At 62.5% G+C, this 902310-nt stretch carries 850 protein-coding genes, 4 tRNA genes, 54 pseudogenes and 2 riboswitches (2 of these 910 cut by a window edge); of the genes and pseudogenes, 451 read left to right on the forward strand and 457 right to left on the reverse strand.

Features of this window, described 5'->3' with window-relative positions:
* The 4 genes in view from Q5701_RS15870 to Q5701_RS15885 are tightly spaced (at most 58 nt apart) and all read left to right on the forward strand, a layout consistent with a single transcriptional unit that may run on beyond the window.
* Positions 1 to 1484, forward strand: partial view of an ABC transporter substrate-binding protein gene (locus Q5701_RS15870; protein ID WP_306751974.1) — the 3' portion only. Its footprint begins 130 nt before the window's first position; only the last 1484 of its 1614 coding nucleotides appear in the window; its start codon lies beyond the left edge, outside the window; the stop codon is at positions 1482 to 1484.
* A 58-nt stretch (positions 1485 to 1542) separates the two neighbouring features.
* Positions 1543 to 2502, forward strand: a complete 960-nt coding sequence (locus Q5701_RS15875; RefSeq protein WP_306751976.1) for an ABC transporter permease — start codon at positions 1543 to 1545, stop codon at positions 2500 to 2502.
* A complete protein-coding gene (locus Q5701_RS15880) occupies positions 2502 to 3350 on the forward strand; it encodes an ABC transporter permease (protein ID WP_306751977.1) in 849 nt (282 codons plus the stop codon). The genes Q5701_RS15875 and Q5701_RS15880 overlap by 1 nt, the downstream gene beginning before the upstream one ends.
* Positions 3347 to 5005, forward strand: coding sequence for an ABC transporter ATP-binding protein (locus Q5701_RS15885; RefSeq protein WP_306751979.1), 1659 nt, complete (start codon positions 3347 to 3349; stop codon positions 5003 to 5005). Before Q5701_RS15880 ends, Q5701_RS15885 begins: the two co-directional genes overlap by 4 nt.
* A 23-nt stretch (positions 5006 to 5028) precedes the next feature.
* On the opposite strand, the gene Q5701_RS15890 is transcribed toward Q5701_RS15885, so the two are convergent.
* Complete coding sequence (locus Q5701_RS15890) at positions 5029 to 5523, reverse strand: Lrp/AsnC family transcriptional regulator (RefSeq protein WP_306751981.1); 495 nt, start codon at positions 5521 to 5523, stop codon at positions 5029 to 5031.
* 155 nt (positions 5524 to 5678) lie between these two features.
* On the opposite strand from Q5701_RS15890, the gene Q5701_RS15895 reads away from it, so the two are divergent.
* On the forward strand, positions 5679 to 7004 hold the full coding sequence (locus Q5701_RS15895; RefSeq protein ID WP_306751983.1) for an NAD(P)/FAD-dependent oxidoreductase: 1326 nt from the start codon (positions 5679 to 5681) through the stop codon (positions 7002 to 7004).
* A 2-nt stretch (positions 7005 to 7006) separates the two neighbouring features.
* Here Q5701_RS15895 and Q5701_RS15900 read toward each other — a convergent pair whose 3' ends face one another.
* On the reverse strand, positions 7007 to 8101 hold the full coding sequence (locus Q5701_RS15900) for an NAD(P)/FAD-dependent oxidoreductase (protein ID WP_306751985.1): 1095 nt from the start codon (positions 8099 to 8101) through the stop codon (positions 7007 to 7009).
* Positions 8102 to 8200: 99 nt separating this feature from the next.
* On the opposite strand from Q5701_RS15900, the gene Q5701_RS15905 reads away from it, so the two are divergent.
* The 8 genes from Q5701_RS15905 to Q5701_RS15940 all read left to right on the forward strand — a co-directional run bounded on the left by Q5701_RS15905 (position 8201) and on the right by Q5701_RS15940 (position 18890).
* Complete coding sequence (locus Q5701_RS15905) at positions 8201 to 9082, forward strand: LysR family transcriptional regulator (protein ID WP_306751986.1); 882 nt, start codon at positions 8201 to 8203, stop codon at positions 9080 to 9082.
* 75 nt (positions 9083 to 9157) lie between these two features.
* On the forward strand, positions 9158 to 11191 hold the full coding sequence (locus tag Q5701_RS15910) for a hydantoinase/oxoprolinase family protein (RefSeq protein WP_306751987.1): 2034 nt from the start codon (positions 9158 to 9160) through the stop codon (positions 11189 to 11191).
* Positions 11192 to 11195: 4 nt separating this feature from the next.
* Entirely contained in the window at positions 11196 to 13163 is a 1968-nt protein-coding gene (locus tag Q5701_RS15915) for a hydantoinase B/oxoprolinase family protein (protein WP_306751988.1), read from the forward strand.
* Complete coding sequence (locus Q5701_RS15920) at positions 13160 to 13459, forward strand: (2Fe-2S)-binding protein (protein ID WP_306751989.1); 300 nt, start codon at positions 13160 to 13162, stop codon at positions 13457 to 13459. The genes Q5701_RS15915 and Q5701_RS15920 overlap by 4 nt, the downstream gene beginning before the upstream one ends.
* On the forward strand, positions 13456 to 14781 hold the full coding sequence (locus Q5701_RS15925; RefSeq protein WP_306751990.1) for an NAD(P)/FAD-dependent oxidoreductase: 1326 nt from the start codon (positions 13456 to 13458) through the stop codon (positions 14779 to 14781). The genes Q5701_RS15920 and Q5701_RS15925 overlap by 4 nt, the downstream gene beginning before the upstream one ends.
* A gap of 115 nt (positions 14782 to 14896) precedes the next feature.
* Positions 14897 to 16360: an aldehyde dehydrogenase family protein gene (locus Q5701_RS15930; protein ID WP_306751991.1), complete on the forward strand. Its 1464-nt coding sequence runs from the start codon at positions 14897 to 14899 to the stop codon at positions 16358 to 16360.
* A gap of 11 nt (positions 16361 to 16371) precedes the next feature.
* Positions 16372 to 17418, forward strand: coding sequence for a tartrate dehydrogenase (locus Q5701_RS15935; RefSeq protein ID WP_306751993.1), 1047 nt, complete (start codon positions 16372 to 16374; stop codon positions 17416 to 17418).
* Between the two features lie 2 nt (positions 17419 to 17420).
* A complete protein-coding gene (locus Q5701_RS15940) occupies positions 17421 to 18890 on the forward strand; it encodes an NAD-dependent succinate-semialdehyde dehydrogenase (RefSeq protein WP_373568560.1) in 1470 nt (489 codons plus the stop codon).
* 9 nt (positions 18891 to 18899) lie between these two features.
* Here the strand turns inward: Q5701_RS15940 and Q5701_RS15945 are convergent, their stop codons facing one another.
* Positions 18900 to 20864 (reverse strand): NADH:flavin oxidoreductase, encoded by a 1965-nt coding sequence (locus tag Q5701_RS15945; protein WP_306751995.1) that lies wholly within the window; start codon positions 20862 to 20864, stop codon positions 18900 to 18902.
* Between the two features lie 97 nt (positions 20865 to 20961).
* On the opposite strand from Q5701_RS15945, the gene Q5701_RS15950 reads away from it, so the two are divergent.
* Positions 20962 to 21906 carry a LysR substrate-binding domain-containing protein gene (locus Q5701_RS15950; protein WP_306751997.1) on the forward strand — a complete coding sequence of 315 codons (945 nt, stop codon included), beginning with the start codon at positions 20962 to 20964 and terminating at the stop codon, positions 21904 to 21906.
* A gap of 358 nt (positions 21907 to 22264) precedes the next feature.
* On the opposite strand, the gene Q5701_RS15955 is transcribed toward Q5701_RS15950, so the two are convergent.
* On the reverse strand, positions 22265 to 22507 hold the full coding sequence (locus tag Q5701_RS15955; protein ID WP_373568561.1) for a DUF1127 domain-containing protein: 243 nt from the start codon (positions 22505 to 22507) through the stop codon (positions 22265 to 22267).
* A gap of 219 nt (positions 22508 to 22726) precedes the next feature.
* On the opposite strand from Q5701_RS15955, the pseudogene Q5701_RS15960 reads away from it, so the two are divergent.
* From Q5701_RS15960 to Q5701_RS15970, 3 genes and pseudogenes are all read left to right on the forward strand, one after another.
* Positions 22727 to 23029 (forward strand): annotated as a pseudogene (locus tag Q5701_RS15960) (DUF475 domain-containing protein); the annotation flags it as partial.
* Positions 23030 to 23160: 131 nt separating this feature from the next.
* Complete coding sequence (locus Q5701_RS15965; RefSeq protein ID WP_306751998.1) at positions 23161 to 23511, forward strand: dihydrodipicolinate synthase family protein; 351 nt, start codon at positions 23161 to 23163, stop codon at positions 23509 to 23511.
* Positions 23484 to 24125 (forward strand): dihydrodipicolinate synthase family protein, encoded by a 642-nt coding sequence (locus Q5701_RS15970; RefSeq protein ID WP_306751999.1) that lies wholly within the window; start codon positions 23484 to 23486, stop codon positions 24123 to 24125. Before Q5701_RS15965 ends, Q5701_RS15970 begins: the two co-directional genes overlap by 28 nt.
* A 117-nt stretch (positions 24126 to 24242) precedes the next feature.
* On the opposite strand, the gene Q5701_RS15975 is transcribed toward Q5701_RS15970, so the two are convergent.
* Positions 24243 to 24857 carry a TetR/AcrR family transcriptional regulator gene (locus Q5701_RS15975; RefSeq protein ID WP_306752001.1) on the reverse strand — a complete coding sequence of 205 codons (615 nt, stop codon included), beginning with the start codon at positions 24855 to 24857 and terminating at the stop codon, positions 24243 to 24245.
* Positions 24858 to 24912: 55 nt separating this feature from the next.
* Between Q5701_RS15975 and Q5701_RS15980 the strand changes: the two genes are divergently transcribed.
* Positions 24913 to 25380, forward strand: coding sequence for a cupin domain-containing protein (locus Q5701_RS15980; RefSeq protein ID WP_306752002.1), 468 nt, complete (start codon positions 24913 to 24915; stop codon positions 25378 to 25380).
* A gap of 230 nt (positions 25381 to 25610) precedes the next feature.
* Here Q5701_RS15980 and Q5701_RS15985 read toward each other — a convergent pair whose 3' ends face one another.
* Genes Q5701_RS15985 through Q5701_RS15995 form a run of 3 tightly spaced genes read right to left on the reverse strand, consistent with a single transcriptional unit; the run spans position 25611 to position 27395 of the window.
* Positions 25611 to 26183, reverse strand: a complete 573-nt coding sequence (locus Q5701_RS15985; RefSeq protein WP_306752004.1) for an SAM-dependent methyltransferase — start codon at positions 26181 to 26183, stop codon at positions 25611 to 25613.
* Complete coding sequence (locus Q5701_RS15990) at positions 26173 to 26832, reverse strand: PIG-L deacetylase family protein (protein ID WP_306752005.1); 660 nt, start codon at positions 26830 to 26832, stop codon at positions 26173 to 26175. Before Q5701_RS15990 ends, Q5701_RS15985 begins: the two co-directional genes overlap by 11 nt.
* Positions 26829 to 27395: an acyl-CoA dehydrogenase family protein gene (locus Q5701_RS15995; protein WP_306752006.1), complete on the reverse strand. Its 567-nt coding sequence runs from the start codon at positions 27393 to 27395 to the stop codon at positions 26829 to 26831. The genes Q5701_RS15990 and Q5701_RS15995 overlap by 4 nt, the downstream gene beginning before the upstream one ends.
* 81 nt (positions 27396 to 27476) lie before the next feature.
* Here Q5701_RS15995 and Q5701_RS16000 point away from each other — a divergent pair, with 81 nt between their 5' ends.
* Positions 27477 to 27662, forward strand: coding sequence for a hypothetical protein (locus Q5701_RS16000; RefSeq protein ID WP_306752007.1), 186 nt, complete (start codon positions 27477 to 27479; stop codon positions 27660 to 27662).
* A gap of 170 nt (positions 27663 to 27832) precedes the next feature.
* Here Q5701_RS16000 and Q5701_RS16005 read toward each other — a convergent pair whose 3' ends face one another.
* The gene (locus Q5701_RS16005) at positions 27833 to 28087 is read right to left on the reverse strand and encodes a hypothetical protein (RefSeq protein ID WP_306752008.1); all 255 of its coding nucleotides are present in this window, start codon (positions 28085 to 28087) and stop codon (positions 27833 to 27835) included.
* Between the two features lie 154 nt (positions 28088 to 28241).
* Positions 28242 to 28982 carry a glycosyltransferase family 2 protein gene (locus Q5701_RS16010; protein WP_306755431.1) on the reverse strand — a complete coding sequence of 247 codons (741 nt, stop codon included), beginning with the start codon at positions 28980 to 28982 and terminating at the stop codon, positions 28242 to 28244.
* Positions 28983 to 29230: 248 nt separating this feature from the next.
* Between Q5701_RS16010 and Q5701_RS22915 the strand changes: the two are divergent.
* The 21 genes and pseudogenes from Q5701_RS22915 to rpmD all read left to right on the forward strand — a co-directional run.
* Positions 29231 to 29323: pseudogene (locus Q5701_RS22915) on the forward strand (EF-Tu C-terminal domain-related protein); the annotation flags it as partial.
* Between the two features lie 277 nt (positions 29324 to 29600).
* Positions 29601 to 29909, forward strand: coding sequence for a 30S ribosomal protein S10 (gene rpsJ, locus Q5701_RS16020; protein ID WP_089386317.1), 309 nt, complete (start codon positions 29601 to 29603; stop codon positions 29907 to 29909).
* Positions 29910 to 29919: 10 nt separating this feature from the next.
* Positions 29920 to 30813, forward strand: a complete 894-nt coding sequence (rplC, locus tag Q5701_RS16025; RefSeq protein WP_234855829.1) for a 50S ribosomal protein L3 — start codon at positions 29920 to 29922, stop codon at positions 30811 to 30813.
* A complete protein-coding gene (gene rplD, locus Q5701_RS16030) occupies positions 30813 to 31433 on the forward strand; it encodes a 50S ribosomal protein L4 (RefSeq protein WP_306752009.1) in 621 nt (206 codons plus the stop codon). Before rplC ends, rplD begins: the two co-directional genes overlap by 1 nt.
* Positions 31430 to 31726 (forward strand): 50S ribosomal protein L23, encoded by a 297-nt coding sequence (locus Q5701_RS16035; protein WP_234853842.1) that lies wholly within the window; start codon positions 31430 to 31432, stop codon positions 31724 to 31726. Before rplD ends, Q5701_RS16035 begins: the two co-directional genes overlap by 4 nt.
* Before the next feature lie 94 nt (positions 31727 to 31820).
* Complete coding sequence (rplB, locus tag Q5701_RS16040) at positions 31821 to 32660, forward strand: 50S ribosomal protein L2 (protein WP_234853841.1); 840 nt, start codon at positions 31821 to 31823, stop codon at positions 32658 to 32660.
* A 3-nt stretch (positions 32661 to 32663) separates the two neighbouring features.
* Complete coding sequence (gene rpsS, locus Q5701_RS16045) at positions 32664 to 32942, forward strand: 30S ribosomal protein S19 (RefSeq protein ID WP_126155998.1); 279 nt, start codon at positions 32664 to 32666, stop codon at positions 32940 to 32942.
* A gap of 5 nt (positions 32943 to 32947) precedes the next feature.
* Positions 32948 to 33328: a 50S ribosomal protein L22 gene (gene rplV, locus Q5701_RS16050; protein ID WP_154763378.1), complete on the forward strand. Its 381-nt coding sequence runs from the start codon at positions 32948 to 32950 to the stop codon at positions 33326 to 33328.
* Positions 33328 to 34044: a 30S ribosomal protein S3 gene (gene rpsC / locus Q5701_RS16055; protein WP_306752012.1), complete on the forward strand. Its 717-nt coding sequence runs from the start codon at positions 33328 to 33330 to the stop codon at positions 34042 to 34044. The genes rplV and rpsC overlap by 1 nt, the downstream gene beginning before the upstream one ends.
* An 11-nt stretch (positions 34045 to 34055) precedes the next feature.
* The gene (rplP, locus tag Q5701_RS16060; protein ID WP_126156001.1) at positions 34056 to 34469 is read left to right on the forward strand and encodes a 50S ribosomal protein L16; all 414 of its coding nucleotides are present in this window, start codon (positions 34056 to 34058) and stop codon (positions 34467 to 34469) included.
* A 192-nt stretch (positions 34470 to 34661) separates the two neighbouring features.
* The gene (gene rpmC / locus Q5701_RS16065) at positions 34662 to 34868 is read left to right on the forward strand and encodes a 50S ribosomal protein L29 (RefSeq protein ID WP_234853840.1); all 207 of its coding nucleotides are present in this window, start codon (positions 34662 to 34664) and stop codon (positions 34866 to 34868) included.
* Between the two features lie 12 nt (positions 34869 to 34880).
* Positions 34881 to 35126 carry a 30S ribosomal protein S17 gene (gene rpsQ, locus Q5701_RS16070; RefSeq protein WP_234853839.1) on the forward strand — a complete coding sequence of 82 codons (246 nt, stop codon included), beginning with the start codon at positions 34881 to 34883 and terminating at the stop codon, positions 35124 to 35126.
* A gap of 76 nt (positions 35127 to 35202) precedes the next feature.
* Positions 35203 to 35571: a 50S ribosomal protein L14 gene (gene rplN / locus Q5701_RS16075; protein WP_010400243.1), complete on the forward strand. Its 369-nt coding sequence runs from the start codon at positions 35203 to 35205 to the stop codon at positions 35569 to 35571.
* Positions 35571 to 35876, forward strand: a complete 306-nt coding sequence (gene rplX / locus Q5701_RS16080; RefSeq protein ID WP_306752029.1) for a 50S ribosomal protein L24 — start codon at positions 35571 to 35573, stop codon at positions 35874 to 35876. The genes rplN and rplX overlap by 1 nt, the downstream gene beginning before the upstream one ends.
* Positions 35876 to 36436, forward strand: coding sequence for a 50S ribosomal protein L5 (gene rplE / locus Q5701_RS16085; protein ID WP_306752030.1), 561 nt, complete (start codon positions 35876 to 35878; stop codon positions 36434 to 36436). Before rplX ends, rplE begins: the two co-directional genes overlap by 1 nt.
* A 17-nt stretch (positions 36437 to 36453) precedes the next feature.
* A complete protein-coding gene (rpsN, locus tag Q5701_RS16090; protein ID WP_234853836.1) occupies positions 36454 to 36759 on the forward strand; it encodes a 30S ribosomal protein S14 in 306 nt (101 codons plus the stop codon).
* A 9-nt stretch (positions 36760 to 36768) separates the two neighbouring features.
* Entirely contained in the window at positions 36769 to 37167 is a 399-nt protein-coding gene (rpsH, locus tag Q5701_RS16095) for a 30S ribosomal protein S8 (RefSeq protein ID WP_234853835.1), read from the forward strand.
* A 10-nt stretch (positions 37168 to 37177) separates the two neighbouring features.
* Positions 37178 to 37711 carry a 50S ribosomal protein L6 gene (gene rplF / locus Q5701_RS16100; protein ID WP_234855828.1) on the forward strand — a complete coding sequence of 178 codons (534 nt, stop codon included), beginning with the start codon at positions 37178 to 37180 and terminating at the stop codon, positions 37709 to 37711.
* Positions 37712 to 37723: 12 nt separating this feature from the next.
* Positions 37724 to 38083 (forward strand): 50S ribosomal protein L18, encoded by a 360-nt coding sequence (gene rplR, locus Q5701_RS16105; protein ID WP_234853834.1) that lies wholly within the window; start codon positions 37724 to 37726, stop codon positions 38081 to 38083.
* A 111-nt stretch (positions 38084 to 38194) separates the two neighbouring features.
* Positions 38195 to 38776, forward strand: coding sequence for a 30S ribosomal protein S5 (gene rpsE, locus Q5701_RS16110; protein ID WP_234853833.1), 582 nt, complete (start codon positions 38195 to 38197; stop codon positions 38774 to 38776).
* A 12-nt stretch (positions 38777 to 38788) separates the two neighbouring features.
* Positions 38789 to 38974 (forward strand): 50S ribosomal protein L30, encoded by a 186-nt coding sequence (gene rpmD, locus Q5701_RS16115; RefSeq protein WP_103173018.1) that lies wholly within the window; start codon positions 38789 to 38791, stop codon positions 38972 to 38974.
* 66 nt (positions 38975 to 39040) lie between these two features.
* Here the strand turns inward: rpmD and Q5701_RS16120 are convergent, their stop codons facing one another.
* Positions 39041 to 39724 carry a VPLPA-CTERM sorting domain-containing protein gene (locus tag Q5701_RS16120; RefSeq protein ID WP_306752031.1) on the reverse strand — a complete coding sequence of 228 codons (684 nt, stop codon included), beginning with the start codon at positions 39722 to 39724 and terminating at the stop codon, positions 39041 to 39043.
* Positions 39725 to 39922: 198 nt separating this feature from the next.
* Here Q5701_RS16120 and Q5701_RS16125 point away from each other — a divergent pair, with 198 nt between their 5' ends.
* Positions 39923 to 40651 (forward strand): hypothetical protein, encoded by a 729-nt coding sequence (locus tag Q5701_RS16125; protein ID WP_306752032.1) that lies wholly within the window; start codon positions 39923 to 39925, stop codon positions 40649 to 40651.
* Positions 40652 to 40653: 2 nt separating this feature from the next.
* Here the strand turns inward: Q5701_RS16125 and Q5701_RS16130 are convergent, their stop codons facing one another.
* Positions 40654 to 41262 carry a hypothetical protein gene (locus Q5701_RS16130; protein WP_306752033.1) on the reverse strand — a complete coding sequence of 203 codons (609 nt, stop codon included), beginning with the start codon at positions 41260 to 41262 and terminating at the stop codon, positions 40654 to 40656.
* A 214-nt stretch (positions 41263 to 41476) separates the two neighbouring features.
* Between Q5701_RS16130 and rplO the strand changes: the two genes are divergently transcribed.
* The 7 genes from rplO to rplQ all read left to right on the forward strand — a co-directional run bounded on the left by rplO (position 41477) and on the right by rplQ (position 46739).
* Positions 41477 to 41953, forward strand: a complete 477-nt coding sequence (gene rplO / locus Q5701_RS16135) for a 50S ribosomal protein L15 (RefSeq protein ID WP_306752034.1) — start codon at positions 41477 to 41479, stop codon at positions 41951 to 41953.
* Between the two features lie 109 nt (positions 41954 to 42062).
* A complete protein-coding gene (gene secY / locus Q5701_RS16140) occupies positions 42063 to 43433 on the forward strand; it encodes a preprotein translocase subunit SecY (protein WP_234853828.1) in 1371 nt (456 codons plus the stop codon).
* A gap of 35 nt (positions 43434 to 43468) precedes the next feature.
* Positions 43469 to 44140, forward strand: a complete 672-nt coding sequence (locus Q5701_RS16145; protein ID WP_234853827.1) for an adenylate kinase — start codon at positions 43469 to 43471, stop codon at positions 44138 to 44140.
* Positions 44141 to 44293: 153 nt separating this feature from the next.
* A complete protein-coding gene (rpsM, locus tag Q5701_RS16150; RefSeq protein WP_234853826.1) occupies positions 44294 to 44662 on the forward strand; it encodes a 30S ribosomal protein S13 in 369 nt (122 codons plus the stop codon).
* Between the two features lie 12 nt (positions 44663 to 44674).
* Entirely contained in the window at positions 44675 to 45064 is a 390-nt protein-coding gene (rpsK, locus tag Q5701_RS16155) for a 30S ribosomal protein S11 (RefSeq protein WP_234853825.1), read from the forward strand.
* A gap of 118 nt (positions 45065 to 45182) precedes the next feature.
* A complete protein-coding gene (locus Q5701_RS16160) occupies positions 45183 to 46199 on the forward strand; it encodes a DNA-directed RNA polymerase subunit alpha (protein WP_306752035.1) in 1017 nt (338 codons plus the stop codon).
* A 120-nt stretch (positions 46200 to 46319) separates the two neighbouring features.
* On the forward strand, positions 46320 to 46739 hold the full coding sequence (gene rplQ, locus Q5701_RS16165; RefSeq protein WP_234853823.1) for a 50S ribosomal protein L17: 420 nt from the start codon (positions 46320 to 46322) through the stop codon (positions 46737 to 46739).
* Between the two features lie 24 nt (positions 46740 to 46763).
* Here rplQ and Q5701_RS16170 read toward each other — a convergent pair whose 3' ends face one another.
* Positions 46764 to 46958: a hypothetical protein gene (locus Q5701_RS16170; RefSeq protein WP_234853822.1), complete on the reverse strand. Its 195-nt coding sequence runs from the start codon at positions 46956 to 46958 to the stop codon at positions 46764 to 46766.
* A gap of 97 nt (positions 46959 to 47055) precedes the next feature.
* Between Q5701_RS16170 and Q5701_RS16175 the strand changes: the two genes are divergently transcribed.
* The 10 genes from Q5701_RS16175 (at position 47056) to Q5701_RS16220 (ending at position 56666) form a co-directional block, all read left to right on the forward strand.
* Positions 47056 to 47667: a helix-turn-helix transcriptional regulator gene (locus Q5701_RS16175; RefSeq protein WP_234853821.1), complete on the forward strand. Its 612-nt coding sequence runs from the start codon at positions 47056 to 47058 to the stop codon at positions 47665 to 47667.
* 63 nt (positions 47668 to 47730) lie between these two features.
* Positions 47731 to 48321: an acyl-homoserine-lactone synthase gene (locus Q5701_RS16180; RefSeq protein ID WP_234853820.1), complete on the forward strand. Its 591-nt coding sequence runs from the start codon at positions 47731 to 47733 to the stop codon at positions 48319 to 48321.
* 47 nt (positions 48322 to 48368) lie between these two features.
* Complete coding sequence (locus Q5701_RS16185) at positions 48369 to 49685, forward strand: replication-associated recombination protein A (RefSeq protein ID WP_306752036.1); 1317 nt, start codon at positions 48369 to 48371, stop codon at positions 49683 to 49685.
* Positions 49686 to 49716: 31 nt separating this feature from the next.
* Positions 49717 to 50082, forward strand: a complete 366-nt coding sequence (locus Q5701_RS16190) for a fluoride efflux transporter FluC (protein ID WP_306752037.1) — start codon at positions 49717 to 49719, stop codon at positions 50080 to 50082.
* On the forward strand, positions 50079 to 51140 hold the full coding sequence (locus tag Q5701_RS16195; RefSeq protein WP_306752038.1) for an RluA family pseudouridine synthase: 1062 nt from the start codon (positions 50079 to 50081) through the stop codon (positions 51138 to 51140). Before Q5701_RS16190 ends, Q5701_RS16195 begins: the two co-directional genes overlap by 4 nt.
* A 10-nt stretch (positions 51141 to 51150) precedes the next feature.
* A complete protein-coding gene (locus Q5701_RS16200; RefSeq protein WP_306752039.1) occupies positions 51151 to 51864 on the forward strand; it encodes an ATP12 family chaperone protein in 714 nt (237 codons plus the stop codon).
* A 162-nt stretch (positions 51865 to 52026) separates the two neighbouring features.
* Positions 52027 to 53043: an amino acid ABC transporter substrate-binding protein gene (locus tag Q5701_RS16205; RefSeq protein WP_234853815.1), complete on the forward strand. Its 1017-nt coding sequence runs from the start codon at positions 52027 to 52029 to the stop codon at positions 53041 to 53043.
* 111 nt (positions 53044 to 53154) lie between these two features.
* Positions 53155 to 54411, forward strand: coding sequence for an amino acid ABC transporter permease (locus tag Q5701_RS16210; RefSeq protein WP_306752040.1), 1257 nt, complete (start codon positions 53155 to 53157; stop codon positions 54409 to 54411).
* A 1-nt stretch (position 54412) separates the two neighbouring features.
* Positions 54413 to 55867: an amino acid ABC transporter permease gene (locus Q5701_RS16215; RefSeq protein ID WP_306752041.1), complete on the forward strand. Its 1455-nt coding sequence runs from the start codon at positions 54413 to 54415 to the stop codon at positions 55865 to 55867.
* Positions 55868 to 55877: 10 nt separating this feature from the next.
* The gene (locus Q5701_RS16220; protein ID WP_306752042.1) at positions 55878 to 56666 is read left to right on the forward strand and encodes an amino acid ABC transporter ATP-binding protein; all 789 of its coding nucleotides are present in this window, start codon (positions 55878 to 55880) and stop codon (positions 56664 to 56666) included.
* Between the two features lie 67 nt (positions 56667 to 56733).
* Here the strand turns inward: Q5701_RS16220 and Q5701_RS16225 are convergent, their stop codons facing one another.
* The 9 genes from Q5701_RS16225 to rpmH form a co-directional block, all read right to left on the reverse strand.
* On the reverse strand, positions 56734 to 57252 hold the full coding sequence (locus tag Q5701_RS16225) for a SixA phosphatase family protein (RefSeq protein WP_306752043.1): 519 nt from the start codon (positions 57250 to 57252) through the stop codon (positions 56734 to 56736).
* A gap of 75 nt (positions 57253 to 57327) precedes the next feature.
* The gene (gene argB / locus Q5701_RS16230; protein WP_234855826.1) at positions 57328 to 58227 is read right to left on the reverse strand and encodes an acetylglutamate kinase; all 900 of its coding nucleotides are present in this window, start codon (positions 58225 to 58227) and stop codon (positions 57328 to 57330) included.
* A gap of 60 nt (positions 58228 to 58287) precedes the next feature.
* A complete protein-coding gene (gene yihA, locus Q5701_RS16235) occupies positions 58288 to 58938 on the reverse strand; it encodes a ribosome biogenesis GTP-binding protein YihA/YsxC (RefSeq protein WP_306752044.1) in 651 nt (216 codons plus the stop codon).
* Positions 58935 to 59696 (reverse strand): MOSC domain-containing protein, encoded by a 762-nt coding sequence (locus Q5701_RS16240; protein WP_306752045.1) that lies wholly within the window; start codon positions 59694 to 59696, stop codon positions 58935 to 58937. Before Q5701_RS16240 ends, yihA begins: the two co-directional genes overlap by 4 nt.
* Positions 59693 to 61522: a membrane protein insertase YidC gene (yidC, locus tag Q5701_RS16245; protein ID WP_306752046.1), complete on the reverse strand. Its 1830-nt coding sequence runs from the start codon at positions 61520 to 61522 to the stop codon at positions 59693 to 59695. Before yidC ends, Q5701_RS16240 begins: the two co-directional genes overlap by 4 nt.
* Before the next feature lie 103 nt (positions 61523 to 61625).
* On the reverse strand, positions 61626 to 62501 hold the full coding sequence (gene ttcA, locus Q5701_RS16250; RefSeq protein WP_306752047.1) for a tRNA 2-thiocytidine(32) synthetase TtcA: 876 nt from the start codon (positions 62499 to 62501) through the stop codon (positions 61626 to 61628).
* Complete coding sequence (yidD, locus tag Q5701_RS16255) at positions 62485 to 62748, reverse strand: membrane protein insertion efficiency factor YidD (RefSeq protein ID WP_234853807.1); 264 nt, start codon at positions 62746 to 62748, stop codon at positions 62485 to 62487. Before yidD ends, ttcA begins: the two co-directional genes overlap by 17 nt.
* Positions 62745 to 63146, reverse strand: coding sequence for a ribonuclease P protein component (gene rnpA, locus Q5701_RS16260; RefSeq protein WP_373568562.1), 402 nt, complete (start codon positions 63144 to 63146; stop codon positions 62745 to 62747). Before rnpA ends, yidD begins: the two co-directional genes overlap by 4 nt.
* Positions 63147 to 63190: 44 nt before the next feature.
* Positions 63191 to 63325: a 50S ribosomal protein L34 gene (gene rpmH, locus Q5701_RS16265; RefSeq protein WP_126156037.1), complete on the reverse strand. Its 135-nt coding sequence runs from the start codon at positions 63323 to 63325 to the stop codon at positions 63191 to 63193.
* 261 nt (positions 63326 to 63586) lie between these two features.
* Between rpmH and Q5701_RS16270 the strand changes: the two genes are divergently transcribed.
* Together Q5701_RS16270 and Q5701_RS16275 are read left to right on the forward strand one after the other, a co-directional pair.
* Positions 63587 to 65008 carry a sensor histidine kinase gene (locus Q5701_RS16270; RefSeq protein ID WP_306752048.1) on the forward strand — a complete coding sequence of 474 codons (1422 nt, stop codon included), beginning with the start codon at positions 63587 to 63589 and terminating at the stop codon, positions 65006 to 65008.
* A gap of 77 nt (positions 65009 to 65085) precedes the next feature.
* A tRNA-Arg gene (locus tag Q5701_RS16275) sits at positions 65086 to 65162 on the forward strand.
* 320 nt (positions 65163 to 65482) lie between these two features.
* Here Q5701_RS16275 and Q5701_RS16280 read toward each other — a convergent pair.
* From Q5701_RS16280 to Q5701_RS16310, 7 genes and pseudogenes are all read right to left on the reverse strand, one after another.
* On the reverse strand, positions 65483 to 65725 hold the full coding sequence (locus tag Q5701_RS16280) for a hypothetical protein (RefSeq protein WP_306752049.1): 243 nt from the start codon (positions 65723 to 65725) through the stop codon (positions 65483 to 65485).
* A gap of 417 nt (positions 65726 to 66142) precedes the next feature.
* The gene (locus tag Q5701_RS16285; protein ID WP_306752050.1) at positions 66143 to 66778 is read right to left on the reverse strand and encodes a hypothetical protein; all 636 of its coding nucleotides are present in this window, start codon (positions 66776 to 66778) and stop codon (positions 66143 to 66145) included.
* Positions 66779 to 67052: 274 nt separating this feature from the next.
* Positions 67053 to 67807 (reverse strand): annotated as a pseudogene (istA, locus tag Q5701_RS16290) (IS21 family transposase); the annotation flags it as partial.
* Between the two features lie 87 nt (positions 67808 to 67894).
* On the reverse strand, positions 67895 to 68083 hold the full coding sequence (locus Q5701_RS16295; RefSeq protein ID WP_306752051.1) for a hypothetical protein: 189 nt from the start codon (positions 68081 to 68083) through the stop codon (positions 67895 to 67897).
* Between the two features lie 74 nt (positions 68084 to 68157).
* Positions 68158 to 68373 (reverse strand): hypothetical protein, encoded by a 216-nt coding sequence (locus Q5701_RS16300; RefSeq protein ID WP_306752052.1) that lies wholly within the window; start codon positions 68371 to 68373, stop codon positions 68158 to 68160.
* 186 nt (positions 68374 to 68559) lie between these two features.
* A complete protein-coding gene (locus Q5701_RS16305; protein ID WP_306752053.1) occupies positions 68560 to 69342 on the reverse strand; it encodes an aspartate/glutamate racemase family protein in 783 nt (260 codons plus the stop codon).
* Positions 69239 to 69640 carry an aspartate/glutamate racemase family protein gene (locus Q5701_RS16310; RefSeq protein WP_306752054.1) on the reverse strand — a complete coding sequence of 134 codons (402 nt, stop codon included), beginning with the start codon at positions 69638 to 69640 and terminating at the stop codon, positions 69239 to 69241. The genes Q5701_RS16305 and Q5701_RS16310 overlap by 104 nt, the downstream gene beginning before the upstream one ends.
* Positions 69641 to 69779: 139 nt before the next feature.
* Here Q5701_RS16310 and Q5701_RS22920 point away from each other — a divergent pair, with 139 nt between their 5' ends.
* Entirely contained in the window at positions 69780 to 70106 is a 327-nt protein-coding gene (locus tag Q5701_RS22920) for a GntR family transcriptional regulator (RefSeq protein WP_373568665.1), read from the forward strand.
* A gap of 87 nt (positions 70107 to 70193) precedes the next feature.
* Positions 70194 to 71282, forward strand: a complete 1089-nt coding sequence (locus Q5701_RS16315) for an AbrB family transcriptional regulator (protein ID WP_306752055.1) — start codon at positions 70194 to 70196, stop codon at positions 71280 to 71282.
* 189 nt (positions 71283 to 71471) lie between these two features.
* Here the strand turns inward: Q5701_RS16315 and argC are convergent, their stop codons facing one another.
* On the reverse strand, positions 71472 to 72449 hold the full coding sequence (argC, locus tag Q5701_RS16320; RefSeq protein WP_306752056.1) for an N-acetyl-gamma-glutamyl-phosphate reductase: 978 nt from the start codon (positions 72447 to 72449) through the stop codon (positions 71472 to 71474).
* Positions 72450 to 72904: 455 nt separating this feature from the next.
* On the opposite strand from argC, the gene Q5701_RS16325 reads away from it, so the two are divergent.
* On the forward strand, positions 72905 to 73984 hold the full coding sequence (locus Q5701_RS16325) for a DUF2332 domain-containing protein (protein WP_306752057.1): 1080 nt from the start codon (positions 72905 to 72907) through the stop codon (positions 73982 to 73984).
* 289 nt (positions 73985 to 74273) lie between these two features.
* On the opposite strand, the gene Q5701_RS16330 is transcribed toward Q5701_RS16325, so the two are convergent.
* From Q5701_RS16330 to Q5701_RS16350, 5 genes are all read right to left on the reverse strand, one after another.
* The gene (locus tag Q5701_RS16330) at positions 74274 to 75596 is read right to left on the reverse strand and encodes a DUF5996 family protein (RefSeq protein ID WP_306752058.1); all 1323 of its coding nucleotides are present in this window, start codon (positions 75594 to 75596) and stop codon (positions 74274 to 74276) included.
* Positions 75571 to 75918 carry an L-alanine exporter AlaE gene (alaE, locus tag Q5701_RS16335; protein ID WP_306752059.1) on the reverse strand — a complete coding sequence of 116 codons (348 nt, stop codon included), beginning with the start codon at positions 75916 to 75918 and terminating at the stop codon, positions 75571 to 75573. The genes Q5701_RS16330 and alaE (Q5701_RS16335) overlap by 26 nt, the downstream gene beginning before the upstream one ends.
* Positions 75919 to 75924: 6 nt before the next feature.
* Positions 75925 to 76041 (reverse strand): L-alanine exporter AlaE, encoded by a 117-nt coding sequence (alaE, locus tag Q5701_RS16340; protein WP_306752060.1) that lies wholly within the window; start codon positions 76039 to 76041, stop codon positions 75925 to 75927.
* Between the two features lie 14 nt (positions 76042 to 76055).
* The gene (locus Q5701_RS16345) at positions 76056 to 76991 is read right to left on the reverse strand and encodes a pirin family protein (RefSeq protein WP_306752061.1); all 936 of its coding nucleotides are present in this window, start codon (positions 76989 to 76991) and stop codon (positions 76056 to 76058) included.
* A 99-nt stretch (positions 76992 to 77090) separates the two neighbouring features.
* Positions 77091 to 77981, reverse strand: a complete 891-nt coding sequence (locus Q5701_RS16350; RefSeq protein WP_306752062.1) for a LysR family transcriptional regulator — start codon at positions 77979 to 77981, stop codon at positions 77091 to 77093.
* A 135-nt stretch (positions 77982 to 78116) separates the two neighbouring features.
* On the opposite strand from Q5701_RS16350, the gene Q5701_RS16355 reads away from it, so the two are divergent.
* Together Q5701_RS16355 and Q5701_RS16360 are read left to right on the forward strand one after the other, a co-directional pair.
* On the forward strand, positions 78117 to 78770 hold the full coding sequence (locus tag Q5701_RS16355) for a hydrolase (protein WP_306752063.1): 654 nt from the start codon (positions 78117 to 78119) through the stop codon (positions 78768 to 78770).
* A 267-nt stretch (positions 78771 to 79037) separates the two neighbouring features.
* Positions 79038 to 79280 (forward strand): hypothetical protein, encoded by a 243-nt coding sequence (locus Q5701_RS16360; RefSeq protein WP_306752064.1) that lies wholly within the window; start codon positions 79038 to 79040, stop codon positions 79278 to 79280.
* Positions 79281 to 79289: 9 nt separating this feature from the next.
* Here Q5701_RS16360 and Q5701_RS16365 read toward each other — a convergent pair whose 3' ends face one another.
* The 5 genes from Q5701_RS16365 to Q5701_RS16385 all read right to left on the reverse strand — a co-directional run bounded on the left by Q5701_RS16365 (position 79290) and on the right by Q5701_RS16385 (position 83595).
* A complete protein-coding gene (locus tag Q5701_RS16365) occupies positions 79290 to 79625 on the reverse strand; it encodes a transposase (RefSeq protein ID WP_306752065.1) in 336 nt (111 codons plus the stop codon).
* A gap of 182 nt (positions 79626 to 79807) precedes the next feature.
* Positions 79808 to 80812: a DctP family TRAP transporter solute-binding subunit gene (locus Q5701_RS16370; protein WP_306752066.1), complete on the reverse strand. Its 1005-nt coding sequence runs from the start codon at positions 80810 to 80812 to the stop codon at positions 79808 to 79810.
* Positions 80809 to 81765 (reverse strand): amidohydrolase family protein, encoded by a 957-nt coding sequence (locus Q5701_RS16375; RefSeq protein WP_306752067.1) that lies wholly within the window; start codon positions 81763 to 81765, stop codon positions 80809 to 80811. The genes Q5701_RS16370 and Q5701_RS16375 overlap by 4 nt, the downstream gene beginning before the upstream one ends.
* A gap of 10 nt (positions 81766 to 81775) precedes the next feature.
* Positions 81776 to 83059 (reverse strand): TRAP transporter large permease subunit, encoded by a 1284-nt coding sequence (locus Q5701_RS16380; RefSeq protein ID WP_306752068.1) that lies wholly within the window; start codon positions 83057 to 83059, stop codon positions 81776 to 81778.
* Positions 83056 to 83595: a TRAP transporter small permease gene (locus Q5701_RS16385; protein WP_306752069.1), complete on the reverse strand. Its 540-nt coding sequence runs from the start codon at positions 83593 to 83595 to the stop codon at positions 83056 to 83058. Before Q5701_RS16385 ends, Q5701_RS16380 begins: the two co-directional genes overlap by 4 nt.
* 84 nt (positions 83596 to 83679) lie before the next feature.
* On the opposite strand from Q5701_RS16385, the gene Q5701_RS16390 reads away from it, so the two are divergent.
* Positions 83680 to 84636, forward strand: a complete 957-nt coding sequence (locus tag Q5701_RS16390; RefSeq protein WP_306752070.1) for a LysR family transcriptional regulator — start codon at positions 83680 to 83682, stop codon at positions 84634 to 84636.
* 257 nt (positions 84637 to 84893) lie between these two features.
* A pseudogene (locus tag Q5701_RS22925) lies at positions 84894 to 85058 on the forward strand (ATP-binding protein); the annotation flags it as partial.
* Between the two features lie 110 nt (positions 85059 to 85168).
* Here the strand turns inward: Q5701_RS22925 and Q5701_RS16395 are convergent.
* Positions 85169 to 88705, reverse strand: coding sequence for a PAS domain-containing protein (locus Q5701_RS16395; RefSeq protein ID WP_306752071.1), 3537 nt, complete (start codon positions 88703 to 88705; stop codon positions 85169 to 85171).
* 993 nt (positions 88706 to 89698) lie between these two features.
* On the opposite strand from Q5701_RS16395, the gene Q5701_RS16400 reads away from it, so the two are divergent.
* From Q5701_RS16400 to Q5701_RS16415, 4 genes are all read left to right on the forward strand, one after another.
* Positions 89699 to 90055, forward strand: a complete 357-nt coding sequence (locus Q5701_RS16400) for a hypothetical protein (protein ID WP_306752072.1) — start codon at positions 89699 to 89701, stop codon at positions 90053 to 90055.
* A gap of 148 nt (positions 90056 to 90203) precedes the next feature.
* Positions 90204 to 90725: a YcnI family copper-binding membrane protein gene (locus Q5701_RS16405; RefSeq protein ID WP_306752073.1), complete on the forward strand. Its 522-nt coding sequence runs from the start codon at positions 90204 to 90206 to the stop codon at positions 90723 to 90725.
* A gap of 57 nt (positions 90726 to 90782) precedes the next feature.
* Positions 90783 to 92327, forward strand: coding sequence for a copper resistance CopC/CopD family protein (locus Q5701_RS16410; RefSeq protein WP_306752074.1), 1545 nt, complete (start codon positions 90783 to 90785; stop codon positions 92325 to 92327).
* A 343-nt stretch (positions 92328 to 92670) separates the two neighbouring features.
* Positions 92671 to 93066, forward strand: a complete 396-nt coding sequence (locus Q5701_RS16415; RefSeq protein ID WP_306752075.1) for a VOC family protein — start codon at positions 92671 to 92673, stop codon at positions 93064 to 93066.
* Between the two features lie 466 nt (positions 93067 to 93532).
* On the opposite strand, the gene Q5701_RS16420 is transcribed toward Q5701_RS16415, so the two are convergent.
* Entirely contained in the window at positions 93533 to 93694 is a 162-nt protein-coding gene (locus Q5701_RS16420) for a hypothetical protein (protein WP_306752076.1), read from the reverse strand.
* A gap of 404 nt (positions 93695 to 94098) precedes the next feature.
* Here Q5701_RS16420 and Q5701_RS16425 point away from each other — a divergent pair, with 404 nt between their 5' ends.
* From Q5701_RS16425 to Q5701_RS16445, 5 genes are all read left to right on the forward strand, one after another.
* Complete coding sequence (locus tag Q5701_RS16425; protein ID WP_306752077.1) at positions 94099 to 94923, forward strand: cytochrome c oxidase subunit II; 825 nt, start codon at positions 94099 to 94101, stop codon at positions 94921 to 94923.
* A 69-nt stretch (positions 94924 to 94992) separates the two neighbouring features.
* Positions 94993 to 96759, forward strand: a complete 1767-nt coding sequence (locus tag Q5701_RS16430; protein ID WP_306752078.1) for a cbb3-type cytochrome c oxidase subunit I — start codon at positions 94993 to 94995, stop codon at positions 96757 to 96759.
* On the forward strand, positions 96756 to 97439 hold the full coding sequence (locus Q5701_RS16435; RefSeq protein ID WP_306752079.1) for a cytochrome c oxidase subunit 3 family protein: 684 nt from the start codon (positions 96756 to 96758) through the stop codon (positions 97437 to 97439). Before Q5701_RS16430 ends, Q5701_RS16435 begins: the two co-directional genes overlap by 4 nt.
* Positions 97440 to 97448: 9 nt before the next feature.
* Complete coding sequence (locus Q5701_RS16440; protein WP_306752080.1) at positions 97449 to 98156, forward strand: cytochrome c oxidase subunit 3; 708 nt, start codon at positions 97449 to 97451, stop codon at positions 98154 to 98156.
* A gap of 10 nt (positions 98157 to 98166) precedes the next feature.
* Positions 98167 to 98517 carry a cytochrome C oxidase subunit IV family protein gene (locus Q5701_RS16445; RefSeq protein ID WP_306752081.1) on the forward strand — a complete coding sequence of 117 codons (351 nt, stop codon included), beginning with the start codon at positions 98167 to 98169 and terminating at the stop codon, positions 98515 to 98517.
* Positions 98518 to 98673: 156 nt separating this feature from the next.
* Here the strand turns inward: Q5701_RS16445 and Q5701_RS16450 are convergent, their stop codons facing one another.
* From Q5701_RS16450 to Q5701_RS16460, 3 genes are all read right to left on the reverse strand, one after another.
* A complete protein-coding gene (locus Q5701_RS16450) occupies positions 98674 to 99546 on the reverse strand; it encodes a DUF2189 domain-containing protein (RefSeq protein ID WP_306752082.1) in 873 nt (290 codons plus the stop codon).
* Between the two features lie 476 nt (positions 99547 to 100022).
* On the reverse strand, positions 100023 to 100799 hold the full coding sequence (locus tag Q5701_RS16455; RefSeq protein ID WP_306752083.1) for an SDR family oxidoreductase: 777 nt from the start codon (positions 100797 to 100799) through the stop codon (positions 100023 to 100025).
* Positions 100799 to 101119, reverse strand: a complete 321-nt coding sequence (locus Q5701_RS16460) for a nuclear transport factor 2 family protein (RefSeq protein ID WP_306752084.1) — start codon at positions 101117 to 101119, stop codon at positions 100799 to 100801. The genes Q5701_RS16455 and Q5701_RS16460 overlap by 1 nt, the downstream gene beginning before the upstream one ends.
* A gap of 102 nt (positions 101120 to 101221) precedes the next feature.
* Here Q5701_RS16460 and Q5701_RS16465 point away from each other — a divergent pair, with 102 nt between their 5' ends.
* The gene (locus Q5701_RS16465; RefSeq protein WP_306752085.1) at positions 101222 to 102127 is read left to right on the forward strand and encodes a LysR substrate-binding domain-containing protein; all 906 of its coding nucleotides are present in this window, start codon (positions 101222 to 101224) and stop codon (positions 102125 to 102127) included.
* A 298-nt stretch (positions 102128 to 102425) separates the two neighbouring features.
* Here Q5701_RS16465 and Q5701_RS16470 read toward each other — a convergent pair whose 3' ends face one another.
* Positions 102426 to 102662, reverse strand: coding sequence for a hypothetical protein (locus tag Q5701_RS16470; protein ID WP_306752086.1), 237 nt, complete (start codon positions 102660 to 102662; stop codon positions 102426 to 102428).
* A 443-nt stretch (positions 102663 to 103105) separates the two neighbouring features.
* On the opposite strand from Q5701_RS16470, the gene Q5701_RS16475 reads away from it, so the two are divergent.
* The 11 genes from Q5701_RS16475 (at position 103106) to Q5701_RS16525 (ending at position 112370) form a co-directional block, all read left to right on the forward strand.
* Entirely contained in the window at positions 103106 to 105238 is a 2133-nt protein-coding gene (locus Q5701_RS16475) for a ParB/RepB/Spo0J family partition protein (RefSeq protein WP_306752087.1), read from the forward strand.
* Positions 105239 to 105343: 105 nt separating this feature from the next.
* Complete coding sequence (locus Q5701_RS16480; protein ID WP_306752088.1) at positions 105344 to 105610, forward strand: DUF6117 family protein; 267 nt, start codon at positions 105344 to 105346, stop codon at positions 105608 to 105610.
* A 318-nt stretch (positions 105611 to 105928) separates the two neighbouring features.
* Positions 105929 to 106213: a hypothetical protein gene (locus tag Q5701_RS16485; RefSeq protein ID WP_306755517.1), complete on the forward strand. Its 285-nt coding sequence runs from the start codon at positions 105929 to 105931 to the stop codon at positions 106211 to 106213.
* Positions 106165 to 106536, forward strand: coding sequence for an HK97-gp10 family putative phage morphogenesis protein (locus Q5701_RS16490; RefSeq protein WP_306755433.1), 372 nt, complete (start codon positions 106165 to 106167; stop codon positions 106534 to 106536). The genes Q5701_RS16485 and Q5701_RS16490 overlap by 49 nt, the downstream gene beginning before the upstream one ends.
* Entirely contained in the window at positions 106533 to 106952 is a 420-nt protein-coding gene (locus tag Q5701_RS16495) for a DUF3168 domain-containing protein (protein WP_306752089.1), read from the forward strand. The genes Q5701_RS16490 and Q5701_RS16495 overlap by 4 nt, the downstream gene beginning before the upstream one ends.
* Entirely contained in the window at positions 106949 to 107269 is a 321-nt protein-coding gene (locus Q5701_RS16500; RefSeq protein WP_306752090.1) for a phage head closure protein, read from the forward strand. Before Q5701_RS16495 ends, Q5701_RS16500 begins: the two co-directional genes overlap by 4 nt.
* Entirely contained in the window at positions 107266 to 107646 is a 381-nt protein-coding gene (locus tag Q5701_RS16505; RefSeq protein ID WP_306752091.1) for a phage terminase small subunit P27 family, read from the forward strand. The genes Q5701_RS16500 and Q5701_RS16505 overlap by 4 nt, the downstream gene beginning before the upstream one ends.
* A complete protein-coding gene (locus tag Q5701_RS16510; RefSeq protein ID WP_306752092.1) occupies positions 107639 to 109234 on the forward strand; it encodes a terminase large subunit in 1596 nt (531 codons plus the stop codon). The genes Q5701_RS16505 and Q5701_RS16510 overlap by 8 nt, the downstream gene beginning before the upstream one ends.
* Positions 109235 to 109243: 9 nt before the next feature.
* Positions 109244 to 111493, forward strand: coding sequence for a tape measure protein (locus Q5701_RS16515; RefSeq protein ID WP_306752093.1), 2250 nt, complete (start codon positions 109244 to 109246; stop codon positions 111491 to 111493).
* Positions 111493 to 111849, forward strand: a complete 357-nt coding sequence (locus Q5701_RS16520; protein WP_306752094.1) for a phage tail assembly chaperone — start codon at positions 111493 to 111495, stop codon at positions 111847 to 111849. Before Q5701_RS16515 ends, Q5701_RS16520 begins: the two co-directional genes overlap by 1 nt.
* Entirely contained in the window at positions 111846 to 112370 is a 525-nt protein-coding gene (locus Q5701_RS16525) for a hypothetical protein (RefSeq protein WP_306752095.1), read from the forward strand. Before Q5701_RS16520 ends, Q5701_RS16525 begins: the two co-directional genes overlap by 4 nt.
* Before the next feature lie 1086 nt (positions 112371 to 113456).
* Here Q5701_RS16525 and Q5701_RS16530 read toward each other — a convergent pair.
* Entirely contained in the window at positions 113457 to 113894 is a 438-nt protein-coding gene (locus tag Q5701_RS16530) for a hypothetical protein (protein ID WP_306752096.1), read from the reverse strand.
* Between the two features lie 272 nt (positions 113895 to 114166).
* Here Q5701_RS16530 and Q5701_RS16535 point away from each other — a divergent pair, with 272 nt between their 5' ends.
* Positions 114167 to 114565 carry a hypothetical protein gene (locus Q5701_RS16535; protein ID WP_306752097.1) on the forward strand — a complete coding sequence of 133 codons (399 nt, stop codon included), beginning with the start codon at positions 114167 to 114169 and terminating at the stop codon, positions 114563 to 114565.
* Between the two features lie 139 nt (positions 114566 to 114704).
* On the opposite strand, the gene Q5701_RS16540 is transcribed toward Q5701_RS16535, so the two are convergent.
* From Q5701_RS16540 to Q5701_RS16660, 25 genes and pseudogenes are all read right to left on the reverse strand, one after another.
* Positions 114705 to 114792: transfer RNA gene (locus tag Q5701_RS16540), tRNA-Ser, on the reverse strand.
* 55 nt (positions 114793 to 114847) lie between these two features.
* The gene (gene trmB, locus Q5701_RS16545) at positions 114848 to 115564 is read right to left on the reverse strand and encodes a tRNA (guanine(46)-N(7))-methyltransferase TrmB (RefSeq protein ID WP_306752098.1); all 717 of its coding nucleotides are present in this window, start codon (positions 115562 to 115564) and stop codon (positions 114848 to 114850) included.
* 51 nt (positions 115565 to 115615) lie between these two features.
* Positions 115616 to 117292: a ribonuclease J gene (locus Q5701_RS16550; protein WP_306752099.1), complete on the reverse strand. Its 1677-nt coding sequence runs from the start codon at positions 117290 to 117292 to the stop codon at positions 115616 to 115618.
* Positions 117285 to 118064, reverse strand: coding sequence for a type III pantothenate kinase (locus tag Q5701_RS16555; protein WP_306752100.1), 780 nt, complete (start codon positions 118062 to 118064; stop codon positions 117285 to 117287). Before Q5701_RS16555 ends, Q5701_RS16550 begins: the two co-directional genes overlap by 8 nt.
* Before the next feature lies 1 nt (position 118065).
* Positions 118066 to 118830 carry a biotin--[acetyl-CoA-carboxylase] ligase gene (locus tag Q5701_RS16560; protein WP_306752101.1) on the reverse strand — a complete coding sequence of 255 codons (765 nt, stop codon included), beginning with the start codon at positions 118828 to 118830 and terminating at the stop codon, positions 118066 to 118068.
* 1 nt (position 118831) lies between these two features.
* Entirely contained in the window at positions 118832 to 120331 is a 1500-nt protein-coding gene (gene nuoN / locus Q5701_RS16565; protein ID WP_306752102.1) for an NADH-quinone oxidoreductase subunit NuoN, read from the reverse strand.
* A 10-nt stretch (positions 120332 to 120341) separates the two neighbouring features.
* Positions 120342 to 121995: pseudogene (locus Q5701_RS16570) on the reverse strand (NADH-quinone oxidoreductase subunit M).
* A gap of 1 nt (position 121996) precedes the next feature.
* Positions 121997 to 124225, reverse strand: a complete 2229-nt coding sequence (nuoL, locus tag Q5701_RS16575) for an NADH-quinone oxidoreductase subunit L (RefSeq protein ID WP_306752103.1) — start codon at positions 124223 to 124225, stop codon at positions 121997 to 121999.
* Between the two features lie 6 nt (positions 124226 to 124231).
* On the reverse strand, positions 124232 to 124537 hold the full coding sequence (nuoK, locus tag Q5701_RS16580) for an NADH-quinone oxidoreductase subunit NuoK (protein WP_234855444.1): 306 nt from the start codon (positions 124535 to 124537) through the stop codon (positions 124232 to 124234).
* 62 nt (positions 124538 to 124599) lie between these two features.
* Positions 124600 to 125202 carry an NADH-quinone oxidoreductase subunit J gene (locus Q5701_RS16585; protein WP_234855443.1) on the reverse strand — a complete coding sequence of 201 codons (603 nt, stop codon included), beginning with the start codon at positions 125200 to 125202 and terminating at the stop codon, positions 124600 to 124602.
* Positions 125199 to 125612: a carboxymuconolactone decarboxylase family protein gene (locus Q5701_RS16590; protein ID WP_234855442.1), complete on the reverse strand. Its 414-nt coding sequence runs from the start codon at positions 125610 to 125612 to the stop codon at positions 125199 to 125201. The genes Q5701_RS16585 and Q5701_RS16590 overlap by 4 nt, the downstream gene beginning before the upstream one ends.
* Positions 125609 to 126100: an NADH-quinone oxidoreductase subunit NuoI gene (nuoI, locus tag Q5701_RS16595; RefSeq protein ID WP_234855441.1), complete on the reverse strand. Its 492-nt coding sequence runs from the start codon at positions 126098 to 126100 to the stop codon at positions 125609 to 125611. Before nuoI ends, Q5701_RS16590 begins: the two co-directional genes overlap by 4 nt.
* On the reverse strand, positions 126100 to 126285 hold the full coding sequence (locus Q5701_RS16600) for a hypothetical protein (RefSeq protein ID WP_306752104.1): 186 nt from the start codon (positions 126283 to 126285) through the stop codon (positions 126100 to 126102). The genes nuoI and Q5701_RS16600 overlap by 1 nt, the downstream gene beginning before the upstream one ends.
* Positions 126286 to 126288: 3 nt before the next feature.
* Complete coding sequence (gene nuoH / locus Q5701_RS16605) at positions 126289 to 127320, reverse strand: NADH-quinone oxidoreductase subunit NuoH (RefSeq protein WP_234855439.1); 1032 nt, start codon at positions 127318 to 127320, stop codon at positions 126289 to 126291.
* A gap of 19 nt (positions 127321 to 127339) precedes the next feature.
* Complete coding sequence (locus Q5701_RS16610) at positions 127340 to 128077, reverse strand: YNQ4 family lipoprotein (protein ID WP_306752105.1); 738 nt, start codon at positions 128075 to 128077, stop codon at positions 127340 to 127342.
* A gap of 35 nt (positions 128078 to 128112) precedes the next feature.
* Positions 128113 to 130134, reverse strand: coding sequence for an NADH-quinone oxidoreductase subunit NuoG (gene nuoG, locus Q5701_RS16615; RefSeq protein ID WP_306752106.1), 2022 nt, complete (start codon positions 130132 to 130134; stop codon positions 128113 to 128115).
* Between the two features lie 12 nt (positions 130135 to 130146).
* Positions 130147 to 130578 (reverse strand): DUF5333 domain-containing protein, encoded by a 432-nt coding sequence (locus tag Q5701_RS16620; protein WP_234855436.1) that lies wholly within the window; start codon positions 130576 to 130578, stop codon positions 130147 to 130149.
* Positions 130575 to 131870: an NADH-quinone oxidoreductase subunit NuoF gene (nuoF, locus tag Q5701_RS16625; protein WP_234855435.1), complete on the reverse strand. Its 1296-nt coding sequence runs from the start codon at positions 131868 to 131870 to the stop codon at positions 130575 to 130577. The genes Q5701_RS16620 and nuoF overlap by 4 nt, the downstream gene beginning before the upstream one ends.
* Before the next feature lie 27 nt (positions 131871 to 131897).
* The gene (locus tag Q5701_RS16630; RefSeq protein WP_306752107.1) at positions 131898 to 132113 is read right to left on the reverse strand and encodes a DUF5337 domain-containing protein; all 216 of its coding nucleotides are present in this window, start codon (positions 132111 to 132113) and stop codon (positions 131898 to 131900) included.
* A gap of 16 nt (positions 132114 to 132129) precedes the next feature.
* Positions 132130 to 133047 (reverse strand): NADH-quinone oxidoreductase subunit NuoE, encoded by a 918-nt coding sequence (nuoE, locus tag Q5701_RS16635; RefSeq protein ID WP_306752108.1) that lies wholly within the window; start codon positions 133045 to 133047, stop codon positions 132130 to 132132.
* Positions 133047 to 134285, reverse strand: a complete 1239-nt coding sequence (locus tag Q5701_RS16640) for an NADH-quinone oxidoreductase subunit D (RefSeq protein ID WP_234855432.1) — start codon at positions 134283 to 134285, stop codon at positions 133047 to 133049. The genes nuoE and Q5701_RS16640 overlap by 1 nt, the downstream gene beginning before the upstream one ends.
* Complete coding sequence (locus Q5701_RS16645; RefSeq protein ID WP_306752109.1) at positions 134285 to 134908, reverse strand: NADH-quinone oxidoreductase subunit C; 624 nt, start codon at positions 134906 to 134908, stop codon at positions 134285 to 134287. The genes Q5701_RS16640 and Q5701_RS16645 overlap by 1 nt, the downstream gene beginning before the upstream one ends.
* Positions 134909 to 134912: 4 nt before the next feature.
* Positions 134913 to 135446: a NuoB/complex I 20 kDa subunit family protein gene (locus Q5701_RS16650; protein WP_234855430.1), complete on the reverse strand. Its 534-nt coding sequence runs from the start codon at positions 135444 to 135446 to the stop codon at positions 134913 to 134915.
* Positions 135437 to 135802, reverse strand: coding sequence for an NADH-quinone oxidoreductase subunit A (locus tag Q5701_RS16655; protein WP_234855429.1), 366 nt, complete (start codon positions 135800 to 135802; stop codon positions 135437 to 135439). The genes Q5701_RS16650 and Q5701_RS16655 overlap by 10 nt, the downstream gene beginning before the upstream one ends.
* Positions 135803 to 136143: 341 nt before the next feature.
* Positions 136144 to 136608: a hypothetical protein gene (locus Q5701_RS16660; protein WP_306752110.1), complete on the reverse strand. Its 465-nt coding sequence runs from the start codon at positions 136606 to 136608 to the stop codon at positions 136144 to 136146.
* Positions 136609 to 136807: 199 nt separating this feature from the next.
* On the opposite strand from Q5701_RS16660, the gene lipA reads away from it, so the two are divergent.
* Positions 136808 to 137764 (forward strand): lipoyl synthase, encoded by a 957-nt coding sequence (lipA, locus tag Q5701_RS16665; RefSeq protein WP_306755434.1) that lies wholly within the window; start codon positions 136808 to 136810, stop codon positions 137762 to 137764.
* Between the two features lie 46 nt (positions 137765 to 137810).
* Positions 137811 to 137894: transfer RNA gene (locus Q5701_RS16670), tRNA-Leu, on the forward strand.
* 51 nt (positions 137895 to 137945) lie between these two features.
* On the opposite strand, the gene Q5701_RS16675 is transcribed toward Q5701_RS16670, so the two are convergent.
* The gene (locus tag Q5701_RS16675; protein ID WP_306752111.1) at positions 137946 to 138692 is read right to left on the reverse strand and encodes a TerC family protein; all 747 of its coding nucleotides are present in this window, start codon (positions 138690 to 138692) and stop codon (positions 137946 to 137948) included.
* A 173-nt stretch (positions 138693 to 138865) separates the two neighbouring features.
* Here Q5701_RS16675 and Q5701_RS16680 point away from each other — a divergent pair, with 173 nt between their 5' ends.
* Entirely contained in the window at positions 138866 to 139414 is a 549-nt protein-coding gene (locus Q5701_RS16680; protein WP_306752112.1) for a peroxiredoxin, read from the forward strand.
* Positions 139415 to 139463: 49 nt separating this feature from the next.
* Here the strand turns inward: Q5701_RS16680 and Q5701_RS16685 are convergent, their stop codons facing one another.
* Positions 139464 to 140369 carry a hydrogen peroxide-inducible genes activator gene (locus tag Q5701_RS16685; protein ID WP_306752113.1) on the reverse strand — a complete coding sequence of 302 codons (906 nt, stop codon included), beginning with the start codon at positions 140367 to 140369 and terminating at the stop codon, positions 139464 to 139466.
* A 91-nt stretch (positions 140370 to 140460) separates the two neighbouring features.
* Here Q5701_RS16685 and Q5701_RS16690 point away from each other — a divergent pair, with 91 nt between their 5' ends.
* Positions 140461 to 141945 (forward strand): catalase, encoded by a 1485-nt coding sequence (locus Q5701_RS16690; RefSeq protein ID WP_306752114.1) that lies wholly within the window; start codon positions 140461 to 140463, stop codon positions 141943 to 141945.
* A gap of 70 nt (positions 141946 to 142015) precedes the next feature.
* Here Q5701_RS16690 and Q5701_RS16695 read toward each other — a convergent pair whose 3' ends face one another.
* The 8 genes from Q5701_RS16695 to Q5701_RS16730 form a co-directional block, all read right to left on the reverse strand.
* The gene (locus Q5701_RS16695; RefSeq protein ID WP_306752115.1) at positions 142016 to 143167 is read right to left on the reverse strand and encodes a DUF6456 domain-containing protein; all 1152 of its coding nucleotides are present in this window, start codon (positions 143165 to 143167) and stop codon (positions 142016 to 142018) included.
* A gap of 406 nt (positions 143168 to 143573) precedes the next feature.
* Complete coding sequence (locus Q5701_RS16700) at positions 143574 to 143756, reverse strand: YdcH family protein (RefSeq protein WP_306752116.1); 183 nt, start codon at positions 143754 to 143756, stop codon at positions 143574 to 143576.
* A 342-nt stretch (positions 143757 to 144098) separates the two neighbouring features.
* A complete protein-coding gene (locus tag Q5701_RS16705; protein WP_306752117.1) occupies positions 144099 to 146690 on the reverse strand; it encodes a hypothetical protein in 2592 nt (863 codons plus the stop codon).
* Between the two features lie 131 nt (positions 146691 to 146821).
* Positions 146822 to 148081: an ATP-grasp domain-containing protein gene (locus Q5701_RS16710; protein ID WP_306752118.1), complete on the reverse strand. Its 1260-nt coding sequence runs from the start codon at positions 148079 to 148081 to the stop codon at positions 146822 to 146824.
* A 92-nt stretch (positions 148082 to 148173) separates the two neighbouring features.
* On the reverse strand, positions 148174 to 149679 hold the full coding sequence (locus Q5701_RS16715; protein ID WP_306752119.1) for a tripartite tricarboxylate transporter permease: 1506 nt from the start codon (positions 149677 to 149679) through the stop codon (positions 148174 to 148176).
* 1 nt (position 149680) lies between these two features.
* A complete protein-coding gene (locus Q5701_RS16720; RefSeq protein WP_306752120.1) occupies positions 149681 to 150241 on the reverse strand; it encodes a tripartite tricarboxylate transporter TctB family protein in 561 nt (186 codons plus the stop codon).
* A gap of 3 nt (positions 150242 to 150244) precedes the next feature.
* The gene (locus Q5701_RS16725; protein WP_306752121.1) at positions 150245 to 151216 is read right to left on the reverse strand and encodes a Bug family tripartite tricarboxylate transporter substrate binding protein; all 972 of its coding nucleotides are present in this window, start codon (positions 151214 to 151216) and stop codon (positions 150245 to 150247) included.
* A gap of 59 nt (positions 151217 to 151275) precedes the next feature.
* Positions 151276 to 152349, reverse strand: coding sequence for a 4-oxalomesaconate tautomerase (locus tag Q5701_RS16730; protein ID WP_306752122.1), 1074 nt, complete (start codon positions 152347 to 152349; stop codon positions 151276 to 151278).
* A 99-nt stretch (positions 152350 to 152448) separates the two neighbouring features.
* Between Q5701_RS16730 and Q5701_RS16735 the strand changes: the two genes are divergently transcribed.
* Both Q5701_RS16735 and Q5701_RS16740 read left to right on the forward strand, forming a co-directional pair.
* Positions 152449 to 153363 carry a LysR family transcriptional regulator gene (locus tag Q5701_RS16735; protein ID WP_306752123.1) on the forward strand — a complete coding sequence of 305 codons (915 nt, stop codon included), beginning with the start codon at positions 152449 to 152451 and terminating at the stop codon, positions 153361 to 153363.
* A 372-nt stretch (positions 153364 to 153735) separates the two neighbouring features.
* Positions 153736 to 153918, forward strand: a complete 183-nt coding sequence (locus tag Q5701_RS16740) for a hypothetical protein (RefSeq protein WP_306752124.1) — start codon at positions 153736 to 153738, stop codon at positions 153916 to 153918.
* A gap of 247 nt (positions 153919 to 154165) precedes the next feature.
* Here the strand turns inward: Q5701_RS16740 and Q5701_RS16745 are convergent, their stop codons facing one another.
* The gene (locus Q5701_RS16745; RefSeq protein WP_306752125.1) at positions 154166 to 154951 is read right to left on the reverse strand and encodes a pyrroline-5-carboxylate reductase family protein; all 786 of its coding nucleotides are present in this window, start codon (positions 154949 to 154951) and stop codon (positions 154166 to 154168) included.
* Positions 154952 to 155204: 253 nt separating this feature from the next.
* On the opposite strand from Q5701_RS16745, the pseudogene Q5701_RS16750 reads away from it, so the two are divergent.
* Together Q5701_RS16750 and Q5701_RS16755 are read left to right on the forward strand one after the other, a co-directional pair.
* A pseudogene (locus tag Q5701_RS16750) lies at positions 155205 to 155898 on the forward strand (IS6 family transposase).
* Positions 155899 to 156282: 384 nt separating this feature from the next.
* Positions 156283 to 156465: a YdcH family protein gene (locus Q5701_RS16755; RefSeq protein WP_306752126.1), complete on the forward strand. Its 183-nt coding sequence runs from the start codon at positions 156283 to 156285 to the stop codon at positions 156463 to 156465.
* Between the two features lie 208 nt (positions 156466 to 156673).
* Here Q5701_RS16755 and Q5701_RS16760 read toward each other — a convergent pair whose 3' ends face one another.
* Positions 156674 to 156946 carry a hypothetical protein gene (locus Q5701_RS16760; RefSeq protein ID WP_306752127.1) on the reverse strand — a complete coding sequence of 91 codons (273 nt, stop codon included), beginning with the start codon at positions 156944 to 156946 and terminating at the stop codon, positions 156674 to 156676.
* Positions 156947 to 157426: 480 nt separating this feature from the next.
* On the opposite strand from Q5701_RS16760, the gene Q5701_RS16765 reads away from it, so the two are divergent.
* Positions 157427 to 157717, forward strand: coding sequence for a hypothetical protein (locus Q5701_RS16765; protein ID WP_306752128.1), 291 nt, complete (start codon positions 157427 to 157429; stop codon positions 157715 to 157717).
* A 206-nt stretch (positions 157718 to 157923) separates the two neighbouring features.
* Here the strand turns inward: Q5701_RS16765 and Q5701_RS23145 are convergent, their stop codons facing one another.
* Both Q5701_RS23145 and Q5701_RS16770 read right to left on the reverse strand, forming a co-directional pair.
* Positions 157924 to 158040 carry a CsbD family protein gene (locus Q5701_RS23145; RefSeq protein ID WP_507185101.1) on the reverse strand — a complete coding sequence of 39 codons (117 nt, stop codon included), beginning with the start codon at positions 158038 to 158040 and terminating at the stop codon, positions 157924 to 157926.
* A gap of 169 nt (positions 158041 to 158209) precedes the next feature.
* Positions 158210 to 158620, reverse strand: a complete 411-nt coding sequence (locus tag Q5701_RS16770) for a response regulator (protein WP_306752129.1) — start codon at positions 158618 to 158620, stop codon at positions 158210 to 158212.
* Between the two features lie 117 nt (positions 158621 to 158737).
* Here Q5701_RS16770 and Q5701_RS22930 point away from each other — a divergent pair, with 117 nt between their 5' ends.
* Entirely contained in the window at positions 158738 to 159136 is a 399-nt protein-coding gene (locus Q5701_RS22930; protein ID WP_373568563.1) for a BLUF domain-containing protein, read from the forward strand.
* Between the two features lie 139 nt (positions 159137 to 159275).
* On the forward strand, positions 159276 to 160745 hold the full coding sequence (locus Q5701_RS16780; RefSeq protein WP_306752131.1) for a PAS domain-containing protein: 1470 nt from the start codon (positions 159276 to 159278) through the stop codon (positions 160743 to 160745).
* A 78-nt stretch (positions 160746 to 160823) separates the two neighbouring features.
* Here the strand turns inward: Q5701_RS16780 and Q5701_RS16785 are convergent.
* The 4 genes and pseudogenes from Q5701_RS16785 to Q5701_RS16800 form a co-directional block, all read right to left on the reverse strand.
* A pseudogene (locus tag Q5701_RS16785) lies at positions 160824 to 161140 on the reverse strand (IS5/IS1182 family transposase); the annotation flags it as partial.
* A 214-nt stretch (positions 161141 to 161354) separates the two neighbouring features.
* Positions 161355 to 161762: a nucleoside diphosphate kinase regulator gene (gene rnk, locus Q5701_RS16790; RefSeq protein WP_306752132.1), complete on the reverse strand. Its 408-nt coding sequence runs from the start codon at positions 161760 to 161762 to the stop codon at positions 161355 to 161357.
* Between the two features lie 40 nt (positions 161763 to 161802).
* Complete coding sequence (locus Q5701_RS16795; protein WP_306752133.1) at positions 161803 to 162315, reverse strand: GreA/GreB family elongation factor; 513 nt, start codon at positions 162313 to 162315, stop codon at positions 161803 to 161805.
* A gap of 248 nt (positions 162316 to 162563) precedes the next feature.
* Positions 162564 to 162776, reverse strand: coding sequence for a hypothetical protein (locus Q5701_RS16800; RefSeq protein ID WP_306752134.1), 213 nt, complete (start codon positions 162774 to 162776; stop codon positions 162564 to 162566).
* A 283-nt stretch (positions 162777 to 163059) separates the two neighbouring features.
* Between Q5701_RS16800 and Q5701_RS16805 the strand changes: the two genes are divergently transcribed.
* The 3 genes from Q5701_RS16805 to Q5701_RS22935 all read left to right on the forward strand — a co-directional run bounded on the left by Q5701_RS16805 (position 163060) and on the right by Q5701_RS22935 (position 164148).
* Positions 163060 to 163209, forward strand: coding sequence for a hypothetical protein (locus Q5701_RS16805; protein ID WP_306752135.1), 150 nt, complete (start codon positions 163060 to 163062; stop codon positions 163207 to 163209).
* 7 nt (positions 163210 to 163216) lie between these two features.
* The gene (locus tag Q5701_RS16810) at positions 163217 to 163396 is read left to right on the forward strand and encodes a hypothetical protein (RefSeq protein ID WP_306752136.1); all 180 of its coding nucleotides are present in this window, start codon (positions 163217 to 163219) and stop codon (positions 163394 to 163396) included.
* A gap of 410 nt (positions 163397 to 163806) precedes the next feature.
* Entirely contained in the window at positions 163807 to 164148 is a 342-nt protein-coding gene (locus Q5701_RS22935; RefSeq protein ID WP_373568564.1) for a DUF1127 domain-containing protein, read from the forward strand.
* A 266-nt stretch (positions 164149 to 164414) separates the two neighbouring features.
* Here the strand turns inward: Q5701_RS22935 and Q5701_RS16815 are convergent, their stop codons facing one another.
* The 11 genes from Q5701_RS16815 to Q5701_RS16860 form a co-directional block, all read right to left on the reverse strand.
* Positions 164415 to 165161 (reverse strand): pseudouridine synthase, encoded by a 747-nt coding sequence (locus tag Q5701_RS16815; RefSeq protein ID WP_306752137.1) that lies wholly within the window; start codon positions 165159 to 165161, stop codon positions 164415 to 164417.
* 5 nt (positions 165162 to 165166) lie between these two features.
* Positions 165167 to 166363: a winged helix-turn-helix domain-containing protein gene (locus Q5701_RS16820; protein WP_306752138.1), complete on the reverse strand. Its 1197-nt coding sequence runs from the start codon at positions 166361 to 166363 to the stop codon at positions 165167 to 165169.
* 565 nt (positions 166364 to 166928) lie between these two features.
* Entirely contained in the window at positions 166929 to 167228 is a 300-nt protein-coding gene (locus Q5701_RS22940; RefSeq protein WP_373568565.1) for a transposase, read from the reverse strand.
* A gap of 87 nt (positions 167229 to 167315) precedes the next feature.
* Positions 167316 to 168056, reverse strand: coding sequence for a transcriptional regulator NanR (nanR, locus tag Q5701_RS16825; protein ID WP_306752139.1), 741 nt, complete (start codon positions 168054 to 168056; stop codon positions 167316 to 167318).
* A 28-nt stretch (positions 168057 to 168084) separates the two neighbouring features.
* Positions 168085 to 169818 (reverse strand): D-apionate lactonase family protein, encoded by a 1734-nt coding sequence (locus tag Q5701_RS16830; protein ID WP_306752140.1) that lies wholly within the window; start codon positions 169816 to 169818, stop codon positions 168085 to 168087.
* Positions 169809 to 170831, reverse strand: coding sequence for a Gfo/Idh/MocA family protein (locus tag Q5701_RS16835; protein WP_306752141.1), 1023 nt, complete (start codon positions 170829 to 170831; stop codon positions 169809 to 169811). Before Q5701_RS16835 ends, Q5701_RS16830 begins: the two co-directional genes overlap by 10 nt.
* Before the next feature lies 1 nt (position 170832).
* Positions 170833 to 171891 carry an ABC transporter permease gene (locus tag Q5701_RS16840; RefSeq protein ID WP_306752142.1) on the reverse strand — a complete coding sequence of 353 codons (1059 nt, stop codon included), beginning with the start codon at positions 171889 to 171891 and terminating at the stop codon, positions 170833 to 170835.
* A complete protein-coding gene (locus Q5701_RS16845) occupies positions 171888 to 173426 on the reverse strand; it encodes a sugar ABC transporter ATP-binding protein (protein ID WP_306752143.1) in 1539 nt (512 codons plus the stop codon). The genes Q5701_RS16840 and Q5701_RS16845 overlap by 4 nt, the downstream gene beginning before the upstream one ends.
* Positions 173423 to 174052, reverse strand: a complete 630-nt coding sequence (locus tag Q5701_RS16850) for a DUF2291 family protein (protein WP_306752144.1) — start codon at positions 174050 to 174052, stop codon at positions 173423 to 173425. Before Q5701_RS16850 ends, Q5701_RS16845 begins: the two co-directional genes overlap by 4 nt.
* Positions 174053 to 174131: 79 nt before the next feature.
* Entirely contained in the window at positions 174132 to 175073 is a 942-nt protein-coding gene (locus Q5701_RS16855; RefSeq protein ID WP_306752145.1) for a D-ribose ABC transporter substrate-binding protein, read from the reverse strand.
* Between the two features lie 115 nt (positions 175074 to 175188).
* Entirely contained in the window at positions 175189 to 176019 is an 831-nt protein-coding gene (locus Q5701_RS16860; RefSeq protein ID WP_306752146.1) for a phosphogluconate dehydrogenase C-terminal domain-containing protein, read from the reverse strand.
* Positions 176020 to 176106: 87 nt separating this feature from the next.
* On the opposite strand from Q5701_RS16860, the gene Q5701_RS16865 reads away from it, so the two are divergent.
* Positions 176107 to 177462, forward strand: a complete 1356-nt coding sequence (locus Q5701_RS16865; RefSeq protein ID WP_306752147.1) for a four-carbon acid sugar kinase family protein — start codon at positions 176107 to 176109, stop codon at positions 177460 to 177462.
* Positions 177459 to 178715: a 3-oxo-isoapionate-4-phosphate decarboxylase OiaX gene (gene oiaX / locus Q5701_RS16870; protein ID WP_306752148.1), complete on the forward strand. Its 1257-nt coding sequence runs from the start codon at positions 177459 to 177461 to the stop codon at positions 178713 to 178715. The genes Q5701_RS16865 and oiaX overlap by 4 nt, the downstream gene beginning before the upstream one ends.
* A gap of 249 nt (positions 178716 to 178964) precedes the next feature.
* Here oiaX and Q5701_RS16875 read toward each other — a convergent pair whose 3' ends face one another.
* Positions 178965 to 179651 (reverse strand): substrate binding domain-containing protein, encoded by a 687-nt coding sequence (locus Q5701_RS16875; RefSeq protein WP_306752149.1) that lies wholly within the window; start codon positions 179649 to 179651, stop codon positions 178965 to 178967.
* Positions 179652 to 179657: 6 nt separating this feature from the next.
* Here Q5701_RS16875 and Q5701_RS16880 point away from each other — a divergent pair.
* Both Q5701_RS16880 and Q5701_RS16885 read left to right on the forward strand, forming a co-directional pair.
* Positions 179658 to 180224: pseudogene (locus Q5701_RS16880) on the forward strand (thiolase family protein); the annotation flags it as partial.
* Between the two features lie 414 nt (positions 180225 to 180638).
* Positions 180639 to 180733 (forward strand): annotated as a pseudogene (locus tag Q5701_RS16885) (transposase); the annotation flags it as partial.
* 487 nt (positions 180734 to 181220) lie between these two features.
* Here the strand turns inward: Q5701_RS16885 and Q5701_RS16890 are convergent.
* Entirely contained in the window at positions 181221 to 181424 is a 204-nt protein-coding gene (locus tag Q5701_RS16890) for a hypothetical protein (protein ID WP_306752150.1), read from the reverse strand.
* Positions 181425 to 182364: 940 nt separating this feature from the next.
* Here Q5701_RS16890 and Q5701_RS16895 point away from each other — a divergent pair.
* Positions 182365 to 182799 carry a hypothetical protein gene (locus Q5701_RS16895; RefSeq protein ID WP_306752151.1) on the forward strand — a complete coding sequence of 145 codons (435 nt, stop codon included), beginning with the start codon at positions 182365 to 182367 and terminating at the stop codon, positions 182797 to 182799.
* A 243-nt stretch (positions 182800 to 183042) separates the two neighbouring features.
* A complete protein-coding gene (locus tag Q5701_RS16900) occupies positions 183043 to 183678 on the forward strand; it encodes a hypothetical protein (protein ID WP_306752152.1) in 636 nt (211 codons plus the stop codon).
* Positions 183679 to 184006: 328 nt separating this feature from the next.
* On the opposite strand, the gene Q5701_RS16905 is transcribed toward Q5701_RS16900, so the two are convergent.
* Complete coding sequence (locus Q5701_RS16905; RefSeq protein ID WP_306752153.1) at positions 184007 to 184129, reverse strand: hypothetical protein; 123 nt, start codon at positions 184127 to 184129, stop codon at positions 184007 to 184009.
* A 129-nt stretch (positions 184130 to 184258) separates the two neighbouring features.
* Between Q5701_RS16905 and Q5701_RS16910 the strand changes: the two genes are divergently transcribed.
* Together Q5701_RS16910 and Q5701_RS16915 are read left to right on the forward strand one after the other, a co-directional pair.
* Positions 184259 to 184429 carry a hypothetical protein gene (locus Q5701_RS16910; protein ID WP_306752154.1) on the forward strand — a complete coding sequence of 57 codons (171 nt, stop codon included), beginning with the start codon at positions 184259 to 184261 and terminating at the stop codon, positions 184427 to 184429.
* 278 nt (positions 184430 to 184707) lie between these two features.
* Positions 184708 to 185037: a hypothetical protein gene (locus Q5701_RS16915; RefSeq protein WP_306752155.1), complete on the forward strand. Its 330-nt coding sequence runs from the start codon at positions 184708 to 184710 to the stop codon at positions 185035 to 185037.
* Between the two features lie 215 nt (positions 185038 to 185252).
* On the opposite strand, the gene Q5701_RS16920 is transcribed toward Q5701_RS16915, so the two are convergent.
* Positions 185253 to 185825 (reverse strand): cupin domain-containing protein, encoded by a 573-nt coding sequence (locus Q5701_RS16920; protein ID WP_306752156.1) that lies wholly within the window; start codon positions 185823 to 185825, stop codon positions 185253 to 185255.
* Positions 185826 to 186000: 175 nt separating this feature from the next.
* Here Q5701_RS16920 and tpa point away from each other — a divergent pair, with 175 nt between their 5' ends.
* Both tpa and Q5701_RS16930 read left to right on the forward strand, forming a co-directional pair.
* Positions 186001 to 187380, forward strand: coding sequence for a hypotaurine--pyruvate aminotransferase Tpa (gene tpa / locus Q5701_RS16925; protein ID WP_306752157.1), 1380 nt, complete (start codon positions 186001 to 186003; stop codon positions 187378 to 187380).
* A gap of 41 nt (positions 187381 to 187421) precedes the next feature.
* A complete protein-coding gene (locus Q5701_RS16930) occupies positions 187422 to 187574 on the forward strand; it encodes a hypothetical protein (protein WP_306752158.1) in 153 nt (50 codons plus the stop codon).
* Between the two features lie 23 nt (positions 187575 to 187597).
* Here the strand turns inward: Q5701_RS16930 and Q5701_RS16935 are convergent, their stop codons facing one another.
* From Q5701_RS16935 to Q5701_RS16985, 11 genes are all read right to left on the reverse strand, one after another.
* Positions 187598 to 188548 carry a 2-hydroxyacid dehydrogenase gene (locus Q5701_RS16935; protein WP_306752159.1) on the reverse strand — a complete coding sequence of 317 codons (951 nt, stop codon included), beginning with the start codon at positions 188546 to 188548 and terminating at the stop codon, positions 187598 to 187600.
* A complete protein-coding gene (locus Q5701_RS16940; RefSeq protein WP_306752160.1) occupies positions 188532 to 188897 on the reverse strand; it encodes a cupin domain-containing protein in 366 nt (121 codons plus the stop codon). The genes Q5701_RS16935 and Q5701_RS16940 overlap by 17 nt, the downstream gene beginning before the upstream one ends.
* A gap of 9 nt (positions 188898 to 188906) precedes the next feature.
* Entirely contained in the window at positions 188907 to 190355 is a 1449-nt protein-coding gene (locus Q5701_RS16945) for an NAD-dependent succinate-semialdehyde dehydrogenase (protein WP_306752161.1), read from the reverse strand.
* Positions 190352 to 191389, reverse strand: a complete 1038-nt coding sequence (locus Q5701_RS16950) for a tartrate dehydrogenase (protein WP_306752162.1) — start codon at positions 191387 to 191389, stop codon at positions 190352 to 190354. Before Q5701_RS16950 ends, Q5701_RS16945 begins: the two co-directional genes overlap by 4 nt.
* A complete protein-coding gene (locus Q5701_RS16955) occupies positions 191374 to 193083 on the reverse strand; it encodes a GMC family oxidoreductase (RefSeq protein ID WP_306752163.1) in 1710 nt (569 codons plus the stop codon). Before Q5701_RS16955 ends, Q5701_RS16950 begins: the two co-directional genes overlap by 16 nt.
* On the reverse strand, positions 193080 to 193865 hold the full coding sequence (locus tag Q5701_RS16960; protein WP_306752164.1) for an ABC transporter permease: 786 nt from the start codon (positions 193863 to 193865) through the stop codon (positions 193080 to 193082). Before Q5701_RS16960 ends, Q5701_RS16955 begins: the two co-directional genes overlap by 4 nt.
* Before the next feature lie 3 nt (positions 193866 to 193868).
* A complete protein-coding gene (locus tag Q5701_RS16965; protein ID WP_306752165.1) occupies positions 193869 to 194729 on the reverse strand; it encodes an ABC transporter permease in 861 nt (286 codons plus the stop codon).
* Between the two features lie 61 nt (positions 194730 to 194790).
* Positions 194791 to 195825 carry an ABC transporter substrate-binding protein gene (locus tag Q5701_RS16970; RefSeq protein WP_306752166.1) on the reverse strand — a complete coding sequence of 345 codons (1035 nt, stop codon included), beginning with the start codon at positions 195823 to 195825 and terminating at the stop codon, positions 194791 to 194793.
* A gap of 37 nt (positions 195826 to 195862) precedes the next feature.
* The gene (locus Q5701_RS16975; RefSeq protein ID WP_306752167.1) at positions 195863 to 197164 is read right to left on the reverse strand and encodes an NAD(P)/FAD-dependent oxidoreductase; all 1302 of its coding nucleotides are present in this window, start codon (positions 197162 to 197164) and stop codon (positions 195863 to 195865) included.
* The gene (locus tag Q5701_RS16980; RefSeq protein WP_306752168.1) at positions 197164 to 197895 is read right to left on the reverse strand and encodes an HAD-IA family hydrolase; all 732 of its coding nucleotides are present in this window, start codon (positions 197893 to 197895) and stop codon (positions 197164 to 197166) included. Before Q5701_RS16980 ends, Q5701_RS16975 begins: the two co-directional genes overlap by 1 nt.
* 35 nt (positions 197896 to 197930) lie before the next feature.
* Positions 197931 to 199022, reverse strand: a complete 1092-nt coding sequence (locus tag Q5701_RS16985; protein WP_306752169.1) for an ABC transporter ATP-binding protein — start codon at positions 199020 to 199022, stop codon at positions 197931 to 197933.
* 230 nt (positions 199023 to 199252) lie between these two features.
* Between Q5701_RS16985 and Q5701_RS16990 the strand changes: the two genes are divergently transcribed.
* Together Q5701_RS16990 and Q5701_RS16995 are read left to right on the forward strand one after the other, a co-directional pair.
* Positions 199253 to 200143, forward strand: coding sequence for a LysR family transcriptional regulator (locus tag Q5701_RS16990; protein WP_306752170.1), 891 nt, complete (start codon positions 199253 to 199255; stop codon positions 200141 to 200143).
* Between the two features lie 176 nt (positions 200144 to 200319).
* Positions 200320 to 200601, forward strand: a complete 282-nt coding sequence (locus Q5701_RS16995) for a GNAT family N-acetyltransferase (protein WP_306752171.1) — start codon at positions 200320 to 200322, stop codon at positions 200599 to 200601.
* Positions 200602 to 200862: 261 nt separating this feature from the next.
* Here Q5701_RS16995 and Q5701_RS17000 read toward each other — a convergent pair whose 3' ends face one another.
* The 6 genes from Q5701_RS17000 to Q5701_RS17025 all read right to left on the reverse strand — a co-directional run bounded on the left by Q5701_RS17000 (position 200863) and on the right by Q5701_RS17025 (position 207405).
* Complete coding sequence (locus tag Q5701_RS17000; RefSeq protein ID WP_306752172.1) at positions 200863 to 201627, reverse strand: SDR family NAD(P)-dependent oxidoreductase; 765 nt, start codon at positions 201625 to 201627, stop codon at positions 200863 to 200865.
* A gap of 61 nt (positions 201628 to 201688) precedes the next feature.
* Complete coding sequence (locus Q5701_RS17005) at positions 201689 to 202687, reverse strand: transketolase family protein (protein ID WP_306752173.1); 999 nt, start codon at positions 202685 to 202687, stop codon at positions 201689 to 201691.
* Positions 202684 to 203529 carry a transketolase gene (locus Q5701_RS17010; protein ID WP_306752174.1) on the reverse strand — a complete coding sequence of 282 codons (846 nt, stop codon included), beginning with the start codon at positions 203527 to 203529 and terminating at the stop codon, positions 202684 to 202686. Before Q5701_RS17010 ends, Q5701_RS17005 begins: the two co-directional genes overlap by 4 nt.
* Positions 203526 to 204422, reverse strand: a complete 897-nt coding sequence (locus Q5701_RS17015; RefSeq protein WP_306752175.1) for an SDR family NAD(P)-dependent oxidoreductase — start codon at positions 204420 to 204422, stop codon at positions 203526 to 203528. Before Q5701_RS17015 ends, Q5701_RS17010 begins: the two co-directional genes overlap by 4 nt.
* Positions 204422 to 206362, reverse strand: a complete 1941-nt coding sequence (locus Q5701_RS17020) for a TRAP transporter large permease (protein ID WP_306752176.1) — start codon at positions 206360 to 206362, stop codon at positions 204422 to 204424. Before Q5701_RS17020 ends, Q5701_RS17015 begins: the two co-directional genes overlap by 1 nt.
* 26 nt (positions 206363 to 206388) lie before the next feature.
* The gene (locus Q5701_RS17025; protein ID WP_306752177.1) at positions 206389 to 207405 is read right to left on the reverse strand and encodes a TRAP transporter substrate-binding protein; all 1017 of its coding nucleotides are present in this window, start codon (positions 207403 to 207405) and stop codon (positions 206389 to 206391) included.
* 367 nt (positions 207406 to 207772) lie between these two features.
* Between Q5701_RS17025 and Q5701_RS17030 the strand changes: the two genes are divergently transcribed.
* From Q5701_RS17030 to Q5701_RS17045, 4 genes and pseudogenes are all read left to right on the forward strand, one after another.
* Complete coding sequence (locus Q5701_RS17030) at positions 207773 to 208648, forward strand: IclR family transcriptional regulator (RefSeq protein WP_306752178.1); 876 nt, start codon at positions 207773 to 207775, stop codon at positions 208646 to 208648.
* A 38-nt stretch (positions 208649 to 208686) separates the two neighbouring features.
* Entirely contained in the window at positions 208687 to 209586 is a 900-nt protein-coding gene (locus tag Q5701_RS17035; protein WP_306752179.1) for a PCC domain-containing protein, read from the forward strand.
* Positions 209587 to 209603: 17 nt separating this feature from the next.
* The gene (locus Q5701_RS17040; RefSeq protein WP_306752180.1) at positions 209604 to 211898 is read left to right on the forward strand and encodes a molybdopterin guanine dinucleotide-containing S/N-oxide reductase; all 2295 of its coding nucleotides are present in this window, start codon (positions 209604 to 209606) and stop codon (positions 211896 to 211898) included.
* A 475-nt stretch (positions 211899 to 212373) separates the two neighbouring features.
* Positions 212374 to 213042, forward strand: a pseudogene (locus Q5701_RS17045) (ISNCY family transposase); the annotation flags it as partial.
* Positions 213043 to 213740: 698 nt separating this feature from the next.
* Here Q5701_RS17045 and Q5701_RS17050 read toward each other — a convergent pair.
* From Q5701_RS17050 to Q5701_RS17065, 4 genes are read right to left on the reverse strand one after another with little or no spacing between them, the layout of a single operon-like run.
* Positions 213741 to 214220: a VOC family protein gene (locus tag Q5701_RS17050; RefSeq protein WP_306752181.1), complete on the reverse strand. Its 480-nt coding sequence runs from the start codon at positions 214218 to 214220 to the stop codon at positions 213741 to 213743.
* Between the two features lie 57 nt (positions 214221 to 214277).
* Positions 214278 to 214895 carry a class I SAM-dependent methyltransferase gene (locus Q5701_RS17055; protein ID WP_306752182.1) on the reverse strand — a complete coding sequence of 206 codons (618 nt, stop codon included), beginning with the start codon at positions 214893 to 214895 and terminating at the stop codon, positions 214278 to 214280.
* The gene (locus tag Q5701_RS17060) at positions 214896 to 215648 is read right to left on the reverse strand and encodes a CDP-alcohol phosphatidyltransferase family protein (RefSeq protein ID WP_306752183.1); all 753 of its coding nucleotides are present in this window, start codon (positions 215646 to 215648) and stop codon (positions 214896 to 214898) included. It lies immediately after the preceding gene.
* 2 nt (positions 215649 to 215650) lie between these two features.
* A complete protein-coding gene (locus Q5701_RS17065; protein ID WP_306752184.1) occupies positions 215651 to 216343 on the reverse strand; it encodes a phosphatidylserine decarboxylase in 693 nt (230 codons plus the stop codon).
* A gap of 455 nt (positions 216344 to 216798) precedes the next feature.
* On the opposite strand from Q5701_RS17065, the gene Q5701_RS17070 reads away from it, so the two are divergent.
* Positions 216799 to 217206, forward strand: a complete 408-nt coding sequence (locus Q5701_RS17070; protein ID WP_306752185.1) for a cupin domain-containing protein — start codon at positions 216799 to 216801, stop codon at positions 217204 to 217206.
* A 41-nt stretch (positions 217207 to 217247) separates the two neighbouring features.
* On the opposite strand, the pseudogene nadC (Q5701_RS17075) reads toward Q5701_RS17070, so the two are convergent.
* The 3 genes and pseudogenes from nadC (Q5701_RS17075) to Q5701_RS17085 form a co-directional block, all read right to left on the reverse strand.
* A pseudogene (gene nadC, locus Q5701_RS17075) lies at positions 217248 to 218106 on the reverse strand (carboxylating nicotinate-nucleotide diphosphorylase).
* Positions 218107 to 218301: 195 nt separating this feature from the next.
* A pseudogene (locus Q5701_RS17080) lies at positions 218302 to 218664 on the reverse strand (helix-hairpin-helix domain-containing protein); the annotation flags it as partial.
* Entirely contained in the window at positions 218661 to 218951 is a 291-nt protein-coding gene (locus tag Q5701_RS17085; protein WP_306752186.1) for a YrrC family ATP-dependent DNA helicase, read from the reverse strand. The gene Q5701_RS17085 and the pseudogene Q5701_RS17080, both read right to left, overlap by 4 nt.
* A gap of 357 nt (positions 218952 to 219308) precedes the next feature.
* Between Q5701_RS17085 and Q5701_RS17090 the strand changes: the two genes are divergently transcribed.
* Complete coding sequence (locus Q5701_RS17090) at positions 219309 to 219479, forward strand: YjiS-like domain-containing protein (protein ID WP_306752187.1); 171 nt, start codon at positions 219309 to 219311, stop codon at positions 219477 to 219479.
* Between the two features lie 386 nt (positions 219480 to 219865).
* Here the strand turns inward: Q5701_RS17090 and Q5701_RS17095 are convergent, their stop codons facing one another.
* The 9 genes from Q5701_RS17095 to Q5701_RS17135 form a co-directional block, all read right to left on the reverse strand.
* Positions 219866 to 220432 (reverse strand): HipA domain-containing protein, encoded by a 567-nt coding sequence (locus Q5701_RS17095; RefSeq protein WP_306752188.1) that lies wholly within the window; start codon positions 220430 to 220432, stop codon positions 219866 to 219868.
* Complete coding sequence (locus Q5701_RS17100; RefSeq protein ID WP_306752189.1) at positions 220321 to 221112, reverse strand: HipA N-terminal domain-containing protein; 792 nt, start codon at positions 221110 to 221112, stop codon at positions 220321 to 220323. The genes Q5701_RS17095 and Q5701_RS17100 overlap by 112 nt, the downstream gene beginning before the upstream one ends.
* A gap of 6 nt (positions 221113 to 221118) precedes the next feature.
* Positions 221119 to 221391, reverse strand: coding sequence for a helix-turn-helix domain-containing protein (locus Q5701_RS17105; protein ID WP_306752190.1), 273 nt, complete (start codon positions 221389 to 221391; stop codon positions 221119 to 221121).
* A 475-nt stretch (positions 221392 to 221866) separates the two neighbouring features.
* The gene (locus Q5701_RS17110) at positions 221867 to 222562 is read right to left on the reverse strand and encodes an ABC transporter ATP-binding protein (RefSeq protein ID WP_306752191.1); all 696 of its coding nucleotides are present in this window, start codon (positions 222560 to 222562) and stop codon (positions 221867 to 221869) included.
* Positions 222562 to 223314 (reverse strand): ABC transporter ATP-binding protein, encoded by a 753-nt coding sequence (locus Q5701_RS17115; protein ID WP_306752192.1) that lies wholly within the window; start codon positions 223312 to 223314, stop codon positions 222562 to 222564. The genes Q5701_RS17110 and Q5701_RS17115 overlap by 1 nt, the downstream gene beginning before the upstream one ends.
* A complete protein-coding gene (locus tag Q5701_RS17120) occupies positions 223311 to 224291 on the reverse strand; it encodes a branched-chain amino acid ABC transporter permease (RefSeq protein ID WP_306752193.1) in 981 nt (326 codons plus the stop codon). Before Q5701_RS17120 ends, Q5701_RS17115 begins: the two co-directional genes overlap by 4 nt.
* A gap of 5 nt (positions 224292 to 224296) precedes the next feature.
* Complete coding sequence (locus Q5701_RS17125; RefSeq protein ID WP_306752194.1) at positions 224297 to 225220, reverse strand: branched-chain amino acid ABC transporter permease; 924 nt, start codon at positions 225218 to 225220, stop codon at positions 224297 to 224299.
* 79 nt (positions 225221 to 225299) lie between these two features.
* Positions 225300 to 226445 (reverse strand): ABC transporter substrate-binding protein, encoded by a 1146-nt coding sequence (locus Q5701_RS17130; RefSeq protein ID WP_306752195.1) that lies wholly within the window; start codon positions 226443 to 226445, stop codon positions 225300 to 225302.
* 208 nt (positions 226446 to 226653) lie between these two features.
* Positions 226654 to 227622, reverse strand: coding sequence for an AraC family transcriptional regulator (locus Q5701_RS17135; protein WP_306752196.1), 969 nt, complete (start codon positions 227620 to 227622; stop codon positions 226654 to 226656).
* A gap of 231 nt (positions 227623 to 227853) precedes the next feature.
* Between Q5701_RS17135 and Q5701_RS17140 the strand changes: the two genes are divergently transcribed.
* The 3 genes from Q5701_RS17140 to Q5701_RS17150 are packed head-to-tail and all read left to right on the forward strand — an operon-like array spanning position 227854 to position 230760.
* A complete protein-coding gene (locus tag Q5701_RS17140; protein WP_306752197.1) occupies positions 227854 to 229086 on the forward strand; it encodes a flavin-dependent oxidoreductase in 1233 nt (410 codons plus the stop codon).
* A gap of 26 nt (positions 229087 to 229112) precedes the next feature.
* Entirely contained in the window at positions 229113 to 229562 is a 450-nt protein-coding gene (locus tag Q5701_RS17145; protein ID WP_306752198.1) for a cupin domain-containing protein, read from the forward strand.
* Between the two features lie 28 nt (positions 229563 to 229590).
* Entirely contained in the window at positions 229591 to 230760 is a 1170-nt protein-coding gene (locus Q5701_RS17150; protein ID WP_306752199.1) for an ABC transporter substrate-binding protein, read from the forward strand.
* Between the two features lie 91 nt (positions 230761 to 230851).
* Here the strand turns inward: Q5701_RS17150 and Q5701_RS17155 are convergent, their stop codons facing one another.
* The 11 genes from Q5701_RS17155 to Q5701_RS17205 all read right to left on the reverse strand — a co-directional run bounded on the left by Q5701_RS17155 (position 230852) and on the right by Q5701_RS17205 (position 241612).
* Positions 230852 to 231238, reverse strand: a complete 387-nt coding sequence (locus tag Q5701_RS17155) for a MarR family winged helix-turn-helix transcriptional regulator (protein ID WP_306752200.1) — start codon at positions 231236 to 231238, stop codon at positions 230852 to 230854.
* A 441-nt stretch (positions 231239 to 231679) separates the two neighbouring features.
* Complete coding sequence (gene kynA / locus Q5701_RS17160) at positions 231680 to 232510, reverse strand: tryptophan 2,3-dioxygenase (protein WP_306752201.1); 831 nt, start codon at positions 232508 to 232510, stop codon at positions 231680 to 231682.
* 331 nt (positions 232511 to 232841) lie between these two features.
* Positions 232842 to 233642: a hormone-sensitive lipase gene (locus tag Q5701_RS17165; protein WP_306752202.1), complete on the reverse strand. Its 801-nt coding sequence runs from the start codon at positions 233640 to 233642 to the stop codon at positions 232842 to 232844.
* Positions 233642 to 235291, reverse strand: coding sequence for an AMP-binding protein (locus Q5701_RS17170; protein ID WP_306752203.1), 1650 nt, complete (start codon positions 235289 to 235291; stop codon positions 233642 to 233644). Before Q5701_RS17170 ends, Q5701_RS17165 begins: the two co-directional genes overlap by 1 nt.
* A gap of 65 nt (positions 235292 to 235356) precedes the next feature.
* Positions 235357 to 235755 carry a RidA family protein gene (locus tag Q5701_RS17175; protein ID WP_306752204.1) on the reverse strand — a complete coding sequence of 133 codons (399 nt, stop codon included), beginning with the start codon at positions 235753 to 235755 and terminating at the stop codon, positions 235357 to 235359.
* Positions 235745 to 236164, reverse strand: coding sequence for an acyl-CoA thioesterase (locus tag Q5701_RS17180; protein ID WP_306752205.1), 420 nt, complete (start codon positions 236162 to 236164; stop codon positions 235745 to 235747). Before Q5701_RS17180 ends, Q5701_RS17175 begins: the two co-directional genes overlap by 11 nt.
* Positions 236161 to 237297 (reverse strand): acyl-CoA dehydrogenase family protein, encoded by a 1137-nt coding sequence (locus Q5701_RS17185; RefSeq protein ID WP_306752206.1) that lies wholly within the window; start codon positions 237295 to 237297, stop codon positions 236161 to 236163. Before Q5701_RS17185 ends, Q5701_RS17180 begins: the two co-directional genes overlap by 4 nt.
* Positions 237298 to 237340: 43 nt before the next feature.
* A complete protein-coding gene (locus Q5701_RS17190; protein WP_306752207.1) occupies positions 237341 to 238168 on the reverse strand; it encodes an enoyl-CoA hydratase family protein in 828 nt (275 codons plus the stop codon).
* Complete coding sequence (locus tag Q5701_RS17195; protein WP_306752208.1) at positions 238165 to 238596, reverse strand: MarR family winged helix-turn-helix transcriptional regulator; 432 nt, start codon at positions 238594 to 238596, stop codon at positions 238165 to 238167. The genes Q5701_RS17190 and Q5701_RS17195 overlap by 4 nt, the downstream gene beginning before the upstream one ends.
* Positions 238593 to 239330, reverse strand: coding sequence for an SDR family NAD(P)-dependent oxidoreductase (locus Q5701_RS17200; protein ID WP_306752209.1), 738 nt, complete (start codon positions 239328 to 239330; stop codon positions 238593 to 238595). The genes Q5701_RS17195 and Q5701_RS17200 overlap by 4 nt, the downstream gene beginning before the upstream one ends.
* The gene (locus Q5701_RS17205; protein ID WP_306752210.1) at positions 239327 to 241612 is read right to left on the reverse strand and encodes a bifunctional salicylyl-CoA 5-hydroxylase/oxidoreductase; all 2286 of its coding nucleotides are present in this window, start codon (positions 241610 to 241612) and stop codon (positions 239327 to 239329) included. Before Q5701_RS17205 ends, Q5701_RS17200 begins: the two co-directional genes overlap by 4 nt.
* 245 nt (positions 241613 to 241857) lie before the next feature.
* On the opposite strand from Q5701_RS17205, the gene Q5701_RS17210 reads away from it, so the two are divergent.
* The 3 genes from Q5701_RS17210 (at position 241858) to Q5701_RS17220 (ending at position 243989) form a co-directional block, all read left to right on the forward strand.
* Positions 241858 to 242976: a 3-hydroxyacyl-CoA dehydrogenase gene (locus Q5701_RS17210; protein ID WP_306752211.1), complete on the forward strand. Its 1119-nt coding sequence runs from the start codon at positions 241858 to 241860 to the stop codon at positions 242974 to 242976.
* Between the two features lie 75 nt (positions 242977 to 243051).
* Positions 243052 to 243498: a hypothetical protein gene (locus Q5701_RS17215; RefSeq protein WP_306752212.1), complete on the forward strand. Its 447-nt coding sequence runs from the start codon at positions 243052 to 243054 to the stop codon at positions 243496 to 243498.
* A 251-nt stretch (positions 243499 to 243749) separates the two neighbouring features.
* Entirely contained in the window at positions 243750 to 243989 is a 240-nt protein-coding gene (locus Q5701_RS17220) for a hypothetical protein (protein ID WP_306752213.1), read from the forward strand.
* 110 nt (positions 243990 to 244099) lie between these two features.
* On the opposite strand, the pseudogene Q5701_RS17225 reads toward Q5701_RS17220, so the two are convergent.
* The 4 genes and pseudogenes from Q5701_RS17225 to Q5701_RS17240 form a co-directional block, all read right to left on the reverse strand.
* Positions 244100 to 244348, reverse strand: a pseudogene (locus Q5701_RS17225) (transposase); the annotation flags it as partial.
* A gap of 142 nt (positions 244349 to 244490) precedes the next feature.
* Complete coding sequence (locus Q5701_RS17230) at positions 244491 to 246767, reverse strand: putative bifunctional diguanylate cyclase/phosphodiesterase (RefSeq protein ID WP_306752214.1); 2277 nt, start codon at positions 246765 to 246767, stop codon at positions 244491 to 244493.
* Entirely contained in the window at positions 246767 to 247168 is a 402-nt protein-coding gene (locus Q5701_RS17235) for an SET domain-containing protein-lysine N-methyltransferase (RefSeq protein WP_306752215.1), read from the reverse strand. Before Q5701_RS17235 ends, Q5701_RS17230 begins: the two co-directional genes overlap by 1 nt.
* 7 nt (positions 247169 to 247175) lie before the next feature.
* A complete protein-coding gene (locus tag Q5701_RS17240) occupies positions 247176 to 247493 on the reverse strand; it encodes a hypothetical protein (RefSeq protein WP_306752216.1) in 318 nt (105 codons plus the stop codon).
* 547 nt (positions 247494 to 248040) lie between these two features.
* On the opposite strand from Q5701_RS17240, the gene Q5701_RS17245 reads away from it, so the two are divergent.
* The gene (locus Q5701_RS17245; RefSeq protein WP_306752217.1) at positions 248041 to 248289 is read left to right on the forward strand and encodes a hypothetical protein; all 249 of its coding nucleotides are present in this window, start codon (positions 248041 to 248043) and stop codon (positions 248287 to 248289) included.
* A gap of 313 nt (positions 248290 to 248602) precedes the next feature.
* On the opposite strand, the gene Q5701_RS17250 is transcribed toward Q5701_RS17245, so the two are convergent.
* From Q5701_RS17250 to Q5701_RS17260, 3 genes and pseudogenes are all read right to left on the reverse strand, one after another.
* Positions 248603 to 249040 carry a hypothetical protein gene (locus Q5701_RS17250; RefSeq protein ID WP_306752218.1) on the reverse strand — a complete coding sequence of 146 codons (438 nt, stop codon included), beginning with the start codon at positions 249038 to 249040 and terminating at the stop codon, positions 248603 to 248605.
* Between the two features lie 190 nt (positions 249041 to 249230).
* A pseudogene (locus Q5701_RS17255) lies at positions 249231 to 250275 on the reverse strand (IS5 family transposase).
* A gap of 2 nt (positions 250276 to 250277) precedes the next feature.
* The gene (locus Q5701_RS17260; protein WP_306752219.1) at positions 250278 to 250898 is read right to left on the reverse strand and encodes a glycosyltransferase family 9 protein; all 621 of its coding nucleotides are present in this window, start codon (positions 250896 to 250898) and stop codon (positions 250278 to 250280) included.
* An 86-nt stretch (positions 250899 to 250984) separates the two neighbouring features.
* Between Q5701_RS17260 and Q5701_RS17265 the strand changes: the two genes are divergently transcribed.
* Positions 250985 to 251842: a Coenzyme F420 hydrogenase/dehydrogenase, beta subunit C-terminal domain gene (locus tag Q5701_RS17265; protein WP_306752220.1), complete on the forward strand. Its 858-nt coding sequence runs from the start codon at positions 250985 to 250987 to the stop codon at positions 251840 to 251842.
* A 243-nt stretch (positions 251843 to 252085) separates the two neighbouring features.
* On the opposite strand, the gene Q5701_RS17270 is transcribed toward Q5701_RS17265, so the two are convergent.
* Complete coding sequence (locus tag Q5701_RS17270) at positions 252086 to 252304, reverse strand: BrnA antitoxin family protein (RefSeq protein ID WP_306752221.1); 219 nt, start codon at positions 252302 to 252304, stop codon at positions 252086 to 252088.
* A gap of 111 nt (positions 252305 to 252415) precedes the next feature.
* Between Q5701_RS17270 and Q5701_RS17275 the strand changes: the two genes are divergently transcribed.
* Positions 252416 to 252598 (forward strand): CsbD family protein, encoded by a 183-nt coding sequence (locus tag Q5701_RS17275; protein ID WP_306752222.1) that lies wholly within the window; start codon positions 252416 to 252418, stop codon positions 252596 to 252598.
* An 84-nt stretch (positions 252599 to 252682) separates the two neighbouring features.
* On the opposite strand, the gene Q5701_RS17280 is transcribed toward Q5701_RS17275, so the two are convergent.
* The 3 genes from Q5701_RS17280 to Q5701_RS17290 all read right to left on the reverse strand — a co-directional run bounded on the left by Q5701_RS17280 (position 252683) and on the right by Q5701_RS17290 (position 254788).
* The gene (locus Q5701_RS17280) at positions 252683 to 253327 is read right to left on the reverse strand and encodes a VPLPA-CTERM sorting domain-containing protein (RefSeq protein WP_306752223.1); all 645 of its coding nucleotides are present in this window, start codon (positions 253325 to 253327) and stop codon (positions 252683 to 252685) included.
* 149 nt (positions 253328 to 253476) lie between these two features.
* On the reverse strand, positions 253477 to 253749 hold the full coding sequence (locus Q5701_RS17285; RefSeq protein WP_306752224.1) for a hypothetical protein: 273 nt from the start codon (positions 253747 to 253749) through the stop codon (positions 253477 to 253479).
* A 295-nt stretch (positions 253750 to 254044) separates the two neighbouring features.
* Positions 254045 to 254788, reverse strand: a complete 744-nt coding sequence (locus Q5701_RS17290; protein ID WP_507185108.1) for a WHG domain-containing protein — start codon at positions 254786 to 254788, stop codon at positions 254045 to 254047.
* Between the two features lie 101 nt (positions 254789 to 254889).
* On the opposite strand from Q5701_RS17290, the pseudogene Q5701_RS17295 reads away from it, so the two are divergent.
* Positions 254890 to 255191, forward strand: a pseudogene (locus Q5701_RS17295) (transposase); the annotation flags it as partial.
* Positions 255192 to 255242: 51 nt separating this feature from the next.
* Here Q5701_RS17295 and Q5701_RS17300 read toward each other — a convergent pair.
* Positions 255243 to 256091: an outer membrane protein gene (locus Q5701_RS17300; protein WP_306752226.1), complete on the reverse strand. Its 849-nt coding sequence runs from the start codon at positions 256089 to 256091 to the stop codon at positions 255243 to 255245.
* 193 nt (positions 256092 to 256284) lie between these two features.
* Here Q5701_RS17300 and Q5701_RS17305 point away from each other — a divergent pair, with 193 nt between their 5' ends.
* From Q5701_RS17305 to Q5701_RS17315, 3 genes are all read left to right on the forward strand, one after another.
* Positions 256285 to 256518 (forward strand): hypothetical protein, encoded by a 234-nt coding sequence (locus tag Q5701_RS17305; RefSeq protein ID WP_306752227.1) that lies wholly within the window; start codon positions 256285 to 256287, stop codon positions 256516 to 256518.
* 83 nt (positions 256519 to 256601) lie between these two features.
* Positions 256602 to 256862, forward strand: a complete 261-nt coding sequence (locus Q5701_RS17310) for an antitoxin (protein WP_306752228.1) — start codon at positions 256602 to 256604, stop codon at positions 256860 to 256862.
* On the forward strand, positions 256859 to 257266 hold the full coding sequence (locus Q5701_RS17315; RefSeq protein WP_306752229.1) for a type II toxin-antitoxin system VapC family toxin: 408 nt from the start codon (positions 256859 to 256861) through the stop codon (positions 257264 to 257266). Before Q5701_RS17310 ends, Q5701_RS17315 begins: the two co-directional genes overlap by 4 nt.
* 483 nt (positions 257267 to 257749) lie before the next feature.
* Here the strand turns inward: Q5701_RS17315 and Q5701_RS17320 are convergent, their stop codons facing one another.
* From Q5701_RS17320 to Q5701_RS17335, 4 genes are all read right to left on the reverse strand, one after another.
* Positions 257750 to 258526, reverse strand: coding sequence for a MetQ/NlpA family ABC transporter substrate-binding protein (locus tag Q5701_RS17320; RefSeq protein ID WP_306752230.1), 777 nt, complete (start codon positions 258524 to 258526; stop codon positions 257750 to 257752).
* Positions 258527 to 258559: 33 nt separating this feature from the next.
* A complete protein-coding gene (locus Q5701_RS17325; RefSeq protein ID WP_306752231.1) occupies positions 258560 to 259234 on the reverse strand; it encodes a methionine ABC transporter permease in 675 nt (224 codons plus the stop codon).
* Entirely contained in the window at positions 259224 to 260285 is a 1062-nt protein-coding gene (locus Q5701_RS17330; RefSeq protein WP_306752232.1) for a methionine ABC transporter ATP-binding protein, read from the reverse strand. Before Q5701_RS17330 ends, Q5701_RS17325 begins: the two co-directional genes overlap by 11 nt.
* Positions 260286 to 260419: 134 nt before the next feature.
* Positions 260420 to 260653, reverse strand: a complete 234-nt coding sequence (locus tag Q5701_RS17335; RefSeq protein ID WP_306752233.1) for a hypothetical protein — start codon at positions 260651 to 260653, stop codon at positions 260420 to 260422.
* Positions 260654 to 261073: 420 nt separating this feature from the next.
* Between Q5701_RS17335 and Q5701_RS17340 the strand changes: the two genes are divergently transcribed.
* From Q5701_RS17340 to Q5701_RS17355, 4 genes are all read left to right on the forward strand, one after another.
* Positions 261074 to 261304 (forward strand): hypothetical protein, encoded by a 231-nt coding sequence (locus Q5701_RS17340; RefSeq protein WP_306752234.1) that lies wholly within the window; start codon positions 261074 to 261076, stop codon positions 261302 to 261304.
* A 277-nt stretch (positions 261305 to 261581) separates the two neighbouring features.
* Positions 261582 to 261749, forward strand: coding sequence for a hypothetical protein (locus tag Q5701_RS17345; protein WP_306752235.1), 168 nt, complete (start codon positions 261582 to 261584; stop codon positions 261747 to 261749).
* Between the two features lie 54 nt (positions 261750 to 261803).
* On the forward strand, positions 261804 to 262049 hold the full coding sequence (locus Q5701_RS17350) for a type II toxin-antitoxin system Phd/YefM family antitoxin (RefSeq protein WP_306752236.1): 246 nt from the start codon (positions 261804 to 261806) through the stop codon (positions 262047 to 262049).
* A complete protein-coding gene (locus Q5701_RS17355; protein ID WP_306752237.1) occupies positions 262050 to 262454 on the forward strand; it encodes a type II toxin-antitoxin system VapC family toxin in 405 nt (134 codons plus the stop codon).
* A gap of 4 nt (positions 262455 to 262458) precedes the next feature.
* Here the strand turns inward: Q5701_RS17355 and Q5701_RS17360 are convergent, their stop codons facing one another.
* The 4 genes from Q5701_RS17360 to Q5701_RS17375 form a co-directional block, all read right to left on the reverse strand.
* Positions 262459 to 263790, reverse strand: a complete 1332-nt coding sequence (locus Q5701_RS17360) for a TonB-dependent receptor (RefSeq protein ID WP_306752238.1) — start codon at positions 263788 to 263790, stop codon at positions 262459 to 262461.
* 5 nt (positions 263791 to 263795) lie between these two features.
* The gene (locus Q5701_RS17365; protein ID WP_306752239.1) at positions 263796 to 264407 is read right to left on the reverse strand and encodes a polysaccharide biosynthesis/export family protein; all 612 of its coding nucleotides are present in this window, start codon (positions 264405 to 264407) and stop codon (positions 263796 to 263798) included.
* A gap of 171 nt (positions 264408 to 264578) precedes the next feature.
* Positions 264579 to 267134: a tetratricopeptide repeat protein gene (locus Q5701_RS17370; RefSeq protein WP_306752240.1), complete on the reverse strand. Its 2556-nt coding sequence runs from the start codon at positions 267132 to 267134 to the stop codon at positions 264579 to 264581.
* Positions 267135 to 267204: 70 nt separating this feature from the next.
* On the reverse strand, positions 267205 to 267876 hold the full coding sequence (locus Q5701_RS17375; protein ID WP_306752241.1) for a sugar transferase: 672 nt from the start codon (positions 267874 to 267876) through the stop codon (positions 267205 to 267207).
* Between the two features lie 443 nt (positions 267877 to 268319).
* Here Q5701_RS17375 and Q5701_RS17380 point away from each other — a divergent pair, with 443 nt between their 5' ends.
* The 4 genes from Q5701_RS17380 (at position 268320) to Q5701_RS17395 (ending at position 272660) form a co-directional block, all read left to right on the forward strand.
* Entirely contained in the window at positions 268320 to 269249 is a 930-nt protein-coding gene (locus Q5701_RS17380; RefSeq protein ID WP_306752242.1) for an ExeA family protein, read from the forward strand.
* Complete coding sequence (locus Q5701_RS17385) at positions 269246 to 270766, forward strand: GumC family protein (RefSeq protein ID WP_306752243.1); 1521 nt, start codon at positions 269246 to 269248, stop codon at positions 270764 to 270766. The genes Q5701_RS17380 and Q5701_RS17385 overlap by 4 nt, the downstream gene beginning before the upstream one ends.
* 23 nt (positions 270767 to 270789) lie before the next feature.
* Positions 270790 to 271665: a CpsD/CapB family tyrosine-protein kinase gene (locus Q5701_RS17390; protein ID WP_306752244.1), complete on the forward strand. Its 876-nt coding sequence runs from the start codon at positions 270790 to 270792 to the stop codon at positions 271663 to 271665.
* Positions 271666 to 271997: 332 nt separating this feature from the next.
* Positions 271998 to 272660, forward strand: coding sequence for an alpha/beta hydrolase (locus Q5701_RS17395; RefSeq protein ID WP_306752245.1), 663 nt, complete (start codon positions 271998 to 272000; stop codon positions 272658 to 272660).
* A 109-nt stretch (positions 272661 to 272769) separates the two neighbouring features.
* On the opposite strand, the gene Q5701_RS17400 is transcribed toward Q5701_RS17395, so the two are convergent.
* Positions 272770 to 273450, reverse strand: coding sequence for a DnaA N-terminal domain-containing protein (locus Q5701_RS17400; protein WP_306752246.1), 681 nt, complete (start codon positions 273448 to 273450; stop codon positions 272770 to 272772).
* Positions 273451 to 273883: 433 nt separating this feature from the next.
* Here Q5701_RS17400 and Q5701_RS17405 point away from each other — a divergent pair, with 433 nt between their 5' ends.
* Both Q5701_RS17405 and Q5701_RS17410 read left to right on the forward strand, forming a co-directional pair.
* The gene (locus tag Q5701_RS17405; RefSeq protein ID WP_306752247.1) at positions 273884 to 275188 is read left to right on the forward strand and encodes an AAA family ATPase; all 1305 of its coding nucleotides are present in this window, start codon (positions 273884 to 273886) and stop codon (positions 275186 to 275188) included.
* Positions 275185 to 276288: a ParB/RepB/Spo0J family partition protein gene (locus Q5701_RS17410; RefSeq protein ID WP_306752248.1), complete on the forward strand. Its 1104-nt coding sequence runs from the start codon at positions 275185 to 275187 to the stop codon at positions 276286 to 276288. Before Q5701_RS17405 ends, Q5701_RS17410 begins: the two co-directional genes overlap by 4 nt.
* Before the next feature lie 330 nt (positions 276289 to 276618).
* On the opposite strand, the gene Q5701_RS17415 is transcribed toward Q5701_RS17410, so the two are convergent.
* The 4 genes from Q5701_RS17415 to Q5701_RS17430 all read right to left on the reverse strand — a co-directional run bounded on the left by Q5701_RS17415 (position 276619) and on the right by Q5701_RS17430 (position 280303).
* Entirely contained in the window at positions 276619 to 277503 is an 885-nt protein-coding gene (locus tag Q5701_RS17415; RefSeq protein WP_306752249.1) for a recombinase family protein, read from the reverse strand.
* 484 nt (positions 277504 to 277987) lie between these two features.
* Positions 277988 to 278428: an IS66 family transposase gene (locus tag Q5701_RS17420; protein ID WP_306752250.1), complete on the reverse strand. Its 441-nt coding sequence runs from the start codon at positions 278426 to 278428 to the stop codon at positions 277988 to 277990.
* Between the two features lie 75 nt (positions 278429 to 278503).
* The gene (locus Q5701_RS17425; protein WP_306752251.1) at positions 278504 to 279232 is read right to left on the reverse strand and encodes a phosphatase PAP2 family protein; all 729 of its coding nucleotides are present in this window, start codon (positions 279230 to 279232) and stop codon (positions 278504 to 278506) included.
* 678 nt (positions 279233 to 279910) lie between these two features.
* A complete protein-coding gene (locus Q5701_RS17430) occupies positions 279911 to 280303 on the reverse strand; it encodes a sugar transferase (protein WP_306755435.1) in 393 nt (130 codons plus the stop codon).
* Between the two features lie 171 nt (positions 280304 to 280474).
* Between Q5701_RS17430 and Q5701_RS17435 the strand changes: the two genes are divergently transcribed.
* Entirely contained in the window at positions 280475 to 280852 is a 378-nt protein-coding gene (locus Q5701_RS17435; RefSeq protein ID WP_306752252.1) for a hypothetical protein, read from the forward strand.
* Positions 280853 to 281084: 232 nt separating this feature from the next.
* Here Q5701_RS17435 and Q5701_RS17440 read toward each other — a convergent pair whose 3' ends face one another.
* Together Q5701_RS17440 and Q5701_RS17445 are read right to left on the reverse strand one after the other, a co-directional pair.
* Positions 281085 to 282749: a hypothetical protein gene (locus Q5701_RS17440; RefSeq protein ID WP_306752253.1), complete on the reverse strand. Its 1665-nt coding sequence runs from the start codon at positions 282747 to 282749 to the stop codon at positions 281085 to 281087.
* Positions 282750 to 283153: 404 nt separating this feature from the next.
* Complete coding sequence (locus Q5701_RS17445) at positions 283154 to 284545, reverse strand: hypothetical protein (RefSeq protein WP_306752254.1); 1392 nt, start codon at positions 284543 to 284545, stop codon at positions 283154 to 283156.
* A 289-nt stretch (positions 284546 to 284834) separates the two neighbouring features.
* Here Q5701_RS17445 and Q5701_RS17450 point away from each other — a divergent pair, with 289 nt between their 5' ends.
* The 13 genes and pseudogenes from Q5701_RS17450 to Q5701_RS17510 form a co-directional block, all read left to right on the forward strand.
* A complete protein-coding gene (locus Q5701_RS17450; RefSeq protein ID WP_306752255.1) occupies positions 284835 to 285836 on the forward strand; it encodes a C4-dicarboxylate TRAP transporter substrate-binding protein in 1002 nt (333 codons plus the stop codon).
* Between the two features lie 136 nt (positions 285837 to 285972).
* Positions 285973 to 286485, forward strand: coding sequence for a TRAP transporter small permease (locus Q5701_RS17455; RefSeq protein ID WP_306752256.1), 513 nt, complete (start codon positions 285973 to 285975; stop codon positions 286483 to 286485).
* A 1-nt stretch (position 286486) separates the two neighbouring features.
* Positions 286487 to 287824 (forward strand): TRAP transporter large permease, encoded by a 1338-nt coding sequence (locus Q5701_RS17460; RefSeq protein ID WP_306752257.1) that lies wholly within the window; start codon positions 286487 to 286489, stop codon positions 287822 to 287824.
* A 6-nt stretch (positions 287825 to 287830) separates the two neighbouring features.
* Positions 287831 to 288631, forward strand: coding sequence for an IclR family transcriptional regulator (locus Q5701_RS17465; RefSeq protein ID WP_167623854.1), 801 nt, complete (start codon positions 287831 to 287833; stop codon positions 288629 to 288631).
* Positions 288632 to 288633: 2 nt separating this feature from the next.
* Positions 288634 to 290748 (forward strand): 3-hydroxyacyl-CoA dehydrogenase NAD-binding domain-containing protein, encoded by a 2115-nt coding sequence (locus tag Q5701_RS17470; RefSeq protein ID WP_373568666.1) that lies wholly within the window; start codon positions 288634 to 288636, stop codon positions 290746 to 290748.
* Positions 290745 to 291920, forward strand: coding sequence for an acetyl-CoA C-acyltransferase (locus Q5701_RS17475; protein ID WP_306752259.1), 1176 nt, complete (start codon positions 290745 to 290747; stop codon positions 291918 to 291920). Before Q5701_RS17470 ends, Q5701_RS17475 begins: the two co-directional genes overlap by 4 nt.
* A gap of 11 nt (positions 291921 to 291931) precedes the next feature.
* Positions 291932 to 293128: an acyl-CoA dehydrogenase family protein gene (locus Q5701_RS17480; RefSeq protein ID WP_306752260.1), complete on the forward strand. Its 1197-nt coding sequence runs from the start codon at positions 291932 to 291934 to the stop codon at positions 293126 to 293128.
* Positions 293129 to 293141: 13 nt separating this feature from the next.
* The gene (locus Q5701_RS17485; RefSeq protein WP_167623850.1) at positions 293142 to 294140 is read left to right on the forward strand and encodes an acyl-CoA dehydrogenase family protein; all 999 of its coding nucleotides are present in this window, start codon (positions 293142 to 293144) and stop codon (positions 294138 to 294140) included.
* The gene (locus Q5701_RS17490; RefSeq protein WP_306752261.1) at positions 294137 to 294559 is read left to right on the forward strand and encodes a PaaI family thioesterase; all 423 of its coding nucleotides are present in this window, start codon (positions 294137 to 294139) and stop codon (positions 294557 to 294559) included. Before Q5701_RS17485 ends, Q5701_RS17490 begins: the two co-directional genes overlap by 4 nt.
* The gene (locus Q5701_RS17495; protein ID WP_306752262.1) at positions 294559 to 295395 is read left to right on the forward strand and encodes an oxepin-CoA hydrolase, alternative type; all 837 of its coding nucleotides are present in this window, start codon (positions 294559 to 294561) and stop codon (positions 295393 to 295395) included. Before Q5701_RS17490 ends, Q5701_RS17495 begins: the two co-directional genes overlap by 1 nt.
* Positions 295392 to 296915, forward strand: a complete 1524-nt coding sequence (locus tag Q5701_RS17500) for a class I adenylate-forming enzyme family protein (RefSeq protein ID WP_306752263.1) — start codon at positions 295392 to 295394, stop codon at positions 296913 to 296915. The genes Q5701_RS17495 and Q5701_RS17500 overlap by 4 nt, the downstream gene beginning before the upstream one ends.
* Positions 296912 to 297787, forward strand: a pseudogene (locus tag Q5701_RS17505) (NAD(P)/FAD-dependent oxidoreductase); the annotation flags it as partial. The gene Q5701_RS17500 and the pseudogene Q5701_RS17505, both read left to right, overlap by 4 nt.
* Positions 297788 to 297816: 29 nt before the next feature.
* Positions 297817 to 298701 (forward strand): annotated as a pseudogene (locus tag Q5701_RS17510) (electron transfer flavoprotein-ubiquinone oxidoreductase); the annotation flags it as partial.
* Positions 298702 to 298719: 18 nt separating this feature from the next.
* On the opposite strand, the pseudogene Q5701_RS17515 reads toward Q5701_RS17510, so the two are convergent.
* From Q5701_RS17515 to Q5701_RS17550, 8 genes and pseudogenes are all read right to left on the reverse strand, one after another.
* Positions 298720 to 298962 (reverse strand): annotated as a pseudogene (locus Q5701_RS17515) (transposase); the annotation flags it as partial.
* A 230-nt stretch (positions 298963 to 299192) separates the two neighbouring features.
* Positions 299193 to 301475, reverse strand: coding sequence for a glycosyltransferase (locus Q5701_RS17520; protein ID WP_306752264.1), 2283 nt, complete (start codon positions 301473 to 301475; stop codon positions 299193 to 299195).
* Between the two features lie 95 nt (positions 301476 to 301570).
* Entirely contained in the window at positions 301571 to 302332 is a 762-nt protein-coding gene (locus Q5701_RS17525; RefSeq protein ID WP_306752265.1) for a hypothetical protein, read from the reverse strand.
* Between the two features lie 226 nt (positions 302333 to 302558).
* Positions 302559 to 303573 (reverse strand): annotated as a pseudogene (locus Q5701_RS17530) (IS5 family transposase).
* Between the two features lie 244 nt (positions 303574 to 303817).
* Entirely contained in the window at positions 303818 to 306211 is a 2394-nt protein-coding gene (locus Q5701_RS17535; protein WP_306752266.1) for a D-glucuronyl C5-epimerase family protein, read from the reverse strand.
* A gap of 639 nt (positions 306212 to 306850) precedes the next feature.
* A pseudogene (locus Q5701_RS17540) lies at positions 306851 to 307694 on the reverse strand (IS3 family transposase); the annotation flags it as partial.
* A 254-nt stretch (positions 307695 to 307948) separates the two neighbouring features.
* Positions 307949 to 308088, reverse strand: a pseudogene (locus tag Q5701_RS17545) (IS5/IS1182 family transposase); the annotation flags it as partial.
* 101 nt (positions 308089 to 308189) lie between these two features.
* Entirely contained in the window at positions 308190 to 308663 is a 474-nt protein-coding gene (locus Q5701_RS17550) for a hypothetical protein (protein WP_306752267.1), read from the reverse strand.
* Positions 308664 to 308932: 269 nt separating this feature from the next.
* Between Q5701_RS17550 and Q5701_RS17555 the strand changes: the two genes are divergently transcribed.
* The 5 genes from Q5701_RS17555 (at position 308933) to glf (ending at position 314598) form a co-directional block, all read left to right on the forward strand.
* Complete coding sequence (locus Q5701_RS17555; protein ID WP_306752268.1) at positions 308933 to 309475, forward strand: hypothetical protein; 543 nt, start codon at positions 308933 to 308935, stop codon at positions 309473 to 309475.
* Positions 309476 to 309481: 6 nt separating this feature from the next.
* On the forward strand, positions 309482 to 310465 hold the full coding sequence (locus tag Q5701_RS17560; RefSeq protein ID WP_306752269.1) for a glycosyltransferase family 2 protein: 984 nt from the start codon (positions 309482 to 309484) through the stop codon (positions 310463 to 310465).
* Between the two features lie 2 nt (positions 310466 to 310467).
* Entirely contained in the window at positions 310468 to 311610 is a 1143-nt protein-coding gene (locus Q5701_RS17565; protein ID WP_306752270.1) for a glycosyltransferase family 2 protein, read from the forward strand.
* A 77-nt stretch (positions 311611 to 311687) separates the two neighbouring features.
* Positions 311688 to 313289 (forward strand): glycosyltransferase family 4 protein, encoded by a 1602-nt coding sequence (locus Q5701_RS17570; RefSeq protein ID WP_306752271.1) that lies wholly within the window; start codon positions 311688 to 311690, stop codon positions 313287 to 313289.
* A 163-nt stretch (positions 313290 to 313452) separates the two neighbouring features.
* Positions 313453 to 314598, forward strand: a complete 1146-nt coding sequence (gene glf, locus Q5701_RS17575; protein ID WP_306752272.1) for a UDP-galactopyranose mutase — start codon at positions 313453 to 313455, stop codon at positions 314596 to 314598.
* 42 nt (positions 314599 to 314640) lie between these two features.
* On the opposite strand, the gene Q5701_RS17580 is transcribed toward glf, so the two are convergent.
* From Q5701_RS17580 to Q5701_RS17600, 5 genes are all read right to left on the reverse strand, one after another.
* Positions 314641 to 316629: a polysaccharide pyruvyl transferase family protein gene (locus Q5701_RS17580; protein WP_306755436.1), complete on the reverse strand. Its 1989-nt coding sequence runs from the start codon at positions 316627 to 316629 to the stop codon at positions 314641 to 314643.
* 50 nt (positions 316630 to 316679) lie between these two features.
* Entirely contained in the window at positions 316680 to 317465 is a 786-nt protein-coding gene (locus Q5701_RS17585) for a sulfotransferase family 2 domain-containing protein (RefSeq protein WP_306752273.1), read from the reverse strand.
* Positions 317466 to 317546: 81 nt separating this feature from the next.
* Positions 317547 to 318452, reverse strand: coding sequence for a glycosyltransferase family 2 protein (locus Q5701_RS17590; protein ID WP_306752274.1), 906 nt, complete (start codon positions 318450 to 318452; stop codon positions 317547 to 317549).
* Between the two features lie 4 nt (positions 318453 to 318456).
* Positions 318457 to 320088, reverse strand: a complete 1632-nt coding sequence (locus tag Q5701_RS17595) for a glycosyltransferase (RefSeq protein ID WP_306752275.1) — start codon at positions 320086 to 320088, stop codon at positions 318457 to 318459.
* 161 nt (positions 320089 to 320249) lie between these two features.
* On the reverse strand, positions 320250 to 321107 hold the full coding sequence (locus Q5701_RS17600; protein WP_306752276.1) for an ABC transporter permease: 858 nt from the start codon (positions 321105 to 321107) through the stop codon (positions 320250 to 320252).
* Between the two features lie 120 nt (positions 321108 to 321227).
* Between Q5701_RS17600 and Q5701_RS17605 the strand changes: the two genes are divergently transcribed.
* Genes Q5701_RS17605 through Q5701_RS17615 form a run of 3 tightly spaced genes read left to right on the forward strand, consistent with a single transcriptional unit; the run spans position 321228 to position 323856 of the window.
* The gene (locus tag Q5701_RS17605) at positions 321228 to 322553 is read left to right on the forward strand and encodes a KpsE/RkpR family capsule polysaccharide export protein (RefSeq protein ID WP_306752277.1); all 1326 of its coding nucleotides are present in this window, start codon (positions 321228 to 321230) and stop codon (positions 322551 to 322553) included.
* Positions 322550 to 323224 carry an ABC transporter ATP-binding protein gene (locus tag Q5701_RS17610; protein WP_306752278.1) on the forward strand — a complete coding sequence of 225 codons (675 nt, stop codon included), beginning with the start codon at positions 322550 to 322552 and terminating at the stop codon, positions 323222 to 323224. The genes Q5701_RS17605 and Q5701_RS17610 overlap by 4 nt, the downstream gene beginning before the upstream one ends.
* Positions 323225 to 323235: 11 nt before the next feature.
* Positions 323236 to 323856, forward strand: coding sequence for a P-loop NTPase family protein (locus Q5701_RS17615; RefSeq protein ID WP_306752279.1), 621 nt, complete (start codon positions 323236 to 323238; stop codon positions 323854 to 323856).
* 430 nt (positions 323857 to 324286) lie between these two features.
* On the opposite strand, the gene Q5701_RS17620 is transcribed toward Q5701_RS17615, so the two are convergent.
* Positions 324287 to 324592 (reverse strand): nitronate monooxygenase, encoded by a 306-nt coding sequence (locus Q5701_RS17620; protein ID WP_306752280.1) that lies wholly within the window; start codon positions 324590 to 324592, stop codon positions 324287 to 324289.
* Positions 324593 to 324763: 171 nt separating this feature from the next.
* Between Q5701_RS17620 and Q5701_RS17625 the strand changes: the two genes are divergently transcribed.
* From Q5701_RS17625 to Q5701_RS17645, 5 genes are all read left to right on the forward strand, one after another.
* Positions 324764 to 325183, forward strand: a complete 420-nt coding sequence (locus Q5701_RS17625) for a hypothetical protein (protein ID WP_306752281.1) — start codon at positions 324764 to 324766, stop codon at positions 325181 to 325183.
* A complete protein-coding gene (locus tag Q5701_RS17630) occupies positions 325180 to 325722 on the forward strand; it encodes a cupredoxin domain-containing protein (protein ID WP_306752282.1) in 543 nt (180 codons plus the stop codon). The genes Q5701_RS17625 and Q5701_RS17630 overlap by 4 nt, the downstream gene beginning before the upstream one ends.
* Positions 325719 to 326450 (forward strand): RNA polymerase sigma factor, encoded by a 732-nt coding sequence (locus Q5701_RS17635; protein ID WP_306752283.1) that lies wholly within the window; start codon positions 325719 to 325721, stop codon positions 326448 to 326450. The genes Q5701_RS17630 and Q5701_RS17635 overlap by 4 nt, the downstream gene beginning before the upstream one ends.
* 209 nt (positions 326451 to 326659) lie before the next feature.
* Positions 326660 to 326839, forward strand: coding sequence for a hypothetical protein (locus tag Q5701_RS17640; RefSeq protein ID WP_306752284.1), 180 nt, complete (start codon positions 326660 to 326662; stop codon positions 326837 to 326839).
* Positions 326840 to 327057: 218 nt separating this feature from the next.
* Positions 327058 to 327657 (forward strand): DUF488 domain-containing protein, encoded by a 600-nt coding sequence (locus tag Q5701_RS17645; protein ID WP_306752285.1) that lies wholly within the window; start codon positions 327058 to 327060, stop codon positions 327655 to 327657.
* A 391-nt stretch (positions 327658 to 328048) separates the two neighbouring features.
* Here the strand turns inward: Q5701_RS17645 and Q5701_RS17650 are convergent, their stop codons facing one another.
* On the reverse strand, positions 328049 to 330661 hold the full coding sequence (locus tag Q5701_RS17650; RefSeq protein WP_306752286.1) for an AMP-binding protein: 2613 nt from the start codon (positions 330659 to 330661) through the stop codon (positions 328049 to 328051).
* A 335-nt stretch (positions 330662 to 330996) separates the two neighbouring features.
* Between Q5701_RS17650 and Q5701_RS17655 the strand changes: the two genes are divergently transcribed.
* The 4 genes from Q5701_RS17655 (at position 330997) to Q5701_RS22945 (ending at position 333862) form a co-directional block, all read left to right on the forward strand.
* Complete coding sequence (locus Q5701_RS17655; RefSeq protein ID WP_306752287.1) at positions 330997 to 332241, forward strand: FAD-dependent oxidoreductase; 1245 nt, start codon at positions 330997 to 330999, stop codon at positions 332239 to 332241.
* Between the two features lie 84 nt (positions 332242 to 332325).
* Complete coding sequence (locus Q5701_RS17660) at positions 332326 to 332949, forward strand: glutathione S-transferase family protein (RefSeq protein WP_306752288.1); 624 nt, start codon at positions 332326 to 332328, stop codon at positions 332947 to 332949.
* 32 nt (positions 332950 to 332981) lie between these two features.
* Entirely contained in the window at positions 332982 to 333527 is a 546-nt protein-coding gene (locus Q5701_RS17665) for a DUF5996 family protein (RefSeq protein ID WP_306755437.1), read from the forward strand.
* Positions 333528 to 333574: 47 nt separating this feature from the next.
* A complete protein-coding gene (locus Q5701_RS22945; RefSeq protein WP_373568667.1) occupies positions 333575 to 333862 on the forward strand; it encodes an ATP-binding protein in 288 nt (95 codons plus the stop codon).
* 307 nt (positions 333863 to 334169) lie between these two features.
* On the opposite strand, the gene Q5701_RS17675 is transcribed toward Q5701_RS22945, so the two are convergent.
* The 6 genes and pseudogenes from Q5701_RS17675 to Q5701_RS17700 all read right to left on the reverse strand — a co-directional run.
* The gene (locus Q5701_RS17675; protein WP_306752290.1) at positions 334170 to 342359 is read right to left on the reverse strand and encodes a glycoside hydrolase family 94 protein; all 8190 of its coding nucleotides are present in this window, start codon (positions 342357 to 342359) and stop codon (positions 334170 to 334172) included.
* A gap of 412 nt (positions 342360 to 342771) precedes the next feature.
* Entirely contained in the window at positions 342772 to 343212 is a 441-nt protein-coding gene (locus Q5701_RS17680) for an alpha/beta fold hydrolase (RefSeq protein ID WP_306752291.1), read from the reverse strand.
* Positions 343172 to 343510 (reverse strand): IS110 family transposase, encoded by a 339-nt coding sequence (locus Q5701_RS17685; protein ID WP_306752292.1) that lies wholly within the window; start codon positions 343508 to 343510, stop codon positions 343172 to 343174. Before Q5701_RS17685 ends, Q5701_RS17680 begins: the two co-directional genes overlap by 41 nt.
* 184 nt (positions 343511 to 343694) lie before the next feature.
* Positions 343695 to 344714 carry an IS110 family RNA-guided transposase gene (locus Q5701_RS17690; protein WP_306752293.1) on the reverse strand — a complete coding sequence of 340 codons (1020 nt, stop codon included), beginning with the start codon at positions 344712 to 344714 and terminating at the stop codon, positions 343695 to 343697.
* 185 nt (positions 344715 to 344899) lie between these two features.
* Positions 344900 to 345657, reverse strand: a protein-coding gene (locus tag Q5701_RS17695; protein WP_306752294.1) for an IS5 family transposase whose coding sequence is annotated in 2 segments (ribosomal slippage) — positions 344900 to 345321 and positions 345321 to 345657 — 759 coding nt in all. Because the reading frame shifts where the segments join, the coding sequence is not laid out codon by codon here.
* 74 nt (positions 345658 to 345731) lie between these two features.
* Positions 345732 to 345854 (reverse strand): annotated as a pseudogene (locus Q5701_RS17700) (transposase); the annotation flags it as partial.
* Between the two features lie 22 nt (positions 345855 to 345876).
* On the opposite strand from Q5701_RS17700, the gene Q5701_RS17705 reads away from it, so the two are divergent.
* Together Q5701_RS17705 and Q5701_RS17710 are read left to right on the forward strand one after the other, a co-directional pair.
* Positions 345877 to 346605 (forward strand): alpha/beta fold hydrolase, encoded by a 729-nt coding sequence (locus tag Q5701_RS17705; protein ID WP_306752295.1) that lies wholly within the window; start codon positions 345877 to 345879, stop codon positions 346603 to 346605.
* A 209-nt stretch (positions 346606 to 346814) separates the two neighbouring features.
* Entirely contained in the window at positions 346815 to 348314 is a 1500-nt protein-coding gene (locus tag Q5701_RS17710; RefSeq protein ID WP_306752296.1) for an FAD-dependent oxidoreductase, read from the forward strand.
* A 102-nt stretch (positions 348315 to 348416) separates the two neighbouring features.
* Here Q5701_RS17710 and Q5701_RS17715 read toward each other — a convergent pair whose 3' ends face one another.
* Both Q5701_RS17715 and Q5701_RS17720 read right to left on the reverse strand, forming a co-directional pair.
* Positions 348417 to 348992 (reverse strand): efflux RND transporter permease subunit, encoded by a 576-nt coding sequence (locus Q5701_RS17715; protein ID WP_306752297.1) that lies wholly within the window; start codon positions 348990 to 348992, stop codon positions 348417 to 348419.
* The gene (locus tag Q5701_RS17720; protein ID WP_306752298.1) at positions 348956 to 349714 is read right to left on the reverse strand and encodes an efflux RND transporter permease subunit; all 759 of its coding nucleotides are present in this window, start codon (positions 349712 to 349714) and stop codon (positions 348956 to 348958) included. Before Q5701_RS17720 ends, Q5701_RS17715 begins: the two co-directional genes overlap by 37 nt.
* 63 nt (positions 349715 to 349777) lie before the next feature.
* On the opposite strand from Q5701_RS17720, the gene Q5701_RS17725 reads away from it, so the two are divergent.
* The 3 genes and pseudogenes from Q5701_RS17725 to Q5701_RS17735 all read left to right on the forward strand — a co-directional run.
* A complete protein-coding gene (locus Q5701_RS17725) occupies positions 349778 to 350233 on the forward strand; it encodes a c-type cytochrome (protein WP_306752299.1) in 456 nt (151 codons plus the stop codon).
* Between the two features lie 308 nt (positions 350234 to 350541).
* On the forward strand, positions 350542 to 351309 hold the full coding sequence (locus Q5701_RS17730; protein ID WP_306752300.1) for a DsbA family protein: 768 nt from the start codon (positions 350542 to 350544) through the stop codon (positions 351307 to 351309).
* A 49-nt stretch (positions 351310 to 351358) separates the two neighbouring features.
* Positions 351359 to 351598 (forward strand): annotated as a pseudogene (locus Q5701_RS17735) (transposase); the annotation flags it as partial.
* 229 nt (positions 351599 to 351827) lie between these two features.
* Here Q5701_RS17735 and Q5701_RS17740 read toward each other — a convergent pair.
* From Q5701_RS17740 to Q5701_RS17765, 5 genes are all read right to left on the reverse strand, one after another.
* A complete protein-coding gene (locus Q5701_RS17740) occupies positions 351828 to 353672 on the reverse strand; it encodes a potassium transporter Kup (RefSeq protein WP_306752301.1) in 1845 nt (614 codons plus the stop codon).
* 367 nt (positions 353673 to 354039) lie between these two features.
* The gene (locus tag Q5701_RS17745; protein WP_306752302.1) at positions 354040 to 354738 is read right to left on the reverse strand and encodes a response regulator; all 699 of its coding nucleotides are present in this window, start codon (positions 354736 to 354738) and stop codon (positions 354040 to 354042) included.
* Positions 354731 to 356389, reverse strand: coding sequence for a DUF4118 domain-containing protein (locus Q5701_RS17750; RefSeq protein ID WP_306752303.1), 1659 nt, complete (start codon positions 356387 to 356389; stop codon positions 354731 to 354733). Before Q5701_RS17750 ends, Q5701_RS17745 begins: the two co-directional genes overlap by 8 nt.
* 296 nt (positions 356390 to 356685) lie before the next feature.
* Entirely contained in the window at positions 356686 to 357066 is a 381-nt protein-coding gene (locus tag Q5701_RS17755) for a hypothetical protein (protein ID WP_306752304.1), read from the reverse strand.
* Positions 357067 to 357440: 374 nt separating this feature from the next.
* The gene (locus tag Q5701_RS17765; RefSeq protein ID WP_306752305.1) at positions 357441 to 358292 is read right to left on the reverse strand and encodes a glycosyltransferase family 25 protein; all 852 of its coding nucleotides are present in this window, start codon (positions 358290 to 358292) and stop codon (positions 357441 to 357443) included.
* Between the two features lie 630 nt (positions 358293 to 358922).
* Between Q5701_RS17765 and Q5701_RS17770 the strand changes: the two genes are divergently transcribed.
* The gene (locus Q5701_RS17770; protein WP_306752306.1) at positions 358923 to 359759 is read left to right on the forward strand and encodes a TIGR02587 family membrane protein; all 837 of its coding nucleotides are present in this window, start codon (positions 358923 to 358925) and stop codon (positions 359757 to 359759) included.
* Positions 359760 to 359768: 9 nt separating this feature from the next.
* Positions 359769 to 360191, forward strand: coding sequence for a TIGR02588 family protein (locus Q5701_RS17775; RefSeq protein WP_306752307.1), 423 nt, complete (start codon positions 359769 to 359771; stop codon positions 360189 to 360191).
* A 345-nt stretch (positions 360192 to 360536) separates the two neighbouring features.
* Here Q5701_RS17775 and Q5701_RS17780 read toward each other — a convergent pair whose 3' ends face one another.
* From Q5701_RS17780 to Q5701_RS17790, 3 genes are all read right to left on the reverse strand, one after another.
* A complete protein-coding gene (locus tag Q5701_RS17780) occupies positions 360537 to 361049 on the reverse strand; it encodes a hypothetical protein (protein WP_306752308.1) in 513 nt (170 codons plus the stop codon).
* Positions 361050 to 361178: 129 nt separating this feature from the next.
* Entirely contained in the window at positions 361179 to 362507 is a 1329-nt protein-coding gene (locus Q5701_RS17785) for an ATP-binding protein (protein WP_306752309.1), read from the reverse strand.
* Positions 362504 to 363163 carry a response regulator transcription factor gene (locus Q5701_RS17790; RefSeq protein ID WP_306752310.1) on the reverse strand — a complete coding sequence of 220 codons (660 nt, stop codon included), beginning with the start codon at positions 363161 to 363163 and terminating at the stop codon, positions 362504 to 362506. The genes Q5701_RS17785 and Q5701_RS17790 overlap by 4 nt, the downstream gene beginning before the upstream one ends.
* A 149-nt stretch (positions 363164 to 363312) precedes the next feature.
* Here Q5701_RS17790 and Q5701_RS17795 point away from each other — a divergent pair, with 149 nt between their 5' ends.
* The 8 genes from Q5701_RS17795 (at position 363313) to Q5701_RS17830 (ending at position 370620) form a co-directional block, all read left to right on the forward strand.
* A complete protein-coding gene (locus tag Q5701_RS17795) occupies positions 363313 to 363627 on the forward strand; it encodes a PepSY domain-containing protein (RefSeq protein ID WP_306752311.1) in 315 nt (104 codons plus the stop codon).
* Positions 363628 to 363775: 148 nt separating this feature from the next.
* Positions 363776 to 364120: a hypothetical protein gene (locus Q5701_RS17800; RefSeq protein ID WP_306752312.1), complete on the forward strand. Its 345-nt coding sequence runs from the start codon at positions 363776 to 363778 to the stop codon at positions 364118 to 364120.
* Positions 364121 to 364173: 53 nt separating this feature from the next.
* Positions 364174 to 364641 carry a DUF2271 domain-containing protein gene (locus tag Q5701_RS17805; protein ID WP_306752313.1) on the forward strand — a complete coding sequence of 156 codons (468 nt, stop codon included), beginning with the start codon at positions 364174 to 364176 and terminating at the stop codon, positions 364639 to 364641.
* Between the two features lie 12 nt (positions 364642 to 364653).
* Positions 364654 to 366861, forward strand: coding sequence for a PepSY domain-containing protein (locus Q5701_RS17810; protein ID WP_306752314.1), 2208 nt, complete (start codon positions 364654 to 364656; stop codon positions 366859 to 366861).
* Positions 366842 to 367816, forward strand: a complete 975-nt coding sequence (locus Q5701_RS17815) for an FAD:protein FMN transferase (protein ID WP_306752315.1) — start codon at positions 366842 to 366844, stop codon at positions 367814 to 367816. The genes Q5701_RS17810 and Q5701_RS17815 overlap by 20 nt, the downstream gene beginning before the upstream one ends.
* Complete coding sequence (locus tag Q5701_RS17820) at positions 367813 to 369702, forward strand: heavy metal translocating P-type ATPase (RefSeq protein ID WP_306752316.1); 1890 nt, start codon at positions 367813 to 367815, stop codon at positions 369700 to 369702. The genes Q5701_RS17815 and Q5701_RS17820 overlap by 4 nt, the downstream gene beginning before the upstream one ends.
* Positions 369699 to 370400, forward strand: a complete 702-nt coding sequence (locus tag Q5701_RS17825) for a VIT1/CCC1 transporter family protein (protein WP_306752317.1) — start codon at positions 369699 to 369701, stop codon at positions 370398 to 370400. The genes Q5701_RS17820 and Q5701_RS17825 overlap by 4 nt, the downstream gene beginning before the upstream one ends.
* Positions 370401 to 370500: 100 nt before the next feature.
* Positions 370501 to 370620, forward strand: coding sequence for a lipid-A-disaccharide synthase N-terminal domain-containing protein (locus Q5701_RS17830; RefSeq protein ID WP_306752318.1), 120 nt, complete (start codon positions 370501 to 370503; stop codon positions 370618 to 370620).
* A 143-nt stretch (positions 370621 to 370763) separates the two neighbouring features.
* On the opposite strand, the gene Q5701_RS17835 is transcribed toward Q5701_RS17830, so the two are convergent.
* A complete protein-coding gene (locus Q5701_RS17835) occupies positions 370764 to 371015 on the reverse strand; it encodes a hypothetical protein (protein ID WP_306752319.1) in 252 nt (83 codons plus the stop codon).
* Positions 371016 to 371039: 24 nt separating this feature from the next.
* The gene (locus Q5701_RS17840) at positions 371040 to 371525 is read right to left on the reverse strand and encodes a ribonuclease toxin HepT-like protein (protein WP_306752320.1); all 486 of its coding nucleotides are present in this window, start codon (positions 371523 to 371525) and stop codon (positions 371040 to 371042) included.
* A 104-nt stretch (positions 371526 to 371629) separates the two neighbouring features.
* Between Q5701_RS17840 and Q5701_RS17845 the strand changes: the two genes are divergently transcribed.
* From Q5701_RS17845 to Q5701_RS17945, 20 genes are all read left to right on the forward strand, one after another.
* Entirely contained in the window at positions 371630 to 372124 is a 495-nt protein-coding gene (locus Q5701_RS17845) for a hypothetical protein (protein WP_306752321.1), read from the forward strand.
* A 58-nt stretch (positions 372125 to 372182) separates the two neighbouring features.
* A complete protein-coding gene (locus tag Q5701_RS17850; protein ID WP_306752322.1) occupies positions 372183 to 372365 on the forward strand; it encodes a hypothetical protein in 183 nt (60 codons plus the stop codon).
* A gap of 578 nt (positions 372366 to 372943) precedes the next feature.
* Positions 372944 to 373780: a TIGR02587 family membrane protein gene (locus tag Q5701_RS17855; protein WP_306752323.1), complete on the forward strand. Its 837-nt coding sequence runs from the start codon at positions 372944 to 372946 to the stop codon at positions 373778 to 373780.
* 11 nt (positions 373781 to 373791) lie between these two features.
* Positions 373792 to 374214 carry a TIGR02588 family protein gene (locus tag Q5701_RS17860; protein ID WP_306752324.1) on the forward strand — a complete coding sequence of 141 codons (423 nt, stop codon included), beginning with the start codon at positions 373792 to 373794 and terminating at the stop codon, positions 374212 to 374214.
* A 508-nt stretch (positions 374215 to 374722) separates the two neighbouring features.
* Positions 374723 to 376825: an ornithine decarboxylase gene (locus Q5701_RS17865; RefSeq protein ID WP_306752325.1), complete on the forward strand. Its 2103-nt coding sequence runs from the start codon at positions 374723 to 374725 to the stop codon at positions 376823 to 376825.
* 26 nt (positions 376826 to 376851) lie between these two features.
* Positions 376852 to 378516, forward strand: a complete 1665-nt coding sequence (gene aspT, locus Q5701_RS17870) for an aspartate-alanine antiporter (RefSeq protein WP_306752326.1) — start codon at positions 376852 to 376854, stop codon at positions 378514 to 378516.
* Entirely contained in the window at positions 378473 to 378691 is a 219-nt protein-coding gene (locus tag Q5701_RS17875; RefSeq protein ID WP_507185102.1) for an aspartate-alanine antiporter-like transporter, read from the forward strand. Before aspT (Q5701_RS17870) ends, Q5701_RS17875 begins: the two co-directional genes overlap by 44 nt.
* A gap of 368 nt (positions 378692 to 379059) precedes the next feature.
* The gene (aspT, locus tag Q5701_RS17880; RefSeq protein ID WP_306752328.1) at positions 379060 to 380751 is read left to right on the forward strand and encodes an aspartate-alanine antiporter; all 1692 of its coding nucleotides are present in this window, start codon (positions 379060 to 379062) and stop codon (positions 380749 to 380751) included.
* Positions 380752 to 380804: 53 nt separating this feature from the next.
* The gene (gene cax, locus Q5701_RS17885) at positions 380805 to 381896 is read left to right on the forward strand and encodes a calcium/proton exchanger (RefSeq protein WP_306752329.1); all 1092 of its coding nucleotides are present in this window, start codon (positions 380805 to 380807) and stop codon (positions 381894 to 381896) included.
* 200 nt (positions 381897 to 382096) lie between these two features.
* On the forward strand, positions 382097 to 382471 hold the full coding sequence (locus Q5701_RS17890) for a potassium channel family protein (protein ID WP_306752330.1): 375 nt from the start codon (positions 382097 to 382099) through the stop codon (positions 382469 to 382471).
* A 42-nt stretch (positions 382472 to 382513) separates the two neighbouring features.
* Positions 382514 to 384172, forward strand: a complete 1659-nt coding sequence (locus Q5701_RS17895) for a bifunctional aspartate transaminase/aspartate 4-decarboxylase (protein WP_306752331.1) — start codon at positions 382514 to 382516, stop codon at positions 384170 to 384172.
* Positions 384169 to 385791 carry a DUF3300 domain-containing protein gene (locus Q5701_RS17900; RefSeq protein WP_306752332.1) on the forward strand — a complete coding sequence of 541 codons (1623 nt, stop codon included), beginning with the start codon at positions 384169 to 384171 and terminating at the stop codon, positions 385789 to 385791. The genes Q5701_RS17895 and Q5701_RS17900 overlap by 4 nt, the downstream gene beginning before the upstream one ends.
* 1 nt (position 385792) lies before the next feature.
* On the forward strand, positions 385793 to 386704 hold the full coding sequence (locus Q5701_RS17905) for a DUF2950 domain-containing protein (protein ID WP_306752333.1): 912 nt from the start codon (positions 385793 to 385795) through the stop codon (positions 386702 to 386704).
* A gap of 613 nt (positions 386705 to 387317) precedes the next feature.
* Positions 387318 to 387614, forward strand: coding sequence for a hypothetical protein (locus Q5701_RS17910; RefSeq protein WP_306752334.1), 297 nt, complete (start codon positions 387318 to 387320; stop codon positions 387612 to 387614).
* Between the two features lie 615 nt (positions 387615 to 388229).
* Complete coding sequence (locus Q5701_RS17920; RefSeq protein WP_306752335.1) at positions 388230 to 390491, forward strand: Orn/Lys/Arg family decarboxylase; 2262 nt, start codon at positions 388230 to 388232, stop codon at positions 390489 to 390491.
* Positions 390488 to 392845: an ornithine decarboxylase gene (gene speC / locus Q5701_RS17925; RefSeq protein ID WP_306752336.1), complete on the forward strand. Its 2358-nt coding sequence runs from the start codon at positions 390488 to 390490 to the stop codon at positions 392843 to 392845. Before Q5701_RS17920 ends, speC begins: the two co-directional genes overlap by 4 nt.
* A gap of 16 nt (positions 392846 to 392861) precedes the next feature.
* Positions 392862 to 394196 carry a putrescine-ornithine antiporter gene (gene potE, locus Q5701_RS17930; protein WP_306752337.1) on the forward strand — a complete coding sequence of 445 codons (1335 nt, stop codon included), beginning with the start codon at positions 392862 to 392864 and terminating at the stop codon, positions 394194 to 394196.
* The gene (locus Q5701_RS17935; protein ID WP_306752338.1) at positions 394193 to 395167 is read left to right on the forward strand and encodes an amino acid ABC transporter substrate-binding protein; all 975 of its coding nucleotides are present in this window, start codon (positions 394193 to 394195) and stop codon (positions 395165 to 395167) included. Before potE ends, Q5701_RS17935 begins: the two co-directional genes overlap by 4 nt.
* A gap of 258 nt (positions 395168 to 395425) precedes the next feature.
* Complete coding sequence (locus Q5701_RS17940) at positions 395426 to 396157, forward strand: TorF family putative porin (RefSeq protein ID WP_306752339.1); 732 nt, start codon at positions 395426 to 395428, stop codon at positions 396155 to 396157.
* A 550-nt stretch (positions 396158 to 396707) separates the two neighbouring features.
* Positions 396708 to 397220 (forward strand): DUF2721 domain-containing protein, encoded by a 513-nt coding sequence (locus Q5701_RS17945; RefSeq protein WP_306752340.1) that lies wholly within the window; start codon positions 396708 to 396710, stop codon positions 397218 to 397220.
* A gap of 478 nt (positions 397221 to 397698) precedes the next feature.
* Here the strand turns inward: Q5701_RS17945 and Q5701_RS17950 are convergent, their stop codons facing one another.
* The 5 genes from Q5701_RS17950 to Q5701_RS17970 form a co-directional block, all read right to left on the reverse strand.
* Complete coding sequence (locus Q5701_RS17950) at positions 397699 to 397884, reverse strand: hypothetical protein (protein WP_306752341.1); 186 nt, start codon at positions 397882 to 397884, stop codon at positions 397699 to 397701.
* A gap of 521 nt (positions 397885 to 398405) precedes the next feature.
* A complete protein-coding gene (gene msrQ, locus Q5701_RS17955) occupies positions 398406 to 399029 on the reverse strand; it encodes a protein-methionine-sulfoxide reductase heme-binding subunit MsrQ (protein ID WP_306752342.1) in 624 nt (207 codons plus the stop codon).
* Positions 399029 to 399925 carry a protein-methionine-sulfoxide reductase catalytic subunit MsrP gene (gene msrP, locus Q5701_RS17960; protein ID WP_306752343.1) on the reverse strand — a complete coding sequence of 299 codons (897 nt, stop codon included), beginning with the start codon at positions 399923 to 399925 and terminating at the stop codon, positions 399029 to 399031. The genes msrQ and msrP overlap by 1 nt, the downstream gene beginning before the upstream one ends.
* A gap of 88 nt (positions 399926 to 400013) precedes the next feature.
* Complete coding sequence (gene recQ, locus Q5701_RS17965; RefSeq protein WP_306752344.1) at positions 400014 to 402044, reverse strand: DNA helicase RecQ; 2031 nt, start codon at positions 402042 to 402044, stop codon at positions 400014 to 400016.
* A complete protein-coding gene (locus Q5701_RS17970) occupies positions 402044 to 402337 on the reverse strand; it encodes a YggT family protein (protein ID WP_234855709.1) in 294 nt (97 codons plus the stop codon). Before Q5701_RS17970 ends, recQ begins: the two co-directional genes overlap by 1 nt.
* A gap of 140 nt (positions 402338 to 402477) precedes the next feature.
* Here Q5701_RS17970 and Q5701_RS17975 point away from each other — a divergent pair, with 140 nt between their 5' ends.
* The 6 genes from Q5701_RS17975 (at position 402478) to Q5701_RS18000 (ending at position 408086) form a co-directional block, all read left to right on the forward strand.
* Positions 402478 to 403038, forward strand: coding sequence for an acyl-CoA thioesterase (locus Q5701_RS17975; protein WP_234854689.1), 561 nt, complete (start codon positions 402478 to 402480; stop codon positions 403036 to 403038).
* 15 nt (positions 403039 to 403053) lie between these two features.
* Positions 403054 to 404454 carry an MFS transporter gene (locus tag Q5701_RS17980; protein WP_306752345.1) on the forward strand — a complete coding sequence of 467 codons (1401 nt, stop codon included), beginning with the start codon at positions 403054 to 403056 and terminating at the stop codon, positions 404452 to 404454.
* Positions 404451 to 405314, forward strand: coding sequence for a penicillin-insensitive murein endopeptidase (mepA, locus tag Q5701_RS17985; protein ID WP_306752346.1), 864 nt, complete (start codon positions 404451 to 404453; stop codon positions 405312 to 405314). Before Q5701_RS17980 ends, mepA begins: the two co-directional genes overlap by 4 nt.
* Positions 405287 to 406180 carry an esterase-like activity of phytase family protein gene (locus tag Q5701_RS17990; RefSeq protein WP_306752347.1) on the forward strand — a complete coding sequence of 298 codons (894 nt, stop codon included), beginning with the start codon at positions 405287 to 405289 and terminating at the stop codon, positions 406178 to 406180. The genes mepA and Q5701_RS17990 overlap by 28 nt, the downstream gene beginning before the upstream one ends.
* Positions 406181 to 406269: 89 nt before the next feature.
* Positions 406270 to 406872 (forward strand): queuosine precursor transporter, encoded by a 603-nt coding sequence (locus Q5701_RS17995; RefSeq protein ID WP_306752348.1) that lies wholly within the window; start codon positions 406270 to 406272, stop codon positions 406870 to 406872.
* 311 nt (positions 406873 to 407183) lie between these two features.
* Entirely contained in the window at positions 407184 to 408086 is a 903-nt protein-coding gene (locus tag Q5701_RS18000; RefSeq protein ID WP_306752349.1) for a DMT family transporter, read from the forward strand.
* Between the two features lie 3 nt (positions 408087 to 408089).
* Here the strand turns inward: Q5701_RS18000 and Q5701_RS18005 are convergent, their stop codons facing one another.
* On the reverse strand, positions 408090 to 409268 hold the full coding sequence (locus Q5701_RS18005; protein WP_306752350.1) for an acetyl-CoA C-acyltransferase family protein: 1179 nt from the start codon (positions 409266 to 409268) through the stop codon (positions 408090 to 408092).
* A gap of 121 nt (positions 409269 to 409389) precedes the next feature.
* Here Q5701_RS18005 and Q5701_RS18010 point away from each other — a divergent pair, with 121 nt between their 5' ends.
* The 4 genes from Q5701_RS18010 (at position 409390) to Q5701_RS18025 (ending at position 412350) form a co-directional block, all read left to right on the forward strand.
* Positions 409390 to 409749, forward strand: a complete 360-nt coding sequence (locus tag Q5701_RS18010; RefSeq protein ID WP_306752351.1) for a winged helix-turn-helix domain-containing protein — start codon at positions 409390 to 409392, stop codon at positions 409747 to 409749.
* Positions 409746 to 411221: a glycerol kinase GlpK gene (gene glpK / locus Q5701_RS18015; RefSeq protein WP_306752352.1), complete on the forward strand. Its 1476-nt coding sequence runs from the start codon at positions 409746 to 409748 to the stop codon at positions 411219 to 411221. The genes Q5701_RS18010 and glpK overlap by 4 nt, the downstream gene beginning before the upstream one ends.
* 70 nt (positions 411222 to 411291) lie before the next feature.
* A complete protein-coding gene (locus tag Q5701_RS18020; protein ID WP_306752353.1) occupies positions 411292 to 411876 on the forward strand; it encodes a transglycosylase SLT domain-containing protein in 585 nt (194 codons plus the stop codon).
* 60 nt (positions 411877 to 411936) lie between these two features.
* On the forward strand, positions 411937 to 412350 hold the full coding sequence (locus Q5701_RS18025) for a PaaI family thioesterase (protein ID WP_306752354.1): 414 nt from the start codon (positions 411937 to 411939) through the stop codon (positions 412348 to 412350).
* 6 nt (positions 412351 to 412356) lie between these two features.
* Here Q5701_RS18025 and Q5701_RS18030 read toward each other — a convergent pair whose 3' ends face one another.
* From Q5701_RS18030 to Q5701_RS18055, 6 genes are all read right to left on the reverse strand, one after another.
* Positions 412357 to 412575 (reverse strand): hypothetical protein, encoded by a 219-nt coding sequence (locus tag Q5701_RS18030; protein WP_306752355.1) that lies wholly within the window; start codon positions 412573 to 412575, stop codon positions 412357 to 412359.
* Positions 412576 to 412643: 68 nt separating this feature from the next.
* On the reverse strand, positions 412644 to 413867 hold the full coding sequence (locus Q5701_RS18035) for a BaiN/RdsA family NAD(P)/FAD-dependent oxidoreductase (protein ID WP_306752356.1): 1224 nt from the start codon (positions 413865 to 413867) through the stop codon (positions 412644 to 412646).
* Positions 413864 to 414892 carry a DNA polymerase III subunit delta gene (gene holA, locus Q5701_RS18040; RefSeq protein WP_306752357.1) on the reverse strand — a complete coding sequence of 343 codons (1029 nt, stop codon included), beginning with the start codon at positions 414890 to 414892 and terminating at the stop codon, positions 413864 to 413866. Before holA ends, Q5701_RS18035 begins: the two co-directional genes overlap by 4 nt.
* Positions 414893 to 414899: 7 nt before the next feature.
* Entirely contained in the window at positions 414900 to 415388 is a 489-nt protein-coding gene (gene lptE / locus Q5701_RS18045; protein ID WP_306752358.1) for an LPS assembly lipoprotein LptE, read from the reverse strand.
* Complete coding sequence (leuS, locus tag Q5701_RS18050; RefSeq protein WP_306752359.1) at positions 415375 to 417912, reverse strand: leucine--tRNA ligase; 2538 nt, start codon at positions 417910 to 417912, stop codon at positions 415375 to 415377. The genes lptE and leuS overlap by 14 nt, the downstream gene beginning before the upstream one ends.
* 78 nt (positions 417913 to 417990) lie before the next feature.
* Positions 417991 to 418464 carry a DUF3576 domain-containing protein gene (locus Q5701_RS18055; RefSeq protein WP_188714612.1) on the reverse strand — a complete coding sequence of 158 codons (474 nt, stop codon included), beginning with the start codon at positions 418462 to 418464 and terminating at the stop codon, positions 417991 to 417993.
* 255 nt (positions 418465 to 418719) lie between these two features.
* Between Q5701_RS18055 and Q5701_RS18060 the strand changes: the two genes are divergently transcribed.
* Together Q5701_RS18060 and Q5701_RS18065 are read left to right on the forward strand one after the other, a co-directional pair.
* Positions 418720 to 419778, forward strand: coding sequence for a porin (locus Q5701_RS18060; RefSeq protein WP_306752360.1), 1059 nt, complete (start codon positions 418720 to 418722; stop codon positions 419776 to 419778).
* A gap of 69 nt (positions 419779 to 419847) precedes the next feature.
* The gene (locus Q5701_RS18065; RefSeq protein ID WP_306752361.1) at positions 419848 to 420501 is read left to right on the forward strand and encodes a YggS family pyridoxal phosphate-dependent enzyme; all 654 of its coding nucleotides are present in this window, start codon (positions 419848 to 419850) and stop codon (positions 420499 to 420501) included.
* A gap of 1106 nt (positions 420502 to 421607) precedes the next feature.
* Here the strand turns inward: Q5701_RS18065 and Q5701_RS18070 are convergent.
* Entirely contained in the window at positions 421608 to 422423 is an 816-nt protein-coding gene (locus Q5701_RS18070) for a cyclase family protein (protein WP_306752362.1), read from the reverse strand.
* Positions 422424 to 422738: 315 nt separating this feature from the next.
* On the opposite strand from Q5701_RS18070, the gene Q5701_RS18075 reads away from it, so the two are divergent.
* Positions 422739 to 423863, forward strand: a complete 1125-nt coding sequence (locus Q5701_RS18075) for a Gfo/Idh/MocA family protein (RefSeq protein WP_306752363.1) — start codon at positions 422739 to 422741, stop codon at positions 423861 to 423863.
* 74 nt (positions 423864 to 423937) lie between these two features.
* A complete protein-coding gene (locus Q5701_RS18080) occupies positions 423938 to 424402 on the forward strand; it encodes a hypothetical protein (RefSeq protein WP_306752364.1) in 465 nt (154 codons plus the stop codon).
* A 288-nt stretch (positions 424403 to 424690) separates the two neighbouring features.
* On the opposite strand, the gene Q5701_RS18085 is transcribed toward Q5701_RS18080, so the two are convergent.
* Positions 424691 to 425179, reverse strand: coding sequence for a metallophosphoesterase family protein (locus Q5701_RS18085; protein ID WP_306752365.1), 489 nt, complete (start codon positions 425177 to 425179; stop codon positions 424691 to 424693).
* 38 nt (positions 425180 to 425217) lie between these two features.
* Positions 425218 to 425970 carry a type I methionyl aminopeptidase gene (gene map, locus Q5701_RS18090; RefSeq protein WP_306752366.1) on the reverse strand — a complete coding sequence of 251 codons (753 nt, stop codon included), beginning with the start codon at positions 425968 to 425970 and terminating at the stop codon, positions 425218 to 425220.
* 344 nt (positions 425971 to 426314) lie between these two features.
* Here map and Q5701_RS18095 point away from each other — a divergent pair.
* The 4 genes and pseudogenes from Q5701_RS18095 to Q5701_RS18110 all read left to right on the forward strand — a co-directional run.
* Positions 426315 to 427460 (forward strand): annotated as a pseudogene (locus Q5701_RS18095) (M24 family metallopeptidase); the annotation flags it as partial.
* 153 nt (positions 427461 to 427613) lie between these two features.
* A pseudogene (locus Q5701_RS18100) lies at positions 427614 to 428150 on the forward strand (ABC transporter permease); the annotation flags it as partial.
* Positions 428147 to 428962: an ABC transporter permease gene (locus Q5701_RS18105; RefSeq protein ID WP_306752367.1), complete on the forward strand. Its 816-nt coding sequence runs from the start codon at positions 428147 to 428149 to the stop codon at positions 428960 to 428962. The pseudogene Q5701_RS18100 and the gene Q5701_RS18105, both read left to right, overlap by 4 nt.
* On the forward strand, positions 428959 to 430050 hold the full coding sequence (locus Q5701_RS18110; RefSeq protein ID WP_373568566.1) for an ABC transporter ATP-binding protein: 1092 nt from the start codon (positions 428959 to 428961) through the stop codon (positions 430048 to 430050). Before Q5701_RS18105 ends, Q5701_RS18110 begins: the two co-directional genes overlap by 4 nt.
* An 818-nt stretch (positions 430051 to 430868) precedes the next feature.
* On the opposite strand, the gene Q5701_RS18115 is transcribed toward Q5701_RS18110, so the two are convergent.
* From Q5701_RS18115 to Q5701_RS18135, 5 genes are read right to left on the reverse strand one after another with little or no spacing between them, the layout of a single operon-like run.
* Positions 430869 to 431456 carry a DJ-1/PfpI family protein gene (locus Q5701_RS18115; RefSeq protein WP_306752369.1) on the reverse strand — a complete coding sequence of 196 codons (588 nt, stop codon included), beginning with the start codon at positions 431454 to 431456 and terminating at the stop codon, positions 430869 to 430871.
* A 57-nt stretch (positions 431457 to 431513) separates the two neighbouring features.
* Positions 431514 to 432476, reverse strand: coding sequence for a substrate-binding domain-containing protein (locus tag Q5701_RS18120; protein ID WP_306752370.1), 963 nt, complete (start codon positions 432474 to 432476; stop codon positions 431514 to 431516).
* 43 nt (positions 432477 to 432519) lie between these two features.
* Entirely contained in the window at positions 432520 to 433503 is a 984-nt protein-coding gene (locus Q5701_RS18125; protein WP_306752371.1) for an ABC transporter permease, read from the reverse strand.
* A gap of 30 nt (positions 433504 to 433533) precedes the next feature.
* A complete protein-coding gene (locus tag Q5701_RS18130; RefSeq protein WP_306752372.1) occupies positions 433534 to 435096 on the reverse strand; it encodes a sugar ABC transporter ATP-binding protein in 1563 nt (520 codons plus the stop codon).
* On the reverse strand, positions 435093 to 435743 hold the full coding sequence (locus Q5701_RS18135) for a GntR family transcriptional regulator (RefSeq protein WP_306752373.1): 651 nt from the start codon (positions 435741 to 435743) through the stop codon (positions 435093 to 435095). The genes Q5701_RS18130 and Q5701_RS18135 overlap by 4 nt, the downstream gene beginning before the upstream one ends.
* A 221-nt stretch (positions 435744 to 435964) precedes the next feature.
* On the opposite strand from Q5701_RS18135, the gene Q5701_RS18140 reads away from it, so the two are divergent.
* The 3 genes from Q5701_RS18140 to Q5701_RS18150 are packed head-to-tail and all read left to right on the forward strand — an operon-like array spanning position 435965 to position 439492.
* Positions 435965 to 437164, forward strand: coding sequence for an iron-containing alcohol dehydrogenase (locus Q5701_RS18140; RefSeq protein ID WP_306752374.1), 1200 nt, complete (start codon positions 435965 to 435967; stop codon positions 437162 to 437164).
* Positions 437165 to 437181: 17 nt separating this feature from the next.
* Positions 437182 to 438648 (forward strand): NAD-dependent succinate-semialdehyde dehydrogenase, encoded by a 1467-nt coding sequence (locus Q5701_RS18145; RefSeq protein ID WP_306752375.1) that lies wholly within the window; start codon positions 437182 to 437184, stop codon positions 438646 to 438648.
* A gap of 10 nt (positions 438649 to 438658) precedes the next feature.
* On the forward strand, positions 438659 to 439492 hold the full coding sequence (locus tag Q5701_RS18150) for an alpha/beta hydrolase (RefSeq protein ID WP_306752376.1): 834 nt from the start codon (positions 438659 to 438661) through the stop codon (positions 439490 to 439492).
* Positions 439493 to 439582: 90 nt separating this feature from the next.
* Here the strand turns inward: Q5701_RS18150 and Q5701_RS18155 are convergent, their stop codons facing one another.
* From Q5701_RS18155 to Q5701_RS18185, 6 genes are all read right to left on the reverse strand, one after another.
* A complete protein-coding gene (locus Q5701_RS18155) occupies positions 439583 to 439831 on the reverse strand; it encodes a hypothetical protein (protein WP_306752377.1) in 249 nt (82 codons plus the stop codon).
* Between the two features lie 284 nt (positions 439832 to 440115).
* The gene (locus Q5701_RS18160) at positions 440116 to 441597 is read right to left on the reverse strand and encodes a sensor histidine kinase (protein WP_306752378.1); all 1482 of its coding nucleotides are present in this window, start codon (positions 441595 to 441597) and stop codon (positions 440116 to 440118) included.
* The gene (locus tag Q5701_RS18165; RefSeq protein ID WP_306752379.1) at positions 441594 to 443108 is read right to left on the reverse strand and encodes an ATPase domain-containing protein; all 1515 of its coding nucleotides are present in this window, start codon (positions 443106 to 443108) and stop codon (positions 441594 to 441596) included. The genes Q5701_RS18160 and Q5701_RS18165 overlap by 4 nt, the downstream gene beginning before the upstream one ends.
* A 1070-nt stretch (positions 443109 to 444178) precedes the next feature.
* On the reverse strand, positions 444179 to 445300 hold the full coding sequence (locus Q5701_RS18175; protein ID WP_306755439.1) for a cadherin-like domain-containing protein: 1122 nt from the start codon (positions 445298 to 445300) through the stop codon (positions 444179 to 444181).
* A gap of 493 nt (positions 445301 to 445793) precedes the next feature.
* Complete coding sequence (locus tag Q5701_RS18180) at positions 445794 to 446930, reverse strand: helix-turn-helix transcriptional regulator (RefSeq protein WP_306752380.1); 1137 nt, start codon at positions 446928 to 446930, stop codon at positions 445794 to 445796.
* A gap of 298 nt (positions 446931 to 447228) precedes the next feature.
* On the reverse strand, positions 447229 to 447414 hold the full coding sequence (locus Q5701_RS18185; RefSeq protein ID WP_306752381.1) for a hypothetical protein: 186 nt from the start codon (positions 447412 to 447414) through the stop codon (positions 447229 to 447231).
* Between the two features lie 216 nt (positions 447415 to 447630).
* Between Q5701_RS18185 and Q5701_RS18190 the strand changes: the two genes are divergently transcribed.
* Positions 447631 to 448041: a type I-C CRISPR-associated protein Cas8c/Csd1 gene (locus Q5701_RS18190; protein ID WP_306752382.1), complete on the forward strand. Its 411-nt coding sequence runs from the start codon at positions 447631 to 447633 to the stop codon at positions 448039 to 448041.
* A 301-nt stretch (positions 448042 to 448342) separates the two neighbouring features.
* Here the strand turns inward: Q5701_RS18190 and Q5701_RS18195 are convergent, their stop codons facing one another.
* Genes Q5701_RS18195 through Q5701_RS18205 form a run of 3 tightly spaced genes read right to left on the reverse strand, consistent with a single transcriptional unit; the run spans position 448343 to position 453924 of the window.
* A complete protein-coding gene (locus Q5701_RS18195) occupies positions 448343 to 451693 on the reverse strand; it encodes an error-prone DNA polymerase (RefSeq protein WP_306752383.1) in 3351 nt (1116 codons plus the stop codon).
* A gap of 28 nt (positions 451694 to 451721) precedes the next feature.
* Positions 451722 to 453248 carry a Y-family DNA polymerase gene (locus tag Q5701_RS18200; RefSeq protein WP_306752384.1) on the reverse strand — a complete coding sequence of 509 codons (1527 nt, stop codon included), beginning with the start codon at positions 453246 to 453248 and terminating at the stop codon, positions 451722 to 451724.
* A complete protein-coding gene (locus Q5701_RS18205; RefSeq protein WP_306752385.1) occupies positions 453181 to 453924 on the reverse strand; it encodes an ImuA family protein in 744 nt (247 codons plus the stop codon). The genes Q5701_RS18200 and Q5701_RS18205 overlap by 68 nt, the downstream gene beginning before the upstream one ends.
* 826 nt (positions 453925 to 454750) lie before the next feature.
* Between Q5701_RS18205 and Q5701_RS18210 the strand changes: the two genes are divergently transcribed.
* Together Q5701_RS18210 and Q5701_RS18215 are read left to right on the forward strand one after the other, a co-directional pair.
* Complete coding sequence (locus Q5701_RS18210; protein WP_306752386.1) at positions 454751 to 455203, forward strand: type II toxin-antitoxin system CcdA family antitoxin; 453 nt, start codon at positions 454751 to 454753, stop codon at positions 455201 to 455203.
* Positions 455204 to 455330: 127 nt separating this feature from the next.
* On the forward strand, positions 455331 to 455597 hold the full coding sequence (locus Q5701_RS18215; protein WP_373568567.1) for a transposase: 267 nt from the start codon (positions 455331 to 455333) through the stop codon (positions 455595 to 455597).
* 35 nt (positions 455598 to 455632) lie between these two features.
* On the opposite strand, the gene Q5701_RS18220 is transcribed toward Q5701_RS18215, so the two are convergent.
* Positions 455633 to 457009, reverse strand: a complete 1377-nt coding sequence (locus Q5701_RS18220) for a hypothetical protein (RefSeq protein WP_306752387.1) — start codon at positions 457007 to 457009, stop codon at positions 455633 to 455635.
* Between the two features lie 1035 nt (positions 457010 to 458044).
* On the opposite strand from Q5701_RS18220, the gene Q5701_RS18225 reads away from it, so the two are divergent.
* From Q5701_RS18225 to Q5701_RS18250, 6 genes are all read left to right on the forward strand, one after another.
* Positions 458045 to 458269, forward strand: a complete 225-nt coding sequence (locus Q5701_RS18225) for a helix-turn-helix domain-containing protein (RefSeq protein WP_306752388.1) — start codon at positions 458045 to 458047, stop codon at positions 458267 to 458269.
* The gene (locus Q5701_RS18230) at positions 458266 to 460377 is read left to right on the forward strand and encodes a site-specific integrase (RefSeq protein ID WP_306752389.1); all 2112 of its coding nucleotides are present in this window, start codon (positions 458266 to 458268) and stop codon (positions 460375 to 460377) included. The genes Q5701_RS18225 and Q5701_RS18230 overlap by 4 nt, the downstream gene beginning before the upstream one ends.
* On the forward strand, positions 460374 to 461693 hold the full coding sequence (locus Q5701_RS18235; RefSeq protein WP_306752390.1) for a site-specific integrase: 1320 nt from the start codon (positions 460374 to 460376) through the stop codon (positions 461691 to 461693). The genes Q5701_RS18230 and Q5701_RS18235 overlap by 4 nt, the downstream gene beginning before the upstream one ends.
* A gap of 341 nt (positions 461694 to 462034) precedes the next feature.
* Complete coding sequence (locus Q5701_RS18240) at positions 462035 to 462439, forward strand: hypothetical protein (RefSeq protein ID WP_306752391.1); 405 nt, start codon at positions 462035 to 462037, stop codon at positions 462437 to 462439.
* Entirely contained in the window at positions 462436 to 462849 is a 414-nt protein-coding gene (locus Q5701_RS18245) for a hypothetical protein (RefSeq protein WP_306752392.1), read from the forward strand. Before Q5701_RS18240 ends, Q5701_RS18245 begins: the two co-directional genes overlap by 4 nt.
* A gap of 212 nt (positions 462850 to 463061) precedes the next feature.
* Positions 463062 to 463310 carry a DNA-binding protein gene (locus Q5701_RS18250; protein WP_306752393.1) on the forward strand — a complete coding sequence of 83 codons (249 nt, stop codon included), beginning with the start codon at positions 463062 to 463064 and terminating at the stop codon, positions 463308 to 463310.
* 13 nt (positions 463311 to 463323) lie between these two features.
* Here the strand turns inward: Q5701_RS18250 and tnpC (Q5701_RS18255) are convergent, their stop codons facing one another.
* The 3 genes from tnpC (Q5701_RS18255) to Q5701_RS18265 form a co-directional block, all read right to left on the reverse strand.
* On the reverse strand, positions 463324 to 464793 hold the full coding sequence (tnpC, locus tag Q5701_RS18255; protein WP_306752394.1) for an IS66 family transposase: 1470 nt from the start codon (positions 464791 to 464793) through the stop codon (positions 463324 to 463326).
* A gap of 124 nt (positions 464794 to 464917) precedes the next feature.
* Positions 464918 to 465265 carry an IS66 family insertion sequence element accessory protein TnpB gene (gene tnpB / locus Q5701_RS18260; protein WP_306752395.1) on the reverse strand — a complete coding sequence of 116 codons (348 nt, stop codon included), beginning with the start codon at positions 465263 to 465265 and terminating at the stop codon, positions 464918 to 464920.
* Positions 465262 to 465669, reverse strand: a complete 408-nt coding sequence (locus tag Q5701_RS18265) for a transposase (protein WP_306752396.1) — start codon at positions 465667 to 465669, stop codon at positions 465262 to 465264. Before Q5701_RS18265 ends, tnpB (Q5701_RS18260) begins: the two co-directional genes overlap by 4 nt.
* Before the next feature lie 29 nt (positions 465670 to 465698).
* Here Q5701_RS18265 and Q5701_RS18270 point away from each other — a divergent pair, with 29 nt between their 5' ends.
* On the forward strand, positions 465699 to 466157 hold the full coding sequence (locus Q5701_RS18270) for a hypothetical protein (protein WP_306752397.1): 459 nt from the start codon (positions 465699 to 465701) through the stop codon (positions 466155 to 466157).
* A gap of 435 nt (positions 466158 to 466592) precedes the next feature.
* Here Q5701_RS18270 and Q5701_RS18275 read toward each other — a convergent pair whose 3' ends face one another.
* The 12 genes and pseudogenes from Q5701_RS18275 to Q5701_RS18330 form a co-directional block, all read right to left on the reverse strand.
* A complete protein-coding gene (locus Q5701_RS18275; RefSeq protein WP_306752398.1) occupies positions 466593 to 468779 on the reverse strand; it encodes a tetratricopeptide repeat protein in 2187 nt (728 codons plus the stop codon).
* A 62-nt stretch (positions 468780 to 468841) separates the two neighbouring features.
* Positions 468842 to 470167, reverse strand: coding sequence for a trypsin-like serine protease (locus tag Q5701_RS18280; protein ID WP_306752399.1), 1326 nt, complete (start codon positions 470165 to 470167; stop codon positions 468842 to 468844).
* On the reverse strand, positions 470157 to 471857 hold the full coding sequence (locus tag Q5701_RS18285; RefSeq protein ID WP_306752400.1) for a M12 family metallopeptidase: 1701 nt from the start codon (positions 471855 to 471857) through the stop codon (positions 470157 to 470159). Before Q5701_RS18285 ends, Q5701_RS18280 begins: the two co-directional genes overlap by 11 nt.
* A gap of 2 nt (positions 471858 to 471859) precedes the next feature.
* Positions 471860 to 474364 (reverse strand): S8/S53 family peptidase, encoded by a 2505-nt coding sequence (locus tag Q5701_RS18290; protein ID WP_306752401.1) that lies wholly within the window; start codon positions 474362 to 474364, stop codon positions 471860 to 471862.
* A 415-nt stretch (positions 474365 to 474779) separates the two neighbouring features.
* Positions 474780 to 476537 carry a caspase family protein gene (locus Q5701_RS18295; RefSeq protein ID WP_306752402.1) on the reverse strand — a complete coding sequence of 586 codons (1758 nt, stop codon included), beginning with the start codon at positions 476535 to 476537 and terminating at the stop codon, positions 474780 to 474782.
* Positions 476538 to 476571: 34 nt separating this feature from the next.
* Positions 476572 to 478086, reverse strand: coding sequence for a caspase family protein (locus Q5701_RS18300; RefSeq protein ID WP_306752403.1), 1515 nt, complete (start codon positions 478084 to 478086; stop codon positions 476572 to 476574).
* Positions 478087 to 478108: 22 nt separating this feature from the next.
* On the reverse strand, positions 478109 to 479707 hold the full coding sequence (locus tag Q5701_RS18305) for a trypsin-like serine protease (protein ID WP_306752404.1): 1599 nt from the start codon (positions 479705 to 479707) through the stop codon (positions 478109 to 478111).
* A 2-nt stretch (positions 479708 to 479709) separates the two neighbouring features.
* A complete protein-coding gene (locus Q5701_RS18310) occupies positions 479710 to 481743 on the reverse strand; it encodes a M23 family metallopeptidase (RefSeq protein WP_306752405.1) in 2034 nt (677 codons plus the stop codon).
* A 28-nt stretch (positions 481744 to 481771) separates the two neighbouring features.
* Complete coding sequence (locus tag Q5701_RS18315; RefSeq protein ID WP_306752406.1) at positions 481772 to 482509, reverse strand: hypothetical protein; 738 nt, start codon at positions 482507 to 482509, stop codon at positions 481772 to 481774.
* 243 nt (positions 482510 to 482752) lie between these two features.
* Positions 482753 to 483562, reverse strand: a complete 810-nt coding sequence (locus Q5701_RS18320; RefSeq protein WP_306752407.1) for a hypothetical protein — start codon at positions 483560 to 483562, stop codon at positions 482753 to 482755.
* 279 nt (positions 483563 to 483841) lie between these two features.
* Positions 483842 to 484822 (reverse strand): hypothetical protein, encoded by a 981-nt coding sequence (locus tag Q5701_RS18325; protein WP_306752408.1) that lies wholly within the window; start codon positions 484820 to 484822, stop codon positions 483842 to 483844.
* A gap of 369 nt (positions 484823 to 485191) precedes the next feature.
* Positions 485192 to 486084, reverse strand: a pseudogene (locus Q5701_RS18330) (IS256 family transposase); the annotation flags it as partial.
* 404 nt (positions 486085 to 486488) lie between these two features.
* On the opposite strand from Q5701_RS18330, the gene Q5701_RS18335 reads away from it, so the two are divergent.
* Both Q5701_RS18335 and Q5701_RS18340 read left to right on the forward strand, forming a co-directional pair.
* Positions 486489 to 487163 (forward strand): 3'-5' exonuclease, encoded by a 675-nt coding sequence (locus tag Q5701_RS18335; RefSeq protein WP_306755440.1) that lies wholly within the window; start codon positions 486489 to 486491, stop codon positions 487161 to 487163.
* 50 nt (positions 487164 to 487213) lie between these two features.
* Positions 487214 to 488038: a DUF429 domain-containing protein gene (locus tag Q5701_RS18340; protein WP_306752409.1), complete on the forward strand. Its 825-nt coding sequence runs from the start codon at positions 487214 to 487216 to the stop codon at positions 488036 to 488038.
* A 424-nt stretch (positions 488039 to 488462) separates the two neighbouring features.
* On the opposite strand, the gene Q5701_RS18345 is transcribed toward Q5701_RS18340, so the two are convergent.
* The 9 genes from Q5701_RS18345 to secE all read right to left on the reverse strand — a co-directional run bounded on the left by Q5701_RS18345 (position 488463) and on the right by secE (position 501640).
* Positions 488463 to 489401, reverse strand: coding sequence for a DMT family transporter (locus tag Q5701_RS18345; protein WP_306752410.1), 939 nt, complete (start codon positions 489399 to 489401; stop codon positions 488463 to 488465).
* A gap of 199 nt (positions 489402 to 489600) precedes the next feature.
* Positions 489601 to 493833 (reverse strand): DNA-directed RNA polymerase subunit beta', encoded by a 4233-nt coding sequence (rpoC, locus tag Q5701_RS18350; protein ID WP_306752411.1) that lies wholly within the window; start codon positions 493831 to 493833, stop codon positions 489601 to 489603.
* A 91-nt stretch (positions 493834 to 493924) separates the two neighbouring features.
* Positions 493925 to 498070: a DNA-directed RNA polymerase subunit beta gene (rpoB, locus tag Q5701_RS18355; protein WP_306752412.1), complete on the reverse strand. Its 4146-nt coding sequence runs from the start codon at positions 498068 to 498070 to the stop codon at positions 493925 to 493927.
* A gap of 229 nt (positions 498071 to 498299) precedes the next feature.
* Positions 498300 to 498674: a 50S ribosomal protein L7/L12 gene (gene rplL, locus Q5701_RS18360; protein ID WP_306752413.1), complete on the reverse strand. Its 375-nt coding sequence runs from the start codon at positions 498672 to 498674 to the stop codon at positions 498300 to 498302.
* Positions 498675 to 498739: 65 nt separating this feature from the next.
* Positions 498740 to 499255 (reverse strand): 50S ribosomal protein L10, encoded by a 516-nt coding sequence (gene rplJ / locus Q5701_RS18365; protein ID WP_234853851.1) that lies wholly within the window; start codon positions 499253 to 499255, stop codon positions 498740 to 498742.
* Positions 499256 to 499471: 216 nt separating this feature from the next.
* Positions 499472 to 500170 (reverse strand): 50S ribosomal protein L1, encoded by a 699-nt coding sequence (gene rplA, locus Q5701_RS18370; protein ID WP_234853852.1) that lies wholly within the window; start codon positions 500168 to 500170, stop codon positions 499472 to 499474.
* Positions 500171 to 500173: 3 nt separating this feature from the next.
* Positions 500174 to 500626: a 50S ribosomal protein L11 gene (rplK, locus tag Q5701_RS18375; protein ID WP_234853853.1), complete on the reverse strand. Its 453-nt coding sequence runs from the start codon at positions 500624 to 500626 to the stop codon at positions 500174 to 500176.
* Positions 500627 to 500701: 75 nt separating this feature from the next.
* Positions 500702 to 501238 (reverse strand): transcription termination/antitermination protein NusG, encoded by a 537-nt coding sequence (gene nusG / locus Q5701_RS18380; RefSeq protein WP_234853854.1) that lies wholly within the window; start codon positions 501236 to 501238, stop codon positions 500702 to 500704.
* Positions 501239 to 501412: 174 nt separating this feature from the next.
* Positions 501413 to 501640: a preprotein translocase subunit SecE gene (gene secE, locus Q5701_RS18385; protein ID WP_234853855.1), complete on the reverse strand. Its 228-nt coding sequence runs from the start codon at positions 501638 to 501640 to the stop codon at positions 501413 to 501415.
* Positions 501641 to 501975: 335 nt separating this feature from the next.
* Here secE and Q5701_RS18390 point away from each other — a divergent pair, with 335 nt between their 5' ends.
* Positions 501976 to 503118 carry an HPP family protein gene (locus Q5701_RS18390; RefSeq protein WP_306752414.1) on the forward strand — a complete coding sequence of 381 codons (1143 nt, stop codon included), beginning with the start codon at positions 501976 to 501978 and terminating at the stop codon, positions 503116 to 503118.
* A gap of 12 nt (positions 503119 to 503130) precedes the next feature.
* Here the strand turns inward: Q5701_RS18390 and Q5701_RS18395 are convergent.
* Both Q5701_RS18395 and Q5701_RS18400 read right to left on the reverse strand, forming a co-directional pair.
* Positions 503131 to 503206 (reverse strand) — tRNA-Trp (locus Q5701_RS18395).
* 55 nt (positions 503207 to 503261) lie between these two features.
* Positions 503262 to 505115 carry an ABC transporter ATP-binding protein gene (locus tag Q5701_RS18400; RefSeq protein WP_306752415.1) on the reverse strand — a complete coding sequence of 618 codons (1854 nt, stop codon included), beginning with the start codon at positions 505113 to 505115 and terminating at the stop codon, positions 503262 to 503264.
* A gap of 149 nt (positions 505116 to 505264) precedes the next feature.
* Between Q5701_RS18400 and Q5701_RS18405 the strand changes: the two genes are divergently transcribed.
* A complete protein-coding gene (locus Q5701_RS18405; protein ID WP_234853858.1) occupies positions 505265 to 505768 on the forward strand; it encodes a ferritin-like domain-containing protein in 504 nt (167 codons plus the stop codon).
* Positions 505769 to 505807: 39 nt separating this feature from the next.
* Here Q5701_RS18405 and Q5701_RS18410 read toward each other — a convergent pair whose 3' ends face one another.
* The 7 genes and pseudogenes from Q5701_RS18410 to Q5701_RS18440 form a co-directional block, all read right to left on the reverse strand.
* A complete protein-coding gene (locus Q5701_RS18410) occupies positions 505808 to 506221 on the reverse strand; it encodes a GFA family protein (RefSeq protein WP_306752416.1) in 414 nt (137 codons plus the stop codon).
* Positions 506222 to 506301: 80 nt separating this feature from the next.
* The gene (locus Q5701_RS18415; RefSeq protein WP_306752417.1) at positions 506302 to 507876 is read right to left on the reverse strand and encodes a GMC family oxidoreductase; all 1575 of its coding nucleotides are present in this window, start codon (positions 507874 to 507876) and stop codon (positions 506302 to 506304) included.
* A 13-nt stretch (positions 507877 to 507889) separates the two neighbouring features.
* Positions 507890 to 508411 carry a gluconate 2-dehydrogenase subunit 3 family protein gene (locus Q5701_RS18420; RefSeq protein ID WP_306752418.1) on the reverse strand — a complete coding sequence of 174 codons (522 nt, stop codon included), beginning with the start codon at positions 508409 to 508411 and terminating at the stop codon, positions 507890 to 507892.
* A gap of 56 nt (positions 508412 to 508467) precedes the next feature.
* On the reverse strand, positions 508468 to 508863 hold the full coding sequence (locus Q5701_RS18425; protein WP_306752419.1) for a VOC family protein: 396 nt from the start codon (positions 508861 to 508863) through the stop codon (positions 508468 to 508470).
* Positions 508864 to 508945: 82 nt separating this feature from the next.
* A complete protein-coding gene (locus Q5701_RS18430) occupies positions 508946 to 509236 on the reverse strand; it encodes a ribbon-helix-helix domain-containing protein (RefSeq protein ID WP_234853863.1) in 291 nt (96 codons plus the stop codon).
* 156 nt (positions 509237 to 509392) lie between these two features.
* Positions 509393 to 509485 (reverse strand): annotated as a pseudogene (locus Q5701_RS23150) (EF-Tu C-terminal domain-related protein); the annotation flags it as partial.
* Positions 509486 to 509688: 203 nt separating this feature from the next.
* A pseudogene (locus tag Q5701_RS18440) lies at positions 509689 to 509796 on the reverse strand (hypothetical protein); the annotation flags it as partial.
* A 405-nt stretch (positions 509797 to 510201) separates the two neighbouring features.
* Between Q5701_RS18440 and Q5701_RS18445 the strand changes: the two are divergent.
* Complete coding sequence (locus Q5701_RS18445; protein ID WP_306752420.1) at positions 510202 to 510642, forward strand: GNAT family N-acetyltransferase; 441 nt, start codon at positions 510202 to 510204, stop codon at positions 510640 to 510642.
* A gap of 440 nt (positions 510643 to 511082) precedes the next feature.
* Here the strand turns inward: Q5701_RS18445 and nadC (Q5701_RS18450) are convergent, their stop codons facing one another.
* From nadC (Q5701_RS18450) to nadA, 3 genes are read right to left on the reverse strand one after another with little or no spacing between them, the layout of a single operon-like run.
* On the reverse strand, positions 511083 to 511928 hold the full coding sequence (gene nadC / locus Q5701_RS18450; RefSeq protein ID WP_306752421.1) for a carboxylating nicotinate-nucleotide diphosphorylase: 846 nt from the start codon (positions 511926 to 511928) through the stop codon (positions 511083 to 511085).
* The gene (locus tag Q5701_RS18455; RefSeq protein WP_306752422.1) at positions 511925 to 513436 is read right to left on the reverse strand and encodes an L-aspartate oxidase; all 1512 of its coding nucleotides are present in this window, start codon (positions 513434 to 513436) and stop codon (positions 511925 to 511927) included. Before Q5701_RS18455 ends, nadC (Q5701_RS18450) begins: the two co-directional genes overlap by 4 nt.
* Before the next feature lie 4 nt (positions 513437 to 513440).
* Positions 513441 to 514493, reverse strand: coding sequence for a quinolinate synthase NadA (gene nadA, locus Q5701_RS18460; RefSeq protein ID WP_306752423.1), 1053 nt, complete (start codon positions 514491 to 514493; stop codon positions 513441 to 513443).
* Positions 514494 to 514789: 296 nt separating this feature from the next.
* Here nadA and Q5701_RS18465 point away from each other — a divergent pair, with 296 nt between their 5' ends.
* Positions 514790 to 515254 (forward strand): DUF2934 domain-containing protein, encoded by a 465-nt coding sequence (locus tag Q5701_RS18465; protein ID WP_306752424.1) that lies wholly within the window; start codon positions 514790 to 514792, stop codon positions 515252 to 515254.
* Between the two features lie 197 nt (positions 515255 to 515451).
* A complete protein-coding gene (locus tag Q5701_RS18470; RefSeq protein WP_306752425.1) occupies positions 515452 to 515658 on the forward strand; it encodes a cold-shock protein in 207 nt (68 codons plus the stop codon).
* Between the two features lie 174 nt (positions 515659 to 515832).
* Here the strand turns inward: Q5701_RS18470 and Q5701_RS18475 are convergent, their stop codons facing one another.
* Positions 515833 to 516444, reverse strand: coding sequence for a BRCT domain-containing protein (locus tag Q5701_RS18475; protein ID WP_306752426.1), 612 nt, complete (start codon positions 516442 to 516444; stop codon positions 515833 to 515835).
* On the reverse strand, positions 516437 to 516709 hold the full coding sequence (locus Q5701_RS18480) for a hypothetical protein (RefSeq protein WP_306752427.1): 273 nt from the start codon (positions 516707 to 516709) through the stop codon (positions 516437 to 516439). The genes Q5701_RS18475 and Q5701_RS18480 overlap by 8 nt, the downstream gene beginning before the upstream one ends.
* A gap of 873 nt (positions 516710 to 517582) precedes the next feature.
* On the opposite strand from Q5701_RS18480, the gene Q5701_RS18485 reads away from it, so the two are divergent.
* Positions 517583 to 522565: a RecQ family ATP-dependent DNA helicase gene (locus tag Q5701_RS18485; RefSeq protein ID WP_306752428.1), complete on the forward strand. Its 4983-nt coding sequence runs from the start codon at positions 517583 to 517585 to the stop codon at positions 522563 to 522565.
* A 482-nt stretch (positions 522566 to 523047) separates the two neighbouring features.
* On the opposite strand, the gene Q5701_RS18490 is transcribed toward Q5701_RS18485, so the two are convergent.
* The 9 genes from Q5701_RS18490 to gspL form a co-directional block, all read right to left on the reverse strand.
* Positions 523048 to 523428, reverse strand: coding sequence for a helix-turn-helix domain-containing protein (locus Q5701_RS18490; RefSeq protein ID WP_306752429.1), 381 nt, complete (start codon positions 523426 to 523428; stop codon positions 523048 to 523050).
* Positions 523429 to 523747: 319 nt separating this feature from the next.
* The gene (locus tag Q5701_RS18495) at positions 523748 to 524620 is read right to left on the reverse strand and encodes a DNA-methyltransferase (RefSeq protein ID WP_306752430.1); all 873 of its coding nucleotides are present in this window, start codon (positions 524618 to 524620) and stop codon (positions 523748 to 523750) included.
* 886 nt (positions 524621 to 525506) lie between these two features.
* Complete coding sequence (locus Q5701_RS18500) at positions 525507 to 526322, reverse strand: metallophosphoesterase (RefSeq protein ID WP_306752431.1); 816 nt, start codon at positions 526320 to 526322, stop codon at positions 525507 to 525509.
* A gap of 176 nt (positions 526323 to 526498) precedes the next feature.
* Positions 526499 to 527122, reverse strand: coding sequence for a DUF6634 family protein (locus tag Q5701_RS18505; protein WP_306752432.1), 624 nt, complete (start codon positions 527120 to 527122; stop codon positions 526499 to 526501).
* Between the two features lie 94 nt (positions 527123 to 527216).
* Positions 527217 to 529205, reverse strand: a complete 1989-nt coding sequence (locus Q5701_RS18510; protein WP_306752433.1) for an AAA family ATPase — start codon at positions 529203 to 529205, stop codon at positions 527217 to 527219.
* Positions 529206 to 529624: 419 nt separating this feature from the next.
* Positions 529625 to 530113, reverse strand: a complete 489-nt coding sequence (locus Q5701_RS18515) for a hypothetical protein (RefSeq protein ID WP_306752434.1) — start codon at positions 530111 to 530113, stop codon at positions 529625 to 529627.
* 54 nt (positions 530114 to 530167) lie between these two features.
* Positions 530168 to 530482 (reverse strand): hypothetical protein, encoded by a 315-nt coding sequence (locus Q5701_RS18520; RefSeq protein ID WP_306752435.1) that lies wholly within the window; start codon positions 530480 to 530482, stop codon positions 530168 to 530170.
* Positions 530483 to 530502: 20 nt separating this feature from the next.
* Entirely contained in the window at positions 530503 to 530973 is a 471-nt protein-coding gene (locus tag Q5701_RS18525) for a type II secretion system protein M (RefSeq protein WP_306752436.1), read from the reverse strand.
* The gene (gene gspL / locus Q5701_RS18530) at positions 530970 to 532022 is read right to left on the reverse strand and encodes a type II secretion system protein GspL (RefSeq protein ID WP_306752437.1); all 1053 of its coding nucleotides are present in this window, start codon (positions 532020 to 532022) and stop codon (positions 530970 to 530972) included. The genes Q5701_RS18525 and gspL overlap by 4 nt, the downstream gene beginning before the upstream one ends.
* A gap of 173 nt (positions 532023 to 532195) precedes the next feature.
* On the opposite strand from gspL, the gene gspG reads away from it, so the two are divergent.
* The 5 genes from gspG to gspD are packed head-to-tail and all read left to right on the forward strand — an operon-like array spanning position 532196 to position 536637.
* Positions 532196 to 532717: a type II secretion system major pseudopilin GspG gene (gene gspG, locus Q5701_RS18535; protein ID WP_306752438.1), complete on the forward strand. Its 522-nt coding sequence runs from the start codon at positions 532196 to 532198 to the stop codon at positions 532715 to 532717.
* 20 nt (positions 532718 to 532737) lie between these two features.
* Positions 532738 to 533208, forward strand: a complete 471-nt coding sequence (locus Q5701_RS18540) for a prepilin-type N-terminal cleavage/methylation domain-containing protein (RefSeq protein WP_306752439.1) — start codon at positions 532738 to 532740, stop codon at positions 533206 to 533208.
* Positions 533205 to 533567: a type II secretion system minor pseudopilin GspI gene (gene gspI, locus Q5701_RS18545; protein WP_306752440.1), complete on the forward strand. Its 363-nt coding sequence runs from the start codon at positions 533205 to 533207 to the stop codon at positions 533565 to 533567. The genes Q5701_RS18540 and gspI overlap by 4 nt, the downstream gene beginning before the upstream one ends.
* Positions 533564 to 534439: a type II secretion system protein N gene (locus tag Q5701_RS18550; RefSeq protein ID WP_306752441.1), complete on the forward strand. Its 876-nt coding sequence runs from the start codon at positions 533564 to 533566 to the stop codon at positions 534437 to 534439. The genes gspI and Q5701_RS18550 overlap by 4 nt, the downstream gene beginning before the upstream one ends.
* A 29-nt stretch (positions 534440 to 534468) precedes the next feature.
* The gene (gene gspD / locus Q5701_RS18555) at positions 534469 to 536637 is read left to right on the forward strand and encodes a type II secretion system secretin GspD (protein WP_306752442.1); all 2169 of its coding nucleotides are present in this window, start codon (positions 534469 to 534471) and stop codon (positions 536635 to 536637) included.
* A gap of 195 nt (positions 536638 to 536832) precedes the next feature.
* Here gspD and treS (Q5701_RS18560) read toward each other — a convergent pair whose 3' ends face one another.
* The 6 genes from treS (Q5701_RS18560) to Q5701_RS18585 form a co-directional block, all read right to left on the reverse strand.
* Positions 536833 to 539265 carry a maltose alpha-D-glucosyltransferase gene (gene treS, locus Q5701_RS18560; protein ID WP_306752443.1) on the reverse strand — a complete coding sequence of 811 codons (2433 nt, stop codon included), beginning with the start codon at positions 539263 to 539265 and terminating at the stop codon, positions 536833 to 536835.
* Positions 539266 to 539373: 108 nt separating this feature from the next.
* The gene (locus Q5701_RS18565) at positions 539374 to 539991 is read right to left on the reverse strand and encodes a hypothetical protein (protein ID WP_306752444.1); all 618 of its coding nucleotides are present in this window, start codon (positions 539989 to 539991) and stop codon (positions 539374 to 539376) included.
* A 224-nt stretch (positions 539992 to 540215) separates the two neighbouring features.
* Positions 540216 to 541604: an efflux transporter outer membrane subunit gene (locus Q5701_RS18570; protein ID WP_306752446.1), complete on the reverse strand. Its 1389-nt coding sequence runs from the start codon at positions 541602 to 541604 to the stop codon at positions 540216 to 540218.
* Positions 541605 to 541695: 91 nt separating this feature from the next.
* The gene (locus tag Q5701_RS18575; protein WP_306752447.1) at positions 541696 to 544806 is read right to left on the reverse strand and encodes a multidrug efflux RND transporter permease subunit; all 3111 of its coding nucleotides are present in this window, start codon (positions 544804 to 544806) and stop codon (positions 541696 to 541698) included.
* Positions 544807 to 544815: 9 nt separating this feature from the next.
* Positions 544816 to 546000: an efflux RND transporter periplasmic adaptor subunit gene (locus tag Q5701_RS18580; RefSeq protein ID WP_306752448.1), complete on the reverse strand. Its 1185-nt coding sequence runs from the start codon at positions 545998 to 546000 to the stop codon at positions 544816 to 544818.
* Positions 546001 to 546023: 23 nt separating this feature from the next.
* Positions 546024 to 546611 (reverse strand): TetR/AcrR family transcriptional regulator, encoded by a 588-nt coding sequence (locus Q5701_RS18585; protein ID WP_306752449.1) that lies wholly within the window; start codon positions 546609 to 546611, stop codon positions 546024 to 546026.
* 342 nt (positions 546612 to 546953) lie between these two features.
* Here Q5701_RS18585 and Q5701_RS18590 point away from each other — a divergent pair, with 342 nt between their 5' ends.
* From Q5701_RS18590 to Q5701_RS18605, 4 genes are all read left to right on the forward strand, one after another.
* Positions 546954 to 547382, forward strand: a complete 429-nt coding sequence (locus tag Q5701_RS18590; protein ID WP_306752450.1) for a MarR family winged helix-turn-helix transcriptional regulator — start codon at positions 546954 to 546956, stop codon at positions 547380 to 547382.
* Between the two features lie 50 nt (positions 547383 to 547432).
* Positions 547433 to 549013, forward strand: a complete 1581-nt coding sequence (locus tag Q5701_RS18595) for an MFS transporter (RefSeq protein WP_306752451.1) — start codon at positions 547433 to 547435, stop codon at positions 549011 to 549013.
* A complete protein-coding gene (locus Q5701_RS18600; RefSeq protein WP_306752452.1) occupies positions 549010 to 550053 on the forward strand; it encodes an HlyD family secretion protein in 1044 nt (347 codons plus the stop codon). The genes Q5701_RS18595 and Q5701_RS18600 overlap by 4 nt, the downstream gene beginning before the upstream one ends.
* A 469-nt stretch (positions 550054 to 550522) precedes the next feature.
* Positions 550523 to 550732: a hypothetical protein gene (locus tag Q5701_RS18605; RefSeq protein ID WP_306752453.1), complete on the forward strand. Its 210-nt coding sequence runs from the start codon at positions 550523 to 550525 to the stop codon at positions 550730 to 550732.
* Positions 550733 to 550822: 90 nt separating this feature from the next.
* Here the strand turns inward: Q5701_RS18605 and Q5701_RS18610 are convergent, their stop codons facing one another.
* Positions 550823 to 551605 carry a hydroxypyruvate isomerase family protein gene (locus Q5701_RS18610; RefSeq protein ID WP_306752454.1) on the reverse strand — a complete coding sequence of 261 codons (783 nt, stop codon included), beginning with the start codon at positions 551603 to 551605 and terminating at the stop codon, positions 550823 to 550825.
* Between the two features lie 365 nt (positions 551606 to 551970).
* On the opposite strand from Q5701_RS18610, the pseudogene Q5701_RS22950 reads away from it, so the two are divergent.
* A pseudogene (locus Q5701_RS22950) lies at positions 551971 to 552063 on the forward strand (IS6 family transposase); the annotation flags it as partial.
* Between the two features lie 24 nt (positions 552064 to 552087).
* On the opposite strand, the gene Q5701_RS18620 reads toward Q5701_RS22950, so the two are convergent.
* Complete coding sequence (locus Q5701_RS18620; protein ID WP_306752455.1) at positions 552088 to 552780, reverse strand: GntR family transcriptional regulator; 693 nt, start codon at positions 552778 to 552780, stop codon at positions 552088 to 552090.
* A gap of 203 nt (positions 552781 to 552983) precedes the next feature.
* Here Q5701_RS18620 and Q5701_RS18625 point away from each other — a divergent pair, with 203 nt between their 5' ends.
* The 10 genes from Q5701_RS18625 to choX all read left to right on the forward strand — a co-directional run bounded on the left by Q5701_RS18625 (position 552984) and on the right by choX (position 564761).
* Complete coding sequence (locus Q5701_RS18625; protein WP_306752456.1) at positions 552984 to 553922, forward strand: sugar phosphate isomerase/epimerase family protein; 939 nt, start codon at positions 552984 to 552986, stop codon at positions 553920 to 553922.
* Positions 553919 to 555622 carry a dihydroxyacetone kinase family protein gene (locus Q5701_RS18630; protein ID WP_306752457.1) on the forward strand — a complete coding sequence of 568 codons (1704 nt, stop codon included), beginning with the start codon at positions 553919 to 553921 and terminating at the stop codon, positions 555620 to 555622. The genes Q5701_RS18625 and Q5701_RS18630 overlap by 4 nt, the downstream gene beginning before the upstream one ends.
* A gap of 142 nt (positions 555623 to 555764) precedes the next feature.
* Positions 555765 to 556814, forward strand: coding sequence for a 4-hydroxythreonine-4-phosphate dehydrogenase PdxA (locus tag Q5701_RS18635; protein WP_306752458.1), 1050 nt, complete (start codon positions 555765 to 555767; stop codon positions 556812 to 556814).
* 54 nt (positions 556815 to 556868) lie between these two features.
* Positions 556869 to 557861, forward strand: a complete 993-nt coding sequence (locus tag Q5701_RS18640) for a tripartite tricarboxylate transporter substrate binding protein (protein ID WP_306752459.1) — start codon at positions 556869 to 556871, stop codon at positions 557859 to 557861.
* Between the two features lie 69 nt (positions 557862 to 557930).
* Complete coding sequence (locus Q5701_RS18645; RefSeq protein WP_306752460.1) at positions 557931 to 558443, forward strand: tripartite tricarboxylate transporter TctB family protein; 513 nt, start codon at positions 557931 to 557933, stop codon at positions 558441 to 558443.
* Between the two features lie 12 nt (positions 558444 to 558455).
* Positions 558456 to 559961, forward strand: coding sequence for a tripartite tricarboxylate transporter permease (locus tag Q5701_RS18650; protein ID WP_306752461.1), 1506 nt, complete (start codon positions 558456 to 558458; stop codon positions 559959 to 559961).
* A 10-nt stretch (positions 559962 to 559971) separates the two neighbouring features.
* A complete protein-coding gene (locus Q5701_RS18655) occupies positions 559972 to 561354 on the forward strand; it encodes a Gfo/Idh/MocA family oxidoreductase (RefSeq protein ID WP_306752462.1) in 1383 nt (460 codons plus the stop codon).
* A gap of 1 nt (position 561355) precedes the next feature.
* Positions 561356 to 562594: a 3-oxo-tetronate kinase gene (otnK, locus tag Q5701_RS18660; protein ID WP_306752463.1), complete on the forward strand. Its 1239-nt coding sequence runs from the start codon at positions 561356 to 561358 to the stop codon at positions 562592 to 562594.
* Positions 562591 to 563238: a 3-oxo-tetronate 4-phosphate decarboxylase gene (otnC, locus tag Q5701_RS18665; protein WP_306752464.1), complete on the forward strand. Its 648-nt coding sequence runs from the start codon at positions 562591 to 562593 to the stop codon at positions 563236 to 563238. The genes otnK and otnC overlap by 4 nt, the downstream gene beginning before the upstream one ends.
* A 587-nt stretch (positions 563239 to 563825) precedes the next feature.
* Entirely contained in the window at positions 563826 to 564761 is a 936-nt protein-coding gene (choX, locus tag Q5701_RS18670) for a choline ABC transporter substrate-binding protein (protein ID WP_306752465.1), read from the forward strand.
* Here the strand turns inward: choX and Q5701_RS18675 are convergent.
* From Q5701_RS18675 to bcoG, 3 genes are read right to left on the reverse strand one after another with little or no spacing between them, the layout of a single operon-like run.
* Positions 564750 to 565730 (reverse strand): GlxA family transcriptional regulator, encoded by a 981-nt coding sequence (locus Q5701_RS18675; protein WP_306752466.1) that lies wholly within the window; start codon positions 565728 to 565730, stop codon positions 564750 to 564752. The genes choX and Q5701_RS18675 overlap by 12 nt on opposite strands.
* A 27-nt stretch (positions 565731 to 565757) precedes the next feature.
* The gene (locus tag Q5701_RS18680) at positions 565758 to 567188 is read right to left on the reverse strand and encodes a carnitine 3-dehydrogenase (protein WP_306752467.1); all 1431 of its coding nucleotides are present in this window, start codon (positions 567186 to 567188) and stop codon (positions 565758 to 565760) included.
* Entirely contained in the window at positions 567185 to 568108 is a 924-nt protein-coding gene (bcoG, locus tag Q5701_RS18685) for a 3-dehydrocarnitine:acetyl-CoA trimethylamine transferase BcoG (RefSeq protein ID WP_306752468.1), read from the reverse strand. The genes Q5701_RS18680 and bcoG overlap by 4 nt, the downstream gene beginning before the upstream one ends.
* Before the next feature lie 98 nt (positions 568109 to 568206).
* On the opposite strand from bcoG, the gene Q5701_RS18690 reads away from it, so the two are divergent.
* The 8 genes and pseudogenes from Q5701_RS18690 (at position 568207) to Q5701_RS18725 (ending at position 573262) form a co-directional block, all read left to right on the forward strand.
* Positions 568207 to 569133 (forward strand): GlxA family transcriptional regulator, encoded by a 927-nt coding sequence (locus Q5701_RS18690; RefSeq protein WP_306752469.1) that lies wholly within the window; start codon positions 568207 to 568209, stop codon positions 569131 to 569133.
* A 437-nt stretch (positions 569134 to 569570) separates the two neighbouring features.
* Entirely contained in the window at positions 569571 to 569822 is a 252-nt protein-coding gene (locus Q5701_RS18695; protein WP_306752470.1) for a sigma factor, read from the forward strand.
* A complete protein-coding gene (locus Q5701_RS18700; RefSeq protein ID WP_306755441.1) occupies positions 569762 to 570100 on the forward strand; it encodes a sigma-70 family RNA polymerase sigma factor in 339 nt (112 codons plus the stop codon). Before Q5701_RS18695 ends, Q5701_RS18700 begins: the two co-directional genes overlap by 61 nt.
* The gene (locus Q5701_RS18705; protein ID WP_306752471.1) at positions 570087 to 570227 is read left to right on the forward strand and encodes a hypothetical protein; all 141 of its coding nucleotides are present in this window, start codon (positions 570087 to 570089) and stop codon (positions 570225 to 570227) included. The genes Q5701_RS18700 and Q5701_RS18705 overlap by 14 nt, the downstream gene beginning before the upstream one ends.
* A 49-nt stretch (positions 570228 to 570276) precedes the next feature.
* Positions 570277 to 571161, forward strand: a pseudogene (locus tag Q5701_RS18710) (IS3 family transposase); the annotation flags it as partial.
* A 41-nt stretch (positions 571162 to 571202) separates the two neighbouring features.
* Positions 571203 to 571768 (forward strand): annotated as a pseudogene (locus Q5701_RS18715) (IS5 family transposase); the annotation flags it as partial.
* Between the two features lie 307 nt (positions 571769 to 572075).
* A complete protein-coding gene (locus Q5701_RS18720) occupies positions 572076 to 572738 on the forward strand; it encodes a fatty acid desaturase (RefSeq protein ID WP_306752472.1) in 663 nt (220 codons plus the stop codon).
* Entirely contained in the window at positions 572735 to 573262 is a 528-nt protein-coding gene (locus Q5701_RS18725; protein ID WP_306752473.1) for a sterol desaturase family protein, read from the forward strand. The genes Q5701_RS18720 and Q5701_RS18725 overlap by 4 nt, the downstream gene beginning before the upstream one ends.
* 35 nt (positions 573263 to 573297) lie before the next feature.
* On the opposite strand, the gene Q5701_RS18730 is transcribed toward Q5701_RS18725, so the two are convergent.
* Positions 573298 to 575676: an AI-2E family transporter gene (locus tag Q5701_RS18730; protein WP_306752474.1), complete on the reverse strand. Its 2379-nt coding sequence runs from the start codon at positions 575674 to 575676 to the stop codon at positions 573298 to 573300.
* A gap of 390 nt (positions 575677 to 576066) precedes the next feature.
* Between Q5701_RS18730 and Q5701_RS18735 the strand changes: the two genes are divergently transcribed.
* The 4 genes from Q5701_RS18735 (at position 576067) to Q5701_RS18750 (ending at position 578713) form a co-directional block, all read left to right on the forward strand.
* Positions 576067 to 576198, forward strand: coding sequence for a transposase (locus Q5701_RS18735; protein WP_306752475.1), 132 nt, complete (start codon positions 576067 to 576069; stop codon positions 576196 to 576198).
* 205 nt (positions 576199 to 576403) lie between these two features.
* Entirely contained in the window at positions 576404 to 576631 is a 228-nt protein-coding gene (locus Q5701_RS18740) for an IS3 family transposase (protein WP_306752476.1), read from the forward strand.
* A gap of 330 nt (positions 576632 to 576961) precedes the next feature.
* Positions 576962 to 578335: a PQQ-dependent sugar dehydrogenase gene (locus tag Q5701_RS18745; protein ID WP_373568568.1), complete on the forward strand. Its 1374-nt coding sequence runs from the start codon at positions 576962 to 576964 to the stop codon at positions 578333 to 578335.
* A 51-nt stretch (positions 578336 to 578386) separates the two neighbouring features.
* Positions 578387 to 578713 carry a c-type cytochrome gene (locus tag Q5701_RS18750; protein ID WP_306752477.1) on the forward strand — a complete coding sequence of 109 codons (327 nt, stop codon included), beginning with the start codon at positions 578387 to 578389 and terminating at the stop codon, positions 578711 to 578713.
* Here the strand turns inward: Q5701_RS18750 and Q5701_RS18755 are convergent.
* Positions 578685 to 579272 carry an NAD(P)-dependent oxidoreductase gene (locus tag Q5701_RS18755; protein ID WP_306752479.1) on the reverse strand — a complete coding sequence of 196 codons (588 nt, stop codon included), beginning with the start codon at positions 579270 to 579272 and terminating at the stop codon, positions 578685 to 578687. The two genes, Q5701_RS18750 and Q5701_RS18755, sit on opposite strands and share 29 nt — an antisense overlap.
* 33 nt (positions 579273 to 579305) lie before the next feature.
* Positions 579306 to 579596 (reverse strand): Rossmann-fold NAD(P)-binding domain-containing protein, encoded by a 291-nt coding sequence (locus Q5701_RS18760; protein WP_306752480.1) that lies wholly within the window; start codon positions 579594 to 579596, stop codon positions 579306 to 579308.
* 227 nt (positions 579597 to 579823) lie between these two features.
* Here Q5701_RS18760 and Q5701_RS18765 point away from each other — a divergent pair, with 227 nt between their 5' ends.
* The 5 genes from Q5701_RS18765 to Q5701_RS18785 all read left to right on the forward strand — a co-directional run bounded on the left by Q5701_RS18765 (position 579824) and on the right by Q5701_RS18785 (position 584592).
* Entirely contained in the window at positions 579824 to 580960 is a 1137-nt protein-coding gene (locus tag Q5701_RS18765; RefSeq protein ID WP_306752481.1) for a TRAP transporter substrate-binding protein, read from the forward strand.
* Positions 580961 to 581024: 64 nt separating this feature from the next.
* The gene (locus Q5701_RS18770) at positions 581025 to 581609 is read left to right on the forward strand and encodes a TRAP transporter small permease subunit (protein WP_306752482.1); all 585 of its coding nucleotides are present in this window, start codon (positions 581025 to 581027) and stop codon (positions 581607 to 581609) included.
* Between the two features lie 44 nt (positions 581610 to 581653).
* Entirely contained in the window at positions 581654 to 583078 is a 1425-nt protein-coding gene (locus Q5701_RS18775; RefSeq protein ID WP_306752483.1) for a TRAP transporter large permease, read from the forward strand.
* Positions 583062 to 584420 (forward strand): amidase, encoded by a 1359-nt coding sequence (locus Q5701_RS18780; RefSeq protein ID WP_306752484.1) that lies wholly within the window; start codon positions 583062 to 583064, stop codon positions 584418 to 584420. The genes Q5701_RS18775 and Q5701_RS18780 overlap by 17 nt, the downstream gene beginning before the upstream one ends.
* 4 nt (positions 584421 to 584424) lie before the next feature.
* The gene (locus Q5701_RS18785) at positions 584425 to 584592 is read left to right on the forward strand and encodes a hypothetical protein (protein WP_306752485.1); all 168 of its coding nucleotides are present in this window, start codon (positions 584425 to 584427) and stop codon (positions 584590 to 584592) included.
* A gap of 268 nt (positions 584593 to 584860) precedes the next feature.
* Here Q5701_RS18785 and Q5701_RS18790 read toward each other — a convergent pair whose 3' ends face one another.
* The 3 genes from Q5701_RS18790 to Q5701_RS18800 all read right to left on the reverse strand — a co-directional run bounded on the left by Q5701_RS18790 (position 584861) and on the right by Q5701_RS18800 (position 586919).
* The gene (locus Q5701_RS18790; RefSeq protein WP_306752486.1) at positions 584861 to 585736 is read right to left on the reverse strand and encodes an NAD(P)H-hydrate dehydratase; all 876 of its coding nucleotides are present in this window, start codon (positions 585734 to 585736) and stop codon (positions 584861 to 584863) included.
* Positions 585733 to 586497 (reverse strand): histidine phosphatase family protein, encoded by a 765-nt coding sequence (locus tag Q5701_RS18795; RefSeq protein WP_306752487.1) that lies wholly within the window; start codon positions 586495 to 586497, stop codon positions 585733 to 585735. The genes Q5701_RS18790 and Q5701_RS18795 overlap by 4 nt, the downstream gene beginning before the upstream one ends.
* Positions 586498 to 586757: 260 nt before the next feature.
* Complete coding sequence (locus Q5701_RS18800) at positions 586758 to 586919, reverse strand: hypothetical protein (RefSeq protein ID WP_306752488.1); 162 nt, start codon at positions 586917 to 586919, stop codon at positions 586758 to 586760.
* Between the two features lie 556 nt (positions 586920 to 587475).
* On the opposite strand from Q5701_RS18800, the gene Q5701_RS22955 reads away from it, so the two are divergent.
* The 6 genes from Q5701_RS22955 to Q5701_RS18825 all read left to right on the forward strand — a co-directional run bounded on the left by Q5701_RS22955 (position 587476) and on the right by Q5701_RS18825 (position 592498).
* The gene (locus tag Q5701_RS22955) at positions 587476 to 587877 is read left to right on the forward strand and encodes a hypothetical protein (protein ID WP_373568569.1); all 402 of its coding nucleotides are present in this window, start codon (positions 587476 to 587478) and stop codon (positions 587875 to 587877) included.
* Positions 587838 to 588641, forward strand: coding sequence for an MYG1 family protein (locus Q5701_RS18805; RefSeq protein ID WP_373568668.1), 804 nt, complete (start codon positions 587838 to 587840; stop codon positions 588639 to 588641). The genes Q5701_RS22955 and Q5701_RS18805 overlap by 40 nt, the downstream gene beginning before the upstream one ends.
* Positions 588642 to 589165: 524 nt before the next feature.
* A riboswitch (TPP riboswitch) is annotated at positions 589166 to 589273 on the forward strand.
* Positions 589264 to 589875, forward strand: a complete 612-nt coding sequence (locus tag Q5701_RS18810) for a YkoF family thiamine/hydroxymethylpyrimidine-binding protein (RefSeq protein WP_306752489.1) — start codon at positions 589264 to 589266, stop codon at positions 589873 to 589875. Its footprint overlaps the riboswitch before it by 10 nt.
* 16 nt (positions 589876 to 589891) lie before the next feature.
* Entirely contained in the window at positions 589892 to 590644 is a 753-nt protein-coding gene (locus Q5701_RS18815) for an ABC transporter permease (protein WP_306752490.1), read from the forward strand.
* Positions 590637 to 591377, forward strand: coding sequence for an ABC transporter ATP-binding protein (locus tag Q5701_RS18820; RefSeq protein WP_306752491.1), 741 nt, complete (start codon positions 590637 to 590639; stop codon positions 591375 to 591377). The genes Q5701_RS18815 and Q5701_RS18820 overlap by 8 nt, the downstream gene beginning before the upstream one ends.
* Entirely contained in the window at positions 591374 to 592498 is a 1125-nt protein-coding gene (locus Q5701_RS18825; RefSeq protein ID WP_306752492.1) for an ABC transporter substrate-binding protein, read from the forward strand. Before Q5701_RS18820 ends, Q5701_RS18825 begins: the two co-directional genes overlap by 4 nt.
* Positions 592499 to 593062: 564 nt before the next feature.
* Here the strand turns inward: Q5701_RS18825 and Q5701_RS18830 are convergent.
* The 6 genes from Q5701_RS18830 to Q5701_RS18855 form a co-directional block, all read right to left on the reverse strand.
* Complete coding sequence (locus Q5701_RS18830) at positions 593063 to 593599, reverse strand: CAP domain-containing protein (protein WP_306752493.1); 537 nt, start codon at positions 593597 to 593599, stop codon at positions 593063 to 593065.
* A gap of 887 nt (positions 593600 to 594486) precedes the next feature.
* The gene (locus Q5701_RS18835; protein ID WP_306752494.1) at positions 594487 to 594867 is read right to left on the reverse strand and encodes a DUF6481 family protein; all 381 of its coding nucleotides are present in this window, start codon (positions 594865 to 594867) and stop codon (positions 594487 to 594489) included.
* A 33-nt stretch (positions 594868 to 594900) separates the two neighbouring features.
* Positions 594901 to 595089: a hypothetical protein gene (locus Q5701_RS18840; protein ID WP_306752495.1), complete on the reverse strand. Its 189-nt coding sequence runs from the start codon at positions 595087 to 595089 to the stop codon at positions 594901 to 594903.
* A 116-nt stretch (positions 595090 to 595205) separates the two neighbouring features.
* Positions 595206 to 595415, reverse strand: coding sequence for a cold-shock protein (locus tag Q5701_RS18845; RefSeq protein ID WP_234855649.1), 210 nt, complete (start codon positions 595413 to 595415; stop codon positions 595206 to 595208).
* 249 nt (positions 595416 to 595664) lie between these two features.
* Entirely contained in the window at positions 595665 to 597128 is a 1464-nt protein-coding gene (locus Q5701_RS18850) for an FAD/NAD(P)-binding protein (protein WP_306752496.1), read from the reverse strand.
* A gap of 14 nt (positions 597129 to 597142) precedes the next feature.
* Positions 597143 to 597430, reverse strand: coding sequence for a hypothetical protein (locus tag Q5701_RS18855; RefSeq protein ID WP_306752497.1), 288 nt, complete (start codon positions 597428 to 597430; stop codon positions 597143 to 597145).
* A gap of 361 nt (positions 597431 to 597791) precedes the next feature.
* Here Q5701_RS18855 and msuE point away from each other — a divergent pair, with 361 nt between their 5' ends.
* The 5 genes from msuE to Q5701_RS18880 all read left to right on the forward strand — a co-directional run bounded on the left by msuE (position 597792) and on the right by Q5701_RS18880 (position 602390).
* Complete coding sequence (gene msuE / locus Q5701_RS18860) at positions 597792 to 598346, forward strand: FMN reductase (protein WP_306752498.1); 555 nt, start codon at positions 597792 to 597794, stop codon at positions 598344 to 598346.
* Positions 598347 to 598424: 78 nt separating this feature from the next.
* A complete protein-coding gene (locus tag Q5701_RS18865) occupies positions 598425 to 599777 on the forward strand; it encodes an LLM class flavin-dependent oxidoreductase (RefSeq protein ID WP_306752499.1) in 1353 nt (450 codons plus the stop codon).
* A 5-nt stretch (positions 599778 to 599782) separates the two neighbouring features.
* Positions 599783 to 600616 carry an ABC transporter permease gene (locus Q5701_RS18870; RefSeq protein ID WP_306752500.1) on the forward strand — a complete coding sequence of 278 codons (834 nt, stop codon included), beginning with the start codon at positions 599783 to 599785 and terminating at the stop codon, positions 600614 to 600616.
* Between the two features lie 26 nt (positions 600617 to 600642).
* Entirely contained in the window at positions 600643 to 601620 is a 978-nt protein-coding gene (locus Q5701_RS18875) for an ABC transporter substrate-binding protein (protein ID WP_306752501.1), read from the forward strand.
* A complete protein-coding gene (locus Q5701_RS18880; RefSeq protein WP_306752502.1) occupies positions 601620 to 602390 on the forward strand; it encodes an ABC transporter ATP-binding protein in 771 nt (256 codons plus the stop codon). The genes Q5701_RS18875 and Q5701_RS18880 overlap by 1 nt, the downstream gene beginning before the upstream one ends.
* Positions 602391 to 602611: 221 nt before the next feature.
* Here the strand turns inward: Q5701_RS18880 and Q5701_RS18885 are convergent, their stop codons facing one another.
* A complete protein-coding gene (locus Q5701_RS18885) occupies positions 602612 to 603355 on the reverse strand; it encodes a hypothetical protein (protein ID WP_306752503.1) in 744 nt (247 codons plus the stop codon).
* A 981-nt stretch (positions 603356 to 604336) separates the two neighbouring features.
* Between Q5701_RS18885 and Q5701_RS18890 the strand changes: the two are divergent.
* Positions 604337 to 604960: pseudogene (locus tag Q5701_RS18890) on the forward strand (calcium-binding protein); the annotation flags it as partial.
* 183 nt (positions 604961 to 605143) lie between these two features.
* Here Q5701_RS18890 and Q5701_RS22960 read toward each other — a convergent pair.
* From Q5701_RS22960 to Q5701_RS18895, 3 genes and pseudogenes are all read right to left on the reverse strand, one after another.
* Positions 605144 to 605470: pseudogene (locus tag Q5701_RS22960) on the reverse strand (IS1634 family transposase N-terminal domain-related protein); the annotation flags it as partial.
* The gene (locus tag Q5701_RS23155) at positions 605418 to 605600 is read right to left on the reverse strand and encodes an IS1634 family transposase N-terminal domain-related protein (protein WP_507185103.1); all 183 of its coding nucleotides are present in this window, start codon (positions 605598 to 605600) and stop codon (positions 605418 to 605420) included. The pseudogene Q5701_RS22960 and the gene Q5701_RS23155, both read right to left, overlap by 53 nt.
* A gap of 252 nt (positions 605601 to 605852) precedes the next feature.
* Positions 605853 to 606854, reverse strand: coding sequence for a sensor histidine kinase (locus tag Q5701_RS18895; protein ID WP_306752504.1), 1002 nt, complete (start codon positions 606852 to 606854; stop codon positions 605853 to 605855).
* A gap of 157 nt (positions 606855 to 607011) precedes the next feature.
* On the opposite strand from Q5701_RS18895, the gene Q5701_RS18900 reads away from it, so the two are divergent.
* Together Q5701_RS18900 and Q5701_RS18905 are read left to right on the forward strand one after the other, a co-directional pair.
* Positions 607012 to 608010: a sensor histidine kinase gene (locus Q5701_RS18900; protein WP_306752505.1), complete on the forward strand. Its 999-nt coding sequence runs from the start codon at positions 607012 to 607014 to the stop codon at positions 608008 to 608010.
* Between the two features lie 8 nt (positions 608011 to 608018).
* Positions 608019 to 608405 (forward strand): response regulator, encoded by a 387-nt coding sequence (locus tag Q5701_RS18905; RefSeq protein WP_306752506.1) that lies wholly within the window; start codon positions 608019 to 608021, stop codon positions 608403 to 608405.
* A 39-nt stretch (positions 608406 to 608444) separates the two neighbouring features.
* Here Q5701_RS18905 and Q5701_RS18910 read toward each other — a convergent pair whose 3' ends face one another.
* Complete coding sequence (locus Q5701_RS18910; RefSeq protein ID WP_306752508.1) at positions 608445 to 608693, reverse strand: hypothetical protein; 249 nt, start codon at positions 608691 to 608693, stop codon at positions 608445 to 608447.
* A 548-nt stretch (positions 608694 to 609241) separates the two neighbouring features.
* On the opposite strand from Q5701_RS18910, the gene Q5701_RS18915 reads away from it, so the two are divergent.
* The 4 genes from Q5701_RS18915 to Q5701_RS18930 all read left to right on the forward strand — a co-directional run bounded on the left by Q5701_RS18915 (position 609242) and on the right by Q5701_RS18930 (position 613018).
* A complete protein-coding gene (locus Q5701_RS18915; protein ID WP_306752509.1) occupies positions 609242 to 609505 on the forward strand; it encodes a hypothetical protein in 264 nt (87 codons plus the stop codon).
* A 55-nt stretch (positions 609506 to 609560) separates the two neighbouring features.
* The gene (locus Q5701_RS18920; RefSeq protein ID WP_306752511.1) at positions 609561 to 610628 is read left to right on the forward strand and encodes a polyamine ABC transporter substrate-binding protein; all 1068 of its coding nucleotides are present in this window, start codon (positions 609561 to 609563) and stop codon (positions 610626 to 610628) included.
* Between the two features lie 92 nt (positions 610629 to 610720).
* Positions 610721 to 611959: an NAD(P)/FAD-dependent oxidoreductase gene (locus tag Q5701_RS18925; RefSeq protein ID WP_306752512.1), complete on the forward strand. Its 1239-nt coding sequence runs from the start codon at positions 610721 to 610723 to the stop codon at positions 611957 to 611959.
* 789 nt (positions 611960 to 612748) lie between these two features.
* Positions 612749 to 613018 carry a DUF2171 domain-containing protein gene (locus Q5701_RS18930; RefSeq protein ID WP_306752513.1) on the forward strand — a complete coding sequence of 90 codons (270 nt, stop codon included), beginning with the start codon at positions 612749 to 612751 and terminating at the stop codon, positions 613016 to 613018.
* 58 nt (positions 613019 to 613076) lie between these two features.
* Here the strand turns inward: Q5701_RS18930 and Q5701_RS18935 are convergent, their stop codons facing one another.
* Both Q5701_RS18935 and Q5701_RS18940 read right to left on the reverse strand, forming a co-directional pair.
* A complete protein-coding gene (locus tag Q5701_RS18935) occupies positions 613077 to 613769 on the reverse strand; it encodes a type 1 glutamine amidotransferase domain-containing protein (protein ID WP_306752514.1) in 693 nt (230 codons plus the stop codon).
* An 85-nt stretch (positions 613770 to 613854) separates the two neighbouring features.
* Entirely contained in the window at positions 613855 to 614046 is a 192-nt protein-coding gene (locus tag Q5701_RS18940; RefSeq protein ID WP_306752515.1) for a hypothetical protein, read from the reverse strand.
* A gap of 123 nt (positions 614047 to 614169) precedes the next feature.
* On the opposite strand from Q5701_RS18940, the gene Q5701_RS18945 reads away from it, so the two are divergent.
* Positions 614170 to 615210 carry a hypothetical protein gene (locus Q5701_RS18945; protein WP_306752516.1) on the forward strand — a complete coding sequence of 347 codons (1041 nt, stop codon included), beginning with the start codon at positions 614170 to 614172 and terminating at the stop codon, positions 615208 to 615210.
* Positions 615211 to 615745: 535 nt separating this feature from the next.
* On the opposite strand, the gene Q5701_RS18950 is transcribed toward Q5701_RS18945, so the two are convergent.
* A complete protein-coding gene (locus Q5701_RS18950) occupies positions 615746 to 616591 on the reverse strand; it encodes a VOC family protein (RefSeq protein WP_306752517.1) in 846 nt (281 codons plus the stop codon).
* 11 nt (positions 616592 to 616602) lie between these two features.
* On the reverse strand, positions 616603 to 617013 hold the full coding sequence (locus Q5701_RS18955; RefSeq protein ID WP_306752518.1) for a response regulator: 411 nt from the start codon (positions 617011 to 617013) through the stop codon (positions 616603 to 616605).
* Positions 617014 to 617120: 107 nt separating this feature from the next.
* Between Q5701_RS18955 and Q5701_RS18960 the strand changes: the two genes are divergently transcribed.
* Positions 617121 to 617525, forward strand: coding sequence for a BLUF domain-containing protein (locus tag Q5701_RS18960; protein ID WP_306755443.1), 405 nt, complete (start codon positions 617121 to 617123; stop codon positions 617523 to 617525).
* Between the two features lie 124 nt (positions 617526 to 617649).
* Here Q5701_RS18960 and Q5701_RS18965 read toward each other — a convergent pair whose 3' ends face one another.
* From Q5701_RS18965 to Q5701_RS18995, 7 genes and pseudogenes are all read right to left on the reverse strand, one after another.
* Positions 617650 to 619236, reverse strand: coding sequence for an FAD/NAD(P)-binding protein (locus Q5701_RS18965; RefSeq protein WP_306752519.1), 1587 nt, complete (start codon positions 619234 to 619236; stop codon positions 617650 to 617652).
* Between the two features lie 254 nt (positions 619237 to 619490).
* Complete coding sequence (locus Q5701_RS18970) at positions 619491 to 619790, reverse strand: CcdB family protein (RefSeq protein ID WP_306752520.1); 300 nt, start codon at positions 619788 to 619790, stop codon at positions 619491 to 619493.
* A complete protein-coding gene (locus Q5701_RS18975; protein ID WP_306752521.1) occupies positions 619790 to 619969 on the reverse strand; it encodes a type II toxin-antitoxin system CcdA family antitoxin in 180 nt (59 codons plus the stop codon). Before Q5701_RS18975 ends, Q5701_RS18970 begins: the two co-directional genes overlap by 1 nt.
* A 256-nt stretch (positions 619970 to 620225) precedes the next feature.
* Positions 620226 to 620789 (reverse strand): alpha/beta fold hydrolase, encoded by a 564-nt coding sequence (locus tag Q5701_RS18980; RefSeq protein WP_306752522.1) that lies wholly within the window; start codon positions 620787 to 620789, stop codon positions 620226 to 620228.
* Positions 620790 to 620829: 40 nt separating this feature from the next.
* Positions 620830 to 621261 (reverse strand): alpha/beta fold hydrolase, encoded by a 432-nt coding sequence (locus tag Q5701_RS18985; RefSeq protein ID WP_306752523.1) that lies wholly within the window; start codon positions 621259 to 621261, stop codon positions 620830 to 620832.
* Between the two features lie 574 nt (positions 621262 to 621835).
* Positions 621836 to 622207 carry a hypothetical protein gene (locus tag Q5701_RS18990; RefSeq protein WP_306752524.1) on the reverse strand — a complete coding sequence of 124 codons (372 nt, stop codon included), beginning with the start codon at positions 622205 to 622207 and terminating at the stop codon, positions 621836 to 621838.
* A 136-nt stretch (positions 622208 to 622343) separates the two neighbouring features.
* Positions 622344 to 623208: pseudogene (locus Q5701_RS18995) on the reverse strand (IS256 family transposase); the annotation flags it as partial.
* Between the two features lie 909 nt (positions 623209 to 624117).
* Between Q5701_RS18995 and Q5701_RS19005 the strand changes: the two are divergent.
* Positions 624118 to 625656, forward strand: coding sequence for an acetolactate synthase large subunit (locus Q5701_RS19005; protein WP_306752525.1), 1539 nt, complete (start codon positions 624118 to 624120; stop codon positions 625654 to 625656).
* A 105-nt stretch (positions 625657 to 625761) separates the two neighbouring features.
* Positions 625762 to 626796, forward strand: a complete 1035-nt coding sequence (locus tag Q5701_RS19010; RefSeq protein ID WP_306752526.1) for a histone deacetylase family protein — start codon at positions 625762 to 625764, stop codon at positions 626794 to 626796.
* A 14-nt stretch (positions 626797 to 626810) separates the two neighbouring features.
* On the opposite strand, the gene Q5701_RS19015 is transcribed toward Q5701_RS19010, so the two are convergent.
* Positions 626811 to 628187 carry an aspartate aminotransferase family protein gene (locus Q5701_RS19015; RefSeq protein ID WP_306752527.1) on the reverse strand — a complete coding sequence of 459 codons (1377 nt, stop codon included), beginning with the start codon at positions 628185 to 628187 and terminating at the stop codon, positions 626811 to 626813.
* 428 nt (positions 628188 to 628615) lie between these two features.
* On the opposite strand from Q5701_RS19015, the gene Q5701_RS19020 reads away from it, so the two are divergent.
* Positions 628616 to 629587: a DmpA family aminopeptidase gene (locus Q5701_RS19020; RefSeq protein WP_306755444.1), complete on the forward strand. Its 972-nt coding sequence runs from the start codon at positions 628616 to 628618 to the stop codon at positions 629585 to 629587.
* A gap of 178 nt (positions 629588 to 629765) precedes the next feature.
* Positions 629766 to 631391, forward strand: a complete 1626-nt coding sequence (locus tag Q5701_RS19025; protein ID WP_306752528.1) for an amidohydrolase — start codon at positions 629766 to 629768, stop codon at positions 631389 to 631391.
* Between the two features lie 40 nt (positions 631392 to 631431).
* Here the strand turns inward: Q5701_RS19025 and Q5701_RS19030 are convergent.
* Positions 631432 to 632312 (reverse strand): annotated as a pseudogene (locus Q5701_RS19030) (M55 family metallopeptidase).
* A 43-nt stretch (positions 632313 to 632355) separates the two neighbouring features.
* On the opposite strand from Q5701_RS19030, the gene Q5701_RS19035 reads away from it, so the two are divergent.
* From Q5701_RS19035 to Q5701_RS19060, 6 genes are all read left to right on the forward strand, one after another.
* Positions 632356 to 633984 carry an amidohydrolase gene (locus Q5701_RS19035; RefSeq protein ID WP_306752530.1) on the forward strand — a complete coding sequence of 543 codons (1629 nt, stop codon included), beginning with the start codon at positions 632356 to 632358 and terminating at the stop codon, positions 633982 to 633984.
* A gap of 32 nt (positions 633985 to 634016) precedes the next feature.
* The gene (locus Q5701_RS19040) at positions 634017 to 635624 is read left to right on the forward strand and encodes an ABC transporter substrate-binding protein (protein WP_306752531.1); all 1608 of its coding nucleotides are present in this window, start codon (positions 634017 to 634019) and stop codon (positions 635622 to 635624) included.
* 66 nt (positions 635625 to 635690) lie between these two features.
* Entirely contained in the window at positions 635691 to 636626 is a 936-nt protein-coding gene (locus Q5701_RS19045) for an ABC transporter permease (RefSeq protein WP_306752532.1), read from the forward strand.
* 9 nt (positions 636627 to 636635) lie between these two features.
* Complete coding sequence (locus Q5701_RS19050; RefSeq protein WP_306752533.1) at positions 636636 to 637460, forward strand: ABC transporter permease; 825 nt, start codon at positions 636636 to 636638, stop codon at positions 637458 to 637460.
* Entirely contained in the window at positions 637457 to 638359 is a 903-nt protein-coding gene (locus tag Q5701_RS19055; RefSeq protein WP_306752534.1) for an ABC transporter ATP-binding protein, read from the forward strand. The genes Q5701_RS19050 and Q5701_RS19055 overlap by 4 nt, the downstream gene beginning before the upstream one ends.
* Complete coding sequence (locus Q5701_RS19060; RefSeq protein ID WP_306752535.1) at positions 638356 to 639342, forward strand: ATP-binding cassette domain-containing protein; 987 nt, start codon at positions 638356 to 638358, stop codon at positions 639340 to 639342. Before Q5701_RS19055 ends, Q5701_RS19060 begins: the two co-directional genes overlap by 4 nt.
* Positions 639343 to 639356: 14 nt before the next feature.
* Here the strand turns inward: Q5701_RS19060 and Q5701_RS19065 are convergent.
* Positions 639357 to 639461 (reverse strand): annotated as a pseudogene (locus Q5701_RS19065) (IS110 family transposase); the annotation flags it as partial.
* A 48-nt stretch (positions 639462 to 639509) separates the two neighbouring features.
* On the opposite strand from Q5701_RS19065, the gene Q5701_RS19070 reads away from it, so the two are divergent.
* The 9 genes from Q5701_RS19070 (at position 639510) to Q5701_RS19110 (ending at position 648371) form a co-directional block, all read left to right on the forward strand.
* A complete protein-coding gene (locus Q5701_RS19070) occupies positions 639510 to 640511 on the forward strand; it encodes a transporter substrate-binding protein (RefSeq protein WP_306752536.1) in 1002 nt (333 codons plus the stop codon).
* Positions 640508 to 641134 carry an ANTAR domain-containing response regulator gene (locus Q5701_RS19075; protein ID WP_306752537.1) on the forward strand — a complete coding sequence of 209 codons (627 nt, stop codon included), beginning with the start codon at positions 640508 to 640510 and terminating at the stop codon, positions 641132 to 641134. The genes Q5701_RS19070 and Q5701_RS19075 overlap by 4 nt, the downstream gene beginning before the upstream one ends.
* Before the next feature lie 32 nt (positions 641135 to 641166).
* The gene (locus tag Q5701_RS19080; RefSeq protein WP_306752538.1) at positions 641167 to 642402 is read left to right on the forward strand and encodes an urea ABC transporter substrate-binding protein; all 1236 of its coding nucleotides are present in this window, start codon (positions 641167 to 641169) and stop codon (positions 642400 to 642402) included.
* 61 nt (positions 642403 to 642463) lie between these two features.
* The gene (locus Q5701_RS19085) at positions 642464 to 643336 is read left to right on the forward strand and encodes an ABC transporter permease subunit (RefSeq protein ID WP_306752539.1); all 873 of its coding nucleotides are present in this window, start codon (positions 642464 to 642466) and stop codon (positions 643334 to 643336) included.
* A gap of 2 nt (positions 643337 to 643338) precedes the next feature.
* Entirely contained in the window at positions 643339 to 644406 is a 1068-nt protein-coding gene (locus Q5701_RS19090) for an ABC transporter permease subunit (protein ID WP_306752540.1), read from the forward strand.
* Entirely contained in the window at positions 644406 to 645122 is a 717-nt protein-coding gene (locus tag Q5701_RS19095; RefSeq protein WP_306752541.1) for an ABC transporter ATP-binding protein, read from the forward strand. The genes Q5701_RS19090 and Q5701_RS19095 overlap by 1 nt, the downstream gene beginning before the upstream one ends.
* Complete coding sequence (locus tag Q5701_RS19100) at positions 645115 to 645825, forward strand: ABC transporter ATP-binding protein (protein WP_306752542.1); 711 nt, start codon at positions 645115 to 645117, stop codon at positions 645823 to 645825. Before Q5701_RS19095 ends, Q5701_RS19100 begins: the two co-directional genes overlap by 8 nt.
* Before the next feature lie 24 nt (positions 645826 to 645849).
* A complete protein-coding gene (locus Q5701_RS19105) occupies positions 645850 to 646848 on the forward strand; it encodes an acetamidase/formamidase family protein (RefSeq protein WP_306752543.1) in 999 nt (332 codons plus the stop codon).
* A gap of 5 nt (positions 646849 to 646853) precedes the next feature.
* Entirely contained in the window at positions 646854 to 648371 is a 1518-nt protein-coding gene (locus Q5701_RS19110; RefSeq protein WP_306755445.1) for an amidase family protein, read from the forward strand.
* 514 nt (positions 648372 to 648885) lie between these two features.
* Here Q5701_RS19110 and Q5701_RS19115 read toward each other — a convergent pair.
* The 6 genes from Q5701_RS19115 to Q5701_RS19140 form a co-directional block, all read right to left on the reverse strand.
* Positions 648886 to 649500: an MSMEG_1061 family FMN-dependent PPOX-type flavoprotein gene (locus Q5701_RS19115; protein WP_306752544.1), complete on the reverse strand. Its 615-nt coding sequence runs from the start codon at positions 649498 to 649500 to the stop codon at positions 648886 to 648888.
* Between the two features lie 51 nt (positions 649501 to 649551).
* Positions 649552 to 650721 (reverse strand): ABC transporter substrate-binding protein, encoded by a 1170-nt coding sequence (locus tag Q5701_RS19120; protein WP_306752545.1) that lies wholly within the window; start codon positions 650719 to 650721, stop codon positions 649552 to 649554.
* 88 nt (positions 650722 to 650809) lie between these two features.
* Positions 650810 to 651787: a branched-chain amino acid ABC transporter permease gene (locus tag Q5701_RS19125; RefSeq protein ID WP_306752546.1), complete on the reverse strand. Its 978-nt coding sequence runs from the start codon at positions 651785 to 651787 to the stop codon at positions 650810 to 650812.
* A 3-nt stretch (positions 651788 to 651790) separates the two neighbouring features.
* Positions 651791 to 652666, reverse strand: a complete 876-nt coding sequence (locus tag Q5701_RS19130) for a branched-chain amino acid ABC transporter permease (protein ID WP_306752547.1) — start codon at positions 652664 to 652666, stop codon at positions 651791 to 651793.
* Positions 652663 to 653373 (reverse strand): ABC transporter ATP-binding protein, encoded by a 711-nt coding sequence (locus Q5701_RS19135; RefSeq protein WP_306752548.1) that lies wholly within the window; start codon positions 653371 to 653373, stop codon positions 652663 to 652665. Before Q5701_RS19135 ends, Q5701_RS19130 begins: the two co-directional genes overlap by 4 nt.
* On the reverse strand, positions 653366 to 654097 hold the full coding sequence (locus tag Q5701_RS19140; RefSeq protein WP_306752549.1) for an ABC transporter ATP-binding protein: 732 nt from the start codon (positions 654095 to 654097) through the stop codon (positions 653366 to 653368). The genes Q5701_RS19135 and Q5701_RS19140 overlap by 8 nt, the downstream gene beginning before the upstream one ends.
* Positions 654098 to 654224: 127 nt before the next feature.
* Here Q5701_RS19140 and Q5701_RS19145 point away from each other — a divergent pair, with 127 nt between their 5' ends.
* Positions 654225 to 655271, forward strand: a complete 1047-nt coding sequence (locus tag Q5701_RS19145) for a histone deacetylase family protein (RefSeq protein WP_306752550.1) — start codon at positions 654225 to 654227, stop codon at positions 655269 to 655271.
* A gap of 376 nt (positions 655272 to 655647) precedes the next feature.
* Here the strand turns inward: Q5701_RS19145 and Q5701_RS19150 are convergent, their stop codons facing one another.
* Complete coding sequence (locus tag Q5701_RS19150; protein WP_306752551.1) at positions 655648 to 655836, reverse strand: hypothetical protein; 189 nt, start codon at positions 655834 to 655836, stop codon at positions 655648 to 655650.
* 481 nt (positions 655837 to 656317) lie between these two features.
* On the opposite strand from Q5701_RS19150, the gene Q5701_RS19155 reads away from it, so the two are divergent.
* Positions 656318 to 656485 (forward strand): hypothetical protein, encoded by a 168-nt coding sequence (locus Q5701_RS19155; RefSeq protein ID WP_306752552.1) that lies wholly within the window; start codon positions 656318 to 656320, stop codon positions 656483 to 656485.
* A gap of 139 nt (positions 656486 to 656624) precedes the next feature.
* Here the strand turns inward: Q5701_RS19155 and glgB are convergent, their stop codons facing one another.
* The 10 genes from glgB to Q5701_RS19205 all read right to left on the reverse strand — a co-directional run bounded on the left by glgB (position 656625) and on the right by Q5701_RS19205 (position 671940).
* Complete coding sequence (gene glgB, locus Q5701_RS19160) at positions 656625 to 658787, reverse strand: 1,4-alpha-glucan branching protein GlgB (protein ID WP_306752553.1); 2163 nt, start codon at positions 658785 to 658787, stop codon at positions 656625 to 656627.
* On the reverse strand, positions 658784 to 662062 hold the full coding sequence (gene treS / locus Q5701_RS19165; RefSeq protein ID WP_306752554.1) for a maltose alpha-D-glucosyltransferase: 3279 nt from the start codon (positions 662060 to 662062) through the stop codon (positions 658784 to 658786). Before treS (Q5701_RS19165) ends, glgB begins: the two co-directional genes overlap by 4 nt.
* Entirely contained in the window at positions 662062 to 664128 is a 2067-nt protein-coding gene (locus Q5701_RS19170; protein WP_306752555.1) for an alpha-1,4-glucan--maltose-1-phosphate maltosyltransferase, read from the reverse strand. Before Q5701_RS19170 ends, treS (Q5701_RS19165) begins: the two co-directional genes overlap by 1 nt.
* A gap of 399 nt (positions 664129 to 664527) precedes the next feature.
* On the reverse strand, positions 664528 to 664848 hold the full coding sequence (locus Q5701_RS19175; RefSeq protein ID WP_306752556.1) for a DUF2934 domain-containing protein: 321 nt from the start codon (positions 664846 to 664848) through the stop codon (positions 664528 to 664530).
* A gap of 180 nt (positions 664849 to 665028) precedes the next feature.
* The gene (locus Q5701_RS19180) at positions 665029 to 666189 is read right to left on the reverse strand and encodes an iron-containing alcohol dehydrogenase (protein WP_306752557.1); all 1161 of its coding nucleotides are present in this window, start codon (positions 666187 to 666189) and stop codon (positions 665029 to 665031) included.
* 1 nt (position 666190) lies between these two features.
* Positions 666191 to 667573, reverse strand: coding sequence for an aldehyde dehydrogenase family protein (locus tag Q5701_RS19185; RefSeq protein WP_306752558.1), 1383 nt, complete (start codon positions 667571 to 667573; stop codon positions 666191 to 666193).
* An 11-nt stretch (positions 667574 to 667584) separates the two neighbouring features.
* On the reverse strand, positions 667585 to 668946 hold the full coding sequence (locus tag Q5701_RS19190; protein ID WP_306752559.1) for a glutamine synthetase family protein: 1362 nt from the start codon (positions 668944 to 668946) through the stop codon (positions 667585 to 667587).
* Positions 668947 to 669002: 56 nt separating this feature from the next.
* A complete protein-coding gene (locus Q5701_RS19195; protein WP_306752560.1) occupies positions 669003 to 670043 on the reverse strand; it encodes a TRAP transporter substrate-binding protein in 1041 nt (346 codons plus the stop codon).
* 47 nt (positions 670044 to 670090) lie between these two features.
* Positions 670091 to 671419 carry a TRAP transporter large permease gene (locus Q5701_RS19200; protein WP_306752561.1) on the reverse strand — a complete coding sequence of 443 codons (1329 nt, stop codon included), beginning with the start codon at positions 671417 to 671419 and terminating at the stop codon, positions 670091 to 670093.
* Complete coding sequence (locus Q5701_RS19205; RefSeq protein WP_306755446.1) at positions 671419 to 671940, reverse strand: TRAP transporter small permease subunit; 522 nt, start codon at positions 671938 to 671940, stop codon at positions 671419 to 671421. Before Q5701_RS19205 ends, Q5701_RS19200 begins: the two co-directional genes overlap by 1 nt.
* A gap of 173 nt (positions 671941 to 672113) precedes the next feature.
* On the opposite strand from Q5701_RS19205, the gene Q5701_RS19210 reads away from it, so the two are divergent.
* Entirely contained in the window at positions 672114 to 672968 is an 855-nt protein-coding gene (locus tag Q5701_RS19210; protein WP_306752562.1) for a MurR/RpiR family transcriptional regulator, read from the forward strand.
* Between the two features lie 253 nt (positions 672969 to 673221).
* Positions 673222 to 673758, forward strand: a complete 537-nt coding sequence (locus Q5701_RS19215; RefSeq protein WP_306752563.1) for a DUF4186 domain-containing protein — start codon at positions 673222 to 673224, stop codon at positions 673756 to 673758.
* A 47-nt stretch (positions 673759 to 673805) separates the two neighbouring features.
* On the opposite strand, the gene Q5701_RS19220 is transcribed toward Q5701_RS19215, so the two are convergent.
* Genes Q5701_RS19220 through Q5701_RS19235 form a run of 4 tightly spaced genes read right to left on the reverse strand, consistent with a single transcriptional unit; the run spans position 673806 to position 678019 of the window.
* Complete coding sequence (locus Q5701_RS19220; RefSeq protein ID WP_306752564.1) at positions 673806 to 675080, reverse strand: TRAP transporter large permease; 1275 nt, start codon at positions 675078 to 675080, stop codon at positions 673806 to 673808.
* 10 nt (positions 675081 to 675090) lie between these two features.
* Complete coding sequence (locus tag Q5701_RS19225; protein WP_306752565.1) at positions 675091 to 675600, reverse strand: TRAP transporter small permease; 510 nt, start codon at positions 675598 to 675600, stop codon at positions 675091 to 675093.
* A gap of 21 nt (positions 675601 to 675621) precedes the next feature.
* Positions 675622 to 676614 (reverse strand): DctP family TRAP transporter solute-binding subunit, encoded by a 993-nt coding sequence (locus Q5701_RS19230; RefSeq protein ID WP_306752566.1) that lies wholly within the window; start codon positions 676612 to 676614, stop codon positions 675622 to 675624.
* A gap of 40 nt (positions 676615 to 676654) precedes the next feature.
* Positions 676655 to 678019: an amidase gene (locus Q5701_RS19235; protein ID WP_306752567.1), complete on the reverse strand. Its 1365-nt coding sequence runs from the start codon at positions 678017 to 678019 to the stop codon at positions 676655 to 676657.
* 281 nt (positions 678020 to 678300) lie between these two features.
* Between Q5701_RS19235 and Q5701_RS19240 the strand changes: the two genes are divergently transcribed.
* Positions 678301 to 678786, forward strand: coding sequence for a RidA family protein (locus tag Q5701_RS19240; protein ID WP_306752568.1), 486 nt, complete (start codon positions 678301 to 678303; stop codon positions 678784 to 678786).
* On the opposite strand, the gene Q5701_RS19245 is transcribed toward Q5701_RS19240, so the two are convergent.
* Positions 678777 to 679718, reverse strand: coding sequence for a LysR family transcriptional regulator (locus Q5701_RS19245; protein ID WP_306752570.1), 942 nt, complete (start codon positions 679716 to 679718; stop codon positions 678777 to 678779). The two genes, Q5701_RS19240 and Q5701_RS19245, sit on opposite strands and share 10 nt — an antisense overlap.
* Before the next feature lie 271 nt (positions 679719 to 679989).
* On the opposite strand from Q5701_RS19245, the pseudogene Q5701_RS19250 reads away from it, so the two are divergent.
* Positions 679990 to 680206, forward strand: a pseudogene (locus tag Q5701_RS19250) (pirin family protein); the annotation flags it as partial.
* A gap of 12 nt (positions 680207 to 680218) precedes the next feature.
* Here the strand turns inward: Q5701_RS19250 and Q5701_RS19255 are convergent.
* The gene (locus Q5701_RS19255; protein WP_306752571.1) at positions 680219 to 681115 is read right to left on the reverse strand and encodes a bestrophin family protein; all 897 of its coding nucleotides are present in this window, start codon (positions 681113 to 681115) and stop codon (positions 680219 to 680221) included.
* 689 nt (positions 681116 to 681804) lie between these two features.
* Positions 681805 to 681911, forward strand: a riboswitch (TPP riboswitch).
* A 70-nt stretch (positions 681912 to 681981) separates the two neighbouring features.
* Here Q5701_RS19255 and thiD point away from each other — a divergent pair.
* The 9 genes from thiD to Q5701_RS19300 are packed head-to-tail and all read left to right on the forward strand — an operon-like array spanning position 681982 to position 688521.
* A complete protein-coding gene (gene thiD / locus Q5701_RS19260; RefSeq protein WP_306752572.1) occupies positions 681982 to 682800 on the forward strand; it encodes a bifunctional hydroxymethylpyrimidine kinase/phosphomethylpyrimidine kinase in 819 nt (272 codons plus the stop codon).
* Positions 682797 to 683744: an FAD-dependent oxidoreductase gene (locus Q5701_RS19265; RefSeq protein ID WP_306752574.1), complete on the forward strand. Its 948-nt coding sequence runs from the start codon at positions 682797 to 682799 to the stop codon at positions 683742 to 683744. The genes thiD and Q5701_RS19265 overlap by 4 nt, the downstream gene beginning before the upstream one ends.
* On the forward strand, positions 683728 to 683922 hold the full coding sequence (gene thiS / locus Q5701_RS19270; RefSeq protein ID WP_306752575.1) for a sulfur carrier protein ThiS: 195 nt from the start codon (positions 683728 to 683730) through the stop codon (positions 683920 to 683922). The genes Q5701_RS19265 and thiS overlap by 17 nt, the downstream gene beginning before the upstream one ends.
* A gap of 2 nt (positions 683923 to 683924) precedes the next feature.
* A complete protein-coding gene (locus Q5701_RS19275; protein WP_306752576.1) occupies positions 683925 to 684686 on the forward strand; it encodes a thiazole synthase in 762 nt (253 codons plus the stop codon).
* Positions 684683 to 685279, forward strand: coding sequence for a thiamine phosphate synthase (locus tag Q5701_RS19280; RefSeq protein WP_306752577.1), 597 nt, complete (start codon positions 684683 to 684685; stop codon positions 685277 to 685279). Before Q5701_RS19275 ends, Q5701_RS19280 begins: the two co-directional genes overlap by 4 nt.
* A complete protein-coding gene (locus Q5701_RS19285) occupies positions 685276 to 686220 on the forward strand; it encodes a HesA/MoeB/ThiF family protein (RefSeq protein WP_306752578.1) in 945 nt (314 codons plus the stop codon). The genes Q5701_RS19280 and Q5701_RS19285 overlap by 4 nt, the downstream gene beginning before the upstream one ends.
* Positions 686217 to 687143 carry an ABC transporter substrate-binding protein gene (locus tag Q5701_RS19290; protein WP_306752579.1) on the forward strand — a complete coding sequence of 309 codons (927 nt, stop codon included), beginning with the start codon at positions 686217 to 686219 and terminating at the stop codon, positions 687141 to 687143. The genes Q5701_RS19285 and Q5701_RS19290 overlap by 4 nt, the downstream gene beginning before the upstream one ends.
* Complete coding sequence (locus tag Q5701_RS19295; RefSeq protein ID WP_306752580.1) at positions 687140 to 687802, forward strand: TenA family protein; 663 nt, start codon at positions 687140 to 687142, stop codon at positions 687800 to 687802. The genes Q5701_RS19290 and Q5701_RS19295 overlap by 4 nt, the downstream gene beginning before the upstream one ends.
* Positions 687799 to 688521 (forward strand): ABC transporter permease, encoded by a 723-nt coding sequence (locus Q5701_RS19300; RefSeq protein WP_306752581.1) that lies wholly within the window; start codon positions 687799 to 687801, stop codon positions 688519 to 688521. The genes Q5701_RS19295 and Q5701_RS19300 overlap by 4 nt, the downstream gene beginning before the upstream one ends.
* Before the next feature lie 286 nt (positions 688522 to 688807).
* Here the strand turns inward: Q5701_RS19300 and Q5701_RS19305 are convergent, their stop codons facing one another.
* Entirely contained in the window at positions 688808 to 689050 is a 243-nt protein-coding gene (locus tag Q5701_RS19305; protein ID WP_306752582.1) for a hypothetical protein, read from the reverse strand.
* Positions 689051 to 689300: 250 nt separating this feature from the next.
* Positions 689301 to 691490: a ParB/RepB/Spo0J family partition protein gene (locus tag Q5701_RS19310; RefSeq protein WP_306752583.1), complete on the reverse strand. Its 2190-nt coding sequence runs from the start codon at positions 691488 to 691490 to the stop codon at positions 689301 to 689303.
* Between the two features lie 360 nt (positions 691491 to 691850).
* On the opposite strand from Q5701_RS19310, the gene Q5701_RS19315 reads away from it, so the two are divergent.
* Positions 691851 to 692495: a hypothetical protein gene (locus Q5701_RS19315; protein WP_306752584.1), complete on the forward strand. Its 645-nt coding sequence runs from the start codon at positions 691851 to 691853 to the stop codon at positions 692493 to 692495.
* Positions 692495 to 692938 carry a hypothetical protein gene (locus Q5701_RS19320; RefSeq protein WP_306752585.1) on the forward strand — a complete coding sequence of 148 codons (444 nt, stop codon included), beginning with the start codon at positions 692495 to 692497 and terminating at the stop codon, positions 692936 to 692938. Before Q5701_RS19315 ends, Q5701_RS19320 begins: the two co-directional genes overlap by 1 nt.
* 154 nt (positions 692939 to 693092) lie before the next feature.
* On the opposite strand, the gene Q5701_RS19325 is transcribed toward Q5701_RS19320, so the two are convergent.
* The 5 genes from Q5701_RS19325 to Q5701_RS19345 form a co-directional block, all read right to left on the reverse strand.
* Positions 693093 to 693398, reverse strand: coding sequence for a zincin-like metallopeptidase domain-containing protein (locus Q5701_RS19325; RefSeq protein WP_306752586.1), 306 nt, complete (start codon positions 693396 to 693398; stop codon positions 693093 to 693095).
* A 183-nt stretch (positions 693399 to 693581) separates the two neighbouring features.
* Positions 693582 to 695744, reverse strand: a complete 2163-nt coding sequence (locus Q5701_RS19330) for an integrase (protein ID WP_306752588.1) — start codon at positions 695742 to 695744, stop codon at positions 693582 to 693584.
* On the reverse strand, positions 695741 to 697528 hold the full coding sequence (locus Q5701_RS19335) for a hypothetical protein (protein ID WP_306752589.1): 1788 nt from the start codon (positions 697526 to 697528) through the stop codon (positions 695741 to 695743). The genes Q5701_RS19330 and Q5701_RS19335 overlap by 4 nt, the downstream gene beginning before the upstream one ends.
* A complete protein-coding gene (locus Q5701_RS19340; RefSeq protein WP_306752590.1) occupies positions 697525 to 698874 on the reverse strand; it encodes a tyrosine-type recombinase/integrase in 1350 nt (449 codons plus the stop codon). The genes Q5701_RS19335 and Q5701_RS19340 overlap by 4 nt, the downstream gene beginning before the upstream one ends.
* A gap of 156 nt (positions 698875 to 699030) precedes the next feature.
* The gene (locus Q5701_RS19345) at positions 699031 to 699873 is read right to left on the reverse strand and encodes an ArdC family protein (protein ID WP_306752591.1); all 843 of its coding nucleotides are present in this window, start codon (positions 699871 to 699873) and stop codon (positions 699031 to 699033) included.
* Between the two features lie 855 nt (positions 699874 to 700728).
* Here Q5701_RS19345 and Q5701_RS19350 point away from each other — a divergent pair.
* A complete protein-coding gene (locus Q5701_RS19350) occupies positions 700729 to 701031 on the forward strand; it encodes a hypothetical protein (protein WP_306752592.1) in 303 nt (100 codons plus the stop codon).
* Positions 701031 to 703769, forward strand: coding sequence for a M64 family metallopeptidase (locus Q5701_RS19355; RefSeq protein ID WP_306752593.1), 2739 nt, complete (start codon positions 701031 to 701033; stop codon positions 703767 to 703769). Before Q5701_RS19350 ends, Q5701_RS19355 begins: the two co-directional genes overlap by 1 nt.
* Positions 703770 to 704047: 278 nt before the next feature.
* Here the strand turns inward: Q5701_RS19355 and Q5701_RS19360 are convergent.
* Together Q5701_RS19360 and Q5701_RS19365 are read right to left on the reverse strand one after the other, a co-directional pair.
* Positions 704048 to 704155 (reverse strand): annotated as a pseudogene (locus Q5701_RS19360) (IS5/IS1182 family transposase); the annotation flags it as partial.
* Between the two features lie 201 nt (positions 704156 to 704356).
* Positions 704357 to 705655 (reverse strand): ATP-binding protein, encoded by a 1299-nt coding sequence (locus Q5701_RS19365; RefSeq protein WP_306752594.1) that lies wholly within the window; start codon positions 705653 to 705655, stop codon positions 704357 to 704359.
* Here Q5701_RS19365 and Q5701_RS19370 point away from each other — a divergent pair.
* Positions 705652 to 705849 (forward strand): annotated as a pseudogene (locus tag Q5701_RS19370) (transposase domain-containing protein); the annotation flags it as partial. The gene Q5701_RS19365 and the pseudogene Q5701_RS19370 overlap by 4 nt on opposite strands.
* A gap of 21 nt (positions 705850 to 705870) precedes the next feature.
* On the opposite strand, the gene Q5701_RS19375 reads toward Q5701_RS19370, so the two are convergent.
* The 5 genes from Q5701_RS19375 to Q5701_RS19395 form a co-directional block, all read right to left on the reverse strand.
* Positions 705871 to 706104 (reverse strand): DUF6429 family protein, encoded by a 234-nt coding sequence (locus tag Q5701_RS19375; protein WP_306752595.1) that lies wholly within the window; start codon positions 706102 to 706104, stop codon positions 705871 to 705873.
* A 129-nt stretch (positions 706105 to 706233) separates the two neighbouring features.
* Positions 706234 to 706710 carry a nucleoside deaminase gene (locus Q5701_RS19380; RefSeq protein WP_306752596.1) on the reverse strand — a complete coding sequence of 159 codons (477 nt, stop codon included), beginning with the start codon at positions 706708 to 706710 and terminating at the stop codon, positions 706234 to 706236.
* 1011 nt (positions 706711 to 707721) lie between these two features.
* Positions 707722 to 708984 carry a glycerate kinase type-2 family protein gene (locus Q5701_RS19385; RefSeq protein WP_306752597.1) on the reverse strand — a complete coding sequence of 421 codons (1263 nt, stop codon included), beginning with the start codon at positions 708982 to 708984 and terminating at the stop codon, positions 707722 to 707724.
* Complete coding sequence (locus Q5701_RS19390) at positions 708981 to 709955, reverse strand: HpcH/HpaI aldolase/citrate lyase family protein (RefSeq protein WP_306752598.1); 975 nt, start codon at positions 709953 to 709955, stop codon at positions 708981 to 708983. Before Q5701_RS19390 ends, Q5701_RS19385 begins: the two co-directional genes overlap by 4 nt.
* Before the next feature lie 126 nt (positions 709956 to 710081).
* Entirely contained in the window at positions 710082 to 710711 is a 630-nt protein-coding gene (locus tag Q5701_RS19395; RefSeq protein ID WP_306752599.1) for a response regulator transcription factor, read from the reverse strand.
* Between the two features lie 178 nt (positions 710712 to 710889).
* On the opposite strand from Q5701_RS19395, the gene Q5701_RS19400 reads away from it, so the two are divergent.
* The 7 genes and pseudogenes from Q5701_RS19400 to Q5701_RS19430 form a co-directional block, all read left to right on the forward strand.
* Entirely contained in the window at positions 710890 to 712137 is a 1248-nt protein-coding gene (locus Q5701_RS19400) for a pyridoxal-phosphate-dependent aminotransferase family protein (RefSeq protein WP_306752600.1), read from the forward strand.
* 24 nt (positions 712138 to 712161) lie between these two features.
* Positions 712162 to 713358, forward strand: coding sequence for a malate--CoA ligase subunit beta (locus tag Q5701_RS19405; protein WP_306752601.1), 1197 nt, complete (start codon positions 712162 to 712164; stop codon positions 713356 to 713358).
* Positions 713358 to 714239 carry a succinate--CoA ligase subunit alpha gene (gene sucD / locus Q5701_RS19410; RefSeq protein WP_306752602.1) on the forward strand — a complete coding sequence of 294 codons (882 nt, stop codon included), beginning with the start codon at positions 713358 to 713360 and terminating at the stop codon, positions 714237 to 714239. Before Q5701_RS19405 ends, sucD begins: the two co-directional genes overlap by 1 nt.
* A gap of 13 nt (positions 714240 to 714252) precedes the next feature.
* Positions 714253 to 715224: a 2-hydroxyacid dehydrogenase gene (locus Q5701_RS19415; RefSeq protein ID WP_306752603.1), complete on the forward strand. Its 972-nt coding sequence runs from the start codon at positions 714253 to 714255 to the stop codon at positions 715222 to 715224.
* Positions 715224 to 717887 (forward strand): phosphoenolpyruvate carboxylase, encoded by a 2664-nt coding sequence (locus tag Q5701_RS19420; RefSeq protein ID WP_306752604.1) that lies wholly within the window; start codon positions 715224 to 715226, stop codon positions 717885 to 717887. The genes Q5701_RS19415 and Q5701_RS19420 overlap by 1 nt, the downstream gene beginning before the upstream one ends.
* A gap of 18 nt (positions 717888 to 717905) precedes the next feature.
* The gene (gene glyA / locus Q5701_RS19425) at positions 717906 to 719207 is read left to right on the forward strand and encodes a serine hydroxymethyltransferase (protein WP_306752605.1); all 1302 of its coding nucleotides are present in this window, start codon (positions 717906 to 717908) and stop codon (positions 719205 to 719207) included.
* 149 nt (positions 719208 to 719356) lie between these two features.
* Positions 719357 to 719491: pseudogene (locus tag Q5701_RS19430) on the forward strand (IS110-like element ISMex17 family transposase); the annotation flags it as partial.
* 45 nt (positions 719492 to 719536) lie between these two features.
* Here Q5701_RS19430 and Q5701_RS19435 read toward each other — a convergent pair.
* Positions 719537 to 719779 (reverse strand): annotated as a pseudogene (locus Q5701_RS19435) (transposase); the annotation flags it as partial.
* On the opposite strand from Q5701_RS19435, the gene Q5701_RS19440 reads away from it, so the two are divergent.
* Positions 719778 to 720308: a hypothetical protein gene (locus Q5701_RS19440; protein WP_306752606.1), complete on the forward strand. Its 531-nt coding sequence runs from the start codon at positions 719778 to 719780 to the stop codon at positions 720306 to 720308. The pseudogene Q5701_RS19435 and the gene Q5701_RS19440 overlap by 2 nt on opposite strands.
* A gap of 22 nt (positions 720309 to 720330) precedes the next feature.
* Here Q5701_RS19440 and Q5701_RS19445 read toward each other — a convergent pair whose 3' ends face one another.
* Both Q5701_RS19445 and Q5701_RS19450 read right to left on the reverse strand, forming a co-directional pair.
* Positions 720331 to 720669: a hypothetical protein gene (locus Q5701_RS19445; protein WP_306752607.1), complete on the reverse strand. Its 339-nt coding sequence runs from the start codon at positions 720667 to 720669 to the stop codon at positions 720331 to 720333.
* 573 nt (positions 720670 to 721242) lie between these two features.
* The gene (locus Q5701_RS19450; RefSeq protein WP_306752608.1) at positions 721243 to 721977 is read right to left on the reverse strand and encodes an N-formylglutamate amidohydrolase; all 735 of its coding nucleotides are present in this window, start codon (positions 721975 to 721977) and stop codon (positions 721243 to 721245) included.
* Positions 721978 to 722091: 114 nt separating this feature from the next.
* Between Q5701_RS19450 and pyk the strand changes: the two genes are divergently transcribed.
* The 5 genes from pyk (at position 722092) to pheS (ending at position 725824) form a co-directional block, all read left to right on the forward strand.
* Positions 722092 to 723537 (forward strand): pyruvate kinase, encoded by a 1446-nt coding sequence (gene pyk, locus Q5701_RS19455; protein WP_306752609.1) that lies wholly within the window; start codon positions 722092 to 722094, stop codon positions 723535 to 723537.
* Between the two features lie 35 nt (positions 723538 to 723572).
* Complete coding sequence (locus Q5701_RS19460; protein WP_306752610.1) at positions 723573 to 723800, forward strand: hypothetical protein; 228 nt, start codon at positions 723573 to 723575, stop codon at positions 723798 to 723800.
* Positions 723801 to 723909: 109 nt separating this feature from the next.
* A complete protein-coding gene (rpmI, locus tag Q5701_RS19465; protein WP_234855700.1) occupies positions 723910 to 724110 on the forward strand; it encodes a 50S ribosomal protein L35 in 201 nt (66 codons plus the stop codon).
* 17 nt (positions 724111 to 724127) lie between these two features.
* Positions 724128 to 724487, forward strand: coding sequence for a 50S ribosomal protein L20 (gene rplT, locus Q5701_RS19470; RefSeq protein ID WP_234855701.1), 360 nt, complete (start codon positions 724128 to 724130; stop codon positions 724485 to 724487).
* Positions 724488 to 724741: 254 nt separating this feature from the next.
* Positions 724742 to 725824: a phenylalanine--tRNA ligase subunit alpha gene (gene pheS / locus Q5701_RS19475; protein WP_306752611.1), complete on the forward strand. Its 1083-nt coding sequence runs from the start codon at positions 724742 to 724744 to the stop codon at positions 725822 to 725824.
* Between the two features lie 314 nt (positions 725825 to 726138).
* Here pheS and Q5701_RS19480 read toward each other — a convergent pair whose 3' ends face one another.
* Positions 726139 to 726630 carry a hypothetical protein gene (locus Q5701_RS19480; RefSeq protein ID WP_306752612.1) on the reverse strand — a complete coding sequence of 164 codons (492 nt, stop codon included), beginning with the start codon at positions 726628 to 726630 and terminating at the stop codon, positions 726139 to 726141.
* 110 nt (positions 726631 to 726740) lie between these two features.
* Here Q5701_RS19480 and Q5701_RS19485 point away from each other — a divergent pair, with 110 nt between their 5' ends.
* Positions 726741 to 727151, forward strand: coding sequence for a SufE family protein (locus Q5701_RS19485; protein ID WP_306752613.1), 411 nt, complete (start codon positions 726741 to 726743; stop codon positions 727149 to 727151).
* Here Q5701_RS19485 and mnmA read toward each other — a convergent pair.
* A complete protein-coding gene (gene mnmA / locus Q5701_RS19490) occupies positions 727123 to 728289 on the reverse strand; it encodes a tRNA 2-thiouridine(34) synthase MnmA (RefSeq protein ID WP_373568570.1) in 1167 nt (388 codons plus the stop codon). The two genes, Q5701_RS19485 and mnmA, sit on opposite strands and share 29 nt — an antisense overlap.
* 145 nt (positions 728290 to 728434) lie before the next feature.
* Here mnmA and sciP point away from each other — a divergent pair, with 145 nt between their 5' ends.
* The 4 genes from sciP (at position 728435) to recG (ending at position 733885) form a co-directional block, all read left to right on the forward strand.
* The gene (gene sciP, locus Q5701_RS19495; protein WP_306752614.1) at positions 728435 to 728710 is read left to right on the forward strand and encodes a CtrA inhibitor SciP; all 276 of its coding nucleotides are present in this window, start codon (positions 728435 to 728437) and stop codon (positions 728708 to 728710) included.
* A gap of 95 nt (positions 728711 to 728805) precedes the next feature.
* Positions 728806 to 729513, forward strand: a complete 708-nt coding sequence (ctrA, locus tag Q5701_RS19500) for a response regulator transcription factor CtrA (protein ID WP_234855707.1) — start codon at positions 728806 to 728808, stop codon at positions 729511 to 729513.
* A 92-nt stretch (positions 729514 to 729605) separates the two neighbouring features.
* Positions 729606 to 731792, forward strand: coding sequence for an NAD-dependent DNA ligase LigA (gene ligA, locus Q5701_RS19505; protein ID WP_306752615.1), 2187 nt, complete (start codon positions 729606 to 729608; stop codon positions 731790 to 731792).
* Positions 731789 to 733885: an ATP-dependent DNA helicase RecG gene (recG, locus tag Q5701_RS19510; RefSeq protein WP_306752616.1), complete on the forward strand. Its 2097-nt coding sequence runs from the start codon at positions 731789 to 731791 to the stop codon at positions 733883 to 733885. The genes ligA and recG overlap by 4 nt, the downstream gene beginning before the upstream one ends.
* 58 nt (positions 733886 to 733943) lie before the next feature.
* Here recG and Q5701_RS19515 read toward each other — a convergent pair whose 3' ends face one another.
* Positions 733944 to 734180, reverse strand: coding sequence for a DUF1127 domain-containing protein (locus Q5701_RS19515; RefSeq protein WP_306752617.1), 237 nt, complete (start codon positions 734178 to 734180; stop codon positions 733944 to 733946).
* A gap of 462 nt (positions 734181 to 734642) precedes the next feature.
* On the opposite strand from Q5701_RS19515, the gene Q5701_RS19520 reads away from it, so the two are divergent.
* The 9 genes from Q5701_RS19520 (at position 734643) to murD (ending at position 745458) form a co-directional block, all read left to right on the forward strand.
* Entirely contained in the window at positions 734643 to 735737 is a 1095-nt protein-coding gene (locus tag Q5701_RS19520; protein WP_306752618.1) for an Mrp/NBP35 family ATP-binding protein, read from the forward strand.
* Between the two features lie 614 nt (positions 735738 to 736351).
* Positions 736352 to 736864 (forward strand): division/cell wall cluster transcriptional repressor MraZ, encoded by a 513-nt coding sequence (locus tag Q5701_RS19525; RefSeq protein ID WP_256445647.1) that lies wholly within the window; start codon positions 736352 to 736354, stop codon positions 736862 to 736864.
* Positions 736865 to 736867: 3 nt separating this feature from the next.
* Positions 736868 to 737833, forward strand: a complete 966-nt coding sequence (gene rsmH / locus Q5701_RS19530) for a 16S rRNA (cytosine(1402)-N(4))-methyltransferase RsmH (RefSeq protein ID WP_306752619.1) — start codon at positions 736868 to 736870, stop codon at positions 737831 to 737833.
* Positions 737833 to 738183 (forward strand): cell division protein FtsL, encoded by a 351-nt coding sequence (ftsL, locus tag Q5701_RS19535; RefSeq protein WP_306752620.1) that lies wholly within the window; start codon positions 737833 to 737835, stop codon positions 738181 to 738183. Before rsmH ends, ftsL begins: the two co-directional genes overlap by 1 nt.
* A 5-nt stretch (positions 738184 to 738188) precedes the next feature.
* Complete coding sequence (locus Q5701_RS19540; RefSeq protein WP_306752621.1) at positions 738189 to 740018, forward strand: peptidoglycan D,D-transpeptidase FtsI family protein; 1830 nt, start codon at positions 738189 to 738191, stop codon at positions 740016 to 740018.
* Entirely contained in the window at positions 740015 to 741514 is a 1500-nt protein-coding gene (locus Q5701_RS19545; protein WP_306752622.1) for a UDP-N-acetylmuramoyl-L-alanyl-D-glutamate--2,6-diaminopimelate ligase, read from the forward strand. The genes Q5701_RS19540 and Q5701_RS19545 overlap by 4 nt, the downstream gene beginning before the upstream one ends.
* On the forward strand, positions 741511 to 742881 hold the full coding sequence (locus tag Q5701_RS19550; RefSeq protein ID WP_306752623.1) for a UDP-N-acetylmuramoyl-tripeptide--D-alanyl-D-alanine ligase: 1371 nt from the start codon (positions 741511 to 741513) through the stop codon (positions 742879 to 742881). Before Q5701_RS19545 ends, Q5701_RS19550 begins: the two co-directional genes overlap by 4 nt.
* 16 nt (positions 742882 to 742897) lie before the next feature.
* Positions 742898 to 743980 (forward strand): phospho-N-acetylmuramoyl-pentapeptide-transferase, encoded by a 1083-nt coding sequence (gene mraY, locus Q5701_RS19555; protein WP_306752624.1) that lies wholly within the window; start codon positions 742898 to 742900, stop codon positions 743978 to 743980.
* 74 nt (positions 743981 to 744054) lie between these two features.
* A complete protein-coding gene (murD, locus tag Q5701_RS19560; protein ID WP_306752625.1) occupies positions 744055 to 745458 on the forward strand; it encodes a UDP-N-acetylmuramoyl-L-alanine--D-glutamate ligase in 1404 nt (467 codons plus the stop codon).
* Between the two features lie 83 nt (positions 745459 to 745541).
* On the opposite strand, the gene Q5701_RS19565 is transcribed toward murD, so the two are convergent.
* Entirely contained in the window at positions 745542 to 746327 is a 786-nt protein-coding gene (locus Q5701_RS19565) for an enoyl-CoA hydratase (RefSeq protein WP_306752626.1), read from the reverse strand.
* A gap of 57 nt (positions 746328 to 746384) precedes the next feature.
* Between Q5701_RS19565 and Q5701_RS19570 the strand changes: the two genes are divergently transcribed.
* The 3 genes from Q5701_RS19570 (at position 746385) to rpsI (ending at position 747917) form a co-directional block, all read left to right on the forward strand.
* Complete coding sequence (locus Q5701_RS19570; protein ID WP_306752627.1) at positions 746385 to 746810, forward strand: PaaI family thioesterase; 426 nt, start codon at positions 746385 to 746387, stop codon at positions 746808 to 746810.
* Between the two features lie 148 nt (positions 746811 to 746958).
* Positions 746959 to 747423: a 50S ribosomal protein L13 gene (gene rplM / locus Q5701_RS19575; protein WP_234855142.1), complete on the forward strand. Its 465-nt coding sequence runs from the start codon at positions 746959 to 746961 to the stop codon at positions 747421 to 747423.
* A gap of 2 nt (positions 747424 to 747425) precedes the next feature.
* Positions 747426 to 747917, forward strand: a complete 492-nt coding sequence (rpsI, locus tag Q5701_RS19580) for a 30S ribosomal protein S9 (RefSeq protein WP_306752628.1) — start codon at positions 747426 to 747428, stop codon at positions 747915 to 747917.
* A gap of 12 nt (positions 747918 to 747929) precedes the next feature.
* On the opposite strand, the gene Q5701_RS19585 is transcribed toward rpsI, so the two are convergent.
* On the reverse strand, positions 747930 to 748271 hold the full coding sequence (locus Q5701_RS19585) for a hypothetical protein (protein ID WP_306752629.1): 342 nt from the start codon (positions 748269 to 748271) through the stop codon (positions 747930 to 747932).
* An 844-nt stretch (positions 748272 to 749115) separates the two neighbouring features.
* Here Q5701_RS19585 and Q5701_RS19595 point away from each other — a divergent pair.
* The 3 pseudogenes from Q5701_RS19595 to Q5701_RS19605 form a co-directional block, all read left to right on the forward strand.
* A pseudogene (locus tag Q5701_RS19595) lies at positions 749116 to 750455 on the forward strand (IS3 family transposase).
* 31 nt (positions 750456 to 750486) lie between these two features.
* Positions 750487 to 751319 (forward strand): annotated as a pseudogene (locus Q5701_RS19600) (transposase family protein); the annotation flags it as partial.
* 97 nt (positions 751320 to 751416) lie between these two features.
* Positions 751417 to 751874: pseudogene (locus Q5701_RS19605) on the forward strand (ATP-binding protein); the annotation flags it as partial.
* Here Q5701_RS19605 and Q5701_RS19610 read toward each other — a convergent pair.
* From Q5701_RS19610 to Q5701_RS19635, 6 genes are all read right to left on the reverse strand, one after another.
* Positions 751836 to 752741, reverse strand: coding sequence for a DMT family transporter (locus tag Q5701_RS19610; protein WP_306752630.1), 906 nt, complete (start codon positions 752739 to 752741; stop codon positions 751836 to 751838). The pseudogene Q5701_RS19605 and the gene Q5701_RS19610 overlap by 39 nt on opposite strands.
* 245 nt (positions 752742 to 752986) lie before the next feature.
* The gene (gene dld / locus Q5701_RS19615; RefSeq protein ID WP_306752631.1) at positions 752987 to 754807 is read right to left on the reverse strand and encodes a D-lactate dehydrogenase; all 1821 of its coding nucleotides are present in this window, start codon (positions 754805 to 754807) and stop codon (positions 752987 to 752989) included.
* Entirely contained in the window at positions 754752 to 755390 is a 639-nt protein-coding gene (locus Q5701_RS19620; protein ID WP_306752632.1) for a LutC/YkgG family protein, read from the reverse strand. The genes dld and Q5701_RS19620 overlap by 56 nt, the downstream gene beginning before the upstream one ends.
* On the reverse strand, positions 755387 to 756808 hold the full coding sequence (locus Q5701_RS19625) for a lactate utilization protein B (RefSeq protein WP_306752633.1): 1422 nt from the start codon (positions 756806 to 756808) through the stop codon (positions 755387 to 755389). The genes Q5701_RS19620 and Q5701_RS19625 overlap by 4 nt, the downstream gene beginning before the upstream one ends.
* A gap of 2 nt (positions 756809 to 756810) precedes the next feature.
* A complete protein-coding gene (locus Q5701_RS19630) occupies positions 756811 to 757578 on the reverse strand; it encodes a (Fe-S)-binding protein (protein WP_306752634.1) in 768 nt (255 codons plus the stop codon).
* A 5-nt stretch (positions 757579 to 757583) separates the two neighbouring features.
* Positions 757584 to 759353, reverse strand: coding sequence for an L-lactate permease (locus Q5701_RS19635; RefSeq protein ID WP_306752635.1), 1770 nt, complete (start codon positions 759351 to 759353; stop codon positions 757584 to 757586).
* A 537-nt stretch (positions 759354 to 759890) separates the two neighbouring features.
* Between Q5701_RS19635 and Q5701_RS19640 the strand changes: the two genes are divergently transcribed.
* Positions 759891 to 760664, forward strand: a complete 774-nt coding sequence (locus Q5701_RS19640) for a FadR/GntR family transcriptional regulator (protein WP_306752636.1) — start codon at positions 759891 to 759893, stop codon at positions 760662 to 760664.
* Positions 760665 to 760679: 15 nt separating this feature from the next.
* Here Q5701_RS19640 and Q5701_RS19645 read toward each other — a convergent pair whose 3' ends face one another.
* Complete coding sequence (locus Q5701_RS19645) at positions 760680 to 761504, reverse strand: HAD-IIA family hydrolase (protein WP_306752637.1); 825 nt, start codon at positions 761502 to 761504, stop codon at positions 760680 to 760682.
* 112 nt (positions 761505 to 761616) lie between these two features.
* Positions 761617 to 762081 (reverse strand): ferredoxin reductase domain-containing protein, encoded by a 465-nt coding sequence (locus Q5701_RS19650; RefSeq protein ID WP_306752638.1) that lies wholly within the window; start codon positions 762079 to 762081, stop codon positions 761617 to 761619.
* On the opposite strand from Q5701_RS19650, the gene Q5701_RS19655 reads away from it, so the two are divergent.
* The gene (locus Q5701_RS19655) at positions 762055 to 762405 is read left to right on the forward strand and encodes a hypothetical protein (RefSeq protein ID WP_306752639.1); all 351 of its coding nucleotides are present in this window, start codon (positions 762055 to 762057) and stop codon (positions 762403 to 762405) included. The two genes, Q5701_RS19650 and Q5701_RS19655, sit on opposite strands and share 27 nt — an antisense overlap.
* 348 nt (positions 762406 to 762753) lie before the next feature.
* Positions 762754 to 763274 (forward strand): annotated as a pseudogene (locus Q5701_RS22965) (recombinase family protein).
* A gap of 1565 nt (positions 763275 to 764839) precedes the next feature.
* On the opposite strand, the gene Q5701_RS19670 reads toward Q5701_RS22965, so the two are convergent.
* Complete coding sequence (locus Q5701_RS19670) at positions 764840 to 765862, reverse strand: replication initiation protein (protein WP_306752642.1); 1023 nt, start codon at positions 765860 to 765862, stop codon at positions 764840 to 764842.
* A gap of 654 nt (positions 765863 to 766516) precedes the next feature.
* On the opposite strand from Q5701_RS19670, the gene Q5701_RS19675 reads away from it, so the two are divergent.
* Together Q5701_RS19675 and Q5701_RS19680 are read left to right on the forward strand one after the other, a co-directional pair.
* Positions 766517 to 767650, forward strand: a complete 1134-nt coding sequence (locus Q5701_RS19675) for an AAA family ATPase (RefSeq protein ID WP_306752643.1) — start codon at positions 766517 to 766519, stop codon at positions 767648 to 767650.
* Positions 767647 to 768597: a ParB/RepB/Spo0J family partition protein gene (locus tag Q5701_RS19680; protein WP_306752644.1), complete on the forward strand. Its 951-nt coding sequence runs from the start codon at positions 767647 to 767649 to the stop codon at positions 768595 to 768597. The genes Q5701_RS19675 and Q5701_RS19680 overlap by 4 nt, the downstream gene beginning before the upstream one ends.
* Positions 768598 to 769326: 729 nt before the next feature.
* Here the strand turns inward: Q5701_RS19680 and Q5701_RS19685 are convergent.
* Positions 769327 to 769941 carry an MFS transporter gene (locus Q5701_RS19685; RefSeq protein ID WP_306752645.1) on the reverse strand — a complete coding sequence of 205 codons (615 nt, stop codon included), beginning with the start codon at positions 769939 to 769941 and terminating at the stop codon, positions 769327 to 769329.
* A 56-nt stretch (positions 769942 to 769997) separates the two neighbouring features.
* Positions 769998 to 770675 carry an MFS transporter gene (locus Q5701_RS19690; protein ID WP_373568571.1) on the reverse strand — a complete coding sequence of 226 codons (678 nt, stop codon included), beginning with the start codon at positions 770673 to 770675 and terminating at the stop codon, positions 769998 to 770000.
* 67 nt (positions 770676 to 770742) lie between these two features.
* Between Q5701_RS19690 and Q5701_RS19695 the strand changes: the two genes are divergently transcribed.
* Positions 770743 to 771198 carry a helix-turn-helix domain-containing protein gene (locus Q5701_RS19695; RefSeq protein WP_306752646.1) on the forward strand — a complete coding sequence of 152 codons (456 nt, stop codon included), beginning with the start codon at positions 770743 to 770745 and terminating at the stop codon, positions 771196 to 771198.
* A 229-nt stretch (positions 771199 to 771427) separates the two neighbouring features.
* On the opposite strand, the gene Q5701_RS19700 is transcribed toward Q5701_RS19695, so the two are convergent.
* The 6 genes from Q5701_RS19700 to Q5701_RS19725 all read right to left on the reverse strand — a co-directional run bounded on the left by Q5701_RS19700 (position 771428) and on the right by Q5701_RS19725 (position 777988).
* A complete protein-coding gene (locus Q5701_RS19700; protein ID WP_306752647.1) occupies positions 771428 to 772990 on the reverse strand; it encodes a serine hydrolase in 1563 nt (520 codons plus the stop codon).
* A 145-nt stretch (positions 772991 to 773135) separates the two neighbouring features.
* Positions 773136 to 774089 carry a ligand-gated ion channel gene (locus tag Q5701_RS19705; RefSeq protein ID WP_306752648.1) on the reverse strand — a complete coding sequence of 318 codons (954 nt, stop codon included), beginning with the start codon at positions 774087 to 774089 and terminating at the stop codon, positions 773136 to 773138.
* Between the two features lie 1351 nt (positions 774090 to 775440).
* Positions 775441 to 776112 (reverse strand): arsenical resistance protein ArsH, encoded by a 672-nt coding sequence (gene arsH / locus Q5701_RS19710; RefSeq protein ID WP_306752649.1) that lies wholly within the window; start codon positions 776110 to 776112, stop codon positions 775441 to 775443.
* Positions 776109 to 777185 (reverse strand): ACR3 family arsenite efflux transporter, encoded by a 1077-nt coding sequence (arsB, locus tag Q5701_RS19715; protein ID WP_306752650.1) that lies wholly within the window; start codon positions 777183 to 777185, stop codon positions 776109 to 776111. Before arsB ends, arsH begins: the two co-directional genes overlap by 4 nt.
* 15 nt (positions 777186 to 777200) lie before the next feature.
* Entirely contained in the window at positions 777201 to 777626 is a 426-nt protein-coding gene (gene arsC / locus Q5701_RS19720) for an arsenate reductase (glutaredoxin) (RefSeq protein WP_306752651.1), read from the reverse strand.
* Between the two features lie 2 nt (positions 777627 to 777628).
* A complete protein-coding gene (locus Q5701_RS19725) occupies positions 777629 to 777988 on the reverse strand; it encodes an ArsR/SmtB family transcription factor (RefSeq protein WP_306752652.1) in 360 nt (119 codons plus the stop codon).
* A 332-nt stretch (positions 777989 to 778320) separates the two neighbouring features.
* Between Q5701_RS19725 and Q5701_RS19730 the strand changes: the two genes are divergently transcribed.
* Positions 778321 to 779529 (forward strand): pyridoxal phosphate-dependent aminotransferase, encoded by a 1209-nt coding sequence (locus Q5701_RS19730; protein ID WP_306752653.1) that lies wholly within the window; start codon positions 778321 to 778323, stop codon positions 779527 to 779529.
* Positions 779526 to 779960, forward strand: a complete 435-nt coding sequence (locus Q5701_RS19735; RefSeq protein WP_306752654.1) for a RidA family protein — start codon at positions 779526 to 779528, stop codon at positions 779958 to 779960. Before Q5701_RS19730 ends, Q5701_RS19735 begins: the two co-directional genes overlap by 4 nt.
* Before the next feature lie 746 nt (positions 779961 to 780706).
* Here the strand turns inward: Q5701_RS19735 and Q5701_RS19740 are convergent.
* Positions 780707 to 781600: an NAD-dependent epimerase/dehydratase family protein gene (locus Q5701_RS19740; protein ID WP_306752655.1), complete on the reverse strand. Its 894-nt coding sequence runs from the start codon at positions 781598 to 781600 to the stop codon at positions 780707 to 780709.
* Positions 781601 to 781873: 273 nt separating this feature from the next.
* On the opposite strand from Q5701_RS19740, the gene Q5701_RS19745 reads away from it, so the two are divergent.
* Positions 781874 to 782764, forward strand: a complete 891-nt coding sequence (locus tag Q5701_RS19745; protein WP_306752656.1) for an NAD(P)-dependent oxidoreductase — start codon at positions 781874 to 781876, stop codon at positions 782762 to 782764.
* A gap of 352 nt (positions 782765 to 783116) precedes the next feature.
* On the opposite strand, the gene Q5701_RS19750 is transcribed toward Q5701_RS19745, so the two are convergent.
* Together Q5701_RS19750 and Q5701_RS19755 are read right to left on the reverse strand one after the other, a co-directional pair.
* Complete coding sequence (locus Q5701_RS19750; protein WP_306752657.1) at positions 783117 to 784223, reverse strand: NADH:flavin oxidoreductase/NADH oxidase; 1107 nt, start codon at positions 784221 to 784223, stop codon at positions 783117 to 783119.
* Between the two features lie 31 nt (positions 784224 to 784254).
* Positions 784255 to 785319 (reverse strand): SDR family oxidoreductase, encoded by a 1065-nt coding sequence (locus Q5701_RS19755; RefSeq protein ID WP_306752658.1) that lies wholly within the window; start codon positions 785317 to 785319, stop codon positions 784255 to 784257.
* Positions 785320 to 785416: 97 nt separating this feature from the next.
* Between Q5701_RS19755 and Q5701_RS19760 the strand changes: the two genes are divergently transcribed.
* The 5 genes from Q5701_RS19760 (at position 785417) to Q5701_RS19780 (ending at position 788490) form a co-directional block, all read left to right on the forward strand.
* The gene (locus tag Q5701_RS19760; RefSeq protein ID WP_306752659.1) at positions 785417 to 785587 is read left to right on the forward strand and encodes a hypothetical protein; all 171 of its coding nucleotides are present in this window, start codon (positions 785417 to 785419) and stop codon (positions 785585 to 785587) included.
* The gene (locus tag Q5701_RS19765; RefSeq protein ID WP_306752660.1) at positions 785581 to 785790 is read left to right on the forward strand and encodes a winged helix-turn-helix transcriptional regulator; all 210 of its coding nucleotides are present in this window, start codon (positions 785581 to 785583) and stop codon (positions 785788 to 785790) included. Before Q5701_RS19760 ends, Q5701_RS19765 begins: the two co-directional genes overlap by 7 nt.
* A 70-nt stretch (positions 785791 to 785860) precedes the next feature.
* Entirely contained in the window at positions 785861 to 786703 is an 843-nt protein-coding gene (locus Q5701_RS19770; RefSeq protein ID WP_306752661.1) for a PhzF family phenazine biosynthesis protein, read from the forward strand.
* A gap of 159 nt (positions 786704 to 786862) precedes the next feature.
* Complete coding sequence (locus Q5701_RS19775; RefSeq protein ID WP_306752662.1) at positions 786863 to 787822, forward strand: aldo/keto reductase; 960 nt, start codon at positions 786863 to 786865, stop codon at positions 787820 to 787822.
* 446 nt (positions 787823 to 788268) lie between these two features.
* On the forward strand, positions 788269 to 788490 hold the full coding sequence (locus Q5701_RS19780) for a hypothetical protein (protein WP_306752663.1): 222 nt from the start codon (positions 788269 to 788271) through the stop codon (positions 788488 to 788490).
* A gap of 566 nt (positions 788491 to 789056) precedes the next feature.
* On the opposite strand, the gene Q5701_RS19785 is transcribed toward Q5701_RS19780, so the two are convergent.
* Both Q5701_RS19785 and Q5701_RS19790 read right to left on the reverse strand, forming a co-directional pair.
* Positions 789057 to 790286 carry an extracellular catalytic domain type 1 short-chain-length polyhydroxyalkanoate depolymerase gene (locus Q5701_RS19785; protein WP_306752664.1) on the reverse strand — a complete coding sequence of 410 codons (1230 nt, stop codon included), beginning with the start codon at positions 790284 to 790286 and terminating at the stop codon, positions 789057 to 789059.
* Positions 790287 to 790315: 29 nt separating this feature from the next.
* Entirely contained in the window at positions 790316 to 790735 is a 420-nt protein-coding gene (locus Q5701_RS19790) for a ribbon-helix-helix domain-containing protein (protein WP_306752665.1), read from the reverse strand.
* A gap of 294 nt (positions 790736 to 791029) precedes the next feature.
* On the opposite strand from Q5701_RS19790, the gene Q5701_RS19795 reads away from it, so the two are divergent.
* Positions 791030 to 792073: an alpha/beta fold hydrolase gene (locus Q5701_RS19795; RefSeq protein WP_306752666.1), complete on the forward strand. Its 1044-nt coding sequence runs from the start codon at positions 791030 to 791032 to the stop codon at positions 792071 to 792073.
* 484 nt (positions 792074 to 792557) lie between these two features.
* Positions 792558 to 792950 (forward strand): Phasin, encoded by a 393-nt coding sequence (locus tag Q5701_RS19800; protein WP_306752667.1) that lies wholly within the window; start codon positions 792558 to 792560, stop codon positions 792948 to 792950.
* Between the two features lie 169 nt (positions 792951 to 793119).
* Here Q5701_RS19800 and Q5701_RS19805 read toward each other — a convergent pair whose 3' ends face one another.
* Together Q5701_RS19805 and Q5701_RS19810 are read right to left on the reverse strand one after the other, a co-directional pair.
* Entirely contained in the window at positions 793120 to 793410 is a 291-nt protein-coding gene (locus Q5701_RS19805; RefSeq protein WP_306752668.1) for a hypothetical protein, read from the reverse strand.
* Between the two features lie 164 nt (positions 793411 to 793574).
* Complete coding sequence (locus Q5701_RS19810) at positions 793575 to 794240, reverse strand: ImuA family protein (RefSeq protein WP_306752669.1); 666 nt, start codon at positions 794238 to 794240, stop codon at positions 793575 to 793577.
* Positions 794241 to 794454: 214 nt separating this feature from the next.
* Here Q5701_RS19810 and Q5701_RS19815 point away from each other — a divergent pair, with 214 nt between their 5' ends.
* Entirely contained in the window at positions 794455 to 795618 is a 1164-nt protein-coding gene (locus Q5701_RS19815) for an OmpP1/FadL family transporter (RefSeq protein ID WP_306752670.1), read from the forward strand.
* A gap of 229 nt (positions 795619 to 795847) precedes the next feature.
* On the opposite strand, the gene Q5701_RS19820 is transcribed toward Q5701_RS19815, so the two are convergent.
* The 3 genes from Q5701_RS19820 to Q5701_RS19830 all read right to left on the reverse strand — a co-directional run bounded on the left by Q5701_RS19820 (position 795848) and on the right by Q5701_RS19830 (position 798001).
* Positions 795848 to 796066, reverse strand: a complete 219-nt coding sequence (locus tag Q5701_RS19820) for a DUF3072 domain-containing protein (RefSeq protein ID WP_306752671.1) — start codon at positions 796064 to 796066, stop codon at positions 795848 to 795850.
* Between the two features lie 510 nt (positions 796067 to 796576).
* Positions 796577 to 796801 carry a DUF1127 domain-containing protein gene (locus tag Q5701_RS19825; RefSeq protein WP_306752672.1) on the reverse strand — a complete coding sequence of 75 codons (225 nt, stop codon included), beginning with the start codon at positions 796799 to 796801 and terminating at the stop codon, positions 796577 to 796579.
* A 720-nt stretch (positions 796802 to 797521) separates the two neighbouring features.
* Entirely contained in the window at positions 797522 to 798001 is a 480-nt protein-coding gene (locus tag Q5701_RS19830; protein WP_306752673.1) for a VOC family protein, read from the reverse strand.
* A gap of 323 nt (positions 798002 to 798324) precedes the next feature.
* Between Q5701_RS19830 and recD2 the strand changes: the two are divergent.
* Both recD2 and Q5701_RS19840 read left to right on the forward strand, forming a co-directional pair.
* Positions 798325 to 799728, forward strand: a pseudogene (gene recD2, locus Q5701_RS19835) (SF1B family DNA helicase RecD2); the annotation flags it as partial.
* A 73-nt stretch (positions 799729 to 799801) separates the two neighbouring features.
* Positions 799802 to 800980: an AAA family ATPase gene (locus tag Q5701_RS19840; RefSeq protein WP_306755448.1), complete on the forward strand. Its 1179-nt coding sequence runs from the start codon at positions 799802 to 799804 to the stop codon at positions 800978 to 800980.
* On the opposite strand, the pseudogene Q5701_RS19845 reads toward Q5701_RS19840, so the two are convergent.
* From Q5701_RS19845 to Q5701_RS19855, 3 genes and pseudogenes are all read right to left on the reverse strand, one after another.
* Positions 800939 to 801076, reverse strand: a pseudogene (locus tag Q5701_RS19845) (DUF3618 domain-containing protein); the annotation flags it as partial. The gene Q5701_RS19840 and the pseudogene Q5701_RS19845 sit on opposite strands and share 42 nt — an antisense overlap.
* A complete protein-coding gene (locus Q5701_RS19850) occupies positions 801066 to 801509 on the reverse strand; it encodes a phage holin family protein (protein ID WP_306752674.1) in 444 nt (147 codons plus the stop codon). The gene Q5701_RS19850 and the pseudogene Q5701_RS19845, both read right to left, overlap by 11 nt.
* Entirely contained in the window at positions 801490 to 802422 is a 933-nt protein-coding gene (locus tag Q5701_RS19855) for a hypothetical protein (RefSeq protein ID WP_306752675.1), read from the reverse strand. The genes Q5701_RS19850 and Q5701_RS19855 overlap by 20 nt, the downstream gene beginning before the upstream one ends.
* A gap of 509 nt (positions 802423 to 802931) precedes the next feature.
* Here Q5701_RS19855 and Q5701_RS19860 point away from each other — a divergent pair.
* Positions 802932 to 803690, forward strand: coding sequence for a Crp/Fnr family transcriptional regulator (locus Q5701_RS19860; protein WP_373568572.1), 759 nt, complete (start codon positions 802932 to 802934; stop codon positions 803688 to 803690).
* A gap of 222 nt (positions 803691 to 803912) precedes the next feature.
* On the opposite strand, the gene Q5701_RS19865 is transcribed toward Q5701_RS19860, so the two are convergent.
* Together Q5701_RS19865 and Q5701_RS19870 are read right to left on the reverse strand one after the other, a co-directional pair.
* Positions 803913 to 804197, reverse strand: a complete 285-nt coding sequence (locus tag Q5701_RS19865; RefSeq protein WP_306752676.1) for a DUF6522 family protein — start codon at positions 804195 to 804197, stop codon at positions 803913 to 803915.
* Between the two features lie 16 nt (positions 804198 to 804213).
* Positions 804214 to 805680, reverse strand: coding sequence for a globin domain-containing protein (locus Q5701_RS19870; protein WP_306752677.1), 1467 nt, complete (start codon positions 805678 to 805680; stop codon positions 804214 to 804216).
* A gap of 93 nt (positions 805681 to 805773) precedes the next feature.
* Between Q5701_RS19870 and Q5701_RS19875 the strand changes: the two genes are divergently transcribed.
* Positions 805774 to 806124, forward strand: a complete 351-nt coding sequence (locus Q5701_RS19875) for a hypothetical protein (protein WP_306752678.1) — start codon at positions 805774 to 805776, stop codon at positions 806122 to 806124.
* 140 nt (positions 806125 to 806264) lie between these two features.
* Here the strand turns inward: Q5701_RS19875 and Q5701_RS19880 are convergent, their stop codons facing one another.
* Positions 806265 to 806729, reverse strand: a complete 465-nt coding sequence (locus Q5701_RS19880; protein ID WP_373568573.1) for a M20/M25/M40 family metallo-hydrolase — start codon at positions 806727 to 806729, stop codon at positions 806265 to 806267.
* A gap of 755 nt (positions 806730 to 807484) precedes the next feature.
* Here Q5701_RS19880 and Q5701_RS19885 point away from each other — a divergent pair.
* Together Q5701_RS19885 and Q5701_RS19890 are read left to right on the forward strand one after the other, a co-directional pair.
* On the forward strand, positions 807485 to 808552 hold the full coding sequence (locus Q5701_RS19885; RefSeq protein WP_306752680.1) for a M20/M25/M40 family metallo-hydrolase: 1068 nt from the start codon (positions 807485 to 807487) through the stop codon (positions 808550 to 808552).
* Positions 808553 to 809041: 489 nt separating this feature from the next.
* A pseudogene (locus Q5701_RS19890) lies at positions 809042 to 809767 on the forward strand (transposase family protein); the annotation flags it as partial.
* A gap of 435 nt (positions 809768 to 810202) precedes the next feature.
* On the opposite strand, the gene Q5701_RS19895 reads toward Q5701_RS19890, so the two are convergent.
* Positions 810203 to 811759: a Hint domain-containing protein gene (locus Q5701_RS19895; protein WP_306752681.1), complete on the reverse strand. Its 1557-nt coding sequence runs from the start codon at positions 811757 to 811759 to the stop codon at positions 810203 to 810205.
* 571 nt (positions 811760 to 812330) lie between these two features.
* Positions 812331 to 813074, reverse strand: a complete 744-nt coding sequence (locus tag Q5701_RS19900) for an ImuA family protein (RefSeq protein WP_306752682.1) — start codon at positions 813072 to 813074, stop codon at positions 812331 to 812333.
* Positions 813075 to 813199: 125 nt separating this feature from the next.
* Here Q5701_RS19900 and Q5701_RS19905 point away from each other — a divergent pair, with 125 nt between their 5' ends.
* Genes Q5701_RS19905 through Q5701_RS19915 form a run of 3 tightly spaced genes read left to right on the forward strand, consistent with a single transcriptional unit; the run spans position 813200 to position 815130 of the window.
* Positions 813200 to 813928, forward strand: a complete 729-nt coding sequence (locus tag Q5701_RS19905; protein WP_306752683.1) for an SOS response-associated peptidase — start codon at positions 813200 to 813202, stop codon at positions 813926 to 813928.
* Between the two features lie 17 nt (positions 813929 to 813945).
* Positions 813946 to 814722, forward strand: coding sequence for an exodeoxyribonuclease III (locus tag Q5701_RS19910; protein ID WP_306752684.1), 777 nt, complete (start codon positions 813946 to 813948; stop codon positions 814720 to 814722).
* 12 nt (positions 814723 to 814734) lie between these two features.
* The gene (locus Q5701_RS19915) at positions 814735 to 815130 is read left to right on the forward strand and encodes an H-NS histone family protein (protein ID WP_306752685.1); all 396 of its coding nucleotides are present in this window, start codon (positions 814735 to 814737) and stop codon (positions 815128 to 815130) included.
* A gap of 64 nt (positions 815131 to 815194) precedes the next feature.
* Here Q5701_RS19915 and Q5701_RS19920 read toward each other — a convergent pair whose 3' ends face one another.
* The 12 genes from Q5701_RS19920 to Q5701_RS19975 are packed head-to-tail and all read right to left on the reverse strand — an operon-like array spanning position 815195 to position 823183.
* Entirely contained in the window at positions 815195 to 816208 is a 1014-nt protein-coding gene (locus Q5701_RS19920) for a TrbL/VirB6 family protein (RefSeq protein ID WP_306752686.1), read from the reverse strand.
* Positions 816208 to 816825: a hypothetical protein gene (locus tag Q5701_RS19925; protein WP_306752687.1), complete on the reverse strand. Its 618-nt coding sequence runs from the start codon at positions 816823 to 816825 to the stop codon at positions 816208 to 816210. Before Q5701_RS19925 ends, Q5701_RS19920 begins: the two co-directional genes overlap by 1 nt.
* Complete coding sequence (locus tag Q5701_RS19930) at positions 816822 to 817796, reverse strand: ATPase, T2SS/T4P/T4SS family (RefSeq protein ID WP_306752688.1); 975 nt, start codon at positions 817794 to 817796, stop codon at positions 816822 to 816824. Before Q5701_RS19930 ends, Q5701_RS19925 begins: the two co-directional genes overlap by 4 nt.
* Positions 817796 to 818905 carry a TraB/TrbI/VirB10 family type IV secretion system protein gene (locus Q5701_RS19935; protein ID WP_306752689.1) on the reverse strand — a complete coding sequence of 370 codons (1110 nt, stop codon included), beginning with the start codon at positions 818903 to 818905 and terminating at the stop codon, positions 817796 to 817798. Before Q5701_RS19935 ends, Q5701_RS19930 begins: the two co-directional genes overlap by 1 nt.
* 12 nt (positions 818906 to 818917) lie before the next feature.
* Positions 818918 to 819244, reverse strand: coding sequence for a hypothetical protein (locus Q5701_RS19940; protein ID WP_306752690.1), 327 nt, complete (start codon positions 819242 to 819244; stop codon positions 818918 to 818920).
* Positions 819241 to 819954, reverse strand: a complete 714-nt coding sequence (locus Q5701_RS19945; protein ID WP_306752691.1) for a TrbG/VirB9 family P-type conjugative transfer protein — start codon at positions 819952 to 819954, stop codon at positions 819241 to 819243. Before Q5701_RS19945 ends, Q5701_RS19940 begins: the two co-directional genes overlap by 4 nt.
* Positions 819951 to 820619, reverse strand: coding sequence for a VirB8 family type IV secretion system protein (locus Q5701_RS19950; protein ID WP_306752692.1), 669 nt, complete (start codon positions 820617 to 820619; stop codon positions 819951 to 819953). Before Q5701_RS19950 ends, Q5701_RS19945 begins: the two co-directional genes overlap by 4 nt.
* A 7-nt stretch (positions 820620 to 820626) precedes the next feature.
* On the reverse strand, positions 820627 to 821433 hold the full coding sequence (locus Q5701_RS19955) for a type IV secretion system protein (protein WP_306752694.1): 807 nt from the start codon (positions 821431 to 821433) through the stop codon (positions 820627 to 820629).
* Positions 821434 to 821441: 8 nt separating this feature from the next.
* Positions 821442 to 822323 (reverse strand): lytic transglycosylase domain-containing protein, encoded by an 882-nt coding sequence (locus Q5701_RS19960; protein WP_306752695.1) that lies wholly within the window; start codon positions 822321 to 822323, stop codon positions 821442 to 821444.
* Positions 822274 to 822708 (reverse strand): hypothetical protein, encoded by a 435-nt coding sequence (locus tag Q5701_RS19965; protein WP_306752696.1) that lies wholly within the window; start codon positions 822706 to 822708, stop codon positions 822274 to 822276. The genes Q5701_RS19960 and Q5701_RS19965 overlap by 50 nt, the downstream gene beginning before the upstream one ends.
* A gap of 2 nt (positions 822709 to 822710) precedes the next feature.
* The gene (locus Q5701_RS19970) at positions 822711 to 822854 is read right to left on the reverse strand and encodes a hypothetical protein (RefSeq protein ID WP_306752697.1); all 144 of its coding nucleotides are present in this window, start codon (positions 822852 to 822854) and stop codon (positions 822711 to 822713) included.
* Positions 822851 to 823183: a hypothetical protein gene (locus tag Q5701_RS19975; protein WP_306752698.1), complete on the reverse strand. Its 333-nt coding sequence runs from the start codon at positions 823181 to 823183 to the stop codon at positions 822851 to 822853. Before Q5701_RS19975 ends, Q5701_RS19970 begins: the two co-directional genes overlap by 4 nt.
* Positions 823184 to 823435: 252 nt before the next feature.
* Between Q5701_RS19975 and Q5701_RS19980 the strand changes: the two genes are divergently transcribed.
* The 4 genes from Q5701_RS19980 to Q5701_RS19995 are packed head-to-tail and all read left to right on the forward strand — an operon-like array spanning position 823436 to position 827494.
* Positions 823436 to 824776, forward strand: coding sequence for a sugar ABC transporter ATP-binding protein (locus tag Q5701_RS19980; RefSeq protein WP_306755450.1), 1341 nt, complete (start codon positions 823436 to 823438; stop codon positions 824774 to 824776).
* On the forward strand, positions 824776 to 825741 hold the full coding sequence (locus Q5701_RS19985; protein ID WP_306752699.1) for an ABC transporter permease: 966 nt from the start codon (positions 824776 to 824778) through the stop codon (positions 825739 to 825741). The genes Q5701_RS19980 and Q5701_RS19985 overlap by 1 nt, the downstream gene beginning before the upstream one ends.
* Positions 825738 to 826601: a MurR/RpiR family transcriptional regulator gene (locus tag Q5701_RS19990; RefSeq protein ID WP_306752700.1), complete on the forward strand. Its 864-nt coding sequence runs from the start codon at positions 825738 to 825740 to the stop codon at positions 826599 to 826601. The genes Q5701_RS19985 and Q5701_RS19990 overlap by 4 nt, the downstream gene beginning before the upstream one ends.
* 23 nt (positions 826602 to 826624) lie before the next feature.
* Positions 826625 to 827494, forward strand: a complete 870-nt coding sequence (locus Q5701_RS19995; RefSeq protein WP_306752701.1) for a ribokinase — start codon at positions 826625 to 826627, stop codon at positions 827492 to 827494.
* Between the two features lie 238 nt (positions 827495 to 827732).
* On the opposite strand, the gene Q5701_RS20000 is transcribed toward Q5701_RS19995, so the two are convergent.
* Positions 827733 to 827882 (reverse strand): type II 3-dehydroquinate dehydratase, encoded by a 150-nt coding sequence (locus Q5701_RS20000; protein ID WP_306755451.1) that lies wholly within the window; start codon positions 827880 to 827882, stop codon positions 827733 to 827735.
* Between the two features lie 225 nt (positions 827883 to 828107).
* Here Q5701_RS20000 and Q5701_RS20005 point away from each other — a divergent pair, with 225 nt between their 5' ends.
* The gene (locus Q5701_RS20005) at positions 828108 to 828338 is read left to right on the forward strand and encodes a hypothetical protein (protein WP_306752702.1); all 231 of its coding nucleotides are present in this window, start codon (positions 828108 to 828110) and stop codon (positions 828336 to 828338) included.
* Positions 828339 to 828513: 175 nt separating this feature from the next.
* Here Q5701_RS20005 and Q5701_RS20010 read toward each other — a convergent pair whose 3' ends face one another.
* Positions 828514 to 829248: an IclR family transcriptional regulator gene (locus tag Q5701_RS20010; RefSeq protein WP_306752704.1), complete on the reverse strand. Its 735-nt coding sequence runs from the start codon at positions 829246 to 829248 to the stop codon at positions 828514 to 828516.
* On the opposite strand from Q5701_RS20010, the gene soxC reads away from it, so the two are divergent.
* Positions 829247 to 830722: a sulfite dehydrogenase gene (gene soxC / locus Q5701_RS20015; RefSeq protein WP_306752706.1), complete on the forward strand. Its 1476-nt coding sequence runs from the start codon at positions 829247 to 829249 to the stop codon at positions 830720 to 830722. The genes Q5701_RS20010 and soxC overlap by 2 nt on opposite strands.
* Positions 830709 to 831386, forward strand: a complete 678-nt coding sequence (locus tag Q5701_RS20020; RefSeq protein ID WP_306752707.1) for a c-type cytochrome — start codon at positions 830709 to 830711, stop codon at positions 831384 to 831386. Before soxC ends, Q5701_RS20020 begins: the two co-directional genes overlap by 14 nt.
* A 329-nt stretch (positions 831387 to 831715) precedes the next feature.
* Here the strand turns inward: Q5701_RS20020 and Q5701_RS20025 are convergent, their stop codons facing one another.
* The 5 genes and pseudogenes from Q5701_RS20025 to tnpB (Q5701_RS20045) all read right to left on the reverse strand — a co-directional run bounded on the left by Q5701_RS20025 (position 831716) and on the right by tnpB (Q5701_RS20045) (position 834796).
* The gene (locus Q5701_RS20025) at positions 831716 to 832426 is read right to left on the reverse strand and encodes a hypothetical protein (RefSeq protein WP_373568574.1); all 711 of its coding nucleotides are present in this window, start codon (positions 832424 to 832426) and stop codon (positions 831716 to 831718) included.
* Between the two features lie 33 nt (positions 832427 to 832459).
* Positions 832460 to 832663 (reverse strand): hypothetical protein, encoded by a 204-nt coding sequence (locus Q5701_RS20030; protein ID WP_306752708.1) that lies wholly within the window; start codon positions 832661 to 832663, stop codon positions 832460 to 832462.
* A gap of 26 nt (positions 832664 to 832689) precedes the next feature.
* Positions 832690 to 832920 (reverse strand): annotated as a pseudogene (locus Q5701_RS23105) (transposase domain-containing protein); the annotation flags it as partial.
* A 14-nt stretch (positions 832921 to 832934) separates the two neighbouring features.
* A pseudogene (gene tnpC / locus Q5701_RS20040) lies at positions 832935 to 834176 on the reverse strand (IS66 family transposase); the annotation flags it as partial.
* 278 nt (positions 834177 to 834454) lie between these two features.
* The gene (tnpB, locus tag Q5701_RS20045; RefSeq protein WP_306752711.1) at positions 834455 to 834796 is read right to left on the reverse strand and encodes an IS66 family insertion sequence element accessory protein TnpB; all 342 of its coding nucleotides are present in this window, start codon (positions 834794 to 834796) and stop codon (positions 834455 to 834457) included.
* Here tnpB (Q5701_RS20045) and Q5701_RS20050 point away from each other — a divergent pair.
* A pseudogene (locus Q5701_RS20050) lies at positions 834753 to 834872 on the forward strand (formate--tetrahydrofolate ligase); the annotation flags it as partial. The gene tnpB (Q5701_RS20045) and the pseudogene Q5701_RS20050 sit on opposite strands and share 44 nt — an antisense overlap.
* Here Q5701_RS20050 and Q5701_RS20055 read toward each other — a convergent pair.
* On the reverse strand, positions 834869 to 835708 hold the full coding sequence (locus tag Q5701_RS20055) for a hypothetical protein (RefSeq protein ID WP_306752712.1): 840 nt from the start codon (positions 835706 to 835708) through the stop codon (positions 834869 to 834871). The pseudogene Q5701_RS20050 and the gene Q5701_RS20055 overlap by 4 nt on opposite strands.
* Before the next feature lie 421 nt (positions 835709 to 836129).
* On the opposite strand from Q5701_RS20055, the gene Q5701_RS20060 reads away from it, so the two are divergent.
* From Q5701_RS20060 to ggt, 17 genes are all read left to right on the forward strand, one after another.
* Positions 836130 to 837350 (forward strand): tyrosine-type recombinase/integrase, encoded by a 1221-nt coding sequence (locus tag Q5701_RS20060; protein ID WP_306752713.1) that lies wholly within the window; start codon positions 836130 to 836132, stop codon positions 837348 to 837350.
* A gap of 568 nt (positions 837351 to 837918) precedes the next feature.
* On the forward strand, positions 837919 to 838101 hold the full coding sequence (locus tag Q5701_RS20065; protein WP_306755452.1) for a helix-turn-helix transcriptional regulator: 183 nt from the start codon (positions 837919 to 837921) through the stop codon (positions 838099 to 838101).
* A 9-nt stretch (positions 838102 to 838110) separates the two neighbouring features.
* Positions 838111 to 838323: a hypothetical protein gene (locus tag Q5701_RS20070; RefSeq protein WP_306752714.1), complete on the forward strand. Its 213-nt coding sequence runs from the start codon at positions 838111 to 838113 to the stop codon at positions 838321 to 838323.
* Positions 838324 to 838546: 223 nt separating this feature from the next.
* Positions 838547 to 838906: a hypothetical protein gene (locus Q5701_RS20075; RefSeq protein WP_306752715.1), complete on the forward strand. Its 360-nt coding sequence runs from the start codon at positions 838547 to 838549 to the stop codon at positions 838904 to 838906.
* Between the two features lie 44 nt (positions 838907 to 838950).
* On the forward strand, positions 838951 to 840024 hold the full coding sequence (locus Q5701_RS20080; RefSeq protein WP_306755453.1) for an AAA family ATPase: 1074 nt from the start codon (positions 838951 to 838953) through the stop codon (positions 840022 to 840024).
* Positions 840025 to 840183: 159 nt separating this feature from the next.
* Positions 840184 to 840579, forward strand: a complete 396-nt coding sequence (locus Q5701_RS20085) for a hypothetical protein (protein ID WP_306752716.1) — start codon at positions 840184 to 840186, stop codon at positions 840577 to 840579.
* A gap of 17 nt (positions 840580 to 840596) precedes the next feature.
* Positions 840597 to 840836: a DNA-binding protein gene (locus tag Q5701_RS20090; protein ID WP_306752717.1), complete on the forward strand. Its 240-nt coding sequence runs from the start codon at positions 840597 to 840599 to the stop codon at positions 840834 to 840836.
* Between the two features lie 66 nt (positions 840837 to 840902).
* A complete protein-coding gene (locus tag Q5701_RS20095; protein WP_306752718.1) occupies positions 840903 to 842102 on the forward strand; it encodes a phage portal protein in 1200 nt (399 codons plus the stop codon).
* The gene (locus Q5701_RS20100; protein WP_306752719.1) at positions 842089 to 842478 is read left to right on the forward strand and encodes a hypothetical protein; all 390 of its coding nucleotides are present in this window, start codon (positions 842089 to 842091) and stop codon (positions 842476 to 842478) included. The genes Q5701_RS20095 and Q5701_RS20100 overlap by 14 nt, the downstream gene beginning before the upstream one ends.
* Complete coding sequence (locus Q5701_RS20105) at positions 842475 to 844010, forward strand: phage major capsid protein (protein ID WP_306752720.1); 1536 nt, start codon at positions 842475 to 842477, stop codon at positions 844008 to 844010. The genes Q5701_RS20100 and Q5701_RS20105 overlap by 4 nt, the downstream gene beginning before the upstream one ends.
* A 12-nt stretch (positions 844011 to 844022) precedes the next feature.
* Positions 844023 to 844403 carry a hypothetical protein gene (locus Q5701_RS20110; RefSeq protein ID WP_306752721.1) on the forward strand — a complete coding sequence of 127 codons (381 nt, stop codon included), beginning with the start codon at positions 844023 to 844025 and terminating at the stop codon, positions 844401 to 844403.
* Positions 844404 to 844444: 41 nt separating this feature from the next.
* On the forward strand, positions 844445 to 844774 hold the full coding sequence (locus tag Q5701_RS20115; protein ID WP_306752722.1) for an HNH endonuclease signature motif containing protein: 330 nt from the start codon (positions 844445 to 844447) through the stop codon (positions 844772 to 844774).
* On the forward strand, positions 844771 to 845250 hold the full coding sequence (locus Q5701_RS20120; protein ID WP_306752723.1) for a hypothetical protein: 480 nt from the start codon (positions 844771 to 844773) through the stop codon (positions 845248 to 845250). The genes Q5701_RS20115 and Q5701_RS20120 overlap by 4 nt, the downstream gene beginning before the upstream one ends.
* Positions 845250 to 845690: a hypothetical protein gene (locus tag Q5701_RS20125; RefSeq protein ID WP_306752724.1), complete on the forward strand. Its 441-nt coding sequence runs from the start codon at positions 845250 to 845252 to the stop codon at positions 845688 to 845690. Before Q5701_RS20120 ends, Q5701_RS20125 begins: the two co-directional genes overlap by 1 nt.
* 2 nt (positions 845691 to 845692) lie before the next feature.
* A complete protein-coding gene (locus Q5701_RS20130) occupies positions 845693 to 846004 on the forward strand; it encodes a head-tail connector protein (protein ID WP_306752725.1) in 312 nt (103 codons plus the stop codon).
* Between the two features lie 6 nt (positions 846005 to 846010).
* Positions 846011 to 846727, forward strand: a complete 717-nt coding sequence (locus Q5701_RS20135; RefSeq protein WP_373568575.1) for a DDE-type integrase/transposase/recombinase — start codon at positions 846011 to 846013, stop codon at positions 846725 to 846727.
* A gap of 586 nt (positions 846728 to 847313) precedes the next feature.
* The gene (ggt, locus tag Q5701_RS20140) at positions 847314 to 849116 is read left to right on the forward strand and encodes a gamma-glutamyltransferase (protein ID WP_306752726.1); all 1803 of its coding nucleotides are present in this window, start codon (positions 847314 to 847316) and stop codon (positions 849114 to 849116) included.
* Positions 849117 to 849132: 16 nt separating this feature from the next.
* On the opposite strand, the gene Q5701_RS20145 is transcribed toward ggt, so the two are convergent.
* Both Q5701_RS20145 and Q5701_RS20150 read right to left on the reverse strand, forming a co-directional pair.
* Entirely contained in the window at positions 849133 to 849987 is an 855-nt protein-coding gene (locus tag Q5701_RS20145) for an SDR family oxidoreductase (protein ID WP_306752727.1), read from the reverse strand.
* 289 nt (positions 849988 to 850276) lie between these two features.
* Positions 850277 to 850831 carry a PRC-barrel domain-containing protein gene (locus Q5701_RS20150; RefSeq protein ID WP_306752728.1) on the reverse strand — a complete coding sequence of 185 codons (555 nt, stop codon included), beginning with the start codon at positions 850829 to 850831 and terminating at the stop codon, positions 850277 to 850279.
* A 209-nt stretch (positions 850832 to 851040) separates the two neighbouring features.
* Between Q5701_RS20150 and Q5701_RS20155 the strand changes: the two genes are divergently transcribed.
* From Q5701_RS20155 to Q5701_RS20165, 3 genes are read left to right on the forward strand one after another with little or no spacing between them, the layout of a single operon-like run.
* Positions 851041 to 852396: a hypothetical protein gene (locus tag Q5701_RS20155; RefSeq protein WP_306752729.1), complete on the forward strand. Its 1356-nt coding sequence runs from the start codon at positions 851041 to 851043 to the stop codon at positions 852394 to 852396.
* On the forward strand, positions 852368 to 852886 hold the full coding sequence (locus Q5701_RS20160; protein ID WP_306752730.1) for a DUF2249 domain-containing protein: 519 nt from the start codon (positions 852368 to 852370) through the stop codon (positions 852884 to 852886). Before Q5701_RS20155 ends, Q5701_RS20160 begins: the two co-directional genes overlap by 29 nt.
* A gap of 11 nt (positions 852887 to 852897) precedes the next feature.
* Positions 852898 to 853179, forward strand: coding sequence for a metal-sulfur cluster assembly factor (locus Q5701_RS20165; RefSeq protein ID WP_306752731.1), 282 nt, complete (start codon positions 852898 to 852900; stop codon positions 853177 to 853179).
* A gap of 13 nt (positions 853180 to 853192) precedes the next feature.
* Here Q5701_RS20165 and Q5701_RS20170 read toward each other — a convergent pair whose 3' ends face one another.
* Complete coding sequence (locus tag Q5701_RS20170) at positions 853193 to 854407, reverse strand: NnrS family protein (protein WP_306752733.1); 1215 nt, start codon at positions 854405 to 854407, stop codon at positions 853193 to 853195.
* Between the two features lie 199 nt (positions 854408 to 854606).
* On the opposite strand from Q5701_RS20170, the gene nirK reads away from it, so the two are divergent.
* The 3 genes from nirK (at position 854607) to Q5701_RS20185 (ending at position 857403) form a co-directional block, all read left to right on the forward strand.
* Positions 854607 to 855740, forward strand: coding sequence for a copper-containing nitrite reductase (gene nirK / locus Q5701_RS20175; RefSeq protein ID WP_306752734.1), 1134 nt, complete (start codon positions 854607 to 854609; stop codon positions 855738 to 855740).
* 72 nt (positions 855741 to 855812) lie between these two features.
* Positions 855813 to 856625: an SUMF1/EgtB/PvdO family nonheme iron enzyme gene (locus Q5701_RS20180; protein ID WP_306752735.1), complete on the forward strand. Its 813-nt coding sequence runs from the start codon at positions 855813 to 855815 to the stop codon at positions 856623 to 856625.
* 85 nt (positions 856626 to 856710) lie between these two features.
* Positions 856711 to 857403: a Crp/Fnr family transcriptional regulator gene (locus tag Q5701_RS20185; RefSeq protein ID WP_234854704.1), complete on the forward strand. Its 693-nt coding sequence runs from the start codon at positions 856711 to 856713 to the stop codon at positions 857401 to 857403.
* 14 nt (positions 857404 to 857417) lie between these two features.
* On the opposite strand, the pseudogene Q5701_RS20190 reads toward Q5701_RS20185, so the two are convergent.
* The 3 genes and pseudogenes from Q5701_RS20190 to Q5701_RS20200 form a co-directional block, all read right to left on the reverse strand.
* Positions 857418 to 857540: pseudogene (locus Q5701_RS20190) on the reverse strand (IS110 family transposase); the annotation flags it as partial.
* A gap of 46 nt (positions 857541 to 857586) precedes the next feature.
* A pseudogene (locus Q5701_RS20195) lies at positions 857587 to 858024 on the reverse strand (L,D-transpeptidase family protein); the annotation flags it as partial.
* Between the two features lie 100 nt (positions 858025 to 858124).
* Positions 858125 to 858754 carry a DsbA family protein gene (locus Q5701_RS20200; protein WP_306752736.1) on the reverse strand — a complete coding sequence of 210 codons (630 nt, stop codon included), beginning with the start codon at positions 858752 to 858754 and terminating at the stop codon, positions 858125 to 858127.
* A 158-nt stretch (positions 858755 to 858912) separates the two neighbouring features.
* Here Q5701_RS20200 and Q5701_RS20205 point away from each other — a divergent pair, with 158 nt between their 5' ends.
* The 8 genes from Q5701_RS20205 (at position 858913) to wecC (ending at position 868321) form a co-directional block, all read left to right on the forward strand.
* Positions 858913 to 859158 (forward strand): type II toxin-antitoxin system Phd/YefM family antitoxin, encoded by a 246-nt coding sequence (locus Q5701_RS20205; RefSeq protein ID WP_306752737.1) that lies wholly within the window; start codon positions 858913 to 858915, stop codon positions 859156 to 859158.
* Positions 859155 to 859541 carry a type II toxin-antitoxin system VapC family toxin gene (locus Q5701_RS20210; protein ID WP_306752738.1) on the forward strand — a complete coding sequence of 129 codons (387 nt, stop codon included), beginning with the start codon at positions 859155 to 859157 and terminating at the stop codon, positions 859539 to 859541. Before Q5701_RS20205 ends, Q5701_RS20210 begins: the two co-directional genes overlap by 4 nt.
* Before the next feature lie 103 nt (positions 859542 to 859644).
* Positions 859645 to 860769, forward strand: coding sequence for an efflux RND transporter periplasmic adaptor subunit (locus Q5701_RS20215; RefSeq protein WP_306752739.1), 1125 nt, complete (start codon positions 859645 to 859647; stop codon positions 860767 to 860769).
* A complete protein-coding gene (locus tag Q5701_RS20220; RefSeq protein ID WP_306752740.1) occupies positions 860766 to 863849 on the forward strand; it encodes an efflux RND transporter permease subunit in 3084 nt (1027 codons plus the stop codon). Before Q5701_RS20215 ends, Q5701_RS20220 begins: the two co-directional genes overlap by 4 nt.
* A gap of 167 nt (positions 863850 to 864016) precedes the next feature.
* Entirely contained in the window at positions 864017 to 864946 is a 930-nt protein-coding gene (locus tag Q5701_RS20225) for a Fic family protein (protein WP_306752741.1), read from the forward strand.
* A gap of 427 nt (positions 864947 to 865373) precedes the next feature.
* Positions 865374 to 865511: a hypothetical protein gene (locus Q5701_RS20230; RefSeq protein ID WP_306752742.1), complete on the forward strand. Its 138-nt coding sequence runs from the start codon at positions 865374 to 865376 to the stop codon at positions 865509 to 865511.
* Between the two features lie 372 nt (positions 865512 to 865883).
* The gene (wecB, locus tag Q5701_RS20235) at positions 865884 to 867029 is read left to right on the forward strand and encodes a non-hydrolyzing UDP-N-acetylglucosamine 2-epimerase (protein ID WP_373568576.1); all 1146 of its coding nucleotides are present in this window, start codon (positions 865884 to 865886) and stop codon (positions 867027 to 867029) included.
* The gene (gene wecC, locus Q5701_RS20240; protein WP_306752743.1) at positions 867026 to 868321 is read left to right on the forward strand and encodes a UDP-N-acetyl-D-mannosamine dehydrogenase; all 1296 of its coding nucleotides are present in this window, start codon (positions 867026 to 867028) and stop codon (positions 868319 to 868321) included. The genes wecB and wecC overlap by 4 nt, the downstream gene beginning before the upstream one ends.
* Before the next feature lie 718 nt (positions 868322 to 869039).
* Here wecC and Q5701_RS20245 read toward each other — a convergent pair.
* The 5 genes from Q5701_RS20245 to repA form a co-directional block, all read right to left on the reverse strand.
* A complete protein-coding gene (locus Q5701_RS20245) occupies positions 869040 to 869393 on the reverse strand; it encodes a hypothetical protein (RefSeq protein WP_306752744.1) in 354 nt (117 codons plus the stop codon).
* 207 nt (positions 869394 to 869600) lie between these two features.
* Complete coding sequence (locus tag Q5701_RS20250; protein WP_306752745.1) at positions 869601 to 869738, reverse strand: hypothetical protein; 138 nt, start codon at positions 869736 to 869738, stop codon at positions 869601 to 869603.
* Positions 869739 to 872057: 2319 nt separating this feature from the next.
* On the reverse strand, positions 872058 to 873305 hold the full coding sequence (gene repC, locus Q5701_RS20255; protein ID WP_306752746.1) for a plasmid replication protein RepC: 1248 nt from the start codon (positions 873303 to 873305) through the stop codon (positions 872058 to 872060).
* A 249-nt stretch (positions 873306 to 873554) separates the two neighbouring features.
* Positions 873555 to 874565, reverse strand: coding sequence for a plasmid partitioning protein RepB (gene repB / locus Q5701_RS20260; protein ID WP_306752747.1), 1011 nt, complete (start codon positions 874563 to 874565; stop codon positions 873555 to 873557).
* The gene (gene repA / locus Q5701_RS20265) at positions 874565 to 875794 is read right to left on the reverse strand and encodes a plasmid partitioning protein RepA (protein ID WP_373568577.1); all 1230 of its coding nucleotides are present in this window, start codon (positions 875792 to 875794) and stop codon (positions 874565 to 874567) included. Before repA ends, repB begins: the two co-directional genes overlap by 1 nt.
* Positions 875795 to 876828: 1034 nt before the next feature.
* Here repA and Q5701_RS20270 point away from each other — a divergent pair.
* Positions 876829 to 877715: pseudogene (locus tag Q5701_RS20270) on the forward strand (tyrosine-type recombinase/integrase).
* A 12-nt stretch (positions 877716 to 877727) separates the two neighbouring features.
* Entirely contained in the window at positions 877728 to 878921 is a 1194-nt protein-coding gene (locus Q5701_RS20275) for an IS91 family transposase (protein WP_306752748.1), read from the forward strand.
* 630 nt (positions 878922 to 879551) lie between these two features.
* On the opposite strand, the gene Q5701_RS20280 is transcribed toward Q5701_RS20275, so the two are convergent.
* A complete protein-coding gene (locus Q5701_RS20280) occupies positions 879552 to 880046 on the reverse strand; it encodes a M10 family metallopeptidase C-terminal domain-containing protein (RefSeq protein WP_306752749.1) in 495 nt (164 codons plus the stop codon).
* A 165-nt stretch (positions 880047 to 880211) separates the two neighbouring features.
* Between Q5701_RS20280 and Q5701_RS20285 the strand changes: the two genes are divergently transcribed.
* Positions 880212 to 880937, forward strand: a complete 726-nt coding sequence (locus tag Q5701_RS20285; protein WP_306752750.1) for a transposase — start codon at positions 880212 to 880214, stop codon at positions 880935 to 880937.
* Between the two features lie 194 nt (positions 880938 to 881131).
* On the opposite strand, the gene Q5701_RS20290 is transcribed toward Q5701_RS20285, so the two are convergent.
* The 4 genes from Q5701_RS20290 to Q5701_RS20305 form a co-directional block, all read right to left on the reverse strand.
* Positions 881132 to 882631 (reverse strand): NCS1 family transporter, encoded by a 1500-nt coding sequence (locus Q5701_RS20290; protein WP_306752751.1) that lies wholly within the window; start codon positions 882629 to 882631, stop codon positions 881132 to 881134.
* Positions 882632 to 882739: 108 nt separating this feature from the next.
* A complete protein-coding gene (locus Q5701_RS20295) occupies positions 882740 to 884521 on the reverse strand; it encodes a hydantoinase B/oxoprolinase family protein (RefSeq protein ID WP_306752752.1) in 1782 nt (593 codons plus the stop codon).
* Between the two features lies 1 nt (position 884522).
* The gene (locus Q5701_RS20300) at positions 884523 to 886598 is read right to left on the reverse strand and encodes a hydantoinase/oxoprolinase family protein (RefSeq protein ID WP_306752753.1); all 2076 of its coding nucleotides are present in this window, start codon (positions 886596 to 886598) and stop codon (positions 884523 to 884525) included.
* A gap of 88 nt (positions 886599 to 886686) precedes the next feature.
* Complete coding sequence (locus Q5701_RS20305; protein WP_306752754.1) at positions 886687 to 887409, reverse strand: isochorismatase family protein; 723 nt, start codon at positions 887407 to 887409, stop codon at positions 886687 to 886689.
* A gap of 185 nt (positions 887410 to 887594) precedes the next feature.
* Here Q5701_RS20305 and Q5701_RS20310 point away from each other — a divergent pair, with 185 nt between their 5' ends.
* The 3 genes from Q5701_RS20310 to Q5701_RS20320 all read left to right on the forward strand — a co-directional run bounded on the left by Q5701_RS20310 (position 887595) and on the right by Q5701_RS20320 (position 889874).
* On the forward strand, positions 887595 to 888491 hold the full coding sequence (locus Q5701_RS20310) for a LysR family transcriptional regulator (protein ID WP_306752755.1): 897 nt from the start codon (positions 887595 to 887597) through the stop codon (positions 888489 to 888491).
* A 125-nt stretch (positions 888492 to 888616) separates the two neighbouring features.
* A complete protein-coding gene (locus tag Q5701_RS20315; RefSeq protein ID WP_306752756.1) occupies positions 888617 to 888850 on the forward strand; it encodes a TOBE domain-containing protein in 234 nt (77 codons plus the stop codon).
* 22 nt (positions 888851 to 888872) lie between these two features.
* Positions 888873 to 889874: a dipeptidase gene (locus Q5701_RS20320; protein ID WP_306752757.1), complete on the forward strand. Its 1002-nt coding sequence runs from the start codon at positions 888873 to 888875 to the stop codon at positions 889872 to 889874.
* Positions 889875 to 890053: 179 nt separating this feature from the next.
* Here Q5701_RS20320 and panB read toward each other — a convergent pair whose 3' ends face one another.
* Entirely contained in the window at positions 890054 to 890848 is a 795-nt protein-coding gene (panB, locus tag Q5701_RS20325) for a 3-methyl-2-oxobutanoate hydroxymethyltransferase (RefSeq protein WP_306752758.1), read from the reverse strand.
* Positions 890849 to 891070: 222 nt separating this feature from the next.
* Here panB and Q5701_RS20330 point away from each other — a divergent pair, with 222 nt between their 5' ends.
* Positions 891071 to 891421, forward strand: coding sequence for a hypothetical protein (locus tag Q5701_RS20330; protein WP_306752759.1), 351 nt, complete (start codon positions 891071 to 891073; stop codon positions 891419 to 891421).
* Positions 891422 to 891435: 14 nt separating this feature from the next.
* A complete protein-coding gene (locus Q5701_RS20335; protein WP_306752760.1) occupies positions 891436 to 893274 on the forward strand; it encodes a type IV secretory system conjugative DNA transfer family protein in 1839 nt (612 codons plus the stop codon).
* A 160-nt stretch (positions 893275 to 893434) separates the two neighbouring features.
* On the opposite strand, the gene Q5701_RS20340 is transcribed toward Q5701_RS20335, so the two are convergent.
* The 12 genes from Q5701_RS20340 to proX all read right to left on the reverse strand — a co-directional run.
* On the reverse strand, positions 893435 to 893734 hold the full coding sequence (locus Q5701_RS20340) for a type II toxin-antitoxin system RelE/ParE family toxin (RefSeq protein ID WP_306752761.1): 300 nt from the start codon (positions 893732 to 893734) through the stop codon (positions 893435 to 893437).
* Positions 893731 to 893988, reverse strand: coding sequence for a type II toxin-antitoxin system ParD family antitoxin (locus tag Q5701_RS20345; protein WP_306752762.1), 258 nt, complete (start codon positions 893986 to 893988; stop codon positions 893731 to 893733). Before Q5701_RS20345 ends, Q5701_RS20340 begins: the two co-directional genes overlap by 4 nt.
* A 206-nt stretch (positions 893989 to 894194) precedes the next feature.
* Entirely contained in the window at positions 894195 to 895127 is a 933-nt protein-coding gene (locus Q5701_RS20350; RefSeq protein ID WP_444875282.1) for an ATPase, T2SS/T4P/T4SS family, read from the reverse strand.
* Positions 895128 to 895198: 71 nt separating this feature from the next.
* Positions 895199 to 895648 carry a TraB/TrbI/VirB10 family type IV secretion system protein gene (locus tag Q5701_RS20355; protein ID WP_373568578.1) on the reverse strand — a complete coding sequence of 150 codons (450 nt, stop codon included), beginning with the start codon at positions 895646 to 895648 and terminating at the stop codon, positions 895199 to 895201.
* Between the two features lie 10 nt (positions 895649 to 895658).
* Positions 895659 to 896693, reverse strand: coding sequence for a TrbI/VirB10 family protein (locus Q5701_RS20360; RefSeq protein ID WP_306752764.1), 1035 nt, complete (start codon positions 896691 to 896693; stop codon positions 895659 to 895661).
* Entirely contained in the window at positions 896693 to 897424 is a 732-nt protein-coding gene (locus tag Q5701_RS20365) for a TrbG/VirB9 family P-type conjugative transfer protein (RefSeq protein ID WP_306752765.1), read from the reverse strand. Before Q5701_RS20365 ends, Q5701_RS20360 begins: the two co-directional genes overlap by 1 nt.
* Complete coding sequence (locus Q5701_RS20370) at positions 897421 to 898083, reverse strand: VirB8 family type IV secretion system protein (protein WP_306752766.1); 663 nt, start codon at positions 898081 to 898083, stop codon at positions 897421 to 897423. The genes Q5701_RS20365 and Q5701_RS20370 overlap by 4 nt, the downstream gene beginning before the upstream one ends.
* Before the next feature lie 53 nt (positions 898084 to 898136).
* Positions 898137 to 899168: a TrbL/VirB6 family protein gene (locus Q5701_RS20375; RefSeq protein WP_306752767.1), complete on the reverse strand. Its 1032-nt coding sequence runs from the start codon at positions 899166 to 899168 to the stop codon at positions 898137 to 898139.
* A complete protein-coding gene (locus tag Q5701_RS20380; RefSeq protein WP_306752768.1) occupies positions 899168 to 899704 on the reverse strand; it encodes a hypothetical protein in 537 nt (178 codons plus the stop codon). The genes Q5701_RS20375 and Q5701_RS20380 overlap by 1 nt, the downstream gene beginning before the upstream one ends.
* Before the next feature lie 2 nt (positions 899705 to 899706).
* Complete coding sequence (locus Q5701_RS20385; RefSeq protein WP_306752769.1) at positions 899707 to 900498, reverse strand: type IV secretion system protein; 792 nt, start codon at positions 900496 to 900498, stop codon at positions 899707 to 899709.
* Positions 900495 to 901496: a lytic transglycosylase domain-containing protein gene (locus tag Q5701_RS20390; RefSeq protein WP_306752770.1), complete on the reverse strand. Its 1002-nt coding sequence runs from the start codon at positions 901494 to 901496 to the stop codon at positions 900495 to 900497. The genes Q5701_RS20385 and Q5701_RS20390 overlap by 4 nt, the downstream gene beginning before the upstream one ends.
* A 488-nt stretch (positions 901497 to 901984) precedes the next feature.
* Positions 901985 to 902310, reverse strand: the 3' portion of a protein-coding gene (gene proX, locus Q5701_RS20395) for a glycine betaine/L-proline ABC transporter substrate-binding protein ProX (RefSeq protein ID WP_306752771.1). 700 nt of this gene lie beyond the right edge of the window; the window shows 326 of its 1026 coding nt (coding positions 701-1026); its start codon lies beyond the right edge, outside the window; its stop codon occupies positions 901985 to 901987.

Below are 902310 nucleotides of genomic sequence, written 5' to 3' on the forward strand. Positions count from 1 at the left end.
GCGGATCACTCCTGCTGCGCGCGGGGCAAGCAGCGGCGCAGACCCCTGTCACCGGCGGGCACCTGAAGGCCGCAGGCTGGTCGGCATCGACCGCTGACACGCTGGATCCTGCCAAGGCGTCGCTGTCCACCGACTATAGCCGCTGCTGCGCTTTCTACAACCGACTGACCTTCCTGGACGATGGCAGCGAAGTGAAGATGGAATTGGCGGAGGCGATCGAAACGAGCGACGGAAAAACTTGGCAGATCACCTTGAAGCCTGATGTGGCATTCCACGATGGCAAAACGCTCACCGCCTCAGACGTAGTTTGGTCGCTGAAACGCCACCTCGATCCCGCCGTGGGTTCCAAGGCCGCCGCCATTGCCGAACAGATGGCAGAAATCACCGCCGTGGACGACCGGACCGTCAGCATTGTGCTGGCGGCGGCCAATGCTGACCTGCCCACGATCTTGTCGCTCCACCACTTCATGATCCTAGCCGAAGGCACCAGCGACTTCTCCAAAGCCAACGGTACCGGTGCCTTCATTTGCGAAACCTTCGAGCCGGGGGTCCGGTCTATCGGTACGCGGAACCCGAACTACTTCAAGGGTATGGGGCCTTACCTGGACAGCTTCGAATACTTTGCCATCTCAGACAACAACGCGCGCGTCAACGCGGTGCTGTCGGGCGATATCCATCTCGCCGCGGCGATCAACCCGCGTTCGATGCGCATGGTCGAAGGACAGGATCACATCACGACCTCAATCTCGACTGCCGGCAACTATACCAACCTGAACATTCGATTGGACATGGATCCGGGCAACAAGGCAGGCTTCATCGAGGGCATGAAATACCTGACAAATCGTGAGGCGATCGTGAATGGCGTGCTGCGCGGCTTGGGAGAGATCGCGAACGATCAACCGGTGTCGCCGATGGATCGCTATCATAACCCGAACCTCAAGGCACGCGAGTATGACCCCGAACGCGCCAAGGCTTTGTTCGAAAAGGCAGGTGTCCTGGGCCAGGCGATCCCGATCATCACTTCGGATGCGGCGAACTCGGCTATCGACTATGCCATGGTTGTCCAGCAAGCAGGGGCTGAGGCGGGAATGCCCTTCAAGATCGAACGTGTGCCTTCGGACGGCTACTGGTCGAACTATTGGCTGAAGGCGCCGACTCATTTCGGCAACATCAACCCGCGACCCACGCCGGACATCCTGTTCTCGCTCCTCTACGCCTCGGATGCGCCGTGGAACGAAAGCCAGTACAAGTCCGAGAAGTTCGACGGAATGCTGGTCGAGGCGCGGGGGCTTCTGGACGAGGAAAAGCGCAAGGCGATCTATTGGGAAATGCAGGAAATGATCGCCAACGAGGCAGGCACGATCATTCCCGCCTATATTTCGAACGTCGATGCGCATTCGTCGAAGATGAAGGGAATGCGTCCCAATCCCCTTGGCGGCCAGATGGGCTATGCTTTCGCAGAATATGTCTGGCTGGAGGCCTGACGACGCCACGGCCCTGCGCAGGCACGCGCGGGGCCCAGTCCCTTGATGGAGGTGCGCCATGCTGCGTTCCGCAACCACATGGATCATGGTCGGCCAGCGGCTTGGCATCGCGCTGATCACACTGCTGATCGTGTCCTTCGCAGTGTTCTTCGCGACTGAACTGCTGCCTGGCGACGTGGCCGAGGTTTTGCTGGGCCAGGCCGCCACGCCTGAGGCTGTGGCCGGACTGCGCACCGCCATGGGACTGGACGAACCGGCGATCTGGCGGTTCCTGTCCTGGCTGGGTGGACTGATGAGCGGCGACCTGGGCATGTCTTATGTCAACAAGATGGCCGTGACGGACCTTTTGTCGGGACGGCTGATGAACACGCTGCGCCTGGCGGGGATCGTCACTCTGGTCTGCGTGCCGGTCGCGCTGACCCTGGGGATTGCCGCCGCCATGTGGCGCGGTTCCTGGCTGGACCGGCTGGTATCCATCGTGACCATCTCGGTCATTTCAGTGCCCGAATTCATGGTGGCGACGCTGGCCGTGCTGATCTTCGCCGTCTGGCTGGACTGGCTGCCCGCGCTGAGCTTCGGCGTCAATGTGGACTCTTTCAGTGCCATGCTGCGCGCTTATGCGATGCCGGTCATCTCACTGTCCTTTGTTGTCTCGGCCCAGATGATCCGCATGACGCGGGCCGCGGTGATCGAGACGATCAACACGCCTTATGTCGAAATGGCCCTGCTGAAGGGAGCATCGCGCACCCGCATGGTGCTGCGCCACGCCCTGCCCAACGCCCTGGGTCCGATCGCCAACGCGGTGGCGCTGTCGCTGTCCTATCTGGTTGGTGGTGTGATCATCGTGGAAACGGTGTTCAACTATCCGGGCGTGGCCAAGCTGATGGTCGATGCGGTGTCCACCCGCGACCTGCCCCTGATCCAAAGCTGCGCGATGATCTTCTGCATCAGCTACCTGCTGTTGATCACGCTGGCTGACATGATCGCCATTCTCTCCAATCCGAGGTTGCGCCGTTGATGTCCCTTGCCCTGCGCCTTCCGACCCCGGCCCGGCTGGGATATTCCTTCAACTGGGTCGGCCGCCTGGGCTTGGCGGTGATCCTGTTCTGGGCCGTGATCGCGATCATCGGTCCCTGGATTGCTCCCTATCCGCCGGGAGAGATGGTGGATTGGGATTACTTTGGCCCGATGAGCCGGCAGTTCTGGCTGGGCAGCGATTACCTGGGCCGCGACATCCTGTCCCGCATCATCATGGGCGCGCGCTATACCGTAGGCATCGCGCTTGCCGCCGTAATCCTGGCCTGTGCGGGGGGCGTGCTGCTGGGCATGATCGCTGCGGTGATCGGCGGCTGGTTCGACACGCTTCTGTCGCGGTTCCTGGACGCCTTCAACGGGATCCCGCACCTGCTGTTCGGGCTGGTCGTGGTGGCCGCCGTTGGCTCCTCGATCCCGGTGCTGATCCTGACGCTGGCGGCGATGTACCTGCCGGGCTCCTACCGCTTCGCCCGCGCCCTGGCGGTCAACGTCAACACCATGGATTTCGTCACGGTGGCCCGCGCCCGGGGCGAGGGCTTCGGCCACATCATCCTGCGCGAGATTTTCCCGAACATCCTTGGCCCCGTGCTGGCCGACTTGGGTCTGCGCTTCGTCTTCATCGTGCTGGTCTTGTCAGGCCTGTCCTTCCTGGGCTTAGGGGTGCAGCCGCCCTATGCCGACTGGGGCGCACTTGTGCGCGAGAACATCGAGGGCCTTAGCCTGGGTGCGCCTGCGGTGATCTTTCCGTCGGTCGCCATCGCCTCGCTGACCATCTCGGTGAACCTCTTCATCGACAACCTGCCCACCCGCATCCGCGACAGGAGCGAATGATGAGCCAGCCGCTAGTTTCCGTGCGCGACCTGACCATCGGCGCCAAGACCGATTCCGGCCGCGAGGTCGCCATCATCAAGGGCGTCAGCTTTGACATCGCGCCGGGTGAGATCCTGGCCCTGATCGGCGAAAGCGGATCGGGCAAGACCACCATCGCCCTGTCGCTGATGGGCCATACGCGGCCCGGCTGCGCGATCCACGGCGGAACCATTCGCGTGGGGGCGCGCGACGTGACCGCCATGTCTGAGCGCCAACGCGCCGACATGCGCGGGACCGAGGTGTCCTATATCCCTCAATCGGCCGCCGCCGCCTTCAACCCGGCCAAGCGCATCATGGATCAGGTGGTGGAAATCAGCGCCATCCACAAGCTGATGCCGCGCGAGGAGGCGGAGGCCAAGGCCCGCCAGTTGTTCCGCGCACTCGCCTTGCCCGATCCCGACACCATCGGCAGCCGCTATCCGCACCAGGTATCCGGCGGGCAGTTGCAGCGCCTGTCGGCGGCCATGGCATTGATCGGCGGCCCGCATCTAGTGATCTTCGACGAACCTACGACCGCGCTGGACGTGACCACCCAGATCGAGGTTTTGCGCGCCTTCAAGTCGGTCATGGACAAAGGCAGGATGGCGGGCGTCTATGTCAGCCACGACCTGGCCGTGGTGGCCCAGATCGCCGACCGCATCATCGTGCTGAAGAACGGCGTCGTGCAGGAGGAAGGCCCGACCGAGCAGATCCTGACTGCGCCCGCCCATCCCTATACACGGCAGCTTCTGGACGCCTTCGAGCCGGTGCCGCATGTCCCCCAGGCCCAGGCTGGGACACGAGAGCCAGTCCTTCAGGTGCAAAACCTGTGCGCGGGCTATGGGGTGATCCACAACGGTGTGCCTGCGGCGAAGATCCTGGAGGATGTCAGCTTCCGGCTGGAACGCGGTCGCAACCTGGGCGTGATCGGGGAGTCGGGGTCGGGCAAGTCCACCCTGGCCCGCGCCATTGCCGGTATCCTGCCCGCTTATCGCGGCAACGTGCTTCTGGATGGGAAGGAGCTGGCGCCTTCACTAGCGGATCGCAGCAAGGACGAGTTGCGCCGCGCTCAGATTGTCTTCCAGCTGGCCGATACGGCGCTGAACCCCGCCCAGTCGATCGAGTCGATCCTGGCGCGCCCGCTGACTTTCTATCACGGCATGTCGGGCGCGGCGCGCACGGCGCGGGTGATCAAGCTTTTGGACATGGTGCGGCTGCCTGCCCACCTGCGCCACCGCCTGCCCTCCGAATTGTCAGGCGGGCAGAAGCAGCGGGTGAACCTGGCGCGCGCCTTGGCGGCCGAACCCGACCTGATCCTCTGCGACGAGATCACCTCGGCTCTGGATACAGTGGTTGCAGCGGCTATTCTGGATCTGCTCAAGGAATTGCAACGCGAATTGAACCTGTCCTACATGTTCATCAGCCACGACCTGTCCACGGTTGAGGCGATCTGCGACGAGGTTCTGGTCATGCTGAAGGGCCGGGTGGTTGAGGCGCTGCCCGCCGCGCGGATGTCATTGGACGCCACGCACCCCTATTCTCGGCTTCTGATCGGCTCGATCCCCAAGCTGGACACCGGCTGGTTGAAGGGGTTGGAACAGGATCCGCAATTACTGGCGCAGTTCGCTGGACGGTAGGGTGGGGTTTTACACCATCCCAGTCACGCCTTGTCTGCAAACAACCGGGTTAGCGGGATCTGACTTTTCACGAAGGGCGTCTTGATCACTACGAAGCTGAAATACTTGTCCACGCCCAAATCGCGGTCGATCAGCGCCTCGATGATGTTCTGGTAGTCCATGATGCCCGAGGTCACGAATTTCGCCAGGTAATCGTATCCCCCCGACACCAGGTGGCACTCAATGCAGCTGTCAATCCGTTCCAACGCTTCCTGGAAGCGTGCGAAATCGGGCGGGCGGTGGTTCTTCAACGTGAATTCGGTGAAGACCGTCAACGTCTCGCCCAGCTTTGCTACGTTGATCTGCGCGGCATAGCCGGTGATATATCCCGCCTGTTGCAGCTTCTTCACGCGCATCAGGCAGGGGGACGGGGACAGCGCCACGAGGTCGGCTAACTCGACATTGGTGATCCGGCCGTTCTTCTGCAGTTCAGCCAGGATCTTGACGTCGATGCGGTCCAGCTTCAGCGGCGGGTTCATGCGGTCTTCCTTCGGTAGGCGGCTTCCTTTTGCGGCAAATCCGGACGTCTGCCAAGCGGCGGCAAAATGGCAGGATCTGCCGTCCGCCTATGGCCCTGCGGCAGATAGGACTGGCGACTGCCCGCTAGGCTGGGGCACGACGACCGGAGAACGCCATGCCCGCCCCCCTTCTGCATATCCAGACCGCATCCGACCTGCCCGCCCAAGCCGATTGCGTGGTGATCGGCGGCGGCATCGCCGGGGTCTCCGCCGCCTACTGGCTGGCGCAGGCCGGACAAAGGGTGGTGCTGCTGGAAAAAGGGCGCGTGGGGGCGGAACAATCCAGCCGCAACTGGGGCTGGTGCCGCCAGCAGAACCGAGACGCGCGCGAACTGCCGCTGGCCACGCGCAGCCTGGAGCTGTGGGACCAGATGACCGCTGACCTTGGCCCCGGCCTGGGCTTCCGCCGTTGCGGGCTGTTGTATTTGACCGACAGTTCGGCGGAACTGGACGGCTGGGCCGCCTGGGGGCGTTTCGCGCGGGCTGAAGGCATCGACACACGGATCCTTTCCGCCGCCGAGGCCGCAGAACGGGGCCGCGCCACCGGCAAATCCTGGCTGGGCGGGGTCTGGTCGCCGACCGACGGCATTGCCGATCCGGCGAGCGCCGCGCCTGTGATCGCGCAAGGCATCGTCAAGCACGGCGGCCATGTGATCCAGTCCTGCGCCGCACGCGGGCTGGAATTGGAAGACGGCCGCGTGGCAGGCGTCGTGACGGAACGCGGCACGATCCGCACCGGCACGGTGGTCATGGCGGGCGGGGCCTGGGCAGGTAGCTTCCTGCATCAGCTGGGGATCACCTTCCCGCAGGCTTCGGTCCGCAGTTCGATCCTGTCGGTAAAGCCCGGCGCCGAAGGGCTGCCCGACGCTTTGCACACCGCCTCGGTATCCGCTACTCGTCGGGCCGATGGGGGCTATACGCTGGCCATCTCGGGGCGCGCGAATGTCGATCTGACCCCGTCGATGGTCCGGGGAAGCCGTCATTTTGTTCCGATGTTCGCCAAACGCTGGCGTGCGCTGCGGCCCGGTGGCTCGCAGGCCTGGCGTGCCGGGTTCGAGACGCGCAAACATTGGGCTCTCGACCACGAGACGCCGATGGAGCGGATGCGGATCCTTGACCCCCGGCCCTCGAAGGCGCTTGTGGATGAAACCCTGGCGCGTGCGCGACGCCTGCTGCCGGTGCTGCAAGGCATCCCAGTGCAGGCGTCCTGGGCAGGCTTCATCGACAGCACACCAGACGGGGTGCCCGTGATCGATGCCGATTGCGGCGTGCCGGGCCTGGTGCTGGCGGCGGGACTTTCCGGCCACGGCTTCGGGATTGGGCCAGGTGTGGGGCATCTTGTGGCCGACATGGTCTTGGGACGGACGCCCATCACTGATACCAAGCAATATCGCCTCGACCGTTTCAAAGGCAGCCAATGGGGCAAGGTCGCCAAGTTCTAGCCTCATGCGGCGAAACGCGTGATGCTGAAATCTTGCAGCGGCGTCTCGCAACGCCCGGTGGCGACCAGTTCCGCCATCGCGTCGCCCACGCCGGGACCAAGCTGGAAGCCGTGGCCGCAAAAGCCGAAGGCGTGGAACAGGCCAGGGGTGGTGCGCGATGCGCCCATGACCGGCAACCCGTCGCGGACATAGCCCTCGGCTCCCGACCACTGGCGGATTATCGCGACATGGCGCAGCGCAGGCACCAATTGAACCACCGCACACACTTGTGCGGGCAGGCGGGCAGGATCGGCATGGGCGCGTCCGTCGGGGCCAACCGCCACACGGTCCACCGCGCCGCCAAAGACCACGTTGCCGCGTTCGACCTGCCGCAGGTAGGCACCGTGATCCGCGGACCAGACACCCACCACCGGCAGGATGCGATGTGGCAGGGGCTCGGTCACGGCCATCTGCGGGCCGCGCACCTCGATTGGCACGGACTCCCCAAATTGCGCGGCCAGCGTTGCGCCGTTATAACCCGCGCAGTTGACCAGTTGGTCGGCATGGAACGTCCCGCGAGACGTCTCGACCGTGAAGCCCGGCTCGACCGACAGGACCTGCGCCTGGTCGACCACTACCGCGCCGGCGCGCGCGGCCGCATCAGCGAAGGCGGGCGCGATCAGCCGGGGATTAGCCGAGCCATCCTGCGGCGAGAAGGACGCGCCGATGGCATCGGGACCAAGACCTGGAAAGCGTTGCTGGATCTGGCTCGGGCCAAGCTCCTCAAGGTCTAGCCCCAAGGGGTGAGCATCCTCGGCAAAGCGGCGCATCAAGGCCAGGCCAGTTTCGTCAAAGATCAGCCGGAGGTGGCCCGTCGCGCGGAATTCCACATCGCGGTCCAGCAGCGACTCCAGCCGGTTCCATAATGCCAGCGAACGATGCGCCAGCGGCAGTTGAGGCAGGTAACGCCCGCTGCGACGGATATTGCCGAAGGATGCGACGGTGGCCCCTGCGCCGATGGAGCCTGTGTCGATCAGGGTCGTGGCAACGCCTCGGCGCGCCAGGAAGAACGTCGTGGCGCTACCCATCAATCCGCCGCCCAGAACGATCACAGACATTAGCCGCCCCTAAAAACCTTGTTCAAGGGAACGCCGGGGGGCATGAAGGGTCAAGGACGGGTTCTTGGGTGAACCATAAGCCTAACCTATGGGGTTGGAATGCGGGCAAGGCAGCTTGAGGTTTTCGTGGCGGTCATGCGCGCGGGCACGATCACTGCGGCTGCCCGGATGCTGAACATCTCGCAGCCCGCGCTCAGCCAGGTTCTGCTGCATGCTGAGGATGAACTGGGCTTTCCCCTGTTCACCCGCGAAAAGGGCCGCCTGCATCCTACGCCCGAGGCGCTGGAACTGCTGCCCGATGCTGAACGACTGTTCGGCGGGCTGGAAGGACTGCGCCGCAAAACCGCCGATCTGCGCCAAGGGCGGGCCGGGCTGGTGCGCATCGCGGCCTCGCCACCCCCGGCCATGTCGTTCCTGCCCGGCGTGCTGGCCGTCTATCGCAAAGCCTATCCCGATATCCTAGTGCGTGCCCATGTCGCCCCCGTCGCATCCTTGATCACCATGCTACGCACAGGCGATGCCATGCTGGCCCTTGCCCTAGACGATACCATGCCCCCCGATATTGAAGTCGAGCCGTTAGGGAGCACCTGCTTCACCTGTCTTTTGCCGCCGAACCACCCCTTTGCGGACCGTGAAGGGCTGAGACTTGCCGATTTGCAGGACCAGGCCCTGATCTCCTATCGCACGGCCACCCGCCCCCATCAGGAACTGTCCCAAGTGGCCCGTGCCCAAGGCTTGCGGTTCGAACCGGTCCTTGAAATCGACATGTCGATCACCGCCGTGGGCTTTGTGCAGGCGGGGCTGGGGATCGCGGTCGTTGATTCCCTGCTGCCTTGGGCGCAGTTTTTGGGCATCCGCCAATGCCCGCTGTTGGATGATGTGGCCTTGCCCTTGTCTCTACTGACGCTGAAGGGTCGCACGCTGTCGCGTGCGGAGACCCTGATGCGGGACACAATCCGAAAGCATAAGCCCTCCTTATAACCCGCGCCGCATTGCGTCTTGGACGCGGGCGGCCGCTTCTGGTTCCATCGTCCCGACCAATGAAGCGAGGGCAGCATGGACGGGACCGTCACGGACTGGAAGATCGGCGTCGATATCGGCGGCACCTTCATGGATTTCTGCGCGCTGGATGCGGTATCGGGTCGCGTCGCATCGCTGAAGGTGCTGACCACGCCCGACGATCCCGGCGCCGAACTGTTGGAAGGTCTGCGCCTGCTGGCCGAACGCGAGGGGTTGGACCCGACCACGGTCAGCCGCTTTGTCCACGGCACCACCGTCGGCATCAACACTATCATCCAGCGCAAAGGGGCAAAGCTGGCGCTGATCACCAATGCGGGCTTCGAGGACGTGATCGAACTCGCCCGCCTGCGGATGCCCGAGATGTATTCGCTATTCTGCCACCGCCCAGATCCGCTGGTTTCGCGCGACATGGTCTTCGGCATTCCCGCCCGGATGCGCGCCGATGGTCGGCAGACGGTTGCGCCGGATGATGCGGCCATCGCCGATGCCGTGGCCGCCGCGAAAGCCGCGGGCGCCGACGGCGTGATCGTCGCGCTGCTGCATTCCTGGCGCGACGGTTCGCAAGAAGCCATCGTCAAGGCGCGGATCGAAGCCCTTGCACCCGACCTGTTCGTCTTCGCGTCCTCCGAAGTCTGGCCGGTGATCCGCGAATACGAACGCACCTCCACCGCGATCCTGAACGGCTATGTCCATCCGCGCGTCGCAGGCTATCTGACGGCCTTGGAATCGCGGCTGGCCGGGCAGGGGGTTCCGGCCCGCGCCATGCTGACAAAATCGAACGGCGGGCTGATGACCGCCGTCGAGGGGCGGCGCGACTGCGTGTCGATGCTGCTGTCGGGCACGGCATCAGGCGTGATCGGCGCAAGCTGGCTTGCACGCCAAGCGGGCGAGGACCGGATCCTTACGCTGGACATCGGCGGCACCTCGGCCGATTTTGCGCTGATCGTGGACGGGCAGGTGCAGTTCGGTTCCGACGAGCTGATCGGAGAGTTTCCGCTGCATATCCCGTCCGTGTCCGTCAGTTCCATCGGCATGGGCGGCGGGTCGATTGCCAGCGTGGACGCGCAAGGGGTGTTGCGCGTGGGGCCGGAATCGGCGGGGTCGAACCCCGGTCCGGCCTGCTATGGGCGCGGGGGTGCGCGGGCCACGGTGACGGACGCGATGGCCGTCTGCGGCTGGCTGGGTCACAGCCAGATGGCCTATGGCCAGTTGCAAATGGACGTGGCGCTGGCCCGCCAGGCAGTCGGCGCCCTGGCCGCCCAGCTTGGCCGCATGCCCGAGGAGACGGCGCAGGCGATCCTGGACATCGCCATCTCCGAGATGTTCGTCGAGGTGGAAAAGCTGTCCTCCCGCGCAGGCGTCGATCTGCGGGACTTCGCTCTGATGCCCTTTGGCGGCGGCGGGCCGATGCTGGGGGGGTTCCTCGCGCGCGAACTGGGCATGAGCCGGGTCATCGCGCCGCGTCGTCCGGGCGTGGTGTCGGCGCTTGGTGGGCTGGTGTCCGATCTGCGCGGCGATTTCATCCGCACGGTCTTTGCCGATCTGGGCACGGATTTGACCGCGCCGTTCCGGGCACTGACTGATGACGGGCGCGCCTGGCTGGCAGCCCAAGGTCACCTTGGGGCCGCCGACCTGCGCCTGTCGGCCGACATGCGCTATGCCGGGCAAAGTTATGAAATCGAGGTCGATCTGGACCCCGCCTGGCTGACTGACCCGGCCCGCATTGCCCAGGCCTTTCACGCCACGCATCTGCGCATCTACGACTTCGACGACCCCGAAGGCCGGATCGAGATCGTGAACCTACGCCTGTCGGCCATCGGCGCAGGACCGAAGCCGGAATTCCCCGTGGAAACCGGCGATCCCGCCCCAGCGCGGCCTGCGCGCCATGTGCCGGTGCATCTGGGAGCCTGGCGGGACGTGGCCCTCTATGACCGCGCGGACCTGACCGGCGGCGCGACCTTCCACGGTCCCGCCATTGTGGCACAAGAGGACACCACCTTCGCCATCCCGGATGGCGCCACCGCCCGTGTGGACGACCACCTGAACATCCACCTGAGCTTTGCGGAGTAAACCCATGTTCGACAAGATGACTCTGCAGGTCTTGGCCAACCACGCCCGTGCCGCGGCCGAGAACATGGCCCATACGCTCCACCGCACGGCCCATTCCGCCTTTGTCAAGGAAACGCAGGACTTTACCGTCATGCTGATGGACCGGACGGGCGACACCTTCGCCGTGCCGATGGACCTGGGCGCGACCTGGTATCCGGGCCTGACCTATGGCCGGGCCATCGCCATGGTTGACGATTACCGCCCCGGCGACGTGGCTTTCACCAACGATCCCTATTCCGGCCATGTCGCGACCCATGCGCCCGACACCCACCTGTGGAAACCCGTCTTCGCGGAGGGCGAAATCGTCGCCTGGACCGGCGGGCATATCCACAACACCGACATGGGCGGGGCGGTGCCCGCGTCCCTGTCCCGGTCGCTGACCGAGATCCACCAGGAAGGCATCCGCTTTCCGCCGATGAAGCTGGTCAACGAAGGCGTCTTCGACGACCAGATCCTGCGGATCATGCAGACCAACGTGCGCAAGCCCGCGCTGAACATCGGCGACATCAAGGCCCTTGTCGGCGCGCTGAACACTGGCGAGCGCAAGGTGCAAGGGATGATCGCACGCTTCGGCAAGCAGGGCTTTGTGCAAGGCGTCGCCGCGCTGAAGGACCAGGCCGAGGCGCAGGCGCGCGACATCCTTCGCGCGATTCCCGATGGCGACTATCGTTTCGCCGATTACGCCGACGAGGACAGCGACCAGGCCAATCCCTGCCGGTTGAACCTGACCCTGAGGATTCGGGGCGACAGCGCGGTGCTGGATTTCACCGGATCGGACCCGCAGCTTGGCAGTTCGCTGAACGTGCCCTCAGGCGGGGATCCGCGCCATACCATCCTGCTGGTGGGGGTCTATTATGTGCTTTACACGCTGAACCCCCGCATCCTGCTGAATACCGGGCTGACGCGGCCCTTCACCTGCATCGCGCCGGAAGGCACGGTCCTGAACCCGGTGGCGCCCGCCGCCGTGGGGATGCGGTCGCTGACCTGCGCGCGGCTGCGGTCCGTGATCTTCGGAGCCTTCAGCCAGGCCATTCCTGACCAGATGCCCGCAGCACCGGCAGGCAACAACTGCATCATTAACGTGATGACACGGGACGAACGCACGCAAAAGACCGTCATCGCCGCCGTGAACCCGGTGGTCGGCGGCGGCGGCGGGATGCCTTGGCGTGACGGCACCAACGGGTCGGGGGCGGATGCAGCCTATCTGAAAAACACCCCCATCGAAATCACCGAGACCGAGGTGCCGGTGGAATTCGTCCGATACGGCCTGGCGCAGGACAGCGGCGGGGCGGGGCGCTGGCGCGGCGGGCTTGCGACCGAAATGGCCTTCCGCGTCTTCGCCCCGGATTCGCGCATCACCGCGCGCAACCGTGACCGCAGCTTTTTCCGTCCCTGGGGGATCCTGGGCGGCAAGGCGGCGGGCTTGGCCGAGATGGTCGTGAACCCCGGCACGCCCGAGGAACGGCGCACTGGGTCCGCCGACACTGCGATCCTTGGTCCCGGCGACGTGCTGATGGTCCGTTCCGCCGGTGGTGGCGGGCGCGGCAATCCCATGGACCGCGAGATCTGGCGGGTCGAACAGGACGTGGCGCGGGGCTATGTCTCGGCGGATGCGGCGCGGCGCGATTATGGCGTGGTGGTGGGCGACCCGCAGGCTACGGCGGCGCTGCGGGCACAGGCTGTGGCGCACAAGGGGCATTTCCATTTCGGTCCCGAACGTGACGGGTATGAGGTGCGCTGGACAGCCGCCGCCTATGACGCGCTGACGGCGATCCTGGCAAGCCTGCCGATCCACTGGCGCTTCTTCGCCAAGACCGAAATCTTCCGCCGCATGGACGGCAATGGCCCCGAGGCCGTTCGCCGTGCCTTCGATGCCGTCTGCGCGCGCTTTCCCGACCTGCCGCGCCGCGCCTTCGACCAGGCCGCGGAATGATGGGGCGACTGGTCCGTCTGGCGGAAACAGTCCGTCCGCCCGTGCCTTTTCGTTTCGACGGGCAGGACATGACGGGCCTTGCGGGCGATACGGTGCTGACCGCGATCCTGACAGGCGCGGGATCGCTGCGCCCGTCCGAGTTCGGGCCGGAACGGCGCGCGGGCTTTTGCCTGATGGGCGCCTGCCAGGACTGCTGGATCTGGGCCGAGGACGGATCGCGCCTGCGCGCCTGTTCGACCCCGCTGACGGCGGGGATGCGGCTGCTGTCCACCGCGCCCGAGGGGTGGCCCGCATGACGCGCGTGCTGGTCGTGGGGGCAGGGCCTGCCGGGATCCGCGCGGCGGAACGGCTGGTCCGGTCGGGGTTGCGGCCCATCGTGGTGGACGAAGGCGCGCGGGCGGGCGGCCAGATCTATCGGCGTCCGCCCGAGGGGTTCACTCGCCCGCCGGAAAAGCTCTATGGCTCCGAGGCTGGGAAAGCGCGGACGCTGCACGCGCTGTTCGACGGCATGGAGGCGGCGGGGCAGGTGGATTACCGCCCGCAATCCTCGGTTCATGCGATCCGCGACGGGGTGGCGCATGTCGGCGCGACACGGATCCCCTATGACCGGATGATCCTGGCTGTCGGGGCAACCGATCGGCTGGTCCCGGTTGAGGGCTGGCAGCGCGCGGGCGTCTTTTCCCTGGGTGCAGCCCAGATCGCGCTAAAGGCGCAAGGCGTGGCGCTTGGGCGGCGGATCGTGCTGGCGGGATCGGGGCCGCTGCTAACGCTGGTCGCCACGCAGCTTCTGGCGGCAGGCGCGGGGGTGGCGGCGGTGCTGGACACCGCAACTCTGACCCAGCAGGCGCAGGGCGGCACTGGCATGGCGCTGGCGCGTCCGGCGGTGACGGGGCGTGGGCTGGCAATGAGGGCGCGGCTCGGGCGGCTTTACCACGCGGGCGTCCGGCTGGACCGGATCGCCGAGGATGCGGTGCACTGGCGCGATGCCAAGGGCCGGGCGCAGGTCACGTCTTGTGATGCAGTTGCGCTTGGGTGGCACCTGCGGGCGGAAACGCAGCTGGCCGATCTGGCCGGGGCGCGCTTCGAATGGTCCGACATCTGGGCTCAATGGCTGCCGGCCGCGGATGAGATGGGCCGGGCGGGGCCGGACCTTTACCTTGCGGGCGACGGCCTGCGCATCCTGGGGGCAGATGGCGCCGAGGTGGCGGGCGCGCTTGCCGCCAATGCCTGCCTCAACGACATCGGGATCGCCACGCCCGACACGCCCGCGCTTCTCCGCCGCGCCCGCCGGTTGCAGCGCTTTGCCACGGCCATGGCACGGGCCTTTCCCTGGCCTTCGGACCAGCTTGATGCGCTGCCCGATGCCGCCGTTCTGTGCCGCTGCGAGGGCATCACCGTGGGCCAGATGCGCGAAGCCGCAGCCTTTGGCGGACCCGAGGCCAACCGCGTGAAATCGATGGGCCGCATCGGAATGGGGCGCTGCCAGGGCCGCTATTGCCAGCTTGCCGCCACCGATCTGATTGCCCGCTATGCCGGCCTTGCCCCGCAGGCCGTAGGCCGGTTGCGCGGCCAGCCTCCGGTGCGCCCGGTCCCCATCAGCGCGCTGCTGGACGACTGACGGCATAATCTTTCGCACGTGCGCGCCGCACGGCGATTTCTGCCGCCCGCCGCCGGCCTTCGGCACCTTACGCTTTGCACCGCGGGCCACGCTTGCCCCATCAGCCGAGGATGCCATGACCCTTGCCTTCGACCCCCTGTCCCTGATCCTGCCCAGCGGCCATTTTATCGACGGCGCCTATGTCGAGGGCGAGGCGCGGCTTGAGGTCCGCGCGCCATCGAACGGCCACGTGATCGGCGTGATCCCCGTGGCCGATGCGGCGATAGTGGACCGGGCGGTGACGGCGGCGCGCCGGGCGCTGAAAACCTCGGGGTGGGCGGGCCTTCACCCGCGCGACCGGCTTCATGCGCTGCACGCATGGGCCGACCTGATCGAGGCTGAGGCCGCGACACTCGCGCGGCTCGAGGCGATCTGTTCGTCCCGCCCCGTTGCGCTGGCGGCGACTGGCGACGTGGCTGTCACGGCGGAACAGATCCGCTTCTTCGCCGAGTTCGCCGACAAGGAGGGGGGCGATCTGGTGCCCACCGGCGCGGGCAGCTTTGGCTTCATCGCCGCCGAGCCTTACGGCGTGGTGGGCGCCATCGCGCCCTGGAACTTCCCGATCTCGATGGCGGGATGGAAGCTGGCCCCGGCTTTGGCCGCAGGCAATGCCGTGGTCTTGAAGCCGTCGGAGATGACGCCCTACTCGACGCTCTACATGGCCGAACTGGCGGTCAGGGCAGGGATCCCGGCGGGGCTGGTCAACATCGTACTGGGCGACGGGCCGGTCACCGGGGCAGCGATCACCGGCCATCTCGGCATCGACAAGATCAGCTTCACCGGATCGACCCGCGCGGGCGCGGCGATCATGGAAAACATCGCGCGCACTGGCATCAAGCCGATGACGCTGGAACTGGGCGGCAAAAGCCCGATGCTGGTCTTCGACGATGCCCACATCGACCTGACCGCTGACTGCCTGGAACGCGGCATCTTGCCCAATGCGGGCCAATTCTGCGTCGCCGGATCGCGCATGATCGTGCAGCGCGGCATTGCTGAGGCCTTGGCCGAACGGCTGGCCGACCGCTTTGCCAAGCCGCGTCCCGCGGCCACTTGGAGGGAGCAGCCCGGTTTCTCGCCCATCATATCGGAACCGCAACTGCGGCGCATCGACGGGATCGTGCAGGCGGCGCGGGCGCAAGGAGGCGAGATCCTTTGTGGCGGCAACCGCTTCGACCACGAAGGGAGCTTCTACCAGCCGACCCTGATCGGCGGAGTCACCGCAGACAACCCCGCTGTGACCGAGGAGATCTTCGGCCCCGTCGCTACCTTCCAAGTCTTCGACAGCGAGGACGAAGGCATGGCTCTCGCCAGCCACCCGTCCTACGGTCTTTGCGCCGGGCTGTTTACCCGCGACCTGTCCCGCGCGCTGCGCCTGACCCGGCAACTTGAGGCCGGGACTGTCTGGGTCAACCGCTATGGTCGGTCGCGCGACCATATCCTGCCGACCGGGGGCTGGAAGGCGTCGGGTCTTGGCAAGGACTTGGGACGCGAGGCATTTGCCGCGAACCGACGTACGAAATCGGTGCTGATCGACATCTGAAGGAGAAGACCATGACCGCCCACAAGATCGCGCTGATCCCCGGCGACGGCATCGGCGTCGATGTGACCGAGGCCACCATGCAGGTGCTGGACGCCGCCGCCGCCCGCTTCGGCTTCACGCTGGAACCGACCCGCTTCGACTGGTCCTGCGAGACCTATCTCGCCACTGGCCGGATGATGCCCGCGGACGGGATCGACCAGTTGCGCCCCTTCGATGCGATCTATCTGGGCGCGGTCGGCTGGCCCGCCACGGTGCCGGACAGCGTGTCGCTGCATGGACTGCTGCTGCCGATCCGCAAGGCCTTCGACCAGTACGCCAATATCCGCCCGCATCGGCTGCTGCCCGGCGTAGAAGGTCCGCTGAAGGCGCAAGGCTTCGACATCCTCTGCATCCGGGAAAACACCGAGGGCGAATATTCCGGCGCCGGTGGCCGCGTCCACCAGGGCCGCGACAACGAGGTTGCTGTGGAAACCGCGATTTTCACCCGCAAGGGGGTCGAGCGCATCATCCGCTTCGGGTTCGAGCAAGCGCGAGCGCGACGCGGGCATCTCACCTCGGTCACGAAATCCAATGCGCAGAAATACTCGATGGTCTTCTGGGACGAGGTGACGCGAGAACTGGCCGCCGAATATCCCGATGTGACCGTCAGCCACATGCATATTGACGCAATGGCCGCCAAGATGGTGATGGCCCCGCAGGATCTGGACGTGGTCGTGGCGTCCAACCTGTTCGGCGATATCCTGACCGACTTGGGTGCGGCGATCCAGGGGGGCCTGGGCTTTGCGGCCTCGGCCAATATCTGCCCCGACCGAAGCGGCCCGTCGATGTTCGAACCCGTCCACGGATCGGCCCCCGACATCGCAGGCAGGAACATCGCCAACCCGATCGCCGCGATCTGGTCGGGCGCGATGATGCTGGAACATCTGGGCGAAAAGTCCGCTGCCGATGCGGTGCTGGCCGCCCTCGAAGCGGCCACCAGAAAAGGTATCGGCATCTGCCCTGGCTCCCACGGGACGGATGCCATCACGGCGGCCGTCCTTGCCGCACTGGAGGAATGACCATGAATCATATGACCGCACAGTCCGACATCCGCACCATGTTGAAGGATCCCGACCTGTTTCGGCAGGCGGCGCTGATCGACAGCCAGTGGATCCATCGCCCCGACATCGAGGTGACGAACCCCGCAACCGGCCGCGCCATGGGCACCATGCCCGACTGCACGGCCGAGGAAACCGCGCAAGCCATCATCGCCGCCGAACGCGAGATGGTGGCTTGGCGCAAGCGCACCCATGCGGAACGCGCAGACCTGCTGATGGCCTGGTATCAGTTGATGCTGGATCATGCGGACGATCTGGCCCAAATCCTGACGGCCGAACAGGGCAAGCCCCTGGCCGAGGCACGAGGCGAGGTCGTCTATGGCGCGTCCTTCCTTCGCTGGTTCGCCGAGGAAGCGCGGCGGATCAACGGCAAGATCATCCCCTCGCCCGTGCCGGGCAAGAAGGTCTTTGCCATGAAGGAACCCGTAGGCGTTTGTGCGATTATCACGCCCTGGAACTTCCCCATCGCAATGATCACCCGCAAGGTAGCGCCGGGCTTGGCGGCGGGCTGCACGATGGTCGTGAAGCCGTCGGACTTCACGCCTTATTCCGCATTGGCACTTGGCGTTCTGGCGGAACGCGCGGGGATCCCGGCGGGCGTCATCAACATCCTGACCGGCCGGCCCGAGATCATCGGTGCCACGCTGACCGCCAGCCCAGTGGTGCGCAAGCTGTCCTTTACCGGGTCCACCCGCGTTGGCGCCCTGCTGGCAGAGCAATGCGCGCCGACTTTGAAGCGCATGTCCCTGGAACTAGGCGGCAACGCGCCCTTCATCGTCTTCGACGACGCCGACCTGGACGCGGCGGTCGAGGGCGCGATGTTGTCCAAGTTCCGCAATGGCGGGCAGACCTGCGTTTGCGCGAACCGCATCCTGGTGCAATCGGGCATCCACGACGACTTTGTGGCAGCGTTGGCCGCGCGCGTCGATGCGCTGCGCGTGGGTCCGGGCACGGCAGAGGGCACGACGATCGGCCCGATGATCAACGGTGCCGCCATCGCCAAGATCCGCGCCCATTTGGACGACGCATTATCCAAGGGTGCAACCCGCGCCACGGCGGCGCGCGACCTACCGGATGCCTATGCTGACCCGGTGGTGCTGGTCGGTGCCACGACAGACATGCAGCTTGCTTCCGAGGAAACTTTCGGTCCCGTCGCCCCAATCTTCCGCTTCGAGACCGAGGAGCAGGCCTTGGCTATCGCCAACGGCACGCCCTTCGGCCTTGCCGCCTATTTCTTCACCCGCGACATCTCGCGCGCGTTCCGCATGGGAGAGGCCTTGGAGTTTGGTCTGATCGGCCTGAATACCGGCGCGGTCAGCCATGCGGAAACCCCCTTCGGAGGCGTCAAGACATCCGGTCTGGGACGCGAGGGGGCGCAGGAAGGAATCGAGGAATATCTGGAAACCAAGGCGTTCCATTTCGGCGGGCTGTAAGGCCTGCCGTCACAGCGTCAAACACAGTCGATAGGCATCCAGGATTGAGGCGTGCAGGTCGCGGCTTGCGACCGCATCTCCGATCCGGTGCAGGACGAAACCATCGGCTGGGTTGCGCAACTCGGTGAACAACTCGTCCAACGGCAGCGTGCCGTGTTCCACCACCACCTGCGCGGTGTCCAGACTGCGTTCCGCCCCGGTCATCTCGTTGCGCAAGATCGCCCGCAACCCGTTGCCCTGCCGCTCCACCCGAACTAGACCGTGATCGGTCAGGGTGGCGATGCCCGCCTCGTAAAACCGTTTGCGAAAGCTGCTGGCGTCCTGGTAGGGCATCTCGACCGCGGGTACCGCATCGGGGGTGGCGAATGTCACCGTCCGGCCTTGCGCCAGCTTCAGCGCGCAGGATGCCGCCGCCTGCCGCCCAGTGCCGTCATAGACCAGGATCTCGCCCTGCGGCGGAACTTCTCCGCCCAGAAGATCCCAGGTGCTATGGCAAAGCTCAGAACCGTCCAGCCAGTCCAGGTCAGGAATGCCACCCGTGGCGATGATGACGATGTCGGGGGCCTCGGCTAGGATGTCTGCGGGTTCGGCCCAAGTGTTCAGGCGGACCTCGACCCCCAGCCGGTCCAGTTCCGCTTGCCGCCATTCGGTGACGCCCAGCAGGTCCCGCCGCCCCGGAGCCTGGGCGGCAATCAGGATTTGCCCGCCAAGGCGTGGGGCGGCCTCGATGAGGGTAACGCGGTGACCGCGCTCGGCCAGGACGCGCGCGGCCTCCATCCCCGCTGGGCCGCCGCCCACCACAATGGCGCTTCGCCGCGTCAGGGCAGGGGGAATGGCATGGCCCAGCGTGGTTTCGCGCGTGGTGGCGGGGTTATGGACGCAATGAGCCTTGCGATACAGGCAATAGGACGCGCCGACGCAGGGACGGATGCGGTCTTCTTGCCCTGCGGCGATCTTATTCACCAGATGAGGATCGGCAATATGAGCGCGCGTCATGCCGACCAAATCCGCGATCCCCTCGCGCAGCACATGCCGGGCTGTCGCCACGTCGCGGATGCCGCCTGCGTGCAGGACGGGCAGCGACACCGCCTGCCGGAACGCCTTGATATGCGCCAGATAAGGGGCGGAGGGCTGGAACATGCCGGGCATGTTGTCCTCGGTCAGCAGCAGGTCGCTATCCATTCGGCCATAGATGCAGTCGAACAGGTCCACATGACCTTCGGATTGCAGCATTTGCGCGATTTCAAGTGCCTCGTCGGCGTTCAGCCCGTCCGTGCCGCCTTCGTCAACGACATAGCGGATGCCCACCACGAAATCGTCGCCTACGGCCTGCCGGATCGCCGCGTGTGCCATCAGTACGAAGCGCGCGCGATTTGCCACTGACCCGCCAAAGCCATCTGTGCGCCGGTTGGTGCGCGGCGATAGGAACTGGCCAATCAGGTGCCCGCCCGTCAGTGTCTGGATCCCGTCCAGCCCCGCCTGCTGGCAGCGTCGGGCGGCGGCGGCAAAATCGGCGATCACCCGGTCGATATCGTCGCGGTCCATTTCTTTTGGAAAGCTGCGGGTCCGGGTTTCGCGCACCCGTGATGGCGCAATGGCGGGCAACCAAGCCCCGCCAAGCGCCGTCGCCCGCCGCCCCAGATGCGAGATCTGGCACATGATCGCCGCGTTATGGACATGGATCCGGGCCGCCATCGCCGCCAGATGCGGAATGACCGCGTCAGTAGCCAGGTTCAGCTGCCCCCCGCCCCAGCTGGAATCCCTCGACACCATCGCGGATCCGCCGATCATCGTCAGTGCGACCCCGCCCTTGGCCTTTTCTTCGTGATAGGCCTGATAGCGTTCCCCCGGCATCCCACCATCATCCAGCATCGAAGCATGGCTGGTGCTGACGATCCGGTTCTTCAGAACCAGCCCTTTCAGCCGGAACGGATCGAGCAACGGGTCGGCGATGCGGGACGCGGGAGCGGTCATCTGCATAAAAATAGTCCTGGCGATTTCCGCCAAACCTGCCTTGGCGCGGGGCATCCGGGAAGCTTGATAATTCGAATTGGGGGTATACGCTGGCGGCATGACCCCGCCGCTTCGCCTTGCTGCACCCCGCACCCTGTTCGTCTTCGAGGCCGCCGCCCGTACTGGCAGCTTTTCGGCGGCGGCGCGCGAGTTCAACGTGACGCAACCCTCGGTCAGCCGCGCCATCGCGCAGCTCGAAGCAGAACTGGGCCTGCGCCTGTTCGACCGCGTCCCAACTGGCACTGCACTGACAATGGACGGGCAGCGCATCTTTGACGCCGTCTCTCAAGGCTTCACCGGCATCGCTGCGGCCGTTGCTGATACACAGGAACAACTTGCCCGCACACGCGTGACACTGTCCTTCTCAAGCTCCTTTGCGACCCACTGGCTGCTTCCCCGGCTACGAAGCTTCAACACGGCTTTTCCGGGGATGGAGTTGCGCTTGGATCTGGCCCAGGGAATGCTGGGCGATCCGCCTGCCCATGCCGATATCGCCACCCGGATCGTGCGCGACGATGACCCGCGCTATCACATCTGGCCCTTCGCGCCCGAGGTTATTATGCCCGTTTGCAGCCCCGGCTATCTAATGGAACGGGGACCGTTGATGGATGATCCATCGTGCCATGTCTTCTTGAACCTTGATGACGAGCACGAGGTTCATTGGCAAAGGTTTCTCGACCGACGCTTCATCAGGCCGGGGCAGTGGCATAGCTTTTCTGATTACTCCGTGATCTTGCAGGCGGCCGAGCGGGGGGAGGGGATTGCCCTTGGCTGGGTCAGCGTTGTATCGCGCGCGCTACGCGAGGGAACAATGGTCGCGGCATCGGACAAGGTACTGCAGACGGGCCGCTATCATTCGCTCATCGCACCCAGATTGAAGCCTTTGTCTCCGTTGATCCCGCGGATCTGCAATTGGCTGACCGAGCAGATGGCGGAGGATCTGGCAGCGATCGGACTGTGCGCTGTCAGGACATCGCCGGCTTCGTTCGCCACGCAGAAGTGAACCAAAGCCACGATCATGATGACTGGCGACCCTATGCCAATGCGGCTGTCCGGCCTTCCACGATCAGGTGCGGCAGACCTTTCGAATACGGCTCGATGCGCGCCTCGACGTCGCAGACCTGTCGAAGCAGTGCCGGGATGATGACCTGGCGGTCGGACCGGCGACGATGATCGATATCTACCTGCGCTCGACAATGGGCGAGACCGATCTTCCTGCCATGCCGGTTCCGGTGGATTACGTCCTGAGCCGACGTAAGGAGGGTAGGGCCTTAGCTCGATGCTAAAGAGACCAGCACAAGAAAAACCCCCTCTGCATCTGCATGGGGGTTTGTTCGTCTAAAGACCGGGATGGCTTTGGCTCAGCAGCCGCGCGCAATTCGCCCAATGTCGCCACGAGCAAGGCCAATGTCGTTAAGTTCGCGATCGGACAGGTTGTTAAGTTCGCGACGGGTCAGGCGGGCATCGTTCCACGCGGACAGCATCGAGAAGAGGTTCGCAACAACATTGCCAACTCCACCGACAGCAGCACTGCGGTTCATTTCCATCGTCGACATGTTCATCACCTGTTTCAAAAGTGCCCGACCACTGGGCAATCGCTTCATGAACCAAGATATAGATTGTGCATTTGCAGAAACGTAGCCGTAAGATTGGCAAAGCCGCTATGCCTGAAATGCAAGTCAACACTTACATGGCTGCAGGAATCATCCAGGTTGCCAAGTGCTGCATTGCAGCACCCCGACCTTCATTTGGACTTTTTAGGGATGATGAGGCGATAGCGACATAGAAGCTATACGCTTCATCGATCTCACCCTTGCATCTACGGCGTGATCGGCGCCTTTGCACTGACCCAGAACCTATTCATCATCGCCATCGGGCTGCGCATCGGGGCCATGTATGTGCGGTCCATGACCATCATGCTGGTCGAGAAAGGCACGCTGGCCCAGTATCGCTATCTGGAACACGGCGCCTCCTATGCCATCATTGCACTGTCGGTGATCATGTTCCTGCAATCCTTTATCCATATCCCCGAGGTCATCACCGGCCTAGGCGGCGCGGCGCTGATCGGCGTCTCCCTGTGGTCGTCGATCCGCTGGAACAAAAGGTCCGCCCAGGCAGGCGAGTGAAAGGAAACCGGCCGCGAAGCAAACCGCGGCCGAGGTCTGTTGGGCCCAACCAAGGACTGTGACGAACCACCTTCCTTTATCTAACAAGTGAAGAAACGAAGGTTCGCCAATGCTGCCTTCAAGGAGAGAAAATGAACACGCAACCAAAGGCTGTCACTGAACAGGGATTCAACATCCACACCAAGGGCGTTTATCCAATTGCCGCCACACCGTTTCATCTTGATCTGTCAGTGGATTGGGAAAGCCTGGACCGGCTGACCGATTTCTACGAGGCGTCTGGCGCCACCGGCATTACCATCCTGGGCATCCTGGGCGTCCTGGGCGAAGCAGGCAAGCTTGCTCCCGAGGAAAGCCGGGAAATTGCGGGTCGCGTCATTCGTCGAACCAGACTGCCCATTGTGGTGGGGTTTCCAACCCCAGCTTTACGGCAATGGAGCGACTGGCGAAGGAGTCGATGGATCTCGGTGCGGCCGGCGTCATGATTGCAGGTCATGCCGGCCTTCGCTCGGATGAACAGATTGCCGCCCATTTCCGCAACGCAGTCGAGGCAATCGGGCCTGATACTCCCTGGGCCTTGCGGGACTATCCCCTGACCTTGTCGGTGGTTCTCTCGGTGCCGATGATTGCGCGCATTATGAACGAGCATCCATCCTGCGTGATGTTGAAGGCCGAGGATTGGCCACAACTTGAGAAGCTATCCACCATCCGGGCTTGGCAGAACGACGGGAAAATGCCTGCTTTCTCAATCCTGACGGCGAATGGTGGGCTGTTCCTCGATTTCGAGCCGGAGCGCGGTTCGGATGGGGCCATGACGGGATATGCATTCCCCGATGCTTTGGTCGAGATGGATGCGCTTCATCGCCGGGGCGAACGCGATGCCGCACATGATCTCTTCGACGCGCATCTCCCAATGATCCGCATGGAGCAGCAGGCAGGGATAGGTTTAGCAGTGCGCAAATACCTGCTGATGCAGCGTAGTGCGATTGCTTGCGATATTCAGCGAAAGCCGGGCACCGTCCTGACACCACAGGGACGATTGGAAATCGACTATCTCCTTGAACGGCTCGCCCGGAAAGATGCCCGGGCGCGGATGTAACCTGTCCCGTATTCAGCCCTATGAAAAAACTAAGGGTAGAACGGCTTCGCAAGTTCTTCGGCTATTCCATAACACCCTATACATCCGCGGCATCCCACGGCTTCACTGGGTGGCCTCCTACGGCAGCATCCGATCGCAGATAGCTTCGGCTGTTTCTGCCACAACCTTGCGCGCCTCCTCTGCGGATAGGCTTGCCACGTCGAAGAGCGCGATCATGGCCTCTGCGCCTGTTGCCATGCCGAGTGCGGCGGCAAGGGAGCGTGCCTGTTCGGGACGGATGTCTGTCTCGCTCTCCAGGGCACGCATGAAGGCCTGAATGCGGCGGGCGCCACGACGCGGGGTTCTGCCGCCCTGCGACTGCGCGCTCGCCTGAAGGTTCAGGCCAAGATAGATGCGGAAAGCCATCTCGTTCGCCACCGCCAGGTCGAAGAAGTAAAGGCTGATGGCAACCAGCCGGTCACGCAGGGTGGCAGCGTCTCCGACGATCTCCTTATAGGGTGCCGCCTTCAGGTGCAGTCCCGCCTCGGCGGCCAGAAGCGCGGGATCCGAGAAGTAGCGGTAGGCAGAGGCCTTCGAGATGCCCGCCTCGCGCGCGGCCGCCATGACCGTCAGGGCCTCGCCGCGCGTCAGGAGCGTGCGTGCCGCGTCCAGCAAGGCCGTCCGTGTTCTGTTCTTCTGATCTTCCCGCTGCGCCACGGCCACCTCACGAGACAAATGTCTTGCTAGAATCATCGTCTATTTATAAGACGCCTGTCTCATAATTGGCAACCAACAGAAGGACCAGGCCATGACCGCTTCCCGAACCTACGACGCAATGGGCATCCTCTTCAGGTTTCATGCTTTTCCAGCCGAGACGATGGGCAAGTTCTGCCTGGTCGAGGCCATGGTGCCGCCTGGCCTGGGCGCGCCGCCCAACCACCACGCGGGCGAGACCGAGGCCTTCTACGTGCTGGACGGCGAGATCGCGTTCACGCTTGCGGGTGAAACGCAACAGGTCCCGAGGGGCGGCTTTGTCTCCGTCCCAGACGGGGCCGTGCATTCCTTCCAGGCTGTCGGCTCCGAGCCTGCGCGCCTCCTGATCATCAATGCGCCGGGCTACATGCACGAGGCGTTCTTCACCCGGACCGGCCACCCGGTTGCTGATGCCACCATCGCCTCGCAACCCCAGGACGGGCCGCCGGACGTTGCTCGGATCCTCTCCGTTGCCGCCGATGTCGGCATGGTCATCGTGCCGCCAACAGATGCGGTGCAGTGAGAGATTTGTAGGGAGGAAGAGGGGCAGGGGCCTTGGCCCTTAGAGGCGCGCGAACTGCGGGAGAGCAATCAAGAATGAACCGGCATCGGATAAAAGCCACACCATCATAACCGATGGTGAGACTGCAATGTGTCGCCGGTTTCCTTGTCCGGGCCAGGACCTTGATGGCGACCGGCTTGTTCCGGCGTTTTGAAGCATGAAGTCCAAGGTCTTCTGCTTCCGCGTAGAAGTCAGTCAAAAGCGCGACCAGCTGGTGCCAGGACATCGATCCGAAAGGTTGAGAAACAATCCGTCCGCTCCGTGACAAGCCCATTTGCAAGCAGGTCAACAGCTTCCGTGCCCGTGAGCGTCTCGTCCGTAGGGCCCGTCCAGTTCACCGCGATGATGGGGCCTGCTGCGCTCTCGTTCAGCCACTGGCTCAGGGACGCGATTTCCTTTGGTGTCATGAAGTACAGCACCTCCGACAGCAGGACGAGGTCAGGCCGCATCTTTGGCAGGTCTCCGGGCGCGCTGCCTTCCAAGACCTCCACCTGCGCAAACTCGCCAAGACTATGGCGAGCCGCACCGGCTGCGGCGGGAATGCACTCCATTGCGGTCAGGCGCCGGCAGCGGGGCGCAAGACGGCGGGCCAGTTCGCCATTGCCGCAGCCGATCTCGAGGGCGTTCTCAAATGGACCAGGCCCAATTGCCGCCAGGGTGGCTTCGTACTTGGCTGCCTCATAAGGACTGGCGCGATGGTTCCAGGGATCCTCGCTTGCCGCATATAGCCCGGCTAAGTGAGCGAGGGTTTCGCTACGCGGCAATGATGATCTCCGGGTGCATGAGGAAGTGCTCCTGCCGCCAGGCTTCCATGACAAAGCCTTCGGGGTCATCATCGATCAAGGGCGTCATCTGGCTGCGATGGCAGGCCAATGCCCGCCTCTTCGCGTCACGCGCGGCACTTGACGCCATGATTGGTCTTGCCCGGGCTGTGAGGTTCGTGAAGCGGCCCCAGATCGGATAGTAGGCAAGCACGACGTCCGGCCTGGCCATCTTTTGTGCAAGCTGCGCCACGCTTTGATGATCGACATGCGGATCACCCTCCCACGTCGCCAGCAGCAGCGCATCCTGCGGGATCAGAGGGGAGATGTCCGCATCCCTCTGCACCTGACAGTCTCGATGGCCCAGCCAGTGCATCGCTGCTCCCAGGATCGCAACGGCGGCCTCAAGCTCACGTCGGCGCTCTTCGGCAAGCCGTTCAGCGGGCCATTTTGTGGATTTTGGGTGCGACCGGCTGCCGTCGGTGACGCAGATCACGCTGCAGGACGCCCCTTGGGCTGCTGCATCAACCAAGAGGGCTCCACAGCCCAATGTCTCGTCATCAGGATGGGGGGCAAGCACGACCAGGGATCGGCCTCCAAGCAGTTCGTCCACGGTGATGGGATCACCAAGGTGCTGGAGAAAGTCGTTCATCCGATCCATCTTTCGCGCAGAAAAGGCGTTTCGAGGATGCGCGCCATGGCACCCAGGGCCAGGCCATCGGGATTGGCCTGGCGGATATAGAAGCTGAGGTCACGGCGAATGCGATCGGCGGGATGGGCTGTCGCAAAGGATGCTGCACCAAGGGCCTGATCCATGGCGTTCATCAGCGCAACTGCTGCCTCGGCGGTCAAGAGCCGTGCCAGGATCGAGGCCTCTGCATCCTCAGGGGAGGCATCGGACCGTTCAACGGCAAGCGCAGCCTGCCAAAGCCACAATCGTACTGTCTCACAGGCCGTCACCATGCCGCGCAGGCGCATGGCCTGCAGGGGCGCCGCCTGCTGCTGGCGACGCTCCAGGTGTTCAGTCGTGATCGCTGTCAGAGCCCGCATTGCGCCAAGCTGCACGGCAGCATAGCGCCACACACCGCCCTGGAAGTGCGGCTCGATCAAATAGTCTCCGGGCCCGCCAATCCAGACAGCCTCGGCCGCGGAAAGCCCGTCCAGATTGCAGCGCCCCGAGGCGGTCGCCTGCATTCCCGACACTTGCCATTCCATGGGAAAGAGCCGCCCTTCCAATTGAGCGCGGCTGAAGAGCAGAAGTTGCAGCTGGTCTTCTGCCTTTGCGGTGACAATGACATGATCAAGCACATCCGCACCGCTGGCAAAAAGCTTCTGTCCTCGAAGTATTCCGTCATCGATCCTGACCGGGTCAGGGCCGTCGGCGCCCCAGATGCCAAGCAAGCCGCTTGGTCTCTCGCCGGAGCCATAAAGGTCGAGCAGCTTGATTGCGTTCACATGGCCTTCAAAGATCCTGCCGGCTGACAGGTTCGCCCTTCCCAGGGCCACCAAGGCATCGAACAGCTCGCCCGTGGAAAGACGGGCATCCAGCAGTCCCCCCTGTCTCAGCGCGGCGGCCAGGGCTCGGCCCGAGGGGCCATCGTTTCCGTCACACGGTGCCTCTGTGACAAGCCGCGCTGCACGTCCAATATCGGTCATGCCGCCTGCTCCTGGTGCAGCAACAGCTGCGGGCGAACCGTCTCGTTGACCAACCCTTCCAGAGCTGGCAGTCCCGCCTCCAGGTCGGAGGCCCGCAGCCGGGGGCCAACAGGATGGGCACGGCTGGGGAAGGGCAGGATGCACCCGCCAAATGCTCGATCCCACAGATCAGCCAGAAGATGCACCGGCAGCATCGACTGATCTGCCAGGGGATCCTCGTCCTGCATGCGATGACGCAGGGCTTCCGCCATGCCGCCTTCTGCGCGGCCGTGGAGTCTGCCTGAAACGGTAGCCTTCATCTCCTCAGCGTAACGAACAGTCAGGCCATGCACCTCGGCACGATGCACCAGGGCACGGTCCTCGCTGGAGCGAACCCAGGGCAAGCCACCAATCGCTTGATAGCAATCAGCGCGGATCGCCAGGGAGGCTCCTGACTCGATATAGTGCGGCTGTTGGGCTCCCTGCCGCGCCGTCAGAACGTCGATGGCATTGCACCTCGGCACGATGCACCAGGGCACGGTCCTCGCTGGAGCGAACCCAGGGCAAGCCACCAATCGCTTGATAGCAATCAGCGCGGATCGCCAGGGAGGCTCCTGACTCGATATAGTGCGGCTGTTGGGCTCCCTGCCGCGCCGTCAGAACGTCGATGGCATGACGCAGCTCGTGCTGGAGGTTGGCATAGGCCGCCTCCGCCGCTGTTACCCGTCGTCCGGTGGATGTGGCAAGAACATGACGGCAGTCCGCATCGATCCTGCCGCACACCACGTCAGCACCAGAATGGGCGGCGCTGAGTGCCGCGGCGATCCAGTGGGGGTCAGGCGCTGCATCTCCGTCCGTGGTCAGGATCAGGGCACCTGCACGTGTGGCGAGGTCCATCGCCTTACGCCGCGCAATTCCGGCATGGGCATCCGCAAACTCGATCTCGTGCAACTCCAGACGAAGCGAAGGATGGACAAAAGACCGGACGATCTCACTGCTGTGATCGGTGCAGTTGTTGGCAAGGAGGACAACCGTCACGCCAAGAGGGGATCGTATCGCTGACGCGGCCAAGGCGCGCAACAGCTGTGGCAATCGCTTGGCTTCGTTTCTGACAGGAACTGCAACAATGATCTGCGTGAGGGCAGGGCGATCATCGGCTGCAATCATGCTCAAGACTGATCCATCCCTGATTGGCCCTTATGATCCCCAGCCAAACTTCGGAACACTTTCGAAGTTCCGCAGGCGCGGACGCGGTTTTGCCTCCGCCTGATCCAATCCCTCCTCGCGTGCAGGCATTCTGAGAAGGTCTCGTGGCAAAGGAAAAGGAAGAAGGGGCGCCATGGCGCCCCTCCTGCTTTACGCGGCCATCTGCCGTTCCCGGAAGCGGAGGCGACGGCAGGCTGCAATGAACCCACGCGCCGATCGCGATGGAGGAAAAGCTGCGCTTCGCCATCCGCGAAGGCGGCCGCACCGTCGGGGCCGGCGTGGTCTCCAAGATCATCAAGTGATCTGACGGCGCGACAACGTCCCGCCGCACTCGCCAAACACCACAGGCCGCCTCCGAAAGGAGGCGGCCTTTCGGTTGGGGGGCAATCGGACTTGACGCCAAGGCTCTCCACGCGCTATAGGCGCGCATCGCAGTCGAGTCCGTTCGTCGAAGATTCGCTTGCCTTGCGCCTGGCCGCCTGATTACGGGCGGCCTTGCAGTTTTTATACGGTCCGATGCTGGCGCCGCGTGGTGCGTTGTCAGCCTCTCGACTGGAACTCCCCGTCAGAGGGATGACTATGCAAAGTCAGAATATCCGCATCCGGCTGAAGGCGTTCGATTATCGTGTGCTGGAAGCCAGCACCCAGGAAATCGTTAACACCGCCAAGCGCACCGGCGCGACCGTTCGCGGCCCGATTCCGCTGCCGAACAAGATCGAGAAATTCACCGTCCTGCGCGGCCCGCACATCGACAAGAAGTCGCGCGACCAGTGGGAGATCCGCACCCACAAGCGCCTGCTGGACATCGTCGATCCGACCCCGCAGACCGTGGACGCCCTGATGAAGCTCGACCTCGCCGCCGGCGTGGATGTCGAGATCAAGGTGTAAGGAGGGGATGATGCTGCGTACTGGTATTATCGCCAAGAAACTGGGCATGACCCGGTTGTTCCTGGAAGACGGCCGTCAGGTTCCGGTGACCGTTCTGCAACTCGACAGCCTTCAGGTCGTCGATCAGCGCACCGCCGCCCGCGATGGTTATACTGCCGTCCAGTTGGGCGCCGGCGTTGCGAAAGCAAAGCGCACGACCGCTGCGATGCGCGGTCATTTCGCCAAGGCATCGGTCGCGCCCAAGCGCAAGATCGCGGAATTCCGCGTGGCCGAGGAAAACCTGATCAACGTGGGCGAGGAAATCACCGCTGACCATTATTTCGCAGGTCAGTATGTGGACATCGCCGGCACCTCGATCGGCAAGGGCTTTGCGGGCGCCATGAAGCGCCACAACTTCGGTGGTCTGCGCGCCTCGCATGGTGTGTCGGTCAGCCACCGCTCGCACGGGTCCACCGGCCAGTGCCAGGATCCCGGCAAGGTGTTCAAGGGCAAGAAGATGGCAGGCCACATGGGTGCCGTCCGCGTCACCACCCAGAACCTGCAGGTCGTGCGCACCGATGCCGACCGCGGCCTGATCATGGTCAAAGGCTCGGTTCCCGGATCCAAGGGTGGCTGGGTCACCGTCAAGGACGCCGTGAAGAAGGCGACGCCCGACAACGTGATCTATCCCGCCGCGCTGAAGTCCGCCGCCGAAGAAGCCAGGCGCCTGGCCGAGGCCGCTGCCGCTGAAGCCGCTGCAGCCGAGGAAGCCGCGCGCGAAGCCGCTGCCGCCGAAGCTGCCGCTGCCGAGGAAGCCGCGCTGGCCGAAGCGCAGGAGGCGATCGCTGCCGACAAGGAAGCCGCCGATCCGAACGCCGACAAGGCTGCTGACGGTGCCTCTGATGCGCCCGAAGGAGACAAGTGATGAAACTCGATGTGATCAAGCTGGACACCGGCAAGGCCGGTGAAATCGAGCTGGCGGACGAGATCTTCGGGCTGGAGCCGCGCGGCGACATCCTGCAACGGGTCGTTCGCTGGCAGCACGCCAAGGCGCAGGCCGGCACCCACTCGGTGCTGGGCAAGTCCGACGTCAGCTATTCGACCAAGAAGATCTATCGCCAGAAAGGCACCGGCGGCGCACGCCACGGTTCCCGCAAGGCGCCGACCTTCCGTCACGGCGGCGTCTACAAGGGCCCGACCCCGCGTTCGCACGCCTTCGATCTGCCGAAGAAGGTGCGTGCCCTGGGTCTGCGCCATGCCCTGTCCGCCAAGGCAACCGCAGGTGAACTGGTGATCATCGAGGATCTGAACCTCGCCGATGCCAAGACCTCTGCCGTCGCCAAGGCCGTCAAGGAAAACGGCTGGAAGCGCGTGCTGGTGATCGACGGGACCGAGGTCAACGAAGGCTTCGCCCGCGCCGCCCGCAACGTCGAGGGCGTGGACATCCTGCCGTCGATGGGCGCCAACGTGTATGACATCCTCAAGCGCGACACCCTGGTGATCACGCGGTCGGGTGTCGAAGCTCTGGAGGCTCGTTTGAAATGAGCGCGAAAGCTGAACATTACGATGTGATCGTCAAGCCGATCATCACCGAAAAAGCCACCATGACGTCGGAAAACAACGGCGTGGTCTTTCAGGTGTCCAAGGATTCCTCGAAGCCGCAGATCAAGCAGGCGGTCGAGGCCCTGTTCGGCGTCAAGGTGAAGGCGGTCAACACCACCATCACCAAAGGCAAGCAGAAGCGCTTCCGGGGCATCCTGGGCCGGCGCAGCGACGTGAAGAAGGCCTATGTGACCCTGGAAGCAGGAAGCACTATCGACGTGTCCACCGGACTCTGATAGCAGGCACGAATCTGCGGCCCTGGGAAACCGGGGCCGCTGATCTTTTGACGACAACGGACCACCCTGGTCCAAAGCAACGGAAGACAGAAAGATGGCATTGAAGTCGTATAAACCGACGACGCCTGGCCAGCGCGGGCTGGTTCTGATCGACCGTTCGGAGCTTTGGAAAGGTCGCCCGGTCAAGGCCCTCACCGAAGGCCTGACCAAGAACGGCGGTCGGAACAACACCGGACGGATCACCATGCGCCGCAAGGGCGGCGGGGCAAAGCGCCTGTATCGCATCGTCGATTTCAAGCGCACCAAATTCGACATGGCCGCCGTGGTGGAACGGATCGAATACGATCCCAACCGCACCGCCTTTATCGCCCTGATCGGCTATGAGGACGGCCAGCGCGCCTATATCCTGGCGCCGCAGCGCCTGGCCGTGGGCGACAAGGTGATCGCCGGCGCCAAGGTCGACGTGAAGCCGGGCAACGCCATGCCCTTCAGCGGGATGCCGATCGGCACGATCGTCCATAACGTCGAGCTGAAGCCCGGCAAGGGCGGCCAGATCGCGCGTTCGGCGGGCACCTATGCCCAGTTCGTGGGCCGCGACGGCGGCTATGCCCAGATTCGCCTGTCGTCGGGCGAATTGCGCCTGGTCCGCCAGGAATGCATGGCGACCATTGGCGCGGTGTCGAATGCCGACCATTCGAACCAGAACCTGGGCAAGGCTGGCCGCAACCGCCACAAGGGCATCCGTCCCAGCGTTCGCGGTGTTGCGATGAACCCGATCGACCACCCGCATGGTGGTGGTGAGGGCCGGACTTCGGGTGGCCGCACGCCGGTCACGCCCTGGGGCAAGGACACCAAGGGCAAGAAGACCCGCAGCAACAAGGCGACCGACAAGTATATCTTGCGTTCGCGTCACGCGAAGAAGAAGGGGCGCTGACCTATGGCACGTTCTATCTGGAAAGGCCCCTTTGTTGACGCCTATGTGCTCAAGAAGGCGGAAAAGGCCCGCGACTCGGGGAAATCCGATGTCATCAAGATCTGGTCGCGTCGCTCGACCATCCTGCCGCAATTCGTCGGCCTGACCTTTGGCGTCTACAACGGGCAGAAGCACATCCCCGTTGCCGTGACCGAGGAAATGATCGGCCAGAAATTCGGTGAATATTCGCCCACGCGGACCTATTACGGCCACGCGGCGGACAAGAAAGCCAAAAGGAAGTAATCGTCATGGGTAAGGAAAACAATCCGCGCCGCGTGGCGGAGAACGAGGCGTTCGCCAAGACCAAGATGCTTCGCACCTCGCCGCAGAAGCTGAACCTGGTCGCGCAACTGATCCGCGGCAAGAAGGTGGACAAGGCCCTGGCCGACCTAACCTTCTCGCACAAGCGGATCGCGGGCGACGTGAAGAAATGCCTGCAATCGGCAATCGCGAACGCCGAGAACAACCATGGGCTGGACGTGGACAACCTGGTTGTCGCCGAAGCCTGGGTCGGCAAGAACCTGGTGATGAAGCGTGGCCGTCCGCGGGCGCGTGGCCGTTATGGCAAGATCATGAAGCCGTTTTCGGAAATCACCATCAAGGTGCGCCAAGTCGAGGAGCAAGCGTAATGGGTCAGAAGGTCAATCCGATCGGTATGCGCCTCCAGGTCAACCGCACCTGGGACAGCCGCTGGTACGCCGACGACAAGGACTATGGCAATCTGCTGCTTGAAGACCTGAAGATCCGGGACTTCATCAAGACCGAAGCCAAGCAGGCCGGCATCAGCCGCGTGATCATCGAACGTCCGCACCGCAAGTGCCGCGTGACGATCCATGCCGCGCGTCCGGGCGTGATCATCGGCAAAAAAGGCGCCGATATCGAAGTGCTGCGCAACAAGCTGGCGAACTTCACCAAATCCGAAGTTCACCTGAACATCGTCGAAGTCCGCAAGCCGGAAGTCGATGCCGCCCTTGTCGCGGAATCCATCGCGCAGCAGCTGGAGCGTCGGGTTTCGTTCCGCCGCGCCATGAAGCGCGCGGTTCAGAACGCGATGCGCATGGGTGCCCTGGGCATTCGCGTGAACGTGTCGGGCCGTCTTGGCGGCGCCGAGATCGCGCGGACCGAGTGGTATCGCGAAGGCCGCGTGCCCCTGCACACCCTGCGCGCCGACATCGACTATGCCCTGGCCGAAGCCTCGACCCCTTACGGGATCATCGGGGTGAAGACCTGGATCTTCAAAGGCGAGATCATGGAGCATGACCCCCAAGCCCGCGACCGCAAGGCCGCCGAGGCCCAGGAAGGTCCCGCCCCCCGTGGTCCGCGCCGTGACCGCGACGCGCGCTAAGGAGACATGAGATGCTGCAACCGAAACGGACCAAGTTCCGCAAACAGCACAAGGGCCGGATCCATGGCGAAGCCAAGGGCGGTTTCGCCCTGAACTTCGGATCCTTCGCGCTGAAGGCCACCGAGCCCGAGCGTGTGACCGCCCGCCAGATCGAAGCGGCCCGCCGCGCGATCACCCGCCACATGAAGCGTCAGGGCCGGGTCTGGATCCGGATTTTCCCGGACGTTCCGGTCTCGTCTAAGCCGACGGAAGTGCGGATGGGTAAGGGCAAGGGCTCGGTCGACTTCTGGGCCGCCCGCGTCCATCCCGGCCGCATCATGTTCGAGATCGACGGCGTGTCCGACGAGATTGCCCGTGAAGCCCTGCGTCTTGGCGCCAACAAGCTGCCGGTTCTGACCCGCATCGTGGCGCGCGAAGACTGGTAAGGGGTGGGGTGAAACCCCGCCTTCTGGAATAGACCCCGCCGGGCAGCCGGCGGGGTTTGCCATTTCCCCGGAAAAGGCTTGCATGGAACGGGCTCTGCCTGTATGGGCAGGCCTTCATCACGAAACTCCACCGGGAATCAGGGTGGCCCTGCGATGCAGGGGCTCTCCGGTGATGTTGAAAGGAAGAGGCGCATGAAAGCGCAGGAACTGAAATCGAAGACGCCCGACGAGCTGAAAGACCAGCTGGTTGCGCTGAAGAAAGAGGCCTTCAACCTCCGCTTTCAGCAGGCCACCGGCCAGTTGGAAGGCACCGCCCGGATGCGTTCGGTGCGCCGCGACGTGGCGCGCGTGAAGACCATCCTGAACCAGAAAGCGGCGGAAGCCGCGGCCTCGATCTAAGGAGACCGGCCCATGCCCAAACGCATCCTGCAAGGCCGCGTCACCAGCGACAAGAACGAACAAACCGTTACTGTCCTGGTCGAGCGCCGCTTCAAGCACCCCGTGCTGCACAAGATCGTTCGTTCGTCCAAGAAATACCGGGCGCATGACGCATTGAACCAGTTCAAGGTGGGCGACGAGGTTCGCATCGTCGAATGCGCCCCCATCTCGAAGACGAAACGCTGGACTGTCCTGACGGACGAAGCGGTTTCCGCGTAAGTCCATCATCACAGATCAGAAATGATCGAAACCCTGGGGCCGCAAGACGCGGTCCCCAAAGGTCGGGAGAAACCAAATGATCCAGATGCAGACCAATCTGGATGTTGCTGACAACTCCGGCGCTCGCCGGGTTCAGTGCATCAAGGTCCTGGGTGGTTCGCACCGTCGCTATGCGTCGGTGGGCGACATCATTGTCGTGTCCGTCAAGGAAGCCATCCCGCGGGGCCGGGTGAAGAAGGGCGACGTCCGCAAGGCCGTTGTCGTTCGCACCGCGAAGGAAGTGAAGCGCGAAGACGGAACCTCGATCCGTTTCGACCGCAATGCCGCCGTCATCCTGAACAACCAGGGCGAACCGGTCGGCACCCGTATCTTCGGGCCGGTCGTTCGTGAATTGCGCGCGAAGAACTTCATGAAGATCATCTCGCTTGCGCCGGAGGTGCTGTAATGGCTGCCAAGCTGAAAAAGGGCGACAAGGTCGTCGTGCTGGCCGGCAAGGACAAGGGCAAGCAGGGCGAAATCACCGCCGTCATGCCCAAGGTCAACAAGGCCATCGTTGATGGCGTGAACATCGCGATCCGCCATACCCGCCAGACCCAGACGACCCAGGGCGGCCGCATCCCGATGGCGGTGCCGATCGACCTGTCGAACCTGGCGCTGATGGATGCCAATGGCAAGGCGACCCGCGTCGGCTTCCGCATGGAAGGCGACAAGAAGGTCCGTTTCGCCAAGACTACGGGAGACGTGATCTGATGCTGGACACAAGCAAATACACGCCGCGCCTCAAGTCCGTTTACCGCGAAACGATCCGTTCCGCGATGAAGGAAGAGTTCGGCTACAAGAACGACCTGCAGATCCCGCGCCTGGACAAGATCGTCCTGAACATGGGCATCGGCGAGGCCGTGAAGGACACCAAGAAGGTCAAGCAAGGCGCTGAGGAATTGTCGCTGATCGCCGGCCAGAAGGCCGTCATCACCAAGGCGAAGACCTCGATCGCGGGCTTCCGCCTGCGCGAGGATATGCCCCTGGGTGCGAAGGTCACGCTGCGCGGCGACCGGATGTACGAATTCCTGGACCGGCTGATCAACGTGGCCCTGCCGCGCGTCCGCGACTTTCGCGGCGTGAAGGGCACCTCGTTCGACGGCCGCGGCAACTATGCCATGGGCCTCAAGGAACACATCGTGTTCCCGGAAATCAACTTCGACAAGGTCGACGAAGTTCTGGGAATGGACATCATCATCTGCACCACGGCGCCGACCGACGCCGAAGCGAAAGCGCTGTTGAAGCATTTCAACATGCCCTTCAACAGCTGATCGCGGAGGTAAGAGATATGGCAAAGAAATCCATGGTCGAGCGCGAGAAAAAGCGCGAGCGTCTGGTTGCGAAGTTCGCCACCAAGCGCGCCTCCCTCAAGGAGGTCATCAACAACCAGTCCCTGCCGATGGAAGAACGGTTCAAGGCAAGCCTCAAGCTGGCCGAACTGCCGCGCAATTCGTCGGAAACGCGTCTGCACAACCGGTGCCAACTGACCGGGCGTCCGCACGCGTATTACCGCAAATTGAAACTGTCGCGGATCATGCTGCGCGAGCTTGGCTCGCAAGGTCAGATCCCCGGTCTTGTCAAGTCCAGCTGGTAAGGGGGCATTATGTCGATGAACGATCCTCTCGGCGATATGCTGACCCGCATCCGCAATGCGCAGATGCGTGGCAAATCGACCGTGCGCACCCCGGCCTCCAAGCTGCGCGCTTGGGTTCTGGACGTGCTGAAAGCCGAAGGTTACATCCGCGGCTATGACGAACTGACCACCGATGCCGGCCATAAAGAGCTGGAAATCGGTCTCAAGTACCACGACGGCACCCCGGTCATCCGGGAACTGTCGCGTGTTTCGAAGCCCGGCCGCCGCGTTTATGCGGGTGCCCGGGAAATCCCGCAGGTCCGTCAGGGTTTGGGCGTCTCCATCGTCTCGACCCCCAAGGGCGTCATGTCGGATGCAGCGGCTCGCAACGCCAATGTTGGCGGCGAAGTCCTCTGCACCGTGTTCTGAGGAGGGCGCAATGTCTCGGATTGGTAAAAAGCCGGTCGCGCTGCCCAAGGGCGTGACGGCCGAGATCAAGGGTCAGACCATCGAGGTGAAGGGTCCGAAAGGCACCCGCAGCTTCACGGCGACCGATGATGTGGATCTGGTGCTGGACGAAGGTTCCGTCGCGGTCAAGCCGCGCGGAACGTCGAAGCGCGCTCGCCAGCAGTGGGGCTTGTCCCGCTCGATGATCCAGAACCTGACCGTCGGCGTGTCGGAAGGCTTCAAGAAAGAGCTGGAAATCCAGGGCGTGGGTTACCGCGCCTCGATGCAGGGCAAGACCCTGAAACTGGCTTTGGGTTATTCGCACGACGTGAACTTCGAAACGCCGGAAGGCGTGACGATCACGGCGCCGAAGCAGACCGAAATCGTTGTGGAAGGCATCGACCAGCAGCTTGTTGGTCAGGTGGCCGCGAACATCCGCGAATGGCGCAAGCCCGAGCCCTACAAGGGCAAAGGCATCCGCTACAAGGGCGAGTTCATCTTCCGCAAGGAAGGCAAGAAGAAGTAAGGGGCGCATGAAATGGCACTGAAAAAGCAAGAGCTGTTCCAGAAGCGCCGCCTGCGCGTGCGGAACAAGTTGCGGGCGATGTCGAACGGCCGTCCGCGGCTGTCGGTTCACCGGTCGTCGAAGAACATCTCGGTTCAGGTCATCGACGACCTGAACGGCGTGACCCTGGCTGCGGCCAGCACGCTTGAGAAGGACTTCGGCCTGGTCGGCAAGAACAATGTCGAGGCTGCCGCCAAGATCGGCGCCGCGATTGCCGAGCGTGCGAAAGCCGCCGGCATCGAGGAAGTCGTTTTCGACCGTGGCGGCTTCATCTTCCACGGCAAGGTGAAGGCCTTGGCCGACGCCGCCCGCGAAGGCGGCCTGAAGTTCTGATCATGCGGGCGGCGTCTTCGCCGCCCCGATGATCCGGGGGCGCCTTCCGGGGCGCCCACCTGGATTGACATCAACGGCGCGGATCGTGCGCCAGAATGCAAGGAATGCCATATGGCAGAACGTGACAACCGCCGGGGCGGCCGCCGCGAAGAACGCGAGGAAAACCCGGAATTTCAGGATCGTCTGGTCGCGATCAACCGCGTGTCGAAAACCGTCAAGGGCGGCAAGCGCTTTGGTTTCGCAGCCCTCGTCGTCGTCGGTGACCAGCGTGGCCGTGTCGGATTCGGCAAGGGCAAGGCGAAAGAAGTGCCCGAGGCGATCCGCAAGGCGACGGAACAGGCGAAACGCGGCTTGGTTCGCGTGCCGCTGCGCGATGGCCGCACCCTGCACCATGACATCGAAGGCCGCCACGGCGCGGGCAAGGTGATCATGCGCACCGCCGTTCCGGGCACCGGCATCATCGCCGGCGGTCCGATGCGCGCTGTGTTCGAGATGCTGGGCGTCCAGGACGTCGTTGCCAAGTCGCAGGGGTCGCAAAACCCCTACAACATGATCCGCGCGACGCTGGACGGCCTGAAAAAGGAAGCCAGCCCCCGTTCGGTCGCGCAGCGTCGCGGCAAGAAGGTGGCCGACATCCTGCCGCAGGACAACAAGCCTGCCGCCGAAGCCCCCGCCGAAACCGTTGAAGCGTAAGGAGACAGGCGAATGGCAACTATCGTCGTCAAGCAGATCGGTTCACCGATCCGTCGCCCCGCCATTCAGCGCGAAACGCTGAAAGGTCTGGGTCTGAACAAGATGAACCGCACCCGCGAACTGGAGGATACCCCCTCGATCCGCGGCATGGTCGCCAAGATCCCGCATCTGGTGACGATCATCGAAGAAAAAGCCTGATCCACAAGGATTGCTGAACGAAAACGCCCCGGAATGATCCGGGGCGTTTTTGTTTGCCATGCTTGCTCAGGCGCGGCGCGAGCGCCGCCGTAAAGCGGCAAGTCCGGCTGCGCCCGCTGCAAGCAGCAGACCCGAGGCGGGCAGGGGCACCGGGGCAGGGCTGATGTCGCCTGTCACCTCGACACTGTATCCGGCCAAACCGCCATGATCCTCGCGCAGGATTTGCAGATAGTTCAGTCCGGCGCCCAGATCGCCTAATGACAGCGTGAATTCCCCCGGCACTACGCCGCCCGGACGCAGATGGCCGCCCAGGAAGTTTCCGTTCAGCCAGACGAACAAGCCATTGTCCACGCCAAACGAGGCCAGGACATTGCTCAGACCGCCCGCGCCCCCGTCCAGTTCATAGATGATCGCCGTTTCGCTGTTGACCGACCAGCTTGCGGGAATGGCTACCGGCGAGGCGGACCAGCTGCCGCCCGGTGATGCCGGGGTCGTCAACCATGATCCGAGGGCAGACGACGCCGCCGACAGGTCGGGTTCATTGCCAGCCGGGATGTCCAGCGAGGGATCGCCCTGAGAAATGTTCGCCCCCGGGAACATAAAGCTGCCGTCGAACGGATTGCTGCCGTCCAGAACCGTGCCGATGCCGTCATTATAGTAACCGGCCGTTGTGCCGTCGATCAGGGTTGCGGCTTGGCCCGCCGTGGCGAATGCAGTGCAGGCAAGCGCCGCAAGGACGTATTGCTTCATGGGAAACCTCCAGACCAGTGACGGGGCAAGGATAACACGATGCCGTTATCAGCGCGGTGAAATCGGGCTGTTCTTTTAGGCAGGTGCGCCCCGGGGTGTGACCGGGGAAACACGCGCAACGCACGCGTTTCAAACGGGAATCGTCACAACGCAAAGTTGTATCTAATCTGCGGTCAGGTTTTCGCCCTGGAGCGTTCCATGTCCCTTTGCCCGTGTCTTGTTCCTGTCCTGTCTGCCTGGGCCATGCTGGGGGCGCTGTCCTTTCCGGCTCAGGCCGGTCCCTGGCCCCGCGACGCGGGGCATTCCTTTATCGCCCTGACGGGAGAATACGACCGCGCAGGCAATTCCCATGCTGGATTCTATGCTGAATACGGGCTTGTGCGCCGCTGGACCTTGGGACTGGAGATCAGTCATACTGACGTCGGAGAGACAAGTGCGATGGTCTGGTACCAGAAATCCCTGGATGACGGTGAGGGGCCGAATAAGTTGTCCTATTCCATGGGCTTCGGTGCCCTCCGACGGGACGGGCAACTGACGCCGCTGAGCCAAGTGGCCCTGATGTGGGGACGGGGTTTTTCCGGTCTCTGGGACGGCGGCTGGCTGACCGCCGAGGCCCGGGTGAAAGTCGCGGGCAAGACCGAGGAGGTCACAGTCCGGGAGGGGTTGACCCAGGTCCAGTATGCCTATCTGACGCCGGAAGTCGTCAGCAAGCTGGATCTGACCATCGGCATCCGCCCGGCGCCGTCCTGGGCCTTGGTGAACCAGTTGCGCCTTGAATCGCGCAAGGACAGCGACTTTTCGACCAAGATCGCCAGTTCCGTCGTTTATGACCTGACCGGACCTGCGCGGCTGGAAATCGGTCTTGTTGCGCCGCTGACCGGGCCCAGTGAGCCGGCGATCAAGATCGGCACCTGGCTGGAGTTCTGATCCTATTCCCGGCAGGCATAGACCGCCCCGCCGACCGCGACCACCGAAACGGCGGCGCCCGCCACGATGGCAGGGGAGGCTGCCATTGCCGCCGCCGCCCCGCCGATGGAGGACAGGGCGCCCGAGATATAGCCCTGCGATCCGCTGAGGATCACCGCCCCCGAACCGTCGGGCAGGGCGCGGGCGCCGTTGACCGCACCGCGTGCCGCCGCCCCGGTGATGGCGACAGCGGCGTTCCGGGTCTGGTTCACCCGCTGGCAGACCGAGTTCGCGGGTTTTTCGCAGCGGCCATAGGCGTCGCGGCGGCCCAGGTCGTATCCGATGATCGAGTCGCTGGCCTTGTCGTGACGCAGGCAAAAGGGGCCGCGTTCCTCGTCCGTCAGGTCTGGCGTCAGGCTGCGCAGGACGACATAGCTGGGGCAGGTATCGCGGCCCCAGGAGGTGAACAGGATCTCGCGCCGGCTGAAATGGTCACGCAATCCCGGCTCGTCCCGGTCATAGGCCAGCGGCACGTCCTGGGCGTTGATGCGGGCGGTGCAAAAGGTCGGCTGGGCCTGTGCTGCAAGAGGCGCGGCAAGCAGGGCGGCAAGGACAAGGGCAATGCGGGTCATGGGGAAAGGTCCAGAGGCTGATCCTGCCCTGATAAGCCGGGGAACGGCGACGGCAACTCACATCCGCTTGTCCAAGGCCGCAAGGCGGGACTTGCCGCAGGGGGGTGTTCCGTTTATATGCCCCGGGTGCGATTGCGCACCGATTCACGAAACAAGACATGCCGTGTCCGTCCCATCATCGCTTCGGGGACGCGTCCGGTTGAGGAGAAGCGACATGAAACTGCATGAAATCCGCGACAACGATGGCGCGAACCGTAAGAAAAAGCGCGTGGCGCGTGGTCCCGGTTCCGGCAAGGGCAAGACCGCAGGACGCGGGATCAAGGGCCAAAGCTCTCGGTCGGGCGTGGCGCTGAACGGGTATGAAGGCGGCCAGATGCCGCTGTATCGCCGCCTGCCCAAGCGCGGCTTCACCAAGCCGAATGCGAAATCCTTTGCGGTGGTGAACCTGGGCCAGATCCAGTCCTTCATCGACGCGGGCAAGATCGACGCCACCGCCGAGCTGACCGAGGACGCCCTGGTGGCGTCGGGTCTGGTGCGGCGCAAGCTGGACGGCATCCGTCTGCTGGCCAAGGGCGAAGTGACCGCTGCCCTGACCATTGCCGTGACCGGCGCCTCGAAATCGGCCGTGGAAGCGGTCGAGAAGGCAGGCGGCAAGGTGTCGCTGCCGGTCGTGACCGAGGCGGCGGAATAAGCTGTTGATCGGGGCGTGCGCGCCCCATAGATAGCGAACAGGTTTTCCTGGCGCCGCCGGTCCCCGGAAACGGGTCGGCGGCGCTGTCATGACACGGGACGTAAAACACATGGCGTCAGCCGCAGAACAGATGGCCGCGAACCTTTCATGGAGCGCATTCGGCAAGGCCACGGAACTTCGCCAGCGTATCTGGTTCACGATCGGCCTGCTGATCATCTATCGGCTGGGCACCTATATCCCGGTGCCGGGCATTGACGGCGCTGCACTGCGCAACTTCATGGACCAGGCGCAATCCGGCATTGGCGGCATCCTGTCGATGTTCACCGGTGGCGCCTTGGGCCGCATGGGCGTCTTTGCGTTGGGCATCATGCCCTATATCTCTGCCTCGATCATCGTGCAGCTTTTGACGTCGATGGTTCCCTCGCTTGAACAGTTGAAGAAGGAAGGCGAGCAGGGGCGCAAGAAGATCAACCAATACACCCGCTATGGCACCGTTGCCCTGGCGCTGTTCCAGGCCTTTGGCCTTGCGAAATCGCTGGAGGCGGGCGGCCTGGCGCATGATCCGGGGCTGTTCTTCCAGGCGTCTGTGGTGATCACCCTGGTCGGCGGCACGATGTTCCTGATGTGGCTGGGCGAACAGATCACCGCGCGCGGCATCGGCAACGGCATCTCTTTGATCATCTTCGTGGGGATCGTCGCGGAAATCCCGGCGGCGCTGGCGAACTTCTTTGCCCAAGGCCGGTCGGGCGCGATTTCCACCCCGGTGATCCTGGGCGTGATCGTGATGGTGGTGGCTGTGATCGCCTTTGTGGTGTTCATGGAGCGCGCGCTGCGCAAGATCCGCATCCAATATCCCCGGCGCCAGGTCGGCATGAAGATCTATGACGGCCAGTCGTCCCACCTGCCGATCAAGGTGAACCCGGCGGGCGTCATCCCGGCGATCTTCGCGTCCTCGCTGCTTTTGCTGCCGATCACGATCTCGACCTTTTCGGGCAACCAGACCGGCCCGATCATGTCCACGATCCTCGCCTATTTCGGGCCGGGGCAGCCGCTGTACCTGCTGTTCTTTGCGGGCATGATCGTCTTCTTCGCCTATTTCTATACCCACAACGTCAGCTTCAAATCCGACGACGTGGCCGAGAACCTCAAGAACCAGGGCGGCTTCATTCCCGGCATTCGCCCCGGCAAGCGGACCGAGGAATATCTGGATTATGTCGTCAACCGCGTGCTGGTCATCGGCGCGGCCTATCTGGCGGCGGTCTGTCTCTTGCCGGAAATCCTGCGCCATCAGTGGTCGGTGCCATTCTATTTCGGCGGCACCTCGGTCCTGATCGTGGTGTCGGTGACGATGGACACCATCAACCAGGTGCAAAGCCATCTTCTTGCCCACCAGTACGAAGGGTTGATTGAGAAATCCCAGTTGCGTGGTAAACGCAAAGAAGGAAGCGCAAAGCCGCGTCGCGCGCCGTCGCGCCGCTAACGGCCCAAAGGGCTGACGAGGGGGACAGACCGTTTATGACGATCAATATCATTCTATTGGGGCCGCCCGGTGCCGGCAAGGGAACGCAAGCCCGCAAGCTGGTCGAAGATCGCGGTCTGGTCCAACTGTCCACGGGCGATATGCTGCGCGCCGCACGGTCCTCGGGGACCGAGATGGGTAAGCGCGTGGCCGACGTCATGGACCGCGGCCAGCTTGTCACCGATGAGATCGTCATCGGCTTGATCCGCGAAAAGCTGTCCGAGGGGGGCAACGGCTTCATCTTCGACGGCTTCCCCCGGACGCTGGCCCAGGCCGATGCCCTGGGCAAGCTGCTGGACGAAACCGGCATGGTGCTGGATGCCGTGGTCGAGATGCAGGTCGACGACGAGGCCCTGGTCCGCCGCATCACAGGCCGATATACCTGCGGCAATTGCGGCGAGGTTTATCACGACGAGACAAAGCCGGCCGCAAGGCATGGTGTTTGCGATGTCTGCGGTTCGACCGACCTGCGGCGCCGGGCCGACGACAACGAGGACAGCCTCAAGACCCGGCTTCTGGAATATTACAAGAAGACCTCGCCCTTGATCGGTTACTACTATGCCAAGGGCAAGCTGGCGCCTGTGGACGGACTGGCGGCCATGGACGAGGTTTCAGCCCAGATTGCCGCCGTGCTGCCTGTGTCAAGCGAAATCCACGCAGCCACTTGACGCCATGGGAAACACCCTTTAACTCACGGCATCTCGCACGAGAATCACCCTTTCGAGGGTGGACCATCAGCGGCCCGAAGGCATGGCTTTCGGGCCTTACGTTGTGAAAAAAGGTTCCGGTGCTACGGAACCGCAACCGATAAAGGAAAACGCGTGGCTCGTATTGCTGGCGTCAACATTCCGACCGGGAAACGTGTCCCGATCGCCCTGACCTATATCCACGGCATCGGCCCGATGTATGCCGGACAGATCTGCGAAGCCGTCGGCATCGACCAGTCGCGGCGCGTGAACGATCTGTCGGATGCCGAAGTCCTGCAAATCCGCGAATACATCGATGCGAACCTGACGGTCGAAGGCGATCTGCGCCGCGAACGCCAGATGAACATCAAGCGCATGATGGACCTGGGTTCCTATCGCGGTCTGCGTCACCGCCGCGGCCTGCCGGTCCGCGGTCAGCGCACGCATACCAATGCCCGCACCCGCAAGGGCCCGGCGAAGCCAATCGCTGGCAAGAAGAAATAAGGGGTAACGGTTATGGCACGTGATAAAACCCGCATGAAGCGCAAGGAACGCAAGAACATCGCCACCGGCGTTGCTCATGTGAATTCCAGCTTCAACAACACCAAGATCCTGATTTCCGACGTTCAGGGCAACGCAATCTCGTGGTCGTCCGCCGGCACCATGGGCTTCAAGGGTTCGCGCAAATCGACCCCCTACGCCGCCCAGATGGCCGCCGAGGACGCGGGCAAGAAAGCGCAGGAACACGGCGTCCGCACGTTGGAAGTCGAAGTGCAAGGCCCCGGTTCGGGCCGCGAATCGGCGTTGCGTGCGCTGGCTTCGGTTGGCTTCAACATCACCGCAATCCGCGACGTGACGCCGATCGCGCATAACGGCTGCCGTCCGCCGAAGCGCCGCCGCGTCTGATCTTCGGACCACACACAACCCGGACTGCGCGTCGCTCGCGCGGTTCGGTCTTTCCGTTTTCAACCTCGGGCGTTTCCGACCACGGACATGGGACGGAAACAAGAATGGAGGCAAACGCATGATCCACAAGAATTGGGCCGAGCTGATCAAGCCGACTCAGCTGGTCGTCAAGCAAGGCGCGGATGCCACCCGCACCGCCACGCTGGTTGCCGAACCGCTGGAACGCGGCTTTGGTCTGACGCTGGGCAACGCGCTGCGTCGTGTGCTGCTGTCGTCGCTGCAAGGCGGGGCCATCACCTCGGTCCAGATCGACAACGTCCTGCATGAATTCAGCAGCGTCGCCGGCGTCCGCGAGGACGTGACGGACATCGTCCTGAACCTCAAGGGCGTGACGCTGAAGATGGATGTCGAAGGGCCGAAGCGCCTGACCCTGTCCGCAAAGGGTCCGGGCGAGGTCAAGGCCAGCGCCATCCAGGAGACTGCCGGGATCATGGTTCTGAACCGCGACCACGTCATCTGCCACCTGGACGACGGCGCCGACCTGAACATGGAACTGACCGTGCAGACGGGCAAGGGCTATGTCGCGGCCGACAAGAACCGCCCCGAGGACGCGCCCATCGGGCTGATCCCGATCGACGCGATCTTCTCGCCCGTCAAGCGCGTCAGCTATGAAGTCACGCCGACCCGCGAAGGTCAGGTGCTGGACTATGACAAGCTGACCATGAAGATCGAAACCGACGGTTCGCTGACCCCGGAAGACGCCGTGGCCTATGCCGCGCGCATCGTCCAGGACCAGTTGTCGGTCTTCGTGAACTTCGACGAGCCGGAATCGGCGAACCGGCAGGATTCGGAAGACGGCCTGGAATTCGACCCGCGCCTTCTGAAGAAGGTGGACGAACTGGAACTGTCTGTCCGTTCGGCCAACTGCCTGAAAAACGACAACATCGTCTATATCGGCGATCTGATCCAGAAAACCGAAGCCGAGATGCTGCGCACCCCGAACTTTGGCCGCAAGTCCTTGAACGAGATCAAGGAAGTGCTGTCGGGCATGGGCCTGCACCTGGGCATGGACGTTGTCGATTGGCCGCCAGAGAACATCGAGGACCTTGCCAAGCGGTTCGACGACCAGTTCTGAAAGATACCGTAGGGTGCGTGCTTGCACGCACCTTGCGACATATGGGCTTCCCGCCCCAAGGAGAGCGGCCCGCACGCATGGGCTGCCGGACAAAGCAAAAGACGTAAACGGAGAATCATCATGCGTCACGCCCGTGGCTATCGCCGCCTCAACCGAACCCACGAACACCGCAAGGCGCTGTTCGCCAACATGGCCGGCTCGCTGATCGAGCACGAGCAGATCAAGACGACCCTGCCCAAGGCCAAGGAACTGCGCCCGATCATCGAAAAGCTGATCACGCTGGCCAAGCGCGGCGATCTGCACGCCCGCCGTCAGGCTGCGTCGCAATTGAAGCAGGATCAGTATGTCGCCAAGCTGTTCGAGGTGCTGGGCGCGCGCTACAAGGACCGCCAGGGCGGCTATGTCCGTGTCCTGAAGGCCGGTTTCCGGTATGGCGACATGGCGCCGATGGCGATCATCGAATTCGTTGACCGCGATCCTTCTGCCAAGGGTGCGGCCGACCGTGCCCGTGTCGAGGCCGAGGCTGCCGACGCCGAATAAGGCATCGTTCATCGAGCGATGGAATCAGACGCCTCGCAGCCATCCGGGTTGCGGGGCGTTTTTCATGACGTTGCGGCAAAATTGACCGGATTTCGTCGGATCGATCATCCGCAAAAGCGCACGGGCGGCGTCCTGTCGCTCATCCCCTGTCAAGGGCATCGCCAGCAACTGCTGGCGAAGTTCGTCGGGCAGCGCGGAAATGTCGCTGGATGGCCGCATAGGCGGGTTCTCCTATCCCATTAAGGATATGGCAACTATTATCGGTCACTACTACTTTGTACGTTGACGCCTTCAAACACAATTTGTCTAAAAAGTCATGTCATCACGCGCCGATATCAATGCTGGCCTGCACAAACTGGGGAAGCTGGCCCCGGCGGGTTATTTTGTCGGGCTGCATATTCGGTTTGCCGCCCCCCTGATGCAGTTCCAGACCTATCCCCAGGAATGGTCGGACTTTTATTCCCAGAATGGCTATGCGCTGCGCGATCCGACGATTGCCTGGGGCTTCTCGACAACGGGGGCCTGCCGCTGGTCCAGCCTGCCGATCCCGGATCCGTTCAGCATTCTCAAGGACGCGGCGAACCACGGCCTGACCTTCGGGCTGACGGTTTCCTATGGTCCCATCAATTCACGCACCATCGCCAGCTTTGCCCGCGATGACCGCGAATTCACGGATGCCGAGATCGCCGAGATCTCGACCACGGTACGTCGGCTCCACGATTCGACAGAGCCGCCGGCGAGCCTGACCAAGGCTCAGAAAGAAGCCCTTCGTTGCGTCGCGGAGGGTGATCGTCATGCGGCAGCGGCAGCCAAACTTGGCATTACCGAAAGCGCGTTCAAGGCAAGGCTGATCTCGGTCCGCGAAAGACTGAAGGCACGCACAACCGCCGAGGCGCTGCAAAGGGCCAAGGAGTACCGCCTGCTATAAGGCGTTCGCCCAGGGGATCCGGGACGCGAGGAGGGGCTGTCCTTACACCCCAGGAGAATGACAATGCAGACGACCACGCTTTCTTTTTCAAACCTCCACAACCATGGCGAGTTGTTCGCCAAGCTGTTTCGCGCCCGCAAGCAGAGCTTCATCATCCAGAAGAACTGGGATCTGCCCGAAGCCGAGGACATGGAATTCGACCAGTACGACACGCCGCAAAGCCGCTGGATCGCCGTCCATGACAAGGGCGAGGTTCTTGCCGGCTTCCGCCTGACGCCCACCACCGCACGCTGCGGGATCTACAGCTATATGATCCGCGATGCGCAAAAAGGCATCCTGGGTGGATCGATCCCGCAGGATCTGCTGGACGCCGAGGCACCGGTGGACGACCAGGTCTGGGAATGCTCGCGCGTGTTCGTCAGCCACGACATTCCGCAGATGTACCGCCGCAAGGTCCACTTCAAGATGGTCGAGGCGATGACCGGATCGGCCCGTGAACTGGGCGCCACGCGGTTGATCGCACTGACGGGCGCCAGCTGGCCCCGGTGGTATGGCCGTTGCGGCCTTGATGCCGAGGCGATCGGCCGTGTCATGTGGATCGACGACGCCAACTTCCAGTGCGTCGCCATCAATCTGGCGCCGAAGATGCATTGACGGCGGGGCTGTTCGCAGCGGCCCGGCCGTCCTACATTGGCTGCATCATGCCAGATCTGTTCGACGCCAGCACCTTTTCCGATCCACCGCCCACCCCGGCGGTGCGACCCCTGGCTGACCGCATCCGCCCCGTGCGCATGGGCGATGTGATCGGCCAGGACAAGGTGCTTGGCCCGGACGGGCCGCTGGGGTCGATGCTGGCCTCGAAAAGCTTGTCCTCGCTGATCCTCTGGGGGCCGCCGGGCGTCGGAAAGACGACCATCGCGCGGCTTCTGGCGGATGAAACCGACCTGGCATTCGTGCAGATCAGCGCCATCTTTTCCGGCGTGCCGGAACTGCGCAAGGTGTTCGACACGGCCAGGCTGCGCCGTCAGCAGGGTCGCGGGACGCTGTTGTTCGTAGACGAGATCCACCGCTTCAACAAGGCGCAGCAGGACAGTTTCCTGCCCTATATGGAGGACGGGACGATCCTTCTGGTCGGTGCGACGACCGAGAATCCGTCCTTTGAACTGAACGCCGCCCTGATGTCGCGGGCGGTGGTGATCGTGCTGGAACGCCTGTCCCTGCGCGACCTGGAACTGCTGGCGCAGCGGGCAGAACGCGAGCTGGGCCGCAAGCTGCCCTTGACGGCCGAGGCACGGGAAGCGCTGCTGGAAATGTCTGACGGCGACGGGCGCGCCGCCCTCAACCTGATCGAGCAGGTGGCGGCTTGGAAGACCGACAAGCCGATGGACCAGCCTGCCATGGCCCAGCGGCTGATGCGGCGTGCCGCGAAATACGACAGGTCGGGGGACGAGCATTTCAACCTCATCTCTGCCCTGCATAAATCGGTGCGCGGGTCCGACCCCGATGCGGCTCTGTACTGGCTGGGCCGGATGCTGGAAGGGGGCGAGGATCCGCGTTATCTCGCCCGCCGCATCACCCGCATGGCGGTCGAGGATATCGGCCTGGCCGATCCGGCGGCGCAGCGCCATTGCCTGGACGCCTGGGCGCTTTATGAACGCCTGGGCAGTCCCGAAGGTGAGTTGGCCTTGGCGCAGGCGGTGATCTATCTCGCGCTCGCGCCCAAGTCGAATGCCGGATACACGGCCTACAAGGCCGCCCGGGCCGAGGCGAAGCGAACCGGCAGCCTGATGCCGCCCGCCCATATCCTGAACGCGCCCACCAAGATGATGAAGGACCAGGGTTACGGCGCGGGCTATGCCTATGACCACGACGCCGAGGACGGGTTTTCGGGCCAGAACTATTTCCCCGACGGCATGAAGCGCCCGGTGCTGTATGTCCCAGTCGAGCGCGGCTTTGAGCGGGAATTGAAAAAGCGGCTGGACTGGTTCGTGTCGCAGCGGTTGAAGCGCGGCGGTTGACTTTGCGCAACAGTCGGAACAGGACCACCCCATGATGAATCCATATCTTCAGGTCGCCGTTGGCGGTGCCATCGGATCGGTGGCGCGCCTTGGCATATATCGTGCGATCCCCGCGCAGGGGCTTCCGTGGGCAACATTCGCCGTCAATGTTGCCGGCAGCCTTGTCATGGGCCTGTTGTCGGCCCTGCTGGCGCAACGGGGCGGGGCCTGGGCGCCCTTGCTGCTGACCGGCATCCTTGGCGGCTTCACCACCTTTTCGGCATTTTCGCTGGACGCGGTGACCCTGTGGGAACGCGGGCAGGGCGCGCTTGCGGCAACCTATGTCGCGGGATCGGTTCTGGTGTCGCTGCTGGCGGTCCTTGCCGGCATGGCCATGGGCCGGGGGATCTTCGCATGAGCGGCGTTCAGACCATCAGCGTGGGCGGGGACGAGGGCGAACAGCGTCTCGACCGCTGGCTGAAGAAGAAGTTTCCGCAGTTGGGCCAGGTCGCCATCGAAAAGCTGTGCCGCACCGGCCAGATCCGCGTCGATGGGGGACGGGTAAAGCCCGCGACCCGGATCGAGACCGGGCAAGAGGTTCGCATCCCGCCCTTGCCGGACGCGGCCCCGATGCCCGCCCGTGCCAAGGACCGGCCTCTGGGTCCGCGCGTGTCCGACAGCGACCAGCAGATGATCCAGGCGGCGGTCCTGTGGAAGGACGAACACATCATCGCGCTGAACAAGCCGCCGGGCCTTCCGTCCCAGGGCGGCAGCGGCCAGGGTGATCGTCATGTGGACGGGCTGACCACGGCACTGATGTTCGGATACAAGGACCGGCCCAAGCTGGTGCATCGGCTGGACAAGGATACATCCGGCGTGCTGCTGCTGGCGCGCACCGACCGCGTCGCGCGCGCCCTGTCCGAGGCGTTCCGGTCCCGCACCACGCGCAAGATATACTGGGCCGTTGTCGCGGGCGTTCCCCATCCGCGCATGGGAACGGTGCGGTATGGGTTGGTCAAGGCGCCGGGCCATGGCCGCGGGGGCGAGGGCGAAAAGATGATCGCCGTCCATCCCCGCGACATCGACGCGACCGAGGGCGCCAAGCGCGCCACGACCGATTATGCCGTGCTGGACGCGCTTGGCACGCGGGCCAGCTGGTGCGCGCTTGTGCCGATCACCGGGCGGACCCATCAGTTGCGCGCGCATATGGCGGAACTGGGCCACCCCGTCGTGGGGGATGGAAAATACGGCGGTTCGGGGCAGGAGAACCTGGGCGACGGCTGGGGCGCGCAACTGGGCGGGGAAATCAGCAAGAAGCTGCATCTTCATGCCCGCAGCCTGACATTCGACCATCCCATCACCAAAAAGCGCGTCACCCTGACCGCGCCCTTGCCCGACCACATGGCGCGCACCTGGAAAACGCTGGGCTGGCACGAAAACGACGTGCCCGATGATCCCTTCGCGGATAACGAATAGGGCAATCGGCATGAGCGAATGGAAAGCGCGGCGGTTCTGGAAGGCGGCGTCGGTCCGGCCGGTCGGGCAGGGATTCGAGGTTCTCTTGGATGATCGCCCCCTGCGCACCCCCGGCAAGCTGCCGCTGCTGCTGCCGGTCGAGGCCCTGGCCTGGGCCGTGGCGCAGGAATGGGACGCGCAGGCCGATGTGATCGATCCCAACACCATGCCGCTGACCCGGGCTGCGAATTCCGCCATTGAAAAGGTCACGCCCCAATTTGCCGGTGTCGCGGCCATGCTGGCCGAATATGGCGGCACCGACCTGTTGTCCTATCGCGCCGACCAGCCGGCGGAACTGGCGCGCCGCCAGGCCGGGGCCTGGGATCCCCTGGTCGACTGGGCGGCCACGGATCTGCGCGCGCCGTTGCGCATCACCCATGGCGTGATCCCCATCGCGCAGGATCCGCAGGCGCTGGCGCGGTTGCATGGCTATGTCGCAGGGTTGGACAGCTTCGGCCTGACCGCCTTGCACGATCTTGTGACGCTGCCCGGATCGCTGGTCCTGGGCCTGGCGGTCGTCCGGGGCCGGATCGACGCGGCGGAAGCATTCCGCATCTCTCGCATCGACGAGGATTTCCAGGCGGAACAATGGGGCCAGGACGACGAGGCACGGGAGGCCGCCGAAAGCCGCAAGGCCGCGATGCTGATTGCAGAACGGCTTTGGCATCTGTCACGCCTCAGTTGAATATGCCCTCCGGCAGGGCGTCACGCTTGACGCATCGGGAAGGATCGGCACTATGTTGCCTATGGGACGCCTCTTGAGCGGGCTTCCACGAAAAAAGCCCGGCCGCCAAGGTTCGGGCGCTGCCCCTGCCCGGCAGGGACAGCAACCAACAAAGGGGTAGAAATGAAGATTTCGGTATTTCTGGGTTCTGTCGCCGCCGCCACGCTGATGGCCGGGGTGGGCATGGCCGACACGCTGGCCGATGTGAAGGCGCGCGGTGAACTGAACTGCGGCGTGAACACCGGACTTGTCGGCTTTGCCGCGCCGGACGCGAACGGAAACTGGACAGGCTTTGATGTCGATATCTGCAAGGCCGTCGCTGCTGCCGTGCTGGGCGATGCGACCAAGGTGAAATACGTCCCCACGACCGGCCAGACGCGGTTCACCGCCCTGTCCTCGGGCGAGGTCGACCTGCTGGCCCGGAACTCGACGTGGACATTCTCGCGCGATACCGACCTGAAGCTGGATTTCGTCGGCGTCAATTACTATGACGGCCAGGGCTTCATGGTCCGCAAGGATCTGGGCGTGACCTCGGCCAAGGAACTGGAAGGCGCAACGGTCTGCATCCAGACCGGGACCACCACGGAACTGAACCTGGCCGATTACTTCAAGGCCAACAACATGACCTATTCGCCCGTCAACATCGACAGCAATGCCGAGGGCGAGCAGCAGTACATGGCCGGGGCCTGCGATGCCTACACGACCGATGCGTCGGGCCTTGCTGCAACCCGTGCGGCCTTCGCCGATCCCGAAAACCACATCATCCTGCCCGAAATCATTTCAAAGGAACCCTTGGGGCCTGCGGTGCGCCATGGCGACAGCAACTGGGGCGACATTGTCCGCTGGACCCTTTACGCGCTGATCGCGGCCGAGGAATACGGCATCACCTCGGCCAATGTCGAGGAACTGACCAGCTCCTCGCAGAACCCCGAGGTCCAGCGCCTTCTGGGCGTGACCGATGACCTGGGTGCGATGATCGGCCTGGACAAGGAATGGGCCAAGCGCGCCATCATGGCCAGCGGCAACTATGGCGAAATCTTCGCGGCCAACATCGGCGAGCAAACCCCGATCGGTCTGGCCCGCGGCCTGAACGCCCAGTGGACGCAGGGCGGCCTGATGTATGCGATGCCCTTCCGCTGAGGCATGACCAAGACCGAAGGGGGCGCAGATGCGCCCCCTTTGCTTAAGCAAAAGACCGGTTGCGACAAACGCTGCCACCAAAGGCATCACCGGCTACAGGGGTAAGATCGAATGACGGACATCTCAGTGCCGGCGACTCCGCCGTTCCGGCCCAGTATGCTGATCTATGATCGGCGCTATCGGTCGATGACCTTCCAGGTGATCGTGTTCATTCTGGTGATGGCCTTGGCCTGGTGGCTGGTCAACAACACGATCCGCAACCTTGCGGCCCTGGGCAAGGATTTCAACTTCGGCTTCCTGTGGCAGCGCGCAGGTTACGACATCCCGCAAACGCCGATCCCCTATACCTCGGACGACACGCATCTGCGCGCGGCCTTTGTCGGGCTACTGAACACGCTGATCGTGTCGATCCTGGGCTGCATCGCCGCCACCTTCCTGGGCATCGTCGCGGGCGTGGCGCGGTTGTCGAACAACTGGCTGATCGCACGGCTGATGACCGTCTATGTCGAGGCGTTCCGCAACGTGCCCCTGCTGCTGTGGATCCTGATCGTCTTTGCGATCTTCACCGAGGTGATGCCGCCGCCCAACGCCTTTCGCGGCGACGATCCGGCCGCCGGCATGATCCTGTTCGACCATGTGGCGCTGACCAATCGCTATACCGCCATCCCGACGCTGGGAATGACCAACGATCCGGGCAGCCTGGATCTGGGCGCGCGGATCACCTTTAGCTGGGCGACCATTGCCTTTGTGGTGGCGCTGGTCGGGGGCTGGATCATCCGGCGCATGATCGGCGCCTGGGCGCAGCAGGTCCAGGACCGGACCGGCAGCCGTCCCACGACCTGGTGGATAAGCCTGGCCGTTATGACGGTGCCGTCCCTGCTGCTGATCTGGTATTTCGGCCTGCACATGATCCCCCCGGAACTGCGCGGCTTCAACTTCACCGGCGGCCTGAACGTTGCCAACGGCCTTGTCGCATTGTGGCTGGCCCTGACGCTCTATACCGGGGCCTTCATCGCGGAAATCGTCCGCGCCGGCATCCTGGCCGTCAGCCGGGGCCAATCCGAGGCCGCCTTTGCCCTGGGCCTGCGCCCGGGTCGGACCATGAACCTGGTGATCCTGCCCCAGGCGCTGCGGGTGATCATCCCGCCGCTGATTTCGCAATACCTGAACCTGATGAAGAACAGTTCGCTGGCCATCGCCGTGGGCTATATGGACATCAAGGGCACGCTGGGCGGCACCACGCTGAACCAGACGGGACGAGAGCTGGAGGCCATCGTGCTGATGATGGGGGTCTATCTGACGCTCAGCCTGATCATCTCGTCGGGGATGAACCTGTTCAACGCACGCGTCAAGCTGAAGGAACGGTGAGATGAGCGATACCCACGCCCAAACTGTCCCCTTTGTCCGAGACACCATGCTGCCCCCTGCCGAACCCCCGATCCGAGAGGCAGGGGCGGTTCGCTGGCTGCGGATGAACCTGTTTTCGGGTCCGGTCAACACGGTCCTGACCATCCTGGGCATCCTGATCGTCTGGTTTCTGTTCAGCCATTTCTGGGATTGGTTCGCCCATTCCGTCTGGAACGCGGGCAGCCTGTCGGAATGCCGCCAGATCATCGCCGAAACCTGGGGCGAGGGGGCGCGCGGCGCCTGCTGGGCGGTGATCCGCGAACGCTGGAACCAGTATGTCTATGGCTTCTATCCGCCCGAACTCTACTGGCGCCCGACCATGGCCTTTGGCCTGCTGTTCCTGGCCTTGACGCCCGTGCTGTTTTCGGAATCCCCCCGCATCCGCCGCATCGTGCTGGGGGTGGCTACGGTGGTCACGCTGTGGCTGATGATCACGCTTGGGGCGCCCGCCGCATGGTTGGTCTTTGCCGCCCTCATGCTGGTCGGCGGCTTGGCGATTTCGGAACGGAATGTGACCTGGCTGCTGGTCTTCTCGATCCTTTATCCGCTGATGGGGGTCTGGTTCCTGTGGGGAGGATCGGCCTGGGGACCGATCATGGTTCTGGCCGGTCCGATCCTGGGCTGGATCGCCTGGCGGGTGTTGAACCCCTTTTCCGGCATCGCCGCCGTTGTCGCGGCCTTGGTCATTCCCCTGATCTGGTGGACCGGCTATGCCGGAGAGGCCGCGCGCGATGCCCAGGGGATCGCGTCCTTCGCCATTCCCGCCGTTGCATCAGACCAGTTCGGTGGCTTCCTGCTGTCGATCACCATCGGGGTGGCGGGCATTGCCATGTCGCTGCCCTTGGGCATCGTGCTGGCCTTGGCGCGGCGGTCGGATATGTTCCTGGTGAAATCACTTGCGGTGATCTTCATCGAATTCATCCGAGGTGTGCCGCTGATCGCGCTGCTGTTCGTGGCCTCCCTGCTGCTGAACTATTTCCTGCCGCCCGGCACGAATTTCGACATCATCCTGCGCGTGATCATCATGGTCACGCTGTTCGCCGCCGCCTATATGGCCGAGGTGATACGGGGCGGGCTGGCAGCCCTGCCCAAGGGACAATACGAGGCCGCCGACGCCCTGGGCCTGGACTACTGGAAGGCGCAGCGGCTGATCGTGCTGCCGCAGGCGCTGAAGATTTCCATCCCCGGCATCGTCTCCACCTTTATCGGGATGTTCAAGGACACCACGCTGGTGACCTTCGTGGGTCTTTACGATCCGCTGAAATCCATGTCCGACGCGGTGCGCGCCAGCACCTCGTGGAAGGGCATCTATTGGGAGCCGTATATCTTTGTCGGCTGCATCTTCTTTCTGATCTGCTTCGGCATGTCGCGCTATTCGATGTATCTCGAACGCCGTCTGGCTCGCGACCACAGGTAAGGACACCGCCATGAGCGACCACAACACCCGGCCCATCGACCGCAGCCATATGCAGATCAGCGACGAAGTCGCGATCGACATCCGCAACATGAACAAGTGGTATGGGTCGTTCCATGTGCTGCGCGACATCGATCTGACCGTCCACCGGGGCGAACGGATCGTCATCGCCGGGCCGTCGGGGTCGGGAAAATCGACCCTGATCCGCTGCGTCAACCGGCTGGAGGAACATCAGTCCGGCCATATCGTCGTGGACGGGATCGAACTGACCAACGACATCAAGAACATCGACAAGGTGCGGTCCGAGGTGGGGATGGTGTTCCAGCACTTCAACCTGTTCCCGCATCTGACGGTGCTGGAGAATTGCACCCTGGCGCCGATCTGGGTCCGCAAGGTGCCCCGCCGCCAGGCCGAGGAAACGGCCATGCGCTTTCTGGAAAAGGTCAAGATCCCGGAACAGGCGCATAAATACCCGGGCCAGTTGTCGGGCGGCCAGCAACAGCGCGTGGCCATCGCACGGTCGCTGTGCATGCAGCCCAAGATCATGCTGTTCGACGAACCGACATCCGCCCTCGACCCCGAGATGATCAAGGAGGTTCTGGACACGATGATCGCGCTGGCCGAGGAGGGGATGACGATGATCTGCGTCACGCATGAGATGGGCTTTGCCCAGGCGGTCGCCAACCGGGTGATCTTCATGGACCAGGGCCAGATCGTCGAACAGAACGAGCCTTACGAGTTCTTCAACAATCCCAAGTCGGAACGGACCAAGCTGTTCCTGTCACAGATCTTGGGACACTGAGGGCAGCCCGGGGGACTTCACGTCCCCCGGACCCCCTGTGGGATATTCAAGCCAAAGTGAAAGGGGTTCAGTTGCGTCCGTCGAGGCGCACGAAATCCATGACGCTGCCCTGGCCGGGCTCGACCTGGGACCAGCTGTCCACCTGGAAATCCACGACCAGGGTCGCGCCGGTGGGATAGCGGCGGAAGTCGGGATCCAGCGGCAGGCGCGCGGGCAGCAGTGCCGCCAATTCGGAAATGCCGGGGTTGTGGCCCAGCATCATCACCGTCGGATGCGTCGCGGTCTTCAGGATCGACAGCATTTTTTCGGGGCCAGCCTGGTAAAGCCCGGCCTCGATCCGCAGCAGGGGGCGAACCTCCAGGGGGGCGCTGGCAATGGTGGCCCAGGTTTCCTGGGTACGGGCCGCAGAGGAACACAAGACTTCCTCGGGTTCATAGCCGCGCGACGCCATCCAGTCGCCAAGCGCGAGCGCGGACCGGCGGCCCCGGTCGTTCAGCGGGCGGTCATGATCGGCCAGGTTCGGATCATCCCAGGCCGATTTGGCGTGGCGCGTCAGGATCAGCCGTCGATGTCCAAGCGGTGTCATATGCGATCTGTCCCTGTTTCTTGCCAAGCTGAGCGCAGCCTGCCATTACCCCGCGCGTTCGGCAAGGCGTGGTCTTTACAGGGACGCTTCGCCCTGGCGCAGCCCGCGCGGACGGGTGGAAGGCGGCGTGGACCGGATCAGGCTGCCCGCCCCATGTTCGGTGAACAGTTCCAGAAGGCTGGCGTTCGGCACCCGTCCATCCAGGATCACCACCGCGCGCACGCCTTCCTCCAATGCCTTCAGGGCGGTTTCGGTCTTGGGGATCATGCCGCCCGCAATGGTTCCGTCCGCGATCATCTGGCGCACCTGGTCGGGGTGGATCTGGGTCAGAACCTCGCCATTGGCATCCTTGACGCCTGCCACGTCGGTCAGCAGCAGCAGCCGGTCGGCGCGCAGGGCGCCCGCGATCGCGCCCGCGGCGGTGTCGCCGTTGACGTTGAAGGTCTCGTTGTCGGCCATGCCGGTGGCGACGGGGGCGATGACCGGGATCAGGCCCGCCTTGTAAAGGTCGCGGATGATCTGGACATTCATCTCGATCGGGCGGCCGACAAAGCCCAGTTCGGGATCGTCCACCTCGCAGACCATCAGGTCGTCGTCCTTGCCGCTGATGCCGACCGCGCGGCCGCCCGCGTCGTTGATGGCCTGGACGATGCGCTTGTTGACAAGGCCCGACAGGACCATCTCCACCACTTCCACCGTTTCCTTGGTGGTGACGCGCTTGCCGCGCACGAAGGTGCTTTCGATGCCCAGCCGGGCCAGCAATTCATTGATCATCGGGCCGCCGCCGTGGCAAACGACCGGGTTCATGCCGACCTGCTTCATCAACACGATGTCGCGGGCGAATTCGGCCATGGCGTCGTCGTCGCCCATGGCATTGCCGCCGAACTTCACGACGACGACAGCGCCGGAATAGCGTTGCAGATAGGGCAGGGCCTCGGACAGGGTTCTGGCGGTGGCGGTCCAGTCGCGGTTCATGTTCTGCTTTCTCATCCTTAGCCCCTGTGTGACGGGCGGACCCTAGGACGCATCAGCGGATCAGTCCAGACCGGCTATGATCGCGCGCAGGGTCGTGATGCCCTGGCCCTTGTCGGATGAGGTGAGGACGATCTGGGGGAAGGCGGCAGGATGTTTCTGCAACTCTGCCTCGACCTGGTCGATCACCGGCTGGAGGGCGTTCGGCCCCAGCTTGTCGATCTTGGTCAGGACTGCCTGGAAAGGAACGGCGGACCGGTCCAGCAGGGTCATGATCTCGTGGTCCACGGGCTTTACGCCGTGGCGCGAATCGATCAGGCAAAAGGCGCGGCGCAATGTCGGGCGTCCGGCGAGGTAATTCTTCAGCAGCGCCTGCCATTTGGCGACAACCGCGACCGGTGCCTTGGCAAAGCCATAGCCGGGCAAGTCCACCAGATAGCTGTGTTCGCCCAAGGTGAAATAGTTGATTTCCTGCGTGCGGCCCGGCGTGTTGGACGCGCGGGCAATGCCCTTGCGGCCGGTCAGGGCGTTGATCAGGCTGGACTTGCCCACGTTGCTGCGGCCGGCAAAGCAGACCTCGGGGCGGTCGGCGGGGGGCAGGCCGTCCATGGCGACCACGCCCTTGAGGAAATCGACCGGGCCGGCGAACAGCAGGCGCGCGGCCTCGGCCGCCTCGGCATCGGGTTCGGGGGCGACGGGAAAGGCGACCTTCATGCCGTCACCTCGTCACCCAAGGCAATGGTGCCGCCGGTCACGACCTCGGCGAAGATGCCGAAATCGGTATGGCCGTAAAGTTGTTCCAGCGTGGCCAGCATATCGATGTCGCGTTCTCCGGTGTCGGTATCGGCGCTGGTCGCCTCGCAGCGACCGATCTGGGCGGTCACGCGCAGTTCCACATCGCCGATGCTGATGATGTGGCCGATCAGGTCGCGTTCGGTCCAGGGGTCCCAGCCATCCACCCACAGGTTGCCGCGCCAGCGGTGGATGCCCAGGGTCCGTTCCGTGCGTGCTTCAAGGTCTGCAAGGCTTGCCAGCGACAGGATGGAGATCCAGGGCCATTTCTGGTCGGTCCAGATGGCCGCACCGCGCACCAGCCGGGTGGGGGCGGGGGCATTCACGGGCCACAGCGGGCGCAGCCATTCAACCAGGCGATCACCGTCGGTTTCCGGGTTGATGGTCAGGTCGGCCTGCGAAGGCTGGCGCAGGACCAGGGTGTCACCCTCCCACCCCCCGCTGATCGCCTGCACCTGCGGCGAGGACACGCCGCGCAGGAAGCAGGACTTTGGCAGCCAGCGGTCAGGCTCGCCCGCCGTCTGGCTGGCCTGGGCGTTGCGTTCACCCGCATCCGTCAGCACAGCCCATTCACGGTCGCCGGGCAGGCGGCGTGCCGCAGACAGGGCGACGCGGTCCAGCCCTTCTCCGCCGACCGACTTGATCGGATGGCGGCGGATATGGGCCAGGGCCGCGGTCACTTGCTGTCCTTCTTGGGTCGCGACGGGATCGCCGCCTTGATGTTGCCGAACAGGTCGGGCCGGTGGCCGTGCATGGACATGATCGTGTATTGCTGCACACAGGTGATCAGGTTGTTGGTGATCCAGTAAAGCACCAGGCCCGAGGCGAAACCGCCCAGCATGAACATGAAGATCCAGGGCATCCAGGCGAAGATCATCTTCTGCGCCGGGTCCGCAGGGGCCGGGTTCAGCCGTTGCTGGATCCACATGCTGATCCCCAGGACGATGGCAAGCGCGGGCAGCGACAGCGAATGCAGCAGCGTGCCCTGGGCGGGGGGCGCAAAGGGCAGCAGCCCGAACAGGTTCAGCAGCGACGAGGGATCGGGCGCGGCCAAGTCCTGGATCCAGCCGATCCAGGGGGCGTGGCGCAGTTCGATGGTGACGAAGATTACCTTGTAGAGCGCGAAGAAGATCGGGATTTGCAGCAGCACCGGCAGGCAGCCGGCAGCGGGGTTTACCTTCTCGCGCTTGTAAAGCTCCATCATCTCTTTCTGGAACTTCATGCGATCATCGCCGGTGCGTTCCTTCAAGGCCTCCATCTGGGGCTGCAATTCCTTCATCTTCGCCATCGAGATGTAGGATTTGCGCGCCAGCGGAAAGACCAGCGTCTTCAGGATGAAGGTCAGGGCGATGATGGACCAGCCCATGTTGCCGATCATGCCATGCAGCCAGTGCAGCAGGCGGAAGATGGGCTTGGTCAGGAAATAGAACCAGCCCCAGTCGATCGAGTCGACAAAGCCCTGGATACCCGGGGTTTCCTGATAGGCGTTGATGGTTTCCCAGACCTTGGCGCCCGCGAACAGATAGCTGTCGGCGGAAACCTGGGTTCCCGGCGCGACTGTCTGCATCGGATAGCGGGCTTCGGTCTGATAGATGTCCGCGCCCTCGGCGTATTTCACGACCGAGGTGAAGGCCTGGCCCGGCGCGGGGGCCAGCGTGGTCATCCAGTACTTGTCGGTAAAGCCGATCCAGCCGTTGCTGTTGACCTGCGTCACTTCGGCGCGGCCCTCGCGTTCCAGGGGGTCCAGTTCGGCGATATTGTCGTATTTCAGCTCGGTCAGCGTGCCGTCGGACATCCCCACCGCGCCTTCGTGCAGCACGAAGAAGTTCTGTGTGTCGGGATGGCCGTGGCGGGCGATGATGCCATAGGGCGCGGCGGTGAAGGCCGCGTCGCCGTTGTTCTGCAGGGCATGGCTGACGGTGAACAGGTAATCCTCGTCCACCGCGAAGGTGCGACGGAAAATCTGGCCTGCGCCATTGTCCCAGGCCAGCGTGACAGGTTGCCCGGGGGCCAGGGTGTCGCCCGATTCAACGGTCCAGATGGTCGAGGGGCCGGGCACAAGCGCCGGATCGACGCCCGGACCCGGGGTCCAGCCATAAACGGCGTAATAGGGTTTCGCGGCGCCGGTCTGGATGGCATCCGTGGCCGTCGCGGATGACGGCGACAGCAGGCGGACATTGGGCGAATTGTCGTCCAGCGTTTCGCGGTATTTCGTCAGCAGCAGGTCGTCGATCCGGCCACCGGCCAGAGAGATCGAGCCGGACAGCGACGGGGTCTGGATCTCGACCCGTCCAGCCTGCGGCGCGGCGTCGGCAGGCGCGCCCAGGTCGGCGGGCAGGGTGCTGCTTTCGGGGTTGGCCAGCGGCACGTCCTGGGCCTGGCTTTCCACGGCGACCGGCTGTTCCATGGGCGCGGGCGGTTCGGGCGCAAAGACCGTGTACCAAACCAGGATCACCAGGAACGACAGGACCGTCGCCAGGATCAGATTGCGGTTATTGTCTTCCATGCGCTTTCCAGCCTTCTCGCGTCCGTCGCGCCGCTTCAACAGAAGGGGCGGTTAACAGTCAAGCGGATTTGGCCGGGCGGCCCTGCATCCGCGGCGTCCGATCCTAGTCCCGCAGCCGTGGAACGTTGCCGTTTCCTGCGGCCTCGGCCGCCGGAAACAGGGACGCAAAGTCGAACAGCTTGGGATCCAGCAGGTGCGAGGGGCGCACATTCGACAAGGCGCGGAACATCACCTGGCGGCGGCCCGGGCTGCGCGCCTCCCATTCGTCCAGCAGTCGCTTGACCTGCACGCGTTGCAGCCCTTCCTGGCTGCCGCACAGGTCGCAGGGAATGATGGGATAGTTCATCGCCCGCGAAAACCGCTCGCAATCGGCCTCGGCCACATAGGCCAGCGGGCGCAGCACGGTCAGGTCGCCATCCTCATTGAGCAACTTGGGCGGCATGGCCGCCAGCCTGCCGCCGTGGAACAGGTTCATGAAGAACGTCTCAAGGATGTCGTCGCGGTGGTGGCCCAGCACGACGGCTGAACAGCCTTCCTCGCGCGCGATCCGGTACAGGTTGCCGCGCCGCAGGCGCGAGCACAGCGAACACATCGTGCCGCCGGGCGCGATCTTGTCGGTGACGACAGAATAGGTGTCCTTGTATTCGATCCGGTGCGCAACGCCCCGTTCCGTCAGGAATTGCGGCAGCACGGTCGCCGGGAAGTTCGGCTGGCCTTGGTCCAGGTTGCAGGCCAGCAGATCCACCGGCAGCAGCCCGCGCCATTTCAACTCGTGCAGCACCGCCAGCAGGGTATAGCTGTCCTTGCCGCCCGACAGGCAGACCAGCCAGCGGTCACCGGGGCGGACCATGCCGTAATCCTCGATCGCCTGGCGGGTTTCACGGACCAGCCGCTTGCGCAGCTTGCGAAATTCGGTCGAGGACGGCGCGCCCGCGAACAGCGGGTGAATCTCGGTCAGGTCGTCAGTGTCGTCCAGCATCGGACTGCCTTTCGTGGTCAGGGTCGCTGCCCGGCACCGGGTCATAGCCCGATCCGCCCCAGGGGTGACAGCGCCCGATGCGCCGTGCCGCCAACCAGCCCCCGCGCAACCCGCCGTGGCGAGACAGCGCGTCCAGGGCATAAGCGGAGCAGGTCGGCTGGAACCGGCAGCCATGCCCGACCCAGGGCGAGGCCACCAGCCGATAGGCCCGCACCGGCAGAGCGACCAGATGGGCCAGGGGCGTCACGGGTGGATCTTTCGCAGCGCGTTCGCCAGGTCGCGGCACAGGTCGGCGAAATCGCGGCTGACGGTCGCCTCGGGGCGGCCGACCAGCACATAATCCCAGCCCGGCCGGGCATCGCGGGGCAGATGCAGCCGGGCAACCTCTCTCAGCCGCCGCTTGGCGCGGTTGCGCATCACCGCATTGCCGATCTTCTTGGAACAGGTGAAGCCCACCCGAAACGCGGCGCCATCGCCCCGGTCCCGCGCCTGCAGCTGAAAGCCGGGCGTTCCTTGGCGCAAGGCCCGCGCCGCCGCCAGGAAATCCGCGCGCTTGGCTATCACGGAAGGCATGGACATGCGAAATGCCGCCGTGCCGTCATCCGGGGGTCGCGCATCGGCAACGGGATGGGGCAGGGGCGGCATATGCAAAAGCCCTTGGTTCGGCGGGACGTGCCCGCCGCAAAGGATCAGGCCGACAAACGCTTGCGGCCCTTGGCGCGGCGGGCGTTCAGCACGCGACGGCCGCCGCTGGTGGCCATGCGGGCGCGAAAGCCGTGGCGGCGCGCACGAACGAGATTCGAGGGTTGAAAGGTGCGCTTCATCGTCAGTCTCCGAGGTCGTATCTGCGGGGGGCGGGCGGCAGAGCGGGATGGCAAAAGCCACCCTTCGCGCGAACGCGCCGGTTGTTCGAAGCCCGCTGGATAGATCAAGGGGCCGGTCCCGTCAACCATTAAGGCGGTCATTCGCGCAACCGGCTTTATTCCGGTGCCGGAACCTGCGACATATCACATTCGTTTGATGTGCAAACCGGGATCGGCTCGGGCTGAAACACGCGCAACCCGCGCGATGACAATCAAGATTATATGCAACTGAACACGATCACTGGCCGATTCGCCGCGCTGACAATCATCTTCGTCATGCTGGCCGAAGTGCTTATCCTGCTTCCCGCCCTGGCCAGCTACAGGCTCGACTATCTGGAATCGCGTCTGGAGCGCGGGCAGATCGCCAGTTTGGCGGTGCTGGCGTCTGACGAATCACTGGCCGACGACCTGGAGGCGGAACTGTTGCAGAATGCTGGGGTCTTGAACGTCGTCCTGCGCCGCAACGACATCCGGCAGTTGGTCCTGTCATCGCGCATTCCCGGTCCTGTCGCCCAGACTTACGACCTGCGCGAAGACGGCGTTCCCCAGACCATCGACGACGCGCTTGGCGCGCTGCTGAACCGCCGCAACGAGGTGATCCGTGTGATCGGGTCCCCGGTCAACCAGGCGGGCCAGTTGATCGAGATCACCATGGAAACCGCGCCGCTTCGTGCGGGGATGATCGACTATGGCATCAGGCTGCTGCTGCTGTCGGCCGCTTTCTCGATCCTGACGGCAATCCTGTTGAACCTTGCGGTGCAGCGGCTGGTCCTGGTGCCGATCCGGCGGGTGATCAGCCACATGGTGTCCTATGCGCAGGCGCCCGAGGATTCGCGCCACATCATCAGGCCGGATGCCCGGCTGGCCGAATTGCGCGATGCTGAAACCGCGTTGGAAACCTTGCAAAAGACGGTCACGTCATCGCTGAAGCAACGCGAGCGAATGGCCCAACTGGGCGAGGCGGTGGCCAAGATCAGCCACGACCTGCGCAACATCCTGACCACCGCGCAGATCTTTGCCGACCGGCTGGAGGACAGCGGCGACCCCAAGGTCAAGCGTGCTGCCCCCAAGCTGGTCAAATCGATCAGCCGCGCGGTGAACCTGTGCGAGACGACCCTGGCCTTCGGCAAGGCCGAGGAGCCTGCGCCCACCCTGTCGCGCTTCAACCTGGCGCAACTGACCACCGAGGTGGTCGAGGCCGAGACCCTGGCCAGCGGCGATGGCCCCAAGGTCGAATTCCTGTGCGACATCCCGCCCAGCCTGACCATCCGCGCCGACCGCGACCAGCTGTATCGCGTCCTGGCGAACCTTGCCCGCAACGCGCGCCAGGCCATCGAAGGCACCGGCCAACCCGGCACGGTCGAGATCGGCGCGGGCGAAAGCGACGGCGACTGGTGGATCCGCGTGGGCGACACCGGGCCTGGCCTGCCGGAAAAGGCGCGCGAATACCTGTTCAAGCCCTTTTCAGGCAGCGCGCGCAAGGGAGGCACCGGCCTGGGCCTGACCATTGCCGCCGATCTGGTGCGCGGCCATGGCGGGCGGCTGGATCTGGTGCGCAGCGACGCCGAGGGCAGCGAATTCATGATCCACATTCCCCGCGACATGGCGATCATGCCCGCACGGCAAATGGCGGGGGCGCGATAAAATCGAGGGGGCGGCGTTTTTTGTGCCATCCCCCCTTGCGTCCCCCGGACGAGGCGGCTACATGACCGCCCTACGACGGACCCGTAGCTCAGCTGGATAGAGCACCAGACTACGAATCTGGGGGTCGGGCGTTCGAATCGCTCCGGGTCCGCCATATTTCCAGACACTTGTGCAAGTTCCCCCTGCGGGGGTGAGGACGCGGTTGATCCATCCGTTCTCCATCCCTTTCATATGCAGAGAATTTCAGGACATTTGGCACAATTGATGGCCGCAATGCCGCTGTCCGAGCCCGGGCACGTCTGCTGCCCCGCGTGACCGTGCAAAAACTCCCGGCTATCGAGGCTGAGGACAAGGCATACCGTTCTTCTGCTGACCTCCGCGCCAACCCGGCCTCTTTCCGGCACGCAGATATGTGATTGTTGATGTCACATCGAATTGCGCCCGAAGGGCCAGAGGCCCTTGCAGGCGCTTCCTTTAGCGTGGTTCCGGTGTGATCCGGCGCAGGGTTATCTCGCAGCCTTCCCCCTCGGTGGTGCGGCAATTCTCAAGAACCACGCGCTCTGGCTTGCCGTCGATGGTCAGTTCCCCCTCGACGGGTCCAACGATCTTGCTGTCGTCGACCGCCACGTCCGTGCGGAAACGGGCATAGTCGCCGCCGATCTCGACGGTGCCCTTGATCTGTTCCATGCCTTCGAGGGTGAGGTTCGCTTTGGTCATGTCCTTGGTCCTCTGTTGGATCTCCAGAGGGGACAACGGTCGTGACGCGGAAAAAGGACCAAGGCTCAGGACGGGCGGCGTAATGGCGCCGCGATACCGTTGATAACGGCCTGGCGTTCCAGGCGGCCCAAAAGGTCGCGGTAATCGGAATTGTGCGCATAGGCGCTTATCGCCAAGAGGATCATGTTCCAATCGTCAGGGGACACGGCAGGACGAAAGGCTGAAATACTTTCAGTTCGGGACATGGCAACCACCTAAAACAGCATTGAATAACGCTTTGATACCTTGGGGTTGTTTATTGACCAATTAGCCTTTTTGTACAGGTTAATAGAAAAAACCGGATCGCTGACATACCGGGGGATGCTGCCGCGCCCTGCCTGTGAACAGGCCTGCACCCCGAGGGGGCGGGCCTGGCAGTCAAGCAGAGGAAAGGTCCGCAGGAAGAGATCGGCGAGATTTGCGCCGACCGCGCAGGCCTGCGAAAGCCACGCCGCCCGTCAGGAGAAGCACGGCTGCGGGTGGGGCAGGGATCGGGCTTGGAGATACGGTCAGCTGCGACAGCCCGAAACCGTCATAGCCCGCGCCCACCTTAGTCGAGAACCGGAACTCGGCCGAGGCAACGGCATCGGCGAAATCGACCGTCAGCCAGTACAGATTGCCGTTCGCCTGCCGGGTCGCGATGTTCCAGATCGATGTCCAGGTGCCCGCCGGGTTGTAGTACAGGTCGAAGTGGCTGTTGGCCTGGTCATGGGCATCCGTAAGGGCGAAGGTAAGGGATGTGAACGACACAGGCGCTTTGATCGTCCACTTCAGTTCGTCGATATCCTGGCTGTCGATCCAGTAAGACGCAGGCAGCGGATCGAAACGCCCATAGGCATGGGGCGCCGTCGGATTGTCCTTCATCACGACCGAGCAGCCGTCGTTGACGACAGAGCCACCGCCTCCGCAGTTCCCGAGACGCTCGAAGTCGTCCGTGTGCAGGTCAATGATCGTCCCCCCTGTCGGAGGGCCAGAAACCTCGGTCACGGTGGCCCCCCAAGCGGGGGCGATCATGGAAACAGCGCAAATCGAAGCCGCACCAAAGGCCATGCGTATACTCGTCAACATCAAACCAAGCCTCGTTACAAATACAGATGCCCTTACATCCCGGACAAAACGTATATATCGTGTAACGGTTGCAGTCTGATAGCCTGTTGAAAAGGTTAGGGATTTACCTATCAAAAGGAGAGCGTTGTCTTTTTTCTGCAACCTTGGGGACATAGTGTGACCCGGCTAAAGCAACTCGCATCACGCGAATGGCAGATAAAGCCGCTTGGCCGGTCCGGTCCTGCAGTTGCCGGAAGGCAGGCGGGAACTCGGCAAAGGGGGCGCCATTGCGCAAGGCACCAGGCTTGCGCTGAAGAACGGCAAGGTAATGCCGCCAGTCATAGATCGTTCGTGGCGGCAACGTGTGGCTGTGCTGGATCACGCGGCCATGCTCGCACAGGATGTTACCCTCGGCCGCGAGGGCCAGCCGGTCCGGATAGATCCGCAAGCTGGCGGCTTAAAGACATAGTGGTTGGCCATGGCCAGGAAGCGGATGTGTGAGCCGCCGCTCTTTGCCGCGACCGACACGGTCCACTGCGGTCTTCATGTTATCGGAGATGCCCCGCTCGGGCACGCCGCCAAAGACACGGAAGCCATGCCAGTGAGCGTCAAACAGCATCTCGTGGGTCTGCGAGCCGAGTAGGCGCGCAACAGGAAGGCCCGGCTATGCAACAGCTTGATATGCGCCATCTGAAGCTTGGTGCGCTCGTCGGCCAGATGCCCGTAGTCTTCGCTCCAGTCGAACTGAAACGCCTCGCCGGGTTGAAACGTCAGCGGAACGAAGGTGCCGCGTCCTGTGGTCTGTTGCTCCCGTTGTCGGTTTGTCCGCCAGTTCCGCGCAAACGCCGCAACCCGGTTGTAGGAGCCGGTGAAGCCGAGCGTGACAAGATCGGCATGCATCTGCTTCAGCGTCCGCCGCTGCTTGCGCGACTTGCCGGCCTCCGTCTTCAGCCAGCCAGCCAGCTTCTCGGCAAAAGGATCAAGCTTGCTCGGGCGAGGTCAGTTCGGGGTGGAAATCAACAGATCATAAGGCTTCCGCGATTTTCGGCAGCGCCCTCATCTACTTTAACTCGACAACCCGCCCTAAACACCCTTTACTACATTGATTTTGCCTGCTGAAGCTTCGGTTTTGTTCGCCTTGAATTGCAGGGTTTCGTATGCTTTGGCGAGAAACCCTGCAATTTCCGGTCGCCGATGAAGCCCCATTCCCGCGCCCCTGAGCAGGATGACCTGCTCCGCCGCCGACTGGTCGACATGATCGACGCGCGCCACGAACTGGTGAGGAGAGGTGGTCCGGGATTTTCGACCAGTTTGCCGCTTCGCTAAGCTCGGGCATGGGTTTCATGTCAGGCAGCGGCTTTCAGGTTTTGGTTGGCGGTATCATAGGCCTCAGCTGGCGTCAGCAGTTGCTGACGCCAGCTGAGGCCTATGATACCGCCAACCAAAACCTGAAAGCCGCTGCCTGACATGAAACCCATGCCCGAGCTTAGCGAAGCGGCAAACTGGTCGAAAATCCCGGACCACCTCTGACCGCTCCTGCCATCAGGGTTCTTACGCAGCACTCGCAAAACAGGGCCAATGTAAAACCGGTTGAGCCGAGCCCCAGTTGAATGGTGCTGTATTTTTGCACGGGGGGCGTCCTGAGTAATACAGGTCGCGTTTATGACACACCCGCTGACTGGCTAGGCCCGCTGACCATGCGCGGGCATCTGTGAACAACCCATGATGCCCATGCTGAAGCGAAGGTCCTACTTCGCGAGTTCCTTCAATGCAGCGTTTGTGGCGGCGATGACGGCAACAACAAGAGGAACTTCGAAGCGTGACTGAATGCGCATTGCAGGTGCCGACAAGGGGCCGCCGCCCATGATAACGGCTTCTGCCCCGTCTTCGCGTACTGCCTGCTCCACAGCTGCGGCCAAGGCTGTATCGAGTTGCTCGGGTTTCTCCACAAGCTCCTTTGGATCCCCAGGTGTGACGCGGACACCCTTGAACTGCTTTCCATAGCCAAGGTCCTCTGCTTTGGCGTGGAAGGACTCAATCAGCGCGGGATCCGGGGTGATTGTCACGATGGCAAAAGAGCGGCCGTCCCGAGCCGCCTCGTGAAAAGCCTGTTCGCCAATGCCCACCACAATGGTGTCAGGCAGCGCCTCGCGCAATTCAATAAGTCCGGGATCACTGAACGCGGAAACAATGACTGCCGCCACTCCCTCTTCGTGAGTGGCCTGCCGGCCGATCTCGACAACGCCTTTAATGGCTTGGACCATGTCTTCAGGAGTGGTCAGAAGCCGGGGGGCATTGTCATTGGTGCGTCCAAGGATCCGAGCCGCGTCTCCCGCAGCTTCTTGTGCAAGCGCCGTCATGCTCTCGGTCGCGGCGGCGTTCGAATTGGGGTTGATTAGGACGATGACTGGGCCGCCGGCGGTTGGCTCAGTCTCTGCTGCGGAACCTCCTGCCAGGCAGAGCAATGCGACGGCGGCATGCAAGATGCAGCGGGACACGGTGGCCGTGCGGAATTGGTACGTTCGGGACATAGGGTTGATCCTTATAAAAGGTGAAGCGAAGCGATGAAAAGATGGTCGTCCAGCCTCGTGCGCGAGGCCGGGAACCCGATGCTGTGTCAGTTCGCGCTCTTGCTCGGCCTGGGGGACGTAGCGGCAGCAACGTGGGCACCGACATCGCTTCGTCGTAACGGCCCTCGAGGCTGGCGGGCGATCCTTCCCCCGTGCGCGTCACGATTTCGGCTCCGGGTCCGACAACGCGCCGGACACTGGCGGCGATCTTATCTGTCATCGAAGCCGTGGCATTGGGATTGACGAGAAGTATTTTCATGAACGCCTCCCGGATGCGTCTGTCACTGGATCGTCAGCGATTTGGCCGAGATGCGTCAACGATTTTTGTCCGCTTCGTTCCGAACTTCTTGTGCTGCCCAATAGGGCAAGCCGAGCAGGCACGGAGCAAACACAGGTTCATGGCAGAGAATGCGGATAGCCGGATCGTCCACGGGGTGAGCGAGGCTATTCTCGAAAGGCGGCTCCGCGCGGGCACCAAGCTTAGCGAACCGGAGCTTTGCGAAATCTACGATTGCAGCCGGACAGACGTGCGGCGTGCGCTTGTCGTCCTGGCCACCCGCAAGACGGTAGAATCGCGGGGCCTTCGTGCGTGTGCCCAGCCAGCTCGAGGCACTGCTGGTCGCCATTGCCGTGGGTGCCGAGGACCGGCTGATCGTCCTCACCGCGCAATCGCTCCGGATGTACAAAGCCAATACCCAGAGCAGCTTGCACCTCGCTCCTGGTAGCAATCCTGCTTGCTTCACAGAAACCTGCTCCACGATACACGCGCGATTTTGCTTGAGAGTGCCTTCGCGCTCAGTTCATTTTAGGGCGTGACCTATTCCCGCCGTTCCCTACGCGCGCGCTTGGCGACGCCAGGGCATCTGCTGCTGATCTATGGCGGAGCTCTGCTCGCTGGCCTCATTGCCCAGTGGCTGCGATTTCCCCTGCCCTGGATGATCGGGGCAATGATGTTTGCTGCAGCCCTTCGCCTGGCTGAACAACCCCTGCATGTTCCCGCCTACACCCGCCAGATCGGGCAGGTCCTTGTGGCAAGCTCCGTAGGATTGTCTTTCACGCCCGAGGCAGTGCGGACGCTGGGTTCCCTTCTGATCCCGATGGTCGGCGCGGCCTTTGCCACCATTGCCCTCTCATCCACGGTGGCAGCGCTGCTGATGCGCATGACACGGATAGACGTCGTTACCGCCACGCTCGCCTCAATACCGATGGGGCCGGTCGAAAGCGCCACCCTGGCCGAGCGGCACGGGGTTCCAGTGGGGCCGGTAGTGCTTTCCCAGATCCTGCGGATCATGCTGCTGGTCGTTTCCGTCCCCCCGGTCATCGTGGCCCTCGACGGGACGATCACCGATCCTGCCCAAGCCCTGGCGCGCATGGATTGGACTGCGCCCGGTGCGCTTCTGCTATTCCTCGCAGGCGCAGGCGGCGCTCTCCTTGCGGGTCAAGTACGGTTGGCCAACCCATTCTTTGTGGGCGCTCTTGGTGGGGCAGCCATGGCGGCAGCATTCAGCCTGCCGCTCACACCCTACCCCTATCCGTTGCTCGTGCTTGCACAGATCTTCCTGGGGGTCTGGCTCGGCGCCGTGTTCGACCGTGCGCTGCTGCGGAAGGCACGCGGGCTCATCGCCGGAGCGTTCCTGTCATCGGTGCTGCTGATCGCGCTCTGCCTCGGGATGGGGCTGATGCTTGGATTTTTCATTGGCCAGTCCTGGCAAGTCATGTTGCTGTCCACTGCGCCCGGTAGCGTCACCGAAATGGCGCTGACGGCGAAGATCCTGAACGAGGGGCTGGCGACTGTTACGGCTTTTCACCTCGTGCGCATCTTTATCATCCTGCCGCTGGCCGGCATGATCATCGGCCTGACCGCCCGCTTGGCACGCCATACGGCACCGCGCGGGTCATGAAGCACAAATCCCATCGCAATAAGGAAACAGTTGCTCCGGTCAGAACCAGCAGCCTGTCGTAGATCGGGAGGTGGTTGCGGACGCGATAAGTCTCGGGAGCATCGGGGAGGGGTCAACGTTAGCAATGCGGGATAAACCAGCCGCTCGCCGTGTTGCGAGCGGTGAGCTAAGAGCGATCTTACCCATGTGTCACGGCCAGACCGGTGCGCCTTCCAGACCTGCGGTTTCAGGCAGACCGCAGATCAGGTTCGCATTCTGCACTGCGTGCCCGGCCGCCCCCTTGCCGAGATTGTCGACTACCCCCATCGCGATCACCAAGTTGCGCTCTGGATCGGCTGCGTAGCTGACGAACGAGAGGTTCGAGCCGCTCGCCCATTTGGTCTGGGGCGGCCGGTCGGTCACCCGGACGAACGGACGGTCGGCATAAAAGCTCCGGGCTGCGGCGAGGCATTGCTCCGTGGTGGCGCGGCCTCGGCAGTAGATCGTAACAAGCACACCGCGGGTCATCGGCACAAGATGCGGCGTGAACACCAGCCCCGCGGCGCTGCCGCCGCTCATGTGCTCGATTGTCCTGGTCATCTCAGGCATGTGGACGTGCTTGAGCAAGCCGTAGGGCTGTAGGTTCTCGTTGCTGTCGGCGTAGCCAAACTTGCTGTCGCCACCGCCACGCCCGGCTCCGGAAATGCCGGTCTTGGCATCAACGACAATATGACCGGGCTCGATGATCTTGGCGGCCAGCAGCGGCGCCAGGGTGTTCAGAGTAGCCACCGGAAAACAGCCGGGGTTGGCAATGCGGGTGCTGCCCTTGATCCTGTCTGGCCATACGTCCGCGAGACCATAAGTCCAACCGTCAGCGTAGCGGTGATCCCCGCCTATATCGACGATCTTGACGTCATCGGGGACGCGCGCCAGGGCCTCGGCAGACGTGCCGGTGGGTAGTGATGCAAACAGCACGTCGAGTTTGGGCAGGGTCTGCGGATCCCACCTTTCTATCATCAGCCCGGCTAGCTTAATCGGCACCCCGGGGAAGCGGTCGATCAATGGACTGTTCGCGCTGCTTTCGCCCGCGGCGTAAACCAGTTCGAATGACGGATGACTTGCGATCAGGCGCAGCGCTTCGCCGCCGCCGAAACCACTGATGCCGACAATGCCGACGCGAATGCTCATGGTAGTGTCCTTCCAAGGTGCGGATAACAGAAGCCCCCGGAGCCAAGGGGCTGCGGGGGTTCAGGAACGCGTGTCGCAGGTGCTCCGGCTGGCGGTATCTACGAAAGGCCGGATACCATGCCAAAGACTACTGATCGACGCGCAGCCCGAAGAGCCGCCGCTTGGGTGCAGCCTCGACGTCGATCAAAGAGGTTTTGGTTTGCGAACATGATCTGATGGAATGTCGGCCTCAGGGCTTATGGTCAAGCGGTATGCGGCTCACGGCGAGTGTTCGGATGTGTCTGATCAACAGAGTGAACGTCCGTGAAGGACTTCTGGGATGCGCCCTGATGCTACCTAGCATTGCCGGGCTCTGACCAAAGCTCAGTATCGGTCCTGCAATCAGCAGACAGATTGCCAAACCACAGGCACGACGCCAACATGACGCCGTTGTTGTAACCGAGGAACCTCCGCCCATGACCCAGAAGGTCCGCGACGCATTCGTGGCACAGGGTCAAGCCTGTGGGCAGCTCGGGTCGCCATTCATGGCACGCCTCATGCCGCTGATAGGGGAACGGCTTAGCAAGAAGACCGCGGTCGGTGCCCGCTGTCTGGAATGGGAGGGGGAGCCCGGACCTTCCGGGCAATCGTTGCCGCTTCGCCTTGCCGGGGCGCTACACGGTCTGGTCCTCGACGGCAGCGCTCCTTCCCTTGCAGCGGTGTATCCACCGCATGTGACCGCAGATGAAACGTTATGGGCAGAAGTTGAGACTGCTTTCTGCATACACGAAGCCCGCATCTTCGCCTGGCTTGACCGAACGCCACAAACCAACGAGGTGCGGCGGGCTGCGGCTGTCATGGCCGGCATCTGGTGGGCCCTCGGGGAAGTCGGTGACCGGCCTCTGGTGTTGTCCGAACTGGGCGCAAGTGCCGGGTTGAACCTTTCCCTTGATCGCTTCTCTGTCGCCCTTGACGATATGGCGCATGGACCCAAGGATGCGGTGGTGAAACTCGCGCCCGAATGGCGTGGCTCTGACCGGCCTGAGCCCCACCCCTTCAGCATCGTAGACCGCCGCGGTGTCGATCTGGCACCGCTCGATCCGGCTGATGCTACGGACGCATTGCGGCTGCTGGCCTATCTTTGGCCTGATCAGCCGGAGCGCCAGGCGCTCACCAGCGCGGCCATCTCGATTGCAGCCGCACGCCCGGATGCGGGTGACGCGGCGCCCTGGCTTGCTCAGCGTCTCACCGAACCACGACGCGGCATGCTGCATGTGGTCTATTCGACCATCGCCGCACAGTATTTCCCCAAGGCTACCCAAGCAGCCATTGCAGATCACCTTGGCAATGCGGGTTTGGCAGCAACACCGGATGCGCCGATCTTGCATCTTGCCCTTGAGGCGGACGGCAGGATGCCCGGTGCAGGCCTGACAGCCACGCTCTGGAAGGGGGATGTACCACGGCAGCAGCACCTCGGACGCGCGGATTTTCACGGGCGATGGATCGAATGGTCGCCGAAGGCGGCAGAGCCGGCGGTTTACCCGCTTTCTACCTGAGCGACTACTGGAGGCTCTTCGCGTGAGCGGAGGCGTCAGGTCGATCGTTGGCCTCTGCTTGAGAACCATGCGTGGAGTGGGCCCTTAACCGCCGGTCGGCTTCGATTTATGCTGCACGGCTGCATCCTATAAAGCAGCCGTTCAGTCAGTCTTCAGCGAAATCTCCAACATCAGCATTACTATGTGGAAGAAGCCGACATTCGCCGCCGCCCGTAGAGCTGACGGTGCCTTCAAAGAGGGTGTTGCAACTGCCAAACTCCGCTGCTGAGGCGGGCCTCACGAGCCTGCACTAGGAACGACGCAGCACATCCTGCCACTCGGGATGGCGATCGAACTGCGCTTTGGCGAAGGGGCACAGCGGGACGATGGCAACTCCGTCCTGGCGGGCGTCATCGACCGCCTGATGAACCAGCCGCTCGCCGACCTTGCGCCCGCGCAAGGCCGCAGGAACTTCGGTATGGTCGATGATGATCATCGCTTCGCCGGCACGACTGTAGGTCATCGCGGCCTGGTGGCCAGCAATCTCCAAGAGATAGCGACCTTTCGAGGAGCCATCCTCTCGGACCACCTGGCCGTCTTCCGATGCTGAGGGTTTGGCTCCTGATCCCGCATCGGCCTGGCGCACCCGACGCGGTCTTCCCGGTGAACATTCCAGCAGATCGCGGTCCCATTTTGCCAAAGTGGCGGCAGCCTCGTAAGTCGAGACGAGAAACGCCATGAGGACGGCATCCGGTTCAGCCGCCGATTGCACGGCGTCGTAAGGCAGGATGAACTCCGACAGGCCGTCATGCCAGAACGCGGCGTCAGGCGCGATCTGCGCGGCTCGGAACCCATCCGGTGCCGGATAGGCGTAGGCGTAGAAGGCCGGATAGTCGATGCCGCCGCCCCCCGGCCAGAAACCGACCGATGAGACTTCCCGATCGTAAGCCTCTCGGGCAACATCATCCGGCAGCGAGGGAATGCCCGCAGGATGCAAAGGAGCCCGCCGCCCGGAGAAACGGGTCACGGCAAGATCGAGAGCCCCCCAGAAGAGATGAACCGGACTGGACTTGCCAAGGAACGACGTCCGGAATGCCTTGAACACGCGGTCGATCTGGACGGACGCCTGATGGAAGCGCCGGACAGCATCGCGGTCATAGGGGCGTTCGCGGAAGTCTTCGGCGAAGGGTATCGGATGCGGCACTTCGTTCGGCTCTCCGTGGAGCGTCGGCGTGCCGCCAAGCTGCGTCACCAGATCCACGAAGGCCGCATGAAACGCCGCGACGGTAGTTGGCTCAAGCGGAAAGGAAACCTTGTGTCCCTCTCCGTTTATACCCACAACCTCATGGGCATGAAGGTCGAACAGGATCTCGATGCCGGGACCATCGGGGATCAAAGAGGACGTGAAACCGGCCGGTGTGACATAGAATGTTGCGTTCCACGAGTGGTTGAGCCACGGCGAATGTGCGAGCCGATACTTGCCCGCGACCTGCAGATAGAGATGCAGCGCGGAACAGGTTTCTCGCCAGTCGAGATAGTTCAATGCCGGCCAGTTCATTTCACTTTCCTTTTCTTTCTGGGGCGTCCTCCATTGGAACGCGTTCACGTCATCTGCGCGCAGGTCGGTCGCCAAGGGACATCGGCTTGTCGCCGTCGGGTGGCAGGCCGAACAAATGCCTGACCCAGTTCAGGAACGCGCCATAGGGACGTCCCAAGACCAGCATCATCACCGCCGCGCCCTGCACTCCGCGCAGCAGTCCTGCCCCCGAGGCCCCGCTGGAGGCGATGATCGCAGTATAGATCGGCATTTGAAAGCTCATCAGGGCAAGGCTGTCCCACAAGAGCGGCGACAGGCGGGTATCGCGCGCGTGTCCCAGCATCCAGTCGCGCCAAAGGCCATAGGGCCTGCCGACAGGGACCATAACTACGGCTCCAATCAGGCGCGCCTGCAGCACCTGCGCCTACGTCATGCCCGCGATAAAGCGTTCATTGACGATGCCGGTCGCGGTGAAGAACAGGATCAGCGCCACGGTGTCCGCCACATACGCCTGCCAGCTTCTTCGTTGTTCTTTCGCCATGCGTCGCCTTGGGTTCAATCGGGCGCGGGTATATGTTCGTCGCGGTCGCCCGGAGGCAGATCGAAACGGCCTTCGCCCCAGCGTTCCTCGCGCCACGCGGCCTTGGCCTCCTCGATGCGTTCGCGGGACGACGCAACGAAGTTCCACCAGATGTAGCGCGGCCCCGGGAATGTCGCGCCGCCGAGGATCATCAGCCGTGCGCCTCGCTCGCCCGCCGCCACGGTGATCCGGTCGCCAGGACGAAAGACCATCATCCGGCCGGCTTCGAACTCTTGCCCGGCGACAAGGATCGAGCCCTCGACGACGTAGATGCCGCGATCCTCGTGATTGTCGGGCAGCGGCATGCGGCGGCCTGCCTGAAGCGTCACGTCTGCATAGAACGTGTCGGAATACATCCACGCCGGGGCCTTTGCGCCATAGGCGTCACCAAGGATCAGCCGGACCGATATGCCCTCATCCTCGATCATCGGCAGCGCCTCCTTGCCGTGGTGCTCGAAGAGGGGGGCCATGTCCTCGTCGCGGTCGGGCAGGGCCAGCCAGGTCTGGATCCCAAACAGGCTGTTTGGGCCGGTGCGCGCCGTTGCCGTGGTGCGTTCCGAATGGGAGACGCCGCGTCCCGCCACCATCCAGTTCAGCGCTCCGGGCCGGATGACCTGATCGGCGCCGGTGCTGTCGCGGTGGTGGAAGTCGCCCCGAAACAGGTAGGTCACCGTCCCGAGGCCGATATGCGGGTGCGGACGCACGTCGACGCCTTGCCCGGTCAGCAGTTCGGCCGGTCCTGCCTGATCGAAGAAGATGAACGGGCCCACCATCTGCCGATTGGGCGCGGGCAGGGCGCGCCGGACCTCGAACCCGCCAAGATCGCGGGCGCAGGGAATGATCAGCGTCTCGATCGCGTCGATGCCGACGTCATCGGGGCAGCCGGGGTCGAGTGCGGGGTTCAAGCTCATCGTCATCCTCCATCCTGTTCACTGCAGTGTCCCAAACGTCGGGTAGGCGGCCTAGTCCTCCCTGATGGGAAACTGTGTCGCGGCAGGGGGAACGCTGTCTCAAGGGCGTCCCCAGACCTCGGGATGCTGCTTCAGGTGATCGGCCAGCATTTCGGTCAGAATGCGGACCTTTCGGGCGGGATGCCGCCCCGGTGGGCGCACGACGTAAATAGCCGCCTCGGGTGGCGGATAGGCCGTCATGATGGGAACAAGCCGACCACTTTCGACATAGTCATGCGTGATGCAGTCGGGAAGCCAGCCTATCCCCAGTCCTGCCGCAGCGGCGGCGGCAAGGGCCGTCGCGTTGTCCGCCTTGAAGCTGCCCTGCGGCTGGACCGAAACGATCTTGCCGCCATCGACGAATTGCCAAGCCTCGGTCCCCTGCATCACCGCCTTGTAGCGCGGCACATCTGCGGGCGTTTCGGGTGCGCCGTGCTGGTCAATGTAGACGGGACTGGCAAGAAGCCTGCCATATAGTGGCCCAACCCGCTTTGCGATCATGTTGGAGTCGGGCAGGTAGCCTGCACGGATGGCGCAGTCGTAGCCTTCGGCGATCAGATCGACGAACCGGTCGCTGAAGGACGTATGGATGTGCAGACGCGGATGGCGGCGCGCCATCTCGGTAAGCACGGGCGTAAAGTGGGTCGGACCAAAGGTCAGCGGCATCGCGATGCGGAGGCGGCCTTGCAGATCGCCGTCCGGCAGGATCGCCTCCTTTGCAGTGTCCATTTCGGCCACCGCCCGCGCGGCATGGTCGCGAAAGGTCTCACCCGCTTCAGTCAGGGCAGCCCCGCGTGTCGTTCGCGCCAGAAGCTGGATGCCCAGTTCGGCCTCGATCCGGAACAGGCGGCGACTGACGATGGATTTGGCTAAACCCATCCTGCGCGCGGCAGCCGAGACGCCCCCGGCATCCGCGACGACAACAAAGGTTTGCAGGTCCTCGATATCCATCCGGGCGTTCCTTGTTCGGCGACACAGCTGCCCAAACTATGGCGCTATCCTGAGGCGTAAGGGAACGGCTTACTATATTTCGGGGCAAGCGATCGCCTGCCTGCCTGACAAAAAACGCAAAAGTAAGGACTTCCGATGACCCTCCGCAATGGCCTTGAATCGCTCCTTCGTCCCGAAGACTCGGTTCTCGTTCTGATCGATCATCAGGCATATCAGCTTGCAAACCTGAACAGCCATGATCCGCAAGCCGTGGTCAACAACACCGTTGCGCTTGCAAAGCTGGCGAAAGCGTTCAATGTTCCGACGATCCTCACCAGCGTGATCGCAGAGCGTGGTGGACTACTGTTCAAGCAGATCACCGATGTCTTCCCGGAACAGGACGTGATCGACCGGACCTGGGTGAACACCTGGGAGGACAAGAAGGTCGTGGACGCGGTCAAGGCGACCGGTCGCAAGCAACTGATCATTGCGGGTCTGTGGACCGAAGTCTGCGTCGCGATGCCCGTTATCCAGGCTCTTGGCGAAGGTTGGGACGTAACTGTGATCACCGACGCCTCGGGCGGCAGTTCGCTTGAGTCACATCAGGTGGCAATCCAGCGGATGATTGCGGCGGGTGCGAACATGATGACATGGATGGCTCTCGCTGGCGAATGGCAGCGAGACTGGGCACGCACCGAACATGTCGAAGAGCTGACTGAAGTGCTCATATCGCACATGGCCGGCAGCGGCATCGCCTACCTTTGGGAACAGCAGTTGCTGAACACCCCGGTGGCAAGCGGCGCAAAATGAGCGGGCTGCGCGGGCGTCGCTGTGCCCGCGCAAGGGAAGGAGGATAAACGTGTCACGGACAGCTTCCCTTCTGGCTCACTTTCGCGGTTGCCGGTGCGCCCCACGTTCCCTCCCGCGCTGCCCGCACGCAAGCCCGACCGGCTGGCGGCTGCGGGTAGCGGAGAGGGCAACTGGCTAAGGCGAGAGGGCGCAATTGGAAGGCACGCCGATTGCGCCGCCTTGGCGCCCGCCATATTTGTCGGGCTATGCCAGAAAGAGGGGATAGCTTTGAGCGAACTGGATGAGGCAAAGGGTGCTACGGTCTTCCTTGGACCTGACATCGAACAAGGACGTCTGCTCTCTCGTCGCGAAACCCGCGATTTCAACAGCCTTTCGGAGGCGGTCGCATGGGTCTTGAGTGGTATGCCAAGTTCAAGGCGATGGGGATGCTATGTCCAAACCTCATCCGGCGTCCGCTATGATTGGGACGATCTTGGCGAGCTTGATTTGTCGTCGGGTGAGGAAGCTTAGCAATTGTGTTTATCGGCTGGTCTGATGGCTCCATGTCTCGCCGATTTTGAGGATCGCATTTGTGATAGTGATCAGCCTGCGTGCGATCGCGATGATGACAACCTTGTGCGGCTTGCCGCCCTCTTTCAGGCGCCTTGCGACAGGCTTCAGCACTGGGTTGTAAGATGCGGCTGCAAGTGCGGCCTGGAAGAGGGCATGGCGTAGCGACCTCCTTCCTCCGGCAATCGCCCGCCTGCCTCGCATGGCCCCACTGTCGTGCGGACCAGGTGCCAGGCCTGCCATGGCTGCGGCCTCGCCTGCTGTCATCCGACCAAGCTCCGGCATTTCCGCAATCAGCATGGCCAAGGCTAAAGCCCCTTGCCATTCACTGCCTGCATAGCGAGCGAACTGCTTCTGAGCGCCGTTGCGCGTCCGGGGGCGTAAGAAACCAATGCAAGTGCAGCGATGCCGGCGGCAGCCGTTTGCGGACCCGGGCAGACGCGGCCGCGGTTAAACGCGCCGCCGCATCCTTTCTGCGGTAGACCAGCTCAGCGCAGTTTTTCGAGTGCGGACGTGAAGGTCGCCATCCATTCGGCACCGATTGCCTCGCGGTTCGCGTCCACCACCGGCTGCAGTCGCTCGGCCAGGCGCCGTTGTTCCTCAGGCGTGACCTCGTTGACCTCCATGCCTTCCTCGGCAAGCTTGGCGCGCAGCCCTTCGGTCTGGGTTCGGGACAGGTCGCGTTGGAAGTCTCGGGCCTCGGCGGCGGCCTCGCGGATAATCGCCATCTCTTCCTCATTCAGCTTGTCGTGGGATGGCTTACCCATCAGCAGCACGACGGCATTGTAGGAATGGCCCGTGAGGCTCAGATACTTCTGCACCTCCTGGAATTTGTTGGCGTCGATTGCGGTCAAGCTGTTCTCGTGTCCGTCGATGGCGCGGGTCTCCATTGCGGTATAGACTTCATTAATGGTCATCGGCACGGCATTGGCGCCGAGCTGGTTGAACATGTCGATGTAGAGTGCCGAGGGCTGCACGCGGATCTTCAGGCCGTCGAAATCCTCCCACTTGGTGATGGGGAGGGTGCTGTTGGTGGTGTGGCGGAAGCCCTGTTCCATATAGGCCAGCCCGACGAGGCCCTTGGGTTCAAGCTTCTGGAACAGCTGGTCGCCAATGTCGCCGTCAAGGATCGCATCGGCCTCGGCCGTGTCACGGAACTGGTAGGGCATGTCGATGGCCGAGAATTCCGGCACCATGCCCGCGAGTGTCGTGGTCGTGCCGATCGCAAAGTCCTGCGTCCCACCCTGCAGCGCCGACTGCATCTGCAATTCGTTGCCCAAGGTCGAGCCCGGATAGACTTTGACCTCGATCTTGCCGCCTGACTTCTCGGCCACGAGGTCGGCAAACTTGACCGCCGCCTGAGAGATCGGGTGCCCGTCGGGCAGCGGTGTGCCAAGACGGAGGACATGGCTGCCCACCTCAGCCCAGGCCCCGGTGCCGGACATCAGCGTCGTCGTCGCCAGCAGCGCGCAGAGTTTCATAAGCTTGGTCATCGAATGGCTCCTCCCATATTCGAGATCAGTGAAGTTGCCCGCAAGGCGGGTCGATAGATCCGGACGGCGTTGTCATGAAACAAGGCACGGCGGGTGTCGTCGGGCAGCCCGGATGTGGCTTGGTAGAACCCGTCGAAGATGGTCGAGAAACTGCCCACCAGGCTGTCCACGGGGAAGTTGCTGGCGAACATGCAACGCTGCCAGCCGAAGATCGAGATCGCGTCCCGGATCACCGGCCCGTTGTCGGCGATGGACCAGGGGCGGCCCATTAGCCCGATGCCTGAAATCTTCAGAACCACGTTCGAGTGCCGCGCCAGCCGGGCCATCGCGCGCCGCCAGCTTTCCAGCCCCTCGGGGGTGCGATCGGCGGGCAGCCCCGCGTGGTTCAGAACGATCGTCGTGGCCGGAAAGTCCGCAGCCAGGTCGGCCGCCGCGTCCAGTTCCCACCAGGGCGCCTGCAGGTCGAACACCAGCCCGTGGCGGCCCAACTGCGCAAAGCCCGCACGCCACGCCGGGTCGTCCATTCCGCCCGCCCGGCCACGCCGAGCCTCGGCAGGCGAGGCTGCGGAGGTGGGCTTGTGGCGGACGCTGCGGACCAGCGGGAAGCGGGCCTGGCGGGCGATCAGGTCGGACGCGTCAGCATGGTCCAGCCAGGCCTGCGCGACGACCGCGTTGGGATAGCCATAGCTGTTGTGCAGGCCATGGGCGTAGCGCGTCTCACCCAGCGGGTCGTTTGGATCCCACTCGGTCTCGACATAGACGCTGCCGACAACATTGAGGGGCGCGGCCTCGGCCAGATAGTCCGGCGGCAGGTAGCGCTTGCGGATCGGTCCATAATCCCCGTAGCGGAAGGGGATCATCGGCTCGTCAGAGAGCCAGGGGTGATAGTTCGCCTGCGGATCCCAGAAATGCTGGTGCGCGTCGATGATGGGAAAGTCGGGGGGAATTTGCACGTCGATCGCCTCAGTTGCCCATGAACCAGTTCATCGGCACCAGCACCAGCGACGGGAACAGGACCAGCAGCACCAGCAGCAGCAGATGCGCCAGCAGGAAGGGCCAGATGCCTTTCATCACCTCGTCCATGGTGATCTTGCTGACACCGCAGATGACGTTCAGGACCGTGCCCACCGGAGGCGTGATCAGGCCGATGGCGTTGTTCATGATGAACAGCACTCCGAAATAGACCGGATCGATACCCGCTTGCTTGATCACTGGCATCAGTACCGGCGTCAGGATGAGGATCGTCGGCACCAGATCCATCGCTGTGCCCACGATCACCACAAGCACCATGATCACCGCCATCAGCAGGATTGGCCGGTCGATCAATGGCTCCAGGGTAGCGATGACCAACTGAGGCAGGTCGGCGATTGTGATCAGCCAGGCCGCGACCCCGGCGGCAGCCACCAGGAACATCACAACAGCGGTCGTGCGCCCAGCGGCCAGCAGCAGAGGGAACAGCTGCGCTATCGTCAGTTCTCGGTAAACGAACATGCCCACGAACAGCGAATAGACGGCCGCGACCACGCCGGCCTCGGTCGGGGTGAATATGCCCTCCTTGATGCCGACGATGATCAGCAGAGGGATCATCAGCGCCCAGATGCCATCCTTCAGCCGCTTGCCCACCACACGCAGCGGCTGGCGCGGCGACACCGGAACAGCGTCATTCCGGGACACCAGCCACCAGGTGACCACAAGGAACAGCGCCATCATCAGGCCTGGCGCGATGCCTGCCATGAACAGCTTCTTGACCGATACGCCTGCGGCCACGCCGAAGATGATGAAAGGGATCGACGGCGGGATGATGGGGGCGATGATGCCGCCCGCCGCGATCAGGCCCGAGGATCGGTTCACGTCGTATCCAGCCTTGCGCATCATCGGGATCAGCATTGCGCCCACGGCCGCTGTATCGGCCACGGCGGATCCGGACATGCTGGCCATAACAATGGCTGCCAGCACTGCAACATAGCCCAACCCGCCCCGGAAATGCCCGACCAGAGCTGTCGCCAGGTCCACAATCCGGCGCGACAGTCCGCCTGCATTCATGAACTCGCCCGCGACTAGAAAGAAGGGGATCGCCAAAAGCTGAAAGCTGTCTGCGCCGCTGACGAGGTTCTGTGAGATGATCTGGGCGTCGAACATGCCCAGAAACAGCATGAGTGCCACACCGCAGAGGATCAGTGCGAAGGCGATGGGCACACCGATGGCCATGGAGCCCAGAAGCGAGCCGAGGAAGATCGTGATGGTCATCGCGCTGCCTCCGGCCGGATTTCGGGAGGCAGGTCCTCACTTTCGACCACCTGGACCAAATCGCGGCTTCCGGCGCGACCAGTGAGAACGCGCCACAGATGCGCGCCGATCACGATCATCAAGCCAATGCTACAAACGAAGGCCGCCAAGTGCGTCAGGCCAATCGGCAAGCCGGTCACGGGTGCAGCGTTGCCCCAGTTGATCAGGACCTGCTTCCAACTCCCCACCATCAGCAGGCCCGAGCAGAACAGCATCAGTGTGTCGCACAATATCGCGCAGCCGACCTGGCCAGCGTGGGGCAATCGGCGAACCAAGCTGTCGACGCCAAGGTGGCCATGGTCATACATTGCGAGGACGGCGCCCATGAAGATCAGCCAGACGAACAGTGTCCGCGACAGCTCCTCGGACACGCTGATCCCGGAATTGAAGCCGTAGCGCAGCACGACGTTCAGGAACACCAGCACGATCATGGCAGTCAGCGCCGCAACCATGAAGACGCGCAGCACCGTCAGGGCCAACTTGCCCAGTTTCTCCATTCCTCATCCTCCTCCGAAGATGTCGGAAAGGAACAAGATGCGGTGATAGGTGTCAATTTGCTATGCGCTATGACATGATAACCTATGGCAATCACACCTGTCGTTCCAACCCTTAACGCCCTGCTTGGCAGGCTTCGCCTGCGGCAGCTTCTGCTGGTTGTGGCGATCAGCGACCTGACGAGCCTGCGCAAGGCCGCCGACCAAGTCGGCATCAGCCAGCCGGCCGCCACGAAGATGCTGGCGGAACTGGAGGCCGCGCTTGGCGTGCCGCTGTTTGAACGCGGCCGGCGGGGTATGGCGGCCACGACCTATGGCGCGGCGCTGATCCGTTACGCCCATCTTATTATCTCGGACGTGGGCGCAATGCGCGACGAGATCTCGGGGCTGGCCTCGGGCACGGCAGGGCGACTTGCCATCGGCATGATCACCGCCGCCGCAGCCGGGCCGCTGTCGATTGCGGTGGCGCAGTTGAAGAAGCGGCGACCCCGGCTGGACGTCACAATCACCGTCGAGACCAGCGACATCCTGATCCCGTTGCTGGAACAAGGGCGACTGGATGTTGTTATCGGGAGGCGTGTGCCCTCTGGCCACACGGTAAGCCTGGAATTCACCGAGATCGGGCCCGAGCGGCTGGCGGTGGTAACAGGTGCAGCCCACCCTTTGCGCGACAGGTCGGAACTGACCCTGTCCGCCCTGGGGGACGAGGCCTGGATCCTGCAGCCTTGCTCCAGTCCGCTTCGCCAGATTGTAGAGGCCGCCTTCCGCGACGCAGGCATGGCGACCCCCGCCAACGTCATCGAGACCGCCTCGATCGTGACCGCCACAACGCTTCTGCAGCATAGCGACATGGTATCGGTCGTGCCGCATTCGGTAGCGTTGCATTATGTGTCCAGCGGCATGATGGCGATCCTGCCCGTGGGCCTGTCGCGCGAACTGGATCCCTATGGCGTGCTGACCCGAAAGTCCCGGGCTACGATGCCCGCCTTGGCCGAGCTGATCGCCCTGATCCCGCGCGAGCCAAACGAGAAGGTTGAAATCTGAGGGCGCGAACTGTGCAAGTCGGCCCATTGCTGCCGGTCAAGGCAAGGACAACGCTTCCTTGCGGCATCCCCAAAACGGCTGTTCATGTTCGCTGCAGAAACGCAGGGCAGAGGAGGGGGTCATCCAACCTTTTAGGCAACGCTATTACACAAAGGGCGGAGGATCGACCGATCCGCGTATCGGCTGGTGTATCCGAGGGTGTTCTCCGTTTGCAGGTTGCCAATGAGGCCCCGGCAATTCCATAAGAACAACTTTCCCGTCTGTTCACCCCCTTCAACAAAGGGGGTGAACAGACCACGCCGAAAGGGCTTGGCCCAGGCCTCTACATTGCCTCGGAGATCGCCAAGGCACATGGCGGCACAATGTCGGTTGCCTCGGATGAAACAGAAACCGTGTTCACATTTGAGATGCCCTGCTGCTGAGGCAAGAAGCAACAGCGGATCAGCAGAAGGCGCAGGCTTAACGAACACTCCACCCCGGCGCAGGCACGCGGCCACGACCCGTCGCAAGACTTCGACAACGAGGCTTGCTATCATTTGCTGTCGGACAAGGCAGCCAATGCGCGCTCCAGATCGGCTTCCACATAGGGCTTGATCACCGCAATGGCATTCTCAACCTCGCCTGCCGCACCTGGATCGCCCGTGACCAGGACCACGCGCAAGTCCGGCCTCTGGCGGCGGCAGGCCGCCACGAGATCTCTGCCGTTCATGTCGGGCAGCCCCAGGTCGGTCATCAGAACGTCCAGGTCGACTGACAAAGCGGCCAATGCCTGCGCCCCGCTCCCTACGGCGACAACTGAATGGCCCAGGGACTCCAGCATGTCAGCCGTGCCAAGCCGGATGAGGGCGTCGTCCTCGACCAGCAGGATGCGAAGTCCGTCTGAGGAGGAGGAGGCTCGCGATCCGTCAGGGTGCCCATTGGCCGAGGATGCCTTCCGTGCGGCAACTGCATTGGCTTGCTGCTGATTGGCCAGCACATGCCGGACCTTGCGGGCCAGCGTTTCGCGGGAATATGGCTTTGGCAGCAGTTCAACTCCGGGATCGAGGCGCCCGGCATGGACAATGGAGTTTTCCGTATACCCCGAGGTAAACAGCACCGCGACTCCGGGAAGTCGTTCTCTGGCCTTTCGCGCCAGTTCCGTGCTGCGCAGGGGTCCGGGCATCACCACGTCGGTGAACACCAGGTCGATGGGCGCGCCACTTTCCACCACCGTCAACGCGCTTGCCGCATCGCGAGCGCGCAAGGTCCGATAGCCGAGGTCTGTCAGAAGCGCCACGGTCGTGTCGCGCACCTCATCGTCGTCTTCAACCACCAGAACGGTTTCGGTTCCGCCCCGCACGGGCAGGCTGCGCAGATCGGTCAGCACGTCTTCGGATGCAATGTTCCGCGGCAGATAGATCTTGACCGTGGTACCGTGCCCGACCTCGCTGTAGATCTTGATGTGGCCGTTCGACTGCTTGACCAGGCCGTAAACCATGGACAGGCCCAAGCCCGTGCCCTTGCCTTCGGGCTTGGTGGAAAAAAACGGCTCAAACACCTTGTCGAGGATCTCGCGTGTCATGCCTGTGCCGGTATCAGTCACGGCGATCAGCACGTATTGGCCGGCTATTGCGTCGTTGTTGCCAGCATATGCATCATCCAGCGAGGCATTAGTCGCCTCGATTGTCAGACAGCCCTGCCCGGCCATGGCGTCGCGCGCGTTGATGGCCAGGTTCAGCACTGCGTTCTCGAGCTGGTTGGGGTCGACCAGGGTGTTCCACAATCCGCCAGCGACGACGGTTACCAACTCAATCTCCTCGCCCAAAGTGCGGCGCAGCATGTCGTCCATACCTTGCAAAAAGCGGCCCACATTTATGACTTTGGGCTCCAGCGGCTGGCGCCGGCCGAAGGACAGCAGCTGCGAAGCGAGCTTCGATCCCCGTGTGACCCCGGCCAAGGCGTTCTGCACCCGCGTCTCCGCCCGTTCGTTGCCCGCAATGTCCTTGGACAGCAGGTGCAGGTTGCCGCTGATTACCTGCAACAGGTTGTTGAAGTCATGCGCCACGCCGCCGGTCAGCTGCCCCAGTGCCTCCATTTTCTGGGACCGGCGCAGCTGTTCCTCCAGCGACTTTCGGGTCGTGACATCACGCCCCGCCCCATAGATCCGACCGCTCTCAGGCACGCATGTCCACGAATACCAACGATATTCACCTTCCCTGGAGCGCAGCCGCAGGTCGAAGTCACGCAGTGCTTCCCCGCCCGCCAGTGCCCGACCACGTTCAATTGTGGGGATCAGGTCATCGGGATGGATCAACGCGTCTAGCCTAGTGCCCACCAGATCCTGTGGGGTATGGCCCAGGGCTGTGTTCCAAGCGGGGTTCACGCTTTGCAAGACACCGTCAAGGGTGCAGATCAGAAACAGATCCTCGCTGATCCGCCACGTTATGTCGCGCTCATGGGTGCGCGCTTCAACCTGAGCGGCCAAGGTCTCGTTCAGCGAGCGCAGCGCCTCCTCGGCCCGCTTGCGGTGCGTGACGTCATGTCCTTCGGCGAAGATCCCCCTGACTTGGCCGCCATCGTCCAGGATCGGCTGATAGACCAGATTAACAAAGCGTTCTTCGCCCGGCGAACCCAAGCCACGCTGGACCGTGACGGGCATCTCCCGGCCGACGAAGGGTTCGCCCGTGCGATAAACGGTGTCCAGCAGCTCGAAATAGCCTTGACCCTCGACATCGGGCAGGGCGTCGCGAATGGACTTACCTACCAAGTCACGGTGCCCGACCAGGTCCAGATAGGCCTCGTTTGCAAACTCAAACACATGATCGGGGCCTCCCAGCACGCACATGAAGCTGGGCGCATGCTGGAACAGAGCACGCAGGCGGTCACGTTCCGCGGTGCGCTTGTCGATCTCGGAACTGAGGGTGGCATTTGCCTGCTTGAGCGCGGCGGCCGCCGCCTGCCGCATTCGCAACGCATCGGCAAGCGCTTCGGCGCGCCGCCGCTCGGATTCGTGAGCTGCCGCGCCGGACAATCCCGCCGCTATCTGGCCGGCCACCAGTTTCAGGAAATCGCCATAATCTTTGTCGAAGGTGCGCAACGGGTTCAGCCCGACCAGCATGGCGCCGAAAACGGCGCCGGTGCCCTGCTCGGTCAACGGAACGACGATGGACTGGGTGGGCGGTTGGTCCCAGGCGTCCTGAGGCAACTGCGCGAGCAAGGGCTGCGGGGCCTCGCTGTCCAAGTCCAGCACCTGGCATATGATTTGTGGATCGAAGCCTTGGGGCAGGCCACTGGAAAAAGCCGGCTCGCGCGTAGGATCATCTGCAAGATAGGTCAGTGTGAAGGGGAGGTCGTGCGGGTTCTCGCTGAGGGCCAGACGAGCCGCGGCTAGAACCGAGGCCCGATCCGTTGTCCCCGCTAGCCGGGCAGACAGTGCCCGAAGAGTTTCCATGCGCCGTTCTGTGATGACCCGCACCGTTTCCTCGGATACCGCACACAGCAGGCCGGCAGTTTTCCCGTCTTCGCCCAGGATCGGGCTGTAGGAGAAGGTGTGGTAGGTTTCTTCAGGATAGCCGTTCCGCTCGAGGATCAGGCGCAGGGCGCGATCCCAAGTTGCCTCACTGCGGTCATAGACGCTTCGGACCCTGGGTTCGACATCGTCCCAGATCTCAGCCCAAAGATCGCACGTCGGCATGCCCAGGGAATTTGGATGCTTCAGGCCCAGCGTCGGCCGATAAGCATCGTTATACAGGAAATTGACATCCGGACCCCAGCCCAGCCACATTTCGAAGCGCGAGGTTAGCAAGATACCAACCGCGACCTTCAGCGCCTTTGGCCATTGCTCGGGATCGCCAAGGGCCGTCGCGCTCCAGTCCTTGGCGCGCATAAGCGCGGCCATCTCGCCGTCGCCGGGAAAGATGCGGCTGCGGTTCGATAGGGTCAGCTCATCCATGGGTTTGTCCTCCACGCGTAGTCGGGGCGTCGACTGGCCTCTAACACGGGAGTCTCGCAAACCGCCATCGCATCCCTCCAAGCAAGAGACCTGGCATTTCAACCTGGTGGGTCGCCGGGAGGACGCGAGGTTCAGCATTCTGGAAGCCCGGTCGGATGGTGCTGTTCTGCGGCTGAACCACTCCCTCGCAGCACTGGTAAGGCACAGACGGCCCTAAGCCGACAGCCATGCCACGCATAGTGCTGCGCTTCAGCTTTCCAAACCGGCCATTCATGTTCGCTGCAGCAATGCGGAGCAAAGAGACACCTTTAGCGTTGCAACGTCGCTGGCTTAAGGGCAGGTAGCTACGCCGAGGTTCTGGGCAAGGCTATGCGCTTTGGCGCGATGCTGTCACTTGATAATCCCGCGGATGCGAGACGCTGACCCTGAGCGGAAAGCAATTGCGCCTGAAGCTGGCGCCGGCAAACCGAAAGCTGATGGGCGAAGTAGCCGAGGCGCGGTTTAACGCCTTGTGCAGCGCCTTGGGGGCCGAAAAGGTGAAGGGCGGCTGATCCGCCTTCAGACCGAGTTCACCGTTACAAGGGCTCCTCGAAAACGGCAGGCGGATCGTCGAGGGTGACGGCGCCTTCAACATAGATTTCGCTCTCAGGCAGCAGATTTTTTTCTTCGCTGCCGTCGTGGACCCAGTCACCTGCTTGCTCCAAGGCTTGAGGGCGATCGGCGTGTACCCCTGCCCATCGGCTGCGCCACCCAGCCGTCGGCACAGAACGTGCTGTTCGAATTCGGACTGCACGCCTGCGCGGAATGGGCCAGCAGGACAATGAACCAGCTTGTGGCCGCGATATTACGAATCATGAATTCCCCCGCAGTCTTGGCGCGTGCCTCTGATACCAGGCAAGCCTGAACACGGCGTTAGCGTTCAGCTGGTCGAAAGATAGAAGCGGACAAGTCGGCCGTTCGCAGCAAAAGCATCGTGAATGAAGGATGCTCCTGCGCATCATACGCCGGGCAGGAAAACAATCCTTGGGACATTGAAGCCTGACTACAAAGCGGCGATCGGCCGCACCCGCCGGCGCCGAACTCTCTATCGGGCATGCGGAAAGACAGTTTAGAATATGTCCTATGTCTCGCTTGATCGGCTCCACGCTGTTCTCGATCATCTTTTCGGTGATCTTCGCCTTTGCCTCGGCTGCAATGGGGCCGATGCATGGCGCGCCTGCGATCCCTGATGCACAGCTACAGGCGTTTATCACGTCAGGCGGAACACCATCCGACATCTGCGGCGGCGTGGATCATGGTCCGACGACTGCAAGCACTTGCGTGTTCTGCCTAACGCCGACAGAGGGAACATTGCCCGCATCAGCCCGGGTTCCCTTACTCGCTCCTCGCCTCTACGCGGCGAATTTCACGGCAGAAGCCGAGAACGGCACCATCAAGGCCGTGCGTGATCCCGCACTGGGCCTGCGGGCGCCGCCCCTTTCCGTCTGATTGCGGGACCATGGTCCCTGCTCGCAGCGCGTCATGGTTTCGACGTTGCTCGGCAGTGCTACCAGGGTCGTTGCAGGAATGCGTGTTTCGGTTGCGCCATCGCCTGTGGGGCAGCTCTTCTTCCATCCGAACACAACGGGATCAACCCATGAAAAGCCTCATCATCGCGGCAGCGATCGGCTGCCTGTCCACCGGCGCCGCTCTTGCCCACGCCACCCTTGAAGCCGCCGAAAGCCCCCAAGGAGCCGCCTACAAGGCCGTCCTGCGGGTCGGGCATGGCTGCGAGGGCGAAGCCACCCTCAAGCTGCGTGTCCAGATCCCCGAGGGGGTCATTTCAGTCAAGCCTATGCCGAAACCTGGCTGGACGCTGGAGACCATGAAGGGACCCTATGCCGAAGCCTATGACTATTACGGCACCAAGCTGACGGAAGGCGTGAAGGAAATCGTCTGGACCGGTGAGCTGCTTGACGATCATTACGATGAGTTCGTCTTCCGCGGCACGCTGGCAGACATGCATCCCGTAGGCTCCACAGTCTACTTCCCCGTGGTGCAGGAATGTGCAACCAAGGCCGAACGCTGGATTGAACTCCCAGCCGAAGGTCAGAACCCGGATGACCTGGAAAGCCCCGCGCCGGGCGTGACGATCACCGCGCCCGTCGAAGGGCATTGATCTCACTGGTCCCTGCTTGGCCTCGGCCAAGCAGGGATCTCCGGTACCGAGGATCCCATGCCACCCATCATTCGCATCGTTCTGGCCGTTGGCGCGGCGTTGTGGATCAGCTTGCAGGCGGCCACCATGGCCCTTGCCCACGCGGAGTTCCGGGGCAGCGACCCAGTCCCGGACGCCATGCTTGTGACCTTGCCGGAATGCGTCACTCTTCGGTTCAGCGAAGAGGTGGGCGTTCTTGCCCTGTCATGGCTTTTACCGGACGGAACAGAGGAAAGTGCCGAGGCTGATGCCCGGTCCGGCATTCTCCACATCACGCCGCCACCCAAGAGCGGCCAAGGAAGCTATACCCTGAAGTGGAGGGTCGCTTCCGCAGACGGCCATCCGATCGGAGGTGCCTTGGTCTTTTCCCTCGGCCATGCCTCAGGCCATCAGCAACAGGGTGACGTGCATCGCGCAAGCTATCTTGCTGTGGCTTTCCGCGCGGCGATGGTCATGGCGCTTGCTCTGTGCATCGGCTCTGCCCTTTATAAAGAACTGGTTGGTCCTGTTCCGCAAACAGCATCGGCGTTCCTGGGCAAGGCAGCTTATGCTGTCCCAGTGTTCGGTCTTTTCCTGATTGGCAGCGAAGGCGCGGACCGTCTTGGCGGTTTGGACGTTCTGTTGACCCTCGACGGTTGGCGGCAAGGTTTCATGTCACCATCAGCGCACGCCGTTCTCCTGTCTATCCTTGCCGCCGCGCTCGTAGCCCTCCACGCACGACACAAGCACCCTCTCTATGCGTTCTCTGCGTGGGTCATCGCATCAGCCTCCTTTGCGGTGGCAGGCCATGCTCTTTCCGAACCCTGGCCCCTGATGCCCCTGACCTTCTTGCATGGCGCAGCAGCATTGTTCTGGGTGGGCGGCCTGGTTCCACTTACGTCGGCCGTCCTTGCCGCTGATGGCCAGGCACGCGCGGTGCCTCTGCGCCAGTTCTCAAAGGTGGCACTGCCGATTGTCGGCGTGCTGATCGTGACAGGGGCTGCCCTGATCGTGCACCGCGCCGATGTTCCTGATGTGCTGAAAACGCCGTGGGCAAGTCTTCTTGCAGTCAAGCTGTCACTTGTCAGCGTCATGCTGGCTTTGGCCGCACTGCACCGCTATCGGACGACATCTCGTATTCAGGCTGGCTCCACGACGTCGGCTAAGCACTCACTGAGGGCAGAGATCGTCATCGGTGTCCTGGTCCTGATCCTCGCCATGGGCTTCCGTCTGGCTCCCCCACCGACAGCAGGAGCCGAACACGTGCCCATGACACATCTCCAGAAGGGAACTCTGATGGTGATGGTCGCGCCCTCCGCCGTTCCGCCGGGGACCGTCAGCTTCACCCTTCACGTGTCGGATGCCTCCCGGCCCGGTGTTGCTCCCAAGGAAGTCAGCATGTCGTTATCCGACCCTGCCGCGGGCATTGGTCCTATCGAGGTTGAGGCAGAGGCTCTGGATGGCCAATGGCAGACCCAACCCGCAACTCTGCCTACGGCCGGTCCTTGGGAAGCAATCATTACCGTTCTGGTGTCCGATTTTGAGCAGGTCAGGTTGAACGGCGATATAGGGCTTCCAGACTGAAGGCAGCCTGTAACGCGCGTGCGGCGTGAGGTCTCTGCGGTGCTTCGAACGGCAGCAGCGAAGTGAGCCATTGAGGCCACTGCAGTTGCCGCCGTAAGATCGAATGCCTCTGATGGGCTTTGCGCGTCGGACCTCCACTTGAAGACCACGAGCAAAGCCGGCCCAAGCTGCCGGACAGGAAGGCCGAGGCGCTGCAGTGCGCCTTCCCGAAGTGGCCTTTCGTGTTTGCTGCAGCGTCGCGGGGTAGGGCAGGGCAGCCATGCAGGACCCTGACGCCGCTGGTCTGGAACCGGATCCCGGCGTAGAATAGCCGGGTCCAGTGGCAGGCGAGGAGGAGGGTGTGATGCAACTCAATGCCAGTCAGGTTACGGTGATGTTGCCGGTCCGCAATCTTGCTCGAGCGCGCGAGTTCTACGAACGGGCGCTGGCGCTGCAGGCGGGTGAGGAACGGCGTGACGGAAAGGTGGTTTACCGCTGCGGCGGCACCGAGATTGCCCTGTTCCCAAGACCCGAAGGGACCAAAGCCGAGCATACCGCAGTGAGCTTCCGTGTGGACGATATCCGTGCCTCGGTCAGGGAGCTCGAAGGCCGTGGTGTGTTGTTCGCCGACTACGACCTGCCGGGGTTCAAGACGGTCGAGCACGTCTGCGTGCTGGGTTCGGAGAAAGCCGCATGGTTCAATGATCCGGAAGGAAACATCCTCTGCCTGCACGAGGATATCCCGACGTCGTCGGCCTAGGCGTTCGGACGGCGCGCAGGTCAGACGGCCGGAAACGGTGGCTGCCATACCTGTAACAGCTATCAGCGCCATGATCCCCTATGCAGTTCGGTCCTGACCGGACCGGGAAGCTTTCACCGTCATGGTGTTTCTCCATCAAACGCCCGGCGGTCTGGACGGGCTGTTATCTTGACGAAATGTTAGGGAATGGGTGCGAAGCTATACAGGACTTCGGTCCAATAAACTTATCAACTTGCTCCTGAACCTGAACCCGCTGCTGAACCGATCCTGACCGTCGCACTTCCCGCAGCCTGCTGGGCGGCTGCGGGGTGATTCCTCTTCTGGCCAACCGCGAGTTGGTTGATAAGGTTATGGCCCTCGTGCTCTGGCATTCATTGCCTTCAGACACACGGTAATCCTGTCAGGCACCCATCGGCTGTTGTGATTAGGGCCTCGTGAACGGTATCAGTCGAAAGAACTGTGTTAGTTACCGGGGCTGGGCCGCCGTGCTTGCCACGACGGTCATCTCCGATCGGCGCAGCGAGTCAATCAGAACTGGAGCGATGGCTGCGGCGGAACGGCCGCGCTTTTTCTGCGCACGACGAAAGTTGCGCAGCAATGCAATGAAGGCTGGATCGATGATGCTCATCAGCATGAATCCTTCCTTAGTCTTTGCCCGCTTTTGCGCGTGCCTAGGGACCAAGCACTCCCAAGCACGGTTGGTTTCACACGTTTGACGAAGGTTAGTTGAGAGACACACAACCGAAGGCACATCCCATGGACAAGGTGCCGTTTGCGTCATGCTCTTTGCAATGAAGCGCACCAGCCGAGTGAGACCTGTGTTGTGCTACCGAGGTCTCGCTGCTCTGCTGGGAGGTCTGCCCCAAACCCATGGCTGGAGATCGGTAACACAATGGAAATCCCGAGCCTCTTCTTGGTTCAGATGAACAGCCGTGTGCGTGAAAACGGTGGACCAATTAGGACTTTCAGGGCATTATATCCGTAACCAAGGCCACGTCCCTGGTCTTTGGTCAAGCTGCGGAAGGCGAGCCTATGGTCGTCGTTATCGCACTGGTCACTGTCGTTGTCGGGTCGGTTCTCTTCCACCTGATCAGCCCTTGGTGGTGGCCTCCGATCGCGTCGAACTGGGGCTATATCGATGCGACCCTGATTATCACGTTCTGGATTACGGGTCTCGTCTTTGCCACGGTCGTCCTCTTCATGGCCTATTGCGTGTGGCGATACCAACATCGGCCCGGCCGGGTCGCGGAGTTCGAGCCCGAGAACCGACGCCTGGAGATGGGGCTGACGATAGTGACGGCGTTAGGGGTGGTGTCAATGCTGGCGCCCGGCCTTTTCGTCTGGAAGCATTTCGTCACCGTTCCAGAGGACGCTGCAACCGTCGAGGTGTTTGCGCAGCAATGGTCGTGGAGCTTTCGGATGCCTGGCGAAGATGGCCGCCTTGGCACAGCGGATCTTCGGCTTCTCGACTCCGATAACCCGTTGGGACTGAATCCATATGACCGCTTCGGTCAGGACGACGTCATCATCGAGGCCGATGACCTGCACCTGCCGCTCGGCCGTCCAGTAAAGATGGTTCTTCGGTCCGTCGACGTGTTGCACGATTTCTATGTGCCCGAGTTCCGCGCCAAGATGGATCTGGTGCCGGGCATGGTCACCTACTTCTGGTTTACGCCTACGAGGACTGGCGAGTTCGAGATCCTCTGTGCGGAATTGTGCGGTCTCGGGCATGCCGCCATGCGGGGCTACGTCCAGATTCAGGAAGAAACCGACTTTCAAGCCTGGCTGCAGGAGCAGCAGACTTTTGCCGAGCTATCAACAGAAAGGGGGGAGAGCAGCGCTAGCGCTCGTCCTTGATATTTCTGCCCCTGCAGAAGTGATTTCGCCGCCCCAAGAGCCACCCCGTTTTGGCCAGGAGGAGCATAGATGGTAGAGGTTACTGATCGGAGCGCCTTGCAGGTCCCGCCCGCGGAGGTGCCGGACGTCCACCCACCCCACGCCCACAGTTGGCTCGGCAGGTGGGTATTCTCGCAGGACGCAAAGTACATTGCGATCCAGTATTCCGGTACAGCGATCGCGATTGGGCTCGTGGCCTTGGTGCTATCATGGCTGATGCGGCTTCAACTTGCCTTTCCCGACGTGGTCTCATTCGCGCCCGAGGCCTACTATCAGTTCATCACCATGCACGGGATGATCATGGTGGTCTACCTGTTGACCGCCGTCTTCCTTGGCGGCTTCGGGAACTATCTGATCCCGCTCATGGTGGGTGCGCGGGACATGGTGTTCCCGTTCATCAACATGCTGAGCTACTGGATCTACCTTCTGGCTGTTCTTGTGCTCGTCGCAAGCTTCTTCGTGCCCGGTGGACCAACCGGAGCGGGCTGGACCCTTTACCCGCCGCAATCCATCCTGAGCGGGACGCCAGGAGGGCGCGACGCCGGGGTTATCCTGATGCTGGTGTCCCTGATCCTCTTCATCATCGGGTTCACTATGGGCGGATTGAACTATGCCGTGACCGTGCTACAGGCGCGGACCCGCGGCATGACGCTGATGCGGATGCCGTTGACCATCTGGGGCATCTTCACGGCGACGGTCATGGCGCTTCTTGCATTCCCGGCGCTTTTCGTCGCCTGCGTGATGCTGCTCTTTGACCGTTTGCTCGGCACCTCGTTCTTCATGCCCACGCTCGTCGAAATGGGCCAGCAGATGGAATACGGTGGTGGCAGCCCGATCGTCTTCCAGCATCTGTTCTGGTTCTTCGGACACCCTGAGGTCTACATCGTCGCACTGCCAGCCTTCGGCATAGTCTCGGACCTCATCAGTGTTCATGCCCGCAAGAACATCTTCGGCTACCGGATGATGGTCTGGGCCATCATCGCCATTGGCGCACTGAGTTTCGTCGTCTGGGCGCACCACATGTATGTTTCTGGGATGCACCCTTACTTCGGATTTTTCTTCGCGACGACGACGCTGATCATCGCGGTGCCTACGGCTATCAAGGTTTATAACTGGATCCTGACGCTCTGGCGCGGCGACATCCACCTGACCCTGCCGATGTTGTTTTCGATCGCCTTCATCGTGACCTTCGTCAATGGCGGGCTCACCGGGCTGTTTCTTGGCAACGTCGTCGTGGATGTGCCCCTAAGCGACACCATGTTCGTCGTCGCCCACTTCCATATGGTCATGGGCGTGGCCCCGCTCATGGTGATCTTTGGCGCCATCTACCATTGGTATCCCAAGATCACCGGCCGGATGCTCAACCAGACGATGGGCCTGATCCACTTCTGGGTGACCTTTGTCGGCGCCTATGCGATCTTCTTTCCGATGCACTACATCGGCCTCGCCGGAGTGCCGCGCCGTTATCCCGAACTTGGCGAGCCGGCTTTCCTGAGCGCGCCGGTAGCCGGGTTGAACGCCTTTATCACAGTGGCGGCGCTGATTGTAGGGGCGGCGCAGATCATGTTCCTGTTCAACATCCTTTGGAGCGTCCGACATGGTCGGCTGGCGGGCGGTAATCCTTGGCGCGCCGCTTCGCTTGAGTGGCAGACACCAGACACGCCTCCGCGCCACGGCAACTGGGGCGACGAGTTGCCGGTCGTCTATCGGTGGGCCTACAACTACAGCGTTCCCGGAGCGCCCGAAGATTATGTCGCACAGAACGACCCGTGGCCCGGGCGTCCGGTGCCGACATGAGCGTCGTCCTGGCATTCATCATCCCTGTCATCGCCGCGGCGCTGTGGTGGCTCTTCAGGCAGGGTGTGATGACGAAGCCTTGGCTCGAGAACGGGGTGCTGGCGGCGGTGCCGGTCCGGTCGACCGAGCATGTCGGCCTCGGCATCTTTCTGGTCGTCGTGGCGTGCCTGTTTGCGTTGTTCGCCAGCGCTTTCGTCATGCGGATGGACGTCGAGACCTGGCGCACGCTGAGATTGCCCCCGGTCGTCTGGGCGAACACGGTGCAACTGGGTCTCGCGAGCCTGTTCCTGCATCTGGCGGCTGCCTCCGCGCGACGGGGCGACCGGAGCGGCCAGCGACGTAACACGAGGTTGGCCGCACTGGCGACGGTGGGTTTCCTTGTTGGCCAACTCTTGGCGTGGCGCAAGCTGACGATGGATGGCGGTGGCCTGACGACGTCCCCGGCGGCAAGCTTCTTCTACTTGCTGAGCGGTCTGCATGGTCTGCACATCCTTGGCGGCCTCGCGGCTCTTTGGCTGGTGATGTTACAGAGCGGGGCGCAGCTGAGCCGCCTCAAGCGCAACACCGGGCTTTGCGTCAGCTACTGGGACTTCCTGCTGATTGTCTGGCTTGGCCTCCTGGTCCTGTTCACGGGCGGGGCCAACCGGATCGTCGACATCTGTCGCAGCGTCCTGACATGAGGGTTGATCATGGCTGAAATCACCATGCATGCAGAACGCCCCGAAGGACTCGAGGGCATCGTCGCCGACTGGAGCTCGGACCAACGCGCCTTCAAGCGCGTCTCCTGGGGCAAGGCAATGATGTGGATCTTCCTGCTGAGCGACACCTTCGTCTTCAGCATCTTCCTGCTTGGCTATATGTCGGCGCGCAATTCAACGCGGTCCGAGTGGCCTGACACCAACAAGGTCTTCTCGCTGCATATCGGCGGCGTGGAGCTACCGCTTCTCCTTATCGCGATCATGACTTTCATCCTGATCTCGTCGAGCGGCACCATGGCGATGGCGGTGCGCTGCGGCTATGCACGCGCCCGAAGGCCTACCGCCGCGCTGATGGCCTTGACCGCCCTTCTCGGTGCGACCTTTGTCGGGATGCAAGTCTTTGAGTGGACCAAGCTGATCAGCGAAGGGGTGAGGCCGTGGAGCAACCCGTTCGGTGCCGAGCAATTCGGCGCGAGTTTTTTCATGATCACTGGATTTCACGGTACCCATGTGTCGTTCGGAGTGCTGTTCCTGATCATCATCGCAACGAAGATCTGGCGCGGCGAGTTCGACCGACCCGGCCGCACCTGGCTGAAGTCCGGCGCGGGCGATTACGAGGCTGTCGAGATCATGGGCCTCTATTGGCACTTCGTCGACCTCGTCTGGGTGTTCATCTTCGCGTTCTTTTATCTCTGGTGAGGAGGCGGCCATGGCGGACACAAGGGGCCACAATTCGATAGCTCCCCCTGTCGAGGGGCAGCAGCATCCTTTGAGCACTTATCTTCTCGTCTGGGGTCTTCTTTTCGTGCTCAGCGCGATGTCCTACATGGTGGACTACGTCGGCCTACAGGGCTTGTTGCGCTGGTCCCTGATCGTGATCTTCATGCTCCTGAAGGCGGGGCTCATCGTGGCCGTCTTCATGCATATGACGTGGGAACGCCTGGCACTCGTCTATGCGATCCTCCTGCCGCCTGTCATTGTGCTTGTCTTTCTGGTGATCATGATGGTGGAGTCAGACTATACCCTGTTCACCCGCGCCTCTGCTTTCGCAGGCCCATAGGCGGGCAGCCTGGGATGCGACACGTCAGTCTGCTGTCGGGCATAGGTTCTGCCCTTGAGATGACCTGCAACCGTTGCAGTTTTCTCTGCCAAAGAGAATATCCCCAGAGTCCTTCGGGCTCAGTGAGCCGGCTTGTTTGGCCCTTCTCGAACGTCCTCAGGTTGCCTCAGGCCAAGACACGGCCCGACGGTAAAGGTGCCAAGTCGCATGGCCAAGAACGGGCAGCACGACGATCAGCCCGACAAAGAGCGGGATCATCCCCAATACCAGGGAAAGGGCAACGATCAGCCCCCAGACGGCAGTCGTGTGAGGGTTGCGCCGCGCGACGGCAAGCGAGGTGGCCAGCGCCACCGGCACACCCACCGGACGGTCGATCAGCATCGGGAAAGAGACAAGGCTCAGGCAGAGCACGACGGCCGCGAAGAGGAAGCCGACCCCACATCCGATGAGGATCATTTCCCAGCCTGCGCGTGTGGTGAGGGTGACGCGAAGAAAGGCAAGGAGGCTGTCGTACGGCTCGGACCCGAGGGTGGCGGCCCAGACCGCATGCGCGGCAAAGAGCCAGACGACGAAGATCACCGCGAGAAGGAGGCCCAGCATGAGCACCGGCCCCATCACCCGGCCTGTCAGCGTGGTGAGTGCCGCGCTCCAGTCAGTCTCCTCGCCCTGTTCGCGCCGCCGACTCATCTCGTAGAGGCCGACCGCTGCGACCGGTCCGACGAGGGGAAAGCCCGCGACCAGTGGGAAGAGCAGGTGCACCTGCCCCGCGTTGAAGGTCCAGACGGCAAGAACAAAGCCGATTACCGGATAAAGTAGCACCACGAAGATCACGTCGGACCGGAACGCAGCAAAGTCTTCCACTCCTTGGCGGAGCGCTGCGCGGATGTCGCTCAGGCCGATTTGGTTGACCTCGGGTCGGGTCATCTCGTGGCTGCCGATCCCATCCATCGCTGACCCGACACCGTGGCCAATTCCGGCCAGCCTCTGGGCGCTCCAGCTCAGCGGATTTCCGATTGTCTTACGGGGCATAATTGCATCCTCCCTCTCTTGAGGGGTCGGAACCATGCAAGGTGTCTGCCGGAGAACCCGGCACCCGCCCGCGAACTTCGGGCCGAACCGTCCTCGCCTTGATCATACCAGATCCGGCGCGCGGGTGCACTCTTAGAATTGAGTCGAGCGCGCGCTCCTATTACAACTGGTGGTAAATCAAACAGCATGCGCAAGTATGGTTTCCAACCCATCTGGGAGGTTTGTTCTCGATTTCGTTGCCGATCGTCTATCGCACCCTGGCCCGTCAAACCTCGTGATGTCCGAAGAACCAAAGCCTCTGCGGCCGACCCTTCTGAGAAGGCAGACCCTCCAAGCCCACTGGTGCCGGACGAACTTGTCCAAGTATCAGCTCATCTTGCCGTTCAGCGGGCGCCGATCGCACCTTCGCAGCAAAATATGCGTGAGCCATTCATTTCTGAGCACCTCGCCAGTCAGCCGTTCATGCCACCGAGGACTTACGCCGTCGGCACGGTCCCGCCGTCGATGACATATTCCGTCCCGGTGATGCTGGCCGCGCGGTCGGAGGCGAGGAAGGCAATCAGGCTTGCAATCTCGGCGGGCGACGAGGGGCGGCCGATCGGGATGCCGCCCAAGCTGTCCATGATGATCCGCCGGCCTCCAGAAAGGTCAGTGCCAGCCTCTGCCGCCACGCGCTCGACCAGCCTGACTGAAGCTTCGGTGTCGATCCAGCCGGGGGCTATGCGAACCACGCGCACGCCCTGGGATGACACTTCTTTCGAGAGGCTTTTGCTATAGACCGACAGTGCAGCTTTCGCAGCGGCATAGGCGGTGGTTGCCTCCGGCAATGGCAGCAGACGTTGGATCGAGGTCACGTGGACGACAACGCCCGCGCCTTGCGCTATCATGCCGGGTACCAGCAGACGATCGAGGCGCACTGCAGGCATGAGGTTCAGGTCCAACTCCGCCTGCCATGCGACCTCGTTCAGGGCCAAGAAGCCGCCGCCCGGGGCAGAGGATCCGCCCAGCATGTGGACGATGATGTCGACGCCGCCCATCCGAGTTTGCACCGCCTCGGCGACAGTCTCGCACCCCGCGCCGGTGGTCAGGTCGGCGGCGACGAACAGGTCGTCGTGTACATCGGTCGGCTTTCGGGCCGTGGTCAGGACTTGCGCGCCAAGTTCGCGGAACAGCGCGACGGTGGCCGCGCCCGCGCCCTGCGTGCCGCCGGTGATCAGGGCGCGCTTGCCGGCCAAGGTCAGGAAGCCCGACATCAGCCGATCTCCAGGGCGGTGATGCGGCCGGCTGACAGTCTGAAGGCGAAAGTCAGCACGGCTGGGCTGCCGGGGAAATCGCCGCTCACCCGCGCCCGAACCAGCGTCCTGCCTGCATGCTCGGCAACGTCGAGGGGTTCAGCGTGATGGCGATACCGGGCCTTGGCAGCCAGCCACCAGTCGCTGATCTCCTGTGGGCCGCAATGGTTCTGGCCCTCGTCACTGACGATGGCATCGGGGGCAAAGGCTGCTGCAAAGGCTTCGGCGTCCTCTGGCGCACATGCCGTAAAATAGGTGTGGATCGAGGCAGGGAGGTGCATGGGACATCCTTTCTGTTTCAGGTCCCGACAGACATAAGGCTGGACGCTGATCCGGATAATCAGGATAAAACGGGATCCGGTGATGACAGGATCGGGACGGTCATGGAGGCGGGGCTGAAGGGGCTGGAGGCTGTGCTGGCCATCGCGCGGCGTGGATCGTTCCGGGCTGCTGCCCTTGATCTGGGTATGTCGACCACAGCGCTGTCCCATACCATTGCGCGCTTGGAGGCCGTGCTGGGCGTCAGGCTCTTCAACCGCACGACGCGAAGCGTGTCGCTGACCAACGCCGGGCGTGACTTTGTCGAGCGCATCGCCCCTGCGATAGCCGAGATCCGCGGCGCGATGGAGAGCGTCCAATCACAGCGGCAGACGCCGTCGGGCCTGCTGCGCATCAATGCTTCAGTCCAAGGCGGTCGAGAGATCGCACCGCTGGTGCTGGCCTTCCTCAGGCGGTTTCCGCAGATGCAGGTCGACCTGGTGACCGAAGGTCGCTTGGTCGACATTGTGGCCGAGGGTTTCGATCTGGGCCTCCGACCGGCCGATCTGGTGCCGCGGGATATGATCGCGCTGCCCTTGGGGCGGCCGCAACGCTACGCGGTCGTGGCCTCACCTGAGTGGATTGCGGCCCATGGAACGCCACAAACGCCTGCTGACCTGCCGCTGCACGATTGCCTTCGCGTACGCCTGCCGAATGGTACGCTGTTTCGCTGGCATTTCGAGCGGAACGGCGAGGTCGTGCAGGTCGAGGCCCGGGGCCGCCTGACCCTGGACGAGGCCGCCATCGCCCGCGCCGTTGTCCTGGACGGCGCCGGCATCGGCTTTTTCATCGAGCAGGACGTGGCGGAGGATATCGCGTCAGGCCGTATGCTTCGCCTGTTGGAGGATTGGACCCCGCCGCGTCCAGGCTTCAGCCTGTATTATCCCAGCAGGCGAAACCCCTCCGCAGGCTTCACGGCATTCCTCAGCATGGTGCGTGAGACGGTGGCCCAAGATGGGGTACCTCGATAAGTCACAACCCGGCCCATTGCTGCCGGTCAGAGCAGGTAACGTGCTGCCCTGCGACTTCCCTGCACCAGCCATTCATATGTGCTGCAACAACACAGGCAGGGTAGGGGAAAACGGTTGAGATGCGGGACATTGCTGCCATTGCGCGTTCCATCGACAGACGACAGATCGACAGCTAAGAAGGTGGGATGCGGATCATTCTGGCGCCATCGAACCTTGGCCTCAGCCCTCTAAGAACACCTAACAAAACCTTCTGATCTGGTTGAGGCAGATGAGAGCGCAGCCGAGGATCACGAAGGCCTCATGGATTAGCCGCCGTGGCGTCCATCGACGTGCGGGTGAGCCGGAATGGCTGGCTGCGCTTCTGGTGCCGGGTCAACTCGTTCCACAAGCCCTGGACCAAAGCCTCAAGCAGGTCGTTGAACTCCTCCATGCTGTCGAAGGCGGGCAGTTCGCCACCCCACAGATCCTTGATGATCTGCACGGGCGACACCGACATCTCCGGGGTAGCGATATTGCCCAGAAAGCGTGTGCGCACCGCGTGGAAAGGCACAGGACACGCGTGCTTTGCAAGCAGTGCCTTTGCGACTTTCTCCGGTGGAACCTTGGCAGTCTTTTTCATGGTCGTCCCGAATACATACACAGACAAGGGTAACCGCCTCACAGCGGGCGGTTGACGATTGGTAGCCTTGCGATCGGCCCGGCTGCAAGGACCGGATTAACCTCCAATTCCAGGAGCAGCCCCATCATGACCGGCATCACAACACCTCCATCGGTCCCTTTCTGGGCTCCTTTGCAATGCCTTGCGGCCGCCCATAGCGAACCGGCGACAATCAGATCGTTCGCCCTTTAGCCCAGAAGTTGTGATCCGCGCGCGGTCTCGGCCCGGCGAAGTGAGAGTCCAAGGAGGGATGGGGATTTTGTGACGGGTTGAAAGCCAGGGAGAGAAGCTCCCCGGCGCCCGTCGCGGAGATTGTTCCCATGACCAAAGCTACCCCAAAGATCACCCTCGCGTCTGCCCGCGACATTCCCTTCAACAAGCTGGTGCTGAGCCAGTCCAATGTCCGGCGCATCAAGGCCGGCGTGTCGGTCGAAGATCTCGCCCAGTCTATCGCCCGGCGTGGGCTGATCCAGTCGCTGCATGTCCGCCCCGTCCTGGGCGAGGACGGCGCGGAAACCGGTGTCTACGAAGTTCCCGCCGGTGGTCGCCGCTTCCGGGCGCTTGAGCTGCTGGTCAGCCAGAAGCGCCTGGCTAGGACAGGCCTTGTACCCTGCATCGTTTCGGGCACCGGGACGGAGGCCGACGTGCTCGTGGCCGAGCTGTCGCTGGCCGAGAACATCGAACGCGCCCCTCTCCATCCGCTTGATCAGTTCCGGGCCTTCCAGACCATGCGTGAAAGCGGCATGACCGAGGAGCCGATTGCTGCCGCCTTCTTTGTCGACGTCAAGGTTGTCAAACAGCGGCTGCGGCTGGCGGCCGTATCGCCGGCGCTGCTCGATGTCTACGCCGAGGACGCCATGACGCTCGAGCAGCTGATGGCGTTCACCGTCTCGGACGATCATGCCCGCCAAGAGCAGGTCTGGCAGGCAATCAAGGACAGCTGGTCGAAGGAACCCTACACCATTCGCCGAATGCTGACCGAGACCACGGTGCGAGCCTCCGACCGGCGGGCGCTCTTTGTTGGCATCCCCGCCTATGAGGCAGCGGGCGGGAGGGTGCTGCGCGACCTTTTTGAGGGCGACGACGGCGGCTGGCTGCAGGATGCGGCTTTGCTGGACCAGCTGGTCGCCGGCAAGCTGAAGGCTGAAGCCGGCGCCATCGCGGCCGAAGGCTGGGCCTGGGTCGAGGTGGCCGTGTCCTTCCCTTACGGCCATGACCACGGGCTGCGGCAGATTGCCGGCACCACGATCGACTTGACCGACGAGGAACGCGTCACCCGTGAGGCGCTGCGCGACGAATACGACAGCCTTGAGGCCGAGCATGCGGAGGCTGAGGAACTGCCCGAGGAGGTTGACCGTCGCATGGGCGAGATCGAGACGGCGCTCGAGGCCTTCGAGCAAAGGCCGATGGTCTTCTCGCCCGAGCAGATGTCAGGCGCCGGAGTGTTCGTCAGCCTCGGTTGCGATGGCAGGCTGATCGTCGATCGCGGCCATGTGCGCCCCAAGGACGAAGCGGCAATCCATCCAGGCGCCGATAGGGAGGCGGGATCATCGGAGGCAGGTGAAGACGGCATCAGTTCGGGCGCCGGGCAGCCTGCCGTCATCACGACGGGTGATCAGCCGTCCGGCGGCGGGGACGAGGACACCGCCGCCGACATCCTCAAGCCCTTGCCCGAGAGCCTGGTGGCGGAGCTGACCGGTTATCGCACGCTGGCCTTGCGCAACGCCCTGGCCACGCACCCGCATGTGGCGCTGACCGCGCTTCTGCACCGGCTGGTACTGGACTGCTTCGGCGGCCGCGGTCCCGGCGCGGCCCTGGAGGCCTTTGTCCGCACCGTGCACTTTCCCGTGCAGGCTCCGGGCCTCGCCGACAGCCTGCCCGCGCAGCACATCGCCGCACGTCACGCCGCCTGGAAGACCGATTTGCCTGAGACCGAGGGCAACGATGATCTGCTCTGGGCCTGGCTGGACACCCTCGACGACCCAAACCGGCTGGCACTCCTGGCCCACTGCGTCAGCTTCGGGGTCAACGCGCTTGTGGAGCGGCCGAACCCCTATAGCGGCACCGGCGTGAGCCAGCAGGGCCTCGAGCGGCGGCTCTACGAGGCCGACCGGCTGGCCCGGGCCACCGGGCTCGATCTTGTCGCGGCTGGCTGGCGGCCGACGGTCGACAACTATCTCGGGCGGGTGACCAAGCCGCGCATCCTCGAGGCGGTGCGCGAGAGCGTGGGCGAGGGGGCGGCCCGGCTCATCGATCACCTGAAAAAACCCGACATGGCCCGGGAAGCCGAGCGGCTGCTGGCCGAAACAGGCTGGCTGCCCGAACCGCTGAGCTTGGCGGCGGACGCGCCGGCGCCGGATCGGGTAGACAACAACGAAAGCGTCGATCTGCCGGAGCTCCTCGCCAGTGATGCCGAGGGCGATATCCCGGAGCGGACGGTCGCAGCCGAATGATCCACAAGCGGGGCGGTGATGCTGCCTTGGTCCGTCTTGCAGAAACGCACGGTCCGGCCTCTATGGGAGCGCCGGGCCGCTTTCGCTTCATCTCAGGAGGCCGACATGGCGATCCCCGATCATGTCCGAACGAACTTCCAGACCCTGCTTCGCGCTGCCGGAGACAGCAATCTTGCCCTGATGGTATGCACCGATGCCTGGACCGGCGAGACCCGCTATGTGATCTGCGCGGTCGGCCGGAGCAATGGCGACTATGTCATCACGCCCTTTGGCCATCTGGCAGACGACAATCCCTATGACCTCTACCAGCCGCCGGACCCGCACGATCCGACCGTCTTTCTTCCGCCTGACGGTGCGGGACCATTGTGCTGATGGGCACGACAGGGTCTGCGGCAAGCCGGTGGATCACCTGTAGCGCGTCAATCACCTCGTCCTTTGCCGGCCATGGTGGTTGTCGTTCAACATTCGACCGACGCAGATTGCCCTGAACGATAACGGGGCTATGCCGGCGGTATTTCCAGCGACCTGCCGATAACCCTGATCCTGTGTCCTCGAGCCTCCTTGCCTCGGGCGTGAGGCGTTGCGGCAAGGAGAGGGCGAGACTGGGGTGAGATGGGACAAGCCCGGTGGACAAAGAGGAGTGTGCCGTCGGGCTGTCCTGTCATCCCGTCTCTCCCGGAGGATCATCCCATGACCGATATCCAAAAACCCGATGCGCCCGATGAGGACATCGACGCTCGTATTGCGTGCGTTCTCGCCGAATACGAGGCTCATGACCCGCTGAAAATCCTCGCGCCCTCCCTGCTGCCGCAGAAAGGGAAAAGGTGGACGACTTTTACGCCGCCCGCAGCAGCTCCATGCCGCCGCTTCCGTGGACTAGTTTCTCACCGCCGTTCTCAGGTGGCCTGTCCAGTTTCCAGAGGCGGATGCGGGCAATCCCGGAGGCTGCACGTAAGGCCGTTGCGCCTGCTGTGATGAAATCTGCCTATGACATTGCCGACATCATGGAAGGCCTTGCGCCCGAGGATGAGGGCGACCTGATCGGCAGCATTGCCGTCACCGGTCCCGGCCAAACGACCCCGCCCTATTCGCAGCCTGGAGGCGCCATGGTGGTGCCCGAGAACACGGCGGCAATCACCGTGGGCAACAGCGATGTGCGCTATCCCCATTTGCAAGAGTTCGGCACCTCGCACCATGAGGCGCAGCCGTTCTTCTGGCCGGGCTTCCGCATGGGCCGCAAGCGCGCCTTGGACCGCATCAAGCGCGCCATCGGCAAGGCCATCAAGGAGGCCAAATGAGCGCCGAACTTGAAGTGCAAAAGGCCTTGCGTGCCCGGTTCACCACCACGGCGGCACTCATGGCCCTGGTGCCCGCCTCGAACGTCTTGGACACGAACCAGAGGCCCGCCCCGGTGCCCTCGATCATTCTGGGCGAAAGCCAGGCGGTCGATGAAGGAACGAGCCTCAAGCGCACCCATACCCGCGTCTATCACACCATCCATGTCTGGAAGCGCGAAGCCTCTCTGGCAGGCGTGAAGGCGATCTGCGGCTTGATCCGGCAGGCCATCAACTTCGGCCCCCGGCTGGTCATGGCTGCGCCCTATCACTGTGCCGATCTCCACATATCCTCCACCCGCACCATCCGCGACCCGGATGGCGAGCATTCGCATGGCGTCGTCACGGTCGAGGCCCTGATCGTGGAGGCCCTGGCATGAAGGCAGGCAAACTGACCGAGGAAATCCGCATCGAGCGGTCCAGCGGCACTGTCATTGATCCAGACGGCACTCCGACGCAGGGGTGGACAAAGCTGGCTGTTCTGCGGGCAGAGAAGGTGGAACAGGAAACGACCGAATACATCCGCAACTTCGGTGCCAGCGACGAGGAAGTCGTCATCTTCCGCACCCGCTTCTTCGACGGCATCAGCAACGCCGACCGCCTGATCTGGCGCGGCAATACCTTCAACATCAAATCCGTGGCGACCATTGGCCGGCGCACGGGTGCCGAACTTCGCTGCGTGAGGATCCCGGAATGAAGGGAACCAAGCCAGCACTGCAGCAGGACGCTGATGCCCTGACCGCTGATCTGGCTGCGCCTGAATGGCTGTCCGAGGAAGCGCGCAAAGAATGGGACCGGGTGATGCCGGTGCTGACCAAGCGCCGCATCCTCACCGATGCCGACCTTGGCGGGCTGGAGAACTACTGCATCTGCATTGGCCGGGTGCGCGATACCGAGGCGCTGATCCAGTCTGAAAGCGATCCCGAGGTGATGCTGAAACTGGCCCGCCTCCAGGACAAGGCCATGGCTTCTGCGCGTCAGCTTGCCGCCGAACTTGGCCTCACGCCTGTCAGCCGGTCCCGTCCTGCGATCAGGGAGGACGGCGACAACGAGCCGGATCCTCTCGATGTCTGATACCTTCCCGCACTGGATCTATGACGGGAGCGACATCCCCGACCCGCTGGGCTTCGGTGAACGGGCTGTGAAGTTCCTGCGGATGCTGCGCCATCCGAAGTCCGGCAAGCCCTTCCAGCTTGATCTGTGGCAGGAACGGATCGTGCGGCGCATCTATGGCCCGCGCCACGAGGACGGCACGCGGATCGTCAAGACGGCGGTGATCCTGGTGCCACGCGGGAACCGCAAGACCAGCCTCGCAGCCGCCCTTGAGGCCCTGCACACGGTTGGCCCGGAACGGGTGCCGGGCGGTGAGGTCATCACCTCCGCCTCCGACCGCAAGCAGGCCCGCATCGCTTATGAAGAACTGCGCGGGCTGCTGACGGCGCATCCGAAGATCGCGCCCCACATCCGCACGCTGGACTATCGCAACCGCATCACCTTCCCGAAGGAGCGCAGCTTCTGCGAGGCCATCAGTGCCGACGCAGGCACCCAGCATGGCCGCACCCCGGTCTTCGTGCTGGCTGACGAGTTGCACGCCTGGAAGAAGCGGGAACTCTGGGACGTGCTGCGTTCCGGCCTGGTCAAGACACCGGGCAGCCTGCTTGTCGTTGCCACCACGGCAGGACGCGGGCAGGAGAACATCGCCTGGGACATCGTGAACGATGCGCGCCGCGTGGCCCGTGGCGAGGTTGACGACGCCTCGATCCTGCCTGTCCTGTTCGAAGCCCCGGCAGATTGCGACTGGACCAACGAGGAAATCTGGTTCCGTGTAAACCCTGGTCTGCGGCACGGCTATCCCGACATCGAGGGCCTGCGACAGCTTGCGAAGGAAGGTCAGCGCCGGATCGGGGATCGCGAAGCCTTCCGGCAGTTGAACCTGAACATCTGGCTGGATCACGCCACTGATCCCTTCGTGGAAATGGCCGTCTATGACGAAGGCGCTGGGCTGGTCGATCTGGACGACCTGGAGGCCAAGCAGGCGCCGTGTTGGCTGGGCGTGGACCTGTCCAGCAACTCCGACCTGACGGTGGTCGTGGCCTGCTGGCGCGACGGCCAGGATGGCTTTCAAGTCTGGCCCTGGTTCTTCTGTCCCGAGGATAACCTGCGCGGACGCGAGGAACTGGCACAGGTGCCCTATCCGGCCTGGGCCGAGGATGGGCAGATCACCGCTACGCCCGGCAATGTCGTGGACTTCCGAGCGGTCGAGGATCAGGTGCGCGAACTCTGCGCCCGGTTCAACGTGCAGGAAATCGCCTTCGACCCCCATCTGGCGCGCAACATGCTGAACAACCTACTGGAGGATGGCTTCCCGGCGGTTGAGATGCGGCAAGGCTGGGTGACGATGGCCCCGGCGGTCAAGGAACTGGAACGGGCCATCATCGGGCGGCGGTTCCGGCATGGCGGGCATCCGGTCCTTCGCTGGAACTTCTCCAACATCGAGGTTCGCACCGACCCCGCAGGCAACCGCACGTTCCACAAGGGCAAGAGCCGCGACAAGATCGACGGGGCTGTGGCGGCGGCAATGGCCGTGGCCCGCTGCGCCGCAGACGAGGGCGCGATGACGACCAGTCAGGACTGGTTCACCGATGAATTCTATCTCGCATAGGAGGTGCGCATGAACGCCGACGAACGCCTTGTGGTCATGCTGGAGGCCCGCATCTCGGAGTTCGAGAAGCGTATGCGCCAGGCCGAGAGCCGGGGCACCCGGACCTATCAAGGGCTGGAGCGCAATTCCCGGTCGGCCACCCGGCAGATGGAGCAGGACATGCTCCGCTCGACAAGCCGGATCAATCAGGCCCTGGCTGCGACCAGCACCCGGATCGGCGCATTCGGCAAGGCCTTCATCGCGGGGCTTTCCGTTGGTGCCGTGGCGCAGTTGACCCAGCGATATACCCAGATCGCGGATGCGGCCACGCAGATGCAAAACTCCCTGCGCACGGCTGGCCTTGAGGGCGCAGACCTGTCGCGTGTCTATGAGCAGTTGTTCCGATCCGCACAGCGCAACTCTGCCCCCATCGGTTCACTGGTCGATCTCTATTCGAAGCTGTCCCTGACCCAGAAGGAGTTGGGCGTTACGAGTGATGACCTGATCCGCTTCACCGATGGCATTGCCGTTGCGCTCAAGGTCGCGGGAACCGATGCGACTGCCGCCAGCGGTGCCCTGCTGCAGCTGAGCCAGGGCCTGGGCGGTGGCATTGTCCGAGCCGAGGAATTCAACTCCATCCTGGAAGGCACCCCGACGATTGCGCAGGCCGTGGCGCGCGGCTTGAAGGAAGCCAACGGCTCAGTGGCCGAACTGCGCAAGCTGGTGAACGATGGCGAGGTCTCCAGCAGCGCCTTCTTCCGCGCCTTTGAGGCCGGGTCCGTGGAACTGCGCGGGCAGGCCGAAGCCTCGCAATCCACCGTAGGTCAGGCGTTCACGCGCATCGCCAACAGTCTCGTGACGGTGGTGGGTGAGTTCGACAAGACATCCGGCGCGTCCGCTGGCTTGTCCGGCACGCTCAACGATCTTGCCGATGGGATGGACCGCTTCGACACAGCAGGCTTCGTGTCCCGCATCCAGAGCATTGCCCAAGCCTTCCGGGATGCCGAGGGGGATGCGGCAGCCTGGATCAGGCAGATGGCCAACGCACAGGCCTTTGCGGACCTGAACGAGGTGATGGGCCTGGCCGAGGGTGGGCAGATCATCAACCCGGATGTGCGAGAAGCCGAACAGAAGATCGGCGTTCTGGAAAAGGACATCGAAGCCCTCCAGGCCCAGATCGAGAACAACACCTCGCTTGGCTTCGACAACACCGAAGCCATTGCCCGGCTGAACGAGGTGCGCTCTGTGCTGGCGGCACTTCGGGCCGAGGCCTCGAACATGCCCCGCCATGTCGAGGGGCTGCGCCCCGGTGGAGAGGTTGTCACCAACAACACGGACAGCGGATCCCCAATCAGCGCATACAGCCCGCCCCCCGTGCCCGTCAGCAGCACCCCTGTCAGCATCGCGGACTTTCCGGCCGGAGGAAGTGGCACGACAGGCGGTGGAGGCGGCGGCAGGCGCTCCAGGGGCGGCGGTGGGGGCCGTTCCCGGAAGGCGGAACTGGACGACTATGCCAAGGAGGTGAAAGCCATCCGCGAGCGCACGGCAGCCTTGCAGACCGAGGCGGCGGTCCTGGTCTCGGTGGCGGCATCCGGCACGGACTATGGCGATGCCTTGGAGTTCGCCCGCCAGAAGGCTGAACTGCTGCACGCGGCCCAGCAGGCGGGCAAGAAGATCACCCCGGAACTGGAAGCGGAGATCGACAAGCTGGCCGATGCCTATGTGCAGGCCGGGCTGGAGGCCGAAGGGGCAGCCGAAAAGCTGGACGCCATCAAGGAACGCAGCGAAGCGGGCAAGAATGCCTTGTCCGATATGTTCGGCTCGATTGTCGACGGCTCGAAATCGGCAAAGCAGGCCGTTGCCGATCTGCTGCTGGAGATCGCCAAGACGCAGATGATCAACGGCATCATGGGTCTGCCCGGTATGGGCGGACTGGCTTCCAGCATCGGCGGGCTGCTTGTCCCCGGCTTTGCGTCTGGCGGCAGTCACCTGGGCGGCTTGCGGATCGTGGGCGAGAAAGGTCCGGAACTGGAAGCCACCGGCCCGTCGCGCATCTGGAACGCGGATCAGACCCGCAACCTGCTGGCAGGACGGCAAGGATCAACGGGAACAACGACCGCGCCTGCCATCAACTTCGCACCGGTCACGAACCTGACCGTCGAAGGCAATGCCGACGAAAAGACCCTCGCTCGGATGCGGCAGATGCTGGACCAGAACAACAAACAGTTTGCCCGTCAGATCCCGGAAATCCTCGATAACCACAACAAGAGGAGCCGCTGATGGACCGCCTCAAGAAGCAACTCTGCGCCGCCCTGAAAGCCCGTAACGTCGGCGGCAAGACCCCCATTCCCGAAGCCGGGCTGCCGCTGTGGCAGGCCTTCGGCGCCCTCTCTCGTGCCCGCAGCTACAACCCGCATGGCCCGAACCCGATCACCTGGGAAGCCTTGGCCGCGTGGTCGCAGCTGATGCGGGTGCCTGTCGAACCGCGCCATGCCGACATCATCATGGCTCTGGATGCCGTCTGGATCAAGGACGCCTATCGCACCGACAAGCAGGCACCCGAGGGGGTGAAAACCCTGCCGCCCATGTCGCAGCACCCGATCAACGCGGCGCTGCTGGACGCGATGCTGGGATGAAACACCATCGGTTCGACAGCAAGGCATGGGAACGCAAGCAGGCGCGGAAGGAACAGGATGCCCGGCGCGGCAGGCTGGGGAAAGGAAGCTTTGATGCTTTGGTGACGCGGCTTTTTCAGGTCATCAAGATGGCATTCGAGGCGGGTGACACTGGATCCCTATTCGGGCTGGAGGGTCCGCTGCGTCACGGCATCCGCTCCGACCTCTGCCTGCAGGGGTGGCGCTGGCAGCCCGCTGACGACATGGCGCGCGAACTGCTGACAACCGCATTCAGGCGGGCGAATGCAAATCGGCCTGGATGGGACGAGGGGCAGCCGGACTGGGCGATCCATGCCGGAACGCTGATCGAGCGGACACGCTGTGCAAACTGTTCCGCAGATTTGCCTGAGGGGCATTTTAAGTTCTGCAGCGATCTATGTGCCTCAGCGCATCATCGCATTCTCGACACAGTCAAGAGTGCCGCCGAAGGCGCCGCCTATGACAAAGTCGTCAAGCTTTCGAGGCGCAGATATGGAAATTGAGTGGGATGAGACCTGCGTTCGTTGCGGTGCCAAGCTTCCCGATGGTGTCCGCATCAGCCGGGAATACTGCAGCCGCCGATGCTATATGGAGGGCTACCGGGCGCTGGAAAGGCAAGCCGTCATGGAGGCGAGGGCAAACCGTCCTCCTTGCGCCAACTGCGGCGGGCCTATCCCGATGATGCGGGACATGCGGGCGATCTATTGCAGCCAGGACTGCAACAAGGGTGCGCAGATAAAAACCTGCCTGCATTGCGGAAAGGAGTTTAGGGGCGCTTCAGACCGAGTGCACTGTAGCTGGCTCTGCTATTGCCAGACGGCGAAGCGAATACATCAGCCGCGCCCGTGCCAATGGTGCGGAGTGACGATCACGCGACCGCACGCGGAAACCCGATGCTGCTCCTGGTCATGCGCAGGCAAGCTGGGCATGGACAAGCGCCTAGTCAAAGCTGGACGGCTGCCTGCCCTCAGTGGCTTTCGCCTTGATGCCATGCTGGAGCAGATGACGATGGCGGCATAGCCAGACACGAAAGGCCCTTACTACCGTGCCCGATGTAAGGGCCTCCCATGAAGGACTGTGCGCTTTGCCTTCATGGAACCATTAACCAAGAACTGTGGTAGGTGTTCCAGCGAAAAACGAAAAGCCCTGCCAAGACTGGCAGGGCGTTAATCGTGAACCACTGTCCACTGGTATGAACAGCGTCACGTTAACACTTCTTAACAAGACGACAAGACCAAAGTTGTATCCCCCGGCGTGTCATGACGCCGGGGGCTTGCAGTTCTAGCTGCGTTTCTGGGTAGCCCGCAAGTTGAGGTAACGCAACTTGCAGGAGAGTGCAAATGAGACATTGGTCGTGTTGATAAAGTCTTAACACTTAGCTGCGAAGCAGGGCGAGGCCAGCGCTACCAACTCACCCGGGAACCCAACCATGCTGCGAAAACCGTCAACTATCGTCGCACTGATCGCAGCCTGTTGGGCAGTTGCTGCGTTGGTTGTCTTTGGGCCGACACTGGATGAGCTTCTGTCGCTGCTGCCCTGACGTTGCGTAATTTATCGTGCCGAGACGATATGATCCCGGCGTTGCCCTGCTATAGGCTGATGTCCTGGCTTCGTGCCCAGTTGCCTTCAAGAAAGAGTGCTCTATTCGATGCTTTGTCTGCGCGAAGTTCCTGCCAGTCTTGGCTTAACTTTTGCCAATGCGCGGCCTTCAGGGGGGCGGCGAGCGCCATGTGGTTCAGTAGCTGACTTTTGTTCGGAAGCTTAGCGTGCCACTCGAACATGTTCCCTTTTGAGAGGTCCAGCACATAGTCAGTAGCACAAGCGATGTGTACTGCCGCTTCAATGTTCCGCACCAAGTCGCCCGTATCAATCTTGTTTTTCAGCCACTCTTCGACGTCGAAGTCTGCGGACCAAAATTCTATTTCCATGGTCTGACATACTTGGGTCAGAAGCACCTCGCGTACCGTGTCCGGGGCACGCTGGAGAAACTCGCCAATAAGTTGATGCGGACCCACCGGAGCGCCCATCACTGATCTCTTTGCTTCTCAAGATATCGTCTGACCATTTCCGGCCTCGATGGCACCGGATCAAGCTTCTCGCGCTCTATATCAAGCCAAGCCAGCAGGTCTGGCTCTATACGAACGCCAACCAGCGTCGAACCAACCTTTGGTCTGCCACGTGGATTTCTGTTAACAGGTATTGCATCGCTCATGACTATCTGTTATCAGATAAACAGGCCGAGCGGAAGTCCTACCTTCCACCCGGCCCTAACCGAAACCCGATCGCGAGGAGATCGAGAATGGCTGATCATTGCCATAACACCCCCGGCTTGCCTGCACAAACCAGCCGCCGCAATCTGCTGAAGGCATTACCTGCCGTCGCTGTCATCCCTGTCGTGGGGGCGGTTCCTGCGCTGGCGCAGACGGAAACGCCAGTCATGCGGGTGTTCCGGGAGCATGAGGCATGGAACGCCTATATCAACGGACCCGATACGAGATCCATGCCGGATTATGAATTCAACGCAGTGCTTACGCGCTATCAGGACGTTGAGGATCGGATGATGGCAGAGCCTGCGAGAAACGCGCAGGATGTTCTGGCGAAGGTTCTGGCTTGGACCGATAGTGGCGGCTTTGAACTGCCCAGCCCTGAAAGCAAGCCTGAATTCTGGGCCGAAATTCGCACAATGTTGACCGCCTGACAATCAGCGCCCGGCTTTGGTCGGGCGTTGCTTCCCGCAAGTTCCGGCAGCTTCCGTTTTTACTTGGGGGAACCGCAGGGGGAACAATAAAGCCCGCAGGCTGCTTTTCGCAGTTAAAACAATTACTTACAGGATAAAATGGCGGAGTGGAAGGGATTCGAACCCTCGAGACGTTGCCGTCTGCACCCTTAGCAGGGGTGTGCCTTCGACCACTCGGCCACCACTCCGCCGGTCGGTATAGGGGCGGGCACAAGGCGTGACAAGGGGCTTTTTCGCGTCCATTCAGCCCTTGCGGCGGAAGGTGGCATAGTGGGGCACACGCCCCTCGCGAAGCGCCTTTTGTTCATAGCGCGTGCTAAGCCAGTCGTCCCAGGCCACAGGCGTATCGGCCACCAGATCAAAGCCAGCCTGCGGCACCTCCTCCAGCGTTTGGCGCATATAGTCGGGGATGTCGGTCGCCACCCGGAACTCGGCGCCGGGTTTCATCACGCGGGCCAGGGGGATCAGGTGTTCCGGCGTGACGAAGCGACGGCGGTGATGGCGGGCCTTGGGCCAAGGATCGGGATAGTTCAGGAAAGCCCGGCTGATCGAGGCGTCGGGCAGCACGTCCATCAGGTCGCGCGCATCGCCCGGATGGACGCTGACATTCGTCACCCCAGCGGCGCGAATCTTGCCCAGCAGCATGGCGACGCCGTTGATGAAGGGCTCGCACCCGATGATGCCGATACCGGGATAGCGGGCGGCCATGTGGACCATGTGTTCGCCGCCGCCGAAACCCACCTCGAGCCACAGGGGGCGGCCGTTGCCAAAGATCGCCGTCGGATCGATCTGTCGCCGTTCGGGATTGTCCTGCACCGTGATGTTGCGCGGACGCAGATCGCCCAGATCCTCGGACAGATAGCCTTTCTGGCTTTGCCGCAGGGTCTTGCCGTGCCGCCTGCCATAAAAATTGCGGCGCGGCGGGTTTGGATCGAAGGCGGGTTTGGGCGTTTCTGACATGGCCGGGGGATTGCACCGACCGGCTGGCCGGGTCAAGGCCCCGGCCTTGCCTTATTCCCCCATCAGGCGGCTGATGATGACCGTCACCTCGGGCTTCTTGCCGATTTCCTCCATGGCGACCTGGCGGGTGATCTTGCGGATCGCCTCGTCCATCTTGGCATCGTCGCGGACCACGCGGGCATCTGCGCCCTCCAGAAACTCGGACAATTCGCCCTCGATATGGCTGCTCAGGTCGTTGCCGCCCCGGGTGCGGCCAGGCAGGCCCATCAGTTCAACCCAGGCGTCGGGCAGGACGTTGTCATCCTCGTCCACGATCACGCTGACAAGGGCATGGCCGTTCAACGCCATGCGGATGCGGTCGCGCACGATGCCGTCCATGGCGCCGATCAGCACGGTGCCGTCCAGATACAGCCGCCCGGTTTCAACTTGGTCCACGATGCGCGGGGCGTCGCCCGTCAGGTCCATCATCGTGCCGTTGGTGCAGATTTCGGCGGCAATGCCCCGGCTGCGCGCCAGCAGGACGTGTTCGCGCAAATGGATATGTTCGCCATGCATGGGAATCACGATCTCGGGCTTCAGCAACTCGTGCAGTGCCTCGATATCCGGGCGGTTGGCATGGCCCGACACATGATAAAGCCCGTCATCGGCGTCGAAGACATTGACGCCCAGTTCGCTCAGCGCGTTCATGATGCGCCCGACGGATTTTTCGTTGCCAGGGATGGTCTTGGAACTGAACAGGAAGCTGTCGCCGTCCTTCAGCATCAAGCCCAGATAGCGTCCCCGCGACAGTTGCGCACTGGCGGCGCGGCGTTCGCCCTGCGATCCGGTTGCCAGCAGCATGACTTGGTTGCGCGGCAGGCTGGCCGCTTCCTCGGGGCCGATCGTGTCGGGGAAATCGGTCAGGATGCCGGTTTCCAGGCCCACCGCGACCATCTTGCGCATGGCGCGGCCCAGCAGGCAGACCTTGCGTCCCCCGGCGATGGCGGCATCCGACAGGGTTTTCAGGCGGGCAATGTTGCTGGCAAAGGTCGTGGCCACCACCATGTTCTTTTGCGCCATCACCCATTCCAGGATGGGATTGGCCAGCACTGCCTCGGACCGGCCGGGATGGGTCGAAAAGATGTTGGTGCTGTCGCAGGCCAGAACCTTGATGCCCCGCCCCTCGGCTGCGATGTCGTGCCACAGGATCGGGTCGAAGGCATCGCCCACGACCGGGGTGCCGTCCAGCTTGAAGTCGCCCGTATGCACGATCCGGCCCGCAGGCGTGTCGATGATCAGCGCCGCGCTTTCGGGGATCGAGTGGCTGACCGGCACGAACTGCACGGTGAACGGGCCCACCTGCGTGACCTCGGGGCGGGCGCCGGTGATGTTGACGACCGAGGGCGAATGGCCCTGTTCCTCCAGCTTCATGCGGATCAGGGTGCCGGTGAACTGGCGGGCATAGATCGGCACGTTCAGGCGGCCATAGAGATGCCCCAGGGCGCCAAGGTGATCCTCGTGCCCATGGGTGACAAAGATCGCTTCAAGCCGGTCGCGGTTCTTTTCCAGCCAGGTCAGGTCCGGCATGATCAGGTCGATGCCGGGGCTGCTGTCCATGTCGCCGAAGCTGACGCCCAGGTCGACCAGGATCAACCTTTCGCGGCCCGGCTGCCCATAGCCATAGACATAGGCATTCATGCCGATTTCGCCCGCGCCGCCCAGCGGCAGATAGATCAAGCGGTCAGCCATTGCCCATCTCCTTGTTGTAATCGTGAATGAGCCGCAGCCCGTGCATCGTCAGATCGTCTTCGATTGCGTCGAACAGGTCAAATCCCTGATCGAACAGCGGCGCAAGGCCCCCGGTGGCAATGACCTTCATCGGGCGATCGCGTTCCGCCCGGATCTGGCGCACGACCCCGTCAACCAACCCGATATAGCCCCAGAAGATCCCCGACTGGATGCAGGCGACCGTATTGGTGCCGATCACGCGGGCGGGCATGGTCACATCGACATGAGGCAGGCTGGCCGCGCCCATGTGCAGGGCTTCCAGCGACAGGTTCACCCCCGGCGCGATCACGCCGCCGATATACGCGCCGTCCACATCCACCACGTCGAAGGTCGTGGCCGTGCCGAAATCCACCACGATCAGATCGGGTCCGTGCTGGTCAAAGGCGGCAACCGTGTTGACCAGCCGGTCCGGGCCGACCACGGTGCCGCTGTCCACGCGCGGGACCATGGGCAACAGGCAATCGGGCTTTCCCACCACCAGCGGACGCGTATCGAAATACCGGTTGCACAGCACACGCAGGTTGAACACCACGCGCGGCGCGGTCGAGCTGATGATGCAGGCGTCGATGTCCAGGGCGAACTTCTGCCCCGCGATCAAGGTGGACAGCCACACGAAATATTCGTCCGCCGTGCGCCGGTGGTCGGTGGCGATGCGCCAATGAGCCAGGAATTTCGTGCCATCCCAGATCGAAAAGACGGTGTTCGTGTTTCCGGTATCAATGCACAGAAGCACCTCAGGCCCCCGCGAAATAGATGTCGGCGGCGGGAATCGCCTGCCGTCCCTGCGATCCGGTCAGGATCAGGGCGCCGGTCTCGTCGATGCCGTCAAAGCGGCCGATGGCCTCGGTCGTGCCGGTGCGGGCGGTGATCGTCTCGCCCATCTTCGCGGCACGGGCCATCCAAGCGCTGCGGATGGGGGCAAAACCGTAATCGCGCAACTGCCGGTGCCACTCTTCAAAGGCCAAGGCAAGGGCGGCCAGGAAATCGTCGGGCAGGACGGTCAGTCCGGTTTCGCCTTGCAGGCTGACAGGACGGGTGGCACCGGATTCCAGCTGGTCCATGTCGGGCGCCGCCGCCAGGTTCACGCCAATGCCGATGACCAGGGCGTGGATAGTTCCGCCCGATCCGACGCTTTCCAGCAGGATGCCCGACAGCTTGCCGCCGTTCAGCAGCACGTCGTTGGGCCATTTCAGCGACAGGTTCAGATGCGGCCCGCAAAGCTGGCGCAGGGCATCATGAACAGCCAGTGCCGCGACAAAGGACAGGCGCGCCGCATCCGCCGGCCCGCCCTGGGGCCGCAAAACCAGCGAAGCCGCGAAATTGCCCGGAGGATCCGTCCAGGCCCTGCCCCGGCGTCCCCGCCCCGCCGTTTGCTGGCGAGCCATGACCCAGGTTGGGCCGGTCAGGCCGGGGGCCATGCGCATGGCCTCGGCATTGGTGCTGTCCACGCGGTCCACGACATGGCGCGCCACGCCAGGGGGCCAGCGGACTGCGGCCATGTTATTCAACGGCCGGGGCCACGGCACTGGTATCGGGAAGAAGGCCCGCATCGATCAGCGGCGTGCCGACCAGCGATTCCGCCGCGCGCGCGGCGGCAGTGTCCACGCCCCACATCGACACCGCTCCGATCAGCAGCATTGCCGCCGGAACCACCAAGGCCAGATACTGCACCCCGCCCATGCGGCTTTCCACGCCCTCGGTTTCGGCACCAAAGAACATATAGTAAACGATGCGCAGGTAATAGAAGGCGCCGATGACGGATGCGATGACCCCCAGGATCGCCAGCCACGCCATGTCCGCCTGCACCGCCGCGCCCAGCACGCCGTATTTGGCGAAGAACCCCAGGAAGGGCGGCACGCCGGCCAGGCTGAACATCAGAAACAGGACGGCAAAGGCCTTCACCGGCTCGGCCTGGGCAAAGCGGTTCAGGCTTTGCAGGTCGGTGATCGGGCGGCCGTCGCGTTCCATCGACAGGATGAAGGCAAAGCTGCCCACGTTCATCACGGCATAGATTGCCATGTAAATCAGCATCGTCTGAACGCCATAGGCGGTCCCGGCGGCCAGGCCCACAAGGGCAAAGCCCATATGCGCGATGGAGGAATAGGCCATCAGCCGCTTGATGTTGCGTTGCCCGATCCCGGCGATGGATCCCAGGAACATCGACATGACCGCAAGCGCTGCAATGATCTGGCCCCAGTCGCCCGGCACGTTGCCGAAGGCATCGAACATCAGCCGCGCGATCATCGCCATGGCGGCCACCTTGGGCGCGGTGGCGAAAAAGGCCGTCACAGGCGTGGGCGCGCCTTCGTAAACGTCCGGCGTCCACATATGGAAGGGCACGGCCGAGACCTTGAAGGCCAATCCGACCAGCAGGAACACAAGGCCGAACAGCAGGCCAATGGACAATTGCCCGCCCACCACAGTCTGCACGATCCCTGCAAAGCTGGTCGTCCCGGAAAAACCATAAACCAGCGATGCGCCGTAAAGCAGCATCCCCGAGGACAGCGAGCCGAGGACGAAATACTTCAATCCCGCCTCGGACGATTTCACGCTGTCGCGGCGCATGGCGGCGGCGACGTAAAGGGCAAGGGACTGCAATTCCAGGCCCATGTACAGCATCAGAAGGTCGCTGGCCGAAACCATCAACATCATCCCGATGGAGGCCAGGGCGATCAGGATCGGGAATTCGAACCGCATCAGCTGGTTGCGGTCCATGTATTCCGCGCTCATCGCCAGGACGGCGGCCGCGGAAATCAGGATCGTGACCTTGGCAAAGCGGGCAAAGGCATCGTCGGTGAACATCCCGAAGAATGCCAGTTGCGATGGCCGGTCGGCAAAGCCGACATACAGCCCGACCAGCAGCAGGGCCGTGACCGTGGCCCACAGGATCGGACGGGCAAGGGCATCCTTGCCAAAATACGCCCCCGCCATCAGCGCCCCCAGGGCAAAGATCGCCAGCACAAGCTCCGGCAGGATGGTCGAGAAATCGAGCGCGGTCATCGTGCTTACCTCAATGGCTGGCGTCAGCCGCGTCCGCCTGGGCGGTCACGGCCAGCCCGTCGCGCGCCTCGTGCGGCAGGGCCTCGTGATAGTTGACCAGCAGCGCCTGAACGGCAGGGCCGGTGATGTCGGTGACAAGGCGCGGGTAAACGCCCAGCAGCAGGGTCATGGCGACCAGGGGCGCGAAGATCCATTTCTCGCGCGGGGTCATGTCGGTGATGGTGCGCAGGCTTTCCTTGATCAGCGAACCCAGCGTCACCCGGCGATACAGCCACAGCGCGTAGCCCGCCGACAGGATCACCCCTGTCGCGGCCACGAAGGCCACCCAGGTATTTGCCTTGAAGGTGCCTATCAGGGTCAGGAATTCCCCCACAAAGCCCGAGGTTCCCGGCAAGCCGACATTCGCCATCGTGAAGAACAGGAACACCAAGGCATAAACCGGCATCCGGTTGACCAACCCGCCATAGGCGTCGATGTCGCGCGTGTGCATCCGGTCATAGATGACGCCGACGCACAGGAACAGCGCGCCCGAGATGAAGCCGTGCGACAGCATCTGGAAGATCGCCCCGTCCAGGCCCTGCTGGTTGGCCGCAGACGCACAGGAACAGCGCGCCCGAGATGAAGCCGTGCGACAGCATCTGGAAGATCGCCCCGTCCAGGCCCTGCTGGTTGGCCGCAAAGACCCCCATCGTGACATAGCCCATATGCGCCACCGACGAATAGGCGATCAGCTTCTTCATGTCGGTCTGCGCCAAGGCCACAAGCGAGGTATAGACGATGGCGATCGCCGACATCCAGAAGACCAGCGGCTGCAACAGGTCGCTGGCGACCGGGAACATCGGCAGGCTGAAGCGCAGGAACCCGTATCCGCCCATCTTCAGCAGCACGGCGGCCAGCACCACCGACCCGGCGGTCGGCGCCTGGACGTGCGCATCTGGCAGCCAGGTATGGACCGGCCACATCGGCATCTTCACCGCGAAGCTGGCAAAGAATGCCAGGAACAACAGCGTCTGCACCCCGCCCACCACGGTGATGCCAAGCACCTGCATGGTTTCCGACGAGAAGTCGAAGGCCAGCAGTTCCGCAATGTTCGTGGTGCCCGCCATGCGCGCCATCGCGATCATCGCGACCAGCATCAGCACGGATCCCAGGAACGTATAAAGGAAGAACTTGAACGTCGCATAGATGCGGTTCGCGCCGCCCCAGATGCCGATGATCAGAAACATCGGGATCAGGCCGGCCTCGAAGAACAGATAGAACAGGATCAGGTCGAGCGCGGTAAACACGCCGATCATCAGCCCTTCCAGCACCAGGAAGGCGATCATGTATTCCTTGACCCGGATCTTAACATCCCAGGTGGACAGGATCGTCAGCGGCATCAGGAAGGTCGTCAGCATCACGAACAGGACCGAGATGCCGTCCACGCCCATCCGGTAACGCAGGCCCATGATCCAGGGATGATCCTCGACGAACTGGAAGCCGGTATCCGACGGATCAAACCCCGACAGCACGAACAACGAAATCAGGAAGGTCGCCGAGGTGGCGATCAGCGCCAGCCACTTGGCGTTGCGCTGCGCGGCTTCGTCGTCGCCGCGCAGGAACAGGGCCAGGATCCCTGCCGCCACGATGGGCAGGAAGGTGATGATCGAAAGAAGGTTCGTCATGTCAGTAGGCGCCCCGCATCATCACCCAGATCAGCAAGCCCACGATGCCCAGGACCATCGCAAAGGCATAATGGAACAGATAGCCGGACTGCACCCGCCCGGCAAAACGGGTCAGGCGCGGGATGATTCCCATGGCCATCCCGTTAATGGCGCCGTCGATAACGGCTGTATCGCCGCGCGTCCACAAGGTGCGGCCGATCCACAGCGCCGGGCGGACGAACACAAAATGATAAATCTCGTCGAAATACCACTTGTTCAGCAGGAACCGATAAAGCGCCGGTTGCTGCGCCGCCAGTTTCGCAGGCGCGGCGGGATAGCGGATATACATCAGCCAGGCCAGGGCCAGCCCGATCAGCATCGCCACGAAGGGCGACAGCTTGACCCAGGTCGGGACGGAATGCGCGTCGTGCATGACATGGTTGTCCGACCGCATGAAGATCGCACCCTGTTCGTAACCGGCAAGGGCGGCGTGACCGTCGGCGGCCGTTTCCTCGGACGGATCGCTGGCGGCACCGGCGGCGGCATGGGTCGCGGCACCCTCGGGTTCTCCGTGCGGCGCTTCAGCCACGGCGCCGTCAAGCGCCTCGCCATGGCCGCCCTCGGCCTGCTCATGGACCGCTTCGGGCAGGCCGAAGAACCGCTGCACGTTGTCGCCGAAGAACGCGCCATACCAGATCATGCCCGCGAAGATCGCGCCCAGGGCCAGAACGCCCAGCGGCACGGTCATGACCGGCGGGCTTTCATGGGCGTGGTGATGGGCGTGCAGGGGGTCGTGGTGGTGGTCGTCATGCCCGTGGCCATGACCCGGAACGGGCTGCACTTCTTCCTCGGTCTTGATTTCGACGTCCCAGACCTTTTGTGGACGCGGCGCGCCCCAGAAGGTGAGGAACATCAGCCGCCATGAATAGAAGCTGGTCATCAGCGCGGCGATCACCAGCAGCCAGAAGGCATAACCCACGCCGGAGGCATAGGCGCTTTCGATCACGGCGTCCTTGGACAGGAAGCCCGCGAAGCCAATATGGGTCAGGGGAATGCCCACGCCGGTGATGGCCAGCGTGCCGATCAGCATTGCGGCAAAGGTCAGGGGGATCTTTTTCCTCAGCCCGCCATAGTTCCGCATATCCTGCTCGTGGTGCATCGCGTGGATCACCGACCCCGCGCCCAGGAACAGCATGGCCTTGAAGAAAGCGTGCGTGAACAGGTGGAACATCGCCACCGAATAAACGCCCACGCCTGCTGCCACGAACATATAGCCAAGCTGCGAACAGGTCGAATAGGCGATCACGCGCTTGATGTCGTTCTGGACCAGGCCCACCGTCGCCGCAAAGAATGCGGTCGAGGCGCCGATGATGACCACGAACATTTTGGTTTCGGGCGCGAATTCGAACAGCGGCGACATCCGGCAGACCAGGAACACACCCGCCGTCACCATGGTCGCGGCGTGGATCAGGGCGGACACAGGGGTCGGGCCTTCCATCGCGTCAGGCAGCCAGGTGTGGAGGAACAGTTGCGCCGACTTGCCCATGGCGCCGACGAACAACAGGAAGGCCAGCAGGTTCGCCGCGTTCCAGTCGGTCCACAGGAACCGAATCTGGGCCTGGGACAGGTCGGCCACCTGGGCAAAGATCGCATCGAACTGGATCGACCCGGTCATCCACCACAGCCCGAAGATGCCCATCAGGAAGCCGAAGTCACCGACCCGGTTGACGACAAACGCCTTGATCGCGGCGGCATTGGCCGACGGCTTGCGGTAATAGAAGCCAATCAGCAGATACGAGGCGACGCCGACCCCCTCCCATCCGAAGAACATCTGCAACAGGTTGTCGGCCGTCACCAGCATCAGCATGGCAAAGGTGAAGAAGGACAGATAGGCGAAGAACCGCGCCTTGTAGTGTTCGTCATGGGTCCAGTTGTCGTCATGGGCCATGTAGCCCATCGAATACAAATGGACGAGCGCCGAGACGGTGGTCACCACGATCAGCATGATCGCGGTCAGCCGGTCCAGGCGGATCGCCCATTCGGCGCTGAAATCGCCGGACACGATCCAGTCCATGACGGGGATATGCTGCGTCTGGCCGTCGAAGCCCAGGAACACGATCCATGAAAACAGCGCGGCGACGAACAGCACGCCCGTGGTCAGCAGCTGCGCGGCCTTTTCGCCGATGATGCGCCAGCCAAACCCTGCGATCAGGGCGGCGACCAGGGGCGCGAACAGGATGAATTGCACCATGATCGCTTACCCCTTCATCACGTTGACATCTTCAACCGCGATCGAGCCGCGGTTGCGGAAGAACACCACCAGGATCGCCAGGCCAATCGCGGCCTCGGCCGCGGCGACGGTCAGGATGAACATGGTGAAGACCTGCCCTGCCAGATCGCCCAGATGGGCCGAAAAGGCCACGAAGTTGATGTTGACCGACAGCAGGATCAGTTCGATCGACATCAGGATGACGATGACGTTCTTGCGGTTCACAAAGATGCCAAAGATCCCGGCGACGAACAGTATCGCCCCCACGACAAGGTAATGTGTCAATCCGATCATCGTCTTTCGTCCCTCCGGGCCGTTTACCCGTTGATATCTTCGTTCGCAGTCCGGGCGGGCCTTTACAGCCCCTGCCCCGGCTTCACGTCGCGCAGTTCCATGGCCGTGGCGGGATCGCGATACATCTGTTCCAGCACGTTCTGGCGCTTGACGTCGCGGCGGTGGCGCATGGTCAGGGTGATCGCGCCGATCATGGCGACCAGCAGGATCAGCCCCGCAACCTGGAACGGCAGCAGATAGCGGTCATACAGGATCGAGCCCAGGGCGTTGGTGTTCTGCGCCTCGTTGAGGATGGGCGCGGCCCGCAGCGTCGTGGCCTGATCCGAGATCTGCCAGCCGCCAAAGGCGATAGTCAGCAGGGCCAGCAGCACAAGCGCGATCAGTCCGGCAAGCGGCAGGTATCGGGCGAACTCGCCCTTCAACTGGGCAAAATCCACGTCCAGCATCATCACGACGAACAGGAACAACACCGCCACCGCGCCGACATAGACGATGACTAGCAGCATGGCCACGAATTCCGCGCCTTGCAGCACGAACAGACCGGCGGCCGAGATGAAGGCCAGGATCAGCCACAGGACCGAATGAACGGGATTGCGGGATAGAACCACCATAAAGCCCGCCGTGCAGACCGAGATGGCGAACAGATAAAAGGCGAAGGTGATCATTCCGTCTGTTTCCCTTCATGTTCGGTGAAGACGCCCTGGGCGATCTCCAAGGCCTTCTGCATCGCCGGGATGCCGCCGAACATACCCATCTGATAGATCACCTCGGCCACTTCGCGCACGGTCGCCCCTGCCTCGATGGCGTGGCGGATGGTCAGACGCAGCTGCGGCTCGGCGTGCGCGCCCTGAACGGTCAATGCGGCGATCGTCACCAGCAAGCGGGTCTTGGCATCCAGCCCGTCGCGGTTGAAGGTGCGGCCAAACCACATCTCCAGCATATCCGCCGGCATGGTTGGGATCATCTTCTCGAAGGTGCGGGGATCGAAATTCTCGATGCCAGGATTGAATGCACGGGCCATTTCCTGGCCCGACTGCATCATCTGCTGAAACAGCTTGGTGAAGGCGTCGCTCATCTGTAGGGCGCGTCGATGGACAGGTTGCGGGCGATCTCGGCTTCCCAGCGGGCGCCGTTGTCCAGCAATTTCTGCTTGTCGTAGAACAGTTCCTCGCGCGTTTCCGTCGCGAATTCGAAGTTCGGTCCTTCGACAATGGCATCGACCGGGCAGGCTTCCTGACAGAAGCCGCAATAGATGCACTTGGTCATGTCGATGTCGTAACGCGTCGTGCGGCGGCTGCCGTCCTCGCGCGGCTCGGCATCGATGGTGATCGCCTGGGCCGGGCAGATCGCCTCGCACAGCTTGCAGGCGATGCAGCGTTCCTCGCCATTGGGATAACGGCGCAAGGCGTGTTCACCGCGGAAGCGTGGCGACAGCGGGCCCTTTTCGTGCGGATAGTTGATGGTCGGCTTGGGCGCGAAGAAATACTTCACCCCAAGGCCGAAGCCTTTCAGGAAATCCACCATCAGAAAATACTTGGTGGCGCGGGCGATGTCGAATGCCATCAGAGTTCTTCCCCTTGCTTGGGCGCGGCGAAGCGGTCGAAAGCCGCCACGTATTCGCGGACCCTGGCGCCGTCACGGGACTGTTCGGCACTATCCAGATTGTTGGCCAGGAAATGCGCGAACTCGACCTTGTCGGTTTCCGACGCATTTGCCAGCATTTCGGCGATCCTGTTCGAATAAGCCATGCCTTATGCCCCCGCCCAGCGTGCCCAGAACGAACCGAACACTTCATAGCGCGCCAGGAAGGCGATCAGCACGACCCAACCCAGCGACAGCGGCAGGAACACCTTCCAACCGATGCGCATCAACTGGTCATAGCGATACCGCGGGACAATGGCCTTCACCATGGCGAACATCCAAAACCAGAAGACCATCTTCAGGAACATCCAGATCGCGCCGTCGGGAATGCCGGGGATGGGCGACAGCCAGCCCCCGAAGAACAGCAGGCTGATCAGCGCGCACATCAGCCAGATGGCGATGTATTCGCCCGCCATGAACAGCAGATAGGGCGTGGAGGAATATTCGACCATGAAACCCGCGACCAGTTCGGATTCAGCCTCGGCCAGGTCGAAGGGCGGGCGGTTCGTTTCGGCCAGGGCGCTGATGAAGAACAGCACCAGCATCGGGAAATGCGGCAGCCAGTACCAGGACAGCAGCCCCGCGCCCGATTGCGCCTCGACAATGGCGCTGATGTTCATCGACCCGGTCGAGATGATGACGCCGATGATGATCAGGCCCAGGCTGACCTCATAGCTGATCATCTGCGCGGCCGCGCGCAGCGACGACAGGAACGGGTATTTCGAGTTCGAGGCCCAGCCGCCCATGATCACGCCATACACCTCGAGCGAGGAGACGGCGAAGATGAACAGGATGCCCACGTTGATGTCGGCCATCACCCAGCCGGGCGCGAAGGGGATCGCCACGAAGGCCAGCAGGGCCAGGGTCATAGACAGGAACGGCGCCAGGAAGAAGACGAACTTGTCCGCCCCGGCAGGAATGACGATTTCCTTCAGGACGTATTTCAGCGCGTCGGCGAAGGTCTGCAGCAGGCCCCAGGGACCGACCACGTTCGGGCCGCGCCGCATCTGCACGGCGGCCCAGATCTTGCGGTCGCCATAGACCAGAAAGATCAGCGACAGCATGACAAAGGCAATGACCGCCAGACCCTGCGCCAGCAGGATAACAGTTATGCCCAGAGAGGAAGCCCAGAATTCGGCCATGCGCCCGTCCCTATCCTTTTCACGCTGCGGGAATGCCGCGTGCCTTGCATTCGCGCAAGGTGTCTTCCGTTTCCATCACCCGCAGGCCCATCGGCTTTTGATCCGACAGCGTGAACGCGGCCCTGATCGTCAGCTTGCCGTCGCGTGTGTCTTGCAGCGTGCGCACATGGCGGCCATATGCCTCGCCATTCTGCATGGCCCAGCCGGCCAATGCGCAGGTGGCATACGAGAAGGCGATATCGGCGTCTACCCCTTCGCGCAACTTCGCCGTGACTTCCACCAGATCGGACGATCCGTTGGGATCCAGCGACGCCACCCTGGTGCCTAAAAAATCCTCTGGGACGATCTCGGTTCCCTCGGCCCAGGCAGGCAGCGCGGGCTGGGTGCGGGCGGCAAAATCCTCGAGCGCCTTGTCCTGCGCGGTCTGGCGGGGCGGCAGATCGGCCGCGACCATCCCGCCCAGGTTCAGATCCAGGTTGGCGTTCAGCGCCATCAGATCGGCCTCGGACACGGCGAATGCGTCCTGCCCTTCGGGACTGTCAAGCGCCATGGTCGTGACGCTGCCATCGGGTTCCAGGATCAGGATCTCGCCCGATTTGGTCGAAATCCGGGCCAGCGTCAGGGGGGCCTTGCCATCGGCGGCGCCGGGCGTGGCGACCCTGGCGGTCATCGTCTCGGGCTTGGGCTTGGGCCGGGCCTCGTCTGCATCCCCCGTGCAGCCCGACAGGATCGCAGCACCGGCAAGGGCTGCGATCATGAACCGGGGCTGGCAGGTGGCTTGCCGCATGGCTGTCACTCGGCCGCTAGGGCCGGGGCGGCGGCGCGCGCTGCTGCCATGCGCGACAATTCCCCCATCAGGGGCGAACAGCGCGCAATCGGATTCGTCAGATAAAAATCCTTGACCCCGTTGCGGAAGCTTGCGGTGCCCATGTCCAGCCGCTGCAAGGCTTGCCATTCGTTCTCGGGCACCTGGTCGATCTGCGCCAGATGCGGCACGGCCCCGACCAGGGCACGGCGCAGTTGCGCCAGGCTGTCCCAAGGCAGCGTCGCACCCAGTTCGGCGGACAGCGCCCGCAGGATCGCCCAGTTCTCCTTGGCCTCGCCCGGCGCGAAGTTCGCGCGCAGGGCCAGTTGCGGGCGCCCTTCGGTATTCACGAACAGGGCCGTTTCCTCGGTATAGCAGGCGGCGGGCAGGATGATGTCGGCCCGGTGCGCACCACGGTCGCCGTGGCTGCCCTGATAGATCACCGTGGCGCCCGGGGCGATGTCCACCTCGTCCGCGCCAAGGTTGAAGATCACCTCGGCCCCCTCGATGGCAGCGTCCATGCCGCCTTCGGTTACCGCGCCCACATCCATCGCACCAACGCGGGACGCCGCGCTGTGCAGAACCAGCAGCTTGCAGTCGTCCAGTTCGCAGATGCGCATGGCATTGGCCAGGACCGCCTCGCCATCCGCCTCGCGAAGCGCGCCTTGGCCCACGATCACGATGCCGGGCGTGCCTTGGCTCGACTGGAAATCGCCTTTGACCAGCTCGGACAGCGCCGCGCGGTCGGCGCCATGGTGGTGATAGTCATAGGTCAGATCCGCCCCCTCGCCCACCACGGCCACCTGCGCGCCATGTATCCAGGCCTTGCGGATGCGCGCGTTCAACACCGGAGCCTCGTCGCGCGGGTTGGTGCCGATCAGAAGAATCCGCTTGGCCGAGTCGATATCGGCAATCGTCGCATTGCCCACATAGGCCGAGCGGTTACCCGCAGGCAGGCGTGCGCCATCGGTGCGGCATTCCACGTTGCCGCCCAGTCCCTCGATCAGGTGCTTGAGGCTGAATGCGGCTTCGACCGGGGCCAGATCACCCACCAGACCGGCGACCTTTCGCCCCTTCATGGCTGCGGCGGTTGCGGCCAGTGCCTCGGCCCATGTCGCCACGCGCAGCTTGCCGTTTTCGCGGATATAGGGCCTGTCCAGCCGCTGGCGGCGCAGCCCGTCCCACACGAAGCGGGTCTTGTCGCTGATCCATTCCTCGTTCACGCCGTCATGGTTGCGCGGCAGGATGCGCATGACTTCGCGCCCCTTCACGTCCACGCGGATGTTGCTGCCAAGCGCGTCCATCACGTCGATGGTCTCGGTCTTGCGCAGTTCCCAGGGGCGCGCCTTGAAGGCATAGGGCCGGCTTACAAGCGCGCCGACCGGGCACAGGTCGATGATATTGCCCTGCAGGTTCGAGGCCAGCGTCTCGTTCAGATAGCTGGTGATCTCGCTGTCCTCGCCGCGGCCGGTCTGGCCCATCTGGCTGATGCCCGCGACCTCGCTCGTGAAGCGCACGCAGCGGGTGCAACTGATGCAGCGCGTCATGTGGGTTTCGACCAGCGGCCCCAGGTTCAGTTCCTCGGCGGCGCGCTTCGGCTCTCGATAGCGGCTGAAGTCTACCCCGTAAGCCATTGCCTGGTCTTGCAGATCGCATTCGCCGCCCTGGTCGCAAATGGGGCAGTCCAGCGGGTGGTTGATCAGCAGGAATTCCATGACACCCTCGCGGGCCTTCTTGACCATCGGGCTGTTGGTGCGGATTTCCGAAGGCGCACCATCGGGGCCGGGCCGCAGATCCTTGACCTGCATGGCGCAGGATGCGGCAGGCTTGGGCGGACCGCCCACGACCTCGACCAGGCACATCCGGCAGTTTCCTGCGATGGACAGCCGTTCGTGGTAACAGAAACGCGGGATCTCGATCCCGGCCAGTTCGCAGGCCTGGATCAGGGTCAGGTTGGGATCGACCGCGATCTCGGTCCCGTCGATCTTGATCGTGCGCAAGTCGGCCATCGGCTTTTTTCCTTACCTGGCAACCAGAAGCGATCCGGCGATCGTCTTTTGGGCTATCTCTTGCTGCCCCAGACGGCAGAATGTCTCGGGTTGGCCATTCACCACCCCATTGGCGACCATGTAACGGTCAGCCTGTGCGTAGATGCGGCGGCGTTCGTCGCGGCTGTCAAGAAAGGCGTCGATCTGGGCGTCGCTATAGCCCTGGTCCTTCGCATAGCGTTTCAGCTTGCGCGCCTCGCCAAAGGCCTTGATGATTCGCGCATCCAGATCGGGGCACCCCCGGCGCAGCAGGTCAGCCACGCGCGCTTGCACGAGGCTGTTGTTGATATGGGTGTTCTGCGACAGCGGCGGCAAGGCAGAGGCAGGCGCAGCCAGCATCGCGGCGCCCAAAAGCACCGCAAACGCCCTGCCCAGAACAGCCCTATGTGCCGTCAGACGCATCATTCCGCAGCCATTGCCCCCATGCGGCCGGTGCGCTTGGCCTTGATCCGGTCCTCGATCTCCTCGCGGAAATTGCGGATCAGGCCCTGGATCGGCCAGGCGGCGGCATCGCCAAGCGCGCAGATGGTGTGGCCCTCGACCTGCTTGGTCACGTCCAGCAGCATGTCGATTTCCTCGACTTCGGCATCGCCGCGCACAAGCCGTTCCATGACGCGCATCATCCAGCCGGTGCCTTCGCGGCAGGGCGTGCATTGCCCGCAGCTTTCATGCTTAAAGAACTTGGACAGCCGCCAGATCGCCTTAATGATGTCGGTTTGCTGGTCCATCACGATCATGCAGGCGGTGCCGAAGGACGACCGCAATTCGCGCATCCCGTCATAGTCCATGATGGCGTTTTCGCACTGTTCCGCCGTCAGTACCGGACAGGAGGCGCCGCCCGGGATCACCGCCTTGAGGTTCTTCCAGCCGCCGCGCACGCCCCCGCCATGCTTTTCGATCAGTTCCTTCATGGGGATCGACATCGCTTCCTCGACCACGCAGGGCGTGTTGAGGTGGCCGGTCAGGCCGAACAGCTTGACGCCCGCGTTGTTCGGGCGGCCAAAGCCCGCGAACCATTCCGGCCCCCGCCGCAGCACCGTCGGGACCACCGCGATGGATTCGACGTTGTTCACCGTGGTCGGGCAGCCATACAGCCCCGCGCCCGCCGGGAAGGGCGGCTTCATGCGGGGCATCCCCTTCTTGCCTTCCAGGCTTTCCAGCAGCGCCGTTTCCTCGCCGCAGATGTAGGCACCGGCGCCGTGATGCAGATACAGGTCGAAATCCCAGCCGGACCCGGCGGCATTGGCGCCCAGCAGGCCCGCGTCATAGCATTCGTCGATGGCTGCTTGCAGCGACTCTTTCTCGCGGATGAACTCGCCCCGGATATAGATGTATGCCGAATGCGCGCCCATGGCGAAGCTGGCGATCAGCGCCCCTTCGATCAGCGTGTGCGGATCGTGGCGCATGATCTCGCGGTCCTTGCAGGTCGCGGGTTCGGATTCGTCGGCGTTGATCACCAGATAGGACGGGCGCCCGTCGGATTCCTTGGGCATGAAGGACCATTTCAGGCCCGTCGGAAAGCCCGCGCCGCCGCGCCCGCGCAGCCCGGATGCCTTGACCTGTTCCACGATCTTGTCGCGGCCGCGGCCGAGGATCTCGGCCGTGCCGTCCCAATGGCCGCGCTTTTTCGCGCCTGCAAGGCTGCGGTCACCCATCCCGTAGATGTTGGTGAAAATGCGATCCTGATCTTTCAGCATCCTGCTCTCAATCCTCTCATCCGGGCGTCAGGCATTCCTGCGCCGCCAGATACGCCAGGTCACGATCAGCGACCAGACAAAAGCACCAATGGCGGCCAGATCCGCCAGAAACGCCCATTCCCCGGCCCAGCCGTAATAACTGCCAAGCGCCTGAACCAGCAGCCACAGGCACATGGCGCCCGCGATCACCAGGGCCGCCAGACGCATCTGGCGCGCATCGCGATCCTGTCCGGTTCCGCGCATCTGCCTGGCCCCTTGTCTATCGGTTCGCCGTCTCGTCCTTTTGCTCCGCTTGCTCGATGGTGCGGATGCCGGCGGGGTTGCGATCCGAAACGGGGCGCGCGGCCGATGCCGCCTGCGCTTCCTGCTCGGTCACCCCGGTTGCATCTGTGGGCACCCCTTCCGAGGGTCGCGGTTCGTTTTCGGGCGCCGTATCGACGCCGGTCCGGTCATCCGATGCGGCCGGCGGATTGCGCAACCACTTGGCGAGGATCGGTACCTCGGTGCCGTCGATGCGCTTGACAGTTTCGCCGATATCGCGGGCAAGCGCCGCGCTTGCGTTGAGATCGTCGCCCTGCCCCATCAGATCAGCCAAGGCAACCGGCCCGCCCAGAGGCTCGGAGGAGAACCGGCCGTTCTGCGGACCCGGCAGCGGCACCTCGCCTGCGGAAAAGGCGTCGATCAAGGCCTCCAGCCGCTCAGGGGTCAGATCCTCGTAATAATCCTTGCCGATCTGGGCCATGGGAGCGTTGGAGCAGGCCCCCAGGCATTCAACTTCTTCCCAGCTGAACTTGCCATCGGCAGACAGGGTGTGCGGGGTGGGCGCGATCTTGCGCTTGCAGACCGCAATCAGATCCTCGGCCCCGCAGATCATGCAGGTGGTGGTGCCGCAAATCTGAATGTTCGCAACAGAACCAACAGGTTGCAACTGGAACATAAAGTAGAATGTCGCCACTTCGAGCGCACGGATATAGGCCATGTCCAGAAGTTTGGCGCAATATTCGATGGCCGGGCGCGACAGCCAGCCTTCCTGTTCCTGGGCGCGCCACAGCAGCGGAATGATCGCGGATTGCTGGCGGCTTTCGGGGTATTTGGTGATCTGGGCATAGGCCCATTCCAAATTGCCGGGCGTGAATGCGAAGCTGTCCGGCTGGACGGGCGAAAGACGGCGAAGCATCAGCGGTCAACCTCTCCGAAGACGACGTCAATGGTGGCGATCAGGGCAGGCACGTCGGCCAGCAAATGTCCCCTGGCCAGATAGTCGATGGCCTGCAGATGCTGAAAGCCGGGGGCCTTCAGCTTGGCGCGATAGGGTTTGTTGGTCCCGTCGCTGACCAGATAGACGCCGAATTCGCCCTTGGGCGCCTCGACCGCGGCATATACCTCGCCCGCCGGGACGCGGAAGCCTTCGGTATAGAGCTTGAAGTGGTGGATCAGGCTTTCCATGTCGCGCTTCATCTCGCCCCGCCGCGGCGGGGTCAGCTTGCCACGTGCCAGCACGTCGCCCGCGGGTTCGGCCCGCAGCTTCTGGACGGCCTGTTTCATGATATGGGTCGATTCGCGCATTTCCTGCATTCTCAGCAGGAAGCGGTCATAGCTGTCGCCGTTGCGTCCGATCGGAATCTTGAAGTCGAATTCGTCATAACACTCATAGGGCTGCGAGCGCCGCAAATCCCAGGCCAGGCCCGAGCCGCGCGCCATCACCCCGGTAAAGCCCCAGTCCAGCGCATCCTGTTCGGTGGCGATGCCGATGCCGACCAGACGCTGCTTGAAGATGCGGTTTTCAGTCAGCAGCGTGTCCAGATCGTCCACGACCTTGGGGAAGGTCTCGCACCAGGCCTCGATATCGTCCAGCAGGCTGGGCGGCAGATCCTGATGCACCCCGCCAGGGCGGAAATAGTTGGCGTGCAGCCGCGATCCGCTGGCGCGCTCATAGAAGATCATCAACTGCTCGCGCGCCTCGAACCCCCACAAGGGCGGAGTCAGCGCGCCCACGTCCATGGCCCCGGTGGTCAGGCCCAGCAGGTGGTTGAGGATGCGGCCGATCTCGCAATACAGCACCCGGATCAGGCTGGCGCGACGCGGCACGACGGTGCCCGTCAGCCGTTCGATCGCCAGGCACCAAGCGTGTTCCTGGTTCATCGGGGACACATAGTCCAGCCGGTCGAAATACGGCAGGTTTTGCAGGTAAGTCCTGCTTTCCATCAGCTTTTCGGTGCCGCGATGCAGCAGGCCGATATGGGGGTCGGCGCGCTCGACAACCTCGCCATCCAGTTCCAGCACCATCCGCAGTACGCCATGCGCCGCCGGGTGCTGGGGACCGAAGTTGATGTTGAAGTTGCGGATCTTCTGTTCGCCGACCAGCATATCGGACGAGCCGTCGTCATAGCTGTTGGTGCGGATATCGCCGTCCATTAGCCTTGCCCCTTGGTCTTTTCGTCGCCCGGCAGCACATATTGCGTGCCCTCCCAGGGCGAGAGGAAGTCGAACTGCCGATATTCCTGCGTCAGCCGCACGGGTTCATAGATCACCCGCTTTTCGGATTCGTCATAGCGAAGCTCGACATAGCCGGTGGTCGGGAAATCCTTGCGCAGGGGAAAGCCGCTGAAGCCGTAATCGGTCAGGATGCGGCGCAGGTCCGGGTGCCCCGAGAACAGGATCCCGAACATATCGAAGACCTCGCGCTCGAACCAATTGGCGCAAGGGTAGATCCGCACCAGGGACGGCACGATCTCGTCTTCCCGGATCGCCACCTTCACCCGGATGCGGTGGTTCTGGTACATCGACAGCAGATGCCAGACCACGTCGAACCGCTGCGCGCGTTCGGGGTAATCAACGGCGGTCATGTCCACCAGGGTGGAAAAGCGGCAGCTGTTGTCGCTGCGCAGAAACTCGATCAGATCCACAAGGCCGGACAGGCTTGCAGTGACCGTCAGCTCACCAAAGGCAACGTGGGTTTCAAGGATCTCGTCCCCGCGCCGCAGCTTGATGTGTTCGGCAAGCTGGTCCAACGCGTCGATATCAGGGTAAACGGGCATCGTATCACCTCACCAGCGTGCCGGTGCGCCGGATGCGGCGCTGAAGTTGCAGGATGCCGTACAGCAGCGCCTCGGCCGTGGGGGGGCAGCCGGGGACATAGATGTCCACAGGCAGGATCCGGTCCACGCCCCGAAGCACCGAGTAGCTGTAATGGTAATATCCGCCGCCGTTGGCGCAGCTTCCCATGCTGATGACATAGCGCGGCTCGGGCATCTGGTCATAAACCTTGCGCACCGCCGGGGCCATCTTGTTCGTCACGGTGCCCGCGACGATCATCAGGTCGGACTGGCGGGGCGATGCCCGGGGCGCCGTGCCAAAGCGTTCGATGTCGTAACGCGGCATGGACGCCTGCATCATTTCCACCGCACAGCAGGCCAGGCCGAAGGTCATCCAGTGCAGCGAGCCGTTGCGCGCCCAGTTGATGATGTCCTCGGTCGTGGTCAGCAGGAAGCCCTTGTCCTGCAATTCGCGATTAAGGGTAGCGGTCGCAACCTCGCGGTCGGGACCAGCCGTATTCGCTCCGGTCATCACGCCCATTCAAGCGCACCTTTCTTCCATTCATAGGCAAAGCCCACGGTCAGAACGCCCAGGAACACCATCATTGACCAGAAGGCCACCTCTGACAGGCCCGCAAAGCTGACCGCCCAGGGAAACAGAAAGGCCACTTCGAGGTCGAAGATGATGAACAGGATCGACACAAGATAGAATCGCACGTCGAATTTCATCCGCGCGTCGTCAAAGGCGTTGAAGCCGCATTCATAGGCGCTGACCTTTTCGGGATCGGGATTGCGCACGGCGACAACCACCGCGGCCAGGATCAGGATCAGGGCCAAGGCCGAGGCCATTGCGGCAAAGACGAGGATTGGCAGGTAATCCTGAAGCAGGGTTTCCACGGGCAAGTTCCCTTGTCGGCCGCGGAAAGGCGTTGGCTGCCCGCGACGGGTTAGCTGTGCGCCCGTTTAGACCCGCGGGCCAGCGGGGTCAACGGGCGCGCGGTTCCCGCCGTGTCGGATTAGGCGGGTCCAGAACCGTTGTTGCAATTGCAACGGCCAAAGAAAACGACGCATCCCCTTGCAAGGGCCACGAGCCTTGGCTGTCACAGGCATCATATGCCAACCCGCCTTGCGCAATTCAAGGCATTCCATCCCTGCGACAGGCTGACGCAGACACCGATCACGGCAAAGAAAAAGGCAGCCCCCAAAGGCTGCCTTTCACCGTCAGATGCAGGTCTGCTTCACATCCCGGCAGCTTGGCAGTCGGCCAGGGTGATGACCTCCATGTTGATGGTACCAGAGAACTGGTCCGCATCCTGGTTGCCTTCCACGCCAGTCGTGCCGCTGGCGGGACCGGCGGTTGATGCAATGGCGTTCGGGTTGGGCGCGTCGTCGTCCTGGTTGCCTTCGTTGCCGGTGGTCGGCTGCGCGCCATCCATGGTTCCAGCGTCCGCGTCAGGCCCCCCCGTGCTTGACACCGAGTCGTTGTCGGCATTGCCCGAATTGCCCGCGTCGCCGCCGGCGGCGGTCGCGCCTGCAGCCTGGTCATCCGACCCCATCGCCAAGGTCCGGCAGTGTTCGGCCACGGCAGCCATGTCCGCCTCGGTCACCTGTTGCGTGCCGACCATGTTCTGGGCAAAGGCGGCAGGGCCAAAGCCAAGAACGGCAGCCAGGGCGATCGGGGCAGTAAGGGTCTTGATCTTCATCGCAATCCTCCATCGGATGTGTTTAGGCATTGAATTCCCGAACCAACACGCGGATCGCCCGCTTGTTCCATGACGCGCGAACACAAGAATGTCGGTCATGGAACGGGCTGCCCTTGCGGGTCTGAAGGTGCATGGCCCCTATGCGTTGCGCTTGCCGCGCGAAGCCGCTATTTCTTGGGGAACCGCGACCGGAAAGGACATGGCCTTGCGCGATCTTCGGATTCCCGACCAGCGACACCCGGAAAAGGCCCACCGGCCCGATCAGGCGCAGCCCAAGAAACCCGCCTGGATCCGCGTCAAGGCTCCGACTTCGGACGGCTACAAGCGCACCCGCGACATCATGAAGGACAACCGCCTGTCCACCGTCTGCGAGGAAGCGGGCTGCCCTAACGTGGGGGAATGCTGGTCCCAGGGTCACGCTACCATGATGATCATGGGGGAAATCTGCACCCGCGGCTGCACCTTCTGCAACGTCGCCACCGGCAAGCCCAACGCGCTTGACGTTTTCGAACCCGGCCGTGTGGCCCATGCTGTTCACAAGCTGGGGCTGAAGCACGTCGTGATCACCAGCGTGGACCGCGACGACCTGGACGACGGCGGGGCCGATCATTTCGCCCAGACGATCCGTGCCATCCGCCACCGCAGCCCCGATTCCACCATCGAGGTCCTGGTCCCCGATTTCCTGAAATCCAGGCCCGGATCGGTGGAAACCGTGGTCGAGGCGCGGCCCGATGTCTTCAACCACAACCTTGAAACGGTCCCTGCCCTGTATCCGACCGTCCGGCCCGGCGCGCGCTATTTCCATTCGCTGAGGCTGCTGCAAAAGGTCAAGGAACTGGATCCGGCGATGTTCACCAAATCGGGAATCATGGTCGGCCTGGGCGAGGATCGGGGCAGCGTCCTGCAGGTCATGGACGATATGCGCGCCGCCGATATCGACTTCATGACCATCGGCCAATACCTGCAACCGACGCCCAAGCATCACCGCGTCGATCGCTTCGTCACGCCCGAAGAATTCGCGGGCTATGAAAAGGCCGCGTTCGGCAAAGGATTCCTGATGGTGTCGGCGACACCCTTGACCCGGTCGTCCTATCACGCGGGCGACGATTTCGCCCGGCTGCGTCAGGCGCGTCTGCAAAAGCTGGGCCGCGCCTGACCCCTCTTGCAAAAGCGCGCGTCCCGATTTAGTCGGAACGCGGAAGGCCCGAGTGACGGAATGGTAGACGTAGCGGATTCAAAATCCGCCGCCGCAAGGCATGTCGGTTCGAGTCCGACCTCGGGTACCAGCCTTTCCCTTATTGACTTGAAAGGGCCGCTTGACGCGGCCCGCTGTTCAGTCAGCGCGTTGCGCCTTTGTTGCGCAGTCGGGCGTTCCTGGCCCACATGTTCAGGCCCTCGACTGTCGCGGAAAAGGCCATGGCGGCGTAGATATAGCCCTTCGGAACATGGACCCCGAACCCTTCTGCGATCAGCGTCGTGCCGATCAGCAGAAGGAAGGACAGCGCCAGCATCACGATGGTCGGGTTCTTGCCAATGAAGTTCGCCAGGGGATTGGCCGCCAGCAGCATCACGGTCACAGCGGTGACAACGGCGACGACCATGATTTCGACATGGGGCGTCATACCCACGGCGGTGATGATGCTATCGATGGAAAACACCAGGTCCAGAATCAGGATCTGCACGATGGCGCTGCCGAAGCCGATGGCTGCCGTTCCGATCATCGTATCCTCTTGATCGACGGGATCCACGTGGTGATGGATTTCCTTTGTGGCCTTCCAGACGAGGAACAGGCCGCCCACGACCAGGATGATGTCCTTCCAGGAAAACTCGTTCCCCAGGATCGTGACCACCGGCCGCGTCAGCTGCACGATCCATGCGATCGTCGCAAGCAGGCCAAGGCGCATGATCAGTGCCAGGCCGATGCCGATCTTGCGGGCGCGTTCGCGCTGACCTTCGGGCAGCTTGTTCGACAGGATCGAGATGAACAGCAGGTTGTCGATGCCCAGCACGATTTCCATCACCATAAGGGTGGCAAGCGCAATCCAGGCCTCGGGTTGCTGCATAAGGGCGATGATGTCCTGCATGGGAAATTCCTGATGTGAGGGAGATGGTTAGCAAAGTCGCAAAAGCTGTTCTAGTTCCGCGATTGCTGCCTTGCAGCGTTGCCTTTGCCGCGCTGCAGCGATAGCTGTCAAGGCATGGGGGGACAACAAAGGGGCACGGGATCGATCCTTGTGCCCAGATCACAGGAATCAAGATGAAAGCCGGAGACAAGCTGCCCTTCGTGACCTTCCGCACCCGTGTGCGTGACGAATCCCTGGGCGGGCCCAACCCCTTTCGCTGGCAGGACGTGACTACGGCGGATTACTTTGCCGGCAAGCGCGTCGTGCTGTTTTCGCTGCCGGGGGCGTTTACGCCGACCTGTTCGACCTATCAGTTGCCGGGCTTCGAAAAGGCCTTCGGGCGGATGCGCGACCTGGGCATCGACGCGATCTATTGCCTGTCGGTCAATGACAGCTTTGTCATGAACCAGTGGGCCAAGGCGCAAGACCTACGGAACGTGACGGTGATCCCCGACGGGTCGGGCGAGTTTACCGAAAAGGTCGGGATGCTGGTGCGCAAGGACAACCTGGGCTTTGGCGCGCGGAGCTGGCGTTACGCGGCCGTCGTCACCGACGGCGTTGTTGAGGCCTGGTTCGAGGAACCGGGCCGCTGCGACAACTGCGCCGAGGATCCCTATGGCGCCACCGCGCCCGAATCGGTTCTGGACTGGTTGCAGACCGCACGCGTGGCCGAGGCTGTCTGATCCCCCCGCATTGCCGCATTGGCCGTCCCGTTGGGGCGGCCTTTTTCGTTCAGGCCTTCATGACGGACTGGCCCGCGGTTCTCAGCAGGTCGCCCAGGTCGTCGAACCATCCCCCTGCCGGGGTCGTGGCGCGACGCAACAGCAGCACATCGCGGGCCGGTTGCGGATCGGGAAAGGATACGACGGCCAAGCCAAGGGCTGCCGCGCATTCCTGGCGGGCGGCAAGCTGCGGCAGGAATGTCAGCCCCATGCCCTGCGCCGCCAGCCGGCACAGGGTTGCGAGGGAAGCCGCACCCAGATCCAGCCGGGCGCTGCGACGGTTCAGGCCGCACACCTCCAGGGCCTGATCGCCAAGGCAATGGCCTTCGTCCAGCAGCAGCAACTGGCCCGGGTCCAAGTCACGGGGTTCCGGGCGCAGCGCACCTATGCGGGCAATGCGATCCTGGCTTCCCGCCAGCAGGAACGGATCGGTGAACAGCGGCAGGGCGACCAGATCAGGCGTGTCGGGCGGGGTCGCCACGACTGCCACGTCCAGCCGCCCCCGGCACAGCTCATCGACAAGCCGGTCGGTCGGCGCCTCGCGCAGATGCAGGTCGCGGCCAATGTCGCGGGCCCGCAAAAGCGGCAAGGCCTCGGGCAGAAGATAGGGGGCGATGGTGGGAATCATTCCCAGCATCAGCCGCCCGCCCTGCCCCGGCTGGCGCATCGCCTGCTTTAGCCCCGCCATTGCTCCCATGACCTGCCGCGCATAGCTTTCCAGCGCGCGCCCTTGCGGGGTCAGCACCACGCCTGACGGCGTGCGTTCGACCAACAGGCTGCCCACCTGCTCCTCCAGCGTGCGGATCTGCATCGAGAGGGCTGGCTGGGTCACGTGCATTGCATCGGCCGCACGGGTGAAATGCCCCTGCCGGGCAAGCGACAGGAAATATCGCAGTTGCCGCAAGGTGATGTTCATCAGGAAACCTTATTCATAGGATCGGATTATCCAATTTCTCATTATTCCGACCGTGTGCAAGGAACAAGCAAGCCAAGCAAGGAGCCGGACCATGAGCCAGGATACCACCCGCAACCCTCGGATGACGACAACGGCAGGCGCACCGATGGCGTCGAACCAGAACACCGAGACCGCAGGCGACCGCGGCCCGGTGCTGATGCAGGATTACCAGTTGCTGGAAAAACTGGCGCATCAGAACCGCGAGCGGATCCCGGAGCGCGTGGTCCATGCCAAGGGCTGGGGCGCCTTTGGCACCTTCACCGTCACGCAGGACATCAGCCGATACAGCTGTGCCTCGATCTTTGGCGCGGTTGGCAAGACAACCCCGATGCTGGCACGCTTTTCGACCGTCGCAGGGGAAATGGGCGCGGCCGACCATGAACGCGACGTGCGCGGCTTTGCATTGAAATTCTACACCGACGAGGGCAACTGGGATCTGGTGGGTAACAACACGCCCGTCTTCTTCGTGCGCGATCCGCTGAAATTCCCCGACTTCATCCATACGCAAAAGCGTCATCCCCGCACCAACCTGCGCAGCGCCACGGCCATGTGGGATTTCTGGGGCCAGGTCCCCGAATCGCTGCATCAGGTGACGATCCTGATGTCCGATCGCGGATTGCCGCAGGATCCGACCTTCATGGACGGCTTCGGCAGCCACACCTATTCCTTCTGGAACAAGGACGGGGAACGCTTCTGGGTCAAGTTCCACTTCAAGACCCAGCAGGGCCACCGCCATTACACCAACGGCGAGGCCGCCGAGATCATCGGCCATACCCGCGAAGGCTATCAAGAGGCGCTGTTCGGCAAGATCGAGCGTGGCGAGTTCCCCCGCTGGACCATGTATGTCCAGATCATGCCCGAGCTTGAGGCCGAAAAGACCCCCTATGATCCCTTCGATCTGACCAAGGTCTGGCCGCATGGGGATTACCCGCTGATCGAGGTCGGCCAGTTCGAACTGAACCGCAACGCCGACAACTATTTCGCGCAGATCGAGCAGGCGGCCTTCAGCCCCTCGAACAAGGTGCGCGGCATCGGCTATAGCCCTGACAAGATGCTGCAGGCGCGCGTCTTCAGCTATGCCGACGCGCATCGTTACCGCCTGGGCACGCATTACGAACACCTGCCGGTGAACGCGCCGAAATGCCCGGTCCATCACTACCACAAGGACGGGCAGATGAACTTCTTCGGCCAGGTCACGGGCAGCGGGGACGCCTATTACGAGCCCAACAGCCGTGGCGGCGCAACCGAGGATCCGTCCTTTGCCGAACCCCCCCTGCGCCTGCAAGGCGTGGCCGCGCGCCAGCCGCACCGCCAGCTGATCGACGATTACGAACAGCCCCGCGCGCTGCACGACCGGGTGCTGAACGATGACGAACGGGCGCGGCTTTACAGGAACCTTGCCGCCGCCATGGAGGGCGCGGACGAAGACGTGCTGGAACGGGTGCTCGTTCATTTCGAGCGGATCAGCCCCGCTTATGCGGCAGGAATTCGCGCCGCGCGTGCGGAAAAGGCAGCGCATCGCCACGCCGCCGAATGATCCCTTTGGATGCGTTTCGTTAACCAGTGACCTGCTATGGAAAGGGGCGCCGAAAGGCGCCCCTTTTTCGTTATCCGATCAGACGCGATCCGCTGCCATAGGTTTCCTGATAATGCCGTTCCAGTCGCATCAGTGCCAGACGCAGCACGATCTTGCCCGACCGCGCCGACCATCCCAGGCGGCGTTCGGTCAGTTCGATCCCCTCCAGGAAACAGCAGACGCGCAGGACGATGTCGCCCATGCCGGGGCCAAGGTCGCGCAGCGCCAAGGCAACCCGGTCGCGCGCCGATTCCGATCCGCCGCGATACCCCCCGCCATTGTGGCTGAAATCGATGCCCGATGTCATGAAGCCGGTCCAGTTCTGCGTGACGCGCGGCCCAAGCTGGGCCAGTTCGAAATCCTCGCGCAGGCGTTCGCCCGCCGTCACCATGCCGTTGGACAGAAAGGGCTTGCCGGCCCCGTCGCGCCGCCGCGCCAGCAGCAGCAGGGGACTTTCGGCAATATTGACGCGGGTGCGGCGGCGGCGGCCATCCTCGGGGTCTTCGATGACGCGCTTTTCCCAGACCCGATGGCGGTCGGCATGATCGAAACCGGCAGGCGCCTCGGCCATGCCGGGGGCGTTGTCATTGGCCACCCCCTGCATCACGGGGCTGGCTTCGCTGAAATCGGCGGGACCGGGGACCGCCTTGCGCTGCCGGGGGGATCGCAGCATCCCGCGCAATGCGTCACGCCCTGCAGGGGCAATGGCGTAACGCTGGACCCGGCCCGGCGCGGCGGACGGCACGACCCAGCCCTTCAAGGCCATGACCTCGGCGATCCAGCGGTCAAGGACGGCGGTCCTGATGTCGTCGCGGCTGATGATGGCCTTGTCCATGCTGTCCGCCGTGACAAGAACGGCACCCGGTTCGGCCAGGCGACGCAGGATGCGCAGCACCTGGCGGTCGTCCAGCTGTCGGGGGCGGTCCGCGCCGTCAGTCAGGGCGCCGTCGACCAGGGGATCGTCGCGCCGTGCCTCGAACCGGCGGATGCGGCGCAGGATGGTGAATGCGTGGCATCCCTCGGACCGCGCAAGGGCACGGATCGACTGGCCTTCCTCGACATGGCGCAGGTACAGGCGCGCATCGTCGGGCAGATCGGCCGCAGGCTTGCTTATGGCTCCGGTCAGCGAACGGTGCTCCGCGGAAAGGCTGTCGATGGCGAAATCACCGGTCAAAAGCTTCATGTCGTTTCCCTTGTCATCCTCGGCAGCAGCGGGGGAACTAACCGGAACAATTCATGAAGCCGTCGTTTCACAGCGGGTAGGCACGGCTTCGTCCATTCTGGTTTGAATCGCACAACGGACTTTGACGCCCGGTTTTTTGTCCCTGGCGCTGATGTGAGTAGTGGAGCGATAAGTGCCCACTGTGTGTCGGTCAAGGTCGTGCGGATCAAGGTTGCCTCCCATTTGGCAGCCTTGAATCAGCCAGCGATCAGTTTGGAAATCCTCAAACGTCAACACGCCCTAGCTGCTTGGGTAAGGGAAGGCCCCCTGCGGATCAGTCCGCAGGGGGCTTGCACAGACAAAGGGTGGTGGTGCCGGAAGTCCTTTTTGTGGAAGCTGCGCCGACTGCTGCCGCGCCGGCATAGCCTCAAGCCTCGGCCTTCTCGTGCTGCAACCGGGCAAGCTCGTCCTTGATCTCGAGCTTCTCCTTCTTGATGGCCGCAATTTCGGCAGTGGTGACCGAGGGACGCTTCAGAAGCTCCACAAGCTGATCCTCGAGCATCGCATGACGCGCGTTCAGCGCCTCAATCCGGCCGGTGATGTTGCCCATGTCGTGACCTCCATTTGTCAGTTCCTCTCTAGACGTAGGCACCACCCATGCCATCGTCCAGGCCACCAATCCGGTTGCGAGATATTCGCTTGGGAAGAATGCCCGAACTTGCCGCGCCAGGGGAGTTGGTCTGCCGCACCTGATACGAAACCCTCGGGAGGACGGCTTCTGTCGTGGCCCCAGCGTCCAGGAAGCGACCATACGGTACGTCCACAGGTTTTCGGATAACGATGTCAGCAAGGTTCGTTAGATAACGCCGTGGTGGGCGGCATGACGCTCATTGCCACCATCGATCCTGGGACAATGTCTTGAAGAGGCGACTTTAGGCCGCCTCCTTGATCCTCATACTACGTGTCTGCAGGCCGAGGCTGGCGCGCGCGTATCCATGTTCCTGCCGCGGTTCAGGTGATCGTCGATTTCTGCCGCAGCGCCGATCATCCGTCCGAACAGGAAGATGGTGAAGGCCGCCGTTTCCAGATTGGCGTCGGTCATCCTGCCGGCCTGATAGTCCTTCCACAAGACGGCAAGCAGCAGTGCCGCGATGATGGCGTCGACATTGACGCAGAAGACATAGCGGCTGGCGCCGACCTCATACAGTTGCCGGACTAGCTCGCGATAGAAGTGATGGAAGATGTTGTATTCGCCCGGTTCTTCCGTGAACTGTGCGATGAACCGTTCGCGCGGGTCGAAGTTTTCCGGCTTGCCCTTGAACACTGGGTGGTGGACCCCGGGCAGGGCACGGACCTCGGTTCCCAGTTCCCTGGCGCGGGCCTTGTCCTGCTGGTAGGTCAGCGCAAAGTCACGCGCCATGGCTGTCACGTCCAGCCCATGGTTCGGATCGGTCGGATCGGTCAGCCCCTTGTCGCGGAACTGGTCCAGCAGGAAGGCCATGCCCTCGAACTCGTTGCCGCCGTGGCTGTAGCCCGAATGGGTCAGAAAGCCCACCATGGCCTTGTTGATCTGGACGCGTCCGGGCGTCTGCGGACCATCGGCGGATACAGCGCCTTTGGCCCCTTGGGCCGTGATCGAACCCGGACCGTTCGAGATCAGCAGGCCGATGAGGATCTGGACGTAAAGTGCCTCCGTCGGGCCGGGCTTCTTGCCCGTCATCGCCAGGCAGCAGATGTCCGCCATCGTCCAGCGGGAAAAGCGTTCCTCGCGCGGGATGCCCCACAGGCTGCCGGACTGGTGATGCTTGCCGGGAATGGCCGCGCCGACCATGACGCCGTAAAGCCGCATATGCCAGGGCAGCGTCTCGGCCGTCAGGCGGCTGATGCGCTTGCGCACCAGCGGTCCCCAGGCAATGGTCGTGGTGATCGCGGCAAGAATCGCATCGCGCGACAGCCTTTGCCCGAAGCCCAGAAGAAAGCGCAGGAACACCGATTTGCCGCCGCGTGCCTCAATCGCGGCCAGCATGGCCTCGGGGCGGGGATCGTCCGCCTCATCAGGCGCCGCAAGAAACAGGGCCTTTGTCGCGTCATCGATCATTATCGTCGACAGATCGAAGGCTTCATCCCGTCCGTCGCGCAGGCCGGACCCTGCAAACAGCGCGATCAGGCTGCGGGCGCAGGTCAGCGCGCGTTCGACCCGGCGCGGCCCCGTGATGGCGGCGGCGACCGACATCACGGTGTTGGGCGAGTTTCCGGCATCGCGCGCTGCATCGGCGGCAAGCAGGATCGGATTCCCGACCAGATTGACTTCTGCCGCGACGGCCACGTCCAGCAGGGCGCGGTCGTGCGCATCGGCGATTTCGTGAACCAGCGGCAGCGCGAACATGGCCTCCAAGGGTTGCAGCGCCAGGTCCAGGACGCGATGACCATGCACGCTGGTCACCTGCGTCTTGGGATCCATCACCGAGGCACCTGAGGTGTCCTTCATCGACTGCCGCGCGATGACCGCCCCGATCTGTTCGGACAGGGCGGCGATCTGGGTGCCATAGGGTGCCGGTGCGATGACGGTTGGCTGCGCAAGATCGGGCGGCAGATCCAGGCCCTGGTCGTTCGCGATCCATGGCTTCAACGACAGCGAACCGCGCGGCTGGAAATCCGGCGCGACATCATTCAGCGCCATCACCGCGGAAAGCGCGGACGGGATATCGGAGATATTGGTGACCAAGGCCCCTTTTGCAGAGACGTGAGGGGTTTCCAAGGTATAGATCCCCTCGACGCCGAAGGCCTCCATGAACCAGCGTTCCTTGTCCTCCGCGCTGTCTCCCGACCCCGCCATGGCACCGGCATGGCCCACAGCGCGGGTCAACTTGGCCTTCCAGCGACCAACGACACAGGCCACCACGGGCTTTTGCCAGTCGATGTCCTTCTCGTAATAGCCACCCGGTTCGACATACAACACACCCGCCTTGCTGCGGTCGTCCTTGGCGAGAGCCAGGGCGAAGTCGCGCGCTGCATACTGGATATAGACGCCCTTGCCCGACGAAATCAGCGTCGTCGTGCCCCATCCTGCCGTGGTGAGATATTGGGCAATGGTGGTGGTGAAGCCGCCGGAGTTGGAGAAGACCGCGACCGAGCCCTTGATCAGCGATTCATCGGGGTGATCGCCGCCAAGCGCCCCCCCGATGCGGACGCGGTTCCAGCTGTCCGCCACGCCCAGGCAGTTGCCGCCGATGATGTCGATGCCATTGACCTGGGCCATGGCGCGGATCTCGCGCGCATCATGCACGGCGATCTTTTCGGTGATGATGACGATCTTGCGCAGGTCGGGATTGACGCGGATCAGTTCCGCAACTCCATCGCGCACGCCCGAGGGCGGCAGATAAACCACGCCGGTGTTGAATCTGTGACCCGCCCGGATCCCCTCCAGAACGGTGTTGAACACCGGAATATCGCCCGCAGGCGTCTTCAGCAACTGACCCGAACGGCCCGGCGAGGTGCCGAAGGCCACGTTACCATTGGAAAAGGCATGGCTGACCGGGGTCACGGTGCGGCTTTCGCCGCCCAGGATGTTCAGGACGCAGACCCGATCCTACGGCGAGGCGATGGTGTCGAGCCGGTCCACGCCCAGGAAATAGGGCAAACCAGAAATTGCTTGCTGTCGCATGGCGCTCTCCCTCAGGCCGCAATATTCAAGGAACGGGCGATCTCGTCGCGCCCGCCGGCGCGCATCCAGTCGTCGATGCGCTTGGCATAGGTCACGACCTCGGAGATCGCGCTGTCGAAGCCGAAAAAGCGATAAGGCACGCCCAGGCTGTCCAGCGTATCGGCCAGATTGCCCATACCACGCACGAGGTTGGGACCGCCGCGACCCACGACAACATAAAGCGGCACCGGTCCATGCTTGGCGAAATGTTCGCGCAACGCGTCGCCCATGCCCCGAAAGGTTTCCAGGATGTCGGTGTTGTTTGATTTGCCACCGATGATGAACAGGACATTCGTCTGCGCCAGAAAGTGGCGATAGCAGATCGCAGCCACCGACTTCATCTTCTCGTAGGGCGGATTGCCGCCGAAATCCGATGAGATGATCGCGGCTTCCCCCAGCACCTCGGTCACCAGGCTGTTCGCACCGCCGCCAAAGGTCGGCGCCAGGATCGTGCCCGCTTCGTTGATGACAAACACGTCCGACTGACCCTGGTGGGTCCGCAACTGGTTCACCTCTTGCTCGAAGGTCGAGATGTCGGCGGCAAACAGGTGTTGCGGCAAACCCTGCCGGCCGACGCGCGGATCGTCACGGGCGAAGCCGCACTTGAAGTCGCAGGCCACCGGCGTCAGCCGCCCGTCCTTGCCCGGCCTCATGCGGATCGGGTTCAGTTCCAGCGCGGTCATGCCGTAATGATGCATCAGTTCCCACAGCTTGGGCAGATGCTGGACAAGCGGCGATATGACCTCTTTCGGGGCGCCGATGTCGGTCAGCGCATTGGCCACCACAAAGGCCTTCAGCCCGGTCAGCGCGTCAAAGGGGACCGAGGCGATCTCGGTCTTGTCCAGGTCCTCGATATCGACGCCGCCGCGGTGGGTGATGGTCATTGTGGGGGCCCGATAGCGGGTGTCGTCCGTGATCGAGAAGTAAATCTCGTGTTCGGCAGGAATACCGGCCTCGAAGGTGACGCCGTTGGCCTTGGCAGTGGCATTGCCGTGGCGATGCTGGGCGAAATACAGCCGTTCCTTCTCCGCAAGGGCGGTGCGCAGATCGCGCGCCTTGCCGATCAGCCCCGCCTTGCCCTTCTTGCCGACGCCGCCGCGAAAGACCGGTTTGATGAACAGCAGCCCGTGACGGTCGATCATCGCCTGGATCTGGTCTTCGGACGCATCGGGTCCAAGCACGTCGGTCGCGGGAAAGCCGACATGGGCCAGCAGCCGCGCACCCGTGAGCATTCAGGTCACCTCCGTCAGGGGTTCCTCCTGTGGGTTGAAATGTTGGGGAAAGCGATAAGAAGAAGCGCGGCCCGAAGGCCGCGTTTCAGGGATCAGTCCTCGACGAAGATCTCGTCGCGTGATCTTCTGATCGAGGGTAGCACGGCAATGGTCAGCGCCACGGCACCAACCAGCAGAAGGCCCAGCGACAAGGGCGAGGTCACAAAGGTGGTCATGCTGCCGTCCGAGATGATCAGCGCCTGACGCAGCTTTTCTTCCAGCAGGCGTCCCAGCACGAAGCCAAGCGCCAGGGGTGCCGCCTCGAACTGCAGCTTGTAGAGCGCGAAGCCCAGCAGCCCCAGAACGCCCGCCATCATCACCTGCGCCGGATCGTTCGAGATCGAGAAGAGGCCGATGCAGCAGAAGGCCACGATCGCCGGGAACAGCAGCCGATAAGGCACCTTCAGCAGCTTCACCCAGACACCAATCAACGGCAGGTTGATGATGACCAGCATCAGGTTGCCGATCCACATCGAGGCGACCAGGCCCCAGAACAGGTCCGGATTGTTCTCGATCACTTGCGGGCCTGGAACGATGCCCTGGATCATCATGGCGCCGACCATCAGCGCCATGACCGCATTGGGCGGCAAGCCAAGCGTCAGCAGGGGGATAAAGCTGGTCTGCGCGCCGGCATTGTTGGCCGATTCCGGGCCGGCGACGGCTTGGGGCACGCCCGTGCCGAAATCCTGCGGCCGATCCGAGAGGCGTTTTTCAAGGGCGTAGCTGGCGAAGGGTGCCAGAATTGCCCCGTTCCCCGGCAGCACGCCCAGGATAGAACCAAGCCCGGTGCCCCGCAGGATCGCGCCCAGGTTCTGACGCAGTTCCGTCAGGGTGGGCAACAGACGGCCAATCTTGCCGCGCATCACGTCGCGCTTTTCCGGATCGGCAAGGTTCTTGAAGATCTCGCCAAAGCCGAAGACACCCATGGCCAGCACCACGAACTCGATGCCGTCCGTCAGCATATAAAGGCCGAAGGTCATCCGCTCGCGGCCCGTCTCCATGTCGGCACCGACGCAGGAAAGCAGAACCCCTGCGACAATCATCGCCAGAGCCTTGACCAACGAGCCATGAGCCAGCACGACCGCCAGCACCAAACCCATGATCATCAGCGAAAAGTATTCGGCAGGCCCGAACAGCAGGCCCAGCTTGGTCATCGGGGTCGCCAGGGCCGCGATGACGATCGTGGCAAAGGTGCCGGCGATGAAGGAGCCGATGGCGGCCAGTCCCAAGGCCAGTCCCCCCTGGCCCTTCTTGGCCATTTCGTGCCCGTCGATGGCGGTGACGACCGCCGTGGCCTCTCCGGGAATATTGACCAGGATCGCCGTGGTCGAACCCCCATATTGGGCGCCATAGTAGATGCCGGCCAGCATGATCAGCGCACCCGTCGGGTCCAGCGACAGCGTCACCGGCAGCAGGATCGAGATCGTCGCCACCGGCCCGACGCCCGGGAGAACGCCCACCAGCGTGCCGATCAGGCAGCCGAGAAAGCAGAAGAAGACGTTCTGCAGGGTCAGGGCGACCGACAGGCCAAGGCCCAGATGTTCAATCGTTTCGATCATGTCAGTATCCGATCAGCCAGGGCGCAACGGGCAGCGAAAGCCCAAGCGCGAAGCGGAACAAGCCAATGCAAATGACCGTCAGGACCGCCGTGAAGATCAGCAGTTCGCCGAACCGCACGTCCTTGGCGGCCGCCCCGGCGAAGATGATCGCCAGTGGTGTGGCGACCGACATGCCCAGCACCGGCACGGAAAAGGCACCGAAGTCATAGCCCCGGATCGTGAGCGCGAACAGGAACACCCCGACCAGCACCGGCAGCATGTCGCGAACAGGCCAGGTGCCGGTTGATTCCGGCACCTCCTTCCAAGTCACGGCGATCTGCACCACACCCAGCAGGGTGATGATGATCGCGAGGGCGCGGGGCAGCAGGCCCGACCCGACGCCGCCTTCGGTCATGAACGGCAGGTCGGAGCCGGCCCACAGCGCCAGAAGGCCGAACACCACGAGGCTGAGACCGGCCAGCCTTTCGCGGCCAAGCCAGGAATTGGATGGCGGGACAGGTGAGCGTGGCGGATGTCCGGGAACATCGACCGTGATCACCTCCTCGGGAACCTCGTGGCTCATGGCTCATTCCACCTTAATATTGGCGGCTTTGACCACGTCGCCCCAGCGGGTGCGCTCGGCCGCCATGAAGTCGGCAAAGTCTTGACCGACCACGTTCGACGGAACGCCGCCGTCCTTTTGCAGGCTTTCGACAAAGGCCGGATCGGCCAGTGCCTCGGCCGTGCCTTCCGCCAGCTTGGCGCGAACGTCCTCGGGCAGGCCCTTCGGACCCAGCAATCCATACCAGGCAGACGCGCTGTATTCCGGCAGCCCGGATTCAGCCACGGTGGGCACGTCCGGCAGGGCCGCAAAGCGGTCCTTGCCGGTCACGGCAAGTGCCGTCAGCGTGCCGTCCTGGATCAGGCCGATCACCGATGGAACGGTCGTCACCATGAAATCAATGTGTCCGCCGACCAGGTCGTTCACGGCAGGGCCCGCCCCCTTGTAGGGAACATGCTTGAGATCGATGCCTGCCGTCTGGCCCATCAGCAACGTGGCGACATGGCTTGCCGAGGCATTGCCCGCCGAGCCATAGACCAGCTGTTGGGATTTCGCCTTGTCGAGAAACTCGGCCATGGTCTTGACCGGCAAACGGGGGCCGACCACCACGACCAGTTGCGCGTCGGCGATCATGGCAATCGGATCCAGCGCCTCGGCCGGGTCATGGCGCAGATTGAAGATATGCGGGTTGACGACCATCGGACCCTGGTTGCCGATCAGCAGGGTATAGCCGTCCGGGTCGGCCTTGGCGACGACCTCGGTGCCGATATTGGCTGCCGCACCGGGGCGGTTTTCAACGATGACGCGCCCACCCAGAGCCGCTTCAAGGCGCGCGGCAAAGATGCGGGCGATGGCATCGGTCCCGCCGCCTGCGGCATAGGACACGACAAGGGTGACCGGCTTGGACGGATAATCCTGCGCCATGGCCGGCATCGCCGACAGAGCCAGGGTTGCCGCAGTAACGCCAAGCACGAAGCGGCGAGTAAAGGTGAGCATCTGGTATTCCTCCCTTGGGTAAATCGGTCCGCAGGCGCATCCTCCACGCCGCGGGATGGTCAGTTCTTGCGCCGGACCAAGGCCGCACCCTCGAAAAGGCGGCGGCAGGTGCGGGTCACAAAGACGACAGGCTGGCCGCCTGCCTCTTCATCCAGTTCCACCCGAACGTCCATGCGGCCAGTCGGGTGTTCGAATGTCAGGTCCGCCGGAAACCGCAGCTCGGGAAGCGCGGCGCCGACAATGCTGTCGGGCAGCGTGGCAGCGATCGCCACGGAGACCGCCCCGGTCGTGGCCAAGGATGAATGGCAGGCATGCGGCGTGAAGTAGCGCACGGAAAGGCTGCCGCCATTGAGGGGGGCGCCGATGAGCACGGGCTTGGGCAGGACCGACGCACGAACATCGCCAAGGCCCATGCGCCGCCCGGCTTCGATCCGCAGGTTCTCAAGCTGAGCCAGGAAACCGGCATTCCCATCAAGCTCCAGCACGCTTTCCGAACCGGTAAGGCCAAAGGTTTCCGCCCGGACAATCACCACAGGCGTGGCCCCGTCGATCAGCGACACAGGAATGCCGTTGATGATTTCCTGGGGCGTTCCTGAAGGCAGCATTTGTCCGGTCTTCGCGCCGACTGCTTCCAGAAACGCCAGATAAACAGGGGCGGCAGTTCCCGGAACGCCATCAATGGCCGCATCGCCATGATAGCGCAACTCGCCCCCGGGCGTCTGAATGCGCGCCTCGATGATCTTTCCGGTGTTGACGTTATGAACCTTGACGCGCGTTTCTTCGCGTCCCGCCGCGACCAGCCCCTGCTCGATGGCGAAGGCACCCACGGCCGACAGCATATTGCCGCAGTTCGGCCCGGTATCCACGATGCGTTCCACGACATTCACTTGGGCAAACAGATAGTCGACATCGGCACCTTCGCGCGAGGACGGCCCGACAATCGCCACTTTTGAACTGAGCGAGTTGCCGCCGCCGATCCCGTCGATCTGCAGGGGATGTCCTGATCCCATGATCTCGATCAGCAACGCATCGCGAAGTTCGGGATCGCTGGGCAGGTCGCTCCGCAGGAAAAATGGCCCCTTCGAGGTGCCGCCGCGCATCATGACGCAAGGAATGCGGATCTGATCGTCCACGATGATTCTCCTCTGCGGCAAGTCCTGCCGCCTTCGAAAACCGGAATGCGCCAAACAGACTGTGTTGTGAATTGCAAAGAATTTCATTATTGTTGCACAATGCGGAACAATTTCGAATTCTTGGATCTTCGCGCTTTTCTCGCGGTGTTGGAGTTTTCCTCCTTCAACGAGGCAGCCAGGCACTTGAACCTGTCCACGCCTGCGCTCTCACGCCGCATCAAGGCATTCGAGGAAGCGGTGGGCGCGCAGCTTATCGAACGCACGACAAGACGCGTCGCGCCCACTCAGATCGGGCGCGAACTGATGCCTCTGGTCAGGCGCCTGGTCGACGAGTTCGAAGAATCGATCCTGTCGATTTCTGACCTTGGGGGCCGGCATCGCGCCCAGGTGACACTGGCCTCCTTGCCGACGGCGGCGTTCTATTTTCTGCCGCGCGTGATCGAGACCTTCAACACGCGCTTTCCAGGCATCCGGTTCAGAATCATGGACTTGTCGGCAAACGAGGGGCTGGATGCCGTTGCAAACGGAGAGGTCGAGTTTGGCATCAACATCATCGGCGCGCTACGGGACGACCTGAAATTCACCCCCCTGATGGAGGATCCATTCGTCCTCGCCTGTCGTCGCGATCATCCCCTGGCGGCAACGTCTTCATTGCCGTGGTCGGCCCTTCAAGGACATCCGCTGATCGGCGTATCGAACAAGTCAGGCAACAGGGCCGTCCTGGACCGCGCATTGGCAATGGCAGATCAGCAGCTTGACTTGAACTGGTTCTACGAAGTGAATCATCTTTCCACGTCGCTGGGCCTGGTTGAAGCTGGCTTGGGTGTTTCCGTGCTTCCCCAACTGGCCACACCGCAACGAGAACATCCGCTGATCGCAACCGTCAGGCTTATCGACCCTGTTGTCACACGCTCTATCGGCATCGTCGAACGGCGGGGCGCGCGGCTTTCGCCCTCGGCACTCCGTTTCCGCGAAATGCTGGTTAATGAATGGCATGGGTCGCACCAGGGATAGCCCCTGGTTTGCGGACCTCAAAAACTTTGCACTTTCGCTGCGGAACGCACGCTTCTTGACCTTTTGCCTGTTTGCATAGCTACAAAACAGAAACTGAGCATTCGCGATAAGTGTCGTTCCATCCGAAAATGCGTCATTGAGGGGGGTATTGAACTATGTGGCGCGCCAGCACCTCCTTGTCTTATTCAGGGGCTGGCTCCTGAGGGTATCCAGGAGCCACTGCCCGGCACGCCATTTATGGCGGGCAGTGGCGGCGGTTGGATCGTCATCTGCTGGGTCAGCAAGGACCGTTTCGGAGTTTGATCAACCGCCGTCTTCACCAGGGGCCTGAACGGATACGCGTGTTTGCGTCACCCATGACAAGCATAGGACATGGCGAAGTTGACTGAACATACCCTTGGCATCGACATCTCGAAAACCCACCTCGACGTCTTCCGGCTGGAAGACCAGGCGGCGCGGCGGTTCGAGAACGCGCCCCGGGGCTTCCGGGCCTTGATCCGCTGGCTCGGCCAGACGCCGGTCGCCCGCATCGTCTTCGAACCGACAGGACCCTAAACCGACTTGACCAAGACGGATACTCCATAAGCGCTGATCTCAGACAGGCTTCTTCGTGCGGCTCATCCCCTCAGTTTACGAAGCAAGCGATCGATCGTGGCCGCGCTTATCGACAAAACTTTGTGGCGTATGTCGACATCGAGCTTCAGATGTCCGTTGCGTTCAGTGCAGGCAGAAGAATGGGAACCCGTCATTGTGGGTCGCGCTCGATAGCAGCGGGCAAGATTATGCGATCCAGACGGGGCTGCTAGAGTTCTTGCGCCCTTTTTAGCGCGGCCTCCACACCCTCGCGGACAATCCGGTCGAGCCCCGCATCCATCATGCTTTCCAACGCCGCAGTGGTCATGCCTTGGTAGGCCAGGAAGTCGCCGACGATATCCGAAGGACAGCGCCCCTGCGCCTCGACCAGGCGGCCTGTGCCGATCAGCATGGCGTTGACGGCATTCCTGGCGATTTCAGGGGCGATCCCGTTGGCGATGGCGTGCTTGCGCAGCGCATCGGCCAGAAGCGCAAGATAGGCGGGGCCGGTGCCGCTGACGCCTGCAGAATATTCGATCTGGCGCTCGTCAGGCAACTCGTCCTGTGATCCGCAAGTGGCGAAGACGGCGCGCGCGATCGCCCGGTCCGTGTCCGAACAGGCCGGACTGGCGACCCAGGGCGTATAGGAGCGCGCCACCTCTGCGGCCGCATTGGGAAGCGCGCGCACGATCCGGTCCGTACCCAGATCGGCCATCATTCGCGCAATGCTGATGCTGGACATGACCGAGAGGACGAGCTTGCCGGCCGTGTTGATCTTGAGTGCGGAAAAATCCATCGGGCGCACCGAGAGGATCACGACGTCCGAACGATCGACCAGATCCTGATTGTCCCGCACCCAGTTGGCTTCGGTAAACACCCCCTCTCGGGGCGTCCTGGTGGAAAGGTAAAGGCGTTCTGCGGGAACCGCCTTGCCTACCAGAACACATTCGACAATAGCCCGGCCCAACCAACCGCCTGCACCGATCACACCCAGCCTGAAGTCATCCTGGTGCATACGGTGTCCTGCCGTGCTCGAGGGTCAAAATTGGGCTTTGTCGCAACTCTTTGCCAAGCCTTTCGCGGCAAACCATTACCTTAAAGTACCATCGATTTCGTTATGAAAGCCCAACTGCCACGCAGGTTGTAAGTGAGCAACTTCAGTTGAGCCGCCCTGACCTCAACTTTGCGGCAAGGATTTGTCGCAAACTTTGGCAGGTTAGCGACAAAAGGGTATGATCGGCCTAAGGGTTGACGTCCGAGGATGAGCTATGGCCCTGTCATTCAAGGATGCTCATTACCCCGGCGACGTTATCCTGGACGCCGTCTTCTTATATTTGCGTTACAGTGTGACGTACCGCCACCTTGAGGAGATCATGGCAGAGCGCGGGGTCAATCGTGCCACCCTGAACAGATGGGTGGAGCGCTACGGCGGGCAGGTCGCAGAGGATGCACGCCGCCGCAAGCAGCCGGCGGACAGGTCCTGGCGGATGGACGAGACCTACATCAAGGTGAAAGGACAGTGGGTCTATCTCTATCGCGCCGTGGACAAGTTCGGAAAAACCCTGAACTTCATGCTGTCGAAGCGCAGGAACAAGGAAGCACCGGAACAAGCCGGCAGCTATCAGGTTCTTCGCCCGGGCAATGGAGGTCAACGGCCTCCCGCGCAAGATCGTCATCGACAAGAGTGCTGCCAACACCCAAGGTCTCAAAGACATCAATCGGATCCTGAAGCGCTTCGGCTGCCCAATCCCGATCGAAATGGTGCGGGTAAAGTATCTCAACAATCGGGTTGAGCAGGACCATCGCTTCATCAAACGCAGGGCAAGACCCATGCTGGGCTTCAAGAGCTTCACCTCAGCCGCTTCGACCATAGGAGGCATCGAGATCGTGAACATGATCCGCAAGGGTCAGTTCAGGCCCGAACTGCTTCCGTTTCAGCAGTTCTGCCAGCTGGCCCTCTGAAGGGCCTAGACGTTGCGGACCGTACATGTCCTGTCCTGCCGTTTGCGACAGAACCTTTGTGGCCTCTTCGAGAGATTTTGTATGGCAGCGGACATAGCCTTCAGGCGGTGTATCACGCTTGCATCATTTTCGTTGCCCCTACCCTTGTCCTGCCAGGCATGGTCCTGCCGATAGGCGACCCTGCATGCTTCCGCGACCCTACAACGGCCGCAACAGCAACTGCACTCCCGAGGGTTTCGTATCAGGTGCGGCAGACCAACTCCCCTGGCGCGGCAAGTTCGGGCATTCTTCCCAAGCGAATATCTCGCAACCGGATTGGTGGCCTGGACGATGGCCTGGGTGGTGCCTACGTCTAGAGAGGAACTGACGAATGGAGGTCACGACATGGGCGACATCACCGGCCGGATTGAGGCGCTGAACGCGCGTCACGCGATGCTCGAGGATCAGCTTGTGGAGCTTCTGAAGCGTCCCTCGGTCACCACTGCCGAAATTGCGGCCATCAAGAAGGAGAAGCTCGAGATCAAGGACGAGCTTGCCCGGTTGCAGCACGAGAAGGCCGAGGCTTGAGGCCATGCCGGCGCGGCAGCAGTCGGTGCAGCTCCCACAAAAAGGACTCTCGGCACCACCACCCTTTGTCTGTGCAAGCCCCCTGCGGACTGATCCGCAGGGGCCCCCTTACCCAAGCAGCCAGGAGGCCACAACCGCGACAGCGCCGAAAAAGCACTGGATTAACTACCAGATGTCCGTACCGGCCATCATCCGGACAGTATCCTCGTCAGCCAGCTGACAATGCTCGAACGACGTGACGCTTGCGGCGATGCAGAGGCGAATGCCGGGCGAGGTATAGACGTGGGTGCAGACATAGGTGCCCCAGGCGGATGCGGCACCTACCGCCGCGCATCTCGGCCTTGGTGAACTGCAGCGACTCCAGCGGGTCGTATTGCGACGCGACGCCGCCCTTGTTGATCTTGATCTGGCTGGCGCCCTTCATCAGTTGTTCGCGGGTGCGGCGCAAAACCTCGGCGATGCCATCGGCAAGGGCGGACATGTCTTGGCTGCCGGCACAATCGGCCGGCTGTTCTGGAAGCGGAAATCGCCATGCCCCGGCGTCTTGGAAATGATCGCCCCAGCCAGAAAGAGGCGCGGTCCCGTCGCCACCGACCGATCGATCGCGGTCTGAAGACCGAAGGCGGGCCGCCGGGGTCGCGGACGATGGTAAAGCCCCGCATCGGGTTGCCCCAGCCTCCTGCCCCACGATCAGGTGCAAAAGACCCACGTTTGACCCGTCGCGACGACCCGGCTGACCAAGGTCAGGGTTGCGTGCTAGTGGGTGTCGATCAGGCCCGGATCACAGCCTTCCCGCCGCAATCAATGCGCTGCGCATCCGCCGGCCCCTGGCCGGACCGAGCAGTCGCGCAATGCTTTCGTTCTCGACCAGGATCTCGACGCCTTGCAGGGCTGCCGCAATGATAGAAATGCACCTTTACGGTTGCCAGGTCCGGGTTGAAGTAGGCTAGGCCCATAGGGAATGACCGCCACAATCAATGTCTATTGTCAAAATGTGCCGGATCGCGTCGAGGGATCAAGGAGCGATTTCGGCGTGCAAGAAGGATCCGAGGGTACATCGCCGCCCGGAGAGGGTTCAAGCCGGACCGGGGGATCTCGTAATGCAGTTCGGACCACGATGACCTGTGCCAAGTCCATGCGCATCACGATGGACATTCCAGCCTTTGCAGATCAGTTTCTTTCGAAAGACACAAACCATGTCCGTTCGCCGAGCCCCTTGAGGACGCTGCCGGAAATGGTCTGGGACCGGTGAGCCGCAGGGCTGGGAGGCCTGTCTGCGGCTGGACACTGCCTCTTCCTTGCGCCGGGACGATCCCTGCCTTAGGGTCAGCTCTCACAGGCTGCTGCAGCGTTCATGCAGGACGCGCCATGCCGCAAACATGCAGTGGAAAACAGACAGTGGTTCTTCACGCAAAAGCCCCGCATGGGAGCGGGGCTTTTGCTCGCAGGCGAGTGTCGTCAGATGTCGTCGCCCAGCTTGCCCTTGACGGTGCCGGCTACATCCTGCGCGGCGCCCTTGGCCTTCTGCGCCTTGCCTTCGGCCTGCAGGTCCGGGCTGTCGGTCATCTTGCCCATTGCAGTCTTCTCCGCTTTTATGGTCGTCTTGAAAACGCAGGACAAGCACGGATGTTCCGCAAAGGGCGTGATCCTGACGCGCGAAAAGATGCAGAAAAGATTATCGAAAATCGCGCACGAAGCTCAAAGCCTACGTCCTATCTGGCGTCAGACGCCTGGGAGGCAGCGCTCAGTCGGCACCCTGTTCAAGCGGTTCAGGGCGGCGGCCTTCGGGAAGAATCTTCAACAAGTGCTCGCGGACCACCTCGGCAGTGAAGGGCTTGCGGATGAACAGAGCGCCATCCGGCATATCCCCGGGCCTAGGCAGCGTGCCCCCGGAAGCCACCAGGATGCTGATCTCGAGCCAGTCCCGTGCGCAGCGCCGCGCCAGGTCAAACCCGGTCATCTTACCCGGCGGCATGCTCACGTCCGTGAAGAGCAGTTGCACATTCTGGCCGAACTTGCCGAGCAGTTCCACAGCCTGCTCAGCGGTTGCAGCCTCGTAGCAGCGAAAGCCTGCTTCTTTCAGGATCTCGCAGGCGTCCATCCGGATCAGTGCGTCATCGTCTGCTACAAGCGCATAGGGGCTGTGCCGGTCCATGTTATCTTGTCCTTTTCATTCACAAGGCAAAAGGGCCGCAGCCGGGCATGGGTTCCGGTCAGTCACATATTACCTGAAGCGGATCTCGATCCCGGTGACGCCATGCAGACGAAATGCATGCCTTCTATCAGGGTAAAGCGCTTATGCCGAAGGAGGGCGCTGCCGAACGAAGCATTGTCGCCATCGCGGCGCAAGAATGACAAGACCGGTTTGACCGCTTCCGGCAGCAGTAAAGCGGCGGCTGCCGTCAATGGGCTGGAGGGGCCTTCGGACAAGGTCATGGCAACCGTCAGCCGCATCGGCGCAGATGACAGGCATGGCGATGTCGAGGTCCTGGACCAGCAACAGCCAACAACCCGCAGCGTCATGAAGAAATGTGCCAACCGCAGGAATGAGGTGTCCACGATCCGAGTGTCATCAGTTTTCGGTGCCAGAAGAGGACGATCCTGGAAGAAGGCGGAGACAAGGATTCCGCGCACTTGCCGGACCGGGTTTGCAGCCCGCGGTCGGCCCTGAAACCCCCTGAAATGATCGCGATCCGCTTTCTTTACCGTTGCGTTGATTGGTGGCTCGTCACATGAGTGGGGGGGTGACACCGATTTGCGTCTCGCGTAACTGTTCGGAACAAACGAGAAACTTCTGATCCCCGGCTTAAATGAGCAACCCTTCCGAAGACCGCCGCATCGATCTTGAAATTCATCGCGCCAAGGCAAGCTCCGACCCCTTTGCGGGCGCAATGCGCGCCACGCGGATGCCCATGCTCATCACCGATCCCCGGCAGCCCGACAATCCGATCGTCTTTGTCAATGATGCCTTTGCCAGGCTGACCGGCTATACACGCGCAGAAACCCTGGGACGCAACTGCCGCTTTCTTCAGGGACCGGGCACCAATGCCGAGGATATTGACCGGCTGCGTCAAGCCATCGCGGATCGCGTGCCTGTCGAGGTCGAGTTGCTGAACTACAAGAAGGACGGCAGCATCTTCTGGAACAAGGTGCTTGTCTCACCGGTGTTTGACGGTGACGACCTGACTTACTTCTTTGCGTCCCAACTTGATGTCACGCGGGACAGGATCGGCGGCGGGGCACCTGACGGGTCTGGCGAGAGCGAAATGCAGCGCCGCATTGCCGACCTCACCGCTGCCGAGGATCGGCTGCATTTCACGCTAATGGCCGGCGGTCTCGGCACCTGGACCCTGGACGTGCCGAACCAGCGGCTTGTCGTCTCCGCGCTGTGCAAGGCCAACTTCGGACGCGGCCCCAGCGACAAGTTCGGATACCAGGATCTGCAGTCCTCCATCCATTCCGATGATTACGAACGCTGGCAAAGAACGCTCCACGCTGCCTTCGAGGCGGACGGCGAGTTTCACATCGAATACCGGATCAACTTGCCGACGGGCGGTCTGCGGTGGATCGAGATCCGGGCACAAACCCGCTTCGACGATCAGCATCGGCCCCTGACCATGAGCGGAATCTCTCTCGACATTACCGAGCGGAAGGAGGCCGAGGCCTACAGGATCCTGGTGACCCAGGAGATGGGCCATCGGATCAAGAACACCCTGGCGACCGTTCAGTCCATCGTCAGTCAGTCACTGCGGGCAGAACTGCCGTCCAATGAACTGCGAAAGGTTGTCGCCGAACGGATCGCGGCGCTGAGAGGAGCCCATGATATTCTTGCGGATGATGACTGGGACGTGGCGGGTTTGCGGCAAACCGTCGAGCGTGCTTTGCGCCCTTTCAACGCCGAGGGTCGCATCCATTACTTTGGACCCGATATGGAGATCAGGCATGCCGTCAGCAGCACGCTGACGCTGGCGCTTCATGAACTTGCGACGAATGCCGTGAAGTATGGCGCGCTTTCAGGGGACGAAGGACGGGTGCGTGTCGAATGGAGCCTTCAGGAACACGACTTCGTGCTGACATGGGACGAGATCGGTGGACCTCCGGTGACGCCACCCACCCGGACGGGCTTTGGCAGCCGGATGATCGAGGAGGTCCTGTCTGCCACTGTCGAAGGCAGCGCCACCGTAGATTATCGGCAGCAAGGTGTGCATTATGAACTGCGGGCGCCCTTGATGGCTCTGTCAGGCTCTGCACCCGGGCAAGATTCGAGCATCAGCCAGTAAGGACTTGATGCGACCAAGCGGCCGAGCGTTGTTGCAGAACTTGCCTTCCAAGGTGAGTTCCCCTTACCCCGCCACCCGTCATGCCACGCGTCCTATCCCGGCGATGCCGAGTGCGTTGAAGCGGTTTGGGAGCGTGACGCGGGTGTACATCGGCTGTTTGCCGCTCGGGGTCTCGAGAGGCGATTTGCTGGCCGAAGGATTTGAGGCCGTGCATTCTCGCCTCGATCCTGCTTCGCACGTAACAGCCGACCAGAGCTTCCACGTGGCCCGACCGAAGCGATTGCTCGCCCGCAGGATGTCGTTTGGGCGGCGGTGGCGGGGCAGTCTTCATTTCACAGGCGTCCGTTGCTGGGGATCGGGATGATGGCCGTGCCGCCACGATCCAAGATTGCGGTCTGCCTGTCCCTGATGGGCGCCCGCAGCGGCATCCCCTGCGGCGAGGTCGCCGTTTGCGCAACGGCAACGAATGCCGTCCGGCAGGACGGGCAGCGGCCTGCGGCAGATCGCGGGACGCCTGCCCCGCAGGCGGAGCAGGAGGCGGGAATGAAGCGGCGGAACATCAGGTTTCCTTCGTGATCAGGGGTCAGGGGAACGGCGGCGGGATCCAGGTCATGCGGCGCTCAGCTCGACGCCAAGGCGCAGGACCGTCAGGGCTCGCTTGTGCCCGGTTCGCGTCATCCAGGTGACGCTGCTTCCCATGGGCAGGCCCAGAAGCGCGACCCCGACCGGCGTCAGAACGGAAATGACGCCTTTGCTGATATCGGCGTGCTCGGGCCAGGCGAGCGTGACCTCCTGCTCGCGTCCGCTGATATCGTCGCGGTAGGTGAGGGTCGTGCCCACCGTGACCACGTCCGCAGGCATCTGCCTTGCCGACACCGCCTTGGCTGCGGCAAGCTTTGCGAAAAGCGGGTCGGCCACTTCGGGCAGGCGCGCACTGGCAGCCTCGGCCAGGGATTCGAGGCGGCCGACATGATCGGCATCGATGACCGCCCGGAGGCGGCGTGGTGATCGAGACATGGCAGTCTCCTTTGCAACAATGGGTTGGGGTTGAGTTGATCTAGTCGTGAAGCCCCGGGCACAGGTCCGCAGGATCCTGGACGGCCAGAACCTGGACGCTGCCCAGGACATCCTCGCTGTCCAGCAGGGGCATTCCCTGGCCGACAGGAAGTCCGATCAGCGTCACCCCCAGATAGGTGCCGACGGCCAGGCGGCTGCGGTCATGTTCGGGATAGGTCCAGTGATAAAGCGTCCGCGTCTGCGGCCGTCCGGCCTCGATGGCAAAGCTTACCCGGGACTCGCCGGTCACGACGCCCGCGCCGACATCCGAGGTGTTGACGACCTCGGCATCGGCCATCTTTGCGCGGATCAGTTGTGCAAGCCGCAGGAAGGGGTCGGTTCCGATGGCCTGAAAGCGCCGCCTGTGTTCGTTCAACTGCCAATAATCGTATGTCCCCAACCGGGCGCGGATCGGCCGAAGCGTGGAAATATCGCGAAAAGCGGGCAGGTGGTCGTGTTGACGGGCAATGAGCCCTGCTCCGTTCCGGAGCCGGTTTTGAGAGGTGTAACGCATGATGATCCCGATCGGGCAAAGGCCCGGCTGACTGACACGTGGTTGAGGAAATCGCGCCCGGGAAAAGGCGTCAGCAGTTGCCCGCCTCTGCCCGGGGCAGAGACCGCGTCAGCAAAGACCCGGAATAGATCCGGAACCTCGCACTATGGGCAAAGATCATCATGTCCTGGAAGCTAGGCCGTGCAGGCACCTTTTGCAAGCCATGCAAAAAGAACGGCCGGCCCCCAACCGCACCGGGCGGCTGAAGCTCAGCCTGCCTTCTTGCGTGCCTTGGAAGCCGGCTTCGCTTTCCGGGCTGCTCGCTCGGCCGCTTCGCTTTGCAGGCGAAGTGATCTGAGCCGGGCGATCCGGTTGTCCCGCGCAATGGCCTCGGCGTCGATGATCTCACGGGCGGCACGGTCGGTAAGGTCGGCTTTCGTTTCTGTCCGCGTAAGCCGCGACAGCGTGTTTGAAGAACTCATGGAAGAAACTCCTCTCTTGCCAGTCACATCCGGAATGTTTCCACCCGGCGGGAACCTGGTCAGTCCGAAGATCGGACACACAAACCTGCAGGGATTTGCACGCAAGTGGCTGCCAGCATTGCAGCGCGATGACCATCCAACATGAGCATCGCCGCGGCCCGGATCAAGGGGTATAGAACGAAAATTATTTTATTTCAATTTATTACATGCGCTGTCCGCAAGATGGTTTGCCTTGGGCGCGCCGCCATGATCAGGTATGCGTTCAGCCATGAAAGGGCTCATCATGACCGACACGGCAGATAAACGGCAATCCGATCAGGTCGTCTCCGATCGCATCAGGTTCGCCTGCGACTCGCTGGGGATGTCCGATGCCGACGGCCAGGACATGGCGCAGCGGGCAATCGCGATGCGCGTCAAGGCCCACGCCAAGTGAGGCCGAGATGCCCGAGATGACAGACCCGCGCGTCCGTGAAGGCTATGGCACGCTGTTTGAGGCAGTGCTGAAAGCCTGCGGGCAGGCCGGGCTGGATGAAGATACTGCAACAGGCATTGCCGTGAGGACAGTAGAGATCGTGCAGGCCGGGAACATGACTCCTCGGCAAGAGGATCGGCCCGGGTGATGAACCTGCACGAATGACGCGGGATCCGCGTCTGGCGCCCGTTCCGGCGACACGAGGCGCAGGCAAGACACCAGATGTTGAAGTCCAATGCATGAGTGCCCATATATGAGCCATGGCACTTATCTTGCACCATAACCGGCCTCGGCCGGGCTTCAGGGGTCCGCTTCTGAACCGCGGCTGACCCCGCAGGCGATCGATCCGGGATTCGGCGACCGCTGCGGGGCCTGACGGAAATCACCATTCATTCCGGCAACGAGACCCTAGCGGCATCCAGGCGCTGCGGCTGTTTTCGGCGCTTGGACAAACATGGTCGTTATGCCTGGGGACAAAGCTGACCGGTAACGACCCTGACGATGCAGGAGGTCGCAATGTCACATATTCCAGCCACAAGGGACCCATTCGTCGCACAGATGCCGTTCCGCACACCCAGTTTCACCGCAGCCATCGGCCGGCGCGCGAAAGAGGCCCTTCGCCACTGGCAGAGGCACCGGATGATGCGGACCTTATGGGAACTCGACGACCGCACCCTCGACGATATCGGTCTTGCCCGGAGCGAAATCCGGGGGCTTGTCGACGACCTCGTCGGTCCATCGCTCCGACGGGCATCACAAGGGCAAACGGTCCGCAGTTCGGTGCGTCGCGATGATCCCGAAGACCCAAGCCCGACCGGCACAGGCAGGCGCCCACAGATTAACGATGTAAAGAAGAGCAGGTTCGCAGGGGACGTGTATCAATCCTGGAGGGACTTATGAAGGTCTCGCCCATGCTGACCTTCGATCTGGCGTCATTTTGGGAAGACCGGGCGCGGCACAAAAGCCTGGCGCGGTGGGAGGATGACGGCGGACGCGTCCTTGAAAAGCCTGCGACACTCTGGACAGGGCCGTCGCCCGGCGCTGCACCAGGCCGTGCGCAATCAACGACGTCTTGAGCGGCCAAGCCTTGGGCGAGCCAGGAGATTACTTGCTTCCATTGCCATGCGGAGCCATCTCCTCACCATAGTCACGGAGCCGTGGTGGTTTCACTTCGGCGCCTCCTGGAAGATCAACGCGATCTCGTCCTCGCCAAGCAGCCTCCACTGACCGGCAACCAGGCCGTCTGGCAAGGACAAGCCGCCCATTCTTTCGCGGTGGAGCGCCTCGACATGGTTGCCGGTCGCCGCAAACATGCGGCGCACCTGATGATAGCGGCCTTCGGTGATGCTCAGCAGGGCCTCGGTGTCCGAGATCACCTCCAGTTCCGCAGGCGCCAGCGGCTTGTCCTCGCCCTCCAGCACCAGATGGCCCGAGGCAAACAGCTCTCCCTCCGTGCCCTTGAGCGGGCGGGCCAGCCTGGCGCGATAGGTCTTCCTGATGTGGCGCCTGGGACTGATGACCCGGTGCAGCAGGTCGCCGTCATCGGTCAGCAGCAAAAGGCCGGAGGTCTGCTTGTCCAGCCGCCCCACCGTCGAGATGACTGGTTCGCGCCTTCTCCAGCGTTCGGGCAGGATGTCATGGACCAGTGGGCCGTGTTCCTTGTGCGAACAGGTCATCCCCAGAGGCTTGTTCAGAAGGATGACCATGCCTGCAAGGGGATCGAGCGCCGCGCCCCCGATCTTCAGGCGGGACGGCAAGTTCGGCGTAAGGGGAATGCGTTGGGTAACATCCAGAAGATCGGCGCCGTCCAGGGTGATGCCGCCCGCCGTGGCCATTCGCGCGATGTCCTTGCGAGAGCCATAGCCCATGGAGGCGAGAAGCTTGTCGACGCGGGAGGTGGGGATCCTGGCCATTCGCCTCACGTCCTCAGCCAGTCGGGGGCGAAGCGGACCTCTGTCACCTCGGCCAGCGTCAGGACGCGCTGCAGTTCGGCCAAAAGGCCTGTTTGCCGGGCACAACCCATTCCGGCCCCTGCCTCTGGCCAGAAGGCCCGCACCGTCAGCATTCCCGCATCCCGCTTTGCGTCAAGCCGCCCGATGAGCCGGTCGCCCTGCATGACCGGGAACACGTAATAGCCATGGCGGCGCTGCTGTGCGGGCACGAAGATCTCGATCCGGTAGTGAAAGCCGAACAACCGCTCGGCCCGCGCCCGATCGCGCAAGGCCGGATCGAAGGGCGACAACAGGCGCACCCGCTGTGACGGCGATGGCAATGCTGACAGCGTATCCAGAATTGCAACCGTCGAGAAGCTGCGCCGCCGGGCTCCGTCGGCCGTCTCGACATCCACTTCGACAATCCGGTTCGCAGCCACCGCCTCGGCGCACCACCGCTTCGCCTCGTCGCGGGTCGCGATCTCGAAGAAGGCGGCCAGTTCACCGCTGGTGGCAAAGCCAAGCCGGTCCAGGGCCGCCGACAATGCCCAGTCGATGACCTGTGATGGGTCGAGGCGGATATCGCGGTACTTGGCCGGGATCACCCGCTCGGACAGGTCATAAACCTTGCGAAATCCGACACGATGGCTGATCGCCAGACGCCCGGATCGCCAGAGATATTCAAGCGCGGTCTTGGACGGGTGCCAGTCCCACCACCCGGCCCCGCCCCGACCCTTGTCCGGTCCGACGTCCCGGGTGCTTGCAGGACCATGATCGGCAATCCGTTTCAGGACAGTGTCGATCTCCCGGTTCCAGCCCTCGCCGCGCCAGGCAGGCCAGCGTTGCCGCATCCTGGCCTCGTCGCGGGCGAACTTCAGCCGCCACATCGGATAGAACTGCATCGGCACAATGGCGGCGTCATGGGTCCAGTGCTCGAATGCGGCACGGTGGCGGGCAATAAGCCGGTCAAGCGCAGGGGGGCGGTACCGGCCCCGTCGCGACCACAGGATCAGGTCATGCGCCCGCGCCAGGGTGTTGACGCTGTCCACCTGCACAAAGCCCAGATCGGTCAGCACGCTGAGCAGATCGGCACCCATTGCCAAACCCGCCTGCGGCCGCAGCAGCAGGTGCCGATCCAGAAACAACCGGCGTGCAACGGCATTTGTCAGCAGGGGTGGGTTCATGCGGCAACCTTAGCCGCATGGCCAAGAACTGCAACTGAGGGACAGGGGACCGTCGACCGCCGTGTGCGGGCAGAGCAACTGGTCCTGACCCTGCTTCTTACAAAGTGCCTAGGAAGAGAACTCATTCAGGTCCAAGCAATCACGATGGAAACGAGCGCCAGGCTGGCCCGGTAGTTACGGGGAAGGCGGTCGTATCGGGTCGCGATACGGCGCCAGTTCTTGAGCCTTCCCCTATTCGCCCGATGACGTTGCGCCGGTTGTATGCTCTTTGATCGAGAGTGAAGGGAAAGGTGCGCAGGGCCAGGGAGGGGATCACCGCCCTGATGCGCCGGTGCTTGAGCCAGTGACGCAGGCTCATGGCAGCGCAAGCTTTGTCGTTTTGGGGCGGGAAAGCCCCTTTGGAAGCGGAATTGTCAAATGAATGTCCGGGTGTCAGGGCAAAGGCGGCCGGTCGGCCTGTGACGCATCGGCCAGTGAATGGACCTCGCGGCTCGTGTCACCGCGCGGGATCCCGATCGCTTGCGGCCAGGCTCTCCTTTTGTGTTCCGAGCCGACCAGTGGGCTTTCACGTGGGTGCTGTCGAGACAGAGTTCCTCTGGAACCGGCACCCGCCCTGCGGCTGGCACGCCCTCGAACATACGTTGCCAGATCCCCGATGCGACCAGCGGGTGAGGCATTTGTGAAGGGTGGTGGGTGGTCCATAAGCAGCCGGCACATCGCGCCAGCGGCACCCGGTCTTCAGAACAGGGAGAATGCCCGAGATCACCCGACGGTCGTCCACCCTGGGCTTCCCCGGCAACCCCCGCGGCAGATGCGGCTCGATGGACAACCAGGCTGCGTCTGAAAGCCAGAACGGATGCGCCATGACACGCTCCCCTCGCCGAAGCCGGCCGGAGAGAAGATTGCCGCAGAATTACAAAAATATGGATGAGTGCCCTACCTTAGACCATGCTCAGTCGGCGCGATTGGTGGCATTTGCGTGCAGATAGAGCGGATTTGATCTGTCCAGATGCGCGGCCATTGCCGCCACCGCGCCATCGGCGTCACGCGCGGCGATCAGATCCACGATGTCGTCATGTTCGTGCAGCGTGACTTTTTCCCTGCCGGACCAGTGCAGAAGGACGCCGTGATACTGGAACAGCCAACGCAACATGGATTGGCTGGTCGCAACCAGGATCGGGTTGGCCGAGATCTGGGCGATGCGGCTGTGAAAGGTCATGTCGGCAGTCACGAAAGCCTCGGCATCGCCGACACGGGCGCGCTGTTCGCCCACCAGTTCGCGCAGGTCGCGCACGTCCCCGGCGGTGGCATTTTCGGCCGCCACGCGAACCAGGCCGCATTCGAACATGCGCCGCGCTTGCTTCAGATGCTCGAGCTGTTCGGGTTCCGACGACAACAACATCCGCGCCACGTCATCGACACGGGCCAGCACGCTGCCTGCCGACAGCTCGTTCACGCGGCTGCGTTCGCCATGGCTGATGGTGATCAGGCCCATGGTGTGCATATGCTGCAACGCTTCTCGAACGGCGGGGCGGCCCACGCCAAAGCGTTCCATCAGGTCGCGTTCCGACGGCACCGCCGCCCCGGGGGGCAATTCGCCGCTGGCCATCATGTCGCGCAGCCGGTCAAAGACCTGATCGGACAGCTTGCGGCGGGTGATCCGGTCGGGACTGGCAAGCTGGTCGTGTTTCATCCTGTGGCCCCCTTGCTGCGGTCTTGCGTCACGACTTAGGCGAAGGCGGGCGGCTTTGCCAGCCGAAGGGATCGGGACCATCGGGGGTCAGGTTGGCGGTCAGCGTGGCATCGTCGAAGGTGATTACTGCCTGCCCATCGGCCACCGTGGCACGACGTACCGGATTGCCTGCCTGCGCCGCAAGCGCCTGAACTACTGCCGCCAGGGGGCGCAGGCTGCCATCGTTGCGGATCAGCCCGCGAGGGCCATAAAGTGCAGCGGGCGTCCAGACCGTCACGCCTGCAGGCGCGATGGTGGCCGCAAGCCCCAGGGTCCAGGCGGCCGCGAAGGCGCCGTCCTGCCGGGGATCGTCGTCCGTCATGCAGACCCGGTCGCGGTCCGGGTTCGGGATCGTGCGGCTGCCATAGGGATTCTGGCGCATGGCAATAGTGGACGGTCCCAGCCGGTAATCCCGGTCGCCGATGATCGCGCGGGCCGACACGAGGATATGCGGCACGGCCTGCAAGGTTTCCATCACCGACAGGTCGTCGGCTGCATGGACGATGGGGCAAAGCCCGTGCGTGACAAAGTCCCAGGCATCGTCGGGCGGGCGCTTGCGGTTGAGTTCGGGAAAGAAGCTTGCCATGCCGCCACCCAGGACCATGCCGGGGAAAGCTGCCCGGGCGGCGGCGTGGATCGCCGTCAGCGGCGCGCAGGGGGGCCAGTCGGACCCCGGCGGGGTGGATTGCCGGTCCACCGCCGGGCAGGTCATGATGGATGCGGGGCGGAACCCCGACGCGGCCAGGTCGGCGGCATGGCCTGCAAATTCCGCAGCCAAGCTGCCCTGGGCCGGGCAGGCGGCGATCAGTTCCAGGTCATAGGCCAGATCGGGCAAGGCGGCTTGCAGGACCGCGAAATCGCGCAACTCTGCCACACCATGCCCGGCGGCGATGTCCAGGTGGCACAGGACGCGTTGCGCCCCGATGCACCTCAGGTCGTCGGAATTGGCCGCCGCGCGGCGGGCATCGGCGGCTGTCAGGACAAGCGCGGTTTCGGGAAAGCGCGGGTCCGGCACCTGCGCGCGGATTGGCGGCACCGGGGCCGCTGCGGGGGCTGGGGACCATGTGATCCGCACCGTTTGGCGCACTTCCTCGCCGTCGCTGATGACATAGGGCCAGGGGCGGGCCAGCGGGCGGTTGTAGGTCTTGAAGGACGCGTCGCCCCATTGGCGCTGATCCTCCATCTCGAACACGTCGCCGTCCAGGCGGCACTCGATGCGCAGGCCCCCCGCCTGATGGGTCAGCGAGGTGATCTCCTTGAAAGGCTGCCAAGGTTCGATCAGGGCGGGAAAATGCGCCTCCTCGACTCCCTCGGGGTGCCCGACCAGGACCGGGGCGCCGGCCACGCCCTCGATCGGGTGCAGCACGGTGAAGCCTGCGCGGTTGGTTTCCACAGTGCCATGGGCCACCGCCACGACCTCGGCTGTCAGGCTGGCCGGTGTCAGGGTCAGCGCGACCTGCGCCGTCAGACTGCCCCCGCCCAAGTCATAGCGCGCGGCATAGGTGACGCGCCCCTCCTTGACCGTCAGGTCGGTGATATGCGGCTCGACCGTTCCCCAATCCCGGTCGCGGACCAGAAAGGACACCGCCCGGATCGCCTCGACCCCGCCCATGCGCAGGTGGCGCAACTGTCCGGTGTCCAGCGTCACCTGCGCATCGCCTGCCCGCAAGACTTGGGACAGGCGCGGCGGCTTGTCGGTGCCATAAAGCGCGATCAGGTCCATTCGGGCGCCCGCAAGTCGATGCGCGAACGGTCGGCGGCGGACCGATAGGCCGCCTCGACCAGGGCCAGCGTCTTGAGGTTGTCATGGCCCGAGGTTTCGGGCTGCACGCCGTGGCGCAGGCAGTTCACGAAATGGGCCTGGATGATCTGCACGCTTTCCTGGATGTTGTGCCAGGGCCGTTCCGCCCAGGGCAGCACCGGGGGGGCCACGTCGCGGACCGTCTGACCATCCGCCTGGATCACCAGCCGGTATCCTGCGTCCAGACGCAAGGTGCCCTTGTCGCCGTCGATCTCCAGCAGCGTTTCCGGGAAGGTCTCGGGCACGCGTTTCGTCGCATAGGAACAATCGACCACGCTTGTCACGCCGTTCTCATGGTCCAGCAGCATGGTCGCCACATCCTCGCCCCGTATATTCGGATTGATGCGCCGCGTGGTGGCCGACAGCGTCGCCACGTCGCCAAACAGCGCGCGGGCCACGTCAAGGATATGGATCCCCAGATCCTGGATGATGAAGCGCGGATCGGTGGCAAGGTATGGCTGGCCGGAGAATACGTCATATCCCGACCGGAAGCTGACGCGCCCGAAGAAGGGCGTGCCGATGGCCCCTTCGCGCACCGCCTGAATGGCTGCGCGGATTGCGGATTGCCAGCGAAAATTCTCGTGCATCATCAGGGTCTTGCCCGCCGCATCGACAGCGGCGACCATGGCGCGCGCATCCTCCATGGTTTCGGCAAAGGGCTTCTGGCAGATGACATGGACACCGGCCTGTGCGGCAAGTTCGACCAGGGCGCGATGGGAAGGGACGGTGGTGGCAATATCCACAAAGTCCAGATCTTCGGTCGCCAGCATCTCGGCCGCGTCGGCATAGGGGCGGGCGCGGAAGCGGGCGGCCGTCTCCTCGCGCCGCGCGGCGTCCCGGTCGCAGACGGCCACGATCTCCACGCCCCGGATTCCTGCCCAGCCGTGCATCTGGTTCTGGGCGAAGAACCCGCAGCCGATCAAGGCACCCTTCATCCTATTTCCCCGCCTCGGCCTGCAACGCGACGCGCGCCTGAAGTTTCTGTTGCGCCTGATCGACCACAACGGCGGCGATGATCACAAGACCCTTGATGACCGTCTGCCAGAAGGACGACACGCCCATCATCACCAAGCCGTCGGACAGCACGCCGATCACGAAGGCGCCGATGATGGTCCCGCCGATCCGCCCGCGCCCGCCCGACATCGACGTGCCGCCAAGGACGGCCGCCGCGATGGCATTCAATTCGAACGACTGGCCCGTCGCGGGATGCGCGGCCACCAGCTGGGACGAGATGATCAGCCCAACCAGGGCCGCGCACAACCCGCTGAACATATAGACGAAGAACTTGATCCGGTTGACCTTGACCCCCGACAGTGCCGCGCCGCGTTCGTTGCCACCCACGGCATAGATGTAGCGCCCCAGTGGCGTGCGCCGCGCGATATAGGCCGCGATCAGCGCCACCGCGACCAGCATCCAGATGGATATCGGCAGGCCCAGCACATTGCCCGCCCCGATCTGGCGGAAGGTGTGAGAGCCGTATTCCGCATTGCCGTTCAGGTTCGGAAAGGTCCGTCCGTCTGAAAACAGCATCGCCGCGCCCCTGCAGACGTAAAGCGTGCCAAGGGTGGCGATGAAGGGCGCGACGTTCAGCTTGGTGATCAGGAAGGCGTTGACGGCCCCGATCAGCACGCCCACCAGCATCACGATCAGGCAGATCTCGACGGTGTTGAACTGGATCGACCAGCCAAGGCCGGGATCGATGCCGTAAAGCACCAGCCAGCCCGCGACCATGCCGCAAAGCCCCACGATGGAGCCCACCGACAGGTCGATCCCGCCCGAGATGATCACGAAGGTCATGCCGATCGCCAGAAAGGCGTTCAGCGCGACGTGCTTGGACATGATCACCATGTTCGCGGTGGACAGGAAATTCGGCGCGGCAAAGGCGAAGAAGGCGAAGACCAGGATCAGGGCGATGAAGGTCCGGGCCTTCAGCAGCACCAGCAGCAGGTTGGCGGATCCAGTCTGCGGCGCGGCATTGGTGGCGGCATGGCTCATGCGGCAGGTTCCTGAATGGGGGTGGGGGCGTGGCCCTTGGCGGAGGCGGCGATGACAAGGGTCTCGGTCGCGTCCCTGCGGTCAACTTCGCCGGTGACGCGGCCGTTCGACATGACCACGATGCGGTCGGACAGCGCCATCAGTTCCTCCATGTCCGAGGTGACGAAGACGATGCCCAGGCCGTCTGCGGCCAGCTTGCGCATGGTGCGGAACACCTCGGCCTTGGCGCCGATGTCGATGCCTCGGGACGGTTCGTCCATCAGAAGAACCTTGGGCTTCGTCATCAGCGCCTTGCCGATCACGACCTTCTGCTGGTTCCCGCCCGACAGGCTGGAAACCGGATTTTCCATCGACGCGATCTTGACCGTCAGCCGCTTGACGAAGTCGCGCACCGTGCCGCGTTCGGCGCCCAGGTTCATGTGAAAGCCGGTGGTGAAGCTGGCCAGACTGGACAGGGTCATGTTCTCGCGGATCGAGAGAATCTGAACCAACCCGTCGTTCTTGCGATCCTCGGGGATCAGGGCGATGCCCGACCGGATGCGGCCAGCGACGGTTTTCGTCTTCAACTGCTTGCCATCGACGAAGATGCGCCCGCCTGCATGGGGGTGACGGCCGATGACGCATTCCAGGAACTCGCTGCGGCCCGCGCCCATCAGGCCATAGACGCCCAGGATCTCGCCTGCGCGCAGGGACAGGCTGACGCGATCGACGGCCATGCCGCCGCCGGGGCGGGGCAGGGTCACATCTTCGGCCCGGAAGACCTCTGGGCCGTAGGGATGGTCGATGCCCTTGGCGAAGTCCTTGGACGCTTCGCCGATCATGGCGCGGACGATCCAGTCCACGTCGACGCCTTCCATCGACCGCGCGCCGGTAATCGCGCCGTCTCGCAGCACGGTGATATAGTCCCCGATGCGGATCAGTTCTTCCAGGCGATGCGAGATATAGACGATGCCAACCCCCTGCCGCTTGAGATCGGCAATGACGCGGAACAGGATCTCGACCTCGGCGGAGGAGAGCGCGGATGTGGGTTCGTCCAAGATCAGGATGCGTGCATCCTGCGCCAGGCTTTTCGCAATCTCGATGATCTGCTGCTGGCCGACGCGCAGGTCGCCCACCAGGGCGTCGGGGTCGATGTCATGTTCCAGCCGCCGCATCAACTGGCGCGTGGCCTTGCGTTGCGCGGCGGTGTCGATGTCGATGCGGCCGCGGGTGATCTCGCGGTTGATGAAGATGTTCTCGGCGACCGTCATGTTCGGGAACAGGTTCAATTCCTGGAACACGATGCCGATGCCATGGCGGCGGGCATCGTCGGTGCCGTTGAAATGGACCGGCTGGCCGTCCATCAGAACCTGACCCTCGGTCAGTTGCTCGACCCCGGCGATGACCTTCATCATGGTGGACTTGCCCGCGCCGTTTTCGCCCACCAGCACGTTGACGGCGCCCATGCGCAGGTCGAAATCCACCCCTTTCAGCGCGCGGGTGCCGGGATAGATCTTGGTGCCGCCCCGGATCTGCAAGCCGATGGGGTGCGTCATGGCGCGATCTCCAGAAGGGTCGGCACAACCAGGATCGGGTCGGTGGCGGTCCGCAGGGTGGTCGCGCCTTCAAAGCGGACGGTCTTGCCGGTCAGGTCGCCCTCGGGCAGCCGGATCGCCCCATGCGCGCGGTCGTTCAGCGCGCGGGCGAGTTTCGCGAATTCGATCTGATCGCGGTAATCGGTGAAGACGATGAAGTCCGCCGCATCGCGCAGCGCGGTGCCCTTGATCACCGGGCCAAGCTGGATCGTCATGTCGGGCTGATTGTCGCCTGTCACGTCCAGCGTCAGGGTGGCCGCGCGGGATTCGCGCCTGGCCTCGATAACGGTGCCTTGGCCCTTGACCAGGAAGTTCCAGGGGCTGCCCTCGGCCTGGGGCCGCACGCCATGCGCCTGACCTGCCGCATCAAGCCCGCCTTGCAGGGCGGCGGTCAGCGTGGACAGGTCAATGGCCTTCTGGCCGACATATGGGACTAGCTGGGCGTCATAGATCTCGCCCGCCTTGGCAGCCATGCGGTCCTCGTCCGTCTGGGAGGCCGCGGTTTCGCTGCCCGGTTCGGGATTGGGAACGATCTTGCAGGCGCCAAGCGCCGTCAGGCCCAGGGACAGGCCAAGGATCGCGGTCATCGCGCGCATCATGCGGGACTCCGAGGGGGTGGGGAGGTGGCCCGGCACCGGTGCCGGGCCGAGACCGGCCGAGACCGGATCATTCGGCGAGCGCGAAGGTTTCCAGCTTGCCGGCATTGTCGGCATTGATCAGGATACAGTCCATCAACTGCTTTTCATCGACCCCGGTGGACCCGGTCTTGAGGTACTGATCCGCCTGTTCCACGGCCAACTGTGCCTGACGATAGGCCGGCTGCAGCACCGTCGCCTTGATGCCGCCCGCCTTGATGCTGTCGCGCACGTCGTTCGACCCGTCGAAGCCCACCACGATCACGTCGGTCCGGCCCGCCGCTTCCAGCGCCGCCCAGGCACCCATGGCCATCGTGTCGTTGCCCGAGATCACGCCCTTTATGTCCGGGTTGGCCTGCAACATCGTTTCCATCACCGTATAGGCTTCGGTCTGCGACCAGTTGGCAGTCTGCTGGGCGACCATCTCCATGTCGGGATACTGGTCGATGATGTCGTGATAGCCGGACGACCGGATGCCCGCGTTGGTGTCAGCCTCGCGGCCCAGAAGCTCGGCGTATTTGCCGGTCTCGCCCATCAGGCGAACGAACTCCTCGGCCCCCAGTTGGGCGCCCTGATAGTTGTTGGACACGATCTGGCTGACGGCAATGCCCGATTCCTTGATTTCGCGGTCGATTAGGAAGGACGGAATCCCTGCATCCTTGGCGGCCTGCACGGCGGCGACGGTGGCGTCGGCCCCGGCATTGTCCAGGACGATCGCCTTGGCACCCTGGGCAATCGCGGTGTTGAACAGTTCCAGTTGCTTGTTGGGATCGTCATCGTGGACCATGATCACGGTGTCATAGCCCAGCTCCTTGGCCCTGGCCTCGGCGCCCACGGCCTCGGCCTTGAAGAAGGGGTTGTCATGGCTGGGGGTGATGATTGCGATCAGCCCCTCGGCCGCCGCGAAGGACGGCATGGCGGTGGCCATGGCAAGGCCAAAGGCCGAGATCATCAGCCGGCGGGTCAGTTTCATGGTTTTTCCTCCCTTGGGGTCAGCCGGACTGCTGCCGGTTCCTCTCTGACCGTTTCAAGCTGCTGGCAAATCGTGAGCCTGTCAACAGGTATGATGACATGACCAATTGTCATCGTCAGGTGATCCGCTTGATGCTGGCGGCAACTTCGTCCCATTCCAGAACCTTCTTCCAGTCGTCGCGCATCAGCATGGGGATGCCGAACTCGATGGCCTTGTTGCAGGCGTCCGAAAACTGGCCTTGCCGTTCCTCGAAGATCACCGCGCCCAGGATGTTCATGTGTCCCAGCAGGAAGTCTCGCGCGCAGTCCTTGCTGACGCCGCTGCGGGCCACGACTTCGTCCATGGCCTCGCGCATGACCATCAGAAGCGAGGCCACGACCGTTTCCGACAGGCCCGGCTCCAGCATGGCCATCTGCTTGACCGTCACCTCGTGGCTGCGGACGACAGGGGCATAGATGGCACGGGCGATGCGGTCACCCAGTTCGTAATGCTCGCGCGGGCCTTGCATCAGGGCGTTGACCACGCCCTGCTTGGCCGCAACGCCGCCGAAGTGGTCGGCACGGCCTTCCGGCGTATGCTCGTCGTTGAAGATTGGCGGGTGGCAGGGGTGAGTCACGAAATAGGTAATGTCGGCGCGTTCCGGCAGGTGGCCCGCGAAAGGTGCTGCGGCGTCCAGGATCACGATCATCGTACCGGGCGCGACCTGCGGCACCACGGATGCGGCGACCTTGCGGATCACGGTGTCGGGAACGGCCAGGATCACCACCTGGGCCCCGGCCAGGGCGGCATCGGCATCGACGGTATCGAAGCCCAGTTCAGACTTCAGCCGATCACGGCCAGCACTGCTGACCTCGACATGGGCCACGTCGAAATCGGTCTTGGCAAGGTTCGTCGACAGGCGCACACCCATCTTGCCACCCGCCCCGAACAGGGCAACTTTCGTCATCTCGATGTCCTCCTCGCAAGGAACCGATCCTTGCCAAACTGGTATGATCAGATAATAACACCGGAATGCTGTCAAGAGGAGGATGCGATGGCTGACGCGCCCTGGGTCGCATGGCTGGGTGACGACTTTACCGGATCGGCGGCGGTGATGGAGGTGCTGCAGTTCGCGGGACTGCCCTCGGTCCTGTTCACCGACATTCCCTCGTCCGACCTGGCGGCGCGCTTCGCAGGCTGCCGCGGCGTGGGGATCGCCACGACCGCGCGCAGCCATGATCCGGCCTGGATGGCGCGGAACCTGCCCGCGCTGTTCGGCTGGCTGGACGCGTTTCGGGCGCCGATCCTGCATTACAAGATCTGCTCGACCTTCGATTCCTCGCCCGTGTCGGGGTCCATCGGTGCCGCCATCGAGATCGGCTTGCAGGTGCGTCACGCAAAGGCCGTGCCGCTGCTGACCGCCGCCCCGCAGATGCGGCGCTATCAGGCCTTCGGGCATCTGTTCGCGGGCACGCTGGACGGCGTGTTCCGGCTGGACCGCCACCCGGTCATGTCACGCCATCCGGTGACGCCCATGGCCGAAGCCGACCTGCTGCGGCATCTGGCGGCGCAGACGGATCTGTCCTCGGCCCTGATCGACCTGGAAGGCTTGGCCGATCCGCAGGCTTTGCAGGACGCATTGGCATCGGGCGCGCGCATCCTGTCCATCGACAGCATGGAACCTGCCAGCGAAACCGCCGCAGGCCGGCTGATCTGGGAAAACCGCGCCGACTTGGGTTTTGTCGCGGGCAGCCAGGGCGTCGAATATGCGTTGGTCAGGCATTGGCAGGACAGCGGCATGATCCCCCGCGTCGATCCGCCCGGCGCGGCATCGCGCGCGGACCGGATCATGGCGGTGTCAGGCTCGGTCTCGCCCACCACGGCGCGGCAACTGGACTGGGCCGGGCGGAACGGCTTTGCGCTGCTGCCCTTCGATGCACGGGCAGTCACCGGCAGCGATGCCGGCCAGACGGCCGAGGAAACGCGCCTGATCCAGGCCGCCATTGCAGCCGCAGCGACGGGGCAAAGCCCTCTGGTCCACTCCGCCGCTGGCGAAGGCCAGCAGGTCAAAGCCTTCCGCGCGGCCCTTGCCCGCAGCGGCATGGAAGCCAGCGCGGCCAACCGCCGCATCGGGGAATCGCTGGGCCGCATTCTGGACGCCACGCTGCGCGCCACGGGGATGCGGCGGGCGGTGATCTCGGGCGGGGATACCTCTGGGCATGGGATGCGCCAGCTGGGGTTGTCCGCGCTTGTTGCCCGTGCCCCGACCATTCCCGGCGCGGCACTGTGCCAAGCCTTCGGCAGCGGCCCGCATGACGGCTTGGAAATCGCGCTGAAAGGGGGCCAGATGGGGTCCGAGGATTATTTCGGCTGGATCCGCGACGGCGGCGGCGAAAGGAAAGCAGCATGACCGACCGGATCCGCGTCACCTATCGCATCGAAACGCCCGGCAGCATCGAGGCGATGGCGCAGAAGATCGCCGCCGACCAGTCCACCGGCACCTTCACCGAACTGCCCGGCGAAACCGAGGCGCTGAAGGCCCGCTATGCCGCCCGCGTCGAAACCATCGTGCCGCTGCCCGATGCGGACCGCCCCGGTTTCCCGACCGATGCGCCCGGACCCTTCCACCGCGCCGATGTCACCATTGCCTGGCCGCTAGACGCCATCGGCACCGATATCGCCGCGCTGATGACCATCGCCGTGGGCGGCGTCTATGCCATCCGCGGGCTGACCGGCGTGCGGGTCATGGATTTCGACCTGCCGCCCGACTTCGCCTGCCATCCCGGCCCGCAATTCGGCATTGCCGGTTCCCGCCGCCTGATGGGCGTGCCGGAAGGGCCGATGATCGCCTCGATCATCAAGCCCTCGCTGGGGCTGTCGCCCGAGGATACGGCGCAGCTTGTCCAGACCCTCTGCGAGGCGGGCGTCGATTTCATCAAGGACGACGAAAAGCTGATGTCGCCAAAATATTCGCCCCTGACCGCACGGGTCGATGCGATCATGTCGGTGATCGAACGCCATGCCGACCGGACCGGAAAGCGGGTGATGTATGCCTTCGGCATCTCCTCGGCCGATCCTGACCGGATGATGCGCGACCATGACCATGTCGCAGCCCGAGGCGGCAATGCGGCGGTGGTCAACATCAACTCCATCGGGCATGGCGGCATGGCGTTTTTGCGCAAGCGGTCGGCCTTGTGCCTGCACGCGCACCGGAACGGATGGGACATCCTGGCCCGCCACCCGGCCTTGGGGATGGAATTTCGCGCCTATCAGAAAATATGGCGCCTGCTGGGCGTTGATCAGTTCCAGATCAACGGGATACAGGCGAAATACTGGGAGCCGGACGACAGCTTCATAAGATCCTTCCACGACGTGATGACGCCGATGTTTTCCGATGCCGACCGACCGCTGCCGGTCGTTTGCTCTGGACAATGGGGCGGGCAGGCGGCCGAAACCTATCAGCGCACGGGCCAGACGCTGGACCTGATGTATCTGGGAGGAGGCGGCATCCACGGTCATCCCAACGGCGCCGCAGCAGGAGTGCGGGCGATCCGCCGGGCCTGGCAGGCGGCGGCCGACGGCGAGAGCCTTCGACAAGCCGCCGTGGATCACCCGGACCTTGCGGCGTCGCTGGCGAAATGGGGAAATGACCTGCCAGGATAGCAGTCGGACGTCTTTCGCAATCAGTTGGCGTGACGCCGATGCCGTAGCCGACATGGAGAAGCGGCTGCTCAAGGCCGGCCCCGTGACGATGAGATCTTTGAACGGACGGACCTTTCAGGTTTGGCGAAGCTGAATGGGATCGAATGATAACCGCAAGTCAACCAAGATGACAAAAACCCGCCCCGCTGTTCAGTAGAAATCCGTCATGCCCGGATGACAACCGGGACGCTCCGGCAGACATCCGTTCTTCTACGATCGGTTTCCCGTCAATGGCGGACGCCAGACGTCAAAGCGGCGCTGCATCCCGGCGGTGCGTTCGATGACAAAGTCCAGCATCGTCCGGATCTTGGCGGGCACGATCGGGGTGTCGAGGAATGTTGCATAGATCCCCTCCTCGAACGTCGAGTTCGTGACCTCATGCTCCGGCAGCAGGTGGATCAGGTCCGCCTGATCAAGCCAGTTCGCGACCGTGTAATCATCAAGCAATGCCACCCCCTGCCCGGACAACGCCAGATCCAGCAGCACCATGCCGTTGTTCGATATGTGCCGGGGCGAGATTTCCAAATCCTCGTCGCGGTTTTCGTGGTCCTTGTCTTTCCGGCTGAACCGCCAGTGATAGACGTCACCGGGGCGCATATAGGCCAGCAGGTCCAGCTTCAGCAGGTCGGCCGGCTTTTCCACCGCGGGCCTGCTGTCTTTATAAGCGGGCGACGCGACCAGCAGGCGTTTCGACTCGAACAGCTTGCGCCGCTTCAGCCCGGCCTCGGCAGGGGGCGAGATGCGGAAGTCGATGTCGATCCCCTGCCTGCGCAGGTCCACCTTGTCCTCGCCCAGGGCCAGCTCGACCTGGATTTCGGGATAAAGGGATGCGAATTCCGGGATCAGCGGGGTCAGCACGCCCAGGCCGAACATTGTGCGCGAATGGATGCGCAGCACGCCCTGCGGCTTTGTGCTGATCGCGCTGATGCTGTTGCGCGCCTCGTCGATGCTCCACAGGATCGGCTCGATCTGGCGGGCATACCCGCCCGCGCCATCAAGGCGGGCGAGGCGGATCTGATGATCGCGGGCGGGGTCGAGTCGATGTCGCGCGCGCCCTTCGTGATGCCCAAGGCCGAAAGCGCCTTCAGCCGCAGCAATGCCGTCCATGACACCACCATCGGCTGGCGCTTCGTCAACCCGCTGATGGCGGCGCAATACGGCGTGGACTCGATGCCCGAGACCGCCGAGAACGTGGCCGAGGATTTCGCCATTTCGCGCGAAGACCAGGACGCCTTCGCCCTGCGCTCCCAGCAGAAGGCTGCGGCCGCCCAGGCCAACGGGCGTCTGGCGCAGGAGATCGTCCCGGTCGAGATCGCGCAGCGCAAGGGCGATCCCAAGGTCGTGGACCGCGACGAGCACCCGCGCGACACCACGCTGGAGGTTCTGGCAGGCCTGAAGGCGCCCTTCCGCAGGGGGGGGACGGTCACGGCGGGCAATGCGTCCGGGGTGAACGACGGGGCGGGAAACATCCATGGTGAGGCGCGGCATCCTGATAAACTGCGGTTTTTGGCGTAGGAACCATAAAACTACAGTTCTTCAACTGGTTAAGCCAGCCTCACCAACCCCTCACGAATAATCCGGGTTAAAGGCCGAGCTGGAAATCCGCCAATTGCACGAAAAGATCGATCATCAGTTGGCGCCTCAGTGGCAAAGACTAATCAAGCTGCAGCAACTCCAAATCCAAATGCTGGAACAATATAATCAGCACTGAGGGTGCTCCTGTGGATGATCGAAATGACTGGCCCCGTCCGCATCACCGCAAGAACCCAGAAGGCCCATCCGCTGGCTGAAGACGCGGTGACCGCGCGACGTCTCCAGACCCCTGCCGGGTGTCGGTGACAGTAGGCTTTTGAGGCCTATCCATCGCGCATGCGATCTTTCTGAGGTGGACGAGGTCTTGCGGCTTGGCTGGGACTTGTGCCACGTCAGCACTCCTCGGGGGGCAAGAGAGCGGCCGGGGTGGATAACAAAAGCGGGTCAGGCCGACGTCCGGTACTTGGTCATTATTGGCGCAATGTCCCGGCTCGACCGGTCGGACCGGGCGCGCATTGCGCGGTTCGTAGCCGGAGCGGATGTTGTCCAGGAAACCGCGCATGCTGGTGGCCATCGCTCTGGCCAACAAAACGGCGTGCCCTTTTGGCGATGATGACGAAACAGGAGGATTATCGGAATCCGATGCCAGCTACTGCTGCGTAACAAGCGCAGGCAAGTACAGACGGCCCCGGCGAAACAGGTGTGAACCCGGCGACTCATGGGCAAAAAGATCGCAACAATCCGGATCGAGAAAACCAGATAGCAACTGCGAGCACTTGAGCCCGAGACAGATGTGGACCCGCCTCGCTGGTCACCATCCCGGCCAACAGGTTCCCGAAAGTGCCGCGTGAACAGGCCTGACAGATGACCGCACTCGATCACCAAGCCCAATGTCAACGCTTCTTGCATCACGGCCGGTAACCACAGAAATCGCTAGACAGGGACATTATCAAACGGGTCTGTCTCCTCTCGCAGAGTTTCTAACCGCGAGGATGGTCGATCACCGGCATCAATTGCATGCCGCAACTGCTGCACTGCAAGCTCTTTTTCCCTGGGGCTGGCAGCATCTATTTGATTTAGGAGTTCGTTGATCGGATCTTCAAAGTTCATCTTAGTCATAATTGCCTCGATTTCCATAGGAGGTGATGCAGATGTCTTTTAGCAAACAGAAGCGTCTAAGCCTGCTAATGCCCCAGACTGATGGGATGCCACCGATTTCCTTCCGTCGGTTTCCCGATGACCGATCTCGAGTTCAATGGCGCTTCGTCGCTTGAGGAGCTTTGCCAATAGCGGGGCAATGCCGCGGCGAATGGTATCATGCGAGGAAAGGCATTACTAATTACAGGCCTAAAGCCTTTCGGAAGCAACCTGCGACATACCCAGCTGCCTGAAAGTAGTTCCAGCACTCCTCGGGCGTGAACAAGGAACAATGCCTAACAGCACGTTCACACTTAAACGATGCCTGAGCCGTTCGTGCTGACATAGGTTAGGGTCTTCCTCATAAATACCTGTTATGAACTGGCCAGCATTCCCATTGTTAGCATCAATGCGTCAGGCAGGGGATAATCCCTTCCTTTTTCCATAGCCGAGGACAAAGAGGGAACCGACATATGACTATGTGGTCAACGGGCCGTCGGTATCTATTCGAGGCAATCAGATGTGCTGGCACGTGGCAGCGCAAATACTCGCCGCGGTCAGGTCGACTGATGCGGCCACGCAACCCATCGATCATACGGACTGCAATGAGGACGCGGTTGGACGTGGCGGATGCCTTTGGTGCGGATGGAGCTCGAGGAAGGCGCTCAACGCTGGTCCTTTCGTGACACCGCTCAAGAGGGCGCAACCAACTTTCAGCTGCTGTGCAGGATAATTTCGCAGGTCCTTTTGATCAAGCGAGTGCTGCAGGGAAGAAACGGAGGCCCCACGTGCCTACGCGGGGGCCTCACAGACCCTGGCAGAGCAACAATCTTCCGCTCCCGGGATAGCTTTCGTCCCGGCGCCCCGCAGGTTGCAGGCCTTCGTTCCGGAGCGATGTCTCCGTCCGGGTATCGCGCCTTTACTCTTTGCAAAGGAGACCATGATGACCACGCGCTCCACGACCTCTGTTGTTGAATTCAAGCATCCTTTCGTCGTGCCCAATTCACCCCGGCAATTCCCTCCCGGTCGCTACGAGGTTCTTGTTGAGGAGGAGCTGCTCGAGGGTCTCAGCTTCGCGGCGTTTAGAGAAACCGGGGCCTATCTGATGATCTATGAAAAGGGGCACAGCACAAGGCCCACGGAGATGCGATCGATCTCGTCGGCCTATCTCAACATGGCCCTCAAACGTGACGCCGTATTGGACACCACGGTCGAAGGTGGCTTTGTATCTCCCTCGGACAAAACCATTCCGGAGGAAGATGGGTCAACCCTTCAAGACATGCAGGCACAAAATCTGCCATCGCAGGAAACCGCGACCGTCGGCAACAGGGTCAAGCAATGGATCGAGACGGTAACGTCGCCTTTGCCACGGTGACGATCGCCTCAAATTCGCAAAGGCAGCGCCAGTCAGGCGAATGGCCGCTGGCAAGAAAGGTAAGCATTCATGTTCCCGCCCCTCGCACCCCCGCAGCTCCTATTGCTCCGGCTCATGGCCAGGATTGGCCTTGCGGCAGGCCTTGCTGCCTTGTTCGCGCTTCCAGTGCTCGCGCAAATGGGGGTGGGTCCGCCACCGCAGAATGCTCAACCTCGTAGTTATGGTGAGGGCTGGGATTGCGACTTGGGCTACGATCTGGACGGTGCGGAATGTGTAATGGTCGAGGTTCCTGAGAACGCCTATGCAATCAGACGCTCCTCCGGAACAGGCTGGAACTGTGACCGCGGATACGAGGAGGTCGATGGAACCTCCTGTTCTGCAATCCCTGTGCCGACAAATGCCTTCTTGAAGGCGTCAGGCTACGACTGGCAATGCGAACGCGGCTATCGAAAAGACGAGGACCTTTGCGTGCCAATCGTTCTGCCGGAGCATGCGTATCTTACGGATTATCCATCAACATCCGGATGGACCTGCGATCGCGGTTTCACAGCAGATTTAGACCGCTGCATTCCTATTGCGGTGCCGGAAAACGGTTACCTGACTAACGCTGATTTCGGCGATGCATGGTCCTGCGAAAGAGGATTTATTCAGGTCGACGACCGATGCGATCGCGTTGTTCTCCCGATCAACGCCTTGCTCGATCCAGGTGCTTACGGATCGGGATGGCGCTGCGAGCGTGGATATGCCCCAGATGACCAGGAGAGCGCCTGCATCGCCATTGAGCTGCCACAGAACGCACATCTTGATAACGCCGGCACCCGGTGGGAGTGTGACCCCAGCTTCCAGCTCTCGGAGGGGGCGTGCATTCTTGGGCAATGAAGTGGAAGGCTTCCCGCTCATGACTATCCGGGGTACGCAAATGTAACGAGTGGCTGTCTGACCACCAACGGCCACAATCGGGCCGGCCTTACCCCACCTGACCCTCACCCGAAGAGATTGCCACGAAGCTCCGGCGAGTCAGTGTCTTGGCATCGCAGGGCCGATCGGTAGCGCGAGCGAAATCGCCAAAGCCCGCTGGCAGGCACAAACAAAGCCGAACCCTTCCTGCCACAACTTGGGGCCTTCGGCGGTCAGCGAGGTGGCAGCGATCAGCATCACCAAAAACCAATGAAACTACCGGACAAAGCCGTCTCATGCCCGACCCGTATCAGTCATTCGAAGCAGCCGTTTTGAACGTGGGCAGCTTGAAAAAGGTTTCGGTACGTTTGCCATCCTCGTCTTTACCGTAGACCTCATAATGTCCGTCCTTGGTTTTGACGTTGCCCATCATCCATCTCCTCCCCATCCCTCCGTTGGCCTACGAGATGTCTGCAGAAGGCCGATGTAATTGCGCCTCCCGATCCCTATATTTATGGTGACCCTTCAGTATCTCCTGCAGGGTCTTATGGAGGGCCCGACAATGGGCACCGACGTCAAGATGCCTGGCGATGGCCAGCATGTGAACCGGGTCACTGAACCCTCTCAGGAAAAGTTGTCCAGCGGAATTGGTGCAAGCCAAAAGCGCGAGGACGGGCGCCCGGGCCGCGATCCCGACGACCAGGCGCGCCCAGCCGATGGAGATCGGGCGTAACCTTTGGCATCTGCAGAACTGGGAGGATGATGGCGGAGCCTTCGTTTTCCCGGTGCCGTTCAGGAATGTTCGCCATGGGCAAGCTGCATGCAGACCTCGTGTGATTGGTATCTGAACTTTCCTACAAGCGAAGTTAGCGCGTCGCCTCAGATTGGTTTCGGCTGCATGACAGCAACACTGGGCAGGCCCCTGCCGGGGCCGCGCATCGACGCGATCAGGGAGAACCCATCCCAGAGCTGCCGCTTCAAAAAGGCGATGTCACCAGAGGGGATCACAATATGACGGATGCGCTGAAACGACTGATCGAAGCGACAGAGTTTGGCACCTGTGACGAGAGTTGGCGATGGCTTTTGGATAATGTCGGCATCATCGACCCCCAGCGGTTCTCGGACGCATATCTCGGATCGCTTGACGCAGCTAAAGCCATTCATGATGACTTGCTGCCGGGGTGTAGGATCGAGTTGTTCGGTCCTACGACAGAGGGTCTGTACGGAATGGGCTTGCCCACTCTTGGACTAGATATGGTTTTTGGTCCGGACCCTGCTCGGGCATGGTTGTTGGCGATCCTCCGCGCCAAGCTGGCCCAGGTGGATCAGGATCCCTTATAAGGGTTCCATAACACCCGATATGGTCCCAAAGGTCGCCAGAGGGTTGATCGGAATGTGCAGGCGAAAGGCAGATGGGGAGTTTGAGCTCTACACCACGCAAATTCCTTAGCCGTCGAATGCCTGGAGACTGGCACTGCCAATCTGCTCACACGCAGATAGAGACGATGAACGTATCCTATGATCGCAATGGCATGTGGGATCGTGCGACCAGCAATCTAGAAGCTAGGCGGTGTGCAGGCGCTGACGACCTCGCAGACCGAGGTTCCGGTATTGCGGAAGCGGTGGGGAAGCGAGCTGCTGAAATAATAGCCATCCCCTGCGTTCAGGATATGAACCTCGTCGCCAATCGTCACCTCAAGCGTTCCGCTGATGACAATGCCGCATTCCTCCCCGTTGTGGGACAGGACATGCCGCCCGGAACTGGTGGACGGCTCGTAGTACTCGTGCAGCATCTGGATGTTCCGCCCGGGGCATTGTGCCGCAAGCAGGAGATACTTGATGCCCGGCGCACCGATATTCACGTGCTCGTTGCGGCGGAACACCCGGTCCTGATCCATGGACAACTCGAAGCTGAAGAACGTGGCGAGATCCATCGGCACACCATCCAGGATCCGCTTGAGAACGGAGACCGACGGCTTCAGCGACATCGACTCGATCTGGGAGATAGTGCCGCTGCCGACTCCGGCGCGTCTTGCAAGTTCGCGTTGCGACAGCCCCTTAGACTTTCGCACCACTCGCAGTCGCATTGCGACCAGCCGGTCTTCCTTGTCGTCGTGATGTCTGGGCATTGCTCTCGTGCTTCCTATCCGAAGCAGAGTTTGTCCGATCGCAGTGAATTCAACGACCTAGTTTGTGCATGAAATCACCCTTGCTGGGGCTGAGGCATCTCGCGACAATCTGGCAATCGCAACAAATCTTGGGGTGTTCAGGTGCTACCTGCATGACCCATCCGGAGCTCCTGCCATGTCTCTTGACCTGAACCAGAACGACCTCTCCCATGTGGTGTCTGCCGACCGCGCCCATGTCTGGCATCACCTGTCCCAGCACAAACCCTATGAAACCACCGACCCGCGTGTCTTTGTGGAAGGCAAGGGGATGCGGCTTTGGGATACCAACGGGCGCGAGTATCTGGACGGGGTATCGGGGGGCGTCTGGACCGTCAACGTGGGCTATGGACGGGAAAGCATTGCCAATGCGGTGCGCGACCAATTGGTCAAGCTGAACTATTATGCGGGGGCGGCGGGCAACGTCCCGGCGGCGCTGTTTGCAGAACGGCTGATCGCCAAGATGCCGGGGATGAGCCGGGTCTATTACTCGAACTCGGGGTCCGAGGCCAACGAGAAGGTCTACAAGATGGTCCGCCAGATCGCCCACAGGCAGCATGGCGGCAGAAAGTGGAAGATCCTGTATCGTGACCGCGATTATCACGGCACCACCATCGGCACGCTGGCGACCAGCGGCCAGGACCAGCGGGCGGCGCAGTACGGGCCTTACCCGGACGGGTTCGTGCGCGTGCCCCATTGTTTGGAATACCGCGCCCAGTGGGATGTCGCGAACTACGGCCAGCGGGCGGCGGACGCCATCGAGGAAGCGATCCTGCGTGAAGGCCCCGACACCGTGGGCGCCATCGTGCTGGAGCCGATCACCGCGGGCGGCGGGGTGATCGTGCCGCCCGAAGGATACTGGCCGCGGGTCCAGGAGATCTGCCGCAAGTACGACATCCTTCTGCACATCGACGAGGTAGTCTGCGGCCTGGGCCGCACCGGCACCTGGTTCGGATACCAGCATTACGGCATCCAGCCCGACTTCGTCACCATGGCCAAGGGGGTGGCCTCGGGCTATGCGGCGATCAGTTGCACGGTGACGACGGAAGCCGTCTTCGAAATGTTCAAGGACGCTCCCGAGGACACGATGAGCCATTTCCGCGACATCTCGACCTTTGGCGGCTGCACGGCGGGTCCGGTGGCCGCGCTGGAAAATATGCGCATCATCGAGGACGAGGGCCTGCTGGAGAACACTGTGGCGATGGGAGAGCGGGTGCTGGCCAACCTGCGGGCGCTGCAAGAGCGTCATCCGGTGATCGGCGACGTGCGTGGCAAGGGGCTGTTCTGCGGGGCCGAACTGGTCGCCGACCGCACCACAAAGGAGCCGCTGGACGAACGCCGCGTTCAGGCCGTGGTGGCCGATTGCCTGAGCCAGGGCGTGATCATCGGCGCGACCAACCGATCCCTGCCGGGCCTGAACAACACGCTGTGCCTGTCGCCCGCGCTGATCGCCACAAAGGACGACATCGACCGGATCACCGATGCCATCGACGCGGCGTTGACGCGGGTCATGGGGTGAGGCAAAGGCGGCGCGGCGACGTCACGGGCGAGGAGATGACAATGGCCGCTATCACGCAAGAAAAGGGCTTCGCCCAAGACCGGGCTGATCGGGTCCCACTCTTAAAAGGCGGAATGATTGTGGAACAAGGCAGCCCCGATTTTTTCCTGCGCATGCCGCAGCGTCCCCGCACGCAAATTTCCTGCGCTGGCTGATCCACCCCGTAGGCGAGGGCGCGTTAGTAACCGAGACGGACATCGACCGCGCCGTCCAGAGGCTTTCCGCTCAAAAAACGCCTTAAGTTCGCAACCGTCGACATGGCCGAGGTTTCGGCTCGCGTATGGCCGGCGACATGAGGGGTGATGGTGATGCTTGGATGATGCCAGAGGGGATCGCCGGGTGGCAGCGGCTCCGGGTCGGTCACATCCAGGAACGCCGCCGAAAGCTGCCCTTTATCCAGTGCCCGCAGTAGGGCCGCTTGGTCCAGATGTCCGCCCCGTGCGACCTGCACCAGAGAGGCTGCGGGCGGAAGCGCCGCAAACAGGTCGTCATTCAGGATCCCCTTTGTTTCCGGAGTGAGGGGCAGCAAGCAGACAAGAATGTCGGTCCTCGACAGGAAGGAGTGCAGACCGTCCGGTCCGTGAAAGCACTCCACCCCCTCGATTTCTTTAGGTGAGCGGCTCCAGCCCGCAAGCTGGAAGCCGAAGGGACGCAAGGCCGCAAGCGAGGCTTGGCCCGACTCGCCAACGCCCATGATGCCGACCCGCCGCTGGTCGGGCCACAGGATCTGCCGCGTCTGCCAGACCTCCTGCGCCTGCTGCCGGCGGTTGCCGTGAAGGTCTCGATGCAGAGCAAGAACCGCCATGACCACATAGTCGCGCACCATCCCGGTATTGCCTGGCTCGATCATGCGGACAAGGCGCGCGCAGGCGGGCAACTCGCGGTCCACAAGCTGGTCGATGCCCGCGCCGGTCGAGAAGATCAGATCAAGATTGGGCCACCGCGCGGCGATATCGTCCGGGAACTGCCATGCCATTAGGTAACGAACCTGCGCGGGATCGACCACATCGGGATCGGTTGCCAGCCGGATGCCCGGCAGGTGTTCTGCAAAGGCAAGACCAAAGGCCTTGGCCCGATCGGGGTTGGACAGAAGCAGGAAGACCGGCGTGGCGCTATCCAACGATGACATAGATCTTGCGTACGGTTTCGATGGTCTTCCATACGCCCCTGAAGCCCGGCTTCATGATGAAGCTGTCGCCGCCCCGGAAGGTGACAGGAGCGTGGCCATCCTCGGTCAGCTCGATCATGCCCGAAAGGATTTGGCAGAATTCGAAGCTGTCGCCCTTGATCGACACCGTCTCGCCGGGCGTCGCCTCCCATACGCCGGTGCGGACCGGGCCATTGGTCGCCTCTTCGCGCGATCGGTCTAGCGCCCATGTCAGATAGGACGGATCGCCCGAGATCAGGCGTTCGGGCAGCGCCTTGCTGCTTGCGGGCGTCGCTGCGGGATTGTGGTCGATCTTTTGCAGATAGGTCATCGTGTTCCTTCACAGGCCCATATGGAAGGCCTTGGTTTCTAGATATTCCTCAATCCCCTCGCGCGCTCCTTCGCGGCCCAAGCCCGATTGCTTGACGCCACCGAAGGGCGACACGGTGGTCGAGACATTGCCCACATTCAGCCCGACCATGCCAAATTCCAACGCTTCGCCCACGCGCCAGGCGCGGGCCATGTCGCGGGTATAAAAATACGATGCCAACCCGAAGGGCGTGTCATTGGCCAAGGCGACGGCCTCGTCCTCGGTCTGGAACCGGAAGATGGGCGCGACGGGGCCGAAGGTTTCTTCGGTGGCAAGCTGCATGGAGGGGGTGGCGCCGGTTAGCAGGGTCGGCGCGGCATACTGGCCCTTCGGAACGCTGGCCTGCGCGGCAACGGTTGCGCCCTGCGACACCGCGTCATTGATATGATCGGTGATCTTCTGTATCGCGGCGGCGTTGATCATCGGACCGATATCGACACCTGTGTCTGTCCCGGGACCAACTTTCATCGCCGACACACGCTTGGCCAAGCGTTCCACAAAGACATCGTGGATGCCGTCCTGGACGAGGATGCGGTTCGAACACACGCAGGTCTGCCCGCCGTTACGGAATTTCGATGCGATCACTCCTTCGATCGCAGCGTCCAGATCAGCGTCGTCAAAGACGATAAAGGGGGCGTTGCCGCCCAGCTCCAGCGACAGCCGCTTAATCGTCGGTGCGCATTGTTCCATCAGGAGCGCGCCCACGCGGGTCGATCCGGTGAAGGACAGCTTGCGGATCGCGGGGCTTTCGGTCAGCGCGGCGCCGATGGCCGTGGGCAGGCCGATGACGATGTTGATGACACCCGCTGGAATGCCCGCGCGCTCGGCGAGAACACCAAGCGCCAGCGCCGAGAACGGCGTCAGATCGGAAGGCTTTATGACGACAGTACAGCCTGCCGCCAGCGCCGGCGCGACCTTGCGGGTGATCATCGCATTGGGAAAGTTCCAAGGCGTGATAATGGCGCAGACGCCCACCGGTTCCTTCAGCGTCAGGATGCGGCGGTCGTCGGTGGGGGCGGGGATAACGCTGCCTTTGATGCGGCGGGCTTCCTCAGCGAACCATTTGACGAAACTGGCGCCATAGGCGATCTCACCCTTGGCTTCGGCCAGCGGCTTGCCCTGTTCGCGGGTCAGGATCTGTGCCAGATCGTCGGAATGGGCCAGCATCAGGTCGTGCCAGCGTTCCAAGGCAGCGGCGCGTTCGCCATGCGGACGCTTTCGCCATACAGCAAAGGCAGCCTCGGCAGCGGCGATGGCCTGCCGCGTCTGGTCTGCGGTCATGTCGGGGACGCTGCCCATGACCTCGCCCGTGGCAGGGTCGGTTACGTCCAGCATGGCGCCGTCAGATACCCATTTACCCCCGATCAGCGACGCTTGCCGGAACAGGTCGGGATCCTTCAGCCAGGTTGCGTCCTTCATGCGTCCTCCAGTCCCGCCAGAATGGCGGCGGTGATGTCTTCGGTCCTGTCGCGTCCCGGTACAGTGCCGATGCCCTTTGCGGTTGCGCCCTCGACCGCGACCATGATGCCGGCGGCGGTCGCGGCTTCGCCCAGGTGGTCCAGCATCATCGCCAACGACCAGATGGCCGCTATGGGATTGGCGATGCCCAGGTGGGCGATGTCCGGGGCCGATCCATGGACTGGTTCAAACATCGACGGCATCTTGCGCGTCGGGTCGATATTGGCCGAGGCCGCAAAGCCCAACCCCCCTTGGATCGCCGCACCCAGGTCGGTCAGGATGTCACCGAACAGGTTCGAGGCCACGACCACGTCCAGCGTTTCCGGCGCCATGACCATCCGCGCGCTGATCGCATCGACATGGTAATGGCTGACCTCGACCTGCGGGTACTCGGCAGCCAGCTCGCGCGTCACCTCGTCCCAGAACACCATCGAGTGGCGCTGCGCGTTGGATTTGGTCACGGATGCCAGTTTCCTGCGGCGGCCCATAGCCTGTTCGAAACCAAAGCGCAGGATGCGTTCCACGCCCGTGCGGGTGAAGATCGCGGTTTCGACAGCGACCTCGTTGCCGGTGCCTTGGTGGACGCGCCCGCCCGCACCAGAATATTCGCCTTCAGTGTTCTCGCGGATGCAGAGGATGTCGAAGTTGGTCTTCCTCAACGGACCTTCCACCCCGGGCAGAAGGCGGTGCGGGCGGATATTGGCGTATTGGACGAAGGCCTTGCGGATAGGCAGTAGCAGGCCATGCAGTGACACATCATCTGGAACCTTGGCAGGCCAGCCGACCGCCCCCAGGAAGATCGCGTCAAAGCCACGCAGCATATCGATCCCGTCCTCTGGCATCATTCGGCCAGTCTGCAGATAGTGGTCGCAGGACCAGGGAAAGGTCCGGGTCTGCAGCAGGCCGGGTGCGGCCTTTTCCGCGACGGCCATCGCAGCGTCGACAACGGCGGTGCCGATCCCGTCGCCGGGGATCAGGGCTATACGGTGTGGCATAGGGTGTCCTTCGTGCTTTCGGTCCGGCGCAGGGCGGGTGCCATCATCGCCGCGATGCGTTCGGCTATCATCAGTGTCGGCAGGTTTGTGTTGGCGCAAGGGATCGACGGCATGAGCGAGGCGTCGGCGACGCTCAATCCGGCGATCCCGTGAACCGCGCCGGACGGCGCCGTGACCGCCAGTGGATCGCCCGCCGCACCCATCCGGCAGGTGCCCGAGGCATGCCACGTGCCCCCGACATTGGCCCGGACGAAAGCTTCGAGCGCGGCATCATCTGCGAGCAGTGCGCGCAGCGTCACGCCCTGCGTGACCAGCCCGTGGATCAGCGCCGCACGCAGTGGACCCGCCGCATCCAGAGCTGCCGACAAGGTGCCGCGCTGGAGCGCGTTCCAGCGTCCGGGCGCGGCCACCCGCGCGACGCGCGGCGTATAGCTGGTCGGAAAGACCGGGCCGCAATCCGATAGGCGCGGGTCGGTCAGCGCAGCCGCGCCCATGCGCAGCGCCTGCTTGAGACGGTCCAGATCGCGGTGGTCGGACAGCATGGCGAAATCGATCTGAGGCGCTTCGTTCGGATTGGGCAACGTGACACGCCCGCGGGAATAGGACTTGTTGACCCAGAAGAAAATCGACCCGATCCGCAGACCGACCGAATGCCAGCCCGACCGCGACAGGATCGATCCATGCATATCCCCCGCAGGGATCCCATGCAAACCCGACGACCAGCGCCAGACCCCCTGCTCGTGATGTTCGCCTTCGTCGCGCTCTCGCAGGGCGGGCGGCAGATATGTGCCGAGCGCGATCGAGGGATGCTCCATCAGATTCGCTCCGACACCCGGGAGGTCATGGACCGGCGCGATACCGGCGGCCTGCAGGTCGCCCGCCGGCCCTATGCCCGACCGGAGCAGCATGACCGGGCTGTGGATTGCCCCCATCGACAAGGCAGTGTGCGCAGCCTCGATGCGTTGGACCGTGCCCGATGGGTCGGCGATTTCTGCCCCCCTCACGCGCTGCCCGTCAAGGATCAGGCGCAAGGCTTGGTGGCCTGTCAGGATGCGCAGGTTCGACCGCGCACGGACGGTATCCGTTAGCCAGATCAGGGAGGTGGGCTGTCTTGTCCCCGCATCTGATTGGCCGACCGCACTCGGAAAGGTGCCATCCTGCCATTCGCCGTTCTGGTCGGCGCGGATTGGATGTCCTTGCCTTGCCAGTACTTCCCTCACGCGCACGACAAAGGGTGACAAGGCGGCCTCATTCGGGCGCCGGATCTTCAGGGGGCCGTCGCTGCCATGCAGGGGGCCATCGAAATTGCGGTCAGTTTCGATCCGGCGAAACCAGGGCAGCACGTCTTGCCAACTCCAGCCTGCTGCCCCAAGTGCGGCCCACTCGTCGTAGTCTGCGGGTGCCCCCCGGTTTGACAGCAAGGCGTTGATCGCAGACCCGCCACCCAGAATGCGCGCTTGCTCATAGCGTCGCGCGGGCCCATCGCCGTATCGCGCCCGCAACCCCTGCCAGATGTTTCGCCCGTCCAGATAAGCGCGGCCAGGATAACGGGAGGTAATCTCGGGCGGGACATTGGGCAGCAAGTCGCGCCCTGCCTCGACCAGGGTAACGATCAGGCCAGGCTGCTCGGACAGACGCGCGGCCATGACGCAGCCGGCGGATCCACCGCCTAAAATAAGGACATCAGTCTTCATTTACGAGTCCGTCCGTTGGCGGCGACTAGCAGGACCAGGATGAAGGACACCCCCGTCAGCAGTGTCGAAATGGCAGCGATGGTCGGGTCAATTTCGTCCCGCAAGGCGGTGAACATGCGCTTGGTCAGGGTCTGGTTCTCGCCGCCCGAGATGAACAGCGCCACGATCGTCTCATCGAGCGCTGAGATGAAGGCGAACAAGGTGCCGGTGATGACCGATGGCCGGATTTGCGGGAGAACGACTGTAAAGAACGCGCGCCAGCGGTTCATGCCAAGGCTGCGTGCGACCATTTCCTGTGTTGGGTCGAACTTGCGCAAACCCACAAGAACCGAGGTAATCACATAGGGCATGCCCAGCATCACGTTGGCCAACACAAGCCCGCTCATGGTGGCGATCAGACCAACCTTGGCGTAGACCAGAAAGACGCCGACAGCTGTGATGACCACCGGCACGACGAGCGGCAGCAGCAGCACGACCTGCAGGCTGCGTACCAGCTTCGACTGCGACATGTTCAGCGCATAGGCGGCCGCTGTGCCAATCACCGTGGCAATCAGCGAGGCGCTGACGGCCACGATCAGGCTAGTGCGCGCGGCGGCCATCCATTCGGGACTGCCGAGGAAGGCCTGATACCAGCGCAGCGACCAACCGGGCGGTGGAAAGGACAGAAACCGGGCGCTGGAAAACGACATCGGGATGACGATCAGCACCGGGATGATTAGCCACAGAAGGGCGATCAGCACAAAGGCGCGAACAAGAAGCGGGGAGCTGGTCTGGTTCTGCATGGTCTATTTCGCCCCCATGATACGCTCGAACGGGATTAGCATGCTGGCCAGGCGGAAGATGCCAAAGACGATCAGAAGCAGCACGACCGAGATCGACGAAGCAGCGCCCCATTCGTTGTAAAGCTCGATATTGCGGGACACGAGCATCGAGACCAGGAAGGTGCGCCCCCCGCCTAGCAGTTCGGGCGTAATATAAAAGCCCAGCGTCAGCACGAAGACCAGCACGGAGCCAGCAATTATGCCGGGGAGCGACAGGGGCAGGTAGATGCTGCGGAACACCAACCAGCCGTTGCCGCCCAAGCTTGCCCCTGCGGTTTCCAGCTCTCCGGGGATCTTCTTCATCGCAGCGTAAAGTGGCAGGACCATGAAGGGCAGCAAGATGTGCAGCGTGGCCATGGTGGTGCCGAATTCGTTGTTGACCAGCAGAAGCGGCTGGTCGATCAGGCCCAGGTCCTGCAGCGCGCTGTTCACGATGCCGCGCCGTTGCAGCAGGATCAGCCAGGCATAGGCGCGCACCAACACGCTGGTCCAAAACGGGACCAACACCATGCCAAGGATCAGCGCCGGCCAGATGCCTTGGGATTTCGCAGCGACATAGGCGATGGGGTAGCCAATCAGCAATGCCGCCATCGTCACGACAAAGGCGATGCGGAAGGTCTGAGTAAAGGAGGATAGATAGACAGTCTCGGTGAAGAAACGTTGATAATGCATCAACGAGAAGCCGTCGGGTCCCTGGAAGGACTGCCAACACATCCAGATCAGTGGCGCGATCAGCAGCAGACTGACTACCGCCAGCGCGGGCGACAGAAGCGCCAGGATCAGGCGACGTTCGCGGCGTTCTTCCGGGGTTATGCTTTGGGCCATGGATCCGTTCGTGCCTTTGACATTGCGTCGGGGCCGCGCCATTGCGCGGCCCTCAGCGGCATCACTGCTGGACAAAAGAGGCCCAGCGTTCCTGCGCGGCTTCGCCCTCGGGGGAGCTCCACCAGGCGGCCGAGTTCAGCACCTGCAACGGCGCGTTCTCAGGTGAATTGGGCAGTTCGGCTGCGCGTTCCGGGGTGATCTTGCCAGTCTCATAGGCAGCCGGGTTGCCCGGGCCATAATCGATGTATTCGGGGAAGTTCGCCTGGATTTCGGGCGACATTGCGGCCTCGATGAACTTCATCGCATCGGCACGGTTCGGTGCCCCCTTCAGCACACAAAGCGAGGTGTATTGCAGAATACCCTGGTTATAGGTGAAATCAACCGGCGCGCCCTCGTTCATCACCGCGCTGACGCGGCCGTTCCAGGCCATCGTCATGTCGACCTCTCCATCCGCCAGGAGCTGCGCGGACTGCGCGCCCGAAGTCCACCACACGGTGATATGCGGCTTTATTTCCTCCAGCTTGGCAAAGGCCCGATCCACGTCCAGCGGATACATGTCGGCGGGTGCGACACCGTCGGCCATCAACGCCGCTTCGAGCGTGGCCAGAGGGTGGTTGCGCAGGGCGCGCGTTCCGGGAAACTTCTCGACATCCCAGAAATCGGCCCAGCTCTGCGGTGCCTGGCCTTCTTCATAGGCCTCAGTGCTATAGGCCAGGACACTTGAGTAGAATTCATAGGCAACTGAATACTCGTCGCGCAGCTCCTCGGGCATAGCAGCGACGGATGGCATGACGGACAAGTCCAGCGGCTCGATCATGCCCTGTTCGCCGCCGCGGATGCAGTCTTTGGTCGGCGTGTCGATCACGTCCCAGATGGGCGCACCGGTTTCGATTTGGGTGCGGATCTGGGGCCATGCGTCGGGCGAGCTGTCCTGCCGGACCTTGATGCCGGTTAGTTCGCTTGCCGGTTCTAGGATAGCCTTGGTCTGCGCCTCCTGGTAGGCGCCGCCCTGGGATACGAAGGTGATCTCTTGTGCCGCGGCAATGGTGCCAAAGGCTAGGGCGCAGAGCGCGGTTGTCGAAAACATCGTCTTCATCGTTATACCTTCCTGTGAGTTTCGTTATTGTTGTCGTTCACTTTCCAATCGCGTCGAGGAACTGATACCAGCCAGCGACCAGCCGGACACCGATCTCTCGCGCAGGGTAGAAGGGGACTGGATTCAGCGGCAGCGCGCCAATGAGCGCGGCATCCGTCGGTTGCCCCAGAGTCAGCGCTGCGATGTGCCGGCCCATGTAGCTGGCCAGCGCGACCCCGGTACCATTGTAACCCATCGCATAGATCAGTCGATCGTCCAGCCGGCCCATATGCGGCAGGCTGTCCATTGTCATGGCCACAAGACCCGACCAGCGATGCGTGACCTCCACCCCGTTAAGTTGCGGGAACTGCTTGAACATTGCGCGTTCTAGCGCCGCGAACGCTGCCGGGCTGTCGGTTTTGCCAAAGGCACCCCGCCCGCCATAAAGCAGCCGGTCGTCGGACTTGCGAAACCACCGCATCATGCGCCGGGTCTCGGTGTAGCTGCGCCCTTGGACCAGCAGTTCCTCGCCTGGTGTGCCCACCAGCGGTTGCGTGGCGATCATGGCCGACCGGAACGGCACGACCCGGCGGCGGACCGGATCGGTGGCGGGCGTCAGGTCGGAATAGCCGTTCGTCGCGAGCACGACCTGCCGTGCGCTAATCTGCCCCCGGGGTGTCAACAGGCGCAGGCCGTCTTTGGTGCGCTCGATCGCGGTAACGGGGCTTTCGTCATAGATCCTGATGCCACTGTGGCGCAGACCTGCCGCCAGCCCGCGGACGAACTTCAGCGGGTGGATGACGCCGCCATGTTCATTCAACATCCCGCCCAGGAAATCGCCCGAGCCGGTTTCCGCCCGCATCCCGTCCGCGTCTAGCATGGAAACCGCATGATCGCCGAGGCTACCCTGCAGCCAAGCGCATTCGGCTCGCAGAGCGTCCAGCGACGCCACGTTGTGAGCGCAACGCAGCGACCCGGTTTCGCGCCAGTCGGCTTCGATACTGTAGTCGGACAGCAGCGTAGCGACGTTGGCAATAGCTTCATTGCCGATGTCATGCATCCGCCGGGCGGTGCCAATGTCCCAGCGGCGAGCCATCTCGGCAAAGCCCAGGCGGAACTTTCCTGACACGACCCCGCCATTGCGCCCGGATGCGCCCCAGCCGATGCGGCTGGCCTCCAGCACGATTGCGTCCACGCCCTGCGCAGCAAGCGCGCGGGCCGTGGACAGGCCCGTGTATCCCCCACCGACAATGGCTATATCGGCCTGCACGTCGCCCTGCAGCGGTTTCGCATCAGGCGCGGGCCCGGCCGTGTCTCGCCACAACGACTGCGTCTGCGGCAACGGGGGAAGCGCATTCATCAGGCAGCGACCTTTCCGCGGTGTTGCGCAGCCAGTTCGGTATCCACCGCGTCCGCCAGTTCCTTCAACGTTGTGAAGTGGTAATCCGGCGTGGTTACGGTTTTCGGAATGGGGGAGGCACCAAAGCCTTCCTGACCTGCGCGACGCTGGATCCAGCAGGTTGTGTAGCCAAGCTCCCGGGCGATGCCGATGTCGTGGTGCTGGCTTTGTGCAACGTGCAAGATTTCCGACTGCTTGAAGCCAAAGGCCGACTGCCGGCCCTTATTATACGCAAAAAATTCCGGTGCAGGCTTTGCATAGCCGGTTTCGTCGCAGGTTACGGCGTCGTGGAAGGGACGACCCAACGTGTGCTCATAGGCAGTGAAGGCGGTGCGGTCGGCATTGGTCATGGCCACAAGGCGGAAATTCTTGCGCAGACGGGCTAGCGCATCAACGGAATCCGCAAAGGCAGGCCAGCGTAGGACCGAAAGCTGGAAAGCGTTGGCTGTTGCTTCGGAGTTGTCGTAGCCGGTTTCCTCGGCGATCGAGAGGTACACGTCGCGGAAGGCGAAAGACGACCGGCCGTAGAACTTGTCGCGGCCACGCAGATAAGGCTCGAAGATCTCGTTGTCGCTGGCGGCGGCGGCCTTGGGTCCGCCCAATTCGCGGATTGCGTTCAGTACGCCGGTTTCGAAGTCGATCAACGTGCCAACCACGTCAAAGGTCAGCACCTTGAAATCAGTGAGTTTCATGTCGCTTGTCCTGTCAGTTGCGATGAAAGGGTCCGTCAGGCCGCTTGCGGCACAACGATGGTATCATTGGGATGCAGGGCCAGTGTCACTGGCTGGCCGGGCTCCGGCATCATCTGCCATCCCGAATGGTTCGAGGGCATGCGCAGGCTGACCGCGTGGCCCCCTTCCAGCGTGACAAAGATGCGCACGCTTTCGCCTTGGTATACGGTGGAGCTGACCATGCCGGGCAACAGGTTCGCCTCGGGCGCGGTGGATGGCCCGGCCAACGTCAGCTTTTCAGAATGCACAGTCAGGAACAGGTCGTCACCCGCCGGGATGGCATGGGCGCATCGCAGGGCCTTGCCCGACAATGTCAGCGTGCCGGCATCCTGTCGTGCGACCGGTAGCAGCATCGCCTCGCCAATGAAGCTGGCGACGAAGGCGTTGACAGGGCGGTCGTGCAGCTTACGGGGGCTGTCGATCTGGACTAATTCGCCATCCTTCATCACCGCGATCCTGTCTGACATGGTCAGTGCTTCGCGCTGATCATGGGTGACATAGATGATTGTCGCACCCAGCGCGGCATGCAGATCCTTCAGTTCAAGCTGCATCGTTTCACGCAGTTGCTTGTCCAGTGCTGAAAGCGGCTCGTCCATCAGGATCAAGCGCGGCTCGAAGATCATCGCTCGGGCCAGTGCAACCCGCTGGCGCTGACCGCCAGACAGTGCCGCAACGGACCGGTCTGCGTAGCCCGACAGTTCCACCATCGCCAGCGCGGCCTCCAGCTTGGCGGGCCAGTCGGCCTTCGGCATGTGCCGCGCACGCAGCGGAAAGGTGATGTTCTGCCCCACGGTCATGTGCGGAAACAGCGCATAGTTCTGGAACACGATACCGATGTCGCGTTTGTGCGGCGGCATGTGGGTGATGTCGGTCGTACCAAGGTGGATGGTGCCCGAGGTCGGCTGCACGAACCCGCCAAGGAGTCCCAGAAGTGTCGTTTTGCCCGAACCTGATGGGCCTAGAACCGACAGGAACTCGCCCGGTGCCACGTCTAGACTGACATCGTTCAGCGCGTTGAAGGTGCCGTATCGCTTGACAGCATTGCGGATTGTCACGCCGACCTGTTGTGGATGCAGGGATGCGCCCATAAGTCTCCTCTTCGACGCGTACAATTGTCTGCGCTCTATGCAGGAATGTAAAAACATTCTGCAGCGATGCGACGATAATCGTTGGCCGCGTTCATCCTAGCTGGGGTGTCAGGGCTGTTTCTGCCCTGTTTTGATCAGCCTGCAGAAAAAACTCCGCGCCGGCAATTGAAAAAAAATTGTCATGAGTGTTACATGATGTAATGAATAGACCGCGTCGCCACCTGCCTTCGATGAATGCCCTCTTTGCTTTTGAAGCAGCGGGCAGGCTCAGGAACTTTTCTCGCGCGGCCGAAGAGTTGAATGTCACGCCTGCCGCCGTCAGCCGTATGATGCAGCGACTTGAGGCCCATATCGGGTCGGCACTCTTCCGGCGCAGCGGCAATGGCGTTACGCTGACCGAGGACGGCCAAAAACTGTTTGAATCAACCAGCCGCGCCATGAATTTGATCGATGACACGTTGACAGAGATCGAAACCCGCAACCGCGATGCGGACGTGGTGACTATATCGGTTTCGACGGCCTTCACGACGCATTGGCTCATGCCGCACATGCCGCAATTCAAAGCGGCCTTTCCGTCCGTTGATCTGCGTTTTCAATTGATTACTGGGCCTCTCACGGGACCGGTGAATGATGTCGATCTGGGCATGCGGTTCGTATCGGGACCAGTTGCAGGCCACCGTATCTTTCCGATCATGCCCGAAGTTCTGCTGCCGGTTCGCGCCCGCAGCTATCCCGCTCATGATGCGTTCCGCGAGGGCACGATCATCCGACTCTCTGCGGGCCAACCACCTGGTGTCGGCGATCCTTTGAGCGCCGACGGAACAGCGACGCTGATGTTCAGCGATTATGCGATTGTGGTTCAGGCTGCGCTTCTGGGGCAGGGGGTTTGCTGGGGCTGGCTGAATGTCATCAGCCATTGGCTGTGTGAAGGACAACTGGTTGCCGATGAGGGGTCGTCCTGTCACGTCACTGATCGCGAGTGTTGCATCATTCAGCGCAACCGCCACTCCGAGCGGGCCGTAGTTGCGGACGTGCGGGAATGGCTGATTGTGCAGATGCAGGATGATTATCGTGCAATCCTTGCACAGTATCCCGGGTTGGGTATCCCGGCTTTGCGCTGATACAAGACCACTTTACCGTGCCGTACGGCCACCACGCCGTGGGTCCGTTGCCCTAATTTCACCAATGTCCTTCGCCGGTCGGAAGCTTGCGGGCTGGTGCAAAACCCAGACCGGGCGGTGCAGCCGATAAAATCCCTTATGGCCGTCCACGGAGCAAGCAATGCGCGACTTTAGCCATGATCGGCTGCTGCAGCTTCGTCGGCCCGCCCCGCGACGGTCTCGTTGAGACCGCCTATTTCACCTTCCCCCATGCCGAGGGCCTGGGCTTCGCAAGAGCGATGGCAGCGAGCCTCATCTCTATCGCTAAGTCTCACGCCCCCTTCCTGAAGGTTTTCGCGCACACGCTTCCCGGGCACAACGCCTCCAGATCCGTGCTCGGCCGTCTTGGCTTCGGGCAGGTCGGGGACGCTATCGACGACGAGGCTGGACAGGTCTGGCGGTGGGAACTCGTCCGATAGCGGTCGCGGCTGGAGACGGCCTCGCGGAGCCCCTCCAACAACAGGGACCGAAAAAACGCGAAAACTCCGCGAGGCCCGCTTGGAAGGAGCTTCGCGACAAGGACACCTCAGACGCGTGCTCGGCGTCCAAGCTGCCATATGCCATCTGAGCCGATCCATAATACCCGATACATCCGCCGCTGCAGCCTGCAGGATTAACGATGCGTGGGACGGACCCTCGGACGGAGAATGCCAGAGGAGAAGTCCACTTACCCAGTCAGCTTACAGCCGGCCCGCTGCGGCGGTTCCGCTGACCATCCCCCGTGCAAGAAAGCCGCCATCGACTGCAAGTGTATGACCCGTGATGAAGCCAGAGCGCTGCGGATCGAGGAGGAAGGCTGCCGCCTGCGCAATTTCCTCTGGGCGAGCATAGCGCTTGATTGGCAGGACGTTCAGCCAGCCCTCGCGCGCTTCTTGCGAATGGTGTGCCAACACCATTGGTGTATCGACGGGACCCGGAGCCACCGTGTTCACCCGCACGCCTACCGGAGCAAGCTCAACGGCCAACACCTTGCCCATCGTGATGACAGCGCCTTTTGATGCCCCATAGGCCATGCGCCCTTCGTTGCCGCGCATCCCCGAGACAGAGGCGATATTGACAACGGCACCGCCGCGCATGCCCATAGCAGCAACCGCCGCACGGGTGACGATGAAACACCCGACGACGTTAACTTCGAGGATACGACGAAAGCAGTCTGCCTCCATCTTCATGGCGGGCGTGTCTGCGGCAATGCCGGCAGAGTTCACCACACCGTCAATCTCGCCAAAATCGGCTTCGATCTCGGCCACAGCCTGTGTCACGGCCATCTCATTGGCAATGTCGACGCCGTAGCAGCGCAGCTCCGGGTTAAGCCCATCAAGAGCGGTGAGTGCTGGACCGGGAAGGTCGAAAGCGGCAACCTTTGCCCCTTCACTTAGCATCTGATCGACGATGGCTCGCCCGATACCAGACGCACCTCCGGTCACAATCACTACTTTGCCGTGCATGGGTCTTTCTCCTTTTTGCCGTTCATGGCGCGCAACGGGAAACCCGTCGCGCGCGGCTTGTTCAAAGCCAGCAGCGGATTCTATCCACCATGGCACGACGGGAGATGCCGTAGCGATCTTGCAGAACAGGCAAGGATCCGGCTGCAAGGAAAGCGTCGGGTAATGCGATTTGGCGGAAACCGGCGGGTTGCACTCCTGCGCGCACTAGGCAGCCCGCCACTGCTTCGCCAAGACCGCCGATGACTGTGTGGTTCTCGGCCACCACGACCAATCGACCTGAACGGGATGCCTCATGAATGATCGCCACCTCGTCCAGCGGTTTCAGGGTCGGCACATGCAGCACAGCCACGTCGGTGCCATCCTTCTGCAGCTCCTTCGCGGCATCGAGTGCCCGCATCGTCATGAAGCCGGTCGAGATCACCAGAACATCACGCCCGCCGCGCAAAAGGGCAGCCTTCCCCAGCTCGAACCGATAGTTGTATCCATCGAGCACCAGCGGCACGGCGCCGCGCAGGATGCGCATGTAAACCGGGCCTTTGTGATCTGCGACGGCCTCGGTCATCTGCTCGACATCCAGTGCATCGCAGGGGTCGATCACGGTCAGGTTCGGCATTGCGCGGAAGATGGCAAGATCTTCGGTCGCCTGGTGGCTAGGGCCGTAACCCGTGGTCAGGCCTGGAAGCCCGCCAACGAATTTCACATTAGCGTCCTGTTCCGCTACGGCTTGACTGATGAAGTCATAGCAACGGCGGGCCGCGAAGGTGGCGTAAGTTGTGGCGAAGGGGATGAAGCCCTCTTTTGCGAGCCCGCCTGCTGCGGTCGCCATCAATTGTTCGGACATGCCCATCTGATAGAAACGGTCGGGGTATGCCTGTGCGAAGATGTGAATGTCAGTATACTTCGCCAGGTCGGCGCTCATTCCCAAAATTTCCGGGCGGTGCCGGGCGAGTTCTACCAGCTTGTGGCCGAACGGCGCCATCTTGGTGCGATGTCCCTCATCCACCGAGGAGGAGATAATGGCCGGCGCGGCGGCGGGTTGTGTGGTGGCGGTCATATTCATGCGGCTCTCCCGGCGTTCAGCGCCTCGTGGGCACGTTTCCAATCATGGGCCTCTAGCCGCACGAAATGGCTCTTCTCGCGGCCTTCCAGAAAATCCACGCCACAGCCCAGTTTCGTATCGCAGATGATGATGCGCGGTTTGGCTTCGGGATATTCGCGGGCGTTATCGAAAGCTTCCACAAGTGCGGGCAGATCATTGCCGTTGACGCGCTGCACGAAGAAGCCAAAGGCTTCGAACTTCTCGATCAGTGGCTCAGTGTTCATGACTGACATCGAAGGGCCGTCGGCTTGGATGGCGTTGAAATCCACGATGGCAATGACGTTGTCCAACTTGAAATGTGCAGCAGAGATGGCGGCTTCCCATGTCGGGCCTTCGGCCAGTTCGCCGTCACCCATGAAGGCATAAACAAAGGAAGACGACTTCTTGCGTTTCAGTCCAAGCCCCATACCGACCGCCATCGGCAGGCCCAGCCCGATAGACCCGCCCGACATTTCCGCGCCGGGGGTGTAATGATACATGCCCGACATCGGCAAGCGGCTGTCATCCATGCCATAGGTGACCAGTTCGTCCTCGGGGAGATAGCCTGCTTCCGTCAGGATGGCATAATGGGCGATGCCGTAATGGCCCACCGACAGCAAAAAGCGGTCGCGGCCTTCCCATTCTGGTTGCTCAGGGCGGTGTGTCATCGCGTGCAGATAAGTCACTGTCAGCACGTCCGCGACGCCAAGCGCCTGTGCGATATAGCCTTGCCCCTGGACTTCGGCCATCGTCAGCGCGTTGCGCCGTACGCGCATGGCCCTATCGGCGAGTTCAGAGTTATGAAGTCGGGTCGTCTCTGTCATGGCTGGTTCTCCATATAAGTAGGCAGGCCTGCTGATGGCGGTTGGTCCTGTGTGGCGGAGCCCGGGATGTCAGAAAGCGGCTGCATGGCGCAGGTCTGTCCCCCGTCGACCGGAATTGCGGCTCCTGTGATGAAGGCTGCCTGATCCGAGGCAAGGAAAAGCGCCGCTTCTGCTATGTCCCAGGCTGTGCCCATGCGCCCCATCGGAACCATCCTGGCCCGAGCGGCCTGCATCTCTTCGACCGAGCTGTATTGGCCGGCGATCTGGCGATAGATCAGCGGCGTATCTATAGCGCCGGGCATAATGCAATTCGCGCGTATGCCGTGCCGTGCATATTGCAGTGCCAGCGCGACGGTCGCCTGATTGACGGCGGCTTTCGTGGCGGAATAGGCGAAATAGGGATACCCGGTCCACCGGATCGCCGCGATAGAGGAGATGTTGACGATAACTCCGCCCCGCTGAGCCAGAAAATGCGGGATGACTGCCTTGCAGGTGCGGTAAACCGAACCGAGGTTAAGCGCGACTGAAGCGTCGAATGCCTCTTCCTCTAATTCGACCGGCCCACCGAAATGGGTGACACCTACGTTGTTGTGCAACACCGCCGGCAGGCCAAAGGCGGCAACCGCCCGTGCTACCGCCTCCTTGACCGAAGCGGAGTCGGTGACATCCGCCACGATGGCCTCTGCCTCGCCACCCTCGGCGTGGATAGCCTCGACCGTATTGGCTGCGGCTTGGGGGTCGCGATCGATGCAGGCGACGCGGGCGCCTTCGCGGGCATAGGCAAACGCCGCGGCTTTGCCGTTGCTCCACCCATCCATGCTGCCACCTGCACCGAAGACCAACACCGGCCGTTCGGCAAAGCGGCTCGCGTTCATGACGTTTCTATGCGGCATCACAGCATTCCGATCGAAATGGCAGGAACAAGGGCGATGACGATCAGACCGATCAGCAGCGCAAAGATGTATGGCCAGATCGCGCCGAATGCTTCATCGGGGGATACGTTGCCGATCTTGCACGCAAGGTAGAACCCGATCCCAATTGGCGGGGCCATCAGACCGATGTTCATCGCGACCACGACGACCATCGCATAATGCACATCGTGGATGCCAAGACTGCGGGCAATGGGAAACATCAACGGTGCCATCAGCACGATGGCAGGCAGACCTTCCAGAACGCAGCCGAGGATCAGGAAGATCACAATGGTGACCGCCATGAACGAGATCCAGCCACCCGGCACGGTGCGCATCATGTCGGCGACTGATTGGGCCACGCCTGCCTGCGTGATGACCCAGGCCATGGCTAGCGCAGTGCCAAGGATCAGCAAGATCGCCCCAGTCAGCGCCGCCGTTTCCAAGAGCATGTCGAGAAACTTCTTCCAGCTTATTCCGCCATACAGAAGGATGCCGATGGCCAGCGCATAGAGAACCGCGATGGTTGAAACTTCGGTAGCCGTGGCGATGCCGCCTGCCACCGATGAGCGGATCAGGAACGGCAGCACCAGCGCCGGGGCGGCGATCACCAACAGCTTGCCCATCGTGGCGAAGGGTGCGCGGCGGACAGTGCCAGAGATTTCGTGCCGCGCTTTCCAGCGTGCCAGCCCGATCAGCATGGCAAGCAGCACCCCAGCGACAACGAACCCACTGGTGAACAGCCCGGCAATGGACACCCCGGCGACCGAGCCAAGCACGATCAGCACGATGGATGGCGGCACGGTGTCGGCCATGGCCGCGCCGGTTGCCAGAAGGGCGATCATCTCGGGCGGCTTGTTGCCGCGACGCTTCATTTCGGGGAACAGCGCAGGGGCAACCGTTGCCATATCGGACACCTTCGAGCCCGAAATGCCTGAAACGATGAACAGAGACCCAAGCAGCACATAGGACATTCCGGCCTTCACATGGCCGATCAGTGAGCCAAGGAAATCGACGATGGCCTTGCCCATACCTGTCGCATCTAGAACGGTGCCCAACAGAACGAAGATCGGCACCGACAGCAGGATGACGCTGGACATGCCTTCGTCCATCCGCCCCATCATGACGTAAACCGGCACATTGCTGCCGAACATCAGATAGGACAGCGTGCCGATGCCAAAGCAAAAGGCAATCGGAACCCCGGCCATCAGACAGGCGGGCACAAGGAACAGCAGAAAGATCAACAGCGATGCCGCACCCATGCCGATCAGTATCGGCGTGGCAAACCAGAACGCTGCACCAATCAAGCCCACAGCAACCACGCCGAAACTGATGTCAGCAAGGCGATGGTTTCGCGCGAGAAACTGTAACACCAGCATCAGCATCAAGACGAAACCGAAGGGGATGGCCGAGACGCGGAATGTGTTGGGAATATGAAGCGCCGCCGTTGTGATGAACCACTCTTCATAGGCGTATTCGAAGGCAGCAGGCATCAACGCCGCCAGAAAGGTTGCGACCACAACCAACGCGGTTGCCTCCATGCGGCCACGCCACAGGCTCGGCAGCTTCTTCAGTGCGATGGTTAGACGCAGGTGTTCGTTACGGTCCAGTGCGATTGCAGAGCCAAGCATCGCCAGCCAGATGAAGCACAGCGAGCCTGCCTCCTCGATCCAAACCACGGGAATGTTGAAGATATAGCGCGACGCGACCCCTCCGAAGAGCAGCGCGACCAAGACAACGAGCAGGATTGATCCGATGATTTCGATCGGGCGCATCAGCGGCGAGCCAGCGCGTATGTCTTCGCTCATACTGGTGACGACGTCGGATATGTTCTGGTCTATGGCGGTCATGGTTCCTCCGCGGATGGACTGCCGTTTTCGGGCGGAGCCGAACCGGTGACGTTTTCCGTCACCGATCCCGCTCATGCGTGAGCGCCAAGAGACGCGATGTGTCAGACGAGTTGTCCAACGACGGCTTCAAGCGCACCCCATGCTTCCTCGCCGAAGGTGCCGCGCCATTCCTTGTAGAAGCCGGCGGACCGCAAGACTTCGCGGATCGGAGCCGGATCAGGCTCGTTGAAGATCATGCCGCTTTGCTCCAGCTCACCCTTGAGGGTGTCACTCATTGCCGCGAGATCGGCGCGTTCCTCCATGATGGCTTGCGTGAAATTGGCGTCGACAATCTCTTGCATATCTTCCGGAAGCGCCTGCCAGGCACGGGCGTTGCCAAGGAGCCAGAAACCGTCCCACATGTGATTGGTTAGAGAACAATATTCCTGCACTTCATAGAGTTTGCCTGAACTGATTGTGGACAGCGGGTTTTCCTGCGCATCGGCAACGCCGGTTTGCAGCGCAGTATAGGTTTCGTTCCAGTTGATGCTGGTCGGGGCGGTGCCAAGCGCTTGGAACATCGAGGTCCAGAGCGGGCTTACCGGAACGCGGATCTTGAGCCCTTTGAGGTCATCGGGGCCCACGATGGGCTTCGTTGATGTCGTGATCTGCCTGAAGCCGTTGTCGAACATGTTGCCGAAAGCATGCAGGCGCGACCCCTCGATTGCGGTCCGGACAATACCGCCAAGCTCTCCGTCCATCGCTTTCCAGACACTGTCGTAGTCTTTGAACGCGAAGCCGACGCCGTTGATTGCGGCAACTGGGACAAGCGATGACAGGATGATGCCGGAAAGGGAGAAGAACTCTACCGCGCCCCCGCGCAGCTGGTTCAGCGTGTCCGTATCGGACCCGAGCTGGTTGTTCGGATAGATCGATATGTTGACCCTACCGCCGGATTGATCTGCGATGCGCGCCGCTGCCGCTTCCATCCGGTTGTTCATCGGATGGCCGAGTTGGTGGTTGTTGGCGAATTTGTAATTGAACTCCGCCGCGTTGGCGCGGCCGGACAGGATCAGGGGGCTAGCGAGCAATACGCCGCCAGTGGTCGCCAGGAACTGGCGACGGCTCGTGTTCAACATTATTTCCTCCCAGTGCGCGGAGAATTCCGCAGTGCGCCCTCTTCTTAAGCCAGCGCAAGAGTCTCCTCCTCCATGCGCCAACTCAGGTCACTACTAATCCATAACATGGAGTCCATAATTGCGACAATGATTCATTTCCTAATAATTTTCTTGAAAAACAAGACTATTACGTTTATAACTGTCCATAATGTGGAGTGCATCTCATGACTTAAGCCAGCGCAAGAGTCTCCTCCTCCATGCGCCAACTCAGGTCACTACTAATCCATAACATGGAGTCCATAATTGCGACAATGATTCATTTCCTAATAATTTTCTTGAAAAACAAGACTATTACGTTTATAACTGTCCATAATGTGGAGTGCATCTCATGACTGTTGAATTCTCCAATCCGGAAAGCCCCGCTGAAACAACCGGCAGTCAAAGCATCGAACGTGCTACTCGGCTGCTTGGCATGGTGGCGGAAGGGCAGCATGGCGGGTCGAGCCTGGCCCAGCTTGTGGCACAAAGCGGACTTAAGCAGGCCACTGTCAGGCGCCTGCTGGTTGCGCTGATCCGCGCAGGGCTGGTGGAGCAGGACGACGAAACGCGCCGCTACTTTCTGGGGGTCTCCAGCTATGTGTTCGGGGTCATTGCTGCGGAGCGCTTCGGGCAGTTTCCGATGGCCGACGCGGCTGTGCGGCGGCTGGCAGAGCGCAGTGAGGATACAGCGTTTTTCTGCGTGCGGCAGGGGGTTAATACCTTGTGCCTCAAGCGCGAAGAGGGCGTGCATCCTTTTCGCTCGCATGTTCTCAACGTCGGGCAGCGTCACCCACTGGGGGTCGCGGCGCATGGCATTGCCATTCTTGCAGCCCTGCCGGAACGTGAGGCCGACGCGATTATCGCCTGCAATCTCGACATCTATCGCGAAAGCTATCCGATGCTGACCGAGACGCGGTTGCGAGGACTGCTGGCGGAGACCCGGCAGCGGGGATGGGCGCTGAACCCCGGGGTGTTCCATGCAGGAGCTTGGGCGATCAGCATTGCAGTGCGGGGCGTCCGCGGAGAAGTGCTAGGCGCGCTGTCGGTGGGTGCGATGGAGGATCGCCTTGGAGCATCTCGGCAGCCGCAGATTGTATCGATCCTGAAAGTTGAAGCCCGCAAACTGGAAACCGCATTTGCGGCTATCGGAGCGCAGGCGATCCGACCCGAGGGCAACAAGACCACCACGATGCGCACATCCGGGAAGGGCAACCCATCTCTGTGACGCGGGGCAAGCAGTTTTCGGGAGGAGAGACGAAAACGATGACTGATACATTGACCCCCGAGGGGTTGACCACAGTTGCAGCAGCGCGGCGACTGAAACATCCCGGGCCACCCACACCGTTACGACGTGAAAGCCATGCCGGACCTGTGCTTGGAGGTCAGGTGACGCTGCGACCAGGTCAAAGCCTTGCCGCCGCTGTGGGAGAGGTAGCGGCAACTTTGGGCATCACTGCCGGTGCGATAAACCTGACAGGGGCCAGCCTAAGCCCGGTGCGCTATGTCATGCCAACCTATGCTCGAACGCTTGATCATGTTGCATATTACAGCGACACCTATGCTGTTGACGCGGGCTTCGTGATTGAGTTCGCAACTGCGACTTTCGGCTTTCGCGACGGCGAACCGTTTCTACATTGCCATGCGCTGTGGCGTAATGTGAAGGGCGAGCTTTGTGGCGGCCATATCCTTCCACTCGACACCATGCTGGCGGCACCGCTGACGACGCATTTTTTGGGGACGAACACAGTCGAGATGCGGGCTGAATTTGACCCGGAAACCAACTTCACGTTGTTCCGCCCCTTTCAAAAGCAGCCGGGTGAGGGGAAATTAGTGGTGGCTCATATCCGCCCAAACGAAGATTTCGTCACGGCGATCGAGCGTATTGCCGTCGCGCATGGTGTCGAGCATGGCCGGATTATCAGTGGGATTGGCAGCACCGTCGGTGTGGTGTTCGAAGATGGACTGATAGTCTCGGAAATCCCGACGGAACTGCTGATAACCGATGGCTATATCACACCCGGACCGGGGAGCATGCCTCAAGTAGATGTTGAGATGATCCTCATTGATTCGTCTGGCAACCTTCATCGTGGTCGGCCCGCTCGCGGACAGAACCCAGTGCTGATCTGCGCCGAGATCTTCATAGAAATTCTTCCCGCAAGCTGACAAAGGCGGAACCGATCATGACACGCTATACCGCATCTCACTGGGGCATCTATGAAATCGAACGCGATGCAACAGGTGCACCGCGGATCCTGCCGCTGACCGGGGATCCTGATCCGTCACCCATCGGCCTGCATCAGCTGGATCCGGCGCTACTGGAAGCCCGTGTGCGCCGTCCCTCTGTCCGGAAAAGCTGGTTGGAACACGGGGCAGGGGCTGCGCCACATCTGCGGGGACGCGAACCTTTCATCGAAGTCAGCTGGGAGCGCGCGCTCGATCTGGTGGCAGCAGAGGTTGACCGGGTTCGCAAGCTACATGGAAATGAAGCGATTTTTGGCGGCTCTTACGGCTGGGCCAGCGCGGGCCGTTTTCACCATGCACAAAGCCAAGTCCACCGTTTCCTGAACCTGACGGGAGGATATGTGCGGCATACGGAGTCCTACTCCCTGGGTGCGGCACATGTCATTATGCCGCTGATTGCGGGAACGATGGCCGATCTGATGGCCGATCACACCTCATGGGATGTGATGGCCGAACATACCAAGCTCTTTGTGACCTTCGGCGGTGTGCCCCGCAAGAACTCGCAGTCCTCACCGGGCCTGGCCGGAAAGCATCGGGTGCACGAGGGACTGCAGGCGATGGGCCAAGCGGGCACGCGGTTCATCAACGTGGGACCCTGCTGCGACAATCTGGATACCGGGACCGCGGTAGAATGGTTGGCAACAAAGCCCCATACCGATACCGCGCTAATGCTCGGTCTTGCATGGCAGTTGCAAGCCGAAGATCTCCATGACCGCGACTTTCTTGCCAGTCATTGCACGGGGTTTGACCGCTTTCTGGCCTATCTGACCGGCGAGACCGATGGCGTTGCCAAGACCCCCGCCTGGGCGGCCAGGATCTGCGGTGTATCGGCCGACCGGATCGAACGCCTTGCACGTGAAATGGCCGCCATTCGCACGATGCTGAATATCCAGTGGTCGTTGCAACGGGCGCATCATGGTGAACAGCCGTTCTGGGCCCTCACGACACTGGCGGCCATGCTGGGCCAGATCGGGTTGCCGGGAGGCGGATTCGGAGTGGGTTACGGGCCGGCAAACACGATGGGATCGCGCCATCGCAGAATGTCTGGTCCGTCGCTGGACCAGTTCCGCAACCCGGTTTCGGCTTACATTCCTTGTGCACGCATTTCTGATATGCTGCTTAATCCCGGCGCGCCGTTTACCCATGCGGGGCGGCACCTCACCTTCCCCGATATTCATATGATCTACTGGGCGGGCGGCAATCCCTTTCACCACCATCAGGACCTGAACCGCCTGATCCGTGCTTGGCAAAAGCCTGCAAGCATCATCGTGCATGATCCCTATTGGACCGCGACTGCACGCTTTGCAGATGTGGTGCTGCCTGTGACGACAGCGATGGAGCGCAATGACATCGGGTATGCAACGCAAGAGGGCTATTTCGTCGCAATGCGCAAGGTTGTTGAGGCTTACGGCGAAGCACAGGACGATTACGCGATCTTCTCGGGTATCGCCGAACGGCTGGGTCTAGGAGATGCCTTCACAGAAGGCCGCGATGAGATGGCTTGGCTGCGGCACCTCTATGATGGCGGGCGGGCGAAATGGGACCAACAGGGCGTACTGCTGCCGGAATTTGACAGTTTCTGGGAAGATGGTCTTGTCGATCTCGAATTCGCAGCCCGTAGTCAGGTGATGTTTGACAAGTTCCGCGCCGATCCTACGGCGCATCCGCTGACCACACCAACCGGCAAGATCGAGATCACCAGCGCGAGTATCGAAGGTTACGCACTGCCAGGATTTGCGCCGCACCCCGTCTGGCGGGAACCAGTGGAATGGCTGGGCGCTCCACGCGCGGCACGGTATCCCTTGCACCTGCTGTCGGACCAGCCGGGCCGCAAGCTGCACAGTCAGCTTGATCCGAGCGCGCACAGTGCCAGTGGTAAGATCAAAGGGCGAGAGCCAATCTACATAAACCCTCTGGATGCCGCTGCGCGGGGGATATTCGGAGGTGACATTGTTGAAGTGTTCAACTCACGAGGGCGCTGCCTTGCGGGCGTAATCTTAACCGAGGATTTGATGCCGGGAGTTGTTCGGATTTCGACAGGCGCTTGGTATGACGGCCGAGCAGAGGATGGGCTGGAAAAGCATGGCAATCCGAATGTTCTGACACTGGATATTCCAGCGTCTCCGCTGTCGCAGGGTTGTGCGGCGCAGACATGTCTGGTCGAGGTATCCGGCCCGGTTGCCAACCCGCCCCCGGTAACCGCATTCAACCTGCCGCAGCTGATTGGGGAGTAGATTACACGGAGGTGCCAGAGATGCGAACTGCGCGCTTGTAGCAAAGATGGTCGAACACAGTCTTGAGGAACCTTCGGCCTCATTACCTTCGTGGCCCTGACTGCGTTCGCTCCTCTGATGCGAAGTTTTCGTTTAGGCCGCGACGTCTCAGTTTGGCTGGGCTTGTGTCGCCATTCACAAGGGTGGCCATTGGCGCATCTTAGCGACTGAAGTCAGGGGATTATGCCACCCGGCTATCTCAGCTCGTCGCTTGCCAGCTTAAGGCGTTTGGCAATCTGAGCTAAGGGGATGCTCGTGTCCTGACCATGACTAAAACCGACTGCCGGATGCTCGATACCCAGATTCCATAACACCCGTTCTGACCAGTTTGCCCTGTAGGCGCAGAGTAGAATTGTCGCGAACTGGCAAAGTTGATTTGTCGCTCTTGCCCTGTTGCTAGGGCCTTGCGCTCAGGATGTGACACAAGGGCATTGGCATGGGACTTCTCCTGATGAGCAAACGCGAGCTTCAGCGGATCGAGGTTTTGGCGCAGGTTCTGGACGGCAGCTTGCGGTCAGCGACAGCTGCCAGTCTGCTGGGCTTCAGTCAGCGGCAGGTGCAACGCCTGCTCGGCAAGGTGCGGGTCGAAGGCGCCATGGCGGTACGCCACAAGCTGCGCGGCCGACCCTCGAACAACCGCGTCAGCGCTCTCAAGCGCGACTACATCCTGTCGCTGATCCGCAGCGATTATCCTGACTTCGGGCCGACGCTGGCGGCCGAGAAGCTGGCCGAGCGGCACGGTATTCGCATCTTGTCGGAGAGCCTGCGGCAATGGATGATGGCGGCCGGGCTTTGGCACAGCCGTGCGCAGCGGCGCCGTGTTCACCAGCCCCGGCTGCGCCGGCAAGCTCTTGGCGAGTTGATCCAGATCGACGGCTCGGATCATCGCTGGTTTGAGGATCGCGGTCCGGCCTGCACGCTGCTGGTGTTCATCGATGATGCCACCGGCAAGCTGATGCAGATGCGCTTTGTCCCTTCGGAGACTATCGAAGCTTACTTCGCGGCTTTGGAGGGCTACCTGGCGGAGCACGGCCGCTCAGTGGCGTTCTACTCGGACAAACACAGCATCTTTCGCATCAACCGTCCCGAGGTCCGCAACGGACGTAAGCGCGACGCCGACCCCCTCCTGCCATTGCTAAGCTGAACCGGCCATTGTCGGCGTGTGTGTTGGTTTTAGGGGCTTGGGATTTGGGAAGAGGCAAAGAAGTGGGCGTCCATTTGGACGGTTGCGTCTTCGGCATCTGCGCCCTGCCCGGATGGCTTGGCGCTTTTCGATGAACCCAAGATGGCGCTAATGCTGCGGCTGCACAATGGATCCCTTCGGATTGCTGCCATGCAGCAATTGCATGTGGACCGAGCCAAGTCCTATGTTGGCGTTACTGGTTTATGACCAGAATGTGACTGCACTACCCCGTTAGCGATCACGCTGCGCCGCAAAAATGGGCGCTATCTGCACTGCTCGTGGCATGATGCCGACGATTGCAACAGGTCCTTGATGATGGGGTTCTGCCGGCTGCGTTTGGTGCAGTTCCCTGGGAACGGCCTGACACCTCCGTGAACCGCCAAGCTTCCCAAAGGGAAATCTCTGATACTGTTCTTTTTTGGACAGGCATACTTTCGAATGGTGATCTTTTTCATGCTTCCTTGGTGGTGACGAGACGAACAGGTCCAGGTCAGAGGGTGCATATGCCTGTGCCGCCGCCGCATTGGCCCCGTTGGAGCCGAAGCAAAACGGAGGCTTGCAGAGAGGCTTGCGTGACTAGGGTTGAGCTTCAGACAATGATGGTCGAAAGCAGGGTGTGATCAGCCCCGGCGGGCGGCGTCGATCGCTGCCACGTCGATCTTGCGCATGGTCATCATCGCGGCAAAGGCGCGGCGCTCCTCATCCCCGCCTGCCATCATCGCCTCTGTCAAGGTGCGCGGCGTGATCTGCCAGGATAGTCCCCAGCGGTCCTTGCACCAGCCGCATTGGCTTTCGCTGCCACCATTGCCGACGATGGCATTCCAGTAGCGGTCGGTTTCCTCCTGGTCATCGGTGGCGATCTGGAACGAGAAGGCCTCGTCCGGCTTGAAGACAGGCCCACCGTTCAGGCCGATGCAGGGGATCCCCGCCACGGTGAACTGGACAGTCAGCACATCCCCCTTCTTCCCGGAAGGATAATCATCGGGAGCGTGGTGAACCGCCTCCACCCGGCTGTCCGGAAAGACCGAGGCGTAGAAGTTCGCGGCCTCCTCGGCATCCTTGTCGAACCACAGGCACACGGTGTTCTTGGCGATGGTCACGGCACTTTCCTCCCGGATGATCCATCTTGCACCGTTGATCTGCTTCTGTCAGCCCAGTTAGCTGCTCTTCACGAGCCTCATGAGGGTCATCATACCCAAGGGCGGCAGGGTGCATTCGTCCGCGAGCGTCAAGCTCGCCTCGCCCAGCACCCGGGCCCGGTCGAAGTCCGAGTGCCAGCCGAGCAGGTTCGCCAGGGGCGCGGCAACCCGTTCGGCCATGGCCAGCGCGCCCGTGTTTCGGGCGAAGTGGTTGACGATGACCACGCTTCCACCAGGACGTACCACGCGGGCGATCTCTGACATGACTTGCTCGGGATCGGGCACGACCGAGATCACATGCATAACCGCGACGTGATCAAAACTCGCGTCCGGGAAATCAAGCTCTCGGGCATCCATTCGCTGCAGCGCGGCTACATTGGTGAGCCCCTCTGCATTCACCTTGGCACGGGCCTTGTCCAGCATCTCAGCGCTGTAATCGACGCCCGTGACCCTGACCCGGTGATCGTAGTGGCGCAGGGCAAGGCCGGTGCCCACGCCGACCTCCAGGACGGACCCGCCCAGTTCGCTCAGAAGCGCGGTGGCCCGGCGGCGCCCGACATTCGTCACCGCGCCAAAGGTGCGGTCATAGACGGGTGCCCAGCGGGCATAGGATTTCTCGACGGCCTGGAGTTCCATTCATTCGTCCTTTCGTGCGGGCGTCCGCCTGGGCCGGATCCAACTCAGCGTCAGCAACAGCAGATAGCCAAAGTCCAAAAGCACCAGCGTCAGCCAGGGATAGGTAAGCAGAGATGCGCCGAGGGCGACCGCTGTAAGGATGAGCAGGCGCGCCTGGTCGGGCCGGACCCGGACCGGCCGGAAGGCTGGGGTGGGCAGGCGGCTGACCATCAGTGCCGCGACCACCATCATCCAGAGCGCGCAGGCCAGCCCCGGCACGGTGGCACCGGGTATGAGATTGGCGATGAAGATCGGCAGAAGGACCAGCATCGCCCCAGCAGGCGAGGGCACCCCCGTGAAGGCCGTCTTGGGTGTGGCCAAAGCAAGGGGATCACGGCTGCCGATATTGAACCGAGCCAGCCGCAGGGCGCAGGCTACCGCGTAGACCAGCGCGGCAATCCAGCCCAAGCCGCCGGCGCCTCCATAGGCCCAAAGGTGAAGCACCAGAACCGGTGCCACACCAAAATTGACGAAGTCGCACAGCGAGTCGAGTTCCGCGCCCATGGCGCTGACGCTCCGCAGTCTGCGGGCCAGCCGCCCATCCAGGCCGTCCAGCACCGCCGCAAGGAGGATCAGGGCTGCCGCCCTGTCGAACTCCTCCAAGACGGCCATGCGGATCGCGGTGAGCCCTGCGCAAAGCGCCGCCAGCGTCAGGACATTCGGCAGAAGTTGCATCACGGACAGTCGAAAGCGGCGGTCTGGATGCGCGTTCATGTTCAGTCCACCAGAGCCGGACGAGGGGACCCGGCACGGCCAAGCTCGGCGATCACGGTCTCGCCCGCAACCATCGTCTGTCCGACCGCGACCAGCGGCGCCACACCCGGTGGCAGGTAGACATCAAGCCGCGAACCAAAGCGGATCAATCCGAAGCGCTCACCCGTTCTGAGGGTCTGGCCCTGCTTGGTCCAACACAGGATACGCCGCGCCACCAGGCCGGCGATCTGCACCACCGCAAGCTGCCGCCCGTCGGCCAGCTCAAGGCAGAGCCCGTTGCGTTCGTTGTCCGCGCTAGCCTTGTCGAGCGAGGCGTTGAAGAACTTGCCGGGCCGGTAGGCTACTGCCAACACGCGCCCCGCCACGGGGGCACGGTTCACGTGGCAATTGAAGACTGACATGAAGACGCTAACACGTGTTAGGGCCACCGGCTCCATTCCGAGCTCTGCAGGGGGAATCGCCGGCTCGATGAGCGAGACCACGCCATCTGCAGGACTGACGATCAGCCCCTCTCCTTGCGGAACGGCACGGCGTGGATCGCGGAAGAAGTAGTAACACCAGACCGTCAGCCCCAAGCCAAGCCAACCGAGCGGCTCCCAGACAAGGAAGAGGACAAGCGTGACAAGGGCGAAGACCGTCAGGAACCGGTAGCCCTCCGGGTGCATCGGCTTGAGAAAGGTGCCCCACATTGTCATGCGTCTGTGTTCCTGTTCCCCATCCCGATCCGGCGCCCATAGCAGTGCAAGGAAGGAGGGTCAAACAAACGCGACACTTTTTCGCTCTTCTGCGACGTCGTCGATGGAGGTGCTGGCGCAAACGGTGCGAGAGGGACAAACGGCCGGTGACTCTTCAAGCGCCCGGCAGGGGAGCTGACATAACGGCTAAAACAAACGTAGCTCCCGTGTGAACAGCACCTTGCGGATCATGTTCACTCATCGATGCCGGCCAGGGTGGAATTGGCTGATGAACAGTTCTTTCAGCTTCGTGTGGGTTAGCCGGCGTCTGGTGAAGCCGGCGTCTGGGTTTGATCAGCCAACCCGCTTGGTAAGTCTTCTTGAGGGTCTTTGTGCGAGAGACCAACCGGCATCCCGATCCCATTTCGTCCAGCGCAATATGATATACTCGGCGTGAACCCAAAGGAGCGGCTATCATGGGTGATCGAGGACGATGCCAACTCGTCCGGCCAAGCGGTGGCTATGGCGGCAAGCAGGGATTCAGCTATATCGAGGGGATATCAGCCGAGAGTGTCGGTGCGACAGGCATCTGCATGCACCTTCTCACCATCCCGCCGGGTGGCCGTGCGAGGGCGCATATGCATGACGCGCATGAAACCGCGATCTATGTTCTGAGCGGGGTGTCGGAGATGTGGCACGGAGATCGACTTCAGCATCACATACGTGTGGAGGCAGGGGACATGCTCTACATCCCTGCGGGTGAGCCGCATCTGCCCCTCAATCCGGGTCCGGAGCCCGTGATGGCGGTGATCGCGCGGACGGACCCGAACGAGCAGGAAAGCGTAACCCTTCTGCCGTGGCTTGAAGGGCCTATCCCGCGCTAGCGGCGCAGGGTCAGGCAGCACCGAGGGTCGACGAAGACCCCTCAGAAATCCATACCCAGATCCATGACGGGAACCGAATGGGTCAGGGCCCCGACGGAGATATAGTCGACCCCGGTGGCCGCCACCTCCGCGATGCGCTCAAGGCGCATGTTGCCCGAGGCTTCCAGAGCCACGCAGCCCTGAGCCATGCCCACCGCCTCGCGCAGAGTGTCCGTGTCCATGTTGTCCAGCAGGACCACGTCGGCACCGCCTTCATCCAGCACCTCGGCCAACTGATCCAGCCGGTCCACCTCGATCTCGACCCGGATCATGTGCGAGGCGCGTGCCTTAACGGCCTGCAACACGGCACGGATGCCGCCGCCTGCCGCGATGTGATTGTCCTTGATCAGGATCGCGTCTGAGAGCGAGACGCGGTGGTTGAAGCCCCCGCCGTGCAGCACCGCCTGCTTTTCCACCAGCCGCAGGCCAGGCGTGGTCTTGCGCGTGCAGGTGATGCGCGCCGCGGTGCCGCGCGTCTCGGCCACGAAGGCGGCGGTGATGGTGGCGATGCCCGACAGGCGGCCCGCAAAGTTCAGCGCCACGCGCTCGGCCGACAGGATGGCGGCGGCATCGCCTCATCCGGGCCAGGATGTCGCCGGGGCCGAAGGCGCTGCCGTCAGGGACCAGGACCTGAAGCCGCAGCGACGGGTCGATCAGGCGAAACGTCAGGGCTGCCATTTGCATCCCTGAAGCGGTGCCTCCCTCGCGGGCTCGGATGGCGCCATCAACCCGGGTGCCTGAGGGGATCACCGTGCGAGTGGTGATATCACCATGGCTATTAAAGTCCTCGATCAGGGCGGCGCGGACCAGGGGTTCCAGGATCAGGTCGGGCTTGGCCTGGTATAGCCCGGTGAGGAAGATGCACTCCGCCTCGCCCACCCAGTCCGCGGTGACAGAGCCCTTGGCAAGCTCCTCACCGATGGCGCTCTCGATCAGGGCGCGCGGCACCTCGAGAAGCTTCTCGGCAAGGACTGTCAGCTCGGCCCGCGGCAGCCCGCAATGGCCGTCCCCCATGGCTTCGCTCAAGGCGAATGACACGCCCGCGCGAACCCCGATGCTGGCAGTCTTCTCGACGCCGAACTTGCCGGCGATCAGGTCTGCGGTGCGAAAGCCGACGCCGCGAATGTCGCGGGCCAACCGACACGGGTTCTCGCTCATCATCTGCACGGCGTCGGTGCCGTAGGCCTTGAAGATGCGCACCGCCCGCGCGGTGCCCACGCCATGTGCGTGGAGAAACACCATGATCTCACGGATGACCCTCTGGTCCGACCAGCCGGCAGTGATCTTGGCCGCACGGCTCGGACCGATGCCACCCACCTCGCGCAGGCGCTCAGGGGTGGCTTCGATGATCTCGAAGACGTCGGTGCCGAAGGCTTTCACCAGACGCCGCGCACAAACTGGTCCGATGCCGCGGATCATGCCGGAGCCGAGATACTTCTCGATGCCTCGATGGTCGAGGGCGCGGAGGTCTTCAGGAAACGCGCCTTGAACTGCAGGCTATGCGTACGGTCGTTGAGCCAGAGCCCAGAGGCCGTGATCCATTCGCCGGGCGAGATCATCGCGGCATGGCCGATCACGGTGACCAGGTCGCGGTGTCCGCGGGCATTGACCCGCAGAACGCAGAAGCTGCTCTCGGGGCTGTGGAAGGTCACGCGCTCGACCAGGCCCGCCAGCACTTCCGTCGGGCTATGAGCCTCTTGAGCCATCACCGACCGCCCACACTCCTTGCCCAACCACAGGGAAAGGCTCCCTGACCTGAGCTTACGCGACCCGCGGCGCGCTCTGCCCTTGTCGCAGAAATGCAGGATTGGCCTAACCCCAATCCTTCAGCGGCATTGGCTGTGTGCCGGTGGAATATGCCGCCGTGTGATTGCTGCCCCGCAGCAATCACACGGCATCCATTGTGCAAGTGCAGCATTAGCGCCATCTTGAGCTCATTGAACAAGTGTAAGGCCGATCCGGGCCAAGCGCAGACGCAAGAGACGATGCGAGGGAGTATACCATGGCTGACATCGCCCACACTCATTACGCCGCTGCCCCGCTGGGCTTGGCCGGCCCGTCTAGTGGCTGCGATCCAGCATGCGCAGGAAGAACGTGCCTGCCGCGCGATCTACCGCCAGACTGCGCGTGACCTGAATTCCCTGACTGAACGCGATCTGGCCGATCTGGGGATCAGCCGCGCGATGATCACCCGCCTGTCCCGTGACGCGACCTGGAGCGTGAAGTCAGCATAACGCTTCTGCCTCGTCCTTCGGGACAGGAGTTTGCGGCATTCTTCTGCCAGAGGATCCCGCCCTATATAGCCGCTCCATCCTGCGGCACGTGATGCGACGGACCTCTCCTCCTCCCTTGGCCTTGCCGCACCTATACGCGGCCCCTCCCTCCTCTCTGGGCCAGCGTTCCGCGGCAGCGCCCTTCCTTCTCCCTGGGCGTCGCCGCTTTTTCATGCAGCACATTTTGGTCTGAAGGTGGCTTTCTCCCCCTGGAGGGACCTCGCAATGGGCCTTTATAGGGGTGACCTTTACTGGGATTTCATAAAGACGAAGGGAAGTATTTCCTTTAGGACCGCGCCGCACAGCTGCCCACAATCGAACACAGGCAGAGCAGCACCGCAGCAACATCATTTTCCCAAGGTGGCCAAGATGGTCCGACACCTTGCTTCGATCGGCTCGCTAACAAGATCAATCAGACCGTGTGCGCCTGCGGGCATTGCCGCAACCTCCTGGACAGTTGCGTTCAGTTCCTGGCATATCCGCTGGGCCAAGTGCTCGATCCGGGCCAGTGCGCGGCGCGGCGCGAGGCCACAGGCTTCTGCTTCGCGCGCCCAGTGCCGCCCTTCGATATAATCGCCCACGCGCTTTCCGCCGACGTCAAGCGCCAGATTGCGCGTAATGTTCGGCCAGACCGTGGCACACATCACGTCATAAAGGGGTGCAAGGCGCACCCCGTTGGCACTCAGGATCAGAGAATGGTTTTTCAGATGCGCGTCGGTGTTGCAGCACAGGATGTTGAACACCAGCATGTCCCAGAGCGTCATAACGTCCACGCCGCCCCCCACCTCTCGCAATCGGTCCATCAACCGCGAGAAGCTGCCCTTCGGACCGAGATGCTGTGAATGCTGATACTTGGCCCCTGGCGGCAGTCCGAGCGCCTGACAGAAATCCTCCTGGTGCAGACGACGAAGCAACGCGCCCTGCCGCTGTCTGTCGTATCTTTCCACCAGAAGATACTGGCGATCTCCTGCCCGCCCCGGGTGGCTTTTGCCGCGGGCAGCCCCACACGACCCGCAAGTGTCAGGCAAAAGGCCTCATTGTGAACGCTCCCCCAAAGACGACCGGGGCTGTCCGGCTTCAGAATGTGGCTCGATGGCGCGCCGTCGATGGGAATGCCGATCCGCCCGTCACCCAGCACCCGCACGGACAGTTTGGCCTGGACCCCCGCCAGAGACATCGAGACGCCCTCCTCGCCGACGAGGAAAGGCTTTGCTGGCAACTCGTTCAGGATCTTCTCGAGGTCCGCTTCGGATTCGATCGGAACAACAGTGTCTGCGGCCGTGCCGCGCAGCGAGAATGACAGGGCACCCGAGGTGTCGCGGCCAACGCGCTCAAGAAGCGCCAGGACATCCGTATGGGAAACGTCCAGAATGCGCGCCATCATCCGCAGGGCGTCCGCGTCCTCAGGCAGAAGATTGATCAACCACGGCGCCACGACATTCCAGTCGAAGGTCTTGTCCAACAGCGGCACAGTCGTTGAGATGGCGAATGCACCAGGAAGGCTCAGCCATTCCGAGGCATACCGGAAAAGGGGTGCCGGGTCAGCATTCGTGTCGATTGATCCGACCAGATATCGTTCAAAGAAGATGTCCATGATCAGTTACGCCGGCGGCAGAGGCGAGAAAATCACATTACGGCGCTCTTCGAAAAGAGAAGAGATGTTCAACCCCAAGGCCTCGGCTGCAGCGAGCGCTGCGCCTAAATAACTGGTCCCCTTGCCTCGTTCGAGCTCACTGATGAACCGTCTGTTGGTGCCGATCATGGAGGCTAAATCATTCTGCGTATAGCCAAGCACCTTGCGGCGGCTTCGCAAGCCTTCACCAAACTGTCGCGCGAGGCGCCGCTCTGCGGAGGACAAGTCCATGACCAGCATTACCTTTTGTTACCGATCAGTATCATTTATAATCGCCCCAAAGAATTGATACTGATCGGTATCATAACCACATACACGACGAAAAGATACATTCCAGTATCTTTTGCACTCGATCATCAAAGGTATGCTTCTTGTCGATGCTTTGTTTCATTCGCAGCCTCAATCAATGACCATCCTTTCAGGATAGAATCGCTTTGACTTCAACTCCTCTAAGAGGATCTGGTTTGCGTTCATGATCCGCCGTTCCATGTTACGAACTGCTTCGAAGAATAATAGCGTGGCCTGCAAACAGGAGGAACAAAGCCACAGCCAGTCTTTGGCAGAACATGTTCCATAATGATTGCTATTGATATTTTTGTTATAGCGCGGTGGATTCACAAACGAAGTGCAAATTCCTTATGCTTGCAGGTATTTGCATCAAGGGTGGCGAACAGCTTACTTAATTGGCTGAACCGAAGCCGTCGCTTCCTGCAAGTCAGACGTGCAGGAAGCGGGTCTTCACGTCGGGCGTGGCGATCAGTTCAGGCGTCGTGCCTGTCCAGACCACGCGGCCCTTCTCGATCACCACGTGGCGGTCGGCGAAGCGGGCGAGCGCGTCGACGTTCTTGTCGATGATCAGGATCGCCTCGCCCTCGTCCTTTAGGTGGCGCAGGCAGGACCAGATCTCCTCGCGGATCAAGGGTGCAAGGCCCTCAGTTGCCTCGTCCAGGACGATCAGCGCGGGATTAGTCATCAGCGCCCGGCCCACCGCGAGCATCTGCTGTTCGCCGCCCGACAATTGATCGCCCATGTTGCGGCGGCGTTCCATGAGCCGAGGGAACAGGGCATAAACCTTGTCCAGCGTCCATTTGGCCTTGCCGCGCGTGCGGGCGGTGGCGATCAGGTTTTCCTCGACTGTCAGGGGGGTAAAGATCTGCCGGCCTTCCGGCACCAAGCCCAGACCGGCGCGGGCGACCAGATGGGGCGCCGCCGCCGTCAGGTCACGCCCGTTGATGCTGACGCGCCCGCCGCGCGGACGCAGAAGCCCGAAGATCGACCGCACGGTGGTTGTCTTGCCCATGCCGTTGCGGCCCAGAAGCGTCACCACCTCGCCGCGTGCGACCGACAGGTCGATCCCAAACAGCACCCGGCTGTCGCCATAGGATGCCTGCAATCCTTCGACGGTCAGCATCAGGCCGCCTCCTCTCCCAGATAGGCTGCGCGGACCTTGGCATCCGCGCGCACGTCGGACGGGGTGCCGCTGGCAACGATCTGGCCATAGACCAGCACCGAGACCATGTCCGCCAAGGCGAAGACCGCATCCATGTCATGCTCGATCAGCACCATCGTCACGCGGTTCTTCAGGCGCCCGAACATTTCGACCAGATGGGCGGCTTCCTCGTGGCCCGTGCCTGCCAGCGGCTCGTCCAGAAGCAGCAGCCGGGGCCGCGTGGCAAGCGCCACGGCCAGTTCCAGCTGGCGCTTCTCACCATGGCTCAGCGATCCGGCTAGCCTGCGGCTGCGGTCCGCAAGTCCGACATCGGCCAGACAGGCCATGGCCTGATCGTTCAGCGCCTGCTCGGACGCGGCGGGGCGAAGGAAACGGAACGACGACCCATTTCGCGCCTGGACGGCAAGCGCTACGTTTTCCAGCACGCTGAAGCTGGGCAGCAGCGTGGTCAGCTGGAACGACCGTGCCAGCCCCAGGCGGACGCGGCCGGCCATGTCCAGCCGGGTGATGTCGTGCCCCGCATAGACCACCCGCCCGCTGTCGGGCCGAAGCTGCCCCGACAGTTGCGAGATCAGCGTGGTCTTTCCCGCGCCGTTGGGTCCGATGATGGCGTGAAGCTGGCCTTCGTGGACATCCAGCGATACGTCCTGCGTGACCCTCAGCGCGCCATAGGACTTGCTCAGGTCCTGCACGCTCAGCAGCGGCTCGGTCATTTCTCATCCCTTGTCAGGTTGAGACGGCGCAGCAGGCCCGACAGCCCGCCGGGCGAGAACAGCGCCACCGCCACAAGGATCAGGCCGAAGCCCAGGCGCCAGTGTTCGGAAAAGCGCGCAAGCCCCTCTTCCAAAGCGATGGTAAGAAGCGCGCCGCCCATTGCGCCGGTCAGGCTGCCCACGCCGCCCAGGACCAGCATCACGATCATCTCGCCCGAGCGGTGCCAGCTCATGTAGGCCGGCGAGACATAGATCGCCTGGTTGGCCAGCAGGACGCCGGCGATGGAGCAGATGCAGCCGCCGATGACATAGGCGGTCAGCTGATAAGGGAAGGGACGAAAACCGATGGCCTGCATCCGCAGGGCACTTTCGCGGGTGCCGGTCAGCACGCGGCCAAAGCGCGACAGCGTCAGCCGGTAAAGCCCGGCAAAGACCAGGACCAGCAGCACCAGCGTGGTGTAGAACATGCCCTGCGTCCCCTGCAGCACGGGCATTCCCAGGATCGTCGAGCGGGCGGTCAGCGCCACCCCGTCGTCACCGCCCAGGGCCGAGAAGGACACGAAGAAGAAGAACGCCATCTGCCCGAAGGCCAATGTGATCATGATGAAGTAAACGCCGCGCGTCCGCAGGCTGATCGCGCCCGTGACGGTGGCGAAGATTGCCGATGCGGCGATGCCGGCCAGCAGTTGCAGGACCAGGTCGTTCACGCCTGCCCGCGACAGGATCGCCACGGCATAGGCGCCAAAGCCCAGATAGGCGGCATGGCCGAAAGACACCATCGCCCCATAGCCGAGGATCAGATCCAGCGACAGCGCGGCGATGGCGAAGACCATCATGCGGGTCGCGACAACAATCAGGAAGGGTTCGTCCAGGAAATGGGCGACCGGCGGGACGACGGCCAAGACGGCGAAGATGCACAGGGCCAGCTTCAGGCGTCCGGCAAGTCTGGGGCGGGAGGGCGCGAGGGTCTGGCTCATGTCTGTCATCGCGCCACGGTCCGCCCGAAGAGACCGGCGGGACGCCAGAACAGCACCGCCGCCATCAGGATATAGACCAGCATCGGTGCAATGGTTCGGCCTGCCTGCGCGGCTGCGGCCGGGTCCATCATGGACTTGAGGATGATGGGCCCGAACATCCGGCCCAGCGTGTCGACGATGCCGACCAGAAGCGCCGCGCAGAAGGCGCCCTTGACCGAGCCCACGCCGCCGATCACGATCACCACGAAGGTCAGGATCAGGATGCTGTCGCCCATGCCGGGATCGACCGACAGGATCGGCGACACGATTGCCCCGGCAAATCCCGCCAGCATGGCGCCGACCGCAAAGACCAGCATGAACAACCGGTTGATGTCAGTTCCAAGCGCGGAAACCATCGACCGGTTCGCCGCCCCTGCCCTTAGCAGCATCCCGACACGGGTGCGGGCGATCACGAACCAGAGGCCCAGGGCGACCGCGAGGCCCAAACCGATCACGGCCAGCCGATAGATCGGATAACGCATCGCACCCGCCAGCGGGATCGAACCCGACAGCATCTCAGGCATGGCAACGGACAACGGAGCCGAACCCCACAGGATGCGGACCAACTCGGACAACACCAGCACAAGGCCAAATGTCGCCAGCACCTGGTCCAGATGGGACCGGTCGTAAAGCCTTCGGAAGACCAGCAGTTCCAGCACAAGTCCGACCGCCAGCGTCAGCGACAGCACCATCGCCAGCGACAGCCAGAAGTTGCCTGTCGTGCCCATCATCATGGCCATGACATAGCCGCCCACCATGTACAGCACGCCATGCGCCAGATTGATGAAGTCCATGATGCCGAAGACCAGCGTCAGGCCGGCAGCCACAAGAAACAGCAGGATCCCGAACTGGGCGCCGTTCAGAAGCTGCAGAAGGAAGAGATTGAACATCGCGCGTCCTGTGTTCACATTCAGGGACGGCCCGGCCCCACCGGGACCGGCTGATCGGCACCATCGCCCGTCGGCGGCGTCACTTCATCGGGCATTCGCCGACATAGCTGTCGGCTGCTGCGGTAAAGACCTTCTCGACGATGGAAGTGCGGTAGTTGCCCTCGTCATCCTTGATGGCCTTGGTCAGGTAGAAGTCCTGGATCGGAAAGTTGTTCGTCGAGAACGCGAACTCCCCGCGCAAGCTGGGGAAATCGGCCGCCTTCAGCGCAGCGCGCAAAGCGTCGCGGTCCTCGGTTCCGGCAGCCTTGACCGCGCTGTCGATCAGCATCAGCGCATCATGACCACCCACTGCATAGAGGGAGGGGACGCGGCCGTAGTCCTGCTTGAAGCTGGCGACAAACTCGGCATTGCCGGGGGTGTCCAGGTCCGGTGCCCAGTTCGACCCGGTCAGCATGTCCAGTGCCGCGTCCTGTTCGGCGGGCAAGGTGGTTTCATCCACTGTGAAGGCCGACATCAGCGGGATCGAGGATAGGCCCGCCTGCCCCCACTGCTTGACAAGGTTCACGCCCATGCCGCCCGGCATGAAGGCATAGACGGCGGCCGGCTGGGACGCGGCGATCTGCGCCAGTTCAGCCGAGAAATCCAGCTGGCCCAGCGGCACGAACAGCTCGCCCGCGACCTCGCCCTTGTAGACGGCCTTGAAGCCGTTCAGGCTGTCTTGGCCCGCCTGGTAGTTTGGCGCCAGCAAATAGACATTGGCGATGCCCTGCTTGTTCATGTGCTCGGCCAGAACCTGCGGCATCTGGTCGTTTTGGTAGGAGACGACGAAGATGTCGGGGTTGCAGTCCTTGCCCGCAAAGTTCGACGGCCCAGCGTTCGGCGACACCAAAATTGCGCCGCCTTGCGTCACTGGCGCCGCGATGGCCGTCATGATGTTGGAGAAAATTGGCCCGATGACGAAATCGGCGCCTTGTCCCTCGACCAGATCGCGCGCCTTCTGCGCGGCCACGTCGGGCTTGCCCTCGTCGTCAATGACGATGATCTCGGCATCGCGACCGCCAACCTTGCCGCCCAATGCCTTTTCGGCAAGCAGCACGCCGTCACGGGCATGTTCGCCCAATACGGCAGGAGGACCGGACAACGTGACCAGCACGCCGATCTTGAGGGGGTCTTCAGCGAAGGCAACCGATGCAGCGGACAGCATCAGCGCGGAAGACAGGGCCATGAGGCGCATCAGGCAAGCTCCTGTTGGGTGTTTTATCGTTTATTGTTGAAAACAATTTCATACATGAAGCTTCCAGAATGCAAGAAAAATATTTCGCCGGATGGAGATTGATGAACCTGAAGGTATCGATCCCGGTATCATTAGATACCGGGCTAGGTCAGGGCATCACTGAACCTGTGCGGGTCCTTCTACTCTACCCTTGAAGCAATCAGCGACGGCCATGCTCTCTTGCGGCTTGCGAAGGCAAGATGCCAAACCGCTGCCGATAGTCTGATGAGAACTGGCCCATGTGACCAAAGCCGCACCGCATCGCCAGGCCTGTCAGGCCGTCGCTGCCGATCCGTCCGGCCTCGATCTCTGCGCGGGCGCGATCAAGACGCAGCGCCTTGAGAGCCATCAGCGGAGTCGTTGCGCGATGACTGCGGAAGGCGCGATAAAGGCTGCGGGTGCTGGTTCCCGCCGCCTCGGCGATAAGCGCGGGGGTCAGTTCCATGTCCAGATGGACTGCCATGAAATGTTCGGCCCTGCGAAGGATGTCGGGACAGGGATCAGCGCCCGGCAGGGACAAACCGGCACATCCTGCGTCCAGGGCGGTGCCGATCACGGTAATCAGCGCCTGCTCCATCGCGGCCTCGACGCCTCGATCAGCCTGCCCTTCTGCCTGCTGCATCTCGATCTCGGCCAGGAGATAGTCAAGCAAGCGCAGCATCCGTGCAGATGCAGCGGAGGACAGGGCCACCGACGGACGGTCCCGGGCAACGCGCGTGAAAAGCGCAGCCCCGCCCATGGCGTCCAGTTGCTGCTGCCTCAGGTCGACGATCAACATGCGTGTGCCGGGTTGGAAATCCAGCAGGACCGACGAGTCCGGCGCCACGACATGTGCCGCCCTGCCCCGGACGAAATGATGCGTTGCGCCCCGTCCGTCGGTGGCGGCAAAGCCGCCGCGCAAGGGGATCTGCAGCAGGGAAATTCCCTTTTCCCCCGAGACGCGAACCTGCGCGGGACCGCCCAATGAGACCGAGGTCAAGCCGACGCAGTCCAGCTTGCCATGCAGGATCTCGGTCCTGTAGCGGGTGCGGCCCCGGCCCTGGACGCGGCAGGGCCGCAGGAGGCCGGACATCGTGGCTTCGAATTCATCCAGCGAATCGGACCGACGCCAGAACTGCCGTTGCCGCATGATCCCTCCCCTGACCAAGCCGCATTCCATTCGACCCGCAGGTGCGCTGCAATGCAAGCACCGTCGGCGGCCGCCGATACTTTAGTTCTAAAATTTATTGAGAGTGGACAAAATTTTCTTCTCTGGCGCCACACCGATGTTCTGGCGCTGTGGTGATATCGCGGCATGGCCAAGGCCCTTTCACTGGCGGCAAGCCGGGACAAAGCCGGCACTGCAACAGGAGGGAGCCACATGAAGGCAATGATTGCGGGCGCCGGGATCGGCGGCCTGGCCACGGCGCTGATGCTGCACGCACGGGGCATCGACTGTCGGCTTTACGAGGCGGCACCCGCGATCAGGGAACTGGGCGTCGGGATCAACGTCCTTCCCCATGCAATCCGCGAACTGGCCGAACTTGGCCTGTTGCCGACCCTAGACCGTATCGCCATCCGCACCAGCGACCTGTTCTACATGAACCGCCAGGGCCAAGAAATCTGGCGCGAGGCTCGCGGTGTCGATGCGGGCCATGATGTACCCCAGTTTTCGATCCACCGGGGTCGCTTGCAGTCGATGCTGCACGATGCGGTTCTGGATCGACTTGGTCCGCAGGCGATCCTGACGGGCAAGCGGGCCATGGCGTTTTCGCAGGATGGTGACCACGTCACGCTTGCTTTCGAAGATGGGGACGCGGTCCAGGGCGATCTGCTGATTGGTGCCGACGGGGTTCATTCGCGGATCCGCGCCCAGATCCATCCCTCCGAACCCGGCCTGAAATGGAACGGCGTCATGATGTGGCGCGGCGCCACCGAATGGCCCGCCTTTGCGGATGGTCGCACGATGATCGTGGCGGGGGGGTTCGTCTACAAGCTGGTCCTTTATCCGATCGCGGCAGGCAGCACGCCGGGCACGGTCCTGATCAACTGGGTCATCTGCTATCGTGCAGCGCAGGACGGCGCCCGCCCCCCTGCGCGCGAGGACTGGAACCGCCGGGGCAGTCTGGAAGAACTGCTGCCCCATGTGCGCGCCTTCGATACCGACGTGATCGACCTTGAAGGCCTGGTGACGGCGACGCCCGAATTCTTCGAATATCCCATGTGCGACCGCGACCCCCTGCCCTGCTGGTCTGACGGGCGCGTGACCCTGCTGGGGGATGCGGCGCACCCGATGTATCCGGTGGGCTCGAACGGGGCCAGCCAGGCGATCCTGGACGCGCGCGCACTGGCGGACCTGCTGGTGCAGGGCGGCGATGTCCCTTCGGCCCTTGCAGCCTACGAGGCAAGCCGTCTTCCGGCCACGGCCCAAGTCGTGGCGCTGAACCGCAAGGGCGGCCCCGAAGGGGTAATCGACGAGGTCGAGCGGCGCGCGCCTGACGGTTTTGCCGACCTTGATGCCGTTATCACGCCCGAGGAACGCCACATGATCGTGCGCGGCTATGCCGCGACCGCCGGATTTTCGCAGGACCAGACGCGCCTGCGTCGGGCCTGAACCATACCCCAAGAAGGAGAAGCAAGATGGAACTGATGACAGCGGGCGTGACCACGCGCGAGGCATCCGTGGACGACGTGACCTGGCACATCCTGGGCCAGACCTATGTGCCCAAGCACCGCAGCGAAAGCTCGATGTCCTGGCACGCGACCTTTCCGCACGGCACCTTCGTGCCCCATCATGTTCACACGACACAGGACGAATTTATCTATGTCCTGACCGGCGAACTGGAACTGGAACTGGACGGCGGCGCCCCGGTCAAGGCCGGACCGGGCGATCTGGTGCGGATGCCCCAGGACGTGCCGCACGGCATCTTCAACCGGTCGATCAAGGACGCGACCTGCTTGTTCTGGGTCTCGCCCACCGCGAACCTGTGGGACCTGTTCGTGGCCCTCGACAACGTGCCCGACCCCGCCGAGGTCGTCCGCCTTGCTGCGTTGCACCAGGTCGATTTCCTGCCGCCTCCCGCTTCGTAAATCACCAAGACCAACAGGGATGACAACAATGAAGAAGAAAATCGCCCTCGGCGCGGCTCTGGCCTTGGCCACTGCCCTACCGCTGCATGCCGCAAGCACCGACGGCAAGGTCCGCATCGGCCTGCTTTATACGCTGTCCGGCCCCTCGGCGATCCTTGGGGAACAGTCGCGCGACGGTTTCCTGATGACCGCCGAAAAGCTGGGCAACAGCTTCGGCGGTCTGGAGGCCGAGATCATCGTCATCGACGATGAGCAGAAGCCCGACGTGGCCGTCACGCGCGCGCGCGAGATGGTGGAACGGGACGAGGTGGACTTCGTCGTCGGGCCGATCTTTTCCAACGTGCTGTATGCGATCCTGCAGCCGGTGACGCAGGGCGGCGCGATCCTGGTGTCGACCAATGCCGGCACCTCGACCCTTGCGGGAGGGGAATGCAACCCCGATATGTTCGTGACCTCGTATCAGAACGACCAGATCCACGAGGTGTCGGGCAAGTACGCCCAGGATCAAGGGTACGGCAATGTCGTGCTGATCACGCCCAACTATCAGGCCGGCAAGGACGCGATGACCGGGTTCAAGCACAGCTATTCCGGCAATGTCGCCTCGGAAATGTTCGTGCCGCTGGGGCAATTGGACTTTTCGGCCGAACTGGCCCAAATCGCCGCGTTCCAGCCGGATGCGGTTTATGCCTTCATGCCGGGCGGCATGGGCGTGAACTTCGTCAAGCAATACCGTCAGGCCGGGCTTGAGACGATCCCCTTCCTTTCGGCTTTCACGGTGGACGAATCCACGCTGCCCGCACAGGGTGCCGACGCGCTGGATTTCCTTGCAGGCTCCAACTGGGCGCCGGATTTGGACACGCCCGCGACCGCCGAGTTCACCAAAGCCTTCATCGCCAAGTACGACCGCGTTCCCGCCACATTCGCGATGCAGGCCTATGATGCGGCGATGTTGATAGACAGCGCCCTGCGCATCACCGGGGGCAAGCTGGATGACCGCGAGGCGCTGCGCGCGGCAATGAAGCAGGCGGACTTCACGTCGTTGCGGGGGGATTTCCGCTTTGGGGACAACCATTTCCCGATCCAGGATTTCTACCTGACCCAGGTGGTTCAGCGCGAGGACGGCCGCTTTGCCACCTCGATCGTCCAGCCGATCTTCGAGGATTATCAGGACAACTTCGCGTCTTCCTGCCAGATGTAAGGATGTGCCGCGGCGCATTTGCGCCGCGGTTCCCGCCCCTGCCTGGCTCAATGACCGACGTAACTGGGATGGTGGCACCGGGCCGGGTTCCCTACCGACGGACCTTGTGCCGGATGTCCAGCATGATCGAGATGCCGCGTGCGGCGTCTGCCTCGGTCACCTCGTCGAAAAGCTCGTTGATCCAGTCCCGGTGCCGCGCCGTTACCTCGCGCATCAGTTGAGCGCCGGTTTCAGTGATGCGGATCCGAAAGGCCCGACGGTCGGTTTCCATCGTCTCGCGCTCGGCCATTCCATCGGCGACCAGACGATCCACGATCCCGGTCACATTGCCGTTCGACACCATGAGTTGCTGCGACAGTTCCGTCATGCGCAACCCGTCCGGCGCCGCCAGAAGGGCAGCCAGCACGTCGAAGCGCGGCAGGGTCATGTCGTATCCCTGACGCAGTCGTTCGCGCAGGTCGCTTTCAACATAGCGCACAGCCTTCAGTATCTGCAGCCAAAGCCGCAGGCGCTGACGCACCGCATCACTTGGCGCATGGAGAGGGCCTGCTATTTCCTTCGAGTCCATCTGCTTGCCTTTCGATCGGTGCGCGTATCCCGGATTGCAGAGACATTCGGTGATCTGCGCCCTGTCCATCAGCCTTCCGCAGAAAATACCGTATAACCCTGATAAAATTTTACATCCATAATGATCATGGTGTGCTGCTTCCCAGTCGAAGGGCGTGACATTATCCTGAAGATCAGTGTCAGAACGACCAACTACCTTGCCGTGTCAGGTGATGATCTTGCCCCGACAGCTGAGACTTGCTTTGACCATGAAATATTTCGATCAGACAAGACCCAAGACCTCTCCTTGGGAACTAGACCTGGCCACGGACTTTTGAAAGTCCGCGCGGCCATTCTGCCAGAATCACCGACCCTAGAGTTCGGTGCGCACGCGCCACAGTTCGGGGAACAGCTCCACCTCGAGCATCCGCTTGAGATAATTGATCCCCGCCGTGCCGCCAGTGCCGCGCTTGAAGCCGATCACCCGTTCGACCGTGGTGACATGGTTGAAGCGCCAGCGGCGGAAGTAGTCCTCGAAATCGACCAGCTTCTCGGCCATCTCATAGGCTTCCCAGTAACGCGAGGGATCGCGGTAGACGGCGGCCCACACTGCCATGACGTCCTCGTTCATGGTCCAGCCCTGGCGCAGGTCGCGTTCCAGCACCGCGGCCGGGACCGGCAGGCCCAGCCGCGCCAGCCGCCGCAGCACCTCGTCGTAAAGCGAGGGCCGGGCCAGTTCGGCCTCCAGCTTCTCCAGCAGGTCCGGGCGATGCTCGTGCGGCTTCAGCATCGCAAGGTTGCGGTTGCCGACAGCATATTCGATCAGCCGGTACTGCCAGGACTGGAAGCCCGAGGATTGGCCCAGGTCGTCGCGGAACCGCGTGTATTCCGAAGGTGTCATGGTCCGCAGCACGTCCCAGGCGGAATTAAGCTGTTCGAAGATGCGCGCCACGCGCGCCAGCATCTTCAGCGCCTCGGCGGTGTTGTCTTCCGCGATCATGCGCCGTGCAGCCTCAACCTCGTAGAGCGCGAGCTTCATCCACAATTCCGAGGTCTGGTGCTGGATGATGAACAGCATCTCGTCGTGGGCCTTGGACAGCGGCTTTTGCGCCGTCAGGATATGGTCGATCTGCAGATAGTCGCCATAGGACATGCGCTGCCGGAAATCGGTCTGGGCGCCGTCTTTGGAAGGATCATAGGTCATTCTGGCTTCCCTTGTTGCTGAAACGAACAGGCAGACGGAAAGATGAACCTATCGGTCCAAGACCAGGACCTGCCCGACCCGCTTCCAGATCGTGATCCACCCCTTTGGCCGGCAGACATAACAGGGCCGGCCTCGGGATTGCTGGGCGATACCAGACCGTGGCGGGGGATGCGCGTCATGTCACCAGTCCCGCTGCTTGAACGTAGTCCCGGCACCGAACGCGCCCTTTGGTGAGGACACGGGACGAGTTGCATGAAGGTCGTAGCGGCGGCCAGTGTCAGCGTGAAACATGGGGACGTCCCTGGAGTTGATGAAGGGGCAGCCGACAGTCTCAATCCGTCAGCAATTCCGTCACGATAGGGGATTTCGGGTCTTTCAGCCCATCAAGGATCGAGAAGTGATTGTGGCCGGGTTCCTCGACCAGTTTCGTGTGGGCCAGTCCATCCCAAATCGCGGCCATCACCCGGGACTGGCGCCGGAACTCGGGCCTTTCATCTGCGCCCACCCAGCAGGTCAGCCGGGCTGCTTCCATCGGGCGCAGCAGCGCCGGGCTTTCCGCCTCGGCCTCGGCATCGGTCAGGCGCAGGGCCTCATTCATGGCCGTCCGTTGCAGCAGGCGCAGGTCATGCAATCCGCTGACCGAGACGGTCTTTTCCAGTCGTGCCTGCACGTCAGGCGCAAGCGGGCCGTTCCGGCACAGCATCCGACACGCCAGATGCCCGCCTGCCGAATGCCCGATCAGCCGGATCGGACCCTCGACAAGCGCGGCAGCCTTGCCGATGGCGCCGCCGATCTCCTGAGTGATCTCGGATATCCGCGCCTGAGGCGCAAGCGTGTACCCGGCTAGGGCGACGGTCCAGCCATTCGCGCAGGCGCCTTGGGCCAAGTCGGTCCAGTCGGATTTTGCGCATCTGATCCAGAAGCCGCCATGGACGAAAACCACCTGGCCCTTGCTGGGGCCATCGGGCCGAACCAGATCCAGCTTCTGGCGGGGCAAGGGTCCGTAAGGGATGTCCTCCTCGACCATGACCTTCCGTCGATAGTCCGCCGCCCATGCCGCCCAGATTGCGGGAAGCTTTTCCGAGCCCGGAATATGGGCGGAACTGGCGAATTCGTCGTTCCAGTCGCGCATCAGTTTGCCTTGGTCCCAACGGCCCGCAACTGGAACCTCTGGATCTTGCCGGTCGCGGTCTTGGGCAAGGCATCTGTAAAGATCACGCTGCGGGGATACTTGAAGGGGGCAATGACGGCCTTCACATGGTCCTGAAGGAGCTTGACCATCCGCGTGTCGCCGGTCTGCCCAGCGGCTAGGACCACATGCGCCTGAACGATCTGGCCCCGTTCGTCGTCCGGTGCTCCGATGACGGCGCATTCCTGCACGGCCGGGTGGGACAGCAGCGCGGCCTCGACCTCGGGTCCGGCGATGTTATAGCCCGCCGACAGGATGATGTCGTCCGTACGGGCGGCGAAATGGAAATACCCGTCCTCGTCCTGGCGGAACGCGTCGCCGGTCAGGTTCCAGCCATCCCGGACATAGGCGCGCTGCTTTCCGGGATCCGCCAGATAGCGGCAGCCGGTCGGACCGCGCACCGCTAGGCGCCCCACCTCTCCGCGTGGAACTTCCTGCATGTCGTCGCCGACAATCATCGCCTCATAGCCGGAAACCGGCTTGCCCGTGCAGCCCGGCTGGTGGTCGTTGAAGCGATTGGTGATGAAGATATGCAGCATCTCGGTTGCGCCGATTCCGTCCAGCATCGGCTTGCCGGTCTTTTCCTGCCATTCCTCATAGATCGGCGCAGGCAGGGTCTCGCCGGCGCTGACCGCCGCGCGCAGGCTGGACAGATCGGCCCCCTGATCCATCGCCCGCAGCATCACCCGATAGGCAGTCGGCGCGGTGAAGCAGACGGTGGCCCTGTGTTCCTGGATCATCTCGATCATGTTCGGAGGGCTTGCCTGTTCCAGAAGCACGGCAGAGGCCCCGAACCGCAGCGGAAAGACCGCAAGCCCGCCCAGGCCGAAGGTGAAGGCCAGGGGCGGACTGCCGATGAACACGTCGTCGGGCGTGACGTTCAGGACCTCCTTCGCATAACTGTCCGCAATGATCAGCAGATCGCGGTGGAAATGCATGGTTGCCTTGGCCTCGCCGGTCGAACCCGAGGTAAAGCCAAGCAGCGCCACGTCGTCGCGCCCGGTCCGCACGGCATCCAAGCGCACGGGCTTCTTCAGGGCGGCACGGTCAAGTTCGGCGTCATGGTTGGCAGTCCCGTCAAAGCCGATCACGGTCTTCAGGAAGGCGCTGTCCTTCTGACAGGCCACCAAGTCGTCCATCAGCCGCGTGTCGCACAGCGCATGGCTGACCTGGGCCTTGTCCACGAACTTGGTCAGCTCGCCCGCGCGCAGCATCGGCATGGTATTGACCACCACGGCGCCCGCCTTGGTCGCCGCCAGCCAGCAGGCCACCATCGCCGGATTGTTGGCCGATCGGATCAGCACCCGGTTCCCCGGCCTGACGCCGTAATCCTCGATCAGGACATGGGCGATGCGGTTGGTCCAGTCGCTCAGCTCCTTGTAGGTGCGGCTGCGGCCGTTTCCGATCAGCGCGATATGGTCCCCGAACCCCTTTTCGACCATGCGGTCCGTCAGTTCGACCGCCGCATTCAGGTATTCCGGGTATTCGAAGCCGTCCAGGTTCAGGTCGGGACAGGCCTTGGGCGGGGGCAGGTTGTCGCGCGTGAACGTGTCTTCATGCGCCGAAGGTCCAAGCGGCGGGTTGCCGGTCATCTACAATCTCCCAGTTGGGCGGGGCGGCATCTTGGCGTGCGCTGACCCGCGGTTCGCCTGTCCTGTCAGGCAGGAATCACGGCGGTTGCCTCGATCTCGACCTTGGCGCGGTCCTCGACCAGGGCCACTACCTGCACCAGGGCCATGGCGGGATAATGGCGGCCCATCACGTCCTTGTAGGCCTGCCCGATCTGCTTCAGCGCGGACAGGTATTCCTGCTTGTCGGTGACATACCAGGTCAGCCGCACCAGATGTTCGGGACGCGCCCCGGCCTCGGCCAGGATGGCGACGATGGATTGCAGGGCGATGCGGACCTGTTCGCCGAAATCGTCAGTTTCGAATTCCTGCTGGTCGTTCCAGCCGATGACCCCGCCGGTGAACACCATCCGCCCGGTCGCCGCGATCCCGTTTGAATAGCCTGGCGTTGCTTTCCATGACTTCGGATGCAAGACCTCATGCAGCATCGCTCGTCTCCTTGAACTGCTTCATTTTCATGCGGATCACGTCGGGCCAGGGCGCAGCGCGGCCATCGCGGCCCACCCAGACCAGGGTGGATGTGCATTGCAGCCTGTCCTGCCCGCCCGCGCCGACGCGCTGCACCAGCCGGACGCTGGAACGTCCCACCTCCTCGATCTCCAGCACGAAATCCAGAATGTCCCCCAGCCTAGAGGGGGCGCGGAAGGTCGCGTCGATATGGGCGGTAGGAACGGCGCAGTGTTCCTCGACATGGATGCGGGCGAAAGGATAGGCCAGCACGTCAGCGAAGAAATTCTCGATCGTGGAATTCAGCATCTCGAAATAACGGGGATAGAAGACGATCCCCGCTGGGTCGCAATGGTTGAATTCGACTGGGACGCGGCGGCGATAGCTCATTCCAGCACGCTCCGGGCGATGACCACGCGCTGAACGTCGCTGGCCCCTTCGTAGATGCGTAGGGCGCGGATGTCGCGGTAAAGGCTTTCCACCGGGCATCCCTTGCGCACGCCGTCGCCGCCGTGCAGTTGCAGGGCGGCATCGATCACCTCCTGAGCGGACTCGGTGGCGTAAAGCTTGGCCATCGCCGCCTCGCGGGTGATGCGCGGCGCCCCCATGTCCTTGGCCCAGGCGGCGCGGTAAACCAGAAGCGCGGCCGCATCCACCTTCAGCGCCATGTCGGCAACGTGGCCCTGAACCATCTGCAGACCGGCAAGGGGCTGGTCCTGGATCCGGCGGCTTTTTACGCGCGCCAAGGCCTCGTCCAAGGCGCGCCGCGCCATGCCAAGCGCCGCCGCGCCGACGGTTGGGCGGAACACGTCGAGCACGGACATGGCCAGCTTGAACCCCTCGCCTGCCTTGCCGATCAGGGCGCTGTCGGGCAGGAACACGCGGTCCAGGTTCAGCCGGGCCAGCGGATGGGGCGCGATGACCTCGATCCGCTCGGCGATGGACAGGCCCGGGCTGTCCGCAGGCATCAGGAAGGCCGACAGCCCCCGCGCGCCCGGCGCCTCTCCCGTGCGGGCGAAGATGACATAAAGGTCGGCAATGCCTCCGTTCGAGATATAGGTCTTCTCGCCCGTCAGCCGCCAGCCGCCATCCACCCGTTCGGCCATCGTCGCGGTATTGGCGACATCTGACCCCGAATCCGGTTCGGTCAGGGCAAAGGCGGAAATCGCACGGCCCGCCCGGGTCTTTTCCAGCCATTCGCGCTGATCGGGGGTGCCGAACAGCGACACGGCGCCCATTCCCAGACCCTGCATGGCAAAGGCAAAATCCGCCAAGGCGTCGTGACGCGCCAAGGTTTCGCGGATCAGGCACAGGCTGCGCACGTCCAGACGCTCGCCCTCGGCTGCACCGGAATGGCGCAAGAAGCCCGCGGAGCCCAGTGCCGCCACCAGACCCCGGCAGGCAGCATCCACGTCGCCGTGATCGACTGGAAGATGACCCGCGCACCATTCCTCCAGCGCCGCTGATAGGTCGCGGTGCCGGGCTTCGAAAAACGGCCAGTCCAGAAAGCTGCGATCCGCCATCCTATTCCATCCTTTCCTGGCGCCGGGCATCACGCCCGCGCTGTCAGTCCCCGGCGAAGACCGGCTTTTCCTTGGCGACAAAAGCGTGATAGGCCCGCTCGAAATCGCGGGTCTGCATGCAGATCGCCTGCGCCTGCGCCTCGGCCTCGATGGCCTGTTCCAGCCCCATGTTCCATTCCTGGTTCAACTGGGTCTTGGTGATCCCATGCGCAAAGACCGGGCCGTCAGCAATGCGCCGGGCCAGCTTCAGCGCCTCGGCTTCCAGCGCCCTGGCGTCGTGCAGCGCATTCCAGAACCCCCAGGCCGCGCCCTCTTCAGCGCCCATCACCCGGCCGGTGTACAGCAGTTCCGCCGCCCGTCCCTGGCCGATGATGCGCGGCAGCATGGCACAGGCGCCCATGTCGCAGCCGGCCAAGCCGACACGAGTGAACAGAAAGGCGCATTTCGCGTCCGGCGTGGCCAGCCGCAGGTCCGATGCCATCGCGATGATCGCCCCGGCCCCCACGGCAATCCCCTCGACCGCCGCAATGATCGGCTTGCCGCAGCCGATCATCGCCTTGACCAGGTCGCCGGTCATGCGGGTGAAGGCCAGAAGATCCTTCATATCCATGCCGACCAGCGGGCCGATGATGTCATGCACATCCCCGCCCGAGCAGAAGTTTCCGCCGTTCGAGGCGAAGATCACCACGTCCACGTCGGTGGCATAGGCAAGCGCGCGAAAGGTATCGCGCAATTCGGCATAGCTTTCGAAGGTCAGCGGATTCTTGCGGTCCGGGCGGTCCAGCCGGATGGTGGCGATGCGGTCCTCGACCTTCCAAAGGAAATGCTGGGGGGTCAGGCCCGAAAGTCGGGTTCTGGTCAGTTCGCTCATTCTTGCTCTGCCCTTTTCAAGATGTCGGTCATCACATCGACGTCCTTGTCGTCCAGTCGCGCGAAGATCCGCGCCACCTCGGCCTCGTGGCCCGCGGCCAGGCTTTCAAACGCCGCCACGCCTGCGGGCGTCAGGGCTACGAAGACGGTCCGGCGATCGGTCTCAGACGGGATGCGCCGCGCAAGCCCGTCCTTTTCCAGCCTGTCTACCACCACCGTCGCATTCCCGTTGGACACCAACAGCATCCGCGACAGATCGCTCATCGTCATGGTCTCGCGGCGGCGATACAGCGCGGCCATCACATCAAAGCGCGGCAGCGTGGTGTCATGGGTCACGCGCAGATATTCGCGCAGTTCGTTTTCGGCCCGGCGCGTTACGCCCAGAAGCCGGATCCAAAGCTTCAGCCGGCGCTTGGACCCCTCGGTCATGTCTCGCCACCCGCGATGGCGATGGCCTGGCCGTTGATGCCCTCGGATCCGGGCGCACACAGCCACAGCGCGGCGGCGGTGACTTCGGCGGGTTGGATCAGGCGCTTCTGGGGGTTGGATGCAGTCAGGGCGGCCCGCGCCTCCTCGGGGGTTTTCCCAGTCTTGGCAACGATGGTGGCGACAGAACGGTCGGTCATGTCGGTGTCCAGAAAGCCGGGACAAAGCGCGTTCACCGTCAGCGGCTTTCTTGCGATCTCCAACGCAAGGCTGCGCACCAGACCCACAACGCCATGCTTGGCTGCCGCATAGGGTGCCACATAGCCATAGCCCTTCAGCCCAGCGGTCGAGGCAACGGCGATCAGCCGCCCCCAGCCCGGCATCTGCGCCAGCCCCTCTCGGAAGGTCAGAAAGGTGCCGGTCAGGTTCACCGCCAGCATCGCGTTCCACTGGTCCAGCGTGGTGCGGCCGAACGGCGCGCTGTCCGCGGCACCGGCATTGGCGATCACGATGTCACAGGGACCGGCCTGTGCGAACAGCGCCGTAACGCTGGCTTCATCGGTCACATCCGCCGTCAGGGCTCGCGCGCCGGTGCGTTCGGCCACCGCTTCCAGGGGCATGGGCCGCCTGCCGCAGATTACCACCTCGGCCCCGGCACCGGCAAAGCCCGCTGCAAGCTCGGCGCCGACGCCGGTGCCGCCGCCGGTGATCAGGACGCGCTTGCCCGAAAGTGTCATGCCCGGATCGCCTCCTGCTGACGCTCGCGCAGGCGATACAGCAGGTCGCGTCCGCCCTTGTAGGGCGCGGGCCATTCCACGCCCTGCTCATCCTGCTCGACAGCGGCGTGCAGCGTCCAGTAGGGGTCGGCCAGGTGCATCCGCGCCAGGCAGACCAGATCGGCACGACCCGCCATCAGGATGCCGTTCACCTGGTCAAAGTCGCTGATATTGCCGACCGTCATCGTCGCCAGCCCCCCTTCGTTGCGGATACGGTCGCTGAAAGGAGTCTGGAACATCCGGCCATAGACCGGTTTTTCCGCCGGATCGGTCTGGCCCGAGGACACGTCGATGATGTCGGCCCCGGCTTCTGCGAACATCTTCGCAATTGCGACGGCCTCCTCGGGGTCCACGCCGCCGTCGATCCAGTCATTGGCCGAAATGCGCACCGCCATCGGCTTGTCCTCGCGCCAAGCGGCGCGCATGGCCCGGAACACCTCGAGCGGATAGCGCATCCGGTTCTCCAGGCTGCCGCCGTATTCGTCCGTGCGCCGGTTGGTCACGGGCGAGATGAAGGTCGCCAGCAGATAGCCGTGGGCCGCGTGCATCTCGACCATGTCGGCTCCCGCACGGGCTGCCATTTCAGTCGAGGCGACGAACTGATCGCGCACCATGTCCATGTCGGCGCGGTCCATTTCCCTGGGCGCCGCGCTGCCGGGCTTGTAGGGCAAGGAGCTTGCCGCCATCAGATCCCAGTTCCCCTCGCGCAGGGGCGCGTCGATGCCGCCGACCCACGGCACGCAGGTCGATCCTTTCCGCCCCGAATGACCGATCTGGATGCAGAGCTTGCACGAGGTTTCCGCGTGGATGAAATCTGCCAGCCGCTTCCAAGCCGCCTCGTGTTCCGGCGCATAAAGGCCGGGACAGCCGGGCGTGATGCGGCCTTCCGCTGAAACGCAGGTCATCTCGGTATAGATCATCGCCGCGCCGCCCTTGGCGCGTTCGGCGTAATGGATCAGGTGCCAGTCGGTTGGGCATCCGTCCACCGCCTTGTATTGCGCCATCGGCGACATGACGATGCGGTTCTTCAACTCCATGTTGCGCAAGCGGAACGGCGCGAACATTGGGCGGCTGCCGGGCTTGCCACCTGCGCGGGTCTGGAACCACTCCTCGGCCCCTGCCAGCCATTGGGGATCGCGCAGGCGCAGGTTCTCGTGGCTGATGCGCTGCGAACGGGTCAGCAGCGAATAGGCGAACTGCACCGGGTCCAGATGCAGATAGCGCTCGACCTGCTCGAACCATTCCAGGCTGTTGCGGGCCGCCGATTGCAGGCGCAGCACCTCGACACGGCGCTCTTCCTGATAACGCTGGAAGGCAGCTTGCATGTCCGATTCGGAATGCAGGTATTCGGCAAGCGCGATCGCGCTGTCAAAGGCCAGCCGCGTCCCGGAGCCGATCGAGAAATGTCCTGTCGCCGCCGCATCGCCCATCAGCACGACGTTCTCATGATACCAGTTTTCGCAGATCACCCGCGGAAACTGCATCCAGACCGCCGAGCCGCGCAAATGCGCCGCATTCGACATCAGGTCGTGGCCGCCCAGATGACGCTCGAAAATCCTGCGGCAGGTCTCGACGGTCTCCTCCTTCGTCATGTCGGGGAAGCCCAGCTTTTCCCATGTCTCGGGCAGGGTCTCGACGATGAAGGTCGCGGTGTTGTCGTCGAACTGATAAACATGCGCCCAGACCCAGCCATGTTCCGTCCGCTCGAAGATGAAAGTGAAAGCGTCGTCAAACTTCTGATGGGTGCCCAGCCAGACGAACTTGCAGCGGCGAGTGTCGATGTCGGGCTGGAAGATCTCGGCATATTCCTTGCGCACCATCGAATTGATGCCGTCGCAGCCAACCACGAGGTCATAGTCCTTGCGGTATTCCTCGACGGACCGGAACTCGCTCTCGAACTGCAGGTCCACCCCAAGGTCGCGGGCGCGCTGCTGCAGAAGGATCAGCATCTGCTTGCGCCCGACCCCGGCGAAGCCATGTCCACCGGAAACGGTGCGCACGCCATCATGGATCACGGCGATGTCGTCCCAGTAGGCGAACTGGCTGCGGATCGCCTCGGTGCTGACGGGATCGTTCTTCTGCATCCGGCCCAGTGCGTCGTCGGACAGGACCACGCCCCAGCCGAAGGTGTCATTGGCCTTGTTGCGCTCCAGCACGGTGACTTGGTGCGATGGGTCGCGCAGCTTCATCGAGATGGCGAAATACAGTCCCGCCGGCCCACCGCCCATGCACAAGATCTTCATCGCTCGGCTCCCCCCGATAATTTTCAGAAGGCTGCCACCAAACCATTTTTACTTCAAGCTTCAAATTTTAAGCTTGAAGGATCTTTCGGCTCTGCCATGATTGCATCCGTGATGATGATCCGTGAATCGACGCCGGGCCGTATCGCGCCGATGCCGAGGGAGGCGCCGATGGGCGCGGCCGGATCATGGTGCGGGGTTCACGATACCGCTCGACAGCCAGGGATAAAGCCGGAGCTTGGGGAAACATGACAACACTTGCCGTTATCGGCTTGGGAACGATGGGTCTTGGCATTGCCCAGACTTATGCCGCCGCGGGCTTTGACATTCTGGTGACCGATGCCGTTCCGACCGCGCGCGACACGGCGCTGACCCGCCTGCGCGACAGCCTGCTGCCCCGTGTCCAGGCCGGCAAGTTGACCGAAGGGGCGATGGAGGCGCTGCTGGGCCGCATCACTGTCGTGCCAGATCCCGGGGCAATGGGCGCTGCCACCCTTGTCATCGAAGCGGTCGTCGAAAAGATCGAGGTGAAACGGGGCCTCTTCGCGGCGCTCGAGGCGGTAATGGCACCAGATGCGGTGCTGGCTACTAACACATCGTCGCTGTCCGTGGCTGGCATAGCCCAAGGACTTGCACGGCCTGAACGGCTGGTTGGCCTGCATTTCTTCAATCCCGCACCTGTCATGAAGCTGGTGGAACTGGTGGCTCATTCCGGCACCGCAGCCGATGCGTTGGCACGGGCGCGGCAGGTGACCGAGGCTGCGGGAAAGACCGTCATCGCCTGCCCCGACCGGCCCGGCTTCATTGTCAACCGCTGTGCCCGCCCCTTCTATGGCGAGGCACTGGCGCTGCTGGAGGAGGGCCGCAGCCCCGCCGAAATCGACGCGGCTATGCAGGCTGCGGGATATCGGCTGGGACCCTTCGCGTTGATCGACTTGGTGGGGGCGGACATCAACCTGGCCGCGACCGAAAGCCTGGCCGCTGCAATGGACGGGCATCCGCGCTATCACGTCTTTGACGCGCTGCAGCGGCAGGTCGCGTCAGGCGATCTGGGTCGCAAGACTGGCAGGGGCTTTGTGCATCCTCAAGCGTCCGCCGCACCGCCGCAGGATGCCGCCGCCATTGCCCTGCGGATCGAGGCCGCCTTGATGAACGAGGCGGGTTGGCTTCTGTCCGAGGGCGGCACAACCACGGAGGGCATAGACACTGCGCTGAAACTTGGTCTCAACTTCCCGCATGGCCCGTTTGAAATTCTGGCGGCGCGAGGCCGTTCCCGCCTGCTGGACAAACTGCACCAACTGGCCGGCGCCGCTCCATACCATCTGCAAGGCCGCTACAGCCCGGCCCCTTTGTTCGAGGAAGCATGACCGCTGCCTATGTCTGCAACTTTATTCGCAAGCCGATTAGTTATACCGCTTCTACTGCAAAACCCGAAAGTTCTCGTGGGTTATGACGCGGAAGTTGTCGGAGACCTTGTCGCGGAATTTTGTCCATTCCTGCGGGATGGTTTCACGCATGAATGCAAGGATGACCGCCTGGTGCGGACGCTCGAGACGCTGGCCCGGGTGCATCGCCAGCACCGCCGGGTGGAATTCGAGGGGGAGGACCACGCCGAGCGCTTCGCCCGGGATCTGAAGGGGCGCTACGGCGAGACGGTCATGGAGCAGATCGCAACTGGCGATGATCGGGCGCTGGCGCTCGACTTCCCCGAGGCTGGACAGCGGCGCGAGATTGCCCGTGCCCTGGTGGCCGCAGCGGAAAGCCACGAAAGCATCGGTCTGTCCCGGCGGCAGGCCGAGCTGGCCAGGGAACGGCTCCTTGCGCGCGAGTACAGCCGTGAAACATCGCAGCACGAACTGCGCCGCAAAGACTTCGATCTCGACCTCTAATACATCCCATCCATGATCGGTTGCTGCTCCGCCGCTGAGCTTCGATGCTTGAGGCGGTTAACGCTGAAAGGAGAGCCGGCTCAGTTTTGAGTGGAAATTAATATCATGAGGCAACAGAAAGCTTACGATAAGTATGAGAAGAATAGCTTCTCAGAATTTTTCTGCTTTCCTTGCAGCGGGTTCACGGATTCTTCATACCTTCCTGCCATTTTTTTTACAATCGACACACAAGTGATGGTCAAGGACAAGCAATGCGCCGAACAATGAATGCCAAGACATTAAACGAATATCTGACACCAGCCCATACTACGATCATGTTGTGTAGAGCGCATGCAGACCACTTTGCACTTTCCCACGAAGAGCTCAACGACGCCGAGTGGCAAATCGAGATGCTTATGGTGGAACTTGACGAATTAAAAAACCGCATGAAGGCCGGTATTATCGTACCGCTCAAAGCCTGCAATGACGTCCAGTTCGTGGGCGCCGTTTAGCGGCTGTCCTCTACCAAGATCCCGGATGCACCCTGAGTCTGGCGGCCTCTTGCGAGGGTTACGGGATGAGTATGTTGTGCAGCCTCTTCATCGTAAGGCTACGCCGAGGTCACATCCTGCATCATTTCCCGGTCGAGCGTCAGGTCCGCCACGATCTTCTTCAGCTGGCTGTTCTCGTCTTCAAGCGCCTTCAATCGGCGCATCTCGTCAGGCAGCAACCCGCCATACCGTTTCTTCCAGTTGAAGGAGGTCGCCTGGCTGATCCCGGCCTTGCGGCAGATCTCCGCAACCGGTGTGCCTTCCTCGCCTTGCTTCAGGATGAACGCCTTCTGGGCCTCGGTGAACTTCGATGCCTTCATCGTCTTCAGCTCCTCTCCCAGCCAAGGAAGGTTAGCCGAAAACTCCAGTTTCAAACGGTCCAGTTTTCAGGGGGCAGAGCACATAGATCATCAGATACAAGGGGCTTGCTCATGGTCCTTCAACGCAGGAGCAGCGGTTTTTTTAGACGCTCTTAGAACCTGCTGGATGCAGGATGTGAGGAAGGTTTGGTATCCTAGGAATGCCTTGAAAACACGCCTCACGCCATTGCGAAAGATCAGTAACCCTTTCATCTCCATCTTCAATAGCCTCCTTATTTATTAAATTTGGCGGCGACCACAGTTCGCATAGCATATTGAAGGCAGAAGGCAATCCATAAAGATATCCTTGGAATGCGTCTGCTCCAGAACTTTCTGCCATCTGCGCCTGCTCCGATGTCTCTATGCCTTCAACCACAACATTTCCACAAACCGCACGGCTTAAAGAAACTACCGAGTTAAAAAAGTTCTTTCGACTCTGACTTTGACTAGCAGATCGAAGTAGGCTTCCATCAATCTTTATAGAGTCAAATTCAGTTGCAGTCAGGTAGCTGATCGCTGAGAAACCTGTTCCGAAATCATCAAGAGCAACCTTAATACCAGCCAATCGGATTTCTTTTATTCGGTCAAGGATTGCTTGCTGATTGCGGATCATGACATTTTCTGTAAGTTCGATTTCAACTCTGTCAGTTGCTACACTTGTGCGTTCAAGACGCAGGAGGAAGTCTGACACAAAGTCCGGCTTCATGAGCTGAAGTGGTGAGACATTGATGCTCGCGCAAACGGCCTGAGTGGTTGCGAGATCCGCGAGCACCTTGTCAATAATAATCCACCCTAGTTCTGAGATCAGCCCTGTTCGCTCGGCAACGCGAATGAACTGGTCAGGGCCTACAGGACCAAGGACGGGGTTTGTCCAGCGGGCAAGAGCCTCTACTCGCAACAGCCCTTTGCCATTCGCAGGCATGATTGGTTGATAAACAACACAGAACTCATCGGGATTGCGAAGAGCCCCACGTAGCGCCTGCTCGAGAAGGAGGGTCGATTTGTCCGCAAGATCCATGTCGATGTCATAAACCCCTACACGCTCGTCCAACGCCGATTTTCCACGCCGAAGCGCCAAATCAGCCTTTCGGAGCGTTTCCTCGACGTGTTCGCCACGAACATGCGTAGCGATGCCTGCCGAGAAGCTAAGATGAACGCTCTCCCCACGAACTTTCACCGGCTTGGAGCAGCGCATTTCAAGGATTGCGAGGAATGCCTGTGCTCGCTCCGCAGCTCCAGAGCCGCGCACGATGGCGCAAAACTCATCCCCCCCAAGGCGTGAAACGAAGGTCGAGGGATCTGCACACCGCTGAAGCCTCTCCGAGAAGTCACGAAGGATGCAGTCGCCGACAGCATGCCCAAATACGTCGTTGGTCTGCTTGAGCCGGTCAAGGTCCATCATGACGAGTGCAAACTCCCCCGTCATGTCTGTTGGCTCCTTCTGGACCGCTTCATTGAACGACAGCCGGTTTGGCAAACTAGTAAGGGCATCAGTCCGAGCGAGCTCTCTAGCTTCCACCTCACGCAGGATGAGTTGTCGCGCGTTTTTGTGAACTAGCCAGGTTGCCAGAGCAGCTAGTGCCACAAAGGCTGTAGCAACGATTGCTATGACAGGAGCCAGTTGTCCTATCAAAGCACTGCCAGGCTGAGCAGCTTTCCACGTGAGATACAGGGTATTACTACCAGTGATATCCGGCAGCGGTATCGTGAGGTAGCCTGGCTTTGGGTTAGGAGTAATCTGGAGGTCACTAATGCCCGCGTCCTGCTCTATGATAGCCAAGTCTCGGCCTGAAAGATGGCGGCCAATCATCGTTACTGCAGCCGCCTTAATGGTTTCGCGGGTAACAGCTTGATCGGGGTCCGGAAGCAAGTAAGAGGCCGTTACTATTACCGCTCGCCCGCCTTCTACAGCGAAGAAGTCTACAGATGGCCGAGTCTGATCTTGCGCCTCTAGAGCCATTAGCGCAAAGGCTACGGTCTCGGCAGAAAAAATCAGCCCGCCTGGGCTACGGCTGCCATTTTCAATCCATGATATGGGGCGTTTAAAAGGCCCACCAAACATCAAGGCAAGCTCAAAAATTTCTCCTTGGTTGGCCGTTATGCCATAGTTGTTTGCGATAAATGCGATATCACCGCGCCATGCAGCGGCATAGACATCGGTCCAGTTGTTGTAGTCTTTAGAGAATAGGCGCACGTGGGTCTGGAGAGAAGCCAAACCTTCTTTAACCCTCTCTTGGCTGTTAGAGGCAGCGCCCGCATCAAGGCGAGAGGCGATCTGCTGGAAAGTATAAAGAACGCTTCCGGCACAAATGAGCACGCCAATTAGCATGAAAAATAGAATCTGTCTCGGCAAATGGTAAGGTTTTGGCTGTGAAGTCATTACATGTACTCGTCTAAAACCAATCTAGGATCCCGATAAGGTTGAAATCCCAGTACCTGAACCACACGATAATCACAGGTGAGTTCAGTCCCCTTTTTTATATTTCGAGCGGCCGCCATTGTATGGCCATGATCGCTTAGCGTTGCGTCATCCGCGTGATTCATGAAGTAATCACCGTCACATCCGAGCACGAAGTGCTTTTGGTTCGGGTACCACTGAGCGTGATTGATTACATCGTTTCTTCTTTGGAAAGTCAGGTTCCTGAAGTCGTCGAGGGTGATGACGAGATCCCGCTGAGAGTTATAACGCCATATGAGATCGCCGCGGCGGAGATCGATTGCAGAAAAAACTCCCATCCCATGGATGTCGCTTTGGGCGATGTAGTGCGGGATAAGAAGCATCAGCCTGTCAGTCCTTGTAGACAAGAATGGCGCACAACGCGAAAAAACCTGCAACGCAGTCGCGAACAGACAGGGTTTCGCGGAAGATAAGAAGACTCATCAAGAAAAGCGCGAGGATGGTGCCTGTGCTATAAATGATGCCGATTTGTGCCAATGATTGGGTCTTCATCAGGTGCATCCAGCCAAATGCTGGTAAGGCGTAAAGAATCAAGCCGGCAAAGAGCTGTGGCGATAGGAAATGTTCCTTGTCAGATGCAAGCTTCAACACGTAGTCACCGATAATTGTTGCTACAGTTATTGCTGTGATAATAACAATCTGATTCATATGGGTTCGCCTGATTCGGGATCCGAAATTTCAGATCTTTACTGACATTAAGTTCAGCACATCAAAGTTAATATGAAGTTAAAGCCACCGCTCTACGAAGGCGACCAGTTGTGACGTGTGCCGGCATGGTTTCACTGCTCCTTGAGGTCTGCCTGCGGCGAGATCGATCTGTGTCCGCATATATGTGAGCAGACGGGGGGCATCGGGCTGACGTAGCGCCGATGTGGGGTGCTACACCCGACCTTGCGGAAATGATGGCGGAGATACTGTGCTGCTGGCGTTGCAGGACTCCAGGATTGCAGTCACGGACCCACACCTCACCGCAGCGCCGGAGCCATACCGCTGGGAGACAACGCATCCTCCACATGCGTTGCGAGCGGCCTCCTCGCCCCATCTCAACGGAAAGGGCCCTGATAAAGACGGTTGCTAAACCTTATCGAGGCATGGCAGCCTCGCTCGGCTCATGGAAATTTCATATCTTGATGGTTTCCGTTAACCTTTCAGTAACTAGATTATTGTACATTCAAGACGTGTAAGCGGAGGACCTATGAGCAATTGTGTCACACCCTATGAGGCCTTTCATGCTAATCTTTCTGCTGCGGGTACGACATTAATGCTCTGCCGAGCAAACCTCCGCTCTCTGAATCTTTCCCAAGCAGAAACTGCGAAAACATTATGGAAAATTGAGCGCCAGATTTGTGAATTGGAAGCCATGTATCTGGAACTTAGAGACCATTCTGGAGGAGACAAATGCCTTAGCGCCCAAGAAAAACTTCGCCTCAAGTCTATCGATTGAGGATCATTTTTTCCTACCAAGAGTCACCGCCAGATTTCCACCGCCTGCCTGAGTTTGGACTGATCGGCTAAGGCACGTGCATAACGACGTGGTTAACGAGGTGTCTTATGCAGGGCTTCCGGTAATTAGTTCAAGATTTCATTTTTGCATCAATGCAGTTGTGTCGTTGTACACGAAGTTTGGAACGGTTTTTCGACGGTCTTATCCTAACAGGCACTTTTGGGGATGTCTGAAGCGAACATTATGGGAAGCGGAATGCCGCGGCTTTGCAATTCAGGAGCAGGAATTGCGAACAGCACCTTGTCTCCCCTTATCAGCGATCCTGATCCGCAATGCGCGCCTCACCTGCCTGGGTTGTCACGTGGTATTTCTCCTCGATCAGTTCGGACCGCAGCAGGGCGTTGATGTCACGCTTCAGCGCGGCCCTTTTGTCGTTCGTCAGATACACCGAGCGTGCCAGCGCAATGAATTCCACATCGAATTGGACAGCAGCCTCCTTGGCGCGGATGTCGTCTTCGATCTGCCACAACTCCAGGTTCACACAGCGTAGGCCATTGACCAAGGCCGCAAGGTCTGGCTGCGGCAGGACAGGCGCTGCAACATTGCGCAGCAAGACAAGCTCGCGGTTCACATTGGCGCGAGCGGCAGGGTCGGGGATGCGGGTGGCCTTGATTTCCAGGATGGTGATCTTGTCCAGAAGCTCGCCCCAGGACACGGGCGCAAGCGGCGCAGGACGGAACTTGGAGGTCATGTTTATCCACTTTCTGTAGGGCACCTCGATTTTTGACATTTTCCGGTCGCGGGTCGCGGGTCGCGGGCTTGGCGGCTTGAAATGGTCGTGATGCCGCCCGTCAGTGCCCTTGTGCGCTACGGGGTCTTTGATGCTTTCCCTGTCGCGGGCGGCGTTTCGTGCCGCACGACTTGATTTCCGCGCCCCTGGGTTAGCCCGGGCACGGGTTCAGGCGGCTCAGCTGGCCGAAGCGGCGCATGTTGTAAGCGAGGTTCTTCATCCCGATCTTCGCCTTCGCCCGCACCAAGCCGATCGTGCGCACCAGCGTGCCGCCCATGTCGTTGGTCTGCGCGCCGAAGACATGCTCGACCCGGGCACGCACCGTGGATTTGGTCCGGTTGCTGCTCTTGGCCTGTTCGGTCAGCGGCTTGCCGCGCTTGCCCTTGCGGTGGATGTGGCTCCTCAGCTTCATGCCGCGCAGCTTGGCTTCCATCTCCTCGGACCGATAGGCCGGATCAGCCCAGACACCCGCGCCGGTATTGCCCCGCGTCAGCAGGTGGTCCACCGCTTGACTGTCATGCAGGGCGGCATCGCTGACATGGTAACGTCTTACCAGCTTGTGCTTCCTGTCCATGTTCACATGGTTCTTGTAGCCATAGTGGGATTTCCCCTGCTTCTTGGTCCAGCGGGCATCAACGTCCTTCTGGCTGCGCTTGGCGGGCTTGTTCGCCCAATCCTCGGGCGCCTCGCCGTTCTTGATCGCCCGGTTTTCATCCCGCGTATTGTGGTTCTTCGGCACCGGCACGATGGAGGCATCCAGGATCTGTCCGCCCCGCGCGATGTAGCCCTGCCGCGCAAGATAGCCGTCGAACTGCTTGAACAGCGCCTCGACCAAGCCTGCCTGCGCCAGCCCCTCGCGATAAAGCCAGACGGTCTTGGCATCGGGCACCCGGTCCTCCAGCCCCAGACCAAGGAACCGTCCTGGCCGACAGCCGGTCGCGCACCGGATACTCGATCTGGTCGTCGGACAGGTTGTAGAGCGCGCCCAGGACCAGTGTCTTGAACATCAGCACGGCGTCCATAGGCTTGCGCCCGGCACGTGACTTCCGCTCCGCATCTGGCTTGCGCCAAACCCGCTCCAGCGTCGGGCGGAACTCCTCCCACGGCACAACGGTGTCAATCTCGACCAAGGGGTCCTTCTTGGCGTCCAAGCTCGCATAGCGGTCCGAAAGATCGAAGAAACCCATCTGTGCCATCGTTACGCCCCAAGCAGCCGATCACCCCCGTTCATACCGCAGCAACACGCGCCGGGCAATTTTTCGAGGTGCCCTGTAGTCTGAACCCGGAGCAGGCGGTCCAATGCCGCGCCTACCCTGTCGATTACGCTCGTCCAATCGCCCGGAGCGGACTGACGCCAGACGTGCATTGTTGGATACCAGGGGGTGGATGTGGCCGCGGTGGGCCAGCGCCAGTCCGGGTCGTGCTGGGCCAGCAGCCACACTGGCCGTTGCAGGATCCCGGCCAGGTGGGCGATCATTGTATCCACTGTGACGACAAGCGCCGATCCGGCAACAAGCTGCGCGGTTTGCAGGATATCCAGCGGGCAGCCGTCTGGGTTCAGAACCGGCAGCGCGGTCGGCCGTGGCATCAGGGACAGCGCCGGGCCTGTGCAGAAGGGCGCAAACATGGCCTCGGGCACGGACCGCCCGGCATCCCATTCGCCCGTGGCCCAGCACAGCGCAACCGTGCCGGGCGGCAGCCGGGCGGGCACGGTAACGTCCAAGGCAGGCATGGGCGCATCGGACGGGCAGGCGCGCAAAGCAAGCGGCAGTTCCATGATCTCGATGTCGCAATCCTGCGGCGGCAGGGGACGGGCCACGTCGAAAGGGACCAGCCGGTCGATGCCGTCCCGTCCATCTGGCGGCCGTTCTGGATCAGGTCCGTGCCTCGCCCGGCCGCTATGCGGTGGTGGGCATCCCCTGCTTCATCAAGGCCGTCCACTTGGCCCGCGCGCAGGACCCGGTGTTGGAGGAACGGATCACGCATATGCTGGGCCTGTTCTGCGGACACATGAAAAGCGCGCGTTTCGTCGAAAGTTTCGCCTGGCAGTTGGGCGCGGACCACGATCGGGTGCGCGCGGTCGAATACCGGCTGAAGGACGCCAATCGCCCGGCGAACTGGTACACCGCGCATCTGACGCTGGACGACGGCAGCACCGTGCAGAACGAATGGTTCCATCTGGCAGATGGCGATTGGGGCGCGGGATTCTTTCAGAACTCTGCCTGCAATTTCTGCGACGACGTGGTGGCGGAAACGGCCGATGTCAGCTTTGGCGACGCCTGGGTGGAACCCTATTCCTCGGACGGACGGGGCACCAATGTGGTGGTGGTCCGCGCGCCCCTGATCCAGCGTCTTATCGATGAGGCGAGGGCCGATGGTTGGCTGGGGCTTGAGCCGGTCGATGCCGATTTCGTGGCAGCCACGCAGGCCGCAGGCTTCCGCCAGCGTCGCGAGGGACTGGCCTATCGCCTGACCTGGGCCAGGCGGGGCATCCGTCCGATCAAGCGTGTCGCGCCATCGGCGGCAGGGATCGGGTGGCGCAGGAGGCTGGTCTATCGCACCCGCGCCGCGATCAGCCGCGGCTCTCACCGGATGGCACGGCTGGCCGCGGCAACCGGCCGCCCGCAGATCTATGTCGGTTGGGCAAGGCAGGTCTATGTGGTCTATGAAGGCTTGACCTACTGCCGCGGCAGGCTTGCCCCGTTGTTCGACCGGATCGAGCGGATAGCAACATGGCGGCGCAATGGCACCCGCCTGCCCTAGCGGCTTGTGAACTGGCTTGCCGGATAGGCCATATGCAGGCGCGGTGCGCTTGCCTTGTCCGAAAACAGGAACAGCTCGTTTACCAAAAAACGAATATTGCAGATCCTTCATGACAACCTTCGGTTGTCCATTTGGACAAGTTGCCGCAAAGGTCATCTTCCGGCATACCCTGTTCTATCAGCCGAGCGGCACCTGTGTTGTGTTTCCGAGTTCCTGCCGCTCGGCTGGAGACATTTCCCTGAATCAAGGGCCAGCAGCATCGCGCAAGGCGTTGTTCATTCGGGTTTGCCGACCTGGCCCACTCGCCTTGAACCGGGCCATGATGTCCCGGGCCAAACACGGGGATACGGTGATCCAACCGTCGCTCTCCGCTATCGCCCCGGAATACCGACGTCGCTGCCAGCGGCCAGGTTGGCAGAAGCAACGTCTGATGCCCTGGGCCTGCTTCCCTGCAGACAGCAAAGCCCGTGGTGGTGGCGGACGTCACGGGCACCCTGCCATATCCCTAAGGTGGGAACGATGCGGGTCTTGGCAGCGTTTCTACAGGGAACGCATTGAGAAGGAGGTTCTCTCATGGGCGAACTGACCGATAAGACCAAGGCTGCAGGCAACAAGATCGCAGGCAGCATCAAGGACGGCATTGGCGAGGCCACCAACAATCCTCGCCTGGAAACCGAAGGTGAGGCTCAGAAGGCCAAGGGCACGGCCCAGGATGTGTCTGGCACCATCAAGGGCAAGCTCGGCAACGAGATCTGATCCCGACGTAGCAGGATAAGGGAAAGGCCCGCAGCACGCGGGCCTTTTTCATACCAGGCGACAAAGAGGGCTTTGGCCGCGCAGTCAGCTTGCCTTCTGGCGCTTGCGCAAGATGCTCAGCGCGCCCAGCCCTGCCATCATCAGAAACCCTGCCGCAGGCAGCGGAACCGGCGCCGGATCGGTTGGCGCATCAGCAATCATCTGTGAGACCGATGCACTTCCCGAGGTGACGCGGAAGAACATGAAAAGGCTGGTCTTTGCGCCGGTCAGGATCGTGTCGCTGCGCACGCCGCCGAACGATTGAGGGTTCCAGCCATAGCCAAAATCACCGCCGTCATTCGCATAGACAGTGTTGAACGCGCGGGCCTGGGGCATGCAGGCCCAGGACTGCGGGCAGAGCGTATCCGAAAAGCCATAGCTGTAGGAGAAGGATCCGTCGGTGCTTCCCGGCGTGATCTTGAATGCCCCTTGCTCACGGGCAAAATCGAAGACGATCCAATCATTCTGTTTCATCTGAACGGCATTGACGGTCGCGGCCGAAGCCACCCCGGCAAGGGAGGCGAAAGAGAAAATGGCGGCGGCAAGAAGAGATTTCATGGCAAACTCGAACTCGGGAAAGGCCCCTTTGGGGAGGCAAACAAGGTGACTGTCAGAATCGCGCTCTGGTTGAACCAGGCAGGACGTATCTACGCTTTTGCCGATGGCACCGTCTATTGTCTTATTGGTCAACTTGGGCAGGCATCCCGGATAGTCGTCATTCGTGTTTTCGGAACCTCTCTCACCTCCGAAGGCCGCGCCATAAGCGCGTCATGGGCGGAAAAATGGCAAGGGCACAGGGCCAATGGTCGCAAGCCGAAGCACACCGGCCCCGCAGACAATCAAGCCTTCCGCAGCCTCTTTATCGCAATGTCTGTCCAGATGCGTTGAACCGTCATCTCGATCTCATCTGCCATCGCGTCATAGCAGCCAAACGCCAGTTTCAGGCCGTCCGGCGCAGTTACGACCATCGTGTCGAGATGCTGCTCACCGTGAGCAAGGCAGGTGCTTACCCACCAGTAAAGATGTGCGTTGATGGTGTCTTGGCCGGAAGTCTTGCCGCCTTGGATGGCAACCTGATTGTCGCTCAAATAGCTGACAGGCGTGTTGGTCATCTGTTCTCGCCCTCTTGGTGTCGCCCGATCCACGGGACGACTGTGAAAACTGAGCAGTTCAGAACGTCAATTTACCCGACCCGTCGCTTTCCACCGAAATAGGATGGCAGGATCAGTACGTGCATGATGTGCAAAAGACTCATTTTTGTCTATTCTTATTTGATCCCTTTGCGAATGGAGTTGAGGATAGGGATCGCGAACGCGGTCCCGCGCTGATCGACTGCTTCCTGCCGCTGGCTGCTGCTTCGGTGTCCGGATCAGCGATCTGCCAAGCATCCAGATGCAGAAGACGGTTCTACGCTTCCTTTGGGGGAGGAGCATCTGACGGATACGGTGCCGCCTTAAACCACTTTTCATTGAACAGCCGTATTGCAGCCCGCGCTGCATCTTGATCGCTAAATCCAGGCGTCCACCGGGCCAGATCGCCCAGCATCATCTTGGTAATGACGCCATAGAGATAGGTATGGCTGATCGCACGCAACATGGTCAGATCTTCCTCTGGAGCCAGGTAGCCTTCGCCCTGCGCGCGTTGGAAGATTTTGAAGACGAGATCGTGGATCGACTGTTCATACTGCAAAAGGCGCGGATTGACCTCAAACAAGGCGGCGGGCATTTGGCCGATAAGGCGGAACTCGTGCGGGTAAAGACGCGCCCAGTCGATATAGGCATTGGCCACGGCTTCCAGTTGAAGAACCGGCGAGGACGACGAACAGCGACAAATCTGATCGGTGATCATGTGCAGCAGCCGCAGCAGGGCCGTATCGGCCATGGCCCCAAGAAGATAGTTCCTGTTGGGAACAAAGGCTTTCAGCGTTTCCTTCTTAATCCCCAGAGTTTTGGCTACCGCCTTGAGACGGGGAGGCTCACCCGTTTCAGCGGCAAGGCGGCTGGCTGCGGTAACGGCGGCCGACAACAGGTGTTGTCCGGGCTGAAGGGTAATGGCCATAAGGTTCAGTGAATGATCACGCGCAAGGTTTCGCGGCTTTGCATAAAGCGCGCGGCGAAAACAAGAAATCGAAATCTTTCCTTTCCTGTCCATCAAGCCAGACCGGTTGTCCCTGTCAGCTTGAACCGCGAGGATCGAGCACTGGTCTGTGATGGGCCGGTTTAACGGTAGCGTGGTCCGAGCAAGACTTTCCACGGCACCGGTTCCCTTTGCGACGCCATGTGTTTGCCAAGGCCGGCTATGCCGGGATAAGGTGAAGGCAACGCGCAGGGGCGCGGCGACTGGACACCCGAGATCATCAAGCGTTCCGACACTGCGAAAGAGAGGGAGGTCTGGACGCGTCGACGGGTCGTCGAGCAGACATTCGCACAGTTCGGGCAATGCCGCAGGTTGGCAAAGGACTGGAGCAATCGATGGAAAGCTCAACGGCCTGGTCCTGATCGCAAGGATCAGGCTCATGGCACCGCGTCTCGCAAGAGACTGCGATTTTGCATGAGCCATCAGGTCGGGCTTTCAGTCCAGCCAAGTGCCCGTCCGTCAGTTGTCGTCAGAAGGCGAAGCTCATGCCGACAAGCAGGTCGAAGGTCTTGAACCTGCCGTCGAAGCTCTCGTCAGCCGGGCCTTCGAACCTGTCCGACTCCGTCTGGAACCAGCGTCCCTCGGCAAAAAGGCTCATGTTTGGGTTCACCTTGTAGCCCACGCCGCCGATCAACTGGTAGGCAAGCAGCCCGTCACCGTCGAAATCCTGGCCGCCGGCGCTCTTTTCCACATTGGCCGCGCCGATGCCGGCGCCGAGATAGGGCTGGACCGCCCCCGTCGGACCCATGCTGTCGAACATGTAGAGCGCGTTGACCATGAGGGATTTGGACGAGGTATCGCCGTCGGTCCGGTCGCCCTCGAGCCGGTCCCTGACGGTGAAGTCGGCCTTGCGATAGGCGTATTCAAGTTCGACCGCGAGGTTCGGCATGACAGTGGCGCCGACCGCAATGCCCAGGGTGTAGCCCGTGTCATGGTCGAAGCTTGGAAGGGCGATCTGCTCCCCTTCCTCGAAGAGCGTCGTATCCAGGTCTGACGGCCAGGTCGCGCCTCCGAAGCCCTTGATGTAGCCGTTCTCCAGCGAAAATGCCTGAGCCGACGCCAACCCGGCGCTCCCGGCCAGTGCGGCAATCGCAAATGCTGCGCTCATAGGTGCCTGTCTCATGGTCCCCTCCTTTCCGTGTTCATCGCCCGGAGTTGATTTTACACCACCTGCGATCAATCTGTTAACCAATTTGCAAGGGCGCAGCGGACTGAAATAGAGCGAGATTTCCGCTTGGGCGCCACTTGATCGCAGCAGCGCCATCCCGCATTCTCGCGCGACGGTCGCGTGGCCGGAAAGAAGAAAGGCTGCGGACATGGACGATCATACGGTCCATGGCGCCGGCCCGGATTGAAGGCGAACCCTCGACGGCCTGATCGCGGCGGCCATGGTATCGCTGGAAAGCTCAAGGCCCTGGATCCTGATCGCAAGCATTCGGCTCAGGACATGAGGTATCGCAAGATACTGGGATTCAGCATATCTTTGAGGCGGGCTATTACCTGTTTGGAGTTTGGCGGCGTTGCTGGTCCTCTTGCCTTTGTTGCCCACCTCCGTCGCTAATCAGGTGAACTGGGGCGTCTTCGATTTCCTCTTTGCCGCCCTGCTGATCGGCAGCCTTGGGCTCGGGTGGGAAGTAATCCTGAGAACGACACGTCATCGCTTCTGGCGAGCGGTTCTTGTCTTGGCCGTGCTTGCGACGGTTCTGTTGATCTGGGCCGAGCTTGCCGTGGGCATCATCAGCTGACCGCAGATCCCTGTCACCTGCTTCCATCTTGCCAAGCGGGATAATGAATGTATATACTAGAGCGTATAAACAGGAATTGCATCATGCCTCACATCGCCAAGGTGTTCCGTTCCGGCAATTCTCAAGCTGTCCGGCTGCCCCGGGACTTTCGCCTTGACGTGAGCGAGGTCGAAATTTCGCGTGAGGGGGATGCGCTGATTTTGCGTCCAAAGCCCTCGGAAGACCAGCCTTGGGCCTCATTGCGCGCGGCGATCGATCGTGGCTTTAGCAAAGATTTCCTGGCATGCGGCCGGCAGCAGCCCGCAGCGCAGCAGCGTCCGGAGCTTGACCACCTTTTTACATGATCCAATACCTGCTCGACACGAATGCAGTGATTGCTCTGGTCGGTCACCGATCCCCCAAGCTGCTTGCGCGCATAGAGGCGTCCGAACGAGGTACGCTCGCCATTTCAGCAATCGTGGCACATGAGCTTTGGTATGGCGCCTACCGCAGCCAGAAGGTCGCCTTCAACCTGGAAACCTTGCGATTGCTTTTCGCTGATCTCCCGATCTTGGACATCGACCCCGAGGATGCACGCGTCGCCGGTGAAATTCGGGCAGAACTTGCCCGGCAAGGCACTCCCATAGGGCCTTATGATGTGGTGATTGCGGGTCAAGCCAAAGCACGGGGTCTGACGCTGGTAACAAACAACATGGGCGAGTTCCGGCGCGTCACCGGCTTGATGCATGAAGACTGGACCATCGACTGAGACCTGGCACTACTTTGGCAGTCTGTCGGGAACGACTGTGACTGACACGCATTCTGCTACCGGCATGGGATAGAAGGGTCAGCGCCGATGACACTGGAAGGACGTTGGCGGACAGATCTCGAACGTTGGCTTGAGCCGTTTATGTCGGTCTTGTCGCATCCGGCGCGTCGGCGGATCTGTCCGATTGATGTGGCGAGGCTGATCGGTCCCGGGCGAACGCAAAAGCATGTAGCCCCTGACGATGAGAGTGGGTGATGTTGGCTATGACCAACTGCACCACTTCGTTGCGGTCGGGTGTGGGAGGCCGAGCCTCAGGAGACTGCGCTGCTGGCCAAGGATATGGGCAAAAGTTGGTGACGCGTAATCAGGCAGCGGCTTGAAGTTGGCGGAGGCCATCAACAGAGCCGCGCTGATATGATACCGATCTCTGCCAATTTACACAGTTCATAAGAATAGAAGGGCCGCAGATGCGACCCTTCGGACTTACCAGCTTGTCAGCACGGATCCTTCGTATTTCTCGTCGATGAAGGCCTTCACCTTGGCGCTGTGATAGGCCTCGACCAGCTTTTTCGCCCAAGGCTGGCCTTCGTCGCCCTTGCGCACCACGATGATGTTCACATAGGGGCTGTCGGCCTTTTCCATCGCAATGGTGTCGGAATTGGGGTTCAGCCCCGCCGCAAGCGCATAGTTGGTGTTGATGACCGAGGCATCCGTGTCGGCCAGCGACCGGGGCAGTTGCGCCGCGTCCAGTTCCAGGAACTGCAGATCCTTGGGGTTCTCGGTGATGTCCAGGGGGGTGGGTACCAGGCCCGTGCCCTCGGCCAGGGTCAGCAGGCCCAGATCCTGCAGGATCAAGAGCGCGCGGCCGCCATTGGTCGGGTCGTTGGGGAGACCGATCTTGGCGCCTTCTGGCAGGGCGTCGAGGCTTTCCAGCTTGTCGGAATAGATGCCCATCGGCGTGGTGATGGTGGTGCCGATCTCGACCAGGTCGAAGCCGCGGTCCTTGATCTGGTTTTCCAGATAGGGGCGGTGCTGGAAGCTGTTGGCCTGGATGTCGCCGTCGGCAAGCGCGGTGTTCGGGATCACGTAGTCGGAAAACTCGACCACCTCGATATTGAGGCCCATGGGCTGGGCCACCTTGGCGACCTCTTCCATGATCTCGGCATGTTCGCCGGGCGAGACGCCGACCTTGATGTCTTCGGCCATCGCGGCCGCAGCGGACAGTGCCAGGGCGGAAGTCAGGGTAACAAGACGCAGCATCGGATGATTCCTTTCTTGTCTGCGAAGAAAATCTCAGCGGCCCCGGTTGCGGGGCGCGCGCTTGTCGAAGCGGGCGGCGATCCATTCGCCCAGCGACTGGACCAATTGCACCAGCACGATCAGGATCACCACCACGGCCGCCATCACCTCGGGCATGAAGCGTTGGTATCCGTATCGGATGCCCAGATCGCCCAGGCCTTCGCCGCCGACCGCGCCGACCATGGCGGAATAGCCGATCAGGCTGACCACGGCCAGCGTCAGGCCAAGCGCGATGCCGGGCCGGGCCTCTCGGACCAGGACCTTTGTGATGATCTGCATGGGGGTTGCGCCCATGGCGCGGGCGGCCTCGATCAGGCCGGCATCGACCTCTCGGATGGCGTTTTCCACAAGGCGCGCGATGAAGGGGATCGCGGCAAGGGTCAGGGGCACGATGGCCGCGTTGGTGCCGATGGACGTGCCGACGATGGCGCGGGTTAGCGGGATGATCGCCACGACCAGGATGATGAAGGGCACGGACCGCGTGGCGTTCACCACCAGGCCCAGCATCTTGTTCAGCCAGGGCGCCGACAGCAGTTCGCCCCGCTGCGAGGTCGCCAGGAACACCCCCAGCGGCAGGCCGAAGACCATGCCCAGCACGGTGGATGCCGCAACCATGTAGAGCGTTTGCAGCGTCGCTTCCCAAAGAAGCCAGATCAGGTTAGCGGACATGGCCCAGCACTTCGGTCAGAAGCCCGTGTTGTTCCAGATAGGCCCGTGCTTCGGCGCCCCGCGCTGCATCGACGGAAATCAGCAGGTTGCCGAAGGGATGGGGCCCGACCTCCTCGATCGCGCCGGCTAGGATGTTGGAGGCGATGCCCTTTTCGACGGCAAGCCTGGACAGCATCGGGTCGGTGGCGTGGTTTCCGGCGAAGGTCACGCGGATCACCTCCTCGGACGGGCCGTCGGGGCGGTTCTCGAGCAGCCGCCCGGCGATGAAGGCGGGCAGCGTTAGCCCGGTCACGCCGCCCAGGAAGGACCGCGTGGTCGGATGGGTAGGCCTTGTGAAGATGTCGTAGGTCGGGCCGGATTCCACGATCCGGCCCCCTTCGATCACCGCCATGTGGCTGGCGATGTCGCGCACCACGGCCATTTCATGGGTGATCAGCAGGATCGTCAGCCCCAAGTCGCGGTTGATGTCGGCCAGCAGCCGCAGCACCGTCTGCGTGGTCTCGGGATCAAGCGCGCTTGTTGCCTCGTCGGACAAGAGCACCTTGGGGCTTGTGGCAAGCGCCCGGGCGATGCCCACCCGCTGCTTCTGCCCGCCCGAGAGTTCCGCCGGATAGCGTCCGGCCAACCCATCCAGCCCGACGCGGGCGATCAGATCCGCGACACGCGCGCGGATTTGCGCGGGCGGCGTGCCGGCGATTTCCAGCGGCAGGGCGATATTGCCCGACACCGTGCGCGAAGCCAGCAGGTTAAAATGCTGAAAGATCATCCCGACCTCGCGCCGGATCGCGCGCAGGGCGCCGCCTTGCGCCCGGCCCACGTCATGTCCCGCCACGGTGACGGTGCCGGCGGTCGGGCGTTCCAGCCCGTTCACCATCCGCAAAAGCGTCGATTTCCCCGCCCCCGACCGGCCGATGATGCCGCAGATCGCGCCCGATTCGACGGTCAGCGTCACATCGTCAAGCGCGCTGATCAGGCTGCCGCCCGGCCCTGCAAAGGCCTTGCCGACCCCCTCGAGGCTGATTGCCGCGCCTGCGGCTGTCCTGCCGGTCATCCGTTTCGTCCTTGCCGGTTCGTCCGCCCCCGGACGGGTTGCCCCAATCGGGGGTGGGACGCAAGGTGGGGCGGTGAATCGGCGACCGCAGGCGCGGGATCATGCGCGCCTGCGAAACATCTCTTGGGGGCCCGTCACCGACCTTGGGAATGCTGGCGCTTCATGCCCGTAGGCAAGGGCCGCCCTTTTCGGCGCGGCTTCAAAAGAAACCGGACCAGCATCACCATCGGCATACCGACAAGCAGCCCTACCCAGCCCCCCGCCACATAACCCAAAGCAATCCCCCAGAACGACGCCTCCCAAAGCCACAGGACGATCGCGCCCGCAAAGGATCCGGCCAGGATCAGCATCAGCGCTAAGACGATCATGGCGCCGCCGGACGGAAAGGGCGGCTTGCGCCTTGCAGGTATGGGGCCATCGGCAAAGGCGCGTTGATCTTTTCTGACAAGCAGGAATTCATCTCATGGTAGAAAAATTTTTAGAATCGTCAACCTATGATTATAACCTTGATGCGAGCAGTTCCCTAAGATTGCAGCCATTTATTGATGGTTCGTTAAAATCGCTTCCTGATCACAAAAACCCTTGTAGGTGTTCCGCCCGACCTGCGCTTTCCCTGCGCGCTTCTGGTGTATCCTTTAGGATCGCGGCCAATGCGTGCCTGAATATCCCACCCTTCTGCTGATCCTGGGGATCAAGGGGTAGCCCGAACTGGCCGTGGGCGGATCTCACAGCCATGCGGGCTGGGTGATGTTCACCACCGTAGCGCTTGGCATTATCACGGTCGCGCGGTGGGCAAGCTGGATCAACGGCGCGCCCGCCCCGCCCCGCCTTGGGGCCCCTTGCCGCTCCTGCGCCGCGACCCGGTGGCGGCCCTCATCCTGTCCTTTGCGGTCTTCATGCTGACCGCTGTCCTGGCCCCGGCGATCAGCGAAAACCCGGCAATGCTCTATCCGGTCCTGGTGATCCGGCTTGCTGCTGCCATGGCCTTGGTCTGGCCGGCACTGCGGGGCATCATCTGACGGATCCTTTCCCGCTGGATTGGGCGCGGATGTGGGCGTCGACCTGATATGGGTGGTGATTCCGTGGCGTCATCCGACACGGCCCCACGGCGCGCTGACCGGGGAATGGCGGCGCTGTCGTTCGTCCTTGGCGGCATCGTAACCGTGGCCCCTGGTTCTTCTGGTGGAGGATTTTCTCTTCTGCGACTCCCTAGAATCCCGACTGCCTGGCGCGAGTCCCAACGCGCTTTCCTCCCTGTATCGCAGCGTACTGGCAATGCGGGTCACGGCCGCATTGTTGGTCGCTCTGCACGACCGTTGGGCCGAAGCTTTCGTCGCAGGACCGGCCTTCTCCTTTCTGGTTCGCCGCAGCGGCCGGATCGCGGATGCCATCGCCGCCTATGCCGCGGCAAACCTGATCGTCTTTGCCAGGGCAGTGGCAACCGGAAACCTAGGGATCATCTGATTGCAATTCTATCTTTCTGGGCTTATCTAGCCAGATAGCTGGACAGGTAATACGATGTGGACCCTTCAGGATGCCAAGAACCGCTTTTCCGCTGTGGTCGATGCGGCCTTGGCCGGGCACCCTCAGCAGGTGACCCGCCGGGGCAAGCTGGCCGTGGTGGTGCTATCGGCCGCCGAATACGACCGGATGCGCCAGGCAGGCCAGGATCAGCGCGGCAGTTTCCTGCACCATCTGCTGGATTTTCCAGGGCTGGAGGATGAGGCACGCCCGCAGGCGCGCCCGCGCGATGTCGATTTCTGAATGCTGATCCTGGACACGAACGTGATCTCGGCCCTGCGTCGGCCGGATCGCAGTCCGCGCGTCGTGGCCTTTCTGGCCTCCCAGCCTGACGACAGCCTGTTCCTGTCGGTCATCACCCTGGGCGAGATCGAGCGCGGCATCATCCGCCAGGAAAGCCGCAATCCGGGCTTTGCCGCCGACCTGCGCGCCTGGGTCAATCGCACCCAGGCCCTGTTCCAGGATCGCCTGTTGCCCTTTGGCGCGGCCGAGGCGCGCGTCTGGGGGGCCTTGTCCGCGCGGATCGGGCATGATGGGGCCGATCTGCAGATCGCGGCGACTGCGCTTGTCCATGATGCAACGGTTGTCACCGGCAATGCCGCCGATTTCCGCCCCACCGGCTGCCGGATCCGGGATCCGTTTGCCTGAAGGATCAGGGCATGAAGCTGAAGCTGCGGTTCACGCCCACGTAAACCCGTTCCTCGTCGTCGCGGATGCCGCTGCTGTCCTTGCTGCGGATGACGCTGGCGCCGGCGACCAGGGAAAAATCGTTGGGAAGCGCGCGGTTGTAATCAATCCCAAAGGATACCGTCCGCGCATCCTCGCTGTCGCCCGACTGAACCTCGCTTTCGCGATAGCGGATATTGGCGGCAATGCTGGACACATCGGAAAGCTGGCGGCTGTAATTGGCCGTGACCTCGGTGTTCAGCGCCTCGTCTCCGTCGTCGTCGGTGGCGCCCGCGCGCCGCAAGGATGCCTGGATTTCCGACAGGCGCGTGATCTGCTGACGATAGGCGATCTGGAAGACCGGGTCGTAATTGTCCTGGAAATGCGTCACGCCGATCTGGCCCGACAGGTCATAGCCGCGCAATTGCAGCGTCCGGCCGATGTTGAAATCCGCGCGCCGTCCCTCGGTGCCCGGTTCGGATCCGAAGAACAACGACCAATCCCCCAGGGGCCGCGACCGGGTCAGGTTCAGGCGCAGGGACGGGCCTTCGGCTTCCTCGCGCGCTCCGTCGTCGTCGCGACGGATCTGCGTCCGGGCCAGTTCCACATCCAGGTTGGTCAGCTTGTCCACCTGCAAGGATGCGCCCGCGCCATAGCGGTTGGTCCGGCTGTCGTCGATCTCTCCGTCGGTGCGGCTGGCCTCGGCCAGGATGCGGGCGCGGATCAGGGGCGTCGGTTCCAGGTAGAAGGCGATGTTGCCGCTGAGCGTCTGGTTGTCGTCCAGGTCGGGATCGGCGGTGCCGCTGTAATCGCGTTTCAGCCAGAACAGGCCGAATTCGCCGCCCAGCTTGGCTTCGCGGCCAAAGACATAGGTCAGCCGGGCATCCGTCTGCGCCACGCGGCCCTGGTCCAGGGTGACGAATTCGTTGCTGATGTCGTCGAACAGGATTTCTTCGTCCAAGTCGTTTTCGCGATAACCCAGTTCCGCCTCGATGGCGGAATTGCGGGCGCCGCGCCGGAACAGCAGTCGAGCCTGCGGATCGCCCAGGGCAAAGGTCTTGTCTTCTTCGGGGTCGTTCAGGCGAAAGGGCGCAGAAAGCGAAAATTGCAGCGTCTGGACGCGGGTGCCGGTGCGCAGGATCACGTCCACCGGCGTGATGCCGATCAGGTTGCCGTCCTCGACTGCGATCTGCTGGCCAATGGTCAACCGCGCCTCGGGGGCGGAAGGATCGGTTTCTTGGGCAGCGCCAGCAAACGGGAGCAGGGCCAGAAGACCCGCCAAGCCCGCCGTGCCGCCAAACCTTGCCCTGGTTCGCATCTTCGTCACTCGAACAAACCGCGTTCGGGGACGATGATCACGTCGCCTTCGGCCAGCACGGGATCAAGGTTCATCCCCGCCCCGCGCATGATCGCGGCATAGTTCACGGTGATCACCTGCCCCGGCGTCGCCGCGCGGCGCAACTGGATGCGCTTGGTCGCGGCAAAGGGCGTCATGCCGCCGGCCTGCGATAAGGCTTGCAGAAAGGTGGTGCCGGGCAGCACTGCTTTAGCCCCCGGCGCGCTTGCCTCGCCCATGATATAAATATTGACCACCTCCTCCTCGACAGGGGCGGTGGGCAGGATTGGCTCGATCAAGGGGGTGGCGGTCACGAAGACCGTCGGCGGGGAGGCCAGGACGCCCGCCAGCGACTGGCTGATGGCGCTGCCGACCGCCGTGGGCGACTGGCCCGCGACTCGAATGCTGCCCGCATAGGGAAAGTCGATGGTCCCGCCCGGCAGGACCGTCACGGTGCGGTTCAGCGATGCATCTTCCAGCACCTCGATCGCCAGGCGGTCGCCGGACTGGATGCGGTATTCCTGGGCTTGGGCGCCCTGGGAAAAAGCCAGCGGCAGCGCCAGAAGCGCGGCCAGCATGAAACGCAGCAGGATCGTCATGGGTCAGTCCTTTAAACTGTTCCCCGTCCGGGCCGTGCCTTTCGGCCTCCAGCCCATCCGGGATTACTGGTTATCACAATGCCATGGACATGGGATTAAGAGAGAGAAAAAATCATTCCCTGTCACCCCAGGATCACAGAACCCTTTCTGGCCTTCAACCTGCCAGGAAGGTCAGTTCACCGTCGGGTCCGGTGCCGGGGCCGGTGTCGGACCCCCTGACGGTGCCGGTGTTTCGCCGGCCGTGGTCGGGGCCGGGGCGTTCAGACGGGCCAGAGCTTCGCGCGCGGTGGCGATCGACTGGCCTTCCTGGCCTTCGGGCAGCATCCCAAGCCCTTTTTCCAGCTGGGCCTTCGCGGTATCGTCCTCGCCCAAGGCGGCTTGGACGATGCCCAGGTGCAGCTGCACGATCGGATCGTCGGCAAGCCCCGCCGCCGCCCCTTCCAGATAGGGCAGCGCGGCCTGGCTGTCGCCGTTCAGGTGCTGGATCCAGCCATAGGTGTCCATAAAGGCGGGCACGTCGGTATCCTTCAGGCGCCGTGCCACGGCGGATGCGCGCGCCACCGCTGCCGGGTCGTCAGATTTCCAGGTCGCCAGCAGGCTGGCCAGGTTGTTGGCCACGATGACCGAGGATGAATCGCGCGCATAAAGCTGGTCATAGATGGCGATGGCGCCGTCGATGTCGCCCTTGCGCTCGACCAGGCCAGCCTTGGTCCATAGCAGATCCGGGTTGTCGGGAATGGCCGCCAGGCCTTGTTCGGTCAAGGCCAAGGCCTCGTCCAGGTCGCCCTGCTGCGTGGCAAGGCGGATCAGGGCCAGATGGGGCGGCAGGTCGTCGGGCTGTTCCCCGATCAGCGTGGCAAAGATCTCGCGCGCGGCGGGCAGGTCACCATTCGCTGCCTGCGTCATGGCCAAGGCGATCCGGGCGGGACGGCTTTCGGGTTCCGCCGCGACCATGTCTTGTGCCAGTTTCAACGCAGATGGAATCTGGCCTGCGGCAAGCTGGGCACGGATCAGGCTCAGCTTTGCGCCGATGTCGGCATCGGCGGCATTGGCCTGTTGTTCCAGATAGCCAAGTGCGGCAACTTGGCCCTCCTGGCTGGCAAGCCGGTTCAGATCCAGCCCGTCTGCGGCGGCGACGGCAGCAGGCGTGCCGATCTCGCGCAGGCGGGTGATCACGCCCTCGGCGCGCGGCAGGTCGGGCATGGCCAAGTAGGTCTGGCCAAGCGCCGACAGCAGATCCAGGTTGTCGGGAGACTGGCGAAGGGCGGGCAGGATCGCATCCTCGGCCGGGCGCCAGCGGTCCTCGGACATCAGACGGGCGGCCAGGCGCAGGGTCTCGACCGGCGCGTTGTTAGATGCCGCCGCCGCCTGCGACAGGTAATCGCGCGCCAGATCCGGCTCGCCCGCGCGGTCATAGGCATCGGCCATCAAGCTCATCGCTTCGACGTCCTGGGGGGTCTGGTCCAGGACCGAACGCAGCGCCAGGACCGCATCGTCAACCTTGTCTTCCCGAATGTTCCACGCGGCTTGCAGCTTCAGGGCGCCGGGATGGCTGGCGTTCTGGGCCAGAACCTCGGACACCTGCTGGTGGGCGCCGGCCTCGTCGCCGGTTTCCACGAGCATCCGGGCAAGCTGGATCTGCACGTTCCGGCTGGTGTCGTTTGGTTCCGTCACGCTGCCCAGGACGGCGCGGATCTCGGCAATGGCCTCGTCGCGCTTGCCGTCGCGGAAATCGAAGCCCGCGCGCAGGGTGCGGAACAGCAGGGGATCGGCGCCCTCGGCCAGCATACGGTCGAGTTCGGTCCGCGCGGCGTCGGTGCCGCGCTGCATTTCAAGAAAGCCGATCAGATCGGCACGCGGCCCGGGCTGGTCGGCGGGTGCCGCATCAGCCAGTTCGCGCAGGAAATCCTCGGCTTTGTCGGGCTGGTTTTCGGACATGAAGAACCGGACCAGATCACCCTTGGCCTGGCTGTCGTTGGGAAATTTGGCAATGGTGTCGCGCAGATGCGCTTCGATGGCGGGGCTGTCCCCGCGTTCGATCAAAAGCGCCAGCCGCTGCGTGTACCGCTGCCGGTTGTCGGGCTGCAATTCCAGCAGGCGCGTGGTCAACCGGTCGGCTTCGTCCAGATCGCGGGCCTTGGCGGCCAGATCCAGCAGCATTCCCAGCAGCAGGGGATCGTCGGGACGCGTGACGGCCATGCGGGCCGCTTCCTCGCCCAAGGTCTTCCGGGCCCCGTCATCCTGTTCCAGGCTGGCGTCGCGAAAGCGGCGGGCCAGATCCAGGGCCTGCACATCCCCGTCCTGAGGCGCAATCTCGGCCGCGCGGGTGGTGTGGCGGAGGAATTCGTCAACTTGCTGGGCATCAAAGGCCATCCGCGCCAAGGCGATCCGGGTGGATAGGTCGTCGGGATATTGTTCAGCCAGGCGCAGATACTGGCTATAGGCCTGGGCTGTGTCGCCCTTGGCGCGCAGGGTTTCGGCCAGGGTCTTGCGGGCCTCGTAATGGGTGCCCTCGATGTCGAAAACATTGCGGAACTGCACAATGGCGCGGTCTGTGTCGCCTTGTTCCAGCAATTGCAGGCCGGACTGGTAATACTCATCAGCCTTTTCGGCGGATGTCTTGCAGCCTGCAAGCGACAGGCCAAGCCCCAGGATCAGGGTGGTGGACAAAAGGAAACGGATACCCCGGCGGGCGGGAAAGGGGCTGGAAGAAACGTCGGCAATCATAATCTGTGCGGTCTCGCGGCTTGGGCGCGGCGGGCGACGTTCTGACGGCCGCTGCGGGGAACACGCGACCTTAGTATCCGGTGCCGCGCAGAACGACCATCACTGTGCGCACCAAAATCCTCAGGTCAAGCCAAGCGGAGAGATCGCGGTGATATTCTTCGTCATAGCGTACCCGCGCCACGAATTCCGACTGGTTGCGCGCCGAGATCTGCCACAAGCCGGTGATCCCCGGCCGCAGGCGGTAATAGGACCGTCCGTAATAAAGGTGGCGCTGGTTCACCATCATCGGCCGCGGGCCGACCAGTGACATAGTGCCGTTCAGCACGTTCAGGAGCTGCGGCAGTTCGTCCATCGAGGTCTTGCGCAGGATCCGACCGATCCGGGTGACGCGGGGATCCCGCTTCAGCTTCTGGGTGCTGTCCCATTGGTGACGGGCCTCGGGATCCTCGTCCAGATGCGCCTGCAGACGGTGTTCGGCATCCACCACCATGGAGCGCAGCTTCCAGATGCGGAACACCCGGCCGTTCCGGCCAATGCGCTTTTGCACGAAGAAGGGATTGCTCCCGTCGCAAGCCACCAAAAGCGCCATCAGCAGGATCAGGGGCAAGGCCACGGGAGAAGCCAGCAGGATCAGCAGGGTTTCGAAAACCCGCTTGACACCGCGGCGGTAAAGGCCCCGGTCTCCGCTATTATCGGGAAGGCCCACATCCGGCAGGACAAGGTCGGGCTTGAAGTCGGTCATGGGCGTATTGATCGTCAAAATTCCCTCCATCGAGGAAAAAACCATGAAACAAACGCCCCCAGGGCTGATCGGCGTGAATTCCAAAACCGGCATGGCCTGATACAACAAAGGCCCGACCGCGAAAGCGCCATTCCCGGGGAACAGACCAAGGCTAGCATGGCCCGGCGGGGATCTGAACGACTAGATTAAAAATTAGTTAAATTTTGATCGAAATTTCACAATCGCCGGGCCTCAGGGCATTTCCGCGCTATCTTGCATGGCAAGCATAGACGGATGATGCAACCTCAGGTAGAAATTAGGATCTTGCGGCCTTCCGGCTGTTGCGACTCAGCATCTTTTCATCCTCTCTTTTGGACAGGTTGCGGGGCGTTGCGGGGCGTCGGACTGGCACATCCTTTCCGGGGCGGGTATATCGTCCTTCATGTTTTCGGAGTGCGCGCCGTTTGAGCCAGTTTTATCTTGATCATTACGGCTTTGCGGTCCGCCCGTTCTCGATCCTGCCGGATCCCGACATGCTGTTCTGGTCGGACCGGCATCGAAAGGCCTTTGCCGTCCTAGAATACGGGATGATGACCCGCGCGCCCCTGACCGTCGTCACGGGCGAAGTGGGTGCGGGCAAGACCACGCTGATCCAGGCTTTGCTGCGCCGCGCCGACGGCAGTCAGCGCATCGGGTTGATTTCCAACGCGCGCGGCGACCGGGGCGACCTGCTTCGCTGGATCCTCAACGCCTTCGACATCGCCGTTCCGCCGGGGGCCGATTACGTCGACATGTTTCAAGGATTCCAAGATTTCGTGCTGGCCGAATATGCGGCGGGCCGGCTGGTTGTGCTGATCTTCGACGAGGCGCAGAATCTGGGCGCCGACACGCTGGAAGAACTGCGGATGCTGACCAACATCAATTCGGGCACGGACGAATTGCTGCAGCTGATCCTGCTGGGCCAGCCGGAACTGCGCGACATCATCACTCGGCCCGAACTGCGCCAGTTCGCCCAACGGGTCAGCGCGACCTTTCACCTGGGCAGCTTCGACACGGAAACCTCGCTGGCCTATATGCGTCACCGGCTGCAAAAGGCGGGCGGCACGGGGCTGGAAATCGACAATGCCGCAATGGCGCGCATCCATGCCGAAGCACGCGGCGTGCCGCGGATGATCAACAAGATTGCCGACTTGGCCCTGGTTTACGGCGCGGCGGCCGACCGTCATGTGCTAGGAGCCGATATTGTCGACGAACTGATCCGCGACGGGCTGATCCTGACCGCCGCCCCCGAACCCACCCTGCCCGAACCAGCCTTACCCGGCCCCACCCTGCCTGACCGCCCTGCAAGGCTGGTCCTGGCCCATGAACAAGAGGTCAAGCGGGACGCAACATGATCGACCTGCGATTTTACTGGTCTCTTCTGATGCGGCGCCTGCCGGTGATGCTGGCGCTGATCATCATCTGTTCGGCCTTTGGCGCGGTCTGGGCGATCCGCGCGCCATCCACCTATTCCACTTCAGCCAGGCTGCTGGTCGAAAACCCCCGTATCCTGGACAGCCGCGACACCACCACAGACTCCGGCGAGGAAATGCTGCAGGTGATCGAACAACAGCTGCTGACCCGCGCCAACCTGATCGACGTGGCCAACAAGCTGAACGTCTTTGGCGAGGGCAGCACCCTGACGGTGGACGAAAAGCTGGACCTGATGCGCGCCAATACCAGCATCCGCCGGTCCGGCGGGCGGGACGCGGCGGCGACGATGCTGGTCAGCTTCACATCCCAGAACCCGCGCATCGCAGCAGCGGTGGTTAACGAATACACCACCCTGATCCTGGGCACCAACACCCGCAACCGTGTGGGCTTGGCCGAAAACCGGCTGGCCTTCTTCCAGCAGGAGGTCGAGCGGCTGAGCCAGGATCTGGACGGCCAGAATGCCCGTATCCTGGCATTCAAGCGCGAAAACGCCGCCTCCCTGCCGGAAAACCTGCAATACCGCCAGGACCGCCAGTCGCTGCTGCAGGAACGCGTGGCCCGGATGGAAAGCGACCTGGCCATGCTGAAGGCGCAACGGGCTGAGATGGTGCGGCTGTTCGAACAAACCGGCAATGTGCCAGCCAATGCCGCCCCCCAAACCCCCGAACAACAGCAGCTTGCAGCCCTGCGCGCCGAATTGAACAGCGTTCTGGGCGTCTATGCCGAAGACAGCCCCCGCGTGCGCGCCCTGCGCAGCCGCATCGCCAGTGCCGAACGCGCGGCCGAGGCGCAGGCCGTCCCGGCAGATGACGGCAATACCGGCAATTCGCTGTTGGACGTGAACCTATCCCAGCTCGACAGCCGCGTGACCATGCTGGAAAACGAACGCACGCAAGCCAATCAGGAACTGGAAAACCTGGCGGATTCGATCAGTGCGACAGCTGCCAATGCCATTGCGCTTGGCGCCCTGGAGCGCGACCAGCTGAACATCCAGGCCCGCTACAACGCTGCCGTGGCCAGCTTTGAACAGGCCCGGCAGGTGGAACGGATCGAAACCTCGGCCCAAGGGCAGCGCATCACCGTGATCGAGGCCGCAAGCGTGCCCGGCAAGCCGTCGGGTCCGAACCGCCAGAAGATCGCCCTGGCCGGGATCGGCCTGGGCCTGGGTCTGGCGGGCGGGTTCTTTGTGCTGATGGAGCTTTTGAACAACACCATCCGCCGCCCCGCCGAATTGCGGTCGCGCTTCCAGATCACCCCCCTGGCCGTCATCCCTTATATCGAAGGCCGGGCCGAACGGCGCCGGCGCCAGGCCGTTCGGCTGTCCGCGATCCTGGCGGTAATGATTGTCATTCCCCTGGGGCTGTGGGCGATCCATACCCAATACATGCCGCTGGATATCCTGGCGCAGAAGATCGTCACCCAGCTGGGCCTGGGCTGAGACGCGAAGGACAAGACCGGTTCATGGAAAAGCTGCAAGCCGCCATCGAGATCGCCCGCAAGAAGCGCGAAACCGAACGCGGCGTCCCCATCCCCTCGCCCGCGGCCCCTTCTTCCGCAGTTCCCGCGCAGAACGATCCCGCGGCGCAACCGGTCGCCGCTGCCCTTGGGGCCGACAGGGAGGCCTTGTGGCAGGCTTTGCCGGAAACCGGATTGGACCAGGCCACCTTGGTCCGGTCGCGCATCCTGGCGCAAAGCGCGTCCCTGGAATCGACGCCTTTTGACGTGCTGCGCACCAAGATCTTGTACCAAATGCGCCAGAACGGCTGGCGGCGGCTGGCCATCACCTCGCCCCTGCCAAAATGTGGCAAGACAACGGCGGCGGTGAACCTGGCCCTGGCGCTTGGCCGCCAGCCGGAACTGCGGTCGATGTTGTTCGATTTCGACCTGCGCGCGCCTTCGGTCGCCGAAAAGCTGGGCTTGCCGCAGCCCCCCTCGATCGCGCCGCTGCTGCGCGGTGACCGGGGGTTTGAGGGTCACGGCCAGCGGATCGGTCCGAACCTGGCCCTGGCCCTGTCCGGGGTTCCGGAAACAGATCCGACGCGGTTGCTGATGTCAGACGCCACCCGCGACACCCTGGCCCGGATCCAGGAGGATTACGCGCCCGACATCATGATCTTCGACCTGCCCTCGATCCTGATCGGCGACGATGCCCGCGCCTTCCTGCAACACGTGGACTGCGCCCTGATCCTGGTCCGCGCCGACCAGACCCGATATGGCGATTTCGACAGCTGCGAACGCGAGGTCGGCGAATACACCAACGTGCTGGGCGTGGCCCTGAACGCATACCGCCACAGCGAGGGAAAGGTGGATGCCGTCGAAGGGCCTGACCGGGCCTGACCGGCAAGGCGCGCAACACCTGCGCGCGCGCCCTTACCATTCGCCAAGGAAACCGGCTAACCGGAACAATTCATGAAGCCGTCGTTTCACAGCGGGTAGGCACGGCTTCGTCCATTCTGGTTTGAATCGCACAACGGACTTTGACGCCCGGTTTTTTGTCCCTGGCGCTGATGTGAGTACAACCTTGCTGTCCTTGACCTCTTGGATCGCCTTATGGGTCATGGCAAGAACTGCAAAGCGACGGACTAAGATGCCAGCAGGCTATTTCAGAGAGCGGTCTGAGGACGCCACGCAGATGCGTCAAGAAACCACCGTCATGTCGAAGGAAGACGATGCCAGAGTTGATTTTTCCCGGTCCCGAAGGCCGGCTCGAGGGCCGCTATCACCCGCAACCGGGCAAGCCCGACGCCCCCCTTGCCATCGTCCTGCACCCGCACCCGCAATATGGCGGGACGATGAACAACCGTGTCGTCTATAACCTCCATTACGCATTCCACAAGCTGGGCTTCACCGTGATGCGCTTCAACTTTCGCGGGGTGGGGCGCAGCCAGGGCGAGTTCGACCAGGGGATCGGCGAATTGTCGGATGCGGCATCGGCCCTGGATTACCTGCAGGCGATGAATCCCAACAGCAAGCATTGCTGGGTCGCGGGCTTCAGCTTCGGTGCCTGGATCGGGATGCAGTTGCTGATGCGCCGCCCGGAAATCACCGGCTTCATCAGCGTGGCGCCCCCCGCCAACATGTATGATTTCAGCTTCCTTGCGCCTTGCCCGTCGTCCGGGCTGATCGTGAACGGCACCGCCGACCGCGTGGCCCCGCCCAAGGACACACATACGCTGGTCAGCAAGCTGCGCGAGCAGAAGGGGATCACCATCACCCACGAGGAAATCGAGGGCGCAGACCACTTCTTCCGCGACGATGAAATCCACATGAAGCCGATGATCGACCTGGTGCAGGGCTATGTCCGCCGCCGCCTGACCGACACCGCACGCTGAACGGTGCCGGAGGGTAAGGAAGCTATCAGCACTCGGCTGCCTTGGATGATCGGACCACTCAGTGTAACCGCTGCCATTCCTGTCAGCGGGCTAACCACCTATCACGCCCCTACCCGGCCTCGATCCGCACTCGAAGGATGCGTCTGTCCGCCCGGCCGGCGGCAACGCGCAGCCGGTCGATCAGATGCATGCGCAAATAAGTAGCATGAAAGCGGCTGGGCGCGATCAGGGTCAGGCAATCCCCGTCGATGCCGCCATCGGCAAGCCCCGCGAACCAAGCCTCGAACAGCGCCGGATCCTCGGCTGCCAGTCGCGCGCGGGCGGCCTTCCACAGCCCTTCGGCGGGGAGGACCTCGAGACGGCGGAAGGGAACCACAGTGGTGACAGGCGCGGGCGGAGCTTCCCCGCCGCTCATCCTCATGACGTAATCGGGGCCGATATTGGGCCAGGCAGGCCGGGTATCCAGCAAGATGCGGTTCAGATCCAGGCCCAGCACGGATACCCTGCCCCGCGCGCCCTGCCGCTTGACGATGATCCAGCCGTTGGCACGCAGCCGCGCCATGTCGCGCTTGACGGTGCGCTCATCGACGCACCACAACCGCGCGATTTCCCGCTGCCCGACGGCCAGCTCGTTGCCTTGCCAGTTGTAGCGGGTGGTGATCAATGCCATCAGTCGCAGCACAAGGCGCTGATCCGCCCCCTCGCCCGCCAGGGCATAGGCCATCATCGCCGACAGGATGTCGTATTTCTTTGCCGCAGCCTCTCGGCCAACGGCGCGGATATTCCCCATTCCCGCGTCCCGCCCTACTCAAAGCTGCCCCTTGCCGTAGCGGTTCCACTGGAAGGAACCCGTTTCAAGACGCTTTTCGCCACCGCTTCTGTATTTGCGTTCCGGTTGACGATTCTGTCAAGCGATTCTGGCCATGGGCGGGATACCATTCGCTTTCAGGCAAAAAAAATGGGTATCACTGGTATAGAGGGACATCCAAGGCGTCCCCCATTGGCGCAAGAATGTCCCCTAATCTGCTCGGAAGATTTCGTTTGCGTCCCCTAATGACAGAGCCTTTCCCAAGAGCTTGCATCAAAACCTTTAACCCCGATTCGTTCAACGCACATGGACTTCGGCCAATCTTCGCAGCAACCAAACTTGGCTTTTGCTATAAACGCAAATTCGGCGTAAAAGCGAAAAAAGCTGCAAACAGCGTCCTTGCAACAGGCCCAAGATGTACACCCACCAAGACCTTGCCCGTCTGCAATCCCAGTCCTTGAAGATGCAAGGATGGATCCGGCGGCAGACCTTTAGTCCAGACAATGAAAAAACCTTGCGTCGGTTTTCCTCGTGGGAGGTGTCGGAACTGATCTTCCGCATGAACCAGTCCACCTTCCGGGGCAAGCTTGCCGCCGATCCGAACCTTCCCCTTGGGGAAGTCGAGGAAGACGGCCGCCAGCGGTGGTTTTCCCTTGAGGAGATAAACGAACTTCGCCGACGTGTCCGCGTAGGAAAGAAATCCTTGATGCCGCCGCGCCCTGCAAACCGACGTGCCTTCCGCGCAGCGGTCGCGAATTTCAAGGGTGGCGCGGGCAAGTCCACCGTGGCCCTGCATTTCGCCCATGCTGCGGCACTGGACGGATATCGTGTGCTTCTGGTCGATTTCGATCCCCAGGCTACATTGTCCCACTCCATGGGCCTCAATGACGTGGGCGAGGATCACACTGTCTGGGGCATCATGGCCCGAGACTTGGAGCGGGAAACCGACCGCATGAACAGCGCCGCTGCGGGCGCGGAAAGTGGCACCATCCTGCCCCAGCGAAAGCTGCCATCTTCCATCCGGTCCATGGGGTTGGGATCGCTGCGCCCGGGCGACTTCATCAAGCCGACTGCCTGGCCCACCATCGACATTGTGCCCAGTTGCGCCAACGCGGCCTTTGTTGAATTTGCAAGTGCCCAGTACCGGCACCTGAACCCGGAATGGACCTTCTTCAGTGCCGTATCGCGCTTTCTGGACGCGCTTTCCGACGACGCCTACGACTTGATCCTGTTCGACTGCCCGCCGGCTATCGGTTATCAATCGATGAACGCTGTGTTTGCAGCCGATATGCTCTATATTCCTTCCGGGCCTGGCTATTGGGAATACGATTCGACCACCAGCTTCATCGGCCAACTTTCCGAGGCGCTGGAGGATTTGTCCCATGGCTTTGAAAACTTCCCCACGGGGAAGATCGCCTTGCCCAAGGCCTTTGTCGATATCCGCTTCCTGATGACCCGCTATGAACCCGCCAATGAACTGCACCAGGCCATGCTGGGGGCATTCCGTCAGGTTTTCGGTGACCGCATGGCCCAGCACCCGATCGAACTAACCCGGGCGGTTGAACAGTCTGGGCGTTTTCTCAGCTCGGTGTACGAAATCGACTATCGCGAAATGACTCGAGGCACCTGGCGGCGCGCCCGCGCCACCTTCGATCAGGCATATGAGGAATTCCGGTCCCATGTTCTGACCGCCTGGGACAAGCTGGAGGACAAGGGATGAGCCGAAAACGCCGCATGTTCGAGATCGAGGTTCCTGCCGACGAACCCGAAGCCTTCCCCGCAGGGAGGGATGATGCCAAGGTGCAGCGCCGCGGACCCATGGCCACGGCTATTTCGGAAACCGCTGAATCGACTCGTGATCGCGCCCGCCTGGAAGCTGACATTCGCGCCGAAAATGATGCCCTTGCTCAGGAACACGTACGGCTGAAACGGGCGGGCCTGATTGTCGATCTGATCCCGCTCGGCCTCATCGACACTCACAAGCTGATCCGCGACCGGGCACCTGCGGCTGATTTCGAACTGGCCGAACTGGTGCAATCCATTCGCGACATCGGATTGTCGAACCCAATCCGGGTCGAACCGGGCAGGGACGGCAGATACGAACTGATCCAGGGCTGGCGCCGCCTGACAGCCTTTCGCAAGCTGCTGGAGGAAACCGGCGACGCGGAAACCTGGGGCGTGATTCCTGCCGGAATAGCTGCGCGAGGCGATGCGCTTGAACAGCTATACCGCCGCATGGTTGATGAAAACATGATCCGCAAGGACATTTCGTTTGCGGAAATGGCGCAGCTTGCCCTGCATTACGCAATGGATCCCCATACTGCGGAACATGACCCGGACAGAGCCGTGGCCGTGCTGTTCAAATCGGCAGGCTATCAGAAGCGCAGCTATATCCGAAATTTTATCCCCGTGGTCCAATCCTTGGGCGGGGTGCTGCTTTATCCCCAGGAGATGCCGCGAGCCTTGGGCCTTGCCTTGTCTCAACGCCTGGCCGAGATGCCGGGCCTTCCAGCAGCCATCGCGGCCGAGTTCAAGGATTGGGACACCCGTTCCATCAAGGACGAGTTGGATGTCTTGCGCCGCTTTGCGGGGCAGGGCGGCGATCCCTCAGATGAGACACCTGATCCTGTGAAGGCTGCAGTCCCGGTGCTGCCCGCGGGCCGGGCTAAGACCACCTTCCAGATTTCTCGTCCGCAAGGTCAGGCGAAATGCGTCGCCGCCAATGGTCGGTTGGAAATCCGCCTGCCGCGCGATTTCTCAACCGTCGACCGCCGCAAGCTGGAGGCTGCCGTGGCGGCACTACTGGACCAGATCGGCTGAGGCATGACGATCCGTTCGTCAGCTGGGTAATATTACAAAAGGTATCACAAAAGGCGTCGTCTGTGCGCATCGTTACCAGCGGCCAAGTCACGATGCCGCAGGTCGACCAGGGTGAAGCTTTAACCAGGAACCGAAGTTGTTTTCATCATAGGCGCCGCAGCGTGGTGGGGCGATGGTGGCGGGGCAGGATGGGACGGCAGGTCAGCCACCCCTCTGCCGTCATTGCGAGACAACGTGCCCAACCTTTATGTGGGGCTTACGGCGCGGTTCGCGGCTATCGTCCGCCTACCAACAACCGTGCGGACCAACCCAAAGCATAATTCCGCTAAGTTAAATTACCCCGCCCATTCCTCGTTTCTCTGCCTGTTGCAGCAGCATCCGGACGGTCGAGGGGTACCATTTGGCATTCCCGCGCGGGGTGCGTTCGTGCATCTGCTCCAGGCGCTTGGCGATGCCTGCCAGGGTCAGGTCGGGATCGGCGTGGCGCATTCCCGCGACGATCGCCATCAGGCGGTCGCCCGGATCGCGGCGCGGCGCGCGCTCCAGGACCGTGGCCGGCAGCAAGCCATCGCGGACATAGCGTTTGGCGGCGCGCTTCAACCGCTCGACCGACCAGTCCTGGCCGGTGCGGGCCTTGACCAGGCGCGCCAGGTCGTCCCAGGCCATGGCCGGGCGGTGGCGGCGCAGCAAGGGCAGCCACTGTTCGGCGCCCGCCTCCAGCTTGCGGAAATAGCTTTCGTCGCGGGCCGCGCGCAGCTTGCGGATCGCGTCGCGGTCGCCCGCCCGCAGGCCCGGGTTGCCGCCCACCCGGCCTTGGGCGCGGGCCGATCGCAGGCCCGCCTTTGTGCGCTCGCGGATCAGCGCGCGTTCCAGTTCCGCCACCGCCCCCATCACCTGCAGCGAAAACGTCCCCTGTGGCGTGGTCGTGTCCACGGGATCGCCCAGGGACCGGAAATGCGCGCCCCGCGCCTTCAGCCGCTCGATCACCTCCAGCAGGTGCGACAACGAGCGCGCCAGCCGGTCCAGGCGCACCACCACCAGCGTGTCGCCGGGCCGGATCGCGGCCAGCAGGCGCGCCAGGGCCGGGCGGGCGCGGTCGGCGCCCGAGGCGTGTTCCTCGTGAATGGCGGCACAGCCCGCCTCGCGCAACTCGTCGCGCTGCGGGTCAAGGGTTTGTTCGCCCGTCGAGACGCGGGCATAGCCGATGAGTGCCATGGAAAAGGGTCCGTCCTGGGGCCAGAAGGAGCAGCATACACTGTCGTCACGCGGGAGGAAACGGCCGTTTGAATGCCTTTACGAAACAGGTCTCCTCCAAGTCGGGGTAGGCGAGGATGCAGCTTTTGCTCGCGCTGCGGATGTCTGTAGACCTCCGACCTCTGACTCCTCTCGCACGTTGCTGTTCCAGGTTGGGAACTCCTTCCCACCCAGCAGTACTGTCCCAGATGTTGCCGCAGTAAACCGCATTACAGCCCGTGTCGGCGGGTGTGAAGATAATTTCATCTGCATCCTGGGTCGTCAGGAGGACAGCAGGTCGGTAACTGGGGCAGATTGCGGGGCAGCTGGTCTACAGACGATAGGCTGGTTCTAGCCCCTGCTATCTGAAACAGTTGCCGAGCAATGTGTCTGAGGCACACTGCCCTGGAATTTGCCCCACTTACGCAGGTCGGGGTAACAGGGGCAGATTTCCGGGCAACTCGGTTCAGGCAGGCCGAACGGCGACGAGCTCCGGAAGAAACGGGATACAGCCAGTAAGCCCTTTGACACCGAGCCGATCACCCAGATAGGCAAAGAAGGAGATGCCAAGCTTTCGGCAAGTCTTCATCAACCCGAGCATGACATCGCGGGCCTGGCGGCCATCTGCGCTCATCGTGCCGCCCGAGCTCCGGCGCTTGGTCACGCAAGCGCGCAGGTCGTTTTCGGAAGCATTGGTGTGGAGCGGGATCTCGGGCCGCTCCAGCACCTTCAGCAGTTTGTGCTTTCGCCTGTGTGAGCGAGCGAGCACCTGACTCAGCTCCTTGTGAACCAAGTGCGTTGCCCGAAGATGTCCCCGAAGCGTTGAGCGAGGACGGCCTGTCAATCTCGGATGGCTTTTGCTTCGAGTGTACGGGCCCCGGCGTCGAACGGACCGGGCCAGATACACAAAGTTCAGGACACTCCCTGAATATCATTCGAGACCTGGACGCTGCCGGGTTTTGTAAAGCCCACTACCGAGTCTTCATGTCGTGTCATCGGAAGCCTCCGGCTCAACGGTGCCTCGCCGCGCGAGGTAGCGCGCACCCGCCATGCAAGCAGAAGCCCAGGCCACGCCAACAAGCCATCCGGCGAGAACATCCGTAGGCCAATGCACACCCAAGTAGACCCGGCTCAACCCAACGAGAATGGTTGCGACTACGGCGAGCGTCAGCACATACACCTTGAGCCGTCTCTGCGGCAGAGCTCGTGCGACCAGAACCCCCAACGAGAGATAGGCGACCGCGGCCATCATCGAGTGTCCCGAAGGAAAACTTGCGGTGTGGACCAGCGAACCATGGGAAACGAGATCGGGTCGCGGGCGGTCGAAGAACTCCTTAGCCGCACCTGAAAGCACAAGACCGCCACCTACGGATGCAAGCAGATAGACCGTCGACGCGTAATTCCGCTGGAGAAGAAAAAAGCCGGCCACCGCGACCATTGTCAGGGTCAGAACAGCGACGCCACCCATCGCAGTCAAATCGCGCATCAACTCCTCGGCCCAAGCGGGACCTATCGGATCGTCAAGATCGCCTTTGGTCCTGAGCAGGAGCAGCAGGTCTTCATCGAGTTTGCGCGTGCTCCCCCCGATCACCTCGTCCGCCAGCTCGGCAAATGCCCAGAAGCCCGCCACGGCGAGCGCGATGATGAAGAGCGTGCTGAATTCGACGTTGCGCCGCACCCAACGGATGGAGGCTTCAAAGCGGACATGCATCGAAGCACAACAAGCGCTCGTCTTGGGAGTTCCGACCACTTCCTCAGGGCTCTTTCGCAAACCGTGGGACAGGATATGTACGGTGCGCGTCGTTGGTGGAATTCAGGCGGCCAGTTGACCGCAAATGAACCCTGCCGGCTGAGGTTACCCGGCATCATCGACTCGCCCTCAACCGACTAGTAGGGTGCATCCCGGTGCTCCCATGGCTCGCCGCCAGAGAACTGTCTGAGGCTTCGTCACAATGTTGAGATCAGAGCGGCTCACCTGAAGTTGCTCATCTCCAACCTGCGTGGCACCTGAGCTTTCATAACGAAATCGATGGTACTTTGAGGCAATATGTTGCCGCGAGAGGCTTAGCAAAGAGTTGCATTAGAGCCCAATATTGGCCCTCGAGCACGGCAGGAAACCGCATGTGCTATAGATTGGCGTTTTGTTGCCCTGCATCAAGCAAAGCCCCAGCGGCTGCACAGTCGCACACCATTTTTGATCTCCAGGCAGCATCGAGTGGGGCAGGGGTGCCGCCGCACTCTGCCGCTTACGGCAGGGCGACCAATCGACCCCTTCAACAATGCCCGGCGAGAGTTGCGGTCGAATGAAGATGCCGTTAGCCGACTAAGGGACGCGATGCTGTCTCCTTGTCAGCTTAATCAAAGACAGCGCGGGAACAACACTGTTTCATCAAGGTGAAGATGCGTCAGAAGATCGTTCGCGAACTCCTGCGTTCCAAAGAGCAGCGCTGCCCACATGCGGTCTGCAGGGTCCGATGGTTCCGATCCGGGCCCCTAGCAAGGCTTCTGATGCGGATGGCCACAGGCCAGTCGCTCCCACCACCACGCCGACGGTGCGCCAGATCACCAGGGCATCCGTGCGCAAGCTGATCGATCGATCGTAGTCATCGTCGTACATGGCCCGGGATGCGAATGTAGACTGGTTGCGTTCCGAGACCTGCCACAAGCCGGTGAGGCCCGACCGCAGTCCATAGTAGCTGGACCCTGGATACAGGGCCTGCTGTTCAGGAAGCATCGGACGGGGACCGACCAGGCTCATGTGACCGATCAGGACGTTCCACAGCTGGGGAAAAAGTGCTTAGGCTGCCCGGTGCTGATCGAGATGGTACCGGTCCAAAGTCCAATTTGCAGCAAATCGAGCGACAGATCCCGTGGTGGCCGAGAAATAGGTTAAGTTCTTTTTGGAACCGATCGCTTCCATAATTGAACGCACCCTCAGAAACGTTGGAACACGATGTTCAATCAGCAACAGCTTGTGGAGAAATATAGTATGCTCCGGATTTCACTGCCCCGCCGTGTCGCCTTGATCGGCATCCTTACAGGGATCGCCGGCCTTGGCCTTCCCGGGCTTCGCGCTCAGGCCGAACAGCCTATCTTTCGGGATTTTCCCTATATCATTTTTTGTGAATATAAGCAGATCACGAGCGCTTACTATTTTTCGCAGCTCCAACCAGATGGACGCGCCATCTACATGACTCAGGAGCAGCAGGTGGGCGTCATCACGCTTAACGGTGTCGCTGAGCGCATTGATGGCGAGCGGCCGGGCTCGTGCCAGGGCAAGACACTTGATGAGCTTCGCGCGGAAGGGCAGGCGTTCGATCTGCCGGCTTGATCGCAACAGGGTTCAGGTAATGGTCTGAGAGTTGCCGGTGACGTAGAGCATCTGCCTGGTCGTCGGCTCCCACTATGTCATGGCCAGGACAAGGATGGTGCAGCGACATCATGGATGCCTTTCCATTGCCGGGCACGGGTCTTGCGCTCGGCCTTGGCTAGATGTTCATCGAATTTGCAGCTGCCCCTGGTCGCTAGCGGTATGCAGCCCAAGCAAGATTGCCTGGACAGTATTACCGAGTTGCTCCTGCGCAGCGGTCTGGAGGCGCTTGGTCGGACCATTCCCGGTTCACTCCGCTCAGTGCCTGCGCCATCGCGGCGATCAGGTCGGGATGGAAGGAGCTAAAAGCCAGATCTTCCTGCAGGCGCCCGAAGACTCCCGTCGCAAGCTGCTCGGCCCGCGCCAGACGCCGGTGCGCCTCGTCGTCCCGGCCCAGTGCCGCCAGCGCGGCCGCGGCAGCAAGGTGGACATGGCCGACCCCTGGGGCATCAACGGCGCGAAGCTCGCCCAGTGCCTGCTCGTGCCGTCCATGGGCAAAATGGTAAAGGAAAAGGCCCATCCGGTACTGCCCGGTCAACAGCGGGCTTCTGGCATAGGCCTCCTCCAGCAGCGGAACACCGCTCTCCCAGTCCATGCGCGCGGCCAGGCGAAAGCCCATCTCGGCCATCAGTTCGGGATCGTTGGGGTTCAATGCGCGCGCGGTTTTCAGGGTCTGCAAGCATTCATCCCGCTGCCCCAGGAACCATTCGGCCAGGGCGCGTGCGTGATAGGCATGGCTGGAGCTGGGGGCGAGCCGGATGGCTTTGCGCGCCAGATCAAGCGCGCGCTCCAGCGGCGCGGCACAGCTGTCCCCAACATCGTAGCCAAAGCGCGCGGCGTTCGTGTAAAGCATGGACAGGCAGGCATGAGCTGCGGAAAAACCGGGCTCGGCCGCGATCGCCGCCTCCAGATCGCGTCGGATTGGGTCGAAGCGGGCCGCATCGAGCGTGCGCCAGTAGTCCTGGAAATCCAGCAGTTTCTGATATCCTGCGAAATGACGCGGATCGCTTCCGGACAGGAGCCGCGCCTGGCCATCCACGATGCCGTCCCGCAGCGCGACGATCCGGGCCACATGGCCCGCGATCTCGGCGCACAGGCTGACGATATGCGAGGGGTCTCGGCCGCCCTCGACCTCGCGCTCAAAGCTTTGCGCCCAGATGAAGCGCCCGTCGTCTTCGCGCCGCATCAGGATTTCGGCGATCAAACTCTGCTTCGTGATCGTCACCGCTCCGGACAGCCGATAGTCAATCTCCAGCCCCATGGCACCTGCCGGGCAGGCAGCGGCCCGGCAAGCGTGCTCAGACGTGTCGAGGCCATAGACGAAAAGTTCGGTGAAGCGGGTCAGGGCGGCGATCACTTGCCGGGCCAGCGTGCCTGCGATCAGAGGGTAGGCATCGGTATCCCCGTTCAGGTCGAAGGGTTCGACCCAGATCCGGGGCGCGCCCTGCTGCAGCGCTCTTGTCCTAGAGGCAGGCGGATCGGCGGCGGTGGACGGGCAGACTGCAGGTGGCAGGGAAGCAGCTTGGCATTGGAAGCTGGGCACATAGCTTCCCTTCGGGATCGAGATCCGGAGGCCCGCGTCGTCATGCTTCAGAAAATAAATGTCAAGCGCGCGCCGAAGCCGCCCGGCCTCGATCCGCACAATGGTATCCTTCATCGTGTCGAAATCCTCACCGCGTTCAAAGACAAGCGTGGCAATGCTGTAGGCCTTAATGCGATCGTCACGACCGGCCAGCGTTTCCTCGACCACATAGCGCAGGAACCGCTTGTTGCGTTCGGATGCCTGGAAGTCGGGAGAGGCAAGAAGGCGATCGAGTGCCACCTGGACCTGGTGCTGTGGCACGCCATCAAAGGACATGGACCCTGTACTCTGAGACATGGGTTCTTCTTATCCCTCTTCAGGCGCCGATTGCTGGCGCAATTGTCCAGTGACGATTTTGCCGCGCGTGAAACACAGCTTGATGACATAAACATATGTTAACCACGGCTCCTTCTCATAGAACAAACGCAAAAGGTGACAGTCGTGGTTAGAAGGATCGTATTGCGCAAAATGTCGCCGCGCCGCCCGCCTCGGGTTCCAACGCCCGCTGGCTTTCTAGGCGACCGAAGGCGTTCTCGCTGCGGTGGCCAAGGGCAGCTAGGTCCGCAGAGCAACACCCAGGCTCTGATGATGTGACCGCCCCCCGACGGCATCTGATGTGCCAGGGTGGGTCTGCGAGGATCCACAAAAAGGGGAGCGGTCGCATCATCAGAGCCGATGTATTATAACATCGCTAGTTCCACCACGATCCCCACCCCAACGGTCCACAGGGCCAGTGAGGACAGGCAGTATAGCCCATTCCAACGGAGCCCGATGACAGAAGGCGTGCGTCCAATTAGGGCGCCGGCATAAACCACCGTGGTAATTAGGGGGGTAAAGCCCATGACGCAGCCCCAGGTGCCAGCCAAGCTTAGCGCGGCGGCGGCATCGCTAAGGCCGGGGATGTCAAGCTGCGTTACCAAGCTGCCCATCACCGATGCTGTAATGATAGGGTTGATCCCCACTGCCGCCAGCCCGAACATGGACAGGTTCAGCAGAGTGATCATCTGCCAGGGCGCTCCGATCATCAAGGCGACTGCGGCCTGGACTTGGTCAATCGGCAGTAGTTCCAGCACTAGGACGGACAGCAGGCCGGCCGAGGCGAAGACGCCGATCTCGGCCGCAGCCAGCGGAAAGCGGCGGATCGTCCCGGTGGCGGCGTGTCGCGCCTGAGTCATTGCCCCTGTTCCGCCACGGTGGCCCAGCCATGCCGCCCAAGCCAGGCTATAGGCTGGCACTGCGATTAGAAGTGCCTGCTGGAACTGCAATCCGGTACCGGCGTGCATCACGAAAACAAGCCCTGCCAACAATCCTACATGGGTGACCAGGATCGCCACGCCGCTCCAGTCGGCAGTTCGCGGGCTCGGACCCGGTTTCAGACCGGCTGGAATGCGAGGCGCGCCTATCCAGTCCAGGAACCAGCCCCAGCCCAGGAACAGTACGGCCGCGGCCAGTCCCGCCGGTGCCACGTCGCCGTATCGCAGGTCGGGCATTGCCAGAAGCAGCGCATTAAGACCCAATCCGATGGGCGACCACAAAGGCGCTAAGGAAAATCCGCGCAGCACCGCCGTTGTCATGCGGCGCAGACGCCATTCGCGCAGGTGGGCGGGCAGGTGGCCACTTGTTTCCTCCAGCGACCGGCGCGTCATCTCCAGCAGGATGGCGATGCCGCCCAGGTTGATCAGGACCCCAAAGACATGGCCGCCGAAGTTCATTGCCAGATAGCGCCGCCCCGGCGGACGCGTAGTCAGATAACGACCGGCGCGAAGAATCTCGGGCGCATCGCTGGCAACCACGCGCAACGCCCCCAACAGGGCCAGCAGCGTCGCTAGGAACGCCATACGTTCCAAGCCCCGGGACAGCGTGTGCAGGTCGATCCCGCGCAGCAGCGCTAAAGCAAGAAGCACGGCGCAAAGACTGACGGTGATCCAGGTGGCAACAGTGAACCGCCGCCATGACAAGGCCAGAAAGACCGCCAGGGCAATGCCGGCCGCAATCCCGATGATGTGGGAGCTGACAAAAATGCCCGCCAGTGACGCCGCGATTACGATGATGATGCAGGTTTGCGAGATCACGGTTCTCAGTCGGCCGCCGGTCAAGCGATGCACCCCCACCCGTGGGGCAGCGCCGCCGTACCCGCGGTCCTTGCGTGGGGATCAGCACGCCGCAAGTTCATAAAAGGCAGGCAGGGCATCATGGCGTTCTTCCTGTTTCACAAGCGCCTGCATGGTGGAGAAATCCCGTATCCGACACAATAGTGTTCCATTATTCGGAACAGTGTGTCAATGAATGGAACAGGAGAGGAGAATCAACATGCGTTGTCTGACAGCAGGTTTGACGATTGGATTTGCTTTGGGGGCTGCCATGCCCGCTGGGGCGATCACCCTGATCTATGGCGAGGCCGGACCCAACCGCGGCGTCCGTGCCGAAGCGACCCAGTGGTTCGTGGATCAGGTCGCGGAGCAGACCAACGGCGAGCTGACCATCGACGTGAATTGGGGCGGAGCGCTGTTCTCGGAAAAGGCGGCGGTCCAGTCCCTGCGTGACGGCGTGGCCGACATGGGCTCGGTCATTGGCGTCTATTTTCCGCAGGATATGATCGCCTATGGTTTGGCCGATCTTCCGATCCCGAACCCCGATCCTTGGGTGGGGATGAAGGCCACCGACAAGCTGATGCGCGAGAACGAGCAGATCCGCGAAAACCTGGCGCAGCAGAACCTTGTCTATATCGGCACCTATACCACCTCGGCCGTGCAGGTCGGTTGCAAGGGCAAGACCATCGAGACGCTGGACGACGTCAAGGGCGTCAAGATCCGTGGCGTCGGCGCCTATGGCAAGGTGTTCCATGACCTGGGCGCGACCCCTGTCGACATGTCCGTCTACGAGGCCTACCAGGGGCTTGATACCGGCCTGATCGATTGCACGCAGACCTATCCCTATCTGGTTGAGGCGCTGAAGTTCGACGAGGTGTTCACCAGCTATACCGAAATCGATTTCGGCCAGATCGGCGCCCTTGGCATCATGATGAACAAGGACAGCTTCGACATGCTGCCCCCCGAACAGCAGCAGGCTCTGCTGACGGCGGGCGAAGGGCTGGCGGACGAATTCGGCCGTATCCTGTCCGACGCCAACCAGCGGTCGGTCCAGATTCTGAAGGACAAGCAGATCCCGGTTCTGAAGCTCTCGGACGAGGATCGCGCGCGGCTTGTCGACATGGGCACGAAATATATCGACGAATGGATCGTGCGTGCTGACGCGGCCGGCCTGGATGGCCGCGCGCTGGTCGACGAATACACCGTGCTAATTGCCGAATATACCAAGCAGCGCGACGAACAGGGCTATCCCTGGGCGGCACCGGCCAACTGACCGGTTGTCCTGACCAATCGGGGACGCGGCCTGGCCGGCATGCCTGTCGCGCCTGTGTCCCCGGCATCCTGCCTGATTTGAACTTTCCCCAAATCCGGACAGCCTTGTCACGTACCCCAACCAGGGAGGTGCGGCCATGAAGGCCATTGAACGCATCATGCTTGAATTCGCCGTCGTCTCGGCCTTGGCCTTGGCGCTGGTCATCACGGCGAACGTGATCGGCCGACAGTTCTTCGGCTGGGGGGTGCCCGACATCGTGATCATCGTGCGCGAGCTGATGATACCGACCATTGTCTTTCCGCTTGCTGCCGCGACGGCCAACCGCGCCCATATCGCCGTTACCTTCATAAGTGACCGCATGTCGCCCGGCGCCCGCGGCCGACTGATCATCCTGGGATGGTTTGTGGCGCTGCTGGCAATGCTGCCGCTGATCTATGCCAGCTGGCGCAACCTGTCCGGATCTTGGACTTCCGGGGAGTTCTACGACGGGCTTCTGGGCATCCCCCGTTGGCCCATGAAGCTGGTGTTCCTGTTGGGCCTCGTCGTGATGGTGATCCGTCTTGTGCTGGTCGCGCTGACCGACATCGCCGAATTGCGCAGGACGGGGACCGTCACCGAAGCCAGCCACACCACAGAGGAGTCTGTCTGAGATGGATGCTTCCACCATCGGACTTGTCGCCTTCGGCCTGGTCATCGTCATGCTGGCCCTGCGCGTGCCGATCGCCTTCGTGCTGGCGGGCGTGGCCACCGTTGGCACCTTCCTGATCTATGCCTTCCGTAGCGGTTCCTTTGTGCCGGAACGCGCGATCAATCCGACCTCGTCGATGGTCGTGAACAGCTTCTTCGAGCTGATCCATTCTTATGACCTGTCGATGATCCCGCTGTTCGTGGCCCTGGGCAACATCGCCTATTACACCGGCATCACGACGCGCATCTATGACGCTGCAAATGTCTGGCTGCGCAGCGTGCCGGGCGGCGTCAGCGTCGCGTCGCTGATGGGCTGCGCCGGCTTTTCGGCGATCTCTGGCTCCTCGATCGCCTGCGCCTCGACCATGGGCCGCATTTGCGTCCCCGAGATGCTGCGCCTGGGCTACGACCCCAAGCTCGCCACGGCCTCGGTCGCGGCGGGGGGCACGCTGGGATCGCTGATCCCGCCGTCGGTGCTGTTCATCCTGTACGGCATCTTCACGGAAACTTCGATCAGCAAGCTGTTTCTTGCGGGCATCCTGCCTGGGCTGCTGACACTGGCGGGCTATGTCCTGGTGGTGATCTGGTGGACCACGCGCGACCCAAGCGCCGCCCCCGTCGATCCGAACCCGCTGCCCAAGGGCGCGCGCCTGAAGGCCGCGATTTCGGCCTGGCCCGCCGCGATGCTGTTCGCTGTGATCATTGGCGGCATCTATGGCGGCCTGTTCACCGCGACCGAGGCTGCGGCGATCAGCGTCGTCCTGACCATCCTGATCGGCTTTTTCGAGCGCACCCTGACGCTGCGGTCGATGTGGACCGCGATCCGCGAAAGCCTTGTGCAGACCTCGGCTATCTTCCTGATCGCAGCCTGCGCCAAGATCTTCGTGTCCTTCGTCGCTCTGACCGGGGCCGCCGGGATGGTGTCGCAATGGGTGGCCGATGCCGGGCTGTCGCCGCTGATGCTGATGGCCGCGATCTGCGTGCTGTATCTGTTCCTGGGGATGTTCCTGGACCCGGTCGGCATCATTGTGCTGACGCTGCCCTTCGTCATCCCGATGGTGGACAACCTAGGCATGGACCTGATCTGGTTCGGCGTCATCGTCGTCAAGCTGCTGGAGATCGGGCTGATCACCCCGCCTGTGGGCCTGAATGTCTTCGTCATCGGCAACGTGACCGACCGCAGCATCAAGGTCGACACGATTTTCGCGGGCGTGTCGCGTTTCCTGGCGATGGACATCGTTGTGCTGGCCATCCTGGTGCTGGTCCCGGCAATATCGACGATGATCCCCAACGGCTTGTGAGGCCCGATGACCGACCTGCATGATCCCCGCTTTGCGACGACCCTGGCCCGGGGCCTGTCTGTGCTGCGCGCCTTTCGCGTGGGCGACGACGGCCTGAGCAATGCCGAGATCGCGCAGAGGACCGGCCTGCCCAAATCCACGGTGTCGCGGCTGACCTTCACGCTGGGGCATCTGGGCTATCTGGTCCAGTCGCCCCGCGACGACCGGTTCCGGCCGGGTCCGACGCTGGTGGCGGTCGGTCATGTCGCGGCGACGTCGCTTTCGTTCCTGATCCCGGCGCATGACCTGATGCAGCGCCTGGCCGAGGAAACCGGCACCCTTGTGGTGCTGGCGGTGCGCGACGGCGACAAGCTGGTCCTGATCCGCACTTGGCGGCCGCGTTACATTGCGTCGATCTGGCTTGAGGTCGGCCAGCGGATTTCCCTGCAGCCATTCTCGTCAGCGCGGGCCTTCATCGCCGCGGCCACCACCGAGGAGATCGACCGGATCGCGGTCGAGCAGATGGCCGACCGGCAGGTGCTAGACGATCTTCTGGCGACGCGGTCCCAGTCCTGTGCCGAGATGGCCCGGAACGGCTTTGTCTTCACGCCCGCGGGCAGCGGCATCCCGGCCGCCTACAACGCCGTGTCGGTGCCCTTCCGCACCAGCAACCTAGCCGAACCGGTGGTCTTCACCTGCGGCGCCCTGCCGCCTGACGCCACCGCCGAGCGCATGCAGTCCGAAATCGGTCCCAGGCTGGCCGAGGCTGTGCGCAGCCTGGAGCGGATGACCGGACAGGCCCCCCACCTTACCCGAAGCGAGACATGACCATGACCGATCACTCCCCCGTCCGCTATCGCCGGGAAGGCCAGATCGCCTTCATCGACATCGATAATCCACCCGTCAACGCCCTTTCGGCGGCGGTGCGGCAGGGGCTGGCCGCGGCCATGGCGCAGCTCGGCCAGGACAACGACGCGCAGATTGCCGTGCTGTCCTGCGCGGGGCGGACCTTCATTGCAGGGGCCGACATCTCGGAATTCGGAAAGCCTCCGGTGACCCCCTTCCTGCCGGATGTCGTCGCCCTGATCGAGGCTTCGGAAAAGCCCATCGTCGCGGCGCTGCACGGAACCGTCCTTGGCGGCGGGTTGGAGGTCGCCCTGGGCGCCCATTACCGCGTTGCGCTTCCGGGCACGCGGATGGGCCTGCCCGAGGTTACGCTGGGCCTTCTGCCCGGCGCCGGCGGCACGCAGCGTTTGCCGCGCCTGGTAGGGGCCGATGCCGCCATTGACCTCATCACCTCGGGCCGCCAGGTTGATGCGCGCAAGGCGCTTGAACTGGGGCTGATCGACGCTCTTGCCGAAGACACCGATCCCCGCGCCGCCGGAGAGACAGGCGCCCTCCGCCTGCTGAGCGATGGCGTCGGCCACCGCCGCCTGTCCGAGATCCCTGCACCCCAAGTCGATGCAGACATGATTGACGCATGGCGCGCCAAGGTTGCGAAATCCGCGCGCGGCCAGGTCGCGCCCCTTCGTGCCCTCGACACGATCGTGAATGGCCTGACCCTGCCTTTCGAAAAGGGCATGGCGCAGGAACGCCAAGCCTTTCTGGACCTGATGCAGACCTCCGAACGCGCGGCGCTGATCCATGCCTTCTTCGCGGAACGCCGCGCGGCGCAGCAGGACGACCTGGCGGGCGCAGCCCCCCGGTCCGTCAGCCGCGTTGGTATCGTCGGCGGCGGCACGATGGGGCAGGGGATCGCTGCATCGGCCCTGACGGCGGGACTGGACGTCACGCTGGTGGAACGCGACGAGGCTTCTGCCGCCAAGGCCGCCGCGGGTATCGGCAAGATGCTGGAGGGCGCGGTCAAGCGCGGCAAGCTGGATGCGGAAGCCGCCAGCCGGATGCAGTCGCAGGCTTTCCGCGCCGTCTCGTACTATGACCCTCTGGCCCAGGTCGATCTGGTGATCGAGGCCGTCTTCGAAAGCCTTGAGGTCAAGCAGGAGGTGTTCCGCACGCTGGACCGCATCTGCCGGCCTGGCGCGGTGCTGGCCACCAACACGTCTTATCTGGACGTGAATCTGGTCGCGGGCGCCACGACCCGGCCGCAGAACGTGATCGGCCTGCATTTCTTCTCGCCTGCCAATGTCATGCGGCTGCTGGAGATCGTGGTGGCCGACCAGACCGCCCCCGATGTGACGGCGACGGCCTTCGCCCTGGCCAGGAAGATGGGCAAGATCGGCGTGCGGTCCGGGGTCTGTGACGGCTTTATCGGCAACCGCATGATGCTGGCCTATCGCACGGCGGCCGATCATCTGGTGTTGGACGGCGCATCGCCCTATCAGGTCGATCAGGCGGTGGTGGCCCTGGGCTTTCCGATGGGCCCCTATCAGGTCGGTGATCTGGCAGGGCTGGACATCGGCTATGCCACCCGGCAGCGCAAGGCGCCGACGCGTGATCCGCGCGAACGCATGCCGGTCTTTGCGGACCGGCTGGTGGAATCAAGCCGTCTCGGGCGCAAGTCCGGGCGCGGTTATTACATCTATGACGAGGCCAGCCCACAAGGCCGCCCCGACCCGGAAATGGACGGGATGCTGGCCGACATCCGCACCGGCCTGGGCATCACCCCACGCGACTTCTCGACCGAGGAGATCCAGGACCGCTACATGGCGGCCATGGTGAATGAAGGCGCGAAGATCCTTGAAGAAGGCATCGCCGCGCGGGCGTCCGATATCGACGTGGTGTTGCTGCACGGCTATGGCTTTCCTCGGTGGAAGGGCGGGCCGATGCATTGGGCGGACGCGACCGGGCTGGACCGGATCGCCGCCGATATCGCGCGGTACGCCGCAGAAGACCCCTATTTCTGGCAGCTCTCACCTTTGTTGGCGCGGCTTGCCGCCGAAGGCGGGACGCTGGCCAAATCCAAGACCGGAAAGGATGCAGCATGACAGATGCAGTCATCGTCTCGACCGCCCGCACGGGCATTGGCAAGGCCGCGCGCGGCAGCCTTAACCTGACGCATGGGGCCACGATGGGGGGCCATGTCGCGGCCGCCGCGATCGAGCGTGCGGGCATCGATCCTGCGCTGATCGAGGACAGCATCTGGGGTTGCGGCTATCCCGAATACGTCACCGGCGGCAACATCGCCCGCCAGATCGTGATCCGCGCCAGCCTGCCGGTCAGCGTGGCGGGCACCACCGTCAACCGGTTCTGCGCCTCCGGCCTCCAGGCGCTTGCCATGGCCGCGCATATGGTCCGGCAGGAAGGCGCGCGGGCCGTGCTGGCGGGTGGGGTTGAATCCATCAGCCTGGTCCAGCCGCCGCCCCGCCATTCACGCGAGGCCTGGATCGAAGCGCACAAGCCTGACCTCTATCTGCCGATGATCGACACGGCCGACAACGTTGCCGCCCGCTATGGCGTCAGTCGTGCGGCGCAGGACGAATATGCGCTGCGGTCCCAGCAGCGCATCGCGGCCGCACAGACGGCCGGGCTGTTCGCGGACGAGATTGTGCCGATGCAGGTGACCCGCGCCGTGACCGATAAGGCTAGCGGAGAAACCCGGCACGAGGCGTTCACGTTGGAGGCGGACGAATGCAACCGCCCCTCGACCACGCTTGACGGGTTGGCGGGGCTGAAGCCCGTGAAGGGCGGGGACAAGTTCGTCACCGCAGGCAATGCATCGCAGCTTTCTGACGGGGCGGCGGCGCTGATGGTCATGGACGGCGATCTGGCCGCGCGCGAGGGTCTGACGCCGTTGGGCGCATTGCGCGGCTTCGCCGTAGCAGGTTGCGAGCCCGACGAGATGGGGATCGGCCCGGTCTTTGCCGTGCCGCGCCTGCTGGAACGTGCCGGTTTGACCGTAGCCGACATCGACCTGTGGGAACTGAACGAGGCCTTCGCCAGCCAAGCGCTGTACTGCCGCGACCGGCTTGGCATCGACCCCGAGAAATACAACGTCAACGGCGGTTCCATCGCGATCGGCCACCCATTTGGCATGACTGGCGCGCGGACGGCCGGACACCTGTTGCTGGAAGGGCGGCGGCGGGGCGCGAAATGGGGCGTCGTCACCATGTGCATAGGCGGCGGCCAAGGTGCTGCCGGCCTGATCGAAATATTCTGAGGATACGCGACATGGACATGAGCTTTTCCCCCCAGGACCAGGCTTTCCGCGCCGAGGTCCGCCAGTTCCTGCAGGACCGGCTGCCCCAGCGGCTGTCCGAGAAGGTCCGCCTGTTCCAGGAACTGACCAAGGCCGAGATCGAGGAATGGCACGCCGTCCTGAACGAAAAGGGCTGGCTGGCCGGCAATTGGCCGCGTGGCTTTGGCGGCGCGGGCTGGTCCGCGATCCAGCGCCACATCTTCGAGGAGGAAAGCGCGCTTGCCCATGCGCCGCGCATCCTGCCCTTCGGCATTGCGATGCTGGGGCCGGTCCTGCAAAAGTTCGGCAGCAAGGAACAGCAGGACCGCTTCCTGCCGCGTATCCTGGACGGGCAGGACTGGTGGTGCCAGGGCTATTCCGAGCCGGGTTCCGGTTCCGATCTGGCCTCGGTCAAGGCCACGGCGGTGCGTGACGGCGATCATTACGTGGTAAACGGCCAGAAGACCTGGACCACACTGGGCCAGCACGCCAACTGGATCTTCTGCCTGGTCAGGACCGATCCGACCGCCAAGGCGCAGGAAGGCATCAGCTTCCTGCTGGTCGACCTGAGATCGCCGGGCATCACCGTGCGGCCCATCGTGCTGCTGGACGGCAACCCCGAGGTGAACGAAGTCTTTTTCGACGACGTCCGCGTCCCTGCCGAAAACCTGGTGGGCGAGGAGAACAAGGGCTGGACATACGCCAAGTATCTGTTGACTCATGAACGCACCAATATCGCGGGCGTGGGCTTTGCGACCGCCGGCCTTGCCGCGCTGAAGCGCATCGCGCGCGGCCAGATCTCGGGCGGCAAGCCGCTGTCGCAGAACCCGCTTTTCGCCGCCCAGATTGCGCTGGTCGAAATCGACCTGATGGCGATGGCCACGACCAATCTGCGGCTGCTGGCCCAGGCCGCGGCGGGGCAGGTGCCTGGCGCCGAAAGCTCGATGCTGAAGCTGAAGGGCACCCAGATCCGACAGGCGATCAACGATCTGACGCGCCGCGCCGTTGGTCCCTGGGCCTTGGCCTTCCCGTCCGAGGGTCTGGAGGGCGCGAACGACGACCTGCCGCCCGGCCCGCCCGAGGCTGCGGGCGCCACGCGTGCCTATCTGAACAACCGCAAGCTGTCGATCTATGGCGGCTCGAACGAAATCCAGCGGGGGATCATCGCGAAATCCCTGCTGGGCCTCTGAAGGGGATCGGCTGATGGACTTTGGCTTTACCGATGAACAGACCATGCTGGGCGACAGCCTGGCCCGGACGCTGGAACGTAGCACTGATGCGAGCGCCCTGTTCGAACTGGGCGCGGGCGCCGCGCTGATGACGGAAGACGCAGGCGGCTTCGGCGGCACCGGGCCGGACATCCTGATGGTGTTCCGCACCCTGGGCCGCGCCGGTGCTGTCACACCGCTGATAGACAGCGTAGTCCTGGGCGCGGGCATCTTGTCAGCCGCCGGAGAGAACGATCTGGCCGAGGCCGCCGTTGGGGGCGAGGCCCGCATCGCCGTCGCGCTTGACGAACCCGGCCAGCGATATGAGGGCACGATTGCCACGACCGCCGCCAATGGCCGGTTGACCGGCGAGAAATCGGTGGTCCAGGGCGCCGAGGACGCGACGCATCTGATCGTGCGGGCGAGCGATGGCCTTTACGTGGTCGAGGCGGGTGCTGAGGGCCTGAGCCTGCGCGGCTATGCCCTTATGGACGGCGGCCGCGCGGCCGAGGTGTCGCTGAAGGACGTGTCCGCCCGCCGCATTGGCGATGCGGATCTGCTGCACCGTCCGATGGCCGCCGCGATCCTGGCGGTGTGCGCAGATGCCCTGGGGGTGATGGAGAAGGCGGTCGATCTGACGACCGACTACCTCAAGACCCGCAAGCAGTTCGGCCGCGCTATCGGGTCGTTCCAAGCGATCCAGCACCGCATGGCCGACCTGCTGACCGAAGTCGAGCAGGCCCGTTCCGCCGTCTGGAACCTGGCCGGAAACCTGGACGGCCCCGACCGGGACCGCCATGTCGCCGCGACCAAGTCGCTGGTGGGCCGCACCGCGCGCCTGGTGGCCGAGGAAACGATCCAGCTTCATGGCGGCATTGGCATGACCGAGGAATACGAACTGGCCCCGATGGCCCGCCGCCTGCTGGCCGCTGACGCCCGCTTCGGCGACAGCGACCATCACCTGGAACGCTTCATCGCGATCTGCGCGGCATGACCCACGCGCCGGGCATCATCGTCGCCGAAACCGGCGCGCAGCGTCTGGTCGGCTATGTGTTGGACGTGGGCCAGCCCGACAGGCGCGCCCGCTGCCGATTGGTGGTGGACGATCGGCACACCAACCGGCACGGCGTGCTGCACGGGGGCATCGCGGCGATGCTGCTGGATAATGCCTGCGGCGCCACCGCCAGCCTGACGCTGGACGACAGCGGGCGACGGCCGTTCCTGACGATTTCGCTGAACATCGACTTCGTCAGCGCAGGCCGGCCGGGCGAGGTGACTGCGACCGGCCGCATCGTCGGCGGCGGGCGCAGCCTGCTGTTCGTGGCGGGCGAACTGGTCCACGAGGACGGCACATTGATCGCGACGGCCAGCGGCGTCTTCAAGCGGGTCCCCGCCACGGCGGGTGACGCGTGATGGCCGCCGAAGCCCGGGCCGTGGTCGAGGACCGCGGCGATCACATGCTGGTCACGCTGTCCAACCCGCAGCGCCGCAATGCCCTGTCGCCCGCCATGTATGCGGATCTGCGCGCGGCGCTGGATCAGGCAGCGGCGGACGACCGTATTGGCGCGGTCGTGCTGACCGGCGCGAGCGGCTATTTCTGCGCCGGGGGCGATCTCAACGCCCTGGCCGAACGCGCCGCACTCAGCCGGGAAGAACGCCGCACGCGGATCGAGGATCTGCACGCCACCATTCGGGCCATCCGTGCCTGTTCCCGTCCGGTGATCGCCGCGGTCGAAGGAGGAGCCGCAGGCGCTGGCTTTTCCATCGCGCTGGCCTGCGACCTGCTGGTGGCCGCCGAAGACGCAAGCTTTGCCGCCGCCTATGTCCGCGTCGGGCTGGTTCCGGACGGGGGGCTGACCGCATCGCTGGCACGCCGGGTTCCCGCGTCGCTTGCCGCGCGCCTGTGCCTGACCGGGGATCCGGTCGGTGCCCCGGTGCTGGCGGGGATGGGCGTGGTGACCGACCTGTGCGCACCGGGCCAGGCCCATGCCGACGCCGCCCGGCTGGCCGCGCGCCTTGCACGGGGCCCTGCCGGGGCACAGGCCGCCATCAAGCGCCTGCTGGCCGACGCCTATGCGGGCGATTTCGACGCGCAGATGCAGCGCGAGCGGGACGCGATGGCCGATGCCCTAGCCTCACCCGAGGCCGCCGCCGGGATCAGGGCCCGGCTTGACCGCACCGTGCCCGACTTCGGACGCGGCGCGCCCCGTCGGCCGGTCGGGGTCCAGGAGGAGGAGACCAACCAATGAGCACCACGCGCATCCATCATCTGCTTGCGGCACAGGCCGACGCCCGGCCCAATGCTCCGGCGCTATGCGACCACGACGGTCGCAACTTCACCTATGCCCAACTGGCAGGGATCACCCTGCAACTGGCCGGAGACCTGGCGGTCCGCGGTCTAGGGGCGGGCGACCGGCTGCTGATCGTGGCCGAAAACTGCGCAGCGCTGATCGGCATGATCCAGGCGGCCTCGCATCTGGATGCGGTCGCGGTCCCGGTGAATGCGCGCATGACCGGGCTGGAATTGCTGCGCATCGCCCAGCACACGGATCCGCGTCTGACAGTCTATCTGTCGAATGTATCGCCCCAGGCGTGGGCACATGGAGACGCGGCGGATGCCACCCCGTGGGAAACCCCGCTTGGCATGGTTGCGATCAGTGCGACCCGGTCCGAGGCGACGCCGGAACCTGTATCGCCGGATGCAGCGCAGGTTGCGGTGATCCTGTACACGACGGGTTCCACAGGCACGCCCAAGGGGGTGATGCTGTCGCATGGGAACCTGCTGTTCGGGGGCCAGACCTCGGCCCGCATGCGGGAAATGGCGTCGGACGACCTGATCCTGGGCGCGCTGCCGATCACGCATGTCTTTGGACTGACCTCGATGATGATCGCGTCGATGGCTGCGGGCGCGCAACTGTGGCTGTTCCCGCGTTTTTCGACCGGAGCGGTGGTGGACGCGCTGCAGGCGGGCGTCAGCGTGCTGCCGGCGGTTCCGCAGATGCACGCGCTGATCATGGAGGAGGCCGCCGCGCGCGGCATCGACCGCCTGCCGCCGGGTCGGCTTCGCTATGTATCGTCTGGGGCGGCGCCGCTCGATCCCGACTGGAAGCGGCGTGCGGAAGATTTCTATGGTGTGCCGCTGCAGAACGGCTATGGCCTGACTGAAACGACGGCGGGCGTGACGCTGACCACCAACCCGATCGGCGTGCCTGATGTCAGCGTCGGCCCCGCTCTGCCGGGGGTGGATCTGCGCCTGCGCGACGTGGGCGCCGACGGCGTGGGCGAGATCCAGACCCGCGGCCCGCATGTCATGCCCGGCTATTTCCGCAACCCGGAAGCCACCGCCGCCGCCTTCGACCCCGAGGGGTTCCTGTGCACCGGCGATCTGGGCCGGCTGGACTCGGCGGGCAACCTGCACGTGGCGGGGCGCGCGCGAGAATTGATCATCCGGGGCGGCTTCAACGTCTATCCGCCCGAGGTCGAGGCGGCCCTGAACGATCATCCCCGCGTCATCCAGACTGCGGTGATCGGCCGCCGGATCGAGGGCGGTAACGAAGAGGTTCTGGCCTTTTGCCAGACCGACGATCCCAGCCGCCTTTGCGAGGCCGAGCTGCGCGCCCATGCCGCCGAACGGCTGTCAGCCTACAAACGCCCGTCGCGCATCATCGTGGCGACTGCGTTGCCGACTTCGCCCAATGGGAAAATTCTCAAGCAGAAACTGATCGAGACGTTTCAGGACGTTCTGAACGGGAAAGAAGAGCAGCCATGACCGACACCAATCATCCCGCCCGCGAGTCGATGGAGTATGACGTCGTGATCGTTGGGGCGGGGCCTTCGGGCTTGTCCGCAGCGATCCGGCTCAAGCAGATCGATCCTGACCTGTCGGTGGTGGTCCTGGAGAAGGGGTCCGAGGTCGGCGCCCATATCCTGTCGGGGGCGGTGCTGGACCCGGTGGGGCTGGACCGGCTGATCCCCGACTGGCGCGAGAAGGGCGCCCCGGTCAGGACCGCCGTCACCGACGACAACTTCTATGTGCTGGGCGAGGGGGGCCAGGTGCGGGTGCCCAACTGGCCGATGCCGCGGCTGATGAACAACCACGGCAATTACATCGTCTCGATGGGCAGCGTGTGCCGCTGGCTGGCCGAGCAGGCCGAGGAGTTGGGCGTCGAGATCTTCCCCGGCATGGCGGCCAGCCAGGTCGTCTGGGCCAGGAACGAAGATGGCACCGATCGCGTGCGTGGCGTGGTCGCGGGCGAGATGGGGCTGCAGTCCGACGGCACCCCCGGCCCGCATTACGAGCCCGGCATGGAATTGCACGGCAAGTATGTCTTCATCGGCGAGGGCGTGCGCGGGTCGCTGGCGAAAGAGATCATCAACCGCCTGAACCTGTCTGACGGCCACGAGCCGCAGAAATACGGCCTGGGCATGAAGGAGATCTGGGAGGTCAGCCCCGAGAAGTTCCAGAAGGGCCGGGTGGTCCACACGATGGGCTGGCCCTTGGGCAAGAACGCCGGCGGCGGCTCGTTCATCTATCACTACGAGGACAACCTGGTGATGGTGGGCTTCGTGGTCCACCTGAACTACGAGAACCCGTATCTCTATCCCTACATGGAGTTCCAGCGCTTCAAGCACCACCCGATGGTGGCCGAGCTGCTGGAGGGCGGCAAGCGCTGATGGTGGGCTTCGTGGTGCACCTGAACTACGAGAACCCGTATCTCTATCCCTACATGGAGTTCCAGCGCTTCAAGCACCACCCGATGGTGGCCGAGCTGCTGGAGGGGGGCAAGCGCATCTCCTATGGCGCCCGTGCGATCTCCGAAGGCGGCTACCAGTCGCTGCCGGAGCTGAGCTTCAACGGCGGCGTGCTCCTGGGCTGCTCGGCGGGCATGGTCAACGTGCCGCGCATCAAGGGCAACCACAACGCGATGATCTCGGGGATCGAGGCGGCGGAAGCGGCGGCGGCGGCGATTGCCGCGGGCCGCGAGGGCGACCGGCTGAGCGACTATGACACTGCCGTGCGCACCGGCGCCATCGGCCAGGACCTGAAGAAGGTCCGCAACGTCAAGCCCGCCTGGTCGCGCTATGGGTTGTGGCCGTCGCTGATCCTCGGCGGCATGGACATGTGGGGGGCAGGCCTGACGGGCCGCAACATCCTGCGGACCTGGAAGCACGGCAAGACGGATGCCGAGGCCACCGGCAAGGCCGCCAAGTTCAAGCCCATCGACTATCCCAAGCCCGACGGCAAGCTCAGCTTTGACCGGCTGACCAACGTGGCGTTCTCCTTCACCAACCACGAGGAAAGCCAGCCCTGCCACCTGCGGCTGAAGGATCCCACAATCCCGATCCGGGTGAACCTGCCCGAATACGCCGAACCCGCGCAGCGCTACTGCCCCGCCGGCGTCTATGAGGTCGTGGAGGACGCATCGGGCCCGCGCTTCGTGATCAACTTCCAGAACTGTGTCCACTGCAAGACCTGCGACATCAAGGATCCCAGCCAGAACATCGTCTGGACCACCCCGCAAGGCGGCGACGGACCAAACTACCCGAATATGTGATGAAAGGGGCGGGGGCGGGATAATCTGGCCGATCTTGGCATGCAGCTTTTCGACCTCACCCGCGGAAATCGTCGGCTCAGCGGTGTCCTTGCCGCCAAAGGCCGAGGCCATGTTCTCGATCGCAGTTCTCTTCCAGCCCGTGATCATGGTGGGGTGGATGTCATACTTCTTGGCCAACTCGGCCGTCGTCAGGTCCTCGCGGAGGGCCTCCAACGCCACCTTCGCTTTGAACTCGGCCGAATAGCGCTTCCGTTTCGTCATGCAGATCAGTCCTTCGTCAATCGCCAGAGCTTAGCGACTGGTTCGAATTCCTGCGACCACCTCTTCCTCGCGGAGGGCCTCCAACGCCACCTTCGCTTTGAACTCGGCCGAATAGCGCTTCCGTTTCGTCATGCAGATCAGTCCTTCGTCAATCGCCAGAGCTTAGCGACTGGTCCGAATTCCTGCGACCACCTCTAAGTAGGACGCAAGCCGAATACTTCATCTGGAGCTTATAGTGCTGCTAGTTCCACTGTTTGCGGAGTGTACTTGGCCCTGATCATTTCTACCAACGTTTTAGAATACTCTGTCTCATCGCCTAATGTCGACATGATGGAGCCAGCCGGAAGGTTAGCTTTAGAAAGGGAACTGCCTGGTTCCACCAGAGCCCAGATGGGCTGATCAGCGCCAAGGTAATCGCTTAGTTTTGAAGGCAGATAGGGATTCACCGGCTTGATGCCTGCAGTCACTGCGTCATTTACCAAGAGGTAGTCCATGCTGCGGAACGACGCGAGGCAGTCAAAGTAGGGCAAGCTTGGATGGACTTGCACGAGAGCTGAAATACCAAAAGCATTTACCTCTTCAACAAGAGCACTTGCATCAGATGATACGACGTGAAGGACTACGCCGTCGACGCCCTGCGCCGATATGTGCTTCAGTGCGACCAAGACCTCTCGAAGACCTCGGGTAGCGTAGAACGATCCAAAGAAGCCTATATTGACCTTGGTCATATCCACGCTGACGCTCGCTCTACCCATCGAGTAGTATTCCGATGGCAGGGAAGGGTGTGGGCATATCATCGAGATGCTCATCGCTCGATCACGTACCGTCTGCAACCACGGCTGTGAGAGCATATAGTGACGCTGGTCTTCATTGGTAAAAACGATCTCGTCTGCCAAGATATAAGGCAGAAGCTCAGCAAGGCGGAAGATCTGGCTAGTACTTGCGTGGTCGGGAGCCAACTTCTCGATTGCCTCAAGAAGGCCTAGGGATGTCAACCAATCCGGCGGAACATCGCCTTTCCGCTCTTCCCCGTGGATATCAAGCACGAGTGGATCGGAGAACTCGGCGGTCCACATGACATGGGGATTATTTACTTTGATAAGTGCCGCCGCAAAAGAAGACGCTGCCCACATCGATCGAGAATAAATTTTCGAAGGAGTTTTAGTCTTGGGAATTGCCTGGAAGCTCTTAAGGGATTGTTCAGCGAATTCCCGAATTGGCCTTTCATGTGCGAAGGACACAGAAGTCTTCAGTTCGACATGTGAGGCCAAGTATGGGACGATTACATTATAAAGTTCAGCACTACGGCTTCTCCTATCACCCATATCATTAGAAATGACGCGAACTGGCCACTGCCAGCCAATGATTCTCTTTGTCATAACAATGGCGGAGGTGTCGTTGAATGGGGGAAAGCAGTAGCTAATAACCAATGTGTCAGCCAAGCGGTCGTTCACCATCTTTATGATATCCTCGCGTATGCAAAGTCTTCTGCATTCGCTCAGGAAATCTCTGTACCGCTCTTTGTATTTTCTAAGAAAGCTAATAATGAATCCGCTCTGACCCGCATAACGCGATTGCAAGAACGTTTTGCATTCTGCATCTATGGTGGATGCTACCAAGCCTTCCATTTTCTGAATGCGCAGTAGCACCTCTAGACGTTCTGTCACCGCAAAGGAGAAATCGTCGGTGCGCCGGGAAACTGATCCTTGCCTGACCTCACGATAGTACACTGCCTCATCTATATCCTCAGGAACATAGAGGTTAAGGTGATGCTTGACGATCACCTCCGTCCAGAAGACCACATCCTCCCCGCTGTGCAGATCAACATCGAAATCAAAATATAGGAGACACGCCGTAGGCGCGAGCTTGGCGCATGTCATGGACAGAATACTGCGGACGTAGAAGGGACGCGAGATGTGGTTGCTGCCTTCGGTTTCTACAGCCTGCCGCACTTGGTCGGAAATAGGTGAGGGCCGCTGTCCAGCCTCATCGAAGTCAATGATTTTTGCGAACACCAATCGGTTTGGCTCTGCGTGCTGCAGCAGGACGCTGATGTACTGCGGCGAAATATAGTCGTCGTCGTCGAGATAGGTGCAATAGGCAAAGCGAGCATGGCGTAATCCAATATTCCGCGCGTTTGAAGCTCCTGCCGTTTTAGTCCTTAAAAAGGTAATTTGTAATTCGCTGTGGTGCTTCTGGTACTCCGCCACCACGTCTGGCGTTTTATCTAAGGGGCCATTCGAGACGATAACAACTTCGAAGTTGGCCCTGTCCTCAGTCTGATCTAACAAGCTGTCCAACGCGCGGGAAATCCGACCGGCCCCTTTAAAGGTAGGCAAAATGATGGATACGCCGAATGGTCGCTCTTGGGTTTGCTCAGAAAATATCTCTGAAGTATCTAATTCTAAGCTGCCAGCATGACGTCTCAAAGTGGCAGACGATTTAATGCGCCCATAAGATTGAAGAGCATCCGCGGCAATCAGAAGCATCTCTTTCTTAGTATTATCATCCATAATAAAGAGGATTCCTTATGTAAATTATGCCACCGTTTGGCTTAATATTCCAAGTTTCCGAGAGGCATATAATAGGTTCTTTAACATCTAAAGATCTAGTATCCTGAGTTTTCATGAACTTTGAAATCGACGTGAACTCGGTTCGGCAGGCAAAAATCAAGCAGGCGATTTCTGGCTTCAGAACTATTTAAATCCTCAATATCAAAAATATGCAGATTATTGGGGTATTGAGCGGCGAAGTGCTCTGCCTTCTCATAGTACAGGTCGTAGTAACTAGCGATATGCGCCTCCAGCTCCTCTTCCAGCATCCCCTCAAATGTTGGAAAGCACCGGTCCCAAATTGCATCTCGGCGCCAACGCTTGTCTTTCTGCGACGACCAATGATTGCGCGGCACGGCAGAGGCTGGCTGTGCCAGCTTCATTGCAAAACTCGCTATCACCTCTGCTCGGTTCCGGCGCAGGCACGGAAAGCGCAATCCCGGCCACCGGCCGATCATGAATGGCACATAAGGCAGGTAGTAACTACCAATATCGCCAATGGCGGATATTTTCGGCAAGCTGCGAGCACGCTGCAGCGGCGCATTGCGGTTTGGCACTACCAAATCCGCTGTAATGTCCAGCTCGCCGCCGCCTAGGATAGCGATGAAGTCCCGTATCAAGGATCCAATTGTTGCTTCGGCGCCCGACCAAGCCATGGCCGATGGGTTGAGTTCATGAAAGCAGACTGTTTCCGGCTGACCATTCAGAAGATTCCCTAGGGACAATGTTCCACACCGGCCAGAGCCCAGTCCGAACACAATACCCTCGCCTCTTTCCGCAGACGTTGATGTCTGTCGTAGACGGACTTCTGTGCCCATAAAACTTAAGTTCCTTCTTTATCATTTGCAACCATCATCTTGGCTGCGGACAGAGAGGCTGCCAATAAGGCTTTTAACCAATGGCGGAATCTACTTTAAGTTGCCTTTTGGGGTCTGTAGTCACCGCTCCCCGTAGGGTCAATTGGTTATGGTAATCTTGACACTGGTACACGGCTCTGTTGCACAAATCGTCTGATGGCCGGGGTTTCCCTTTCCCCGGACAGACTCATCCCACGGCTTCCGTGATGGGTATGCCGAGCGCGGTGAAGCCGTTCAGCACGGCGACACGGACCTGGAACTCTGCGGCCTGACGGTCGAAGTCCCGGGCGGTCAGCCGCTGGCCAAGTAGTTTGACATAATGTCGCATCTTGGTCTCTGCGCGGCTCCGGCGGTGATAGCCGCTCCATCGTCGCCAGATGGTCCGCCCGAAGCGCCGTGATGCGCGGAGGGCTTCGTTTCGTGCGATCGCTCCAGGGGTGTCAGGCTTCCAAGGCTTGGCGTTCTTGCGAGGCGGGATGATTGCCGCAGCGCCTCGGGCGGCGATGGCCTCGTGGCACTTGCGGGTGTCGAAGGCGCCATCGGCGGTGACAGTTGCGATCTCCTGATCGGGCAGGATCTGGTCCAGCAGTTCGGGCAATGAGGAGGGTCAGCAAACAGTCCGGGGGACTGTTTGCCCGACGAATGGCGCGTCGCCGACATCGCTGGTGGTGAACTCTGCCGCGCGGATCTCCAGCGTCTGCTCGTCAATTCCGATGTGGATCTTGCGCGAGACGCGCCGTTTCGCGCCGCCGTGCTTACGAGCGTTCCACTCGCCTTTGCCCTCGACCTTGATGCCGGTGCTGTCGACCAGCAGATGCAGCGGGCCTTCCGATCCGCGATAGGGGATGTTGACCTTCAGGGTCTTCTGGCGTCGGCTCAGCGTGCTGAAGTCGGGCACCGACCAGTCCAGGCCGATCAGCCGCAGCAGGCTCTCGACAAAGCCGCCTCGCCGTGGTCTCGGACCAGTGGCGTTTCCATGGCTCGATCTGGCGGAGCGCCATGCCAAACAACACCTTCATCGTCAGGCAGGTCTGGATTGCGGCATTGCTGTAGTCGGGCTGTCTGCCGCGCTTGCCGGTCGGCGCGGCATGCCAAGTCATGGTGGGATCGAACCAGATCGTAAGCGAGCCGCGGCGCTTCAGCGCTTCATTGTAGGCTGGCCAGTTCCTGGTCTTGTAGGCGGGGGGTGTGGGTCTGCTCATGCCACCCAGCTACCACGCTGGGTTCACACCATGAATCCCTCACTAGATTTGTGCAACAGAGCCCATTCAGACCTCCATTTTGGAAGCCTGAAGCAGAAATCAGATGGCATGTGAACCATGAATGTCCACGGGCCTTAGTTAGTCAGCTTACAGTCCGATCATGGGATCTAAAAACTAGGAGAATTACCAAGTGCTGGTGGCCGTTGCGTATCGGCCACCAGCGGAAATCACCATTCAGCGGAGATCAAACCAAGATAGCATCTTCAGACGACATCTCATGCCACGAGACCGAGACTGGATGCTCTGTTTTGAGAAGCGCGTACCAAACACCATTCCAAAGTGCCTTGCCCAGAACCTCATACCGTGATCCGGGATTGGTTTGGACAACCGTATGATTAGAAGGAACTCCCTCTTCATTGAATCCGTTTATAGTAAGAAAACTTTTGGTTGGTAACAGAGAGCGCGGCCTATTATAGTTACGTCTATCAATCTGACCAAAGGGATATATTTCTTGCGCCTTCTCTTTAAACCATAGCCCCTTATAAGGCCCCTCATCTTCTACGTACAGCCAAACGCCCGACTCGGTTTCCATCTTCGTTCGCGCGGCGAACGGAATAGTAATAGGACTTGTAACGTCAAAATCCAATCTGTGCATAATCTTAGTTGGAACACGAGTATTGTCTGCCTTAACCCCAGTATGCTTTCCAGGATTTATTATCATTAACCCACCACCCTGATAGTGGGGAAAGTCCTCTTCCAAGATGTCAGCAGAGCGCGAAAAGAAGCTATCACCTGTCAGAATATATAGATGCTCCAAAAGCGATATATGGGTAGAATGGTAATTTCGTATAAGAAGCCTGCTTCTTAGATCGTAATGAGATGACCAACTAGGATTTCTAAATTCTGAGATATATCTTCGCACAGTTGATAAAGCCCCACAGAATACTCTCCTCGCCGCTTCCGATTTGGTCAATCTCCAATACTCGAAGACGCCGAGTGCAGCGAAAATATGCCCATTCAAGACAAATTTATTATGCTCAGGATACGGGTACTCTTCTAGCCACAGGTATCCTGAAGAGTCGATGTGAATTACTCCTATATCTTTAGAAGAAAAACTTCTAAGGTAAAGGAAAGATTGGAAAACTCTTTCCGCAAAGGCCCTAAACTCGTCACTTCCAGTAAGCTCAGTATAGCGACATGCGAGTTGCAGCACCTGACCTTGGGCCATAGCTGAATACCAAGGCGGCTGAAGGTTATCCTGATGCCATGAAAAGCCAAAAGGAAAATATTTTGCTGATCTAAAGGATACTGCGTACTTGTCCAGATGGAGAAGTGTATGCAGCACCTGACCTTGGGCCATAGCTGAATACCAAGGCGGCTGAAGGTTATCCTGATGCCATGAAAAGCCAAAAGGAAAATATTTTGCTGATCTAAAGGATACTGCGTACTTGTCCAGATGGAGAAGTGTAGCACGGGCATGTTCAGCCGCATGATTTCTGTCATTATCAGACAATTTTGAATTATTAATATTGTTTAGTAATTTTAATGCAATTTGAGCCTGTAGAACAGGGTGATCATAGGCTATATCAGAAATAACTCGAAGCGGAACACCTCCCTGAGTATAATCTATAGTAGAACTGGGTGCTGGCAAGGAAGCTTTGTACGAGCTATAATAAAACAGCCAGTTAGACGGAACGTGATCGATTGCTTCCATATCGATCTGAAATTTGTAGTCGTATATTGATCCGCTAGCGCATGAATCTTCTATTAAATTTATGCGCTTCTTAGCCATGTCAAAAGAAAGGTTGATGAGTTCGTCCATCCTCTTAATTGGAGGCCTGCTGTGTCCATCGGCGTCAAAATCTGATATGAAAAGACCCTGTTGATTGAAGGATCGACCATTTTGCAACCGGACGCCTTGAGATTCAGAAAATCGCTTCCAATGTTTTTTAACATGATCAACGTCGCCAGTATTTTGATAATATATATAATGGTTTAAATGACGGCCTTCAGAGTAGTATTTAATCAAATCAGTACGGTTATCCATTTCCTTTTGACAAGCGTCCCAATCATCATTAAGGAAAACAGACTCTTTGAATTTTTTAGAGTGCGCTTCGGTGAAATCCCAAATATTAGATTGCGGTGAGAAGGCAATACTACAGGAGCCGTTCAGTCCTGCACCAATTGCCATCGCTGCAAATCCACCGCCGCTTGAACCCATCAGAACTATTTCATTAATTTCATTTACATGACGAACATGATTAATAAATTTAGCAATTTTCGAAATTAGATTACAATGAGGCGTTCCCAAATACCATGCGAGATTTAGATCGTGTGATAGCTCTAATGTTGTATCTGATATGAATAGTTTGTGCTCATCACGCCCTGCAAGCTGACCAAGCCATTCATACCTCGGTATTTCTATTTCACGTCTGTTAATCGCCCCATGGAAGGCTACTATCAATTTTTTAGAGCCAGCTTCGCCTGGGACGAGGAGCGCGTCTATGGGGAGATTTTCTCGAGACACTTCACTTCCAACGCGGAGACGATAACTATAACTTTTATATATGGGATAGCTAGAGGTAATAGACAGAGCCCTAATAATTGGCACAGAATGCCGAGAGTCGAAGTCTTTCATTTATATCTCGCATAGAGGCAAGTAAGACGCCTCGAATTTTTCAAGGTTAGACGTAGTACTCCCGTCTGACAGGAGCGATTGTTCGTTAGTTTAGAAGCAGAGGTTGGACTGCCCCCACCTAGTGGTTCGGGTTGATTGTTAGTGCATCCTCGGCTGCTGGTCTATCGGGATGACAGCTTCCGGCGCGGGCAGGCGGTATCCCAGGGGGCGGTGCGGCCTGACAGTGTTGTACAACTCAATCACAGAACGCCCACAGGACTGATGAGCGTGAGCTTCTCTATCCGTGGCATCCGTGGGCGGGCCGACGGGTTTATGTCCACGAGGTCGTTGAGAAGGCCAGCCAGCCGGCATTTCGTTGTAGCCTGACCGGCATTGCGTCCGATCGCTGGCTGGAGATCCCCGCGTGGATGTTTGATCGGGCCACCAGCCAATCCTGGCACCTCAGGTCTGCTCCGGTTGCGTCGATGGCGAGCTTGGCGGCGGTGCTGAACGACGCGGTGGCGGCTCGCGACAGGCCATCGGAATTGCGAGATTCGGGCGCAGCATCGAACTCCCTATCGGTAATTCCGGGAGATGCTCATGCCGCGCCCTGCGCCGCCGGATCGCTTCCAACGCCGCAATGGCAGAGCAGGCCCCCATAATGAACAGGTCCGTCAGCGCATTGACCACATCGGTTGAGTTGAGCTTGCGGCCGACAAGGATCACCAGGGCCTCCTTTGTGAATTCGGCGATGATGTTGAGTGTCCGAAACAGCCGCCCGTCATATCTCCGGCCCGGGGCGAAATCACAGGTTCAGACGTGGTCCGGGTGCTCTGGCCGGAGACGGACGCAGGACTGGTCGCTCGACCAGAGTCGGCCCTTCTTTGCCTGTTTTTGCGGGTCGCCTTACCCCCTTCGCGCCCCCATATCCGCTCCACGCGCTTATGGTTCACATGCCAACCCGCGTTGTTCAGCAGTCCGGCGATCATCCGATAGCCATCTCGCCCGTCGGTGCGAGCGAGCGCAATGATGTTCTCCGTCAGCTGTTCTTCGTCGGGGGCGCTGCAGGGAACCTTGCGGTGCGTCGCGCGGTGCCGCCCTAGGGTGCGGCAGGCCCGGCGCTCGGATATGCCAAGCGCCTGCCGCACATGGTCAATGCACCGGCGACGGCGCGAAGGGCTCAGACGTTTCGCTGCGCGGTCCTGCGGTTCGCCGTGTCGCCTCGCTCAGGATCGTTCCGCACGGCCTTGAACCAGTAGTGGCTCGCGCCTCACTGTCCAAGGTCAGATCCGACACCGCGCGCCGCAGCCGCTGTTTCCGTCTCAAGCGCCTTGAGCCGCTTGAGTTGATCTCGGTTCATGCCGCCATACTGCTTGCGCCCGCGATCATACGTCCGCTTGGTTACCCCGATTTGCCGCACCTCGTCGGAAACTCCCCCGCGCCCACCGACGCGCCTACGGCCAACGCGGCTTTTATGGTGCCTGACCCATAGATGCTCGGCAATATTCCAGGTGAGGCGACAACAACCACTTCGGGAACATATCTTCCTGCGGCAATACACCGGCCATGGTGGTTGTCTCTCAACACCGTGAAGCACTTCAATCTGCCGAAGCTTCAGAACGATAACTTCTGGTTCGTCCCGCTTGCCTGCCATCTGCTGGTCCTCCTGAAGGGGATAACTCTATCCCAGTGGGGGACCACTTCAGTGGGGGCACTCCATGTCGTAGATGCCCCGTTCGGGCACGCCGCCGAACACACCTCGGGCTTGCGCCAGACACGCTCCAGCGTCGGGCGGAATTCCTCCCAGGGCGCGATGGCTTCGATCTCGACCAGCGGGTCCCGCTTGGCACCCAGGCTCGCGTAGCGGTCCGAAGATCAAAGAAACCCATCTGCGCCATCGTCACGCTCCAGCAGCCGAATGCCTCCTGCGTCCTACCCCGGCGGCCCGTCAGCGCAATTTTTCGAGATGCCCCTTACTGAAACATCGCCGGTGACAACCTCACCCAGAACTTATATCGCCGTCAGGGACAGCATCCTTTCGGTATCCGCGCAGAATTCTTATCATGGCACGAAGCGGCGCCGTGATCTTCCACGAGGTGCTGTTCAGCAAACTATCACGATGTCTGCTGACCTCATCCAGTTGTTGTACCAGCTCTTGCACCTGCTGCTTCAGAGCAGAGGTCTCGGCTGCCTGTGCCTTACCCTGTTCCGAGGCATCCTCAAGCCGGGTCCGGTAATGGGCCGTCAGGGCGACGATATCCTCGATCCGCTCACGATATTCGGCCTGTCCCTTCTCCAGCAGCTGCTGCTTTTCCGACAATTCCGCCTGAAGCTGCGCAAGCCTTGCCTGCAAGATGCTGTTTTCCTGCTGCAGATTCCAGGGCGTTGTTGCGGATCCGGTGGCGCTACGGGTCGTCGATCCCGAAGCCGGCGCGATCGCAGAGCCCAACGCTGCGGCGCTTTTATGGTCCATCACAGAGGCTCCTCATGGGGCGATCGGAATGCTCTGTCGGTACAGCAGTTGATAGTGATGTAAAAGCCGCAATGCTGCGCGACATCCTTCCAAATCAATGCAGGACGCAACCAGAGGGATCCGGGGCCAGATCTGGAAAGGCAAGAAAGCTGCTGCCGCCCTACCCAAGGCCTACCCAGCAGAAGGCGAAGCTTGTGCGTGACACGCTTTGGCCTTTCCCCTATCCAGCACCGATGTTTAAATTTTGTCTTGGACGATAAGGGTTTTAGATGCAGGACAATCTCTTTCTCGGCCCCGATGCCGATGCCCGCTTCACCCTCGGCGTATTGCGCGCCTATGAGGGCACCGGCACGATCTCGGCCGAGAAGACCGTTATCCTGAACGGCATCACCCTGTCCTACGGGACCGGCGGGCAGTTGCGGGGAAAGTATCGCAGCGGACAGGACAACCTGCTGTCGCTGAGCCTGACCTGCCGGACGCGATCGTTTCCGCAATGGCAATGCCTGACGATCCCCCTGGGCGCGATGAACCTCACGGGAGCTGCCGCGCTCGGCATCATCGCGCGCAGCTCGGCCCCCCAATCGACGGTCTCGCGCCTTACTGTTCGGTCAGGCCGGGACGGGGACTTCGTGGACCAGCCCTTCGGCAAGGCCCTGGTGTCCTTTGCGGCGCCCTCCACGCATCTTGACCTGATCGAGATCGACAAGGCCGCCAACCTGCCGCTGCAGGCGCAATGGCGAGACCTGATCCTGTTCTTCCGCCCCGGACCGCTCGAGATCGAGATCCTGGATCTGCGCTTTTTCGTCGTGTGACGCCCGATGACAGACAAGCCTTCTCTGGCCATCGTGATCCCGGTCTGGAATCTGCCCAGTGACCTGGAGCATCTACTGGACCAAGTATCCCTGATGGGGATCTTTTCCCAGATCATAGTCTCGGACGACGGGTCGGATTTGGCTTGCGATCCTGCCGCCCTGGGTTTTACGGAAGACCGGCTTGGCGGGCGTCTGATCTATCTCAGGTCTCCCAAGCAACGGGGCGCGGGCCATGCACGCAACATCGCGCTTGCTTCGGTCACTGCACAGAACCTTCTATTCTTCGACGCGGACGACCACCTAGCTCCCGGGCTGTCTGCCATCTGGCAGCAACATCTTGATGCCGATTGCCCCGATTTCACGATCTTTCGGCACAGCGATACCCGTGTCCTGGAACGCGAGGGCCGCGAAGGAACCTTCCCAACCGAGGAGGCGCGGTGGAAGCTGGCCCTGGGAACCCGATCGTCGGCGATCCTGACCCTGGCCGAGGCAATTGGTCTGTGTTCAATCAGCAACTATCCCTGGAACAAGATCTACCGGACGGATTTCCTGCGCAGCGCAGGAATTACCTGTTCGGAAACGCCGGTCCACAACGACATCCGCCTGCACTGGCTCAGCTTCCTGAGGGCGCGGCAGATCCAGGCTGACACGCGCATCGGAGCGGTCCATGTGATCCGGGACCGCGACCATCACCTGACGATACGCCAGGGCGCCGATCGGCTGTGCCTTGGACCCATCCTTCAGGATCTGGTCGGTGCCCTCCAGGCAGCCCCCAACCGGCGGATCTTCCTGCGCCAGTTCATCCAGTTTGCCGATGACCTGTGCCGCTGGAACCTCGATCACATCGATCCTCTGGTGCTGCCCGACTTCAAGCGGCTGATGATCGACCTTTATATGCGCCTGCGACCCGAGGACTTCCGGATCTTCGCCGAATGGCGTCCTGACCAAGCCGAAGAGATCGTGGCCTTCCTGCTGCGCGAAGGATGTTAAAGATGACCATCAGCTTCATTCTGACCAGCTATGATATCCATCCCTACCTGCCCCAATGCCTGCAGTCTCTGTCTGCCGTAGCAAGGCCCGGCGACGAGGTGATCGTTGTCGATGACGGATCTACCGACGGATCGGCCGAACTGATCGCAGAGGGGCTTGCCGATTTCGGCTTCGATCCCGGTGTCAGCCTGCAGCCGGTCTGCCTGGGAACAAACACCATGGGCGGCGTCGGGATCCCCGCCAATATCGGCCTGTCGATGGCCAGGCGGGACATCGTCTTCTTCGTGGACGGGGACGACTGGATCATTCCTGAGGGCTTCAACCGTGCCCGTGCGCAAATGACGCTGACCCCCGCAGATATCCTGATCGCGAATTACAGGGTCTTTGATGACACGCACCAAGCATCCGCCCGGTCTGCAGACGGCAGCCACTGGCACCGGCTGGCCCACAAAGGCGACATCCAGACCCTGCGCCTTCAGGCGCTGTCCCTGATCGGCGTGCCATGGCGCAAGTTCTATCGCCGCAGCTTTCTTGAGGAACGGGGACTGCGCTTTCCCGAAGGCGATTTTTTTTATGAAGACAACCCCTTCCACTGGGCTGTTTGCCTTGCTGCCGGCAGCATCCGGTTCCTGGATGCTGCCGTCTGCCAGCATCGCGTGAACCGACCAGGACAAACCATGGGCGAAAGCGGCATGGCACTTGCCGCCTTCTTCACCCACTTCCGGACAATCAGCCGGATGCTGCACCAGGACGATGCCGAGCATCACCTGCTGGCTGTGACATGGCTTCTCGAGAACATGGCATGGCATTGCGACCGGCTGTCCCCTGATGCTCTCTATCCCTATGCGGTCCAAGCCTCCGCGACCCTGTCCGCCATTCCAGAACCGCTGTGGTCCAGGGCACTGGAACGAAACGGACATTTGCACCCGGTCTGGACAGCCGCAGACCGGCTGCGGCAGGGAGATGTCTCGGGACAGGTCGGCAGTTGGGAACATGCAAGGCTGCATCGCCGCCTGACAGAAATCGAAACCCACCTGGGAGGCATCGCAGAAACAACGAAGGACTCCCTGGCCCGCCTTCGCGGTCAGGATGCCGCCGACCGTTTTGCGGCGATCCAGGCGACTTTCGGGAAACCGGTCTCATAGTCCAGGAGCGAATTTTCCTAACCAAGGACAGCTTGCCATTCGACGCAACTATGGCCTTTCCATGTTACTGAGTTGAGATGCAGATGTCGCTGAATCCTCGTGAAACGAAAAGTGGTCGTGCTTCTCATGGCGATATCACGCTTGAGGCGGCCTGTGTCCTGCATCTTCTGGGGCGGAAGAAATCCGCCCTTCTGCTTGTAAAGAAACTTATCGAGAAACAGCAGCTTTCAGTTGTCGAGGATAATCTGGAGCTTCTGGCAAAAAACCATCTTTCTTTCGCCCTCCTCTGCTTGAACGAACTCGCAGGCAGTGATCATGAAGGCCTGGAGCGCTGCTGGGCTGCGATCAGCCGGGGAACTTCTGGAAGGCTGATGGAGCCAGAGCTTCTACAGGCTCGTCTGCAGCATATTGAAGGCCCTGGAAATGCTGACGCCTTCCTGTCCGAAACCGGAGCGGACCTTTGCTATGTCCTGGCGGTCAGTCTCCCCCAGGATGCAACCGGATACTCGATGAGAACCCAGTCCGTGGTGCCTGCCCTGCAGGATCATGGGTTGACAGTGCATTGCCTGACGCGACCCGGATTTCCATGGCATCGCGGTTTGTCAGGTCCGGCAGAGCCTGTTCAAATCGGACCTGTAACCTATCATCGCAGCGGCAATGAAGCCCATCGCATTCCTGATGAATTTGCCAGTTTCTATGCTGCTGAAAGGGAACTGATCGATAGGCTCTCCGAACTGCGGCCTAAGGCCGTCATGGCAGCATCCAATCATCAGACAGCCACCCCGGCATTGCTTGCAGCCCGCCGTCTTGATTTGCCTTTCATCTACGATGTCAGGGGCTTTTGGGAATATTCCCGTTCAGCCAACGATCCTGCATGGGGCGCAAGTGACGGCTATCGGATTGCCTGTGAGTTGGAAACGCTGACTGTAAGAAATTCGGATTTGGTTTTGACCCTGAATGCTGCCATGCGCGATGAACTCTTGTTGCGTGGGGTTGCCCCTGAAAAAATATGCCTTTTCCCCAATGCCGCAGATCCCGATCGCTTCTTTCCCAGAGAGCGGTCCCGCTCTCTGTCGGAAAGGCTGCAGATAAACCCTGATACCCCGGTCATTGGCTATATCGGATCGTTCAACGCCTATGAGGGTTTGGAGGATCTGCTGTCTGCGGGCATTACCCTGTCCCGGAAAGGATATGACTTCCGCATGATCCTTGTCGGCAGCGACCAGGGATCGGCTACCGGGATATTTGATAGCCTCCGTTGCCAGGCAGAGGAAGCGGGAATTTCCGGAAAGGTCATCCTCCCGGGACGTATTCCGGCCGAAGATGTGGCGGAATGGTATTCCCTGATAGATATATCTCCGCTTCCCCGCAGGTCTGCAGAAGTGACACGAAAGGTTCCGGCGCTGAAGCCACTGGAAGCAATGGCAATGGGCAAGTGTCTCGTCGTACCGGACCTGCCGCCGATGATCGAGATTGTTCAGCATGGGCATTCCGGAATGATCTACCGGCAGGGCTGTCACGACAGCTTGGTCGAGACGCTGGCCATCTTGATCAAGGACAAGGACCTGCGTCAAAAGCTGGGAGCCGAAGCGCGTAGGTGGGTCTCGCAAGAGCGGAACTGGTCGGTCGCATCCGCTGCCGCCGCAGATCGGATCAAGAAACTGCTGGCGACGGCCTAGTTGCGGCAGCATTGCCTCCAAAAGCTGAAGCTCTGGGGGCTTCGACTGCGAGGGCCTGGAAGGTTGGCTATTTCGCACGATGGCGGTTGGGTTGGCCGCGCCTTGGCGCTATAGCGGCGGCAAGGGGCGGGTGACGCCCAGGCGACAGGATCGGACGAAAACGATGAAGATACTCCTGGTGGGTGCGGGGCTGTCGGGGGCGGTCATCGCGCGCGAGTTGGCCGAGGCGGGGCACCAGTGCCGCGTCATCGATGCCCGGTCCCATATCGCGGGCAATTGCCACACAGAACGCGATGCGGATACAGGCGTTATGATGCATGTCTATGGCCCGCATATCTTCCACACCGACGACCAGGGTGTCTGGAACTATGTCAACCGCTTCGCCCGCTTCCTGCCCTTTCAGAACCGGGTCAAGACGACCTCCCAAGGCCGGGTCTATTCGCTGCCCATCAATCTGCTGACCATTAACCAGTTCTTCGGCACCACCCTGCGTCCCGACGAGGCCCGCGCCTTTATCGAGGAAAAGGCGGACACCAGCATCACCGACCCCCAAACCTTCGAGGAACAGGCGCTGCGCTTTGTGGGTCCCGAACTCTATGAAGCCTTCTTCAAGGGCTATACCGAGAAGCAGTGGGGATGTTCGCCCACTGAACTGCCGGCTTCGATCCTCAAGCGGCTGCCGGTGCGCTTCAACTACGACGACAACTATTTCTTCCACCGCTTCCAGGGAATGCCGGCCGAGGGCTATACCGCGATGATCGCATCGATCCTGGGTCACCCCGGCATCACGGTCGAACTGAACACCGAATACCATCCCGACATGGCGGGCGATGCCGACCATGTCTTCTGGTCGGGCCCATTGGACGGATATTTCAATTATTGCCTGGGACGCTTGGGCTATCGCACGCTGGATTTCGAGCGGTTCACCTATCAGGGCGACTACCAGGGCTGCGCGGTGATGAACTATGGCGACCGCGACGTGCCCCATACCCGCATCACCGAGCATAAGCATTTCAGCCCTTGGGAAATCCACGAAGGTTCGATCTGCTATCGCGAATACTCCCGCGCGGCCGAGTCCGGCGACATTCCCTACTATCCGATCCGCATGGTTGAGGAAAAGGAACTGCTGGCGCAGTATGTCAGGCTGGCAGAGGAAACCCAGAGCGTGACCTTTGTGGGACGCCTGGGCACCTATCGTTATCTGGACATGGACGTGACCATCCGGGAGGCGTTGGATACAGTTGGGCACTTCATGGCCCAGCAGGAAAGCGGCCAAGCCTTTCCTGCCTTCTTCATAGCCCCCTTCTGACGATCAGCACGCAAAAGCAAGGGCTTCGCGCAGGCCTTATCCTCAGGCCGAGGTGACAATCTTTCTTACTTCGGCTTCGGAATTTCCCCTGAGACAGGCAAGAACCGCGGCGCCAAGAATCCCTTTGCGGAGCAACATGCGGGGGATGGCGTGGCCGGCGTTGGCGACCTGGATCTGGTGCAGCCGGTCGCCTCCTGTCCGGGCGAGACGATCAACATGCCGGGCATCCAGGGTCGAGGGATCGAAGAAGGCATAAACCGAGTCCACATGGCGAAAGCCCTCGCTAGCATCCCTGTAGGACCCCTCCCAGTTCAAGGACCGACCGGGTGCAAAGCGCGTCTCCCACGGCACGAGATCGGCCGCCAGGGTCGATACAGGCTGCAGAGCCACCACATTCGAGGCGCCCAGGAGATCTGCAAAGGCCAGGGCCCCAAAGCCGCCCATGCTGGACCCATAAGTATGGATGCGCCCATAGCGAGAGCGGAAAGCCTCTACCTCCGGACGCTTAAAGCCATTGCGCAGGGCCGAAGGCCGGAACCAGTTTGCAGAAGACGTCAGGACGGACAGAACGGCAAATCCGTTCTTGAGCAAAAACTCCTCACCAAAGCCCTTGCGCGCCTTGTTCCTGCGGTCAATCGTGGTGTCGGCGGCCTCGAAGGTGACCACCAAATCGGTGGCCCTCTCGGGTGCCACCATGCGCAAGAGATAGGGTCCCTCTTCGATGACATGCGCCATCATCGGCGTCGCATCCGCATTTGATGTCTTGAGAACGGGCGCCGCAATACGGTCCTGGCGCGCCAGCGGCGGAGGCCCCGGCAGCTCGATAGCCGCGGGCTCGATATCGGGTTTGAGACCGAACGGCGCCAAGGCTTCAAAGTATTCGGCATAACGCCGCTTGTACAACGTCTTCATGCTGTCCAGTCTTTCGCGCGACAGGAACTCATCAAGCGTATCAGCCAAGCCGCGTTTTACGAATTCTTCGATTGACAGGTTTGGCAGGCCGAAATGATTGGTCAGTTCGGACACGCGATTGTCCTGCGTCAGGAAGATCGTAGGCTGCCCTGCCTGCAAGGCCGCGACGCCGCCATGGAAGCGGTCACCAATGAAGACATCGTGGCGCAAGGAGGCCTGGCGCCACGCACTGGCTTCGTTGAAGTAATAGTAGCGATGGAAACCAACATCGGTCTTGGCATGCTTTGAAAGCCATGCGTTGACAGGCCCTGCAACGACCTCCGACGCGCCTTCGATGTATAGACCGGCCATGGCGGTAAGGTCGCCATAGGTCAGGAACTCATCCTGGAAGACATAGGCCGCCCTGACAGTCCTGAATGCCTTTGCCAGCTCGATCCCGCGAGGCACGATCCGGCCACGGTGCATGCTGAGATGCCCTGCGGTCATCACATCCGCCGCATGGCTCTTTTCGCGTGCCGCCGCGCCGTCGACCTTCAGGATTGAATGGGGATAGGCATAAAGGCTGGGGCATCCCAAGACAGAAGCATTGCGAAAGCCGTTCTCCAAAAGCCAGTTCGCCGTCTTCTCGCCCCGCACCCCGAAGACCAGGGCATGCTGGTCGAAATGTGCGATCAGATCGCGATTGCCGGGCATCATATCCGCAAGCGAATGCGAGCCTTGCAGACCACAGCCCAAGACGATGAAGGGCACGCGGTCGTCCAAGGCATGCAACGCCCTGACCAGGGTCGACCCATCGTGATCGGGGCGGATAAAATTCGCCATCGAAATGATGATCAGATCGAAACTGTCGGCAAGAACTTGGGCATAGCGCTTGCCAAGCTTCTTTTGCAGCATCGCGATATTGCCGTAGGCCGAACCCTGGGCCGACTTGGAAAAGGTTTTGGCAGGGGCCTCGGCATGAATGATATTGCCGCGGTTGCCCGTAAGCCTGTGGGTTGTCAGAAGGCCGCCGAGCGAATCCGTAACCGAGGGCTGAACGCCCAGAAGATGTGGCAAGCTCGCCTCGGGACGGAAGGCGGCCAAGCCGGGGGCATGGAAAAGGATACGCATCGTCAGCACCAAAAAATCATGTGTTTCAGCAGGAAGATCTGCTTTGCGCCTGCGGCCGCCTAGCCGCCGTACAGCTTCATCAGCAACTGGTGAAGCTTCAGGTCGTTATGGCTGCGCTGCCGGATCAGGCTCACGACAGCGTCGGACAGCGCTGCAGCCTTGTTGGTGCCCACGTTTTCCCGATGCTCCTGAATGTCCCGCAGTTGGTGGGACTGCGACAGATGACGCAACGAATCCGTCAGCTTTTCCGTTACACCCAAGAAGGTATAGTACTTGATGAACTTTCTAAGAGCATCCTCGAACGACGCGACAAAGCCAACTGCCTGGGTCAACTGAACATCAAGCTCGGCATTCTTGAGATAGCTTTCGATCGTGGGAAATCTCTTGACGAAAGCATCGCGGCCGGGATGGGCGTCAGAGCTGTTGTAGTTAAAATTCGACACGAACCGCGCAACAGGATCGCGGAATATCGTGCCGCACTTTATCGGCATTTCGTGGTTGCGCCAAATCTGAATCTCGGGCCATCCGTAATGGCCCATAATGACTTGTCGGCCCCCTCCCCGGCTTTGGTTATAAGCCGCCTGCCGCGTCGCGTTCCGGAAAGAGGGTCCAACGTTATCCCACTGAATGCCATAGAACTTGTCAAAACAGGCCTGAAGCGATTTTCCGACAGAAACCCCGGCTGTTTTCGGGATATGGACGAAAAGCATGGTATCTGACTTCTCGTAGAATGATCCCCATACCGTCTTCTTGGGAGAAAACCTGTCGCAGAACTCTGCCATGATCTCCTTGCTTGTTTCGAACTGCTGAGCAAGGTTGGTTATAGTCAGATCGTTGCTGTCCATATTCACGCTTTATGTCGTTAGTGTCTGCATGACTGAAATGCAGCACATGGGTTATGATAGCTCAATCTTGTCCTGCTGCCGTCAAGAGCACGCGTCTTCGATCTTAGGCCGAAAGCTCACTCCCTTGAGAATAGCCGCATAGATTTGTCGCCGCGCCCTCCAGGGGATACTCGCGCCTTTCATCTGCCGCCGCACCCCATAGACATAGGCCAGGACGCTGACCAATCCGGCCTCGCGGCGGCGCCACGAGGCTTCGTTGCGGGCGCCGTATTTGAACTTCCACAGACTTTTCTCGTCCATCATGCCGAAGTTCACGCCACGGTTGTCGGGCGTGTCATGCACAACCACGCTTTCAGGCACGAAGATGCCGGGATAGCTGCGGGCGATCCGGCGGGTGTATTCGGCGTCGTCGAACCAGATGAAATAATCGGCGATGGGCAAGCCATGGTCGTTGACCGCCCATCGAGGGATGAGGGCTGAGACGAAGGAACAACTGTCCACCAGGACCCAAGGCGCCCCCGGTTGGAGAAAGCGCGCCCAGTCCCAGACCGGCCTGGGGCAGTTCATCTCGCACAGGGTGCCGTCGATCCATTCGACGCGGGAACAGGCAAAGCTGGGCCTGTAGCCATTTTGGCCCTGGAACCGGTCCAGGGCATCGTGCAGGCGCTCGATGGCATTGGGCTGCGGATAGGCGTCGTCGTCCGAGACCCAGAAATACTGGGCGCCCATCTGGTAGGCGGCCTTTATCCCCGCATGAAAGCCCCCCGCCCCCCCGATGTTCCGGGGCAGGCGCAGATAGCGGATCGTATCGTCGCGGGCCGCACGCGCATCGACCAGGGCGCCGGTATCGTCGGACGAGGCATTGTCGACCACCAGCACGATGTCGGGACGTTGGGTCTGGGTCTGGATCGCATCCAGCACCTTCATCAGCTTGGCCGAGCGGTTGAAGGTGACGATCACCGCTACGGTCATGTTCAAAGCGCCCATTGAATCAGCCTTTCCGGCCTTGGTCCGCAATCTCGCGGTAAATTGGCATCAGCACTTCCTCGGCAGTGGGATCGGTGGAAAGCTGCGTCCAGGCCGCTTCCAGCCCGGTCTTCTGGCGGACCAGGAATTCCTCGTCACGCCACATCCGGTCGATCACCGCCACTGTTTCCTGGACCGTGGCACGGGGCGTCAGGGACACCAGCAGATCCGGCGGCAGCAGTTCGCCATGCGCGCCCACACGGGTCGAGATCGGGATGCAGCCATGCCCAATCGCCTCGTAGCAGACCAGGGCCAACCCCTCGTTGTTCGAGGGCAGCAGCAGGATGTCCGACCGATCCAGCAGGGCCGGGATATCGGTGTCGCCGGGAAGCTGGATCACCTTGTCGGCCAAGCCGTGGCGGGCCAAAAGCCGCCTGATGGTCGCCTCGTAGGGACCTTCGCCCACCATGCTGGCCATCAGCGCCACGCCGTTCTTTTGCGCCCAGACATCCAGGGCGCACAGGATCTCGACCACCACCACGGGGCGTTTCTGATAGAACAGCCGGCCTATGAAGCTGACATGCAGGCTGGTCTGCCGCGACTGCATCCGCAGAACCAGCGGACGGTCGGCAATCTTAGCGCGATCCAGCATTCGGCCCAGCCGCACCCGGCTGGCAGGCGCCTGAAAGCTGCCGCGGACATAATCGGCCAGCTGCCTGCTGATGACATGCTGGACGTCCAAGTAGTTGGTCCAGACGCCCGAAATGCGCGGATAGCCCCCGTTCGCGTATTCGATGATATGCGTGCTGTCGATGGTCCGGATCCAGGGCAGCCGGGCACGTAGCATCGGCAGGGCTTCATAAAGCGGCGTGCAGTGATGGATATGCACCGCACGAATGTTCTGCGCCCGGGCCAGCTTCTCGACATAGCGCGGCCAAAGGTGATGGGGCAGATAGCGGTCCAGCCGGATGAAGGTCACGTCGGAATGGTCGGGCAACTGCTGGGCAAGCCGCTGGATTGCAGGAACCGAGGCCACGACGAAGACCCGCAACCCGGCCGCCAAGGCCCACCTGACCGTGTCGAAGCCCAGCTTCTCTGCGCCGCCGACCTCCAGCCAGTGCATCCCAATCAGGATAGCGGGACGCTGGTCGCTGGCGGGTGCTTCAAGGCGCGGGATCAGAGCCGATCCTTCGCCCAGGGGTAGGGCCACCTTGTCCTTGCGGCGATCGGCACGGCGCTTGCGCAGCATCTCGGCCTGATAGCGCACCTGTTCGTACGCCATGGGGCTGGTGCGAAACAGGAAGCCCAGCCTTGCAGGGGGCTGCCAGGGCGTGGCAGTCTGCCGGATCTCGTGAGGAAGGGGCGGGCGGGGGATCGACAGGCGGATGGTGACTTCGGGGGAATCGTCCCGGATGCCGAACCGCTCGACGCATCCCAGAAAATCGGCCCCCAGATCCGAGGCACGCGGGACATGAGTGCCTTCGGTCACCTCAGGATGGGACCAAACAGGATCGTTCCCCAGCCGCAGGATGAAGTGCAGGTGCTGGGTCGGAAACAGGGTCTCGTAGATCGCCCTTGCCTCCTGGATCTGCCGGGTCAGATAAGAGACCGTTTCCGAGTCGACGGGTCTGGAGCGCGCGAAGGAGGAAAGATCCATGAGAACCGTGTTCAGCCTGACAAGAATGCCTGTTTATCAGTTGCAGAGCCAGCGTCATACCCAGACTGGGAAGGCGCGTCCATGAAGCCTTTGCAACCCCGCCCAGAGCCTCTGCCCTGGGCCATGCCTGGCATATGCCCGCGGAAGCGTCATCGCAACCGCTAGCTGTTCTGAAGATCGCGGTGATACTGCACCAATAGCGCCAGTCCAAGGGCCAGCAGGGCTAGGCTGAGGCCAAGCTGGTAGGGATAGCTGATGTAGTCCCCGCTGTAATGGGGATAGAAGGCGTGACGCATCTGCCCCACGACATGGACCAGGGGGTTCCACCACAGATAATCACGATAAGGCTGCGGGATGTCGTCGAAGATGAAGAAGACGCAGGATACGAGGAACAGCGGCCGCATGAGGATCGCCCACAAGGGCTGCCACCAGTTGACGGCCTCGAACATGAAGCAGTTCATGGTCCCCACGCCCGCAGCCAGCAGCAGCGCCATCAGCATCCCGAGCGCGACCTGATCCAGCTGGGGATCGGTCCGCGTGTCCATGAACCAGCAAATCCCCGTGAAGATCAGCACCGCCACAAGGATCTGGGTGATCGAGTTGAACAGGATGCGCCCGATCAGCGCATCGACAAAGGTTACCGCCGGATAGGCCAGAAGCGGCTTCGAATAGCGGATGGAACTGGCCACCTTTCCCGAGACATCCAGGTAAGCCATGAACGGCACCACCCCCGTGGCATAGAAGATGGCGAAGTTGGTGCCCATGGGCGGCGCCTTGAAACCCATCGAGAAGATCAGGGTCAGCAGGACAATGCCGCCCACCGGCTCGGCAACGGCCCACAGGTAGCCGCCCGCGGACCGGCCATGGCTGGTCTGCATCTCGCGCAGGATCAGGGCGCTGATGGCGCGCAGACTGGCAAAGCGGCGGTGCCGGCGGATTTCCTTCAGCTCGGAAGGGCTGACTGCTTCCTTGCGCTGCGGCAAGGGCGCCGAGGTGAAGGGCTCTGACATCTGAGACATGGAAACGCCCCCAAGCGCATCTGCTGTTCAAGCCCCTGCGATAGGATCGGTGCTAGAACTGTTCGGCGGGCTTATGTATGAGGGCGCGCAAGAGATCAACAAAACAGGCGGGGTAAGCGCATGTCCGCCCACGACCAGAAATCCAGTTCCTTGGCAATCACCCCGGCTCCGACCCTGGAGGATGGTGCCGTCGTGCCACCGTCCCAGGAGGATCAAAGGCAGGGTGCGAGGGCACCGGCCAGGCACTCGGCCCCGGGCAAGAAGCCGCCCGCGAAGAAGCTGGACCCCAAGACCCAGGAACGCATCGAGGCGGCATTGCAGAAGCCCGTTCTGCCCCCCGCCAGTCCGGCGCAGGCCAAGCCCCGCCATTACGGCATGGCCGTCAGCTTTTTCCTGGTGGTGATCCTGCCCCTGCTGGTCAGCGCCTTTTATCTTTATACCCGCGCGGCCGACCAATATGCATCCTATGTGGGCTTTTCGGTCCGCAGTGAATCGGCGGCCCCCAATGCGGCCGACGTGCTGGGGGGCCTGGGATCGCTGGTTGGGGCCAGTTCGACCACGGATACCGACGTTCTTTACAAGTTCATCCAGAGCCGCGACCTGGTCGAGCGGGTGGATGCGCAGTTGAACTTGCGGAAAATCTGGTCCAAGGCACCGGACGACCCGGTCTTCGGCTTCCGCGGCGACGACTCGCTCGAGGATCTTGTTGCCGAATGGGAACGCAAGGTCCGCATCTATTACGACACCGGCATGATAGACCTGCGCATCCTGGCCTTCGACCCCAAGGATGCCCAGAACATCGCGACCGCCATCCTTGAGGAAGGCGGCATCGTCATCAATGAGCTGAACGCCATCGCCCGCGAGGATGCCCTGCGCTATTCGCGCGACGAACTGGAGCGCGCGCAGGAACGCCTGCGCGAGGCGCGCCAGGCCGTGACCGAGTTCCGCAACCGCTACCAGCTGGTCGACCCGGCCGCCGATGTCCAGAGCCAGACCGGCGTCGTCACCTCGCTCCAGCAGCAGCTGGCCGAACAGCTTGTCTCGCTGGGTCTTCTGCAGGCCAATGCCCAGCCCGACGACCCGCGCATCAGCCAGACCGAGCTGCGCATCTCGATCATCCGGGATCAGATCGAGGCCGAACGGCAGAAATTCGCGTCCAATGGCGAGAACGTGGCCTTGTCGGACGTGGTCGGCCAGTACGAGACCCTGGCGGTCGATCGCCAGTTTGCCGAAACCAGCTATACGACCGCCCTGGCCAGCTATGAGCTGTCGCGCGCCGAGGCCGTGCGGCAATCACGGTATCTGGCGCCCTATATCCGGCCCACCTTGGCACAAGAGGCCGAGTTTCCGCAGCGCGCCCAGTTGCTGGCGATGATCGCGGGCTTCCTGACCCTGCTATGGATCATCGGCAGCCTGATGTTCTACAGCCTGCGCGACCGTCGATGATTCACCTGCAGAACCTTTGCAAGACCTATACGCTGAACGGCCGCCACAAGGTGGTGGCCGACAACATCACCGCGACCTTCCCTTCGGGCATCTCGGTCGCGCTTCTGGGCCGGAACGGAGCGGGGAAATCCTCGCTTCTGCGGATGATCTCGGGGGCGATGCTTCCGTCTTCAGGCAAGATCCTCTCGACCGGGACCATCAGCTGGCCCGTGGGCTTTGCGGGCTCGTTCAACAGCGAGCTGACGGGCGAACAGAACTGCCGCTTCGTGGCCCGGGTCTATGGCATCGACACGGATGAGCTTTTGTATTTCGTCGAGGACTTCGCCGAACTGGGCGATCACTTCTGGCTGCCGGTCCGGACGTATTCCTCGGGGATGCGCTCCAGGCTCGCCTTTGGCCTGTCCATGGCCATCCCCTTCGATACCTATCTGGTTGACGAAGTTTCCGCCGTGGGCGACGCAGCCTTCAAGGCCAAGTCGAACCACGTCTTCAACGAACGGCTGTCAAAGGCCGGCGCGATCGTCGTCGCCCATTCGATGGGCATGCTGCGGCAAACCTGCCAATCCGGCGCGGTCCTGGAGCAAGGCCAGCTGACATTTTATGCCGATATCGAAGATGCCATTGCTGCGCATATGGATAACATGAGGAAAATCAAGAACGCTTCGAAGTAGCATGGGGGGCGATGCGCAGTGATCACGACTATGATCTGGGTCCGGTCCTTTTTTCCGGGATGATGGCGACGCGCGTGATGATTGTCGGCGGCTCGGGGTCTGGAAAGTCGTTCCTGGCGCTGAAGCTTTCGGAACTTGCCTATCTTCCCAGCTATCACATGGATCAACTCAGCTGGCGCCCCGGCTTTGTCCACCGCACCACGTCCGAGATGGATGCAGTGACCCGTGACATCCATGCCCGGGAACATTGGATACTGGAAGGGGGCCATTACGAGACCAGTCGGGAAAGGGCGGGTCGGGCGCATTTGCTGATCTGGCTGGATCCGCACCCTGCCCTCCAGACTTGGCGCGTCGTTCTGAGGTCGCTTCGCCATCACGGAAAGGTCAGGCCCTGTATGGCGGAAGGATGCCCTGAAAAATTCGGGCCTCACACGCTTGAGGTTGTCCGGTATGTCTGGGAATCACGGCATTTCCACAGGAAGCAGATCCAGGCGATCATCGCCCAAGCCCCATCCCAGCTGAGGATCTATCGGCTTCAAACCGCCTGGCAGGTCCGCCGGTTTCTGTCGGAATGCGTGAAGGCAAGCGATGCGCCTGGCTTTCTGGTCCCGAATGGGGCTGGGGCGGCATAGACTGCGAGGCCTCGCGGACGATGACTGTCGCAGAGCGATCAATCCATTTGCCCATAAGGATCGGACTCGGAAAATAACGCGTGGTCATAAGAAGAAGCAAAAATACAATTCTATGAGGCTCATTAAAACGGTCGTTTGAGAATGTTTTATTAGCAATCATCTTTCACGTCAGTGTTGGCAAGGGTGTAGCGTTTCCTCGTGCTTCTGATGTCTGCAGGACTTGCACCTCCGGATCTTCCCGCATGTTCCTTGCACCAAGTTGGGAGTTCTTTCCCGGCCAAAAACGCGTCTTCTGACGCCCGGCGGTAAACCGCATTACAGATCTCAATGGCGGGTATAAGGGCAGGCGGGCCTGAATTATTGATCATAAAGGGAAGGGAGTGGGGGGGTAACCGGGGGTAACCGGGGCAGATTGCGGGGCGGGGTGAGTTTACGCCGGTTGCGCGCCCACTAGATCGGGCAGCGGGGGGACGCGCTCGGCGGTCCCGTTGATTCCGAGCCGATCGCCGAGATAGGCGAAGAAGTTCACGTTGAAGGATGCCGATGTCTGCTGCTGCACCTCCTCGATGGCCTGCCTTGCGGCCTCCGGGGTCGAGGAACACAGGCCCAGGGCGCCCAAGGCGCCAGCATTCGAAACAGCCGCAGCCATCGCGGGCGTAGCCACCCCTGCCATCGGCGCCTGCAGGATCGGAAGCTGGACTTCAAGCAGGTCCAGAAGCTCAGTTGTCGCGGACATCAAGGACTCCTCCCGCTTCAGACTGCGCCAGCCACCGCCAGCAGATCAAGGCTGCACGACGATCCGGATAAAAATCCAGGACTGCCTGCCCTCTCATGCGAACCTTTTCCCCGATCCCGCATCCAATGACCAAGGCCGGGCGGATCCGGCCTGTCATGAAGAGGTGTTCACATGCTTCGGTCCATCCCCGCTCTTGCCGCTGGCCTGCTGCTCGGCGTCCTGCCCTTCTCGCTCGTGGCTCAGACGCCCCTTGACTCGGCACCCCCTGCCGCGCCGTTCCAGAAGGTCAGCGAGCTTGTCACCCTGCCCGAGTTCCTGCCCGGCCTGGGCACCCTGTATGTCGATCCCGCCACCCTGCCCGCGGGCCCGTTCCTCGGCTATGACCACGACGGCAAGCTCTCGGCCACGATCTACATGACGCCCATCGAGGATCTGGAGGGTGGCGGCGCCTTCAACGATCTGGCGGTTGGCAGCGACAGCGTCACCACGACGGACATCTACTATAACGCCGGTCATCCCGGGGTGGAAAAGCCCCATGTCCATGTCGTCCTTTACCACGACAGCGATGCCAAGGCGCGGCTGGCGGAATGATCATGGACCGCCGGACGCTGCTGACCCGGGGGACGGCTCTCTTGGGGGCCGTCTGCCTGCGGTCCCGCCACGCGATTGCCGCACCCTCGCTGATGATCGAGATGAAGGGCAGTCCGCGCGGCGAGGCGGTCTGGTTCGTGCCGGTTGGCCTTGCCGTAAGCCCCGGCACGACGATCCGCTTCGTGAACCGCGACCCGGGCAATAGCCATACGGCCACCGCCTATCATCCCGACATCCTGGATCGGCCAAGGCGCATTCCCGAGGGAGCAGATCCCTGGGACAGCGGCCTGCTTTTACCGGGCGAAGAATTCGAGGTCACGCTTCTTGTTCCTGGGGTTTATGATCTTTACTGCCAGCCCCATGAGCATGCTGGCATGGTGGCGCGTATCGTAGTGGGCCGGCCGGGGCAGGATCCCGGCTGGCAGGACCCCACAGCCGGACCGGGGGATCTGCCCGAGGTGGCGTTAGCCGCCTTTCCCCCGGTTCATGTTATTCTTGAACAGGGATCCGTCATGCCGGGGCATGGAGAAGCGACATGAGCACAAAGCCGCAATCGAAACCTGCCTGCGCCGAGCACCCGTTGTCCGAGGCAGCCTTGGTCGCGGCAGCCCGGCTCCGTGACGAGGCCGCGGTCCGCGAGTTGATCCGGCGGCTGAATGGGCGCCTGTTCCGGATTGCCCGTGGCCTGATGACCAGCGACGCCGAGGCTGAAGAGGTGGTCCAGGACGCCTATCTGGCCGCCTTTACGCATCTGGATGGCTTCCGCGAGGAGGCCCGGTTCTCGACCTGGATCACCCGCATCACGCTGAACTGCGCGGCAATGCGCCTGCGCAAGGCGCGTGAGCAACAAGAATATAACACTATCAAGGACCCTGCATTTCCCATTGCAGAAGTCGTGCTGTTTCCCGGCACCGAGGTTGAGCCCACGGAAGCCGCCCTTGGCCGGATGCAGACCCGCGTGCTGATCGAGGCGGCGGTGGCGGAACTGCCGCCGGACCTTCGGCTGGTGTTTCTGATGCACGAAGCCTCCGGCCTCAGCCTGCGCGACATCGCGCGCGACCTGTCACTGCCGCTCGGGACCGTCAAGACCCGGCTGATGCGCGCGCGCCATCGCCTGCGGCGGATCATCACGGATCGGATCCACGGCGGCTTCGAGACGATCTTCCCCTTTGCCGGCACCCGCTGCAGCACCATGGCAGAGAAAGTGGTGGTCTTGCTCAGGCAGCGGCAAAAGTCGCTGCCAGGGCGGGATCGGCGACCGGATTGAGACACCAATTGCGCCGCGCAGGCCAGGATTTGATGGCTGGCGGCTCCCTCTCGATCTGGATTCTCTCACGCCACTTGAACACCATGTTGATGTTGACCGCATTTGGAGGAGCCATTGGCGAAGGAGGATCGCCACGGTAGCCAGCAGTCAAGCCATCCGCGCTGGAACAACCCTGTCAGCCGCGTGTTGACCTGAAGGAGGATCTTACCATGACCCAGAAAACGCCTGACCAGACGAACCATAGTTCTAACCCTGATCACAAGAGCGAACTTCAAAGCCAGGACAACATCGCGCAATCCCCGGATGACCTGGTGGATTCGGGAAATTCCCCCGACGGCAATCGGGCGACAGGTGCCAAGACGCCGAAAGCCGGGCAGCGCGACGATTGAAGGTGACGCTGATCTCCTGACCGGCGCAAGACCGGCTGGGCTGTTCAGAACACTGCGCTGTGCAGCGGATTTCGTTGCGTGTCGAATCTGAATGATCGTTTCCAAGCACAGAGGGGAGCGATCATTCAGCCTCCGGCCAAGATGAAGGGGATCTTCATCTGCAGGTGGGGTTTTTTAACGTTTGTCCACATCATCTAACACACAGCGGAAAACGATCCGTGGCAGCGCAGTTTACGACCATAAGCCATTCAAACCGCAGCCTGGATGAGTTCATCGGTATGCTGCGCGAGGCCGAGATCGGCTTGCTGGTCGATGTCCGGACGTTTCCCCGATCCCGCACCACTCCAGCGTTCAACATCGATCTGCTTCCGAACGATCTTGCCGCGGTCCAGATCGGGTATCGTCATTGTCCCGCGCTCGGAGGCAGGCGCCCAAAGCAAGGCGGGGTCGACAGCGATCTGAACGCCCTGTGGCGCGTCCAAAGCTTCCACAACTATGCGGACTATGCGTTGGGCGAGGAATTCGCCGGTGCCTTCCAGAAGCTTCTTCTTCTAGGCCAAGAGAAACGTTTGGCCCTGATGTGTTCGGAGGCTGTCTGGTGGCGCTGTCATCGCCGCATCATCACGGACTATCTGCTCCTCGGCCCTCTCAACGGCACGGATGAGTCTTTCATCCATCATTCGGGCGGCTTCGCCATGGGTAATCATGTTCAGCTCCGTCAGGTTTCCCTTGGCATGGATGGCACAACTTCTGCGCGTGTTGGCCGTTCCCCTCGGTTCAGTTACTTCGCGATGATCAGCAACAACTGGCCGCAATAGGGGTCAGCAAAGGCAAACGAATGGGGTGGCCTGAGCTTCGTGGCGGGTTCAGGCATGAGCCATATTCTGAGAAGGCAGTCGTTCGCACCGGCCAGCGGTTCTCGGAATCAGACCAGCAAAGCCAATTCGGGTTTGCAGAGGGCGGCCAAGCGGGTGCCGGGCGCGGCCTATACCTTCAGAAACTGCGGTGTCGTTGGCATGCCCAGGTCAGTCATGCCAGTTCGCGTCCATGAGACGTGTTTCGGACCACCGACGTCGCATGACCGGGAGAGTCGTCGAGGCTCGGCTTGAGGTCGCCAAGGCTATCCCGCATGGCTCACGCCATCGCTTGGATCACCTGCGGGTTGGTGTGCAGGTTATACAAGTTGGCAGAACTGCCTTCCTTACCTTGCTATCCGACGGGGGTCCTCGACTGAGCAATCTCCCCAAGATGCGGACGAGATGCGTGCGCTTCGCTGGAAGAAAGCCTGTTTGCCGAAGGCACAGCCCATGACAATGATCCAATACTCTGCAGGCGCGACGCGAGCGATACAAGCCCCGGCTGCAGCCATGCAGCCAGCAGCCCCAAGGCGATGCCCCCAGCAATGGCGATGAAGTCTGCGGAATTCGCAGTCCAATCAACTCCGGACAGCGGCATCAGCACTTCGGGCACGACGCGGTGCAGCAGGTAGATCGGGAAGGCCGCCCGCGCCAGATACATCACGCTCCGAACCAGAAAACGAGGCGCAGGAATATGCGCCACATAGAGCAGCACGACAACTAGGCCCAAGAGGCTGAGATACTTGATCCAGCTGCCATACCAGTTGCCACCAATCCAAGCGGCCCCCGGCAGGACCACGCTGGCAGCAATCACAACCAACAGACGCTGGCGACCATCTGTTGCGGTGGCGATGCACCAGCCCACGGCAAAAAGATAGAAGACCCAGGGGACCGAGAACTGGGTTCGTCCGTTTGGCAGTGGCCAGAACTCCGGCAGTATGACACGGAACAGTACTCCCAGGCCTAGCAGGCACAGTCCAACCGCAAAGGGCGCGCGGCCCAGCCAGTCACGCGCAGGACGTATAAGGAACAAACCCAGCAAAAGCAGGTTCATCTGTATGTAAGCTTCGACAAACCAATAAAGATAGGGCAGCATCAGATGCGTCTCGGGCGTGGTGAGCGCCATGTTTCCCACGAGAAATACCGAAGCCCAGGGCACCTGCTGCCATGCCAGTGAATACCCCGCCACGATCAGCCCATAGGGCAGCAAGACGCCCAACATGGGCGCGAGGAAGCGCCAAGCATCCCTTGTACTGAGTGCTTCACGCCGGTGCTGGGCTACGCTCATCCCCAGCAGAACAACCATGGCCGCCGCGCCGCCATAGATGGGCCACAAAGTCTGGTGCGAGACGACCACTGCCAAGATCGCCAAGGCCCGCGCCAGGAGAGGCATAGGCAAACGGCTGCCTCGGAGGGCTGGGCGCTGTTCCAAGGCGGCGATGCTCAGTTGCTCCCACCGTTCGGGCAAGCCACCCAGGTGACGGTCAAGCTGCAGCGAGATCTCCACATGCCGCAGCGAGTCGCCGCCAAGACCGGTGAAGCTGTCTTCGGGCCGCACTGGGTGTGGGGCAAAGCTGCGGGTAAAGATATCATGCACTGTGCCGTCCCCTCTGGGGGCCGCCAGCCGTCGCAGGGACGGATAGTCGATCTTGCCATTGGGATGGCGCGGAAGTGCCGAACAGGCAACCGCCGCGATATGTTGCGGGCGAATGCCTGCCAACCTTGCCGTCAAGGCGATTAGCTCGCCAGACGGGTCAGGGCTGGCTACCCAGATCGTGGCGTCGTCGCCCAAAACAGCAACGTCGTACCCAGCCTCGGCCAGGGCACGTTCCAACGCGTCGTGGCCGATGCGCAATCCGGCGATCTTGGACATGCGCGACCGTCGTCCGACTATCCGGTAAAGCCCATCAGCGCCGCGTCGGGCGAGGTCGCCCGTGGCAAGTTCGCTTACCTCTGGCCCACGTGCCAGGTCCTCGGCCGTGTCGGCATAGCCCATCATCACGTTCGGGCCCCGGTAAACCAGTTCCCCTTCCGCCTCGGGATCGGTCAATATCCGCCCCGCCTCATCGCACAGCGACAGGGTGCCGCCAGGGATTGCTTGCCCGATCGCGTCCGGCGCCCCCCGCGCCTGCCGGGGCGGCAGCCAGGCAATACGCGCCGTGGCTTCGGTTTGGCCATACATAACCACGAAGCGGCCATCCCGTGCGTCCATGATCTTTGCCCAGTGCCGCACCGCCGCAGGCTTCATCGCGCCGCCAGCGACGGTCAGGCAGGTCACGCAGTTTGGTAGGTCGCTGTCCAGGCCAATGCTCTCCAGCAGGGCGAAGTGGTGGGGCACCCCGGCAAGGCTGGTGGCCCCCGAGGCGGCCAGTGCCACAGAAAAACCCGGATCAAGCACCGCGCGGTCGGCGAGCCAAAGGCTCGCGCCACGCGCCAGATGCGAATGCAGGACCGACAGGCCATACGAATAATGCAGCGGCAGGATCAGCGCGGCACGGTCCTGCGGTCCGATCTGTAGATAATCGCCGATCGCCTGGGCGTTGGCATCCAGGGCCGCCGCAGACAGGCGCACGCCCCTCCCCTGCCCCGTGCTGCCCGAAGTCTGCAACAGCAGCGACAGATCCTCGTGGATCGGCGCCGGGTGTTCGTGAAACAGCAGTCGCCAGCGATCTCCGATGCGGCGGTAGCTGGCGCGCGGGCGGAACCGCTGTTCCAGGCGCCGCGCGTTATCCGGCTGGTCCTGCGGCAAAGGCAGAACGGCATGGCCAGCAGACAAGGCCCCGGCATAGGCAGCGATAGCGGTCGGAGTCGAGGCCATCTCGATAGCAATCAGGCCACGAGAACCCGGAATGCGTTGCGCGAACCGCTGGGCCGCAGCGGCGAGGTCGCCATAGCTCAGAACACGGTCACCGTGTACCAGGCAGGGATTGTCAGCAAACACAGCCAGATGAGAAAGGGTGAACACAGGGAATGGCCTCCAGACGATGCCGCGCCCCTACGGATGCCGAGTTTTTAAGTCAACCATTTTGCGGCGCCCGTTGCTCTGTCTCTCAAGTCTGGGGCAGGCTGTTGGAGCGACCTGCCTGCGCCAAGACAGAGACCCCATCAATAGCCGGAGGAGGGTTTTAAGACAGCCGCCAACATGCGGGTGTTATTGAGCAGGTAAGCGAAACTGGCGCCCCGACATGGCGGAAACTCAGTCCACTGCTCGGCGAACAAGCGTGCTATAAAGGTCACCAAGCCCCATCGGAGTGCGGGCCTCGGGAAAGCGCCTGCTTGGCTACGGAAAAGACCAGGACGATGTCACCGTTGACCATGACCCAGTGCTGCATTGTGGGGGGCGGGCCGGCTGGTCTGGTTCTCGGCTATCTTCTCGCGCGAGCGGGTGTCGAGGTGATCGTGCTCGAGAAGCACGCGGACTTCCTGCGGGATTTCCGCGGTGACACCATCCACCCCTCGACCATGGAGATCATGCAGCAGCTCGGCCTGCTGACAGAATTCCTGCAGCTCCCTCATCAGCGCGTGCCCCGGCTTTTTACGCAGTTCGGACCGGATCGGTTGCTGATGGCCGACTTCTCGCGACTGCGGGTCACCGCCCCATTCATCGCGATGATGCCGCAATGGGACTTCCTGAACTTCCTGGCCCAGAAGGCAAAGGCGCTGCCCGGCTTTCGTCTGCTGATGGAAGCCGAGGCCCGTGAACTGGTGATTGAGGATGGGAGGATCACCGGCGTCGTGGCGAACACGCCAAACGGTCTGCTCCAGATCAGCGCCGTCTTGACGGTGGCGGCGGATGGACGGACCTCGCGCATGCGGGAAGCGGCCGGGCTGCGGGTCCATGACCTTGGCGCGCCCATCGACGTGCTGTGGTTCCGGCTGTCGCGCCGGCCAGGCGACACCGAGGAAACCCAGGGACGCTTCGACGCGGGCCAGATCTTCATCATGCTCAACCGCGGTGATTACTGGCAATGCGCCTATGTCGTGCCAAAGGGCGGCTTCGACACCAAGAAGGCGGCGGGGATCGCCGCATTCCGGGGCGAACTTGCGAAACTGCTGCCGATGGAGGACGACCGCGTGGAAGAGCTGGAAACCTGGGAACAGGTGAAGCTTCTCAGCGTCCAGGTGAACCGACTGGAGACTTGGTGGCGCCCGGGCCTTCTCTGTATCGGAGACGCGGCTCATGCGATGTCGCCGGTGGGAGGCGTCGGGGTGAACCTTGCGGTGCAGGATGCGGTCGCCGCGGCCAATCTTCTGGCGGAGCCTTTGCGCCGCAGCGCCCTGACCCATCGCCATCTTCAGGCGGTCCAGCACCGCCGCATGTGGCCCACGCGCACCACCCAAAGGCTCCAGATCCTGATCCAGAACCGGGTGCTGTTGAATGCCCTGCGCAATCGGCCGAACTTTCGGGCGCCGGTTGCCTTGCGCCTGATCTCCTCCATTCCGGTCCTGCGGGACATCCCCGGACGAATTGTCGGGATCGGGCTGCGGCCCGAGCGCCCGAACGCCGTGGTCTTTCGCACAGGGGCGATCATCCAGAGGCATTGAGCGCGAAACCTGTACACTCACCGACAACCCTGCATCCTGGTGGAAGCCTGCCCAATCACGAGAAACAGAAAAGGACGATCGCCGATGACGACGCTCTATACGATGCCCGGAACCTGCTCGCTTTCGCCCAACATCGCCGTGGCCTGGCTCGACGCGCCGGTCGAGATCAAGAACATGGCGTATGGCGACCACAAGAAAGATGCCTACCTGACCATCAATCCGAAAGGAAAGGTTCCAGCGCTGCAGTTCGATGACGGTGACGTGCTGACCGAGGCTGCGGCGATCCTTGGCTGGCTTGGGGCCGCACACGGCAAGGAAGGTTACGCCCGCGACACCGTGCTCGGCCGCAAGGAAGCTGAAGCGCTGTCCTACATGACCTCAGAGGTGCACGGGGCCTACGGGGGCCATTTTGCCCCACAGAACCTCGCCAGTACGGAAGAGGGGCAAAAGGAAGTCAAGCGCAAGACCTATGAGACGCTGGCCAAGCACTACGAGCGGATGAACGGCATCCTGAACGACAATGGCGACTGGTATCTTGGAAAGCGATCTTTCGCCGACACGTTTCTTTATGTGCTGACCCGCTGGATCGAGCAGACCCCCCTTTCGATCGACAACTACCCGGCGCTGAAGGCGCATCGGACGCACATGGAAGCCGATGAGGGTGTCCGTCTCGCGCTGAAGCGGCAGGACATGGAACCGATCGGGTAACCCGGGCAGGAAACAAGACCGTCTGGCCGCCGCTGCCTTATGCCGACTGCGCCGAGACCTGCGCCACGCTGCATTCGTGGTCGCAGATCCTCGGCAAGTGCCGGCTCATGGATGTGCCCTGGGTCAATCACGCCTGGCACGCGACGCTCTACGTCACGCCACGGGGTCTAACAACCGGGTCGGTGCACGAGCCCAGCGGTTGTGTCAGCCTCACCCTTGATCTCGTTGATTACCGTCTCATGGCGAAAGCCGACGGCGGAGCGCGGGAAAGCTTCGCGTTCGAAGCGATGAGTGTGGCGGATTTCTACGGTCCCAGCCGGACCCCGGTCGAGGCGGTCGGCGGCATGATCGACATCAACTGCATACCCAGCGAGGTTGCCGATGCGGTTCCTTTCTCCGACGACATGGACAGGCGTCCCTACGATGCGGGGGCAGTGGCGTGCTACCACGGCGCACTCTTGCGCATCGTGCCGGTCTTCGAGACGTTCCGCACCCGATTTATCGGCAAGGTCTCACCTCTGCGGTGGATTCACAAACGAAGTGAAAATGCCAAGATAATACTGAAGAAGACATCCTGATCGATGCCGATGCGGCCTTTCCGTTAGGCATTGTACTCACCGAGCTGATTACCAACGCCATCAAGTACGCTTTCCCCGGCGGTCGGTCCGGAATGATCGTGGTTCAGGCCAAGCGAAGCGGACCAGGGCGGGTCGAGGTCATTGTCCGTGACAATGGCGTCGGAATGACCAATTACCGTGAAGGGTCGCTTGGCTACGGCTTGGTCCGCTCGCTTGTGAAGCAGATCGGGGGCGAGATCGAAATCCAAGGCGACGCAGGTGTGACCGTCACCATCTGTTTTTCCGATGCATCGCGCTTCCCGCCACCAGGCGGCCGTGAGGTAGCAGAAGAGTAGCTGGCCATCGTCGAACACGGATTAGCTCGTGTCACCGGCGCCATAGATCGAATGGGCGTTGATGATGTAACCGCCCCCCGAACCTGCAGCGTTCAGCCCGTCGTGGCCGCCCTGCCGAACGAATGCTGGCAGACCCTGTCGTGGCGGCTCGGCACCAAAGCGATCTCAAAGCCGACTTCGCCGCGCTCCGGGTCCGGATCCGGGTAGCCGATGGTCCGGTGATCTCGCGCAACCGGCGCCTGCCTGATGAGGTCGCCTGGCTAGCGTGCGAGCGCCGGGGCTACGGCTATGAAGGTGGCAGAGAGTGCTAAAGCGCGAACGTTCCATCTGCCCCCGGCCCTTCCCCATCCAGGGTAACACCATTCCGCGTCACCTCGATCTGGCGCTTGCGGCCCGCTACTGTGATCTTAGCGCTGAAGCCGGGCCAGTCGGGCGGCAGGGCCGGTTCGATCCGCAGCCGATCGCCGCCCTCAGGGACGATGCCCAGGATACCCTCAACCGCTGCGCGGTATAGCCACCCGGCGCTGCCCGTGTACCAGGTCCAGCCGCCGCGCCCGGCCTTGGCGCCTTCGCCATAAACATCGGCGGCGACAACATAGGGCTCGACCCGGTAACGCTCGGCATCGGTCCGGCTTTCGGCATGCGATATCGGGTTCAGCAGGTCGAACAGCCAATGGGCGTCGCCGCCCCGGTCCATCCGACCTAGGGCATAAACCATCCAAGCTGCGGCATGAGTGTATTGGCCGCCGTTCTCGCGCACGCCAGGGGGATAAGATTTGATATAGCCCGGCTCCTTGTCCGTCGCCTCAAAGGGTGGAGTGAACAGCTTCAACGCCTGCGCGCCCTCGTCCACCAGCCAAGCCAGGGCCACGTCCACTGCCGGGCCGACCCGGTCCGGCCGCCCCGCGCCCGAAATAGCCGCCCAGCTTTGCGCGATCGAATCGATCCGGCATTCCTCGGATCCGACCGATCCCAGGGGGCTGCCATCGTCGAAATAGCCGCGCCGATACCAGGCGCCATCCCAACCTGCCGTGTCCAGCGCCTCGGCCACCGACCGGCGATGCGCCCGCCAGGCGGTGGCACGGTCGATATCGCCCCTCGCCTCCGCCAGCGGGGCGAAGGCGTCGATGGTGGCGCACAGGAACCAGCCCAGCCAGACGCTTTCGCCACGGCCGTTCTCGCCCACGCGGTTCATGCCGTCGTTCCAGTCGCCCCCCAGGATCAGCGGCAACCCGTGCGGGCCAGTCCGCGCCACAGCCAGATCCAGTGCTCGGGCGCAGTGCTCGTGCAGGGACGCAACCTCGCCAGACCGTTCGGGGGTCAGAAAGGCATCATGCTGGCCCCGTTCCAATGCGGGGCCGGTGATGAAGGGTACGGGTTCATCCAAGATGGCCCTGTCGCCCGTCAGGCGGACATAGCGTTCGGTGATATGCCCAAGCCAGATCACGTCGTCCGAGATCATCGTCCGTACCCCGGCACCGCTGGCGGGCAGCCACCAGTGCTGCACATCGCCTTCGGTGAACTGACGCGCCGCCGCGTTGAGGATCTGTCGGCGGCACAGGTCCGGGTCGTGCAGGATCAGGGCCGAGGTGTCCTGCAACTGGTCGCGGAACCCGAACGCACCCGAGGCCTGGTAAAAGGCCGACCGCGCCCGGATCCGGCAGGCCAGCGCCTGATAGGGCAGCCAGATGTTGACCATCAGGTCCAGCTTCGGGTCAGGCGTCTGGACTTGAAGCGTGTCCAGGAACCCGTTCCATTCGACCGCCGCATGCTCCAGCGCCTTCGTCACCTCGGCCCCGCTGGTGACGGTGCGCAGCAGGTCGGGCAACTCGGCCTCGGGCGCATCGGCAAGCGCGAAGATCACCTCGGCCGTCTCACCGGGGTTCAGGGTCAGGCTAGTCCGCAGGGCAAGGCAGGGATCGCCGCCGGTGTCGGTAGTATCGCCCGGCCATGCGCCGGCCAGCGCCTCGGGACGGCGCAGACCGCCCACGCCCAGCACGGCGGCGCGCGAGGCCAGATACCCTGTCACGGGCCTGTCGCAGGCAAGTCCCGCAGCGCGTCCGGGAAATTCGACAGACCAGGCATTGCGGGCAATGACCGTGTTGCCGTCAGCGCGGGCGCGGATCATCGGCGCAGTGCGGCCCCGGTCGTTTCCCAGAACCAGTTCGGCATAGGCCAGACAATCAAGGTCCAGCCGTTCGTCCCCCCGGTTCGTCACTCGCAACCGGGTCAGCTTGGCCGGACCGCTGGCGGCCAGCACCTGCACGGCATCAAGGTCCACCCATCCGCTCCAGGACCGAAAGCGGCTGAAGCCCAAACCGTGCCGCGCTTCGTGGATGGCGCCCGGATCGGGACAGACTGCCGCAAAGGGCGAGGCGATGCGCCCGGTCCGTCGGCAGCGCAGCAGGATCGCCTCGCCGGGGCGGTTCTCAACCGGGTCGTTTGACCACGGGGTGATCTGGTAGTCGCGCGAGTTCACCGCCCAGGTAAAGCCCGCGCCTTCAGCAGACACGTGAAAGCCAAAGTCGTCACGGGCAATCACATTGATCCAGGGCTGGGGCGTGGATTCACCGTGGCGCAGGCGGATGACGTATTCGCGTCCGTCGGCGGAAAAGCCGCCATAGCCGTTGAAATGGCGCAACTCCTCGACCGGGAAATCCGGCTGGGGCGGCGGGGCGGCGGGGGCCGGGGCGGGCAAGGACAGCGCAACCGGACGGGGGGGCGTTGCAGAAGTGGTCTCGACCCGTGCCAGTTGTTCGGACAGCTTGCCGTTCCGGCTGTGCAGCACCACGCGGGCCACCGCCAACAGCCCCCGCAGCGCCGCAGGGTCCATCTGATCCTGGCGCAGCACAAAGACGTGGCGCGCGGCGGGGTCGGGATGCCCGGCCCGGATAAAGGTTTCGCACAGCGTGGTCAGCGCGTTCTGCAAGTCCTGGATATAACTGGACGCACGGTCGTTCAGGATCACCAGATCGACCCGAACCCCGTGATGTCGGAAATAATCCTGCATCCGGAGCGCCTTGCGGACGATGGACAGGTCGCTTTCCGTGTCGATCCGCAGCACCATGATCGGCAGGTCGCCCGAGATGCCCAGCCCCCACAACCCCGATTGGCGACCGACCGCCTTGCGGATTTCGGGATCCTGCACGCCCATGCTGCCGTCGGGCCAGATCAGTTGGCAGGCATAGGCGCGGAACACTGCCGCCTCGACCAGCGAACTGTCCATATGACGCAACTGCACCTGCGACCGGGTCCAGGCCAGCCGGCTCTCGTGATCGTAGACGGCACGGTCCGCGTAGTGGCCCATGGCAATTTCGAGCGACGTCGGGTCGTCTGCTACGATGGTCCAGAAGGTCACAACGGTCTCCTTGCCCGGCGCAATGCGAACACGGCGGCGCAGCGCAAAGATCGGGTCGAGTGTGAACCCCTGTCCACCCGCCAGCCGGGCGCCGGGGTCCATCGCGGCCGGGTGGGTGATGTCGCGCCCGCGGCCGATGAACGCCCGGCGATCCGTCTCGGCCCCCAGGGGGGTGCCGCCGATGGCCAGATGCCCCAGATGCAGGACGGGTTCCGACCCGCGGCGGTTGCGGCGGGCGAAAACGGCGCTGCCGTCGCGCCCGATCGCGGTATGCACGAACATCTTGGAAAAAGCCGGATGGGCAAGATCCGCCTCCGGCCGGTCCAGCACGATTTCGCCATAGGATGTGATCTCGATCACGCGCGGCCGGGCGGACCGGTTGCGCAGCGTCAGGCGCATCCCCTCGGCTTGCGCCTCGGAGGCGACGATCATCTCCAGATGGCTTTCGATCCCATAGGCGGTTTTCAGGAATTCCGCCTTGTGGTCCGAGAAGATGGTCTGCGCCTCCTCGGACGGGGCGGGTTTTGGTGCAACCGTTGCCGACCACCAGTCCTGCGTCTCAGTGTCGCGCAGAAAGACAAATAGGCCGTCGCGATCCAGCGTAGGATCGGGGCGCCAGCGGGTGACCGCACGGTCTTCAATCCGCGACCGCCCGGTGCCGGTAGCTGTGACCATCCGGGAATAGCGGCCATTCGACAGCACGCCGATGGCACGCGGCGCCTGGCCTGGGTCTTCCACCACTGTCTGGGCGGCAGGGGCCAGTTCCGCATCGCTGCCCGTCAGCCCGCTACCGGGTGCCGTGCGCGTGATGGGCACGATCTCACGCGGGGCCTTTTCCTGAAGCAGCAGTTCGGCCGCGCGGATCACCGGATCGTCATGGAAGCGATCGCGGTGAATGCCTTCCAGCACGGCGTTGGCAATGGCCACGATGCTCATGCCCTGGTGATGGGCCATGACATTGCGGACCACGGCCAGGTTGGCCCCTTCAGGCAGACGGGCCGGGGTAAAGTCGATGGCGTCGAAAAAACCGTGCCGACCCAGGGCGCCGATCCGTTCCAGCCGGTCAAGGTTCGCGACCGCGGCGCGCGGCCGGATCTGGCTTGCCAATGCTGTGGCATAGGGGGCGACCACAAGATCATCGGTTCCCGACCGCTTCAACGCCAGTGCGGGCACGCCAAAGGCATAATATTGATAATTCATGTCGCGATCACGGGCGTTGAACGCGCTTTCCGACACGCCCCAGGGCACCCCCCGCGCGCGGCCATGGTCGATCTGCTGATCCACCGCCGCCGCGCAAGCTTGTGCCAGCAGGCTGCCCTGCCGTTCATGCATGACCAGAGGCGGCATCAGGTATTCAAACATCGAGCCGGACCACGACAGCAGGGCGCCGCGCGCGCCCAAGGCGGCCACCGGCCGGCCCAGCCGGAACCAGTGTTCGTTCGGGGCATCGCCCTTGGCGATGGCGAACAGGCTCGACAGCCGCGCCTCGGACGCGAGCAGGTCGTAGCAGCTCTCGTCCAACTGGCCGGTATCGGCGCGAAAGCCGATGGACAAAAGCCGCCGCTGCGGGTTCATCAGAAAACCGAAATCCATCCCGAAGGCCAGTGCGCGGGCGCGTTCGGACAAGACTGCTACCCGTTCCTGCACCTTTGGGGCATTTCCGGGCGGGCGGATCGCGGCCTCGCAGACGCGTTGCAGCGCGTCGGCCCACCAGATCAGGTCGCTGCCATTGTCGTCGATCTCGGCGACATATGCCTCGGCGAACTGGCGGATGTCGCTTGCGATCACCGCCAGGTTCAGGCCGCGCACGGCGGCCAGTTGCGGTTCGGCCAGGATGTTTGCATAGCTTTGAGCAAATCCCTCGATCCGTTCCTGAACGCGGCGACGCAGCGGACGCAGAGCGCGGCGATCGTCGGGGATCGCCTGTAACTGGCGGGCCAGCACGTCCAGCACGTCGCCAATGCCCTGCGGGTTGGTCGGCACATGGACAATGGCCCCATGCGCCCAGCCCCGCAGGGCCGCGGCCAGCGTGACCAAGTGCCCTGCCAGATTGCCGCTGTCCACGGAGGATATATAGTGCGGCTGCAACACTGACAGGTCGCGCGTGTCATACCAGTTGAACAGATGACCGTTCCGCTTTTCCAGCTGCTCCAGCGTGGTCAGCGTGGCCTCGATCCGATCCAGTGTTTCGGGCAGGCCGATCCAGCCGAAATCGCGGGCCGACAGCGTGGCCAGCAGGTACAGCCCGACGTTCGAGGGCGAGGTCCGTTCCGCCACCTTCGGGTCCGGCGAGTCCTGGAAATTGTCCGGCGGCAGGTGGTGGGTATCAGAGCCTACGAACTCCTCGAAAAAGCGCCAGGTGATGCGGGCGGTGCGGCGCAGAGCGGCGGCGTCTGCCGGGGCAATGTCCAGTCGATCATGGGTTTCCAGGGTCTTGCTGGTCTCCCAAGCAATCCAGGGCGCACCACCCCACATAAGCGCCAGAAATCCCGCCAAAGGCAGGTTCGCGGGGTTGATCAGCGCCACCAGCAATAGTGCCGCAACCGCAACCGCCGGTGCGGCCGCCATCTGCCGCAGGTAATCGTAACGGCCGCCCACACCGCTGGCTGCTACCTCGGAATTGCTGCGCCACTCCAGCAGGTTTCGTCGGCTGACTCGCATCCGGTGCAGGGTCCGGCCGATCGCGTCAAGCGCCAATGCCGCCTGGTGCGGCATGAAGGACAGGCGCAGTAGCATGGCGGAAAGCGCTTCGCCCGCCTCGGCCAGCAGTACCCGCAAATGCCGCCGGGTCGACACGGATGGATGCCCGGGCACCAGCCCGGAGTAGAAGCTGATCAGCGGACCCAGAAACAGGGTCAACATCAGCATTACCTGCCACCGCATCGCCGCGCCGGGCGCCAGCGTCAGCCAGCCCGCGACCGAGGCGAGGATCCAGGCGGCGGGCAGCAGCGACCGACGCAAGTTGTCAAGCATCTTGAAGCGCGCCAGCCCGTCCAGCCCGTTGTTCCGTGCGATCACAAACGGCAAAAGCTGCCAGTCCCCGCGGATCCAGCGGTGCTGGCGCGCGGCGTCCACGTGATAGCGGACCGGGAAATCCTCGATTACCTGCACATCTGTGACCAGGGCCGCGCGGGCCAGAGCGCCTTCAAACAAGTCATGGGAGAGGACAGTGTTTTCCGGGATACGCCCCTCGGTCGCGCGGGCAAAGGCATCCACGTCATACAATCCCTTGCCGGTGAAGCTGCCTTCGCCGAACAGATCCTGATACAGGTCGGACACGGTGAAAACGTAGGGGTCCAGCCCCCGGTTGGCCGAAAAGATCCGCTGGAAGACCGAAGCCTCGTCCCCCGCCGTCAGAGATGGCGTGACCCGCGGTTGAAGGATTGCGTACCCTGCGACCACCCGGCCCGTGGCGTCGGCTATCGGGCGGTTCACCGGATGGGCCAGCTTGCCTGCCAGCGCCGACACCGTATCGCGCAGCAGGCGCGTGTCGCTGTCCAGCGTCAGCACGAAACGCACATCGGCGGGGGGGCGCAGGCCAGTGGCCATGAAGGAAGTGTCGGTGTCCCCGCGCAAAAGCGCGTTCAATTCGGTCAGCTTGCCGCGCTTGCGTTCCCATCCCATCCACACACCTTCCTGCGGGTTGTGGATGCGGTGCCGGTGCAACAGATAGAAACGACGTCCGGTGGCCGCATAGCGGAGAGCCAGCCTCTCGATCCCGTCGCGCGCATGGGCCAGCAGCAGGGTATCATCGGGGCGGGTTTCCGCGGTGTGGTCAACCCAGTCCGACAACAGCGCGAAGTCGACCGCCCCCAAAGGATTGGCGAGGTAATGGAGTTCCAGGTTTCGCAGCAAGTCGTCGGTTTCATCGCGTGAGGTCAGCAGGCAGGGGATCACGACCAGCGTTCGAGCCGTTTCGGGCACTCCGGCGGTGAAGTCATAAGCGGGGAGGCGGCGGGGTGGAAACAGCCGCGCGACAGTGACCTGCGCCACCGCCAGCGCCGCTTCCGACGCGGGGAACAATGCCAGCACGAACAACAGCGCCGCCAGCCCGGTCGGCGCTTCCAAACCCTGCACCATCAGCGCCACAACCGCCAGGGTCAGGACAGTGACGGGTCCTACCAGCATCGGCCAGCCCCCGCGGCGGATGCCGCGTCGTAACCGCTGGACCATGGTCGGGCGATAGTGGATCCGTGCTTCCAGATCCTGCAGCCCGTCACCCATCAGGATCCGCCCAGGGTCTGCCTCGTCCGAGGCCGAAAGCGCCGCTTGCGCCACCGCCACCTCGGTGAGGTCGGACCGGCGGGCCAGCCGCTCGATCTGTTCGCGATAGGCGTTGCGGGTAGGATTGTCCAAGGCCGCATAGTCCGGAGCGCGGCGCAGTTCGCGATCCACGGCCGAGACGCTTTCAAACCATTTCAGCCAGTCAATTTCATCGATCAGGCGCAGGCTGCGGATGATGTTGCCCACGGTGACATTGCCGCTGGACTGGCGCGCGTGTTCGGCGGCCAGTACCGAGTCTGGGGTTTGCCCCGCCTCGGCCAGCCGCGCTTCCAGCCAGTCAAGGGCCGTGGCTGCCGCGCCCGACCCGTCGCGCAGGCGGTACAGCATTTGCGCGGCAAAGGTCGCGTCGCGGGCCGCCGCCGCCTCGGGCGCCAGGGCTGCGGCAGCCTCGGGGGCGGTGCCCCCCATCAGCCGGTCGGCCAAGGCATTGGCGGCAGTGCGCTTGCGGCGACTGTCGTCGATCCGGTCGGACAGCCGACGCAGGTTTTCCAGCAGCACAAGGCGCAGCAGCGAGGGGATGGCCCAGATCTCGCCAATGGTCAGGTCCAGATGCCGCTGCATCCCGCCGACCATTTGGCTTAGGCCTTCCAGCGTGACGGCGGAGTTAGTGAGCGCCACATGGGTCCAAGTCAAAGCCAGGACGCGCGGGACAGTCTCACCTCCTGCCAGTTTCAGCGAAGGAAGGCTGCGATAGAGCTTTGGTTGCAGATCCCGGCGCAGGTGGCGGAAGGTCTCGTCCACGACGTGATGGTTGTCCAGCAGCCATTCAGCGGCAGGAGTGAGAGCGCTCTTGTTGCGGGCCTCGTTCAATATCGAAAGATAAGTGGCGCGCACCGCTGCACGGTTGTCGATCAAACGGTTTGGGAAGTCGAAAGGTTGCCAGGCGGGTAGCGCCGGCGCAGAGGTGCTTGCCAGATCGGACCCGGCCTGGGCAGGGCTGCTGTCAAGCCAGACGTCATGGCGGATCGGCGCAGCCAACTCGGCCCACCGAGGCAGTCCAGGGCCTGCTTCCGGCCGGTCAAAGCGGCGCACCAGAAGCCTGCGAGGAAATATCGGGCTGGAGGTCACGGGATGGCACTTTTCAGAATAAGAAGATCTGAAGAACCAACGAGCCGGTCATCCCCTGGTTTCCTATTTTTCTGCATTGCGGCGAAAAGCAGTGCGAATGATCGCGCAAGGAGGCTGTCGAGCCTAAATCGTCGTGAGGCAAAATCAGCACGAATTTACCCCAGGGTCGTTCGATCAAGAAGTCCGCGTCAGCCGAGTCTCATTGTTGGTCGACGAACTCCAGAACGGTAGAAAGAAATGCATCTTGCGCCATGATTGGACCTCCGTGACCCACCCCATCAAGTGTGCGGACGTCAGCATTGGGCATGCAGCCCGCAATAGCCTCGGCACCTTGCCTGAATACGGGATAAGTGTCGCTCCCCACAATCAGCATAGTGGGCGTCTTTGCGGTCGCAAGTTGCTCACAGGTCAACGGCGCCGGTTGGGCCGCCGTGGCGTCGAGGGGGAGCGTGTGGGCGTTTTCTAGCATCTGCACCCGCACCGACTCGGGTAGCACCTCAAAGCCAACTTCCTCCAAGCCAAAGACATATTCGATCGCTTCTCGTGTTGCTTCCTCCAGGTCACCAGCTTGGGCAGCGGCAACCGTGTCCGCAAAGCCGTCATACAAGCGCTGCGCCCATGCGCGCACCTTGGCGCGCATCAACGGCATCAGTCTTGGCGCGGGTTCCACAGGCTTCCGCAAAGCGGCGTGCCTGAAGCGGGTTGACCTTCACCAGCGGGAACCTGCCCGAGAGGGCAGCCTCGAAAGCCCAATGATAAGGGCCGGTCGGCTCAAACATGATCCGAGCAATCGGTATTGCTCCCAGCCATCTGATCAGGGCGCGATGCCCACGCGGTGAGTTCTCGAAACGCTGCGCCGTCCCGTCTTCCAGCCGATAGACGTCGAGATGGGATTTGGAGACGTCGATGCCGATGGTATGCTCATTCATCTTCGCCATGTCCTATGCTTGTCATGCGTGACTTGACACACGCGTATCCGTTCAGGCCCCTGGTGAAGACGGCGGTTGATCAAACTCCGGCACGGTCCTTGTTGACCCAGCACGATACGATCCAACCGCCGCCACTGCCCGCCATAAATGGCATGGCGGGCAGTGGCTCCTGTATACCCTCAAGAGCCACTCCCTAAATAAGACAAGCTCGGTAGACGCCGCCTTTGGCCATCAAGGCCCAGACAACCCGTGCCATCTTGTTTGCCAATGCGACCCGCACGACCATGGGCGGCTTGCGCGCCAGCATGCCTGCCAGCCAGGTCCCAGCAGCCGCTCCTTTGCGGGCACCCCAGCCAACGATGCTGTTGGCGCCAATAATCAACAGCCGTCGCAGGGACCGCTCACCCATCCTGGTCGTGGCGCCGAGACGTTGCTTACCGCCTGTGGAATGTTGCCGGGGCGTGAGCCCCACCCACGCCGCGAAATCGCGACCACGGCGGAACATCTCAGGCGGTGGCGCCAAGGTGGCCAAGGCTGTTGCGATCAGCGGGCCGATGCCGGGGATCGTCATCAGGCGACGTGCTGTCTCGTCTTCACGGGCGCGACGGGCGATCTCCGCGTCCAGTTCGGCGATCTTCTCCTCGAGCTGAAGAAGCATGCTCACCAGAACGGACAAGCTGGCCCGCATTGTCGCGGGAAGAGCGCTGTCGTCCACCTCGATCATCGCTGCCAGGCGACGGGCATTCACAGGCCCCTGCGGAACCACCTCGCCAAACTCGGCCATGTGTCCCCTCAGCGCATTGATCGCCTGCGTTCGTTGCCGGATCAGAAGCTCGCGCACCCGGAACACCGCAGCGGCGCCTTGGGTCTCTTCGCTCTTCAGGGCGACAAACCGCATCGTGGGACGCTGTGCAGCCTCCACGATCGCTTCGGCATCCGCCATGTCGTTCTTCTGGCGCTTCACGAACGGCTTAACGTAGGCAGGAGGGATCAGCCTCACCTCGTGGCCCAATCTTCCTATCTCTCGGCCCCAAAAGTGGGCGCCGGAACAGGCCTCCATCGCCACGATACACCGCGGCTGCCGACTGAAGAACTCGAGCACCTGTCCCCGGCGCAGCCGCTTGCGGAGCACCGGCCGACCAACGGCATCTGCGCCGTGGACCTGAAACACATGCTTCGCGAGATCGAGCCCAATCATGCTAACTTCGCTCATTGATGCCTCCCATAGTGGATCAAAACAAACCCACCATGGCATGAAGAGACCGTCGGGGGCGTCTACAGCATCAGAGCCGAGGAGCGCGCTCCAGGCATCGCAGCAGACGTCGACAATGGTGCCGTAGCTGTCGAAGACCCGAATTGCGAGTTTGTTCTGGCGGAGGGACTATGGCCCGTGGACATTCATCGTGAGGCGATGATGGTGGCCACGAGATGCCAATTGGCGGTGTAGCTGCATGCGGTCTTCTCGTAGCGCGTGGCGATGGCCCGGAACTCCTTTATTTTCGCGAAGAAGTTCTCGACCATGTGCCGCCACTTGTAGGCGTGTTTATCGTAGTCGCGCTTGATCTTGCGGTTCGCCTTTGGGGGGATGACTGCGCTCGCACCCCGCGCGTCCAGTTCTGCAAGCAGCCAATCGGCATCAAACGCCTTGTCCGCCAGAAGGGCGTCAAAGGCGACGTCCTCGATCAGCGGGGCAACGCCTTTCAGGTCGTGAGCCTGGCCGGGCAGGAGATGAAAGTCGAACAGGTTGCCGAGGGCATCAACCAAGGCCACGATCTTCGTGGTCAGTCCGCCGCGTGAGCGCCCGATGGCCTGAGCCTGAGTCCCCCTTTTGCGCCGCTCGCCTTCTGGTGAGCCGGGACAATGGTGCCGTCGATCAACGCGTATTCGAAATCGGGCTCGCCGCGGGTCTCTTTGAAGAGGCGCTCGAAAACACCACCCTTGGCCCATCGGCGAAACCGGCGGAACACGCTGTTCCAGTTCCCGAACGCCGATGGCAGATCCCGCCAGGGCAAACCAGTGCGCACCCGCCAGAGAACGGCCTCCAAGAACAGGCGATTGTCCTTGCCTGTCACACCGCTGTCGCTCTTCTTGCCGGGAAGGTGGGGCTCAAGACGCGCCCAGATATTATTCGTCACCACAAACCGCTGCTCGTCCATTCAGACCTCCATTTGGGAGGCCTGAAGCAGAAATCAGATGGCATGTGAACCATGAATGTCCACGCGCCTTAGCAGAGATTCTTAATCGGGTTCAGTTCCGGACTATAAGGTGGGAGCGCCAGCAGGCTGATGTTGGGCGGGATGATGAGGCCTGTGGGACTGTGCCAGCCGGCGCCATCGAGAACGAGGAGCGCGTGCCAGGAACGCGCATGGGGTGTCATGAAGCTGTTCATCCATGGGGTGCCTGACACCGGCTACATGTGGACGCCGCTGGTGAAGGCGCTGCACCTGTCTCAGGAGGCCTATATCGCTCCGACAATGCCGGGCTTTGACGGAACAACACCTTCCGGCTTCCCCGCGACCAAAGAGGCATATCTGGAGTGGGTTATTCGCACGCTAGAGGACACGGCCCGGGCTCATGGGCCGGTCGATCTGGTCGGACATGACTGGGGCGCCCCGTTGAGTGCCGTGGCAGCCTGGAGTTGCCCTGATGCGGTCCGCACCTGGACCGTAATCAACGCTGTTCCGGAATCCAGCTACAAGTGGCATTCGGTGGCACGGGCCTGGCAGACACCTGTGCTGGGCGAGCTGATGATGGCACTCGGGAGCACCAGGAGCTATCGCCAGCAACTGGTGTCGGCAGGCATGCCTGAAGCATTGGCTGATCACGAAGCAGCCCGTGTCGACAGCCACATGAAGCGCGCCATTCTCAAACTCTACCGCTCGGCGAAGAGTCTTGGGGAGTGGGAGGTAGATTTCTCCACCATCGCGGATCGGGGGCTGGTCCTCTGGGGCGCGAGCGACGCTTTCGTTCCGGTGAAGTTTGCGCAGCGCTTCTGCGAGCGCTGGAACATTCCCCTGGCTGTGGAAGAGAGCCTCGGCCACTGGGGCATCTGCGAAAAGCCAGAAGCTTTCGTGCCCCATCTCATGGCACACTGGGACCGCTAGCGGTCCCGGGAATTCTCTTCTGAAGACCTGCCGCGGCTCGGGTGGCGCAATTGTTCTCTGCCCCGGCGAAAGCCCTTCGAAAGGCCTGTGTTGGTGACACCACATCTTTCATGATCGTCGACAGGAGGGACGCCGATCCAGCCGCCCAGACATTTCGCAGACAAATGATGCAAAACATGCCACAGTCCTGGAAAAGCTCGGGGTGACGCATGCTTCATCAGGATTTGGCTCAGTCCAATGAGGGACACGAGCCGGTCACCGCAGTCTACGATCTTGTCGTGGTCGGCGCCGGTATCGGCGGGCTCAACGCACTCTATGCTGCCACGCAGTACCTGCCAAAAGGCGCCAGGGTCCTGCTGATCGATCAGAAACAGACAGCCGGCGGCATGTGGAACCTGGCCTATAACTATGTGCGCCTGCATCAGCCGCACGCCATGTTCACCGTGGGAGACATCAGGTGGAATTGGAAAAGGTCGCCTACCTACCTCGCCAAACGTGACGAGGTGCGGGATCATCTCGCCAGAACCCTTGATGCAGTGGCAGAAGCCGTCGATCTCAAGACCCGCTTTGGTCACACGGCTCTCACCTGCGAGGAAGTCCACTCGGATCACGGCTATCGCGCGCGGGTCACGTTCCACCCCAATGACAGCACAGGGCAGACAACAATTGTCGAGGCGGCACGGGTCATCCACGCCCCTGGTCTCAACTACCGCGAAGCCGAGCCGCTACCGCTTTCCAGCGGCAATGTTGTCTCCATTACCCCCCAGAACCTGCTTGCGACCCTTACGGCCTACCCCGACGCACCCGTCCATGTCGTCGGAGGGGGCAAGACCGGCATGGACACGGTTCTGGCGACGTTGGCCCAGGATCCCGGACGCAAGGTCTCGCTGATCAACGGGCGGGGCACGAATTTCCTGAACCGCACGAAGTACTTTCCGACTGGACCGAAGCGCTGGATTTCGGGGGGACTGGTCTCTGGCCTGATGCGTGAACTGGCATTGGCTTTCGACGGCGACAACGAAGACGATATGATGAGCCATCTCCGGCGGCACTATGCGACAGCCCCCGACAGCCAGAATGGCGTGTTTCTGTACGGCCTCCTGTCCGAGGATGAGCACGCCCGCATTACCGGCGGGCTAAGCCGCACATACCCTGACTACCTCGTTGACGTGACCGATACCAACGCTGGACCTCAGATGGCGCTGCGAAGGGGCTCAAAGGAGCCGGTCGCATGTGGAAGCATCTTTGTGAACTGCACGGGCAGTTTCTATCGGGCAGGCAATTTGGCCAAACAGGTCCCTTGCCTTTCACCGCACGACACAGTCGTGAGTCTCAACCCGCGAGACGATTTTCATTTTCTGTCTGGCGTCTCAGCGTTTTCCGTGACGCACCTGCTTTATCGCGGTGCTCTGAGAGGCAAAGGATTTTATACAATCGATAACGAGATGCTTTTCCGCCAAAACAGGAACGCATGGGTTGGTGCCTCGGCCGCGCAGGCCTACATGAACCAGATCCTCAGCGTGCAGACCCTTCCGATGTCGGTGCTCGTCCGCTGCGGACTTGACCTTGATCGTTGGTATCCTCTTCCGCGCCGCCTGGCAGGGCTGATCCGGATGAAAGCCAACGCAAGAGGCGATGTCGCCCACTGTCGGCGGACCCTCGATCGCGTAGCCGAACGCTTCGGCATTCACTGTGGGCCGTTGGACTAAGTGCCTGATCCCATGGTTTGATGGTGCAATCCTTTCTTGTGAATGGAAGGAAGCATTATGGGAATACCCTCGCGATGCACGTTTTTACCGAAGGCTTTAGAATCAGGCCGTACCGGGCACGGGCAGTTTGACCCGCATCACCGCGCAATACAGCGCGGGCACGAAGACCAGCGTGATCAGCGTGCCGGCGATGATGCCGCCCATCATCGAGAACGCCATCGGCCCCCAGAACACCTGCCGCGAGATCGGGATCAGCGCCAGCGATGCCGCAGCCGCCGTCAGCAGGATCGGGCGGGCGCGGCTGTCGGATGCCTCGAACACGGCCTGCCAGGGGCTGCGGCCCTTGTGCAGCAGTTCCTGGATCTCGTGGACCAGGATGACCGAGTTGCGGATCAGGATGCCGATCAGCGCCAAGATGCCCAGGATCGCGACAAAGCCCATCGGCACGCCAAAGGGCACCAGAACCGCGACCACGCCGATCAGGCCCAAGGGCGCGGCGGCAAAGACGATCAACGACAAGCGGAAGCTTTGCATCTGCGCCATGACCAGCAGCGCCATGATCAGCAGCATGACCGGCACAACGGCGGCGATGGGTTCCTGGCTGTCGGCCGAGGTTTCGACCGTGCCGCCCACGGTGATGGTCACATCCGGCGGCAGGCTGGCCTGAAACTCGGCCACCGACGGGGCGAGGGCGTTGACCAGACCGTGCCGCCCACGGTGATGGTCACATCCGGCGGCAGGCTGGCCTGAAACTCGGCCACCGACGGGGCGAGGGCGTTCACCAGGGTGGCGGGCTGGTCCCTGGTGGAAACGGCGGCCTTGACGGTCACGGTCGGCAGGCCGTTGCGCTGCGCGATCAGCGGCTGTTCGGTAGCATATTCCAGCGACACGATAGAGGACAAAGGCACGCTCTCGCCCGTGGCCAACGACATCTGGAGGTTGCTGATCGAGTCAATGGAACTGCGGTCATCCGCCTCGCCCCGTCCGACCACGTCGATCAGGAAGATGTCGTCGCGCAACTGCGTGACGGTGAGACCGGAAAACAGCGCCGAAAGGGTGTCCGATACCTCTTGACTGGTGACACCCAACCGGCGGGCCTGATCCTGGTCGATTTCCACCCGCACCACGCGCGCGGGTTCGTTCCAGTCCATCGAGATATCGCGCAGCCGTGGTTCCCGGGCCACTACGGCGGCCAGATTGCGCGCAGCGTCGCGGGCGACATCGGCATCGGGCGCGCTGACGCGGTATTGCACGGGCTTGCCGACCGGCGGGCCGATTTCCAGGTTCTTCACATAGATGTCGACGCCCGCAAAGTCGCGCGCCGCCCTGTCCATCAGCAGCGCCTTCAGACGGTCCCGCGCGGCCAAGTCAGGGGTCGAACTGCTCGCGCGGACGTTCAAGGCAGCCGCCCAACAACAGCTTTCAAGGTTGACCTTTGCGCAAACGGGCACAATCTGACGGCCATGAAAAGAAGCTATCTGCCTGCCATCCCCAAGTGGGCGATATGGCTGCTTGTCGTCGGCTTTGCTGTCGGAGCGGGTTGGGTGGTCTGGGCTTATAGCAGGAAAGCTGATCTGCAACGCGGGGCTCAACTTTATTCCGAACATTGTGCAGTATGCCACGGTGCCCAGCTCGAAGGGCAGCCCGACTGGCAGATTGCGGATGAAAACGGCATTCTCCCTGCCCCGCCGCATGACAGATATGGCCATACATGGCATCATGACGACGCTATGCTGAAAGATTATATTCGCCGGGGAGGTCAGGCAGTCTTGGATGACATGGGGGTGAGCATGACGTCCGGCATGCCAGCTTTTGGCTCGATCCTGAGCGACGACGACATTGGCGCCATCCTCGCGTTCATCAAGTCGACTTGGCCCGAGCCAATTCAGGCTGTTCAAGCCAGGAAAAATGATGGCTAGACGAGGCTGGGATCAGAACAGTCATCTTCCGCGGATTATAAAACGCATAAATATTACGAGGGGTTACTGTGAGGGCTTCAACGCCATGCGCAGCTCAGCGATGGCATACCCGTTGGCTCCGGAAAACCGCTCGGGGCACAGGCGCTCTGCCTCTGCCGTAACGGGAGCGACGCCTATTACCTCGTCCATGGCGAGCTTGAGCCTTGGACAATTAGGCGACCGGCGGGTAACGGCGGCATCGGGATGCTAAACGACCGCGTCATCCGGATCGACGAGCGGGTCCTGCTCGGAGATCAGGTGGCTGTGGCATGACAATCCGGCGACGTGATGTGTTCGTTCTCGGGGGCATTGTCACCGCGATTTATGGATTGCGTGCGCTTCCCTGGGAGCAGTTGGCAGGCCGCAGCCTTACTTATGTCGAAATCGAAGACGTGCCGCCTTTCCGGCGCTTGAAGTCCGAGGGGCAAACGTCCTCTGCAGCCGTTGCGCTGATTGGCCTCGATGGACCCTCGGATGATGCTGAGGCACGCCATGCGCGGATGGAGGCCATGCGCGCCGACCCCTGCCCCGCCCTTTTCGGCACCGACCTTCCGACCGGTGTCGTCCCGATTGCTTATTTCAGCGAGTTTCGCTGCCCCTTCTGCCGTGCGCTTGAACAGGATCTGGATGACTTACTCGCTGATGACCGAGCCGCCTATCGGCTGGTGCAGCATGAACTCCCAATTTTTGGGCCGGCATCTGAACTTGCTGCCCGCGCTTCGGTCGCGGCCGCACGGCAAGGCAGGCAGCAAGACCTACGGCGCCGCTTCATGCGAACGCCGCTCGTCGCCAATGAGTCTTCGATATTGCGTGTGGCGTCTGACCTTGACCTGAATGTCGAGCAGCTTGCGATAGATATGGCCTCACCTGAAACTCAGGCCGAACTTGATCAAACACGCGCCTTGGCCGATCTTTTTGGCTTTCTCGGCACCCCTGGTCTTGTGATCGGTCGGACCGTCTTGAATGGTGCAATTCCTGTTTCGATGCTCCGTCAGATTGCGAAGGACGAAGGCATCTTACCGCTCCCGGTATGCTGATAAGATGAGCACGTCCTACGCTTTAGTCTCATTGTTTCCGCTTCAGGCTGACGCTGATTGGTTCAGGGATGCTTTAAAAGACAAAGGTATAAAGCCTTGCACCCTAGGACGAAAATCGCGCTGCAGACCTGCTAAATACGACGAACGCCGCTAAAAAAGCCGAAACAGGATCGAGATCATGTACGGGCGTCTCAAGGACTAGCGGAGGGTCGCGACCCTCTATGACAGATGCCCGAAGGTCTTCCTCTCTGCCGTTGCCCATGCGGCTGTTGTCATGTTCTGGCTATGAACCGAAAACAAGTCCTGACCCTTCTGTAGAAGCGTCGCGAAGAGCCCTTCTGCGACGTCCGTCCACGACGCAGCAATAGGGTTGCCACGCCCGCTCTGCCTCTGCTGTCTTTTGATAGATGGCGGAACCCCTCGCCTTGGAGTTGCGACGCCAGCTACCCAAGCTGTGGCGCCCCGGCCTGTCATCGAATTGACTCCTAGGCGAGTGCCGTTTCGATCTAGCCATCTTGTCAGATCTGGAGTTGCTGGCCCAGCACGATAACCCGGCTGCTTGGCAGGTGATAGAAGTCGGTCGCGTTAGCTGCAGATTTCGAAAGCGACAGGAAGAGCCTTTCCTGCCAGGTCGGCAGGCCCTTGCCCTTGGTCCGACGGAAGAAGCGCTGCGTCAGGAAGAAGGACGTCGCCATGATGTCGAACTTGATGCCCTTCTTTCTTGCAAGAGCAAGCGCCCGAGGCAAGTTCGTCTCCTCGATGTAGCCAAAGCACATGTCGACCCGGGTGAAGCGCTCCGAGAGCGGCGTGACGGTGACCCGTTCTGCGTCGGGAACATAGGGCCGAGTGGCCACCGTGACGCAGACAATGATGTTGTGCTCATGCAGGACCTGATTGTGCTTGAGGTTGTGCAGGAGTGCTGCGGGTGCCACATCCGGTTCAGCGGTCAGGAAGACCGCCGTTCCAGACACGTTCAACAAACGGCTCGACTTGCCCAGCATCTCGATCAACGCCCCAAGCGACGTGGCCCCACGCCGTGCCTGATCCTGAACATGGCGGGTGCCGCGCACCCAGGACCACATGAGCAGGATCATCACGGCCGCCATCAGGATGGGCACCCATCCCCCATGCGGGATCTTGATGGCATTCGATCCCAGGAACAGCAGTTCCAGCAGCAGGAGCGGCACGACCACGACCGCCACCAAGGGCAGCGGCCATCTCCAAACCTTCAGGAACACGACAGACGCCAGGCACGTGGTGATGACCATGTCTCCGGTCACCGCGATGCCATAGGCGGCGGCAAGGTTCGAGGACGAGCCGAACACGATAACCAGGATGAAGACCCCGATCGCCAGAATGGCGTTGACCTTTGGCAGGTAGATCTGGCCTTCCTGGTTCTCGGAGGTGTGCAAAATTTCCAGTCGGGGCAGAAGGCCGGTTCGCACCGCCTGTTTCATCATGGAGAAGGCACCCGAGATGACCGCCTGGCTTGCGATGACCGTGGCCATGGTCGCCAGGATCACCAAAGGCAAGAGTGCCCAGGACGGCGCCATGAGGAAGAAGGGATTTTCCGCCCTCTCGGGATGTGCGAGGACCATGGCGCCCTGGCCAAGATAGCTCAAGGTCAGAGCCGGCCACACGAGCCCGATCCAGGCCAGTCGAATGGGACGTCTTCCGAAGTGTCCCATGTCGGCATAAAGCGCCTCGCCTCCGGTCACGGCCAGAAAGACCGATCCCAGGACAATGAGCGAGGCAAAGCCGTGCGTGACGACAAAACTTGCCGCATAGGTGGGGCTCAAGGCGCGCAAGATCGACCAGTCGTCCCCGATATGGAGCAATCCCAATACCGCCATGGTGAGAAACCAAACGATCATGACTGGCCCAAAGAAGACCGACACGGCGCCGGTGCCCCAACGCTGCACCAGAAAGAGCCCCGCGATGATGACCAGTGTGAGCGGCACAACATAGGGACCGAAGGCTGGCGTCACGAGGCTCAGGCCTTCGACGGCAGAGAGCACCGACATGGCCGGAGTGATGATGGCATCCCCGAAGAACAGGGAGATGCCGATCATGCCAAGAGCGAGAAGCCAAACCGGACGGCTGCCCAGGGCTTGCTGGACAAGGGTGACCAGGCTGAGGGTGCCCCCTTCACCACGGTTGTCCGCGCGCATGATCAGCAGCACGTATTTGAAACTCACGATGAAGATCAGCGTCCAGATCAGGAGCGAGATCACCCCGATCACGTCGTCTGGCGTCAGTCCGTCATGGGAAGCGGCATGCAGGGACTCGCGCATGGCGTAGATGGGCGACGTGCCGATGTCGCCGTAGACCACGCCGATGGCACCCAGAGTCAAGCTGGCCAAGCTGCCGTTGGCATGCTGCCCAGGTGTCGGCAGGTCCGATAAATGGGCGGCAGCCGCAGCGAACTCGGCCTCTGATTGCCCTTCAGGCAAGGTGCTCTCGTCGTCCCCAGGATTGCTATTCATTGTAGCGGCCTCTTCAGAGTAAGCCTGGGCCTGTTCCGCAATCGGTTGAGGCCCATGACATTTGATCGGTGGACGCGGAAGTCCGAGGGGAAACTGCCCTGCTCCTCGGCCTGACCGCAGCGCTCAGGGAGCGAAGGCTCACCCTGATCAGGGTGGTGTTTCTATCTGCTTGTGGTTGCCTTTGCCCCTCCTGGGGTCGTTCATGAGACTGGCCGACTCCGCTGGCACAAGCATCCGAGTGCCTTCATTCGGCAGACGCAAAGCGATAACCGATGCCTGGTTCGGTGAAGATCATCCGCGGCGCCGCGGCGTCATCACCCAGCTTTTCGCGCAGATGTCCCACAGCGATGCGCAGATAATGGCTGTCGCCCAGATGCGCAGGCCCCCAGACAGTCCGCAAAAGCTCCTGATGGGTCAGCAACCGGCCTGCATGGCGGACCAGAAGTGCCAGCACATCGAATTCCTTGCGCGTCAGGCGCACCGGCATCCCGGCTTTTGTCACCGTTCGGGCGGCCAGGTGGATACCGAGATCGCCATTGGTCAGGATCTGCGAAACCTCCTCGGCGCTCTTTCGGCGGGTCAGGGCGCGCAGGCGCGCGAGCAACTCGGCCGGTGCAAAGGGTTTGGTGACGTAATCGTCGGCGCCCGCATCGAGCGCGGCGACGATCTCGGCCTCTGCTGATCGGACTGAAACCACCAAGATCGGCACGTCAGACCATTCCCGTATGGCGGCGATCACCGCCTTGCCGTCCATGTCCGGAAGACCGAGATCCAGCACCACCGCCGATGGTGCCCCGGTTGCGGCACGCTCGATCCCCTCACGGCCGCGCGTTGCCTCGACCATGACGTGGCCCGCACTTTCCAGGACGATCCGCAGAAAGCGGCGGATCGGAGCCTCGTCCTCAATCACGAGAAGGCGTAGCGGCGAAGATGGGTCAGACATCGGCATCCTCGGGAAAAGCAGCGGGCAGGATCATCCGGATGGCCGCTCCATGGCGCCCCGATGGCTCGATGGCGGCGACGCTGCCTTCATTGGCCTCGACCATGCCCTTGACGATCGCCAAGCCAAGACCGGCCCCTGCCGGATGTCCGTCACCCTGCACGGCGCGGTGAAAGATGTCGAAGACCCGGTTGCGCTCGTCTTTCGGAATGCCCGGCCCCTCGTCGATGACGGTCAGTGCGACGCCATCTGGCACCGGCTCAGCGGCAATGTGGATGGTGCTGCCCTCGGACGCATATTTGGTGGCATTCTCGAGAAGGTTGGTGAGGGCCTGGCCGATCAGCACCGGATCGGCGAAGAAGGGAGGCGTGCCCGGCGCGATCTCGACCTCGATGCGAAAGGGTACCAGCACGCGGGCAAGATCGCCGCGCGCCCGGCCGATCAGTTCTGCGACCGGCACCACCTCGCGCCGCGGCACCAAGGCGCCGTGCTCCAGCCGGGTCATGCCCAGCAGATTGCCGACGAACCTGTCGAGCCTGCGCGCCTCGTTCAGTGCCTCGCCCACCAGTTCGCGGTTCTGCACGGCGGTCAGGCCGCCATCCGCCAGTGCAGAGAGGGCGCCGATCACGGTGACGAGGGGCGTTCGCAGGTCATGGCTGACGCTGTTCAGCAATGCAGCCCGCAGCTTCTCGGTCTCGGAGGCCAGCCTTGCCCGCTCGAGGTCCCTTTCCACGGTGATCCGTTCAACTGCAACCGCAACCTGATCCTCCACTGCGGCCAGCAGGCGCCGGGTCTCGGGATCGAGCCGTCGGGCAGGATCGAGAAAGCGCAGGCCTACCGCGCCCATCGGGGCACCTTGGGTTGCCAGCGGAAGAAACATCCAGTCTGCGGCTGGCAATGTGTCGGTATCCCGCCCGGCCGGCTGGTTCTTCTGATACGCCCACAGCGCTGCGGTTCGAGAACGGGGTTCAAGGCTTTCCTCAATCGCGGGAAAACCCTGCACCTGCTCGAGCACACCGTCGCCCCCAGGCATCAGGATCAGCGAATGGCACTCAAGCGTGTGGGCGATATGGGCGGCTGCGGCCCAAAGAACGTCATCGGTCGTCGTGGCCGAGGCGATCTTGCGGGCGAAGTCATAAAGCGTTTCCGTCCGAGCCTGAGTGGCGCGCATGACCTCGACCTGCCGCGTCAGCCGACCGGCGAGGCTGCCGGTGAACAACGCCGAGACTGTGAAGACCATCAGCGCCGCCAATGAATCCTCTGCCGCCACCTTCAGCGAGAAGTAGGGCTCCGTGAAGAAATAGTTGTAGGCCAAGAAGCTGAAGAGGCTAACCGCGATTGCTCCGGCAGTCCCCTGCCGCACGGCCACGGCCAGCACCGCAACCAGATAGATCACGGCCAGCGAGGCGACCGGCAGGATGTGCCAGAAGAGCCAGGCAATCAGCGTAGCCGCCATGGTGGCCGCGGCTGAATGTGCAAGGATGCGAAACCAGGCGCGGCTCGTTGCTCCGGGACAACGCGACTCGGCCGACAGGGCACCGGAACGGCCGACCGCAAGGCTCTTCAACCGTTTGGGCGTCGCTGCGGCAGCACCGGCTTCGGCATGGACCTCAGCCAAGGGGGCGTCGGGGTCGGGGCGCGCGTTATCAGTCATGGATGCTGTTGTAGCCCTCTTGAGCGTCAAGCGCGATGCTCCCACCAAGGACGTTACAAGCGGCTCGCCTGCAAGGCCGCGGGCGAAGACGTCGTCAATGGCCATCCTGTACTCGGAGCTTTTCGGCGTCACGCGGGCCAAGCCCGACCAACAGGACAACGATCAAACCGCTCAGCGTAAAGATGATGTCGGACAGCACCGCATGCTCCCTTGCCTGAGATGACCTGAACATGGAGGCGTCAGGCGTAAAGCGTCGATAATGAATCCGGCCGCAGGCGTAACGTGGACGTAAAAATTCAGCCAAGGACGCATTGATGTTTGAAGATATCCAACGGATCTGCTGGGTGTTCCAAGGTTGCCAAGTAGGAGGCAACCTTGATCTGCATGATATTGACTGACAGGCGATGGGCGATCATCGCCCAGCACAGCTTTGGTCGGGAATGTGACGCTGGCTGCATCGGGTCCGATCCCCGGCTTTTATTGAGGCGGTGTTCTGGATCGTTCGAACCAGTTGTCCGTGGCGCGATCTCCCCGATGCGTTCGGCACGTAGAGTTCGGTGTTCAAGCGGTTCCGATGGTGGGTAAAGACCGATACCTTCTATCGGATGTTTCGAGCCTTGGTTGAAGATCCCTATTTCAAATACGCCATGGTCGACGGCAGCATCGTCAAGGTCCACCGCCACCACCAGCAGGATGCAAAACGGGACTCAGAGCCAGGCCATCGGGCGCTCTCGCGGCGGGATAACGACCAAGATCATGGCTTTGGCCGACGCGTTCGGCAATCTGACCGACTTCAGGCTGCTGCCCGGACAGGCCCACGACCTGCGCGGCACGGCGGCGCTGATCAAGGGGCTGTCCTGCGAAAACTCCTCGCAGATCGGGCATTCGACGCGAACTGGCTGGAGTCATGAGCTTACAACACAGGACTGGCGGCATAGGTGCTTGGTTGATGAAACAGCCTGTTGTCACCGTCGCGTAAATCTTAAGCTGACAGTCAGCAGTCCCAAGGGGGCTGAGCTGAAAGCAGCTCCGCCCTGCTCTGATCTGAGGCTCACATATGGTCGAAAATCTCGTCGACCCCCAAGGCAATTGCGGCCAGCGTGGGAGCTGCTCTGATCAGCGCCAACCGCGGTTCACACCGGAACGACAGGTGGAGATAGCGGGCCAGACGCGCGGCAACACGGCTGGTCTCCAGCCAGGCACGATACGGCAGCACTGTCAGATACCGGGTCTTCGGATATTTGAAGGCCTTGATCCCGTTCTGGATCTGCGACTTGCCTTCATCCCGCTGGTCGACCGGAACTGGGTCGATGAAAGCCGCGCGCAAGCCATCGAGGTATTCCAGATCAAAGGCGATATCATAAGAGAGCCGCATCGGCATGAGGTCTCGGGTAATCCATGTCGCGGCCTTGCGGTTGATGATATAGGCTCCAGCGCCCTTCTCCCGACTCAACGCAATGGCAAGGCTGCGTCCGTCTGATAGCTTGCGATAACCGAACTTCGGTCCCTTGTTTACCGAGCTGAGCCGCAAGATGTCCCAGTCCGTTGCATCGGCAAGGGCAAGCTGCAGCAGCCTTGCAAAATCCGGCGGAAAGGCAACGTCATCCTCCAAGACCAAGGCATGTTCCGCGTCGCTTGCCAGAAGCCTGCGCGCGCATTCCACATGGCTGAGATAGCAGCCAACCTCGGCCGGAATGACCCGGCGGCCGTGGAGGTATTTGTAGCCACGCGCGTCGAACTCGGGACAAGGAAAGGTCAGAGTCGCACCGTCGACGGCGGAAACGCGTTCGAAGAACAGTCCCACTGCGGCGCATTTCGCCTCCATCCGCTGCAATCGCTCCTGTGCCCGATCAAGATTGATGAGGTAGACCTTAAGGTTCATGGGCAGCAGCGGATGTTTCATGATCGCTCAGTTATTTGACACATGCCCAGCCGCAATGGCGTGGACAATGCTGTCCGTCAACAAACAAGGATGTGACGCCGCAAGCTTACAGATGTAACTGAAAATCCTTCCTAAGCAATTGTACTTATTGAGAAACATACTAGCAATGCTACAGGGGCCATCGGAGGAGTATAGACCAGCGGCGCTGACGGAGGCACGTCAATATACTCGTGGTGGCATCCACGTGGCGCGTCTGGTCCTGAGGGTTTTGCGAGACCATGACAACGGACCCTGCGGGCGGGAGCCGTCCATTGCCCGGATCAGCCCACGAGGAACTACTCATGTCACCGATGTCCATCGGCGTTCTTGCCCCCTCTATGACGTGCTCCAGACTAATCTTGACGCTGTCGAGGCTATTTGTTGCTTCCACGGCAACCTTGAGGGCTCTTCCTCTCGATGCCTGTTCGCAACACTCGCGACCGCTAGGCGGACTTGCTGTTATCTACACTCTTGCTCATGATGCGCGTGACGTGAAATCGCCTGCCATCTCTTTGCATTGCGCACTGCTCAGAAGATCACTCAAGCAGCCTTCGACGGTGCGCGTTTCCTGGAAAGAAGACATGACCATCAATCTACCACTGGACCGACGACTTGACCGCACAAACTGATGGTGAACAAGCGGCGCCTTCCAATCGGGAATATGCTGTCGATCTGATGCGCGCCTTTGGCGGTGCGGTCATCTTCGCGTTCCCGCTCCTGATGACGATGGAGATGTGGTGGCTGGGCTTCTACATGGAGCTTCTGCGGCTTCTTCTGTTTCTGAGCGTGAACCTGGCGATCCTTTTTGGGCTGTCCTACTTCGCGGGTTTCCGGGAAACCTTCCGGCTCAAGGAGGATGCACTCGACGCGTTCGCGGCCTTTGGCGTGGGCACGATCTCCTCGGCCACTCTTCTTGCGCTGTTTGGCATCATCACCTGGGACATGCCCTTGAGCGAGATTGTGGGCAAAATCGCCGTGCAGACTGTTCCCGCCAGTATCGGCGCCATGGCTGCGCGCAGTCAGCTTGGCGACAACGAGGATGAGGAGAAGGGCACAAGCGGCTATGCGGGCCAACTTTTCCTGATGCTGGCCGGCGCACTGTTCCTGGCCTTCACCGTTGCGCCAACCGAGGAGATGGTCTTGATCTCGTTCCTGATGACGCCCTGGCATGCCTTGGCTCTGGTCGTGATCTCCATCGTGGTGCTGCATGCCTTCGTCTATTCTCTGGAGTTCTCTGGTCAGGAGGAACTGCCGGGCGGTGGGAGCTTCTGGCGCACCTTTTTCGGCTACAGCATTGCCGGCTACGGCATCGCGCTGCTGGTCAGCCTCTACGTGCTCTGGACGTTCGGGCGCCTTGATGGACTTGGCACCGGGCAGATTGCCATGATGATCACGGTGTTGGGCTTTCCCGCCGCACTCGGAGCCGCGCTGGCGCGACTGGTCGTGTGAGGCAGGGAAATGCAGCAAGATCATCTGTCGAGTGCACGAGACACGCGGAAGCAGGATGGAACGCCGGTCCTTGAATGGATTTCGGCAGCCATTGGACTGGTTCTGACCCTGACAATGCTGGGGTTCATCGCCTGGCAGGCCTGGAAAGGCACGGGTGAGGAGCCGCCCGCCATCAAGGTGCATGTCCAGAAAATCCTGCTGGCTGGGGATGGTTATGTCGTGGAGTTTGTGGCCCGGAACCTGTCGCCCGCCACGGCTGCCGCTGTCCAGATCGAGGGAGAGTTGGTAGAGGGGGAACGTGTGCTTGCCACAAGTCAGGTCACGCTCGACTATGTCCCGGGCAACTCGGAACGACGAGGCGGCTTGTTCTTTCGCGAGAATCCTCAGGCATACGATCTGGAGATCCGCGCCCTGGGCTATGCTAAACCTTGAGACCAATGAGCGGAAGCATAGCACAACTTCAGCTTTGGCCAATCCCATAGGCCGGGCAGACTGGCCGGCCTTGTCGAGCGCCTCCACGGAAGGCTCCGTCTCCCCATCTGTTCTCTATCCCGCGGACACACCGGTCAAAACTCCGGCTGCCGCTCCGGCGTGCAGCCATGATTGTGGCTGTGGAAGATTATTGCATCACAGGATCGGTGCAGCAGTTGGTTCGAGCCACCTTTAGATCAGCGGCACCTCGATGGTACGAGTCTGTGCAGCAAGGAGGTTCCAAGCTGGTCACAAGCGGCAGAGCTGGCCGCTCTTCATGTGCGGCAGGAAAGATTGGCCGCGCCGTTAGCCGCGGCAGCCTTGCATCAATTTGCCATAGGCCCGGGTGGTCCCCTTGCCGGAGACGGCGATCGTTCCGATGCCTTGGCCCTGCTCATCATTGATCGTGACAGTGCCGACATCATCGGAGGTCATGGCACTGAAGGAGCGAAGTGCGTCCCGAACCCCCTTATGTGTCTCCTCATCCGAAGACGTGACCACGAGACCTTCACCTGGCCTGCCGGTGGCAGGGACTTCAAAGGTTCCGCCACGGGAGGCAAAGACAACCGTAACCCCCTGGTCCTGGGTTGGTGCGTTCTGCATGGAGAGTGCCCCATACCGGATTTCAAGGTCGAGCGTGCCGTGGGGACAACTCACAGCCAAAGTGTTGTTAGACTGCGGATCGGTGACCCGGGCGACAGGTCTGCCCCGCTCGTCATTCACTGCAATATAACCTGGCTGAACATCGCTCTCCTGAGCAAAGACAGGCTCGGATATAGCGAGGGTGGAGCATAGGACAACAAGGATTGAACGTATCATCGCGGACTTCCTCGTGAAGCTGGAAGTTCCACTGTTCCGGAGATTGCCTCGATTGCCAACACTTACTTGTGCGATACCCGCTGCGGGCTCCGGTTGCCCAGGTCATTTCGAAACTGTCAGGCTGCGTGGTCATGGTCCTGGCAAAGTGAACCGGGCCTCGAATCCACCAGGTTGTCCTGAACGCGGTGACCGGAGGTCCAGCCTGCAGCCCGTTCTTTCCGCGATGGCCGTGACGATGGCCAGGCCCAGCCCGCTTCCGTTTCCGCGCGCAGCCGCCCGTTCGAACCGGTTCTTGAGACGATCTAGAATGTCCTGGGGGATCACCGGCCCGTCATTGGCGACGATGAGCACGCCGTCGTCCGTCAACGAGACATCGGCGACAGTTCCCGCAGCTCCATGGCGCAGTGCATTTTCCACAAGATTGCGCAGAAGGATCGCAAAGATGTCGGGGTCCAGGTCGGATAGGACCGGCTCGTCAGCGAGCGTCAGGGCAATGCGGCCACCGCCCGCCGCCCGCAACAGATCATCCACGACGATGCGGGCCACGGGGCGAAGATCCGCAACCCTGTCGCGCCGCAATCGTCCGCCCTCCGCTCGGGCCAATTGCATCAGGCGTTCGGACAGGCGCGTCAGCCGCTTCAGGGTCGCCTCAATCTCGGCGGCCCGTGTCCTCGCGTCGGGATCATCCGTCTCTGCCTGCAACCGCTGCGCCTGAGCGATGGCGCCGGCAAGGGGCGTTCGCAACTCGTGCGCGGCATTGGCAGCGAAGCTGCGTTCGGCCTCGAAGGCGTCCGACAGCCGTGACAAAAGCCCGTTCAGCGTGTCCGCGACCGGGACCATCTCGGTCGGCAGACCGTCGGTGGCAACCTGGGTCAAGTCGCGGGCCCCAATGGCGGCCAGCTTGTCGCGATACCGCCGCAGCGGCGCGAGATTGGTCCTGACCGCAAGAAAGATCACCAGCAGCGCCACGGGGACCACGAACAAAAGCGGCAGGCCCAGCCCAACCTGGATTTCCCGCGCCACCGCGTCTCGATGGGCCAGCGGTTCGGCCACGGTGATGCGGATCGTGCCTTGCACGGCATCGTCGTTATAGAACCGGTGCGTCTGGGACTGGCTGAAGCTGGTGCCATTCCAAGGGGCAAAGATCGCCGGATCAGCGGCATGAGATTGCAGCAGCACAAGATCCTGCTCGTCGCGGATGACATAGGTAAAAAGTTCGTCGTGGTCGCGGATGGCGGCCAGTCGCTGGCTGATGCCCTCTTCCTCTCGGCCCAGGATATCGATTACCGCAAGCGGCAAAATGCGCTGCGCCATTTCTTGCAGGGCAGCATCAAAGACTTCATCCAGTTCGTGGCGGGCAATCAGCGCGGTCATGCTGGCCGCCGCGATCCAGACAAGCGTCAGGGCGATGCCCAGCCACAGCGCAAGACGACCCTGCAGGCTGCGCGGTTGTCTCATCCCCGACCGAGCCGATAGCCGAGGCCGCGTTCCGTCTGGATGATGTCCGCACCCAGCTTCTTGCGCAACCGGCTGACATGGACCTCGATCGTGTTGCTCTCGATCTCGGTCCCGAAGGCGTAAAGCTTGTCCTCAAGCTGCGCCTTGGACAGAAGCTGGCCGGGCCTTGCAAGAAAGGCTTCGAACAGGGCCCATTCCCGCGCGGTCAGGGCCACCGGTCGGCCATCGCGGTGAATGCTGCGGGCGGCCAGGTCGATGTCGAGCGGACCGTGGCTGACGATGGGATTGGGGTTGCCGCTGTAGCGCCGCGCGACGGACCCGATCCGGGCCGAGAGTTCGGCCAGATCGAAGGGCTTCACCAGATAATCGTCCGCACCCGCGTTCAGTCCTTCGATGCGGTCGCTGATCTGGTCAAGCGCGGTCAGGATGATGACCGGGGTCGCGTCGCCCCGCGCCCTCAGCTTGCGCAGGAAGGGGATGCCGCGTCCGTCGGGGAGCATCAGATCCAGCAGCACAAGGTCGAAGGGCGCGCCTGCCATGGCGTCATCCGCCACATCAAGCCGCTGCACCCAGTCGACCGAATGGCCATCGGCCGCAACCTGGTCGCGGACGGCGGCGCCCAGGACCGTGTCGTCCTCGATCAACAGGATTCGCATGATCCGCGCCCCTTCCTTGCCAACTCGCTTGCCGGTCTGGCCCCTTTTCCTGACATCAGGCTGAAGCGCCCCTGCATTCGTCTTCAGGCTGGTGTCAGCTTTTGCGCGTATTGCAAAGGTCAGACAGGCCGTGACCGGGAGTGTGGCCCATGCGAAAGACACTGACAATTCTTGCCTTTCTGGCAGTTCTTCCTGCCCGTGCGGCATTCGCAGACGATGACTGCTTCGTCCCGATGTCCCAGTGGCTGCCGCGCGGGGCGGTGGAGGAACTGGCAGCAGCCAATGGCTGGACCGTGCGCCGCATCAAGATCGACGATGGCTGCTATGAAATCGACGGCCGCGACCGTGCCGACCGCAGGGTCGAGGTGAAGGTCCATCCGGGCACGCTCCAGGTCATCAAACTGGACTACGAGGATGGGCAGGACAGGGACGGCCCCCGGCGGTCAGGCCAGAGGGACAAATGACATCGCAGCCCTGCGAAGGCCGCAGGCCATTTGATCCCGATGACGCGGCATCCTTCCTGACAGCAGCCTGAAAAAGAATTCCGGTTCCTGTCAGCAAGCGATCAGGCGGCGGGCGCAGGATCCTCTCATCACAGGAAAGGAACATCGCATGAAATCCACCCTTGCCCTTCTTCTTGCTGGATCCGCCCTTGTCGCCGCGCTCGGGCTTCCGTCGCTGGCCGCGATACGGGGGACCGGCGATGCCTCAGCCACTTGCGCTGCTGCTGCCAGTGACGCCGATCGCGACATCCGCCTGATCCTGGTCAATGACGAGGACGATGATGAACATGATGGTAACCGGCGTTTCCGACGTGATCGTGGGGAGGATGATGATGACGATGACGACGATCGCGACACCGGTGCGCGGGCCAACCCCTCGCCCGCTGGGACCATAGCGCCGCCTGCGAATGGCTTGTTCGGTAACGGCGCCCCGCCAGTAGCAGTGACCAACTGATCCCGATCCGGCCCGGCGTCGCTGGCCCTCGGTCCCACAGCAAAGGAAATGCCATGAAATCCCTCCTCGCCACCCTCGCCCTCAGCACTGCCCTGACCCTTCCAGGGCTTGCTCTGGCCCGACCGGTCACGCTGACCACGACGATGAACAGCTATGGGGGCGATGGCGCCTATCTGGCGCTTTATGTCACCGACGCCTCGGACGCCTATGTCGGCAGCCTGTGGATGGCAGGCGGCAAGTCCAAATACTATGAACACCTCAGCGGCTGGTATGCGGCCAAGGGCGGAGCCGCGGCGCAGATCAACGGCATCACCGGCGCCAGTGTAGGCGCAGGCCGAACGCTGGAGATCACGCTCGACCTGGCCGATGCGCTGTTTGATGCCGGCTATACGCTGCACATCGACGCCGCCGTTGAGGACATGCGCGACAGCCCGAACGAGATCGCCGTGCCGCTGACCGCAGCAGGCGCGGGCAAGCCCGTTCCCGGCCGCCGCTACATCGCCAGCTTCACCTATCAATAAGGCTTCTCGGCCATGATCCGCGCGCTTCATCGTTGGCCCGGGCTTCTGGCCCTGGTCCTTGTCACCCTGCTGGCCCTCAGCGGCGCGGCCCTGTCGGTGTTTCCGGCTGCTGAGCGATTGTCAGCGCCGCAAGCCGTGGCGGGGCAAAGCGTGGCGGACCTGGCGGCACGGGTGGCGGCACGCCATCCCGGCCTTGAAGAGATCCGCCGCGCGCCGTCCGGCCGGATCACCGCGTGGTGGTTTGACGGCGGCACGCCGGGCGCGGCCATGATTGACCCGGCGACGGGCGCGGATGTCGGCTCGGCTGATCCCAATGCGGTGGAACGCTGGCTGACCACGCTGCACCGATCGCTGTTTCTGGACGACGCCGGGCGGCTGGTGATGGCCGCCGGCGCGGCGGCGATGCTGGCGCTTGCGCTGTCGGGCATCGTTCTGGTCGCGCGGCGCGTGGGGGGCTGGCGGCGGTGGTTCGCGCCGCTGCGCGGACCGCTTGCCGGGCGGCTGCATACAGAGGTCGCGCGGATCGCGGTCCTTGGCCTGACCTTGTCTGCGGCAACGGCACTGTGGATGACGGCATCGACCTTCGACCTGCTGCCGGACAGCGGCGTGCAGCCCGTGCAGCCCGTGGCGGTCAGCAGCCAGACTGGCTTTCCGTTGGATCGCATGGCAGCGCTGCGGGATGTTCCTGTGGGCGATCTGCGGAAACTGAGCTTTCCCTATGCGGACGACCCGCAGGATGTCTTTACCATAAGCACCGACAGCGGCACCGGCTTGATCGACCAAGGGACCGGCACACTGCTGTCCTGGGCTGATCTGACTCCCTGGCAGCACGTCTCGGAAACGATCTTCATGCTGCATGCCGGGCAAGGTGCGGCAGTCTGGGGTCTGCTCATGGGCCTGATCGCGCTGAGTGTGCCCGTGATGGGCGTCACCGGCGCGCTGGTTTGGCTTGCCGGCCGACGCGGGCGTCCCCGGTTGACGGGCAATGCCCCCGCAGGACACGCGCAGACGGTCATCCTCGTGGGATCCGAGGGCGGCAGCACCTGGGGGTTTGCCGCGACGTTGGCCGACGGGCTGCGCGCGGCGGGTCAGTCGGTGCATGTGACGTCCATGGGTGGCTTCGACCCCACCCGCCATGCTGCAGCCAAGCAGTTCCTGATCCTTGCGGCGACCTATGGTGAAGGCGATGCCCCGGCCTCGGCAAAGGGGTTCCTTGACCGGCTGGCACAACTGCCGGCAGCCCCCGCCGCACCTGTCGCCGTGCTGGGGTTTGGCGACCGCAGCTTTCCCGCTTTCTGTGCCTTCGCCCTTCAGGTCGAGGCTGCCGCGCATGCGAAGGGTTGGGCCACGCTGCTGCCGCTCGACACCGTTGATCGGCAATCCCCGCAGGATTTTGCCCGCTGGGGCCGGACACTTGGCGGGGCCATCGGCCTCCCGCTCGAGCTTCCGCACCAGCCTGTAACACCTGTCACACAGACGCTGACCCTGCTGTCGCGCCGCGACTATGGGGCAGAGGTGCAGGCCCCAACAGCCATCTTGCGCTTTGCCCTGCCCGGGACCACTCTTTGGCAGCGGCTGACGGGCAAAGGGCTGGCGCGGTTCCAGGCGGGCGATCTGCTGGGTATCCTGCCCGAGGGATCGGCGGTGCCGCGCCTTTATTCGCTGGCATCCGGCGCAAGGGACGGCTTCGTGGAAATCGTGGTCAGGAAACACCCCGGCGGTTTGTGTTCGGGGCAGCTTTTGGCGCTTGAACCCGGTGACAGCGTGCAGGCCTTCTTGCGCCGCAACGACCGCTTTCATGCGGGCAACGGCAGAACGCCGCTAGTCCTGATCGGCGCGGGCACCGGCATCGGGCCACTGGCAGGCTTCATTCGCGCCAATGCCCGCCGGCGCCCAATCGAACTGTTCTTCGGCCTGCGCCATCCCGACAGCGATTTCTTTTATCGCGACGATCTGGCCCGATGGCAGGATGAAGGGCGGCTGATACACCTTTCCACCGCCACCTCACGGGGACAACGGCCGTGCCATGTCCAGGATGCTCTGCGGGATGAAGCCGAGCAGGTGGCCGAGGCGGTGCGCAGGGGCGCGCGCATCATGGTCTGCGGCGGCCGCGCGATGGCCGAAGGGGTGTCCCGCGCGCTTGACGACATTCTCGCGCCGGCGGGCCTGACGCCCGCCATGCTGAAAGCCGAGGGACGCTATGTCGAAGATGTCTTCTGATCCGGTCCGCCATGCCCTGAACGGTCCGACCATGGGAACCCGGTGGTCGGCCCTGTTCCATGCCCCATCGGGGCTTGATCCCACGCCCCTGCGGATGGCATTTCAGCAGGCGGTGGACACGGTCGATGCCCAGATGTCGATCTGGAAACCGGACAGCGACCTGATGCGTCTGAACCGGGCGCCGACGGGACAATGGCTGAGGGTGCCGCCCGACCTCGCCCGCGTTCTGACGCTCGGGCTTCGGATCGGCCGCGCCTCGGGGGGTGCCTTCGATATCGGAATGGGCGATGCGGTGCGCGCCTGGGGCTTTGGGCCCGATGCCGCCGATCCCGATGCGATCCGCGCAGCCCTCGGCTTCCGCAGGCCTGCCCACGAAGTGCTGGAGATCGACGGCGACGCGGTGCGGAAGACGGCCCCCATTGCCCTGGACCTGAACGGCATTGCCAAGGGATATGGGGTGGACTGTCTGGCCCAAGTGCTGGTTGACCACGGGATTGCCGCTGGCCTCGTGGGTATCGACGGAGAGATGCGTGCCCTTGGCCTGCGGCCGGACGGAACGGCATGGACCATTGCGGTAGAGACGCCCGATCCCGACCGCCGCACCCCGCACTCCGTCCTTATGCTGCAGGACGCGGCGGTGGCGACCTCGGGCGATTATCGCCACTGGGTCACGGTGCAGGGCCGCCGCCTGTCCCACACGATGGACCCGCGGAAAGGCGCGCCGCTGGCCGCATCGCCGGCTTCGGTCACCCTGGTCGCGCCAACCTGTTCCGAGGCCGATGCCTGGGCGACCGCGCTGATGGTCGCAGGCCCCTCGGCGGGGGCCGAGCTCGCGGCCCGTCACGACCTCGACGCACTGCTTCTTCTGCGCGATGGTGACGGGGGCTTGCGGACACGCGCAGCCGGGTGCCTTTTTGGTGGCGACGCCACGGCAGCGGTTGAGGGACAGGCGTGACCGACAAGAGGACGGATCTGTTGAAGACGGGCCTGCTGGCCGTTGCCCTTGCGGGGCTGGTGGCGGGGTTTGCCTTGCACCTTGCCAGCCGGCCTGACCTCGCCCGGATTGCCTGGACTGCGGGTGTGCTGCCGGTCCTGGCCGCCCTTCTGGCAGAGATCCTGCGCAGCCTGGTCCGGGGCGAGGTCGGCCTCGACATCGTGGCGGCGCTATCGATGTCCGCGGCCCTCGTCTTTGGCGAGACGCTGGCCGCAGCAGTCGTGGCAGTGATGTATTCCGGCGGCACCTTCCTGGAAAGCTTTGCCGAAGGCCGCGCCCGGCGCGAGATGCGCGACCTGCTGTCCCGCGTGCCTCGCACCGCCACCCGCCACCGCAACGGCGGGCTGGAGGACGTGGCCCTGGACGACATCCGCCCCGGCGACCGCCTGCTGATCCGCCAGGGCGATGTGGTGCCGGTGGATGGTCACGTCGCCTCGGCCACGGCCTTCCTCGACACCTCGGCCCTGACGGGCGAGTCCCTGCCCGTTCGCCTGGACGACGGCGCCGGGGCGATGAGCGGGTCCACCAATACGGGCGACGCCTTCGACCTGATCGCCACGCACGAGGCCCGCGACAGCACCTATGCCGGCATCGTCCGCCTGGTCGAACAGGCGCAGCGGTCCCGCGCGCCCATGGCGCGGCTGGCCGATCGCTGGTCGCTGGGCTTTCTGGCCGTGACGCTTCTGATCGCCGGTGCGGCCTGGTGGTTCACCGGCGATCCGATCCGTGCGGTGGCGGTGCTGGTGGTGGCCACCCCCTGCCCGCTGATCCTGGCCGTGCCCGTGGCGTTGGTCGCGGGTCTGTCGCGGGCCGCGCATTTCGGGGTTTTGGTCAAGGGCGCCAAGCCGCTGGAGGCGATGGCAAGGGTCCGCACGCTGATCCTGGACAAGACCGGCACGCTGACCGACGGCCGACCCCGGATCGTGTCCATCGACAGCACCGGGGGAATGGCCGAGGACGACATCCTGCGCTTTGCCGCGGCGGCGGATCAGGCATCGAAGCACCCCGTGGCGCAGGCCATCGTCGCGGCCGCCAGGGCGCGGGGGCTGAGCCTGCCGGTGCCGCGCGATATGGTCGAAGTCCCCGGTGAGGGCGTGATCGGGATGATCGAGGGGCGGCAGGTGATCGTCGGCGGCTACGGCTTCGTCGCCGGACGCGTGGATCATGGGGGCGATCACCCGGACCTGGCCGCTGGATCGGTCATGGTGGCGGTTGCGGTCGATGGCCGCATGGCGGGGCACCTGGTCATGTCGGACCCGCTGCGGGACGGCGCGGCAGAGATGCTGGCGGGCCTGCGCCGCCAGGGGATCGAGCGGATCCTGCTCGCGACCGGCGACCGGGCCGAGGTTGCCCGCCGTGTGACCGAGGGCCTTGGCCTTGACGGCATCCGCGCGGGCCTGACGCCGGACGAGAAGGTGCTTCTGGTTCTGACCGAACACAAGAACGGCCCGGTGATGATGGTGGGCGACGGCGTCAACGATGCCCCTGCCCTGGCCGCGGCCGACGTGGGCGTGGCGATGGGCGCGCGCGGCGCCGCCGCCAGCGCCGAGGCCGCCGACGTGGTCCTGCTGGTTGACCGCCTGGACCGGATTGGCCCGGGGATCGAGATCGCCCGCCGTTCGCGCCGCATCGCGCTTGAAAGCGTGGTGGCGGGCATCGGCCTGTCGGTCGGCGGCATGATGGCTGCCGCTTTGGGCTACCTGACCCCCGTGCAAGGCGCCCTGATCCAGGAAGCGATCGACGTGGCCGTCATCCTCAACGCCCTGCGCGCCCTGCGCATCCAACCCACCCAAGCCCGCACGGCCCCCTCGGCCGATGAACCGCACCAGGAAGGAGCCTTTGCATGAGCCGCCTGTCCCATTCGGAAATTCACATGGTTCATCGCATCGGCTGGCTGCGCGCGGCGGTGCTGGGGGCCAATGACGGGATCCTGTCGACCTCCAGCCTGGTCGTGGGCGTGGCCGCTGCGGGGACCGGACGGACCGAGGTGCTGGTTGCAGCACTGGCGGGACTCGTCGCGGGCGCCATGTCGATGGCGGCAGGCGAATATGTCTCAGTCAGTTCGCAGACCGATGCCGAGAACGCCGATCTTGCCAAGGAGCGCAAGGAACTGGCCGAGATGCCCGAGGCCGAGCTTGAGGAGTTGACCCGGATCTATCAGGAACGCGGTCTGACGCGCGATCTGGCACGGCAGGTGGCAGTGCAACTGACAGCACACGATGCGCTCGGCGCTCATGCCCGTGACGAGTTGGGGATTTCGGAGACGGTGACCTCCCATCCGGTGCAGGCGGCCGTTGTCTCGGCCCTGACCTTTGCGGCAGGCGCGGCCGTGCCGCTGATCGTGGCGATGCTTGCGCCGCCCGCGCAGATCGTCGTGTTCGTGGTTGTCGCGACACTGCTAGCCCTTGCCGTGCTGGGCGGACTTGGCGCCACTGCGGGCGGCGCCGGCATCCTTCGCGGCGCGATACGGGTGGCGCTGTGGGGCGTCCTTGCCATGGGCGCGACCGCCATCGTGGGAACGCTGTTCGGCGTCACCGTCGAGTGACGGTCCGTCCGCAATTTCATGACGGCTGCGCGCGGATTATAAGTTTATCGCAAGGTTGCGGTGCCAGTTCGGGCCACAAGGGGCAGCGAACGGCAGGCACATGACAGCGCAGACGGTCTGGATCGGCATCGGCTTTCTGGGGCAGGCGCTGTTCAGCGCGCGCTTCGTCATCCAGTGGCTGGCCAGCGAGCGGTCACGCCGCAGTGTGGTGCCACCATGACCATGTAACGCTGGCCAATCGCGCCCTGCTTTATGCAAAAGTTCGTGCGCAAAAACCGGAACGCTGGACACGCCAAACCCGCAAGTGGCAACCTGCAGGTCCCGTCTGGCTCAATCCTGAACGCGAAACCGGCGCCCTTGAAATCAGAGACGCCGCATAAAATCGGCGGACAACTCCTTTGACAAACACCGATCCCACGAGCTGCTGAACTGTCCATCGGATGATTTGGAACAGGCGGCCTGATTTTGTTCTGGAGGGCTCCGGTTCTCACCCTGATCACTGTCCGGGCGATCGCCGACGAGATGAAGAGCGTCGTTCTGCCCTTCTTCGGAGGAGATGCCATGACGAAGATTGTAACTGTCAATGATCAGGCGCAAGCCGCCCGCTTCAGCCACCAGCCTGCGGGGGACCCAACATGCCTATGCTCCTGCCTCGCTGGACGGTTCAAGCTTTGACAGCTGTCCCGTGAAGACCGGTATCAGCGTGCTGTTCACCCGGTCAAACTTCACGCAAAGCTCATTGCCTGCAATCGGGTTGCCGTGGAAGCCATTGAAGAACTGCCGTAGGCGCAACAAGCCGATTGCGACCTCGTGCCCCGCCTGATCGAAGAGCTCTGGCCGACCCTGCCCTGGCGCCGCCATCGCGTCCAAAAGGTCGCGGTGCTGATGGCCGCCGCTCGGAACGGAGCCGTCGAACTCCTTTGCCACGTCTTCGAGTATGCTCTCGATACCGTTGTAGGCGTGATGCAGGCACGCCGCGAGTGCGATCTCGCTGATCTCGCGGATCGGACCCTCGTGATCGCGCCAGGCTGCAGCCGCCATTTCGGCGCGCTGAAGCTCCAGCTCTATCCTTGCCAGCTTGATGTTGATGCGGGTGAAGAAGGGATGGTCTGAATCGATACGCATGACTGTCCTCCTGCTTTGAACAGGACACACGACGCGGGCGTTCTTGTCTATATTTCTCGCTGAGGCGCTTGCTCCATGCCCTGAGACAAAGCAAAGTCCGCGGCATGAGCGACCCCGCAAATACTCCCCTGAAGCATGAAGAAGTGGCGCAAGCCCTGGTGGGTCATGCCGCCCGCATCCTGCCAGGGGACGAGGCGCCTGACATGGCCCAGATCCGCGCCACGGTCCTGGCGCTGGCGCTTGACCTTGGAGGCGGCGTTGCGCTCAAGCGGGTCATGGCGAAGGTGAACGATCCCGACACGATCCAGCTGGTGAAATCGATGATCGGCTCCATCGCCCTGGAGCTCGAACTCGAGTCCAAGGGAGGTCACGCCGCGACCTGGGTGCCGCCCATCCACACGGCGGCCATCGGCGGCGCGGCCACTTCTGCCATCGGCGTGGCCGCCGGCACGCTGGCACTGCCCGCAGGCCTCATCCTGATAGGCGGTTTCGGAACGGCATGGGTTGCGACGACGTTCTGGAGGGCAAAGCAGGCGCTCAAGGAGGCGCTCCTGAAGCGCAACGCCGACCTAGTCAAGGCATTGGCCGCCGCGATCTAGGACTCGCATAGATGGCAAGCATTGCTTATGTTGGGGATTGAAATGACAGGAGACCGATATGTCAGTCGTTGAAATCCTGCTCTCAGGCGGCGCCGTGGCTTTCGGAGCCAGCGTTGCCTATGCCGTCTGGCGAACCCTGCCGAACCCGGACGATGCCCAACCCGACATAAAGCTCGTCCGCCAGTTCGTTGCGTCGACGCCGCAGAAAGAGCTCCGCAACATCATGGCGCCCAAGGGCTGAGGCAGAAGAGAATGGTCAGGAAACTTCGCGAGGTTTTACGGACACGTCATTGATTGGCGGCCCCTAAGGAAATGCCGGCACCCGCGTGTGCGGGGCCGGCACCAAGTTGGCCGGTAGAACCGGCGGCGGATAAACCGAGGTTAGGAGGCACCTGGTGCCTCTGCGAGAAATTCCGGATGACAGCGGACATAGCCCGTCATGCAGTGTGTCTCGCCTGCATCATCGTCGCTATCCATCTGCCCTCTCCTGAACCGATCTTTGCCAATCTTCCGAATAGCGCTGCAGACCTAACGTGTTTTATGGAATGGAAAGGAAAACCGCGCCTCATTGCGCAGTTTTCTATGTGTTTGTGGCTCCACGGAAATCTCAGGTTTTTCCACTCGATGCCTGTTCCCAACACTCGCGACCGCTAGGCGGACTTGCTGTTATCTACACTCTTGCTCATGATGCGCGTGACGTGAAATCGCCTGCCATCTCTTTGCATTGCGCACTGCTCAGAAGGTCACCCAAGCAGCCTTCGACGGTGCGCATTTTCTGGAAAGAAGACATGACCATCAATCTATCACTGGACAGACCACTTGACCGCACAAGCTGATGGTGAACGAGCGGCGCCTTCCAATCGGGAATATGCTGTCGATCTAATGCGCGCCTTCGGCGGTGCGGTCATCTTCGCGTTCCCGCTCCTGATGACGATGGAGATGTGGTGGCTGGGCTTCTACATAGAGCCTCTGCGGCTTCTTCTGTTTCTGAGCCTCAATCTGGCCATCCTTTTCGGGCTGTCCTACTTCGCGGGTTTTCGCGAAACCTTCCGGCTCAAGGAGGATGCGCTCGACGCGTTCGCGGCCTTTGGCGTCGGCACGATCTCCTCGGCCACTCTTCTTGCGCTGTTTGGCATCATCACCTGGGACATGCCCTTGAGCGAGATTGTGGGCAAGATCGCCGTGCAGACTGTGCCCGCCAGTATCGGCGCCATGGCTGCGCGCAGTCAGCTTGGCGACAACGAGGATGAGGAGAAGGGCACAAGCGGCTATGCGGGCCAACTTTTCTTGATGCTGGCAGGGGCACTGTTCCTGGCCTTCAACGTCGCGCCAACCGACGAGATGATCTTGATCTCGTTCCTGATGACGCCTTGGCATGCCTTGGCTCTGGTCGTGACCTCCATCGTGGTGCTGCATGCCTTCGTCTATTCTCTGGAATTCTCTGGTCAGGAGGAACTGCCGGGCGGCGGGAACTTCTGGCGTACCTTTTTCGGCTACAGCATTGCCGGATACGGCATCGCGCTGCTGGTCAGCCTTTACGTGCTCTGGACGTTCGGGCGCCTTGATGGACTTGGCGCCGGGCAGATCGCGATGATGATAACGGTGTTGGGCTTCCCCGCCGCGCTCGGGGCCGCGCTGGCGCGACTGGTCGTGTGAGGCAGGGGAAAATGCAGCAAGATCATCGGTTGAGTGCACATGACACACAGAAGCAGGATGGAACACCGGTCCTTGAATGGATTTCGGCAGCCATTGGGCTGGTTCTGACTGTGGCGATGCTGGGGTTCATCGGCTGGCAGGCCTGGAAACACACGGGTGAGGAGCCGCCCGCCATCAAGGTACATGTCCAGCATATCCTGCCGGCCGGCGATGGTTATGTCGTGGAGTTTGTGGCCGTGAACCTGTCACCCGCCACGGCTGCCGCTGTCCAGATCGAGGGAGAGTTGATAGAGGGCGAACGTGTGATTGCCACAAGTCAGGTCACGCTCGACTATGTCCCGGGCAACTCGGAACGACGGGGCGGCTTGTTCTTTCGCGAGAACCCTCAGGGATATGATCTGGAGATCCGCGCCCTGGGCTATGCTCAACCTTGAGACCAATGAGCGGGAGCATAGCACAGTCCCGGGCAACTCGGAACGACGGGGCGGCTTGTTCTTTCGCGAGAACCCTCAGGGATATGATCTGGAGATCCGCGCCCTGGGCTATGCTCAACCTTGAGACCAATGAGCGGGAGCATAGCACACCTTCAGCTTTGGCCAATCCCATAGGCCGGGCAGACTGGCCGGCCTTGTCGAGCGCCTCCACGGAAGGCTCTGTCTCCCATCTGTTCCCTCTTCGGCAAACATATCCGTCAATCCTCCGGCTGCCGCGTCCGCCTGTGACAATGGTTGTAGTTTTGGAAGACTATTGTATCACAGGATCGGTGCAGCTTGCTCGAGCCACCTTCAGATCAGCGGCGCCTCGCTGGTGCGAGCATAGTCTTCGGCTTGCAAAAAGCGGCAGTTCCCAAGCATGCCATCGTCATCCATGTCGCAAATCCACCAGTGCCTTCTTGAGATCAAAGATACCTGAACCAGATGGCGGCCCTGGGAAGAATAGCGGATGCCGGTCTTGAAACCGATGGACGCGGCCAGCATCGCGGGTGACGACCTGCCGCTGTCGCTTGCGGACGCGGTGAAGCGCATTCGCCCCGAACTGGACATCTATCTGTTGTCGGACCGGCATGTCGAACGCATCGCGGGCAACCCGCGCGCGGCCAATATCCGCCGCGTCCTTTATTCGGTCGAGGAATTGCTGGAACTGCACCTGTGCGTCCTGGAAGGCGTCGCCGACCGCTTCCGCACACCCTTTTTCGACAATCTCAAGGCCTATGCGATGCGGCCGATCAGCACCTTCCATGCCCTGCCGATCGCCCGCGGCAAGTCGGTGTTCAAATCCGACTGGATCCGCGACATGGGCGAATTCTACGGGCTGAACATCTTCCTTGCGGAATCCAGCGCCACGACGGGCGGGCTCGACAGCCTGCTCGAGCCGACCGGCAACATCAAGCAGGCGCAGGACATGGCCGCCCGCGCCTTCGGGGCCGATCACGTCTTCTTCGTGACCAACGGGACCAGCACCTCGAACAAGATGGTGCATCAGGCACTGGTCGCGCCCGGCGACATCGTGCTTTTGGACCGCAACTGCCACAAGTCGCATCATTACGGCCTCGTTCTGGCGGGCGGGCAGCCGCTTTACATCGACGCCTTCCCGATGACGGAATATTCGATGTATGGCGCGGTGCCGCTTGCCAGCATCAAGAAGGCCTTGCTGGACCTGAAGGCCGATGGCCGGCTTGACCGTGCCAAGATGGTCGATCTGACCAACTGCACCTTCGACGGCCATATCTACAACACACGCCGCGTGATGGAGGAATGCCTTGCCATCAAACCCGACCTGATCTTCCTGTGGGACGAGGCGTGGTTCGGCTTTGCCCGCTGGTCGCCCTTCCTGCGCCCGCGCACCGCGATGGGCGCAGCCGAGGCGATAGAAGCATGGATGAAGGACCCGGCTTCCGTCGATGCCTATGAGGCCCAGCAGCAGGAACTGGGCGAGGATCCCGACACCCAGACGTTGATGGATACCCGGCTGATCCCCGATCCGCGCCGGATCCGCCTGCGCGTCTATCAGACGAACTCGACCCACAAGTCGATGTCGGCGCTGCGGCAGGGGTCGATGCTTCTGGTGCGTGACGTCGATTTCCGCGATGTCGAGGCGCAGTTCCACGAGGCTGTCTTCACCCACGCCTCGACCAGCCCGAACCAGCAGTTGATCGCCAGCCTCGACATCGCGCGCCGCCAGATGGAGCTGGAGGGCTACGGCCTTGTCGCCAATGCGATCGAGATCGCCCTCGACATCCGCAAGGAAGTGAACGGCCATCCCGTCATCTCGAAATATTTCCGCGTCCTTGGCGCAAGCGAGATGATCCCCGCCGAATACCGCCAGAGCGGCTTCGTGGACTTCCTGGAACCCGGCACGGACTGGGAAGATCAGGTCCGCTCGATGCACGAGGACGAGTTCTGCCTTGATCCGACCCGGATGACGATGGTCTGCGGCACGGCCGGCTTCGACGGCACTCAGTTCAAGAAGATGATGGCGGACGATTACGACATCCAGTTCAACAAGACCTCGCGGAATTCGGTGCTGCTGCAATCCAACATCAACAATACGCGCAGCGACGTGGCGAACCTGATCCGCGTCCTGCTGGAGATCAGCCGCAAGATCGAGAACAACCTGGCCGACGGCGGCGAGAACGGCCGTGCCGCCTTTGCCGCCCGGGTCAAGTCGCTGATGCAGGATGTGCCGGATCTGCCCAACTTCAGCCATTTCCACGACGCCTATCGCTGGGATGCCGGTGAGACGACGCCCGAAGGGGACATGCGCTCGGCCTTTTACAGCGCTTATTACGCCGAGGGTTGCGAATACCTGCCGCTCGACAGCCCCGAGGTGGACAAGCGCCTGAAGGATGGCTCGGAAATGATCTCGGCCAATTTCGTGATCCCCTATCCTCCGGGCTTTCCAATCATGGTGCCAGGCCAGGTCATCAGCCCCGAGACGATCGACTTCATGCGCAAGCTCGACGTCAAGGAGATCCACGGCTTCGAGCGCGCCAAGGGCCTGAAGCTCATCCGCCCCGACCATGCCAAGGATCACGTCCGCAAGTAATTGCTGGGAACAAGGAGAGTGAGACCATGTGGACGTATTTCGTTGAAACGCTTCGGGCCAATCCCGCACTCGCGATCTTCCTGACGCTCGCGATTGGCTACTGGGTCGGCGCCAAGCGGTTTGGCAGCTTCAGTCTTGGCGCGGTGACCGGGACGCTCCTTGCAGGTGTTATCATCGGCCAGATCGGCCTCGACATCTCCGGGCAGGTGAAGTCGATCTTCTTCATCATGTTCCTCTTTGCCGTGGGCTTCGGCGTTGGCCCGCAATTCGTTCGGGGCATTGCGACGGATGGCGCCCCGCAGGCGCTGTTCGCCGTCGTCATATCGGTACTCTGCCTCGCCTCCGTCTATATTGCGGCAATCGTCTCGGGCTATGGACCCGGCCTTGCCGCAGGCCTGCTTGCCGGCGCGCAGACGATCTCGGCCTCGATCGGCCTGGCAACCGACGCGATCAATGGATCCGGCCTGCCCCCGGAGGAGGCCCAGGCGCAACTCGACCTGATCCCCGTCGCCTACGCCATCACCTATCTTTTCGGCACGATCGGCACGGGCTGGATCCTGGCCTTTCTCGGGCCGAAGATGCTGGGGACGGACATCGCAGAGGCCTGCGCCCGCTATGAACGGGACGTGCTGAAGGGCGCCACGTCCGGGTCCGGTGCGATGAGCGCCTGGCGGACCCGCGAGGCGAGGGCCTATCAGATCCGCGAGGGCGGCATCGTGGTCGGCAAGACGGTGTCCGCGGCCGAGGGGCTGGCCAAGGGCGAGCGCATCTTCATCGAGCGCGTGCGCCGTGGCGCCGAGTTGCTGAATCCTCCCTCCGATACAGTTCTGCAGGCGGGCGACGTCGTTGCGGTCTCGGGCCGGCGGGAGGCGCTCGTCGGTCTTTTCGGCGATGCCCAGGAGGTGGATGACCGGGAGCTTCTTGACATGCCGGTCGAGGCGACCGACGTCCTGATCACCAACAAGGCGCTCGACGGACGCGAGCTGATCGATCTGGCAAGCGAGCCATACACCCGTGGCGTTTACCTGAACTCGATCCGGCGCGGCTCCATGGCGGTCAACATTCCCGTGCTGCCCGGAACCAAGCTCAATCGCGGCGACATTGTCCGCGTTGCCGGCGCCAAGGCCAATATCGACACCTTTATCGCGGCGGCCGGCTTTGCCGATCGGCCGCAAACCGTCACGGACATGGTGCTCGTTGGCTTGTCGATCCTGATCGGCGGGCTGATCGGCGCTGCCGTCCTGCCGATCGGGGGCGTGCCGATCACGCTCAGCACGTCGGGCGGCGCGCTGATCGCCGGGATCTTCGTCGGCTGGCTACGCACGGTGAAGCCGCAGATCGGCAACATCCCGCAGCCGACCTTGTGGTTCATGAACTCGGTCGGTCTCAATATCTTCATTGCAATCGTGGGCCTGAGTTCCGGGCCAACCTTCGTCGCCGGGCTTCAAGAGGCGGGCTTCGGGCTGTTCTTCTGGGGCCTATTCGCGACCGCGGTGCCGATGCTGCTCGCGCCCTATATCGGCAAGTACATCTTCAAGTTTGACGATGCGATCAATCTTGGCTGCTGCGGCGGGGCGCGGACCTCGACGGCTTCAAGAGGCGGGCTTCGGGCTGTTCTTCTGGGGCCTATTCGCGACCGCGGTGCCGATGCTGCTCGCGCCCTATATCGGCAAGTACATCTTCAAGTTTGACGATGCGATCAATCTTGGCTGCTGCGGCGGGGCGCGGACCTCAACCGCCTCGGTCGCGATGGTCGCCGAGGTCGCGAAAAGCGACGTGCCGATGCTGGGCTATACCGTTCCCTATGCCGTCAGCAACACGCTGCTGACCCTATGGGGGCTGGTGATCGTGCTGCTGGTCATGTGAGGAGGGTCCGGCAGGTGGCACGTCTCTGGCACGATATTCGGAACACGCCACTTCTGTGGTTGCTGGTCTTTGTTCCTGTCGTCCTGGTCGTCGAAATTGTCCGGCCCGACGCCCACACGTTGCTGTTTCTGCTTTCCGTTCTTGCCATCGTTCCGCTGGCCGCCCTGCTCAGCCTTGCGAGACGGCGTCGGTCGCAATGGTGGCCGAGGTCGCCAAGAGCGACGTGCCGATGCTGGGATATACGGTTCCCTATGCCGTCAGCAATACGCTGCTGACGCTCTGGGGGTTGGTGATCGTGTTGCTGGTCATGTGAGCCGACGAGGGAAGAAAGCTTAACGGTCCAGCCATTCCGAGAGAGGGAGAAGGGAATGGAACTGATCAGATCGTTCTTCGACGCATCGCCCATCGCCGTGCTTTTTGTCTGCATCGCGATCGGCTTCGCGGTCGGCCGAATAAAGGTGGCCGGTGTGCCGATCGGTGGCATTCCCGGAACGCTGTTTGCCGCAATCCTCATCGGCCAGATCGGGGTCGAGGTGGACGAGAACATCAAGACGATCGCCTTCGCCCTGTTCATCTACTCGCTCGGTTATGTCAGCGGCCCCAGTTTCTTCCAGAGCCTGGGGCGCAGCACGCTCAATCTCGTCCATCTGTCGCTGTTCTCCAGCGTCCTGATCTATGTGACGATCTGGGGGCTTTCCCGGATGTTCGGGCTCGACAAAGGAACAGCAGCGGGCCTGCTGGCGGGCGGGATCACGGAATCGGCGGCTGTCGGCACCGCGAGCGAGGCCTTGACCAGCCTGAACCTTCCCGTGGATCAGGTGACGGCGATGCAGGCCAATATCGGCGTGGCCTATGCCATCACCTATCTGTTCGGCTTTACCTTCGTGGTGTTCTTCGTCAGTCTCTTTGCGCCACGGATGATGCGGATCGACCTCAAGGCCGAGGCAGGGAAATACGCGGCGGCCTTGGGCCGCACTGGCGATGACGATCTAGGCCCTTCGCAGGAATCCGCGCTTCGCGACGTGGTCGCCCGCGTCTATCAGGTGACCCGTCAAGATGCCGCAGACGTGGACATCCGCAGTTTCGAGGCCCGGTTCGACGGCTTGGTGACAGTGCAGCGCATTGTCCGCGGCGGGCAGGTGCTCGAACCTGCAAAGGACGTCAGGCTGGCTCTGGGCGATCGGGTGGCCCTGCTCGGGCGGCTGGACGAATTGCTGGCAGCCGGAAGCGTCCTGGGTGCCGAGACGACCGACACAAGCGCACTTCACATCATTGGCGAGACCCGGACCGTCGTGCTCACGAACCGCCACTTCATCGGCGAAACCATCATGGCGGTGCGCGGGAAGGTCGACCCGGACCAGCGTCGGGGCGTCTATGTGACAAAGATATCGCGATCCGGTCAAACGCTTGTCCCGCTGCCGAAGATGCGGCTGGAAGCGGGCGATGTCGTTACCCTCTATGGCATGCCGGCCGCCCTTGACGACGCTGTGCCGGTCGTCGGCTATGCCATCGATCAGGGCATCGCCGTGGATTACGTTTATCTGGGCCTGGGGATCCTTTTAGGGATCGTGATCGGGATGATCACGGTGACCATCGCGGGATCGCCGGTGGCGCTGCACACCGGCGGCGGATGTCTTCTTTCCGGGCTGCTGTTCGGCTGGCTCAGATCGCGCCACCTGACCTTTGGCGGCCTGCCGCCGGCTACCGCGCTGCACCTGCGCGATTTCGGCCTCGCCATCTTCATCGCCTGCGTGGGGCTGGGAACCGGCCCGCAAGCCGTGACCCTGCTCAAGGAACAGGGCATCCTGTTGCCCATCCTCGCCCTTATCGCCGTCAGCCTGCCGATCGTCGCGTCGATGTATTACGCCCGCCATGTTCTCAAGATGAACCCTGCGGTGATCTGCGGCGCCCTGGCGGGGTGCTTTACCTGCACGGCGGGACTGAATGCGGCAGTGCAAGCCGCCGAAAGCGAAACGCCTGTCCTTGGATATACGGTGCCCTATGCCATCTCGAACATCACCCTCACGCTGCTCGGCCCGATCCTGGTGCTTACCGTCTGAGCCACGGGTGCCGTCCGGCGTCGTCACTTGCCCCCACCGCTGAAGGGAACGTCATGTCGCGCCTTCTTGACCAGATCAAAAGTAACCCGCTCCTTTGGTTGCTGGTCTTTGTTCCTGTCGTCCTGGTCGTCGAAATTGTCCGGCCCGACGCCCACACGTTGCTGTTTCTGCTTTCCGTTCTTGCCATCGTTCCGCTGGCCGCCCTGCTCAGCCTTGCGACCGAGTCCGTGGCGGAACGCACCGGCGATGCCGCAGGCGGGCTGATCAACGCAACCCTTGGCAACCTGACCGAGCTGGTCATCGCCCTGACCGCACTGGCCGCCGGGCAGTACGCGCTGGTCAAGGCCTCGATTGCCGGGGCCATCGTTACCAATGCGCTGTTCATGCTGGGTGCATCCTTCCTCCTGGGCGGGCTGCGCCACCACCTGCAGGAGTTCAACCGCACTGGGGCACGCCTTCAAGCCAGCCTGCTCTTTATCGCAATCGTGGCGCTTCTGATCCCCTCGGCCATCGTGGCGGCCGACAGCATCGACAGCCCAGAGGCGATCCAGAAGCTCAGCCTGATGCTGGCGCTGCTGCTGATCACGGGTTACGTCCTGGGGCTGTGGTTCTCGCTGGGAACGCATCGCGAGGTTTTTGCCAGCGCCGCCTCCGCCGAAGGCCATCACGCGACCTTGCCCATGGGGCTGGCGCTGGCCACCCTGGCGTCCGTGACGGTGCTGGTCGCGCTGGTCAGCCACATCTTCGTTGCCTCGGTCGAGGTCGCCGGTGCGGCGCTTGGGCTTACCCCTGCCTTCGTGGGCTTCATCGTGGTTTCGCTGGTTGGCGGCGCGGCAGAGTTCGCCTCGGCCTTTTCGGCGGCACGCAAGGACCGTCTGGATCTCAGCGTCAGCATCGCGCTTGGCAGCGCGGCGCAGATTGCGCTGTTCGTCGCGCCGCTTCTGGTTCTTCTGAGCTATGTCGTCGGACCCGCGCCGATGGGGCTGGATTTCTGGCCCGGCGCGGTCGTGATGATGCTGATCGCGGCGATTTCGGCGGCGCTGCTGACTGCGGGCGGAAATTCGGCATGGTTTCTGGGCGTGCTGGTGATGATGGTCTATGCCATCTTCGCGCTGACGCTTTACGTCCTGCCGCTGGGCCAGTGATGGCGACCGGAGGATCATATGGCACTGTGGCAAGGGCGCTCGGTCCTGTCCCACGTGCGACCAGGCTCTCGTCCGGGTTCGTCACTGTCCGGCGCCTCGCCGCCGCGCCTGACACTGCCGCTAGACGGCGGGCGCTATTGGCCATGGTCGTGACCAGCCCTGGCCCGGTCGGCAGCGCCTTGCCGCGGGAGGGCTGAAAGATGCGGTTCCTGTCCGCCTACGTCCGGCTGGTCAAGGCCATCTACACGGCGTTCCGCAACACCCAGGTGCAGGCGCTGATCCTGACCTGCGTCCTGATCGCGGTGGCGCAGGCATTCATCTTCATGCGCATCGAGGACTGGCGGTTTCTTGACGCCTTTTATTTCTCGGTCGTCAGCATGGCGACCGTCGGCTACGGCGATTTCGCCCCGCAGACCTCGCTGGGCAAGATCACGGCACTGCTCTTTCTGATGGTCGGGATAGGGATCTTCGTCCTGACCGTCTCGTCGATCGCTCAGGTGATCCTGAGCGAAACCTCCCCGTCAAAGCGACAGGAGGCGCAAGAGAAGGAGTCCGGCAATGCTGGCTCCAAGTGATCGCGCCATTCCGTGCCGCCCACACCGCAAGAAGGAGATTGGATGATGCTGCAACGCGACTATTTCGAGAGTATCTCGGATCTCAGTCCGTTCGAGATCAAGGACGAGCTGATCAAGCTTGCCCGAGCCGGCGCCGAGAAATCAACAAAGGCCTTTCTGAACGCGGGTCGCGGCAATCCGAACTGGATTGCAACCCGTGCGCGCGAGGCTTTTTTTCTGCTGGGGCAGTTTGCCCTGACTGAGGCAAAGCGCAGCTACAATGATCCGGTGGCTGGCGTCGCAGGGATGCCGCCCCGTGACGGGGCACATCTTCGCTTCAGCAAATGGGTGAAGAAGCAACTCATCGCGCAAGAGGACGGCTGGGTCGAGGAGGACGGTCCCCCGCCCGCCCGCACGCTTCTGGACGTGGTCGAGTTCGCGATTGCCAAATTTGGCTTCAATCCCGATGCATTCGTGCATGAACTGACGGATTCGATCATCGGCGACAATTATCCGGTGCCGGACCGCGTGCTTTACCACAACGAGATCGTCACCCACGAATATCTGATGTGGGCGATGTGCGACGGCCACCGCCCTGAAGCGAAGTTCGACCTTTATCCGGTCGAGGGCGGCACCGCTGCCATGTGCTATATCTTCAAGGCGCTGAAGAACCAGCGGCTGCTGAACGCGGGCGACACAATCGCGCTGGGCACGCCTATCTTCACCCCTTATCTCGAAATGCCCGAGCTTGAGGATTACGGGCTGCATTGCGTCCGCATCCATGCCGAGCAGGAGGACAAGTTCCAGTTCACCGACGAGGATCTGGAACTGCTCGCCGATCCGAAGGTCAAGGCGCTGTTCCTTGTCAATCCCGGCAATCCGTCTGCCGCGGCGCTGGACCCCGACACGATCAGGCGACTGGTCAATTTCGTGCAGACCCGACGGCCCGACCTGATGATCCTGACCGATGATGTCTATGGCACCTTCGTGCCCGGCTTTGAATCGATCATGGGACACCTGCCCCGCAACACAATCGGCGTCTATTCCTATTCCAAGTATTTCGGCTGCACCGGCTGGCGGCTGGGTGTGATCGCGGTGGCGCAGGACAATATCTTCGACGAACGCATCCGCGCGCATCCCGAAGATGTCCAGCAGGTCATTGAAAGGCGCTACAAGGCGCTGACGCCAAAGCCGCGCGACGTCCGGTTCATCGACCGTATCGTTGCAGACAGCCGCGATGTGGCGCTGAACCACACGGCGGGGCTTTCGCTGCCGCAGCAGGTGATGATGACGCTGTTCGGCCTGGTCGAGCTGATGGACAAGGACAAGATCTATCAGAAAGCCTGCATGGCCATCTGCGAAAAGCGCTTCCGCAGCCTGGTCGAGGGGATGGGGATCGAGTCGAACCCTGGCCCCTATTACGACCACTATTACGGCATCGTGGACCTCGAATTCTGGATCCGGAAATACTTGGGCGAGGACATTGTCACCTGGATCAAGGAGAACATCCACCCGTTGGATATTCCTTTCCGTCTCGCCGAGGACCACGGCATCGTGCTGCTGAACGGATCGGGATTCGCGGCGCCGAACTGGTCGGTGCGGGTGTCCTTCGCCAATCTCGACGATGCCGCCTATGCCGAGATCGGCCGTGCCGTCAGATCCATCGCCCGCGGTTATCGCCAGGCCTATCAGGCTGCAATGGGAGAGGAGATCACGTCATGACACCCCGGTTCCTGTCGCTGGCGGTCAATGGACCGCCCCGCATACCGGTCGCCGGCACGGCGCTGGCGACGCTTCTGGTTCTTGGCAGCTTCGGCGCGGCCTCGGGCCAGGCTCTGGTGGGGGATGGCTCGATCCCCTGCGGTTCGCCCTATGTGGTCGCGGGCGGCGATACGCTCAGCCGCATCTCGGCCCGCGCCTATGGCGATCCCATGCTTTACGGGTTCATCGCCGACGCGAACTGGGACGCGCTTGGCGGCAATCCCGAAAGCGTCGCCGTCGGCATGTCGCTGAAGATCCCCTGCATCGATGCCAGCGGCAAGGAGGTGACACCCGAGGAAGCGGCAAAGGATGCCGCCTCGATGCAGGGTGTCGTCGCGGCCGAGGGGATGTTGTCGGCAGATCAGCTGGACACGCTGTTCGGGCCGGTCGCGCTGTTCCCCGATCCGGTGCTGACCCCTGTCCTGGTCGCCTCTACCTTCCCCCTGGACGTGGTGAAGGCCGCCCGCTTCGTCGAGGAGAGCGCGGAATTGCCGGATCAGGAACGCGTCAGCCAAGCCGCTGCCCAGCCCTGGGATGACAGCGTGCGTGAGCTTGCCGCAGGCTTTCCGGGCCTCGTCACCCGGATGAGCGACAATATAGACTGGACAGAACAGGCCGGAGAGGCTGTCGTCGCCCAGACCGATAATGTCCTGGCCTCGATCCAGCGGCTTCGGTCGAAGGCCCAGGCAAACGGCTATCTGGTCGACAACGAGGCGCAGAACGTCGAGGAGGAGGGCGGCAAGATCACCATCGCCCCGGCCTCGCCCAACGTCGTCTATGTGCCCGCCTATGACAGCCAGGTGGTCTATACGACGCCGGTTTCGGGTCCTCCGGTCTATCACTACGACACCATGCCTTATTACGGCGACGACGACTGGGACGGTAACTGGGGTGACGCGCTTGTCGCAGGCGGCATTGTCCTGGGCGGCGCCATCATCCTGGATGAGATCTTCGACGACGATGACTGGGACGGCTGGGACCAGGACGACGACATTGACTGGGATCGCGGCGACATCACCATCGACCGTGACGAGGTGAACATCGACCGTGACAGGACGGATCTGGGCGACGGCCGCCTGTCCGAGATCGGCTCGGGTGATCGGGTCAGCATCGGCGACAGCGAGAGGCCCCAGGTCGATCGCGGCGAACTGCGCGATCGGGCGGGGGCCGCGGGTATCGGCGCCGTTGCGGGTGCCTCGGGTGCTGCGGCGCTGGCCAACCGGAGATCCCTTGCCACGCCCGCCAGCCGCGACGCGGCGCGGCAGAAAATCGAGAAGCGCCAGGCGACAGGCGCTGCACCGGCAAGACTGTCCAATTCGCGCGCCACTGCCCAGCGTCCGTCTTCGGGCAACGTCCGGCAGGCAGCGCCCAGGCAGCCGTCGGCAAAACGCGCGGACCGGGTCAGCCGCCCGCAGGCCGTGCGCCAACCCGCCGCGCGCACGCCCAGCCGGTCAAATACGTTCCAGAGGCCATCGGGGCCGCGTCCCTCCATGTCCAGCCAGAGGGGCCGCGCCAGCTATGGCGGCCGTGGGGGCGGACGAGGCGGTGGCGGTGGCGGCGGTCGCGGAGGGAGGCGTTGAAATGAACAGGGTCATTATGATGAAATCACTGCTGGCGCTGCTGCTTATGTCTGCTGCTGCAAGTGCCGAACCCCAGAAGTTCGAGAGCCCCGAGGCAGCCGTCGGCGCGCTGGTCTCGGCACTGGAAGCGAAAGACAAGTCCGAAATCCTCGCCATCTTCGGTCCCGAGAACGAGGATGTGGTCTCAACCGGAGATCCCGAGGAAGACCGGGAAATCTGGGGCAGATTTCTGCAAGACGTGCAAGCGGTCCGCCGCATTGACCGCGAAGGCGAGGATCGCGCCATCCTCTTGGCCGGGCGCGAGCTTTGGCCGTTTCCCGCGCCCTTGGTGGCTGCCGAGGGCAGGTGGCATTTCGACGCCGAGGCTGCCCGCGAGGAAGTCCTGATGCGCCGCATCGGGCGGAACGAACTGGCGGTGATCGACATCATGCGCCGCGTGGGCGGGGTCCAGACCGCTTATCGTCAGGTCGATCACGACGGCGACGGGGTCCGCGAATTCGCGGCTTCGATCCTGTCGGGACCGGATGCGCGGGACGGGCTTTACTGGCCCGATGAGGAGGGCACCGAACCCAGCCCCTTCGGCGAGGAGATTGCCCGGGCCAGCCTGACCGGGTTCCGCCGCGATTCCCAGGACATCGATCCTGAACCCTTCGAGGGCTATTATTTCCGGATCCTGCAAGGCCAGGGGGCCAATGCTCCGGGCGGGGCCTACAGCTACTTGGTGGCGGGACACATGGTGGCCGGTCACGCCGTTCTGGCAGTGCCCGCAATCTATGGCGATACCGGCGTCATGAGTTTCATGGTCAGCGAAGGCGGGGCTGTCTACGAAGCCGATCTGGGCGAGGCGACGCTGGAGACGGCCATCGGGATCGAGCTTTTTGATCCGGGGGAGGGATGGGAGGTCGTCAAGTAGAAGACAGCGCGCCGCTCTGCCATTTGGCTCGGATTGCTGCTGAGATGGCAGAGCCGTCGTCCAAGGGCGGCAGATCGTCGATGTTCCGGCGAGGCTTGAATTGCAGCCGTGGGCAACCAAGGTGCCATAACCTGTTTAACTGTCATCGGCCTTCTTCCGTGACCCGTCCCTATTACAGCACCAAGACGAGCTATGCGGGAACGCGATCCGATGTTGTCGAAGGGATCGCAATCGCGGTTGCCGGTATCCCCAGTACCATAATCTCTTCGGCCATAGCTGGGTTTCCCCCGAGACTGGAGCCTATACCAGCATCGAATCTGTAATCGGATATGCGGTTCTCGGTCCGGCACGCCGGCTGATCGTCGGACAGGGTTACCGCAACCATGTCCGTTCTGGCGGCATCTTCGCTGCGGTCCAACAGAAAATGCCGGGCTTTTTCAGGCAGAGTTTGTGGGTGCCGCCTCGACAGCTGCTGAGCAAACGCCATTGTCGAGCGTGAGGGGGAAGGTGAGGTTAACAGTAACTTACACAGCCGCGATGGAGAATTGTATCCGCAATTCCTAGGATTTCGGCTAGGCGGGAGATGACGCCGTCTGCATCATGGGAGTTGAAAATGTCAAAACTCACTTTGACCATCGCAAGCACGATTGCTCTGTTGTCGGTTGCTTCTGCACAGGCTCAAGATCGTGAGCTGCGGATCGATTGTGGCGCAACCGATGTGATCATGACCGCGGATACAGCAGTGGTCATAAAAGAGAATACCGACTTGACCGCGGAAGAGATCGCAGCCCGTACGTGCGATATCTTCAAGCAAGTCGATGCCTCAGCATATACTGAGCCGACAGACGTGACGGTCACAATGCCGTCTGGTGCTCAGGTCACGGCGAAGATGCAAGTCAGTCAGAAATGACGAAAAGCGCATCCCGGATCAATTTCGCTGCTGGCCTTATAGGAACCGGGCCAGCAGCGCCGGCCACCATCGGCTCCGATGATGTGACCGCCCCCGTCGGGTTGGAACCGGCGAAGACTATGCTCCAGGTTTACGAGGCAAACGATCAGGCAGTCCTGTGCAAGAGGTTGTGGCAAGATCCGAACCTCGTGCGTCATCAACTAAGGGAGTGGGTTGGGACTCTGTCCCAAACCCTGCGAAAGGCACGGACGTGCCGGTGCTTGCTTGAGGTCCAGGCGCCCAGCTGACAGAACTGCTGAAGGAAATCCAGATTGGGCCTGAACTGACCCTGGCGGATCGTCGTCACGATTTCAATGCCTGCAATCGTCGAAGCGGTTAACGTTGAGCCCTTGAAGCTCCGCATCGGCTTCACCCGGCACTTGATGCAGCGATACTCAGATGGCGCGCACAGCGCGTGCAAACCTGAGCGTATGTAACAGTGATTTACACACGGTCCGTTGTTTTTCGCTATCACAAGCCCTCCCATATTGAAGCGTTGATAAGGCACCGCAGGCTGAGTTGTTGCATGCAACATAGCGTGGCGACCTGGCCGAGAGTCAAACTGTGGGAGCGACCATGGATTTCACTCAAGGGTTTCCGATTGCGATCATCGATGAGGATTTTGGAAGCAGTTCCGCTGTTGGGTTGGGCATCAAGCAACTGGCTAGCGAAATTGAGAAGGAAGGCTTCCGGGTTGTAAGCGGGCTGAGTTACGCAGATGCGCTGCAGCTGGCCGGGACCTTCAACAGTGAGTCCTGCTGGGTGGTCTCAGTCGATGGCGTCGAGGACGAGGCAACACGCTGGCAGGCCTTGGAGGAAATGCTGCAGATCAAACGCCGGCGCAGCCAGCGTCTGCCGATCTTCCTGTTCGGCAATACTATCACGGCCGAGCAGGTACCGGTTTCGGTATTGCGCCATGCCAATGCTTTCCTGCGCCTTTTTGAGGATTCTGCCGAATTCAAGGCCCGGGTGATTGCGGAAGCCGCACGGCGTTACCTGGAGACGCTGGCGCCGCCCATGTTCAAGGCGCTGATGGATTACACGCTGCAAGCCAGCTATTCTTGGCACACGCCCGGCCACGGCGGCGGGGTTGCCTTCCGCAAAAGTCCGATCGGCCACATGTTTCACCAGTTCTTTGGTGAAAACACCCTGCGCTCAGATATTTCGGTCTCGGTCGGCAATGTTGGCTCGCTCTTGGATCACACCGGCCCCATTGCGGCGGGCGAGCGCAACACCGCCCGGATTTTCGGTACCGATACCACCCTTTTCGTGGTGGGCGGCAATTCCACAGCAAACAAGATCGTCTGGCACGGCATGGTCGGACGGGGCGATCTTGTGTTGTGCGACCGCAATTGCCACAAGTCGATCCTGCATTCGCTGATCATGACCGGGGCAACGCCAATCTATCTGGTCCCGTCGCGCAATGGACTTGGGATCATCGGCCCGATCTCGAAAGACCAGTTCACGCCTGAGTCGATCCAGGTAAAAGTGGCAGCCAGCCCGTTTGCGCAGGGAACCAGTGGCAAGGTCCGGCTGATGGTCATGACGAACTCGACCTACGACGGGCTGTGCTACAACATTGACGCGATCAAGGCCTCGCTCGGTGATGCGGTGGATGTCCTGCATTTCGATGAAGCCTGGTACGCCTATGCGAACTTCCATCCCCTCTATGCCGGCTACCATGGCATTTCCTCCGTCAAGCCGATGCGGTCGGACCATGCAATAACCTTCGCGACCCAATCCTCACATAAGCTCCTGGCCGCCTTTTCGCAGGCAGCGATGATCCATGTGCAGAACGCTGAAGGCAAGGCGTTGGACATGACGAGGTTCAACGACGCCTTTATGATGCACACTTCGACTTCGCCGCAATATGGCATCATTGCCTCATTGGACGTGGCTGCGGCCATGATGGAGCAGCCTGCGGGGCAATCCTTGGTGCAGGAAACCATCGACGAGGCGATGGCCTTCCGTCAGGCGATGCAGGATGTCCGCAAGCAACTGGCGGATGACTGGTGGTTCGACGTCTGGCAGCCCGATAACATCGTGAAGAAGTCCACACTCGACCCTGCCAGCTGGTCGTTGAAGCCCGGTGATCGTTGGCATGGTTTCGAAGGATTGGCGGCCGATCATGTCATGGTTGACCCGATCAAGGTCACGGTGCTGACGCCGGGCCTGTCAGCCGATGGCACGATGCAGTCCGTGGGTATCCCTGCAGCGGTCATTGTGAAATTCCTGTCGGCCCGTCGTATCGAAATCGAAAAGACCGGGCTCTACTCTTTCCTGATCTTGTTCTCGATGGGGATCACCAAGGGCAAGTGGAGCACCCTGATCACCGAGCTTCTCAACTTCAAGGAAGCCTATGACGCCAATGCCCCCCTGAGCCGCATTCTTCCGACCCTAACGGCTGCGTATCCTGACGCCTACGACAGCATGGGCCTCAAGGATCTGTGCGACATTGTCCATCAGGCCTATCGCGACGACAATCTGCCACGCGCCCAGCAGGAGATGTACACCATCCTGCCGGAGATGGCCCTTCGTCCCGCCGATGCCTATGACCGGCTGGTGAAGGGCCAGGTTGAGACTGTGGAGATCGACGATCTGATGGGCCGTACGCTTGCGGTTATGATCGTGCCCTACCCACCGGGCATCCCGCTGATCATGCCAGGAGAGCGGATCACCCCAGCGACGAAGTCAATCCAGGACTATCTGATTTACGCCCGTGATTTTGACAAGAGGATTCCGGGCTTTGAAACGGACATTCACGGCCTGCGCTTTGAAGGCAGCGGTCACGACCGCCGCTACATGGTGGACTGCCTGATAGAGGAGGGGGACAAATGATCCCGCGGGATGTAAAATCACCAACCGTGGCCATTCCCTTCCACAAGCTGTTGAAGGTGGTAGCTCTGGTTGATGATGATCCAGACGTGCGTGCGCTTTTGGATCTGATCACTGCCGAGGGGTATCAGGTTGAGGTTAGCGGCTGGACGGACCGAGACGTCGATGAGGATGCCAGTGTTGGGGCCTATATTGCCGGCGTCGACGGCGACCAACTGCCCGCAGCGCGGGATCTGGCACGACGGGTGCGCCGTATCGGCTTTCAGACACCCCTTTGGGCGCTGTCGAATTCACGCACCATCTCGGACTTGGCTGTGCAAGGCCAGTTGGGCGAAGTGGATGGCTTTGTTTATCTGGGTCAGCAGACGCCCGCCTTTTATGCCAAGCAGATCATCGCCAGCCTTGTGCGCTATGGAAAAGGTCTGTTGCCGCCGTTCTTCGGCGGGCTGATGGCCTACGACGGCGAGGCGAATATCGCCTTTGACTGTCCCGGCCACCAGGGCGGCCAATTCTATGCCAAGTCCCCGACGGGGCAGTTGTTCTTCAAGCATTATGGTGAAGCGATCTTCCGCAATGACCTGTGCAACGCCGATATCGATCTTGGCGATCTTTTGATTCACGAAGGTCCGGCGGTTGAAGCGCAGAAACATGCCGCGAGAATATTCGGCTCTGACAAGACCTATTTCGTCCTGAATGGCACCAGTTCCGCGAACAAGGTGGTAACCCAGGCAACGCTGCGGCGGGGCGATCTGGTGCTGTTTGACCGCAACAATCACAAGTCGCTGCATCAGGGCGCGTTGGTGCAGGCCGGAGCAATCCCGGTGTTCCTGCCCACCGCGCGCAATGCCTTTGGCATGATTGGCGCGGTCGACTGGGCGGCCCTGGACGAAGACTCTCTGCGCGCCCAGATCAAGGCGAACCCGTTGGTCAGCGACCCCGATCTGCACAAGGCCGATCGCCCGTTCCGGTTGGCTTGCATCCAACTCGCCACCTACGACGGCACGATCTACAATGCGAAGAAGGTGCTCGAAAAGATCGGCCACCTTTGTGACTATCTGCTGTGGGACGAAGCCTGGATCGGCTACAACGCCTTCCATCCTCTGTTCAAGGACCACAGCCCAATGCGGCTGGCCGACCTTGGCGCCAACATGCCGGGCCTCTTTTCCACCCAGTCTGTTCACAAACAAGGTGCTGGTTTCAGTCAGGCCTCGCAGATCCACAAGCGCGATGCTCATCTCAAGGGACAGCGTCGCTACATCGAACACAAGCGCTTCAACGAGGCGTTTCTTGCCCATGCCTCCACGTCCCCCTTCTATCCGCTATTCGCCTCGCTGGATGTCAATGCCAAGATCCACGAGGGCAAGGCCGGCGAGATGCTTTGGGATAGCTGCATCGAACTAGGCATCGAGTTCCGCAAGAAGTGCCGAGAGTTCGCACGGCACTATCAGGCCACCGGGAAGGGAGCGGAGGAGCAGTGGTTCTTTGATCCTTTCGTTCCCGACGTGGTGACGCTCAAGGACTCTCCCGAAGGCCAGACTGTGCCATGGGAGGAGGTTCCGACAGAGGCGTTGAAGCGCGATCAGCGGGGATGGAGTTTCGGCGCCGATGCCGCATGGCATGGTTACAGTGGCCTTCCCGATGGCTATGCAATGGTCGATCCCAACAAGCTGATGCTGCTGACGCCCGGCATCGATCGCGCGACAGGTGAATACCTTGAGTTCGGCGTGCCTGCGACGGTGGTGGCGAACTACCTGCGCGAAGAGCGGATTGTGGCGGAAAAATGCGATCTGAACAGCATCCTCTTTCTGATGACCCCGGCCCAGGATCAGAGCAAGCTGAATACGCTGCTGTCGAGACTGGTGAAGTTCAAGGAATTATGGGACCGGGATAGCCCGCTCGAGAACGTGCTGCCAACGGTCTATGCCAATCATCGCGAGCGGTATTCCGGCTACACCATCCGGCAGATCTGCCAGGAAATGCATGATTTCTACCGACAGGCGCGGGTGAAGGACCTGCAACGCCTGTGTTTCCGCGCGGAGAGTTTCCCAGAGCAGGCCATGACCTCAAAGGCGGCTTACGAGGCATTGGTCGGCAATGACGTGGACTATGTTTCCATCGAGCAGATCGAGGGACGCGTTTCGGCCACGCTGGCGCTGATCTATCCGCCGGGAATTGGCGTCATTGTGCCCGGTGAACGCTGGGACGCGCGCGCCCGACCAATGCGTGACTATTTCCTGGCCTTTGAAGAGTCGTTCAACCGGTTTCCCGGCTTCAACTACGAAGTCCAGGGCGTGTTTCAGGAGCGAATCGACGGCCGCATCAAGTTTCACACCTATGTCGTCCGCGAAGGTCAATAAGAGGAAGGGCAGCATCATGGCAGAGCCATCCGACAAGAAGATGAACCTGGTCCAGCTGACCTTCATCGTCGCGGTGAACATGATGGGGTCAGGGATCATCATGTTGCCAGCCAACATGGCACAGGTGGGGGCGATATCGCTACTGTCCTGGATCGTCACCGCAATCGGGTCGATGGCGATTGCCTACGGCTTCGCACAGGCAGGCCTGTTCAACCAACGGGGGGGTGGTCTGGCCGCCTATGCAGAGGATGCCTACGGACGATCGGGGTTTTTCATCACGTTCTTTCTCTACTTCGTGTCGCTGCTGATTGCCAACGTCGCCATTGCCATCTCGGCAGTAGGATATCTTTCTGCGTTCATTCCATGGGTAAACTCATCGCCTATTGCCACCTTCGTTGGCGTGGTCACCCTTCTCTGGATCACCACCATCGCCAATTTCGGGGGGCCAAGCGTCACAGGCAAGATCGGGTCTTTCACTGTCTGGGGCGTGATCCTGCCCGTAGGCGCTCTATCGGTGATCGGCTGGTTCTGGTTCAGCCCGGCGATCTTCGCCGAGGCGTGGAACCCCAATGGTCTGGGGCTTGTGGAAGGTATGGTGTCGACGATTTCGCTAACGCTCTGGGCCTTTCTGGGCATGGAGTCCGCCGCGCAAAACTCGGATGCGGTCGAGAATCCCAAGCGTGACGTGCCTCTGGCCTGCCTTTTTGGGACGCTGGGTGCCGCGGTGATCTATGTGCTTTCGACAACAGTGATCCAGGGCATTGTGCCAAACATGGAGTTGGCCCAATCGACAGGGCCCTTCGGGCTGGTCTTTGCCAAGATGTTCAACCCAATGATCGGCCAGATCGTGATGGCTTTGGCGGTCATTGCCTGCATCGGCTCGCTGCTGGGCTGGCAGTTCACCCTAGCCACGACTGCCAAAACGGCCAGCGATGACCGAATGTTTCCAGCGGTCTTCTCGCGGCTGAATGGCATGGGCGCGCCGGTAACGGGCATGATCATCCTATGCGGCATACAGACTTTGTTCGCCTTCTCGACAATCTCGCCAACATTATCCGAGCAGTTCTCAGCGCTCGTCAACCTGTCGGTGGTCACCAACGTTCTGCCCTATATCCTCGCCCTGTCGGCACTCACGGTAATGATGAAGGAGGCGAGACTGCCTGAGGGCAAGTTCCGTCTGAACTTGGCGATCGCCACCGTCGGCATGCTCTACAGCGCCTATGCTATCTATTCGGCCGGCACGGAGGCCGTCTTCGGCGGCATGATCGCCTTCGTCGCCGCCATCATCATCTGGGCCTTCATCTCGCCCAGGTTGCTGAACGCAGGCACAACAGAGAGGGATGGGAAATGATCCCTGGAACCACGCTCGCTGCCGCGCCGCCCGCGTCGAAAGGAAAGCTCATGTCATGTTCCAGCCTGGGCCATCGGTTTTGCATAACCCTGCTGACGCTCTGCTTTGCCGCCGCTCTGCCAGTCCTCGCTGAAGCTCAGACGTTGGAGCGCATTCAGGCCGCCAACAAGATCGTGCTTGGTTTTGAGACAGACGCCCGACCATTCTCCTTTGATGATTCCGGCAAACCCGCCGGCTTTTCAGTTGCTCTTTGCAACAAGGTCGTGGACGAGGTGAAGTCCACCCTCAATCTGCCCGAACTAGCGTCGGAGTGGACGCCGATTAACACGCAAAATGGTCTGGATGCTGTGCGCAACGGCACGATCGACCTGCTCTGTGGGGCCAACAGTATTACCCTCACCGACAGCGCCACGGTATCCTTCTCACTGCCGATCTTTCCAGGTGGAACGGGTGTAGTGCTGCGCAGCGATGCGCTTCAGGACCTGCGTGCGCTCCTCACTGACGAGCAGCGACCCAATCGCCCGATCTGGCGCGGGGCACCAGCCCGGACTTTCCTGGATAAGAAGGTTTTTTCTGCAGTTTCCGGATCGACCAGTGAGGATTGGCTGAATGAGCGGGTAAAGAGTTTACTTCTTTCGTCTGAAGTTGCGCCGGTAAGCAGTTATGAGGAAGGGTTGCAGCGCGTTGCAGATGGCCAATCAGCGGCATTCTTCGGCTCGCTTCCGATCCTGCTGAATGCTGTGAGCCATAGCCAGAACGCAAGCACTTTGACCGTCTTGCCGCGTCAGTTCACCTATGAGCCGATTGGTCTGGTCCTCGCCCGCGGCGACGAAGATTTCCGCTTGGTTGTGAATCGCGCGCTGAGCCACGTGTATCGCGATAAAGGCTTTCGTGAGCTGTTCACCCAGTGGTTCGGCACACCGGAAGAGGCACTCGTTATCTTCTTCACACAAACTGTCCTGCCCGACTAGGGCAGCGATCAGGGGACGAGCAAAGCCGGCATTGCGCCGGCGGCCCCGGCAACAAGAGATCGAAACATGCAACGTGGCGTCCACTCTGAAACCCGCAAATTTTGCAAGTCGATGCCCTCGCGCCTGTCGCTTGTGGTTTTCGGGCGGATTGATGCGGTCGCGAGCCCTGAAGAAACAATAGCTGCGGTCGAACCGAGCAGGATAGCTTTCTGTTGACACATCCAGTGTAACGGCCGTGCATAGGAAGGGAGATCCAACGTGAAGTTGACAGTCAGACAAGTCGGCAGTGCTGGACTGCTCTTCTATGCCAGTGCAATCACTGCGCCCGAAGGGACATACGCACAGGAGGTGAACCCGGCCACAGGACAGGAAACGATAGAGGTTTCCTCTCCCCAAGCATCATTGGGAACCGAGATTACGTTAAGCTACGGCGTGACCTTGACCACGAACTACATCTCAAAGGGCCTCACGCAAACCGACGACGGTCCGGCTGTTCAGCCGTACTTGGAGCTCGGCTATGGCATCGGCTACGTTGGCCTTTGGGCTTCAAATGCCAGTTTCGACGACGTTGAAGACATTGAGCTGGATGTCAGTGTCGGCATCAGGCCAGAATTTGGCGACATGTCGTTCGATCTGGGCTTTGTCCAGTATTTTTACCGGGACGATCCGGAGGACTATGGTGAGCTTTACCTATTCGGCGAGTACGCCCCCAGTGAGGAATGGTCAGCCAAGTTCCAGTACTATCGTGAAGTCTATGCCGACAAGGACTGGCTTTATCTTGGTGCGAGCTATTCCGGATTGCCTTGGGACTGGACATTGTCTGGTGGAGTGGGTTCGGACTTCGGCAGTGGTGATTTTTCGGAGAGCTCCATAGCTGCCGACATTGGCGTGACGGGCCAGATTAGCGAAAACGCATCCTATGATTTCCGCGTGCACGATAGTTCAATTGAAGGATCGCGCTTCATAGCAAGCATCAGCTTCTTCAACTGATCCAACGCGTCGTACCTGTCGCTGGACGGGATTAAAATGATCCGGCTCGGATCCAGGCTCGGGCAGGGGGGTTTTGATGGACACCTTTCCAATACAAAAAAGATCGGCGCTATTCGCAAATCTTGTGAAAGGCGGGGCCGTGCTGGGGTGTTGATGTTGAAGACACGCCCAACGGTCTCTGGACCATGGTAGGCTTGTTTCATTCCACTTCGGAAGCGTCGTCGATGAACGAAGTTGTGATGAGCGGGCGTATGCGGTGGCTGCGGCCTAATGATTTTCTAATTGTGCTGAGTCGGGAGTTGATGTTGAAGACACGCCCAACGGTCTCTGGACCATGGTAGGCTTGTTTCATTCCACTTCGGAAGCGTCGTCGATGAACGAAGTTGTGATGAGCGGGCGTATGCGGTGGCTGCGGCCTAATGATTTTCTAATTGTGCTGAGTCGGGACTTTGGCTGGGCTGGCAAGGCATCCGAAAATCAGTCCACTCTTAACAAAATGGCTCATGCCTGACAATGTGGAATGAGGCCGGGTTTACATGAAGGACAGCTAATGGTTACGCCGCCTATCATCAGTGACTTTGCCGAAGTCATCCAGATATCCCTCGCGCCTGTCTTCCTCTTGGCGGGCACGGCGGCTTTTGTAAATATCTACGTCACGCGTTTGGGGAGAGTGTCGGATCGCTTGAACGAAGTCGGGGAGAAGAACAACCACAGCAAACAGTTCCAGATGCATCTCGCATACCTGAGGCGCCGGACGCTTGCGCTGGAAATTGCTACGCTTCTGGGTGTTATGGCTGGCATTTGCACGGGCGGGGCAACGTTGAACCTTCTTGCCGGGGCCCTTGCTATCGGACTGCGCCAAGAGAATCTATTCTGGCTTTTCGGCGGCGCCATTGTGTCCCTGATATTGTCCCTGCTCGCATTTTTGTCTGAGTTGCTGATCGCCGCGCGAAACATGTTGCGGCAGATCAAGACGAATGAAACTGCCGCAGAACAGAATGAGGGTCAGCCGGATACTAAACTGCTTCGGCTCGCCGCTGCCGACGGAGATGGCGCGGATTAAAATCCTGAATAACAGGATCGAACAAGGTGACCGCTTCGTTATAGGCCGACCAGTTCTTGGTCCTGTAGGTCGTTGGCGTCGGTCTGCTCATGCATCCCAGCTACCGCTCTGGATTCACAAGATGAATCCTTTACAAGATTTTTGCAATATGTGTAACTGCCCCAAGTGCAAGTGGGATTTTTGAAGCTGCTCTTGGCACGTTAGATGCCGTCGGGGGGCGGTCACATTATCAACGCCCACCACCTTCAGAATTCAATGGCAATAGTGTCACCAGGGACTGATGAGTTTTCCATTGTGCTGACAGCTCTCCATATTCGAGTTATAAGAGCATCTCGGATATATGGAGGCAACACCCAGAAAGCGTCGAACAGCAGGTCGTGGCAGTTGCCGTTGGTCAGCCGCTCATGCGCAAGCGGCGGGGGCGCGCCATCACGTTGCGCAGCTTGCCGATTTCCGAATGGACGCCAATACGCATCTGTCAGGTCTCCTCCCGATCTCTGGCGCGGTTGCTCCATTTGATCGCTACGTGAACGGAGATGCCGGCGAAGATGAACAGGAAACCCAGGAACACCGTCTGGGCGCCGGCGCTATAGATCGCCCACAGCGCATAAAGGAAGCCGAGTACGCCTAGCTCCGCGACCTTGCCAATCTGCAGCCTGGCCACGTTGCCCCGGTCCAGATCAGGATCACTGCGCAGCTAGCGCGCACAGCGCAAAAGGCAGCAGGCTCGACATCACGGCGAGCAGGATGATCGTGTTGAAGGACCCGACGAGCCCCGCGCGAAGTTCATTGCGACGAGGATTGAGGCGAGCAGGTTGCTGTTAACTTTCCGTTTACATCCTCCGTCAATCACGCCTGCGCCGACCGGGCGGCTTAGCATTACAGTTGCATTCTCCTCTTCTGTCTGAATCCATGCGCTTTCATGATTGATGGAGGCTCGTGGATGGCGGGCTTGTCGGTCGAGGAGACGCTGTAGCTTTGGGCCTCGTCGCTTCGTCCAGTCGCCTCATTTCCTAAATTGTCCCGAAGCGCCAGGCCATCCAGCCCGTCTCCCCGTCCCCTCCAGCGTTCCCGCCTTCGGTGAAGCGGTATTTACGAAGACAGGCAGAGGAGAGCAAGAGGGTTTCCGCATCTTTTTTCGCCGAACCGTCATATTTCAAGCAACCCACTGATAAAGAACGACCTTTATTTGGGAGAAGCGGCGATGCCCCACCGGATCGGCCGGGGAACGGCGACTCGCAACGCCAAAAGCACCAGAATCGCCGCCAGCCACAGCACGGGCTCCAGTGGAAAGGTCTTCAGCGCCCAGATCCAGTGCAGCGTCACCAAGGGTGCGGCGATATAAGCCAGCTTGTGAAGTTTGCGCCAGGACAGCACGCCCATCTGGCGGATCGACAGGTTGTTCGATGTCACCGCCAAGGCCAGCAGCATCAAAAAGGCCCCCATTCCGAAGATCAGATAAGGCCGCTTGACGACATCGCGCGCCATGGCGCCCCACAACAACGCCATGTCCATCACCACCCAGGACAACACGTGCAGACCTGCATAGGTGAAGCACAGCAACCCCAGGGCGCGGCGGAACCGCATGAAGCTGACACCTGCAACACGCAGCACGGGCGTAACGGCCAGGCTGGCGATCAGGAAGTAAAGCGCGGTGCGCCCCAGCCGGTGTTCAATGTCGCGGATCGGGTCGATCCCCAGCCCGCCGTTCAGCGTGTCCCAGACCAGCAGCCCCAGGGGAATCAGCCCGCCCAGCCACAAGGCCCAGACCGGAATGCGGCGCAGCCAGCCGTTCAGAACGGCCTGCATCAGTAATCCCTTGCCAGATCCATCCCGGCATAAAGCGAGGCGACCTGATCGGCATAGCCGTTGAACATCGCCGTTTCCTCTCGTCCGCCGAACAGACCCGCGCCGATGCGGCGTTCGGTGGCCTGGGACCAGCGGGGATGATCGACCTGGGGATTCACATTGGCATAAAAGCCGTATTCCGACGGCTGCATCGCCTGCCAGGTGGACACCGGCTGGCGGTCGGTCAGGGTGATCCTGACAATCGACTTGATCGACTTGAAGCCATATTTCCACGGCACGACCAGCCGGATCGGGGCGCCGTTCTGATTGGGCAAGGCATCGTCGTAAAGCCCGGTCGCCAGGATCGTCAGCGGATGCATCGCCTCGTCCAGGCGCAGGCCTTCCTTGTAGGGCCAGTCCAGGATCGGGCGGGACTGGCCGCGCATTTCTTCCGGGCGGTAGAGGGTTTCGAAGGACACGAACTTCGCGCCCGGCTGGACGCCGGCCTTTTCCAGCACGCCGGACAGCGGCACGCCGATCCAGGGGATCACCATCGACCACGCCTCGACGCAGCGCAGGCGATAGATGCGTTCTTCCAGCGCATTGGCGGGGGCAAGGTCGTCCACGCCATAGCTGCCGGGGCGATCGACCATGCCGCCGATCTCGACCGACCAGGGATCGGTGGTCATCGCGCCCGCATGGCGCGCGGGATCGGTCTTGTCCATGCCGAATTCATAGAAGTTGTTGTAGTTGGTGATCTCTTCCAACGTGTTCGGCTTCTGGACCGTCGAATAGGCCGACGGCTTGCCGGTCAGGGCCCAGGCGGGCGCGGCCATCGCCACCGCGCCTGCCGCAATAAAGGCGCGGCGGTTCAGGTAATCGGCTTTCGGGGTAACGTCGGACCAGCGAAGTTTCATGACTCTCTCCCAGAGGATGCCGCATCAAGATACTGACGCAGAAACGCCCCGGGCAGGGCATCACGTTCACTTTACACTGACAATTCAATCAAGCCGCTGCGATTTCACGCAGGAAGGCTGCGCCAAAGCGGTCAAGCCGCGCCTGGTCCAGGTGCCGGGCCAGCCCCGCTTCGTCGCCGGGACGGGCTTCGGCAATGCGGCGGATCTGGGCGGTGGAACAGGACAGCGGCTTTTCCGTGCCGTCCGGGCCGCGCAGCAGATCGGCCTGCACCGCGACCAGCCGGTCGAACAGCGCGCCTTCCGGGCGGCCCGCCAGCTTGCGGCGCATCGGGTGCATCTCGGGCACCTCGCCCGCGATCACCGACAGGAAATCGCGGCCATAGCTTTCCAGCTTCTTGGCGCCCACGCCGCCGACCTGGGCCATCTGGTCCAGCGTCCGGGGGCGCTTCTCGGCCATCTCGATCAGGGTGCGGTCGGGGAAGATGACATAGGCGGGGACGCGCGCGGCCTCGGCCAAGGCCCGGCGCTTGGCCTTCAGCGCGGACAGCAGCGGCTCGTCCTCCTCGCTGACCTGGGTGCGCAGGACTGTGGCGGGCTTGCTGGCCGTGGTGTCATGGCGCAGGGTCACGCTTTCCTCGCCGCGCAGGACGGGATGGGCGGCCTCGGTCAGGTGCAGGGCGCCGTGGCGTTCGGGATCGGGGCGGCACAGGTCGCGGCCCATCATCTGCCGGAAGATCGCCTGCCATTGCGCGCGCCCGTGTTCGCGGCCCACGCCAAAGGTCGGCAGGCTGTCATGGCCCCGTTCACGGACCTTCTCGGTGACGGTGCCGGTCAGGATGTCGATCAGATGGGTGGCGCCGAACCATTCGCCGGTCCGAACGATGGCCGACAACGCCTTGCGCACCGCCTGGGTCGCGTCGAACAGCTTCGGTGGCGTCTGGCACAAGTCGCAGTTGCCGCAATCCTCGGCCAGATCCTCGCCGAAATAGGCCAGCAGCTTGCGGCGGCGGCAGCCGGTCGCCTCGGCCAGGCCCAGAAGCGCGTTCAGCCGGGCATGGTCGGCGGATTTGCGGGCCGGGTCGGCCAGCCCTTCGTCGATCTGGGTACGGCGCAACCGGATGTCGTCGGGACCGTAAAGCGTCAGCGTATCGGCGGGATCCCCGTCGCGGCCCGCGCGGCCGATTTCCTGGTAATAGCCCTCAATGGTCTTGGGCAGGTCGGCGTGCAGAACCCAGCGGATGTCGGGCTTGTCGATGCCCATGCCAAAGGCGATAGTGGCGACCACGATCAGCCCGTCTTCCCGCTGGAACCGCGCCTCGACCCGGCGCCGCACCTCTGCTTCAAGCCCTGCATGATAGGCCACGGCCGCATGGCCCGCCTGGGCCAGGGCATCGGCCAGGGTCTCGGTCCGCGCACGGCTGGCGCAATAGATGATGCCCGACTGGCCGCGCCGCGCGGCGACAAAGGACATCACCTGCTTGCGCGGGCTGTCCTTGGGCTGGAAGGCTAGGCGCAGGTTCGGACGGTCGAAGCCGCGCAGGAAGGTGACGGGTTCCTTGCCCTCGAACAGGCGCGTGACGATCTCGGCCCGCGTTTCCACGTCCGCAGTCGCGGTAAAGGCGGCAAGCGGCACGTCGAGGGCGCGCTTCAGGTCGCCAATACGCAGATAATCGGGGCGGAAGTCGTGGCCCCATTGGCTGACGCAATGCGCCTCGTCCACGGCGATCGCCGTGACACCCGCGCGCCGCAGCAAGGTCAGCGTCCCGCCCGAGGCAAGGCGTTCCGGTGCCATATAGAGGAGCTTCAGTTCACCCCGCGACAGGGCCCCGAAAACGGCGTCCGTTTCCTCGTCGGTGTTGCCGCTGGTCAGGGCGCCCGCCGCCACGCCCGCCTCGCGCAGCGCGCGGACCTGGTCGCGCATCAGGGCGATCAGGGGCGAGATGACAACCGTCACCCCGTCGCGCATCAGCGCAGGCAGTTGAAAGCACAATGACTTGCCGCCGCCCGTGGGCATGATCGCCAGCACGTCGCGGCCTGCGGCCACCGCCTCGACGATCTCTTGCTGGCCGGGGCGGAAACCGTCGAAGCCCCAGACCTCTCGCAGCAGGTCGGTTGGCATCACATCCCGTAGAAAAAGCCCGCGTTGTTTGCCAGGGCGCGTTGCAGGATGATGATGATGATGAACAGGACCAGGGGCGCCAGATCCAGCCCGCCGGTGTTCGGCAAGACATTGCGGATCGGGCGATAGAGGGGTTCGAGCAGACGGTTCAGCCCGTCCCACAACTGCGCGACAAGCGGCTGGCGCAGGTTCAGGACCTGGAAATTGATCAGCCAGGACATGATGATATGGACGATCATCACGAACCACACCACTTGCAGGATCAGTTGCAAGGCCTCGTAAAGCGTTCCCATCATGCCTCTCGGTTCTTCGCGTTCGGGCTTGTTATGGGGACGCGGGCAGGGCTTCGCAAGCAAGTTGCCGCAGCGTCCCCTGTTGACGATCGCGTGGGTCGGGGCCACGCCCTGCAGCCACGTAACCTAAAGGATCCGCGATGTATCCCCTGTTCCGCTTCGCCAAGGAGATGATCAAGTTCCGCAATGCCCCGCGGCTGGCGGTGACGGGGACGCATGTCTCGACCCATGTCTGCTGGCCCTGGGATCTGGATCCGTGGATCGAACTGAACAACGGGCGCACCCTGACCCTGTTCGACTTGGGCCGCATCCCCATGGCGCAGCGCAGCGGGCTGATCCCGATCCTGCGGGACCGCAAATGGGGCATCACCATCGCGGGCAGTTCGGTCCGCTATCGCCGCCGCATCCGGGCCTTTGAACGCTTCACCATGATCTCGCGCGTCGTGGGCTGGGATCACCGCTTCATCTACATGGACCAGTCGATGTGGAAGGGAACCGAGTGCTGCAACCAGGTGCTGATCCGGTCGGCCATCACATCGGCAGGCGGGATCGTTCCCCCGGCGCAGGTGATGGCAGCCCTGGGCGCCGCGCCGGACAGCCCGCCCCTGCCCGACTGGATCGCCGCCTGGTCGCAGGCAGACGCGCTGCGCCCCTGGCCGCCCCAGCTTGCCCCTGACGCAAAAGCCCACTTGCCAGCCTAACGCCCCTTGGGCCTTATGGCCGCGAACGGCGCGCTTGGGGGGCGGATGGACCGGAAACGGATCTGGGGCTGGTGGTTCTTCGACTGGGCAAGCCAGCCTTTTCATACGCTTCTGCTGACCTTCATCTTCTCGGTCTATTTCGCCGAGGTCGCGCAACGCCATTTCCTCCACGTCAGTGGCGACCTGAGGCTGGCGGGCGCGCAGGCTCAGGCGCTGTGGGGATATGGGCTGTCGGTGACGGGCATCATCATCGCCCTTTGCGCGCCGATCCTGGGTGCCATCGCCGACACCTCGGGGCGGCGGATGCCGTGGATCTGGTTCTTCTCGGTCCTTTATGTGGTCGGGTCCGCCGGGCTGTGGTTCCTGATGCCCCAGCAGCCCGCATTGGTGCAGGCGGTGGCGTTGTTCGGCATCGGCCTGATCGGGGTCGAGTTCGCGACGATCTTTACCAACGCCCTGCTGCCGGGCCTGGCGCCACGGGATGAAATCGGCCGCCTGTCCGGGTCGGGCTATGCCTTTGGATATCTGGGCGGTGTCGTCTCTCTGGCGGTGATGCTGGCGCTGTTTCAGGAAACACCCGATGGCAAGACGCTGATCGGGCTGGATCCGCTGTTCGGACTGGATCCGGCAACCCGCGAGGGCACCCGCTTTGTCGGCCCCTTGGTGGCGATCTGGTATGCCCTTTTCATGATCCCCTTCTTTCTGTGGGTGCGCGAGCCGCGCGGGCCAAGCCAGCCCGTCCGCATCCGCGCGGCCTTGGGCGATCTGTGGGTGCTGATCCGCAGCCTGCGCCATCGCCGCAGCCTGGCCGCCTGGCTGGCGTCGTCCATGCTGTCGCGCGACGCGCTGAATGCGCTTTACGGATTCGGCGGCGTTTATGCGGGGACGGTGCTGGGCTGGCCGGTGTTCCTGGCAGGCGTCTTTGGCGTGGTCAGCGCCATTTCCGCAGCCATCGTCAGCTGGGCGGGCGGTCGCGCCGACCGGGCCTGGGGACCAAAGCCCGTGATCATCGCGACGATCCTGGTCCTGACCGCCGTCTGCGTCGTGGTGGTCGGCATGGACCGCCAGACCCTGTTCGGTCTGGCCGTGCCGCCCAATCCGGTTTTCGGGCGATTCTTCGTGCCGGATCTGGTGTTCTTCCTGTGCGGCGCGCTGTTCGGCGGGGCGGGCGGCGCGCTGCAGGCCGCCAGCCGCACCTTGATGGTCCGCCACACCACCGAAGCCCGCGCGACCGAAGGATTCGGCCTTTACGCCCTGTCCGGCAAGGCCACCGCCTTTCTGGCCCCCCTGCTGATCGCCCTTGTCACCGACATCAGCGGGAACCAGCGGCTGGGCATTTCTCCCCTGATCGGGCTGTTTATCCTGTCGCTGGTTCTGCTAGTCTGGGTCAAACCCGAAGGAGAGGTCGAGCAGTGATCCGCAAGTTCCTGGCCGCCGCAGCCATCCTGGCTGGACTGGCGATGCCCGCATCCGCCGACCCCCTGGCCAAGGATGTTTTCGGCGGCTTTCCGACGGCAAGCCAAGGCCCCGCCGTATCCATCGGCTTTTATTCCAAGGGCTGCGGTCAGGGCTTTGTCCAGCTGCCCGAAAGCGGGCCAAGCTGGCAGGCGATGCGCCTGTCCAGGAACCGCAACTGGGGCCATCCCGACCTGGTGAATTTCCTGATGGGCTTGTCGCAAGCCGCACAACAGGCGGGCTGGCGCGGCCTTTACATCGGCGACATGAGCCAGCCGCGCGGCGGGCCGATGACCTCGGGGCACGCCAGCCACCAGCTGGGCCTGGACGCCGATATCTGGATGCTGCCGCCGTCCTCGCTGAACCTGTCGCCCCAGCAGCGCGAAAGCCTGTCCTCGGTCTCGATCACCGACCGGCGGGGTGTCGGGCTGACGAATGCGTGGAACGGCGGGCACATGGCCATCATGCGCGCCGCTGCACGCGACCCGCGCGTGGAACGCATCCTGGTCGATCCCGTCGCCAAGGTGGCCATGTGCGAGATGGAGCGCGGCGACCGCAGTTGGCTGCGCAAGGTGCGCCCCATCAACGACCACAACTATCACTTCCACGTCCGCCTGTCCTGCCCGCGCGGGTCGATCTGCGACCGCCAGGATCCGCCGCCCGCAGGCGACGGCTGCGCCGAGGCCGCAGAATGGATCAAGAACCGCATCGACCCCAGCCGCGTCAAGCCCACGCCCCCCGACCCGAACTATCGCCATCCCCGGACCTTCCGGCTGAGTGAAATGCCCCGCGAATGCCGAACCGTCGCCGGCGCGCCCTAGGGGGGGTGCTATCGCTGCTGCTGATCGCGGCCGGCGTCCCTGCGCCGGCCGCATCGCTGGAATATGTCGGCACCTTTGTCTGGCACGACAGCGACGACAGCTTCGGCGGATTTTCCGGGATCGAGCTGAATGCCGACGGCAGCAGCTTCCATGCCCTGACCGACCGGGCGCATCTTTACTGGGGCAGCATCGAACGCGACAACCAGGGCATGATCCGTGGCATGAACATCGCCGGACGCGCGCATCTGAAGGACAGGAAGGGCCGTCCGCTGAAGCCCGGCTATCACGGCGACAGCGAAGGATTGGCCATCGGCGAAGACGGCCGCATCTGGATCAGCTTCGAAGGGCTGAACCGCATCTCGCTTTACGAAAACCCCGACGCCGCGCCGCTTTCCCGGCGCCTGCCGCCGAAGCAGCCCTGGATGGACCTCAATTCCGGGCTTGAGGCCATCGCGATCCGTGATGGCACTGTTTATGCCGTGCCCGAACGATCAGAGTCCGAGGACCAGCCCTTCCCGATCGTCACCTTTCGCGACAACCAGTGGGGCCAGGCCGGAGAGATCAGGCGCGATCCCCGCTGGCTGGCCGTCGGCGCCGATTTCGGCCCGGACGGCTGGTTCTATCTTCTGGAACGCGATTTCCAGGGGATCCTGGGGTTCGCGTCGCGCGTGCGTCGGATGCAGTTGACCGACGACGGCCCGGTGAACGAGGAAATCCTGCTGACCACGCGCGCCCTGCAATACGACAACCTGGAAGGGCTGGCGGTCTGGCACGACGGACAGGGCATCCGGCTGACCATGATCTCGGACGACAATTTCCTGTTCGTGCAGCGCACCGAGCTGGTGGAATACCGGCTGCGCGATTGACAAGGCCCCGGCCTGCCGCCTAAAGCGCGCGCTGTCCCGCAAGGTGCGGGGCCGAGTTGTTCCGCGACCTTGTAAAACGGAAACCATCAATGACCCGCTATCTGCCCGGCATCCTTGCCATGGCCATCATCGTCGTGGCCTCGAACATCCTTGTGCAGTTCACCGTCGGTTCCTGGCTGACCTGGGGCGCCTTCACCTATCCCTTCGCCTTTCTCGTGACCGAGGTGATGAACCGCGTTTACGGTCCCCATGCCGCGCGGCGAGTCGTTCTGGCAGGGTTTGTCGTGGGGGTCGCCTGTTCGGTCATCGCCGCAGGCCTGGACAAGACCACCATCCGAATCGCCGTGGGGTCTGGCGCGGCCTTCCTGGTCGCCCAACTGGTCGATATCGTGGTCTTCAACGCGTTGCGGAATCGCCGCTGGTGGGTGGCGCCGCTGATGTCGTCCTCGGTCGGGTCGGTGCTGGACACGGCCATCTTCTTCACCGTCGCCTTCAGCGCCGCCCTGCCCCATGACGCCAATACCGGCTGGGCCAACGAGGCCGTTCCGCTGCTTGGTCAAGGACCGATCACCGCGCTGTGGGTTTCGTTGGCAACTGCCGACTGGATGGTCAAGATGAGTCTGGCCATACTTGCCCTTGTGCCTTTCCGTCTTATTGTCCGCAATTTGTTGCGGGCCGAACGAACAATCTGATTGACACCCTCCCGATCTGTGGCACCCTTTCCCTTATAACGGCAACACATTGAAAGGAGGTGGTCCAGTGTCGAGAGTGATATTGGAGAGAGGTGTCGGAACAGTCAGGGGGGCCGTGACCTAAGGGCAGCCCCGAGGGTCGTAAACCCTGGTTGGGACCGGATGCTTACCCATCCCTAACCGGACCATCTCCGTGGATCTCGCGGGCCGCCTTGATCTAGGGCGGCCCGTTCCTCTTGGCCGTTCGCCTTGCCTTGGACGCCCAGATAGGGGACTGCTGGCCCCGTTCGCGTCACATCCAAGGGCCTGCCATGTCTCATCCCCACACACGCCATGGCGCCGCCTTCAACAGGCGGGGCGCCGTCTTCATGGTGCTGTCCATGGCAGGCTTCGCGGTCGAGGATTCGCTACTCAAGATCGCGGCGGTCAGCCTGCCGCCAGGCCAGGTGCTGATCACCTTTGGCGTCCTTGGCACCATGACTTTCGCGGTCCTTGCCCTGATGGCAGGAGAGGCGCCGCTGACACGCGCCATGCTGGGCCGCCCCATGATCCTGCGGTCCCTGTCCGAGGTGACGGGCAGGCTGTTCTATATGCTGGCCATTGCGCTGACGCCCTTGTCCACGGCATCCGCGATCCTGCAGGCGACGCCGCTGGTGGTGATGGTGGGCGCCGCCGTGCTGTTTGGCGAAAGCATCGGCCCGCGCCGCTGGCTGGCGGTGGCCCTGGGTTTCGGGGGCGTCCTGCTGATCCTGCGGCCGGGGACCGAAGGCTTCGGGGCATTGTCGCTGCTGGCGATCATGGCGATGCTGGGGTTTGCCGGGCGCGATCTGGCGACCCGCGCGGCCCCGGTTTCGCTGTCCTTCCGGCAGTTGGGCGTCGTGGGCTTTTCCATGCTGATCGTGGCCGGGCTGATCGTCCTGCCCTTTGGCGGCCCGATGGCCGCGCCGGACGGCGCGACCTGGGCGGGCCTTCTGGCGGCAGCGGCGGCCGGGGTCTGCGCCTATACCTTCCTGACGGTGGCGATGCGCACGGGCCAGGTCGGCGCGGTGACGCCCTTCCGCTATACCCGCCTGATCTTCGCGATGGTCGCGGGCGTCGCCATCTTTGGCGAAACGCCCGACCGCTGGACGATCATCGGCAGCGCCGTGATCATCCTGGCCGGGATCGCGGCGCTGCGCCTGTCGCGGCAACCTGCGCGGGCGCAGGCCGCCTGAGGCTCACATCACTTCGATGGCAAGCGCGATGCCCTGCCCGCCGCCGATGCACATGGTGATCAGCCCGCGCTTGCCGCCCGTACGCTCCAGTTCATACAGCGCCTTGACGGTGATGATCGCCCCCGTGGCACCGACCGGATGGCCCAGTGCAATGGCCCCGCCGTTCGGATTCACCCGCGCCGGGTCCAGCCCCAGCCCCTTGTTCACCGCCAGGGCCTGGGCGGCAAAAGCCTCGTTCGATTCGATCACGTCGAAATCTCCGACGGACAGGCCGGTCTTTTCCAACAGCATCTGCACGGCCGGGATCGGCCCGATGCCCATCACCTCGGGCCGCACGCCCGCCACCGCATAGCCCAGAATCCGCGCGCGCGGTGTCAAGCCCGCCGCCTGCGCGGCATCCGCCCGCGCCAGCACCAGGGCCGCCGCGCCGTCGTTGATGCCGCTGGCATTGCCCGCCGTGACGGTGCCATCCTTCTGGAACACCGTCTTCAGCGCCGCCAGCTTGTCCAGGGTGCTTTCCTTGGGATGCTCGTCGGTGTCAAAGATCACCGGCCCCTTGCGGCCCTTGACCTCGACCGGAACGATCTGGTCCTTGAAATGCCCCGCCGCGATGGCCGCCGCCGCCCGACGCTGCGATTCCATCGCGAACTCGTCCTGCGCATGGCGGCTGATCTCGTGTTCGGCGGCCACGTTTTCGGCCGTCACCCCCATGTGGCCGGTGCCCATCGGGCAGGTCAGCGCGCCGGTCATCATGTCCAGCATCTTCTGGTCGCCCATCTTGGCGCCAAAACGCGCGGAACTGACGGCATAGGGTGCGCGGCTCATGCTTTCGGCACCGCCCGCGACGGCGAAATCCGCATCCCCCATCATCAGCGCCTGCACGGCCGATACGATGGCCTGCGCGCCCGAACCGCAAAGCCGGTTCACGTTCATGGCAGGCGTGGTGTCGGGAATGCCCGCGTTCAGCATCGCCACGCGCGACAGGTACATATCGCGCGGTTCGGTGTTGATCACATGGCCGAACACCACCTGCCCGATCTGATCGGGGGACACCCCCGCCCGTTCCATCGCCGCGCGGGTCACGGTTGCCGCCAGGTCGATGGGGGGAATAGCGGCAAGGCTGCCGCCGAAGGTGCCGATGGCGGTGCGCGCGCCGGACAGGATGACGATTTCCGTGGACATGATGAACCCTTCCCTTGGTTGCATTGCCAGCATAGGCCGCGCTTGTCCCGCCCGCCAAGCCCGCCGTGGCGTCGCAGGGGGACCGAGGCTAACCTGTTCGAAACGCAGGAACCGAATCGCAATGGATAGGGACGGCCCCCGGATCAAGCTGCGGCTGGAATATGACGTGCCGCTGGTGCTGGGACCGGGCAAGGCGCAGCTTTTGCACCTGATTGGGCAGCACGGCTCCATCTCGGCCGCCGGGCGGCAGATGGGGATGAGCTATAAGCGCGCCTGGTCCCTGGTCGAGGAGATGAACCGGGCCTTTGCCCGGCCGCTGGTGGACAGCAGCCGGGGCGGCACGGGCGGCGGCGGGGCCAGGATCACGGCGACCGGCCAGGCGGTGCTGCGCCATTACGAATCACTGGAACGATTGCTGACCGACAAGGGGGCGGCCGACCTGGCTGCCATCGGCGCGCTGATGAAAGGGGACGATACATGACGATTCTGGCAATGGATCAGGGAACGACGTCGTCGCGCGCGGTCGTCTTCAACGACGACTTGCAGGTGCAGGCCACGGCCCAGCACGAATTCCCGCAGCATTTCCCCCAGTCGGGCTGGGTCGAACACGACCCGAACGACATCTGGACCAGCAGCGCCGGAACCGCCCGCGCCGCCATCGAAAAGGCAGGCGCCCCCCGGATCGACGCCATCGGCATCACCAACCAGCGCGAAACCGTGGTGATCTGGGACCGCCAGACCGGCCAGCCTATCCATCGCGCCATCGTCTGGCAGGACCGCCGCACCGCCGACATCTGCGACCGGTTGCGCAACGACGGGGCCGAGGATCAGGTCACGGACACCACCGGCTTGTTGCTGGATCCCTATTTCAGCGCGACCAAGATCGCCTGGCTTCTGGATCATGTGGACGGTGCCCGCGACCGCGCCAAGGCGGGCGAACTGGCCTTCGGCACCATCGACAGCTTCCTGATCTGGAAGCTGACCGGCGGGCGGTCCCACGTCACCGATGCCACCAATGCCAGCCGCACCCTGCTGTACGACATCCGCAAGGGCTGCTGGTCCGACGAGATGTGCCGCCTGTTCGGCATTCCCCCCGAACTGCTCCCCGAGGTCAAGGACAGCGCCGATGACTTCGGCACCACGCGCCCCGACCTGTTCGGCCGCGAAATCCCCATTGCCGGGGTCGCGGGCGACCAGCAGGCCGCGACCGTCGGACAGGCCTGCTTTCGGCCGGGGATGATGAAGGCAACCTATGGCACCGGCTGTTTCGCGCTTTTGAACACCGGCGGCCAGGCGGTCCGGTCGCAGAACCGGTTGCTGACCACCATCGCCTATCGCCTGGACGGCAAGACCACCTTTGCCCTGGAAGGGTCGATCTTCATCGCGGGGGCGGTGGTGCAATGGCTGCGCGATGGGCTGAAACTGATCCGCGAGGCCAAGGAAACGCAGCCGCTGTCCGAAACGGCCGACAACAGCCAGGCAATCATCATGGTCCCGGCCTTTACCGGGCTTGGCGCGCCGCATTGGGCACCCAATGCGCGGGGCGCGGTCTTTGGCCTGACCCGCAATACCGGCCCCGCCGAATTTGCCCGCGCAGCCCTGGAGAGCGTCGGTTTTCAGACCCGGGACCTGTTGCAGGCAATGCAGGCCGACTGGCCCCAGGCGGGGGATGCGGTGCTGCGCGTCGATGGCGGCATGACCGCCAGCGAACCGGCCATGCAGTTCCTGGCCGACATCCTGGGGGCGCCGGTGGACCGGCCCGCGAATACCGAAACCACGGCCCAGGGTGCCGCCTGGCTGGCGGGATATCGTGCGGACCTGTGCCCCTCGCCCGACGAATACGCAAAGGCATGGCAGCTTGACCGCCGCTTCGAGCCGCAGATGACGGACAAGGACCGGGATCGGCGATACTCCGCTTGGCAAAGGGCGGTGCAGGCCGTGCTGTCGGTCTGACCTTCCGGCTTTGTGATTTCACCCGGTCGTGATTTTCCGTAAGATCGCCCCAAAACGACAAGAGGGCAGGATGAACAGGCTTCTGAAACTCGCGATTGTCGGGCTGGTCGCGTCATGCGGCGGCGGCAACAATTACTCGGCGCCGCGCCAGTTGGACAACGCCTGCGCCATCGTGGCCGAACGGCCCGCCTATTACCGGGCGATGAAGGCCACTGAACGCAAATGGGGCATTCCCATCCATGTGCAGATGGCGGCGATCCACCAGGAATCGAAGTTCATCGGCGATGCCCGGACCCCGCATCAATACGCGCTCGGGGTGATTCCCATCGGCCGCCAGTCCAGTGCCTTCGGCTATTCCCAAGCCCTGGACGGGACATGGGAGGAATACCAGAAGGAAACCGGCAATCGCCGCGCCAAGCGCGACAACATCCGCCATGCCACCGACTTCATGGGCTGGTACATGCACAACTCCACCCGCCGCCTCGGTATTTCGAAATGGGACGCGACGGGGCAGTACCTGGCCTATCACGAGGGCCGGTCGGGATTTGCGCGCCAGTCCTATCTGGGCAAGCCCTGGCTGGTGCGGGTGGCAGCCCAGGTCGGGCAGCGGGCGCAGATGTATCGCGCGCAACTGGTGTCCTGCCGAAAGGCCTGAGCGCGCTTGCCCTTGGCCGCCTGTCCGGTTGATATGGCCGGGCAGCGGAAGGGAACCTCCATGAACGACGACCACACCAGGCGCGATGCCGACGACCAGCCGGAATTCGCCATTCACATCGGCGCGCGGCTGGTCTGCGCCACGCCCGAGCGGGTCGAATTCGAGATGCCGGTGACGCAGGCGCTGGCCAACCGCAACGGCGTGCTGCATGGCGGTGCGATCATGGGCCTGGCCGACAATGCAGGCGGCACCGGCACCTTCCTGAACCTGCCCGAGGGCAAGACCACGACCACGCTGGAAAGCAAGACCAACTTCCTGCGCCCGATCCGGCTGGGCGATACGGCCCGTGCCGTCAGCCTGCCCCTGCATATCGGGCGGACAACCCAGATCTGGCAGACCACCATCACCCGGGGCGACGGCAAGACAGCCGCCATCGTCACCCAAACGCAGGTGGTCATCGACTGGAAGGACTAGCGCCGGTCAGACCCAATAGGTGTCTCGAAACACATGGGCCACGATCCGGTCGCGGGTCAGGCCCATCCAGGCCAGTTCACCATCGGATTTCGCCTCAAGCGCCTCGATCTGCGCAGACCGCGCCCGCGCTTCCAGATAGGCGTTCACGCCTTGGCCGAAACGGTTGAAGAAGGCGTCGATGCGGCTGCGCGTTTCGGGTGCGAAATGGGTGATCGTATAGGCCATCGGAAACCCTTTCCTTGGATCGGTGGTTTCCTCCCATGGGTCGAGCATGGGTCATGCTTCCTGTCCCATCAAGCGCGGACAGGATCAGGGGCTGTTCCGGTCGCAAGCCGCGACGCGGCTGCCCGTCCCGCGTGCAACCCGCTGCCCAGGCAGGCGGTCAGAAGATAGCCGCCGGTCGGCGCTTCCCAGTCCAGCATCTCGCCCGCGACAAAGACATTGGGCAGGGCGCGCAGTTCCTGATCGGGGTCCAGCGAATCCCAGATGACGCCCCCCGCAGAGGAAATCGCGGTCTCGATCCCCATCGGCCCTTCGTGACGTATGGGCAAGGCCTTGGTCCGCACCGCCCATCCCGCGGGATCCGCAGGCAAGGGCTTGCCCCATTCCAGCAGCAGCGCAACCTTGATCGGATCGTCCAACACCCGGCGCAGCCAGTTGCCCAAGGACAGCTTTCCCCTGTGCCGGGAGAATCGCGCCGCCAGCATCCCATGATCCAGGTCCGGCGCCAAATCCACATGACCTGACGCACTCTCCCGCAGAGCGGCCGAGACCTCATAGATCCCGCCGCCCTCGATCCCCAGTCTGCCGATGATCCATTCGCCCCGGCTGACCAGATCGCCCGCTGTCAGCGCGGTGCCCTTGACCGCCGCCCCGAAATGCCGTGCCATGGGCGGGGACCAGGCCACACGAAACCCCATGTTCGCAGGCCGGAACGGCGCCACGCCCACCCCTGCCGCCCGCAACCACGGCACCCAAGCCCCGTCCGATCCCATCCGGGGCCAACTCGCCCCCCCAAGCGCCAGCACGGCCACGCGCGGCTGGATGACCCGCAGCCCGTCCGGTGTCTGGAACCGGAAGCCCTCGCCGATCCACCGCCAGCGGGTCCGCAGATCGACCCCGCCCCCGCGCAGCCGTGAAAGCCAGGCCCGAAGCAGCGGCGAGGCTTTCATCCCCACCGGAAACACCCGGCCCGTTGAGCCGGTGAACAGTTTGATCCCCAGCCCCCGCGCCCAGGCCATCACCTCGGCAGGGCCGAACCGGCTTTCTTCTTCATGCAAATATCCCGGGGTCCGGGGCAGCGCCCCGGTGCCGACCCTGAACCTTTGCGCAAACGCCTCGAACGGCTCGTCCTTTGTCAGGTTCAGCCCGGATTTTCCTGCCATCAGGAACTTGCGCGCAGGCGTGGGCATCGCTTCGGCCACCACCACGGTGCGGCCTGGCGCCATCAGGGCTTCTGCCGCCATCAGCCCGGCCGGTCCTGCGCCGATGACCAGGGCATCGACGGTTTCCGTCACCGCCGTCCCCGGGGTGCCATCGTCAGCCGGATCAGCGCGCGTTCGACCAGGGCCATCTGCGGCGCGCGGGTCGAACTGCGCAACGTCAGGTCGCAATCCAGCAGCGACCGCACTGCTTCCTCCAGCGGACTCATGCCCCAGGCCTGTGCTTGCCGGGCCATCCGGTCGCGGCGCGGGCCAAAGACCGGCGGGCGCGCCCGCGACAAGGCCACGCCCGGCCCGGCGGGATCGGCGGCGGCCCCGTGCAGGACGCGAAAATGGCGCAAGGCAGCAATGCACAGCGTCACCGGATTGATGCCCTGCCCCTCGATCCGGCGCATCATTGCCCCGAACTCGGCTTCACGGCGTTCGGCGACGATGTGGATCAATTCGTCCAGATCCGCCTCGATGGTGGCAGGGGCCATGAGGGCGATTTCCTCGACCGCAAGGGGGGCGGGGTCGCCGTGCTTGTAAAGCCCGATCTTCTCGATCGTCTGGCGCAGGTCACCCGGATCCAATGCGCGGGCCAGCACCATCATCTCCTTCATTGCGGCGGGCGGCACCTGGCGCAACCCGGCATCCGCCATCCACCGCGCGACCTCGTCCTCGCCCGGCGGGTCGTCATAGATGGGCGCGGTCACGGCCGTCGGGTGCGGTTCGAACAGCTTTCGCAGGGCGGACGACTTGCCCAAGGCCCCCGCCGTCACTACCATCGCCGCATCGCCCGGCTTCCAGTCCAGCAGGGCTGCGCGCACCGCATCGGCGGCGGTATCCGGCGTATCCTCGACCAGTACCACGCGGGGTCCGGGGAAAAAGCCCACCTCCTTAACGGCGTCCAGCAGTTGCGCGGGATCCTTGCGCAGCCCCGCGCCGGGCAGGCGGGTCAGGCGCATCTCCTCGTCTGCCTTTTCGCCCACCAGGGCCTTTACCGCCTCGGCCCGCTTTATCGCCACACGCATCGCGTCCTGACCATAGATCAGCAGCGCCGGGCGCGACGGATCGGGCCGTGCCAGATAGCGCGCGATTTCAGCGCCCTTCAGGATCATTCGCCCGTCATTCCGGCAGTTGCGCGGATGCCGCCAGCAAACGCGTGACAACCTGATCGGCCAGCATCTCGGCCAGCCGGGACCGGGCGTCGCCCTCGGCGGACAGCGTGGCGATGGTGGTGCCGGTGGTGGAATAAGAGGTGAAGTTGCTGACCCGACCCTGCGCCAGGACCCGCCCGACGCGGTCGGTCAGCACGAAATCCGCCGTCCCGTTCAACGAATAGCGGTTCGTGACCTCGTCCGTGGTGATCGCCTGCGGGACCACGCCCACGGTGATGCGGTAATCCAGGTCGTAATCCGTCCCCTCGCCGCCCAGCCGCTCGCCCAGGCGGCGGTTGAAGGCGAAATCCTGATAGGTCTCGGGATCACGCGGGCGGACCTTGCCGAACAGCCGCTGGCCTGCCCCGTTCGGGCCATAGACCGGCGTCAGCCCGCAGGCAGACACCGCCAGCAGCCCCAGCAGGGCTGCGCGGCGGTTCAGGTCAGGCGACCACATTGACGATCCGCCCCGGCACGACGATCAGCTTTTTCGGCGCCGCGCCTTCCAGGAACTTGCGCACGGTTTCGTCGGCCAGCACCAGCGCCTCGATCTGGTCCTTGGGCATGTCCTTGGCGACGCTGATCTCGGCCCGGCGCTTGCCGTTGATCTGGATCGGCAGGGTGACCGTATCGTCCTCCAGCATGGCCGGATCCGCCTTGGGCCAGGGCGCATCGACCAGCAGGCCCTGCCCGCCCGCCATCGCCCAGACATCTTCGGCCAGGTGCGGCACCATCGGCCCCATCAGTTGCGCCATGATCCGCAACGCGGCGCGGCGGGCCTCGCCGCCCGCCTTCGACTTGCCGACGGCATTGGCCAGTTCATAGATCTTGGCGACCGCCTTGTTGAAGGCAAAGCCCTCGATGGCCTTGGTCACGTCGTTGATCGCCCGATGCGCGGCGCGGGCCAGGTCGGGGTCGTCCCCGCCGTCACCCGCCTCGTCGGCCAGACGCCAGACACGGCCCAGGAACTTGTTGGCAGCCTCAGCCCCGGCGGCAGTCCATTCGACGTCGCGTTCGGGCGGGCTGTCGGACAGCATGAACCAGCGCGCGGTATCGGCGCCGAAGCTTTGCACGATGTTGACCGGATCGACGACGTTCTTCTTGGACTTCGACATCTTGGCGGAGGGGATGATCTCGACCTCGGTGCCGTCGGCCAGCTTGCCGTCCGTCACGTCCTCGGGCAGGTGATAGACCGGACGGCCGCGATCGTCACTCGTCTTGTAGATCTCGTGCGTGACCATCCCTTGCGTGAACAGCGCATCGAAAGGCTCCTTCGCGCTTTCTGGCAGATGCCCGGTCTTGACCATCGCGCGGGCGAAGAAGCGCGAATACAGCAGGTGCAGGATCGCGTGTTCGATCCCGCCGATATACTGGTCCACGTTCATCCAGTAATCGGCGTCGGCCCGGTCGGTGGGCGTCGACGCATGGGGGCTGGTGAAGCGCGCGTAATACCAGGACGAGTCGACGAAGGTGTCCATCGTGTCCGTCTCGCGCCGCGCCGCGCCCCCGCATTTCGGGCAGGTGGCCTTGCGCCAGCTCGGGTGGCGGTCCAGCGGGTTGCCGGGCACATCGAAGGTGACATCCTGGGGCAGCAGGACGGGCAGGTTCTCCTTGGCCTCGGGCACCGTGCCGCAGGTGTCGCAATGCAGGACCGGGATCGGGCAGCCCCAGTATCGCTGGCGGGAGATGCCCCAGTCGCGCAGGCGGAATTTCGTGACGCCCTCGCCATAGCCATTGGCCTCGGCGTGGGTGATGGCCGCGTCCACCGCGGCCTCTCCGGTCTGGTCAGCTTCACCGGAGAAGCCGCGCACATAGGTGACGGTTTCGGATTTCAGCGGCACATAGGGCGCCTTGGCGGCCATCGCGTCGGCCTGGTCCAGCGTCATGCCGCGTTCGCCAAAGGTCGCGCGGATCGGCAGCCCGTATTTCGTGGCGAATTCGTGGTCGCGCTCGTCATGGGCGGGCGATCCGAAGATCGCGCCGGTGCCGTAATCCATCAGCACGAAATTCGCGATCCAGATCGGCAGGTGCCAGCCTTCGTCCAGCGGATGTTTGACAGTCAGGCCGGTATCGAAGCCCAGCTTGGGCGCGGTTTCGATGGCTTCCTCGGTCGTGCCGATGCGGCGGCATTCCTCGACAAAGGCCGCGACCTTGGGATCGGCGGCGGCCAGATCCTTGACCAGCGGATGATCGGGCGACAGCGCCACGAAGCTGGCGCCCATCAGCGTGTCGGGGCGGGTGGTATAAACCTCGATTGCGGCGAATTCCTCGGGGGCGTCCACCGTTTCGAACCGGAACTGCAACCCGCGCGACTTGCCGATCCAGTTCGACTGCATCAGCCGCACCTTTTCCGGCCAGCCGGTCAGCCCGTCCAGGGCCGCCAGCAACTCCTCGGAATAATCCGAGATGCGGAAGAACCACTGCGTCAGTTCGCGCCGCTCAACTGGGGCGCCCGACCGCCAGCCCTTGCCGTCGATCACCTGCTCGTTGGCCAGCACCGTCATGTCCACCGGATCCCAGTTCACCTGGGCCGACTTGCGGGTGATCAATCCGGCCTCCAGCATATCCAGGAACATCGCCTGTTGCTGGTGGACGTAATCGTCGTCGCAGGTGGCGAATTCGCGGGACCAGTCGATCGACAGGCCCAACGGCTTCAACTGCTTCTTCATCGTGGCGATGTTGGCATAGGTCCAGTCGCGCGGATGGCCGCCCTGTTCCATCGCGGCGTTTTCCGCAGGCATCCCGAAGGCGTCCCAGCCCATCGGGTGCAGCACGCTGAACCCCTGTGCGCGCTTGAAGCGGGCAACCACGTCGCCCATCGTGTAGTTGCGCACATGGCCCATGTGGATGCGCCCCGATGGATAGGGGAACATTTCCAGCACATAGTATTTCGGCCGCTCGTCGCGGATCGCGGTGAAGCTGCCGGCGTCGGCCCAGGCCTGCTGCCACCGGGATTCGCTGCTCGAGGGATCATAGGGCATGGTGCGGACCTTTGGCGTCATTCGTCGCGCCGGGTTTATACGGCGCGACTTGGCGGGTCCAGTGGGCGCTGCCCGCCCCTACAGCCGCCCGTCCTGGATGCGCAGCTGACGTGCGCGGGTCAGGATCGCGTCTTCCACGGCGCGCACGGTGCCCGGTTCGATTGCCGCGCCGCCGGGGCCTTGCAGCGACAGCTTCAGACTGCGCGCGTCCAGTGCCGGATCGGCGATCTTGATCGTCGCGCGATAGGACCGCCCGCCGCCGGGGGGCGTGCCATATCCGGTCTGGATCACGCCAGTAAAGGGATCGACCGTCTGCACCGGCAGGAAGTTCAGCACTTCGAGGCTGGCGTTCCACAGGTACTTGTTCACGCCAACGGTGGTGTTCGGGTTCTCGGATCCTTCAAAGACATCCCAGATCGTCGTACGCCGCACCTCGGGGCGCATGTCGGCGCTCTCTTGCGGTCCGGCATTTGGTCCGCCACCACCACAGGCAGCTAATCCCCCGCAAAGAACCCCTGCGATCACCAGGCGCGCGGCGTGTGCGGTTTTCATGCGGTCCCTCGTTTTTCGCGTCAGGGCCAGCTTTAGCCCGGATCACCCCCGCCCCACAAGCGCCTTGGCCCGCAGGCCAGAATGCGCAGGTTCCCTTGGTCACGCAAAGGTGTGGCCCTTGTGCATCACAGAAACCGCCGTGGCCAGAGCAGGCGCGCGATTCCGTTGCATCATAGGGAAGGACAGGGGAAACAAGCAGCATACCCAAGGCGGTAATGCCGGTTTGGGCATCAGAGAGACAAGAGGGAACTTGACATGAAAAAGGCTCTTATCGCCTCCACCGCACTGGTCCTGACCGCCGGTGTCGCTGCTGCCGATGTGACCATCTCGGGCTATGGCCGGACCGGCGTGATCTATTACGAAGACGCCCGCCAAGCCATCGATCCGGCTTCCGGCGCTTTTGGCAACGACACCCAAGTGGTTTCGCGCCTGCGGATGAACATCGACGCCGCGACCTCGACCGATCAGGGCGTCGATTTTGGTGCTCGCTTCCGTATCCAGTGGGACCAGAACCAGGATAACGGCGGCGAAATCAACGCTGGCAAAATTTACGTTACCAGCAGCGGCTTGACTGTCGAAATCGGCAACGTCGAAGGCGCGCTGGACACGGCCGGCCTGATCTATGGTTCGGAACTTGGCTCCTACGACCGCTCGGTTGGCGGCAACGCACTGGGTACCTTCTTCGCCTACGAAAGCGAACCCTACGGCGATGACGACCGCATGGGCATCTATGCAAGCTATTCACTCGACAACCTGACCATCAGCGGCTCCTATATCGACCCCGACCAGACCGGACTGAACGAAGACGTTCTGATTTTCGATCCGGAACTGGGTGAGTTTGTCGAGCAAGACGTCCGCGAAGAGTTCAGCCTTGCGGTGGACTATACCTGGAACGAGCGTCTGGAACTGTCGGCGGGTCTTGCCCTGAACGGTTCTGGGGTCGACGATCATGACGTCTACTTCGTCGGTGCACGCTATGCCGTCATGGAAAATGCCCGCATTGGTCTGAACTGGATCGACAACGGCGACGCGGGTAGCATCGTGGGCATCAGCGGCTCTCCCACCGAGCCGAATGCCATCGGCGATCTTGGCAACACCATCACCCTGTACGGCGACTACACGCTGGGCGATGGCCTGACCAATATCGAAGCCTACATCGCTAACAACAGCGGTGACTGGACGCAGAAAGAAACCGATAACTCGTTCGGTATTGGCGTCAACTACGACCTGGGCGGTGCTCGTCTGGGCGCAGCGCTGCAGCGCGACTACCAAGAGCGCGTGACCGCCGACATGGGCGTGCGCTTCGACTTCTGATCCCCGGATCAGCAGTCAAACTTGAGAGCGGGCCTTGCGCCCGCTCTTTTCTTTTTGTCTTGTTGCGCGATGGGATTGGATGACATCAAGCGCCGCATTGCCGCGGCCGAGGAACGGGCCGGACGCACGCCGGGCAGCGTCACGCTAATCGCGGTCAGCAAGGTGCAGCCGCAGGACCGCGTGACTGCCGTGCTGGACGCAGGGCAGCGCGTCTTCGGCGAGAACTATGTGCAGGAAGCGCAGGGCAAGTGGCCCGACTGGCGCAGCCGCTGGCACGGGGTCGAACTGCACATGATCGGCCCCCTGCAATCCAACAAGGCCAAGGCCGCAGTCGAACTGTTCGACGCCATCCATACGTTGGACCGCATGAGCCTGGCCCGCAAGCTTGCCCCCCAGATCGAGCAGCAAGGCCGCAGCCCGCAACTGTTCATCCAGGTCAATACCGGGGACGAGCCGCAAAAGGCCGGGATCCTGGCCGACGAATTGCCGGTCTTCCTGGCCTCTTGCCGCGACTTGGGTCTGTCGCCCCAGGGCCTGATGTGTATCCCGCCCGACGGCGCGGATCCCCTGCCTCATTTCCGCCTGCTGCGCGCCTTGGCGGCGGACCATGGCCTACCCAACCTCTCCATGGGCATGAGCGCGGACTTCGAGACGGCCGTCGCCGAGGGCGCGACCCATGTGCGCGTTGGCTCAGCAATCTTCGGAACCCGGAACTACGCCTGAGTTTGCGATCCAGGTCCAGCTGGAGTATTCATCTTGCGTGACCAGCCCGCCCTATGCCGCAGCATGGGTCCGTAGGACCAATCTTACCTTCAGCGACATCCTCGGTCCTGTGCGCCTTGCCCTCTAGGTTGGAGATGTTTTCCAGCATTGTCAGGGAAACACATCTTCTGCTCCACCACGCTTATGGTGCGATAATAATGTCCTATTATAAGGAATTCGCTATGCGCATGGCACCATCTCCCTCGCCATGATTTTCTTGGCACCTCCGGCACTTTCAAGTCTCAGTTTCCTGCGTCGAGATTGTCCACCTGGGGCTGGAGATGTCCTATAATCGGACGATCGTTGACGTCCTGTTCTCTCCAGGAGGTGGTGTGGACTCTGCTTACCTCCATCGGAAGATGTCGCCTATGCTGATCCGCGCACGCAGCGGGCAGCTTACCTTATTGCTGACGGCCGCCTCCTTGAGGCCCTGCAGCTTGGCGAAGAAATTGCTGCAACCTCAATCACCGTTGAGGCAAAGTATGAGGGGGATTTCGCTGCGGGACGAGCAACGACGTATATAGCATTCGCAAACCACGATGCCCTGCTGGCAGACCATTCCATTTCCTTGCTTGAGAGTGCCGAGGGCACTGGTTGGCGAGGAACACAGCAAGCGCAGAACTATCTGTTGAGCGCGAAATCACATACACAGCTTGCTGCAGGCAAGGCGCGAGTGAATGTGTTCCATTTCTCCGAGGCCGATCGCATAGCAAAAGATCCTCGATAGTGTTTCCGCACGTGGTGTAGGATGCCGCGCGCGGAGCCTTTGGCGTAGCGCGAGCCGCGCGGCCGTGGGTTACGCTGGCGGTCACCGCCGATCTTCGGAAAAGGTTTGGGGTGCGAGAGAAAAGCGGTCGCTGCCTGCTCACAGGGCGGCATTTGCGTGCCCTGCGGTTGAGCCCCGGGTCGTTTGACACTGGGCCTTTCGACGAGCCTCCCTTGGCCAGGGGAGCGGTTGAGAACGGTGAAGGCGCCCTCCTCCGCAGCTCGTTGCTGTCATAATCCGTGGCCGGCAAAGCGGAAGTCTGCTGCCAGGCAGCTAACCCTGAAAGATTGTCAAAGGCCTTTCACAGCAGGGCCATGATGCGCGCAGGGCCGCCGGTGCCGCCGCGATGTTTCGGCGCGCCGATAAAGATCGTCGCCCCGCTAGCGGGAAGCTGGTCAAGGTTGGCAAGCCCTTCGATCCCGAACCGGCCCGAAGGCAGCCAGGAGTAATGCACCGCGAAGTCAGCAGAGTTCCCGGGGTCGAGCGACAGGGTATCCACACCGATCGACGCCGCACCCGCCTCGGCGAGAAGATCGGTTGCGGCCTTGGAAAAGCCGGGGAATGCCATGGTGCCGTCGGGCAGATTGCGCCAGGACGGGTCGCCCATCCGGGCAGTCCATCCCGAGTTCATGGCCACGCAGGCCCCCGCCGGGATTGTGCCGTTTGCGGAAATCCATGCCTCGATGTCGGCGGGCTCGACCGTTGCATTCGGATCCTGGGCAGCCTTGGCGGAAATGTCCAGGATGCACAGGGGCGCGATCAGTTGCTCGACCGGCAGGGCATCGACCGAGGCTCCGCCTTTTGAAAAATGCAACGGCGCGTCGATATGGGTGCCAGTGTGCTCGAAGATCGTCAGCTTGAACAGGTGATAGCCGTCGGGCTCGAAGTTCTTGTCGACCTCGTAGAGGATGCCGGGCTTGCCGTCGAAGGTAGGAAAGTCGCTGTCATAGGCATGCGTCAGGTCCACGACCCGCCCTGTCGCCTGCGCCAAGGCGGGCCGTGCGCTCAGCAATCCCGAGGTAGCGCCCAATGCCGCAGTGGCCGCCGCGCCCGTGAAAAGGCTGCGACGCGAAAGCATATGGGTCTTCACGTCAGCGATCAGGCACGCCGTGCACATCGAAGGGTTCTCCATCCTGGTTCAAGAGATGGAACGCCTGCCGCCTGAACCTGTCAAGCTCGATAGGCGGCGACGGTGGTGCCCGACCCAGGTCGGGTGTGAAGTCTTGAGGGAAAGACTTGCCTTGGCCAAGCCGACATGAATATCCATCCGGGTTGCACATGATGCGACCTTCCCCGACACTCCCGGTTGCGGTTTCGCTTCGGTGCCGCGATCGCGTGATCATGGATTTTCGGTCCTTGTTTCCTGACTCTCTGCGGTTAAGGAGGCGCAAGCTGGCAACCGACCGGCCTGGACATCCTGATGGAGAAAAGGGTGAAGACATTTGCCATCATAGGTCTGGGAATGGCCCTGGCGCCGCACATGGCCAGCCTTGCCGACCTGAAGGGCCGGGCGCGCCTGGCCTATGCCGTGGCGCGCAGCCCCGCGCGGCGGGCCGCGTTCGCGCAAACCTACGGTATTGCCGCGACCGACGATCTGGATGCTGTTCTTGGCGACCCGGCCGTTGATGCGGTCATCCTGCTGACCCCGCCCGACAGCCACCGCGATCTGGGCGGGCGCATCCTGTCGGCAGGCAAGCATCTTCTGATCGAAAAGCCGGGCGGGCTGGTGATTCTTGGCGACCCGGCCGTTGATGCGGTCATCCTGCTGACCCCGCCCGACAGCCACCGCGATCTGGGCGGGCGCATCCTGTCGGCAGGCAAGCATCTTCTGATCGAAAAGCCGGGCGGGCTGGTGACGGATGACACCCGGTTTCTTGCCGATCGGGCAAGGGCATCGGGCCTGCTGGCGGCACCCGTGTTGCAGCATCGGTTCCGCCCTGCCGTCCGGGCGGTGGCAAGGATCATCTCGTCCGGAGAGACGGGCAGGCTTTGCGGCGTGCATTGCCTGATCCCGTGGTGGCGCCCCCAGGCCTATTACGATGAGCCGGGCCGCGGGACATATGCCCGTGACGGCGGGGGCGTGATGCTGACGCAGGCGATCCATACGCTTGACGTGCTGCGGGCCTTGTGCGGCGGCGCCGTGATCCGCGCCGCCCATGCCGTGAAAAGCCCCCTTCACCGCATGGAGGCCGAGGACATGGTTTGTGCCCTGGCGGCCTTCGGGCCGGACGCGGCGCCCGGCACCATCATGGCCACGACGGCCTGCTATCCAGGCCTGCCCGAGACGATGACACTGATCTTCGAGCGCATGACCATCCGCCTTCGTGGCTTGCAGGCCGAGGTTTTCCATCATGACGGTCAGGTCGAGACCCTGGGCGGAGAGGGAGCCAGCGGCAGCGCAGCCGATCCCATGGCATTCGACCATGCCAGCCATCGCGACCTGATCTCTGCGTTTCTGGACGCCCTCGAGGGCAGGGCCGCGCTGCCGGTCGATCTGTCCGATCTGCTCCAGACTCGCGACCTGATTGATGCGATGACAAAGGACCATTGGTGCTGAAGGGCGTCCGTACCGTAATCGCGAAGGATCTTTTCTTGCGGCTTGCGCTTTACCCCCTTGGCTTGGAAAGGACGATGATGTTCAGCACATGGAAGCAGGAAAAGGCGACCGCAGCCCTTGTCGACGAGGCGCAGGCCCTTGCCGATAAACTGGCCACGGCGAAGCCGCACCATGTCGAAAGCCACGCCGCCGCCGCGCGGTTTTGGGCCGCTTCCTATCTGTCGGATGGAATGGACCTCTACGAGGTGAGCCATTGGAAGGCAGACGCGGTTTCCCGGTTTGCCGCGACTGCCCAGACCAGGATCGCCGCCCTGCGCAAGAAGCGCGAGTATGACAGCAGCGATGGCCTGGTCATATGGCTTCACACGGCCCGCGCCGTGACCGAAAGCCGCGTGGCGCCGGCGGTCCGCGACATCTGGCAGCATCTGATGGACGCAGGACCGAACGCGGACGCAATGGCGCAGGAACTGATCCACGATACCGGCTTGCCTGCGGACAGGGGCCGCCGTATCCCGGCAGGCTTTGCCGCCGAGGACTAGCAACCTGCGCAGACCAGATTGCCCACAGGGATGACTGCTTCAACGACGCCGCGGCGCGGAAGCGGGCGAAGGTGGAACGGCAGCACTGGGCCGCCGGCACCCGGACAGGGCTGAGAGACGGCGATCCAACCGCCAGGCGGCACAAAGCGACGTGAGGCCACTGAGGCCATTGACCCCTGCCGACGTGCGCCGCCGCCGGCACCGATCCGTCGCGGCCTCATGAGGATCTTGCTTCTGACAGCCATTGTCCGACGGACCTGGGGCGGTTCAGGTCAGGGTGGCAGCAGGTCAGACAGGCAAGGGGTGGATTATGGCGCGGGGGCGGCCTGCCTCCTCCCAGAGGAAAGCCAGCGTGATGGGCAGGCGAAAGCGGCGGGGGCCGGCGGCGCCGGGGTTCAGCCACAGGGTGGCGCCGGTTTCCTCGATGCCGGGCTTGTGGAAATGGCCCGAGATCACCACGTCCCACCCCTCGGCGCTTGGATCGGCCTGCAAGGCCTTGCGGTCATGGATCATGTGGATCCGCAGGCCTCCGATCGTGAGGCTCGCCGTTTCGGGCAGGGCCTCGGCCCAGGGGCCGCGGTCGATGTTGCCGCGGATGGCCGTCACCGGGGCGATGCGCGCCAGTGCGTCAAGATGGGCGGGATCGCCGATGTCGCCCGCGTGCAGGATATGGTGAACGCCTTCAAGAGCCTCCAGCGCCTCGGGGCGGAGCAGGCCATGGGTGTCGGAGATGACGCCGATGCGGTGCCCAAGAGAGGGCTGGATAAGTGGCTGCATGGATCAGTTCCTGCCGGTCACCGCACGCCGGTCGCGCGTCAGCCCGGCCGCGTGACGACAATGGCGCCGCGACGGGTCGCCACGACGGTATGCTCGTATTGCACGACGGGCGCCGCTGGCTTGCTATAGAGGGTCCAGTCGTCATCGGCGCCTGACGTGGCCCATCTTCCGCCCCGCGACAGGAACGGCTCGACGGTAAGCACGAGGCCGTCGTGCATCCGGCGCTTGTCCCCCATGGTGGGCCAGGTCGGGATCTCTTCGGGTGCCTCGTGCAGAGCCTTGCCCACCCCGTGGCTGGCCAGGTTCCGGATCAGCGTATAGCCTCGCTGTGATGCGAAGGCACCGATGGCGTTTCCGATCCCGGCCAGCGGCTTGTCATGCCCCACCTGCGCGATGCCGATCTGCATCGCGCGCTTTCCATCGCGGCAAAGCCAGTCAAGCGGCGGCTGAACCGGCCCGAGGCAAAAGCTTGCCCTGGTATCGGCGAAAAAGCCGTCCAGGGACGCGGACACGTCAATGTTGACCAGATCCCCGGCCGCAAGCCTGCGCTCGCCGGGGATGCCATGGGCGATCTCCTCGTTGACGCTGATGCAGGTCGTGCCCGGGAAACCATAGGTGGCCCGAGGCGCCGACACGGCCCCCTCCCGCTCCAGCAACGCGTGGCCGATGTCGTCAAGCTCGCCTGTCGTCATGCCGGGTTCCATCGCCGCAGCCATCGACTGCATGGTGTTCGCGACGATCCGGCCGATCTTCTTCAGGCCGTCCAGTTCATCATGGTGCGTGATCGTCATCTTGTGTGTCACCCGGGCTGCAGGAGCATCTCAGGGCATTAACACCAAAGCGGCAGCTTTGTCCCGTGTTGCTCCCATCACATCGCCAACAGTTCCAGTGCGTCATCCATGCGCTGATCGATCGAGGGAGCCTTGCAGGAATGACGAACGCAGGATTGGACTGGGAACATTCACCGGCAACCGTGTCTCACGCGCGGTGAGCAGGGCCCGGTCAACACGGGTCGCATGGCGTCTGGCCTGTTCCGACGGCCTTCGCAAATGAACCAATTGCCAAAACAAATTTCAGTCGGTCCCGGCGGTTGGCTAGCGTCGATCCTATAAAATCCAATGGGAGAGGACCGACGATGGCTGACGATATGCTTCATGTCATGGAATGGCATAACGGCGAGAAGGACTTCTCGCCCTTCTCGGATGCCGAGATGAAACGGCGCCAGGACGATGTTCGCGGCTGGATGGCGGAAAACAGCGTCGATGCGGCGCTGTTCACGTCATATCACTGCATCAACTATTATTCGGGCTGGCTTTACTGCTATTTCGGGCGGAAATACGGCATGGTCATCACCGACCGCGCGGCCACCACGATCAGCGCGGGCATCGACGGCGGCCAGCCCTGGCGGCGCAGCTTTGGCAGCAATGTCACCTATACCGACTGGCGGCGCGACAACTTCTATCGCGCGGTGCGGCAACTGACGCCGGGCGTCAAGCGCTTGGGGATCGAGTTCGACCACGTCAACCTGGACTATCGCCGCCAGTTGGAAGCGGCGCTGCCAGGGGTTGAATTCGTGGACATCGCCCAGCCTTCGATGTGGATGCGGTCGATCAAGTCGGTCGAGGAACACAAGCTGATCCGCGAGGGCGCGCGCATCTGCGACGTGGGCGGCGCGGCCTGCGTGGCTGCCGTCAAGGCAGGCGTCCCGGAACACGAGGTCGCCATCGCATCGACCAACGCGATGATCCGCGAGATCGCCAGTTCCTTCCCCTTTGTCGAGTTGATGGACACATGGACCTGGTTCCAGTCCGGCGTCAACACCGACGGTGCGCATAACCCGGTCACCAACAAGAAGATTCAGTCGGGCGAGATCCTGTCGCTCAATACTTTTCCGATGATCTTCGGCTATTATACCGCCTTGGAACGCACGCTGTTCTGCGACCATGTGGACGATGCCAGCCTGGATATCTGGGAAAAGAACGTGGCCGTCCACCTGCGCGGGTTGGAACTGATCAAGCCGGGCGCGAAATGCAACGAGATCGCGCTGGAACTGAACGAGATGTATCGGGGCTGGGATCTGCTGCAATATCGCAGCTTCGGCTATGGCCACAGTTTCGGCGTGCTGTCGCATTACTATGGCCGCGAGGCGGGCGTGGAACTGCGCGAGGATATCGAGACGGAACTGAAGCCCGGCATGGTCGTCTCGATGGAGCCGATGGTGATGCTGCCCTTGGGCGCGCCGGGCGCGGGCGGATACCGGGAGCACGACATCCTGATGGTCAACTGGACGACCATGTATGGCCGGGCGATCTTCTGGCAGGCTTACGGCACCACGCTGGCGCTTGCCACGACGGCGGCGGCGCTGACCAGCCTTTTGGCCTTTCCCGTGGCTTATGCCATCACCTTCAAGCTGCCCCCGCGCGCCCAACGCTGGGCGATCATGCTGATGGTCGTGCCGTTTTTCACCAGCTATCTGGTCCGCATCTATTCCTGGCAGGTGTTCCTGTCAGACGCGGGTATCATCAACGTGATGCTGGGCTGGATCGGCCTTGGTCCTTACGGCCTTCTGAACACGGTGGGCGCCACGCTGCTGGGCTATGTGACGCTGGCCTTTCCGCTGGTCGTCCTGCTGCAGCTGTTCAGCCTGATCTTCATCGACCGCACATTGATCGAGGCTGCGCACAACATGCGCTGCGGGCGGCTGCGCACGGTCTTTGCGGTGGTCATCCCGTCCGCCCGCGTCGGGCTGGTGATTGCGGCGTTGTTCGCCTTCATCCTGTCCTTCGGGGATTTCGTCAGCCCGATCTATCTGGGCGGGGGCGACCCGACCACGCTGTCGATCCTGATCACCGACACCACGAAATCCGGCCAGCAATGGCCGCGGGCGGCCGTCATCGCGCTGACCATGATCGTGACGCTGATGATCGTGGCCTTCCTGTCCATCCGCTTTGCCTATCGGGGGCGCAAATGAACCAGGAAAACGAGGCGAACCGCAATCCGCTGATCAACGGCGCGCTGAAATTCTATGTGGTGCTGGCCTATCTGTTCGTCTTCGCGCCAATCCTGGCCAGCTTCGTCTTTTCCTTCAACTCGGACCGGTTCCCGACGATTCCTTTGGGGGAGTTCTCGACCGAATGGTACCGGGCGGTCGCCGCCGATCCCCTGGTCTGGCAGGGGCTGAGGAACACGCTGCTGGTGGGCGTCGTGGTCGGCGTCATATCCACCGCGCTCGGCTTCGGGGCCGCCTATACCGATTACCGCTATCACTTCATGGGCAAGCAGATCTATCTGGCGCTGGCGCTGCTGCCGCCGACCATTCCGGTGGTGATCATGGGGCTTGCAATGCTGGCCTTCCTGTCGCGGGTGAACCTGTCGGGCGACGCACTGGCCGTGATCATCGCCCATGTGGTGATCTGCGCGCCCTTTGCCATGGCAGTGATCCGGCTGCGGCTGTCGCAGATGGACCCGTCGCTGGAACCGGCCGCCTGGAACCTGGGCGCGTCGGATTGGGGGGCCATGCGCCATGTCATCATCCCCTACTGCCGCCCTGCGATCCTGGGCGCCCTGTTCGTCACCATGGCCGTGTCCCTTGACGAATTTGCCATCGCCTGGTTCGTGTCGGGCCTGAACGAGACGCTGCCCGTCAAGGTGCTGGGTTTCCTGCAGGGCCAGGTCAGCCCGCGCATCAACGCCATCGGCACCTTTGTCTTTGTCACCTCGATGACGCTGCTGATCCTGGCGCAATTGCTGCTGGGACGCACCGCCCCCCAAGAAAAGGAATGACATCTGTGTCCCAAGTTCCCCTTGTCTCCTTTGAGGGCGTGGCCAAGCGGTTCGGCTCCTATACCGCCGTGCAAAAGATGGACCTCCAGATCCGGGAAGGCAAGTTCCTGGCCCTGATGGGATCCTCGGGCTGCGGCAAGACCACGACGCTGCGGATGCTGGCGGGCCTGGAGGCGCCTTCCGAAGGGACAATCCGCCTGGCCGGCAAGCCCATCAACGATCTGCCAAGCTGGGCGCGCGACACGCCGATGGTCTGGCAAAGCCTGGCGTTGTTTCCCTTCCTGTCGGTGATCGAGAATGTCGAATTCGCGCTGAAGATGCGCGGCATGGGCCGGGTGGAACGGCGGCGTCGTGCCGAACAATGGCTAGCCCGGATGCAGATCGCGGAATTCGCGGACCGCAACATAAGCCAGTTGTCGGGGGGCCAGAGGCAGCGCGTCGCCCTGGCCCGGTCGCTGGTGGTGGAACCGCAGATCCTGCTGCTGGACGAACCCCTGTCGGCCCTCGATGCGGCGCTGAAGGTGCGGATGCAGACGGTGCTGAAGAACCTGCAGCGCGAGACCGGCATCACCTTCGTCTATGTGACCCACAGCCAGTCCGAGGCCTTTTCCATGGCCGACCGCGTGGTCATCATGAGCCGGGGCAAGATCGAGCAGATCGGCACGCCCCAGGACATCTATCGCGCGCCGCGCACCCGTTTCGTGGCCGATTTCCTGGGGGCCTCGAACATCTTTTCCGGCAAGGTGGCGCGGGATCCCCAGGGCCGGCCCGTCATTGCGACCGACGACGGCAAATTTGCCCTGCCGGGGGACGCTGCCGTTTCGGGCCAGCCTGCCAGCCTGACCATCCTGGATACCCGGATGCAGATCCATGCCCAGCCACCCCGGGATGCTGAAAATTCCGTCGCTGCCCGGATGATCGGAGAGGAGTTCGTCGGCGCAACCGCTACGATCTATTTCGAAACGGAGACGGGCCAGGAACTGCGCGTACAGAAACTGCACGAGGATCTGGCCGGGCTGCCCCTGGCGATTGGCAAGCCCTTCCACCTGTCCTGGTCGACGGAGGACGGGCACCTTGTTCAGGAATGATCGATTGGCCTGCGACACTGCTGAGGCGCCGCACCTGTTGCCACAGGCGTGTGTCTACAGCTTTCTTTCTGCGGGTCGTCTTGGCCCGGTATGGCTGCCGGACCAGCCATCCGGAAGCAGACAATGCCGGGCGTTCAGGTTCCCGGTCCTGTCGCGGATGGTTGGGACATTGCCGGGCAGGGGGCTTCGGGGAGGTGACGCCGGCTCTGCTCGGGCCACACTGTCAAGGCGCATCGGAGCGCATGGGTGAGAAAGCGTTTCCCCGTCATGGGCATTCCGCATCCGGATCGGGGCAGAGGCTGGCAAGACCCGAAACGGTCCCGGCATGAGGCAGCAGGCTTGGGCTGATGCGGCGGCGAAATTCCCGTTTCGCGCGCTTGATCGCGTTGTTGGCCCCGCCGGCCTCCCTTGCGGCAGTCCAAGGCCGGGGGCGCACAACAGCAGACAGGCTGCGTCCTCCGGGCGCCCGGTCGCCGCCCGGCCCTTGCGGCGCCATTTGCAGAAGGCAACGCCCTGCGCCGGTTCTCTCTCGTCTGCGGTCCCCGCGCAGATGATGCCGCGGCAGTCCGCACGGTCTGTATCCCAAAGGCGCCAGGGAGCCGTTGCTTCCGGTGCCCGTGGCGACAGCCCTTCGCTGGTCCGACATCCCGGCCGTGGCGAAGGCAGCCGGGAGGCTGGCGTCCACCCCGAAAGGGCGCCGCCTCCAAATTGCCGCAACCGCCGAGACAAGACCGGCACCTGCGGGACGGATTGCACGGCGGGCGATGTTCAGGGATCGCCCGTCGCTTTGGCCATCATCGTCTTTCGATGAGGCTGTCCTAGGTATGCCGGATCTCGGTCCCAAGCACCTTGAGGCATTCGCGCATGAAGGCGCCAAGGCCGGTCCAGCCCTTGGCCGAAACCATTGTGCCATCAACATAAGCCTCGTGCGGCTTGACGTCGATATAGGTGCCGCCGGCCAGGATCACCTCGGGCTCGCAGGCGCCAAGGGCGGCGACCTTCTTGCCGCGGATCACGCCATCGACCGCGACCAGGATCTGGACGCCGTGGCAGATGGTGAAGATCGGCTTTTCGGTTTCGTGGAAATGGCGCACGATCGCCTGGATGCGCTTGTCGGTGCGGATGTATTCCGGGCCACGGCCGCCCGCGCAATAGACCGCGTCATAATCCTCCAGCACGATGTCCGAGAAGGTCTGGTTGATCTCGGCCAGGTGCCCGAAGCGTTCGATATAGGTCTGGTGTCCCTCGAAGTCGTGCAGGCTGGTCTGGATCATCTCGCCCTTCTTCTTGTCGGGGCAGACGACATGGACGGTATGCCCGACGGCTTCCATGCCTTGCTGGAAAACGAAGATTTCATATTCCTCGGTGAATTCACCGCAGAGCATGAGGATTTTCTTGCCACTCATCCGTGGTCTCCTTGTGTCAATTCGGGACCCGAGGCCGCTGGGCCTCGGGCACTGTTGTCAGAACGGGCTGTCGGGGAAATAGAACTGGTCGGCGTTTTCCGGCGTGATCAGCGGCGCATCCAGCTTGAAATTGCCGCGCATCGGCGCCTGGCCGGCAAACTGCGCGGCGGTCATGTAGATGGCCGACTTGATCATCGACGGCGGGTAGGGGGTCGAGATGGGGGTGACGGGATCGCCCGCCTTCACCATCTCGATCACGTCCTTCATGCCGTTTCCGCCCAGGGCATACTTGATCTCGGTCCGGCCCGACTGCTTGACCGCTTCCAAGACGCCCAGAAGCATGTCGTCGTCATTGGCCCAGACTGCGTCGATATGGGGATACTTGGCCAGATAGTCCTGCATCAGGCTGAAGGCCTCGTCCTGGTTCCAGTTGGCATACTGGATGTCGAGGATTTCGATGTTGGTGTCCTTCATCACGTCGGTGAAGCCCTGGATGCGTTCGTCGTCGATCACCGTCGGGATGCCGCGCAGCACGACGACCTTGCCTTCGCCGCCCAGCTTCTCGGCCATCCATTTCGCGGTGTTGGCGCCCACGGCGATGTTGTCGCCCGCCACATACAGATCCTGGATCGATGGGTCGGTCAGCCCCCGGTCCACCACCGCGATATAGGTGCCGTTCGACTTGACCTGCTCGACCGGGCCGGTCAGCTCCTCGGAGGTGAAGGGCAGGATGACCAGGGCGTCCAGGGTCTGGCCGGCTGACAGGTCTTCCAGGGCCGAGACCTGGGCCGTGGCCGAGGGCGAGGTCTTCACGATCACGTCGATGTTGGGGAATGCGGCCTCAATCTCTTTCTCGGCCTGTTCGGCGTGATAGACCACGCCGCCGGTCCAGCCATGCGTGGCGGCCGGGATCGAGACGGCGATGGTCCGCTTGTCCTGGGCGATGGCCCCGCCGGCGGTCAGGGCCACCAGGCTTGCGGCAGAGACAAGCCCGAGGGCGCGTCTGGTGAATTTGGTCATGGATATTCCTCCCTTTTGAAAATTCTCGCCTCTCCCCGGGCGATTACTTGATGAAACGATGCGCCAGCATCGCCAGAATGATGATCACCCCCTGGACCGCCGCGACCAGGTATTCGGACACCATGTTCGACAGCACCATCAGGTTGGCGATCACCTCGAGGATCAGGGCACCGGCCACCGTTCCCCAGATCCGCCCCTTGCCGCCGCGCAGAAGGGTGCCGCCGATCACCACGGCGGTGATCACCTGCAATTCCCACAACTGCCCGGTAGTCGGCGTGGCCGCGCCCAGGCGGGGGATATAGCAGATTGCAGCAACGGCGACGCAAAGACCCTGGATCACGAAGGCCGTGGTCCGCACCCTTGCCACCGACACGCCGGAAAATCGCGCGACATCGGCGTTCGATCCCGCCGCCATGCAGCGCCGCCCGTATTTGGTGCGATACAGGATGAAGGCCCCGACCAGGACCACCGCCAGCGTGACGACCACCGGCAGCGGGATGCCCAGGACATTGCCGAAATAGACCGGGCGATAAGGGTCGCGCAGCGCCCGGTCGATGGGGATGGATCCGCCGTCCGACATCCAGGTGATCAGCGCCCGGAAGATGCCCATGGTGCCCAGGGTGGCGATGAACGGCTCGATCTTGCCCACGGTCACGATCAGCCCGTTCACCAATCCGCACAGCGCGCCGACGACCAGCCCGAAGCCCGCGCCGACAAGGATGGCATTGGCCCCCATGGTCGGTTCCAGCCGGTTCATGGTCAGGATCATCACGCCCGTCACGAAGGCCATCATCGAGCCGACGGACAGATCCAGGCATCCCGAGGAGATGACAAAGGTGGCCCCCACGGCGATGATGGCGATAAAGGCCGACCGGGTGACGACATTGGCGATGTTGGTGCCGGTGGCGAAGTTGGCGTTGATCAGCGTGCCGATCAGCACGACCAGGGCCAGTGCGATAAAGGGGCCCATCTCGGCCCATCGGATGCGACGCGGCGCGTCGGTGATTTCGGTGGTCACGCTTGTCACCCGGGTCTCTCCTCCCCCTGATGTTTCGGTTCAGGCGTTTGTCCTGGCGGCGGGGGCGGGCGTTGCGTGGCCTTCGCTGCTGGTCGCGGCATAGACCACGTTCTGTTCGGTGATCGCCTTGCCCGTCAGTTCCGCGACGATGCGCCCCCCGCGCATCACCAGGACCCGGTACGACAGGCCGACCAGTTCGGGCAGTTCCGACGAGACGACGATCACCGCCTTGCCGGCCCGGACCAGCCGGTCGATGAAATCATAGATCTGGCTCTTGTTGCCGATGTCGATGCCGCGCGTCGGCTCGTCGATGATGACGACCAAAGGGTCGGTCTGCATGACCTTGGCCAGAAGCAGCTTTTGCTGGTTGCCGCCTGAAAGCTGGCCCGCAGACAGGCGGCGGTTGCGCAGGCGGATGTCATAGGTCTCGACCGCCCGGTCCAGGGCGCGGTCTTCCGCCGCGTGGTCAAGCCTTGTGCCGGGATGCACGCTGTCCAGCGCCTGAAGCGTCAGGTTCGTGGCCAGTGGTTCATCCAGAAGCAGTCCTTTTCCCTTGCGGTCTTCGGTCAGATAGACCAGCCCGGCCGCCTGCCAGTCCCGGACGCTGCGGTGCCTGACCTCTTGCCCGCCCAGGGTGATGCGCGCCGCCCGCGACGGCCTGAGGCCCATCAGCCCCTCGAACAGTTCGGTCCGGCCCGATCCGATCATGCCGCCGATGCCCAGAACCTCGCCCGGATGCAGCGTCAGGCTGGCTTCGACGGCGCCATGATCGACGGACAGCCCCTCGACCACAAGCTGGGGACTGGCCGGCGGCAAGTCGCGCTTGGCCGGGAAAAGCGTGCCCAGTTCGCGGCCCACCATCAGGTCGGCCATTGCGCGCTGCGTCAGCCCCTGGGCGGGCCAGGTGCCGATCATGCGGCCGTCGCGTAGCACGGTGACGCGGTCCGCCAGGGCCTCGACCTCGTCCAGGCGGTGCGAGATGTACAGAACGGCGGCGCCCCGCGCCCGAAGCCCGCGCACCACGTCCAGCAGGGCCGCCACCTCGTCATTGGCCAGGACCGCGGTCGGTTCGTCAAAGATCACGACGGTGCGCGGCTCCAGCAGGGCGCGGGCGATCTGGACCAGCTGGCGCTGCGCCAGCGGCAGCGACCCGACTCGGTCGCGCGGATGGCAGCGGGCGCCGATCGAGGCCAGCACTTCGCCGGTGCGGCGGTTCATCGCCCGGTCATCGACCATCGGCCCGCGCGTCAGTTCGCGGCCCAAGAACAGGTTCTCGGCCACGGTCAGGTCGGGGGCCAGCAGGATTTCCTGATGCACCAGCACCACGCCCGCAGCCTCGGCGGCGGCGGCATCGGCAAACTCGGCCTGCGCGCCCGCCATCAGCAAGCGCCCGGCCGTCGGCGCGACATGGCCGGACAAGAGCTTCATCAGGGTGGATTTGCCCGCGCCGTTCTCTCCGATGATGGCGTGGACTTCGCCGGGCAGGATGTCCAGCGTGACATCCGACAGGACCGTGACCGCCCCATAGGTCTTGCCCAGGCTCTCGGCCCGAACGGCTGGTTCGGCGGGGGTTGCCTGGACCAGGGGCATGGCGGCGGTCATTCGAAAGCCAGCATCAGACGGTCGCGCGACCGGGAAATATGCTCGCGCATGGCAGCCTGGGCGCCAATGGGATCGCCTGCGCGAAAGGCGGCCAGCAGGTTTTCATGTTCCTCCAGCGCCTCTTGCGTGACACGGCTGTGGAACATCAGCCGAAACAGGTGCAGATGGATGTGCTGATCCGCAACGGCCTGTCGGATCACGTCGTTTCCGGCCACCTTGATGATCGCGTCGTGGAAATGCGCATCCGCGCGCGCAAACCGGGAATAGCGGCTGGTCCGGTCTACCGGAGGCTCTCCGTGGCCCATGTCGGCGGCAGCGTCTTCAAGCTTGCGCAGGCTGTCGGCGGTCAGGTTCTGCGTCGCCAGGCGGGCGCATTCCGGCTCCAGCAGCAGGCGAAAGGCAAACAGATCCTCGAAAGCCTGGCGCGACAACTGGGGCGCGGCGCTATAGCCGATCAGGTGCGCCTTGCGGACCAGCCCCTCGCGCTCAAGGCGGGACAGGGCCTCGCGCACCGGGGTCTGGGACACGCCCAGATCGCGGGCAATGACATCAACGGGAATGCGCGCGCCGGGGGCGATGTCCAGCGACATGATGCGTTCGTAGATGCTGTCATAGACACCCTCCACGATGCTGGCCGGACGGACCATCTGAAGGCCTTGGCTTTCCGCTGCACTTCCCAATTCGCACTCCGCATCTCGGCTGCTTGCAAGAGGATGGTTTACAAAAACTAGATCGGATGTCAAATACAATATCATATACGATACGAAGCGATGTCGGGGCGGGCAAGACGGCGAAGGCAGCCCAAGGGCTGCAAGACCAGCACGCGGCAGATGTCGATCATCGAAGAAATACAGGGGAGAGGAACAGAATGACGCATTTCGGCACGATCAGACCTCCGCGAGAGATCATCTTCGGATCCGGCCAGCGGCTGGTGCTGGGGCAGGTCGCGGCCAGGCTGGGGCGCCGCGCCCTTGTCGTCACCGATGCCCGCATGGCCGACGATCCCCAGCTTCACGCGATGCTTGCCGATCTGCGCGATCACGGACTGGCGGTCCAGGTCGAGGGCGGGGCGCTGCCCGACGTGCCCGTGGACAGCGCCCTTGCCGCAAGCGAATCAGCGCGCGGTTTTACGCCTGATCTGGTTATCGGCATCGGTGGCGGCTCCTGCCTCGACATGGCGAAATGCATGGCCCTGCTGCTGACCCATGGCGGCCAACCCCAGGATTACTATGGCGAACTGAAGGTGCCCGGCCCGATCCTTCCCCTGATCGCCCTGCCCACGACGGCAGGCACCGGATCCGAAGTGACCCCGGTCGCTGTCGTGTCCGACGCGACGCGCAGCCTGAAGGTCGGGATCTCCAGCCCGCATCTGGTGCCGACGGTGGCGATCTGCGACCCCGACCTGACGCTGACCTGCCCGCCCGGCCTGACCGCAATCGCCGGGGCCGATGCCATGACCCACGCGATCGAGGCGTTCACCGCCATCCGTCGTCCCGTCACGGCCACGCTGACCCAGGAACGGGTCTTTGTCGGCAAGAACGCCTTGTCCGACCAGTTCGCCCTGACCGCGATCCGCCTGTTGTGGCAAGGGCTGGAACGCGCCTGCGGAACCGGCGCGGATGCCGACGCCCGCGCGCGGGTCATGCAGGGCGCGCTTTTCGCGGGGCTGGCCTTCGGGGTCGCGGGCACCGCCGCCGCCCATGCGATCCAGTATCCGGTCGGCGCGCTGACCCATACCGCGCATGGCGCGGGGGTGGCCTGCCTGATGCCCTGGGTGATGGAATGGAACCGCCCGGCCATCGGCGCAGAGCTTGCCCAGATTGCCGACGCCATGGGCCTTGCCCAGGCCGACGAGGTGATCCCCGCCCTCCGTTTGCTGTTTTCCCGCATCGGGATCCCGGAAACCCTGTCCGGCCTGGGCCTGTCCGAGGATCAGATCGGCTGGGTGGCCGAGCAGTCCTGCGGGATCGAGCGGCTGATCCAGAACAACCCCCGGCCGATCGACCGCGCCGACATGACCCGCCTTCTGCACGCTGCCTTTTCCGGCGATGCCCGCATCATCCAGTAGACCCGAAAGGATCCGACATGAGCCTTGACATCCAGCACCCTTCGGATTTCGCCGATCCCGGCCTTCATGCGGGCGGATTGTTCATCGGCGGCGAATGGCTGCCCGGCGCCGGCATTCCCGTCATGAATCCCTCGACTGCGGAAGTTCTGGCCGAGGTGCCCGATGCCACGGTCGCCGATGCCCTGCGCGCCGTGGATGCGGCCCAGGCCGCCGCCGCTGGCTGGCGCGCGACGCCCGCCCGCCAGCGGTCCGAGATCCTGCGCCGCTGGTTCCGCCTGATGACCGATCATGCCGAGGAACTGGCCCGGCTGATCTCGCTGGAAAACGGCAAGGCGCTGCCCGATGCGCGGGGCGAGGTTGCCTATGCCGCCGAATTCTTTCGCTGGTATGCCGAGGAAGCGGTCCGCATCGCGGGCGAGTTCCGCCATGCCCCGTCGGGGGCGAACCACATCCTTGTCGACCACGACCCCATCGGCATCGCGGTCCTGATCACGCCCTGGAACTTTCCGGCCGCCATGGCCACCCGCAAGATCGGTCCTGCGCTTGCGGCCGGATGCACCGTGATCCTGAAACCCGCCAGCGAAACGCCGCTGACCGCCTATGCCATGGCCCGCCTTGGGGCCGCGGCCGGGGTGCCACCCGGCGTCGTCAACGTCCTGACGACCAGCCAGCCCGCGCCCGTCACGAATGCGATGCTGGCCGATCCGCGCGTGCGCAAGCTGTCATTCACCGGCTCGACCGGGGTGGGCCGCGTGCTTCTGGCCGAGGCGGCCAAGACCGTCGTGTCCTGCTCGATGGAGCTGGGCGGCAATGCACCTTTCCTGGTCTTCGACGATGCCGATCTGAACGCCGCCCTGGACGGCGCCATGATCGCCAAGATGCGCAACGCCGGAGAGGCCTGCACGGCCGCCAACCGCTTCTATGTCCAGTCGGGCATCCACGACGCTTTCGTGGCGGGGTTGACCGAACGGATGGCGGCGCTGAAGGTCGGCCCCGGCACGGATCCGGCGACCCAGGTCGGTCCCATGATCACGACGCGGGCCGTCCAGAAGATCGGCCGGCTGGTGGACGAGGCCGTGGGCCGGGGTGCCCGGGTCACGACCGGGGGCAAGGCCCTGCCGGGGTCGGGCTATTACTTCCCTCCGACCGTCCTGGACAATGTCAGCCCCGAGGCTGAGATTGCGCATGAGGAAATCTTTGGCCCCGTGGCGCCGGTCTATCGCTTCGAGACCGAGGAACAGGCGATCCGGCTTGCGAACGCGACGGAATACGGGCTGGCGGCCTATGTTTATTCGGGCGACCTGAACCGCGCACTGCGGGTTGGCAAAGGCATCGAATCCGGGATGATCGCGATCAATCGCGGCCTGATGTCGGACCCCGCCGCGCCGTTCGGCGGTGCCAAGCAAAGCGGCCTGGGGCGCGAAGGCGGCGTGACGGGCATCCTTGAATTCATGGAGCCGAAGTATTTCGCCCTGGCCTTCTGAGGATGCCGCGATGCAGGATCTGTACCGGAACCGGGACTTCATCCCGGACTTCGACGCCGTGATGGAGGAAACCGCGGCACGTTCCCGGTCATTCGCGGCCTCGGCCCGGATGATCCGCGATGTCGCTTATGGCACCACGCCGCGCGAACGGATGGACATCCTGATGCCCCTCGGCGCCAGGCCGGGGGCGCCCGTCCACCTGTTCATCCATGGGGGCTATTGGCGGTCGGGCAGCAAGGAGGCCCATCATCTTGTCGCCGCCCCGGTGCTGGCCGCCGGGGGCGTCGCCGCGATCGTGACCTATGACCTGATGCCGGAAACCCGGCTTGCCGCCATCGTCGCGCAGGTCCGGGCCGCCGCGCTGCACCTGGTCAGGATGGCGCGCGATCTTGGTGCGGATCCGGCACGCCTGACGGTCAGCGGCCATTCCGCCGGGGCGCATCTGGCCTGTTATCTTGCGGGATACGGCCCGGCCGAGGAAACCCGTCCGCCCTTGCCGCCCCTGCGCGGTCTGCTTCTGGTCAGCGGCATCTACGACCTGTCGGGCATCCCCGAAAGCTTCCTGAAGGACGAGGCAAGGATGACCTCCGAGGAAGCGGAAGCCTGGTCGCCCCTGTCGTCCCGTCACGTCTCGGGGCCCAAGCGGATCATCACGCGCGGCCAGGATGAGACGCTTCCCTTTCATCGACAGGCAGCGGCCCTGGCCGAACTGCTGGAGGAAAGCGGCACGGGCGTAGATCTGCGTTGCGAAAAGGGCCTGAACCATCTGACCGTCGTGCAAGCCTTGGGCGATCCGACCTCTCCCCTAGGGCGGCTGCTCACGGAGCTTGTCGCCTCAAGCTGAGAGGCTGTCGTGGAACGGCTGTCTTGGTCCCGCAGTCTTTCTGTCCAACAGGAGGCTGTCAAAGGAACCCGCATATTCGCGACCTGATCGTCATGCTCGGGTAACGTCCCTTGCTGTTGGACGCGGCAAAGGATGCAGGGCCGACAGATGGCTGGACGATAGAGGATGGATGTCGGGCCTGCATTCAAATCCATATTCATGGGTAAGGCCGGAACCTGCTGGAACAGGGTGGAGGAATTCGCGGCAACCGGGTTGCTCGACGGGAACGACCAGATGGATCAGGGCGCGGATGAGCCGCAAGCGCGGCCCAAGCCCCTGCAGCGGCAAGCGGTCGATCATGGTCGGTAATAGAATACCCTATGTTCGGCAGGTTGTTGTCGAGACCCCGGACGGCCATGGCTGACCGCTATCGCCCCCTCTGGACGCAGGAGGGGTTTGCCTGACTTGCCATGGTCATCGACCTCTCTCCCCGCCCGTGCAGGCTCTTCCGTTCGTCGTGCGGCAGCGGACGGGCCAGGCCTTCTCAGGGGGCAATTCTTGTCTCGCAACAGCCCCCGCGTGTCTGCGAGAAGGACTTGGCCAAGGTGACTGCCGGGCTTGGGCCATGATCGCCCCGGTTTTGTCTATGAAAGGCCATCGTCATCCTGCGACAGGTCCGCCAGCGGCGCTTTCAGTTCAAAAATCAGGCCGCTTGGTTCATAGGCCAGTTCTGCCGATCCGTTGAAGTAACTGGCCAGTGCCTGTTCAATCATGCGGCTGCCAAATCCCCGCCTGGTGGGCGTTGTGACCGGTGGTCCCTCCGCCTCGGTCCAGTTCAGCCGAAACTCCTGGTGACTGCCGTTGTTCAGCTGGCGCCATTGGACCCGGACATGGCCGCGGTCGTTCGAAAGGGCGCCGTACTTGGCAGCGTTCGTGGCCAGTTCATGCAGGGCCATGGTCAGGGCCAATGCCTGCTTGGAACCGACGGGCAGGTCTGGACCATCAAGCACAAAGCGCCCTTCCTCCATGCGATGTGGGGTCAAGGCCGCCTGAATGACCTCGGTGATCGAGGCATTTGTCCAGGTGGACTTGATCAGGCGATCATGGGCCTGCGCCATCATGCCGATCCGGGACTGGATGGACCTGCGTGCGTCCTCGAGACTTTCGGCTTGCCGCAGGGTCTGTGACACGATCGCATGGACCATCGCCATCGAATTCTTGACCCGGTGGTTCATCTCTCCCAGCATCAGCTGACGCTGCTCCTCTCCGGCCTTGATCCGGTTGATGTCGGTGCAGCTTCCATACCAGCGGATGATCCGGCCCTGCGCATCGCGGACCGGCTTTGCGCGGCCCAGCACCCATCTGTATTCGCCGGAATGGTGCCTGAGACGGTATTCCATCTCATACGGCTCTCCGCTTGTCAGGCTGTGCCCCCAGCGTGCCCAAGTCCTTTCCAGGTCGTCGGGATGAAACAGCTCTGCCCAAGCCGCGCCATCAGTGGATCCCGGGGGGACGCCGGTGAATTCGTACCAGCGGTGGTTGTAGTAATCGTGGAACCCGTCGGGACGGGCCGACCAGATGATCTGGTCGACCGAGTCGGCGATGGCGTGGAACTTGGCTTCGCTTTCGTGCAACTGCGCCTCGCGCATCTGCAGTTCTTGCATCCGGTCGCGCGCCTCGTACTGCCGCGCCCGGGCCTTGAGGGCGGAGCGCACGGATCGCACCAGTTCCTCGGCATGAAGGGGTCTCGACAACAAGACCGCGTTCGGCAGGGCGTCCATGTGCATCCTGGCTTGCGGGGATCGATGGCGGACAGAGCCGTTCGCCAGGACGATGAAGGGAACATCCGACCAGGACGGCTGACCCGACAAAGCCGCTTTCAGCGGGCAGTCCTCCTTGGCGGGGACCAGGGCTTCCTCGGTCACGAGGGCTACCCCGACGCATTCCTCGATCAGCGCGGCCAGTTCGCCCACACTGGCCGCAACGACCGAAGCGATCCCGACCTTTTCCAACAGGTCGACAGCCACTGCGGCATCGCGCCCACGTGGAGCAAGGATGACGACCGACAGGCTGTGGTCGATCGGCTGGCGCTGACTTGGACCCCGGTCCGTTGCCTGGTCGATCACAGCGGCGCTGCCCCGTCCTGATCCAGGGAAAGCAGATCGCCCTTGGTAGCAGCAAGGGCAGGCGTACCGGACAGGATGCCCGTGAATCCCCGGATCGGATCGCCGATGACGATGCCGGTCTCGTTGATCTCCAATTCACGGATGGTGCGCTCGTGATCCGAGGTGCGTGTCTTGATCACGGCAATGGACTTGCGCACCTCGCCGTTCGCTTCGAAAAAGCGCAGCAGCATCACGGTGTCGGCCAGGTAGCTGATATCCACATCCGTGCGCAGGTCGCCCATGACGCCATGCTGGCCCAGGATCATCATCGACACCACTCCCTGCTGCGCCAGATAGCTTAGCAGTTCGTGCATCTGGAGGACGAGGAAATCGTCGCTCGGCATCGCGTGCAAATAGGCGTTGAGGCTGTCGATCACCACAAGACCGACATCGTCTTCCTCGACGGCGTCGCGCACCGTGTTGGCAAATTCGCCGGGCGACAACTCGGCCGGATGGATCTGACGGATCTTCAGAAGTCCGTTGTCGATGAAAGGCTGCAAATCCATGTTCAGGGCCTTGGACCTGATCAGCAGGGTCGCAAGCCGCTCGTCGAACAGGAAATACGCGGCCTTCTGGCCGCGCTTCAGCGCAGCGATCATGCAGCGCACGGCCGTCGTGGTCTTGCCCGTACCGGCCGGCCCGGCCAGCAGGGTATTCGTGCCCGGGAATAGTCCCTTGCCCAGCAGGGCATCCAGTTCTGCAATGCCCGTCGTCACCGGCTCGCTGGAAAAGCTGCGATGATGGTTTGCCGCGATCAGGCGCGGATAAACGCAAATTCCGCCGCGCTCGATGGTGAAGTCGTGGTAACCGCCGTGATATTGAAGCCCCCGCATCTTGACGACCCGCAGCCGCCGCCGCTCTGACCCGAAATCGTTGGCCAGCTGTTCCAGCGAGATCACGCCATGGGCGATCGAATGCAGTTGCAGATCCCCCGGTTCGGCCGTCCTGTCGTCCAGCATCAGGACGGTGCAGTTCCTGCGGGCAAAGAAATGCTTCAGCGCAAGGATCTGCCTACGATAGCGAAGCGCGTTCTGCGCCAGAAGACGCAACTCGGACAGGCTGTCCAAGACCACGCGCGCCGGATCGGTCCTTTCGACCAGCTCAAAGATGCCGCGTACCGTTTCGCCCAGTTCGACCTCGCTTGGATGGAGGAGGGACTGTTCGTGATCGGCACCGAATTCGTCTTCGGTCACCATTTCGAAGACATCGATCCCGTCGAGGGTGAAACCATGCGATTGCGCGACTGCCCTCAACTCGTTCTCGGTTTCGGACAGGGTGATGTAAAGCCCGTGATCGCCGGCGCTGCGCCCTTCCAGCAGGAACCTGAGGGCCAGGGTCGTCTTGCCAGAGCCAGGCGTTCCCTCGACAAGATAAAGCCGCGATGGGGTCAAGCCGCCCCGCAAGACTGCGTCGAGCCCGGTTGTTCCTGTCAGTAGCCTGTCTTCGGGGCCGGCCCCGCTCGTCTCGCGCATGGTGTGGACGCCTTGTCCTTTAATAATTTCGGGTCTGGACTAGGGATCCAGACCAGGTTCCCGGAATAACTAATCTTCTTTCGGCGCGTTCCCAAGAAGCGCGCCGAATGCGCCGCGCCTATCGCGTTAGCGGCACTTGCTCCACCTGAAAAAGATAGCGGCTTGGGCGAGGGGCGTCACATATCCGGGTTTGCGGATTGCCGATCGCGGTTTGCTGCCGGACAGTGGTGATCCTTGGCGATTTCCCGCGCCTCATCATCCCAATCCAAAGTTTGTCGCATGGGGTTCCTGGCAAAATGGCCGTGCAGAGGCGAGAATGTCGTCGGCGGACCCCACTCCGCAATTGGCTTTGGATCCTCGTTGTGGGTGGCGATGACGGGGCGATGAATGTCCCGCTGCCGAGGTCGGCGTGAAATGCATATGCCAATGCGGATGGCGCGCCAGCCATGCCTGGATCCTGCGGGTCTTTTTGGTGACGTTCGGCAGGAAAACAGTCCGCCGGACTGTTTTGTGATCCGCCTCGCTTGTCCATGGCGGCATACACGTTGGACCTTCAGGCATCTGGCGGTTGATCTGTTTCAGGATGTCCAGAAACTCGGTCGGGAGATGGTGTCAACAGCATTTCCCGATCACCACGCCGGTGGCGATATCGAGTGCGGCAAAGAGCGACATCGTCCCGTCACGCACAAAGGTTTGGACCCTCCGCTCGGCCATGCCCGACGCCATCGGCAGGACAGGCTGCTCCCGATCGGGCGCCTGGGCCTAGATTCTCATCCACCCATAAAGGGCGCGGTTCGGAGGTGACGGGTAGAGCCCGCCGATGTCCTGCAACTTGTCGACGAACGGCGGATCGGTCGAAGGCCTGAAGGTCTCGGATTGGTGGGGCTGCAAGCCAAAGGCAGTCCATATCCTACGCGCTGTCCTATGCGACTAATCCGTTCCGAAGGCATCGAACGGATCGGCCAATGAAGGGCGTCCCTTGGCGTGGCCAGAGGTGGTTCAGGAAATCTGAACGGCTGGGATAGGTGGATTTTCCGCGTCTGAGCCGGGCCAGAAATTGATCTGGTGGATCAATTTCCCGGCGATTGGGCAGCATGATGCTGCGAGCGAGGCACCGACAGCATGTCGCCGTCGACGTCTTCGAAGCCCGCCAGCAGATCGGCAAGGCTCACGGTGTAGGCCTCGTCTTCGGTGCCATCCGGCAGGGCGGCGCTGGCCGACCCGGTCGGCGCGTCGTTCTTGCCTGCAATAGTCACGACAAAGCTGTTTTGAGTAGTCGCCCGACCATCGGTGATTGCATAGGAGACGGTAATCTCACGGCTCTCTCCGTCCTTCAGGCCGTTATAGGCCCTCGGGTCGATGGTCAGGACCGAAACGGACTCTGAGACGCTCCAAGCCCCGGCCGGGAAGCTAACGCTATTCCCACTGCCATCAGTCGCCTTGATGGTCAGTCCGGTAACCGAGAGGGCATTGGCGTCAGGATCGCTGGCGCCCTGAAGGAGATCGATAGAGAAGGTTGCATCGTCCTCGGTTCCGTCGCGGTTGGCGATCGTGCCGACTACTGGTGGGCGATTTATGAGAGCTGCGGCCGAGAAGTCTCCGTCTGCAAACCTGAACACTTCCACATTCGAAACCATGTCTCTGCCGTCGATCTTGCTTCCTCTCGCGTGGAAAACTTCGAGTGACCCATTGGGCAGCAATGTGACATCATACTCTGCCCTCTGCCCAAAGAATGTTGCGAAATCATGACCAGATCCGCCGTCTATAGTATCGTTTCCTCGCAAGCCTGAAATCCTATCATTGCCTGCGCCCCCACGAAGGATGTCGTTGGTGCTTCCGACGCCCCCGTAATTAGAATCTATCAAATCGTCTCCGCTGCCTCCTGATATTCGGGCCACCTCGACATTTCTAATGCGGAAAATATCATTTCCGTGACCTCCGACGCCGACGAACTGCGCCGCGAAGACATCAACTATGATTTGCACAGGCGAGATTTCTGTATTTTTTACTTCAAGAGCCGCAGCATAGTTGAACCAGTCTTGGCGTGAATAGATAAAGGGCAACCCTGAGGCTCCCAAAAAGGCTCCCACAGCGAGATCTACATTTGAGCCACCTCCCTGGAGAAAATTAGTCCCAGAAAAAGTGGTTCCTCCGCCAGAAGGGGTATTGAAGTGTCCATATACGATTGTCATCGTCACGCCCTCAGAAGGATGACTGGTTAAGTTTTCCAAAGCAACTTGAACGATAATTCAGGTTGTTCCCTCTGCACGCAGGCCGTCAATGCCAACAGCGGCACGTGGACAAAGAATCACTCGTCACAAGCTCAACATACTTAACGATTCCATAAAAGGTTTTTCAATTCAACTTTTGCGCGTCCAGTTTTTATCTGGCAATATGAGCCTCTGCCGCCATCGGACTCGCCGGCCCAAGATGCCCTCAGGCTCCGCTTAAATGGGGCAAAAATGCAGGCTGTCGGTAACAGACCGCTGGTGCGAATCATAGTCAGGCAAGCCTTCCCGCCAGTTGTATACCGTGATTCGGACGATTTTCCTGTTCGAGAAAAATCTTATTGTTTGCAAGGCGGAAGGTTGACATTCGGATAAGGTAAATGAAACATGTTTTAATGTGAATACCTCAAATTGGGTATGCCGCAGCATTCATGGAGCTGGAGGTTGACAGAAAGCCTCAGAATAAAATAGGGGCGCGCAGTCCAAACTCCGCGCAACGGCTTTCGGGGTCTACCATCGCAGCCACATGGCGCACGATATCAATCTGCCGGCCGCAGTTTGTCTTCCTGTGTATGCTCTTGATCTGTGTCCGGACAGTATCGGGCGATGTGTGCCGTTCCGTAGCTATTTCCTCCAGTGTCCGTCCATCAACAAGCTTTGTTGTGATCGCAGTTTCCGCTGCCGATAGGTGGTACATGGCGGCAAATTTCCGAACCGCATCGCGGAGGGTGGGTATCGGGGACTCCAGGCGGATAAAGCAGTCCATAGCACCGACATAATCGCTGCCATAAGATCCTGGCCGATAGACGCAGGCGCGCAGTGGAAGAGCTCCGCTCCGTCGCCGGATGTGGTGATGAACAACAGCTGCCGTCGTCCGTGCGCCGCGGTCAGGTGTGAGCACCTGTTGAATGATCTCTAACAGGCTACTGTCCCGACACGTCATACGACCCAGGGGCCCGATCAACAGATCCTCTGTCTGCGCCAAGAGAGAAAGCGCGATCCTATCCGCGAAGACCACGCGTAGCTTGCCGTCAATCCGCAGCATGCCCGATGACGGGCCGTCCGCGTTCATGGTGGCTTTGTAGGACCCAAATGCTCGGGTCAGGTGTGGAACAAGAAGCGAGATTGCGCCCTTGGCCTGGTTGATCACCTCCGCTTCTGCATCGGAGCTGACGATGCTGTAGAAGAAGTGGCGGTCTTCATCGCGGCCAAGCGTTACACCGAGGCCAGTCACGATATCCTGCGGCCGCAGATACTCGGTGTAGTAGTCGGTTCGTAGCAGATCCTTGCGCGGGAGCATCTCATCGGCCTGCATGACCCGCCCCAGTGGGCGGATCATGGCATGCTCCATCCAGGGATTGATGGCAGAATACTCGCGTTTATATTTGTCGACCGATCCTTCGTCCAAGCCACCAGCCAGAGAGAGAGCGCCCTGTCCACTCGTCTTGTCGTGGTGGAACAGCACAGTTCGTCCGTTCGGCAGCAATCGGCGACTGTACTCCATGAAGGCCTGCCAAGGAGCTTCGCCAAACATGGCGGCATAGACCTGGTCGATGAGCTCGCTTGCCAGATGCGGATCGGTCGGAGTGTGCATGTGCAGCCATCCCGTAATCGATTTCGTTAGCTATACCCTGACCAGGGTATTTGAGCAGGATTGATCAGACTATAGTCTGATAACAGCACTGTCTCATTTAGATCTCCGCCGTGTCAAAGGCGGAGCAACGTCAACCTTCGCGTCGCGCGGCGCGCGGAGGCATTCTCGAGAGCGCCCATCAGCTAATCTCATGGAGTAAATTCCCGCTTCTCCCCAGAGAGGAGGATCACAGTCGTGCTTCCGCGAGGTGAGTAAGCCCAGCCCGCAGGTGCCATTTGAGAGGGGATTCCCAGCAAGATTACGGCGAGAGGACATTTAACACCGAGATGGAGGCCTCACGCCATTCTTTAAATGACTCGCCGCCCTGACGCTCTTGCTGAATCCTATCAACAGCCGAATCCGGTCCATCCATGTTATTCGTCAAATCAAGGCTATTCTCTTCCGTAGGTCCGGATAAATCGCATCCCTCGAAAATGCTGCTCATCACGGCTGTCGACCGGCGTGGGCGGATTTATTCGGATAGATTCAAACTTTGTTTTTTCTCTGGGCAAACGAACTAAAATCCCTCACAGAAGGCGGCAAGGGAACAAGGAAGGTATGCGAAATCTGATATTCGAGGCAACGAAGCGTGTTTCAAACGCTCCGGTTTCAGTGTCGAACGGACGTCTCACCACTGTATCCCTTACTCCGCTTTCTACAGATGCCAGGAAAGGATCTTACAATGTCTTGCGAAGCCATGCCCACCAACACAGGCTATCAGCTTGGCCGCCTCTTTGCCCTTCTGGACGGGATGGAGCGCAATTCACGTGCTGACACCCACGTCTCCCATTTAGACCGCTACATGCGGATTGCATCGACCACTCCGGCCCGCATTTTCCCGCAAATCTTCCGCACGGCGCAACCCAATAGCGCGAAGATGCACCGCTTAAACAGAGTCGGTCTGGCAAGCTGGTTTAATTGCCAAATTGCCGAAGTCCTCGAAGAAATTGGCGGAACATTCCCTGCTTCACTGTCTCTCGAAGACCAGTGCCACTTCTTTTCTGGCTACTACCAGCAAGCTCACAGAAAAATCAGCGCGACTGAAACTCATGAACTCGATCCAGATGAGTAACCAAGAAACTCGCAAGTTGCGCGGAGTTCCCTGTTCTGTTGATATCAGGGACCGAAAATTCCACGGTGTTTCCGCTGTCGGAAATTTTCCGCACACAGATTGGAAGACGAGACATGGTATGAACCATGTTCCAATTCTAATTGGAAACTACTCGTCTATTCGGCTTATCTCTGGATAAAAACAACATCCAAGCTTTTATTCCGTTGGGCTGGAAGGCTCCGTTTAGGTTCGCCGAGGAGGCAATTCTCCTTGCACGACGGGTAATTTTCCCGTGGGGACAATTGCCGACCCTCTTCTGTGCTCATCGGAAGTCCCGGCCCTTAACCCTGATCGCATCAAGGTGCAGATCGCGGATAAAGATCTCGCGCGCTCGCAGCCCTTGGGGCACTGCGACCACCACATCACTCGCCGCTGCCCCATGCCGCGCCTCATCCCCGCGCCCCTCGGTGAGCGGAAACGCCACCCCTCGTGTTCCCACGCTCGCCACTTCCCGTGAGAGATCCTCGATCCGGTGAACCACAAAATGCACTACCTCCCCTTCCCGCTGGATGCGCCCCTGCACACCGATCATTCCCGCCCCAAGCACGATCCGGCGGTGTGCCTCGAAGATCTTTGCCCAGATCACAAGATTGGCGACACCCGTCTCGTCCTCGAGCGTGATGAACATGACGCCCTTCGCCGATCCTGGCCGCTGGCGGACCAGCACCAGACCTGCGGTCGCGCACCAGCGGCGATCCCGGCTGGCCATGGCCTCGGCGCAGGTGATGATCTTTCGCTCCTTCAGCGTGTCACGCAGGAAGGACACGGGATGTCGGCGCAGGCTGAGGCCAGTATGGCCGTAGTCCTCGACCACCTCCCGGCTAAGGGTCATCGGCCGGAGCGCAACGGCAGGTTCCACCGCTTCCGCTCCGGCATCGTCCGTCGACCACCATGAGGCTTCCTGTTCCACCTTCGGATTTGCCTCTGCTTCCTCCTGCCTCTGCTCTGCTGCCTCCCGCGCCGCGGCAAAGAGTGGCAGCTCCTCCGGCCCCAGCCCTTTGATGGCCCAGAGTGCCTCGCGGCGGCTGAGCCCGAGCGAGGGCCTAAAGCCATCCGCCTCGGCAATGTGGGTCAGGTTCGCAATCGGCACGCGCACCCGGCGCCACAGATCCTTCACCGAGGCGAAGGGCTGATCGGCCCGCGCCGCAACGATGGCGGCGGCATGGGAATTGGCCAGTCCCTTGATCATCCTGAGGCCAAGGCGCACGGCAAAGCGGCTGCCCTCGTTCTCGGGCCGTCCCGTCGGCTCCAGCGTGCAGTCCCAGCGGGAGGCGTTGACGCAGACGGGCCTGATCTCGACACCGTGCTCCTGGGCATCGCGGACGATCTGCGCGGGGGCATAGAAGCCCATCGGCTGGCTGTTCAGCAGCGCCGCGCAGAAGGCATCCGGGTGCCAGCACTTCAGCCAGGCCGAGGCATAGGCCACGAGCGCAAAGCTGGCGGCATGGCTTTCGGGAAAGCCATAGGAGCCAAAGCCCTCGAGCTGGCGGAAGGTCCGCTCGGCGAAGTCGGGATCATACCCTCGCGCCACCATGCCGGAGACGAGCTTCTCCTTGAAGGCCGAGACCCCGCCGGTGAACTTGAAGGTGGCCATGGACTTGCGGAGCATGTCGGCCTCGCCCGGCGTGAAGCCCGCGCATTCGATGGCCACCCGCATGGCCTGTTCCTGGAAGAGCGGCACACCCAGGGTCTTGCCCAGCACCTTTTCCAGTTCAGGAGTGGGATACTCCACCGACTCCAGCCCCTCCCGCCTGCGCAGGTAGGGATGGACCATGTCGCCCTGGATGGGGCCGGGCCGCACGATCGCCACCTGCACCACCAGGTCATAGTAGGTCCGCGGCTTCATGCGGGGCAGCATGGCCATCTGCGCCCGGCTCTCGATCTGAAAGGTGCCAAGCGTGTCGGCCTTGCGGATCATCGCATAGGTGCGCGGGTCCTCGGGCGGGATGGTGGCCAGATCATAGCGGACGTCCTTGTGCCGGGCGATCAGGTCCAGTCCCTTTGCCATGCAGGTGAGCATGCCCAAGGCCAGCACATCGACCTTCATGAAGCGGAGTGCATCGATGTCGTCCTTGTTCCATTCGATGATCTGCCGGTCCTCCATGGCGGCGGGCTCGATCGGCACAAGATCATCCAAGCGGTCCTGGGTGAGGACAAAGCCGCCCGGATGCTGCGAGAGATGCCGGGGAAAGCCCATGAGCTGTCGGGCCAGCTCCAGCGTGAGCCGCAGGCGCCGGTCGGAGGGGTCGAGGTTCAGTTCGCGGATCTGCGCGTCGCTCACTCCGTCCTCGGACCAGGCCCAGATCTGGCCGGAGATGGTCTGGATCAGATCCTCGGGCAGGCCCATGGCCTTGCCGACATCGCGCAAGGCACCCTTCGCGCGGTAGCGGATCACTGTGGCGCAGAGTGCGGCGCGGTCGCGGCCGTAGGTCCGGTAGACCCACTGGATCACCTCCTCGCGGCGCTCGTGCTCGAAATCGACATCGATGTCAGGCGGCTCGTGGCGTTCCTCCGAGACGAAGCGCTCGAAGAGGAGGTCATTGCGGCCCGGATCAATGGCGGTGATGCCCAGCACATAGCAGACGGCGGAGTTCGCGGCCGAGCCCCGGCCCTGGCAGAGGATGCCACGGGAGCGGGCGAAGCGGACGATGCTGTGGACGGTCAGGAAGTAGGGCGCATAGGAGAGCTTGGCGATCAGACGCAGCTCATGGGCCAATGACGCCTTCACCTCGTCGGGGACGCCTTCTGGGTAGCGGGAGGCTGCCCCTTCCCAGGTCAGCCGCTCGAGGGTCTCCTGCGGGGTAAGGCTTGGGTCATCGCGCTCCTCGGGATACTGATAGCGAAGTTCATCCAGCGAGAAACGACAGCGGGCCACGATCTCCCCCGTCCGGGCCAACGCTTCCGGATAGCGCGCAAACAGCCGCTGCATCTCCGCGGGAGGCTTTAGATACCGGTCGGCATGGCGCTCACGGCGAAAGCCCAGAGCCTCGACGGTCGTGTTGTGCCGGATGGCCGTGACCACGTCCTGCAGGATGCGCCGGGAGGGTTCGTGATAGAGCACGTCGTTGGTGACGACCGTGGGCACCCGCAGTTGCGCGGCCATGGTTGACAGCTCATGCAGCCGCAACTGGTCGTTCGGTCGGCGGCGCAGGGTCAGCGCCAGATAGGCGCGGTCGCCAAAGACATCGCGCAGCCGGCGCAGGCGCAGCGCACAGGTGTCATCGGCCATGTCCGGCACCAGCACGGCGATCAGGCCCTCGGCATGCTCTACCACATCCGCCCATTCGAGATGACACTTGCCCTTGCTAACCCGAGACTTGCCCAAGGTCAGCAGACGGCAGAGGCGGCCATAGCCCGCGCGGTCCATCGGGTAGACCAGCAGTCCCATGCCGCAGGCCAAATCGAGCCGGCAGCCCACCACCAGCCGCACCCCAGTAGCTTTGGCGGCCTCCCAGGCCCGGACAATGCCCGAGAGCGTATTGCGGTCGGTCACGGCCAAGGCCTCGATGCCCATCATCGCGGCCGTGGCAAACAACTCCTCGGCCGAGGAGGCGCCGCGCAGGAAGGAGAAGGGCGACGTCACCTGCAGCTCGGCGTAGCGGGGAGCGGTCATGGCAGGGCGCCCTTGTCCGACGTCGCATTCATCCGAAGACACCATGCAAAAACCAGCGATGGGAGCCGGTCCCGCTGTTCTCGCCGTCGCCCGCCCGAAACACCCAGTAGCGCTCCCCGCTCTCATCCTCGATGCGGAAGTAGTCCCGCACCGCAATCATCTCCGCGTCGCGCTTCCACCATTCCCCAAAGACCCGCTCGGGTCCATCGGCGCGGGCCACCTTGCGGCGGATGCCGCGCCAGGTGATGGAGACCGGCGGATGATCGGGCAGCAGCGCCAGGGTCTCGATCGGCTCGGGCCGGGGCAGCAGGCGCGTGGGCCGCGGCCAGTGATCGGGCCAGCCAGAGCCCACCGCGTCGGAAAGGGCCGCGATGCGGGTCACGGAGCGCTCGGGCACATCGCTCGACACCGGCGCCATGCGGTAGACGCCGCGGGTGCCGACGCGGTTTGCCAGAACATCGACGAGACTGGAGAGATCGGCGGCCGAGGCCTCCAAGAGCGAGCTGGCCACCTGCCGGGCTTCCAGCGGTTCGACCATCACGGCGGTAAGCGACAGGATCTCGATGCCGAAGCCGGGCGCAATGGTCTCGATCTTCTCGCAGAGAAGCCGGGTCAGCCGCTGCGGGTCGCGCTGCGGGCGGGCGAGACCCACGCGCACCGTCTGCACATGGGCATCGACCCGCCAGCAGAGGAGATCGAGCCTACGGGCCCCGAGGCCCCGTTCCTCCAAGACCGCGCAAAGCTGGACCACCAGCTTGCCGATATAGCGGGCGATGGTCTCGGCCGCGGCGATCGGCTCGGCAAAGCTGCGGCGCACCTCGACGAGGTCTACGGGGCGTAGCGGCTCGATCGGTTCCGACGCATGGCCCAGAGCCTGATCCAGCCTGCGGCAGAGGTCCAGGCCGAAGCGCCGGGTCAGCGGCGCGCGGGGTTGATGCAAGAGATCGCCGATGCAGACAAAGCCCTGGGTGCGGAGGTTCGCGAGCGTCGCGGGCGGCAGCCGCAGGGCAGCAAGGGGCAGGGGGCTCAGCAGCGCCTCGGCTGTGCCCGGCTCCGCCACATGCATCGGCGCTGCGACATGCCGGGCCAAGGCGTGGGCAGCGCCCCAAGTATCAGCGACAGCGGCGCAGGCCGTGACGCCGGACACCATCAGCCGGCCGATCAGTGTCTCGAGCATCGCTTCCTCGCCGCCATGGAGATGATCGGCGCCAGTCGAGTCGATCACCAGCCCGTCGGGCGGATCGACCGCGACGATGGGCGAGACCCGCTGCAGCACCCAGAGCGCCAGCCGTTCCAGCGACGCGGTATCGGCCTGGGGATCGTGCGGCAGCACCTGCAGGTCCGGGATCATCGCCTGCGCCTTGCTCACCGGCATGCCAACCGAGAGTCCCAGATCTTGGGCCACAGCACAAGTCGCTGTCACCAGCCAGCGGTTGCCGATCCGCCCTGCCAACACCAGCGGCCTCTCGTCCGACGCAGATGCTGCCTCAGGCGCCGACCGCCTGAGCCGGTCGATCGGCCAGAACGGCAGGGTGACCGAGATGACCCGTGCCATCGCATGCCTCCAGTTCGATATCGAGACTTTCCCCCGCCCGTGCCCGGATCAACTCGATGAGCCAGCGGGCGCGGCCGAGACCGGGAACAGGCAAGGAGGCGGAAGGCAACACCGAGATGCGCCAGCGGGTCATCGCCGCCGTGGGTTGGCCGAAGTCATAGGCCTCCTGCTGACGCCGCCAGCGGCGCAGCGCAATGCCCGTTGTGCCCGATCGCTTGGCCGCGAGGTGCAACCTGCGCGAAGCCGTCATTGAGAGCCGCGCGACATCGGCCACCACCGCACCCAGCTCACCATGGCGTAGGCCTTCCTCCATGCAGGCCAGCACCGAGACATCGTCACCGGCCTCCACATAGATCACCCGGTCCGGACCAAGACCCGCCTGCTCGAGGCCTGGCGCGAAGAGGTCCGCCTGCGTCACACACCAGAGCACCTGTCCCGGCAGCCGCGCGGCGATGCCCGCGGCAAAGCAGGAGGCCGCGGCCCCGTCGACCGCGCCATTGCCGCCGCCTGCCACCTCGTGCAGGCAGCCAAGCGCCAGGCCGCCACCGGGCAGACGGCGGTCAAGGTCCGGCACCCCGAAGGGCAACACACTTCGCTCCGGTCCACCATCGCCTTCCATCCGGGCGATCTGCTCACGCAGGGCGGCCAGGGCAGGATTGAAGGTCCGGGCAGGCATGAGAAGGGGTGGCTCCAAGGGAAGCGGTTGCAGATAAACAAATCGTGTTCCTGTTTTGTTCCAGAGAGGCGAAGCATGTCAACAGGATGTCGCAAAATGATCTGGAGATATCTCCGCGACCCTGCCGCGTGATGCTGGCAGCTCACGTTCTGGCCCGCAAAAGAGGGTCCTCCCATCTGCAAACCTTTACAACCTCGCCACCGATCATCGGGCGATCCGTGACTTGGCGCAGGTCCTGCAGGGCAGACTCGGCAACCGCGCGCCGAGCCTCGAGGTCTATCCGGACCCTCCGGCGCTGGTGGTCCGCAATACGGGTGAGCACCGCAAGTGAGCCCCCGGTTATAGCCGCCCGCTGCGCAAACTTTTGAGGCTCCGCGCGCGGCTATAATGCTAAACAGGCGCAGCTTCCGAACCTGCAATGGCAGCGAGTTGCTCGTCATCGCCTTCGTGTCGGTGCTGTGCGGTGCGTCATCCTGCGCCGAAATGGCCGCCTTCGGTCGTGCGAAAGAACGCGTTTTCAGAGATGTCCTGAAGCTCACGCATGCGGTGGCCAGTGGATTTTTCCTGCACAGCAATTTCATAACGGACAGGTTCTCGAACGGCTTTCCGAGTTACTCGCCCTCCACGCAGATGATGACCCGATGCATGTCCTTGATGTGCTCACTACACCGAACGATCCAGTAGGGCAGGGCGGCAGCATGATGGATATTCTCCGCGAGGGAGACGATGCAGCGATTGACCGGTATATCGCGCAGATGCACGGAGACGGGTTTTCGTAGCTGGTAAGGCGCCGGTAAGTAAGGGTTACATACCGGGAGGTGATTGGATGCCGACGCGCGAGATAGAAGTATCCGATGAGGACTGGGAGTTCGTCCAGAACGAGGTCGCGTCTGGACGATACACCAGCCCAGAAGAGGTTTTGAAGGAGGCCATGCGGAGGGCGTTGGAGCGGGAGGGGAAGCAAGAAGACCACGAGAAATGGTTAGAGGAAAATGCAGAAGCCCTCGCTCAGGAGCGGGCATGGATCGATAAAAACGGTGTGCCTGGCGCAGGGATCGTCACCACGGTTCCGGGCTTGCGTGGGGGGCGCCCGGTGATCCGTGGCCTGCGTGTCACGGTGGGGGATATCCTGGGATGGCTGGCGTCGGGGATGAGCGAGGCCGAGATACTTTCGGACTTCCCTGAGTTGACGCCAGCAGATATCCGGGCGGCGTTGGCGTTCGCTGCGGATAGGTGGGATAGGATCCCTGTCAGAGACTGGATTTTGCCGCTTCGATAGTCTCTAAATTACGCGCGTCCTTTACGATCTTGAGCAATTCCTCGGCGTTCGAATTGCTGCGGAGTTTATTCGCTCTATTACTAACGATCCGCAGGTTCCCCGGACGCGATACTTCGCACTGTCGTGGATGCCGACGCCGGACGTCCTGCTGGCCACCGTGCGCGCCCACTGGGCCAGCGAGAACGCCTTGCACTGGCAGCTTGATGTCTCTTTCCGCGAGGACGCCGCGCGCAACCGCAAGAATAACAGCCCCGGCAACATCGCCGTCCTGCGCCGCCGCGCCCTCGACGTTATGCGCAGGGACACCTCGGACGGCTCCCTCTCCATCAAGCTCAAGCGAGCCGGCTGGGACGACGACTTCCTACGCAGCGTTCTCAACAGCTTAGCAGCATGAGCCATATGCGATTGCCCTGCAGCGGTGTCTTTACTCTAAACGAACTGACAGGGACCCCATAGACGATGCGCTACTGACTGTATGGGATCGGCCAATGATCTGAGCATCAAGGCAGTTTCTGTCCTGGCCATGGGTTGAGAATTGCGTATTCGCATGGAAAGAATGTCTCTGGATGAAAACCTATCGGCGAAGCTTTTGGCCGCCTCGCTCCGATTGAGCGTCCGGCGCTTCAAGAAGACGCGCGCAGCCTCAAGTGAGCTGAATACTCTGGGGCTTCCTTCATGCAACCCGGCGGGCGTCAGCCTCACACCACCTTTATAGGTCAAGCCATCGATCAGCGCCGCAGTCAGTCGGTCAGGGCAAAGCTCTTCCCAGGATACAAGCCGGTCGACCGGCATCCCTGGAATTGGGATGTTACATCCGATCAGGACATGCTTTGGCGACTTAGCCCGTGCCAGCCGCAGACGCTCGATCAACTGCCGCGTGGCGAGCTCTCTGCTCTGTTGCTGCAAAAGATGGATCCGCGGATCAGGGTGGCACGGGACGTTGACAGCCTTGGCTGAGCCATCGGCCATCAAGTACGGAACCTCGCGCTGTGGAAGGAGAGTGCGCCCCGTACTATCTTGTGCTGCGAACGTCAGCGGATTGCCGGGCACATCCCCAAATAGAGCTCGCCCTTGGTCTTCGAGTATGTCTATAGGCAGCTCCTCTCGGCCGATCACGATAACACGCGTGCAGGTCTCATATCGGTTTGAGCCGAGCGAGCCTCCGCCAAACCAGAGCCACCTTGCGCCATGCAGGTGCGTCCCAAGCATCACTTGCGAAATTTGGTCTTCAGACATTTCGCTGAAGGAATGATCTGCATCTTTAAACATGGCTCGCACGACCTTGCGGGAGGCCCCGACAAGCACCCCCCCTCCGCCCGTCAGTCGATCTTCAAATACCTCGCGCACAATAATCCGGCGCCAGCTCTCCCGAAGGTCCGGGCTTTGCAGCAACCTGGACGTTGTCATCCGGCGGTCGAGCAACTGCCTCACATGCGCATTTGGTCGCATCGAAAGGTCATGATCGCCATGAACCTCAAGCCCGATCGCTGCGAGTATGGCCGCGTCTGCATCGGCATCCAGAACCAGCATCGGCTGATCATGCTTGATGCCCGCACGCCACGTGATGCGGAGTACCGGACGGCCCTCAGCCTCAACAAGCCGTAGGCGTTCGGTCATTTCGAGGCCAGCAGCTTTGGCTTCTGCCAATGTTCTCCATGCAGCAGCGAGTACGGTGACCCTGTTCCCCGCCTTTTCCGCCTTCGTAATTTCCTGATCCTGACGGTCCCAGGCAGCGCCCGGCCGCAAGCCCCGCAGATCTGGCATTGCTTTGTATTCCAAGGCTGCAAACCGCTGATAGTCGTCCACAGCATACGGCAGCAGTAGCGGAGAGCGGCCATCATGGAGAGCCGCGACCACAGCACTCGACGCGGCAAGGAGGTCCGCATGCTCGCCCAACGCGTCTTGCGGGAACGAAAAACGGGGGGACAAAAAGTCGGCCACCGATAGATCTGCACGGCGCAAAAACTGCCGCCACATAGTCTCATCGACAATCCTTACGGCGGCTGGTTCTCCACCGGGTTCCGGGAGCCCGAGGTAGTGTGATGCCAAGAACCGCACCTGCGCCGGGTGCTTAAACTGATCCAGATACGCGCAGGTTCCGAAGTCAGGGCAGCGATGCAACGTCCCATCGGACTGTTTTCGCTCACAGAGGCTATCCCGGACATTGCCGTGCAAGCGCGACACGCGCTCCGCCAGCACAGACCGTGTGCACATGGGACCAGTCCGGTCCGGCCGTATCGCAGACCGTCCGCGGATTGCAACAGCGTCTATGTCCATGCAACGCGCCTCGGCAGCAGCCTCCTCCGCAAGATCAAGGGTAGGTACATGATAAGACGTTCGGGGCAGTTCCCCGGCATCTGCGAGACTTGCCAGCAAGTGCCGCATTTGCCTGCTCTTGCCCGCACCTGGGCTGGCCCGGCATACAATAGCCGGTATTCTTCCATCATCTGAGCTTACCTGGCCAAGCTCGAGGTACGATCTCTGGAGAATGTTCTCGAGCCTCTCTCCGACATCTCCAACCGGCACATAGTTGGGCACCTCAGCGGCAACGTCCGAGTCAAATGCCCCCTGGCCCCGAAAACGCCCAAATGCATCGCGATTATTTTCTTTGATAGTCATTATTCCAGCTCAATCTTGTTGTTATCTGGAATATGGGGTCATTCAGGAAGCGACGGAAATAATAAAGATACTCGGAAAGAAGGGTCGGCCCGGTATTTATAGGATACTTGTACCGGCTTGACCCAGAAACATGAAAACTCGGAAACATACAAAAATATCTTAGATATATTTTGATCTTGCGCCGAATGGAACCATCTCTTTATTAGAAAAGGAAGGGCGCGAATGAAAAAGCCAAAGTATTACACCATCGCCGAGGTTGCCGAGTTGTTTCGCCGCGACCCCCATACGATCCGCGACTGGATCAACCACGGCTGTCCGACTCCCCATGGCCGAGTTAAACTACAGGCGGCAAAGCTTGGTAAATCGTGGACGGTAAAAGACGAATGGCTATTGGTATTCGAGCTCCGAGTCAGGCCCCAGGGTGCACCTGACCTCGAGCTCGAATGACCATTACCATGACCTTATCTGATGCACTGAATGATTATCTGCAGAAAACCGGGGAGTCTCAGCGTTCCCTATCTCTCAGATCTGGATTGAGCCAGAAATGCGTCTCCGACATCTTCGCGATCCCCGGATTGCAGCCGCGAAAAGCAACGCTGATCGCCTTGTCACGGGCGACTGGAATTGACCTGTGCGCGCTGTCCTCGGAAAGGCGGCAAACCTATGCCGCGCTTATTTCAGATGCCGAGCGGAAGGGCGACAAAGCTCTCTGCTCACGGTTGCGCTGGCTTTGTCGACAGGCTGGCTGGGCGGCCGAAATGACTCCGCTCTGCAAGCAGGATATTATCGACTTTTTCGACGCTCATAAGCCAGCCCGCTACGGCCTCAGCGACAGCAGTTATTCGACCTATCGGTCCACTCTCATCAAAGCTGTGGGTGGCGGTGAGGCACGCGATCGCGCTCGACGAATTGATGACATCGATGGGCCTTACCGCGAGATACACCAACTGATCATGGCAAGCGACTTGCCGATGTCCGCGCGCCTGCTTAGCGGCAGCTTCATCCTTTATTTGCATGATATGGAGATCATGCCGCAGGAGATTACCAGCATGACTCTGGGCGATTACTATCGTCATCGGCTCGATACGTCCTCCAAGAGCGAAGCCAAGTGCGAGAGGCACGTCAGGGAAATCGCTGCTCTTCTGCGGCGCCTGGCAGCTCGCCCGGACTTTGTCGGGTTCGGCTTCAAATCGATCGAGGTGCCCTTCCACGACAGGCGAGACAAGTTCGGTGTCAGCTTGGCTTTGCTTGCCCCCCTGCTGAAGGAATATGACGAGAAAGTTGCGCCGTGGGCCCGAGGTGAGCAGTCGCGCGACGGATTGTCGATGGCAGAGATTATCGCGCGTCTTGATGCTGAGGTGCCCTTGGACGCAAGAAAAATCCGTCTGCGCACACTAAAGGGACAATCAAGCGAAACTGGCGAGGTGAGGCGCAGCGCTCGGCAGAGCGTTGCTCAAGCTGGATTCTTGCTGGGGAAGGACTGCTGGTCCCCTCGGACAGTGCAGACACGGCGGGGGTATGTGATCTCGCTGGCCAAAGCCATCGGCGCCAGCGCGGATATTGTGCCGGAGTCGATCGCAGAACTCACCGACCCGGAATTTCTCGAGGCTGGAGCCGAGACCCTTGTAGCAAGCAACCGGGGCGAACATCCGAGCGACTACGTCGCCACCATCCTCAAATCGATGCACAAGATTGCCGCCGGCTATGTGGCCATTCCGGAGAAAGACCTGGCGGAAATCGCGGACATGATACGGCACTACTCCGTTGGCGGTCGGGGTATAGCGCCTCGCAACCGGGCCAAGCTCAAGCAGTTCAAGGGCGACCAGATACAAGCGACGGCGCGGCTATCTGATCTGATCATGACCGAGATCAACAAGAGTGTGGATCGGCGGCGTCGTAAGCACGAGACGGTGCATGGCTCGCTGCCAAGGCGCATCGATATGATGGATACCGAAATGATCCGGGATGTCATGGCAGCCTTGGCGCATGACATCATGCTGGCCCGCGCCCCCCGCAGCGCCAATTTGCTGCGAGCCCGTCTCGACTGGGTCGCATGGCAAGGCAACGAGGCCCGCATTATCGTGCCCGCCGTCGAAGTAAAGGCACGCCAGCATGGGGATGCTGATCTTACCATTCCCCTCTCACGCGAGGTCAGCACCCTCCTGCGCACTTACCTCGATAAGCTGCGTCCGCGGGTGCTTCGCCCCGGCGGCGAGGGAAATCCCTTTATCTTCCCAGGTCAGGGATGCACGGATGATGGGCTCCATCAGCCCTACAAGACGCTTTTGCAGCGCACGACCCGCCTGTTGGCTCGTCATGTGGGAATCAAGATCAATCCCCACCTTTATCGGCACTTGGTCGGGTGGATATGGCTCAAGGACAGTCCTGACCATCTTCCACAGGTGCAACGATTGCTTGGGCACAAGAGCATCCAGACAACCCAGGATTATTATGCCGAAATCGATGAAAACCTGGCGATCGAAGCCTGGCAGGAGCATCTCAGTTCGAAACGATCAGGGTGTCTGGCCGATAGTAAAAAAAGGAAAATGGGATGATCGAGAACGCTCATTTGCAGCTTCTACGATGCGTTCGGGAGGCTGATCCTTGGTCGCCAATACCAGACGCGCACGAGTTGGCTGCGCATCTGGAAATCCGGTTGTCAGAGGTGGGCCCGAAGGCGTTGACCGAGTTTGCGCATGTCCAGCGTGAAGCCGCGCGCAAATGGGGTGCTGCGCCGACGGCGCATTTTGGGCAAGTCTTGAGGGCTCATCGGGTAACGCAAAAGCCGCGGCGCAAGTCAAATTGGGAGAAAGCAGCCTGCGCTTTGAGGATGCTTCCGGAAGCTTGGCAGCCGCCATTTGATGAGATCATCCGTGCCTCGCAGCGTGGTATACAGATGAGACGTCAACGCATCTGGAGTGCCGCCTTCACGTCGAGTGTCTTGGGCGCGTTACGGCTGTGGGCAGACTTCAACAGCCGATCCAACTGTCCGTCAATTCCGACAGGGGAAGGCTTCTCACGCTTTGCTGAGGAGAAAATCAACGGCGTGAATGGATGTGCCAGCGCCAGCAGCGTTGCAGACTACCTGGATCGCATTCTCATCGGCTATTCTATACTTGCCCCGGACGCTATACCGACCGGCGCCATGTTTGTGGCACAGGTGTGGCGGCACCGCGGGAAACAGGAGGGATCGCCTTCAAAGACCGGGGCGCAGCTCGTCGGCGCGTCGGAGATCTACCAGCTTGGCTTTGCGTTGATCGACGAAGCGCGCCGTATGATTGTGCGAGGCCCAGATGCTGCCCGCCAGTTCCGAAATGGGCTTCTGCTGGCACTTGGCATCGCCTTACCTCAGCGGGCCCGTGCATTGTCGTGTCTATCCTTTGGAACCACTCTGAAAGTTGCAGAAGGTGAGCTGATCCGTATTGAAATCCCGGCAAGCATGCTCAAGCGCCTGGAGGCACGGAAGGCTGGCGAACCATACTCACAGGCTCTGATAAACGAGCCACTGCAAACTGCCCTTCTCGATTATATGCGAGAGTTTCGGCCCATATTTGATGAGGGCCCGGCTCTCTTCCCGTCGATGCTTGCGCGAGGTGCGGCGATCAGCGAAGCGCACATCGGGCGACTGACCGGAGATATGACCCAAAGGGCGTTCGGTGTCCGAGTTACAGTCCACCGATTGCGAGACAACGTCGCCACTGAGGCCAGCGAATACCTTTCGTCACCACTGGCAGCTTCGGCCCTGCTGGGCCACCGGTCATCGCAGACGACTGCACGACACTACGATCACTATGATGGTGTCTCAGCTGCCAGGGCGTTTGCCGAGCACACCTCACGGCTCCGGGAACATCCAGTGCCCCTTGTCGTGTAGGACCTGTAGGTTCACCTGTGTATGGCCGGATGCTGTAGTGCCGGCCACTGAATTTTCTCACCATTCGGCCGGAACATGATCCAAATGCTTGGAAAGGGCAAAGCTGCCGCGCCACATCCAATATTGGTAACGCGGTTTGATCACCGCCTTTCCTTGCGTAACCATCCTTGCCTCACAACCAGCGGCGGCTGTTGAGAATACGGTAAGATATTGTCATTGCCTGTTCACGCCGCTCTTCGCTCGAGAGCAGCTTGAAAGGCCAATGATGCATATTCAGGAGGAAGGAGGGTTTGCTTGTCACTCCGGGTGTCCCGCCCGGAGCAAAGATACAGGAACACGAGATGTTTCATCAGAGTCGGTTTTTTACCTCCGCCCTTCATCAGTTTATCCTCGATCACATTGACGCCCTGCAAAATGCCAGCGATTTGCTGGGCGGCAGAACCTCGCTTCGTCGTACGCAGCGGCTGATCAGCGACATCGCTGGTCATCCAGAAATCACCAGCCGCCTTGAGAGAGAGATCGGCTGGCTGCATCAGCTCCTGACGCTGCAGCATGTGGATGATTTCGACCTCGATCATGAGGAATATGTTGCGATGCTCGCACCGGACGCCCCCTACGTCGACGAGATCTGTCTGCTGGCTGACGGGTTAGAGGACGCGATGATTGCCGCAGGCTTGGAACCCTACGACCCGCTGCTGACCATCGACAGCCTGGACGACGTGTTTGAACAAGGGGACTGGACATGACAATTGACAATCCCGTGGCGGACGCGGTCTACCAAGTGCTGCAAATGTTGCCGGAGGTGGAGCAGGCGCTCGCCGGTGTTGTTGCAGACGCTGCTTCGACTGCAAGTGAGCGGCATCTGGCGGCCGCTTTGCAGCGACAGGCGAGGGCGAAAAAGGTCTTCTCTTCGACGGAGCTCGATGATCTGACACAACTGCTGTCCAGCATCATTGCGACACATGGTCCCCTCACACAGAAAATCTGGGTCAATGACGAGCATTGCATGTCCGGGGGCTGGCTGCAGACGGTAGTCGTTCCTGGGCAGCAAGCAAGGCAGGAGTGTTATGTCACTCTCTTGCAGTTCCATCAGGCGATAAGGGTCGTCGCAGACCTTAATCAGGCTCATCGTATCGCCTGTAGGATAATGCCGTAACTTATTGGGAAAGTTCGTTAATCGGGCTTTCCCGCCTCTGTTCAGAAGGACCGTTCGACGCGCCCGTCCAGATGCCGGGTCAATTGCGAGGTGCCAAGACTATCAAACCATTTGGGACTAATCCCTTTCAGACCAAATCCTGATGTACGGGGCCATGATGGTACCGTTGGTAACGATGTTACCAAGATTACCCTGCAGCATACGGATGCAACATGACGATTAATGAGACCAGCGCCAAGAAGGATTACGAAGCAGTTGTTGAGACAGCCATCAAGGAACTGACCGCCTTGGGCGAGGAAATTTCTGTTAAGGAAGTAATCAAGCTGACCGGCGGATCAAGACGAGACATCGCTCCCGCAGTGTCGCGGGTCAAGAATAGGCTCCGCCGTCGAGAGCGGAGGATTTGGTCTGCGCCGGATATCCCCGCCGCGGTGCAGGATCTTGGTATCCGTCCGGCGTGACTGCCGTTGATTTTCAGGCTTTCTGCCAGTTCCAGGGCAGGAGTTCGTCGATGCGATTGATCTTGTGATCGGCGATGTGGGTCAGCACCCAGGTCAGCCATGCCTCGGGGTCGACACCGTTCATCCGGCAGGTTTCGATAAGCGTGTAGGCAATGGCTGCGGCCTTGCCGCCGCCTTCTGAACCCATGAAGAGGTAGTTTTTTCTTCCGAGAGTCACAGGCCTGATCGACCGCTCGCAAATGTTGTTATCCAGCTCCAGCTGGCCGTTCTCGAGATAGGCTCGCGCCTTTGGCATGCGGCCAAGCGCGTAACGAATGGCTTCCGCCAGCTTGGTCTTGCCCGATATTTTCGGCAGTTGCAGCGCCAGCCAGGTTTCCAGCTCGTCAAAGATGGGCTTTGCCCGCGTCTGTCTCAGAGTGACACGCTCTTCTGGCGTCTTGTATCGCGCTTCCTTTTCGACGGCATAGAGCCGGGCGATCCGTTCGATGGTTTCCCTGGCGATGGCCGATCCCTCGCGTTCGAAGGCATCCACGAACTTGCGGCGGACATGGACCATGCAGGCCTGCTCGCTGGCCAGGCCCGGGCCGAACAGTCCGTTGAAGCCGGTGAACCCGTCTGCATGCACGATGCCTGTGTAGCCCTTGATGTGGGTCGCGGGGTGGGCACCCTTGCGGTCCGTGCTGAACTGATACCAGGCACAAGGCGGTGCTTGCCCGCACCATGGTCGTTCATCGCGAACATAACTCCACAGCCGTGCGGTGTGGGCCTTTCCGGTCTTGCCCGACCTCTGCATCTTGACCGGCGTGTCATCGGTGAACAAAGCCGGACCCGCGCGCACCAGCTTGCCGATGTGATCGGCCAGCGGCGCAAGCAAGGCGGTCGAGCGGCCGACCCAGTCGGTCAGCGTCGAACGATGCAGATCGATCTTCTCGCGGGCGTAGATCTCGGACTGCCTGTAGAGCGGAAGATGGTCGCAATACTTGCCAACCAGCACATGCGCCAGCAGACCGGGACCCGCGCGACCGCGGTTGATGGGACGGCTCGGCATTGGTGCTTGCGCAAAGCGCTCACAACAGGAGCAGGCTGTGCGCGGGCGAATGATCTCGCGGACGACAAAGCGCCCGGGAATGTATTCAAGCTCCTGTGTCACGTCCTGGCCAAGCACGCGCAGGGCTCCACCGCATGAGGCGCAGGCCTCACCTGGCGACAGCAACTCGGCTTGTCGTTCCAGATGATCGGGAAGCGGTGCTCGACTGTGCTGGCGTTTCCGCCGCTTGTCGCTGCCGGCTCCTTCATCCTGGCCGGTTTCATCCTGCTGGGCCGAGGCCGCTGCCGCGATCTCCTTGTCCTCCTGCAGATCGAAGGCCAGCTGCTGGAGGCTTTCGGATTTCGACCCGAAGCGCGCTTTGCGATGGCCTGCGAGCTGTCCTCGCAGATCTTCGATCTTCAGCGTCAGCGCCTTGATTTCCTCGCCCATCAGCATGACCAAGCCCTTCAGGTCTTGGGGGTCGTCAGGCAGGGGATCAAGGCTTTCCAACATGCCAAAACCATACCCGCCCTATCGCTCCAAAGAAACGATAAACCGCTGTAATGGCGTGTTTAATATCCTATCCTGTCTGCGTGGGGCGCCATGTCTTTTGGGGCATTCGCCAGTCGATCCCTTCCACGAGCATGGAGAGCTGAGCGGGGCTGAGACTGACTTTCCCTTCCTTGGCGGCAGGCCAAACAAAGCGTCCACGCTCGAGACGCTTCAAAAAGAGACATCCGCCCTGCGAATCCCACCAAATGATCTTCAAAAGATCGCCCCGGCGTCCGCGAAATACGAACAGATGACCGGAATAGGGATCCTCCTCCAGAACCTTCTCGGCCTGCGCCGCCAGCGTGTTGAACCCCCGCCGCATGTCCGTGACGCCGGCCGCCAACCAGATGCGCGTGTTGCTCGGCACCGGGATCATGACAGCAGCCCCTGAACCAGCCCCAAAACCGCCGCCAGGCTCGTCGGGCCTTCCACCAGGATCCGCCGGCCGTCGGAAAGTGTAATGTCGACGCGCTGCGCGATCGGCTGGGCTTCCACTGATCGGTGTGTCCCAGCGACGCCATTCGTCGAATGTGAGGCGGTGGCCGAAGCGGAGATTTCCACCGGCAGGAAGAGAGTGCCATCGTGGACACCGTCGGGGGACTTGGCGCCCCCGGGAGAAAACCGCGAGTCCCGCAGCCAGGTGAAAAGCAGGTTCGAGTTCATCGAATAGCGCAGCGCCACCTGTGCAACAGATACGCCGTACGCCCGTGTCTGCATGCAGATCGAGCGTATCTCCTCACCAGACCAGAACCGCTTCTTCTGCCCCTTCCTGCCCGCCATCGAGTGCCTCAAGATGTCCACTATTGAACATGGACATTATCAACCGCCGGCTTTCACCGTCAGAGCAGGCACACCGGACGGATACGGATCTTGTCGCCGACCTCTGGCTTCAAGCGTTCGAACTCGCCTCAGCCGACTTCCAGACCCTGAGCAAAGACCTGCAAGCCAAACTGTCCGAGCAAGAACAGGAAACGGGTAATTACTATAACCTGATGGTCGAGACGGAGGACGAAGCATCATCGTGGCGCTCCCGCGCCGAGGCCTCAGAGAGCCTGGTCGTGACACTGCAAGACCAAATCGCTTCGCTTAAAGGCGCGCTTCATGATGCCACCTCTCGCCTTGGAGAGCGCAGGGAAATTGAGGACCTCCTGAAAAGTGCAATCGCCCTTCGCCCGGTAGCCGCAATCCAATCCAGTTTGGCAGTTTCGGCCGGGAGCGACAGCCAAACCCAATCCAGAAACCCAAATCTGTCCTCGGTGGCAACGTAACCGGATCGTACAGGTGGCGGGCGAGCCACATATTGCTTAAGGGCACCTCGAAAAATTGCCCTGACGGGCTGCTGCGATATGAGGCGAGCGGCATTCGGCTGCTTGGGTCGGGACGCTGCACAGCTGGGTTCTTTGATTTTTCCGACCACTACGCGAGCTCGGACGCCAAGAAGAACCCCTTGGTCGAGATCGACGTCGTTGTGGCATGAGAGGTCAGGGCAATTTTTCGAGATGCCCTTAAGATGATCCGGAGGAGGCAGCAAATGGTGAGTGGCAAATCTCTATCAGGTGAGATCACGAGAAAACAGCTGCGCACCAAGGAGCGTGATAACAAAGTGCTCCCTGCCGAGCGCCAAACACGCACGCTGGAGGCGGCGCGCAATCGGGGTGAGAACCTTGAACAGAACCAGGGCGGGCAGCCCGAACCAACACAATCTAGAGCGTGTCGCGGGCATCGAGATTCAGGATTCCCAGCTTGCCTATGATGTGCTTCCCTTCTGCTGAGGCAGGTATGGGGGGTCTGATGGGCAAGCCACATCCAATGGAGCTTCGGACGCCGGATAGGAGCGGCCGCGCTCGCATTCCCAGCAGGCGCCCACAGCGCGCCGGCCGGCTAATCCCCTCCCACTCCTGGCTGTCCAGACCACAGCGAAGAGCCTGAACCCTCTCCGTGAGCGCCGTAGCACTAACATCAACGGGTGACCAGCGGAACTCAGATTTCGTCACAGCCCACATGAAAGTCGTGGTGGGGAGATCCCCCCCCGCACCATCAGATACGAGAAAAGAGATCAAGATCTCATCTTCGCGTAGCAAATCTTGCGCCTCTGGTATGCTCAATGGCTCCGGGTTCGCATATGATGCAAAGCGTGGAAAACTCTCCTTAAGCTTTTTGTCAATGGCTCGTATGTGAGTGTCTATCTCCTTCAGCTCTTTCTGAAGCCGTTGCCGCTCGTGGACTTCGTGATCCGAGTCACTACTGAAGAGGGCAATGCGTCGGCTGTCAATTTGCCGCCATCTCAGGACTAGATCCTGACGCTCTCTGATCAGTTCACTGAGGTTTTCCGATTCGCTTACGTTCCGCACAGCCATGCTTGAGACTGCCGTACTCGCCACAGAACGGCTGGACCATTGGCTGGCAATGAAAGATAGCATTGCATTACCAGTGATCTTATCTGATTGGTCTAACCCTTCCAGATATAGCACCTGCGATAGCTGTCCTACGTGTTGGGTAGCAACTCTAGCCCCAAAGCTAGGCCCGCCGACTACAGGGCGGCCGAGAGAGTCGTTGCCGCGACGAAAACCTTGGGCAACGATGTTGGTCAGGTCGACCAACTCCGCGCCTGCGGCTGTCCAGTCCTTGCGGCGAATGTAGCTCGAGACAATGCCACTGGTAGCCATAAATTCTGCTGCGGATGTTGCTCCAAATGCGGTTCGCAGGATTTGCCGACCGCGCCTCATATCCGCTTCGGCCTTGTCCCATTGTTGCAGAGCCAGGTGTAAGTTGCCGCGCGCCAAAAAAAACAAACCTCTTAAGTGTCCCTCTCCCACTAGGCGGTGACGCTCATCAGCTTTAGCGAAGAGTTCCTCAGCTTCCTCGTAATGCCCTTGCGCCCGAAGGAAATCAGCCAAATTCGTCATGACTGTCGTTCTTGCCACGCCCTCAGGATCGTGAGCTGTATATATCGCCAGTGCTTCGCGAAGATGGCGCTCCGCCAAATCGGGTTTGCTGACGCCGTAGACTGCTGCCATGTCGTTTAGCAGCTTTGCTACCTCAGTACCTTTTGGCCCTGAGCGGCGCTGCACTATAGATAGACTTCGATCAAAAAGCCGCTCCGCTTCTTCGAGGCGGCCTTGATTGGCTAAGAAAGCTGCAAGGTCGGCCAACGACGAGGCGATATTGGCGTGATCGGGGGGAAGGAAACGCTGTCGCATTTCGAGAGCGCGTACATACATTCGCTCTGCTTCTAAATAGTCACCTACGTCCTCATGTAACCGCGCTAATCTAATAACAACTTGAAGCGTTTCCGGCGAGTTCGGCTCTTCGTCTTCATTTATTAGCAATACCTGATCCAAAAAGGACAAGGACTCTACTTCACGCTGGGTGTCCGCCAAAATATCAATAAGCGTGTTCAGGACGGGCAACATGCCCGAGTCGAAACTGTCGACATGCTTAGACCGCAGTTCAAGAGCACGCCGAGCCATGCTTTCTGCCTCAACAAATTTTAGCTCCTGCGCAGAAAGTTTAGCAAAGTTATTGAATATACTAGATAGTAGAATCTCTGTTTCCTCAAGATCGGCCTCCAACCCATCAGATATATATTGTTCGAGGAGAGAGACCGCTTCGGCGTGATACCTACGTGCTGTGGCAAATTCGCTATTGAGCTGGTACCCAAGCCCAACTGTATGTAGCGCCCATCCACGTTGTCGCTTGTTAGATGCGTCGGCGCGCGCAAGGCGCAGGGCGTCTTCCGCTACCGTCAGACCTCTTTCCCATTCACCGGCGCTATAGTGCCGGTTTGCGAGGTTGATAAGCATATCGACATTTTGCCCCTGCGAACTCGCCGGGAACCAGAGCAACATGAGGAAGATTGCGAAAAGGGATTCAATCCGAAGATACTTCATTTCGGTCTGCCCTGCCCCCTTTTGAGTGCTCAGGATGAAACTCTGTTGATGACCCGCCGGAGCTACTGCTCAATGGCACGGTACTGGGTGACGACGACTTGGGCGAGACCTTGCCCGCGCTGTCTTGTGACGGTGACGGTCCACGCGCCAGGTGCGGGATTGTCAAACCGGCAGAATGCGAATTGCCCGTCGCCGTCCTCGGTGCAGACGCTCGCTGCGTCTCGCGACACCTGCAGGTCGAAGTTGTTCCTCCCTTCGCCGTTGTCGTCGCCGTTCATGGCAACCATCAGCGCGCTGGTACCGTCGCGAACGTCAATGGGAACATCGACCCGAGCGCGCTGCGAATGTAGGGTGAACGTTTCACCGAGAACATCCTCCTGCGGAGAGAGCGCCGGCGCGGGACCGGCAGCCTTCGGCTCCCCGTTCAGCTGCGCAGTTTGCGTAATCCAGTCCGCGTAGGTGACGACGTCGGCGTTATAGCTCCGGTCGCCGATCAGACAATCGTCCAACTCGCCGCCCGAAGTCACGCCGGCGATCCTGCGGACGCGGCGGCTGCCGACAACTTCTTCGACGAAGAGTCCGCCGCCGGAGTCGGCGTTACAGGTGTTGCTCCGCATGCCACCGCCGGTCACCTCGGCGTCAAAGTTCCAGCAGATCAGAGGGCTGGCGGCGAGGCTTGAGGGGCAGGCGGCCGTCTCGACAAAGCCCTCACGCTTAATGCCGTAATCGTAGTTGAATCCGCCGCTGCGGCCGAAGCCGACGATCGCGCCGAGCGTACCGTGCAGGGGCCTATCCTCAGTTAGGATCGCCTCAGGCGTGATCCGCTCGACGGGCGCAACGAGCGTCAGGACAGCGACGTCCGCCGTCGGGAACTTGTAGAGGTCTTTCTGCCATTCAACCGCGGCCACGGCGAAAATGCCGGCGCTGTGCAGATACACATGGTACAGCCGGGGTCGCGGATCGCGCGCGAGGCAGTGCGCTGCAGTCAGGAACTTGTTGGGGGCGATCAGGTTGCCAGAGCACCAGGCTGTCGCCGTGCGCGGGTCCTCCCCTTTTAGGACTGCGCCGCTCGCCGGGTAGTCAATCGTCCCGCGGCCGTTCACAATGCGTGGTTGGCCGGCTGCACGGCGGTTCCGTTGCATCCTCTCGTCGCTATACGCCGCAGGATCCTGGATCGCCTCAAGGGCCGCCTGAGCTTGGTCGATAATCCCCTTCAATGCGCGCTCATTCTCCTCCTCGGCGTAGTCCGCGCTCGACCGCAAATTCTGTGCGCTCGCCTCGCGCGCCCCAATGATGGAAACGAACAACAATAATGCACATTGCGCTGCAGTGAAACGAACGCTTCGCCTAAATGAGGTATGGTTACGATTATGCCGATCAAGGTACATGAATGACCTCCTCATCAAGTAGCGGGTCAGTGGTCCCTTCCAAAGCATATCTATCAGCTAGGGCGTAGACTGCCTGATCCGGCTGCAATACCGCGGCGAGCATCTCGACATCGTCGGATGTCATCGCCTCGCCGTACAGCGCTAAGGCCGTTAATCCGCGACGCATGGCATCGTCGAATTCTGCCGTTCCATAGGTCTCAGGCCAGTCGCGTGACACTTTTACTGCCTCCGGATCCGAGGCACGCATACTGACCACGCCTCCGGGAAGCCTAGCCAAGTCGTTTAGACAGCCCTCGCCACAGCTGTCTCCGGGTACCAACTCGATCCACTTGCGCCCCCCGAGCAGGACCGCGAGATACATGATGCGTGCCTTGGCCTCCGAGACTCCCTCGTCCAGCAACATCTCGTAGAATACGCGCTGTGTCCGCCAGTAACTGCGCACCCGATTTTCAGGATAAGTGTAATGATCATGCACAACCGCGGCCTTAATAAATTCTGATTCGAAAGGTTGCCCAATCAGAGGTTGTGCCCAGTCAGGGATAGATGCCCCGTCCGTGGTGCCGGTCAGCACCTCGGCCCCTACCCCTGGGTCGCGGCGCGACGCTTTCCAGCGCATGTTCGCGGCATCCGCATAGGTCAGGTCGTTGACCAGCAGACAGTGCCGCTCGGCCTCGCAGCCCTCGGGCTGGAACAGCAGATCGCCTTCGAAGCTTTGGGCGGCGGCCATCATCGCAGGGTTCTGCGCATCTTGCAGCGGTGCCTGATCGAAACCGTAGAGCGCATTAATCGTGGCGATATCACAGGCAGCCAGCCCCCTGCGCTGCCCGATCCTTGCGGGATTACCGGTCCAAGCTCCCCCGGAATTGGCCTTTGGCGTGATCACGAAGGACCCAGCCGCATCTGTGCGCCCATAGTGCATGATCGAATCGTAACAATAGCGTCCGACGTCCTGAAACTGCTGCGGATCGGCATCAAACTGCGCACGCAACAGCGACGAGGCCGTTGAGGAAAAAGCGATTTCAATGAAGTTCGTACGGTCCGAGCGCGCATTCTCGTGATGCATGCCCAGCACATGGCCAATCTCGTGCGCGATGTTGCCCCATTGGCACCAGTTCGCCAGTTGCACCATCCGCGGCCCCGACTGGGGGCGCCCCAGCGTAGTTTGGCAGCTGTTGCCATTGGGATCGTCAAAGAACACCACATGGCTCGACCGTGGTGATCCCGTGATCTCGTCGAACCGGATCGCGGTCCGAGATTCCCAGTGCCGGATCGCTTGACGCACCCGCGGTACCCAGTTTCTAGGTACACTGGCATCGATGCGGTAAGGGACCCTGCCTCCCGGCCAGAGAAGAGATCGGTTCCGTGTAACCACTCCAAAAAGCCCGCTGTCGCCCTCTTCAAGGCCCTGCAGAGAAATTCCGCCCCGCGCCTCGAGGTCGAACAGCTCGGCCGCCGTGCCCAAGACAAGATCGCCCTGATAGATCGCATTGCCGCTGGCGTCGGTCGCAAAACCGATTTCGTAGATCTCGCCACCGATCTCGATTTCGGCGGTTTCCAAAACGCCCTCGGCTTGGCCCGGAGACCGCAATTCATCCGACGCGCGGGCCAAGGAGAAATCTTGAGCCGCGGCACTCTGCGCCAGACCGAGGTAGAACAGGACACCCAGACAGCCTGTAAAATAACGGATCATAACTAACTCCTTTTAATGGCAAATTTGATGTCCTCGATGTCGGACAGTTTGATGGTGCGGGTTCCGATATCGGTCTGCAGCACCACTGAGTCGTTGCCCCGAACGTCGCATTGCTGGGACAGGAACTCGTCTTGGGCAGTGATTAGATCGACGTACCACAGCCGATTGGCGCCTTCGGTGCCGTCAGGCTTGGCATAAAGGCGCAGCATGTCGTGGGGATCCGAGTAGCCACTGGCGCAGACTGCGTTCATACGGAAAGATCGGCCCCCGGAGATCTCGGTGATCTGGCCACGCACCGTCGTGACGGCACCGTCCGGACCGCGGAAGGCTACGATGTCCTCATATACCCGCAGCGCGTTGACTGGGTTAAGCACGCGGCCCATGCTGATATCGCCGCGTGCCAAACCGAACTCCAGATCGGCACTGGCCAGCAGTCGCGCCCGCACCCACGGCGCTCGCTGCCGCGCCACAGGCATCACGCTGCGCAGCATTGACGCGGTGAAGGTCACGATCGGCGCAGCAAAGGAGGTTCCGTTGAACTCGGCGGTTTCGTAACCGCCCTCAGGTGTGGCGCGCAGGGCCGCCACCTTGCAGCCGGGCGCGCCCAGAACCACCACGTCTTCGCCGTAGTTTGAGAACCAAGCTCGATCGGGCGGCACATTTCCGGAATCCAATGCGGCGACTACGATCATGTTCCAGCCGCCATTCTCGCCGTCCGCCTCGAGTGTGCCCCAGATTTGCGGTTTCAGCCGCTTAGACGTGACCGACTTACCCTTGTCGCTGTCGTTGTTGCCCAAGTTCCCGGCTGCAACCACCAGCAGCGGCGCCGTGGGGTTGAACATCGTCTCCTTGATGTCGCGCAGATCAGCGTCGTTGTCGTCGACCGATCCGAAGCTCAGGTTAACAATCGAAGCGTTGCTGTCGCGGATCGCCAAAGCCAAGTTCTCAAGTAGGGTGTAGCTCAAATCGGAACTGCTGCCCCCGCGCTGGGGGCGGACGTTGTAGATCGGCTTGCTTCGCACTGTGATCGGCAGCCCTGCAGCATGGCTCAGGTCCATCAGGCCAGGTCCGCCAAGTGCCAAGCTGGTGACGGCGGTGCCGTGCACAACCTTGTCCATCTGCTGCGGTGGCATGCCATTCAAGCTGGCGGCGTCGGAATGGCTGTTCCTGTCGACCATGCGCGCCCATTCCGCCCCGCCGAAATCGGCAGTATCGAAGCGGAAGAAACCGCCGTCGAGGATTAAAATTTCGGCTCGGTTTGCTGGCTCGCCCAGACGCGCCTTGGCCGCCATGGCGTCGCTTACCGCCGCGCGAAAGTCCGTCTGAAACACCGCGCTGCCCCACGCCCCCGGAGCATCCCGCGAACAGTTGCCCACTGCCCCGGAGTCACTGACGTTCAGGAACAGTGACAAGCGAGAGCGGTCGGGCGGCGGCGGCGCCTCTTCATAGGTGGCATCCGGCAAGTCCTTCGGCGTTCTTGAGATATTAGCCGGGGCCCTGCCCCCATCATCTTCCGGGGATAACGACACAAGCGCCGGTCGGGTGCGCAACTGCACCTTGGTGGATCGCGCTACCGGCGCGGCCGACACAATGGGCACATTCGCATAGATCGTGTCGATGTCGCGTACCCGGATGCGGGTATTCAGCTCCGTCGCCACATCAGTGGGCAGATCCGACAGTCGGATCCGCGCACCCGATGCCTCGCCGCCGCACAGCGCGGAGCTCATCTGACAGAACGGCTGCGCCAGCGGTATCTCGTTTAGTTGCGGCACCTTTTGACCCGCTTCGATAGCGGCCATCACATCGCCCAGCACGTCCTCTGAGGAGTTGCTGCCGACTGCCACAAGGGCCTGCCCCAAAGCAACTTGGGCAGTTCCGCGATCGACGCCGGCACTTTCAAGGCGTCGCACCACGGCAAAGCCTTCGTAGGCCAAGCGGCTGCGATCAGTCGGGTCAATCCCAGTGTTGCGCAGAAAATCCTCGATGCTTGCGATCAGGCCCGCTACGGATAATCCATGTCCACCGTCGTTCGCGCCGTTATCAAATTGAACCAAAACGGCGCCGCGGTCTGGCGGCGCTAGCGTCACAAGCTGTGGGGCGTCCCGTTTGGTCTTACCCAAGGCTTCCTGGGCTAGCGTAGAATAAAACCCGCCCAAGACATCGCGTTCGTAAATCTCGGATAGTGTGTCGTCCCGGCTGGGCAAGCGCCCGACCAGTTGCACCTCCTGTTCGTCTGGCAGGCAGTCCGGCACCTGAGTCTGCTCTGCGGGCACAGAAAAGAGACCCTCTGTGTCGACGCTTCCACCCTGAGTCCTGACCACCTCGGCAAAGACCTTAAGGTTGTTGGGGGACACGAACCCGCAGGTCTCGCGTACCAGGTCGTCCAGCCGCCCATTGGTCCGCAGCGCTACCGTTGTGACCGAATGTTCGGCGATGAACCGCGCCGTACCGTCTGAGATCGCGCCCCGGATCGGAATATTTGCAAAAAAAGCCTTTTCTTCCGCCATTGCGTCAGACGCGGCAATGAACAGAACGATTGAACAAGAGCAGGCAACTCGCATCGTCACCGCCTAAACTCAAGAAGAGGCCTCGTATGTTAAACGTTGATCACGATTCTTGCAATTCGTGTTTAATCACAGATGCAGCTTCCACTTTGAGCTAGTTGAACCTTACAGATTTCGTTACGAATACATTCACTGTGTTCATTAGACTGGCTGAGAGAATTGAACCGCCGAAGTACCTGACCTGCTACCTAATTTTGGACTAGGAGATAAATTCACACTTTCTATATCAAGGATCACTTATAATAACGTGACCACCGAGCCGCTTCACGGCAGAATATAGGGACCTGGCGTTGGCGTACTTGTTGTCGCCTACAGTCACGGAGGCCAGCCCGCAGCCCTCGCAACGAAGTAAGATCGTTCAGCAGAGGCTGGGCTCGACATCACATAGCGACATTAATAGGAAACGTTCTCCCTCAGCTATCTTGCGGCCTGGACCGACGCGACGTTCATAAGCCGCAAGCAGCGCTGGATATGGATTGCGGAAGGTGTTGTCGATGCGAAGATCAAGATGCAGGTGCACCGTCGTTCCGCCTGGACGCCCACCCAATATATCAGACATAGTCCCAAGCAAGTCGCCTGCATCGACCCGGTAACCGCGTTTGATTTCGTCGCGGATGTTAAGAGACAAGTAGCGCCAGACACGCCCGCTGTCACCCCGAAGCACCAAGGTTGTGTTGTCAGTTTTCTGTATTATCGTTCCGGCCTCGACTGCGACAACAGGGGTGTCAAGTCGAGCAAAAGTAGGCCCGTCGTTGGTCCAAATTACCAGATCGACGCCCTGATGGCCTCTTCCAGCGGGACAGGTCGGAACAGACCATCGCCGTTCTTCGCAGAAGTTGTCGCGCCAGATCGGAACTGGTCCGCGGAAGTCTGCCGTGCTCGCGATATCTATCTCGCCGGGGCCACCAGGACGATAGACTTGACTGACTGAGGCGACTTGGTTGCTGAGTACCGGAAAAATGATGTCGGGTGCGTAGTTCACAGGGTCCAGCGACCCTATACCGCTACCCGGGAGTAGCGCGCCGGTAGCGTAGTAATAAAATGGAGGTTCACCATTGGCAGGGCGAGGCAATACGCTTTTATATTGATCGATCAGGACGTCCAGCTCGTCTCGGGTCAAGCCACTCGACAGTAGGTCATTTGCCCTCGCGACGAAAGTAAGATCGTTCAGCAGCGGCTGGACTCGGCTCCGCATGTCGGTAAGCCCTTGCGCATCGAGGTTTGTGATGAGTTCGTGCGCGGCACCGCGTGGCGCATCCAGTTCGGTGTGGACAACAGAAATCTTTACCGCCGGCAAATCCGCCTGAGACCCAGTAGCGCTGGCAGGATTGATAAGGATGTCTGTTCCCGAACTTGCATACACTGCTGGAATCTGGTTGGGCGTTTGGGTCGCAGTGAGTTCGGCGGTGCGCACCATAACCTCGCTCATGAGTGCGAGTGTGCCCAAACCAGGTTTCTCGAGCGTTTCCAGAAGCGCTTGGGCGAACGGGCTGTACTGCGTCGACACCGCAGTCCGATCATAAGCTAATTGCCGCGGCCGGGTGGACAGCATCATCGCAATCCCGCCTGGCGGGGATACTTGTGAGAATCCGCCGCCCACTGGCACGAAATCGCGTGTGTCGGACGAAATGCCGATTGCGGCGCGGCATGCATCGATCATTATTATTTGCGCCGCGTTACCGTTGTCGTGGGCAAGCAAGGACAGCATCAAACTTAACGACACACTTTCGTCCATTATCGCTGACATGTTGGCGGTGCCGTTGACCGGGACGAGGAAGTTTTCTTCCTCACGTTCGTTCATGAATCCGTGCCCTGCGAAGTAGAAAAAGCCGATGGGTCGGCCGTCTGCCGCCTTCAGCGCGCGGCGATAGCGATCGACAGCGAGAAGAATCTCAGGAAAGCTTGCGTCGGTCAAGATTGTGGTGCTGAAGCCGAAATCCCTCAGCCGCCCTCCAATCGCTTCAACGTCCGAAATCGGTGTGTAGAGCTTCCAAGGCGTGGGATAAGCCTCGTTGCCGATCAGAAGTGCGAAACGACTTTCAGGTATCGACTGCCGGTCAGTGAACTCCTGCGCATGGGCAGAAGACGCGGCGGCAATGAGGACGAGAAATGCCAAAACCATCCTCCGGAGCGGCATTCGGCGGTGTGGATCAATGAAGCTTGAGGATTGCATCTGAAAGCAGCGCATTGGTCTTGGGCGTTTCATCCTCCATCAGTGCTCGGAGACGATCGGAAATCAGGTTTCTCGCATGGAGTTGCACGAAAGGCGCGGCGCCCTTGATAGCAAGCGCAAGGTTATACTTGCCGCTAGTCGAAGCTTCGGCGAATTTTTCAATGGCGGTATTGACGACGCGCGGGTCGCCGAGATCGTAGAGGAATTCAGAAGCGTAGATTCGCATTGTGCGATCGGAATGGGCCGACAGACCCACGAGCCAGTCAATATCGTCCTGCTCGAGACGCCGCGAGATTTCGCCGCGAAGCGACTTGTTCGATCGCAGAAGCTCAGTCAGTGCAACCACTGCGCCTAGCTCGAACCTGTAGCCTGCCGTCTCGCGGTCTGCGGCCATGAGCGCTGAGACCGCGTCAAGCCCGCCAGCGGCCAAACCACTCCGGGCGCCACGTCGTATGTTGACGTCGTCGCTCTCAAGGCTCGCAATCAGGCCGTCGAAGTCCCCCGACACGATCCTATCGTCTTTGGTCGCGGAAGACGGCTGTGCGGCGTTGACGAAGCTTTCCGGAGCGATTGTCTTCAGCCAAGCAATAGCGCGGTCAGCGCCCGCCGTCCCATCGCAGTGGCGAACGAATGAATGGGCTAAGTCCAGTGAGTTACTGCGCTCGACAAGCTCCCACAATTCTGCTGCGAGGTCTTCGGAACAGCGCGGCTCCATTTGTTGTTCGCGACGCTGCCGGAGAGCGCCGTCGAAACGAACTTCTCGAGACAGCTTGTCGATGTAGTAGGGGGCCTGCGCTTCTATGAAACGCTCGCGGAACGTTGTCTTGACATCTGCAAAGAGGATTGGCGCGCGAGTTGTGCGTGCTGCCCGAAGTTCCTGTTCCAGCGCTTGGGCGTACGGACCAGCAATGGCGGACGGATCTCCATCGGTCGCAATGTCTCGCTCTCCGGTCGAGAAGGCCACGAGCATATTCGGCCAGAGACCGACGGGCGCGAAATTGCGGTTGCCCCTAGGCCCGAGCCTGAGTTCGTTGCGGCATGCGTCAAACACCACGATATGCGCTGCATCAGGCGCAATCTCCGACAAAACTGTCTGAATGCGTTCCAGCGGCAGCGCGCGGGTCCAGAAATCGGGCGCGTTAGGTCCGATGACGTCGACCGGGAGGAGCACGTTCTCGCGCGTGTCCGGCCGGCCAGCACCGTGGCCCGAATAGTATATGAAACCAACCGCGCTATCGCCTGCAGTCGCCAGTCTACGAGCGTGGGCTTCTACCGCAGCAAGCAAAGTGAAATAGTCGGCATCGAAGAGCTCCTGAACTTCAAACCCTGCATCCTTCAGTGCCGAACCAACAAGTTTAGCGTCCTTGATGGGGTTGTGCAGCATTCCGACCGCTGGGGAATAGGACTGGTTGCCGATGACCAGCGCGAAGCGGTCGGCCCATGCCGCAGGTGCCAAGCACAGCGCGACCATCACGGCAAGAAGGCGTACCACGTAGTTCCTTCGAACGCGGGCATCATTCAACATCGAACACTCCAAGCGCAGCGAACATCGTGAAATTAGGCACGGCCACGAAGTTGCGGTCGGCTGCGTCACTGTAGCTGTCGATATAGTCCGAGACCTCGGTCAGGAGCGTAGCCAGGTAAGTGACCGAAGCTTTAGTGCCGGCGAAACCGTCGGGATCAGGCTGCTCCAAGCCGATGTAGGGACGATTGATCTCAACGAGGTCGAAATCTGGTGGCAGCAGCAGTGCCAGTACGCGGTGGGGCCCAGCCGGGGCTTGGACCTCAAAGGCGCTGAAGCCGTGCAGATGCGGCACCGGAACATTGACCTCCTGCCCGCCCCTGACGATCTCGTCGCCCTCGCTCCAGAACTGATTTGGAAAAAGTTGGGTTACCTTAAGGTCAGGATTGATCTCGACGAGTAGAAGCTTGCCGTCGGCCGGCGGAGTGACGCGGAAAGCAAACTTGTCACCAAGCCTTAGCCGAGTTGCGCCGCTGCCCTGAATCAGAGTGCCGTCAGTGCGAATCGCGGAAAGTGGCATCTCTCCTACGCGCGCATCACCTTCAAGCAATGTCTGCATCTCGCCCAAAAGGCTTTCGACTTCTGCAAGGGCTCGAGACGCAGCATCGGGTACCGCGCCTGGCTCTACGTTGAGTGGGCCAGTGTGGCCAAGAACCCAATCATAGTACGCTGACACTCGTGTATAAACACCTGCGTAGCGGCCATCGGTGCCCCCGCATTGCGTCTTTCCCCAACTCACTATTCCGACTTGATATCGGGTATTGTCGGCGTCGCACATAGTCAGAGCGCTGCCGCTATCGCCCTTGCAAGAATCGATGCCGCTGGTTCCGGCGCAAAGTTGGTTCGGTCCAATTGCAGCATCGTCCTCGCTATGCAGCAGTCGGCATTGGTCGTTGGCGATGCTTGGCATTGCCGCGCTCTGTAACCGATCCTCCGATACAACATAGTACCGGTTGCCCACGAGCACGGATCTGGCTCCTACGTCCCAAGCAGTCCGTCCGAAGCCAGCAACTTCGACGAGCGAACCCGTTCCTCCTGTCACCGGGTCGGACTCTGCTTCCCTAGACAAGGTCATAATGGCGCCTGTCCAAGGTGTTTCATCGGCAAGCTCAATCAATGCGATATCGTTGCCAGTGGTGCTGAAGTGTTCATAGCTTTCGTGGACGATAATCCGCTTGACTCCAAGGCCCGGGCCAGCCGCCGCTTCGGAAAAGCGATTGGCTGCGGGTACTACGTCGAGTTCCCAGTTCTGAAGCTGCCGCATGCCGCCATCGCCTTCGTGGATCTGAAGCGAAAGGTCGAGAGCATACCGGTATGGACTATCCGAGCTGATTAGTGGCTTGAGACAATGTGCCGCCGTTAGCACCCATTTCGGGCTCAGCGCTGTAGCGCCGCACAGCGCAACGGAGACCTCGCTGTTGGCGTCGCGCAACCGCAGCACGGCGAGGCCCGGCCAATCTGCCGCTTCGGCGGGTTCGCCACCGATTACTTTGGGCACCGCCTCACCGCAAGTTTGGGCAGCAAGTGGAGCAGTCAGCGCAAGTGTGACCGTCATTACGGCCAGAAGGTATGGCGCGGGATAGCGGTACATTGTTACTGGCCCTCCAGCACGACGACGCGACGCTCGAGCCGACGGATAGCTTGGGCTAGTGACTCGAGCGTCTCGGCAGGCTCTGCCTCTGCATTGGGAGCGGTCGGCTGGACTACATCACTGCCGGTACCACAACCCTGCTGGCCAAAGTTGCAAGGGTCTCCATACCAAGCATCCGGGCGGACGCGGCCTGTCTCACCGCCATAGTATTCGGCAATCCAGTCTTCGCCATAGCGAACGCCGCGGATGAAGGTGTCGGCATCAACTAGCGCTACCCGTTTAGACTCGTGGCTGTACATCGTGCGCATCCAGTTGAAGGCGACCTCGGGATGGGCAAAGTTCAACACCTCGTCAATGCCGACCGATCGGCCGAAATAATCAGCCGCAAAGTTCCGACCGCTGCCGAAGCCGATGTAGCCGGCCAGATAGACGCTGACAGCCTTGCAGGAACTGCGCGATTTGGCGTCGTCGCTCACGGGGAGTATCTCCGCGGTGCAAGTGACTGGATCGACGCCAGCCATGCTATAGGCAATGTTGCGCGGAGTAGCGGTTTGCGCAGCCACGAATCTGGCGCGCTTGTTCAGCCACACCCAGGACAACCCGACGCCTGCCTCGTCGCTCTTCATCCGCGGAATCAGGCCGGGCGGATCGGCGCTGTCGAACAGACCCGGCTCGACCGAGGTTCCGGGAAAGGTAGCAACATAGGGATGAACGATGATCCGTTCACCCACTTTAGGCGGATAGAAAGTAATGGCGAGGAAATTGCGTGTCTTTTCTGAGAGCGTGACTCGGTCACTAGGCAGCTCCAGCGTCACTACGGGGGTCGGTGGAGGTGTGGGCGCGGAGCTGCCCATATGCACGAACAGCATCTCCTCTGTCGCGGAGCCGACGGTCTGACAATTTGAATCTCGGCGCAGATAGCTGCCGCGAAGCGTCACCGACGACAAGCCAGCAAACTGACCGATCGGTCCTTCTACGTCGAAAAGCACTGCGCCGCAGGCGCTGCTGTATCGCTTCGCGCGGCCGGAATACGCGGGCCCCTGCGCCTTACCGACGAACAGCACCGGGTCAGCCCCGACAAGTGCAGCCATACTCGCTTTTGGCTGGTAATAGACGAATCTGCGCGAGCCACTTGCGTTATCCGCGACCAATCCCATTACTGAACAATTATGAAGCCAATAGCTGCTGATCGTGGAGGCATCAACGGTTGCGAGCGGCGGCGCCAGAGCGATGCCTCTGCAGGAGCCGGTCGGTGACCCGGTGCCCCCACTAGTGAGAGCCGGCGGCCGCACCGCACCTCCCCGTACTTCGCGACTCGGGTCCTGCTTAAGGACTCCGCTCTCGACCAGATCATCCAAGCCCCAAGCCCTGCGATATGCGGCAATTAGGCTGGGATAGATCTGCATGTGTGCGCCCGACGCATTGGTCCCAGCGTAGACGTCGATATGCAAGTGTAGCGACGTATTAGGTGTTCCATTCATAATGTTCGACACCTTGCCCAGCACTTGGCCGCGGGTAACTTGAACCCCCGCCCGAATTCCAGCTGCAGCGATGGAATTCGGATGCATGTGCAGGTACCGAACCGAGTGGTTGCCGCCGGAACTGCGCACAATCACAGTTGTATTACTAGTGACCTTAGTGACTGTACCAGCTTCGACGGCGACGACCTCCCACGTATTGTCGACGTTGCTGTTGGCTCGGATATCATTGCCTTGGTGGCCCTTAGCTGATGGACAGGCGTTGACCGTCCAATCCCGCGGTTCGCATTGGTTGTCTCGATGCGGATAGGCGTAAAGCCGAGGGTCGTTGTCCCAGGCGAGCTTGTGATATCGGCCCAATTGCGTGCCGATGTAGGCATGCTGACCCGTAGCCACGCCCACCTTCATAGGGAAGGTCCATTCGGGGAAATGAACGATCCGCGCCGTAATTCCAGAAACGTTGGTGGGCAGGATGTCTCCCGGGGGAAAATACTGCAGATCCTGAGCAGGTACGGCGAGCGGTATAGTTGCTAGAAAAACGGCAAGGCTGACTCTCATAACGGGCCTCATCGAGATAGCGAAGCGATCAGAGGTCGGGCCGACCGCCGACGACTTGCAGTTTCTGAGCAAGAAGAGTTAGCGCGGCAACATTGCGGCAGAGCGCATAGGCCTCCAGCGCGAGGCATTCGACCTCAAGCCCAAAGACTAGATTGCCGAGCATAATAGCGACGCTTGCACTCGCCGGAGTGACGAGACCAGGCGTCTCGTCTAGCAGGGCAGATCGGCCTTCTGCGTCCATCGCCTCACCTGCGTTCTCGTCGAAAAAGGACACCGCTATCGTGCCGCTTTCGCCAAACTCGCGGCCGGCTATTTCGGGCGGCAGCGCAGTTCGGTCGCCTTCGATCGACAGATGCACACAGCCGAAATCGAAGTTCCGCACGTACCAGCTACCGGGCGGCGAGCCGGGCGCACGAGCGGGATCCTCCGGCACAGTCACAATGTCAGGCACGTTGGCCGCGCATTCCGGCCAATCAGGAATATCAGCGGCAAATGCGGCTGGATCGAAAGGCGTACCACCGAGACCAGACCGGTCTCTGCCTTCGCCCTCGACTTCTGCAAGTCCAAGGACCGGCAAGCTGAAGGTACCATCGACAATTTCTTCCGCGATCGCCCGCTCGCCGAAGGCCGAGCGGGCGTCAGCCCGTTCCATATAGGCGGCGAAAGCTGGATCTTCCCAACCGGGATCGACAAGTGCCGGCTGGGCATGGACATCAACGGCCGCGCCGATCAAAACTAAGCTAACAGACGTAAGGCGGCACATCATCGGAGACATCCAATCTAAAGACGGCGACAGATTATTACAGGCGAATGATGCTATAAAAAATGATTTTACAATTACCTAGCACGACAGATTGGTTTATTTGATAATTAGCGTGCATCACTCAGAAAGCGGACAACGTTGCGGCAGTGTATTTCTTTTGACGGTGCATTCTTGTAAGCGGCTACTCCCATAGGCAAAACATTCTTGTATTCGTCGAGACCTAGCCACGCTGCCCACCTGGTCGCGCTAGCGAGTTGCACTTAAGCGTTCGAGCACTTCATTGGACGGAGCAACAAGGTCTGGTGCGCTTGCGACAGGCGACCGATCCGTTGCTGCCGCTGCTGGTTTCAAAGTCACGATGTGAAACCGCGGGATCGCTTGTGCGTCCTCAACTTTAAAACCGCCATTCTGATCGACCGATACCCGCAGACCGCCGCCGATTTCCGAAGTAGAAGCAGCAGCATTAAATCCTGTCGTGCTTGTGAAAGTTTCTTTGGCGTATAGAATGCCACGCACAAACAGGATATCGCGGTCGTTCGTCTGTTCGGCGCAGGAGCCGGTCGAGATAGCATCCAAGAAAACTGACTGCGGAGAAAGCCGCTGCGCCACGTCTTCCATTTGCCAATCGGCTGAACTGGTCGAACCGACATTAACGCCCAAACTACCCAAGAGGGTGGAAGCCGAATTGAGCAGTGCTGGCAGGCTCGCCCCAAACGACGTTCTGAGGATTTGGCGTGTGGCGGGCAGGGGAGCCCAAGCAACTAAAGATGGCTCTGGCACTAAGCAGGCTGCTGTGACGACATCCGCCGGATTCGCAGGATCAAGTGCACTGCCCACCGGATACTGCGGTCCTGCGATGGGGACAAGCCGATAGACTGGCCCCTGCTCTTGCGCAACAGCGGTGCCGAGCGCCTCCGCAAAATCGCGTTGTGCCTTGAAATAAGATATGACCTGATTACCAGAACTCTGATAGCTAGTCTTCGGGTCGCCGCACGATGAAAGCAATGCTCCTGCGGTTAGTGCGAGCGCAAGAGGCGAACCGATTATCTTCATCACATTACTGACCTTCAAAACCAAGACGCCCCAAATACCCAACTATACGCAAAAAAATTCGGAATAAAATAGCCCATCTAACGGAGAGCTACAAAAAGTGATTGCAGCGCTATCTGCAAAAACGAAGTTCGAAAGAAATGATAGTCAAGCAAAACGCCTTTTTGGTTGAGCTTAAGGTCCGACCTTACATTGCATTGGAACTGCAAACTACAGCCACGAAAATAATACATGACGTCGGCCGTACCGAAGAGGATATTGAGAACACATCTTGCCAACGCAGTTCTAAAACGAGATAGTGACTGTTGGAAAGTGACGATCCTCGGTTTCATCATCTTTATCGCTGCAAATGTCTCCGTTGTCGCCCAAAATTAGCACGTCGTTATCGCTCAGCACAACGAGACCCTCAGGTGATGCGGTTCCTAGACCACTAAGGTCTACCTGAAAGTCGATTTGGACAGCATCTTCGCTGATACCGTCCCACCAAAATAGAGCAGTGGTTAGATCCGCTTCATATTGGCCGAAATCTACACGATGGCCATCGTCCGCACCGTGCACTTTACCAGCAATGATTAGGAAACGCTCGCCCACGCGTTCAATGCTACGGATTCCCCGTCCGCCGAGTGGAAGTCGGTAGACGGCCGAACCTTGGACCTCACGTAGTTGATCTCCGACGATAGCAGAAGCGTCTCCAATATTAATGACAAGAGCACGTCTTTCAGTTGGGACGGCTGCGGGCGCAAGAGGTTCACGCAAACCGATGAGCAGGTGGCCGTTCGGCCTTGCGGCGAGTCCCTCTATATTCAAACGGGCTTTTAGGTCCGCAGCTTCAATCCCGACAGCCTGCTCGATAGCGGGCGCTATCATCTCACGGAGGCTGGTGAATGGCCACCCTGCCTCGGACACGCTGAGATTACCTACAGGACCGGCAAACAAGTTCTTGCGTTTTGGCCTATCTTGGTTGCTTTTATTCAGGGAATGCGAGGTCAGCCAGTATATTGTATTGCCAACTCTTGTTGCCGCCTCTATGTCACTAGCCTCTACTGAAATCGAAAAGAGCTTTGGCTTATCTGTGCCTATTTCATAGGTATGAAGCATATTATTTTCGGGCGTCATATCATTTGTTTCATCACTGATCGCTGCAAATCTATTATCGTCTAGCAGCACCCCAGCTGATGCCTCACACATGCCATTATAAGCCAAACTTTCAGCAAAAGCTGGCATCGCGCACATAGCGATAATAGTGGCAGTTCCTGCCCTGATCATTACGCTACTCGCATCTAAACATATAACGTTCTTATCCTAACATGATCTTGGAGAAACACAAAGAAAAGTGGTAAGGCCTATATTGAACCTTGCGCCGCCTTCGCGCATCCACCGCAGCGGTGCTCGACCATCGAGAATCGGAGGATCGCAGGCGTGCTTACTCCCATAGCGGCCCACTGTGGGCACCGATGCTATAGGGCATAGCGGTAGCTGCCGAGCTATGCGGAAATTTGGGTGACGCGGCCTAATCTAGCGGCGCGATTTTTGCCGACGCTCGCGGTGGCACTGTCGATGAACGTGTCGTCTTCAGAGGACTAAAGGCAAGTGGTTCGCCCCCTTCAGGCGGCGCCACGTTTTGGCGGCAGCCTAAACGAGCTTGAAGACCATGAGCTTCGCCGTCTTCTGCGACAGCGCGCCTTGGTTCGGACAGTCCGGTTCCAAACGGCAGCGAAGACACTTTCAATCGGATTTCCCGTGCGCAGGTGATCCCAATGATCGGCCGGAAAGTCATCAGACAGGTGAGCAGCGCCCCCTGTCCTTTGTCAGGCAGGTTACTGCCTTCTCGTACTTGGCGCTGTATTTCTCGGCGAAGGTGTTCATCGCAGTTGCCGCTGCGGCGCGGGTTTCGGCCTACCAGACCTCGCGCAGGCCGGCCTTCACCGCCGACTGCATATATTTCGGAAACTTGTTGAGTACGTTGGCAGTCTTGTGAACCCAGCACCTTTTAATGAAACGCGTTCGGAAAGACCTTGTCCAATGCCTTTCAGAACCCCATGGCCCCATCGCCGACGGCGATCTCTGGCGGACCCCGAAGCCGCGCGCCTTCATGTCGACCAGCAGCTCACGCCAGTTTTGCGCGCGCTAACGCACCCCAACCTGGAAGCCGACGAGCTCCTTCTTCCCTTCGGGTGTGGCCGCAAGAATGACCAGCATGCATTCGGCCTGCGGCTCCAACCTAGCCTGCAGGTAGACACCGTCCGCCCAGATCTAGACATACCGGCGGGCCGAGAGATCGCGGCGCTGCCAACGGTCGTATTCCTGCTGCCATCCTCCGGTCAAGCGCGAGACCACACTCGTCGACAGGTTGGGCGCGTCTTTCCCCAAGATCACAGCCAGCGCCTCCTAGAAATCTCCCATCAAGATACCACGCAGGTAGAGGACCGAAAGGAGGGCATCGAGGCTTCTCGAGCGTCGCGCCCATTTCGGCAGGATCCCAGAGGTGAGCCGCGCCCGGTTGGTCAAAGCCCTGAAGGACCAGCATCCTGAAGTTCGCATCGTCGCTGTGGGCGATCACTGGCCACCAATCTTCCGCTTTGCAGGCTCAGACATCCACTTGATGCGGCATTTCGGCAAGGAGTTCGGCGGCACCTTTGATGGCGAGGCTGGCATACACAGAGTGGTCGATCTTGGCCGCACCTTCCGTTCTGTCGATCAGATTGCCTTTGCGGTCAGGGCATTTGTTCTGAGAAATCCGGTCCAGCTCCAGAAGCAGATTGTTCCTGCCGGTATAGCAGTAGAACCCGCCATCAGGCTTGTGTCGACGGCCAAGGGTGAAGAAGACAAGGCGCTTCTTAAGATCCTTGCGGCATTCTCTGCCGCGCTGGTCGACGAGACACAGAAAGCCAGCATTCTGCTCCTCGGGCGGTACCGGTACCTGGAACCCGACATGCGGCAATTGAAACGACGCTTTCCGAAGCTGCTGATCAGCTTCAAGACCATTCATGCCTCGAACGGTTTGGAGGCGGATCACGTCATCCTGCTGAATGCTGACAGCAGCCGAGCCGGTTTTCCGTCGGAGATTGTAGACGATCCTCTGCTGGCGCTGGTGTCGCCTGAAGAAGAAGCCTTCGAGAACACTGAAGAGCGTCGGGTCATGTATGTGGCAATGACGCGAGCTCGGCATACCTTGACGATCCTTGCCTCTAACGCGCGTCCTTCCTCGATCGTCACCGAGCTCAGGACAGATCCTGCGTATGGCATAGCTGCCGCGACCAGCACCAATGAGGAAACTCATGTATGCGGCGAATGCGAGGGGCGGCTCCTAAGCGTGCGCGGCAAGGATGGGCGCATCTGGTACCGCTGCGAGCATGTCCAGCATTGCGGCAATCTTTTGCCAGTGTGCTCAGCATGCAATTCTTCCCTTCCGCGACGAACAGACTTGGCAGATAAGCTGCAGTGTCAGTGCACCGTGACCTACCCTGGTTGTCCGGCCTGCAAGGATGGCTGGCTCGTCGAACGGAAAGGCTCCTTTGGCGCGTTTCTCGGATGTGTCCGATTTCCTGCTTGCACGGGCAAGGCTCAGGTCGCAAAACAAAGCCGTCAAGGCCGGAATGCGCAGTGAGCGTTTGAGCGACAACCGTGGCTAATCAGCTTGCCATGAGGAGCGGAGCGATGGCCGATGAAGGTGCATTTGAAACCTACGTCGGTTTCGACTCAGCCTGGACGGATAACCCGAAGGCACCGGGAGCTATCTGTGCCCTTGTCCTTCGTGCTGGTCGGCCTGTCGCCTTTCATGCTCCCCAACTTGCGTCTTTCGTTGAGGCTCTGGCCTTTGTGAACGTGGTACACACACCGGCCAGCGTTACCTTTGTTGCGCTGGATCAGCCAACAATCGTGCCAAATGCCACCAGTCTGCGGCCTGTAGAACGAGCGGCTGCCTCGCTCATCAGTTGGCTTGGCGGCGGGGTGCAGCCCTCCAATCGTGGACGCAAGGGGATGTTCTGCGACGCCTCACCGATCTGGAGCTTCCTTAGCAGTCTTGCTGCGCGTGAGGCGCCCGAGGAAGCGCGTACCGCAACCTCCGGACTTTACGTCATGGAGGTGTTCCCTGCCCTTGCTCTGCCCTCGCTGGCGCCGGAGTTTTTTGGCCGCCTCGCAGCGCCACGCTACAACCCGAGCCGCCGCAAGACGTTCAAGCATGCAGACTGGCAAAAGGTGGCAGCGGCTGCGACGCAGCAGTTTGACGGCTTCGGCTTTGCTGCGCCAGCAGCATGGTGCAGGCAAGTCGAACAGCTGCCTCGGCCCAGGAAGGCTGATCAGGACCGACTAGACGCCATGATCTGCCTTCTAATCGCCCTGCACTGGCGGCTTCGCGATCGCGGCCAGTCACTGCTGCTGGGCAGTCTCAAGGAAGGCTACATGGTTTTGCCAGCAAGCGCTGAGGTCCGATCTCGCCTGGAGGAAGCGGCCCGACGAGCTGGTGTCAACGCCCTCTGAGGCAAAGCTCAAGGCCAGTTCAGCCGCCGCGGCCCGCAAGAAGAAGGAGGACAATCACCCCTTGACCACTGAATGACCCGAAAACCATAATCAAAGGTGGGTCAGTTCTCGATGGAAAACCTGGGTCACAGAGGTGGTCGCAGGAATTCGAACCAGTCGCTAAGCTCTGGCGATTGACGAAGGACTGATCTGCATGACGAAACGGAAGCGCTATTCGGCCGAGTTCAAAGCGAAGGTGGCGTTGGAGGCCACGAACCTACGATCAACTATGGGCTGCGGTCGGCCAGGTCTGCGATCTGTTCTCCGACGAGGAATGCTACAACTACTTCAAAGCCGCAGGGTACGAGGTCGATTGAATGCAACAGGCTCTAGCCGCGCAATCTGACATAGGAAAACCGGCACAGGCCCAGCATCTGCACCCGCATCAGCGGATCCTTGCGATCTGCGCCTCGCGCCAGATGGTATAGGTGCCCGCCGCGACCACCAGGGCCGATCCGGCCCAGGTCCACAGGTCGGGCCATTCGCCGAATACCACAAGCCCCATCGCAATCGCCACCAGCAGCGAGGTATAGCGGAACGGCGCGACATAGGAGATTTCGCCCACTCGCATGGACGCCACGGCGGACACATAGCCCACCGTCAGAAAGGCGCTGCCCGCCAGCAGCAACAGGATCTGCGACAGGCTCGGCATTGCCCATCCCTGCCCCAGGCTGATGACAAAGCCGGCGACCGTGACCCCCGTGGCGGCGTAAAAGGCGATGGTGGCGGAACTGATGTCGCTGCGGAAACTGCGGGTCGCAAGGTCGCGAAGGGCCACCATGGCCATGGCCCCCACGGCGACGACGGCCCAGGGACCAAAGACCTCTCCTCCCGGGCGCAGGATCAGCAGCACACCCCCAAAGCCCGCCACCACCGCGCCGACACGCCGCCAGCCCAGGGTTTCCCCGAAGAACATCGTGGCCGCGACCATCACCACCAAGGGCAGAGCCTGCATGATGGCAGACAGGTCGCCCATCGCCATATGCTGCAAGGCGTTCAGGAACAGGATGGTCGAGGCAATCTCTCCCACCAGGCGCCAGATCATCGGCTTGCGCGCCGCTGCCGGAATCCGCAGGTGCAATCCGCCCAGCCGGGGCGCCACGGCCGCAATCATGGCCATCACGAACAGCCCGCGCAGGGTGATCGCCTGGTACAGCGGCAAATCCTGGGCCACGAACTTCATCACCGTGTCGTTGAGGCCAAAGGCCACCATGCACAGCGTCATGATCAGCGCACCGTGCAGGTTGTCGCCCGGCCGATGGGCCAGCGGACGAACCGAGGCAGGCCGGACGCGCCGGGTCGGAGACAAGAGGGGGGTGCGCATGGCCGGAGTCACCAGGGAAAGGGTGCTTCCCCGTTAGGCATTGCCAAAGGATCCGGCAAGCGAATTTTGCAGGATACGCAACCCGCCGCAATCCAGGTGCCCTCGGGGATCCTTCCTGTCCTTTGACCGGCATCCGATATGCCTGAAGCGCAAAAGGCCCGGCATCGCTGCCGGGCCTTTGCATCTTATCGCAGAACGATCACTCGTCGCCGTCTTGCGGCAGGTCGGCCGCCATCTGGGGCGCGACCTGTTCCGTCGCGGGGGCGATCAGGGCCGCCGCCGCTTCGGCTTCGGCACGACGGGCCTCGATCACCTCGGCGTCGCGTTCGGTCGCAATGCGGCGGATGCGGGCGGTGGCGCCGCCCGTGCCTGCCGGGATCAGCCGCCCGACGATGACGTTTTCCTTCAGGCCAAGCAACTTGTCGCGCTTGCCCTGAACGGCTGCCTCGGTCAGCACGCGGGTCGTTTCCTGGAAGGACGCGGCCGAGATGAAGCTGCGGGTCTGCAAGCTGGCCTTTGTGATGCCCAGCAGCACCGGCTCGCCTTTTGCAGGACGGCCGCCCTTGCTTTCGCTCTTGGCGTTTTCTTCCTCGAACTCATCGCGCTCGATATGCTCGCCCTTCAGCAAGGTCGTGTCGCCGCTGTCGGTGATCTCGATCTTCTGCAGCATCTGGCGAACGATCACCTCGATGTGCTTGTCGTTGATCTTCACGCCCTGCAACCGGTACACGTCCTGCACTTCGTCGATCAGGTAATCCGCAAGCGCCTCGATCCCCATGATCCGCAGGATGTCGTGCGGGGCCGGGTTGCCGTCCATGATATAGTCACCCTTCTGCACGAAGTCGCCTTCCTGCACCGGGATGTGCTTGCCTTTCGGCACCATGTATTCAACCGGCGTCCCGCCTTCTTCCGACGGCTCGATGGTGATGCGGCGCTTGTTCTTGTAGTCCTTGCCAAAGCGCACATAGCCGTCGACCTCGGCGATGATGGCGTGATCCTTTGGACGACGGGCTTCGAACAGTTCCGCCACGCGGGGAAGACCCCCAGTGATGTCCTTGGTCCGGGCGCCTTCGCGCGGGATGCGCGCCACCACGTCGCCGGCACGGATTTCCTGCTGGTCCTCGACCGACAGGACCGCGTCCACCGACATCGGATAGCTGATCGGGTTGCCTTGCTCGTTGCGCACTGGTTCGCCGTTCTCATCCATGATGATGATCTCGGGCTTCAGGTCGTTGCCTTTTGGCGCAGAGCGCCAGTCGGTCACGATCTTCTGCGTCATCCCGGTCGCATCATCGGTCTCGTCGCGCACGGAAATACCCGAAACAAGATCGACGAACCTGGTCATGCCGCCCTTTTCGGCGATGATCGGCAAGGTATAAGGATCCCATTCGAACAGCTTGGCGCCGCGAATGACCCGTTCGCCTTCCTTGACGAAGACCTTGGACCCATAGAACAGCTTATGGCTGGCGCGTTCCTGCCCCTGATCGTCCAGGATCAGCAACTGCATGTTGCGCGACATCACGACCTGTTCGCCATTGGCATTGGTCAGCAGGCTTTCGTTGCGGAACTGGACCGTTCCTTCATGCGAAGCGGCTTGGAACGACTGCTGGCCGCCCTGCGCGATGCCGCCGATGTGGAAGGTCCGCATCGTCAGCTGCGTGCCCGGTTCGCCGATGGACTGCGCGGCGATGATGCCCACCGCCTCGCCGATATTGACCAGCGTGCCGCGTGCCAGGTCGCGGCCATAGCACAGCGCGCAGATCCCGTCTTCCGACTCGCAGGTCAGGGCCGAACGGATGCGCACGGTCTGCACGCCCGCCGCCTCGATGGCATCGGCCTTGCGTTCGTCGATCACCTCGTTGGCGCGGACGATGATCTCGTCCTCGCCCGGAACCAGGACATCCTCGGACGCGGTGCGCCCCAGCACGCGTTCGGACAGCGGGCTGATGACCTCGCCGTCGTTCACGGCTGCGGATGCCGTGATCGCCTGCTCGGTCCCGCAGTCGTGTTCGCGGATGATGCAGTCCTGCGCCACGTCCACCAGACGCCGCGTCAGATAGCCCGAGTTCGCGGTCTTCAACGCGGTGTCCGACAGACCCTTGCGGGCGCCGTGGGTCGAGTTGAAGTACTCAAGAACGGTCAGGCCTTCCTTGAAGTTCGAGATGATCGGCGTCTCGATGATCTCGCCCGAAGGCTTGGCCATCAGGCCGCGCATCCCGCCCAACTGCTTCATCTGGTTGACGGAACCACGCGCCCCGGAATGGGCCATCATATAGACACTGTTCGGCTCCATTTCGGCGCCGTTCCCGTCCTTGCGGGTGGCCGAGATGGTGGACATCATGGCCTCGGTCACGCGGTCGTTGCACTTCGACCAGGCGTCCACGACCTTGTTGTACTTCTCGCCCTGGGTGATCAGGCCGTCCAGATACTGCTGTTCGAACTCCTTCACCTGTTCCTGGACTTCGCCGACGATGTTCCACTTGGTGTCGGGAACGACCATGTCGTCCTTGCCGAAGCTGATGCCGGCACGGAACGCCTCGCGGAAGCCAAGGCCCATGATCTGGTCGCAGAAGATCACCGATTCCTTTTGCCCGCAGTAGCGGTAAACGGTGTCGATGACGACCTGCACGTCCTTCTTGCGCAGCAGACGGTTGACCAATTCGAACGGCGCCTTGGCGTTCATGGGCAGCAGCGCGCCCAGCCGGACACGGCCCGGCGTGGTCTCATACCGCTTGACGACCTCGTTGCCGTTCTCGTCGATCTGCTTGATGCGCGCGGTGATCTTGGCGTGCAGATGCACCTCGCCTGCGGCAAGGGCGTGCTCGACCTCGTTCACGTTGGAGAAGATCATGCCTTCCCCCTTCATGCCGTCGCGCTGCATCGAGACGTAATACAGGCCCAGCACCATGTCCTGGGACGGCACGATGATCGGCGCGCCGTTGGCAGGCGACAGCACGTTGTTCGTGGACATCATCAGGACACGCGCTTCCAGCTGCGCTTCCAGCGACAAGGGCACGTGAACGGCCATCTGGTCGCCGTCGAAGTCGGCGTTGAAGGCGGAACAGACCAGCGGGTGCAGCTGGATCGCCTTGCCCTCGATCAGGATCGGCTCGAACGCCTGGATGCCAAGACGGTGCAGCGTGGGCGCCCGGTTCAGCAGGACCGGATGCTCGCGGATCACCTCGTCCAGGATGTCCCAGACCTCGGGGCGTTCCTTCTCGACCAGCTTCTTGGCCTGCTTGACGGTGGAGGACAGGCCCTTCGCCTCAAGCCGCGAATAGATGAACGGCTTGAACAGTTCCAGGGCCATCTTCTTGGGCAGGCCGCACTGGTGCAGCTTCAGTTCGGGGCCGGTCACGATGACCGAACGGCCCGAAAAGTCCACGCGCTTGCCCAGAAGGTTCTGGCGGAAGCGGCCCTGCTTGCCCTTCAGCATATCGGACAGCGACTTCAGCGGGCGGCGGTTATTGCCGGTGATGACGCGGCCGCGGCGGCCGTTGTCGAACAGCGCATCGACTGATTCCTGCAACATCCGCTTTTCGTTGCGCACGATGATGTCGGGCGCACGAAGCTCGATCAGGCGCTTCAAGCGGTTGTTGCGGTTGATGACGCGGCGATACAGGTCGTTCAGGTCGGACGTGGCAAAACGGCCGCCGTCCAGCGGAACCAGCGGGCGCAGTTCCGGCGGAATGACCGGGATCACCGTCAGGACCATCCATTCGGGACGGTTGCCCGATTCCAGGAAGCTTTCGACGATCTTCAGACGCTTGATGATCTTCTTGGGCTTCAACTCGCCCGTGGCTTCCTTCAGATCCTCGCGCAGCTGGTCTGCGGTGGCTTGCAGGTCGATATTGGCCAGCATCGCGCGGATCGCCTCGGCCCCGATATCGGCACTGAAGGCGTCGGCACCATAGTTGTCCTGCGCGTCCAGGAATTCTTCCTCGGACAGCAGTTGGCCATAGGTCAGGTCGGTCAGGCCCGGCTCGATGACGACATAGTTCTCGAAATACAGGATCCGTTCCAGATCGCGCAGCGTCATGTCCAGCATCAGGCCGATGCGCGAGGGCAGCGACTTTAGGAACCAGATATGCGCCACGGGCGCGGCCAGTTCGATATGGCCCATGCGCTCGCGGCGGACCTTTTGCAGGGTCACTTCCACGCCGCATTTCTCGCAGACCAGGCCGCGATATTTCATGCGCTTGTACTTGCCGCACAGGCATTCATAGTCCTTGATCGGACCAAAGATGCGCGCGCAGAACAGGCCGTCCCGTTCGGGCTTGAACGTGCGGTAGTTGATCGTTTCGGGCTTCTTCACCTCGCCATAGGACCAGGCGAGGATTTCCTCGGGCGAGGCCAGCGAGATCTTGATTTCGTCGAACTGCCGCGGCGGGGCCAGCGGGTTCAGGGGATTGGTGGCAAGTTCCTGGTTCATTCTTTTTTCCTAATGAAAGGGCGCGGGGGAGAAACGGTGCGTGAAGATCACGCACCCCGTGGCGTCACAGGGTGCGTGCCTGCAGGCGCCGTTACTCGTCCTCCTCCGCATCCAGGAGTTCCATGTTGAGGCCCAGACCCCGGACCTCCTTGACCAGCACGTTGAACGATTCCGGCACGCCGGCCTCGAAGTTGTCGTCGCCCTTGACGATGGATTCATAGACCTTGGTCCGGCCCGCCACGTCGTCCGACTTGACCGTCAGCATCTCCTGCAAGGTATAGGCGGCGCCATAGGCTTCAAGGGCCCAGACCTCCATCTCACCCAGGCGCTGTCCGCCGAACTGCGCCTTGCCGCCCAACGGCTGCTGGGTCACGAGGCTGTAAGGCCCGGTCGAGCGCGCGTGCATCTTGTCATCGACAAGGTGGTGCAGCTTGAGGACATACTTCATCCCCACCGTCACCTTGCGCGAGAACTGCTCGCCCGAGCGGCCGTCGAAGACCACCGACTGACCCGAGGTGTCGAACCCGGCACGCGTCAGCGCATCGTTCACGTCAGCCTCCTTGGCGCCGTCGAAGACCGGCGTGGCGATGGGAACGCCGGTGCGCACGGTGTTGGCGTGTTCGACCAGCAGGTCGTCATCCATGCTCTCGAAGGTTTCGGCATACATGTCGTCGCCATAGCCGATCTTCATCGCCTCACGGACCGGGGTCATGTCGCCGTTGCGCCTGTAATCTTCCAGTGCCTCGTCGATCTTGATGCCAAGACCACGCGATGCCCAGCCCATGTGGGTTTCCAGGATCTGGCCGACGTTCATGCGCGACGGCACGCCCAGCGGGTTCAGAACCAGGTCGACCGGGGTGCCGTCCGCCAGGAACGGCATATCCTCGATCGGCACGACCTTGGACACGACGCCCTTGTTGCCGTGACGGCCGGCCATCTTGTCGCCCGCCTGCAGCTTGCGCTTCACGGCGACAAAGACCTTGACCATCTTCATCACGCCCGGAGGCAGGTCGTCGCCCTGACGGACCTTCTCGACCTTGTCCTCGAAGCGGGCCTCGAGGGCCTTCTTCTGGGCGTCATACTGATGGTTCAGCGCCTCGACTTCCTTGGCGGTGTCTTCCTCGCTGACGGCAAGCTGCCACCATTGGCCGCGCGACAACGTGCCCAGCAGATCCTCGGTGATGTCCGAATTGGCCTTGATGCCCTTCGGACCCTTCACGGCGGACTTGCCCAGGATCAGCGATTTCAGGCGCGCATAGATGTTGCGGTCCAGGATCGCCTGTTCGTCGTCGCGGTCGCGTGCCAGACGCTCGACTTCCTCGCGCTCGATCTGAAGCGCGCGTTCGTCCTTGTCCACGCCATGACGGTTGAAGACGCGGACTTCCACGATGGTCCCGTAAGCGCCGGGCGGCAGGCGCAGCGAAGTATCGCGCACGTCCGACGCCTTTTCGCCGAAGATGGCGCGCAGCAGCTTTTCTTCCGGCGTCATCGGGCTTTCGCCCTTGGGGGTGATCTTGCCCACCAGGATGTCGCCCGGTCCGACCTCGGCGCCGATATAGACGATGCCGGCCTCATCCAGATTGCGCAGGGCTTCCTCGCCCACGTTCGGGATGTCGCGGGTGATCTCCTCAGGCCCCAGCTTCGTGTCGCGGGCCGCAACCTCGTATTCGTCGATATGGATCGAAGTGAACACGTCGTCGCGGTGGATCCGCTCGGAAATCAGGATAGAGTCCTCGTAGTTGTAGCCGTTCCACGGCATGAACGCGACAACCACGTTCCGGCCGATCGCCAGTTCTCCCTGGTCGGTCGAGGGTCCATCCGCGATGACCTGGTTGGCCATGACCTTTTCGCCCACCTTGACCAGCGGACGCTGGTTGATGGTCGAGGACTGGTTGGACCGCTTGAACTTGCGCAGACGATAGATGTCCACGCCCGCATCGCCTGCGCTCAGACCTTCCGTGACGCGCACAACGATCCGCTGCGCATCCACCTGGTCGATGATGCCGCCCCGGCGCGCCATGATGGCGGCGCCCGAGTCACGCGCAACGGTGGCTTCCATGCCGGTGCCGACAAACGGCGCCTCGGCCCGCAGCAGCGGAACCGCCTGGCGCTGCATGTTCGAACCCATCAGCGCGCGGTTGGCGTCGTCGTTTTCCAGGAACGGGATCAGCGCCGCGGCGACCGAGACCAGCTGCTTGGGCGACACGTCGATCAGGTCGATGGCATCGACCGGGTTCAGCGTGAAATCGCCCGCTTGCCGGGTCGAGATCAGTTCGTCAACGAACCGGCCATCCGCATCCAGCGTCGCGTTGGCCTGGGCCACCGTATGACGCATTTCCTCGGTCGCGGACATATAGACCACGTCGTCGGTCACCTGACCCTCGATCACCTTGCGATAAGGGGTTTCAATAAAGCCATACTTATTCACGCGGGCAAAGGTCGCGAGGCTGTTGATCAGGCCGATGTTCTGGCCTTCCGGCGTCTCGATCGGGCACATCCGGCCGTAATGGGTCGGGTGGACGTCGCGAACCTCGAAGCCCGCGCGCTCGCGCGTCAGACCGCCCGGCCCGAGGGCCGACAGGCGACGCTTGTGCGTCACCTCGGACAGCGGGTTGGTCTGGTCCATGAACTGCGACAACTGCGAGCTGCCAAAGAATTCACGCACCGCAGCCGCCGCCGGTTTCGCGTTGATCAGATCCTGCGGCATCACGGTGTCGATCTCGACTCCCGACATCCGTTCGCGGATTGCGCGTTCCATGCGCAGCAGACCGACGCGGTACTGGTTCTCCATCAGTTCGCCCACCGAACGCACCCGGCGGTTGCCCAGGTGGTCGATGTCGTCGATCTCGCCCTTGCCGTCACGCAGTTCGACCAGGCCACGAACACAGGCCACGATATCCTCGGGGCGCAGGGTCCGCTGGGTGTCGGGTGCATCCAGATCCAGGCGCATGTTCATCTTGACCCGGCCCACGGCGGACAGGTCATAGCGTTCGCTGTCAAAGAACAGGCTGTTGAACAGGTTCTGCGCGGCCTCGACGGTGGGCGGCTCGCCCGGACGCATGACGCGATAGATGTCCATCAGCGCGCCTTCGCGGCCCATGTTCTTGTCGGCAGCCATGGTGTTGCGGATATAGGGGCCGACGTTCACATGGTCGATGTCCAGCACCGGGATCTCGGTGATGTCGTTGTCCAGCAGCACTTTCAGCAAGCCGCCCGACAGGTCGCCTTCCTTGTTGTATTCTGCGGTGATCTCGTCGCCCGCTTCGGCATAGATGAAGCCGGTGGTGTCGTTGACGATATCCTTCGACACAAAACGGCCGATGATCCGCTCGAACGGAACCAGCAGGTTCAGCGCGTCGCCCGATTCCTGCAGCTTCTTGACCAGGCGGGGCGTGACCTTGTCACCGGCGCTGGCAATGACCTCGCCTGTATCGGCATTCACAAGGTCATAGGACGGACGAGTGCCGCGCACGCGTTCCGGGAAGAACCGCGTAACCCATCCTTGCGACCGGCCCTCGCGGCGCAGGGTATAGTTCACGGTTTCGTAAAAGGCATCCATGATGCCTTCCTGGTCCATGCCCAACGCGTAAAGCAGCGTCGTCACCGGCAACTTGCGGCGGCGGTCAATGCGCGCGAACACCAGATCCTTGGCGTCGAATTCGAAATCCAGCCACGACCCGCGATAGGGAATGATCCGGCAGGCGAACAGCAATTTCCCCGAGGAATGGGTCTTGCCGCGGTCATGGTCGTAAAACACGCCGGGCGAACGGTGCATCTGGGACACGACGACGCGCTCGGTGCCGTTCACGATGAACGTCCCGTTCAGGGTCATCAAGGGCATGTCGCCCATGAACACGTCCTGTTCCTTGATGTCCTTGACCGATTTGGCACCGGTGTTTTCATCGACATCGAACACGATCAGGCGCAGCGTCACCTTCAGCGGCGCGGCATAGGTCATGTCGCGCTGCTGGCATTCGTCCACATCGTATTTCGGCCGCTCGAGTTCGTATTTCACGAATTCCAGCGTCGCCGTCTCGTTGAAGTCCTTGATCGGAAAAACCGACTGGAACACGCCCTGGATCCCGTCGCCATCGTTGTGGCCGGCGCCCTCGCCCGAATTCAGGAACAGGTCATAGGAAGATTTCTGAACCTCGATCAGGTTCGGCATCTCCAGGACTTCGCGGATATTGCCGTAATAGCGCCGGATACGCTTTTGGCCGACATAGGAATGCGCCATGGGGTCTTGTCACCTTTCGTCTTCGCGCGGTCCAGGTCGGGGCACCCAGGACACGGGCCTACGAATGCAGGGGGATAAGGTCCAATTCGTGCCGAGCGTCCCACCGCGCGGCTCCCGAACCTTGAACATGCCCTGAAGGAATGTCTGTCACAGACCGCCCTTCAAGACAGGTTCGGCAGGGACCGGGAAAACCCGGACCCTGCCCTGTTCGAACCAGCCAAAAGGCCGATTACTTCAGCTCGACCTTGGCACCAGCCGCTTCGAGCTTCTTCTTCATTTCTTCGCCATCGGCCTTGGAAGCGCCTTCCTTGACCTTGCCGCCGGCTTCGACCAGATCCTTGGCTTCTTTCAGGCCCAGGCCGGTGATCGCGCGCACTTCCTTGATCACGTTGATCTTGTTGGCGCCGGCTTCGACCAGAACGACGTCGAATTCAGTCTTTTCTTCGGCGGCTTCAGCCGGGCCCGAGGCCGGGCCGGCCATCATGACGGCGCCACCGGCAGCCGGCTCGATGCCGTATTCGTCTTTCAGGATGGTCTTCAGTTCCTGGGCTTCCAGCAGGGTCAGGCCCACGATTTGTTCGGCGAGTTGTTTCAGATCAGCCATTTTTCCGTTCTCTCAGTTAATGTTCCAACGTCGGGTTTTCAACCACACGCGGGAATTGGGGTTGCTTACGCAGCCTCACGTTCCTCAAGGGTCGTAAGAATGCTCGCGATGTTCGAAGCAGGCGCGCCAATGGCGCCGGCGATGTTGGCAGCAGGCGCACCAAGGCACGACACGATCTGAGCGATAAGCTCTTCACGCGACGGCATCGAGGCGACGGCTTTCACACCGGCCGGATCCAGGGCCGAATCACCCATTGCGCCGCCCAGGATCACGAAACGATCGTTGTCCTTGGCGTACTTGTCGGCGATCCGGGCCGCAGCGGTCGGATCTTCCGAATAGGTGATCACGGTCATGCCCGTCAGATAGTCGGCGATGCTTGCGCAGGCCTTACCTTCCAGGGCGATCTTGGCGAGCTTGTTCTTGGCCACGCGAACCGAACCGCCGGCTTCGCGCATGCGCGAGCGGAGATCCTGCATATGTGCAACCGTCATCCCCTCGTAGTGGGCAACCACCACGACGCCAGAGCTTTCAAAGATCTGGCCGAGTTCTTCGACCAGCTGTTCTTTTTGTGCTCTATCCACGGTTTCACTCCAAGTTGGGGGTTTCCCCCCGGCTCTCACTTTTCCCGCCCCACGGGGGGGCAGGTCGGGTCCGCTAGGGCAAGATCACCGAAGAAAGAGCCTTCGGAAAAATGCTTCCCTATCTCAGGAAGGACATTAAGCGGGTTTCCCCGCACCCTCCGTCTCGGACAGGACGGGGCGACAGGCGCCCCGCCATCCCGGCTTGCGCCGGAAATCTTAGCTCGCGGTCGCGGAGGACACGTCCACCGACACGCCCGGCCCCATGGTCGAGCTGATCGAGACTTTCTTCATGTAAGTCCCTTTCGCACCCGAGGGCTTGGCCCGGCTGACCGCGTCCACGAAGGCGCGCAGGTTCACGGCCAGCTTGTCGGCGTCAAACGACACCTTGCCGATCCCGGCATGGACCACGCCCGCCTTTTCGGCCTTGAACTGGACTTCGCCGCCCTTGGCGGCCTCGACGGCCGATTTCACGTCCATCGTCACCGTGCCGACCTTGGGGTTCGGCATCAGGTTGCGCGGGCCGAGGATCTTGCCCAGGCGACCGACCAGCGGCATCATGTCCGGCGTCGCGATGCAACGGTCGAACTCGATCTTGCCGGACTGGATCGTCTCCATCAGGTCTTCGGCGCCCACGATATCCGCACCGGCGGCCTTGGCTTCGTCAGCCTTGGGGCCACGGGCGAAGACGGCGACGCGAACGTCCTTGCCGGTGCCTGCGGGCAGCGTGACCACGCCGCGGACCATCTGGTCGGCGTGGCGCGGGTCGACGCCCAGGTTCAGCGCGATCTCGACGGTCTCGTCGAACTTGGCCGATGCCGCGCCCTTGACCAGGGTGATCGCGTCTTCGACGGTCAGGTTGGCCTTGCCTTCGAACTGGGCGCGGGCGGCGGCTTTTTTCTTGGAAATCTTCGCCATGGCTTAGCCTTTCACCTCGATACCGATCGACCGGGCGGAACCCAGGATGATCTTCATCGCCTGTTCGACATCATTGGCCGACAGGTCCTTCATCTTGGCTTCGGCGATCTCGCGCACCTGCTTGACGGTGATGGAACCGGCGACCGTGCGGCCCGGCTTGTCAGAACCCTTGGCGCGGTTGCGCTTGCCCACAGGCTTCAGGCCAGCGGCCTTCTTCAGCAGGAAGGACGCAGGCGCGGTCTTCGTGTCAAAGCTGAACGACTTGTCGGCGTAATAGGTGATCACGACCGGAACGGGGGAACCCTGCTCCATCTCCTGCGTGCGGGCGTTGAATTCCTTGCAGAAAGCCATGATGTTGATCCCGCGCTGACCCAGTGCGGGGCCGACGGGGGGCGACGGGTTGGCTTGGCCCGCCTTGATTTGCAGCTTGAGGCTGCCGACGACTTTCTTGGCCATGGGGCCTTCTCCTTTGTCATCACGCCCGCGATGCGGGCCGACTTAGCGGTGCGGCTTCACGCCTCCCGCGCACGATCACGCGGTCTTGGCGACCTGCGTGAATTCCAGTTCGACCGGCGTGGGCCGGCCAAAGATCGACACCGTCACCTTGATGCGCGACGATGCCTCGTCCACTTCCTCGACCATGCCCGAGAAGCCTTCGAACGGGCCATCGGTCACGTTCACCTTTTCGCCCACGTCAAAGCGGATCAGGTTGCGCGGGGCAGCCTTTTCGCCATCCTCGCGCCGGTTCAGCATCCCGTTCACCTCGTCGTCGCGCATCGGCTGGGGCTTGCCCTGCGCGCCCAGAAACCCGGTGACGCGGTTGATCGAGTTCACCAGGTGATAGGTGCGGTCCGACATATCCATGTGGACCAGCACGTAACCCGGCATGAAGCGGCGTTCGGACGTGACCTTCTTGCCGCGGCGGATTTCGATCACTTCCTCGGTCGGGACCAGCACTTCGTCGATCTGGTCTTCCAGGCCCTTTTCGGCGACGGCCTGACGAATCGCCTCGGCGACCTTCTTTTCGAAGTTCGACAGGACGCTGACCGAATACCAACGCTTTGCCATGTTCGATCAAACCCCTGTTCGTCTGCGGGAATCACCCAAGCCCAGGCCCGGCAACCCCTTGAATTCTCATGCGTCCGTCAAAATCGAAATCGGCGCGCACGCGGATTCGATGCACGCCGTCTGCCGGACAGTCGGGGGCAAATACCCCTTGGCGGTCCCGAATGCAAGCCCCGATCAGTTGGCGATCAAGCGCAGCCCTTCAGTGATTCCGAAACGGATTGCGAAATCCACCAGCGAAAAGAACACGCTGAACAGCGCGGCCAGGATCAGGACCATGATCGTCGTCGTGATCACCTCGCGCCGGGTCGGCCAGGAAATCTTGGCCGCCTCGGCGCGGACCTGGTTGATGAACTGGACGGGATTGGTGGCCACGGCAGGCTCCTTGACAAGACGACCGCCCATGTATCCGCCGCGGCCCGGTGATTCAAGCCCGCCGTTACAGGTCCACCCGTGCCTGCCGCGTCGTGTCCGCTTCACGCGCAGTCTTGCGAAACGCGTCACAGCGGTTCTGGATGGCCCGATCGCAAAGCCTATAGACTGTTCGGTGCTGACGATCCGGTTGCTCGCCGGTGTATTGTCCCGCCCTGCCCCGCCGCCTCGAAGCCGATGCCACGTGCAAATCACCGGAAGGCGCAAGGCAGCGGCCAGCCTGCAAAGGTCGGAACAGCGGCGCTGACGGCTTGCAGCCCGCCTGCCCATTTCCTAGGGGTCGGTTCGCAATAGCAAAGGGCCGGATCATGCGCATCCTTGTCGATCAGAAGGGCCATTCCCGGTTCCGGTCCCTGGGACCGACCGTCGCCGCCGTTCCCGCGGCCGAGGCGCTGCGCGCGGGCGTCGGCGCCATCATCGGTCTTGCCGTGGCCGGGGGTCTGGCGATCCTCGCCGCGCCCGAATTGTGGCTGGGTATCTATCTGATCGCGCCTTTCGGGGCGACCTCGGTCCTGATCTTTGCCGCCCCGAACAGCCCGTTGGCCCAGCCCTGGCCCGCGATTGTCGGCAATACGCTGTCGGCCCTGGTGGCGCTGCTGGTTTGCCGTCTGGCGGGCGATCCGGTGATTGCCGTTCCGCTGTCGGTCGGGGCGGCGATCATGGCGATGGCGCTGTGCCGGGCCACGCATCCGCCGGGCGGGGCGGTGGCGATGACGGTGGCCATCGGGGCGGACAAGATCGCGCCCCTGGGTCTGGGCTTTGCCTTCGTGCCGGTGGCGGCGGGAACGGCGCTGCTGGTGGCGATCGCCTTTGTCTATGCCCATGCGACCGGGCGGCGCTATCCCTTTCGCCGGTTCGGAGAGGTCAATCCCAGCGGCACCACCGACCCCGCCCCGCCCGAGCGGCTGGGCCTGACCGAGGACGAGCTGGCAGGCATCCTGGTCCGCTATAACCAGGCGCTGAACCTGGGGGTCGAGGATCTGGCCCGCCTGATCGCCGCAGCCGAGATGCAGGCGGCATCCCACCGCATCCAGCCGCAGACCGCAGGCGACATCATGTCGACCGACCTGGTGACGGTGGATCCCGCCATGCCCCTGCTGGAAATCGCGGCGCTGTTTTCGCGGCACGGCTTCACGTCGCTGCCGGTGGTGGGACCGGAAGGGCGCTATCTGGGGGTGATCTTCCAGTTGCACCTGATCGCCCGCGCCCATGCCCGGTTCCGCCCCGACGGCAGGCTGTCGCGCGCGGGATCGGACCTGCGTGCCGCCGACGTGATGGGGGACCGTCTGCCCACGGCCCGGTCCGACACGCCGATTGCCGCGCTGCTGCCGCACCTGGCGTCCAGCGGCACCGACGCCGTGCCGGTGCTGGAGGACGGGCGCATCGCAGGCATCGTCACGCGCACGGACCTGATCGCGGCCCTGGCGCGCGAAAGTCTGCGTGATCGGTGATGTCTGGAAGACTGGCAGGGGTTGGGGGACTCGAACCCACGACCCTCGGTTTTGGAGACCGATGCTCTACCAACTGAGCTAAACCCCTGCAGTGGGGGTCTGATAGGGTTTGCGCAAGGGCGCGTCAAGCGGGGAAACGCGCCTCAGGCGTCGGTGTCCGCCGCCAGGAACCCGCCGGACTGCCGCGCCCACAGCCGGGCATACAGCCCGTCCCCGGCCAGCAGGTCGGCATGGCTGCCTTGTTCGATGATCCGGCCGCCGTCCATGACGATCAGCCGGTCCATCGCGGCGATGGTGGACAGGCGGTGGGCGATGGCGATCACGGTCTTGCCAGCCATCAGCACGTCCAGGCGGGACTGGATGGCGGCCTCGGCCTCGCTGTCCAGGGCACTCGTCGCCTCGTCCAGGATCAGGATCGGCGCGTCCTTCAGGGCCACGCGGGCGATGGCGATGCGCTGGCGCTGCCCGCCCGACAGCTTGACGCCGCGTTCGCCGACATGGGCATCAAGACCCCGGCGGCCCTGGCTGTCGGACAGAAGCGGCACGAAATCATGCGCCTCGGCCATGCGCAGGGCCTGGGCGATCTCGTCCTCGGTTGCGTCGGGGCGGCCATAGGCGATGTTGTCGTGCACGGATCTGTGCAGAAGAGAGCTGTCCTGCGTCACCACGCCGATGGCACCGCACAGGCTGTCCTGGGTCACGCGGGACACGTCCTGCCCGTCGATGGAGATCCGGCCTTGTTCGATGTCGTGAAAGCGCAGCAGCAGGTTGATCAGGGTGGATTTCCCCGCCCCCGACCGGCCGACCAGCCCGACCCGTTCACCCGGCGCGACGTGCAGGGTCAGGTCGTCCAGAACCGCCATCGGCTGCGCGCCTTCCATGCCGCAATAGCGGAAGGTGACATTGTCAAAGCTGACAGCGCCCGGCCCCCGGACCAAGGGCTTGGCATCGGGTGCGTCCTTGACCTCTCGCGGCAGGGCAAGGCTGGAGATGCCGTCGCGCACGGTGCCGATATTCTCGAACAGGGCGGCGAATTCCCACATGATCCAGTGCGCCATGTTGTTCATCCGCATCGCCAAGGGAACGGCCACGGCCACCGCGCCGACCTCGATCAGCCCGCCCGTCCACAGCCACAGCCCGACGCCCGCGACGGAAGCGACCAAGGCCACGTTGATCACGTTTAGCGCGATGTCCTGGATGCTGGACAGGCGCATCTGCACATAAACCGTTTGCAGAAAGGCATCCATGCCGTCGCGCATCCAGGATTCCTCGCGCGAAGAATGGGAAAACAGCTTGACCGTCGCGATGTTGGTATAGCTGTCCACGACCCGGCCCGTCATGCCCGACCGTGCATCCGCCTGGGCCTGCGCGACCCGGCCCAGGCGCGGGACGATCTGCCACAGCATGATCCCATAGGCCGCGACCCAGGCCAGGAAAGGCAGCGCCAGGCGCCAGTCCTGGCTGGCCGCCAGGATCAGCGCGCCCAGGAAATAGATCACGACATAGCTGCCCACATCCATGGCCTTCATCGCGACCTCGCGCACGGCCAGGGCCGTCTGCATCAGCCGCTGCGCGATCCGGCCCGCGAATTCGTCCTGGAAGTATCCGACCGACTGGCGCAGCAGATACCGGTGCGCCCGCCAGCGGATGCGCTGCGGGAAATTGCCCATCAAACCCTGATACAGGACCAGGGATCCCAGCAGGTTCAGCGCGGGCAGCACCAGCAGAAGCACAAGGGCCATGAAGGCCAGCCGCCCGCCGTGAAGATCCCAGAACTGGTCGCGCGGCGTTTGCGACAACTGGTCGATCAATTCGCCCAACCAACCGAACAGCACGACCTCGACGATCGCGATCAGGGACGACGTAACGGCCACCAGCAGCAGCCACGGGATCGCGCCCTGGCTGTAATACAGCACGAACCGGACCAGCGACCGGGGCGGCATCTCCGGCGTTTCGGTCGGATAAGGGTCGATGCGTCGTTCGAACCACGAAAACATTGCGTCACCGGAATGTCGTGAACAGGATCAGGCAGGGTGCGCTTGCTGGACCTATCGGCGCCTCGTGTCAAGCCGCGGTGCCCTGGAACGATGCGACAGGCCGCACGTTGCACGAGATGAAAAGACTGCCACCCGAAAGGACACAGATCATGGCGATCAAGAACCTGAACGACCTTTACCTGCACCAGCTGAAAGACCTTTATTCCGCCTGCAAACAATCCATGGCGATCGTCACCGAAATGGGCCGCGTCGCCAAGTCTCGGGAACTGTCCGAGGCGCTGATCGCCGGCAACCAGGGCATCGCGCGCGGCATGGAAACCCTGGCCAGCATCTGCAACCAGCACGACACCGATCCGACCGGCGAACATTGCCGGGGGATGGAAGGCCTGGTGGCCGAGGCCCGCAAGCACGCCATCGAAACCGACTTCGGCGACGAGGACACGCAGGACGCGGCGATCATCACCCAGTATCAGCGGCTGACCCATTACGCCATCGCGGGCTATGGCTGCGTGCGGACCTTTGCGAACCGTCTGGGCCATGACGACGACGGGGCCGCGCTTCAGGAATGCCTGGACAGCACCCGTGAAGGCGACGAACACATGACCCGCATCGCCGAGGGCGGGGTCAACCAGGCCGCGGTTGACGGCCAGTAAGCGATGGATGCGCCGCAGCCCTGGCTTGCGGCGCAGGTTCTAGATGTGGCGCGTTTCCCGCGCCTCGCTTGTCCAATCGTCATGCGCCCCGTCGGCATGAAACACGGGAACCGCGATCAGTTCTTCTTCCGGCACATCGTCCAGGGCCGGGACGAAGACCATCGTGAAGCGCCCGCCCAGTTCCGCCAAGTTCCCCTGGGTCCACAGCCGCGTCCCGCAGCGCCCGCAGAAGACGTGGTGCATATCCAGCCCGTCATCCTGCATCCGGGGCGTCTCGGCCAAGGCATCTGCACCCCGCAGCAAACGCAACCCGTCCGGATCCGGCAGAAGCATTTCCCAATAGCGCATCTTGCGACAGAACCGGCAGTTGCACCGCATGGTGCCATCAGCCAGATCGCCGTCGGCCTCGAAGGCGACTGCGCTGCAGAAGCAGCTTCCGTGATAGGTCTTCATGACACATCCCCTGTCGGTCGCGCAGGACCATCATGCAGGCGGAAAACCCGCTGGCAATCCCCTGCCAGCGGGCGGTTTCGTCAGACGTTGCCCGCCGCCATTTCCCTGGCGATGTGATCGGCCTGCCGGATCGCCAGGGCGACGATGGTCAGCGTCGGGTTTTCCGCAGCCCCGGTGGTGAACTGGCTGCCGTCCGACACGAACAGGTTCGCCACGTCATGCGCCCGCCCGTTGCGGTCGACCACGCCATCCTCGGGGCGCTCCGACATTCGGTTGGTCCCCAGGTTGTGTGTGGATGGATAGGGCGGCGTCGGCAGGATCCGCGTGGCCCCCACCGCCTTGTAGATCGCCTGTCCCCGTCCATAGGCATGGTTGCGCATGGCGATGTCGTTCGGGTGGTCGCTGAAATTGACATTCGCGACCTTCAGGCCGAACGCATCTTCGGTATCCGCCAGGGTGACGCGGTTGTCGGCCTGGGGCATATCCTCGCCCACGATCCACAGGCCCGCCATGTTTTCATAGCTGTCAAGCGCGGTCGTGAATTCGCGTCCCCAGCCGCCCGGATCCAGGAAGGCGGCCATGAAGGGCAGCCCCAGGCTCAGCGTCTCAAGTTCGTAGCCGCCGACAAAGCCGCGCGACGGATCGTGCCTGGCCTCGTCGCGCATGATGCCCGCCATGGTCGTGCCGCGCCACATCCGCACCGGCTGTTCAAAGGTCGCGTAAACCGATCCGGTGGTGTGGCGCATATAGTTGCGCCCGACCTGGCCCGAACTGTTGGCCAGCCCGTCCGGGAACATCGCCGAATGCGAATTCAACAGCAGGCGCGGGGATTCGAAGCTGTTGCCCGCCACGCCGACAATGCGCGCCTTCTGCATCTGCAGGTTGCCGTCCTTGTCGAAATACTCGACCCCCGTCACCTTGCCGCTGTCGTCATGCAGGACCCGCGCGACATGGGCGTGGTCCCGGACCTCGAGGTTGCCGGTCGCCTCGCCATTCGGAATGTCGGTATAGGCCGAGGACCACTTTGCCCCCCACTTGCAGCCCTGAAAGCAGAAACCCGTCTGCTGGCAGGCCATCCGCCCGTCATAATCGGCGCTGTTGATCGCCATGTTCCCTGTATGAACTTCCTTATAGCCGACGGCCAAAGCGCCCTTTTCGAAGACCTTGTAGTTGTTGCTGCCCGGCAGGCGCGCCCGTCCGCCGACGCCGGTCACGCCCAGCTTGGCTTCGGCCTTGTCATACCAGGGGGCCATTTCGGCCGCATCCAGCGGCCAGTCCAGCAGGCTTGCGCCCGGAACCTCGCCATAGGTGGTGCGCGCCTTCCATTCATGGTCCTGGAACCGCAGGGATGCGCCCGCCCAATGGATGCTGGTGCCGCCCACCGCCTTGACAATCCAGGCGGGCAAGCCGCTGAAATCCTTGGCCACGCGCCAGTCGCCGCTGGTCGTTCGCGGGTCGGTCCAGGCAAGCTGGCCGAAGCTTTCCCATTCGTCGTTGACGTAATCCTCGGGCAGATAGCGCCCGCCCGCTTCAAGCGCGACGACCTTGACTCCCTTTTGCGCCAGTTCGTTGGCCAGCACCCCGCCGCCCGCGCCGGTGCCCACGATGACGACCACGCTGTCGTCGGTCAGTTCGAATTTCGCTGCCTTCGCCATGGTAGCTGCCCCCTCACAACCAGTCGATGTCGTCAAAGCCGCGGTCGATGTAACCGCCCTGCGAGAAGGACTCGCCCTCGTAGCCGAAGATCGGCCAGATATCCTTCTGGTTATAAAGCCCCGTCACCAGCCCGCCCCGGACGGTCTGGAAGAAGGACGTGTCCTGGATGGACCGCAGGATCGCCACGCGATCATCCTCCCACCCGGCCGCCAGATAGTTGTCGAAGCCGGCCTTCTTCGCCGCCTCGTCCAAGGCGGCGATGCCCTCGGCCACCATCTCCTTCTGCTCGGTCATATCATAGGACTTGATCGCCACCGCATAGAAGCGGTCGCCCACCCGGTCGTGGGGATAGATGTCGCGCGCCATCTGCAACAGCGTCGCCATCTGATGTTCGCTGATCGCCGTCACCTCGACAGCCCAGGCGGCGTCGGTCGCCGCGATGAAGCCCGGCCCTACGACGGCCAGCGCCCCGGCCGCCACCGCACGCGACAAAAGCGCGCGGCGGGTCAGCCCCTGCTTGTTCATTCGGGTCATATCCTCTCCTCCCCTTGCCTGCGCGCCTTGGGGGTCTCCCCTCCCCCGATGGCGCGCTATTTGTAACGGCCGCCCCGCTGGATCACCTCGATCTGATAGCCATCGGGATCGGCGATAAAGAAGAACCGGGCGATCACCTCGCCGCCCGGGGCGAAATCCACCAGCTTGCGCGGGGCAAGGCCTTCGGCCTCCAGTCTCGCGTGCAGGGCGTCCACGTCATCCACGGTAAAGGCGATGTGCCCATAGCCGTCGCCCAGGGCATAGGGTTCGGTCCGGCCCTTGTTGACGGTCAGTTCCAGTTCCGTCTCGCTTTCGCCATTCGCCAGATAGACCAGCGTGAAGTCCGGGAAATCCAGGCGTTCGGCCACCTTCAGCCCGAAGCAGCGGTCATAGAATTCGACCGAGCGCGCCTCGTCCAGGACACGGATCATGGAATGGACATATTTCGCCATAGGGTTCCCTTCTTGTCTTCCTGGGAACCAGTCTAGGGCGGCCGAATCCGGCCGGGTAGTAACGGATTACTACAAGCGCGCTTTATTCGGCGGCTATGGCGGTGGGGGTGAACTGATCCTCGCCCAGGTGAATCGTGCAGGCACAGCGCAGAAGCGAGGTGAAGTTGCGCGCCTCGCCGTGCAGTTCCAGAACCTCGGCATGAAGCTTGGAGATGAAGGCGGGCGTCGTCACCCCCTGCCGCGCGGCGATGTCGTCGAGGATCCGCCAGAACGCCCGTTCCAGACGGATCGAGGTCGATTGCCCGTTCAGCCGCAGGCGGCGGGTGACGGTTTCATAGCGGTCGGGGTCTTGCCCCGCGAAGATCTGGCACATGGGCTTGATCCGGCAATTCCAACAGCGCGATCCTGCGGCATGGCAGGGGCCGGGTCAATGCAACCTTTCGCAACTCCCCCAACCGAAAGGCCGCCTCCTTTCGGAAGCGGCCCTTGGTCTTTGGCGGGTGCGGCGGGACGTTGTCGCGCCGTCAGATCACTTGATGATCTTGGAGACCACGCCGGCCCCGACGGTGCGGCCGCCTTCGCGGATGGCGAAGCGCAGCTTTTCCTCCATCGCGATCGGCGCGTGGTGACGCCAGTGCTCAGGTTGATCGCGTAGTTGCCGTTAAAGGTCGTGGTGTTGAGCCAGTCGACCCCAGCACCACCGCGCAGCGTTTCCGCAACGCCCAGGCCGGCATAGACGTAGTCGTTGCCATCCTGACCGTCATAGATGCCGGCGCCGCTGGAACGGATGGTGTCGTTGCCGGTGCCGCCGTTGATGGTGTCGGTGCCACCGGCACCGCCAAGGCTGTCATTGCCGCCGAAGCCGAAGATCAGGTCGGCGGCCGCGGTGCCGGGGATTGTGTCGTTGTTGTTCGTCCCAAAGAGAGTTGCCATGAGATATTCCTTTCGTCTCCCTGCATTCTCGTTGATCGGGGGAATCTCCCCAACTTTGGTCTTAGCTGAGGGCCGTGAAACAGCTGTGAAAGGCCAGAATCCCCAAGGGTCGCGGATTTTCACGCCAGGATGAAGAAAACAAAAAGAAGCGGTGGTGGCACAGGTCGGATTGGGCGGCAATGTTTTATGCTCCCTGCAAGGCCTGTCGCCGACGACGCCCGTCACAGGCCGCCTGAGTTGTGGCACTTGAACGGAGGATCGGACCGGCCATCCTGCGCTGTGGCTCGATACTCGACTCCTTTGCAGTCAGTGCGTAATTCGATTACCTTTCCACTCGAAAATAGTTGAAGCTAGGGCGTCCTGCTGCCCGATGACCATCTTTGTCGCCACGAGGAATGACAGCCCATGTCAGTCAAGGTTCGCCCCCTGGTCCCTCGCGACAAGACTGAATGGCGGGCGTTATGGAAGGCATATCTGGAATTCTATAACGCGGCCGTGTCGGAAGAGGTCTACTCGACGACTTTCAGCAGATTGACGAACCCTGCCGTGCCCTCTCAATTTGCCTTTGTTGCAGAGTCCAACGGGCGAGCCATCGGGCTCGTTCATGCCATCCTTCACCCGCACAACTGGCGGGTCGAGGATGTGTGTTACCTTCAGGACCTTTATGTTGCTCCCGAAGCTCGTGGCTCTGGAGCGGGGCGTGCCCTGATCGAGGCAGTATACGAGGCAGCCGATGCCAATGGGAGGCCCTCGGTCTACTGGCTGACGCAGGAGTTCAATACGTCCGCACGACAGCTTTATGATCGTATCGCCCAGGTGACGCCTTTTATCAAGTATCAGCGCTGAAGCGGCCCACTGGTTCCGTTCCTGTAAAGGAGGCAGACCGAAGCATAGTCCCGCATCGGCGGCCGGGGAGTAGTGCAAATCGCAACGGGATGCTTGGGTGGCTGGTATGGGAACGCTGCGCTGCGGCGCACTGTCAGCTCACAACGGCACTTTCGGACCGAGCCATCGGGCTGCAGACGCGAAACACGCTGCCATGCGGCGGCTTGTCTGAAGGTCTCTGTTGGGCTCAAACGTCGGTTTCTGCGGCTTTGCGTTGATCCTGCACCTACGATGTTCCCTGCTGGGCGAACGTCCGCTTCGGCTTAATGCTACAGATGTCGTGCTGCACCGCCAATAGGCAGCTCTCCGCCCTTTGCGGCACCTGAGGTTGATTCACTGATCCGCGCCCGCCAGCCAGGTTTGCTCACCTGTCATCCTGAGACAGCACTCCCAGGTTCATTTCAAAAATCCAGGCCCAGATCCAGCACTTGGGCTGAATGGGTCAGCGCGCCGACCGAGATGTAGTCCACCCCCGTCGCCGCGACCTCGGCGATGCGGGACAGGCGCATGTTGCCCGATGCCTCCAGCACGATCCGGCCCTGCGCCATCTCGACCGCCTGCCGCAGGGTCGGGCTGTCCATGTTGTCGAGCAGCACGACATCGGCGCCCCCTTCGTCCAGCACCTCGGCCAGCTGGTCGAGGCGGTCCACCTCGATCTCGACCCGCATCATGTGCGAGGCGCGGGCCTTGACCGCCTGCAGGACGGCGCGGATCCCGCCCCCTGCGGCGATGTGGTTGTCCTTGATCAGGATCGCGTCCGACAGCGACACCCGATGGTTGAAGCCGCCGCCATGCAGCACCGCCTGCTTTTCGACCAGCCGCAGGCCCGGCGTGGTCTTGCGCGTGCAGGTGATGCGGGCCCTGGTGCCCTGGGTCTGGGCGACAAAAGCCGCGGTCAGCGTGGCGATACCCGACAGGCGGCCCGCAAAGTTCAGCGCGACACGTTCGGCCGACAGGATCGCGGCGGCATCGCCCTCGATCACGGCCAGCGTGTCGCCCGGGCCGAAGGCCTGCCCGTCGGGGATCTGGATGTCCACGCGCAGGGCGGGATCGACCAGCCGAAAGGCGAGCGCGGCCAGGTGCATCCCCGACGCCGTGCCGGCCTCGCGCGCCCGCAGGCGGGCGCTAGCGCGGGTGCCGGCGGGAATCACCGTGCGAGTGGTGATGTCGCCATGCGCGCCCAGATCCTCGATCAGCGCGGCGCGGACCAGGGGCTCCAGGATCAGGTCGGGCAGGGGCGGGATCATGTCGGCTCCGGTTCTGGAAGGGGGCGCAGCGCCACGGCCTCGGCCAGGGTCGGGCGGCTGCGGCGAGCCGGGGGCAGCGTGTCGGGGAAATCGGTGCGGCAGTGCGCCCCGCGGCTTTCGCGCCGCAGCAGGGCCGACGTGCAGATCAGCGTGGCGGTCGCGGTCATGCTGGCCAGTTGCGGGCTGGCGGGCTGGGCCGCCGCGATGGCGGCGATGGCGTGCAGGGCGCGGGTCAGGCCGCCCGCATCGCGCAGCACGCCCGCGCCCGCCGTCATCGCCGCACGCAGCCGCGCGACCAGGGCCGGGTCGGGCAGGGCGGCCGGATCCGGGGGCAGATCGGGCAGCGTCACCTCGGGCGCCTGCCGGCCTAAAGGGCCGATCGACAGCGCGGCGCGGCGGGCAAAGACAAGCGCCTCGAGCAGGCCGTTCGAGGCCGCCTCGCCGCAGGCCCACAGGCCCGGCAGGCTGGTCCGCCCGTCCAGATCGGTGGCGATGCCGCCCATGTGGTAATGCGCCGCCGCCGCCACCGGGATCGGCTGGCGGGCGGGATCGATCCCGGCGCGCGCGCAGGCCGCGGCGACGGCGGGAAACCGGCCGGAGAGGTCGGGCAGGGCTCGGCAGTCCAGCGCCGGGACCCGGCCGGCCCGGCTTTCGGCATAGACGCCGCGCGCCACGACGTCGCGGGGCGCCAGGTCGGCCGCGGGGTGCAGCGCCGTCATGAAGCGCTCGCCCAGGGCGTTGACCAGCCGCGCGCCCTCGCCGCGCAGCGCCTCGGTCGCCAGCGGCATGGGGTCGGTGCCGCAGGCGATGGCGGTGGGGTGGAACTGCAGGAATTCGGCGTCCGCGATGACCGCCCCGCCGCGGGCGGCCAGGCCGATCGCCTCGCCGCGGACGCGGGGCGGGTTGGTGGTGAGCGCGAATAGCCCGCCCGATTCGCCGCCCGCCATCAGCACCGCCGGCGCCGCGACCGCCACCGTGGCCGAGCCCGCCGCCCGCATCAGCCGCACGCCGCAGACGGCCCCGTCCGCGCGCAGCAGGTCGGTGACGACCCAGCCCTCGGTCACCTGGACCGAGGGCGCGGCGCGCAGGGCGGCGATCAGCGCGCGCATGATCTCGGCCCCCGCCTGATCGCCCGTGACCCGCACCACCCGCGCCAGGCTGTGCGCGGCCTCGCGCGAGAGGGCGAGGTTGCCCCGGGCGTCGTGATCGAACCGGGCGCCGAGCGCGGCCAGACGGCGGATATGGTCCGGCGCCTCGGCCGCGACCAGCCGGGCGACGGCGGCATCCACGGTGCCCGCCCCCGCGCGTTCGGTGTCGGTCGCATGGCAGGCGGGGCTGTCGGCCGGATCCATCGCAGCGGCGACGCCCCCCTGCGCCCAGGACGAACTGGCCCCCTGGCCCAGCGGTTCGGGCGAGATCATCAGCACCGGTCGCGGCGCCAGCATCAGCGCGGCATACAGCGCGGCCAGCCCCGCGCCGACGATCACCACCCGGTCGGTGCGGATCATCGCGTCAGGCCGCCTGCGCCCGCGACAGGTCGATCATCCGCTGCACCGCCAGCCGGGCGGGCGCGGCGATGTCCAGGTCAACCTCGACCTGGCCGGTCATGCTGTGCAGCGCCCAGAGCACTTTTTCCAACGTGATCTTCTTCATGTAGGGGCACATGTTGCAGGGTCCCAGGAACTCCACCTCGGGGTGGGCGTCCGCGATGTTCGAGGCCATCGAGCATTCGGTGACCAGCATGGCCCGCTGCGGCCGCTCGCGCCCCACCCAGTCGATGATATGGGCGGTCGATCCGGCAAAGTCGGCCTCGGCCACGACGTCGGGCGGGCATTCGGGATGGGCGATGATCCTGAGGTCGGGATACCAGCCGCGGAAATCGCGCAGATCCTGCGGGGTGAACCGTTTGTGGACGATGCAGGCCCCCTCCCACCAGACGATGCGCTTGTGCGGGACCTGCCGAGCAACGTTCTGGGCCAGCCACTTGTCGGGGGTCATGATGACCGTGTCGCCCGGCAGCGCCGCCACGATCTGCGCGGCGTTCGACGAGGTGCAGCAGATGTCCGAGGCCGCCTTCACCGCCGCCGATGTGTTGACATAGCTGACCACCGGCGCCCCCGGATAGCGCGCGCGCATCTGCGCGATGCCCTCGGGCGTGATGCTGTCGGCCAGCGAACATCCGGCCTCCATGTCGGGCATCAGCACGGTCTTGGACGGGTTCAGGATCTTCGAGGTTTCGGCCATGAAGTGCACGCCGCATTGCACGATCACCTGCGCCTTGACGCGCGTCGCCGCGATCGCCATTTGCAGGCTGTCGCCCACCACGTCGGCGATGCCGTGATAGATGTCGGGCGTCATGTAGTTGTGCGCCAGCACCACCGCGTCGCGTTCGGCCTTGAGCCGGTTGATCGCGGCCACATAGGGCGCGGCGATGGCCCAGTGGGGAAAGGGCATGACCCGGTCCATCCGGGCGTGGATGTCGCCCATCAGCCGGGCCAGATCGACCGAGGGCGCCAGGTCGTAATGCGCCGCCAGTTCGGCGCGCAGTGTCGTCATGTCCAGCAAGATCAGCTCCTCCGCGCACCTCGTGGCGCGCCCTCGCATGATGATGGCTGGCGCGGTCCTAGCGCGTCCTTGACGTTGGGGCAACCAAGTTCCGGGTGTCGACCACAGGGTAAACGGGGAAGAGACCGGCTCTCAGCGCGCCAACGCAATCTGGAGCGCTGTTTCCAGGAAGGCTTTCGTCAGGCAATCCATTGGCAGGTCTGCATCTTCGTGCCACGGTGAGGCTCATGTGTTACACCGGCCGCGTTTTGGCGAGTGGCGTCACAGAACAGGCTTTGGCAAGAGAAGGACGCATCATGAACGAAGACCACCTTCAGAAAGTCCGGGAGCGGGCGCATGCTTTGTGGGAGCAGGCTGGCCGTCCGCATGGCAAGGATGCCGCTCATTGGGCACAGGCTGAACAAGAGATCGCTGCGGAAAACGATGCGCAGTCCTCTGCCCCGGCGGGCAAGAGCACCGCTCGCCGGGGCCGCAAGCCAGGCCTGAGCGCGGATCAGGCGGAAGCCGATGCGCCGAAAGCCAAGCGCGGTCGTGCGGCAAAGTCAGAGATTGAGGTATTGGCAAAGGCGCCGAACACGACCCGGGGCCGCAGGCCAAAGGTCGTGCCCGCGGCGGGCACGGAACAGGTGAAGGTCGCACGGGGACGGAGGCCAAAGGCAACGGCGGAAGTGGCGGCTGCTGCGGATAGGGAGAATGCTCCAGCGGCGGCGGCGAACCAGATGCCGAAGGACGTCGCGGACGGGTCGGGCTCGGCTGAATAACACGATGGCCGAGAAGGCGCGGGCGCTGACTGCGACCTTCTCTGGCGCTTTGGCAGGTTTCGCCTGTTTGTCGTCAAAGGCACAGGCGCCCATGATGACGTCATGCTGCACCGTGGCCCTCGGGCGCCACCAAAAGCCCTTGCAGCACAGCCGGACCTCGTGCCACGCAAGAGGCATGATGAGTCAGGGAGGTCGCGATGGCGAGCGGGACGGTCAAATGGTTCAGTGCCGAGAAGGGCTATGGCTTCATCGCCCCGGATGCCGGTGGCGGGGACGTGTTCGTCCACATCACCGCGGTCCAGCGCGCCGGGCTGCAATCCCTTCCGGACGGACAGAAGGTATCCTATGAACTGGAAACCAACCGCAACGGCAAGACGAGCGCGGTCGATCTGCAGACCCTCTGAGAGGCGAAGCCAGAACCCCGATTGATCAGCCAGGACGTTCGGCACACGAGGCGTTCTTCCAGTCCTGTCAGCCGGCACCTGGCTCAGGATGATATGAAGACGTCGGTGGCCTGCTGTTCCGGAAAGGCAGTGGTCTCGGTGGTCAAGGGCAAGTTCGGCAAATCGCGCTGTGCATTACCCCAGGAACTGCCGCCAATGCTGCTCGGACACGATCCTGATCGGGAGCCCGCCCGCGCGCCATTCTGCGGCCTGAACGATCTTGTTGCCGAAAGACGAGTGCTTCCAGCTGTCCGTCGCGTATTCCCCGATGACGAGGTATCGGGTCTTCTGTGTCAGCGCTCCGCAGATTGCACCCATGGCCGAGGCCGCGGCTTCGCACTCCTTGCGTGTTCCAAATGTGAAGGTTCCCGTGAAGCACATCCGTGAGCCTGCGAAGTCCAGTTCGGCGGCCGGGTTGCACAGGGGCAGGGTGGTCGCTTTCAGGGTCTCGCCAAGCTCGAAGTCATTGGCCGTCAAGTCCTGCATGGCCCAGAACAGGTCCGTCCGCTCGTCCTCGTCGATGACGCCATCCGCGAGGGCGATGTGAAGGCGGCTGACAAGCTGCGCAACGAGCGAGTTCGCTCGCGCACCATCGTTTGCGGCAAGCCAGCGACGCAGAAATTCGATCTCACCATCGCTCAATTGACCGTCAGCCAACAACCCGCGTGCGATGCCGATCAGTTCGTGGATTTGCTTCTCGCCCATCCGTTGGGCGAGGAACTTCCCGGCTCTGGCCTCTTCAGACATGGTTCTCTCCTGCTTGGCTGAACGACGTTCGCAGAACATCATGACGGACTGTTGCGCCAGGCAACAAGCCACTGCGAGCCGGGAACGTCCACGCCGGCACCTTACCGCGGAGAGGCAGAAAGACCAGCAAAGCTGAAAGCGGCTTCGGCAGCTGGGTCGTCGCCTTCGCATTAAGCGAACTCAATGCCCTGATGCCCACCGTTGTGCCGCTGCCATTCAAAAGTCCCAAGCTTCCGAAGACCTGCGCCAGAATGATCCTGGCCATGACCCCGCAACCCCTCACCTTGCAGCGCAACCCGTCGATATCGCTATCATACGGGATCACAAGCTTTGCGGACTGCTGGGTTCGGCGCAAGGCCACTGCTAGTCTGGAAGCCGGACCCGTATCTTGTCACGGGCGTCGGATGTGAAGACGCAGGCCTGCTCAACACCAGCATCGCCATCCTCGAAATCCAAATACGCAGATGATTTTCTTGAGATCGCTACAGATTAGCTTCATTTTCTGCTTGACGTATACAACCTGGGAGGGTATCAATTACGCATGCCTAGCGCATAAGGATAAGCTCCGTGAGAACGCGAACTTGCTGAGTGCTGTTAGGTTTTTCCCCGCACATGCGGGGATGGTCCGAAATCTGACCCTCGGGTGAGATAGAGGAAGCTAACTGCCGGATAGGCAGCTGAACATACAGGCTTATGCCTCTTGTTTGGGTATCTGCCGAATAGGCAGAATTGGCTCCCCCGTGCATGCGGGGATGAATGAGCCGGAGACCACGATCTGCGCAAGTAGGTTGTGTCATGGCCTCGGCTCGTTGAGCCGGGCTTTCTTTTTTGCAGACAAGCATATCGGGGCGCTCCTGTCATACATGCAGACGCTTGGCTGTCATCAGGAAGGACCTGCTAAGCTGCAGTCTCGCACGTCATAAATGAAGATTGACGATCTTGTGTCGTCCTGGCGATGATCGCTTACCGCTCCGACCGACCCGCGGACCTTCATGTGCCGATGCCCGAACTCTCTAAATCATTTCTGCACCGCTGCCTGTCGGTTGATCTGGAAGTCGATCCGAAGACCGGCCTGATCTTCGCTCTTGCCGCCGTTTGGCCCGATACCCGGCCAGCCATCCTATGCAGGGGCCGGGATATGGAACCCGCACTGGATCGGCTGGAGACAGCGTCGACCGATGTCGATCACCTGATCGGCCACAACATCCTCCGCCACGACCTGCCGCATCTGACGGCAGCGCGGCCGCGGTTTGCGACGCTCACTCGGTCCTTGATCGATACCCTGTGGCTCAATCCGCTGGCCTTCCCGCGCAACCCTTACCACCACCTGGTCAAGCACTACCATAACGGGCGGCTGCAGGCGGGGCACGTCAACGATCCGGAACTGGACGCGCGGCTCGTCTTCCAGGTTCTCGAAAACCAACTCGCTGCCCTCGAACGGCTGAACGGCGAGGAGCCGGATGCGGTCACAGCCTATCACTACCTGACCACCCGGATGGAGAACGCAGGCGGGTTCGATGCCATGTTCCGCCACGTCCGGGGCGCCGAAACACCGACCCACGCCGCGGCTCGCGAGGCGATCCTCCGGCTTCTGTCGAACCGCGCCTGCGGTCAGCGGATCGCAGAAGTGCTGGCGCGGATTTCAGGTCCCCAGCTCGGGTGGCCGACAGCCTATGCGCTGTCCTGGATCCTGGTCGCGGGCGGGGACTCCGTGATGCCGCCCTGGGTGCGGGCGCAGTTCCGCGAGGCCGCGCTCATCGTCCGGCAGTTGCGCGACACGGCCTGCGAGGATCAGGACTGCGGCTGGTGCCGGGAGAAGAACGATCCGGTCCGCGCGCTGGCGCAGTGGTTCGGCTTTCCGGCCTTCCGCCCGCAGCCGGTGGATGAGGCAGGCCGCCCCTTGCAGGAGCGGATCGTCGACGAGGCGATGAAGGGCGCGAGCATCCTCGGCATCCTGCCCACGGGAACTGGCAAGTCCGTCTGCTACCAGATCCCGGCATTGTCGAAGTTCGACAAGACCGGGGCGCTGACCGTGGTGATCTCGCCCCTGGTGGCGCTGATGGCAGACCAGGTGCAGGGCATGGAGCGGGCCGGCATCTCTTCGGCCGTGACGGTGAACGGAATGCTGTCGATGCCGGAGCGCCAGGACGCGCTCGATAAGGTGCGGATGGGCGAGGCGGCCATGCTGCTGATCTCTCCCGAGCAGCTGCGCAGCACATCGGTCCGCTCGGTGCTCGCGCAGCGGGAGATCGGCCTCTGGGTTCTGGACGAGGCGCATTGCATCTCGAAATGGGGGCACGATTTCCGCCCCGACTACCGCTATGTCGGCCGCTTCATCAAGGAAAGCGCCGGGGACGAGCCGCCCGCGCCCATCCTGTGCCTGACGGCCACCGCCAAGCCCGATGTGGTCCGCGACATCCGCGATCACTTCCAGTCCCGGCTTGGTGTCGCGCTTCTGCTTCTCGATGGCGGCGCGGTGCGCACCAACCTGAGCTTCGAGGTACGTCCTACACAGAAGGGCACCAAGCTTGCCGACATCCTGGACGTGATCGAGGCGAAGCTTCCGCGGGAGGGCGCTTCTGGTGCCGTGGTCTACTGTGCCACCCGTGGCGAGACCGAACGCGTGGCAGGCTTTCTCAAGCAGCAGGGGCTCTCGGCAGAGCACTTCCATGCCGGCCTGCCGCCTGACGAGAAGCGCGACATTCAGGAGCGCTTCCGCGTGGGTGAACTGCGGATCATCGCGGCCACAAACGCCTTTGGCATGGGGATCGACAAGCCCGATATCCGGCTGGTGGTGCATGGCGACATCCCCGGCTCGCTCGAGAACTACCTCCAGGAAGCCGGACGCGCCGGCCGAGACCGGGAACATGCAAACTGCGTCCTGTTGTTCGCCGCCGAGGATGTGGAGCGGCAGTTCTCGCTTTCCGCGCGATCCCGCCTGGCACGGCATGAGATCGGCGCCATCCTGAAGGCCTTGCGCCGCCTGGACGAGCGCACGCGCAAGACCGGCAAGGTCGTGGCCACGGCCGCCGAGATCGTGCGGGCCGAGCGCGATCAGGAGTTCGAGCGGGACAGCGCCACCGACGACACTCGGGTCAAGACGGCCGTGTCCTGGCTGGAGGAAGCCACCCTCCTGTCACGCGAGGAAAACCGGGTGCAGGTTTTTCCGTCCTCGCTGCGGGTCCGAACGCTGGCCGAGGCAGAGGCCATCCTGGCCAAGACCGAGGTGACCGGGACACGGCGCAAGCAGCTTCTAGACATGGTGCGCCACCTGATGAATGCACCTCGGGACCAGGGTATCTCGACCGATGAGCTGAGCGGGGTAAGCGGCCTCACAGGCGGGGCGCTGAACAAGGCCCTGGCCGATCTGGAAGCGCTCGGCATCGCGCGCAATGACGTGGCCGTTACGGTGTTCGTTCATTCCGGGGTCGAGGGCCAGTCGCGGCAGCGCTTCGAACTTGCCTCCGCTCTCGAGCGCGATCTGATCGCGGTGCTGCGCGAGGCTGCCCCGGATGCCGAGGGGTCTGGGGGCATTCCCCTGAACCTGCCGGTCGCCTGCCAGACCCTGCGGGACGAGGGCCATGCCACCGTCCGCCCGGACATCGTGGAAAAGCTGGTGCGCGGCATGGGCCGCGATGGTCGCGACCAAGACGGCGGGCGCGGGAACCTGCGGGTCCGCAAGGTGTCGCGCGACACGCTCCTGGTGACATTGCAACGTTCCTGGCAGGTGCTGGACCAGACCGCCCAGATCCGCAGACAGGCGGCCGAGCTCTTGCTGTCCGATCTCCTGGGGAAGGTGCCGAAAGGCACTCGGGGCAAGGACCTCCAGGTCGAGACCACGCTGGGCGATCTTCTGGCGGTGCTGACCTCCGATGCGCTGCTGCGGACGAGTGGCGTCAAAGACATGACGAAACTCATGGAGCGCAGCCTTCTCTGGTTGCACGAACAGGAGGTGATGAGTCTCGGCAAGGGGCTGACCGTCTTCCGGCCCGCCATGACGGTTCACCTGAATGCCGCCGGGGGCGCCTTCACGCAGAAGGACTTTATCCCCCTGGAGGAGCATTACGGCGAACAGACCGTCCAGACCCATGTCATGGCCGCCTATGCGGAAACGGGCCTTGTCGCGATGGATCGGGCGTCGCGCCTGTCGGAGGACTACTTCGTCCTGGACCGCGATGCCTTCCTGAGCCGTTGGATGCCCGGAAAGGCCACGGAGATCCGGCGCCAGACTACTGGCACCTCATGGAAGACCATTGTCGATGCCCTGGACAACCCCGTGCAGCAGAAGATCGTCGCCGATGACCGGGAGCAGACCAGCGTTCTGGTGCTCGCCGGTCCCGGCTCGGGCAAGACGCGCGTGCTGGTCCATCGCATCGCCTATCTGATCCGCGTCAGGCGCGAGGATCCCCGCGGCATCCTGGTGCTGACCTACAACCGCCACGCCGCCGCCGAGGTCCGGGCGCGCCTGCGCCACCTGATCGGTGACGACGCGGGCATGGTGACGATCTCGACCTGCCATGCTCTGGCCATGCGGCTGGTTGGCGCCAGCTTCGCCGGGTCCGCCACGGAGACCCACGACTTCGACGGCATCGTCAAGGAGGCCGTGCGTCTTCTGAACGGCGAGGGCCTGAGCAAGGCCGAGGCCGAGGCGCAGCGCGAGACGCTGATCCAGGGCTACCGCTGGATCCTGGTGGACGAATACCAGGATATCGGACCCGAGGAATACGCGCTGATTGCCGCCGTGGCGGGCCGGTCGCTGGACGACCCGGACCTGCGGCTCAGCCTGTTCGCGGTGGGCGACGACGACCAGAACATCTATGCCTTCGCGGGCGCCTCCATCCGCTTCATCCGACAGTTCGAGGCGGACTACCGGGCGCGGCCGGAGTTCCTGGTCGAGAACTACCGCTCCAGCCGCCATATCATCGAGGCCGCGAATGCGGTCATCGCCCCCGCCAGGGACCGGATGAAGGCCGATCATGCCATCAGCGTGGATCGGCGGCGCCGGAAGGACCCGCCCGGCGGTGAGATGACCGCACTTGATCCCGTCGTGCAAGGCCGCGTGCAGGTGCTGGATTGTCCGGGCGGAGATGTGGCGCAGGCAATGGCCGCGGTCGATGAACTCGTGCGCCTGTCGCGCCTGGACCCGGACTGGAGCTGGTCGCGTGCAGCGATCATCTCGCGTGACTGGCGCCGCCTCGCACCGGTGCGCGCCTATGCCGAAGCCTTGGGGCTGCCGGTGGAGATGGCCAATGAGAGCCTGCCCAGTGTGTGGCGCCTGCGCGAGACGCAACGCTTTATCGAGACCTTGCGGCGCGATCCCGCGCGACTTCTCGGCATTCGCGATCTGATCGATGCCGTGAACACGCTGCCATCCAACCGCTGGACCGACCTGATTGCCGAGGGCATCGCCGCACTGGCCCGTGAACTCGCCGACAAGACCATGCCGGTGCCCGACCTCATCGAATGGTTCGCCGAATGGGCGCGTGACACCCGCAGCGAGCAGCGGGGACTGTTGCTGCTGACAGCACATCGCTCGAAGGGATTGCAGTTCAACGACGTGGTCATCCTGAACGGAGGCTGGGACGCTCCCTCCAGGAATGAGGATGCCGATGCGTCGCGGCGCTTGTTCTACGTGGCGATGACCCGGGCGCGGCGCAGCCTCTGCATCATGAAGATCGGTGCGCATCCATTCCTGCCGCAGGGCGGAGAGCATGTGCTCCGGCGGAACGCCCCACCCCAATCTGGTGACGTGGTCATGGTGACAGCGCAGTATCAGATGCCCAGCCTGAAGGCCGTGGATCTGTCCTGGGCCGGGCGGCTACCTGCGGATCATTCCTCGCTACGGGCGATCGCGGAAGCCCAAGTTGGCGATCCCGTGCGCCTGGCGAACGAGGCAGGAGCCTGGCTGATCCAAGATGCCCGTGGACGTGTCCTTGGCCGCATGGCGCGGACATGGTCGCCGCCTCAGGGTGTGGAGTTCCTCAAGGGAGAGGTCGGCGCCGTGGTGCGGTGGCGCAAGGCTGACAGCCGGGAGGAATTCCGCGCGCGCATACAGCGGGATGTCTGGGAAGCGGTGCTGCCGGAATTCGTGTATGGTCCGCCGCCGGCGCCGAGGGAGTAACGGCGTGATCAGGGCTATCGTATGATCAGGCCGGGCAGAACTGAGGACCTTACCTTCACCCGGGGGATCATGTGCTTGAAGGCGATCATTGGACTGTTGGACTGTTGGACCAACGGGATGTGGTCCGGGGGATGATGGCGCTGACGCTGCAAATCTGCCCGGTCTTCTCTGACGGAGGTTATCGAGTTCCTCAGCCCCTGCAAGGTGATTGGCCAAGTCGCGTGGGAACCAGAACGAAGGACCGCGCCGAGACATGGACTGCCTGATGCAATAACATGCCTCCCAAGCGCTACCGGATACGTCACTCCAAACGAAGCGGTGAAGGGCTTCTTCGCATTTATGAACGCTCTCGAATAGCAGCCATCGGTGCAAACATAACGCTCCAGTAAATCCTGGGCGGATCACCTCCTGTTCCTGTTCAACGGCCGGACCGGAACGGCAAGCATCGTCGGGTGCCAAAACCAGGCGCAGCTACCAAAGCATCAGACCAGCCTGGCGGTTCTGTAGTGGACTGTGCTCTGCCTGCCACCGACCTCTTGTTCGAGCCGGAATTCCAGGCTGAGATGGCCATCGCACGCGGTCACATAGCCCATGACGCTGTCAAGTTTTGGCATAGACCCAAGGGGAGACTCCAGCCTGGAAATCATCGGCTGGTTTATGCCCGAAGTCTCGCTGACCTGCCCCTGCGTCATTCCCTTCGCCTTGCGCATTTGGCGCAAGGACCGCGCGATGTTGGCTTTGGCTGCATTGCGGTTCAGCAGCTCTGCACCGGTAGGATTTGTCTCCACGAGCTCCCGGATGAACGAGCCTGGATGCGCGTCCCGGGGATGTCTGCCCTTGCTGATCATGTCGTTGGGTTTCATGGCTTACGCTGTTGTTGTATTTTCTCTGCCGCCATGCAGGAAGCGGCGATCCAGTGTCACTTGCCTGCTGGCACCAGGTCATGGATCAGGCATTCGCTCGCAGGGTTCGAGGATCATGATGGACAAGACCTGCCGCCACGATCAGCCATCCGGCAACTCCAGGCATAGACGGAATAGTCCCATCGAACTCTGCAATCGGTGGAAGCGTTGGGAGCGGGGCTGTCAGGTTTCCCGATGAGAAACAGCATACTTGCCCCGCACTTCCTGTGATGGCGTTGCGGCTCGTCTTGTCCGGCGCCGCCTCTTGCTGAAGCTTTCCTCAGCCCTTGTCCTTACCGTTGGCCGCCGCGATCCGGACTCGTGCCATATCCGCATAGTCCGGATCGAGCTCGATCCCGATGCCCCGCCATCCAAGCTCCCGCGCGGCGACGAGCGTGGTTCCTGAGCCCAGGAAAGGATCAAGGACGATGCCCTGCCCGCCATGCATGCGAAGGCAGCGACGCGGCAATTCGAGCGGAAACGCTGCCGGGTGGCGCATCGCGCCGACGGACTTCCCGGCCGTCTCATAGGGAATGAACCAGGTGTTGCCGCCACAGCGCAAGTCCTGGGCCGCCGCTTTCCACCGCCGCAGGTTCGTCTTGTCGGTGTAGGGCACACCGATCGCCAGACGGTCGATCGAGACGTCACCAATCTTGGTGAAATGATAGATGCACTCGTGCGAGCGGTTCAGATAGCGGCGGCTGTTCACAGGCCGGACATGCCCCCGCGTCACACCATCCACGGTTACCGACTTGACCCAGGTAATGATGTTCTGCAGCACCAGATGCCTGCGGAATTCGTTTGCGACGTCCATGGCCTGCCAGGGATCGGCGCCGGCGCCAAGGTTGATGAAAGCGGAGCCATCGTCAGCCAGGACCCGAGCGATCTGCGCGGCGGTCTCTCCCATCCAGTCCAGATAGGCCGGCTGGGGCAGGCAGTCATCGTAGCTGCGGTAGGGCACGCCGATGTTGTAGGGCGGAGATGTCACGACCACGTCGACCCTGCCGGCGGGCAGTGCCGCCATCCGGGCAAGGGCATCGCCGCAGATCACCGTCAGATTGATGGCGGCTGTCGGCGCGGTCGGGAAGGAGGGCACGGAAGAAGCAGGAGAGACAAAGCTCCCCCGGATGTCCTTGGGATCGAAGGTGGTCATGTCGGCGGCAGTCCTCTGAAATCAAGCCGACCCTTACATTAACGACATTTTCGGGGCGCGATACAACGGTTTTCCGTAATCCACAGGTTTGGAACGGGCTTTCCCTCCCGGCAGTTCACTGCCGTCGCCTAAGCCAGCATGTTTGGTTGTCGTCATCCTGCTCACCGAACGCTGAACCTTCCTCAAGCGTCGCCTGCGGCTGGCTTGGGGGTTCCGACAAGCCGTCAGGCCAAAAAGGGCGTTTGCAAGGGCATTCAGGCCTGATGGACGGGCGAGACCTGTAGGAGAGGGAGGAGGCGACAAACCTCAAGGCTGTTACGCTGTTACAGCCGTATAACGCCTCTGTAACAGATAAAGCATTGAAACTAAACGATGTTACAGTGTTACACCAAAAAAACGGCCCGAGTGTCTTCCTGTGCGTGCGTGCGTGCGTGGGCGCGTGGGTGCGCGCACGTATTAGTATATATATCTTCCAGAACATGTAACAATGAAACACTTGCCCTATTCTTCAATGAAATCAATATCTTGACCTGTTACAGTTTCTGTTACACCGTGTAACGGGTGTAACACATTGATTTCAAATGAAATCACTGTTACAGCGGCCCCGAAAATCGGGTTCTGAGGCAGTTGGACAGGCTTTTTCGCCTTTTCGGAGTGTTATCTGGAGGGATTTTTGGCTTCCTGCGGCCGTCCAGCTCTTCTCGAAGGATGCCGAATGAGGCAAGCTGGCAGCCCAAGCTTGCCCCGGTGCGGTCAGGAGCCCTTGCCCCTGGAATGTCCTGGCCTTCAGGGGTCAGGTGGTCTCCCATCGGCGCCCTGGCTGAGACGAAAGGGACGGCCGCAGCTAACGCACGGCATCTTCGTCATGGTCGCCGCGGGTATGATGTCAGCTTCCTGTTCGAATTCCGCGGTCATCGATAAGCCCCCGCAGCAGCCGCTCGGCTTCCTGGTCCGGTTCGACGTCGTCGGGATAGCCGAGCGAGGCGTTGATCACGGGCACGCCATGGACGGTGGCGTCCAGAAGCCGGTGAGTATGGCCAAACAACCAGCCATCGGGGCGATGCTGCTCGATCCAGTCGTCAAGGTCAGATGCAAAAGCAGGCGAAAGGCCGTTGATTTGCCCGGCCACAGCAGGGCTGGGGGCATGGTGAGTGACGATGATGCGCTGTCCTCCCCAGGGCTCAGCCATCGCTTGCGTGAGCCAATCTAGGTGATCTTGGTGCACGGCAAGTGTGTCTTCGGGATGGATCGGGCCCTGCGCGAGATCGACGCTTTCCCGGATGCGGATGTAGTCGGGCATAACCATTCGTGCGCGGCGCATAGCCTCGTGCGTGTCGTCGCTCAACTGGAAGTCCGTCCACAGGGTGGCGCAGAGCAGCCGGACCGCTCCGATGTCGATGACCCTCTTCTGCGCCAGATGGGCACCCGCCGCTTCGGCGATCTCCGTCAAGCGATCATCGCCGCCGTGCAAGTGCATGTTCCAATAATCGTGATTGCCGGGCACGATCCAGACACGGCCTGGGTCGATCAGTTGTCCGATCCGAGCCAGGCAGCGCGGCCACTGGTATCGGGGGTTGTTGCTGAGATCTCCGGCGACGATCAGTGCGTCGAGGTGGGACAGCACGGGGGCGATGCTGGCCAACGGATCGCGTCCGTCGCGCATCCAGGCGTCCAGGTGCAGATCGGCGACGACGAGGATCATTGGGGTGTTCCTTCACGGTCGTGGGAGCTGTGGGGCAGGGGCAGACGGCCTCTTGGTGGCGGTTCGCAGAGCGGAGCGCTCCGGCGGCACAGGGCACGGCGGTCATGGCGGTGTTTGGCTGGTGGGCCTGTCTCTGCCGAAGCGCGGCGGCAGGGCTTGTCCGCCCCGCCGCCGCGCTATCGGCTCAGTGTCTCGCCGCCCGCTCGGCGGCGATCGTGGCCCGGTGCGCGCGCAGCTGGTCCCTGTGGGACGCGAGCAGACGATCGAGCAGGGCGCGATTGCTGACGGGAAGACATCCCAGGCGTCCAGCGTCGGCCGCCAGCCGGGCCTTGTCGCCGCACGCCGGCTGTCTGCATTCTGGCGCCTCGCAGCTGGTCCCTGTGGGACGCGAGCAGACGATCGAGCAGGGCGCGATTGCTGACGGGAAGACATCCCAGGCGTCCAGCGTCGGCCGCCAGCCGGGCCTTGTCGCCGCACGCCGGCTGTCTGCATTCTGGCGCCTCGGGACCGGCCGCAGGCTGGCCGATCCCCCGGCTCAGCCGATACCAGCGGCTGAACGTCCGCGCCCACTGGCCGTCGGGATCAAGGGCGATCAGGCGCGCTGTGGTGATCCATCGCGCCCCCAGGATCGGGTGGCCGTTGACATGGCCCCAGAGCAGCGGCTCGGCCGCGAGGGTCAGGATCGGGTGCCAGGGGCTCAGCGTCGGGGCGGTGGCCAGGTCTTCGGGCGTCGGGCCGGACCGGGCTTCGTCGATGGCGGCACGGATCTGCTCAAACCAGGGTGCGGCATCGGTGGTCATGGAGATCTCCAGGAGCGGGGGTGGTGAGAAAGGGAGGCTTGCCGGGTCGCACTGCAAGGTTGCGGTGTCCGGCCGCATGGGGTTTCCGGCGTCCTCACGCAGTTGCGCTGTCCTCGTCGGGCGCCTGAGGCTCATCGGCGCGACAAGGATCGCTCTCCCCCTCGGACGTCACGGGGCGCACGTGCTCGAGCCAGGGGCGGATAGCCTCGGCGTCCATCTCGCGCGCCGAGAGGAGCGCGTGCGCCATGCTCTCCAGGATGTCCCTGTTGGCCACGAGGATGGCGCGGGCCCGCGCCTCGGCGGCCTCCAGATCCTGGCGGACCTGACGGCGCAGGGCCGGATCGAGCAGCAGGATCTTTTCCGCGTCCTCGAGCCAGACGGGTCCGTAAGCCCCCAGTCCATGGCGGGCATGGATCCCGGTGGCGAGCGCAGTGGCTTGGGCCAGGTCGGACGTTCTGCCACCGCCCGCGCCCGTCGAGACCGCGCCAAGCACCACGGCCTCGGCAGCGCGCCCGGCAAGAAGCTGAGCCATCTCATCGCGCAGCCGCGACAGGGAGACCGAGCCGGGAATAGGATCGACAAAGGTCATGCCACCGCCCCGTCGCCCCAGCCGGATGCGATGCACCGGGCCGAGGCGCAGGGCCGCGCAGACGAGCGCATGCCCGCATTCGTACAGCGCTACACCCCATGCATCGTGGTCATCAAATGCCGGGGCCAGGACGGCGTGCAGATCGGCGGGCAGAAGAGCCCGCCCGTGAACCCGGGCCTCCGTGCGGGCCTGGCGGATGGCGGCGTCCACCGCGGCCGCGCTGACGCCCACGGCCGAGCGGGCCAGCTCCAGCAGGTCCGCCTCGGGCCAATCTGGCAGATGGTGACGCAGGATGCCCTGCAGCGCCGCACTGTCGGGCAGCGGCATTGCCACCGTCCGGTCGATACGCCCGGGGCGGAGGATTGCGGGGTCGATCGCATCGGGGTCATTGCAGGTGCCGATGACGATGGCCCCCTCATGCTGCGCGATGCTGTCGAGTTCGGTGAGGCAGGCGTTGACGACCTGGCGGCGGTAGGACGCGTTCTGAGACGTGCGATCCTCCCGCGAGCCCACGGAGTCGATCTCGTCGATGACAAGCAGTGACGGAGCCTTGGCGCGGGCGTCGGCAAAGCTTTTGCGCATCTCGCGCAGCATGTCGCCGAGATGCCCTGCCGCCTGCCACGCCCCGAAGGTCGCCGCGATGACCGGCATGCCGACGGTGTGGCCAATGGCGCGCGCGAGCCAGGTCTTGCCGCTGCCTGGCGGGCCGTAGAGAAGGAGCGAGCGCGACAGCTCGTGCCAGCGGATCTGCCCCGCCCGCCATGCCTGCAGGTCCGCCGCTATCTGGCGGGCCGCGAGCAGGGCCGGAGCGTCTCCCGTGAAGTCGTCGAGGCTTGGCTGTAAGACGGCATGAGAGGCCTGGGACGGGTGCGTCGGGGTGGAGGGAGCCGGTGCCGCCGGTTCTGCGACCCTCGCCAGGCGCGCGACGACTTCCTCTGCCTCTCGCGCACGCAGCGCGAGTGCCAGAGGCAGAGGGCCCAGGTCCGCCAGAACCGCATCCGGGGGCAGGGCTGCCCTGAGCGCCCCCTCGTCGAGACCGTCTGGTCCCCCGTGGCTGACGCGCAGGACCGCCAGCAGGACATCCCGGTCCAGGGGGGCGTATGGAATGCGCGTCATCCCGGCAGCCGGCAGGCCCTCGGGCAAGGCGGCCCCGGGAGGCTGAAGGATCAAGACGGGCGCCGGGGTCTGCAGCGCCGCCACCACGTCGCGGCGGAATTCGCGCTGAGCATAATCACTCATCCGCCCATCCGACAGCGTCGGCCGGATCACCACCAGATCCGGCCCCTCCGCCACGATCCGCGAGCTCGAGGAGATCGTGCAGGATGGGGGCAGGACGAACTCGAGCAGACTGCGGGTGTCCTCCAGATCCTCACCGGGAACGCCATCGAGAAGGGTCAGCGCACCCGGCGACAGCAGCCGATCGATGGCGTCCGCGCCGCCCAGGGTTGCTGCCAGGCGGACGAGCAGCAGGAGGTGGTGACGGGGAACCGACACGGGCACCGGCGGCAGCGGAACGGACCTGCCGCTCCCGGAGGCGCCAGGCGCGATGCTGGACTTCGTTCCCGATCGCCGAGACCGGGTTGGCGCCGTTTCTGCCGGCGCGCGCTCCTCGCCCCAGGCGGCGGCCCGGGAGCCATGGGCGGCGGAGTCCGCGACATGACGGCCGGACTCCGCGGCCAGAAGGCGGATCACAGCGGTCTGCGCGAGTTCACACCAGGCAGGATAGAAAGGGCTGGAAGAGCGGGGCGGCACAGGGGGCATCGGGTGTCTCCGGCAAGAAGGAAGGCGGCGCCCCGGAGGGGTTCCGGGAGGCGGCATGGACGCGGGTGCGCGCGGCTATGGCGGCAGAGGGACGGCCGAAACGGGATGGGTCCCGGCCGTTTCCCGTAAGGCTCCCGATCCGATCAGTGAGCCTATCCCGGGTCGGAGGGTAAGGAGTCGTCCGGAGCGGAAGGGGGCAAGCTGCTGGCCAGGGCAGGGTCGTCCGCCGCGGGGCGGGCAGGAGGTTGGCTCTGCTGAAGGCGCCGCCGCAGGCGCTTGAGACGGCGTTTCTCGCGGCGCCGGGTTCGTCGCTTGAGGCGGACCTCGATCCTGTCCAGAAGCGCTGTGATCGTATCGGCGATCGACGTGTCGTAAAGTTCCGAGACCACCTTCACCTCGCCCGCGAATTCCACGCGGTCGAGCACAGCCTCGGGATGCTGCTGCCGGAGGGCGACATGCAGGCGCTTCTCGAGGATCATGGCCTCCCTGCCGGTCGGCACCGCGATGGTGCGGATGAGCCGCGCCTCCTGGTCGCGCTCGGTGATCAGCTGATAGCGCAGGCGCGAGACGGGATCGCGCGAGAACCCGAGCTTGATCGCATCCCGGCCGGATCTGTCAACGTCGGTGCAAAACCCGGCCACGCGGCGGCGTAAAACCAGGCCAGGTGGCGGTGGCCTGCGCCATGGCGCGCGCGCTTACCATAGAGCTGGCGCGTGCCATGGCGCATTGGCCCCAACCGCCGCCGTGTCCGCCAGCGAGCCAAGCCCGCCCCCGTCCCCCGCCGCATCCCCCGCCGCAGCCGACGCCAAAACCGCATCGTCGCGGTAAACAACCGATACACGAGCGTCGAAAATGTCTTGGGTAACCTGTTCCAGCCGCACCGTCTGGCCTGCCAGCCGACGCACTTCGGCAAGGGCGGCCAGCGGCGCGGCGGGACGGGCTAGGCAGACCGGACCTTGTGGCCCGTATTCCAGTAGAACGCCGTGCCGGCGGGCGAATGCATAGGGCAACCTATCCTCACGGGACATGCTCATCTCTCCAGCACAAGGGTGGCGTTGACGACACCGGGGGCGGGGCCTCGCGTCATGGCGAGTTCGCTGGCGCGCAGTCCCGAATCCCTTTGCATGGCGTCGAGCCAGAGGATCAGGGACTGGAACGCAGCGTCGTTTACGGTAACCCGGATGCGGTTGCCTTCGGGTTCCAGGCGACGGATCGAAAGGCCAAATCCGCCTGCGGCATCGGTGACGATCGCATTCAGGGACCTGGGATCCACGGGGGCGGCGGCTGTCGGGGCGGGCGCAGCTTGCAGCGCCCCGATGGCGCGTTCGTAGAGGGCTATCTGGCGGCTGACCGCATCACGACGTACCTGCATGGGTTGCCAGACCAGCGCAAAGACGATCCAGATCAGCACTGCCGCGCCCCCCGCGATCAGCAGCCATCGTTCCCGCGCGGTGGATTGCTTGAGCCAACGGTCCACATATCCGTGCATCGTCGCCCTCATGGCGCAGTCCTGCCCACGGTCATCTGCACCTCGGCCCTGTCCTCGCTGGTGGTGGCGGCACCGGTCTGCACCGGAAGACCAGCAGAGCGCAGGGCGTCCTCGATTTCTTGCAATGCTTCGAGGCTGGCGGCCTCAAGCGTCATGACGATGCTGTCTTGTGCGGCCGTGTATCGCAGGTCGCGAAGCGTAGCCTGACCGATATAGCCAGAAATCGCCCCGAAAATCTGCGTCGAAAGGTCCAGGAACGTTCCCTGGGCAGGCGGCTCCTTGGCAACCAGGGCGCGCGACACGGCGTCGGAAAGATCATCGCCTGCCGGGATGCCCGCTGCCGCCAGCAACCCACGCAACTGTTCGGCACGCTCGGCCTCGATGCGGTTCAGCGCCACGAGATCCGCGGCGGCGATCAGAAGGTGCCCCAGCACAAAGGCTGCAAGGATACCAAGGGGCATCGCCCATCGGCGGGACAGGCGGAACCCCTGCGCTGTTTGCAACCCGACCCGAAGATCAAACTGGGCCTGCACCCTGTCTGGGGCTTCAGGCAGCAGGGCCGTTTCCGCGACGATCATGCCTGGGGGCAGGGGTCCGCCATAGGACAGGACTGGCGGCATTCCCGCCATGTGCCAAAGCTGGGCAACCGACATGGGATCGGCGGCAAATCCTGTGCCGTCGGGTAGCCGCACAAGAACGCGCTCGTCCTGGCCCAGCACGGCCCAACCCGCCCCAGGGACCGGCACGACAAGGGTATCCGGCACCAGCCGGTGCCCCGGGGGCCCGGCGATCCCACCCAACAGGTCGCGGCTGACGACGCCGACCAGCCAAGAGCCCGAGGCCATCTGCGGCCCAAGCGCAACGTGAACCTGATCCAGCGGCTGGGCCAGGCTGTCTTCGATGGCAAAGCCTATGGCTGCCCGGCGCTGCGCCGGGGACATCGCGGGCAAGTCAACCGAAAGCAGCAGCACATCCTCGCCCGGAATATAGGTCGCTTCAGGGGCCACGACCGACACGCCGCCGCTTGGGACAGGTACCGCCCGCGCAGCGATCAACGGCATTCGCGTAGCGGCCCGAGATGGTGGTGGCGCAGTGATGGCGGGCTCGTTCATGTCGTGCCAGCAGCCTTGCTAAAACGAGCGGTTTTCTTCATTCTGGAAGTAGAAGGGGAAACCCGGCCAGGATTCAAGGAATATGACCCTGGACCCGCCGAAACCGCTTGAAAGTCCGGCCAATGCTTTCGGTACAACAGCTGCGCAAGTCCGTCTTTCCCGACCATGAAGCCTTGCCAGACTGCACGCGCAGCTGCCGCCATCCCGAAAGCGGCGTCACCCTGATCGAGATGATGGTCGTGCTGGTCATCATCGGGATCGTGGCGTCGCTGGTCGTGCCGCAGGTGATGGGACGTCCTGACCAGGCGCGGGCCGCTGTCGCGGGCGCAGACATGCGCACGATCGCGTCAAGCCTCGAGATGTATCGCCTCGACAATCGCACCTATCCCACCACATCCCAGGGGTTGTCCGCGCTTGCCTCGCCGCCGAACCAGGCGCCCCTGCCGGTCAACTGGGCGCCGGGCGGGTATCTGCCGGATATTTCTGCCGACCCCTGGGGCAGCCCTTACGTATATCAGTCGCCCGGACAGAACGGCCCTTATGAACTGATGTCGCTCGGCGCGGACCGCGCACCGGGTGGCGAGGGGGTCGATGCGGACATCCGCTATGGCCCCGGGGTCGCTTCGGCAGGCGCAAGCGGATGATACTGGCGCGGCCTGCCCGGGTGAAGCGGCGTGATTCCCAGGCGGGGCTGACTCTGATCGAAACGCTGATCGTCATCGCGGTGATCGGAGTCGCGACGGCGACCGCCATGATGGGCCTTAACGGCTCCGACCGCGGGGATGGCGCCCAAGCCGAGGCCGTGCGCCTGGCGCGGCATCTGTCGCTTGCCGTTGACGAGGCGCTTGTATCGGGAATGCCCCTGCAACTGCTGTGGGATAAGCGCGGCTATGCCTTTGTGCAATGGACGGGCGGCGATGCGGAATGGCAGCCGGCTGTGGTGCCCATGCTGGCGGCCCGTCACGACCTTCGCCCACCGCTGAGCATGGCGGTTTCGGGAACAGGGGACGCGCTGATGATTGCAGCCAGCGGCAGCGGGCTTGCCCGCCATATCGATTTCCAGGGCATTGGCTTGCCCTGGCGTGTCGAGTTCGACGGATTCAGCGCCTTGGCCCTCCCACGAGGGCCGACATGAACAGGCGCAGCGATGCGGGTTTCACCCTGGTCGAGACGCTGGTTGCGCTGGCTGTCCTGGCAATGGCGGCCATGGCCCTTCTGGGCGCAACCCAAGCCCATATCCGCAACATTTCCGCGCTGGAGGCCCGTGCGGCGGCGCAATGGGCAGCCGAAAACCATCTGGCCGAACTGGTCATCGGCGCCAAGCCGCAGGCGGACCCCGTATCCATGATGGGGCATTCCATTCGTGTGACGGAAACGCGCAGCCCCACCAGCGATCCCGGCCTGGAACAGGTCGATCTTGCGGCAACAGACATGGCCGATGGGCAGGTTTATGCACGTCTGACAGGCTTCGTCCTGCGGAGCGCCGAGCAATGATCGACACGGCGGCGTTCGAGGGCAAGCGTATCCCACCCCTGCTGGGACGGGCGGCCCTGTGGGGAGGTGCCGCGCTCTGCGCCGTTAGCCTGGGCTGGACCGCAGCCCCGGTGATCTGGCGCCTGAAAGGCGAAGGCGGGCAGATCATCCCCGCCGCTTCAGCAGCCCCGGACGAACCTGCCACGCAAAACGATCTGGAGCCTATCCTGGCCTTCGCGCCCTTTGGGCAGGACAGCACGCCCGCCCCCGAACCGCAGGCAGCGGGCGAGTCCAGCCTTGGCCTCGTCCTGCTAGGGGTGACAATCGGCAATCCGACCTCTGCTTCGCGGGCGATCATTTCGGGGGGGGACACTCCGGTTGCCAGCTATCCCGTCGGGGCGCGCATCACGGCCAACGCGGATCTGGCCGAAGTGAACGGGGATCACGTCGTGTTGCGCGTCAATGGGCAACCCGAAACGCTGTCATTCACGAAACGGCCCGAGGCTGCGGCGCCTGATATCGGAAACAATTTTCGCAACCTGCCGTCGCCAGCCGCCAGGCCCCGGTCCGTTGCCCTGTCCGACCCCGCCAGCCCCCTCGACGAAACGATCGCCCGGTATCGGGATGCCCTGGACGCCGATCCGGGCAGGCTTCTGGAAGAACTTGGACTGGCTCCCGCTCAAGGTGGGTATGAGATCGGCGCCAATCTTGGACCAGAACTGGCTCAGGCCGGGTTTCTGCCCGGCGATGTGATAACCTTGGTAAATGGCCGACAGGTCGGCGACATTGATGCCGACCGGCAACATTTTGACGACATCGTGGCCTCTGGCCAGCTTCGGGTCGAATTGCAGCGTGACGGGCAGGCGATTGCCATGTCATTTCTTCTACGATGATCACAATGCGCGTGACTCCCAGCCCAAAGTTGTTTGCGGCCGTCGTCCTGACGGCCCTGTGCGTCTTGGGCAATCCTGCGCTGGCGCAGGAGGCAGCCACCCCCGTTCCCCAGGAAAGCATTCCGCCAGAAGCGGCCCCCTCGGTGCCCGGCGTGGCACCGAGCCAGGAAGCGCTGCCGTTGGAGAAGCAGGCGGCACCCGATGGCTCGATCACGCCGCCGGTCATCGCCGTGCCGCCGGAGGCTTTGGTTCCCGCGCCGACCGCGCCGCTGCCCGATACCGAGGCGACCTATGTCATCAACCTGCGCGATGCCGATATCCGCTCTTTGTCGGAACAGGTGTCGGAAATCACGGACCGTACGCTGGTTCTCGATCCAAACGTCTCGGGCGTGGTGACCGTCATATCGGCAAATCCTTTGACAGCCTCGGGCGTGTGGGAACTGTTCCAGTCGGTCCTGGCCGTCCAAGGCTATGTCGCGCTGCCGTCTGGCAACCTGTGGCGGATCGTGCCGCAAGCCACCATCCGCGAGGGCGGCACCACGCCGCAGGAAACCCCGAATCCTGGCCGTCTGGACGTGATCACCGAACTTGTTCCCCTGCGGAACTTCCCGGCGACCACCGCCGTGGCCGCCCTGCGTCCCCTTGTCGCCAGCTACGGCTATATCGAGGCGATTGTGGATACCAATACGCTGGTCATCACCGACACCGCCGAGAACGTGCGCCGGATCGAGGACATCGTCCGCACCCTTGATGTCGATAACGGCCAGCAGGTCTATTCGCTCCGTCTTCGCAATGCGGACGCCACCCAAGTGGCCGAGGCCCTGAAGGGAGCCTTGGGAACCCCGGTCGAAGGCGCGCCCGGCAATGCGCTGGTTCCCAAGATCACCGTCGATCCGCGGTCGAACACGATCCTTGTGAACGCCGATCCCCAGACCTTCGCCATAGCCCGCGACATCGCCGCGAACTTGGACATCCCCGGACCGCCGGCGCCTTCGAACCTGCCGGTGACGCGAGTCTATAACCTGCGCTTCGCCGATGCCGCCTCGATGGCCGAGGTGCTTCAGGGCCTCGTGGGGTCGGGCGGCATCGCCACCAACCCCGTGACCGAGGCATTGCCCGATCCCGACTTCTTCAGCGGTGAGGTGGTGGATGCCACCTTGGGGCAGCTTGAGACAGCGCCGATAGAATCCTTCACCGCACCCACCGAGGAAAACATCTCGATCCAGCCGGTGGTGGCCTCCAATGCCATCATCGTGCGCGCCCGGGAAGAAGTGCAGGCCGACCTGGCCGCCTTGATCGGTCAACTGGATCAGCGCCGCCCGCAGGTGCTGATCGAGGCCGCCATTGTCGAAGTGTCCGGCGACATCGCGGAAGCCCTGGGGGTTCAGCTGGGTTTCGGCTCGGCGGCGCCGCCTGCGGGTTTTGCCGCCACGTCGTTCTCGCCGCAGGGGCCCACCTTGCGCAACATCCTGGCCCTGCTGGATGCTCCGGTCGCGCCGGGGATTTCCCCGCAAGGCCTTTCGATAGGGCTGTCGCGCGAGGATCAGTTCGGCTTGTTGCTTCAGGCTTTGGGAACCTCCACCAAGGCCAACCTGCTGTCCAACCCCTCGATCACCACGCTGGACAACCAGCCGGCGGAAATCGTCGTGGGCCAGAACGTGCCGTTCCGGACCGGCTCTTTCACAAGCGAAGGCAGCACCCAGAACACGATCGAGCGACGCGACGTCGGCATCACGATGCGCGTGGTCCCGCGCGTCAACCAGGGCGACGTGGTTCAACTGGACATCACGCAAGAGGTGTCGTCCCTGTCGCAGGCCGCCGTGCAGGGCGCCGCCGACATCATCACCAACACCCGGGTCATCAAGACGACCGTTCTGGCGGACAACGGCGGCACCATCGTGCTGGGTGGGCTGATTTCGGACGACCGGCAGACGAACCGCACCGGCGTTCCGGGCCTCAGCCGGCTGCCCGTGGTCGGCGGCCTGTTCAGATCGACACAGGAATCAGCGCGGCGGCAGACCCTGTTCGTCTTCCTGCGGCCGACGATCCTGCGCACGCGCGGGGACGTTTCGGCCGTGTCGGGCAACCGGTTCCAACGGCTGCGCGCCATCGAGGCCGATCCGAACGACCAACGCAGTCTGCTGACTGAACCCAAGCCGGTACGCCGTCTTCCGGTCGAGATCGACGGCCTTTACTAGGGCAGGGGCTGTTCTTGTTCATACCGGGAACACCACGGCGGCAGCGAGGTGCATGGCGGAAGGGAAGACCTTTGGGCATGTGTTATGCGCCGCGTCAGACCCTTCGCCGGTCGTTTGGCCGCCCGGACGTGATCTCCGATCCGGCTGCGGCGCGACGTCCAGCCTGAAGCGGAGACTTTTCCCTTTGCCCGGGGTTCAGAGCAAGGGTGACGTGCTAACCACTCGCAGCGAAAGTCCTTCGTAAGGATCCAGATTGATCGTAAGCGATCCATTCTCTCCCAAATCCCCCAAAACCGATTCCGCGATCATGTCGACGACCGGACCTGGCGGAACTTCGGTCAGGTGAATGACTTCCTCGATGACCTCGGCGCTGAAATTCAGGGCTGTCACCTGCGTCCCTCGGCCATTGGGCAAGACATGAACCATCACCAGCAGGCCCGCCGCGGAAACATCTGGGATCTGCGTTTGGTGACTTGCCGCCAAGCCATAGGCTTCCCGGACCGCAAGAAGGCGCTTGAGTTGCGATGCAAACGAGTCTGGGTGTTCCAGTTGGTCGCAGATCGATCCGTAAAGCGCACGGGTCCGTGGTATCCCGTCCGACGAAAACGCCTGATCCGCAGCCTGTCCCGTCAGGTCATATGCGCCACGCTCGATCCAACGCGTGTCGCCGTCCGTCATGAGGTCTTGCACGGCGGACGCATCCAAGGGCAGCGCGCCGACAAGATCCCAGCCGGACAGGGCAAATACTCCTGGCTGGAATGCGTTGTACATGACAAGCAGCAGGTGAATCTTTCTGATAAGCTGGATGTCTTCGTCGCCGATCTTGTCCAGATCGGAGATGCCAAGCGCGGCGGTTATGACGCTGGCAGTCGTGCAGGCAATTCCGTTCGTCACGAAGGGAAGATTGTAAGGCGCGTTGGTGCCGGTCAGGCGTTCCCTGATTTCATCACGCAAATGCATCCGCAGGGTGCGCCCTTGCCATGTCTTGTCGGCAAAGGTGAAGATATCGTCTGCGTGCAGGGTCCAGAAGTGGACCAGTTCCGTGGTCAGTTCATCATGGTTCTGGAGGGCATGGATCAAGGATGCCGGATCAATGCCGAAATCATGCACCATGCGCAGCATCATGCGCAGGAACTCGGTATTACCAGTAAGAAGAGCATGATGATAGGCAGGCCGGGTGATGAAATCATAGGAAAGATCGGCCCCGCCTTTTGACATCGAGGCAATATCGTCAACGGTGAGGTTCAGTTCCTGGAACGAAAAGCCGCCAGCCTTCCTGATCATGCCGGCCAGCAAGGCGTTCCCGGTGACGGAAAGCGGATGGCTTTCCGACCAGGCAGAGGCGCCGTCGCTGCGCCGCTCGACGCCAAGAAAGCCATTCGCATCCAGCCGCAGCCCTCGCGCGCCCATATGATCGATCGAATGCAGGGCATCGCCGATGATCATCTGCTGTGCCGCAAATGAGGGATCGAGCCAATTGAGACTTGGCTGCCCTTCCTTGAAATAGTGAAGATAAACCCAGCGGCGAATCTTGCCGTCGATGCCTGACACGGGACCGGTCACGCTCCAATCCGTTTCCTTGATGCCCGGTTCGAAGAAGATGACCCGCTGCAACTGCCCGACGATCAACCCGCGCTCCTTGAGATGGTCGACGATTGCAGGCGGCAGGTTGACGGAATCGCGCCCCTCGGGAACCTCGGGAAGCACGGCCCATTCCTCCTCGGGGACTTCCACCATGTGGTAAAGGCCCGGATAGAGGGAGTGATTCATTTCCGCGAGGCGGAAGTCCGGCCCCTTGCCGGTATGGGCGGGGATCACGTCGTCGATCACGACGGCATTGTGGGCAGCGGCCATTCGGCTGATCGCCTGAAACTCCTCGGTCGTGCCAAAGGCAGGGTCTGTTCCGAAGCCGATCCGGTCGAAGTTTCCGTCGACCGTCGGCGTGTATCGTCCGTCCTTATAGCCACCGGCCTGCTTGGTCGGGCCAGTATGGATCGCCCGGATCCCCATCGAGGCCAACGCGGACCACAGCCGCGGATCGCCAAGCGCGCCAAGAACGGTCTGGCCGGGACGCGTGATCACGGAAGGGGGATAGGCCGTGAACCAGACGGGAGCGATCGCCGACGCTGCCCGGGGCCGGGACTCGGCATAGGGATTTTGCCACATCCGGCCTTTGCCGCCATAGTTCTCGGCAAGGCGACGTGCTTGATACAACATTGATAACGATATCAGCTTATCAATCGTATCAGCCTCGGGATCCGTGGTCATGAAGGGCAATTCCATCCTGCTTTGCATGGAAACAACAGAAGACGGTGACGGGAGTTCCTTGGCCATGCCCGCTTTCCGGCTGCTTCCTCCAAGCGCATCAGCGGGATTGCCCTGGCATCCGTCAAGCAAGTCCAGATTGCGGAATGGGCGTCGCGTGGTCTTTCCCCCGTGTTCCAGTTCGAAGGCAATGGCAGCTGCCGGCTTCCAGGCCAGCGCGGCAATCGTCAAAGCCGGATTGACTGCCGCCAAGGTGGGCAGCACCGCCGCATCGGTGATCCACAGGTTCGGCCCGTCATGGCTGCGGCAATTCAGGTCTACGACCGCCTTGCGCCGATCCGCGGTGTTGCACGGTTCCAACATGATGATCTTGTTGCGGAACGCGCCTCAGCACCATGGAAAAGCCTGCCTGCCACATCACTCGCATGCCAAGGTATTGGTGCGGAAGGGAAACCGCGCTTCAACCGCAAGCTATGCAGCAGGGCCGCGCCACCGTGCAAGAGTATGCGGTCGGGCAACGTAAACCGCCGCCTGTGCCAGCATGATATAGGCGGCAAGTTCCAGCATCTCCTCGAGCCGCCCTGCCATTGTGACCATCTCGGTGGTAAGCGTCATTCCCAAAGGCGCAAGCTTGCGGTCCAGCCCATCCATGGACTTGGCGATCACGATCAGCAGGGCCGCACCAGTCGCAAGCCACGCCGAACCGGCGCCCTGTTGCAATCCCCGCAACCACTGCGGCAGGTTCAGCCATGCCAGCCGGATAAGGCAGACAAGGATCAGCATGACCACCGCAAAGCCTGCTGCCTTCTCCCACAGCGGCGCGGTGCCGGTGTAAAGCCGAAGCTGCAGGACTCCCTCGGAGGTGAGGCGCTTGTCGATGTCGAGTTCGCGCAGAGCCATCAGGATCAGGATGACGGGAATATGCCATTCCCGTCCTGTGATGCCCCGATTGCCGAACGACCAAAAGGCGGCAGCGACAAGAATGACCACGGACAATGCTTCGATCGAATGCCCTTCCTTGAAGATCTCCGACACGGAATCGTGCATCAGCAGGTCAATTCCCAATCCTGCCAGGGTGATGCCCAGCATGAGCGAAAGGACACGGGCGGGCCGAATGGGCCTTTCAGGTGACATACTGACTTCCGTTCGTTTCATTGGCCCGAAGCCACGTTCTGCAACCGCCTGCCGGGGCGACGCCCGATGCGGTGGAATTTCGGGCCCGCTTTTTACCTTCCCGCATTTGGCTGGGTTCAGGTTGGAGGGTTTTTGCGATGACACTTTGGATATGAAGAATATGGCCGATACCACAGGCGCTAGGAAGCACTTGCGACACCAACCCCGCCGGAGGCCGCCACGCTGAGCGCAATGAAGTTCAGCGCCTGCTGCCGCACGGCATTGGCAAGCTGCTGGCGGGCTTCCAGAAGGGTCCGCTCTGCGTCCAACACCGGGAAGAACGCGGCGTCCCCCAGTTCGTAAGCGGTCCGGGTCAGGTCCACCGCCTCGGAGGCATTGGCGACAAGGCGGGATTGCGCATCCACGGCGCGTGCGTCGCGGTTGTATCCCGCCAAGGCGTTCTCGACCTCTTCGACGGCGTTCAGGACCGAGGCAAGCCAGGCAAGGCGCGCCTGTTCGGCCCGCGCCTCGGCGGCCGACAGGTTGGCCTGGGTGGCGGCGTTGAACAGGGGGACGGAAAGCTGCGGCCCGACGCTCCAGGTCTTTAGGCTGCCCGCCCGGCCCAGATCGACGGGGGTCACAGTGCCGCTTAGCGTCAATTGCGGATAGAAGGCGGCCCTGGCCTGTCCCACATCGGCAACTGCCGTGGCAAGCCGGCGTTCGGCCACTCGGACATCTGGACGTGCGCGGACCACGTCTGCAGGCACCCCGACACTGGCACGATACCGCGCGCGTGGCTGGCTGCCGCCCCGGCGGGTCCGGGCGGCAACGTCCGTGCTGGGTGTCGCCGTAAGCGTGGCCAGGCGATTGACCGACTGGTCAAAGCCCAGTTCCAAAGCCGGCAACGCGGCTTCGGCCTGGGTGACAAGCTGCTCGGCCTGCAAGACCTCGATCCTCGACACGCTTCCCAGCACATCCTGCTGCCTGGTCATTTCCAGCGTGCGGCGGCGGCTTTCCAGGCTTTGCCGGGTCAGGCTGGTCGCCTGCTGATAGTATCGCGCATCGACATAGGCCTGGGCGATGGCACTGGCCACGGTCAGGCGCGCGACCTCGGCCGACAGGTAGGCCGCATCAAGGCGAGCGCCGGCCCCGCGCCGCGCCGCACGGTTGGCACCGAAAAGGTCGATCAGCCACGAAACGCCAAGCGTGCCCGAGCTTTGGTCGATGATCGGTCCATTGCCAGCGGTATCCCCGCGCGAGGCTGCGGCCTGCGCGGTGACTTGTGGCAGGTCGTTCGCGCCAACCAGCCGGGCATTGGCCTGCGCTTCTCGGATGACCGACAGGCCGGTCAGGACATCGAGATTGCGCGCCAGTCCGGCGGCGACAAGACTGTCCAGATTGCTGTCCTGGAACGCGGCCCACCAGGCATGGGCACCGGCGCGTCGGGCAGGCGAGTCGGCTGCAAAGCGTTCCGGCATATCGGCTTCGGGCGCCTGATAGGCGGGCAGTTGGCCGCAGGCAGACAAAGCCAGCGTGGCCCCGGTCGTCGCCAGAAAGGAACGCCTTGAAAGGGCAGGGGATTTCAACATCAGAATGAACTTTCTGCTTGGCCGGTAAAATCGGGCCGAAAGAAAGTGGGCAAGATCGCTGGACCCCGCCCGCAAAAGACCGGCATCACGCTTAGACCTCGGCAGCCTCGGTGCGTTTCCGGCGCATCCGGCTGAATAGGCCCAGCACGAAGACAAAGAACACCGGGACGAAGAACACCGCCAGGATCGTGGCCGAGATCATGCCGCCGATCACGCCGGTGCCGATGGCGTTCTGGGATGCCGCCGAAGCACCCGTGGCGATGGCCAGCGGCACGACGCCCAAAGTGAAGGCCAGCGAGGTCATCAGGATCGGACGGAAGCGCAGCTTGGCCGCCTTCACGGCCGCATCGATCAGGCTCATGCCTTCCTCGCGCAGATCCTTGGCGAATTCCACGATCAGGATGGCGTTCTTGGCGGAAAGCCCGATGATGGCAATAAGGCCGACCTTGAAATAAACGTCGTTCGGCATATCGCGCAGCATCACCGCCGCAATGCATCCGATGATCCCCAGGGGCACGACCAGCATCACCGACAGCGGGATAGCCCAGCTTTCATACAGCCCGGACAGCAACAGGAAGACAAACAGGATCGACATCGCGAACAGGATCGTCGAGGTGTTGCCTGAATTGATCTCCTCAAGCGTCTGGCCGGTCCATTCATAGGCAAAGCCTTCCGGCAGCCCCGCCGCCAGCTGTTCCATCTCGGCCACGGCCGCGCCCGACGAGAAGCCGGGCAAGGCATTCCCGGCAATCCGCACCGAAGGATAGCCGTTATAGCCCACCACCTGGCTTGGACCCTGGTTCCATTCCACCGTCGCAAAGGACGAGAACGGAACCATTCCGCCGCTCGAATTGCGCACCGTCAGGTTCAGGATGTTCTCGGCCTGCATCCGGCTTTCTTCCTGCGCCTGCACGATCACGCGCTGCATCCGGCCCTGGTTCGGGAAGTCGTTGACATAGGACGACCCCAGGTTCGCGGACAGGGTCTGGTTGATATCCGCAAAGGCCACACCAAAGGTCTGGGCCTTGTCGCGGTCGATGAGGACGTTCACCTGGGCCGCCGCCGGCATGCCTTCCACCCTCAGGCCAGCGACGACGCCCCCGGCCTGGGCTTCTGCAATCAGTTGCTGGGCCGCCGCGTTCAAGGCTTGCTGGCCATTGCCGCCACGATCCTGCAGGCGGAAGCTGAACCCGCCCGAGGTGCCAAAGCCGGGAATAGGCGGGGGCGACAGCGAATAGATCTGCGCGTCCTTGGTCGCGAACAAGGCCATGTTGGCCTCATTGGCGATCTGGGTCGCACTCTGGTCGCGCTCGGACCAGTCCGTGAAGGTGATAAAGGCAAGCCCCGCATTCGGCCCCTGACCCGAGAACGAGAAGCCCCGGATGCCGACGACGTTCTCGACCGCCGGGTTCTGGCCGTAATGGTTCTCGATCACCTCGATGGCCGCGTCGGTCCGCTGCGAACTGGCGGTCGGGGGCGTCTGGATATCCGAGATGATGAAGCCCTGGTCCTCTTCGGGCAGAAAGCCCGTGGGCAGTGAACTGAAGCCAATACCCGTGAACACGACAATGCCCAGATAGACCAGCATCACCAGGCCGGTCCGCCGTGTCAGCATCGACACCGCCCGGCCATAGCGTTCGGTGGCCGCATCGAACTTGCGGTTGAACCAGCCGAAGAAGCCCTTTTTCTCGTGATGGCCCTTGATGGGCTTGAGGAAGGTCGCGCAAAGCGCGGGCGTCAGCGTCAGCGCCAGGAAGGCCGAGAACAAAATGGATACCACCATCGTCAGCGCGAACTGGCGATAGATGATGCCGGTCGATCCGGGGAAGAAGGCCATCGGGATGAACACGGCCGCCAGCACCAGCGTGATGCCGATGATCGCGCCCGAGATTTCGCCCATGGCCTTTTGCGTGGCCTCCTTGGGCGGCAACCTTTCGGTGGCCATGATCCGCTCGACGTTTTCGATGACGACGATGGCGTCGTCCACCAGGATGCCGATGGCCAGCACCATCGCGAACATCGTCAGCACGTTGATCGAGAAGCCCGCCACCAGCATCACCGCAATGGTGCCGGCGAGCGCGATCGGCACGACGATCGTCGGGATGAGCGTATAGCGGAAGTTCTGCAGGAACAGGAACATCACCACGAAGACCAGGATCACGGCCTCGATCAGGGTGTGGATCACCTTCTCGATGGATTTTTCCACGAACGGTGCCGTGTCATAGGGGATCGCATATTCGATGCCCTCGGGGAAAAAGCCCGACAGTTCCTCCATCGTGTGTCGCACAGCCTCGGACGTGGCAAGCGCGTTGCCGGTCGAGGACAACTGGATCCCCACCGCAGCCGTCGGCTGGCCGTTCAGGCGCGAGGCGAAGTTGTAGGTGTCGGCGCCGACCTCGATCTCGGCCACGTCGCGAAGCCGCACGGTCGATCCGTCCGGGTTGGCGCGCAGCACGATATTGCCAAATTCCTCGGGTTGGGTCAGCTGACCCCTGACCAGGACGGTCGCTGTCAGTTGCTGGTTCACCGGGTTCGGGTCCGCGCCGATCTGGCCTGCCGCCACCTGGGCATTCTGGGCGCGGATCGCAGCCGACACGTCAGCGGGTGACAGGTTGAGGCCGGTCAGCTTGTCGGGATCGATCCAGATCCGCAGCGCTTCCTCGGATGCAAAGACCTGGGCGCGACCGACGCCGTCGATGCGGCGGATTTCGCCCACGACGTTGCGGTTGATGTAGTCGCCAAGCGCCACATCGTTCATCGACCCGTCCGACGAGGTCAAGGAGACCATCATCAGAAAGCCTGCTCCGGCCTCCTCGACGGTGACACCCTGGTCGACGACCGTCTGCGGCAGCACGGGTTCGACCCGGCTGACGGCATTCTGGATATCCACCTGCGCCGTGCCGACATCCGTCCCCGGTTCAAAGGTCGCCGTGATCGAGATCGCGCCGGACACGTCCGAGGTCGATTCAAAGTACTGGATGCCCTGGATGCCGTTCAGCTCCTCCTCGATGGGCTGGGCGACGGACTGGTACATCTCGTTGGGCGAGGCGCCGGTATAGAAGGTCGAGATCTGGATTTGCGGGGGCGCGACCTGGGGATATTGGGCGATCGGCATCTGGGGCAGGGCAATCAGCCCGGCGATGACAATAAAGATCGAGATCACCCAGGCCAGGACCGGGCGAAGAATGAAGAACTGTGCCATGCTGCGTTCTCAGCCCTTGTGATCGGCGGTCTGCGCGGCAGGCCGGGCGGATTGCGTGGCGGCTGCCTCAGGTTTTGCATTGACGGGTTCCGCGACGACCTTGGCGTCCGGGTACAGCTTCTGCGCCCCTTCGACGACAACACGGTCCCCAGGCTGCAGGCCATCTTCGACCAACCATTCGTTCTTGAAGGTCAGACCCAGGGACACGTCCCGGCGTTCGACGGTGTCCTCGCCCTTCAGGACGTAAACAAAGGCCTGGCCGTTGGTGTCGCGCTGAACCGCCATCTGCGGGATGCTGAGCGCGTTTTCGCGGACAGCCTGTTCAAGCCGCGCACGGACATAAAGGCCTGGCAACAGCATCCCGTCCGCATTGGGGAACTCGGCCCGCAGCGTGATCTGCCCGGTTGAGCTGTCGACGCTGGCTTCCGAGAAAAGCAATTTGCCCATATGCGGGTATGCCGACCCGTCGTCGAAGAACAGCTGGACCTGCGCCTCGTCGGGCGCGGTCATCATCAGCTCTCCGGCTGCCCGCGCGCGTTGCAGGGCGAACAATTGCGCGGATGACTGGGTAACGTCCACATAGACGGGGTCAAGCTGCTGGATGGTGGCAAGGATGTCGGTCTGCGCGGTGACCAGGGCACCTTCGGTCACCAGGGCGCGCCCGACGACGCCGTCGATCGGGGCGGTCACGTCGGTATAGCCCAGGTTCAGCTGCGCTTCCTGCAGGCTGGCATTGGCGATGGCAACGTCCGCATCGGCCTGGGCCAGGGTGGTGGTGGCGTTTTCAAGATCCACTCCCGCAGTTACGCGGCGTTCGCGCAGCGCCTCGGTGCGGGCAAGCTGGTCCTGGGCGTTCTGCCGGGTCGCCTCGGCCCGCGCCAGGGTGGCCTCGGCACTGGCAACGCGCACCGCATAGGGCGCGGGGTCGATCTTGTAGAGAACATCGCCGGCTTTCACGACAGAGCCTTGCGTGAAGATCCGCTCGACGACGATGCCACCGACACGGGGCCGCACCTCAGCGGTGCGGGTCGCAGCAACGCGTCCGGGCAACTCGTTCACCACGGGCAAAGGTTGCGGGATCATGGTCAGGACGCTGACGGGCGTGGGCGGCATATCCTGGGCACTTGCGCGCAAAGCCACCGGCTGGGCCAGCAGCGCAACAAGAAGCCCGGTCAGGACTCGAGATCTGTGCATGGTCGGTCTTTCGGAAAGAAGGATTACTTGTCGAGGGGAACTGAGGCTGTGGAAGATGAGCCCTTGTCGGTCTCGAGAGTCTTCATGAGCCCGTCCAAGAGTTCCTGGCGAGTGGTCTCGTCAAAGCGCTGAAGCTCAAAGCATTCAAGAAAAAGCAGACCATGGACCGCAAGCAGAAGCTGCAGCATCTTTCCCTGGTCCTCGGCATCTGCCGCGACGCGGCGGGCATCCTCGGCAAGGGATGCACGCATCAGTTCACGGCATTCCGCGTGCTCGCCCATGCTGGCGCTGATCAGCATGGTGATCGCCACGTCGTCTTCCGTGGGCGCTTCGCGCCCCATGTCGATCATCGCGCGCAACCATGCGTTGGGCCGCCCCGCATGAGCCTGCAAGACTTCGTCGAAGCGGGCGCGGTACTGACACAACTGATGACGCGTAAATGCCGTCAGCAGCGCGGCCTTGCTTCCGCAATCATAGACGACACTGGACTTGCTGATGCCCACTTCCCGCGCCACGGCATCAATGCTGAGGCCGCTGACCCCCTCGCGTCGTGCAACGCTTTCCACGGCATCCATAAGGGCATCGCGGTCAATGGTGCGCTTTCGTCCCATATCTACCTCAAATCAGATCGAACGTTCGACTATAATCGGGTTCGGAGCGAGTCAAGGCGGAGTCGGCAATTCCGCTTCGTTTTCATCTCTTGCTGACGCTTTGCCGGTCTGATCTGCGGGATACCAAAGGGATACGACCGTCCTGCGCCATCGAATTTCTCACTGTGGCCGTGATGAGATCACGGCGACACGCGAGGGGCAGGTGGGTCAAGCCGCATAGACCATCCGGTAAGTCACTGGCTTTCCCAAGTGGCACGATAAGACCCGCAGCGCCTCTTGAATGTTCTTATCATGCTTCTTAGTTAGCCCGCTATCCAAGCAGCCTGATGGCGGATTCCACCCATGAGCAACAACACTCCTCTCGTTCTGACCTTGTTCCGGCTTCTGAAGGAGCTGCGGCAGAATTACGATGACGAGGTGCGCGGGCTGGGCCTTTCCTTCTCGCGCGCGCGGGTTCTGTCGGCGCTGACGCGGCAAGAGGGTTCCACACAGGCGGAACTGGCAGCCGCGATGGGCATCGAGGCGCCCAGCCTGAAACGGCAACTGGATCTGCTGGAATCCGAAGGGCTGATAGAGCGGCGCGGGTTCGGCGGAGACGCGCGCAAAAGGGCACTGTTCCTGACCCGGCGGGCCAAGGCGCTTCCCATCACCCGATACATGGACAGCATCCACGACAAGCTTGTGGAGGGCGTCAGTGCCGAGGAGCAGGCGCAGCTTCGCGGCCTGCTGGAGCGGCTGGCCGACAACGCCGCACGTATGAACGACACATGAGCGCAGCCGAGGATCGGACCTTGGCAGCCCCGCCGGCGCAGCCGCCAGCGATGCCCCTTCCGTTGGTGTTGGGCTATATGCTTGCGGGCGTGATGCTCGCCATGGCGCAGGGATTGGGGCAGGGGTTCGTTTCGGCCAATGTCCAGCAGTTCGCCGGCGATATGGGCATCTCGGCCACGGATGCAAGCTGGCTGATGGCGGCCTATCTGATTCCTCGGTCCTCGCTGCCGTTGATGCTGATCAAGATCCGCACCCAGTTCGGCCTGCGCCGTTTCGCCGAGGTGGGCATCGTCTGCTATGTCGTCGTGGCCTTTGGTTCGGTCTGGATCGAGGATATGCGCTCGGCCGTGGTGATGCAGTTCCTGGCTGGCGTCACCTCGGCACCGTTGTCGACGCTGGCCTTCCTCTACTTCCTCGAACCGCTGTCACGGGAATGGAAGATGCGCCTCGGTCTGCCGATGGCGCTGAGCCTGATGATGCTGGGGCCATCGCTGGCGCGGGTCATCTCGCCGTCGCTGATCGGTGACGGCGGGCTTTTGCGGGTTCACCTGCTGGTGCTGGGCTTGGCCCTGATCTCGCTGATGCTGGTCTATCGGCTGCGGCTGACGCCCGTGCCCCATGAGAAGGTCATCAAGCCGATGGATCTGGTCAGCTTCGGGCTGATCAGCTTCGGCTTCGGGGGCATCACCGTGGGCGCCATCATGGGACCGATCCATTGGTGGACGGCCACGCCCTGGATCGGTGTCCTGCTGGCAGCTTCGGTCGCCGCCTTGGCGGCGGCAGTGGTCGTCGAGCTTCACCGCAAGGCGCCGCTGCTGGACATCCGCTGGCTGGTGACCCCGGCCATGCTGCACCTGACCGGGACGCTGCTGCTGTTCCGGCTGCTCTTGTCGGAACAAAGCGCCGGCGCACCGAGGATGTTCCAGGTGCTGGGAGTGGCGCCCGAACAGATGACCGGGCTTTTCGCGGTGATCTGCACAGCCAGTATCCTCGGTGGGCTGGCTTGTGTCGCCTGGATCAAGCCGGGGCGCGAGCCGCAGTTCCATTTCGTTGCCCTGGTGCTGATCGCCGCAGGCGCCTGGATGGATTCGCAGTCCACGCTGGACACGCGGCCGGAACAGATGCTCATCAGCCAGGCCATGATCGGCTTTGCCGGGATGCTGTTCATGCCGCCCGCAATGATGGCGGGGTTGATGGCGGCCTTGAAGAAGGGGCCGAACTATCTTCTGTCCTTCGTGATCGTGTTCCTTTCCACCCAGAGCATCGGCGGAGTGATCGGCGGCGGGATCTTCAACACGATGGTCAATTGGCGGCAGGCCTTCCATCTGCAGGCTCTCAATGAACAAATCACCACTACGACCCCCCTGCTATCGGCCGAACTTGCGCGCGGGATGGCCGCATTGGCCCCGCAGATAACAGACATGGCGGCGCAGCGCGCCCAGGCTGTCGCGCAGATCGCACAAGAGGCATCGAGGCAGGCTTTCGTCATGGCCTACAACGACCTTTATTTCCTTATCTTCCTGATTGCGTCCGCAGGGGTGTTCTTTCTCGTCCTCCATGTGACGTGCGACTGGATGGCCGCCCGTGCGACCTCCTCCCCTTCCTCCTCTGATGGCGGGCCCCAAACATGACCAAGACCCATATCCTTCCCACCGTCATCGCCCTGATCATCGGCATCGCGGGCGTGCTGTTGGTGCTTTTTGCCTGGCATCTGCCGCCATTCCGTTCTGCGGAACCGACGACCGAGAATGCCTATATCCGGGGGCGCGTCACCTTGATCGCGCCACAACTGTCCGGCTATGTGAGCGAGGTCTATGTCCACGACTTCCAGGAAGTGAAGCAGGGCGATCCCATCGCCCGGATCGACGACCGCATCTATCGCCAGAAGCTCGCACAGGCCCAGGCCGGACTGGAAACCGCGCGTGCTGCACTGGCCGTGAGCGAGCAGAATGTCCGTTCGGCCGAGGCCGTCCGACGGGCGAACGAAGCGGCCCTGGCCTCCGCCCGCGCGGGCCTTGCCTTGGCGGATGCCGACGACCGCCGCGCCGAGGAGTTGTCCTCACGCGGCGTGTCAAGCGACACGGCCCGCGAACAGGCGCAACTTGCCCGCCGGCAAGCCGCCGCCGCAGTTCAGCAGGCCGAGGCGCAATTGGAGATTCAGGTCCAGAACATCGAAACCGCCCGCACCGAAGTGAACGCCCGCCACGCCGATATCGCCAGCGCCGAGGCGGCTGTGGAACTGGCGCATCTCGATCTTGCCAATACCGAACTTCACGCACCCGAGGCGGGACGGCTGGGCCAGGTCTCTGCCCGGCTGGGGCAATATGTAACGGCCGGCACGGCCATGGTTCCGCTTATCGGGCAGGAGGTCTGGATCGTCGCCAACTTCCCCGAAACCGGAATGCATGGGATGCGGCTTGGGCAGCGGGTGGATTTCACCGTCGATGCCCTGCAGGGCCGCCATTTCAACGGCAAGGTCGAGGCATTCTCGCCCGCGACAGCTTCCGAGTTCAGCCTGCTGGCGGGATCCAACACGACCGGCAACTTCACGAAGATCGTGCAGCGCCTGCCTGTGCGCATCTCGATCGATCCGGGGCAGGAGATGGGCGAGTACCTGGCGCCCGGCCTCTCGGTCATCGTGACGGTCGACACAAAGGCGAGTCAGTCTTGAGGGTAAGCCACGATTTGCGGACTTGCTGATGTCTTCTCCTTGGAAACAATCCAAGGATAGGTGGCTTCCCCCGAACTGCGAAGAGTCCGGCGGCACCTTAACCGTATTGTCATCGTTTGACTTGGTAGCCGTTCTCTATGGCTCTTGGGCTGACGGGCAAATGCCTTTGATTCTTGTGCTTGCGGCCAGGTCGTGTCGCGGATGCTTTGGAAATTCCTTGGCGGCTTGCTCCGGACCTGTGAAGGCTCGGTTTTTCAGGCGGCGAGGTCAAGGGGCATCGGCTCGATGGGCTGAGCGAGGGTCTCTCGGCTCAACGGGACCGCCGAGCGCATCCCTCCGCTGCCCGATCTGGTGGGCGCGCAACCGGCGTAAACTTCACACCGCGCCGGAAACTGCCCTAGTTACGGAAGCAAGTAAGTGGAGCAGATTTCCAAGCCGCTCGGTTCAAGATGGCCGAAGAACGACAAGGATGAAAAGGGATACAGCCAGTGAGCCCTTTGAGGCTGAGCCGATCACCCAGATAAGCGAAGAAGGAGACGCCAAGCTTGCAGCAGGTCTTCACCAGCCCGAGCATGGCGTCGTGAGCCTGGCGGCCACCGGCGCTCGTCGCGCCGTCCGAGATCCGGCGCTTGGTCGCGTCGGCCCGCAAATCGTTATCGGAAGTTTTGGCGTGGAATAATAGGATAGCTGACGGGCCTGACACGGACTTGGGCCGATGACGGGCGGTTATAGCAGGGCCGAATACCTAAGACGATCACCGGCTTGTCTGTCATCTCGTCTCTCCGTTGGTGGCGGTGTAAGCCGCCATCCATCCAAGACTTTCCTCCGTTAACCCACCCGGCAGATATTCCGCACCGACAGGTCGGTTCCAGCCAAGCGTGTGGATTGCTCGGAGAACATAATCATAGTTCAGTTCGCCATGATCGGGCGTTCCTCGGTCGGGCACAGCGGCGATCTGGATGTGGCCAACCAGATCCAGCAAACTCGTGAGGCGGCGAACGACATCGCCTTCGATGATCTGGACGTGATAGCAGTCGAACATCATTCGTAGGTTCGGCGCGCCCAAGGTCCGGATGATATCGGCTGCTTGGCCTGTGCTGTTCAGGAAATATCCCGGCGCATTATAGGGATTCAGCGGCTCGATCAGGATGGCAATACCATCCTTTGCCGCCTCCGTGCAGGCATGATCCAGATTGGCAAGGAACGCTTCACGCGCACGCGGGCCGCTGCTGTTGCCCGCCATCACGTGAACCGCAAGAGCGCCGGTAGCACGAGCATAGTCCAAAGCTTCATCGATAGCGGCGCAGGCTTCTGCTTCGCGACCGGGCAGGGCGGACAGGCCGTTCTCGCCGATCGTAACATCGCCGCGCCTTGTGTTCAGGCCCAGCATGGACAGCCCAGTTTCGTGCAGCGCATCGCGGGTTTCGCCAGCAGCAATCGTGTAAGGCCAGTGGCACTCGACGGCGGCAAAGCCCGCCGCGCTTGCCGCGCGAATGGCGTCAGGCAGCGGCAGGCCGTTCCACAAAAAGCCGAGGTTGGCGGAAAACTTCATTTGTCTCACTCGAGATTGGAAATGACGACAAGATCGCGGATCGGCGTCTTGTCCAGCGTCCTCGGATGCAACCCGCGCGTCAGGATGACAAGCCGGGATCTGCCGCAACGTTTTTGGGGCAGTGACAAGAGGCTATGATTTGCGTGAGGACTGGCTTGCTCGGAGGATGAGCTATAACCGTGTCATTCATATGTTTATTCCCTAAGGACCGTCCTGCACGCGCTACTCGCCTCGGGGCGAGAGAGAACAACAACCTCCCGTGCAAGATCGTCATCGACAAGAGCGCCGCCAATACACTCGTCATCAAAGACATCAACCCGATGCTGACGGAGTGTGGCTGGCCGATCTCGCTCGGAATGGTGCGGAATAAACACCTGAACGGTGTGATTGAACAGGCCCGTCGTTTCATCAAGCATCGGGTGAAGCCAATGCTGGGCTTCAAGAGCTTCGCATCGGCTTCAAAACAGCAATCCGTCGGCCTGTCATGCGGGCAGGCTGTCCTTGACGCGTTCCCAGGCCATGGTCAGGTGGTGACCGAGGACCGCCGACAGCCGGTCAAAATCACGGGCTTCCAGTGCCGTGATCATCTCCTCGTGCTCGGCCACAGCACTGGCCCATTTCTCGGGGCCCTCATGGCCGATGAAGCGGATGCGCTTCAGCCGCGTCTGAAGCATGGAATGGACATCAGCCAGGGCGGCATTGTCGGCCAGTGCCACGATGCCCGAATGGATCGCCTGGTTCAGCTTGTAATATTGCAGCCGGTCGCCCGTCCGATAGCAGTCTATCATCTGGTGATGCAGGTCGCGAATCGCGCCGATGTCATTCGCCGTTGCAACCTTGCAGGCACGGGCGGCGGCGAATTGCTCCAGGGTGCGGATGAGGTCGATCATGTCGCGCACTTCCTTGGCGCCAAAGGTCTTGACGACCGCGCCCCGGCTAGGGACCAGATCGACCAAACCCTCGCTGGCAAGATACTTGATCGCCTCGCGCAGCGGGGTGCGCGACACGCCCAGTGTCGCGCCGATCTGACCTTCGTTGATTCGGGTGCCGGGTGCCAGATGCCCCTCGATGATCATGTCTCGCAGGCGGGTCACGATGGCCTCGTGCAGCGACTGCCGCTCGATCCGGTCCGATGGCCTGGCCTGTTCCGGTTGATGTGAGGTGACCACGGCCACGCTGTCCTCCCTTGATCGCCAAAGTCATCGGTATGCGCCGGAATGACTCGAGTCAATCAGGCACTCTAAATTCTGCATACAGTATTATTGCGCGCCTGTCCTAGGTCATGTAGCCTCATGGCAGGAGGAGCGATTCGAAGCGGACGGCACCGTAAGACGCCTCCCGCGCGGCATCGGCCTTCGCCATGAAATGGAGGCTATGCGTGACCCTGTCTTGGACTGCTGAAACCTGGCCCATCGCCGCCGCCATGATCCCCTTTCCGGGCCGGCTGCCGGATGGCAGCCTTGTGCAGGACGCGGATCCCGCCGTCTGGGCGGAAAGCCTGACGGATGTGGCGGATGCGGGCTTCGACTGCGTGGATCCGACCGACAGCTGGCTGCGCGTGGCCGATCTAGACCCGGTGCGGCGGCGGGACTTCGTGGCGATCTGCCGAGACCTGGGCCTGTCGGTCCCGGCGATTTCCACGTCCCGGCGCAGCGTGATCGACCCTGACCATGGCGACGAATACCTGGCCTACAGCCACCGCGTCATCGATGCCGCCGCCGAACTGGGGGCGGGTCATGTCAGCTTTGGCTTTTTTGGCCCGTTCACGCCTGCGCAGCAGAAGGCGTTATGGTTCTGGACCGAGCAGGGGGTCAAAAACGCCGACGATCCTGCGGTCCGGCAACTGGCCGTGGACCGGATCCGCGACCTCGCCCGCCACGCCGAAAGCCTGGGCATCCAGATGTCGTTGGAGATGTACGAGGACACCTATGTTGGCACTGCGCGCGATGCGGTGCGGTTCGTGACCGACGTGGACCACCCTTCGGTCAAGCTCAACATCGACATCGGCAACCTGATCCGCCTGCATCGTCCCGTCGAGCATTGGTCCGAGATGATCGACCTCTGCATTCCCTTCGCGGGCTATTGGCACGTCAAGAATTATTACCGGATCGAGGATCCCTCGGGCCTGGTGATGTCCCATCCCGCGCCCCTGCTGGGCGGCACGATCAACTGGCGCCTGGCCATCCGCAAGGCGGTCGAGGCGGGCTTTGACAGTCCCTTCCTGGTCGAACATTACGGGGGCGACGGGTTGGGCGTCTGCGCGCAGAACCGCGATTACATCCGACAGATCCTGAGGGGGAGGACGATCCGCACATGACCAAGGTTTTTGACGCGCCCGACCAGTTCGCCGAAACGGCGCTGCAGGGCTTTTGCGCCGCCAATTCCGACCGCGTTCGCGCCGTCCCGCATGGCGCGGTGCGCGCTGCCCCCGGTGCGCGCGGCAAGGTCGCGTTGCTGGTCGGCGGCGGGTCGGGGCACTATCCAGCCTTCCTGGGCTATGTCGGCACCGGCTTTGCGGATGCGGCGGTGGCGGGGGATGTCTTCGCCTCGCCCTCGACCGCATGGATCCACGGCGTCGCGCGCGCCGCGAACCGGGGCGGCGGGGTAATCCTGGGCTTTGGCAACTATGCGGGCGACGTGCTGAACTTTGGCGCGGCCGCCGAACGGCTGCGGGCCGAGGGGATCGACGCGCGCATCCTGGCCGTGACCGACGACGTGGCAAGCGCCGGGGCGGAGGAACGCGCCAAGCGGCGCGGCGTGGCGGGTGATCTGGTGGTTTTCAAGATCGCCGGTGCCGCGGCCGAGGCGGGCTTGGACATGGACGCCGTGATGGCGGTCGCGGACAAGGCGAATGGCGCGACTGTTTCCTTTGGCGTGGCCTTTGACGGCTGCACGCTGCCGGGGCAGGGCGCGCCGCTGTTCACGGTGGATGCGGGCCATGTCGGCATGGGCCTGGGCATCCATGGCGAACCCGGCATCAGCATGCAGGCGATGATGCCCGCCGCCGCTCTGGCGCGCACCCTGCTGTCGCCCCTGCTGGCGGAACGCCCGGCAGGCCACGGCGGCCGCGTGGCCGTGGTCCTCAACGGTCTTGGCCGCACGAAATACGAGGAACTGTTCGTGTTGTGGCACCACCTGACCGGGATGCTGTCGGATGCGGGCCTGACCGTAGTGGACCCGGAAGTCGGCGAATTCGTCACCAGCCTGGACATGGCGGGATGTTCGCTGACGATCACCTGGCTGGACGACCAGCTTGAGGGTTACTGGCGCGCGCCCGCCGACGCGCCCGCCTTTCGCAAGGGCACGGTGACGCGTCCGGCAGTATCCGAAGCCTTCGATGCGGGTGCCGAGGCCGTGAGCCCCATCTCCCTCGGCAGCCCGGAATCACAAGACGCCGGCCGCTGCGTGGCCGCGCTGATCGGCCATGTGGCAAACGCGCTTGCCGATGCCGAGGAGGAACTGGGCCGCATCGACGCCCAGGCAGGCGACGGCGACCACGGGCAGGGCATGGCGCGCGGTTCCGCCGCAGCGGCCGTGGCCGCCGAAAAGGCGGTGATCGCCAGGGCCGGGGCGGGGACCGTCCTGTCTCTGGCAGGCGATGCCTGGGCGGACCGGGCGGGCGGAACCTCGGGGGCGCTGTGGGGCGTGGCGCTGCGGGCCTGGGGGCAGGCGCTTGGTGACGCGGACAAGCCCTCGGCACGGGCCGTCGCGCAGGGCGCGCAGGCGGCCTGTGACGCCATCGTCCGGCTGGGCGGTGCCAAGGTCGGCGACAAGACCCTGGTCGATGCGCTTGTGCCCTTTGTCGAGGTGTTAGGAGAGCGCGCCGCCGCGGGCGAAACCCTGGGCATCGCCTGGGCCGCCGCCGCCGCGCGTGCGACCGAGGCGGCGGACCGAACCGCGCAACTGGTCCCCCGACTAGGCCGCGCGCGTCCCTTGGCTGAACGCAGCCTGGGCCACCCGGACGCGGGCGCCGTGTCCCTGGCGCTGTGTGCGCGGGTGGTTAGCGCCAACCTGTAGGAAATGGCATGGTGGGCGCAGTCGATGCGTCGCCAGCTGACCAAAAGGCCAGACGGCACCGTCCAGAAACAAGTGGATTTGATACTAAATTCTGCATACAGAATGTTACATAGAGGACGGAGAATCGGGAATGCGAATAGCTTTGGCAATCGGTGACGCCGGGGGTGTCGGGCCGGAACTCGCGGCCAGGCTGCTGGCCGATCCGGCCATGTCGGGCAACGACATCGTCGTGGTGGGCGATGCCAGTGTCCTGAAGATGGGCGCGGGCCATGCCGGTGTGACACTGGATCTGCCGGTGATCCCGGCAAACCGGGTGTCGGACGGCCTGCCCTCGGGTCACGTCTTGGTCGATCTGGGCAACATCCCAGCCGACCGCGTCAGCTTGGGTGGATCCAGCCCGGAAACAGGCGCGGCATCCTTGCAGAACTTCGCGGTCGTCCTGCGGCTAGCCCGTGCGGGCATTGCCGATGCGGTGATGTTCACGCCTTTCAACAAGCATTCCATGCGCCTTGCGCGCCCGGCCTATGTCGATGAGATCGGCTTTATCGACCGCGTTCTGGACACCGACCGGTCGGGCCGCGAATTCAACGTCCTGGAAGAGGTCTGGAACGCCCGCGTCACCTCTCACATCCCCCTGCGCGAGGTGGCCGACAGGCTGAGCATCGAGCGGATCCTGGGCAGCCTGCGCCTGACGCATGAGGTGATGAGCGGGGCGGGCAAGCCGAACCCCCGCATCGGCGTGGCGGCCCTGAACCCGCACGCGGGCGATGGCCGCAACTTCGGGACCGAGGATGACGACATCATCGCCCCCGCGGTGGCCGCTGGCGCGGCCGAAGGCATCGACGCCAAGGGTCCGATCCCGTCCGACACCGTCTTCGTGCGCGCCGTGCGCGGCGAATTCGATGCGGTGTTGACCATGTATCACGACCAGGGCCAGATCGCGATGAAGCTGATGGGCTTTGATCGCGGCGTGACGCTGATCGCAGGTTACGGCTTCCCAATCGTCACCCCTGCCCATGGCACGGCGTTTGATATCGCGGGCCAGGGCCGCGCGGATCTGGGCGCCACGATGCAAGCCGCCCTGCTGGGTGCGCGTTTGGCCAAGCTGAACCCACCCCGCGACCCCCGTCCCCTGTCCGCCGACTGGGCCACGGCCGATGTGGCGGGTGCGGCGGCGCTTGTCGCCGAATAAGACCAGTTTCCGGCCCTGACCGGGGCCGGTTTTTTCCCCGGAGGAGGAACACCCATGACCAAGACCAAAGCCGGCCTTTTGGCGGCAACTGCGCTGCTGCTGGCCGCGCCCGCATTTGCGGAATTCGCCCCCAGCCGTCCCGTTGAGTTCATTGTCGCATCTGGCGCGGGCGGCGGCACCGACAACTTTGCCCGCACCATCCAGGCCGTGCTGACCCGCGACGACATCGTCGAAAGCCCCATCGTGGTGCTGAACAAGGGCGGTGGATCGGGCGCCGAGGCGTTCCTGTATGCCCGCCAGAACGAAGGCGACCCACACAAGCTGATCTTCGGGACGAACAATGTCTATCTGCTGCCCCATGTCGCCAAGCTGGCCTATTCGGTCGAGGATCTTCAGCCCGTGGCAGCCCTGGCGCTTGACGAGTTCCTGGTCTGGGTCAAGGCTGACAGTCCTTACCAGACCATCACCGATCTGGTGAACGCGGCCAAGGAAGCCCCCGGCACCATCCCCGTCGGCGGCAGCCAGTCCAAAGACACCGACGAAACCCTGGTCGCGTTGATCGAACAGACCACTGGCGCCGATTTCAAGTATGTTCCCTTCAACGGCGGCGGCGAAGTCGGCGTGCAGCTGGCGGGCGGCCATGTTGCGGCAAACGTGAACAACCCCAATGAAAACGCGGGACAGTGGCAGGCCGGCGCAATCCGTCCGCTGTGCGTCTTCGCGCCTGAACGGATGGCTGAATCCGAGCCGGTGAGCGGCGACATGGGCTGGCACGACATCCCGACCTGCAAGGAAGAAGGTGTGGACATCGAAAGCTATCAGATGCCGCGCACCGTCTGGCTGCCCGCAGGGACCGATCCCGAGGTGGTGGCCTATTACCAGGCTGCGCTGCAGAAAGTCGCGGAAAGCCAGGACTGGAAGGACTATCTTGCCAAGACCTCGCAGTCGGCATCCTTCCTGACGGGCGACGAACTGGCCAAGTTCATCGAAACCAGCGAGGCCAATGCCGTCAAGGTCTTCGAAGCTGAGGGCTGGACCGCCCAATAAGCACCTGACTGCCTGGCGCCGGATCCACAAGGGTTCGGCGCCTGCCGCGACCATCAAAGGGGGGGAACCATGACCGTCAAGGTCTTTCATGCCGAACTTGGCACCGCCATCGCCACGGGGCTTTTGGGCGCCGCAGGCGTGATCGGCGCGTCGGAATTGGGGCGCGGCTGGACGGAAAGCGGCCCGCAGGCGGGCTATTTTCCGTTCTATGTCGGGCTCATCCTGATTGGTGCCAGCCTGTGGAACGGAGTCTCGGCCTTCCTGAAACACCGCGCCGCCACCCATCATTCCGCGCATTCCAGCGAAGTCGAGGAATCGTTCCTCGACGGCGAACGCGCCCGCCGCCTGGGCATCTTCATCGCCGCATTGCTGGCCTTTGTGGTCGTCACCCTGACGATGGGCATCTATGTCGGCTCTATCCTGTACATCACCTGGAGCGCGTGGCGTCAGGGCGGCTACCGCCTGCCGCTGGCGCTTGGCGTGGGCGCGGGCTTTGCCGTCTCGTTGTACCTGATCTTCGAGGCGATCTTCAGGCTCCCGCTGCTGAAGGGGCCGATCGAGCCGCTTCTGGGCATCTATTGAACGGGGGCGGATATGGGAAACTTCGATCTTCTGATGCACGGTTTTGGCATCGCCATCACGCCCATGCATCTGATGCTGATGGTCGGCGGCGTGATGATGGGCCTCATCGTCGGCGTGTTGCCCGGTTTGGGCGCGCCGAACGGCGTGTCGCTGCTGATCCCGCTGACCTTTGCGCTTGACCCGACCTCGGCCATCATCCTGTTGTCGTCGATGTATTGGGGGGCGCTGTTCGGCGGGTCCACGACATCCATCCTGTTCAACATTCCCGGCGAACCTTCATCGGTCGCGACAACCTTTGACGGCTATCCCATGGCGCGGTCAGGGCAATCGACCCGCGCGCTGACGCTGGCCTTCATGTCCGCAGGTTTCGGCGCGCTGCTGGGCGTGATTGTCATCACCCTGCTGGCAGGATGGGCCTCGCAATTCGCGCTAAAGTTCGGCGCGCCCGAATATTTCGCGGTCTATTTCCTGGCCTTCGCCGCCTTTATCGGCATGGGCAGCGCGGCGCCCATGAAGACGCTTGTCTCGCTGGCGGCCGGCCTGCTGCTGGCATCGGTCGGGATGGACAGCGTGACCGGGTCGATCCGCCTGACCTTCGGCTTCGACGATCTTCTCAGCGGGATCAGCTTCCTGGTGGTCGTGATCGGGCTGTTCGGGATCGGCGAACTTCTGTCCACCGTGCAGGAAGGCCTGCGCTTTCGAGGCGTGGCGTCCAAGATCGACCTGCGCGACGTGTTCAAGACCATCGCCGAACTGCCGCGTTACTGGGCCACCTATATCCGGTCGGGCCTGATCGGCATCTGGATGGGAATCACGCCGGGCGGCCCGACCGCCGCGTCCTTCATGAGCTATGGCATCGCCCGGTCATCCAGCCGCAAGGGCGCGGCTTTCGGAACCGGCCGCCCGGAAGGCATCGTCGCCCCGGAAACCGCCGATCACAGCGCGGGTTCCTGCGCGATGCTGCCGATGCTGGCGCTTGGGGTGCCGTCGTCCGCGACCGCTGCCGTGATGATGGGCGGGCTGATGATCTGGGGCCTGACGCCGGGACCGATGCTGTTTGCGACGCAGCCCGATTTCGTCTGGGGCCTGATCGCCAGCATGTATGTGTCGAACCTGATCGGCGTCGTTCTGGTCCTGGCGACCGTGCCGATGTTCGCGGCCCTGCTGCGCATTCCCTTTACCATCATTGGCCCGATGATCGTCGCGATCTGCTTTGTGGGCGCCTATACGGTGTCGAATGCGACCTTCGACCTGTGGCTGGTGCTGATCTTCGGTCTGGTGGGATACTTGTTCAGCCGCCTGGATTATCCGCTGGCGCCGCTGGTCCTGGCCATGGTGCTGGGCCACAAGGCGGAAAATGCCTTTCACCAGTCGATGGTGCTGTCGGACGGGTCGCTTGGGATCTTCTTCGCGAACCCCCTGGTCAGCAGCATCATGGCCATCGGCATCATGCTTTTGGTGCTGCCCAAGCTGGTAACGCTGGGATCGCGCTTCCGGCGCCGGGTTCCGGTGGAATAAGGAAAACGACATGAACCATCATCGCTATTTCGCGGGGCTTGGCGCCCGGACGGTCGAATGCGTCATCGTCGGCACCGGCGGTTTCGGGCGCAGCTTTCTGGCGCAGGCGCGGCACGTGAACGGGCTGAGCTGCCGCGTGGCGGTTGACCGGGATGCGGCTGTCGCAGCGGCTGTGCTGACCTCGGTCGGGGTCAGCGACATCGCCGAATGCACGGACGCGGCGGCGGCGCGTGCCGCCTGGGATGCGGGCCGGGCTATTGCCGCAGCGGACCTGGCCATGGTGGCGGATCTGCCCGTCGATGTGGTGCTGGAAGCCACCGGCAACCCCGAGGCGGGTGCCCGCCATGCGCGTCTGGCTATTGGCGCAGGCAAGCATGTTGTCATGGTCACAAAGGAAACCGACAGCGTCGCAGGCCCGATGCTGGCCCGGATGGCGGCGGAACGGGGCGTCGTCGTCTCGCCCATCGACGGGGATCAACCCAGCCTGCTGATCGGACTTGCCACCTGGGCGCAGGTCTGCGGCCTGCGGATCATCGCGGCGGGCAAGTCCAGCGAATATGATTTCGTCTTCAACCCCGCGACGGATAAGATCACCAGCAACGGTGTTACCGTGGATGCGCCGGGATTTGGCGACTGGCTGGACGCGGGCGACCGGCCCTGGGCCGAGGTCGTGGCCGCGCGTGCGCGCCTGGCGAACCTGCCGCAGCGCGCCGTTCCCGACCTGTGCGAAATGGTGGTTGTCGCCAATGCCCTGAACATGGCGCCCGACCGTCCAGATTACCACGCCCCCGTCGCGCGGATCACCGAACTGGCCGACCTGATGGCCCCTGTCGCGGATGGGGGATTGCTGACCGGCCAAGGCCAGCTTGACGTGTTCAACTGCCTGCGCCTTCCGGGCGAGGCCAGCTTTGCGGGCGGCGTCTTTGTCACCGTCGCCTGCGAGGATGATGAAACCTGGGCCATGCTGCGCGACAAGGGCCATGTCGTTGCCCGCAACGGCCGCACCGCGATGATCGGCCTGCCGCGCCACCTGCTGGGGATGGAAGCAGCAACGACCATCTTCGAGGTCGCGTTGCTGGGCGTGTCCTCCGGCGCTGAACGCCCTCGGCCCGTGATGGACCTGACCGCCCATGCCGATGCCGACCTGCCGACGGGCAGTCTGCTGGTTGCCGAGGGGCATCACCATACGATCCAGAACGTCTCGGGCCGCATGACCCCGGCACGGGCGCTGTCGCACAACACGCCGATCCCCTATTATCTTCTGTCGGGGCGCAGGCTGAAACGCGACGTAAAGGAGGGACAGATGATCCTGTGCGGCGATGTCGATCTGGATACGGGATCCGAACTGTACCGCCTGCGCGCGGCGCAGGACGCCGTGACGGATTGGTCCTGACATGCTGCTGGGCTGTATCGGGGACGATTTCACCGGCTCGTCCGACCTGGGCAACACCCTGGTCAAGGCGGGCATGCGGGTGGTGCAATATTCCGGCACGCCGGGCACCCCCGCCGCCCCGGATGTCGAGGCAGGCATCGTCGCGCTGAAATCGCGCACCCTGCCGGTGGCCGATGCCGTGCGCCTGTCGCTTGAGGCGCTTGACTGGCTGCGGGCGCAGGGCTGCCGACAGTTCCTGTTCAAATATTGCTCGACGTTCGATTCCACGCCTCGGGGCAACATCGGCCCTGTTGCCGAGGCTCTGGCCGATGCGCTGAACGCGGACCGGGTGATCTTCTGCCCGGCCTTTCCGGCGACAGGGCGGACGATCTGGCAGGGCCATCTGTTCGTGGGCGACCGTCTGCTGTCCGAAAGCGGGATGCAGGATCACCCGCTGACGCCTATGTCCGATCCCGACCTGCGCCGCTGGCTGGCCCGTCAGACGCGCGAAAGCGTGGGCCATATCCCTGCCGCGACGGTCTGGCAGGGGGTTGGTGCCCTGCGCGCGGCACTGTCTGCACAGCCGCACCGGTTCGTTGTCACCGATGCGATTAGGGACGAAGATCTGGTGGCCCTAGGGCAGGCCGTGGCTGATCAGGTGCTGCTGACCGGCGGATCGGGGATCGCGCTTGGTCTGCCCGGTAACTTCCGCGCCCAGGGACTGCTGGCCGCCGAACGCCCGCGCTGGCGCGGTCAGGCAGGCCCGGTCGCCTCCCTATCAGGATCCTGTTCGCGCGCCACACGGGGACAGGTGGCGCGGCACATCGCAGACGGCCGCCCGGCCTTGGAGATCAACCCCGAGGCACTGCTGCGCGACGACATGACTGCGCGCGATGCCGCAGCTTGGGCGCTGTCGCAGGACGGCCTGCCGTTGATCTATTCCTCGGCCGACCCTGATGCCGTGCGCACTGTGCAGGCCCGCCATGGAACCGAGGCGGTCGCGCACAGGCTGGATGCCTTTTTCGCGGATTGCGCGCGCCTGCTGATCGCAGGCGGCGTCACCCGCCTGATCACCGCAGGGGGCGAAACCTCGGGCGCCATAGTCGAGCGGTTGCGGATCGAGAACCTGGAGATCGGTCCGGAAATCGACCCCGGCGTCCCTGCCATGCGGGCGGGCGATACCCTGGTGCTTGCCCTGAAATCCGGCAATTTCGGAGCCGAGGATTTCTTTGCCAAGGCCGCCGAAAGGCTGGCTGGATGAGCGATGCCGCCCTGCGCGAACGCATCTGCACCCTGGCCCGGTCTCTGTTCGACCGGGGCCTGACACATGGATCAACCGGCAATATCAGCGCGCGGACCGAAGACGGCGGCTTGCTTGTATCCCCGACCGGAACCAGCTTCGGGAGGCTGGATCCGGCCCGCCTGTCGCGGTTCGACGCGGCGGGCGTGCATATCGGCGGCGACAAGCCGACCAAGGAAATGCCGCTGCACATGGCCTTTTATGAAACAAGGGGTCGGACGGCGGCGGTGGTCCACCTGCATTCCTGCCACTCGGTCGCCCTGTCCACGCTGCCTGATGTGGATGCAGATGACTTCCTGCCGCCGATCACGCCCTATGCTGTCATGCAACTGGGCCGGGTCAGGCTGCTGCCCTATTTCCGCCCCGGCGATCCTGCCATTGGCGATGCGGTGCGCGGGCTGGCAGGCAAGCGGTCGGCCGTGATGCTGGCCAATCACGGCCCGGTCGTTGCGGGCCTTGACCTGGAAGCCGCCTGCAACGCCATCGAGGAACTTGAGGCCACCGCCCGCCTCGCCATGCTGCTGCGCAGGACGACCCACAATATACTGACGCCCGAGCAGGTGGCCGCCCTAATCCGCATTCATGATGTAGCCTGGGGCGCCTAGGGTCTGGCTCTATCAATCGGCTTGCGCCCTTTTTGACCGCATGATTCACCCTCTCGAAGTGATAGAAGGTGTGTCAGGGGCCTTTCGAGGCGCGATTCGTGACATAAACCTTTGCGCCATCTATCTGTTCCCGGCATGCGAAAGCATGGACCAACCACGCTCAAAGCTTACATGATCACAGGGTCGTAGGCCCGTCGCGCAGGTTCGTACCGAGAGTAGCCCGGAGCGTCATCCGGCCTACGACGCTTGAAACGGAGGCACGAAGTTGATCACCAATAAAGAACACTGATGCTCTTTGCTTACGAACTTCCTTTCTTGCGCTCCAAAAGCTTCCATAACCCCCGGTATTCCGCTCCCACCAGCTATTGCTGACCTCATTGCGGAACCGTTGTATTGGCACCGTGCCGCAGTTTCGTTCCGCCTCTGCGGAGACTCTCGCTGTGTTGGGGCTGACGTATCCGACAATGATGCGCATCCTGAAAAGAACCCTGCGCGATTTGCTAACCATAGGCTGTCTCACACCTTATCCTTCCTGCATGATCGGAGCGGACTGCCAGCATCCGACACCAACCCCGGAGGAGATAACCATGAAGAAGATCGCCGCCACCCTTCTCGCATCCTTCGCATTCCTGCCACAGGTTCATGCAGCGGAACCCGACCAATGCCGGGCTCCCAGCTTTTCCGACGTGGGCTGGACCGACATCACTGCCACGACCTCGGCCGCGACGATGGTACTGGAGGCCTTGGGCTATCAGCCCGAAGTCCAGGTTCTGTCGGTCGCCGTGACCTTTGAGTCGCTCAAGCAGGGGGACACAGACATCTTCCTGGGCAACTGGATGCCCTTGCAAGAGCCGATCCAGAAGCCACTCGTCGAAGCCGGCGATATCGAGGTGGTCCGCGCAAATCTGGAAGGGGCCCTGATCGGCTTTGCGGTTCCGGCCAGCACCTATGAAGCCGGGTTGAAGACCTATGGCGACATTGCCAAGTTCAAGGACCAGCTCGACGGCAAGATCTATGGCATCGAATCCGGCAGCAGCGCGAACACGACCATCCTGAAGACGATCGAGGACAACGGCTTCGAACTGGGCGATTTCGAACTGGTCGAATCGAGCGAACAGGGGATGCTTGCCCAGGTCGAGCGCGCTATCGGGGCAGAGGGCGACATCTTGTTCTTTGGCTGGCGTCCCCATCCTATGAACGTGCGCTATGACATTGAATACCTGACCGACGGCAACGATATGTTCGGCCCAAAAGACGGCGCGGCGACCGTGCTGACGAATACGCGCAAGGGTCTGTCTGCGGAATGCCCGAACCTGGGCAAGTTCCTGTCGAATCTTTCCTTCACCGTCGAGGCAGAGGACGTGATGATGTCCCATATCCTGGACGACGGGATGGAAGGGAGCGAGGCAGCAGGGCAGTGGCTGAAGGAAAACCCCGCCGTGCTGGACGCGTGGCTTCAGGACGTGACCACGGTTGACGGTCAGCCTGGTCTGGAAGCCGCCAAGGCCAGCCTAGGTCTGTGATCCTCGTCTGGCGGCAGAGGGTGCCTGCCCGAACTGCCGCCGGAAGGCCCGCGATAGAGACGCAATGGACGAAAATCCCGTCCGCACCGCAATGTCCGCCATGGACAGGCGCGTATCGGTGACCAGACGCCGGGCCGCCTGCAGCCGCAGCGACAGGTAATAGGCGGCTGGAGAGCACTGGGCCAGCCTGCGAAACACCATCTCGACCGTGCGGATCGAACAGCCGATACGCTGCGCGATTTCATGGATCGTAAGCGGCGTGTCGATATGCTGCTCCATGATCTGGATCGAGCAAGCCAGCCGCGGGTCAAGGCGGCTGTCGCGCCCCAGCGACACCAACGGCTGCGCGTCCGAGGGCAGGCGCACTTCGTCATAGACATAAAGGCTCGCGACGTTCAGGGCCGCGCCAAAACCCTGCCGGGAGCGGATCAGCGCCAGCATGAAATCAAGCGCCGGCGCCGCGCCGCCTGTCGTGAAGACCGCGCCATCCACCACCCAGCGGTCGGGGATCACACGAACCTGCGGAAAGCGGGCGGCGAAGTCTTCCAAGTCTTCCCAATGGGTCGTGGCCCTGCGCTGATCCAGAAGGCCGGCCATCGCCAAGACCCAGCTTCCTGCCTCGACGCCCCCGATCATGTGGACACGTCGCGCCGCCTGCCGCACCGCGGTCAGAACCGGGGCCGAGGCGTGCTTGGCGACGTTGAAGGCGGCGACCACGATCAAAACGTCGCAACGTTCATGCGGCTCAAAACGGCCATCCGCCTGCAGCGATAGGCCGCAACTGGTCCTGATGGATCGGCCGTCCATCGACACGACCTTCCAGGAATAGTGCGGCTGCCCTGAAATCCGGTTCGCCGCCCGCATCGGGTCCAGCGTCGCCGCCATGCTCATCAACGAGGCGTCGGGCAGGACCAGGATCGTCACGGCCAGCGGCTGGCCGGATGGCTGAAAGACCGCAACCTGGTCCATCGTGTCCGCCCTTCCTGGTTCCGGCTGCTAGGATCGCCGGGCAGTCTGTCCCACGAAACGCCCGGCACCATCGGCGTCGCGCCCGGCATGGGACGCAACCCAAGCCGAGAGGCGGTCCGAAACCGCCGGATCGGGCTCGCTGCTGCGGCGCGTGGAAAGGTCGGTGTGGATCAGCATCGTCTCGACCGTCGCGGCCAAGGTGTCGTCACCCCGCCACAGGCGGTGGAACAGGTGCAGCCGCTTGCCCTGGCCCGACAGTACCTGCGTTGTAACAATCAGACGGTCGCCTGCATGGATCTCGTCCAGGTAGCGGATGTGGTTCTCGACTGTGAAATAACTCCGTCCACCGGCGACATAGTCAGCATCTGCGCCGATCATCTGCATAAAGCTGTCGGTCGCCAGCGATGCGGCCTCCAGGTAGTGCGCCTCGTTCATGTGGCCGTTATAATCCGTCCAGCTCACGGGAACCTGGCGCGCTGCAGTCACGGGCAGGCCGCCTCGTTCGCCAAGACCGGAGAGGCTCTCCTCGTGCTTCCGCACGACGCCGCCCGCGCCGCTACCGGTGCGCCGCAGAGCCCGGATCATGCCAACCACGTTGTCGTCGCGCAGCCGTTCCAGTTCGCGGATCGAGAGGTGCCCGGATTGCGCGTCCGACTGCGACGCGATCAGTTCAACCAGCTCGTTGTTGAATTCCGGCACATCCATCAGCTTCGTCCAGGGCCAGGACAGGGCAGGTCCGAACTGCGCCATGAAATGCGCCATTCCGGCTTCTCCGCCCGCAATGCGATAGGTTTCGAACAGCCCCATCTGCGCCCAGCGGATGCCAAACCCCATGCGGATCGACTCATCGATCTCTTCGGTTGTGGCGATGCCGTCCTTGACCAGCCACAGCGCCTCGCGCCACACGGCCTCAAGCAATCGGTCGGCGATATGGGCGTCGATCTCCTTTCGGACGGTCAGGGGATACATGCCGATGCCGCGCAGGATATTGGCCGCGCGGGCGCAAGTCGCCGGATCGCCCACCAGTTCGACCAGCGGCAGCAGGTAGACCGGGTTGAAAGGGTGGGCAACGATGGCCCTGGTGCCCGCCGCGTTCAGTTCCGATGGCTTAAAACCCGAGGTTGAGGACCCGATCACGGCGTTGGGCCCGGCCGCCTGCTGGATCGCCGGCAGGATGCGATGCTTCAAGGCCAGTGTTTCAGGCACGCTTTCCTGAACCCAGTCCGTGCCCGCCACGGCATCGGCCAGATCCGTGTGGAAGCTCAGCTGTCCTTCCGCTGGCAGGGCACGATCGTAAAGCGCAGGCAATGCGCGGCGGGCATTGGCCAGCACCTCTCCAATCTTGCGTTCGGCTTGCGGATCGGGGTCGTAGACCGCAACGTCCCAGCCGTTGAGCAGAAAGCGGGCGGCCCAACCGCCGCCAATCACACCGCCGCCGATGATTGCTGCCTTGCTCATGCCGCCACTCCCTTAGGTGCGCGCTTCACCAGTCCCAGTTTGTCCCGCACGGCTTGCGGGCCGATGACGCGCGCGCCCAGCTGTTCGATGATCGTGGCGGCACGTTCGACCAGTTGGGCATTCGTGGCAAGCTGCCCCTTGCCCAGCCACAGGTTGTCCTCGAGCCCCACGCGGACATTGCCGCCGGCCAGCACCGCTGCCGCGACATAGGGCATCTGATCGCGGCCGAGGCTGAAGGCGGACCAGCACCAATCCTGGGGCACTGCGTTCACCATCGCCATGAAGGTGTTGATGTCGTTCGGCGCACCCCAGGGAACGCCCATACACAGCTGCACAAGGGCGGGGCTAGCCAGCGTGCCTTCACGCACCAGTTCCTTGGCGAACCACAGGTGGCCGGTGTCGAAGGCCTCGATTTCCGGCTTCACGCCTAGGGCTGACATCATGCTGCCCATCGCCCGTAGCATTCCGGGGGTGTTGGTCATGACATAGTCGGCCTCGGCAAAGTTCATCGTGCCACAATCCAGCGTGCAGATTTCCGGCAGGCATTCGACGACATGGGCCATGCGTTCGGTGGCACCGACCATGTCCGTTCCTGCCGGGTTGACGGGAAAGGGTGCTTCCGTATTGCCGAAGACGATGTCTCCGCCCATGCCGGCGGTCAGGTTCAGGACGACGTCCACATCGGCGTCGCGGATGCGGTCTGTGACCTCGCGATAGAGATCAAGCCTGCGTGACGGCTGACCGGTATCGGGATCGCGCACGTGGCAATGGACGACGGCGGCCCCCGCCTTCGCTGCCGCGATGGCGCTCTCGGCGATCTGCTTCGGGCTGCGCGGCACATGCGGCGACCGGTCCTGTGTCGCCCCCGATCCGGTAACGGCGCATGTGATGAAGACGTCCTTGTTCATGGCCAGCGGCATGGCAACCTCCTTGTCGGTTAGGTGCAGGCTAGGGCTTCCGCCACGTCGGGGGTTGTCCTAATCTGTCAATCAACCGTCCGAATGCGTCAGACTTTGCCATGCGTGTTGCCTTCCTGCTGTTTGAGGGATTTTCAAACATGGTTCTGTCCTGCTTGCTCGAACCGCTGCGGGCGGTTCGTGACCAAGGACAAGCGGAGCTGCATTGGCATGTGCTGACGCCAGACGGGAAGCCGCTGCGATCCTCCAGCGGCCTTCTGGTCGCTCCTGACGACGATGTGTGTGGATCACTCGATTTGCTGATCGTGGTGGCGGGCTATGGTTTCCGCGAACATGGCGGTGAGACTGGTGTGCGTCGCCTCCTGGCGCTTTCCAAACAAAGCAGGATCATCGTGGGCGCCGATACCGGATCGTGGTTGCTGGCTGCGGCGGGCCTGCTTGCGGGACGTCGCGCGACAATCCATTGGTCACTGATACCTGAATTCGCCGAAGCCTATCCAGACGTGCAGGCAGACCCCCTTCCTTATGTCATGGAAGGCCGGATCTGGTCCTGCGGCGGCGCATCCGCTGCCCTCAGCCTCATCCTGGACCTGATCGAACAAAGGTTCGGCAAGGGCAGCGCGTTCCTGGCCTCCTCCATGTTCCTCCACGATGCGGATCATTCTACAGGCAATCTGGAGGCAAGGACGCTTCTGCCCACGGGCAAGGCTTCAGCCCGTCTGCATCAGGTGATCGACCTGATGGTCGAGATGATAGAGACGCCCCTGTCCATTGCTCAGATAGCAGCGCGATCCGGTCTGTCGCTCAGCAGCATGGAGCGGCAGTTCCGCGCCGAGGCTGGAATGTCGCCCGGCCGCTACTTCCAGATGCTGCGCCTGTCCCGGGCGCGGGATCTTGCCCTCAGCACCGATCTTGACCTCCGAGACATCGCGCTGCGCTGCGGTTATGCGAATGCTTCGGCCTTGGGCAAGGCGTTCAAGGGTGCCTTCGGGCACCCGATCCGGCAGTCCAAACCTCGGAGCTTGTAACGGGCAACGTGGCTTTATTCCACGGCCCAGGCAGGAGAGCATTCCTAGCGGGCGGACGGATATAAAGAGAAACTATGTATTCCGGCGCTTGCTGCTTCTGTTGTCCGTGGCATTCCAGGTGACCGAGTTCGCCCTCATCATGTGCAAGGAACTGAGCTTTTGAACCAGATGCGGCACGTTCTAGAAATGGCTCGCGCCGTCTAGGGGCGGCAAGTGAGGCAGCGAAGGCCCAATGCTCGACACGCAGGTGGAGGGCGCCACGGTGCTGGGCACTCTCGGGCTGCGGGAAAAGCAGGGGCTTTGAGGCTGATACAGGGTGGTGTTGGCGTCGATGTTCGAAGACAGATTTCCCCTCAAGTGATTGACCAAACAGATAGCGCAAAAAAAACTGCATCGTATGGAAGGAAACCGCCACCGGCTTCGTCTAACTGTGCAAGATGACACGCCGTGACCCGATCCTTGCCCTTCTGACGCCCTTGCGGCGTTACGCCTATGCCCTGACCCGCGACCGGGCCGAGGCGGATGACCTTGTGCAGGACGCCTGCTGCGGGGCTATGAACAGCGCCGGCAGCTGGCCGCGGGCAAGGCGCCTGGACCCTGGCTGCGTGCGATCCTGCGCAACCGCTTCCTGGATCGCCGCCGGCAGGCGCAAAACGAGACACGGCGCGAGGCCGCCTATGCGGAACTGAACCCACAGGTCATGCAGGCCAAGCAGGACAGCGTTCTGCGATTGTCTCAGTTGCGCCAGGCCTTTCTGGATCTCCCGGACGATCAGCGCGAGGCCTTGGAGCTGATCGCGGTCGAGGGCCTGTCCTATGCCGAAGTCGGCGCGCTGATCGGCGTGCCGCAAGGGACGGTAATGTCGCGTGTCTCGCGTGCCCGTGCCTCCTTGCGTGCCTTCGAGGATGGCGAGGCGGTACGCAAGCCGGCGCTCAAACTGGTGCGAGGTCACGATGCTGAACACTGACGCGCAGATCACCGATCTGGATCTCAACGCCTATGTGGACGGCCAGTTGACCGAACAACGTGCCACAACAAAAACCGCGGAGAACGCCTCGTCCTCGACTGCTAACCCATTGTTTCCACATAAGTGAGACGTTCAATCAGGATCAAAATGCCGTCGGAACTGTCGAACTTCGGGTGCATCGAGGTGCGCACGGGGTCGAGCCGATCTGCGAGGTTCTGCCGAGCGCCCCATCCACCTATTAAGATCAACCGGCGAAGCAGGACAGTCCGGCCAGGCGATCTGATCGTGCCTGTCAGTACGAGGCGCTGTGCCCCGAGATCCTTCGCGTGTTCGAAGAGAACTGGCGGGTCTATGGCGTCCGGAAGGTCTGGCGGCAACTGCGCCGCGAGGGCTTCGATCTTGCCCGTTGCACCGTGGCACGGCTGACAAAGGGCATGGGTATTCAAGGCATCATCCGCGGCAAACCGCATAGGACGACGATCCCCAACCGGAAGGCTCGGTGCCCCCTGGACAGGGTGACCCGCCAGTTCCGCGTGCCCGTGCCCAACAGACTATGGGTCAGCGATTTCACCTATGTCGCCACTTGGAAGGGGTTCGTCTATGCCGCTTTCATCATCGACGCCTATGCCCGCCGCATTGTCGGCTGGCGGGTCACCACCTCGGCGCATGCAGGGTTCGTCCTCGAAGCCCTGGAACAGGCGGTGCACGAGCGCCGTGCCGACAAGAGCATGGGGTTGGTTCACCATAGCGACCGCGGTTCGCAATACTTGTCCATTCGCTACAGCGAACGGTTGGCCGAGGCAGGCATCGAACCCTCGGTAGGCAGCGTCGGTGACAGCTACGACAACGCACGGGCGGAGACGATCAACAAACTGTTCAAGGCTGAAGTCATCCACCGCCGCGGACCTTGGCGCAGCTTTGAGGCGGACGAATACGCCACGCTGGAATAGGTGGACTGGTTCAACAACCACCGACTTCTCGAGCCCCTTGGGAACATCCCGCTTGCAGCAGCCGAGGCCAATTTCTACGCGGCTGTGGAAACAAAAAACATGGCTGCGTAACTAACCCTAATCAGCCTCCGGCAAACCCGGCGCGGTTCACTCCGAAGGAACATGGACCGTCCAAGCGGGAAACGCTGTAGCGATAACGGGGTCTTCGCCCGGATCATGGTAGGCCTGGCTGGCGAAGGGTCCGGAGCCCAGGACAATCATGATCGATGCGACCCCTCCCAAAGCGCACCGCACGGCATCCCCTGCGCGCTAAAAAATGTTGCACAAAAGGCGGCAGGACTACCACGCGTCACGCCCTCACCAATGCGCAGGGTCGACCGATCCGGTTCGTCATGTCGGCGGAACAGGTTGGCGACCATAGGGGGGCTATTGGGCAGCTTGCCGCAGGCAACCGGCTCTTGGCAGATAGAGGATATGACGCTTCCTGGCTGCGAGAAGCACTCCAACACAAGGAAACAAAGCCTTGCATCGCCGGCCGGAAGTCCTGCACGACGACATTTAAACATGACAAGCACCGCTACAAGAGGCGCAATCACATCGAGATCATGTTCGGTCGCCTGACGGACTGGCGGCGCGTGGCAACCCGGCTCGCGACAAAGGCCCGGAAACCTGCCTTTCTGCCGTCGCACCGGCAGCAACCCTGATCTTCCGGCAGTGATCAAGAACAAGTCCTGACCTTAGGGTCGACCACATCGACGTTGCGAAGGCTTGGCGTCTTTGCTGCCACCCTTCTACCAAGGCCGGGGCGGTAATCGGCCGTGAAACCTGTGGCGGAACCTGTTGGTCGGGTTGGCATAAGCGAGGCAGGCATTCACGCGCCATTGACGAAGCTCGAACTGGAAACTGTTGGGCCGTTGCCCTAGATTGTTGCAAGTGATGCACGGTGAGCAGGGAGCCATGACTTGTCCGAAACGCCGCGACGCCTTTCTCGGTCCAACCTTGTAGGCCCTGCATTGGCGGCAGGGGTGATCGGCATTTGGATCAGCCTGCACGTCTTTGCTGTTTGGCATCTGGATATTGCCGGTTCGCCCGGTTTGGCGTTCGTTTGCTTGATCGGACTGACATGGCTTTCCGTGGGGTTGTTCATCGTCGCCCATGACGCGATGCACGGTGCGATCATGCCAGGAAGGCCGCGGATCAACGCAGCATTCGGGGCCTTGGCGCTTATGCTTTTTGCCGGGTTTTCCTGGCGCAAGCTCATTGTCAAGCACATGGCCCATCATCGCCACGCCGGCACAGACGACGATCCCGACTTTAGCCAAGGCGGACCGGTTGCGTGGTACATTGCGTTCGTGCGCACCTACTTTGGCTGGCGCGAGTTCTGGGTGCTTGGCAGTTCGGTGATCCTTTACGCGCTTATCCTTGGCCCGCGCTGGCCCTATGTGGCGTTCTGGGCCGTGCCGTCGATCCTTGCATCGATGCAGCTTTTCATCTTTGGCACCTGGCTGCCGCACCGGCCGGGGCACGACGCCTTTCCTGATCGGCACAACGCACGCTCGTCCCAGCTGAGCGATCCGCTTTCGCTGCTGACGTGCTTTCATTTCGGCGGCTATCACCACGAACACCACCTTCACCCCTCTGTGCCGTGGTGGCGATTGCCCACGACCCGACAAAGGGGCGGGGCATGAGCGTGCTGATGCCGGTCCTGATTGTTGTCCTGACCGTCCTGGCCATGGAGGGGATAGCCTATTCGGTCCACCGCTGGGTCATGCACGGTCCCCTGGGCTGGGGATGGCACAAGTCGCACCACGAAGAGACCCACGGCCCCTTCGAGAAGAACGATCTTTATGCGGTGGTGTTCGCAATAGTCTCGATCCTGCTCTTTGCGCTTGGCAGCGCCTGGTGGCCGTGGCTGTGGTGGGTCGCGGTCGGAGCGACCGTTTACGGCGTGATCTATTTCGTCGTCCACGATGGCCTGGTTCACCAGCGTTGGCCATTCCGCTATGTTCCCCGGCGCGGCTATTTCCGCAGGCTCTACCAGGCGCACCGCTTGCATCATGCGGTCGAGGGGCGGGATGATTGCGTCTCCTTCGGCTTTGTCTATGCGCCCCCGGTTGACGATCTCAAGGCGCGTCTCAAGGCGTCGGGCGTTCTGGCACACCGTCAGTCACAGCACCGTGACGCCTGGCGCGCCGACCGGGCCGGAGACTAGGCCTCTTTTCCTGCGCTTTCCGTTCCGAATGAACTCTATTCCGGGATCTGCTGGCCCACAGTGGCCGATGTGACCGGCTCTTTGAGGCTTTCGGTCGGTGCGGCCTCCTCTCCCGTCAGGCGCTCGGCCACCTCGGCTGCAAGGCTTTCCAGAAGCTCCTGCTCCTCGGCTGCAAATTCGCGCACCTCGTCATGGACAAGGCACAGGGCGCCCAGAACCACCCCATCCCCTTGTCGCATCGGCGCGGCCGCAAAAGCGCGCGCGGACCAGGCGCGCAGGACGGTATTTTCTGCCAGCAGCGGGTCGCGTTCGATGTCGGGAACGATCAGCGACCGGGCGTCGGCCAGCAGCAGTGAGGCCAGCGAGGCATCCGACGGCAGCATCATCGCGTTCGCCTGACGGTCCATGCCCAGCCCCGGCAGTTCGCGGTTGGACCCGATCAGCAGCTCCTGCCGGAGACCGATGGCAATGATGGCTGCGGTCTTGACGTCAAACACGTCGGCGGCACGGATGGCCAGATCGTGCAGGTCGTCGCGCAGATCCTGGTCGTCCAGCGACGCTTCCTTCAGGGTCTCGTATCGTGCTGCCGCAGCCTGGGGGTCCTGGACGACATCGACCCTCTTGTCGTCTTCCTTCCGCAACAACAGCAGGATGCGGCGCGTCGCCTCGTTGATCGAGGCCACGACGGCATCTGCGCCAAGCGCCTCGGCGCCGTGCCGGTCCAGTTCGTTTGGAGGCACGCCCCACAGACCCAGGACGATCTTGATCCCCGGCCATCGCGCCCGAAGGCGGCGGGCCAGGTTACGGGCGGCAGCATCGGGTTCACTGCTGAAGAAGCTCAGGACCACGATCTCGACGCCGTCCAGTTCCAACCCTGCGACATAGCGCGAGGTGCTGCTGCCATAGGCCCGGGACGCCGCCGGAACGCCGTCCAGTTGCAGGCTGTGGACCAGCATCTCGCAGGCCTGGCGATCGATTTCCCACTTGCCCGCAACACAGGCGACGCGTGGTTTCGCCCCTTCGGGCAGGTGGGCGGGATGTTCCTCGCGGATCGCCTCCAGCAGCTCGTCCATCCCATTGGCGATTCGCAACCGGTGTTCAGCCCGGGCGCTGTTGATATAGTCGATGCTGGCCTGACGCAGCACCTCCATCCCGTCGTCGTTGTAGAATTCGGTAACCGAAGCCTGGTCGATCGCGTCCTCGGCGATGTCGATGGCGTCGTCGGGATCGTTGGCGATCAGGCGCTGATAGATCCGGGTATGACGACTAAGCGCGGGACTGGATCCCAGCAAAGTCTCCAGGATAGACAGTTGCGGGATATAGCGCCCGACGACCAGCAGGCAAACGGTCAGCGGCGTGGACAGGACCAGTCCCACCGGCCCCCAGATCGCGGTCCAGAAGGTTGCGGCGGCGATCAGCGACAGCACCGAAAGCCCCGTGCTGGTCCCGTACAGCATCGGCTCGATCACGTTGTTTGAGACAAGCTCCAGCACCAGGATCAGCCCGGCCGTCATCAGCACCATGTTCCAGCCGGGATCCACCGCAAAGGCCAGGCTCAGCGGAAAGACCGCCGACAGGATTGGCCCGACATAGGGAATGAAGCGCATCACGGCCGCCAGCGTGCCCCACAGGATAAATCCCGGCACGCCGATGAGCCACAGCCCAAGCGCCATCGGGATCGCGTAGGTGACGTTCACCACCAGTTGCATCAGAAGATACTTCGAGATGCGCTTGCTCGCTTCCTCCAGGGCGTCGGTCGACCGGAACATATTGCCGCCCAGCAGCCGCAGCAGCCTGTCGCGCAGATCGCCCTGGTCCAGCAAGATCAGGACGACGAAGACCAGCACGATGCCCGCCGTAGCAAAGGGCGCCAGCAATGGCGACAGCCACATCAGCGCGGTCTTGAAGGGCGACACAGGTTCAGGGACCACCCGCACCCGCTGGGGCGGAACCTCGTTCGCCTCGCCCTCGCCCACCACCTCGGCCACTTCCTTCTGGACGGTATCGACGGTCTGCATCGCGCCTTCCAGGATGCCCGGTCCCTTCATCCGCGCGCCCAGATCCTCGATCTTGCTGCGAATGGTTGACTGATACGCCGGCAGTTCCGCGCTGAGCGAGCGCATCTGCATCCCCACCAGCATCCCCACCCCGCCCAGCATCGTCAGCACGAGCATCATCGTCAGGGCAACCGCCAGGATGCGCGACAGCCCGCGCCGCACAAGCCAATGGACCAGCGGCCCCAAGGCAAAGCTGATCAGAAGGGCGATGGCCAGCGGGATCAACACCGCCTGCCCGAAATACAGGGCCGCGACAATGATGGCAGCAATTGCCAGCCCCGCCGCAAGGCGCATCACATCGCCTTGGGGGGGGGCGATCAGCGGCCCGGTGCCGCGCGGTGGAAGGGGTGGGATCACAGGGGCACCGATCGGATAAGAACCTGGGCAACAGCGAAGCCTGTCGCGCCAACCTAGCCAATGCTCACTATGGATCCAGAGTTCCTTGCCTTGACGTCCCCATGCTCCATGACAGCATGGTCATGCCTTCGAGTATCTCGGCATGGGGCTTCGACCTGGGTTGAGACCCGCCAGTTAGGATAGGGGGTTTTCTGTTGAAGCTCTGGGTCTTCGAAAAAGCGTTGACAGGGCTTTTCGATCATTTTGCTGCCTTTTTAAGCTCTGGCATGGGTTCCATGTTCGGCGGCTTCAGGTCTGGTTAGGCGGTATCGCACCCTTCATCTGGCAGAGGTGGTCGCAGGAATTCGGACCAGTCGCTAAGCTCTGGCGATTGACGAAGGACTGATCCGCATGACGAACCGGAAGCACTTTGGGGCCGAGTTCAAGGCGAAGGTGGCGTTGGAGGCCATCCGCGAGGACCTGACGACGGTCGAGTTGGCCCAGAAGTACGACATTCATCCGACGATGATCACGGGCTGGTAGAGGACCGCGACCCTGAACATGGCCTCGGCCTTTGACGGCAAGAACGCCGCTGAGCCGGCGATTTCTGCGGAGGAGGTCGAGACGCTGCATGCCAAGATCGGCCAGTTGGTTGTGGAACGGGATTTTTTGTCCGCAGCCTGCTGTCGCTGGCACGCTCCAACCTTTATTACAACCACGCGGCGAAAGCATCGAGAACCTGAAGTTCATGACCATCATCGACCGGCAGTTCCCAGAGACGCCATGGTATGGTTCACGGCACATGGCGTGCCATATGCAACGGGAGGGGCACGGATGCGGGCGGCATCGGATCCGTCGGCTGATGAAGCTCAGGCGCCTTGTGCCGATCTATCAGGAGCCGAAGACCAGCAGGAAGCTCCTGGAACACAAGACTTACCCTTACCTCATCAAGGACCCGTCCAAGAACAAGTCTTGATCTTAGATGAGGAAGAGCCGATCGCATTCGGCGCCTACCGTGCCTTGGGAAGGCGGCGCTGCCTCCTGGCAAGGAAATCTAGCAAGCCCCCGGCAGCGATACGTTTGACGGTTACCAATCATTTGGTCGGATTCCCTCAACAAACATGTTGCAGATGCATCGCAGACGTAGATCATTCTCCCATAGGCACCGGCAAGCCTGCGCGGCGCGGCAGTTGTGGCGTCGCATTTGGCAGTCGGGTCGGTCCTGACCGATGCGGTCGGGCGTTCCCTTGGGAGGAAGGGCCGCGCGATCTTGCCTGACAGGGGACTGCACCAGGGAGGAGACATAATGAAACACGCAAGACTTTGCGGACTGCTTCTGACGACTGCCGTTGCGACGCCGACCCTTGCCCAGGACAACCTGGAAACGCTGCAGGGAATGCAGCGCACCGATGCCACCTTTACCCGCATCGACCAGGCAGGCCCGAACACCGAATCGCTAAAGGCCGTCCTGCCCCATATCAACCTGCCCGATGGATTCGAGGCCAGCCTTTATGCAGTGGTTCCCGACGCCCGCTCCATGGCAGTGGCGCCACAAGGAACGGCCGTCTTTGTTGGCACGCGCAAGGACAAGGTCTGGTCGGTCGTGGACCGGGACCGCGACCGGGTCGCCGACGAGGTGATGGATTTCGCCCCGTCGCTAACCTTCGACATCCCGAACGGACCCTGCTTCTCGCCCGACGGGTTCCTGTATATCGCGGAACGCAACCGCGTTCTGCAATTCCCGGCGGCCGAGTTCTTCTTTGAAGGACCGGATCCTGCCGTGGGTACCGTCGTGGCCCAAGGAGATCTGGTCCCGGCCGAGGAGGAGAGCTTCAACCATACCGCACGGGTTTGCCGCATCGGCCCGGATGGCAAGCTTTATGTCTCTCTGGGACAGCCATACAACGTGCAGCCGCAGGAAAAGCTTGAGAAATACGACGAACTTGGCATCGGCGGCATCATCCGCATGAACATCGACGGCAGCGAACGCGAGGTCTTCACCCGTGGGGTCCGCAATTCGGTCGGCCATGACTTCAATCCTGCCACCGGCGACCTGTGGTTCACCGACAACCAGGTGGACGGCATGGGCGACGACATCCCGCCGGGCGAGTTGAACCGCCAGACCGAGGCAGGCCAGCATTTCGGATTTCCATGGGTAAACGCGGGTGTCGAGATACCGGAATACAAGGAGGTTCCGCGCCCCGAGGGGGTAGAGTTCGTCGAGCCGCAGGTCAAGACGGACGCCCATGCCGCCGACCTGGGCATGAGGTTCTATTCCGGCAATTCCTTCCCCGAGGAGTATCATGGCGGCATCTTCTCGGCCCAGCATGGCAGCTGGAACCGAACGACGCCGGTGGGCGCGCGGGTCATGTTCACGCGCCTTGACGCCGATGGCAACGCCACGGGAACCGAGGTCTTTGCCGACGGGTGGCTGGACAGCGAGACCGGCGAATACCGGGGCCGCCCGATGGACATTGCGTTCCTGCGCGACGGGTCGATGCTGGTGTCCGACGACTATGCCGGGGCAATCTGGCGGATTGCCTATACGGGGGATGGATCGGCGGCAGGAAGTGCCGGCGGGAACACAGCCGCGCCGGCGGACGACGCGCCTGCAAATGCCGAAGCGGGCGGGACCGACAGCGGAGCGGACGAAACACCACCCACGGCACCTGCCAACTGATCCATGCCGGGGCGGCGAACACCGCCCCGGATCCCACCAGGAAAGCTGCACATGATGAAATCACTTTTTGGCGCGGTTCTTGTGGCCGCGCTCGGTTCGGGCGCCGGTGCCGTTCTGGCGCAGACCGCCACCCCACCCGCGCAAGCGCAGACCTGCCGGGTCTGCCACGGCCTCGACGGGACGGGGACCAACCCCATGATCCCCAATATCGGGGGACAAAGCGCGGACTATCTGTCCAAGCAGTTGCAGGATTTTCGCGCAGGCCGGCGCGAGGATCCGCAGATGAGCATCATTGCCCGCGACCTGACGGACGAGGACATCAAGGCTGTGTCCGACTGGTACGGGTCCATCAAGGCAACCTACGAATTGCCGCAGTGATCCGCGCCGCCGTCCGGCAATCAGGCCATGCGGTCTGACGGCTCACGCGCGGCAAGAAGGCGTCGAGGCAATCCAAAGCCCTAAACCCTATCGCGTCGCGGGTTTCTTCCGTTGCCGAACCGATATGCGGCAGCAGGAAGACATTGGGCAGGCTGGCCAGAAGCGGGTTTCCGCCCGGCTCGGTCCGGAAGACGTCCAGACCTGCCGCGAAAAGCTTGCCGGACCGCAGTGCCCGGACAAGCGCGTCCTCGTCGATCAAAGCCCCCCGCGCCGTGTTCACGACGATGACCCTGTCGGGAAGCAGAGCCAGCGTGCGGGCGTTGATGATGCCGTCATTCCGAGGCGACGCCGGGCGATGCAGGCTGAGGACGTCCGATACAGACCGCAGGCCGTCCAGGCTGTCATGGACCGCCCCTTTTTCGACTGCGGACGGCAGGCGGCGCCGGTTGTGGTAATGGATCCGCATCCCGAAGCCGCGCGCCCGTTCGGCCGCCACCTGGCCTACGCGTGCCATCTCCAGCACGCCAAAGCGTTTGCCGGTGACCTGACGGCCCACCATGAAGGCCGGTGACCAGAAATCCCATTGCCCCGATCACACCAGGGCATTGCCCTCGGCACCGTGCCGGGCCGCGCCCGCCACGCAGAGGATTGCGATTTCCGCAGGGGCGTCCGACAGCACGTCGGGCGTGTTCGTGACGACGATCCCCGCGGCCCTTGCCGCCGCCAGATCCACATGGTCAGTTCCCACCGAATGATTGGCGATGATCTTCAGCAGGGATCCAAGAGCGCCGATGACCCCGAAGTCGAACAGTTCCGAATAGCATGGCAGCACCGCGTCGGCGTTCCGGCAGGCCGCGATTGTTGTGGCGCCGTCGGATTTCAACGCTGTTAGGCCAAAGCCCGAATGTACCGGACTGGCCCGTCCAACCGGCTGTTCCAAAGACCTTTCGCAGAATCCGCGAAGCCCTCTGCCATCGCGATTCACCCTCGCATACAAGCAACAAAGCTTGGGCATCCCCATAAAGTCCAGTTGCGCGATGCAATTTCACCGTTTTACTCGACGGTAACAATATGTCGCGCCAAGCGGCTTCATCGTCTGGGAGGACACCGATGACCGACACTGTCAAATCCGCGCGTTTCTCGCGCCGTTCTTTCCTGCGCACTGGCGCCGTGGGCGGGACCGCCGCGGCGGCGACCGCCCTCGCGGCCCCGCCGGTGCTTGCTCAGGCCCCAATCGTCATGAAGATGCAGACATCATGGCCCGCGTCCGACATCTGGCAGGAAATGGCGCAGGATTACGTGACACGGGTCGAGGAAATGTCTGGGGGGCGTCTGACGATCGACCTGTTGCCTGCAGGTGCCGTGGTTGGCGCGTTCCAGGTGATGGATGCGGTGCATGACGGTATCATCGACGCGGCCCACACCGTGCCGGTCTATTGGTATGGCAAGTCCAAGGCGGCCTCGTTCTTCGGGACCGGGCCGGTGTTCGGCGGATCGGCCTCGACCATGCTTGCCTGGTTCTACCAGGGTGGCGGCGCAGAGCTTTATCGCGAACTGACTCAGGATATCCTGGGCTTGAACGTCTATGGCTACATGGGAATGCCCATGCCGGCACAGCCATTTGGCTGGTTCAAGAACGAGGTCAACACCGTCGCCGACGTGCAAGGCCTGAAATATCGCACCGTGGGGCTTGCGGCAGACCTTCTGCAGGGCATGGGAATGTCCGTGGCCCAGTTGCCTGGCGGAGAGATCGTCCCGGCCATGGAACGCGGCGTGATCGACGCCTTTGAATTCAACAACCCCTCGTCCGACCGCCGCTTCGGTGCGCAGGACGTGGCCAAGAACTACTATCTCTCGTCCTATCACCAAGCCTCGGAATCCTTTGAATTCATCTTCAACAGGGACTTCATGGACGACCTGCCCGAGGATCTTCAGGCGATCCTGAAATACGGTGTCGAGGCGTCCGCAACCGCGAACCTTGCCTTGGCGATGCGCGAGTATTCCAAGGATCTGGCCGAACTGGCGGCCGGTGGCGTAACCGTGCATCGCACGTCAAATGAGATCCTCGCCGCCCAGCTCGAGGCTTGGGACAAGCTGATCGTGGACCTGGAAGCGGACCCTTTCAACAAGAAGGTCATGGACAGTCAGCGAGCATGGACCGAGCAGGTCGCCTATTATGAACTGATGAACACGCCGGACCTGGGACTTGCCTTCGAACACTACTACCCCGGCAAACTGAAGCTGTGACCAGCAGGGCGCGGGATCTGCCCGCGCCCCGTTCCGCAACGCGGCCGCCAGGGAGTTCCCCGCAATGCAGAAGTACATCCAGTTCGCCGACAACCTTTCCGCCTGGTTCGGCAAGGCCTTTGCCTGGCTGATCATCCTGATGACCGTCGGGATGAGCTACGAGGTCATGGTCCGCTACTTGTTCAATCGCCCGACACCCTGGGCCCTGGACATCAGCTTCATCATGTATGGGACTTTGTTCATGATGGGCGGTGCCTATACACTGTCGCGCGGCGGCCACGTCCGGGGCGATTTCCTGTATCGCCTGTGGTCGGACCGGACGCAGGCGCGCGTCGATCTTGCTCTGTATTTCCTGTTCTTCTTTCCCGGCATTCTAGCGCTGATCTTTGCCGGGTGGAAATACGCCTCGCGATCCTGGAACTATGGCGAGGTGTCGGTGAACAGCCCCGCCGGCATCCCGATCTATCAGTTCAAGACAGTGATCGTCGTGGCCGGGATCCTGCTGTTCTTTCAAGGCATCGCGCAGGTCATGCGCTGCATCCTCTGCATCCGCACCGGCACCTGGCCGCCGCTTGACTGGGATGTCGAGGAAACTGAGACGATCCTGATGCAAAAGGCAATCGAAGACGACCCCCACGGCCCGGCCTGACGCCGGCATGTCCCCCTGCCAATCCCGAAGCTGGAGCTAGCCCCGTGACCGATCCTCAGATCGCCTTGTTCATGCTTGGCATCTTCATTTTCAGCGTCTTCCTGGGTTTTCCCATTGCCTTCACCCTGATGGCCATAGGTATCGGGTTCGGCTACTATGCCTATTACGATCCCAGCCGGATGTGGCGATCGTTCAACCGGCTGGAGGAGGACGCGGGGCTGTGGGAATCCACGCAGCTCTGGCTCGAGGGGTTCTACAACAACAGGATCTTCGACCTGTTCGTGAACCAGACCTATACTGTCATCTCGAACGAAGTCCTGACCGCCGTCCCTTTGTTTCTGTTCATGGGATATATCGTCGAACGAGCCAACATCGTCGACAAGTTGTTCGGCACGTTGGCAGTGGCGACGCGGAACCTGCCGGGCGCGCTTGGCGTCGCGGCGCTGATCACCTGTGCGCTGTTTGCGACTGCCACGGGGATCGTGGGGGCCGTTGTCACGCTCATGGGCCTTCTGGCATTCCCGCAGATGCTCAAGATGCGCTATAACCACAGCTTCGCGGCAGGCATCATCTGCGCAGGGGGAACCCTCGGGATCCTGATCCCGCCTTCAATCATGCTGATCGTCTATGCCGCGTCGTCCGGTGTTTCGATCGTGCGCCTCTATGCTGCGGCGCTGCTGCCGGGCCTTGTCCTGGTCGGACTTTACTTCGTCTATATCGTGACACGCGCGATCCTGAACCCGTCCCTGGCCCCCAAACCGACCGAGGAAGAGGTTCCCAGCATGCCCTTGGGCAAGCTGCTGTGGCTGCTGGCAACCAGCTTCCTTCCATTGGCCATCCTGATCCTGGCGGTTCTGGGGTCGATCCTGTTCGGCCTGGCAACCCCAACCGAGGCCGCCTCGATCGGAGCTCTTGGCGGCATCCTTCTGGCCGTTACCTATCGCGCAATGACCTTTGACCGGCTTCGCGAAAGCGTCTACCTGACGGTCCGGACCACGGCCATGGTCTGCTGGCTGTTTGTGGGCTCCTATACATTTTCTGCGGTCTTCAGCTATCTGGGCGGAGAGCAGGTGATCGCGGAATTCGTCCAAAGCCTGGATCTGACGCCGATCCAGTTCCTGATCATGGCGCAGATCATCATCTTCCTGCTGGGCTGGCCGCTGGAATGGTCTGAAATCATCATCATCTTCGTGCCGATCTTCCTGCCCCTGCTGCCGCTGTTCGGGATCGACCCGCTGTTCTTCGGGGTTCTGGTGGCCCTCAACCTGCAAACCAGCTTCCTGACGCCCCCCATGGCCATGAGCGCCTATTACCTCAAGGGCATAGCGCCACCCAACGTCAAGCTGACCGAGATCTTCGCAGGGGTGCTGCCTTATTGCGGTCTTGTCATCATTGCCATGGTGATCATGTACACCTTCCCGCAGATCGTCTTCAGCTTGCCGGATGCCGTTTATGGCACCGCGCGATAAGACGGGTGCCGTTCTGGGGCTGGAGGTAGTCGAGATGCGTGATCGCCTGGCCTCGGGTGCGCTGCGGGCGGTGGATCTGGTTCGCGCCTGCTTGGCCCGCATTTCGGAGCTGGAACCCCAGGTGGGTGCCTGGGCCTGGATCGACGAGGGTCATGCCCTGGCGCAGGCAGAGCGGCTTGACCAATGGCGCCAGTCCGGCCGGTCGCTGGGCCCCTTGCACGGACTGCCCGTCGGGCTGAAGGATGTCATCGACACGAAGGGCATCCCGACGGAAAACGGCACCCCCATCGACGCAGGGCGCGTTCCGGCCGAGGATGCCTGGATCGTCGCGCGGCTGCGTGCGGCGGGCGCGATCATCCTGGGCAAGACGGTCACGACCGAATGCGCCTTCCTGCATCCGGGCCGGACCCGCAACCCGCACAATCCTGACCACACGCCGGGCGGATCTTCTCAGGGTTCGGCTGCGGCCGTCGCCGCAGGCATGGTGCCGCTGGCAATCGGGACGCAAACCGGCGGTTCCGTGATCCGCCCGGCCGCCTTCTGCGGAATCGTCGGGATGAAGCCCAGCTTCGGCATGATCCCCAGGACCGGCATCCTGATGCAGTCTCCGACGCTGGACACCGTTGGCGTCTTTGCCCGCAGCGTCGCCGGCTGCGCCCTGCTGGCCGAGGTTCTTGCAGGCCATGATCCTGCCGACCCCGCCACCGAACCCCTGCCCAGGCCGCTCCTGCTGGACACCGCCTTGGCCGCACCGCCCTTGACGCCAGTATTCGCCTTCCTGAAGCCTCCAGGCTGGGATCGTGCGGACCCGCAGACCACCGTAGCCGTGCAGGAACTCGCCGCCTTTCTGGGCGATCAGTGCTTCGAAGTGACGGTCCCCGGACTAGAGGAAGCCGCCGCCATTCGCCGCCGCATCAATGTCGCCGAGATGTCGAAATGCTATTACGCCATGGAACGGCGCGGACGGGACCGGATGTCCGATGTCCTCAAGACGGCGATGGATGAGGGAAAGGCGGTACTGGCGCGCGACTATATTGCCGCGCTTGACTGGCCGAAGGTGCTGAACGCCGGAATGGCGCAGATCTTTGCACGCTGCGATGCGATCCTGTGCCCCGCGGCGCCGGGGCCCGCGCCCGCGGGCCTGGAGGATACAGGTGACGCGATCTTCAACGGGCTCTGGACACTGACCGGAATGCCGGCAGTCACGCTTCCGGTGTTCCAGTCGACAGACGGTCTGCCGATGGGCATCCAGATCGTCGGGCGTCGGGGCGACGATGCAAGGCTGCTGCGCACGGCCCGATGGCTGGCCGCGCATCTTGAAACCTCGACGCATGAAGGATAGCGGCATGAAACTGTTTATGGCGATTCTGGCTTTCGTCGTCCTTATGGCATTCCTGGCCATACTGGTGATCCACGTGCCGCGCATCGACCTGATTTGTGTGATCGCGATCACGGTCGCCTTGGCGGCGTGGGATCTTTACACGACGTTTCGCTCAACGGACAGACGGGGGTAACAAGCACCTGGCTGGCGGGCATGGCCGGAAAAGAACCGCAGGGCACCCTTTCGCCCCCGGCCGATTGCAGCGGCCGCAGGCTGGAGGGGATCTCGAACTGCAGGGGCGGCACGGGCGGCGGAAGATCTGGTCCCCGACATGATGGTTGTCCAGCAGCCATTCGGCGACAGGGGTCAGGGCGCCCTTGCCGCACACCCGGTCAGGACCGATAGGCTGGCGCGCACCACGGCGGTTGTTGGCGATGCTTGCAGAGGAAACGACCTCTTCATCAGATCCCGCGCATCAAGCTTGGTATCTCGGCAGGAAGCTGCCGCGCCAGAAAACCCATCGGGCCGTGACGCTCGGACAATCTGCGGCCCGCTTCGCCGTGCAGCCAGACGCCCCAGCAGGCGGCTTCCCAATTTCCAAGACCCCGCGCGCTCAGCCCCGCGACGATCCCAGTCAGCACATCTCCGGAACCGCCGGTGGCAAGTCCTGCGCCGCCGCCGCCATAAAGCGCAACGTCGCCCTGCGGATTTGCCAGCATGGTCGTTGGCCCCTTCAGGACCACCACGGCGCCCAAATCCTTCGCCAGCCGCACAAGCATCTTTGCACGGTCCTTCGTCACCACCTCCCGGTCTTCCCCGGTCAGCGCCGCCATCTCTCCGGCATGAGGCGTCAGGATCAGGCGGCCCGCCATCCGGCGCAGCAGCGGCAGGCGGTCGTGGCCGGCAACCACTGCAGCCGCGTCAAGGATCACGCTACAGGCATCGGCGCGTGGCAGGATCGCATCAAGGATCTGACCCGCCGCATCGGCAGATCCCATCGCCGGGCCGATCGCCAGGCAGTCGCAATGGTCCAGCAGTGGTTCCACCGGGCCGGTGCCCGCAATTTCGCCGGTTCCATCCGTGGGCAGGGCGAACATCCCCGCCTCGGGCAGCAGCACACCCAAGGGGATCGCCAGCATATCTGGCACGGCCAGTTGCACCTTGCCGGCGCCTGATTGAAACGCCGCCTCGGCGGTCAGGCGCACCCCACCCGGCACTCGTGCGGAACCACCGACCAGCACCACGCGGCCACGATCATTCTTATCGACATCATGATGAACCGGCAGCGGATGATCACGCAGCCATGCGCCATCCAGCGTGATCGGCACGCCGCTCATCCCCGTGTGCCTGCGATTGCGTCGGGGTTGGACGTGACCGGCGTCTTGTCGGCCACCATCGGCGCGATGACGTTGTAGCGCAGCAACTTCAATTCACCGTCCCCTTCCTCGGTTTCGGCAAAGCAGTATTCCGTGATCGAACAGTTCGCCACGTCCCCTTCCGCGTCGATCGCCAGGATTTCCTCCTCGGTCAGCCCTTCGATGATATAGCGCAGGCACAGGACCACCACCTGATGGGCCACGATCATGACCCGGCAGCCGCCATGGTGAAGCCCCACGGTGTCAAGCAGCGAGCGCAGGCGGAAAATCACATCGCACCAGCTCTCGCCGCCCGGCGGCCGGTGGTAGAACTTGCCAAGGAGCAGGCGCAGCTCGGCCTGCTGGGGTTCTTCCTCACGCACGCCCATGGTCGTCAGCCCGTCAAGGATGCCGAACTCCTTCTCGCGCAGGCGCTCATCAAGGCGCAGGGCCAGGGTGGCCCGGCAACCGCCGGCTTCCCGGAATATTTCGGCAGTCTGTCGCGCGCGCAGATAAGGCGAACACATCAGGACATTGGGCCGCGCGCCTTCCTCGCCTTCCGCAAACCAGCGGCCCAAGGCAAGCGCCTGATCGCGCCCCAGAGCCGAAAGGGGGATGTCCACGTCGCGGGCGATCAGATCGATGCGGCGCTGGCCCGCCTCATGCGCCTTGTCGCGCGCGACGTTGCCTGCGCTTTGCCCGTGGCGCACCAGCCACAACCGTTCCGGCCATCTTGGCGTCATGGTCACCCCCGCCCTTGCACGATGTTCCCCCATGGTACGGTGGGCCAACGAGTAAACGAGGGTAATGGTTCAGTCGCCCGACGGGTCAGGATCGCCGCCTGTCCCGCGTGCTGCCCGACAGAATGTCCAGGAGGATACCTGCAAGGCGTGACCTGCGCCGTCAGGATAGCCTCAAGAAGGCGCTTCCAGTCGTCAGCCGGCTGGGTGCCATGCCATGTGCCCCCCACGAAGGGAACTCATGGCCTCGACCAGCCTGCTGATCATCTTGCGAGGAGGCACATCTGAGCGGCAGCCCCCAAGACCAGGCGAAAGTCCATCCGTTTGCGCATCTGCCCGATGTCGCTGAAGCCGCCGGGGATCAGCACGTCGACTTGGCGAAGCTTCGCTACGATCTCTCCCGGATTGTGCTTCTTCTGGGGCATTCCTTCGTCCTCCATCTGGCTCGAAAGCCTGCTTCAGGGAGGGTCACTTTTCAGGGGCAGACCAATTTTCGTCTTTTCGGAGGGCACGTGAAGGGGCGGTAAATCCTTCTTTGCAGGAAGCATCGCTCCCCGTCCTTCGGGACAAGCTCGCCTCAGTTACCGAACGTGCGATACGCGATTGGTGCACGTCCGGTGCGACTGCTTGTCCCACGCAACAGGAAAGGGATAGTGCCCCATCGGGTGATGTGGGCTTGGGTGTAACTGGGGCAGATTACGGGGCACAGGTGTTGCGCTTGTGATCTTGGTCTGATTCACGATCGTAGGGCCTGTCATCGGATGATGCCTTTGAGACGCTGAGCGCCGACAGTTTGCGTCGGCTCGTGGGTGATCTGTCACGACGGCTGCAATCGCTCGAGGACCGGGTAACCCACCTCGGCGATCAGCTCGCGTCAGCCGAGGTGGCCCGGACCGCCCTGCAGGCCGAGAACCAGGAACTGCGCGTGAGATCGCCCGGCTGAAGAACCTGCCGCCGCGACCTCCGTTCAAACCCTCCGGCATGGACAAGGTTACGGAACGGGAGGTTCGCAAGAGTGGCAGTCCACGGCGGCGGCGTGGCCCGAAACGCGACAAGGATCGTGTCACGCGCGAAGAGGTTCTGTCTGTGAATGTGCCCTCGGGATCGCGCTTCAAGCGATGTCGAGCCATCCTGGTTCGTGAACTGGTAATCTCGGCCGAGCTTGTCCGCTATCGGCGCGAACGCTGGCTGACACCGGAGGGCAAAAGGGTCATCGCGCCCTTGCCGGAAGGACTGCTGGGTGGCTTTGGCGCCAACCTGCGCCGGTTCTGTCTCGCGCTGCATGCCCAGGGACAGGTGACGACGGAGCCGCTGACCGCGATCACCACCAGAAGAGCCCACCCCTGCGCGGCGAGGGCCAGCCCTACAGCTCGTTCGGCCTGATCTGGGGGCACTTCGGCAGGGATTATCTGCGGGCCTTCGGTGTTCCTGATGGGGATCTGGGCACGATCCATGCAGCGTTCGACGCCGATTTCGTCCTGCCCATCGACTTGGTGGACAATGGTGCCCTGTCACCAAGCGGGCTGCTCGCGGACCTGTCCCTGCCGCTCCTGCTGGAAAGCCTCAAACCCGTCTTCGACGATCGCAGCCCGGGTGCCGATGATCGGGCCTTCGACCACGCGTTGACCATCGCTCGTGCCTTTGTCGAGGCGGCGGTTGCACGAAAGGCCGCCAAGCTGCGGGCCGACGATGATCGGGCCTTCGACCACGCGTTGACCATCGCTCGTGCCTTTGTCGAGGCGGCGGTTGCACGAAAGGCCGCCAAGCTGCGGGCCGACGCTGTCGTCATGGAGGCCATCGCCGCCGCCGGAGAAAGCCGGGTCCTCGAACTCCCGATGGGCATGCCCTTCCGCTCTGCCATCGAGAAGGCGGGCGCCGATCACCTGCTGTTCGTGGTCCATCCCCGAGAAACAGACTGGACCCTGACCGGCATCCGCCGCGAGCCCGAGGGCTTTGCCCTTCGGGCCGACCTGCCGGAGGCCTGGGCGGGACTGACCGACGCGTCCTTCGAAGCTGCATCTGGCGTTCCAGGCGCACGCTTCTGCCACAACGCCCGCTTCATTGCTGTGGCCGCAGATCGTGAGGCTGCTCTGCAGCTTGCCACTCTGGCAGTTCAACATGCGGAGGCACTGCGAGGAACAGCTTGAAGCCTACACTTGTCCCAGGTGGCAGCATCTCGTCAGTAACCAAAAGGGCGGGGAGGGGCCTGGCGGCGGTGCAGTATTTTAGTTGATAGCGAAATCGAAGCACACATCCACACGGCAAACGAAACGGGGCCGCACAGCCCCGCGACAGGAGGCGGAAGCCTACCAACGTCTTTCATCCTTTACGATCCTCTGCTGCAAGCAAATCTGTAGGCATTGCGAATTACAATCCTTGTTCACCGAAAAGTCCATCAGGACGCTTTTCCTTGGATCATCTCTAAGGCATCCCGAGAAATGAAGGTAACCCATTAGATATCTTCGCCTTTTCACTACCCTCTTTTCGAAAAGCCCACATTTTATTAGTCGATCAACCATACCAGAGGCCTCGTTCACGTGCAGGCCTGCTCATGCGCACCAGCCACCACGCCGGATCCACCAAACGGCGCCTGCAGCCGGTTGGTGCGATAGGGTCGCCGCTGTGTGCCGGACTGCATTGACAGCGGCCGCGGCAATTGTCATGGTCTGGCCGACATCAACGGGGGTGCTCCATTTTCGGGGCTGAGATACGCAAGTCGCGTGAACCCTTTTTAGCTGATCCGGGTAATGCCGGCGGAGCGAGGAACCCATGTTCATTGGCGCGCAAGTGTCGCTATATCCCATGACGTCCAATTTTGCAGGCGTCATCCTGTCCAGCCTCAGGGGGCTTGATCCCTATCGCGGCAGGCTCCGGATCGAGACGGACGATATTTCCACCTTAATGGTCGGGGGGCCAGAGCCGTTGTTCGATGCCGTGCGCGACCTTTTCGTCCGCGCCGCGCGCGATCCGGTGCATGTGACGATGCACGTCACATTCTCGCGTGGCTGCCCCGGAGAACCTGACGACCCGACCTGCCGATGCGACACGCTGACTCGTGCGCAGGGCTTGTCCCTGGCGGAACGTCAGGCCGGGGCGCTTGAGGCGGTTAGAACTGCGCCGGTCCTTGGCGTGGATATCGACGTGCAGTTTTCGCTTTATGTGCTGGGCCAGGACCGCCACATGGACGAGATTTATGGCTGCATCGACTTTCTCAAGAACTCTGGCACGTTCCTGCGGTCCAAGAACTTTTGCACCCGCCTGCGGGGCGATGCGGGGGCGGTCTTCGAGGCGCTGCGCCAAGCCTTCCTGCGCTTTGGCCCGGCCGAGGGGCATGTGACCATCGACATGACGGCCTCGGCCAACAGTCCCGGCAGGCACTGATCCCCGGGGGACGGCCATGTTGCCGCGTATCCTGCCGCCTTTGATCGTGGTTGCCTGCCTGCTGGGGGGGTGGGAGGCCTATTGCCGACTGGCAGACATCTCTCCGCTGATCCTGCCCGCGCCCTCGGGCGTGGTCCGGGCGCTGATTCTGAACCGGGTCGAGATCGGTGGCCATGCGCTGTCCACAATATCGGTTGCGGTCTTGGGCATTTCGTTCTCGATCGGATTCGCCTTTTCCACCTCGGTCATGCTGCATTTCCTGCCTTGGACCGAAAAGGGGCTGATGCCGGTGTTCGTGGCAAGCCAGACCGTGCCGCTGATCGCGCTGGCGCCGCTGATGATCCTGTGGTTCGGCTTCAGCTTGTTGCCAAAGGTGCTGCTGGTGATCCTTGTCACCTTTTTCCCGATGCTGCTGAGCTTGCTGTCCGGCTATCGGCAGGTGCCCCCCGCTTTTGTCGAAGTTCTGTCCTCGATGGGCGCCGGGCGGTGGTTGGTCTTTCGGCGCGCCGTTCTGCCTTCGGCCCGGTCAAGCTTCCTTGCCGGGCTGCGGATCTCGGCCACCTATGCGATCGTTGCCACGATCTTTGCCGAATATGCCGGGGCGTCTCGGGGCTTGGGTATCTATATCCTTGCTGCCAAGAACAACTTCCGGGCCGATCTGGTACTGGCCGCGGTTGTGGTGTCCGCCGGGCTGACGCTTGCGCTGCTGGGTGCGATCCGGCTGGGAGACCGCCTGACGGCCCGCGGACCCAAGATGCGCCATGCTTGACCTGCGCCACCTGACCGTCGGCACCGACAATGCAACACTGGTTCGCGACCTGTCGCTGATGGTGCCCGCCAAGGGGATCACGGCACTCATCGGGCCGTCCGGTTGCGGCAAAAGCTCGGTTATGAAGTGGCTGGCAGGTATCCGTCTCCAAGGTCTGAGGGCGGAAGGGCAAGCGATGCTGGATGGGCAGCCCGTCTCTCTTCCTTGTTCGGCGATCGGCTATCAGCCGCAAAGCGATGCGTTGTTTCCCTGGTTGACGGTGGCCGAGAATGCCGCCTTGGGCCTGCAGGTGAAGGGGCGGTCCCGACCTGACGCCCTGGCACGTGTCGCGCCGCTGTTTCGCAGCTTTGGCCTGGAAGGGACAGAAGGCCAGTTTCCGGCACAGCTTTCGGGCGGAATGCGTCAACGCGCCGCCTTTCTGCGCACTGTTGTGCAGGACAGCCGCTATGTTCTCCTGGACGAACCCTTTTCTGCCCTGGATGCGGTAACGCGGCTGCGGATGCAGGACTGGCTGCTCGAACGGCTGGCCGAGCGCCCGCGCGGTGTTCTGCTTGTTACCCACGACCTGCACGAGGCGACCAGCCTTGCTGACCGCATCCTGGTCATGGCGGCCAACCCGGGCCGGATCGTGGCCGAGATCCCTGTGACGCTTTCCCCTGGACAGCGAAGCGAGGCGGCCCTCGCCCCCCTGCGCGACACCCTGAAACTCCTTCTGTTGGAAAACACCTCATGACCATCCGCCTTTTTGTACTTGGCCTTTGCCTGGCCATCCCGCTGCCCGCGTGGGCCGAAACTCATGTAAGCGTGGCGCTCGACTGGATGCTGAACACCAACCACATCGGCTTGGTGGTCGCCCGCGACCAGGGGCTTTACGCCGCCAAAGGGCTGGAGGTCGAGTTGCTGCCCTATTCCGACACGAATTCGGCGGCACTGCTGGCAGGGGGGGCTGCGGATTTTGCCTACATGACCTCGCTTGGTTTCATGTCGGCGCGGGCAGGCGGGGCAGATCTGGTGGCCCTGTGGGCCACGATGCAGCATGATCCGGGGCGGCTGGTCTATAATAGCGACAACGCGGACATCACCCGGCCTGCGGATCTGTCAGGCAAGACCTATGCCGGCTTTGGCAGCGCCTGGGAAGGGGCACTGATCGGCACGATGATCCGCAATGACGGCGGCGAGCCGGTCTGGGACACCGTGATCCTGGGCACGGGCGCCTATGAGGCCCTGGCCTCGGGCGCGGTGGACTTCACGTTGGAGGTCGCGACATGGGAAGGCGTCAACAGCACGCTTTTGGGCCGCAAGCAATCTTCATTCGCCTATTCCGACTACGGCATTCCCGACCAGCAGACCGGTTATATCGGAATGCGCGCGGAAACCCTTGCCCAAGACCCAGACCTGGCCGGGCGCTTCATGCGGGCGACACTGGCGGGCTATGAATGGGCCGCCGATCACCCTGATGAAGCCGCGCAGATTCTGATCGCCGCCGGGGACTTCCCGAACCCGGGCCTGGTCCAGGGCTCGATGAAGGCGATTGCCGAAGGCGGTTACCTTCGCGATGGCGACACGCCTGTTGGCAGCATTGATCCGGTCCGCTTTTCCGCCATGGCAAAATTCCTGTTCGACAGCGGCGTTCTCAGGGATGTGGGCGGCAATGCCTTGGATTGGCCAGGTGACGTCTCGACCTGGTTCGACAGGGCTGGAGAGGGCAGGGGTCGTGACGGACGGCAGCAGCGTCTGGTGCCTGTATCAAATGAAGATCTACCATGTTTCTGGCTGAACTCCCTCCAGGGCGGCACATTCAGGTCTTCTTACAAAAACCATCAAGGCCCTGATACGACGGCTGCAATGGTCTGAACGGCATCATCCATGTCAAACGGCATGGGTTCGATGGCAAGAGACACCAGCCGCATATGGGCATTGCAAGGTCCAGTTTGCCCGCTGACCCCTGGCAACATCTTCACCAGAAATTTCACGCGTCGGCGCGGCCATGGCTGCGACAATCGCTTGTTGGACAACAAGGCTCAGGATGCGGGTTGGCTGCGCGTTAGCATGGGGGACCAGGGAATCCGTCCTTGCATAAGACCCCAAGAACCCGTGCAGGAAACCTGCCGGATGCAACCAAGCGCGTTTATCGAATACACTGCCGCACGCCCGGTGATCAGAAAGGCACGGATAGCGCTATTGTGCGGCCGAAGGGCCGAAACCTTCCTCCCACTCCACGAAGGTGCTGATGCAACCCGTGGCGCAAGGGTCGGGATCCTGCGCACAGGCAGCAAGAAGAACGACGGCGCAAAGAGCAAAACGGAACATGAGACTGACCTTTCACAGAGCATGAAAGGTACTTCTTTGGCGACCGGCGAGAAAGATGTTCTTTTGTGCAGGCGAAAGCCTGCGATGCGTGTCGGGCAAAGCCCAGGCTCAACGCGGCGCCGCATAGACGGCAGCCCAATAGACCGTCCTTCCGTCCGACCCGATTGCGCTTCCAATGCCGTAGTCGCGCAGCGGAGGAATAAGGATGTTCTGCAAGTGTCCACTGGACGCGTTCCAAGCCGCCAGGGCTTGTCCTGCGTCATAGGGTCCGGCCGCGATATTTTCCGCAGTCACGCGTGGTGCATAGCCAAGGCTCTTTACGCGCGGCCCTGGTCCCGAGGTGGAGCTTCCCTTATGGGTCATCCGCCCCCGTTTTGCCATATCGCAGGCATGGGCTGCGGCGGCACGTGCCAAGGTGGCATTGGCTTGCACCGCTGACAAACCGGCCCGGGACCGCACGGCATTCGTCGCCTGCACACCAGCCAACTGCTCGGCCGCATTGGGGCTGAAGCATTGTGCCTTGCCGGGGGCGGAGGCCTGGACGGCATGGGCATCCGCACTTTCCGCCGAAGGGGATGGTGTGCAAGCGGCGATGCTGAGGACGAATACGGCGGCGAAAGCAAATTTGACGGCGCTGAAAGTCATCGACCAGATCTCCTTGGCTGAACTTTACACTGGCTTGGTCTAAATTGACATGCAATCTGAAGTTGTAAAGAATAGCGGAAGGTATGGATGTGTTGGAGGGTCTAGCGCCATCGGTTGCCACGATCTTGCTTCTGACCAAGGCCAAAGCAAGAAACCCCCGGCGTGTCGTGGCGCCGGGGGCCGCGCAATCTGGGGTGAGCGTTACCGCATTGCAATCTGAAGGTATTATGATTCTGCATGGCGTGCAAGTCTTGTGTTGAACATGGTGCCGCAATCAATGCATTAACGCGCCGGTGCGGTGGACCATGAGCTGGACCGACAATGAAAAAGACCCTCGCGTGGCAGCGCGAGGGTCTTTTGTTTAGCTGCCTGTATGCCTAGTCCACAACTACAGGTAGCGTGTTATTGCGCATCGCGCAACAGCCTTCGTAGGAGGGCGGCTTGACCAGGTACTGCTACATCCCCGGAGCATTCAGAGAGAGCCGTCCGCAAGCTAAAGCTTCTGCGTTCGCTCGCGAGCATTTGGCGTGGTATGGAGACATGGTGAAACTGCCGCTTGGAAATCAAGGCCGCTGTAAGCAACCGCAAGCCCGTTCACCGGATGAAGAACTTCTTTGCCTCGCCGGATCTCGGGCGAACTGGCGACAAACCTGACCAACTACGGCGCCCGTCCTTTGGAAGCCGGAAGAATCAAGGGCGAATGGCAGCCCAAGGACTGCGCATCGTGCGAGTGCGGACAGTAATGGCATGGATGGACCTGCCACAAGCGGACAGCCGCAGTTCTCACAGCTTCTGTATCAGCCTTGTCCGCAGGTCCGCCAAAAGGGGTTGTGGCACAGCCTGATAGGGAGCAAGGCGGCCCTTGGGCCGCGTTGCTGATGCGCGCCTCAACCCTGGCGTAGTTTACGGGCGGCGTATCTCTGGTCGCGCATCGCTTTGCGCATCGCCTCGTCGTCAAGAACGCGGGCGATCCGTTGGTCCTGGGCACGCTCTCGGGCGTCAGCTTCGGCCGTGGCTGCCTTGGCAATGGCGGCCTCGCGCTCACGGGTTTCCGCTTCAAGACGAGCCTGTTCCTCGCGCTTTGCCTGGTCGCGGGCTGCCTGGCGTGCTTCCCGCGCTCTGGCAATCTCGATGCGCTCCTGCTCGCGCGCCTCGCGAAGAGGCTCCGCGGCTTCCTTCGCGGCCCGATAGGCCTGGAGAAGGGCGACTTTTGCGTCCATGGCCGTGCTACGGCGTTCGGACAGTTCGGTCTTTTTGGGGGTTCTCAAATCTTTGTTCCAGATAGTTTAGGTTGATCGCGGTCACGGCTTGGTATTGTCCTGCGCGTCCCTTGCAAGCCGGGCCTCGCGCAGCCTTTGGGTCTTTTCGTCCTGGACAGCCTTGATCGCGTCAAGCTCTTCAAAGGCCCGTTCGCGCGTCGTGGAGGGCGGGGGCGTCTTGCTGAAGTGACTTTCTGCCCGCTCACGCGGAGTCTGGTGGTCTGACATCATGCTGTCCCAATGAAAAGGGCGGCAACAAAAAAGGCCAGGCAAGCTGCCTGACCCGAATTTCGAAATGCCCCGTCAGCAGAAATCTGTCCCGCGTGCGACAAGGGCAATTCTCCGGTCTATGCGGCCTGAAGGCTGCATGCCGACATCTTGCCCGACTTGCGGTCGCGCTCCATGTCATAGGACAGCTTCTGGCCTTCGACGAGTTCGCCCAAGCCTGCGCGTTCGACGGCAGAAATGTGAACAAACGCATCCGGTCCGCCGTCGTCAGGCTGGATGAAGCCGAAGCCCTTGGCGGAATTGAACCATTTGACGATGCCGGTGGTCATGATGAACCCTTTCAAGGCAGGTGTGATAACCGCAACGCGATGGCGTGACGGCAAGGCATAACGACTTTGAAAGAGGAGATCAGCTCAGAGCGCGGTGCCAAACGCGCAACAATCATAGCTCGGCAGACAAATATCGGTAGCCTGCAGATAGGGCTGACCACTGCATTTGTCAATAGTTATCGATGCCGGTGTCGCCACCCGACGCAACTTCACCGTCGTCGCCAAAGTCGGCATGGGTTTCGTGCCGCCTTACGATGCAGTCCACTGGGTGGCCTGCAGGACAGGGAAATGCAACGGGGCGCAGCCGGGGCAAAGGCTTTCGGGCTGTCCTCCAAGCAGTTCTTTGGCCAATTGCGCGGTCTGGTTTCGTATGTCGGGAATGGCCGTGATTTCCCAGAAGGCCGCGCGGGACGCAGGACCGATGGCGAAGATGCGGGTTGATGGAATGCCATGGCGGTCCAGCAGCGCGGCCTCGGGGCTGACATCAAGCCCAAGCCGCAGCGGGTCGATGCGTGCGCGTCCGTCCCGCAGCAGGCTTGCCACGACCGGCGTTGCGTTTTCCTCGGGGTCGCGCCGGATACCCCGGCAGTCGATGATGCGCGCGGCCTTGACCCGCTGCTCGATCCCGCTGCCACGACATCGGATGACGGCCAAAAGCTGGCCGTCGCAATGTCGCTCGGCACCTTGGAAACTTGCCGCAAGAAGGCGGATCCGGCCGGTCCTGATCGCGGCACGGATCGGGGTCGCGCTTTCGGGGGGCAGGCGGTGGCGGTGAACCTCCCACCAGGGGGCGGCATGGCGCAGGAAACGAGAACGCTCGGCCAAGGGCAGCGCCTGCCAGATCGCCCGAAGATGCGGGCGCACCCCATCCACGGCATCGCGCCAACTGCCGCCCGCGTCCTCGGCTTGCCGGGCCAGGCCACGCAACCAGGCCATCATCTGGCTGACCGGCGCCCCGAAGGGAATGTCTTCGGCCGGGACAGCCAAGGGCTGCGTTTTCGCGTGCTCGCGCGGCAACTGGGCGCGCCGCGAGACGACCAGAATGTCGCCCCGGTGCCCACGGCGCAAAAGGCTGAGAACCTGATCCACCATCGACAGGCCCGATCCCACGATCACCACCCGGTCGTTGCGGTCGGGAAGTTCTTGCTGGTCCCAGGATCCCTGCACCAGTCCCTGGGGGTCCGGCTCGGGCAAGGCATGGCCCGTCGCCACGACCGCTTTATCGGCCCGGATGATGCGGCCATCGGACAGATGTGCCGTGACGCCCTTTGCGTCCTCGGTCAGGCCTACGCAGACATCGCGCAGGCAGCGCAGTCGGCGGGAACCCTCGCCCCGCGTCCATGGCTCGATCAGGCTGGCCATGTAGCTGCCATAGGTGGAGCGGCTTACGAAGCTGTCCCCTGCCTGCGGTCCGGCGGAAATGCCCTGTCGGGCGAGCCAGTCGCGGAAATGGTCTGGCTGGTCGGGAAAGGCGCTCATGCTGCTGGCGCGGGTGTTCAGCAGGTGGTCGGGGTCGCTGGTCGAATAGGCAATGCCGCAGCCCAGCATATGCCTGCCTTCGATGATGGTGACCTGGGCCTGACCCTGTGGTGCGCGCAGAAGATGGGCGGCCATCAGCACGCCGCTGGCCCCGCCGCCGATGATGACGACGTGGGGGCGGGCGCTGTCCGGCAGCGGGGCCAAGGGGGCTGCGGGGATGGGATCAAGCGTCATGGTTCCCCGCAGGATCAGAACAGCGCAGCGGCCAGAAGCGACAGGACCACCAGATCCGCCGCGATCACGATTGCGCAGGTGGCAAGACCCGCGCCCTGGTCTGCCTGGTCATCGGATGCGCCATGGCGCAGGTGCAGTTCGGTCTGGATGTCGGTCATCGAGGGCAGTCCGAAATCGATGATAGGGCAGGGATTGCCACGAGCTTCGGTTGGCGCGCTGTCCGGCCCGGCAGCCTGCGCCCAGTGTTGCCAATAAGACATGGGCGATCCGTCAAGGCGAAGAGCGATCAGGGTCTTGGACATGGCATGGTTCCTTCCGTCTGCTGGAATTACACTACTAGCTTTGTCGTGATTTATCCTTCCAAAGATACCCGGGCGGAGAGAAGATGAATCTCTGAAAGGGGGGTCATGTGGAGGTCATCGGCGGCGTCGGCTGGTCACGGACGAATTGCCAGGACAAGCGCGGCAAAGACTGCGTGACAAGATGTCTCTGTCTGCCTCGCCAGCCTTGCAAAGGGCAGGAAAGGGGTAAGGCAGGAAAGAACATTCCTACAATCCGCCTCGCCGCAAATAATTCTGTTCGCATGGGGCAGGATCTTTGGAATGGCCCTCGCCAAGGCTAACAGCCAATATCGACAAGATCAGTCGTTATTAGGAAAGCGCAATGCCCCAACGCATCATCGGCTTCTCGGGCAGCCTCAGCAGCCCCTCTCGAACCCGGGCTTTGGTCGATCTGGCCGTCTCTCGCACCGCCCGCCGCTTTGGCTGCACCGCAGCGACCTACGAGATTGCGGACCTGCAGCCGTCCCTGGGGCAGGCCCAGTCGATCGCCCAGCTGGATTCGCTGTCGCGCATGATCCTGGACACGATCCTGTCGGCGGACGCCCTGGTCGTGGGCACGCCGGTCTACAAGGGCAGCTTCACGGGCCTGTTCAAGCATATGATCGACCTGATCGATCCCGCCGCCCTTGCGGGCAAGCCGGTGCTGCTGACCGCGACGGGCGGCGGCAGCCGGCACGCCCTGGTGATCGAACACCAGTTGCGCCCGCTTTTCGGCTTTTTCGAGGCCGCGACCCTGCCCACCGGCGTCTATGCCGAACCCAGCGATTTCCACGAGGGCCAGCCTGCATCCGGTGCGCTGCTGGCGCGGCTTGACCGGGCAGTCGATCAGTTCGCGCCCTGGCTGTCCCAGACCCAAGCGGCCAGTTCCGCCGCCTGATCCTAGCAACCCGACCGGTCCGCATGAACCCGCCTTTCCGGCGGGGCGGTCCCCTTCACCCCGCAAAGGACTGACGACATGACACGCAAGATCCGCCTTGGCGCCTTCCTTCCCGGAGGCGGCCAGCATATCGCCGCCTGGCGTCACCCCGACCAGCCTGCCGACGGCGCCACCAGCCTTGCCTTTCACGCGGACCTCGCACGCGAGGCAGAACGAGGACTTTTCGACGCCTATTTTCTGGCCGACGGCCTTGCCGTGGCCTTTGGCGGCGGCATCGAGGGCGGCAATGCCAAGGTTGCAGGCTTCGAGCCGGTGACGCTGTTCGCGGCGCTTGCCCCCCTGACGAAGAACCTGGGCTTCATCGCCACCGCCTCGACCACCTATGAGGAACCCTACAACACCGCGCGCAAGTTCGCGTCGCTGGACCTGATCTCGGATGGCCGGGCGGGCTGGAACGTGGTCACCACCGCGACCGAGGCCGCCGCCCAGAACTTCAACCTCGACCGGCAACTGCCGCACGCCGACCGCTACAAGCGCGCGGCCGAGCATGTCGATGTGGTGAAGAAGCTGTGGGACAGCTTCGAGGATGACGTGTTCATCCGCGAAAAGGAAACGGGCGTCTTCTATGACACCGCCCGCGTCCACCATGCCGACCACCGGGGTGAGCATTTCAAGGTTCGCGGACCGCTGAACGTCAGCCGCAGCCCCCAGGGCCATCCGGTGATCGTGCAGGCGGGCCAATCCGAGGACGGACGCGGCCTTGCTGCCGCAACCGCCGAGGTGATCTTCACCGCCCATCAGCGGCTGGACACCGCGCAGGAGTTCTATCGCGACATCAAGGCCCGCGCCCGGGGCCTTGGGCGCGATCCAGGCCACATCCTGATCATGCCCGGCGTGTCACCCTTTGTCGGCCGGTCTGAAGCCGAGGCGCAAGAGAAATACGACCGCCTGACCAGCCTGATCCTGGAGGAAGACGGCGTCGCGCTTATCAAGGGCCTGACCGGCGGCTCGCTGGACCTGACGGGCCATGACCTCGACGGGCCGCTGCCGAAGCTGGAGCATACCGAAGGCAACCAGTCCCGGCAAACGCTGATCCGCCAGATCGCCGACGAAAACGGCTTCACGATCCGCCAGCTTTACCAGTGGGTCGCCTCGGCGCGGGGGCATTTCACCGTGGTGGGCACCCCCGCCCAGATTGCAGACACCCTGCAGGACTGGTTCGACAACGAGGGTGCGGATGGCTTCAACATCCTGCCGCCCTGGTTGCCGACGGGGCTGACCGATTTCGTGGACCTGGTGATCCCGGAGCTTCAGCGTCGCGGGCTGTTCCGCACCGAATATGAGGGCCGGACCCTGCGCGAGAACCTGGGCCTTCCTTATCCCGTCAACCGCCACGCCGCCGCCCGCGCGGCCGTGCAGGCAGCGGAGTAGGGGCCATGGCGCTGCAATCTCTCGACGCCCCCTTCGAAGGCAGATCCTCCTCGGGTGCTGCGATCCGGCGCCGGGTGGGGGCCGGGGCGCGGGGCTTTGCCTCGCGCTATGGGCTGCTGGCCGGATTTGTCGTGCTGTGGCAGGTTTCCTCCATGCAGGGCTGGGTGAACCCTGCCGTCTTCCCGCCCCTGGACAGCATCGCGACGGCCTTGTGGAAGGGCCTCGCCTCGGGCGCGCTGCTGGACGACATCGCGATCAGCCTGCAGCGGTCCGGGCTGGCCTTTGGCGCGGCGGTGGCGCTTGGCATCCCGCTCGGCCTGTTCATGGGCCAGATCGCGGCGGTGGAACGGGCGCTCGACCCGATCCTGCAACTGTTCCGGCAGACCTCGGCCTTGGCGCTTTATCCGGTGTTCATCCTGCTGCTGGGCCTGGGCGAGGCCTCCAAGGTCTTCGTCATCTTCTGGGCCACCCTATTCCCGGTCCTGCTGGCGACCATCGGCGGGGTGAAGCAGGTGGACCGCAAGCTGGTCGAGATGGCGCAGACCTTTGGCGCGGGCCGCCTGACCGTCTTTCGCCGCGTCGTGCTGCCCGCCTCGGTTCCCGCGATCTTCGTGGGGCTGCGGCTTTCGGCCACCACGGCGCTGCTGCTGCTGATCGCGGCCGAGATGATCGGCGCGAACAAGGGCGTGGGCTTTCAGGTGATGAATGCCCAGTACAACTTCCAGATCCCGCTGATGTTCGCGGCCATCTTCCTGCTGGCGGGCCTGGGCCTTGCCGCGAACCTTGTCCTCGTCCTGTTGCAGCGGCGGCTGTGCCGCTGGGCCGAAGTGACGCGCTGATCCATCATTTTCCAAGGAACACGACCATGACCCTTTCGCTTCGCAATCTTGCCCTGACCACTGCCCTCGGCCTTGCTTTTGCAGACGCTGCCCAGGCCGAAGTGACGATCCGCTATCTCGCCAGCCACGGCGGGCTGTCCGCCCACGAATTGGCCCAGGAACTTGGCTATTTCGAGGGCACCGGAATCACCTTGGAAAACGTGGGCTATGCCAGGGGCGGGCCAGAGTCGCTGATGGCATTGGCGGGCGGCAGCGTCGAACTGGGCAGCGCCGCCACGGCGGCCGTCCTGAACTCGATCGCGGGCGGCAATGATTTCGTCGCGGCCTATCCCTCGAATGGAATCAACGACGAGGCACAGTCGATCTTCTATGTGCTGGAAGACAGTCCCATCCGCAGCATCGAGGACATCGCCGGCAAGACCGTCGCGGTGAACACACTGGGTGCCCATCTCGACTATACTGTGCGCGAGGCGCTGCACCAGAAGGGACTGCCGCAGGACGCGGCCAACCTTGTCACCGTGCCAGGCCCGCAACTGGAACAGGTGCTGCGCTCGGGGCAGGTCGATGTAGCGGCCTTCGGCTATTGGCAGACGACCTTCGAGGGGGCGGCGCGGCAGAACGGGGGCCTTCGGGCGGTCTTCGACGACACCGACATATTGGGCGAGATCGCGGGCGGCTTTATCGTTCTGCGCCGCGACTGGGTGGACGCCCATCCCGCCGAGGCCCGGGCCTTTGTCGACGGTTCGGCCAGGGCGCTTGACCATGCCCGCGATAATCCCCAGGAAACCCGCGCCATCTTCGCCCGCCTGCTGGAGGAACGTGGCGAGAACCCCGAGGTTGCCCAGTTCTTCAAGGGCTATGGCGTGCGCGAGGGCGGCCGCGCCACGGAACACGACCTGGGCTTCTGGATCGACGTTCTGGAGCGCGAGGGCCGCCTGGAACCCGGCAAGCTGAAGGCGGCGGATATCCTGTTCGCCCCGGCCCAGGACGTGGCGGCCAAGTGATGGGTGTGCATCAACCTGTCGCGGGCGGAGCGGTCACGATCCGCGACCTGTCCAAGTCCTTCACCCTGAACCGAGCCTCGCTTCCAGTCCTGCAGGGCATGAACCTTGGCATCAGGCCGGGCGAAAGCCTGGCCGTCGTCGGCCCCTCGGGCTGCGGCAAGACCACGCTGCTGCGGATCCTGGCGGGATTGGAAAGGCCGGACCGGGGCGAGGTGCTGATTGACGGGCGTCCTGTTCATGGCGTCGGAACGGAGCGCGCGATCATCTTTCAGGAACCGCGCCTTCTGCCCTGGCTGACGGTCCTGGGCAATGTCGCTTTTGGATTGGAGGCACACGGCATCACCCGGGCGAAGGCCCAATTGCAGGCCCGCTACTACATCCGCCTTGTAGGCCTGACCGAATTCGAGGACGCATATCCCACCCAACTTTCAGGCGGCATGGCGCAACGCGTCGGCATTGCCCGTGCGCTGACCGTGCAACCCGAAATCCTGCTGCTGGACGAACCCTTGGGCGCCCTGGACGCGATGACCCGGATCACTATGCAGGATGAGCTTGCCCGCATCTGGCGAGAACAGCAGGTGACAATGATCCTGGTCACGCATGACCTGGAAGAGGCAATCTTTCTTGCAGACCGGGTGCTGGTAATGCCACGCGAGAAGGGCACTGTCCCACGCCTGATCGACATCGACCTGCCTCGCCCCCGCGACCGCAGCGAAAGCCGCTTCGTGGCCATGCGCCGACGGCTTATGGCGGAATTTGGCCTGCATTGAGGTTCTTCGGCATCGTTTGGCGTCCGGCGGCGGCTTGATATACAGCCTTTCGGTGCGCGCTAATTCATGCGTATTGATCAGACGTGCCAATAGAGGCGGCGTTGGCAGTTTGACCGAGGCCGGTCTGGCGCTCATGCCTTGCCAATCAAAGACCCAGCGACGCTGATGCTTTGGCAGTCGCTCGGTCGGATCGACCTATTTCTGGGGCGATTTCAGCACTGTCAACCGCCTGTGGTTCCTGCTGGGCCAAGTGACTTATGCGTCGGCCGACATCGGGACTCTGCCCGGGCGGAAGCGAGAACTCTCACAAGACCTCGCTTGCCGTGCAGAAGCGGCTGCTGGTGGGCCTTTTCAGCTTGCGCCTGGGCCACAACCTCAGTTCGGACGGGCTTCTCGCCGGTTTCTCCATCAACACGTTCCGAGGCGACATGATCGAATATATCCGTTGACGCTGGTGGGGCTTCAGCACAGTTTCGGTTTTGAGACTCCTTCCGCAAACGCGCCCGGTCGATGGTCCGCCAGCTTATCCAGGACCGGCGAATGTCGCCATCGGTTGCCAGGATGCCACAGTCCGGCTCGCCCGCGATGTGACGCTCGTGCCGGGGGAACTCGATGCAGGCAGGAAAGGCCATTGCCGGAACATGCAGGTTGTAGATCGTCCAGAACAGCACGACCCACTTTCCGTCGCCCGCATCCTGGTGCGAGAAGCCGTCGAAGAAGATGCTCAATATCAGTGCGACGGCTGTAAGCGCCAGCAGGATCAGGAATGGCATCATTATTTGCCACTGCACGGTGATCTTCGTGCGGTCGCCGCCCTTGGGGATGACCGCGAACGAGTGACCCTTGAGCTTGAACAGCCCGTGAAGGCGGCGCGGCTGATGGGGATTGCGCCAATCAGTTGGCCCACGTCGTGCAGGATCCGCACCACCATGCCCCACGTCGGAGCCCGCTGCACCTACCAGCATCTCGGGGGCCAAAGGTCCGCGAGAACTCGACGCTTTGGCGGGGATTTATGATAAGCCCCCTACAGGGCAATGCTCTGTCAATAAGCAGGTGGTTGTCGTGGTTGCCGGCCTGGGTTTGCTTGATTGCGATCATCCAGGGCTCGCCTCACCTGGTCTATTCCTGCTTGCGGGACAGTCCGTCATGCCAGCGGCCAAGGCTGTCGGTCCGAATGCTGTAGGCAATGCGAAAGCAGAACACGAGGTGCCCGGGAAGCGTTCGCTGACCTGCTGCGCCATGGAAAGGATTCTGCCACGAGGAAGCGCGAAGCTACGGTGACCGATACGAAGCATCCGGCAGTAATCAACACAGCGCCGCAGGCCACGGGTCTGATCAAGCCCACAAAGAAATGCAGGCGTTTCGAACATGGGGGTGTTCTATGTTCGAGGTTCTGGCCGGGACGGGGCAATAGGCAAACCTATCCGAGTCAAACTCTATCTAAGGTTGTGCTTAACCAAGAATGCTGATATTGTTACGAGACTGGTCGAGCGTGATCGGCCTTCGATTGACAGTATGTCGTCTGAATAGGTTGCCCGCATGTCCACACGATCTTCATGGCTCGCTGCTGACAAAATTCGTCCGCACAAACGGTCGAACACTCTCCGAAGGCGGCTGTTCACCAGTCCTTGAACGCGTTCTCGCGCGGCAAGAAACCGATCCCTGACATTGACACCCCCACATTTCGCTTTGCGCCGAAGTTTTCGACGCTGACTTGCCATTCCCGTTCTTGGGCTGACACAGGATAGACCATGCCGACGACATTCAATTGGATTTACCTTGGAATTCCGCGTAGTTCCCTGGGCACAGCTGTTATTGTCGATCCTTTGGAAACGACTTCAGGGGCCGAGAATGCGGCCGGCCTGCTGACTGCCCAAAATAACCTGGGTCCGCGGGTCTTCGGTTCGTTGGACACGCCGCTTTACGGCAACATCACGTCTGCCACGATGATCAATCGGTCCGGCGAAGCGAACGCGTTGGAAACGAACACCGCATTAGGCAGCCAGGTTGACCAGTTCTCGACCAATATCGGTGCAGGAACCCAGACGTTCAATTTCGATGCGCTCGTCAATTATACGGGCACCGTGACCTATGCAGATGGCACGACGGCGACCAACGTGACATTGCAGCTTGTCCAGGCCGAAACAGGCGAACTGTTTCTGGCACCGCCTGCTTCGACAGCAACGAATGCGTCCCTCACAGCCAAGCCCATTGCTTCCATTCGGCTGGATGCGGTCGCAAACAACAACGTAAACCTGCTGGTCGACCGTCAGCTTGGCATCTTCGACGACGGGTTCGTAGATGGCACAAGCGGAAACGACTCGATCGGTGCAGGTTATATTGAACCAGGCACAAACGGTTCGGACCAGATTGACGGTGGAGACGGCATTTCCAGTCCGGCAACCGGCTTCAACGATGACCGCATTCGTGCGGGCGCCGGCAACGACACGATTGACGGTGGCCTTGGAAATGACCTCATCGACGCCGGCGATGGCAATGACCTGGTCAACCTGACCGGCACCTTCGGCAACGACACGATCACCGGGGGAACGGGCAGCGACACGCTGTCGGGCGCCGCGCTGGCGGGCGCGAGCACCGTGACCTTCAACGGCGGCACCGGCACCCTGGTCAACGGCGGCAGCACCGCCAGCTTCAACACCATCGAGGCGGTCACCACTGGCGCGGGCGCCGACACCGTCACCATCACCGCGGAGTTGCCATTGGAGCGCCATTGGTCCGAGCGACAATGGCGACGCCTCGGCATCCAACTGGCGACGGCCGGAGCGCAGGCCACGATTGAGGGCCCGGTCGAAGCCCAGATCCTTCCAGAGCTCATGAAGGGCGAAGACGTCGCCATAGGTCCTCGCACTTTCCGAGACGACCTCGCTGCAGGTGTTCTCCGCCCGCCCGAGCACTCGGTTGAGCCCGTTGATCAGCGGATCGAGCCTTTGCGGCGTGAGATCATCGATCCGGCCGAGATTTGCGATAACCCGATGGCGCACCTTCCCGGCCTCGTCGCGGAAGCCTTCAACAAGCTGGAGGTAGCGGCGACCGCCGGACAGAGTAATCTTCGTATACATGCCGCAACGGTATCGCGAATTGGCCGAGATTTGCGACGACCCGATGGCGCACCTTCCTGGCCTCGTCGCGGAAGCCTTCAACAAGCTGGAGGTAGCGGCGACCGCCGGACAGAGTGATCTTCGTATACATGCCGCAACGGTATCGCGAAACCTGGCAGCAAATCAAAGGAATAAAACGAACAACGTGCCACAACAGAAAACGCGGAGAACGCCTCGTCCTCGACTGCTAACCCATTGTTTCCACATAAGCGAGACGTTCAATCAGGATCAAAATGCCGCCGGAACTGTCGAACTTCGGATATCCTGGTCGACGAGCCGTGCTCGGCAGCATCTCTTTTTCCACCTTGTCGCTGAATGCCCAATCTCCCCAGACGTCGCTGCCTCAGCTATCCTCGGTCAGGCGCGCGAAGCTGAGATCGATACTGGCATGCATGCCCTTGGTCGTGAAGTGCCGCGCGAGGGATCCGTCCAGCTGATCCTGCAGGGCCAGTTCACACATGACCGTGCCAAAGCCCTGTCCGGGAACGGACGGCCCTGCTTGCACCGGTGCGAAGGTCTCCTCCCAGTGGATGATCAGGCGATCTTCCCGGCGCTCGCTGGTGATGGCCAGTCGCCCGGTCTTCCGGGACAGGGCGCCGTATTTGACCGCGTTCGTGCAAAGCTCGTAGAAGACCAGAGCCAGCGGTGTAACCGCAGCCCGGCCGACCAGGACATCCTCGACGGCCAGGTTGACCGGCAGCGATCCCCCAAAAGGCTCAAGGATCGCCTCAATCAGCCCGCGCAAGGGGCGTTTCTCCGAGACAGGGGTGCCGTCCAGAGAGGCAGCGGGCGCTGTGAGGGAATGGACAGCAGCCAAGGCCAGGAAGCGGCCCCGCATCTGGCCGACGAGGTCGTCCACCGTGGAGGTCTGCCGGGCACAAAGGTTCAGCAAGCCGCTGGCGATTGCGAAGCTGTTGCCGACCCGATGCTTCATCTCTGACAAGAGCAGACGCTGCTGCTCGATGGCACGCTGCTGGGCGGTGATGTCTCGGGCGATCTTGGAGGCGCCGACGACCTGGCCCCTTCCGTCTCGGATTGGCGAGATGGTTACCGAGATCGGGAACAGCTCGCCGTTCTTCTTGCGCCGCACCGTCTCGAAATGCTGGATGCGCTCGCCCCGGCGCAGCCGGCTGATGAAGTCCACCTCCTCATGCTGCCGGTTCTCGGGGATGATCAGCGTGATGGACCGGCCCAGCACCTCATCGGACCGATAGCCGAACATGCGCTCTGCGGCGGGGTTCCAGCTCAGGATGATGCTGCCCAGATCCTTGGCGACGATTGCATCATCGGAGCCCTCCACGATCGCCGCGAAATGCTGCTGCAGGTTCTCGTCCAGAAGCGACATGGTGATATCCCGGTGACGGCGTGCAAACGCAGTTGAAGCGCAATCTGGAGCAGGAACGCAAGAGCATGTTGCCGCGCGCGTCACCGTCGAGATATTTCTATTCGATACGGCCTTGAGCCACTATTCCTAATCGTGGGGCGGGGCAGCGGAGACAGCTATGGATCTTGACGAACTCTACCGCGTGCTGCGTGGCTCGCATGTCCAGGCCGTCAGTATTGTGAACACGCTGCGCGATCCGCTGGTGGTGCTGGATGACGACTTCCGTGTCCTGAGCGCCAGCCCGGCCTTTTATCGGACGTTCTCGACCAACCGCGACGAAACGATCGGAACGACCTTTGCCGATCTCGGCAATGGCCAGTGGAACATTCCCGACCTGACCTTTCTGTTGGAAGAGGTGATCCCGAAAGCCACCTCAGTCGTGGACTACGAGGTGCGGGCAGCGTTTCCGCATCTGGGATCGCGCACCATGCTGGTGAGCGCCCAGCGGCTGAGCCATCCCGACAATGGCCAACGCATCCTGCTCCTGACCATCGTGGACGCCACCGAGAAGCGGCAGGCGGAGGAGGAGAAGGACATCCTCATCGGGGAGCTGGGTCACCGGATCAAGAACCTGATGGCGGTGACCCGGGCGATTGCCCGGCGCACGGAGGTGGAGGGACGCAGCGCCGCACAATACCGCAACGACTTCCTCGGCCGCTTTGATGCCCTGGGCCGCTCACTGGCTGTCTCCAGCCAAGCGACCGAAGCAGACCTGGCACAGCTGGTTTGCGCGGTGATGGAGCCTTATCTTGAGGACACACACGCCATCACGCTGAAAGGGCAGGGGGCCATTGCCCTACTGCCCAGGCAGGCCATGTCCATGGGCATGATCCTGCATGAACTGGCCACGAACGCACTCAAGCACGGCGCCCTGTCCGTTCCAGGCGGACACCTGGACCTTTTTTGGAGCCTTGCCGAAGACGAGAACGGCCATCCCGAGGTTCATCTTTGCTGGCGAGAAAGCAACGGACCGGAAGCCTTGCCGCCTGAAGTTCGCGGCTTTGGAACGCAGCTGATCCAGTTTGCCATTCAGCATGATCTCAAGGGCCAAGCGGAACTGAGCTACCGGCAAGACGGTTTGGTGGCTGATCTGAGATTTCCCCAGTCCAGTCCTTGAAGGCGCCGATGTCTGACAAGTCCCCTCAGCGCCTTCTGGACAGCCGCGCTTCGGTGTTGATTGTCGAGGACGAGATGATGATCGCCCTCGATATCCAGATGATGCTTGAGGACAACGGCTACCAGGTCGTGGGACCGGCGGGATCGGTGGACAGTGCCCTGCGTCTTCTTGACGACATCCGCCCCGATGTCGCGGTGCTTGACGGCAACCTGCGCGGCCGTCCGGTGGTGCCGGTGGCCCAGCGGCTGCGCAGCCTGGAGATCCCCTTTGTGCTCTCCTCGGCTTATGACATCTTCACCTTCGACGGCAGCGAGGCCCTAGCCGGAGCCGAGAATGTCCAGAAGCCGGTCTCCGAGGGCCGCCTGATCGCGGCGTTGCAGCGGGCGCTTGCATAGAGAGAGGCTTCGGGAGGCATCGCAGAATGCAGATCAGGATCAGTTCCCAGACCGGACGGAGGGTTTCCTCATCGTCGGAAGGCAGCGCTTGTGTGTGGCAGGACGGGTCAGTTCCAGGCGCATGGCCTCGAGTTCCGCGATCTGCCGCTCGATCCGCCACAGTGTGTCTGCCTTGTCTTCGTCCGTCATCGGGATGCGGCCGATGTTTGCGCGGCAGAGGATCAGCGTGCTTCCGGCAGCCGACAGGTTGACCTGCAGAGCTTCATGGGTCGTGACGCGGTAACTCATCGGGGCCTCCTTTTCCTGCCCGCATTCTAGGTGCGGCGGTTTAAGGAAAGGCTAACCGTCACGTCGCCGTGCCAGGAAGGAAAGCCTCGTCGGGACAAGCAAGGTGATGATCTTTGCCGAAACCCATTGCCCAGTGCGCGAAGCGAACCTCGTTTTGTTTTGGGCGCAGGTCACTGACGAACTTCGTTTTACTCAGACTTGAGAGACTGTGTGGCCGATGCCCCCTCAGGGAACCGCAGCTACCGCCAGTGCAAACATGATGATGGCATCCAGAAACATGACGGCGAGCGAGATCAGGAAGTTGACCATGAGAGGAGTCCTTGATGGATGAGGTTCTCCTCTTCAACGAAAAATGCCGCATCTGGATCCTCGACTTGTCCCAAAGGACATTTTCGGCAGTCCTATGAAAGCATGGGCTTATATTTTTCTATCGAATTCACAGGATCACGCTCAACCGGCACCGTTCCCGAGTGGCTCAGGCCATTGTCCTTCGGGGAAGGATCTTCCGGAGATGCTCATGGACAACATAGGCGGTGAAAGGCTTGCTGATGAATTCGGCATCCGCAGGCATATCGTCTGGGTCCGGCGTCATGCCTGTCGAGGCAACCAAGATAGCGATCTCCGGCCATTCCTGGGCACAAAGGCGTGCCGGGTCAAACCCGGTCATCTTGCCGCTGTCTCGACCTGAGAACGACGGCGATAAATTAGCGCACAAGGGCGGTGTCAGGAAGTTCGGCTTTTACATCGACAAACAGAAAAAGAGAAATATCCTCCTCTTGGACAGGCAGGCGGTTCACATGCTGATTGCCTGATCGCTTTCGCAAAGGACGCCAAGAAAACAAGAACAATCACCAACAGGAGGGAAAAATGAGGACTGTCCTTGCAGTCACGGTTGGACTGGCAGCGTCGGGCCTTGCCGCTCAGGCCGAGGAGATCAACGTCTTGTCATGGGGAGGCGCCGTCGCAGCCGCCCAGATGGAAGCCTATCACAAGCCCTACATGGCCAAGACCGGCATCAAGATCAATTCGCTCGATGCCGACAATCCCGCCGTTCCCATCAAGGCGCAGGTGGAAGTCGGCAACGTGACCGTGGACATCGCCGATGTCGAGCCTTCGGATCTCGTCCGGCTCTGCGACGAGGGTTTGCTGGAGCAGCTTCCCATCGAGGAACTTCCTGACGGCAGCGACGGAACAAAGGCGGCTGATGATTTCATCGAAGGCGGCCTTTACGACTGCGGCGTGGGTATCCTCGTTTATTCCACAGTGATCGGATACCGCTCTGATCAGCTGGAAGGTGTCACGTCGGCCAGCGACTTCTTCGATCTGGAGAAATTTCCGGGCAAGAGGGGCCTGCGCAAAGGCGCGAAGTTCTCGCTGGAACTGGCGCTGATGGGCGATGGCGTTGAACCAGAAGATGTCTACAAGGTTCTGGAAACACCCGAGGGGGTCGACCGGGCCTTCGCGAAGCTGGATACCATCAAGAATGACACCGTGTGGTGGGAAGCCGGGGCGCAGCCCGTCCAGCTTCTGGCCGATGGCGAGGTCGTCATGACTACGGCATATAACGGGCGGCTTTTTGATGCCGCCATCAACGAGAACAAGCCTTTCGAAATCCTCTGGGACAACCAGATCCTCGACTTTAATCTTTACGTGATCCCGAAGGGCGCGCCCAACAAGGATGCGGCCTGGACCTACATCAAGTGGGCCACTCAAAGCGAGCGGCAGGCCGATCTGACGCGTTACATCAGCTATGGGCCGGTGCGGAAATCGGGCTCCGAAGGGATAGGCGTCTACAAGGACGACAAGACCAAGATGGCAACCTATCTTCCGACCTACCCGGAATACCTGGAGGACGCCTTGACCTCGGATGTCGAGTTCTGGGCGAACTATGACACCGAGCTGAGCGAACGGTTCAACACCTGGCTGGCGAACTGATAATGAGGTGGCGGCAGTCGATCTGCTGCCGCCTATATTTCTGCCGAGGAAGAATGATGGTGGACAATGCTTGACGTGGTGCGATCCTTGTCATGATGCATGTCGGTGTGATCGGGGCAGGGGCGGTCGGGCTTGCCTGCGCCTTCCATCTTCGACGCGCGGGATACCGGGTCACCCTTGTCGATGAAACGGGCGCGGTATCCGGGGCTTCTTACGGCAATGCGGGAACATTCGCCCCCTATGCCTGCATTCCGGTCAACAACCCATCGGTTTTTCCCAATATCCCGCATTACCTGCTGTCGGGTGACAGCCCGTTTCGCATCAGGCCGACCTATGTGCCGCGGATGCTGCCCTGGCTGGCATCGTTCCTGCGCCATTCGGCCGCCGCCCGCTCGCGGGCCTCATCGGCGGCCTTGGCCACGCTGCTCCTCAGGGCACAGTCCGGGTGGGATCCCATCTTGGACAGGCTGGGGCGTGACCTGATCGACGGGCAGGAATGCCTTTATCTTTATGAAACCCAAGCCGCGTTCGAGGCCGCTCGGCCAGAGCTGGAGTTTCGCCGGGAACTCGGGGTGGCGTTCGATCTGCTGGCGCGGGCAGATATCTCTGCCATGGAGCCGGCACTGGCGCCGCGTTTCACGCAAGGGGTGCTGTTCCGGGGAAGCTGGCGCTTTCGATCGCCGCACCGCTTGCTTTTGCAACTTGCCGAATGCCTCGCGCAAGATGGCGTGCCCCTGATCCGCGAGGAAGCGTGCAGGATTGAGGCCGAAAATGCGGGCGCGATCCTGCACGTCAGGTCCGGAACAGCGCTTTCCTTCGATCAGATCGTCCTTGCTGCAGGGGCAAAGTCCCGCGCCCTGGCAGCAAGCTGCGGCGACAGCATCCCGCTGGACACGGAACGAGGCTATCACGTCGCCTTTCAGACTGGCGAAGGCCTGTTGTCCCGGCCCTGCGGTCTGGCAGAACGAGGCATCTACATGACGCCGATGATGGGGGAATTGCGCGCCGCCGGCACGGTAGAGTTGGCGGGCTTCACCCCAAGGCGCAGCGCGGGCCTCTTGAGCCATATCGGATCCTCGGCTCGCGCGGCAGTGCCCGCCCTGAGTGGTCCCACCACCACCTGGCTGGGCTTTCGCCCCACCTTGCCAGACGGCTTGCCGGTTCTTGGTTTTGCCCGCCGATCGAAGCGGGTGATCTATGCCTTCGGGCATCAGCATGTGGGCCTGACACTGGCCGGCATAACCGGCGAGATTGTTGCCAGCCTTGCAGCGGGACAGCCCCTGAAGACCGATATCACGCCTTTTCTTTGTGATCGGTTCGTCCGCAGGTGAGCCAAGTGCATTGTAGACACAGATGCTTAAGCCCAAATGTCCGCTCTAAGTGGAGGATAGTTCAATGCGACTTCCATTGCGGTCGGGCGTGATAAGTGGTCCGGGTTCTGGGCTTCTCCGTAAGCTGCCGAGCCCAGTTCATTAGGATATGCAGCAGAATACACAGTGCTTGCTGTCCGAATTAAAAAAACGATCCGCGCAGAGGGCTACGACTATGTTGGCGCCGGTCAGGAGCGTTCGAACAGGCTATTGTTAGGACAACTGCTGCGCGATCAATGATTCCGCGGCGGGTTTGTGTCATCACACCCCATATCCGTGGGTGTGCAGCTTAGGGTTGAACAGGCCCTTGGCGGCCGCGCAGCAAAAAGCCCCGCCGGGCGGGGCGGGGCAAGCTGAAACAAGGCACTCGGGACGACACACTCGGCACAAAACCACCAAGGAACACTGTAAGAACGTTCCAAGGCGTAAAATGTTCCGAAATTGCCATTAAATTCAGTAACGTACAACTTAAAAAAGATTTTCGTCCCATGCACCTGAACGGCACCGGCGCCGGTTCATTAACCATAGCGGGACAATCTCAGCCATTAACAACCTTGAGTTGTCCATTTGGACAAGTTGCCGGGCGCGTCACCTTCCAGCATAACACCCCCATCAGCCGAGCGGCCTTTGTGTTGTGTGTTTTCCGAGTTCTGCCGCTCGGCGCTTCCTGACCAAGATGAGCCGCAATCCGAAGGATCGGATCGGGCGGTGACGCGTTGGAACGGTGTTACCTAAAAAAAGGGGGCCGACATGGTCAATGCAAGCGAGATCAAGGAGCACATGGAAATCGTCGGCGCGGACGGCGTTCACGTCGGCAAGGTCGATCACGTCGAGGGCGACCGCATCAAGATGACGCGCAAGGACGACGAACACGGCCAGAAGGATCAGCACCACCACTATGTCCAGTTGTCGGCGGTGGCATCCTGCGACGGTGGCAAGGTCTGGCTGTCGGCCGATGCCGCGAACGCGCGTCAACTATTCCAAGAACAGGACGGATCGCCCGTCAACCACTCGGGCTGAGGCCGGTATCTGGAAGGGGTGCGCGAAGACCGCGCATCCCTTGCCCACTACAGTCTGACTAGCTGGCCTGCGAGTTCTTCAGAGCGGACAGAAGCCGCTGCGCCGTTTCCTCGGAGGAGCCTGGGTTCTGACCGGTGATCAGAAGACCATCCTGAACCACATAAGAGGCCCAGTCGTCTGCCCGCGTGAAGCGTCCGCCTTTTGCGGCCAGTTCATCCTCCACAAGGAAGGGAACGATCCGGGTGAGACCCACGGCCTCCTCTTCGGTGTTGGTAAAGCCCGTGACCTCCTTGCCTTCAATAAGAGGCTTGCCATCTTGCCCCTTCACGTGCCGCAGAACGCCGGGTGCGTGGCAAACCAGGGCAACGGGTTTGTCAGCGCCGATGAACGTCTCGATCAGCGAGATTGAGGCAGGATCCTCGGCAAGATCCCAGAGCGGACCGTGACCGCCCGGATAGAAAATGCCATCGAAGTCATCCGGGTTGATGGACGACAGCTTTTCAGTCGAAGCCAGCTTCGCCTGGGCCTCGGCGTCGGCCTCGAAGCGGTTGGTTGCGTCGGTCCTGGAGTCAGGCTCGCTGCTCTTGGGGTCCAGCGGCGGCTGGCCGCCCTTTGGAGATGCCAGCACGATCTCGGCACCCGCATCCTTGAAGACGTAGTAGGGCGCAGCAAGCTCCTCCAGCCAGAAGCCGGTCTTCTTGCCGGTATTTCCCAGTTGATCATGGGAGGTGAGAACCATGAGGATCTTCATAATACGCTCTTTCTCTTCATTACCTTTTCGAAGACCATCCCTTCGACGTCGTAGCCTTGCAACGATTGCATGTATCGGCTCCGCTTCATTCGAAAGGTCCTTCGCTGACCCGTGTCAGGAACGCCTTGCGCCCCGTGCAGTTCCTGCTCCTGGTGGTCGCGACAGTGCTGCCCTTGGCAGTCTTGGGCGCCTTAGCAGGCGGCGCCAGGATCCTCGCGGCGGGATGCTGGTCATAGCCGAGTTCGGTTAGGACCATTTCGAAATGCTCCGCCGCCATTCGGTCAGCTTCTTCCCACAGACTGCCATGACAATCCGGCACCCCCTCTTCGTTGACGCTGGAGCCAATGGAACGCGTCGCAGGAATGCCATGTTGATTTTTTCCAAACGAAAGGCGTCTGACATGAACACGTTCCTTATCAGCAGCGCCGTCGCGCTCGCTCTGACATCGACACATCTCGCTGCTGGCCCGATCCATGCCGAGGGCGCTATCGCACCCCTCGGAGGCACGTCCGTGGAGCAGCTCTGGCTGGCCAAGGACAACAACGGCAAAGGGAACGGCAAGGCGATGGGGAAGGGCCACGGCAACCGCGGTTCCGACAGGGCCCATGGCCGCAACGAACAGCCCGGAGCAGGGAAGGGGAGGGATCATCCCGGCAGTCGCGCCGGAAGGCCCGACCCTGCTGGCGGGCCGAAGCTCAAGTCGGACAGCAAGGCCGTCGAGCATGCATCGCGGGGACATGGAAACAGCCGCCGCGGATTTACGGCAGCAGAGCGTGAAGAGGTTCTGGGCCGGTTTATCTCGACGCCGGCTCCTGTCAGGCGAGACATGAAACGCCTTCTCGCCGCAACAGCGCTTGCAGTGGTCACACCGCAGCTGCTTATCGCCGATATTCCTGACGATGAGCTGATCGCCTATCGCAATTGTCCGCCGGGCCTTGCAAAGAAGGATCCGCCTTGCGTCCCGCCCGGCTTGGCAAAAAAGGGCGTAACCTACGACGAATGGGCGTCCTATGATCAGGATGACTATGACACGATCTGGGTCGAGCGCCGGGACGAATGGCTCAGGTCCGAGCCCGACGTCGATCCCGACCCTGAGCTTCTGCTTTTGCAATCGGACCAGATTGCGACGCTCTTTGACCTTGATCCTGCACCCGATGGCCATCGCTATGCTCTGATCGACGGCATGCCTGTTCTGCTCGACGAGAAGGATTATGACGCGTTGCTTCTTGTGAACCAGATGGCACAGGTGGCGGACCTTGCGGGAGGAACGCCGATCGCCCCGACGGCAGCCCTGACTCAGGATGAACTGGCCAGTGTCTACCGTCTGCCGCAATTGGGCCATGATGAGAACTATGCCGTTGTGAACGGGCAAGTCGTGCGGCTGAACGATAGCAACTACGAGCTTCTTCAGATGATCCGCGTGGCACGGGCCATTCTGTGAACAAGAAAGACCCGCCTGGCAGAGCGGGTCTTCGTTTCTTGCCATGGTCAAGATGAAGGCTAGCAACACTGCAGGGGTAATAACAACAGGCTTTTTACAACTTAGGCGTGTTATGGGTTTGCAGCTCCTGAAGTGGTGCTTCTGTGCTTGGAGAAGGAAGAGGCGTTATCGTGCGAGTCGCAGGACGTCTTTGCCATGAGGGGTCCTGTCGCGGCCACGGCGGGCAAGAGGCCCAGACCCTGATGAGGGACTTTATGCCCCTGAAGGCCGGCCGAACAGCAGCAAGCCTGCGGGCGGACATAGCGGCTCCGGGCTCCAGCGGAACCTTGACCACGTCCATGCGTTCAACATCCCGAAGCCCAGTGGCCGGCGGATGCGGTCACAATTTCATCTCTCCCTCCTTTGATGCCCGGCGTCCTAGCGCCGGGCTTTCCTTTTCAGCCTCGGCCATGGGGGTGATCACATGTGAGGTGATTGGGGTGATCCAGTGCGGGTGTATCATCGGGTGGCTGAGAATTGACGCCGCGTGAAAGGGTCAGACTGCACCGTTTGTCGAGGTCACGTCTGCGAAGGTTGGCTGACAGGCAAAGGATAGTCTGACGCCAGGAAGAACATCAGCTTCAACAGCTATTTCTCCTGCCTGCTCGACAAGCGCGATGCCGGAGGCTCGAAGTCGTCGGGCCAGGTGCTCCAGGTCCGGCACCTGGACGGTGAAGCCCACGAAGACTGGGGCCATGCCTTGGTCCACGGTGATCGCGCCCCCGGACAAAGGGACGTGCGTCGGATCTGCCACCGGCGATCCGGTGAAAGCCGACAGAAAGCCCGCATGATCTGCGGGATGCGCCGCGGCTATCGTGACGCCCGTGATGGCGGTGGCGCCGTTCGGATGGCGCTGCAGGGCCTCGTTCCAGAAGGCCTCGGGGAAATGCTGCTGGCATGTGAAGAAGCCAAGGTCGGGTGCCTGGCTGTCCATGGCAAAGGCCAGGCTGAAAGCGACATGCGTGGCGCTGCCGTCGGGGCGCCTGCCGGTCCGCTCGAACCGGAAAGGGGCGAAATCCCCAATCCCGTCCTGCGCAAAGCACGCGGCGTCGGCTATGGCATCGGCGCTGCTCAGCACCAGCATCGCCAGTCCTTCACGCCGCTGCAGGTAATCGCGCACGAACGCGCCGAAGCTGAAGTGGCCCGGTGCGTGCAGCGGGATGTCCGCATCCTCGGGCACCGTGATCAGCTCGATGAATGACTGCCGGAACTGGATGATCCGGTTCTCGGTCCCCCAGGGGTGGCGGTTGCGCGGCCCGACCTGAAAGCCAAGGCGGGCGTAAAGATCGGCGGCCCCGTCCAGATCCCGGACAGCAACCACGACATGATCGATATGACGCATCGCGTGCTCCTTCAGTCCGCACCCTTTTCAAGCGGTTCCGGCCGCCGTCCTTCAGGCAAGATCTTCAAGAGGTGCTCGCGAACCACATCAGGAGTGAAAGGCTTGCTGAGGAACGCCGCGCCGTCTGGCATGTCTCCAGGGCCGGGCGTCGTGCCCCCCGAAGCCACCAGGATCCCGATATGCGGCCAGTCCTGCGCGCATCGTCGCGCCAGGTCGAACCCGGTCATCTTGCCCGGGGGCATGCTCACGTCCGTGAAGAGCAATTGCACGTTCTGGCCGAACGTGTCGAGAAGTTCCACAGCCTGCTCACCCGTCGCGGCCTCGTAGCAGCGAAACCCCGCCTCCTTCAGGATCTCGCAGGCGTCCATCCGGATGAGCGCGTTATCGTCTGCCACAAGGGCATAGGGGCTGTGCCGGTCCATTTCGTCTTGTCCTTTTCAGTCACAGACAAAAGGGCTGCAGCCGGGCGTGAGTTCCGGTCATTCACATGTTACTTGACACGCATCCCGGCCCCGGTGACGTCATGCGGATGCAATACTTGACAATCCTCTATCGGAGTGAAGCGCTTACGCCGAAAGGGGGCTCTGCCGAGCGAGACATCCTAGCCACATCGCGGCGCAAGAATGCCGTAGCCGGGTTGACCGGCTTCCTGCATCGCGAAAGCGACATCTATTATCAGTGGCTGGAGGGCCCAGAAGCTGAAGTCCTGAAAGCCTTCGACAGGATCAGGTCAGACAACAGGCACGGTGATGTCGAGGTCCTGGACCGGCAGCAGACGGAAACCCGCAGCTTTCCGACATGGTCGATGGGTTATGGCACCTCGAAGACGACCTCCCTCTTCGACTGGGCGGCCGATCACGATGCACCCCTTCACCCGCCCCGGGCTTCCGACATTCTGGCATTCATGAAGGAATGTGCTGAACGGCAGAGGTAAGATGTAGGCTGCGGCCTGGACCAAGCTGGGTGCGAGCGGGAGCCTTGGCAAGCCCGAGGGAAGTTCATCAGCCTGTTGGCACAGCGCATCGAATTTCTCATCTTTGAGGATCCGCGAACGGCGTTCATGCTACCGCGGCCAGCCGCCGTCGTCTGCCTGTTGCCGCGCCCGCTGCGATAGCTGCGGCAATGTCATGGCAGGCCGTGATCCCCTGCACGAAGGGCCGGTCATGCATCAGGTAGGGGATGGAGGCCAGCGTCAGCCGCCCCGTATAACCTGGGACGCCGATCAGGCTATAGTCCTCGGCTACCTCCGGCACGTCCTGACCGGCCTGCAGTAGGGCCTCGCGCAGGCTCTGGAAAGGCATGTCCTTGCTGGTCAGCGCCTTCTGTCCACGGGCATCAATGAAGACCGGGAAGACATACTGCCCCTTGTCGGTCTTGATCGTGGTCTGCGATGGCTCACGTTCAAGGTCGTAATCCTCACCAAGCGCCAAGACCGACAGGATCCCGGCGTCCCGGAGAGCGAGGAGACGGCGGATGGATTCAGATGGAACGGCGGCATAGTTGTCGACGAATACCTTCTTGAGGCCCCCATCGAACCGCTCCCGATCAGTCTCGGGCAGCTCCGAGACAAGGGCTTCGACCTTCTCGTGCATCCGCAGCAGGGCATACCGCCAGGGAACAGTGACCTTGTCCGCCTTGTTCCGCTCTACCTCCACCAGGTTCTTGCGTGCCCAGCGGAAGGGATCGGCGGCCTCTCTTGCCGCGAAATAGGCGGGCGCGAAGCTGTCGGCGTCCAGTCCAGCAAGACCGATGCGCAGCGCGAAGGCAGGATCGGCCTGCAGGATTTCGGCCCGGACCAGATCGAAGACCGCATCAAGCGGGCAAGCCTCCGTTGCGCAGCGGGCCACGGCTTCGTCGGTCAGGACCGTCAGGGGCTGGTAGGGGATCGGGCAATAGAAGTCAGCTTCCGGCAGAATGCCCGAGCGTGACATGAGGGTGATGTGCAGATCGGTATCGGGCGCGATGTCGAAGCAGAGGTCGTCGCCCTTGCGGCGGAAGCGGCCATGCTGGTTCGCCACCGCCATGGCGGCGTCAATCGAACTGAGCGAGGTGCCCATGATGCCCACCGGCACCGCCGGGATCTGTGCATCGATCAGTCCTGACCAGGGGCTGGGGTAATAGCTACGGGTGGCTTCGTCTTCGTCGGGAAAATCATGTCCCGTGGCAAGGATCACGCGTTCGAAGGGGCCGTGCCACCCCTTGGCCGTCTTCACCTGAAGCACATCCTGATGCGGCACGATGTCGAGCACTTCGGTGCTTTCCTGGATGTCGATATGGTGACCTGCATCCCTCGCCCTTTCCACAAGCGTCAGGAGCTGGTCGCGGTAATACTCCCCCAAAAGGAGCCGGGGGGTGAACTGCCGGTCGTCGAGATCCTCAGGGTCTAGCCCGAAGGAAACCAGGCGCGCCTTGGGTTGGGCCTGCAGCCAGTCAAGATAGGGCTCGATCACCGGTGGGATCTCGATGCTGGCGATATTGGCCAGCATGGACTTGCTCGCATGGTCAGGGGAATAGGGCATGCCGATGCCAGCCTTCTCGCCCTTCTCGAACAGCGTGACCGCAAGACGCCGTCCGGTCGCCAAAAGCTGCTGAAGGGAGTAGATGCCCGTGGGGCCCGTGCCGACAACGGCCACAGTCATCATCATCTTCATCCTCCAGAGCGCTCGCTTGAACGCCACCCGAATGATCCGGTTCCTGGAAGTCGAGTTCATCGAGCAGGTCTTGCCTTACCAGGTTCAGGCAAGAGCCACTGACGTATTCATGGATTTCTGCGCAGCAGCCTCCTGTGGATGCTCGCACTCACAACAGCATGGGAGGCTTCGACAAAGCATTAGACCGAAGCCGGCCGATCGGGGCGGTCCGAGTTGTTCAGACAACGGTCTTTTCTGTCGGTTGGGCTTCAGAAGCCAATCAGCACCATGTCCAGTGCTGCCATGATCTCGCTGTCCTGATCGGCCAGATTGGAAACAGGGCTGCGCAGCAGGGCGCGTGGGACCGCCGCCAGGAACTGGGTGACCATCACGTGTGGCTCGGACCCGATCTCGAACACGGGGTTGAGCCGTTTTGCAGGCTCCGGGGCATCAGCCAGCGGCAGAAGCGGCACGACAAGGCGCGTGTTCAGCCCGCTCAGAACATCGGCCTGGACATCCAGCACATAGCCCGCACCGCCGGGGCGGGCATAAACGTCGAAGCGGGCCATCAGAACTGGCGATACCGATCGAGCGGCAGGCCGTGCGCGTCAGTCCAGGCGTTCGAACTGGCAAGCGCTTTGGCGTTCTCGCGCTGCCATGCCTCTGCCTTGGCTTCGGCCACAGCACGGCGCAACCCGGCCTCTGCGGCCTGGGACAGGTTCACGCCGAAGGACTGCGCTTCGCTCAAAAGCGATGAGTCCAGTGTCAGGTTCGTGGGCTTTCTAGGCGCTGATTGAACTTGCATGACTCACCTCGTGCTATGCGCATGATATATGCGCACCACCTTGGCAGGCAAGCGGCCCGACAGGGTCAAGCGGTGCCTCCACCCTCACAACCCGGGCGTGCCCATAAGACCCATTCCGCAGTGCAGCCGGGGGGGATTGGTGGGCTTGGCACGGGCGCTCACAGGCAGGCATGGCGCTCTGAATGGCGTAGTGGCCCCTTCAACGCGCCTGTGCGTCGATGAATGCCAGGATCTTGGAGATGACAGCGTGGCTGTTCTGAAGCGGTGCCCCGTGTCCTTCCCCCGGCCTCTCCTCCAATGTTGCGTTCGGCAGGCAGCCCGCGACCTCCTTGGCAGCCGCCTCGAAGAACGGCAGCGTGTCAGTGCCATAAAGGATCAGCACTGGCGCCTCGATCCCTCCCAGATCCCCGCAGGTCATCGGCATCGCGGGCGGCGCAGCAAACATCTTCGGGATAGTATGAGCGTTTTCCAGGAACATCGTCCGAGCCCCCTCGGGCAATGCCTCGAAGCCACCCTCGGGCAGACCTAACACTGCCTCAAGCCTCAACCGGATGGCCTTCTCGTCGTCGCCCCCCTGAGACGCCTCGACAATCGGACCCCAGCCCGCGTTCCAATCAGCCATGACCTGCTGGTATTCAGGCTTGTCCTGCAGGACGGTCTCGAGCGTCGGCTCGTAGATCGCTACGCTGCGGACCAGGTCAGGCCGGTCGAGTGCCGCCTGCAAGACGATCGGCCCGCTATAGGACCAGCCGACCAGATGCATCGGCTCGCCCCAGGTATCGAGCAGCGCTACCAGGTCGCTCTCATGGACCGTAGATCGCTACGCTGCGGACCAGGTCAGGCCGGTCGAGTGCCGCCTGCAAGACGATCGGCCCGCTATAGGACCAGCCGACCAGATGCATCGGCTCGCCCCAGGTATCGAGCAGCGCTACCAGGTCGCTCTCATGGACGTCTTGGCCATAGGCCGGCTCATCCGGCCAGTCCGTGGTTCCAAACTCCCTCTGGGTATAGGCAATGAACCGATGCCCCTCGGCCACGGTATCTCGGACCGGCTCCCATGCACGGTGATCAGAAAAAGCGCCATGCACAAACAAGATTGGCTCGCCCTTACCGACATCGACTACGGGAAAGCTGGCGCCAGCAGCCTCGGTCTGCTTTACGGTCGGTTCTTGGGCAACTGCGCTCAGGGGAAGCGCCAGTGACAGACACGAAGCCAGGTAAAATGAGCGTCCCATCGCATCCTCCTCGGATGATCAGTGGGTGCCCTAATTTGCTCCTTTGCGCCGAGTCGCACAACTGAACAGCAGTCTTTCCCAGCAGCTTGCGGAGGCGCAGCGCCAGATACGGCTGCGCCCCTCTAAACCGCATAACCCCGGCGTGCCCCCCCGCACACCCTCATCCGGCGTCATAACACCCCATATCCGCGGATCAGCAGCCAAGGGTTGATTTGATCTGATGGATCAGCCAGGCGTTAATCTTGGGCTTGGACGCTCCGAAGAGGATAAATGTGTCCAATCTCTGGAGGCAGGCCGCCATGTCTTTGACAGGTCGCGGCCGCCTTCCTGGCTCGGTGAGCCAGAGCCATCCAATCTCGCCATTAGGGTAGAGGTCCGCCGTCAGTATCGGTAGATGCTTGTCCACCACCCTGGTCCGCATCCTGAATGCTCCGGTTACTAAGGCGGAAAAGATATGCCGTATCTATCCGGTTTTCCAGCCGGACCTGAGCAATGCTTGACGGGGCAGGCTCGAACGCCGATCTCCCATTCCTTCTCCGCGCAAGGCTCAACAGGCGTAGACGTGCAAAGAAAATCAAAAATCAACTAAGGATTGTATATTTAGCCAAGTTGGCGCGGACGTCAGCTTCTGGCATAACACACCCATCGGCCGAGCGGCTTTTGTGTCATGGTTTACGAGTTCGCCCCGCTCGGCTGGAAAGTTCTTCTTCTGGTCGAGGTTTTGTCCCTTTTCCAAGCGATGTCGTTTCTGGCTTCCTGATGATTTCCATTCAGAGATCGCCAAAATGCATTTCAAATATTCTTTGAACGAGATTTCATGAAGTCCTTTGCTCTTGCCATTGCCTTGTTCCTGGCTGGTCATATGCCGGCTGTCGCAGTCGAGGCTGAAGCCCAGGTCATACAAGGCATAGCATCCGTCATTGATGGCGATACCCTTGAGGTTCACGGGTCACGTATTCGCTTGCATCCGAAGTTCGACAGTTCCGACGGCATTTTGATCCTGATTGAACGTCTCACTTATGTGGAAACAATGGGTTAGCAGTCGAGGACGAGGCGTTCTCCGCGGTTTTTGTTGTGGCACGTTGTTCGCGGTCCTTGCTCAGGCAGGCCACTGCCTTCTCGTATTTGGCGCCGTATTTCTCGACGAAGGTGTCCATCGCGGTTGCCGCTGCGGCGCGGGTTTCGGCCTGCCAGATCTCGCGCAGGTCGGCCTTCACCGCCGGCTGCATGGATTTGGGAAACTTGTTGAGCACGTTGGCGAGCTTGTGGACCCAACAGCGCTGATGGCGCGTGCCGGGAAAGACCTCGTCGAGCGCCTTCCAGAACCCCATGGCTCCGTTGCCCACGGCGATCTCGGGGGAACCGCGAGGCCACGTGCCTTGATGTCGACCAGCAACTCACGCCAGCACTGCGCACGCCGATCCGGAAGCCGACGAGTTTCTTCTTCCCTTCGGGCGCGACCCCGAGAATAACCAGCGTACATTCGGCCTGCGGTTCTATCCGGGCCTGAAGGGAGACGCCGTCGGCCTGGATGTAGACATGGCGGCCACCGAAAGGCCGCGGCACTGCAAACGGTTGTATTCCTGCTGCCACTCCCCGGTCAGGCGGGAGATCACACCGGGTGACCGGTTCGGCGCGTCTTTCCCCAAGATCGCGGCCAGCGCCTCCTGGAGTGAGGGCATGACTGCCAGCGGTCCGAAGGAATGCCCGAACGCCCATCGAGATGCCGCGCAAATAGAGCACGGGCAGCAGGGCATCGAGGCTGCGCGAACGCCGCGCCCATTTCGGCAGGACCGCAGAGGTGAAGCGGATCTTCTTCTCGGCCGGCCCATCAGGGGCGCGGTCGCGCACCTTCGGGCGCTGTACGTCGAGCGCACCGATCCCGGTCAGCGGGGCCTCAGCACATTCCGGCTGACGAAATGCGATGATGTCTGTAGTCTTCTCCATGGCGTATCGTTCCTTTTGGAAGTTCTGGCAGGCTCACACACCCGCCACGATACGCCTCCCTCTCAAACCCCGTCACCCATTTCCCCGCATAGTTTGACCGGGTCTGTGATCGAATATGTGATTCGTATTCCATAATACATCCCATAAACGAGCGGAGCAGCAACCGATCCAGTATGGGATGTATAAGCCAGCTGATCATCGGACCAGGCGCAGAAACAAAGGCGGTTCTGGCGGCAACATCCCTGCGGACCCGCAGGAGATACCGGGCTTTCTTAAGCCGAGCCTATGAGTGCCGCCCCCACAATTGCTGAGCAAGCTTCGCTGTTTGAAATAGTGTTTCCGCACGTGGTGTAGGATGCCGCGCGCGGAGCCTTTGGCGTAGCGCGAGCCGCGCGGCCGTGGGTTACGCTGGCGGTCACCGCCGATCTTCGGAAAAGGTTTGGGGTGCGAGACCATAGCCATTTATACCCTGCGCAACATGGTCGAGCGTTGCTTCAACAAGCTGAAGAGCAGCCGCCGACTGGCAACCCGCCAGGACAAAACCGCCTGTAGCATCGACTCGTCCCCATCGGCCCGACAGGCGCCCAAATGGTGACTACGGCGGAATGAACATAGATACGGGCGATATGGCTGGGGTGATCAGGGCAGGCTCCATCCCCTTCGCCCCCATGCGGGAAGCGTTCAATATCTGGATCATGTTGACAAGTGGCGGAGCCATAGCCTGATGCAGGCAATATTGATGAAGCCGAGGAAGCTATCTTTCGAAAGCGGATTGATAAAGTAAGGCGATCTGGTCTTCTGCAATTTCACCGAAAGCCTACCGCCGGCACCTACAGAAACTGCCGGTGTTGAAAACACTGTCCTGGGACGTCGCCTGCGAGTGCTTGACCAAACCAAAAAGGATGCCACATGAACGGTGCGGAAAGCGTCGTGCGCAGCCTGCATGCTGCGGGAACCGAGGTGTGCTTCGCCAATCCCGGCACCTCCGAGATGCAGTTCGTCGATGCGCTTGACCGCACCCGGTTGATGCGCTGCGTGTTGGGCTTGTTCGAAGGCGTGGTGACTGGCGCGGCCGATGGCTATGCGCGGATGGCGCGCAAGCCTGCCGCGACGTTGCTGCACCTGGCGCCAGGCTTCGCCAATGGCGCGGCCAACCTGCACAACGCCCGCAAGGCGCGCACCCCGGTCCTCAACCTGGTGGGCGAACATGCCGTGCGGCACCTGGACTATGACGCGCCGCTGTCGGCCGACATCGCGGGCGCGGCCGCGGCCTTCTCGGACTGGGTCAGGACCGGGACATCGGCTGCGACCCTCGCGTGGGATGCGATGGCAGGGTGGGCCGCGGCCTCGTCCCATCCAGGCGCGGTGGCGACGCTGATCCTGCCCGCCGACCTGGGCTGGGACAAAGGCGGCGTCATGGCGCCACCGCCCGCCCCCGCCGGTCCCCGCGCCGTCGAGGAAAGCGCCCTTGGTGAGGCAGCGCAGGCCCTTGGGCCAGGGGCGCTGCTGCTGGTCGGCGGCACGGTGATGGAGGATCCGGCGGCCCTGACGCTTGCGGCAGGCATCGCGCAGGCGACCGGCGCCACGCTGATAGCCCCAGGGGCAAACCGCCGGGTCGAAATGGGTGCGGGCCTGCCCGCCATCCCGCGTGTCCCCTATCCCATCGATACGGCCATCGAGACCCTGTCGCGCTTCAACCGCGCCGTCCTGATCGAGGCGGTCGAGCCAGTGGCCTTCTTCGCCTATCCCGGCCGCCCCAGCCTGCTCTTGCCGCGCGACTGTCGCATCACCACCCTTGCCGCACGCGACCAGGACGGCCCTGCAGCTTTGGCCGCCTTGGCGGATTTGGTGGGCGCGCGGCCCTGGCAGGGAACCGACGCGCCGCGCCCGCTGGCCCCGCAGTCGAGTTCACTGGACGATACTGCTTTGTCGCTGGCCATCGCCGCGGCCCTGCCAGAGGGCGCAATCGTCATCGACGAGGGGATCACCCGCGCACGCGGCGTGGGCGGCCTTGCTGCCGGGGCGCCGCGGCTGTCTTGGCTGTCGATCACCGGCGGGTCGATCGGCATCGGCGTGCCTCTGGCGGCGGGGGCAGCGGTCGCCTGTCCTGACCGCCCGGTCGTGGCGCTGCAAGCGGACGGGTCGGCCATGTACACACTGCAGGGCCTCTGGACCCAGGCACGCGAGGGACTGAACGTCACCACCGTGATCCTTGCCAACCGTAGCTATGAAATCCTGAAGGGCGAATTGTTCCGCGTCGGCGCCAATCCCGGCCCTACGGCCCTGGACATGCTGGACCTGCGCCGGCCTGACTTGGACTTCTGCGCGCTTGCCCGCGGGATGGGCGTGCCCGCCATCCGGGTCGAGGACGCAGCCGAGTTGCACCGCGCCATCGCGGCATCGGTCCTTGAACCCGGACCCATGCTGATCGAGGCGATATTGTCCTAAGCAGGTACCGGGGGTGGGGCGTTGTGGCCGTCCCCTGGTGGCCCGTCCTGATGCCAAGCCCTGACCTTGCCTGTTCCGTCACTTTGGAAAGGATGATCCGGACCGATGCGCAGCTTCTATCATCCCGACCAGGCCCTGCACGCCCCCCAGCAGTTCATGCGTGTGGGCCGGCTGGCCGCGCCGACCGATATTCCTGCGCGGACCCAGGCCCTGCTGGCATCCCTTGATCGCCTGGGCTTGGTTCCCGAGGTGCCTGCCGATCACGGCCGTGAACCTGCGGCGGCTGTCCATCCGGCCCATTACATGGACTTCCTGGAATCGGCGTTCCGCCGCTGGCAGGATCTGCCCGGACACGGGCCCGAGGTGCTGCCCAATACCTTCCCGCAGCTTTCCGGCACCGGCAGGCGGCCGCCCTGCCCGACCGACCACCTGATCGCGCAGGCGGGCTATTACCTGGGTGACCTAGCCGTGCCGGTGGGCGAATTCACCTGGGTTTCGGCCTTGCGGTCGACCCATGCCGCGACCGATGCCGCCCTGGCGGTGATCGGCGGCGACCGGGCGGCCTATGCGCTCTGCCGTCCCTCGGGCCACCATGCCCGGGCCGACCGCGCCAGCGGCTTTTGCTATCTCAACAATGCCGCGATTGCGGCTGAGCGGCTGCGCAGCCGTTTTGCCAGGGTCGCGGTCCTGGACATCGACGCCCATCACGGCGACGGCACGCAGTCGATCTTCTACGACCGTGCCGATGTGCTGACCGTTTCGGTCCATGTCGATCCCGACGCCTATTATCCCTTCTTCACCGGCCGCCCTGACGAGCGCGGCCAAGGCAGCGGCGAGGGCTTCAACCTCAACCTGCCCATTCCGCCGGGCGCAGGTGACCAGGATTTCCTTGCGGCGATTACCTGCGGGCTGGACGCGGTCAGGGACTTCGGTGCCGAGGTTTTGACCCTGGCCTTGGGCTTCGACAGCCATGCCGAAGACCCGTTGAGCCTTCTGACCGTCACCACAGCCGCCTTCGGCCAGGCAGGCAGGGCAGTCGCCAGAGCGGGCATTCCGGTGACGATAATTCAGGAAGGCGGCTACCAGACCGAAGTGATCGGCGACTGTTTGGAGGCTTTTCTGACCAACCTTGGCCCGTGACGTCGATCAGATGGTCAGATGCCCGTCTCGGCTTCCAGTTCGGTCAGCGATTTCGCGACGATCTCGAACATCTCGTCGGCTTGGGCACGGGTGATGATCAGGGGCGGGCAAAAGGCCGCGGCGTCTGTCATGCTGCGAGAGATCAGGCCGTTGCGCAGCAGCGCCATGTTCATCAGCGTCCCCAACCGGCCCGGCGTGGCGACCGATTTGGTCACCTTGTCCTCGACCAGCTCAATGGCCGCGATCAGGCCCACGCCCCGGACCTCGCCCACCAGCGGGCTGGATGCCAGACCTTCCAGCCGGGCGCGAAAATGGGCGCCCACGTCACGCGCGTTGGCAACAAGGCCGCGTTCCTCGATGATCGCCAGGTTCTCGAGCGCCACAGCCGCGCCCACGGGATGCCCGCCGGGGGTGAAGCCGTGTCCGAAGGTGCCGATGCGGTCGCTTTCCTCGGCAATGGGGCCGAAGAAGCGGTCGTTCATGACGATGGCCGAGAAGGGCACATAGCTGGAGGTGATCTGCTTCGACAGCACCATCACGTCGGGCCGGATCCCGTAGGTGGTCGAGCCGAACATCTCTCCGGTCCGGCCGAAGCCGCAGATGACCTCGTCGGCAATGAACAGGATGTCGTACTTCGCCAGAACCGCCTGGATCTTGTCGAAATAGCCCTTGGGCGGCACGATCACGCCGCCCGCGCCCATCACCGGCTCGGCCCAGAAGGCCGCGACGGTCTCAGGGCCCTCGCGCAGGATCAACGCCTCCAGTTCCTCGGCGCAGCGGGTCGCGAACTGCTCCTCGGTCTCGCCGGGCCGCCCCTCGCGCCAGTAATGCGGAGAACCGGTATGCAGGACGCGATCCAGCGGCAGATCGAATGACTTGTGGTTGTAAGGCAGCCCCGTCAGGCTGGCCGCCGCGATCGTCACGCCGTGATAGCCTCGGATGCGGGCGATGACCTTCTTCTTGTCGGGCTGGCCAAGCGCGTTCGACCGGTACCACACCATCTTCAGGACGGTATCGTTGGCCTCGGATCCCGAGTTGGTGAAGAAGACCTTCGACATCGGCACCGGCGCGATGTCGATCAGCCGTTCCGCGAAGTCGATGGCAGGGCCGTGACTCTTGTGGCCGAAATTGTGATAGAAGGGCAGCTTCTCCATCTGGCGGGTCGCGGCCTCGATCAGGCGCCGTTCCTGGAAGCCGACGCCCACGCTCCACAGCCCGGCCATGCCCTCGATATAGCGGCGGCCGCAGTTGTCGGTCACATGGATGCCGCTGCCTTCCTCGATGATCATGGGGCCTACGTCCATGTGCCGGCGGGCATTGGTATAGGCGTGGAAGTGGTGGCGGATGTCGCGTTCCTCGGCGGTACCGCCGAAGTTGGTAAGGTCATCCATGATCGGGTCCTAAGGAATGCAGCCAGCGGTTAGCCTGTAAACCTGCCCGGTGCGGGTCTGACTGTCCATACCGGATTGCTTTTCCAAAGATTAGCGAAGTGAAGGCCTTCATGCGGCACCGGACAGCAGGGACAGCCAATAATTGCGATAGTAGTCGGCTCACCAAGTCTATCGAGACAAGATGAAGTTCAATCGGCAGGTGCGGCGGAAGACAATGAACCAACCGTATATTGATCAGGGACTTGAGAGAAATTCAGTGATAACGGAAGAAGCGATATTGTATGCCGCCTGTCGGATGTCGTGCACTCGGGATGCTCTCGAGCAAGCCGGGCAAATGCGGACAGGATGGATATCTAAGACAGGAAGCAAGGGTGAGACGCAGCACTGACACCTTTCGCCTCGTATGCGGCAACCTTCCTCGGGGCGCGATGAATGGTCTGACAGACGTTCCCGGCGTCCTGGTTGGCCACTGTACCTTGCGGGACGGCGACATCAATACGGGCGTGACCGCGATCCTGCCGCGCGGGGGCAACCTTTTCCGGCAAAAGGTGGCCGCCGCCAGCCACGTGATCAATGGATTCGGCAAGACCGTCGGGCTTGTGCAGATCGACGAACTTGGCACGATCGAGACGCCGATCCTGCTGACCAACACGCTTTCGGTCGCAGCGTGCAGTGCAGCCCTGATCCGCGATGCCTTGGCGCGTAATCCGGATATCGGCCGCACCACTTCCACGGTGAACGCCGTGGTCGGAGAATGCAACGACGGCCCCCTCAACGACATCCAGGCCATGGCAGTGACCGAAGACCATGCACGGTCTGCCCTAGCGGCAACGCATGGCGGGCCGGTGGAACAAGGCAGCATCGGGGCCGGCACGGGCATGACCTGCTTCGGGTTCAAGGGCGGGATCGGATCGGCCTCAAGGCGGCTTGAGATCGCGGGCGAGGATTTTCACCTGGGCGCGCTTGTCCTGACGAACTTCGGCAACGCGGGCGACCTGATCCTGCCCGATGGCCGCCGTCCGTCGCCCCCGGGTCCAGAGGTCAAGACCACCGAAAAAGGTTCCGTCATCGTGGTTTTGGCCACCGATGTGCCGCTGGAACACCGGCAACTCAGCCGAGTGGCCCGGCGCGGTGGCGCGGGACTGGCACGACTGGGCTCGTTCTGGGGACATGGCAGCGGCGACATCACCATCGCCTTCTCGACCGCCAATCCGGTAGATCATGACGAGGACCGGGATATCGTCAGTCGGCGCGCCCTGAACGAGAGCCGGATCGACCTGCTGTTCCGGGCTGCGGCGGAAGCCACGCAGGAGGCTGTCCTGAATTCGATGCTGGCCGCGGACCGGTTCGTGGGTCGGAGCGGAACCGTGCGCATGTCCTTGGCCGATTGCCTGGGCTAGAAGGCAAGGCCTTTTTCCCAGGTCCGGCACTGGCTGCGTCACCATCGGACACAGCTAATGCCACGCGGGCCAAGGTTCCTGTCGACAGCGTGCCTCGGTGCGGCGAACCCATGCTTGTTGACATGTGGAACCATGGCAAGTCCACTCTGCATGAGATGCAAAATCTGGGGGATGACAGGTGGATACAGCGGATCTGGTGCTGACCGGCGGCGTGGTCTGGTGCGGGCTGGGGCAGCCCAAGACCGAAGCGGTGGCGGTGCGGCAAGGACGCATCATGGCCATCGGCACCACGTCGGACATGCGGGGGCTGATCGGGACGGACACGCGCGTCATCGACCTTCGGGGACGCTTCGCGATGCCGGGTCTTAACGACGCGCACATGCATCTGCTGCCGGTCGGCATCGCCATGGACCAGGTCGATCTGCGCCCTGACGCCGCGCCCACGCTGGCCGCGCTGCTGCAGGGCCTGGCGTCGCGGGCGGCCGTGACGCCCAAGGGCGAATGGGTCCTTGGGCGAGGCTTCAACCATTTCCTGCTGGATGTGGAACGCTTTCCGCATCGGGACGAACTGGACCAGGCCTGCCCCGACCATCCCTGCTATATCGTGCGCACGGATGGGCATTCCGCTGTGGCCAACAGCCGCGCCCTTGAGTTGGCCGGGCTGGACGAGACAACCCCGCAGCCCGAAGGCGGCCTGATCGAGATCCGCAACGGCCGGCTGACCGGCATGATCGCCGAGACCGGCCGCGAGGCCTTCGAGGCCGTGTTGCCCCATCCTTCGCTGGACGAAATGGTCGACGCGATCGAAAAGGCTGGCAACCTGATGCTGAGCCACGGCATCACCTCGGTCATGGAGGCCGCGATCGGCCTGCACGCGGGCTGGGACGAGATGCTGGCCTATCGCCGCGCGCACGCCGAGGGCCGCCTGCCGGTCCGGGTCTATGGCTGCGTGATGGGCGACAAGACGCGTTCCATCCTGCCCAAGGTCATGGCCGAGGGTCGGGCGACGGGCGACGGGGACGAGATGTTCCGCATGGGTCCGGTCAAGATTTTCACTGATGGCAGCGCCGGATCGAAGACCGCTGCGATGACGCAGGATTACATGGGCGATCCGGGCAACAAGGGCCTGCTTTGCATTCCCGACCAGGAGGAGCTGAATGCGATGGTGCGGCAGGCCCATGACGCGGGCTGGCAGATGGGCATCCACGCGATCGGCGACGCCGCCATCGAAGAGGTCCTGAACGCCATCGAAGCCGCGCAGACCGCCAATCCTGCCCCTGACCGCCGCCACCGGATCGAGCATTGCGGCTGGCTGCGTCCTGACCAGATGGACCGGATGGAGCGGCTGCATGTCCTGCCAGTCTCGCAGGCCTCGTTCCTCTATTGGTTCGGCGACAACTACGAAACCGTGCTGGAGGCGAACCGCATCGCGGCCTCTCATCCGTTCCGCACCTGGATCGATCGGGGGCTGCATCCCTCGGCCTCGACCGACTGCCCGGTCACCGACATCGACCCCCGCGCCGTGATCTACAACCTGGTGACCCGCAAGACCCGCACGGGAAAGCTGTTCGGGCCGGAACATCGCCTGTCCATCGATGAGGCGCTGCACGCCTATACCTGGTCATCGGCCTATGCCTCGCACGAGGAGACGCTTAAGGGCCGGCTGGAACCAGGACAATTGGCCGATATCGCCGTCTTCGACCGCGACCTGACCGCCGTTGCCCCCGAGGCGCTGCTGGAGGCGGTCTGCGAGATGACCCTGCGTGGCGGAGAGGTCGTCTATCAGAGGTCCGATCACCCCTGACCGGCCGTGACATCGCTTGCTGCCGACCAACGTCTGCCGGTCACCAAAGGAAGCGAAGCGTCCGCAGCACCTCGAACCAGTCGTCGCGGGCGAAACGCAGGCGGCGCGGCTCGGGGTAATCGACGCCGGGGAAGAAGCTGCCGCGATAGGCGTCGTTGGGGGTGCTGAACTCCACTTCGATGTCCCAGCTGGCGGCCAGAGGCGGATGGCTCCGCAGCGGCAGGTCGGACAGCGCCGCCCTGACACCTTCGCGGATCAGCTCGCGGGCGCGGGCGGGCGTGACCGAGGAGGCGGCGGGCCCGAAGCCTTGGCTGACCGGCACCGTCACGATCCCCGGTGCCAGGGCCGCGGCCGCCGCGCAGATGCCGCAATCGCCGGACAGGAAGGCCGAAGGCACGCCCAGCAAGGCCGCGGTCAGGGCGTTCACGGTGAACTCTGACGCAAGCGCGCCATTGATCGTCAGCCGCATGATCCTGCCGTTGAAGCTGTGCGCCAGCGGATTGCTGTCGGTGCCGGCCGCGTCATGATAGCCGGTATAGATCGCCGCCGCGCAGTCGCGGTCGATGCCGAACATCATCGAATGGGGATGGCCCGACCAGTCGCGAATGATCCGCGCCTCGGGCGGCAGGCGGTCCACCAGCAGGTTGCGCCCGGTGTGATGGGCGTCCTTGATGACGATCTCGGTCGCGCCCGCTTCAAGCGCGCCTTCGCAGGCGGCCACCACCTCGGCATCAGCGCCTGGAACTCGGGATATTCGGGCTTGTTGCGTTCGGTTTCGGGCCAGCAGGTGATGCCTGCCGTGCCTTCCATGTCGGCGCTGATGAAGACTTTCATTCGGGACGTCCCTGTCTGGCGAAAGCCGGAGGCTGTGACGGAGCCAATGAAAACACAAGCAAAAATAAAGGAGACTTTTCTTGCCATCCTGCCGCCAGCGGCTAACCTGCCCGTGACTTGTCTTGGAGGAATGATGGGCCCTGTTGCGGATCTGGTGCTGAAAGGCGGTAAAATCTGGTGTGGCGCGGGCCTGCCCGTGGCGGAGGCGCTTGCCGCTTGGCAGGGCAAGGTCCTGGCCGTGGGCAGCGATGCCGAGATCGCGCCGCTGATCGGGGATGGCACCCGCGTCGTCCACCTGGAAGGCCGGTTCGCGATGCCGGGGCTTTACGACAACCACCTGCACCTGATCTCGACCGGGTTGGTGCTGGGTTATGTGGATGCCTCTCCGCAGGCCGCGCCGACCCTTGAGGCCCTGCTTGACGCGATCCAGGCCCGCGCGGCCCTCACCCCCAAGGGCGAATGGATCCGGGCGCGCGGCTATGAACAGCAGAAGCTGGACATCGGCCGCCACCCGCACCGGACCGAACTGGACGCCGCCGCGCCCGATCACCCGGTCCTGCTGACGCGCACCTGCGGCCATGTCTCGGTCGCCAACAGCCGCGCGCTGGAGATTGGGGGCGTAACCGCCGCAACCCCTGCGCCCGAAGGTGGCGTGATCGAGGTCGAGAACGGCACCTTGACCGGGATGCTGGCCGAGAATGCCCAGAACCTGATCAGCAACCACATTCCGACGCCGGATGTGGACGGCCTGATCGACGCCATCGAGGCCGGCGGGCGGCAGTTGCTGTCCCATGGCATCACCAGTTGCATGGACGCCGCCGTCGGCATGATCGCCGGCATGGACGAGATCCGGGCCTATCACCTTGCAAAGCGGGACGGACGCCTGCCGGTGCGCGTATCGCTGACGCTCTTGGGGGATCCCGGCACATCGATTGTCGAGCCTTGCCTGGAGGCGGGGCTGGTCACCGGGGTGGGCGACGAGATGCTGCGCGTGGGCGCGGTCAAGATCTTCCTTGACGGCTCGATTGGGGGGCGGACCGCCTGGACAAGCAGGGCTTATCGCGAACAGCCGGACAACTTCGGCGTCCAGATGTTGCCGACGCAGCAGGTGGAGGGACTGGTCGCGGACTACCATTCAAAGGGCTATCAACTCGCCTGCCATGCCATTGGCGACATGGCCGTCGACCAGCTGATCGGCGCTTACGAAAAGGCCCTGGATGCGCAGCCCGACCCCGGCCGGCGTCACCGGGTCGAGCATTGCTGCCTTTCCACGCCCGAACAACACGCCCGCATGAAGGCCGCAGGCATCGAGCCTTCGCCCCAGCAGGTCTTCGTCCATGATTTCGGCGACAGCTACCTGGCCGTCCTGGACGAGGCGGTGACGCGCGGCATTTCCCCGCTGAAGAGCTGGCTGGACATGGAGTTCCATCCGGGAACGGGCAGCGATTCACCCGTGTGCCGCACCGACCCGCGCCCGAACCTGCACCAGATGCTGACCCGCCGGACGGGGAAGGGGACCGACATGATGGCGTCCGAGGTCGTGGACATCGAGACGGCGCTGACGGTTTACACCCAGAACGGCGCCTGGCTGGCGCGGGAGGAAGGCTTCAAGGGCCGGCTGCAGCCCGGCATGGTGGCCGACATCGCGGTGTTCTCGCGAGACCTGCTGACCGCCACGCCCGCGCAGATCCTGAACGACACGGTCTGCGAGATGACGGTGCTGGGAGGCGCCGTGGTGTTCGAGCGCAACGCCGCCTGAAGGACAACAAAATAACCTGGGGAGGAGACAAGATGACGATCAAGGCCACCATTGGCGCCCTGCTGCTGGCAGGAACCGCGCTCTGCGCGCCCGCGACTTGGGCGCAGGAGGTGCAGCGCGGCGGAACGCTGAACTTCACCGCGCCTTATGGCAGCAGCGTGGGCACGCTGGACATCACCGCCTCGGCCGAGGTGCAGACCGAGATCGTGGCCCATGCCATGCATCGCAGCCTCTACAAGTGGAACCCCGAAACCGGCAAGCCCGAGCCCGACCTGTTCACCGAGGTTACCGTCAGCGACGACGGAATGACCCATACCTACAAGCTGCGAGACGATGCCGTCTTCCACAACGACAAGCCCTTCACGGCCGACGACGTCATCTACAGCTATAACCGGATCGCCACCCCCGCGACGGCCTCTCCCAGTGCGAACTTCATTTCGCGCATCCAGGGCTTCGAGGAGGTCCAGGGCGGCAGTGCGACCGAGATGTCGGGCCTAAAGAAGATCGACGACCACACGCTGGAGATCACCTTCACCGCCAGCCAGGATCCCGGCTTCGACCTGATGCAGAACTATGTCCCGATCTATCCGTCGAACGTGGACGGCAACACGCAGGCGACGCAACCGGTCGGCCTTGGCCCGTTCCGCTTTGTCGAACACGTCCCCGGATCGCGCGTCAGCTTCGAGCGGTTCGAAGGTTTCTTCGGCGAGGATGACCAGCCCTATCTGGACCGGCTCAACATCCTGATCATGGGCGAGGCTGCGGCCCGTGACGTGGCCTTCCGCAACCAGGAAATCGACGTGTCCGTCCTGGGCAGCCAGCAATACCAGGAATACCAGGCCGACGCCGATCTGTCCAAGAACCTGCTGGAGGTAGCCGAACTGTTCACCCGCGTGGTCGGCTTCGACACGACGAAGCCACCCTTTGACGACAAGCGGGTGCGCCAGGCGGTCAACCACGGCATCGACAAGGACCTGATCATCGACCGGCTGGTCAAGGGCAAGGCCTTCCCGGCGGTGGGCTTCATGCCGACGACCTCGCCTGCTTTCGACCCGGACGCGCAGGGCTATGCCTATGATCCCGAAAAGGCCAAGGCCCTGCTGGAGGAAGCCGGCCATGCCGATGGCATCGACCTGCCGGTGATCGCCAACCAGAACGAAAGCTGGGGCGCACCCATCGTCGAGGCCATCATCCCGATGCTGGCCAAGTCTAACATCCGCGTCAGCGTCGAGCCGGTCGAGAACGCCGTGCTGGAAGACCGCATCACAGGCGGCAACTTCACCGCCTTCATCTGGTCGCTGTCCAGCGGACCGGACCCCCTGAACATCCTGCGCTGCTTCTACAGCAAGACGGCACAGTCGGCCTGCAACTATACCAACTTCAGCAACCCCGAGGTCGACAAACTCTACGAAGCCGCACAGCAGGAACGTGACGAGGCCAAGCGCAATGACCTGATCCGTCAGGCCGACGGTATCATCCGCGAGGAAGCGCCGTATTGGTTCTTTAACTATAACAAGGCGGTGATGGCCTATCAGCCTTGGGTCCACGGCCTTCGTGGAAACCCGCAAGAACTGGCGATCCAGGATTACGACAAGATCTGGATCGACGACTCCGCACCGGCCGATCGCAAGCCGCAATAAGGCCAAGATCCCGCGATGGTTCACCGCCGCGGGATCTTCACTGCAATAAGGACGGGAGACGGAAGAATGGGCCGTTACATCCTGCGGCGGCTGCTGCAGATGATCCCAACACTGCTGGCCGTGGCGGCGCTGATCTTCCTGATCTTCAGCGTCCTGCCCGGCAGCTTTGCCGGCACGATGACAGGCGGCGGCCGGCGGGCCCTGTCGCCGGAACTGGTCGCCCAGATTAACGCGCAGTTTGGTCTGGACAAGCCATTGCCGGCCCGGTTCTGGGACTATCTGGTGCGTCTGGTGCAGTTCGACCTTGGCACGTCCTTCCGCACGCGCGAGCCGGTGATCGACCTGATCGCCGCGCGGATCTGGCCCTCGCTTCAACTGGCGCTGTCGGCCATGGCCCTGGCCATCACGGTCGGCATTCCGCTGGGCTTTCTGGCCGCCATGCGTCCCGGCAGCCTGCTGGACAGCGTCACCATGATCGGCGCGGTGTCGGGGCTGTCGATGCCGCAGTTCTGGCTTGGGCTGCTGCTGATGTATGTCTTTGCACTGCAACTGGGCTGGCTGCCCAGCTTCGGCTATGGCGAAGGGCGGTTGCGAAATCTGATTTTGCCCGCGATTGCCCTTGGCTTTGCCCCGCTGGCGCTTCTGGCGCGGACAACCCGGGCGGGCGTGCTGGAGGTCATGGCATCGGACCATATCCGCACGGCTATGGCCAAGGGTGCGGGCCCCGCGCAGATGATCCGCTGGCACGTCCTGCGCAATGTCATGGTGCTGATCGTGACGACGCTGGGGCTGCAGATCGGCTCGTTGCTGGGACAGGCCCTGGTGATCGAAAAGCTGTTCTCATGGCCGGGCCTCGGTTCGCTGATGGTGGACAGCGTGGCGATCCGCGACATCCCGGTGGTGCAGGGCACGATCCTGGTGATTGTTCTATGGTTCCTTGTCATCAACGTGCTGGTCGATGTGGTCTATGCCGCGATCGACCCCCGCATTAGCCTTCGTTGAGGACGCGCCATGCAGATGCCTTTCCGCCTGAATCTGACGCTAGGGCTGGCACTGGTGTCGCTGGTGATCCTGGGCGCGGTCTTCGCGCCGCTGCTGACGCCATATGACCCGGTCCTCGACGCGGACCTGATGAATTCGGAAATGCCCCCCTCCTGGGACCACTGGTTCGGCACCGACAGCCAGGGGCGGGACGTGTTTACCCGCGTGCTTCATGGCGCGCGTGTCTCGCTGACCATCGGCATCGTGGCGCAGGCCATCAACTCGACCATCGGCATCGCCCTGGGCCTGTCGGCCGGCTATTGGGGCGGCTGGTGGGACGATGTGGTCAACGGGCTGACGAACCTGATGCTGGCGATCCCGTCGCTGATCTTCGCCCTGGCCATCATGGCGGTGCTTGGTCCCGGCGTGACCAGCCTGCTGATCGCGCTTGGCCTGACGAACTGGAGTTGGAGCTGCCGCATCACCCGCAGCGCTGTGATGTCCCTTAAGACGCAGGGCTATGTCCAGGCGGCGCGCACGCTTGGCTATGGCGACATCCGCATCATGCTGACCCAGCTCCTGCCGAACATCGTCGGGCCGGTCCTCGTCATGGCATCCCTGGGCATCGGCGAGGCGGTGCTGGCCGAGGCCGCCCTGTCCTTCCTGGGCCTCGGCATCCGTCCCCCTGCGCCGTCCTGGGGCAATATGCTGACCGACGCGAGGGAGGCGATCCGCAGCGTCCCTTGGGCCACGATCTTTCCCGGTCTTGCCGTCTTCATCACCGTCCTCGGCTTCAACCTGCTGGGGGACGGGGTGCGCGACTGGCTGGACCCCCGCATGCAGGTCCGCGCATGAGCGGGCCCCTGCTGGACATCCGTGGCCTGACGATTGGCATCCCGAACCGGAACGGCCCCCCGGTGCAGATTGTCCGCGATCTCAGCTTCGACATCATGCCGGGCGAGATCTTCGGACTGGTGGGTGAATCGGGCAGCGGCAAATCGGCCTCGGCCCTCGCGCTGATGGGCCTCAATCGCAGGCCACTGACAACGTTGAAGGGACAGGCGCTTTACGGCGGGCAGGACCTCCTGGCGATGTCGCGCCGGTCCATGCGCAAGCTGCGCGGCGACCGCATCTCGATGATCTTCCAGGAACCGATGACGGCCCTCAACCCGCTGGCCCGCGTCGGCAGCCAAGTCGCCGAAATGTTCGTCCTGCACCGCGGCCTGTCCTGGTCCGACGCGCGCCCGAAGGCGGTCGAAGCGCTTGCCGCCGTGCAGGTGCCCGACCCCGAGGGGCGCGCCCGCGCTTATCCGCACCAGTTGTCGGGCGGGTTGCGGCAGCGGGTGATGATCGCCATGGCAATGGCCTGCCGCCCCGACCTTCTGATAGCAGACGAGCCGACCACGGCGCTGGATGTCACCGTCCAGGCCGAGGTGCTGCGCCTGATCCGCGAACTTTGCGAACGCGAGGGCACGGCCGTCCTGCTGATCAGCCACGATCTTGGCGTGATTGCCCAGATGTGCCAACGTGTTGGCGTCATGGCTAACGGCCGCCTGCTGGAACTGCGCGACGCGAAGGCGCTGTTCACGGATCCCCGGCACCCCTACACGCAGGGCCTTCTGGCCGCCCTGCCCAGGTTGGGAAGCCGCGCGACCGAAGGGCGCCACCGCTTGGCCGATCTGGACATGGCTATTGATCGCAATGCCCCCGACTTCGCCGAAACCTATCTTCATCCCCGAGGAGAGGCAGCATGAGGGTGGCGACGGTCGCCCCATCCGCAAGCGAACCAATCCTGTCGATCGAGGACTTGCATGTGCGGTTTCCGGTAGCAGGCGGATTGCTGCGGCAGCGTCGGACCATTCATGCGGTCAACGGGGTGGATCTGGCGGTCCAGTCCGGTCAATGCGTAAGCCTTGTTGGTGAAAGCGGCTGCGGCAAGTCCACCACGGCACTGGCGATCATGGGCCTGCAGGCACCCAGTTCGGGCGTCATTACCGTCGAAGGGCGTCCAGTCTATGGCCCTGGCGCGCCTGACAGGCTCGCCCGTGCGCGCCTCGCGCAGATCGTCTTTCAGGATCCCTTCTCGACCCTGAACCCGCGCGAAACCATCGGCCGCGCATTGTCCCAGCCGCTGATGCTGCACGGCGTCAAGGATCGTACCGAACGTGCTGACCGCGTTGCCACAGCATTGCGCCAGGTTGGCCTGCTGCCCGAACACGCCGCGCGCTATCCCCACGAGTTCTCAGGAGGTCAACGCCAGCGCATCGGCATCGCACGGGCGCTGATCCTGGGGCCACGGCTGATCGTGCTGGATGAGCCAGTCAGCGCCCTGGACGTGTCGATCCGGGCGCAGATCATCAACCTGTTGATGGACCTGCAGCAGAATCTCGGCCTCAGCTACCTGATGATCTCGCATGACCTAGGCGTGGTCGAGCATGTCTCGGATCGCGTGGCAGTGATGTTCGCGGGCCAGATCGTCGAAGAAGGCGGCTGGCGCGAGGTCTTCACAACCCCCACCCATCCCTATACCCGACGCCTCATCGAGACCATTCCCAATCCCGCAAGCCTGGCCGGGGATGCCCAAGATATTCTGCCGCCCGCATCCGAACCTCCGGCCGGCACAAGGTTCTGGCCGCCTATTGGTCAGCGCCCAGAGGTCAGCCGCCCACCTGCGCCAAGCGCTCTTGTGGGCATCGGCGACGACCATCGCGTGCGGGTGCAGTTGGTTGATAACTAGAGTATCCGTTTTGATCAAGCCGTTTTTGGTGTCCATTTGCGGTCCTGCTGGACGAGTGCGTTGGCCAGCTCGATCAGCTTTCGCATAAGAGCGGTAAGGGCGACCTTTGCGGGTTTTCCTACGCTGAAAATCCTCGCGCCCTCCCTGCTGCCGCAGAAAGGGAAAAGGTGGACGACTTTTACGCCGCCCGCAGCAGCTCCATGCCGCCGCTTCCGTGGACTAGTTTCTCACCGCCGTTCTCATATACGTCCTCCAGCCGCAAGGAAGTGCTACCGATTATAGAGAAGCACGATGCGCTGCTGTGGTATCCCAGCCATTACGAAGGTTTCGAAACCTCACAAAACGTAATCTACACCGGTTCCTCTCCGAACCAGCATCTGACGCCGCTTATTGGATTTCTGTTTAAAGAATACGGCAGGACAGCCTACTGCATCGGGTCAAATTACATCTGGGCTTGGGAGAGCAACCGCGTATTCCGCGAAGGCATCACACGCCTAGGGGGACAGATCGCAGCTGAACGCTATGTGCCAGTGGGAGAAGCTGACTTAGATCAGTATATACGCGAGATTTTGGAGCTTCGCCCGGACTACATTTTTAACTCCTTGATCGGGTCATCATCTTATGAATTTCTTCGGCGCCTGCGTCGGGCCAGCGCCGCTGCAGGGATCGACCAGCCGCGGGAAATGCCGGTAGCAAGCTGCACGTTATCAGAACCGGAACTGCACGCTATCGGTGCCGATGCGGCTGACGGACAGATCACCTCCAGCGTCTATTTTTCGTCGTTACAGACGACACGCAACGTTGACTTTGTTGCAGCCTATCGCCGTGCTTTTCCGAATGGACCGGTCGCCTGTGCTGACGCAGAGTCCAGCTATATCGCCATCCACTTACTGGCACGCGCCGTCGCGCGGGCGGGCAGCGAAGACATTGCACAAGTTCGCGCCGCCGTGACCGCTTGCCACTTCGATGCGCCGCAGGGGCCGGTGAAGATCGATCCAGAAACGATGCATGCCTACTTGACGCCCCATATCGGTGTCTCCCGCACAGATTACGAATTCGATGTGCTGATTGGAAGCCGTGGGCCGGTGCAGCCAGATCCGTATCTAGTGCAGTGGTCGCGTACCACAGAACCGCCTTCCCTACCCTCGCAACTGAGGATTGTGAAATGAAACAGCCACGCGTGACGCAGAACTTCCGCGATTTCCGAGCTTCAATCATCACGTCCGACAGCCGTACCACGAACACGCTACAGATCGTTTTGCCGCGCCTCGGACTGACGGTTGATGCAATCCACCAAACCTTGCTGTTTGAGCCAGCGGCTGGCCCCCGCGTCGCCTTCATTGACGGCGACATGGCGCTGCCCCCTGCGGGTGAGGAACCTGAGATACCTACGGACTGCGCCATCGTAGGCTTGGTCGGGTCCGAAGCTCCCAGCCGACTGCGTGGGTTGGTTAGCCTTGGCGCACAAGCCTTCTTGACCAAGCCCCTCCACAGCGGATCGGTCTATTCCGCTCTGTTTCTGGCAGTCAATTCTTTTACCCGCAGTATGGCGATGCAGGCCCAAATCGAAGACCTAAAGCAACGGCGAAAAGGCCGCGCCCATGTCCTGCGAGCAGTGACCGACATGGTGCTCCGCGATGGCATCGACCCCGACCAAGCTTACGACCGACTGCGTCGCAGTGCCATGCATGCTCGCCAAAGTGTCGAGGACTACTGCGAGGTCCTACGAGCTTCAAAATACAACGAGGACGAAGAAGCCTCGCCGACTGATGAAAGGCGACGCTGGGCCTAATGCCCATGTCGATAACCAACAAGGAGTTGTAGATGTTGATCACATCAAGAAGCGCCGCTTCGGCGCTTGGAGTTCTATTGCTTGCGGGCACCGCATTTGGACAGGACGCTGAACCGATTAAGCTGGGCGTCTTGGAGGACCAGTCTGGCGATTTCGCCCTTGCTACTATTGGCAAGGTACACGCGATCCAACTTGCGGCTGAAGAAATCAATGCCGCCGGGGGCATCGGCGGCCGCCCGTTGGAACTCGTCGAGTACGACACCCAGTCCGATAATACCCGCTTCCAGGAGTTCATGCGCCGGGTGCTGCAGCGTGACAAGGTTGATGCCGTTTTCGCGGGCTTTTCCTCGGCTTCGCGCGAGGCCTATCGTCCGATTGTCAACCAGTTCGACGGTCTAGCCTTCTACAACAACCAGTATGAAGGGGGGGTCTGCGATGCGAACATGATCGTGACGGGCGCCGTTCCGGAACAGCAATTTTCGACCCTGCTACCTTACACGATCGAGAAGTACGGCCCGAATGTTTACACGATCGCGGCCGACTATAACTTCGGCCAGATTTCTGCCGAATGGGTGCGCAACATCGTCGCAGAAAATGGCGGCACCATGGTAGGCGAGGAATTCATCCCCCTGGGCGTGTCGCAGTTCTCGCAGACGATCCAGAACATCCAAGGGGCAAAGCCGGATTTCGTAGTGACGCTGCTAGTGGGCACTGCGCAGGCCTCCTACTACGAACAGGCAGGTGCTGCGAACCTGAACCTGCCGATGGGCTCCTCGGTTAATGTGGGCCAAGGCTATGAGCACAAGCGCTTTACGCCGCCGAGCCTCAAAGACATGTACGCGACTGTGAACTATGTCGAAGAAATCGACAGCCCCGCCAGCAAGGAGTTCGTCGAGAAGTTCCGCGCGAAGTTCCCGAACGAGCCCTATATCAACCAGGAGGCCAGCAACTCCTACGCTGCCGTCTATCTCTACAAGCAGTTGGTCGAGCGCGCGAAGTCGACGGAACTGGCTGATATCCGTAAGGTCATTGCCGAGGGCGATGTCTGCGTCGACGGTCCGGGTGGCCAGATGTGCATCGATCCGAAAAGCCAGCACGTCTCGCACACGATCCATCTGGCGCATGTCACCGAGGACCATTCGATCGAGTTTCCAACCAAATGGGACGCGATCCAGCCTTACTGGCTAGGCGAAGCCGGTTGCGATCTAACGGTAAGCGATCCCAGCGAACAATACACGCCGTCGAACCCGCCCCCGGCGAACGGCTGATCCTTGCCCTGTCTGGGCGGCACCGCCCGCCCGGACGCCACCAAGACCAAAGGGCTGCCTTGTGGACATCTTCAATCTGATCTTCAGTTTTCTTTACCAGTTCGGCGATGCCTTCGCCTTTCTGGTGCTTAGCGCCTGCGGGCTGGCCGTCATCTTCGGAATGATGGGCGTCATCAACCTTGCCCATGGCGAATTCATCATGTGCGGCGCCTATGTCTCGACAAGCGCGGTCCATGCAGGTCTACCCTTACCGCTCGCGATCATCACCGGTGCGGTTGCCGCCGGCATTGCGGGCATGATCGTCGAACTGGTGGTGATCCGCCCTTTGTATCAGCGTCCGCTGGATACCATCGTTGCGACCTGGGGCATTTCCATGATTGTTACTCAGGCCACCCTCATCGTCCTTGGCCCCAGCATGCAGGGCGCAGGCACGCCCTTCGGCAGCTTCACGCTGGGCGGCTATTCCTATTCCGTTTATCGCGTCGTCCTAATGATTGCCGCCGTTGGCACGCTGGCCCTGCTGTGGCTGATGTTCACCCGCACCCGCTTTGGCCTTCTGTCCCGTGCCACTATCCAGGTTCCCCATGTGGCCGAGGCCATGGGCGTGAACACCAACCTGATCTACAGCCTGACCTTTGGCCTTGGCGCAGGGCTAGCGGGACTGGCGGGCGGGCTTTACGCGCCCACCATGACGCTGGTGCCCACCATGGGCGCGTCCTTCATGGTTGAGGCCTTTGTCACCGTCGTCGTCGGAGGGGCGGACATCTTCCTAGGCACGGCACCCGCAGCCGCCATCCTTGGCATCATCAAGGCTGCGCTGACCGGCTGGCAGGGACAGCTTGCGGGGCAGATAGGCCTGTTGATCGCCGTCATTATTGTCATCCGCATCCTGCCCCGCGGGATCAGCGGCAAGATCCTGAAAGAGAGGGCCTGAGAATGGTCGACCAGTCTCGGGTGCGCGCCACCCTGCGCCTGATCGAAGGACCCCAAACCATCGGACGCGGCCCGAAATTCTGGACGGGCTTCGCGATCGTCCTGGCCTGCGCCTGCGCGTATCCAATGTTTGCCGACAGCTATGACGTCGGCAACAATGTCTACTTCTTCAACTGGCTGTTCATGGCCATGGGCCTCTCGCTGATCTGGGGTTATGGGGGATCGCTGAGCTTCGGACAAACCGCGTTCTTCGGCGTCGCGGGCTATTGCTATGGCGTGCTAACGATCAATCTTGGCGATGCCTATGGACTGACCCTATTGTCAGCCCTGATCGCCGTAGGCTTCAGTGCACTCTTCGCCGCTGTGTTGGGCTACTTTCTATTCTTCGGGCGCATCAACGGGGTGTTCCTGGGCATCGTGTCCCTGTCAGTGACGTTGGTTCTAGAGCGCTTCATGGCCCAGACCGCTGGGCCACAATGGGCCATCGGGTCTGCGCGCCTGAACGGGTTCAACGGTATGGGCGGCATGCCCTCACTGACAATCCCTTGGCCGGGCGGGAGCATCGCGCTCTTCCCGGACTTGCCGCTGTACTACCTGACACTTGCGCTACTGGTAGTGGTCTATCTGGCCCTGCGGATGCTGGTCAATTCACGCTTCGGCAACGTGCTGGTCGCGATCCGCGAAAACCCACAGCGCGCCGAGATGCTGGGCTATGACATCCGCAAGTTCCAGTTAGGGGCCTTTGTTATCGGCTCGGCTCTCGCTGGACTTTCGGGAGTGCTTTACACGTCCTGGGGAAACTACATCACACCCGCCTCGATGGGGATGACCGCTGCCGCGTTGCCCATCGTCTGGGTCGCAGTCGGGGGACGCGGCGACCTAACGACGACAGTTATAGGCACCCTTGCCGTGCTGATCGTCTTCCAAATGCTAACAATCTACGGCAGCCAATATGCCCTAATCGTCATGGGCATCCTGCTGGTCCTCACTGTGTTGGTTGCTCCACGGGGCATCGTGATGGGCATTGTGGACGCCTCAGGCCGCTTGTTCCGCCGGAAGGAAACCCGCTAATGTCCATTCTGGAAACCCGCAAGTTGAACAAGCACTTTGGCGGCCTGCATGTCACCGGCAATGTGGATTTCGCGCTGCAACCCGGTGAGATGCACTGCCTGATCGGTCCGAACGGCGCAGGCAAAAGCACGTTCTTCCGCCTCATACTCGGCGAGCATCAACCCGACAGCGGCCAGATCCTGTTCTCTGACGAAGATATCACGCGCACGAAGTCATTCCAGCGCATCCGAAAGGGCATCAGCGTCAAGTTTCAAGTGCCTGGAATTTTCAAGGAGCTCAGCACGCGCCAGAACCTTATCATTGCCCTGCAGCACCATGTCCCAGCAGGCCACCTGGGCGAGGAGGTGGACCGGCTGCTAGAGTTCCTGAAGCTGTCGCAGGATCACGCCCAACTTGCCGGCAACCTCAGTCACGGTCAGAAACAGTGGCTCGAGATCGGAATGGCAATCGCACTGAAGCCGCGTCTGCTGCTGCTTGACGAACCTACTGCAGGGATGACGCCCGACGAAACCCATGCCACGGGCGAGATGCTACACCGGCTGAACGCCGAGGGCATGACAGTGCTGGCAGTAGAGCATGACATGGCCTTTGTGCGCCAGATCGCCCACCGGGTGACTGTGCTGCATTTGGGCAAGGTCTTTGCTCAGGGTAGCATTGACGAAATCACCGCCGATCCCCGTGTGGCCAAGATCTATCTGGGAGAGGTCGATGCCTAAGCCCCTTCTGCAAACATCTGCACTGAACGGCGGATATGGCGGCAAGCCAGTTCTGCAAGGCGTGGATATCGACGTGAACGAAGGCGAGATTGTCGCCATCATTGGCCGCAATGGCGTTGGCAAGTCCACGCTGATGAAGACGCTGATTGGGCTCTTGCCTACCCAGAAAGGGTCAATTCGGGTGAGGGGCCAGCAGGTCGACGGCTTATCTGCCCATCGGCGCGCACGCCTGGGCATCGGCTATGTCCCGCAGGGCCGCGATGTCTTCCCGCGCATGACCGTGCTGGAGAACCTAATGGTCGGCCAGTCGATCTCTGGCCGCAAACTGGATGGCAAGCTCGAGGAGGTCTATCACTACTTTCCCATTCTTCAGGAACGCGCCAATCAGCGTGCCGGAACCCTATCGGGCGGGCAGCAGCAGCAACTTGCCATTGGTCGCGTGCTGATGGGCGGCCCTTCGCTGGTCCTGCTAGACGAACCCTCAGAAGGTATCCAGCCGAACATCGTCCAGTCGATCGCCAGGATCATGGTGGACCTGAACGCAAAATCCGGCCTTGGGGTCGTCTTTGTGGAACAGAACATCGACATGATCCGCGCCATGGCGCAGCGCTGCTACGTCATGGACAAGGGCCGCATCACCGCCGCGCTGACCCGCGCCGACCTGGGCAATCAGGACCTCATCCGCAGCTATCTGTCTGTCTGACTCGTACCCAAGAAAGGTATTCAAATGAGCTGGTTCGAAAACTCCATAATGGCCCGCAAGGCCGTCGCCAAGGGAGAGGCGCGGGCTGAAGCATCGCTGACCGAGGCCCAGCAAGGCAGCTATCATTACGTCTACAGCGCGGCAATCCCGCCAGTGCTGAAGATCGACCCCGGCACGGTGCTGACCTGCGAGACCCATGATGCTTTCGAAGGCGCAATTACCTCGGAATCAGACAAACCGACGGAGAAGCTGAACTTCCCGTTCCTCAATCCGCAAAATGGGCCAGTCTGGATCAACGGTGGGGAAAAGGGCGACACCATTGCCGTCCACATTGACAGCATCGTCCCACGCGGGCCTCAACCACGTGGCACGACCGTCATCATGCCCGAATTCGGCGGCTTGGTGCCTACGGCGGACACCGCCCTGCTGACAGCGCCCCTGCCCGAACGCGTACGCAAGCTACATGTCACTGCCGAGAAAGGCACCGTCTGGAACGACCGCATTACCCTGCCCTATGAACCCTTCATCGGCACGATCGGCACTGCTCCGCAGATTGAGGCCATCTCCTCGCTAGTGCCCGATTATTACGGCGGCAACATGGACCTGCCAGACGTGGCACCGGGCGCGGTCGTCTATCTGCCCGTCCAGACCGAGGGCGGGTTCCTGTTCCTAGGCGACTGCCATGCCGCGCAGGGAGACGGCGAACTGTGTGGCGTCGCGATCGAACACCCCACGGTCACAACTGTTCGCATTGACCTGATCAAGGGCTGGACGATCAAGACACCGCGGCTCGAGAACGAGAAGTTCTACATGACCATCGGCTCCTCGCGCCCGATGGAGGATGCTGCCCGCGGCGCTTATCGCGAGTTAATCCGGTGGATGGCGGCTGATTTCGGCTTTGACGAAATTGATGCCTATATGCTGCTAACGCAGTGCGGCCGCATCCGGCTGGGCAACATGGTGGACCCAAAATACACGGTCGGCGCGTCGGTCCTGAAATCCATTGTCGGGACAGCCCGGTGAAGGACATGCTTCCCCCTTTAGGCGAGCTGACGGTCGCCGGGATCCGCAAAGGTCTGGCCAGCGGCGCCTTCACTGCCGAGGCTCTGACATCGGCAGCCATCGCGCAAATGCAGGCGGCGAACGGCACTTATAATGCAGTTATCTTCGAGAACGACGCGGCGCTGGACACAGCCCGCGACATCGACCGCCGGATTGCTGCGGGGGAGGCGGTGGGTGCCTTGACGGGTGTTCCCATCGTGGTTAAGGATCCGATGGACATGGTGGGCTTTCCGTCCACCGCGGGCTGGCGGCTGCTTTATTCCGGTGCGGGCGGCGTCGATCTGATGCCCGAACGCGACAGCCCGGTGGTGGCCCGCATGCGTGCCGCCGATGCTGTCATCATCGGCAAGACCAACGTCCCGATCCTCAGCTGGACTGGAACCCATGCCAATGACAGCTGGGCCGGACCAACGATCAATCCCGCTGCACCCGACCGCGTGCCGGGGGGGTCCAGCGCCGGCTCGGCGGCGGCGGTAGCCGCCCATATGGCGGTGATTGGGCTGGCCGAGGAAACGGGCGGATCGATCCAGAACCCTGCCTCGGCACAGGATCTGGTGGGCCTCAAGCCGACAATTGGGCTGGTACCCAATGCAGGCGTCGTGCCGCTGTCAGCCAATCGCGACGTGGTGGGCCCTGTCACGCGCACAGTAGCCGATGCCGCCGAATGCCTGACCGCGCTGGCTGGCTTCACCACCGAGGATCCGAAGACATTAGCCTCCGTTGGTAAGGTTCCGGCAGGTGGCTATGCAGCAAGGTTGTCACCCGAGGGACTGCAGGGGAAGCGGCTAGGCCTCTATGGCCCGGGCTGGCGACCGGACCTTCTGTCTGACGAAGCCACGCAACTTTATGAACGTGCGAAGAGGGAACTGGAGGCAGCGGGCGCCATCTTGATTGAAGACCCCTTCGCGGGAACGAACTTTGCCAGTTTGCGCCAGATTACTCCAGGAACACCCTTTTTTGACGGGCGCGGCCTTGAGTCGCTGCCCTATGACATGACCTGCTACCTGCGCCGCCTTGGACCAGACGCCGCACTAAAGTCATGGGGAGATTTTATTGCTGCAACGGCCTCCGAAAATGTCCTTGGGAAGGGCGCGATCCTTGGCTATCTGCAGGAACTGCCGGATTTTGCGCCCTGTGTCGCCGACCCCGAGACGCCTCCTGCCCTGCCTGCTTTCACAGAACTGAAGCAGCGCTATCTGGAACTGCTGGATCATGTCTTCGCGGAATACAATCTGGACAGCTTGGTTTATCCACAAATGCTAAATGAACTCCCCGAACTGCATTCAGGGGAAGCAATCCGTGAGACCACGGTAGGCGAGCTAAACATTGCCGGAATTCCTGGGATCACTGTTCCTGCCGGCTATTACAGGTCGGGAGCGCCCTTCGGCCTAATCTTCCTTGGCCTGCAATGGTCCGAGGCAGAACTGTTGAACCAGGCATTTGCCTATGAACAACTAACACAGCACCGCAGGCCTGCTGTCTGATTAGACAGCCATACAAAACAGAATCGACGAACGAACTTGCCCCCGTGAAAGGAAGATCTTTATTGCATCGGCGTTCACAATTTGGGTCCGCAGCGGCCGAGGGCGGCGGGACGGTCATCGATCAGCGTTTCGGGATGGATCAGCCTCTCGCCAAAGCCACGGGCATAAACAAAGGGCTTCAGCGTTGAGCCGGGAGAGCGCAGCTACCCGCGTCATGCCCACGAACCCGCCTCAAGCGCCGTTCGCAAACTGCGCCGTGCCGACCCGAGAGTGGATTTCTCCGCGGCGGTGATCAGCCGGTACCAATATCAGGCGCCGGCCGCGCACTGGCCCTTGCCAGGATGATGTTCATCATGCCTGCGCTACATGTTGATGAAGCTGATTTATTAGTTTTGGGCGAGAACAGGGCTCTTTCTATTATGTTGCCAACACTCTTGTCTTCGAATCCTGCACTAATAGTTGCCGCCATTTGCGCAACGAAATCTGACACGGATCCACCATGGAAGTTCCCAGGCTACCATAGATTAGCCGGTCCTCGCACGCTCCAACCCTCATCATAGCTTCTGGCATCAAATTCTTTAGATTGGGCAGCCAGCATCTGGCCTTGTGTAGGAAGCCCTTCCGGGGGCCTCTGATCCGACCAGATACGTGAACGCATGATGGCTCTGGTGCACTGCATGTAAATCTCAGATACTTGGATTATAAGGATGGTACGTGGCAGCAGTGCTCCTGAAGCAGTCTGACGGGCAAAGCTGGAGCGTAGGTCCTCATCGGCCGTGATGCGGGCGATCCCGTTCGCACGAACAACATTGCCTGAGCCTGCCACCATGAACATGACGGAGATACGGTCGTCATGAACCAGATTACGCAATGTGTCGATCCGATTGTTGCCGACCCAGTCAGGTATGGCAAAAGTCCTGTCATCTAGGACTCTGGCGACAGGGCCGTCATCTCCACGTGGTGATCCGTCCGTACCGCCAGGACCGGCAGTCGAGATGACGCAGAAACGCGAGGCCTCGATCCACTGGCGGTAAGTCGGCGTGAGCCAAGTTGAGACCTTCGCAATTGCAGCGGCTACAGGTTCGCCATAGATCGCTTCGAGTTCGGTTTCGCTTGTAACGAATTCCATGCAGCTACCTTATCCAAGGGCCCGTGGGACTGTCGGCCCCACGCTGTCGGATTACTTCCGGGCTTCCGCGGTCGCGTTTGCCTCGGGCCAGATCAGTTGGTTCACGCCATCCTGAATCTGTGCAACAGGCAATGGAAGGTATTCACCTCCACCAATGACCGTATGATCTTCCGCATCGAACTTGAAACGGCCGATGAGGCAGTTGTAATCTGTGGCGCCAATTGCGTCGGAAACCGCTTTCGGGTCCGTCCCTCCCGCAGTTTCCAAGGCACGCAGTCCGATCATCATCGTGCAGTATCCATGCGCATGACTATAGGTTGCGGGATTACCGAACTCCGCCTGGATCCGTTCGTCAAATTCCTTATGTGCAGGGACGACATCTGGGGCGAACTGCAGCGAGGTCCATAGCAGGCCCTCGCCTGCGGCACCTACCTGATCCATGAACTCGGGTTTGGTCGGATAGTAAATCGCCATGTGGCGACCAGGCATAGCCTGTTCGGATATCTGCCGGACGAGCGACACACCGGAGTTTACGGCAGTGAAGACCGACAGAGTGAGATCTGGTGCAGCTGTCTTCAGTTTGGTCAGTTGGGGATAAAAATCGGTGCTTCCCGCAGCCACAGCCTCGCTAGCCACCACCGACCAGCCGTCCGCTTCGAACAATTCGGTAATCGTGTCCGCATTTGAATGACCATAATCCGTATCCTCGATGACGAAGGCCAGCTTTTTTCCACCTGCATCAATCAGACCCTTTTCGGCCGCCCAGTTTACAAAGTCATGGACGGTCTCGCCATAGGCGCTGCTGTTGTAGTTGCCCTTCCAGTAAAGCGCATATTTCTCGGGATCGGATTTCACCTTGTCGGCGATCAGGGTGCTAACTGGCTCGGCGCTGAGGATGGGCAGGTCGAACTGAGGCGCAAGTTCCATCAGCGCCATGGTGACGTGGCTATGCAGGGCGTCACCTATCAACAGCTTGATGCCGTTTCGGGTGATCATCCGCTGTGCCGCGCTGACGCCGACCTCTGGCTTGGAGTTGTTGTCCTCGACAGTCAGGGCAATCGTCGGATGCTCGGCGCCGGGGGTGACATAGTCGCCCTTGCCTTCGTTCCATTCCTTGACTGCCAGCATGAACCCCTGCCGAAGTGCCTCGCCGGAATTGGCGGCAGGCCCGGTCAGGGGCGCAATGGCGCCGACAGGAATTTCCTGCGCGGTAGTCGACAAGGGTGCGAGGGTGGCGAGTGCGAGGGCGCTCGTTGCAAGGAGTTGTCTTAGCATAGCGTTGTTTCTCCCGTTGATTGATTATTCTTGATCATGTTGGGCGCCGGCGGCCGACCGCAGCAAATAGTCCGGCAAGCCCGCGTGGTGCCCCCAAGACGAAGAGCATGACAATCCCTCCGTAGAGAAGCATCCGAAAATCGCCAAACTCGCGAAGCGCCTCACCCAGGAAGGTAAGAAGTCCAGCGCCGAGAACCGGGCCCAGGAATCGTCCGACCCCGCCCACGATGATCATGGCAAGTAGCGTCACCAGCATCTCGGGTCCAACCGTCGACGTCGGCGTCAGGATCTGGATGTAATGAGCGTATAGCGCGCCGCTGAGGCCGACAATGGCTGCACTGAAGGTGAAGATGCCCAGTTTCCAGCGCGTCAGATCCACGGCAAGGCTTTCTGCGGCGGCCTCCGAGTCGCGCATCGCCAGCAATGTCAGGCCGACACGGCCGCGCAAGACAGCCAACAGCAGAAAATGCACTGCGGCGAAGAATCCAAGTGCCAGGAGATACGAGCCAAAGGGCTTTCCCGTTCCGAACTCAAGCACGGTGCCACCTAGGTTAAGCTCGGGCATAGCGTCTATGCCCCAGAAGCCAAGTTCGCCCCGGGTCCAGTCCTTCAGGTTAGCCAGCACAAGCCGGATGATCTCGGCAAAGGCCAGCGTCACGATCGCGACGTGCGGCATTGAACGAATCCGCAGGATCGGCACCCCGATCAGCAGCCCAGCCAAGGCAGCGACACCCGCCCCCAGCCAGATCGTTATCCATGGCGACACGCCTGCGTAATGCGACACCATCGCCGAAGCATATGCACCCAATGCGAAAAAGGCATGATGCCCCAAAGTCTTCAGCCCAAGGATGCCAAGGGTCAGATTCCAGCCTGACGCGAATATGGAGAACAGCAGAAACAACGTCAGCACGTGCAGATAGTAGGCATTGGTCACAAAGAAGGGGATCAGTGCAAGCAGAACGACCAGCAGCAAAAGGATCAGGGCGGGTCGGCGTCCCAGCATCTCGGTCATCGCTCAGCCCTCCCTTGTGCTAAAGAGGCCGTATGGGCGGACCCAGATCACTGCGATCAACAATGCGAACGAAATTACATCGCGCCACTCGCTGGATGTGAAGGCCACTCCAAAGCTCTCGATGATCCCCAGTAGAAAGCCGGCGACGATTGCCCCGCCAAAGCTGCCCAGGCCGCCAAGGATCACGACAGCAAACGCCTTGAGGATGTAGGGAGCGCCCATCCAAGGGTTTACCGACAACAAGGGTGCAAGCATGATCGCGCCTATCCCGGCCAGACCAGCCGATAAGGCAAAGACCATCGTATGCACGCGGCCTGCAGGGATGCCGAAAGCCTCTGCCGCCTCGGCGTCCTGTGCAGTCGCACGGATCATCTGTCCGAACCGGGTCCGATACAGCAGCAGGGCCGACAGCCCCAGCGCAATAAGCGCGACGACCAGGATCATGATCCGTTGCCACGGCATTCTGACCTCGCCGAGGACAAGCACGCCGTCGAAAAAATAGGGCAGTGCGTTGAAGCCCTCGCCCCAGATCAATTGGGCAGCGCTTTGCAGGAAGATCGACAGGCCAATCGTTGCCGCGATGACGCGGAAAGACCAGTCGTCCTTGGAAAGCATGGGTGCTATCACCAGCCGCTGCATGGCGATACCTGCAACCATCACCAGCAGGATCGCCCCCAAAGCAGCCACGGACAACGGCAATCCGACCGACGTGAACAGTATCAGAACGATATAAGCTGCCAGCATCATCATCTCGCCATGGGCGAAGTTCAGCACCCGGGTCGTGCCATAAATCAATGCGATCCCTGACCCGATCAGCGCATAAATCGATCCGGTAATTAGCCCGTTTAGCAGCGTTTCAATAAGGATGGGCCCGGTCATGCGGCAGCCCCGCCAAGATAAACACGTCTGATCTCTGGGTGGTCCAGCATCTGCGTGCCTGAACCGGTCAGTACCACGCGGCCGGATTCCAGCAAATATCCGCGATGACTCAGCTCGAACGACAGCTTTGCGTTCTGTTCATTGAACAAGATTGCAACACCTTGCGAGTTGATCTCTCGCATCAGGGCGAAGACCCGCTTCTGCAAGGCAGGTGATAGCCCCAACAGCGGTTCGTCCATAAGCAGCAGCCGAGGCTTGGCCATCAGCCCGCGGGCAATCGCCGTCATCTGTTGCTGTCCGCCGCTAAGCCGTCCTGCCGTGGCGTCCATGTGGGGACGCAATTCGGGAAAAAGCGACAGCACCCATTCCATCTGCCGGCGTATCTCGGTGCGAGGCAGGACGAAGCCACCCACCTCGATGTTTTCCCTCACGCTCATGCGGGGGAACAAGCGGCGGCGTTCCAGCACGATACTCATCCCCGCGCCGACTCGCTTGGTGGCGGGCGCCTGCGTCAGATCGTCACCGTTGAAGACAACCCGGCCGCCGCTGGGCCGCTTGAGGCCCATGGCGACCTTGAGGACTGTGCTCTTGCCAGAGCCGTTGGGACCCATGACCGCCACGACCTCGCCTTCCCCGACGCTGATAGAAACGTCCCACAGCACTTGGGTCGCACCGTATCGGACGTTTATGCCGCTCAACTCAAGCATGGGCATCTCCCAGATAGATGTCGCGGACACGCGGATCGGCTGCGACTTCTGCAAGACTGCCGGAAACGAGTTGCTTGCCCTGGTCAAGAAACAACGCCGAGTCGACCAGTTCTGCCAGAAAATCCATGTGATGCTCGACCACGACAAGCGTCAGCCCCCGTTCTGCATGGAGCGCGCGGATGGTTTCGACGAGGCCGGGGATCGACGGCCTGTCGACGCCCCCGGTCACCTCGTCAAGCAGAAGCAGCTTGGGGCGGGTGGCCAAGGCCCGGGCCAACTCGAGCCGTTTCCGCTGTCCGGTGCTCAAGCTCGATGCGGTGTCATCGATCTTGGCCCGCAGACCCACGAAGTTCACATATTCCTCTGCCGCAGCATTAGCCTGCCGCATCGGCATTCCGGCTGCAGTAAGGGCGACCATTACGTTTTCGCGCACGGTCAAGCTTACGAACGGCTGGGTGATCTGGAAAGTCCGGGCAATTCCGGCACGGCTGCGCGCACTTGTTGCGGTGGTGCCTACTTCCCTACCGTCAAACCTGACCTGCCCGGTAGACGGGCTGACCGCGCCCGCAATCACATTGAACAGTGTCGTTTTTCCAGCGCCATTTGGACCAAGAAGTCCAAGGGAAGAACCCCGCGTAAGGCGGATATTGATTCCTTCAAGGGCGGTCAGACCACCAAATCGAACCGAAATGTCATTTAAGGTCAGAAGGTAGGGCTCTGTCACAGGCGGCTTCCTCATCGTCGGGGAAGACTACATGTTGACCCTAGGCGCGCAAGACGTTTTCTTGCTCATTATGCAATAAGCCCATTCAGTTGGCGTCTTGTGTCGCACCCAGCAGAGAGTTTCCCGAATGCGTGCATTTTACCACCCGGAACAGGCGCTTCACGACCCTCAGCAGTACATGCGCTTTGGACGCGTGGTTGCAGCCAAGGATTTGCCTTGTCGGACGGACCGTCTGCTGCAGGCATTGCGCAGACATGGCGTGCAGCCTGAATTGCCCAAGGCCGATGGTCTTGAGGCCGCTCTCAGCGTTCATACGGCGCCATTCCTCGATTTTCTTCGTCAGGCTTGGGACCAATGGCAGGATTTTCCCCCTGAGCGCGGGCCAGAAGTATGGCCTGCAACCTTTCCTTATTGGAGCGGCCGTCCAGAGGAAGCCCACAGATCAGGATGCCGCGCAACTGGTTTGCTGGGACGAATGGGATGGTACTTAGGCGATCTTTCGGTTCCCATAGGCCCGCATACATGGCTGTCCACTTTGCGATCCGTAGAAACCGCCGCAGCGGCTGCAGATGCGCTTCTAAGTGGCACCAAAAGCGCGTTTGCCCTTTGCCGACCGTCTGGGCATCATGCCCGCGCCGACAGAGCCTCTGGGTTCTGCTATCTTAATAATGCTGCCGTCGCGGCCCAGCGGTTGCGCAGCAAGTTTGAACGCGTCGCAGTGTTGGATGTCGATGTCCATCATGGTGACGGGACACAGCAGATTTTCTATGGTCGCTCAGACGTTCTGACTATCTCCATTCACGGCCACCCTGCGAATTTTTACCCCTTCTACACCGGCTATGAGGACGAACAGGGGAGTGGCGCGGGGATGGGATACAATCTGAACCTGCCATTGCCACCTCGCTCGGCAAAACTCCAGATGTTAAAGGCAATTGAAGTTGCCACATTAGCCATCCGTCACTTTGATGCTGAGGCGCTGGTACTTTCACTTGGGTATGACGCACACGAGGCCGATCCCATCGGCATTCTATCGCTCATGTCAGAAGATTTTGCAGATATTGGAGCGGCCGTTCGGGCGCTTGGACTTCCTACTCTTGTCGTTCAGGAAGGTGGATACGCTGTCGAAGTAATTGGAGACTGCCTAGACGCATTTTTGAATGGCTTCACAGACTGACTGTCTGACGTCAGCGCCCATGGAACAGATTAGGCCGATTGCGTGAGGGAGGATTTCTGGCTCCTCGTAGCCTTCATGGAGCGAAGATGAGCAAGAACCGAAGGACGGCGTCAGCGAAACCCGTGACGACGAAAGCCGAGGCTGACAGGTCTGTCAAAGACATCCGTCGGGCGACGCGCAAGATCCACAACGCCGAAGAGAAGATCAGGATTGTCTTGGCAGGGCTTCGGGCGAGATGTTAGCGAACGCTTTCTATACGGGAGGAAGGATATGGCCGGGGGCACCGATCCCTCAGCCACAGCACTCGATGTATAATCCCTCTCGGCGTAAGCTCCCGAGAAACCACAGGCGGCCTACAGACAGTTGCTTGACCGCCTTATTTCGTCTTCCGCTTCGCGGGTTTTTTCTTCTTCGGCTTTGCAGCACTCCCCAGGCCGATCGCGCGCATCGCCTCCTTGGCGGCAGCACTCTGCTGTCGGCGCATCTCGGCTGTCACTAAGCCGCGGCCTACGCCGAGCGCACGGTTTGCGTTGCTCAACCACATGCTCATGAAAGGGTTCTTCATCCGGCTTCTCCTGTCGCCTGCGGCGGTGTCTCTTCCGGAGTTGGGACCCTGTTAGCTGAACCGCAAGGCTCGGAGCGAAGATCGGCCGGGTGGGCAAGCAAAGCCGCGTCGCCCAGTCCCTGTAAGGATCGAATTCGTCTCCTCCGGCCATGCTCAACCCGAACGGTAGCTCTCTGCGCCGTACCTATTCCTTTGTACAATTACTCGCGGCAAGCGCAGTCTGATGTTCTACGTTCCTGCCTTCTGCTGCAGCCAAACTCACAGTTCTCGCTGTTCAGCCTTACTTACGTAACTGCTTGTAAATTCAGTCTTACACCCAGGTATGACGAACGGAAATCTTACCCTGCAAATGAATCGACCACGATCAACAATGAGTACGAGAACTGAACGCGCCCGGAACCTGTGCGAAAGATCAGCTTTCACAGGCCCAGGCCCCAGTTTAGTTATGCGTGTACATAATTAGTGACTTGGACGTTTTCCCATGAGCCAGAACCAGCAGCAAGCCGACCTTCGGCCGTTTGTCTCAGCGAAAGACCTGACGATGATCCTTTCAGCCATTGGGGCATATTCTCACAACATTGAATATCGCAACCTGCGGGATCGGCTGCAGCATCAGGCCGTGTCGTCGGGTGTTATCAGGACCTGCTAAAACTGACCATCCAGAACCGGCGCTTGAACCATCAGCGCCACGCAGCATAACCTCAACCCACAGAGCCAAAGCCCTCCAGACCAACATCAGGCCGCCTGTTCCAAATCATTCGACGACGGACATAGCGAAGGGGCCAGCGTTAGGCCTTTACGACCGGTGCCAGCACGATGGTCGCAAGCGGCGGAAGCGTCAGGGACAGCGATGCCTGCCGCCCATGCCAAGGGACATCCTCGGTCTGAAGCACGCCCCGATTGCCCACATCCGACCCGCCATAGGCGGCATCATCGGTGTTGAGGATTTCGCTCCACGCCCCGGCCAAGGGGACGCCGATGCGGTAATCGTGATGAACCTGCGGGGTCAGGTTGCATAGGACCACCACCGGAGGGGCGCCGTTGTCCGATTTCCGCAGGAAAACTAGGACACTTTGCTCTGCGTCGCTGGCGTCGATCCATTCGAATCCTTCGGGTTCGCAATCCAGCCGGTGCAGTGCGGGCTGGTCGCGGTAAAGGTGGTTCAGGTCGCGGACCAGTTTCTGCATTCCGCCATGCAGCGGATCGTCCAGCAGGTGCCAATCCAGCGACTGGTCGTGGTTCCATTCGCGGTCCTGGGCGAATTCCCCGCCCATGAACAACAGCTTCTTGCCCGGATGGGTCCACATGAAGCCGAAATAGGCGCGCAGGTTCGCGAATTTCTGCCATCTGTCCCCGGCCATCTGGCGGATCAGGGATCCCTTGCCGTGGACCACCTCGTCATGGCTCAGCGGCAGGACGAAATCCTCGGACCAGGCATAGACCATCCCGAAGGTCAGGTCGTTCTGGTGGTGGCGGCGATGGATCGGATCGCGCCGGAAATAGCCCAGCGTGTCATGCATCCAGCCCATGTTCCACTTGAACGCAAAGCCCAGGCCGCCGTCCTTGACCGGTCGACTGACCTTGGGAAAGGCGGTCGATTCCTCGGCAATGGTGATGGCGCCGGGATAATCCGCGCAAACCCGTTCATTCACGCCGCGCAGGAAGTCGATGGCTTCCAGATTCTCGTTCCCGCCAAACTGGTTGGGGATCCACTGGCCCGCCTCGCGCGAGTAATCCAGATACAACATCGAGGCCACCGCATCCACGCGCAGGGCGTCGATGTGGAACCTGTCCAGCCAGTAAAGCGCACTGGCTTGCAGGAAGTTCGCGACCTCTTGTCTGCCGAAATTGTAGATCAGCGTGTTCCAGTCCTGGTGGAAGCCTTGGCGGGGGTCGGCATGTTCGTAAAGCGCGGTGCCGTCGAACCGGCCAAGTCCATGCGCGTCGGACGGGAAATGCGCGGGAACCCAGTCGATGATGACGCCGACATCCGCCGCGTGCAGGCGGTCCACCAGCCGCGCGAAAGCCTCGGCCGAGCCATGGCGGCTTGTTGGGGCAAACAGGCCGATCGGCTGATAACCCCAGGAGCCGGTAAAGGGATGTTCCGACACCGGCAGGAATTCCACATGGGTAAAGCCCATGTCGGTGACATAGGGGACCAGCAGGTCGGCGATGGCATCATAATCCAGGATCTCGTTCTCGCCGCCGCGTCGCCATGAGCCAAGATGGACCTCATAGATCGAGATCGGGGCCTTGCGGTCCTGCCGTTCCGCCCGCTGGGCCATCCATCCGGTATCTTGCCAGGCATAATCGGGCAGCCCGCTGATGATCGAGGCCGTGCCGGGCGACTGTTCATGCGAAAAGCCTACGGGATCGGCCTTCAGCGGCATCGGCTCGCCATGGGCGCTGATGATCTCGTATTTGTACAGCTCGCCCACCGACAGGCCGGGGACGAACAGTTCCCAGATGCCCGGTCCCTGGCGCCTGCGCATCGGGTGGCGCCGGCCGTCCCAGGCGTTGAAGTTACCCACGACGCTGACCCGCCGCGCATTGGGGGCCCAGACGGCGAAGGCCACGCCATCGACGCAGTCATGGGTGATCGGATGGGCACCCAACTTTTCGTAGAGCCGGCGATGGCGGCCCTCGGCCAGCAGGTATTCGTCCATCTCGCCCAGCACAAGGCCGAAGCGATAGGGATCCTCGGCCAGCCAGGTCCGGTCGCCGGATGTGATTTCCAACTGGTAATGACGGCCATCGACAGGCCCGGCAAAGAAGCCCTCGGGATGGACGCGATCCAGCGGTATCCGCTTGTCGCCGGCAATCGCCGCGACCTCGGAGGCCTGGGGGGCGAAGACCCGCACCTCGCCATCATGTGGGCCGAGGACGGCGAAAGGGTTGGAATGGCTTCCACGAAGGATCGCCGCGATGTCACTTGCCAAGGCTGTTGTCATTGTCCGCTTTGTCCCAGAAGTTCAATGATGCCCCTCAGCGGAATGCCGATCCAAGCGGGCCGGTTGCTCAGTTCATAGCCTGTTTCGTAGATAGCCTTGTGCAGCAGGAAGAAGTCCAGCAGCGTTTGCCAAGCTGCCTCATCGTCGGGCAGGCTGGCTGCGCCTTTCGAATGGCCGCGATAGGCTTCCAGGAAATCGCGCATCGTGGATTGCCGCCAATGCTCGATCCGGTCCAGGCCGCGTTCGGCCCCGCCAAAGCTGTCCCGCTGGCGCGAGGCGACCGTCATCGCGGCATAGTCGAAGGACCGCAGCATCCCCGCCACGTCGCGCAGGGGCAAGGATTTCTGCCGCCGCTCGGCCAGGCTGCGGGCGGGTTCGCCTTCGAAGTCGATGATCGCCACGTCGTTCTGGGCCAGCAGCACTTGCCCCAGGTGGAAATCGCCGTGGATGCGCGACAGCTTGAAGCTGGGCGCAATATCCGCGACCGCGCGCAAGCGCGACAGCAGTTCGTCGCGCCGTTCCAGCAGCGATTGCGCCAAGGGCGCGGCCTCGTCAGGCAGTCGTGTCTGGTCCAGACGGTCCAGCAAGGCCTGCGCCTCGGCTTCCGCATCGGAGGCCCATTGTCCAAGCTGGTCGGCAGTCACATCCTCGGTCGCGAAATCCGGGTCGTCGGTATCGGTCGCCAAAGCCTTGTGCAGTTCCGCTGTCCGCTGCCCCAGAAGCGCCCCGACGCTGAGCGGGAAGTCATAGCCGACGGTTTCCAGCCGCGCCTCGCCGGTCGAGGCCCATGTCTCGTGCTCGTGCAGTTCCAGGCCCAAGGCGTCGACGATGCCGGACCAAGCATCGCCCCGGTTCGGCACAAAGGCAAAGGCCGCCGCCAGCGTGGTCGAGCCATGCAGGACTTGGCCCAGATAGCGCGGCGTGTGCTGATAGCCCGCGACTTCCGTCAGGAACTTCGCAACTTCGACATCGGGCTGCTCGCCTTCGCGGATGCGGCGATACAGTTTCAGGATGATCTTGTCGCTGAAGGCGATGGACAGGTTCGACTGTTCCGCGCCAAGCTGCCGGGGATCGCCCGGATCCTCGATCCCGCACAGAGCGTCCGTGCCTTCAAAGCGCAGGTTGCCATCCGTGCGGCCTTCCTTCAGCCCATCCAGCAGCAGTTGCGGCAGGCGTTCGTCATAGGCGCCGTCGATCAGCGCACCGACCCGTGCCGTATGGCGGATTTTGGCCAGGGTATAGGACAGTTTCGGCGCACCGGGACGCAGGTTTTCGTCCCCCCAGCGGGCCGAGATGGGCAGAAGATAACCCTGTTCCTCGTCGCCCACGGATACTGTGACGGCGACCAGTTCATGTTCCCCGTTGTCCAGGTCGCCAAGGGGGGTCATGCGCACGGCGTCGATGCCCTTGTCCTTGCTTGCGAACCAGCGTTGCAGGGGCAGCCATTGCGGCAGCACGTCGTTGCGGAACTGCGCCCCCTCGCGCCCGCCGATGGCGGTCGCCACCCGCCCGTCGCGCGTGGTCAGGGTCATGAACTCGGGCAGGATGTCGGGCAGGGATTCATGCCAGGATGGGGTTTCTTCCTCGGCGCTCAGCGCGAACCAGTAGAAGCCATAGGCGGGCAGCGTCAGCATATAGGGCAGATCGCCCACCGGCGGGAAAGCCGACCGGCCCGTCAGCTCGATCGGAACGGTGCCGCGATGGCGAGACAGATCCAGTTCCACCGCCTGCGCGCTGTCGGCCAGGTTCGCCACGCACAGATAGGCCCGCCCCTCGTGTTCGCGCAGATAGGCCAGAACCTTGCGGTTGCGCGGATACAGCAGGATCATCTCGCCCCGCCCAAAGGCCGGGTGCTGGCGGCGCACGGTGATCATGCGGCGCATCCAGTTCAGCAGCGACGACGGATCGTCTGCCTGCGCCTCGACATTGATGACCTGGTGACCATAAACCGCGTCGATGATCGCGGGCAGGTAAAGCTGCTGGGGCTTGGCGCGGGAAAAGCCCGCGTTGCGGTCGCCCGACCATTGCATCGGCGTCCTGACCCCGTCCCGGTCGCCCAGGTAGTAGTTGTCGCCCATGCCGATCTCGTCGCCATAATAGATGATCGGCGTGCCGGGCATGGATAGCAGCATCGAGTTCATCAGCTGGATCTTGCGCCGGTCGTTCTGCATCAGGGGCGCCAGGCGGCGGCGGATCCCCAGGTTGATCCGCGCCCGCGTGTCGGCCGCATAGGTCTGCCACAGATAGTCGCGTTCCTCGGAGGTGACCATTTCCAGCGTCAACTCGTCATGGTTGCGCAGGAAGATGCCCCATTGGCAGGCCTCGGGGATCTCGGGGGTCTGGCGGATGATGTCGGTGATGGGATGCCGGTCGGCCTGTGCCAAGGCCATGTACATCCGCGGCATCAGGGGAAAATGGAAGCCCATGTGGCATTCGTCGCCCTCGCCGAAATAAGGGCGGGTATCCTCGGGCCACTGGTTCGCTTCGGCCAGCAGCATCCGGTCGGGGAAATGCTGGTCAAGATCGGCGCGGATGGCCTTCAGCACGTCATGGGTTTCGGGCAGGTTCTCGTTGTTGGTGCCGTCGCGTTCGACCAGATAGGGGATCGCATCCAGCCGCAGCCCGTCCACGCCCATGTCCAGCCACATCCGCATGACCTTCAGCACTTCCTCCAGCACCTTGGGATTGTCGAAGTTCAGATCCGGCTGGTGGGAATAGAAGCGGTGCCAGTAATATGCCCCCGCCACCGGATCCCAGGTCCAGTTCGACTTTTCCGTGTCCAGGAAGATGATCCGCGTTTCGGGCCATTTCTCGTCCGTGTCCGACCACACGTACCAGTCGCGCGCCGCCGATCCGGGCTTGGCACGCCGCGCCCGCTGGAACCAGGGATGCTGGTCCGAGGTGTGGTTGATGACCAGTTCCGTGATGACGCGGATTCCGCGCCGGTGCGCCTCTTTCACGAAGGCCTTGAAGTCCTTCATCGATCCGTATGACGGATTGATCGAGCGATAGTCCGCGATGTCATAGCCGTCGTCGCGCAGCGGGGACGGATAGAAGGGCAAAAGCCAGATCGCCGTGACGCCCAGTTCCTGCACGTAATCCAGCCGCTGCATCAGGCCGGCGAAATCGCCGATCCCGTCGCCGTTGGAATCCATGAAGGCCTTGATGTGCAACTGATAAATGACGGCGTCTTTGTACCAGTCCGCCTGGCTGCGGTCGATCCCGTCGGTGCGGACGGCGAAGTTGGCGTCGGATGGGGTCGTGGCAACATTCATCAGCGGGGAACTCCAGGCGCGAAAAGCTGCCAGATGGCATAGGGCCGGCTGTGCGGCTCAAGCTCCAGCCACTGGTTCTTGCCGTGCCAGGTGAAGCTGTTGCCGTGGATCAGGTCGCGCACCTCGACGGATGCCTCGTCGGGCAGGCCCCATTCCCACAAGGGCACCTCGAATTCGAAGGTCTGGGTGTTGTGGGGGTCTAGGTTGACGTGGATCAGCACGAAGTCGTCGCCCGTCTGCTTGCCGTATGACAGCACCTTGTCGCTGGACGCCTTGTAGAAGGTGACATTGGTAAAGTCCTGCAACGCCGGGTGGGTTTGCCGCAGCCGGTTCATCAGGCGGATGTCGTCCTGGATGTTGCCGGGCTGGTTCATGTCCCAGGCGCGGATCTCGTATTTCTCGGAATTGAGATATTCTTCCTTGCCCGGCACGGCTGCCGCCTCGCAGATCTCGAAGCCGTTATAGACGCCGTAATTGCCGCCAAGGGTCGCGGCCAGCACCAGACGGGTGCGGAAGCCGGGCCGGCCGCTGGACTGCAGGAAGCGCGGGTTGATGTCGGGCGTGTTCACGAAGAAATTGGGCCGCATGTACTCGCGGCATTCTTCCTGCGTCAGTTCGGTCAGGTAATCGATGATCTCCTGCTTTTCGTTGCGCCAGGTGAAATAGGAATAGGACTGCGAATAGCCCACCTTCGCCAGCCGCTTCATCACCTTGGGCCGGGTAAAGGCCTCGGCCAGGAAGATGACGCCGGGATCCTTGGCGCGCACCTCCTCGATCAGCCATTCCCAGAAGGGAAAGGGTTTGGTGTGGGGGTTGTCCACACGGAAGATGCGCACGCCCTGGTCCACCCAGAACAGCACGACGTCGCGCAGCGCATACCACAAGTCGGGCAGCGCGCCGCGATAGAAATGGACGTTGACGATGTCCTCGTATTTCTTGGGCGGGTTCTCGGCGAACTTGATGGTCCCGTCAGGGCGCCAGTCGAACCATTCGGGATGTTCCCGGATCCAGGGATGGTCGGGCGAACACTGGATGGCGAAATCCAAGGCGATTTCAAGCCCATGTTCTTCGGCCGCCGCGATCAGGCGGCGGAAATCGTCAAAGCTGCCCAGTTCGGGGTGGATGGCGTCGTGCCCGCCCGCCTCGCTGCCGATGGCATAGGGGCTGCCGGGCTCGCCTTCCTGCGCGGTCAGGCTGTTGTTGCGGCCCTTGCGGTTCGTCTTGCCGATGGGGTGGATCGGCGGAAAATACAGCACGTCGAAGCCTAGGTCGCGGACATAGGGCAGCCGCGCGATCACGTCGTCAAAGGTGCCGTGGCGGTTCACGTCGCCCGATTGGGACCGGGGCATGATCTCGTACCATGCACTGAAGGCGGCCGCCTTGCGGTCCACGAACAGGGTCAGGGTCTTGTATTCGGTCAGGTTGGTGCGCGGACCGGACGCCTGCATCAGCGCGACCACGGCAGGATCGCCCATGCGCGCAAAACGGGCTGCCTGGATGGCCGCATCCTCGCTGCCGGCTTCGGCGTGGGCGGCATCGGCGGCCAGAAGTCCGACAAGGGCGGCCCGCCCTTCCGCCGAAGCGCGCCCATCCTCCAGCGCGGCTTGCAGCAACCTGCGCCCTTCTTCCAGCTCAAGCGCGATCCTTTGCCCGGCTGCCAGCTTCTTGGTGACTTCCTTGTGCCAGGTCGCGAAAAGATCGCGCCAGGCAAGGAGGGTGCATTCGTAATAGTCGTTTTCGGGAAAGACGACCGACGTGGTCCAGCGGTCGTTTTCGACCAACGTCAGGGCGGATTCCTGGGCCTCCTGGGATGCTTCCCCATGGCCTGCGCGGCGCCAGGAAAGCACTGCCGAAAGGGAATCGTGCCCGTCCGAAAAGATGTCGGCCTGGATCGCGGTCGGCTGACCCGCCACGGCCTTGGCCGGAAAGCGGCCACCGTCGATTTCGATCGAGACCCCTTCGATCACGATGCGCTGCGCGGCAAGCGCGCGCAACCGGGCATCGGATCCTGTTCCAGTGCTTGCAGCGTCCTGCGCTGTCGTGACCTTTGGTTCGTCGCCTAGCATCGTTTCTTCCCTGACCGCTACGTGGCAAGACAACAAGGCTTGGCGGCGAAGGTTCCTGTTCAGGGTCGGTCCAAGGCCCATGCAGTTATCACCTGCCCGAATTTTGGCTCGGATTCAGATCGTATCTGTCCGGGGACGGTGCCGCTTGTTCCAGCCCAGCAAGGAACAAGCCTTGCTCAAGGTCCGCTGACCATCACCCTGAAATGCGATGTCCCTATGAAATAAAGTCGCAGGAGCAAGAGTGATATGTGCAACTCCCTCGCCAAAATGCTCCCGGCGAGGAAATGACGTGTGCCACACCCTTTAGCCCATGACGCCGCGCTCGACATCTTCTTCACAGGATGCCCGCACCATACGGCCCTGCAACCGCTAGGGACCGTCAGCCGTCATGGCGTTGCCTCAGCGGCGGTCCTCTCCATCCGGATGGACTGGCGACAGAATGGCTTCTTCCGCCTCGTCGAGACCACCCGAGATCCCGCTCTCGCCAGCCTCGACAATCCGCCCATCGGCTGCACTCTCGTCCCCTGACGCAAGTTCAACAGGAAGCTCCAAAAGGCCGTCGTCCTCGTATCCCCCGGACAACGCATCGCCCCCTGTGGCGCTGTCGCGTTGAAGATCATCCTCGGCCTGCGCCCAATGCTCTGCCTCACGGCCTTCGGGGCGTCCTTCCGCTTCCCAAATCTGATGCGCGCGCTGGCGAATTCGTTCGGTGTCGTCCATCTGATCCTCCAAGCCCATGCTGCCAAACCCCAGGTGCGGCGAAATGTTCCCGCTGCACCGACGCGGCTTGCCTTATCTGGAATGAAGATAGTCGGCATCCGTGGCCGTGCAAGAAACCCTTCGAATCTTCAGCGTTCCCTGGCTGTGGTTACACACACGCGCGCCACCTCGTCGATCGATCTACATGGCCGCCTCGAACATCGCCCGGGTGTTCCGGGTTGTCATGGGTATGGGGTTCCCCCCGCAGGAGGGGTCTTCCAATGCCATGGCGGCCAATTCATCCAGGCGGTCGGCCTCGACCCCCATCGCAGCCAGGCCCTTGGGAATTTTCAGTTCGGAACACAGCGCCACGATCCGGCTGCGGAAGCCGTCAAAGCCGCCGGGGATGCCCAGATAGGCGGCAGCGGCGGCGATGCGATCCTCGATGGCAGGGCGGTTGAAGTCCAGGACGGCGGGCATCACCACCGCATTGGTGGTGCCGTGATGGGTGCCATAGACGGCGCCGACCGGGTGGGACAGCGAATGGATCGCGCCAAGGCCCTTCTGGAACGCCACTGCGCCCATCAGCGCCGCGCTCATCATATGGGCGCGCGCGGTCAGGTTGCCAGGATCGCGGTAAACGACCGGCAGGTTCTCGAAGACCAGGCGCATCCCTTCAAGCGCGATCCCCTGGCTCATCGGATGGTAGTGGGGCGAAGAATAGGCTTCCAGGCAATGGGCCAAGGCGTCCATGCCAGTGCCTGCAGTGACAAAGGCGGGCATCCCTACGGTCAGTTCAGGATCGCAGATCGTGACCGTCGGCATCAGCCGGGGGTGAAAGATGATCTTTTTGCGATGGGTTTCCGAATTGGTCAGCACACCCGCGCGCCCGACCTCGCTGCCTGTTCCCGCCGTGGTCGGCACGGCGACGATGGGGGCGATGGCATCAGCATCGGCGCGGGTGAACCAGTCGTCCACATCCTCCAGATCCCAGACCGACAGATCAGACCGCTGCCCGGCCATCAGGGCGACCATCTTGCCCAGATCCAGCGCCGATCCGCCGCCAAAGCAGATCACCCCGTCATGCCCGCCCGCCCGGTATGCCGCGATGCCCGCCGCCATGTTCGCCTCGGTCGGGTTGGGGTCCACGTCGGAAAAGACCGCACGGCCCAGCCCTGCGCGATCCAGAACGTCCAGGGCGCCGGCGGTGATGGGCAGCGCGGCCAATGCCCTGTCGGTGACCAGCAGCGGGCGCGACAGGCCCGCGGCCCTGGCATGGTCGGCCAGTTCCGAAATCCGGCCCGCGCCGAACTTGATGGCGGTCGGATAGGACCAGTTGCGGTTGGGGACATCAAAGGTCATGTCACGCCCTTTTCAGGTGATAGGATTTTGGACGGGTCACGGACAGGTAACCCAGATAGGACAGGCTGCCGCCGCGCCCCGTGTCCTTGCACCCGGTCCAGCACAGCGCCGGGTCAAGATAATCGGCACGGTTCATGAAAACGGTGCCGGTCTGGATCCGCGCGCCGATTGCGGCGGCGGCATCGTCGTCGCGCGTCCAGATGCTGGCGGTCAGGCCATAGGGGCTGTCGTTCATCAGGCGGACCGCCTCGTCGTCGTCTGACACGCGCATGATGCCCACGACCGGGCCGAAGCTTTCCTCGACCATCACGCGCATGGAATGATCGACATCCACCAGCACCTGCGGGGCAAGATAGGCTGCGCCGTCGTCCTGCGGAAAGGCGGACGGATCGATCAGCGGACGCGCACCCTGGCCCACCGCCTCGGCCACCTGGTCGCGAACGGTTTGGGCAAAGCGGACATGGGCCATCGGCCCCAGCGTCGTGGCAGAGTCCAGCGGGTCGCCCAACTTCAGCGTGTTCGTCCAAGCGACTGCCTTTTCGACAAAGGCGTCATACAGGCTGTCATGGACATAAATCCGCTCGATCCCGCAGCAGCATTGGCCGGAATTGAACATCGCGCCGTCCATCAGCCCCTCGACCGCTGCGTCCAGATCGGCATCGGCGCGGACATAGCCCGGATCCTTGCCGCCCAGTTCCAGGCCCAAGGGCACAAAGGTGCCCGCCGCGGCGCGTTCGATGGCGCGGCCCCCCGCGACCGATCCCGTGAAGTTCACGAAATCGAAGGTCCGCGCGGCGATCAGACTTTCCGTCGTCGCGTGATCCAGAACGACATTCTGGAACACATCTTCGGGCACGCCACCCGCATGGAAGGCCTGGGCCAGCCGTTCGCCCGCCAGCAGGGTCTGGCTGGCGTGCTTCAGCACCACCGCATTGCCCGCGATCAGCGCAGGTACGATGGTGTTGATCGCCGTCAGGTAGGGATAGTTCCAGGGCGCGATCACGAAGACCACTCCCAGCGGCTCGCGCGCGATCTGGCGGCGGAAGCCGGTGCTGTCCTCGATGACCCTGGGCGCCAGCGTCTCGGCGGCGATATCCGCCATGTAATCCGTGCGGGCGTTCACACCGCCCATCTCCCCGGCGCCGAAGCGGATGGGGCGGCCCATCTGTTGCGCCAGTTCCGTGGCGATGTCGTCCTTCATCGCGGTCAGCGCGGCCACGCCCGCCTTGACCAGGGCGATCCGGTCGTCCAGCGGGCGGGCGGCCCATTCCGCCTGAGCCGCGCGCGCGCGGGCCACGGCGGCCTGGGCTGCATCGCGGTCCAGCGGCTTCCGCCGGATCAGCACCGATCCGTTGATGGGGGAAATCAGGTTGATGTCTTTCATGGTCGGTCCTGTCAGGCGCGTTCCAGCAATCGGCGCAGGTCGTGGTCGGTGACGACGCGGTCGGTCTCGGCGATCTCCCACTCGGCGGCGTGGTGATAATGATCGACCACATCGCCGCCAAAGGCCCGCCTGTAAAGGTCCGAAGTCTTCAGCCGTTCGGCGGCCTCTCGCAGGGTCTTGGGAACCTCGGGCACGTTTTCCGCCCGATACAGGTCGCCGCGGATTTCCGGTTCCAGTTCCAGCTTGCGTTCGATCCCGTCCAAGCCCGCGGCCAGCAGCGCGGCGCAGGCCAGATAGGGGTTGGCGTCGGCACCGGGGATGCGGCATTCGACCCGCACGCCCTTGGTCCCTTCGCCGCAGACTCGGAAACCCGCCGTGCGGTTGTCGCAGGACCACACGGCCTTTGTCGGCGCGAACAGCCCGGTGCAGAACCGCTTGTAGCTGTTCACATAGGGCGCCAGAAAGACCATCATCTGGTCGGCCCCGGCAAGCTGACCCGCCAGGAAATGCTTCATCGTGGCCGACATGCCGTGGTCGTCGTCGGGGTCATGGAAGGCGGGCTTGTCACCAGCCCACAGCGATTGATGCACATGGGCCGCCGATCCCGCCTTGGCGGTGTCGTATTTCGCCATGAAGGTCACGGACTTGCCGCGCGACCAGGCGATTTCCTTGACTCCCTGCTTGATGATCGTGTGGTTGTCCGCCGTATCGAGCGCGTCGGAATAGCGATAGTTCACCTCGATCTGGCCCGCGTCGGCCTCTCCCTTGGTGCATTCGATGAGGATGCCCGCGCCGTAAAGCTGGTTGCGGACCGCGCGCATCACGTCTTCCTCTCGGGTGGTCTGGAAGATGTGGTAATCCTCGTTATAGCCGGACGATGGCACCAACCCAGTGACGCCGCCGCGCAGGCTTTCATAGCTGTTGTCGAACAGATAGAATTCCAGTTCCGTCGCCATCAACGCGTCAAACCCCATCTCGCGGGCACGGGCAATCTGGCGCTTCAGGATCGCGCGGGGGGACACCGCGACCTCGTCATGCGTGTGGTGGTCCAGCAGGTCGCACATGACCATGGCGGTGCCCGGCAGCCATGGCAGGCGGCGCAGCGTGGACAGGTCCGGTCGCATGACGTAATCGCCATAGCCCTGCTCCCAACCCGCGCTGCGATAGCCCGGCACGGTGTTCATCTCCATGTCGAGCGCCAGCAGATAGTTGCAGCAATGGGTTTCCGTGTGGCCGCCGTCCAGGAAAAAGCCGGCGTGGAACCGCTTGCCCATCAGGCGGCCCTGCATGTCGGGAAAAACCACCAGGACGGTGTCGATTTCTCCGGCGTCAAAGGCTGTCCTCAGGCTGTCGAGTGTCAGGTTTGCAGGCATGATCGTCCAATCCCAGGGATCATGCCGCCGGGCGGTCGTGCCCGGCGGCAGCGGCGTCAGGTATAGCGATAGGGCCGGCCCGCCTTGGCCATGACGTCGTTGTATCGCTTGAAGATTTCCACGACGCGGGCCTTGACCTCGGATTCGGCGGCGATCTCGTCCCAGAAGGCGCGGGCGCGTTCCTCGACGGTGGCCCATTCCTCGTCAGGGATCGAGGTCAGTTGCAGCTTGGGGCCGTTCACGCGCAGATCGGCCTCGCCGCCCCAATACCACCACTGGCGATAGTAATGGGACTGCTCGAAGCAGACCTCCATCAGCATCTTCAGCTTGTCCGGCACCTCGGCCCAGCGGTCGGCATTGGCGAAGAAATGCCCGATCCAGGCGCCCGAGATGTTGTTCGTGAGGAAATACTGCGTCACGTCGGCCCAGCCGACCGTGTAATCCTCGGTGATGCCGGACCAGGCGATGCCGTCCAGTTCCCCGGTCTGCAGGGCGACCTGGATATCCTCCCACGGAAGCTGCATGGGCACCACGCCGAACTGCGCCAGGAACCGGCCAGCGGTCGGGAAGGTGAAGACCCGCTTGCCTTCCAGGTCGGCCAAGCTGTTGATCGGATCCTTTGTGGCGAAATGGCACGGATCCCAGGCCCCGGCCGAGATGTGCTTGACGCCCACGGCCGCGTATTCCTGGTCCCAGATTTCCTTCAGGCCGTATTGGTTGAACAGCACCGGCACATCCAAGCTGTAGCGGCTGGCAAAGGGGAAGTATCCGCCAAAGACCGTCACCTCGGTGGGCGACTGCATGGAATCGTCGTCGGACTGCACCGCGTCGATGGTGCCGCTCTGCATGGCGCGGAACAGTTCCGACGTGGGCACAAGCTGGTCGGCGTAATACAGCTCGATCTGCATCTGGCCTTCGGCGATGGCGTTGAAGCGGTCGATGGCGGGCTTGACCACGTGTTCGCCCAAGGCGGCGCCCGCATAGGTCTGCATCCGCCAGCGGATCGGCGCGCCCTGCGCATGGACGGCGGGCGCGGCCAGGGTGGCGGCCCCTGCGGCCAGGGGCGCGGTCATCAGAAACTTGCGTCGTGTCGTCATCTGAACCTCTGATATATTGGGAAAAGGGGCGGTTCGCCGCCCTCTTGTCATTGTCCGTAAACCTGCGCAGGCAGCCACAAGGCGATCTGCGGGAAGGCCATGATGATCGCCAGCGTCAGGATCATGATGCCGACAATGGGCACGATGGACCGATAGATGTCGCCCAGCGACACATGGTCGGGGGCAAGCGCCCGCATCAGGAACAGGTTATAGCCGAAGGGCGGCGTGATATAGGCGATCTGGCAGGTGATCGTGTAAAGGATGCCGTACCAGATCAGGTCGAATTCCAGGGCGCGTACCAAGGGGATATACAGCGGCGCGACGATCACCAGCATGGCCGTGTCGTCCAGGAACATCCCCATGATCAGGAAGGACACCTGCATCAGGATGATGACCTGCCAGCGGGTCAGGCCCAGATCCTCCAGAAAGAAGGACTCGATGGCGCGCACCGCGCCAAGCCCGTCGAAGACGGCGCCAAAGGCAAGGGCGGCCAGCAGGATCCACATGAACATGCAGGTCACGTTCAGCGTCCCGCGCATGCATACTTCCCAGACGGTGCGGGTCCAGCGACCCTTGATGACCGCCACCAGCGAGGCGATGACCGCCCCCACGACCGAGGATTCGACCAGGCTGACATAGCCCGCCACGAAGGGCCCCATCATCGCCCCGAAGATCACCAGCGGCATGATCCCCGCGCGCAGCAGCCGCAGCCTTTCGCCCCAGGTGATGGCCGCCCGTTCCTCGGCCGACAGGCGGGGCGCAAGGCGTGGGTTCAGCCCGCAGCGGATCAGTACATAGACGATGAACAGCCCCGCCATCAGCAGGCCGGGAAAGACTCCCGCCAGCCACAGATGCCCCACTGGCTGGCGCGCGATCATGGCGTAAAGCACCAGCACGATGGACGGCGGCACCAGGATGCCCAAGGATGATCCGCCCTGGATGATGCCCGTCACCATCACCTTGTCATAACCCCGCCGCAGCATTTCCGGCAGGGCGATGGTTGCGCCGATCGCAAGGCCCGCGACCGACAGCCCGTTCATGGCCGACACCAGCACCATCAGCAGGATGGTGCCCACCGCCAGTCCGCCCGGCACCGGGCCGAACCAGACATGGAACATCCGGTACAGGTCGTCCGCCATGCGGGTTTCCGACATGACATAGCCCATCCAGACGAACATCGGCAGGGTCAGCATCGGAAACCAGTTCATCAGCTTGATCGCACTGGTGAAGGCCAGGTCATACCCGCCCCGGTCACCCCACAACGCGATCGCCGCGATGACGGCGACAAAGCCGATCCCCGCAAAGACCCGCTGCCCCGTCATCAGCAAGGCCAGCATCCCCAGGAACATCGAGATCGCGATCAACTCATATGACATCAGACGCGCGCCTCGGGGATGGGGGTGCCGCGCAGGGTGGCGATGTCTCGGATCAGGAACACGACCGATTGCAGCAGCATCAGCAAGGTGCCAAGGCAGATCACGATCTTGATCGGCGCCATATAGGGCCGCCAGACGGTGCGCGACCGCTCTCCCACCTCGAAGGCATAGATCGTGCTTTCGATGCCGCCCCACAGGATTACGCCCAGGAACACGATCAGCGCGAGGATCGTCACACTGTCCACCGCCGCGCGGGTGCGGATCGACCAGCGGGAATACAGCAGGTCCATCCGCACATGGGCGCCCCCCATCAGCGAATAGGCTCCCCCCAGCACGACATAGGCAATCATGGTGAACTGCGCCATTTCCTGGGTCCACAGCGCGGGCCGGAAGAGGGCCTTGGCGATGATCGACCAGGCCAGCACGCCCGCCAGCACGAACAGCAGATAGATCGCGATGCGTCCGACCCGCCGGTTGATCGCCTCGACGATGCGCACAAAGCCGAGCGCCAGGGTCGGCATCAGCACCACCCTTTGGGCAACAGGACGTCGGGCGCGAAAACGCACTGAAATGGCGGCAAGGCCACGATTCTTCTCCCTGTTTTTGGTTCAGCGTCCTCCCGGTCCTTGCGTTCTGTCAAGAATTTTTCTTTTCGTTTTCTTTTGGTAGGATCTTTCCAGAACCCGGAGGCGCCATGACCATCGAACAGCGGATGCGCGCCAGCCTTGCGTCGCTGACCCGTGCCGAACGACAGGCCGCGACCCATATCCTGTCGCATTTTCCCATGTCGGCCCTGGGATCCATCACCATGCTGGCAAGCGCGGCCGAGGTGTCGGCTCCCACCATCGTGCGTCTGGTGCAAAAGCTGGGCTTCAAGGGTTATGCCGAATACCAGTCCGCCCTGCGGGCCGAGGTCGGACGGCTGCTGGCCGCGCCCCTGGCCCTGCCGGACCACGAATCGCGGCGCCATCCGATGCAGTCCTTTGCGGCGCAGACCATCACGAACATCCAGGCAACGCTGGATCAGATCGCAACGCAGGAATTCGATGCGGCGGCTGCGCTTCTGGCCGATCCCGCCCGCCATGTCGCCATCATGGGGGGGCGGCTGACTCATGCCCATGCCGATTACATGGCAACGCTCCTGCGCGTGATCCGACCGGGTGTCACCTATGTCTCGGACCATCTGACCGACTGGCAGCAGGCGTTGCTGGACCTGCGGGCGGACGACGTGGTGGTGATCTTCGACATCCGGCGATACGAGGCGAACGCCGTTCACATGGCAGAACTGGCGGCCCGCCAAGGAGCCAGGATCGTGCTGATCACCGACCACTGGCTGTCGCCTGCCGCCGGCCACGCCCATCACACTTTGCCCTGCCGCATCGATATGCCGGCGGCGTGGGATTCAACGGTAACCATTCTGATGCTGGTCGAGGCCCTGCTGGGCCGGGTCCAGGGCCATTGCGCCGATCAGATGCAGGACCGCCTGAACCGGCTGGAAGATGTTTTTGCAAAGACCCGCATCTTCCGGGCGCCGAAACTGGGGCGCTGAGGCATCGCCCCGGGCTTGGTGATGCCAATGACACGACATGGTCCGGTCGACAGATCCAGCACGTCGCAGGCCACCTGGTGGATTGTGATTTAGTTTGTCTGAACAGGTTCCGGGCGTTTTCTAGGTGGTTTTCCGCCTTGGTTATGCCGCTACCGCTTTGGGCATCGGCTGGTTGAAGTAGACCTGATCGGGAGTTTTCCCGTCAAGCGCTGAAAATCCTCGCGCCCTCCCTGCTGCCGCAGAAAGGGAAAAGGTGGACGACTTTTACGCCGCCCGCAGCAGCTCCATGCCGCCGCTTCCGTGGACTAGTTTCTCACCGCCGTTCTCACAGGCGAATGCTCCAAAGCCGAATACTCCGAGCCGGAGCCAGGTTCCCAGGCCAAGCCAGAAAAGACTCCGGCTCGGAAACAAGCAGACAAACGTGGCATTAGACCAGGATATTCTCGACAGACTTGCACGATCGCGCTTTCGGAGCCGCTTCCGCCTCTCAGCAGCGGAACGATCCTATGCCGACGGCAAAGGCCACAGCACCATTCTCAGCCACACAAAAGACTTTGTGGCCCTGAGACTCGCGCCCGCCCATCCAAAAAATGACGGTAAACAGACTCCGATGCGGGGTCACCCTGCCTTTGTGGCCCAACATGCGACCGCAACCTGCTGCCGTAGCTGTTTGCAGAAGTGGCATGGCGTCGACCGCGGCCGCCAGATGATTGAGGCGGAGCAGGAGGAGGTGGTCTCGCTGATCATGACGTGGATCGACCGCCAGATGAGGTCAGGTGCCGCCGGCTAACACTGTAGCATTGGGTAAGCCTTCCATGCGTTGGCTTACCCAATTTCTTAATACAGCCAGTCAGGGACCAGCATGCTGATCTGAGGAATGTAGGACACGCAAAGCAGAGCAATGGTCATCAGCAGCATTGTGGGGATCACAGCCCGGAAAACCTGTCCCAGGCTCATCTTAGCAATGCCCATTGCCACAAACAAATTAAGTCCCACGGGCGGTGTCAACATGCCGATGGACAGGTTCACCAGCATAATGATCCCGAAGTGAACCGGGTGAATACCGAGTTCCTGGGCGATCGGCATCATCAACGGCGCCAGAATGATGATCGCAGAGGCACTGTCCAGGAAGCACCCCGCAACCAGCAGGATAAGGTTGAACGCGGCGACCACTAAAATGGGATTTTCCGTGCTGGACAGGACGTATCCGGCAAGATCAGTGGGCGTTCCCGTGCTGGCCAGCAGCCACGAGAAGACTGAGGCACCTGCTGTGATCAGCAGCAGCGGACCAGAGATGAGACCAGTGTTGCGCAGCACGATCAGCGTCTCGCGCAATGAGATGCTGCGGTAAACCAAAGCCCCGACAAACCAGCCATAGAGACAGGCGGCAGCCGCAGACTCGGTTGGGGTAAAGACGCCCGAGTAAATCCCGCCCAACAGGATTACGGGGAGTCCAAGCCCCCAGGCAGCCTGCTTCATTGCCGTCGCGATGCTGCCAAAGGTCGGCATTGCATCCCGAGGATATCCCTTCCAGGCTGAAAATACCGTCGCATACAGGATCAGCAGTGTTCCGATAAGCAGTGCCGGAAGGATGCCGGCTGCGAATAGAGCCCCAACTGAAGTGCCGGTGACTGAGCCGTAGATGATCAGCGCGATCGACGGCGGGACGATCGGTCCCAAGGTGCCAGACGTCGCGATCAGGCCGATCGCGAAATACTTATCATAACCTGCCTTCACCATTGCCGGATAGAGGATCGAGCCGATGGCAATGACGGTCGCCGGGCTTGAACCAGAGATCGATCCGAACATCAGGCAGGCCACCACCGTTGCGGCAGCAAGCCCCCCCGGCAGCCAGCCGATGAGGGCCCTTGCCAGGTTGATGAGCCGGTCTGACAGCCCGCCGATCCGCATCAGTTCGGCAGCAAGAATGAAGAACGGGATGGACATGAGCGAGAAGTTGTTCATGCCCGAGAACATCCGCATCGGAACGAGCAGCGGGTCCATTCCGCCTACGAAGTAGAAGATTGCCGCCACCGACAGTGCCAGCGAGGCAAAGATGGGCAGGCCAAAAATCAGCAGGCCGAAGAATACGGGAATAAGAGCGCCAACCATGGTCTGTCCTTCAGCTTGTCTTGATGTCGACGTCTGGCGCCTGATAGCCCTGCCCCAGGATCAGGTCGCGCAGGACCAGCAGGTAGCGAAGAGCCATGAAGGTGCCGGCAGCCGGGATGACCGCATAGATATAGCCCACCGGTATCTGCATAGCTGGCGACAGCTGACCCATGCGAGAGGTGTTCATGACCAGCCTGGATCCATACCAGACCAGCACGACAGCGAAGATCAGACCGAGGCAAGCTGCCCCGATCTGAAGAACCCTAGCCGTGCGTGGGCTTGCGATGGCATAGATTGCATCGACGCTAATATGCGAGGCATAGCGCACGCCCATCCCCATGGTCAGAAAACTCATGGAGATGAGCGAGTAGAGGATCAACTCCTCCGACCAATAGAGCGAATTGTTGAACATATAGCGCGCGATCACCTGAATGATCGCGACCAGGGTCGCGATCAGCACGAGGGACGTGACCAGGATGTTCTCGATCCAGTCGACGACGCGGTTCAGCCAGAGGATCATGTCACTGCTCCTTGCTGGAGGTCATTCACCTGCGGCCACGGCGATGGCCTTGTCCATGAGCTCAGGCGTCACGAGAGACCTAAACTCTTCGTAGATGGGCTGCGAAGCTTCGACGAAGGCTTCGCGTCCCTCAGGAGACAGTTCTTGGATCTCGATCTGGTCCGCAATTCCCTCAAGAGTCTTACCCTCGTATTCGGCGGTGAACTGTCGGGCAGCATCGCGGCCAACGATCATCGCGGCTTCGACCACCTGCTTGAGGTCATCGGGAAGACCGTCCCAGGCCTGCTTGTTCATGACTGCGGCATAAGTGTGATAGGCGTGGCCCGTAAGTGTCATGTAGTCCTGCACTTCGTAGAACTTCATGGATCCGATATTGGCCAGAGGGTTTTCCTGCCCCTCGACCACACCCTGCTGCAGGCCGTTGTAGACCTCGGTGTAAGCCATCGCTGTAGGGTTGGCGCCATAAGCCCTATAAGTGGCCAGGATGGCGGGTGCCTGCAGGGTCCGCATCTTGATCCCCTTCAGGTCATCCGGGCCATTGATCGGTCGGATATTGTTGGTCATGTGGCGAAAGCCCGCTCCCCACATGGCGATGCCGTGGAGGTTGTTCGGCTCCAGGGTCGCCAGCAGCTCAGTGCCCACTTCGCCGTCCAGAACACGCTGCATCGCTGCGTCGTCCTTCATGAGGAACGGCAGGTCGAAGAGATACATTTGTTGGTTGAAGTTGGCGAGGTTCCCGGTGGGCGGGATCGAGATATGGACGAGCCCCATCTGGGTTTGCTCGATGATCTCGACGTCGCCCCCGAGTTGGGCGGCGGGACGGATGTTGATCTCGATGCGCCCGCCAGAGTTTTTCTCGACCTCTTCCTTGAACACGACAGCCGCTCGCGCGTTCGGCGTGTCCTCGGTCAGAACATGGGCAAAGGTGAATTCGAAATCTGCGGCCGCGGCCATGCTTCCAAAGGCCGTGCCGAGGGCAAGGGTCAGGCACGTGCTAAGCTTGCGGTAGAACATCGTATACTCCTGTTGATTGTTTATGGTGATTTAAGGCTGGTCAAAGTGGCGGCGGACCCAGCAGATCTGGTCCCGCACCCAACACCGTCTCAATCCCCAGGCTGGCGGCCAGAAGCCGCTCCTCGTGGTGGGGTGGAGCAATGATCTGCAGGCCCGTCGGGATGCCGTTTCCGTCTAGCCCCGTAGGCAGCGTGGTTGCACACCAACCCAGGAGGTTCACGATTGCCGTGTTGCGAAGGGCCAGCATGTTCGCGGTGCGATAGGCATCCGGGTCTTCGAGATCTGCCAGCAATGGCGCTGAGATTGCAATTGTTGGTGTAACCAGAAGGTCCACCGTTGCGAAAGCCTCTTGGGCCAGTAGACCATATCGTTCAAGGCCGGCGCGCCGCTGCAGATACTCCGAAGCTGTGACGTCGTCAGCTGCCACGACGCGCGCCATGACGGCTGGATCCAAACGTGCAATCCGATCCGGGAAGTTTCCGTCCAGGAAGGCGCGCAGTTCAGGCGCTGCCAGTCCACCGCGCCGGAAGATATCGAGCACATCATCCGCGTGACGAAGGTGAGCCCTCGACACCTTCGCTCCTGCTCGTTCCAGCGCCGCGAGAGCGGCCTCGGTATTGGCTGCGACAGCGGGATCGGTCTCATCCCACACGACGTTCTCTACCACGCCCAGGCGCAGCCCACCGACATCCTGTTTTGGGATGCGATCGCCACCGTCAATGGCAGTAAACAAAAAGGAGAGATCGGCAATACTGCGGGCCAGGATGCCAGGTGTATCGAATGAAGGAGACAGCGGCACAATGCCTTCTTGAGACCATCTGCCGTGCGTGACCTTCAGAGCCGTTTGTCCCGTAAACGAGGCAGGGATTCGGACCGACCCAGCTGTGTCCGTGCCAAGAGCGGCCAGAGCACTCCCCTGCGCCAGAGAAACGCCTGCTCCGGAACTTGAACCGCCTGGCACCCGGGGAGCGGCAGGTGACGACCAGGGGTTCAATGGTGTGCCGCAGTGCGGATTGGTGCCAAGGCCGCCGAAGGCAAACTCGACGGTATGGCTTTTGCCCATTACAATCGCCACTTGAGACAACAGCCGGGTTACAACAGGACCTGCATGCTGCCAATCTTCAGGAAAGGCTGTGTCTGTTCCGGCATAGACCGGCAGGCCCGGAACTCCATAAAGATCCTTCACGGAAACCGGGATACCCATCAGTGGCCCAAGGTCCACGCCGGCTCTTAGCAGTTCGTCTACAGCCTTCGCCTGAACAAGGGCTCGATGCCCGGCCCAACTGCGGTATGCGTTCAAACGGCCCTCAGTTTCCTCATAGCGAGCTATCGCGTCTAAGATGAGGTCGATCGCCCCACGGCATCCAGTGCGGAGCTCAGCTGCAAGATCTTCAAGCGAGGACATCGGCACGTCGGATCCATCTTCGGTAGTTGAAGTCGCGTTATCCTGCTGCGGATCGTGTCCTCAATCTACTCCTTCATTCCGCTGCATTTGCAGCGATGAACAGGGTCGCGCAACTGCAGGATAAACTTAAAAACCTGATCTATAATGATAAATTATACGTCCTTGCCGCCTGTTCGCTACTGTTGCCGTTTAGGAAAAGCTGTGTTGCCGGTTCGGTTCTCGCCGAATGAAGGGATGTGACTATCCTCTCCGGCGCAGTGTGCCAGCCAAGGAGATCAAACATGCCGCATGAGACAGAGAGCCGATTGAATGCCATGGGGATCATCTTGCCGCGGCGCCCAAAGGCGATAGGCAATTACCTCCCCGGTGTCGTGGTTGGAAACATCCTCTACACGTCGGGGACACTGGGCACAAAGCCGGACGAGCACGACAATGATGTCCTTCCCTATGTTGGCAAGGTCGGGTCCGACCTGTCGATCGAGGAGGGCTATCAATCCGCCAGACTCATGGCGATCAACCACCTTGCCATGATGAAGGCGGTGCTTGGTGATCTCGACCGCGTGAAGCGGATCGTGAAAATGATCGGCTATGTCACATGCGCCCCCGACTTCACCGAGCCTCACCTGGTGCTGAATGGCGCCTCTGATCTCTTTGTGGAGTTGTGGGGTGAGGAACGCGGCAAGCATGCGCGCGCAGCCCTAACCCAGCATACACTGGGATTGAACGCGCCTGTCGAAGCCGACATCACCATCGAAATTTATACCTGACCGGCGCGAAGCTCTGCCAAGAGCTTGGCGTCCGACGCCTCCCCTTGTGCAAATACCGGCAGGATTGACTCGATGAAGGCAGCGCATGCCGGGGAACGGTGTTGGCCAATGCGTCCCACCGCATAGATGAAGCGGTGCTCGAAATCTCTGCAGGAGAGGTTGAGGGGGAGAAGCTGGCCGCTGGTCACTTCTCCCATTACGGCCTGGAGCGGCAGGTAAATGATCGCGTTGTTGCGGATGGCGTGGCGGATCAGGAAGTGAAATTGGTCCGCAACAATGATCGGCTTGGGGCACTTCCGGATTTTGCCGAATGCGCGATTAAGCAGATAATGGATGCCAAATGTTTCATCCGGCAGGACGCAAGGCAGATCCACGATATCCTCCAAAATCAACGGCCGGCCGTCCGTAAGTGGATGCGAAGGCGGGGCAAGCGCCAGAAGCGGTTGACGCCATTTGCCGATCGTCTCGATCGCCGGATGGGTGAAGTGATCATACACGAAACCGATCTCAGACAGCCGCTGCTCAACGGCCTCCAGCACACGTTCCCGCCCGCGGATACGCACGCGGAAATAAATGCCGGGATACTGGGAGCGGAAATTGGTAATATGGGCCGAGAGGAACGGGTCGGTAATTCCTTCGACGGTCGAAAGAGACAGGGTTCCGGTCTTCAGACTGCGCAGGTCAGCAATTTCATCCTTGGCGCGCTCGATCTGGCCAAGGATTGAGGCCAAATGCTCGGCAAGTATTTTTCCTGCCGCAGTCAGAGTGACTCCTTCAGCGCGGCGTTCCAGAAGCTGCTCTTGCAGTTCATGTTCCAACTTGACGATCTGACGGCTGATGGCCGAGGGCGAGACGTGTAGTCGCTCAGCCGCCAATCTGATGGATTTGAAGCGGGCGACGTGCAGGAAGTATTTTCCAGCGGTCAGGTTCATCGTTGGGCAGTTCCCTTGCTGGATCGTCAAGGTTCTATCCCAAAGGCCTGTGTCAAACGCCATCAAAATAGAGGAAGAGCGCGCCAAGGGAGTGTCCCGGCAGCGATGGCATGTTCCCAGAATAACCTGGGCAGTGAACCACCCCGGGTTTACCGGAGAGTAGAACACTCCAAGGATTAGCCCTATGTCAAAGCCGAGATTCACCCCTGCCTATCCGGCCGAGCTTCGCGAACGCGGTGTTCGGCGCGCTGAACGGCTGAGGCCCGCCCGGATGGCGCGCCATGAAAGGAGCGAGGCCAGGAGCCGAAACCCTTGCCTCCGACCTGATCCCTGTCGACAAAGCGAGCGTGAATGCCGTGGAAGCGCTGATCGTATCGCGTGACGTTGATCCGGGGGAGATGGAAGTGCGCCGTGCCCTGCCGTTGACCAAGCGGCAGATGGTGGGGCCGTTCATCTTCTTCGACCAGATGGGACCGGCGGAGTTCCTGGCTGATCCTCGGTCAAGTCAGAACGTAGTCCGTCGGGACCGGCACAGGAGGCAGGTCTGTCTCTCCCATGGCCGAGCGCAGATGGATCTCGATCATCGTTGCAAAGGCCGAGATCGGAAGACTGTTGGGTAACATCCCAAAAGGCTCTTCCAGCTCTTCGCCTAAGGCATCAAGGCCGAAGAACGTGTAGGCCACGAGCATGGCGGCAAGGGGCGTCGCCCAGCCCAGCATGTCAGCAAGGCCAAACGGCAAAAGAAAGCAGAACAGGTAGGCGGTGCGGTGAAGGAGCAGCGTATAAGCGAAGGGCAAAGGTGTATTGGACAGCCGTTCGCAGCCGACCAGGGCCTGGGTCAGCTGGCTCAGACTATCGTTCAAGCCGAGAGCCTCGACTGATCTTAACCGATCCTGACGAAGCAAGCGTCCGACCTGCAGGGCCACGGCATGCAGTATTCGATCCGCCGGCTCGGCAAACAGGGCCGGCTCGCCTGCTTGGCGCGCGAGTGTTTTCTGGCGCAACTGCCCGACCGATGCATGCGCGAACCCGATGATCGCTGTCAGGATTTCGCGGCGCTCAGGTGTCGTCTCGCTTCGCCGCTCGTCCAGAACCGCCGTTTGCCGGGCGATGTCCCGGGCAGACTGAATGATCTGACCCCACAGCTTGCGAGCCTCCCACCATCGATCATAGCAGGCATTGTTCCGAAAGCTGAGAAATACCGAAAGCGCGATCCCGATAAGGGTTAAGGGGGCCGGGTTGACCCCTGGCACGATCTGGGGTGCCTGAACATGTGCAGCCACAACGATCACGGACAGCAGCCCAACGGCAAAGAGCTGCGGCCAAGTGCGCAGGATGACAGAGCCTTTCAGCACGAAAAAGAGCGTGAGAAGACCGGGACGAGAGCGGACGATCATTGCACAGCACCATGCATGCCAAGAGGCCCATCTTTCATCCCGTCATGGGGTCGATCAAGAGCGGCCAACGGGTGTTATGGAGCACCCTGCGACTTACTTGGTCGCCTAATATTCCCATAACTCTGGGAAAATACGAACAGACTGCCTAAATCATCCGGTTGAAAGGGAGTACAGCTTTTCCAAGTACAGGCGACCACCAGTGCTGAGCTTCAGGAGCCTCACGTCAGCAGCATCGATCATTTTGGAGATCGAGATCGTGAACATGGTCCGCAATCGTTATTCCTGACTGAAACTACGTCCATTAGCCGATCGTGGCGGTCACGGCGCCGCACGCTCAAGATCCGGTCAGCAGCATGAGACGCAGCGTCGCGCTGCTGTTAGGGCCGCTACTCAGGCACCGAAAACCCCTTGAGACGGAAACCAGCGACATGAAGACCGACAGTTATTCTGCGAGGTGCCGCTGAAGGGCCACATTGGCGATGCGCTCTTTGTCTTGGTCTGTGCCTGCGCTCACCTGTAGTGGATATACCGGCGCACGGGCCTGTGACCGGATTGTTCGTTGGACTTGCTGGGGCTGTTCATCACAGCAGTCGGCGCGGCCATGACAGTCGCATTCTCCTTGCGCTGCAAGCGTCTGCCTTCGAAACCGGCTGGACAGCCCGGTGCGGCGCAGCTACGGTCTGGGTCAACACTATCCGTTGGGGCGTCCCGTCGCGGGGCTGAGAGGTGCAGTGCGCACCGACCCATCGAACCTGATCCGGGTCATGCCGGCGGAGGGAACGGATAGGCAGACAGTGCCGCCCGTTGCCGCATGACGTCTGCCGCCGCCCCCTGTCCATGCCCCGCAAACTTGAGAGGAGGGGCAGATGACACGGACGGTCTTGACCATCGCCGGTTCTGACAGCGGCGGGGGCGCGGGCATCCAGGCGGATCTGAAGACCGTTTCGGCTCTGGGCTGCTATGGCACCAGCGTGATTACGGCAGTTACTGCGCAGAACACCCGCAGCGTATTGGCCGTCCACCACGTGCCACCCAGCTTGATCCGGGCGCAGATTGACGCGGTGCTGGACGACATTGCGGTTCATGCGATCAAGATCGGCATGGTCGGATCCGCACCCGCCATCGTAGCCGTTGCAGCGGCACTGCGTGATTGCCCGATCCCCATTGTGCTGGACCCGGTGATGGTTGCCAAGTCCGGCGACGTGCTGATGGAAGCCGATGCATTCGGCGCACTGGTCCGCGAGCTGCTGCCTCTGGCCCATGTGCTGACGCCGAACCTGCCCGAAGCGGCGCGTTTGCTCGGCGATGCCCCGGCCGAAACCGAAGCTGCGGCCATTGCCCAAGGCATGGCCTTGCGGGCGCTCGGCCCGCGCCAGGTGCTCATGAAGGGGGGTCACGCGGCAGGCGTCCAATGCACCGATATCCTAATCGGCCCTGACGGCATGATCCGCTTTTCGTCCCCTCGCATCCGCACACGCAATACCCATGGCACCGGATGCTCACTATCCTCCGCCATCGCGGCGGGGCTGGCACAGGGATTGTCGGTGACCGATGCAGTGAGCCGCAGCCATGACTGGCTTCACGGCGCAATCCGGGCGGCGAATACGTTGTCGGTGGGTGGCGGCAACGGGCCGGTGCATCATTTCCACGCGCTGTGGCCGCGCATCCCCGAGCCCGTAGCATGACCATGACCGTCATTGGCGGCGGCGTGATGGGCCTTTGTATCGCCACCGAACTGGCCAAACGCGCCATCCCCGTCGCCCTCCTTGACGAGACCCCTGGCCCGAACGCCTGTTCATGGTGGTCCGGAGGCATGCTCGCTCCCTATTGCGAGGGTGAGAGTGCCGATGAGGCAGTAACACGCCACGGGTTGGGTGCCGCCGACTGGTGGCAGAACCAGGGGGTTCCCGTCACGCGAAACGGAACGCTGGTGGTCAGCCTGTTGCGGGATGCCGGAGCGCTGGCGCGCTTTGCCCGGCGGAGCCAGGGACACCGGACGCTGGACGCAGAGGGGACAGCCAGGCTGGAGCCTGATTTGGGCACCCGGTTCAGCCACGCCCTGTTTTTCGCATCCGAAGCTCATCTGGCCCCGCGTCAGGCTCTCGCGATCCTGTCCGAACGCGTGGGGCGCACCGCGATGGCGACCGGCACCGTCATCGACTGCCGGGGCCTCTCGGCGCGCGACGCGCTGCGTGATCTGCGCGGCGTGCGCGGAGAGATGGTGGTGATCCGCTGCCCCGAAATCACCCTGTCCCGCCCCGTCCGCCTGCTGCATCCCCGGATCCCGCTTTACGTGGTGCCGCGCGGCGACAGCGTCTTCATGCTGGGAGCCACGATGGTCGAAAGCGACCGGCGCGGCCCGCCTAGCGCGCGGGCGGTGCTGGAACTGCTGTCGGCCGCCTTTGCCCTGCACCCTGCCTTTGCCGAGGCCGAGGTGCTGGAATTGGGCGCCGACGCGCGTCCGGCCTTTCCCGACAACCTGCCCCGTATCCGCCGCGTGGGCGGGGTCATCCACGCCAACGGGCTTTACCGCCACGGCTTCCTGCTGGCCCCTGCCGTCGCACGCATGGTGGCCGACCACCTTCAACACCAGACCAGACCGGAGTTCATGGATGCGAATCACGATTAACGGCACCGCGCGAGAGACTGACACCACGACACTGGCCGCCGCCCTGACCGAGGCCGGCCTGACCGGCCACCTCGCCACCGCGCTCAACGGCACATTCATCCCAGTCGCGATGCGCGAGACCACGCCCGTCCACGACGGCGACGCCATCGAGGCACTGGCGCCGATGCAGGGGGGCTGAGGATGCCGGTCTTCTATGGCACCGAAATCGACAGTCCGTTGATGCTGGGCACGGCGGGCTATCCCTCGCCCAAGATCCTGACGGATGCCTTTGCCCGCTCGGGCGCAGGCATCGCCACCCTATCGTTGCGCCGCGAAGCCGGGGGCGGGCAGGGTTTTTGGGCGTTGATCCAGTCGCTAGGTGTCGCCCTGCTGCCCAACACTGCAGGTTGCCACAGCGCGTGCGAAGCCGTCACCACGGCCCATATGGCGCGGGAAGTCTTCGGCACCGACTGGATCAAGCTCGAGGTGATCGGCAACACCGACACGCTGCAGCCCGATGGCTTCGAACTGGTCGAGGCGGCGCGCATCCTTGCCTCTGAGGGCTTCAAGGTCTTTCCCTATTGCACCGAGGATATGGTGGCTTGCGAACGGCTGCTGGACGCGGGCTGCCAAGTTCTGATGCCTTGGGGAGCACCCATCGGATCGGGCATGGGGCTGAACAACCCTCATGGCTTGCGGGCACTGCGTGCGGCTTTCCCCGAGGTGCCGCTGGTCGTCGATGCGGGCATCGGACTGCCCAGCCATGCGGCGGCGGCGATGGAGATGGGCTATGACGCGGTCCTGCTGAACAGCGCCGTCGCCCGCGCCGGCGATCCCGCCGCGATGGCGGGCGCCATGGCCGACGCCATCCGCGCCGGGCGCGCCGCATACCTTGCCGATCCGATGGAGCGGACCGACATGGCCATTCCTTCAACCCCCGTGATCGGGCGGGCCTTCCTGTGAGACTGCCGCGATTTTATCCGATCTTTGACAGCGCCGAGTGGATTGCCTGCACCCTGCCGCTGGGAGTCCGCATGGTGCAGTTGCGCATCAAGGATCGCCCCGATGAGGCCTTGCGGCCCGAGATCGCCCGCGCCCACGATTTGTGCCGTCTGCACGGCGCAATCCTGGTGGTAAACGACCACTGGCAACTGGCGATCGAGCTGGGCTGTGGTTTCGTGCATCTGGGCCAAGAGGATCTGGACAGGGCGGATCTGCCCGCGATCCGCACGGCGGGGCTGCGGCTGGGCATTTCGACGCATGACGAGACGGAGCTGGACCGGGCCCTGGCCTGCAGGCCCGACTATGTGGCGCTCGGTCCGGTCTGGCCAACGATCCTGAAGCAGATGAAGTGGCACCAGCAAGGGGTCGAGAAGTTGACCGAATGGAAAACGCGGGTCGGCGACATCCCCCTCTGCGCCATCGGCGGGCTCACGCCGGACCGGGCACGGCTGGCCTTTGCAGCGGGCGCGGATCTGGCCTCGGCCGTGACCGACATCACGCTTAACCCTGACCCCGAGGCGCGCCTCCGCGAATGGCTGGAGGTGGCCGCATGAGGTATGCGCGCCAAACCGTCCTGCCGCTGATCGGCGATGCTGGCCAGGCCCGCCTTGCTGCGGCCCATGTACTTGTCGTTGGCGCGGGAGCGTTGGGGGTTCCCGTCCTGCAGTATCTGACCGGCGCGGGCGTGGGTCGCATTACCCTGATTGACCCCGACCACGTCGAGACCTCGAACCTGCATCGCCAACCCATCTATGGCCGCCATGTCGATGTTCCCAAGGCGCAGGCTGCAGCATTGGAGATGGCCGCGCTGAACCCGGACACCACCGTCATTCCCCTGATCGGGCGGCTGGATCCAGCCAATGCGCCGGGACTGGTAGCCGAGGCTGACACGGTGATGGATTGCGCCGACAGCTTTGCCGCGACCTATGCTCTATCAGATGCATGCCTTCAGGCGAGCCGTCCTCTGATCGCAGCATCGGTCCTGCGCAGCGAGGGTTTCGTAGGGGGGTTCTGCGGCACCGCACCCTCGGTCCGGGCCGTATTCCCGGACCTGCCCGCGCAGGCGGGCAACTGCGCGACGGCGGGGGTGATGGGGCCGATGGCGGGAATGATTGGCGCCCTGCAGGCGCAGATGGCCTTGGCGGTTCTGCTGGGGCTGGACCCCTCTCCCCTGGGGCAGATGATCCGCTTCGACGGCCTGCGTCCCGCCAGCTTCCGCTTCGACGGCGCACTCGAGCCCGCAAGCGGCCACCACTTCATCGCCGCCAGCCAGATGCGACCGGACGATCTGGCGGTTGAACTGCGCGGCCCGGACGAGGCTTCCCTGCCCTTCGTGCCCCATGCCTTGCGCCAGCCGCAAACCTTGCACCCGGTTGAGGGCCAACGCGTCGTCTTTGCCTGCCGCTCGGGCCTGCGGGCCTGGGCCGCCGCCGACCGCCTGCGCCGCAACTGGCCGGGCGAGATTGCTCTTATCGCCCTTGGAGATCCGACATGAAGCCCCTTGCCGTTGCGCTTGCCCTGTCTGCCACCCCTGCTACCGCGCAGGATCTGTCGCTGATGCTGGACTGGTTCGTCAACCCCGACCACGCACCGATCATCTTGGCGCAGGAATTGGGCTTCTTCGCGGATGCCGGTCTGGCAGTCGAGATCACCGCCCCTGCCGACCCGTCCGACCCGCCACGAATGCTGGCCTCGGGTCAGGTTGATCTGGCCGTGGGCTATCAGCCGCAACTGCATCTGCAGGTGCATGAAGGGCTGCCACTGACGCGCATCGCTACCTTGGTCGCAACGCCCTTGAACTGCGTGACGGTCATGGCCGAGGGGCCGGTGAAAAGGATTGCGGACCTGAAGGGCCGCAAGATCGGCTATTCGGTGCCGGGGATGGAAACGGCGCTGATGGCCGCGATGTTGGACCAGGCATGCCTTTCCATCACCGATGTCGAACTGGTCAATGTCGGCTGGTCGCTGTCGCCCGCGCTGATGACGGGACAGGTCGATGCCACCATTGGCGGATTTCGCAACTTCGAGATAACGCAGATGCGGCTGGAAGGTGCCGAAGGCCGCTGCCTGTTTGTCGAGGAGAACGGCATTCCCGCCTATGACGAACTGATCCTGCTGGCCAACCCGGAAACGATGGATCCTGACGCAACCGCACGCTTCGTAGCGGCCATGGAGCGGGGCGCCCATTACATCCTTAACCACCCGGACGCAGCCTGGCAGGTGTTCCGCGATGCTTATCCCGAACTGGATGACGAGTTGAACCGGCAGGCTTGGTCCGCGACCCTGCCTCGCTTTTCCCAAAGCCCCGGAGCAGTTGATCACGGCCGCTATGGCCGGTTCGAGGCGTTCCTGCGCGATGCAGGGCTGATCAAGGACGTGCTGCCGGTTTCGGCCTTGGCAACGGATCCCGGCGCATGAGGTATGGTAGCTGCTTTCCGCTGTGGCGGACCGGCGCGCCCGACTGGGACGCTTATGTCCATGCGCCCTTTGTGCAGTCGTTGGCCGATGGCAGCCTGCCCCGTGGCGCTTTCCTGACCTATCTGGCGCAGGATTACATCTTTCTGATCCATTTCAGCCGTGCTTGGGCGCTGGCGGTCACCAAGGCAGGCTCCCTGGCCGAGATGCGCGCCTGCTCGGCCACCGTCCATGCGCTTCTGGAAACCGAGACCCGGCTGCATGTCGACCTTTGTGGCCGGTCCGGGATCACCGAGGCAGACCTGGTCGCCACGGCCGAGGCGCCCCAGAACCTGGCCTATACCCGCTATGTGCTGGAGGCCGGATACAGCGGCGACTTCCTCGACCTGCTGGCTGCATTGGCGCCCTGTGTCCTGGGCTATGGAGAGATCGGCGCGCGGTTGCTGGTGGACAGCCACGATCCGGCCTATGCCGAATGGATCGCGACTTACGGAGGGACCGACTATCAGGCGCTCTGTCACGACACCGCCGCGCTGATCGACGGCGCGGTTGCAAGCCGGTTGGGACTGCGGGCCCATACCCTGCCCCGCTGGAAGCAGTTGCAAGAACGCTTCTCGACCGCCACCCGCTTGGAAGCCGCGTTCTGGACGCTGGCCCGGTGATCCGCTTTGCCGTGATCTTCGTGCTGCTGTGGCAGCTTGCTGTCACGGCTTTGCAGATCCCTCGCTTCCTGCTGCCCGGCCCGCTTGCGGTCGGGCAGGCCATAATCGAGGCACGAACGGCCTTGGCCCGGGCGGCCCTAGCCACCCTCGCCGAGGTCACCGCCGGCTTTGTTATCGGCGCGTGCCTCGGCATGCTGCTGGCGCTTGCCATGGGATTGCTTGCACCCCTGCGCCGCGCCTTGATGCCGCTGATGACCTTCAGCCAGACGGTACCGATCTTCGCCTTTGCGCCGCTGCTGACGCTGTGGCTTGGATATGGCATCTTCCCCAAGATCGCCATTGTCGCCTTGATGGTGTTCTTTCCAGTCGCGTCTGCTTTCCTGGACGGTCTGTCGCGGACGCCCAAGGTGTTTCGCGAACTCGCCGACAGCATGGGCGCTACGCCGCTGGAGACCATGCGGATCGTCCGCATTCCCGCCGCCTTGCCCGATCTTGCCAGCGGGCTGCGGATCGCCGCCGTCTATGCCCCCGCGGCGGCCATCGTCGGCGAATGGGTCGGCGGATCGCGGGGCCTTGGAGCGCTGATGATCCAGTCGAGCGGGCGCATGAAGATCGACCAGATGTTTGCAGCCCTTGCCGCGACGATCCTGATCGCCGTCCTGTTCAAGGCTGTTGTGTCACGTCTGGCCCTGCGGCTCGACCGGTATGCGGCAGGCTGATGCATTCATTTGACGCACCTTGGATTGCCATGTCGGTGACGATCTTGACCGACACCCGGACATGCGCCGCTGCCGCGCAATGAGGCGAGGCTTCGCCAACTGCTCAGTCTTGGTTTTCCACGGCGTTACCGCTACGATCTGCGCCAATCCGAGTGGCTGGTTTGTAAGAAGGGCCAGTCCCTGACTTGCCACCCACTCCAACATCCGTTCACCGCTCAGCCTCTAACGGGTGTTATGGAATGACAAGGAAAACTACGCCCAATGCTGAGTTCTCCGACACCGTCGATTAGAGAGCTGCAGTGCGATGATCTGGCTTTCTGGCTGAAGAAAAGCCGCACCAGGGTTCCTGTGCAGGACCACCCTGGTGCGTAATTACCGGGACCAGAGCCTTTGGGAACAGTCGGCCGAGAGGCGAAGAACTCGGAAACCACACACAAAAGCGGTCATGAGCCTCGTATTCGGCGAGAACGCACGCAATACGAGCGTCGATGTCCTCATCGGGCGCATCGGGTTTTTGGATATCGGTCATGGGATGATCCTCCGGGAGAGACGGGATGACAGGACGGCCGGGCAGCACTCTCCTCTTTGTCCACCGGGCTTGTTTCTCCCCCCAAAAGCTCTGCCTCTTGAGGCGGAACGATGGTTGTCACCGCAGCAGTACCGGCAATATCGGGGTGGGGGAGGACGGGGGTTGTGGATGGCACGCCCAGGGCTCACGGTAGGCTTTGCCTGCAGGCTCGGCTGAAGGCGAAGGCAGCTTGCGCTGCCTCCGACGAGTGCTATTCGGCAGCAACGGGTTGCGGATCGCTCTCCCCTGCCCCGCGACACTCGTTCTCGATTTCGCCGGTCCCCTCTTCGGGCGCGACACCGTCGGCATTGCCGACAAGAAACGCGGGCAAATCGACACTTTCGTCGTTGCCTACGCGCTCCGGCGCCGGCGCGTCCGCCGCCAAGCGCAGCGGTTCGGGCAGCCAGCCGGTGTCTGCCAGCAGACGCTCGGCCTCGCGGGCCATGTCAGGCTTCTTCAGATGACTGATAAGCTGGGCCGCGCCCTCACCCGCACCTTCGCGCACTGCCTCGAGGATGCGGGGCTTGGTCACACGGCCCAGATAGTTCTCGACCGTGGGCCGCCAGCCGGCCTCGACGAGATCGAGACCAGTGGCTTGGGCCAATCGGTTAGCCTCCCGAAGCCGCCGGTCGAGACCCTGCTGGCTCACGCCGGTGCCGCTATAGGGGTTCGGCCGCTCGACAAGCGCGTTCACGCCGAAGCTCACGCAATGGGCCAGCAGCGCCAAACGGCTGGGATCGTCCAGGCGGTCGATCCAAGACCAAAGCAGGTCGTCGTCCTCACTGTTGGGCAGGTCGGCTTTCCAGGCCGCATGACGCGCCTCGATGTTCTGCGCTGACGGGCTCTCGCCCAAGTCAGCGGCCTGTGCGGGGAAATGCACCGGGCGGACGGCGACTTCGAGTGCAGCGCCGGGCGCCCGGTATCCGAAGCAATCCAGAACCAGCCGGTGCAGGAGCGCGGTCAGCGCCACATGGGGGTGCATGGCCAGGGCATCGCGCAGCGCCAGCGTGCGATGCGCGGTCAGTTCGGAGACAAGGCGCTCGGGCAAGGGCTTGATGGCATCGGCCTCTTCGTCGTCTCCGTCTTCACCGGTAACCTGCTGCCCGTCGATCGTGATGACGGTGGGCCGGGCGGCCGCTCCGTCGCTGCTTCCGTCGTCAGGATTTCGCAATCCGTTGGTGGCGTCATCTTCGCCTGGTTCGGCGCTCGTCTCGTCCCCGGGCCGGACATGGCCGCGGTCGATCGCCACCGTTCCATCTGACCTCAGGCTGACAAAGACACCGGCGCGCGCCCTCTGCTCGGGCGTGAATAGCACGGGTCGTTCCTCGAAGGCCTCGAGCGCCGTCTCGATCTCGCCCAGGCGGCGGTCGATCTCCTCGGGCAGTTCCTCGGCCTCGGCGTGCTCAGCTTCCAACTGGTCGTATTCGTCGCGCAGGGCCTCACGCGTGGCGCGTTCCTCTTCGGTCAGGTCGATCGTGGTGCCGGCAAGCTGCCGCAGCCCGCGATCATGGCCATAGGGAAAGGACACCGCCACCTCCACCCAAGCCCAGCCTTCGGTGGCGATCACCTCGGCCTCAGCCTTCAGCTTGTCGGCGACCAGTCGGTCGAGCAGGGCCGCGTCCTGCAGCCAGCCGCCATCGTCACCCTCGAAGAGGTCGCGCAACACGATGCCGCCCGCCGCTTCATAAGCAGGAACGCCCACGAACAGCGCCCGCCGGTCGGAGGCCCGCACCGTGGTCTCGGTCAGCATCCGGCGGATGGTGTAGGGCTCCTTCGACCAGCTGTCCTTGATCGCCTGCCAGACCTGTTCCTGGCGGGCATGATCCTCGGTGACGGTGAACGCCATCAGCTGCTCGAGCGTCATGGCGTCCTCGGCATAGACCTCGAGCAGCGCCGGCGAGACTGCAGCAAGCCGCAGCCGCTGTTTGACGACCTTCACGTCGACAAAGAAGGCGGCGGCAATCGCCTCCTCAGTCATGCCGCTTTCACGCATGGTCTGGAAAGCCCGGAACTGATCGAGCGGATGGAGAGGGGCCCGTTCGATGTTTTCCGCCAGCGACAGCTCAGCCACGAGCACGTCGGCTTCCGTCCCGGTGCCCGAGACGATGCAGGGCACAAGGGCGGTCCTGGCCAGGCGCTTCTGGCTGACCAGCAGTTCCAAGGCACGGAAGCGGCGACCACCGGCGGGAACTTCGTACATTCCGGTTTCCGCGCCGTCCTCGCCCAGGACGGGGCGGACGTGCAGCGACTGGATCAACCCACGCCGGGCAATGGATGCGGCGAGATCCTCGACCGAGACGCCGGCCTTGATGCGTCGGACATTGGACTGGCTCAGCACCAGCTTGTCGAAGGGAATGTCGCGCGCGGATGCGAGGGTGATCTTGGGGATAGCTTTGGTCATGGGAACAATCTCCGCGACGGGCGCCGGGGAGCTTCTCTCCTTGGCTATCAACCCGTCATCAAATCCCCATCCCGCCTTTGCCTCTCGCTTCGCCGGAGCCGGGACCGCGCGCGGATCACAGCTTCTGGGCCAAAGGGCACAGATCTGATTGTGGCCGCTTCGCTCTGGGCGGCAGCAACGCTTTGCAAAGGAGCCCAGGAAGGGATCGATGCAGGTGCTTTGATGTCGGTCATGATGGGGCAGCCCCTGGTATTCGAGCTTAAACCGGTCCTTGCAGCCGTGGCGATCGCAAGGCTACCAATCGTCAACCGACCGCGACGTGGCGGTTACCTTTGTCTGTGTATGTGTAACGGGACGATCATGAAGAAGCCTGCCAAGGTTCCACCGGAGAAAGCCGCAAAGACCTTGCTCGTGAAGCATGCCTGCCCTGTACCGTTCCACACGGTGCGGACACGTTTTCTGGGCAATATCGCGACCCCGGAGATGTCGGTTTCTCCCTTGCAGATCATCAAGGACCTGTGGGGTGGTGAACTTCCCGCCTTCGACAGCATGGATGAGTTCAACGAACTGCTCGAGGTTTTGGTGCAGGGCTTGTGGAACGAATTGACCCAGCATCAGAAACGCAGCCAGCCTTTCCGGCTCACCCGCACGCCCATGGACGCCACGGCGGCTAATCTCGGCCTCTACGCCCGGATCCGCCTCGAGGAACTGGATGGCTTTATCGAAGGGCTCTTCAACGGGGAGGATGCCATCGACCTGCCCGAGCGTGCGCATGAAGCCGTTGGTCACCTTGGCGAGTTGCGCGCGATGATGGCCGGGCTCTGCGGCCTTGTTGAGCGCGAGCCTAAGGCCGATGACCGCACCAAGCTCGAGACGACATTCAAGCATCTGCGCGAGTTGACCCGGATCATGGAAACCGAGATCCACGAGGCCGTGCTGTCCTGCACCCGCGCCCGGCGGCAGATGCTTGAGGGCATTCCCTCCATCCGGCCGACGATCCACTGATGGCCCTATCGTCCGAGGAACGGCTCCGAGAGAAGCTGCGCAAGATCGAGGCGCTCTATGCGGGTGCTGCGACCCCGGGGGAGAAATCCGCTGCAGGGGCTGCGGCGGAGCGCATTCGGCGTCAGTTCGAGACGGCCAGCAGGAAGGAGCAGGCCGAGGAGTTCAAGTTCTCGATCACCGATCCCTGGTCACGTCAGCTGTTCATTGCCCTGTGCCGGCGCTATGGCCTCAAGCCGTTCCGCTATGCCCGCATGCACCGCCAGACCGTGATCGTCCGCGCTCCGGCCAGTTTTGTGAACGTGACGCTCTGGCCGGAGTTCGAAGAACTCAGCCGCGCCCTGACGACCCACCTCAACGACATCACCCGGAAGATCATCCACGACGAAGTGCACGAAGCGACCGAGGATGCAGAAGAAATCAGCGAACCGCGTCGGCTGCGCTGACATGTCTTTGGCAGCGCTGATGAAGCTGGCCAGCACCGCTCCTAAAAGATGGCGGCGCTGACCGCTTGATGAGGCTCATTCCCGCAGGCGGTGCGGGTCCGGCATCGGCGGGGGCGGGAGAATGTGCACCCGGCACGTCCAGGTTGGTGCCTTGCTACATGTTGCCGGCGACAGCAGGAGAACCAGGCTGGCCCACCTCAGTCTCATCGGTGAAACCGGAAGACGCGGGTACAGGCTGCTGCTCGTGCATCCAGTCGGCGGCCTGTTGCGCCTTGCTGGCAGCCGTGAAGAGGCCACGGGGATCCTCCGCCAAGACGCGCAGCCACGAGGCAAGGTACGCGGCATGATCAGGGCGCGGATGGTGGGCAATGCCTAGATCGGCAAGCACAAGCCCGCTAAGGATCTCGGCAATATATCCTGACAGTCCAGAGGAAAATGTCGGCTGTAAGGTAAAAGCCATCGGTTCCTTAAGCACTGCCAAGACCCCATGGCTCCCTCGAGGCTGAAGTCGGCGGCAAGACCGACGGGAGGAGTCCGCTCAAGCGGCGGCCGCACCTTGGGGGTGAAATGATACGGAGCAGCTTGGCGAAACGTGGCTTGCGGCGCGCCAACCTGCGCAGGATCCGCCCACAGCCGGGGCGGTCTACGGCGCAGGAGGATCGATCCCGGCAATCACTGCGGTTAGGCGATCGAGCTCACGTTGGAGCGCATGGCGCTGGAGATCAGAGATGCGCCGTTCGCGTAAATGCGTCTTGGCATCAGCGGCCGCACGCTCCCACGCAGGCCTGTGGCGGGCAGTGATGCAGGCATTGGGACAACGGGTCGGCTCGCACAGAGTAGTGAGCGGTTGCGCGGGATTGGTGCTCGTCACACGCTTGAGGCAAAGCGCGGTCGCGGGATCGAAGAAACAATCTGCGAGTGGGCCGACATGGAAGGTGCGCGCAACGCTGGCGAGCATGACGCGCAGGCGGGCCCGATCGGCGACCATCGCGGGCAAAGGCCCAAGCTGAACAGCGGCATCGTCGAGCATCCGTGCGATGCGCGGCCCCGCCGGGCCCCCAAGCGATGCGCCGCCCTGCCGCCGGTCGAAATAGTCCAGCAAGTCGTCACTCTGCCCAAGTCGCCGCTGCGCCTCGACCTCGGCGCGAAAGCCCGATGCACTGGTTCCGGCATAGCCCTCAAACGCGGCCACCGAGGCATGCTTGTACTGGATCATGCCGGCAATGGTGCCGAACGGACGGTTGGCGATGTGCCATGCAATCGTGCGGCGGAACTGCCGCGTCGTGATGCGCCACGGCTTGCCATCGGGACCGGGAGGGATGACCGGCGCATCGGGGCTGCCGAAGGTGGCGTTGAGGTGGTCGCGGAAGGCGTTGAGCTGGCGGACCACCTCACTGGAAAGATGCGTCTTGGTGAGGGCGCCAGGGCGTAGCACGGGCCAGAGCGTATCGCTGCCGGTTGCGCGTGCCGGTCTTTCTGACAGGCGTTCGAGCACCGCGACCGCATCGGCGACCGGCTCGACCGTCACCCAGCTTGCTGCCTCGCCCATGGCGGACCGGCGCTTGTAGATGGTCGATCGAATGCGATGCCGCTCAATCAGGCCATCCTCGCTGCGCGTGATCGAGAGGCAGCCGCGCCGCATCGCTTGCACCTCGCAATCCCGCATGCCGGTCAGATAGGCGCACACTATATAGGCGGCGGCTTGAAGCATCCGCTCCTCGTGCGCGAGTGTCTTCGCGTCGAAGCGTGTGCGCCATGGCCGACCGCTAGCGGGATTGATCGAGACCGGCGTGTCCATTCCGCCCGCTTCGACGCCCAATTCGGCTGCGGCTGCTTCGATCAGTTCGGACGCGCCGCTGGTCAACATGAGATGCGCGCGCGGTTCCGCCTGCGCGTCAATCCCGGCATGAAGATGCAGAAGGTGGGCGTTGATCGGTGGGGTCACGATGCCGGTATTGGGATCGACGCGCACCTTGCCATTATGAGCGGTGCCCCAGATCGGCACGCCACGCCCCTCACGACGCCAGCGATCGAAAAAAGCCTTGAGGCGGGTGCAGCGCCGCTGACGGCGATCAGTATCCGAGAAGCCGGAGTCGGCGGCGACAAGGCAATCACGGCGCGCTTCGAGCCGTTCGAGTTCGCGGCGGGCTGCCAGAATATCGCTGGCGAAGATGGTGACGTATCGCAATGACCAGGCGAGCAGTGCGGCAATGACATCCTCCGGAAACCGCGGGGTCTGGTTCTCCACGACATACCGATAGCCAGCGACGCGGGCGGGCGCCTGTCCAGCCCAGGGCTCGAATACAAGGCCACCGCCAGGGAAATGGTTACGATAGTGATAGAGATCGGAGACCACTTCGAGGAGGTGGCCGACGATGACGGGTCGCCGGGCCGGATCGGCTCGGAGATGCCGGGCATAAGCATCGGCCAACGCCTGATCGATGCTGCCAAGGTCGAGCCGTCCGAGCGCCAGGCGCGCAAAGGCAAAGAACCGGCGTGCGTGGTTGAATGCCTGACGGATGCTCGCAGGCGCCAGCTTCTGGCGGTAGCCGGGAAGATCGACGTTGAGTCGGGCATAAAGATAGGCGCGCATCGCCACCTGCACATCGGCATGTTCAAGCACGTCGAAATGCACGGTGACGTGGCAACGCCGGGCGTTCTCGCGAAATACGGCGGGACCAAGATCCCAGATCGGGTCGCCAACGCGCGACAACTGTTCGCGGGCATAGTCTGCCTTCAGCGCCGCAGTCGCCAACACGGGGCGCTCGTCAAATGCCGTTACCTGAGCTTGGGCAAGGGTAATCATACATATGCCTCCGGCGGCAGATAAAGCCGTTCGCTTTCCATCTGCCGGCGCGCATCGGCAATAACGGCATCGGAGAAAGCCGGCAGGATTTGGGTGGTGATGCGAGCGTGAACGCCGCCAAATTTGGCCGCCCAGTCGTTCGCTGGCAGGCTCCGTCGCTGCGTTTCGGTGAATGTGAGGAAGGCGAGAATTGCGGGGAGCTTGCGCGCGGTAATGACTGCATTGGGGCAATCGAGACAGCCCCAGAAGGGCTGCGCGCAGGGCGAGCCGGCCTTGGCGAAAGGGCTGCGATAGAAACCCGCGCAGGCGGCGAGCCAGACATCTTGTTTGCCGTCGAGCAACGGACCCACCGTGTCTGGCGGCATCCCCGGCGTCCCCTGTTCGGGTGCTTCGCGCAGGGCCTGCTCGGCCGCAGGCGGGAGCACGGTTGGCATCGAGGCCGCGACCGCGTCATGAAAAGCATTAGCGATGGCTGCCTCGTGCAAGGGCCGGAGCGATGGCAGATCGGCATAGTGGCGGGCCGCGACCTCGTGGGTGTGACCAACCGCGAAACGCGCCATGTGCCCGTTGGTCTTGATGTACCATAACGCCTTGTGGGTCTTGCGGAGCCGGGAAAGCAGCAGATGCAACGCTTTGCCGTCGTCATCGACAATGCCGTGACGGCGAGCCCAGGCAGAAAGTTGATACGTGAAGTCGGCGACGCCGGCGCGAAGGCCACCATTGTTGTGATAGGCCCAGAGACAATCGCCGGGTAGATGCTGGCGGGCGGCGGCGGTGATGTCGATCAGGCGACGGATCAGCCCACCAGGCGTGCCACTTCCACCATCGCGGACCCGCATGCTCTTGTGCTCGGCGCCGCGGGCGCGGCGCTTCAGGTAACGCAGCTCCACCGTGCCAACATGGACGCTGGTGAGACAGTCCACGGCCAGCGTCTTCAGGCACTCGGGCTCGAGGCCAGTCTCGAGCGTGAGCAGCACAAGCAGCGCCGGCAGGTCGTGCGCGAGCATGTGATACTGGCCATGAAGGTCGCTGATGAGCGTCGCGGTTGGCAGGTTACGCCGCATGCGCATCAAATAAAGCTTCTGCAGCTCGGGCTGGTCTGCGACGATAAAGCCCTGTCGCGCGATGATTGCTTCGACAGCGGCACGAGCGGCGGTGATGGCCGGATCACCTTCGTCGGTTCGATCGTCAGCACCGATCCGGCGGAACATCGCCTCGACATCGGCTCGCGCCGCATCGCGCAACGCCCGCGCGACGAAGGGGCTATAAGCATCGCGCGGGGTCGAGCGGCCCACCGGTGTGGCCAGCGTGTAGCGCAGCCGCTCATGCAAGTCAGGCGCGATCCGATCCGGCCGGTCTGCCTCGATTGCGCGCAATGTATTGACGAACTTGCCAATTGTAGTGTGCCGGTGGATCAAGCCCATTCCGCGCCGTTCGAGCGCGGATGCAAAACCATCGACATGGACCGCGCGCAGGTCGCTGACGCCGGCCACCTTCGGAGCGTCATTGCCAAGCCAGGCGAGGAAATGACGATAGACCTGGACATACTGCCTGATGACGCTGGCCGCACCGATCGATCCGCCGAGCGCCGACACCCGACGCAGTGCACCGGCGAAGGCAATGGCAAGCGGGCGAGGATCGAACCCTCTCATATCGACCAGGACCGTCCCGCCATGCCGCGCCTCGATGGTGAACTTGAGGCCATGCACCGGATCGGGCTGCGGTCGCTCCGGGGTGATCGGCGCAAAGGCGACAGGCCGGCCCTTGCGGGGACGCTTGCTCATGTGCCCTGCGGCCCCGGCAGCAGCGCCAGCAGCTCCTCAACGGCTGCGTCCACTGTATCGGCGCGGGTCGCGATATGGTCGAGGTAGATATAGGTGGTGGTGAGGCTCGCGTGGCCGAGAAGCCGTTGCACCTGTTGCAGCGGGTCGCCCAGGATCAGCCGGTAGCTCTCCACCGGACCCGCCGGCAATGCAGCTTCGCGCAGCCGCTGCTGGATCAGCAAGGCGAGCATATGGACTGCAAAGGTGTGGCGAAGCTGGTGCGGGCTGATCGACAGAGAAAAGCCGTTCTCCGCACACCGGCTGCAGGCCCGAGTGAAGATCACCTCCCACGAGTTGGGACGGACCGGCTGCCCGACTTCGGTCAGCCAAAGCGCCGCCGGTTCGCGCGGCGTTCCATCCTCGTCGCACAGGATCAGGCGGCATCGTTCCTCCGGGGTGCAGACCTCGCGCATGCGGTTGAGACCTGCGCGGGTAACAAGGATCGGTTGCCCGAGCTTGGCCGCGCCGCCGCGCGTTGCGAACTTGACCACGCCCGCAGCGCGCTCGACAGCGACATAGGCAGCGATCTGACGAAGCAGGCGGCGTGGGACCAGAACACTGCGTCCTCGGTCGCCCTTGGTGAGCGGCGGTGGGAGAGGCAGCCACAGCTGTTGGGTCCGGTCGCCGTCACGGTCGAGCGCCGCGAGCTCGGTAGCCAGCAGGCCTGACGCCTCTTCGAGGCGCAGGCCGGTGGTGACGAGAAGGTCGGCGAACAGCGCGTTGCGCAGCCCGTTCCGATCGCGAGCGCCGGGGCGATCCGTGCCGTCAGGTGTGAGGCTGCGCAGACCGACCTCGCGGAAAAGGTGGTAGTCGTCCATTGTGACGAACCGCACATCCGATCGCTTGGCAACACGTTCATAAGCGTCGTTGCGCGCCACGATCATGCCTCGGCGACTCCCCTGTGCCGGACGCCACACGGCACGCCGGCTGAACGGCGCATCGGCGATCAGCCCGTGGTGCTCGCCCCAGCGGTAGAGGCGATCAAGACTGGCGACAGCCCGATTCCAGCTTGCTGCCGTGATCCGGTGATCGGCTTGGTCTCTGCGGCGCTCACGGTGATATGCCACCACATCGTTCCGGGTCGCACCCCACACAGTCTTGCCGCAGGCATCGAGAAAGCGAAGCCAGACCGCGACATCATAGGCGTAGGCGCGAAGCGAGTGCCGCGAGCGGACACCTGACAGCGGCAGGTCGAGAAAGAAGCGATCCAGCTCGGGATCATAAAGCGCGTCATCGCGCAGGATCAGCGGTACATGCGCATCAAGACCCTTGGCCTCACGATGCTCGCAGACGGTAATGATCGCCATCAGCGCGAAGCCCTCCCCAGACCCCCCACCCGAACGCAGACCTCACACCCGATACGCTCTATGGCCCGGCAGTGATCAGGCCGGCCTCCGCCAGCTCTTAGGTCAGCGCTACGGCCGGCCTGATCACTGTCTACCGTGGGCGTTCATCGCCCGATCCTACTGCAAAGCGGCGAGTGGCACACACTGTCCAGATAACACACAGCATTCTTCCGCCGCATAGGCGGCCGAGCCGAACCGGCCCGAGAGATCGCGGTCAAGCCTGTGCCTTGCCCCTGAGGCGTGGCCGTGTTCATGAAGCCAGACACCGTAAAAGGACGCCGCATCCCGGAACGACGCGAAGTCCGGCATGAACACCGTATCTGACGACACCCGATAACAGGCTTCTGAACCTCCGAACACGGTCCTGATCCCCAGGTTGGCAATAAAGGCCTCCGCCTGCGCCAGACGCTCGTCCTCTGGCAGGAGGCGTGTTGAGGGACGCTCGTATCCATCGACCTGTGCGACGTTGAACACGGAGAAGGTCTTGGCAAACATCCGGACACGGCTGCTGTCGTCGTTGTTATCGTCATGGTCACCTGTCAGATCAGAGGGTGCGATCTGCTTCCACAATACGACGGTGGTCGAGCATTCGCCCTTGCGCACCTGCGCACCGGCTTCCTGCCATTGTCGATAGGTGCCCCACAGGCCATCGCTGTAACCGTCCGTCATGGCAGCCGCCCACAGCGCCACGGTGTTGATGCCACGGTAACGTCTGCCCGACGCGACATTGGTCGGGCGGGCGGCACTGGTTCCGTTGTGGAACCATGGCGCGTGCCACTCGCCTGCCCCGTGCTCAATGGCCGCGATGATCTCGGCAGTGACGCGCGTGTAAACATCGGCACGCGCTCCAGGCTTCACGCTGGGAGACTTTGTGACGGCTCCCCCAAAGCGGCGCGAACCCACAGGATCGACACCGCTTGCGGGAGGTGTCGGCTGGGCGGTGCGGTTATGTCTGGGCATCGGGATGTCCTCCGACGGGCGCTGGAGGCCTCTCCTCCCGCTCTCAACCCGTCATGGAACACCCGGCAGGTCTCTGCCTCTCAAACACGGGCAGCTCAGCCCAAAGAGGTCCACACCAAGCAAAGGCAGGAGCTCGCGACATCTCTTTGGGGTTGCCGACCCGGCGGGATGCGTGATCTGTACTCGATCCGCAACCGGGCCGATCCAAAGGACCTTCAACGACGCGAAGGGCGGGAAGCAGCCTGACGGTCTGAAATTTCCAGGTATTCTCGAGTGATCCTTTGTGGACACCTCGTTTGGCCCTGTTTCTCTCTGAAGGGCAGGCTCTGACCTCCAGTCCACCACGAGCTGGCTTTGAGGCACCAGCCACCAAAAGATTTAGCAAATACATTCAGAAAATCCATCAGGATATTCACTTTATCACGCATCCCATGACCAGAACTTATCCATTAGCCAATAAGGGTCATGACATTATTCGGAATTATCTTTATATTCGGCCATTTTCTTGCTAATATTAACTCGGACGTTCGTCATTATATTCTGAGGTTAATATTATGTCGGGATCTTGGAGATTATCATTCATTCGCGAAGGCGACGGCTACATTTCTTTATATTCGGCCATTTTCTTGCTAATATTAACTCGGACGTTCGTCATTATATTCTGAGGTTAATATTATGTCGGGATCTTGGAGATTATCATTCATTCGCGAAGGCGACGGCTACATTGCCAGATCGGCAGATCGGATCACGGCTCGCACCCCTGGAGGCACCTGGAGTGATCCAGAAAGGCCTTATGTCAGGGATCGGACATCCCGATCGGAAAAAGAGAGCAATACAGTCGGGCGGTTTCTGGAATTGCGGGATGAACAGGGCCGAACCCTTTATCGTCGCGCTGTCACGCAAAGCCTGCCGGATATGCTCGAATATCCAACGGGCGATCCAGATCGTCCTTTTGGCCGGGCGCCCGTACCGCAAGGCAAGGTGATTTTTGTCCGCGTGCCTGCCGACGAGCGGGCACGATCCGCGGCGGTGGTCGATGCGACCGCTGCGAAGCGTGGGCGGCGCAGTGCGGACGCCGGCAATGCCGAGGCACGCATTCAGAAGCGCGTGATCGCCGAGATCAGTCTCCGCCAGGATGGCAAAGAGGAGGCACGCTGATGGGTACGTCTGACGGGACCGTCATCGGAATGACGAAGATCTTCGACTCCGGATCTCCTGCATCGCGGTGGAACCTCGTGATCGTCTCGGACGGCTATCGCAACACCGAAATGGCCCAATTCGCGGCCGATGCTGACGCGGTCCGCGATTTCATCTTCACAGTGCCTCCCTTTGACCGGCCTGAGATCATTGCCGGCATCAACATCTATCGGCTGGACGTCACCTCGACGGATTTGGGCGCCGACAATCCCGACTGCGACGGGGTCAACGGCGCCGCCACGACTGCTGCCACCTACTTCGACTCCACTTTCTGCTCGGATGGCACGACTCAACGGCTTCTCAGCGGCGACAGCGCGCTTGTTGAAACAACCGTTGCCAGCCTCTTGCCGGACTGGAACCAGATCCAGGTCCTGGTGAATGATCCGGAACGTGGCGGTGCCGGGGGCACGATCGCATGGTCCAGCAACCAGTCAAGTGACTGGCGCGAGGTCGTGCTTCACGAGATCGGCCACTCGGCCTTTGAGCTGGCTGATGAGTATGATTACGGCGGTCCCGACACCTTTGCGGACGGTGAGCCAGACGAAGTCAACGTCACCATTCAGCCGGACCCTGCTTTGGTGAAATGGAAATCCCTGGTGACCGCCGGTTCAGCGTCGCCTACACGGTCCAACCCGAATTGCGCATCGACCGACCCCGGCCCCAGTCCCGTTGCGGCAGGTGTCGTCGGCACCTTCGAGGGAGCCAAGTACAGCCACTGCGGTGCCTTTCGTCCAGTCTGGACCTGCATGATGCGCGATACGGCAGAGCCGTTTTGCCCGGTTTGCACCGGCAAGATCGTGGCCGATATGGCGCCCTTCGCGCAGCCCGCACCTGGCGGCGACGTGACCTTGGCCACACCGACTGTCGACTTCAACGACGTACCGACCGGCCTCACTGTCAATCGCGCCGCGCGCTTCAACGTGAACAGCGCCCTGCCGGTGACGTTCCAGATCATCACCCCCCCAACCGCACCCTTTGCTCCCGCAACCGGCACCCTGGTCGTGGCCCCGCCAGCTGGGCCTGCACCCTGGCCGGGCTATGTCTGGTTGCAGTTCCAAGCCGGCCCGACGCCGGGTCCGGTCCCGTCACAGCAGATTACGATCCGCTGTCTTGAAACGGGCGAGGACTTCCTCGTCACACTGGTTGCGAACGTGATTGCCCGCCCCCGTGTCGCCACGCAGCTGGTCTTCGACAAGTCAGGTTCGATGCTTGATCTCACGGACGAAGGACGCACGAAGGAACAGGTGCTCCGAGACGCAGCCTCGGTCTTTGCCGACCTTCTTTGGGACGACAATGGCATCGGCATCAACGCCTATGATCAAGACCCTCATCCCATCCTCGACGTGGCTGTCGCGGGCGCCCCAGGGGCGGGTCAGGGACGCGATGCGGCGATCGGTGCCATCGGCGCCCATGTGTCCAATCCCGGCGGCCTGACCGCGATCGGGGACGGGATAGAGCTGGCCGCCCAAAAGCTGACCGGCGCACCCGGCACCTGGGACAATCGCGCCATGCTGGTCATGACCGATGGGATCGAGACGGCGGACAAGCGGGTCGCCGATGTTGCGGATGCCATCACCTCCCAAGTCTATGCCATTGGTCTGGGCACGCCTGAACAGATCCGCCCCGCCACGCTGAATGCCCTGACCAGCGGGACAGGCGGCTATCTTCTGATGACCGGCAACCTCTCAACCAATGACGGCTTCCTGCTCGAGAAGTATTATCTTCAGATCCTGGCCGGCGTGAACAACAACGATGTGGTTCTTGATCCCGAAGGGCGGATCGCACCGGGAGAGGTTGTCCGTATTCCCTTTGATGTCACCGAACAGGATGTCGAGATCACGGCCATTGCCCTGGGCAAGCCTGCGCATTTCTTCATCATGGCCCTGGAAACGCCAGCCGGCGACATCGTGGGCTTCGGGGACCCTGCCCTGATCGCACGGGCCAGCCCGCGGGTGATGCACATGCGCGCGGGCCTGCCGCTTCTTGCAGGCGGCCAGCCCGCCCAGACGGGCCGATGGACCCTGCTCCTGGCGCTCAATCCGCGGGGCACGGGCATCAAGGACAATCCGGGATGGAGCGGCGCCAGTTTCACGATCCCCTATTCGGTCAGCGTAACCGCCCTGTCGAACCTGCGCATGAGCCCTGCCCTGCACCAGACCAGCCTGCAGCCGGGTGCCACCGTCACAGCCCGCGCGGTGCTGACCGAGTACGGGGCGATCTTCCGCGGCTCTGCTGCGGTGCGGGCCGAGCTTGTCCGGCCGGATGGAACAACAGCGCTGCTGCCTCTGCCCGCTGTGGCAGGTGACCCCGGGGTGTTCCAGAACACCGTTGTCGCAGATCAAAGCGGCGTCTGGAAGTTCCGCTTCCTTGCTTCCGGCACGACATCTCACGAGCAGCCGTTCATGCGCGAAGCGCTGCGTACGGCTGCCGTTTGGCAGGGAGGCGACAATCCCAATGGCGGGGGCGCACCGTCAGGGGGCGGCTCCGGTCCCGGCTCTGGTGACGGCGTCGACTGGGGCGATCTTCTCGAATGCTTATTCTGTGGGAAGGTCATCGATCCGCGCTTGGCCGAACGCCTGAAATCGGCGGGGTTTAACCTGGATGAGCTTTGCCGATGCCTGAAGACCGCGAAGCGCTGTGGTTGCAAAGAGGATGATCGCAACGACATCATCAAGAGGATCACAGATCTGTTGCGGTGAACTGGCAGCCGCTCCTTTTGTTCAGCAAACACATCTGCAGCAGTACCCTGTGCCGCTGCCACCTCGAACGACAATCAGGCCGTGGGCGACATTCCTGGCGGGAAAAGTCCCAGTTTAGGTCTGTCGGCTGCGAAAGTCCGAACGTCGCTGCAGGGCGGGAAGCCGTCTGATGGCGGTGCAGCATGGCAATTGCAGTATCAAGCTGAAGCGGACGCTCATCCGCCGCGCAGCATCCCTACCTCCTGTCAACACAGAGGGGGCAGGAGGACTAAGAACACCTAACAAAACCTTCTGATCTGGTTGAGGCAGATGAGAGCGCAGCCGAGGATCACGAAGGCCTCATGGATGTCGGCGCGCCGCTCATACCGGATGGCGAGGCGGCGAAAGCGGTCCGAGAGACCCTCGCTCAGCCCATCGAGCCGATGCCCCTTGACCTCGCCGCCTGAAAAACCGAGCCTTCACAGGTCCGGAGCAAGCCGCCAAGGAATTTCCAAAGCATCCGCGACACGACCTGAAGCTGCTGCGGGTTCCTATTGCACCGGTCATTTCGAAACTGTCAGGATGCGTGGTCATGGTCATGGTCATGGTCATGGTCTTGGCAAAGTGAACCGTGTCTCGAATCCACTGGGTTGTCCCGAACGCGGTGACCGGAGGTCCAGCCGCGATCCCGTTCTCTCGGCGATGGCCGCGACGATGGCCAATCCTAGCCCGCTGCCGTCTCCGCGCGCAGCCGCCCGTTCGAACCGGTTCGTGAGGCGGTCCAGAATGTCCTGGGGAACCACCGGCCCGTCATTGGCCACGATGAGCACGCCGTCGTCTGTCAGCGAGACATCGACAACAGTTCCCGCAGCCCCATGGCGCAGGGCATTTTCCACAAGATTGCGCAGAAGGATGGCGAAGATGTCGGGATCCAAGTCGGACAAGACCGGCGTGTCAGGTAGCGTCAGGACAATACGGCCTTCGTCCGTCGCCCCCGACAGATCATCCACGACGATACGGGCCACAGGGCTAAGGTCCGCAACCTCGTCGCGCCGCAATCGTCCGCCTTCCGCGCGGGCCAGTTGCATCAGGCGTTCGGACAGGCGCGTCAGGCGCTTCAGGGTTGCCTCGATCTCGGCGGCACGCGCCTCGGCTTGGGGATCATCCGTCTCTGCCTGCAGACGCTGCGCCTGAGCGATGGCGCCGGAAAGAGGGGTGCGCAATTCATGTGCGGCATTGGCCGCGAAGCTGCGCTCGGCCTCGAAGGCATCCGACAGCCGTGACAAAAGCCCGTTCAGTGTCTCTGCGACCGGGACCATCTCGCTCGGCAGGCCGTCGGTGGCAACCTGGGTCAAGTCGCGGGCCCCAAGGGTGGCCAGCTTGTCGTGATACCGCCGCAGCGGCGCGAGATTGGTCCTGACCGCAAGAAAGATCACCAGAAGCGCCACCGGGACCACGAACAGAAGCGGCAGGCCTAGCCCAACCTGGATCTCCCTCGCCACGAAGTCGCGGTGGGCCAGCGGCTCGGCCACGGTGATCCTGATCGTGCCCTGCACCGCATCGTCATTGTAGAACCTGTGGGTTTCGGACCGGCTGAACCCCATGCCGCTCCAGGGCGGAAAGATCGATGGATCGGCGGCATGGGATTGCAGCAGCAGGCGATCCTGATTGTCGCGGACGACATAGGTAAACAGCTCATCGTGATCGCGGATTGCGGCCAGGCGCTGAGTGATGCCCTCGTCCTCGCGCTCCAGGATATCCATCACGGCGAGTGGAAGGATCCGTTGTGCCGCTTCCTGAAGGGCTGCATCGAAGACCTCGTCCAGTTCGTGACGGGCAATCAGCGCGGTGATGCTGGTTGCCGCGATCCCGGATTTCTGCGCCAAGCATCCGCGATAGGAAGGCATGGAGGGCAATTGGTATCGGCAGACGGAACTGGCTATTTGCGGGTTCGGACGCGGGCGGCGAAACGCTTGCTCGCGCCCTGACCGTCATTGAAACAGCAAAGATGAACGGGCTAGATCCGCAGGCCTATCTCGCCGATGTCCTGGACCGCATCCACGATCACATGAACACCCGTCTCGGCGAACTGCTGCCCTAGAACTGGACGCCAATGGGACGGTCAAGACCGAGGCCGCGTAAACAGAGCCTGGAAGAGTTCCTGGGACTGCCTCAGACCCTCATCGGTCAGGATGACCGACTTTGCCTTGTTGACCGGATCGGCGATAAGGCCCCGCGCGTGCAACCGCTCCAAGGCGTCCCAGTCGAAGCCTTTCCACGCCAGCCGCTCGTCATGCAGCGTCAACCACAGCAGCGCCAGAACAGCCTTGTCGATCTTGTTCCGATCAATCTCCATGGGCCGAACCTGCCAAGCAGAGCCGTAGCGCGAGACACAACATCATCAACGCCTGTCAATGCAAAATGGCCTCGGTGCAAAACGGGTGGTTACCAACCTTGCGATGTGGCGCGCCTGAAGTTGGCTGGATCAGCCGGAATGGGACTGGATGTGCAGCTTTCGGACCTGCTGGGCAAACTCCTCGACCGGACCGTCAACCCGGGTGTCGCGGATGACCTCGTCTATGGGCAGGGGCAGGACCCGGAACGCGGGAACGCCCAGTTCGGAGAGCCACTCCGTCATCTGTGCCGCCGAGCTTGCATAAACGATGCGGCCCAGACCAACCCAGCCATGCGCTGCCGCACACATCGGGCAATGTTCGCCCGAGGTGTAGACGGTTGCCCTGGCACGATCTTTGGCGGTCATGTTGTTGGCAGCCCAGCGGGCAATGGCGAATTCCGGATGCCGGGTGTGATCGCCTTCCCCGATGCGGTTGTGATCTTCGAACAGGACGTTACCGTCCCCAGACACAAGCACGGATCCGAATGGCTCATTCCCGCTGGCAAGCGCCTCGGCTGCCAGTTCCACACAGCGCTGCAGATACTGGCGATCAGTATCGTCGATCATGAGATCCTCCTTGCTGAACCAGACGTATCGAACCGTTGCAGCAAACATCCTCGTCCGCAACAGGTGCCGGATCGGTTTCGATGATGCTGTAGATCACGCAATCGACCTGATCTGCTTGTCTTATTCAGGAGCTGGCTCTTGAGGGTATACAGGAGCCACTGCCCCCTAGGCTGTTTATGGCGGGCGGTATCGGCGGTTGACCCTCGTCGAGCGGCGGCGGGCGAAAGCCCCTGCGTGACGCGCTCTACATGCCCGTCCTCGTGGCCATGCGCTTCCACCCTGATCTCAAGGCGAAGGATCACGCCCTGCGCGAGGCCGGAAAGCCCGGCAAGCTGGCCATCGTCACGCTTATGCGAAAGCTCATCGAAACGGCCAACGCTCTCGTCAAAGCCGATCGCAATTGGCCCCTAAACCGACTTGACCAGGACGGGTACGCCAGATCAATTCTCGTTAATTGGGCCCTATCGCACCAACCGGCTGCAGGCTTCGTTTCATGGATCCGGCGTTGTCGCTCCGGGACATGAGCAGACCTGCACCGCCTGCCTCCAAGGCCGGGAACGGACCGTCTGCAACGATGCCCTGAGGCGCCGTGGCTCGTTTGATCGAGTTCGGTCCCGAGATGGCGGGAAAGGCCGGGCCAACTGACACGCGCCGCCGACAGCCAGGCTTCAGGGACGCAGCCATTTAGGGCCTGCCTGAGGATGAAGGGTGTGTTCGGCATGGCCCCGGGGCAGACAGCTGGCTTTGCTGAGAGCCTGCGGCCCCTGGCCGGCCCGGACCGGAGCGTGGCTCGACTTCAGCACGCTGTCGCATCTTGCCCACGAAGCCCATACGGTTTCAGGGAATCGTCCCGATGCCTGGCTGTGACCGTTGCCGTATGCTGGTCATGACAGGGGCTGGACTGCCGGACAGCATCGTTTATCCAATTCATCTGCCAGCATTGTCGCTGCTACGGCGGATGTCTGGCGAACGGGCAGGAACCTGCGAGACCGCATGGCCACGGCGCCCTGTTCAGGACAGCAGCAGGACCTGAACATCCGCCACGTTGGTGCCGGTGGCCCCGGTGACAAGCAGGTCACCGGCCGCAGACAGCGCGGCATGGCTGTCGTTGTTGTCCAGCAGCGCGGCGCAATCGACGCCTGCGCCCTGGATCCGGCCAAGGGTGGTGCCGTCCACCATGCCCCCCGCCGCGTCCGTCGGACCGTCCCGGCCATCCGTGCCCCCGCTGAGAAACACCCAAGGCCGCCGCCAGTCCTGGCCCAGCATCGCCACGCGCAGCGCCAGTTCTTGGTTGCGCCCGCCCTTGCCGTTTCCGCGCAAGGTCACGGTGGTTTCCCCTCCGAAGACCAGCACCTGCGGCCTGTCGCAAGACGCCTGCTCGGCAGCCCTGGCAATGCGGGCGGCGGCGTCGGACACATCGCCGACCAGGCGATTGCTGACAATATGCGCATTCCAATCAGACGGGACCGCATCCTGCATTGCCGCAAGCGAGCTTTCGTTGCTGCCGATCAGATGGTTGTCGGCCAGGGGCAGGAACGGTGCCGTGTGCCCTTCGGTCAACACCCTGACCACCGCAGGGGGAAGCCTTTCCAGAAGCCCGCGCTGCGCCAGCAGGTCCAGCGCGTCCCGTGCGCTGCCCAGGGGGGCGACCGTGGGGCCGCTGGCGATGGCGCCCAGGTCGTTGCCGATCACGTCTGACAGGATCAGCGCCCTGACCGGGGCCGGGGCGGCATGGCGCAGGAAGCCCCCGCCCTTCAGATCCGAGAGTTGCTGGCGGATCAGGTTGACCTGTCCGATCTCCAGTCCGCTGGCCAGCAGCAGGCGGTTCACCTGCTGCTTGTCGGCCAGCGTCAGGGGCGGGCGCGGCGCCGGCACCAGGGCCGAGCCGCCGCCCGAGATCAGCGCATAGATCCGGTCCTGCGCCCCCGCTTCATCAAGCATCTGGACGATGCGCCGGCCCGCGCGCAAACCCGCCTCGTCCGGTTCGGGATGGCCCGCGGTCAGCACGGTGGCGCCGGGGATCGTCCGGTCGTTGCCGTAATGCGTCACGGCAAGCGCCAGGCGCGGTTCGGGCAGGTGCTGCATGGCCTCGGCCAGCATGGCGGGGGCGGCCTTGCCGATGGCGATCAGGATGTTGCGGCCCCCCGCCGGCAACGCGGCGGGGAGATGCTTGTCCAAATGCCGGCGCACGGCCCGGGCGGGATCGGCCGCGCGAACGGCCTCGTCGTAAAGCTTTCGTGCCAGCGCGCGCATCTCGGCAATCGTCGGTGTCATGCGGCGATTTGGCGGGCTTTCTGGACCAGAACCTCGGCCTGCCGGATCGAGGCATAGTCGATCAGCCGCCCGTCCAGCGAGACCGCGCCCTTGCCTTCGGCCTCGGCCTTGGCCATGGCGTCGAGGATCTTCTGGGCACGCGCGACCTCGGCGGTCGAGGGGCTCATCACCTCGTTGGCCAGTGCGATCTGGCTGGGATGGATCGCCCATTTGCCCTCGCAGCCCAGCACGGCGGCACGATAGGCGGCGGCCTTGTAGCCTTCGGGATCCGAGAAGTCGCCAAAGGGGCCATCGATCGGGCGCAGGCCATTGGCGCGGGCCGCGACCACCATGCGCGACAGGGCGTAATGCCACATATCGCCCCAGTGGACCTGACGGCCGCCATCGGCATCCTTGTCGGTCAGGACCGAGTACTTTTCGTTCACGCCCCCGATGATGGTGGTGCGGGCGCGGGTGCTGGCGGCATAGTCGGCCACGCCGAAATGCAGGCTTTCGTTGCGCTTGGATGCTGCCGCGATCTCGCTGATGTTCTGCATCCCTAGGGCGGTTTCGATGATATGCTCGAAGCCGATGCGCTTCTTGTAGCCCTTGGCATCCTCGATCTGGGTGACCATCATGTCCACGGCATAGACGTCGGCGGCGGTGCCCACCTTGGGGATCATGATAAGATCCAGCCGCTCTCCGGCCTGTTCGACGACATCCACGACATCGCGGTACATGTAATGCGTATCAAGCCCGTTGATTCGCAGCGACATGGTCTTCTTGCCCCAATCCATCTCGTTCAGGGCCTTGATGATGTTCTTGCGGGCCTGTGCCTTTTCATCGGGCGCAACCGCGTCCTCGAGATCCAGGAAGACAACATCCGCTTCCGAGGCGGCAGCCTTTTCAAACATTTGCGGCTGGCTGCCTGGCACGGCAAGTTCGCTGCGATTCAGGCGGGCAGGCGCTTGTTCGATGGGAAAGAAGCTCATGGCTTGATGCTCCGGCACGTGTTGTGGGGGATAGCCGTAAACAGTTCGAAATAAAATTGCCTGTCAAGGAACAACTTTTGCCAAAAGTTGCGCACTGTTCATAGGACTCTGATCTTAATAGAGAAATCAGCCTTTCCGACTTGAGTAGTAGTAGGCTATCGCCTGGGCGCGGTTCTTGACCGACAGCTTGTCGTACAGGTTCGACAGGTGGAATTTGACTGTATTGGCCGAAATGCCCAGATCGGCCGACAGTTCCCGGTTCGTCAGGCCCCTCGACAGCGCCTCGAGCATATCCGTTTCCCGGCGCGACAGGCTTTGCAGCAGGTTGTTCTGCAGGTCGCGCACGTCGATATAGGGAAAGACCATCTTGCCGCGGGCGACAGCAGTGCAGGTTTCCAACAACGTCTCGACTGCGCCGCTGCGCGGCACGAAACCCGCAGCCCCTGCTCCTATGGCGCCCAGATGCGCTTCGCGGGTCTGTTCGCCATAGACAACGATACGGGGGCCTGTCGCTTCCTCGCGCAAGGTCTCCATTAGACGTGCGCCGCCCATCGCGGGCAAGGCCCACTCGACGATTCCCACCTGCGCCGGAATCCGGGCCACGATGGCCAGAAATCCTTCGGCGGTGGCGGTTGTCGCCAGCAGCGAGAATCGTTCATCCCGCTCGAACACTTCGGACAAGGCGGACAGAATCAGGGGATTGCTGTCGGCAAGGATGATCGTGATGGCCTTTTCGGCGGCTTCCACCGTTCGCAATGCTGTTTCCTTTCGTACGACTTAGGTCCAAAGCCAACCCACAAATCATCTGGTAAAACCGATTGGGTGGGTAATTTCCCACCCATTTAGATACCCGAAAGCAGCATATAGTTACGTTGTGGCCTCTGTCCACAATCGCTTTCCTGAGCATCAAGAAACCTGATCGTGAGGAAACACCATGACCGAAGCGGCCATCTTCCCTCAGCTGGAAATTCCAAACACCATTGCGGCGGGGCCTGGACCGGGAAACACCGACGCGCGTGTTCTCAACCGCTTTGCCAGCGCAGGCATGGCGGACCATATGCAGGCCGATGTCCTGCGCGGCATGATCGAATGCAAGCTGATGCTGCGCGAGGTGATGGGAACCCGGAACATCCATACCTTCGGCGTCGCCGGAACAGGGTGGAGCGGGCTCGACTGCCTGTTCAGTGCCGTCATGCCGGGCGACCGGGTGGTGGTCTTCGTCAACGGCACATTCTCGGGGATCGACGGGATGACGCTGCGGATGAAGGCAGCCACCGCCGAGGAATTGGCCGCAAGCCCGATGGACCCGCAACCCGCCTCGGTCAAGATCGTGACTGTGCCGCATGGCCAATCCGTTACCACCGACGTGGTCGAGGCCGCCCTGGCGGAACACAAGCCGAAATGGGCCGCGATGGCGCATTGGGAAACCGGTTCGGGCCGGATCAACGACCTGCGGGGCTTTTCCGACGCCTGCGTGCGCCATGACGCGATGGGCCTGGTGGATGCGGTATCGTCGCTGGGCGTCGAGGATTTCCGCATCGACGATTATGCCGGCGTCCATGGCTGGGCGTCCTGTCCGCAAAAGGGCATCTGCTGCCTGCCGCTGACCTATGCGCCCGTGTCCTTTACCGATCGCTATATCGCCAACCTGCGCCAGACCGGGTGCCGGACCTTCGTGCATCATCCCATCCTCGAGGCGCGGCACTGGGGGATCGTCGAAGGCAAGGACGTGGAAAAGGGCATCTATCACCGCACCCACAGCGCCTATGCGGTCGCAGCCTTCCACGAAGCGCTGCGGATCACGCTGCAGCAGACGGTCGCCGGTCGCGCCAAGGCCTATGCCTTCCACGAGGCGGCCTTGCGCGACGCGGTGACGGCGATGGGGTGCAAGGTCACGTCGAACATGACCTCTCTGGTGGTGCTGAACCTGCCCGAGACGTTGGCAGGGCGCGAGATGGAACTGGTCCAGGCCTGCCGCGCGTCAGGCTTCGGCATCTGGCCGACCCTGTCCGAGCCGGTGCAGGTCCGCATCGGCATCCTGAACCTTCTGAACCAGACCGCGATCACCGATATCGTGACGCGCTTTGCCTCTGCCCTGAACAAGATGGGTGCCGGGATCGACATGGGGCGGATCAACGACCGCCTGGGACAGCATTATCAAACACTGGTCGCCGCAGAATAACGGTGCCTCGGGGAGGAGGCAAAGATGGATATTCACGAATACCAGGCCAAGGACATACTCAGCAATTTCGGCGTCGGCATCCCGCAAGGTGCCCTCGCCTACAGCCCCGAACAGGCCGCGTATCGCGCACGAGAGATGGGCGGCGACCGCTGGGTGGTCAAGGCGCAGGTCCATGCCGGCGGACGCGGCAAGGCGGGCGGCGTCAAGGTTTGCAGCAGCGACAGCGAAATCCAGTCGGTGACCGAGGGGATGTTCGGCCAGAAGCTCGTCACCCATCAGACCGGCCCCGAGGGCAAGGGCATCTACCGGGTCTATGTCGAGGCCGCCGTGCCCATTGCCCGCGAGATCTATCTGGGCTTCGTGCTTGATCGCGCAAGTCAGCGCGTGATGATCGTCGCCAGCGGCGAGGGCGGCATGGAGATCGAGGACATCTCGGCCCAGCGGCCCGAGAGCATCGTGCGCGCCACGGTCGAGCCCGCCGTGGGGCTGCAGGAATTCCAGTGCCGCGAGATCGCCTTCGCGCTGGATATCAAGCCCGCCCTGGTGCAGCAGATGGTCCGCACGCTGCTGGGCTGCTATCGCGCCTTCCGCGACCTCGACGCCACCATGGTCGAGGTGAACCCGCTGGTCATCACCAGCGACGACCGCATCCTGGCGCTGGATGCCAAGATGACCTTCGACAACAACGCCCTGTTCCGCCATCCGCAGATCATGGAGCTGCGCGACAAGTCCCAGGAAGACCCGCGCGAATCCCGCGCCGCCGACCGGGGCCTGTCCTATGTCGGGTTGGACGGCAACATCGGCTGCATCGTCAATGGCGCGGGCCTTGCGATGGCCACGATGGACACGATCAAGCTGGCCGGCGGAGAGCCTGCGAACTTCCTCGACATCGGGGGCGGCGCCACACCCGAGCGGGTGGCAAAGGCCTTTCGCCTGGTGATGTCGGACAAGAAGGTGCAGGCGATCCTGGTCAACATCTTCGCGGGCATCAACCGCTGCGACTGGGTGGCCGAAGGGGTCGTGCGTGCGCTGCGCGACGAGCCGGTGGACGTTCCCGTCGTCGTGCGCCTGGCGGGCACCAACGTCACGGAAGGCCAGAAGATCCTGGCGCAAAGCGGCCTGCCCCTGATCCGCGCCACCACCCTGATGGAAGCCGCCGAGCGCGCCGTGATGGCATGGCGTTCCGATACCAACCGCAACCCCAACCTGAAGGTCGTGTGATGAGCATTTTTCTGGACCGCGACACCCGTGTTCTTGTTCAGGGCATCACCGGCAAGATGGCCCGCTTCCATACCAAAGAGATGCTGGAATACGGCACCAACGTCGTGGGCGGCGTGGTGCCCGGCAAGGGCGGCGAGACGGTCGAGGGCGTGCCGGTCTTCAACACCATGAAGGAAGCGGTGGCCGAAACCGGCGCGGATGCGACGCTTGTCTTCGTGCCGCCACCCGCCGCCGCCGACAGCATCATGGAGGCGGCGGATGCGGGCATCCGCTATTGCGTCTGCATCACCGACGGGATCCCGGCGCAGGACATGATCCGCGTCAAACGCTATATGTACCGCTATCCCAAGGAACGGCGCATGATCCTGACCGGCCCCAACTGCGCGGGCACGATCAGCCCGGGCAAGGCCATGCTGGGCATCATGCCGGGCCATATCTACCTGCCCGGCCATGTGGGCATCGTCGGCCGCTCGGGCACGCTGGGTTACGAGGCGGCGGCCCAACTGAAGGAACTGGGCCTTGGCGTCTCGACCAGCGTGGGCATCGGCGGCGATCCGATCAACGGCTCGTCCTTCCGCGATGTTCTGGAGCATTTCCAGAATGACGACGACACCCACGCCATCTGCCTGATCGGAGAGATCGGCGGCCCGCAGGAAGCCGAGGCGGCCGAATACATCCGCGACCATGTCACCAAGCCGGTCGTGGCCTATGTCGCCGGGCTGACCGCGCCCAAGGGCCGGACCATGGGCCATGCGGGCGCGATCATCTCGGCCTTTGGCGAAAGCGCGTCCGAAAAGGTCGAGATCCTGGCGGCTGCGGGCGTGGCCATGGCCGAGAACCCGGCCGTCATCGGGGCGACCATCGCCCGCGTCATGCAGTAAGGGGGGCGCAGCCATGGCAAAACCCCGAGTCCTTGTCACCCGGCGCTGGCCCCAGGCGGTCGAGGCGCGCCTGTCGGAAATCTTTGACGCCCAGTTGAACCTGGGCGACAAGCCCCTGACGCCCGACCAGTTCCGGGCCGCAATCCGGGAATATGACGCGATCCTGCCCACGGTGACCGACAAGATCGGCGCCCCGGCGCTGGAATGCCACAAGCCCCAGACACGCATCTTGGCGAACTATGGCGTGGGCTACAGCCACATCGACCTGAACCACGTGAACCAGCACGGCATCGTCGTCACCAACACCCCCGACGTGCTGAGCGAATGCACGGCGGATCTGGCGATGACCCTGATGCTCATGGTGGCACGCCGGGCAGGCGAGGGCGAACGCGAATTGCGCGCGGGCCAGTGGACCGGCTGGCGGCCCACGCATTTGGTCGGCACCAAGGTTTCCGGCAAGACGCTGGGGATCGTGGGCTACGGCCGCATCGGGCAGGAAATGGCCCGCCGGGCGCATCACGGCTTTGGCATGAAGATCCTGGCCTTTAACCGCAGCCCCGTGGCGCCCGAGGTGCTGGCCCAGTGCCAGGCAACCCAGGTGGCGAGCCTGGACGAGATGCTGCCGGAATGCGACTTCGTTTCGCTGCATTGCCCTGGCGGCGCCGAGAACCGCCACCTGATCAACGCGGCCCGTCTGGCCCGGATGCGGCCCGACGCCTTCCTGATCAACACGGCGCGCGGCGAGGTCATCGACGAGGCGGCCCTGATGCAGGCGCTGTGGTTCGACACCATCGGCGGGGCGGCGCTGGATGTCTTTGACGGCGAACCCGTCATCAATCCGCAACTGCTGGAATCGGACCGGCTGGTGATGCTGCCCCATCTGGGCAGCGCCACGCGCGAGGCGCGCGAGGCGATGGGCTTTCGGGTCATCGACAACCTGCAGGACTTCTTTTCCGGGCGTGAACCTCGTGACCGGGTGAACTGATGCACGCGGCATTTGTTGGGCGGTCCTATCCTGCAGGCGCGGACACCGGATATGCCGGCCGGTTGCGCGACGAATTGTGCGGGCTGTGGCAGAACGTCATAGCCCGCCGGGCGCCGCAAGTCCTGCCCCTGCTTCTCAGCGCCAGCGATGATCTGCCGGTGGGCGCCGATATCGGGGCCTATCTGCAAGGCTTGGACATCTGGTTCCAGCTTCTGCGCATCATCGATGAAAACGCAGCCACGCGCGCCCGGCGTTTGGTCGAGACGAACACCGGTCCCGCGGCGGTCGAAGGCAGCTTCGCGCGCGTGCTTGCCGCTGCCTCTGACTGTGGCGCAGACGATCTTGGCCGCGTGGCCCGGCGGCTGTGCGTCGGGCCGACGCTGACCGCCCATCCGACCGAGGCCAAGCGCGTCACCGTTCTGGAAATCCACCGCCGCATCTATCGCGCCCTGGTGAACCTGGAAACCGACCGCTGGACACCGCGCGAACGCGCCGACCTGCTGGCCGACCTGGAGGCCGAGATCGACCTGCTGTGGCTGACCGGAGAGTTGCGCCGCCAGCGTCCCACGCCCCTTGAGGAAATCGAATGGGGCCTGCAGTTCTTTCGCGACAGCCTGTTCGATGCCGCGCCCAACGTCCTCGGACGGTTTCGTGACACGATTGCCCCGCATATCAGCACGGATGAAGGCGTGGCGCCGCTGCTGCGGTTTCATTCCTGGATCGGCGGCGACCGCGACGGCAATCCCCATGTCACGGCCGACACCACGCGCGTCGCACTGGCGGCAAGCCGGAAAGCGATCCTGGAACGCTATGACCAGGGCCTGACACGCGCCGTCCGGCAACTGAGCATCAGCAGCGAAATCGCGGCCCTGCCGCAGGATGCGCGTGATCTGCTGCAATCGGTCATCGACGCCGCGCCACTGCCGGAACAGGCGCGGCAGCGCAATCCTGGCGAACATTTCCGCCAGGCGACAAGCGCGATCCAGCATCGGATCGCGGCAACCGCCGAAGGCAAGGGCGGCGCGGCCTATGCTCATGTGCGCGATTTCATCGCTGAACTTCGCAAGGTTGAAACCGCGCTGGCCAGCATCGGTGCCGAACGGCTGGCACATTCGCTTGTCCGCCCCCTGCGCCTGCAGGCCGAGATATTCGGCTTTCGGACGGTTACGCTGGACGTGCGGCAAAATTCCTCGATCACAACGCGGGCGCTGTCCCAGATCTGGTCATGTGCCGGCGGCCCCGTGCCAGTCTATGGCAGCGCCGACTGGTCGCGCCGGCTGCGGGCCGAGCTGGGCCAGAAGGATCTGCCGGAACTGGACGGTGACGCACTGGGCAGCGAAGCGGCCGAGTTGCTGGAACTGCTGCGCTTGATGCACCGGACGCGCTTTGGACCCGACCCCCTGGCAATCGGTCCCTTCATCCTGTCGATGACGCGGTCCTGCGACGACCTGCTGGGGGTGTTCCTGCTGGCGCGCCATGCCGGGTTCGGGTCGGAACGGCTGGATCTGCGCGTCGTTCCCCTGTTCGAGACCATCGCGGATCTTCGCGCCGCCCCCCAGATCCTGGACGAACTGCTGGGCGTTCCCCTGGCCCGCCGCAGCCTTTGCGATGACGGCCTGGTCGAGATCATGCTGGGCTATTCGGACAGCAACAAGGACGGCGGCTTCGTCTGCTCGGCCTGGGAACTGGAAAAGGCGCAGCGCAGCATCACCCGCGCCCTGGCCCGCCACAAGCTGGCCCCGACCTTTTTCCATGGGCGGGGCGGATCCGTCAGCCGCGGCGGCGCGCCGACCGAACGCGCGATCGCGGCCCAGCCGCGCGGCACGATCGGCAGCCGTCTGCGCACCACAGAACAGGGTGAGGTCGTGTCTTCGAAGTTCGCCAACCGGGGCACTGCGGAATACCAGTTGGAACTGCTGGCCTCGTCGGTGATGGGGCAGTCGCTCAAGTCCCCCGCCGAGCCGGTCCGGCCCGAATTCCGCGACACGCTGGAAGCCCTGGCCGACCTGTCCTTTACCGCCTATCGCGACTTGCTGCACCGGCCCGGCTTCATCACCTATTTCACGCAGGCAAGCCCGGTCGAGGAACTGGCCCTTCTCAAGATGGGATCGCGCCCTACCCGACGGTTCGGTGCCAGCAGCCTGGACGATCTGCGCGCGATCCCTTGGGTCTTTGCCTGGTCGCAGAACCGCCACCTGATCAGCGGCTGGTATGGCTTCGGTTCGGCCATAGACACCTTCCGGCGCTTTCGGCAGGACGACGGCGATGCACTGCTGCGCCGGATGCTCAAGGAATCGCACATCTTCCGCCTGATCGTGGACGAGATCGAGAAATCGCTGTTTCACGCCGACATGGGGATCGCGGCCAGATATGCGGCCCTGGTATCGGACGCCGGTGCAAGGGACGACATCCTGGGCCGGATCGCGCAGGAATACGACCGCAGCCGTGCAGCCGTCCTGTTCCTGACCGCGACGCCCGACCTGAGCGCCCGGTTCACCAACATGGCGGCCCGCTTCGGGCGCGTGCGGGCCGATCTGACCAGGGTCCACGACCTGCAGATCAGGCTCTTGCACGAAAACCGCCAGCAACCGAACGCAAGGAACGCCATCGCGCTGATGCAGACGATGAACTGCATCTCGACCGCGCTTGGCTGGACCGGATAGCCGACAAGGGAGAGAGACATGAACCAACACCCATCCAGAGCGGGCTTTTTCGACGAAGACCTGGCCCATCGCGACCCCCAGATCTTCGCCGCCATCCGCAAGGAGCTTGGCCGTCAGCGAGACGAGATCGAACTGATCGCGTCAGAGAACATCGTGTCGCGCGCGGTGCTCGAGGCGCAGGGCTCGGTGCTGACGAACAAATATGCCGAAGGCTATCCGGGCAAGCGCTACTATGGCGGCTGCCAGTTCGTGGACATTGCCGAGGAACTGGCCATCGAACGGGCCAAGGCGCTGTTCGGCTGCGATTTCGCCAATGTCCAGCCGAACAGCGGCAGCCAGGCCAACCAGGGCGTGTTCCTGGCCCTGCTGCAGCCGGGCGACACCATCCTGGGCATGAGCCTTGATGCGGGCGGGCACCTGACCCACGGCGCCAGGCCGAACCAGTCGGGCAAATGGTTCAACGCCGTCCAGTACGGGGTCCGCCAGCAGGACAGCCAGCTGGATTACGATCAGGTCGAGACGCTGGCACAGGAACACCGGCCCAAGGCGATCATCGCCGGCGGCTCGGCCATCCCGCGCATCATCGACTTTGCCCGGCTGCGTCAGATCGCCGACCAGGTGGGCGCATGGCTGATCGTGGACATGGCGCATTTCGCGGGACTGGTGGCGGCCGGACTTTATCCCTCGCCCTTCCCTCATGCGCATGTGGCGACGACCACGACCCACAAGACCCTGCGCGGGCCGCGTGGCGGGATGATCCTGACAAACGATGCGGACATCGCCAAGAAGGTGAATTCCGCCATCTTCCCCGGCCTGCAAGGCGGGCCGCTGATGCATGTCATCGCCGCAAAGGCCGTGGCCTTCGGAGAGGCGCTGGATCCTTCGTTCACGGACTATTCGAAACAGGTCGTCGCCAATGCCCAAGCCCTGGCGGACGAATTGATGAAGGGCGGTCTGGATATCGTGACCGGCGGCACGGACACCCATCTGATGCTGGTCGATCTGCGCCCCAAGGGCGTGAAGGGCAATGAAACCGAAACCGCGCTTGGCCGCGCCCATATCACCTGCAACAAGAACGGCATCCCCTTCGATCCCGAAAAGCCGACCGTTACGTCGGGCATAAGGCTCGGGTCGCCCGCCGGAACGACACGGGGCTTTGGCGAGGAGGAGTTCCGCCAGATCGGCCGCTGGATCGTGCAGATCGTCGATGGTCTGGCCGCAAGCGGTCCCGAAGACAATACCGAGGCCGAGGCGCGCGTCGCCGCCGAGGTCAAGGCGCTTTGCGCGCTGTTTCCGCTGTATCAGGGAATGCAAGCATGAACCATGTCGCCAGGTCTCACCCGCCCCTTCATCCCTGTCCGATGCCGACCGACATTGAGATTGCCCGCGCCGCGCGCAAGCGGCCCATTGCCGACATTGCCGCCCGGCTGGGCCTGGGCGATGACGCCATCCTGCGCTACGGCCCCATGGCGGTATCCCGGGTTTTGTCGCCGCATGTAAAGCGGGTGGTGATCGCCAATCCGCTTCAGGTCAAGGCTATCGCCCATGCCCATGTGAAGACTGACAAGGTTGACGCAGCGACGCTGGCCCGGCTTGAAGCTGCTGTCGCGGTCACAGGGCACAGCCACCGGCAGTTCGCCGTCCTGGTCCTTCAGAACCTTTGTCGACGAGCCGTTGCGCCGGTTCGCCTGGCCGGGCGGTGCTTCCTTGCCTTCCTCATAGCCCAGATGCGCGGTCAGCTCCGCGCCCAGCATCTGCTCCATCAGCCGGATCTTCAGCTCCCTCATCAACCCGGCATCACCGAGCAGATCCTCAGGGCGCTCAACATCCTTCAGCAGTTCATCCAGAAGTTCCTTGGAGATCGTCATGCATGCTGCCTTTCGCTGAAGCATGGACCGGATCACTCATACACAGAAGATCGGATACTCTCTTTGGCTAATTGCAAATCTTACTGCACTTGACGCGTCAGAGCGGGACCGTGCTGGCCGCGTCAGCCACGCCTGCACAGCGGCAACTGAACCGGGCATCCGCAGTGCGTTGATCAACGTTCAGGAGGCGTTCAGCGGCAAGGCCAAAACCTTCGTCAGCTTTTGCGAATGGCTCTCCTCGACGAAAGCACGAAAAGAACCAGGGGACATCAAGCAAATTATGCGCGAGCATATCTTTGACCCCATGGAGGTGGCGGCGGACGAGGAGATCCTGGGCGTTGCTTTGAAAAAACGACGGCTCCACAGCCTGCGCTCGCTTGTCTCTGAGGTAATCTCGACTCGCGCACTCTGCGGAATGTTCTGGCCAGCCGTGGTCTGGTACCTGCCGACGATGAACTTGGGGAATATTATGTGTTTGCCGCATAGGCGGGCGGGGCTGTTGCAGTATGTGTTTGCCTCTCGATCCACGTTGCCTTGTTACCGAAAGCCTTGAATTCCGCACGACCCCAAGCCGATCAACCTTTTGTCGAGCAAATCCTGGTGCGGGTATGCGATGGACCTGGCATTGCACCCGGGCGAACCCAGCGTGCAGTTGATGCGTCCCATGCAGAAATTTCCTCGCGACACTTCGCAAGAATGCAATCTTGATCGATCCCCCGCAGGGCGGCGTCGTGCTGATCTCGACGGCCGCGAAGAAGGCGAAAGTCCCTTGCTACGTCATAGTGCATCTCATCCTGGGTGGTTACCTCGATAGAGTTTTCCAGCTTGCGGACGTTGCTGGATATGCTGGCGTGCTGGTGGACCATGCCGAGATCCAGGCGCGGGCTCATCACGTTCAGGTCCACTGTCTGCATTCCCGGCTTTCAAGACGTTGTGGCTGCCGGTGGACACTGGCTGGGCTCTTGTCTATGCCCCTGATGATCTGGTGCTGAAGTCGGTCGGTTCGAGGAACCTTCAGGCTACCGGATCCGCCGTTTCGACCGTGACGAGGTTCGGGATTTCATGCAGCGGATGACGCCCGTGCATCTGATCTCCCTTCGCCTGAGGATCGAACACAAGTAGGTTGTCTGCCAGATGGAGATCACCTTTGTGCGCCCTGCGATTTCTCGACGCGAAGCGGGGATGGATATATACCGCACCACAGACCTGCCACCTTCGCTCCGATCCTGAAGCCACAGCAGCGTTATTCTGGAATTCCGAATGGCCACCCTTAAGGCGGCCATTTCATTTGGATCGAAGACGTTTATGGGCTAGAGGACAGGAGATTTCACTCGGACTTCGCCAAGCTTTATGAAATCGAGGCGATGGCCGCTATTTGCCTGCAAAATGGCCAAAAGCACCGCCAAATGGGCGCGCATTTTCCGTAAGACAATGACGTACGGTTCCCTCAATGGCCAAGAGTTGGTTGCCTCAACAAACTAGTGTCCTCACAACCCCGCTAACGTCGCGGTGATCACCGGTGCCAGGCGCGCGGCCCAGTCGGCCTGACCGGCCGTATCTGCGATCAGGTCGTTGCGAACCTCGATCAGTATGTTGGGACGGCCTTTCTGCAAGGCATGGCGGTCGATCGAATCCCCCTCCAGATGGCCGTCGTACGGTTGGTTTTCGCCCGTGACCCAGCCAGCCGCACGGCAGGCCTGGACCATTGGCGGACCCAGGCGCACATCCTGCCAGGAATAAAGGATCCCCACCTGCCAGGGCCGCATCGGACGCCCGCGCAGTTGCGGCGTAAAGCTGTGGATCGCGCAAATGCAGCGGTCAGGATGGCCCGCCGCCAGCCGGGAAAGCGCCTCGTGATACGGGCGGTGCAGCCGTTCCAGCCGCCGGTTGCGTTCCGCCGCATCGGCGTGCTTGTTCGCCGGGATCACCGTGCCGTCGTAAAGGCGCATCAGCAGGGTAGGGTCATCCTCGCCCCGGTTGGGGTCGATCACCAACCGGGAAAAGTCGGAAAAGATCGCCGGCGCATCCAGCAACGCAGCCAGCCGGGACGCCAGCCCTGCAGCCCCCAGGTCATAGGCGATGTGGCGGGCCATGTCCGCGGCCCCGATTCCCAGATTGCCGCCGCCCACCCAGGCCGGCACCCGGTTCGTGGCATGGTCGCACGTGACCAGCCAGCGGGACGGGCGGTCCTCGCCCTCGATCCAGAAGGCGCGTTCTGTCATCGGTCGGTCATCCTTCATCTTGATGGGTGTCTATGCCATGGTGCCAGCGGACGCCAGTTGCAGCCGCAGGCGTTCTGGACCATAGTTAGCGCAAACGGAAAAAGGCGGCCTGTAATGAGACGACATCGCAACGTGAAGATCGTGGCAACGCTGGGTCCGGCTTCCTCGACCCGCGAGATGATCCGCGCGCTGTTCGACACGGGTGCCGACGTGTTCCGCCTGAACATGAGCCATGGCAGCCACGACGATCACCGCGCCCGCTATGACGCGATCCGTTCGGTCGAGGCGGAAACCGGCCGTCCCATCGCCATCCTGGCGGACCTCCAAGGCCCCAAGCTGCGTGTGGGCCAGTTCACCGCGGGGGCGCATGACCTGGAGGAAGGGGACCGTTTCCGCTTTGACCTGAATGCCGCATTGGGCGATTCCCAACGCGTCCAGTTGCCCCATCCCGAGATTTTCGCGGCCTTGACGCCGGGCAGTGGCCTGCTGGTCAATGACGGCAAGATCCGCCTTCGTGTCGAGGACTGCGGCCCCGATTTCGCCGATTGCATCGTGACGGTTGGTGGCACGATCAGCGACCGCAAGGGCGTGAACGTGCCTGACGTGGTGCTGCCACTGGCCGCGCTGTCGGACAAGGACCGGGCGGATCTGGAATTTGCCTGCGAACTTGGCGTGGACTGGCTGGCCTTGTCCTTTGTCCAACGCGCCGCCGATGTCGAGGAGGCGCGCGCCCTGGCCAAGGGGCGCGCGGCCATCCTGTCCAAGATCGAGAAACCGGCAGCGGTCGATGCATTCGAGGAAATCCTGGCCGCATCCGACGGGATCATGGTGGCGCGGGGCGACCTGGGCGTCGAATTGCCGATCCATTCTGTCCCACCGATCCAGAAACGTCTGGTCCGCAAATGCCGGTCCGCCGCCAAGCCTGTGATCGTGGCGACCCAGATGCTGGAATCCATGATCGACAGCCCGATGCCCACCCGGGCCGAGGTCAGCGATGTTGCCAATGCCATCTACGAAGGCGCCGATGCGGTGATGCTGTCGGCGGAAAGCGCCGCCGGCTCGTATCCCATCGAGGCTGTGCGCACCATGGACAACGTCGCCCGCTCGGTCGAGGCCGATAGCAACTATCGCGCCATCATCGAGGCATCGCGCCAGAACAAGCTGCACAGCGTGGCAGACGCCATCGTTACCGCCGCTCGAGAGATCGCTGAAACAACCGACATCGCCGCCATCTGCGCCTTCAGCCAGTCGGGCAAGACCGCGAGCCTTGTTGCCCGCGAACGGCCGCGTGTCCCGATCATCGCCCTGACCCATGTCGAATCGGTGCTGCGCCGAATGTGCCTGACCTGGGGCACGCATTGCGTGATCACCCCTCAACTGACCCGATTCAAGGAAGCGGTGGTCAATGCGACCCGCGCGGCGCGGGAATTCAACTTTGCCGACGAATCCCGGCAGGTCGTCGTCATTGCCGGGGTGCCCTTCAACGTGCCTGGCACGACCAACATCGTCCGCATCGCGCCTTGCGACGAACGCTTGATCTTCGCGTCCGATCCAGAATAAGCCCCAAGGCGAACGATATCATTACGGGGACGTCCATGTCCGATTACCTGCTGCTGGGCGGCATCGCGCTTTGCCTTCTGTCCGTCATCGTCGCGGTCGTGCAGCTTTTGCAGACGCGCCCGCCGCGTATGGCCGCGATCCTGCTGATCCTGGGGATCGTGGCGATCTTCGCCGCGGCCTATCTGTCGCCGCAACCGTTCAGCCTGGAACAGGTCCCGCAGGCCTGGGCCCGGCTGACCGGCGGGGCAACCACCACGCCCTGAAGCCCTTGCCAAAACCCCCTGGCGCGCTTATACGGCGCGCTTCCTATCCGTGCGTCCGGCCACCATGGCATTGCCGAGGCGCATGTTCACTTCGATCAAGGAGAAGAAAATGCCGAAGATGAAGACCAAGTCGGCCGCCAAGAAGCGGTTCTCGTTCACGGCTTCGGGCAAGGTGAAATCCGCCCAGGCCGGCAAGCGCCATGGCATGATCAAGCGCACGATCAAGTTCATTCGCGACGCGCGCGGCACCAGCGTCCTGTCGGACGCCGATGCCAAGATCGTCAAGAAATACATGCCCTATAACCGCTGATCGCTGAGGACTGAACAATGGCACGAGTTAAATCCGGCAAGGTTACGCACGCCCGCCACAAGAAGGTGCTGGAAGCGGCCAAAGGCTATTACGGCGCCCGGTCGCGCAACTTCCGCACCGCCACGCAGGCTGTGGACAAGGCGAACCAGTACGCCACCCGCGACCGCAAGAACCGCAAGCGCAACTTCCGCGCCCTGTGGATCCAGCGGATCAATGCCGCCGTCCGTCTGGTCGATGCGGAAATGACCTATTCGCGTTTCATCAACCTGCTTGCGAAAGCCGGGATCGAGGTTGACCGCAAGGTTCTGGCCGATCTGGCCGTGAACGAACCCGATGCGTTCGGCGCGATCGTCGAAAAGGCGAAAGCCGCAGCCTGACCTGTCAGGCAGGCGAAGATCTTGGGGTCGGTGCGTCATGCACCGGCCTTTTTCATTAGACCGCCCTGTATCTTTGCTTCCTGTTACTTCGGCGGAAACATCAAACGCGGTCCGGCTATTCCGCCCGGAAGCCCGTCATGTCAGGCAAGATGAGGGCGCGGCTTCGCATGGCGATGGAGCCTGTGCTGCGCTGGAGGCTTTCCCCCTGGCCGCACAAATGCTAACGCGATGCCCGACAAGGACGAGGCATCACGATGGACGATCTGACCCCCCTGCGCCAGCAATGGCTTGACCGCATCAACGGCGCCGCAAACCCGGCGGCCATCGAGGAGGTGCGCCTGTCCGCCCTTGGCAAGAAGGGCGAGATCAGTCTGAAGATGCGCGAACTGGGCCGCATGACGCCCGGGGAACGCCAGACCACCGGCCGCGCCCTGAACGAACTCCGCGATGAACTGGAGGCGGCCCTCCGTGCCCGCAAGCTGTCGCTGGAAAATGCCGCGTTGGAGGCCCGGCTGGCAGGCGAATGGTTGGACGTGACGCTGCCGGGCCGCCCCCGGCCGCAGGGAACGATCCACCCGATCAGCCAGGTGACCGAGGAAGTGACCGCGATCTTCGCCGACATGGGCTTTGCCGTGGCCGAGGGTCCGCAGGTTGAATCCGACTGGTACAACTTTGACGCGCTGAACATCGCGCCTGAACATCCCGCGCGCCAGGAACACGACACCTTCTTCATGCACCGCGTGCCGGGCGACAACCGCCCGCCCCATGTGCTACGCACCCATACCAGCCCCGTGCAGATCCGCGCGATGCAGGACCAGGGCGCGCCGATCCGCGTGATCTGCCCCGGCCGCGTCTATCGTATGGACATGGACCAGACCCACACGCCGATGTTCCACCAGGTCGAGGGACTTGCCATCGACCGCGACATCTCCATGGCGCAACTGAAATGGACGCTCGAGGAGTTTTGCCGCGCCTTCTTCGAGGTGGGCCAGGTCGAACTGCGGTTCCGCGCCAGCCATTTCCCCTTCACCGAACCCTCGGCCGAGGTCGATATCCGCTGCGACTGGTCGGGTGGGCAATTGAAGATTGGCGAGGGCGACAGTTGGTTGGAGATCCTCGGGTCCGGCATGGTCCATCCGAAGGTTCTGCAAGCGGGCGGGATCGATCCCGTCCAGTGGCAGGGCTTTGCCTTCGGCATGGGAATCGACCGCATCGCGATGCTGAAATACGGCATCCCCGACCTGCGCGCGTTCTTTGAAAGCGACCTGCGGTGGCTGCGGCATTACGGCTTTGCGGCCGGGGATGTGCCGAGTGTTGCGGGCGGGCTGAGCCGGTAACGTCAGCCCTGTCCTGAGGGTCAATGTTTGTGGGCCACGCCGCGATGGACCGCCTCCATTGTGAGGCGTTGCCGCATTAATCCTTCTCGTCTCGGATCAGGAAGATGTGGACAAAGATCCAGATGCCCGCGGCAATGAGCAGGATGGACCCAACGGCCAGGATAGCTGTCACGATCCCGAGTCACATATTTCCTACATGACGAAATGCATTCCTTGCAGGAAAAAATCGGTGTTAGTTAACGCGGGTAAAGTCCGGCGGCGTGCAGGTTTGTGCAGATGAAGTCCCCCGCACAAGGTGCGTGAAACCACGCACCCTACCGCCCCAATCTAACCATATTCCCCGCGCTCGTGACCTCAACCGCCACAATCCGCGACAACTGCACCGACGACAGCGCCATCGCCGCCGTGATGTCGTCCACGCCGGGGCGGGCGGGAAGGGCAGCGGTGCTGCCCGACGCGGGCGGGACGCCCACCAGACGCAGCCGCAGTACGCCGTCAGCGTCAGGAGAGATGCGGTCGCCCGGCATGGGCCGCGCGGTGACAAGCGCCACTGAGGAATAGCCGCGCACAGGGGCAAAGCCGTTCACGACTAGCAGGCGGCCCTCGTTCAGCGGCTCCCACCGGGCTGCGGTGATCTGGGGGATGTCGGGGCGTGCATCGGATACCTGGGCATAGCCGCCCTCCGGTTCCAGCGTGCGGGTGGGCGCGCTGCCCCAGGACAGCGGGTTCCAGCTGCTGTCGCCAAGGCGCCCGCAGCCTGCTAGCGCAATCGTGGCGATCAGCAAAGGCGCGGTCAGTTTGATCATGTCACCATCCCCCAGGCGTTTTCGGTTTGTTAGGCGAAAACCGCAGGGTGATAAAGGCACTTTGACCTTGCCGTCCCGCCGGGATAACCAAAGGGCAAAAGGACCGCGCCATGGCAACCCAAGCCTTCGAAGACATCGCCGAGACCTTCGACTTCCTGGACGACTGGGAAGACCGCTATCGCCACGTGATCGAACTGGGCCGTGCCATGCCGCCGATGGATCCCGCGCTTCAGGTTCCCGCCACCAAGGTCGATGGCTGCGCCAGCCAGGTTTGGATCATGCCGCGGATCGAGAGCGGCCGCTTCGACTTTCAGGGCGACAGCGACGCGATGATCGTGCGGGGGCTGATCGCCGTGTTGCACGCGCTTTATTCCGGGGTGCCGGTGGGGCAGGTGGGCCAGATCGATGCACAGGCTGAACTGGCCCGTCTGGGACTGGACGAACACCTTTCGTCCCAGCGGTCGAACGGCCTGCGGGCGATGATCCAGCGAATCAGGCTGCTTTCCGACGCCGCAGCGTGATCCAGCCACCGCCCAGAACGCGGGTGCTTTCGGGTTCGTAGAAGACGCAGGCCTGTCCGGGGCTGACGCCTTCCTCGGCATCGAGCAATTCGACCTCGGCGCGGGTGGCGTCGATGGGCCGCAAGATCGCCGGGCGTGGCGGGCGGGTGGACCTGATGCGGACCATCACCGGGATCTCGCCCGCGAAGGGCTGGTCTCCCAGCCAATTGATCTCGCTGATCGGCACGACCGTTGTCGCAAGGGCCGATTTCGGACCGACGACAACACGCCGCGCGTCCGGGTCCAGCCGCACGACGTACAAGGGATCGCCCAGACCCCCGATGCCCAATCCGCGCCGCTGGCCGATAGTATAGTGAATCACGCCACGGTGCTGGCCCAGGACGTTGCCGTCCATGTCAACGATATCGCCCGGTTCTGCCGCGTTGGGGCGCAGCTTCTCGATCACGGCGGCATAGTTGCCGTTCGGAACGAAGCAGATGTCCTGGCTGTCGGGCTTGTCTGCGACCGCCAGGCCGTATTCCGCAGCCAGGGCGCGCGTCTCGGCCTTGCTTTCCAGATGGCCTAGCGGAAAGCGCAGAAAATCAAGCTGTTCCTGCGTGGTCGAGAACAGGAAATAGCTTTGGTCACGGTTCGCATCGGCGGCCATGTGTAATTCGGCACGCGCTGCGCCGTCCTTGCGCAGGATGTAATGGCCGGTCGCCATGCAGTCGGCATCCAGGTCGCGCGCCGTTTCCAGCAGGTCACGGAACTTGACCCTCTCGTTGCAGCGAATGCAGGGAACCGGCGTTGCGCCCGCCAGATAGGCGTCGGCGAATTCGTCGATCACCGATTCGCGGAACTTGTTCTCGTAATCCAGGACATAGTGCGGAAAGCCCATCCGTTCCGCCACCCGCCGCGCATCATGGATGTCCTGTCCCGCGCAGCAGGCGCCCTTTTTCGCCAGTGCCGCGCCATGATCGTAAAGCTGCAATGTGACGCCGATCACGTCATAGCCTTCGGATTTCAGCTTGGCCGCCACGACCGAACTGTCCACGCCCCCCGACATGGCCACCACCACCCGCGTCTGTGCAGGGGGCTTGGCAAAGCCCAGGCTGTTCAATGGGGTCGCACGCACAGGCGCGCGGTGATGAAGGGTCATGGCATATCCCGGATACAATTGCGTCGAAATATAGGCAAATGCTGTCTATTCTCAAGCAGCCAGCCGCAGAAAAACCTGTCACGGTCAATCGGGCCTTAAGAGGATCCGGGCCAATGTTGTCCAAACGCGACATAGGACAGGTGGGATGTTCTTGAAGAAAACCGACGCACCTCGCATTGTGACACTGCCCTGCGGCAGGATCCTCACGCTGGCGGATCTGCCTCCCGACCAGACGCGATGGGTGGCTAGTCGCAAGGAAACCGTGGTGAACGCTGTGATCCATGGCCTGATCACCAAGGACGAAGCCTTGCGACGCTATGGCCTGTCCGAGGAGGAATTTGGCAGCTGGATCAAGGCCGTACAGTCCCATGGTCCTGCTGCCCTGAAGATAACGGCCATCCAGCGTTTTCGGCAACCATAGATTGCGCGAGATCAATCAACAGATCGTGGTAACAACATATTAACCTTATGGGTCGATGGTCGAATCCAGCGAATACACGAATCGGGGCATATATTATGAGAATTCTGTTGGTTGAGGATGATCCCAGCACGGCGCGGGCCATCGAACTGATGCTGACTGCCGCCAGCTACAACGTCTTTCGGACGGACATGGGCGAGGAAGGGATCGATCTTGCCAAGCTGTATGACTATGACCTGATCCTTCTGGATCTCGACCTGCCCGATATGCACGGGATGGAGGTTCTGCGCCATCTGCGGCTGGCGCGCGTCGACACGCCGATCCTGATCCTGACCGGGTCCGACGATACCGAAAGCAAGCTGCGCGGCTTTGGCTTCGGTGCCGACGATTACATGACAAAGCCCTTTAACCGCGAGGAATTGCAGGCCCGTATCCAGGCGATCATCCGCCGGTCCAAGGGCCACAGCCAAGCGATCATCAAGACAGGCGAAATCGTGGTGAACCTGGATGCGCGTTCGGTCCAGGTCAAGGGAAAGGCCGTGAACCTGACTGGCAAGGAATATCAGATCCTGGAACTGCTCAGCCTGCGCAAGGGCACGACGCTGACAAAGGAAATGTTCCTGAACCACCTTTACGGCGGCATGGACGAACCGGAACTGAAGATCATCGACGTATTCATCTGCAAGTTGCGTAAAAAGCTGTCCGAGGCGATCGGCGGCGAAAGCCATATCGAAACCGTCTGGGGCCGTGGCTATGTCCTGCGCGAACCTGCCCCCAATGCTGAACGCCTGGCGATCGGCGCCTGACCGGGCGGCTGCCGCAGGATCCTTGCGGCAGCCCCTGTAAAACCCTTTGCCGAACGTCGTATAGAGCAGACAGACGGAAGGCGGAGGCAGCGATGACGGATGCAAGGCAGGATGACAGCGTAACGGCGCGGCCGGATCCGGCCACGCTTGACGAACAGCGCGCGGGCGATGAAATTGCCGACCTGACCGCCCAGATCGCCCAAGCGAACGAGGATTATCACCTCAAGGATGCCCCGGTCCTGACGGATGCGGAATATGACGCACTGAAACGGCGGCTGCTGGCGCTGGAACGCGCCTTTCCTCAGCTTGCGCGGGCGGACAGCCCGACGCAGGCGGTCGGGGCCGCGCCGGCCGAAGGTTTCGGCAAGGTCACTCACGCGCAGCGGATGATGTCGCTGGAAAACGGCTTCGACGCCGAAGATGTGGAGGATTTCGTGGCGCGCGTCCGCAGCTTTCTGGGTCTGCGCGACGGCGATCTGGCGTTTACCGCCGAACCCAAGATCGACGGCCTGTCCCTGTCCCTGCGATACGAGGACGGCGTGCTGGTTCAGGCCGCAACGCGCGGCGACGGCGCGGTGGGTGAAAACGTCACCGCCAATGCCCGCACCATTCCCGACATTCCCCACCGCCTGACTGGCGCCCCCGCCATTCTTGAGGTCCGGGGCGAAGTCTACATGAGCCATGTCGATTTCGAACGCCTGAACGCAGCCGAAGGGGGCCGGGTTTTTGCCAATCCCCGCAACGCCGCCGCCGGATCGCTGCGCCAGATCGACCCGAACGTGACCGCCTCGCGCCCCTTGCGGTTCTTCGCCTATGGCTGGGGGCAGGTCAGCGAACCGCTGGCCGCGACGCAGAAGGGCGCTGTCGATCGGCTTGCGGCGCTTGGCTTCCAGACGAACCCGCTGACGCGCCTGTGCCATGACGCGGAACAGATGCTGGTGGTCTGGGGAGATATCGAACAACAGCGCGCAACGCTGGGCTATGACATCGACGGGGTGGTCTACAAGGTCAACGACTTGTCCTATCAGACCCGCCTCGGATACCGCTCGACCACGCCGCGATGGGCGCTTGCACACAAGTTTCCCGCCGAAACCGCCTGGACGCGATTGGACCGGATCGACATCCAGGTTGGCCGTACCGGCGCGCTGTCCCCTATCGCGCGGCTGGAACCGGTGACGGTGGGCGGAGTGGTGGTGTCGAATGCCACCCTGCACAACGAGGATTACATCGCCGGGCGCGACAGCAACGGCGCGCCGATCCGCGAGGGCCGCGACATTCGCGAGGGCGACTGGGTCAAGGTTTACCGCGCGGGCGACGTTATCCCCAAGATCGCCGATGTCGATCTGTCCCGCAGACAGGCCGGCAGCCAGCCGTACTGTTTCCCCGAAACCTGCCCGCAATGCGGATCCGATGCCATCCGGGAACCCGGTGACTCGGTTCGGCGCTGCACCGGCGGGCTGGTTTGCCCAGCCCAGGCCATCGAAAAGCTGAAGCATTTCGTCAGCCGCGCGGCCTTTGACATCGACGGCCTGGGCGCCAAGCAGGTCGAGATGTTCTTTGCCGACGCCACCCTGCCGATCCGCGAGCCCGGTGATATCTTCACCTTGGCCCAACGCGATGCCCGCACCATTGCCAGGTTGAAGAACCGCGAAGGCTTTGGCGCCCGATCCGTCGAAAAACTGTTCGCCGCCATCGAGGACAAGCGTTGCATCCCGCTGGAACGCCTGATCTTCGCCCTTGGTATCCGCCATGTGGGCGAGGTTGCGGCAGGGATCCTTGCGCGGCATTTCGGCACCTGGGACGCGCTGATCGCGACCGTGGACGCCGCCGCGCTTGAACCCGCCTTTGCCGCCGACGACAAGGCCCGCCGGGCCGTTCTGGCCGACAGCCCCAACTGGACGGAACTGACCACGATCAACGGCATCGGCGGGGTGCTGGTCCAGTCGCTTGTCACCACCCTGACCCAGGCCGCCGAACGTGCCAGCATCGACTGCCTGATCGCTCAGATAACGGTGATCCCCGCCGCCGCCCGACAGGTCCAGCAGACCGAGATCAGCGGCAAGACCCTTGTCTTTACCGGCACCCTGGAACGCATGACCCGGGCCGAGGCCAAGGCCCGGGCCGAGGCGATGGGCGCCAAGGTGGCCGGATCCGTCAGCGCCAAGACAGACCTGCTGATTGCCGGGCCGGGGGCAGGATCCAAGGCTGCAAAGGCCACCGAACTGGGTGTCGCCGTGATCGACGAAGACGAATGGTTGCGCATCGCGGGCGGCGCATGACGCAGCCAAAGGGACGCCCGCCTGCTCTTTTCCCGCTGTTCGCCGCCATTGACACCTTGCCGGGCGTAGGTCCGAAAAGCCGCGGCGCCTTGGCGCAGATGGGGATCGAACGTCCGCGCGACCTGATCCTGACCCTGCCCACCAGCGGCGTTACCCGTCGCCGGATCGCGCGCATCAGCGATGCCCGTCCGCCCGAGGTGGTGACGATCGCCGTCACCGTGGGTCGTCATTACCCGCCGGCTGCCAAGGGGCGCCCCTGGCGGGTTCATTGCTCTGACGGGGCAGGGGATCTGACGCTGGTTTTCTTTCACCCGCGCAAGGAATGGATCGAAAGCCAGCTTCCGACGGGCGCGCGTCGTATCGTCAGCGGCAAGGTCGAATTGTTCGACGGCTTGGCCCAGATGGTCCACCCCGACCATGTTCAGCGCGAGGACGAGCCACCCTTGCCAGAATTCGAGGCGGTTTATCCCCTGACGGCCGGGTTGACGCGCAAGGTCGTGGTCAAGGCTGTCGAGGCCGCCTTGACCCGTCTGCCCGAGATGCAGGAATGGATCGACCCGCAGCTTGTGGCGCAGCGCGACTGGCCGGATTTCACGACAGCACTGCGGCACGCGCATGAGCCCCAAACAATGCGCGATCTGGCGCCCGAAGCACCGGCACGGGCACGGCTGGCCTATGACGAGTTTCTGGCCCATCAGATGACACTGGCCCTGGTGCGGCGGGAAAGGCGTCGTCTGCGGGGGCGGCGCAGCGCAGGCGATGGCCGGTTGCGCCGGGCGGTTCTGGATCACCTGCCTTGGCCGCCGACGGGAGCCCAGATGCGCGCGATTCGGGAAATTGCAGCCGACATGGCGGGCGACGGACGCATGAACCGCTTGCTGCAAGGCGATGTGGGATCGGGCAAAACGCTGGTTGCGATGCTGGCTGCCCTTGTCGCGGTCGAGGCGGGCGGGCAGGCGGTGCTGATGGCGCCTACCGAGATCCTGGCCCGCCAACACGCCCGGGCGCTGGAACCCTCGGCCCGCGCGGCGGGCATTCGCTTGGCGGCACTGACCGGGCGCGACAAGGGCGATTTGCGCGGTCAACTGTTGGAAGATTTGGCCCAGGGTCGCATCGACATCCTGGTCGGCACCCATGCGGTGTTTCAGCGTGGCGTCGAATTCCACGACCTGCGGCTGGCGATCATCGACGAACAGCACCGCTTCGGCGTGGCGCAGCGGCTGGAACTGTCGGCCAAGGGCCAGGTGCCGCCCGATATGCTGATCATGACCGCGACGCCGATCCCGCGTTCGCTGGCATTGACGCAGTATGGCGATCTGGACATCTCGATCCTGGATGAAAAGCCGCCGGGGCGCCAGCCCATCACCACGGTGATGATTGGCGATGGCCGTCTGGACGAGGTGACGGCCCGGCTGCGCCACGTTCTGGATCAGGGCGCCCGCGCATATTGGGTCTGTCCCTTGGTTGAGGAAAGCGAGGTCACGGATCTGACCGCGGCCGAGGCGAGGTTCCAGTCTCTGCGCGCGCAGTTCGGTGACATTGTGCGGCTGGTACACGGCCAGATGCCTGCTGATCAGCGCGACGCCGCCATGGCCGATTTCGCCAGCGGTCGTGCGCGGCTTCTGGTGGCGACAACGGTGATCGAGGTTGGCGTGGATGTGCCGGAAGCCACCATCATGGTGATCGAACGCGCCGAAAGTTTCGGCCTGGCCCAGTTGCACCAGTTGCGCGGCCGGGTTGGGCGAGGAACAGGGGCATCGACCTGTCTGTTGATGTATCATTCGCCCCTGAACGAAACCGGCGCGCGGCGCCTGACCACCTTGCGCGACACCGAGGACGGTTTCCGCATTGCCGAGGTCGATCTGGAAATGCGGGGGGCGGGCGACGTGATCGGCACTGCGCAATCGGGCCTGCCCCGGTTCCGCATCGGCGATCTGGAGCACCAGGCGGGGCTGATGGCCGTGGCGCGGCAGGATGCCCGCAATCTTTTGGACCGCGATTCTGCCTTGGAAAGCCCACGAGGGCAGGCCGTTCGGATGCTGATGTGGTTGATGAGCCAGGACGAGGCGATCCGTTTGATCTCGGTAGGCTAAGAGCGTCTAACAAAACCCTTGTTCATGCGTTGAAGGACCATGAGCAAGCCCCTTGTACCTAATGATTTGTGGGAGGCCATTGCGCCGCTTCTGCCAAGGGAGCGGCCGAAGCCGAAGGGCGGTTGATGCCCAGGTCGGCCAGGTCGCGGTTGGTCAGCACGTTCAGTTCACGCACCGTCTGGCGATAGATCGCACGGCGGGCACGGTTTTCCTGCATGTGCTGGATCGCGGCCATCAAACGGCCGACGATGCCAGTACTGGCGGCGGCGTTGTGGGTGTGGGCGATAGCAGCCATGATTGTATTCCTTGATCTTGCGTCTTCGGCATCTGCGCCCTGCCCGGATGGCTTGGCGCTTTTCGATGAACCCAAGATGGCGCTAATGCTGCGGCTGCACAATGGATCCCTTCGGATTGCTGCCATGCAGCAATTGCATGACTTGCCGGTCATCCCTTGGGATTGCTGTTAATAATCATGACAGAACTGTAACAGGCAAACTGCGTTAGCGGTCACGCTGCGCTGCAAAAATATGCGGATCGCGAACTGGGGCAGTCATGTTGACTTGCCGGTCATCCCTTGGGATTGCTGTTAATAATCATGACAGAACTGTAACAGGCAAACTGCGTTAGCGGTCACGCTGCGCTGCAAAAATATGCGGATCGCGAACTGGGGCAGTCATGTTGCCGCATATTGCGGCGGGTGGTTGATGCCGCAGCCTTGGTGGACCATGTTTGCACCGAAATCAAAACAGGTCGTGACATGTCCGTGAACCGCGAAGCTGCCCTTAGGGAAATCTCTGACATCGTTCTGCCGGACGGCCGGACCCTGGAAAAAGCTGACTTGGTGCGGGCTTTTTCCGTCGATGGCGATACCGTCAGATTCGTGCTGGAGGTGGCGGACGCGGGTGTCGCGCGCAGCATGGCCCCGGTCGAGGCCGAAGCCAAGCGGCGGCTGGAGGCCATGCCGGGCGTGGGCAAGGTCCAGATCGTCATGACGGCCCCTGCCGGCAAGCCCGCGCCTGCCCAGCCCGTGCGCAGTTCCGGTGCGGCGCCTTCCTTGCAGATCGGGCGCCACCCGACCGCGCAGGCCGGACCCCAGCCGATTCCCGGCGTGAAAAGCATCATCGCCATCGGGTCGGGCAAGGGCGGCGTGGGCAAGTCCACCGTCACGTCGAATCTGGCGGTTGCGCTTGCGCGTGCGGGACGCCGGGTGGGGCTGCTGGACGCGGATATCTATGGCCCCTCGCAGCCGCGCATGATGGGCATATCCGGCCGTCCTGCCAGCCCCGACGGCCAGCATATCGAACCGTTGCGCGCCCATGGCGTCACCGTCATGTCCATCGGCCTGATGCTGAAGGAAGGCGAGGCGGTCGTCTGGCGCGGTCCCATGCTGATGGGCGCCATGCAGCAGATGCTGCAACAGGTGAACTGGGGCGAACTGGACGCGCTGCTGATCGATTTGCCCCCCGGCACGGGCGACGTGCAGCTGAGCCTGTGCCAGAAGGCCGCCGTCACCGGGGCGATCATCGTGTCCACCCCCCAGGATGTGGCGCTGCTGGATGCCCGGCGCGCCATCGACATGTTCAACAAGCTGAAGGCCCCCGTCCTAGGCCTGGTCGAGAATATGTCCACCTATGTTTGTCCCAATTGCGGCCATGAGGCGCATTTGTTCGGCCATGGCGGCGTGGCGGCCGAGGCGCGGCAACTGGGCCTGCCGTTCCTGGGCGAACTGCCCTTGGAACTGGATGTCCGCCTTGCGGGCGATTCGGGGCGGCCCGTGGCGCTTGGTGAAGGAGCGACCGCACAGGCCTATGCCCGGCTTGCCGACCGGCTGGTCCGGGATGGCATTGCCTGATTCCCCGACGGCTGGGAAAAGGCGGGAATGACAAGGCGGCACCACCGACGGCCGGCCCAGGCTGCCGGATCACGCTGTCGTGATCCGCTGTGAGGGGCTTGCCCTGCATTTCCGCTTTTTTGTGGATAAGTCGCAACAGCTCCGCGCGTGACCGGACAGGGCAAGTCCTTGGATAAGCGCAGACAACAAAAATCAATCTTCGATATCTTGAGGAGAATCGAGGGTTGGCGCTCAAGAGTTTGGGTTTCAAGCCGATTCGTGGCAGGCTTGCCACAGGGCGCGATAAACCGCCGTTCGCGGTTTGGCTTCCTCACCGGGCGCAGAATTCCATTGCTTCCCATGAATTCCCATGTCACAACCTGATCACGAAGACGGGCAGTAAAGGGGCACCCAAGACCCCAAGGCGAAGCAGGCTTTCATACAGGCGTCCGTTTTCCAACAAAGCCGTCCGCAGGCACGAGCAGCACCTCCCCCAGGTGGCGCCTGACAAGGACGGAACCCCGAAAAAGGGGCAAAACGTGGGAACGAGGGCGGCGGATCGGGCAGTGGCAGCAGCCCGGTCCGCCCTTTCATTTCGCGCAGGCGAAAGGGGTGGGCAGTGAGGCAGGACCAAGGTGGCGCGGAAATTCAGAGGCACTGAATCCGTCAAGGTCGATGGCAAGGGTCGCATGTCGATTCCGGCCCGGCTGCGCCGCGTGTTCGATGCCGGAGATCCCGCCTTTGCCACAGCCAATACCGGGCGCACGCAGCTGGTCGCCGTTTACGGTCCCGACTGGTGGAACTGGATCGAGCTTTACACCATCGACGCCATCGAGGAAATCGACGAGCAGATCGACAAGCTGACCCGCGGCAGCCCGCAGCGCCGCTGGCTGGAAATGCTGATGAACGGCCAGTCCACCGATCTGGAAATCGACCGCGAGGGTCGTCTGGTCCTGCCCCAGAAGCTGCGCGAAAAGCTGGGCTTTACAGAAGGCGCCGAGACGATCTTCGAATCGCGCGGCGACTATATCCAGGTTTATCACCCCGACACGCGTCCCAAGGATGTCGCGGCCTTGGAGGATTTCACGGCCCAGCACGGTCCCGAATTCGATCCCCGGTCCTTCCTGGACCAGATGGACGAGGGCTAGGTCGTGGCGGATCCGCATATTCCCGTTCTGCTGGCCCCCTTGTTGCGCGCGGTGGCGCCTGTGTCCGGCACCTGGCTGGACGGCACCTTCGGCGCGGGCGGATACGCGCGCGGCCTGCTGGAGGCGGGTGCCGGGCGGGTAATCGGCGTGGACCGCGATCCCCTGGCCTTTCAAATGGCGGCCCCTTGGGCGGGCGAATACGGCGACCGGCTGCGTCTGGTCGAGGGGACGTTTTCTGATCTGGATCAACTTGCGGGCGAATCACTGGACGGCGTGGTGCTGGATCTGGGCGTCAGTTCGATGCAGCTGGATCTGGCCGAACGGGGCTTTTCCTTTTTGCGCGACGGGCCGCTGGATATGCGGATGGACCAGGCCGGGCCTTCCGCCGCCGATCTGCTGAACGGTGCGGACGAATCGGTGATCGCCGACGTGCTGTATCATTACGGCGAGGAACGCGCCGCCCGCCGCATCGCCCGCGCCATCGTTGCAGCCCGCCCCCTGACCCGCACGGCACAGTTGGCCGAGGTGGTGTCATCCTGCCTGCCGCGCCCCAAGCCCGGCCAAAGCCATCCGGCGACCCGCAGCTTCCAGGCGATCCGCATCTGGGTGAACGACGAGTTCCGGCAACTGGTCGATGGCCTGTCCGCGGCCGAGCGTGCCTTGAAGCCCGGCGGCAAGCTGGCCGTGGTCAGCTTTCATTCGCTGGAAGACCGGATCGTCAAACGCTTCATGCAGGCGCGGTCGAACAGCGCCGGCGGCGGCAGCCGCTATGCCCCGGTGCAGGACATGGCGCCCGCCGCCTTTGCCATGCCCTTTCGCCGCGCCATTGGTCCCGACCCTGACGAGGAATCGGCCAACCCTCGTGCCCGGTCCGCCTTGCTGCGCGTGGCTGTCCGCACCGATGCCCCCGCCGGTGAGGTGGATGCGGATGCCTTGGCGATGCCGCGCCTGCCGAAGGGGGGACATTGATGCGTCCGCTGACCTATCTGGCCTGCGCGCTGCTGGTCATGGGCCTGGCCTTCTGGGCTTATCGCGAAAACTACCGCACCCAGGCTGCCTTGGGCGAGATGAGCCAGATCCAGCGGGAGATCGCGGGACTGAGAGAGGATCTGGGCGTCCTGCGCGCCGAATGGGCCTATCTGAACCGCCCCGAACGGCTGCGCGAACTGGTGGATCTGAATTTTGACCGCCTGCAACTGATCCCGCGGGAAGCGGGGCAGGCGGTGGGTCTGGGCCATATCGACTATCCCAAGCCGCCCGCGCCGCCGGAACCCGACCCCCAAGCCGTCCCCGGCGACGCCGCCGCCCCCCAGGAGTGACCGTGATGATCCGCATCCCCCTGCGCCCCCTGGCCAAGATCCTCCGCGCCCGCGAGCGGGGCGAAAACCCCGACGACATCGAGACCGAAAACCGCCGCCAGCGGCATGAGGCTGTCCAGGACAAGGCCCGCCGCCGGGCCGAGGGGCGGCTGGCGCTGATGGCAAGCTGTTTTGTCCTAGCCTTCGGCGTGGTCGGGGTCCGCATGGGCACCCTGGCGTCAAGCGATCCGATCGAGCCGCAAAGCGAGGTGATGTCGGCCCAGATCGTCTCGCAGCGCGCCGATATCACCGACCGGCAGGGGCGGGTGCTGGCCACGAACCTGCTGACCCATTCGCTTTATGCCCATCCCCACCAGATGGTCGATCCGGTCGGCGCGGCCAACGAGCTGGCGCGCATCTTTCCCGACCTGGATGCTGCCGACCTGACCAAGGACTTCACCGGCAGCCGCAAGTTCATGTGGATCAAGCGCAAGATGTCGCCCGAACAGATGCAGGCGGTCCATGACATCGGCGAACCCGGCCTGCTGTTCGGCCCGCGAGAGATGCGCGTTTATCCCAACGGCCATATTGCCAGCCACATCCTGGGCGGGTCCGGTTTCGGCAACGAAGGCGTCAACAGCGCCGAGGTTCTGGGCGTCGCGGGCGTGGAAAAGGCCTTCGACGGCTGGCTGCGCGATCCTGCGAACGACGGCGCGCCCTTGCAACTGTCCATCGACCTTTCCGTGCAATCCGCAATGGAGCAGGTCTTGGCGTCGGGCATGGAGGTGATGAGCGCGAAGGGCGCCACCGGCATCCTGATGGAGATCGCGACCGGCGAGATCCTGGCCATGGCCAGCCTGCCGGATTTCGACCCGAACGACCGTCCCCGCCCCTTGCTGAAGGGCGATCCCTCCGACAGCCCGTTGTTCAACCGCGCGGTGCAGGGACAATACGAACTCGGATCGACCTTCAAGATCTTCCCGGTCGCGCAGGCGCTGGATCTGCAGATCATCAATCCCAACAGCGGCATCAACACCACGACGCCAATGCGCATTGGCAAATACCGGATCAGCGACTTTTCGAACTATGGCGCGCAATTGTCGGCAACGGACGTGATCGTCAAGTCCTCGAACGTGGGCACGGTTCGCATCGCGCAGATGATCGGCGTAGAGCGGCAAAAGGATTTCCTGCAAAAGCTGGGCTTCTTCGAACCCCTGCCGATCGAGATGGTCGAGGCCCCGACCGGCAAGCCGCTGGTCCCGACCCGCTGGCCTGCCGTGACTGCCGCCACCGTGTCCTTTGGCCACGGCCTTGCCGCAAGCCCGCTGCATCTGGCCGCGGCCTATGCCACCGTTGCCAATGGCGGCGTGAAGGTGACCCCCACCCTGATCCACGGGCGCACCCGGCCCGAAGGCGCACGGATCCTGTCGGAACGCGCCGCCGCCCGCGCGGTGGATATGCTGCGCCAGGTCGTCACGCGCGGCACCGCCAAGCAGGCCGAGGTGGAAGGCTATGAGGTTGCGGGCAAGACCGGCACCGCCGACAAGCCCCGTCCGTCCGGCGGTTATTACGACAACAAGGTGGTCTCGACCTTTGCATCGGTCTTTCCGGCCAGCGCGCCGAAATACGTGATGATCGTGACGCTGGACGAACCGTCCGTAACCGGGCCGGGCGGGGAAAGCCGCACGGCAGGGGCGACCGCTGCCCCTGTTGCCTCGGCCATCATCCGGCGCCTGGCGCCGCTGGTCGGGCTGGAACCCGTTACCGACGAAAACCTGCCGGTCATCGAGCCGCGCTTTGCGCCCCGTGTTGAATCGCAACCGGGCGATGAGCTAAAGGTCGTCGCAAATCAATGACGGGTAGGACTGTGGGGCAAGGCAGGAAAACGCTGTCGCAGCTTGGGCTGCGGGCAAGGGACGGGCGCGACCCCGACATCACCGGGTTGTCGCTGGACAGCCGCACCATAAGGCCCGGCCACCTGTTCGCGGCACTTCCGGGATCGGCGGTCCATGGCGCGGACTTCATCCCCTATGCCCTGCGCATGGAGGCAGGCGCGGTCCTGACAGACCGCCTGGGTGCCGAAATGGCGGCAGAGGCCCTGTCGGGCTGGAACGGCGCCGTTGTCGTGGCCGAGGATGCGCGCGGCGCCCTGGCCGGTGCCGCAGCCCTGTGGTTCGAGGCACAGCCCGATCATGTGGTGGCCGTTACCGGCACATCCGGCAAGACCAGCGTCGCCAGCTTCACTCGCCAGGTCTGGCAGCACCTGGGCCACAAGGCCGTCAGCCTGGGCACGATGGGGGTCGAAGGCGATCACCAGGCCAAGCTGGCCCACACGACCCCCGACCCCCTGACCCTGCACCGTATTCTGGCCGAGGCCGTACAGGCGGGCGTCACCCATGCCGCGATGGAGGCGTCCAGCCACGGGCTGGACCAGCGCCGCCTGGACGGCGTCCGGGTCGAGGCCGGGGCCTTCACCAACTTCAGCCAGGATCACCTGGATTACCACGCGGGCTTTGACGAATACTTTGCGGCCAAGGCGCTGCTGTTCAATCACATCCTGGAAGACGGCGCGGCGGCGGTCATCAACATCGACAGCGAACGCGGGCGGCAGATGCTGGACATCGCCACGGATCGCGGACTGGCGGTCACGACGGTCGGCAATGGCGAAAACGCCATGCTGCGGATCCTCGGCCAACGCTATGACGCGACCGGGCAGGATCTGCGGTTTTCGCTTATGGGCCAGCCGTATCTGGTCCGCCTGCCGCTGATCGGCGGGTTCCAGGCGGAGAATGTGCTGGCGGCCATGGGGCTGGTGCTGGCGGCAGGCGATCCTGCGGACAAGGTGCTGCGTGCCCTGCCCAACCTGCACACCGTGCGCGGGCGGATGCAGCTTGTGGCCCAACGCGAAAACGGAGCCACGGTCTTTGTCGATTACGCGCACAAGCCCGGCGCGGTCGTGGCGGCCCTGCAATCGCTGCGTCCCCATGTGATGGGCCGAATCGTTTGCGTGATCGGCGCGGGCGGCGACCGCGACCGGGGCAAGCGCCCCTTGATGGGGCAGGCCGCGCGCGACTTTGCCGATGTGGTGATCGTCACCGACGACAACCCCCGGACCGAGGATCCTGCCGCCATCCGGGCCGCCGTCATGGAAGGTGCAGGGCCGGATGCCACCGAGGTGGCTGACCGCGCCGAGGCGATCCTTCGCGGCGTCGACGCGCTGCTGCCGGGCGACGCGCTCTTGATCTGCGGCAAGGGACACGAAACCGGCCAGATCATCGGCACCGACGTTTATCCCTTTGACGATGCCGAACAGGCATCCGTGGCGGTTGCTGCACTGGACGGCAAGATATGACCTTGTGGACAGCCGAGGAAGCCGCCGCCGCGACAGGCGGGCGGGCGCAGGGCGTTTGGGCGGCTTCGGGCGTTTCCATCGACACGCGCACCATCCAGCCAGGCGATCTGTTCGTTGCCCTGACGGACGCCCGCGACGGCCATGACTTCGTGGCGCAGGCCCTGGACAAGGGCGCCTCAGCGGCCTTGGTCAGCCGGATCCCGGACGGGGTGGCCTCGAACGCGCCGCTGTTGATCGTGCCGGACGTGCTGGCTGCGCTTGAAGGGCTGGGCCGCGCGGGGCGCAAGCGCATGACCGGCAAGGTCGTCGCAATCACCGGATCGGTCGGAAAGACCTCGACCAAGGACATGGCCCGCGTGGCGCTGACCGGGCAGGGGCGCATCCACGCGGCCGAGGCCAGCTATAACAACCACTGGGGCGTGCCGCTGACCTTGGCGCGGATGCCCCGCCACACCGATTTCGCCATCATCGAAATCGGCATGAACCATCCGGGCGAAATCGCGCCCCTGTCCCGCCTGGCCCGCCCCCATGTGGCGATGATCACCACCGTCGCCGCCGCCCATCTGGAAGCCTTTGGCGCCATCGAGGGCATCGCCCGCGAGAAGGGGGCGATCTTCGAGGGACTGGAACCCATTGGCCACGCCATCATCCCCGAGGATCTGCCGGTCACGCAAATCCTGCGCGATTGCGCGGATGCCGCGGGGGCACTCGTGATGGGCTTTGGCCGCGACGGCCAAGCCAAGTTGATGCAGGCCAAGACCGATGACGGCACGCTGAAATGCCGCGCAAGGATCAGCGGCGAGACACTGGATTTCACCCTTCAAACCACCGGTAGTCATTTCGCGCTGAACGCGGTGGGCGTTCTGGCCGCGCTTGCCGCCGCTGGCGCGGATGTGAAAGAGGCCGCCATGCGCCTGGGCGACTGGCTGCCGCCCAAGGGACGCGGTGCAGTGGAAGACCTGGCGGGCCTGCGCCTGATCGACGACGCTTATAACGCCAACCCGACCTCGTTGTCGGCGGGCCTTGCCACGCTGGCTGCATTGGGAGGCGGGCGCAGGGTCGCGATCCTGGGCGATATGCTGGAACTGGGTGCGGACGAGATCCCGATGCACCGGGACATGGCCCATGACCCGTCTATGGTGCAGGTTGATCTAGTCCACAGCGCCGGTCCCCGGATGCGCCACCTGCACGACGCCCTGCCGCCTGCCAAGCGCGGGGTCTGGGCGGAAACCGCCGAGGAATTGGCGGCTCGCGTGGTGGACCTGGTGACGCCTGGCGATGTCGTGCTGGTGAAGGGGTCGAAGTCCTCGAAGATTTCGAGGGTAGTCGATGCCTTGCGCCGTGCGGCGCAAGATTCGACGTTTTGACGGCAAGGAATAACGGATGCTTTTCTGGCTCAGCGGCCTGTCCGAAGGGGGCGACCTTTTCAACCTGTTCCGCTATATCACGTTCCGGGCGGGGGCGGCTTTCTTCACCGCGCTGATCTTCGGCTTCATCTTCGGGCGCCCGCTGATCAACTATTTGCGCCGGGTCCAGAAAAAGGGCCAGCCGATCCGCGACGACGGCCCCGAAAGCCATTTCGTCAAGGCCGGCACGCCCACGATGGGCGGCATCCTGATCCTGTCGGCGCTGTTCTTTTCCACGCTTCTCTGGGCGCGGCTGGACAATGGCTATGTCTGGATCGTGCTTGTGGTCACGACGGGTTACGCGGCGATCGGATTTGCCGACGACTATGCCAAGGTCAGCAAGCAGAACACAAAGGGCGTCTCGGGCCGGGTGCGGATGGGCCTGGGCCTGGTCCTGGCTTTTGTCGCCGCAGCCTGGGCGATGTGGCTGCATCCGACGGCGCTGTCCGGGCAACTGGCGCTGCCTGTCTTCAAGGACGTGCTGGTGAACCTGTGGTGGTTCTTCATTCCCTTCGGAATGCTGGTGATCGTGGGGGCCGCCAATGCGGTGAACCTGACCGACGGGCTGGACGGGCTGGCGATCATGCCCGTGATGATCGCCGCAGGCACGCTGGGCGTCATCGCCTATACCGTGGGCCGGGTGGACTTCACCGACTACCTGGGCGTCCACCATGTCCCCGGCACGGGCGAGATCCTGATCTTCGTGTCCGCCCTGATCGGCGGCGGGCTGGGCTTCCTGTGGTACAACGCCCCCCCGGCCGCCGTCTTCATGGGCGATACCGGGTCGCTGGCGCTTGGCGGCGCGCTTGGCGCCATCGCGGTCGTGACCAAGCACGAGATCGTCCTTGCCATCGTCGGCGGGCTGTTCGTGGTCGAGGCGCTGTCGGTCATCATCCAGGTCGCCTATTTCAAGCGCACCGGGCGCCGGGTCTTCCTGATGGCCCCGATCCACCATCATTTCGAGAAGAAGGGCTGGGGCGAGGCGCAGATCGTCATCCGCTTCTGGATCATTGCGCTGATCCTCGCGCTGATCGGGCTTGCGACGTTGAAACTGCGCTGATCTTTGTCTTGGCATAAATATCCCGCGGGGGTCCGGGGGCGCGAAGCCCCCGGCCGCGACATCAGGAGCATTCCATGATCCCGGTTCAAGGCGTCGAAGGACAAACCATTGCCGTTCTGGGCCTTGGCCGATCCGGCAAGGCCACTGCCGCGGCCCTGGCGGCGGGCGGCGCCACGGTCGTTGCCTGGGACGACGGCGTCGATACCCGGCAGGCTGCAGCCGCCGATGGCCTGACCATTGCCGACCTGACCCGCGACGATGCCTGGACGGGCGTGGCGGCGCTGATCACCAGCCCCGGCATTCCGCATCTTTACCCCAGGCCCCATCCGGTGATCGCCAAGGCCTATGCCATGGGGATTCCGGTGGACAACGACATCGGACTGTTCTTCCGCAGCTATGCAACCGAAGATTGGGAAGGCTTCGACCGCGCCCCTCGCGTGATCGCCGTGACCGGATCGAACGGCAAATCGACCACCACGGCGCTGATCCACCACATCCTGTCCGAAGCGGGCCGTCCGACGCAGATGGGCGGCAATATCGGCACCGGCGTGCTGTCCCTGGAACCCGCAATCGACGGAGAGGTAGTGGTGCTGGAACTGTCCAGCTATCAAACGGACCTTGCCCGCGCGCTGACGCCCGATGTCGCGGTCTTCACCAACCTGTCCCCCGACCACCTGGACCGCCACGGCGGTCCCGGGGGATATTTCGCGGCCAAGCGGCGTCTGTTTGCCGAAGGCGGACCAGACCGTGCCGTGATCGGCGTCGACGAAATCGAAGGGCTGTACCTGGCAAACCAGTTGTCGATGGGACCAGCGGATGACCGGGTGATCCGCATATCAGCCGGGCAAAAGCTTGACGGAGGGGCGTGGTCGGTCTTTGCGCGCAAGGGGCATCTGGCCGAATACCGCAAGGGGCGGCAGGCGGCATCCATCGACCTGCGCGCCGTCCAGGGCCTGCCGGGCGCGCATAATCACCAGAATGCCTGTGCCGCCTATGCCGCCTGCCGGGCCGTGGGACTGGCGCCGCGCGACATCGAGGCCGCGTTCCACAGCTTTGCCGGTCTGCCGCACCGCAGCCAGACCGTGGCCGAAATAGGAGGCGTGCGTTACGTCAATGATTCCAAGGCTACCAATGTCGATGCCGCCGCCAAGGCGCTGCAAGCCTTTGACCGGATCCGGTGGATTGCCGGGGGTCTGGGGAAAGAGGGCGGCATCGCCGCGCTGGCACCCCATCTGGGACGCGTGACCAAGGCTTATCTGATCGGCCATTCCGCGCGCGACTTTGCCCTCGAGATTGGCCAGACCCCCTACGAGATCGTCGAGACGATGGACGCTGCCGTCGCCCGCGCCGCGTCCGAGGCCCAGCCGGGTGAAACCGTGCTGCTGGCCCCTGCTGCCGCCAGCTTCGACCAGTATCCGAATTTCGAGAAGCGGGGCGAGCATTTCACCGAACTGGTGAAAGCGGTGGCTTCCCGCTGACGGCAAGCGGGGCAGGGGGCTTTCAGCCCCCTCGGCCGCAAGCGGCCTCACCCCCGAGGATATTTAGGCCAAGGTAAAGCCTGTCATGCCCAGGCTGGCGGGCGCTTGTCCAGGAATGCGGCCATGCCTTCGGCGGTATCGGGCAACAGGATGTTCTGGCACATGGCCTCGCCTGCCGTGACATAGGCATCCTCCAACCCAAGCCGCATCTGTTCGTGGAAGGCGCGCTTCCCCAGGCGGATCGCGGCCGGCAGCTTGGCGGCGATGGTTGCGGCCATCTGCATGGTGGCATCGGTCAAGGCATCCGGCGCGGCGATGCGGTTGACCAGGCCCAGCTGCAAGGCGCGAGGTGCGTCGATGAACTCGCCCGTCACCAGCATCTCGAATGCAGCCCGGGGCGGGATGGCGCGGGTCAGGGCGACCATGGGCGTCGAGCAGAACAGCCCGATGTTCACGCCGTTGACGCCAAAGCGCGCGGTCTGGGATGCCAATGCCATGTCACATGATGCGACCAGCTGGCATCCCGCAGCGGTGGCGATGCCCTGAACCTCGGCAATGACCGGCTGGGGCAGGGCGGGGAGCCGTTGCATCATCCGCGCGCAACTGTCGAACAGATCGGCAAAGGCGGCGCCCCCGCCATCCGCGCCATCGCGCGCCGCCTGCATCTGGCGCAGGTCGTGGCCCGCGCAGAACGCCTTGCCCGTGGCGGCAAGCACGACCACGCGGACATCCTTGTCGTCCGCGATCTTATCCAGTTCCGCCGTCAGCGCCGCGATCATTTCGACCGACAGGGCGTTGTAGTTGCCGGGACTGTTCAGCGTCACCCGCGCGACATGGCCATCATCTTGCCGCAGGATCAGGTCTGCCATCTTGATCTCTCTCCCTGTTTACCGAAAGCCTATGCCGCGACAAGCGAAGGGGAAAGCATGGATATCGTGATGGACGCGCAGGCGCTGAACGCCTTTCTGGCCAGCGACTTTCAGCAGGTGGCGAATGATCACAGCGTGGAATCGGTGGCCTCCGACAGGCTGGTGGCGCGCCTGCGGGTCGGCGACCGGCATCTGCGGCCGGGCGGCACCGTGGGCGGACCCTCGATCTTTGCCTTGGCCGATGTTGCGATCTATTGCGCGATCCTGTCGCGCATCGGGCCGGTGGCGCTTGCGGTAACGATCAATGCCTCGGTCGATTTCATGCGCAAGCCTGCTGCGGGGCGCGATCTGCTGGCCGAGTGCCGCATTCTCAAGCTGGGCCGCAGCCTCGCGGTGGCCGAGGCGCTGATCTTTTCCGACGGGGCGGGGGATCCGGTTGCCCGCTGTTCGATGACTTATTCGATTCCGCCAAAAAGGCCGTAAAACAGCGCCCTAGGGTGTGGTATTTTTATACCTAAATGGTAAGATACTGTTTTATATTGAAATAAACGAGCCTGTGGCGCTTGACGGATGGGCGGCGATCCCCGATACACGCCCATCTCGCATTATGACGACCCTGAAGGGACGAAAGATGAAAACCTATACCGCGAAACCGGCGGAGATCGAGAAGAAGTGGATCCTGATCGACGCCGAGGGCGTCGTTCTGGGCCGCCTCGCCACGATCGTCGCCAGCCGCCTGCGCGGCAAGCACAAGCCGACTTTCACGCCGCACATGGACATGGGCGACAATGTCATCATCATCAACGCCGACAAGGTGCAGATGACCGGCAACAAGCGTGACGACAAGAAATACTACTGGCACACCGGCCATCCGGGCGGCATCAAGCACCGCACCGCGCGCCAGGTGCTGGAAGGCGCCCATCCCGAACGCGTGGTGATCAAGGCCGTCGAACGCATGATCAGCCGCAACAAGCTGGGCAAGCAGCAGATGACCCATCTGCGCGTCTATGCCAGTGCCGAACACCCGCACGAGGCCCAGCAGCCCGAAGTTCTGGACGTGAAAGTCCTGAACTCCAAGAACACCCGGAGCGCGTGATTATGGCCGAAGACATCAAAAGCCTGGACGATCTGAAATCCGTCGTGTCGGGCAATGCCGCCGTTGTGGCCGACGCCCCCATCCGCCGCGAAGCGCAGCGCGACGGGCAGGGCCGTTCCTATGCGACCGGCAAGCGCAAGGACGCCGTCGCCCGCGTCTGGGTGAAGCCCGGTTCCGGCAAGGTCGTGGTGAACGGCAAGGACATCAACGAATACTTTGCGCGGCCCGTGTTGCAGATGATCCTGCGCCAGCCGTTCGACGTTGCAGGCGTGGCCAACCAGTTCGACGTGCAGGCGACCGTCAAGGGCGGCGGCCTGTCGGGCCAAGCCGGCGCCGTGAAGCACGGCATCAGCCAGGCATTGCAGCTGTATGAACCCGCCCTTCGCGCGGCGCTGAAGGCAGCCGGTTTCCTGACCCGCGACTCGCGCGTCGTTGAACGCAAGAAATACGGCAAGGCCAAGGCCCGCCGCAGCTTCCAGTTCTCGAAGCGCTGATTCCAGCGAAAATCATATCCAGAAGGCGCGATCCGCAAGGGTCGCGCCTTTTTCGTTTCGGAACCGCCGGATGGTCATCCGCACGTTACCTAAGCGCACGAAACTGCCCGGAAGATAAGCAAAAGGCGATTCCTGGCTCGAAAGGAGCGAGAAGAAGCGGTTCTGACCGGAAATCATGGCATGATCGCTGCAGGGATTCGTCCCGAAGGGAAGTTCCAAACGTCCGACCGTTCCTTTCGGGGTGGATCGGGCATGAAATTTTCCTTTTGATGACATATGGATAGAAGAAAACTGGCCCAGAGGCGCATTTTTCTTCTTGCTCTCCTCTGCCTGTCTTCGTAAATACCGCTTCACCGAAGGCGGGAACGCTGGAGGGGACGGGGAGACGGGCTGGATGGCCTGGCGCTTCGGGACAATTTAGGAAATGAGGCGACTGGGGCCTGCAGCAGCCGCGCTATCACGCGGCGTTCGTCCAGCGTCAGGTTGGTGAAAGGGCGCCGCATCACATCCTCCTGAAGTGCTTCAGGAAGCTGTCAGGCGATGCATTCCGGAATGAACGTGCCGTGTCACCATTCAAACTACGTGTAATAAATTATCCAATTCAGGACATACTTCTCGTTACGCTTCGAATCATGCAAAAGAGAAGGAGTCCGTATATTCGGTCCCTGTGACAAAATCATCGAATTGAACAAGAGAATTGCTGGGATCCGTCTACTACGTGCTCTCCCGACTGTCCTGCAGCCCCGTGACCCAAGACGCTGGCTCGAAACAGCGTGAAGGCGGTATCACTTGGCAGGCGCAAGGCTCCGACTTTTCCTGCAAGCACGGCTTGCGTCAGATCCTCGCTTGTGCCGCCGCGACCCAGGCAGGTTTCTGCGAGGGATAGAACCTTCTCATCCTGCACATCATCGACAGGTGAAAGTTCCCCGATCCTTGACAGCTGATCATCCAGGACGCACCGCTCGAAAATGACCCTGCACAGGGCACTCGGGATGGCGGACGACAAGACGCTGCTCGATACAAGGCTAGTGTTCGGCTCTGCGCACGCCCAATCTATATCTGAACCTCGGCAATGGGGATCGCTGTCTCTTAACCCTTGGTAAGCTGTTCAGTCCTCACCTAGAAATACAAACCTTGGACCTGTCGCGGTTTGGTGGTGCTCCTTTGATAGCCCAATGTGCGGCAAAGGAGATGAACCATGGGCACAGGCAGGACGGATGAGTTTCGCAAGGATGCGGTGCGCATTGCACGGACGAGCGGGCTTTCGCGACGTCAGATTGCGGATGATCTGGGGGTCGGCGTGTCGACTTTGAACCCATGGGTGAATGCCCATCGCGACCCGGATAGGGTCTCGGCCGAGGACCGCGAGCTTGCCCGGAGAATAACGGCTTGGGCGCGAGATCCGCATCCTCAATTTGAACCCATGGGTGAATGCCCATCGCGACCCGGATAGGGTCTCGGCCGAGGACCGCGAGCTTGCCCGGAGAATAACGGCTTGGGCGCGAGATCCGCATCCTCAAGGATTTGAGCCGGATCCGCGAACCAGTCTGGGGGATTGTTTCCCCGGCGAAAGGGGGAGATCCTGAAAAAAGCCACCCAGTTCTTCGCGAGCCAAAAGCCGTGAGGTTCAGGTTCGTCGAAGAACAGCGTGGGGCCTTCCCGATCGACCGGCTGTGCCAGGTGACGAATGTCAGCCCCCGCGGGCTGCGGGCCTTTCGCAGCCGCCCGGCCAGTCGCTGGCAGCGCATGGACAGGGTTGTTCTGGCCCCTGTCAAGGAACAGTCGCGTCTGAGCCTGGGCCGCGATGGCCGCCCGCGGATGACCGGAAACCTGAAGGAAGGCGGCATCGATGCAGGCCATCGCCGGGTCGGGCGACTGACGCGCAAGAACGGGATCGTCGTTGAAAGAACGCGCAAATTCAAGGCGACCACGGACAGCGATCATACCTTCAACATCGCGCCGAACCCGGCTCGGATCGTGACTTCACGGCGGATCGGCCCAACCAGAACCGAAGGACCGCGCAGCGACATGGGCGGGCGACATCAGCTACATCTGGACCCGCGAGGGTTGGCTGTATCTGGCGCTCGACCATGGTCCTCGGACCGGTGGCGGACATGGCCTCGCTCCTGGACCTGCACTCCGGGCGCGTGATCGGCTGGGCCGCGAGCCAACCGCAGGAAACGCGATCTGGCGATCCGGGCGCTGAAGATGGCCATCGCCCTGCGATCACCGCCGCGGGGCTGCATCCTCCATAGTAACCGTGGCAGCCAATACTGCTTACACGACTACCGGAAGGTCCTGCGCGAACATGGCCTGCAAGCGTCGAGGAGCGGCAAGGGCAACTGTTACGACAATGCCACCGTCAAACCTTTCTTCAAAACCCTCAAGGCCGAGTTGATCTGGCGCAGGTCGTGGGAAACGTGTCACCAAGCTGAGACAGCCATCTTCCGATACATCAACGGCTTTAATAACTCGCGCCGTCGGCATTCAGCATTGGGAGGGAAAAGCCCCTTGGCCCTTGAGCGCCAAGCAGCCTGAACGAGCACCGGGAGCAGCACAAATACGGGACAGGGCCAATGCGCGGGCACGCGTGCTGCTGGTGAGCTTGGCGAAAAAGGCCGAGATTGATCTGCGCCAGAGCTATGCCCGCCTTGCCCCGCGGCTGGCCGCCTAGGTCGGGCGCTATGCCCACGCCCGGCAGTTCACGCGCATGGGCAAGGCCCTGCGCCAGTTCAGGGGCTTTACTGGAAGGATCTGCCGGGATCTGCGGCGCCACTTGCAGGACACCCCTGAAGGTGCGCTGCGCGAGAAGGCGCTGGAGGCGCTCTGGCGGGTCGGTCGCCTGCTTGAGCAGGCGCGAAGAGCAAGAACAAGATCTACGCCACGCCACGCCCTGCACGAGCCCGAGGTCGACTGCATCTCCAAGAGCAAGGCCCGCATCCGTTGCGAGTTTGGCACCAAGGTCAGCCTCGCCGCCACCCTTGACGGCGGCTTCGTGGTCGGCGCCCGCAGCTTCCCCGGAAACCCATACGACGGCCATACCCTGGCGCCGCACTGGAGCAGGTTGCCATCCTGACCAACCACGTGCCGGCTTTGGCTGTGGTTGATCGCGGCTATCGCGGCCATGGCGTGGAGACCACCAAGGTCCTGATCAGCGGGCACAAGACGTGGCATCACCCCGCTCCTGGCAAAGCTCCTCAGGCGACGAAGCGCTATCGCGCCGGAGATCGGGCACATGAAAAGCGACGGTTGCCTGGCCAGATCTCCGCTGAAGGGCGCATCGGCGACGCGATCTTCGCCGTCCTCTGCGCCTGCGGCCACAATGTCTGGAGGATCTTCGCCCATCTCAGGGCTCTTTGGGCTTTGTTCCCTTCCCTGATGCCGGCGTGGCTCCGGCCCCAAAACGCCCCGTCAACGCGAAGCATTGGCCGCCTGATACGGTTGTTCAACGCCGACCGGGCATCTGATCAAGAAGCGAACCAAGAACACCAGGGCCAGCAAAACGCACATGGCCGTTGCCTTGGGACGAAAGCAATCCGGCAGAACCACTCGGTGCAGTTTGTGACCGCAGTCACCCTCGTGGCAATGCTGGCCAAGGGTCATGACGACCGCCTGTTCTTCCAGCTGGTATCGCGCCGTTACGAGAAAGGCTCGATCCTGATCACCTCGAACCGTTCCGTCGGCGAATGGGGCAGTGTGTTTGGCGATCCCGTGGTGGCAACGGCAATCCTTGACTGGCTGCTGCATCATTCAACGTTGATCACCATCCGCGGTGACAGCTACCGTCTTCGCGACAAGGGCAGCCTTGGCCTCTTGCAAAAGGCCGGGCGTGCGTTCGGAGCCGATATCGCCAGACATTCACCAACGGGGTCAGTTCTTCACGTCGCCAAAGCGGTCAATTCTTCAGCTCGTTTGACATCAGGTGCTGTTCGTCCCGCCGACATGGCTTGTCGTTGAGCCAACGGGCGTCTGGCGCCGGGGTGCCAGGGCCAGTCCCCCGAGGCCGGATGCGAAGATCACGGCAAGACCTAGAAGCGCAAGCGGTGCGGGCCAGTCGCCGAAGACAAGAAAGCCGATCACGGTCGCGGCGATCAGCTGGAAATAGATCAGCGGCGCCGACACCGTGGCCGGTGTTGTGCGGTTGACCACCACCAGCAGGTAGTTGCCAAAGGCCGAGGCCAAGGAACTGACGATGACCAAGACCCAGATCCGCAGGTCCGCGCTGGCCGGAACGCTGGCAAGGCCCGCAGGAAGCAGCAGCACCGCCCCGATGACCAGTTGCGAGGCCAGCAGAAAGGGCGAGGGATGAAACGGCGCCAGCCAACGCGTCGCAGCAAGGTAAGAGCCGTAAAACCCCCCCGCCATCAGCGCGAAGATCATGCCGGTCCCCATGTCGCCCCCTGGTCGGACCACCAGCAACACACCGGCAAAACCCAGCACGAGCATCACGGTACGCGCCCAGGATGCGCGTTCGCCCAGCAACAGGACCGACAGCGCATAGGCCACGATCGGTCCGATGAAGAAGGCGCCGAAGACATTGGCAATGGGTTCTGTTCGCAGCGCGGTCAGGATCGAGGCGATGCCGCCGACGATCAGCGCGGCGCGCAGGATCAGCCTCCAGTCCAGCAGGCGGCCCAGGTTGGTCCGCCGCAAGCCCAGCGACCAGGCAAGCACCAATGCGGCAAGCGCGAAGCGCGACCATGCCACGAACAGCGGCTGCACGCCCGCCTCGGTCAGCAGCTTGCCTGCGGTGTCGCCGCAAACGATTGCCGTGGTGGCGACAGCCACAAGGCCAAGGATGGTCAGAGGCGCAGGGGTCTGCATCGGCAACTTCCTTCAGTCCGCACGGGCGTGCCAGATCGCACCATGCATTTCACGATCCGTACGCCCGCGCCCGGCTGCCCGTGTCCGCCACCACCCTTCATCACGGAACGGGGTGACGGACCTGCGGAGGCAGCCGGGTTGCAGGCAGGTTCAAAAGGCCAGCGAGTCTGATAGCCCGGATAGGCCGGACAAGGAAGCCCGAGGGGAACCCGGCGGCCATGTCGGACGCGGTCAAGGAACCCCCGTCAGGAACGCCGGGTGCCGCCGATGCCCGGGTTGAAGCGCGCCAAGGGATCGAGGTCTTCATAGAAGGCCGCAAGGGCGGGCTTTGCGTGGTAAAGATGCCCGACATTGTGCTCCGCCGGATATTCCGCGCCATCTGCGTCCAGCATCTCCAGCATGGCCGTTTTGAAGGCGGCCGGATCGGCGCCCTTTTTCAGCACATAGTCCAGATGGAAGACATGGCACAGGAAATGGCCATAGGAGAGGGTCGCGGCCACCTGATCCGCAAGCGCGGGCGGCACCGGCTTGATCCAGTCGCGATCATTGCGCCGCAGGGCCACGTCCAGGGCCACAAGGCCGCCGGTCCGGCGGCGGTTCATGGCCTCGTATCGCACCGCAGCCCCTGCGACCGCAAAGCGGTGCAACATCGCCTTGGACCCTTCGACCGGAGAGCAGCGGAACCAGCCGTCGGCGCCAACCGTCTGGTCCAGGATGCGCGCGGCCTCGTCGCCAGGGGCTTCCACCTTGAGGATCAGGTGGTGCTCGAAGCGGTGGCGAAACTCTCGCATCCGGCGCGGCAGGCGTCCCGGTGCCAGTTGCCCCGCGACTTGCAAGACCCGGTCGCTGAGATCCGAGGTGAGCGGGATTTTCCGCAGCCGCGCATCTGCCCAACCCTTCAGCGCGAACAGCACGGGCATCCGGGCGGTGCCGAACCATTCGATGAACAGGCGGGTGTCACGTCCAAAGCGGGCCGCCATGTCCCAGGCCTCGCGGTGGATGTATTCGCCCACCACCGGCAGCGGGTCCAGTTCGGTCAGCAGCCGCCGGCGCAGCGTGGCCAGGGCCTCGGGGCTGTTGGTGCCGACATAAAGCACTTCGGTGGCGGCGGGCCGGGGAAAGGTGTCCAGACGCACCGCGAAGACGGCAAGCCGCCCGGCGCAGCCCGCCGCTTCGTGCAGGCGTCCCGGATCGGCGTTGAAGCGGCCTGGCGTTTCCGCATCCACGTCGCGCACGCGGTCGGCATATTCGTGGTCAGAGGCCGCGCCTGCCTGGGGGTCCACGTCCTCGGGCCGGATTTCTCCTGCATCAAGGCGGCGCAGGATGGTTTCCGGGTCGTTGCCCAGTCGCACCCCAAGATTGTTGACCAGCCGCAGCCTGCCGTCCGCCTCCAGCCGCGCGAACAGCGCAAGCTCGGTATAGGCTGGTCCCCGCTGCACCAGGGCACCGCCGGAATTGTTGCAGACGCCACCCACGACCGAAGCGCCGATGCAGCTTGACCCGATCACCGAATGGGGATCGCGCCCCAGGGGATCCAGCATCCGTTCCAGGTCGTAAAGCGTTGCCCCCGCATGGCAGACGACCTGCGTGCCGTCCAGGACGGGATGGATCCGCGACAGCCGCAGCGTGTTGACGATCACGACGGGCCGTCCATAGTCACCGTTCGGGGTCGATCCTTCGGTCAGCCCCGTATTGGCCGCCTGCGCGATCACGATCCGCCCGGCATTCACGCAAAGCTCAAGCGTTTTCCACAGTTCGAGCAGGGTTCCGGGGCGGACCACTGCCTCGGCCTCGCCCCCGCCCGACCGATATCCCATGCGAAACCGTTCGGTGTCCCGGGGCGTGGTCAGCACATGGCGCGGTCCCACCGTTGCGCGAAGGGCCTCCAGAAAGGCGGGGGCGGGTCCGACGGGGATTTGATCCGCCAGGGTCTGGGTGTGCAGGTGCGGCGTCATGGTCATGCTCCAGTCGGATGGTCCGGGATGCGTGCGATAGGCGTCGAGCGGGCCTTCAGGATCCCACCAGAAGGACGTGCAGGAAACCCGGTCCATGGGCGCCCCGGACATAGCTGCCCTCGATGTCGGTCGTGCCGCTGGGTCCGGTGATCAGGATGGCGTTGCGGGGCTGCGCCGCCCCCTGCACCGCCGCGGCATAGTCTTCCAGATGAGCCAGCAGGTTGTTCCGGTGCAGGACAAGGATGTGGTGCAGTGGCAGGAAGGACAGAAGGATCGGGTTGTCGGGCCCCGAATGCACCACCAGCGATCCGCTTTCGGCGATACCCCAAAGGGCCAGGCCAAGGCCCGCAGGCTCGTCCGGGGCAATGTCCGGGTGGGTGGCGATCCCGTCCCAGTCAAGCGCCGTCAGTTCCGCCGCCGGCTGAAGCGCGATACCGGGCAGGCCATGGTCCGCAAGATAGCGGCGCACGGCGGCGGGGATATCGGCCATCTGGGCCACGTGGTCGATGGTGGTGCCCAGGGCCGTAGCCTTCAGGGCGAAGGCATCGGCCAGGTCCGGTGCCGCAAGCTGGGGCCGGGTTGCCTGCGGGTTCGCCAGCAGGGATGCGGCCTGCGCGGCGATGGCGTCAGGGTCCGGACGCCGGGGATCCAGGCTGTTTCGGATGGCGGACAGGATGCGGTCGCGTGCGGTCATTTGCCACCCCCGCGCTTGGCCCGGTCGGCGCGATACTGTTCCATGAACGTCCGGCCCGGCGGGCGCGGCATATCGCGATAGGCGGTCCAGCCGCGGGCCAGGGGCAGCGTGCTGATCCAGCCCCGCCGCCCCAGCAGCCGCAGGGCACGCACGCCGATCCGGCTGGCCAGGCGGTATAGGGCGGGCCGCCGGGCAAGCATGGCCCAAAGACCGATGCCTGCCCGGACGCTGCCGGGTTCCAGTCGTTCGCGCCAGCTGCGGCGGCGCCAAGCGCGCAGCAATGTGGGCAGAGGAATGCCCACGGGGCAAACCTCGGCGCAGCGGCCGTTCATGGTGCAGGCGTGCGCCAGGTCGCGCGACTGCGCCAACCCCTCCAGCACCGGGGTCAGCACCGCGCCCATGGGGCCGGGATAGGTGCCGCCATAGGCGTGCCCGCCGATCTGGCGGTAGACGACGCAATGGTTCATGCAGGCCCCGCAGCGGATGCAGCGCAGCATCTCGCGGAACTCGTCGCCCAGCATCCGGCTGCGGCCATTGTCCACCAGGACGATGTGCATCTCCTCGGGGCCGTCGGCATCGCCCGCGCGCTTCGGCCCGTGGTGGAAAGTCGTATATTGCGTCATCTCGCCGCCGGTCGCGGACCGGACCAGCAGACGCAGCAGCGCAAAGGCGTGCGCGGTCGAAGGCACCAGCTTCTCGATCCCTGCCGTCACGATATGGATGCGCGGCGGCGTGGTGGTCAGTTCCGCATTGCCTTCGTTGGTGACGGTGCAGGTCGCGCCAGTGTCCGCGACCAGGAAGTTCGCGCCCGATATGCCGATGTCGGCGGCCAGGAACTTGGCGCGCAACTCGCGCCGGGCACTTTGCACCATGGTCCCCGGATCCTCGGCGGCAGGGGGCGGGTTGTGGCCCGTCCTGAACAGATCGGCCACCTGTTCGCGCGTGCGGTGCATGGCAGGCCAGACGATATGGGACGGCCGTTCGCCCGCAAGCTGGATGATATGTTCGGCCAGGTCCGTCTCGACCCGCTCGATCCCGGCATCGGCCAGGGCATGGGGCAGGCCGATTTCCTCGCCCAGCATGGATTTCGACCGGGTGACCAGCTTGGCATCGGCGTCCAGGCAGATGCGGGTGACGATGGCCCGCGCCTCGGCATCGTCGGTGGCCCAATGGACCTGCGCTCCGGCGGCGGTGGCATTGCGCTCGAACATCTCGAGGTAGTGGTCGAGATGGGCGATGACGTGGTTCTTGATCGCCTTTCCCCGTTCGCGCGCGGCGTCGAATTCGGGAAATGCGGCCAGTGCGGTGGCACGCTTGCGTTCGGCGGTGCCGGTGGTGCGGTCGATGGCGATTTTCAGCGCCCCGTCCGACAGTGCGGCGGCCGCGCGTTCCTTGAAGCCTGGCTGAGGCGCGGTCATGGTCACCCTTCCTCGCCGATGGCGGGGCCGTCCGCGTGGCCTGCCAGAACCTCGATGGTGTGGAAGCAGCGCGTCCTGGCGCCGCGGCGGTGCAGCTTGCCGGCCATGTTCATCAGGCAGCCCAGGTCGCCCGCCAGCAGGATATCGGCCCCGCTGCGTTCGACGGCCTCGGCCTTCTCTGTGGTAATGGCGTCCGAAATCTGCGGATACTTCACGCAGAAGGTGCCGCCAAAGCCGCAACAGACATCGTTGCCTTCAAGCGGCCGCATCCGAAGCCCTTCGACCTGGGCCAGAAGCGCGCGGGGCTGTGCGGCGATGCCCAGTTCGCGCAACCCCGCGCAACTGTCGTGATAGGTGGCCGAGGCATCCAGTCGGCGGCCCTGCGGCCGATAGCCCATCACATCCACCAGAAAGCTGGTGATCTCATGGGTCTTGGCGGCAAAGGCGGTGGCGCGGGCCGCCCATCGGGGGTCGCCCGCCAGCAGTTCAGGATAGGCGTGAACCATCGTTCCCGCGCATGACCCCGAGGGCAGCACGACATGATCGCACCCCTCGAAGGCGGCGATGGTCTGGCGGGCCATGTGGGCCGCGTCGGTGTCATCGCCGCTGTTCAGCGCCGGCTGGCCGCAGCAGGTCTGGCCCTGCGGCACCTCGATCCGGCAGCCCGCCTCCTCCAGCAGTTGGATGGCCGCAAAGCCGATCCCGGGGCGGATCGCATCGACAAGGCAGGTCACGAACAGACCGACGCGGGGTTTGGGCTTTGCGGACATCGGTTTCAGGTCCTTGACAGCGCGGGCACGCGGCTGCGGTTCTGCGACATCAGGAACAGCACCGCTGCCGCCCAGATCGCCGCCGCGATCCACCACATGTTGAACCCGCCAGCCAGCAGCGCAAACCCGATGAGTCCGCCCTGGATGATATAGTAGGTCATCGGGATCAGGGTCATGCGGATGATCGCGCCTTCGCGGTTGACCAGGCCCACCGTTGCGGATGCAGCCACCACGTTATGCACGCAGATCATGTTGCCAGCCGCCCCGCCGATAGCCTGCAGCGCCACAACGGTGCCCGCGCCAGCCGCGCCCAAACCGATCTGTTCGGCGGTAGAGAACTGGAACAGCGAGAACATCATGTTGCTGACGGTGTTCGATCCGGCGACAAAGGCGCCCATCGACCCGATCAGCGGCGCAAACATCGGCCAGGCCTCGCCAACGGCTGCCGAAACGCCTTCGGCCAGAACAATCGGCATGCTGGCCAGCGTATCGGATGCCGAGTTGATGAACACCTGCACCATCGGCACCGCCAGAAGCAGCGCAGGCGCGGCGGCGATCATGGTCGATCCCGACGACCGCAGCGCCTGGAGGTAGTCGCGCCCTTTCATACCATGCAGGAAGAAGGTGATGATCGAAACCAGGATCAGCACCGTTCCCGGGAGATACAGCACCTGCACCCGCGCGTTGATGCCCGAGCTGAACATGTTGTCGAGCGCGATGGTAACATCGGGAGAGTTCAGCCAGGCCTTCACCGGCCCGACTGCGCGGGTGATGATCAGCAGGGCCACGACCAGAACATAGGGTGCCCAGGCCTTCAGCAGGGGCATGACCGGGCGTCCCGCATGGTGATCTTCAAGATCGTCCAGCTTGCCGACCCAGGCCTCGTCCCACTGGGCGCGCGGCGGAAAGTCGAACACCTCCTTGGGCATGAACAGGCCCGCGCGTGCCGCCGGAACGACGATCATCAGGCCGATGATGCCGCCCAGCAGCGACGGGAATTCCGGCCCCAGAACGCGGGCGATGATGTAGTAGGGGATGGTGAAGGCAAGGCCCGCGAACAGCGCAAATTTCCAGATGCGGAAGCCTTCGATGAACGAGCGGTTGGCCCCGAAGAACCGCGTCAGCATCCCCACCAGGATCAGCGGGATCAGGAAGCCGACAAGGCCGTGGATAGTTGCGACCTTCACCGCTATTTCCAGCAGATAATCGGTATAGGCCATGGGCGCGATGGTCGTCTCGACGATCTCCTGGCCACCAAGGCCGGTGTTCACCCCGACAAGGATCGGCGTGCCGACCGCGCCAAACGATACCGGCGTGCTTTGGATGATCAGCGTCACAAGGACCGCAGCCATGGCCGGAAAGCCGATGGCGACCAGCAGCGGCGCGGCGATGGCCGCAGGCGTGCCAAAGCCCGAAGCACCCTCGATCAGCGATCCGAACATCCAGGCGATGATGATTGCCTGAACGCGCCGGTCGGGCGAAATGCTGGTGAATCCGCTGCGGATCGACCGGATCCCGCCGCTTTCCTCAAGCGTATACAGCAGCAGAATGGCGCCGAAGATGATATATAGCAGGCTGATCGCGGTGATCGCGCCGTTCGCGGTGGCGCCAAGAACCTTGTTCAGATCGGTGCCCCAGACCAGCAAGGCCGTGGCTGCCGTCACCAGATAGGCCATAAGCATCGAAAAGCTGGCCGGCCGTGCCAAGACGACCAGCAGCACGAAGACCGTGGCGATCGGCAGCAGGGCCAGAATGAATGTGATGATGTCAGGCATCGTTCCTCCTCGGATGGACGGGGCAGGCCCCGCTGTTTTGTTGTGCCAGCCGCCCCGGCTTTCCCTCCGCGCCGGGTGACCCTTTGGTCAAATTGCGATCCATGCGCCTTTTATACGGCAAGCAAGGATCGGGTCGTCCCGCTTGTCCTTTGGGAAATCCAGATAGCGTCGATTTGCCGCCGATCAGGTGGATTGCAGCACGGCCGTGTCAAAGGGCATGCCTTCTAGCCGCTGTTGGATCGCCTCCTCCGCTCCTTTTCACCCGCTCCCCCTCGGGGCGACAATAAACACTGCCACAAGAGGTAAATAATATGATCCTCTGTCGTGAATCAACGTATTTGTTGGCCTTCGTTCAGGTGGCACGAAATCCTGCCCCACCCACGAGGTGGAAAGTTTGGCGGCTATGCACTGCCAGAGAAATAAATATATCTCTTGCAAAGGTTTGGACGCGTCATCGTCTGCTTGAAATTCTCTGCATTTGAGGTAAATAATATTGATCACCTGCTGCGCGACGCAGCCGAGGGAGAGTTACGCCTCATGATAGCGGCACAGGTTTTCGAGCCGGTGGAACACGAATCGGTCGTTCAGGCTGTGGTGGACAGGATCGAGACGATGATTGTCGATGGCGTTTTGAAGGGAGGTGCGCGTCTTCCTTCGGAACGCGAAATGTCGGACGCCTTTCGTGTCTCGCGGCCCAAGCTGCGCGAGGCGCTGCAAATCCTGGAAAGCCGCAATCTTTTGACCATCCGTCATGGCGACGGTACTTATATCGCGGAACTCACGGGCCGCGCGATGTCACCCGCAATGCTGGCGCTGTATGCGCGTCACGGCGAGGCATTTCACGATTATCTGGAATACCGCCGCGAGCAAGAGGCCTTTGCCACCCGCCTTGCCGCACAGCGGGCCACAACTGCAGACAGGGAACGGCTGGAGGCCGTCCGCGAGGATCTCGAGGCTGCCTGGAAGGCCGATGACCGCGAGGCCGAATGGGAGGCTGATGCCCGGTTGCACAGCGCGGTCGTGGACGCCAGCCACAACACGACGCTGATCCACATGATGGCATCGGTCTTCGACCTGACGCGTCGTGGCATCTTCTACAATCGCGACCTGCTGCGCAGCATCGACGGCACCGGCCGCAAGCTTCTGGATCAGCACCTCGAGATCATCGACGCGATCCAGGCGGGCGATCCGCAGCGCGGCGAAAGGGCCGCCCGTGCGCATCTGGATTTCGTCGAGCAATCCATCCACCTGGGCCGGGAGTTGCAGCGCCGCGAACAGCGCGCGCGGATGCGGCTGAATTCGGAAGGGTGACTGACCGGCCTTCGTCTATCCTGGCAGATGAAGCGTTTCGGCGTCTGCGGCTTTTCCGTCGGACACCAGGGCAAGATCCAGAAGCGTTTCGATGTCGAAGTCAGGCAGGATCCCTGGCACGGCCTTGGGCGGAAGGCCGGTTGCGACCAGGATCGTCTTCAGCCCGGCCGCCCGGCCTGCCATGATGTCGGTTTCGATCTGATCGCCCAGCATAAAGGTCGTTTCAGGATCGCTTCCCAGGATTTCCAAGGCCATGTGGATCAGGTCAGGATGCGGCTTGCCCGTCACAACCGGGGTCACCCCTGACGCCGTCTGGATGGCCGCAAGGATCGATCCGGCGCCGGGTTCGTATCCAAAACCATGCGGCAACATCCTGTCGGCATTGGTCCCGAAGAAGGACGCCCCAGCCAAAAGGGCGGCCTGCGCCTTCTGCAGTTTCTCGAACGTGAAGGCGCGGTCCAGCCCTGCCACGACTGCCCTGACGTCCTGATCCGCAATCTGGAACCCCTGCGCTTCGATTGCACCCACCAGCGAGGCCGCCCCGATCACCATCACGCGCGACCCCGGGGGAAGGTCAGCCTTCACACGCCGTGCCACGACCGCAGAACTGGTGATGACCCGTTCAGGCGTTGCTGGAATTCCCATCCCGTTCAGCTTGTCCGCGAACTCTCGGGCCGTTTTGGTGGAATTGTTGGTCACAAAGGCATAGGGCAGACCTTGTTGATGCCATTGCCGGAATGCAAGAACAGCGGTCGCGATGGGAACATCACCCCGATACGCAACTCCGTCCAGATCGCTGATGATCGCCGCGTTGCGGGGGATCTTTATCTTCGACGTCACGGCGCTGATTTCCACTCGGATATGAAAAGGATTTGGAGGGAAGCCCTCGGGCTGAACCGCATCGCACCATTTGTACTAGGCTACCCATCAGCCAAACAAGGGTTCAGTATAGTTATAGATGTATGATGATCGTCGGATTTGCGGAAGAACTTCTTGCGCTTGCTGCACCTTTTGCCTGCGCCATCAGGATATTCCTCTGCTTCAGTGGCAACCATATCTTATCTTCAGCGGCAAGTTGTTCGTCGGTAGGACCGAAGAACTCGTAATGGATGCGATCGGCGGGGATGCCGGCACCGCGCAAGCTGCCGACAAAGTGGCGCAGGAAGGGGCGCGGGCCGCAAAGATAGACATCCGCCTCGGCCAGAGGGGTGTTTCCCTGCAGCCAGTTGAGGGTAATCCGGCCGGGATTGGCTTTTTCATCCGCGCCGCTTCCGTGAGTCGTTTCCATTAGAACATTGCCATGTCGGAACGCGAGCTTGCGGAATTGGGCGTCAAGGGCACGATGCGCCGGGCTGCTTGTGCCGTGGACATAGAAGACAGGCACGTCGTGATGCTGCTCGGCAAGAACCTCCAGCATGCTGACGATTGGGGTCAGCCCTACCCCGCCCGACAGCAAGAGCAGAAGGCGCTGCGGCGTGTCGGACAGATAGAAGTCGCCTGCCGGTGGTGTGGCCTCGATGACCGCGCCGAGAGGTGGTCCGGGATTTTCGACCAGTTTGCCGCTTCGCTAAGCTCGGGCATGGGTTTCATGTCAGGCAGCGGCTTTCAGGTTTTGGTTGGCGGTATCATAGGCCTCAGCTGGCGTCAGCAATTCGCCTATCTCGGCGATCGGCTCGGAATCAACGGGACCGCCGAGCGCGTCCCCCCGCTGCCCGATCTAGTGGGCGCGCAACCGGCGTAAACTCACCCCGCCCCGCAATCTGCCCCGGTTACCTATCTGCGATCGGATGCTGCCGTAGGCACACAAGGCTTTCTCCATTCCGAGCCGCGATATTTCCGCAATCTGCGGATCATAGGAGCATCCCAGGATTAGGCCGCTGAAGAGGACCGCAGGCTACCTCCTGCTTTCATCATCAAGGGCCGATCCTCAACAGCTTCACAGGATAGCAAGCAGCGGAATAAGGACAACTGGCTGCGCTCTTACGTTGCAACCGTTACGAAACGACCGTTTGGTCGCATGTCACATAATTGTAAAATGTCCTCCGTCCTACATTATTTAAGCCATCCACGTCTCTAATCGGCTCTCGGCATGCAAACAGACATCGACCCCCAGCGATTGGGGTTGCGCGCGGGCTGCGCCATTATCCACGAGGAGCACGCCTCGGGTGCCAACCGCACCCGCCCTGCCCTGGCGCCGCTTCTGGCGACGATCCGGTCTGGCGAAACGCTGGTGGTGATCCGCCTCGAACTGCTGGCGTGCTTGCTGAACCACCTCCTGCAAGTCATCGAGACGTTGGGGGGCAAGGACGCGCATTCCGGTCGCTAAGCAATCCCGTCGACACCACTATGGCACAGGGGACGTTGTCGTCGCAGGTAAATGAGGCAGTTGCGGAACTGGAACGCGCAATGATGAGGGAGCGATCAAAGGCCGGGCTGCGGGGGGTGTGCGCCCAGAGGCAGGTCGGTGGCAATCCGGGTCTGCTGGCGGGCGACCACGACGCGCTGCGCCAGCTTTGGGCCGCGCGTGACGAGACCTATTTCCGCAAGCTGGAGGCCACGGCCGAAAGCTGGCTGCCTCTGGTGGGCCGGCACCGGCCCGACATCGCCTGAGAGGATCTCGCGCCGCTGATCATGGCGGGCGCAGACCTGGGCACCGCGCTGAGAAGGAGACGACCAGATGCTAGCCATCGTGGCGGGCATGCGCCACCCGATCCCGACCTGAAGCTTGCGTGCATAGCCGTACGCTTGGAGCAGATGCGCGAACGCACCCCAAGAAAGAACGGCAGACGGAACGCCCACCGCCAGGATGCTGCTCCAACAAGCGTATAGAATGGGCATAGGCGGAACCTCCCCATAGGAGTTCCGGCGTTCTATTTTCACGATAACCAGGACGGGCTCGCCGGTCGGCCCCAGGATACCACTAGACCCCTGCCCTCCCCCAGGGGACCAGGCCGATCAGATCGGCTGGCACCGGCGCATGGTTGTCACGCTTCGCTCACTCGCGAGATGACGGTACCGACATCATCTGCCAAGAACGAAGAATGCCCGAGGGATCTGATTACAACTCCGACTGGACGCCGGAAGGTGAGCCTTTCATCGTCGGACAGAGCGCCTTATATCAGGTTCCGGGGCGAACCCGCCAGACGCATGTTGTCTAACGGCACGAAGATCACCTTGTACCCGCTGAGTGTTGAGCAGTTCCACCAACCATGCTGACCGATGACCATACCGCTGCCTAAGCTTCGCGGGTTGCCTCCGGGCATCCTGCACACCGCAGTGTTCAGGGCGTCAACGGCATGATCCGCGAAGGTTGCGCTTGCAACTGATCCAACTTTTATCTGCCGTGTCGCCCCAAGAGGAAAAGCTCATCCGTAGAAATCCTGTCCGGCATCGATGTGAGATAGTCTGGAGGGATTTCTTCGCCTAGGCCATCGCCCTCGTTCACGACAGTACATTGCACCTAGGCCAGTCCCGGCTGGGCTTGGCTTGATGTCCAGCAGCGTTCGACCGGCGCCGGTAAGACATGGGCGACGTTCTTCATAAGGAGAGGCGGCAATGCCATCTCTGTTGCCCATGCAATGGGCGCAGCAAAGTAGAGCCAAGCCGAAGAAATGGCTCTGCTCTTCAAGGACCATCTAGCGGATTTCGCATCCCGATCCCCTCCGTATCGCACCACAACGTTATGCGAAAAGCGTGATACCGACTGCGTTGCTGAGGCGCATCCTATGCCCCGATGGGCTCTAAAAGGGTCTTTGGCAGGTCGTGCTTGTTTCTTGAATTCGGCAACCAGCATGTCGCCATTCGTCAAGACCTCGACCAAGCGGGGTGATCCAGGCCAGAGGTGAAGGCATTGACCTTCAGGCCCGGCGACACCTTTGGCAGACAACCGAACTTCCACCCATTCGCCGCGGGCATCTTCAGGATCGTGAGACCCTGGTCCGTGACCTTGGAAACAGCCGGCGCCCTGCAGATGGCGGGGTTCGTCGAGACCAAGACGCCGCTGCGCCGCCAATGCTTGCGGTTATTCTTGCCAGAAGATCCATCATCGGTCGTGTACTGTGCCGGGCGCCGCCCTGCAGCAGGGCGGCCTGTGGTCAAACGCCAAGCATGGGCTAGGACTGAGGATTCCAAGACCCCGGGTCTGCCCAATCCAGAAAATTGCCAATTGGCAATTTTCAGATCGGGTTCTTGTCGGCATAGCTTCGCAAAAAAGCTAGAAAGGCACGGTCTGGGTCTTTCGGAGGCTCTTTCGACACGCTCCAGCTGCGCCATTCGCCTTCTATGAAATAGATGTCAAAGCCGGGATGACGCAGCTTCGCAGTCTCGTAAGTTGCTGTTTGCAGGGAGGGACCGTGACTATCCAGCCAAGCAGGCCGTGGCCGTCCGCCCTCCCCCGCGACCACTTGCTCGGCGCGGCTCTCGGCCTTAATCCGCCGGCCCACCTTAGAAAACTGCAACGCGCGATCCGCTGCCCCGCCGGCATCGCCGTCCTTACGCCACCACCGCATCTCGACATGCGTCACGGCCCTCCCCGTCTTGATCGGCGATATCTCGACCATGAAATCAGATAGCGCATTGACCTCCGCGACAGCCGGGTCGATAGCACGTAGCTTAAGGTTGGACCAAGACGAGAGCTTGCCCTTTGGCACCCCCATTATGCCCCGCAAGGAATCGAGCGTGAACCGTTCCGACGATTTCCAGCGAAGGTTTCCACGCTTTTGCACCATCTCGTACAAGGTCAGGGCGTATTTGGAAGACAAGGCGAACATTACCTCGCGCTGTAGGCGCGCGAAGATCTGGCTGTTCCGGATGATTTTTCGCAGCCGCGCCGGGATTTCATACTCCAGCAATCCGTCGTTCCTGCTGCTTTCAAGGTTTCCCCCCAAGAGCTGGACACGTTCAATTGCCGGTTCCCCTTCCCAAGTCACAGCAACCTTGACGATTGCGGACATCAGTCTTTCAAGGCTGTCGCCGACACGGTCGTTTGAATTGTGGCTACCGCGCAGAACGGACTTTGCAATGACATGGGTAACGGGCTTATCAATGGCATCCCAGGCGTTTTCCAGAAGCTGGTTGTAGATCCGGCGGTCGTTAAGAGTCAGAGGCGTCACCTCGACAAGGTCGACAAGTTCGCCCGGCTTGACCAAACTGTCGGCGTTAGGCCGCGCTTCAACCGTCCTAATCGATGCGTCTGCCACACTACACCTTACCTCGTAGACCTTACTTTTGTAACGCGATCGAAGTAAGCGTTCAAGCACATTGCAAAAAAAAGGCGCCGCAGTCACCCGAAAAGTAAGAATTGATTCATGGAGGTTAGGCCGAGCAATTCCCAACGCACTGCTTTCGCGAGACAATTCTAGACCCTTACCAGGTGTTCGTCCTGCCGACCAAAACGTAAGTCTTGGGCAGCACCCTTCCTGTAAGGACCCCAGTCCCGAATCGTAAGAAACATCGTCCCGGAAGGTAAGCCACAGCACCCCAATATGTAAGATTATCAGTAGAAAACAAATAGCAAACAACAAGTTGCGTCTCTTGAATCTGAATCTAATGAATCTGAACAAGACGTTGGTTTGATTTTATCCACAGATCCCAACACCACTGGGTTGGGATAGCTTACAAAATGGGATAAACCACCCCCGCAATTGCCGCCGACAAGCGCCAGAACCACTCGTCACAGGGTGATTCGAAAACTATCGGTTTTTGGTGACCTAGATCCGAGAAACCGAACTTTACGCGATGATTGCTTTTCGACATAGTGCAGGGAACAAAGCAGCGAAGTCGTAACAATGAACCATGCTCTACCCCCGGTCACACTGGACGATCTTGCCGTTCTTAGCCAGCGTGCCTCGACAGTGATCGAACGATTGCGGGAGAGGGTATTTTCCCCCGGAACACATAAGCAGCTGGATCTGCTCTTCAACGTCCGTACGGCAGCCGACATGGTTGGCCGATCGGAAAAAGCAATTCGCGATGCAGAGGCCGATGGACGGCTTCCCGAACCTGCCAAAGATGAAACTACCAACCGCCGGCACGGATACGGTCTTGCCGAGGTAAACCGCATGCGAGAGGTTTTCGGTACACTTCCTCACCGCGATCTCGGCGATCCACCGCTGATCATGGCAGTGCAGAACTTCAAAGGCGGGGTCGGCAAAACCACGCTGGTGGTACACCTGGCACAATATTTCGCACTTCGCGGCTATCGTGTCTGCGTCATAGACTGCGACTCGCAGGCCTCAACGACGGCGGTCTTCGGCCTGAACCCGGATGTCGACGTGCACGAAGAGGAAGATACGCTTTACCCCTTTTTGCAGCATGGAGGCCCAAAGTCGCTGCATTATGCACTGCGGGCGACCTATTGGCCCGGCATTGCCTTAATCCCAGCCAATCTGGGGCTTTATGACGCAGAATACGAATTCGCCGCCCGAATGGCGCGCGATCCGGCCTTTATCCTCGACCGGTTGCGCGACGGCGTAGCGTCCATTGCGGATCAGTTCGACATCATTCTGATGGATCCTCCGCCCGCGCTTGGGATGCTGTCGCTGTCGGTGTTGCGTGCGGCCAATGCCTTGCTAATCCCGGCCCCGCCCAACAATATCGACTTCGCTTCCACCGCGCATTTCCTGAAGATGATGGAATCGACCCTGGCGGAACTGGCGCGGCATGGCGGGGCGCGTGAATACAGCTTCGTAAAGATCCTGACCTCCAAGATGAACGACCAGAAATCCGCGCATCAAGCCATCAAGCGCATGATGGACGCGGTTTTTCCCCAGGACATGCTGAACGTCTCGCTGAAAGATTCGGCGGAGATCGATAATGCGACGGCCAACTTGATGACGGTTTACGAACTGACTGGCCCCGCAACCCGGACCGAGACGCACAAGCGATGCCGCGCCTATCTTGATGCAGTTGGGCGCGAAGTCGAACTGCTGGTCCGCAAGACATGGCCAAGCCATCACCGGCAGTTGCGCAAGGAGGGCTTGTTGTGAGCAAGCGGCATGATGCGATCTTTGACGATGTCCTGAAGGACCTGCCTGCGCCGGCGACGTCGGACCGGGGAGGAGCGCGGTTCTTAAAACGTACAAACGCCTTGTCGGAAACTGGCGAGCGCGAGGAAAAGGTGTTGAGATGGGTCGATCCCGCAAGCTGCATGATGTGGTCCCGGCACAACCGAGCCTATGACTTGCTAACTGAGGAAAACTGCCGCGAGCTGATCGACAGCCTCAGGTCTCAAGGACAACAGGAATTTCCCGCGATCGTTCGCAGGCTGCCGGTGGGGCAGGGGCCGGAATACGAGGTCATCTGCGGCGCCCGTCGGCATTTCGCCATAAGCTGGCTGCGCGCCAACAATTATCCCCAGTTCCGCTATCTAATCGAAGTCCGCGACCTGACCGACGAGGAAGCGTTTCGCCTTGCGGATATCGAAAACCGGGACCGCGCCGACCTGAGCGATTACGAGCGGGCCCGAGATTATCTTCAGGCGCTTGGCGCCTATTACGGCGGCAAGCAAAAGACCATGGCCGCGCGGCTTGAAGTGTCCGAGGCGTGGCTGTCGCGATATCTGCATCTTGCTCGTCTGCCAACGGCTATCATCGACGCTTGGCCCCGCATTACCGAAATCCGGGAACTGCATGCCCGACAGATACGCCCGATGCTTCAGGATGCTGAGGACAAAGTGCTGGTCGAAGCGGACAGGATCGCCGCAGAACAGGGAAAGGCTAGGGTGGGGCAGGGAGCCTATGTCGCCGTGCCGAAGGTCCTGTCGCGCTTGAGGGCTGCTGCATACGGCCCCGCGCCCAAGGCCAGCAAGCCCGTGAATGGCGTCAGCGTCGAAAAGCGTGGGAAAAGGGTTCGGATTGAATTCCCGGACAGCATCGACACCGCCGAACTTCGTTCAGCCCTTGACAATTATCTTTTGGGCAGGACCGAAAACTAAAAATTGCCAATTGGCAATTCTAGGATGCCTCGCTGTGTGCTTTGCCGGCCTAGTGGATAACTGAGCAATGTTGCAAGGCGGCTAGTGAACGGCCAGTAGGCCCCCACCGGCCTCTTGTCTGCCGTGGTCGACGCAGCTTCCAGGAAGCAAGGCAAATCGATCGGGTAGTGATAGAAGCGGGCGGCATCAGGCAGGCTAGGTCGGAGTCCAGGCACAGCCTCGGGTTTTCCCGACCTTTGCGCCGATGCGGCAAGCTGCCGGTAAGGATCGGACAGTGAGGGGCCTGCCCAAGGGCAGCGATCACCCCCGGCTTGGGCGATCTTGGAAAGACGTTGAGTTTCAAGCGTAGTTAGCACATGGGCCTAAGCCGACCGTCCGGACAGACAGCGCTAATTGTCGAGTTCTCCAAGCCGGCCCAACATCGCCCTGGTGACCGGACCGGCGTTTCGAATGACGCCCGAACGGGGGGGCGACGAAGAGGAATGCGCCTGATGTGGTGAAAACGGCCCCAAGCTGCCGGTCGGGCGGAACAACGTGCTGCATGCAGCTTTCCCAAACCTGCCCCCTGTGTTCGCCGTAGTGACTAAGGGCGGGGTAGGGCAGGGAAGCAACCACAGTGCGGACATTTCTGCCATTCATCGCCGTGGCGAAAAGGTACGGGTGCCAAGGACGTTCTCAGGCTTGTCGGCGTCGATCGTACCGGGAGTGTTTGAACAGGCGGCAGACAGGTCATTGTGTTTCAAGTTGTCCGCGGAACGCTGAACGCAGACGACCAACACCCATCACCGCCAAGATTGCGAGAACGATCAGCGTCAGAAATACTGCAGCTCCCCTGAACAGGACCGAGTACCCAAGAGCCGAGATCACTGGCGTGGTGAGCAGGGGAGAGCAGAACTGCCCGATGAAGACCGAGGCTGTCAGGATGCCGCCCCCAACCCCTCGCCGTGACCGGGGCAACAGATCCAGTGCAAGAGTGACGAAGGTCGGCGAGACCAGAGCATAACCTGCCCCTATCAATGCGGCGCCTGCCAGATAGGCCGGCATGCCTGGATGCACCGTCAGGGTAAAGAAGCCTGCCGCCATGCACCCGTAACCTGTGACGAAGACCCCGGCATAGCCCACAACAGGCCGGATGCGGGCGTAAAACAGGGCAAGGCAGCCGCCGCTCAGCATCAGTACGCCGAGGGCCGTTCCTGTCATCACAGCACTGTTCTGTCCGTGGAGACCGAGAAAGAACGGCATTTGCGTCGGCATGATGAAGAACAGCATGTTGGTCAGCCCCTGGAGGAGCACCACGGCCGAGAAGAGCACGATCCAAGGATGGCGTCTTTCAGGGTCTGCCATGTGTTCCGTACCGGGCCCCGAGGACGGTCGCGGGCGGTCGGTGATGACCTTCCAGGCTAGGGGCCCACGGCCGAGAAGAGCACGATCCAAGGATGGCGTCTTTCAGGGTCTGCCATGTGTTCCGTACCGGGCCCCGAGGACGGTCGCGGGCGGTCGGTGATGACCTTCCAGGCTAGGGGCAGCAGGACAACGGCCAAGCCGTAGATTGCGAAGGGCAGGCGCGGCGACAGAGATGCGGCCCAGCCTGCCAGCGTGATGAACAGGAGACCTCCGAAGTTCCGGGCAGAGATTTGCAATCCCATCAGCGCGCTTCGATCGGCCCCCGAAAAGTAGTCCGCCACAAGGGCAGTTTGGGCCGTCATGATCAGGGCGACAGCTATTCCCAGAAGCAGGCGGCTGGCGAGGATTGTCGAAAGGCTTGGAAGAACAAGCCCGGCGCACCCTGCGGTCACAAACAGAATGATGCCGATCAGCAGCGGCCGCCGCCGTCCGGTCCGGTCCATGGCAAGTCCTGCAAGAGGCGCAAAGATCGCAACACTAAGAGACGGCGCGGTGACAAGCAGCCGCGTCAGCATTGCAGCATCCGGGTCTTGCGCAAACAGGCGCTCGAGCCCGGGAAGGGCTGGGCTGATGGTGGCATTCGCCATGGTCGTCAGCATTGCCGCCATGAGGAGCGCGACTGCACGATTGTCCCGCCAGACGGGCCTGCCTGCATCTTGCTTTGGGTCTTCCATGTCTATCCCCTTGTTCGAATCACCGACTTTGGAGATCGTGCCACTTCAAGCGAACTTGAGGTCAAGCATGAACCTTCTCGATATTGGAGACGTTGTTGAACACTCCGGTGTCCCAACCTCCGCGCTGCGCTACTACGAGGAGATCGGCTTGATCCGATCCGTGGGACGTCGTGGCCTGCGCCGGCAATATAACAGGGACGTTCTGATGACGCTGTCGCTGATCGCCATGGGGCAGTCCGCTGGCTTTAGCCTGGTGGAAATTGCAGGGATGTTCGGATCGGACGGTCGCCCAGACATTCCCCGCGCCGATCTGCACGCCAAGGCGGACACCCTGCAGCGGCAGATCTCGGATCTTCGTGTCTTGTGCGACGTTCTGCGGCATGTGGCCGATTGTTCGGCCCCCTCCCATCTGGAATGCCCGACCTTTCGCAAGCTCATGAAGGCCGCGTCCGACCGGCAGATCACGAACCGGAGTCTTCGCAAAGGCTCGCCGGCTCGACCAAAGCGTCGCCCACGCGTTTGACGTTTGTGCCAAAGCTTCGAGCCCTCCGGGCGCGAGTACACGGGGGATTGTAGCTGGCCGGAGGCGTCCGGTCCGCAGGCGAGTGCTGCTCTTGCCGAGGCAACGCTGCTTTGGTCGACTGGTGGCAGCGGACCGCGTGTTGCGGATAACGTCAGCCAGGGCACTGCTCTTTCTACGCTCTGGCAAGGCAGGGGACATTCAAACTTGCCTGCACCATCAAGCCTGTGGCTTACTTTCGTGCGAAATCGTACACCTGCCCATCCGCCATCGTGAGTCGCAGCGTGGCGAGCTTGCCGGTCTCGTCCGCTTGAAACTGCGCAAAGCCCATGGGCAAGGGGCCGAGGTTGGCAGCAATCGCCGCAAAGCGGCCTTCTGGCACGAGGCTGGCGGTGAAGACGTCACCATCCCATGGGGCGAGCTTCAGCCGCGCCCCGGTCGTCTTCAGCGCAAGGACGAGTCCCTCCCCCTCAGTGGTCAACGTTGCCTTGCCAAAGACGGGGCTATCGACGCTTGAGGCAAGAGACGCTGTTGGCGGCGACGGCCACGGTGCTGTGGGCCGCGCGAAGGTCGCATTGGCGTCGGCATCGGATTTGCGCGCCGCCGTCAGCTTCGCTGCGACATGATCGATCTCGGGATTGCCCAGCAGGCGATCGAAGGTCCATTCGCCGATGGCGTCGGGAAGGCCGACATTGGTCTCGTTCGTCAGCACAACGACACCCACATCCTGGTCGGGCGCGATGCCGACGAAGGCGCCATAGGCGGTTGTTCCGCCATTGTGCCAGACGACGCGTCCGTTCGGCGTGGACTGCACCACCCAGCCCATCGCATAGGCGACCCTGTCGCTCATCCCAACGCGCGGGATCTTGGTCACGGCGAGGTTCGCCTCCGAGACGATGCGCCTGCCTTCGAACTCTCCGTCCGCGAGATGCAGGCGCACCCATTTCGCCATGTCCTCGACCGTTGAATTGATCGCACCGGCAGCGCCGAAGCCGTAAGGGAAGATCGGCGTGAACGGCACCTCGACAGTGCCCTGCGCCGTCCACCGGTAGCCCGCAGTCGTGTCTGCGGCGGCCTCGATGGCATCGGCGGTGAAGGACGAATCCGTCATGCCGAGCGGCGCGAAGATCTCGGTGCGAACCACGTCGTCCCACTCCGCCTCGCCCATGGCACGGGCCACCACCCGCTGCGCGAGCAGATGGGTGATGTTGGTATAGGCGAAGGTCGAGCGGAAGCTTGACACCGGCTCGACGTGCCGAAGCGACCGGATCATCGCCGACTGATCGAAGCCAAGCAGGCCCACGGCATCGTTGGCATAGGGCGGCAGGCCCGAGCGTTGCGCCAGCATGTCGGCCACGCGGAACTCAGCTGTCACCCAGGGATCCTTCATCTGGAAGTCTGGCTCGTAGTCGACCACCCGATCGTCCCAGTCGAACTCCTTGCGATCGGCGGCGATGGCAAGCGTGGTGGCAAGAAACGCCTTGGTGGTGGAGCCGATCTGGAAGACCGTTGCCGGATCGACCGGTTCGCCGTCTTTCCGGCGCAGGCCAAAGCCCTTGGCATAGACCAGCTCGTCACCGACAACGATGCCGATGGCAAGGCCTGGCAGATCGAAATCCGACATGCCCTTGGCGATATAGGCCTCCAGTTCGGGGGCCAGCGTCCGGACGCGTACGGCCATTGCCTCGTCGGCGCCCGCCGTGCCGGGTAGCAGCGTAGCCAGCGCAAGGATCAGAGTGGCGGGACGGAGGGGTTCTGCGGGCGCGGGGAGTGCCCCCTTCGTGATGATGTTCATCGAAACGGCACTCCATACCCCCGCCGCGGAGGTGGTGAAACGACTTCCGGCGCTGCATGAGCGTGCCACCGGACCCGCGACCTGACAAGCGCGGACTGCGGCAGGTTGGATCCTGGGGATAGGACGCTTGCTGGATGTCCGCCTGTCACGATCCGGCGGCTTGCAGGATCAAAGCCGCCATGACCAGCACATAAAGGCTGCCAATGATGCACAGTAACCGCCAGTCAGGGTGGCGAACCGGCAGACCGCGTTCTACCCTTCGGCGGTCCCGCAGCGCAGCAAGCGCGAGGACGACAATAAGGGCCAGTGTTATCAGATGCAGCTCGGTCACAAGTGTCAAATCGTCGATGTCACCGATGCTTATGTCGGCGTTGCGCATGTTCAACACGACCGCGAACAGCACGCCGACCAGCAATCCGAGCTTGCCGCCAAAGGCGCCACGGTCGTTGGGATCGTAAAAGAAAGTCAGAAAGGCGATGAAGACCCCTGCAAACACCCCGGCCGTCAGCTTCAGGAAGGTCATCGGATGGGTCCGTTCCAGCATGATTGCAGCCTCGATAAAGGCATATCGCGACCCTTGCGCGTCCGGCATTCCGTAGGTTGACGGTTCGTCGCTGACGCCTGCGGTCAGCATCAGGTCGGACACCCGCCATTGGTCCAGCCGATCGCGTATGCCAGGGGTCAGGAATGACTGTTCGATGTCGGGTTCGAACACCAGACGCGATGCACCATAAAAATCCTCGTCGATCTCGATCGCGACCCGCTGCCGATCAAAGGGGTAATGATCCATGTCCCAGTCGTGCCGGAACGTGCCCTGCACGCGACGCGAGGCATAGGATCGGCCGGAACCAGTCTCGATGGTCTCGACGTCATCGAGGTTCAGGCCCGATGCGGCGGTCGGAAACACGATCGTCTCGAGCGGCCTGAACTCGGGCGTGGGGCACAGGCTCCATACCCACAGGATCGCGCCGAAGGTGTCACCCGCCATGTCAAGATTGTAAAGATCCTCGATGTTCACACCCAGTCGGCAGACGGCGGGTGCACTCTCGTCTGCTACCTGGGCATTGGCCGGCCTGAGGGCGAGCATTGCCAGGATCATGAGAACAAGCCCGCCGAGCGCAAGAAGCGCCTGAAGGCGGATTGGCCGCCCGCGCGCCGGTCGTTGCAAAGGTCGCGGACCCCGTCCCATGCTTCATCGTAATCGGAATGGAGCTGGCCATGCTACAGTCTTGTGCGATCAAAGACCAATGATCGTGCCAGGGTACGAACCCTTACCCTCTGGACAACAAAAAGGGCCTTTCCAACAGCAACCAGATGGCAAGATGTGATCATCTGGTAGACCGGGGAAGGTTATTTCGGGCCCTAAGCTGACGGTCAGCCTGGCACCGCCGCCCTGCAGCTTCCCAAACAGGCCGCCTGAAGGACTGGCGTGGCATTGCTATTTGTTACGAGAGATGCGAAGACATCTTCCTCGGCGCCATCATCCTCGCATGCATAGCCATATTCTGGAGCGGATGTTTATAGGGACTGTCCATAGTACAAAACATGGATAAGTTATTCTTTGCGGTTACATTTATCATATATAATTCAAATCACCACAAGTCCGACAAGAGGGACGTTTCCTTCCAGAACTATTGGAACTTAATCCACAACTCTGTGTTGAAATACATTACCTCCCTGTTGGACTCTTGCCCCGCCCTGACCGGCGGGGCTTTTTTCTTGGCACATGTCGAGAAACCTTGAGCAGCCCACAGGGACTGAGAGAATGCAGCCGGGATGACCACGATTGGAAGCTATGAAGCAGCCTTGTCAAAGTTGCTTTTGGATGGGACGACCTTAGCCTTGAGAGGACTTTCTCCTAGCTTTTCATAAAGAGCGCGATAGGCCTCGTTGTGCTGATAGGCACGTAAGGCGTTCATAATCAAGATCCACTCCTCACTCGTCAGTCGCCTTTTAGGATCATAGAAGGAGGAAGAAGTTTGGTGCTGGCAAGAATACATTTTCAGCCTTCTGACAAAAAATTCGATGCTTCCAACGGCCTGCTTGGAAGAAGCGTATTCAGAAAGCCAAGGTTGTTGTGTCAACTACCCGACAGTTGAACCCGCTCCAGCTTGCCCTGAAGTTGTTTTATGCCAGTTCCTGCAAATCTTTCTCCGAGCTCTGAACCTGGTTTGAAAAGTTGAAACTGTGCTATGTCTACACGGCGGGGTTAAGAGGTGGTCCGGGATTTTCGACCAGTTTGCCGCTTCGCTAAGCTCGGGCATGGGTTTCATGTCAGGCAGCGGCTTTCAGGTTTTGGTTGGCGGTATCATAGGCCTCAGCTGGCGTCAGCAACCAGCCTCGGCTTTCGTCGTCATGGGTTTCTTGCTCATCTTCGCTCCATAAGGGCTACGATGAGCCAAAAACCCTCCATCACGCAATCTGCCTAATCTGTCCCATGGGCGCTGACGTCAGACAGCTGTTTCCTTCCGCTCGCTGTAGCGGTCGGTCAGGAAATCTGAGATGTCGCGGGTCAGCAGCGTGAACTTCACCAGTTCCTCCATCACATCAACGATGCGGTCGTAGTAGCTCGACGAATGCATCCGGCCGGCCTCGTCGAACTCGTCATAAGCCTTGGCGACCGAGGACTGGTTCGGGATCGTGATCATGCGCATCCAGCGGCCGAGAACACGCATCTGGTTCACGGCGTTGAAGCTTTGTGAGCCGCCAGAGACCTGCATCAGCGCCAGGGTGCGACCCTGGGTCGGACGGATTGCCCCCATCGAGAGCGGGATCCAGTCGATCTGGGACTTCATCACGCCGGTCATGGCGCCGTGGCGCTCGGGACTGGTCCAGACCTGTCCCTCGGACCACAGGCATAGTTCGCGCAGTTCCTGCACCTTGGGATGCGAGGCCTCGGCATCATCCGGCAGCGGCAGGCCGTTTGCATGGAAAACGCGCGTCTCGCAGCCGAAGTGACGCAGCAGCCGTTCGGCCTCTAGCGTGGCAAAGCGGCTATAGGAGCGTTCCCGCAGCGAGCCGTAGAGCAGCAGGATGCGGGGCGGATGGGTGGCGCGTGACACCAAGGGCAAGCTCGGCTGGCGGATGGCGTCGGGCGACAGGTTCGGCAGGTCGGGGATCATGCGCGGGCCTCCTTCAGCACCGCATCTCTGGGGAACCAGCGGCTGCCAAGCCGCAGGGCGACGTTCACCAAGAGGATCAGCACCGGCACCTCGACCAGAGGGCCGATCACGGCGGCAAACGCCACGGGAGAGGCAAGGCCATAGGCCGCGATGGCCACGGCAATGGCCAGTTCGAAGTTGTTGCCGGCCGCGGTGAAGGCGATGGCCGTGGCGCGCGGGTAGTCCCGGGCGATCAGCCGCCCCATCGCGAAGCTCAGCAGGAACTGGATGGCGAAATACAGGACCAGCGGCACGGCGATCCGAACCACATCGAGCGGCAGGCGCACCACGTCCCCGCCCTTGAGGCTGAACATCGCGACGATGGTGAAGAGCAGTGCCGCCAGCGTGATCGGGCTGATCTTCGGCAGAAATACATTCTGATACCAGTTCGCCCCCTTCAGGGCGATCAGGGTGCGCCGGGTCAGGAAGCCCGCAACAAAGGGCAGGCCCAGGTAGATCAGCACGGCCTCAGTCACGGTCCAGAAGCTCACATCGATGATGCTGCCTTCCAGGCCGAACAGCGGCGGCAGAACCGTCAGGAACAGCCAGGCATAGGTAGAGAAGAACAGGATCTGGAAGATCGAGTTGAAGGCCACCAGCCCCGCGACATACTGGTTGTCGCCGCGCGCGAGCTGGTTCCAGACCAGCACCATGGCGATGCAGCGCGCGAGGCCGATCAGGATCAGGCCCGTCATGTATTCGGGCTGATCACGCAGAAAGATCACGGCCAGCACGAACATCAGAACCGGACCGATGATCCAGTTCTGCACCAGCGACAGCATCAGCACGCGCTTGTCGGCAAAGACCTGGTGCAGCTCCTCGTAGCGCACCTTCGCGAGCGGCGGATACATCATCAGGATGAGGCCGATGGCGATCGGGATGTTGGTCGAACCGACTGACATCGCGTTCAGGGCATCCGGCAGGCCGGTGAAGATCGTCCCGAGCGCGATGCCCAAGGCCATGGCCGCGAAGATCCAGAGCGTCAGGTATCGGTCCAGAAAGGAAAGCCGGCTGGCCGGATGTGGAACGATCATTGCAATATCCTCTGGTCAGGCAGAGCGGGTGCGGGTACCGTGAGCATCCACGACCTGTTTGCCATCTTCCTTGCTGAAGGCGGATTTCTGGGGCGGCAGCAGATCGAGCACTTGCTCTGAAGGACGGCAAAGCCGCACTCCTTTCGGGCTGACCACGATGGGGCGGTTGATCAGGATGGGATGCGCCATCATCGCATCAAGCAGCGCGGCATCGGACAGGGATGGCTCGTCCAGGCCAAGTTCGCCGTAGGACGTGCCCTTCTCGCGGAGCAGGGCGCGCGGCGTGATCCCCATGCGGGTGATCAACTGTTCCAGCATGGCGCGCGCAGGAGGCGACTTCAGATACTCGATGACATGCGGCTCGATCCCGGCGTTGCGGATCATCGCCAGCGTATTGCGCGAGGTGCCGCAGTCCGGGTTGTGGTAGATGATGACATCCATGCTCAGGCGCTTTCTACCAGGGTGGGGTCACAGGCACAGTTCAGCGTCGCAACGGCAGGGGCGCAGATCTCGGGATGACCCTGACAGCAATCCTTCATCAGGAAGCCGACAAGGCCCGCCAAAGCGGAATAGACCGTGCTGTAGATGATGTAGCGCCCTTCCCGCCGGGACCGGATCAGCCCGGCATGTTCGAGATGGGTCAGGTGAAAGGACAGGCGTGAGGTGGTGGCGCCGCCGAGGGCTTCCCCAATGGCGCCGGCTGGCATGCCATCTGGCCCAGACTGCACCAGAAGCCGCACCACGCGCAACCGTGTCTCTTGGGACAAGGCCGCAAAAGCAGCGAGAGCTTGAGGCTCATTCATCGACTCAACTCCTCAACAGATGATGATACGTTGAGCCAGACTTCTTCGAAGGTCAAGGAGCGTCAGAACTGAGTGGCTGGTTTGGGAAAAGTTGTAGGGGCGGCACTATGCACGGCCTGACCGGCAGCTTTGGGCTGAAACGCTTTAAACGACCATGATCGTTAGGGCCATGGAGCGGGTCGCGCCACGACAAGGTTGCTGCGCAGAGTAAGAACGGCCGCAGTGGGAACAGTCTGCTTTGTCGTCGACTGGCGGATATCGGTAAGCAGCTTTCCCTTATGCCTCGCTTCTTGGTATCGGGGTGCCGCAGTGTAGGGCCTCGGAGACAGTATATGAGCATTCAGGACAAGTTCCGCAGACTGGCAACCGACGATGCTCCCGGTCAGGAAGTGCGCCAGTCGTGCGATGCGGATTTCCTGCGGGGCAAGCCGCTGAGCGGCCGTGCCGTCGACTTCTCGCATGGCGATGTCGATGCCCACAAGCCCACCCCCGGTGCCTTTGAGGTCTTCGCGGCGGGTGTCGAGGAGGGCGGCGCACAAGCCTATACCGAATATCGCGGCCGGGCCGATATCCGGGACGCGCTGGCCATCCGGCTGGCAGAATTCACCGGCGCCCCGGTCGATGCGCAGGAGGGGCTGATCATTACCCCCGGCACCCAAGGTGCCCTGTTCCTGGTGATCGCCTCGACCGTTTCGCGCGGCGACAAGGTCGCCATTGTGCAGCCCGATTACTTCGCAAACCGCAAACTGGTCGAGTTCTTCGAGGGCGAGATGGTGCCCGTCCAGATCGCCTATCAGGGTGCGGCCGAACACGAGGCAGGACTGAACCTCGACCAGCTGGAAGCGGCATTCAGGAGTGGGGTAAGGCTGTTCCTGTTCTCAAATCCGAACAATCCGACGGGCGTCGTTTACTCAGACACAGAGATCGACCGCATCGCCACGCTGGCCGGGCATTACGGCGCAACGGTGATCGTGGACCAGCTTTATTCCCGGCTGCTCTATGAGGGCGCAACCTATACGCATTTGCGGGCGCATCCTGCGGCCAAGAACGTCGTGACGATCATGGGGCCGTCCAAGACGGAGTCACTCAGTGGCTATCGGCTGGGCGTGGCGTTCGGTCCAGCCGACATCATCTCACGGATGGAAAAGCTGCAGGCAATCGTCTCGCTGCGGGCGCCGGGCTATAGCCAGGCGGTGCTGCGGACCTGGTTCAACGAACCCGAGAGCTGGATGGCCCACCGCATCTGCCAGCATCAGGCGATCCGCGACGATCTGGTCACGCTGTTCCGGCAGATCCCCGGCTGTGCTGTCCGGGTGCCGCAGGCGGGCAGCTACCTGTTCCCGTCCTTGCCGGATTTGGCCATCGAGCCTTCGGACTTCGTGAAGGCCCTGCGACTGCAGGCAGACGTGATCGTCACACCCGGCACGGAGTTCGGTCCCCATACGCCTGGGTCGGTCCGGCTGAACTTCTCGCAGGACCATGCGCCGGCCGCTGCGGCGGTCGAACGCATCGCCGCGCTTGCGGAACGGTATCGGGCATGATCACTGCCCCCGTTCACGGCGCCCCGGTTCCGCAGGGAAACTATGTGCCCGCACGGCGCAGCGGCAAGCTGATCGTAACTGCCGGGATGACGCCACGAATCGATGGCAGACTGATGTCTCTCGGGCCCATTCGTAACGACGCAGCCGTCGAGGGCTATCGCGAGGCCGTTGTTCTGGCCTGCAGCAATGCCCTGACGGCGGCACAGAGCATGTTACGGGCAGACGAGGAACTGGAAGCCATTCTTTCAATGACGGTCTATATCGCTGCAGAGCCGGACTTTACCGGTCATTCCCGGCTCGCAGATTTTGCCTCGGCCTTCTTGCTCCAGGAACTTGGTCAAGTCGGGGTTTGCAGCCGCACGGCAGTGGGGGTCGCGTCCCTGCCGGGGGGCGCTCCGGTCGAAATCCAGCTGATGGCGGCAGTCAGATGAGCAATGGCGCGTTTTTCGCCCCCGTAACATGAAAACAGATACGAAGCGCGAGGAGGCCCGGGACTCCTAGCCTCCCCTAGTCTACGCCTTACTTGTCTCGCCGGTGCCCTGAGGGCGCCGCCGCGCTGAAGTTGCCCTCTACCCTACATGGCCAATGAACATGAATAGCCAGTTTGGAGAAGCTGCAGTTCAGCGCTATGTTCCCCCAAGTCAGCTATGGGCTGCCTGTAGCAATATGTCCGTCACGTCGGGGCGGAGGCGGGCAGATGTGGCAAGAACCACTGTCCTACCCGCAGCAGCATTCGGGGGCCGGGCAATGTGGCGTAGGCACTGAACAGAGTCAGGTTCGCCCGCTGTCCGGCCCTAATAGCCCCGGTCTCGACGCCCATGCTCTGGGCCGGAACGGGCTTAGCGAGGCTGGTGCATCCGCGACACGCAGTTCGAACACGGGCATCATGCAACGCCATCGGGGGGGTAGGCCCGGACCGACGGTCTTGGAGATCCATACTCACGGTCGGCAAGGTGGTCACGTTCATCCGCGCCTCCGCCAGCAGGGCGATAGTGCGCTCAAGCTGATCCTCCGGCAGCAATGACCGAAGGCCACGCTGCCCTGCCAACCGTGGCGAATCGTAGCGCGGGCGACATGGAGCAGCGCATCCACCTGTGCGGCCTCGTCGGCATGCAGGTCGATCTTTATGGGCTTCGTCAACCGAGGCATCACAACAGCGTTGTCCCGGCCGATCAGATCAGGCTTTCACGTAGTTCCGCCACGGATGCGCTTCCTTGAATCCCAGCACTTCGCGGATCTTGCGATTGGAAAGCGGAGCTTCATCCCTGCCCATCGGCCGGGTGATTGGCGTATTCGGCGCATATTTCGCAAGGAATTCCACCGTTGGCATGGTGGCGGTGATGGTATCATTCACCGCGTTGAACACCTGATAGCCAAGTCCGTTTTTTTGCAGGCAAAGATGCACGATCTCACCCAGGTCGCGGGCATCGATATAGCTCCATGCATTGCGCTTGCGGCTCATCGGGTCGGCCAGGTAGTCGGGGAAGTTGGCGTATTCATGCGGCTCAACGACGTTTCCGATCCGCAGGGCATAAACATCGGCACCATAGCGCATTGCAAATGCACGGCCGGTCTTTTCGTTGACCACTTTCGAGAGGCCGTAACTGTCCATCGGATCGATGTCGTAATCTTCTTCCAGCGGGAACGAATGATAGTCCTTGTCACCTTCGGCAAAGCAGACGCCGTAGGTGGTTTCCGAACTTGCAAAAATCACCTTGCGCACGCCCAGCTTCATGGCCGCTTCCAGCACGTTGTAGGTGCCGACGGTGTTCTGCGCAAAGGTGATGTTGTCGGGGTTGATCATCACCCGCGGCACAGCGGCGAAATGCACTATGGCATCCGGGGCCTTGGGTGGCGCACCTTCCTCAAAAGCATCAAAGCCGAAATGCGTGGTGAAGGCGTTGAACACCTGGCCGCTGTCGGTAATGTCGGCGATCAGCGTATTCACCCCCGGAAGGTCGAGCGGTTTGAGATCGACGTTCAGGATCTTGTAGCCCTTCGCCATCAGATGGGGCACGGCATGGCGACCGGCCTTGCCGGTGCCGCCCGTGAATACGATGCGTTTGGTCATGATGCTTTCCGTTCCTTGAATCCGTTTCGTTGTCCTGCTTAACCCGTGCGACCGGCATCATCCGGCCTCAAGTGGCATCCACACATGAAAACGCCCCGGTGATGCGCTTTTCTTCCACCACCACCCGGCCGCCCATACCAAGCACTTCCAGCAGATCTGACGATACTGCAAGGATCGACATGCTGTTTCCGATGATGCAGGGTCAGGCGCTGCGTTTGCTGACCCCTGAACAGATCGCGCGGCCGCTTTGATGTTTCCTGACTCACCCGGAGAATGACCATGACGCAAGAGAAGGTTGGTTTTGTCGGACTTGGCCTGATGGGGCATGGCATGGCGAAGAACATCGTTGAAAAGGGCTATCCGCTGACCGTGGTGGCGCACCGCAAACGCGCCGCGATCGATGATCTGGTGTCACGTGGTGCCGTCGAAGCCGCATCCTTGGAGGGCTTGGCGCACAATTGCACCGTTATTCTGACGTGTCTGACCGGATCGCCCGAGGTTGCGGCCGCGGTGGCGGCGCTGAAGCCCGGTCTGGCACCGGGTGCGGTGGTGGTGGATTGTTCCACCTCTGATCCGACCGTCACTCTGCGTGTGGCGGCGGAACTCGCCGAAATCGGCGTGGACTTCGTCGACGCGCCCCTGTCGCGCACCCCGAAAGAGGCATGGGGCGGAACGCTCGATTGCATGGTGGGGGCCAGCGACACCACCTTTGCGCGGGTGCAGCCGATTATTGCCACCTGGGCCGCCAAGATCGTGCATATCGGCGCGGTTGGCGATGGCCACAAGATGAAGCTTCTGAACAATTTTCTGTCGCTGGGCTACGCAGCGCTTTATTCCGAGGCGCTGGCTCTGTCGCGCAAGGTCGGCATTCCGGTAGCTGAATTCGACAAGGTCATTCGGGGTGGCCGGATGGATTGCGGCTTTTACCAGACCTTCATGGAGTATGCGCTGGAAGGCAACCGGGAGGCACACAAGTTCACTTTGGGAAATGCTTACAAAGACATGCGCTACGTCGAATCCATGGCAAACGGCTCAATGGTCGCCACGCCGATGGCCAGCGCTGTGAAAAACTCCTTTGCACTGGCGATGGCTACGGGAGGCGATGGCCCCGAAGACTACGTGCCGCATCTGTCCGAATACATCGCCAAAGCTAACGGGCTTTAGATACCAGCTACCACGCCCATCATGACATTGGTGTTCCGCGCCCGATGATGAGGCCCTGACACCCGACGAGATCGCGGTCAAGATGCTGAGGCTGAGGCAGGCGCAGAAGTGCCTCACGGAGCGCACGTCGCCTGACCCTGTCAGGGAGAGGCTGAGCGGCCAGTCGGAAAGCCGGACTGCGGCGCCTGCCAAGGGTCGACCGGCAGGTATGCCCAGGCAAGTCCGTGGTTCTTGAGCCAGTTGAACGACCAAACCAAGCCTCCGCTTGACATGAGGAGCCCGAACCCGACATTCGCCACCAAACGGTAGGTCGCAGGTGATCTCGGTCGACCCGGACCACCTGATGGCTTTACTATCCCTTCTTGAACAGTTCCCGAAGACGGGACGGCTGGCTGCGCAGGTACTGCGGCGGCACCGTGACGGTCGCTTCAAGGGCAGCGGCGGCATGCCAAGGCCAGCGACTGTCGTATGTGATGGTGCGCGCGACACCCACCATGTCTGCATCGCCGGTTGCAACGATCGCCTCGGCCTGTTCGGGTTTGGTGATCAATCCGACAGCAATGACCGGGATAGAGACGGCGTGCCTGACAGCCCGCGCCAGCGGCACCTGGTAGTTCGGCCCGACCGGGATCTTCTGGCCGGCGTCAAGACCGCCGCTGGACACGTTGATCGCGGCACAGCCGCGTGCCTCCAAGGCCTGGCAGAAAGCGACGGTTTGCTCGACATTCCATCCGCCATCCACCCAATCGGTGGCCGAGACGCGTACGGTGACCGGTCGCTCGGCCGGGAAAGCTGCGCGCACGGCATCAAACACCTCCAGCGGAAAGCGCATTCGGTTCTCGAGACTGCCGCCATAGTCGTCCGTCCGCCGGTTCGACAGCGGCGACAGGAAGCTGTGCAGCAGATAGCCATGCGCGGCATGAACCTGGACCGCGTCGAGGCCCAGACGTGCGGCACGGCGCGCTGCCTCGGCAAAGGCATCCCGGATGCGGCCCAATCCCGCCTGATCGAGTTGGATGGGTGCAACGTCATCCGCCCCGAACGGCAGCGGAGAAGGCGCGACCGTCTGCCATCCCCTTGCATCATCCGGCGCGATCTGCGCGCCACCCTTCCAGGGCAGGTCGGTTGAAGCCTTGCGCCCGGCATGCGCCAGCTGGATCGCGATCGGTATCGGCGACCAGCGTCGCACGCTGTCCACCACCCGGCGCATTGCCTCCTCTGTGGCATCATCCCACAGGCCGACATCCGCATAGGTGATGCGGCCCTCGGGAACGACCGCCGTTGCTTCGATGGTCAGGATGCCCGCACCGGAATGGGACAGATGGCCTAGATGCATCAGGTGCCAGTCGGTCATGCGGCCTTCTTCGGCCGAATACTGGCACATCGGCGCGATGACGATGCGATTGTCCAGCGTCAGGCCGCCAATGGTGATGGGCTCGAAGAGCTTGGATCTGGGCATGATATGTCCTCCGGTTACAGGGATGGAACAGTCAGGGGATGAGGCGGTCTTGTCGAAGCCGTGCAAACAGATCGAAGAAGGCTTCGTCGGTCGCATGGTAATGGATAAAGCCAAGGCGACGGCTTTTCGACATGTCGGTGACAACCTCGATCGGCCGCCCCAGATCGGCATCGGTATGCCACGGCGAGGCAAGGCGGTTCAGGTCCGGCTCCACAAGCCCGTGCCGTTCGGCGATCTGCTTCCAGATCGCGGCGTCCCCCGACATCTGTGTCTCCAGCGGGCGAACAATTCCGTCGAAGGGCGCGGCTTCGATGCCAAACCATTCCGCAATTCGGCCCCACATCCAGCTCCAGCGGAAGACGTCACCGTTGACGATGTTGAACGCCTCGTTCCTGGCCGCATCGGTGGTCGCGGCCCACAGCATCTGCGCAGCAAGCTGGCGGGCATCCGTCATGTCGGTGAGACCGGACCATTGTGCGGCACTTCCGGGAAAGACGAACGGGCGTCCCGTTTCGCGGCAGATCGTGGCATAGGCAGCCAGCGTCGTTCCCATGTTCATGGCATTGCCAACCGCCTTGCCGATGATGGTATGCGGGCGATGAACGCTCCAGCCGAACCCGTCGCGCGCGGCTGCGGCGAAGACCTCGTCCTCCTGCGCATAGTAGAAGTTCTCGATGTCGAGCCTGCCTTGGGTTTCCCGAAAGGGTGTGTCCGGCAGCTTGCCCTTGCCATAGGCCTCGAACGGGCCGAGGTAATGCTTGAGCCCGGTCACAAGGGCAACGTGACAGAGCGATCCGGCAGGACGGAGCGCGTCCAGCAGGTTGCGCACCATCGCCGCGTTGACGCGGATGTTCTCGGCCTCTGTGGCCTGGCGCGACCAGGTGGTGATGAACAGATGGGTTGGCGCGGCATCTTTCAGCGCGTTCGAAAGCTGAGCGGCATCGAGAAGGTCGCCGGCGATGTGACGCAGGCCGTCCTGCGCCGCGGGACTGCGTGAAAGTCCTGCCACATCCCACGCCTGATCCAGCAGCAGGCGGACGATCGCGCTTCCCGCGATTCCGGTGGCGCCGACGACAAGTGCGTTTTGGGTCATCATGATCTCCGAGTCCTGACGAGAGTCTACCTATGAACGGCAGGCGGCGGGCGCTAGACGAAACCAAACAGTGCCCTAGAGACTAAAAGATGCCTATCCCATGAGCGACGACGAGGACTGGCGCGAGGATTGCGCGCTGCGCCGCATTCTGGAGCTTTTCTCGACCAAATGGACCAGCATGGTGCTCCATGTGCTCCACGCGCGCCTTGGTAACTCAGCCCGCGCGGGCGTTCTGCTGCGCGCGGTTCCTGGTGTCTCGAAAAGATGCTGACCCAGACCCTGCGTGACATGGAGCACGCGGGGCTGGTTCACCGCCATGTTGAGGGCACCATTCCGCCCGCGGCTGAATATTCCATGACTGACCTAAGAAAACGGTTCGTCGAGCCGATCGAGATGATCTATGCATGGGCGCGAGAGAACAACGATGCCTTGGACGCGCTGAAGCTGCGGGAAACCTCGCGCAGAAGTATGTAACAACCATGCTGTCGGGCATTGCCGGGTCCGCCTGGCTGTGCAGGACCGCTGACCGGATGTGAGGGGCAAGATGCCAGATCTGCTGTTCCAACAAGTCGATGTGTTCTCAATCGAGCCGTTCAAGGGAAATCCTGTGGCGGTGGTGATCGGGGCGGATCATCTGTCCGACCGCCAGATGGCGGAATTCGCGAAATGGACGAACCTGAGCGAGACGACATTCCTGCTCGAGCCAACCACGCCCGAGGCCGACTATCGGGTCCGCATCTTCACGCAGGTAGGAGAGCTTCCCTTTGCGGGCCACCCGACCCTGGGGACCTGCCATGCCTGGCTGACCAATGGCGGGACACCCCGCGGGGACGTGATCGTGCAGGAATGCGGGCTGGGGCTTGTTCCGGTGCGCCGTCATGAAGGACGGCTGGCCTTTGCCGCGCCAGCTCTCCTGCGCTACGGCTCCCTCGAGGAGGCCTTGCTGGTCCGTATCGCGAAGGGGCTGAGGATCGAGAGAGGCGCCATCCTCGATGCCCAGTTGATCGACAACGGTCCGGGCTGGGTTTCTGTTCAGCTTGGATCAAGGGCCGAGGTTCTTGCGCTCGATCCAGACTATGCGGCGCTCGACGATCTCAAGCTCGGTGTGGTCGGAGCATGGGATGCGGTCCAGGACGGCCTGGAGGCGCAATTCGAGGTTCGTGCATTTGCCATGGGTGTCGGCGTGAAGGAGGATCCTGTCACCGGCAGCCTGAATGCGGGTCTGGCGCAATGGCTGATCGGGAGCAATCGCGCGCCTCGTTCCTATGTTGCCAGCCAGGGCACGGCGCTTGGCCGAGCTGGTCGAATTTTCGTGGATCAGGTGGCGGATGACATTTGGATCGGCGGGGTCACCAAAACCATCATCAGCGGGGGCGTGAGCTTCTAGCTTTACATTTCCAGAGGAGCCGCTCCGCTGGAAGAGGATTTTGCCTCGGATGACGGCATCTTCGTCGCGCATCGCAGACTAACCGCCATACAAGGGCCTTACCCTTGACTGTCAGAAGATGTCGCGCTTCCCTGCCGCACCGTGGCACAGGGGAGACTGGTGGAACAAAGACGGCTGGGCAACCGCAGCGTTGGCGCTATCGGCTTTGGCGCGATGAGCTTTGGCGGGATGTTCGGCCCAACGGATGACGCGACGTCGCTGGCCTGCCTGGATGCAGCGGTGGATGCCGGTATCAGCCATTTCGATACGGCCGATATCTACGGCATGGGTGTATCGGAACGGATCCTCGGCAGGTGGGGGCGTCCGGACGTACACCTTGCCACAAAATGCGGCATCCTCAATGGACCGCCGCGCGCGGTGCGAAATGACGAAGCCTATATCCGCCAGTGCCTGGAGGAGTCGCTGCGGCGACTTAATCGCGAGCATGTGGATCTTTACTATATCCACCGCCGCCAACCCGACATCCCCGTCGAGGAGCTTGCCGGGACCATGGCAAGGCTGGTGCAGGAGGGAAAGATCGGCGGCTATGGTCTGTCCGAAATCGCGCCGTCGACGTTGCGTCGCGCCCATGCCGAGCATCCCGTGACTGCGGTTCAAAACGAGTTCTCCCTCTGGACGCGACTGCCTCAGCTTGGCCTTATCCAAACCTGCCAGGAACTTGGTGTCGCCTTTGTCGCCTTTTCTCCCCTGGGCCGGGGAATGTTCGGGCGCGAACCCCTGAAGCGGGATTTCCGCCCCGGAATGGACTTTCGGGACACCAACCCGCGCTTCATCGAACCGAACTTCTCGGCCAATCTCCGTGCCCTTGTGCCGTTTCGCGACCTCTGCGCCCGGCAGGGTTGGACAGTCCCGGGTGCGGCGCTTGCATGGATTCTGGCGCAGGGCGATCACATCATTCCAATCCCCGGCACGCGAACGGCGGATCACCTTCGTGACTGGCAGGTCGCGGACCTGAACGCCGCAGATATTGCGGAAATCGAGCGCATCCTTCCCGCAGGACTTGCCCACGGCGACCGTTATGGCGATCATCAGATGGCGTTCGTGGAGCGTTATTGCTGAAGGCCGCGGTGGCCCTGCTGCTCTGCTTTACGACCACCTTGCGAACCAACTTGGAAGCTGCTGATCGCCTTCGTTGCGCGGCAGTCGTGCGTTGACATAGGGAATGCCGGTTTGCAGTGTCCTGTCTGCTCGTCGGCTGCGAAGTGCCGCTCCTATCCCTCGACCAGCTGCCAAAACCCGTATTTGCGCTACGGCTGAATCTTGGTGACGCGGCTTGATCAGGCGGCGCGGCTTTGGTCGGCGTCGGGTTGAGCGACACCGATCTCCGAAACGATCTGCGTGTCTTCGGGCAGGACCATCGTCCATTCCGCCATTCTCAGGCCAAGCAAGGTCATCAGGGCAGAAGCAAAGCACACCAGTGTGTCTGACGTCAGCGCCCATGGGACAGATTAGGCAGATTGCGTGATGGAGGGTTTTTGGCTCATCGTAGCCCTTATGGAGCGAAGATGAGCAAGAAACCCATGACGACGAAAGCCGAGGCCGCCTCAAGCTCGAGGCGGTCTGCTGAGGAAAGAAAGCCGGGGCGGATCATAGGCGTAGCTGAATCGTTCCAAACCCAGCCGTCAAGTCACCAAATTCGGCTGCCGCAGGACTCCGAGTATAAGGCACTTTCCCAAGCGAAAAAACAGGCGAACGGTATCGATCCGGCATCTAATCAGGGTCTGTGAAAGCACGCCCGTAGACGTCAGGATCGCCACACCACCCACTTCCTGGACAAAAACAAGGGGTGGCGGCTCTGAGGGCCGTCTCCTCCTTGGTCAATGGGGCGCTGCAACGCAAAGAAGATCAAGCTTCCGCCTTGCCGCTCATGTGGCGTCACTCACAGGGCGGTTTGTTCCACCAACCCATCATGCCTTGGCTGCACAGGGGCACGGACGTTCGTGCGCTGAATGGACGGCCTTACCCTGTATTACATTTCCAAGCCTCTTCCCCTTGGAACCGTGATCAAATCAGCGCGTTCACTCGCCGAAGCCCAGTGGCCGGCGGATGCGGTCACACTCTACCCTCCCTTTCCTTTGATGCCCCGACGTTTTCCCGGGCCGGGGTCTCCTTCAACCCCGGCCATGGGCGGAGCGGTCTCGGCAGCACTGCAGAAGCCAGTGATCCCGTGTGTCATTCGCGACTTGAGCACGGTGCTTGTGTGAATGGCCCAGGGCTCAAGGCAGAAGACGGCCATCAACCGCGCGATAGCTCTCCCCGGGCATCTTGCCCGGAAAGAGAAGCGTTGCGGTTGTCACACGTCGGCTAGATCCGATGAGCCCTGAAGGAAGAAGCGCACCATCGCCGCCGAGGCGTCAGGTCCGCGCGGATCGGTATAGGAGCCGCTCGGGTGTCCGCCGGCCCAGGCGTGTTGCGCGCCCTCGATCGTCCAGCTCTCGACCCCATTGGTGCCGTCCTCGCGCTTGGCGACAAGGCGCGTGTACCCGCGGGTTCCACTCGAGGCCCCAGACTCAACCCGAGAGGTCTTCCCGGCACCGGCGCCTTTGCCGGCAATGATCCGTTCGGCATTCGAGGGATGGACCGTGGTGTCGGCACTGCCGTGAAACACGATCACCCGCGGCCCAGCCTCAAGTCCAGCACCGGGCTTCCCTGAGGATACTGCGCCGAGGCCGGCTTGGCCGCGCATCGCCGCAAAGGCCGATATGACGTCATTGGCAGAGCCGTAGGCCAGACCCGAGTGAACCCCCACCCCAGCGTAAAGCTCTGGATAGGTTTCACCCAGGATCACCGCCATTGCCCCACCTGCGGAAAGACCGGCCACGAAGATCCGATTGGCAGGGATGGCGTACTGGTCGCGGAGGCTTTGGGTCAGCCCGGCAATGATCGCAGGCTCACCGGCATCCCGCATCTGGTCGCCGGGGCGGAACCAGTTCCAGCAGGACATGGAATTGTCGCCACCGGTCTGCGCCGGGTAGACAACGAGCAGCCGGTGCTCTTCCGCGAGAGCGTTCATCCCGGTGCCAGCAGCGAAGTCTTCCGGGTTCTGCGTGCAGCCGTGCAGCATCACGATCAGGCCCTGCAAACCCTTGTCGGCGTTCGAGGGGACATAAAGGCGATAACGGCGCGCGCCGGCGGCACAGGAGTACCGCTCATCCAGAAACTTTGCGCCTTTGGGCAACGGCAGCTCTGGAGCCTGCAAGGGACGGCCCATTCCCGGCAATCCTTCGAGCTTCAGCCCCTTTCCAGCTTCTTTCAACGTCTGGATGACTTCGCCCAAAGGTTTGCGCAGCCGGCCGGTCCCGGAGGAATGATGGCCAGTGTGACCGAAGCCCGGCAGCAATGCCTGCGGCATCTGCATGGTCTTGATGGTCTTGGTCGGATCGCCGGCAGCAATCCCGCTGCCTGAGTCTTTCAGACCTGCGAGTGCCAGGGCGTTCTGAACGATTGCTGTCACCCCGGCCGGATCACCGGACCGCAGGGTTCCAGTCGCGCGGAGGATCTCCGCAACATAATCAGTGGTCATTTTTTCTACCTTTCCTGCCGCTCGCGCGGCTATTTGATCCGTGGGGCCAAGGCGGCCTTGATCTCGCGGCTTGCCTGCAGTGCGCCGAGCACCGTCAGCGAGCCGATCGTCTGAAGAGCGAGCTCCGGCGTGACATCGGACGCAATGCGGAGAAGGCCCACGACCCTGACATGAAGCGTTTCGCCGGCAGCCTGTGCGGCCTTCAGTTCATCTGCACCAAGCTCCAGCAGGCCGACCTCCAGCCTGTGTCGCTCGATCGAGCGCGACACCTCTTCGGACTGGCTGCGCAACTGGTTACGGATCGCCGTTCTGATGAAGTCGGTCCGGTTCGAGAAGAAGCCTTCCTGGACCAGCAGATCGATGCGACCGAGGTCGACATAGCCCAGGTTGATAGTGATCTTCTCAGACTCGGGAACTTGGGGCCGCAACTGAACCACTTTGTCTGCCATCGAAGTTTCTCCATCCGTGTGGATGGTATATGGATGTTTGATGCCGGTCCGCAAGGGCAACGAACTGCTTTCTTGATCATCAGGCCCGCGAGCCCGCCACAGTACGGCGGGCATCTGGCTCCTATGGACGCTGGTTCTGGCGAACCGCCAAAACAGAAGCACCGGCCTTTAATCCTTGCCCGGAATGCTCAGGAGCATGCAGGGAACTATTGTACCGGTTCGCGCGTCGTTATGCTGCACTGCAGCATGGCCCGAACTGGGATCCAGACGCAGTTTTCCAGATCGGATATCTCCATGAACTCCCAACCCAGCAGGCACCTGCGCGCGGATCGGCACGGCGTGATCGCTAATCCGGCCTCGTCGTCCTCACGTCCCTCCACCCGGACCGCAATCATCGCCGTCGCGGCGGCGGGACTGGCCGTCTCCGCCTTCGTGAACCATCGGCTGGCCAAAAAGGCGGAGCAGGACAATCCTCCGGTCGGAAAGTTCCTGACCGTGAATGGTGTCCGTCTCCATTATGTGGAGCGGGGCAGCGGTGAGCCGATCGTTTTGCTGCACGGCAACGGCAGCATGATCCAGGACTTCGAGTCGAGCGGCCTGATCGACCTTGCGGCACGGAAGTACCGCGTGATCGTCCTTGACCGTCCCGGCTATGGTCACAGCGACCGCCCCCGGAACACGATCTGGACGCCCGAGGCGCAGGCCGACCTGATCCACGGCGCCCTTGCGCAGCTTGGCATTGCGCGTGCGACAATCCTCGGCCACTCGTGGGGCTGCTCTGTCGCAGTGGCGCTCGCAGGCAAATATCCCGATCTGGTGCGCGGGCTTGTTCTGGCGTCGGGCTACTATTATCCGACCGCGCGGCTTGATGTGGTCGGCATGGGGGTTCCGGCAGTACCGGTCGCAGGCGATGTCCTCCGCTACACGATCTCGCCGATCCTGAGCCGGCTGATGTGGCCGCTCCTCATGCGGAAGATCTTCGGACCTCAAGCAGTGCCAAAGAAGTTCGCTGGGTTCCCGAAAGCGATGGCGGTTCGCCCGTCTCAGATCCGCGCCAGCGCGGCAGAGTCGGCCCTGATGATACCGGACGCCCTGGCTGCCCGTGACACCTACCCTCAACTCAAGATGCCCGTGGCCATTATCGCTGGAGCCGAGGACCGTCTCGTCGATGCGGAGGATCAGTCCGCCAGGCTGCACGGTGATATCCCGCAAAGCAGTTTCCACTGCATCCCCGGCGCGGGCCACATGATCCACCAGACCGCAACCGACGCAGTCATGTCCGCGATCGAGAAGGTGGCCCCGCCACATGGGCAGACGGCACAGGTCAAGGCCGGCTGAACGAAAGACGCCCACGCAGTTGGCGGTGTCGACCAGAACTGTTGGGTGGTTCTGCCGTGAGCGCCACTCCGATGCCGTCATGACATGCTGAGTTCAGCTGTAAGAGACCTGTTGTCGTGGACGGACAGGATGGGAGTGGCAAAATGCGCGGTGAGCTGGGTGGCTGCGCAGGCGCGGTCGAGGTTCTGGACGGGCGGTCTGGCTGCCTGCTTCGGAGCATGGCCGAACGGGCAAGCATAGCCAGCGCAACTCCGGTGCCCTGGGGCGAGGGACACGGGACACCGGCGGTGCGCGGAGACGGACGGCAAACATCAGTCAGGGATCAACTGCGAGGGGATTATCCAATGTTACAGCGAGCGAGCAGAAAGGCCGCACCATAAATATCTTGAAATGCTGCATCGCAGCATTCATATGGGTAGCGGGGGATGGACGCGGCGATACGTTCCTCAGTCTCTCAATCGCTGCAGCACCAGGAGTGAGCGAGATGGCAAATACCCCCGATTTTACGAAAACGATGCAGGACATGATGGCGAACTTTCCGATCAATACGTCGTCGATCCAGGACGCCATGAAGTCGCAAAGTGTGTTGAGCGAAAAGCTGGCCCGCGTGGCACTGGCCGCTGCCGAGCGCTCGACCGAGATTTCGGCCCGCTGGGCCAAGGACTCGATGGCCTGCATGGGCGAACTGGCTGCCCACAAGGACGAGCCTTCTGATTATACCAAGGCAGTCAGCGATTTTGCGTCGCGTTCGGCCGAACTGGCTGCTGAGCACATGGCCGCATATGCTGAAGTGGCGAAGAAGGTTCAGTTGGACACGGTCGACCTGATGTTGACGGCAGGCAAGGACGTTGCCTCCGACGCTCAGAAAAACGCTTGAAAAGCGATGCGTGACACCCCGGCCGCGTCCAACAATACCGCGGCAGGCGCTGCTACGACGTGATCTGCGGATCCACGATTGAGAAGGGGCGGCTTGGCCGCCCTTTTTGTTTGTCCGAGAGGCTCAGAAGGGGCCTCAATTTCGGTGATCTGGTATAGCCCTGCAAGCTTCAGATACGCGCGCACGGAAGCGCTATCGGAACATAATGGCGATGTTGAGCAACCGGCGCCGAGAGGCTCGTCCTTGAGCCGATGGAGTTGATCACCACCCCATTCGGCCCATCGACCGCCATAACTGGCGAGATCCGCTGCAACACCCAGAGCGCGAGACGCTCGAGCAAGGACGCATCCGCCGCTGGATCAGCAAGCAGCACCTGCAGTCCAGGCACCAATGCCTGCGCGTTGCTCACCAACATACCGACGTGCAGGCCGAGCGACGGCGCCACCTCATCTGTCGCCATGATCGGCCGCCAGCCAGGACCAAGAAATTGTCAGGCGAAGGCACTGCCTCAGGCGTCTGCCGCCGCAGCCGATCGATGGGCCAGAGCGGTAGGTAGACCGAGATGACCCGTGCCATCGCACGCCTCCAGTTCGAGATCGAGACTTTCTCCCGCCCGGGCCCGGATCAGCTCGATGAGCCAGCGGGCACGGCCGAGACCGGGAACAGGCAGGGTGTAGAGGGCAGCACTGACACCCGCCAGCGGGTCATCGCTGCGGTAGGCTGGCCGAAGTCATAGGCGTCCTGCTGTCGGCGCCAGCGGCGAAGTGCAATGCCCGTGGTGCCTGATCCCTTGGCCGCAAGGTGCAACCGCCGCGAGGCGGCCATCGACAGCCGCGCGACATCGGCCACCACCGCACCGAGCCCGCCATGGCGCAGCCCTTCCTCCATGCAGGCCAGCACCGAGACATCATCGCCGGCCTCGACATAGATCACCCGATCCGGCCCAAGACCTGCCTGCTCGAGACCGGGCGCAAACAAGTCTGCCTGCGTCACGCACCAGAGCACCTGTCCCGGCATCCGCGCGACAATGCCGGCGGCAAAGCAGGAGGCGGCTGCCCCATCCACCGCGCCATTGCCGCCACCCGCCACCTCGTGCAGGCAGCCAAGCGCCAGACCGCCCCCAGGCAGGCGGCAGTCCAGCTCAGGCAAGCCGAAGGGCAGCACGCCGCGTGTCGGCCCGCCGTCTCCTTCCATCTGCGCGATCTGCTCGCGCAAGGCGGCAATGGCAGGGTTGAAGGACTGGGCAGGCATAAGGGGAATGGCTCCAGGACAGTTGAGAAGAAACAGCATTGTTCCTGTTTTGTTCCATTATGCCCGAAGCTGTCAATCCGGGGTAGGCCTTTGATCTGGGGATATCTTGGTTGCTGCATTGTCTTAAGCTGACAACACGTGCGGAGCAGCGCGACATTCCACATCTCTGGACGGCTCTGCCTGTGCTAACGTTTCCTAGCGGCATTCGCCCACCGCAGACGTGGCGATGACCGGGCTTTGAAACGAGGCTTTCATGAAGACCGCATCCATCGGCGCAGCCACCTGGCTCCTATGGGGCACCATCGTCCATGCTGGCGGTGTCGAGCGCAGCAACCAGTTTCTCGGTCCGCTTTTTGAACCAGGCCATTACCTCGAATTCAGCTATGGCCATGTCTCGCCCAGCATCACAGGAACAGACCTTCCGCTGGGCCCCTACCCCGGCGGTGAACGCACGGGCGATATTGCGTCTTCCTACAACAGCTTCGGCTTTGCCTATAAACACCAGTTCAATGATGCTTGGTCGGCAGCCATCATCCTGGACCAGCCCTTCGGGGCTGATCTTGCTTATCCCACCAGCGGCTCCATCAACCTTGGTGGAACCGGAGTGGTCATCAACAACAACGACCTGACCGGCATCATCCGCTTTGCGGTTCCAGAAAGCGGCTTCGGTGTTCACGCGGGTCTCCGCGGTGCGCGCACCGACGGAAGCGTGACGTTGTGCGGCGCATCTTTCGGTCCCGTAAACGGGTACCGTGTCGATGTGGACAGGGATACCGCTTACGGGTGGCTCGCCGGGGTGTCATGGGAAAGGCCTGACATCGCTGCGCGTGTGTCCTTGACCTATAATGCGGTGATCGAGCATGACTTCGACATCACCGAGAGCGGTCCTCTTGTGGACCCTGATGGCCCAGGCCCCGCACCAGCCTTGCCGCTTCTGGAGGGGCGTTCCACGCTGACGGTCAAGACACCGAAATCCTGGAACCTGGAGTTTCAGACCGGCATCGATCCCGACACGCTTGTCTTCGGGGGGGTCCGCTGGGTGGACTGGTCAGGCTTTCGCGTGGACCCAGAAAAGCTCCTTCAGGTGACCGGGAGCGGCCTAGTGGACCTCAACGACACCACCACGTTCACCATCGGCGTTGGCCGCAAGTTCACCGACACCTGGTCTGGCGCGGCAAGCTTCACCTATGAGAAATCCGGCAATGACCTTGTCTCGCCGCTGGCGCCGGTCAACGGCCAACAAGGCATAAGCCTGGCGGCACTCTACACGCAGGACAGGATCAAGATCACCACCGGGGTCAGTTACATGAAGATGGGGAATGCCCGGCCCGAGACCGGCAAGCCCGACACAGCTCGCGCCGAGATGGAAGGCAGCCACGCCTGGGGCGTCGGAGTACGGGTTGGCTACAGCTTCTGATGGCGAAGAGTTCTGGCTTTGAGTGCCCCCGTTCGGACACCGAAACGATCAGCCGCGACTCTTGGCCAGCTCGGCCCGATCTGCACCAGGAACTTGTCGGGTGATGCCTTCCGGAAGGGGATGTACCGAGCGCCAAGAAAGTTGGCGCCCCGGCGTCTTACAGAACCGCTGTCGCTCAAGCTGCAGACCTTGAGGACGTAGTTCGGCCTCCTCGGTCAACGAGGCGCTCTTAGTTAAGCCCCACCTTAGCTTTCAGCGCATCGATGCGCTTCGAGGCCTCTGCCTTGCTGATGGTTTCGTCAAAGGCGTCGGGATCGTCGGCCTGCTCGCTCAGCGTCTTGAGATAGGACGCCTGCGCACCGGTCATGGGATCTTCGCCGCTGACCCAGGTATCGGGATCTTTCTCGGCATTGTCGGTGGGATGGGATTTCGGGTTTTCATCGGCCATGGGGAATTGCCTTCTACAGGATGCCGCAATGTAACACGCATCAGATGTTCCGGTTCCGTTCGCATTCATCCAGAAGCCGGGGAGAGAAGAGCAGCAAGGCTATCCCTCTGTGTGGGCTCGCAGTGAAGCTGTCCTAAGGGGTAGCCGGACAAGACCGATCCCTTGATGAGGATAAGACCATCCCCCTCAGCGGACTACCGGCGTCCTGGCGAGTTTGGAGGCGATGCCCCAATTCCTATGCTCGACATGAAAAAGCGGCAGCACCCAGGGAGGAGGAGGGGTGCTGCCGCGGAACGCTGGCCCAGGGAGGAGGGAGGGGCCGCGTTTGGGGTGCGGCAAGGCCCGGGGAGGAGAAGGGCCGTTGCCGCCAACGAACGGACCAATGGGAGGAGGGGTCCGTCGCATCGGGTGCCGCGGAACAGAGCGGCTATATGGCGGCGGCATCCCCTGGCAGAAGAATGCCACCAGTCCCGGCCCCATGGGGAGGAGGAGGGGCGGGAAAACGTGTTCTTACTTTGCGCCCCAAGCCGCTTCATGGGCCAGGCGGGTGATCATCGAACGGCTAATGCCCAGATCCGCCAGATCGCGGTTGGTCAGTGCATTCAGTTCACGCACCGCCTGGCGATAGATCACACGGCGGGCGCGGTTTTCCTGCATGCGCTGGATCGCAGCCATCAGACGGCCTGCGAAGCCATCGGTGGCAGCGGCGTTGTGGGCGTGGGCGACAGCAGCCATGGTGTATTCCTTATCAGTATCTTTGTTCTTGCGGTTGCGCCTAACCCGGATTGGCTTGCGCTCTTTCGATGGACCAAAGATGGCGCTAACACTGCGACTGCACAACGGATCCGTTGGGATTGCTGCTATGCAGCATATGCAAGCTTAATGCGCCAACCGCGTGCGTCTCCCTCGCAAGGGATGGCATGAGGCCTGCCGAATACAGTCCCTGGCAGTCTTCCGGCGCTTCAAGAGCAGGCACTGCTTGCCCAGTCCCTTGGCGGGATGACGACGATTGCAGCACTCCAGCCGCGGGCAGCTTCAATGGTATGGCCTGTGGCCGTTCAACAGGAACACGCCTGACAACGTTGTCAGTCGGGAAGCTACCCTATGGGAAACGTCTGAGCTCCAAATCTGGACCGGATTTTGGAGGGGTGATCCTGGTTGTGATGCCCCCCTTCAGTGCTGGCAGGATGGTCAAAGTTGGTATGCAGATTGCGGGAGCCTGATCATCGCTGCGGTTTTGCCGGGACCTTTATGCAGCCTCGGAGGGGTAATCCTGGTTGTGATGCCCCCCTTCAGTGCTGGCAGGATGGTCAAAGTTGGTATGCAGATTGCGGGAGCCTGATCATCGCTGCGGTTTTGCCGGGACCTTTATGCAGCCTCAGCCGGGCGCGGCATACGATAGGCGGGCATTGAGCGCAACTGGAGGTCAGGACCTCCTGGTCAAGCGCGTGGGGTTTACCCTCGCCGAGCCGCGTCGATTGCCGCGACATCGAGCTTGCGCATGGTCATCATTGCGCCAAAGGCGCGGCGCGCTTCCTCCCCGCCGGCCATCATCGCCTCCGTCAGCGTGCGGGGCGTGATCTGCCAGGACAGGCCCCAGCGGTCCTTGCACCAGCCGCATGCGCTTTCGCTGCCGCCGTTGCCGACGATGGCGTTCCAGTAGCGGTCGGTCTCTTCCTGATCATCAGTGGCGATCTGGAACGAGAAGGCCTCGTCCGGCTTGAAGACCGGCCCGCCGTTCAGGCCGATGCACGGGATCCCCCCAACGGTGAACTGGACAGTCAGCACATCTCCCTTCTTGCCAGACGGATAGTCGTCGGGCGCGCGGTTGATTGCCTCCACGCGGCTGTCTGGAAAGACGGAGGCGTAGAAGTTCGCGGCCTCCTCGGCCTCCTTGTCGTACCACAAGCAGACGGTGTTCTTGGCGATGGTCATAACGGTTTCCTCCCTGATCATCCCTTGGAGTATGAGGCAGCATTCCAGGCAGCGGGGCTACCCTGCCGCAGGTGCTGATTTAAGCACAAGTGACGCCCGAAGGGTGGCACTTTGCTTTCCAGGCCGTTCGACAGCTACACTTCAGAACTTGGTTCATGATCTGGCTGGCATATATCTGCTTGCACATGGCCGACGCCGCTGGAGAGTTTCGAATGGGTCGCGCCAGCACTTCTGCGACAAAGGCAACACGATGCGGGTGTCACTATGCTCGGGAAGGGTAACGTCGCACTGTTGTTTGGCGAGGAGTGTGGTTGGTGCCTGTGATGCCTCAAGAGACTAAGAGTCCAACAGAGGTGCTGGCAGGCCTGGTCGAACGAGTGACGTTCCACAGCCCTGAGAGCGGCTTTTGCGTGTTGCGGGTCAAAGCGCGCGGACACCGGGATCTGGTAACTGTCGTTGGCCATGCCGCAATGATCTCTGCAGGCGAATGGATCACCGCCTCGGGCCTCTGGCTCAACGACCACACCCATGGCTTGCAGTTCAAGGCACAGTTCCTGAAGACCTCGGCTCCCTCCTCCGTCGAGGGCATCGAGAAGTATCTCGGCTCCGGCATGATCCGGGGGATCGGGCCGGTTTATGCACGACGGCTGGTGAAAGCCTTCGGCACCGACGTGTTCGACATCATCGAGGCCACACCCGAGCGCCTGCGCGAGGTGGGCGGCATTGGTCCCGTGCGTGCGGCCAAGATCACCGCCGGCTGGGCGGACCAGAAGGTCATCCGCGAGATCATGGTGTTTCTGCACCAGCATGGTGTGGGCACCGCACGCGCCGTACGGATCTTCAAGACCTACGGCACGGATGCCGTGCAGGTGATGAGCGAGAACCCCTACCGTCTGGCCAAAGACATCCGCGGCATCGGCTTTCGGACGGCTGACCTGATTGCAGAGAAGCTTGGCATCGAGAAGACCGCCACCATCCGCATCCGCGCAGGCGTGTCATTCGCGCTGAGCGAAGCCATGGGTGACGGTCATTGCGGGCTGCCGCAGGCAGAGCTGACGACTCTTGCCGAGAAGCTGCTCGAGGTGCCCGCTGCCCTGATCGAGAGCGCCATCGGCGACGAGCTTGCCGAGGGCACCGTCACGGCAGACCGGGTGGGCGAGGCGGATTGCATCTTTCTGACGGGACTTTATCAGGCGGAACGCGCCATCGCCGGGCACCTCCAGCGTGTCAGGGTGGGTTCCCTGCCCTGGCCCGAGATCGATGCGGACCGCGCCCTGCCCTGGATCGAGAACAAGACAGGCCTGAGTCTCGCAGCCAGTCAGGCCGAGGCCATCCGCCTGGCGCTCAGATCCAAGGTCACCGTGATCACCGGCGGCCCAGGCGTGGGCAAGACCACGATCGTGAACGCCATCCTGCGCATCCTGGCCGCCAAGGGTGTGAAGCTTCTCCTGGCAGCACCCACCGGCCGCGCCGCCAAACGGATGACGGAAACGACCGGCATGGAGGCCCGGACCATCCACCGGCTGCTGGAGTTCGATCCCAAGGCCTTCGCCTTCAAGCGGAACGAGGAAAGCCCGCTCGAGTGCGACCTGCTGGTGGTCGACGAAAGCTCCATGGTCGACGTGCTGCTGATGCAGTCGCTGATGAAGGCCCTACCGACTGCGGCGGCGCTGCTGATGGTGGGCGACATCGACCAGCTGCCCTCGGTTGGGCCCGGCCAGGTGCTGGCAGACATCATCACCTCTGGTGCCGTGCCGGTGGTGCGGCTGACAGAGGTGTTCCGCCACGGCGGCGCTGCTGATGGTGGGCGACATCGACCAGCTGCCCTCGGTTGGGCCCGGCCAGGTGCTGGCAGACATCATCACCTCTGGTGCCGTGCCGGTGGTGCGGCTGACAGAGGTGTTCCGCCAGGCCGCGCAAAGCAAGATCATCACCACCGCCCATGCCATCAACGCGGGGCGCATGCCGGACCTTGCCCCTCCGGATGGGGAGGCAGACTTCTATTTTGTGCCGGCACGTGACCCGGAAGAGGCCGTGGCACGCATTGTGGAGCTGGTCAGCCGTCGCATTCCCCGCCGGTTCGGCCTCAATCCGATCAAGGACATCCAGGTGCTCTGCCCGATGAACCGGGGCGGTGTCGGCGCCCGGTCGCTCCTTCTTCGCGGCCGCAGTCACCTGTGCAGCGGCCGATTTTGCCTCCTCGAGGCCCGCAGACACGGCATTCTGGACCTTGGCCTTTTCTTCCTCGAAGATGCTCTCGGCTTCATGGAACAACTGATCGCTGTAGCTGCCGAGCAATTCGTCCTCTTGCCGGGTGCGCGGCAGCAGACAGGCCAGGCCGGCACCGATGGCAGCGGCTGCAGCGCCGAAGAACAAAGGTTCGCTGTCAAAGCCCTTCGAGACGGTGCGGCTGCTTTCACGAAGGCGGCGTGCTGCGCTGTCTTGCGCATCCACGGCACGGCGGCGGGCATCATAGACGCGGCGCCGGGCTTCTTCGCTGAAGCCTTCGGTCCCTTCGCTCAGCCGGTCATGAAGGCTGCTGGTGCTGTCGCTGATGCGATCCTTCCAGTCATGCGCCTTCTGGCGCAGCCCCTCGGTCATGCTGCCCAGTTTGGAACTGCCACCCGAGCCCCCGTCCGAGCCGTGCGAGGTTCCAGTCGAACTCCATCCACCGCGTCCCGAGGAAGGCACCGGTTGGATGCCGATATTGCCCGTGCCGTCGGCATCGGTGCCGGTGGGGCTGACACGATATGGTTCCGACGTCCTGTCCCATTCGCTGCTGCGGCGGCGGGAACGGTGATCCACCACTCGGTGGGTGGGATCATAGCCGCGGCCGAAGATCAGCCAGGCCAGGCCCACCCCCGTCAGCGCAAGCGCCACCGGGTTCGAACGCGCCGCGTCGCTGGCAGTATTGGCCCATTCGGATCCGTTCTCGCGGAACTTGTCGGTCAGGCGGCGGGCAAAGCCGTCCAGCGATAGTTCATCCTGCAGGTCGTTCAGGGTGCGGCTGAGCGCATCCCGGTCCTGCTCGATCTCACGCTCGATGCGTTCTGGAGTGTCTGTTTCATTTGTCATTGTAGGCCCCCTTGATGGTTTGCGCGTCGCGCTGCACGTTCTGGACAGTACGAGACGGCATCAGCGCTTCGGGCTTCAGGTCGTTCATGCCCTTGCGCAGCAAGATATAGGCAAGCAGCGCCAGAACGACGCCGACGAGGACTGCGCTCCAGATCGGGCCAAGCTCGGTTTCCGCAAGTGCTGCGACCAATGCGGCCACCAGCACGTTGATGGTCACGATAGCAATCACCGCCGCGGCGGCGACAAAGCCTATCGCAACAGCGGCCCGCTGCATATTCTGGCTGATCTCGGCCTTGGCCAAGGCGATCTCCTTGCGGACGAGGTCGCCCGACAAGCGCAGTGCCTCGGAGGCCAGGGACGCGGGGTTCTGCGGCCGGACAGAATCGTCGACGCGTCCGGTATTGTTTGAATAGTCAGTCATTTCGGCCTCCATTCCCGTCAGGAGTGGGTGCATTGCGATAGGGCTGACCCTGGGTTCCGGAGGTGCCTCCGGTGCTGCCCGTGCCTGCAGACTGCCCCGATAGATCTCCGCCAATTTCGCTGCCCGCACCACTGCCGCCGATTCTACCCCCGGACGTCCCCGTTGCGGGCGACGTACCCCCGATGGCGCCGCTCGATGGCTTGGTCCCGGACCCGGAGCCACCGGTGGTGGTGCCGGACAGGCCGGAGCCGGAGGTGCTTGCGCCGGTGGGGGTGCTGGATGTTCCATATCCGGAGCTGGTGCCAGAACTGCCGGCTCCGCCGGAGCCGATGTCGGCCTGTCCCGTCCCAGCTCCCATCCCGCTAGAACCTGACATGCTGCCGGTCATGGCACGTGCCTGGCTGCCTGAGTCCCCCATCGTCCCGTAGGAGCGCGACGAGCCGCCCGGAAAGCCGGAAGCTGACGAACTGCCTGGATAGCTGGACCCGCTACGGTTGCCGGTGCCGCTCCGACGATCATCAGGGGCACTGGCCAGCAGAAAGCGTGCGGCCGCAAAGCCTCCCAACGCACAGATGCCCAGGAAGGCGCCAGGACGTTCGCGCGCAAAGTCACGAACGCCGTGCACGAGGTCGGACGTATCTGTGGCTTTCATGTTTTGCGCGAGGCTACCGACGCTGTCTGCGGCATAATCGAACATCTTGCCGATGCTGGAGTCAGGATCGATTTCGGATTTGGCGGCTCGCAAGGCCGAGGCCAGCTGGTCTGCCTGCTTGGAAAGGCTGCTGCGGACGCCTTCCTCGCGTCGCACCGCCTCTTGCTTCAGGGTATCCGCAACCTGGCTGACCTTTTCGCCCGCTTGCTCCTTGAGATTGCCCAAGGTGGACTGGTTGTGTCCTGCCGAAGCATTGTGATCATTTGAATTCATGGGAAGTCTCCCGAATGTCTGAAATGTCGTCGCCGGTGATGCGGCGGCCGAACCTTGTCATGGAGGTCACAACGGCGCAGTTTCTCGAATGTTCCCACTGCGGCTTTGCAGACAACCCTCGGAACCAACGGCTGCTCTCCACGCGTTCCACCGCAGCAAGGCAATGTGGCTGTCCAGGCGGTTGCAGATACACACACTCCGCAGCGCGGCACCGGCAGCAAAGGACCACGCGATGTCACGACAGGATCACAGCGTTGCCCGCAAGAGTTCTGGCAGAAGCGCAGAAACACCTGCCGGCAATTCCGGGGTCACGTCCGTCAAGCTGGTGTAATTTCCACTGGCACGATCTATGGGAAAAACCCCTGGCGCTCGTTTCTGGGTGCTGGTCGCCACAACCAGGTTCCTGGGCGAATGGGTCCACCGGCAACACTCCGCCGGTATTGACGGGTTCTGGTAAAAACGCCGTCAGATGTGGTCACTGGTTGCAAAGCATGGTTAGTCTTCTCGTCATGGTAACAGCAACTGACCTTATCGTCGGATGTCATGCTCAAGCGTCCTGTCTTGCCTGCCGGACTCGGGACCACTCCATCTGTGCCTATTGCGGACCCGAAGAACTGCGTCAGCTCGAGGCTATGCGCCTTTTCCGGTCGTTTAAGCCAAGGCAAACCATCGTCATGGACGGCGACGTCCTGGATTTCGTCGGCACCGTTCTCACCGGAACAGTGTCCCTGACGAAGTTCATGCCGGATGGCAGGATCCAGATGGTTGCGATGCTGCGTCCGGGGAATTTTCTTGGCCATCCTTATCGTGCCAAATCGTCTTACAATGCCGTGGCCTCTACTTCAGTCGTCATGTGCGGCTTCCGCCGCAAACCCTTCGAGACGTTGTTGCGCACGATCCCAGAACTTGGGCAGGGGCTTCTTGAGCAGTCCTCCAACGAACTTGATGCGGCGCGGGACTGGATGCTGCTTCTGGGCAGAAAGAGCGCCCGCGAAAAGGTCGCCTCCTTCCTGATGATCTTCGCCCGTGAGAAGGTTGCTCAGGATCCGCCCTTGATGAAGCAACAGATATACCTGGATCTGCCTTACACGCGGGAGGAGATCGGAGATTTCCTGGGTCTCTCCCTGGAAACCGTCAGCCGCCAGTTCTCGGCTTTCAAAGATGATGGTATTGTGCATCCCAATGGGAAGCGGGGCGTCACGGTCATCGATTATCCGGCATTGCTGGCAGAAACCGGTGATGACGCGGATGGAGGCTGGCTGACCTAGACAGTATGGTTCATATATGAGAGGGCAAGCGCTTGCCTCTTCCACTGGATTTTTGGGCTGATGGTCTTGTCCTCTCCCAAGCCGTTGGGCGGAAAGTAGCATGACAGCTATCCACTCAAACGGTTTCTGGTGCCAATCCAGTGCCGCGGTCCTGCTGCCTAATACTCCCGGAAACGGCCAGGCAGATGTCCGGCACGAACACCGTGCCTGCTACGCCCGGGCCTACGCCGCTGTCGGTGGCGCTGTCAGCCGCACACGGGTCAGGGTCAGCACCTCCCCATCGTCCTTGCAGGTCAAGCGCACCCGCCACTGAGGCGATTGGAACGTCAGGCGAAACTTGCCTGCGTCGTCCCCTTCGCCTCGCTCAACCGTGCTCCTGATGCTCCCCGAGCGCATGAGGTCCTGGAAACCAGGAACATCAAGCTCCAGCAGCCGTGCGATCTCGACCGCCTCGATGACGGGCCGGCCTTGGTCAAAACCAACCTTTATCTTTGAGCCGAGATCCATGGCATCATCCTCTGCTTCAGGCGGCAAGTTGTTCGTCGGTAGGACCGAAGAACTCGTAATGGATGCGATCGGCGGGGATGCCGGCGGCGCGCAAGCTGCCGACAAAGTGGCGCAGGAAGGGGCGCGGGCCGCAAAGATAGACATCCGCCTCGGCCAGGGGGGTGTTTCCCTGCAGCCAGTCCAGGGTGATCCGGCCGGGATTGGCATTTTGATCCGCGCCGCTTTCGTAAAACGTTTCGACCAGAACATTGCCATGTCGGGCTGCGGCTTTGCGGACCTGGGCGTCATGGGCATGATGCGCCGGGCTGCTTGTGCCGTGGACATAGAAGACAGGCACGTTGTGATGCTGCTCGGCAAGAACCTCCAGCATGCTGACGATTGGGGTCAGCCCTACCCCACCCGACAGCAAGAGCAGCGGACGCTGTGGCGTGTCGGACAGATAGAAGTCGCCTGCCGGAGGTGTGGCTTCGATGACCGCGCCTACTTCGACCTGATCGTGCAGAAAGCCTGAAGCCTCGCCCTTCGGCTCGCGCTTGACGGTGATCCGGTAGAAGTCCGCGTTTGGCGCGCTTGAAATCGAGTAGTTGCGCTTGACTCCGGCTAGCCCGGCCTCGTCGAAACGCAGGGTCAGGTACTGCCCCGGGCGGTGCGCGATGACGGACCGTCCGTCTAGGGGACGCAGCACAAAGGACACAATGTCTTCCGCCTCGCTGCGCTTGTCAGCCACACGGAAGCGTCGCCAGTTGGTCCAGCCGCCCGGCTGCGCCTCGCGCTTGACTCCGGCCAGTCCGGCCTCGTCGAAACGCAGGGTCAGGTACTGCCCCGGGCGGTGCGCGATGACGGACCGTCCGTCTAGGGGACGCAGCACAAAGGACACGATGTGTTCCGCCTCGCTGCGCTTGTCAGCCACACGGAAGCGTCGCCAGTTGGTCCAGCCGCCCGGCTGCGCCTTGATCGCGTCACGGATCGCCGTCTCGCGCTCTATCAGCAGGTCGGCCAGGAACCAGTAGGCCTCGCCCCAGGCCCGCAGGTTCTCCTCTGTGGCCGCCTCTCCCAGAACTTCCGCAATGGCACCCAAAAGCGCTTCGGCGACGAATGGATAATGCTTCGGAAGAATGGCGTAGCCGATATGCTTCTGGGCGATCCGCTCCACCGCTCCGCCAAGAACGCTCAAGTTCTCAATGTTGCGGGCATAAGCCAGCACGGCTTGAGCCAAGGCCAGACGCTGCGTCCCCGTCTTCTGGTTCGCGTGGTTGAACAGGGCTGCAATGTCCTCGTCGCGGAACAGGCGGCGATACATGGTTTCCGTGATCGCCAGACCATGCTGCTCCAGAGCGGGCACTGTGGCCTTCACCACGGCGATGGTTTGTTCTGACAAGGACCGGGGCTGACCCGCTACACCGACCATGCGCTGCGTGCGCTGATCCTCCTCGCCGCCCGCGACGGCAGCATGGTGTCGATCCGACAGATTGCCAAAGCGCATGACGGTTCATCGGGGAATTCATGTTCGATGCCCTAGGTCCCAGAAGATGCCAGCCATGATCGCCAGGGGCTGACGCACGAACTTGATCGGCATGTGCTCGACCGCGCCGTGTTGGCCGCATCCCGGATAGAGGCAGGCACCCAGATCGCCAGCAGGCCCAGAGTGCCAGTGAAGATGGTGTTCGGAAGCGACCCGCCGAGGTTCGGCAGAATCACCGGCGTCACCTCCATCGTGCGCTGCATTGAATCTGCCACAAAGCGCACCCATTCGTTGGCTTGGTCCGATCGGCTGGCAGGGGAAATCTGCGTCTGTCTCTGGCACGATCTTGACGCACTGCAGGCCGGCATGATCCAGAGTGCGCCGCACGGCGGGCATGACCATACCGGTATCGATGCCGACCAGATGGCGCAGCTGCAGCCGCGCCCGGGGGCGGAATGGCATTAGGCGGCTTGGCGATGTTGCCGACCTCAACATCCATCACCTCCACCATAGAAGCGCGGCCTGGGTCAGTCCTGGGGCGCCCCATCAGGCATTCTGGATCGCCCTGGCTTGGTTTGGTGCAGCCCGACAGGGCCTCGCGCGCGTCAGTGGGGATGGTGCCTGACGTCAGTTCGGGAACCAGGCATTCGCCAGTCGGTCCGATGAGCGCCGCGACGGCATGAGCCAGTTCCACACCAGGATTTGCCAGCAGCCCGCCTCCTTTGCCGGAAGGGTGGTATCTCTCGCGAGCCGCGACCTCCAAATAAATGTTCATACCGCCGCGCGCCCAGGAAGATCGTCAGCTGGTTCAGCCCGATGCGGGGACCGTCCGGCGCGATCAGCGTGTCGGCGGTTAAAGCGTCAGCCACGTCGGCGCACAACTCAGCAAGAACAGGCGATCCGTATTCCTTGCTCATCTCCATGAGGGATTTCAGGTTGAAGCCCAGCCGACCGCTCACTGCAAGCACCGCCTCGACTGCGGCGAGGTTTACGGAATGCTGGCCCTTGTCGTCGGCAGTCCCCCGACCGTACAAGTGGCCGTCGCGCTCCGTCATCTCGAAGGGCGACAACTCAGGCGACAGTTGTTGGAAACGCCGGTCACCGCGTCGCCGTGGCCGTACATCAGCACCGTCGGCTGGTCCCGATCCTCGATCCGGCTGCCCAGCAGGGAGGGGCTAGGAGCCGCGTCGCGGTGAAACACCTGCACTTCGAAGCCTAGGCGGTCAAAGACCGGATCAGTTCGCGGTCACAGAGGCTTGCAAATCGGACCGGTGGGCCTTTTCGCCCGAGACGATAGGCATGGCGAGGCTTCGCGCCAGATCCGCCTGGAACCGCCCTGTCTAGAGCATCTTGAGGACGGCGGCACTTACGCCGCCGCAGGCAGGGGTAAGACCAAGGCTCATGCGGCACCTCAGGGTTCTTCGGCCAGATGGTAGATGCTGCCGCCGATGGTAACGTGAGGAAATAATCAAGCTTTCTTCAGAACGTTCATAACCCCCGCCCACTTGTGGCTACAAACTCGCATTATGCTGCCGAGGCGACGAACGGGAGCCAAGGAGTTCAAACCTCCCCCTCCCCTCTCCCGCACCGACCTAGACCAGTCTAAGGACCACTTCGCCACCTAACAGGTGGTACGGAGTGGCGGGAGAAGAACCGTGCGGCATCCTTCCGGCGTGCCCCAGGACATCACTGAAGGCCGCTTCATGAACTGACGCCTTCCTCCCTGGGGAATGGACTATTGGGAGCGTATGGCGCTGATGCAGGACATTTCCCGGAACATCGGTGACCCCCAGGGGTTCGACAGCATTTGAACAGGAGCTGTCCCATGGAAGAACAGGCACTAGATTTCCTGAAGGCGATCGTTGCCGCCCCCTCGCCCAGCGGCTTTGAACAGCCGGTAGCCCAACTCTATCGCAACTATGTCGAGCCTTACGCGCACCAGGTCACGACCGACATCATGGGCAATGTCAGCGCGGTCATCAATCCTGACGCCGAGGTCCGTTTCATGTATGCCGGCCACATGGACGAGATAGGCTTCATCGTCCATTATATAGACGACAACGGCTTCCTGTTCTTCAGCACCATCGGTGGCACCGATGTCGCGACGGAAATCGGGCAGCGCGTCATCGTGCATGGGCACGAACCTGTTTCGGGGGTGATCGGGCGCAAGGCGATCCAGGTATTCAAGCCGGCTGACTTCAACGAAACGCCATCGATGCAGGATCTGTGGATCGACATCGGCGCTGGATCGCGCGACGAGGCCGAGAAGATGGTCGAGATCGGCAATGCCGTCACCATCGAGGCAGGGTTCGGGTTCCTGGCGGGCAAGCTGGCCGTCGGGCGGGCCTTCGACAACAAGGTGGGCCTGCTGATCGGCGCGGAACTGGTGCGCCGCCTGTCGCAGGACGGGGACATCCACTCGAACGTCGGCTTTCATTTCCTAGGTACCGTGCAGGAGGAAATCGGGTCGCGCGGCGCAAAGACCGCTGCATTCAACCTCAACCCCCGCTCGGCGCTTGCAATCGACATGGGGGTTGCGACGGATTACCCGCGGGGACGGCCCGAGGACCAGGGCAGGCTGGAGCTTCGCAAGGGTCCCGGCATATCCCGAGGGGCCAATACCAACCCGGTCGTGTTCGACCTGCTGATGTCGGCGGCCAAGGAAAGCGGGATCGCCTTTCAGCGGCAGGCGGCCGGCGCAACAAGCCCCACGGATGCAAGGGTGATCCAGGAACTGCGCAGCGGTGTCGCGACGGGTGTGATCTCGGTCCCGCTGCGCTATATGCACACGCCGTCCGAGGTAGTGTGCCTTGACGACATCCATGCCACGATCGATTTGGTCCACCAGTTCTGCCGCCGCCTTCGCCCGGACACCGACTTCACGCCGAAATAGTAAGAAGAGCCGCGAGCGCTGTTGCCCGTACCCGCACAAAGCGGCAAGCACAGCTTCCAGCCCGCTACTGAACCCCGACTTCGGAGTAACGTTTCATTCTCGCCAAGACTGTATTCCCTTTCACCCGAACCCACTCCAGGGCCCTCGGATGCTGCTGGTTCTTGGGGCACCGGACAGGCCGCCGTCCCGGCGGAGGCGTAAAAAGACAACACGGCCGCGGCGGATTGTGACTGACGCCCTCGTTGCGGGATAGGGCCTGCGGCAGTCGGCCACCATGGATCCCATTCTCCAGCAGCACGTGGATTGGGGGCGACTATGCCACTTGCACGACATTCTGGCCGATGGAACCCAGTGGACTCGTCCCGGTTCTCTTCCGGTCAGGCGCTCACGAGACTGCGGCCGCCGTCGGCCTTGAGGGCCTTGCCATGCACGATGAGAAGTCGAATCCCTCATCTGCACCATGTCCTTGCGAAAAAGGTTGAATTTGGTTTGGACGTTTCCCTGAAAGGGGGCGCAGTGGCGTTCATCCTGAAGCAGCTCGAGGACGGCACTCCGGTTGCGGAGATCTGCCGCAGGGCGGGGATCCGCAAGGTGGCCTCCTTCACCTGGAGTAAGGAGGATCAGTGAAGGTTCCGGTGGACTGTTTACCCGACGAACGCGTTATGGCGGGCTGCTGGCGGACGAGATGCTCCGGCTGAAGGCGCTCGAAGAGCGAGCTTGTAAGCGCCACGGGTTCGAGAGAGCAGGCGAACAACAGCCGGCTCAAGAAGATGGCGGCGGCTCTGACGCTGGACCGGGAGATGCTGTGAGGCACGTCATCCGCCGAAAGCTTTGACGCCCGCCGGCTTGAACCGGCGCCGCCTGCTGGCTCACCTTGGCCTGATGCGCGAACTGGTTCGCGGGATGTGCATCGATTGGGGCGTGTCGATCCGCGGGGCTTGCGGGATCCTGCAGTTCGACACCTCCACGTTTCCCTCCACCTCCCGGCGCACCGACCAGGCGGCCGTCGCACGACGGATCAGGAGATCTGCGAGAGATGAGCCGTCGCGGCACCATCGGTCCGAGCGCGACGCGATTGGTGTGCGCTATGGCTATCGGCGCAAGCATGTCCTGCTGCGCCGGGAGGGGTGGGTGATCACCATCAAGAAGACCCGCAGGATTTACACTGAACTGGCCTTGCAGATCAGGAACAGGAACCCGAAGCTGCGGGTCCAAGGTTGGGGAGCAGCGCATTAACCCCAACGAATCTCGTTATGAACAAGGGAAGACCGGGGGCGCGTCAAAGCTTTATCCCGGTCTTGTAATTTTTTTTTTTTCGCAAGGCGTGAGGCTGCTCAGTGTCTCGAGCCGATTGGCGAAGTTACAGGCGACGATGAAACCTGCAAGAGACGTTCGCAGCTGATCGTCATTGTCGTAATGGCAGCGCCTGACGTTCAGCAGGAAAACGATCCTTCGGGCCGTCTTGCGATCTGCTTCACCTTCCTCGAACCTGCGGTTCGCCCCCTCGACCTGACTGTTGGTCCATGGGCCTTAACCCTGGTCAGCCTGTGCTCGACTTCGTTTCGATAAGCTTGGGGCCGATTTTCCCTTCTGGCCTGGTTGCTGCGATTTGGGAAAGGCGTGGCGGAAATGCCGCCACGCCCATGTTGTTCACGCCACCAGCTTCTTTCCGTTCTGGGCATGGCGTTGCGCCAGCTTGCGGCCCATGCGTCCAGAAAGCATTTCCCGCACCGCCGGGCGGGCGTTGCCCTCGGCAAGTTCAGGGAACACCGCCAGAATTTCCTCCTGAGCTTCCCGAGGCACGGATTTCAGTGCCTCGGCCCCGGTATAAAGGGACTCGGTTTCGGCGCCGTTCGACAGGACGATCTGGTGGGCGTCGAACAGGAAGTGGACATAGGTCACCGATTCCAGATCATCGGCAATGTCGATGCCTTCGGTCACCATCAGCTGCTTGGCCGCAACCAGCACCTCGCAGTGTCCGAACATCCGCTCGGCAATCTTCGATCGCACCAGGATGCGGTGTTGCGGAGAGACGATCAGGTCGCTTGTGGGCAAGCCCTGACCCAAGGCGCCTGTCCTGATGCGGATGGGTCGAAGCTGGGCATTGGCCGCCAGAGTGGCAGCATTGAGCGTGCGCTGTCCGACCCAGCGGATGGGCTGATAACCATTGTCGCGGGTCAGCACCATGTCGGCGACCTTCAACGCGCCCGCCGGCACTGGCCCGTCGGCCGTTGCGATCATCGCATCAGTCCCAAAGCACACCACAGCGGTCGCATTCTCGGTCAAGTCCGAGGCGCTTACTGCCGTTTCGCCGTTTTGTATCCTCAGGGTGAAGTTCTCGGAGAAACCGGCATCGGTCCGGATGCTGTTGAGCACGCCATCATCGGCTTGGTCTGCCTTGAGCCAACCAAGGGCGGACTCATAAGGCCGAAGGCCGAGTGTCGTCCGCTGGGCGTTGATGATGGCAAGGTTCGTGGCGTTGTAAAAGCCTGTCAGATCGACGCTGTCGTTGTTGGCTGTATCACCCACGGTGAAGTCGGTGATCAGGTCGCCTGACGTCGCAGCAAAGAAGTCGTTGCCAGCGCCGCCCGTCAGCGTATCCGCCCCCGCGCCGCCCTCCAGGTAATCGTTGCCATCGCCACCCAGAAGGACATCGTTGCCGGCCCCCCCGAACAGGCTGTCGTTGCCAGCGCCTCCGCTCAACTGGTCGTCGCCGATGCCGCCCAGAAGGGTGTCGTTTCCGATACCCCCGCCGACTGTGTCGTTGCCCGTGCCGGCATCCACATAGTCGTCGCCGTCTTCGGCCTCGACCCGGTCGTTTCCGTCGCCGGCCAGTATGCTGTCATTGCCTGCGCCTGAAACGATAACGTCATCGCCTGCACCCCCGTCGACGGTTTCAGCCCCAAGGCCGCCCGTAAAGCTGTCGTTTCCTGCCCCCATAGCGAAGCTGGCTGACGCGGCGTTGGTCGAAGCATTGATGGCGTCGGCGCCCGTGCCGGTTACGATGGATTCGATGGTGTTGAAGCTGGCCGTTCCCCCGCTGCTAGCAAAGGTTCCGCTGCCATTCGTGTAGGTCACTGTTGCGCCTTGCCCGGCGGCAAAGCTGGCGCCCGACAGCGTGTCGCTGCCCGTTCCCCCGGTGATCGTGTCGTTGCCGAAGGTGCCGGTTAGGTTGACCAGGTCATTGCCGTCGCCGGTGTTGATCACGTCGGCGCCCGAGCCGCCGGCACACCTGGATCATCGCTTTCGCTACCAGGTCGATATGCAAGCCTCCAAGTCGTCTAAACGACCAAACCGCCCGCATATCCCTTCAGATATCCATCAATGTCAAAAAGCAAAGGAAACAAATCACAGATCAGGCGTCTCTCTCGCGACGCCTGCCCGGTCATTTATTCTAGAATTCTTTCCGATGCACCATGCCTTTTGGCCGCTTCGGAGATAGCGTATTTAGGGCACCGCACTCCTGCCTGCAAGGGGGAAATTCTTCATGACGATAATTGTTTTGGAGCGAGGTGTGTTGCTTCCTCTGAGACGAGATCCGGTATTGGAATGCCCGCCGGCTGGACCACACCATCTTGAGGAACTGATACGCTGAACAGGCCTTGCTTGGAAAAGGCTCATGACATCACAATGATCATGCCGCCAGCATCCGATGCCGTTCCGTCAAAATGCTCGGCCTTGTTTCATGATCACTTATCCAGCAAGAAGAGGAGGGGGAGAGCAGTTGCCGACTCGCCCGGCCAGCACCAGCGGCCTCTCTTCTAACGCCGGTGCCGCCTCAGCTATCGACCGCCTGAGCCGGTCGATCGGCCAGAGTGGCAGGGTAACCGAGATGACCCGTGCCATCGCATGCCTCCAGTTCGATATCGAGGGACTCGCCGGCCCGCGCCCGGATCAGCTCGATGAGCCAGCGGGCTCGGCCGAGACCAGGAACAGGCAGGGGCGCAGAGGGCAGGACAGAAATGCGCCAGCGGGTCATCGCTGCGGTGGGCTGGCCGAAGTCATAAGCGTCCTGCTGGCGCCGCCAGCGGCGGAGCGCAATGCCGGTGGTGCCCGATCCCTTGGCCGCCAGATGCAGCCTGCGCGAGGCCGTCATCGAGAGCCGCGCGACATCGGCCACCACTGCACCCAATCCGCCATGGCGCAGGCCCTCTTCCATGCAGGCCAGCACCGAGACGTCATCGCCCGCCTCGACATAGATCACCCGGTCCGGACCTAGGCCTGCCTGCTCGAGGCCGGGGGCAAAGAGATCAGCCTGCGTCAGGCACCAGAGCACCTGTCCTGGCAGTCGCGCCGCAATGCCTGCGGCAAAGCAGGAGGCGGCCGCCCCATCCACCGCGCCATTGCCGCCGCCCGCCACCTCGTGCAGGCAGCCGAGTGCCAGACCACCACCAGGCAGACGGCGATCCAGATCGGGCAGGCCAAAGGGCAACACCTCGCGTGCTGGTCCACCGTCCCCCTCCATGGCGGCGATCTGCTGGCGCAGCGCGGCAAGGGCAGGGTTGAAGGGCCGGGCAGACATGGGAGGGCGGCTCCAAAGCAGTTGAGAACAAACAGGTTATGTTCCTTTTTTGTTCCACTGGAGCGACGCGTGTCAACCAGGCCGCCAGTAATCAGCTGGGGATATCTTCGCTCCTCCACCGCGTTATGCTGCCGAGTGAAGTCCCACGCCAAGACAAGGAGGATCGTCTCATCTGCAATCTTTACAACCTGACCACCAACCAGCAGGCGATCCGGGATCTGGCGCGGGCGATGACAGACAGCCTGGGCAACCTGGAGCCCAACCTCGATGTCTATCCCGACCGTCCCGCGCCGGTGGTGCGCAACACGGCCGAAGGGCGCGAACTGGTCCGGCTGACCTGGGGCATGCCCACGCCGCCGCAGTTCCTGAAGGCCAAGGATGCGGCCGATACCGGCGTCACCAACATCCGCAACACGGCCAGCCCGCATTGGCGCCGCTGGCTCGGGGTTGAGAACCGCTGCCTGGTGCCGGGCACCGCCTTTTCGGAATACGGCGCAAAACCCGATCCGGCCACGAAGCGCAAGCCGTTGCACTGGTACGCGCTCGATGAAAGCCGGCCCTTGTTCTTCTTCGCGGGCATCTGGACGCCGTGGCAGGGCACCCGCGGCTCCATGAAGACGCCGCGCCTAGGCGAACACGAGCTCTTCGCCTTTCTCACCTGCGAGCCGAATGCGGTGGTGAAGCCTGTCCATCCCAAGGCCATGCCGGTGATCCTGACCACCGAGGAGGAGATCGAGATGTGGATGACGGCGGAGTGGGCGCAGGCACAGGCCCTGCAGCGGCCGCTGGCCGATGACGCGCTAATGGTGCTGCCGCCGGATGCCCCCGACGAGGCGCAAGGGCAACTCTTCTAACGCAGGAGGGCAGGGCCGTGAAGATCGCCACTTACAACATCAACGGCATCAACGGCCGCCTGGACACGCTGTTGACTTGGCTTTCTGAGTCCGAGCCTGACATCGTTTGCCTGCAGGAGTTGAAGGCACCGCAGGCGAAGTTCCCGCAGAAGCAACTTGCCGATGCTGGCTACGGTGCCGTCTGGCACGGCCAGAGCCGCTGGAATGGGGTGGCGATCCTGTCGCGGGGGAGCGAGCCAGTGCTCACGCGACGAGAGCTGCCCAGGGATCCCGATCCGTCGCAAAGCCGCTACATCGAGGCAGCGGTAAATGGCCTGCTGGTAGGCTGTCTTTATGCTCCGAACGGCAATCCGGCACCCGGACCAAAGCTGGATTACAAGCTGGAATGGCTGAAGCAGTTCACCGTTCATGCAAAGCACCTGCTCAGCATGGACATCCCGGTGATCCTCGCGGGCGATTACAACATCATTCCCACGGAGCGCGACGTCTATAATCTAGACCGCTGGCGCGAGGATGCCCTGTTTTTGCCGCAGGTCCGCAAGGCCTATGCGTCCATCCTTAAACAGGGTTGGACCGACGCGATCGCGACGCTTCATCCGGATCAAGCGATCTATACCTTCTGGGACTACCTACGCCATGCCTGGGAACGGGACGCCGGCTTGAGACTGGATCACCTTTTGCTGTCTCCAGCATTGTCCTCAAAGCTAGAAGATGCGGGTGTGGATCGAGACATGCGAGGAAAACCGAAAGCCAGCGACCACGCGCCGGCATGGGTGCTTCTTGAGACAGGGTGATCTAGTTTTTCCTTGAAGATCAACCCTGCCATGCAGATTGCAGGCTTTCCTGCGAAGGATGGTTCTGTATTGGGACAGGCATTTGAGGAGATCATCATGGATATCAACTACAACCAGCTGTCCCTTGAACAGCTGAAAGAGATCAACAAGAAATCCGCAGCTGCCATTGCCGATTTCGAGAACCGCCGGAAGAAAGACGCCATCCAAAAAGCCACCGAGATCGCCAAGGCTGCAGGTTTTTCCTCGCTTGAAGACATGCTGGCTGCTCAGCCCGCAAAGCAAAAGGCCGAACCGAAATACCGCAATCCGGAAAACCCTGAACTGACCTGGAGCGGACGTGGCAGAAAGCCGGGCTGGATTGCAGAGGCTCTGGAAGCCGGAAAGTCGCTGGACGATTTCGCCATCTGACAGTCTTTTATAATCCCCGCGCTCGCGGGGGTTTATCACTTTCCGAAGTGAGCGTTTTCTTTCATCAGTATTTGGCGCTGCGTTCGGCTATTCGACGCGCCAGGTTGCGTGACCCTGCCAACGCAAGCTCGCCATAGCTTTCCCCCTTCTGCATCGCCTTCTGCCCCGCAAGGGCGGCGGCACGGGCGGGAGGACTGCTGGCCGCTGCTTTTCCAGCAAGAGATCCAGCCGCCTTCACGCCTACTGCTGCGATAGCTGCTTGCGTGGGCGTGACCGCCATAATCATGCCGCTCAAGGAACTGACGATCATCGGGATGCAAAGGGTGCAGACCGCCATGATAATCAAACAGGCAATGAAGGGAATGAAGTCGGACACACTCTCGGTCAGGGACGAATTAATTGTCTCCATGTAGCCCATGACGATGCGGATCAGCCCGCCGAGCATGACGGCCGTGACGAGCGGATAGAGCGTGTAGCTGACTGCGCCTTGAAGCCAACGGTTGAAGTAATCCTTCGTGACCTCAAACATGCTCAAGGCAATGAAGATGGGGGCAATGCCAAGATAGATCGTCACCATGACCTGACCGAAGATCAGCAGAAGCGCGGCCAGTGCGGCAATGCTGCCGAGGCTGAAGGTAATCATCACGCTCATGATGGCGCCCCCCATCCAGCCCATCGGTTCCATGACCTTGTTGGCCTTGTCCGAAAAATCGGAAATGAAGGCATCCATCGCTGCGGCGAGATTGTTGGACGGGACTTTACTGCCGCCGAACTGTCCAAGCAGGTTTGCGGCAATGCTGTCCACGCCGCCTTCAATGGCACTGGCAATCAGGTTGAACTGGCCCCACACCAACCCGATACTGCCTATCGCAATCAGCTTGATAAAGGTGACGACGATCTGCCCGGCCGACATGGGCCTGTATTGCAGAACCATGTTCACGCCCAGCATGACCACAGCCAAGGTTGCCATCGTTGCGGCGAGCGTTCCCATTCCCTCCAGCACAGCCCCGAAGCTGGATTGCGCTACACTGTCCAGCTCACCTTGGGAGCGGCTAACAAAGCCCTCAATCATGCCCATCAGTAAACTCCCTGCGCTTTGCAGAGTTTATCGACCTCTCGCGTCAGGCGACTCCGTTCCGTGCGAGCATAATCTCTAACCCAGGCGCTACTTTCGTCGTCAGGTAGCTTTGCGAAGCGATTTTCTAGTTCGTCCAAAGCCCCGTCCCATGACGGAAAACGCAATTCGCAGGTGCATTTTCCCGCCGCAGCCTCAAGACTGGCTGCAACCTGATGGATGTAGGCGCTTTCCAGGAAGCGCAGCGAAGCCGCGCCTGCAATATCATAATGCTCAATCTCGGGCGGACGCGGAGCGGAGCAACCGCCCGGCGTTGTGTAGAACCCGCCGTCAGGCTTGTTGCCATCATTCGAGAAGGTCGTATAGCCAGGCTGCCCCGCAGGATCATTCGCCTGGGCCATGTCCACCGGCATGTCGCGTTGTTCCTTGGACTGGTCCAACGCGACCGGAGCGGCACCTGTGTTGAAGGAGAAGGTCAGGTAGCCAGCTTCCCGCATCGCCTCACTTGGAACGGTCATGACGGCAGGCGCTTCGCTGTCATCATTCGATAGGATCATGTAGCCGTTGGCTAAAGCCGCAGCGGCTGAAACAGCCAGAATACCCGTAATCACCCATTTCATGCCGCGTCTCCTATCGTCGGAATAAAAACCTGCGCGATGCCGCGCGTTTCGCCAATGCGCCCCGTCTGAATAATCACGTCGATGGTGCGCAAGATGTAGTTGCGCAGATCAGTGTAGCTCATCCGTACGTCGGAACGGCCAGCCGCAATCGCCAGCCGGTCAAGCGCCAGTTCCGGCGTTTCCGCGTGGATTGTCGTCATCGAACCACCATGCCCGGTGTTTACGGCTTCAAGGAAGGTCATGGCTTCCTTGCCCCGGACCTCGCCCACGATTAGGCGATCCGGACGCATCCGCAGCGTGGCTTCCAGAAGCATGTCGGGCGTCCTGGTGGCGCCGCCCCGATCCGCAATGAGAGACACCGCGTTCGGCTGTTCGGGGAACAGTTCACGCGCGTCCTCAATGGTGATGATCCGTTCCTCTTGCGGGATCATGGAGATGATCTTGCGCAGCGCCACCGACTTGCCAGTATCGGTGCCGCCCGAGATCAGGATGTTCAGCTTGTGGGTCACGCAGAAACGCAGCGCCGCTATCAGGTCTCCAGCCTCGATCAGTCCTGCGAGACTAGCGTTGCGCTTTTTCCGTTCCACATCGAGAGCCACCTGCTTGCCATGCAGGAAGCGCAGCTCGATGTCCTCTATGGGCAGGGCGGCAAAGAGTCGGAAGGAGAGGGCCGCTTCCTGCGGCGTGGCAGGCGCAAGAACCGCCTGCGCCCGGATCGGCCTATCGTTATAGGCCACGGTTGCGGAGACCAGGAGCTTGTCGCGGCCGGTCTGCGCCTGGTTCTCGCCCGCGATCTGGTTGGCAAGGGTATGGCCGAAGTTCGGTTCAACCCTTTCCCCGGTCGGTTTCATATGCACGTCGCCGCGCTTCAAGATCCAGATGCTGCGGTCCGGGTTGACCGAGACTTCAATCGTGGCGGGATCATCCAGCCAGGGCTTGAAGCGGTCCAGCTTGTGGGCCAGCCAACCCATCAGAAGATTTCCAAATCGCGATCAACCATGATCGTCACAAGAGAGCCCTGGTCTATGGCAATGGTCGGCTGGCGGTTCAGATAGCCGTCGAGTGCGCTTGACGTGGCCCCCATCATGTTCTGCGATATGGCTTCTGCCACGTCCGAGGTGCTGTCGTTGTCGTCTTCATCTGCCAGGGCAATGGCAGGCGCGAGGCCGATCAGACTGATCAGCGCGGCCGAGCCAAAGCGCGCGCCGAAGTGGGTGTTCACCACCCCGCCCATGCCCGAACGCCCGATGGCATCACCGCCATAGGCTCCGATTTCCACGGTCTGGTTGTCGGGCAGGATGATCCTGTTCCAGACGATCATCGCCCGCCGCTGGCCGAGGTCGGTGTTGTCGTTATAGGCGCCGATGACGCGCGAGCCGCGCGGGATCAGGATGCGTGATCCATCATAGGAATGAACGTCCTCCGAGACCAAGGCGCGGATGGTCCCCGGCAGATCGGTGTTGATGGCGGTTTCCAGCACCGCCTGGATCATCGTGCCCTGCAGAACGGTATTGGCCGGATTGGCGATGTCCTTGGCCTGTTCCATCGGCGCACGCGCGGCCTGCTGGCGGGCAAAGCGTTCGTTCTGGCTTTGGTTGCGCAGGTTCGGATCGCGTTCCTCCATGCCGGGATAGGCCGCTGCCGCCTCCATCGCACCTGCTGCACCCGAAGCGCCCGCCCCGCCGCCGCCCGAGGCCCCGCCCCCAAAGGCGATCATGGGCGAGGAGGCGCGGGCGCGGTAGAGTTCTTCGGCCTCACGGCGGCGATCAACTTCCCCGTCCATCGTCCCGAGGTCCGGGTTTCCGCCGCTGATCCGCGCCGCGTCAAGCTGCGCCTGAAGCTGCGCAAGCTGCCGGTCGCGGTCGGCAATCATGTTGGCGTTCTCAGTCTGCATAGAGGTCATCGTCTCCTGCAACTGGCTCACCTGCGCCAGGAGGTTGTCGATCTGCGGGTCATTGCTGACGACTGGCGCATCCTCAACCGGCGGCACATCGTCTTCGACAGTGATGTCCACCTCTTGCTGCGGCTGCTGGCGCAGCCGTTCGATCTCGGCCTGCAATGCCTCGATCTGCGCCAGCAATCGTGGGTCGGGTTAAGGCTCACGCCGCTGGGGCAGGGGCATCCGGGGGAAAGGAGCCTCATTCGTCTGGAACGCGGCAGGCTGGCCTGTCGGCAAGGTCGCTTGCGACAGCGAGTCAGGCTGCGGCCAGAACATCACCGCGATAAAGACGGCACATGCCCCGGCCAGGGCCGTGCCCGCCAGAAGCCTGCCTTTTCCACCCGGCGGCGTGCCGCGCCGGTTGTTGGCCCGCGCTTCCTGCACCTCTGCCGCCAGACGAGCGGTATCGTCCTCAAGATCAGGGGTGCCCTTGTGGCCGTTGTCCCCATCGTTCTGATCGGTCTGGTTCTGCTCGCTCATGGCCGGGGGTCCAGTCGCTTGATGACGGTCTCGGTCGCGGCAATCCGCAGCACCCAATAGGGGCTGATGCCGCTCACCCGAATGGTGCCGTCCGGAAGGGTTGTGCTGTTGACGGTGCGTTCAGGACCCGATGACGTCTTGAAGATCGCCGGGAGCTGCGCGCCGCGCGGGAAGCGGAAATAGGTGAAGTCGCCATCATCCCAAACCTGCAAGGGCAGGGCGGCATTGCGCTTGCTGGCGCCGTAGCCGCCCCAGGGGGTTGTCGGGTTCAGCCGCTTGTTCTGCGGTTCTGCCGCCGCCGTCCGGGGAGCCTGCGCGGCCACGCCGCCACCGAAGCGGACCACATAATCAGCCCGCGCGCCCACTTCATTCAGATGCAGGTAATAGGCGCGACGGTTGGTATAGACAGTCATGTTGGTGGAACCGCCTGCAACGGTCGGCTTGACCACCAAGGCCCGCCCGCCTGGAACGCCGTCGAAGTTGAAGCCTTCGGTATCGCCCGCCACGATGCTGACGATTTCCTCACCGGGGCCAAACTCCACGGAGGTCACGCGCATCATGCCCACATTCACGCGGTACACCTGCCCGTCCTGATAAACGGCATTGCGGACCCGTGCATCATGCCGCCCGGCAGAGGGCGTGACTTCGGCCAAGGCCGGTGCCGCCCAAGTTGCCGCGCCAAGCGCGGCCGCGATCAACCATCCTTTCATTGGGCTTCTCCCTCGTTCCGGAACCGTTCGGCGGCCACGCTGTAGTTGCTGACCGTGAAGCCAAAGGGGTTGGACCAGACCCCATCGAGGCTGCGCAGCGTCGAAGGGTCATAATCATAGGCCAGCGTGACGACGAAGGTGCCCTCCGTCACGCCGTCGAGCGTGGTCAGGCGCTTGGTGACGCGGGCCTGCGCGCGGTTGTTGCCAATGTCCGAGATCGAGGACACGGCCACGTCGATGCGGGCGTTTTCCCCGTAGATTTTGGGTGGAAACTCCGAGTTTTGTTCGTTCCACAAATCCTGGAGCGACTTTGCGGCCTGACCCGTGGAGCGGGCAAAGACGCCTTCGATGCGCAGGTCACTGTCGAGTTGGTTGTAGGTTTCCCGGTCGCGCACATAGGCATAAACCAGCGACTGCATCACCGCCTCGCGTTCCGCCAGGCTGATCGTGCCGACATTCGCCATCGGCAGCGCAGCCCCCGTGGTCGGATCGAAGGGCACCAGGGCAGGGGGCGGCTTGTCGATGAAGAGGGCCACCATGGCGGCCGCCAGACAGCCGGCGACACCGAAGCCCGAGGTGATAAAGGCGATGCGTTTCCACATCGCGGCTTCCTCGCGCGCGCCGTAGATCAGTTCTTCCTCGAAGACATCCTTGATGGTGCTCATGGCTGGATCACTCGTTCGAGAAGGTCATGTAGGCGCGTTTCTCGGCAATGGTCGCGGCCGAGAGGACACCCGTCTGACCGTTGTAGACGGCCTCGATCGATTGCAGTTCAAGCGACTTGGCGAGCTGGACCGAGAGTTCGGCCAGCACCCGCGTGTTGAGGTCGATCGACTCCTTTATGTCCGCGCTGTTCTGGGTCATGGAGACAAGCGTGTTGACCCGTTCCAGCGAGGACGAGGTTTCCGCATAGGTCTGCTCGGCCGTTGCGGCGAGAACCGCGCCGCCCGAGGCTTGCGCCGCCACCCGCTGCGCGCCGGGAACGCCCGAGGACGCCATGCCCGTGACCTTTTCCTGCGTCAGCCCGCCCGTGGTCAGCGCGGTTTCCACCCCCTTCGTCAGCGTGTCGCCCTTGGCCGGTGTGAAGCCGCCCCAGTTGCCGGTCATGCCGCCTTGGATCGTGCCAAGCACATCGGTCATGTTTCCGCTCAAGAGGCCGTCCAGACCCCCGCCCATGGCAAGGTCCACAATGTCCCGCTTGCCGCTGAACTGCCCGTAAATATCCTGAAGCTGCGTCAACTGCGCCTGCAACTGTTCGACCTGCTTGACGGCATTGGAGAGAAGGTCGGACTGCACCCCGGCATCGCGCAGCATGGCTTCAAGCTGCCTGATGGTCTGCAAGGTGTTCTGGCCGTCGAGGGTCGGGACGCCCTGCGCCAAGGCGACACGGGGGATGGCGGTTGCGGTCAGGCTGCTGATCGCAAGAGCGGCCGCAAAAAGGCCAGCTTTCGGAATGTCACTGATACGGTGGAAAAGCATCGTGAACCTCAATCGTTCGAGAATGTCATGTAATTGCGTTCTTCGGCGTGGGCCGCGGCTTGCTGCAAAGCCTCGGCGCTGACCGTCTTGGTGTTGGCCGCAAGAACCCGGACCCGAAGCGTCATGATCCGGGCCATTTCCGCGCGCGCGTAGCTGTTCAGCGCCCAGGCTTGCGTGGGGTTCTGGTTCTGCTCCATCTGGCTCAGGATCGCCTTGAGGCGATGCGCGATGGCGGCAATCTCTTGGGCCATGTTGCTGCCATAGGCCGAGGCACCATCGCCCATCATGGCGAGGTTGGCCCCTGCCGCATCAACCGGTGCGATGGTGCCAAGCGCGTCAACACCGCCGATGGCTACCAGATACTTGTTATACTTGGTGGGGATCACCTGGACGTAGTGCTGCGTTTCCTTGAAGGGCGGCACACCGCCGTATTTCTGCACGTTGCCCGGACCCGCGTTATAGGCGGCAAGCCCAAGGACGATGTTGCCGTCAAACATCGCCAGCATCCGGGCTAGATAGGTCGCCCCGCCATAAACCTGTGAATAGGGGTTGGTCCGGTAGTCGGGGTCCACCCCGAGGTCCTTGGCCGTTCCAGGCATGAGCTGCGTCAGGCCGTAGGCTCCTTTCGGGGACCCGGCATGGGGATTGAAGCGGCTTTCCTGCCAGATCATCGCCTGGATCAAGGCCCGCCATTGCGCCTGCGACAGCCCGGCTTTGGACACACCGGTATGGCCGTAGGTGGCCTTGGACCCGGCGATGATAACCTCTTCGACCGTCAGCGCCGCATCCCCGAAGGTCTTGGCCGCCGCCGGGTTCGTGTCGTCGGGATTGTAGAGACTGTCAGCCGATGCCGCCGGATCGCCTGCCCCAGCCTCCAGGGTCTGGATCATGTCGCCGGTCGCGCCCACCGGCAGGTTGCCAGCCTCGATCAGCTTGTCCAGTTGGATTGTAGAGACTGTCAGCCGATGCCGCCGGATCGCCTGCCCCAGCCTCCAGGGTCTGGATCATGTCGCCGGTCGCGCCCACCGGCAGGTTGCCAGCCTCGATCAGCTTGTCCAGTTCCGCGATAATCTCCGCGTCGATCTTCAGGAGCGCATCAGACCGCGCCAGCCTGCCTTGCTGGCGGCCAAGATCGCGTTCCTGTTCGGCCAGGATGGCAAGGTTTTGCCGCAGCAGGTTCGCGTCGATAATGGGAACGCCCTGCGCCGAGGCGAGGGTCGTGCTGGCCCCGAGGGCCACCACAGCAGCAAGCGCCTTTGCCTGTGTGACCCGCACGATCATTCTTCGGCCCACAGCTCCTGAATGGGCGTGAAGGTGCAGACCGGCTTGCCGCCCACGAAGCAGGACGAGCGGGCAGGCTGGGTGCTGGCGCAAGCCGAGACGGTGAAGGCCAGCACATAGATCATGAGAACGGACTTCATGCGATTTCTTCCTTTGTCTGGAGGCGGGCGCGGTAGGCCTCAAAGGCCGCACGGCCCGTCTTGCTGCCGCCGAGGATTTTCAGGTGATCGCCCAGGGGCGCGAGGTTCACATCCACGACCACAGAGGCCGAGGCATTGCGGATCAGCGCCAGGCGCGACCCGGTGGGTGCGCCTAGCACCATGCCCATTTCCCGGTCATTCAGATGCAGCGCCGCATAGTTCTCAGTCGAGGCCGCGCGGTTCGGGATCAGCACCTGCGTCTGGACGCCCTGCAGGATGGCCGCGCCCGCGCGGCTCTTGTTGAGTTGCGAGGGAAACTGCGTGACCATGACGACTAGAGCGTGTCGCGGGCATCGAGATTCAGGATTCCCAGCTTGCCTATGATGTGCTTCCCTTCTGCTGAGGCAGGTATGGGGGGTCTGATGGGCAAGCCACATCCAATGGAGCTTCGGACGCGAGCCTCGGCTTTCGTCGTCATGGGTTTCTTGCTCATCTTCGCTCCATAAGGGCTACGATGAGCCAAAAACCCTCCATCACGCAATCTGCCTAATCTGTCCCATGGGCGCTGACGTCAGACAATTATCGACGGTAAGCATGTCACGCCGACGCGCCCTGCCGACGCACGCGCAGCAGGCATCGCGATGATCCACCAGGAACTGCAGCATATCCCGCAGCTGAGCGTGGCGCAGAACCTGTTTCTCGGGCGCCCGCTGACCACGGCCGGAGGCCTGCTGGTGGACCGCCGCACGCAAGAACGCCGGGCCCGCCAGATCCTGGCCGACTTGGATCCGCGCATCGACCCGCGGGCGCCGATCCACACCCTGAAAGTGGCCCAGCAGCAGATTGTTGAGATCGCCCGGGCGCTGCTGGACGACGCCAAGATCATCGCCATGGACGAGCCGACCTCGTCCCTGACTCCGTCGGAATTCGAAAGCCTTGCCGCGCTGATCGCGCGACTAGCCGCCCAAGGCAAGTCGATCATCTATGTTTCGCACAAGATGGACGAGGTCTTCCAGGTCTGCGATCGCGCCACAATCCTTCGCGACGGGCGCTTCATCGACACGGTCGACCTGTCGCAGGTGACCCAAGACCAGGTCATCGCCAAGATGGTGGGCCGGGACATCCTGCACGAACGCCACGTGACGCATGCGCAGCCGCAGGTCGTCATGCAAGTCGAGAACCTGTCGGATGCCACCCTGATCCGCGATGCGGGTTTTACCCTGCATAAGGGCGAGGTGTTGGGACTAGCCGGTCTGGTCGGATCGGGGCGAACGGAACTGCTGCGTCTGATCGCGGGCATTGACCGTGCAAGATCGGGCCGGGTCGTGCTGAATGGCAAGCCGGTCGATCTGCGCAACCCGCGCAGCGCCATCCGCGCGGGCATCGGCCTGGTTCCGGAGGAACGCAAGAAGGACGGCATCGTGCGTGACCGGCCGGTGTCCTCGAACATCGCGCTGCCCTGCATGGGGCGGTTCAGCCGCTTCGGCCTTGTACGCCGCCGCGCCCTTCATGCCGAAGCAACCGCGTTGATGAAGAAGATGGGCATGCGCCCGCCCGATGTCAGGCGCGCCATTGGCACGTTCTCCGGCGGCAACCAGCAAAAGGCCATCATCGGTCGGTGGCTGGCTGCGGATGTGGACATCCTGCTCTTCGATGAGCCGACCCGCGGCATCGATGTCGGGGCCAAATCCGAGATCTATGACCTGATCGCGCAACTGGCTCAGGCCGGCAAGTCGATCATCGTCGTTAGTTCGGAACTGCCCGAGATCATCCGCCTGTCTGACCGGGTCATGGTGATGCGCGAAGGCCGCATCTCGGCCATCCTGAACGCCGACGAGATTTCGGAAGACGCCATCGCGGCGAATGCCATCCCCAAATCAAAAGGCCCGCTTCCCGTGGCCCAACCCAACGAGGCCTTGTGATGACCGATACTCCTGCCCCCGCCCCCACACGCAGCGGACCCCGCATCAACCTTCGCGATGCGGGCACCTTCTTCGGCCTGGTGTTGATCTTTGCCGTGTTCGCGGTGCTGAACCCGGTGTTCCTGACGGCGCCGAACTTGATCAACATCCTGCAGCAATCCTCGATAAATGCCTGCATCGCTCTGGGGATGACCTTTGTCATTATCTCGGGCGGGATCGATCTGTCGGTGGGACCAACCGCCGCCGTCTCCGCCATCGTCGGCGCCACGCTGATGATCGCGGGCGTGCCCATTCCCCTGGCGGTGATGGCCGCCATTCTCACCGGCATGGCCTGCGGGCTATTCAACGGCTCACTGGTGGCCATTGCAGGGCTGCAGCCCTTCATTGTCACCCTGGGAGGCTTGTCGCTCTACCGGGCGCTGGCGCTGATCTTCACCGGCGGCAATCCGATCTTCGGCATCCCGCCGGAATTCCGCGCCGCCATCAACGGACTGGTTCTCGGCGTGCCGGTCCCGGTCATCATCGTGGCGGTGATCGCCGTGATCCTTTGGGTGGTGCTGAACCGCAGCCCGCTTGGCGAATACATTCTGGCCGTCGGAGGCAACCCCGAGGCCGCGCGCATCGCCGGCGTGCCCGTGGCCCGCACCAAGATCACCGTTTATGTCCTCTCGGGGGGTCTGGCCGCCGTTGCCGCGCTGATCCTAACTGGCCGTCTCGGCGCTGCCGACCCCACGATGGGCAACCTGTGGGAACTGGACGCCATCGCGGCGGCGGCTATCGGGGGCGCCTCACTGATGGGCGGCAAGGGATCGGTCATTGGCACACTGATGGGGGCTGTGATCCTGGGCGGCCTTCGCAACGGGCTGACACTGATGAACGTGCAGGCCTTCTATCAACTTCTGGCAACAGGTATCATTATTCTCGTAGCGATGCTGATCGACCGCGCAACACGAGGCAGGGCATGACGAAACACTATGATCCGCGCAGCATCGGCGCCCAGATCCGGATGCAGATGCCGTTTCTGACGCCGCTCGAGGCGCGGGTCGTGGACACCATCACCGGGCGCAGCGATCTCAACCTGAATACCGCGCTGCGTCAGGTTGCCGAGGACGCGGGTGTTTCCGATGCCATGGTTGTCAAGATCGCCAAGAAGCTGGGCTTCAACGGGTTCCGGGACTTCCGCGAGGCGCTTGTCGTCTATCGCCAGACCGACGTGGCCTCCCTCCACAGCGAGATCTCGCCAGACGACAGTTCGGCCGACATCATCCGCAAGGTGTTCCAGACCTCGATGCAGGCCCTGGAGGAAACCATGTCGATCCTGGATGTCACCGCCTTTGATCGGGCCGTAGACCTTCTGCATAACGCCCGGCAGCGCGATTTTTATGGCGTCGGTGGCTCGGCACAGATCGCGCGCGACGTTTCCCACAAGTTTCTGCGTATCGGGCTGCGCGCGAGCGTGCAGGACGATCCGCACATGATGCTGATGTCGGCGTCCCTGTTGGGACCCGATGATGTGGTTGTGGCCTTCAGCCATTCGGGCACGACCTCAAACGTGATCGAAGCGGCGCGCCTAGCCCGCAAGCAGGGTGCGCGGGTGATCGCAGTGACTAACTACGCCACGGCCCCCTTGTCGGAACTGGCCGATATTGCGCTTTGCTCGACCGCGCAGGGCTCGCCTCTGCTGGGCGAGAACGCGGCCGCGCGCATTGCGCAGCTGAACATCATGGACGCGATCTTCGTGGCCGTTGCGCAGCGCGATCTGGACCGATCCGAAGCGCAATTGGCCCGGACCAGACAGGCGGTCGAGACCAAGCGCCGCAATTAACCGCTCTCAAGGAACCCTATGATATGACCCAGCCCCCCTGTGCGGTCGTTGTCGGCAGCCTGCATTATGACATCGTTGTCTCGGCCCCCCACCGTCCCGCTGCCGGCGAAACGGTTACCGGCAGCGGCTGGCGGCCGGTCTTTGGCGGCAAAGGCGGCAACCAGGCGGCGGCCCTGGTCGCGGCGGGCGTCCCCTGCCGAATGGTTTCCGCGATAGGTGATGATGGTTTTGGGACCTACCTGCGCGACGGCTTGCGCGCGGCGGGCGTGGACGACCGGCATGTCGCGACCCTGCCCGGCGTCCGGTCGGGGATGAGCGTCGCGATCATGGATGCAGAGGGTGATTACGGGGCGGTCATCGTGTCGGGGGCAAACCTGCAGATTGACCCGGAGGACCTGAACAGAGACGCGTTGTGGCAGGACGCTACTCATCTGGTTTTGCAGAACGAGATCCCCGAGGCGCTGAACATCGCCGCGGCACGGGCAGCACGCACGCGGGGTCTGGCGGTCGTGCTGAACGCGGCACCCGCACGCGACCTGTCCGACGCCTTGGCGCAGGTCATCGACATCCTCGTCGTTAATGCCGGAGAGGCCGAAACCTTGTCTGGCATCTCGGTTACCTCACTGGACGAGGCACAGGCCGCGGCACAAGCCTTGTCAGGCCGTTTCCAGATCGTGGTCGTCACGGCAGGCGGTGATGGGGTGGCTGTTGCGGGTCAGGATATTGTTTATGCGGAACCGGGGCATGACGTGACACTGGTCAGCACGCACGGCGCGGGCGATTGCTTCATCGGGGCGATGGTGGCCAGCCTGGTCGACGGAGGGACGCTGACCGCAGCACTCGCAAAGGCCAACATCGCTGCAGCAAGGCATGTCTCACGGCCGCGACCGTGAGCTTTTAACATGCAATAATGCGAGCGCATCATGCAGGATGGGCAAGCGCAGTTCCTGTTGCTTCGTGGACATCCCGCGGCCTCGACTGCCCTAAGCGAGCGCGGTTCCGGACGTTCAAATTGCGGCCAAACGGCCGATCGCGTTCCTGGCCTATGACGAACCATCTCGACTTGGCGATGCGGAACGGCATGACCGGTCGTGGCAGGAAGGGAGCAGGCCGACGGCCAGGCCAGGGGCGCTATGTCTGGACAAGGTCCGCCATTGCCCGAACCGCATGAACATATCCTCGCGGTCCGAGACCGGCGATCACCGCGGTGACCACCCCCGACATCAGGGACTTGTGGTAGATCGCCTCGCGCTGATGGATGTTTGAGATATGAAGCTTGATACGATCTGAGGCGGCAAGGCAATTGTCTCAAAGGAGGAGTGGATCGGGCCTCTCAAGATGCCAGAAGGCGAGAAGATTGGGTCAAGCACGGCGTCGATGCTCAGTCGTTGTGGCTTGGAGGGATCAACCAGTTGTCGTATGGGCAGCCATTTATCCGGGTAAGCCCTTTCTGCTGCTCCACCGGAGGCTGTGCCGTTCCAGGAACTCTAGGACTGCCTCGGCTATGTGACCCGCGGCCTTGACCTCGAGATGAAGATGATGATCGCCGACGAGTTCGACTTTCTCGTAGACGCTGATCAGCCTTTCGGCTCGACGCACCACATCAGCAAGCCTCGGACGGGAGCGCAGGATACCCTCGGTGGCCCAGATGTTCAGAACCGGGCACCGGATCGCCTGCAGGACATCCTCGACCTGGCTCTGCGTCAGCTTGATGGCGGAACTGGCAAACAGTCGTAGATCACCGCGTCTACCCCCAATGGCGCTCTCGGGGGTTTGTCATGCTGTCTCTTTTTCATGACTGCACTTTTCTGGACAGTACGGCCAGTGCCAATGTCTGGTGGATCAAATTGGCAGCGGACTTGTCAGAGTTTGTGCCCAGACCTTGCAGATGTCCTCGGAAGACGTGGAGCCCTTAAGCGCTTTGAAGCAGCGGAAGATTGTCCAATCGGCTGGACATAAGGGCCGCCTTTGCTTTGAGGATCGGTTGCTTGCTCAGCCAGCTTGCTTCGATCCGGGAACGCGGGCCCACAATGCCGACGCTGAAGTAGCCGTTTCGGCCCTGCACCGAGAGGGGGGTAGCAAAGCTGCCGGTATCGGGATCCTCTTCACCAAAGCAGGTCGCAAACGAACTCTCGGCAATACTGGCCATTTCGTGGGAATAGTTATCGTCGTCTGTGTCTGAATGATCCGGGAAGCGGAGCTTCACCTTGGCGATCATCTCCTCCCGTTCAGCAACGGGAAGAGACGCGAGGATGGCTTTTGCCGCACTGCACACGGCGGGACGCAGCCCCAATGGCGGAAGAACCCCTCCGACGGCGCCATCATTCGGCAGTTGGCGAAGGAAGAGTTCAACACCGCTCCCCGTCAATCGTGCGACAAAGGAAGTTTCGCCAGTCTCGTCCGCCAATGCCCTGAGTTCAGGACCGAGAGTGGAGCGTAGGCGATCTTCGGGAATTCCCCCAAGGACAATCCGGCACAGCCGGCTGCCGATCCGATATCCCTGCCCGACCCGCTCGGCCAGCTTCAGCCGCTCCAGTTCTCCGAGAAGACGATAGGTCGTGGCCTGCGGCAGGCCAGTGTGCCGGGCAAGATCAAGCGGTCCGGCCGCAGAACCCTCTGCGGAAATCGCCTCGAGCAGCATCAGCATGCGATCATTCATTTGCATTTATCATTTTTTGAGGCACCATTCTCGTCACACGGTAAACCTCTTCGCGGTGGCCGTGAATAGGGAGGAAGAGATGAAAGACGATCTTTTTTCAGGCGAACGGTACGGACCGGCGGAAAGGCGAATGGCCGAGGCTCTGATCGAACTCGAGAGCCGCATCATGGCAGGTGCTGTCGCGGAGGAGGAATGCGATTGCAAGGAAGGCATGTTTACCGGACTGACACGGCGAGGGCTGCTGTCGGGTGGCGCGATCATGTCGGGTCTGCTGCTGTCGAGTGGGCGCGCCCGGGCCGATGCGCCTCCGGGCGCAATCGAATATCCGGTTCAGCCGGATCCGACAAAAGAACAAGGACGCCTGATCCTGGACGACGGCGGCTATGGATCCCGCTCGCAGTTCGAGAACGAAATCCGCTGGCGCTATCCAACCGACAGCCTGGACTCGAGTTGGTCCATGACACCTCTGGCGTCGGGCCACGGCATCATCACGCCCTCGGGACTGCACTTCGAACGCCACCATGGCGGGATCCCCACCATTGACCCCGCCACCCACACCCTGATCATCCACGGCCTCGTCGACAAACCCCTGCGCCTGTCGATGCAAGACCTGCGCCGCATGCCCTCTGTCAGCCGCATCCACTTCATCGAGTGCTCGGGCAATGGCTTGACGGAATGGGCGAAGCCGACCCTCAAGACCGTACAGGGCACGCACGGGCTGACCTCGACCTCGGAATGGACAGGTGTGCTGCTGTCCACCGTGCTGAAGGAAGCCGGCATTCAGGACACCGCGGCCTGGATCCTGGCCGAAGGCTCGGATGCCGCTGTCATGACGCGGTCGGTGCCAATCGATGTGGCAATGAACGACGCGATCCTGGCCTATGCCCAGAACGGCGAGGCTCTGCGCCCCGAACAGGGCTACCCTCTGCGCCTGCTGCTGCCGGGGCTGGAGGGCAACACGCACATCAAATGGCTGCGCCGCCTGGAGGTCAGCGACAAGCCCTTCATGACACGGGAAGAGACATCCAAATATACTGACCTCATGCCCGATGGCACCGCCCGGCTGTTCACCTTGGAGATGGATGCGAAGTCGGTCATCACCTTTCCCTCGGGCGCCATGAAGCTGCCGCGGCCGGGCTTTTATGAGATAAGCGGTCTGGCTTGGTCGGGACGCGGAAAGATCGCCAAGGTGGAGGTCTCTGCAGACGGCGGCAAGACCTGGGCCGAGGCGGCCTTGCAAGAACCGGTGTTGAACAAGAGCCACACACGCTTCCGCATGCCGTGGATCTGGGACGGCAATGAGGCCGTCCTGCAGAGCCGCTGCACGGATGAGACGGGCTATGTTCAGCCGACGCTGCCCGAACTGGTCCGGGTCCGGGGCACCAAGTCTGTCTACCACCTGAATGCGATCCAAAGCTGGCATGTGGCTGCCAATGGGGAGGTGACCAATGTTCACGCGTGATCTTACGCTGGCCGGGCTTCTGATGGCTGCATGCACCATGGCTCAGGCCCAAACAGAGACCTCAGCCTCGGACGCGGCAGCACCACGAACCGTCGCAGCCTTGCCCGCGCCTGTGGGGGACCTCGAGGAGCCGATGCCACCCTCCCCCGTCGCGGAAACCGCCGAAGGTGAGGCCGCACCAGGACTGGATGCCAACTTCGGGATCGGACGGCCTGCCACGGACGAAGAAATCGCCGCAATCGACATCGATGTCATGCCGGACGGGTCTGGCCTGCCGGAGGGGAGCGGAACCTACGCAGAGGGTGAGACCGTCTATGTCGAGCAATGCGCGAGCTGCCATGGTGATAACCTGGAGGGCATCAAGGAGACTGGCGCCCCAGCCCTGATCGGTGGCCGAGACACCCTGGCCACAGACAAGCCGATCAAGACGGTTGAAAGCTACTGGCCTCACGCCAGCACGCTGTTTGACTACATCCACCGGGCAATGCCTCTGCACGCGCCCGGCTCCTTGTCGGCAGACGAAGTCTATGCAGTCTCGGCCTATATCCTGAGCCGTGGCGGCATCTTGCCAGAAGAGGTCGAGCTGGATGCCCAGACCTTCAAGGAAATCAAGATGCCGAACGCCGACGGCTTCGTTGAGGATCCGCGGCCAAACGCCATGTGAGAAAGCCAGGAGGCCGTCTAAGAGGCGGCCTCACTCTTAATCTTATAGGTCGAACACCAGGGTCAGCCGCAGCCGCTATTTGGTTGAGATCGCATGTGCTTGACTCAGCCGTTGCTCGGCAGTCGTGACTTCCGCCGTTCGGCTTACGGGCATGTTGTCACTAAGTTAAAATGTCGCCTCGTGGACCATTTAGAAATGTCGCATGGGGCTTGGAGCGATAAGCCGGCCCCGGCCCGCTCTCCAGCACAAGGGCCGTGGGGACGGGCCGTCGACAGCGCGCTGTTTGCAGGTTTTGGCTATCGTGGCTGAGGGCTATGTGGGGCCCGTCGTCATTGTGCAGGTGGTTGCAAGATCTGCGCGGCCTGAGCTTCTGCCGCGCGTCGTTCGGCGCGTTTGTCGAGCCAGCTCTTTCGACCACGACCGCGCTTGCCGGTTGGCGTGTAGTAGTCTCGCTGCTTGCCCACGGGGCCGACCTGCGGCGGGTTAGTCTGCTGCTGGACCATGATGTAGGACAGCACCTCGGCCAGGCGCTTGTTCTCGGTGATGCTCGCGTGGGTCACCCGCTGCTGGTTGGGGTCAAACACCCGGTAGGGCAGTAATATGCCCTTCCAGCGGATCTCGAGCGGCCGGTCCGCAAAGGCATAGGTCTCGACGTACTGGCCGATCGCACTGCGGGCGTGCTCGCTGTCGTTCAGGATGAACTTCCTGCGCTCAAATTGGACCACCAGGTTGCCGCTGAGCCGGCGCTGATCGCGGATGCAAAGGATCTCGCTGAGCCGCGGTGCCGGCACATTCAGCGGCCGGTGCAGATCATCAGGCCGGGCAGGAAGGCAGGCAAAGCGCTCGTTGTGACGCGCCATGAAGCCCGGCAGAAAGGCATTGCCTGCCGCCATGTCGCTGATGCCCGCAAGGCGCAATTCCTTGACCAGACGATCCTGCAGGGTGCGATTGGCCCGTTCGACGCGGCCCTTTGCCTGTGAGGAGTTGGCACAGAGGATCTCGATGTTCAGTTCCGCCAGAGCGCGGCCGAACTGCGTCATGGCCTGTCCGTTGGTAAGCGCTACGGCTCTGCCCTATGCGGCGAGGCTTGACGTCTGGCTGAAGCGCCAGGGCATGAGGTCCTCGATGCGGGATTTCGGATGTCCATCGAGAATGGCCCCAAGAGTGTTGGCGATATTGCCCCGGATCTCGATCGCCATCCCATCCGGCGCCTCAGGATCGCCCCACACACGCACCTCGCCGAGAAGCTCGCACAGCAGCGCGTTCGTCGCCATCATCTGATCGTAAGCGCTACGGCTCTGCCCTATGCGGCGAGGCTTGACGTCTGGCTGAAGCGCCAGGGCATGAGGTCCTCGATGCGGGATTTCGGATGTCCATCGAGAATGGCCCCAAGAGTGTTGGCGATATAGTCGACCGGGTTCACGCTGGACATTTTGCAGGTGGCGACCAGCGAGGCCAGCATTGCCCAGTTCTCAGCGCCGGTTTCATTGCCGGCAAAAAGTGCATTTTTTCTGGTAAGAGCTATTGGGCGGATCTGGTTTAGTCGACCGGGTTCACGCTGGACATTTTGCAGGTGGCGACCAGCGAGGCCAGCATTGCCCAGTTCTCAGCGCCGGTTTCATTGCCGGCAAAAAGTGCATTTTTTCTGGTAAGAGCTATTGGGCGGATCTGGTTCTCGACCGGGTTGGTGTCCAGCTCAAGCGTGCCGTCCTCAAGGAAGCGGATCAGGCCGGGCCAATGTGCAAGGGTGTAGCGGATGTCCTCGGCCAATTGGGATTTCTGCGGAATGCGGGAGAGCTTGGCCTCCAGCCACGGCTTGAGCGCGGCGATGACCGGTACCGAATGGTCGCGCCGAGCAGCAAGGCGCACGGCTGGATCCCTTCCTCGGACCGTCTTCTCGACCTGATAAAGCAGTGCAATCTGGCGCAGCATCTCCTCCGCAATGGGTGAGCCCTCATTCTCGAGGCGCTTCACGAAGCGGCGGCGGACATGGGTCCAACAATAGACCAGTTGCCAGGGGCCGTTGTTACGCTCCATCCCGGTCATCGCATTGTAGGACTGATAGGCGTCGCATTGCAGGAACCGGCCCCGGTATCCGCCGAGGAACTTCAGCGGATGCTCTTTCCCCCGGCCGGGGGCATAGTGGAACAGCACGATCGGCGGTCCGGCACCGCCATGTCCGCGATCATCGGACACAACGGCCCAGAAGTATCCGCTCTTTGTGGCCTTTCGGCCGGGATCCAACACTGGCGCGCGGGTCTCGTCGACGAAGATCCGGTCCGCACTGCGCAGATGAGCGCGCATGTGGTCGATGACCGGTGTCAGATGGAAGCAGGCGCGCCCGACCCAGTTGCCAAGCGTGCCACGATCCAGATCAATCCCCTGCCGCTTGAAGATCTCGGCCTGGCGGTAGAACGGCAGGTGGTCACCGAACTTCGAGACAATAATCCAGGCGATAAACCGCTCCGTGGGCATTCCGCCAGGCACCACATGCTCGGGAGCATGAGCTTGCGCCACAGTCTGAGAGCAGCGGCGGCAGGCATATTTGGGGCGACGCGTTACCAGAACCCGGAACTGGGCGGGGATCACATCGAGACGTTTGGAAACGTCTTCGCCGATCCGCGCCATCTCGCAACCGCAGGGACACAGGGTGCTGGCGGGTTCGATCACGCGCTCGCTCCGGGGCAGATGCAGCGGCAGATGCCCGCGGTTGCGCGCAGGTTTGCGGGGTGTCTTTGCCCCCAACCCCTGTAGCGCCGCCTCGGCCTTTTCCTGTGCCGCCTCGAGCACCCCTTGAGCAAATTCGGCATCCTCCAAGGGCAGGTTGAACTGGTCGGGTGACAGCTTCTCGGAGCTTTTGCCAAACTGCGCGCGTTGCGCCGTGCGCAAAATGTCCTCCAGCCGACGGTTGGCCTCCTGCACTTCGGATAGCGCCGCCTCAAGCTCGGCCAGGCGAGCCTTCAGGAGGGTGTTTTCCGAGGCAAGAGCATCAGCATCCATGGCTCAAAGTGAATCATGGATTATCCCTTTCAGCCAGCAAAAACAGGCATTCCCAAGTGATCGACCGATCAGCCTGCTGTTAAAGGGCGCCGCGCCCGCTCGGGTCGGACAAGGCGCCAGTCCAAGCCCTCGAACAACGCGGCCATCTGTGCGGACGACATCCGCATCACCCCGTCCCGCACCTGGGGCCAGACGAACTTGCCGCCTTCCAGTCGCTTGTGAACCAGCACCATCCCAGTCTGATCCCAAGCCAGCAGCTTGATGCGGTCAGCGCGTTTGGAACGGAAGACAAAGACCGCCCCACAGAACGGATCCAGCCCGAACATCTCCTGGACTGCCAGGGCCAGGCCGTCGATACCCTTGCGCGGCGCGGGCTTCGTGGTGGCGATCTGCGGCCAGATCATGACCATGCCCGGCCTGCCACGCCATCCCGCAGCCGAAACCATCGGCCTCAACGACATGGGACAAATCGAAGGCCTGTTCTAGGCCGCCATGGGCACGCTGGGCTGCGGTGTGCGCCAGCGCCGATGGATCACCATGTGCAACGCGACAACAGTGGCCAGCGTCGATCGCAGGGCCGTGCCGTCTTGGTCGACGGTCCCGAAACCGATCCGGGCCGGGAACGAGCCGTCCGGCCTCTGGCTTGCGATCACATCGGCCAACAGGGGCATCACATCGTGATCCGGGTCAATCAGGCACAGGCAGAAGATCATCTGTACCAGAGGAACCAGCCTGCCGTTGCGCTCTGCCCAGTCGGCGAACCGCAGGCAGTTGGCAAAGGCGTCGCCATAGGCGCGCGGGTCAGAGAAACGGGGCCGCTCGGCCCCAAAGCGATAACACAGGGCAAGAAGGCTGGCATAGGATTCGACAGTTTGGTCATCCAGCCGTTCCTCGGGGATCGGACGGCGCAAGACCGCCTCGGCCGCAGCAAGCAGGGCCGCGTCCGGCATATCCGTCAGCGCCAGCCGATCGGCAACGTCAAGCGCGTCGGATGCCTCGACCCAATCCAGGCGGTCAGGCGAAAGACATCGTAACACAGCCGTGCCCAAATAGGCGCGGATTGCCTTACCGGATTGAAACCTCGCCATAAACAGATCAGTAAATTCCGGTGTGGATCGGCTTCGGATAAAAGCCTGTAACGGCGCCTCGGTCCCCCGCAGGCCGGTGCAGATATGTGCCGCAACCGCAATCTCGGCCACATCATCGATCTGCGCATCGGAGATCGCGTCTTGGGGCATCAGGTCAATCTGATTGCGCAGCCATTGCTGGCTGCGCGCGGCGATCAGGGTCAATAACTGCTTATAGGCAAAATCGTAGGGCATGAGCGCACTCCTCCCGGAACTGGTTCACAGATTAGAAACCCCGATTAAGAATTTGGCAATAATTCTGAGTATGAGCAGGCGAGGTTGTTGCCTAAAATGTGTTGAAAAGGTCGTGTATGTTTTTTCCGGCAAATGACGCAAGCCACGCGGTAGGGCATAACCCTTCGCCCAAAGAAGGGTTCCCGCCGGAGTTGCATTTTAACAAGATTTAAACAAATTTTGGCGCAGCCCCGGAAACCGCAGGTCGCGCTCATGTCTGACAGGATGGCGGAGTGGAAGTCTGCAATCGCATCTTTTCGTAACGTCCCATAGCGTCCCTTAGCTACTGTAAAACAACAACAATATTGACACGCGGCGTTCCGCATGTTCCGCTTATATCCCATGGCGTCGCAAATCGCCTGGGGGAACAATAGGGGTCAAGATGCAGGAAACCACAACCCTGAGGATACGTCCCCGGTTGAATGCGGCACAAATCCGCTCGCCTCTGCCGCCCGGCAAGTATCACGATGGCGGGGGGATGGGTCTTTACCTGATGGTTAGGGCGAACGGCTCCCGCTTCTGGGTGCAGCGCATAATGGTTAAGGGCAAGCGGTGCGAGATCGGTCTAGGAAGCCCGCCGGTCATCACATTAGCCAATGCCCGTGAGATCGCGCTGGAGAACAAGCGATTGGTCCGCAAAGGCATTGATCCGCTACAGGCCCGCAAAGAGGCCAACTCAGTGCCTACCTTTGAGGAAGCAGCCCGCACCGTCCACAAGCTGCACGAACCGACATGGCGCAATACGAAGCATGCCGCGCAGTTCATTGCTACACTGGAGACGTATGCCTTCCCCCGTCTTGGCAAATCCAAGGTGGGTGAGGTCAACACGGCTGATGTGCTGGCCGTGCTGGCGCCGATCTGGAACGAGAAGCGCGAGACGGCCCGGCGGGTCAAGCAGCGCATCGGCACGGTGATGAAGTGGGCCGTTGCCAAGGGCTGGCGGCAGGACGATCCGACGCTCGCCATTGCGCAGGCACTGCCTAAAGACCGGCAGGAGAAAGACCAGCGCAAGGCCCTGCCCTACTCCGAGGTGGCCGGTTGCATGAAGGCCGTCGAGGACAGCGCGGCGGGCATATCGACCAAGTTGGCCTTCCGTCTTCTGGTGTTGACCGCCAGCCGCTCTGGTGAGGTCAGGCTTGCCCGGTGGGGGCAGATCGACTGGAAGGCCGAAGGTGGCCCTATCTGGACGCGCCCGGCATCTGTGATGAAGGCCAAGAAGGCGCACAGCGTCCCGCTGTCAAAGGATGCCGTATCGATCCTCTCACTGGCACAGGAGATTTCCGACCACGAGGATCCCGACGCGCTGATCTTCCCCGGCACAGTGAAGGGCAAGCCGCTGTCCGACGCCACCCTGCTCAAGCTGGTTCGTGAAAACGGCTATGACATCGACATTCACGGCTTCCGCACCAGCTTCCGCACCTGGACGCAGGAAAAGACCACGTTCCCCCGCGAGGTGGCCGAAGCGGCACTGGCGCACACGATCAAGGACAAGGCCGAGGCTGCTTATGCGCGGTCGGACCTGATGGAGAAGCGCCGCGCCCTGGCCGAGGCATGGGCAAGGTATCTGGCGCAGGACAGCGCCAAGGTTGTGAGGATTGGGTGATGGAGCGAAAAGCCCTTCGAGGTGCCGAACTGGTTATAGGTCGTCCGCATGAACTGCGGGATCTCACTGGACGCAGGCGCGAATGGAAAGAATGTAACTGCGCTTGCCGTAATAGTCGCACGCCCTGTCAGCACAGGGGCTTTTCGATGAACTGCGCTATTTACCCACAGATTTCTGTGGAAAAGTCTGTGGATCGCTTGCGAGATGGCCAATGGCGGCAAAGCGCGCATTTGCATCGTGGTGGGGCCTGCGCCATTATGGAGCGGTGATGAACTTTATGGTGTTTCTCAGGAGGTGCTACGCCAATGGCGATGGGCGGAACCCAATAGCCTGTCGAGTGATAACCACGCATTGCGACCGACTAACGGGCCGCTGTAAGATACCATAGGACGGCACAAAATAGTGACGCCCGCAGATGCCTTTCTTGGCGGTCAGGCTCTGCGGGCGAGGTTGGAAAAGCGACGAGCCTTCCAACCCCATCCTACACAAACCGTGGACGCCTTGTCCACGCCCCTTCGAAACCCGCGAGAGCGGGATGATGAAACATGTGAGGATAAGGGCGTATATCATGCCAGACAAATTGCTCCGCCTTCCGGCAGTTATGGAAATGACCGGCCTTGGCCGTTCGACTATTTATCGGATGATGGCCGAGGGAGACTTCCCGAAACCGCTCCGCCTTGGACAGCGCGCCATTGCATGGCCAACTGATTCGATCCGCGACTGGATCACCTCGCGCCCGATTGCGGCATGAGGCCCAGCTATGATCATTGCACGCAGTTTGGACGAACTGCTCCTTCTCAAACCGAAGGGCAGTTTCCTTGTCACGGTCGTTTACGGCCAAACCGCCATTCTGGTGAATAGGCCCGGCCAACCGGAAGAAACCATCTTCTGCCTTTCCGCCGGTCACGCCAATCAGGTTCGGCAAAAGCTTTCCGATGAGGGCCTGACGGGATTGGTGGAAGGCAGCCTGTGACCAAGCCTCTCACCCGTCAACAACTTTGGCGCAGGAACAACCCGCGCCGGTATCTGGCGCACTTGTATGTCGAAGCGGCCAAGCGCGTTGGCGTTCTCAATCCGCAGCCCTGTGAGCAATGCGGAGCAACAGCCGAGGCGCACCATCCCGACTATGACCGCCCTGGCGATGTCCGCTGGCTTTGCCGCAAGCACCATCGACAGCTTCATGTTCGAGGTGGGCTATGATCGGGGAAAACATAACCCCGATCCCGCTGGGAGACGGGACCGGGGCTGATCTTCAAGACTGGCTGTCTTGGGTCGATGATAACACTAGGCGGGAGGTCGCGGCAAGAAATCTTGCCGCTGCCACTCTCGATTGCGATCCATCCGACAGGCTGGAACTGCTGGAACTGCTACACAAAGCTTTGCGGCGCGGCTTCCCCATCACGGCCTTTGGCAGCGTCATGGACGAGGCAGCATTCTGGGCAGATGGAGCCAGCCCTGCTGAGCGCAAAGCCTACTGCCTGGCCTGCTTCAATCGCATGCCAGCGCGCGATCAAGCGGCCTTCCTGGATTATGTCCAAGGGAGGAGCGCGGCTTGAATGTCTTTGCCCATCTCGATCAGCAGGATCAGCGCAATCCCTACATGGAGGATCTCGCACCAAGGGCCTCCCGGTTCTATTCGGCATCCGATCTGGAAGGGCTGGAAGTCCCACCCCGGCACTGGCTGGTGCGCGATCTGGTGCCATCTGGGACGGTAACGCTGCTGGGAGGCGATGGGGGCACCGGCAAGTCGCTGCTGGCCCTGCAACTGGCCTGCGCCGTCGCTACGGGCAGCAGATGGCTGGAGCGGCAAGTGGCCGGTGGCAGCGTCATGTTCATCAGTGCAGAGGATGACGATGCCGAGTTGCACCGTCGTTTGGATGACATCGTGCAGGCCTCCGACATAGAGTTCAGCGATCTGGACCGCCTGACCATTCGCAGCCTTGCGGGGGAGGATGCCTTGCTGGCGTTCCTGGATCGCGGATCAGGCGTTCTGTCGCCATCGCCCCTCTATGCGGAACTGGACAAGCGTATGGAGGACGAGAAGCCCGCTTTGGTGGTCCTGGACACCTTGGCAGACTTGTTCCCCGGCAATGAGAACGACAGGGCACAGGCGCGGCACTTCATCGGCTTGCTGCGTGGCCTGGCTATTCGCCACGAGTGCGCAGTGGTCCTGCTGGCGCATCCATCCCTGTCAGGAATGAGCAGTGGCACGGGCACCAGTGGATCGACTGGCTGGAATAACAGCGTCAGGTCGCGGCTCTATCTGGAGCGGGTGGCGCAGGATGGATACGAGGCCAACCCCGATGCGCGGGTGCTATCCACGAAGAAGGCCAATTACGGGCGCACAGGTAGCGAGATCAACCTGACTTGGCGCGACGGCGTGTTCGTGGCCGATCCGGTCGAAACCGGACTGGACCGCATGGCTAAGGGTGCAAAGGCCGAACGGGTATTCCTCAAGCTGCTGCGCACCCTCACAGAGCAGGGGCGGCGGGTGAATACCGGAGGAGGGCAAACATACGCTCCCTCCGTGTTTGCCGCCCACCCGGATGCAGAGAGCATCAGCAAGACCGCGTTCCGATCCGCGATGGAAACCCTGCTGGCACAAGGGAAGATCAGGGTGGTCGAAGACGGACCTGTATCTAAGCGGCGGTCCTTCTTGGTGGAGGCAGAATGACCTTCCAACCCCCTTCCAACCCTAAATTCCAACCCGTTCCAACCCCGGTCCCGACCCTGTTCCAACCCCCTTCCAGCCCCTGTTCCTTCCAACCCCCATACCCCCTGAGGTTGGAAGCCGCCGTTGGGGCGCGGCACCAACCCAAGGAAGGATGAAACGATGAGTGCCAAGATGCCGATGGCTGGAATACTAAGGCCTGAGCAAGTTCGCCTCACAAAGCTTGGATTTTATCTCTGCGTAGGTGTCCAGAACTCTTACCGTCGCCCCATTCGCCAAGGCGATGTCGGTGCCCTCATCCTGATGCTCACTGGTAAAGTGCAGGATCTCTGTGGCGTTGAGGACGATCCGATCCTCGAAAGGGTCAGTCAATTCTATGAACATGGACAGCCTTTGATTGCGATTGAAGTCTCATCCTCGGCAATCAGCCCCTGTTCTGCAACACGAAGTGAATTTGCCAGCACCGGACGGGGGGTGGTCCAGAACTTTGCCCCTTGGCTGGGGACCGGCGCGGGGAGCAACGCGCAAGATATGACTGAATTGGAGTTTTCTGAATGAGCAGCAACGAGAACAGAATGACGCAGTTTCCGCCCCTCGATCCGTGGCGTCTGGACGGCATTCTGGAGCCTGATCACAAGCTTTGGGGCCTGCGGCACATCGCCCTGGTGCTGAATGTCAGCGTGGACAAGGCGCGCGAACTGTCAGCGCGTCCGGGCGTGCCGATCTACAGGCCGGAAGGATCAGGCACCTATTTCGCCTTCAAATCCGAGTTGATGGCATGGCTTCGCGGCAAATCCTTCCACGAAAACCCATGAAAACCAACGGAAACCAGCGTTTTACAAGCTTACGGCAGGGGCCAGCAATGACGCATAAACTGGTCTATGCGCATCTGGCCCTTTTCCCGCAAGGCGGCAACGCCTGAACAGAAGTCCCTGACATCACCGGATGCGGTGATCGAGGCGCTTTTTGGCCTGACCCCAACAGCATCCGGCATCAGCATCACCACGACCGAGGCCCTGCGCGTCCCTGTCGTGGCGAATGCGATCCAGGTCATCAGCGAAGCGGTGGCATCACTCGACATCCATGTGAAGCGCCGTGAGGGCGGCAACGAGATCGACGTTCCCGACCATCCTGTTCTTCCCCTGCTGCGCGACGAGGCCAACGAATGGACATCCTCGTTTGAACTAATTCGCCAGATTATGGTCGATGCCCTGATGTCGGACGCGGGCGGCATGGCCTGGGTCAACCGGGTGAATGGCGAGGCACGCGAAATCATCCGCTACCGTCAAGGCGTGCTGTCCTTCGATCTCGACGTGGAAACCGGTGAACGCAGATACCGGAACGTCAATCGACCGATCCCGGCCCGCGACATCATCCACCTTCTGCCGCCCCTTGGCCGTGCGCCGCTGGTGCTGGCCCTGGAAGCCATCGCCATTTCCGTTGCCCTGGACCGCCATGCAGCCCGCCTGTTCACCCGTGGCGCCCGTCCTTCCGGTGCCCTGAAGTTCCCGAAGGGCATGGGCGAGGACAGTGTGAAGAAGGCCCGCGCCGCATGGCGGGCAACCCATGAGGGCGCCGATACCGGCGGGCAGACGGCCATCCTTTATGACGGTGCCGAGTTCGAGGCCTTCACCTTCACCAGCACTGACAGCCAGTTCCTCGAAAATCGCCGCTTCCAAATCGAGGAAATCGCCCGCGCCTTCAACATCCCGTCCCCGATGGTCGGCGATCTGTCCCGCGCCACCTGGTCGAACAGCGAACAGAAGGGCCGCGAGTTCCTGTCCTACACGCTGGAACCGTGGCTGCGCGGGTTGGAGGGCGCCCTGCGCCGTGCCCTGTTCAGCGATGAGGAGCGGCAGAGCCACGTGATCCGGTTCGACCGTGACGACCTGACCCGCGCCGATCTGGCGACCCGCGCGACGACCATCAACAGCCTCATTGCCAGCCAGACCATCAACCCGAACGAGGGCCGGTCCTGGCTTGGCCTGCCGCCCCGCGAAGGCGGCGATGAATTCCTGAACCCCAACATCAGCGCGACCCCAAGCGTGCCTGAAACCGAGGACACTGATGCAACTGAATGACATCCTCGCAGACAGCCAGGATCAGGATCGGGGCCGCGACTTCGATCTGCTGGATCCTGTCTCTGGCAAGCCGACCGGCATCACCCTGCGCATCGTCGGCCCTGACAGCGCTACGCAGGCCCGTGCACGGCTGCAGATGGTCGATGACCTGGCCGACGCGGCAGGCCCTGACGGGATGCTCAGCGCAGCCGACCGGGAGAAGGTCCGCCTCAACACCCTGGCCCGCTGCGTCGTCGGCTGGCAGATCAGCGAGAACGGCGAGCCGGTCCCCTTCAACCACGCCAGCGTCGTGCGCCTCCTCAAGGCCGCGCAGTGGGTGCAACAGCAGGTCGATGGATTTGCCTCCGACCGCGCAGCCTTCCGGGGGCGCACATGACCGACCGGATCGAGATCAAGGCGCAGTTGAGCGTCGATGATGCAGGCGAGATCACCGGCATCGCATGGCCCTTCGGCACCCCCGACCGGGTGGGCGATGTGGTGCAGCGCGGCGCTTTCACCAAGGCCCTGCCGCCGCTTCCCATGCTGGCAGGACACGACCAGGGCCAGACCGTGGGCGTCTGGTCGGAAATCACCGAAACCACCGAAGGCCTGACCGTCAAAGGGCGGCTTTTGGTCAATGAAGTGCAGCGTGCGGCAGAGGTTCGCTCGCTGATCCAGGCAGGCGCGCTTCGTGGCCTGTCGATTGGCTTTGTTTCGCGCAAGGCCCTGCCGCGCAAGGGCGGCGGTCGCACGATCAGCGACCTTGAACTTCTCGAAATCAGCGTGGTGGCGGTGCCTGCCCATCCCGGCGCGCGGATCACGTCAGCAAAGGAACTGGACATGACGGAAACCACCGAAACCAACGATCAGGAAGGCATCGGCGCGCTTGTCGTGAAGATGCGCGAGATCGAGCAGAAGGCCGATCAGACGCCCCTCGTGGCCCGGATCGACAAGCTGGAAGCCAAGATGAACCGCCCGACTGGCGACACCAAGGCTGCCGACGAACCCACAGCTGAGCGCAAGGCCTTTGGGCAGTATCTGGTCCACGGCGACCGGATTGCCGCCGACGACCGCAAGGCCCTGAACGTCACCAGCGACACGCAGGGCGGCTTCCTGGCACCCCCGGAGTTTTCCTCCGAGGTTATCCGCGACCTGATCGAGTATAGCCCGATCCGGCAGTATGCCAGCGTGCGCGGCACCAACGCGAACGAGGTCATCTATCCGACCCGTGGCGACATCACGAACGCCAAGTGGGTCGGCGAGATGGAGCCGCACGACGAAAGCACGATCACCTTCGGCCAGAAGGAGGTCGAGGTTCACGAACTGGCAACCTACGTCGATATCTCGAATCGCCTGCTGCAGGACGCGCCGCAGGCCGAGACGGAAGTGCGCGCGGCCTTGGCCGAGGACTTCGCCATGAAGGAGGCCAATGCCTTCCTCTGGGGTGATGGCGTCAAGAAGCCCGAAGGCATCATGATGAACCCGGACATTCCGGAAATCGCCAACGGCCACGCCAGCAACCTGTCCACTGATGCGCTGATCCGGCTGATGTATTCGCTTCCTGCGCCTTACCGCAACCGCGGGGCCTGGGCACTGAACGGCACCACGCTGGGCATCCTGCGCACGCTCAAGGACAGCCAAGGCCAGTATGTCTGGCAACCCTCTCTGCAAGTCGGCCAGCCTGAAACCATTCTGGGCCGTCCGGTGATTGAGATGGTGGACCTGGAGGACGTTGCGTCGAACGAATTCCCGATCATCTACGGCGACTTCCAAGCCTATCGGATCGTGGATCGCCTGAACATGTCAGTGCTGGTCGATCCCTACAGCCGCGCCCGCGAGCGCATCACCCGCATTCACGCCACCCGGCGCGTCGGCGGTGCGGTGCTGCAACCGGCCCGCTTCCGCAAACTCAAGATGGCGACCAGCTGAGGAGGATGAGCCATGCGTGACCTTTATTCCAACATCGCGGCCATTCCGGCACTTCCCCCGGCGGTTCAGTCGGCGGCAGGCAACGGCGCGGCCATCGACACCCTGGGCGCGGGCCGCCTGGCCTTTGTGGTCAACACCGGTGCCGTCGCTGGGGCGGGCGACTTCGGCGTGAAGCTCCAGGAAAGCGACAACGGCTCGACGGGCTGGACGGATGTTGCCGCCGATCAGGTGGACAGCACCGCCCCCGCCACCCTGGCAGCCGATAGCGCCTATCGCCTGGGCTATCGCGGCTGGAAGCGCTACGTGCGCCTGGCGCTGACCAAGGGCGGCGGCACCAGCATCGCAGCGGGTGCCGTGGCGGTAATCGTGCCGCAGTCCCGACCGGCTGCCTGATGCCTGTCCGTGCGCCTCGCATCTGTTCTTGCGGCAAGGTGGTGCCTTCGGGTGCCATCTGCCCCTGTCAGGCGAAGCGCAAGGCCGAACGGGATGCCCGGCACGACCGCAAGCGCGGCAATAGCAGCCAGCGGGGCTACACGGGCACATGGGAGCGCCAGGCAAAGGCGTTCCTGGCCCGTCGCGAGAACCGACAGTGCAAGTGGCCGGGCTGCTCCGAGGCTGCCCGCCACGTCGATCACATCATTGCCCACAAAGGCGACCCGATCCTGCGCGATGACCCTGCGAACTGGCAGTGCCTCTGCGCCCATCACCACAACAGCGCCAAGCAGCGGCTGGAACGGCGCACCACTCGAAAGGTTCAGCAATGACCATTTACGCAACGAACGGCGCCCGGCTCTACATCGGCGGCGCCCTCGACACCAAGTCCGACCCCTTCGTGCAAGCAGATTTCGCCGGGCAATCGGCAGAGTGGGTTGAAATCGGCGAGACCGAGAACCTGGGATCGGTCGGTGATACCTCCTCCGAGATCACCTTCGACGGCATCAACACCCAGCGCACCCGGCGCCTGAAAGGCACCCGCAATGCCGGTTCGATGGATCTGGTTATGGGCATCGACTATGAAGACCCTGGCCAGCAGGCTCTGATCGCGGCGGAACAGACCCCGCACGATTATGCCTTCCGCATCGTCCTGAATGACGCCCCGGCTGGTGGCACCCCCTCCGAGCGCATGTTTGTCGCCAAGGTTGCCAGCGTGGCAGAGGCCTATGACACGGCCAACAGCGTGATGAAGCTGAACGCCTCGCTCTGGGTCAACAGCAACGTGGTCAAGATCGACGCTGCCTGATGCTGTATCCGACCGCTGGCAGCCGCTTGTTCATCGCTGACGTGCCGCTTTACGGCGGCATGCCGGATGATGGCTGGGTCGAGATCGGCGAAACCGAGGCCATCGGCTTTCTCGGTTCGGAGTGGGATGCTGCAACAGCAGACGTGGTGGGTGACGTTCCCAACGACTTCGGCCAGGAACTAACTGCAAAGGGCATCGAGCGGCGCCCGATCATGCCGATCATCATGGGCAACGATCCGACCGACCCGGGCCAGCTTGCTCTGTGGCGGGCCGCGCGAAGCCACGACAGCTATCCCTTCCGCCTCGTCCTGCCCGATGGGGTCACGGCCCGCACCTGGTCAGCACTGGTGATGCGGATCGGCGAGGTCTTCGACGCGGCCAACAGCGTCATCAAGTTGCAGGCAGACCTGAAACCCACGTCAGCAATCGAGCGAGGCTGAGCATGGCAATCGTCACCTATGAGGAACTGGCAGCACAGGTCGGGCTAACAAATGATGCCCCCGCCGAAGACAAGCTGTCCCTGCAACAGAAGGGCGATGCAGCGCAGGCCCATATCGAGCGCTGGCTTGGCTTCAAGATCGCAGACCGGTTCGGCGGCGATCTGTTTCCCCCGCTCCCTGACGACATCAAGGAAGCCGTGCTGCAACTGGCTGCATGGTGGTTCGCCAACCGCGAGGCCCTGGCTGACAGCGACAAACTGCTGCCCTTCGGCGTGCAGGACATCATCGACGCGCACCGCGACAGGAGTTTCTGATGGCGAATGATGGTGGTGTCAACGTCGGTGCAAAACCCGGCCACGCGGCGGCGTAAAACCAGGCCAGGTGGCGGTGGCCTGCGCCATGGCGCGCGCGCTTACCATAGAGCTGGCGCGTGCCATGGCGCATTGGCCCCTTACCTTTACCTGATCGTGGACATCTTCAGTCGCAAGATCGTCGCCTGGGAAGTTCATGAGCGCGAGAGCGCGGAGCTGGCGGCTGCCCTGATCCGGCAGGCGGTTCTGGCGGAAGGCTGCCTGACGCGTCCTCTCGTTCTTCATGCCGACAACGGAAGCCCCATGAAAGGCGCGACAATGAAGGTGACGATGGAAAAACTGGGCATCACGGCCTCCTACAGTCAGCCGCGTGTCAGCAACGATAACCCCTTTTCCGAGGCGCTGTTCCGAACCTGCAAATACCGCCCGAACTGGCAGACCAAGGGCTTTGCCAGCAAGACCGATGCCCAAGCTTGGGTGAAATCCTTCGCCAACTGGTATAACGGCGAGCACCTTTACAGTGCGATCCGCTTCGTCACGCCAGATGCGCGCCACACCGGGGGTGACCGTGCAACGCTCGCCAGCCGCACCATTCTCTATGCAAATGCACGGGCGCAACACCCGGAACGCTGGTCAGGCCAAACCCGCAACTGGCAACCCGCCGGATCCGTCTGGCTCAACCCTGAACGCGAAATCAGGGTCACTGAAATCAGAGACGCCGCATGAAATCGGCGGACAACTCCTTTGACAAACACCGGCCCAGACAACCCGCCGGATCCGTCTGGCTCAACCCTGAACGCGAAATCAGGGTCACTGAAATCAGAGACGCCGCATGAAATCGGCGGACAACTCCTTTGACAAACACCGGCCCATATTCATCGATTGACGGGAAAACTCCCGATCAGGTCTACTTCAACCAGCCGATGCCCAAAGCGGCAGCGGCATAACCAAGGTCAAAATCACCTAGAAAACGCCCGGAACCTGTTCAGACAAACCGAACCACCTCTGTTTGCGTGACAGTTGCTGAAGGAGGACATTCGACATTCTTGACGACCCCCCTGCTGGTTCCCTTGCTGACGTCATACCGGTCTGCTCGTGATCAACGACCTGCGCGACAACCAATCTCATATCCCGCACTCTTGTTGTGAACGAGGGATCGCCGGAGGCAGGTCACATCCTTTCGCCAGCAGTTGGACCCTATCGCTTGAACACCACCTGCATCTCGGGCCTTGCCTTGATATCTCCAACTGTCCTCCGCTTGCGCACGCGCCATCGGAAGCGCAGACTGACAGGGTCAAGGGCGGAGGCAGGGATGGGACATTCGGCATTTGCAATCGTCTTGCTGCTGGGCAGCGCCACCATGGGTCTGGCCCAGCAGGCCACCGATGACGTGGCGCCCGAGGCGGCGACCGGCAGCGTTGTCCTGGAGGATGGCTTTGGCATGCTGACGGGTGCGGCGCGTGCTGCCTTGTCGGCCAAGGCGGACGGCAAGCCCGTCACCGGACAAGACTGGATGATCAGCGCCGCCCATCCCCTGGCAGTCGAGGCAGGGGCCAAGGTTCTGGCCGCAGGCGGCAGCGCCGCGGATGCGGTGGTTGCCGTTCAGGTCGTGCTGGGCCTTGTGGAACCGCAAAGCTCGGGCCTGGGGGGCGGGGCTTTCCTGGTCTGGTATGATGCCGCAACAGGCGCACTGACAACGCTCGACGGACGGGAAACTGCGCCATTGGCCGCGACTCCGACGCTGTTTCTGGACAAGGCCGGCCAGCCAAGGGAATTCATGGATGCGGTGGTGGGGGGCCTTTCGGTGGGCACGCCCGGCACGCCGGCGCTGTTGGAAGCCGCGCATCGCAAATGGGGGCGGGCCAATTGGTCCAGTCTTTTCGATGACGCGATCCGGTTGGCGGAACAGGGCTTTACCGTTTCGCCACGCCTTGCGGGGCAGGTGGCGGGCGAAGGCGAGGCGTTGCAGGCCGATCCGGCAACGGCCGCCTATTTCTTTCCCGACAACCGGCCGGTCGCGGCTGGCGCAACGCTGACCAACCCGGCCTATGCCGAAACCCTGCGCAAGCTGGCGGGCCAGGGCGCCAGTGGATTCTATCAGGGCGAGGTCGCGGAAGGCATCGTTTCCGCCGTGCGGGGCGCGGACAATCCGGGCCTGTTGTCGATGGGGGATATGGCAGCCTATCGCGTGATCGAACGCCCGGCGGTCTGCGTGGAATACCGCGCCCATGATGTCTGCGGCATGGGACCGCCTTCGTCGGGCGGGCTGACGGTGGGGCAAATCCTGGGGATGCTGGGCGGCTATGACCTGGCGGCGCTTGGGGCGGACAGCCCGGAAAGCTGGCGACTGATCGGAGACGCCTCGCGTCTGGCATTCGCCGACCGGGGGCGCTTCATGGCGGACAGCGACCATGTGCCGATGCCGACCGAAGGGTTGATCGATCCCGCCTATCTGTCTGAACGGGCCAAGCTGCTGGCGGGCGACGACAGCCTGCCCGAGGTCAGCGCAGGCGCGCCCGGCTGGTCTCATGCAGCGTTGTGGGGCCAGGATATTTCGCTGGAACTGCCATCGACCACCCATATCTCGATCGTGGACAGCCATGGCAATGCCTTGTCGATGACCACGACGATCGAGAACGGCTTCGGCTCTCGAGTCATGGCACATGGATTTCTTCTGAACAACGAGCTGACCGATTTCAGCTTCGAGACCCATGATGCGGAGGGCTGGCCCATCGCCAATGCCCTGGCCCCGGGCAAGCGGCCCCGGTCGTCCATGGCGCCGACCATCGTGCTTGAGGACGGCAAGCCGGTGATGGTGATCGGCTCGCCCGGGGGCAGCCGGATCATCGGCTATGTCGCGCGCGCCATCATCGCGCACCTGGACTGGGGCATGGACATTCAGGCGGCGGTGGCCGCGCCCAATATCGTGAACCGCTTTGGTCCCATGGATATCGAAGGGGGATTGCCCGCCGCCCTGACCGAGGGCCTGTCAGCCATCGGGTTCGAACTGAACGAAACCGAACTGACTTCGGGCCTGCAAGGCATCGTGATCGGCCCGGACGGGCTGTCGGGCGGCGCCGATCCCAGGCGAGAGGGCATCGCACTGGGCGGCTGACATCGGACAGAGGCTCTCAGCCGTGCCGGGGCACCGCCGGCTGCAGGCCAAAGGTCTGGATCACCTGCGCCTCGAACTCCTTGTCGAAAAGGCTGCGGCGCAGGGGAACGAAATGTTCGGCCTCGGCCCCCACCATCACGGCGATGTCGCTGTTTTCGTCTTCGATGATGGCCTTGACAGCCTGGGCGATCGGTTCGGGCGCCGGACCTTCGTTGATGGCCTTGGCCACGATAGGGACGAAATGGGCAACCAGGTCGCGATAGGGCGACGCCTCGGCCGTGGTCGCGGCATTGGCGACCAGGCCCTTTCTGACGAAGTTGGTCCCGAATAGACCCGCCAGGATGGAATGGACGCGGATGCCAAAGGGTCCGGCCTCGTAGCGCAGCGAATCGGTGATCCCCTCGACCGCGTATTTGCTGGCATTGTAATGGGCCAGCAACGGCAAGCCCATGCGACCCAGGAAGGACGAGATGTTGATGATGACGCCGCCCCCTGCCTTGCGCATATGCGGCAGCACCTCTCGCGTAGTGCGGATCAAGCCAAAGACATTGACATCGAACTGCTGAATCATCTCCTCGTCCGTGCCATCCTCGATTGTGGCGAGAAGACCGAAACCGGCATTGTTGACCAGCACGTCGATTTGGCCCGCATCGGATATGACCTGCGCCACGGCGCTGCGGACCGAAGCGGTGTCGCGAACGTCCAACTGCACGGTCGTGACCTGAAGCCCGCGTTCCTGCGCCTGGGCCATCAGCTCGGCGTCATTGTCGCGAACGCCTGCAAAGACACGGTATCCGGCCCCGGCCAGCAGCAGGGCCGTGGCCATCCCCATGCCCGATCCCGCGCCGGTGATCAAAACTGTCCTGGTCATGATGTTGTCCTGTTGCCATCGCGGATCAGCCGCCGCGCCTCAAGGATGAAGGCACTGCCCGGAAGCCGTCAACAGACAGGGTGCCGCAGGCAGGCAGCAGGTCGTTCAGGGGCGGGGATGCAGTCCAAACTTGGCAGCAGGCATTTCGGATGTTCGTGTCGGATATGTGCCGGACAAGACTTCATGGCCCTGACTGGGCGGGAGGGATGAGGCCCGTTCGTCAGGCCAAAGCCCTGCTAGGTCGCAGAAAAGGGCGCGCGTGATGCGCGCCCCTTGGCCATGAAGACCGTTATTCGTCCATCCATTCGAAGGCCGGGGCATTCTCCAGGGCGGCACGGTCGGCGGTGAAGACGATGAAGTATTCGTTTTCCGAATCGCCATCGCGGATCACGCGCAGCTGGTCCATGGACACGGCCACGGACCTTTCGCCCAGGCCCAGGAAGCCGCCGATATCGACCAGCACGGCCTTGACCTGGCCGTCCTGGCTCAGCACGAGGTCGCTGATCTCGCCGATGTCGTTCCATTCCTGATCGACCTCGGTCACGGTCGCGTTCACGTCCACTTCGGTTTCCGAGGTGTAGAGACGCTTGCCGATAAAGGTTTCCGCCGACATATCGCCCGCCATCGCGGTATAGCCGAAGCCGGCATCCGTCATTGCACCATCGGCGGGCATGGTGGTCGCGGCAGGTGCCGTGGCCGCGTCGCCGGTCATCGGTGCCTCGGTGGTGGCAGGGGCGGCGGTTGTCGCGGGGGCGGTCGTCGTCGCGGTATCGGTCGCCGTCTGCGCCAGGGCAGGCGCGGCAAGCATTGCGACAAGGGCGGTGGAAGCAAGAAGCTTGGTCATGGTCGTTTCCTTCGGTCTGCGTAGGTCGTTCCGGCCATGGGCCGGCTATCCAACCAACAGGCGGAACGGGCAAGGGTTCCCACACGAGTTCGCCAGCAGGGGTGGGCGTGCCTTTTCAGGGGTCGTAAAACCGTGGTTTTCTTTGCGTTTGATCAACGACGCCAGGGCCGGGCCAGGGGATGTTGTCCGTCAAGATTTGAGGGTCGGATATGCTGGGCAAGGCACTTTCCAGATGGACATTGGCGTGGTTCGCATCGGCCCTGGCCTTTCTGCTGGCGGCCCTGGTACTGGCTGCCGGGGGCCTTGCGGGGCCGGGTCGTTGGTCGGGGGCAGGGGCCTTTGCCGTCGTGCATCTGTTCGCGATCGGCTGGCTGTCCCAGATGATGCTGGGATCGCTGATCCAGTTTGTTCCGGTCCTGACTGCCCGCGCGCTGATCCTGCCCCGGCTGGCATTGCCGGGGCTGATCATGTGCAGCCTGGGCGCCCTGGCCCTGGCCGCGGGCTTTCTGGCGCTCGAGGGCTGGCCCACAGGCATCCTGCTGATGGCCGGGCCGGTGCTGCTGGGGCTGGGTTTCGTGCTGACGGCTGCAATGCTGGGCGGGACGCTGATCGCCGCGCAGGCCTGGCGCACGCAGGACGGCGCCATGCTGTCCTTGGCGCTCTTGGCGCTGCCAGTGCTGTGGGGGACCGGGGCAGGCATGGCCTGGGCGTTCGAAGGGGCGACCTGGGGCGCCGCGTTGCTGCCTGACGGGTTGCCCTTGCACATCCTGCTGGGTGCAGGCTTCTGGCTGACGCTGGCGGCAATGGGGGTCAGCTATCGCCTGTTCCCGATGTTCCTGATCGCGCCGGACGGGGGCAGCCCCTTGCGCCGGGCGGCCCTGATTCTGGCGGGGATTGCGCTAGCCCTGTTGATGGCCGGACTTGGCACGCTGCTGGCAGGCGGAAATCCTTGGCCCCTGGCCTGGGCTTGCGCGCTTGCCTGCACGCTTGCCACGGCCCTGTATCTGGCCGAAATCCGCCGCATCTGGCGCAGCCGCCGCGCGCCCAGCCCCGAAGTCAACATGGCGTGGAGCCGCGTGGCCTTGGCCTTTCTGGCCCTGGCCGCCGCCCTGGCCATTCCCGCCCTGACCTTGGGCGGTCCCTGGGCCGAGGCCGCGGTGTTCCTGGCCCTGGTCGGGTGGCTTTCCACGCTGACGCTGGCGCAAATGGTCAAGATCACCAGTTTCCTGACTTGGATCCAGGTCTTCGCCCCCCTGATCGGGCGCGCGCCCGTGCCGATGGTCCATGACCTGACGGACGCACGCGCCGCCCGGCGCGCCTTGGCGCTGTGGGTCGGGGGCGTTGCGACCGGCACCCTTGCCCTGGCCGTGCAAAGCCCGGCGTTGTTCGAAACTGCGACCCTTGCGCTTTTGCTGGCGGCCCTGCTGCATGGGCGCGAACTGATCGCGATCCGCCGCCTGCGTCATCTTTCCGACAAGATGCGTCCCGCCAAGATGCCGCCGATGATCCTTCCCCAATCCGACCGGAGTTTCGACCATGACATCCCCCGCCCCGCATCAGCTTGACGTCCGCCCCTCGCTTGCGCAGGGCCAGGATCCCTTTGCCCTGATCATGCAGGCCGTGGACGGCTTGCAGCCGGGCCAGCCCCTGGTGCTGATCGCGCCGTTCCGTCCCGTGCCCTTGTTCAACGTGATGGCGAACCGCGGCTTTTCGGCGCGTGACCGGCAACTGCCCGATGGCGGCTGGCAGGTCGAGTTCACCCCCGTCGCGGGCGAGAGGGTCGAGGAAGGGCTTGCCCCCGGATCGGCCCCCGGTGCGGCGCTGTGGCCCGATCCGGCCCGCACGCTGGATTTGTCGGGGCTGATGCCCCCCGAACCGATGGTGCGGATTCTGGAAACCATCGACCGCATGGCCCCGGGCGAGGTGCTGTTCGCGACCCTGGACCGAGAGCCGATGTTCCTGTTCCCGGAACTGGCGATGCGCCATCACGAATGGGCGGGGAATTTCGCGGCCGACGGGGCCATCTATCGGCTGCTGGTGCGGCGCGGGATCTGAAGGGGATGATCATGGCCGACTTGCAGGATCGTGTCCGCGACAGGCTGCGGACCGTGCTGGACCCGGAAACCGGCCGCGATCTGCTGGCCATGGGCATGATCTATGGCATCCAGGTCGATGAGGGCGGCCATGTCGCGGTCCAGATGACGACGACCACGCGCGGCTGCCCCCTGGCGGATTTCCTGCGCCTGGGGGTGGAAGCGGCGCTGCAATCCTTGGACGGCGTCATGTCGGTTGATGTGCAACTGGTCTGGGAACCCGCCTGGTCCCCAGACCGGATGGAGCCGCTGTGACGCGGCCCTCCCCTCAGGCGCGGGCCGCCTGAACCCCGCCCGCCTGGCGGCGGCGGAACATCAGCATCCCATAATGTTCCGCCACGAATATCCCGAAGGCCAGGATCCACAGGATGCCCGCAGCCTCCATCAATCCTGCCGATCCCGTCAGGTCGGCCAGGGGCCGCGCCAGGGCCGCCGCGAACAGGCACAGATAGGACAGCGCCGTCACCCGCGAGGCCGTCAGCGCCCGTCCCGTATGGCCCCGCGTGGCCCGCGACATCACCGCCAGCATCATCGCCCCGATCACCCCCACGGTCAGCACGTGCAGCGCGGACACGGGCTGAACGATGCCCAGTCCCGCTGCCGAAACGGTCGCGAACCCCAGCGGCACAAAGGCATAGGCCAGGTGCAGCACCCATAGCAGCGGTTCCGGCCGGGTGGCCCATCCGCGCCAGCGGGCCAGCCGGGCGGCGTTCATCAGGCCCGCAACGGCGCAGGCCAGTGCGGACAGGGGCGCTTCGGGCGCCAATGTCCAGGCGGCAAGGGCCAGGGCCGATACCCCGATCGCTCCCATGTCGAAGCGGTTATACGGAACGGGCATCGTTCCCGCCCCCTGCCGGTTCAGCCAGTTGCGTGTAAAGCTGGGGATGATGCGCCCGCCGATGATCAGCACCAGCATGACATAGCCCGCCACCGCCGCGCGCAGCCATGCCGTCGGATCCCCCTCTAGCAGCACCGCGCCGTGAAAGCCCAGATTGCCCGCCATGATCGCCGCAACCCCGGCCAGCACCTTGAGGTCGTTCCATTTGCGCCCCGCGACGATCTCTCGCGCTGCAATGGCCAGCAGCAAGGGCAGGAAGGCGGCGTCGATCAGCGCAGCGACCCCCGTCCCGGTCAGTGCGGCCCCCGCCATTGCCGCCCGTCCTGCCGCCCAGACGGAAAACAGCCCGATCAGCGCGCGGCCCGATACCGGCAGGCTGCCGGTCCAGTTGGGGATGGCGGTCAGCAAGAACCCCGCCAGCACCGCCGGGGCGAAACCGAAGACCATTTCATGCGCGTGCCACTGGGCGGGACCGTAATCGCCGCCGAGCGGCAGCCCGTGGATCAGCGCCGCGATCCACAGCGCCATGGCCATCGCCGCCCAGACGGCGCCGCCCAGAAAGAAGGGCCGGAACCCGTATGACCACAGCGCGGCGCCGTCGGGCCGCAGGCCGCGGGGGATTCGGGGGCGTTTCGTGTCAGTCATGGCGCATTCCCTTTCATCGTCGTTTCCCCGACCGATAGACCGGAAAAGCACCCGCTCTTTGCGTTGACGCAAGCAAGGGGGCGAAAGGGGGCGACTTGGTTGTTCCAGCACAACGTTTCGCGCGGCCCTTCGTGGCATTGTTCACTCAACCGGAATGAACCGGAACCGTCCTTGTCATCGAGTGTGAAGGAAACCAGCCATGACCAACCTGTCCGTCAGCCGCCGCACGATCCTTGCAGGCGCAGCCATTGCCGGCGCGCTGAGCCAGGTGCGCGTCGCCGCAGCCGAAACCGCCAGTGCCGCCAAGGTGCTGACCCCCGCGACCGCCGTGGACGTGGACAGCCTGCCGCGCGTCAAGATCGACCTGGTCGATCCGCCCTTTGTCCACGCCCATGAACAGGTCGCGACCGGCGGCCCGAAAGTGGTCGAATTCACGATGAACATCATCGAGAAGAAGATCGCCCTTGACGACAACGGTGCGGAATACTGGGCATCCACCTTCAACGGCACCGTGCCCGGCCCGCTGATGGTGGTGCACGAAGGCGATTATGTCGAACTGACGCTGGTCAACCCGCCCGCGAACGAATTGATGCACAACATCGACTTTCACAGCGCGACCGGCGCGCTGGGCGGGGGTGCGCTGACCCAGGTGAACCCCGGCGAACGCTGCATCCTGCGCTTCAAGGCGACGAAGCCCGGCGTCTTCGTTTATCACTGCGCCCCTCCGGGGATGGTCGCCTGGCACGTCGTGTCCGGCATGAACGGCGCCATCATGGTGCTGCCGCGCGACGGGCTGAAGGACCGCGACGGCAAGCTGGTCAGCTATGACAAGGTCTACTATGTCGGCGAGCAGGACTTCTATGTGCCGCGCGACGAGGGGGGCAACTGGAAGACCTATGACAGCCCCGGCGAAAGCTACGAGGATGTCGTGGCTGTGATGAAGACCCTCACGCCGACCCATGTGGTCTTCAACGGCGGCGTGGGCGCCCTGACGGGCGACAACGCAATGACCGCGAATGTCGGGGAAACGGTGGCCTTTGTCCACAGCCAGGCCAATCGCGACACCCGGCCCCACCTGATCGGCGGGCATGGCGATTACGTCTGGGCCACGGGCAAGTTCAACAACCCCCCCGAAACCGGCCTGGAAACCTGGTTCATCCCGGGCGGGACTGCCGGCCTGATGATCTATACCTTCGAACAGCCCGGCGTTTACGCCTATGTGAACCATAACCTGATCGAGGCGTTCGAGCTTGGCGCCGCAGCCCATGTCGTCGTCAAGGGCGACTGGAACGACGACCTGATGAAGCTGGTCGAGGGCCCCGCCGCCGTCTGACCCGATCATCCGCAGCCGTCCCCGCGAACCTGCGGGGGCGGCGTGCCCGTTGCCCTGACCGGAGCGAAGGATATGCACGCAACCGCCGTTCTGCTTGCCGGGGCCGCCGCCGGGGCGCTTGGCCTGTCCCTTTGGCCCCAGGACCGACCTGTCGTCCGGGATCTGCCCCGGATGGTGCTGCTGGAACCCCAGCCCTTCGAACACCGGCTGGACGGCGACTGGCGGCAAGCCGGGCGGTCCACCGATGCCCCGGTCCGGACCGCCCGGATCCCGGCGCCCATCGAGATCATGGAAACCCCGGTTAGCACCGGGCAATGGCTGGACTGCGTGGCCGCGGGCGCCTGCCTTGCGCCGGGCGGTCCGGCCGACCGGCCCGACCTGCCGGTGACGGGGGTCAGCTGGCTGGACGCGGCCGCCTATGCCGAATGGTTGTCGGGGGAAACCGGCCAGACCTGGCGCCTGCCTGCCGATGTCGAATGGGCCTTTGCCGCGGCCGAGATGTTTCGCGACGACGCCTTGGGCGTGGACGGCGATCCCGACAATCCGGCCGTCCTGTGGCTGGCCGAATATGCAGCCGATGCGGCGCGCAGCCGCGAACTGGACCGCGAGGTGCGCCCCGTGGGCAGCCTGAACGTCAATTCGCGGGGCTTGCGCGATATTGGCGGGGCGGTCTGGGAATGGACCTCGACTTGCCTGCGGCGCGTCGATCAGGATCCGCTGGGCAGGATCCTGTCCCAGGACGAAACCTGCGGCATCTACATCGTCGAAGGGCTGCACCGCGCCGCCGTGTCCGATTTCGTGCGCGATCCCAAATCGGGCGGCTGCTCGGTCGGCGTGCCCCCCGCCAACCTGGGCTTTCGCCTGGTCCGAGAGGTTGCGGGCTGACAAACACCCCCGATCCCGTCGAAGCCTTTGCGTCCCTTCCCGTTTTGCGGCACTAACAGAAAGACCCATCGTGAAGGCGCAAGACGTGGCAATCGACGTATCCCAGGTTCGCAACCTGCCCCTGTTCCAGCAAATGGAACCGGCCGCCCTGGCGCGCCTGATGGCCCGCGCCACGCCGCGCCGGGTTCCGCAGGCGGGCCTGGTCTTTGAACAAGGGGCCGAGGCGGTGGCATTCTATCTGCTGCTGCACGGGCGGCTGAAGGTGACGCAGGTCACGCCCGACGGGCAGCAGGTGATGGTCCGCGTCGTCCATCCGGGCGACCTGTTCGGCTTTGCCCGCGCGCTGGCCCGGCCCGACTATCCCGGCACCGCGCGCGCTGCCGTCGAATCCATCGTGGTGGGCTGGCCCATGGCCGACTGGGACGCGGTGGTCGAGAACAACCCGCGCCTGGCCATCAATGCCATGCAGACCATCGGCCAGCGCCTGGACGAGGCCCATACCCGCCTGCGCGAGATGTCCACCCAAGAGGTCGAGCGCCGCGTGGCCCATGCCGTCCTGCGCCTGGCCGAAAAGGCCGGCCGGATCGAGGCCGCGGGCACCCGCATCGACTTTCCCATCACCCGCCAGGACATTGCCGAAATGACGGGAACCACGCTGCATACCGTATCGCGGGTGCTGTCGGCCTGGGAAGCGCAGGGCTTGGTCGAAGGTGGACGGCAAAAGCTGACGGTGGTCGATATCGAGGGCCTGGCCCTGATCGCCGACCCTGAAACTTAGAGTATCCGTTTTGATCAAGCCGTTTTTGGTGTCCATTTGCGGTCCTGCTGGACGAGTGCGTTGGCCAGCTCGATCAGCTTTCGCATAAGAGCGGTAAGGGCGACCTTTGCGGGTTTTCCTCTTGATGAAGATCGGCGTGCCGGGGCGGACAAGGCCGAAGATCTCGGTCATGTCGCCGTCTGCCACGGCGGCGCAGCCTCGGGTCCAGTCACGCGGCGGGTTCTGGACCCGAGGTCCGCGGCCATGGATGAAGATGTCACCGCCCGGATCGCGTCCCATGGCCCGCGCCCGCGCCCGGTCCCGGTCGTTGGGATAGGAAATCCCCAGCGACAGGTGGAAGTCCGACCCCGGGTTGCGGTGGGTGATGTAATAAAGCCCCTCGGGCGTGCGGCCGTCGCCCTGGTGTTGCTTGTGGCCCGTGGGATTGGATCCCAGGTCCACCGCATAAGACCGCACCGGCGTCCTGCCGCTGAGTAGGTAAAGACGCCGCGCGGACTTATCCAGAAGAAGCTGGGTGATGTCCGGCCCGCCGTTCCTTCCCGCCGGATCGACATTGGCCGTGGCGGGCGATCCCGCCAGGAATGCGGCCACCAGGAATGCTGCGCAAAACGCCCGTTTCATGACTGTCCCTCGTTCTTTTCGATAGATGCCGGTTCTGGCCCGGTCGAAAAGGATACGAGGAAGAGCGCGGGCTATTCCCGTGCCGCCATGAAAAATACGCTCACGCCCGTCCCAGCGTCCTGCGCCCACGTGCCACGAGGTCGGCCAGGTCGGCGCGGGACTGTTCGCCAAAAACCGCCTCGTCGCCGGCGATAAAGGTCGGGGTGCCCATCAGGCCCATGTGTTCGGCCAGCTGGAAGGACAACCCGATATGGCGGGTCACGGGTTCGGCCTCCATCCCCCGGCGCAGGGCGGCCTGATCTAGGCCAAGCTGGCGCGCCACGCGCAGGACGCTGGCTTCTTCGGCCCGGCCCTTCATGGCCATCAGGCCTGTGTGGAACTGCCAGTATTTGCCGGTTTCTAGGGAGGCCAGGGACGCGCGGGCGGCAAAATCCGACCCTTCGCCAAAGACCGGGCATTCGCGATACACCACGCGCAGTTGCGGGTCGGACGAGATCAGTTCGCTGATCGGCCCGACCATCTTGCGACAATGCGGGCAATTATAATCGAAGAACACCGACAGGGTGATGTCGCCTTCCGGGTTGCCCAGGACCGGCGCGGTCGGGTCGCGTTCCAGGGCCTTGCGCAATTCATCGGGCATCGGGTTGGGCCGGTCGGCGGCGCGCAGCGGCAGGGCGGCGCCGATCCCGCAGGCGGCGGCACCGGTCAGGACAAGGCGGCGGGGGATCATGGAAAGGCCTTTCGGATGGAGATGGCGCCACCTAAGCCGCTGGCCGGGTTCAAGGGAACGGTCCGGATGGTCACAATGCCGTAGCAGAAACAAAAGGGATCATTGCAGGCTTTTACCAAGTGGACTAAGTTTGGTGAACTAAGTGAAAGTGCGCGCCCATGAAGACCGTGAACATCCACGAAGCCAAGACGCATCTGTCCAGGCTGGTCGAGGAGGCTGCACAAGGCCAACCCTTTGTCATCGCGCGGGCCGGCAAGCCCCTTGTCAAAGTCACGATGATCGAGGTCGAGCCCCCCCGGAGACTGGGCTTTCTGGCGGGCCAAGGCGACATCCCCGAGGATTTCGATGACATGGGTACGGATGAAATCCGTGCGCTTTTCGAAGGCGATTCCCCGACGGCATGAACCTGCTTCTGGACACGCATCTACTGCTGTGGGCGGCGTTTCGCCCCGACCGGCTGTCGCGCGATGCCACGGCGATGATTGCCGATCAGGCCAACAACCTGTGGTTCTCGGCCGCCTCCATCTGGGAAGTGGCAATCAAGCGTGCCCTGGATCGCCCCGATTTCCGCGTCGATCCGGGCGTGCTGCGCGCGGGGCTGCTGGCCAACGATTATGCGGAACTGCCGATCGCCGGGCGGCATTGCCTGGGCCTGTCGGGCCTGCCCGCCCTTCACGCCGATCCCTTCGACCGCATCCTGATCGCCCAGGCCTTGGCCGAGGGGATGCTGCTGCTGACGGCGGATGCCCGCGTCAAAGCCTATCCCGGCCCGATCCGCGCCGTCTGAAACATCCTTCGCAGTCTTCACATATACGGGACCGGGCCGATATCGGTTGTTCCTTTTGGCCCGATGGGTTGTTCTTAGGAACAACGGGATCGAGGGAGGGGTGATGCGCGCGGTGAAGGCCGTTCTGGGACTGGTCGTGATCCTGGCTGCGGCGGGGGGCGGGCTGTATCTGACCGAACGGCTGCTGGCCGCGTCCGAACCGGCCGAGGCGGCGCAGGGCGCGGCCGCCCCCCTCCGGGTCGAAACCATCACCCCCGAGCTTGTCACCTTTGCCGATGCCGTGACCGCCGTGGGCACCGCCCGCGCGCGCCAGGCGGTCGATCTGCTGCCCGATTCCAGCGGCCGCATCACCCGCATCGCCTTTCGGCCCGGCGACCGGGTCGAGGCAGGCGCGGTCCTGCTGGAACTGGACGACCGCGCCGAACAGGCCGACCTCAAGGCCGCCGACGCCACCCTGGCCGAGGCCGTGGCCGCCTTTGACCGCCAGCAAAGCCTGAACCGGACCGGCAGCGCATCGGACGCGGCCTTCCAGACCGCCCGCGCCGCCCTGTTGCGGGCCGAGGCGGAACGGGACCGCGCCGGGATCGCGCTTGAAAACCGCAGCCTGCGCGCGCCCTTTGGGGGTGTCGTGGGCTTGACCGACCTGGTCGAAGGGCAACTGATCGACACCGCGACCCCCATTGCCACCCTGGACGACCTGTCGGTGATTGAGGTCGATTTCAGCGTGCCGGAAACCCTGCTGCCCCGCTTGGCATCCGGCCAGCGGGTCGAACTGACATCGGCCGCCTGGCCTGGCCGGGTGTTCGGGGGGGAAATCAGCCGCATCGACAGCCGCGTCGATGCCACCACCCGCAGCCTGGCCCTGCGCGCGGAAATCGCCAATGACGACCGTGCGCTTGCGGGCGGCATGTTCCTGCAGGTGCGGCTGGTTCTGGACGAACGGCAGCGCCCGGCGATCCCCGAGAACGCGCAAACGGTCGAAGGCAACCGGGTGCTGGTCATGGTCGCGGATGGCGGCACCGCGCGCCAGGTTGAAATCGTCACCGGCCAGCAGCAGGACGGGCTGGTCGAGGTCGTGTCCGGCCTTGCCCCATCCGCCCGGATCATCGTGACGAACCTGCACCGCCTGTCCGACGGCAGCGTTATCGAACCTGTCGCGCAGGACCGCCGGGTCCAGGCCGAGCCCCTTCCCGTTGCGGCCCCCGCCCCGTCCGAGGGCGGCGGATGAGCCTGCCCGACCTGTCCCTGCGCCGGCCGGTGATGGCCACGGTCCTGAACCTGCTGATCGTGCTGATCGGCGCCGTCGCCATGTCGCGCCTGCCCGTGCGCGAACTGCCCCAGGTCGAGGCGGCCGAGGTCACGGTGCGCGTCGATTACACGGGCGCGGCCCCTGACGTGGTGGACAGCCAGGTCGCCTCGGTGATCGAGGGCGCCCTGGCGGGCGTCAGCGGCGTCACCGCTATGGCCACGGAATCCGAACGCGGGCGGATGCGCACGGTCCTGACCTTCGATTCCGGCCGCGACATCGATTCCGCGGCCAATGACGTGCGAAACGCCGTCGAACGCGTGGTGGGCCGCCTGCCCGAGGAAGCAGAACGTCCGCGCGTGGACAAGAACGACAGCGAGGGCGACCCGGTCGTGCGCTTGTCGCTGTCCAGCCCCAACATGACGCCGCTGGAATTGTCCGATTACGCGACCCGCTTTCTGGTGGACCGTTTCGCCCGCCTGCCGGGCGTGGCGAACACCGCGACCTTTGGCGCCCGGTCCCCCGCCATGCGGATCTGGCTGGACCAGTCGCGCATGGCCGCCTACGGCGTCACCACCGGCGACATCATCGCGGCCTTGCAGGCCAACAATGTCGAACTGCCCGCAGGCGAGATCGAGACCGGCGCCCGGCAATTGCAGGTCCTGGCCCAGACCCGCTTTTCCAGCCCCGACACCTTCCGTCAGGTGGTGATCCGCGACGACGAGGGGCCGAATGCGACCGGCCGCCCCCTGCGCTTGGGGGATGTTGCCCGGATCGAGGAAGGCCCCGAACAGCGCGAATCCATCTTTCGCGCCAATGGGGCGATTTCCCTGGGGATGGGCATCCAGCCGCAGGCCCAGGCCAACACGGTCGCCATATCCAACGCGGTCAAGGCGGAACTGGACCGCATCCGCCCAACCCTGCCCCCCGGCATGAGCCTGGACATCACCGCCGACGAAGCCGTGTTCATCGAAAGCTCGATCGAACAGGTGCTGAAGGTCTTTGCCGAGGCCGTGGCCTTGGTGATCGCGGTGATCTTTCTGTTCCTGGGGTCGATGCGGCTGTCGATGATCCCGGTGGTGACCATCCCCATATCCGCGCTTGGCGCAGGTCTGGCGATGCTGGCCTTGGGGTTCTCCATCAACATCCTGACGCTGTTCGCGCTGATCCTGGCGATCGGGCTTGTGGTGGACGACGCCATCGTGGTCTTGGAAAACATCCAGCGGCACCGCGCCATGGGCAAGTCGCGCGCGGATGCCGCGCGCGACGGATCGGCCCAGGTCAGCTTTGCCGTGATCGCCACCACCGCCGTGCTGATCGCGGTCTTTGTCCCCGTCAGCTTCATGGAAGGCGAGATCGGCAAGCTGTTTGCCGAATTCGGCATCGTGCTGGCCGTGGCGGTGGCGGTATCGGCCCTGGTCGCCCTGACCCTGTCCCCGGTCCTGGCCGCCAAGATCATGCCCAGGGAAGAACGCCCCAACATGCTGACGCGTGGCGTGAACCGGCTGATCGGTTGGCTGGAACGGGGATATGGCGCGGTTCTGGACCGCCTGATCGCCCGGCCCATCCCGATCCTGGCGGTGACCGCCTTTCTGATGGCGGGCGCATTTGCCATCTATGGCCACCTGCCCCGCCAGTTGACCCCCGACGAGGATCGCGGCCAGATCCGCATCACCGTGACCGCGCCGCAAGGGTCGAACCTCGCCTATACCGACGCCGCCACCCGCCAGGTCGAGGCGCTGCTGGAACCGCTGCGCCAGGACGGCACCGTCACCAACGTGACCACCATCGTCGGCACCTGGGGGGAACTGCGCCGGTCGCTGCTGTTCGTGAGCCTTGCCGATTGGAAGGACCGTGATGTCAGCGTGGACCAGGTCATCGACGCGTTGCGCCCGCAATTGTCCCGCATCACCCAGGCCGAAACCTTTATCCGCGCCGCGGGCGGCCTGGGCCTGGGCAGCGGGCAGGGCAATATCCGCTGGATGCTGGGCGGCCCGGATCTGGCGCGCACCGCCGAATGGTCGAACGACCTGGCGGCAAGGCTGGAGGACGACCCGCGCCTTGCCTCGGTCGAGGTCGGCTATTCCGCCAACCAGCCGGGCGCCAGCCTGTCGATCGACCGGACCCGCGCCCAGGATCTGGGGCTGAGCGCCGAAACCATCGCCCAGACGCTGCAAGTGCTGTTCGCGTCGCGCAGCGTGGGCGAATATACCAGCGACGGGCGGCAATATCCGGTGATCCTGCAGGCCTCGCCTGATGACCGCGATTCCGTCCAAGACATGCTGTCGGTGTTCTTGCGCAACGACCGCGGCGACCTGATCCCCTTGTCGGCATTCGCCAGCATCGCCACGGGCGCCACCGCGCCCGCCGTCAACCGTTACGACCGCCTGATCTCGGTTCAGATGGAGGCCGACATCGCCCCCGGCACCGACCTGGCGGGCGCCATGGCGGCGGTGGAAACAGCAATGGCCGATATGCCTGCCGGGTCCGTGCTGGCCTGGGAAGGCCAGGCCAAGGATTACCTGGAAAGCGCGGGCGGGATCGCCACGGTCTTTGCCATGTCGCTGGTGATCGTCTTTCTGGTCCTGGCCGCGCAGTTCGAAAGCTTTCGCACGCCCCTGACCATCATGCTGACGGTGCCATTGGGCCTGGGCGGCGCGGTGCTGACACTGCTGATCACCGGGGGGACGGTCAATATCTTTTCTCAGGTGGGGATGATCCTGCTGATCGGCATCATGGCCAAGAACGGCATCCTGATCGTGGAATTCGCCAACCAGCTGCGCGAGGAGGGCAAACCCCTGGTCGTAGCCGCGCGCGAGGGCGCCGTGACCCGGCTACGCCCGGTGCTGATGACCACGATTGCCACGATCCTTGGCGCGGTGCCGCTGGCCATTGCCAGCGGCGCGGGATCGGAAAGCCGCCAGGCCATCGGCGCGGTGATCGTGGGCGGGCTGTCGCTGGCCTTTGTGCTGACGCTGCTAATCACCCCAGTGATCTATGTCCTGATCGAGGGAATGCGGCGCAAGCCCGCCGAAGAAGCGGCACCGGTGGCTGCGGAGTAGGTTTGCGTCCCGCGACGATTAGGGACTTCACGTCCCTCCAGACCCCCTGTGGGATATTTGGACCAAGATGAAAGCTGACTGGCGTTTCGGCAGATCCAAGGTAAACTGCGGATATGCGCGGGTCCGATTTGACATGGCAAAACTTCAGTGACGGCGATCAGCCTGCCTTGCCCCGTCCTGCCGACTGGCTGGCCGCGCAATCGGTCCTGGCGGTCGATCTGGCCGGTGCCGCCTTGGCGGTGGGCCGTCTGGAGGCGCGGCTGTCCCTGATGGACGACAAGGCCCGCGCGGGCGCTACCCGCCGCCTAGCCCTAATCGAGATCGAGGAAATGCTGCGCGCCCAGGGCACCCCTTTGTCGCGCGAAGAGATCGGGTTGGACGCCATGGCTGCCCGCGCCGGCACCGATTTGGCCGCGATGGCCCAGGCCCGCTGGGCCTTGCGGCGGCTGGAAGGCCAGGCGGATCCGGCAAGCTTGCGTGATTTCCTGGCGCTCCACCGTAACCTGGACGGGGCCGATGCGCCCTGGTCCGAACGCCCGGTGGGCAACGCCTTTGACGCAGCCGCCGCAGACTTCCTGGAGGCTATGGAAGAACTGTCGGGCCTGCATCCCCTGGCCCGCGCGCCGGCGGCCCGGATGCTATGGCGGTTGGCGGATCTGTCCCCCGATGGGGCCGCGATCGAGGGCGCCGTCTGGGCCGCCCGCGACATGGCGCGCGCCATGCCGGGCCTGGCCTTCCTGCCCCTGGGCCGCCACGGCCGGGCGATCTGGGCCGATGGCGGACCGCCCAAGGGGCGCCTGTCCCGCCATCTGGCTGCCTTGGCGCGAGGGGCCGAGGATGCCTGCCGGATGCTGGACCGGCTTGCCGACTGGGCGCAGGCCGCGCGCGAAGCCACCGCCACGATCAAGGGCCAGAACCCGGCCCGCATCATCGCCGCCCTTGCCGCCCACCCGGTCCTGCATACCGCCCAGGTCGAGGAACTGGCAGGGATCAGCCGCGACACCGCTGAACGGCTGCTGTCGCGGATGCGGGCAATGGGTTTAGTACGCGAGATCACGGGCGCGCGGCGGTTCAGATTGTGGGCAGCGGCGGTGTGATCGATGTATTCAAGACTGGCTTCACGCCTTCAAACGATGGCCGGACCTGTCCCGAGGCTTGCTGCCGAAAGCTTATGCCCTGGCAGTCCAGTAGCCTGAGGATTCATGAAGCGCGTAAATATGCTCCTTGCAAGCTGACCCTTGGTGCCATTGTCGTCGCGCATAACTGCCTTGCCCATCTTGGGTCACGCAGCTTCACGGGCGTCCTCGCGCGGCGCGTTGAAGACTGCGGGTTTGCCTGATCCGAAACCGTTCATCATGGCGCAAGCCCGGTTTGTACACGACATTTCAGCCTAGCAGGAGAAATCCGGCATGGTGCTGCGGCCGATGTGGAAGGTTTACTATATATGTACCGCAACTCCCTGATCGTCTATCGCGTGGCGGCAGGCCCCCTCTTTTGGCCCCTGGTTCCGGTCCTGTTGCGCAAATGGCGGCGCAAGCCGAGCGATACGGCTCTGACGCGGTCCTGTTCCGCGCCATCCTGAACCAGACGGTTCGCGACGGCTTGGCCGTCCGCCTGTACCGCCCCCATGACGAGGTCCTGCGGCTGGCAGGGCAGGAGTGATCCGATCCTATCTTTCCACTTTCAAATGGACAGTACGGTTTTCTGCTTTCCGACAAACCAGTGGCGAAGCAAACTTGCTCCTCTTAATAATCTCTGCCTCAAGGTAGCGCGCCTTCAGTTGTTGCATCTTTGCAACGATAGAGGACAACTAACAAATAGCGTAATTTCCCAATCGGCGTGCATTGCTGCTCGGGTAGGAGGCATGGTAACGCCTCTGTCGTTACAACCTAGCGCAGTGCGCCTTTGTCATAACCCTGAAGGAAACGCGTGACAAAGAGAAGAGATCAATTACTTGGGTTCGCCTATAAATAGAATATTGGGCTGGTTGCGCCAAATTGCACTACCCAAAAGGCAAGTGCCTATTGCAAATGCTTGGAGAAATTTAACGTGCGCGTTTTGACCGTCTTTGGGACTCGCCCAGAAGCCATCAAGATGGCTCCCCTGGTTACAGCCCTTACCCACGATCCAAGGTTCGAAAGCACCGTTTGCATAACGGCACAGCACCGAGAAATGCTGGATCAGGTCATTAATCTTTTTGGTATTACACCTGATCACGATCTTAACGTGATGCGACCAGGGCAGGATCTTTTCAGCGTCACGTCCGAGATCCTTCTAGGCCTTCGTCAGGTTCTAGACGATGTTCAGCCCGATATTGTCTTGGTTCATGGTGATACGGCCACCACCCTGTCATCGACTCTGGCAGCCTACTTCTCGCGTATTCCGGTAGGCCATGTCGAAGCGGGCCTACGAACCGGCAATCTTTACTCGCCTTGGCCGGAAGAAGGAAATCGCCGAGTAACCGGTTCGTTGGCGGCGCTTCACCTAGCTCCCACGCCAACATCGCGCGACAGCTTGGTGGCCGAGAATATTCCTGCGGATCGGATTGTCGTTACGGGCAATACGGTGATCGATGCGCTGCTACAGGTGGTTGCGCGGATTGAGACGGATGAGCAGCTCGAACGCGCCCTAGCGGCCGGCTTTGACTTCCTTAAACCTGATAGCCGTGTGATTTTGATCACTGGCCACCGGCGTGAAAGCTTTGGCGGCGGCTTCGAGCGTATTTGCCACGCGCTGCAACAGATCGCGATGCGGTTCCCCGATGCGCAGATCGTATATCCGATGCACATGAATCCTAATGTCCGCGAGCCGGTTCAGCGAATTCTGAGCGAAGCGGCCAACATCCACCTGATCGAGCCGCTGGATTACCTGCCCTTCGTGTGGCTCATGAAGCGTTCGCACCTGATCCTGACCGACTCGGGCGGGATCCAGGAAGAGGCTCCGTCGCTAGGCAAGCCGGTCTTGGTCATGCGCGACACGACCGAACGTCCCGAAGCCGTCGAAGCGGGAACCGTACGCCTTGTTGGTACTGATACCGACGTTGTCGTAGCTGAGGTAACGCGGCTGATGACGGATAGTGAAGCCTATGATGAAATGGCCTTTGCTCATAACCCGTACGGTGATGGCCAAGCAGTAGGTCGCATTCTGAACGCCCTGATCAAATTTAAGGATAAAAAATGACTTCTGCATTCGAGCGGATCTGCATGGTCGGCCTTGGCTATATAGGCTTGCCTACGGCAGTCGTCTTCGCCCTGCGTGGCGTCAATGTGATCGGTCTCGATATCAATGAGCAGTCTGTCTCCAAGATCAACCGGGGCGAAACTCATATCGTTGAACCGGGCCTGGAAGATGCGCTGCGCCGCTCCGTCCAAGCGGGTCACCTGCGTGCCACGACCATCCCCGAATCCGCGGATGCCTTCCTGATCGCTGTTCCTACACCCTTCTGCGAAAACGGCGAAGGACGCGACCCGGACCTGAGCTATGTCGAATCCGCAGCCCGAGCAATCGCGCCGGTTTTGAAGCGGGGCGACTTGGTTATCTTGGAATCGACCAGTCCGGTCGGCGCGACCGAGCAGATGGCCTCCTGGCTGGCTGAAGCTCGCCCGGATCTGACTTTTCCGCAAACCCATGGAGAGGCTTCTGACATCCGTATCGCACACTGTCCCGAGCGGATCCTGCCGGGTCATGCTTTGACCGAACTGGTTACCAACGATCGGATCATCGGCGGCATGACTGAAGCCTGCGCTACACGGGCACGCAAGCTCTACAAGCTGGCGGTTGAAGGCGACTGCATCGAAACCGACTGTCGCACCGCAGAAATGGCCAAGCTGACCGAGAACAGCTTTCGCGACGTGAACATCGCCTTCGCCAATGAGTTATCCCTAATTTGCGACAAGTTGGACATCAACGTATGGGAGTTGATCCGTTTGGCGAACCGCCATCCGCGTGTTAACATCCTCCAGCCCGGCCCGGGTGTGGGCGGACATTGTATCGCAGTCGACCCGTGGTTCATTGTCAGCCAGGCTCCCGAAGAGGCCAAAATCATCCGCACCGCGCGTGAGACCAACGACAACAAACCAAAATGGGTGCTTGGCAAGGTCCATCAGGCGGTCGCTAAGCATGCAGATGAAACTGGCCAGGAGGCGCGCATTGCTTGCTTCGGCCTGGCATTCAAACCCAATATTGATGACCTGCGCGAAAGCCCAGCCCTGAGCATCGCCACAGAATTGGCAGAAACGTATCCGGGCCGCGTTGACGTCGTTGAACCATTTATCGACACGCTGCCCGCCTCTTTCGGTAACCGGGCCAAGTTGGTCCGTCCGACCGAGGCCGTACGTGCCTGCGACGTGATCGTGCTTCTGGTCGATCATGACGACTTCAAAGCCATGCCGGTCCCTAACAAGGCCCGGCTGATCGATACCCGTGGCATCTGGTCCGGCCATGAGCTCTTGTCCAGTATTGCGGCACAGTAAGGCTTACGAAGAACAGGGCAAAAAAGCCTGGGTCTAAGCTTGCCCATGAACCTGGAGCCCTCCTGAGAGCAGTTCCGGGTTCTGCCTTCTCTTGCCAAAGATCATTAAAGAATGCTGGGCGCATCATATGCATGTCATTGTAGAAGCAGCGGACTAGTTGCTTGCGTTGGAGCGGAAATGCTCGAGCCTTTCTCCTTATCGAAGTGATACTGGAAGGCGAGCATCCTGATGCTGTCAGCACCCACCGCTGTCTTGAGTGTGCGCGAGAATATACAGCTCTGGGCATGGCGCTGAGGCAACCAAGCAACCTGTCCGGCAGATAAGAGCGTCGATGCGCATGGCTCCTGTTGTGACACCATAGATCACAGCTTGGAAGAAGAATGATCTGCCCGTGGCCCAGGGCGTGCAGGTCCACCGCGTCCACGATATGCGCGATCTGGTTCAAGGACTGCGGCTGTGGCAGGCCGCCAACAATGAAAAGGCAGAGTAGATGAGCAGAGGCTTGTTCGGGACAGACGGCGTGCGCGGGCGCGCGCTGAAAATCCTCGCGCCCTCCCTGCTGCCGCAGAAAGGGAAAAGGTGGACGACTTTTACGCCGCCCGCAGCAGCTCCATGCCGCCGCTTCCGTGGACTAGTTTCTCACCGCCGTTCTCAGGCGGGTGAGCCGAACATGCTGATGGACGCTTTTTCATCCGTAGGAGGCACATGAACCTCGGGTTCATCCTCCTTGCGGGCGTAGATCGTCTGCCAGTTGATGAATGGGTTGCCCGGACCTTTCCTGACCGATTTCAGGGGCGGGCTGGGTGACCTCCTTTACAGCTTCTGTGATCATGGCAACCATGACCACCTTCCTCAGCGCTGCCACCCCCGGCTTGTTCATCTCCGGCCGGTCCGTATCGTCCGGCACGGGCCTGGGAGCGGGGCGGCGCGACATCTGAGCTCCGGCTTCCACCATGCGGACGTTGGTCGACCTCTCCGGAAGCAGATGCGGGTGCTCGGAGACGGCCAAGACGATCCCGACATAATGACCATCGGCCTGGATGGACATTTCAGGATGAGCCGCAATCATCATGGGCCCGCCGTCGATGGTCTCGTCACGGTGGCTCTAGCGTCTGGAGCCTCGAGAATCGCCGCGCAGGTAGGCGCCCACACCGTTCATGATGATCCCAATACTGTCCAAGTTCGTCTGCGGCCTCAGGTCGCCGCGAATGAAGATGACAGTGGCTTTTTTCATGATTGCCGGGCTTTCCTCAAGGTCTACGGGAGTATTCAGTACCCCTTAGAGCGCTTGCGGCTCCACTGCGTCCTCCCAGGCGCACAACGGCAGGAGTCGCGAGATGATCATGTCTGCCGCCGAGTTGCAGGATACGAAGCTGCGGCGCAGGACGTCGTTACGGGAGAAGATCAGATGGTGCATGATGCCCAGCCTCCGCGGTTTGACCGATAGAGTCGGATTGCGCCGTTCAGGCAAACTCACTGCGCAACCGCGGGACAGAGCCAGTTTACCCCGGGTGTCACGATCCGCTGCTGTGCGAGGAAAACGCGACCAACCGTAACTTAACCCGTTAAAGCGAGCGATCAAAGCGCCTGGAGACCCTTGCGATCTGCATGGAGTTCATCGAGCGTGACGTTCTTCGGGCGACCGTGTCAATCTCACTGCGGCGAGACCCTGCGTTCTGGCTGCCGATGTGAGCGGCCCCCGGAACAGCTGGAGCTTTCTTGCGACAGTTTATGATGAAATCGCAGATAAGGTGCAAGATCGTCGAGTTGCTGATTGGGCGGGGCAACAGATCGTCATCCGTCACGCCGTGACCGCGATCTCCGAGTCGGGTCTTCGGGACATGGCGGCGCCCTCGGGTTCTTCTGGCATTACCGGGAACTGGTTTGTGGGTTGGCGGCCACCGGCCATCCCTATGTCTCCCATCGGCACTAGCGTGGGGGCAATCGATCCTTGCCCAACCGCAGCTCGAACCCCGGAGCTCCGACGGATCCGCACACAAGGCGGTCTGACAATGACCTACAGGCCCTACAAGGCGCATCCCGACGGAACCGGAGGACGTCGCCGTGGGCGCACTCTGCTGATTGCTGATCTAAAATCCTTGGCCCCTGCCCTACTGCGCGAGCGCTTGCGCGATTTCCTGGCAAGCATGCATCGATTGCGGATGCGGTAGGGGCTTTACTGAAGTACCTGGATCCGGCTGTTGTCGTGGAACTGCAAGCGAACGCTCCGTGAGCAACCTGCCTTTCGGACCAGGAACTGGCACCTTGGGTAAAGGCGTACAATCACCGGGCCGACTGGGTGCGCCTGGCCAGTGGCACCTCGAGGTCTCTTGAGGACGGGCTTGCATATTACATTTGCGTTGCGCCGATAGCACGCCTGCAGGCTCTCGTACTGGTCGAGGTGAAGCAACAGTTCGACCACGTCGGCGCGGCCCTTCGGAGCGTTGTTGCCTCTAGTGTTCAGGCTTGACTCCGGTAGTTGTCGATCCTCTGTTGGAAGTTGAACACTCGCTTCGTCACTCCCTCGTAGAGGTTTTCGACATGCTTCCTAACTACCGATATGCTGTTGTCCACCGCGGTGGACGCGCATGCGAGACACCGTCGGCATAGTAGCAAGTGCCCTGCCCTTCCCCGATCGCAGGCCTGCCATTTGAGGCGGCAGCAACACGTCTCTTCTAGGTGCTACTCCTAGACGCCCAGTTGCGGAAAATGGTGCGGCTTCGGCAGTTCTCCGCAGTGTTGCGCAGCAGCGAAGCTTTAGATGTCGTCGCTCCATCTACCATCGAAGCCTATCAAGAATGGTTCGCGTGGTCACTACAGTCTCAGCTAACTGCGGCGGGCTGCCCGATCGCTTGAGCCCGAACATCACTGCCTGAGCCTTCAAGAGTTCGCGAGGCGGTGGCTATTCTGTAGTGGAAGATATCGCCAGATTCGAACGGATAGATCCTGCTCAACAAGAGAGATGACGTCCACCGAGGTGGATCGGGGAGCACGACACTCACCTTCCGGGCGGCGAAAGGCTGTTTTTTTTTTGGGGTTACAGACGGCGCTGCGATCGGATCGCTATTGTACCTGACTGCTGCATCCAAGCCGTATCATCATGCAACACCTGCTGGTGGCGCCATGATCCATGACAATTGACCGTGACTTGCACGCTGGCGAAGACGTGTCGGTCAGCCGACTGGCCCGATGTCGGTCATGATGGAGAAAGCAAAGCTTCTTTCGTAATTGCCGCCGCAGCGATCGAACTTGGTTGGGTGCATCGCGATGTTCGAGATGGTTGCAGAATAGGTAGTTTAAGTTGTGGTGTTGAAATGGCGCTCCGCGGGGCCTTTTCGCTCAGTTCAGTTCTGGATCGATAAAGGCTCCTTACCTCGACCATTTGACCATATCGCATCCCAGGAGGTATCTTCGGCTCGTGGTCCACCGCGGTGGACTGGGCGTGAGTCACTATAAGACGGTTGTTCTAAAACTCCAGTGACGAGAACGCGCTTTATGAGATGCCCTGATAAGCAACGAGCGTACTGCGCCAGGGAGAAATCAGTAAAGCTTTGATGTCCTTCCTCAGCCTTACTAACCAGTTGAGCACGCGACGCACAACTCCGGTCACCGACACTGATCCTGCTAGGCATTGCAAGCACTCTCAGGTAAATCACCCAAAAGCATACCTGCCAACCGGAACTAGACCCGCATCGGAAGCATCGCACATAGCCCTACGATATCTTTCCGCAGGCGGCTACCATCGTGAGCGGACTAGTATAGGGTCAGCTAGAAGGGGAGGGGGGACATTTGTGGACTCCGCAGCTGATGGAGCGAGCATGCGCCATGGATCGAATGTCCTGCTGCCCACCCCTAACGTCAGCGACCGGAAATACCCGCCGATGTTCGAGATTGTATCTCCCTTCTGTAGCAAAAGAAGGACTAACGTTGTGACGGGGGAGAGCCCGTGGGTCGAGATGGCTTGAACCATCATCTCCTTGTCGATGCCGATCAAAGGCGCAAGGAGCCAGCCCAGTGTATGGATGTCCTCCCAGCTATCGACCGGGCTATCGGCGAAGGCGATCGCCTCGGTGCAGGTCTCGACCACTTTCCTTAGCAGCTCTTCTTCCTCACATCCCCCTTCCAGATTTCCGGCATATCGTGCCCGAGTAGTTTCAGGGATATAAGTATTAGATCTATGTTGGTGACGGTCGTTTTGGCCGCCAGACACGGACGTGGCGCAGGATGCGTCGGCTTTGTGGCCGTGCTGTTCATGGATTTTGCCGCCGTGGCAGGGGGCTTTGGTCGGAATAGAGACGCCGACCCGTCCGGAAGGGCAGGGGGCATGCGTAGCGTCCTGCTCCACGGCCTCCGACTCAGAGCAGGGGGCGACGGTGAGGGAAGTCAGGTGGTCCTCCACATTGGACAGTAGGCCTTCCAGTTCATGGATTGAGAGGTTGCGCCGTAGGAGCGTTCTGAGGATGTTGGTCTCCAGTCCCGAGGCAAGCAGGTCGAGCCGATGGAGGCGTCCGAGGATCAAGGTCTTGAGATAGCGTTTACGGCTGACTTCAGCCGCCGCCAGTTCTGCCGCGCGCTTCCACTCGTCAACACGCGCAAGCATGGGCGAAAGGTCGAAGCCGAAATGCAGGACCTGACCGCTGGAGAGGTCCCGCACCATGTAGCGCTTCTTGTTGGGACTGTCGTGCCGCCGAATGACCCCGGCTTCGATCAGCTCGCTTACGTGCCGGCGTAAGGTTCTGTCGCTCCCACCTGACCGCAGCCGGATCAGTGTCTCTGTCGAGGCAAAGCATGTCAGGCTCTGCCCGGGACGGACACAATGGATCATGGCCCGCAGGGTATGCAGCGCACCGGTTGAAATGTCGAAGCTCTTCGCCGCGGCCGAGAGGTTCCGGAAGGCCTCTTTTAGGCAGCCGCTACCGGCGCGAGGGCTGCCCTCTGGGTTCGCCACGACGGAGCCGGGCGGGATTGGTCTGTGAAATGTCATGTCTTTTCGCCAGGGCGACCATGAGCCCACGCGGTAACCGGACTCCGCCAGCGATCCTCACGGAAAGTTAGACAGAATCCACCTGTCAACCGAATCGGTTGTTCTTGACGGGCCTTGGTTGGTGCGGTAGACCTGAAAGTGCAAAAGACAGATCGGGGCTCTCCAAGGGAAACTTTGGGGGGCTCTTTCTTTTCTGGTCTCCGTTGCGCTCCTTTCTTTGCTGGGGGTTTACATCAAAAGAGCAGGGACCTAGCCCTTGCTCCCGCTCTTCTTCCAGTGCTCGTGAAGCATACGGACTGCTTCATCCGCGTTCTCCATGATCCACTTTCCGAACTCGGGTGCCTGACCACGTGCAATTTCGATGCCTACGGTTCTGGCGCTGGTCTTGATCTTTCCGATCCGAAGACCGTCAATGCTGATGGCGCCCTGTCCACCGCGGTGGACAGTCTCGGGTGCTTCATCGCGCTGCTTTCCCTTGACGGGCAAGCCACTGACCACATCGTTGACAGCCCGGGAGAAAACCTCGAAACGCTCTGTAGAAGAGTGATTTTCTTCAAACTCTTCAAGTAGTTGGCTTGCTATGGTCGTGAGTTCGACTTTGTGATCCCGGACCGCGTCTACGATGTCCTGCCACCTTCGCCGGCCGATGTTATGAGCCGGACCGATCGCCTGGATGACCTCAATCGGAATGGATGGGAGGACGACCTCGAATGTGCTCACCGACTGCTTGGAAACGCCGAGAGCAGCCATGATGGTCTCCGTGTTGTATCCGGCATCCCGCATGTCCTTCACGAAGACAGCCTTCTCGATGAACGAGGGGTCTAAGCGGAGATTGTTCTCCTGCCCCTGAGCCAGCACGGCACTTTTGTCATCAAGGGTGCGGACGATCGCCTTAACCGGGCCTCCCACAAGCCGGATTGCTGCCAGACGCCGGCGGCCGTAGACCACGCGATAATGTCCTGGCTTCTCCGATGGTCGAACAAGGATGGGAACCTGCTGACCATGCTCCTTGATGCTGGCCGCAAGCGCCGCGACGTCGTCATCCGAGATCTGGAGCCGATCACGGAGGCCGTCGGCCTCGATGAAGCGGGGCTCGATATCGCGGATGGCGCTGCTGGCCAGCTTGTCCAGGCCCTCGCGCAGACCTCCGATGCTGGGTGCTGATGCGGTCGGCCGCATTGCAACGGAAGCCTCAGCCGGCGTCGGCTGAGGCATTTCCGCCTGAGCCCTGGTAAGGTTCTGGAGGATCTTGCGTCCCATTATCGTCCCCAAGCGCCTTGGATGCAGGTTTCGATCTCCGCCGCGACGTCATTGACACTGCTGATTGCCCGGTCGAGCGTAACGCGCACGAAGTCTTTGGGGTCGACTTCATAGATGGTCTGCTGGGTCATGCCCGCGTCCGAGATGGCCGTCGACTTCAGCATGGGATTGACCAGCACCATGTCTCGCAGGATGGCCCGGAGATAACCCTCCGTCTGCCGTTGAGGCCCGTCATTAGGCTCGTAGCGCGTGACGAGGAACTTGACGAAGGAATAGGCGACCTCCTGTCCGGTATAGTTGGATATCGCCCCTAGGGTTTCCGAGACGAGCTTTAGGAACTGGCTCATCGACGCGATGTCGAGCATTCCTGGCACAACGGTAACGAGCAGTCCTGTCGAGGCTGTCAGAGCCGAGAGCGTCGTGAATCCGAGCTGCGGAGGGCAGTCGATGATGACGATGTCATAGTCGTCACTCACCGATTCCAGCGCTTCCGACAGCCGCTTGGGGAAGATCGTATGGCGGGCGTCGCGCAGGTTGTTTGCGGTCTCGGTTTCATACTCGGTGAGGAGCAACCCCGCCGGGGCGAGGTCAAGGTTGTAGAAATAGGTCTTCCGGATGATGTCGCGAAGGGGAACCGGATGATCCTGCTCTCCATCCGGCGCGTCCAAATCAGCGTAGCGCAACGCATCGTAGATCGTTCCACCCTCGGCGAACTCGATCTCGGGGCGATAGCCGAACAGCGTTGTCAAGGAAGCTTGGGGGTCGAGGTCACAGGCGAGAACCCGGTATCCCCTCAATGCGAGACGGTGGGCAAGGTGCGCCGCCGAGGTCGTTTTGGCACTGCCGCCTTTGAAGTTGACGCAACTGATGATCTGCATCGGATCACCCTCACGGCGCCCAGGGCGGAAATCCTCTTTCCCTTTGCCTCGGGTGGTCTCGTAGAGGATTTTGCGGATGACGTCGATTTCCTCCGCAGAGTAGTAGCGGTGCTTCCGGCCATCGCTCTCGACTTCCGGAATGCTCTTGTTCTTGTGCCGGTTGCGCAGCATGTCAGGTGTTACGCCAAGCAGCTCGCAGACTTCACCGACTGCGAACTTGCGCAGAACCTTGGTTCCCCCGGGCTGATGGGACTCCTTGAGTTGCACGTCCAGGGCTGCCGAGAGGGTTTCAGCGCATTCGCCAATCTTGGTACTGCTCACCAGTTGCGCCGGATCAAACATTTTGTTCATTGTTGCTCTCGGAAGGCTGACGTATCCCGGATTCTCTGGATTATATTACGGTCAGAAGCCTGTATCCGCGTTCCCACCGTAATACTGTGGTGACATGCAAACGGCCGTCCCGCAACCGTTTTCTCGATACCCGATCAGGAATCCTTCTGCTCCCGACGTCCATCCATAGCAGGCAGAACTGCAAAAACACCTGCAAACGCAGGGCACGGGCAGGAACTGTCCTGCTCAACCCCTGTGACGGGAGTGTTTCATCATCGACACAGGCGGGCGGTCCTGGCGTAAACTGGATGGGAAAGGGAACAGAATCGCGGGGCAGGCCTGCGCCGTGATTCTGCGGCATCAGTCAACCGGCGTGAGGAAGCCTTCTGCGCCATCCAGCACTTCAGAGTGACACTTCACCCACCTGGTCCCGCAACATAACATCCACGAAATCCGGAACAGTTCTACTCGCCGCTCCCCTGCGGGTTTGCCGGGCCTTCCATGACAACCTTCTCAAGCCGAAGGGTTAAATCATCCCCTGCGGGCGCCGAAGCAAGAAGGCCAGCGAATGTGAAAGAAGACGCAAGGAGAATGCGACGGGGCATGGGAACGCTTCGCCCTATCAGAGCCGAACTCCTGAAACACCTCTCATAAACGACGTCCAAAGCGGAGCGCTTGGTCCAGAAGCTTCCGCCCGACAGAGAAGCTGTCAACAAAAGTCGTGCCTGACAGAAACGGCCCTAAGCCGACGATCAGAGCGGTAACATGCTGCGCTGCAGGATCCCCAGATCGGCCACTCACCTTTGCTACAGCAATGCGGGGCAGAGGCGGGAGGTCAGTGGCCGCGATGTAGGACCTTCCGGCCGTTCGCTGCAGATGGGTGGTGAGGAACCTCGACTTGGACGACCTCAACATGAAGGGTGGAAGGACTAAGCCGCTCGCGCGGCAATGGTGCCCTTGTCGGGCGTTCGTCGCCAATTCCAGCGTTTCTCTATGTGTGAAGCCTTTTCGGGCTGACGATTGGGGTCTTCCCACCGTTCAGACAGGAGGTTTCGATGAAGGAGGAGAAGACCACCCCGCTGCGTCAGCGGATGATCGAGGACATGCGCATTCGCGGCATGGCCGAGAAGACGCAGGCCGCGCATATCCGTGCCGTCAAAGATTTCGCCATATTCCTGAAGCGCTCACCGGACACCGCCACACCGGAGGAGCTGCGCGCCTACCAGCTCCACATGACGAATGCCGGTATGACCGCGACGACCTTCAACGTGCGGATCGTGTCGCTGCGGTTCTTCTTCGGCATGACTTGCGGGCGAGACGAGATGAAGCGGCACATGCAGTTCCGGCGGGCGCCGCGCAAGCTGCCGGCGGTGCTCAGCGTCGAGGAGGTCGGTGACATCCTGTCAGCGGCACCGGGGCCGGGGCTGAAGTATCGCGCGGCCCTCGGCATCAGCTATGGCGCGGGATTGCGTGCTGCCGAGGTCTGCCACCTCCGGGTTCAGGACATCGACAGCGATCGGATGATGATCCACGTCGAAGAAGGCAAAGGTGGGCGTGACCGCAAGCCATGCTGTCGCCCGGCTTGCTGGATCTGCTGCGCGATTACTGGCGCGAGGCGCGGCCCGAGGGCTGGCTGTTCCCCGGCCTGCCGAGGGTCAATCCGATCTCGCCGCGCCAGTTGAACCGGGCCTTTGCATCCGCCAAGCATATGGCGGGCGTAACCCGGTCCGCGACGCTGCACACGCTGCGCCACAGCTTCGCCACGCACCTGCTGGAAGCCGGGACGGACGTGCGTGTGATCCAGGTTCTGCTGGGGCATACGAAGCTGACCACGACTGCCCGCTATACCCATGTCGCCACGAAGACGATCCAGAACACCGTCAGCCCGTTCGAACGGCTCAAGGATCTGCAAGACCTGACCCTCCGACGCGGGCTGGAGTGATCAGCGCCGGGCGTGCCCCGGCCAAGGCTGGAGATTGCTGACATCCTCCGCGCCCATGGTCCTGCATGGCGGCGGGCCAATGCCGGGCATGTCAGCCTGACCCAGCTCAAGGTGATGTCAGCGATAGAGGCCTGCCGGACCGAGGCGCTCGGCGGGCATGTGGCCGGTTGTGCCAGCTGTGGCCACCACCACATCGCCTACAACTCCTGCAAGAACCGGCACTGCCCCAAGTGCCAGGGACCAGCCGCGCGCGACTGGATGACCGCGCGCGCCGCTGATCTGCTGCCCGTGGAATATTTCCACCTCGTATTCACCTTGCCGACCGAGATCGCGCAAATCGCCTATTGGAACAAGAAGGCGGTCTATGACCTCTTGTTCCGCACCTCGGCTGAGACAGTGATGACCATCGCCGCCGACCCCAAACGCCTCGGCGCAAAGGTCGGCATGACGGCAGTGCTGCACACTTGGGGTTCGGCGCTGACACACCACCCCCACATCCACATGATCGTTCCTGGCGGCGGCCTGTCATCCGACGGTTCCCGCTGGATCGCTTGCCGGGCAGGGTTCTTCGTGCATGTGCAGGTGCTGTCACGGCTCTTTCGTCGCCTGCTTATCGAAGGCCTGCTTGACCTCCATCGATCCGGACACCTGGTCTTCTTCGGCGACCTTGCCGGGCTGACCGGGATCAGCGCGTTCACTGCTTGGCTGGCACCGTGCCGCAAGTCGGAATGGGTCGTCTACGCCAAACCGCCGTTCGGTGGCCCGGAGGCGGTGCTGTCCTACCTCAGCCGCTACACGCACCGCGTGGCGATCTCAAACAACCGCCTGGTCAGCGCCGACGCCGGGACCGTTGCCTTCCGCTGGAAGGATTACCGCGTCAAGGCCGGTGACCGGCAAAAGGTTATGCGGCTCGCTACCGGCGAGTTCATCCGCCGCTTCCTGATCCACATCCTGCCCGATGGCTTCCATCGCATTCGGCACTATGGACTGTTGGCCAGCGCCGCGCGCAAGGCCAACATCTCGAAAGTCTGCAGTCTGCTGGGCGCGGCTCAGCCCGAGGTCACACCTCAGGCGACCGACGCGGTCATTCCTCTCACACTTTGCGAGCCATGCCCCTGCTGTGGCGGGCCGATGCGCATCGTCGAGATCTTCCGTCGCGGGCAAAAGCCGCAATCACAGGCACCACCACGGGAGCAGGCCGCATGATGGAACGCCCCTCCATCCCTTCGACCCAACACTGGTCCCTGTTGAGGCGCCGGGTTGCTGGCGCTTGTCCATGGCGGCGTGAGCACCTGGAAATGAACAGGTTTCGCTACGGTCAAACCGCCTGCGCTACAGCATTCTCAGCCAAATGCTTCCAGAGAGCGTCGCAATCAAACCTCCGGTCCGCCTCCCTCTTCACGGCTGCCACCACCGGCGGCGCTCTTTCCCCATAGACAGCGCCCGGCCCCCGCGGCTTCGTCCTTCCGAGGTTTGTCAACGTGGACCGCCACCCCTCGGCGGCTGGCGTCACGCCGCGGTCCACGTCGAAAAACCTTCAGTAAAGCGGCTTCATGGCAGAGTGCCGCGAGGGCACTAGCAAGGAGATCGAAGCGGACCTTCAAGTTAGGCTTGCTATCCGAGGTGGTTGGAACGTCAGCCAAACCGGTCGCCAACTAGGGGCACCACGTCATGGCAATCTCAGCAAAAGCAACAAGATCCTTACTTCGTGCCTTCGGGCATCGCCTTATCCACCGGGGCTCAACAAGTTTCAAACGGCGCGGCCCGACCGGAACGCCCGGTCGGGCCTTTTTGCTTCAAGAGGAAGGAATTCAGCATCATTCTCTAGTGGCCACGTCAGAGAATGAAGTCTCCACCCCAGTAGTCACTTGCGTCATCGACCCCATCAAGAATACGCACCGTCATCTCGGCAGAAGCATCATTGTCCGTGTTGACCCGCAACCAGGTCTCGGCGCCAACATTTTCCATCCAGATCCTGCCTGCCCCTCCAGGGTTTGTGCCATTGAAGACAAAGGACTGGTTGCCAGCAACTGTGACATTGGCGTCAATTGCAGACAGATTGATCCGATCTTCAGTTGTGCCGAACAGATTTATTCCGGCCCCCTGGAAGTCGCGGATCAGATCATAGCCAGTAAAGGGGCTAGACTCGGTGGTGCTGAAGAAACGGAACGTATCCGACCCACCTCCGCCTGTCAGTTCATCGCGGCCACCGCCGCCGACCAGGCTGTCATTGCCTGCGCCGCCGGAAAGATAGTCGTTGCCAGCACCGCCGTCGACGGTGTCGTTGCCGGCACCGCTGAAGATCCGGTTGGCGCCGGTGGTGCCCGTCAAGGTGTCGTTGCCATGGAGCGATAAGTGCCCACTGTGTGTCGGTCAAGGTCGTGCGGATCAAGGTTGCCTCCCATTTGGCAGCCTTGAATCAGCCAGCGATCAGTTTGGAAATCCTCAAACGTCAACACGCCCTAGATATCTCTGACGGATCCAGACAGCCGCGCAATGCATCCGTCGAACCGTGTGAGCGTCGGCTACAATGTTCAGATTGCCGTTGACACCAAGCATAAGCTCATCGCCGAACAGCAAGTCCACAGCCGTGTCGCCGACCAGGGTCTGTTAGCTGAAACGGCGAACGCCGCACGCGAGAACTTGGCCGTTGACGAGATAAAGGCTGTCGCGGACCGAGGCTACTACAGCATGGAGGATATTGCTGCTTGTAATGCTGCCGCTGTCATTCCGCATGTTTGCAAGCCGAACAACAGCATTGCGGCACGCAGCGGTCATTTCACAAAAGAGATGTTTCGCTACGACGCGGTGGCTGACGTCTATATTTGCCCTGGAAGCCAAACTCTTGAACCGAGATATGTCGACAAGACACGGGGCCCGACGAAGATCGAGTATTGCAATCGTGCCGCCTGTCGGACCTGCGATCTTCGTTCCCTCTGCACCAACGGCTCGTATCGCAAGATCCCCCGGGCCGAGGACGAAGCCTTGCTGGAGCAAATGGCGGAGCGCTTGCGCGCAAGGCCAGAACTTCCGAATATACGTCGTAAGACCGTTGAACATCCATTCGGCACAATCAAGCAGTGGATGGGACAAGGTGCATTCCTGATGAGGCGTCTCGAAAACGTGCGGAGCGAGTTCAGCCTGACAGTGCTGGCGTACAACATCCGTCGGGCAATCACACTGGTTGGCGTTTCCGGTCTGATTGCAGCAGCTGCCAACTGAAATCTGGTGCAGTTATGCCCGAAACATTACCGAAACGCCGAAATCAGTTCTTGGAAGGTGGGCCTGCCTCGACCATCGCGGCAAGATGCATTCCCCTTCGTAACCGTAGAATTCCCATGGCGACCCAAGCCGGATAATCAGCGCCGGTGGCGGGCGTGCCGGGCGCATATAGCGTCCGGCACGACTATCTCGCGTTACAGATCCTCACGTTCTGCCGCGTGGCCTGATCGGCAGGGGATGCGGGCAAAGCGTCCGCCTCCCAAATGCACCCAGTCCATGCCCACGGAGGCAGCAAGGTATTCGTCCGACCCGCGCGAGGTCAGTTCCGCCTGGGCAAAGCGCGGTAGCACCAGAACCTTCATCAGCACCAGATAGAACAGAAAGCCCAGCGGAAAGCCGATCACGAAGGCATAGGCCGACCACCAGGCCGCGAACGCCCCCGCTAGCAGCCACGCGACCATCCCGGCCGGGTTGAAGCCGCGGTGATAGCGATACTGTCCCTCGGGGTCGTACAGTGCGGGGACGTTCACGCGACGGTTCCGGATCACATAGTAATCCGCGACCATGATGCCGCCGATGGCCGACAGGAAGGCCCCGTAATAGCCCAGGAAGACGAACAGGTTGTCCAGGATCTGCCAGGGAAAGCACAGCGTGCCCACCACGCCCGCGATCACCACAGCCATGCGATAGTTGATCACGCGCGGCGCCAGGTTGATGAAGGTCAGCGCGGCTGGGATCAGGTTGGCCGAATTGTTGGTGGACCACTGCGCCAGCACGACAAGGATCAGCAGCACCAGCAGCGCGATGCCCTGCGCGTCGCCCTGGATCACCTCGACCGGGTTCCAATTGCCGGTGGCGATCAGGGACACCGCGCCGATGCCCGCGATCATCCCTTGCGTCACCGGCAGCGCGATCAGTTGTGCCAGGAAGATGGAACGGTTGCGCTGCAGGAAGCTGCGGGTGCCGGTGCGGGTCTTCACAAAGCGCGTCAGGTTCGGAATGTCGATTGCCATCGTGGACCAGAAGCTCATGTTGGCGATGAACAGCACGATCAGGGATGCTTGGCCCTCGGTGCGGAAGGTCCAGATATTGAGGCCCTTGGTTTCCGCGATGCCCTCCAGCGTGAAATACATCCAGACTGAAATCGCGATGATCGCGGGCGCGGCCAGCGCTGCCAACCGTTCGACCGACTTGATGCCCAGCATGGTGTTGGCCACCTGCACGGCGGCAAACAGCGCATACCACAGGAACCAGTTGGAAAAGCCCAGGAAGTATTCGCCGATCCCGTTCAGCGCGAGCGCGCCAAGATAGGTCTGGATGCCGAACCACATCGCCGCCACGATCCCGCGCGACACGGCGGGCAGATGCGTGCCATGAATGCCAAAGGGCGCACGCAGATAGACCGCGAAGGACAGCCCGTGTTCCGTGCCGATATCGGCAGTGGCCAGCATCAGCGCGCCGATGGCCAGGTTCGCAAGCAGGATTGTCAGCGCCACCGTGACCAGGCCGAAGCCGCCCTGGATCCCCGTGGCCCCCAGCGAATAGGTGGCGATGATGACCGCGATGCCCACCCAGATCCAGGCATAGCCCAACGTGCCGATGGGCCGCTGGCTGGCCTGCGTGGGCAGGATGCTTTCCTCAATCAGGGCGGTGCGATCCCGCGTGGCCGAAAGTCCGTCTTGTATCAGCGACATGATTTGTATCCCTGTTTGTTGGACAGATGCGGCCGTCGCGCGGTGAATTGCCTCGCGCGGCCGTTCTTCTTGGAAAAGGAAAGGGCCGCGCGATGCGGCCCTTGCAGTTCAGCTATGACGCTGCATGGCGAAGCGCAGCTTTTCGGTGGTCGCCACATCCACTGTTTCGGTTTCGAGGTCTATGGCGACCCCGTAAACCTCCCTGGCGTCCTTCAGCGAACAGAATCCGTCCAGGACATCCTCCAGCACCTTGCGGGGCGCGCGCTTCAGCGGTTTGCCATAGCCGCCGCCGTTCGGGCTGTAATAGGTCATCACGTCATCCGCCCCCACCGACAGGCCCGAGAATTTGGAATACATCTCGGTTTCCTCTCCGGGCTTGCCGGGGTTGCTGATCGTGCAGCGCCCGCAGGCCCCGTCCTGGCCGCCGAAGATGCCCCAGGGCGCATCGGTGTGGCGTTCGGATTCGTGCGTGATGAAGCCGGGCGTCAGCACCCGCTGCGCCTTGACCACGCCGATCCCGCCCCGGAATTCCCCCGCGCCCGGAGGGGCGTCGTCGCGAAGCTCGTAGCGGTCGCAGATCATCGGGATATGCATCGCCAGGTCTTCCAGCGGGTTGTTGCGGGTGTTGGCCATCAGGTTGTCGATGCTGTCCGGCCCGTCGCTGCGCGGCCGCCCGCCATAGGCGCCCTCGTTCACTTCCAGGAACACCCAGTAATCGCCCGAAGGCCGCACCCCCGAATAGGCCGCAAAGCTGATCGAGGCGGACGATCCCGCGATCACCTGTTCGGGCATCACCGGGGCAAGGGCGCGGATGATGAGGTCGATCATGCGGTTGCACTGGGTGAACCGCGCTTCGGCACTGGCGGGCGCGCGGGGGTTGAAGATCGACCCCAAGGGCGCGGTGACCTTGATGGGCCGGAACGACCCTTCGTTCGAGGGCACCCGCGTGTCGGATGTCGCGGCGTCCAGCAGCAGCTTGCGGAACCCCGCATAGGCCGCGACCTTGGTCGATCCCTCGAAGGGCACGTTATAGGCCGTGGGGGTCTGGTCGGCGGACCCGGTCAGGTCCACCTCGACCTCGTCCCCGCGGACGCGGACCGTCACCTTGACCTTCAGCCGCTGGTCGCGATTGCGGCCGTCGTCGTCCAGCCAGCCTTCGGCGGTGTAGTCGCCGTCGGGGATCTCGCTGATCCGCTGGCGGGTCATGCGCTCGGCATAGTCCATCAACTGGTTGGCCGCGCCGAAGACCATCTCCTCGCCATATTTCTCAAGCAGTTCGACAAAACGCCGCGCACCCAGGCGGGCAGAGGCGATCTGCGCCTCGATATCCATGACCAGTTGCCCCGCCGCGCGGGAATTGCGGCGGATATAGTTCCACATGGCGTTGTTGGGCTCGCCCTTGCGGTAAAGCTTGGTTCCCGCGAAGAGCATCCCTTCGGCATAGACGTCGGGCACGTCGATGATCAGCCCCGGCGTTGCCGCGCCGATATCGACATGATGCGCGGTATTGCCCGCAAAGCCCACAAGACGGCCATGGAAGAAAACCGGCACGACGATGGCCAGGTCCGGCGTGTGGGACGATCCGAAATAGGGATGGTTATGGACGACCGCGTCGCCTTCATACCATTCGCCATCCTCCAACGTTTCGGCGATGCCGCGCAGGTATCCGGGGATGGACCCGATATGCATGGGCGTGGATTCGGATTCGCAAAGCGTGTTGAAGTTCGTGTCGAACAGCCCCGCGCCCAGATCCTGGCTTTCCCGGATGATCGAGGAAAAAGACATCCGGTAAAGAACATGGCCCATTTCCTCGGCAATGGTCTCGAAGGCGCCGCGGATGACTTGCAGCGTGATCGGATCGACCTCGGTGATCTTGGTCATCTGGTTCATGTCAGGCCCCCTTGCCAATGCGCGTGTTGCCGTAATCCAGCGTCTCGGCCACATAGCCGGGCGGAACCAGGGTGGTGGAATTGTGCTGGATCAGGATCGCCGGTCCCGGTACCCGGTCGCCCGCATAAAGCTTCGTGCGGTCATAGCGCGGCGTTTCCAGCGTGCGGCCGCAATCGAAGGTGGTGGGGCGTACGAACATCAGAGCCCGGTCGATGGAGGATCCATCGGTGGGCTGCACCTTGGGGATCTCGATCCGCCGGACGCTGGCGGAACCGACGACTCGCAGGGTAATCAGTTCGACCTCGGCCTTGCGATAGGCATAGCCGTAATCCTGTTCATGCGTGTCGTGGAAGCTGTCGATGATGACCTGCTTATTTTCCTGCGTCAGCGGCCCGTCCGGGAAATCGGCGCGCAGTTCGAAGCCCTGGCCCTGGTAACGGCATTCCGCAATGATCTTCAAATCCTGGCCGTCCCGGGCGATGCCGTCGGCATCCAGTTCCTCGCGCACCGCATTGCACAGCTTTTCGATATGGCCGTTGATGCGGGCGATGTCGGCATCCGTGGCGGTGTTCAGGATCAGGATCCCGGCCTCGGTGTGTTCGTATTGCAGGTCGGTCTTCAGCAGGCCCACGGCCGCCGTGATCCCCGGCGCCACCGGCACGATCACGTCGCGCGCGCTGACCGCCTCGGCCAGGGCCACGCCATGCAGCGGACCCGCGCCGCCAAAGGGCATGATGGAAAATTCACGCGGGTCGATGCCGCGCGCGACCGAGTTCGACCGGATCGCAAGCGCCATGTTGTTGTTGATGATCTTGATGATCCCAAGCGCCGCGTCCTTGACGGACATGCCCAGGGGCTTGGCGATCTTCTCCTCGACCGCCTTGCGCGACAGGTCCGCGTCCAGCCGCAGGTCGCCGCCAAGCGCCATGTCGGGATCAAGGCGCCCCAGCACGATCTGTGCGTCGGTGACGGTGGGTTCTTCCCCACCCCTGCCATAGCAGGCAGGACCGGGTTCGGACCCGGCGGAACGCGGGCCCACGTTGAAGGCGCCCGCCTCGTCGATGAAGGCCACCGATCCGCCCCCTGCCCCGATGGTCACAAGGTCGATCATCGGCGTCAGCACCGGATAGCCCGACACATAGGTGTCGCGCTGATTCATGATCTTCAACTGGCCGCCGGGGATCGTCGAGATGTCGGCCGAGGTGCCGCCGATATCGACGGTGATGATGTTGGGCGTGCCCGCCATCTCGCCTTCGGACGCGCCGCCGATGACGCCGCCCGCAGGGCCCGACATCAGGATGCGGATCGGACGGCGGGCGCAGCTGTCCACGGTCGAGACACCGCCGTTCGACTGCATGATCCGCAGCTTGGACGTGACCCCTGCCTCGCGCAGGCGGGCATCCAGGTCGCGCAGGTAATAAGCGGTCTTCGGCCCGACATAGCAGTTCATCGCTGCGGTCGAGAAGCGCTCGTATTCCCGCATCACGCGGGCCAGTTCCGACGACATGGTAACATAGGCGTCGGGAATTTCCTCCAGCACGATTTCCTTGGCACGGGCCTCGTGAGCGTCGTTCAGGAAGCTGAACATGAATCCGACGACCACCGAACTGATGCCCCGCTTGCGAAACAGCGCGCAGGCGTCGCGCACGGCCTGTTCGTCCAGCGGCTCGGCGATCTCTCCGGTCGGCGGCAGGATGCGTTCGCGCACGGCGATGCGGTTGCGGCGCTTGACCAGCGGCTGGCTTTGCCAAGGCACGTCGAAATGCAGGCTGAAGTTATAGGGGCGCTTGTGGCGCCCGATATGCAGGATGTCGCGGAAGCCATGCGTGGTGATCATCCCGCATTCCGCGCCATTATGTTCGATGGTGATGTTCGTCGCCGTTGTGGTGCCGTGAACGATGGTTTCCACATCGGCTGGGTCAATCCCCGCCATGGTGCAGATGCCCTGCACGCCCTGGACCACGCCGATCGACTGGTTCTTCAGCGTGGTCGGAACCTTGTGATAGAAGACCCCCTTGGGGCATTCGAGGACGAGATCGGTATTTGTCCCACCCACATCGACGCCAATCCTGGCCATGTGACACCTTTCTGTTGGTTGGCTCGCGCCAGTCTTCGCGGCGCTGTAAAAAGGCGCCGGCCACAAGGACCGGCGCAGGGGGGAGTGCTTATTCCGCCGCGATCTTCTGGGCGCCCAGGCTTTCGATGTAAGCCACGCATTCATCGACGGTGTGGACGTCGCCGAACTTGGCGTCGATGTCGAACAGGTTCCAGGCCACCGCGCCCGGCACCCGGTCGCCGATCGCTTCCTTGACCGCGATGGTGCGGAAGCCGTCGGCGATGCCGTCGCAGATCGTCTGGCGTACGCAGGCGCAGGCGGTGACGCCGGTGACCAGGATCGTGTCCACGTTGTTGGCGCGCAGGATGCCCGCCAGTTCCGTGCCGTGGAAGGACGAGGCGCGCTTCTTCAGCAGCGTGTATTCGCCCTCGACCGGGGCGATGCGGCTGTCGATGGCCCACAGGTCCTTGTTCTTCAGGTCAACCACATCGACGGGAATCTTGTTGTGCCACAGGCCCATGTCGGTGAAATCGGCATTGCGGTCGGTGATCTCGTATGCGGTGGTAACGTGGACGACCGGCAGGTTCTGGGCGCGGAACGCCTTGAGCAGCTTCTGCATCCCCGGAATGATCTCGTTGTCCATCTTCTCCTGGTCGCAGGTGAAGGGGTTGCCCGGACGGGTCCAGGCATTGGCCAGGTCCACGCTGACCAAGGCCGGACGCTTGCCGAAGCCCACGCGACGCTGGAAGCCGCGTTCCTTGTAAAGCTTGCTGGCTACATCAAAGGCTTCCTGCAGCAGGCGGTCCAGTTCCTTGGTGTCCATCTCGCTCATTCTCGTGATCCTTGTCTTGGTTTGCGGGCGCAGGGTTGCACCCCTCGGTCCGAGCCGTCCTCAATCCCCGTGCAGGCTGATGATCCGCTGCTCTGAGAGCATATTCCGTGGTTCCTTGACCCAAGGGAAATGGCGTGTCAGCAATTATTCATGCGCCAGACGCATCAATAAGGAGGTGCCATTCCATGAGCGATCATTCCGGCATCGAGAATGTCCATTCCTTCATCACCCTTGCCCAGGAACTCAGCTTTCGCCGCGCGGCCGAACGTCTTCACCTCGACCAGTCCGCGCTGAGCCGCCGCATCCAGAAACTGGAAGCGACCCTGGGATTCCGCCTTCTGGAACGCACCACGCGCGAGGTTCGGCTGACCCAGGCCGGGCGCAGCTTTTATGACGACAATGCCGATCTGCTGCGGGGCTATGAGTCCTCGATCCAGCTGGCGCGGCGCATTGCCGAAGGCAAGCTGGGGTCGCTGAACGTGGGCTACATGGCCTTCGCCGCCACCGAGTTGATGCCTGCGGCTGTGGCGCGGTTCCGGCAGGCCCATCCACACGTGGACCTGAAGATTCGGTATATCAGGACGCAAGGCCAAAAGATCGCCTTGGCGAATGACGAGATCGACTTGGGCTACATGATCGGCCCCTTCGACCATTCCGATTATCACAGCCTGACCTTGTCGATCGAACCGCTGTATGTCGTGACGCCGCGCAATCACGCGCTGCTGCGCCTGCCGGTCGTCACGCCCGCCGATCTGGTGGGCCAGGACATCATCCTGGGCGATACCCATGAATGGGAGGAATACCGCTGGCGCCTGGCCAACCTGTTCAGCGCCGAGGGCATATCCCTGAACATCGCCATCGAGGCGTCGAATACCCTGGCGCTTCTGGGCCTGGTCGCGGCGGGCCTGGGCGTCACGATCTATCCCGAAAGCCTGATCGGCTTTCTGGGCCGCAACGTCGAGGTACGCCCGATTATGCACCCCCTGTTCCGCATCCGCACGGTGCTGGCCTGGAAGCGGTCGAACAGGTCGCGGCAGGTCCGCGAATTCGTCGATGTGGCGAAACTCGCCGGAACACGGTAACGATCAGGGATGGCTTGACACGTTGTTCCGGCCTTGGGTGCGCATGAATTTCAGGGATGTTTCCAGCACCTCGGATCGGTTCGTGCGGTCCCAGACCGCCGTGACCGGCGCTGCGCCCCGAGGTCGTGTCCCTCTCGACCGCGGCGCCTGCCGGAAATGTCAAAGCGCTGCCGGGCCGGGTCGAGGTGATGACCTTCCACGGCGCGGTGGTCGAATACCAGATCGCGACCGAGGCAGGGCCACGCATCACTGCCCGTGCCAGCGCACCCAACTTGGGTGGTCCCGCGTCCGTGCCCCAAGGCAGCCGGGTCTGGGCGCATTGGTCCCCCCAAGCGGGTGTCATCGTCAGCGAACACTAACTTCTAAGCCAGGAGAAGATGGATGAACGACCTTTCCCCGGTTTCAGGGGCCAATAGCCTGCATGACAAGCTGACGGTGGTTGATGGGCTGATCGTTTCGAAGTTTGATCGTGACGTGTTCGAAGACATGCGTCGTGGCGGTATCACCGCCGCCAATTGCACCTGCTGCATTTGGGAAGATTTCACGGCCACGATGCGAAACATCATGCAGTGGAAGGCTTGGTTCCGCGACAATGCCGACCTGATCCTGCAGGTCCGCACGACCGCCGACATCCGCCGCGCCAAGGCCGAGGACAAGACCGGCATCATTCTGGGCTGGCAGAACGTGACGGGGCTCGAAGATCAGATCGGCTATCTGTCGCTGTTCAAGGATCTGGGTGTTGGCATTATCCAGATGGCTTATAACACCCAGAACCTTGTCGCGACCGGCTGCTATGAATCGAAGGATGCTGGACTGTCCGATTTCGGGCACGAGGTTGTTGCCGAGATGAACCGCTTGGGCATCCTCTGCGATCTGTCGCATGTAGGCCCGCAAAGCAGCCGCGACGTGATCCTGGCTTCGCGCCAGCCGGTCGCCTACTCCCATTGCTTGCCCGCCGGGCTTAAGGCGCATCCTCGCAACAAGACCGACGAGGAACTGCGATTCATCATCGACCACGGCGGCTTCGTGGGCGTGACCATGTTCACCCCCTTCCTAGCGCGCGGGACTGAAGCGACGGTCGACGATTACGTCGATGCGATAGACTACGTCATCAACATCTGCGGCGAGGAACGGGTCGGTTACGGCACCGATTTTACGCAAGGCCATGGACAAGGCTTCTTCGACTGGATCAGCCACGACAAGGGCTATGCCCGCCGCTTGACCAACCTGGGGATCATCAGGAATCCCGCCGGAATGGACACGATCGGCCATACCGGCGCTCTGACTGCCGCCATGCAGCGCCGTGGCTGGTCCGAGACCCGCATTGAACGCATCATGGGCGAGAACTGGGTCAACCTTCTCGCCGAGGTCTGGAAGAAATAGCTGTTCAACGAAGCGTTTGACTCGCCGCAGCCGCTTTCCTGTCCCACGGGGGGATCGGGTTTTATGGCACGGGCTGAAGAATGGTCAGGACTGCGACCGCGTATGATCGTCGAGACATGTCGCGGGATCTCTCGCACAGGCGGGCTTTGCCGTTCGTACTGCTTAGGAAGTGGCCATGATTAGCGATAGACGTTGTTATCCCCCGGAAAGCTTCGGTCCCGCACCGCTGCCGCATAATCCGCGATGGCGCGGTCGGCCGCCGCGCCCAGTTCCGCGAACCTGCGCACGAAGCGCGGCACCCGTCCGGTCAGGCCCAGCATGTCGTCCAGCACCAGGATCTGTCCGTCGCAGCGAGCCGAGGCGCCGATGCCGATGGTGGGCACCGCCACCGCGTCGGTGATGCGGTCGGCCAGGGCCTCGACCACGCCTTCCACGACGATGGAAAAGGCCCCGGCCTCGGCCACATCCACGGCGTCCTGCAGATGGCCCGCCCAGCTGTCGGTTTCCCGGCCCTGAGTCTTGAAGCCGCCTAGGGTATGGGTGGCCTGTGAGGTCAGGCCGACATGGCCCATCACCGGGATGCCGCGTTCGGTCAGGAACCGGATGGTGGGCGCCATGCGGCTGCCGCCTTCCAGCTTCACCGCCCCGCAGCCGGTCTCGCCCATGATCCGGGCGGCGTTGCGGAAGGCCTGCCCGGGGCTTTCCTCGTAGCTGCCGAAGGGCATGTCGATCACCACCATCGCGCGGCTGCTGCCCCGCATCACCGCCTGGCCGTGCAGGATCATCATCTCGGTCGTGACGCCGATGGTCGAGGGCAGGCCATGGACCACCATGCCCAGGCTGTCGCCCACCAGCATGATCTCGGCATGGGGATCGATCAGGGCCGCCATCGGCGCGCTATGGGCAGTCAGCGCGACAATGCTGTCCTTACCAGGAAGACCGGTCAGGAATGCAGATCTTCTCTTCCGTTCCATGGATCTTGCGCGTCGCCCGGTGGATGTCTTTGACAGACCTGTCAGCCTCGGCTTTCGTCATCACGGGTTTATTGCTCATCTTCAAGCGCTGGAGCTATGCGGGAATCTGAGTGACGCGGCCTAATCAAGCGGCGCGATTTTCGGTGACGCTGGCGGCGACACCCTCGGTGATGTGACGCCTTCGATGATCAAAGGCAACTGGTTCGCGCCCTTCACCGCCTGGTGCGGACGCTCGAGACGCTGGCCCGGGTGCATCGCCAGCACCGCCGGGTGGAATTCGAGGGGGAGGACCACGCCGAGCGCTTCGCCCGGGATCTGAAGGGGCGCTACGGCGAGAAAGTCATGGAGCAGATCGCCTCAGGGGATGACCGGGCGCTGGCCTCTGACTTCCCCGAGGTCCGCCAGCGGCGCGAGATTGCCCGTGCCCTGGTGGCTGCTGCCGAGAGCCACGAGAGCATCGGTCTGTCCCGGCGGCAGGCCGAACTGGCCAAAGAACGGCTCCTTGCGCGCGAGCACCAGCACGACAGACCGCAGCACGAACTGCGCCGCAAGGATCACGATCTGGACCTCTGAGGGAGACAGGGCCGATGAACCGCCTGAGTGTTGCCCTTCCCACGGGACTAATTGCCGGAGCCCTTGTCGGGCTGATGGTCGGAGGCTTGTGGCTGCATTGGCAGCTTGGGGCGGGCATGAATACGGGACACCCTTTCGTGCTCATCACGGACTTCCCCGGCCTGCGGATGGCCGGGCAGGATCCCTGGCGTTCGGCCTATGGGATCGTTCTGGCAGGTGCCGTGCTTTTGTCCCTGCTGGCCGTGGCGTTCACCCTCACCCATCGGCTGACCACCTACGGCACGGCGCATTTCCAGACCCGGCGCGAGATCCGGCGAAACGGGCTCCTGCAGCCCGTGGGGGCAGGGCTGGTGTTCGGCAAGTTCGGCAAGCCGCACAGGAAGGGGCGCTTTGTCTCGGGCAGCTACGACCGCTTCCCCCATGCCCTGGTGGCCGCGCCCACCCGCTCGGGCAAGGGAGTGGGATACGTGATGCCGAACACGCTGCTCTTTCCCGGCTCCTGCGTGGTGATGGATGTGAAAGGCGATATCTTCGAGGCCACGGCCCGGCACCGTCAGGCGCAGGGCGACCAGGTGTTCCGCATCGCGCCCTTTGACTTCGTGCACCCGTCGCATCGCTACAACCCGCTTGAGCGGATCAGCAGGATTGCGGATACCGACCAGCGGTTCACCGAACTCTCGAAGCTTGCCAGCTATTTCCTGATCCCGAAGAACGAGAAGGGTGGTGCCTCGGACTTCATTGTGGGCGCGCGCCAGCTGTTCGTGGCGGCTGGCATGCTGGCCATCGAGCGCGGCACGCCGACGTTTGGCGCCATTGCCCGCATCCTCTTCGATACCGGCAACAAGGAGGCAGCCTACGCCGCCCTAGCGGCCGAGGCGCGCCACCCCCAGACCGCGACGATCTTTCTCAACTTCTCGGGCCATTCCGACCGGACGCTGTCGTCCTACGCCTCGGTTCTCGATGGGTCGGGCCTTGGCCTGTGGTTCAATCCGCGGATCGACAAGATCACGAGCGCCAACGACTTTTCCTGGGACGACATCCGGCGGCGCCCGCATGCGGTCTATATCGTTGCCAACTCTGACGACATCCCGACGCTTTCCCCGCTTCTGCGGCTGATGTTCGGAGAGCTGATCGCCACCATGCGCGCGCACATCCCTGACCCGACAACCGAGCCCTGGCCTGTACAGATCATCCTCGACGAGTTCGATCAGCTTGGCCCCATGCCGATCATCGTCCAATCGCTGAAGCAACTGGCCGGTCATGGAGTACGCGTCTCGATCATCACCCAGTCGGTGCCGGGGCTGGAAACCATCTATTCCGAGAACGAGCGGCTCTCGATCGAGTCTGCCGCCGGCATGAAGCTCTACATTGCACCCAACGAGAAGAAGACGGCCGGCGAGGTGTCCGAGGCACTCGGCAAGACCACCCGGCTGTCGCTCAGCGACAGCTACTCGCAAGACGGACAGGGGATGCTGAAGCGCTCGGTCTCGCGGCGCAACGAGGAGCGTCCGCTGATGACCCCTGACGAGGTCCGCAGGCTCGATCCCGACAAGATCATCCTGATCCCCGAGCGGCAGAACCCGATCCTGGTGGACCGGATCGTCTACTGGCAGGACGCCTGGTTCAAGACCATCATCGACGCGCAGAAGGGACCGCTGCCCTATCCCGATCCCCTGCGGGCGGAACTCGAGGAGCTGCGTGCCGAAGTTATGGCACTGAAGGAGGACCGCATCTCCTATCCAAATGCCGAGCCCAGGGGAGGTGGCGCAGAGACGCCGGAAACGGAGCCTCCCCTGGCGCAGGAGGAGGTTGCAGAGGTTCACAGCGCCGAGGCTGATGACGCCGTGATCTAGGAGGCAGATTTCCGGGGCGCATCAGACAAGATGGACAGTTTTGACAGGCGATTGCAAAGCAAAACGATTGAGGGCCAGGAGCAGGCTGATCCAACATGACAGCCTGAGCATCCCTAGTTTACCACAGTCCCAACCGGAAAGCTGGTCGCTTTACTGGCGCTCAACCCTTTGGAAACAGGATGGCCTCGATATCCATGGCGCCGTTCACGATGTGCAGAACCGTCACCCGCTCATGGCCAATGCGATAAAAGATCAGATATCGCCCATGCACCCGACGACGAATGCCGTGCTGCTCATAGCGAGGCACAATCGGCCATGCCAGGGGCATGTCCTCCAACTCCACGCAGCACTGGTAAAGCTCTCGGATGAAGGTCACAGCGCGGGCAGGGTTGTCGTGCGCGATATAGTCGCCGATCGCTTCCAGATCCGCCTCGGCCGTGGCGGTGATCTCGACGATCATTCCGCAGCGCGCTGCATCGCCTTGTACTTTGCTTCCAGCCGCGCCGAAACCTCCGGAGCAAGCCGCGTTCGTCCCGCGTCAGCATCGGCCATTCCACGGGCCAAAGCCTGATCCAGCACGGCCAGACGCGTTTCACGCTCCTGGATCAGGCGAATGCCCTCGCGCATGACCTCACTCTTCGAGTTGTAGCGGCCGCTCTCAACCAGTTGAGCCACATAGCTTTCAAGCTGCGATCCCAGTTCGGCGCTCAGCATCCTATTCTCCGCTGTCTTTGAAACCAAGGTGACAAAGTTCATAACAGTTATCAAGTGCCTTTGATGGCTTGAGAAGGCCTGTCTCTGCTGACGCCTGAGAATGAACCGGCAGTACCTGCCGCCAGCGTGCGGATGATGGCCAGAGCGACCCCTGAGGAGCAATGTTACCCCTGATTGAACTGGACCGGCAGATCAGGCCAGCCTTTCTAGGAGGCCTCGCCGTTGCCCTTCTCGAGTCCCGGAAACCACGTCTCGAGGATACCCCGCTCAGCGCCTATCCGCCCGGTCTGCACGATCACGTCGATGGACCCGAGCACATAGTCGCGGATTTCCATCAGCGTCAGGGGCATTCCCGCCCGCATGACCAGAAAGGCCAGCCTGTTGACTGCCTTTCGCGCGCTTGTGGCATGGAGGGTGGTGAAGCTGCCTTCGTGGCCGGTGTTGATGGCTTCCAGGAAGGTGACGCCCTCGATCCCGCGCAACTCGCCCAGAATGATCCGATCGGGGCGCAGCCGAAGGGTCATCTCCAGCAGCTTGTCAGCCGAGCGCGGGGAGCCCTCGCACCGGTCGGCGATCAGGCTGACCACATTCTCCTGGGACGGCAGCAGTTCGGTCGAGTCCTCGATCAGCGCCAGGCGGTGCTCTTTCTCCACCATCCACAGGAGGCGACGGGCCAGTTCGGTCTTGCCAGACGAGGTCCCCCCGGAGATCACCATGTTCAGGCGCGCCTCGACACAGGCTCGGAGAAAGACGTCCGGGTCTTCTCCCTCTCTTGCCATGTTCCGGATCCGGCGCAACGTCTCCAGTCGTTCTTCCTCAAGGGAGACGGCCGGATTGCGCAGAAAGCCGAAGTGCCGGGGCGGCACGCCTGCCGGCTTGCGGCGGAACACCCGCAAGGAGATGATTGCGCCGTCGGCCGAGGCCGGGGGAATGATAGCTTGGCAGCGCAAGGTGGCGCCTGCGAACGCGATGGTCGTGGAAATCGCAGGCTGGCTGTCTGTCAGAGTGAGGCGCTGCTTGTTGGCAATAAGGCCAGCAAGATCCCTCACCTCGACAGGCGAGAGCGTCATGTCCGACAAGGACATATGGCTGTCTCCGGCGCGCTCTACCCAGACCCGGCCACAGGCGTTGATCGCCACCTCGATGGTGGCCTCCGCCTCGATCAAGGGCCGCAGGATGCTGAGCCTGCTTTCAAGGTGCCCAAGGGCTGTCATGGGAACATGGCCAGATCGGCATTCACCATGACCATCACCACGGCACCCTGGTCGACGCTGATCGTCGCCGGGATGTCGATGTAGTCCTTGATCACCCCGCCGATTGCGTCGCTGGCACTGCTGCCGATGTTTTCCGCGGTATCCCGCGCGATCTCGTCGTCGTCACCATCCTCGACAGCGGCCGCCAGCACCGCCGGGGCGGCACCGATGATCGAGACCGCAGCCGCGGCCGAGAAGCGCGCCAGGGTTCGGGTGTTGACCCGACCCGTCACGCCCGCGCGGCCGACCCGATCGGTCCCATAGGCGGCAAGCTCGACAGACTGCCCGTCGGGCGTGACCACCCGGTCCCAGGCCACCATGATCCGCCGCTGACCCTTCTCGATGGACGAGCTGTAACGGCCGAAGAGCCGCGCGCCGCGAGGGATCAGCACAGTTGTCATATCCATCGACCAGACATCATAGCTCACCGTGGCCGATACATTGCCCTCGAGCTGGCTGGAGATGGCGGTGGCAAGCGTCGCCTCGATCAGCGTGCCCGCGAGGGATCAGCACAGTTGTCATATCCATCGACCAGACATCATAGCTCACCGTGGCCGATACATTGCCCTCGAGCTGGCTGGAGATGGCGGTGGCAAGCGTCGCCTCGATCAGCGTGCCCTGGAGCACCGTGCGGGAAGGGTCCGCAATGACCTCCGCTTCCACGGCTTCGGTCCGTCCAGCACGCCGGAACCGTTCGGCGGCGTCCGATCGCTCGTCGGCACCCGCCATATCGTTTTCGCCACTCTCTCGACCGCCAGCACGGTAGGCGACGGTGGCCGATTGCGTCCGGGCTTGCAGCAGAGCCTCTTCCTCGGCACGACGGGCTTCAAGCTCCGCCCGGCGGCGTTCAAGCTCGGCCAGACGCTGTGCCTCCTCATCGGCTGCGCCCTGCGCTTGGGCTGCCAGTTCCGCGGCCATGTCCAGTTCGGACTGCAGGCGCAGGTTGTCGCGCGTGAGATCGTCGAGGGCCTGATCCTTGCCCGCCATGTCGTTTCGCAGTTGCTCCAGGTCGGCGCGCAGGCTGTCGAGTTCAGCGGAACCCTCCCTTGGACTGGCCTTGGCTGCGGCAAGTTCGGCCCGGAGGGCGTCCAGGTCCGCCCTGGCCTGTTGCAGAGCCGCCCGTGCTGCTTCAGCATCGGCCTGGGCCTGCGGATCGGGAACCGTGCGCACTTCGGTGCGGGTGCCAGGCAGGGCTGGCGCAGGGTTCGGCGCGGTCTCGGTCAGCGTAAAGCCGTCAAGTCCGGTGTCGTCCTGGAACTCACGAACCTCGGAGGTTGGCAGGGCGGTCGGCGCCTCATTCTCGGAAGGGACAACCGTTGCCACATAGGCGCCCCCGGCAAGCCCGGCGGCCAGCATCCCTGCGGGCAGTGCCAGGCGCCGCCACAAGGATGGCCTTGGCGGGGGTTGCTGTATCCTCCGCAGGCGTTCCTGGAGGGGATCGACCTCGGTCATCAGCCTCTTTTCCCGCCGGCATCAGGCCGCGTGCCCTCGACGCAGACGGATGCGTCGCCATAGCGCAGCACCCAGCGTTCCGAACGCGCACCCACGGTGATGATCGTGCCGTTGGTAGTGGTGTTGACGCTGTACTCCCGCCCCCGGGCATCGGCCCGGAAGACCGACGGGATCGGCGCGCCGGGCGGGATCTGGAAGAATGTTCTTCTGCCGTCGTCGGAGATGCCGGTGGGCGCGAAGGAGGCATCCCCGCTGCGGTTGATCACCCGGTAGCGCATCGGCACTTCCGCCGGGATTGCAGCCGCCATTGCCGCTCCGCGAGAGCGGGATCCACCACCCGGGACGGTGAACTTTACCGACCAGTGTGGGGTGGCACGGGAGGACTCCACGACATGGATGAAGTAGAAGCGGCGGTTGGTTTCGACGGTCAGGTTGGTGCTGACGCCATCAAGCACCGGCTTCACGGTAAAGACGTTCGAGCCTTCCAGCTTCTCGACCTGGAAGGCTTCGCTGTCACCGATGGCGATGGAGCGGATGGTTTCGCCATCGCCCAACTCGACAAGGGTGACGTTCCGGACCCGGGTGTTGATGGTATAGACCTGCCCTTCCTGGAAGGTGGCATAGGTCAGGCGGCTGTCGTTGCCGCCCGCCCGCGGGCGCGCCTCGGCGTGGGCCGCAGCTGGCAGGGACAGCAACGCGAGCAACGCACTGGTCGTGATGATGCGGATCATGGCTGGGCCTCCATATCCTGGGCGTCGAGGCTTTCCGCCGTGACGCGGTAGTCGGTGACGGTGAAGCCGAAAGGGTTTTCCCAGACGAGCTCGACTGCACTCGCGGTGGTGGGCTCGAAGGCATAGCTGACGGTGGCGTAGAACTTGCCGATCCGGTCCGGCTCGCCCGGCTTCTCGAGCCGCTTGGTGAAGCGGACCTGTGCGGTCTTCTCAGCGACCGGCGTGATCGACAGTACGTCGACCGTAACGGTGCCGCTCGCGCCATAGATCAGCGGCGGATAGTTCGGGTTTGCCTTGTCCCATTGCGCCTTCAACGCCGCCTGCACCCGGGTTGCGGACATGCGATAGACCCGCAGGATGCGCGCCTCGTTGTCGGCCTCGTCATAGGTTTCGCGGTTCTTGACGTAGCTGTAGAGCAGCGACTGCTCTACGGCCGCACCTTGTTCGACGCCCGCCGCCTCAATCCGAACGGCACGCTCCGCAAGGCCCGTGTCCTTGTCGACGATGGCGAGGAAAGCCTGCGTTTCCTTCAAGGGCAACATCATCCCGGCGACAGCCACGCCGCCGAGGCCCGCCAGAACGCCTCCAATGGCGACCGCCCACGCCATGCGCTCGCGCCGGCGGACCCCGAAGATCAGTTCGGTTTCCAGGATCGTCATGCTGTCAGGCTCTGCGTGTTTCATGGTCGCTCACCTTGGTCGGTCTGTGCCGCTCACTCGCGCTTGCCTTGCATGATGTTGATGCCGCGCAGCTTGGCCCGCAGGTCGGCGCCCTTCTCGGCCCAGGCCCGGTCCCGAGCCCGGGCGGCAAGCACCGGGGTCTTGCCAGTCAGTACGCCGGATACGAATGCCTCGCCGCGAGCCTTGAGCGCCTCTCCTCCTCTTCGGATCCCGGCTCCAGTCGCAGTTGCGGGAAGCAGCAGCGGACGCCCCACCAGTCGAACGGCCTCGGGAGCGAAGTTGGCCAGATTGAAGCTGCCGGTGATGTTGGCTGCTGCCGTGGGGATGGCCAGCAGGGCGAAGATGCCGACAAAGGTGACGCAGAGAAAGCCAAGGATCATCGAAAAATCTTCGACTCTGGCTTGAGGAGTGAACTGTGCCTCCGCCATCGACACCACGGCACCGATCACTGCGGCTGCGGCAATCGGATACAGTAGATAGCCCACGAACGAGGTTAGCCAAGCCTCGAAGAGGGACTTGGTGCGCTCGAACAGGGTGGCGATCATCGCCAGCGGGGCGACGCCCAGCAGGAAGGCGATCATGATCTTCGAGAAGCCGACGATCAGAACATAAGCCGCCATCAGGACCGACAGAATGATGAAGAGAAGCCCGGCAACGAGTCCGCGTGTGATGGAACTGACGGATCGGGCAGCGCCGTCCGCCACATCGGACATCTGCACGGCAAACTGATCCATGGCAGAGGCAGGTGTCGCAGCGGCTCCCTCAAAGAAGCTCATGGCAAGGCTGCCCGCGCCTGAGGACAACGCATCATAGATCGCGCCGAAGTTGGCCCATGATCGGACGAAGAGGAACACCAGCACGATCCGCGACACAACTTGCCAGGCGTCGCGCATGGAAAGGCGATAGGCGCAGAGTGCCATGTTGATGCCAACGAGCGCAATCAGCAGCGTGGTCACGATTGTCAGCATTGGATCGAGGGCATCGGCAGTCGACGTAAAGTATGTCTCGCCGACATCGAGGACCGCTGCATCCAGATCGCCAAGGATTGTTTCCACCAAAGCCATCAGTATTCACCGCACATTGCGTCGATGATCTTGATCTGCCGCTCGTAGGCCTTGTAGAGGTCGCGCGTGTGGTCCGGCGTAAGGACGTCCACGTCTAGTTCTTTGCGCAACTTGTCCTCAAACAGCACTACTATCTGGTGGGGGATGATTTTCGCGGCGCAGGTACAATCCTCAGTGGCGAGGACATTTTCTGCCGAGAGATAGGCTTCAATATCACGATATGCTCGCTTTCCCGGCCCGCCAGGAGAACGCAAGTTAGCCAATAGTTCGGGCGTCTTCTCACAGCTTCGATACGGCTGGTTCTGATCTGCGCTCGGCACTCGTTTGACACTGGACACGTCTACATCGGGTGACAGATCCAAGTTCAGGAAATCCTCCTCGGCTTTGCGTTCCGCCTCGCTCATCTCGGCCTGCCGGTCCAAAAGCTCCTGCAGTTCCGGCTGCGGGAGGTCAGGAGGCGCTCCGGAGGTTTGCGCCAGTCCCATTGTGCCAAGGCCCAGGATCACCAGTCCGCTCCACAGTGCTCTCCGCATCATGATCAGTCCTCCAGCTTCATACGCAGGTACTTTTCCTCGTCGGCCGCGGTGGCCGCGTCCATGACGCCCATGTTACCCTGACCCACGGTCTGGATCGCTTCCATCGACCAGACATTGGCCAAGGCAATGCCCAGTTCCGCCGTGACCCGCGTGTTGAGATCGATCGCTTCCTTTAGCCCGGCCGTGCCGGGAATGGTTTGAACCAACCCGTCGAGCCGCGTCAGGCTGTCTGTGGCCGCCTGCGCCGAGCTTTCTGCAGCCACGCTCATGAAAGCGTTCACATTGGCAGACTGACCGATGCGGGACACGGCCTGGTCCTCGCTTTGGGCCAGGGTGTCGACGCGCCCCCGCGTGAGACCTGAGTTTTCAAAGGTCTTGTCAACATGGCCGGTGACCGTCCGCCCGCCGCCTAGCATGTCGCCCGAGGCCAGCACCCGCGTCCAGTCGCCCGTGCGCGCCGCCTCAAGCGAGGTGGTCAGGTCCGAGAAGTCTGGCAGGATATCTTGGAGGAAGCTTTCGGGATCGACGCCGAGGTCTGCCAGCGTCAATCCGCTTCGCAGCGCGTCGATCTGGTCCTGCAGGAGCATGATCTGCTGGAGAAGCTGCGCCGTCTGCTCGTCGAGCTTCAGGTTCTGGGTGATCTGCTCCTTAAGTTGCAGCTTCGCCTCGACCAGTTGCTCGGCAAGTTTGGCAAGGCTTGTTCCGTCGATGACCGGCACGCCCTGGCCATGGGCGGGTAGGACGAAGACGCAGGCGAGCGCGCCAGCAGCCAAAATGTTGTGGGTCCGTCTCATCCGTCGATCCTCATCTGCATATAGAGTTCATCACGGGCATAAGCTTCGAGCAGCAGCGCGGTGCGGGCCGCCTCTACCTTGCGTTCTACCGCCTGCAGCCGGGTCAGGATCACCGCCATGCGCGCCACTTCGGCCCGCGCATAGGTGTTCAGATCCATGGCAGCCTTCGCCGAACGGGTTGTCTCGACCTCGAGCAGGATAGCCCTAAGCCGGCCCATGGAACCATGCATCGTGTTCATGCTGACCGCGGCGTAGCCCAGGGCCGCATCCGAGACGTTCGACGCCTCGGCAATCACCATGTCGCGTGGATCGAGCGTGCCGACCGCCTGCGCATCTCCGCCCATCCGGGCCGCATAGCGGTTGTAGTAGCCGGTAATTTTGACGACGTAGTTCTGCGTCTCCCGGTAGGGCGGAATACCGCCATACTTCTCCACCGCGCCGGGTCCGGCATTATAAGCCGCAAGCGCCAAGGGCATGGAGCCGAACATTGCTAGGCCCTTCAGAAGATAACGCGCGCCGCCGTCGAGCTGCGTGCGTGGGTCCTGGCGGCTGCCATTGTCCGGAATGCCCAGCTCGGCAAAGGTGCCGGGCATGATCTGGGTCAGGCCGAATGCCCCGACAGGGCTGCGGGCGCCGATCGAGAAATTGGACTCCTGCTTCACGAGCGCCTGAAGCCAGCAGCGGAACTCGACAGCATCGATGCCGGCACCCGCCAGGGCCGGATGGCCGGCATGGGCAGCGGCCGTGTCCGAAATCATCTGCTCGATTGTGACCGGCGCATCGCCCATGATGCGGTCTGCGTAGGGATTGTTATCTTGGGCGGCATAGATCCCTGCGGCACCGGTGAACGCGTCTCTTCCGCCCGATATTCCGGCGCCTTCGAGATCCGGGATGAACCGGGAGGTTTCCGTCAGCAGCTCCAGCGTGTCCTGGGCCGCTGCCAGCTGCTCGGTGCGTGCTTTGAGCTGCTTGACGCGCTCCTCGTTCCTGGCCTGCAACTCAGCAGACTTCCCGATCTCTTCGCGCAGACCGAGGACTGTCTGACGTCAGCGCCCATGGGACAGATTAGGCAGATTGCGTGATGGAGGGTTTTTGGCTCATCGTAGCCCTTATGGAGCGAAGATGAGCAAGAAACCCATGACGACGAAAGCCGAGGCTGAAACATCCATGGTGAGGCGCGGCATCCTGATAAACTGCGGTTTTTGGCGTAGGAACCATAAAACTACAGTTCTTCAACTGGTTAAGCCAGCCTCACCAACCCCTCACGAATAATCCGGGTTAGAGCCATGCGGCAAGGCAGCAGGCACTGGTTCGAACCGCCCGCCTTGGGCCGGTCGGTGTCAGCCCGGCAGGTCAGGTGCTGCGCCGCGACCAAGAAATCCTGGCCTGTGCGGCAAGGCGTTTTGCATATTTGATCGGGCCTTCGTCGCGCACCCGGCGTATGCCGGCGCCGGGGCGGACTGCAGAAGCTGTGGCGCGTCGCCGCTTACTGCGCGGCGGCCCGTGCCGTTTCCATCCAGCCGTCGACCAGGGCGCGGTTGTTCGCGATCCACTCGCGCGCCTGCGCCTCGATGTCGTCGTTGCCGCCGTTCATCGCGGCGTTCTGGGCAAAGATGTCGGCCAGCGGGATCTCGGCTGCCTCCAGAAGCGCGCGGACGGCCGGGTTTTCGTCAAGGAACGCCGTGTTCGCGACGGGAACGATGTCATTGGCCGGGAAGCCGAGCGTGCAGGGGTCGCTGACGCAGCCCTCGACGCCTGCCATGGTTGCGGCATCCTCCAGATCCGCGAGTTCCTCGGGCAGGTCGACCTCGG

The sequence above is a fragment of the Paracoccus actinidiae genome (assembly GCF_030863885.1).
Taxonomy (GTDB): Bacteria; Pseudomonadota; Alphaproteobacteria; order Rhodobacterales; family Rhodobacteraceae; genus Paracoccus; species Paracoccus everestensis.

Excerpts from the sequence above, each read along its gene's own strand:
- Q5701_RS15875 (WP_306751976.1), top strand. The coding sequence starts at position 1,543 with ATGCTGCGTTCCGCAACCACATGGATCATGGTCGGCCAGCGGCTTGGC.
- Q5701_RS15880 (WP_306751977.1), top strand. The coding sequence starts at position 2,502 with ATGTCCCTTGCCCTGCGCCTTCCGACCCCGGCCCGGCTGGGATATTCC.
- Q5701_RS15885 (WP_306751979.1), top strand. The coding sequence starts at position 3,347 with ATGATGAGCCAGCCGCTAGTTTCCGTGCGCGACCTGACCATCGGCGCC.
- Q5701_RS15890 (WP_306751981.1), bottom strand. The coding sequence starts at position 5,523 with ATGAACCCGCCGCTGAAGCTGGACCGCATCGACGTCAAGATCCTGGCT.
- Q5701_RS15895 (WP_306751983.1), top strand. The coding sequence starts at position 5,679 with ATGCCCGCCCCCCTTCTGCATATCCAGACCGCATCCGACCTGCCCGCC.
- Q5701_RS15900 (WP_306751985.1), bottom strand. The coding sequence starts at position 8,101 with ATGTCTGTGATCGTTCTGGGCGGCGGATTGATGGGTAGCGCCACGACG.
- Q5701_RS15905 (WP_306751986.1), top strand. The coding sequence starts at position 8,201 with ATGCGGGCAAGGCAGCTTGAGGTTTTCGTGGCGGTCATGCGCGCGGGC.
- Q5701_RS15910 (WP_306751987.1), top strand. The coding sequence starts at position 9,158 with ATGGACGGGACCGTCACGGACTGGAAGATCGGCGTCGATATCGGCGGC.
- Q5701_RS15915 (WP_306751988.1), top strand. The coding sequence starts at position 11,196 with ATGTTCGACAAGATGACTCTGCAGGTCTTGGCCAACCACGCCCGTGCC.
- Q5701_RS15920 (WP_306751989.1), top strand. The coding sequence starts at position 13,160 with ATGATGGGGCGACTGGTCCGTCTGGCGGAAACAGTCCGTCCGCCCGTG.
- Q5701_RS15925 (WP_306751990.1), top strand. The coding sequence starts at position 13,456 with ATGACGCGCGTGCTGGTCGTGGGGGCAGGGCCTGCCGGGATCCGCGCG.
- Q5701_RS15930 (WP_306751991.1), top strand. The coding sequence starts at position 14,897 with ATGACCCTTGCCTTCGACCCCCTGTCCCTGATCCTGCCCAGCGGCCAT.
- Q5701_RS15935 (WP_306751993.1), top strand. The coding sequence starts at position 16,372 with ATGACCGCCCACAAGATCGCGCTGATCCCCGGCGACGGCATCGGCGTC.
- Q5701_RS15940 (WP_373568560.1), top strand. The coding sequence starts at position 17,421 with ATGAATCATATGACCGCACAGTCCGACATCCGCACCATGTTGAAGGAT.
- Q5701_RS15945 (WP_306751995.1), bottom strand. The coding sequence starts at position 20,864 with ATGACCGCTCCCGCGTCCCGCATCGCCGACCCGTTGCTCGATCCGTTC.
- Q5701_RS15950 (WP_306751997.1), top strand. The coding sequence starts at position 20,962 with ATGACCCCGCCGCTTCGCCTTGCTGCACCCCGCACCCTGTTCGTCTTC.
- Q5701_RS15955 (WP_373568561.1), bottom strand. The coding sequence starts at position 22,507 with ATGAAGCGATTGCCCAGTGGTCGGGCACTTTTGAAACAGGTGATGAAC.
- Q5701_RS15965 (WP_306751998.1), top strand. The coding sequence starts at position 23,161 with ATGAACACGCAACCAAAGGCTGTCACTGAACAGGGATTCAACATCCAC.
- Q5701_RS15970 (WP_306751999.1), top strand. The coding sequence starts at position 23,484 with ATGGATCTCGGTGCGGCCGGCGTCATGATTGCAGGTCATGCCGGCCTT.
- Q5701_RS15975 (WP_306752001.1), bottom strand. The coding sequence starts at position 24,857 with ATGATTCTAGCAAGACATTTGTCTCGTGAGGTGGCCGTGGCGCAGCGG.
- Q5701_RS15980 (WP_306752002.1), top strand. The coding sequence starts at position 24,913 with ATGACCGCTTCCCGAACCTACGACGCAATGGGCATCCTCTTCAGGTTT.
- Q5701_RS15990 (WP_306752005.1), bottom strand. The coding sequence starts at position 26,832 with ATGAACGACTTTCTCCAGCACCTTGGTGATCCCATCACCGTGGACGAA.
- Q5701_RS15995 (WP_306752006.1), bottom strand. The coding sequence starts at position 27,395 with ATGGAATGGCAAGTGTCGGGAATGCAGGCGACCGCCTCGGGGCGCTGC.
- Q5701_RS16000 (WP_306752007.1), top strand. The coding sequence starts at position 27,477 with ATGATCAAGCACATCCGCACCGCTGGCAAAAAGCTTCTGTCCTCGAAG.
- Q5701_RS16005 (WP_306752008.1), bottom strand. The coding sequence starts at position 28,087 with ATGGCGGAAGCCCTGCGTCATCGCATGCAGGACGAGGATCCCCTGGCA.
- Q5701_RS16010 (WP_306755431.1), bottom strand. The coding sequence starts at position 28,982 with ATGATTGCAGCCGATGATCGCCCTGCCCTCACGCAGATCATTGTTGCA.
- rpsJ (WP_089386317.1), top strand. The coding sequence starts at position 29,601 with ATGCAAAGTCAGAATATCCGCATCCGGCTGAAGGCGTTCGATTATCGT.
- rplC (WP_234855829.1), top strand. The coding sequence starts at position 29,920 with ATGCTGCGTACTGGTATTATCGCCAAGAAACTGGGCATGACCCGGTTG.
- rplD (WP_306752009.1), top strand. The coding sequence starts at position 30,813 with ATGAAACTCGATGTGATCAAGCTGGACACCGGCAAGGCCGGTGAAATC.
- Q5701_RS16035 (WP_234853842.1), top strand. The coding sequence starts at position 31,430 with ATGAGCGCGAAAGCTGAACATTACGATGTGATCGTCAAGCCGATCATC.
- rplB (WP_234853841.1), top strand. The coding sequence starts at position 31,821 with ATGGCATTGAAGTCGTATAAACCGACGACGCCTGGCCAGCGCGGGCTG.
- rpsS (WP_126155998.1), top strand. The coding sequence starts at position 32,664 with ATGGCACGTTCTATCTGGAAAGGCCCCTTTGTTGACGCCTATGTGCTC.
- rplV (WP_154763378.1), top strand. The coding sequence starts at position 32,948 with ATGGGTAAGGAAAACAATCCGCGCCGCGTGGCGGAGAACGAGGCGTTC.
- rpsC (WP_306752012.1), top strand. The coding sequence starts at position 33,328 with ATGGGTCAGAAGGTCAATCCGATCGGTATGCGCCTCCAGGTCAACCGC.
- rplP (WP_126156001.1), top strand. The coding sequence starts at position 34,056 with ATGCTGCAACCGAAACGGACCAAGTTCCGCAAACAGCACAAGGGCCGG.
- rpmC (WP_234853840.1), top strand. The coding sequence starts at position 34,662 with ATGAAAGCGCAGGAACTGAAATCGAAGACGCCCGACGAGCTGAAAGAC.
- rpsQ (WP_234853839.1), top strand. The coding sequence starts at position 34,881 with ATGCCCAAACGCATCCTGCAAGGCCGCGTCACCAGCGACAAGAACGAA.
- rplN (WP_010400243.1), top strand. The coding sequence starts at position 35,203 with ATGATCCAGATGCAGACCAATCTGGATGTTGCTGACAACTCCGGCGCT.
- rplX (WP_306752029.1), top strand. The coding sequence starts at position 35,571 with ATGGCTGCCAAGCTGAAAAAGGGCGACAAGGTCGTCGTGCTGGCCGGC.
- rplE (WP_306752030.1), top strand. The coding sequence starts at position 35,876 with ATGCTGGACACAAGCAAATACACGCCGCGCCTCAAGTCCGTTTACCGC.
- rpsN (WP_234853836.1), top strand. The coding sequence starts at position 36,454 with ATGGCAAAGAAATCCATGGTCGAGCGCGAGAAAAAGCGCGAGCGTCTG.
- rpsH (WP_234853835.1), top strand. The coding sequence starts at position 36,769 with ATGTCGATGAACGATCCTCTCGGCGATATGCTGACCCGCATCCGCAAT.
- rplF (WP_234855828.1), top strand. The coding sequence starts at position 37,178 with ATGTCTCGGATTGGTAAAAAGCCGGTCGCGCTGCCCAAGGGCGTGACG.
- rplR (WP_234853834.1), top strand. The coding sequence starts at position 37,724 with ATGGCACTGAAAAAGCAAGAGCTGTTCCAGAAGCGCCGCCTGCGCGTG.
- rpsE (WP_234853833.1), top strand. The coding sequence starts at position 38,195 with ATGGCAGAACGTGACAACCGCCGGGGCGGCCGCCGCGAAGAACGCGAG.
- rpmD (WP_103173018.1), top strand. The coding sequence starts at position 38,789 with ATGGCAACTATCGTCGTCAAGCAGATCGGTTCACCGATCCGTCGCCCC.
- Q5701_RS16120 (WP_306752031.1), bottom strand. The coding sequence starts at position 39,724 with ATGAAGCAATACGTCCTTGCGGCGCTTGCCTGCACTGCATTCGCCACG.
- Q5701_RS16125 (WP_306752032.1), top strand. The coding sequence starts at position 39,923 with ATGTCCCTTTGCCCGTGTCTTGTTCCTGTCCTGTCTGCCTGGGCCATG.
- Q5701_RS16130 (WP_306752033.1), bottom strand. The coding sequence starts at position 41,262 with ATGACCCGCATTGCCCTTGTCCTTGCCGCCCTGCTTGCCGCGCCTCTT.
- rplO (WP_306752034.1), top strand. The coding sequence starts at position 41,477 with ATGAAACTGCATGAAATCCGCGACAACGATGGCGCGAACCGTAAGAAA.
- secY (WP_234853828.1), top strand. The coding sequence starts at position 42,063 with ATGGCGTCAGCCGCAGAACAGATGGCCGCGAACCTTTCATGGAGCGCA.
- Q5701_RS16145 (WP_234853827.1), top strand. The coding sequence starts at position 43,469 with ATGACGATCAATATCATTCTATTGGGGCCGCCCGGTGCCGGCAAGGGA.
- rpsK (WP_234853825.1), top strand. The coding sequence starts at position 44,675 with ATGGCACGTGATAAAACCCGCATGAAGCGCAAGGAACGCAAGAACATC.
- Q5701_RS16160 (WP_306752035.1), top strand. The coding sequence starts at position 45,183 with ATGATCCACAAGAATTGGGCCGAGCTGATCAAGCCGACTCAGCTGGTC.
- rplQ (WP_234853823.1), top strand. The coding sequence starts at position 46,320 with ATGCGTCACGCCCGTGGCTATCGCCGCCTCAACCGAACCCACGAACAC.
- Q5701_RS16170 (WP_234853822.1), bottom strand. The coding sequence starts at position 46,958 with ATGCGGCCATCCAGCGACATTTCCGCGCTGCCCGACGAACTTCGCCAG.
- Q5701_RS16175 (WP_234853821.1), top strand. The coding sequence starts at position 47,056 with ATGTCATCACGCGCCGATATCAATGCTGGCCTGCACAAACTGGGGAAG.
- Q5701_RS16180 (WP_234853820.1), top strand. The coding sequence starts at position 47,731 with ATGCAGACGACCACGCTTTCTTTTTCAAACCTCCACAACCATGGCGAG.
- Q5701_RS16185 (WP_306752036.1), top strand. The coding sequence starts at position 48,369 with ATGCCAGATCTGTTCGACGCCAGCACCTTTTCCGATCCACCGCCCACC.
- Q5701_RS16190 (WP_306752037.1), top strand. The coding sequence starts at position 49,717 with ATGATGAATCCATATCTTCAGGTCGCCGTTGGCGGTGCCATCGGATCG.
- Q5701_RS16195 (WP_306752038.1), top strand. The coding sequence starts at position 50,079 with ATGAGCGGCGTTCAGACCATCAGCGTGGGCGGGGACGAGGGCGAACAG.
- Q5701_RS16200 (WP_306752039.1), top strand. The coding sequence starts at position 51,151 with ATGAGCGAATGGAAAGCGCGGCGGTTCTGGAAGGCGGCGTCGGTCCGG.
- Q5701_RS16205 (WP_234853815.1), top strand. The coding sequence starts at position 52,027 with ATGAAGATTTCGGTATTTCTGGGTTCTGTCGCCGCCGCCACGCTGATG.
- Q5701_RS16210 (WP_306752040.1), top strand. The coding sequence starts at position 53,155 with ATGACGGACATCTCAGTGCCGGCGACTCCGCCGTTCCGGCCCAGTATG.
- Q5701_RS16215 (WP_306752041.1), top strand. The coding sequence starts at position 54,413 with ATGAGCGATACCCACGCCCAAACTGTCCCCTTTGTCCGAGACACCATG.
- Q5701_RS16220 (WP_306752042.1), top strand. The coding sequence starts at position 55,878 with ATGAGCGACCACAACACCCGGCCCATCGACCGCAGCCATATGCAGATC.
- Q5701_RS16225 (WP_306752043.1), bottom strand. The coding sequence starts at position 57,252 with ATGACACCGCTTGGACATCGACGGCTGATCCTGACGCGCCACGCCAAA.
- argB (WP_234855826.1), bottom strand. The coding sequence starts at position 58,227 with ATGAACCGCGACTGGACCGCCACCGCCAGAACCCTGTCCGAGGCCCTG.
- yihA (WP_306752044.1), bottom strand. The coding sequence starts at position 58,938 with ATGAAGGTCGCCTTTCCCGTCGCCCCCGAACCCGATGCCGAGGCGGCC.
- yidC (WP_306752046.1), bottom strand. The coding sequence starts at position 61,522 with ATGGAAGACAATAACCGCAATCTGATCCTGGCGACGGTCCTGTCGTTC.
- ttcA (WP_306752047.1), bottom strand. The coding sequence starts at position 62,501 with ATGCTGGACGACACTGACGACCTGACCGAGATTCACCCGCTGTTCGCG.
- rnpA (WP_373568562.1), bottom strand. The coding sequence starts at position 63,146 with ATGCCGCCCCTGCCCCATCCCGTTGCCGATGCGCGACCCCCGGATGAC.
- rpmH (WP_126156037.1), bottom strand. The coding sequence starts at position 63,325 with ATGAAGCGCACCTTTCAACCCTCGAATCTCGTTCGTGCGCGCCGCCAC.
- Q5701_RS16270 (WP_306752048.1), top strand. The coding sequence starts at position 63,587 with ATGCAACTGAACACGATCACTGGCCGATTCGCCGCGCTGACAATCATC.
- Q5701_RS16280 (WP_306752049.1), bottom strand. The coding sequence starts at position 65,725 with ATGACCAAAGCGAACCTCACCCTCGAAGGCATGGAACAGATCAAGGGC.
- Q5701_RS16285 (WP_306752050.1), bottom strand. The coding sequence starts at position 66,778 with ATGATCGCCCCCGCTTGGGGGGCCACCGTGACCGAGGTTTCTGGCCCT.
- Q5701_RS16305 (WP_306752053.1), bottom strand. The coding sequence starts at position 69,342 with ATGTCCCGAACGTACCAATTCCGCACGGCCACCGTGTCCCGCTGCATC.
- Q5701_RS16310 (WP_306752054.1), bottom strand. The coding sequence starts at position 69,640 with ATGAAAATACTTCTCGTCAATCCCAATGCCACGGCTTCGATGACAGAT.
- Q5701_RS22920 (WP_373568665.1), top strand. The coding sequence starts at position 69,780 with ATGGCAGAGAATGCGGATAGCCGGATCGTCCACGGGGTGAGCGAGGCT.
- argC (WP_306752056.1), bottom strand. The coding sequence starts at position 72,449 with ATGAGCATTCGCGTCGGCATTGTCGGCATCAGTGGTTTCGGCGGCGGC.
- Q5701_RS16325 (WP_306752057.1), top strand. The coding sequence starts at position 72,905 with ATGACCCAGAAGGTCCGCGACGCATTCGTGGCACAGGGTCAAGCCTGT.
- alaE (WP_306752060.1), bottom strand. The coding sequence starts at position 76,041 with ATGGCGAAAGAACAACGAAGAAGCTGGCAGGCGTATGTGGCGGACACC.
- Q5701_RS16345 (WP_306752061.1), bottom strand. The coding sequence starts at position 76,991 with ATGAGCTTGAACCCCGCACTCGACCCCGGCTGCCCCGATGACGTCGGC.
- Q5701_RS16350 (WP_306752062.1), bottom strand. The coding sequence starts at position 77,981 with ATGGATATCGAGGACCTGCAAACCTTTGTTGTCGTCGCGGATGCCGGG.
- Q5701_RS16355 (WP_306752063.1), top strand. The coding sequence starts at position 78,117 with ATGACCCTCCGCAATGGCCTTGAATCGCTCCTTCGTCCCGAAGACTCG.
- Q5701_RS16370 (WP_306752066.1), bottom strand. The coding sequence starts at position 80,812 with ATGACCAAGCTTATGAAACTCTGCGCGCTGCTGGCGACGACGACGCTG.
- Q5701_RS16380 (WP_306752068.1), bottom strand. The coding sequence starts at position 83,059 with ATGACCATCACGATCTTCCTCGGCTCGCTTCTGGGCTCCATGGCCATC.
- Q5701_RS16385 (WP_306752069.1), bottom strand. The coding sequence starts at position 83,595 with ATGGAGAAACTGGGCAAGTTGGCCCTGACGGTGCTGCGCGTCTTCATG.
- Q5701_RS16390 (WP_306752070.1), top strand. The coding sequence starts at position 83,680 with ATGGCAATCACACCTGTCGTTCCAACCCTTAACGCCCTGCTTGGCAGG.
- Q5701_RS16395 (WP_306752071.1), bottom strand. The coding sequence starts at position 88,705 with ATGCTGAACCTCGCGTCCTCCCGGCGACCCACCAGGTTGAAATGCCAG.
- Q5701_RS16405 (WP_306752073.1), top strand. The coding sequence starts at position 90,204 with ATGAAAAGCCTCATCATCGCGGCAGCGATCGGCTGCCTGTCCACCGGC.
- Q5701_RS16410 (WP_306752074.1), top strand. The coding sequence starts at position 90,783 with ATGCCACCCATCATTCGCATCGTTCTGGCCGTTGGCGCGGCGTTGTGG.
- Q5701_RS16415 (WP_306752075.1), top strand. The coding sequence starts at position 92,671 with ATGCAACTCAATGCCAGTCAGGTTACGGTGATGTTGCCGGTCCGCAAT.
- Q5701_RS16420 (WP_306752076.1), bottom strand. The coding sequence starts at position 93,694 with ATGAGCATCATCGATCCAGCCTTCATTGCATTGCTGCGCAACTTTCGT.
- Q5701_RS16425 (WP_306752077.1), top strand. The coding sequence starts at position 94,099 with ATGGTCGTCGTTATCGCACTGGTCACTGTCGTTGTCGGGTCGGTTCTC.
- Q5701_RS16430 (WP_306752078.1), top strand. The coding sequence starts at position 94,993 with ATGGTAGAGGTTACTGATCGGAGCGCCTTGCAGGTCCCGCCCGCGGAG.
- Q5701_RS16435 (WP_306752079.1), top strand. The coding sequence starts at position 96,756 with ATGAGCGTCGTCCTGGCATTCATCATCCCTGTCATCGCCGCGGCGCTG.
- Q5701_RS16440 (WP_306752080.1), top strand. The coding sequence starts at position 97,449 with ATGGCTGAAATCACCATGCATGCAGAACGCCCCGAAGGACTCGAGGGC.
- Q5701_RS16445 (WP_306752081.1), top strand. The coding sequence starts at position 98,167 with ATGGCGGACACAAGGGGCCACAATTCGATAGCTCCCCCTGTCGAGGGG.
- Q5701_RS16450 (WP_306752082.1), bottom strand. The coding sequence starts at position 99,546 with ATGCCCCGTAAGACAATCGGAAATCCGCTGAGCTGGAGCGCCCAGAGG.
- Q5701_RS16455 (WP_306752083.1), bottom strand. The coding sequence starts at position 100,799 with ATGTCGGGCTTCCTGACCTTGGCCGGCAAGCGCGCCCTGATCACCGGC.
- Q5701_RS16460 (WP_306752084.1), bottom strand. The coding sequence starts at position 101,119 with ATGCACCTCCCTGCCTCGATCCACACCTATTTTACGGCATGTGCGCCA.
- Q5701_RS16465 (WP_306752085.1), top strand. The coding sequence starts at position 101,222 with ATGGAGGCGGGGCTGAAGGGGCTGGAGGCTGTGCTGGCCATCGCGCGG.
- Q5701_RS16475 (WP_306752087.1), top strand. The coding sequence starts at position 103,106 with ATGACCAAAGCTACCCCAAAGATCACCCTCGCGTCTGCCCGCGACATT.
- Q5701_RS16480 (WP_306752088.1), top strand. The coding sequence starts at position 105,344 with ATGGCGATCCCCGATCATGTCCGAACGAACTTCCAGACCCTGCTTCGC.
- Q5701_RS16485 (WP_306755517.1), top strand. The coding sequence starts at position 105,929 with ATGACCGATATCCAAAAACCCGATGCGCCCGATGAGGACATCGACGCT.
- Q5701_RS16490 (WP_306755433.1), top strand. The coding sequence starts at position 106,165 with ATGCGGGCAATCCCGGAGGCTGCACGTAAGGCCGTTGCGCCTGCTGTG.
- Q5701_RS16495 (WP_306752089.1), top strand. The coding sequence starts at position 106,533 with ATGAGCGCCGAACTTGAAGTGCAAAAGGCCTTGCGTGCCCGGTTCACC.
- Q5701_RS16500 (WP_306752090.1), top strand. The coding sequence starts at position 106,949 with ATGAAGGCAGGCAAACTGACCGAGGAAATCCGCATCGAGCGGTCCAGC.
- Q5701_RS16505 (WP_306752091.1), top strand. The coding sequence starts at position 107,266 with ATGAAGGGAACCAAGCCAGCACTGCAGCAGGACGCTGATGCCCTGACC.
- Q5701_RS16510 (WP_306752092.1), top strand. The coding sequence starts at position 107,639 with ATGTCTGATACCTTCCCGCACTGGATCTATGACGGGAGCGACATCCCC.
- Q5701_RS16515 (WP_306752093.1), top strand. The coding sequence starts at position 109,244 with ATGAACGCCGACGAACGCCTTGTGGTCATGCTGGAGGCCCGCATCTCG.
- Q5701_RS16520 (WP_306752094.1), top strand. The coding sequence starts at position 111,493 with ATGGACCGCCTCAAGAAGCAACTCTGCGCCGCCCTGAAAGCCCGTAAC.
- Q5701_RS16525 (WP_306752095.1), top strand. The coding sequence starts at position 111,846 with ATGAAACACCATCGGTTCGACAGCAAGGCATGGGAACGCAAGCAGGCG.
- Q5701_RS16530 (WP_306752096.1), bottom strand. The coding sequence starts at position 113,894 with ATGGGCGCTCCGGTGGGTCCGCATCAACTTATTGGCGAGTTTCTCCAG.
- Q5701_RS16535 (WP_306752097.1), top strand. The coding sequence starts at position 114,167 with ATGGCTGATCATTGCCATAACACCCCCGGCTTGCCTGCACAAACCAGC.
- trmB (WP_306752098.1), bottom strand. The coding sequence starts at position 115,564 with ATGTCAGAAACGCCCAAACCCGCCTTCGATCCAAACCCGCCGCGCCGC.
- Q5701_RS16550 (WP_306752099.1), bottom strand. The coding sequence starts at position 117,292 with ATGGCTGACCGCTTGATCTATCTGCCGCTGGGCGGCGCGGGCGAAATC.
- Q5701_RS16560 (WP_306752101.1), bottom strand. The coding sequence starts at position 118,830 with ATGGCCGCAGTCCGCTGGCCCCCTGGCGTGGCGCGCCATGTCGTGGAC.
- nuoN (WP_306752102.1), bottom strand. The coding sequence starts at position 120,331 with ATGACCGCGCTCGATTTCTCGACCATCCTGCCGGAGCTTGTGCTGGCG.
- nuoL (WP_306752103.1), bottom strand. The coding sequence starts at position 124,225 with ATGGTGCAATTCATCCTGTTCGCGCCCCTGGTCGCCGCCCTGATCGCA.
- nuoK (WP_234855444.1), bottom strand. The coding sequence starts at position 124,537 with ATGATCGGATTGACACATTACCTTGTCGTGGGGGCGATACTGTTCGTC.
- Q5701_RS16585 (WP_234855443.1), bottom strand. The coding sequence starts at position 125,202 with ATGATCACCTTCGCCTTTTATCTGTTCGCCATCTCGGTCTGCACGGCG.
- Q5701_RS16590 (WP_234855442.1), bottom strand. The coding sequence starts at position 125,612 with ATGAGCGACGCCTTCACCAAGCTGTTTCAGCAGATGATGCAGTCGGGC.
- nuoI (WP_234855441.1), bottom strand. The coding sequence starts at position 126,100 with ATGGCATTCGACATCGCCCGCGCCACCAAGTATTTTCTGATGGTGGAT.
- Q5701_RS16600 (WP_306752104.1), bottom strand. The coding sequence starts at position 126,285 with ATGGCTTATTCGAACAGGATCGCCGAAATGCTGGCAAATGCGTCGGAA.
- nuoH (WP_234855439.1), bottom strand. The coding sequence starts at position 127,320 with ATGGCCGAATTCTGGGCTTCCTCTCTGGGCATAACTGTTATCCTGCTG.
- Q5701_RS16610 (WP_306752105.1), bottom strand. The coding sequence starts at position 128,077 with ATGATCGCAGCCCTTGCCGGTGCTGCGATCCTGTCGGGCTGCACGGGG.
- nuoG (WP_306752106.1), bottom strand. The coding sequence starts at position 130,134 with ATGGCCGACTTGCGCACGATCAAGATCGACGGGACCGAGATCGCGGTC.
- Q5701_RS16620 (WP_234855436.1), bottom strand. The coding sequence starts at position 130,578 with ATGATGCGTCTGACGGCACATAGGGCTGTTCTGGGCAGGGCGTTTGCG.
- nuoF (WP_234855435.1), bottom strand. The coding sequence starts at position 131,870 with ATGCTGAAAGATCAGGATCGCATTTTCACCAACATCTACGGGATGGGT.
- Q5701_RS16630 (WP_306752107.1), bottom strand. The coding sequence starts at position 132,113 with ATGCGCGGAACCGGACAGGATCGCGATGCGCGCCAGATGCGTCTGGCG.
- nuoE (WP_306752108.1), bottom strand. The coding sequence starts at position 133,047 with ATGCTTCGCCGTCTTTCGCCCGTCCAGCCGGACAGCTTCGCATTCACG.
- Q5701_RS16640 (WP_234855432.1), bottom strand. The coding sequence starts at position 134,285 with ATGGACGGCGATATCCGCACCAACAGCTATGACGACGGCTCGTCCGAT.
- Q5701_RS16645 (WP_306752109.1), bottom strand. The coding sequence starts at position 134,908 with ATGCCCGTTTACCCTGATATCGACGCGTTGGACCAGCTTGCCGAACAC.
- Q5701_RS16650 (WP_234855430.1), bottom strand. The coding sequence starts at position 135,446 with ATGGGCGTGATGACCGGAGCGAATACGGCTGGTCCCGACCGCGAGGTT.
- Q5701_RS16660 (WP_306752110.1), bottom strand. The coding sequence starts at position 136,608 with ATGAAGATCAAGACCCTTACTGCCCCGATCGCCCTGGCTGCCGTTCTT.
- lipA (WP_306755434.1), top strand. The coding sequence starts at position 136,808 with ATGGCCTTGCGCGATCTTCGGATTCCCGACCAGCGACACCCGGAAAAG.
- Q5701_RS16675 (WP_306752111.1), bottom strand. The coding sequence starts at position 138,692 with ATGCAGGACATCATCGCCCTTATGCAGCAACCCGAGGCCTGGATTGCG.
- Q5701_RS16680 (WP_306752112.1), top strand. The coding sequence starts at position 138,866 with ATGAAAGCCGGAGACAAGCTGCCCTTCGTGACCTTCCGCACCCGTGTG.
- Q5701_RS16685 (WP_306752113.1), bottom strand. The coding sequence starts at position 140,369 with ATGAACATCACCTTGCGGCAACTGCGATATTTCCTGTCGCTTGCCCGG.
- Q5701_RS16690 (WP_306752114.1), top strand. The coding sequence starts at position 140,461 with ATGAGCCAGGATACCACCCGCAACCCTCGGATGACGACAACGGCAGGC.
- Q5701_RS16695 (WP_306752115.1), bottom strand. The coding sequence starts at position 143,167 with ATGAAGCTTTTGACCGGTGATTTCGCCATCGACAGCCTTTCCGCGGAG.
- Q5701_RS16700 (WP_306752116.1), bottom strand. The coding sequence starts at position 143,756 with ATGGGCAACATCACCGGCCGGATTGAGGCGCTGAACGCGCGTCATGCG.
- Q5701_RS16710 (WP_306752118.1), bottom strand. The coding sequence starts at position 148,081 with ATGCTCACGGGTGCGCGGCTGCTGGCCCATGTCGGCTTTCCCGCGACC.
- Q5701_RS16715 (WP_306752119.1), bottom strand. The coding sequence starts at position 149,679 with ATGATCGAAACGATTGAACATCTGGGCCTTGGCCTGTCGGTCGCCCTG.
- Q5701_RS16720 (WP_306752120.1), bottom strand. The coding sequence starts at position 150,241 with ATGAGCCACGAGGTTCCCGAGGAGGTGATCACGGTCGATGTTCCCGGA.
- Q5701_RS16725 (WP_306752121.1), bottom strand. The coding sequence starts at position 151,216 with ATGCTCACCTTTACTCGCCGCTTCGTGCTTGGCGTTACTGCGGCAACC.
- Q5701_RS16735 (WP_306752123.1), top strand. The coding sequence starts at position 152,449 with ATGCGGAACAATTTCGAATTCTTGGATCTTCGCGCTTTTCTCGCGGTG.
- Q5701_RS16740 (WP_306752124.1), top strand. The coding sequence starts at position 153,736 with ATGGCGAAGTTGACTGAACATACCCTTGGCATCGACATCTCGAAAACC.
- Q5701_RS16745 (WP_306752125.1), bottom strand. The coding sequence starts at position 154,951 with ATGCACCAGGATGACTTCAGGCTGGGTGTGATCGGTGCAGGCGGTTGG.
- Q5701_RS16755 (WP_306752126.1), top strand. The coding sequence starts at position 156,283 with ATGGGCGACATCACCGGCCGGATTGAGGCGCTGAACGCGCGTCACGCG.
- Q5701_RS16760 (WP_306752127.1), bottom strand. The coding sequence starts at position 156,946 with ATGTCCGCCCTTGCCGATGGCATCGCCGAGGTTTTGCGCCGCACCCGC.
- Q5701_RS16765 (WP_306752128.1), top strand. The coding sequence starts at position 157,427 with ATGACCGCCACAATCAATGTCTATTGTCAAAATGTGCCGGATCGCGTC.
- Q5701_RS23145 (WP_507185101.1), bottom strand. The coding sequence starts at position 158,040 with ATGGGCAAGATGACCGACAGCCCGGACCTGCAGGCCGAAGGCAAGGCG.
- Q5701_RS16770 (WP_306752129.1), bottom strand. The coding sequence starts at position 158,620 with ATGGACCGGCACAGCCCCTATGCGCTTGTAGCAGACGATGACGCACTG.
- Q5701_RS22930 (WP_373568563.1), top strand. The coding sequence starts at position 158,738 with ATGCCTTCTATCAGGGTAAAGCGCTTATGCCGAAGGAGGGCGCTGCCG.
- Q5701_RS16780 (WP_306752131.1), top strand. The coding sequence starts at position 159,276 with ATGAGCAACCCTTCCGAAGACCGCCGCATCGATCTTGAAATTCATCGC.
- rnk (WP_306752132.1), bottom strand. The coding sequence starts at position 161,762 with ATGTCTCGATCACCACGCCGCCTCCGGGCGGTCATCGATGCCGATCAT.
- Q5701_RS16795 (WP_306752133.1), bottom strand. The coding sequence starts at position 162,315 with ATGCGTTACACCTCTCAAAACCGGCTCCGGAACGGAGCAGGGCTCATT.
- Q5701_RS16800 (WP_306752134.1), bottom strand. The coding sequence starts at position 162,776 with ATGAGTTCTTCAAACACGCTGTCGCGGCTTACGCGGACAGAAACGAAA.
- Q5701_RS16805 (WP_306752135.1), top strand. The coding sequence starts at position 163,060 with ATGACCGACACGGCAGATAAACGGCAATCCGATCAGGTCGTCTCCGAT.
- Q5701_RS16810 (WP_306752136.1), top strand. The coding sequence starts at position 163,217 with ATGCCCGAGATGACAGACCCGCGCGTCCGTGAAGGCTATGGCACGCTG.
- Q5701_RS22935 (WP_373568564.1), top strand. The coding sequence starts at position 163,807 with ATGCCGTTCCGCACACCCAGTTTCACCGCAGCCATCGGCCGGCGCGCG.
- Q5701_RS16815 (WP_306752137.1), bottom strand. The coding sequence starts at position 165,161 with ATGGCCAGGATCCCCACCTCCCGCGTCGACAAGCTTCTCGCCTCCATG.
- Q5701_RS16820 (WP_306752138.1), bottom strand. The coding sequence starts at position 166,363 with ATGAACCCACCCCTGCTGACAAATGCCGTTGCACGCCGGTTGTTTCTG.
- Q5701_RS22940 (WP_373568565.1), bottom strand. The coding sequence starts at position 167,228 with ATGGCGCATCCGTTCTGGCTTTCAGACGCAGCCTGGTTGTCCATCGAG.
- nanR (WP_306752139.1), bottom strand. The coding sequence starts at position 168,056 with ATGAAACACGACCAGCTTGCCAGTCCCGACCGGATCACCCGCCGCAAG.
- Q5701_RS16830 (WP_306752140.1), bottom strand. The coding sequence starts at position 169,818 with ATGGACCTGATCGCGCTTTATGGCACCGACAAGCCGCCGCGCCTGTCC.
- Q5701_RS16835 (WP_306752141.1), bottom strand. The coding sequence starts at position 170,831 with ATGAAGGGTGCCTTGATCGGCTGCGGGTTCTTCGCCCAGAACCAGATG.
- Q5701_RS16840 (WP_306752142.1), bottom strand. The coding sequence starts at position 171,891 with ATGAGCCATGCCGCCACCAATGCCGCGCCGCAGACTGGATCCGCCAAC.
- Q5701_RS16845 (WP_306752143.1), bottom strand. The coding sequence starts at position 173,426 with ATGACGCACCCCATCGGCTTGCAGATCCGGGGCGGCACCAAGATCTAT.
- Q5701_RS16850 (WP_306752144.1), bottom strand. The coding sequence starts at position 174,052 with ATGACCGCGATCCTTGGCCTGTCCCTGGGCCTGACGGCGCTTGGCGCC.
- Q5701_RS16855 (WP_306752145.1), bottom strand. The coding sequence starts at position 175,073 with ATGAAACTGACCCGCCGGCTGATGATCTCGGCCTTTGGCCTTGCCATG.
- Q5701_RS16860 (WP_306752146.1), bottom strand. The coding sequence starts at position 176,019 with ATGACGAAAGTTGCCCTGTTCGGGGCGGGTGGCAAGATGGGTGTGCGC.
- Q5701_RS16865 (WP_306752147.1), top strand. The coding sequence starts at position 176,107 with ATGGCTGACGCGCCCTGGGTCGCATGGCTGGGTGACGACTTTACCGGA.
- oiaX (WP_306752148.1), top strand. The coding sequence starts at position 177,459 with ATGACCGACCGGATCCGCGTCACCTATCGCATCGAAACGCCCGGCAGC.
- Q5701_RS16890 (WP_306752150.1), bottom strand. The coding sequence starts at position 181,424 with ATGGAAATCGAGGCAATTATGACTAAGATGAACTTTGAAGATCCGATC.
- Q5701_RS16895 (WP_306752151.1), top strand. The coding sequence starts at position 182,365 with ATGATGACCACGCGCTCCACGACCTCTGTTGTTGAATTCAAGCATCCT.
- Q5701_RS16905 (WP_306752153.1), bottom strand. The coding sequence starts at position 184,129 with ATGATGGGCAACGTCAAAACCAAGGACGGACATTATGAGGTCTACGGT.
- Q5701_RS16910 (WP_306752154.1), top strand. The coding sequence starts at position 184,259 with ATGGGCACCGACGTCAAGATGCCTGGCGATGGCCAGCATGTGAACCGG.
- Q5701_RS16915 (WP_306752155.1), top strand. The coding sequence starts at position 184,708 with ATGACGGATGCGCTGAAACGACTGATCGAAGCGACAGAGTTTGGCACC.
- Q5701_RS16920 (WP_306752156.1), bottom strand. The coding sequence starts at position 185,825 with ATGCCCAGACATCACGACGACAAGGAAGACCGGCTGGTCGCAATGCGA.
- tpa (WP_306752157.1), top strand. The coding sequence starts at position 186,001 with ATGTCTCTTGACCTGAACCAGAACGACCTCTCCCATGTGGTGTCTGCC.
- Q5701_RS16930 (WP_306752158.1), top strand. The coding sequence starts at position 187,422 with ATGGCCGCTATCACGCAAGAAAAGGGCTTCGCCCAAGACCGGGCTGAT.
- Q5701_RS16935 (WP_306752159.1), bottom strand. The coding sequence starts at position 188,548 with ATGTCATCGTTGGATAGCGCCACGCCGGTCTTCCTGCTTCTGTCCAAC.
- Q5701_RS16940 (WP_306752160.1), bottom strand. The coding sequence starts at position 188,897 with ATGACCTATCTGCAAAAGATCGACCACAATCCCGCAGCGACGCCCGCA.
- Q5701_RS16945 (WP_306752161.1), bottom strand. The coding sequence starts at position 190,355 with ATGAAGGACGCAACCTGGCTGAAGGATCCCGACCTGTTCCGGCAAGCG.
- Q5701_RS16950 (WP_306752162.1), bottom strand. The coding sequence starts at position 191,389 with ATGCCACACCGTATAGCCCTGATCCCCGGCGACGGGATCGGCACCGCC.
- Q5701_RS16955 (WP_306752163.1), bottom strand. The coding sequence starts at position 193,083 with ATGAAGACTGATGTCCTTATTTTAGGCGGTGGATCCGCCGGCTGCGTC.
- Q5701_RS16960 (WP_306752164.1), bottom strand. The coding sequence starts at position 193,865 with ATGCAGAACCAGACCAGCTCCCCGCTTCTTGTTCGCGCCTTTGTGCTG.
- Q5701_RS16965 (WP_306752165.1), bottom strand. The coding sequence starts at position 194,729 with ATGGCCCAAAGCATAACCCCGGAAGAACGCCGCGAACGTCGCCTGATC.
- Q5701_RS16970 (WP_306752166.1), bottom strand. The coding sequence starts at position 195,825 with ATGAAGACGATGTTTTCGACAACCGCGCTCTGCGCCCTAGCCTTTGGC.
- Q5701_RS16975 (WP_306752167.1), bottom strand. The coding sequence starts at position 197,164 with ATGAATGCGCTTCCCCCGTTGCCGCAGACGCAGTCGTTGTGGCGAGAC.
- Q5701_RS16980 (WP_306752168.1), bottom strand. The coding sequence starts at position 197,895 with ATGAAACTCACTGATTTCAAGGTGCTGACCTTTGACGTGGTTGGCACG.
- Q5701_RS16985 (WP_306752169.1), bottom strand. The coding sequence starts at position 199,022 with ATGGGCGCATCCCTGCATCCACAACAGGTCGGCGTGACAATCCGCAAT.
- Q5701_RS16990 (WP_306752170.1), top strand. The coding sequence starts at position 199,253 with ATGAATGCCCTCTTTGCTTTTGAAGCAGCGGGCAGGCTCAGGAACTTT.
- Q5701_RS16995 (WP_306752171.1), top strand. The coding sequence starts at position 200,320 with ATGATCGGCTGCTGCAGCTTCGTCGGCCCGCCCCGCGACGGTCTCGTT.
- Q5701_RS17000 (WP_306752172.1), bottom strand. The coding sequence starts at position 201,627 with ATGCACGGCAAAGTAGTGATTGTGACCGGAGGTGCGTCTGGTATCGGG.
- Q5701_RS17005 (WP_306752173.1), bottom strand. The coding sequence starts at position 202,687 with ATGAATATGACCGCCACCACACAACCCGCCGCCGCGCCGGCCATTATC.
- Q5701_RS17010 (WP_306752174.1), bottom strand. The coding sequence starts at position 203,529 with ATGACAGAGACGACCCGACTTCATAACTCTGAACTCGCCGATAGGGCC.
- Q5701_RS17015 (WP_306752175.1), bottom strand. The coding sequence starts at position 204,422 with ATGCCGCATAGAAACGTCATGAACGCGAGCCGCTTTGCCGAACGGCCG.
- Q5701_RS17020 (WP_306752176.1), bottom strand. The coding sequence starts at position 206,362 with ATGAGCGGGATCGGTGACGGAAAACGTCACCGGTTCGGCTCCGCCCGA.
- Q5701_RS17025 (WP_306752177.1), bottom strand. The coding sequence starts at position 207,405 with ATGTTGAACACGAGCCGTCGCCAGTTCCTGGCGACCACTGGCGGCGTA.
- Q5701_RS17030 (WP_306752178.1), top strand. The coding sequence starts at position 207,773 with ATGACTGTTGAATTCTCCAATCCGGAAAGCCCCGCTGAAACAACCGGC.
- Q5701_RS17035 (WP_306752179.1), top strand. The coding sequence starts at position 208,687 with ATGACTGATACATTGACCCCCGAGGGGTTGACCACAGTTGCAGCAGCG.
- Q5701_RS17040 (WP_306752180.1), top strand. The coding sequence starts at position 209,604 with ATGACACGCTATACCGCATCTCACTGGGGCATCTATGAAATCGAACGC.
- Q5701_RS17055 (WP_306752182.1), bottom strand. The coding sequence starts at position 214,895 with ATGGAACTCCAGGCCGTCGAGAAATCCTATGCCCGCTGGGCACCCGTC.
- Q5701_RS17060 (WP_306752183.1), bottom strand. The coding sequence starts at position 215,648 with ATGAACGCGCATCCAGACCGCCGCTTTCGACTGTCCGTGATGCAACTT.
- Q5701_RS17065 (WP_306752184.1), bottom strand. The coding sequence starts at position 216,343 with ATGACAATGTGGGGCACCTTTCTCAAGCCGATGCACCCGGAGGGCTAC.
- Q5701_RS17070 (WP_306752185.1), top strand. The coding sequence starts at position 216,799 with ATGGGTGATCGAGGACGATGCCAACTCGTCCGGCCAAGCGGTGGCTAT.
- Q5701_RS17085 (WP_306752186.1), bottom strand. The coding sequence starts at position 218,951 with ATGGCTCAAGAGGCTCATAGCCCGACGGAAGTGCTGGCGGGCCTGGTC.
- Q5701_RS17100 (WP_306752189.1), bottom strand. The coding sequence starts at position 221,112 with ATGGACATCTTCTTTGAACGATATCTGGTCGGATCAATCGACACGAAT.
- Q5701_RS17105 (WP_306752190.1), bottom strand. The coding sequence starts at position 221,391 with ATGCTGGTCATGGACTTGTCCTCCGCAGAGCGGCGCCTCGCGCGACAG.
- Q5701_RS17110 (WP_306752191.1), bottom strand. The coding sequence starts at position 222,562 with ATGCTGACCGTCGAAGGATTGCAGGCATCCTATGGCGACAGCCGGGTG.
- Q5701_RS17115 (WP_306752192.1), bottom strand. The coding sequence starts at position 223,314 with ATGACCGAGCCGCTGCTGAGCGTGCAGGACCTGAGCAAGTCCTATGGC.
- Q5701_RS17120 (WP_306752193.1), bottom strand. The coding sequence starts at position 224,291 with ATGAGCCAGACCCTCGCGCCCTCCCGCCCCAGACTTGCCGGACGCCTG.
- Q5701_RS17125 (WP_306752194.1), bottom strand. The coding sequence starts at position 225,220 with ATGTTCAATCTCTTCCTTCTGCAGCTTCTGAACGGCGCCCAGTTCGGG.
- Q5701_RS17130 (WP_306752195.1), bottom strand. The coding sequence starts at position 226,445 with ATGGCCCTGTCTTCCGCGCTGATGCTGTCCGCTGCATCGGTTGCCTTC.
- Q5701_RS17135 (WP_306752196.1), bottom strand. The coding sequence starts at position 227,622 with ATGCGGCAACGGCAGTTCTGGCGTCGGTCCGATTCGCTGGATGAATTC.
- Q5701_RS17140 (WP_306752197.1), top strand. The coding sequence starts at position 227,854 with ATGAAGGCAATGATTGCGGGCGCCGGGATCGGCGGCCTGGCCACGGCG.
- Q5701_RS17145 (WP_306752198.1), top strand. The coding sequence starts at position 229,113 with ATGGAACTGATGACAGCGGGCGTGACCACGCGCGAGGCATCCGTGGAC.
- Q5701_RS17150 (WP_306752199.1), top strand. The coding sequence starts at position 229,591 with ATGAAGAAGAAAATCGCCCTCGGCGCGGCTCTGGCCTTGGCCACTGCC.
- kynA (WP_306752201.1), bottom strand. The coding sequence starts at position 232,510 with ATGACCTATGATCCTTCCAAAGACGGCGCCCAGACCGATTTCCGGCAG.
- Q5701_RS17165 (WP_306752202.1), bottom strand. The coding sequence starts at position 233,642 with ATGCGCGACTGGAACGACGAATTCGCCAGTTCCGCCCATATTCCGGGC.
- Q5701_RS17170 (WP_306752203.1), bottom strand. The coding sequence starts at position 235,291 with ATGACCGGCAACCCGCCGCTTGGACCTTCGGCGCATGAAGACACGTTC.
- Q5701_RS17175 (WP_306752204.1), bottom strand. The coding sequence starts at position 235,755 with ATGCTGCATGAGGTCTTGCATCCGAAGTCATGGAAAGCAACGCCAGGC.
- Q5701_RS17180 (WP_306752205.1), bottom strand. The coding sequence starts at position 236,164 with ATGAGCTATCGCCGCCGCGTCCCAGTCGAATTCAACCATTGCGACCCA.
- Q5701_RS17185 (WP_306752206.1), bottom strand. The coding sequence starts at position 237,297 with ATGGCGGATCGCAGCTTTCTGGACTGGCCGTTTTTCGAAGCCCGGCAC.
- Q5701_RS17190 (WP_306752207.1), bottom strand. The coding sequence starts at position 238,168 with ATGAGCGAACTGACCAGAACCCGACTTTCGGGCCTGACCCCCCAGCAT.
- Q5701_RS17195 (WP_306752208.1), bottom strand. The coding sequence starts at position 238,596 with ATGACCGAGGGGTCCAAGCGCCGGCTGAAGCTTTGGATCCGGCTTCTG.
- Q5701_RS17200 (WP_306752209.1), bottom strand. The coding sequence starts at position 239,330 with ATGACACTTTCGGGCAAGCGCGTCCTGATCACCGGCGGCGGCACCGGC.
- Q5701_RS17205 (WP_306752210.1), bottom strand. The coding sequence starts at position 241,612 with ATGAAGATCTTGTGCATGGGCGGTGGGCCGGCGGGACTGTATTTCGCC.
- Q5701_RS17210 (WP_306752211.1), top strand. The coding sequence starts at position 241,858 with ATGACAACACTTGCCGTTATCGGCTTGGGAACGATGGGTCTTGGCATT.
- Q5701_RS17220 (WP_306752213.1), top strand. The coding sequence starts at position 243,750 with ATGCGCCGAACAATGAATGCCAAGACATTAAACGAATATCTGACACCA.
- Q5701_RS17230 (WP_306752214.1), bottom strand. The coding sequence starts at position 246,767 with ATGACTTCACAGCCAAAACCTTACCATTTGCCGAGACAGATTCTATTT.
- Q5701_RS17235 (WP_306752215.1), bottom strand. The coding sequence starts at position 247,168 with ATGCTTCTTATCCCGCACTACATCGCCCAAAGCGACATCCATGGGATG.
- Q5701_RS17240 (WP_306752216.1), bottom strand. The coding sequence starts at position 247,493 with ATGAATCAGATTGTTATTATCACAGCAATAACTGTAGCAACAATTATC.
- Q5701_RS17245 (WP_306752217.1), top strand. The coding sequence starts at position 248,041 with ATGAGCAATTGTGTCACACCCTATGAGGCCTTTCATGCTAATCTTTCT.
- Q5701_RS17250 (WP_306752218.1), bottom strand. The coding sequence starts at position 249,040 with ATGACCTCCAAGTTCCGTCCTGCGCCGCTTGCGCCCGTGTCCTGGGGC.
- Q5701_RS17275 (WP_306752222.1), top strand. The coding sequence starts at position 252,416 with ATGGGCGAACTGACCGATAAGACCAAGGCTGCAGGCAACAAGATCGCA.
- Q5701_RS17285 (WP_306752224.1), bottom strand. The coding sequence starts at position 253,749 with ATGACCAACACGCCTGTCAGCTATTTGAGCGACAATCAGGTTGCCATC.
- Q5701_RS17290 (WP_507185108.1), bottom strand. The coding sequence starts at position 254,788 with ATGGACAGGAAAGGAAAGATTTCGATTTCTTGTTTTCGCCGCGCGCTT.
- Q5701_RS17300 (WP_306752226.1), bottom strand. The coding sequence starts at position 256,091 with ATGTCCGCAGCCTTTCTTCTTTCCGGCCACGCGACCGTCGCGCGAGAA.
- Q5701_RS17310 (WP_306752228.1), top strand. The coding sequence starts at position 256,602 with ATGCCTCACATCGCCAAGGTGTTCCGTTCCGGCAATTCTCAAGCTGTC.
- Q5701_RS17315 (WP_306752229.1), top strand. The coding sequence starts at position 256,859 with ATGATCCAATACCTGCTCGACACGAATGCAGTGATTGCTCTGGTCGGT.
- Q5701_RS17320 (WP_306752230.1), bottom strand. The coding sequence starts at position 258,526 with ATGCTGCGTCTTGTTACCCTGACTTCCGCCCTGGCACTGTCCGCTGCG.
- Q5701_RS17325 (WP_306752231.1), bottom strand. The coding sequence starts at position 259,234 with ATGTCCGCTAACCTGATCTGGCTTCTTTGGGAAGCGACGCTGCAAACG.
- Q5701_RS17330 (WP_306752232.1), bottom strand. The coding sequence starts at position 260,285 with ATGACCGGCAGGACAGCCGCAGGCGCGGCAATCAGCCTCGAGGGGGTC.
- Q5701_RS17335 (WP_306752233.1), bottom strand. The coding sequence starts at position 260,653 with ATGATCGTCTTAGCGCTGATGCTGATCCTGGCCGGATCCTTTGCGGGC.
- Q5701_RS17350 (WP_306752236.1), top strand. The coding sequence starts at position 261,804 with ATGTGGACCCTTCAGGATGCCAAGAACCGCTTTTCCGCTGTGGTCGAT.
- Q5701_RS17355 (WP_306752237.1), top strand. The coding sequence starts at position 262,050 with ATGCTGATCCTGGACACGAACGTGATCTCGGCCCTGCGTCGGCCGGAT.
- Q5701_RS17360 (WP_306752238.1), bottom strand. The coding sequence starts at position 263,790 with ATGCGAACCAGGGCAAGGTTTGGCGGCACGGCGGGCTTGGCGGGTCTT.
- Q5701_RS17365 (WP_306752239.1), bottom strand. The coding sequence starts at position 264,407 with ATGACGATCCTGCTGCGTTTCATGCTGGCCGCGCTTCTGGCGCTGCCG.
- Q5701_RS17370 (WP_306752240.1), bottom strand. The coding sequence starts at position 267,134 with ATGATTGCCGACGTTTCTTCCAGCCCCTTTCCCGCCCGCCGGGGTATC.
- Q5701_RS17375 (WP_306752241.1), bottom strand. The coding sequence starts at position 267,876 with ATGACCGACTTCAAGCCCGACCTTGTCCTGCCGGATGTGGGCCTTCCC.
- Q5701_RS17385 (WP_306752243.1), top strand. The coding sequence starts at position 269,246 with ATGATCGACCTGCGATTTTACTGGTCTCTTCTGATGCGGCGCCTGCCG.
- Q5701_RS17390 (WP_306752244.1), top strand. The coding sequence starts at position 270,790 with ATGGAAAAGCTGCAAGCCGCCATCGAGATCGCCCGCAAGAAGCGCGAA.
- Q5701_RS17395 (WP_306752245.1), top strand. The coding sequence starts at position 271,998 with ATGCCAGAGTTGATTTTTCCCGGTCCCGAAGGCCGGCTCGAGGGCCGC.
- Q5701_RS17400 (WP_306752246.1), bottom strand. The coding sequence starts at position 273,450 with ATGGGGAATATCCGCGCCGTTGGCCGAGAGGCTGCGGCAAAGAAATAC.
- Q5701_RS17405 (WP_306752247.1), top strand. The coding sequence starts at position 273,884 with ATGTACACCCACCAAGACCTTGCCCGTCTGCAATCCCAGTCCTTGAAG.
- Q5701_RS17410 (WP_306752248.1), top strand. The coding sequence starts at position 275,185 with ATGAGCCGAAAACGCCGCATGTTCGAGATCGAGGTTCCTGCCGACGAA.
- Q5701_RS17415 (WP_306752249.1), bottom strand. The coding sequence starts at position 277,503 with ATGGCACTCATCGGCTATGCCCGCGTCTCGACGGGCGAACAAACCCTT.
- Q5701_RS17425 (WP_306752251.1), bottom strand. The coding sequence starts at position 279,232 with ATGCATGTCCGCTTTGAAGCCTCCATCCGTTGGGTGCGGCGCAACGTC.
- Q5701_RS17435 (WP_306752252.1), top strand. The coding sequence starts at position 280,475 with ATGTTCAATCAGCAACAGCTTGTGGAGAAATATAGTATGCTCCGGATT.
- Q5701_RS17440 (WP_306752253.1), bottom strand. The coding sequence starts at position 282,749 with ATGTCCTTTGATGGCGTGCCACAGCACCAGGTCCAGGTGGCACTCGAT.
- Q5701_RS17450 (WP_306752255.1), top strand. The coding sequence starts at position 284,835 with ATGCCCGCTGGGGCGATCACCCTGATCTATGGCGAGGCCGGACCCAAC.
- Q5701_RS17455 (WP_306752256.1), top strand. The coding sequence starts at position 285,973 with ATGAAGGCCATTGAACGCATCATGCTTGAATTCGCCGTCGTCTCGGCC.
- Q5701_RS17460 (WP_306752257.1), top strand. The coding sequence starts at position 286,487 with ATGGATGCTTCCACCATCGGACTTGTCGCCTTCGGCCTGGTCATCGTC.
- Q5701_RS17465 (WP_167623854.1), top strand. The coding sequence starts at position 287,831 with ATGACCGACCTGCATGATCCCCGCTTTGCGACGACCCTGGCCCGGGGC.
- Q5701_RS17470 (WP_373568666.1), top strand. The coding sequence starts at position 288,634 with ATGACCGATCACTCCCCCGTCCGCTATCGCCGGGAAGGCCAGATCGCC.
- Q5701_RS17475 (WP_306752259.1), top strand. The coding sequence starts at position 290,745 with ATGACAGATGCAGTCATCGTCTCGACCGCCCGCACGGGCATTGGCAAG.
- Q5701_RS17480 (WP_306752260.1), top strand. The coding sequence starts at position 291,932 with ATGGACATGAGCTTTTCCCCCCAGGACCAGGCTTTCCGCGCCGAGGTC.
- Q5701_RS17485 (WP_167623850.1), top strand. The coding sequence starts at position 293,142 with ATGGACTTTGGCTTTACCGATGAACAGACCATGCTGGGCGACAGCCTG.
- Q5701_RS17490 (WP_306752261.1), top strand. The coding sequence starts at position 294,137 with ATGACCCACGCGCCGGGCATCATCGTCGCCGAAACCGGCGCGCAGCGT.
- Q5701_RS17495 (WP_306752262.1), top strand. The coding sequence starts at position 294,559 with ATGGCCGCCGAAGCCCGGGCCGTGGTCGAGGACCGCGGCGATCACATG.
- Q5701_RS17500 (WP_306752263.1), top strand. The coding sequence starts at position 295,392 with ATGAGCACCACGCGCATCCATCATCTGCTTGCGGCACAGGCCGACGCC.
- Q5701_RS17520 (WP_306752264.1), bottom strand. The coding sequence starts at position 301,475 with ATGGATGATAATACTAAGAAAGAGATGCTTCTGATTGCCGCGGATGCT.
- Q5701_RS17525 (WP_306752265.1), bottom strand. The coding sequence starts at position 302,332 with ATGGGCACAGAAGTCCGTCTACGACAGACATCAACGTCTGCGGAAAGA.
- Q5701_RS17535 (WP_306752266.1), bottom strand. The coding sequence starts at position 306,211 with ATGAAAGACTTCGACTCTCGGCATTCTGTGCCAATTATTAGGGCTCTG.
- Q5701_RS17550 (WP_306752267.1), bottom strand. The coding sequence starts at position 308,663 with ATGGACCATAAAAGCGCCGCAGCGTTGGGCTCTGCGATCGCGCCGGCT.
- Q5701_RS17555 (WP_306752268.1), top strand. The coding sequence starts at position 308,933 with ATGCAGGACAATCTCTTTCTCGGCCCCGATGCCGATGCCCGCTTCACC.
- Q5701_RS17560 (WP_306752269.1), top strand. The coding sequence starts at position 309,482 with ATGACAGACAAGCCTTCTCTGGCCATCGTGATCCCGGTCTGGAATCTG.
- Q5701_RS17565 (WP_306752270.1), top strand. The coding sequence starts at position 310,468 with ATGACCATCAGCTTCATTCTGACCAGCTATGATATCCATCCCTACCTG.
- Q5701_RS17570 (WP_306752271.1), top strand. The coding sequence starts at position 311,688 with ATGCAGATGTCGCTGAATCCTCGTGAAACGAAAAGTGGTCGTGCTTCT.
- glf (WP_306752272.1), top strand. The coding sequence starts at position 313,453 with ATGAAGATACTCCTGGTGGGTGCGGGGCTGTCGGGGGCGGTCATCGCG.
- Q5701_RS17585 (WP_306752273.1), bottom strand. The coding sequence starts at position 317,465 with ATGGACAGCAACGATCTGACTATAACCAACCTTGCTCAGCAGTTCGAA.
- Q5701_RS17590 (WP_306752274.1), bottom strand. The coding sequence starts at position 318,452 with ATGGGCGCTTTGAACATGACCGTAGCGGTGATCGTCACCTTCAACCGC.
- Q5701_RS17595 (WP_306752275.1), bottom strand. The coding sequence starts at position 320,088 with ATGGATCTTTCCTCCTTCGCGCGCTCCAGACCCGTCGACTCGGAAACG.
- Q5701_RS17600 (WP_306752276.1), bottom strand. The coding sequence starts at position 321,107 with ATGTCTCAGATGTCAGAGCCCTTCACCTCGGCGCCCTTGCCGCAGCGC.
- Q5701_RS17605 (WP_306752277.1), top strand. The coding sequence starts at position 321,228 with ATGTCCGCCCACGACCAGAAATCCAGTTCCTTGGCAATCACCCCGGCT.
- Q5701_RS17610 (WP_306752278.1), top strand. The coding sequence starts at position 322,550 with ATGATTCACCTGCAGAACCTTTGCAAGACCTATACGCTGAACGGCCGC.
- Q5701_RS17615 (WP_306752279.1), top strand. The coding sequence starts at position 323,236 with ATGCGCAGTGATCACGACTATGATCTGGGTCCGGTCCTTTTTTCCGGG.
- Q5701_RS17620 (WP_306752280.1), bottom strand. The coding sequence starts at position 324,592 with ATGTCCGCGACAACTGAGCTTCTGGACCTGCTTGAAGTCCAGCTTCCG.
- Q5701_RS17625 (WP_306752281.1), top strand. The coding sequence starts at position 324,764 with ATGCTTCGGTCCATCCCCGCTCTTGCCGCTGGCCTGCTGCTCGGCGTC.
- Q5701_RS17630 (WP_306752282.1), top strand. The coding sequence starts at position 325,180 with ATGATCATGGACCGCCGGACGCTGCTGACCCGGGGGACGGCTCTCTTG.
- Q5701_RS17635 (WP_306752283.1), top strand. The coding sequence starts at position 325,719 with ATGAGCACAAAGCCGCAATCGAAACCTGCCTGCGCCGAGCACCCGTTG.
- Q5701_RS17640 (WP_306752284.1), top strand. The coding sequence starts at position 326,660 with ATGACCCAGAAAACGCCTGACCAGACGAACCATAGTTCTAACCCTGAT.
- Q5701_RS17655 (WP_306752287.1), top strand. The coding sequence starts at position 330,997 with ATGTCACCGTTGACCATGACCCAGTGCTGCATTGTGGGGGGCGGGCCG.
- Q5701_RS17660 (WP_306752288.1), top strand. The coding sequence starts at position 332,326 with ATGACGACGCTCTATACGATGCCCGGAACCTGCTCGCTTTCGCCCAAC.
- Q5701_RS17680 (WP_306752291.1), bottom strand. The coding sequence starts at position 343,212 with ATGCGCGCCAAGGTGCGCGCATGGGCGCAGCGCTTGTATGACGGCTTT.
- Q5701_RS17685 (WP_306752292.1), bottom strand. The coding sequence starts at position 343,510 with ATGGCGAAGATGAATGAGCATACCATCGGCATCGACGTCTCCAAATCC.
- Q5701_RS17690 (WP_306752293.1), bottom strand. The coding sequence starts at position 344,714 with ATGAGCGAAGTTAGCATGATTGGGCTCGATCTCGCGAAGCATGTGTTT.
- Q5701_RS17705 (WP_306752295.1), top strand. The coding sequence starts at position 345,877 with ATGAAGCTGTTCATCCATGGGGTGCCTGACACCGGCTACATGTGGACG.
- Q5701_RS17710 (WP_306752296.1), top strand. The coding sequence starts at position 346,815 with ATGCTTCATCAGGATTTGGCTCAGTCCAATGAGGGACACGAGCCGGTC.
- Q5701_RS17725 (WP_306752299.1), top strand. The coding sequence starts at position 349,778 with ATGAAAAGAAGCTATCTGCCTGCCATCCCCAAGTGGGCGATATGGCTG.
- Q5701_RS17730 (WP_306752300.1), top strand. The coding sequence starts at position 350,542 with ATGACAATCCGGCGACGTGATGTGTTCGTTCTCGGGGGCATTGTCACC.
- Q5701_RS17745 (WP_306752302.1), bottom strand. The coding sequence starts at position 354,738 with ATGTCTGACCCATCTTCGCCGCTACGCCTTCTCGTGATTGAGGACGAG.
- Q5701_RS17750 (WP_306752303.1), bottom strand. The coding sequence starts at position 356,389 with ATGACTGATAACGCGCGCCCCGACCCCGACGCCCCCTTGGCTGAGGTC.
- Q5701_RS17765 (WP_306752305.1), bottom strand. The coding sequence starts at position 358,292 with ATGAAACATCCGCTGCTGCCCATGAACCTTAAGGTCTACCTCATCAAT.
- Q5701_RS17775 (WP_306752307.1), top strand. The coding sequence starts at position 359,769 with ATGCAGCAAGATCATCTGTCGAGTGCACGAGACACGCGGAAGCAGGAT.
- Q5701_RS17780 (WP_306752308.1), bottom strand. The coding sequence starts at position 361,049 with ATGATACGTTCAATCCTTGTTGTCCTATGCTCCACCCTCGCTATATCC.
- Q5701_RS17785 (WP_306752309.1), bottom strand. The coding sequence starts at position 362,507 with ATGAGACAACCGCGCAGCCTGCAGGGTCGTCTTGCGCTGTGGCTGGGC.
- Q5701_RS17790 (WP_306752310.1), bottom strand. The coding sequence starts at position 363,163 with ATGCGAATCCTGTTGATCGAGGACGACACGGTCCTGGGCGCCGCCGTC.
- Q5701_RS17795 (WP_306752311.1), top strand. The coding sequence starts at position 363,313 with ATGCGAAAGACACTGACAATTCTTGCCTTTCTGGCAGTTCTTCCTGCC.
- Q5701_RS17800 (WP_306752312.1), top strand. The coding sequence starts at position 363,776 with ATGAAATCCACCCTTGCCCTTCTTCTTGCTGGATCCGCCCTTGTCGCC.
- Q5701_RS17805 (WP_306752313.1), top strand. The coding sequence starts at position 364,174 with ATGAAATCCCTCCTCGCCACCCTCGCCCTCAGCACTGCCCTGACCCTT.
- Q5701_RS17810 (WP_306752314.1), top strand. The coding sequence starts at position 364,654 with ATGATCCGCGCGCTTCATCGTTGGCCCGGGCTTCTGGCCCTGGTCCTT.
- Q5701_RS17815 (WP_306752315.1), top strand. The coding sequence starts at position 366,842 with ATGTCGAAGATGTCTTCTGATCCGGTCCGCCATGCCCTGAACGGTCCG.
- Q5701_RS17825 (WP_306752317.1), top strand. The coding sequence starts at position 369,699 with ATGAGCCGCCTGTCCCATTCGGAAATTCACATGGTTCATCGCATCGGC.
- Q5701_RS17830 (WP_306752318.1), top strand. The coding sequence starts at position 370,501 with ATGACAGCGCAGACGGTCTGGATCGGCATCGGCTTTCTGGGGCAGGCG.
- Q5701_RS17840 (WP_306752320.1), bottom strand. The coding sequence starts at position 371,525 with ATGCGTATCGATTCAGACCATCCCTTCTTCACCCGCATCAACATCAAG.
- Q5701_RS17845 (WP_306752321.1), top strand. The coding sequence starts at position 371,630 with ATGAGCGACCCCGCAAATACTCCCCTGAAGCATGAAGAAGTGGCGCAA.
- Q5701_RS17850 (WP_306752322.1), top strand. The coding sequence starts at position 372,183 with ATGTCAGTCGTTGAAATCCTGCTCTCAGGCGGCGCCGTGGCTTTCGGA.
- Q5701_RS17860 (WP_306752324.1), top strand. The coding sequence starts at position 373,792 with ATGCAGCAAGATCATCGGTTGAGTGCACATGACACACAGAAGCAGGAT.
- Q5701_RS17865 (WP_306752325.1), top strand. The coding sequence starts at position 374,723 with ATGCCGGTCTTGAAACCGATGGACGCGGCCAGCATCGCGGGTGACGAC.
- aspT (WP_306752326.1), top strand. The coding sequence starts at position 376,852 with ATGTGGACGTATTTCGTTGAAACGCTTCGGGCCAATCCCGCACTCGCG.
- Q5701_RS17875 (WP_507185102.1), top strand. The coding sequence starts at position 378,473 with ATGCTGCTCGCGCCCTATATCGGCAAGTACATCTTCAAGTTTGACGAT.
- aspT (WP_306752328.1), top strand. The coding sequence starts at position 379,060 with ATGGAACTGATCAGATCGTTCTTCGACGCATCGCCCATCGCCGTGCTT.
- cax (WP_306752329.1), top strand. The coding sequence starts at position 380,805 with ATGTCGCGCCTTCTTGACCAGATCAAAAGTAACCCGCTCCTTTGGTTG.
- Q5701_RS17890 (WP_306752330.1), top strand. The coding sequence starts at position 382,097 with ATGCGGTTCCTGTCCGCCTACGTCCGGCTGGTCAAGGCCATCTACACG.
- Q5701_RS17895 (WP_306752331.1), top strand. The coding sequence starts at position 382,514 with ATGATGCTGCAACGCGACTATTTCGAGAGTATCTCGGATCTCAGTCCG.
- Q5701_RS17900 (WP_306752332.1), top strand. The coding sequence starts at position 384,169 with ATGACACCCCGGTTCCTGTCGCTGGCGGTCAATGGACCGCCCCGCATA.
- Q5701_RS17905 (WP_306752333.1), top strand. The coding sequence starts at position 385,793 with ATGAACAGGGTCATTATGATGAAATCACTGCTGGCGCTGCTGCTTATG.
- Q5701_RS17910 (WP_306752334.1), top strand. The coding sequence starts at position 387,318 with ATGTCAAAACTCACTTTGACCATCGCAAGCACGATTGCTCTGTTGTCG.
- Q5701_RS17920 (WP_306752335.1), top strand. The coding sequence starts at position 388,230 with ATGGATTTCACTCAAGGGTTTCCGATTGCGATCATCGATGAGGATTTT.
- speC (WP_306752336.1), top strand. The coding sequence starts at position 390,488 with ATGATCCCGCGGGATGTAAAATCACCAACCGTGGCCATTCCCTTCCAC.
- potE (WP_306752337.1), top strand. The coding sequence starts at position 392,862 with ATGGCAGAGCCATCCGACAAGAAGATGAACCTGGTCCAGCTGACCTTC.
- Q5701_RS17935 (WP_306752338.1), top strand. The coding sequence starts at position 394,193 with ATGATCCCTGGAACCACGCTCGCTGCCGCGCCGCCCGCGTCGAAAGGA.
- Q5701_RS17945 (WP_306752340.1), top strand. The coding sequence starts at position 396,708 with ATGGTTACGCCGCCTATCATCAGTGACTTTGCCGAAGTCATCCAGATA.
- msrQ (WP_306752342.1), bottom strand. The coding sequence starts at position 399,029 with ATGCAGGCCGTTCTGAACGGCTGGCTGCGCCGCATTCCGGTCTGGGCC.
- msrP (WP_306752343.1), bottom strand. The coding sequence starts at position 399,925 with ATGAAACTTCGCTGGTCCGACGTTACCCCGAAAGCCGATTACCTGAAC.
- recQ (WP_306752344.1), bottom strand. The coding sequence starts at position 402,044 with ATGCCAACCGACCTGCTGCGAGAGGTCTGGGGCTTCGACGGTTTCCGC.
- Q5701_RS17970 (WP_234855709.1), bottom strand. The coding sequence starts at position 402,337 with ATGGGAACGCTTTACGAGGCCTTGCAACTGATCCTGCAAGTGGTGTGG.
- Q5701_RS17975 (WP_234854689.1), top strand. The coding sequence starts at position 402,478 with ATGTATCCCCTGTTCCGCTTCGCCAAGGAGATGATCAAGTTCCGCAAT.
- Q5701_RS17980 (WP_306752345.1), top strand. The coding sequence starts at position 403,054 with ATGGCCGCGAACGGCGCGCTTGGGGGGCGGATGGACCGGAAACGGATC.
- Q5701_RS17990 (WP_306752347.1), top strand. The coding sequence starts at position 405,287 with ATGCCGAACCGTCGCCGGCGCGCCCTAGGGGGGGTGCTATCGCTGCTG.
- Q5701_RS17995 (WP_306752348.1), top strand. The coding sequence starts at position 406,270 with ATGACCCGCTATCTGCCCGGCATCCTTGCCATGGCCATCATCGTCGTG.
- Q5701_RS18000 (WP_306752349.1), top strand. The coding sequence starts at position 407,184 with ATGTCTCATCCCCACACACGCCATGGCGCCGCCTTCAACAGGCGGGGC.
- Q5701_RS18005 (WP_306752350.1), bottom strand. The coding sequence starts at position 409,268 with ATGTCCACGGAAATCGTCATCCTGTCCGGCGCGCGCACCGCCATCGGC.
- Q5701_RS18010 (WP_306752351.1), top strand. The coding sequence starts at position 409,390 with ATGGATAGGGACGGCCCCCGGATCAAGCTGCGGCTGGAATATGACGTG.
- glpK (WP_306752352.1), top strand. The coding sequence starts at position 409,746 with ATGACGATTCTGGCAATGGATCAGGGAACGACGTCGTCGCGCGCGGTC.
- Q5701_RS18020 (WP_306752353.1), top strand. The coding sequence starts at position 411,292 with ATGAACAGGCTTCTGAAACTCGCGATTGTCGGGCTGGTCGCGTCATGC.
- Q5701_RS18025 (WP_306752354.1), top strand. The coding sequence starts at position 411,937 with ATGAACGACGACCACACCAGGCGCGATGCCGACGACCAGCCGGAATTC.
- Q5701_RS18030 (WP_306752355.1), bottom strand. The coding sequence starts at position 412,575 with ATGGCCTATACGATCACCCATTTCGCACCCGAAACGCGCAGCCGCATC.
- holA (WP_306752357.1), bottom strand. The coding sequence starts at position 414,892 with ATGATCCTGAAGGGCGCTGAAATCGCGCGCTATCTGGCACGGCCCGAT.
- lptE (WP_306752358.1), bottom strand. The coding sequence starts at position 415,388 with ATGTGGTCGCCTGACCTGAACCGCCGCGCAGCCCTGCTGGGGCTGCTG.
- leuS (WP_306752359.1), bottom strand. The coding sequence starts at position 417,912 with ATGCCCTATGATCCCTCGAGCAGCGAATCCCGGTGGCAGCAGGCCTGG.
- Q5701_RS18055 (WP_188714612.1), bottom strand. The coding sequence starts at position 418,464 with ATGAAAACCGCACACGCCGCGCGCCTGGTGATCGCAGGGGTTCTTTGC.
- Q5701_RS18060 (WP_306752360.1), top strand. The coding sequence starts at position 418,720 with ATGAAAAAGGCTCTTATCGCCTCCACCGCACTGGTCCTGACCGCCGGT.
- Q5701_RS18065 (WP_306752361.1), top strand. The coding sequence starts at position 419,848 with ATGGGATTGGATGACATCAAGCGCCGCATTGCCGCGGCCGAGGAACGG.
- Q5701_RS18070 (WP_306752362.1), bottom strand. The coding sequence starts at position 422,423 with ATGTGCACGGCGTGCCTGATCGCTGACGTGAAGACCCATATGCTTTCG.
- Q5701_RS18080 (WP_306752364.1), top strand. The coding sequence starts at position 423,938 with ATGATGTTCAGCACATGGAAGCAGGAAAAGGCGACCGCAGCCCTTGTC.
- Q5701_RS18085 (WP_306752365.1), bottom strand. The coding sequence starts at position 425,179 with ATGCAGCCACTTATCCAGCCCTCTCTTGGGCACCGCATCGGCGTCATC.
- map (WP_306752366.1), bottom strand. The coding sequence starts at position 425,970 with ATGACGATCACGCACCATGATGAACTGGACGGCCTGAAGAAGATCGGC.
- Q5701_RS18105 (WP_306752367.1), top strand. The coding sequence starts at position 428,147 with ATGAACCAGGAAAACGAGGCGAACCGCAATCCGCTGATCAACGGCGCG.
- Q5701_RS18110 (WP_373568566.1), top strand. The coding sequence starts at position 428,959 with ATGACATCTGTGTCCCAAGTTCCCCTTGTCTCCTTTGAGGGCGTGGCC.
- Q5701_RS18115 (WP_306752369.1), bottom strand. The coding sequence starts at position 431,456 with ATGAGTGGCAAGAAAATCCTCATGCTCTGCGGTGAATTCACCGAGGAA.
- Q5701_RS18120 (WP_306752370.1), bottom strand. The coding sequence starts at position 432,476 with ATGACCAAATTCACCAGACGCGCCCTCGGGCTTGTCTCTGCCGCAAGC.
- Q5701_RS18130 (WP_306752372.1), bottom strand. The coding sequence starts at position 435,096 with ATGACCGCCGCCATGCCCCTGGTCCAGGCAACCCCCGCCGAACCAGCC.
- Q5701_RS18135 (WP_306752373.1), bottom strand. The coding sequence starts at position 435,743 with ATGGTCCGTCCGGCCAGCATCGTGGAGGGTGTCTATGACAGCATCTAC.
- Q5701_RS18140 (WP_306752374.1), top strand. The coding sequence starts at position 435,965 with ATGACGCATTTCGGCACGATCAGACCTCCGCGAGAGATCATCTTCGGA.
- Q5701_RS18145 (WP_306752375.1), top strand. The coding sequence starts at position 437,182 with ATGAGCCTTGACATCCAGCACCCTTCGGATTTCGCCGATCCCGGCCTT.
- Q5701_RS18150 (WP_306752376.1), top strand. The coding sequence starts at position 438,659 with ATGCAGGATCTGTACCGGAACCGGGACTTCATCCCGGACTTCGACGCC.
- Q5701_RS18155 (WP_306752377.1), bottom strand. The coding sequence starts at position 439,831 with ATGATCGACCGCTTGCCGCTGCAGGGGCTTGGGCCGCGCTTGCGGCTC.
- Q5701_RS18165 (WP_306752379.1), bottom strand. The coding sequence starts at position 443,108 with ATGCGCGAGACGAGCGGGGCCGGCCCCGAAGACAGGCTACTGACAGGA.
- Q5701_RS18175 (WP_306755439.1), bottom strand. The coding sequence starts at position 445,300 with ATGACAATCGTATATGGACACTTCAATACCCCTTCTGGCGGAGGAACC.
- Q5701_RS18180 (WP_306752380.1), bottom strand. The coding sequence starts at position 446,930 with ATGCACACTCCGACCGATCCGCATCTGGCAAGCGAGCTCATCGACCAG.
- Q5701_RS18185 (WP_306752381.1), bottom strand. The coding sequence starts at position 447,414 with ATGAGCAGCATTTTCGAGGGATGCGATTTATCCGGACCTACGGAAGAG.
- Q5701_RS18190 (WP_306752382.1), top strand. The coding sequence starts at position 447,631 with ATGCCAGGAAAGGATCTTACAATGTCTTGCGAAGCCATGCCCACCAAC.
- Q5701_RS18195 (WP_306752383.1), bottom strand. The coding sequence starts at position 451,693 with ATGACCGCTCCCCGCTACGCCGAGCTGCAGGTGACGTCGCCCTTCTCC.
- Q5701_RS18200 (WP_306752384.1), bottom strand. The coding sequence starts at position 453,248 with ATGGCACGGGTCATCTCGGTCACCCTGCCGTTCTGGCCGATCGACCGG.
- Q5701_RS18205 (WP_306752385.1), bottom strand. The coding sequence starts at position 453,924 with ATGCCTGCCCGGACCTTCAATCCTGCCCTGGCCGCCCTGCGTGAGCAG.
- Q5701_RS18210 (WP_306752386.1), top strand. The coding sequence starts at position 454,751 with ATGCCGACGCGCGAGATAGAAGTATCCGATGAGGACTGGGAGTTCGTC.
- Q5701_RS18215 (WP_373568567.1), top strand. The coding sequence starts at position 455,331 with ATGCCGACGCCGGACGTCCTGCTGGCCACCGTGCGCGCCCACTGGGCC.
- Q5701_RS18225 (WP_306752388.1), top strand. The coding sequence starts at position 458,045 with ATGAAAAAGCCAAAGTATTACACCATCGCCGAGGTTGCCGAGTTGTTT.
- Q5701_RS18230 (WP_306752389.1), top strand. The coding sequence starts at position 458,266 with ATGACCATTACCATGACCTTATCTGATGCACTGAATGATTATCTGCAG.
- Q5701_RS18235 (WP_306752390.1), top strand. The coding sequence starts at position 460,374 with ATGATCGAGAACGCTCATTTGCAGCTTCTACGATGCGTTCGGGAGGCT.
- Q5701_RS18240 (WP_306752391.1), top strand. The coding sequence starts at position 462,035 with ATGTTTCATCAGAGTCGGTTTTTTACCTCCGCCCTTCATCAGTTTATC.
- Q5701_RS18245 (WP_306752392.1), top strand. The coding sequence starts at position 462,436 with ATGACAATTGACAATCCCGTGGCGGACGCGGTCTACCAAGTGCTGCAA.
- Q5701_RS18250 (WP_306752393.1), top strand. The coding sequence starts at position 463,062 with ATGACGATTAATGAGACCAGCGCCAAGAAGGATTACGAAGCAGTTGTT.
- tnpC (WP_306752394.1), bottom strand. The coding sequence starts at position 464,793 with ATGCTGATGGGCGAGGAAATCAAGGCGCTGACGCTGAAGATCGAAGAT.
- tnpB (WP_306752395.1), bottom strand. The coding sequence starts at position 465,265 with ATGATCCCGGTGCCGAGCAACACGCGCATCTGGTTGGCGGCCGGCGTC.
- Q5701_RS18265 (WP_306752396.1), bottom strand. The coding sequence starts at position 465,669 with ATGGCGGGCAGGAAGGGGCAGAAGAAGCGGTTCTGGTCTGGTGAGGAG.
- Q5701_RS18270 (WP_306752397.1), top strand. The coding sequence starts at position 465,699 with ATGGACATTATCAACCGCCGGCTTTCACCGTCAGAGCAGGCACACCGG.
- Q5701_RS18275 (WP_306752398.1), bottom strand. The coding sequence starts at position 468,779 with ATGAAGTATCTTCGGATTGAATCCCTTTTCGCAATCTTCCTCATGTTG.
- Q5701_RS18280 (WP_306752399.1), bottom strand. The coding sequence starts at position 470,167 with ATGTACCTTGATCGGCATAATCGTAACCATACCTCATTTAGGCGAAGC.
- Q5701_RS18285 (WP_306752400.1), bottom strand. The coding sequence starts at position 471,857 with ATGATCCGTTATTTTACAGGCTGTCTGGGTGTCCTGTTCTACCTCGGT.
- Q5701_RS18290 (WP_306752401.1), bottom strand. The coding sequence starts at position 474,364 with ATGGCGGAAGAAAAGGCTTTTTTTGCAAATATTCCGATCCGGGGCGCG.
- Q5701_RS18305 (WP_306752404.1), bottom strand. The coding sequence starts at position 479,707 with ATGTACCGCTATCCCGCGCCATACCTTCTGGCCGTAATGACGGTCACA.
- Q5701_RS18310 (WP_306752405.1), bottom strand. The coding sequence starts at position 481,743 with ATGAGAGTCAGCCTTGCCGTTTTTCTAGCAACTATACCGCTCGCCGTA.
- Q5701_RS18315 (WP_306752406.1), bottom strand. The coding sequence starts at position 482,509 with ATGATGTGCCGCCTTACGTCTGTTAGCTTAGTTTTGATCGGCGCGGCC.
- Q5701_RS18325 (WP_306752408.1), bottom strand. The coding sequence starts at position 484,822 with ATGATCAGGGCAGGAACTGCCACTATTATCGCTATGTGCGCGATGCCA.
- Q5701_RS18335 (WP_306755440.1), top strand. The coding sequence starts at position 486,489 with ATGCGGCAATTGAAACGACGCTTTCCGAAGCTGCTGATCAGCTTCAAG.
- Q5701_RS18340 (WP_306752409.1), top strand. The coding sequence starts at position 487,214 with ATGGCCGATGAAGGTGCATTTGAAACCTACGTCGGTTTCGACTCAGCC.
- Q5701_RS18345 (WP_306752410.1), bottom strand. The coding sequence starts at position 489,401 with ATGCGCACCCCCCTCTTGTCTCCGACCCGGCGCGTCCGGCCTGCCTCG.
- rpoC (WP_306752411.1), bottom strand. The coding sequence starts at position 493,833 with ATGAACCAGGAACTTGCCACCAATCCCCTGAACCCGCTGGCCCCGCCG.
- rpoB (WP_306752412.1), bottom strand. The coding sequence starts at position 498,070 with ATGGCGCATTCCTATGTCGGCCAAAAGCGTATCCGGCGCTATTACGGC.
- rplL (WP_306752413.1), bottom strand. The coding sequence starts at position 498,674 with ATGGCTGATCTGAAACAACTCGCCGAACAAATCGTGGGCCTGACCCTG.
- rplA (WP_234853852.1), bottom strand. The coding sequence starts at position 500,170 with ATGGCGAAGATTTCCAAGAAAAAAGCCGCCGCCCGCGCCCAGTTCGAA.
- rplK (WP_234853853.1), bottom strand. The coding sequence starts at position 500,626 with ATGGCCAAGAAAGTCGTCGGCAGCCTCAAGCTGCAAATCAAGGCGGGC.
- nusG (WP_234853854.1), bottom strand. The coding sequence starts at position 501,238 with ATGGCAAAGCGTTGGTATTCGGTCAGCGTCCTGTCGAACTTCGAAAAG.
- secE (WP_234853855.1), bottom strand. The coding sequence starts at position 501,640 with ATGGGCGGTCGTCTTGTCAAGGAGCCTGCCGTGGCCACCAATCCCGTC.
- Q5701_RS18390 (WP_306752414.1), top strand. The coding sequence starts at position 501,976 with ATGCGCATCCTTGTCGATCAGAAGGGCCATTCCCGGTTCCGGTCCCTG.
- Q5701_RS18400 (WP_306752415.1), bottom strand. The coding sequence starts at position 505,115 with ATGTTTTCGTGGTTCGAACGACGCATCGACCCTTATCCGACCGAAACG.
- Q5701_RS18405 (WP_234853858.1), top strand. The coding sequence starts at position 505,265 with ATGGCGATCAAGAACCTGAACGACCTTTACCTGCACCAGCTGAAAGAC.
- Q5701_RS18410 (WP_306752416.1), bottom strand. The coding sequence starts at position 506,221 with ATGAAGACCTATCACGGAAGCTGCTTCTGCAGCGCAGTCGCCTTCGAG.
- Q5701_RS18415 (WP_306752417.1), bottom strand. The coding sequence starts at position 507,876 with ATGGCGAAGGCAGCGAAATTCGAACTGACCGACGACAGCGTGGTCGTC.
- Q5701_RS18420 (WP_306752418.1), bottom strand. The coding sequence starts at position 508,411 with ATGACCCGAATGAACAAGCAGGGGCTGACCCGCCGCGCGCTTTTGTCG.
- Q5701_RS18425 (WP_306752419.1), bottom strand. The coding sequence starts at position 508,863 with ATGGCGAAATATGTCCATTCCATGATCCGTGTCCTGGACGAGGCGCGC.
- Q5701_RS18430 (WP_234853863.1), bottom strand. The coding sequence starts at position 509,236 with ATGTGCCAGATCTTCGCGGGGCAAGACCCCGACCGCTATGAAACCGTC.
- Q5701_RS18445 (WP_306752420.1), top strand. The coding sequence starts at position 510,202 with ATGTCAGTCAAGGTTCGCCCCCTGGTCCCTCGCGACAAGACTGAATGG.
- nadC (WP_306752421.1), bottom strand. The coding sequence starts at position 511,928 with ATGATCCCGCCCCTGCCCGACCTGATCCTGGAGCCCCTGGTCCGCGCC.
- Q5701_RS18455 (WP_306752422.1), bottom strand. The coding sequence starts at position 513,436 with ATGATCCGCACCGACCGGGTGGTGATCGTCGGCGCGGGGCTGGCCGCG.
- Q5701_RS18465 (WP_306752424.1), top strand. The coding sequence starts at position 514,790 with ATGAACGAAGACCACCTTCAGAAAGTCCGGGAGCGGGCGCATGCTTTG.
- Q5701_RS18470 (WP_306752425.1), top strand. The coding sequence starts at position 515,452 with ATGGCGAGCGGGACGGTCAAATGGTTCAGTGCCGAGAAGGGCTATGGC.
- Q5701_RS18475 (WP_306752426.1), bottom strand. The coding sequence starts at position 516,444 with ATGTCTGAAGAGGCCAGAGCCGGGAAGTTCCTCGCCCAACGGATGGGC.
- Q5701_RS18480 (WP_306752427.1), bottom strand. The coding sequence starts at position 516,709 with ATGGCCAGGATCATTCTGGCGCAGGTCTTCGGAAGCTTGGGACTTTTG.
- Q5701_RS18485 (WP_306752428.1), top strand. The coding sequence starts at position 517,583 with ATGGAACCCGCACTGGATCGGCTGGAGACAGCGTCGACCGATGTCGAT.
- Q5701_RS18490 (WP_306752429.1), bottom strand. The coding sequence starts at position 523,428 with ATGAAACCCAACGACATGATCAGCAAGGGCAGACATCCCCGGGACGCG.
- Q5701_RS18495 (WP_306752430.1), bottom strand. The coding sequence starts at position 524,620 with ATGACCACCTTCGATCCCAAGGACATCCGGGGGAGCTTTGTCTCTCCT.
- Q5701_RS18500 (WP_306752431.1), bottom strand. The coding sequence starts at position 526,322 with ATGATCCTCGTCGTCGCCGATCTGCACCTGGACGCCTGGATGCGCGAC.
- Q5701_RS18505 (WP_306752432.1), bottom strand. The coding sequence starts at position 527,122 with ATGACCACCGATGCCGCACCCTGGTTTGAGCAGATCCGTGCCGCCATC.
- Q5701_RS18525 (WP_306752436.1), bottom strand. The coding sequence starts at position 530,973 with ATGAGGGCGACGATGCACGGATATGTGGACCGTTGGCTCAAGCAATCC.
- gspL (WP_306752437.1), bottom strand. The coding sequence starts at position 532,022 with ATGCCGTTGATCGCTGCGCGGGCGGTACCTGTCCCAAGCGGCGGCGTG.
- gspG (WP_306752438.1), top strand. The coding sequence starts at position 532,196 with ATGCTTTCGGTACAACAGCTGCGCAAGTCCGTCTTTCCCGACCATGAA.
- gspI (WP_306752440.1), top strand. The coding sequence starts at position 533,205 with ATGAACAGGCGCAGCGATGCGGGTTTCACCCTGGTCGAGACGCTGGTT.
- Q5701_RS18550 (WP_306752441.1), top strand. The coding sequence starts at position 533,564 with ATGATCGACACGGCGGCGTTCGAGGGCAAGCGTATCCCACCCCTGCTG.
- treS (WP_306752443.1), bottom strand. The coding sequence starts at position 539,265 with ATGTTGGAACCGTGCAACACCGCGGATCGGCGCAAGGCGGTCGTAGAC.
- Q5701_RS18565 (WP_306752444.1), bottom strand. The coding sequence starts at position 539,991 with ATGCTGGGCATCACCCTGGCAGGATTGGGAATTGACCTGCTGATGCAC.
- Q5701_RS18570 (WP_306752446.1), bottom strand. The coding sequence starts at position 541,604 with ATGTTGAAATCCCCTGCCCTTTCAAGGCGTTCCTTTCTGGCGACGACC.
- Q5701_RS18575 (WP_306752447.1), bottom strand. The coding sequence starts at position 544,806 with ATGGCACAGTTCTTCATTCTTCGCCCGGTCCTGGCCTGGGTGATCTCG.
- Q5701_RS18580 (WP_306752448.1), bottom strand. The coding sequence starts at position 546,000 with ATGCACAGATCTCGAGTCCTGACCGGGCTTCTTGTTGCGCTGCTGGCC.
- Q5701_RS18585 (WP_306752449.1), bottom strand. The coding sequence starts at position 546,611 with ATGGGACGAAAGCGCACCATTGACCGCGATGCCCTTATGGATGCCGTG.
- Q5701_RS18590 (WP_306752450.1), top strand. The coding sequence starts at position 546,954 with ATGAGCAACAACACTCCTCTCGTTCTGACCTTGTTCCGGCTTCTGAAG.
- Q5701_RS18595 (WP_306752451.1), top strand. The coding sequence starts at position 547,433 with ATGCCCCTTCCGTTGGTGTTGGGCTATATGCTTGCGGGCGTGATGCTC.
- Q5701_RS18600 (WP_306752452.1), top strand. The coding sequence starts at position 549,010 with ATGACCAAGACCCATATCCTTCCCACCGTCATCGCCCTGATCATCGGC.
- Q5701_RS18605 (WP_306752453.1), top strand. The coding sequence starts at position 550,523 with ATGAAAAGGGATACAGCCAGTGAGCCCTTTGAGGCTGAGCCGATCACC.
- Q5701_RS18610 (WP_306752454.1), bottom strand. The coding sequence starts at position 551,605 with ATGAAGTTTTCCGCCAACCTCGGCTTTTTGTGGAACGGCCTGCCGCTG.
- Q5701_RS18630 (WP_306752457.1), top strand. The coding sequence starts at position 553,919 with ATGACCAAGGTTTTTGACGCGCCCGACCAGTTCGCCGAAACGGCGCTG.
- Q5701_RS18640 (WP_306752459.1), top strand. The coding sequence starts at position 556,869 with ATGACCAAGACCAAAGCCGGCCTTTTGGCGGCAACTGCGCTGCTGCTG.
- Q5701_RS18645 (WP_306752460.1), top strand. The coding sequence starts at position 557,931 with ATGACCGTCAAGGTCTTTCATGCCGAACTTGGCACCGCCATCGCCACG.
- Q5701_RS18650 (WP_306752461.1), top strand. The coding sequence starts at position 558,456 with ATGGGAAACTTCGATCTTCTGATGCACGGTTTTGGCATCGCCATCACG.
- Q5701_RS18655 (WP_306752462.1), top strand. The coding sequence starts at position 559,972 with ATGAACCATCATCGCTATTTCGCGGGGCTTGGCGCCCGGACGGTCGAA.
- otnK (WP_306752463.1), top strand. The coding sequence starts at position 561,356 with ATGCTGCTGGGCTGTATCGGGGACGATTTCACCGGCTCGTCCGACCTG.
- otnC (WP_306752464.1), top strand. The coding sequence starts at position 562,591 with ATGAGCGATGCCGCCCTGCGCGAACGCATCTGCACCCTGGCCCGGTCT.
- choX (WP_306752465.1), top strand. The coding sequence starts at position 563,826 with ATGAAGAAGATCGCCGCCACCCTTCTCGCATCCTTCGCATTCCTGCCA.
- Q5701_RS18675 (WP_306752466.1), bottom strand. The coding sequence starts at position 565,730 with ATGGACCAGGTTGCGGTCTTTCAGCCATCCGGCCAGCCGCTGGCCGTG.
- Q5701_RS18680 (WP_306752467.1), bottom strand. The coding sequence starts at position 567,188 with ATGAGCAAGGCAGCAATCATCGGCGGCGGTGTGATTGGCGGCGGTTGG.
- bcoG (WP_306752468.1), bottom strand. The coding sequence starts at position 568,108 with ATGCCGCTGGCCATGAACAAGGACGTCTTCATCACATGCGCCGTTACC.
- Q5701_RS18690 (WP_306752469.1), top strand. The coding sequence starts at position 568,207 with ATGCGTGTTGCCTTCCTGCTGTTTGAGGGATTTTCAAACATGGTTCTG.
- Q5701_RS18695 (WP_306752470.1), top strand. The coding sequence starts at position 569,571 with ATGACACGCCGTGACCCGATCCTTGCCCTTCTGACGCCCTTGCGGCGT.
- Q5701_RS18705 (WP_306752471.1), top strand. The coding sequence starts at position 570,087 with ATGCTGAACACTGACGCGCAGATCACCGATCTGGATCTCAACGCCTAT.
- Q5701_RS18725 (WP_306752473.1), top strand. The coding sequence starts at position 572,735 with ATGAGCGTGCTGATGCCGGTCCTGATTGTTGTCCTGACCGTCCTGGCC.
- Q5701_RS18735 (WP_306752475.1), top strand. The coding sequence starts at position 576,067 with ATGACGAACCGGAAGCACTTTGGGGCCGAGTTCAAGGCGAAGGTGGCG.
- Q5701_RS18740 (WP_306752476.1), top strand. The coding sequence starts at position 576,404 with ATGACCATCATCGACCGGCAGTTCCCAGAGACGCCATGGTATGGTTCA.
- Q5701_RS18745 (WP_373568568.1), top strand. The coding sequence starts at position 576,962 with ATGAAACACGCAAGACTTTGCGGACTGCTTCTGACGACTGCCGTTGCG.
- Q5701_RS18750 (WP_306752477.1), top strand. The coding sequence starts at position 578,387 with ATGATGAAATCACTTTTTGGCGCGGTTCTTGTGGCCGCGCTCGGTTCG.
- Q5701_RS18755 (WP_306752479.1), bottom strand. The coding sequence starts at position 579,272 with ATGGTGGGCCGTCAGGTCACCGGCAAACGCTTTGGCGTGCTGGAGATG.
- Q5701_RS18765 (WP_306752481.1), top strand. The coding sequence starts at position 579,824 with ATGACCGACACTGTCAAATCCGCGCGTTTCTCGCGCCGTTCTTTCCTG.
- Q5701_RS18770 (WP_306752482.1), top strand. The coding sequence starts at position 581,025 with ATGCAGAAGTACATCCAGTTCGCCGACAACCTTTCCGCCTGGTTCGGC.
- Q5701_RS18780 (WP_306752484.1), top strand. The coding sequence starts at position 583,062 with ATGGCACCGCGCGATAAGACGGGTGCCGTTCTGGGGCTGGAGGTAGTC.
- Q5701_RS18785 (WP_306752485.1), top strand. The coding sequence starts at position 584,425 with ATGAAACTGTTTATGGCGATTCTGGCTTTCGTCGTCCTTATGGCATTC.
- Q5701_RS18790 (WP_306752486.1), bottom strand. The coding sequence starts at position 585,736 with ATGAGCGGCGTGCCGATCACGCTGGATGGCGCATGGCTGCGTGATCAT.
- Q5701_RS18795 (WP_306752487.1), bottom strand. The coding sequence starts at position 586,497 with ATGACGCCAAGATGGCCGGAACGGTTGTGGCTGGTGCGCCACGGGCAA.
- Q5701_RS18800 (WP_306752488.1), bottom strand. The coding sequence starts at position 586,919 with ATGCCCCAGAAGAAGCACAATCCGGGAGAGATCGTAGCGAAGCTTCGC.
- Q5701_RS22955 (WP_373568569.1), top strand. The coding sequence starts at position 587,476 with ATGGACAAGGTTACGGAACGGGAGGTTCGCAAGAGTGGCAGTCCACGG.
- Q5701_RS18810 (WP_306752489.1), top strand. The coding sequence starts at position 589,264 with ATGTTCATTGGCGCGCAAGTGTCGCTATATCCCATGACGTCCAATTTT.
- Q5701_RS18815 (WP_306752490.1), top strand. The coding sequence starts at position 589,892 with ATGTTGCCGCGTATCCTGCCGCCTTTGATCGTGGTTGCCTGCCTGCTG.
- Q5701_RS18820 (WP_306752491.1), top strand. The coding sequence starts at position 590,637 with ATGCTTGACCTGCGCCACCTGACCGTCGGCACCGACAATGCAACACTG.
- Q5701_RS18825 (WP_306752492.1), top strand. The coding sequence starts at position 591,374 with ATGACCATCCGCCTTTTTGTACTTGGCCTTTGCCTGGCCATCCCGCTG.
- Q5701_RS18830 (WP_306752493.1), bottom strand. The coding sequence starts at position 593,599 with ATGACTTTCAGCGCCGTCAAATTTGCTTTCGCCGCCGTATTCGTCCTC.
- Q5701_RS18840 (WP_306752495.1), bottom strand. The coding sequence starts at position 595,089 with ATGATGTCAGACCACCAGACTCCGCGTGAGCGGGCAGAAAGTCACTTC.
- Q5701_RS18845 (WP_234855649.1), bottom strand. The coding sequence starts at position 595,415 with ATGACCACCGGCATCGTCAAATGGTTCAATTCCGCCAAGGGCTTCGGC.
- Q5701_RS18850 (WP_306752496.1), bottom strand. The coding sequence starts at position 597,128 with ATGACGCTTGATCCCATCCCCGCAGCCCCCTTGGCCCCGCTGCCGGAC.
- Q5701_RS18855 (WP_306752497.1), bottom strand. The coding sequence starts at position 597,430 with ATGTCCAAGACCCTGATCGCTCTTCGCCTTGACGGATCGCCCATGTCT.
- msuE (WP_306752498.1), top strand. The coding sequence starts at position 597,792 with ATGCCCCAACGCATCATCGGCTTCTCGGGCAGCCTCAGCAGCCCCTCT.
- Q5701_RS18865 (WP_306752499.1), top strand. The coding sequence starts at position 598,425 with ATGACACGCAAGATCCGCCTTGGCGCCTTCCTTCCCGGAGGCGGCCAG.
- Q5701_RS18870 (WP_306752500.1), top strand. The coding sequence starts at position 599,783 with ATGGCGCTGCAATCTCTCGACGCCCCCTTCGAAGGCAGATCCTCCTCG.
- Q5701_RS18875 (WP_306752501.1), top strand. The coding sequence starts at position 600,643 with ATGACCCTTTCGCTTCGCAATCTTGCCCTGACCACTGCCCTCGGCCTT.
- Q5701_RS18880 (WP_306752502.1), top strand. The coding sequence starts at position 601,620 with ATGGGTGTGCATCAACCTGTCGCGGGCGGAGCGGTCACGATCCGCGAC.
- Q5701_RS18885 (WP_306752503.1), bottom strand. The coding sequence starts at position 603,355 with ATGCTGGTAGGTGCAGCGGGCTCCGACGTGGGGCATGGTGGTGCGGAT.
- Q5701_RS23155 (WP_507185103.1), bottom strand. The coding sequence starts at position 605,600 with ATGTATACGAAGATCACTCTGTCCGGCGGTCGCCGCTACCTCCAGCTT.
- Q5701_RS18895 (WP_306752504.1), bottom strand. The coding sequence starts at position 606,854 with ATGTCGCTTCTGGACGAGAACCTGCAGCAGCATTTCGCGGCGATCGTG.
- Q5701_RS18900 (WP_306752505.1), top strand. The coding sequence starts at position 607,012 with ATGGATCTTGACGAACTCTACCGCGTGCTGCGTGGCTCGCATGTCCAG.
- Q5701_RS18905 (WP_306752506.1), top strand. The coding sequence starts at position 608,019 with ATGTCTGACAAGTCCCCTCAGCGCCTTCTGGACAGCCGCGCTTCGGTG.
- Q5701_RS18910 (WP_306752508.1), bottom strand. The coding sequence starts at position 608,693 with ATGAGTTACCGCGTCACGACCCATGAAGCTCTGCAGGTCAACCTGTCG.
- Q5701_RS18915 (WP_306752509.1), top strand. The coding sequence starts at position 609,242 with ATGAATTCGGCATCCGCAGGCATATCGTCTGGGTCCGGCGTCATGCCT.
- Q5701_RS18920 (WP_306752511.1), top strand. The coding sequence starts at position 609,561 with ATGAGGACTGTCCTTGCAGTCACGGTTGGACTGGCAGCGTCGGGCCTT.
- Q5701_RS18925 (WP_306752512.1), top strand. The coding sequence starts at position 610,721 with ATGATGCATGTCGGTGTGATCGGGGCAGGGGCGGTCGGGCTTGCCTGC.
- Q5701_RS18930 (WP_306752513.1), top strand. The coding sequence starts at position 612,749 with ATGGTCAATGCAAGCGAGATCAAGGAGCACATGGAAATCGTCGGCGCG.
- Q5701_RS18935 (WP_306752514.1), bottom strand. The coding sequence starts at position 613,769 with ATGAAGATCCTCATGGTTCTCACCTCCCATGATCAACTGGGAAATACC.
- Q5701_RS18940 (WP_306752515.1), bottom strand. The coding sequence starts at position 614,046 with ATGGCGGCGGAGCATTTCGAAATGGTCCTAACCGAACTCGGCTATGAC.
- Q5701_RS18945 (WP_306752516.1), top strand. The coding sequence starts at position 614,170 with ATGAACACGTTCCTTATCAGCAGCGCCGTCGCGCTCGCTCTGACATCG.
- Q5701_RS18950 (WP_306752517.1), bottom strand. The coding sequence starts at position 616,591 with ATGCGTCATATCGATCATGTCGTGGTTGCTGTCCGGGATCTGGACGGG.
- Q5701_RS18955 (WP_306752518.1), bottom strand. The coding sequence starts at position 617,013 with ATGGACCGGCACAGCCCCTATGCCCTTGTGGCAGACGATAACGCGCTC.
- Q5701_RS18960 (WP_306755443.1), top strand. The coding sequence starts at position 617,121 with ATGCAATACTTGACAATCCTCTATCGGAGTGAAGCGCTTACGCCGAAA.
- Q5701_RS18965 (WP_306752519.1), bottom strand. The coding sequence starts at position 619,236 with ATGATGATGACTGTGGCCGTTGTCGGCACGGGCCCCACGGGCATCTAC.
- Q5701_RS18970 (WP_306752520.1), bottom strand. The coding sequence starts at position 619,790 with ATGGCCCGCTTCGACGTTTATGCCCGCCCCGGCGGTGCGGGCTATGTG.
- Q5701_RS18980 (WP_306752522.1), bottom strand. The coding sequence starts at position 620,789 with ATGCATCTGGTCGGCTGGTCCTATAGCGGGCCGATCGTCTTGCAGGCG.
- Q5701_RS18985 (WP_306752523.1), bottom strand. The coding sequence starts at position 621,261 with ATGGGACGCTCATTTTACCTGGCTTCGTGTCTGTCACTGGCGCTTCCC.
- Q5701_RS19005 (WP_306752525.1), top strand. The coding sequence starts at position 624,118 with ATGAACGGTGCGGAAAGCGTCGTGCGCAGCCTGCATGCTGCGGGAACC.
- Q5701_RS19010 (WP_306752526.1), top strand. The coding sequence starts at position 625,762 with ATGCGCAGCTTCTATCATCCCGACCAGGCCCTGCACGCCCCCCAGCAG.
- Q5701_RS19015 (WP_306752527.1), bottom strand. The coding sequence starts at position 628,187 with ATGGATGACCTTACCAACTTCGGCGGTACCGCCGAGGAACGCGACATC.
- Q5701_RS19020 (WP_306755444.1), top strand. The coding sequence starts at position 628,616 with ATGAATGGTCTGACAGACGTTCCCGGCGTCCTGGTTGGCCACTGTACC.
- Q5701_RS19035 (WP_306752530.1), top strand. The coding sequence starts at position 632,356 with ATGATGGGCCCTGTTGCGGATCTGGTGCTGAAAGGCGGTAAAATCTGG.
- Q5701_RS19040 (WP_306752531.1), top strand. The coding sequence starts at position 634,017 with ATGACGATCAAGGCCACCATTGGCGCCCTGCTGCTGGCAGGAACCGCG.
- Q5701_RS19045 (WP_306752532.1), top strand. The coding sequence starts at position 635,691 with ATGGGCCGTTACATCCTGCGGCGGCTGCTGCAGATGATCCCAACACTG.
- Q5701_RS19050 (WP_306752533.1), top strand. The coding sequence starts at position 636,636 with ATGCAGATGCCTTTCCGCCTGAATCTGACGCTAGGGCTGGCACTGGTG.
- Q5701_RS19055 (WP_306752534.1), top strand. The coding sequence starts at position 637,457 with ATGAGCGGGCCCCTGCTGGACATCCGTGGCCTGACGATTGGCATCCCG.
- Q5701_RS19060 (WP_306752535.1), top strand. The coding sequence starts at position 638,356 with ATGAGGGTGGCGACGGTCGCCCCATCCGCAAGCGAACCAATCCTGTCG.
- Q5701_RS19075 (WP_306752537.1), top strand. The coding sequence starts at position 640,508 with ATGAAACAGCCACGCGTGACGCAGAACTTCCGCGATTTCCGAGCTTCA.
- Q5701_RS19080 (WP_306752538.1), top strand. The coding sequence starts at position 641,167 with ATGTTGATCACATCAAGAAGCGCCGCTTCGGCGCTTGGAGTTCTATTG.
- Q5701_RS19090 (WP_306752540.1), top strand. The coding sequence starts at position 643,339 with ATGGTCGACCAGTCTCGGGTGCGCGCCACCCTGCGCCTGATCGAAGGA.
- Q5701_RS19095 (WP_306752541.1), top strand. The coding sequence starts at position 644,406 with ATGTCCATTCTGGAAACCCGCAAGTTGAACAAGCACTTTGGCGGCCTG.
- Q5701_RS19100 (WP_306752542.1), top strand. The coding sequence starts at position 645,115 with ATGCCTAAGCCCCTTCTGCAAACATCTGCACTGAACGGCGGATATGGC.
- Q5701_RS19105 (WP_306752543.1), top strand. The coding sequence starts at position 645,850 with ATGAGCTGGTTCGAAAACTCCATAATGGCCCGCAAGGCCGTCGCCAAG.
- Q5701_RS19110 (WP_306755445.1), top strand. The coding sequence starts at position 646,854 with ATGCTTCCCCCTTTAGGCGAGCTGACGGTCGCCGGGATCCGCAAAGGT.
- Q5701_RS19115 (WP_306752544.1), bottom strand. The coding sequence starts at position 649,500 with ATGGAATTCGTTACAAGCGAAACCGAACTCGAAGCGATCTATGGCGAA.
- Q5701_RS19125 (WP_306752546.1), bottom strand. The coding sequence starts at position 651,787 with ATGACCGAGATGCTGGGACGCCGACCCGCCCTGATCCTTTTGCTGCTG.
- Q5701_RS19130 (WP_306752547.1), bottom strand. The coding sequence starts at position 652,666 with ATGACCGGGCCCATCCTTATTGAAACGCTGCTAAACGGGCTAATTACC.
- Q5701_RS19135 (WP_306752548.1), bottom strand. The coding sequence starts at position 653,373 with ATGCTTGAGTTGAGCGGCATAAACGTCCGATACGGTGCGACCCAAGTG.
- Q5701_RS19145 (WP_306752550.1), top strand. The coding sequence starts at position 654,225 with ATGCGTGCATTTTACCACCCGGAACAGGCGCTTCACGACCCTCAGCAG.
- Q5701_RS19150 (WP_306752551.1), bottom strand. The coding sequence starts at position 655,836 with ATGAAGAACCCTTTCATGAGCATGTGGTTGAGCAACGCAAACCGTGCG.
- Q5701_RS19155 (WP_306752552.1), top strand. The coding sequence starts at position 656,318 with ATGAGCCAGAACCAGCAGCAAGCCGACCTTCGGCCGTTTGTCTCAGCG.
- glgB (WP_306752553.1), bottom strand. The coding sequence starts at position 658,787 with ATGACAACAGCCTTGGCAAGTGACATCGCGGCGATCCTTCGTGGAAGC.
- treS (WP_306752554.1), bottom strand. The coding sequence starts at position 662,062 with ATGAATGTTGCCACGACCCCATCCGACGCCAACTTCGCCGTCCGCACC.
- Q5701_RS19170 (WP_306752555.1), bottom strand. The coding sequence starts at position 664,128 with ATGCTAGGCGACGAACCAAAGGTCACGACAGCGCAGGACGCTGCAAGC.
- Q5701_RS19175 (WP_306752556.1), bottom strand. The coding sequence starts at position 664,848 with ATGGACGACACCGAACGAATTCGCCAGCGCGCGCATCAGATTTGGGAA.
- Q5701_RS19180 (WP_306752557.1), bottom strand. The coding sequence starts at position 666,189 with ATGACCTTTGATGTCCCCAACCGCAACTGGTCCTATCCGACCGCCATC.
- Q5701_RS19185 (WP_306752558.1), bottom strand. The coding sequence starts at position 667,573 with ATGAAAGACATCAACCTGATTTCCCCCATCAACGGATCGGTGCTGATC.
- Q5701_RS19190 (WP_306752559.1), bottom strand. The coding sequence starts at position 668,946 with ATGCCTGCAAACCTGACACTCGACAGCCTGAGGACAGCCTTTGACGCC.
- Q5701_RS19195 (WP_306752560.1), bottom strand. The coding sequence starts at position 670,043 with ATGACGACACGACGCAAGTTTCTGATGACCGCGCCCCTGGCCGCAGGG.
- Q5701_RS19200 (WP_306752561.1), bottom strand. The coding sequence starts at position 671,419 with ATGTCATATGAGTTGATCGCGATCTCGATGTTCCTGGGGATGCTGGCC.
- Q5701_RS19205 (WP_306755446.1), bottom strand. The coding sequence starts at position 671,940 with ATGCCGACCCTGGCGCTCGGCTTTGTGCGCATCGTCGAGGCGATCAAC.
- Q5701_RS19210 (WP_306752562.1), top strand. The coding sequence starts at position 672,114 with ATGACCATCGAACAGCGGATGCGCGCCAGCCTTGCGTCGCTGACCCGT.
- Q5701_RS19220 (WP_306752564.1), bottom strand. The coding sequence starts at position 675,080 with ATGGTTGGCGCTCTTATTCCCGTATTCTTCGGCCTGCTGATTTTTGGC.
- Q5701_RS19225 (WP_306752565.1), bottom strand. The coding sequence starts at position 675,600 with ATGATCCTCTGGCTGAACCGCGTCGTCGACTGGATCGAGAACATCCTG.
- Q5701_RS19230 (WP_306752566.1), bottom strand. The coding sequence starts at position 676,614 with ATGTTCTACCGCAAGCTTAGCACGTGCCTGACCCTTGCCCTCGGCACG.
- Q5701_RS19235 (WP_306752567.1), bottom strand. The coding sequence starts at position 678,019 with ATGTCCTCGCTTGAAGATCTTGCAGCTGAGCTCCGCACTGGATGCCGT.
- Q5701_RS19240 (WP_306752568.1), top strand. The coding sequence starts at position 678,301 with ATGCCGCATGAGACAGAGAGCCGATTGAATGCCATGGGGATCATCTTG.
- Q5701_RS19245 (WP_306752570.1), bottom strand. The coding sequence starts at position 679,718 with ATGAACCTGACCGCTGGAAAATACTTCCTGCACGTCGCCCGCTTCAAA.
- Q5701_RS19255 (WP_306752571.1), bottom strand. The coding sequence starts at position 681,115 with ATGATCGTCCGCTCTCGTCCCGGTCTTCTCACGCTCTTTTTCGTGCTG.
- thiD (WP_306752572.1), top strand. The coding sequence starts at position 681,982 with ATGACACGGACGGTCTTGACCATCGCCGGTTCTGACAGCGGCGGGGGC.
- Q5701_RS19265 (WP_306752574.1), top strand. The coding sequence starts at position 682,797 with ATGACCATGACCGTCATTGGCGGCGGCGTGATGGGCCTTTGTATCGCC.
- thiS (WP_306752575.1), top strand. The coding sequence starts at position 683,728 with ATGCGAATCACGATTAACGGCACCGCGCGAGAGACTGACACCACGACA.
- Q5701_RS19275 (WP_306752576.1), top strand. The coding sequence starts at position 683,925 with ATGCCGGTCTTCTATGGCACCGAAATCGACAGTCCGTTGATGCTGGGC.
- Q5701_RS19285 (WP_306752578.1), top strand. The coding sequence starts at position 685,276 with ATGAGGTATGCGCGCCAAACCGTCCTGCCGCTGATCGGCGATGCTGGC.
- Q5701_RS19290 (WP_306752579.1), top strand. The coding sequence starts at position 686,217 with ATGAAGCCCCTTGCCGTTGCGCTTGCCCTGTCTGCCACCCCTGCTACC.
- Q5701_RS19295 (WP_306752580.1), top strand. The coding sequence starts at position 687,140 with ATGAGGTATGGTAGCTGCTTTCCGCTGTGGCGGACCGGCGCGCCCGAC.
- Q5701_RS19305 (WP_306752582.1), bottom strand. The coding sequence starts at position 689,050 with ATGACCGATATCCAAAAACCCGATGCGCCCGATGAGGACATCGACGCT.
- Q5701_RS19310 (WP_306752583.1), bottom strand. The coding sequence starts at position 691,490 with ATGACCAAAGCTATCCCCAAGATCACCCTCGCATCCGCGCGCGACATT.
- Q5701_RS19315 (WP_306752584.1), top strand. The coding sequence starts at position 691,851 with ATGAAGAAGCCTGCCAAGGTTCCACCGGAGAAAGCCGCAAAGACCTTG.
- Q5701_RS19320 (WP_306752585.1), top strand. The coding sequence starts at position 692,495 with ATGGCCCTATCGTCCGAGGAACGGCTCCGAGAGAAGCTGCGCAAGATC.
- Q5701_RS19325 (WP_306752586.1), bottom strand. The coding sequence starts at position 693,398 with ATGGCTTTTACCTTACAGCCGACATTTTCCTCTGGACTGTCAGGATAT.
- Q5701_RS19330 (WP_306752588.1), bottom strand. The coding sequence starts at position 695,744 with ATGATTACCCTTGCCCAAGCTCAGGTAACGGCATTTGACGAGCGCCCC.
- Q5701_RS19335 (WP_306752589.1), bottom strand. The coding sequence starts at position 697,528 with ATGAGCAAGCGTCCCCGCAAGGGCCGGCCTGTCGCCTTTGCGCCGATC.
- Q5701_RS19340 (WP_306752590.1), bottom strand. The coding sequence starts at position 698,874 with ATGGCGATCATTACCGTCTGCGAGCATCGTGAGGCCAAGGGTCTTGAT.
- Q5701_RS19345 (WP_306752591.1), bottom strand. The coding sequence starts at position 699,873 with ATGCCCAGACATAACCGCACCGCCCAGCCGACACCTCCCGCAAGCGGT.
- Q5701_RS19355 (WP_306752593.1), top strand. The coding sequence starts at position 701,031 with ATGGGTACGTCTGACGGGACCGTCATCGGAATGACGAAGATCTTCGAC.
- Q5701_RS19365 (WP_306752594.1), bottom strand. The coding sequence starts at position 705,655 with ATGCCTTCCTATCGCGGATGCTTGGCGCAGAAATCCGGGATCGCGGCA.
- Q5701_RS19375 (WP_306752595.1), bottom strand. The coding sequence starts at position 706,104 with ATGGAGATTGATCGGAACAAGATCGACAAGGCTGTTCTGGCGCTGCTG.
- Q5701_RS19380 (WP_306752596.1), bottom strand. The coding sequence starts at position 706,710 with ATGATCGACGATACTGATCGCCAGTATCTGCAGCGCTGTGTGGAACTG.
- Q5701_RS19385 (WP_306752597.1), bottom strand. The coding sequence starts at position 708,984 with ATGACACCGACGATTGCCGAGATGCGCGCGCTGGCACGAAAGCTTTAC.
- Q5701_RS19390 (WP_306752598.1), bottom strand. The coding sequence starts at position 709,955 with ATGAGCTTCTTTCCCATCGAACAAGCGCCTGCCCGCCTGAATCGCAGC.
- Q5701_RS19400 (WP_306752600.1), top strand. The coding sequence starts at position 710,890 with ATGACCGAAGCGGCCATCTTCCCTCAGCTGGAAATTCCAAACACCATT.
- Q5701_RS19405 (WP_306752601.1), top strand. The coding sequence starts at position 712,162 with ATGGATATTCACGAATACCAGGCCAAGGACATACTCAGCAATTTCGGC.
- sucD (WP_306752602.1), top strand. The coding sequence starts at position 713,358 with ATGAGCATTTTTCTGGACCGCGACACCCGTGTTCTTGTTCAGGGCATC.
- Q5701_RS19415 (WP_306752603.1), top strand. The coding sequence starts at position 714,253 with ATGGCAAAACCCCGAGTCCTTGTCACCCGGCGCTGGCCCCAGGCGGTC.
- Q5701_RS19420 (WP_306752604.1), top strand. The coding sequence starts at position 715,224 with ATGCACGCGGCATTTGTTGGGCGGTCCTATCCTGCAGGCGCGGACACC.
- glyA (WP_306752605.1), top strand. The coding sequence starts at position 717,906 with ATGAACCAACACCCATCCAGAGCGGGCTTTTTCGACGAAGACCTGGCC.
- Q5701_RS19440 (WP_306752606.1), top strand. The coding sequence starts at position 719,778 with ATGGACCGGATCACTCATACACAGAAGATCGGATACTCTCTTTGGCTA.
- Q5701_RS19445 (WP_306752607.1), bottom strand. The coding sequence starts at position 720,669 with ATGCAGACAGTGGACCTGAACGTGATGAGCCCGCGCCTGGATCTCGGC.
- Q5701_RS19450 (WP_306752608.1), bottom strand. The coding sequence starts at position 721,977 with ATGACAGAACGCGCCTTCTGGATCGAGGGCGAGGACCGCCCGTCCCGC.
- pyk (WP_306752609.1), top strand. The coding sequence starts at position 722,092 with ATGAGACGACATCGCAACGTGAAGATCGTGGCAACGCTGGGTCCGGCT.
- Q5701_RS19460 (WP_306752610.1), top strand. The coding sequence starts at position 723,573 with ATGTCCGATTACCTGCTGCTGGGCGGCATCGCGCTTTGCCTTCTGTCC.
- rpmI (WP_234855700.1), top strand. The coding sequence starts at position 723,910 with ATGCCGAAGATGAAGACCAAGTCGGCCGCCAAGAAGCGGTTCTCGTTC.
- rplT (WP_234855701.1), top strand. The coding sequence starts at position 724,128 with ATGGCACGAGTTAAATCCGGCAAGGTTACGCACGCCCGCCACAAGAAG.
- pheS (WP_306752611.1), top strand. The coding sequence starts at position 724,742 with ATGGACGATCTGACCCCCCTGCGCCAGCAATGGCTTGACCGCATCAAC.
- Q5701_RS19480 (WP_306752612.1), bottom strand. The coding sequence starts at position 726,630 with ATGATCAAACTGACCGCGCCTTTGCTGATCGCCACGATTGCGCTAGCA.
- Q5701_RS19485 (WP_306752613.1), top strand. The coding sequence starts at position 726,741 with ATGGCAACCCAAGCCTTCGAAGACATCGCCGAGACCTTCGACTTCCTG.
- mnmA (WP_373568570.1), bottom strand. The coding sequence starts at position 728,289 with ATGACCCTTCATCACCGCGCGCCTGTGCGTGCGACCCCATTGAACAGC.
- sciP (WP_306752614.1), top strand. The coding sequence starts at position 728,435 with ATGTTCTTGAAGAAAACCGACGCACCTCGCATTGTGACACTGCCCTGC.
- ctrA (WP_234855707.1), top strand. The coding sequence starts at position 728,806 with ATGAGAATTCTGTTGGTTGAGGATGATCCCAGCACGGCGCGGGCCATC.
- ligA (WP_306752615.1), top strand. The coding sequence starts at position 729,606 with ATGACGGATGCAAGGCAGGATGACAGCGTAACGGCGCGGCCGGATCCG.
- recG (WP_306752616.1), top strand. The coding sequence starts at position 731,789 with ATGACGCAGCCAAAGGGACGCCCGCCTGCTCTTTTCCCGCTGTTCGCC.
- Q5701_RS19515 (WP_306752617.1), bottom strand. The coding sequence starts at position 734,180 with ATGGCTGCTATCGCCCACACCCACAACGCCGCCGCCAGTACTGGCATC.
- Q5701_RS19520 (WP_306752618.1), top strand. The coding sequence starts at position 734,643 with ATGTCCGTGAACCGCGAAGCTGCCCTTAGGGAAATCTCTGACATCGTT.
- ftsL (WP_306752620.1), top strand. The coding sequence starts at position 737,833 with ATGCGTCCGCTGACCTATCTGGCCTGCGCGCTGCTGGTCATGGGCCTG.
- Q5701_RS19540 (WP_306752621.1), top strand. The coding sequence starts at position 738,189 with ATGATCCGCATCCCCCTGCGCCCCCTGGCCAAGATCCTCCGCGCCCGC.
- Q5701_RS19545 (WP_306752622.1), top strand. The coding sequence starts at position 740,015 with ATGACGGGTAGGACTGTGGGGCAAGGCAGGAAAACGCTGTCGCAGCTT.
- Q5701_RS19550 (WP_306752623.1), top strand. The coding sequence starts at position 741,511 with ATGACCTTGTGGACAGCCGAGGAAGCCGCCGCCGCGACAGGCGGGCGG.
- mraY (WP_306752624.1), top strand. The coding sequence starts at position 742,898 with ATGCTTTTCTGGCTCAGCGGCCTGTCCGAAGGGGGCGACCTTTTCAAC.
- murD (WP_306752625.1), top strand. The coding sequence starts at position 744,055 with ATGATCCCGGTTCAAGGCGTCGAAGGACAAACCATTGCCGTTCTGGGC.
- Q5701_RS19565 (WP_306752626.1), bottom strand. The coding sequence starts at position 746,327 with ATGGCAGACCTGATCCTGCGGCAAGATGATGGCCATGTCGCGCGGGTG.
- Q5701_RS19570 (WP_306752627.1), top strand. The coding sequence starts at position 746,385 with ATGGATATCGTGATGGACGCGCAGGCGCTGAACGCCTTTCTGGCCAGC.
- rplM (WP_234855142.1), top strand. The coding sequence starts at position 746,959 with ATGAAAACCTATACCGCGAAACCGGCGGAGATCGAGAAGAAGTGGATC.
- rpsI (WP_306752628.1), top strand. The coding sequence starts at position 747,426 with ATGGCCGAAGACATCAAAAGCCTGGACGATCTGAAATCCGTCGTGTCG.
- Q5701_RS19610 (WP_306752630.1), bottom strand. The coding sequence starts at position 752,741 with ATGCAGACCCCTGCGCCTCTGACCATCCTTGGCCTTGTGGCTGTCGCC.
- dld (WP_306752631.1), bottom strand. The coding sequence starts at position 754,807 with ATGTCCGGGGCGCCCATGGACCGGGTTTCCTGCACGTCCTTCTGGTGG.
- Q5701_RS19620 (WP_306752632.1), bottom strand. The coding sequence starts at position 755,390 with ATGACCGCACGCGACCGCATCCTGTCCGCCATCCGAAACAGCCTGGAT.
- Q5701_RS19625 (WP_306752633.1), bottom strand. The coding sequence starts at position 756,808 with ATGACCGCGCCTCAGCCAGGCTTCAAGGAACGCGCGGCCGCCGCACTG.
- Q5701_RS19630 (WP_306752634.1), bottom strand. The coding sequence starts at position 757,578 with ATGTCCGCAAAGCCCAAACCCCGCGTCGGTCTGTTCGTGACCTGCCTT.
- Q5701_RS19635 (WP_306752635.1), bottom strand. The coding sequence starts at position 759,353 with ATGCCTGACATCATCACATTCATTCTGGCCCTGCTGCCGATCGCCACG.
- Q5701_RS19640 (WP_306752636.1), top strand. The coding sequence starts at position 759,891 with ATGATAGCGGCACAGGTTTTCGAGCCGGTGGAACACGAATCGGTCGTT.
- Q5701_RS19655 (WP_306752639.1), top strand. The coding sequence starts at position 762,055 with ATGCTGCTCGGCAAGAACCTCCAGCATGCTGACGATTGGGGTCAGCCC.
- Q5701_RS19650 (WP_306752638.1), bottom strand. The coding sequence starts at position 762,081 with ATGCTGGAGGTTCTTGCCGAGCAGCATCACGACGTGCCTGTCTTCTAT.
- Q5701_RS19685 (WP_306752645.1), bottom strand. The coding sequence starts at position 769,941 with ATGGCAGACCCTGAAAGACGCCATCCTTGGATCGTGCTCTTCTCGGCC.
- Q5701_RS19690 (WP_373568571.1), bottom strand. The coding sequence starts at position 770,675 with ATGGAAGACCCAAAGCAAGATGCAGGCAGGCCCGTCTGGCGGGACAAT.
- Q5701_RS19695 (WP_306752646.1), top strand. The coding sequence starts at position 770,743 with ATGAACCTTCTCGATATTGGAGACGTTGTTGAACACTCCGGTGTCCCA.
- Q5701_RS19700 (WP_306752647.1), bottom strand. The coding sequence starts at position 772,990 with ATGAACATCATCACGAAGGGGGCACTCCCCGCGCCCGCAGAACCCCTC.
- Q5701_RS19705 (WP_306752648.1), bottom strand. The coding sequence starts at position 774,089 with ATGATCCTGGCAATGCTCGCCCTCAGGCCGGCCAATGCCCAGGTAGCA.
- arsH (WP_306752649.1), bottom strand. The coding sequence starts at position 776,112 with ATGATCCCCGACCTGCCGAACCTGTCGCCCGACGCCATCCGCCAGCCG.
- arsB (WP_306752650.1), bottom strand. The coding sequence starts at position 777,185 with ATGATCGTTCCACATCCGGCCAGCCGGCTTTCCTTTCTGGACCGATAC.
- arsC (WP_306752651.1), bottom strand. The coding sequence starts at position 777,626 with ATGGATGTCATCATCTACCACAACCCGGACTGCGGCACCTCGCGCAAT.
- Q5701_RS19725 (WP_306752652.1), bottom strand. The coding sequence starts at position 777,988 with ATGAATGAGCCTCAAGCTCTCGCTGCTTTTGCGGCCTTGTCCCAAGAG.
- Q5701_RS19730 (WP_306752653.1), top strand. The coding sequence starts at position 778,321 with ATGAGCATTCAGGACAAGTTCCGCAGACTGGCAACCGACGATGCTCCC.
- Q5701_RS19735 (WP_306752654.1), top strand. The coding sequence starts at position 779,526 with ATGATCACTGCCCCCGTTCACGGCGCCCCGGTTCCGCAGGGAAACTAT.
- Q5701_RS19740 (WP_306752655.1), bottom strand. The coding sequence starts at position 781,600 with ATGACCAAACGCATCGTATTCACGGGCGGCACCGGCAAGGCCGGTCGC.
- Q5701_RS19745 (WP_306752656.1), top strand. The coding sequence starts at position 781,874 with ATGACCATGACGCAAGAGAAGGTTGGTTTTGTCGGACTTGGCCTGATG.
- Q5701_RS19750 (WP_306752657.1), bottom strand. The coding sequence starts at position 784,223 with ATGCCCAGATCCAAGCTCTTCGAGCCCATCACCATTGGCGGCCTGACG.
- Q5701_RS19755 (WP_306752658.1), bottom strand. The coding sequence starts at position 785,319 with ATGATGACCCAAAACGCACTTGTCGTCGGCGCCACCGGAATCGCGGGA.
- Q5701_RS19760 (WP_306752659.1), top strand. The coding sequence starts at position 785,417 with ATGAGCGACGACGAGGACTGGCGCGAGGATTGCGCGCTGCGCCGCATT.
- Q5701_RS19765 (WP_306752660.1), top strand. The coding sequence starts at position 785,581 with ATGCTGACCCAGACCCTGCGTGACATGGAGCACGCGGGGCTGGTTCAC.
- Q5701_RS19770 (WP_306752661.1), top strand. The coding sequence starts at position 785,861 with ATGCCAGATCTGCTGTTCCAACAAGTCGATGTGTTCTCAATCGAGCCG.
- Q5701_RS19780 (WP_306752663.1), top strand. The coding sequence starts at position 788,269 with ATGAGCAAGAAACCCATGACGACGAAAGCCGAGGCCGCCTCAAGCTCG.
- Q5701_RS19785 (WP_306752664.1), bottom strand. The coding sequence starts at position 790,286 with ATGACCACTGATTATGTTGCGGAGATCCTCCGCGCGACTGGAACCCTG.
- Q5701_RS19790 (WP_306752665.1), bottom strand. The coding sequence starts at position 790,735 with ATGGCAGACAAAGTGGTTCAGTTGCGGCCCCAAGTTCCCGAGTCTGAG.
- Q5701_RS19795 (WP_306752666.1), top strand. The coding sequence starts at position 791,030 with ATGAACTCCCAACCCAGCAGGCACCTGCGCGCGGATCGGCACGGCGTG.
- Q5701_RS19800 (WP_306752667.1), top strand. The coding sequence starts at position 792,558 with ATGGCAAATACCCCCGATTTTACGAAAACGATGCAGGACATGATGGCG.
- Q5701_RS19805 (WP_306752668.1), bottom strand. The coding sequence starts at position 793,410 with ATGGCGACAGATGAGGTGGCGCCGTCGCTCGGCCTGCACGTCGGTATG.
- Q5701_RS19810 (WP_306752669.1), bottom strand. The coding sequence starts at position 794,240 with ATGCTGTTTCTTCTCAACTGTCCTGGAGCCATTCCCCTTATGCCTGCC.
- Q5701_RS19815 (WP_306752670.1), top strand. The coding sequence starts at position 794,455 with ATGAAGACCGCATCCATCGGCGCAGCCACCTGGCTCCTATGGGGCACC.
- Q5701_RS19820 (WP_306752671.1), bottom strand. The coding sequence starts at position 796,066 with ATGGCCGATGAAAACCCGAAATCCCATCCCACCGACAATGCCGAGAAA.
- Q5701_RS19825 (WP_306752672.1), bottom strand. The coding sequence starts at position 796,801 with ATGGCTGCTGTCGCCCACGCCCACAACGCCGCTGCCACCGATGGCTTC.
- Q5701_RS19830 (WP_306752673.1), bottom strand. The coding sequence starts at position 798,001 with ATGACCATCGCCAAGAACACCGTCTGCTTGTGGTACGACAAGGAGGCC.
- Q5701_RS19840 (WP_306755448.1), top strand. The coding sequence starts at position 799,802 with ATGGTGGGCGACATCGACCAGCTGCCCTCGGTTGGGCCCGGCCAGGTG.
- Q5701_RS19850 (WP_306752674.1), bottom strand. The coding sequence starts at position 801,509 with ATGGAGGCCGAAATGACTGACTATTCAAACAATACCGGACGCGTCGAC.
- Q5701_RS19855 (WP_306752675.1), bottom strand. The coding sequence starts at position 802,422 with ATGAATTCAAATGATCACAATGCTTCGGCAGGACACAACCAGTCCACC.
- Q5701_RS19860 (WP_373568572.1), top strand. The coding sequence starts at position 802,932 with ATGGTAACAGCAACTGACCTTATCGTCGGATGTCATGCTCAAGCGTCC.
- Q5701_RS19865 (WP_306752676.1), bottom strand. The coding sequence starts at position 804,197 with ATGGATCTCGGCTCAAAGATAAAGGTTGGTTTTGACCAAGGCCGGCCC.
- Q5701_RS19870 (WP_306752677.1), bottom strand. The coding sequence starts at position 805,680 with ATGCGCTTTGGCAATCTGTCGGATCGACACCATGCTGCCGTCGCGGGC.
- Q5701_RS19885 (WP_306752680.1), top strand. The coding sequence starts at position 807,485 with ATGGAAGAACAGGCACTAGATTTCCTGAAGGCGATCGTTGCCGCCCCC.
- Q5701_RS19900 (WP_306752682.1), bottom strand. The coding sequence starts at position 813,074 with ATGTCTGCCCGGCCCTTCAACCCTGCCCTTGCCGCGCTGCGCCAGCAG.
- Q5701_RS19905 (WP_306752683.1), top strand. The coding sequence starts at position 813,200 with ATGCTGCCGAGTGAAGTCCCACGCCAAGACAAGGAGGATCGTCTCATC.
- Q5701_RS19920 (WP_306752686.1), bottom strand. The coding sequence starts at position 816,208 with ATGGGCATGATTGAGGGCTTTGTTAGCCGCTCCCAAGGTGAGCTGGAC.
- Q5701_RS19925 (WP_306752687.1), bottom strand. The coding sequence starts at position 816,825 with ATGAAATGGGTGATTACGGGTATTCTGGCTGTTTCAGCCGCTGCGGCT.
- Q5701_RS19930 (WP_306752688.1), bottom strand. The coding sequence starts at position 817,796 with ATGGGTTGGCTGGCCCACAAGCTGGACCGCTTCAAGCCCTGGCTGGAT.
- Q5701_RS19940 (WP_306752690.1), bottom strand. The coding sequence starts at position 819,244 with ATGAGCGAGCAGAACCAGACCGATCAGAACGATGGGGACAACGGCCAC.
- Q5701_RS19945 (WP_306752691.1), bottom strand. The coding sequence starts at position 819,954 with ATGAAAGGATGGTTGATCGCGGCCGCGCTTGGCGCGGCAACTTGGGCG.
- Q5701_RS19950 (WP_306752692.1), bottom strand. The coding sequence starts at position 820,619 with ATGAGCACCATCAAGGATGTCTTCGAGGAAGAACTGATCTACGGCGCG.
- Q5701_RS19955 (WP_306752694.1), bottom strand. The coding sequence starts at position 821,433 with ATGCTTTTCCACCGTATCAGTGACATTCCGAAAGCTGGCCTTTTTGCG.
- Q5701_RS19960 (WP_306752695.1), bottom strand. The coding sequence starts at position 822,323 with ATGATCCAGACCCTGGAGGCTGGGGCAGGCGATCCGGCGGCATCGGCT.
- Q5701_RS19970 (WP_306752697.1), bottom strand. The coding sequence starts at position 822,854 with ATGAAGTCCGTTCTCATGATCTATGTGCTGGCCTTCACCGTCTCGGCT.
- Q5701_RS19975 (WP_306752698.1), bottom strand. The coding sequence starts at position 823,183 with ATGGTCACGCAGTTTCCCTCGCAACTCAACAAGAGCCGCGCGGGCGCG.
- Q5701_RS19985 (WP_306752699.1), top strand. The coding sequence starts at position 824,776 with ATGACCGATACTCCTGCCCCCGCCCCCACACGCAGCGGACCCCGCATC.
- Q5701_RS19990 (WP_306752700.1), top strand. The coding sequence starts at position 825,738 with ATGACGAAACACTATGATCCGCGCAGCATCGGCGCCCAGATCCGGATG.
- Q5701_RS19995 (WP_306752701.1), top strand. The coding sequence starts at position 826,625 with ATGACCCAGCCCCCCTGTGCGGTCGTTGTCGGCAGCCTGCATTATGAC.
- soxC (WP_306752706.1), top strand. The coding sequence starts at position 829,247 with ATGCGATCATTCATTTGCATTTATCATTTTTTGAGGCACCATTCTCGT.
- Q5701_RS20010 (WP_306752704.1), bottom strand. The coding sequence starts at position 829,248 with ATGCTGATGCTGCTCGAGGCGATTTCCGCAGAGGGTTCTGCGGCCGGA.
- Q5701_RS20020 (WP_306752707.1), top strand. The coding sequence starts at position 830,709 with ATGTTCACGCGTGATCTTACGCTGGCCGGGCTTCTGATGGCTGCATGC.
- Q5701_RS20025 (WP_373568574.1), bottom strand. The coding sequence starts at position 832,426 with ATGACGCAGTTCGGCCGCGCTCTGGCGGAACTGAACATCGAGATCCTC.
- Q5701_RS20030 (WP_306752708.1), bottom strand. The coding sequence starts at position 832,663 with ATGATGGCGACGAACGCGCTGCTGTGCGAGCTTCTCGGCGAGGTGCGT.
- tnpB (WP_306752711.1), bottom strand. The coding sequence starts at position 834,796 with ATGGTCATGATCTGGCCGCAGATCGCCACCACGAAGCCCGCGCCGCGC.
- Q5701_RS20055 (WP_306752712.1), bottom strand. The coding sequence starts at position 835,708 with ATGCCCTACGATTTTGCCTATAAGCAGTTATTGACCCTGATCGCCGCG.
- Q5701_RS20060 (WP_306752713.1), top strand. The coding sequence starts at position 836,130 with ATGCAGGAAACCACAACCCTGAGGATACGTCCCCGGTTGAATGCGGCA.
- Q5701_RS20065 (WP_306755452.1), top strand. The coding sequence starts at position 837,919 with ATGCCAGACAAATTGCTCCGCCTTCCGGCAGTTATGGAAATGACCGGC.
- Q5701_RS20070 (WP_306752714.1), top strand. The coding sequence starts at position 838,111 with ATGATCATTGCACGCAGTTTGGACGAACTGCTCCTTCTCAAACCGAAG.
- Q5701_RS20075 (WP_306752715.1), top strand. The coding sequence starts at position 838,547 with ATGATCGGGGAAAACATAACCCCGATCCCGCTGGGAGACGGGACCGGG.
- Q5701_RS20080 (WP_306755453.1), top strand. The coding sequence starts at position 838,951 with ATGGAGGATCTCGCACCAAGGGCCTCCCGGTTCTATTCGGCATCCGAT.
- Q5701_RS20085 (WP_306752716.1), top strand. The coding sequence starts at position 840,184 with ATGAGTGCCAAGATGCCGATGGCTGGAATACTAAGGCCTGAGCAAGTT.
- Q5701_RS20090 (WP_306752717.1), top strand. The coding sequence starts at position 840,597 with ATGACGCAGTTTCCGCCCCTCGATCCGTGGCGTCTGGACGGCATTCTG.
- Q5701_RS20095 (WP_306752718.1), top strand. The coding sequence starts at position 840,903 with ATGCGCATCTGGCCCTTTTCCCGCAAGGCGGCAACGCCTGAACAGAAG.
- Q5701_RS20100 (WP_306752719.1), top strand. The coding sequence starts at position 842,089 with ATGCAACTGAATGACATCCTCGCAGACAGCCAGGATCAGGATCGGGGC.
- Q5701_RS20105 (WP_306752720.1), top strand. The coding sequence starts at position 842,475 with ATGACCGACCGGATCGAGATCAAGGCGCAGTTGAGCGTCGATGATGCA.
- Q5701_RS20110 (WP_306752721.1), top strand. The coding sequence starts at position 844,023 with ATGCGTGACCTTTATTCCAACATCGCGGCCATTCCGGCACTTCCCCCG.
- Q5701_RS20120 (WP_306752723.1), top strand. The coding sequence starts at position 844,771 with ATGACCATTTACGCAACGAACGGCGCCCGGCTCTACATCGGCGGCGCC.
- Q5701_RS20125 (WP_306752724.1), top strand. The coding sequence starts at position 845,250 with ATGCTGTATCCGACCGCTGGCAGCCGCTTGTTCATCGCTGACGTGCCG.
- Q5701_RS20130 (WP_306752725.1), top strand. The coding sequence starts at position 845,693 with ATGGCAATCGTCACCTATGAGGAACTGGCAGCACAGGTCGGGCTAACA.
- Q5701_RS20135 (WP_373568575.1), top strand. The coding sequence starts at position 846,011 with ATGATGGTGGTGTCAACGTCGGTGCAAAACCCGGCCACGCGGCGGCGT.
- ggt (WP_306752726.1), top strand. The coding sequence starts at position 847,314 with ATGGGACATTCGGCATTTGCAATCGTCTTGCTGCTGGGCAGCGCCACC.
- Q5701_RS20145 (WP_306752727.1), bottom strand. The coding sequence starts at position 849,987 with ATGACCAGGACAGTTTTGATCACCGGCGCGGGATCGGGCATGGGGATG.
- Q5701_RS20150 (WP_306752728.1), bottom strand. The coding sequence starts at position 850,831 with ATGACCAAGCTTCTTGCTTCCACCGCCCTTGTCGCAATGCTTGCCGCG.
- Q5701_RS20155 (WP_306752729.1), top strand. The coding sequence starts at position 851,041 with ATGCTGGGCAAGGCACTTTCCAGATGGACATTGGCGTGGTTCGCATCG.
- Q5701_RS20160 (WP_306752730.1), top strand. The coding sequence starts at position 852,368 with ATGACATCCCCCGCCCCGCATCAGCTTGACGTCCGCCCCTCGCTTGCG.
- Q5701_RS20165 (WP_306752731.1), top strand. The coding sequence starts at position 852,898 with ATGGCCGACTTGCAGGATCGTGTCCGCGACAGGCTGCGGACCGTGCTG.
- Q5701_RS20170 (WP_306752733.1), bottom strand. The coding sequence starts at position 854,407 with ATGACTGACACGAAACGCCCCCGAATCCCCCGCGGCCTGCGGCCCGAC.
- nirK (WP_306752734.1), top strand. The coding sequence starts at position 854,607 with ATGACCAACCTGTCCGTCAGCCGCCGCACGATCCTTGCAGGCGCAGCC.
- Q5701_RS20180 (WP_306752735.1), top strand. The coding sequence starts at position 855,813 with ATGCACGCAACCGCCGTTCTGCTTGCCGGGGCCGCCGCCGGGGCGCTT.
- Q5701_RS20200 (WP_306752736.1), bottom strand. The coding sequence starts at position 858,754 with ATGATCCCCCGCCGCCTTGTCCTGACCGGTGCCGCCGCCTGCGGGATC.
- Q5701_RS20205 (WP_306752737.1), top strand. The coding sequence starts at position 858,913 with ATGAAGACCGTGAACATCCACGAAGCCAAGACGCATCTGTCCAGGCTG.
- Q5701_RS20210 (WP_306752738.1), top strand. The coding sequence starts at position 859,155 with ATGAACCTGCTTCTGGACACGCATCTACTGCTGTGGGCGGCGTTTCGC.
- Q5701_RS20215 (WP_306752739.1), top strand. The coding sequence starts at position 859,645 with ATGCGCGCGGTGAAGGCCGTTCTGGGACTGGTCGTGATCCTGGCTGCG.
- Q5701_RS20220 (WP_306752740.1), top strand. The coding sequence starts at position 860,766 with ATGAGCCTGCCCGACCTGTCCCTGCGCCGGCCGGTGATGGCCACGGTC.
- Q5701_RS20230 (WP_306752742.1), top strand. The coding sequence starts at position 865,374 with ATGGCGGCGCAAGCCGAGCGATACGGCTCTGACGCGGTCCTGTTCCGC.
- wecC (WP_306752743.1), top strand. The coding sequence starts at position 867,026 with ATGACTTCTGCATTCGAGCGGATCTGCATGGTCGGCCTTGGCTATATA.
- Q5701_RS20245 (WP_306752744.1), bottom strand. The coding sequence starts at position 869,393 with ATGATGATTGCGGCTCATCCTGAAATGTCCATCCAGGCCGATGGTCAT.
- Q5701_RS20250 (WP_306752745.1), bottom strand. The coding sequence starts at position 869,738 with ATGCACCATCTGATCTTCTCCCGTAACGACGTCCTGCGCCGCAGCTTC.
- repC (WP_306752746.1), bottom strand. The coding sequence starts at position 873,305 with ATGACATTTCACAGACCAATCCCGCCCGGCTCCGTCGTGGCGAACCCA.
- repB (WP_306752747.1), bottom strand. The coding sequence starts at position 874,565 with ATGGGACGCAAGATCCTCCAGAACCTTACCAGGGCTCAGGCGGAAATG.
- repA (WP_373568577.1), bottom strand. The coding sequence starts at position 875,794 with ATGAACAAAATGTTTGATCCGGCGCAACTGGTGAGCAGTACCAAGATT.
- Q5701_RS20285 (WP_306752750.1), top strand. The coding sequence starts at position 880,212 with ATGCATCCGTCGAACCGTGTGAGCGTCGGCTACAATGTTCAGATTGCC.
- Q5701_RS20290 (WP_306752751.1), bottom strand. The coding sequence starts at position 882,631 with ATGTCGCTGATACAAGACGGACTTTCGGCCACGCGGGATCGCACCGCC.
- Q5701_RS20295 (WP_306752752.1), bottom strand. The coding sequence starts at position 884,521 with ATGAACCAGATGACCAAGATCACCGAGGTCGATCCGATCACGCTGCAA.
- Q5701_RS20300 (WP_306752753.1), bottom strand. The coding sequence starts at position 886,598 with ATGGCCAGGATTGGCGTCGATGTGGGTGGGACAAATACCGATCTCGTC.
- Q5701_RS20305 (WP_306752754.1), bottom strand. The coding sequence starts at position 887,409 with ATGAGCGAGATGGACACCAAGGAACTGGACCGCCTGCTGCAGGAAGCC.
- Q5701_RS20310 (WP_306752755.1), top strand. The coding sequence starts at position 887,595 with ATGAGCGATCATTCCGGCATCGAGAATGTCCATTCCTTCATCACCCTT.
- Q5701_RS20320 (WP_306752757.1), top strand. The coding sequence starts at position 888,873 with ATGAACGACCTTTCCCCGGTTTCAGGGGCCAATAGCCTGCATGACAAG.
- panB (WP_306752758.1), bottom strand. The coding sequence starts at position 890,848 with ATGGAACGGAAGAGAAGATCTGCATTCCTGACCGGTCTTCCTGGTAAG.
- Q5701_RS20335 (WP_306752760.1), top strand. The coding sequence starts at position 891,436 with ATGAACCGCCTGAGTGTTGCCCTTCCCACGGGACTAATTGCCGGAGCC.
- Q5701_RS20340 (WP_306752761.1), bottom strand. The coding sequence starts at position 893,734 with ATGATCGTCGAGATCACCGCCACGGCCGAGGCGGATCTGGAAGCGATC.
- Q5701_RS20345 (WP_306752762.1), bottom strand. The coding sequence starts at position 893,988 with ATGCTGAGCGCCGAACTGGGATCGCAGCTTGAAAGCTATGTGGCTCAA.
- Q5701_RS20355 (WP_373568578.1), bottom strand. The coding sequence starts at position 895,648 with ATGGATATGACAACTGTGCTGATCCCTCGCGGCGCGCGGCTCTTCGGC.
- Q5701_RS20360 (WP_306752764.1), bottom strand. The coding sequence starts at position 896,693 with ATGACCGAGGTCGATCCCCTCCAGGAACGCCTGCGGAGGATACAGCAA.
- Q5701_RS20365 (WP_306752765.1), bottom strand. The coding sequence starts at position 897,424 with ATGATCCGCATCATCACGACCAGTGCGTTGCTCGCGTTGCTGTCCCTG.
- Q5701_RS20370 (WP_306752766.1), bottom strand. The coding sequence starts at position 898,083 with ATGACGATCCTGGAAACCGAACTGATCTTCGGGGTCCGCCGGCGCGAG.
- Q5701_RS20375 (WP_306752767.1), bottom strand. The coding sequence starts at position 899,168 with ATGGCTTTGGTGGAAACAATCCTTGGCGATCTGGATGCAGCGGTCCTC.
- Q5701_RS20380 (WP_306752768.1), bottom strand. The coding sequence starts at position 899,704 with ATGATGCGGAGAGCACTGTGGAGCGGACTGGTGATCCTGGGCCTTGGC.
- Q5701_RS20385 (WP_306752769.1), bottom strand. The coding sequence starts at position 900,498 with ATGAGACGGACCCACAACATTTTGGCTGCTGGCGCGCTCGCCTGCGTC.